General features: G+C 28.3%; 591 protein-coding genes, 4 tRNA genes, 2 other RNA genes, 1 pseudogene and 1 riboswitch (1 of these 599 running past the window's edge). Of the genes and pseudogenes, 276 read left to right on the top strand and 322 right to left on the bottom strand.

The features are described 5' to 3' along the window. Window positions 1–700 carry the 3' portion of a DNA polymerase III subunit delta gene (gene holA / locus ACFOWD_RS09365; protein ID WP_377410025.1) on the top strand. Its footprint begins 302 nt before the window's first position, so the window shows 700 of its 1,002 coding nt (coding positions 303–1,002); its start codon lies off the left edge, out of view; it ends in the stop codon at window positions 698–700. 4 nt (window positions 701–704) lie between these two features. On the opposite strand, the gene ACFOWD_RS09370 is transcribed toward holA, so the two are convergent. The 7 genes from ACFOWD_RS09370 to purL all read right to left on the bottom strand — a co-directional run bounded on the left by ACFOWD_RS09370 (window position 705) and on the right by purL (window position 10,429). Beyond that, window positions 705–1,130 (bottom strand): BLUF domain-containing protein, encoded by a 426-nt coding sequence (locus tag ACFOWD_RS09370; protein WP_377410027.1) that lies wholly within the window; start codon window positions 1,128–1,130, stop codon window positions 705–707. Window positions 1,131–1,174: 44 nt separating this feature from the next. Further along, window positions 1,175–2,947, bottom strand: a complete 1,773-nt coding sequence (locus tag ACFOWD_RS09375) for an AMP-dependent synthetase/ligase (protein ID WP_377410029.1) — start codon at window positions 2,945–2,947, stop codon at window positions 1,175–1,177. A gap of 74 nt (window positions 2,948–3,021) precedes the next feature. Further along, on the bottom strand, window positions 3,022–4,413 hold the full coding sequence (locus ACFOWD_RS09380; RefSeq protein ID WP_377410985.1) for an AMP-dependent synthetase/ligase: 1,392 nt from the start codon (window positions 4,411–4,413) through the stop codon (window positions 3,022–3,024). Further along, complete coding sequence (locus tag ACFOWD_RS09385) at window positions 4,371–4,784, bottom strand: AMP-binding protein (RefSeq protein WP_377410031.1); 414 nt, start codon at window positions 4,782–4,784, stop codon at window positions 4,371–4,373. Before ACFOWD_RS09385 ends, ACFOWD_RS09380 begins: the two co-directional genes overlap by 43 nt. A 90-nt stretch (window positions 4,785–4,874) precedes the next feature. Continuing rightward, a complete protein-coding gene (locus ACFOWD_RS09390; RefSeq protein WP_298993532.1) occupies window positions 4,875–5,657 on the bottom strand; it encodes a pentapeptide repeat-containing protein in 783 nt (260 codons plus the stop codon). 191 nt (window positions 5,658–5,848) lie between these two features. Then, the gene (locus tag ACFOWD_RS09395) at window positions 5,849–6,655 is read right to left on the bottom strand and encodes a helix-turn-helix domain-containing protein (RefSeq protein WP_377410033.1); all 807 of its coding nucleotides are present in this window, start codon (window positions 6,653–6,655) and stop codon (window positions 5,849–5,851) included. Window positions 6,656–6,757: 102 nt separating this feature from the next. After that, the gene (purL, locus tag ACFOWD_RS09400; protein ID WP_377410035.1) at window positions 6,758–10,429 is read right to left on the bottom strand and encodes a phosphoribosylformylglycinamidine synthase; all 3,672 of its coding nucleotides are present in this window, start codon (window positions 10,427–10,429) and stop codon (window positions 6,758–6,760) included. 232 nt (window positions 10,430–10,661) lie between these two features. Here purL and ACFOWD_RS09405 point away from each other — a divergent pair, with 232 nt between their 5' ends. After that, window positions 10,662–12,059, top strand: a complete 1,398-nt coding sequence (locus ACFOWD_RS09405) for a cytochrome c peroxidase (protein WP_377410037.1) — start codon at window positions 10,662–10,664, stop codon at window positions 12,057–12,059. A gap of 54 nt (window positions 12,060–12,113) precedes the next feature. Here ACFOWD_RS09405 and ACFOWD_RS09410 read toward each other — a convergent pair whose 3' ends face one another. From ACFOWD_RS09410 to ACFOWD_RS09420, 3 genes are read right to left on the bottom strand one after another with little or no spacing between them, the layout of a single operon-like run. After that, complete coding sequence (locus ACFOWD_RS09410; RefSeq protein ID WP_377410039.1) at window positions 12,114–13,214, bottom strand: HNH endonuclease signature motif containing protein; 1,101 nt, start codon at window positions 13,212–13,214, stop codon at window positions 12,114–12,116. Further along, window positions 13,214–15,406: an endonuclease gene (locus ACFOWD_RS09415; RefSeq protein ID WP_377410041.1), complete on the bottom strand. Its 2,193-nt coding sequence runs from the start codon at window positions 15,404–15,406 to the stop codon at window positions 13,214–13,216. Before ACFOWD_RS09415 ends, ACFOWD_RS09410 begins: the two co-directional genes overlap by 1 nt. A gap of 47 nt (window positions 15,407–15,453) precedes the next feature. Next, window positions 15,454–16,665, bottom strand: coding sequence for an RsmB/NOP family class I SAM-dependent RNA methyltransferase (locus ACFOWD_RS09420; RefSeq protein WP_377410043.1), 1,212 nt, complete (start codon window positions 16,663–16,665; stop codon window positions 15,454–15,456). 78 nt (window positions 16,666–16,743) lie between these two features. Here ACFOWD_RS09420 and ACFOWD_RS09425 point away from each other — a divergent pair, with 78 nt between their 5' ends. Beyond that, window positions 16,744–19,275: a DUF559 domain-containing protein gene (locus ACFOWD_RS09425; protein ID WP_377410045.1), complete on the top strand. Its 2,532-nt coding sequence runs from the start codon at window positions 16,744–16,746 to the stop codon at window positions 19,273–19,275. Between the two features lie 33 nt (window positions 19,276–19,308). Here the strand turns inward: ACFOWD_RS09425 and ACFOWD_RS09430 are convergent, their stop codons facing one another. From ACFOWD_RS09430 to ACFOWD_RS09450, 5 genes are all read right to left on the bottom strand, one after another. After that, window positions 19,309–19,602 (bottom strand): hypothetical protein, encoded by a 294-nt coding sequence (locus ACFOWD_RS09430; RefSeq protein WP_298993516.1) that lies wholly within the window; start codon window positions 19,600–19,602, stop codon window positions 19,309–19,311. A 159-nt stretch (window positions 19,603–19,761) separates the two neighbouring features. After that, the gene (locus ACFOWD_RS09435; protein WP_377410047.1) at window positions 19,762–20,805 is read right to left on the bottom strand and encodes a M28 family metallopeptidase; all 1,044 of its coding nucleotides are present in this window, start codon (window positions 20,803–20,805) and stop codon (window positions 19,762–19,764) included. 68 nt (window positions 20,806–20,873) lie between these two features. Further along, window positions 20,874–21,671, bottom strand: a complete 798-nt coding sequence (locus ACFOWD_RS09440; RefSeq protein WP_377410049.1) for an ABC transporter ATP-binding protein — start codon at window positions 21,669–21,671, stop codon at window positions 20,874–20,876. 5 nt (window positions 21,672–21,676) lie between these two features. After that, window positions 21,677–22,705 (bottom strand): FecCD family ABC transporter permease, encoded by a 1,029-nt coding sequence (locus ACFOWD_RS09445; protein ID WP_377410050.1) that lies wholly within the window; start codon window positions 22,703–22,705, stop codon window positions 21,677–21,679. Between the two features lie 21 nt (window positions 22,706–22,726). Further along, window positions 22,727–23,305 (bottom strand): non-canonical purine NTP diphosphatase, encoded by a 579-nt coding sequence (locus ACFOWD_RS09450; protein WP_377410052.1) that lies wholly within the window; start codon window positions 23,303–23,305, stop codon window positions 22,727–22,729. 225 nt (window positions 23,306–23,530) lie between these two features. Between ACFOWD_RS09450 and ACFOWD_RS09455 the strand changes: the two genes are divergently transcribed. Next, window positions 23,531–24,325: a helix-turn-helix domain-containing protein gene (locus ACFOWD_RS09455; protein WP_377410054.1), complete on the top strand. Its 795-nt coding sequence runs from the start codon at window positions 23,531–23,533 to the stop codon at window positions 24,323–24,325. A 3-nt stretch (window positions 24,326–24,328) separates the two neighbouring features. Here the strand turns inward: ACFOWD_RS09455 and rlmH are convergent, their stop codons facing one another. Beyond that, window positions 24,329–24,802 (bottom strand): 23S rRNA (pseudouridine(1915)-N(3))-methyltransferase RlmH, encoded by a 474-nt coding sequence (gene rlmH / locus ACFOWD_RS09460; protein ID WP_377410056.1) that lies wholly within the window; start codon window positions 24,800–24,802, stop codon window positions 24,329–24,331. Between the two features lie 63 nt (window positions 24,803–24,865). Here rlmH and nadC point away from each other — a divergent pair, with 63 nt between their 5' ends. The 9 genes from nadC to ACFOWD_RS09505 all read left to right on the top strand — a co-directional run bounded on the left by nadC (window position 24,866) and on the right by ACFOWD_RS09505 (window position 32,443). Continuing rightward, entirely contained in the window at window positions 24,866–25,723 is an 858-nt protein-coding gene (gene nadC / locus ACFOWD_RS09465) for a carboxylating nicotinate-nucleotide diphosphorylase (protein ID WP_377410058.1), read from the top strand. A 3-nt stretch (window positions 25,724–25,726) separates the two neighbouring features. Continuing rightward, window positions 25,727–26,299 carry a pentapeptide repeat-containing protein gene (locus ACFOWD_RS09470; protein ID WP_377410060.1) on the top strand — a complete coding sequence of 191 codons (573 nt, stop codon included), beginning with the start codon at window positions 25,727–25,729 and terminating at the stop codon, window positions 26,297–26,299. Further along, complete coding sequence (locus ACFOWD_RS09475) at window positions 26,296–26,766, top strand: hypothetical protein (protein ID WP_377410062.1); 471 nt, start codon at window positions 26,296–26,298, stop codon at window positions 26,764–26,766. Before ACFOWD_RS09470 ends, ACFOWD_RS09475 begins: the two co-directional genes overlap by 4 nt. 24 nt (window positions 26,767–26,790) lie before the next feature. Further along, a complete protein-coding gene (locus tag ACFOWD_RS09480; RefSeq protein ID WP_298993496.1) occupies window positions 26,791–27,735 on the top strand; it encodes a YihY/virulence factor BrkB family protein in 945 nt (314 codons plus the stop codon). 72 nt (window positions 27,736–27,807) lie between these two features. Continuing rightward, the gene (hisS, locus tag ACFOWD_RS09485) at window positions 27,808–29,472 is read left to right on the top strand and encodes a histidine--tRNA ligase (protein ID WP_377410064.1); all 1,665 of its coding nucleotides are present in this window, start codon (window positions 27,808–27,810) and stop codon (window positions 29,470–29,472) included. Between the two features lie 40 nt (window positions 29,473–29,512). Then, window positions 29,513–30,202 carry a GTP cyclohydrolase I FolE gene (folE, locus tag ACFOWD_RS09490; RefSeq protein ID WP_298993494.1) on the top strand — a complete coding sequence of 230 codons (690 nt, stop codon included), beginning with the start codon at window positions 29,513–29,515 and terminating at the stop codon, window positions 30,200–30,202. A 123-nt stretch (window positions 30,203–30,325) separates the two neighbouring features. Further along, entirely contained in the window at window positions 30,326–30,859 is a 534-nt protein-coding gene (locus tag ACFOWD_RS09495) for an RNA polymerase sigma factor (RefSeq protein ID WP_377410065.1), read from the top strand. Continuing rightward, window positions 30,856–31,467, top strand: coding sequence for a HEAT repeat domain-containing protein (locus tag ACFOWD_RS09500; RefSeq protein WP_377410067.1), 612 nt, complete (start codon window positions 30,856–30,858; stop codon window positions 31,465–31,467). Before ACFOWD_RS09495 ends, ACFOWD_RS09500 begins: the two co-directional genes overlap by 4 nt. Window positions 31,468–31,471: 4 nt before the next feature. Then, window positions 31,472–32,443, top strand: coding sequence for a hypothetical protein (locus ACFOWD_RS09505; protein ID WP_377410070.1), 972 nt, complete (start codon window positions 31,472–31,474; stop codon window positions 32,441–32,443). Between the two features lie 63 nt (window positions 32,444–32,506). On the opposite strand, the gene secA is transcribed toward ACFOWD_RS09505, so the two are convergent. From secA to hutI, 5 genes are all read right to left on the bottom strand, one after another. Continuing rightward, complete coding sequence (gene secA, locus ACFOWD_RS09510; protein WP_377410073.1) at window positions 32,507–35,845, bottom strand: preprotein translocase subunit SecA; 3,339 nt, start codon at window positions 35,843–35,845, stop codon at window positions 32,507–32,509. A 144-nt stretch (window positions 35,846–35,989) separates the two neighbouring features. Then, on the bottom strand, window positions 35,990–36,211 hold the full coding sequence (locus ACFOWD_RS09515; RefSeq protein ID WP_015479930.1) for a DUF2795 domain-containing protein: 222 nt from the start codon (window positions 36,209–36,211) through the stop codon (window positions 35,990–35,992). Between the two features lie 167 nt (window positions 36,212–36,378). Beyond that, entirely contained in the window at window positions 36,379–36,951 is a 573-nt protein-coding gene (locus ACFOWD_RS09520; RefSeq protein ID WP_298993489.1) for a cob(I)yrinic acid a,c-diamide adenosyltransferase, read from the bottom strand. A 37-nt stretch (window positions 36,952–36,988) separates the two neighbouring features. Then, window positions 36,989–37,483, bottom strand: coding sequence for a hypothetical protein (locus ACFOWD_RS09525; RefSeq protein WP_377410076.1), 495 nt, complete (start codon window positions 37,481–37,483; stop codon window positions 36,989–36,991). Then, the gene (hutI, locus tag ACFOWD_RS09530) at window positions 37,483–38,715 is read right to left on the bottom strand and encodes an imidazolonepropionase (protein WP_377410078.1); all 1,233 of its coding nucleotides are present in this window, start codon (window positions 38,713–38,715) and stop codon (window positions 37,483–37,485) included. Before hutI ends, ACFOWD_RS09525 begins: the two co-directional genes overlap by 1 nt. A 46-nt stretch (window positions 38,716–38,761) precedes the next feature. Between hutI and ACFOWD_RS09535 the strand changes: the two genes are divergently transcribed. Then, the gene (locus tag ACFOWD_RS09535; protein ID WP_377410081.1) at window positions 38,762–39,271 is read left to right on the top strand and encodes a DinB family protein; all 510 of its coding nucleotides are present in this window, start codon (window positions 38,762–38,764) and stop codon (window positions 39,269–39,271) included. Window positions 39,272–39,279: 8 nt separating this feature from the next. Here the strand turns inward: ACFOWD_RS09535 and ACFOWD_RS09540 are convergent, their stop codons facing one another. Both ACFOWD_RS09540 and fumC read right to left on the bottom strand, forming a co-directional pair. Next, window positions 39,280–40,020, bottom strand: coding sequence for a hypothetical protein (locus ACFOWD_RS09540; protein WP_377410084.1), 741 nt, complete (start codon window positions 40,018–40,020; stop codon window positions 39,280–39,282). Window positions 40,021–40,153: 133 nt separating this feature from the next. Beyond that, entirely contained in the window at window positions 40,154–41,554 is a 1,401-nt protein-coding gene (fumC, locus tag ACFOWD_RS09545) for a class II fumarate hydratase (protein ID WP_377410086.1), read from the bottom strand. Window positions 41,555–41,704: 150 nt separating this feature from the next. Between fumC and ACFOWD_RS09550 the strand changes: the two genes are divergently transcribed. After that, a complete protein-coding gene (locus tag ACFOWD_RS09550; RefSeq protein WP_298993477.1) occupies window positions 41,705–41,878 on the top strand; it encodes a hypothetical protein in 174 nt (57 codons plus the stop codon). Between the two features lie 75 nt (window positions 41,879–41,953). On the opposite strand, the gene ACFOWD_RS09555 is transcribed toward ACFOWD_RS09550, so the two are convergent. From ACFOWD_RS09555 to prfB, 3 genes are all read right to left on the bottom strand, one after another. Further along, window positions 41,954–44,401, bottom strand: coding sequence for a TonB-dependent receptor domain-containing protein (locus tag ACFOWD_RS09555; RefSeq protein WP_377410088.1), 2,448 nt, complete (start codon window positions 44,399–44,401; stop codon window positions 41,954–41,956). Between the two features lie 94 nt (window positions 44,402–44,495). Continuing rightward, window positions 44,496–44,837 (bottom strand): arsenate reductase (glutaredoxin), encoded by a 342-nt coding sequence (arsC, locus tag ACFOWD_RS09560; protein WP_377410091.1) that lies wholly within the window; start codon window positions 44,835–44,837, stop codon window positions 44,496–44,498. Between the two features lie 13 nt (window positions 44,838–44,850). Beyond that, window positions 44,851–45,948 (bottom strand): peptide chain release factor 2, encoded by a 1,098-nt coding sequence (gene prfB / locus ACFOWD_RS09565; RefSeq protein ID WP_298993470.1) that lies wholly within the window; start codon window positions 45,946–45,948, stop codon window positions 44,851–44,853. A gap of 86 nt (window positions 45,949–46,034) precedes the next feature. Here prfB and ACFOWD_RS09570 point away from each other — a divergent pair, with 86 nt between their 5' ends. Then, complete coding sequence (locus ACFOWD_RS09570) at window positions 46,035–48,461, top strand: zinc-dependent metalloprotease (RefSeq protein ID WP_377410093.1); 2,427 nt, start codon at window positions 46,035–46,037, stop codon at window positions 48,459–48,461. A 13-nt stretch (window positions 48,462–48,474) separates the two neighbouring features. After that, window positions 48,475–49,494 carry a threonine aldolase family protein gene (locus tag ACFOWD_RS09575; RefSeq protein ID WP_377410095.1) on the top strand — a complete coding sequence of 340 codons (1,020 nt, stop codon included), beginning with the start codon at window positions 48,475–48,477 and terminating at the stop codon, window positions 49,492–49,494. Here the strand turns inward: ACFOWD_RS09575 and ACFOWD_RS09580 are convergent. From ACFOWD_RS09580 to ACFOWD_RS09590, 3 genes are read right to left on the bottom strand one after another with little or no spacing between them, the layout of a single operon-like run. After that, window positions 49,491–49,976, bottom strand: coding sequence for a hypothetical protein (locus tag ACFOWD_RS09580; RefSeq protein ID WP_377410097.1), 486 nt, complete (start codon window positions 49,974–49,976; stop codon window positions 49,491–49,493). The genes ACFOWD_RS09575 and ACFOWD_RS09580 overlap by 4 nt on opposite strands. 10 nt (window positions 49,977–49,986) lie before the next feature. Continuing rightward, a complete protein-coding gene (locus tag ACFOWD_RS09585; RefSeq protein ID WP_377410099.1) occupies window positions 49,987–50,631 on the bottom strand; it encodes a hypothetical protein in 645 nt (214 codons plus the stop codon). 3 nt (window positions 50,632–50,634) lie between these two features. Further along, on the bottom strand, window positions 50,635–51,129 hold the full coding sequence (locus tag ACFOWD_RS09590; protein WP_298993462.1) for an RNA polymerase sigma factor: 495 nt from the start codon (window positions 51,127–51,129) through the stop codon (window positions 50,635–50,637). Window positions 51,130–51,246: 117 nt separating this feature from the next. Here ACFOWD_RS09590 and ACFOWD_RS09595 point away from each other — a divergent pair, with 117 nt between their 5' ends. From ACFOWD_RS09595 to ACFOWD_RS09615, 5 genes are all read left to right on the top strand, one after another. After that, a complete protein-coding gene (locus tag ACFOWD_RS09595; protein ID WP_377410101.1) occupies window positions 51,247–52,140 on the top strand; it encodes a MerR family transcriptional regulator in 894 nt (297 codons plus the stop codon). Window positions 52,141–52,201: 61 nt separating this feature from the next. Then, complete coding sequence (locus ACFOWD_RS09600; RefSeq protein ID WP_377410103.1) at window positions 52,202–53,668, top strand: phytoene desaturase family protein; 1,467 nt, start codon at window positions 52,202–52,204, stop codon at window positions 53,666–53,668. 1 nt (window position 53,669) lies between these two features. Next, complete coding sequence (locus ACFOWD_RS09605) at window positions 53,670–54,512, top strand: phytoene/squalene synthase family protein (protein ID WP_377410105.1); 843 nt, start codon at window positions 53,670–53,672, stop codon at window positions 54,510–54,512. Between the two features lie 2 nt (window positions 54,513–54,514). After that, window positions 54,515–54,961: a beta-carotene hydroxylase gene (locus ACFOWD_RS09610; RefSeq protein WP_377410107.1), complete on the top strand. Its 447-nt coding sequence runs from the start codon at window positions 54,515–54,517 to the stop codon at window positions 54,959–54,961. Window positions 54,962–55,001: 40 nt separating this feature from the next. Next, window positions 55,002–56,141 (top strand): lycopene cyclase family protein, encoded by a 1,140-nt coding sequence (locus ACFOWD_RS09615; protein WP_377410109.1) that lies wholly within the window; start codon window positions 55,002–55,004, stop codon window positions 56,139–56,141. Window positions 56,142–56,236: 95 nt separating this feature from the next. On the opposite strand, the gene argH is transcribed toward ACFOWD_RS09615, so the two are convergent. The 9 genes from argH to ACFOWD_RS09660 form a co-directional block, all read right to left on the bottom strand. Continuing rightward, on the bottom strand, window positions 56,237–57,514 hold the full coding sequence (gene argH, locus ACFOWD_RS09620) for an argininosuccinate lyase (RefSeq protein ID WP_377410111.1): 1,278 nt from the start codon (window positions 57,512–57,514) through the stop codon (window positions 56,237–56,239). A 120-nt stretch (window positions 57,515–57,634) separates the two neighbouring features. Then, window positions 57,635–58,702, bottom strand: a complete 1,068-nt coding sequence (locus ACFOWD_RS09625; RefSeq protein WP_377410113.1) for a M20 family metallo-hydrolase — start codon at window positions 58,700–58,702, stop codon at window positions 57,635–57,637. 1 nt (window position 58,703) lies between these two features. After that, window positions 58,704–59,486, bottom strand: a complete 783-nt coding sequence (gene argB / locus ACFOWD_RS09630; protein WP_377410115.1) for an acetylglutamate kinase — start codon at window positions 59,484–59,486, stop codon at window positions 58,704–58,706. Then, window positions 59,479–60,423 carry an N-acetylornithine carbamoyltransferase gene (locus tag ACFOWD_RS09635; protein ID WP_377410117.1) on the bottom strand — a complete coding sequence of 315 codons (945 nt, stop codon included), beginning with the start codon at window positions 60,421–60,423 and terminating at the stop codon, window positions 59,479–59,481. The genes argB and ACFOWD_RS09635 overlap by 8 nt, the downstream gene beginning before the upstream one ends. Window positions 60,424–60,427: 4 nt before the next feature. Beyond that, window positions 60,428–61,567, bottom strand: coding sequence for an aspartate aminotransferase family protein (locus tag ACFOWD_RS09640; RefSeq protein WP_377410119.1), 1,140 nt, complete (start codon window positions 61,565–61,567; stop codon window positions 60,428–60,430). Then, window positions 61,564–62,364, bottom strand: coding sequence for a pyrroline-5-carboxylate reductase (proC, locus tag ACFOWD_RS09645; RefSeq protein WP_377410121.1), 801 nt, complete (start codon window positions 62,362–62,364; stop codon window positions 61,564–61,566). The genes ACFOWD_RS09640 and proC overlap by 4 nt, the downstream gene beginning before the upstream one ends. 1 nt (window position 62,365) lies before the next feature. After that, window positions 62,366–63,343: an N-acetyl-gamma-glutamyl-phosphate reductase gene (gene argC, locus ACFOWD_RS09650; RefSeq protein ID WP_377410123.1), complete on the bottom strand. Its 978-nt coding sequence runs from the start codon at window positions 63,341–63,343 to the stop codon at window positions 62,366–62,368. After that, window positions 63,340–64,521, bottom strand: coding sequence for an argininosuccinate synthase (locus ACFOWD_RS09655; protein WP_377410125.1), 1,182 nt, complete (start codon window positions 64,519–64,521; stop codon window positions 63,340–63,342). Before ACFOWD_RS09655 ends, argC begins: the two co-directional genes overlap by 4 nt. Then, window positions 64,521–65,135, bottom strand: coding sequence for a GNAT family N-acetyltransferase (locus tag ACFOWD_RS09660; RefSeq protein WP_298993433.1), 615 nt, complete (start codon window positions 65,133–65,135; stop codon window positions 64,521–64,523). Before ACFOWD_RS09660 ends, ACFOWD_RS09655 begins: the two co-directional genes overlap by 1 nt. Before the next feature lie 512 nt (window positions 65,136–65,647). On the opposite strand from ACFOWD_RS09660, the gene ACFOWD_RS09665 reads away from it, so the two are divergent. The 14 genes from ACFOWD_RS09665 to ACFOWD_RS09730 all read left to right on the top strand — a co-directional run bounded on the left by ACFOWD_RS09665 (window position 65,648) and on the right by ACFOWD_RS09730 (window position 76,238). After that, complete coding sequence (locus ACFOWD_RS09665; RefSeq protein WP_377410128.1) at window positions 65,648–66,064, top strand: DUF2141 domain-containing protein; 417 nt, start codon at window positions 65,648–65,650, stop codon at window positions 66,062–66,064. An 18-nt stretch (window positions 66,065–66,082) separates the two neighbouring features. After that, a complete protein-coding gene (locus ACFOWD_RS09670; protein ID WP_377410130.1) occupies window positions 66,083–67,444 on the top strand; it encodes a 2TM domain-containing protein in 1,362 nt (453 codons plus the stop codon). Continuing rightward, complete coding sequence (locus ACFOWD_RS09675; RefSeq protein ID WP_298993428.1) at window positions 67,444–67,767, top strand: 2TM domain-containing protein; 324 nt, start codon at window positions 67,444–67,446, stop codon at window positions 67,765–67,767. Before ACFOWD_RS09670 ends, ACFOWD_RS09675 begins: the two co-directional genes overlap by 1 nt. A 1-nt stretch (window position 67,768) precedes the next feature. Next, entirely contained in the window at window positions 67,769–68,056 is a 288-nt protein-coding gene (locus tag ACFOWD_RS09680) for a 2TM domain-containing protein (RefSeq protein WP_377410132.1), read from the top strand. Window positions 68,057–68,060: 4 nt separating this feature from the next. Continuing rightward, window positions 68,061–68,648 carry a 2TM domain-containing protein gene (locus ACFOWD_RS09685; RefSeq protein ID WP_377410134.1) on the top strand — a complete coding sequence of 196 codons (588 nt, stop codon included), beginning with the start codon at window positions 68,061–68,063 and terminating at the stop codon, window positions 68,646–68,648. A 1-nt stretch (window position 68,649) separates the two neighbouring features. Beyond that, complete coding sequence (locus tag ACFOWD_RS09690) at window positions 68,650–68,997, top strand: 2TM domain-containing protein (RefSeq protein ID WP_298993425.1); 348 nt, start codon at window positions 68,650–68,652, stop codon at window positions 68,995–68,997. Between the two features lie 3 nt (window positions 68,998–69,000). Further along, window positions 69,001–69,456: a DUF2306 domain-containing protein gene (locus ACFOWD_RS09695; RefSeq protein WP_377410136.1), complete on the top strand. Its 456-nt coding sequence runs from the start codon at window positions 69,001–69,003 to the stop codon at window positions 69,454–69,456. Window position 69,457: 1 nt separating this feature from the next. Then, window positions 69,458–70,213 carry a LytR/AlgR family response regulator transcription factor gene (locus ACFOWD_RS09700; protein WP_377410137.1) on the top strand — a complete coding sequence of 252 codons (756 nt, stop codon included), beginning with the start codon at window positions 69,458–69,460 and terminating at the stop codon, window positions 70,211–70,213. Window positions 70,214–70,345: 132 nt separating this feature from the next. Further along, on the top strand, window positions 70,346–71,767 hold the full coding sequence (locus ACFOWD_RS09705) for a sensor histidine kinase (protein WP_377410139.1): 1,422 nt from the start codon (window positions 70,346–70,348) through the stop codon (window positions 71,765–71,767). Between the two features lies 1 nt (window position 71,768). After that, window positions 71,769–72,509 carry a LytR/AlgR family response regulator transcription factor gene (locus tag ACFOWD_RS09710; RefSeq protein ID WP_377410141.1) on the top strand — a complete coding sequence of 247 codons (741 nt, stop codon included), beginning with the start codon at window positions 71,769–71,771 and terminating at the stop codon, window positions 72,507–72,509. Window positions 72,510–72,575: 66 nt separating this feature from the next. Continuing rightward, complete coding sequence (locus ACFOWD_RS09715; RefSeq protein WP_377410143.1) at window positions 72,576–74,132, top strand: helicase HerA-like domain-containing protein; 1,557 nt, start codon at window positions 72,576–72,578, stop codon at window positions 74,130–74,132. A 49-nt stretch (window positions 74,133–74,181) separates the two neighbouring features. Further along, complete coding sequence (locus ACFOWD_RS09720) at window positions 74,182–74,745, top strand: hypothetical protein (RefSeq protein ID WP_298993420.1); 564 nt, start codon at window positions 74,182–74,184, stop codon at window positions 74,743–74,745. Between the two features lies 1 nt (window position 74,746). Beyond that, on the top strand, window positions 74,747–75,109 hold the full coding sequence (locus ACFOWD_RS09725) for a cupin domain-containing protein (protein ID WP_377410145.1): 363 nt from the start codon (window positions 74,747–74,749) through the stop codon (window positions 75,107–75,109). Between the two features lie 97 nt (window positions 75,110–75,206). Continuing rightward, on the top strand, window positions 75,207–76,238 hold the full coding sequence (locus tag ACFOWD_RS09730) for an AI-2E family transporter (RefSeq protein WP_298993414.1): 1,032 nt from the start codon (window positions 75,207–75,209) through the stop codon (window positions 76,236–76,238). Here ACFOWD_RS09730 and ACFOWD_RS09735 read toward each other — a convergent pair. The 8 genes from ACFOWD_RS09735 to ACFOWD_RS09770 all read right to left on the bottom strand — a co-directional run bounded on the left by ACFOWD_RS09735 (window position 76,235) and on the right by ACFOWD_RS09770 (window position 83,437). After that, the gene (locus ACFOWD_RS09735) at window positions 76,235–77,152 is read right to left on the bottom strand and encodes a YitT family protein (protein WP_298993412.1); all 918 of its coding nucleotides are present in this window, start codon (window positions 77,150–77,152) and stop codon (window positions 76,235–76,237) included. The two genes, ACFOWD_RS09730 and ACFOWD_RS09735, sit on opposite strands and share 4 nt — an antisense overlap. Further along, window positions 77,142–78,029, bottom strand: coding sequence for a bifunctional methylenetetrahydrofolate dehydrogenase/methenyltetrahydrofolate cyclohydrolase FolD (gene folD / locus ACFOWD_RS09740; RefSeq protein WP_377410148.1), 888 nt, complete (start codon window positions 78,027–78,029; stop codon window positions 77,142–77,144). The genes ACFOWD_RS09735 and folD overlap by 11 nt, the downstream gene beginning before the upstream one ends. Before the next feature lie 55 nt (window positions 78,030–78,084). Then, entirely contained in the window at window positions 78,085–79,413 is a 1,329-nt protein-coding gene (ffh, locus tag ACFOWD_RS09745) for a signal recognition particle protein (RefSeq protein WP_377410150.1), read from the bottom strand. Between the two features lie 67 nt (window positions 79,414–79,480). Further along, complete coding sequence (locus tag ACFOWD_RS09750) at window positions 79,481–79,921, bottom strand: hypothetical protein (protein ID WP_377410152.1); 441 nt, start codon at window positions 79,919–79,921, stop codon at window positions 79,481–79,483. After that, on the bottom strand, window positions 79,922–80,446 hold the full coding sequence (locus ACFOWD_RS09755) for a DinB family protein (RefSeq protein WP_377410154.1): 525 nt from the start codon (window positions 80,444–80,446) through the stop codon (window positions 79,922–79,924). A gap of 109 nt (window positions 80,447–80,555) precedes the next feature. Beyond that, a complete protein-coding gene (locus ACFOWD_RS09760) occupies window positions 80,556–82,052 on the bottom strand; it encodes a YfcC family protein (protein WP_377410156.1) in 1,497 nt (498 codons plus the stop codon). Window positions 82,053–82,088: 36 nt separating this feature from the next. Continuing rightward, window positions 82,089–82,568 (bottom strand): peptide-methionine (R)-S-oxide reductase MsrB, encoded by a 480-nt coding sequence (msrB, locus tag ACFOWD_RS09765; protein WP_377410158.1) that lies wholly within the window; start codon window positions 82,566–82,568, stop codon window positions 82,089–82,091. Then, window positions 82,565–83,437: an alpha/beta hydrolase family protein gene (locus ACFOWD_RS09770; RefSeq protein ID WP_377410160.1), complete on the bottom strand. Its 873-nt coding sequence runs from the start codon at window positions 83,435–83,437 to the stop codon at window positions 82,565–82,567. Before ACFOWD_RS09770 ends, msrB begins: the two co-directional genes overlap by 4 nt. Before the next feature lie 97 nt (window positions 83,438–83,534). On the opposite strand from ACFOWD_RS09770, the gene ACFOWD_RS09775 reads away from it, so the two are divergent. Together ACFOWD_RS09775 and ACFOWD_RS09780 are read left to right on the top strand one after the other, a co-directional pair. Beyond that, entirely contained in the window at window positions 83,535–84,347 is an 813-nt protein-coding gene (locus ACFOWD_RS09775) for a M48 family metallopeptidase (protein WP_377410162.1), read from the top strand. Window positions 84,348–84,424: 77 nt separating this feature from the next. After that, window positions 84,425–85,720, top strand: coding sequence for an MFS transporter (locus ACFOWD_RS09780; protein WP_377410164.1), 1,296 nt, complete (start codon window positions 84,425–84,427; stop codon window positions 85,718–85,720). 1 nt (window position 85,721) lies between these two features. Here the strand turns inward: ACFOWD_RS09780 and ACFOWD_RS09785 are convergent, their stop codons facing one another. The 9 genes from ACFOWD_RS09785 to ACFOWD_RS09825 form a co-directional block, all read right to left on the bottom strand. Next, on the bottom strand, window positions 85,722–86,456 hold the full coding sequence (locus ACFOWD_RS09785; protein ID WP_377410166.1) for a hypothetical protein: 735 nt from the start codon (window positions 86,454–86,456) through the stop codon (window positions 85,722–85,724). 82 nt (window positions 86,457–86,538) lie between these two features. Continuing rightward, on the bottom strand, window positions 86,539–86,934 hold the full coding sequence (locus ACFOWD_RS09790) for a hypothetical protein (protein ID WP_298993382.1): 396 nt from the start codon (window positions 86,932–86,934) through the stop codon (window positions 86,539–86,541). A gap of 19 nt (window positions 86,935–86,953) precedes the next feature. Next, a complete protein-coding gene (locus ACFOWD_RS09795; protein WP_377410168.1) occupies window positions 86,954–87,517 on the bottom strand; it encodes a type 1 periplasmic binding fold superfamily protein in 564 nt (187 codons plus the stop codon). A 13-nt stretch (window positions 87,518–87,530) separates the two neighbouring features. Continuing rightward, window positions 87,531–89,930: a TonB-dependent receptor gene (locus ACFOWD_RS09800; protein ID WP_377410170.1), complete on the bottom strand. Its 2,400-nt coding sequence runs from the start codon at window positions 89,928–89,930 to the stop codon at window positions 87,531–87,533. A 29-nt stretch (window positions 89,931–89,959) separates the two neighbouring features. Further along, a complete protein-coding gene (locus ACFOWD_RS09805) occupies window positions 89,960–90,289 on the bottom strand; it encodes a hypothetical protein (protein ID WP_377410172.1) in 330 nt (109 codons plus the stop codon). Further along, a complete protein-coding gene (locus tag ACFOWD_RS09810) occupies window positions 90,289–91,056 on the bottom strand; it encodes a TerC family protein (protein ID WP_377410174.1) in 768 nt (255 codons plus the stop codon). Before ACFOWD_RS09810 ends, ACFOWD_RS09805 begins: the two co-directional genes overlap by 1 nt. A gap of 1 nt (window position 91,057) precedes the next feature. Then, a complete protein-coding gene (locus tag ACFOWD_RS09815; RefSeq protein WP_298993369.1) occupies window positions 91,058–91,429 on the bottom strand; it encodes a hypothetical protein in 372 nt (123 codons plus the stop codon). Further along, entirely contained in the window at window positions 91,429–92,772 is a 1,344-nt protein-coding gene (purB, locus tag ACFOWD_RS09820; RefSeq protein ID WP_377410176.1) for an adenylosuccinate lyase, read from the bottom strand. The genes ACFOWD_RS09815 and purB overlap by 1 nt, the downstream gene beginning before the upstream one ends. Window positions 92,773–92,812: 40 nt before the next feature. Continuing rightward, on the bottom strand, window positions 92,813–93,400 hold the full coding sequence (locus ACFOWD_RS09825; protein WP_377410178.1) for an adenylosuccinate lyase: 588 nt from the start codon (window positions 93,398–93,400) through the stop codon (window positions 92,813–92,815). A gap of 108 nt (window positions 93,401–93,508) precedes the next feature. On the opposite strand from ACFOWD_RS09825, the gene ACFOWD_RS09830 reads away from it, so the two are divergent. From ACFOWD_RS09830 to ACFOWD_RS09855, 6 genes are all read left to right on the top strand, one after another. Further along, entirely contained in the window at window positions 93,509–94,150 is a 642-nt protein-coding gene (locus tag ACFOWD_RS09830) for a toxin-antitoxin system YwqK family antitoxin (RefSeq protein ID WP_377410180.1), read from the top strand. Continuing rightward, window positions 94,143–94,868, top strand: a complete 726-nt coding sequence (locus ACFOWD_RS09835; RefSeq protein WP_377410182.1) for a hypothetical protein — start codon at window positions 94,143–94,145, stop codon at window positions 94,866–94,868. The genes ACFOWD_RS09830 and ACFOWD_RS09835 overlap by 8 nt, the downstream gene beginning before the upstream one ends. 67 nt (window positions 94,869–94,935) lie before the next feature. Then, a complete protein-coding gene (gene mnmA / locus ACFOWD_RS09840; protein WP_377410184.1) occupies window positions 94,936–96,123 on the top strand; it encodes a tRNA 2-thiouridine(34) synthase MnmA in 1,188 nt (395 codons plus the stop codon). A 15-nt stretch (window positions 96,124–96,138) separates the two neighbouring features. Continuing rightward, window positions 96,139–96,936 (top strand): toxin-antitoxin system YwqK family antitoxin, encoded by a 798-nt coding sequence (locus ACFOWD_RS09845; RefSeq protein ID WP_377410186.1) that lies wholly within the window; start codon window positions 96,139–96,141, stop codon window positions 96,934–96,936. A 4-nt stretch (window positions 96,937–96,940) separates the two neighbouring features. After that, on the top strand, window positions 96,941–97,882 hold the full coding sequence (locus tag ACFOWD_RS09850) for an NAD(P)H-dependent flavin oxidoreductase (protein ID WP_377410188.1): 942 nt from the start codon (window positions 96,941–96,943) through the stop codon (window positions 97,880–97,882). Between the two features lie 111 nt (window positions 97,883–97,993). After that, on the top strand, window positions 97,994–98,185 hold the full coding sequence (locus tag ACFOWD_RS09855) for a cold-shock protein (RefSeq protein WP_298993348.1): 192 nt from the start codon (window positions 97,994–97,996) through the stop codon (window positions 98,183–98,185). 62 nt (window positions 98,186–98,247) lie between these two features. Here ACFOWD_RS09855 and ACFOWD_RS09860 read toward each other — a convergent pair whose 3' ends face one another. The 11 genes from ACFOWD_RS09860 to ACFOWD_RS09910 form a co-directional block, all read right to left on the bottom strand. After that, window positions 98,248–99,429 carry an aspartate aminotransferase family protein gene (locus ACFOWD_RS09860; RefSeq protein WP_377410190.1) on the bottom strand — a complete coding sequence of 394 codons (1,182 nt, stop codon included), beginning with the start codon at window positions 99,427–99,429 and terminating at the stop codon, window positions 98,248–98,250. Between the two features lie 2 nt (window positions 99,430–99,431). Continuing rightward, entirely contained in the window at window positions 99,432–101,054 is a 1,623-nt protein-coding gene (locus tag ACFOWD_RS09865; RefSeq protein ID WP_377410192.1) for an OstA-like protein, read from the bottom strand. Window positions 101,055–101,120: 66 nt separating this feature from the next. Next, on the bottom strand, window positions 101,121–102,392 hold the full coding sequence (locus ACFOWD_RS09870) for an adenylosuccinate synthase (protein ID WP_377410194.1): 1,272 nt from the start codon (window positions 102,390–102,392) through the stop codon (window positions 101,121–101,123). A 46-nt stretch (window positions 102,393–102,438) separates the two neighbouring features. Further along, window positions 102,439–102,885 carry a Fur family transcriptional regulator gene (locus ACFOWD_RS09875; RefSeq protein ID WP_298993338.1) on the bottom strand — a complete coding sequence of 149 codons (447 nt, stop codon included), beginning with the start codon at window positions 102,883–102,885 and terminating at the stop codon, window positions 102,439–102,441. 72 nt (window positions 102,886–102,957) lie between these two features. Continuing rightward, window positions 102,958–105,183, bottom strand: coding sequence for a RelA/SpoT family protein (locus tag ACFOWD_RS09880; protein WP_377410196.1), 2,226 nt, complete (start codon window positions 105,181–105,183; stop codon window positions 102,958–102,960). Between the two features lie 66 nt (window positions 105,184–105,249). Next, window positions 105,250–106,482, bottom strand: a complete 1,233-nt coding sequence (locus tag ACFOWD_RS09885) for a M48 family metallopeptidase (protein ID WP_377410198.1) — start codon at window positions 106,480–106,482, stop codon at window positions 105,250–105,252. Next, on the bottom strand, window positions 106,482–107,228 hold the full coding sequence (gene ppgK, locus ACFOWD_RS09890; RefSeq protein ID WP_298993329.1) for a polyphosphate--glucose phosphotransferase: 747 nt from the start codon (window positions 107,226–107,228) through the stop codon (window positions 106,482–106,484). The genes ACFOWD_RS09885 and ppgK overlap by 1 nt, the downstream gene beginning before the upstream one ends. Window positions 107,229–107,231: 3 nt before the next feature. Beyond that, on the bottom strand, window positions 107,232–108,029 hold the full coding sequence (locus ACFOWD_RS09895) for a TrmH family RNA methyltransferase (protein ID WP_377410200.1): 798 nt from the start codon (window positions 108,027–108,029) through the stop codon (window positions 107,232–107,234). Window positions 108,030–108,115: 86 nt separating this feature from the next. Beyond that, a complete protein-coding gene (locus ACFOWD_RS09900; RefSeq protein WP_377410202.1) occupies window positions 108,116–109,411 on the bottom strand; it encodes an amidohydrolase family protein in 1,296 nt (431 codons plus the stop codon). Window positions 109,412–109,416: 5 nt separating this feature from the next. Continuing rightward, the gene (locus tag ACFOWD_RS09905) at window positions 109,417–112,380 is read right to left on the bottom strand and encodes an amidohydrolase family protein (RefSeq protein ID WP_377410204.1); all 2,964 of its coding nucleotides are present in this window, start codon (window positions 112,378–112,380) and stop codon (window positions 109,417–109,419) included. Window positions 112,381–112,470: 90 nt separating this feature from the next. Further along, window positions 112,471–113,547, bottom strand: a complete 1,077-nt coding sequence (locus ACFOWD_RS09910; RefSeq protein ID WP_377410206.1) for a DUF3810 domain-containing protein — start codon at window positions 113,545–113,547, stop codon at window positions 112,471–112,473. Window positions 113,548–113,688: 141 nt separating this feature from the next. Between ACFOWD_RS09910 and dnaB the strand changes: the two genes are divergently transcribed. The 5 genes from dnaB (at window position 113,689) to bshA (ending at window position 120,331) form a co-directional block, all read left to right on the top strand. Further along, window positions 113,689–115,212: a replicative DNA helicase gene (dnaB, locus tag ACFOWD_RS09915; protein ID WP_377410208.1), complete on the top strand. Its 1,524-nt coding sequence runs from the start codon at window positions 113,689–113,691 to the stop codon at window positions 115,210–115,212. Between the two features lie 238 nt (window positions 115,213–115,450). Beyond that, window positions 115,451–116,635: an asparagine synthetase B gene (locus ACFOWD_RS09920; RefSeq protein ID WP_377410987.1), complete on the top strand. Its 1,185-nt coding sequence runs from the start codon at window positions 115,451–115,453 to the stop codon at window positions 116,633–116,635. A 173-nt stretch (window positions 116,636–116,808) separates the two neighbouring features. After that, window positions 116,809–117,654, top strand: a complete 846-nt coding sequence (locus ACFOWD_RS09925; protein WP_377410210.1) for a transketolase — start codon at window positions 116,809–116,811, stop codon at window positions 117,652–117,654. A 100-nt stretch (window positions 117,655–117,754) separates the two neighbouring features. Next, window positions 117,755–119,068 carry a T9SS type A sorting domain-containing protein gene (locus tag ACFOWD_RS09930; protein WP_377410212.1) on the top strand — a complete coding sequence of 438 codons (1,314 nt, stop codon included), beginning with the start codon at window positions 117,755–117,757 and terminating at the stop codon, window positions 119,066–119,068. A gap of 129 nt (window positions 119,069–119,197) precedes the next feature. Next, the gene (gene bshA, locus ACFOWD_RS09935) at window positions 119,198–120,331 is read left to right on the top strand and encodes an N-acetyl-alpha-D-glucosaminyl L-malate synthase BshA (protein ID WP_377410213.1); all 1,134 of its coding nucleotides are present in this window, start codon (window positions 119,198–119,200) and stop codon (window positions 120,329–120,331) included. Between the two features lie 58 nt (window positions 120,332–120,389). Here the strand turns inward: bshA and ACFOWD_RS09940 are convergent, their stop codons facing one another. After that, window positions 120,390–121,028: a DUF937 domain-containing protein gene (locus ACFOWD_RS09940; protein WP_377410215.1), complete on the bottom strand. Its 639-nt coding sequence runs from the start codon at window positions 121,026–121,028 to the stop codon at window positions 120,390–120,392. A 121-nt stretch (window positions 121,029–121,149) separates the two neighbouring features. Between ACFOWD_RS09940 and ACFOWD_RS09945 the strand changes: the two genes are divergently transcribed. The 6 genes from ACFOWD_RS09945 to ACFOWD_RS09970 are packed head-to-tail and all read left to right on the top strand — an operon-like array spanning window position 121,150 to window position 126,784. Next, window positions 121,150–122,478 (top strand): dicarboxylate/amino acid:cation symporter, encoded by a 1,329-nt coding sequence (locus ACFOWD_RS09945; RefSeq protein WP_377410217.1) that lies wholly within the window; start codon window positions 121,150–121,152, stop codon window positions 122,476–122,478. 48 nt (window positions 122,479–122,526) lie between these two features. Continuing rightward, window positions 122,527–123,561 (top strand): glutathione synthase, encoded by a 1,035-nt coding sequence (gene gshB, locus ACFOWD_RS09950; protein ID WP_298993297.1) that lies wholly within the window; start codon window positions 122,527–122,529, stop codon window positions 123,559–123,561. 24 nt (window positions 123,562–123,585) lie between these two features. Next, a complete protein-coding gene (locus tag ACFOWD_RS09955; protein WP_377410219.1) occupies window positions 123,586–124,431 on the top strand; it encodes a sulfurtransferase in 846 nt (281 codons plus the stop codon). Next, window positions 124,431–124,760, top strand: coding sequence for a hypothetical protein (locus ACFOWD_RS09960; protein WP_377410221.1), 330 nt, complete (start codon window positions 124,431–124,433; stop codon window positions 124,758–124,760). The genes ACFOWD_RS09955 and ACFOWD_RS09960 overlap by 1 nt, the downstream gene beginning before the upstream one ends. Window position 124,761: 1 nt before the next feature. Continuing rightward, a complete protein-coding gene (locus ACFOWD_RS09965; RefSeq protein WP_377410222.1) occupies window positions 124,762–125,592 on the top strand; it encodes an N-formylglutamate amidohydrolase in 831 nt (276 codons plus the stop codon). Window positions 125,593–125,623: 31 nt separating this feature from the next. Continuing rightward, window positions 125,624–126,784: a flavohemoglobin expression-modulating QEGLA motif protein gene (locus tag ACFOWD_RS09970; protein WP_298993286.1), complete on the top strand. Its 1,161-nt coding sequence runs from the start codon at window positions 125,624–125,626 to the stop codon at window positions 126,782–126,784. Between the two features lie 64 nt (window positions 126,785–126,848). On the opposite strand, the gene fahA is transcribed toward ACFOWD_RS09970, so the two are convergent. Next, window positions 126,849–128,126, bottom strand: coding sequence for a fumarylacetoacetase (gene fahA / locus ACFOWD_RS09975; RefSeq protein WP_377410225.1), 1,278 nt, complete (start codon window positions 128,124–128,126; stop codon window positions 126,849–126,851). A gap of 197 nt (window positions 128,127–128,323) precedes the next feature. Here fahA and glyA point away from each other — a divergent pair, with 197 nt between their 5' ends. From glyA to ACFOWD_RS09995, 4 genes are all read left to right on the top strand, one after another. Beyond that, window positions 128,324–129,598 carry a serine hydroxymethyltransferase gene (glyA, locus tag ACFOWD_RS09980; RefSeq protein WP_377410227.1) on the top strand — a complete coding sequence of 425 codons (1,275 nt, stop codon included), beginning with the start codon at window positions 128,324–128,326 and terminating at the stop codon, window positions 129,596–129,598. 87 nt (window positions 129,599–129,685) lie between these two features. Further along, window positions 129,686–130,933, top strand: coding sequence for a cation:proton antiporter (locus ACFOWD_RS09985; RefSeq protein WP_377410229.1), 1,248 nt, complete (start codon window positions 129,686–129,688; stop codon window positions 130,931–130,933). Between the two features lie 111 nt (window positions 130,934–131,044). Further along, on the top strand, window positions 131,045–132,934 hold the full coding sequence (locus ACFOWD_RS09990) for a CBS domain-containing protein (RefSeq protein ID WP_377410231.1): 1,890 nt from the start codon (window positions 131,045–131,047) through the stop codon (window positions 132,932–132,934). Further along, entirely contained in the window at window positions 132,931–134,106 is a 1,176-nt protein-coding gene (locus ACFOWD_RS09995) for a succinylglutamate desuccinylase/aspartoacylase domain-containing protein (protein ID WP_377410233.1), read from the top strand. Before ACFOWD_RS09990 ends, ACFOWD_RS09995 begins: the two co-directional genes overlap by 4 nt. Window positions 134,107–134,168: 62 nt before the next feature. Here the strand turns inward: ACFOWD_RS09995 and ACFOWD_RS10000 are convergent, their stop codons facing one another. From ACFOWD_RS10000 to rmuC, 4 genes are all read right to left on the bottom strand, one after another. Continuing rightward, the gene (locus ACFOWD_RS10000; protein WP_298993269.1) at window positions 134,169–134,354 is read right to left on the bottom strand and encodes a CsbD family protein; all 186 of its coding nucleotides are present in this window, start codon (window positions 134,352–134,354) and stop codon (window positions 134,169–134,171) included. A 22-nt stretch (window positions 134,355–134,376) separates the two neighbouring features. After that, window positions 134,377–134,628 carry a hypothetical protein gene (locus ACFOWD_RS10005; protein WP_377410235.1) on the bottom strand — a complete coding sequence of 84 codons (252 nt, stop codon included), beginning with the start codon at window positions 134,626–134,628 and terminating at the stop codon, window positions 134,377–134,379. A gap of 4 nt (window positions 134,629–134,632) precedes the next feature. Beyond that, the gene (locus ACFOWD_RS10010; RefSeq protein ID WP_377410237.1) at window positions 134,633–134,857 is read right to left on the bottom strand and encodes a hypothetical protein; all 225 of its coding nucleotides are present in this window, start codon (window positions 134,855–134,857) and stop codon (window positions 134,633–134,635) included. A gap of 169 nt (window positions 134,858–135,026) precedes the next feature. After that, complete coding sequence (gene rmuC, locus ACFOWD_RS10015) at window positions 135,027–136,370, bottom strand: DNA recombination protein RmuC (RefSeq protein WP_377410988.1); 1,344 nt, start codon at window positions 136,368–136,370, stop codon at window positions 135,027–135,029. Between the two features lie 85 nt (window positions 136,371–136,455). Between rmuC and ACFOWD_RS10020 the strand changes: the two genes are divergently transcribed. Then, window positions 136,456–136,992: a lysophospholipid acyltransferase family protein gene (locus ACFOWD_RS10020; protein WP_298993263.1), complete on the top strand. Its 537-nt coding sequence runs from the start codon at window positions 136,456–136,458 to the stop codon at window positions 136,990–136,992. 142 nt (window positions 136,993–137,134) lie between these two features. Here the strand turns inward: ACFOWD_RS10020 and pepT are convergent, their stop codons facing one another. After that, window positions 137,135–138,376: a peptidase T gene (pepT, locus tag ACFOWD_RS10025; protein WP_377410240.1), complete on the bottom strand. Its 1,242-nt coding sequence runs from the start codon at window positions 138,374–138,376 to the stop codon at window positions 137,135–137,137. Window positions 138,377–138,381: 5 nt separating this feature from the next. Further along, entirely contained in the window at window positions 138,382–139,422 is a 1,041-nt protein-coding gene (locus tag ACFOWD_RS10030; RefSeq protein WP_377410242.1) for a WD40/YVTN/BNR-like repeat-containing protein, read from the bottom strand. 45 nt (window positions 139,423–139,467) lie between these two features. On the opposite strand from ACFOWD_RS10030, the gene ACFOWD_RS10035 reads away from it, so the two are divergent. Then, window positions 139,468–140,442, top strand: coding sequence for a patatin-like phospholipase family protein (locus tag ACFOWD_RS10035; protein ID WP_377410244.1), 975 nt, complete (start codon window positions 139,468–139,470; stop codon window positions 140,440–140,442). 1 nt (window position 140,443) lies between these two features. On the opposite strand, the gene ACFOWD_RS10040 is transcribed toward ACFOWD_RS10035, so the two are convergent. Beyond that, window positions 140,444–141,928, bottom strand: coding sequence for a S41 family peptidase (locus tag ACFOWD_RS10040; RefSeq protein ID WP_377410246.1), 1,485 nt, complete (start codon window positions 141,926–141,928; stop codon window positions 140,444–140,446). Between the two features lies 1 nt (window position 141,929). Then, window positions 141,930–143,381: a S41 family peptidase gene (locus tag ACFOWD_RS10045; protein WP_377410248.1), complete on the bottom strand. Its 1,452-nt coding sequence runs from the start codon at window positions 143,379–143,381 to the stop codon at window positions 141,930–141,932. Window positions 143,382–143,533: 152 nt separating this feature from the next. Here ACFOWD_RS10045 and ACFOWD_RS10050 point away from each other — a divergent pair, with 152 nt between their 5' ends. The 5 genes from ACFOWD_RS10050 (at window position 143,534) to ACFOWD_RS10070 (ending at window position 148,218) form a co-directional block, all read left to right on the top strand. Beyond that, complete coding sequence (locus ACFOWD_RS10050) at window positions 143,534–144,043, top strand: RNA polymerase sigma factor (protein WP_298993248.1); 510 nt, start codon at window positions 143,534–143,536, stop codon at window positions 144,041–144,043. Next, window positions 144,030–144,464, top strand: coding sequence for a hypothetical protein (locus ACFOWD_RS10055; RefSeq protein ID WP_298993246.1), 435 nt, complete (start codon window positions 144,030–144,032; stop codon window positions 144,462–144,464). Before ACFOWD_RS10050 ends, ACFOWD_RS10055 begins: the two co-directional genes overlap by 14 nt. 44 nt (window positions 144,465–144,508) lie before the next feature. Beyond that, window positions 144,509–145,030 (top strand): DUF4252 domain-containing protein, encoded by a 522-nt coding sequence (locus ACFOWD_RS10060; RefSeq protein ID WP_298993243.1) that lies wholly within the window; start codon window positions 144,509–144,511, stop codon window positions 145,028–145,030. Window positions 145,031–145,081: 51 nt separating this feature from the next. Next, the gene (locus ACFOWD_RS10065; protein WP_377410250.1) at window positions 145,082–145,624 is read left to right on the top strand and encodes a DUF4252 domain-containing protein; all 543 of its coding nucleotides are present in this window, start codon (window positions 145,082–145,084) and stop codon (window positions 145,622–145,624) included. Between the two features lie 149 nt (window positions 145,625–145,773). After that, window positions 145,774–148,218 (top strand): M1 family aminopeptidase, encoded by a 2,445-nt coding sequence (locus ACFOWD_RS10070; RefSeq protein ID WP_377410252.1) that lies wholly within the window; start codon window positions 145,774–145,776, stop codon window positions 148,216–148,218. 485 nt (window positions 148,219–148,703) lie between these two features. On the opposite strand, the gene ACFOWD_RS10075 is transcribed toward ACFOWD_RS10070, so the two are convergent. The 3 genes from ACFOWD_RS10075 to ACFOWD_RS10085 are packed head-to-tail and all read right to left on the bottom strand — an operon-like array spanning window position 148,704 to window position 150,111. Next, on the bottom strand, window positions 148,704–149,360 hold the full coding sequence (locus ACFOWD_RS10075) for an HAD family hydrolase (protein WP_377410254.1): 657 nt from the start codon (window positions 149,358–149,360) through the stop codon (window positions 148,704–148,706). Between the two features lie 3 nt (window positions 149,361–149,363). After that, window positions 149,364–149,678: a hypothetical protein gene (locus tag ACFOWD_RS10080; RefSeq protein WP_377410255.1), complete on the bottom strand. Its 315-nt coding sequence runs from the start codon at window positions 149,676–149,678 to the stop codon at window positions 149,364–149,366. A gap of 16 nt (window positions 149,679–149,694) precedes the next feature. Continuing rightward, window positions 149,695–150,111: a thiol-disulfide oxidoreductase DCC family protein gene (locus tag ACFOWD_RS10085; protein ID WP_298993232.1), complete on the bottom strand. Its 417-nt coding sequence runs from the start codon at window positions 150,109–150,111 to the stop codon at window positions 149,695–149,697. Between the two features lie 67 nt (window positions 150,112–150,178). Between ACFOWD_RS10085 and ACFOWD_RS10090 the strand changes: the two genes are divergently transcribed. The 6 genes from ACFOWD_RS10090 (at window position 150,179) to ACFOWD_RS10115 (ending at window position 157,667) form a co-directional block, all read left to right on the top strand. Next, window positions 150,179–152,767: a T9SS type A sorting domain-containing protein gene (locus ACFOWD_RS10090; RefSeq protein WP_377410256.1), complete on the top strand. Its 2,589-nt coding sequence runs from the start codon at window positions 150,179–150,181 to the stop codon at window positions 152,765–152,767. Beyond that, window positions 152,767–153,174 (top strand): hypothetical protein, encoded by a 408-nt coding sequence (locus ACFOWD_RS10095; RefSeq protein ID WP_377410258.1) that lies wholly within the window; start codon window positions 152,767–152,769, stop codon window positions 153,172–153,174. The genes ACFOWD_RS10090 and ACFOWD_RS10095 overlap by 1 nt, the downstream gene beginning before the upstream one ends. A 184-nt stretch (window positions 153,175–153,358) precedes the next feature. Further along, window positions 153,359–154,051, top strand: coding sequence for an ABC transporter ATP-binding protein (locus ACFOWD_RS10100; RefSeq protein ID WP_377410260.1), 693 nt, complete (start codon window positions 153,359–153,361; stop codon window positions 154,049–154,051). 2 nt (window positions 154,052–154,053) lie between these two features. Then, window positions 154,054–155,289, top strand: a complete 1,236-nt coding sequence (locus tag ACFOWD_RS10105) for an ABC transporter permease (RefSeq protein ID WP_298993220.1) — start codon at window positions 154,054–154,056, stop codon at window positions 155,287–155,289. A gap of 2 nt (window positions 155,290–155,291) precedes the next feature. Then, window positions 155,292–156,536: an ABC transporter permease gene (locus ACFOWD_RS10110; RefSeq protein ID WP_298993215.1), complete on the top strand. Its 1,245-nt coding sequence runs from the start codon at window positions 155,292–155,294 to the stop codon at window positions 156,534–156,536. A gap of 18 nt (window positions 156,537–156,554) precedes the next feature. Continuing rightward, the gene (locus ACFOWD_RS10115) at window positions 156,555–157,667 is read left to right on the top strand and encodes an efflux RND transporter periplasmic adaptor subunit (RefSeq protein ID WP_298993212.1); all 1,113 of its coding nucleotides are present in this window, start codon (window positions 156,555–156,557) and stop codon (window positions 157,665–157,667) included. Window positions 157,668–157,721: 54 nt separating this feature from the next. Here ACFOWD_RS10115 and ACFOWD_RS10120 read toward each other — a convergent pair whose 3' ends face one another. After that, the gene (locus tag ACFOWD_RS10120; RefSeq protein WP_377410262.1) at window positions 157,722–158,534 is read right to left on the bottom strand and encodes a DUF1853 family protein; all 813 of its coding nucleotides are present in this window, start codon (window positions 158,532–158,534) and stop codon (window positions 157,722–157,724) included. Window positions 158,535–158,590: 56 nt separating this feature from the next. Here ACFOWD_RS10120 and ACFOWD_RS10125 point away from each other — a divergent pair, with 56 nt between their 5' ends. Genes ACFOWD_RS10125 through ACFOWD_RS10140 form a run of 4 tightly spaced genes read left to right on the top strand, consistent with a single transcriptional unit; the run spans window position 158,591 to window position 161,430 of the window. Next, a complete protein-coding gene (locus ACFOWD_RS10125) occupies window positions 158,591–159,265 on the top strand; it encodes a DUF2461 domain-containing protein (protein WP_377410264.1) in 675 nt (224 codons plus the stop codon). Next, entirely contained in the window at window positions 159,265–159,660 is a 396-nt protein-coding gene (locus tag ACFOWD_RS10130; RefSeq protein ID WP_377410266.1) for an acyl-CoA thioesterase, read from the top strand. The genes ACFOWD_RS10125 and ACFOWD_RS10130 overlap by 1 nt, the downstream gene beginning before the upstream one ends. A gap of 28 nt (window positions 159,661–159,688) precedes the next feature. Next, window positions 159,689–160,810, top strand: coding sequence for a DEAD/DEAH box helicase (locus ACFOWD_RS10135; protein ID WP_377410268.1), 1,122 nt, complete (start codon window positions 159,689–159,691; stop codon window positions 160,808–160,810). Continuing rightward, on the top strand, window positions 160,810–161,430 hold the full coding sequence (locus tag ACFOWD_RS10140; protein WP_377410270.1) for a trimeric intracellular cation channel family protein: 621 nt from the start codon (window positions 160,810–160,812) through the stop codon (window positions 161,428–161,430). The genes ACFOWD_RS10135 and ACFOWD_RS10140 overlap by 1 nt, the downstream gene beginning before the upstream one ends. A 50-nt stretch (window positions 161,431–161,480) precedes the next feature. Here the strand turns inward: ACFOWD_RS10140 and ACFOWD_RS10145 are convergent, their stop codons facing one another. After that, window positions 161,481–164,729, bottom strand: coding sequence for a S41 family peptidase (locus ACFOWD_RS10145; protein WP_377410272.1), 3,249 nt, complete (start codon window positions 164,727–164,729; stop codon window positions 161,481–161,483). An 86-nt stretch (window positions 164,730–164,815) separates the two neighbouring features. Between ACFOWD_RS10145 and ACFOWD_RS10150 the strand changes: the two genes are divergently transcribed. Next, entirely contained in the window at window positions 164,816–165,274 is a 459-nt protein-coding gene (locus ACFOWD_RS10150; RefSeq protein WP_377410274.1) for a MaoC family dehydratase, read from the top strand. Between the two features lie 49 nt (window positions 165,275–165,323). Here ACFOWD_RS10150 and ACFOWD_RS10155 read toward each other — a convergent pair whose 3' ends face one another. Continuing rightward, window positions 165,324–168,731 carry an amidohydrolase family protein gene (locus tag ACFOWD_RS10155; RefSeq protein ID WP_377410276.1) on the bottom strand — a complete coding sequence of 1,136 codons (3,408 nt, stop codon included), beginning with the start codon at window positions 168,729–168,731 and terminating at the stop codon, window positions 165,324–165,326. An 85-nt stretch (window positions 168,732–168,816) separates the two neighbouring features. Further along, window positions 168,817–169,233: a hypothetical protein gene (locus tag ACFOWD_RS10160; protein ID WP_377410278.1), complete on the bottom strand. Its 417-nt coding sequence runs from the start codon at window positions 169,231–169,233 to the stop codon at window positions 168,817–168,819. 117 nt (window positions 169,234–169,350) lie between these two features. Here ACFOWD_RS10160 and ACFOWD_RS10165 point away from each other — a divergent pair, with 117 nt between their 5' ends. Then, window positions 169,351–169,797: a hypothetical protein gene (locus ACFOWD_RS10165; RefSeq protein WP_298993182.1), complete on the top strand. Its 447-nt coding sequence runs from the start codon at window positions 169,351–169,353 to the stop codon at window positions 169,795–169,797. 6 nt (window positions 169,798–169,803) lie between these two features. Further along, window positions 169,804–170,004 carry a helix-turn-helix transcriptional regulator gene (locus ACFOWD_RS10170; RefSeq protein ID WP_298993179.1) on the top strand — a complete coding sequence of 67 codons (201 nt, stop codon included), beginning with the start codon at window positions 169,804–169,806 and terminating at the stop codon, window positions 170,002–170,004. A gap of 50 nt (window positions 170,005–170,054) precedes the next feature. On the opposite strand, the gene ACFOWD_RS10175 is transcribed toward ACFOWD_RS10170, so the two are convergent. The 4 genes from ACFOWD_RS10175 to ACFOWD_RS10190 are packed head-to-tail and all read right to left on the bottom strand — an operon-like array spanning window position 170,055 to window position 175,198. Continuing rightward, window positions 170,055–171,455, bottom strand: a complete 1,401-nt coding sequence (locus ACFOWD_RS10175; RefSeq protein ID WP_377410280.1) for a TolC family protein — start codon at window positions 171,453–171,455, stop codon at window positions 170,055–170,057. A 32-nt stretch (window positions 171,456–171,487) separates the two neighbouring features. Further along, on the bottom strand, window positions 171,488–172,852 hold the full coding sequence (locus tag ACFOWD_RS10180) for an HlyD family secretion protein (RefSeq protein ID WP_377410282.1): 1,365 nt from the start codon (window positions 172,850–172,852) through the stop codon (window positions 171,488–171,490). A gap of 2 nt (window positions 172,853–172,854) precedes the next feature. After that, the gene (locus ACFOWD_RS10185) at window positions 172,855–174,522 is read right to left on the bottom strand and encodes a peptidase domain-containing ABC transporter (RefSeq protein ID WP_377410284.1); all 1,668 of its coding nucleotides are present in this window, start codon (window positions 174,520–174,522) and stop codon (window positions 172,855–172,857) included. Window positions 174,523–174,526: 4 nt separating this feature from the next. Then, on the bottom strand, window positions 174,527–175,198 hold the full coding sequence (locus ACFOWD_RS10190; protein ID WP_298993168.1) for a TetR/AcrR family transcriptional regulator: 672 nt from the start codon (window positions 175,196–175,198) through the stop codon (window positions 174,527–174,529). Window positions 175,199–175,429: 231 nt separating this feature from the next. On the opposite strand from ACFOWD_RS10190, the gene ACFOWD_RS10195 reads away from it, so the two are divergent. Beyond that, a complete protein-coding gene (locus ACFOWD_RS10195) occupies window positions 175,430–175,882 on the top strand; it encodes a cold-shock protein (RefSeq protein WP_298993166.1) in 453 nt (150 codons plus the stop codon). Between the two features lie 53 nt (window positions 175,883–175,935). Here ACFOWD_RS10195 and aroB read toward each other — a convergent pair whose 3' ends face one another. Next, on the bottom strand, window positions 175,936–176,994 hold the full coding sequence (gene aroB / locus ACFOWD_RS10200; RefSeq protein WP_377410286.1) for a 3-dehydroquinate synthase: 1,059 nt from the start codon (window positions 176,992–176,994) through the stop codon (window positions 175,936–175,938). Window positions 176,995–177,082: 88 nt separating this feature from the next. On the opposite strand from aroB, the gene ACFOWD_RS10205 reads away from it, so the two are divergent. From ACFOWD_RS10205 to typA, 3 genes are all read left to right on the top strand, one after another. Beyond that, window positions 177,083–178,246 carry a proline dehydrogenase family protein gene (locus tag ACFOWD_RS10205; RefSeq protein ID WP_377410288.1) on the top strand — a complete coding sequence of 388 codons (1,164 nt, stop codon included), beginning with the start codon at window positions 177,083–177,085 and terminating at the stop codon, window positions 178,244–178,246. Beyond that, window positions 178,246–178,542, top strand: coding sequence for an LETM1 domain-containing protein (locus ACFOWD_RS10210; protein WP_298993158.1), 297 nt, complete (start codon window positions 178,246–178,248; stop codon window positions 178,540–178,542). The genes ACFOWD_RS10205 and ACFOWD_RS10210 overlap by 1 nt, the downstream gene beginning before the upstream one ends. A gap of 79 nt (window positions 178,543–178,621) precedes the next feature. Continuing rightward, a complete protein-coding gene (gene typA, locus ACFOWD_RS10215) occupies window positions 178,622–180,391 on the top strand; it encodes a translational GTPase TypA (protein WP_377410290.1) in 1,770 nt (589 codons plus the stop codon). 31 nt (window positions 180,392–180,422) lie between these two features. Here typA and ACFOWD_RS10220 read toward each other — a convergent pair whose 3' ends face one another. Next, complete coding sequence (locus tag ACFOWD_RS10220) at window positions 180,423–180,776, bottom strand: helix-turn-helix domain-containing protein (RefSeq protein ID WP_298993152.1); 354 nt, start codon at window positions 180,774–180,776, stop codon at window positions 180,423–180,425. A gap of 347 nt (window positions 180,777–181,123) precedes the next feature. Between ACFOWD_RS10220 and ACFOWD_RS10225 the strand changes: the two genes are divergently transcribed. From ACFOWD_RS10225 to ACFOWD_RS10250, 6 genes are all read left to right on the top strand, one after another. Then, on the top strand, window positions 181,124–182,182 hold the full coding sequence (locus ACFOWD_RS10225) for a M14 family metallopeptidase (RefSeq protein WP_377410293.1): 1,059 nt from the start codon (window positions 181,124–181,126) through the stop codon (window positions 182,180–182,182). A gap of 74 nt (window positions 182,183–182,256) precedes the next feature. Then, window positions 182,257–182,736, top strand: a complete 480-nt coding sequence (locus ACFOWD_RS10230) for an Lrp/AsnC family transcriptional regulator (protein WP_298993145.1) — start codon at window positions 182,257–182,259, stop codon at window positions 182,734–182,736. Between the two features lie 108 nt (window positions 182,737–182,844). Then, the gene (locus ACFOWD_RS10235) at window positions 182,845–184,836 is read left to right on the top strand and encodes an alpha-ketoacid dehydrogenase subunit alpha/beta (RefSeq protein ID WP_377410295.1); all 1,992 of its coding nucleotides are present in this window, start codon (window positions 182,845–182,847) and stop codon (window positions 184,834–184,836) included. 51 nt (window positions 184,837–184,887) lie between these two features. Continuing rightward, entirely contained in the window at window positions 184,888–185,430 is a 543-nt protein-coding gene (locus tag ACFOWD_RS10240; protein WP_377410297.1) for a PepSY-associated TM helix domain-containing protein, read from the top strand. A gap of 32 nt (window positions 185,431–185,462) precedes the next feature. After that, the gene (locus ACFOWD_RS10245; RefSeq protein ID WP_377410299.1) at window positions 185,463–186,470 is read left to right on the top strand and encodes an NADP-dependent oxidoreductase; all 1,008 of its coding nucleotides are present in this window, start codon (window positions 185,463–185,465) and stop codon (window positions 186,468–186,470) included. Continuing rightward, window positions 186,470–186,649 carry a CPXCG motif-containing cysteine-rich protein gene (locus ACFOWD_RS10250; RefSeq protein WP_377410301.1) on the top strand — a complete coding sequence of 60 codons (180 nt, stop codon included), beginning with the start codon at window positions 186,470–186,472 and terminating at the stop codon, window positions 186,647–186,649. Before ACFOWD_RS10245 ends, ACFOWD_RS10250 begins: the two co-directional genes overlap by 1 nt. 30 nt (window positions 186,650–186,679) lie before the next feature. On the opposite strand, the gene ACFOWD_RS10255 is transcribed toward ACFOWD_RS10250, so the two are convergent. Then, window positions 186,680–187,384, bottom strand: a complete 705-nt coding sequence (locus ACFOWD_RS10255; protein WP_377410303.1) for a pseudouridine synthase — start codon at window positions 187,382–187,384, stop codon at window positions 186,680–186,682. An 87-nt stretch (window positions 187,385–187,471) separates the two neighbouring features. On the opposite strand from ACFOWD_RS10255, the gene ACFOWD_RS10260 reads away from it, so the two are divergent. Beyond that, entirely contained in the window at window positions 187,472–188,002 is a 531-nt protein-coding gene (locus tag ACFOWD_RS10260; RefSeq protein ID WP_377410305.1) for a DUF4251 domain-containing protein, read from the top strand. Window position 188,003: 1 nt separating this feature from the next. On the opposite strand, the gene ACFOWD_RS10265 is transcribed toward ACFOWD_RS10260, so the two are convergent. From ACFOWD_RS10265 to ACFOWD_RS10290, 6 genes are read right to left on the bottom strand one after another with little or no spacing between them, the layout of a single operon-like run. Next, the gene (locus ACFOWD_RS10265) at window positions 188,004–188,438 is read right to left on the bottom strand and encodes a DUF805 domain-containing protein (RefSeq protein ID WP_377410307.1); all 435 of its coding nucleotides are present in this window, start codon (window positions 188,436–188,438) and stop codon (window positions 188,004–188,006) included. A gap of 33 nt (window positions 188,439–188,471) precedes the next feature. Further along, a complete protein-coding gene (locus ACFOWD_RS10270; RefSeq protein WP_377410309.1) occupies window positions 188,472–189,806 on the bottom strand; it encodes a DUF58 domain-containing protein in 1,335 nt (444 codons plus the stop codon). Window positions 189,807–189,842: 36 nt separating this feature from the next. After that, the gene (locus ACFOWD_RS10275) at window positions 189,843–190,847 is read right to left on the bottom strand and encodes an AAA family ATPase (protein WP_377410311.1); all 1,005 of its coding nucleotides are present in this window, start codon (window positions 190,845–190,847) and stop codon (window positions 189,843–189,845) included. Next, window positions 190,831–192,066, bottom strand: a complete 1,236-nt coding sequence (locus ACFOWD_RS10280) for a hypothetical protein (protein WP_377410313.1) — start codon at window positions 192,064–192,066, stop codon at window positions 190,831–190,833. Before ACFOWD_RS10280 ends, ACFOWD_RS10275 begins: the two co-directional genes overlap by 17 nt. Beyond that, window positions 192,066–192,752, bottom strand: a complete 687-nt coding sequence (locus ACFOWD_RS10285; protein ID WP_377410315.1) for a DUF4129 domain-containing protein — start codon at window positions 192,750–192,752, stop codon at window positions 192,066–192,068. Before ACFOWD_RS10285 ends, ACFOWD_RS10280 begins: the two co-directional genes overlap by 1 nt. After that, window positions 192,753–193,718, bottom strand: coding sequence for a stage II sporulation protein M (locus ACFOWD_RS10290; RefSeq protein WP_298993113.1), 966 nt, complete (start codon window positions 193,716–193,718; stop codon window positions 192,753–192,755). A gap of 22 nt (window positions 193,719–193,740) precedes the next feature. On the opposite strand from ACFOWD_RS10290, the gene ACFOWD_RS10295 reads away from it, so the two are divergent. Beyond that, entirely contained in the window at window positions 193,741–194,553 is an 813-nt protein-coding gene (locus ACFOWD_RS10295; protein WP_377410317.1) for an RDD family protein, read from the top strand. An 89-nt stretch (window positions 194,554–194,642) separates the two neighbouring features. Here the strand turns inward: ACFOWD_RS10295 and ACFOWD_RS10300 are convergent, their stop codons facing one another. From ACFOWD_RS10300 to ACFOWD_RS10345, 10 genes are all read right to left on the bottom strand, one after another. Next, window positions 194,643–194,849 (bottom strand): hypothetical protein, encoded by a 207-nt coding sequence (locus ACFOWD_RS10300; protein WP_377410319.1) that lies wholly within the window; start codon window positions 194,847–194,849, stop codon window positions 194,643–194,645. 53 nt (window positions 194,850–194,902) lie between these two features. Then, window positions 194,903–197,779, bottom strand: a complete 2,877-nt coding sequence (locus ACFOWD_RS10305) for a type I restriction endonuclease subunit R (protein WP_377410321.1) — start codon at window positions 197,777–197,779, stop codon at window positions 194,903–194,905. A gap of 9 nt (window positions 197,780–197,788) precedes the next feature. After that, a complete protein-coding gene (locus ACFOWD_RS10310; protein ID WP_377410323.1) occupies window positions 197,789–199,174 on the bottom strand; it encodes a hypothetical protein in 1,386 nt (461 codons plus the stop codon). 54 nt (window positions 199,175–199,228) lie between these two features. After that, window positions 199,229–200,032, bottom strand: a complete 804-nt coding sequence (locus ACFOWD_RS10315; protein WP_377410325.1) for a DUF2971 domain-containing protein — start codon at window positions 200,030–200,032, stop codon at window positions 199,229–199,231. 2 nt (window positions 200,033–200,034) lie between these two features. Next, window positions 200,035–201,531 (bottom strand): pentapeptide repeat-containing protein, encoded by a 1,497-nt coding sequence (locus tag ACFOWD_RS10320; protein WP_377410327.1) that lies wholly within the window; start codon window positions 201,529–201,531, stop codon window positions 200,035–200,037. A 10-nt stretch (window positions 201,532–201,541) separates the two neighbouring features. Further along, the gene (locus ACFOWD_RS10325) at window positions 201,542–202,738 is read right to left on the bottom strand and encodes a restriction endonuclease subunit S (RefSeq protein WP_377410329.1); all 1,197 of its coding nucleotides are present in this window, start codon (window positions 202,736–202,738) and stop codon (window positions 201,542–201,544) included. A gap of 51 nt (window positions 202,739–202,789) precedes the next feature. Next, a complete protein-coding gene (locus tag ACFOWD_RS10330) occupies window positions 202,790–204,349 on the bottom strand; it encodes a type I restriction-modification system subunit M (RefSeq protein ID WP_377410331.1) in 1,560 nt (519 codons plus the stop codon). A gap of 612 nt (window positions 204,350–204,961) precedes the next feature. Continuing rightward, entirely contained in the window at window positions 204,962–205,543 is a 582-nt protein-coding gene (locus tag ACFOWD_RS10335; RefSeq protein ID WP_377410332.1) for a hypothetical protein, read from the bottom strand. 468 nt (window positions 205,544–206,011) lie between these two features. Then, window positions 206,012–208,504 carry an ABC transporter permease gene (locus ACFOWD_RS10340; protein ID WP_377410990.1) on the bottom strand — a complete coding sequence of 831 codons (2,493 nt, stop codon included), beginning with the start codon at window positions 208,502–208,504 and terminating at the stop codon, window positions 206,012–206,014. A 41-nt stretch (window positions 208,505–208,545) separates the two neighbouring features. Then, on the bottom strand, window positions 208,546–209,235 hold the full coding sequence (locus ACFOWD_RS10345) for an ABC transporter ATP-binding protein (protein ID WP_298993107.1): 690 nt from the start codon (window positions 209,233–209,235) through the stop codon (window positions 208,546–208,548). Between the two features lie 114 nt (window positions 209,236–209,349). On the opposite strand from ACFOWD_RS10345, the gene ACFOWD_RS10350 reads away from it, so the two are divergent. Next, window positions 209,350–210,066, top strand: a complete 717-nt coding sequence (locus ACFOWD_RS10350) for an arylesterase (protein ID WP_377410335.1) — start codon at window positions 209,350–209,352, stop codon at window positions 210,064–210,066. On the opposite strand, the gene ACFOWD_RS10355 is transcribed toward ACFOWD_RS10350, so the two are convergent. The 4 genes from ACFOWD_RS10355 to ACFOWD_RS10370 form a co-directional block, all read right to left on the bottom strand. Continuing rightward, window positions 210,053–211,549, bottom strand: coding sequence for an MltF family protein (locus ACFOWD_RS10355; protein ID WP_377410337.1), 1,497 nt, complete (start codon window positions 211,547–211,549; stop codon window positions 210,053–210,055). The genes ACFOWD_RS10350 and ACFOWD_RS10355 overlap by 14 nt on opposite strands. Before the next feature lie 209 nt (window positions 211,550–211,758). Then, window positions 211,759–211,962: a hypothetical protein gene (locus ACFOWD_RS10360; RefSeq protein ID WP_298993099.1), complete on the bottom strand. Its 204-nt coding sequence runs from the start codon at window positions 211,960–211,962 to the stop codon at window positions 211,759–211,761. Between the two features lie 181 nt (window positions 211,963–212,143). Further along, window positions 212,144–212,347, bottom strand: a complete 204-nt coding sequence (locus tag ACFOWD_RS10365) for a hypothetical protein (RefSeq protein WP_298993096.1) — start codon at window positions 212,345–212,347, stop codon at window positions 212,144–212,146. A gap of 249 nt (window positions 212,348–212,596) precedes the next feature. Then, window positions 212,597–213,490, bottom strand: coding sequence for an EamA family transporter (locus ACFOWD_RS10370; protein WP_377410339.1), 894 nt, complete (start codon window positions 213,488–213,490; stop codon window positions 212,597–212,599). 95 nt (window positions 213,491–213,585) lie between these two features. Between ACFOWD_RS10370 and ACFOWD_RS10375 the strand changes: the two genes are divergently transcribed. The 3 genes from ACFOWD_RS10375 to ACFOWD_RS10385 all read left to right on the top strand — a co-directional run bounded on the left by ACFOWD_RS10375 (window position 213,586) and on the right by ACFOWD_RS10385 (window position 216,722). After that, window positions 213,586–214,872, top strand: a complete 1,287-nt coding sequence (locus tag ACFOWD_RS10375; protein ID WP_377410341.1) for an MFS transporter — start codon at window positions 213,586–213,588, stop codon at window positions 214,870–214,872. 8 nt (window positions 214,873–214,880) lie between these two features. Further along, entirely contained in the window at window positions 214,881–215,681 is an 801-nt protein-coding gene (locus ACFOWD_RS10380) for a LytTR family transcriptional regulator DNA-binding domain-containing protein (protein WP_377410343.1), read from the top strand. A 93-nt stretch (window positions 215,682–215,774) separates the two neighbouring features. Then, the gene (locus ACFOWD_RS10385) at window positions 215,775–216,722 is read left to right on the top strand and encodes a hypothetical protein (protein WP_377410345.1); all 948 of its coding nucleotides are present in this window, start codon (window positions 215,775–215,777) and stop codon (window positions 216,720–216,722) included. 54 nt (window positions 216,723–216,776) lie between these two features. Here ACFOWD_RS10385 and hisIE read toward each other — a convergent pair whose 3' ends face one another. The 8 genes from hisIE to hisG all read right to left on the bottom strand — a co-directional run bounded on the left by hisIE (window position 216,777) and on the right by hisG (window position 224,023). Further along, window positions 216,777–217,376, bottom strand: a complete 600-nt coding sequence (gene hisIE / locus ACFOWD_RS10390) for a bifunctional phosphoribosyl-AMP cyclohydrolase/phosphoribosyl-ATP diphosphatase HisIE (protein WP_377410346.1) — start codon at window positions 217,374–217,376, stop codon at window positions 216,777–216,779. Between the two features lie 3 nt (window positions 217,377–217,379). Continuing rightward, entirely contained in the window at window positions 217,380–218,135 is a 756-nt protein-coding gene (gene hisF / locus ACFOWD_RS10395; protein WP_377410348.1) for an imidazole glycerol phosphate synthase subunit HisF, read from the bottom strand. A 1-nt stretch (window position 218,136) separates the two neighbouring features. Continuing rightward, window positions 218,137–218,874 (bottom strand): 1-(5-phosphoribosyl)-5-[(5-phosphoribosylamino)methylideneamino]imidazole-4-carboxamide isomerase, encoded by a 738-nt coding sequence (gene hisA, locus ACFOWD_RS10400; protein WP_377410350.1) that lies wholly within the window; start codon window positions 218,872–218,874, stop codon window positions 218,137–218,139. A gap of 15 nt (window positions 218,875–218,889) precedes the next feature. After that, a complete protein-coding gene (hisH, locus tag ACFOWD_RS10405) occupies window positions 218,890–219,483 on the bottom strand; it encodes an imidazole glycerol phosphate synthase subunit HisH (RefSeq protein ID WP_377410352.1) in 594 nt (197 codons plus the stop codon). A gap of 68 nt (window positions 219,484–219,551) precedes the next feature. After that, the gene (hisB, locus tag ACFOWD_RS10410) at window positions 219,552–220,688 is read right to left on the bottom strand and encodes a bifunctional histidinol-phosphatase/imidazoleglycerol-phosphate dehydratase HisB (RefSeq protein WP_377410354.1); all 1,137 of its coding nucleotides are present in this window, start codon (window positions 220,686–220,688) and stop codon (window positions 219,552–219,554) included. Then, complete coding sequence (gene hisC, locus ACFOWD_RS10415) at window positions 220,688–221,743, bottom strand: histidinol-phosphate transaminase (protein WP_377410356.1); 1,056 nt, start codon at window positions 221,741–221,743, stop codon at window positions 220,688–220,690. Before hisC ends, hisB begins: the two co-directional genes overlap by 1 nt. Window positions 221,744–221,781: 38 nt before the next feature. Then, a complete protein-coding gene (gene hisD, locus ACFOWD_RS10420) occupies window positions 221,782–223,065 on the bottom strand; it encodes a histidinol dehydrogenase (RefSeq protein ID WP_377410358.1) in 1,284 nt (427 codons plus the stop codon). A gap of 100 nt (window positions 223,066–223,165) precedes the next feature. Beyond that, on the bottom strand, window positions 223,166–224,023 hold the full coding sequence (gene hisG / locus ACFOWD_RS10425; RefSeq protein WP_377410360.1) for an ATP phosphoribosyltransferase: 858 nt from the start codon (window positions 224,021–224,023) through the stop codon (window positions 223,166–223,168). Between the two features lie 434 nt (window positions 224,024–224,457). Here hisG and ACFOWD_RS10430 point away from each other — a divergent pair, with 434 nt between their 5' ends. Continuing rightward, window positions 224,458–226,176, top strand: a complete 1,719-nt coding sequence (locus ACFOWD_RS10430) for an AIPR family protein (RefSeq protein WP_377410362.1) — start codon at window positions 224,458–224,460, stop codon at window positions 226,174–226,176. A gap of 155 nt (window positions 226,177–226,331) precedes the next feature. Here ACFOWD_RS10430 and ACFOWD_RS10435 read toward each other — a convergent pair whose 3' ends face one another. From ACFOWD_RS10435 to ACFOWD_RS10470, 8 genes are all read right to left on the bottom strand, one after another. Next, window positions 226,332–226,616, bottom strand: coding sequence for a hypothetical protein (locus ACFOWD_RS10435; protein WP_298993041.1), 285 nt, complete (start codon window positions 226,614–226,616; stop codon window positions 226,332–226,334). A 5-nt stretch (window positions 226,617–226,621) separates the two neighbouring features. Then, window positions 226,622–227,590 carry a deoxyhypusine synthase family protein gene (locus ACFOWD_RS10440; RefSeq protein ID WP_298993038.1) on the bottom strand — a complete coding sequence of 323 codons (969 nt, stop codon included), beginning with the start codon at window positions 227,588–227,590 and terminating at the stop codon, window positions 226,622–226,624. After that, window positions 227,590–229,119: a bifunctional GNAT family N-acetyltransferase/carbon-nitrogen hydrolase family protein gene (locus tag ACFOWD_RS10445; protein WP_377410365.1), complete on the bottom strand. Its 1,530-nt coding sequence runs from the start codon at window positions 229,117–229,119 to the stop codon at window positions 227,590–227,592. The genes ACFOWD_RS10440 and ACFOWD_RS10445 overlap by 1 nt, the downstream gene beginning before the upstream one ends. A 9-nt stretch (window positions 229,120–229,128) precedes the next feature. Then, the gene (gene speB / locus ACFOWD_RS10450) at window positions 229,129–230,073 is read right to left on the bottom strand and encodes an agmatinase (RefSeq protein ID WP_377410367.1); all 945 of its coding nucleotides are present in this window, start codon (window positions 230,071–230,073) and stop codon (window positions 229,129–229,131) included. Window positions 230,074–230,088: 15 nt separating this feature from the next. Beyond that, on the bottom strand, window positions 230,089–231,480 hold the full coding sequence (locus ACFOWD_RS10455; RefSeq protein WP_377410369.1) for an arginine decarboxylase: 1,392 nt from the start codon (window positions 231,478–231,480) through the stop codon (window positions 230,089–230,091). 363 nt (window positions 231,481–231,843) lie between these two features. After that, a complete protein-coding gene (locus ACFOWD_RS10460; protein ID WP_298993026.1) occupies window positions 231,844–233,391 on the bottom strand; it encodes a DEAD/DEAH box helicase in 1,548 nt (515 codons plus the stop codon). A gap of 59 nt (window positions 233,392–233,450) precedes the next feature. Beyond that, window positions 233,451–233,828, bottom strand: coding sequence for a bacillithiol system redox-active protein YtxJ (gene ytxJ, locus ACFOWD_RS10465; RefSeq protein ID WP_377410371.1), 378 nt, complete (start codon window positions 233,826–233,828; stop codon window positions 233,451–233,453). A gap of 113 nt (window positions 233,829–233,941) precedes the next feature. Then, the gene (locus tag ACFOWD_RS10470; RefSeq protein WP_377410373.1) at window positions 233,942–236,500 is read right to left on the bottom strand and encodes a T9SS type A sorting domain-containing protein; all 2,559 of its coding nucleotides are present in this window, start codon (window positions 236,498–236,500) and stop codon (window positions 233,942–233,944) included. Between the two features lie 116 nt (window positions 236,501–236,616). Here ACFOWD_RS10470 and ACFOWD_RS10475 point away from each other — a divergent pair, with 116 nt between their 5' ends. From ACFOWD_RS10475 to ACFOWD_RS10485, 3 genes are all read left to right on the top strand, one after another. Continuing rightward, complete coding sequence (locus ACFOWD_RS10475) at window positions 236,617–238,692, top strand: response regulator (protein ID WP_377410375.1); 2,076 nt, start codon at window positions 236,617–236,619, stop codon at window positions 238,690–238,692. Window positions 238,693–238,819: 127 nt separating this feature from the next. Continuing rightward, window positions 238,820–241,426, top strand: a complete 2,607-nt coding sequence (gene clpB, locus ACFOWD_RS10480) for an ATP-dependent chaperone ClpB (protein WP_377410377.1) — start codon at window positions 238,820–238,822, stop codon at window positions 241,424–241,426. Window positions 241,427–241,515: 89 nt separating this feature from the next. Beyond that, window positions 241,516–242,016: a phosphoglycerate mutase family protein gene (locus ACFOWD_RS10485; protein ID WP_377410379.1), complete on the top strand. Its 501-nt coding sequence runs from the start codon at window positions 241,516–241,518 to the stop codon at window positions 242,014–242,016. Here the strand turns inward: ACFOWD_RS10485 and ACFOWD_RS10490 are convergent. After that, window positions 242,006–242,731, bottom strand: a complete 726-nt coding sequence (locus tag ACFOWD_RS10490; RefSeq protein WP_377410381.1) for a DUF6503 family protein — start codon at window positions 242,729–242,731, stop codon at window positions 242,006–242,008. The two genes, ACFOWD_RS10485 and ACFOWD_RS10490, sit on opposite strands and share 11 nt — an antisense overlap. 94 nt (window positions 242,732–242,825) lie before the next feature. Here ACFOWD_RS10490 and smpB point away from each other — a divergent pair, with 94 nt between their 5' ends. The 4 genes from smpB to ACFOWD_RS10510 are packed head-to-tail and all read left to right on the top strand — an operon-like array spanning window position 242,826 to window position 245,518. Beyond that, window positions 242,826–243,287, top strand: coding sequence for an SsrA-binding protein SmpB (gene smpB, locus ACFOWD_RS10495; protein WP_298993010.1), 462 nt, complete (start codon window positions 242,826–242,828; stop codon window positions 243,285–243,287). Beyond that, complete coding sequence (locus ACFOWD_RS10500) at window positions 243,280–243,861, top strand: Maf-like protein (protein WP_377410383.1); 582 nt, start codon at window positions 243,280–243,282, stop codon at window positions 243,859–243,861. Before smpB ends, ACFOWD_RS10500 begins: the two co-directional genes overlap by 8 nt. A gap of 52 nt (window positions 243,862–243,913) precedes the next feature. Beyond that, on the top strand, window positions 243,914–244,870 hold the full coding sequence (locus ACFOWD_RS10505) for a transketolase family protein (protein WP_377410385.1): 957 nt from the start codon (window positions 243,914–243,916) through the stop codon (window positions 244,868–244,870). Between the two features lie 48 nt (window positions 244,871–244,918). Next, a complete protein-coding gene (locus ACFOWD_RS10510) occupies window positions 244,919–245,518 on the top strand; it encodes a porin family protein (RefSeq protein WP_377410387.1) in 600 nt (199 codons plus the stop codon). Window positions 245,519–245,571: 53 nt separating this feature from the next. Here the strand turns inward: ACFOWD_RS10510 and ACFOWD_RS10515 are convergent, their stop codons facing one another. Next, window positions 245,572–246,486: an FKBP-type peptidyl-prolyl cis-trans isomerase gene (locus ACFOWD_RS10515; RefSeq protein WP_377410389.1), complete on the bottom strand. Its 915-nt coding sequence runs from the start codon at window positions 246,484–246,486 to the stop codon at window positions 245,572–245,574. Window positions 246,487–246,567: 81 nt separating this feature from the next. Between ACFOWD_RS10515 and ACFOWD_RS10520 the strand changes: the two genes are divergently transcribed. Then, window positions 246,568–246,948, top strand: coding sequence for an RNA-binding S4 domain-containing protein (locus tag ACFOWD_RS10520; RefSeq protein WP_377410391.1), 381 nt, complete (start codon window positions 246,568–246,570; stop codon window positions 246,946–246,948). Beyond that, window positions 246,945–247,448 carry a phosphoribosyltransferase domain-containing protein gene (locus ACFOWD_RS10525; protein WP_377410392.1) on the top strand — a complete coding sequence of 168 codons (504 nt, stop codon included), beginning with the start codon at window positions 246,945–246,947 and terminating at the stop codon, window positions 247,446–247,448. Before ACFOWD_RS10520 ends, ACFOWD_RS10525 begins: the two co-directional genes overlap by 4 nt. On the opposite strand, the gene ACFOWD_RS10530 is transcribed toward ACFOWD_RS10525, so the two are convergent. Next, window positions 247,440–247,955 carry a shikimate kinase gene (locus ACFOWD_RS10530; protein WP_377410395.1) on the bottom strand — a complete coding sequence of 172 codons (516 nt, stop codon included), beginning with the start codon at window positions 247,953–247,955 and terminating at the stop codon, window positions 247,440–247,442. The two genes, ACFOWD_RS10525 and ACFOWD_RS10530, sit on opposite strands and share 9 nt — an antisense overlap. A gap of 90 nt (window positions 247,956–248,045) precedes the next feature. Here ACFOWD_RS10530 and ACFOWD_RS10535 point away from each other — a divergent pair. Both ACFOWD_RS10535 and ACFOWD_RS10540 read left to right on the top strand, forming a co-directional pair. Next, window positions 248,046–248,129 (top strand) — tRNA-Leu (locus tag ACFOWD_RS10535). A 66-nt stretch (window positions 248,130–248,195) separates the two neighbouring features. Further along, on the top strand, window positions 248,196–249,005 hold the full coding sequence (locus ACFOWD_RS10540; protein ID WP_298992990.1) for a carboxypeptidase-like regulatory domain-containing protein: 810 nt from the start codon (window positions 248,196–248,198) through the stop codon (window positions 249,003–249,005). A 200-nt stretch (window positions 249,006–249,205) separates the two neighbouring features. Here ACFOWD_RS10540 and ACFOWD_RS10545 read toward each other — a convergent pair whose 3' ends face one another. The 12 genes from ACFOWD_RS10545 to ACFOWD_RS10600 form a co-directional block, all read right to left on the bottom strand. After that, complete coding sequence (locus ACFOWD_RS10545) at window positions 249,206–250,036, bottom strand: prohibitin family protein (RefSeq protein ID WP_377410397.1); 831 nt, start codon at window positions 250,034–250,036, stop codon at window positions 249,206–249,208. A gap of 65 nt (window positions 250,037–250,101) precedes the next feature. Beyond that, the gene (locus tag ACFOWD_RS10550) at window positions 250,102–252,003 is read right to left on the bottom strand and encodes a VWA domain-containing protein (protein ID WP_377410399.1); all 1,902 of its coding nucleotides are present in this window, start codon (window positions 252,001–252,003) and stop codon (window positions 250,102–250,104) included. Between the two features lie 244 nt (window positions 252,004–252,247). Further along, window positions 252,248–252,457 carry a hypothetical protein gene (locus ACFOWD_RS10555; RefSeq protein WP_377410401.1) on the bottom strand — a complete coding sequence of 70 codons (210 nt, stop codon included), beginning with the start codon at window positions 252,455–252,457 and terminating at the stop codon, window positions 252,248–252,250. A gap of 151 nt (window positions 252,458–252,608) precedes the next feature. Beyond that, window positions 252,609–253,355, bottom strand: a complete 747-nt coding sequence (gene fabG, locus ACFOWD_RS10560; RefSeq protein WP_377410403.1) for a 3-oxoacyl-[acyl-carrier-protein] reductase — start codon at window positions 253,353–253,355, stop codon at window positions 252,609–252,611. A 91-nt stretch (window positions 253,356–253,446) separates the two neighbouring features. Beyond that, window positions 253,447–254,319 carry a succinate--CoA ligase subunit alpha gene (gene sucD, locus ACFOWD_RS10565; protein WP_298992976.1) on the bottom strand — a complete coding sequence of 291 codons (873 nt, stop codon included), beginning with the start codon at window positions 254,317–254,319 and terminating at the stop codon, window positions 253,447–253,449. A 69-nt stretch (window positions 254,320–254,388) separates the two neighbouring features. Beyond that, window positions 254,389–255,306, bottom strand: a complete 918-nt coding sequence (locus ACFOWD_RS10570; protein WP_377410405.1) for a UDP-3-O-(3-hydroxymyristoyl)glucosamine N-acyltransferase — start codon at window positions 255,304–255,306, stop codon at window positions 254,389–254,391. A 1-nt stretch (window position 255,307) separates the two neighbouring features. Then, window positions 255,308–255,901 carry a hypothetical protein gene (locus ACFOWD_RS10575; protein ID WP_377410407.1) on the bottom strand — a complete coding sequence of 198 codons (594 nt, stop codon included), beginning with the start codon at window positions 255,899–255,901 and terminating at the stop codon, window positions 255,308–255,310. Next, on the bottom strand, window positions 255,901–256,467 hold the full coding sequence (efp, locus tag ACFOWD_RS10580) for an elongation factor P (protein ID WP_298992969.1): 567 nt from the start codon (window positions 256,465–256,467) through the stop codon (window positions 255,901–255,903). Before efp ends, ACFOWD_RS10575 begins: the two co-directional genes overlap by 1 nt. A 22-nt stretch (window positions 256,468–256,489) precedes the next feature. After that, complete coding sequence (gene lpxA / locus ACFOWD_RS10585) at window positions 256,490–257,275, bottom strand: acyl-ACP--UDP-N-acetylglucosamine O-acyltransferase (protein ID WP_298992966.1); 786 nt, start codon at window positions 257,273–257,275, stop codon at window positions 256,490–256,492. 1 nt (window position 257,276) lies between these two features. Continuing rightward, window positions 257,277–258,668, bottom strand: a complete 1,392-nt coding sequence (locus ACFOWD_RS10590; protein WP_377410410.1) for a bifunctional UDP-3-O-[3-hydroxymyristoyl] N-acetylglucosamine deacetylase/3-hydroxyacyl-ACP dehydratase — start codon at window positions 258,666–258,668, stop codon at window positions 257,277–257,279. Then, window positions 258,665–259,702 carry a UDP-3-O-(3-hydroxymyristoyl)glucosamine N-acyltransferase gene (lpxD, locus tag ACFOWD_RS10595; protein ID WP_377410412.1) on the bottom strand — a complete coding sequence of 346 codons (1,038 nt, stop codon included), beginning with the start codon at window positions 259,700–259,702 and terminating at the stop codon, window positions 258,665–258,667. The genes ACFOWD_RS10590 and lpxD overlap by 4 nt, the downstream gene beginning before the upstream one ends. 45 nt (window positions 259,703–259,747) lie before the next feature. Beyond that, window positions 259,748–260,971: an HD domain-containing protein gene (locus ACFOWD_RS10600; protein WP_377410414.1), complete on the bottom strand. Its 1,224-nt coding sequence runs from the start codon at window positions 260,969–260,971 to the stop codon at window positions 259,748–259,750. 126 nt (window positions 260,972–261,097) lie between these two features. On the opposite strand from ACFOWD_RS10600, the gene porX reads away from it, so the two are divergent. The 5 genes from porX to ACFOWD_RS10625 are packed head-to-tail and all read left to right on the top strand — an operon-like array spanning window position 261,098 to window position 265,308. After that, complete coding sequence (gene porX / locus ACFOWD_RS10605; protein ID WP_377410416.1) at window positions 261,098–262,645, top strand: T9SS response regulator signal transducer PorX; 1,548 nt, start codon at window positions 261,098–261,100, stop codon at window positions 262,643–262,645. A gap of 41 nt (window positions 262,646–262,686) precedes the next feature. Continuing rightward, a complete protein-coding gene (locus ACFOWD_RS10610) occupies window positions 262,687–263,256 on the top strand; it encodes a DUF1287 domain-containing protein (protein ID WP_377410417.1) in 570 nt (189 codons plus the stop codon). Window positions 263,257–263,277: 21 nt separating this feature from the next. Next, window positions 263,278–263,688, top strand: coding sequence for a tRNA (adenosine(37)-N6)-threonylcarbamoyltransferase complex ATPase subunit type 1 TsaE (gene tsaE, locus ACFOWD_RS10615; protein ID WP_377410419.1), 411 nt, complete (start codon window positions 263,278–263,280; stop codon window positions 263,686–263,688). Between the two features lie 2 nt (window positions 263,689–263,690). Next, complete coding sequence (locus ACFOWD_RS10620; protein ID WP_377410421.1) at window positions 263,691–264,887, top strand: alanine dehydrogenase; 1,197 nt, start codon at window positions 263,691–263,693, stop codon at window positions 264,885–264,887. Window positions 264,888–264,936: 49 nt separating this feature from the next. Further along, window positions 264,937–265,308 (top strand): DUF4258 domain-containing protein, encoded by a 372-nt coding sequence (locus tag ACFOWD_RS10625; protein ID WP_298992947.1) that lies wholly within the window; start codon window positions 264,937–264,939, stop codon window positions 265,306–265,308. Here the strand turns inward: ACFOWD_RS10625 and ACFOWD_RS10630 are convergent. After that, a complete protein-coding gene (locus ACFOWD_RS10630; RefSeq protein WP_377410423.1) occupies window positions 265,305–265,898 on the bottom strand; it encodes a YdeI/OmpD-associated family protein in 594 nt (197 codons plus the stop codon). The two genes, ACFOWD_RS10625 and ACFOWD_RS10630, sit on opposite strands and share 4 nt — an antisense overlap. Before the next feature lie 26 nt (window positions 265,899–265,924). Continuing rightward, the gene (locus ACFOWD_RS10635; protein ID WP_377410425.1) at window positions 265,925–266,596 is read right to left on the bottom strand and encodes a TrmH family RNA methyltransferase; all 672 of its coding nucleotides are present in this window, start codon (window positions 266,594–266,596) and stop codon (window positions 265,925–265,927) included. Window positions 266,597–266,634: 38 nt separating this feature from the next. On the opposite strand from ACFOWD_RS10635, the gene ACFOWD_RS10640 reads away from it, so the two are divergent. Continuing rightward, window positions 266,635–267,318, top strand: coding sequence for an SIR2 family NAD-dependent protein deacylase (locus ACFOWD_RS10640; RefSeq protein WP_377410427.1), 684 nt, complete (start codon window positions 266,635–266,637; stop codon window positions 267,316–267,318). A gap of 1 nt (window position 267,319) precedes the next feature. On the opposite strand, the gene ACFOWD_RS10645 is transcribed toward ACFOWD_RS10640, so the two are convergent. The 12 genes from ACFOWD_RS10645 to rpsF all read right to left on the bottom strand — a co-directional run bounded on the left by ACFOWD_RS10645 (window position 267,320) and on the right by rpsF (window position 274,835). Further along, the gene (locus tag ACFOWD_RS10645) at window positions 267,320–267,559 is read right to left on the bottom strand and encodes a hypothetical protein (protein WP_298992936.1); all 240 of its coding nucleotides are present in this window, start codon (window positions 267,557–267,559) and stop codon (window positions 267,320–267,322) included. Window positions 267,560–267,669: 110 nt separating this feature from the next. After that, the gene (locus ACFOWD_RS10650; RefSeq protein WP_377410429.1) at window positions 267,670–268,374 is read right to left on the bottom strand and encodes a LytR/AlgR family response regulator transcription factor; all 705 of its coding nucleotides are present in this window, start codon (window positions 268,372–268,374) and stop codon (window positions 267,670–267,672) included. Window positions 268,375–268,381: 7 nt separating this feature from the next. Continuing rightward, on the bottom strand, window positions 268,382–268,705 hold the full coding sequence (locus tag ACFOWD_RS10655) for an Hpt domain-containing protein (RefSeq protein WP_377410431.1): 324 nt from the start codon (window positions 268,703–268,705) through the stop codon (window positions 268,382–268,384). Between the two features lie 2 nt (window positions 268,706–268,707). After that, window positions 268,708–269,754 carry a sensor histidine kinase gene (locus ACFOWD_RS10660; protein WP_377410433.1) on the bottom strand — a complete coding sequence of 349 codons (1,047 nt, stop codon included), beginning with the start codon at window positions 269,752–269,754 and terminating at the stop codon, window positions 268,708–268,710. Beyond that, on the bottom strand, window positions 269,754–270,893 hold the full coding sequence (locus ACFOWD_RS10665; protein ID WP_377410435.1) for an FIST signal transduction protein: 1,140 nt from the start codon (window positions 270,891–270,893) through the stop codon (window positions 269,754–269,756). The genes ACFOWD_RS10660 and ACFOWD_RS10665 overlap by 1 nt, the downstream gene beginning before the upstream one ends. Window positions 270,894–270,896: 3 nt before the next feature. Continuing rightward, window positions 270,897–272,108: a sensor histidine kinase gene (locus ACFOWD_RS10670; protein WP_377410437.1), complete on the bottom strand. Its 1,212-nt coding sequence runs from the start codon at window positions 272,106–272,108 to the stop codon at window positions 270,897–270,899. Next, complete coding sequence (locus ACFOWD_RS10675) at window positions 272,108–272,647, bottom strand: heme NO-binding domain-containing protein (protein ID WP_377410439.1); 540 nt, start codon at window positions 272,645–272,647, stop codon at window positions 272,108–272,110. Before ACFOWD_RS10675 ends, ACFOWD_RS10670 begins: the two co-directional genes overlap by 1 nt. Window positions 272,648–272,649: 2 nt before the next feature. Further along, window positions 272,650–273,063: a response regulator gene (locus tag ACFOWD_RS10680; RefSeq protein ID WP_298992917.1), complete on the bottom strand. Its 414-nt coding sequence runs from the start codon at window positions 273,061–273,063 to the stop codon at window positions 272,650–272,652. Window positions 273,064–273,203: 140 nt separating this feature from the next. Continuing rightward, the gene (locus ACFOWD_RS10685; protein ID WP_377410441.1) at window positions 273,204–273,671 is read right to left on the bottom strand and encodes a DUF6495 family protein; all 468 of its coding nucleotides are present in this window, start codon (window positions 273,669–273,671) and stop codon (window positions 273,204–273,206) included. 64 nt (window positions 273,672–273,735) lie between these two features. After that, on the bottom strand, window positions 273,736–274,182 hold the full coding sequence (gene rplI / locus ACFOWD_RS10690) for a 50S ribosomal protein L9 (protein ID WP_298992915.1): 447 nt from the start codon (window positions 274,180–274,182) through the stop codon (window positions 273,736–273,738). Between the two features lie 14 nt (window positions 274,183–274,196). Then, window positions 274,197–274,493 (bottom strand): 30S ribosomal protein S18, encoded by a 297-nt coding sequence (gene rpsR / locus ACFOWD_RS10695; protein WP_298992913.1) that lies wholly within the window; start codon window positions 274,491–274,493, stop codon window positions 274,197–274,199. A gap of 3 nt (window positions 274,494–274,496) precedes the next feature. Continuing rightward, complete coding sequence (gene rpsF / locus ACFOWD_RS10700) at window positions 274,497–274,835, bottom strand: 30S ribosomal protein S6 (RefSeq protein ID WP_298992911.1); 339 nt, start codon at window positions 274,833–274,835, stop codon at window positions 274,497–274,499. Between the two features lie 87 nt (window positions 274,836–274,922). Here rpsF and ACFOWD_RS10705 point away from each other — a divergent pair, with 87 nt between their 5' ends. Further along, complete coding sequence (locus ACFOWD_RS10705; protein ID WP_377410444.1) at window positions 274,923–275,816, top strand: sterol desaturase family protein; 894 nt, start codon at window positions 274,923–274,925, stop codon at window positions 275,814–275,816. 40 nt (window positions 275,817–275,856) lie between these two features. Here ACFOWD_RS10705 and ald read toward each other — a convergent pair whose 3' ends face one another. From ald to priA, 5 genes are all read right to left on the bottom strand, one after another. Next, window positions 275,857–276,939: an alanine dehydrogenase gene (ald, locus tag ACFOWD_RS10710; RefSeq protein ID WP_377410446.1), complete on the bottom strand. Its 1,083-nt coding sequence runs from the start codon at window positions 276,937–276,939 to the stop codon at window positions 275,857–275,859. Between the two features lie 148 nt (window positions 276,940–277,087). Continuing rightward, the gene (locus tag ACFOWD_RS10715) at window positions 277,088–278,200 is read right to left on the bottom strand and encodes a hypothetical protein (protein ID WP_377410448.1); all 1,113 of its coding nucleotides are present in this window, start codon (window positions 278,198–278,200) and stop codon (window positions 277,088–277,090) included. A gap of 25 nt (window positions 278,201–278,225) precedes the next feature. Then, a complete protein-coding gene (locus ACFOWD_RS10720; protein ID WP_377410450.1) occupies window positions 278,226–279,044 on the bottom strand; it encodes a hypothetical protein in 819 nt (272 codons plus the stop codon). Continuing rightward, the gene (locus ACFOWD_RS10725; protein WP_298992899.1) at window positions 279,031–279,591 is read right to left on the bottom strand and encodes an RNA polymerase sigma factor; all 561 of its coding nucleotides are present in this window, start codon (window positions 279,589–279,591) and stop codon (window positions 279,031–279,033) included. The genes ACFOWD_RS10720 and ACFOWD_RS10725 overlap by 14 nt, the downstream gene beginning before the upstream one ends. 143 nt (window positions 279,592–279,734) lie before the next feature. Beyond that, window positions 279,735–282,176: a replication restart helicase PriA gene (priA, locus tag ACFOWD_RS10730; RefSeq protein WP_449301192.1), complete on the bottom strand. Its 2,442-nt coding sequence runs from the start codon at window positions 282,174–282,176 to the stop codon at window positions 279,735–279,737. Window positions 282,177–282,264: 88 nt separating this feature from the next. Between priA and ACFOWD_RS10735 the strand changes: the two genes are divergently transcribed. The 4 genes from ACFOWD_RS10735 to ACFOWD_RS10750 are packed head-to-tail and all read left to right on the top strand — an operon-like array spanning window position 282,265 to window position 285,569. After that, on the top strand, window positions 282,265–283,146 hold the full coding sequence (locus ACFOWD_RS10735; protein ID WP_377410453.1) for an alpha/beta fold hydrolase: 882 nt from the start codon (window positions 282,265–282,267) through the stop codon (window positions 283,144–283,146). A gap of 2 nt (window positions 283,147–283,148) precedes the next feature. Further along, window positions 283,149–284,030, top strand: a complete 882-nt coding sequence (locus ACFOWD_RS10740; protein ID WP_377410454.1) for an alpha/beta fold hydrolase — start codon at window positions 283,149–283,151, stop codon at window positions 284,028–284,030. Between the two features lie 41 nt (window positions 284,031–284,071). After that, window positions 284,072–284,938 (top strand): alpha/beta fold hydrolase, encoded by an 867-nt coding sequence (locus tag ACFOWD_RS10745; RefSeq protein WP_377410456.1) that lies wholly within the window; start codon window positions 284,072–284,074, stop codon window positions 284,936–284,938. Window positions 284,939–284,942: 4 nt separating this feature from the next. Continuing rightward, on the top strand, window positions 284,943–285,569 hold the full coding sequence (locus ACFOWD_RS10750; RefSeq protein ID WP_377410458.1) for a hypothetical protein: 627 nt from the start codon (window positions 284,943–284,945) through the stop codon (window positions 285,567–285,569). Here ACFOWD_RS10750 and ACFOWD_RS10755 read toward each other — a convergent pair. Continuing rightward, window positions 285,566–286,726 (bottom strand): THUMP domain-containing class I SAM-dependent RNA methyltransferase, encoded by a 1,161-nt coding sequence (locus tag ACFOWD_RS10755; RefSeq protein WP_377410460.1) that lies wholly within the window; start codon window positions 286,724–286,726, stop codon window positions 285,566–285,568. The two genes, ACFOWD_RS10750 and ACFOWD_RS10755, sit on opposite strands and share 4 nt — an antisense overlap. 78 nt (window positions 286,727–286,804) lie before the next feature. On the opposite strand from ACFOWD_RS10755, the gene ACFOWD_RS10760 reads away from it, so the two are divergent. After that, window positions 286,805–287,530, top strand: coding sequence for a class I SAM-dependent methyltransferase (locus tag ACFOWD_RS10760; protein WP_377410462.1), 726 nt, complete (start codon window positions 286,805–286,807; stop codon window positions 287,528–287,530). After that, window positions 287,527–288,204, top strand: a complete 678-nt coding sequence (locus tag ACFOWD_RS10765) for a ZIP family metal transporter (RefSeq protein WP_377410464.1) — start codon at window positions 287,527–287,529, stop codon at window positions 288,202–288,204. Before ACFOWD_RS10760 ends, ACFOWD_RS10765 begins: the two co-directional genes overlap by 4 nt. A 7-nt stretch (window positions 288,205–288,211) precedes the next feature. On the opposite strand, the gene ACFOWD_RS10770 is transcribed toward ACFOWD_RS10765, so the two are convergent. Beyond that, window positions 288,212–290,395 (bottom strand): RecQ family ATP-dependent DNA helicase, encoded by a 2,184-nt coding sequence (locus ACFOWD_RS10770; RefSeq protein ID WP_377410994.1) that lies wholly within the window; start codon window positions 290,393–290,395, stop codon window positions 288,212–288,214. Between the two features lie 134 nt (window positions 290,396–290,529). On the opposite strand from ACFOWD_RS10770, the gene ACFOWD_RS10775 reads away from it, so the two are divergent. Genes ACFOWD_RS10775 through lptB form a run of 4 tightly spaced genes read left to right on the top strand, consistent with a single transcriptional unit; the run spans window position 290,530 to window position 293,435 of the window. Further along, window positions 290,530–291,495 carry a KpsF/GutQ family sugar-phosphate isomerase gene (locus ACFOWD_RS10775; protein ID WP_377410466.1) on the top strand — a complete coding sequence of 322 codons (966 nt, stop codon included), beginning with the start codon at window positions 290,530–290,532 and terminating at the stop codon, window positions 291,493–291,495. Next, window positions 291,496–292,317, top strand: a complete 822-nt coding sequence (gene tatC / locus ACFOWD_RS10780) for a twin-arginine translocase subunit TatC (protein WP_377410468.1) — start codon at window positions 291,496–291,498, stop codon at window positions 292,315–292,317. It begins immediately after the preceding gene. Next, window positions 292,301–292,651, top strand: coding sequence for a carboxymuconolactone decarboxylase family protein (locus ACFOWD_RS10785; protein WP_298992860.1), 351 nt, complete (start codon window positions 292,301–292,303; stop codon window positions 292,649–292,651). The genes tatC and ACFOWD_RS10785 overlap by 17 nt, the downstream gene beginning before the upstream one ends. Before the next feature lie 43 nt (window positions 292,652–292,694). Then, window positions 292,695–293,435 (top strand): LPS export ABC transporter ATP-binding protein, encoded by a 741-nt coding sequence (gene lptB, locus ACFOWD_RS10790; RefSeq protein WP_377410470.1) that lies wholly within the window; start codon window positions 292,695–292,697, stop codon window positions 293,433–293,435. On the opposite strand, the gene ACFOWD_RS10795 is transcribed toward lptB, so the two are convergent. Genes ACFOWD_RS10795 through ACFOWD_RS10805 form a run of 3 tightly spaced genes read right to left on the bottom strand, consistent with a single transcriptional unit; the run spans window position 293,429 to window position 295,715 of the window. Further along, entirely contained in the window at window positions 293,429–293,788 is a 360-nt protein-coding gene (locus tag ACFOWD_RS10795; protein WP_377410472.1) for a VOC family protein, read from the bottom strand. The two genes, lptB and ACFOWD_RS10795, sit on opposite strands and share 7 nt — an antisense overlap. Before the next feature lie 2 nt (window positions 293,789–293,790). Beyond that, window positions 293,791–294,999, bottom strand: coding sequence for a GAF domain-containing sensor histidine kinase (locus tag ACFOWD_RS10800; RefSeq protein ID WP_377410474.1), 1,209 nt, complete (start codon window positions 294,997–294,999; stop codon window positions 293,791–293,793). Between the two features lie 5 nt (window positions 295,000–295,004). Continuing rightward, window positions 295,005–295,715 (bottom strand): CDP-alcohol phosphatidyltransferase family protein, encoded by a 711-nt coding sequence (locus tag ACFOWD_RS10805; RefSeq protein ID WP_377410996.1) that lies wholly within the window; start codon window positions 295,713–295,715, stop codon window positions 295,005–295,007. A gap of 98 nt (window positions 295,716–295,813) precedes the next feature. Between ACFOWD_RS10805 and ACFOWD_RS10810 the strand changes: the two genes are divergently transcribed. The 5 genes from ACFOWD_RS10810 to ACFOWD_RS10830 all read left to right on the top strand — a co-directional run bounded on the left by ACFOWD_RS10810 (window position 295,814) and on the right by ACFOWD_RS10830 (window position 301,352). Then, window positions 295,814–296,788, top strand: a complete 975-nt coding sequence (locus ACFOWD_RS10810; RefSeq protein ID WP_377410476.1) for a YheT family hydrolase — start codon at window positions 295,814–295,816, stop codon at window positions 296,786–296,788. Between the two features lie 81 nt (window positions 296,789–296,869). Continuing rightward, complete coding sequence (locus tag ACFOWD_RS10815; RefSeq protein ID WP_377410478.1) at window positions 296,870–297,940, top strand: putative type IX sorting system protein PorV2; 1,071 nt, start codon at window positions 296,870–296,872, stop codon at window positions 297,938–297,940. 2 nt (window positions 297,941–297,942) lie between these two features. Then, window positions 297,943–299,103 carry a lipoprotein N-acyltransferase Lnb domain-containing protein gene (locus ACFOWD_RS10820; protein ID WP_377410480.1) on the top strand — a complete coding sequence of 387 codons (1,161 nt, stop codon included), beginning with the start codon at window positions 297,943–297,945 and terminating at the stop codon, window positions 299,101–299,103. Between the two features lie 81 nt (window positions 299,104–299,184). Next, on the top strand, window positions 299,185–300,879 hold the full coding sequence (gene ftcD / locus ACFOWD_RS10825; RefSeq protein WP_377410483.1) for a glutamate formimidoyltransferase: 1,695 nt from the start codon (window positions 299,185–299,187) through the stop codon (window positions 300,877–300,879). An 11-nt stretch (window positions 300,880–300,890) separates the two neighbouring features. Then, complete coding sequence (locus ACFOWD_RS10830; protein WP_377410998.1) at window positions 300,891–301,352, top strand: GNAT family N-acetyltransferase; 462 nt, start codon at window positions 300,891–300,893, stop codon at window positions 301,350–301,352. On the opposite strand, the gene aroQ is transcribed toward ACFOWD_RS10830, so the two are convergent. Next, window positions 301,347–301,760, bottom strand: coding sequence for a type II 3-dehydroquinate dehydratase (gene aroQ, locus ACFOWD_RS10835; RefSeq protein WP_298992834.1), 414 nt, complete (start codon window positions 301,758–301,760; stop codon window positions 301,347–301,349). The two genes, ACFOWD_RS10830 and aroQ, sit on opposite strands and share 6 nt — an antisense overlap. Window positions 301,761–301,802: 42 nt before the next feature. On the opposite strand from aroQ, the gene xerD reads away from it, so the two are divergent. After that, on the top strand, window positions 301,803–302,699 hold the full coding sequence (gene xerD / locus ACFOWD_RS10840) for a site-specific tyrosine recombinase XerD (RefSeq protein ID WP_377410485.1): 897 nt from the start codon (window positions 301,803–301,805) through the stop codon (window positions 302,697–302,699). A 46-nt stretch (window positions 302,700–302,745) separates the two neighbouring features. Here the strand turns inward: xerD and rny are convergent, their stop codons facing one another. From rny to ACFOWD_RS10860, 4 genes are all read right to left on the bottom strand, one after another. Beyond that, window positions 302,746–304,314: a ribonuclease Y gene (gene rny / locus ACFOWD_RS10845; RefSeq protein WP_298992830.1), complete on the bottom strand. Its 1,569-nt coding sequence runs from the start codon at window positions 304,312–304,314 to the stop codon at window positions 302,746–302,748. A gap of 46 nt (window positions 304,315–304,360) precedes the next feature. After that, a non-coding RNA gene (ssrS, locus tag ACFOWD_RS10850) (6S RNA) lies at window positions 304,361–304,467 on the bottom strand. Window positions 304,468–304,520: 53 nt separating this feature from the next. Continuing rightward, complete coding sequence (locus ACFOWD_RS10855) at window positions 304,521–304,811, bottom strand: cell division protein ZapA (RefSeq protein WP_298992828.1); 291 nt, start codon at window positions 304,809–304,811, stop codon at window positions 304,521–304,523. 13 nt (window positions 304,812–304,824) lie between these two features. Continuing rightward, window positions 304,825–305,115, bottom strand: a complete 291-nt coding sequence (locus ACFOWD_RS10860) for a hypothetical protein (protein WP_298992826.1) — start codon at window positions 305,113–305,115, stop codon at window positions 304,825–304,827. Between the two features lie 145 nt (window positions 305,116–305,260). On the opposite strand from ACFOWD_RS10860, the gene ACFOWD_RS10865 reads away from it, so the two are divergent. Further along, window positions 305,261–306,964 carry a M23 family metallopeptidase gene (locus ACFOWD_RS10865; RefSeq protein ID WP_377410488.1) on the top strand — a complete coding sequence of 568 codons (1,704 nt, stop codon included), beginning with the start codon at window positions 305,261–305,263 and terminating at the stop codon, window positions 306,962–306,964. Window positions 306,965–306,969: 5 nt separating this feature from the next. Continuing rightward, entirely contained in the window at window positions 306,970–309,417 is a 2,448-nt protein-coding gene (locus ACFOWD_RS10870) for a TonB-dependent receptor (protein ID WP_377410490.1), read from the top strand. On the opposite strand, the gene bcp is transcribed toward ACFOWD_RS10870, so the two are convergent. Then, window positions 309,414–309,866, bottom strand: coding sequence for a thioredoxin-dependent thiol peroxidase (gene bcp / locus ACFOWD_RS10875; RefSeq protein ID WP_298992819.1), 453 nt, complete (start codon window positions 309,864–309,866; stop codon window positions 309,414–309,416). The two genes, ACFOWD_RS10870 and bcp, sit on opposite strands and share 4 nt — an antisense overlap. A gap of 99 nt (window positions 309,867–309,965) precedes the next feature. Here bcp and ACFOWD_RS10880 point away from each other — a divergent pair, with 99 nt between their 5' ends. Further along, window positions 309,966–310,625: an endonuclease III domain-containing protein gene (locus ACFOWD_RS10880; protein ID WP_377410492.1), complete on the top strand. Its 660-nt coding sequence runs from the start codon at window positions 309,966–309,968 to the stop codon at window positions 310,623–310,625. A gap of 237 nt (window positions 310,626–310,862) precedes the next feature. Here the strand turns inward: ACFOWD_RS10880 and ACFOWD_RS10885 are convergent, their stop codons facing one another. Next, window positions 310,863–311,450, bottom strand: coding sequence for an RNA polymerase sigma factor (locus tag ACFOWD_RS10885; protein WP_298992816.1), 588 nt, complete (start codon window positions 311,448–311,450; stop codon window positions 310,863–310,865). 215 nt (window positions 311,451–311,665) lie between these two features. Between ACFOWD_RS10885 and uvrA the strand changes: the two genes are divergently transcribed. The 5 genes from uvrA (at window position 311,666) to ACFOWD_RS10910 (ending at window position 318,908) form a co-directional block, all read left to right on the top strand. Beyond that, a complete protein-coding gene (gene uvrA / locus ACFOWD_RS10890) occupies window positions 311,666–314,458 on the top strand; it encodes an excinuclease ABC subunit UvrA (protein ID WP_377410495.1) in 2,793 nt (930 codons plus the stop codon). Window positions 314,459–314,557: 99 nt separating this feature from the next. After that, window positions 314,558–315,646, top strand: coding sequence for a hypothetical protein (locus ACFOWD_RS10895; protein ID WP_377410497.1), 1,089 nt, complete (start codon window positions 314,558–314,560; stop codon window positions 315,644–315,646). 81 nt (window positions 315,647–315,727) lie between these two features. Beyond that, the gene (locus ACFOWD_RS10900; RefSeq protein ID WP_377410498.1) at window positions 315,728–317,698 is read left to right on the top strand and encodes a sensor histidine kinase; all 1,971 of its coding nucleotides are present in this window, start codon (window positions 315,728–315,730) and stop codon (window positions 317,696–317,698) included. 25 nt (window positions 317,699–317,723) lie between these two features. Next, window positions 317,724–318,473: a LytR/AlgR family response regulator transcription factor gene (locus ACFOWD_RS10905; protein ID WP_298992805.1), complete on the top strand. Its 750-nt coding sequence runs from the start codon at window positions 317,724–317,726 to the stop codon at window positions 318,471–318,473. 60 nt (window positions 318,474–318,533) lie between these two features. Next, on the top strand, window positions 318,534–318,908 hold the full coding sequence (locus ACFOWD_RS10910; RefSeq protein WP_377410500.1) for a helix-turn-helix domain-containing protein: 375 nt from the start codon (window positions 318,534–318,536) through the stop codon (window positions 318,906–318,908). 696 nt (window positions 318,909–319,604) lie between these two features. On the opposite strand, the gene ACFOWD_RS10915 is transcribed toward ACFOWD_RS10910, so the two are convergent. Beyond that, window positions 319,605–319,680: transfer RNA gene (locus ACFOWD_RS10915), tRNA-His, on the bottom strand. A gap of 54 nt (window positions 319,681–319,734) precedes the next feature. After that, entirely contained in the window at window positions 319,735–320,451 is a 717-nt protein-coding gene (gene bshB1, locus ACFOWD_RS10920) for a bacillithiol biosynthesis deacetylase BshB1 (RefSeq protein ID WP_377410502.1), read from the bottom strand. A 291-nt stretch (window positions 320,452–320,742) separates the two neighbouring features. Between bshB1 and ACFOWD_RS10925 the strand changes: the two genes are divergently transcribed. The 3 genes from ACFOWD_RS10925 to ACFOWD_RS10935 are packed head-to-tail and all read left to right on the top strand — an operon-like array spanning window position 320,743 to window position 324,934. Further along, window positions 320,743–322,572: an SLC13 family permease gene (locus tag ACFOWD_RS10925; RefSeq protein WP_377410504.1), complete on the top strand. Its 1,830-nt coding sequence runs from the start codon at window positions 320,743–320,745 to the stop codon at window positions 322,570–322,572. A gap of 23 nt (window positions 322,573–322,595) precedes the next feature. Then, entirely contained in the window at window positions 322,596–324,224 is a 1,629-nt protein-coding gene (pckA, locus tag ACFOWD_RS10930; protein WP_377410506.1) for a phosphoenolpyruvate carboxykinase (ATP), read from the top strand. Window positions 324,225–324,271: 47 nt separating this feature from the next. Continuing rightward, window positions 324,272–324,934: a DUF2490 domain-containing protein gene (locus tag ACFOWD_RS10935; RefSeq protein ID WP_377410508.1), complete on the top strand. Its 663-nt coding sequence runs from the start codon at window positions 324,272–324,274 to the stop codon at window positions 324,932–324,934. A gap of 2 nt (window positions 324,935–324,936) precedes the next feature. Here ACFOWD_RS10935 and ACFOWD_RS10940 read toward each other — a convergent pair whose 3' ends face one another. Further along, window positions 324,937–326,091: a trans-sulfuration enzyme family protein gene (locus ACFOWD_RS10940; protein ID WP_377410510.1), complete on the bottom strand. Its 1,155-nt coding sequence runs from the start codon at window positions 326,089–326,091 to the stop codon at window positions 324,937–324,939. Between the two features lie 75 nt (window positions 326,092–326,166). Between ACFOWD_RS10940 and ACFOWD_RS10945 the strand changes: the two genes are divergently transcribed. The 3 genes from ACFOWD_RS10945 to ACFOWD_RS10955 are packed head-to-tail and all read left to right on the top strand — an operon-like array spanning window position 326,167 to window position 327,814. Then, a complete protein-coding gene (locus ACFOWD_RS10945) occupies window positions 326,167–326,862 on the top strand; it encodes a Rossmann-like and DUF2520 domain-containing protein (RefSeq protein ID WP_377410512.1) in 696 nt (231 codons plus the stop codon). Then, a complete protein-coding gene (locus ACFOWD_RS10950; RefSeq protein ID WP_377410514.1) occupies window positions 326,852–327,376 on the top strand; it encodes a KdsC family phosphatase in 525 nt (174 codons plus the stop codon). Before ACFOWD_RS10945 ends, ACFOWD_RS10950 begins: the two co-directional genes overlap by 11 nt. Window positions 327,377–327,391: 15 nt before the next feature. After that, window positions 327,392–327,814 carry a DUF2147 domain-containing protein gene (locus tag ACFOWD_RS10955; RefSeq protein ID WP_298992780.1) on the top strand — a complete coding sequence of 141 codons (423 nt, stop codon included), beginning with the start codon at window positions 327,392–327,394 and terminating at the stop codon, window positions 327,812–327,814. A gap of 2 nt (window positions 327,815–327,816) precedes the next feature. Here ACFOWD_RS10955 and ACFOWD_RS10960 read toward each other — a convergent pair whose 3' ends face one another. Continuing rightward, entirely contained in the window at window positions 327,817–328,458 is a 642-nt protein-coding gene (locus tag ACFOWD_RS10960) for a protein-L-isoaspartate(D-aspartate) O-methyltransferase (protein WP_377410517.1), read from the bottom strand. Between the two features lie 115 nt (window positions 328,459–328,573). On the opposite strand from ACFOWD_RS10960, the gene ACFOWD_RS10965 reads away from it, so the two are divergent. The 3 genes from ACFOWD_RS10965 to ACFOWD_RS10975 are packed head-to-tail and all read left to right on the top strand — an operon-like array spanning window position 328,574 to window position 331,083. Then, complete coding sequence (locus ACFOWD_RS10965; protein WP_377410519.1) at window positions 328,574–329,533, top strand: Gfo/Idh/MocA family protein; 960 nt, start codon at window positions 328,574–328,576, stop codon at window positions 329,531–329,533. A gap of 19 nt (window positions 329,534–329,552) precedes the next feature. Then, a complete protein-coding gene (locus ACFOWD_RS10970) occupies window positions 329,553–330,440 on the top strand; it encodes a 3-hydroxybutyryl-CoA dehydrogenase (protein ID WP_377410521.1) in 888 nt (295 codons plus the stop codon). 4 nt (window positions 330,441–330,444) lie between these two features. Further along, the gene (locus ACFOWD_RS10975; protein ID WP_377410523.1) at window positions 330,445–331,083 is read left to right on the top strand and encodes an acyloxyacyl hydrolase; all 639 of its coding nucleotides are present in this window, start codon (window positions 330,445–330,447) and stop codon (window positions 331,081–331,083) included. 61 nt (window positions 331,084–331,144) lie between these two features. Here the strand turns inward: ACFOWD_RS10975 and ACFOWD_RS10980 are convergent, their stop codons facing one another. Beyond that, window positions 331,145–331,618 (bottom strand): Dps family protein, encoded by a 474-nt coding sequence (locus ACFOWD_RS10980; RefSeq protein WP_377410525.1) that lies wholly within the window; start codon window positions 331,616–331,618, stop codon window positions 331,145–331,147. A gap of 103 nt (window positions 331,619–331,721) precedes the next feature. Here ACFOWD_RS10980 and ACFOWD_RS10985 point away from each other — a divergent pair, with 103 nt between their 5' ends. After that, the gene (locus tag ACFOWD_RS10985) at window positions 331,722–332,663 is read left to right on the top strand and encodes a hydrogen peroxide-inducible genes activator (RefSeq protein WP_377410527.1); all 942 of its coding nucleotides are present in this window, start codon (window positions 331,722–331,724) and stop codon (window positions 332,661–332,663) included. A 30-nt stretch (window positions 332,664–332,693) separates the two neighbouring features. Here the strand turns inward: ACFOWD_RS10985 and ACFOWD_RS10990 are convergent, their stop codons facing one another. After that, window positions 332,694–334,313, bottom strand: coding sequence for an ABC-F family ATP-binding cassette domain-containing protein (locus tag ACFOWD_RS10990; protein ID WP_377410529.1), 1,620 nt, complete (start codon window positions 334,311–334,313; stop codon window positions 332,694–332,696). A gap of 216 nt (window positions 334,314–334,529) precedes the next feature. Between ACFOWD_RS10990 and ACFOWD_RS10995 the strand changes: the two genes are divergently transcribed. Together ACFOWD_RS10995 and ACFOWD_RS11000 are read left to right on the top strand one after the other, a co-directional pair. Then, window positions 334,530–335,894: a hypothetical protein gene (locus ACFOWD_RS10995; protein WP_377410531.1), complete on the top strand. Its 1,365-nt coding sequence runs from the start codon at window positions 334,530–334,532 to the stop codon at window positions 335,892–335,894. A 135-nt stretch (window positions 335,895–336,029) separates the two neighbouring features. Next, window positions 336,030–337,844, top strand: a complete 1,815-nt coding sequence (locus tag ACFOWD_RS11000) for a DEAD/DEAH box helicase (RefSeq protein ID WP_298992754.1) — start codon at window positions 336,030–336,032, stop codon at window positions 337,842–337,844. A 38-nt stretch (window positions 337,845–337,882) separates the two neighbouring features. Here the strand turns inward: ACFOWD_RS11000 and ACFOWD_RS11005 are convergent, their stop codons facing one another. The 6 genes from ACFOWD_RS11005 to pheT form a co-directional block, all read right to left on the bottom strand. Then, the gene (locus ACFOWD_RS11005) at window positions 337,883–339,391 is read right to left on the bottom strand and encodes a bifunctional metallophosphatase/5'-nucleotidase (protein ID WP_377410533.1); all 1,509 of its coding nucleotides are present in this window, start codon (window positions 339,389–339,391) and stop codon (window positions 337,883–337,885) included. Between the two features lie 49 nt (window positions 339,392–339,440). Next, complete coding sequence (locus ACFOWD_RS11010) at window positions 339,441–340,301, bottom strand: hydroxymethylglutaryl-CoA lyase (protein ID WP_377410535.1); 861 nt, start codon at window positions 340,299–340,301, stop codon at window positions 339,441–339,443. 107 nt (window positions 340,302–340,408) lie between these two features. Further along, window positions 340,409–341,977 (bottom strand): CHRD domain-containing protein, encoded by a 1,569-nt coding sequence (locus tag ACFOWD_RS11015; protein ID WP_377410537.1) that lies wholly within the window; start codon window positions 341,975–341,977, stop codon window positions 340,409–340,411. A 91-nt stretch (window positions 341,978–342,068) separates the two neighbouring features. Further along, window positions 342,069–342,686: a LysE family translocator gene (locus ACFOWD_RS11020; protein ID WP_377410539.1), complete on the bottom strand. Its 618-nt coding sequence runs from the start codon at window positions 342,684–342,686 to the stop codon at window positions 342,069–342,071. A gap of 11 nt (window positions 342,687–342,697) precedes the next feature. Continuing rightward, the gene (locus tag ACFOWD_RS11025; RefSeq protein ID WP_298992700.1) at window positions 342,698–343,732 is read right to left on the bottom strand and encodes a quinone-dependent dihydroorotate dehydrogenase; all 1,035 of its coding nucleotides are present in this window, start codon (window positions 343,730–343,732) and stop codon (window positions 342,698–342,700) included. A 47-nt stretch (window positions 343,733–343,779) separates the two neighbouring features. After that, entirely contained in the window at window positions 343,780–346,206 is a 2,427-nt protein-coding gene (pheT, locus tag ACFOWD_RS11030; RefSeq protein WP_377410542.1) for a phenylalanine--tRNA ligase subunit beta, read from the bottom strand. A 130-nt stretch (window positions 346,207–346,336) separates the two neighbouring features. Between pheT and ACFOWD_RS11035 the strand changes: the two genes are divergently transcribed. Both ACFOWD_RS11035 and ACFOWD_RS11040 read left to right on the top strand, forming a co-directional pair. Beyond that, window positions 346,337–347,557 carry a TlpA family protein disulfide reductase gene (locus tag ACFOWD_RS11035; protein WP_377410544.1) on the top strand — a complete coding sequence of 407 codons (1,221 nt, stop codon included), beginning with the start codon at window positions 346,337–346,339 and terminating at the stop codon, window positions 347,555–347,557. A gap of 37 nt (window positions 347,558–347,594) precedes the next feature. Continuing rightward, window positions 347,595–349,595: an LTA synthase family protein gene (locus ACFOWD_RS11040; protein WP_377410546.1), complete on the top strand. Its 2,001-nt coding sequence runs from the start codon at window positions 347,595–347,597 to the stop codon at window positions 349,593–349,595. On the opposite strand, the gene ACFOWD_RS11045 is transcribed toward ACFOWD_RS11040, so the two are convergent. The 5 genes from ACFOWD_RS11045 to ACFOWD_RS11065 are packed head-to-tail and all read right to left on the bottom strand — an operon-like array spanning window position 349,596 to window position 353,585. Beyond that, entirely contained in the window at window positions 349,596–350,159 is a 564-nt protein-coding gene (locus ACFOWD_RS11045; RefSeq protein WP_377410548.1) for a phosphatase PAP2 family protein, read from the bottom strand. It lies immediately after the preceding gene. Window position 350,160: 1 nt separating this feature from the next. After that, on the bottom strand, window positions 350,161–351,318 hold the full coding sequence (locus tag ACFOWD_RS11050; RefSeq protein ID WP_377410549.1) for a peptidylprolyl isomerase: 1,158 nt from the start codon (window positions 351,316–351,318) through the stop codon (window positions 350,161–350,163). After that, the gene (locus ACFOWD_RS11055; protein WP_377410551.1) at window positions 351,319–352,026 is read right to left on the bottom strand and encodes an FKBP-type peptidyl-prolyl cis-trans isomerase N-terminal domain-containing protein; all 708 of its coding nucleotides are present in this window, start codon (window positions 352,024–352,026) and stop codon (window positions 351,319–351,321) included. A 7-nt stretch (window positions 352,027–352,033) separates the two neighbouring features. Beyond that, the gene (gene gldI / locus ACFOWD_RS11060) at window positions 352,034–352,567 is read right to left on the bottom strand and encodes a gliding motility-associated peptidyl-prolyl isomerase GldI (RefSeq protein ID WP_377410553.1); all 534 of its coding nucleotides are present in this window, start codon (window positions 352,565–352,567) and stop codon (window positions 352,034–352,036) included. After that, window positions 352,557–353,585 (bottom strand): DHH family phosphoesterase, encoded by a 1,029-nt coding sequence (locus ACFOWD_RS11065; RefSeq protein ID WP_377410555.1) that lies wholly within the window; start codon window positions 353,583–353,585, stop codon window positions 352,557–352,559. The genes gldI and ACFOWD_RS11065 overlap by 11 nt, the downstream gene beginning before the upstream one ends. Before the next feature lie 164 nt (window positions 353,586–353,749). Between ACFOWD_RS11065 and ACFOWD_RS11070 the strand changes: the two genes are divergently transcribed. Then, the gene (locus tag ACFOWD_RS11070) at window positions 353,750–354,169 is read left to right on the top strand and encodes a nucleoside-diphosphate kinase (protein WP_377410557.1); all 420 of its coding nucleotides are present in this window, start codon (window positions 353,750–353,752) and stop codon (window positions 354,167–354,169) included. A 137-nt stretch (window positions 354,170–354,306) separates the two neighbouring features. Here ACFOWD_RS11070 and ACFOWD_RS11075 read toward each other — a convergent pair whose 3' ends face one another. Both ACFOWD_RS11075 and recF read right to left on the bottom strand, forming a co-directional pair. Continuing rightward, a complete protein-coding gene (locus ACFOWD_RS11075) occupies window positions 354,307–354,603 on the bottom strand; it encodes a DUF721 domain-containing protein (protein WP_377410558.1) in 297 nt (98 codons plus the stop codon). Further along, a complete protein-coding gene (gene recF / locus ACFOWD_RS11080; RefSeq protein ID WP_377410560.1) occupies window positions 354,603–355,682 on the bottom strand; it encodes a DNA replication/repair protein RecF in 1,080 nt (359 codons plus the stop codon). Before recF ends, ACFOWD_RS11075 begins: the two co-directional genes overlap by 1 nt. A gap of 114 nt (window positions 355,683–355,796) precedes the next feature. Between recF and ACFOWD_RS11085 the strand changes: the two genes are divergently transcribed. From ACFOWD_RS11085 to ACFOWD_RS11115, 7 genes are all read left to right on the top strand, one after another. Then, window positions 355,797–356,567 (top strand): tetratricopeptide repeat protein, encoded by a 771-nt coding sequence (locus tag ACFOWD_RS11085; RefSeq protein ID WP_298992672.1) that lies wholly within the window; start codon window positions 355,797–355,799, stop codon window positions 356,565–356,567. Between the two features lie 16 nt (window positions 356,568–356,583). After that, the gene (ribH, locus tag ACFOWD_RS11090; RefSeq protein WP_377410562.1) at window positions 356,584–357,090 is read left to right on the top strand and encodes a 6,7-dimethyl-8-ribityllumazine synthase; all 507 of its coding nucleotides are present in this window, start codon (window positions 356,584–356,586) and stop codon (window positions 357,088–357,090) included. Between the two features lie 145 nt (window positions 357,091–357,235). Further along, window positions 357,236–357,511 carry a riboflavin synthase subunit beta gene (locus ACFOWD_RS11095; RefSeq protein ID WP_298992668.1) on the top strand — a complete coding sequence of 92 codons (276 nt, stop codon included), beginning with the start codon at window positions 357,236–357,238 and terminating at the stop codon, window positions 357,509–357,511. Next, the gene (mutL, locus tag ACFOWD_RS11100) at window positions 357,511–359,319 is read left to right on the top strand and encodes a DNA mismatch repair endonuclease MutL (RefSeq protein ID WP_377410564.1); all 1,809 of its coding nucleotides are present in this window, start codon (window positions 357,511–357,513) and stop codon (window positions 359,317–359,319) included. Before ACFOWD_RS11095 ends, mutL begins: the two co-directional genes overlap by 1 nt. A gap of 6 nt (window positions 359,320–359,325) precedes the next feature. Next, window positions 359,326–360,099, top strand: a complete 774-nt coding sequence (locus ACFOWD_RS11105) for a rhomboid family intramembrane serine protease (protein WP_377410566.1) — start codon at window positions 359,326–359,328, stop codon at window positions 360,097–360,099. After that, a complete protein-coding gene (locus ACFOWD_RS11110; protein WP_377410567.1) occupies window positions 360,099–360,953 on the top strand; it encodes a rhomboid family intramembrane serine protease in 855 nt (284 codons plus the stop codon). The genes ACFOWD_RS11105 and ACFOWD_RS11110 overlap by 1 nt, the downstream gene beginning before the upstream one ends. Window positions 360,954–360,971: 18 nt before the next feature. Beyond that, entirely contained in the window at window positions 360,972–361,985 is a 1,014-nt protein-coding gene (locus tag ACFOWD_RS11115; RefSeq protein ID WP_377410569.1) for an endonuclease/exonuclease/phosphatase family protein, read from the top strand. A gap of 4 nt (window positions 361,986–361,989) precedes the next feature. Here ACFOWD_RS11115 and ACFOWD_RS11120 read toward each other — a convergent pair whose 3' ends face one another. The 4 genes from ACFOWD_RS11120 to ACFOWD_RS11135 are packed head-to-tail and all read right to left on the bottom strand — an operon-like array spanning window position 361,990 to window position 364,512. Further along, window positions 361,990–363,159 (bottom strand): FAD-dependent monooxygenase, encoded by a 1,170-nt coding sequence (locus ACFOWD_RS11120; RefSeq protein WP_377410571.1) that lies wholly within the window; start codon window positions 363,157–363,159, stop codon window positions 361,990–361,992. Between the two features lie 4 nt (window positions 363,160–363,163). Continuing rightward, a complete protein-coding gene (locus tag ACFOWD_RS11125; protein WP_377410573.1) occupies window positions 363,164–363,700 on the bottom strand; it encodes a DUF4442 domain-containing protein in 537 nt (178 codons plus the stop codon). 3 nt (window positions 363,701–363,703) lie between these two features. Beyond that, window positions 363,704–364,021 carry an antibiotic biosynthesis monooxygenase family protein gene (locus ACFOWD_RS11130; RefSeq protein WP_377410575.1) on the bottom strand — a complete coding sequence of 106 codons (318 nt, stop codon included), beginning with the start codon at window positions 364,019–364,021 and terminating at the stop codon, window positions 363,704–363,706. Further along, entirely contained in the window at window positions 364,018–364,512 is a 495-nt protein-coding gene (locus tag ACFOWD_RS11135) for a GNAT family N-acetyltransferase (RefSeq protein ID WP_377410577.1), read from the bottom strand. The genes ACFOWD_RS11130 and ACFOWD_RS11135 overlap by 4 nt, the downstream gene beginning before the upstream one ends. Window positions 364,513–364,551: 39 nt before the next feature. On the opposite strand from ACFOWD_RS11135, the gene mtaB reads away from it, so the two are divergent. Genes mtaB through ACFOWD_RS11150 form a run of 3 tightly spaced genes read left to right on the top strand, consistent with a single transcriptional unit; the run spans window position 364,552 to window position 367,553 of the window. Then, window positions 364,552–365,886, top strand: coding sequence for a tRNA (N(6)-L-threonylcarbamoyladenosine(37)-C(2))-methylthiotransferase MtaB (mtaB, locus tag ACFOWD_RS11140; RefSeq protein WP_377410579.1), 1,335 nt, complete (start codon window positions 364,552–364,554; stop codon window positions 365,884–365,886). 47 nt (window positions 365,887–365,933) lie between these two features. Further along, on the top strand, window positions 365,934–366,593 hold the full coding sequence (locus ACFOWD_RS11145) for an alpha/beta hydrolase (protein WP_377410581.1): 660 nt from the start codon (window positions 365,934–365,936) through the stop codon (window positions 366,591–366,593). A gap of 42 nt (window positions 366,594–366,635) precedes the next feature. Next, window positions 366,636–367,553 carry a lytic transglycosylase domain-containing protein gene (locus tag ACFOWD_RS11150; RefSeq protein WP_377410583.1) on the top strand — a complete coding sequence of 306 codons (918 nt, stop codon included), beginning with the start codon at window positions 366,636–366,638 and terminating at the stop codon, window positions 367,551–367,553. 38 nt (window positions 367,554–367,591) lie between these two features. Here the strand turns inward: ACFOWD_RS11150 and guaB are convergent, their stop codons facing one another. Continuing rightward, entirely contained in the window at window positions 367,592–369,067 is a 1,476-nt protein-coding gene (gene guaB, locus ACFOWD_RS11155) for an IMP dehydrogenase (protein WP_298992633.1), read from the bottom strand. A gap of 75 nt (window positions 369,068–369,142) precedes the next feature. Continuing rightward, window positions 369,143–369,862 carry a hypothetical protein gene (locus ACFOWD_RS11160; protein ID WP_377410585.1) on the bottom strand — a complete coding sequence of 240 codons (720 nt, stop codon included), beginning with the start codon at window positions 369,860–369,862 and terminating at the stop codon, window positions 369,143–369,145. A 245-nt stretch (window positions 369,863–370,107) separates the two neighbouring features. Here ACFOWD_RS11160 and ACFOWD_RS11165 point away from each other — a divergent pair, with 245 nt between their 5' ends. Continuing rightward, window positions 370,108–372,339, top strand: coding sequence for a TonB-dependent receptor family protein (locus ACFOWD_RS11165; protein WP_377410587.1), 2,232 nt, complete (start codon window positions 370,108–370,110; stop codon window positions 372,337–372,339). A gap of 155 nt (window positions 372,340–372,494) precedes the next feature. On the opposite strand, the gene ACFOWD_RS11170 is transcribed toward ACFOWD_RS11165, so the two are convergent. The 4 genes from ACFOWD_RS11170 to ACFOWD_RS11185 form a co-directional block, all read right to left on the bottom strand. Further along, a complete protein-coding gene (locus tag ACFOWD_RS11170; RefSeq protein WP_377410589.1) occupies window positions 372,495–378,239 on the bottom strand; it encodes a collagen-binding domain-containing protein in 5,745 nt (1,914 codons plus the stop codon). Window positions 378,240–378,547: 308 nt separating this feature from the next. Beyond that, a complete protein-coding gene (locus ACFOWD_RS11175; RefSeq protein ID WP_298994987.1) occupies window positions 378,548–379,795 on the bottom strand; it encodes an aminotransferase class I/II-fold pyridoxal phosphate-dependent enzyme in 1,248 nt (415 codons plus the stop codon). 83 nt (window positions 379,796–379,878) lie between these two features. Then, the gene (locus ACFOWD_RS11180; RefSeq protein ID WP_298994985.1) at window positions 379,879–380,874 is read right to left on the bottom strand and encodes a PLP-dependent cysteine synthase family protein; all 996 of its coding nucleotides are present in this window, start codon (window positions 380,872–380,874) and stop codon (window positions 379,879–379,881) included. Between the two features lie 72 nt (window positions 380,875–380,946). Beyond that, window positions 380,947–383,046, bottom strand: a complete 2,100-nt coding sequence (locus ACFOWD_RS11185; RefSeq protein WP_377410592.1) for a S9 family peptidase — start codon at window positions 383,044–383,046, stop codon at window positions 380,947–380,949. 137 nt (window positions 383,047–383,183) lie between these two features. On the opposite strand from ACFOWD_RS11185, the gene ACFOWD_RS11190 reads away from it, so the two are divergent. Beyond that, a complete protein-coding gene (locus tag ACFOWD_RS11190) occupies window positions 383,184–383,507 on the top strand; it encodes a YbaB/EbfC family nucleoid-associated protein (RefSeq protein ID WP_377410594.1) in 324 nt (107 codons plus the stop codon). A 174-nt stretch (window positions 383,508–383,681) separates the two neighbouring features. After that, a complete protein-coding gene (locus tag ACFOWD_RS11195; RefSeq protein WP_377410596.1) occupies window positions 383,682–386,291 on the top strand; it encodes an AsmA-like C-terminal region-containing protein in 2,610 nt (869 codons plus the stop codon). 2 nt (window positions 386,292–386,293) lie between these two features. Here the strand turns inward: ACFOWD_RS11195 and ACFOWD_RS11200 are convergent, their stop codons facing one another. Together ACFOWD_RS11200 and rocD are read right to left on the bottom strand one after the other, a co-directional pair. Next, entirely contained in the window at window positions 386,294–386,743 is a 450-nt protein-coding gene (locus tag ACFOWD_RS11200; protein WP_298994965.1) for a DUF5362 family protein, read from the bottom strand. 97 nt (window positions 386,744–386,840) lie between these two features. Further along, on the bottom strand, window positions 386,841–388,115 hold the full coding sequence (gene rocD, locus ACFOWD_RS11205) for an ornithine--oxo-acid transaminase (RefSeq protein WP_298994963.1): 1,275 nt from the start codon (window positions 388,113–388,115) through the stop codon (window positions 386,841–386,843). A gap of 172 nt (window positions 388,116–388,287) precedes the next feature. Between rocD and rlmD the strand changes: the two genes are divergently transcribed. The 11 genes from rlmD to ACFOWD_RS11260 all read left to right on the top strand — a co-directional run bounded on the left by rlmD (window position 388,288) and on the right by ACFOWD_RS11260 (window position 395,995). After that, the gene (rlmD, locus tag ACFOWD_RS11210; RefSeq protein ID WP_377410599.1) at window positions 388,288–389,742 is read left to right on the top strand and encodes a 23S rRNA (uracil(1939)-C(5))-methyltransferase RlmD; all 1,455 of its coding nucleotides are present in this window, start codon (window positions 388,288–388,290) and stop codon (window positions 389,740–389,742) included. 5 nt (window positions 389,743–389,747) lie between these two features. Next, window positions 389,748–390,236, top strand: a complete 489-nt coding sequence (locus ACFOWD_RS11215; protein WP_377410601.1) for a hypothetical protein — start codon at window positions 389,748–389,750, stop codon at window positions 390,234–390,236. Window positions 390,237–390,298: 62 nt separating this feature from the next. Next, the gene (locus ACFOWD_RS11220) at window positions 390,299–390,589 is read left to right on the top strand and encodes a 4a-hydroxytetrahydrobiopterin dehydratase (RefSeq protein WP_298994956.1); all 291 of its coding nucleotides are present in this window, start codon (window positions 390,299–390,301) and stop codon (window positions 390,587–390,589) included. A 1-nt stretch (window position 390,590) separates the two neighbouring features. Next, window positions 390,591–391,043 carry a DUF6452 family protein gene (locus ACFOWD_RS11225; RefSeq protein WP_377410603.1) on the top strand — a complete coding sequence of 151 codons (453 nt, stop codon included), beginning with the start codon at window positions 390,591–390,593 and terminating at the stop codon, window positions 391,041–391,043. Beyond that, window positions 391,024–391,725 carry a DUF6048 family protein gene (locus ACFOWD_RS11230; RefSeq protein WP_377410605.1) on the top strand — a complete coding sequence of 234 codons (702 nt, stop codon included), beginning with the start codon at window positions 391,024–391,026 and terminating at the stop codon, window positions 391,723–391,725. The genes ACFOWD_RS11225 and ACFOWD_RS11230 overlap by 20 nt, the downstream gene beginning before the upstream one ends. A 113-nt stretch (window positions 391,726–391,838) precedes the next feature. Further along, window positions 391,839–392,786 (top strand): isopenicillin N synthase family dioxygenase, encoded by a 948-nt coding sequence (locus ACFOWD_RS11235; protein WP_377410607.1) that lies wholly within the window; start codon window positions 391,839–391,841, stop codon window positions 392,784–392,786. Continuing rightward, window positions 392,786–393,109, top strand: a complete 324-nt coding sequence (locus ACFOWD_RS11240; RefSeq protein ID WP_298994947.1) for a translation initiation factor — start codon at window positions 392,786–392,788, stop codon at window positions 393,107–393,109. The genes ACFOWD_RS11235 and ACFOWD_RS11240 overlap by 1 nt, the downstream gene beginning before the upstream one ends. Window positions 393,110–393,158: 49 nt before the next feature. Continuing rightward, entirely contained in the window at window positions 393,159–394,103 is a 945-nt protein-coding gene (locus ACFOWD_RS11245; protein ID WP_377410609.1) for a DUF1835 domain-containing protein, read from the top strand. Beyond that, entirely contained in the window at window positions 394,104–394,973 is an 870-nt protein-coding gene (locus ACFOWD_RS11250; RefSeq protein WP_377410611.1) for a nucleoside phosphorylase, read from the top strand. It abuts the gene before it with no gap. Between the two features lie 2 nt (window positions 394,974–394,975). Then, a complete protein-coding gene (locus ACFOWD_RS11255; protein WP_377410613.1) occupies window positions 394,976–395,836 on the top strand; it encodes a substrate-binding domain-containing protein in 861 nt (286 codons plus the stop codon). 3 nt (window positions 395,837–395,839) lie between these two features. Continuing rightward, the gene (locus tag ACFOWD_RS11260) at window positions 395,840–395,995 is read left to right on the top strand and encodes a hypothetical protein (protein ID WP_377410615.1); all 156 of its coding nucleotides are present in this window, start codon (window positions 395,840–395,842) and stop codon (window positions 395,993–395,995) included. Between the two features lie 55 nt (window positions 395,996–396,050). Here the strand turns inward: ACFOWD_RS11260 and ACFOWD_RS11265 are convergent, their stop codons facing one another. Beyond that, a complete protein-coding gene (locus ACFOWD_RS11265; RefSeq protein WP_377410617.1) occupies window positions 396,051–396,716 on the bottom strand; it encodes a uracil-DNA glycosylase in 666 nt (221 codons plus the stop codon). Window positions 396,717–396,753: 37 nt separating this feature from the next. Between ACFOWD_RS11265 and ACFOWD_RS11270 the strand changes: the two genes are divergently transcribed. Together ACFOWD_RS11270 and ACFOWD_RS11275 are read left to right on the top strand one after the other, a co-directional pair. Then, window positions 396,754–398,958: an endonuclease MutS2 gene (locus ACFOWD_RS11270; RefSeq protein WP_377410619.1), complete on the top strand. Its 2,205-nt coding sequence runs from the start codon at window positions 396,754–396,756 to the stop codon at window positions 398,956–398,958. Between the two features lie 137 nt (window positions 398,959–399,095). Continuing rightward, window positions 399,096–399,440, top strand: a complete 345-nt coding sequence (locus tag ACFOWD_RS11275; protein ID WP_298994925.1) for a hypothetical protein — start codon at window positions 399,096–399,098, stop codon at window positions 399,438–399,440. Between the two features lie 113 nt (window positions 399,441–399,553). On the opposite strand, the gene ACFOWD_RS11280 is transcribed toward ACFOWD_RS11275, so the two are convergent. From ACFOWD_RS11280 to ACFOWD_RS11310, 7 genes are all read right to left on the bottom strand, one after another. Then, complete coding sequence (locus ACFOWD_RS11280; RefSeq protein ID WP_298994923.1) at window positions 399,554–401,821, bottom strand: aconitate hydratase; 2,268 nt, start codon at window positions 401,819–401,821, stop codon at window positions 399,554–399,556. A gap of 169 nt (window positions 401,822–401,990) precedes the next feature. Further along, window positions 401,991–402,305, bottom strand: an RNA gene (gene rnpB / locus ACFOWD_RS11285) — RNase P RNA component class A. Between the two features lie 187 nt (window positions 402,306–402,492). Continuing rightward, window positions 402,493–403,623: a molecular chaperone DnaJ gene (dnaJ, locus tag ACFOWD_RS11290; RefSeq protein WP_377410621.1), complete on the bottom strand. Its 1,131-nt coding sequence runs from the start codon at window positions 403,621–403,623 to the stop codon at window positions 402,493–402,495. Window positions 403,624–403,700: 77 nt separating this feature from the next. Then, entirely contained in the window at window positions 403,701–404,246 is a 546-nt protein-coding gene (locus ACFOWD_RS11295) for a nucleotide exchange factor GrpE (protein WP_377410623.1), read from the bottom strand. Between the two features lie 103 nt (window positions 404,247–404,349). Next, window positions 404,350–405,657: a UDP-N-acetylglucosamine 1-carboxyvinyltransferase gene (murA, locus tag ACFOWD_RS11300; RefSeq protein ID WP_298994915.1), complete on the bottom strand. Its 1,308-nt coding sequence runs from the start codon at window positions 405,655–405,657 to the stop codon at window positions 404,350–404,352. Between the two features lie 3 nt (window positions 405,658–405,660). Continuing rightward, window positions 405,661–406,305: a DUF4290 domain-containing protein gene (locus tag ACFOWD_RS11305; RefSeq protein ID WP_377410625.1), complete on the bottom strand. Its 645-nt coding sequence runs from the start codon at window positions 406,303–406,305 to the stop codon at window positions 405,661–405,663. A 123-nt stretch (window positions 406,306–406,428) separates the two neighbouring features. Beyond that, the gene (locus tag ACFOWD_RS11310; protein WP_377410627.1) at window positions 406,429–408,753 is read right to left on the bottom strand and encodes an ATP-dependent helicase; all 2,325 of its coding nucleotides are present in this window, start codon (window positions 408,751–408,753) and stop codon (window positions 406,429–406,431) included. Window positions 408,754–408,858: 105 nt separating this feature from the next. Here ACFOWD_RS11310 and ACFOWD_RS11315 point away from each other — a divergent pair, with 105 nt between their 5' ends. Then, entirely contained in the window at window positions 408,859–409,389 is a 531-nt protein-coding gene (locus tag ACFOWD_RS11315) for a DUF7935 family protein (protein WP_377410629.1), read from the top strand. Window positions 409,390–409,461: 72 nt separating this feature from the next. Here ACFOWD_RS11315 and ACFOWD_RS11320 read toward each other — a convergent pair whose 3' ends face one another. After that, window positions 409,462–411,399, bottom strand: coding sequence for a TonB-dependent receptor plug domain-containing protein (locus ACFOWD_RS11320; RefSeq protein ID WP_377410631.1), 1,938 nt, complete (start codon window positions 411,397–411,399; stop codon window positions 409,462–409,464). 84 nt (window positions 411,400–411,483) lie between these two features. Then, window positions 411,484–411,706, bottom strand: a riboswitch (cobalamin riboswitch). Window positions 411,707–411,779: 73 nt separating this feature from the next. Between ACFOWD_RS11320 and guaC the strand changes: the two genes are divergently transcribed. Together guaC and ACFOWD_RS11330 are read left to right on the top strand one after the other, a co-directional pair. Next, the gene (gene guaC, locus ACFOWD_RS11325; protein ID WP_377410633.1) at window positions 411,780–412,820 is read left to right on the top strand and encodes a GMP reductase; all 1,041 of its coding nucleotides are present in this window, start codon (window positions 411,780–411,782) and stop codon (window positions 412,818–412,820) included. Then, entirely contained in the window at window positions 412,817–413,953 is a 1,137-nt protein-coding gene (locus ACFOWD_RS11330; RefSeq protein WP_377410635.1) for an ABC transporter substrate-binding protein, read from the top strand. Before guaC ends, ACFOWD_RS11330 begins: the two co-directional genes overlap by 4 nt. A 144-nt stretch (window positions 413,954–414,097) precedes the next feature. On the opposite strand, the gene ACFOWD_RS11335 is transcribed toward ACFOWD_RS11330, so the two are convergent. Genes ACFOWD_RS11335 through ACFOWD_RS11350 form a run of 4 tightly spaced genes read right to left on the bottom strand, consistent with a single transcriptional unit; the run spans window position 414,098 to window position 420,335 of the window. Continuing rightward, window positions 414,098–415,420, bottom strand: a complete 1,323-nt coding sequence (locus tag ACFOWD_RS11335) for a LuxR C-terminal-related transcriptional regulator (RefSeq protein ID WP_377410637.1) — start codon at window positions 415,418–415,420, stop codon at window positions 414,098–414,100. Then, window positions 415,410–415,742, bottom strand: a complete 333-nt coding sequence (locus ACFOWD_RS11340; protein WP_298994895.1) for a DUF2834 domain-containing protein — start codon at window positions 415,740–415,742, stop codon at window positions 415,410–415,412. The genes ACFOWD_RS11335 and ACFOWD_RS11340 overlap by 11 nt, the downstream gene beginning before the upstream one ends. A 3-nt stretch (window positions 415,743–415,745) precedes the next feature. Beyond that, complete coding sequence (locus ACFOWD_RS11345; protein ID WP_377410639.1) at window positions 415,746–418,475, bottom strand: DNA gyrase/topoisomerase IV subunit A; 2,730 nt, start codon at window positions 418,473–418,475, stop codon at window positions 415,746–415,748. Between the two features lie 3 nt (window positions 418,476–418,478). Beyond that, the gene (locus ACFOWD_RS11350) at window positions 418,479–420,335 is read right to left on the bottom strand and encodes a DNA topoisomerase IV subunit B (protein ID WP_377410641.1); all 1,857 of its coding nucleotides are present in this window, start codon (window positions 420,333–420,335) and stop codon (window positions 418,479–418,481) included. A 256-nt stretch (window positions 420,336–420,591) separates the two neighbouring features. Between ACFOWD_RS11350 and lysA the strand changes: the two genes are divergently transcribed. The 5 genes from lysA to ACFOWD_RS11375 all read left to right on the top strand — a co-directional run bounded on the left by lysA (window position 420,592) and on the right by ACFOWD_RS11375 (window position 427,316). After that, a complete protein-coding gene (gene lysA, locus ACFOWD_RS11355) occupies window positions 420,592–421,827 on the top strand; it encodes a diaminopimelate decarboxylase (RefSeq protein ID WP_377410643.1) in 1,236 nt (411 codons plus the stop codon). Between the two features lie 74 nt (window positions 421,828–421,901). Next, window positions 421,902–422,417, top strand: coding sequence for a GNAT family N-acetyltransferase (locus ACFOWD_RS11360; protein ID WP_377410645.1), 516 nt, complete (start codon window positions 421,902–421,904; stop codon window positions 422,415–422,417). 83 nt (window positions 422,418–422,500) lie between these two features. Then, window positions 422,501–424,624 carry a Tex family protein gene (locus tag ACFOWD_RS11365; RefSeq protein ID WP_377410647.1) on the top strand — a complete coding sequence of 708 codons (2,124 nt, stop codon included), beginning with the start codon at window positions 422,501–422,503 and terminating at the stop codon, window positions 424,622–424,624. 2 nt (window positions 424,625–424,626) lie between these two features. Further along, window positions 424,627–424,881, top strand: a complete 255-nt coding sequence (locus ACFOWD_RS11370; protein WP_377410650.1) for a hypothetical protein — start codon at window positions 424,627–424,629, stop codon at window positions 424,879–424,881. Between the two features lie 14 nt (window positions 424,882–424,895). Next, on the top strand, window positions 424,896–427,316 hold the full coding sequence (locus ACFOWD_RS11375; RefSeq protein WP_377410652.1) for a type IA DNA topoisomerase: 2,421 nt from the start codon (window positions 424,896–424,898) through the stop codon (window positions 427,314–427,316). Between the two features lies 1 nt (window position 427,317). Here ACFOWD_RS11375 and ACFOWD_RS11380 read toward each other — a convergent pair whose 3' ends face one another. Further along, on the bottom strand, window positions 427,318–427,542 hold the full coding sequence (locus ACFOWD_RS11380) for a VF530 family protein (protein ID WP_377410654.1): 225 nt from the start codon (window positions 427,540–427,542) through the stop codon (window positions 427,318–427,320). Further along, window positions 427,535–429,160, bottom strand: a complete 1,626-nt coding sequence (locus tag ACFOWD_RS11385; protein ID WP_377410656.1) for an aminopeptidase P N-terminal domain-containing protein — start codon at window positions 429,158–429,160, stop codon at window positions 427,535–427,537. Before ACFOWD_RS11385 ends, ACFOWD_RS11380 begins: the two co-directional genes overlap by 8 nt. A 132-nt stretch (window positions 429,161–429,292) precedes the next feature. On the opposite strand from ACFOWD_RS11385, the gene gcvT reads away from it, so the two are divergent. Beyond that, on the top strand, window positions 429,293–430,378 hold the full coding sequence (gcvT, locus tag ACFOWD_RS11390; RefSeq protein WP_377410658.1) for a glycine cleavage system aminomethyltransferase GcvT: 1,086 nt from the start codon (window positions 429,293–429,295) through the stop codon (window positions 430,376–430,378). Window positions 430,379–430,460: 82 nt separating this feature from the next. Beyond that, window positions 430,461–431,225: a glycoside hydrolase family 16 protein gene (locus ACFOWD_RS11395; RefSeq protein ID WP_377410660.1), complete on the top strand. Its 765-nt coding sequence runs from the start codon at window positions 430,461–430,463 to the stop codon at window positions 431,223–431,225. A 219-nt stretch (window positions 431,226–431,444) separates the two neighbouring features. Here ACFOWD_RS11395 and ychF read toward each other — a convergent pair whose 3' ends face one another. Together ychF and ACFOWD_RS11405 are read right to left on the bottom strand one after the other, a co-directional pair. Then, entirely contained in the window at window positions 431,445–432,536 is a 1,092-nt protein-coding gene (ychF, locus tag ACFOWD_RS11400) for a redox-regulated ATPase YchF (protein WP_377410662.1), read from the bottom strand. 107 nt (window positions 432,537–432,643) lie between these two features. After that, window positions 432,644–432,994: a 4Fe-4S dicluster domain-containing protein gene (locus ACFOWD_RS11405; protein ID WP_298994862.1), complete on the bottom strand. Its 351-nt coding sequence runs from the start codon at window positions 432,992–432,994 to the stop codon at window positions 432,644–432,646. Between the two features lie 70 nt (window positions 432,995–433,064). Between ACFOWD_RS11405 and ACFOWD_RS11410 the strand changes: the two genes are divergently transcribed. From ACFOWD_RS11410 to ACFOWD_RS11460, 11 genes are all read left to right on the top strand, one after another. Next, window positions 433,065–434,126: an acyl-CoA reductase gene (locus ACFOWD_RS11410; RefSeq protein ID WP_377410665.1), complete on the top strand. Its 1,062-nt coding sequence runs from the start codon at window positions 433,065–433,067 to the stop codon at window positions 434,124–434,126. Window positions 434,127–434,129: 3 nt separating this feature from the next. Further along, entirely contained in the window at window positions 434,130–435,194 is a 1,065-nt protein-coding gene (gene serC / locus ACFOWD_RS11415) for a 3-phosphoserine/phosphohydroxythreonine transaminase (protein WP_377410667.1), read from the top strand. A gap of 63 nt (window positions 435,195–435,257) precedes the next feature. Beyond that, on the top strand, window positions 435,258–436,208 hold the full coding sequence (locus ACFOWD_RS11420; protein WP_377410669.1) for a D-2-hydroxyacid dehydrogenase: 951 nt from the start codon (window positions 435,258–435,260) through the stop codon (window positions 436,206–436,208). A gap of 19 nt (window positions 436,209–436,227) precedes the next feature. Then, a complete protein-coding gene (locus ACFOWD_RS11425) occupies window positions 436,228–437,463 on the top strand; it encodes a DUF1015 domain-containing protein (RefSeq protein ID WP_377410671.1) in 1,236 nt (411 codons plus the stop codon). A 1-nt stretch (window position 437,464) separates the two neighbouring features. Next, window positions 437,465–438,121, top strand: coding sequence for a YggS family pyridoxal phosphate-dependent enzyme (locus ACFOWD_RS11430; RefSeq protein WP_377410673.1), 657 nt, complete (start codon window positions 437,465–437,467; stop codon window positions 438,119–438,121). A 27-nt stretch (window positions 438,122–438,148) separates the two neighbouring features. Further along, complete coding sequence (locus tag ACFOWD_RS11435; RefSeq protein WP_377410675.1) at window positions 438,149–439,228, top strand: exonuclease domain-containing protein; 1,080 nt, start codon at window positions 438,149–438,151, stop codon at window positions 439,226–439,228. A 102-nt stretch (window positions 439,229–439,330) separates the two neighbouring features. Continuing rightward, window positions 439,331–440,812, top strand: a complete 1,482-nt coding sequence (locus ACFOWD_RS11440; RefSeq protein ID WP_377410677.1) for a C1 family peptidase — start codon at window positions 439,331–439,333, stop codon at window positions 440,810–440,812. 8 nt (window positions 440,813–440,820) lie between these two features. After that, window positions 440,821–444,852 carry a hypothetical protein gene (locus tag ACFOWD_RS11445; RefSeq protein ID WP_377410679.1) on the top strand — a complete coding sequence of 1,344 codons (4,032 nt, stop codon included), beginning with the start codon at window positions 440,821–440,823 and terminating at the stop codon, window positions 444,850–444,852. A 42-nt stretch (window positions 444,853–444,894) separates the two neighbouring features. Then, a complete protein-coding gene (locus ACFOWD_RS11450) occupies window positions 444,895–445,425 on the top strand; it encodes an RNA polymerase sigma factor (protein ID WP_377410681.1) in 531 nt (176 codons plus the stop codon). Between the two features lie 3 nt (window positions 445,426–445,428). Continuing rightward, on the top strand, window positions 445,429–446,211 hold the full coding sequence (locus ACFOWD_RS11455; RefSeq protein ID WP_377410683.1) for an anti-sigma factor: 783 nt from the start codon (window positions 445,429–445,431) through the stop codon (window positions 446,209–446,211). A 141-nt stretch (window positions 446,212–446,352) separates the two neighbouring features. After that, window positions 446,353–446,580, top strand: coding sequence for a hypothetical protein (locus ACFOWD_RS11460; protein WP_377410685.1), 228 nt, complete (start codon window positions 446,353–446,355; stop codon window positions 446,578–446,580). Between the two features lie 223 nt (window positions 446,581–446,803). Here ACFOWD_RS11460 and ACFOWD_RS11465 read toward each other — a convergent pair whose 3' ends face one another. From ACFOWD_RS11465 to ACFOWD_RS11475, 3 genes and pseudogenes are all read right to left on the bottom strand, one after another. Next, window positions 446,804–449,032: a TonB-dependent receptor gene (locus ACFOWD_RS11465; protein WP_377410687.1), complete on the bottom strand. Its 2,229-nt coding sequence runs from the start codon at window positions 449,030–449,032 to the stop codon at window positions 446,804–446,806. An 18-nt stretch (window positions 449,033–449,050) separates the two neighbouring features. Next, window positions 449,051–450,349, bottom strand: coding sequence for a cell surface protein (locus tag ACFOWD_RS11470; RefSeq protein ID WP_377410689.1), 1,299 nt, complete (start codon window positions 450,347–450,349; stop codon window positions 449,051–449,053). Between the two features lie 249 nt (window positions 450,350–450,598). Continuing rightward, a pseudogene (locus ACFOWD_RS11475) lies at window positions 450,599–451,831 on the bottom strand (DUF4331 family protein). 192 nt (window positions 451,832–452,023) lie between these two features. Here ACFOWD_RS11475 and ACFOWD_RS11480 point away from each other — a divergent pair. The 4 genes from ACFOWD_RS11480 to ACFOWD_RS11495 are packed head-to-tail and all read left to right on the top strand — an operon-like array spanning window position 452,024 to window position 454,953. Continuing rightward, a complete protein-coding gene (locus ACFOWD_RS11480) occupies window positions 452,024–452,851 on the top strand; it encodes an ion transporter (protein ID WP_377410691.1) in 828 nt (275 codons plus the stop codon). After that, window positions 452,848–453,771 carry a tRNA (adenosine(37)-N6)-dimethylallyltransferase MiaA gene (gene miaA / locus ACFOWD_RS11485; RefSeq protein ID WP_377410692.1) on the top strand — a complete coding sequence of 308 codons (924 nt, stop codon included), beginning with the start codon at window positions 452,848–452,850 and terminating at the stop codon, window positions 453,769–453,771. The genes ACFOWD_RS11480 and miaA overlap by 4 nt, the downstream gene beginning before the upstream one ends. A 59-nt stretch (window positions 453,772–453,830) precedes the next feature. After that, a complete protein-coding gene (locus ACFOWD_RS11490; protein ID WP_288956080.1) occupies window positions 453,831–454,349 on the top strand; it encodes an OmpH family outer membrane protein in 519 nt (172 codons plus the stop codon). A 52-nt stretch (window positions 454,350–454,401) separates the two neighbouring features. Continuing rightward, window positions 454,402–454,953 carry a hypothetical protein gene (locus tag ACFOWD_RS11495; protein ID WP_377410694.1) on the top strand — a complete coding sequence of 184 codons (552 nt, stop codon included), beginning with the start codon at window positions 454,402–454,404 and terminating at the stop codon, window positions 454,951–454,953. On the opposite strand, the gene msrA is transcribed toward ACFOWD_RS11495, so the two are convergent. Next, complete coding sequence (gene msrA / locus ACFOWD_RS11500) at window positions 454,954–455,616, bottom strand: peptide-methionine (S)-S-oxide reductase MsrA (protein ID WP_377410696.1); 663 nt, start codon at window positions 455,614–455,616, stop codon at window positions 454,954–454,956. 216 nt (window positions 455,617–455,832) lie between these two features. Between msrA and dnaX the strand changes: the two genes are divergently transcribed. Beyond that, window positions 455,833–457,530 carry a DNA polymerase III subunit gamma/tau gene (dnaX, locus tag ACFOWD_RS11505; protein ID WP_377410698.1) on the top strand — a complete coding sequence of 566 codons (1,698 nt, stop codon included), beginning with the start codon at window positions 455,833–455,835 and terminating at the stop codon, window positions 457,528–457,530. Here dnaX and ACFOWD_RS11510 read toward each other — a convergent pair. Next, window positions 457,506–459,350 (bottom strand): cation:proton antiporter, encoded by a 1,845-nt coding sequence (locus ACFOWD_RS11510; protein ID WP_377410699.1) that lies wholly within the window; start codon window positions 459,348–459,350, stop codon window positions 457,506–457,508. The genes dnaX and ACFOWD_RS11510 overlap by 25 nt on opposite strands. A gap of 86 nt (window positions 459,351–459,436) precedes the next feature. On the opposite strand from ACFOWD_RS11510, the gene miaE reads away from it, so the two are divergent. Beyond that, the gene (gene miaE / locus ACFOWD_RS11515) at window positions 459,437–460,018 is read left to right on the top strand and encodes a tRNA-(ms[2]io[6]A)-hydroxylase (RefSeq protein WP_377410701.1); all 582 of its coding nucleotides are present in this window, start codon (window positions 459,437–459,439) and stop codon (window positions 460,016–460,018) included. Beyond that, entirely contained in the window at window positions 460,018–460,449 is a 432-nt protein-coding gene (locus tag ACFOWD_RS11520; protein ID WP_377410703.1) for a DUF4268 domain-containing protein, read from the top strand. The genes miaE and ACFOWD_RS11520 overlap by 1 nt, the downstream gene beginning before the upstream one ends. Here the strand turns inward: ACFOWD_RS11520 and ACFOWD_RS11525 are convergent. Then, window positions 460,442–460,780: a DUF4870 domain-containing protein gene (locus tag ACFOWD_RS11525; protein ID WP_288956093.1), complete on the bottom strand. Its 339-nt coding sequence runs from the start codon at window positions 460,778–460,780 to the stop codon at window positions 460,442–460,444. The genes ACFOWD_RS11520 and ACFOWD_RS11525 overlap by 8 nt on opposite strands. A 163-nt stretch (window positions 460,781–460,943) precedes the next feature. Between ACFOWD_RS11525 and ACFOWD_RS11530 the strand changes: the two genes are divergently transcribed. The 4 genes from ACFOWD_RS11530 to mnmE all read left to right on the top strand — a co-directional run bounded on the left by ACFOWD_RS11530 (window position 460,944) and on the right by mnmE (window position 464,412). Continuing rightward, window positions 460,944–461,444 (top strand): Dps family protein, encoded by a 501-nt coding sequence (locus ACFOWD_RS11530; RefSeq protein ID WP_377410705.1) that lies wholly within the window; start codon window positions 460,944–460,946, stop codon window positions 461,442–461,444. A 7-nt stretch (window positions 461,445–461,451) separates the two neighbouring features. Beyond that, entirely contained in the window at window positions 461,452–462,333 is an 882-nt protein-coding gene (locus ACFOWD_RS11535) for a mechanosensitive ion channel family protein (RefSeq protein ID WP_298994797.1), read from the top strand. Window positions 462,334–462,384: 51 nt separating this feature from the next. Continuing rightward, a complete protein-coding gene (locus ACFOWD_RS11540) occupies window positions 462,385–462,933 on the top strand; it encodes a hypothetical protein (protein ID WP_377410707.1) in 549 nt (182 codons plus the stop codon). 90 nt (window positions 462,934–463,023) lie between these two features. Beyond that, the gene (gene mnmE, locus ACFOWD_RS11545) at window positions 463,024–464,412 is read left to right on the top strand and encodes a tRNA uridine-5-carboxymethylaminomethyl(34) synthesis GTPase MnmE (protein WP_377410709.1); all 1,389 of its coding nucleotides are present in this window, start codon (window positions 463,024–463,026) and stop codon (window positions 464,410–464,412) included. On the opposite strand, the gene ACFOWD_RS11550 is transcribed toward mnmE, so the two are convergent. Beyond that, the gene (locus tag ACFOWD_RS11550; protein ID WP_298994794.1) at window positions 464,413–464,835 is read right to left on the bottom strand and encodes a hypothetical protein; all 423 of its coding nucleotides are present in this window, start codon (window positions 464,833–464,835) and stop codon (window positions 464,413–464,415) included. 15 nt (window positions 464,836–464,850) lie between these two features. Continuing rightward, window positions 464,851–466,053 (bottom strand): response regulator, encoded by a 1,203-nt coding sequence (locus ACFOWD_RS11555; protein WP_377410711.1) that lies wholly within the window; start codon window positions 466,051–466,053, stop codon window positions 464,851–464,853. 174 nt (window positions 466,054–466,227) lie between these two features. On the opposite strand from ACFOWD_RS11555, the gene ACFOWD_RS11560 reads away from it, so the two are divergent. Genes ACFOWD_RS11560 through ACFOWD_RS11570 form a run of 3 tightly spaced genes read left to right on the top strand, consistent with a single transcriptional unit; the run spans window position 466,228 to window position 472,036 of the window. Then, complete coding sequence (locus tag ACFOWD_RS11560; RefSeq protein ID WP_377410712.1) at window positions 466,228–469,317, top strand: hypothetical protein; 3,090 nt, start codon at window positions 466,228–466,230, stop codon at window positions 469,315–469,317. Beyond that, the gene (locus ACFOWD_RS11565; protein WP_377410714.1) at window positions 469,317–470,525 is read left to right on the top strand and encodes a hypothetical protein; all 1,209 of its coding nucleotides are present in this window, start codon (window positions 469,317–469,319) and stop codon (window positions 470,523–470,525) included. The genes ACFOWD_RS11560 and ACFOWD_RS11565 overlap by 1 nt, the downstream gene beginning before the upstream one ends. Then, window positions 470,519–472,036 carry a glycoside hydrolase family 2 TIM barrel-domain containing protein gene (locus ACFOWD_RS11570; protein WP_377410716.1) on the top strand — a complete coding sequence of 506 codons (1,518 nt, stop codon included), beginning with the start codon at window positions 470,519–470,521 and terminating at the stop codon, window positions 472,034–472,036. Before ACFOWD_RS11565 ends, ACFOWD_RS11570 begins: the two co-directional genes overlap by 7 nt. On the opposite strand, the gene ACFOWD_RS11575 is transcribed toward ACFOWD_RS11570, so the two are convergent. The 3 genes from ACFOWD_RS11575 to ACFOWD_RS11585 all read right to left on the bottom strand — a co-directional run bounded on the left by ACFOWD_RS11575 (window position 472,026) and on the right by ACFOWD_RS11585 (window position 474,891). Further along, on the bottom strand, window positions 472,026–473,243 hold the full coding sequence (locus ACFOWD_RS11575; protein WP_377410718.1) for a glycosyltransferase: 1,218 nt from the start codon (window positions 473,241–473,243) through the stop codon (window positions 472,026–472,028). The two genes, ACFOWD_RS11570 and ACFOWD_RS11575, sit on opposite strands and share 11 nt — an antisense overlap. A gap of 108 nt (window positions 473,244–473,351) precedes the next feature. After that, window positions 473,352–474,605 carry a sugar isomerase gene (locus ACFOWD_RS11580; RefSeq protein ID WP_377410719.1) on the bottom strand — a complete coding sequence of 418 codons (1,254 nt, stop codon included), beginning with the start codon at window positions 474,603–474,605 and terminating at the stop codon, window positions 473,352–473,354. Window positions 474,606–474,615: 10 nt separating this feature from the next. Beyond that, a complete protein-coding gene (locus ACFOWD_RS11585) occupies window positions 474,616–474,891 on the bottom strand; it encodes a hypothetical protein (RefSeq protein WP_377410721.1) in 276 nt (91 codons plus the stop codon). Window positions 474,892–475,031: 140 nt separating this feature from the next. On the opposite strand from ACFOWD_RS11585, the gene ACFOWD_RS11590 reads away from it, so the two are divergent. Continuing rightward, window positions 475,032–477,098, top strand: a complete 2,067-nt coding sequence (locus ACFOWD_RS11590) for a tetratricopeptide repeat protein (RefSeq protein ID WP_377410723.1) — start codon at window positions 475,032–475,034, stop codon at window positions 477,096–477,098. On the opposite strand, the gene ACFOWD_RS11595 is transcribed toward ACFOWD_RS11590, so the two are convergent. From ACFOWD_RS11595 to ACFOWD_RS11660, 14 genes are all read right to left on the bottom strand, one after another. After that, window positions 477,095–477,421, bottom strand: coding sequence for an Hpt domain-containing protein (locus tag ACFOWD_RS11595; protein ID WP_377410725.1), 327 nt, complete (start codon window positions 477,419–477,421; stop codon window positions 477,095–477,097). The two genes, ACFOWD_RS11590 and ACFOWD_RS11595, sit on opposite strands and share 4 nt — an antisense overlap. Then, window positions 477,418–479,130, bottom strand: a complete 1,713-nt coding sequence (locus tag ACFOWD_RS11600; protein ID WP_377410727.1) for a PAS domain-containing sensor histidine kinase — start codon at window positions 479,128–479,130, stop codon at window positions 477,418–477,420. Before ACFOWD_RS11600 ends, ACFOWD_RS11595 begins: the two co-directional genes overlap by 4 nt. A gap of 3 nt (window positions 479,131–479,133) precedes the next feature. Further along, on the bottom strand, window positions 479,134–479,544 hold the full coding sequence (locus ACFOWD_RS11605) for a response regulator (RefSeq protein ID WP_298994779.1): 411 nt from the start codon (window positions 479,542–479,544) through the stop codon (window positions 479,134–479,136). Between the two features lie 127 nt (window positions 479,545–479,671). Beyond that, window positions 479,672–480,373 (bottom strand): sulfite exporter TauE/SafE family protein, encoded by a 702-nt coding sequence (locus tag ACFOWD_RS11610; protein WP_377410729.1) that lies wholly within the window; start codon window positions 480,371–480,373, stop codon window positions 479,672–479,674. Then, window positions 480,373–480,819 carry a FixH family protein gene (locus tag ACFOWD_RS11615; RefSeq protein ID WP_377410731.1) on the bottom strand — a complete coding sequence of 149 codons (447 nt, stop codon included), beginning with the start codon at window positions 480,817–480,819 and terminating at the stop codon, window positions 480,373–480,375. The genes ACFOWD_RS11610 and ACFOWD_RS11615 overlap by 1 nt, the downstream gene beginning before the upstream one ends. Before the next feature lie 9 nt (window positions 480,820–480,828). Next, entirely contained in the window at window positions 480,829–482,250 is a 1,422-nt protein-coding gene (gene ccoG, locus ACFOWD_RS11620) for a cytochrome c oxidase accessory protein CcoG (protein ID WP_377410733.1), read from the bottom strand. A 28-nt stretch (window positions 482,251–482,278) separates the two neighbouring features. Continuing rightward, window positions 482,279–483,136: a cbb3-type cytochrome c oxidase N-terminal domain-containing protein gene (locus ACFOWD_RS11625; RefSeq protein ID WP_377410735.1), complete on the bottom strand. Its 858-nt coding sequence runs from the start codon at window positions 483,134–483,136 to the stop codon at window positions 482,279–482,281. Window positions 483,137–483,155: 19 nt separating this feature from the next. After that, window positions 483,156–483,320 carry a CcoQ/FixQ family Cbb3-type cytochrome c oxidase assembly chaperone gene (locus tag ACFOWD_RS11630; protein ID WP_298994763.1) on the bottom strand — a complete coding sequence of 55 codons (165 nt, stop codon included), beginning with the start codon at window positions 483,318–483,320 and terminating at the stop codon, window positions 483,156–483,158. A gap of 4 nt (window positions 483,321–483,324) precedes the next feature. Further along, entirely contained in the window at window positions 483,325–485,517 is a 2,193-nt protein-coding gene (ccoN, locus tag ACFOWD_RS11635) for a cytochrome-c oxidase, cbb3-type subunit I (RefSeq protein WP_298994760.1), read from the bottom strand. Window positions 485,518–485,547: 30 nt separating this feature from the next. Then, window positions 485,548–485,703, bottom strand: a complete 156-nt coding sequence (ccoS, locus tag ACFOWD_RS11640) for a cbb3-type cytochrome oxidase assembly protein CcoS (RefSeq protein ID WP_298994757.1) — start codon at window positions 485,701–485,703, stop codon at window positions 485,548–485,550. A 349-nt stretch (window positions 485,704–486,052) separates the two neighbouring features. Next, on the bottom strand, window positions 486,053–487,417 hold the full coding sequence (gene hemN, locus ACFOWD_RS11645; protein WP_377410738.1) for an oxygen-independent coproporphyrinogen III oxidase: 1,365 nt from the start codon (window positions 487,415–487,417) through the stop codon (window positions 486,053–486,055). Window positions 487,418–487,448: 31 nt separating this feature from the next. Beyond that, a complete protein-coding gene (gene deoD / locus ACFOWD_RS11650; RefSeq protein ID WP_377410740.1) occupies window positions 487,449–488,147 on the bottom strand; it encodes a purine-nucleoside phosphorylase in 699 nt (232 codons plus the stop codon). 1 nt (window position 488,148) lies between these two features. Beyond that, a complete protein-coding gene (gene deoC / locus ACFOWD_RS11655; RefSeq protein ID WP_377410742.1) occupies window positions 488,149–488,814 on the bottom strand; it encodes a deoxyribose-phosphate aldolase in 666 nt (221 codons plus the stop codon). 1 nt (window position 488,815) lies between these two features. Beyond that, window positions 488,816–491,194, bottom strand: coding sequence for a heavy metal translocating P-type ATPase (locus ACFOWD_RS11660; protein WP_377410744.1), 2,379 nt, complete (start codon window positions 491,192–491,194; stop codon window positions 488,816–488,818). Between the two features lie 104 nt (window positions 491,195–491,298). On the opposite strand from ACFOWD_RS11660, the gene ACFOWD_RS11665 reads away from it, so the two are divergent. Next, window positions 491,299–491,985 (top strand): Crp/Fnr family transcriptional regulator, encoded by a 687-nt coding sequence (locus tag ACFOWD_RS11665; protein ID WP_377410746.1) that lies wholly within the window; start codon window positions 491,299–491,301, stop codon window positions 491,983–491,985. Between the two features lie 73 nt (window positions 491,986–492,058). On the opposite strand, the gene ACFOWD_RS11670 is transcribed toward ACFOWD_RS11665, so the two are convergent. After that, on the bottom strand, window positions 492,059–494,503 hold the full coding sequence (locus ACFOWD_RS11670; protein WP_377410748.1) for a DUF4114 domain-containing protein: 2,445 nt from the start codon (window positions 494,501–494,503) through the stop codon (window positions 492,059–492,061). 215 nt (window positions 494,504–494,718) lie between these two features. Here ACFOWD_RS11670 and ACFOWD_RS11675 point away from each other — a divergent pair, with 215 nt between their 5' ends. Both ACFOWD_RS11675 and ACFOWD_RS11680 read left to right on the top strand, forming a co-directional pair. Continuing rightward, a complete protein-coding gene (locus tag ACFOWD_RS11675; RefSeq protein ID WP_377410750.1) occupies window positions 494,719–495,369 on the top strand; it encodes a peptidoglycan-binding domain-containing protein in 651 nt (216 codons plus the stop codon). A gap of 106 nt (window positions 495,370–495,475) precedes the next feature. Beyond that, on the top strand, window positions 495,476–496,081 hold the full coding sequence (locus ACFOWD_RS11680; RefSeq protein WP_377410752.1) for a hypothetical protein: 606 nt from the start codon (window positions 495,476–495,478) through the stop codon (window positions 496,079–496,081). 1 nt (window position 496,082) lies between these two features. Here the strand turns inward: ACFOWD_RS11680 and ACFOWD_RS11685 are convergent, their stop codons facing one another. The 12 genes from ACFOWD_RS11685 to ACFOWD_RS11740 form a co-directional block, all read right to left on the bottom strand. Beyond that, window positions 496,083–497,120 carry an AMP-binding protein gene (locus ACFOWD_RS11685; RefSeq protein WP_377410754.1) on the bottom strand — a complete coding sequence of 346 codons (1,038 nt, stop codon included), beginning with the start codon at window positions 497,118–497,120 and terminating at the stop codon, window positions 496,083–496,085. Continuing rightward, window positions 497,107–498,069 carry a CPBP family intramembrane glutamic endopeptidase gene (locus tag ACFOWD_RS11690; RefSeq protein WP_377410756.1) on the bottom strand — a complete coding sequence of 321 codons (963 nt, stop codon included), beginning with the start codon at window positions 498,067–498,069 and terminating at the stop codon, window positions 497,107–497,109. Before ACFOWD_RS11690 ends, ACFOWD_RS11685 begins: the two co-directional genes overlap by 14 nt. Window positions 498,070–498,071: 2 nt before the next feature. After that, a complete protein-coding gene (locus tag ACFOWD_RS11695) occupies window positions 498,072–499,109 on the bottom strand; it encodes an o-succinylbenzoate synthase (protein ID WP_377410758.1) in 1,038 nt (345 codons plus the stop codon). After that, the gene (locus ACFOWD_RS11700) at window positions 499,106–499,630 is read right to left on the bottom strand and encodes an SRPBCC family protein (protein ID WP_377410760.1); all 525 of its coding nucleotides are present in this window, start codon (window positions 499,628–499,630) and stop codon (window positions 499,106–499,108) included. Before ACFOWD_RS11700 ends, ACFOWD_RS11695 begins: the two co-directional genes overlap by 4 nt. Before the next feature lie 4 nt (window positions 499,631–499,634). Beyond that, window positions 499,635–500,465 (bottom strand): DUF4349 domain-containing protein, encoded by an 831-nt coding sequence (locus tag ACFOWD_RS11705; protein WP_377410762.1) that lies wholly within the window; start codon window positions 500,463–500,465, stop codon window positions 499,635–499,637. Window positions 500,466–500,475: 10 nt separating this feature from the next. Beyond that, window positions 500,476–501,408: a 1,4-dihydroxy-2-naphthoate octaprenyltransferase gene (gene menA / locus ACFOWD_RS11710; RefSeq protein WP_377410764.1), complete on the bottom strand. Its 933-nt coding sequence runs from the start codon at window positions 501,406–501,408 to the stop codon at window positions 500,476–500,478. After that, on the bottom strand, window positions 501,399–502,886 hold the full coding sequence (locus tag ACFOWD_RS11715) for a PH domain-containing protein (protein WP_377410766.1): 1,488 nt from the start codon (window positions 502,884–502,886) through the stop codon (window positions 501,399–501,401). Before ACFOWD_RS11715 ends, menA begins: the two co-directional genes overlap by 10 nt. Beyond that, the gene (locus ACFOWD_RS11720) at window positions 502,879–503,388 is read right to left on the bottom strand and encodes a PH domain-containing protein (protein WP_377410768.1); all 510 of its coding nucleotides are present in this window, start codon (window positions 503,386–503,388) and stop codon (window positions 502,879–502,881) included. The genes ACFOWD_RS11715 and ACFOWD_RS11720 overlap by 8 nt, the downstream gene beginning before the upstream one ends. Before the next feature lie 5 nt (window positions 503,389–503,393). Further along, the gene (locus tag ACFOWD_RS11725) at window positions 503,394–504,173 is read right to left on the bottom strand and encodes a (Fe-S)-binding protein (protein ID WP_377410770.1); all 780 of its coding nucleotides are present in this window, start codon (window positions 504,171–504,173) and stop codon (window positions 503,394–503,396) included. Window positions 504,174–504,184: 11 nt separating this feature from the next. Next, window positions 504,185–505,501: a 4Fe-4S dicluster domain-containing protein gene (locus ACFOWD_RS11730; RefSeq protein ID WP_377410772.1), complete on the bottom strand. Its 1,317-nt coding sequence runs from the start codon at window positions 505,499–505,501 to the stop codon at window positions 504,185–504,187. Between the two features lie 22 nt (window positions 505,502–505,523). Further along, window positions 505,524–506,483: an MlaD family protein gene (locus tag ACFOWD_RS11735; RefSeq protein ID WP_377410774.1), complete on the bottom strand. Its 960-nt coding sequence runs from the start codon at window positions 506,481–506,483 to the stop codon at window positions 505,524–505,526. A gap of 136 nt (window positions 506,484–506,619) precedes the next feature. Beyond that, window positions 506,620–507,552 carry an N-acetylmuramoyl-L-alanine amidase family protein gene (locus ACFOWD_RS11740; protein WP_377410776.1) on the bottom strand — a complete coding sequence of 311 codons (933 nt, stop codon included), beginning with the start codon at window positions 507,550–507,552 and terminating at the stop codon, window positions 506,620–506,622. 164 nt (window positions 507,553–507,716) lie between these two features. On the opposite strand from ACFOWD_RS11740, the gene ACFOWD_RS11745 reads away from it, so the two are divergent. From ACFOWD_RS11745 to ACFOWD_RS11755, 3 genes are read left to right on the top strand one after another with little or no spacing between them, the layout of a single operon-like run. Next, window positions 507,717–510,410, top strand: coding sequence for a putative LPS assembly protein LptD (locus tag ACFOWD_RS11745; RefSeq protein WP_377410778.1), 2,694 nt, complete (start codon window positions 507,717–507,719; stop codon window positions 510,408–510,410). Between the two features lies 1 nt (window position 510,411). Continuing rightward, window positions 510,412–510,876, top strand: coding sequence for a hypothetical protein (locus tag ACFOWD_RS11750; protein WP_377410780.1), 465 nt, complete (start codon window positions 510,412–510,414; stop codon window positions 510,874–510,876). Next, window positions 510,873–511,253 carry a RidA family protein gene (locus ACFOWD_RS11755; RefSeq protein WP_377410782.1) on the top strand — a complete coding sequence of 127 codons (381 nt, stop codon included), beginning with the start codon at window positions 510,873–510,875 and terminating at the stop codon, window positions 511,251–511,253. The genes ACFOWD_RS11750 and ACFOWD_RS11755 overlap by 4 nt, the downstream gene beginning before the upstream one ends. A 75-nt stretch (window positions 511,254–511,328) precedes the next feature. On the opposite strand, the gene gap is transcribed toward ACFOWD_RS11755, so the two are convergent. From gap to ACFOWD_RS11770, 3 genes are all read right to left on the bottom strand, one after another. After that, the gene (gene gap, locus ACFOWD_RS11760; RefSeq protein ID WP_298994692.1) at window positions 511,329–512,327 is read right to left on the bottom strand and encodes a type I glyceraldehyde-3-phosphate dehydrogenase; all 999 of its coding nucleotides are present in this window, start codon (window positions 512,325–512,327) and stop codon (window positions 511,329–511,331) included. A 17-nt stretch (window positions 512,328–512,344) separates the two neighbouring features. Further along, a complete protein-coding gene (pfkA, locus tag ACFOWD_RS11765) occupies window positions 512,345–513,331 on the bottom strand; it encodes a 6-phosphofructokinase (RefSeq protein ID WP_377411000.1) in 987 nt (328 codons plus the stop codon). A gap of 156 nt (window positions 513,332–513,487) precedes the next feature. Next, a complete protein-coding gene (locus ACFOWD_RS11770; protein WP_377410785.1) occupies window positions 513,488–517,852 on the bottom strand; it encodes a translocation/assembly module TamB domain-containing protein in 4,365 nt (1,454 codons plus the stop codon). Window positions 517,853–518,098: 246 nt separating this feature from the next. Between ACFOWD_RS11770 and tsaD the strand changes: the two genes are divergently transcribed. Further along, on the top strand, window positions 518,099–519,124 hold the full coding sequence (tsaD, locus tag ACFOWD_RS11775; protein ID WP_377410787.1) for a tRNA (adenosine(37)-N6)-threonylcarbamoyltransferase complex transferase subunit TsaD: 1,026 nt from the start codon (window positions 518,099–518,101) through the stop codon (window positions 519,122–519,124). 301 nt (window positions 519,125–519,425) lie between these two features. After that, window positions 519,426–520,982, top strand: a complete 1,557-nt coding sequence (locus tag ACFOWD_RS11780; RefSeq protein ID WP_377410789.1) for an LTA synthase family protein — start codon at window positions 519,426–519,428, stop codon at window positions 520,980–520,982. Here ACFOWD_RS11780 and ACFOWD_RS11785 read toward each other — a convergent pair whose 3' ends face one another. After that, window positions 520,983–521,207 carry a hypothetical protein gene (locus tag ACFOWD_RS11785; protein WP_298994674.1) on the bottom strand — a complete coding sequence of 75 codons (225 nt, stop codon included), beginning with the start codon at window positions 521,205–521,207 and terminating at the stop codon, window positions 520,983–520,985. Beyond that, window positions 521,194–522,579, bottom strand: a complete 1,386-nt coding sequence (locus ACFOWD_RS11790; RefSeq protein ID WP_377410792.1) for an MATE family efflux transporter — start codon at window positions 522,577–522,579, stop codon at window positions 521,194–521,196. The genes ACFOWD_RS11785 and ACFOWD_RS11790 overlap by 14 nt, the downstream gene beginning before the upstream one ends. Before the next feature lie 123 nt (window positions 522,580–522,702). On the opposite strand from ACFOWD_RS11790, the gene tpx reads away from it, so the two are divergent. From tpx to ribB, 6 genes are all read left to right on the top strand, one after another. Further along, complete coding sequence (tpx, locus tag ACFOWD_RS11795; RefSeq protein ID WP_377410794.1) at window positions 522,703–523,200, top strand: thiol peroxidase; 498 nt, start codon at window positions 522,703–522,705, stop codon at window positions 523,198–523,200. Between the two features lie 2 nt (window positions 523,201–523,202). Beyond that, window positions 523,203–523,583, top strand: coding sequence for a diacylglycerol kinase family protein (locus ACFOWD_RS11800; protein WP_377410796.1), 381 nt, complete (start codon window positions 523,203–523,205; stop codon window positions 523,581–523,583). Window positions 523,584–523,625: 42 nt separating this feature from the next. Beyond that, the gene (locus ACFOWD_RS11805) at window positions 523,626–526,073 is read left to right on the top strand and encodes an FtsK/SpoIIIE family DNA translocase (RefSeq protein ID WP_377410798.1); all 2,448 of its coding nucleotides are present in this window, start codon (window positions 523,626–523,628) and stop codon (window positions 526,071–526,073) included. A 1-nt stretch (window position 526,074) separates the two neighbouring features. After that, window positions 526,075–526,731: a LolA family protein gene (locus tag ACFOWD_RS11810; protein WP_377410800.1), complete on the top strand. Its 657-nt coding sequence runs from the start codon at window positions 526,075–526,077 to the stop codon at window positions 526,729–526,731. Window positions 526,732–526,793: 62 nt separating this feature from the next. Beyond that, entirely contained in the window at window positions 526,794–528,242 is a 1,449-nt protein-coding gene (locus ACFOWD_RS11815; RefSeq protein WP_298994657.1) for an LptF/LptG family permease, read from the top strand. After that, entirely contained in the window at window positions 528,239–529,384 is a 1,146-nt protein-coding gene (ribB, locus tag ACFOWD_RS11820) for a 3,4-dihydroxy-2-butanone-4-phosphate synthase (protein ID WP_298994654.1), read from the top strand. The genes ACFOWD_RS11815 and ribB overlap by 4 nt, the downstream gene beginning before the upstream one ends. Window positions 529,385–529,387: 3 nt before the next feature. Here the strand turns inward: ribB and pepE are convergent, their stop codons facing one another. Continuing rightward, the gene (pepE, locus tag ACFOWD_RS11825) at window positions 529,388–530,089 is read right to left on the bottom strand and encodes a dipeptidase PepE (RefSeq protein ID WP_377410802.1); all 702 of its coding nucleotides are present in this window, start codon (window positions 530,087–530,089) and stop codon (window positions 529,388–529,390) included. A gap of 103 nt (window positions 530,090–530,192) precedes the next feature. Between pepE and ACFOWD_RS11830 the strand changes: the two genes are divergently transcribed. From ACFOWD_RS11830 to ACFOWD_RS11850, 5 genes are all read left to right on the top strand, one after another. Beyond that, window positions 530,193–530,996: a hypothetical protein gene (locus tag ACFOWD_RS11830; protein ID WP_377410804.1), complete on the top strand. Its 804-nt coding sequence runs from the start codon at window positions 530,193–530,195 to the stop codon at window positions 530,994–530,996. A 29-nt stretch (window positions 530,997–531,025) separates the two neighbouring features. Continuing rightward, window positions 531,026–531,523, top strand: coding sequence for a DUF6702 family protein (locus tag ACFOWD_RS11835; RefSeq protein WP_298994646.1), 498 nt, complete (start codon window positions 531,026–531,028; stop codon window positions 531,521–531,523). Between the two features lie 21 nt (window positions 531,524–531,544). After that, a complete protein-coding gene (locus ACFOWD_RS11840) occupies window positions 531,545–533,656 on the top strand; it encodes a M1 family metallopeptidase (protein WP_377410806.1) in 2,112 nt (703 codons plus the stop codon). 142 nt (window positions 533,657–533,798) lie between these two features. Then, entirely contained in the window at window positions 533,799–536,003 is a 2,205-nt protein-coding gene (locus tag ACFOWD_RS11845) for a M1 family metallopeptidase (RefSeq protein WP_377410808.1), read from the top strand. 169 nt (window positions 536,004–536,172) lie between these two features. After that, window positions 536,173–536,817 carry a hypothetical protein gene (locus ACFOWD_RS11850; protein ID WP_377410810.1) on the top strand — a complete coding sequence of 215 codons (645 nt, stop codon included), beginning with the start codon at window positions 536,173–536,175 and terminating at the stop codon, window positions 536,815–536,817. Window positions 536,818–536,960: 143 nt separating this feature from the next. Here the strand turns inward: ACFOWD_RS11850 and ACFOWD_RS11855 are convergent, their stop codons facing one another. After that, window positions 536,961–537,779 (bottom strand): lysophospholipid acyltransferase family protein, encoded by an 819-nt coding sequence (locus ACFOWD_RS11855; RefSeq protein ID WP_377410812.1) that lies wholly within the window; start codon window positions 537,777–537,779, stop codon window positions 536,961–536,963. 52 nt (window positions 537,780–537,831) lie between these two features. After that, the gene (locus ACFOWD_RS11860) at window positions 537,832–538,461 is read right to left on the bottom strand and encodes an NUDIX hydrolase (RefSeq protein WP_377410814.1); all 630 of its coding nucleotides are present in this window, start codon (window positions 538,459–538,461) and stop codon (window positions 537,832–537,834) included. Between the two features lie 86 nt (window positions 538,462–538,547). On the opposite strand from ACFOWD_RS11860, the gene ACFOWD_RS11865 reads away from it, so the two are divergent. Next, on the top strand, window positions 538,548–538,823 hold the full coding sequence (locus ACFOWD_RS11865) for a hypothetical protein (protein WP_377410816.1): 276 nt from the start codon (window positions 538,548–538,550) through the stop codon (window positions 538,821–538,823). Here the strand turns inward: ACFOWD_RS11865 and ACFOWD_RS11870 are convergent. From ACFOWD_RS11870 to ACFOWD_RS11900, 7 genes are all read right to left on the bottom strand, one after another. Next, complete coding sequence (locus tag ACFOWD_RS11870; protein ID WP_377410818.1) at window positions 538,820–539,131, bottom strand: DUF6787 family protein; 312 nt, start codon at window positions 539,129–539,131, stop codon at window positions 538,820–538,822. The two genes, ACFOWD_RS11865 and ACFOWD_RS11870, sit on opposite strands and share 4 nt — an antisense overlap. Continuing rightward, on the bottom strand, window positions 539,131–539,967 hold the full coding sequence (lgt, locus tag ACFOWD_RS11875; protein ID WP_377410820.1) for a prolipoprotein diacylglyceryl transferase: 837 nt from the start codon (window positions 539,965–539,967) through the stop codon (window positions 539,131–539,133). The genes ACFOWD_RS11870 and lgt overlap by 1 nt, the downstream gene beginning before the upstream one ends. Next, window positions 539,964–540,212 (bottom strand): membrane protein insertion efficiency factor YidD, encoded by a 249-nt coding sequence (gene yidD / locus ACFOWD_RS11880; RefSeq protein WP_377410822.1) that lies wholly within the window; start codon window positions 540,210–540,212, stop codon window positions 539,964–539,966. The genes lgt and yidD overlap by 4 nt, the downstream gene beginning before the upstream one ends. Before the next feature lies 1 nt (window position 540,213). Then, window positions 540,214–541,692 (bottom strand): cysteine--tRNA ligase, encoded by a 1,479-nt coding sequence (gene cysS / locus ACFOWD_RS11885; RefSeq protein WP_377410824.1) that lies wholly within the window; start codon window positions 541,690–541,692, stop codon window positions 540,214–540,216. A gap of 94 nt (window positions 541,693–541,786) precedes the next feature. Continuing rightward, window positions 541,787–543,136, bottom strand: a complete 1,350-nt coding sequence (locus tag ACFOWD_RS11890) for a hypothetical protein (RefSeq protein ID WP_377410826.1) — start codon at window positions 543,134–543,136, stop codon at window positions 541,787–541,789. Continuing rightward, a complete protein-coding gene (locus ACFOWD_RS11895) occupies window positions 543,117–543,677 on the bottom strand; it encodes a hypothetical protein (RefSeq protein WP_377410828.1) in 561 nt (186 codons plus the stop codon). Before ACFOWD_RS11895 ends, ACFOWD_RS11890 begins: the two co-directional genes overlap by 20 nt. Then, on the bottom strand, window positions 543,661–544,218 hold the full coding sequence (locus ACFOWD_RS11900) for an RNA polymerase sigma factor (protein ID WP_377410830.1): 558 nt from the start codon (window positions 544,216–544,218) through the stop codon (window positions 543,661–543,663). Before ACFOWD_RS11900 ends, ACFOWD_RS11895 begins: the two co-directional genes overlap by 17 nt. A 92-nt stretch (window positions 544,219–544,310) precedes the next feature. Between ACFOWD_RS11900 and meaB the strand changes: the two genes are divergently transcribed. Further along, window positions 544,311–545,378, top strand: coding sequence for a methylmalonyl Co-A mutase-associated GTPase MeaB (meaB, locus tag ACFOWD_RS11905; RefSeq protein WP_377410832.1), 1,068 nt, complete (start codon window positions 544,311–544,313; stop codon window positions 545,376–545,378). Between the two features lie 141 nt (window positions 545,379–545,519). Here meaB and ACFOWD_RS11910 read toward each other — a convergent pair whose 3' ends face one another. The 3 genes from ACFOWD_RS11910 to ACFOWD_RS11920 all read right to left on the bottom strand — a co-directional run bounded on the left by ACFOWD_RS11910 (window position 545,520) and on the right by ACFOWD_RS11920 (window position 547,554). Beyond that, window positions 545,520–546,131, bottom strand: coding sequence for a thioredoxin family protein (locus tag ACFOWD_RS11910; RefSeq protein ID WP_377410834.1), 612 nt, complete (start codon window positions 546,129–546,131; stop codon window positions 545,520–545,522). Window positions 546,132–546,134: 3 nt separating this feature from the next. Next, on the bottom strand, window positions 546,135–546,659 hold the full coding sequence (locus ACFOWD_RS11915; RefSeq protein ID WP_377410836.1) for a TlpA disulfide reductase family protein: 525 nt from the start codon (window positions 546,657–546,659) through the stop codon (window positions 546,135–546,137). 112 nt (window positions 546,660–546,771) lie between these two features. Next, complete coding sequence (locus tag ACFOWD_RS11920; RefSeq protein WP_377410838.1) at window positions 546,772–547,554, bottom strand: S1/P1 nuclease; 783 nt, start codon at window positions 547,552–547,554, stop codon at window positions 546,772–546,774. A gap of 123 nt (window positions 547,555–547,677) precedes the next feature. Between ACFOWD_RS11920 and ACFOWD_RS11925 the strand changes: the two genes are divergently transcribed. The 10 genes from ACFOWD_RS11925 (at window position 547,678) to ACFOWD_RS11970 (ending at window position 556,545) form a co-directional block, all read left to right on the top strand. Further along, window positions 547,678–548,538 (top strand): SPFH domain-containing protein, encoded by an 861-nt coding sequence (locus ACFOWD_RS11925; RefSeq protein ID WP_298994594.1) that lies wholly within the window; start codon window positions 547,678–547,680, stop codon window positions 548,536–548,538. A 2-nt stretch (window positions 548,539–548,540) separates the two neighbouring features. After that, window positions 548,541–548,714, top strand: coding sequence for a hypothetical protein (locus ACFOWD_RS11930; protein ID WP_298994592.1), 174 nt, complete (start codon window positions 548,541–548,543; stop codon window positions 548,712–548,714). Further along, entirely contained in the window at window positions 548,711–548,869 is a 159-nt protein-coding gene (locus ACFOWD_RS11935) for a DUF4177 domain-containing protein (protein WP_298994590.1), read from the top strand. The genes ACFOWD_RS11930 and ACFOWD_RS11935 overlap by 4 nt, the downstream gene beginning before the upstream one ends. A gap of 5 nt (window positions 548,870–548,874) precedes the next feature. Further along, entirely contained in the window at window positions 548,875–549,384 is a 510-nt protein-coding gene (locus ACFOWD_RS11940; protein WP_298994586.1) for a hypothetical protein, read from the top strand. Next, entirely contained in the window at window positions 549,377–550,288 is a 912-nt protein-coding gene (locus ACFOWD_RS11945; RefSeq protein ID WP_377410841.1) for an alpha/beta hydrolase family protein, read from the top strand. The genes ACFOWD_RS11940 and ACFOWD_RS11945 overlap by 8 nt, the downstream gene beginning before the upstream one ends. A 1-nt stretch (window position 550,289) precedes the next feature. After that, window positions 550,290–550,454 (top strand): Arc family DNA binding domain-containing protein, encoded by a 165-nt coding sequence (locus ACFOWD_RS11950; protein WP_159951562.1) that lies wholly within the window; start codon window positions 550,290–550,292, stop codon window positions 550,452–550,454. A 99-nt stretch (window positions 550,455–550,553) separates the two neighbouring features. Next, entirely contained in the window at window positions 550,554–553,730 is a 3,177-nt protein-coding gene (locus tag ACFOWD_RS11955) for a WD40/YVTN/BNR-like repeat-containing protein (RefSeq protein WP_377410843.1), read from the top strand. A 78-nt stretch (window positions 553,731–553,808) separates the two neighbouring features. Further along, window positions 553,809–554,480 carry a DUF2490 domain-containing protein gene (locus tag ACFOWD_RS11960; protein WP_377410845.1) on the top strand — a complete coding sequence of 224 codons (672 nt, stop codon included), beginning with the start codon at window positions 553,809–553,811 and terminating at the stop codon, window positions 554,478–554,480. Between the two features lie 6 nt (window positions 554,481–554,486). Further along, window positions 554,487–555,794 (top strand): DUF819 family protein, encoded by a 1,308-nt coding sequence (locus ACFOWD_RS11965; protein WP_377410847.1) that lies wholly within the window; start codon window positions 554,487–554,489, stop codon window positions 555,792–555,794. 40 nt (window positions 555,795–555,834) lie between these two features. Then, a complete protein-coding gene (locus ACFOWD_RS11970) occupies window positions 555,835–556,545 on the top strand; it encodes a DUF4369 domain-containing protein (RefSeq protein WP_298994565.1) in 711 nt (236 codons plus the stop codon). A 69-nt stretch (window positions 556,546–556,614) separates the two neighbouring features. Here ACFOWD_RS11970 and ACFOWD_RS11975 read toward each other — a convergent pair whose 3' ends face one another. The 25 genes from ACFOWD_RS11975 to ACFOWD_RS12095 all read right to left on the bottom strand — a co-directional run bounded on the left by ACFOWD_RS11975 (window position 556,615) and on the right by ACFOWD_RS12095 (window position 603,003). After that, window positions 556,615–558,174, bottom strand: coding sequence for a T9SS type A sorting domain-containing protein (locus ACFOWD_RS11975; RefSeq protein ID WP_377410849.1), 1,560 nt, complete (start codon window positions 558,172–558,174; stop codon window positions 556,615–556,617). A gap of 240 nt (window positions 558,175–558,414) precedes the next feature. After that, window positions 558,415–559,332: a glycoside hydrolase family 17 protein gene (locus ACFOWD_RS11980; RefSeq protein ID WP_377410851.1), complete on the bottom strand. Its 918-nt coding sequence runs from the start codon at window positions 559,330–559,332 to the stop codon at window positions 558,415–558,417. Window positions 559,333–559,348: 16 nt separating this feature from the next. Beyond that, window positions 559,349–560,914: an MFS transporter gene (locus ACFOWD_RS11985; protein WP_377410853.1), complete on the bottom strand. Its 1,566-nt coding sequence runs from the start codon at window positions 560,912–560,914 to the stop codon at window positions 559,349–559,351. Between the two features lie 16 nt (window positions 560,915–560,930). Further along, on the bottom strand, window positions 560,931–562,430 hold the full coding sequence (locus ACFOWD_RS11990; RefSeq protein WP_377410855.1) for a glycoside hydrolase family 30 protein: 1,500 nt from the start codon (window positions 562,428–562,430) through the stop codon (window positions 560,931–560,933). Window positions 562,431–562,432: 2 nt separating this feature from the next. After that, window positions 562,433–563,719, bottom strand: coding sequence for a glycosyl hydrolase family 17 protein (locus tag ACFOWD_RS11995; RefSeq protein WP_377410857.1), 1,287 nt, complete (start codon window positions 563,717–563,719; stop codon window positions 562,433–562,435). A gap of 65 nt (window positions 563,720–563,784) precedes the next feature. Then, complete coding sequence (locus ACFOWD_RS12000; protein ID WP_377410859.1) at window positions 563,785–565,587, bottom strand: glycoside hydrolase family 3 protein; 1,803 nt, start codon at window positions 565,585–565,587, stop codon at window positions 563,785–563,787. A gap of 2 nt (window positions 565,588–565,589) precedes the next feature. Next, on the bottom strand, window positions 565,590–569,036 hold the full coding sequence (locus tag ACFOWD_RS12005; protein ID WP_377410861.1) for a hypothetical protein: 3,447 nt from the start codon (window positions 569,034–569,036) through the stop codon (window positions 565,590–565,592). Between the two features lie 126 nt (window positions 569,037–569,162). Beyond that, window positions 569,163–569,996, bottom strand: coding sequence for a glycoside hydrolase family 16 protein (locus tag ACFOWD_RS12010; RefSeq protein ID WP_377410863.1), 834 nt, complete (start codon window positions 569,994–569,996; stop codon window positions 569,163–569,165). A 10-nt stretch (window positions 569,997–570,006) separates the two neighbouring features. After that, window positions 570,007–571,887: a glycosyl hydrolase family 16 gene (locus tag ACFOWD_RS12015; protein WP_377410865.1), complete on the bottom strand. Its 1,881-nt coding sequence runs from the start codon at window positions 571,885–571,887 to the stop codon at window positions 570,007–570,009. Between the two features lie 12 nt (window positions 571,888–571,899). Continuing rightward, window positions 571,900–575,073, bottom strand: a complete 3,174-nt coding sequence (locus ACFOWD_RS12020; RefSeq protein ID WP_377410867.1) for a glycosidase — start codon at window positions 575,071–575,073, stop codon at window positions 571,900–571,902. Window positions 575,074–575,385: 312 nt separating this feature from the next. Continuing rightward, window positions 575,386–576,303 (bottom strand): glucan endo-1,3-beta-D-glucosidase, encoded by a 918-nt coding sequence (locus tag ACFOWD_RS12025; protein WP_377410869.1) that lies wholly within the window; start codon window positions 576,301–576,303, stop codon window positions 575,386–575,388. 11 nt (window positions 576,304–576,314) lie between these two features. Next, window positions 576,315–578,387, bottom strand: a complete 2,073-nt coding sequence (locus ACFOWD_RS12030) for a hypothetical protein (protein WP_298994531.1) — start codon at window positions 578,385–578,387, stop codon at window positions 576,315–576,317. An 11-nt stretch (window positions 578,388–578,398) separates the two neighbouring features. Beyond that, window positions 578,399–579,877 carry a RagB/SusD family nutrient uptake outer membrane protein gene (locus ACFOWD_RS12035; protein ID WP_298994528.1) on the bottom strand — a complete coding sequence of 493 codons (1,479 nt, stop codon included), beginning with the start codon at window positions 579,875–579,877 and terminating at the stop codon, window positions 578,399–578,401. 11 nt (window positions 579,878–579,888) lie between these two features. Next, the gene (locus ACFOWD_RS12040; protein ID WP_377410871.1) at window positions 579,889–582,933 is read right to left on the bottom strand and encodes a SusC/RagA family TonB-linked outer membrane protein; all 3,045 of its coding nucleotides are present in this window, start codon (window positions 582,931–582,933) and stop codon (window positions 579,889–579,891) included. Window positions 582,934–583,143: 210 nt separating this feature from the next. Next, on the bottom strand, window positions 583,144–585,942 hold the full coding sequence (locus tag ACFOWD_RS12045) for a helix-turn-helix and ligand-binding sensor domain-containing protein (protein WP_377410873.1): 2,799 nt from the start codon (window positions 585,940–585,942) through the stop codon (window positions 583,144–583,146). Between the two features lie 473 nt (window positions 585,943–586,415). Beyond that, window positions 586,416–588,527 (bottom strand): glycoside hydrolase family 97 protein, encoded by a 2,112-nt coding sequence (locus ACFOWD_RS12050; RefSeq protein ID WP_377410875.1) that lies wholly within the window; start codon window positions 588,525–588,527, stop codon window positions 586,416–586,418. Between the two features lie 2 nt (window positions 588,528–588,529). Then, window positions 588,530–590,176, bottom strand: a complete 1,647-nt coding sequence (locus tag ACFOWD_RS12055; protein ID WP_377410877.1) for an alpha-amylase family glycosyl hydrolase — start codon at window positions 590,174–590,176, stop codon at window positions 588,530–588,532. An 11-nt stretch (window positions 590,177–590,187) separates the two neighbouring features. Then, entirely contained in the window at window positions 590,188–592,062 is a 1,875-nt protein-coding gene (locus ACFOWD_RS12060; RefSeq protein ID WP_377410879.1) for an alpha-amylase family protein, read from the bottom strand. Window positions 592,063–592,071: 9 nt separating this feature from the next. After that, window positions 592,072–594,498, bottom strand: a complete 2,427-nt coding sequence (locus ACFOWD_RS12065; protein ID WP_377410881.1) for a glycoside hydrolase family 31 protein — start codon at window positions 594,496–594,498, stop codon at window positions 592,072–592,074. Between the two features lie 20 nt (window positions 594,499–594,518). Next, the gene (locus tag ACFOWD_RS12070) at window positions 594,519–595,484 is read right to left on the bottom strand and encodes an alpha/beta hydrolase (protein ID WP_377410883.1); all 966 of its coding nucleotides are present in this window, start codon (window positions 595,482–595,484) and stop codon (window positions 594,519–594,521) included. A gap of 55 nt (window positions 595,485–595,539) precedes the next feature. Further along, complete coding sequence (locus ACFOWD_RS12075; RefSeq protein WP_377410885.1) at window positions 595,540–597,477, bottom strand: glycoside hydrolase family 13 protein; 1,938 nt, start codon at window positions 597,475–597,477, stop codon at window positions 595,540–595,542. A gap of 10 nt (window positions 597,478–597,487) precedes the next feature. Further along, a complete protein-coding gene (locus tag ACFOWD_RS12080; RefSeq protein WP_377410887.1) occupies window positions 597,488–599,794 on the bottom strand; it encodes a glycoside hydrolase family 65 protein in 2,307 nt (768 codons plus the stop codon). 1 nt (window position 599,795) lies between these two features. Then, window positions 599,796–600,455 carry a beta-phosphoglucomutase gene (pgmB, locus tag ACFOWD_RS12085; protein WP_377410889.1) on the bottom strand — a complete coding sequence of 220 codons (660 nt, stop codon included), beginning with the start codon at window positions 600,453–600,455 and terminating at the stop codon, window positions 599,796–599,798. Beyond that, window positions 600,456–601,802, bottom strand: a complete 1,347-nt coding sequence (locus ACFOWD_RS12090; protein ID WP_377410891.1) for an MFS transporter — start codon at window positions 601,800–601,802, stop codon at window positions 600,456–600,458. 178 nt (window positions 601,803–601,980) lie between these two features. Next, complete coding sequence (locus ACFOWD_RS12095; RefSeq protein WP_377410893.1) at window positions 601,981–603,003, bottom strand: LacI family DNA-binding transcriptional regulator; 1,023 nt, start codon at window positions 603,001–603,003, stop codon at window positions 601,981–601,983. A 199-nt stretch (window positions 603,004–603,202) separates the two neighbouring features. Between ACFOWD_RS12095 and ACFOWD_RS12100 the strand changes: the two genes are divergently transcribed. Genes ACFOWD_RS12100 through ACFOWD_RS12130 form a run of 7 tightly spaced genes read left to right on the top strand, consistent with a single transcriptional unit; the run spans window position 603,203 to window position 615,981 of the window. Beyond that, window positions 603,203–606,103, top strand: a complete 2,901-nt coding sequence (locus ACFOWD_RS12100; protein WP_298994491.1) for a SusC/RagA family TonB-linked outer membrane protein — start codon at window positions 603,203–603,205, stop codon at window positions 606,101–606,103. A 14-nt stretch (window positions 606,104–606,117) separates the two neighbouring features. After that, entirely contained in the window at window positions 606,118–607,731 is a 1,614-nt protein-coding gene (locus ACFOWD_RS12105; RefSeq protein ID WP_367181395.1) for a RagB/SusD family nutrient uptake outer membrane protein, read from the top strand. A gap of 18 nt (window positions 607,732–607,749) precedes the next feature. Then, entirely contained in the window at window positions 607,750–608,850 is a 1,101-nt protein-coding gene (locus ACFOWD_RS12110; protein WP_377410895.1) for a SusE domain-containing protein, read from the top strand. A 23-nt stretch (window positions 608,851–608,873) separates the two neighbouring features. Next, window positions 608,874–610,679 carry a SusE domain-containing protein gene (locus tag ACFOWD_RS12115; protein ID WP_377410897.1) on the top strand — a complete coding sequence of 602 codons (1,806 nt, stop codon included), beginning with the start codon at window positions 608,874–608,876 and terminating at the stop codon, window positions 610,677–610,679. 52 nt (window positions 610,680–610,731) lie between these two features. After that, on the top strand, window positions 610,732–613,626 hold the full coding sequence (locus ACFOWD_RS12120; protein WP_377410899.1) for an alpha-amylase family glycosyl hydrolase: 2,895 nt from the start codon (window positions 610,732–610,734) through the stop codon (window positions 613,624–613,626). A 20-nt stretch (window positions 613,627–613,646) separates the two neighbouring features. Then, window positions 613,647–615,770, top strand: coding sequence for a T9SS type A sorting domain-containing protein (locus ACFOWD_RS12125; protein ID WP_377410901.1), 2,124 nt, complete (start codon window positions 613,647–613,649; stop codon window positions 615,768–615,770). Window positions 615,771–615,792: 22 nt separating this feature from the next. Beyond that, the gene (locus tag ACFOWD_RS12130; RefSeq protein WP_377410903.1) at window positions 615,793–615,981 is read left to right on the top strand and encodes a hypothetical protein; all 189 of its coding nucleotides are present in this window, start codon (window positions 615,793–615,795) and stop codon (window positions 615,979–615,981) included. Between the two features lie 32 nt (window positions 615,982–616,013). Here ACFOWD_RS12130 and ACFOWD_RS12135 read toward each other — a convergent pair whose 3' ends face one another. Both ACFOWD_RS12135 and ACFOWD_RS12140 read right to left on the bottom strand, forming a co-directional pair. Beyond that, the gene (locus ACFOWD_RS12135; RefSeq protein WP_377410905.1) at window positions 616,014–617,147 is read right to left on the bottom strand and encodes a cysteine desulfurase family protein; all 1,134 of its coding nucleotides are present in this window, start codon (window positions 617,145–617,147) and stop codon (window positions 616,014–616,016) included. 15 nt (window positions 617,148–617,162) lie between these two features. Beyond that, on the bottom strand, window positions 617,163–617,708 hold the full coding sequence (locus tag ACFOWD_RS12140; RefSeq protein WP_377410907.1) for a Smr/MutS family protein: 546 nt from the start codon (window positions 617,706–617,708) through the stop codon (window positions 617,163–617,165). A gap of 63 nt (window positions 617,709–617,771) precedes the next feature. On the opposite strand from ACFOWD_RS12140, the gene ACFOWD_RS12145 reads away from it, so the two are divergent. Next, window positions 617,772–618,404, top strand: a complete 633-nt coding sequence (locus ACFOWD_RS12145; protein WP_377410909.1) for a hypothetical protein — start codon at window positions 617,772–617,774, stop codon at window positions 618,402–618,404. A gap of 19 nt (window positions 618,405–618,423) precedes the next feature. On the opposite strand, the gene ACFOWD_RS12150 is transcribed toward ACFOWD_RS12145, so the two are convergent. The 4 genes from ACFOWD_RS12150 to ppk2 (ACFOWD_RS12165) are packed head-to-tail and all read right to left on the bottom strand — an operon-like array spanning window position 618,424 to window position 625,795. Continuing rightward, window positions 618,424–619,374 (bottom strand): PorP/SprF family type IX secretion system membrane protein, encoded by a 951-nt coding sequence (locus ACFOWD_RS12150; protein WP_377410911.1) that lies wholly within the window; start codon window positions 619,372–619,374, stop codon window positions 618,424–618,426. Further along, window positions 619,371–624,107 (bottom strand): Ig-like domain-containing protein, encoded by a 4,737-nt coding sequence (locus tag ACFOWD_RS12155; RefSeq protein WP_377410913.1) that lies wholly within the window; start codon window positions 624,105–624,107, stop codon window positions 619,371–619,373. The genes ACFOWD_RS12150 and ACFOWD_RS12155 overlap by 4 nt, the downstream gene beginning before the upstream one ends. A gap of 36 nt (window positions 624,108–624,143) precedes the next feature. After that, window positions 624,144–624,929 carry a polyphosphate kinase 2 gene (gene ppk2 / locus ACFOWD_RS12160; protein WP_377410915.1) on the bottom strand — a complete coding sequence of 262 codons (786 nt, stop codon included), beginning with the start codon at window positions 624,927–624,929 and terminating at the stop codon, window positions 624,144–624,146. Between the two features lie 5 nt (window positions 624,930–624,934). Next, on the bottom strand, window positions 624,935–625,795 hold the full coding sequence (gene ppk2 / locus ACFOWD_RS12165; RefSeq protein WP_298994470.1) for a polyphosphate kinase 2: 861 nt from the start codon (window positions 625,793–625,795) through the stop codon (window positions 624,935–624,937). An 87-nt stretch (window positions 625,796–625,882) separates the two neighbouring features. Between ppk2 (ACFOWD_RS12165) and ACFOWD_RS12170 the strand changes: the two genes are divergently transcribed. Beyond that, a complete protein-coding gene (locus tag ACFOWD_RS12170) occupies window positions 625,883–626,833 on the top strand; it encodes a lipid A deacylase LpxR family protein (protein ID WP_377410917.1) in 951 nt (316 codons plus the stop codon). Here the strand turns inward: ACFOWD_RS12170 and ACFOWD_RS12175 are convergent. Then, window positions 626,830–628,254: an ATP-dependent DNA helicase gene (locus ACFOWD_RS12175; RefSeq protein WP_377410919.1), complete on the bottom strand. Its 1,425-nt coding sequence runs from the start codon at window positions 628,252–628,254 to the stop codon at window positions 626,830–626,832. The two genes, ACFOWD_RS12170 and ACFOWD_RS12175, sit on opposite strands and share 4 nt — an antisense overlap. 105 nt (window positions 628,255–628,359) lie before the next feature. Here ACFOWD_RS12175 and ACFOWD_RS12180 point away from each other — a divergent pair, with 105 nt between their 5' ends. From ACFOWD_RS12180 to rsmD, 3 genes are read left to right on the top strand one after another with little or no spacing between them, the layout of a single operon-like run. Next, window positions 628,360–629,097 (top strand): hypothetical protein, encoded by a 738-nt coding sequence (locus ACFOWD_RS12180; protein ID WP_298994464.1) that lies wholly within the window; start codon window positions 628,360–628,362, stop codon window positions 629,095–629,097. A 49-nt stretch (window positions 629,098–629,146) separates the two neighbouring features. Beyond that, window positions 629,147–629,902 carry a DUF3822 family protein gene (locus tag ACFOWD_RS12185; RefSeq protein WP_377410921.1) on the top strand — a complete coding sequence of 252 codons (756 nt, stop codon included), beginning with the start codon at window positions 629,147–629,149 and terminating at the stop codon, window positions 629,900–629,902. Window positions 629,903–629,906: 4 nt separating this feature from the next. Further along, complete coding sequence (gene rsmD / locus ACFOWD_RS12190; RefSeq protein WP_377410923.1) at window positions 629,907–630,461, top strand: 16S rRNA (guanine(966)-N(2))-methyltransferase RsmD; 555 nt, start codon at window positions 629,907–629,909, stop codon at window positions 630,459–630,461. Here rsmD and ACFOWD_RS12195 read toward each other — a convergent pair. The 5 genes from ACFOWD_RS12195 to ACFOWD_RS12215 are packed head-to-tail and all read right to left on the bottom strand — an operon-like array spanning window position 630,445 to window position 635,508. Beyond that, window positions 630,445–631,398, bottom strand: a complete 954-nt coding sequence (locus ACFOWD_RS12195) for an AAA family ATPase (protein ID WP_298994455.1) — start codon at window positions 631,396–631,398, stop codon at window positions 630,445–630,447. The two genes, rsmD and ACFOWD_RS12195, sit on opposite strands and share 17 nt — an antisense overlap. Further along, window positions 631,398–632,780, bottom strand: coding sequence for a peptidylprolyl isomerase (locus ACFOWD_RS12200; protein WP_377410925.1), 1,383 nt, complete (start codon window positions 632,778–632,780; stop codon window positions 631,398–631,400). The genes ACFOWD_RS12195 and ACFOWD_RS12200 overlap by 1 nt, the downstream gene beginning before the upstream one ends. After that, window positions 632,746–633,594: a hypothetical protein gene (locus ACFOWD_RS12205; protein ID WP_377410927.1), complete on the bottom strand. Its 849-nt coding sequence runs from the start codon at window positions 633,592–633,594 to the stop codon at window positions 632,746–632,748. Before ACFOWD_RS12205 ends, ACFOWD_RS12200 begins: the two co-directional genes overlap by 35 nt. Continuing rightward, window positions 633,594–635,222, bottom strand: a complete 1,629-nt coding sequence (locus tag ACFOWD_RS12210; protein WP_377410929.1) for a peptidylprolyl isomerase — start codon at window positions 635,220–635,222, stop codon at window positions 633,594–633,596. The genes ACFOWD_RS12205 and ACFOWD_RS12210 overlap by 1 nt, the downstream gene beginning before the upstream one ends. A 4-nt stretch (window positions 635,223–635,226) precedes the next feature. After that, on the bottom strand, window positions 635,227–635,508 hold the full coding sequence (locus tag ACFOWD_RS12215) for a DUF493 family protein (protein ID WP_298994444.1): 282 nt from the start codon (window positions 635,506–635,508) through the stop codon (window positions 635,227–635,229). Window positions 635,509–635,641: 133 nt separating this feature from the next. Between ACFOWD_RS12215 and ACFOWD_RS12220 the strand changes: the two genes are divergently transcribed. The 5 genes from ACFOWD_RS12220 (at window position 635,642) to ACFOWD_RS12240 (ending at window position 640,127) form a co-directional block, all read left to right on the top strand. Further along, window positions 635,642–636,193: an AAA family ATPase gene (locus ACFOWD_RS12220; protein WP_377410931.1), complete on the top strand. Its 552-nt coding sequence runs from the start codon at window positions 635,642–635,644 to the stop codon at window positions 636,191–636,193. Further along, window positions 636,190–638,082, top strand: coding sequence for a RecQ family ATP-dependent DNA helicase (locus tag ACFOWD_RS12225; RefSeq protein WP_377410933.1), 1,893 nt, complete (start codon window positions 636,190–636,192; stop codon window positions 638,080–638,082). The genes ACFOWD_RS12220 and ACFOWD_RS12225 overlap by 4 nt, the downstream gene beginning before the upstream one ends. Before the next feature lie 2 nt (window positions 638,083–638,084). Continuing rightward, complete coding sequence (fmt, locus tag ACFOWD_RS12230; protein WP_377410935.1) at window positions 638,085–639,029, top strand: methionyl-tRNA formyltransferase; 945 nt, start codon at window positions 638,085–638,087, stop codon at window positions 639,027–639,029. A gap of 188 nt (window positions 639,030–639,217) precedes the next feature. Next, the gene (locus tag ACFOWD_RS12235) at window positions 639,218–639,490 is read left to right on the top strand and encodes an HU family DNA-binding protein (protein WP_298994431.1); all 273 of its coding nucleotides are present in this window, start codon (window positions 639,218–639,220) and stop codon (window positions 639,488–639,490) included. Window positions 639,491–639,569: 79 nt separating this feature from the next. Then, complete coding sequence (locus ACFOWD_RS12240; RefSeq protein WP_298994428.1) at window positions 639,570–640,127, top strand: YqgE/AlgH family protein; 558 nt, start codon at window positions 639,570–639,572, stop codon at window positions 640,125–640,127. On the opposite strand, the gene ACFOWD_RS12245 is transcribed toward ACFOWD_RS12240, so the two are convergent. Further along, window positions 640,124–640,954 carry an aminotransferase class IV gene (locus ACFOWD_RS12245; protein WP_377410937.1) on the bottom strand — a complete coding sequence of 277 codons (831 nt, stop codon included), beginning with the start codon at window positions 640,952–640,954 and terminating at the stop codon, window positions 640,124–640,126. The genes ACFOWD_RS12240 and ACFOWD_RS12245 overlap by 4 nt on opposite strands. A 102-nt stretch (window positions 640,955–641,056) precedes the next feature. After that, window positions 641,057–641,440, bottom strand: a complete 384-nt coding sequence (locus ACFOWD_RS12250; RefSeq protein WP_298994423.1) for an START-like domain-containing protein — start codon at window positions 641,438–641,440, stop codon at window positions 641,057–641,059. Between the two features lie 112 nt (window positions 641,441–641,552). Between ACFOWD_RS12250 and ACFOWD_RS12255 the strand changes: the two genes are divergently transcribed. Both ACFOWD_RS12255 and ACFOWD_RS12260 read left to right on the top strand, forming a co-directional pair. After that, window positions 641,553–641,626: transfer RNA gene (locus ACFOWD_RS12255), tRNA-Met, on the top strand. Window positions 641,627–641,653: 27 nt separating this feature from the next. After that, window positions 641,654–641,726 (top strand) — tRNA-Gly (locus tag ACFOWD_RS12260). Window positions 641,727–641,765: 39 nt separating this feature from the next. Here ACFOWD_RS12260 and ACFOWD_RS12265 read toward each other — a convergent pair. Beyond that, window positions 641,766–642,419, bottom strand: coding sequence for a rhomboid family intramembrane serine protease (locus ACFOWD_RS12265; RefSeq protein WP_377410939.1), 654 nt, complete (start codon window positions 642,417–642,419; stop codon window positions 641,766–641,768). An 81-nt stretch (window positions 642,420–642,500) separates the two neighbouring features. On the opposite strand from ACFOWD_RS12265, the gene ACFOWD_RS12270 reads away from it, so the two are divergent. Both ACFOWD_RS12270 and ACFOWD_RS12275 read left to right on the top strand, forming a co-directional pair. After that, window positions 642,501–643,421, top strand: a complete 921-nt coding sequence (locus ACFOWD_RS12270; protein WP_377410941.1) for a lysophospholipid acyltransferase family protein — start codon at window positions 642,501–642,503, stop codon at window positions 643,419–643,421. Window positions 643,422–643,485: 64 nt separating this feature from the next. Next, a complete protein-coding gene (locus tag ACFOWD_RS12275; protein ID WP_377410943.1) occupies window positions 643,486–644,406 on the top strand; it encodes a lysophospholipid acyltransferase family protein in 921 nt (306 codons plus the stop codon). On the opposite strand, the gene ACFOWD_RS12280 is transcribed toward ACFOWD_RS12275, so the two are convergent. Next, on the bottom strand, window positions 644,384–645,850 hold the full coding sequence (locus tag ACFOWD_RS12280) for an aminotransferase class V-fold PLP-dependent enzyme (protein ID WP_377410945.1): 1,467 nt from the start codon (window positions 645,848–645,850) through the stop codon (window positions 644,384–644,386). The two genes, ACFOWD_RS12275 and ACFOWD_RS12280, sit on opposite strands and share 23 nt — an antisense overlap. A gap of 38 nt (window positions 645,851–645,888) precedes the next feature. Beyond that, window positions 645,889–647,277, bottom strand: a complete 1,389-nt coding sequence (gene glmM, locus ACFOWD_RS12285; protein ID WP_377410947.1) for a phosphoglucosamine mutase — start codon at window positions 647,275–647,277, stop codon at window positions 645,889–645,891. A 149-nt stretch (window positions 647,278–647,426) separates the two neighbouring features. Here glmM and ACFOWD_RS12290 point away from each other — a divergent pair, with 149 nt between their 5' ends. The 6 genes from ACFOWD_RS12290 to ACFOWD_RS12315 all read left to right on the top strand — a co-directional run bounded on the left by ACFOWD_RS12290 (window position 647,427) and on the right by ACFOWD_RS12315 (window position 652,937). Beyond that, window positions 647,427–648,233 (top strand): DUF6090 family protein, encoded by an 807-nt coding sequence (locus ACFOWD_RS12290; RefSeq protein ID WP_377410949.1) that lies wholly within the window; start codon window positions 647,427–647,429, stop codon window positions 648,231–648,233. A 176-nt stretch (window positions 648,234–648,409) separates the two neighbouring features. After that, a complete protein-coding gene (locus ACFOWD_RS12295; RefSeq protein ID WP_377410951.1) occupies window positions 648,410–650,218 on the top strand; it encodes an ion channel in 1,809 nt (602 codons plus the stop codon). Between the two features lies 1 nt (window position 650,219). Continuing rightward, a complete protein-coding gene (locus tag ACFOWD_RS12300) occupies window positions 650,220–650,600 on the top strand; it encodes a cupin domain-containing protein (RefSeq protein ID WP_377410953.1) in 381 nt (126 codons plus the stop codon). A gap of 11 nt (window positions 650,601–650,611) precedes the next feature. Continuing rightward, window positions 650,612–651,385, top strand: coding sequence for a DUF6090 family protein (locus ACFOWD_RS12305; RefSeq protein WP_377410955.1), 774 nt, complete (start codon window positions 650,612–650,614; stop codon window positions 651,383–651,385). Further along, the gene (locus tag ACFOWD_RS12310) at window positions 651,386–652,144 is read left to right on the top strand and encodes a DUF6090 family protein (RefSeq protein WP_377410957.1); all 759 of its coding nucleotides are present in this window, start codon (window positions 651,386–651,388) and stop codon (window positions 652,142–652,144) included. A 31-nt stretch (window positions 652,145–652,175) separates the two neighbouring features. Then, window positions 652,176–652,937 carry a DUF6090 family protein gene (locus ACFOWD_RS12315; protein ID WP_377410959.1) on the top strand — a complete coding sequence of 254 codons (762 nt, stop codon included), beginning with the start codon at window positions 652,176–652,178 and terminating at the stop codon, window positions 652,935–652,937. A 1-nt stretch (window position 652,938) separates the two neighbouring features. Here the strand turns inward: ACFOWD_RS12315 and ACFOWD_RS12320 are convergent, their stop codons facing one another. Together ACFOWD_RS12320 and rpsA are read right to left on the bottom strand one after the other, a co-directional pair. Next, on the bottom strand, window positions 652,939–654,264 hold the full coding sequence (locus ACFOWD_RS12320) for a M24 family metallopeptidase (protein ID WP_377410961.1): 1,326 nt from the start codon (window positions 654,262–654,264) through the stop codon (window positions 652,939–652,941). Between the two features lie 99 nt (window positions 654,265–654,363). Then, the gene (gene rpsA, locus ACFOWD_RS12325; protein ID WP_377410963.1) at window positions 654,364–656,190 is read right to left on the bottom strand and encodes a 30S ribosomal protein S1; all 1,827 of its coding nucleotides are present in this window, start codon (window positions 656,188–656,190) and stop codon (window positions 654,364–654,366) included. A gap of 214 nt (window positions 656,191–656,404) precedes the next feature. On the opposite strand from rpsA, the gene ACFOWD_RS12330 reads away from it, so the two are divergent. Genes ACFOWD_RS12330 through ACFOWD_RS12340 form a run of 3 tightly spaced genes read left to right on the top strand, consistent with a single transcriptional unit; the run spans window position 656,405 to window position 658,524 of the window. Beyond that, on the top strand, window positions 656,405–656,857 hold the full coding sequence (locus ACFOWD_RS12330; protein ID WP_377410965.1) for a RidA family protein: 453 nt from the start codon (window positions 656,405–656,407) through the stop codon (window positions 656,855–656,857). Beyond that, entirely contained in the window at window positions 656,858–657,487 is a 630-nt protein-coding gene (locus tag ACFOWD_RS12335) for a 7-carboxy-7-deazaguanine synthase QueE (protein WP_377410967.1), read from the top strand. 44 nt (window positions 657,488–657,531) lie between these two features. Beyond that, window positions 657,532–658,524, top strand: coding sequence for a DUF3179 domain-containing (seleno)protein (locus ACFOWD_RS12340; RefSeq protein WP_377410969.1), 993 nt, complete (start codon window positions 657,532–657,534; stop codon window positions 658,522–658,524). On the opposite strand, the gene cmk is transcribed toward ACFOWD_RS12340, so the two are convergent. Together cmk and porQ are read right to left on the bottom strand one after the other, a co-directional pair. Continuing rightward, window positions 658,510–659,205, bottom strand: coding sequence for a (d)CMP kinase (cmk, locus tag ACFOWD_RS12345; protein WP_377410971.1), 696 nt, complete (start codon window positions 659,203–659,205; stop codon window positions 658,510–658,512). The two genes, ACFOWD_RS12340 and cmk, sit on opposite strands and share 15 nt — an antisense overlap. Further along, entirely contained in the window at window positions 659,205–660,230 is a 1,026-nt protein-coding gene (porQ, locus tag ACFOWD_RS12350) for a type IX secretion system protein PorQ (RefSeq protein WP_377410973.1), read from the bottom strand. The genes cmk and porQ overlap by 1 nt, the downstream gene beginning before the upstream one ends. Between the last annotated feature and the right edge of the window lie 159 nt (window positions 660,231–660,389).

The raw sequence follows: 660,389 nt of genomic DNA on the forward strand, positions 1-660,389 counted from the left end.
TGTACAGCCTACAACAGTTTTAGTAATTAACTACAAATACAAAAAGTTAGATAAACGTAAAAAACTTTATAAAGCAATTGATAAAGTAGGAGTGTTGTTTGAAAGTAAAAAGTTATATGATAACCAAGTTGCAGATTGGATAAGAAGGGTTTTAAGTGGTAAAAATTATAAAATAGAACCTAAAGCAGCTCAAATGCTTGTAGAGTTTTTAGGTACAGATTTAAGTAAAATAGCAAATGAGCTTAAGAAACTTATGCTAATATTACCAAAAGAAACTATAATTACAGACCATCATATAGAAGAAAATATAGGAATTTCTAAAGACTTTAATAATTTTGAACTTTTAAAAGCAATTGGTAGTGTTAATGTTGTAAAAGCAAATCGAATTATTAATTATTTTGTAGAAAACCCAAAGAACAATCCAACAGTAATGACAATTTCTTTATTAAATAATTTTTTTACAAAATTATTACTTTTTCATGGTCTTCAAGATAAATCTAAAAGTTCTGTTTCTAAATCTTTAGGTGTAGGCTTTTATTTTGTAGATGATTATTTTTTAGCAGCTAAAAACTATTCCATGAGAAAAGTAGCCAAAGTAATTGGCTATTTAAGAGATGCAGATGTTAAAAGTAAAGGAGTAGGTGCAAGCCAAACTCAAGAAGATATTTTAAAAGAATTAATTTTTAAAATACTTCATTAACTTATTAATTAACAATATGTTTTGCCATATTCCAAAACATTTCTACAGCCTCTGATGGTTTTTCGTTATTTTCTGAGAAAAACTGAACACTTTTAATGAACTTTTCTACTTCCTCGTTATTATCATCAAATTCATGAAAAGCCATACTCCAACTTGGAAATATCCTTTCGTTTATATTCTCTTCAAAAATTAACGTTACTTCTCTATGCCTGCTATCTTTACTAATTATATTAAATAGATTTTCTACTTTATTTTTATCACCTTCAAGTAATTGCAAAAAAACATTATTATGATAGATTAAACATCCTGTAATGTCTTGTTTCTGATTTGCTATTCTTGCTGGTTCTAAAATATTTTTAATAAACTCAGGGGAAGCTACGAAATTTGAGATTGAGTAATATACTTTCTGTATTAAATTATTTTTAATCAAATTCTAGTTTTATATTAACATCAATATTTTTTTCTTCTTAGCTATTATTGTCTATAAATTTTATCATATAAATTTTGATATATTTTTTTAATTACGGCTCTTTTCATTTTCATAGTTGGTGTTAAATGTCCACCATCAATAGTCCATTCGTCTGGTGTGAGTTCAAAACGTTTTATTTGTTCCCATTTTCCAAAATGGCAGTTACATTCATCAACTTCTTTTTGAATAGCATCTATAACCTTTTGGTTTGATACTAGATCTTCATTAGAAGAAAAGTTAATTTCATTGTCTTTTGCCCAATCTCTTAAATATTCAAAGTTTGTTTGAATAATTGCAGCAGGCATTTTTTCTCCTTCACCAACAACCATAACTTGTTCTATAAAAAGAGATTGTTTTAATTGACCTTCTAATAATGGTGGTACAACATATTTACCACCAGAAGTTTTAAACATCTCTTTAGTTCTACCAGTAATTTTTAAGAAGCCATCTTTATCAAATTCACCTTTATCACCTGTACAGAAAAATCCATCTTTCATTACAGAGGCAGTTTTTTCAGGATCTTTATAATAGCCTTGCATTACATTTGGTCCTTTAACCATTAGCTCACCATCTTCACCAAACTTAACTTCTACATTTTCAATTACTTTACCAACAGTGCCAACTCTAAAATTACCATCATTTTGATCATTAACAGATATTACTGGTGATGTTTCTGTAAGACCATAACCTTCCATAATTGGCATTCCAGCTGCTGCAAAAATTCTTGTAAGTCTAGGTTGTAAAGCTGCACTACCAGATACCATTAATTTTAACTCACCACCTAAAGCAGCTTGCCATTTAGAAAATATAAGCTTACGAGCTATGCCAAGTTGTTTTTCGTACCACCAACCATTAGCTCCATAAGGTTCGTATTTTAAGCCTAAGTTTACAGCCCAAAAGAATAATTTCTTTTTTATACCAGATAAATCTTCTCCTTTTAAAATGATTTTATCATATATTTTTTCATACAAACGAGGTACAGCTGTCATCACCTCAGGTTTTATCTCTTGTGCATTTTCTGTAAGCTTTTCAATAGATTCTGCAAAATAAATATCTACACCACAATATTGATATAGATATAAAATCATTCTTTCAAAAATATGACAAACTGGTAAAAAACTTAACGCTTTAGAATTACCATAATCTAATGGAACTCTTTTTTTAGAAGAAATAACATTACTAACAATATTATTATGAGAAAGCATAACTCCTTTTGGTCTCCCAGTAGTTCCAGAAGTATAAATAATCGTGGCTAAATCAGATGATTTAATAGCATCTTTTCTAGCTTCTACCTCTTTTTGATTTTCATCACTTTTACCAAGTTCTAAAATTTCTGTATAGTTTTTCTCTCCCTTTATTTCATCGAATGTAAAAACACCCTTTAATTTGGTATTACCTTTAATTTGATTTAATTTTTCGATAATGGTTATATCAGAAACAATACAGTAAGAAGATTCTGAATGATTTAAAATATATTCATAATCTTCTTTAGAAATTGTTGGGTAAATAGGTACAGTTTGTGCACCAGTTTGTAAAACACCAATATCACAAATATTCCATTCAGTTCTATTTGTTGTTGAAATTATGGCTATTTTTTCATTTGGTTGTACCCCTAATTTTAGTAAGCCTCTACTTAATTGATTGGTTTTATCTATATATTCTTGAGTAGAAATGGTTTCCCATTTTCCATTGTATTTAGTAGAGAAAGCTCTCTTTAAATTATATGTTTCTAATTGGTAATAAGGAAAATCAAATAACCTTGTAATTTCGATTGGCATACATTCTATTTTATATAATGCAAAATAGTAAAAAACCCTTGATTTCACAAATACTCATTTAAAGTACTTTTATATTACGAATTGTATATTTTATCGTATAAATTATTGTATTTTTCTTTTATTGCTTTTCTTTTCATTTTCATTGTTGGCGTTAGTAAGCCATCTTCTATAGTCCATTCTTCAGGAGTAATTTCAAACTTTTTGATTTGTTCCCATTTTCCGAAATTTTGGTTATAAAAACTCACTTCTTTTTCAATTCTTTTGATGACTCTTTCATCTGTACTAAAATCTTTTACTACATATCCTTTAATTTTAGCCCAGTCTTTTAAAAATTCAAAGTTTGGTTGAATTAAAGCTGCAGGCATTTTTTGTCCTTCACCAATAACCATTACTTGTTCAATAAAACGTGATTGTTTTAAATCGCTTTCTAATGCTGCTGGTGCAATGTATTTTCCTCCAGATGTTTTAAAAATTTCTTTTTTTCTATCTGTAATAAATAAAAAACCATCTTTATCTAACTCACCAATATCACCTGTATGTAAATAGTTATTAATTATTGTTTTTTTGGTAAGCTCTTCATTTTTATAATATCCCATCATTACATTATCACCTTTCATTAAGATTTCACCATCTTCTGCAATTTTTACTTCTATACCCTCTAAAGGTTTACCTACAGAACCAATTTTTAAACCATTATTTCTGATATCATTAAGTGTTCCACCAGGAGAAGACTCTGTCATTCCATAACCTTCAAATATATCTATACCTGCTGCTGTAAAAACTCTAATTAATTTTGGTTGAAGAGGAGCACTACCAGAAACCATAAATTTTAAATGACCACCTAAAGCTTCTTGCCATTTAGAAAAAATGAGTTTACGTGCTATATTAAGTTTTATATCATAAAGTTTACCATTTTTGTGATAAGCTTCATATTTCTCTCCTAATTCTAAAGCCCAGAAAAATAATCCTTTTTTTACACCAGATAATTGATTTGCTTTATCTACAATTTTGTCAAATATCTTTTCTAATAGCCTAGGAACAACAGCTAAATAATTTGGTTTTACTTCTCTAATATTATCTCCAATTTTTTCTATACTTTCTGCAAAATATATTTCGAATCCTTTATATAAATTATAATAAGAAGCTGTTCTTTCAAAAATGTGAGATATTGGTAAATAGCTAATTATTCTGTTTTTATTACCCTCTAAGTTTAATCTTTTTGCTGTTTTAAAAACTGTAAATACTATATTTTTATGAGAAAGCATAACACCTTTTGGAGTACCAGTTGTTCCAGATGTATATATTATTGTTGCTAAATCTTCTGGCTTTACTTCATTTTTTCTTTTATCAATTTCTTTACTATTGTCTTTATTGTCTCCAATTTTTAAGAATGAGCTCCATTTAAAATCTGTATCGTTTTCTTCTAAAAAAATACACCTAATAGTTTCGTTTGACTTTGAACAGATTTTACTTTTTGAAACAAATCTATATCAGAAACAAAACAATATTTAGCATCTGAATGATGTAAAATATATGCATAATCTTTTGCAGATAATGTAGCATATAGAGGAACATTTTGAGCACCTATTTGCAATACACCTATATCTAAAATATGCCAGTTTGGATTATTGTTTGTAGAAATAACAGCAATTTTATCATTTGGGTTTAACCCTAATTCTATTAATGAGCTACTAACTCTATTAGAATCTTTAATAAATTGTTGAGTAGAGATAGATTTCCAAACGTTACCTTCTTTATAATTAAGACATTTTTCTTGAGCGTAATTTTCTAATTGATAATTAGCAAAATCAAATATTCTTGAGATAGTATTAGACATAAGTAATTTATTTGTCTACAATTTACAAATTTTGATCATAAAAAAAAGGATGACTTAAAGTCACCCTTTTTTATTTAAATAATTCTTTATTTAATTTTTACTTGAAAGTAAATATTTATTAAAACTCTTACCATTTATTTTAGTGTACTTTGAGTCAACATCATAACCTACTTTCATTTTTGTGATATCAAATTCACCAGAAACGTTCATATATTTAATATTTAAATCTTCTTGAAAATCTGTGTTTCTAAAAGAAACTCCATCATTAAATTGAGTGTATTTAAATATTGCTGAATCTTCAAAAACTGAATTTGCAAAACTTACATTATTTCTAAATTTAGAATATTTAAATGTTGCTACTTCTACAAATTTAGTGTTAGCAAAACTAATATCTCTATCAAATTTTGCATATTTAAATGTACTATCATCATTAAAAGTAGATCCAGAAAAGTCTGAATCTCTTTCAAAACGAGAGTACTTAAACATAGCTTTTCTTTCGAAATTACAGTTCTTAAAAATTACAATATCTTCAAAACTTGCAGTAAAAGTATATCCTGAATCTTCATCTGGGATGTAGGCTAAAACGTCATCTTCAAATGTACAGTTTTCAAAAGACACACCTACCTCTATTAGTTTTTTAATTTCATTAGTATTGTTGTTACCCCACCAACTATTTTTTCTCTTCTTTGGTAGTTTTTGCATTGCTTCATCCATATAAGTAAAATCTAATATACCCACAATTTTTGCATTTTTATAAGTAATAGATTTTCCTGCTTTAATATCATTTAAAATATCTGAAGCATTTACTGTTTTTTGAGCTAAAAAAACTGTGGTAGTTAAAAAGCAAATTATTAAAGTAATTTTTAGTTTCATGTTATATTATTTTTAATTCTTTTATTTAAAGACAAAAAGAAACTTCTAATGTGACACTTTTGCAAAAAAAAGAGTTGGTTTTAAAAACCAACTCTTCATATATCAATTATAGTTTCCCCCAAAACTATTTGATAACTTACTCGTAAATTTAAAATTATTTGAAATTATATTTTTGTAAATTTTCGTATTTTTTATTTTTTGAAAGCTTCTTTCATTATAGAAAAGTCTTCTGTAAAATAATCTTTAGGTAATTTAGAAGTGAAAGACTTAAAGTCTCTAGAAAAGTGAGACTCATCGTAATAATTATACATATAAATTAAATCTTTAAAGTCTATTGTATTGTTTTCGTATTTTTTCATAAGATTTAAGAATCTTTGAATTCGGATATATTTAGAAGGTGTTAATCCAACCATTTTTTTAAAATTATTTTCTAATGTTTTTTGGCTAAAAGGAACTTTTTTTAGTAGATCGTTTACACTTAATAATCCTTCTTCTTCTTTTATCATTTCTAGTGTTTCGTCTACAATTTCTATTTTTTTATTGTTTGTCAATTTTAACGTTAAGAATAATTCTTCTAATTTAGAAAAGAGTAGATTTTTATCTTCTTTATAGGTTAAAAATATCTTTTCAAGATTGGTTGATAATTGTTCATTTAAAATTTTAAAAGAGCTATTTTTATTAGTAAATGTCGACAAATCTGCATTTGTTATTTTGTGTAGAGTTGTTGGTTTAAAGTTTACACCTATAGAGAAGCCTGGTTCGTCTACAATAAAATCATAAGATTTAGTGAACTGACCATTAATAACTAAATTTTCTAATTTGGTTTCAACATTATTATTTAATGTTTTTTGCCCTTTTCCAAAAATATATGTTAAACCAGAAACCCCATAAGGTATCATAGTTGTTTTTAAAGGTGTTTTTTCTTTAGTGTAAGAAATGTGATAAAATTCTTCTACTAAATGAGAAGTTTCTTTTACATCAAAATATGTAAGATTCATTCAATCAATTTTGTCGAAATTAAATAAATTTCGTTTTAATCGATTAATCTAAAAGTAAAAGACCAAAAAGCTTAGATGAATAACACTTTTCTTTAGATGAGCTTAATTCTCAATCCATTTTCTAGCATTTACAAAAGCCTCTAACCATGGTGTTACTTCGTCTTTCCTACCTTTTGGATAGTTAGCCCAGTTCCATTGAAAAGTAGAACGTTCTATATGTGGCATTGTTACTAAATGACGACCTGTTTTATCACACATCATAGCAGTATTATAATCAGAGCCATTAGGATTATTTGGATAACCTTCATAGCCATATTTAGCAACAATATGATAGTTGTCTTCTGCCTCTGGTAAATTAAATTTACCTTCTCCATGAGAAATCCAAACCCCCAATTCTGTGCCTGCTAAAGTAGATAACATAACAGAATTATTTTCCTGAATTTTTACAGATGTAAAAGAACTTTCGTGTTTATTAGAATTGTTATGATGCATTTTTCCATGAACTTTATGTTCTGGATTTATCAACTCTAATTCCATAAAAAGTTGACAACCATTACAAATACCTACAGATAAAGTATCTTCTCTTTCAAAAAACTTTTTTAAAGCAGCATTAGCCTTTTCATTGTATTTAAATGCGCCTGCCCATCCTTTTGCAGAACCTAAAACATCTGAGTTAGAAAATCCACCAACAGCACCTATAAATTGTATATCTTCTAAAGTTTCACGACCAGATATTAAATCTGTCATATGTACATCTTTCACATCAAAACCAGCCAAATACATTGCGTTTGCCATTTCACGCTCTGAGTTAGAACCTTTTTCTCTAATAATTGCTGCCTTAGGTCTTACAGTATTTTTTGAAGGTAATTTACCAGTAAAATGTGCTGGGAATTTATAAGTTAAAGGCTGATTTTTATAATTATCAAATCTTTCTTTAGCTAAATTATTAGCAGTTTGTTTATTGTCTAATAAATAAGAAGTTTTATACCATACATCCCTAACTTCAGTAACATTAAAATTAAAATCTTCTTTATTATTTTTAATAGTTACTTTTCCAGAATTATTGGCAGTTCCGATTTTATGGAACGTAATATTATTTTCTGTAAGTGTATTTTCTACAGAACTATCTGCTTGAAAAACAATACCTGAATTTTCAGCAAAAAGTACTTTTATAGAATCACTTTCATTTAAAGAAGAGATATCAAAATCTGCTCCTAAATTAACATCAGCAAAACACATTTCTAATAAAGTAGTAATTAATCCTCCAGAAGCAACATCATGACCTGCAGTAATTTTGTCATCTTTAATTAATTGCTGAATGGTATTAAAAACAGTTTTTACATAGGATGAATTTTTTACATCTGGAGCTTCATTACCAATTGTATTTAGTATTTGATTAAAAGAACTACCTCCTAATTTAAATTCGTCTTGAGAAATATTAATATAGTAGATGTTACCTCCATCAATTTGTAAAACAGGTTCTACAACTTTATTGATATCATTACAATTAGCAGCAGCAGAAATAATAACTGTACCAGGAGAAATTACATCACCATCAGGATATTTTTGCTTCATAGATAAAGAATCTTTTCCTGTAGGAACGTTAATGCCTAAATCAACAGCAAATTCTGAAACAGCTTTTACTGCTTTGTATAAACGAGCATCTTCACCTTCATTTTTACAAGGCCACATCCAGTTGGCAGAAAGTGATACAGAAGCTAAATTGTCTTTTAAAGGAGCCCAAATAATATTCGTTAAGGCTTCAGTAATCGAGTTTCTACTACCAGCTTCTGGATGAATTAATCCTGAAATAGGAGAGTGCCCAATTGAAGTAGCAATACCTTCTTTTCCATTATAATCTAAAGCCATTACACCTACATTATTTAATGGTAATTGTAAAGAACCAACACATTGTTGTTTAGCCACTTTACCACCTACACATCTATCAACTTTATTTGTAAGCCAATCTTTACAAGCTACAGCTTCTAATTGTAAAACTTGTTCTAAGTAGATTTGTAAATTTTTACTTTTATAACGTGGGTTTTTGTATTTTCTTTCAACAGTTTTATCTGTCATAATGGTTTTTGGTGAAGAACCAAACATATCTTCCATAGCTAAATCCATTGGTTTTGCACCATTGGTTTTAGATTCAAAAGTAAAACGATCATCACCAGTAACATCACCAACAGTATACATTGGAGAACGCTCACGTTCTGCAATTTTTTGTAAAGTTTCTGTATGCTTTTCAGCGATAACTAATCCCATTCTTTCTTGAGATTCGTTACCAATAATCTCTTTAGCTGATAGAGTAGGATCACCAACAGGTAATTTGTCTAAATCTATCTTACCACCTGTATCTTCAACTAATTCTGACAAACAATTTAAATGGCCACCTGCACCATGATCGTGAATAGAAACAATAAAATTCTCATCACTTTCTACCATTCCACGAACTGCATTTGCAGCACGTTTTTGCATTTCTGGGTTAGAACGTTGTACAGCATTTAATTCTATTCCTGAAGAAAATTCTCCAGTATCTGCAGACGATACAGCAGCACCACCCATTCCAATTCTGTAGTTTTCACCACCAAGAATTACAATTTTATCACCTTCTTTAGGTGTGTCTTTTATGGCTTGTTCTGCTTTTCCATAACCAATTCCTCCAGCTTGCATAATAACTTTGTCAAAACCAAGTTTTCTTGCTTTTGCATTGCTTGAAGCTGGATTTTCTTCGTGCTCAAAAGTTAACACAGAACCACTAATTAAAGGTTGCCCAAATTTATTTCCAAAATCTGATGCACCATTTGAAGCTTTGATTAAAATATCCATTGGAGTTTGATACAACCATTTTCTTGCTTCGAATTTTTGCTCCCAAGGTCTATTTTCTTCTAATCTTGAATAAGAAGTCATATACACTGCAGTTCCAGCTAATGGTAAAGATCCTTTACCACCTGCAAGTCTATCTCTAATCTCTCCTCCAGAACCTGTTGCAGCTCCATTAAATGGTTCTACAGTTGTTGGGAAGTTATGTGTTTCTGCTTTTAATGAAATTACTGATTCGAAATCTTTAGTTTCATAAAAGTCTGGCTTGTCAGCTGTTTTTGGAGCAAATTGTTCCACTTTTGGACCTTTTATAAAAGCTACATTGTCTTTATAGGCAGAAACAATATCATTAGGATTTTGTTTAGAGGTTTCTTTTATCATTTTAAATAAAGAAGTAGGTTGCTCTTCTCCATCAATAATAAAAGTTCCATTAAAAATTTTATGACGACAGTGTTCTGAGTTCACTTGACTAAATCCAAATACTTCTGAGTCTGTTAATTTTCGTCCTATTTTTTTGGTTACACCTTCAAGATATGTAACTTCTTCATCACTTAAAGAAAGCCCTTCATTAATATTGTATGCAGCAATATCATCAATTTCTAAAATAGATTCTGGTGTAATATCAATAGTAAATGAATCTTGATTTAATCCATTGAATTTTTCAGAAATCATTGGATCAAAATCTGTAAAATTTTCTGATACAGCAATAAATTCCTCAATTCTAATAATGTCAGAAATTCCCATATTTTGAGTTATTTCAACCGCATTTGTACTCCAAGGAGTTATCATTGCTGCTCTTGGTCCAATAAAAAAAGCGTCTAAAGACGCTGCATTTATTTTTGGCTGATTACCAAATAACCAAGTTAATTTTGAAATAGTATCTTTTGAAAATTCTTTTGTTGCTTGAACTGCAAATACTTTGCTGTTTTGGTTTCCGAAGAAATGAATCATTTTAGAATTGATTAAATTTAAAATGCAAATTTAGTTCTTTTCTTTAAAAATAGTTGGGTTTATACCAATGAAAAAAGATAGTTATACACTATCTTTTTAACATTGATTAATTCTAATTATAGATTTATAATACTTTAATGAGTTAATGTTGTTTTAAAAATTAATATTTAAATCAAACTATTACAAATCTTTAAGGTCTAAAAACAGAATTCAATAATAATCAACCAATATTATGAAAAGTAAACTACCAAACTTTGTAGCCATTTTAGGGCTAGTATTTGTTCTTATTAGTGGTACAATAGATTTAGATAACTTGTTTGATTACGCAAATCAAAGTATCCCTAACTACATTAATAAAGACAATACACCTTCTAATAATGCCATAGATAATAAAATAGCAACTTTAGGAAGAGTTTTATTTTATGATAAAAAATTATCTGCAAATAATACCATTGCATGTGCAAGTTGTCATAAACAAGAAAAAGCTTTTGGAGATGATGCCACTCAGAGTATTGGTCTTTCAGGAGGTTTAACAGGTAGACATTCTATGCGATTAATTAATTCTAGATTTTCTGATGAAGAGAAATTCTTTTGGGATGAAAGAGCCACATCTTTAGAAAATCAAACTACTCAACCAATTCAAGATCATGTAGAAATGGGTTTTAGTGGAACAAATGGAGATGGAGATATTTATGATTTAATTACAAAAATATCAGCAATTGACTATTATCAACAATTGTTCGACTTTGCGTTTGGAGAAACTACCATTACTGAAGAAAAAATACAATTAGCTTTATCTCAGTTCATAAGAAGTATTCAATCTTTTGATTCTAAATATGATATGGGAAGAGCACAAGTTAATAATCCTAATGTTGATTTTCCGAATTTTACAGCTCAAGAAAATTTAGGAAAACGTTTGTTTATAAATCCACCAAATTTAAATGGTGCTGGTTGTACAGGATGTCATAGAGGAGATGAATTTGATATTGATCCAAACTCTAGAAATAATGGAATTATAGGTGTTGCAGGAAGTATAACTGATACAGATTTAACTAATTTTAGAGCACCTACTTTAAGAGATTTAGTAAATCCTAATGGAAATTTGAATGGGCCTATGATGCATGATGGAAGTTTAACAACTCTATTAGATGTCATAAATCATTACAATGCCATACCAAATTCATCTTTAAATGTACAATTAGATAATAGACTAAGACCAGGAGGAAATCCACAACAATTAAATTTAACTAATGATGAAAAATTAGCTTTAGAAGCATTTTTAAAAACCTTAACAGGGGTAGATGTTTATACTAATGAAAAATGGTCTAATCCTTTTGATAGTAATGGTAATATTACTTTAACAGGTAGCTCTTTATCTACCCAAGAGATTAGTTTTGGTAAGCATATTTCTATTTACCCAAACCCAGTTAGAGATAATTTATTTGTTAATATTGAAGATGGTAATTACGAAGTTTATATTTACAATTACTTGGGTAAACAAATTGTAAATGAGAAATTAACTACTTTAAAATCTTTATATCTAAATGACCTACAAAAAGGGGTGTATTTAATAAATATTATTGATTTGGAGACGAAAAAAACGTATCGTAAAAAATTTATAAAAGAGTAATTTTGCATAGCATAAAAAAGACTGCTAATTGGCCGTCTTTTTTATGATTAAATTTTATCTAATTATAATTTTCTTGGTAATACTACTAGTTGTATTTTCTATTTTTAGCAAATAGACACCACTTTTTAAATCTTTAATTCGTATTCTATTTTTTATAAAATTAATGTTTTTTTCTTCATAAATTTTAGAACCAATTACAGAGTATAATGTAATTTTTGAAATACTTAATTCATTAGGAATGGTAATTGTAATACTATTTGTTGATGAAGGATTTGGATAGACTTTTATATTTTTTAAACTAACAATATTATCTGTAGATAAAACAGTACCCCAAACTTGATTTACGTATTCTGGATGATCTATAAAAGGATTTCTATTTCCTTGAAATTTATAAGCTTCATTATTTCTAACAATTTCTCTTTGACTTACTGGATCTTGAGTATGCCATTTGTATAAAAGTTTAATATACCAATCATCGTAAACTTGATTGTTAGTACCATTTAAAGGATTACTCGTTGATGAGTTAGGTGAATCCCAAGTAGCATCTGTAACTTCATTTTCATAACGTGTTGCAAAATAAAAAAGCATTCTTGCTATATCACCTTTAAATTCATCTATTGGTTCAAAAACTATTCCTGTAAATGAATCAAAAGTGTTTGAACCAACTTTAGAACCATTTTGAGAAGTATGACTTGGATTTGAGACTTCACCAAAAGGGTAATTACTTCTTCTGCCATTTACAGAACCATCTGTAGGAACAACATGATGAATATCAGTTCTCATAGGAGTCTGGCTATTAAAAAATCCTTGAGGAAAAATATGTTCTCTATTATAACAATCATTTTCAGAATTGTAATTTCCACATTGTCTAGAGCCATGTGTATAATTATAAGGATCTAATCCATTTGGGTTTTCTGAGTACATATCTAAAACAGTATTATCATTTTCATAAAAAATATCTGTATCAGATGTTTGATAGGCTGTATAAAGAGCACCATATCCTTGATCTATATGACCATTTGATATAATGTTTTTTAGTTGAGTTTTAAGAGTATATCCTGAACCAGTAGCACTAGAATAATAACCAGAAGGAATTTGTGAAAAACCAATAGAAAAAATAAAAAAACTAAGAAGAAAAGCTAATTTTTTAACCATTATTTTTTGATGAATTTTGTAGAATATAATTTATTATTAATTTCAAATTTAAGAATGTAAATGCCTTTAGATAATTGTTTAGTGTTTATTTCTTTAATATTTTCTTTTTGATGAATTAAACACTTACCTAAAATAGTAAATACTTGAACATTATAAACCTTTTGATTAGTGGTGTTTTTAATTTTTAAATAATCGTCTGCAGGATTTGGATAAAAACTTACACCACTAATATTAAAATTATTTGTAGAGAGCACAATAGCACTGTGTTTTCCAAAATCATCAGCATTGTCTTTGTCTATGACACCATTAACTCTAACAATTTCCCATTCGTTATCTAAATCAAAATTTACATTTGGTGAAGAAACTCCACTTTTTCTTCTTAATGTTCTGTCTTTACCAAAGTTTGCAGAACCACCATTATAAGTACCTATAATGTCAATAAGTATTCCGTTTTTGAATAGTCCAACTGGGTCATTTCCATTAAAATTAATGGGAGCTCCAAAGTTTGTGTCTCCATCATGAACTCTAATTGTATCTGCAATAGAAATTAAAAAATCTCCTGCATCTCTTGCTTTCTGGGATTTAGAATCAGTATGCTCACCAGCTGCTTCGTTTACTATCACAAATGTATGTTGAGATTTTATGGTTTTTCCTGCCAAAGACATTTCCCATTCCCAGTCTGCACCATTTAAACCTCCATTACTTTGCCTTTTTAAACTATATGAGCTTAAATCGATATCTGAGTTTGTTAAGTTTACAATTTCTACAGCTTTATTATTTGATGAACCTTCTAAATATTCTGAGAAAAATAATTCTGTTGCTGTAGCAGAACCATTAGTGGTTGTTCCATTAACAGGACTTGAAAGCGCAGATTTGTTACCAACTTCGTCAACAGCTAATACTTGTACTTTATAAGTTGTAGAGGGTGCTAAACCGTTTGCTGTAAACATTTCGTTATTACTAGATCCATATAAAACATCATCTACATAAATTTCATAAATACCAACTTTAGTGTTGTCTGTAGAAGCATCCCAAGAAATAATAAAAGTAGATTCAGTTTCATTACTAATTACCAAGTTTTGAGGTATAGTTGGTGGTTCTTCGTCTTTTAAAGTTTTTGTGTCTAAAGGTGTACTTAGTTGAGAAGCATTATTTGCAATATCTTTGGCTAAAACAGCAAATGAGTAATTAGAATCTGGTAATAAATTTGAAATAGTTATAAAAGTAGTAGAGGTTGCAACTTCTAAATTACCATTTACATAAATATCATAACTAGTAACACCCACATTATCTGTTGATGCAGTCCAAGATAAATCTATAGAGAAAGTAGTTATGTTAGATGCTTGTAAATTTGTTGGTACAGTTGGTGCTTCAGTATCTGAATTAGTGTAAATTCCCCAAATATCTTCAGCTTCTGGGCCTCCCCAAATTCTGGTAGCTAATCTTGGGTTATCTATAAAGGGATTTCTATTTCCTTGTGCATTTTGGTTTGATAAATTTTCGTGATAATCATTTCGTTGTTTTTCGATTTCAGAAACAGGGTCTTCAGCATTCCATTGTAAAAACAAGTCTATCATATCATCAGGTGTATTAGAATTATCTCCAATACCTATGTTAGAAATTAAACATCTATCATCATATCTAACATACATGTACATCATCATTCTAGCAACATCACCTTTCCATTCGTCTCCTGGATACCAACCTCCATTACTCTGAGCACCAGAGAAACCTGAGCCAGCAGTAAATTTTCTATTATTTCTAGATGAGTTTCTTTGTGTATCTGCAGGTCTTAAATGATGAGCATCTGAACCTGGGCCTTCGTCTGATAGAGGAGGAGTACCTAAAGATTGGGAGTAAACATGCTCTCTATTCCAATCACCAACATTACCACTATTGTTATTAATACCTCTAGTTCTATCATTAGTTACATCTGCATCTGTACCATTTTCCCAACCATAAATTAAAACTACCTCTTGATTGTTATTAGGATTTACATCTGTTGCTTTAGAAGCATCCCAAATTTGATCGTAAAATAAAAATCTTGTGTGAGTACTTATAATTTTAGTTGCTAATTCTTCCTTTAAGGTTGTTCCAGTAAGGTTTAAATTGACATCGTTATAATAAGTCTGTTGACTAAAGATTGTTACTGATGATATCAGTAAAATAAAAAGTGTAATTTTTTTAATCATAAATTGTTTATGTTTTAAACAATTTCTTTTTCAGCAATTAAAGAGAGTTATTTTTTTTCCAGTAATGCCATATAAAAACCGTCAAAACCAGAAATATGAGCAAAAACATTTTTCTCTTTTACAAAAGTAAACTCTTTTCCTGATTCTGATGTTAAGAATTTATCAACTTGTTTTCTATTTTCAGAAGGAAGAATAGAACATGTAGCATAAACCATTTTACCTCCAGATTTTACCATTTTAGAATAACTTTGTAAAACTTCTTGCTGTACTTTTTTAATGTTCTCTATAAATTCTGGTTGTAATTTCCATTTAGAATCTGGATTTCTACGAATAACACCTAAACCAGAACATGGAGCATCAATTAAAACTCTATCTGCTTTATTGTACAATTTTTTAATAGGTTTTGTAGAATCTATTACTCGCATATCAATATTATGCGCTTTATTTCTTCTAGCTCTAACTTTTAATTTTTTTAATTTACTTTCATAAATATCCATAGCAATTATTTGCCCCTTATTTTCCATTAAAGAAGCTAAATGTAAGGTTTTACCACCTGCACCAGCACAAGTATCTACTACTTTCATACCTGGTTCTACTTCTAAAAATGCTGCCACTAATTGAGAAGAAGCATCTTGCACTTCAAAAAAACCATTATGAAAAGCTTCTGTTTTAAAAACGTTAGCTCTTTCTGTTAATCTTAAAGCATCTGGGTGATTAGGAATAAACTCAGTAATTACATTTTCTGTGCGTAATTTTTTTTGTAACATTTCTCTAGAAATGTTTAATGTATTTGTTCTTAAAATTACATCTGCTTGTTGATTTTGTGCAGCTATTTCTTTACTCCAAAGTGCTTCACCTAATTCAGAAACACCAAGCTCATCCATCCAATCAGGAACAGACTCTCTATATTTTCTAATTTTAGATAATTCATCAAAACGACCTTTAATTCTACGAACAGGTACATCACCAATTTGATTCCAATCTGGTAAAGCAATACCTCTTAAAATACACCAAACTGAAAATATTCTCCAAATATCATCTCTTTTATAAGGTGTTTTTACTTCTGCTATTTCAGCATATAATCTGTTCCAACGTACAATTTCATAAATTGTTTCAGCCACAAATTTTCGGTCTCTTGCTCCCCAACGTTTATCTCTTTTTAAAGCTTTTTCTACTGCTTTATCTGCATAAACACCTTCATTAAAGATATCTCTAATACTATCTATAACTGCAAAAGTTAAATTTCTATGTAATCTCATTTTTTAATTGATAATAGTCTGCAAAGGTACATTAAATTAAAGGGTTTTTGTATTTTCGTTATTCATATATTTTACAATTTGAATTTAGATTACCCAATAACATATATTAAAGGTATAAGTGTACAAAGGGCTACTTTATTGTACACAGAATTGGATATAAAAAATTGTAATGATTTATTAAATTTTTTTCCTTTTAGATATATAGATAAAACTCAATTTTATCAAATAAAAGAATTACAACCTAATTCTTCTGAGGTGCAAATAGTAGGCAAAATAACTCATATTAAGTCTGTTGCACAGAAAAAAGGAAGTCGTTTAGTAGCTACTTTTCAAGATGCTTCTGGAAGTATGGAATTGGTTTGGTTTAAAGGGCAAAAATGGATAAAAGATGCTCTAAAAATTAATACACCTTATGTAGTTTATGGTAAATTAAATCATTACAATGGTTCTTTTAGTATTCCTCATCCAGAAATGGAACTAGTTTCTGAATACAAGAAAAAATTACAAAGTAAAATGCAGCCTGTTTATCCATCAACAGAAAAGTTATCAAATTCTGGAGTTTCTAATAAGTTGATGAGAGGTTACATTCAGAATTTATTACAACAAGTTTATGATTCTATTGAAGAGAGTTTATCTCAAGAAATTATAGATGATTTTAAACTAATACGTAAAAGAGAGGCATTATTAAATGTGCATTTTCCAAAAAGTCAAGAAGCTTTAGCAAAAGCTCAATTTCGTTTAAAGTTTGAAGAACTCTTTTTTATTCAATTACAATTAGTAAGAAAAAAACTAATCAATAAAACAAAAATTAAAGGATTTGTTTTTGATAATGTTGGAGAGCATTTTAATCATTTTTATAAAAATCAATTACCTTTTGAGCTTACAAATGCTCAAAAAAGGGTTTTAAAAGAAATTCGAAAAGACGTTGGTTCTGGTGCTCAAATGAATAGACTTTTACAAGGAGATGTTGGTTCAGGAAAAACTATAGTTGCTTTATTGTCTATGCTTTTAGCAATAGACAATGGATATCAAGCCGCAATTATGGCACCCACAGAAATATTGGCAAATCAGCATTATGTAGCTGTTTCAGAATTGTTAAAAGGGATGAATATTTCTGTTGATATTTTAACAGGTTCTGTAAAAACAAAAAAACGTAGAGAAATTCATACTAATTTAGAGGATGGAAGTTTACATATTTTAGTAGGCACACATGCATTGTTAGAAGATAAAGTACAATTTAAAAATTTAGGCATTGCAATTATTGATGAACAGCATAGATTTGGTGTAAAGCAAAGAGCAAAGCTTTGGCAAAAAGGAGGCCCACCTCAGTCCTCCCAAAGGGAGGAAGCTCAAATTATTCGTAAAAAATATATGACTGCTCGTCCTTCAGTTTATAAATTGATGAAAGAATTACAAAAAAGCAAAAAACAACAATCTACTGAAGCTGAACAAATTTTATGGGAGCAATTAAGAGCTAAAAAATTAGAACATAAATTTAGAAGACAACATGTAATCGATGAATTTATTGTAGATTTTGTTTGTTTATCCAAAAAACTCATCATAGAAGTTGATGGGAAATATCATTTTTCAAATGATCAAAAAGAAGCTGATGAATTAAGAACTAAAATATTAAATGAATTAGGTTTTAAAGTAACTCGATTTACTAACGAAGAAGTAATTGGAAATATAGAAAAAGTAGTAAACAAAATTTTTCAAGAGTTAAAAAGCCTTCCCTTAGGGGAGGTTGGAGGGGCTTCTCCACCACACATCTTAGTAATGACAGCCACTCCAATTCCGAGAACATTGGCAATGTCTGTTTATGGTGATTTAGATATTTCTGTAATAGACGAATTACCACCAGGAAGAAAAGAAGTGAAAACTGTACATCGTTTTGATAGTAATAGATTGTCTGTATTTAAGTTTCTGAAAGATGAGATTGCAAAAGGCAGACAAGTATATATTGTGTATCCATTAATTCAAGAATCTGAAGCTATGGATTATAAAGACTTGATGGATGGTTATGAAAGTATTTCTCGTGAATTTCCATCACCAAAATATCAAATAAGTATTGTGCATGGTAAAATGAAACCTGCAGATAAAGATTTTGAAATGCAGCGCTTTGTAAAAGGTGAAACTCAAATTATGGTAGCAACCACTGTAATTGAAGTTGGTGTAAATGTACCTAATGCAAGTGTTATGATTATTGAAAGTGCTGAACGTTTTGGATTAAGTCAATTGCATCAATTGCGAGGTAGAGTAGGTAGAGGATCAGATCAAAGTTATTGTATTTTATTAACGAGTTTTAAATTATCTGATGATGCAAAAACAAGATTAAAAACTATGGTAGATACTGCAGATGGTTTTAAAATTGCTGAAGTAGATTTAAAATTACGTGGTCCAGGAAATATTATGGGTACACAACAAAGTGGCGTATTAAATCTTAAAATAGCTGATGTTGTAAAAGATTCAAAAGTTTTAGTTTCTGCAAGAAATACAGCAATTTCATTATTACAAGAAGATCCTAATTTGTCTAAAAAAGAAAATTTACCTATAAGAAATACTTTTTCTAAAATGAGTAAATCTTCTAAAATTTGGGGAAATATAAGCTAATAAAAAACCCCACATTAAGTGAGGTTTTTTTTATTAATTATTCCAGGCTTTTTTGTTTTTTGCCTTTCCACCATATTCTTGTTTTTCTTTTTTTCTAGTTAAAGAAACTTTTTCACTATAATTTTTTCTTTGCCAAGGTTTGTAGTTTTTAAAATCTTTACTTCTTAATTTTAATTTTTCAGGATTTCCAATAACAAGTAAAGTATTCGATTTATTTAATTTCCAAACTTTTTGATTTTTTACTTCCTTACTTTTTGGCTGTTCTTTTGATTGAGCTATTAAAGATGTTGTTAAAAAAATAAAAAATACTAAAACTAAATTTTTCATTGGTTTTATTTTAAAAATTATCATTAATGCAAAAATAATTAATTTAAATATATTATTGTTATAATTAGTTAAATTAATTATGAATATGATAATATTTAGAATATCTAAAAAATAAAAAAACCTCACTTTTGTGAGGTTTTTTTTGTATTAAATACTTAATTATCTTGTAGTTTCTTTTTTAACTTCAGCTTTATCAGCAATAATTCTAGTTTCTTTATTTGCAATTTCCCAAGCTGTATGAAAAACTAATTTTGCTCTGTTTTCTAGTAATTCATAATTAATTTTATCTGGAGTATCAGTTGGTTGATGATAGTCTACATGAGTCCCATTAAAATAAAAAATGATTGGCACATTATTTTTTGCGAAGTTGTAATGATCAGATCTGTAGTAAAAACGGTTTGGATCATTTTCATCATTATATTTATAATCTAAATTAATATTCATATATTTTTTATTGATATTTTCTGATAAAGTATGTAGCTCTGTACTTAACTTATCTGAACCAATTAAATACACATAATTTGGATCTTCTTTGTGTCTAGCATCAATTCTTCCAATCATGTCAATATTTAAATTACAAACTGTATTAGCTAGTGGAAAAGTTGGGTTTTGTGTGTAATATTTAGAACCTAATAAACCTTTTTCTTCTCCAGTTACATGTAAAAATAAAATTGACCTTTTTGGACCTTTACCTGCATCTGCTGCCATTTTAAAAGCTTCAGCAATTTCTAAAAGTGCTACTGTTCCAGATCCATCATCATCTGCACCATTATAAATTTCACCATTATTAACACCTACATGATCTAAGTGAGCTGAAATAACAATAATTTCTTCTGGTTTTTCTGAACCTTCTATAAAAGCTAGCACATTTTCTGATGCTTTTAATTTTCCACGACGCGAATTATTAGCTAACCATTCTTCTGGTACTTCTTGGAAATAATCATTATTACCCATAGGCGATTTTATACCTTGAGCTATATAAAAGTCTTTTAAGTATTCAACTGCTTTCTTTTGACCAGGTTCACCTGTATTTCTTCCTTCGAAATCATCTGAAGCATAAGTAAATAAATGTGCTCCAAGGTCTTTTGCAGTTATTGTTGAAGCATATTTTACTGCTTGGTCTATATTTTCGTCTATTGCATTTTTGCTAGAACCACAAGCTATAAAGCTTAAAACACTTGCGAATAATACTATTTTTTTCATGTATTAAATTTGTATTAATTTTATTGTTAAAGTATCAAAAGTAACAAAAAGAAAGAGTCTAATCAAAATTACTTTGTGTTAACAATAAACTGTTGTACTTCTTTATTAAAATAAATAATTTTAGAGGAGAATAAATCATCAAAAGCTCCTTCTTCTATAAGTTTCGAAGGTTTTCCTTTTACAATATTTTTGTCTTTAAAAAGTATAATTTCATCTGCTAATTGAATAGAAAGATTAACTTGATGAGAAGACATTATTATAGTTTTACCAGTTTTATGAACTAAATCTTTTAAAAGCTGAATAATTTTTATGGTATTATGTAAGTCTAAATGAGCAGTAGGTTCATCTAATATAATAATAGGAGTATCTTGAGCCAAAGCTCTAGCTATAAGTACATGTTGTAACTGCCCATCACTTAATTCGTAAAATCTTTTATGTTTTAAATGTTGAATCCCTGTTTGATCTATAGCCCAATTTATTTTTTCAATATCTTCTTTAGTAAGTGAATCTATCCAATTTGTATAAGGTTGTCTGCCTGTAGCAATTAATTCAAAAACAGTGAGTTGACTTTCTGGTAGTCTTTCTGTTAATACCATACTAACTAATTTAGCAAACTCAATATTTTCATAATTTTGTATTTGTTGTTTTTTAATAAAAACAGCTCCAGAAAGTGGTTTTTGTACATTAGCAATTGTTCGTAAAAATGTTGATTTTCCAATTCCATTTTTACCTAAAACAGTTATAAGTTTTCCTTTTTCTAAAGATAAATTAATAGCAGATGCAACAACAATATTTTGTTTTTTTTGTTGATAACCAATACTTAATTTTTCGGTTTTTAAAATGATATTATCTGCTTTATTACTCAAAATATTTAAATAAAAATTTTCTTTTTTCTAATCAATAACCAAATTACAATTGGAGCTCCAAATAAAGAAGTAACTGCATTTAAAGGTAACGTAAATTCGCTAAAAGGAAGTTGTGCAATACTATCACAAATTAATAATATAACACCTCCAATAATTGCTGTAGCAGGAATTAAAATTTTATGATTAGAGGTATTAAATATCATTCTTGCAACATGAGGTACAGCTAAGCCAATAAAAGCAATGGGTCCAGAAAAAGCTGTAATTACTCCTGTTAAAACACTAGTAATTAATAAAATTACATTTCTACTTTTTTTAATATTTACACCTAAACTTTTAGCATAATTTTCACCTAAAAGAAAACTATTTAATGGTTTAATAATAGCAATGCAAGCTATAATTCCGATAATATAAAATAAACCGAAAACACTTAATTCTTGCCAGCTTAAATTTCCTAAACTCCCAAAATTCCAGAAAATATATTGTTGAATTTTAGATGCTTCTGCAAAATAAGACAGTACACTTATAATAGCAGAGGTTAAACTGCCAAACATTAAACCAATAATTAATATAGACATTGTGTTTCTAACTTTATTTGCTGCAATTATAACTGCAGATAACACTAAAAATGCTCCTAAACTTGCTGCAATAGGTAAAGACCAATTAGAAATTGTATTAGATATAAAATACCCTCCAAAAATAGATGAACCTAAAATAAGTATAGCAACTCCTAAACTTGCACCAGAAGAAATACCTAAAACAAAAGGGCCTGCAAGCGGATTTCTAAATAAGGTTTGCATTAATAAACCACAAATAGATAATCCAGACCCAACCATTATCGCAGTTAATGCTTTTGGTAATCTAAAGTTTAAAATAATAGTTTGCCAACTTTCTTTAACATCTACATTTCCAAAAAAAACACTAAAAATATTTTTTAATGGGATATTTACAGAGCCTAAACTAATATTCACAAAAAATAATACAAACAGTAATACTGATAAAAGTAAAAAATGTTTTGTGTAGTTTTTTTGCGTCATTATTTATTTTAAAATAATCTACTAGTAGTTACTTTTTAAAAAAGTTACTAATTTTTGAATGGCTAAACCTCTATGAGAAATTTTGTTTTTTTCTTCTGCACTCATTTCTGCAAACGAAGTAGAAAAACCTTCTGGTTTAAAAATAGGATCATAACCAAAACCTTTTTCACCTTTTTTTTCTGTTATAATTTCTCCCTTACAAATACCTTCAAAAAGAAATTGTTCATCATTAATATTTAAACAGATGGCTGTTCTAAATTGCGCTTTTCTATTTGATTTGTCTTTAAGCTCGGTTAGTAATTTTTGCATATTTCTTTCAGCATCTCTAGGCTCGCCTGCAAAACGTGCAGAATATACTCCTGGTTTACCATCTAAAGCATCAACTTCTAATCCAGTATCATCTGCAAAACAACTATAACCGAAATTAGTAGTAATATAATTTGCTTTTAATTTTGCATTGCCTTCTAAAGTAGTTTCAGTTTCTTCAACTTCTTCAAAACAATTGATGTCTTTTAAACTCAAAATTTCAAATGATGAGGAAAGCATTTGTTGTACTTCTTTTAATTTATTTAAATTGTTTGTGGCAAAAACGAGTTTCATTTAAAAGAAAAATTTTTAACAAATGTAATCAATTTCTTTATGAAGTTTTTGCGTTCTATTTTAATCAATTCTAAAAAATATACTGTAAATTGCTAAAGTATAAAAATCCTGAAACCATTGTTATCATTGGTTTGTCGTGAAAATGTCGGGTTAAAAAGGGCTGTAAAAATTTGTCAATTTAATTTACTAAACTAACATTGTATGGAATTTAAAAATCGTTATCTTATGAAACAGCCAGAGTTAGGAAAGAAAATTTTAGAGTTAAGAAAATTAAAAGGATTAACTCAAGAAGAATTAGTAGAGCAATGCAATATTAATGTTAGAACCATACAAAGAATTGAAGCTGGAGATGTGTCTCCAAGAAGCTATACAATTAAAGCAATTTTAGAAGTACTTGGTGTAGACTTTGAAGAAGTTTTTGACAAAAAATACGAGCCTAGTAAGTTTGATAATATTTTAGGAGTAAAATCAGAAAAAGTTTCTAAACAATTAAAAACTGCTTTTGTTTTTGGTATTATTTACTTTATTGCTGGTTTTTTAGAAATCTTTGTTGATTTTTTAGCATTTAAAGATGATTGGCTATTTAATGTAATATATGTTTTTACAAAATCTATTTCTTTTATCTCTTTGGTATTTTTCTTTAGAGGTTTTATCATAATTTCTGGTTTACACAAAAATTATCTTTTACAAATTAGTACTTTTTTAATTATAGTATTTAGCTTAGTTTTTACAATATTAGATATTAGCGCTTTATATTTTTCTGACGATTTTACTGGTGTTATTAGTTTCTCTAAACTAATTACGTTTGGAGCTCTCAGTGTTATTTTAGGAATTGCTTTTTTAAGACTTAAAGAATTTGGAAATATTGCAAAATGGACAGGAATTTTTGAAATTGTAACAGGAGTTTGTTGGTTATTAATTATTCTTGCACCCATAGGTTTATTTACACAGGCTGTTGTAGAAATTTTTGAAATTATTTTAATTTATAAGGTTTTATCGTCTTTAAAAGAAAAATCGTAAAACTTATTCATGATGATAAGGTTCGTTTCGTAAAATTGTAAAACCTCTATAGATTTGTTCTACGATAAACAAACGAATCATTTGGTGTGAAAATGTCATTTTAGATAAAGAGATTTTACCTTGTGCTTTTTGATAAACAGTGTCAGAAAAACCATAAGGTCCACCAATAACTAAAACTAATTGTTTTATACCTGAATTCATCTTTTTTTGTAAGTATTTAGAGAACTCAATGGATGTAAAATGTTTGCCTTTATCATCTAATAATACTAATTGATCTGTATTTTGTAATCTATTTAAAATTAATTCTCCTTCTTTTTCTTTCTGCTGATCTTCACTAAGATTTTTCACATTTTTAATATCATTAATAATCTCTAACTCAAACTTAACATAGTGTTTTAGTCGATTTTGATATTCATCAATTAATTGAATTAACTGCTTATTGTCAGTTTTTCCAATAGCAAGAAGTTTAATTTTCATAGCTCAAAATTACAAATTATGTAGTATGAATTCCTATTTTTACGTCAGAATAAAATCTAAAGTATGATTTCAGAAGAACAATTTCAAAAAGAATTAGATATCATCATTAAAAATGCAATAAGAGAAGATATTGGTGATGGAGACCATACTTCTTTATCTTGTATTCCTAAAAATGCAGTTGGTAAAGCAAAATTATTGGTAAAAGATGATGGAGTTATTGCAGGTGTTGAGTTTGCTAAACAAGTTTTTGGATATGTAGATAAAGATTTAAAAATAGAAACTTTTATAAATGATGGTGAAAAAGTAAAATACGGAGACGTTGTTTTTCATGTTTCAGGAAAGTCGCAATCTATTTTAATGGCAGAACGTTTGGTTTTAAATGCTATGCAAAGAATGTCTGCTATTGCAACCAAAACTAAATTTTTTGCAGATTTATTAGAAGGCACAAAAACTAAAGTTTTAGATACTAGAAAAACAACACCAGGTATAAGAGCTTTAGAAAAATGGGCAGTAAAAATTGGAGGTGGAGAAAATCATAGATTTGCTTTATATGATATGGTTATGATTAAAGATAATCATATCGATTTTGCAGGAGGTATCACAGCTGCAATTACTAAAACTCAAAAATATTTGGCAGAAAAAAATCTTGATATTAAAATTATTGTTGAAGCTAGAAGTCTAGAAGAAATTAAAGAAATACTTTCAAATAAAGGAGTTTACAGAATTTTAATCGATAATTTTAATTACGAAGACACCAAAAAAGCTGTGGCTTTAATTGGTGATACTTGCTTTACAGAATCTTCTGGAGGTATTAATGAAAAAACCATTAGAGAATATGCAGAATGTGGTGTAGATTTTATTTCATCTGGTGCTTTAACTCATTCAGTTTATAATATGGATTTAAGCCTTAAAGCTATTTAGTAAATGATTGACAATTATTTTGATAGTGAAGCATTTGTTAAACTAGACTTTACAAAAACTAAAATTAAAAAAGGGGAATATGATAATTGCACTTTTACCAACTGTAACTTTGAAAATATACATGCGTCAAATATTCAATTTATAGAATGTGATTTTATCAATTGTAATTTTAGTAATACCACTATTAAAAACACAGCTTTTAAAAATGTCAACTTTAAAAACTGTAAATTAATTGGGGTTAATTTTCATGAAGTAGATACTTTTTTATTACAATTCTTTTTTAAAGACTGTCAATTAAATTATGCTTTATTTTATCAATTAAATATACCTAACACTATTTTTGAAAATTGTAATTTGCAAGAAGCAGATTTTACAGAAACTGTATTATTAAACTCGAAATTTGATAATTGTGATTTAAGTAAAACTGTTTTTGATAGAACTAATTTAGAAAATGTTAATTTTTCATCAGCTTATAATTTTTCTATAAATCCTGAAGAGAATAAATTAAAAGGAGCAACTTTTAATAAGAATAATGTGGTTGGTTTATTAAGTAAATATGAAATTATTATAGAATGAAATTTTTAAAAATATATCTTCTTTTATCTCTATTCTTTTTTTCATGTAAAAATGAAAGTTCATCAATTGTTTATATTCATTCTTTTCAAAGAACTCAAACAGATAAATTTATTGTAAACATAAAAAAAGAAAAAGGAAATATTTATTACAAGTATTCTAATAAAAAAGATACCATTAAAGATCTACATGTGGTTTTTAATATAAAAAATGATATTCTAATTTCTGATAAAGATACTTTTTATACTATTCATAAAGAATACAATACAAGTGACTTTAGTTATAAAATGTATCAACAAAAAGTTGTAAAAAGTCATAATAGAACTTTGGTTTTCAATAAAAATTATGGACTTTTATCAAGTACAGCTTTAGGAGCTGATTTTTTAATATTAAAAGATTCTTTATCAGCCATTAAAAACGAAGCTATTTTTAAAGAAATAATTTTAGAATTAAATAGAATTTCAAAATAAGTAACTGTCTGAAAGACAATTTATATGACTAAAGAAATAGAAGATAAATTAGATAAAATTCCAATTGTTTGCGTTTTAGTAAGAATAGGAAAAAAAATTAAAATTCCTGGTTTAGAAGGGATGTCTCTCTATGATGTTTTAGAAATGTATTTTATTGGAATTATTGAGGGAGCTTTAACCACAAGAGCAAGTGGTATTGCTTATAGCTTCTTTATGGCTATTTTTCCTTTCTTATTATTTATTTTTACATTAATCCCTTATATCCCAATAGATGGTTTTCAAGAAGGATTACTATCTATTATTACAGATGTTTTACCTCCAAAAACTTATGATTTAATTGGGCCAGTTATAGAAGATATTATAAAAAATCAATATTCAGGCTTACTTTCTTTTGGTTTTATTGTATCACTTTTTCTAATGGCAAATGGTGTAAATGCAATCTTTGGTGGTTTTGAATATTCTTACCATATAAAAGAAGTTAGAAATGTGTTTAGAGCGTATTTTATAGCAGTTTTAGTTTCTTTAATTATTGTTGTGTTTTTAATTATTACAGTTGTTATCATAACATTTTTAGAGCTATATATTAAAGAAAGAGGAGGTTTACAATGGTTAGAAGATAATTTAATTTGGTTACAAATTGGTAGAGCTTTAATATTCTTAACTATGATTTTTATTACAGTATCTATGTTATATCATTATGGAGTTAAAGAGGGTAAAGAATCTCGATTTTTTTCTCCAGGAGCAGTATTAACAACTATTCTTTCTATTCTCACTTTTTATTTATTTGGTATTTATGTTAATGAATTTGCCAAATACAATGAGTTGTATGGTTCTATAGGAACATTGTTAATATTAATGTTATTCATTTGGTTAAATGCAATAATTTTACTCTTAGGCTTTGAGTTAAATGCTTCTATTGCTACTTTACGCAAAAGAAATAAAACTATTTCTACATCAGATAATTTGTAAGATTTTCACGATATTTGCAGCTTTAAATTTAAAGGTGTTTTTACACCTAAAGAGAAAATCTAAAGATTATACATGAAACCAAGCATCCCAAAAGGAACAAGAGATTTTTCACCAACAGAAGTTGCAAATCGTACATATATTATAAATACGATTAAAACTGCTTTTGAAACTTTCGGATTTCAACCTATTGAAACTCCAAGTTTTGAAAATTCAGAAACCTTAATGGGTAAATATGGTGATGAAGGTGATAGACTCATTTTTAAGATTTTAAATTCTGGGGATTATCTAAATAAGTTGGAAAAAAAGGATTATTTTTTTACTAGTTTACTTAGGATAAATTCAATAATTAGAGCTTCCTACGAAAACTTTATTAATTATAGTAAATCTTACTTAAAAGATAACTTAGAATTATTTAATGACGAAGATAAATTTTTAAGTGATAAAAATATCAATTCTATATTTAATACTTTATATTTTGATGAATATTTTATTGATAAACAAACTTGTCTTAGAAGATTTTATACAATTTATATTCAGTCTCTTTATAATAAAAATAAAGATTTATCAAATAGTTTAATTGGACTATTAGTAAGAGAAAGTATAGAAGATTATTTTAAAAATAATTTAAATAAAGCTTCTTCTGAAATCTCAGAAAAAGCCTTAAGATACGATCTTACAGTTCCTTTTGCAAGATATGTAGTACAACATCAAAATGAAATTACATTTCCTTTTAAACGTTATCAAGTACAACCAGTTTGGAGAGCAGACAGACCACAAAAAGGTCGCTTTAGAGAATTTTATCAATGTGATGCAGATGTGGTTGGTAGTCAATCTTTATGGCAAGAAGTTGAGTTTATTCAATTGTATGATACTGTTTTTACAAAATTAGGTTTATCAGAAACAACCATTAAAATCAATAACAGAAAAATATTATCAGGAATTGCTGAAGTTATTGGTGCTCAAGATAAATTAATCGATTTTACTGTTGCTTTAGACAAATTAGACAAAATTGGTCAGCAAAAAGTACAAGAAGAAATGCTCTCTAAAGGAATCACTGAAGAAGCTATTGAAAAAGTACAACCTTTATTTTCTTTTAATGGTACTAACTCAGAAAATTTAGATGCTTTAGCACTAATGCTAGCTAAATCAGAAGAAGGTACAAAAGGAGTAGAGGAGTTGCGTTTTGTTATTAATACTGTTACAATTTTAGGTTTACAATCTGCTAATTTAGAAGTAGATGTAACTTTAGCAAGAGGATTAAATTATTATACAGGAGCTATTTTTGAAGTAGCTGCCCCTAAAGGAGTAAAAATGGGTTCTATTGGTGGTGGAGGAAGATATGATGATTTAACAGGAATCTTTGGAATGAAAGATGTGTCTGGTGTAGGGATTTCATTTGGGTTAGATAGAATATATTTGGTTTTAGAAGAGCTAGGTTTGTTTAAATCTGTTGATTTACCTAAGCCTAAAGTATTGTTTGTTAATTTTGGAGAAAATGAAGCTTTGTATTCTATGAAAGCAATTTCTAAATTACGAGCAAAAGGCATAAAATCAGAATTGTTTCCTGATGCTGCAAAAATGAAAAAACAAATGAATTATGCTAACAAGCGTGAAATTGAATTTGTAGTTATTGTAGGGTCTCAAGAAATTGAAAACGAAGTATATACTTTAAAAAACATGATTTCTGGTGAGCAAACAAAATGTTCGCTTTCAGAATTAATTAACGAATTACATTAGAAATAAAACGTAAATTTGCATTCTCAAAATTACGATTGAAATGTTTGAAATAAGCAGCAAAATGAATGACGAAAGGTTAGAAGAAATAGGAGAAAACCATGTAGGTACTTCTGCAAAAACTCCATTAAGAGCAGATGCTTTTGATATTTCTGACGAAGAAAAAATTAGTAAAATTCAAGAAAGTGTTAAAGATATTTTACACACTTTAGGTATGGATTTAACAGATGATAGTTTACAAGGTACTCCAAAAAGAGTGGCAAAAGCCTTTGTAAATGAGATTTTTATGGGATTAAACCCTAAAAATAAACCATCTGCATCTACTTTCGAGAATAACTATAATTATGGTGAAATGTTAGTAGAAAAGAACATAGTTGTCTATTCTACTTGCGAGCACCATTTATTACCCATTGTTGGTAGAGCACATGTAGCTTACATTTCTGATGGTAAAGTAATTGGTCTTTCTAAAATGAATAGAATTGTTGAGTATTTTTCTAAAAGACCACAGGTTCAAGAACGTTTAACGATGCAAGTTGTACAAGCAATGCAAGAAGCATTAGGCACACAAGATGTTGCATGTGTAATAGATGCAAAGCACTTATGTGTAAATTCTAGAGGAATTAAAGACATTGAAAGTTCTACAGTAACTGCTGAATTTGGTGGTAAGTTTAAAGAAAAAGATACCAAAAGAGAATTTTTAGATTACCTTAAATTAGAAACTGATTTCGATTGATAATCAATTAATTACAATAAATTTTAAAACCGTTAAGAATTTTCTTAACGGTTTTTTTTATTTTTTTTGCGACACAATTAAAATTTTTCCGTTCTTATAGTGTAAACAAACTTTAACCAACTTTTGAATACAAATCAACTTATAAAACAATGCAAACAGAATAATTATAAAGCTCAAATAGAAGTTTATAATGCTTATAAAAATATGATGTTAGGAGCAGCTTTAAGAATTCTAAAGAATAGAGAAGAGGCAGAAGATATTGTGCAAGATTGTTTTATAAAAGCTTTTGAAAAAATACATCATTTAAAAGAAGATGCAAATTTAGGTGGTTGGTTAAAAAGAATAGTAATTAACAAATCTTTAGATTTAGCTAGATCTAAATATAATTTTATAATTACTGATGAATTAGAAATCTTAGAAAATGAACCAGAAGATGTTGAAGATGAAATTTCTAGTACAACAACAGTAATTGATATTAAAAATTGCATTTATAAACTAAAAGATAAATATAGTACAGTCTTGTCTTTGTATTTAATAGAAGACTATAATCATAGAGAAATAGGTGAGCTATTAAACATTAAAGAAAGTACAGTTAGAAATCAATTTAGAAGAGGAAAGCAGCAGCTTTTAAAATTGATAAAAAATAAAGAATTATGAAATTAAAAGAATTTATCCATCAAAATAAAACAGCAATCCAAGAGGAAAAAATGTCTTCTAAAGCAGATGCTAATTTTGAGCAATTATTAAAAGATAAGTTGCATCAACCTAAAAAGCAAAAGGTAGTATTCTTAAAATTCATAGCAGTTGCTGCTTCTTTAGGATTATTAATAGCCACTTTTGTTTGGTTTAATAATCAGCCAGAAATTAACAAAAAGCAACAACAATTACTCTCTAATTTAGAAAACGAATCTGTAGGAAAACGATTAGAAGGGGTTTATACTTTTAATGATGAATATGCTAAAGAAGATGATAAAATTATAGAAACACTTTTAAGTATTTTACATAAAGACGAAAATACTAATGTAAAAATAGCAACAATAGATGCTTTACTTAAATTTCCTAAAAATGAGTCAATTAGAAAAAGTTTTATAAAAGCATTAGAAAAGGAAGACGTTCCTTTAGTTCAAATAAAATTAATAAAAGCAGTAAGTTTTTTAAGAGAAAACCGTGCACAAAAATCTCTTGAAAAAATTATAAATAGTGAACAAACCTTTCCAATAGTTAAAAACAATGCAACTTTAGCTATGGCAGAAATTAAAAAATAATACAATGAAATATTTACAAAAAATAACAGTAATCTTAATTGCATTTGCCTTTTTAGGACTAAATGCCCAAGAAAAGAAAATAAAATTTAACAAAGGAACTTTAAAAATATGCTCTTCTAAAAACTTTCAAATAGAAGGTTATGATGGAGATGAAGTAATCATAAAAAGTTTACATGAAAAAAAAGGAGAAAACTCAGTTTATGTTGTAAATGGTTTTAGAAATAATGGTACATACTCTTATAGTAATTCTTCTAAAAATAAATTGGCAAGAGTAGGTAAAGCGCAATCAATTAGTTCTGACTCTATTGTAAAAGGAAGATTAGTTTTTAGAAGTAATAATTCTGAACGTAAAAAAGGACTAAAAAAACTGGGTACTAAAAGTAATAATTCTGATTTAGGGATTTATTTTACTATAGAACAAAATGGAGATGAATTATTATTTAAAGACCAAAATCAAGTTGGGTTTATAATGACTAGTAATGAAAGTTATTTGGTAAAAATACCTAACACTTTAAAATTAAATTGGAAAACAAATAATTGTACAGATAGAGATAGGTCAGGAGAATATCGTTTTTTCTCGAGTAAAAATCCATCTTCGTTAAGTAATTTTGATGGTGAAACAGAAATATCATCAAGTGTAAATAATATAAAACTAAAAGATGTTACAGGGCCAGTTGTAGTAAACACAATTGGAGGTAATGTAACTGTAGAATTCGAAAAGAAATATCCAAAAAATTTATATTCAATTTATAGTAATAACGGGTTTATAGATATGCAAATTCCAAATAAATCAAGTTTAATGGTAGATGTAATTGGTAAGTCTGTTTATAGTGATGTTGATTTTAAAGTTTTAGAGGAAGAAGAAGTAAATGATGTTTGGCAAAAAACTACCAAAATGAAACTAAAATTTGGAGCAGGAAAAACCAAAATGAAATTGAATGCTGGTTTTGGTGAAGTGTTTCTTAGAAAAAAATAATTATTAAGAATGAATCATTCAACCAAAAAAAACCGTTTAGAATTTTCTAAACGGTTTTTATTTTTAGTTTTTTAAGACCCATTCTCCTTTTTCAATTAAAGGAATGGCTTGTTTATATTTTACTTCTTTTTCAGCACCACTCATTACATTTTTTATAGTAACTCTTTCGTTTCTACCAATTTTTGGTCTTTCACGTACAATAGTTTCTACAGGCTCATGTTGTTGTTGGCGAGAATTAGAAATAGCTTGTTCAGTAGAATTCTGAACATCATCTTTTCTTAAATTTAATTTTTCTCTTTTTTGTTGACGAGCTTCAGATATTTGAGAAGTATCTTGTGTTGGTAATTCTCCTTTAAACAAGAATGATAATACTTCTTTATTTATTTCATCTACAGTAGTTTTAAACAATTCAAATGCCTCGAACTTATAGATTAATAAAGGATCTTTTTGCTCATAAGAAGCATTTTGTACAGACTGTTTTAAATCATCCATTTTACGTAAATGATCTTTCCAGTTTTCGTCTATTATTGCTAGAGTAATGTTCTTTTCAAAATCATTTATTAATGATTTACCATTACTTTCGTAAGCTTCTTTTAAGTTAGTAACTACTTGTAATGTTTTTATACCATCTGTAAATGGCACAACAATACGTTCGTATCTATCACCCTCATTTTCAAAAACATTTTTAATTACTGGAAATGCAATTTCTGCATTTCTAGCAATTTTGTTTTTGTAATGTTCTGTAATAATTTCGTATAATTTATCTGTAATTTCTTTTTCTGATAACTTTTCAAATTCTTCTTCAGAGAAAGGAGAGGTCATAGAAGAAAAACGAATTAATTCAAACTCAAAGTTTTGAAAATCTTTTACGCCTTTATTACTATTTACGATAGATTCACAGGTATCATAAATCATATTAGCAATATCAACTTGTAAGCGTTTACCATCTAAAGCGTGTCTTCTTCTTTTGTAAACAAACTCACGTTGAGCGTTCATGATATCATCATACTCTAATAATCTTTTTCTGATTCCGAAGTTGTTTTCTTCAACTTTCTTTTGAGCTCTTTCAATAGACTTGGTAATCATAGAATGCTGAATTACTTCTCCTTCTTTTAATCCCATTCTATCCATCATTTTGGCAATTCTATCAGAACCAAATAGACGCATTAAATTATCATCTAGAGCTACATAAAACTGAGAAGAACCAACATCACCTTGTCTTCCTGCACGTCCTCTTAACTGTCTATCTACTCGTCTAGAATCGTGTCTTTCTGTACCAATAATAGCTAAACCACCAGCAGCTTTTACTTCTTCTGTTAATTTAATATCTGTTCCACGACCAGCCATGTTTGTTGCAATAGTTACTTGCCCAGGTTTACCAGCTTCTGCAACTACATCTGCTTCACGTTTGTGTAATTTTGCATTTAAGATGTTATGAGGAATTTTACGCATTTGTAACATTCTTCCTAATAATTCTGATATTTCTACAGAAGTTGTACCTACTAAAACAGGTCTTTTTTGTTCTACAAGTTTTACAATATCATCTATAACAGCATTGTATTTTTCACGAGCAGTTTTGTAAACTAAATCTTCTTTATCATCTCTTGCTATTGGCTTGTTTGTAGGAATCTCTACAACATCTAATTTGTAAATTTCCCAAAATTCACCAGCTTCTGTTATGGCAGTACCTGTCATCCCAGAAAGTTTGCGATACATTCTAAAGTAATTTTGTAAAGTAACAGTTGCAAAAGTTTGTGTAGCATCTTCAATCTTTACATTTTCTTTTGCTTCAATGGCTTGATGTAGTCCATCTGAATAACGACGACCATCCATGATACGTCCTGTTTGCTCATCAACAATCATTACTTTATTATCCATGACTACATACTCAACATCTTTTTCAAAAACAGTATATGCTTTTAATAGTTGATTCATAGTATGAATTCGCTCACTCTTAATACTAAAGTCTTTGTATAACTCTTCTTTTAGTGCTGCTTTTTTCTCAGGAGCATCTTCAGATTCATCAATTTCTCCAATTTTTACTCCAATATCAGGTAAAACAAAGAAAGTATCGTTATTTGTTTTTTCTGATAAATGTGCAATTCCTTTATCTGTTAAATCAATTTGATTGTTCTTCTCTTCAACAACAAACCATAAATCTTCATCAACTTCAGGCATCAACTTATTGTTGTCTTGCATGTAGAAGTTTTCTGTTTTTTGTAAGATTTGTTTAATTCCTTCTTGAGATAAGAATTTAATTAACGCTTTATTTTTTGGTAAACCTCTGTATACTCTTAATAATAGTTTACCACCTTCTTTATCATCACCAGCTGCAATTAACTTTTTAGCTTCAGCTAATACACTAACTAAATGTTGTTTTTGAAGTGTTACTAAATCAGCAACCAAAGGTTTTAATTCATTAAATTCATGCACATCTCCTTTTGGCACAGGTCCTGAGATAATTAAAGGTGTTCTTGCATCATCAATTAATACAGAATCTACCTCATCAATAATTGCATAATTTGGAGCTCTTTGAACTAAATCATCTTTAGAGCTAGCCATGTTATCACGTAAATAATCGAAACCAAATTCGTTATTTGTACCATAGGTAATATCTGCATTATAGGCTTTTCTTCTTGCATCTGAGTTTGGCTGATGATAATCTATACAGTCTGTAGATAAGCCATGGAATTCAAAAATTGGACCCATCCAAGCTTTATCACGTTTTGCTAAATAATCATTTACGGTAACTACATGAACTCCATTACCTGTTAAAGCATTTAAGTAAACAGGGAGTGTAGATACTAAAGTTTTACCTTCACCTGTCATCATTTCTGCAATCTTACCTTGATGTAAAACAGAACCACCAATTAATTGTACATCATAATGAACCATATCCCAAGTAACAGGTTTACCTGCTGCATCCCAAGAATTAGCCCAATAAGCTTTATCGTCTTCTAATGTTATGTTATCTCTTTCTGCAGATAATTCTCTGTCAAAAGGAGTTGCAGTAACTTCTATTTCTTCATTTTCTACAAAACGTTTTGCTGTTTCTTTCATTACAGCAAATGCTTCTGGCATTATTTCTAATAGTACTTCTTCAGAAATTTTATAAGCTTCATCTTTTAAGTTATCTATTTCAGCATAAATATCTTCTTGACGATCTATTTCTGCAGATTTAGCTTCTTCTTCTAAAGTTTCTATTTTTGAGTTAAATTCTGCAGTAGCTGCTGCAATTTTATTTTTGAACTCAATGGTTTTTCCTCTTAATTCGTCATGAGAAAGTTTTGCAAATTCTGCTTCAAATTTTTTAGTACTTTCTACTACTGGTTGTAAAATCTTTAAATCTTTTTGTTGCTTATCACCTACAAAAAGTTTAATTACAGAGTTTAAAATGCTCATTTTATATGTTTTATCAGTTATTAAATAACTGTATGTTTGATTATTATTTTAAGAGCCATAAAACTAAAAATTTTAATAGTTTTATGTCTTATAAAACCAAAAAAAAAGCCTCTTTTGAGACTTTTATATTTTTGATGTTTTCATTTAGTATTCATCCTCATTCCAGAGATAATCATCTTCTGTAGGATAATCTGGCCAAATTTCGATAATTGAGTCATATGCATCACCTTCATCTTCGATATCTTGTAGGTTTTCTACTACTTCTAGTGGAGCACCTGTTCTAATAGCGTAATCTATTAACTCATCTTTGGTTGCTGGCCAAGGTGCATCTGCTAAATAAGATGCTAATTCTAATGTCCAATACATTTCTTACTGTTTAATTTGGTGCAAAAATAATTTTTTTACTTAATTATGCAAGTCTTTTTTAAGAAATATACATTAAAGATATTTTAGTGTTGTTTAAGTCACTTGTAATCAGAGGTATGTGAATTAAAAAAATCTAATATCTTTAAATATCAATAAAAAAAAGAACGTTAATTTTTTTGAGGAATCCATTTAATTTCCTCTACTGATAAGTCTTTAGACAACTTTCGTGCCAACGTAAAAAGAAAGTCAGAAAGTCGGTTTAAATACTTTAATATGTCACTATTAATATTTTCTTCATCATTTAACTCTACGCATAAACGTTCTGCACGTCTGCAAACACACCTTGCAACGTGACAGAATGACACAGCTTGATGACCACCAGGAAGTATAAAATGTGTCATTTGAGGCAATTCCTCATCCATTTTATCGATTTCATTTTCTAAGAATGTTATGCTGTTTTCATTTACTTTAGGAATGTTTAAACGTTCTTTACCAGACTTTAGAGTTTCTTTTTCTGGTGGAGTTGCTAACATAGCACCTAAAGTAAAAAGCTCGTTCTGAATTCTTAACAATACTTCTTTAACTGTATCACTAATTTCTTGATCTTTTATAAGGCCAATATATGAGTTTAACTCATCCACAGTTCCATAACTATCTATTCTAAGATTGTACTTTTTTACTCTAGTACCACCATATAAAGCAGTTGTACCTTTATCTCCTGTTTTTGTGTAAATTTTCATAAGAGCAAAAATACAAACTTAAATATTTAAGAAAGTGTTAAACTCTTATTTTAAAATGCTCTTTTGCTTGTTGTGGTCTGTAGAATAGTAAACTAAAATAATATACATCTATACTTACTATATTAGATTGTTTTTTAAGGAAATTATTCCACAATTTTAAAGATTTATTACTCTTATAAATTTGATGAAAAATAAGAATTGTATTTTCATTTAATAAATTAGAATTAATAATTTCTTCTTCAGTTAAGTTTCTGAAATAAAGTAATTTAAATTCGTTATTTAAAGTACTTATTTGTGATTTAGTATTAAAATAAAATTCTTTTACATTAAAGTAAGTAATGATATTAGAAAGAATTTTTTTCTCTTTTTTAGAAAGAGAATTAAGTTCAAGATATTTATCTATTTCATTTGTAATTATTGACTTTTTGTATAAGCCTTTTATGACAAAGTTAAAGACAAAAGGGGAGTGAACTCCATGTTGGTTTGTAGAGCTAAGTAAAAATTTTATTCTTGAAAAAAGTTGAAATAGCATTAAACCTTATGTCCGTTAATAAATACTGAATCAATTAAATTAGAACCAAAACTGTAAGGAATAAATCCATAAGATGGAATTTCCTTGGTAATAATAAAATTGGCTAATTTTCCTCTAGTTATACTTCCTACTTTGTTAGAAATATTTAAGGCATAAGCACCATTAATTGTAGCTGCATTTATAGCTTCTTCTGGTGTTAATTTCATTTTTATACAAGCTGCAGCTACAACAAAATTCATGTTTCCTGATGGTGTAGAACCTGGGTTAAAATCTGAAGCCAAGGCTAATGGTAACCCATTATCAATTATTTTTCTAGCTGGTGTATAAGGAATTCCTAAGAAAAAAGAACAGGAGGGAAGTGCAACAGGCATTGTTTCAGAATTCTTTAAATAATGTAAATCATCATCATTTAAAATTTCTAAATGATCAACAGAAAGCGCATTGTGTTTTGTTGCAATCTTAATACCACCAATACTATTAAACTGATTCACATGAATTTTTGATCTTAATCCATATTTCTTTGCAGCTTCTAAAATTTGCTCAGTGTCTTCAACTGAAAAATACCCTTTTTCACAGAAAATATCTATAAAATCTACTAGATTTTCTTTGGTGATTTTAGGTAACATTTCATTGATTATCAAATCAATATATTCTTGTTTATTATTTTTGAATTCAGTTGGTAATGCATGAGCTCCTAAAAAAGTAGATTTTATAGGAATACTATAATTTTCTTTTAGTTTTTTAATAACGCTAAGCATTTTTATTTCTGCATCAACAGTTAAGCCATAACCAGATTTTATTTCAATAGCACCTGTACCTAGGGTCATGACTTCTTCTAATCGATTTGCAGATTGCTGATATAAATCTTCAAAAGAGGTTTCTTGTAGTTTTTTAGCAGAATTTAAAATTCCACCTCCTTTATTAGCAATCTCTTCATAGGTTAAACCTTTGATTCTGTCAACAAATTCTTGTTCTCTATTACCTGCAAATACTATATGTGTATGTGAATCTACCCATGTAGGAAAAATCATTTTTCCATTACAATCAATAACATTATCAATAGAATTAGGAGCATTTTGCATTAAACCATAATCGATAATTGTATTATCTTCAACTAGTAAAAAGGCATTTTTTAGAGTTGGTAAAATCTTCATTGCAGTACCAGAAACCTTCAAAACTTCTAAGTCTCTAACTTGAATTAACTCTTTTATATTGATAAATAATTGCGTCATTAAAAATGATTATTTTAGCAAAACAAACTTACGTAAATTCTAGAAAATGATTCCTAAAAACGAATATGCACCTTATTATGCAATGTACATAAAACCAATAGAGAAAAATGGTAAATCTATAATAGAAAACCTTAAAGATAGCCAAACTCAATTTGATGAATTATTTAGAATTTTACCCATTGATAAACAAAATTATGCATATGCAGAGGGTAAATGGACCACCAAAGAATTAATACAGCATATTATAGATACAGAACGTGTTTTTTGTTATAGAGCATTATGTTTTGCAAGAAATGATAAAACCCCTTTACCAGGTTTTGATCAGGATTTATTTGTAAGTTATGATAATGCTAATGATCGTAATTTTATAGATTTACTAGATGAAATGCAGACTTTAAGAAACTCTACAATTCAATTATATAAAAGTTTTACTGAAGAAGCCTTGCAAAGAATTGGAAATGCATCTGGAAATGATATGTCTGTTAGAGCATTAGGATTTCTTTTCTCTGGACATCAATTGCATCATTTAAAAGTTTATAAAGAAAGATATCTATAAAACTAGCATTACTTAGGAAGAACTGTCATGAAAATCTTTATAGATCTTTCATTTTTATATTCAGATTTTGGTGTATTTGCTTTAACAACTAACATTGTATTTAGGCCAATTAAATCTTCAGTAATTTTAAAATTAAATCGATTGCTTTCTTGTTTGATTCTTAAAGAACCTGCAAAGTGATAAACTTCATATTCTATTTCTCTGTCTTTTGGATCATTAGCTTCTATAAGTAATTCATAATCATCACCAACACTTAAAGTTGGTTTATTAGGGTTATCTGAATTATTACTAAACCAAGTAGTACCTAGGTTATCAGAAACTTTATTAATAGCTATAAAATAATCATTTGTATTATTGTTTTTATTTGAGAAAATAGTAAAGCTATTTTTTAAATCTGCTGTAATACCTGATAATAATTCTTCTTGACTTTTTGTGAGACTGTTTCCTAAATTTAAAGTGTTTTTGAATTGATAGACTTCATCAAAAAACACAAAAAAACGATCTTTATTTTTAAATACTTTTTCAAAAGCATTCCAGTTTTTTTCAACAATAGTTCTTAGATCTATAAAATCGGCATAAAACAAAATTCTTTTTTCAAATAAAAAGCCATCATTCTTTTCTTTTTCATGATTTCTTTTTTCTAGCCACCTACGTTTTAATTCATTAGAAATATTATAATCTATATCATCAGAAGCACCAAGAATAGAAATTATGACTTGTTTTAGTGTGTTTTCGTAGGTTTTTGTCATCTTATTTATTTTCTAAGGGTAAAAGGATTTAAAATTACAAAATATATTTAAAATGGACTTGTTTAAATTAAATTGATTAAAACAAAAAACCGAAGTTAAAAACTTCGGTTATATTGTGTGGTTTCAATAATTTTTATTTTAAACTACCAGTCATATCTTCTGGTTTTACCCACTCATCATATTCTTCTGGAGTTACATAACCTAAATTTACTGCTTCTTCTTTTAAAGTGGTTCCATTTTTATGAGCTGTATTAGCTATTTCTGCGGCTTTATAATACCCAATTTTTGTATTTAAAGCAGTTACTAACATCAAAGAATTATTTACTAATTCTTTAATTCTAGAATGATTTGGCTCAATACCAGCAGCACAATTTAAATCAAAAGAAACACATGCATCACCAATTAATTGTGCAGATTGTAAAACATTTGCAGCCATCATTGGTTTAAACACATTTAATTCATAATGACCTTGTGTACCACCAATCGTAACTGCAACATCATTACCCATAACTTGAGCACAAACCATTGTAATTGCTTCAGCCTGTGTAGGATTCACTTTACCAGGCATAATTGAAGAACCTGGTTCATTAGCAGGGATTATAATTTCTCCAATTCCAGATCTTGGGCCAGAAGCCATTAATCGAATATCGTTAGCAATTTTATTTAAAGAAACTGCAATTTGCTTTAAAGCTCCATGCGTTTCTACTAATGCATCGTGTGCTGCTAGAGCTTCAAATTTATTTTCTGCAGTTACAAAAGGCATTCCTGTAAATTCAGCAATATATTTAGCAACTAAAACATCATAACCAGCAGGTGTATTTAAACCTGTACCTACTGCTGTGCCTCCTAAAGCTAATTGACTTAAATGGTCTAAAGTATTTTTTAATGCTTTTAAACCAAAGTTTAATTGAGCTACATAACCTGAGAATTCTTGTCCTAAAGTAAGTGGAGTAGCATCCATTAAGTGAGTTCTTCCTATTTTAACAACATCTTTAAAAGCTTCTGATTTTGCTTTTAAAGTATCTCTAAGTTGTTCTATTCCAGGAATTGTAGTTTCTACAATTTTCTTGTAAGCTGCAATATGCATTCCAGTAGGAAAAGTGTCATTAGAAGATTGTGATTTATTTACATCATCATTTGGTTGAATGGTTTTCTCTCCTTCACCAATTACTTTTCCTGCAATTTCATGAGCTCTGTTAGCAATAACCTCATTTACATTCATGTTAGATTGTGTACCTGAGCCAGTTTGCCAAATAACAAGGGGAAATTGATCATCATGTTTACCCTCTAAAATTTCATCACAAACTTGTGTAATTAAATCTCTTTTTTCTACTGATAGTACACCCAATTCACAATTGGTATAAGCTGCAGCTTTTTTTAAGTAAGCAAAACCGTAAACTACCTCTAAAGGCATAGAAGCAGGTGCCCCAATCTTAAAATTATTACGAGAACGTTCTGTTTGGGCTCCCCAGTATTTATCTGCAGGAACATTAACTTTACCCATTGTGTCTTTTTCTACTCGAAATTGTGTCATTTTAGATGAAATTTAATTTTTGCAAATTTACAAAATATGAGATGATTTTTTAGAATATTACTCTTTTAAAAGAGTATCATAAATATTTACAAAGACATTGTGATTTTAAAAAAATATATTTTATTTTTGCATCATTAAATATTAATGACAATGTTAGAATTTTCAGAGTTTTCAGGTTTAGTTTTATTCATGTTTATTTTTACAGCCGGTTTTTGGTTGTTAATATTCTTATTAACATTTGTTGTTCCATATTGGATTGGAGGAACAATTTGGGAAAATATGAAATTAAAAAGAGAAGCTAAAAAAGCTGCTGAAGGTAAGTAAAGATTTACTTTAAAAATATATCATAAAAAAAGCGCTAATTTTTAAATTAGCGCTTTTTTTATTTGATGGAAGATTCTATCCTTCAAAATCTTCACCACCATTATCTTCTCTTTGTGGTTTAAATCTTTCTTTTTTCTGATTAAACCTGTAAACAAAACTTACTCTAAATTGTGGTTCTCTCCATTGAAATTCTGAATATTGGTCTAAGAAACCTGGGATGTTTGTAGTTCTTCTACTTATTCTACTATTAAATACATCACTAAAGTTTAAACTTATAGAAGCTTTTTCATTAAATAAGTCTTTACTAGCTGCAATATTCATACTAAAAACACCTTGACTTTTAGTTTGAGCATTTTGTGACGGACCTCTATAGTTTGTATTAATTTGTAAATCTGTTTTTCCTGGTAAAGTTATCTTTTGGTTTAATCTGATAAAAAATGCTGTGTTTTCAAAATCGAAACTTTGAGTAACGTTTGTTGTTGGATTAGTATAATCACCATCAGTAGTAACTCTAAAAAGGTTAAAATCACTATTAATATTCCAAATCTTAAAAGGTCTATAATTTAAAGTAAATTCTAATCCTAAACGTTCTTGGGTTGATAAGTTTATTGGGAATCTTCTTGTTATTGGATCTCCATTATCTGTTACATCTCCTGTGTCTTCTTGGATTCTTTCCCAATTATCATTACTTATGTTATAATATAAAGAGGTACTTAATGTAAATTTATCCCATCTTTTTAAATAACCAATGTCAAAAGCATCTGTAATTACAGGGTTTAAATTAACATTACCTGTATAAATATTAGCTTCACTAGATCTACTTGGAAAAGGGTTTAAATTTCTTCCTCTAGGTCTTCTAATTCTTCTATTATAACCAATAGTCATGTTTTCACCATCTCTAAACTCATAACCAAGATTTACAGTAGGAAATAAGTTTCCATAATTTCTTTTACTGCTAGTGGTAGATGTTTGCTGAACAATTTCAGTTGTGGTATATTCATAACGTAAACCTCCTAAGAAAGATATTTTATTAAATTTTTGACCATATTGAAAGTATGCAGCATTTACAAATTCTTCATAATTAAAAGAATTATTTAAGCCTGCATCTGGTACTAGAGGTCCATCAGGAAAAACTTGTCTTTCTGCTAAGTAAAAGCTGTTAAAGATGTCTCTATAATTTCCTCTATAACCAGCTTCATATTGAATGTTTTCACCTACAGGATGTACATAATCTATTTGTAAAAGAGCTCTATCTTCATTCTGTTCTTCAATAACTTGTTCTAAATCATTTAAAATATTTGATTGAGTGTCTATTTCTGTAATATTATTTAAAATATCTTCCATTTCTGTAGAATATTGTAAATTAATAGAAAGCTTTTTTCCTTTGCCATCAAAAGTATTTACATAATCTAAAGTGTATTGAAGTCTGTTTTCATCTTCTCCTTCAGCTTCTGTTCTAAAAGTAGCTTCATTGATATTTCCATTAGCATCAAATCTATCAATATCATTAGTGTTTACATCATCATCATTACCTCCATTAAAGACGATATTACCAATTATACTTGAATTTTGTGATAAATAATATTCTGCACCAAAACTTGTAAAAATAGATCTACCTAATCTACCAAAATTTCTTTGCTCAACTACTAACGCATTCTGAGCATTTGATGATAAAAAATTAGATTCGCTTAAAGCATTACCTGGAGTTTCATTATATCTAAAACCTGTATTTGTAAAAAGATTCCATTTTTTTGTTCTCCAGTTTGCATTAAAAGCTGTACCCAATCTTTCAGGATATCCTAAATCTAATTGTAAAGATCCATTAAAACCAGTTAATTTATTTTTTCTTAAAATAATATTTAAAATTCCAGCAGTACCTTCTGCATCATATCTTGCTGATGGAGAGGTTATTACTTCAACTTTTTCGATTGCTTCTGCAGGGATTTGTCTTAAAGCTTCAGCACCATTTAAACCTACTAAAGCACTTGGTCTACCATCTATTAAAATAGTTACATTTTCATTACCACGTAAACTAACTGTTCCTTCTACATCTACTTGCACAGAAGGTACATTTCCTAAAACATCACTTGCATTTCCTCCTCTAATAGAAAGGTCTTTACCTATATTAAATACCTTTTTATCTAATCTTATATCTACAGTTGTTTTTTCTGCTATAATTACAACTTCATCTAAAGACTTAGAATCTTCAGATAAAGTAATTGTACCCAAATCTAAATCTTTAGTAATATTTTGTTTTGGGTATTTTTTTGATTTAAATGAGATAAATTCTACACTTATTTCATAAAATCCAGCAGGTGTTTTTACACTAAAAATACCTTTAGCATCTGTAATACCTCCAGAAATTTTTTGGGTTTCTGTATTTTTAATTACAATAGTAGCATACTCTAAAGGTTGTTTAGATAAAGCATCAATAATTTTACCACTTATAGTAATTGTTTTTTGAGAAAAAGCTGTTAATACGAAGAAAAAAGCTAAACTAAAGAATGTGTATTTTTTTGTCAAAACTAGTTGGGTTTTTTTATTATGACTGCAAATTTCCTTTTTAGTTTAGTTTAAAATGGTTAAAAAAAAGTTAAACAATTTTAAGTTACATTATTTAGATATATTCTAAGATAGTTTCTGGTGGTCTTCCTATAACTGCTTTATTGTTATTAATTACAATTGGACGCTCTATTAGCTTAGGATTTTCTATCATTGCTTTTACAATTTCATGATAAGATAAATCTTTTCCTTTAAAGTTTTCTTTCCAAACTTTTTCGTTTTTGCGTACTAATTGTATAGGATTAATATTTAGTTTTTTTATAATTTTTGCTAATTCTTCTTCTGAAGGAATATCTTCTAAATATTTAATTATTTCAAATTCTTTACCTGAGTTTTCTAAGATTTGTAGTCCTTCTCTAGATTTTCTACAACGTGGATTGTGATATATTTTAATCATTTTATTTTAGCTTTTAATCTTCTGTTTTTTGTCCATTTAACATTAAGTATGCTTTTAAAAATGGTTGAATATTACCATCCATTACAGCATCTACATTTCCTGTTTCATGAGCAGTTCTAACATCTTTCACCAATTTATAAGGATGCATTACATAGTTTCTTATTTGGCTTCCCCATTCATTTTTCATTTTGTTAGCTTCAATATCATCTCTTGCAGCTTGTTGTTTTTGTAATTCTATCTCATACAATTGAGATTTTAACATTTGTAAAGCTGTAGCTCTATTATCATGCTGAGATCTTGAGTTTGAGCACTGTATTTGTATACCTGTTGGTTTATGTAATAATTGAACTTTAGTTTCTACTTTGTTTACATTTTGGCCTCCTGCACCAGAAGAACGAGCTGTAGTTATTTCTATATCTGCAGGATTTATATCAATCTCTATACTTTCATCTGCAACAGGATAAACATAAACAGAAGCAAAACTTGTATGACGTTTTGCATTAGAATCGAAAGGAGAAATACGTACCAATCTGTGCACACCATTTTCGCCTTTTAACCAACCAAAAGCATAATCGCCTTCTATTTCTACAGTAACTGTTTTAATGCCAGCAGTATCACCTGCTTGATAGTTAAGTGTTTTTAATTTAAAGCCTTGTTTTTCTGACCACATTGTGTACATTCTAAATAACATTTCTGCCCAGTCACAACTTTCTGTTCCTCCAGCTCCAGCTGTTATTTGTAATGTTGCTGATAAAGAATCACCTTCATCTGAAAGCATATTTTTAAATTCTATATCTTCTAAAAAAGAAATAGTTTTATCAAATTGTTCTTCTAATTCTTTTTCATCAACTTCGTCTTCTTTGTAAAAATCATACAAAACATTTAAGTCTTCATTAAATGTAATAACCTTATTATAATCTTCTACCCATTTTTTCTTAAAACGTAAATCTTTCATCAACTTTTCTGCTTCTTTTGGATTATTCCAAAAATCTGGGTTAGCAGTTTTTTCTTCTTCGTTAGTTATTTCAATTAATTTTTTATCAATTTCTAAATAACCTTTAAGCTTGCTAATTCTTGTAGATATATCTTTAAGTTGGTCTTGTGTAATCATAAGTTGAGCAAAAATAAATGAATTTTTAAGATTTCGTGTTTTAAAACTAAACCTTATTTCATAGTTTTATAGAAAATAATTTATTCATGAAAAAATTACTATTTCTTATTGCTTTTTTAAATTTAACAACTTCTAGTTATTCTCAATTTTTAACAGAAAAATCATCTAATAAATTAAAGAAAGGTATTACCAAATATGAAGGTTACTTTAATTTTTATTATGATGAAAACTCTGATAAAGTTTATTTAGAAATAGATAAATTAAATGACGAATTTTTATACGTAAATGCATTGTCTGAAGGTATTGGCTCAAATGATATTGGTTTGGATAGAGGTAAACTTGGAGGTGGAGTAGTAGTACATTTTAAAAAAGTAGGTAATAAGTTATTGTTAATACAACCTAACCAAGATTATAGAGCAATAACAGATAATAGAGAAGAAAAGCAATCTATAAAAGAAGCTTTTGCGAAATCTGTTTTACACGGATTTATAATTAAAGAAGAAAAGAATAATACTTTTTTAATTGATGCCACCTCTTTTTTTATGAGAGATGCTTTTGGTGTAGCTAGAACTTTAGCTAGAAATAATCAAGGTAATTATAGTTTAGATAAAAGTAGAAGCGCTTTTCATTTAGAAAGAACAAAAGCATTTCCTAAAAATGTTGAGTTTGATGTAATGTTAACATTTAAAGGAACTCCAAGAGGATATAACATTAGAAGTGTTACTCCAGATGCAAGTGCAGTAACTGTTCATCAACATCATTCTTTTGTAGAATTACCAGATAATAATTATAAACCTAGAAAGTTTGATCCACGTTCAGGATCCTTTCCAATGTCTTATATGGATTATTCAACACCTGTAAATGAATCAATTACAAAGCGTTTTATTTATAGACATCGTTTAGAAAAGAAAGACCCAAATGCAGCTGTATCTGAAGCTAAAGAACCTATTATTTACTATTTAGACAGAGGAACTCCAGAACCAGTAAGGAGTGCTTTGTTAGATGGTGGACGTTGGTGGAATCAAGCTTTTGAAGCAGCTGGTTATAAAAATGCTTTTCAATTTAAAATGCTTCCTGAAGGTGCAGATATGTTAGATTTAAGGTATAATGTAGTTCAGTGGGTTCATAGAAGTACTAGAGGTTGGAGTTATGGTGCAAGTATATCAGATCCTAGAACTGGAGAAATAATTAAAGGGCATGTAAGTTTAGGGAGTTTAAGAATTCGTCAAGATTTTTTAATAGCACAAGCTTTGCAAGCACCTTACAAGAATAATTCAGTAGACGATAAATTTGCTTTAGAAATGGCAATTGCAAGAATAAGGCAATTATCTGCTCACGAAATTGGTCATACATTAGGTTTTGCCCATAATTTTTCTGCGAGTACAAATGGTAGAACTTCTGTAATGGATTATCCACATCCTAAAATTAGTTTAAAAGATGGTAAAATTGATTTTTCTGATGCTTATGACACCAAAATTGGAGCTTGGGACAAAGTAGCAGTAGCCTATTCTTATCAAGATTTTCCTGAGGGTAAAAATGAAAAAGAAGAGTTAAATAAAATATTAGAAAATGCTTTTTCTAACGGATTAAAATATTTATCTGATTCTGATGCAAGACCACAAGGAAGTGCAAGTGGAGCTGCTCATTTATGGGATAATGGAGATAACATCTATGATGAATTATACAACGTTTTAAATGTTAGAAAAAAGGCTATAGAAAACTTTTCAATAGATAATATTAAAGCTGGTCAGCCATATTCTGTTTTAGAAGACGTTTTTGTGCCTTTGTATTTTTTTCATAGATATCAAACAGAAGCTACTACAAAATTAATAGGTGGTTTAGAATATAGTTATGCTGTTAAAGGAGGTAACCAAAACCCAGTAAAAATGATTTCTGGAACTACAGAAAGAAATGCTTTACAAGCTGTTTTAAAAACTATTGATGTTAACGAAATTGCAATACCTAAACAAAAACTAGACTTATTTCCACCAAGAGCCATTGGTTATGGTAGAAGTCGTGAGTCTTTTAAGAGTAAAACAGGTATTGCTTTTGATGCATTTTCTGCTGTAGAAACAGCTTCTGAAATGAGCTTAGAATTGCTGTTAAATCCACAAAGAATGTCAAGACTTATAGCTCATAAAAGTTTAAATGAAACACAGTTAGGTTTAGAAGAGTTGATAGATAAGTTAATAGAAAGTACTATTAAAAAGAATCATAAAAACTCTTATCATCAAGAATTGCAAAATATAATTAATACTGAAGTTTTAGAGCAAATATTTTATTTAGGTGTGTATAAAAATCAGTATAAACAAGTAAATGCGATTGTTTTATCAAAATTAGAGGATATTAAATCTTTATTAGATACTAAAAAATCTAAGGGTACTCAAAAAATTTACGATAATGCTATGAGTAAAATGATCAGTAATTATTTAAAGAATCCAACTTCGTTCAAAAAAATATCTGCTCCTCAAATTCCAGATGGATCTCCTATAGGAACAGATTATAAGAATTAAATTAAATAGAAACATGATAATAGATTTAATTTCAGATACTGTAACTAAGCCTTCTAAAGGTATGTTAGATGCTATGTTGAGTGCCAAAGTAGGTGATGATGTTTTTAGTATGGATCCTACAGTTAATGCTTTACAAGATAAAGTAGCTACACTTTTTGGTATGGAAAGTGCACTTTTTTTTCCATCAGGAACAATGGCAAATCAAGCAGCTATTAAATTACACACACAACCTGGAGACTTAGTAATCTGTGATAAATATGCACATATTTATAATTATGAAAGTGGAGGAGTAGCTTTTAATTCTGGAGTTACTTGTAAATTAGTTGATGGTAATAGAGGTATGTTTACTGCAGAGCAAATAAAAGATGTTGCAGCTGTAAAGCCAGAAATATATTTACCTTTTACAAAACTTATTTGCCTAGAAAACACTACAAATAAAGGAGGAGGAGCTTGCTGGGATTTTGAAGAAATTAAAAAAATACATGCAGAAGCTAAAAAAAATAATTTAGGTTTTCACTTAGATGGAGCTCGTTTATTTAATGCATTAGTTGCAAAAAACGAAACGCCTCAACAATATGGAAAATTGTTTGATACAATTTCAATTTGCTTTTCAAAAGGTTTAGGAGCTCCTATTGGTTCTATGTTATTAGGTCCTAAAAACATGATGCAAAAGGCTGTAAGAATAAGAAAGTTGTTAGGTGGAGGTATGAGACAAGTTGGTTTTTTAGCAGCAGCAGCAAATTATGCTTTAGATAATAATATAGAACGATTAGCTAGCGATCATCAAAAAGCAAAAGAAATAGCTGAGGTGTTAGAGAGTTGTAGTTACATTTCTAAAATAGAACCAGTAGAAACTAATATTCTTATTTTTTATGTTGATGACAAGATTGGTGCTGATAATTTTATTGATAAAATGAAATCAAAAAATATACTTTTAACACCTATGGGTGAAGGTAAAATAAGAATTACTACACATTTAGATTATACTGACCAAATGCATGAAATCTTATTAAAGGAGTTGAAGAATTTTTAGAAATAGAAACGAACAACAGGAGAAATTGGAGAAGCAAAAATACTTTTGTTTTCGTCATATAAAACGTCATAACGAACTCCTACAGCAAATCTGCCTTGGTTAAAAGCTACTCCTAAATGTAATGCTGGAAAATTTGTACTTACACTACCACCATTAAAAGTAGATTGGTTAGCAAAATAATAATCGAACTCTGATGAAAATTGAAGGTTAAAATTTGTTTGATATAAACTTATAATACTAGTACTGTATACATTAGAGGTAAAATCATTGATTTCACTATATAAATAACCAACACCTGCTCCAATTGCTAGCCCATTGTTAAAATCATAAATAGCACTTGGTGAAATACCAACAGTAGTTTGACTACCAAAGCCTAAAGTAAAGCCTCCACCAAACCTTACATTATCCCAAAAATCTGATTTTTGTTGACTAAAAGAAATAAAAGAAATCCCTAAAAAAACAAATAATAATATCTTTTTCATAAATAAAACTTTAATTTGATTCGTCTAATTTAGATAATTCTTTGTAATTTTTATTTAGTTTTCTCAAGAAAATACCATAAATCAATTTATAAAATAACCAGAATAAAACCAGTATTACAATAACTGCAATTATTTGACTTATTATAGAGATTGTTACAATTTGACTTAAATCCATTGCTAAATTATCTGGATTTATAATATCTAAATGTTTTTCTGGATTAGAGAATATTTTTGCATTAATAACAAAGCTTACTAAAACAATAATAGCCAAATTATAATACACATAATAATTTACTGTTTTTCTAACTTTTAATATCTTTTTTATGAGTTTTTTGGTATTATCCACTAATGAAATATTAGTGTAATTTTGATAAAATAGGTACAAAAAAGCAATTAAAATAATGTAATGAAATACTGTAAAAACTTGTAAGAAAGTTTCTAAATTTAAATCTTCATAAATTTTATAAAAACTATCAGGAACAAGAAAGTTAATAACACCCCAGAATATAAATTCTAAAATTCCAATAATAAAAATCCACTTAACTAAAGAAGATGAACTAGAATGTGCTAATTTATAAATTTCTTTAGAAGACAATTGTTTATTATCTTCTGGCTGATTTACCCAAGCTTTTTTATATTTATCTAATACATCCATAATTTATGGGTTTAGTATGTTTTTTAATTTTTCTTTGGCTCTGTTCATCTTTACTCTTGCATTTACAGAAGTTATACCTAATGCCTCAGATATTTCTTTATAAGGTTTATCTTCTAAATAAAGAAAAATAAGCGCCTTGTCAATATCATTTAATTTGTGAATGGCTTTATACAATGCTTTTAATTGTGCTTCTTCTGTATCATCATAAGGTGTAGATGATATTTTGTAAGCCACATCACTTATATCTTGTGTTTTAACCCTTCTAGTTGATTTTCTATATAGTGATATTGCTGTATTTAAAGCTACTCTATACATCCAAGTACTAAATTTAGAATCACCTCTAAACTTTGGGTAGTTTTTCCAAAGTTGAATTGTTATTTCCTGAAATAAATCATTATGCGCATTTTGATTTGTAGTATATACCCTACAAATTTTATGAGCAATATTTTGATTTTTTTCAAAATCTGATAAAAATTTTTCCTCTAAATCTTTCTGCACCTGTAAATAGTTAGTTACTCTATTAGTTAAGTTTTACACAAAAATGTTACATTTTTCATAAAAAATGTTGATTAAATAAAAAAATAATTAAATTTGTTCAACTCAAAAAAGAATAAGTTGAACAATATTAAGCAAGATTTTACAATAAAAGACCTTGAAAATATTTCTGGTATTAAAGCACATACTATTAGAATATGGGAAAAGCGCTACAATTTACTAGAGCCTCAGAGAACAGAAACCAATATTAGATATTACAGTCAAGAAAATTTAACGAAGTTGTTAAACATTGTTTTGTTAAATAAAAATAATTTTAAAATATCTAAGATTGCAGCAATGTCTGAAGAAGACATTATTTTAAAATCTAGAGAATTAGCGTTTAATATTGCTATTAATGATGAAGCTATAAACTCTTTTAAAGTTTCAATGTTTCAGTTTGATAAGATTTTATTTAATAATACTTACAATAAATTACTTCATAAAAAAACGTTTAGAGAAATTTTTAAAGATGTTTTCATTCCATTTTTAGACCATATTGGTTTATTATGGCAAACTGATACATTATTACCTGCTCACGAACATTTTATATCTAATTTAATAGCTCAAAAAATTCAAATTAATACCGAAAAACTTCAATACAGTATTAATGATAGTAACAAAACCTATGTTTTATTTTTACCTGAAAATGAAATACATGAATTAGGTTTACTTTATTTGAATTATGAATTAGTATTAAGAGGTCATCATACAATATATTTAGGTCAAAGTTTACCTTTAAATAATTTAAATTACTTTTTAGAAAGTGGTAGAGAAATATGTTTTGTAACTTCATTAACTATTCAACCTTATGATGATAAGGTTGAAGAATATTTTGCAGAAATAGATGAAGTAATGGATAACACTAAAAACAGTTTTATTGCTACTGGAAGAAAAATTAAAAAAATTAAACATTTAGAATTAGGATCTAACATAAAACTCTACGACTCTATTTCAGATTTGTTAAAAGTCTTATAAAAAATCAAATTACTTTTAATTTTGTTTCATTAAAAGTTATTTTTGTTAAACAAAATATTTTATGAATAGAAGCGTACACATTATAGGCTCTGGTTTTTCATCATTATCAGCAGCAAGTTACCTAGCAAAAGCTGGTTACAAAGTAACAGTTTTAGAGAAAAATGATACTTTAGGAGGTAGAGCTAGACAATATAAAAACATGGGCTTTACTTTCGATATTGGCCCTACTTGGTACTGGATGCCAGATGTTTTTGAGAAATTTTTCGCAGATTTTGGAAAAAAACCCAATGATTTTTATCAACTAGATAGATTAAAACCTGGTTATCAAGTTTATTTTGATGTAAATGACTCCATAACTGTTCCTGGTAATTTAGATGCTATCTATAAGATTTTTGAAGATGAGGAAAAAGGAAGTTCTAAGCATTTAAAGTCCTTTTTAGCTTCAGCTAGAGAAAATTATGATATAGCAGTAAAAAAGATGGTTTATAAACCTGGTATTTCGCCTCTAGAGTTAGTGTCAAAAGAAACTATTGCAAGAGTTTCTCAGTTTTTTTCTACTATTAGAAAAGATGTTAGAAAAAATATTAAAAGCAATAAATTAATTCAAATTTTAGAATTTCCAGTTCTATTTTTAGGTGCAAAACCTAGTAATACTCCAGCATTTTATAATTTTATGAATTATGCAGATTTTGGATTAGGTACTTGGCATCCAAAAGGTGGTATGTATAAAGTAGTTGAAGGAATGGTTTCTTTAGCCAAGAGTTTGGGTGTAGAATTTGTTACTAATGCAGCTGTAGATAAAATCGTAACAGATAGCAATAATGCTGTGAAAGCATTACAAGTTAATGGAGAAGAAATAGCTACAGATTTAGTGTTGAGTGGAGCAGATTATCATCATACAGAACAATTATTAGATAATAACTTAAGACAATATTCAGAAAAATATTGGTCTAAAAAGACATTTGCACCTTCTTCGTTATTGTTTTATGTTGGATTTGATAAAAAAATAAAAAATGTATGTCATCATACTTTATTTTTTGATACTGATTTTGATATTCATGCAAAGGATATTTATGATACTCCAAAATGGCCTAAAAATCCTTTATTTTATGCAAGCTTCTCAAGTATAACTGATGATTCATTAGCTCCTGAAGGAAAAGAAGCAGGTACTTTTTTAATACCACTAGCACCTGGTTTAGAAGATACAGAAGAGTTGAGAGAAAAATATTTTAATAAAATTTTAGAAAGATTAGAGAAGTTAACTGGCCAAGATGTTAGAAAAAGTATTATTTTTAAGAAGTCATTTTGCGTGAATGATTTTATAAAAGAATACAATTCTTATAAAGGTAATGCTTATGGTTTGGCAAATATCTTAATGCAAACAGCATTTTTAAGACCAAAAATAAAGAGTAAAAAAGTGAAAAACCTATATTTTACAGGACAATTAACTGTACCTGGTCCTGGAGTTCCTCCAGCATTAATATCTGGTAAAATAGCTTCTGATTTAATCATTAAAAATAAATCTTAAAATGAAAGAATTATTCGATACTGTTTCAGAAAACTGTAGCAAGCTAGTAACTAAAAGCTACAGTACCTCCTTTTCTTTAGCTGTAAATATGCTTTCTCCAGCTATCAGAAATGATATTTATAATATTTATGGTTTTGTTCGCTTTGCAGATGAAATTGTAGACACATTTCATGAATATGAAAAAGAAAAATTAATGTCTCAGTTCGAAAACGATTATTATGCTGCACACAAAGCAGGTATAAGTTTAAATCCTATTTTAAATTCTTTTCAACAGACAGTAAGAAAGTATAATATAGAAGATCATATGGTTCAAGCTTTTTTAAAAAGCATGAAAGCAGATTTGCATAAAACTGAATATCAAACAAAAGCAGAATATGAAGAATACATTTATGGTTCTGCAGATGTTGTAGGTTTAATGTGTTTAAAGGTCTTTGTAAATGGTGATGATAATAAGTATAATGAATTAAAAGATGCAGCAATGCGTTTAGGTTCAGCTTTTCAAAAAGTAAATTTTTTAAGAGATTTAAAAGACGATTTCGAAGTTTTAAATCGTTCTTATTTCCCAAATATAGATTTAGGGCAATTAAATGCTAAGTCTAAACAATTAATTGTTGATGAAATTGAGGCAGATTTTGATTATGCATACAAACATGGAATTTTAAAATTACCTGTTGAAGCTAAATTTGGAGTTTATATGGCTTACAGATATTATAGAAGATTATTAAAAAAATTAAAATCTGTACCATCAGAAAAAATAATGGATACTAGAATTCGTATTTCTGACCCAATGAAAATTAATTTATTAGCAAGAAGTTACGTAAAATATAAATTGAATATTATTTAGAAATGATATACGCTTTAATCACTTTAGGTGTTTTTGTTTTAATGGAAGGTATCACTTGGTGTACTCATAAATATATAATGCATGGTTTTGGATGGTTTTTACACGAAGATCATCATGAACCAGGATATCCTCATGTATTTGAAAAAAACGATGCTTTTTTTGTTGTTTTTGCAGTACCTAGTATGTTATTATTTTTATTTGGTACTTACACAGAATACAGGTTTTTATTTTTTATTGGCTTAGGTATTTTATTATATGGTATAGCTTATTTTTTAATTCATGACGTATTAATACATCAACGTTTTAAATGGTTTAAGCGAACTAACAATTGGTACTTAAAAGCTTTACGTAAAGCACACAAAGTACATCATAAAAACATGGGAAAAGAAGACAGCCAATGTTTTGGGATGTTATTTGTACCTATAAAATATTTTAAAGAGCAGTTATAATTGCTCTTTTTTTCTTTAATTCGTTTTCCAATTTTATTCATTGAAAAATTTTGACTACATAATAATTGGTGCTGGTGCATCTGGTTTAATGATGGCATATAGAATGTCTAAAGATGTATTTTTTGATGATAAAAACATTTTAATTTTAGATAAAGAGAAGAAAAATAAAAATGACAGAACTTGGTGTTATTGGGAAGATAAAAATGATGAATGGCAAGATATTGTAAGTAAAAATTGGAATACTATAATTTTTAAAAGCGACATTTATTCCACTCAAGAAAATATAGCTCCTTATCAATATAAAATGATAAGAAGTTCAAATTTCTACACTAAAATATGGAATCAATTAGTACTAAAATCAAATATTACTTTTAAAAAGGCAGATGTTACCCATGTTAACCAATTAGACAATATAGCTGAAGTTGTAACAAGTGAACAAGTATATACATCTAGTACAGTTTTAAATAGTGTTTTATTTTCAAATGACTACAAGCAACAATCAGAATATCCTTTAATTCAGCAACATTTTGTTGGTTTTTTTATTAAAACTGAAGAGAATGTTTTTGATGATTCTGCTGCAACTTTTATGGATTTTACAGTCTCTCAAAAAGGTAATACTCGTTTTATGTATATACTTCCCTATACAAAAAATGAAGCTCTATTTGAATATACATTGTTTTCTAAAGATCTTTTATCTTATGATGATTATGTAATAGAAATAGAAAATTACTTATCAGAAAAGAATATAACAGATTATGAGATTATAGAAAAAGAACAGGGTTCCATACCTATGACCTCTTATAAGTTTTGGAAGCACAATTCTAAAAACATTATTCATATTGGTACTGCTGGTGGTTGGAGCAAAGCAAGTACTGGTTTTACCTTTAAAAACACGACAAAAAAAACTGCAGAATTGTTAAATTATATCAAAGCAAATAAACCATTAACTCAGTTTCATAAAGTGAATAAATTTTGGTTGTATGATTTATTATTGCTAGATATTTTAAGCAAGAGAAATGAGTTAGGTGCTTCTATTTTTGGACAAATGTTTCAAAAAAATCATCCTACCAAAATCTTAAAGTTTTTAGACGAAGAAACAACTTTTTTAGAAGATTTAAGTATACAGTTAAAAATGCCTGTAGGCTTATTTACAAAAGCTTTATTAAAAAGGATGTTTTAAGTTGATTATTTCTAAAGTTTTTTACGGATAACTTCGTTTACTTTGAATATATATTATTAAAACGACTTATATTCAGACTCACATATCTAAACATCTTAATTTTTAGGAAATTTGTCACGAATCTTATCCAATGCTAAATTATGAATACTTCCAATATGAGAATGTTGTTTCCCTAAATCTGGTTTGTAAGTTCCTGCTTGCACTTGACCACCAATTTGTTGATAGGCTTCTCTAAAAGACATTCCTTCTATTACTAAATTATTGATAGAATCTACCGTAAATAAATATTGGTATTTCTCATCATTTAAATCGATATCTTTTACAATAACTTGTTGTATGGAGTAATTGAATATGTCTAAAATGTCTTTTACATCTTCAAAAGCAGCAATAATGTTTTCTTTTAATAACTGAAAATCTCTGTGGTAACCTGTTGGCAAATTATTGGTTATTAGTAACATTTCAGAATGCAAAGCTTGAATTTTATTACATTTTCCACGAATCAATTCAAACACATCAGGATTTTTCTTGTGAGGCATAATGCTACTACCTGTGGTTAATTCATCTGGAAAAGTGATAAACCCAAAATTCTGGCTCATGTACAAACACACATCCATTGCAAAACGAGCCATTGTATTACATAATCCACCTAAAGCAGAAGCTATTGAACGTTCACTTTTTCCTCTGCTTAATTGGGCAGCAACTACATTGTATTTTAAGGTAGCAAAATCTAATTCCTTGGTAGTTAATTCTCTATCAATAGGGAAGGAGCTTCCATAACCAGCAGCAGAACCCAAAGGATTTTGGTCCACTACTTTTGAAACTGCATTTAATACATACACATCATCAATTAATAATTCTGCATAGGCAGAAAACCATAATCCAAATGATGAAGGCATTGCCACTTGCAAATGCGTATAACCAGGTAATAAGCTGTCTTTGTGAGTATAAGCAAGGTTTAATAAAGTATCAAACAAAGTTTTTACTTTAGCATTTACAATAGCTAAATTCTCTTTGTAATACAACTGTAAAGCCACTAAAACCTGATCATTTCTAGAACGAGCAGTATGAATTTTTTTACCAACTTCACCTAATTTGTTGGTTAGTTCCCACTCAATTTTAGAATGTACATCTTCAAAAGAATCTTCGATAATAAACGTTCCGTTTTCAATATCAACAGCCAATTCATTTAAGCCTTTTTTTAAGTCAGCCAATTCATCAGCAGTAATAATTCCAATAGATTCCAACATTATAGCGTGTGCTAAAGAGGCTTGTACATCATATTTTGCGATATGTATGTCAATTTCTCTGTCATTACCCACTGTAAAGTTTTCTATTTGTTTGTCTATTGAAAATCCTTTATCCCAAAGTTTCATAATTTTTAGTCTTTAGCTGTTAGACATTAGTCTTTAGTTTGTCATTTTGAGCGAAACAAAGTGAAGTCGAAAAATCTCTTTTAGATTTCTCCACAAGGTCGAAATGACATTTTAATTTGTTTAAACAATTACACGATTTAACAATTCCACATAAATCTGAATACCTTCTTCTATCTCTGAAATGTAAATAAATTCATTTGCAGAGTGTGAACGTGTACTATCTCCAGGTCCTAATTTTAAAGATTGGCAACTCAACACAGATTGATCTGATAAGGTTGGAGAACCATAAGTTGTTCTTCCCATTTCAATTCCTGCTTTTACCAAATCATGATTTATGTCAATAGAAGAGGAGTTCAATCGTAAACTTCTTGGAGTAATTTTAGTGCAAGGCGCTTCTTTTTGTAAAATATCTGCAATTTCTTGATTTGAATAGGCATCATTCACACGAACATCAATTACTAAATCTACATGAGCAGGAACCACATTATGTTGTTTGCCAGCATTGATTTGAGTAACTGTCATTTTTACATCACCTAAAGCCTCTGATGATTTTTCGAATTTGAAATCTTTAAACCATTGTAAGACTTCTATGGTGTTGTAAATTGAATTATTATTATTTGGATGAGCAGCATGACTTGGAGTCCCTGCTACAACTGCATCAAAAACAACCAAACCTTTTTCAGCAACTGCTAAATTCATTAATGTGGGTTCACCAACAATTGCTACATCAACATGAGGAATAATAGGCAGCATTGAGTTTAAACCATTTTGACCACTACTTTCTTCTTCAGCAGAAGCAACTATAACTAAGTTGTATTTTAAATTTTCTAGCGCGTAAAAATGTGTAAAAGTAGCAATTAAAGAAACCAAGCAACCACCTGCATCATTACTACCTAAACCATACAATTTATCACCATCAACAATCGCTTTAAAAGGATCGTTTGTATAGGCTGAATTTGGTTTTACAGTATCATGATGAGAATTGAGCAATAATGTTGGTTTGCTTTCATCAAAATATTTGTTGGTTGCCCAAACATTATTTTTTGTCCTTTGAAAAGGGATTTGATTTTTTGTAAACCAATCTTCAATTAAAAGTGCTGTATTTTCTTCTTCTGATGAAAATGAAGGAGTTTCAATTAAATTTTTCAATAATTGAATAACATTTTTCGTAAGTTTTTTTAATTCCATTTTATAAAGTAATGGTTGTATAATTATCGTTTTCTTTAGTTAACATTGATGTATTGCCAATGTAAACTTTATGAACACCATTTTCTAGAGCATCAAAACAGTTGTCTAGTTTAGGAATCATTCCATCTGCAATAACACCATTTGCTAATAATTCTTTATAAACACTTGGATTGATGATTTTTACAACAGAATTTTTATCATTGAAATCTTCTAGAACACCATTTAATTCAAAACAATAGTAGATGGATGTTTCGTAAATTTCACTCATTCCAATAGCCACTTGGCTGGTAATAGTATCTGCATTTGTGTTTAGTAATTGGCCTTTTCCATCATGTGTTATTGCACAAAAAACAGGTGTAAAGTCAGCTTGTAGTAATTTTTCTATTGATTTATTTGCTACTTTTTTTACATCACCAACAAAACCAAAATCAATTTCCTTAACAGGTCTTTTGTCAGATTTTATACTGTTGATATCTGCACCTGTTAAACCAATGGCATCAGCACCCAAAGCTTGAAGTTTTGCAACCACATTTTTGTTGACTAAACCACCATAAACCATGGTAATGACCTCTAGAGTATCAGCATCAGTAATACGTCTACCATTTACCATTTTAGATTCAATACCTAATTTTGTGGCAATATGCGTTGCTCTTTTTCCTCCTCCATGCACTAAGATTTTCTTACCTTCTAAGTTTGAAAAAAGTTTTAGAAAAGTATGTAAAGAAGTTACATCTTCTATAATGTTTCCACCTATTTTTATGACAGATAGTCTTTCTTTAGACATTTTCTAAAATCTTTTTTAGTACCAATTGAGCTGCAAAAGTTCTGTTATTTGCTTGTTCAGTAACTAATGCGTTTTCTGAGTCTAAAACAGCATCTTCAACAACTACATTTCTTCTTACTGGTAAACAATGCATAAATTTAGCAGCTCCAATTTTGTCTTTTGTAATCATCCAATCTAAATCTGTTTTTACAACTTTACCATAATCTTCGTAAGAACTCCAGTTTTTTGCATATACAAAATCAGCATTTTTAAATGCTTCTTTTTGATCATGATAAACAAGTGTGTCTTTTACAATTTCTGGATTTAAATTATATCCCTTAGGATTTGCAATTACAAATTCAACATCCATTTTCTGCATAGCATTCGTAAAACTATTGGCAACTGCATGTGGTAATGCTTTAACATGTGGAGCCCAACTTAACACCACTTTTGGTCTTTTTTTAGTTGTATTTTCTTTAATTGTGATGGCATCAGTAAGTCCTTGCAATGGATGACTAGTAGAGCTTTCCATATTAACTAAAGGCACAGAAGCATATTTAATAAATGATTTTAAAATATGTTCAGACTCATCTTTTATTTTATCAGTTAAAGAAGGGAAAGCTCTAACTGCAATAACATCACAATATTGAGAAACCACAGCTGCAGCTTCTTTAATGTGTTCTGCAGTACTGCCATTCATTACTGTTCCATCTTCAAATTCAATTCCCCATGCATCACCAGAAACATTCATCACAATTGGATTCATGCCTAAATTCAAAGCCGCCTTTTGAGTACTTAAACGTGTACGTAAGCTTGAATTAAAAAATAATAATCCTAAGGTTTTATTTTTACCTAATTCGTTGTTTTTTAAAGGATTAGACTTTATCATTAAAGCTTCTTGAATCCAAGTTTCTATATGGTCTATATCATTTATTGATGTATAGTTTTTTAAAGACATAATTTTAGTGATTTAAGTCTTCTAAAGCATTTACAAGAGCTTCAAAAAATTGATTAACGTGTTCTTTTCTAATGGTTAAAGGAGGTAAAATTCTCAACAGATCAGGATTTTTAGCACTTCCAGTAAAAATCTGATAATCATAAATCAGTTTTTTTCTTAATTCTGAAATAGGAAAATCAAACTCTAATCCCAGCATTAATCCTCTTCCTTTAATATTTTTAATTTGAGGTATTGTATTCGCTATTCTATTGAAATATTCAGAAATGAATCTCACATTTTCCATTAGATTTTTTTGCTCGATAACATTTAATACTGATAATCCTGCAACACAAGCTAGATGATTTCCTCCAAAAGTAGTTCCTAACAATCCATAACTTGCTTTAATATTAGGGTGAATTAAAATACCACCAATTGGGAAACCATTGCCCATTCCTTTAGCAATAGAAATAATATCTGGAGTTACATTGTATTTCTGAAACGCAAAGAAATCACCAGTTCTACCATAACCAGATTGCACTTCATCAGCAATAAAACAAGTATTGTATTTTTTACATAACCTATCTATACCTTCATAAAATGCTGTTGTACTTTCATCTAAGCCTCCAACTCCTTGAATACATTCAATAATAACAGCACAAACATCATTTTTACCTAATGATTTTTCTAAACTTTCTAGATCTCCAAGTGCTAAGATTTCAACTTCTTGTTGCGCATTTATAGGAGCAATTATTTTTTCATTATCTGTTGCAGCAACTGCTGCAGAAGTTCTACCATGAAAGCTATTTTTAAAAGCAATCACTTTCTTTTTATTAGTATGAAATGAAGCTAATTTTAATGCGTTTTCATTTGCTTCTGCTCCAGAATTACATAAAAAAAGTTCATAATCTCTACAACCAGATAATTGTATTAGTTTACTTGCTAATTCAACCTGAATTGGATTCTGAATAGAATTACTATAAAAACCAAGTTTAGCAACTTGATCAGTAATACTTTTTACATATTCAGGATGAGAGTGTCCAATAGAAATTACAGCATGACCACCATATAAATCTAGATATTCTTTATCATTTTCATCATAAACAAAAACGTCTTTAGCTTTTACAGGTGTAATATCGAAAAGTGGGTAAACATTAAATAAACTCATATTTGTTCTTTTTTAATGTTGTTTATTTTATTAAATGAAGCCACCATTCCTTGAATTAACGAAGAGCTTAAGCCTTTGTGTTCCATTTCATTAAGACCTTCTATTGTACAACCTTGAGGAGTTGTAACTCTATCTATTTCTTCTTCTGGGTGATTACCATTTTCTATAAGCAGGTTTGCAGCACCTTCACTTGTATACATAGCTAATTCTTGAGCTTCTTTTGCATCAAAACCCAGTTGAATTGCAGCTTGAGTGGTTGCTCTAATTAGACGCATCCAAAATGCAATACCACTTGCACAAACCACAGTTGCAGCTTGCATTTGACTTTCAGGAATTGATAGAGAATGACCAAGTCTATTAAATATAGCCTCTGCAATTTTTATTCTTTTTTCACCTTGTAAATTACTACACAAACATGTCATAGATTTACCTACAGCAATTGCAGTATTTGGCATTGCTCTAATGATAAACTTATCTGTTCCAATTTGTTCTTCAATTTTAGATATTATAAATCCTGTTATCGTTGATATTACAACATGTTTTTCTGTTAAACTTGATTTTATTTCTTGTAATATATCTTCAAAATGAGCTGGTTGAACAGCAAAAATTAGTATATCTGAATTTTCTACTGCTTTTTTATTATCTGTAGTTAAGAAAACATTTTTATAACCCTCAAACTCAGCTATACTCTCTAAATTTCTTTTTGTTAAATACAATGATGTTATTGCATTATTGGTAATTAAACCTTTTGCAATAGATTTTCCTAAGTTTCCTGTTCCTATAATTGCAATTTTCATCTTAAAAATATGTTGCTTTTAATTGTAAACCTTCTGCTTCATTAAACCCAAACATTAAGTTCATATTATGAATGGCCTGACCAGAAGCACCTTTAATTAAATTATCTATAGTGCTTGTTATCAGTAATTTATTATTGTGCTTTAATAAGTGAATCAAACACTTATTAGTATTTACTACTTGTTTTAAATGAATTGGTTCATCAGAAATAAAGGTAAACTTGGCATTTTTGTAAAAGTTTTTATAAAGTGTTTTTGCTTCTTCTATAGAACCATCAAATTTAGTGTACGTTGTTGAGAAAATACCTCTTGAAAAATTTCCTCTATTAGGTATAAAATTAATTTCTCCATCAAAACTATTTTGTAACTGGTTTACTGTTTGATGAATTTCACCTAAATGTTGATGAGTAAATGTTTTGTAGTGAGAAAAGTTGTTATCTCTCCAAGTAAAATGTGTTGTTGTAGATAAAGATGTGCCTGCACCAGTAGCACCAGTAACTGCATTTATATGAATATCGTCTTTAATTAAATTATTGGCAGCTAAAGGTAAAATTGCTAATTGTAAAGCTGTAGCAAAACAACCAGGGTTTGCTATATGATTAGCAGATTTTATTGCACCTAAATGTAACTCTGGTAAGCCATAAACAAACTCTTTATCATTGAAAAAAGCATCTTTCTGTAACCTAAAATCATTGCTTAAATCAATTATTTTAGTGCTATCTGAAAACTTGTTTTTCTCTAAAAAAGATTTTGAATTTCCATGGCCTAAGCATAAAAATAAAACATCAATTTTTGTATTAATATCAATTGTGAATTTTAATGATGTATTGCCTAATAAATCTTGATGAACATCATACAAGTAATTTCCTGCATTAGAAGTGCTATACACAAAATCAATTTTAGTTTTTGAATGGTGTAATAACAACCTTATTAATTCACCAGCAGTATAACCTGCACCACCAATAATACCAACTTTTATCATTGCTTTTTGTTTATTTGTTGATATATTTTATTTTGATTACCTAAAATTTTAATAAATCCTTTTGCTTCTTCTGCTGTCCAGCCTTTATTTTCTTCTCCATAACTACCAAAAATTTTGTTCATTAAATCATGAGGAGACGAAATACCATCTAAAGAGAAACAATAAGGTCTTAAAGTAACAAATACACTACCAGTAACTTTTGATTGGCTACTTTCTAAAAAAGCTTCAATATTTCTCATCACTGGATCTAGATATTGACCTTCATGTAAATGCATACCATAAAAACTAGATAAGTATTCTTTATGTTGTAATTGCCATTTTGTTAATGTATGCTTTTCAAGTAAATGATGGGCTTTTATAATTATTAAAGCAGCAGCAGCCTCAAAACCAACTCTACCTTTAATACCTACAATTGTATCTCCTACATGAATATCTCTACCTATTCCATATTTAGAAGCCATAAAATTCAATAATTCAATACACTCAACTGACTTACCAATTTTACCATTTATAGCACATAACTCTCCTTTATTAAAAGTTAAAACTACTTTTTGTAAACCTTCTTTTTCTATTTGAGACGGATATGCACTTTCTGGCAAAGGCATAGTAGAAGTTAAAGTTTCTGCACCACCTACACTAGTTCCCCATAAACCTTTGTTTATAGAATATTGAGCTTTTTCCCAAGATAAATTAATTCCGTTTTTCTTTAAGTAATCTATTTCTTCTTGTCTAGTTAGTTTTTGATCTCTTATAGGTGTAATAATTTTAATGTTTGGCGCTAATGTTTGAAATATCATATCAAACCTTACTTGGTCATTTCCTGCGCCTGTAGAACCATGAGCTATATAATCTGCACCAATTTTCTTTGCATATTCAACAATTTCTATGGCTTGTATTATTCTTTCTGCACTCACAGATAAAGGATATGTATTGTTTTTTAGAATATTACCAAAAACTAAATATTTAATCACTTTTGTATAAAAAGACTCTACAGCATCAATATTTTTATAAGAACTTACACCCATTTTATAAGCATTCTTTTCTATAGTCTTTATTTCCTCAATAGAAAACCCACCTGTATTTACACTTACTGCATGAACATCATACTGTTTTGATAAACTTACTGCACAATAAGAAGTGTCTAAACCACCACTATAAGCTATAACTAATTTTTTCATTATTTTTTATCTTTTAAAAACAAGGTATGTTTAATATTTTTAAGTCTTTTAAAAACACCTTCTTTTATTTTTTTATCCTCTTTTTCTATTTTTGAGCTTGGATCATAAAGCATACCAGTGCACAAACACATTTTTTGTTCTGTTCTTTGAAGTACATCGTAATTTTTGCAGGTTTGACAGCCATTCCAAAAGCTTTGATCATTTGTTAATTCTGAGAAAGTTACTGGTTTGTATCCTAAATTACTGTTTAATTTCATTACAGCTAAACCTGTAGTAATGCTAAAAATTTTAGCATTAGGAAATTTATTTCTAGAATGATTAAAGACTGCTTGTTTTATTTGTTTAGATAAACCTAAACCACGATAGTTTGGATGAACAATTAAACCAGAGTTTGCAACAAACTTTCCATGACCCCATTGTTCAATATAACAAAAGCCTGCAAAAGTTTCTCCATCTAAAGCAATAACTGCATTACCATTTTCCATTTTAGTGGCAATATATTCAGGTTTTCTTTTTGCAATACCAGTTCCACGTACTTTTGCTGCTTCAGCAATAGTTTCACAGATTATTTCTGCGTAAATAATATGAGATTTATCAGCAATTACAATTTCCATTGTATTGTTTGTATTAATTTTATAAAGTTTGAGATATTTTGATTTCGAAAGTGGAATTGGACTCACCTAAATTCCATAAAATAGATACACACCCTAAGGGCGAGTAGAGAAATAACGACGTAGTAATGTTCTGTTTGAAGTAACAGTAACTTTACAAAAATTCATAATATTTAAATTTAACTCGTACATTTTTCTAAATATGCTGTAAATGTATATTATTTTTTTAATTGACTCTAAAAATTTAAATAAATTTTACAATTTTTACATATCTGCTAAAAATTGTACTCTTAAACTAATAATTTAATAGTGAAATTAAGAATTTTACTATCCTTTAATAGAATTAACTTTAGTTTTTAATTCGAACTTATTGTTTATTAATTATATCTTTTGGTTACTATTACTGCTAATCTTACAATTCGTCCTAGAATTTTTACAGTTGGGTAATTATTAGTTTTTAAATCTCTAATACTAGCGGATATTTGTGGTGTTATTAATCAATAAAACAACTTATTATGAAATTTTTAGTATCAATTTTAGTAGCAACAGCATTCTTTGTTTCAAGCACAATTTGTGGTCAAGAAAAAGTAACTATAACTGCAAAGGTTATAAATGTAACTTCAGAAAATGGTAAAGTTGGCTTTGCTTTATATAGTAAAGATAATTTTATGAAAAAACCAATTGCCTCTTTAGAAGCAAAAATAAAAGATGGTATAAGTATTGTCGAATTTAAAGATATTACACCTGGAGAGTATGCAGTTATTTGTTATCATGATAAAAATAATAATGATAAAATGGATTTTGCAACTAATGGAATGCCTTTAGAAGATTATGGAGCTTCTAATAATGTAATGAATTTTGGTCCTCCAACCTTTGATAATGCTAAGTTTACAGTTTCTAATAAAAATGTATCTTTAGATATCAAATTTTAAAAAGATAATTTTATATAAATGAGTTCTAGCAAAAACATATCTAAAAAAGACATCAAAGAAGGTGTTGTTGTAAGTTTTAAAATAACTTTAATATTCACCATCTTATTTGTCATCATAAATCAAAATTTTACAATAAGATCTATAGGATATACTTTTTTAATATCTGCAATGTATTCTTTTGGTTTAGGTTTTGCTCAAGGAGTCATTAACGATTTGCTAAGTAAAAAATGGGATTGGATTAATCATACCAACTTAAGAGTTTGGGCAGGCATAATTGCAACTGTATTTTATACAGTACCTATAGTGTTAGCCATAAATTATTTCACTTACATTGTAATTTCTGATAATGATCCAGCAACTTTTTTTAAGGGTAATTTTATTTGGTATCACTTATTCTACATAATACTTTCTTTTGGAGTTTCTGCTTTCTTACATGCTAGAAGTTTTATGATAGAATGGAAAAAATCAGTAAAAAAAGAAAGTACAAAACAAGAATTTGTTGCTAAAACAGAAACAGCAAAGTTTGAATCTTTAAAAAATCAAATAGATCCTCATTTTTTGTTTAACAGTTTAAATGTATTAACTAGTTTAATAGGAGAAAATCCTAATCAAGCAGAAAAATTTACAACAAAATTATCTAAAGTTTATAGATATGTTTTAGAACAACGTAATAAAGATTTAGTACCCATAATAGAAGAACTGAATTTTGCAAGAACCTACATGCAACTTTTAAGAATGCGTTTTGAAGATGCTGTAGAATTTAATATCCCTGAAACTGTTAGTAATTCAGAACTAAAAATTGTACCACTTTCTTTACAATTATTATTAGAAAATGCAGTAAAGCATAATGTAGTATCAACCTCTAAACCATTAGTAATTAATATTTACGAAGCAGATAATTATTTAATTATTGAAAATAATATAAATCCTAAAGAAGCTATAGGTAAAAGCACCAAGGTTGGTTTACAAAACATAGCAGATAGATATGGATTAATTACAAATAGAGGCGTAAAAATAGAAAATAACAACAAAACATTTAAAGTGAGTTTACCTCTCTTATATAAAATAACAGACATCATGTATCAAGATAATTTAGAAAATAGCAAGTATGTAAAAGCTGTTGAAAGAGTAGAAAAATTAAAGGAGTTTTATCAAAATTTAGCATCATATTGTATTATAATTCCATTTTTAATTTTTATTAATTTAAGATTTTCACCACAATTTTATTGGTTTTGGTTTCCAGCTTTTGGTTGGGGAATTGGTTTATTTTTCCACTTCTTAGAAGTAAATAATTACAACATATTCTTAGGAAGAAATTGGGAAGAACGTAAAATTAAAGAGTTGATGGATAAAGAAAACAGACAAAAAAGACTAAGATAATGAGAACTGATCATCAAGAACAAAAGTACATTAGAGTTCGTAAAAAAATAGAAAAGATAAGTAAGTTCTATAAACACTTATCTGTGTATTTAGCTGTAAACACTTTCTTATCAGCAATTTTTATTATTGGAGATATAGAAGCTGGAGATACTTTTAATGAAGCATTTTTTAATTTAGGTAATTATAAAATTTGGTTTTGGTGGGGTATAGGTATAGTTTTTCAAGCAATTGGAACATTTGGCTTACCAATGATTTTTAGCAAAGATTGGGAAGATAGAAAGCTGCAAGAGTATCTTAAAGAAGAAGAAAAAACAAGATTTTAAAATGGAAGCAAATTATAAAGAAGAACAAAAATATTTTAAAGCAAAAAAACGTGTAAACGATATAAAAGGCTTTTATGTTCACTTATTTATTTATCTAATTACAATACCAATAATTATTACTGTAAACTTAATGTTTGTGCCAAGTTTTCATTGGTTTTGGTTTTCTGTTTTAGGTTGGGGTATGGGACTATTTTTTCACTGGCTTGGTGTTTTTGGATTTCAAAAATTAGGCCTAGGTAAAGATTGGGAAGAAAAGAAAATTAAAGAATTTATGAACAAGAAGTATTAAGACTATGGAAACAAAATATTTAAAACATCATATAAATTTAATAGCTGAACAGAGAATAAAAGACATTAAAGGTTTTTACACACATGTATTTTCAACTTTTTTAATATTACCTTTTTTAATTTTTATCAACTTAAAAACTGTTCCTCAATTTGAATGGTATTGGTATGCAATTGTGGCTTGGTGTTTAGGTTTAGTTATTCATTGGATTAACGTTTTTCCTTTTTCTAATTTAGAATTAAAAAAAACTTGGAAAGAGCGAAAAATCAAAGAGATTATTGGAGATGAAAGTTCAAATAATACTATAGAAGAAGATCAATACTTACAAGAAAAATATTACCTAAAAGCTAAAAAGCAAGCACAAGAAATTAAAGGATTTTACATTCATTTATTTGTATACATATTTTCTTTTCCTTTAATAGTGTATGTAAACTATACGTTTGTACCAAGTTTTCAATTTTTCTGGTTTGCTTTAGGAGGTATGTTAATTGCACTTTTTTTCCATTGGTTAGGTGTGTTTGGATTTGATTTACTTGGCTTAGGTGAAAAATGGGAACAGAAAAAAACACAAGAAATTATAAAAAAATATCAATAAAATGGAATCAGATTTTTTACAAGAACAAAACTATATTCGTGCTAAAAAGCGAGTAAAAGAAATAAAAGGATTTTACATTCACTTAATGGTTTATATCGTAATTAATATTATGATTAGTGGAGTAATAGTTTATGGTTTAATGCATAGTGGAGATACATTTGTTGAAGCTATTCAAAATTTCGGAACAATATCTACTTGGTTATTTTGGGGAATTGGTATGTTTTTCCATTGGTTAGGTGTCTTTGGATTTAAATCTTTAGGACTAGGCAAAGATTGGGAAGAGAGAAAAATAAGAGAGATGATGGAAAAAGATGATGAACAAGTTAAAAAAATATCAAGAAAATACTAGGTAATGTTTTCTACAATTGGTTATCTGCATTTACTGTTTTCTGTTATTTCTATGATTACAGGTCTTATAGTAATTCTTAATACAAAAGGCACAAAATTTCATAAAAGAGTAGGTTATGTTTATGTTGTAAATATGTTATTATTAAATATATCTTCTTTTTTTATTTCAAATTTTAATGGATTTAGTATCTTTCATTTCTTTGCTATTGTAAGTTTAATAACCATTTTAGCAGGAATGTACCCAGTATTAAAAAGATCAAAGAATTGGTTACAAAAGCATTATTATTTTATGGCTTGGTCTGTAGTTGGTTTATATTGTGCTTTTTGGTCAGAAGTAGGTACAAGATTTGTAAAAAACATGCAAGATTTTTGGTGGGCAGTAGCTATTGCTACTTTTTTAACTGCTTTTTTAGGGAATTATTTCATCAAAAAAAATGCAAAAAAATTAACAGAACAATAATATGAACGTTTTAATAATCGAAGACGAAAAACCTGCAGCTAGAAGATTAAATAGAATGTTAGCATCATTAAATATTGATGTTAGTGAAATGCTGCATTCTGTTGAAGAGAGTTTAAATTGGTTGCAAAATAATGAACATCCAGATTTAATTTTTTTAGATATTCAATTATCAGATGGTTTATCTTTTGAAATATTTGAAGAAATAGAGGTGAAATCAGCTATTATTTTTACAACTGCTTACGATGAATACGCTTTAAAAGCATTTAAATTAAATTCTATAGATTACTTATTAAAACCTATTGATGAAGATGAATTAGAGGCTGCTGTAAATCAATTTAAAAAACAACAACCAAAACAAGCTGAAGTTCAGGTTAATTTAGATGACATTAGAAAACTATTAATAAACCCTATAGATAGAAAGTTTAAAAAACGTTTGTCTATAAAAGTAGGTCAACATATAAAAATAATTCCTGTAGATGATATAGAATGTTTTTACAGCGAAAATAAAGCAACTTATATACATACTTTAGAAAAACGTAACTATTTGTTAGATAACTCTTTAGAGAAATGGGAAGAGCAATTAAACCCTGAACAATTTTTTAGAGTAAATAGAACTTTTATAGTACATATAAATGCAATAAAAGATATTATTTCTTATACCAATTCAAGATTAAAATTAGTTTTAGAAACGTATAATGATCAAGAAATTATTGTAAGTAGAGAGCGTGTAAAAGATTTTAAAAACTGGATTGACTAAAATCATTTTTTTAAATAAGTATAATGATTTTCAATACTTTTTAATACAATTCACTAATAAAATACTACAATTCACTATATTTCTTTTTTTCTTAATTATGATTTAATTCATTTTTGGTGAAAAATAGAAATTATGAATAGATTTTTTAATTCTTTAGTTAAAGCATTTGGGTTTACCTTAATCATACATTCAGTTGTATTTGCTATTCAATTTTTTTTAAATGCTTTTGATCTAGACGAAATTTTAGAAATAATTGGTTTAACTATTCCATTTTTATTAATTCCAGCATTTTTATCATTTTACATATTTGAAAAAAATCTTGTTTTCAAAAAAATTATTACTAAAGTTTTTTCTTTAAACTTTATCTTAATATTTATTATAGTTTATATAAATTTTAGGTTCATTAATGAAAATTTAGAACACTCAATTTTTAGTTTTATAAACTTTATTATTGCTATTATTTCTTCTTTTATAAGTTTCTTTATTACATTTTACCAAAAAATTAATTCAACAGAAATTACACAATTAAAAAATAATTCAAAAAAAATAGAATTTTCTTACTTTAAAACTTTTTCAATTTCTTTAACAGGTACATTTTTATATGTATTTCTAGCAGCAATAGATACTTTTTATTTTGAAGAATCAATAAAAATTATTTATACTTTTTTACCACTAGGATTTATTTTCTCTGTATTGAGTATTCATTTCTTTAATTATGTATACAGTCAATTTTCATTAATTAAACAAAAACTTTATATTTTAAGCTATTACATTTTATCTATTTCATTTTTAGTGTTTTGGATAATATTATCCTTTAATAATTTTAGAATTGTAAAAAATGGTCTTGGTCCTTCTTTAGATAGAGCTTTTTTAATTCCTACTATTTTATTATACACTCCTTTTTTTCTTTTTGTTTTAATTATAACTCATTTTTATTTTTTACAATTAATTAATAAACAAAAAGCACAAATACTAAAACAAGAAACATTAGAAACTCAATTGAATTATCAACAACTAAAAAACCAATTATCACCACATTTTTTGTTTAATAACATCAATGTATTGTCAAGTTTTATTGAAGAAAATCCGCAAAAAGCCGTTTCTTATGCAAATAATTTAGCAGATATTTATCATTATTTCTTGGAACAAGAAAAACAAGATGTTGTTAAAGTAGTTGATGAAATTAACTTTGCAGAAAAATATCTACAATTATTAAAAGATCGATTTGAAGAAGGTTTGGATTATACAATTAGTATTGATTCTGAAACCAAACAAAAATTTATAGTAGCTACCATTTTACAACAGGTTTTGGAAAATGTCATCAAACATAATATTATCGATAAAACATCGCTTATACATATCAATATATCATCAAAAGAAAATTACTTAATAGTATCTAATAACAAGAATTTGAAAAGAAATAAGCAACTAACAAGCAATAAAGGAATTGAAAATATAAAACAACGTAATGCTTTTTTTACAGAAGAAAAAGTGATAATCGAAGATACAAATGAGACATATTGTATAAAGTTGCCAATTTTAGAAACTATATAAAATGACTGCATTAATCATAGAAGACGAATTACCTTCAGCCAGAAGATTAGAGCGATTATTGAATGGTTTTGATATTCAGGTTTTGGGAAATTTAACTTCAATCAAAGCATCAATTTCTTGGTTTCAAAACAATCAACAAACAGATATTTTATTTTTAGACATTCAACTTGCAGACGGTTTGTGTTTCGAAATTTTGGAAATAATTAATATCTCATCAAAAATTATATTCACAACTGCTTTTCCAAAATACAGCATTAAAGCTTTTGATTTTGATGGGATTTCCTATTTGCTGAAGCCAATTAATGAAGAAAAACTAAAATTAGCCATAGAGAAAGCAAAGCAATTGCATCAAAAAGATAAAAGCTATGAACAATTAAAGAAAGCTTTACAAGACTTTGAAACTGAAGTTTATAAAACTTCTTTTACTGTAAAAGTTGGAAACAAAATAAAAATTATAGCTGCTGATGATGTTGAATTATTTTATAGTTTTGAGAATGCAACATTTTTAAAATCTAAAGAGGGTAATTATATCATAAATCAATCATTAACAAGTTTAGAAAGCGATTTAAATCCTAAGTTTTTTTTCAGAGTAAATAGAACTTTTATAGTACATATAAATGCAATAAAAGATATTATTTCTTATACCAATTCAAGATTAAAATTAGTTTTAGAAACTTATAATGATCAAGAAATTATTGTAAGTAGAGAGCGTGTAAAAAAATTTAAAAACTGGATTGACTAAACAAATTGATTAAATAATTTTCAAAATCTTAAACTTTACTTATTTTTATCAAAAATAAATTTTTTGATGAATCAAAAACAACAAGAATTCTTTGATTACATAACCGAAGGCTATAAAACTAAAGGCGAATTTTTAACTTTAGGAGCTGCTATGTTAGGTGAAGAAACAATTACAGATGCTTTAGTAAAAGTACCTTTAAAAACTTTAAATAGACATGGTTTAATAGCTGGTGCAACTGGTACAGGAAAAACAAAAACTTTACAAGTACTTGCAGAAAATTTATCAGAGAATGGAATTCCTGTTTTATTGATGGATATTAAAGGAGATTTATCTGGCTTAGCAGAACCAAGTCCTGGTCATCCAAAAATAGACGAACGTCATACAAAAATTGGGTTTCCTTTCGAAGCTAAAAAATTTCCAATCGAAGTTTTAACCATTTCAGAACAAGATGGAACTAGAATGCGTGCAACCATTTCTGAATTTGGTCCTGTTTTATTATCAAGAATTTTAGATTTAACAGAAACACAAAGTGGTATTGTAGCTATTATTTTTAAGTATTGTGATGATAACAAGCTACCTTTGTTAGATATAAAAGATTTTAAAAAAGTTTTACAATTTGTAACTAACGAAGGTAAAGATGAAATTACTGCTGAATATGGTCGAATTTCATCTTCTTCTACAGGTGCAATTTTGCGTAAAATTGTAGAAATCGAACAACAAGGTGGAGATTTGTTTTTTGGTGAAAAATCTTTTGAAGTAGAAGATTTAACAAGAATAGATGAAAATGGTAGAGGAATAATTTCTGTTTTACGTTTAACAGATATTCAAGATAAACCTAAACTGTTTTCAACCTTTATGCTACAATTATTAGCAGAGGTTTACGAAGCTTTTCCTGAACAAGGAGATTCTGGAAGACCAGAACTTATCATTTTTATAGATGAAGCTCATTTGGTTTTTGAACAAGCCTCAAAAGCATTATTAAGTCAAATAGAAAGCATTGTTAAGCTAATTAGATCTAAAGGAATAGGCTTGTATTTTGTAACTCAAAACCCTAAAGACGTTCCAGAAGATATTTTGGCTCAATTAGGATTAAAAGTGCAACACGCATTAAGAGCATTTACAGCAAAAGATAGAAAAGCTATTAAATTGGCTGCTGAAAACTATCCAACATCAGATTACTATGATACAAAAGAAGTTTTAACTCAATTAGGTATTGGTGAAGCCTTTATTTCTGTTTTAAACGAAAAAGGAATTCCAACTCCACTAGCAAGAACTATGTTAAGAGCGCCAATGAGTAGAATGGATGTTTTAACAGATAAAGAATTGAGTAATGTAATAAGCAACTCTAGATTGTACTATAAGTATAATAAAGACTTAGATAGAGATAGTGCATATGAGTTATTAAATGAAAAAATAAATGCCATTAATGAGGCTGAACAAAAAGCAATTGCTGATGAAGAAGCTCAAAAAGAAAAAGAAAGATTAGCCAAAGAAGAAGCAAAAAGAAGAAATTCTAGAACCTATACTAGAAGAAGTACAAGACAAGATCCATTAGTTAAAGTACTTACAAGTGCTACTTTTATTAGAGCTGTTTTTGGAATATTAAAAAAAGTGATTAAATAATAAATCGTATAAAAAACACGTTTGGTTTAAAGCTAAACAACTAAAAAAAATGAAAAAAATTAACAATCAATTATTATATATATCTTTAGTTATCCTTTTTTTAACTAGCTGTACAAATCATAGTAAATATGTTATAGAAAAAGGAAAAGTAGGTGATATAACAACAGAAACTACAATTAAAGATTTAAACCAAATTTTTGCAAAAGACTCTATAGTTTCAACTTTAAGTGAAGGTGCTTTAGGTGACGATTATTTTCAAGATGATGATAAGTATAAAATTTATGAAAAAGGAGGGAAGCACTTATTAACAATTGTACCAAAAGAACAATTAGATTCTACATCTACGATAAAAAGTGTTGAAATTCATGATAGTCGTTTTCACACAAAAAATAATATTAATTTAAATTCTAATTTTTCAGATATTAACGCATACAGTAAATTAAGAGTTGAGTCTACTTTACAGTCTGTTACTTTATTTTTAGATGATATAAATGCAACTATAGCAATTGATAAAGAAGAATTAGGGTTAAGAGATTTTTCTACTCAAAATGTATCTTTAGAACAAATACCTGATTTAGCTAGAATAAAATCTTTTGTAGTTTGGTTCGATTAATATGAAAAATTATAAAATTCAAAAAACTCCTTTTGTTGTGCCTACAACAGATGGTAAACTAATTGAAGAACATTTTGGTAAAGCTACAGATGGTAATGATGCTATAAGTATTGCTCATATGATTGCTCCACCAAAATGGAAAGAGCCCTTTCAAACTCCAGAATTTGATGAATTCACCTACATAATAAAAGGTAAGAAACAATTTATTATAGATGGAGAAGAAGTTATTTTAAAAGCGGGTGAATCTATAAAAATTAATAAGAATGTTAGAGTGCAATATTCAAATCCTTTTGATGAAGAATGCGAATATATAGCTATATGTACTCCTGCTTTTTCTTTAGATCTTGTTAATAGAGAAGAATAATTTTTTCTTTTTTACCATTTCTTTTGAGCAAATAATTGTATTGATAGTTCACCTTTAAATTGATTTAGATTTCTAAATTGCATAAAAAAAATAATTAATGAAAAACGCAATTGCTCCAAAAACAATTAGACAAATATTTGTTCTATCTCTCATTATATTTTTTGCAATTTTAATATTTAAAGAGTTAATACCTTATTTATCAGGCATTCTAGGTGCAATTACTATTTATGTATTGCTTAGAAAACCTATGGTTTTTTTATTAAAAAAAGGCTGGAAAGTAGATCTTGCTGCAGGCTTTTTAATGCTTTTTTCATTTTTATGTATTCTTGTTCCTGTTGCTGGAGTTTTAATAATGTTAGGAAATAAAGTAAGTGATGCTGTAAAAAACTCTGAAGAAATTGCCAATTTAATCAAAAGTAAAATAGATAGTATAGATCACGATTATGGATTTAATTTAAGTTCTAGAATAAATACTTCTGAAATGTCTGGCTGGATTTCTGATAACTTAGAAAATTTTGCTGGTAGTACTTTTGATATATTCTTATCTATTGGGTTAATGTACTTTGCACTTTATTACATGCTTACTAATAGAAAAATGTTAAGAGAATCTTTATATGAATACATACCTATTAGTCAAAAAAACCTTAAAATTATTGGTGCAGAAACCCAAGATATGGTTAGGTCTAATGCTATAGGAATTCCTTTAGTTGCAATTGCACAAGGTATTATTGCATTAATTGGTTTTTTAATTTTTAATATAGATGATCCTTTCTTTTGGTTTATTGTGGTAACTGTAGGCTCTATGATTCCTTTTGTAGGAACTTTAGTAGGTATTTTACCTGTATTTATTTTAACATATTCAACAGGTAACTCTTTTGCTGCTTGGGGTATTTTAATTTATGGTTTGGTAGTAGTTGGCTCTACAGATAACATTATTAGACTTTATGTTTTAAAGAAACTAGATAATGTACATCCATTAGTAACTTTAATTGGTGTTATTGTTGGTGTGCCTCTTTTTGGATTTATAGGATTAATATTTGGCCCTCTATTAATAAGTTTATTTTTAATAGTAGTAAAAATTTATAAGAAAGAATTTGGAGCAATTATGGAAGATAAAAAAGTACTTTAAGCGTATTTTTTATTTACAGATTCTTTAAGTTTTAAAAACTTAGAGTTTTTCTTTTTATTTAGATAATGTCTTAAAACCCCACCCTTAACACTATTTACATCAAATTCTACAATAAATGCATTTGGGTCTATTTCTTGCACAATTTTATACATTTTTTTAATATCAATTCTGTTGATGATAGAATGAATGATATCAAAATCTTTTGCTATTCCTTGACTACCAAATCCAGATGTACCTTTATAAATAGTTAAACCCACACCTAATTCTTCTATAATAGCAATTTTAATTAAATCATTTTTTTTAGAAACAATAGTAACTCCAATAAAATCCTCAAAACCCTCTACAACTGTATCTGTTACTTTAGCAGCTATAATATACGTTAATATAGAGTACATGGCTATTTCTATTGATACTACAAAAGCTGTAATACTAAATAAAATAACATTAAAAAACATTACAACTTTCCCTATAGAAACTCCGAATTTATCATTTAAGTAAACTCCTAATATTTCTGAGCCATCTAAGACTGAACCATTTCTAATGGCTATACCAATTCCAGAACCTACTAGTAAACCACCAAAAATTGAAATGAGAAGTTTGTCATTAGTTATAGTTTGAAAATTTTCGAAATGAATAAATAAAGCAACTCCTAAAATACTGATAATAGATTTTATTACTATTCTTTTAGAAACAGTATAATATCCTAAAATTAAGAAAGGAATACTAAATAATATAAGTAGATATGACATGTTAATATCTACTTGAGTTCTTACTAAAAGAGCTATGCCAGTTACACCACCATCTAAAAAACCATTAGGTAATAAAAAGGCTTTTAAACCCAAACTAGTTAATATAATTCCGATTACTATTTGTAAGTATTCAGAAATATAGTTTGTGGTTTTTTTAGCATCCATCTAAGTTTTTTCTTTTACAAGCTAATAAAGTATTTTTAAGCAACATTGCTATAGTCATTGGTCCAACTCCTCCAGGAACTGGCGTAATAAAATTTGATTTTTTTGATACTTCTTCAAAAGCGACATCACCAATTAATCTAAAGCCTCTTTTTTTACTTGAGTCAGCAACCCTAGTTATGCCAACATCAATTACAGTTACATTATCTTTAACCATATCTGCTTTTAGAAACTCTGGTATACCAATTGCTGCAACTATAATATCTGCTTGTAAAGTAATTTCTTTTAAGTTTTTAGTTCTACTATGACACATAGTTACAGTAGCATTACCTACTTTTCTTTTTTGAGATAATAGAATACTCATTGGGCTACCTACAATATGACTTCTTCCTAAGACAACTACATGTTTTCCAGAAGTTTCAACCTCATATCTATCAAGTAATTCTAAAATACCAAAAGGTGTAGCAGAAATAAATGTTGGTAAATTTAAAGCCATTTTACCCACATTTGTAGGATGAAATCCATCTACATCTTTGTCTGGGTCTACAGCCATGATTACTTTTTGCTCATCTATATGATCTGGCAATGGTAACTGCACAATGAAGCCATCAATATCATTGTCAACATTTAGAATTTCGATTTCGTTTAATAGTTCTTTTTCAGAAATGTCTTCTGGTAATCTAATTAAAGTAGATTCAAAACCTACTCGTTCACAAGCTTTAACTTTTGCATTAACATAGGTTATACTTGCGCCATCATTACCAACTATGATAGCTGCTAAATGAGGAGTTTTTTTATCATTTCTTTTAAGTTCTGCAACCTCTAAAGCAATTTCTTCTTTAATGTCTGCAGAAGTTTTTTTTCCGTCTAAAAGTATCATAGATTTTTATTTACGAATTACGAACCAATAATTCGTAATTTCTTATTCATATTATTTATTTCATTCCTTTCATCATCTGCATCATCTTTCTGCCTCCACCACCTTGCATCATCTTCATCATTTTACTCATTTGAGTAAATTGTTTCATTAATTGATTCACTTCTTGTACAGATGTTCCAGAACCTTTTGCTATTCTCTTTTTTCTACTAGCATTTATAGTGGTTGGTGTACTTCTTTCTAATGGTGTCATAGAATGAATTATGGCTTCTATACCTTTAAAAGCATCATCATCTATATCTACGTCTTTCATAGCTTTTCCAGCACCAGGTATCATACCAACTAAATCTTTCATGCTACCCATTTTTTTGATTTGTTGTATCTGATTTAAGAAATCATCAAAACCAAACTGGTTCTTAGCAATCTTTTTCTGTAATTTTCTAGCTTCTTCTTCATCATATTGATCTTGAGCACGTTCTACAAGTGATATAACATCACCCATACCCAAAATACGATCTGCCATTCTATCTGGATGAAAGACATCTATAGCCTCCATCTTTTCTCCTGTACCAATAAATTTAATTGGTTTATCTACAACAGATTTTATGGTTAATGCAGCACCACCTCTTGTATCACCATCTAATTTAGTTAATACAACACCATCAAAATTTAAAATATCATTAAAAGCTTTTGCAGTGTTTACTGCATCTTGCCCAGTCATAGAATCTACAACAAATAAAGTCTCTTGAGGATTTATAGCTTTATGAATATTAGAAATCTCTGTCATCATTTCTTGATCTACAGCTAAACGTCCAGCAGTATCAATAATTACAACATTTTTTCCATTTGCTTTTGCATGAGCAATTGCATTTTTAGAAATTTCTACAGGATTTTTATTGCCTTCTTCAGCATAAACTTCTACACCAATTTGTTCTCCAACAACTTGTAGTTGGTTTATGGCTGCAGGTCTGTAAACATCACAACCTACTAAAAGAACTTGTTTTGTTTTTTTTGTCTTTAAATAATTTGCAAGTTTTCCAGAAAAAGTAGTTTTACCTGAACCTTGTAAACCAGACATTAAAATTACAGTTGGTGAGCCACCTAAATTAATACCAACAGTGTCTCCGCCCATTAATTCAGTTAGTTCATCTTTTACCAGTTTTACCATTAACTGACCTGGATTTAAGGTAGTTAATACGTTTTGACCAAGTGCTTTAGTTTGTACTTTTTTAGTAAAATCTTTTGCTATTTTAAAATTAACATCGGCATCTAATAATGCTCTTCTAACTTCTTTTAAAGTTTCTGCAACATTAATTTCTGTAATTTGCCCATGACCTTTTAGGGTGTGTAGAGCTTTATCTAATTTATCGCTTAAATTATTAAACATAATTTGTATTCTTTTTAAGAACTACAAATATAATTATAAGAGTTTGCTTATAAAAGATTATAAAGTGTTAATCTCTTTTTAAAAGTAAACTTGAAAAAAAGTTGATAAGATGCACAAAAATAGAAGTAATAAAAAGTAAAAAGCCTCCTATAAAAATATAATTAAATTCTACACTATTAAAAAAACTTGAGTTAGGTAAATTACCATTCTCATCAAGATTTAAGACAGCATATAAATAAGGTAATAAACATAAGACTTGAAGTACTAAATGTGTTATTGTTAATCCCTTTTTTGGTTCTTTTTTTATGATATTTAAAGACAGGTAATTAATGCCAATTAAACCAAAATAAACAGCAGAAACATAACACCAAAAATCTACATTAATTAAATAATAAATGAATGAAATATTAATATCTATAGGAATATTTCTATTGATAAAACCAATAATTAAAAAAACAGGAATTAAACCAAAGAAAAATAAATGGGGTTTTCGAATTATTTTTTTCAATTAATAAAATTTTTGAAGTGTTTCTAGGTGATGCTCTGTATGATGAGCTGTCCACATAATTATTTCTCTAACAGTCATTTTGCCCATTAATGGATGTGGAATTACTAAAGTATCTAAATTTTTATCGCTAATTTTTCTGGTTTTGTATTGCAGTTTTTTCTGCTGAATTTGAAATCGAGTTAATAATCTTTCTTTTTCTTTTAAAGTTGGTTTATATAAATCTTTATTAAACTTTTTTGCTCTTTCTTGATTTGCTAATAGTTTTTCTTGATATTTTTTTGCAACAGTTTTATAGTCTCTTGGTTCTCTATTACAAGTACCAAATTTATATTTTAAAATAAACCTAGGATAACTTAAAGCATTATTTAATAGTTGTAAACTATTGACTAAGTGTTGGATATGTTGACTAGTTGACCATTTGTCTTTTGGACCATTTTCCCAATTTTCATCTGGTTGATTTTCTAACCAAGTAAAAAGATCTTGATGTTTTTCTTCTAGTAAATCTGCAATATCGTTTTTATCCATATTCTAATAATATCTGTCTAAAAATACTAAAATAAAATAGATTTTCAGTCTATACTTTTTAAAGTAAATTTTTATTTTTTGTAATCATGATTATATTACATCAAACCCACTATAAATAAACTGTTATAGTTAAAAAAAGCATAGAAATAATGGTTAAAATAATAAGTAAAGGAATCATAAATTTTAACCATTTATTATAACCTACTTTTACTACTGCTAAAGAAGCTAATATTAATGCAGTAGGATTTATAAAATTAAATAAACCATTACCTAATAAATATGCGTTTACCACATGTTCTCTACCTAAAGATACTGTATCTGCTAAAGGAGACATAATTGGCATTGTTAGAACAGCCATTCCTGAAGAAGAAGGAATAAAAAAAGTTAGTCCTGTATACACAAAAAGCATTGCATTAATAAAAAGCCCTTTTGGCATGCCATCTGTAAATGAACTAGCATAAAACAAAAGTGTATCACTAATTAAACCATTTTCCATTAAAACAGTTACACCTCTTGCTAAACCAATTATAAAAGCAACTCCCAATAAATCTCCTGCGCCTTTCATAAAGGTGTCTACAAAAGTAGCTTCATTAATTTTACATATGAAACCTATTAAAATAGCACCTACAAAGAAAACACCAGTCATCTCTAAAAACCACCAATCTAAATTAGAAACACCATAAACCATTACAACAAAACATAAAATAAAAATGGTTAACACTAATTTTAATTTAGAATTAAATTCAATTTTAGTTGATATATTTTTAAAAGAAAACAGTTTTTCTATTTCTATTTTTTGATCATAAATAATAGATTTTTTAGGATTATTTTTTACTCTAGTAGCATATCTAATAATGTAAAAAATACAGGTAGATAAACCAACAACAAATAAAATAATTCGTTCATATAATCCTGTTGTCCAATTAATACCTGCAGAATTTGATGCAATTATAGTACTAAAAGGATTTATAGTGGACATCATACAGCCAATTTGACTACCAACAAAAATACAGGCTAAAGCAACCATAGCATCGTATTTTGCAGCTAAAAAAATAGGAATTAAAATAGGGTAGAAGGCAATAGTTTCTTCAGCAAATCCAAATGATGTTCCTCCTAAAGCAATTAATGAAGTAACAGCTATAATAAGAATATATTCTTTTCCTAAAAGTAATTCTGATAGTTTAGAAATACCAGCTTCAAATGCACCTGTAAAATTAACAATGGCAACCAAACCACCAATAAATAATACTAAAATTATAATATCAGCAACTTGAATAATACCTTTTAATGGTGCTAAAACCAATTCTTTAAAACCTTGTGGTTTAGCATCAATGTTTTTATAAGTGCCAGGTATACTAATTGGTTTATAAATAGCCCCAGAGGTAAATTTATCAATAGGAATTTTTACTTGTAAATCATCTAAAGTTTTTTGATTTGCTTCTAAGTTTATAGCTCCAAGATGATTACTTCTAATAAAAGTATTATCGTCTTTATTGTAAGCTAGTCTATCATATTCACCTGAAGGAACTACCCAGGTCAATAATGCAACAAAAACTGCAATTAATAATAAAACAGTTTGTGCTGTTGGAAATTTTATCTTTTTCATCTTTAGAAATTGTAAGATTCTAAAGATATAATAAAATTATTTTTTAGCGATAAATTCTAAAGCAACTCCATTAATACAATGACGTTTTCCTGTAGTTTTTTGAGGTCCATCATTAAAAGAATGTCCTAAATGACCTCCACAAGTATTACATTTTAACTCTGTTCTTGCATAGCCTAATTTATAATCTACATCTAATTCTACACTACCTTCAATAGCCCTGTCAAAAGAAGGCCAGCCAGTACCTGAATCAAACTTATGTTCTGATGCATAAAGTGGAGTTTTGCAAGCTGCACAAACGTATGTTCCTTTTTTGTAGTTTTTATTTAATGGACTTGTAAAAGCTCTTTCAGTTCCAGCTTCACGAAGTACATAATATTCCATAGGAGATAAAAGTTTTTTCCATTCAGTATTTGATTTTTCAACTTTATATTCTTTTTTTTCTTTTGATTTTTCTTGAGCAATACTATTACAGCTTAACATAATACTAAAAAAAAGAAGTCCGATTATATTTTTCATGAGTTTTCTATTATAAATTTTACAATTCTATTTGTTATTTTTTTATTTCTTAAAATTTTGGTGTGACCTAAACCTTTTGTTATTAATAGTTTTCCATTACTCAAGTTTTGACGAATGTTTATACCACAACTTACATCTACATCACCATCATTTACATCATGAACTATTAAAACTGGTATAGTAACATTTTTAGCTACATTACTAGTAGCAAAATCATCAACATTTTGTTTCCATTTTTGTTCAAAATATGTTCTTAATTTTTTTCCAAATTTATTTTGTAAACCTAAGTTATTTGAAAAATTATTTAATATAGTAGATGTTTTATCTCCAGAACCAACCGTAATTAAACAATTAAAAATATTTTCTTCTTTTTGAGTGTTCATAAGAGCCATACCTCCAAAAGAATGACCAACAGCAGCACAAAAGGGACCATAATTATTATGTAAAGCCTTTATAGTTTCAATATACTCTAAAAGATTTGTTTTTTTTCCAGATGATTCTCCATGGGCAGGCATATCAAAAGAAATAACCATAAAACCTTTCTCTAGTAAAGTATTAGCAATCATAAAAAGTTGTGTGCTTCTACCTGCCCAACCATGGGCTAATAAAACTTTCTTATTTGAAAAACCATAAGATAAAACTTCTATTTCTTTATCTATTCTAGATACAAAAAGTTTACTTTTTTGTGAAGTATTTAGCATGCCTAACTCCCTTTTAGGAGTTTTAAACTTTATAGGAGTTACAAAGATTTTTGAAGCTAATATAATAGTTAGTTTTGAAGATATATGTTGTATTATTTTAAAAAACAAGCTTACAAATTTTGGTACTTGTAAACTAGAATTAAATTTATCTGCCTCAAAAAAAATCATTTTCAAAATTATAAAAGTTCTTTTAAATATGAATAAAGCACAAATATGATTGATTAAATTAATAAATTGCGTTATAGAAATTAAAAAAAATCTAAAAATGAAAAAATTTATAGCTTTATGTATGACTATATTTCTATTTGTAGAGTGTAGTACTGTACCAATTACAGGTAGAAAAAGAGTTAATTTTGTGAGTGATGCACAAGTATTACCTGCAAGTTTTGCACAATACAGTAACTTTTTAAAAGAAAATAAAGTATCTAATAATAGAGCAATGACTAACCAAGTAAAAGAAGTTGGAAAAAACATTGCAGCAGCTGTAGATCGTTTTATGAGAGCTAATGGAATGACAGAAGAAGCGAATGCTTACAAGTGGGAATTTAATTTAATTGAAGACAAAACTGTAAATGCTTGGTGTATGCCAGGAGGTAAAGTTGTTTTTTATACTGGTATCATGCCAATTTGTGCAAATGAAGATGGAGTTGCTGCTGTTATGGGACATGAGGTTGCTCACGCTTTTGCAAAACATGGACAAGAAAGAATGTCTCAAGGACAATTACAACAAATAGGAGGTATAGCTGTAGCATTAGGTACATCTGGCTCTAGTGAAAGTTCACAACAAATTTGGAACACTGCTTTTGGTATAGGTTCTGGTTTAGGGATGCTAAAATTTAGTAGAACTCATGAAAGAGAAGCTGATAGATTAGGTTTAGTTTTTATGATTATGGCAGGTTATGAAGGAACAGAAGCTGCTGAAGTTTGGGTTAGAATGAGTCAAAAAACAAAAGGTAGTAAAGGACCAGAAATTTTAAGTACACACCCAACAAACGAATCAAGAATTCAAGATTTAAGAAGTTATTTACCAACTGCAAAACAATTAGCAGTTAAATTTAATAGTCAACTTAAAAGTTAAAACAAAGAATAAATAGAATTACTATCTTGTAACCGTTCAAAAATTAATTTTGGACGGTTTTTTTTATAAATAAGCATATGTTAAAAATTGGTGATAGTAAATTAATTAATAGTTGGGCTTTTTATGATTGGGCAAACTCTGTATATTCTTTAGTAATTAGTACAGCTGTTTTTCCATTATACTATAGTGCAGTAACAGAAGGTAAAACAGTTTCTTTTCTTTTTATGGATTGGGATCATCCAGATAGTTTATATAGTTATGCATTATCTTTTTCTTTTTTAATAGTTGCATTTATATCTCCAATTCTTTCTGGTATTGCAGATTACACAGGTAATAAGAAAAAATTTATGAAATTTTTCTGTTGGATGGGAGGTTTGTCTGTTTGTAGTTTATATTTTTTTGATGGAATAGATACAGTTTGGATTGGTATTGTTTTTACCATTTTAGCAAGTGTTGGATTTTGGGCAAGCTTAGTATTTTATAATGCATATTTACCTGAAGTGGCACATCCAGAACAACAAGATAGAGCTAGTGCAAAAGGATTTATTTATGGTTATATAGGATCTGTTATATTATTGGTAATTAATTTAATATTAATACAAAAACCAGATTTATTTGGTTTAACATCTGGTATGGCTTCAAGAATATCATTTGTTTTAGTTGGTATTTGGTGGATTGGTTTTGCACAAATAACTTTTAAAAGATTACCTAATAACGTTTATAATAAAAAACCAAAAGCAGATTATATCTGGAGAGGTTTTAGAGAACTTAAAATTGTAGCAAAACAAGTAATAGAATACCCTACTTTAAAAAAGTTTTTAATTGCTTTTTTTCTATTAAGCGTTGGTGTACAAACCATAATTTTATTAGCAACTATTTTTGGGTCAACAGAATTAGGTTTAGAAACTATTGACCTAATTATTACAGTTTTATTGATTCAGATAGTTGCAATTTTAGGAGCCTTTTTATTTTCTAGAATATCTGAAAAAAAAGGAAATTTCTTTGCATTAAAAGTAACCATTATTATATGGATGATTGTTTGTTTTTGTGCATTTTTATTACATAAAGATTTGCCAAATGTTTCTATTTATTTTTATAGTTTAGGAGGTGTTTTAGGTTTGGTTTTAGGAGCAATACAATCTCTTACAAGATCTACTTATTCTAAATTATTGCCAGAGACAGAAGATCATGCAACATTTTTTAGCTTTTATGACGTAACAGAAAAAATAGCAATTGTGTTAGGTACTTTTGTTTATGGTTTATTGTATGCAATTACAGATTCTATGCAATGGAGTGTTTTATGTTTAGCACTTTTCTTTTTAGCATCTTTAATAATTCTTTCTACTTTAAAAAGAACAAAATATGTGCAATAGATTAATTATTAAAAATATTTTTTAAGTTGTCATTTTCAATTTGAACCACAAATTCTATTAATATTTTTTGATCTTTTTCTGTAAGCTTATTAAGCATTTTTTCTCCTTCAGAAATTGTAGTTAATGCTAATTGTAAACCATTTATTTCTTTTTTAGAAAATACATTTGGTTTGTTTTTCATTTTCTTTATCAGAAATGCTATTATTTCTTTTATTTTTTCAACAAGAATTTTATCATGCACAATATTAAAAAAAGCTTCTGTACTTAATACAAATTCCTCAATTTCTGAGTAGGGAAGTAGTTTAATTAATTCGTTTATTTTATCTGTTTTATAAGGTGGTTCTATTTTTTTATGTAAAGCAATGTCTACAAGTGCATTTTCAAATTTTGTAGCACCTCTAAAAGATTTCATAGCTTTTAATCCTGAAGTAAAAATTTTTGGAAGATGTTTACCATGAGTAAATAATAATTTAAATGATTCTAAAACAATATTAAAAAGCTTTTCTGGTTGCTTTATAAAAACATCTAACGTGTTAAATGCTTCATTTAATTCTTCTCTTCTTTTTAAATCAGGGTAAACATAGGTTAAAAAATAATTTCTTAATCCGTTAACTATATCTTTATTTATTGTTGTTGGTAGAGGGTATTCTTCAATTAAACTTTTATATTGATATCTTTCTAGTATTACATTTCTGTAACCTTTTATAATCTCTTCTAAAACTTTACTTCTATTCATATTACATTTAGAAATCAACAAATTTAAAAACAAAATAGCAACTAAATTTAGTTGCTATTTTAGATTCTATATTTAATAAAAGCTATTTAATATCATTATTAGTAACTTCATAATCATACACAAAAAATCTTTTAGAAGGCTCTTTTGCTATCCAATTTTTTATGTTATAAATATTTTTACCACTCTCATTAGGTTTGTATATTTTTAATATACTTTGATTATTATCCCTTATTACTACAGAGTCATAATCTATAAGAGATGGCTCTAAATAAGTGCTACCAATATCAAAACCTTCTTGAAATAGCACAACTTCATTTGGTGCTATTGTTAGTATTTTTCTCAAGTTTACATCAGAAGAAACAAAATCAATATTTAGAGATGTATCTGTTAAATTTTTGATGTTTGCTTCCATATCTGCTACTGGATCACAGCTTATGATAACCAGAGAAAAAAGAATAACTTTAATTATGTTTTTCATAAAAACTTAACTAATAATTCTATTGTACAGTAACATTAAAAGTTACTTCTACATCTGTACTTCCTCCAGCCCCAGCAACTGTTCCATTATTTGGTTTTGTTGGCTCATGCTTTAAAATAACTGTTATACTTCCAGATCCAGCTGTTCCTGTTGATAAAGAAGTCGCAATTCCTAAAGGATTTCCATTACCATCTGTATCTGTTTTAGTAATTGTTAAGCCACTCACTGTAGAAACATAAAAGAACTCATGTTCATCTCCTTCTTGTTGTACTTCATTAGTTATATTTTCAGCAGGAGATGTAGTTTCATTTAATAATTGCACTAAACCTGTATAAGTTGTATTTGCAGTTAATGGACCAGAAATAGTTGTAGTAGGTAGATTTGGTCCATCTCCATCTGTATCTTGAAAAGTTAATGTAACTACATCATTACCATTTGTTAAAGTATAACTTACTGTAGTTATTAGTTCTCCTTCATGGTCATGATCGTGGTCATGATCGTCTGAACAACTTGTCATCACTAGAGTTGATACAAATAATATTGCTAATAATTTAATTGATTTTAAAGTGTTTAATTTTTTCATTTTTAAATATTTTTTAATAATTAATTTTAATTTTAAGGTTAACATTTCTTCCTAATTCATCAGCGAAATAACGAAGTCTGTTTAAATTTTCTCTATAAGCTACATTAAAAAGATTATCTACATTAAATTCTAATTGTAAACTACCTTTTTTAAATGGATAAAAAACAGCAGATGAATTAAAACCAAACAGTATATAGCTTGGTGGAGTAGAACTTATATCTACTAAAACATCTTGTTGTGTTGTTGGGTTAAATGTGGTAAAATTGTAATCTGGAAATCTATTTTGTTGAAAAACAGTTCTTTGATGAATACTTAATTTTAGCTCATGAAACTGATTATATTTATATACTATTCTATTACTAAAATTAGCAGATGGCATATGAATTAAAGCAATGTCATCTGTTAAATTATCTCCTTGTAATAAACTTAAACTACCAATGTAATCGAATTGATTTGCTATTTTTTTATTGATATCAATATCAACTCCAAAAATTTGTGCATTTACTTGGTTGTATTCCCAAACTGGAAAAGCTCCTCTTATTGTTGTTCTAATTCCTGTTGGTATTAGTTGAATAAAGTTGTTTATGTTTTTGTAGTAGGGACTAATAGAAAAACCAAAATTTTCATTTGTTCTTTCAAAAGACGCTACAAATTTATTGGCAGTTTCTTTACCAATTGTTAATAAACCTGTTTCTATTCTTGCTGCACTATGATGCAAACCATCACTAAACAATTCAGAAGGATTTGGAACTCTTTGTGCTAATCCATAATTAAACAAAAAAGCATAATCTGTATTAAAACGTTTAGAGATACCTAAGCTAGCAGATATGTTATTAAATGTAAAAGTTGGTCTAGTTACAATTCTAGAGCCATCAATTTCTCCTGTTTCGAATTCAGGAAATAATACATCATAATTTTTATCATTCCAATCTGACAAACTATATCTTTTTCTAGCATCTATTCTTGAATAATCATAACGTAAACCTGCATTAAACTCTGTACTTTCATTTAAATCATAATTTACAATTGCATAAATGCCAGCTTCATATTTATCATAATCTGGAATTAATGGGCTTGCACCTGTACCAGATACAGCATCGTTTTGCTGATAACGCACTAAAAGACCTGTGTTTATTCTAAAATCTTCTAAATAATCTATTTGTAAATCTGGTTGAATACTAGTTGTAAATAGTCTTAAATCTATTACAGGTATATTACTTAAATCTCCTCTTCTAGAATCAAACTCTTTTCTTCTGTTTAATTGAAAATCATATTGTACAGATAACTTACCAAAGTTTTTAAAACGTTTGTAAGCTTCAACTTTTCCTAAATGATGAACTATACTTTGTCTAGGATAATTTATATCATAAGAAAAATCATCTGTTATTCTTGGTGTTTGGCTATTAATAGCTGCTACTAAATCATTTACATTACCAATATGTGAAGATTGTAAAATAGCTAGCTTATTATTTACATAGCTATAATATGCATCAAAACCTTTTTCATAAGAATTAAAACCTATTCTAAATGAGGTGTTTATATTTTCTAAACCACTATTAGTTAAATAGTAATCTGGAGCTCTAAAATCACCAAATTTTCTATAATTAGCTTGTAATTTACTATACCAACCAGAATTGTATGTTTTAACAATTTCAGAATTAATACTACCTCCAAACCCATTTGAGTTTAAAGATGTTATTGTACTACCAAAAAGGCTATCTTTAATTGCGTATTTTTTAGGCTTTATAAGAATTAAACCACCAATAGCATCACTTCCATACTTTAAAGAATTAGCACCTTTTACAACATCTATTCTATCACTAGCATTAATATCTATATTAGGTGCATGTTCATCTCCCCATTCTTGATCAAACATTCGTACATTATTATTTATTATTAATAATCTACTACTGTGTAAACCATGAATCATTGGTTTTACTATAGTATTACCAGTATTTAAAGATGAGACTCCACTTATTGTATTTAAAGCATCTCCTAAAGATTTATCTGTAAAATTTGTGATCACCTCTTTCTTTAAAGATTGCTCAATGCTTGTAACTTCTGTTTTTGTATTTGTTTTTACAACAACTTCTTTTAATTCTTCTAGATGATGTTCTAGAGATATTTCTTTAAAAGTATCTTTGGTTAATGTAAATACAATTCTTTTAGTTTCACAAGCAATATGCTTAATTTCTATAGTTAGTTTTCCTTCACATAAATTGTTAAATACAAATTCTCCATCAAAATTTGAAGTGGCAAACTTGTTTAAGTTAACAATATGAATGGATGCACCAACAATAGAAGTATTGTCGTGAAAATCAGTTACTTTACCTTTAAGTGAATATGTGCAATTTTGAGCTTTTGTATTATAAAAACACAATAAAAAAGCACAAAAAATTAATAGTTTTTGCATATTATTTTTCTATGTTCTGTTTAAGTTTTTTAAGCTAGAACATAAAGAGGTGGTCCTCTTAAAGAAAACGATAATTGCTGATGATTTTTTAAGAAATTTTGTTGTAATGTTTCAGATGATTGAATTTCAGAATTATTAAAAAACTGATAATCTGAATCAACTAAAAACGAATTACTTTGTTTATATAAATGAAGAGTACAGTCTAAATCTTTATCATGTATATGTTGTTCTGTTTTAGAAAAACATATTTCATGTTTATGATTTGTTAACGAATGAAAAGCAAGAACCGCTATTGGTAAAAAAAATATTACCAGTAGTGTAACACTAATAAAATTAGCAAAACTCTTGTTTTTAAACATTACTCTTTTTTTCTTGACTTTAAATTTAATAATTCAACTGCTAAAGAAAAAGCGATTGCAAAATACAAATATCCTTTAGGAATTACTCCAACAGAATTGTTAAAAAATTCAGTATGTGATAAATGAGCTCCTTCTGCTATTAGCATAAAACCTATTAAAATTAAAAAGGACAATGCCAACATTTGTATGGTTGGATTATTGTTTACAAAAGTATTTATAGGCTGAGAAAAAATCATCATTATAATAATAGAAACAATAACAGCAATAACCATTATTGTTAAAGCGCCTTCAACACCATTAGTCATACCAACAGCTGTTAAAATACTATCAAAAGAAAAAACAATATCTATTAAAATAATCTGAATAATAACATTTGTAAATGAAACTACTCTTGGTGTTTTTACGACTGCTTCTTGATTTGTATCTTCCATTTTTTGACGAATTTCTTTAGTACTCTTATACAAAAGAAAAATTCCACCTAAAAAAAGTATTATACTTTGTCCTGTTAATCCTGTTTTAAACCAACCTATGTCTAAACTATAAAACGGATCTTTTAAAGCAATTAAATAAGACACACTAAATAATAACAAAATACGAGTTATCATTGCTAAGCTAAGCCCAACTAAAGTTGCTTTTTTTACATGTTTTTTTGGAAGTTTATTTGCTGATATTGAGATAAATATAATGTTATCTATCCCTAAAACTATTTCTAAAAAAGTTAAGGTTAATAAAGATATCCAGGTTTCAGCATAAAGAAAAATTTCCATTTTATTTTATCTTGTAAATTGTACCCTTTTTCGTGAATTTAGAGAAGCCAATTTTTACAGTAAAATCATAAGAATCTTTTTTTATCTTATTAATTTGTACAAACATAGGGTCTTTTTGTAAACTGTTTTTTGGATTGATATATCTTAAAGTATAGAAAAAATTATTTTTCCATTTTATAGATAAAGTATCAATATTATCTCCATACTTACTAATCTGGATACTATCTTTTCTAATGATTGTTTCTTTTACAAAATCATCTCCAGCTGGTATTTCAAAAACACCAGTTTTAAATTTATCTGAATTATCTTCAAATTCAGATTTACATGATGTTAAAGTTAATATTCCAAAAAGAAAAATAAATAGTTTTCTCATTATATACCTGTGTAATTACTTGGTGTTATTGCTTTTAATTCTGTTTTAATATCATCAGAAACTTCTAAAGTATCTATGAAGTTAGCAATAGATTTTTGATTAATCTTTTCGTTTGTTCTTGTTAAACCTTTTAGAGCTTCATATGGATTAGGATAAGCTTCTCTTCTTAATATTGTTTGTATAGCTTCTGCAACAACAGCCCAATTATTTTCTAAATCTTGTTCAAACTTTTCTTTATTTAATAAAAGCTTGTTTAATCCTTTTAAAGTTGATGTAAAACCTATAATTGTATGTCCAAAAGGTACTCCAACATTACGTAAAACAGTACTATCTGTTAAATCACGCTGCAATCTAGATATTGGTAATTTTGCAGATAAATGTTCAAAAATTGCATTGGCAATTCCTAAATTTCCTTCTGAGTTTTCAAAATCTATAGGATTTACTTTATGTGGCATTGCAGAAGAACCTACTTCACCTTTTTTAATTTTTTGTTTAAAATAATCCATAGAAACATAAGTCCAGAAATCTCTATCTAAATCTATAATTATGGTATTTATTCTTTTTAAAGTGTCAAATAGAGCAGCCATGTGATCATAATGTTCTATTTGTGTTGTAGGAAATGAGTGTTGTAAACCTAATTTTTCTTGAACAAACTCAGTTCCAAAAGCTTTCCAATCAATTTTAGGATATGCTACTTTGTGTGCATTGTAATTACCTGTTGCTCCACCAAATTTAGCAGCACTTGGTATATCATTTAGTAAATTAAATTGTTCTTTTAAACGAGTTACAAAGACATCTACTTCTTTACCTAATCTTGTTGGTGATGCTGGCTGACCATGAGTTCTTGCTAACATAGAAATGTCTTTCCACTCAATAACTAATTCTTGCAATTTTTTTAGAACTTGAAAGTAAGCTGGTACAAAAACATCATTCATTGCTTCCTTTATAGATAAAGGAATAGCAGTGTTGTTTATGTCTTGAGAGGTTAACCCAAAGTGAATAAATTCTTTATCTTTTTGTAAACCTAAAGCATCAAATTTTTCTTTAATAAAATACTCAACTGCCTTAACATCATGATTGGTTACTTTCTCAATATCTTTAATTTTTTGAGCATCTTCTGCAGTAAAATCAATATAAATTTTACGTAAATCGTCAAATAAATCTGTATTAAAGTCTGTTAATTGAGGCAATGGTATTTCACAAAGTGCAATAAAATATTCGATTTCTACTCGAACACGATATTTTATTAAAGCTTCTTCTGAAAAGTAATCTGCTAATTTTGATATTTTGTTTCTATAACGTCCATCAATAGGAGAAATAGCGTTTAATTTAGTTAATTTCATTTGTTAAATCTAAAATGCAAAAATAGGCATTTGTATAGATTTATATATGAGATTTTTGATGTTTTTCTATTAAAGCTAGAATATGTTTGCCTCTAGCTTTTGTGCCTTTGCTTTCGTGTATAATTTTAGTCTCAATTAAATGTTTTAACTCAACATGAATCCATTTTTTTTGTAAACCAAATAAATATAAAGTATGCATAGTGTAAGCTCTAACTGCAATTTTTTGTGGTGTAATTAACCAATCAAATCCTGTTTCTATAATAGCATCTATATGTTTAGAGTTTAGCTTTTCTAAAACTTTAAAATTTTGTTTTTTATGATATGTTGTAGCAAGTTGCTCACAAATTTTTGCACAAGGTCTAATAGCGCTATCAAATTGTAAATTTTTGATATTAAAAGTAAATTTATCTAAATAAGGTAATATCCAATTTTTGGTATGATGAGTGCATATCCATTCTAAAATCCAAGCAGCTTTTATAGAAACTTTCTTATTTACATCAAAAGTAATATCGACTAAATCTTGCATTAAATCTTTATTATCTAACACAATATTTGCGACTCTTTGTCTGTTTTCTCTTTTAGCATTTTCGATGTTATTGAGTTCTTGAGTTAGATAATTGATGCTCATTTTTAGTTCGATTAATGTATATTTACTCTAAATACTAGATTGATGTTAAATATAAAAAGACTTGTTTTTGTTTTACTTTTTTTTGGGTGCTTTTTTTTAAGTGCTACTATGAAAGCCCAAAAAATAAATCAGTTTGATGCTAATAAAAAACGAACAGGTGTCTGGAAAAAGTTTTATAAAAATGGAACAGTTCGTTATGAAGGAGCCTTTAAAAATGGTAAAGAAATAGGTGTTTTTAAATTTTATAAAGAAGGTTTTCCAAAAAATCCTTCAATCATCAAAAGATACAAAACAGCAAATGATTCTGTGGCTGTTGAATTTTATTCGATCAAAGGAAAAATAGAAAGTAAAGGATTTTTTATTGATAAAACTAGAGTAGGAGCTTGGAAATATTTCTTTAAAAACGGAAAATTAATGTCAGAAGAATTCTACAATAATGGTAAGTTAGAAGGTACATTAATTAATTACTATCCTAATGGAAAAATTACTGAAGAAACGTATTATAAAAATGGTCTTAAAGATGGTATTTCTAAAAAATACTCAAGTGATGGAATTTTAATTGAAGAGATTATTTATAAAAATGATAAGCCAAATGGACTTGCCAAATACTTTGAATTAAATGGGAATTTAAAAGAAAAAGGAGTTTATAAAAATGGAAAAAGAGTGGGGAAGTGGGAGTTTTATTTAGATGGAGAAGTAGCTGATAAAAAAGAAGTTGAAAAAAATAAAAAATTTAATAAAAATGAATAAATTAAGAATTGGACTATTAATTTTAGCTACTTTTCTAATAACCTCATGTAAAAATGAGCAGACACAAAAAGAAAATGCTATAAATGGACTTTGGGTTGTGAAAAAAGTAAAAATGGGTAATCAAGAAATGACACCTATAGCAAGATGGATGCGTTTTAATAAAGACTCCACACAAACCTCAGGTAATGGTTGGTTGCAACATTCTGTTGGTTCATGGTCTTACAAATTAGATAGTCAATTATTAAAAGTTGAAAATTTTAATGGCGTTGTTGATGAATTTAATGATCCTTTTAAAGTAAACTTTTCAAATAAAAATATGATTTGGAAAAGAAAAGAAGGAGATTTTGATGTAACAATTACTCTAGAAAAAATTAATGAAATACCAACATCAGAAGCTAATAAATTGTATGGTTTATGGAAATTTGAAACTATTTTTGAAAACGGAAAAGAAATTTCAGATTCTCTTAATCCATCAAAAAAAGCAATGCTATTTTTAAGATGGGATAACACCTATGAGTTACGAAATTATCCTGTAGGAGAGTTATATGGCATTTTTAAAACTCATGCTCATAGACTTCAAATAGATATGGTAAGTTACAGTAAAATTCCAAAATATCAATTTTACGAATTTAAGTTAGAAGGAAACAATTTGTTGCTAAATTCTACAAACAGCGATAAACAAATAAAACTAACTAGAATTAATCAATTTTTAAAATAGCTATATCAAAACTATCAATTTCTAAATCGTATTCAAAAGTGTAACTTTGCAAACTCAAAAGTTAAGAATGAAAAGAGTAGTTGTTGGTCTTTCTGGTGGAGTAGACTCTAGTGTTACAGCATATTTACTAAAAGAACAAGGATATGAAGTTATAGGCCTTTTTATGAAAAATTGGCATGATGATTCTGTGACGATTTCTAATGAATGCCCTTGGTTAGAAGATAGTAACGATGCTATGATTGTAGCTCAAAAATTAGGGATTCCTTTTCAGGTAGTAGATTTAAGTGAGCAATACAAAGAACGTATTGTAGATTATATGTTTGATGAGTATGAAAAAGGAAGAACACCAAACCCTGATGTACTATGTAACCGTGAAATAAAGTTTGATGTCTTTATGGATATTGCTTTAAAATTAGGTGCAGATTATGTAGCTACTGGACATTATTGTAGAAAAGCAGAAGAAGAGATAAATGGAGAAATGGTGTATAAATTATTGGCAGGTAAAGACAATAATAAAGATCAATCTTATTTTTTATGTCAATTATCTCAAGAGCAATTAGCAAAAGCTTTATTTCCAATTGGTGAGTTAACTAAGCCAGAAGTAAGAGAAATTGCTAAAGAAGCAGACTTAATTACTGCAGAAAAGAAAGACTCACAAGGTTTATGTTTTATTGGTAAAGTACGTTTACCTGAATTTTTACAACAAAAGTTACAACCTAAAGAAGGTGAAATTGTTCAAATACCAAGTGATTTTAGTCAATATACCAAATCTATTCCCAGATTTGAGAATAAAGAAGCAGAGCTAAAATATTTGGCAACAAAATTCTCTTACACCAAAACAGATGGTAAAGTAGTGGGTAAACATCAAGGAGCACATTATTTTACAAAAGGTCAAAGAAAAGGCTTAGCAGTTGGTGGCACAAAAGAGCCTTTATTTGTTATTGAAACTGATGTTGATGAAAATATCATTTATACAGGTGAAGGAAAAAACCATGCAGGATTGTATAGAAACGTTTTATTTGTTGCAAATGAAGAAATACATTGGATTCGTGAAGATTTAACTTTACAAGTAGGAGAAACTATGGAAGTTGAGGCCAGAATACGTTATAGACAGCAATTAGAAAAAGCAACCTTATATCAATTTAAAGAAGGTTTATATGTTTGTTTTGATAATAAGCAATCTGCAATACAAGAAGGTCAGTTTGTGGCTTGGTATAAGAATGAAGAGTTGTTAGGTTCTGGAGTCATATCTTAATTTTAAATTCATTATTTGAAAAGAACATTTTTTATAATATTGGTTTTTTTTTCTTTGTGTACTTTTTCACAAAAAGATACTATTATAAATTTCTATAATTTCAATAATCAGAAATCCTTATCAAAACCAAATGATTTAAAATTCATTGAAGTATTAATAAAAAAGAATGATACTTTATGGAGATTTGAAAGGTACAAGGCAAATGGTCATCTTTTTTGTTTTTGGCACTCAAAAACAAAAGATAGTCAGCAAAAAATTGGCCAATTTATAACTTTTGATAAAAATGATAGTATTTCTTCTATAACCTATTATAATCAAAAAGGTTTAAGAAATGGAAGAACTAAAGCTTGGTTTCCAAACAGAAATGTTAATTATGAAGGATCATATAAAAATGGTAAAAGAAATGGGGTTTGGAAATTTTTTCATTTTAATGGTAAAATTGCAGCAAGAGGTTTTTTTAAAAATGATACACTTATAAAACAATTTTATTTTGATGAATTTGGAAAATCAATAAAGGTAAATGAAGATTGTTGTACTAGGGAACAAAGATTTAAAGGAGGTATAAATAAGTTTAGAAATAAGCTTAAAAAATTTACTAAAACCATTAATTACCAGTTAATAGGAGATTTATATGTAGATTTTTCTATAGATATAAATGGTAACATAGATGATGTTGAAATTTATGGTTATGCTCCAAATAATGTAAAACATGAATTAATTACTTTTTTTAAAAACATTAAAGGTTGGGAGCCAGCTATTCATTTAAAGAGAAAAGTACCTTCTAATTATTTTATAAAACTAAATTTTAAATAAACGTATGTCAAAAGCAATCAAAAATCTTTTCAATATTGAGTATCCAGTAATTCAAGGAGGAATGATTTGGGTTTCTGGGTGGAAACTTGCTTCAGCAGTTTCTAATGCAGGTGGTTTAGGTTTAATAGGCTCTGGATCTATGTATCCTGATGTTTTAAGAGAACATATACAAAAATGTAAAAAAGCTACAGATAAACCTTTTGGTGTAAATGTACCTATGTTATATCCTCAAATTGAGGAAATCATGAATATTATTGTAGAAGAAGGTGTTAAAATTGTATTTACTTCTGCTGGAAATCCAAAAACTTGGACATCTTTTCTTAAAGAAAAAGGAATTACAGTTGTTCATGTAGTCAGTTCTGTAAAGTTTGCTTTAAAAGCAGAAGCAGCTGGAGTGGATGCTGTTGTTTGTGAAGGTTTTGAAGCAGGTGGACATAATGGACGTGAAGAAACCACAACCTTTACTTTAATTCCAATGGTTAAAGAGGTTGTAAATATTCCTGTTATTGCTGCTGGAGGTATTGCTACAGGAAGAGGAATGCTTGCTGCAATGGTTTTGGGTGCAGATGCTGTACAAATTGGAAGTAGGTTTGCAGCTACTTTAGAATCTTCTGCACACACCAATTTTAAGCAAACTATAGTTAATGTTAAAGATGGTGATACTCATTTAACCTTAAAAGAACTAGCTCCTGTTCGTTTGGTAAAAAATAAGTTTTTTAATGATGTTCAGCGTTTATATGAAAACAATCCAACTAAAGAAGAATTAAAGGATTTATTAGGAAGAGCAAGAGCAAAAAAAGGAATGTTTGAAGGTGATTTAGATGAAGGAGAACTAGAAATAGGACAAATTGCAGGTTTAATTGATGAAATAAAACCAGCAAAAATGGTTTTGCAAGAAATTATTGATGAATTTAATGAAGTTAAAGGCTTAATAAACAAGCTTTAAGGTTCTAATTTAAAGAAAATCAATAATTTACATTAACTTAACATATTTAGAAGTATCTTTGTGCTTTAACAATTCGCTGCTATAAATAAATTGCAGCACAATATTTTTTATATGAGTAAAGGTACCGTAAAATTCTTCAATGAGTCTAAAGGATTTGGATTTATCACAGAAGAAGGAACAAACAAAGAACACTTTGTACACATTTCTGGATTAGTAGATGAAATTCGTCAAAATGACGAAGTTGAGTTTGACTTAAAAGAAGGTAGAAAAGGATTAAACGCAGTAAACGTTAAAGTATTATAATATATTTAGATTACTAGTTAAATTTTATGAAAGACCTATCAAAAGATTTGATAGGTCTTTTTTTATTTTGTTATTTCGTTAATACTTTCTAAAATAATAGAGCATCCTTTTTTTATTTCTTCATCAGTAATATTTAGTGGAGGAGTAATTCTTAAAGCTCTTCCTTCAAAAAGTAAAAAGAATAATATTAATCCTTTATCAAGACATTTATAGATAATTTTTGCAGCTAATTCTGGTGTTTCAACAATAGCTGCAAGCATTAGTCCTTTTCCTCTTATTTCTTTAATTAAATTATGTTGTAAGTACTTACGTATTAATTTTTCTTTCTTTAATGTTTCTGAAATAAGTTTTGTTTGTAAAATTTCATTTACAGTTGCTTTTCCTGCTGCTGCTATTACAGGGTGACCTGCAAAAGTAGAAATATGACCTAGTTTTGGATTTTCTTTTAACAAATTCATGTGTTTATTAGAAGCGATAAATGCTCCAATTGGCATTCCACCACCCAAACCTTTTCCAGTAATAATAATATCTGGAGTAACATTATAATTTTCAAATCCCCAGAATTTTCCAGTTCTTCCAATTCCTGTTTGTATTTCATCTAAAATTAAAAGCGCACCAACTTCATCACATTTTGCTTTTACTTTAGCTAAAAAATTACCTTGTGGTTCTATAAATCCTGCTCCACCTTGTATAGTTTCAAAAATAACTGCGGCTGTTTTTTCTGTAATTTGATGTAAGCAAAAATCACAATTAAAGCTGATAAATTTTGTACCAGGAATTAAAGGTCTAAAAGCTCTATTTTGCTGTTCTGCACCAGAAACACTCATAGCACCTTGAGTATTTCCATGATAAGCATTTTTTGCGGCTATAATTTCAAATCTATTTGTTGCTCTTTTCGCAAGTTTTATTGCTCCTTCTGTAGCTTCTGTTCCAGAGTTGGTTAAATAGACAGCGTTTAAAGTTTTAGGTGAGTTTTGAACCAATAATTTACACAAATCTACTTGAGGCTCTTGTATAAATTCTCCATACACCATAACATGAGTATATTTATCTATCTGATTTTTAATAGCTTCTGATACTTTTGGATGATTATGACCCAAACTATTTGCAGAAACTCCTGCTACAAAATCTAAATATTTTTTTCCTGAAATATCATAAATATAATTGCCTTTAGCATGAGAAATTTCTAAAGCTAAAGGGTGAGGAGAAGTTTGTGCTTGATATGTAAAAAAATCTGATTTCAAAATTATTGATCTATTTCTACCTCTATTTTCTTCTTAGCCTTTTTATCTTTTTTTGGAATTATAGCTGGTTCTATTTTAGGTTCTATTTTCTTAACAGGAGTATTGTCTTTTTCTCCATCTTTTAAAAAGATATCCTCTTTCTTTTTGGGTTGTTCATCTTCTCTCCAAATAAAACCTTTTAACTTTTTACTTTCTTCTGGAAACATAGATGGAGGATAAGTTTTTCCATCTGATTGAGTAAGATATTTTATAGATTGTACTTCTCCTTTTTCTAAGGTAAACTCAATGTTACTTGAAATTTCTTTGGTAATGGTTTCTAATACTTTAGTTTGCTCATTTCTATTAAAATAAACAGATTCTGCATTACCTTTAACTAATAGATACTTTAATTTATTTTCATAAAATTTACCAAACATATTTCTACCTTTAATTTGATTAAAGTTATCTTTAGATAGTGAATCTTTAGAGTTTATAAAGGCATTATTAAACACTTTTAATGAGTCTAATTTTTCTGTTTCTAAATTAGATTGTAAAAAAATTGAATCACCAGTTATTTGATTTTTATCTGACCAGATTACTGGGTTTCTATACATTTTGGTATAACCAGTTTCTTGGTTTGTATGAATAGAATCGCATTTACCTTGCAAGTCAGATTTAAAGATTTTTACATTATGATAAGTTCTAATTATTCTTTTTTTAGGTTTACCAGTAACTAACAAAGTATCACCATGAATAAACATAGAATCTTTATCTATAATTGATATTGCAACAGCTCTTTTGATTATAAATAAAGAATCTTTTTTCTCAAAAAGTTCTGCATAATTTCCTTTAGAAATAAAATTTTGAACAGTATCTATGACTTTAATATTATTAGTTGCAGAAGCAAATCCTTTTTTCTTGTCATAATACAAACTATCTCCTTCAACTGTTCTTTCTTTTAAATAGAGTTTTGCATTTTTAGTAAAATGTGAAATATCAGTTTTAGTATTATAAAAACCTTTTTCTGCATACAGTTTATTTTTGTTTTGAGTATTTGTAATTGTAGAAGGTCCATACAAATAGGCTAAACCAGAATTGGTGTAATAATCTAAATGATTAGATTTTAAATTATGTTCAGGATTGACCACTGTAACTCTTGTTGTTGCAGTAAATTTTTTGTTTTCTAAATAGTAATTACCGTTTTTACTTTTTAAAGTATTTGTGTTATCTCTTATAGTAGCATAACTTCTATAATATAGTTTTTGATTAATCCTATCAAACTGAAGTGTATCTGTAGTAAGTGTCATTGTAGGATCTTTCAATACTACATCTCCCCAAGAAAGTGCTTGTTTAGAGTTAGCATCATAATCTGCATATTTTGAAGTTTGGGTAATTGTATCACCTTGTTTTATTAATACATTACCAATAGCTTTAAAGAAATTTTGCTTTTGATAATATAATGCTTGCTGACAGGTAAGATCTATACCTTCATGCTTCATTTTTACATTACCCAATAGAATTGTTGCTCCTGGATATTTTATCTCATCAACTTCTTGAATTTCAGCAGTATATTCGATTTTCTTTTTTTCTTGAGCTAAAAGAAAAAATGAATTTAAAATGAATAACAAAAAAAATATTCTTTTCAAAAGATTTGTTTTGTGACAAAAATAATGAAAAGAATATCTCAACTTCTTAATATTAAGATAAATCTATTATCTAATAATAGTTTGTTTTCTATCTGGCCCTACAGAAACAATTTTTACAGGTACTCCTGTTTCTTTTTCTATGAAGGCAATGTAATCCATTAAGTTTTTTGGAAGTTCGTCAACAGAAGTCATTTTAGTTAAATCTTCTCTCCAACCTTTAAACTCAGTATAGTTTACAGACACATTCTCTGGCTCAATATTGTAAGGTAAATGTGTAATTTCTTCTCCTTTATAATTATAAGAAGTACATACTTTTAAAGTATCAAAACCAGAAAGTACATCACCTTTCATCATCATTAATTGAGTAACACCATTAACATCTACAGCATATTTAAGTGCAACTAAATCTAACCAACCACATCTTCTAGGTCTACCAGTTGTAGCACCAAATTCATGACCAACTCTTCCCATTGTTTCTCCATCTTCATCAAATAATTCAGTTGGGAAAGGTCCAGAACCAACTCTAGTAGTATAAGCTTTAAAAATTCCAAATACATCACCAATTTTATTAGGTGCAACACCTAAACCTGTACAAGCACCAGCTGCTGTTGTGTTTGAAGACGTTACAAAAGGGTAAGTTCCAAAATCTATATCCAATAATGAACCTTGAGCACCTTCTGCTAATATAGTTTTTTTATCTTTTATTGCTTGATTTAAAAACTCTTCACTATCAATAAATTTTAGTGTTCTTAATTTGTCTATTCCTTTACAAAATTCAGTTTCTAATTCTTTTAAATCATATTCTATTTGAACATCAAAAAACTCTAACATTTTAATATGTTTTGCAGTTAATGCATCATATTTATCTTTCCAGTTTTCTAATTCTAAATCTCCAACACGCATTCCATTTCTACCAGTTTTATCCATGTAAGTAGGACCAATACCTTTTAATGTAGAACCAATTTTAGCTTTACCTTTAGAGGTTTCTGATGCAGCATCTAATAATCTGTGTGTAGGTAAAATTAAATGTGCTTTTCTAGAAATTAATAATTTAGAGGTATAATTTATTTTATGTTTATCTAAATTTTCTAATTCTTTTTTAAATATTACAGGATCTATTACAACTCCATTACCAACTACATTTAAGGCTTTATCATGAAAAATACCTGAAGGGATAGTGTGTAATACATGCTTTTCGCCATCAAAAATTAAAGTATGACCTGCATTTGGTCCTCCTTGAAAACGAGCTATGATGTCATAATTTTTGGTAAGTACGTCTACAATTTTACCTTTTCCTTCATCTCCCCATTGTAAGCCTAGTAATAAATCTACTGCCATTATATAATTTTGTAATTGTTTATTTTATAAACTGTTAATTAAAAATTTATTTATTTTTTTTTGTTCCGTAAAAATAAAGTGAATGATTGTGAATGTTAATGTCAAAAATATCTTCGATTGTTTTTTTGATGATTTGAATTCTAGGGTCGCAAAATTCTTTTACTTCACCAGAATCAGTAAAAATAACATGATCATGATTTTTATCGAAATAACTTTTTTCATAACGAGCCATAGTTTGTCCATCAAATTGATGTTTTCTCACCAAATTACAATCTAAAAGTAAATCTATAGTGTTATATAGAGTAGCTCTACTAACTCTATAATTTTTATTTTTCATTTTAATATATAAAGATTCTATATCAAAATGTTCATCAGCATCATAAATTTCTTGAAGAATAGCATAGCGTTCTGGAGTTTTTCTATGTTTATTTTCTTCTAAATATGAAGTGAATACTTTTTTAACTATTTCTTGATTTTCAGTAGAATTACTCATCAGTTTTACTTTTACGAAGCAACAAATTTACGTTTATTTCTTTATAAAAAAACACTTTTGTTAGAATGATATTTACATTCTATTAACACGCTCTACATTTTTAACTCCTTCAACTTTTTGAATATTATTGATGAGTTTGTTTAGCTGCCCTATGTTTTTTACACTTAAAGATATTTTACCATCAAAAACACCTTCGTCTCCAGATATATTTATACTATGAATAAAAACACCCATATTATTAGAAATTATTCTGGTTACATTATTTACAATACCTGTATTATCAACTCCACTAATATGCAAAACAGCTTTAAAGTCTTGTTTGGTAGAATCTATCCATTTTGCAGGCATAATTCTATATGCATAATTAGATTGTAAAGAAATTGCATTAGGACAATTCTTTTTATGCACTTTAATACCATCATTAATGGTTAAAAACCCAAAAACTTTATCTCCAGGTATAGGATTACAACATTTAGATAATTTATAATCTAACTTTTCTTCTTCTTTACCAAAAACAAGGGCATCATATTTATATGTTACTTCTTCTTCATCAGTCTCTTGTTGAGTTTTTACAGAAGGTCCTCTTCTTAATTTTGTTTTAAAGAAGTTTAGAATAGTACTATTTCTTTGAGATACAAAAGCTTTTAATTGTGTATTGTCTATTGCACCATTTCCTATTCTATAAAACAAATCGAAACTTGTTCTAAGTTTAAAAAAGTTAACTAAATCATTAATTGTTTTTTCGTTAAAAGGTATTTTTAAATGACGAAGCTTACGTGTTAAAATAGCTTTGCCTTCTTCAGCAATCTTCTTTTCTTCATCTTTTAAAGCAGCTCTAATTTTTGTTCTTGCTCTAGCAGTAATCACAAAATCTAGCCAACGTGAATTTGGTTTATTCGTAGAACTAGTAATTACTTCTATTTGATCTCCACTTTTTAGTGTATGACTTAAAGGAACTAATTTACCATTTACTTTAGCTCCTCTACATTTTAATCCTACATCTGTATGAATAGAAAATGCAAAATCTAAGGCTGACGCATCTTTTGGTAAGGATTTTAAATCTCCTTTTGGAGTAAAAACATAAATTTCTTTTGCATAAAGGTTTAATTTAAAGTCTTCTACAAAATCTACTGCGTTTATATTTTGATTTTCTAATGTTTCTTTGAGTTTATTTAACCAAGCTTCTAAACCACTTTCATTATCATCACCTTGTTTGTATTTAAAATGAGCAGCATAACCTTTTTCTGCTATTTCATTCATTCTATTAGAACGAATTTGTACTTCTACCCATTGAGCATCTGGTCCAACAACTGTAATATGTAATGCTTCATATCCTGTAGATTTTGGTTGAGAAATCCAATCTCTTAAACGAGCTGGGTTAGGCCTAAAATTATCAGTTACAATTGAGTAAATTTTCCAAGCATCATGTTTTTCATCCTTAGAAATTGGCTTAAATATGATTCTAATAGCATATTTATCAAAAACTTCTTCGAAAGTTACATTCTGTTTCAACATTTTTCTACGAATAGAAAAAATAGATTTAAAACGACCTTTTATTTCATATTTAAATTTCTCTTTACTTAAACCTTCTTCAATAGTTTTAGAGAATCTATTTAAATAATCTTGTTGTTCTTCTTTACTTTCTTTTATTTTAGCAACAATACTGTTATAAACTTCTGGCTCTGTGTATTTTAACCCTAAATCTTCAAGTTCTGTTTTAATATTATAAAGACCAAGTCTATGAGCTAGAGGTGCATAAATATATAAGGTTTCAGATGCAATTTTTACTTGTTTATGAGCTGGCATAGCATCCATAGTTTGCATGTTATGCAATCTATCTGCAATTTTTATTAAAATTACACGAACATCATCATGTAATGTAAGTAGCATTTTTCTAAAATTTTCTGCTTGTATAGAAGAGTCTTGTTCTTTGTTTAAGCGAGAAATTTTAGTTAATCCATTAACAATTTTTGCAATAGTTTCACCAAAAAGATGTTCCATATCATCTATGGTATATTCTGTATCTTCTACAACATCATGAAGTAAGGCAGCAGCTATAGAAGTTGCACCTAAACCGATTTCATTAGCTACTATTTTTGCAACAGCTATAGGATGAAAAATATAAGGTTCACCTGTTTTTCTTCTTTGTGATGAATGTGCATCAACAGCAATTTCAAAGGCTTTTCTAATGAGTTCTTTATCTTCTTTTGATAAGACTTCATAAGTACCTTTTAACAAATCTTTGTAACGATTTGCAATTTCTTTGTTTTCTTCTTCTATGGTTGCTGTATATTCCATAAACAATTCATCAGACTTTTTAAATCTTAAGTGAATTTATGAATAACTATTTTAATTGGCAAGTATTTATTTTTCTAAGTTTTTAACTCTTTCTAATAAAGTAGGATGTGAATAATGCATAAAAACATATGCTGGATGAGGAGTTAAATTACTTAAACTATTTTTTGATAGTTTTTTTAGTGATGTAATTAAAGGATTTGCAGCAAAGGTTTCTTTGGCATAATTATCTGCTTGATATTCAAATTTACGAGACATATAGTTCATAAATAAACCTGTAATTTCAGATATTGGAGAATATAAAATACCAAAAGCAATTAAGCCAATATGAAAACTAGGAATGGAAACTCCTAAAGCTTCAGATAATACAGGTGTATTTATAAATATTGATAGTATGTATAGTGTTAAGCCTGTTAATAGAATAGAGGTAGTTATATTAAAAATAATGTGTTTTCTTTTATAATGACCTACTTCATGAGCTAAAACTGCCACAATTTCTTCTGTTTCTAAATCGTTTATTAAAGTGTCAAAAAGTGTAATTCTTTTTTGAGAACCAAATCCAGAAAAATAGGCATTTGCTTTTGTAGAACGTTTAGAACCATCAATTACAAAAATATTGTTAATGGTAAAGCCTACTTTTTTTGCATATTTTTCTATTGCCCATTTTAATTCTCCATCTTCTAATGGTGTTTGTTTATTAAATAATGGCACAAATAATTTTGCATAAAACATATTTATAAACAAAGAGAAAAAAGCAACTAAAATCCAAGCATAAATCCAAAAATCTTTACCTGCAAATTCATAAAACAAAATAATTAAAGATAGTATTGTACCACCTAAAACAATTGTCATAAACCAACCTTTTAGTTTATCTAACCAAAAAGTAGTTTTTGTAGATTTATTAAAACCAAATTTTTCTTCTATTACAAAAGTTTTATAATATGAAAAAGGCGTGGTTAATATATCTGAACCAATTAAAATAACTCCAAAGAAAATTAGAGCTACTAAAATTGGGTGATTTGTAAAACTTTTTGCAAAATTGTCTACATATTTAAAACCATCAAAAAAGAAAAAGCTTACTGTTAAAACTATTGAAAATGTTGATGTTATATTAGAAAACTTTGCATTTGTTTTTTTGTATTCTTGTGATTTTTTGTATTCTTCTTCATCATAAACATCAGCTAATTTTTCGGGTATTTTATCATCAAAATGCTTCGTGTTTAAAACATCTAATATTTTATCAATTAGAAAACTGATAATAATTATAGCAATTAGAATATAAAATACTGTTGTAGGTTGCATTAATCTTTTAATCTTTTATGTGCATACATTGCAGCTCCAATTATACCTGCATTATTTCTAAACTCAGCGACTTTTACTTTAACATCTGTAGTTAAATATTCTTTAAATTGATCGTATTTTTTACTAATACCACCACCTAAAATTATTAAACTTGGCGAAAAAACAATTCTTGTATATTCTAATAATTCATCAAAACGTAAAGCCCACTGTTTTAAACTTAAATCTTCTTTTTTTCTAATAGAATCTGCTGTATAATACTCAATGATTTTTCCATTAGAATGTAGCATTTTACCTAATTCTAAATTTGGAATTAATTTTTTATTATAAAAAAGGCCAGAACCTATTCCTGTACCAATTGTTATTACAATGGTTACTCCTTTTTCTTTTTTTCCAGCTCCTAAATTTACTTCTGCAACACCTGCTAAATCAGCATCATTACTTACATAAAAAGGAATATGGCATTCTTTTCTAAAAAGTTTGTCTACCTTAATATTTAGCCATTTTTTACTTAAGTTTCCTGAATGAATACATTTACCATCTACAATAGTTGTAGGAAAACTACAACCAACAGCATCTTTCCAATCGAAATGCTCAACCATTTCTTTTACTACTTTTGCAACAGCATTAGGTGTAGCTGGTTTTGGAGTTGCTATTCTGTGTCTTTCTGTTAATAACTCTCCTGTTTTTGTGTTAACAATGGCAGCTTTAATGCCTGAACCTCCAATATCGATTCCTAATATTTTCATTTTCTATATTTTAAATCCTCTTTGTCTCTTAGCTTCAAAGATAACAATTGCAGCTGCAACAGAAACATTCATAGAATCAATTTTGCCCTGCATTGGTATGTTTATATTTTGCGTAGCTTCTGTTCTCCAAATTTCTGATAAGCCAGTAGCTTCTGTCCCTACAACAATAGCAGTAGCTTTTTTATAATCTTCTTTATAATATTCGTTTGAGTTTTGTAATGTAGCTGAATAAATATCTATTGATTTTTCTCTTAAAAAATCGATAATTTCTTTTGATGAACCAGTAGCAACTTGGTTAGTAAATAAACAACCCACACTAGAACGAATTATATTTGTATTGTATAAGTCTCCTTTAGGATTAGCAATAAAAACAGCATCTAGTTTTGCAGCATCTGCAGTTCTAAGTAAAGCACCAATATTACCAGGTTTTTCAATACTTTCTGCTATAAGTATTAAAGGATAATTATTAGAAAACTGAATGTTTTTTAAAGAGAAATCTTTTGATTTAGCTACAGCAATAAGTCCTTCAGTAGAATCTCTGTAAGCTAGTTTTTGATAAACTTCTCTTGATATTTTTATATAATTAATAGTTGAATCAAATAAAGTTAAAACCTTTTGTTCTGAGATTAAATCACTATCAAATAAAATAGTATCAAATTCATAATTAGCTTCAATAGCTAAAGATATTTCACGTTTACCTTCAATTAAAAATAGCCCTTGTTTTTTACGTTCTCTAGATTTTTCTTGAAGTTTCAGTAAATTCTTTATGTAAGCATTTTGTATGCTTGTTATTTCTTTCATTACAGACAAAGATAATTTAAATTAAGATTTTTGTCATAAAAAAAGCTCTGATAAAATCAGAGCTTTAATTTTGTAAGTCTTAAAAATTATTTAGACCTGTATTTATTAGAATAACGTTTCCACAATTTAGTTTGATGAGTTTCTAAACTGATATCTCTTCCTTGAATAAAGGCTTTTGATAAAACATTACCTCTCATATCTAAAGCATCTCCATCAGAAATAAAAAGAGTAGCATCTTTACCAACTTCTAAAGTACCTACTTTATCATCAATCCCTAAAATTTTTGCAGAATTAGAAGTAAGTAATTGTAAAGCAACTTCTTTGTCTAAGCCATGAGCAGCAAATGTACCTGCATAAAATGGTAAGTTTCTTGTATTCATTCTTTCCATTTGACCTTCCATGCCTAAACATACTAAAACTCCTTTATCTACTAAAGTTTTAGCAATAGTATATGTGTAGTCGTAAGCATCATCTTCACTATTTGGGTTTCTATGTGGTCTGTCTAAAACAACTCCAACATTATTTTTTACAAGTAAGTCTGCAACACTATCTGCACCTTCACCATGAACTAATGCTAAATTGTTTATTCCTAATTCTTTACAAATTGTTATGGCATCTGTAATTTCTTTTGCACCACTTGCATGTATAAATAGTTTAGTAGAACCATCAAATAAGCCTTTTGTAGATTCGTAAGGAATATGTTTTGTATCACTATTACTTGCCAAATAATTTTTAGCATTTAAAAAGTATTGTTTTATTTCATCAATATTTTTTCCATAATTTGGATCTGCTTTTAATGCAGGATCTTCTCCTAACCACCATCTACCAGAAGTAAAGCTACCTGGCCAATTCATATGAATGGCATCATCTGTTTTTATAGAAGCATCTTCCCAATTCCAAGCATCTAATTGAACTATTGATGATGTACCAGAAATTAAACCACCTCTTGGTGTTATTTGAGCCATTAAGACTCCATTTGGTCTCATAGATTCTACTACTTTACTCTCAGCATTATAAGCGATTAAACTTCTAATATGAGGATTCATAGTACCTACTTCATCAAAATCTCTTGTTGCTTTAACAGCGTCAATTTCTGCTAATCCTAAAGAGGCATTTGTAGCAATTAACCCTGGGTAAATGTGTTTACCTTTTGCATTAATAACTGTTCCTATTCTTGCAATTCTCATCATTGCAGAGCCTACAAAGGTAATTTTACCATCACTAAACATTATTAATGAATTCTCTATAACCTGTCCATTTCCAAGATGTGCTGTTGCACCTTCTATAGATATAGGATTAGATTGTTTAGCTGCTGGTGTTTGTTGAGCGTTTATGTTAATCATTAAAAAGAAAAACATCAAACTGTATATTATTTTTTTCATCTTTCTTAGTTTTTAAGTTCTTCTAAAGTGTCACACTCAAAGTTTCTATCTTTTCTTTTCATAGGAACTCTTGTTTTTCCACCTCCTAATTTTTCGTTTAACATCATAGTTATAAGTTGACTTTTTTCTTCTGCAATTGCTTTACGTTTTTTCTTATCTTTTTCTCTGTCAAAATATACTTTACCTTCTATAATTGTTTTTTCTACTTTAGCATAAATAGACATTGGATGATTAGACCAAAGCACTACATCTGCGTCTTTACCCTCTTTAATACTACCAACTCTATCATCTATATGTAATAATTTAGCAGGGTTTATAGTTACTGTTTTCCAAGCTTCTAACTCAGATAAACCACCATATTTAATAGTTTTAGCAGCTTCTTGATTTAAACGTCTAGACATTTCTCTGTCATCAGAATTTATTGCTACAGTTACACCAGCATTATGCATTATTGCTGCGTTAAAAGGAATTGCATCATTTACTTCGTATTTGTATGCCCACCAATCAGAAAAAGTAGACCCACCAACTCCATGTTCAGCCATTTTATCTGCTACTTTATAACCTTCTAAAATATGTGTGAATGTATTTACATTAAAATTAAATCTCTCTGTAACTTTCATCAACATATTTATTTCTGACTGTACATAAGAGTGACAAGAAATAAAACGCTCTTTGTTTAAAATCTCAGCAATTACTTCCATTTCAATATCTTTTCTATAAGGCTTACCACTTTTCTTTAAAGCATCATATTCTTTAGCTCTAGTAAAATAATCTACAAATAATTGTTCTACACCCATTCTTGTTTGTGGAAATCTCACACCATTTGCACTTCTAGATTGTTTTACGTTTTCACCTAATGCAAATTTTATAAATTTAGGAGTGTTTTTATAAATCATGCCTTCAGCATTTTCTCCCCATTTTAATTTAATAATTGCAGATCGACCTCCAATAGGATTTGCAGAACCATGTAATATTTGAGCAGATGTAGTACCTCCAGAAATATTTCTGTAAATATTAATATCTGTTGGGTCTACAACGTCTTCAATGGTAACTTCTGCAGAAGAGTTTTGTGCACCTTCATTTATAGAAGAAGCAGCAATATGTGAATGTTCATCAACAATACCAGCAGTTAAATGTTTACCTGTACCATCTATTACAGTGGCTCTTCTAGATTTTAAATCTTTACCAATTTTTGAGATTTTACCATCTTCTAATAAAACATCAGTATTTTCTAAAATGCCAGCATCTTCACTTGTCCAAACTGTTACATTTTTTATTAAAATAGTTTCAGTTTTTGGTTGTGTGTAGTTACCAAAACCTAAGTTTGGATAACTTACAGGGACAACAATAATATCATCTGATTTCTTTTTGTTTTTAGAAGCTTCTTTCTTATTAGCTCCTTTTTGCATTTTTTGACTTGCAGACCAAGAAGATTCGTTCCCTTCTGTATCGTAAGCAGTTCCTTGCATTACATTAGCAGCATTAATAACTTTTCCTGTTAATCTAGTATAACCATCTTCTTCATTTAATATGATAGAAATCCAATCATCTTTAAAAGAAAATTTAGACTTAACTTTTTTATCATTTAGTTTTATAGAACCAGTTTGTTTTGCTCCTTTACCAGTTATAGATAAGTCATAATTTTTATTATTGACAGATAACATATAATCACCAGTGATATCTTTAATATTCATATCATTGATAACATTTTTATCACCTAAAACCCAATTTTCATACATTGTAGTTTTAGCATCAAAAATATCTCCAGAAGTAATTAAAAAGTTAGCATAACTTCCTTTTTTAAGATTTCCAATATCTGTTTTTCCTAAAATAGATGCAGGAATAGTTGTTAAAGAAGCTAATGCTTTTTCTTTATCAAAACCATATTTAATAGCTTTTTGTAAATTTTTGTGAAAATATTTTACAGATTTTAAACTACGTGTAGTTAACGCAAAATTTACTCCATTTTTAGAAAGCACACTTAAATTAGAAGGTTCTTGATTCCATTTACGCATATCTCTTAAAGAAATTTGTTGCGCTAAAAGCGGATTAGAAACATCGTAAGCATTACTAAAATTAATAGGAATAATAAAGTTAGCATTTAAAGCTTTAATATCTGCAATTCTTTCATATTCATCTCCAGAACCAACTATGGTATATTGAATGTTAAATTCATCTCCAACTTTATCAGCTCTAGTTGCATCTAACCAGTTATCAGTTTCAAAAATTTGAACTAGATCTTTATTTCTATTTAAAGCTTCTAGTGCTAAATCTTTGTTTTCCATATTTCCTTTAGCATACCAATCTGCATCTAAATATGTTTGGCGTAATAAAGCCATAGCACCCATTCTAGAAGAAGGGTAAGCTTGATTAGATTTTCTACTTTTATTAAATGATAAGAACTGTGCAGATTTTTGATCTAAAATTCTATATGCATTTGAAGAGTTTGGACTTAGGGCAACAATTAATCCATTACCTCTAATGATACCATCATGTAAATGAGTATTTACAACTCCAAAACCAGCATTTATCATATCTTTTGCTTTTCTATTATCGAATTTAAAATTCTCAATAGGGTTTGTATCTGGTCTAATATGGTCATTCCAATAGTATCCTTCACGTGAAGGTTCATATTGTGTAACACGTCCTCTTGGAGTTCTCTTTGGTTTTGGTAAACCAAATTCTGTGTAAATATCTATAAAAGATGGGTATATGCTTTTACCATCTAAATCTGTTGTAATCGTTCCTTTAGGAATTTTAACAGATTTACCAACTTCTACAACTTTACCATCTTTAATTAATAATGTCCCCTTTTTTATAACTTCTGTTGGGGTTACATAAATGGTTGCATTAGTAAGTGCAAACATTTTTTTCTCTGAAGTTTTTACCCCCTTGTCTGTAGGAAAATAATCTTGTGCTTTCACGATTGAAAACGACAGAAAAAAGAGTAAGAAAAATAGTTTTCTCATGTAGTTTGAATTTATTGAATAGTTTATAAATTTAGATAGAAGCACTCATTTAATACTTCTATTTAAGGCTTTTAACAAAATTTTAAGAATTTAAAACTGATTATACTTATTAAAATGAGAAATAAATAAGTCAACAACATAATTATAAGAATCAGTGCCTTTTGTTTGTTTATTACTTTTTAAATAAGCATTATATCCTTTTTTCATAAGTGGTTCAAAAGGATTTTCATATTCTTTCCAAAATTGATAACTTTTATTAAAATCTTTAATAACTCCTTTATGTACTTTTTTCCAAAGCTTTTGAGATAAGTTAGGGTCACGTTTTCTAACTTCTGATATGCAGTAACTAAAAGCCATTCTATAACTAGAATATTTAAAATAAACATCAGTATTATAATTTGCAGCTAAAAACCCTACAAAATTGGCTTCATTTTCTGCTGCAAATCCTATTTGATGTGCCATTTCATGACAAGTAGTAGTTGGATAGCTCGTTTTTGGAACTAAACTATTTACCTGAGCTTCTCCTGTTAATGGGTTTAAATATCCAGAAGTACCATTATAAGTTTGTAAAGTACTCATTAAAGAGCTTTTTACTGATGCATATTTATAAGAAAGTTGAGGAAAATCTTTAGCTAGATTTTCATATCCATTTATTGCTAAATCATAAATTTTAACATCTGAATAAGGGTTTATAACAGTTACTGTATCATTCTTAGTAATTTCTAATTGATAATGGTTTAGGTTATTAATTATATAATTAGTAACTTTTTCAAGTTCTTCTGTTGTGTATTTTGATTGTGTATGTCCTAGATTTTCTGATAAAGGTTCTCTGTAATAATTAAGACCCCAGAAAAGGTAAAAACAGAAATATAAAATTGAAAAAGAAGCAATAAGTTTAATCATTTTTGGAATGAAGTTTTTAAACTTATTTTTAACCACTAAAACAACAAAACGTAATAAATAAAACAGTAATAAACTTATTAGCATATCACCGATTGAAAAAGGTATCCACCCAAAAAGTAATCTTAAAAATTTTGATATGTAAGGATAAATTCCATTAGAGTAATATGCTTCAATAAAACTAGGGTTATTTTCTGCCAATCGCATCAATAACATTTGTATTGGTAAAAAAAGCGCTAGTAAAATTTGTGTTTTATGCCATTTCATTATCGTAAAAATATGAAAATCAAGGTTGAAAAAGTGAACAGGTTATTAACAACATAATAACAATTTTATTTACAATAATTGTGTACAAATAAATGTTAATTTAATGTTAGCAAATTAAAGCTAAAAATATACATTTGTGTCATGGAGAAAACGAATGCCATAGCTGGGACTAAAATAGATAAATCAAGAATTATTTCTCTTGAGAAAGGGAAAATTCCACCACAAGCAGTTGATTTAGAGGAAGCTGTGTTAGGTGCAATGATGATTGACAAGAAAGGTATTGATGATGTAATTGATATTTTGCATTCAGATGCTTTTTATGATGTTAAGCATCAAGAAGTATATGCTGCCATTTATGAATTATTCCAAAATTCTGAACCTATAGACTTATTAACAGTATCTAACTTGTTGAGAAAGAAGGGAAAATTAGATTTGGTTGGTGGTGATTTTTATTTAATTCGTTTAACACAAAAAGTAGCTTCTTCAGCTCATATTGAATTTCATGCAAGAATTATTTTACAAAAATATATTCAAAGAAGATTAATTTCAATTTCATCAGAAATCATAGAAAGTTCTTATGATGAATCTACAGACGTTTTCGATTTGTTAGATGAAGCAGAAGGTAAGTTGTTCGAAGTTACTCAAGGTAACTTAAAAAAGAGTTCAGAAGATGCAGGTTCACTTGTAAAACAAGCCTTAAAAAAGATACAAGAAATTGGTAATCAAGAAGGTATGTCTGGTTTGGCAACAGGTTTCACCAAATTAGATCAACTAACTTCTGGTTGGCAACCTTCAGATTTAATTATTATAGCAGCAAGACCAGGTATGGGTAAAACTGCCTTTGTGATTTCTATGGCTAAAAATATGGCTATCGATTTTAATCATGCAGTTGCTGTATTTTCTTTAGAGATGTCATCTGTACAATTAATAACTAGGATGATTTCTTCTGAAACAGGATTAACATCAGAAAAATTAAGAAAAGGTAATTTAGAACCACATGAATGGGAACAACTAAATGTTAAGGTTAAAAAATTATCTGATGCACCTATTTTTATAGATGATACTCCATCACTTTCTATATTTGATTTACGTGCAAAAGCAAGACGTTTGGTTTCTCAGCATAATGTAAGAATTATTGTTATTGATTATTTACAATTAATGACAGCTGGAGGAAATGGAAAAGGAGGAGGAAACAGAGAACAAGAAATTTCTACCATTTCAAGAAACTTAAAGGCATTAGCCAAAGAATTAAATGTACCTGTAATTGCATTATCTCAATTATCGAGAGCTGTAGAAACACGTGGAGGATCTAAAAGACCTTTATTATCAGATTTACGTGAATCTGGTGCTATTGAGCAAGATGCAGATATTGTAAGCTTTATTTTTAGACCAGAATATTATGGTATGACAGAATGGGATGATGATGATCATACACCTTGTGAAGGTCAAGGAGAATTTATAGTAGCTAAGCACAGAAATGGTGGTTTAGATAACATACGTTTAAAGTTTACAGGGCATTTAGCTAAATTCTCTGATTTAGAAGAAGGTTTTAGTTCAGAATTCCAATCGTCTATGAATAATCCTTTTGATGATGATGATTTTTCACCAAACCAAAGAATAGAACCTAAAGATGCTTTTGGAGATGATGATGATGTACCATTCTAAAAATTAACCAAAAATTAAATTTAAAATGATAAAAGAACAACAAATAGATATCAATAATATTATTGTAGAATTCACAGAGGTTATTGTAAATTCTTAAATAAAAACTAAAATATTATCAAATACACAATTGCTCAAAAGTAATTGTGTATTTTAGTTTTTGATTATGAAGAAACCGTTTTTATTTTTACTATTTTTATTGTCATCATTCTGTTCATGGGCATCTTTTATTTATATCCCAATGGATCATGATAATCAAAAAAATCATTTAAAAGCATATGGTATTGTCTACTATTCTCTTGAAGTAGGTTTAAAATCTAAATGGTTATTAAATTATGATGGAGGTGCTTTTTTAATAGAAAATAATAAAGCTGTAGAAAACGAATGTAGAATTAGAGGCGTGTCTTATCAAGTAATTTCGGATGCTAAATCGCAAATTATTTTACAAGAAATTTCATCACCCTCATCTAATCAAGAAGCTGTAACCTTAGAAAAAGCTCCAAAAATAGCAGTCTATTCTCCAAAAGATAAAATGCCTTGGGATGATGCAGTAACTATGGTGTTAACCTATGCAGAAATCCCTTTTGATGTTATTTATGACAAAGAAGTGTTAGCAGATAAATTATTATTATATGAATGGTTGCACTTACATCATGAAGATTTTACTGGCCAATATGGAAAATTTTATGGCTCTTTTAGAACTGCTCCTTGGTACATTCAAGGGAAAAAAGATGCTGAAAAACTGGCAAAAGAATTAGGTTTTAATAAAGTGTCTGAAGAAAAATTAGCGGTTTCAAAAAAAATTAGAGATTACGTTATTGGAGGCGGATTTATGTTTGCAATGTGTTCAGCTACAGACAGTTTTGATATAGCCTTAGCTGCAGAAGGTGTAGATATTGCAGAAGCTATGTTTGATGGTGATGCATCTGAGCCTAATTATCAATCAAAAATAGATTATAATAAAACGTTTGCTTTTACAAATTTTGACTTGGTAAGAAGTCCAACAACTTATGAGTTTTCTTCTATTGATATGACAAGAAAACGTAGAATTCCAAAAACCTCAGATTATTTTTCTTTGGTAGAATTCTCTGCAAAATGGGATCCAGTCCCAACTATGCTTACTCAAAATCATACCATTTTAGTTAAAGGATTTATGGGGCAAACCACTTCATTTGATAGAAACACTGTAAAATCTAATGTTTTGGTTTTGGGTGAAAATAAAACAAATAGAGAAGCCAGATATATTCATGGAACCAAAGGTAAAGGTATGTTTACTTTTTATGGTGGTCATGATCCAGAAGATTATACACATAGAGTAGGAGATCCAAAAACAGAATTAGATTTGCATCCTACTTCACCTGGTTACAGATTAATTTTAAACAATGTGTTGTTTCCAGCTGCTAAAAAGAAGAAACAGAAAACTTAGTAGTGCTGTCATTGCGAGTTTACGAAGCAATCTTTCAGTAGATTACTTCAGTCTTTCATCCTTTGTAATGACGTTTAGTTATGTTGTTAATAAATCTGAAATAAATAATTTTTAAATCGATTTGTTATTCAAACACTTTTGTATTTTTGTTGTCTAAATAATTACAATTTACAATGCCTACTACACAACAATTACAAGACTTTACACAACAAGTTCGTAGAGATATTTTAAGAATGGTGCATGCTGTAAATTCAGGACATCCAGGAGGTTCTTTAGGATGTGCCGAATTTTTTACTTGTTTATATCAAGAAGTAATGGATTATTCTACAGATTTTACCATGGATGGTAAAAACGAAGATTTATTTTTCCTTTCTAATGGACATATTTCTCCTGTTTATTATAGTGTATTAGCTCATAGTGGATTTTTTCCAGTATCAGAATTAGCAACATTTAGACATATAGATTCTCGTTTACAAGGGCACCCAACTACTCACGAAGGTTTACCAGGTGTAAGAATTGCATCAGGATCTTTAGGTCAAGGTATGTCTGTAGCTCTTGGAGCAGCTGAAGCTAAAAAATTAAATGGTGATGATAAACTAGTATATTCTTTACATGGAGATGGAGAATTGCAAGAGGGTCAAAACTGGGAAGCAATCATGTATGCATCAGCAAAAAAGGTAGACAATATTATTTGTACTATTGATTTAAATGGAAAGCAAATTGATGGAGCTACAGATGATGTTTTACCAATGGGAAGCATTAAAGCAAAATTTGAAGCTTTTGGTTGGTATGTTTTAGAAGTAAAAGAAGGTAATGATATTGAAGCAATATTAGCTGGTTTATCAGAAGCAAAATCGTTAACAGGTAAAGGAAAACCAGTATGTATTTTGTTATATACAGAAATGGGTAATGGAGTAGATTTTATGATGCACACTCACGCTTGGCATGGTAAAGCTCCAAATGATGAACAATTAGAAAATGCTTTAGCTCAAAATCCAGAAACTTTAGGAGATTATTAAATTTTTCAATAATATTAAACAAAAAAAATACGACATATGTCGTATTTTTTTTTGTTTGCAATAATTTTTCTTTTGATTTATCAAAATTTAATTATTAAAAATGAAACTAAAACTATTTATTATATCATTCTTGGTTGCCATGCTTACCTATTCACAAAACTGGAAGAATTATCAAGTAAACGAAAAAGGAAAAATTGTAGGATCTATGGTAATTGGCAACTTAAACGACACTATTTATGCTTCTGGAAATAATGGAAGCTCACTATTTAACAGCTTTATTTATTCAAAAGATAAAGGTAGTACTTGGAGCGAACCCAAAGGTATTTTAACAAATGATTATGGCTCTATAGCTCAATATGTTGGTGTTAAAGATAGGGTATATGCATCTCTTAAATTGCCAACATCAGATTACCTATATTATTATTCTAAAGACAATGGAAATTCATGGGTGTTAGACACGATTGGTTTACCGCACTTTTATGGCATTAAAAGTAGACAGAAAGATGCTTTTATCTTAAAAAAACTTGGTAATGACTACATAGTGGCTTATAATAGTTTAACAGTTAATGCTGCTTATTATAAGAAAATAGATGATAATTCGTGGAAGCCATTAGTAACATCGTCAAGTAAAGTTAATTATGGTATTGTATCTGTAAATAATACGTGGGTTTCTCTTAATCCAAGTTATTTAGCATCAAGTAATGAATATATTACAAAAAGTACGGATAATGGTACTACATGGCAACCAATTGAAACAACTGGCTTACCTAACACAATGTACGGTAGTATATTGGCTAGTAATGGAACTGGTAGATTATTTTTAGGAGCATCCATATCTAGTATAACTAATAAAACTGCCGTATTTTATTCAGATGATAATGGTAAAACTTGGCAGAATACCAATGCAGAAACACTTGTTCCTTTTGAAAATAACAGATATATCGTTGATATTTTTGCAGTTGATAATAAGGTAATTATAACTTATAATACAGGATTTAATTCACCAGTTTTATATCTATTTTCAGATACAGAAAACCCTAACTTTGTACTTGGAGATACTTCTGGTTTAGTGAATAATACTTTTGCTTTTGCTAACGTTTCTTTTAGTATTGATGATTCAATTTACATAAATCATTATAATGATTTATATTCTATGGATAATCAATCCCTCAATACAGAATCGTTTAGAAATAACATTTCAGTAGTTTTATCTCCAAATCCAGTTCAACATCAATTGAAAGTAAAAAGTACAGAAGATTTTTACTGGAATTTATTTTCAATTTTAGGTGAAACTGTCAAATCTGGGAAATACAAAAATAATTCAGATTTATTAATTGACTTTTCTAATTTATCAAAAGGGATTTATATTTTTTCTACCAATAGTGGCTACTCTAAAAAAATAATAAAAAAATAAACGCTTATAATCTGTTTCAAAAAAGGTCTGTATTTTTATTTGCAGACCTTTTTTATGATTTCATTTAGATGGATTTGTAAGAATCCTTTTATCTTTACAACTAAGAAAATGTAAATTCTTTCACAATATATGAAAATCGGAATTGTTTGTTATCCTACTTTTGGAGGAAGTGGAGTAGTAGCTACAGAGTTAGGAATGGCACTTGCAGATAATGGTCATGAAGTACATTTTATTACTTACAATCAGCCTGTTCGTTTAGATTTTTTATCACATAAATTGCATTTTCATCAAGTATTGATAGAAGAATATCCGCTTTTTCAATATCAACCCTATGAGTTAGCACTCTCTACAAGAATGGTTGATGTTGTAGAAAGATATCAATTAGAAGTTTTACATGTTCATTATGCAATTCCACACGCATATGCTGCATATATGGCTAAACAAATGCTGTTAGAAAAAGGTATCAAAATAAAAGTGGTTACTACTTTACATGGTACAGATATTACACTTGTGGGTAGTCATCCAACTTACAAAGCAGCAGTTGAATTTAGTATTAATAATTCTGATGTAGTTACAGCTGTATCAAATAATTTAAAAGAAACTACAAATCAATTATTTAAAATTGATAAAGCCATACAAGTTGTTTATAATTTTATAGACATAAAAAAATATGATAGAGCTCAAGATGAGGAATGTAAAAGAGGAGCTCTTGCAAAAAGTAACGAACGTATTTTAACCCATATCAGTAATTTTAGACCTGTAAAAAGAGTAGAAGATGTAGTTCGAGTTTTTTATGAAGTTCAAAAAGAAATTCCATCAAAACTGTTATTAATTGGTGAAGGACCTGATAGAGTTTTAGCAGAAAAATTGACAAAAAAGCTAGGTATAAAAAACAAAGTATTCTTTTTAGGAAATAGTACAGAAATAGATAAAATACTCTGTTATACAGATGTGTTTTTATTACCTTCTAAAACAGAAAGTTTTGGTTTGGCAGCATTAGAGGCAATGGCAGCTAAAACTCCTGTTATATCTACTAATACTGGGGGTTTACCAGAAGTTAATATACATGGTGAAACAGGTTTTTTAAGTAATTTAGGAGATGTTAAAGATATGGCTATGAATGCAATATCTATTCTAAAAGATGATGTTGTTTTAGAACAATTTAAACAAAGAGCTAAAGAGCATACAAAAAAGTTTTCTCTACAAAATATTTTACCTGTTTACGAAGATATTTACAAATCTTGTTACAAAAGTAAAGTGTAATCATAGAAAAGCTCAAACTTTAAAGTTTGAGCTTTTCTATGATTAATTTATTTTAATTTTATTTTCCAAACAAACCACCTAACATACCACCAAGTCCACCTCCAGACTTTTTGTTACCACCTAAAAGCATTCCTGCAACGTCATCTACAACACTTCCATCACCATCTGCATCTAAGATTTGTTCTAAAAAGTTTTGTTCACTTTTAGCACTATTACCACCAAGTAAACCACCTAATAACCCAGTTAAATCTCCTGAATTTGCTATGTTTTGATTATTTTTTTGTTTACCCAAATATCCCATTACTAATGGTGCAGCTATTTTTAATATATTACCAACAGTATCTGCGTCTAAACCAGATTTTTGTCCAATAACTTGCTGAACACCATTTTGTTTTCCTCCTAAAATATGCCCTAAAATTCCTGCTCCATCTTGTTTTACTCTATCATCTACACCACCATTAAATAATCCGCTTAAATTATCTAAAATACTTCCATCATGTTTATTGTTTAAAGCATTTAATAAACCAGCTGCACCTTCAGGAGAAGAAGCATTTCTTTCCATTCCTTTCATTAAAACAGGTAAAGCCATAGTTAAAACACTACTTGTTTTATTTGTATCTGTGCCTGTAGATCCTGCTACACCAGATACAATTTGTTTTCCCAAATCACTATTTAATAAATCTAAAATACCTTCCATATTATGTTTTTAATAATTAATATACTTTTTTTGTAAAAATATCACACAATATACAAATAAAGTCACTTCAGTTTTTAATAATTTTTTTATCTTTCAAATTCTTAAATTTTTAAACTTTTTGATGAAAAATCTCGCTTTACACTGGAAAATTTTGATTGGTATGGTATTAGGAATCCTTTTTGGATTAGGAATGACTACCATAAATGGAGGAGCACAATTTATTGCGAATTGGATTAACCCTTTTGGAACAATTTTCGTTAAACTGCTTAAGTTAATCGCAGTTCCATTAATTATTGCTTCGTTAGTAAAAGGAATATCTGATTTAAAAGATATTTCTAAATTTAAAAATATAGGATTAAGAACAATTGGTATTTATATTGTAACAACAGTTATAGCTATTTCTATAGGTTTATTACTAGTAAACATTGTACAACCAGGAAATGGTATTTCTGAAGAAACAATAACTAAACTAACAGATACTTATGCAAATAGTGGAGGTGTACAGTCTAAAATAGCAGAAGCTTCTAAACAAAAAAGCAGTGGGCCATTGCAATTTTTAGTTGATATGGTCCCTGATAACGCTCTAAAAGCAATGAGTGAAAATAAATCTATGCTTCAAGTAATTTTCTTTACCATATTTTTAGGAATTTCAATGTTATTGATAGGAGAAAAAAGAGCAAAACCTTTAAAAGACTTCTTCGATTCTTTAAACGAAGTTGTTTTAAAAATGGTTGATTTAATTATGCTTTTTGCTCCATATGCAGTTTTTGCTTTATTAGCAAATGTTGTAGTCTCATCTAATGATCCAGATTTATTAGTTGCACTCTTAAAATATGCTATGACAGTTGTTGGTGGGTTGTTATTAATGATTACAATCTACATGATATTTGTAAGTATTTTTACAAAGAAGAATCCATTATGGTTTTTAAAACAATTAAGTCCAGCTCAATTATTAGCTTTTTCAACGAGTTCTAGTGCTGCTACTTTACCTGTAACTATGGAAAGGGTTGAAGAACATATAGGTGTAGATAAAGAAGTATCTAGTTTTGTTTTACCTGTTGGAGCTACAATAAATATGGATGGAACATCTTTATACCAAGCAGTTGCTGCTGTTTTTATAGCTCAAGCATTAGGTTTTGAATTATCATTTATAGATCAACTGATGATAGTTTTAACAGCTTTATTAGCATCTATTGGTTCTGCAGCTGTGCCTGGTGCAGGTATGGTTATGTTAGTAATAGTTTTAGAAGCAGTTAATTTTCCAGCAGATAAGTTAGCTATAGGTTTAGCTTTAATTTTTGCAGTTGATAGACCTTTGGATATGTGTAGAACTGTTGTAAATGTAACAGGAGATGCAACTGTATCTGCTTTAGTTGCAAAGTCTGTAGGTAAATTACATGATAACCCTGTTGCTAAAAATTGGGACGATAATTACGATGAAGTAAAATAGTCTCAATTATAATTATAAAATAGAATTAAAAAACATAATACTAAAAATATGAATGTTTGCTTTTTAATGTATCCTTGGGAAACTATAAAATCTCCAGAAAATGATACATCTTTAACTTTAATACATGAATGTGCTAAAAGAGGTCATGGAGTGGCTATTTGCACACCTTCTAATCTTACTATTAGAAATAGTGTAACAAATGCCTTTTGCACAATTTTAAATAGACTTGAAAAAATACCACCAAATATTAAAACTTTCTATAATAAAACTACAACAAGAGAAGAAATGTTACCTCTTGCAGGGTTTGATGTTATTTTTATGCGTGCAGAGCCACCTTTAGATCCTTTAATGCTAAATTTTTTAGACTCAGTAAAAGATGATGTTTTTATCATTAATTCTGTACAAGGAATGCGTGAAGCAAATAATAAATTATATACAGCTGTTTTCGAAGATCCGAATAATGAGATAATTCCTGTTACACATGTATCAAAAAATAAAGATTATTTAATTAAAATGATAGAAGAATCTTCTTCTGATAAAATGATATTAAAACCTTTAAATGGTTTTGGAGGATCTGGAGTAATTTTAATTGAAAAATCTGCAATGGGCAATATCAACTCATTATTAGATTTTTACATTAGCAAAGGTGATGGAGGTTCAGATTATGTAATATTACAAGAATATATTGAAGGAGCAGATCAGGGAGATGTTAGAGTTTTATTATTAAATGGTTTACCTATTGGTGCAATGCGTAGAATTCCTGGTGAAAAAGATCATAGGTCTAATGTTTCAGCAGGAGGTAGAGTTGCTAAACACAAACTAACAAAACAAGAAAAGATTTTATGTGATAAAATTGGTCCAAAATTAGTAAAAGATGGTCTTTATTTTGTTGGTATTGATGTGATTGGAGGAAAACTTGTTGAGGTTAATGTGATGTCTCCAGGAGGAATAACCTACATGAATAAGGTTTACAAAACACGCATACAAGAAAAAGTTGTTAACTTTATGGAAAGTAAAGTTTTAGAAAGAGATGCAGCATTTTTAAGAAAGTCTAAACTTAAAAAAGTAGTAGACGATGCTTAATTATTTTATTAATTAAAATTAATAATGTCTTTAAAAATTCCATCACCTAAAGTAAAAGCTAAATGGCTGTATCGTCATTTAGAAGATGAGAATTTAATTATTTTTAATGCTACAATACCTAAAGTTACAGATAAAGAAAATCTTTCATTAAAAGAAAATTACAAAATAAAAGGTGCTGTTTTTTTTGATATAAAAAATACTTTTTCAGATAAAGAGGCTGCTTTTCCAAACACAATTTTATCCACTGAAAAATTTCAAGATAAAGCTCAAGAAATTGGAGTAAATATTAATAGTTGTATTGTAGTTTATGATGAAATAGGTATTTATTCTTCTGCTAGAGTTTGGTGGATGTTTCAGCTAATGGGTTTTACTAATATTGCAGTTTTAGATGGTGGTTTTCCAGCTTGGAAATCAAAAGATTATCCTGTTGAACAAAAACATTTAATAAATTTAAGTAAAGGTGATTTTAAGTCTTTTTATCAACCTGATAAAATAAAATTCACAAAAGATGTTTTAGAAAATATTAAAAATAAAGGAAGTATAGTTGTAGATGCAAGATCAAAAGGTCGTTTTTATGCAATAGAACCAGAACCAAGAAATGATATAAGAGGTGGTCATATTCCAGGTTCAGTAAGTTTACCCTATTCAGAAATTTTAGACCATCAGTATTTAAAATCAGATGAAGAATTAAAAACAATATATCAAGATTTAAACAAGCTTAACAAGCCAATTATTTTTAGTTGTGGCTCAGGAATAACAGCTTCTGTTTTAGCTTTAGGAGCAGAAATAGCAGGTGTTAAAAAATATGCTGTTTATGATGGTTCTTGGACAGAATGGGGTAGTACAAATCATTTACCAATAGAAAAATAATGAATAAAATAGATTGGACAAAAAGAGAGTTTGAGGCATACGTATTATTATATGCTGCACATTGTAATCATTTTGAAAGTAAAGAAGAAGAGGCTTACATTTTAGCTAGGGTTGATGATGCTACATTTCATAAAATTCATACAGAAGTTGTTATAGATTCTGAAGAAGAAGGATTAAATAAAATTCAAAAATATATTTCTGAAAATAAGTTTTCTCAATCTGAAAAAGAAAATTTAATTAGAGACATTAAAAATGTATTCTTTGCAGATGGATCTGTTGACGTTATAGAAAAAAAAGTATTTAATTTACTAAAGAAAATTATAGATTAAAATGGTAAAGCTTTCAGTTGAAGATATTATAGCTAAAATTAAAAATGAAGAAACTTTTGAAGCTGTTTCAGAAGATTATTCTTTTACCATAAAAATAGAGGAATACGTATATTATGCTTGTGGTGCTGTTCATAATGGACATCAATTTAGACAAGAGTTATGGGACAATTGCTTGCATACAGAATATGAACGTTGGTTTGAAGAAGATCCAGAGACAAAAGAAATGGTTAAAAGTCATCCAATAGTAATAGCTGGTTGTGATTCTCGTTTCGAATATGATTTAAATAGAGCTCCTGAAACTGCAATTTATGAAGATGCTTGGGGTAAAAAATTGTGGAAGCAACCTTTACCTATAGAAATGCATGAAAAGAGTTTACAAAAACATGCAAATTTTTATAAAGTTGTACATGCTTTAATTTCTAAATTAGAAGAAAAGTTTGGAGTTTGTATTGTTTATGACATGCATTCTTATAACTGGAAACGTTGGACAAGAGAAGTACCCACTTGGAACTTAGGTACGTCTAATGTAGACAATCAAAGATTTGGAGAAGAAATAGAATCTTGGAGAGCAATTTTAGAGAAAACACCTTTACCTAATGGAATAAAATCAACTTCGAAAATAAATGATACTTTTCAAGGAAATGGATATTTTTTAAAATACATAACTCAAAACTTCAATAATACATTGGTTTTAGCTACAGAAATTGCAAAAGTTTATTGTGATGAATTAAAACAAATTATGTATCCAGAAGTTGTTACAGCAGTAGAAAAATATTTAAAATTAGAGTTAAAAAAACACGCTAATACTTTTTATGCGAAGCATAAATCGTAAATTTACAGCCTGAAATTTAGAGAATTGAGTTATGAGTGATGCTGTATCTATAAAAAATCAAAAACTATTTGAGATAGACCATAAAATTGATGAGTTAGTCAAGAAGATTGAGATGCTCAATTATGTAAATCCAAATAATATAGAAACTGAAAAAGCAAAGTTTTTTAATTCTAAATATTTAACGGATCCAAAGTTTACTTACCCAAAAAGAGATTTTGATAAATTTTCCTTGCATAAAGAATTTTTTGCATTAAAAATAGATGACATAGAAGATGAGCGTTTAAGAGATTTCTATGAAGATATCATCTATTTTTATTCAGGTTTAATTCAATGTATAGAAACTATTGGTAAAGGTAAGAGGTTCTACTACAATAGTTTACGTTCTTTTGGTACACCAACTGAAAATGATGTAGAAAACGCAAAATTTATTTTGCATTTTGATAGTGAAGATGAAAACGATTCACTTTTTCAGCCAAAATATTCTGCTTCAGAATCTCATCAATTTTTTAGAGAATATTCTAAAAACTATGACTTTAGTTACGAGATTAAAAACTCATCTACAATGGGAGCAATTGCTATGGTTTCTAATACTGCACAAGCTTTAGTGCTTAATGAAAATCATACGTTTTCTCAAAATGAAATTAATATTTTAACAAATCATGAAATAGGTGTTCATATGGTAACTACTATGAATGGTATGTTACATCCTCTTAAAATATTTTCTCATGGATTTCCTAATAATGAAGAAACTCAAGAAGGCTTAGCTGTTTTTAGTGAATATATGTCTGGTAATCTAACAATTAAACGATTAAAAGAATTGGCTTATAGAGTGTTAGCTGTAGATAGTTTAGCTAAAGGATATGATTTCTCTAGAACATTTAGATTATTACATAATGGTTACGATTTAGATAGAGAACAAGCTTTTTACATTACTGTTAGGGCACATAGAGGAGGAGGATTTACAAAAGATTACTTGTATTTAACTGGCCTAAAAAAAATCTATAATTATCATTCAGAAGGTAAAGATTTAAGTTTGTTGCTAACAGGAAAAGTATCTTTAGAATTTGTTGATGATATCAGCTATATGATAGATAATAAATATGCTTCAGCTTCTAAACACATAACAGATTCTTATGCAACTAATAAGAATACGAATAAAACTGTTGATTTTATTTTAAGAAACTTAAAATAAATACTTATTGTTTATAAAAAAACTCCACAGAATGTGGAGTTTTTTATTTTATAAATTTCGAATCTTACTTTGCTGGTAGTACTTTACCTATACATTCGCCAAATCCAATTCTTACTTTATCATTTTTACAATGCGCACGCATTATAACTGTATCATTATCATTTATAAATTTTCGTTTAGTACCATCTTTTAATTGAATTGGTTTTTGTCCTTTCCAAGTTAATTCTAGCATAGAACCATAACTATCTTTTGTAGGGCCAGAAATGGTTCCAGAACCCATCATATCTCCACTTTCTACAGGACATCCATTTACAGTATGATGTGCCAATTGCTGAGCCATAGTCCAATACATATATTTAAAATTAGAATTTGCTACAATAGTTTCTTCACCACCTTCTGGTTGTATACCCACTTGTAAATGAATATCATAACTACCTTTACCTTCTTGTTTTAAGTATGGTAATGGTTCATGTACTTGTTTAGGGTTATCTGTTCTAAAAGGTTCTAAAGCATCTAAAGTAACAATCCAAGGAGATATAGTTGAAGCAAAGTTTTTTCCTAAAAATGGTCCAAGTGGAACATATTCCCAAGCTTGAATATCTCTAGCAGACCAATCATTAAATTGTACTAAGCCAAAAATATATTCTTCTGCTTCTTCAATAGGTATTCTTTCTCCTAAAACATTTGCATCTGTTGTAATAAAAGCCATTTCTAGCTCAAAATCTAATAATTTACTTGGGCCAAAACCAGGTGTATTACTACCTTCTGCAGGTTTAGTTTGTCCATAAGGTCTTCTAATTGGTGTTCCTGATGGAACAATAGAAGAACTACGACCATGATAACCAATAGGTATATGTAACCAATTTGGTAATAAAGCATTTTCTGGATCTCTAAATAAAGAACCTACATTTGTAGCATGCTCTTTACTCGCATAAAAATCTGTATAATCGCCAACTGCAACTGGTAAAAGCATTTCTACTTCATCCATTCTAAAGATAATTTTATCTTTATGATCTGCATTATCTCTTAATTTACCATTTTTAACATCAAAAACTTCTGCAATTCTATTACGCACTAATCTCCATGTTTTACGACCATCAGCAATAAAATCATTTAAATTATCTTGTAAAAACATATCATCAGTTAATGGTATGCCTTCAAAATACCCTAATTGATGAAAAGCCCCTAAATCTATAGCATAATCACCAATTCTACTACCAATTGTAATGATATCATCTCTAGTGATAAATACTCCAAAAGGTATGTTTTGAATTGGAAAGTCTGAATCTTCTTCTACTTTAAGCCAAGATTTACGCTTAGGATTGTTGGCAGTTATAATCATTTTTAAAAATATTTATTTTTCTCAAATCTACATTCTTTTTTTATCATTTTAAAATAAAAATATAGTAAAAATTGAATTTTTAATAAAGTTTTAGCAATGTATAATTAATCTTAATAAAATGTTGAAAACATCATTAAAACTAGTCTTTAAGCCATTGTATTTTAGTTATTTTTGGTGTTTCTATAAAATAAAATAACATGCAAATAGATCATCAAATTTTTGACTTAATTGAAGAAGAAAGAGAAAGACAAATTAATGGTTTAGAACTTATAGCTTCAGAAAACTATGCTAGTGAGCAAGTAATGAAAGCACAAGGCTCTATATTAACCAATAAATATGCAGAAGGTTACCCAGGTAAAAGATATTATGGAGGTTGTGAAGTAGTAGATGTAGTAGAGCAAATTGCTATAGATAGATGTAAAGAATTATTTGGTGCAGCATATGTAAATGTTCAGCCACATTCTGGTTCTCAGGCAAATACAGCTGTATTTTCAGCTTGTTTAAAACCAGGTGATAAAATTTTAGGATTTGATTTATCTCATGGAGGTCATTTAACTCATGGTTCTCCTGTTAATTTTTCTGGAAAATTATATAAAACGTCTTTTTATGGTGTAGAGGAAGAAACAGGTGTTTTAAATTACGATAAAATACAAGAAACTGCTACCAAAGAAAAGCCTAATTTAATAATTGCAGGTGCATCTGCCTATTCTAGAGATATCGATTTTAAAAGATTTAGAGAAATTGCAGATAGTGTTGGTGCATTATTAATGGCAGACATTTCACATCCAGCAGGTTTAATAGCAAAAGGTATTTTAAATGATCCATTACCACATTGTCATATTGTAACTTCTACAACTCATAAAACATTACGTGGTCCAAGAGGAGGAATTATTATGATGGGACAAGATTTTGACAATCCTTTTGGAGAAACTTTAAAATCAGGTAGTCCAAAGAAAATGTCTATGTTACTTAACTCAGCTGTTTTTCCTGGAAACCAAGGAGGTCCTTTAGAACATGTAATTGCTGCTAAAGCTGTTGCTTTTGGAGAAGCTTTAACAGATGAGTTTTTAGAATATCAAATTCAGGTGAAGTTAAATGCTGCTAAAATGGCTGAAGAATTTGTTAAGAAAGGTTATCATTTAATTTCTGGTGGTACAGACAATCACTGTATGTTAATTGATTTACGAAATAAAAATATTTCTGGAAAAGATGCAGAAATCGCTTTAGGAAAAGCAGATATTACAGTTAATAAAAACATGGTACCTTTTGATGATAAAAGCCCTTTTGTAACTTCTGGTATACGTGTAGGAACACCTGCTATTACTACTAGAGGTTTAAAAGAAGATGATATGGTATCTGTTGTTAATTTTATAGATGAAGCTATACAAAATACAGATAATGATGAGGCTTTACATGATATTGCTGATAGAGTTGCAGAAATGATGAGCTCTAGAAGATTATTTGTAATGTAAATTTATTTACAAACTAATATATCACGAAAAAGCATCAAGTTATTCTTGATGCTTTTTTATATCTTTCAATCTCAAAAAATAATACATATGGATGCTTATTTTATTGCAACAGTTTTAATTTTTTTATCAGCTGTTTTTGGTTTTATAAATACTCGTTTTTTAAAATTACCAAACACCATTGGTTTAATGATTATTACTATAGTTTTTACTTTAGGTGTTTTGTTATTAAGTTATTTTGATCCTACTTTATTAAATGCAGAAAAATCAATTATATCTAGTATAGATTTTAAAACTGTTCTATTAGATGAAATGCTAAGTTTTTTACTGTTTGCAGGAGCATTACATACTAATTTTGATCAACTTAAAGTACAAAGGTGGCCTATATTAATGTTTTCTACATTAGGAGTATTAACATCAACTTTTTTGGTAGGTGGTGCTATTTATTTCTTATTACAGTTTTTAAATTTACCTGTTAATTTTATTTACTGTCTACTTTTTGGAGCATTAATTTCTCCTACAGATCCTATAGCTGTTTTAGGGATTTTAAAACAAGCAGGAGTTCCAAAAAAATTGGAAACAAAAATTGTAGGTGAATCATTATTTAATGATGGAGTAGGAGTTGTTGTTTTTTTAACCATTTATCAAATAGCTAAATCTGGTATAGATGAAGATACTACTTTTGATGTATTTAAGCTTTTTGGACAAGAAGTCATAGGAGGTGTTTTATTGGGTGCTATTTTAGGTTATGCTTGTTATAAATTAATGAAAGCTATTGACGATTATCATATAGAAGTTATGATAACTTTAGCAGCAGTTATGGGTGGTACAGTAATTGCGCATAAACTCCACTTATCTGCACCATTAGCAATGGTAACTGCAGGATTAATTGTTGGTAATGATACTGTTAGAGCTACTTCTATGTCAGAAATTACAGAAAAATATGTAGATAAGTTTTGGGAACTAATAGATATTCTTTTAAATGCTATTCTTTTTGTTTTAATAGGAATGGAAATGCTAGTTTTAGTGTTTGATGGTAAGTATGTCATTGCAGGATTATTAGCAATTCCAATTGTGTTACTTTGTAGATATGTTTCTTTATTATTTCCAATAATAGTATTTAAAGATAAGTTAGAATTTGTTAGAAGAACAGACTTTATAATGACTTGGGGTGGATTACGTGGAGGAATTTCAATAGCTCTTGCTTTAGGTTTAGCAAATGATATGAATCGTGAATTATTTCTTGTTATCACATATATTGTTGTAGTTTTTTCTATTATTGTGCAAGGTTTAACTGTTGGTAAACTGGTTAAAAAACTAGCCCATAAAAAAGAGTAGTACTTTTTTAGATAAAAAATTAGAAAGAATTACCTTACACTTTCTAATGATATTTATCATATTTATTCTTATTAAAAATTGCGAAATTCGTAATTGATATATTTAATAATTATGGGTTCACAATCTGTTACTGCAATAAAATCTCAAAAAGATAGAAAAGAATTTTTAAGTCATTTATTAAATGATATAGAGGCATTTAACTACATGCTTGTTAATAATTTATTTGAATCTGGAATTCAAAGAATTGGTGCTGAGCAAGAGTTATGTATAGTTGATGAAGATTTTAGACCCTCAACAAATGCTTTAAAAATTCTTGAAAAGATAAATGACGAACATTATACTACAGAGTTAGCATTATTTAATTTAGAAATAAATTTAGATCCTCAAAAATTAGAAAATAATTGTTTTTCAGAATTAGAAAAAGAACTTCTTTTATTATTAGAAAAAGGACAAAAGATTGCAGAAGAAACAGAGAATAATAAAATTATTTTAACAGGTATTTTACCAACTCTAAGAAAAAAAGATTTAGTATTTAAAAATGTAACTCCTTATAAACGTTATAAGACAATAAATAATGTCATTAAAAAAATTAGAGGAGGAGATTTTAAATTGCATATACAAGGTGTAGATGAACTTATTTTAAAACACAATTCAATACTTTTTGAAGCTTGTAATACTAGTTTTCAAGTTCATCTTCAAATAAACCCATCAGAAGCAATAGACAAATACAATTGGTCTCAAGCAATAGCTGGTCCATTATTGTCTGTAATGACAAATTCGCCATTATTACTAGGTAGAGAATTATGGAGCGAAACCAGAATAGCTCTTTTTCAGCAAAGTATAGACTTAAGAAATGTTTCTCATTTTTCTAGAGAACAAAAACCAAGAGTTTCTTTTGGTTCTGATTGGGTTAAAGACTCTATTTTAGAACTATTTACAGACGATATTTCTAGATATCCACCCATTGTAACTTCTACATTTAAAGAAAACTCCCTACATGCTGTAAAAAAAGGAATCATGCCTAAATTAATGGCCTTAAACCTACACAATGGTACTCTTTATAAATGGAATAGATTATGTTATGGTGTTGCTAAAAATGTGGCTCATTTAAGAATTGAGAATAGATATATACCTTCTGGACCCAGTGTTAAAGATGAAATTGCTAATGCGCTTTTATGGGTTGGTGTAATACAAGGAATGCCAAAAAAATATGAAGATATTTGGGATAAAATACCATTTGAAGAAGCTAAAGGAAATTTTATTAATGCTTCTAGAACTGGTATAAACACATATTTTAATTGGTTTGGTAAAGGTATTTCAGCAAAAAAATTAATTAAAAAAACTTTATTACCTATAGCTAAAAAAGGGCTTTTAAAATCTAATATAGACCCAAAAGAGATAGATTATTATTTAGATATAATTATTAAAAGATTAGAAACTAGTAATACTGGCAGTCAATGGTTAATAGATAACAAAAGAACTCTAAGAAAAGAATTTTCCAAATATGAAACTAATGCTATTTTAACTCAACAAATTTATAAAAACCAGCAACAAAATATTTCTGTTGATGAATGGAAACCTATAAAAGCAAAAGGCACAACTATAAAAAAGAAGTACGATAAAGTTTATAAAGTAATGACATCTAGTCTTTTTGTAGTTCATGAAAATGATTTATTACATCTCGCTTTAAAAATTATGGATTGGAAAGATATTCATCATTTACCAGTAGTAAATAAAAATAATATGATAGTTGGTATAATAGACAAACAAACAGTTTTATCTATTAGTGATAAAGACAAAACCTCTTTAAATAAAACTGTAAAAAAAGTGATGAATACTAATTATATAAAAGTTACTCCAGAAACACCATATCATAAAGCAAAGAATATTTTAAATGATACTGATAATAGTTGTTTAGCTGTGATTGAAAATGAAAAATTAGTAGGATTATTTACAAAAACAGACTTAGCCAAAATTGAAATATTGAAACAATCAATATGAAAGATGATATCAAAATAACTTCTTTTGGTGAAACAATTTCTTTTCAAAGAATTATAGGGAAAAAAATAGGAGAAATAAATTCACCAACAGTTATCGCTTTTGCAGGTATTCATGGTAATGAAAGAGCAGGAATACATGCATTACAAAATGTTTTTGAAAAAATAAATAAAGAAAACCTCTCTTTTAATGGTAATTTTTATGGAATTTCAGGCAATTTAAATGCAATAGAAAAAAATATAAGGTTTGAGTCTGTTGATTTAAATAGAATTTGGACAGAAGAAAATCTAAACTTAATTAAGCTTCTTGATTATAAAACTAATGAGCATAAAGAACAATTTGAAATTTATAAAACACTAAAAGTAATTTTTAAAAAGCATAAATGGCCTTTTTACTTTTTAGATTTACACACAACTTCTTCAAATACTCAACCTTTCATAACAATTAGTGATTCATTAAATAATAGAGAATTTTGCTCTGAATTTACTATTCCAACAATACTTGGAATTGAAGAATTTTTAGATGGACCTTTACTAACTTTTATTAATGAATATGGACATGTGGCTTTAGGTTTTGAAGCGGGTCAACATTATGATAAATTATCAGTAAGTAATTGTGAGGCTTTTATTTGGCAAGCTCTTAAAGTTTCTAATTGTGTTTCTCAGCATGAAATAGATAGTTATTATAAAAAAAGTAAAGCACTTTTTTCTACATTTAAAATACAACATCAATTTTTTCAAATAGATTACAAATACAATATTAAGTCTAATGAAAATTTTAAAATGAATCCTGGTTTTGAAAATTTTCAATTCATAAATAAGAATCAAGAGATAGCATTGTCAAATGACACAAAAATTTATTCAGATAGATCAGGTAAAATATTTATGCCTCTTTATCAATCAAGAGGAAATGACGGTTTTTTTATAATCTCTAAACTTTCAGTTTTTTGGTTAGAATTATCTAAACTTTTAAGAAAATTCAAATTTTATAGCGTATTAACATTACTTCCTGGAGTTAGAAAACACAAAGAGAATGAATATACTTTAATGGTAAACCCAAAGATTGCAAAATTTTTAGCAACAGAAATATTTCACTTATTGGGTTACAGAAAAAAAATAAAAAAAGAGAATTTGCTTTATTTTTTTAGGAGAGATAGAAAAGAAAGGATTTTGTAATAATATAATAAGAAAAAGCATCCACTTTTGTAGATGCTTTTTAATTAGGGGTACTATTTCTTTTACCAATTTTTAATTTTTTCAGCAATTTCATCTTTGGTTTTTCCATATTTTTCTTGCATTTCTCCAACAAATTTATCTACTTTCCCTCTATTAGAAATTGATTCATCATTGGTTGCTTCTCCAAATTTTTCTTTGAATTCGCCTTTAATTTGTTTCCATTTACCTTCGTGTGTATCCTTATTCATAATTTTTATTTTTAGTTATTATTTATTGTTCTTTATGTTCTGAATTCTGAATGTTATCAGCAATTCTTTTATTAGATTTATTAGTAGCAGTTTGTAATTGGTTTTCTAATTTTTCTTTATGTAAACCTTCTAATCTATTATTACTGCTATCATTATCTTTATAATTATTTTCTTTTACTGTGCCTTTTAAAGGATGCAAACCTTTTTCTTGTTTGTCTCCTGAATTACCTTTTGTAATATTTTCGGCACTAGCTCTTTTTCTATTTTCTGCCATATTTTTATCTCATTAATTTATTTAATAATTTTCTTTTACTAGAATTAAAATCTTCTTTTAATTTATCTATTTCATCTAAATTTTTTCCAATCAAAACCTCTTTATTGTTTTTCTTAAGTATTTCAGATTCTTCTGAAGAAATAGTTGGTTTCATTATTCTGTTATCTGTAGTACCATCTGTTTCTACATTCTTGTATAGTTTTTCTTGATTTGTTTTTGTTTCCCCCATTTTTATGCACTTTTAAAAGATTAATAATATTAATTAACTATCAGTCGCAAGTTAACATACAAGTTCAGTATATATTGACGTAAATGAAGTAATTACTAACTCAAAAGATATTATCTTGAGAATTAAAGGTAGTGTAGCGTTAAAATTGAAAGTGATTTTTTTTGATTATCTAATCATCATCATTGGCTCTATCAATAATATTTTGTGGTAAAGATTTTTTTGCTTTTGCTCCCATCTTTTTAAGCTTTTCAACACTTGTAATAAGATTTCCTCTACCTTCAAAAAGCTTATTCATAGCATTAGAATATTCTTTTTTACTATCATCTATTCGTTTGCCAATTCCAATTAAATCTGAAAGTAATCCTTGAAATTTATCGTATAAAGCACCTGCTTGTCTAGCAATTTCAAGTGCATTTCTTTGTTGTTTTTCATTATTCCACATAGAATCAATGGTTCTTAAAGTGGCTAATAAAGTGGTTGGAGTAACGATTACAATATTTTTTTCAAAAGCTTTATTGTATAATTGATCATCTGCATTTAAAGCAATTGCAAATGCAGGCTCAATAGGTATAAAAAGTAAAACAAAATCTGGTGATTCTATTTTATAAATATCTTCATATTTTTTTTCTGATAATTGCTCTATATGACGTTTTAAAGAAACCACATGGTTTTTTAAATATTGTTCTTTTAAACTTTCGTCATCTGCATTTACATATTGCTCATAAGCAGTTAAAGACACTTTAGAGTCTACAATCATTTTTTTATTATCAGGTAAATGAATTACAACATCAGGCAAAATTCTTTTGCCTTCATCATTTGTAAAACTTTGCTGAATAAAATATTCTCTATCTTTTTCTAAGCCAGATTTTTCTAAAACTCTTTCTAAAACTAATTCACCCCAATTTCCTTGTAGTTTACTATCACCTTTTAGTGCTTTAGTTAAATTTAATGTATCCTTGCTCATTTGCTGATTTAGTTCTTTTAAACCTAATATTTGTTGTCTTAAAGCTGCATGATAATCGATACTTTCTTTATGTGTTTTTTCTACTTTATCTTCAAATGTTTTAATTTTTTCTTGAAGTGGACTAAGAATTGTTTTTAAATTTTCTTTATTCTGCTCAGTAAACTTATTTGATTTATCTTCTAAGATTTTATTGGCTAAAACTTCAAAATCATTTTTAAATTTTTCTTGAAGTTTATTGACTTCAGTTTTATTATCTGCTAGTTTTTCTTGAAGATTTATAATATCTGAATTTAGGTTCGCATTTTTAACGATAAGATTTTCTTTCTCTTGTAATAAACCTTTAAACTCTTTTTGATGTTCTATAAAATTATTTTCTACAATGTCTTTAGATTGTTGTAATAAAACAACTCTTTCTTCTAAAGTTGAATTTTCTTTTTCTAAAGAAGTTTTCTCTTTTTCAAGTTTTACTCTCAGTATAAGTTTAGCAATAAAAAAACCTATTAAACTAAAAACCAATGCAATAAAAAAGTATGCCACAAATTCTGTCATCATATCAAATTAAGTCCTTAAATTTATCACTTTTAAGTATAATTTTTTAATCAATATTAATGAATTTGTAAACAATACAAGATTTATGAAAGTATTTGCAAGATTTATTTTGTTTACGGTATTAAGATGGAAGTTAGTTGGTGAATTTCCAACTCAAAAAAAATATGTTGTTATTGCAGCACCACATACAAGCTGGATAGATTTTCCTATTGCTATTTTAGCAAGGATGGCATCTGGTATTATGATTAATTATATAGGTAAAGATTCTTTGTTTAAAGGTCCCTTTGGTTTTTTCTTTAGAGCTTTAGGAGGTACCCCTGTAGATAGAAGCAAGAATAACAGACTTGTAGATGCTATTGTAGATATTTTTAATTCAAGAGAAGAGTTTAGATTAGGTCTTTCACCTGAAGGAACTCGTAAAAAAGTAGAGCACTGGAAAACTGGCTTTTATTATATAGCTAAAGGAGCAGAAGTACCTATTGTTATGGCTACTTTAGATTTTGAAAACAAACAAATAAAAATTTCTGAACCTTATTACACTACAGATAATAAAGATAAAGATTTTGAACATTTTAGGGGGTTTTTCCAGAATGTTAAGGGGAAAAACCCTGAATTATCTTAATGTAATTTTAAATAGACCTTATTATTTGTAATTTTGATTTAACTTATTCAGAATTTAATGTAGGGGTTAAAATTCTTGAATAACAGAATTAAGTTTTTATATAATAACTTTTTCTCCTGAGATTTATTTCAGGAGATTTTTTTTAGCTATATTTTTCTGCTACTTTTTCTGAAATGCCAATAATTACTTCTGTGGCTTTAATCATAGATTCTACAGGAACATACTCAAAACGACCATGAAAATTATGTCCTCCTGCAAAAATATTTGGACATGGTAAACCTTTAAAAGACAATTGAGAACCATCTGTACCACCTCTAATGGGTTTAATTAAAGGTTTTATATCTAAATCTTTCATAACTTCTTCTGCAATATCTACTATATGTTTTACTGGTAACACTTTTTCTTTCATATTAAAATATTGATTTTTTATTTCAACATGAATTAATTCTTTACCTAATTGCTTATTCATATCAAAAGCAATTTTTTGCATCAAGTATTTACGTTTTTCGAATACATCAAAATCATGATCTCTAATAATATATTCTAAAACTGTTTGCTCTACATCACCTTTTAAATCATGCAAATGAAAGAAACCTTCATAGCCTTCTGTTTTTTCTGGAACTTCATCTGATGGAACTGCACTAATATATTCATTAGCAATAAGCATTGAATTTATCATCTTACCTTTTGCATATCCTGGATGAACTATTTTACCATTTATGGTAATCTTTGCACTTGCAGCATTAAAATTTTCATATTCTAATTCACCTATTTGACTACCATCCATTGTATAAGCCCATTCAGCATCAAATTTTTCTACATTAAATAAATGAGCTCCTTTACCAACTTCTTCATCTGGTGTAAAACATATTCTTATTTTACCATGTTTTATTTCTGGGTGTTGAATTAGATACTCCATAGCAGAAACAATTTCTGTAACACCAGCTTTGTCATCTGCGCCTAATAATGTAGTACCATCTGTGGTAATTAGAGTTTGTCTTTTGTAGAGTAATAAATCATCAAAATCATTAGGAGAGAGGATAATTTGTTGTTCTTCGTTTAAAACAATATCATTCCCTTGATAATTTTCGACAATTTTAGGTTTTACATTTGCACCTGAAAAATCTGGGCTAGTGTCTATATGTGCAACAAAACCAATAGTTGGCACTTTATAATCTAAATTGCTTGGTAAAGTAGCCATGATGTAACAATTATCATCAAGTTCTACATCTTGCATACCAATTTCTATAAGTTCTTTTTCAAGAATTTTTGCTAAATTCCATTGATTCTCTGTACTTGGAAATGCTGGGTTATTGGGGTCTGATTCTGTATTTATAGTTACGTAATTAATAAATCTCTCAGTAATCTTTTTTTTATCAATCATTGTATTTATTTCAAAATCAATTTTCCAATTTTTTTATCTCCTGCTAACCAAGCTGTATACTTATCTACAAATTGTATAGCATAATAAGCTTCTTTAGATACTTCTTTCCAATTTTGGCCTCCATCGTTTGAAAATGAAACACCTGTTTTACCAACAGCAAAAACTTCTTTTCCTGTAGTTTCAGGAACATATTGTACACAACTTTTATAAGACGGATTTTGTTTATCTGCTACAATAGACCATGTTTTACCACCATTTGTTGTTATAGCTTTATTGGCTTTGTTTTTATTTGGTTTTGAGAAATCACCACCCATTATAATTCCTCTTTTAAAATTAGCTACATCTATAGAGTAAATTCCTTGTGGTCCATTACCTTGTATCATTGGTGTTTCAAAAACTTTCCATGTTTTTCCATAGTTGTCAGACCTAAAAACTCTGGCTCTTTTACCACCAGAAGCTATCCAAACTGAACTACCTAATGTTTTTATATTGGTATTACTTGCTGCAAAAAAAGCCTCACCTTCAGTAATTTTTGGTAGTTTATCACAAGAAACTTTTTTCCAAGTTTCTCCAAAATCATTGGTTAATAATAAAGACATGCAATCTTCTGTTGGGTCACCAACAGCAATTCCATGTTCACCATCATCAAAGAATTGCATGGCATCATAAAAAACTTTTGGATGCTCTTCTTTATAAACTATAGTAGTGTCTTTGTCTGTAATTTTATATAAAAGTGCAGGGTTTGCTATAGAAAGTGCAAAAATGGTATTGTTTTGCATAGCAATACTTCTAAAATGGGGTTTGATAGAATCTTTATATGTAATTTGTTTTGTATTCCATGAATTGCCTCCATCTTTTGTGTAACCAATTATACCATTAGCACCTGCAAAGTAAACAGTCTGTTCATCTACTACCTTAATAGCCCTTATACTTGTTGAGTCTATTTTAAATTCTTGGATTTCAATGTTATCAATAATTCTTGGTTCATATTTTTTTGTACAACCTAGAATCAACATCAAACAAAATAAAATCAATAATCCCCTCATTTTAACTATTTTTATACTACGAAAATAAAAAATGATTTCCAGTTAATGAAAAAAGCTTTAGTTATTTCTGGTGGAGGAAGCAAAGGTGCTTTTGCAGGTGGTGTTGCACAATATTTAATGAAGAAAGAAAATAGAACTTATGATCTATTTTTAGGCACTTCTACTGGTAGTTTAATGGTTTCTCATTTAGCATTAGGTATGTTAGATGAATTAAAAGATTTATATACTAATGTAAATCAAGAAACAATTTTTAGTAATAACCCTTTTAATATTAAAAAAGTAGCTGGAGAAAAAATAGTAAGCATAAACCATTTTAATACACTTTGGAATTTTTTAAACGGAAGAAAGACTTTTGGTGAAAGTAAAAACTTAAGAAGTTTAATTAAGGAAAAAATTACCAAAGAAATGTATGAACAAATTTTAAAAGTTGATAAAGAAATTGTTGTTACAGTTTCTAATTTAACTGCGAATCAAATTGAGTATAAATCCAATAAAGAATGTACTTACGAAGATTTTTGTGATTGGATTTGGGGCTCTTGTAATTATGTGCCTTTTATGAGTTTGTTAGAGAAAAATAAACAACAATATGCAGATGGTGGTTTTGGTTCTCTAGTGCCAATTAGAGAAGCTATTTTAAGAGGAGCAACAGAAATTGATGCAATTATTCTTGAAACTGAAGTAAATGCAATGAATAGGTTACCTGCTAAAAATCCGTTTTCTCTATTATTTGATGTTTTTAATTTTATGCTAACTCATGTAGAAAGACATAACATTACTATTGGAAAATTAGCTGCAAACAATAAAGATGTAAAACTTAATTTATATTATACACCAACTGTTTTAACAACAAACTCATTAGTTTTTGATGAAAAGAAAATGAGTAAATGGTGGAAATCTGGTTATAAATATGCTAAATCTAAACAAGAAGAATTAATGAGTGAATTTAGACCAGATGTATTAACAGATAAAGAAATAGATGAAGGTTTAGATGATGTAGAAAACTTAGAAATAAAAAAATGATTTACTTAATTTTTAGTTTTCTAGAATTAAAATCTATATATAATTTATCTGAAGCAGGACTTGCTAATTTAGAATTATAAATTTCTTCAAAATTAGAATAATTTTTTCTAGGTAATGTTTTACTACCTGTTAAAATATATTCAATTGTTCTGCTTAATAATGGTTCATTTCTGTCACCTAAAACTCCTAAATTTCCAAAATCTTCACCAATTTGTATACCTGGTAAAGTTGTACCTGGTATTATTCCATTTGGATAATTTTGATTGTCTTTATTAAAAATTTCAAAAACAATTGGCTGTAAAGCATAAGTATGATTGTTATTAAAGTTTGTTCCGTTTTTTGCCCAATTATCTGCATCGTAAAGTGTCACAGAACCTACTTGTTTACCTACTGTTTTAGTACCCACTAATTTAACGTCTATATAGGCACTTAAACTATTAATTACTAATTCTGAAGCAGAAGCAGAACTGCCTGTAACAATAAAGTAGACTTTACTTAAGCCTAAACTCTCAATAGACTCTTGGGCAATAAGATTTCCTGAATTATCAAAGCTTCTAATTTCTGATGTAAAATTATTAATAAACCTATCATTAGGTAAAGCATTGGTTACTTTAGCATTCCATTGTTCTTTAGAATATAATTGATTATTAAACTGCCCAGTAATCATGCTTCCTAAATACGTTGCAGTATTTGTAGAACCTCCAGAATTATAGCGTAAATCAACAATTAATTCATCAATATTTTCTGATTTAAAGTTATCAAAAGCAGCATTTAGTTGACTATTATAATTTCTTGCAAATTGGTTATACATTAAATATCCTATGTTCTTATTACCTTCTTTAAATACCTTTTGAATTTTTATAGGGTTTTCTTCAATTTCAGATTTTGTTAGATTTATTGTAGTTGTATTACTAACTGGATTACCTGAATTATAGTCTGCAAGTTCGATGGTATAATTTGTTACAGAACCAAAAAGCAATCCTTGGTAGTTGCTTTCTGTAAGTTGTAAACCATCTACTTTATTAAAAATCATACCTCTAAGTACACCTTTATCTTCTGCATCAGAATTAGGAACCACATATCTTACATAACCAAATAATTTAGACCTATCATCTAAATACCTAACTAAGCCAAACTCCATTCCATTTGTAACATTAACTCCTAAGAAAGAGTTTTCAAGAGCTACATAGTCGTCTACAATCCAAGAAAAACGATCTATTGTTGGGTATTGATAAAGTAGGTCATAAAAAACATCATTAGGTGTATTGTAATTTCTGAAATAACTATACAAATCATTTAGGTTAGAAAAACGATCATCTGCTAAATCTGGAACCTCTTTTTGCCAAAGATAATAGGTGTTTAATCCTCTCCAAACAAAGAAATTAACTTGATCATTAGTTGAAGAGTCATTTAAATTTAAATCTGTTTTTTCACAAGAGAAGAATAAGAAAATTAGACTTATTATAAAAAAGGGTTTTTTATGCATTTTAATATGTATTTGGTAAATCTTGTTTAATAAATACTCCTCTGTCTATAGTTCTTTGTTGATTAATACTGTTAAAAATAAATTCAAAATTATTTTGATTACAAGCAGGAAAAGTTGTGTTTCCGTTTGTAATATAATTTAAAACACTGTTTAATATTGGGTCTGAATTTTCGCCTAAAACACCTAAATTTAAAGGAGCTTCATTATTACATAATTGAATTCTTGGTGAAAATCCGTTATCATAAGTTTGGTCGTTATTATTTAGAAAACTTAACACTAAAGGTTGTAACGCAACTGTATGACTTTCATCTTTAAGACCAAAATCGTAATCTTCTGAGTCGTAAAGAGTAATGCTTCCAGTATTATTACCAGCAGTTTGATTACCAATTACATGTACATTCATATATGCGTCTAAACTATTTATCAGTAATTCAATTGCTGAAGAGCCAGTAAATGAATTACCATTTAAAATGATGTAAATGTCTGTAAGTTCAAGATGATTTATAGCTGTATTTTGATTAAGTAAAGTAGAAAAACGATTTAATAAAGAGTCTGGTTGGTTGGCTAAAAACCAAGTTTGAGCCTTTGTATTCCATTGTTCTTTAATAAATACTTCATCAGAAAACTGACCTAATAAAATACTGCCTAACTTTTCAATATTACTGGCAAATGCACCTGAAGCAATATTATAACGTAAATCTAAAACTAATTTTTTAACTCCTTGATTTTTAAAGTTTAAAGCAGTATTATTTAAGTTTTCTAGATAATTTTTTGAGAAATCATTATTGTAAATTAAATATCCAATATCTTCTCCATTTAAAGGAATTGTTTTTTCTAAAAATGTTGCAGGATAAGTATAAGCTTCTTTTTGTAAAGAAACAGTTTTTCCATTTGGGGTAGCAATATTACCATCAAAATTTACCATAGAAAGTGTAAAATCATTACTTCCTGTTATTAAAATTGATTCGTAATTTGTTCTAGTAAGTAGAACACCATCAACAGCATTAAAAAATTCACCTCTTTCTATATTTTGGCTAGATGCATTAGAATTTGATAAAATATGAGTAACATACCCAATTACGTTTTCTGTACTGTTGGGGTCTGCAATTATGCCAAACTCCATACCATTTGTAAATGAAGTTCTAATTTCTGATGTTGTAATCGTGTTATAATCCTCTAAAAGTAAAGATCTATTATCAGTGCTTAATAGTAAACTACTAAATAATGTATTATAATCTGGGAAGGATCTTAAAAAAGTATTTAGTTCTTCATCAGAATTAAATCTTCTATCAGATAAATCTTCTATTTGATCTTGATATAAGTAATATGCGTTTAAACCTTTCCAAACAAAATCGTGAACAATTATATCTTGTGGAACTTCATAATCTTTAGAGCAACTAACAATTGAACTAAAAACTAGAATTAATAAATAAAACTTTAGATTTATCCTCATAAATTATAAATAAACGATTTATTATTTTTAACGCAATTTAAGCATAATTAGTATTTTTTTAATTTTCTTGTAACAAATAAAATACTTGTTCGTCGTAATTATGTAAACCTGATATAAGAGATGAAAAAATATCAGTATAACAAAGAGATAAAATGAATCAATCAGACTTTTTAAAAGTTGTTTTACCCTTTAAAGACAAGGTCTTTAGATTAGCAAAAAGATTATTAGTTTCTACTGAAGAAGCTGAGGATGCTACTCAAGAACTATACTTTAAATTATGGAGGAGCAAAGAAAAAATTGCTGATTATAAAAATGTTGAAGCATTTGCAATGACCATGACAAAGAATTATTGTTATGATCGTTTAAAAAGCAAGCAAGCAAGTAATTTAACATTAGTACACAGTAATTATAAAGAAAAAGAAACGTCTCTAGATAAGAAAGTAGAATATCAAGACAGTGTAAACCAAGTACACCAATTGATAGAAGCTTTACCAGAAAATCAAAAAATAATTATTCAATTAAGAGATATTGAACAATATGATTTTGATGAAATCTGTAAAATGGTTGATATGAAACCAACAGCAGTTAGAGTAGCATTATCTAGAGCAAGAAAAACAATAAGAGAAGAACTCATTAAAAAACACAACTATGGAGTTAGCTAACATAGAAAAATTAGTAGAAAAATATTTAAACGCAGAAACTTCTTTGCAAGAAGAAACTACCTTAAAAAACTATTTTACAGGAGGTAATGTTGCACCACATTTGCAAGAATATGAATATATGTTTAATTATTTTGCTACCATAAAAGATGAAAAGTTTACAAAAACCATTCAGTTAGAACCTAAGAAATCTAAAAAGAGAAACTTTAAATGGTTATCAGTAGCAGCATCAATAGCACTTTTATTCACAGTATTTATTGGTAAGCCACAATATGATGAATATAAAGAGCGCAAAAAAGCAGAGAAAATTTATGCACAAGTAAGTAAAGGATTACAACTTTTATCAAACAATCTAAAAAAAGGAGAACAAGCTGTAGCTCAATTACATACTTATGAAAGTAAAGTAAACCAAGTATTAAAATAAAAACCAAGTAAAAATTAGTAAAACCAAGTTTAAGAATAGAAATCATGAAAAAAATAATAGTAATTATAGCGTTAATGATGACACCATTGTTATCAAATGCACAGTCAATCTTTGATAGTTTAGAAGATTTAGATGGAGTAGATATGGTAGTTGTTACCAAAGATGCTTTTCAATTATTAAAAAAGTTTCAACCCAAAAATGTTAAGTCAGATGATAATGAGGTAATGCAAGCTTTTGAAATGATAAATGATTTAAATGAATTTAAAATGTTCTCTACAGATAATTTAGAAATTGCTTCTAAAATGGAGAAAATGGTAAATAATGCAATTAAATCATCAAAATTAACAGAGTTAATTAGAATTAAAGAAGATGACTCTCGTGTAAAAATTTATGTTAAAGCTACAGGCAATAAAGATTATGTTAGTGAAGTTTTAATGTTTGTAAAAGGTATAGATAAAAAGACAAAAGGAATGTCTGAAGCTATGGTTATGTCTTTAACTGGTAATATAGACATCAATAAGATGTCTGAGTTTACAGATAAGATGGTAAAAGAAAGCAATAAGTAAAAAAATAAAAGTCTAGGTGTAATAACCTAGACTTTACTAAAACAAAATCAAATGAAAAAAATAATCACAAGTTGTACTTTATTACTTTTTGTAGCATTACTTAGCTCTTGTAAAAATGAGAAATCATTACAAAGTTATTTAGTAGACACAAGTGGTAAAGACGGTTTTTATACTGGAGATCTACCTGTAAGTTCTGTGTTAACTGCAAATGCTGACGTTTCTGAAGACGTGAAAAAGACAATGGAAAGCATTAAAAAAATTAACATTGTATTTTTACCTAAAACAGAAGATAACACAGCAACTTACGAAACTGAAAAGTCTAAGCTAAAAAACATTTTTAAAGACAATAACGATTATAAAAGTTTGATGTCTATGAAAATGAAAGGAATGAATGTTAGTATTTATTACTCAGGTAAAACAGATGCTATAGATGAAGTAATTGCTTTTGGCTATGGTGATCAACAAGGTGTTGGTGTTGCTCGTTTATTAGGAGATAATATGAATCCTGCACAAATTATTGAAATGATGAATAGTGTAAAAATGGATGCTAATAACGATTCATTTAAAAATTTCGCAAATCTATTTAACCAATAATTACTATTACAAGTAATTTATAAGCTGTAATTCTTTCTTAGAATTACAGCTTTTTTTATTTCTTTTTGGTACGTTTTTTGAATTTAACCATGCATTAACAACATCTATAAGCTTATTTATTATTTTTGAGCCTCAAGAAAGAGACATTTATGAAGTTACAACATTTAGTAATTATATTTTTCACACTGCTTTACAGCAGTATTTTTTCACAAACTCCTGATAATTATAAACCAGAAAGAGAAAAAATTTTTGATTTAGTACACACAAAATTAAAAGTAGATTTTAATTTTTCTGATAAAACTATGAATGGTGAAGCTTGGGTTACACTAAAACCACATTATTACGATGCTAATAAAGTAGTTTTAGATGCTAATACAATGATAATTAGTGAAGTTAAGCTAAATGAGAAAAACCTAAACTTTACATACAACGATTTTGATTTAGAAATAGTTTTACCAAAAACATACACCAAAAACCAAGAATTTACCCTTTATATAAAATACCTATCTCAACCAGAAAAAGTAAAAGATAGAGGTAGTAAAGCAATAACAGATGCTAAAGGACTTTATTTTATTAATACAGATGGCTTTGATAAAAATAAGACTGCACAAATTTGGACACAAGGAGAAACACAAGCTAATAGTGCATGGTTTCCTACAATAGATGCTCCTAATCAAAAAATGACGCAAGAAATAGAAATTACAGTACCTAATAAATATGTTACACTTTCTAATGGAGCATTAATCAATCAAATAAAAAAAGGAAAAAATAGAACAGATTATTGGAAATTAGAAAAAAAACACGCCCCATATCTAGCATTTATTGGAGTAGGTGAGTTTGAAATCATAAAAGACAACTACAAAAACATTCCTGTTGATTATTATGTAGAGAAAGAATACGCACCTTATGCCAAAGAAATATTTGGTTTAACTCCAGAAATGATTGGTTTTTTTGAAACTAAATTAGGTGTAGATTTCCCTTGGAATAAGTACAGTCAAATTGTAGTAAGAGATTATGTTTCTGGAGCAATGGAAAATACTACAGCTGTAGTTCATGGTGAACAAGCTTATCAAAAACCAGGTCAATTAATAGATAATAATATTCAAGAAAATACTATTGCTCATGAAATTTTTCATCATTGGTTTGGAAATTTAGTAACTTCAGAAAGCTGGTCTAATTTGGCATTAAATGAATCTTTTGCAAATTATAGTGAGTACTTATGGAGAGAATATAAATATGGTAAAGTAAATGCTGAGATGCATTTATTTGATCAAGTTGAAGCTTATAAAAACGCACAAGATGCTAAAAACAAATCTTTAGTAAGATTTACTTACGATGATAGAGAAGATTTATTTGATTTGGTTAGTTACAATAAAGGAGGAGCCATTTTGCATATGCTTAGAAAAGTTGTTGGCGACAAAGCTTTTTTTGAAGGGTTAAAACAATATTTAACTAAGTATCAATACCAGTCTGCAGAAGTTCATCAATTAAGATTAGTTTTTGAAGAATTAACTGGTAAAGATTTAAATTGGTTTTTTAACCAATGGTTTTATGGTGCAGGACACCCAGATATACAAGTATCTTACGATTACAATACATTAAGAAAAACAGTAACTGTTAATTTATTTCAATTACAAGCAGGATACTTTCAATTTCCAATATCTATTGATGTTTTTGAAGGTTCTAAAAAAACAAGACATACCGTTTTTGTAGATGCTAAAGATGCTTCTTTTACATTTCCTTACAATAGTCAACCAAACTTAATTCAAATTAATTCTGATAATAATTTAATTTGTGATTTAAATGAAAACAAAATATTAAGCGACTATATTTTTCAATTAAAACATGCAGATAATTTTGTGCATAGGAGAGAAGCTTTGTTAGAAGTAGTAAAAAAACAAGAAGAAAAAGACGCATTTAATGCAGTTGTAGAAGCTTTAAATGATGAATCATACAAAATTAGAATCTTAGCCTTAGAAAATATAGACTTAATTAACAAATTTTCTAAAAGAGATGCCATAAATAAGATTATAAATATGGCTAATAATGATAAGAAAACATTAGTACAAGCATCTGCAATTGGTACATTAGGCAAATTAATAGATGTTGAGTTGATTCCTATTTTTGAAAAAGCTTTAGAAACAAAATCATATTCAGTGTTAGGAAGAGCTTTAGTGTCTATGTATTATGTAGATAAAGAAAAAGCCTTAAAAAAGTCTAAAACTTTACCAGATGAAGTTCGTAAAATATTAGCTACTCCATTAACTCGAATTTTTATAGAAGAAAAAGATGATTCTGAACTACCTTTTATAGCAAAAAGTGTTGTTTCTGGAATGTTTTTATCTAATGATGAGCCAACTAAAATTTTATTTAAAAGTGCATTTAAACAGATTTCTGAAAGTAATAATACAGAAGCCATACAAAATGTAGTTGATGATATGGTTGTTAAAGGAAAACAATACAAAGGATTTAATTTTGATAAGGTAGCCATTAATTTAATGCGTAATATGGTAAATGATCAAAAGAAAGCAGATAAACCAAATAGAGAAAAAAATATTGCTATAATAAAAGCTGCTATGGCTAAACTACTGTAATTAGAAATTTCAAATTATCTAATACCAAATCAGTAAAAATTTATTAAATATTAAACCTAATATATATAAAATTACAAGGTTATATACAAAAGCTAGTTTAACAGTGTCAGAAATTAGATACAATCTATATTTATTGTAAAACTTTTTATCAATTACAGGATATAAAAATGATAATAAAGAAGAAAGCAATAAAGTTATTATAAGTACAAATGTTGGTGGAGTTTCAGTGATTTCTTCCCAAGCATAAAAAATCAATAGAACTAACACTATGTGTCCTATCCAATAAATTTTTTTGCTCCCTGATTTGTGATTTTTTCCTCCAAAAAAAACTCTAAAGGGGCTGTTTATTAATGTAGATGTCAAAGAAAAAAAACCAAATAGGTTAACAAAAAATAATACAAAAAGTAAAATTACTTTAGTCGTCATTTTTTATTTTAAACTAAAAATATAAAAAAATAATCACATAAAAAATCTAAAAGTACTTATTAAATAAATTCTTTAAGTTCTTTAAAGCTTTTTATTCTCTTATTGGCATTTTTTAAAGTTTGATCTGCTGCTAAAGGGTTTTGATAACCAAAGACATAAATACCTGCATCATTTGCTGCTTTAACACCATTGTCTGAATCTTCTATAACAAAACAATTTTCTTTGGGTGTGCTTGCAAGTTTGGCAGCTTTTAAAAATATTTCTGGGTTGGGTTTAGATTCTTTTAAATCTGCACCACTTATTTTCGCTGTAAAGTATTGGTGTAAGTTAAATCTATCAAATACACGATTTATGTTAACCATAGCAGAAGAAGATGCCAAAATTAATATTAATCCTTTTTGATAAAAATATTTTATAATTTCTTCTACACCATCTACTAAATGTAAATTTGGGTCATTTTCAAAATAATTTACATAACGCTTTCTTTTAGCTAAAACTAAATCTTCAGGATTTAATTCTAAATTAAAATATTCAACTAATTTTTGAAAAGCATTTAAAGTAGAAGAACCAGTTAATGTTTTGTATAATTCATCAGAAACTTTGACTTTGATAGATTCAAAAGTCTCATAATAAGCTTTTTTATGAATTTCTTCAGAGTCTATTATAACTCCATCCATATCAAAAATTGCACACTTAATATTCTTTGGTAAATTCATTAATTAAGTTAAGTATTTTATTGCATTAACTATATTGTCTATAATTAAGTACAATAATACACAAATTAAAAAACCTCCTGTAAAAAGGCTAAACATTCTTCTTTTAGTTTTGGGGCCTTTTAATTTTTTTATTGAACGTAAAAGGCCAATTATAGACAATATAATTGCAAATAAAATAAGAACACCAATTATAGTAGATATTAAATAAAAGTTTTTATCTGTAAATTGATAACTTAGAATACCAATAAAAACAAGAATTGCTATAGTAACAATTGGTAACTTGACTTTGAAATCTGTTTTAAAGTTAATTTTTTTCATGGGGGAAGGGTTTTAATTAATCTAAAAATTTTTCTTTAAGTTCGGGTGTAGGGATCATACAGCTGTCTTTTTTACCAAACCATTTATATCGGTTTTTGGCGACAATATCATAAATACCATCCCTTATAGGTTCAGGTAAAATGTAGCCTAATTGAAAAAACCACCAAAAGCCTTTAAACTCTCTCATTATTTTTAATGCAGCTGTAGATTTAAAATCATAAGATACTCCTGGTTCATATAAAATAATCGACTCAATTTTAGATGTATCTATTTTTAAATGATTTGTGATTTTTTGTCCGTGATTAGATTCTAAAGCTGTAAAAACAAAACAGTTGTTTTTATCTTTTTTAATAATCATATTCACGAAATTGTTACATAGGTTACAAACTCCGTCAAATAAAATTATTTTTTTTCCTTTAGGTAAATCAACCACAATTACTTTTTCTCAAATTTAATTAAAATATAATTATCTTTAAACCTACAAATTAATAAATTAAACTATGAAATTTAAGACTACATTATTATTTCTTTTTTCTTTTTCTGTTCTTTTTTCACAAAACAATGTAAAACTTGACTATATAGATGAAGCAGCAAAGGGAGATTTAAATTATTTTGAAATTGTAAAAAAGAAAAAAGAAGAAATTAAAAGCTATGATTTGTCTAAAATTTCTAATAGAAAAGCAATAAAACAATTTAATAGATGGGCTTATTATTGGAAAGATAGAGTAGATGAATTAGGTAATTTTCCATCTGCTAACTTAGGCTATTTTAATGCTGATATTTTAGATGTAAATGGTAAAATAAAAGCAAGAGATTTACAATATCAAAAATCTAAATTTAATACAGAATCTTGGCTAAATGTAGGGCCTCAAAAATTACCAGAGGCAAATGGATATTCGAGTCGTCCACAAATGGGTAGACTAAATACTTTATTAAGAATTAAACATCCTACAGATAGAAATCAAGATATTTTGTTTGTTGGTGCACCAAATGGAGGTGTTTGGAAGTCTACTGATGGTGGTACTTCTTGGTCTCCAAAATTAGATTTTTTAGCAGGAATTGGAGTTTCAGATATAAAAACAACTCCAGATGCAACGTTTGCTAATTATACAACTAAGCCTATTTATGTTTCTACTGGAGATTATGATGGTAGACAAGCAAATTCAATTGGAGTTTTAAAATCGACTGATGGAGGAGAAACTTTTGTTTCAACAGGCTTAAGTTATGGCTTAAATCAACAACAATTATTGGGAGACTTACATGTAATTGATGAAAACAATGTTTTTGTTGCTGGTAAATTTGCTGTTATGAGAACTACTGATGGTGGAGCAACTTGGATAGATAGTTACGTGCCAAATTATAATTCACCTATTGGAAGAGGTTTTGGAAGAATGGCTGTAAAAGGAACAGAAATTATGGTATCTGGTTATTTTGAACTTGCTTATACAAATGATTATAATTTAGGTATTTGGACAACAATTGAGCTAGAAAATTCTTCAAATAATAGACAAGCTGTAACTGTTGGAGAAGATGGTAGTTTCTATGTGCAAAATAAAGATGGTCAAGTTAAAAAGTTCAATTCTACAACACAGCAAATTTCTAATTTAGGCTCTCCAGTACCTGGTTATAACCCTCAAGGTGGTTTTAATCAAGCACTATTAGTTAAAAATGATATGATAATTTCAGGAGCTGTAAATGGTAGCTCATCTGTAAATAATGGAGCAAATTGGTATAAATCGTTAAATGGATATTGGGAAAATAATTCTTCAGATGGATCTAACATTCATCCAGATATTCATGGAATTGGACCATTAGATAATGATTATGAATTTTGGAGTGTTAATGATGGAGGACTAATTTATATAGATTATGGTAATAGCCCATCTACACAAAGACCAACAATTACTTATAAATCAGAAGATGTTATTGTAACACAATCTTATTCTGTAGCAATTAACCCATCTGCAAATGATGATGCTTATGTTATTGCAAATCAAGATAATGATACTTACAGTAAGGTTAATGGTACTTGGTACTCTGTTGCAATGGGAGATGGTATTCAGTCTGCAATAAATTACAATAATTCTAATATTAGATACACAGGTAATCAAAACGGATTTTTTGTGCAAACAGATACTGGTTTCGAAGGCCAATTACAAGGCAATGGAAAAAGAGTAACTATACCAGGAGTAAGTTTTTATTATCCATTAGAAATTAATACAGTAAACCCAAATATTCTTTATGCTGGTGGTGATGAAGTATATAAAATTGAAGACGATTTTGTTTTATTCATGACCAGTCTAAATTCAGGTGCTGGAAATGTTGGTGAGGATAGTGCAATAACTGATATTGCCACTCATGGTAATTCAATTTTTGTAGCAGGTGTTAATGGATTAAGATTTTCTTCAGATGGAGGTACTAATTGGGTAACAAAAAATTTTAACTCAGGTACAATAAATTCAGTAGATTTTGATGGAACGAATAACGATATTTTATACGTAAGTGTTTCAGGTTATAATGCTGGTAGTAAAATTTATAAATCTTCTGATGGAGGTACCAGTTTTTCTAACATTTCTGGAGATTTACCAAATGTTGTTATTAAAGAAATTCTTTTAAAACAAAATGAAGCATCAGAAATATTATTTGCTGCAACAGAAATAGGAGTTTATTATTCTATAAATGGTGGTGTGAATTGGACTAGATTAGGTTCTGGTTTACCAAATGTTGATGTAAGAGATATAGATATACACTATACAAATGATAAATTAGTAGCAGCTACTTTTGGAAGAGGTTTATGGGAAATAAGTATTAAAAATTCTACATTGTCTTCAGATAGTTTTAATGAGGATAAAGATTTACTTTCTATTTTTCCAAACCCTACAACTAATGGAATCTTAAACATAAATATTAAAAACGCCAATGATTATAATTATTCAATTTATAATGTTGTTGGAGGTGTGGTTAAAAGTGGAAAATTAGACTCTTCATCAACTATAGATGTTTCTAATTTAGCTAAAAACATATACATATTAAGAGTTTTTAACTCAAAAGAAAACTATTCTACTAAATTTATAAAAGCAAATAATTAATGAAATATACAATTGTATTAATCTTATTTGTTTTAGTAGGTTGTAAATCTATACACATATCAGAAGTAAATAAAACACTTATAAAAAAAGGAAACCCTATGGGTTCAGATTATATAGAATATAATATTTCTGTTTCTTCTGAAAAAGATTTTTATATAGAAGATTTATTTATTGAAGATGATGATAGAAAACTGAATTATTATTACAAAGATTTAAAAACAGGTCTATCATCATATCAAATGTTAAGTCCATTTATAAAAGGGAATTATTCTTTTCACTTTAAATTAGAAGATATAACTAGAATATCTAAAAAAGAATCTTTGGTGATTAAAATGAAAGTTGATAATAAAATAATAACTAAGAAAGAATTTATAACAAAAAGAAATAAATCGATTCTTACTAAATAATTTTTTTTAAAAAAAGATAAAGAAAACTCAAAATTAAATTTTTGAGTTTTTTTTATGAATTCTTGTAACATAATTATAAATCAAACGTCTATTTAGTGTATCGAATATTATTAAAAGCTTTTAACATAATATTAATATCAGCAATAATAAGCATTCAATACTTTCGTAAAAAATTAACCAACAAATGATTAAAATAGAAAAACTACACAAATCTTATCCAATTGGTAAAGATTCACTTCATGTATTAAAAGGTATAGATTTACACATAAAAGAAGGAGAATTTGTTTCTATTATGGGTTCTTCTGGTTCAGGAAAATCTACTTTGTTAAATATCGTTGGTTTGTTAGACGTTCATGATGAAGGTAACTACTATTTAAATGGTCAGGTTATCAAAGATATGAACGAAAAAAAAGCAGCAATCTTAAGAAATAAATTTTTAGGATTTGTTTTTCAATCTTTCAACTTAATTTCTTACAAAACTGCTGTAGAAAACGTTGCTTTACCTCTTTATTATAAAGGAATTAATAGAAAAGAGCGTTTAGAAATAGCCTTAGAATATTTAGAAAAGGTAGGCTTAAAAGATTGGGCTAACCATTTACCAAATGAACTTTCTGGTGGTCAAAAACAACGTGTTGCAATAGCAAGAGCATTAGTTACAAAACCTAAAGTTGTTTTAGCAGATGAGCCTACAGGTGCATTAGACTCTACAACAACAGATTCTGTAATGGATTTGCTTAAAGCCATTAATGATGAAGGTATGACTGTTTTTGTAATTACTCACGAAGAAGAAGTTGCAGAACAAACCAAAAGAATTGTACGTCTTAAAGATGGTGTTATAATTAGTGATGAATTAACTAAAGCTTCTAAAGCAGTTTAATTATGTTCGATTTAGATCGTTGGAGAGAAATTTTTCAAAGTATTAATAAGAACAAATTACGTTCTATATTATCAGCTTTAACAGTTGCTTTTGCAATTTTACTCTTTACGCTACTTTTTGGGATTGTTAACGGATTAACTAATTTTTTTAAAGAAGCCTTTGCAGATGATGCTCAGAACTCCATGTTTATTAGAGTTTGGAAAACTACAAAACCTTATAAAGGTCTTCAATTAGGAAGAAGAATTCAGTTAAGAAATACGGATTATGATTATGTAACAGGAGAATATTCTAATAAAATACAATATCAATCTGCAAGAATATATAAAAACTTTACTATTAAGTATAAGAATAATGCAGATGCTTACAATGTAAGAGCTGTGCATCCAGATCATCAATTTTTAGAAAAAACTATAATTGATGAGGGTAGATATTTAAATGCAAGAGATTTAAAAGAAAAGTCTAAAGTTATTGTAATTGGTAGATTAATTAAAAGAGATTTATTTGGTGAAAAACCAGCATTAATGAAAAGAGTTAATGTAAATGGAATTTCTTACATGATTATCGGTATTTTTTCTGATGATGGAGGAGATAATGAAGAAAGAATGGCCTATATACCTGTAACTACAGCTCAAATGTTATATGGTAATAATGATTATATCAGTCAAATTAATTTAGGATATGACCCAAGTTTAAGTTTAGACGCAGCTGTAGCTTTTGGTAATAAGTTAGAAAGAGATATGCGTAAACAACTTAACATTCATCCAGATGATCAAAGTGCATTATCTGTTCGAAATATGGCAGAAGCTAATAAGAATGTAGGTCAGTTTATGTTTATCTTATACTTTATTGCAATTATTGTTGGTTCAGGTACTTTAGTTGCAGGAATTATTGGGATTTCTAACATAATGATTTTTGTTATAAAAGAACGTACAAAAGAATTTGGTATACGAAAAGCATTAGGTGCTAAACCTGCTTCTATTATAAGTATGGTAGTACAAGAAACCGTTTTAATTACTACACTTGCTGGTTATGTAGGTTTAACATTAGCTACATTTATTTTAAGTTCAGAGAGTTTAAGAGAAGTTTTAGAAGAATACTTTATCAAAGACCCAAGTGTTAGTCAAGGAGTAGTGATTGGAGCAACAATAGTTTTAGTCTTATCAGGATTAATAGCAAGTTATGTTCCAGCAAAAAGAGCTGCAAATATTAAACCAATTGAAGCCTTAAATGCAGATTAATTATGAAATTTCTATTTGATTCAGATACATGGCAAGAGATTTACGGAAGTATTCGTAAAAACAAAGTAAGAACTATAATTACAATTATAGGGGTACTTTGGGGTATCTTCTTGTTAGTGGTTTTATTGGGGGCAGCTAGAGGAATGGAAAATGGCTTTAAAAAAGTGTTTGGTGATTTTGCTACAAACAGTGTATTTGTTTGGACACAAAGAACAGATACTCCTTTTAAAGGATTTCAAAAAGGTAGAAGATTTAGATTGGATATGAATGATATTAATGCTTTACAATCTGAATACAAAGATGAAATAAAGTTACTAGCTCCAAGAAATCAAACCAATAATTTAATAATACACGATTTTAAATCTGGAAATTTTCAAGTAAGTGGAGATTATCCTGTTTTAGATCAAATTCAAAAGAAAAAATTAATCAGTGGTCGATTTATAAATCAGAATGATATTTTATCCTATGCAAAGGTAACTGTTATATCAGAAGATATGTATAAACAGTTGTTTGATAAAGATGAAGAAGCCATTGGGGTTTATATAAAAATTAACGGAATCAATTACAAGATAGTAGGTGTCTATGGCCCAAGTAATGGTATTGATTTAGATGGAGATACAGCATATATTCCTTTTTCAACCTTTAAAAAAGTATATAATAGAGCCAACAAAATAGATTGGATGGTTATTACAGCAGCAGAAGGGGTTGATATTGAACAATTAGAAAGTGATGTGTTACTCACGCTTAAAAGTTTACATAAAGTACATCCAGAAGATGAAAGAGCATTTGGCTCCTTTAACTTAGGTACGCAAATAGCAAAATTTATGGGCTTTTTAACGGGTATGCAATTTCTAGTTTGGTTTGTAGGTATAGGTACTTTAATTGCAGGTGTATTTGCCATTGGTAATATCTTATTAATTACAGTCAAAGAAAGAACAAAAGAAATTGGAATACGAAGAGCTTTAGGCGCAACTCCAAAAAGTATAAGACAACAGATTATTTTAGAATCGGTCTTTTTAACCACAGTTGCAGGTATGTTAGGGATTGTTTTTGGTAGTTTTATATTATTTATTATAGACTCAACAGTAGGTTCTGGAGAAGATGCAGCTTTAGTAAACCCAACAGTTAACATTCCAATAATTTTTATAGCATTTGCCACATTAATATTTTTAGGAACATTAATAGGATTAATTCCTGCACACATGGCAACAGTAGTAAAACCAATAGAAGCATTAAGAGAAGAATAAAAAATCAATTAACAAATCATGAGTAAAAGAGCAAAAATTATTTTAATTGTTATAGCAGTATTATTTATAGCTGCATTAATTTGGTTCGGAAAAAAGAATAAATCCGCAGTTATAGAATATGAAACTGAGAAGCCTTTTAAAACAACAATTGTTAAGAAAACTGTTGCTACAGGTATTGTAACACCATTAGAAGAAATTGAGATTAAACCTCAAATTACAGGTATTATAGATAAAATAATGTTATTAGAAGGCTCTAAAGTTAAAAAAGGAGATCTTATAGCAACTGTAAGAGTTGTACCTAATGAGCAAGCTTTAATTAGCGCTCAAGGTAGAGTTAATAACATTAAAATTAATTTAAATAACGCTAAAGTAGCTTACGAAAGAAATAAAAAACTTTTTGATAAAGGGGTAATTTCTAGAGCAGATTTTGAGCGTTTTGAATTAACTTATAATTCTTCAAAACAAGATTTACAAAATGCACAGAACGATCTTTTAATCATTAAAAAAGGTTCTGCAGGTTCTGGAGGTGCTGCTAATACAAATATTATAGCACAGATTTCTGGAACAATTTTAGAAATTCCTGTAAAAGAAGGTGATCAAGTTATACAATCTAATAACTTTAATGCAGGTACTACTATTGCATCTATTGCAGATATGAGTAAAATGATTTTTGAAGGAAAAGTAGACGAGTCTGAAGTTGGTAAACTAATTAAAGGTACAGATATAGATGTATCAATTGGAGCTATAGAAGGTGTAAAATTTCCTGCAAAATTAAACTTTATTGCACCTAAAGGAACAGAAGAATCAGGAGCAGTTCAGTTTAAGATTAAAGCAGATATGTCATTAGATGAAAAATATTTTATTAGAGCTGGTTATAGTGCTAATGCAGATATTGTATTAGAAAAGAAAGATAGTGTTTTAGCTATTAAAGAAGCTCTTTTAAAATTTGACAAAAAAACTGAAGAGCCTTATGTAGAGGTAAAATTAGCTGATGGTACTTTTGAAAAAAGAGAACTTAAGCTAGGTACTTCAGATGGTGTAAACGTAGAAGTTTTAGAGGGTGTTACTAAAGATGATGAAATTAAAGTTTGGAACAAAACATCTAAAGATGATAAGAAAAACAATAACTAGTAGTTATTAATTATACAAAACAAAAGGAGCTCTATTTTAGAGCTCTTTTTTTGTTTACCACCAAACTAAAAAACATTTTAAAATTTCTCCATTTTGCTGTTTAACCCAGAAAAGTGGAGAAAATTTTCTTTCTAGGTAGTTTTTTGATGATGATTTAAAATCATTATAATTTAACCATTCTACATTTTCATGAGGTTTTATTAACCAATCTTTTTTATTTGGGATGTAGAATTTACAATTTATAAAATCTTGTAGCTCTTTTGTATTTAAATAAAATCCGACAATACAATCATTATTTAGAGTAGTTAATTTGATATTTTTATTGTTAAAAGGTAAAAACAATTGTGCTTTAAAATAAACTTGTTGTTTTATATTATTTGTGTCTATTTTTTGATTTTTTAAATAAGTTAAACAAGTATTAGAGTAGAGAAGTGGAAGCTGTTTCTCTTTCAATTTTGTTAATTTTTCAATAAGGCTGTCTTTTCTGTTGGGTCCAATAAAATGTTCAATTTCATTGTTTCCAATAGTTTTATCATACAAATAAAACTTATATACTATTTCTAAATGTATGGTAGAATCATTTCTTTTTAAAATACAATCTAGTTCGCCTAAAGTTCTTTTATCTTTTTGAATTTGAATGTTTTCTAATAAAATAGTACAATCTTTTTCTTTTGATATTTGAAATGAAACAAAACGTTCTATATATTTCCCTAAACGTAACTTTTCATCAATAATAGTATCAATTTTTTTTGATTTTGCTGTTATATAAAATTGCTTTAAATCATATGCGATATCATTTTTCCACAAACTTTGTGTTTGCAAAAAACCATCATATCTTTTTTGTAAATCTTTATTTTTTTGATGCATCTAAAAATCTAATTTACAAATCAATTTTGTAAATTGAACATTTAAAGAAATTATTCATGCAAATAGAAAATTCTACTTTTCAGTTTTTAAAAGATTTAAAGAAAAATAACAATAGAGATTGGTTTGCAGATCATAAACCAATATATACAAAAGCTCAAAAGAACGCAAAACAAGTATTTGCAGAAATACATAAAAAATTGCAAATGCATGATCAAATAGAGAAATCTAAAATGATGCGTATTTACAGAGACGTTCGTTTTTCTAATGATAAAACTCCTTATAAACCTCATTTTGCAAATTCGTATTCTAGATTGGGTAAAGAATTAAGAGGAGGTTATTTTTTAAGAATTAGACCTGGAGAATCTTTTTTAGCTGGTGGTTTTTGGGAGCCTAATAAAGAAGACTTATTTAGAATACGAAAAGAAATAGAACAAGATGCTTCAGAAATTCGAGAAATTTTAAAAGATAAAAACTACATAAAACATTTTGGAGGTAAATTCGAGAGTTTTTCTGAATTAAAAACTGCTCCAAGAGGTTTTGATGCAGCTCATCCAGATGTAGATTTGTTACGCAAAAAAGGGTTTATAGCAACTAAAAGCTTTACAGATAAAGAAGTATTATCTGAAGATTTTATTGATAAAGTAGATGAGAGTTTTAAAGCTTTAAGACCATTTTTTAATTTATTTAGTGATATTTTAACTACCAATTTAAATGGTGAAAGTATATTGTAATGATGCAAAAATTTTCATTAGAACTTACAATACAAAAAGAAGATATAGATGATTTAAATCATGTAAACAATGCTGTTTACGTTAAATGGATGAATGATGTTGCCAAAACTCATTGGACATTGTTATCAAAAAATCATGATTTAGATGATTATATTTGGGTAGTTAGTAGACATGAAATTGACTATAAAAGTGAAGCCTTTTTTGGAGATAAAATCACTGCTAAAACTTGGGTTGGAGAAACTAGAGGAGTAACATCAGAGCGTTTTATAGAGTTTTATAAAAACGAAGTTTTATTAGCAAAAGCAAAAACCATTTGGGTTTTATTAGATGCTAAATCATTTAGACCTGTAAGAATTAGAGAAAACATTCTAAAAGTATTAGAACCATTCAAATAAAAGTATCTTTGCAAAAAATTAAGATACTATGTCAACATTTGCAGCCTTAGGTGTTCGTAAAGATTATATAAAATCAATTAAAGAGATTGGAATTTCTAAACCTTCAGAAATTCAAGAAAAAGCAATACCTATTTTATTAAAATCTAAAACAGACTTTATTGGTTTAGCACAAACTGGTACAGGAAAAACTGCTGCATTTGGCTTGCCTGTTTTACATCAAATAGACGCAAAATCAGAAAATATTCAAGCGCTAATTTTATCACCTACAAGAGAGTTGGTGCAACAAATTAAAAAACAACTATTTAAGTTTACAAAATACGTAGACGAACGTATCTTTTTAGAAGCTGTTTTTGGTGGAGAAAAGATTGATAGACAAATGAATAACTTAAAAAGAACGACTCATATTGTTATTGCAACTCCTGGTAGATTAATAGATTTAATTGAAAGAGGAGCAGTAGATATAAGTCATGTTAAAACAGTTATTCTTGATGAAGCTGATGAAATGCTGAGTATGGGTTTTAAGCAAGATTTAAATCGAATTTTAAAATTCACAACAAAATCTGATCGAAAAACTTGGTTGTTTTCTGCGACAATGCCAGAAGAAATTAAACGTATTGTAAAAACCTATATGGATGCAAATGCACCAAGGATTGAAATTAATAAAAACACATTAGTAAACGCAAATATTAGACATCAATTTACAAGAACAACTTTAAAAACTAAGGTAGATGATATTGTTACTTTTTTAGAAAAAAGACAATCTCAAAGAGGTATTATTTTTTGCAGAACAAAAGCAGGTGCTCAAAATTTGGCTAAACAATTAATTGAAGAAGGTTTTTCTGCAGCTGCCTTAGAAGGAGATATGCAACAAAAAGAAAGAGATAAAGTAATGCGTGCTTTTAAAAACGAAAGTTTACAATATTTAATTTCTACAGATGTTTCTGCAAGAGGAATAGATGTAAAAGAGTTAGAGTTTGTAATTCATCATCAATTACCAGAGCAATTAGAATATTATACCCATAGAAGTGGTAGAACTGCAAGAGCAGGAAAATCTGGTACTTCTTTAGCCTTTATTTTGCCTAGTGAAATTGAGAAAATTCATCAAATACAAAAAGAGTTACAAATTAAATTTACAGAAGTTACAGTCTAGTGGAATTAGTTTATATTTTAGATATTTTAGGAACTTTAGCATTTGCTATAAGTGGTGCTTTAGTAGCTTCTGACCAAAAATTAGATTTATTTGGGGTTATTATTATTGCTTTTGTAACAGCTGTTGGTGGTGGTATGTTACGTGATGTTTTAATTAATGCTCACCCAATTAATTGGATTGGTGATTTAAACTATTTATACGTAATTTTTATAGCAGTTTTGCTAACCTTTCTTTTTAAAAGTAAAATTTTGCCCTTAAGTAAAACGTTGTTTTTATTTGATACTGTTGGTATTTCTGTATTTACTTTGTTAGGTTTACAAAAAGGTTTAAATTTTGATTTACATCCATTAATTGCTTTAATTATGGGAATGATTTCAGCTGTATTTGGTGGAGTTTTAAGAGATGTTTTAACGAATAAAATTCCTTTAATTTTTGAAAAAGAAATTTATGCTTCTGCATGTTTAGCAGGGGGTATTACTTATTTATTACTGAAGAAAACACCAATAACAGATAATTTAAATTTTATTGTTTCTGCTTCTGTAATTATTACAATTCGATTAATAGCTGTAAAGTTTAATTTAGAATTACCTAAAGTTAAAGACGATATATTTGGAAAATAAAAAAAGGAGAAGTGATAAACTTCTCCTTTTAGCTTGCTATTCTAAAGCTATTAATTTACGTCTTTGAGTAATTCTCTGATAGAACGTAATAATTGCTGATCTATTCCATTATCTATTTTACCAGGCATATTTTTTACTTTAATAGTTGGTTCTGTTTGGTTGTTTTCCATCCATTCACCTGCTTTGTTTTTAGCACTTACAGGAACAACACCCCAATAACCTCCATTAGGTAGACCTTCCCAACCTGCAAAACTACAAGTTCCAGGTACTGGCATTCCAACTGTTTTACCAATTTTTAAATCTGTATATCCTTGTGCATAACAATGACCATCAGAATAATTACTTTCATTAAACATTGTTAACGTTGGTTTTGTCCATCTAGAAGTTGGTTCTCCACCAACAACTTTTGTAGCAGTTGCATAGGTTATAAAAGGTTCACCTGTAAAAAACATAGCTAAATCTGCAACTAAATCTCCACCACTGTTAAAGCGTGTATCAACAATAACACCTTTTTTGTCAAAATATTTACCCATCATATCTTGATAGATGCTTCTATAAGGACCATCACTCATACCAGGGATATGTACATACCCTAATTGACTATTACTTTCTTTTGCCACTTCTTTCTCATTTATTTTAACCCACCTATCATACAATAATCTATTTTCTGCTCCAAGAGAAATTGGCTTAACAGTAATAGTATTAGTGTTTTTTGTTTTTGGATCATAAATTTCTAACAAAGTAAAATCACCCACTTTTCTATTTAAATATTTTGCGATATCCTGATTTTTATCAACTGTAACACCATCAATTTTTTTGATAATCATTCCTGCAGAAATTGTAAACTTGGCTTTATCTAAAGGACCTCCTTTTATAATTTCATCTATCAAAATACCATCATCTTTATGATTATAATTCATAAAAATTCCTAAAGAAGCTGTTGCATCTGGATTAGACACAGAACCGCCTCTAAATCCTGCACCTGAATGAGAAACATTAAGTTCGCCTAACATTTCTGAAAGCATTTCTGAAAATTCATATGCATTACCAATATGAGGTAAGTATTTGCTATACTCTTTTTTCATTTTATTCCAATCAATTCCATGAAAAGTTGGTTCGTAAAAAATTGCATTTGTACGAATCCAAACATGATTAAACATGGCTTCTCTTTCAGCTACTTCATCAAAAAGAATTTCACCTTTAATATTAACAGATTCTCTTTTTTTAGCTTCAGGATTTAATTTAGAAATTCTACCACCACTTAAAAGGTATAAGTTTTTCATTTCTTTATCCCATTCTAAACTTCCACCACCAACATTTAATTTCATTAGCATTTTAGTTTCGCGAGTTCTTAAGTTAGTACTCCATAGATTAGAACGACCTTCGAAACTTGATAGGTAATAAAGATAATCTCCTTTTTTAGAAAGCACAGCATCACCCAAACTAGAAGAATGAATAGTCAATCTTTTGGTTCTATCTTTCATATTATCCCAATCGAAAATGAGTAATTTTTCTGTTTTTACAGAATCCTTCTTTTTAGCATCACTTTTTTTATCAGACTTTTTCTTGTCGTCTTTCTTTTCTTTCGCTTTTTTCTTTTTTTCTTCTTCTTTTATGGCTTGCATTAATTTGTAGTCTTCATCACTTAAATTAAATTCATCCCAAGCATCTTGAGTAAAAAACATACTATAAACGTCACTTTGAGAACGACCACTTGTTGCATACGATTTTAAACCATTTCTGTTACTAAACCATAACATTTGCTTACCTCCATTAACCCATTTTGGAGAATAGTCATAATATCCACTCTCATTTAAATTAATTCTTTTTGAACCATCTGCAGCCATAAGTAATACTTCACTGTTACTTAAGGTTTTGCTCCAATCTACCAATAACCATTTGCTATCAGGACTCCAAGTAAAGTATTTATCTCCATCTCTCATATGAAATAAATCTTTTGGTGTAAGTAAAGTAACTTCTTTTTTAGAGTCGATATCTTTAATTTTTAGTGTTCTTCTTCCTTCAATAAAAGCTATTTTTTTTCCATCAGGTGAATATTGTGCTAAATAATTATCTAATTTATTTTCTATTAAAGGTTCTTCTTTTATTAATGTTGATGCGTAGAAAAAAGGTTCTTCTTTTCTAACTTTTTCAGTTTTATAAACAGACCATTTTCCATTTCTTTCACTGCTATATATTACAGATTCTCCTTTTGGACCCCAAGAAACAAAACGTTCGTTTTCTGGAGTATTAGTCAATCTTTTTGTAAATGATTTATCTACAGAAGTTACAAAAACTTCACCTCTAGCAATAAATGCAATTTCTTTTCCATTTGGTGAAATAGACATTTCATTTATACCACCATTAACAGAGATAAATTTATCTGTATTGTCTTTATCTTGCGTAACTATTGTTACCTTAACTTTTTTTGGTTTTTCTCCTTCTTTCATTGTGTATAATTCACCATCAAAGCCAAAAGAGAGTATACCATTGCCAATGCTTAAAAAACGAACAGGATGTAATTTAAAAGAAGTAACTTGTTCAACATTTTTAGGATTATTTATATCCATTTTATGAACATTAAATGTGCCACTTCTTTCACTTAAAAAGTAAGCACTTTTCTCATCTGATGAAAAAACAGGTTGTCTGTCTTCAGCAGTATGAGTAGTAATCATTTTATGTTCATTAGTTTTTGAATTGTACATCCAAATATCTCTTGTAATTGCAGAAGTATGGTGTTTTCTCCACTCATTTTCTCCTCCTTTTACATCATGATATAACATGATTTTGCCATCTTTAGAAAATTGTACAGATTCTGCTGGGATTGTAAAAATTTGCTGCACTCTTCCAGCATTTACAGGAACACTATATAATTCTGATTGTGATCTATGTGGGTATTGCCTGTGGTTTACATCATCTTGTCTTAAAGCTCCAAAAACAACTTCTTTGTCATTATTTGTAAATGTGTATGGGTTTTCGTCATTTGAATGAAAAGTTAGTCTTGTAGCTTTACCACCTTCAGCATTCATCACATAAATATCAAAATTTCCATATCTATTAGAAGCAAAAGCAATTTTACTTCCATCATTACTCCATACAGCCTTGTAATCATGAGCACTATGAAAAGTTAATTGCTGAGCTTTTCCTCCATTTGCATTAACTTTATAAATATCGCCTTTATAGGTAAAAGCAATTTGAGATCCATCAGGTGAAATTGATGAATGTCTCATCCAATTAGGATTTTCTTGGCCATACATTGACAAACAAATCAATGTTAAGAGTAAGGTAAATTTTTTCATTGTTTAAATTTTTTTCTAATTTACACATTTGCTAAATTAACTTTAGCAATTATCTATAAAAAATATAAACACAGTAAAATATAAATATGTTAATTTTTAAAAATTTAGAAGAGTTTAGATCTATAAAAGGTAAGGATTTACCAACTGGAGAATGGTATACAGTAACACAACAAATGATAAATGATTTTGCAAATGCTACTTTAGACAAACAATGGATTCATGTTGATGAAGAAAGAGCTGCAAAAGAGAGTCCTTTTAAAAGTACTGTTGCTCATGGTTTTATGTCTGTTGCAATGATTTCTAGAATGTTAGAAGAAATGTTTGTTGTTAAAAGTGTAAAAATGGGTTTAAATTATGGATTAAATAAAGTTAGATTTCCAAGTCCTGTTCCTGTAAACAGTGAGTTAAGAATGCATACTTCTGTAAAAGATATAGAAGATATTAATAATAACGGAATTAAGATTACATTTTCTTGTACTATAGAGATAAAAGGACAAGAAAAACCTGCATGTGTCGCAGAATTTTTAGCAGCATTATTTGAATAAATTTTTTAAGCATAAAAAAACTCTCATAATTTATGAGAGTTTTTTGCTTTTACTTTTTAATACCTGGCAAACCATCTGGCTTTTCTTGATGCCACCAAAACTTACTAGCTTTCTTTTTTCTTGGATATACTTCATCTAAATTATTAGCATCATACAAACGTCCGTTTTTCATAACATGTAAAATGGTATTCGTGTTTCTAATATTATCTAAAGGATTTTTATCAAGAATTATAAAATCTGCAAGTTTACCAACTTCTAAAGAACCAATATCTCCATCTAAACCAAGTGATTTTGCTCCTAAAATTGTTGCAGCTTTTAAGGCGTTCATTTCACTTGTTCCAGATGCAGTTGCCCACAATTCCCAATGATATCCTAAGCCTTGTAATTGTCCATGACTTCCTACACCAGTTAAACCACCAGCATTAATTAAATCTTCTACAAATTCTGCATGTTTGGTAAAAACATGTTCTTCATCCATAAACCAACCTGGTCTTCTTCTAGATTTACTTGCTAAATCTGTATATGGAGTAAAGTATTGTAGCTTTTTGTCATGATAAGGATTTTCTCTAGAATAGAAATAATTCTCTGCCCAAGGACCACCATAAGAAACTAATAGAGTAGGAGTATAAGCTATTTGAGATTCTGCAACAGATTTAATAATATCTTTATACAAAGGAGTTATTGGATAAGAATGTTCATGTCCAGGATAACCGTCTAAAATTTCTGTGATGTTTAATTTAAAATCTAATGCACCTTCTGTTGTTGGCATTAATTTTTGCTCTTTAGAAGCTTGTATTACCCACTGTCTATGTTGTCTATTACCAACAATGTACATTTTTATAGTATTCGTATTGTAGTATTTACTGTACTTTTTAATAGCTTCTTTAGTGTCTTCTAAACTTTTTAAATTATAAGCCCAATAACCTAATCCAGGACCTGTTGAGTAAGCTCTAGGTCCTAACATTTCACCTGTTTTTACTAAATCAAAATATGTTAAAACATCTGTTGTACCTGTTTGTGGATCTCTAGAAGCAGTAACACCATAAGCTAAATTTGCAGCATAAGAAAAAACTTGTTTTTTATGTATGCCAGCAAATGTTCTTAAATGTGAATGTGTATCTATAAAACCAGGAATAATTGTTTTTCCATTTACATCTATTACTTCAGCTTTTTTAGGAACTTCTAAACTACCTGATTTACCAATGGCTTTTATTCTATTATTTATAACTAAGATGTCACCATTTTCTATAACTTCATCACCATTCATTGTAATAATTCTAGCTCCTTTTAACAAAGCTGTACCTTCTGGAATATCTCTTTTAATAGCAACGTTTATATCTAACTCTATTGGTAAATACGTTTCTGCATCTTTATTTTTTTTAGCTGCTTCTTTATCTTTCTTTTCTTCTTCTTTTCTTTTATCATCAGGCATTTTAGCAAGTTCTTCTTTTCTTGCTTTCTTTTTGTCTTCTACTTCTTTTTCTAATTTTTTAGCATCTTCTAAATTATAACTAAAAAAAGCTTTTCCTAAAGACCAATGTACTGTTTTACCATCATTAGACCAAGTAGGGAACTCACCACCAAAAGTGGTTAGTTTCCAAGATGGAAAAGAAGCTGAATTTGGATTAGATACAGAAATTGTAGGAGTTTGGCCGTATTTAGGCACAGTAACTACATATACATCATTTGTAATTAAAGCCATAGCTTTATCTCCTTCAGGAGCCATGTAAACTTCTACAGGTCTTGATGCATTATTTCTTTCTTCTACAATATCATCATCTACATGTCCAAAGTCTACATTATCTTTATGAGAGTTTCCAAAAGTAACAATACCTGTAACACTTACAATTTTCTTTTCATCTGTTCCATCCCAACGAATTGAGCTTAATCCAGAGCCATTACTTAAATAAATTCTATTGTCATTTTTTACAAAATGTGGATTTCTTCTTCTATTGGTTTTCGTAATAAAGTTTATAGCTCCACCATCACTAGAAATCCAAGCTAAATCTTCCTCACCTGAAAAAGCACCTCTTAAATAGGCGTTTTTAAAACTTTGGGCACTTCCTTTAGTAAAAACAATTCTATTGGTTTTTGCATCCCAAACAGGCGTATTATAAATAGCAGAAGCATTAGTTAATTTAGTAGGTTTTCCTCCTTTTGAACTTACTTTATATAAATGGCCTCCATCTTCATCTGACCAAGTAGTATACACAATTTCTTTTCCATCTGGTGACCAATTAGGTTGTGTTTCTACAATATCCATTTTAGTTAACCTTTTTGGTTTACCATCTGGAAGTTTCATTACATAAAGTTTATTTAATGCATTAAATACAATTTGTTTTCCATCTGGAGAAGGTTTAGCATTTCTAATCTGGTTTGCAAACATATTTGGGTCATCAGATATAGGATATTTAAAATCTAATTTTGGTCCGATAGCTAATTCTACATTAACTTCAAAAGGAATTTCTATGGCAGATTCACCAGAAATAGGAATTCTATATATTTTACCTCCATAAGAAGCTAATATTTCTTGATTATCTGGAGTAAATGCCATTGCTGGTAATACTCCTAAAGACGCAACAGATTCTTGTTCATCTCTCTGAACAGGATATGCTAACCATTTTTCGTCACCAGATTGTAAATCTCTTAAAACTAAACCTGTTTTTTCTTCATATCTAGAACCATAAACCATGTATTTTCCATCGCTTGAAAGAGTAGGAGTAAATGCAGAACCATATCTTGAAGTAACTCTTGTTGATTCTCCTGTTTCTAAATCGTATCTTGAAATTTGATATTGAGGTAATTGTGCATTGTAATTCCAACCTCCATTTCTAGTTGAATAATAAATGTATTTATTATCAGGACTAAATACTGGCTCTATAGTTTTTAAGCTTGCAGGAGATTTTATTAATTGTGTTCCACTTCCTGCATCTTTATGATATAAATGTAATTTTAGATTTCTTTTCCCTTTTGCAGCCACTAGATATTCTCCATCTGGAGACCAAGCTATAGATTCTACAGCACCTCTTCTGTCTTTAGTAACCTGCCTTGTTTCTTTGGTTTCTAGATTCATAATCCAAATATTGTCATTACCACTTCTATCTGAAGCAAATGCAATGCTTTTTCCATCTGGACTATATGCAGGTTTTGTATCTAAAGCCAAACCATCTGTAATTCTTGTTGCTTTGCCACCAGAAAATGGAATGGTATACAAATCACCTAGCATACTAAAGATTATTGTTTTGTCATTTGGATTTATATCTAAAGAAAGCCAAGTACCTTCAGTAGTATTAAACTTTATCATTCTGCCACTTTCTAATGGCAAGTCTTTAAATTTTTCTTGTCCTGATAAAGAATCCTTTTTTTGTGAAAAAGTATTTATAGAAAATAAGACTAAACACAGTATTGGAATAAAACCAAGATTTACTAAAGAATATTTTTTTAATTTTAGTTGCATAGTTTATTGAGTTAGAGAGATTATTAATTTTTGAATTGTAAAAAAAAGCTGCTAAGTAAGCAGCTTTTTTAAGATTTAAGATTTTTTAATTTAAAATTCCATCTTCTGTACATTTTTTTGAATACCATATTAAAAAGATACAGAAAATAATAACCATAATTGGCATTATTACACTAGACAATTCTATTGTTGCTAATAAATATCCTTGTTGAATTATAGCACAAACTCCAGAAATCAAAAAGAAATAATAAGCAGTTTTTTTCCTAAATAACATTAATATACAAGCTAAAGCACCACCAAAAACAGCTAAAGCAAATAGTGCTGTATACCAAGCTGGATGTTCTATTAAAAATTCTGCTTGTTGTTCTTCTGGTAAAGCAGCAATTTGGTCTTCAGTTATAAATGCCATAAATAAATAGGCAGCTACACCCATTAAATTCCAAATAAGAGCAAGAATGCTAATAATCCAAAAAGGAGCCTTTGGTTTTGATTGATTTGTCATAATAGTTAGTTTTTTAATTGATTATATAAATATAGTTAAAATATTTGTTCAATTTAAAAATGTAAAGTATATTTGTCATTATATAAAATATATTTGTCTAATTGTAAAATAAATAAGATGTCAAAACAATCGATTTGTGATAAAGAAAGAAGTAGAATTGAAAAAATGAATAAATTTCAACTCGCTTATAAATACAAGAAAGTAGGAGTAGTAATTGCTGTTGTAGCTTTTGCACTTATGATTGCAAAGAAATTTGTGGACGAACCAGAATGGGTAAAACCTATTTTATCTAATTTTTTATTGATTGGTTTTTTAATTATCTCAATATCTAAAGATAAAATAGAAGATGAATATATAGATAGTCTTAGAGCACAATCTTATAGGTTAGCATTTATTTTGTCTGTTGTTTATTCATTAATTCAGCCTTTAATTAATTATTTCGTAGATGTTTTATTAAATGAAGAGCCTAAAGAGTTTTATGATTTTAGTTATTTTCAAGTACTCTTTTTTATGTTAGTAGTTCAAATTATGTTTTTTACTCAGATGAAACGTTTTAATAGCTAAAGAATCATGAAAAATACACTAAAAGTTCAACGTGCAATTTTAGATTTGACTCAAGATGATTTGGCAAAAAAGATAGGAGTGTCTAGACAAACAATAAATTCTATAGAGAAAAATAGATATGTACCATCAACAGTGTTAGCTTTAAAGTTATCAGCAATATTTAATATACCAGTAAATGATTTTTTTACACTAGATGAAGATGATTAAATTATTTATAGTAATTATAATTTATTTTTCTAAGTTATTAATGTTACTTTTTAATTGGCTATCGTAAATACTGCAGCTTTAAATAAATCTGCTTTAGAAGTAAAGAATTTATTTTCTAATTCAATTGCTTTAATTTTGGTTTCAATAAGTTTAGCTTCTCTATAATTTACAAGAAATAAAGAACTTTCTCCAAGAAAAAACTTACGCTCTTCTGCTTTTAAAAGCACACCATAATCATCAACAATACTTGTAATGTAATTGTTTTGTATTTGAAAAGAAGCAATTTCTTGCTGAGTTGCATTTACCTTATTTTTAATTGTAACTTTAGTTGCTTCATTCTCAAACTTAGCATCTTGTAATTTAATTTTAGCAAGTTTTAAATCACCTCGTTCTTTTCTTAAAAATAGTGGTAATTTAAAATTGATACCTGCTTTAAAGTTATCTACATTAAAAGAATTACCTTGTCTTGGTGTCTGTGTTAAAAAATTATATTGTACATCTAGTTTAGGTAGTAAGTTATTCATTTTTAACTTTCTATCTATATTAAGACTTTTAATTTTAAATTCTAAAGATTTTATTTTAGGATGATTTTCGATATCAAAATCTGCATTATTAAATAAAGCAATATTTAAAGTAGTGTCTACATTATTTAATGTTGCTACATCTGGTATAATGTTATCTTGTAACTCTACAGGAGTATTATCATTCAACCATAAAAAATTAGATAATTCTAGTGATGCTTTTACTAGTTTTATACGTGCTTTTTCTAAATTTAACTTTCTGTTATTTAGATTAATACCAGCTTCTAAAGTATCTATGGCTGGTTTGTCACCTTCCATAAAAGCTCTTTTAGTACTTTTAAATCGAAACTCAGCATTTTGTAAAAAGTTCTGATAAACTTCTTTTTCTTTATAGTACATCAACCATTTAAAGTAAGATAATGATGCATCATATAAAATATTATTGACTAATATTTGCTGATCTTCTTTTGCTTGATTAACAAAGAATTTAGCTCTTTTTAATGAAGCCATTCTTTTGTTAGTTAATAAACCATTTAATAAAGAAGCAGATACACCAGCTGCATATAATCCATCTGTTGGTACATTTGCTTCTGGATTTAAAAATAAACCGTCATTATTTTCAAAGTTAGCTTTAAACTCTAATCCATAATAGGTAGGTATTTTAAATGTACCATTTAGTTTATTGTAGTATTCTTTTTCCTTAAATTGTTTTTTGTCAAAGTCAACTTCAATTTTTGGATCAAAGGCACCCCTTGCTTTTAATAATTTAGCTTCACTTTCGTTAATTACTAAATTAGCTTGTTTTACAATAGGATGATAAGCTTTTACATACCCTAAATATTCAGACAAGGTCATTACAGATTCAACTTTTTCTTGAGCAGAAAGTTGATTAAGTATCAGTAAGAACAATATTAATAAGTATTTTTTCATCGATTTAAAAATCTTAAAAATGAACTACTATTTTATTTTTTCTTTTTTGCAGAAGATTTACCTTTTGCATCTCCATCTGGTTGATAATAATTAGGAGGAAAGCTATTTAACTGTCTCCATAATTCAAACCAAATTGGCACATCTTCTAGTAATGCAATTGTTTTAGCACCAGAACCAGCTCTAATATCTTTAGGCCATTCATGGTCTGTTTCATCTGGAGCTAATAAAATTCTATATTTTCCGTTTTCACTAATAAATCTTTCTATGGCAACAACTTTAGCACCATAAGTACCATAAGAAACATTAGGCCAACCACTAAATACAATTGCTGGCCAACCATCAAATTGTACACGTACTTTTTCACCTACGTGAATTAATGGTAAATCTATAGGTCTTACATAAGTTTCTACAGCTAAATCTATATTAGAAGGCATAATGCCCACTAATTCTTCTCCTTCTTTAAAAGTTTCTCCAATACCACCTTTAATAGCTCTGTTTATAAATCCATTTTGTGGAGCTTTTATGTATAATAAATTACTTCTAACTCTATAATTACTATTACTGTTTTCTAATTTTGATACTTGTACTTCTGTATCAAATAGTTTAGATTGAGCAGTAAATTGATCGCTTTGTGCTTTAGAAATCTTATCTACATATTGAGCCTTAATTCTTCCAATTTCTACTTTTGCGTTAAGAACTTCATTTCTTGCTGCTAGTAATTTATTTTCTTTTTGAATTAATTTAGCTTGTGTTTCTTGTAATTTAAGCCTTTTCTCTTCAACATCTTTAACTGCTTTTAAACCTTCTTTTTCTAAAGTTTGAGTACGTTCAAACTGTCTTTGAGCAATATTAATGTTAGTTTTAGCTGCTTCAAATTCAATACTATCACTTTGTACTTTTAGTTTAGATTGTAAAAGCTTGTTTCTAGCCATTTCTAGTTTTAAATCTAGCTCTTCATTTAGAGCTTTGATTTGTCTTTCTAAAGCATCGACTTTACCTTTATAAGAATTAACAGCAGCTACTTTAGAATTTATTTGCTGATTTGTTCTTTCTATTAATCGATCATCAAAATAGTCACTTTTAACTTCAGAAATTCTAAGTATAGTATCTCCTTTTTCTACATAATCTCCTTCTCTTACAAACCACTGTTCAATTCTACCAGGAATTTGAGATTGTATTGTTTGTGGTCTTTGATCTGGTGTTAAGGTAGTTACCAAACCTCTACCTGTTATATTTTGAGTCCAAGGTAAAAACAAGATAATTAATAGAATAATAGCAAAACCTAATAAAAATTTATTTAAGGCTTTATAATACTCTTTAGTAAATATTTTTTCTCCAGAAGTAAACTTTGTAATATCTACTTTTTTATGAATTTGATTCTGAGATATATTTAACATAGCTATTGGTTAACGTTTTTAATTTCTCCTTTATCTAAGGTTATTGTTGTAGAACATTTTGTTCTCCAACTTTTTTTACTACTCACCACAATTAATGCCCATGGTCTTTTTGTATCAGTTAAATAAGATATAATTTGTTTGGTCTCTTCTAGATTAAACTGATCTAATGGGTCTTCTAAAATCATAATCTTAGGTTGCTTAATGATAGCTCTTGCTAAAATTATTTTTTTAGCTAATGTATAAGACATTTGTTTTCCTTCTGGATTTATCTCTGTGTCTAATCCATTTGGTTGTTCTTTTAAGAATTGAGTTAAACCTACTACTTCCATAATTTCAAAAATGGTAGCATCTTTTATTCTTTCGTTTCCAAAAATTAAATTTTCTCTTATTGTACCTTCAAAAGGAGTTTCATCTGATAATGATAATCCTAATTGAGATCTAAAATGATTTAAATTTAAGCTACTTAAAGATAAATTATTTACATAAATATTACCTGATGTTGGCTCAATAACACCTGCTAATAAACGTAATAATGTAGATTTACCTGCACCACTTTCACCCATTACTAAAATTCTACTTTTAGGACTAATATTTAATGAGACGTTTTTAAGAATTGGTTTTTTTCTGTTTCCTACTTCATAAGAAACATCATCTAGTTCTAAGTTTAAACCGTCTTTAAATAATGGTTTTTCTCCTTCTTGAGATTCTAATTCTTTATCTACAACTTGACCAATTTTTTCAATAGACGTTAGCACATCATAAAAAGATTCTAAACCAACAATTAATTTTTCTACAGATTGTATTACCAATAAAATAATGATTTCTGCAGCAACAAATTGCCCAATATTCATTTCTTGGCTTAATACTAAAGCACCACCAATAAGTAATAAACTGGCAGTTACAACCACTTTAAAACCAATCATTTGAGAAAATTGTAATATTAAAATTTTAAAGTGATTTTCTCTTGCTTCTAGGTATTTTGTTACTAAAGCATCATTTTTAGATAAAGCCAAATTAGTGTTTCCAGATAGTTTAAAACTTACTACTGCTCTTGCTACTTCTTGTATCCAATGAGCTACTTTATATTTTATTTTAGATTCTTGTAAACTTGTTTCTAAACCTCTTTGAGCAGTAAATTTAAATACGATAATAATTAATACTAGTAACAAAAGACCAAATATGATAAAGAATGGATGGTAAAATGATAAGAGAATTAATGCAAATAAAATTTGTAGAACTGCAGTAGGTACATCAATTAATATTTTAGACAATCCTTTTTGAATAGTTAATGTATCAAAAAAACGATTAGCTAATTCTGGTGGATAATAATTACGTAATTCATTCATTTTAATTTTTGGAAAACGATAACTTAATTCAAAAGAAGATCTCGTAAAAATTCTTTGCTGAATGGTTTCTATTATTCTTAATTGCATTAATTGTAGAGCACCAGAAAATACAACTCCTATAGTTACTAAAACAACCAGTACAATCCATGAGGTAGAAACTTGTGCTCCTTGTATTAAGTTTATAATAGCTTGAATACCAAGAGGTAAGGTTAGTGATACAAAACCTCCAAATATGGCGTAATAAAATATTTGAAATATATCTTTTTTCTCCAATTTTAACAACCTAACAAAACGTTGCCAAGGAGTTAGTTTAATATTTTCCATAGTATTAACTTAATGTAGTTTTAACTAGTTGTTGATAAAAGTTTGTGGGTGTTTGTCCGTTTTTACAATTTGTTATTGTTGGAAAGTGTTCATTTAAAAAATGTTGATGAAGACCTCCTTCTACAATTGTACTTGCTAAACTTAATGGGAATTCATAAGAAGGATTCACATCAATAATCATGGCTTCAAGCCTAGTGATTAATCTTTTGTAAATTTCAAAATAACCTTCTTTATTATCTTTATCTACTTCTTTTGTTAAAAAAGATTTAGAGCTTTCATTCACAATAATTCTGTATAATAATGTTTCATTTATATGAGAAAAATTAGAATCTTCTTCTACGGTTCTTGTAGTTATGGTTATTGCTTTTTCTAATTTCTCTTTCTTATCAGAAATACTAAAAGTTTCAAGTACTAATTGGTATTCTAGCCATGCCCAATACCAAGAAGATAAATACAATAAAAGTTTATGTTTACTTTCGAAATATCTGTAAATAGAGCTTTCGTTAGAACCAATTTTTTTTCCTAATTTTTTAAAAGTAAAACTTTCAAAACCTATTTCATTGATAAGAATAATACTATTCTCTATAATTCTCTTTCCTAAATCTGAAGTTTCAGGATCTTTAATATAAATTTTATCAGGAACAGTAATCTTTAAAACAGATAATAAATTCTTCATATAAAATTGTTTGTTTGCAAATATAATAGTAATACTATTATTTTAAATAACAAACACTATTAATTTATATTTTTTTTAACATATAGCATTCTACTAAACAATTTATATATTTATTATTATCTTTGTAGCATTGAGTTAAAGCACTTCCATTTAAGTAAGCATATCCTTGTTATCCTTTTTGTTTGCTGTTTACAGCTTAATTTATTAATTTAAAATCCTATATAATATTTAATGGCAAAATCGCAACAGACATTTAGTAAAAGTGAAAAAGAAAAAAAACGTTTAAAAAAGAGAGAAGATAAACGTAAAAAAATGGAGGCAAGAAAAGCAGACAAAGAAGCTAATGGTGCTTCTGGAATACAGTTTGCTTATGTAGATCATAATGGAAATTTGGTAGATACTCCACCAGATCCAACTTTAAAAGTAGAATATGAAATAGAAGACATTCAAATTTCTACAACTAAAAAAGAAGATTTACCAGAAGAAGATCCTGTAAGAAAAGGAAAAGTAAACTTTTTTGATTCATCTAAAGGATTTGGGTTTATTATAGATTCAGAAAATGGAGAAAAATATTTTACGCATGTAAGTGGTTTAATAGATACTATTGTAGAAAACGATAAAGTTTCTTTTGAGTTAGAACAAGGTATGAGAGGAATGAATGCTGTAAAAGTTACTAAAATTTAAAACTTAATAAACTATCATAAAAAAAATCCTATCAAAATTTTGATAGGATTTTTTTATGAATTATAGTACTCCAAACTCTGTATGATTAATTCTTCTGGCACTATACAATCTATTTTGTAGTCTTCAAAATCATTTAGTAGAACAAAGTTAATTTGACCATTAACGTTTTTCTTATCATGTTTAAGGTAATCTAAAATAGCACTAAAATCTTCTTTTTGTATTTCAATTTTATTATATATAGATAAAATGGTTTCTTTTATTTCAGCTACTTTTTCTATAGATAGATTTAAAAGAATTGAAGACATATAACTTTCGCAAATCATGCCTATTGCAATAGCTTCACCATGAGTTAAGCTTTTTTTGTCTTCAGATTCTAAGTAAAAAGATTCAATAGCATGCCCTAAAGTATGTCCGAAATTTAGAATTTTTCGTAAATATTTTTCTCTTGGATCTTCTAAAACAACTTCATTTTTAATTTCAACAGATCTAAATATTAATTTGTTGATATTGTTGTATTTATCCTTCTTTATTTGTTCAAAAAGGCTGTAATCGTAAGTTAAACCATATTTAATAATTTCTGCAGTTCCAGATTGTATTTCACGTTCATCCAGTGTATTTAAATAAACATCATCAACAATAACCATTTGTGGATTAGCAAATAATCCAATTTGATTTTTTAATACTCCTAAATCAATCCCAGTTTTTCCTCCTACAGATGCATCAACCATAGAAAGAAGTGTAGTTGGTATGTTTACAAAATCTATACCTCTTTTAAAACAAGAAGCAACAAAACCACCTAAATCTGTAATTACTCCTCCTCCTAAAGTGATAAGTAAACTTTTTCTATCTCCTCCTAAATCTGTAATTGCATTCCAGACTTTAATACAAGTATTTAGGTTTTTATTTATTTCACCAGATGCAATTTCTATTAATTTTAAATCTCTACTTGTATTTAATTTCTCTAAAAATCTCGGATAACAAGCTTCAAATGTATTTTCATCGACCAAAACAAAAATGGTAGAGTAATCATTTTTAGCTATTAAATTGGTAAGAGCAGCATAACTTTCTTCTTGAAAATGAACTGGATAAGAAACTGCTTGTATGGTTTTCATCAAAAAAAATATTTAGACTACAAATTAAACAGAAATAATTGAATTATTTACGCTCAAAAACTATCTTTGTTGTAGTAATTTTCTATACATGAAACTATTTGATAATACAGAAGTAGCATTTGCTTTAAAATCTGACTCACAATTAGAACGCGCTTATTTTTTGTTTCGAATGATTCAAAACGAACCAATGGTTAGAATTGGTAGTGCTGTTACCAACTTTGCTTTAAAAGCTCATTTACCTATAGAAGGTTTAATTCGTTCTACTGTATTCGATCACTTTTGTGGTGGTGTAACAGAAGAAGATTGTTTGCCAATCATAGATAATATGTACAATAATGGTAATGTACATAGTGTTTTAGATTATTCTGTAGAAGGTAAAGATGAAGAAGCAAGTTTTGATGGTGCATTAGAAAAGATTTTAAAAATTTTAAACTTTTGTGAAGAGAAAAAATCAATTCCTTATGCTGTATTTAAACCAACAGGATTTGGACGTTTTGCCTTATATCAGAAAATTTCTGAAGGAAAAGAGTTATCTGAATCAGAAAAACAAGAATGGAGTAGAGTAGAAGCTCGTTTTCATAAAGTATGTAAATCTGCTTTAGAAAAAGATGTACCTCTTTTAATTGATGCAGAAGAAAGTTGGATGCAAAAGGCTGCTGATGATTTAATAGAAGAATTAATGGCAACTTACAACAAAGAAAAAGCTATAGTTTTTAATACGCTTCAAATGTACAGACATGATAGAATGGAGTATTTAAAACAGTTGCATCAAAAAGCACATCAAGAAGGTTTTCATATTGGTATGAAAGTAGTTAGAGGTGCTTACATGGAAAAAGAGCGAGAGAGAGCAAAAGAAAAAGGTTACCCTTCTCCAATTTGTGAGAATAAATTAGCTACAGACGAAAATTATGATAATGCCATCAGGTATATGATGGAGCATAAAAACATGGCTTTATTTGCAGGTACTCATAATGAAGAAAGCTCTTATTTGTTAATGGAATTAGCAAAACAATATGGTATTAAAAATGATGACAAACGCCTTTGGTTTGGTCAATTATTTGGTATGAGCGATCACATTAGTTACAATTTAGCAAACGAAGGATATAATGTTGCTAAATATCTGCCTTTTGGACCTGTAAGAGATGTAATGCCTTATTTAATTAGAAGAGCAGAAGAAAACACCTCTGTTGCAGGACAAACAAGTAGAGAATTAAATCTACTAAAAACAGAGCGTAAGCGCAGAAAGCTATAATGCAAACCGTAGAAGAAATAAAAGAATTATTGCATAGAAATAAGTTGAGATTATATCAAGAATTATCTCAAAGTAAAGAGGCAATGCATTTAATTCGAAAGTCTACTCATGCAAAATTAACACCAGAAGAAAAAGAAAAGATAAAAATACAATTAATAGATATCTGCAAATCTATACCTGCACTTGCTGTTTTCTTATTACCTGGTGGTGCCTTATTGTTACCATTACTAATAAAATTAATTCCAGATATATTACCATCTGCATTCAGAGATGATGAAAATCCTTCAGCAAAATAGAGCTACTTAAAAAACTTTAATTTAATCTCTTTATTTCGTGTATAATAAACTACTTTTGCACGAAATTTAAGAAGGCATTATGCAATCCATTAGAAACATAGCTATTATAGCACACGTAGATCATGGTAAAACTACTTTGGTTGATAAAATTATAGATCAAGCAAAAATTTTAGATGATAGAAAAGAACGTACAGATTTATTATTAGATAATAATGATTTAGAGCGTGAAAGAGGAATTACTATTCTTTCTAAAAACGTATCTGTAAATTATAAAGATGTAAAAATCAATGTAATTGATACACCTGGTCACGCAGATTTTGGAGGAGAAGTAGAGCGTGTATTAAAAATGGCTGATGGAGTATTATTATTGGTAGATGCTTTCGAAGGTCCAATGCCACAAACTCGTTTTGTATTAGGTAAAGCAATTGAGTTAGGTTTAACTCCAATAGTTGTAGTTAATAAAGTAGATAAAGAAAACTGTACACCAGATTTAGTTCATGAAAAGGTTTTTGATTTAATGTTTGCTTTAGATGCTACAGAAGATCAATTAGATTTTACTACTATTTATGGTTCTGCTAAAAATGGATGGATGAGTACAGATTGGCAAGAACCAACAGATAACATTATCTCTTTATTAGATGCAGTAATAGAATCTATTCCTGAAGCGCCTTATAGAGAAGGAACTCCACAAATGCAAATTACTTCTTTAGACTTTTCTGCATTTACAGGTAGAATAGCTATTGGTAGAGTATATAGAGGAGACTTAGAAGAAAACAAAGATTACATGTTGTGTAAAGCAGATGGTTCTACCAAAAAAGTTAGAATCAAAGAACTACATGTTTTTGAAGGAATGGGTAAAGCAAAAGTATCTAAAGTTCGTTCTGGAGATATTTGTGCAATTACAGGTATAGAAGATTTTGAAATTGGTGATACTATTGCAGATCTAGAAAACCCAGATGCCTTACCTAGAATTGAGGTAGATCAACCAACAATGAGTATGTTATTTACAATTAACAACTCACCTTTCTTTGGTAAAGAAGGTAAATTTGTTACATCTCGTCATTTACGTGATAGACTTTTCAAAGAAATGGAAAAGAACTTAGCTTTACGTGTAGATGAAACAGATACAGAAGATAAATTCAACGTTTTTGGACGTGGAGTGTTACACTTGTCAGTATTAATCGAAACCATGCGTAGAGAAGGTTATGAGTTACAAGTGGGAAGACCACAAGTAATTGTTAAAGAAATAGATGGTGTAAAATCTGAACCTTATGAAACATTATCTATAGATGTACCAGAAGATGTGGCATCTAAAGCAATTAATTTAGTTTCTTTACGTAAAGGTGATTTATTAGTAATGGAACCAAAAGGAGATTTACAGCACTTAGAATTTACAATTCCTTCTAGAGGATTAATAGGTTTACGTAATAAAATATTAACAGCAACTGCTGGTCAAGCAATCATAAATCATCGTTTTTCTGAATATGGACCTTACAAAGGAGATTTTTCAGAAGATACTAAAGGAGCTATTGTTTCTTCAGAAACTGGTAAAGCTACTGCTTATGCTATAGATAGATTACAAGATAGAGGGCGTTTCTTTATAGATCCTAATCAAGAAATCTACAAGGGACAAGTTGTTGGTGAAAATAGTAAGGATACAGATATGGCTGTAAACTTAATAAAAGGTAAAAAATTAACAAACGTTCGTGCTTCTGGTTCTGATGATGGTGTTAAGATTGCTCCAAAAATTGATTTTTCTTTAGAAGAATGTATGGAGTATATTAGAGATGATGAGTACTTAGAAGTGACTCCTGCAAGTTTAAGAATGCGAAAAATAGATTTTAGATAAAAATAAGAAAACCAGCTTTAAGCTGGTTTTTTTATTTCTTAAACTCATCAAATGTTCCGTCATTATAAAAGACAACAATTCTTTGAATTTGTTTTGTAATATTTGAATCAGATTCGATTAACTCAGTTGGAGTAGAAGTAGTAGATTGATTAACTATGTTTTTAGGAAAAGTACCTTTTCCATTTAATAACCAATGTATATCTACATCTTTAAAAACGCTAGTTACTTTTAAAATAAAATCTAAACTCGGCTTATTTCTACCAGATAATATGTGAGAAATACTTGAACGCTGAACACCGATTTTATCTGCAAATGAAGATGCAGAAAAACCATGAAAATCCATTACTTTTTTTATTCTTGAAGTAAATTCTAAGCTGTTTATCATTGTAAATTATAACTATATCACAAAAGTAAATCATCTTTTTTAAACTACCTTAATTTTTTTGAAAAGAGTTTAAGTAATAGTTTTTTTAGTTAATTAAAAGGTTTAATTAAAATGTATAATAATATGAATATTAGTTATTTAATTTGGTTTTATTATTTTATTTTAATTTTTCGTAATTTATAATGTGACTTTTGTAAATAGCAAAAATTCACTGTTTACATAAATAAACTTTAGAATCATTTCATCTATTTACAAATGTAAAATTCTCTAGTTTTACATTTGTAACAATTTCATTGCAAGTAGAAAATCAATACTGTAAATTTGTTTTATTAAAATCAAACTGAATTTTGGGAATTTTAAAATCAGAGATAATAAAAAGTATTTACAATAGTCAAAAAGAAAATAATCTTTTTGGCAAATGGATTGTGTTTTCAGATATTCAGAAATTATTTGAAAAACATCAAGAAAAATTTGAGATTTCAAAAATTGGTGAATCAGAAAATAACAATCCAATTTATCAGTTTAAAATAGGTTCAGGTAAAAAGAAAATTTTGCTTTGGTCTCAAATGCATGGAAATGAAAGTACAGGTACAAAAGCACTTTTTGACTTATTTAATTGTTTTTCTAATAATGTTAATGATAAAGTAAATTCGATTTTAGACGAATGTACTTTAATTTTTATCCCAATGTTAAATCCAGATGGAGCAAAAGCTTACACAAGAGTTAATGCAAATAGTATAGATTTAAATAGAGATGCAGTTGATATAAAAGCAAAAGAAAGTAAAATTTTAAGAACTGTTTTAGATGATTTTAAACCTCAATTCTGTTTTAATTTACACGATCAAAGAACCATATTTGGAGTAGAGGGTACTAAAAACCCAGCAACAATCTCTTTCTTAGCTCCTTCAGAAGAATTGTCAAGAGCTATCACAAAAGGTAGAAAAGAAACTATGAATGTAATTGTAGCTATGAATTCTTCATTACAAACCATGATTCCTAATCATATAGGTAGGTATTCAGATGAATTTTATCCAACAGCAACAGGAGATAATTTTCAGAAATTGGGTTACAATACCATTTTAATAGAATCTGGTCATTATCCCAATGATTATAATAGAGAGGTTTCTAGAGAGTATACATTTTATAGTATTTTACAAGGTCTATATCACATTACTACAGAAAATAATTTTTCTAATGAAGAGGGTTATTTTAACATCCCAAATAATGATAAAATTTTCTACGATATAATTCATAGATATCCAAACTCAGATAATGATGAAGCTTTTCAATATAAAGACCTAATTATCGAAGATAAACTTGTTTCAAAATTAGAAAAAGTAGAAGAAGAAATCTTAAATGGTAAAATTGGACATCACGAAATCGTTTTCGATAGGCCAAAAAATTAGATTTTTCTCATTTTAACTTGGTTTGTATTAAATTTAATTCATAAATTTGCAATATAAATTGAATAATATACAAAATGAAGAAATTTATATTAGACGAAATAGATCACCAAATTTTAGATATCTTAATTGAAAATGCTAGAACGCCTTTTACAGATATTGCAAAACAATTATTGGTTTCTGCAGGAACAATTCATGTTCGTGTTAAGAAAATGGAAGATGAAGGTATTATTCAAGGTTCAACATTAACGTTGAATTACGAAAAAATGGGATATTCTTTTATTGCTCATGTAGGTGTATTTTTAGAAAAGACATCTATGACACAAAGTGTTATTGAGAATTTAAGAAAAATTCCTAATGTTACTGTAGCTTATGTAACTGCAGGTAAATACAATATTTTCTGTAAAGTAAGAGCTAAAGGTACTAACGATGCTAAAGATATTATCTATAAAATAGATGATATACCAGGAGTTAACAGAACAGAAACAATGATTGCTTTAGAAGAAAGCATCAATGATAAAAAGAGAATGATGCATGCTATATTTGCTGAATTATAGTATTTATTAAAATATTTTAATAAAAAAAATCCTTATCAATAAAAGATAAGGATTTTTTTATGCAATAAATTTCTTTATGTTTGTTTTAAATTGAGAAATTTATAATTTATGTCTACAAATATTGAATATACCTCAAAGTATTCTATAGATAAAGCAACATTATTACATTTATATAAAAACATGTTAATGCCTCGTTTAATTGAGGAGAAGATGTTGGTCTTATTAAGACAAGGTAAAATATCTAAGTGGTTTTCAGGTATTGGGCAAGAGGCAATAGCAGTGGGAGTTACAATGGCTCTAGAAAATGATGAATACATTTTACCCATGCATAGAAATTTAGGCGTATTTACCACAAGAGAAATTCCTTTGTATCGTTTATTTTCTCAATGGCAAGGAAAAATGAATGGTTTTACAAAAGGTAGAGATCGTAGTTTTCATTTTGGAACGCAAGAATATCATTTAGTGGGTATGATTTCTCATTTAGGACCACAATTAGGCATAGCAGATGGTATTTCTTTAGCAAATAAATTAAAGCAAAATAATAAGGTTTGTGCTGTTTTTACAGGTGAAGGAGGTACTAGTGAAGGAGATTTTCATGAGGCTTTAAATGTAGCTTCTGTTTGGAGTTTACCTGTACTATTTTGTATTGAAAATAATGGATATGGATTATCTACTCCCACATCAGAGCAATTTAATTGTAAAGATTTAGCTGATAGAGGTATTGGTTATGGAATGGAAAGTTATGTAATTGATGGTAATAACATATTAGAAGTTTACTCTAAAGTAGATGAATTAGCAAAAAGTATACGCAAAAATCCTAGGCCAGTTTTATTAGAGTTTAAAACCTTTAGAATGCGTGGTCATGAAGAAGCTAGTGGAACAAAATATGTGCCTGAAGATTTAATGAATGATTGGGCTTTAAAAGATCCAATTGACAATTTTGTGGCTTATCTAAAGTCCGAAAACATACTAAATTCATCAATTGAAACTGAATATAAAGAAGAAATCACTGAAGAAATCAATAAGCATCTTCAAATAGCTTTTGACGAAGAAAAAATAATACCAGATTTAGAAACTGAATTAAACGATGTTTACAAAGCTTATGATTATCAAGAAATTGATGCGTCATCAACAAAAAAGAACATACGTTTTGTAGATGCTATTTCTGAGGCATTAGAATTGTCTATGCATAAGCATAATGATTTAGTTATTATGGGGCAAGATGTTGCTGAATATGGGGGTGTATTTAAGATAACAGATGGTTTTATAGAAAAATTTGGTAAAGATCGTGTTAGAAATACACCTATTTGTGAATCAGCCATAGTATCTGCTGCTTATGGTTTATCTGTAAATGGTATGAAAGCAGTTGTAGAAATGCAATTTGCAGATTTTGTTTCCTCTGGTTTTAACCCAATTGTTAATTTGTTGGCAAAATCTCATTATAGATGGTCACAAAATGCAGATGTTGTTGTTAGAATGCCTTGTGGTGCAGGAGTTGGAGCAGGCCCTTTTCATAGTCAGACAAATGAAGCATGGTTTACAAAAACGCCTGGGCTAAAAGTGGTTTATCCTGCTTTTCCTCAAGATGCAAAAGGCTTATTAATTGAATCGATTAATGATCCTAACCCTGTTTTATTTTTTGAACATAAAGCACTATATAGGTCTGTTTATCAAGATGTTTCAGAAGGTGAATTTACTTGTGAAATAGGTAAAGCTAATCTTCTTAAAAAAGGAAATGAAATAACTATTATTGGTTATGGAGCTACAGTTCATTGGATTTTAAAAGCTTTGGAACATCTAACTCATATAGCTGCTGATGTTATTGATTTAAGAACACTACAACCATTAGATACAGAAACCATTTACAACTCTGTAAAAAAAACAAGTAAAGTATTAATTGTTCAAGAAGATTCTTTATTTGGAGGATTAGCAAGTGATTTATCTGCTTTAATAACAGAAAATTGCTTTCAATTTTTAGATGCTCCTGTTAAAAGATTAGCTAGTTTAGAAACACCAATTCCTTTTCAATCAGATTTAGAAAAGCAATATTTAGGTAAACAATATTTAGAAAAAAATATTCTTGATTTAGTGAATTTTTAATTTTTATTTAGATTAATTCTAAATATATTTGTGATTTAATTATGAATAATAATGAAGATTACAAATAGAAATTTACACAGAGATTTTGCCTACTTTTATGTAGGTTTAATTATTGCTTTTTCCTTTTCAGGAATTATTTTAAACCATAGGCAAGATTGGTATCCAATGAATTATACTTTTGAAAGTAAGAAAGTGAACTTAGAACTGCCTAAAAATGAAAAAGAAATTACGAAGAATTTTTTAATTGAAGCTACAAAGCATTTTGATGCAACTTATGATAGTCATCGTATTAGAAATGGCTCATTAAGAGTATATTTTAAAGATAATGGTATATTAGATATGAAATTGTCTGATACTTCTGGAGAGCTTGAATTTAAAAGAAAAGTACCAATTATTGGGCATACTATGTATTTACACAAAACAACAAATAAATTCTGGATTTGGTATTCTGATATTTTTGGAGCAGCAATGTTATTAATTGCAATTACTGGAATTTTAATTCCTGCTGGTAAAAACGGTTTTAGCAAAAGAGGATGGAAATTAGCATTACTAGGGTTAATTTTCCCACTGTTGTTTTTAATTATTTTCCCATAAAATCTATATCTTTAGTTTTTTAAAGAATAACTATGCACAATAAACAAATTATATTTAAAAAGAGGCCTGTTGGAGTGCCAGATGCAGATACTTGGCAATTAGAAACGAATCCTGTTCCAGAATTAGAGGAAGGTGAAATTTTGGTAGAACATCATTATATTTCATTAGATCCTGCAATGCGTGGTTGGATGAATGATACCAAATCATATATTCCACCTGTTGCTATAGATGATGTTATGAGAGCTGGTTCTATAGGTAAAGTGATTAAAAATAATGGAAACCCAAAATTCGAAATTGGAGATGTAGTGACAAGTTGGGGAGGTGTTCAGCAATATGCCATTACAAATGGAGATGGCTGGTATAAAGTAGACACTCGTTTAGCGCCAATGCCAAAATATATTGGTATTTTGGGTATGCCAGGTATGACTGCTTATTTCGGAATTACTGAAGTAGGAAAAATTAAAGAAGGTGATATTGTCTTGGTTTCAGGAGCAGCAGGTGCTGTCGGAAGTGTTGTTGGGCAAATAGCTAAAATAAAAGGATGTACTGTTATTGGTATTGCTGGTGGTCAAGAAAAATGTGATTATATCATTAACGAATTAGGTTTTGATGATGCTATAGATTATAAATCTGAGAATATTTACACAGCTTTAAAAAAGAAATGTCCTAAGGGTGTTGATGTGTACTTTGATAATGTTGGAGGTAAAATTTTAGATGCAGCTTTAAGTAAGTTAAGAATGCATGCTAGAGTGGTTATTTGTGGTGCAATTTCTCAATACAATCAAAAATCAAAAATTGATGGTCCAAGTAATTATTTATCGTTATTAGTTACACGTTCTACAATGCAAGGAATGGTGGTTATGGATTACACTAAAAAATTCGGAGAAGCAGCAAAACAAATGGGAGTTTGGATGCAAGAAGGTAAATTAAAATCTAAAGAAGATATTTACGAAGGTATAGAAAACTTTCATGAAACGTATAATCGTTTATTTACTGGTAAGAAAAAAGGTAAGCTAGTTTTAAAAGTAATAGAAGAGTAGTGGAGCATTTTTTTCAATGTCCTTATTGTTGGGAAGAAATTTCGATGTTGTTAGATACTAGTGTATATCATCAAACTTATATAGAAGATTGTGAAGTTTGTTGTAATCCTATAGAAGTTTCTCCTAGTTTTGAGAATAATGAATTGGTCAGTTTTACTGCACAATCTATAGAACAATAAATAAAAATCCTGCAAATTGCAGGATTTTTTTTATGATAAAGGATTACTCCAATCAAATTTTTCAAATAAAGATAGCCAGTCTTTTGGAAAAGTAGCTTTTAAAACCAATTTTTCATTAGTAAAAGGATGTGTAAATTCTAATTGACCTGCATGTAAGAATAAATTGTTAAACCCAAATTGATTCTCATACATCAAATCGTGGTTTTTGTCACCATATTTTGCATCTCCAATTAATGGATGACTAATTTTATTCATATGTACTCTTAATTGGTGCATTCTCCCTGTTTTTGGTAATAATTCAACTAAACTATATCTAGAGGAGTCATAGGGTTTTACTGGTATGTTTAAAGTTACTTTTGCTAATGTCTTTAATTCTGTAAGTGCATCTTTATGTACTTTTGCATCTCTACCTTTTACAGGAGAATCAATTATTTTTGATTCAGGAGAAAAACCACGAACAACTCCATAATAAGTTTTCTGAATGGTGTTATTGGTAAATAATGACTGAAAATCTGCAATATATTCTTTATGTTTTGCCAATAAAATAATTCCAGATGTTTTTCTGTCTAATCTATGTATTGGATAAACTTTAAGTGCTTTTTGGGCTTCTATCAATTGTAATAAAGAATCTTCATCAGCCACGTTTCTAGATAAATGTGCATGATGTACTAATACATTATTAGGTTTATTTACACAAAGAATGTATTCATCCTCAAAAATAATTTCTAAACTCATTAATTTTACTTAAATTATAAACAAATATAATTTCAATATTTAGGTTTGGTACTAAATTTGATGAGTTTTTAAGTAAAACTAAGACATATGAAGCAGATTTTATACATTTTCGTTATTGTAATTTTATATAGCTGTTCTTCAACTAAATTGGCTACAGAGAAAGAACTGTCAGATTTAAATAGTACATTAGATAAAGGATATTTTATGTTTGAAGCTAATTCTGCTAATCCTGTTGCTTTTGCTAATGTTAGGGGAATTGAAAATTTATTACCTCCAGGTAGCAATACAGCAAGCATAAATTTAGTAAATAACCCTAACTATCTAAGAGTTAGAAATGATTCTTTATATATAAGTTTGCCTTATTTTGGTGAGCAACAACTTTCTATAGGATATAATTCAAGTAATTCAGGTATTCAGTTTGAAGGAATTCCTAAAAAATCTACATCAAAATTTAATAAGAAAAAACAAAAGCAAGAGCTTGTATTTGATGTTAGAACTGAGGGTGAAAGTTTAAAAATGGTGCTAACACTATTTCCTAATAGAAGTGCAAAATTAGATGTAAATAGTAGTCATAGAACATCTATTTTTTATTATGGAAAATGGAAACCTATAGAGTAGATTACTCTCTACCTATTTGATCTATTAATCGATCATTACCAATTCCTTTAGGATTTTCTCCCCATTGATTTGGTCTAGGCTGACTATCCATACATGTTAGAATTAATAAAACAAAAGAACCAATATAGGGTACTAAAGAAATAAAGTACCAAAAACCACTTTTTCCTATATCATGTAATCTTCTAACTGTAACTGCTACAGAGGGTAAAAAAGTACCTAAAACATAAAAAATTAATAATAAGGCTATAATTAAATTAGGCTCTTCAGACTCACTGTAATAATCGTCATTAAAGAAATTATCTGTAGAATAGATTAGTAAAAAGATTAATAGAAAAAGGAATAAAAAATGAAAAAGCGTAAACATCCAGAACTCTTTTCTTCTTGCTCTACCTGTGAACGTTACATAATTTCTTAAAACTTTTAAATACCAATCCATAAAATAAATTTTTTAAAGTGCGAATGTAAAAAATTAAAATAATCCTCTTGCTTTAAGATTTAAATATTTTTCAATTGTGTTGCCTGTTAAGTTTTTAGGTTCTGTTAATACAGAAGCAATACCATATTTAGCAAGTTCATTTACAATTCTTTTCTTCTCATACATAAACTTTTCAGCAATAATGGTATCATAAACTTCTTGTATATTATTTGCCTTTTTATGCATTAAAATATCTAATTCTGTATTTTTAAAAAAGACAACCAATACCAAGTGATTTTTTGCTAACGCTCTTAAATAGGGGAGTTGTCTTTGTAAACCATCCATAGTTTCGAAATTAGAAAATAAAATAAGTAAACTTCTATGGGTTATTTTTCTTTTAATGTTACTGTACAAGGCACTAAAATCAGATTCGCTAAAATCTGTTTTTACATAATGTAAAGCCTCAGAAATTAAAGTCATTTGAGAATTTCTACGTTCTGCAACAACCCAATCTTCGATATTTTTAGAAAAAGTAAGCATACCTGCTTTGTCTTGCTTCTTAAGTACTATTTTGCTAATTGCTAAAGATGCATTAATGGCATAATCTAATAAGGTTACCCCTTCAAAAGTCATTTGCATGGCTCTCCCTTTATCTATAATAGCGTATACAGATTGCGATTTTTCTTCTACATATTGATTTACCATTAACTGACCTCTTTTAGCTGTAGCTTTCCAGTTTAAGGTTCTTATATCATCTCCAGAAATGTATTCTTTTATCTGTTCAAATTCGAGTGAATTTCCAATTCGTCTTACTTTTTTAGTGCCATAAGACAAAGAAGATTTGTTAGCTATGTTTACATCAAATTCATTTAACTGTAAAAAAGAAGGATAGCATTTTAATTCTTTTTCTTCTGCTAATTGATATTTTCTTGAGGTTAATTTAAGTTTAGAACTTGTATATACATTTACTTTTCCAAATGTATATACTCCTCTTTCTTTGGGAGTTAAGAAATAATGGAGTGTTTTATCTTCTTGCTTAGTAAGTGTTTGTGTGAAATAGAAATCCCTTTTTTGAAATTGGTAGGGGAGTTCTTCTATCATATTTAAAAAAACATCAAAACTGTATTTGTTTTTTAATTGTAGTGAAATTTTATTTTCATCTCCATTAGATAATCTTTCAGGTAATATACGAAGTAATTCAACACCATTTTTTTGACCATTTAAAACCACAATTTCTATTAAGGTTAAAATAGCTAACATTAATAGTAGTACTTGAGCAACTGTAAATACAAAAGGAGCAAAAAAGCCTACTACAAATAAAGTAGCAATGCTTCCTAAAGCATAAAAAAACCTATTGGTTAAAAATAATGTACGAAATAGTTTTATCAATTTCTCTTGTATATTGGTGTTTAAATTGTTCTTAGTTTACCTTGGTATTTCAACAGATTCTATAATCTGTTCAATAATTTGTTTACTTGTTACGCCTTCCATTTCTCTTTCTGGAGTAACAATAACTCTATGTTGTAAAACAGGAATAGCAGCTTTTTTAATATCTTCTGGAGTGACAAAATCACGTCCTTCTATAGCTGCAAATGTTTTAGATGCATTTAAAATGGCAATAGTTGCTCTAGGTGAAGCCCCTAAATACAATTGTGCATTAGATCTAGTATTTACCACAACATTGGTAATGTATTTTAATAAATTTTCTTCAATATTAACTTCATGAATTAGCTTTCTAAAGTTGATGATTTCTTCACCTTTAATAATAGTCTCTATTTTTTCATCTTTTGTAGTGTTTTTTAAAGCTTGTTCTCTAATTACAATTTCTAGTTCGTCTTCTGCTGTTGGATAATCTACAACTATCTTAAATAAAAAACGGTCTAATTGAGCTTCAGGTAAACGATATGTACCTTCTTGCTCTATAGGGTTTTGTGTGGCTAATACCATAAAAGGAGCATTCATTTCGTAACGCACACCATCCATAGTAATTTGTTTTTCTTCCATAACTTCAAATAGTGCAGCTTGTGTTTTTGCAGGAGCTCTATTTATTTCATCAATTAATACCATGTTAGAGAAAATAGGTCCTTTTTTAAATTCAAAATCACTAATCTTAGCATTAAAAACAGAAGTTCCTAAAATATCTGAAGGCATTAAATCTGGTGTAAATTGTATTCTACTAAAATCTACAGCAATAGTTTTAGACAATAATTTAGCTGTGATGGTTTTTGCAACACCAGGTACACCTTCTATTAATACATGCCCATCAGAAAGTAGAGCTACTAACAATAGATCTATCATTTCTTTTTGACCAACAATTACTTTTTGTAGTTGTTTTTTAATGTTAAAAACACTCTCTTGTAATTGGCTTAAATCTATACGATTTGTAAATGCTAATGCCTCTTCGTTTGTTTCGTTATTTGGTGTCTCCATTTCGTTTATTTTTAAAGAAATTATCTATCATTTTGTGTAATACAAGTAGTTCTTCTTTAGAACATTCTTGTTTCTTATTTAAAGTAATAATTGTATTTACTAAATATTTGGTTTTAGAAAAATCATTATCAGATTTTAGTGCTAATTTTTCTATAAATTCTTGATTTAAATTATGTGTTTGTAAAAGGTATTTTGTTCTTACTTTTTCTAAAAAATAAGTAATTTTTTTATCGACTAAATTCTTATGATTTTGTTCTTTTAAATACAAACTAGAAATGGTTTGTGTAAAAGCAACTGTAGTATTTTCTGGTTTAGGAATTACAGGTATAGCTCTTTGTTTTCTTTTTGCATTAAAGAATAAAAATAAAAATAAACCAATTAGGGTAGTAAATAAAAACCATGTTAACGATTGGTGTCTTAAAAAAAAGCTAAACACAGACCCCTTATCTTCCTCTATATTTCTTAAATACTTGCTATTAGCAGTATGAGGATCCCAAAGTATAGTAGAAGAGGGGAGATATGAAAAAACCTGTTCTGTATAAGAATAAGTATCTTTTAATAAAAAGTAATTGGTAAACACAACAGGATTAGTATGCACAAAAACAGCTCCTTTACCATATTGTATTTTTAAAAAGTTTGGTAATTCTTCTTCACCTATTTTATGTGTACCCAAGACTGTAGTAGTTGTATCATTATATGTTATAAAATAGTGGCGTTTAATGTTTCTATCAAAATAAAAAGAAACCTTATTTTTAGTAGCATCTTTTATTTTAAAAGTGCCTTTACGCTCTTTTAAAGTAGCTATACTTAATAAATTTTTATCTAAATTGTTACTTGTAAATTCTAAAGATTTTTGTAATTCATCAGAAAAATAATTTAAAGATAAAAAGGCATTATTACCATCTGCAACAAAAGACAAAACATCTCTAATACTTTCTTCATTTAATTTTATTGCATTTCTTTTAATGAGTATGTAGTTGCCAAAATCTGCTGATGTAGTTTCATAATTTTCAAAAAGATAATCGTAGATATGTGTATTTAAGAATACAAAATCTTCACCTTCAAATAGTGTATTCGCTTCATTTTTTATGATAAATGTACCAAAAGGACTTTTTTCTTTTTCTCTATAATTTTCTGTCCAATTCGTTTTTTTACATCCTATAATTTGTAAAAACAAAAAGGAGCAAACAATGTATTTTATGAAGTGTTTAGTCTGCATTAATTCCATTGATTTAAAAACGATTGATATTTGTTTTGAGCTTTTTTAAAGCTATTTTCATCTAGTAAAAATTCACCATACCAAACATATGCATAAATATAAGACAGATGCGAAAACTGATCTCTAAGTGCTTTATTATCAATTTCAAACAAGTATTCAGAGTTGGTTTTGTCTTTATGATAATCTATGATTTTTTTATTTGATAAGTCTTTTAACACCTGTAAATAATAATAACGTACAGCCAATCTAAAATCTTTATTTTGCAAGGCTTGTTGTAATAATTTAGCAATATTTATTTCGTTAACATCTTCATCTTCATAAATTAAAGGAGTTGTTTTTTGGTTTGCATTGCTTTTTTGCCAAAAATTAAACTCTAAACCAAAAATCACTTTTAGTAGTAAAAACAAAACAAATCCGCCTAACAAAAAGGGAAAGATTTTACTCATAAAAAAAACGAAAAATTCAAGTAAACCACTACTAGACGAAGTGTTTTTATTAACCTTTACTTTTTCTTCTTTGTATTGAAAATCTTTACCTGAATATTTTTCTTTTAAATTTTCTTTAAAAACCCTCTCTTTACTAACTTCTGCTGACTTAATAGTTTGAGTACTATCTTTTGTAACTTCTTGTGAATAAGAAGTGTATAGAGTTAATATGAAAAGGAGGGAAGCTAAATACTTTCTCATTTATCGTAGTTGGTATTTATTGGCTACTTGAAAAGGAAGTACCAAGTAATAATAACTAATACTCACTAACGAAAATAATATAATTGAAAAAGACAATAATACAGGCATAGTATTCGCATATCTAGTAATATATCCTTCTAAAAAAGCTGCAATTAAAGTAAATGGAATAGTGCTTATAAAAATATAAAACGCATTTCTTATGCCTTTTGTAAAAGATTCTAATCGTTTTAAAGTCCCTGGAAACAAGATGCTTGCTCCAATAATATATCCAGCTCCAGCTTCTATAATAAGTGCAAAAATTTCATAAGTACCATGAATCCAAATGCCTTTTAAACTATCAAATAAAGTGTTTTGTTGGTAAAAAAAAGCTTGAAAAACAGCAACCATTATTGCATTATACACTACATAAACACCTGTACCTATACCAATAAAGAGGCCAGATAAAAACATATTTAAACCCACTCTTTGGTTATTGTCATAAATACCTATAAAAGTACCCCAATTACTACCTCCTTTATAAATAGCCATAGCATCACCACTTTCTATATTTTGCAAGGTTTGATCTACATATTCGTTTCCTAGAATTTGTCTAGCAAAAGTTTCATCATTAAAGGTAGAAATTAAGCCGATAAAAAAACAAATAAAGAATACAATAAACGATAAGTAAAAATATTTTCTGTATTTGTAGGAGAGGAGTGGTACTTTATCAAAAAAGAAATATAAAATTACATTTTTATCTCTTCTTTTTGCATCGTAAACATAATCGAAGCTTTTTTTGGCTAACTTGTTTAAATACTTGGTAACCTTGCTTTTAGGATAATAAGTTTGCGCATAAACTAAATCGTTCATTATTTTTATGTGCAAATTGGCAATATCATCTGGACTTTTTTTTTCTTTATTTAGAAAACTTTGTTCAAATTCAAGCCATTTTTCTTTATTTTGCTTAATAAAAGCGACCTCTCTCATATAGAGCGAATTTAACGATTGCATGAAAACACTCCAAATAAAAACAGCACAAAATGTAAATATCTCATTTACCTTAGCAAGTGTATTTCAAAGATTATTGGCCTTTATTTTAGATAACGTTGTAAAGTTTGCCTATCTCTATTTTGGCACCTTAGTTTTCGATTTTAATTTGTTTCAAGAAGGTGTAGGTACAGATGCTTGGACAGTTAAAGCCATTGACGTTTTGTTTTTTTTACCTGTAACTTTTTATTCTTTATACACAGAGATTTTATTAGACGGACAAACTTTAGGTAAAAAAATAATGCATTTAAAAGTAATGAATGTAGATGGTTTTAAACCTTCTATTACAGATTATGTAATTCGTTGGTTTTTACGAATTGTAGATTTTAACTTTTTTATGTTGTTGTTTATTTATGTTGCATCTATGGGATTATCAGATCAATATGCATTAATAATGGTTTTATTTTTAATTGGTAAAGGAATAGGATTTTTTTTAATTCTGTTCACTAATAAAAACCAACGTTTTGGGGATCTTATTGCCAATACCATAGTTGTGTATTTAAAAGATGAAGTTAGTTTTTCTCATACCATATTAGAAAACATTACTAACGATTATGTGCCCACGTATCCAAGTGTGATTAAATTATCTGACAACGATATTCGTATTATTAAAGAAACATTTAAAACAGCATCTAAATTTAATGATTATAAAACGCTCATTAAATTACGTTCTAAGATTTTAGAAGTTACACAAATAAAATCTGTACATAAGAGCGATAAAGACTTTATTTCTATAGTTTTAAAAGATTATAATTATTATACCCAACACATGTAGAGTAAGGGTTTTTAAATATTCTATTTAACATAATATAAATTATAGCACAGTTGTGCAATAATACAAATAATTATAAAATAATGAAAATTTTAAAATTTAGCTTTATTTATTATTCTCTTAGCAACAGATTCATAATCATCATTATTAAATACATCAACATTTATTTTTTGATTATTAAATGTAACTAATAGCTCTCCAATATGATCTTTACTTTTTGATTTAAAATCTAATGATTCAATACCACTAAACATAGTTGTTTTTGATAAATCAATAATTATTTTTGAAATTCCATTCATAAGAATAATATGTAATATTTAAGTTATTTTTTAATTTATTATTGTTTTAGTTTTTACCCAGTCATTCCTGTAATAAAGATATCTACAAATTTTTTCATTTTAGAAATGATTCTGTCACCAATTTCACGTGCTTTTAAAATACTGGGTCTATTGTCTAAGCATTTAAAAATGTCTTGTCTAATGGGTTCTTGACCATTATAGGTGTAACTTTGAATTAAAGCATTAAACTGTTCTTGGTCTAAGTTTTCTTCATCACAAATCTTAGATAATGCTTTTACTTTTTCTTGTTGCCAATAATTTTCAAATTCATCTGTAATTGTATCAGTATCAGAAATTTTAGGTAAGTTTTCTTCTATAAATTTTTCTATGAGTTCTCTTTTACTTCTTAATTTGACATCACCTCCTAATAAATCTATAATCGCTTTTTTCTGTTTTGCTGTTTCATTTTTATCAGCAGTTTTTAATTTTGATAATAATTGTAAAATATAAACTACATTGATTTTATCTCTATGAATTAATTCTAGTTCAAAATCTATATCATCTAAAATAGATGCTTTGTTAGTTTGATTTTCGTTTTTTACTTTATCATACAAATCCCAATATTCGCTTTGATAATTTTCAAAAGTTTGCTCATCAATTCCTAAATTTTCCCAATTAAAATCTACATAAGATTCAAGAACATTTTTTACTCTTAATATTTTTCTAAATGCTTTTACAAAAGCTAATTCTTGCTCTTCTCCAATTAAATCATCTACACTTTGATGTGTAGGCGTTATTTTTAAAAGATTTTCTAGAGCTTCATCAAATTTTTCTGCAATTTTTTCATATGGTGGAGTAAAAATTGTTTCACTAGCATTTTTGTTAGAAAATAAAGTAATGGCTTCATCTGTAGCCTTTTTTAAGTTTCTAAAACATAAGATGTTTCCTTGTGATTTTTTTTCTCCCAATATTCTGTTAGTCCTTGAATACGCTTGAATTAATCCATGATGTTTTAAGTTTTTATCTACATACAAAGTGTTTACTTTCTTTGCATCAAAACCAGTTAACATCATGTTAACCACTATTACAATGTCCAATCTATCTTTTGCATCATTAAAAGTTTTCTTTTCCCTGTCTTTTAATCGTTTACTAATATCTTTAAAGTAATTTTCAAATTGTACACTATCTTTTGTAGAAAAACTAGTATTGTACATTTTGTTATAGTCTTCAATAAAAACATCTAGTTTTTCTCTAGAATGGCTTGAAGTTGAATAACCAAAATCAGATTCTGCAGCTTTTGATATTTCATTGTCTGGAATGTAATCTTGTGCATCTTCATTGGCTTCATTGGCTCCATAAGAATAGATAGTTGCAATTCTTAAATTGTGTTCACCTACCCTTTTCTTTTCTTGAAAAATATCATAATATTTTATCAAGGTTTTAATATCACTGACTGCAAATAATGCAGAATATTCTTTGTCAAAAGTTTTAGTGTTATGATAAGAAATAATATAATCTACAATTTTACGTAACCTTCTTTCATCTTTAAAAACAGCGGCTTTGTCAATATCTTCAACTTCTATGTCTAATAATGTTCTTCCTTTTTGTTTATATCTTCCTATATATTCAACACCAAATTTTAGTACATTTTCATCTGCTATTGCATCTGTAATGACATACTTATGTAAACATTCACCAAATAAATCCTTAGTAGTTCTTTTGCCTAAATCATTTTTAGAGGCATTGTCAGCAAAAATGGGAGTTCCTGTAAATCCAAATAATTGAGAATTTGTAAAATAATCTGTTATTTTTTGATGAGTATCTCCAAATTGACTTCTATGACATTCATCAAAAATAAGTACCACTCTCCTATTCTTTAAGCTAGATAATTGCTTTTCATAATGATTTTTAGAAATCGCATTATTCAATTTTTGAATGGTAGTTAACACTAATTTAGATTCATCTGCCAATTGTTTAACCAAACTGCTTGTATTGTTGGTAACATCTACACTATCTTTTTTAAAAGAATTGAATTCTTTCATGGTCTGATAGTCTAAATCTTTTCTGTCAACCACAAATAAAACTTTATCCACTTCTGGTAAGTCCATAATAATCTGACTTGCTTTAAAGGATGTCAAGGTTTTACCTGAACCTGTGGTGTGCCATATGTAAGCGTTTTCTGTAGTGTTTTCTACTTGAGCTACTAATTTTTCTACAGCATAATATTGATAAGGTCTTAATACCATTAAAATTTTATGCGTTTCATTTCTTACTATATACTTAGCAATCATTTTACCCAAATGATCTGGATTTAAAAAAGTATTAGTAAAATCAGGTAATTCTTTGATGTTTTTATTATTAATATCAGACCAATAGAAGGTTTGTTTTACAGATTGTAAAGCATTGTTTGCTAAATATTTAGTATTTACTCCATTACTAATAATAAACAGTTGTACATACTGAAATAATCCATGATTAGACCAAAAAGAATGTCTTTGATAGCGATTTATTTGATTAAACGCTTCTTTTATTTCTAAACCACGTCTTTTAAGTTCTATTTGAACTAAAGGCAAACCATTGACTAACAATGTAACATCATATCTATTTTTGTAAGTACCTTCTTGTATGATTTGATTAGTAACTTGAAATAAGTTGTCATTCCAATTTTCGCTATTAAAAAAACGTATATAAGTAGCTTCTCCTCTATCATTTTCAAACTGAAAACGACCTCTTAACGTTTTAGATTTCTCAAAAACATTTCCTTTTTCTAAATGATTTAGTATTTTTTTAAATTCTTTATCTGAAAAATTAAGTTGGTTAAACTCTTCTAACTGACTTTTTAAATTAGCAACCAAAGAAACTCCATCTAAAATAGTTATGTTTTGATAGCCCAAACCCATTAATTGTTTTATGAGTTTGTTTTCTAGTTGAAGTTCTGATTGTTTGGTCATAGCTATAGCTTACTTAACGAATTTACCAAAATTATAACCTACACTAATTCCAACAAAACGAAATTTATTTATTTCACGTAATTGAAGTTCAAAATTAACTGTATTTTCTCCATCTTTATCTTTTAAGCTAAAAGGAATACCTAGTTTCCAATTTTGATTTTCGATATCACCATAAGTTAGTTCACCTGCAGCACTTAAACCTATTGAATTATTTAAAAATAGAAAAGCTATTTCTCCTTTAAGAGATTTACCCCAAAAAGGATTATAATCTCCACTAAATACATTAGTAGAAGTTCCCTCTACTAATGTGCCAGAATTATCTTTTATAATTTCTTGAAATTTAACAGGACTATCATTATTTGCTATAAAATTATTTGTTTTAAAATATGAAGTTTCAAATGTTATTTTAGAAGATGTGTTTTTAAGAAAACCAAAATTATTTTTATTAAAAAGAATGTTATATGTTAAAGTGAAATTATAATCTTTATATTCTTGTTCTAATATATCTTCATTATTTAAAGTGTAAGAAATTATTCTATTTGTAATTGGAATGTAAGCAGAAAAGGAAAGCCAACTAACAGTTGAAGAAGATATAAAACCCTGTGATGCTGCGTATTTTAATTCTTCTTCTAAGACCTGTCTATAAAAATCAAAATATTTACTTTGCACCAATTTTTGTTTGTTCTTTTTCTTTATATTTTCGTCTGTAACATTATAATTTAATATAGCTAGTTCACTATTCAATTCATTTTTTTCATAACTAGAAATTTTTGAACTAATAGCAGATTTAACAAAAGTTTCTCGAAAATCTTTTATCTTTTTCTTATTTAAAGTTGTTGTACTACCATTAAAAATGTGTGTATACTTAAAACCTATACCTAAATCACTTTTTAGTTTAAATGTTTTTACATCATCGATCTCTTTTTCAGAATAGATGTCAGCAAAACCATTACTGTAATTAGCTTTAGTATAAATAGTTAATAAATTTCCTATTTTTTTTATTGGTTTCAAAAGTTTGTTTGCTTTTCTTTTTTCTGAAGATATATAAAAGTTGTCTAGTCTAAAGGATTTTCCAAGGGTAAGAGTACCATCAGAAGAATTTATATTTGCGAAGTAATTATTAAAAGATAAATCGCCTGTACTGGTAGCATATGAAGATATAATATTTTTAAAATATATATTTAAAAGTGCATTATTGTAAATTTTATTTTCACCTAATGAATCTATATCATTTTGATAATAATAAAATAATCCGTCTTTTAGGTCTTGGAAAGAATTAGAAATGTGATTAATCTGATTTCTTTTTGCTAATTTTTCTAACTCAGTCTTATCTTGTGAACATAAGTGTACTGAAATAAGAAGAGATATAACTAAAAAATTAATTTTCTTTTTCATTTTTATAATTTTTAAATTTATTGTTTTATAGATTGGATTTAGGAGTTTATTATTTTACTTTTTTAAATCGTTACGTTTTATTATTTCAATTTCTCCAATATGTTTTTTTACTAATCTAATTATTTCTTTTTCATTTTCTTTTGAAATTTTATTTCCTAATATTATTTGTTTAAAAGCTTCTTTTGGAAGTTTTATTTGTCTGTCTTGTATTGTTGCGATATGAGGCCAAAACTTTTTTGTTCTATATTCCTCTTCAAAACTCCATTCTTTTAATTTAAAAAAAGTTCTATTTCTCATTGCTACTTCATGTTGCATAAAAGGAAAAGGATAAATTTCTGGAAGTTTGTCAACGTATTCTACCTCTCCTCCACCTCCCAAATATTTAAACATTTCTAATGTATTATATCCTATACAAAAACCTGTTTCTTTATTTGCATATTTTTCCCACATTTCATCTTTATCACAATTTTCAGTCAAACTTAAGATTCCTTCATGGTCATAATATGATTGAACATTTTTTTTCATTTGCTCTTCAACATATTTTTTATCTCTTACAGGAGATTTTTTTGCCCAATATCTTGCAAAAGTTTTATGCTGTTGTCTTGTATAGTTTGGGTGTCTTTCTTTTGAGTCAAACAAAAAATAATCATAGATTTGTTTTTCTGATAGTAAATCAAACCTAGTTGGATTATTACAATCTAATTCATCTAGAAAGGAACTTGCAGAAGCCATAAACACTTCACGTTCTGTTATAAATCTTTTATGATAATCATCTTCCCAATCTCTATATTTATATACAGTTTTTGGTAGTGGAAAATCACCCAAAACACCACGCTTTATGTTTAATTCTTCATTCATATTTATTTAAACTTTCTAAATGCTTGAATAGTTTGATAAATTCCATAACCTACAAAAATTCTACCAACTATATCCCAAATAAAAAATCCAGCAGTTAGTTGAGATTTATCTATTAAATCATCAATATATATAAATCTATGTGTAGGAATTAAAAACTGTACATAAGTTGCAATATTTTCACTAAATATATTCCAATCTATGCTTGTTGAAAATTCATATTTACTAGTGTTTAAAACTGAAAGGTAATAAAATAAAGCACCAACTAATAAAGTGAAAATTATACCAAAAAAATAAGAAGTTCCATGTCTGTTTGATATCCTATTTAGAGTTAATAAAACATAATTAAAGAATAAATTGAACCAATTATAAAAAGATTTTAAAAACTGTAAAACATTGTTTTTGAGCTTTCTCAAAAATTGAGATATTTTATTTTCTCTTGAAAAGTGATTTTTAATTTTTTCTTTTAGATTATTTATAGAAAATGGAAACATTTTATAAAAAACCTCTTTTCTATAAGTTCTATTTTCTAAATAAGAATACTTTAATGCTTCAAAACCGTTCTTTTGATCAATCAATTGATTTTTTATAATTCTGTATGTTTCTCTTTTATTAATTACTGGTATATCTCCAATTTCAGCTACTATTCCATCATAAGACTCTAACCATTTATCTTCTTTAAAAGGACCATTTATTGATTTAAAAGTATTTAAACTTATATCAAACAAGGATAAATCTCCTTCAATTATTGCTAGTGATAAATCTAAACCTCTTTTAAAATTTGTACCTCTTAAAATTAATAGTGTTTTAATTTTACTATATGTAAATAATACATTTTTTATAAAAGTAACCGATGAAAGAACAGTAGTTTCATTAAAATTGACTTTGTAAAAAATAACTCTTTCATGGAATGTAGAACCCCAAAAATCAGCAAGATCTTTAAAAGAGGTGTTATTTAAAATAAGTGTTTTTTCAAAATTACATTTATGAAAACGAATTTTATTTTCGAAAACAACGTTATCCATATTTAATTTTTTTTTAAAAAAACAATCTGAAAATCTAATTAAAGAATCTGTTGTATTAAAGGTAACATTTCCTTTAAAAGTACAATTATGAGAAAAATTAATACTTTGACTATATTTTGGGATGATCAACGCACTATTGAAGATACAGTTTACAAAATTTAAATTTAAAGATTGATTAAAAAGCAGGATACTATCATTAAATGTACAGTTCGTAAAATATATTGTTTTAATAATTTTGTCCTTATCTTCTTCATTTTTATACGCTATACTTGATATTGTTTTTAATACAAAATCTGAAATAAGTTCACTTTTGCCTTCTTTAATGATTGGATTTAGAATGTAAGCAAAATCTAAATTTTTTATCTTAAAACCCGTTCCACTTATCGCACTAAATATATGCGCTGGTATATATTCGTTAGGATAACTTTCTAAAATATTTAAAAAATCTTTTTCGTTTTGTATTAATTTCTTTCCCATTTCTAATTTTCTAAACAAACATCTGCTGTAACAAGCCTTTTTTAAACGTTTGTGTATTCGTAATTTGTAATTCTACATTCGTAATTTTTTCATCGAGTGCACTTAAATAATTGGCTATTTTTTGTTGTTCTTTTAGGGATGGAAGAAGAAATTTAAAATTCCCCATTTGTTCTAAATTTAAATTTGGTTGAGCACCAACACTAATACTTTGATAAATATACTTTTTCATCATTCTAGAATTTAACACTTGTATTATAAATTCTAAATATCGTAAGTCTTTTAACCTAATAATAGCAAAAGCTTGGTTGGTATTTGCAGGCAATAAATCTTTTGTTACTATTCCAAGTTTACCTACAGAACCAGCAATTGCAAATAATATATCGTTAACTTTTAGAATTGACCTTTTTAATTCCTTAAAATGAGTTTCCTCTTTAATAAATAAACATTTTTCTTTATTAAATCTTAACCCTCTGATGCCTTCAATTTTTATAAAAGTTACACCTTTTTTAATAAACTTTTTAGGTGTAGTTCCTTTAGTTATTGGTTCACTTAACTCCTTCAGTTTTGTTTTTTCCCAATCTGGAAAATCTAAACCATCATCATTTTTAAAACGCAATTGCTGAGAAAACAATTGTTGCTTTACTCCTTTTTTATAGTTTTCTAACAACTCTTTTTTCTTTTTGAGTTGTTGTATTTTGGTATCTACTGCTGTTAAAAAAGATGCTATTTTTTGTTGTTCTTGGAGGGTTGGAATTGGAATTATAATATTTTTACAAACTTCAGCATTTAATTTTGGTTGAGCAGTACCTGTATTATATTTATCGTATTTAATTCTTTCTAAACTTTCTGATAAAAACTTATTTGAATCATTTGCTTTAATTACATGTGCATGATTATTAACCCAAAATTTACCTGAAACTATAAAAGCTAAAGGCGAATTTCTCATTAATATATTTGCACCGTCTTCACCTAATAAAACATATTCTCCATCAAAAATAAAATCTTGTACATAATCTATTATACCAGATGCACCATAATAAGGATACTTACCCTTTTTAGTTTTTCTTTCTGTTTGACTCAAGGGAATTCTTTTTGAATCTAAAAAACTAGAGATATTCCTTAATTTTTTTTTATGCCATTCACCCTCAAACTCTTTAAAACGAAGTTTAGGTATCAATTTAGGCTTTGTGGGTGTGCTGTTGGTCATTTTGTAATTAGTATAAAATCCTGAAACAAGTTCAGGATGACAACAAGTTGTCTAAAATGGTGTTTCAATATTTAATTGTTGGCAGAAATCTGCAATGGTTTTGTCTGTAGTTGCCATTTCTTGTTCTAAGGCTTTTAAATCTTTAGCAACTACAGTTATATCTATAGGTTCTTCTTCTTCAAACGTATCTACATAACGTGGTATGTTTAAATTGTAGTCGTTTTCTTGTACTTCTTCTAAACTGGCCACATAACTGTATTTGTCTTTGGTTTCTCTTGCTCTGTAGGTTGCTACAATGTTTGCCAAATGTTGGTCTGTCAGCACATTTTGCGTTTTTACTTTATCAAAATCGTTACTGGCATCAATAAATAAAATGTCAGTTGTAGGTTTGTTTTTTTGTAATACCAAAATACAAGTAGGTATACTTGTACCATAAAAAATATTAGATGGCAAACCAATTACAGCATCTAATTGGTTTTTATCTTCAATTAAATATTTACGAATATGGCCTTCTGCTGAACCTCTAAACAATACTCCATGAGGTAATACACAAGCCATGGTTCCAGTATCATCTAATTGATGAATCATATGTTGTACAAAGGCAAAATCGGCTTTACTTTTGGGTGCCATTTTTCCATAAGGCGAAAAACGTTCGTCGCTAATAATACTATCTGGATTCCATTTCGCAGAAAAAGGAGGATTCGCAACAATGGCTTCAAAACGTTTGTCTATATGTTTTGGAGATGGATTTACCAATGTATCTTCATTATAAATATCGAACTTTTTATAATGTACATCGTGCATAATCATATTCATTCTACACAAGTTGTAGGTGGTTGGGTTGCTTTCTTGTCCGTAAAAACTACCTACTTCTTTTACTTCTTTAGCAACTCTTAATAGTAAAGAACCAGAACCACAAGTTGGGTCGTACACAGATTTTAATCGCTCTTTATTGGTAGTTACCAATTGTGCTAAAATTTTTGAAACTTGTTGTGGCGTATAAAACTCACCTGCCTTCTTCCCTGCTCCAGAGGCAAACTGACCAATTAAATACTCGTAAGCATCACCCAACAAATCATTTTCATCATTTTCTAAGTCAAAATCAATACCTTGTAAATGCGTTAACACTTTAACAATCAATTCGTTTTTGGCTTCTTCTGTTTTACCTAGTTTACTACTTGTTAAGTCTAAATCTTCAAAAAGGTTTCCAAAATCTTCTTCAGATTCACTACCCATTGTACTTTGCTCAATGTTAGTCAACACTTTTTGTAAATCTTCTAAAATGAACTTATTCACACCACCAGAGTTTCCTCTTTTGGCGATTTCATCAAACAATTCTGTAGGATGTAAGAAATATCCTAAAGCATCTAAAGAAGAAAATTTTATTTCTTGTAATAACAATTCTTCTTGTTCATGACCTAATACATCATCATAAGTTAAACCATCTGGTTTTAAAATTGCATTTGCATGCAAACTCATTTTTTTACTTAGATATTTATAGAAAATAAAGCCTAAAATGTAATCTCTAAAATCATCAGCATCCATATTTCCACGTAAATCGTTAGCAATATTCCATAAAGTTTGATGCAATTGTAATTGGTTTTCTGACATTTAAATGTTGGTAATTAGATATGAAAAGGGGTTTATAATAAATAGCAATTTGTGTTTCTAAAATTAATAAAATTATAAAGAAATACAAATGCATATTTTTATTAATATAAATCTATTAATCTGCTGATTATCAACATATTACATAATGTATTGATTTTCAATAAGTTGTAAATTTCTTTAACTTTTTTTTAACATTTGAGCTAAAATACTGTTATTCAGAGAGAAAGCTTGTTTTTTTTTCCGATTTCGTAACTTGGCAAGGGGTGTTACTATAGACCCCCTAACAACTACTTTGATATTTAAAAATTTATTATTTTAAAATATGATACTTTAAATGGATTATATTTTATTTAGTTTAGTGCAAATAAATAATTTTTACTCGATAAGCTAATTTTAAGCCCCTTAAAGAGATTTTCTATCATTTCTGAACTAGGAGTTCATAAATGATGAAAAACTAGATTTAAACGCTTAAAATTTTGCAGATATCTCGCAAAAATTAAATAAGGCAATAAACAAATTAAATTGATAATAAAAAGAAGTCTTTTTTGGGATAAAAATTATATTGGGAGAGTTAGAGAATTGTTATACTTCTCTATACTTTTTGAGAAAAAATTAGGCGATACGTAAATATTTTTCTGATGAATCTGAAGTGTATATTTTTTTACTTTGTTTATCAGCCAATGAAATTAAATTTTTGTCAACATCAAACAAAGCATCGAAATCGTTTTTTAGATATTTTAAGTGTTTTATTTCAACCTTAACTTCATTAAGCATATTTTGATTTCTGCTATTTTTTGATAATAGCTTGTCGTAGAATTTTAATTGAAATTCAATCTCTGAAATTATATTATAAATTTCTCTAGAAATAGAACTTATATAATCTGAATTATACAATAACCAATATCTCTCTATTGAATAATCTAAATTGTTTCTAAATCTTTTCTGTTCTGGAAAAGTCATATATAAAGACAATTTTACATTGTATTCGTAAAGTTTAGGAACTGAATGTATTAATTCTTTAGTGAGTGAGTTTAATTTATTTTCAAAAGTAACTAACCATTTTTTTGCTTTCACCTTGTTTGAAAAAACAAACTGCTTCTCTCCCATTTCTAAAAATAGATAGTAAGGCTTCTTAATGTTTCCATTAAAGGAATCACGTTTATCACCTAATTGAAGTTTAATTTTTTTTCGCACAGTCTTAAACAATTACTGTGCTTAATATATATGCTAAAAAAAGTTATGCTTGTTTTATTAGTATTTTTCTGCCAGCTTTTAACTTTTTTTTCTAAAACCCTATAAATATTGAGTTTTTATTTTACTATATTATAAATTATAGTACAAATGTATTTGATTTATTATATGATGATTACAGCATATTTAATATAATTGTAGATAATGAACACTTAGTGATTTATATCGTCAACAATTATATTATAATTATTTTACGATCAAAAGTTCTTTAGCATTCATAAGCTATATTTCTTTTTAATATTCAATATTTTGTTCAATAGTTACTGCTTTAAAAAAAATAGTAATTGTTTTGGTAAATTATTAGATGTGTTGTAAATTTAAAATCTCAAACAAAAACTATACACTGTTTACAGTGTTACCGTTTTAAAAAGTCTTAAAGCTCTAGTTTTAAGACTTTTTTCTTTTTTTAAACTAAACTTCTTTACGTAATACTTCTAATGGTGGGCTTTGTAGTACCGTTTTTATATTGCTTAAGCCAATAACAACAACTAATATAGTTATACTTGGCAAAAACACTAAAAATGGAATGCCAGAAGGTATAAATGGTTCTTTAAATAATAAAGTGGCTAACAATTGGCTGCCAACCAAAGACAATAAAATACCTGTTAAGCTTCCTAAAACGCCTAGATAAATATATTCTAATGCTGTTATATGAAGTATTTGTTTGCTTTTTGCACCTAATGTTCTTAATAATACACTTTCTTTAATTCGTTGATATTTGCTGTTTCTTACAGAACCAATTAAAACAATAAAGCCTGTAATAATGCTAAAGAAGGCCATAAAATTAATAATCCAAGAAACTTTGTTAAGTATATCTTCTACAATGGTAAATACTTGGCGTAAATCTAATATTGTTATATTAGGAAAGTTTTTAACCAAATAGCGTTGCAATGCTGCAGAACTTTCTTCTGTAGGCACATAACTTGTAATTACATTAAACTGTGGTGCATTTTCTAAAACGCCTTTTGGAAACAAAATTAAAAAGTTAACCTGCATACTCCCCCAGTCTACTTTTCGAATACTACTAACTTTAGTATCCATGAGTACACCTTGTATGTTAAAGGTTACTTTATCACCAATACTTAAATTAGCATCTCTAGCAATACTTTCTGAGATTGATATGGGTATTGGTTGCTCACCATTTGCATTCCCTATAAATTCACCTGCAACCAGCTCTTCTGTTTCTGATAGTTTGTCTCTATAGGTTACTCTAAATTCTCTGTTAAGCATCCATCTACGCATTCTAACAGTGGTGTCTTTTCTAATGTCATTAGCCAACTTACCTTTTAGACTATGCATACGCATGGTAATAATGGGTATATTATCTATAATTTCTATACCCTGAGTTTTAAAATTATCAATTAAGGCTTGTTCTTGGCTGCTTTGAACATCCATTAAAATAATATTGGCATCTGTTTTTTTATTGTCTAACGTAGTTTTAGATAGTAAAATATCTTTGGTAAAATACAGCGTACTTATTAAAAATGTACCCAAGCCAATAGCTAATACTAATACCATGGTTTGATTATTGGGTCTAAATAGATTGAGTAAGCTTTGACGGCTGGTAAAACCCCAAGAAGTTGGAAAAAACTTTTTTATTAGTTTTATAAACAAGCTAGAAATACCTGCTACTATTGCAAATGTGATAAAAATACCAATTGTAAATACTAAACCATTTATTACGCTTTTTAGCATCCAAAATGAAAATAAAAAAATAAAAAACAATATGGTTAGCCCTACAATTAGCTTTGCTGCTTTTGGTTTTTGTTGATTTTCTTCTTGTCCTCTTAAAACTTCTAAAGGCGATACATACCAAGTACCTAATAAAGGTAATAAGGCAAATAAAACCGACATAAAAATACCTAAGGTTATCCCCATAACAATAGGTGGCCACGTAATAGATATTTCTACACTAAAAGGTAAAAACTCTTTTAATATATAAGGAAAAGCATATTGTAAGCTTGTACCTATAGCAGCTCCTACAATACCCCCTATAGCACCAATACTTACAATTTGTATAAGGTAGATGTAAAAAGATTGTTTTCTTGAGGCACCTAAGCACTTTAAAACAGCTACATTTTTTAATTTTTCTTTAATATAAATATGTACAGAACTAGCTATACCAATACAACCTAATAATAAAGCTATAAAAGCCACTAGGTTTAAGAAGCGTCCTACATTATCATACCTTCTACCTAAGTTTCTACTGGTATTGGTATGGGTATCTAAGTCTGCATTTTCATTATCTAAAATAGGATCTATTTTTTTGTCTAAAAGCTCTAAATCCATTTCTGGAGCTTTAAAAAAATATTGATATTCTGTTCTACTCCCTAATTGTAATAACGCTGTTTTTTCTAAATATCGAAACGGAATTATCACTGTTGGTGCAACAGAAGAAGATATGGCTGTACTACCAGGTATAGATTTTAATGCTCCAATAATTGGAAAAGTAACCTTGCCAAGTTTTATAGAATCGCCTTGTTTAATATTGTATTGTAATAATAATGTGGCATCTACTAATGCACCTCCTAATTCTTGATAGCTAGCACTTGCATTTTCGGGCAAAGTGCTTAGTTTACCATAAAAAGGGAAAGCCCCTTTCATAGCTCTAACTTTTACTAATTTGGTACCTTCGTTCTTTGGGAAAGCAGCCATAGATACAAAGTTTACTTCAGAAGCATCTGCGCCTAAAGAATCTATGATTTTTTGAACTTTTTCTGATGGTTTTTTTCGACTATCTATAATAAAGTCTGCCCCCATTAAAGATTTCGATTGCTTTTGAATATTGTCTTTTAAATTAGTACTAAATAGTTGTATTGCTACAACTGCAGCGATTCCTAAAATAATAGACGCCATAAATAAAAAGAGTCTAGAAAGACTAGCTTTACCATCTCTCCAAGCCATTTTTAGCAACCAATTAAAACCCGCTTTAGTTTGTTTGTTCATTACACCAATGCTGTTTTATCATTAGCTATAATTTTACCACCTTTTAAACGTAATATTTGTTGTGTTCTATTGGCTAAATCTAAATCATGCGTAATAATCACTAAGGTTGTTCCTGCTTCTTTATTTAATTCAAAAAGAAGCTGAATTACTTTTTCTCCAGTTTCTTCATCTAAATTCCCAGTTGGTTCATCTGCAAATAAAATAGAAGGTTTATTTACAAAAGCTCTTGCCAAAGCAACACGTTGTTGTTCTCCTCCAGATAATTGTGTTGGGTAATGATGCATACGATCTGCTAGGCCTACCTTTGTTAAAAGAGCTTTACCAGCAGAAGCAGCATTTTTATCGCCTTGTAATTCTAAGGGTACTATAACATTTTCTAAAGCTGTTAATGTGGGTAGTAACTGAAAATTCTGAAAAATAAAACCCACTTCTTTGTTACGTAATGCTGCTCTTTCATCTTCGTTTAAATTTTGTAAAGCAGTACCACATAATTCTATTGTACCTGAAGTAGGATAATCTAGACCAGCACATAAACCTAACAATGTGGTTTTACCACTACCTGAAGGTCCAACAATAGAAAAGATACTCCCCTTCTCTACTTCAAATGAAATATTACTAATTACTGTTAATTGTTTAGAACCACTTGTATAAGTTTTCTCTAAATCATTAATCTTTAATATCTTTGACATGAAACTATTTTTAGTTAGTAAGTACCTTAATTATATTAAACTTACAGATACTTTTAGCTTGAAAAAAGCACACAAAAAGTGGCATTTTAAATAATATTGAAAAATAATCATTTGATGAAGAATACACACATAATATCGCATTCAATTTTCTTAAAATTCTGTTATTTTTCTTTAATTATACTACTATTTTCTTGTAAATCAGATGCCCAAAAAACAACTACTAAAAAAGAGGTTACTACAAATGTAGTATCTACTAAAACAGAAAAAACTACCAACAAGAAACGTATTGTTGTTTTTGGTGATAGTTTAACTGCTGGCTATGGATTAGAAGATGTAGAAGATGCCTACCCTGGATTATTACAACAAAAAATAGATAGCTTACAATTAGGGTATACTGTAATAAACTCTGGTATAAGTGGAGAAACTACTGCAGGAGGTAAAAATAGAATTGATTGGGTTTTAAATCAAAAACCAAGTGTTTTTATTTTAGAATTAGGCGCAAATGATGGTTTAAGAGGTGTCCCTTTAACTGAAACAAAAATGAATTTACAATATATTATAGATGCTGTAAAAACCAAATACCCTTCCACTAAGATTGTATTGGCAGGCATGCAAATTCCTCCTAATTTTGGTCAAGACTATACTAATGAGTTTAAAAATATTTTTCCTGCTTTAGCACAAAAAAATCAAGTTGCTTTAATTCCGTTTTTGTTAGAAAATGTTGGTGGAATACCAAGTTTAAATCAGTCAGATGGTATACATCCAACTGTAAAAGGACATAAAATATTAGCAAAAAACGTTTGGGAAGTATTAGCGCCTATTTTGAAGTAAATTCTAGTTTATCTTCTTCTTCATCAGTAATAAATTGCTTGTATTGATGGTAACGTTCAAAGATTTGTCTTACGTAGTTTACAGGTTCTGTTCCTCTAACATACCCATATTTTATAAAATCTTTATTATAGTTTTTAGGAAAACGCAATTCAAGAAGCATCTCTGCTACATTATTTTCCCAAACTATAGGATCTAAATTATTAAAATCTGCAAGACGTTGAGCATCTCTAACATGTTCATAGCCACAGTTAAAAGAAGCTAATGTAAATTTAATTCGCGTTTCATCATCTTCTATATCTTCAAATCTATTGTACAAAATATTTAAATAATTAGTGCCTCCTCGTAAACTTTCTATAGGATCAGAAACGTCTTTAATACCTAATTCTTTTGCGGTTGCTGGCATAACTTGCATTAAGCCTCTTGCACCTGCCCAAGATTCTGCTGATGGATCAAATTTAGACTCTTGATATACTTGTGCAGCTAATAAACGCCAATCCCAGCCTAGTTTTTTAGTAAAACGCTTAATTAAATCATCATATTGACTAATTTGATTGTTATTTAAGCTGTAATAATCACTTTTAACTCTTCTTCTATAAAAACGTTTATTTTTAAAATACTTATTGTAAATAACAAAGTAACTTGTTTTTTTGCGCTGTTTACGAATCCATTTATTTACTTCTTCTTTAAATTTTACTGATTTTTTACGAGTAACCCACGCAATTCTTTGAGAAAAAGAAATAGGTACATCTACTTTTAAAATAGGATTACTAGCAGCATTAATTCTAGCTAAATTTTCGTCTGCAATAGTGTATTTTATTTTACCCTCTGCAACCATATCTATTATTTCGCCAGTAGAAAGCTTACTATCTAAATAATTAATATGTATTTCACCTCCCATTTCATTAGATAAACTAACAATTCGTTCATAATATGATGAGTTTTTTCTGATAGAAACAGTATCGCCAATTAAGTCTAATGGATCGTCTATTAAATGCTTTTGTAGGGTACTCCAAGATAATTTTCTAAAATTATCTGGTTTTTTTTGAACTAAAACCTGCTTTGTTAAATACAAATAATCCGTAAAGTCTACCTCCCACTTTCTTTGATTGGTAATGGTCATACCATGTGCAATAATATCTACCTCTCCACTATTTAATACTTCAAATTGTGAATCTAAATCGTCTGAAACTATTATTTCTAACTTTAAGTTTAAGTCTTTAGCCAGTCTTTGTAACATTTCATACTCAAAACCCATGGGTTGCCCTTTATATAAAAAATAACTGGTACTACTATAAACTACCAAAGCTCTTAAAACTCCTTCTTCTTTAATTTCTGGTAAGTCTCTTGGAGAAGAATTAGCAACAATAGCATTATAGGCCTCTTTTGTTTTTAAAGCTGTTTTATCAGAATTTTTACAACTATATAAACAAAGAAAAGCAATAGAAAATAATATAATAATTAGTCTATTTTGCTTTACTAGCATATTTAAAAATACGATTTTAATTTTTAAAAATCAAAATATATATAATTGGCTACTTAATAACCATAAAAAAAACTCTAAGAAAGTTCATTTAGGGCTGAGCTTTTTTAGAGTTTTAATAATCAAACCAAATTTACAATGTAAACTTTTTCTAGGGACTTAGGGGTGTTTGATAGTATTATAGGGGTCAGTATTTATTTTTAGGGTATTTTTTAACAAGCAATATGATATTTAACATCATTATTCATGTAGCTTTTAACTACACCTTTATCATTTAATTCATCCATTATATTATACAAGGATAAAATCATAGATACATTTTCAACACGCCTTAGAATTTCAAAACTTGTTAACGGTTGATTTTTAATTTCGTTTAAAACTGACAACTGTTCTGGTGTAAAATTTTGATGATTCATGACAATGATTTTTTAATTACACTGTAAAATTACTACTAAACTACGCTTGTTTGTAAAATATTAGATAAATGGAAAGTCTTTTAATATGAATGGTACTAATTTGAAGATAAACGAAAAAAACGCTGTTTTATCATGTTTTTTATGATATAAACAGCGTTTTTAAAATGTTTTGTTGCCTTTATTAAGCTACATAATGATACTTAGTATCTTGTTTTACATAAGATTTTAAAATACCTTTATTACTTAGTTTGTCTAAAATATTATACAAAGATAAAAGCATAGAAACATCTTCAACTCTTTGTAAAATTTCGTAACTAGTTAGGTGTTCTTTTTGTACAGCGTTTAAAACGGACTGTTCCAAATCATTAAGATTTGTTGTTTTCATAGGGGTAGAAAGTTTAATTATACTAATTTGTTTAAAACAAATATATATTATTTTTTTAAATAATTACTTTATCTTCATATAAATTAACTACAAATGATGTTACAATTATCCTCTTGCAGGATATTTTTCTTTTAAAATATAATCGATTCCGTTTAAAATATCTTTAAAATTAGGTCTCCCAAAAGGCATAGATTGTATAGATTGCCAGTATAATTTATTGTTGGTATCTACTATAAAAAATACAAGGATTCATTTCCTTTTTCTAGACGTTATAAAATACACACCTGTTAATAGTACTAATGAGGCAATAATTGATTGAGTAGATAATTTTTCATTTAGAAACATCCAACCTAAAAACAATGCAATCACTGGGTTTACATATGCAGAAGTTGATACTTTTTCTGGTGATACATTCTTTAGTAAAAAGTTAAATGCTGTAAAGGCTACAATACCTCCAAAAACAATTAGAAACAGAATTGAAAATATTACTTCTCTACTCCAATCTGTTATAGGCAACCATGTTTCATGAAAACTTAAACTCATGCCTAGTAAAACAAAACCAGATACCAACATTTGGTATCCTGTAGTTACCATAAAGCTTTTTGGTAAGTCAGCTTTAGCAACAAATACACTTCCATAACTCCAACTCAGCACACAAGAAAGCATCATAAAAATACCTAATAACATATCTTCTGATGTTATAAGTTCTTTCTGAGAAATTAGCAAATACATTCCAGAAATCCCTAAAATCACCCCTATTATAGACTTTTTTTGAAATGGTTTTCTATCTATTAATCTTAATAAAAGCAAAACAAATAGGGGTTGTGTAGAAGCTATTAACGCACCAAAACCACTATCTACATATTTTAAAGCCCAAACAAACACGCCATTACCATATATTAAAAAGAAGAAACTAGCTATTATAGAATTTATGAGTTGTTTTCTTGAAATTTTTAAAGGTTGTTTTAAGATAAAAGCCAATACAAACATTAAAACACCTGCTACAAAAAAACGAATAGAAGCTAAATAAAAAGGAGACAACTGAGTTACAGCTATTTTATTAAATAAATAAGTAGAACCCCAAACTACATAAATGGCTAAAAATGCGACACCTATAAGAATTTCTTTCTTGGTTAGTTTCATATATTAAAATAAGTATCAAAAATACTGATATAAAATAAGATTTAAACTATGGTTAGCTTAATTAAAATATAGATTAAAATTGTATTTTTATAAATATGAATAGTACTTTCTTTATTAAATTATACAAGTGGTTACATGACAATGAAGATGAAATTAAAGACGATTTACCTAAGAATTATTTTTTACTCTTATTAAGTAGCACTTTTACAAAATTAGGAGATACTTTAAGTAACCCTAAAACTGTTTTAACTTGGGTAATGACAATTATGAATGCTCCAGTTTATTTAATTAGTTTAATAGTTCCAATTAGAGAATCTGGTTCTATGTTACCTCAAATTGTTTTGGGGAACTATGTAAAAACAAAAGAAAAAAGAAAAAGAATTTACATTTTTGGAGCACTACTACAATGTGTTGCAATCTTTGCTATGGGTTTAACTGCTTATAATTTTGAAGGTGTTTTAGGTGGTTTTATTATTGTATTTTTCTTAATAATATTTAGTTTATCTAGAAGCTTGTGCTCTTTAAGTTCTAAAGATGTTTTGGGTAAAGTGATTCCTAAACAAAGTAGAGGAAAATTAAAAGGGTATACTTCATCTGTCTCTGGAGTTTTAGTATTAATTGCAGGGCTATTTTTAATTTATAAATCTAAAGAAGACACCACCATTCTTTTTTATAGTTTACTTTTAATTTTTGCAAGTTCTATGTGGTTATTGGCAGCTCTTTTTTATTCAAGCATCAAAGAACCAAAAAGTGAAGTAGAGAAAACTAGAATTTCATTAAAAAATTCATTTTGTAAATTAACCCTTTTAAAAAGTAATAAACATTTTAGAAAATTTATTATAGCTAGATCTTTATTGTTATGCTCTTCTTTATCAGCACCTTTTTATGTGTTATTAGCACAAAGAAATATTGGTAAAGATGCATATTTATTAGGTTTATTTATTCTGGTAAATGGTATTGCCTCTGTTATTAGTGCTCCAATTTGGGGTAAAATGGCAGATAAATCAAGTAAAAATGTAATGTCTATAGCCTCATTAGTGGCTTCTTTTTTAGGGATACTAATGGTGGTTATTTTGGTAATTTTTAAAGAGATTTCTAGTTTGTATTGGATTTATCCTGTAGCATTTTTTATTTTAGGTATTGCACATAGTGGAGTTAGATTAGGTAGAAAAACCTACATTGTTGATATGGCAGAAGGTAATAAACGAACAGATTTTGTAGCAATAAGCAATACAATTATTGGGCTTATCCTTTTAATTACAGGAGGATTAAGTGCTTTGGCTTCAATTTTTTCTGTAGAAGCTGTACTTTTACTACTTTCTTTATTTGGCGTTTTTGGTGCGTATAGAAGTTATCAATTACCAAATGTAGAAGAAAATTAATCGTAAATATGTTACAGCATAAATATCCTTTTGATTCGTCAATTAAGCATCATATTATTATTGCTTTAGGTTTAGCATTATGGATTTTTATTTTTCTATATTTTACAGAACCTTTAGATGTAAATGAATTTGGAGATACAGAAAAATTAATTTACATGCCTTTATATGGCTTATTAGGTGCATTTTGTTATTTACTTTTTTTACCCATTCAAAATTATTTATATCAAAAAAATGATCAACACTGGTTTGTTAAAACAGAACTATTGTTTTTCCTCATATTTATTATCGTAAGTATTGTTGCAGCTAGACTTTTCTATCTTTATGTTATTGTACCTGGTGAACCATATCCTTATACACTTTGGTATCATTTAACATCTGTTATTTTTCCAGCATTACTTACTATTTTGCCTATTGTTATTTTTGGACGTTTTGCTTTTGGAAAATACAAGAATAAAAAAATACAAGATCAAAAAATAGAGATTAAAGGAGAAGGTAATTATGAAGGATTACGAATTTTATTAAATGATTTAATTTGTATTCAATCTTCAGATAATTATATAGAAGTATTTTGCATTTCTGGGAATGATGTAAAGAAAACTTTAATACGAAATAAACTTTCTAAAATAGCTGATGATTTTCCAGAATTGTTAAGAACACATCGTTCTTTTATTATTAATCCTTATCACTTTAAACAGTGGAAAACCGAAAAAGGTAAACTGTTTGCAGAATTATCTAGTTCTATTTTCATCCCAATATCTAACACTTACAAAACTGAAGTAAAATCAGTTTTAAATTCTACCACAGAATAATTGCATTTCGCCCCAAACCCTTATTATAATTAAGTTTATTAGCTTTTCATTTCTAGTTTTGTCTCAGAAAGTTTAATCACAATATTTAGAATTATGAAAACTAAAATCACTTTATTAATAATTTTATTAGCAACATTTTTTACGTTATCTGCACAAAAAACACAACAAGAAATAGTAATTATAGGCACAATGCATACAGTACCCAAAATTGTAAAACATAGTTATAAACCGATGTTACGATTTGCAAAAAAATACAATCCAGAAAATATATTTGTTGAATCGCCTATGCCAAATGATACAATTTCTTGGGAGTATTTAAAAAAAGGTTGGTCTAAAGGATATCAAAAATTTTATGCGAAATCTGATTCCATTAAAAAAGTATTCGATTTTAATGAAACAACTTTTAAATTTTTTGCAGCAAAAAAGTATGCTAATTTATCACCAATAGAAATAGATTATTTGATAAAATCATATTTATATTTAAGAGATAATGGAAACTACGAACTATTAACGTATTTAAAGAAATACGGAATTAAAGGCGCAAATAAACCTACAAGACATGAAGATGGAGATTTAACCTACAAATTAGCATTGTATAAGAACATGAAGGTTTTAAATGTAGATGACCAACAAACAAATGGTGAATATCATGAAGCTTGGAGAAAGTGTGTAAAAGAAGGCATTAATAATGGAAACAATGCTGCTAATCAAAAATTAAATAAAAAGAATTATAATAGTGCCATTTTACCAGCAATTTTTAGAAAATTAGGGAAACATACTAATAAGAGAAAATCTTTACAGCAATTACATGATATGGCTTCATTTTCTTATGTTGTAAAAGATACAAAAGGTTGTGCAGAAGGTAGAGACTATTTTAATCAACGAAATATGCGAATTGCTAAAAATATAGCAGAACAAATTTTAGCTACTAAAAAAACAAAAAATATTGTGATGATAGGTGCTGCACATGTAATAGGTTTAGAAAAAGAACTTAAAGAAAACTATCCAAATTTAAAAGTAATTCTAATGAATGAGTATTAAACTTTCTAAGAATACTATATATTAGAAAACCCTCGCAATTTGTGAGGGTTTGTTTTATTTATGTCTACTTTTTAATTCTGCTTCTATATCTTTTAAGGTAAATCCTTTCGCTTGTAGCAACATTAAATAATGGAAAAGTAAATCAGCTGATTCATATAAGAATAACTCATCATTAGTATCCATAGCCTCTATTACAGTTTCTACTGCCTCCTCTCCTACTTTTTGAGCTACTTTATTTATCCCTTTATCAAATAAACTTGCTACGTAAGATTTTTTAGTGTCTTTATTAGCAACTCTTTCTTTAATAACATTTTCTAATGTAGTAAAGAAACTATAATTAGGAGAATTTTCTTCATTCCAACACGTATCTGAACCTTTATGACAAGTAGGTCCTTTTGGGTTTACTTGTATCAATAAAGTATCGTTGTCACAATCTAATTTCATATCAACTAAATGTAACACATTACCACTTTCTTCACCTTTGGTCCAAAGTCTGTTTTTAGTTCTGCTATAAAAAGTAACTAGCTTTGTTTCTTGTGTTTTCGCAAAAGCTTCTTCATTCATATAACCCAACATCAATACATTTTTTGTAGTAGCATCTTGAATTATTGCTGGCACTAAACCATCGTTATTTTTATTGAAATCGATATTCATAACTTATATTCTTACAGGAATATTATTTTCCTTTAATTTTTGTTTTAATTCTAAAATCGGAATTTCTCCAAAATGAAAAACACTGGCTGCTAAAGCAGCATCAGATTTTCCTAATGTAAATGTATCTATAAAATGTTGAACATTACCTGCACCACCTGAAGCGATTATTGGAATGTTTACTAAATCTGATAAGTAAGCTAAAGCTTCATTGGCAAAACCTGCTTTTGTGCCATCATGATTCATTGAAGTAAACAAAATTTCTCCTGCTCCTCGTTCTTCAACTTCTTTAGCCCATTCAAATAGTTTTATGTCTGTAGGAATAGTTCCTCCTGCCAAATGCACAAACCATTCACCATCTATTTCTTTTGCATCAATAGCGACTACCACACACTGACTTCCAAACTTCTGTGATAATTCGTTTATTAAATCAGGTCTTTTTACTGCTGATGAATTGATAGAAACTTTATCTGCACCACATTTTAACAAGGCATCTACGTGTTCTACAGAAGAAATTCCACCACCTACTGTAAAAGGAATGTTTACTTGTTCTGCAACCTTTAAAACCATATCTAAAGTAGTGCCTCTATTTTCTAAAGTAGCAGCTATATCTAAAAAAACTAATTCATCTGCACCTAATTCTGCATATTGTTTAGCTAAAACTACTGGATCTCCAGCATCAATTAAATTTACAAAATTGACACCTTTTACAGTTCTTCCGTTTTTAATATCTAAACAAGGTACTATTCTTTTTGTTAGCATCTTATTGACTAATTATAAAATTTTCTAATTGTTTTAAACTGATTTTATTTTCGTAAATAGCTTTGCCAATAATAACGCCTTCACAACCTAATTCTGCTAATTTTGGAATTTCATCAAAAGTTGATATTCCTCCTGAAGCTATTAATTTTAAAGGTTTTACTTCTGCTAAAATATTTTTATAAACTTCAAAACTTGGTCCTTGCAACATACCATCTTTAGAAATATCTGTACAAATTACGTATTGTATTCCTTTTTGCTGATAACCAGCAATAAACGGAATTAATTCTAAAGTACTTTCTTCTTGCCAACCATTAGTTGCAATTTTGCCTCCAGAATTATCTGGATAAAAGTCGGCTCCTAAAATAATTTTCTCAGCACCAAATTTAGTAATCCAACTTTCAAATACAGGTTTGTTTTTTACAGCAATACTTCCTCCTGTGATTTGATTTGCACCTGAATTAAAAGCAATTTCTAAATCTTTGTCTGATTTTAAACCACCTCCAAAATCAATTTTTAAACTGGTTTTAGTAGCAATTTGCTCTAACACTTTATAGTTGATAATCTGACTTGCTTTAGCACCATCTAAATCTACAACATGCAAATATTCGATTCCTGCAGCTTCAAATTCCTTAGCAATTTCAAGAGGGTTCTCATTATATATTTTTTTAGTGTTGTAGTCTCCTTTTGTTAAACGAACGCACTTACCTTCTATAATATCTATGGCTGGTATAATTCTCAAAATAGTGTTTGGTTTTTAGTTGTTAGTTTTTAGTTTCAAAAAATTTTCTAATATTTTTGAACCTTTGATGCCACTTTTCTCAGGATGAAATTGAACTCCATAAAAATTGTCTTTTTGTAATGCAGATGCATAGGCAACTTCATAATCTGTTTTGGCAATCATTTCATTACAAGTTGGAGCATAATAACTATGTACCAAGTACATAAACTCTTTTTCTTTAATATCTTTAAATAAATCTGATTTTAAATCAGCTATTACATTCCAACCCATTTGAGGTACTTTAACAGTATTTGAAAAACGTTTTACATCAACATTAAAAATGCCTAGGCCTTTAGTATTACCTTCTTCTGATGAATTGCACATTAATTGCATTCCTAAACAAATACCTAAAACTGGCTGAGTTAATGTTGGTATTACTTTATCTAAACCACTCTCTTGTAACATTCTCATAGCAGAACTTGCTTCACCAACTCCAGGAAATATTACCTTGTCTGCAGCTTTAATTTCATCAACATTATCTGATAAAGTAGCTTCTACACCAAGTCTTTTAAAAGCAAATTGAATACTTTTAATGTTTCCTGCTCCGTAATTAATAATTACTAATTTCATTTTATAGCTTTTTGCTTTTTGCCTTTAGCAATTAGCTAAAAGCCAATTACCAAAAGCTAATTGCTAAATTATAACATTCCTTTTGTAGATGGTAAAAACATCTTATTTGCATCTCTTTTAACTGCCATTTTCATAGCTTTTGCAAATGCTTTAAAAATACCTTCGATTTTATGATGCTCGTTTACGCCTTCTGCTTTAATATTTAAATTACATTTTGCACCATCTGTAAACGATTTAAATAAATGAAAAAACATTTCAGTTGGCATATCACCAATTTTTTCACGTTTAAATTCTGCATCCCATTCTAACCAATTTCTACCTCCAAAATCCACAGCAACTTGAGCTAGGCAATCGTCCATAGGTAAACAGAATCCATATCTTTCAATCCCTAATTTGTTACCTAAAGCTTTGTTGAACAGTTCTCCAAAAGCAATCATGGTGTCTTCTATAGTATGGTGTTCATCAACTTCTAAATCACCATCAACTTTAATCGTTAAATCCATTGCTCCATGTCTACCAATTTGATCTAACATATGATCGAAGAATTTTAAACCAGTATCTATATCATTTTTACCTGAACCATCTAAATTTAACTTGATATAAATCTTTGTTTCATTAGTGTTTCTAGTAATTTCAGCTACTCTATCTTTTAGTTTTAAAAATTCGTAGATACTCTGCCAATCTGTAGATGTTAATGCAATACAATCTAAAATTTCTTGTTTGTCAGCTTCAATTTCATCTGCACCTAATTCTGGGTTTTCAGCTAAGTAGATTCCTTTAGCTCCAAGGTTTTTAGCCAATTCCATGTCAGTAATTCTATCACCCAAAACAAAAGAATTTGCTAAATCATAATCTTCTGAAAAGTATTTAGTTAATAAACCCGTTCTTGGTTTTCGTGTTTCAGCATTTTCATGAGGAAAAGTTTTGTCTATGCAAATTTCAGAAAAAACAACACCTTCTTTTTCAAAAGCAGAAATAACTTTGTTTTGTGCAGGCCAAAAAGTATCTTCAGGAAAAGAATCTGTGCCTAAACCATCTTGATTGGTTACCATAACCAATTCATAATCTAGTTCACTAGCAATTTTAGCCATGTATTGAAATACCTTTGGATAAAATTCTAATTTTTCTAAACTATCTAATTGATAATCAACAGGTGGTTCTAAAACCAAAGTGCCATCTCTATCTATAAATAATACTTTTTTCATTATTGTATTGCTTTTAAAGCTCTAATTAATACTTGATTTTCTTCACAAATCCCTACACTTATTCTTAAGCAGTTTTCGCATAAAGGTTGTGTAGTTCTGTTTCTAATTACTACTCCATATTCTATTAATTCTTGATAACGTTTATTAGCATCATCTACTTTAATTAATAGAAAATTAGCATCAGATTCGTATACTTTTTCAATATAATTTACACAACATTCTAACTCTTTTTTTAGACGTTTACGTTCACTTATGATTTGAGAAATTTCGTTACTAATCTCACTATAGTTTTGTAAACGATTTAACGCTTTTTGTTGTGTTAAACTATTAATATTGTAAGGAGGTTTAATATTGTTTAATATTTGAATAATTTCTTTAGAGGCATAGCATATTCCTAGGCGAATACCAGCCATACCATAAGCTTTAGATAAAGTTTGAGTAATAATTAGATTTGGATATTTTTCTAATTTAGCTAGCCAACTTTTCTGAGTTGAAAAATCTATGTAAGCCTCGTCTAAAACTACTAACCCATTAAAACGATCTAATAGGTATTCTACTTTTTCTTTAGAAAATGAGTTTCCAGAGGGATTATTAGGAGAGCACAAAAACAATATTTTACTGTTACTATCTACTTTGGCTAAAATTTCATCTGTCTTAGGCTGAAATTGATTAGAAAGTAAAACTTGTCTATTTTCTATAGCATTTAAATCTGCTAATACACCATACATACCATAAGTGGGTGGTAAAGTGATAATATTATCTTTATATGGCTCACAGAAAGCTCTAAAAATTAAATCGAGAACTTCATCACTTCCATTACCTAATAAAATATTTTCTTTAGGAATTTCTTTAATTTTAGAAAGCTCATCTTTTACCAAATTTTGTTGTGGATCTGGATAACGATTTACTCCGTTTTCAAAAGGATTTTCGTTAGCATCTAAAAAGATCATATTAAATGCTGAAGCATCTTTATACTCATCTCTGGCAGATGAATATGGCTTCAGTTTTTTAATATTATCTCTAATGATGCTGTTAATGTTAAAGTCTGTTTTCATAGTTTAAAGACTGTAAGTCTATGATTTTCGTTACAATTTTACTTTAGATCTTTTAAACGAATAGAAACAGCATTTTTATGTGCTTGTAATCCTTCTGCTTCTGCCATAATTTCTATAGCATTACCTATATTTTGTATTCCTTCTTTAGATATTTTTTGAAATGTAATACTCTTTGTAAAACTATCTAAATTTACTCCTGAATAGGCTTTACTAAACCCATTAGTTGGTAAAGTATGGTTTGTGCCTGATGCATAATCTCCTGCACTTTCAGGTGTGTAATTACCAATAAAAACAGAACCAGCATTTGCTATATTATCTATATAATAGTCATTGTTATTTGTACAAACAATAAAGTGTTCAGGACCATATTCATTAATCAATGCTAAAGCAATTTCATCATTAGCTACTAATATTGATTTAGAATTTTCAATGGCTTTTTTAGCAATTTCAATTCTAGGTAAAGCTAAAAGTTGTTTATCTATTTCAACAGCAACTTCATCAATTAACTTTTGAGAAGTTGATACCAAAATTACCTGACTATCTGCACCATGTTCTGCTTGACTTAATAAGTCTGAAGCTACATAATTAGCTTTTGCACTATCATCTGCAACCACTAACAATTCACTTGGTCCTGCAGGCATATCAATAGCTACTCCATATTTAGTAGCTAACTGCTTTGCAACAGTAACAAATTGATTTCCAGGGCCAAATATTTTATATACTTGAGGTATTGCTTTTGTGCCAAATGTTAAACCAGCAACAGCTTGTATACCACCTACTTTTATAATTTTAGTAACACCACAAAGATTTGCAGCAAATAAAATTGCTGGATGAATTTTACCTTCTTTGTTAGGTGGCGAACATAGTACGATTTCTTTACAACCTGCAATTTGAGCTGGTATAGCCAACATTAAAACTGTTGAAAATAAAGGAGCTGTGCCACCAGGAATGTATAAACCTACTTTTTGAATGGGTCTCTTTTCTTGCCAACATTCTACTCCATTTGTAGTTTCTACAAAAACTTTTGTTGTTTTTTGCGCTAAATGAAAAGCAGTAATGTTTTTTTGTGCTGTAATAATTGCCTCTTTTAATTCAGAGGAAATTAGTTTTTTTGCTTCTTCAATTTCTGATGAAGAAACTAAATTATTTGCTAAAGTAACACCATCAAAAAGTTGTGTATATTTATTGACAGCTGTATCTCCATTTTTTTGAACATCACCAAAAACTTGGTTTACAGTAGCTTCTATATCGTCTACTGTTTTTGTAGGTCTTTGTAAAATTGATGACCAGTTTTCTTTTATTGGATATTTAATTACTCTCATAATTAGTTTGTTCTGTCATTGCGAGTTAGCGAAGCAATCTTATTTAAAAAAGATTACTTCATTCGTGCCTCATTCGTAATGACAAGATTTAATTTAATTATTAAACTACCATTTTTTCAATTGGACATACTAATATACCTTCTGCCCCATTCTTTTTTAATTCATCTATAATCTCCCAAAATTGATTTTTAGGAATTACAGAATGTACAGAGCTCCATCCTTCTTGTGCTAATGGCAATACAGTTGGACTTCTCATACCTGGCAAAATATTAATAATAGCTTCTAACTTATCATTTGGTGCATTTAATAGCACATATTTAGATTGACGTCCTTTTAAAACTGACTGGATTCTAAATTGAATTTTCTCTAAAATAGCTTGTCTTTCTGCATCGATTTTTGGTGAGACAGCTAAAACAGCTTCCGATTTTAATAAAACTTCTATTTCTTTTAATCCGTTTTTGAATAAAGTACTTCCACTTGAAACAATATCACAAATAGCATCTGCTAACCCAATGTTTGGGGCAATTTCTACAGAACCATTAATGATATGCAATTGCGCTTCAATATTTTGTGCTGCTAAAAACTTTTCTACAGTTTTTGGATATGAAGTAGCAATTCTTTTACCTGCTAAGTCTTTTAAAGAGTTTTCTTTGGCATCTTTTGGTACAGCTATAGACACTTTACATTTAGAAAAACCTAAACGCTCTACAAAATTAATACCTTCTCCTTTTTCTATTAAAACATTCTCTCCAATAATAGCTGCATCTACAACACCATCTTTTAAATACTGAGGTATATCTCCATTTCTTAGGTAAAATACTTCTACAGGAAAGTCTCTAGCTGCTGCTTTTAATTGATCTTTTCCATTATCTATAGAAATACCTACATCTTTTAAGATTCTCATAGAATCTTCGTTTAATCTACCTGATTTCTGTACTGCAATTCTTAATTTATTCACTTTTTTCTTTGTTTGGTTTTGAGAATTCAATAGGTTTTGTAAGCTCAATAAAAAACCCGTTTGAATTTCTCAAACGGGTTTATAAATATTTTGATAATCATCAATACATTTTTAAATCGCTTGAGTGCAATTAAAAAAATGATGGTGATGATTGTTAGTAAATTTCATGTTTATTATTTCTTATTGCAAATATCTTACTTTTTAGAAATATGTTCCAAATAAAAATTAAAAAATTATGTTAAAGCTGGGTTATTTATCAAAATTTTAATTTTTGTTAATATTTTGTGTTTAAAAAAGGGGTTTTTCCTCTTTCTTAAATGTTTTTAAAAACCGAACTTCGCTTCACATGCTGAACTTGTTTGACTAAAATGATTATTAGCCATTAAAACGACTTTAAAAAAAAATTAAAAGTTAGCTTTTATACCCAAAAAAATATGAGTAATAATAAAATAATATTAGAAGGCTGCATAAAAACCTTCAAAGAAAAAAATGAAATTGATTTAACAGAAAGCGAAATTTTTGAAATCTTTTCTTTAAGTCAAATACATAAAGATCGTAATATAACTTACGAAAATATAATTTCATCAATTGTAGATGGTGGTAATGATGGGGGAATTGATTCTATAATGGTTTTTATCGATGAAGAATTTGTAGAAAGTATAGATGATTTAGAAAACTTCAACTTTACTAATAAAACAAATTCAAAATTTATTATTAGTCAGTGCAAGAAAGAAAATTCTTTTAAAGAAGGTCCATTAGATAAACTAATAACAACTATACCTGTTTTATTTGATCTTGAAAAAAATGAATTAGCACTTTTAAGTAGATTTAATTCTGATTTAGTAGATCTAGCACTTTTATTAATACAAGTATGGAAGAATACAGCTATTAGTGGCGGAAAAATAGCGTTAGAATATATTTATACTTGTAAAGCTTCTGAAATTTTAGTTAATAATGTTTTCGAACAGAAAACCAATCAACTTTTAGAAATTTCAAAAAATTGTTTATCAACAAGTGATGTTTCCTTTTCAGCTTATAGCTGTAATGAACTCTTGGAGTTTTATCAAAAACAGAAATCCAATAGACTTTCTATAGAATTTAAAGATAGACCATTATCAACAGACTTTGAAGATTATGGAATCGGATATATTGGAACAGTTAAGTTGGCTAATTATAAGGCGTTTCTTAAATCTGAAAATGGAGATATAAGAGATGACCTTTTTGAAAGTAATATTAGACATTTTCAAGGTTTAGTTGATGTAAATAAGAAAATAAAAAACACTATTGAAAATCCAAATAATGAAGATTTTTGGTGGTTAAATAATGGTATTACAATTATTGCTGAAGAACCTAAAGAAGTTGGAAAAAAACTATCTATTGAAAATATTCAAATTGTAAATGGACTACAGACATCATATTCTATTTTCAATAGTCACAATGAAGATCAGGAAGATCAAAGATCTGTTCTTGTGAAAGTAATAATAAACAAAAATAAAGATACAACAGATAATATTATTGCTTCAACAAATAGTCAAAATCCAGTATCTGCAACATTATTAAGAGCAACAGAACCAGTACAAAGAAATCTTGAATTATTTTTTCTTAATGAGGGTTATTACTATGACAGACGTAAAAATTATTACAAAAACCAAGGTAAGCCTGCTACAAAAATTTTCAGTATACAATTAACAGCACAAGCAATTCAAGCAATAGCCTATGATGATCCCCATACAGCAAGGTCTAGGCCAACATCTTTATTAAAATCAGAAAACACCTACAATAAAATATTTAATCCTAATAAAGATTTTAAAGGATTTTTAAATTGTTGTCTTATTTACAAAAAAGGTCATAATTTTTGGTTAAAACATCAAGACACGAATGTTAAGAATAAAACTTCAAATTTTAAATTGCATATTGGATGCTTACTTACAAAAGATCATTTCAATAAAGTAAATGTTACATTTAACGAAATTTCTGAAATAAATTTAAATAGTATAACTCAAGAGCATTTTAACGAATCAATCAATTTTTTAAGTTTAAGCATTGATCAATACTTACAGGAACACGAAGGAACTAATTTAATAAACATAGCTAAATCAAAAGATTTTACAGAATATTTATTTCAACAATTAAATATTAAGTACAGTAGCTAAAAACTATTAAAAGTCATAGTTTTTTAGCTTATTTATGAAAATTCTATAAGACTTTCTATTCGATTTGTTTTGGACAAATTTAGGACTTAAACACTTAACTAATCTATACAAATTATAAAAAAAAACCCAGAAAATTCTGGGCTTTTTTAGTTTATTTAGTTTTCGTCTTCGTCATCAGGTACATTTACATCAAAGTCGTCATTATCATCAAAATAATCTTCGTCTTCTGCATATTCTTCCATAGCATTTTCTAACTTAGAACTTACTTTTACCAAATATACAGTGTCTTCTGTTCTTAGCTCTACCGCTTTTACAGTTTCTCCTTTAGCGTTTTTAAAAGAGATAATATCTTCATAGTCATATCCATCAGGATATTTGTCAATTAACATATCTAATATGTCTCTTGTTAACTTTGCGTATTCAACAATTACTCTTCTCATAAGATTTACATTTCTAATAAATAAGCAAATATAAGAGGTGCAACAATAGTAGCATCACTTTCTATGATAAATTTTGGTGTATTTATATCTAATTTACCCCAAGTAATTTTTTCATTGGGTACTGCACCAGAATACGAACCATAACTTGTTGTAGAGTCTGAGATTTGACAGAAATAGCTCCAAAAAGGTGTATCTGTTCTTTCCATATCTTGGTATAACATGGGTACTACACAGATTGGGAAATCGCCTGCAATACCTCCTCCTATTTGAAAGAAACCAATACCATTGTCTGAATTGTCTGTATACCAATCTGCTAAAAAGGTCATGTACTCAATACCAGATTTCATAGTACTTGCTTTTAACTCACCTTTTAACACATAAGAAGCAAAAATATTACCCATTGTAGAGTCTTCCCAACCAGGAACTACCATTGGTAAGTTTTTTTCTGCAGCAGCATACATCCAAGAGTCTTTAATATCTATTTCATAATACTCTTCTAAAACTCCAGATAATAACAATTTGTACATAAACTCATGTGGAAAAAAACGTTCTCCTTTAGCTTCTGCATCTTTCCAAATTTTTACAATATGCTCTTGTATTCTTCTAAAAGCTTCTTCTTCTGGGATACAAGTATCTGTAACTCTATTTAAGCCTTTTTCTAATAAATCCCACTCTTGTTGTGGAGTTAAGTCTCTATAATTAGGTACTCTTTTGTAATGAGAATGTGCTACTAAATTCATCACATCTTCTTCTAAATTTGCACCTGTACAAGACACAATATGTACTTTATCTTTACGAATTATTTCTGCAAATATTTTACCTAATTCTGCTGTACTCATAGCTCCTGCTAAAGAAACTAGCATTTTAGAGCCATCTTTTAGTTGATCTTCATACCCTTTTGCAGCATCTACTAAAGCAGCAGCGTTAAAATGCAAAAAGTATTTTTCTATAAAGTTTGTAATAGGTTTGTTCACTATTTCTTAATTTTTTCTAGTTTAAATAAATCTGTTCTTCTATCTTTTAAATTACGTACACTACCAAATTGATTTAAATCTTTAAGTAGGTCTAAATCTACGTCTGCAATAACAATCATTTCTGTATTGGTTGTAGCTTCTGCTTTAATTCCGTTTGCAGGAAACGAAAAATCACAAGGCGTAAATACCATAGATTGTGCAAATTGAATATCCATATTATTTACTTTTGGTAAATTACCTACACTACCAGCAATGGCTACATAACATTCGTTTTCTATAGCTCTAGCTTGTGCACAATGTCTTACTCTAGAATAGCCATTTTGTGTATCAGTTAAAAAAGGAACAAATAAAATATCCATACCTTCTTCTGCTAAAATTCTACTTAATTCTGGAAACTCAGAATCGTAACAAATTAGCACGCCTACTTTACCACAATCTGTATCAAAAGTTTTAAGCTCATTACCTCCTTGCATTCCCCAAACTTTAGCCTCATCAGGAGTTACATGTAGTTTTTCATATCTGTCTTTAGAACCATCTCTTTTACAGATATAACCTACATTGTAAAGTAATTCATCTTTAATCTCTGGCATACTACCAGTAATGATATTGATGTTATACGTTATTGCTAACTCAGAAAACTTTTGAACGATAATAGGTGTAAATTTTGCCAATTCACGAATCGCCTCAGATTCTGGTAAATGGTTATGATCTGCCATTAAAGGCGCATTAAAAAATTCAGGGAATAACGCAAAATCTGCTCTATATGCAGAAACAGCATCAATAAAATACTCTGCTTGTTGCATTAATTCTTCTAAATCTTTATACAAACGCATTTGCCATTGAATAAGCCCTAAACGCACCACTCTTTTTTTGGTTGCAGCTTTTTTAGTTTGCTTTTGATAATAGATATTATCCCATTCTAATAAAACTGCATAATCACCAGAACTACTATCTCCTTCTAAATATCCTTTTAAAATTTTTGATGGATGAAAATCGTTCGAAATTTGAAAGTTTAAAACAGGATCATGTATTTCTTTACGTTTAACCTTTTCTAAATATTCTTTAGGTGATATGTCTTTGGCATATTTATGATAATTAGGCATTCTGCCTCCAAAAACAATTCCTCTTAAGTTTAATTTTTCTGCAAGTTCTTTTCTGTAATCATACAAACGTCTGCCTAAGCGTAAACCACGATATTCTTTTTTAATAAAAACATCAATTCCGTATAAAACATCACCATCTTCATCATGTGTGCTAAAGGTGTAATTACCAGTAATGTCTTCATAGGTATGAGTGTCATCAAACTTATCATAATCTACCATAATAGATAATGCACAACCTGCAAGTTTGCCATTAATTTTAATAATGACTTGACCTTCTGGAAATTTTTGAATTAATGATTTTATTTGAGGTTCTTGCCAATAAGAATTTGTCATATTAGCGTAAACTTCAATCATTGCTTGTTTTAACGCCTGATAATCATCAAGCGTTAAATATTGCAATTCTATATTTTCTATGTTTTTTATCATGATTTATGACTAATAATCGTCGTCATCATTTTTAAATTTAGACAATTTGCTAAAAGGATTATTATCTTCTAAATCATCTCCATTATCATAAGTATCATCATTAGAAGCAAACTTATAACTCAACATTTTATAGAATAATTTAGCTGCTAAAAAGTCTGATGATTTTTCATTTTCATTAGGGCATAATTCTACCATATCAAAACCTACCACATTTTTTTCATCAAAAACTCTTTGTAAAAATTCTAGCGTTTCATAATAAAATAATCCTCCTGGTTCTGGAGTTCCAGTTGATGGTAAAATTGATGGATCTAAAGCATCTAAATCGAATGTAATAAACACATTACTAGTTAATTGGTCTATTACATCATCCATCCAATCTTCATTAACAGCCATGTCATGAGCAAAGAAAACTTTGTCTAAGTTCATTTCTCTTTTCTCAGAAATATCCATACTTCTAATACCAACTTGTACCAAATTTGTAGTTTGATTTGCTTCATAAACAGCACAAGCATGATTGCAACTAGAACCTTCGTATTCTTTTCTTAAGTCTGCATGCGCATCTATATGTAATACAGTTAAGTTAGGAAAACACTCATTAAAAGCTCTAATTGTACCTATAGAAATAGAATGTTCTCCACCAAAAACAGTTACAAATTTATTTCTATTGATGTATTTTTTTGTGGTTTGATGAACAGCTTCTACAACAGCTTCTGGAGACTCATTTTCTGTGATAGGATCAGCTAAGAAAACACCTTCTTTGTATACTTCAGAATCTGTTTCTATGTCATATAGTTCCATGTTTTCTGAAGCATCTAAAAAGGCTTGAGGCCCTTTGTCTGCTCCTTTTTGCCAAGTACTAGTTCCATCATAAGGAACAGGTATAATTACAATTTTTGACGTTGCTAGGTTTCCATATTCTTGTGGAATTCCTGCATATGTTTGATTTGTTTTCATTTTAATTTTAATATTTTAATATCCTAGAATAGATAATAACTCTTTGCTTTGTTGTTGTTCTTTAAATACGGTAATGGATAATTTACCATCTTCATTTCTGTCTATGATTAAATGTTTTGGATGTGGAATTAAACAGTGTTGTAAACCACCAAAACCACCTATAGACTCTTGGTATGCCCCTGTATTAAAGAAACCAATGTATAAGGGTTTATCTTTTTCGTAAACAGGTAAATAAATACCATTTATATGTTGTTCAGAATTGTAATAATCATCACTATCACATGTTAAACCACCTAATAAAACACGTTCGTATTTATGGTTCCATTTATTAATTGGCAACATTATAAAACGTTTATTAATTGCCCAAGAATCTGGTAAAGTAGTAATGAATGATGAGTTAATCATATTCCAACGTTCTCTATCATTTTGTTTTTTCTGATATAAAACTTCATAAATAGCTGCACCAGATTCACCCACTGTAAAGCTACCAAATTCTGTAAAAATATGAGGCACATCTACTTCTGCTTCATCACAAGCTTGTTTTATTTGACCAATGATTTCATCTATCATATAGGCATAATCATATTCAAAAGCCAATGAATTTTTTATTGGGAAACCACCACCAATATTTAAGCTATCTAAAGTAGGACAGGTTTTTTTAAGATTAATATAAACGTTAAGACATTTCATTAATTCGTTCCAATAGTAAGCATTGTCTTTAATACCAGTATTGATAAAGAAATGTAACATCTTTAAATCTACTTGCTCGTTTTTTGCAATTTCACGTTCATAAAAAGACACAATATTTTTATAGCCAATACCTAATCTAGAAGTATAAAACTCAAATTTTGGTTCTTCTTCTGAAGCGATTCTAATACCCACTTTAAACTTTTTGTCGGTCTCTTTTTGTAAAAGCGCTAATTCTTCGTAATTATCTATAATTGGTATACAATTTTGATGACCAGAATTAATTAGACCTCCAATGTTTTTAACGTATTGATCACGTTTAAAACCATTACAAATCACATAAGTAGATGGTTTAATTTTACCTGCTTTTTTTAGATTATTAACAATATCTATGTCAAAAGCAGACGATGTTTCTATGTGGATTTCGTTTTTTAAAGCCTCATTAAGTACATGTTTAAAATGAGAGCTTTTAGTACAATAACTATAAAAGTATTTGCCTTTATAATTATGCTTTTCAATACTCTGTTTAAACCAACCTTTGGCTCTATTTATGTTTTCTGAGATTTTTGGCAAATAGGTAAACTTTAATGGAGCTCCATATTCTTGAGCTAATTCCATTAAATTAATTCCATGCCAAAACAGTTTGTTATTTTCTGTTTTAAATTCCTCTTGAGGAAAATCGAACGTTTGTTCGACTAAATCGATATATTTTGTGTTCACTTTGTTTAATTAATAATATAATGATAATTGACTTCTAAGCTTTAAAACAACTTGTTTTAGCTAGAAAATAAAACTCTTAAACAAGAGATTATTATCACTGTATTATTTGTAAGTAAACTACGTGCAATTTAAAGTAAAGTTGCAAATCTTCTAGAAAAGAAGATGGAGATACCTTAATTTTTTCGTTACATTTCCAAAATGCGTTGTAAGTCTTTTTCTCCAAAAATAACTTACTATCGAAATAAGAAAAACTTAACATTTAACTTATAATAAGCGAATCAAAAGTAAATTATTTTTTAATACAAAAAACAAAAACAAAAAAAAAGTGAAAAAAAATTTCACTTTTACTATTTCTTTTAAATACTAGTCTTCAGGTGGATAACCATGAATTTTTTCGAAGTCTTCATCAAAGTTAGCACGTAAATAAGCATTTAATTTCTTCCTGTAATCGTCTTTTAACCAAGTTACAAAGTTGTGGGTACTTTTAGAAATACATTTTGCATATCTATTAATTCTATCATCTATCTCCTCTCCTAGCTTTTTAGCCAAAATTAAAGCATCAAAAACGTCTTCACTATTTTCGATACACATTTTTGCATGGTGTACAATAGACTTTTCTAAAACTCTTTTAGAAGACTCCCCTGCTCTAATTGTATCTATATACACTTGCTTCATGTCAAAATACATGTCTTTAGAATTCGCAAATTCTTTTTTAATGTCTGCAGGTAATTCATATTTAAAATTACTTTCTATTTCTTCATCAGAAAGTATAGCATTTAAATAATAATCTGGAGCTCTAAACATTTTTTGCCAATCTAAATCTGCTCCCCAAGGTCCAAATCTGTAGAAATTATTACCTAAATCTAAGACGTCAAACTCTTTTTTATCTCCATAAATACGAGAACCACGACCAATCATTTGATAATATAAGGTTAGTGATTTTGTAGCTCTGTTTAGTACTATAGCCTCTATACTAGGTTCATCAAATCCTGTTGTTAAAATACTAACAGATGTTATAATTGCTCCAGGTGTTTTATGAAACCATTTTAAGATTAATTCACGCTCTTTTTTAGTGTTTGTGTTATCTAGGTGTGCAATTGGGTATCCAGCTTTCTTAAAAGCATAAAACACTTGAATAGAAGTATTTATACCATTATTAAATATTAATGTTTTTTTGCCTTTAATGGTTTCTTCGTAAGCAGAAACTAATTTAGAAAGCATGTCTACATTCATGTATAAATCTTCTGAAGATTTTACTGTATAATCTCCATTTGCACCCACTTCTAATGAGGTTAAACCAACATTATAAGAGTACATATTTGCACTTGCTAAATAATCATTACTAATTAAATCTTTAATAGATTCACCAACCACCAATTCTTGATAGTTCTCATACATAGGTAATTTTATGTTAGAACTTAATGGAGTTGCAGTAACACCAAGAATAAATGATTTATTAAAAAATTTAAATATTTTAGTAAATGAGTTGTAGTGAGCCTCATCAACAATTACTAAACCTATATCAGAAATGTCAAATTTATCATCATTTAAACGATTGTTTAGAGTTTCTACCATTGCTACAAAACAATCAAACTCATGCTGATCATCTAATTTTGCAGTTGAATTTACGGTTTTATTAGTAACACCAAACTCCTTTAACATTTTAGAAGTTTGTTTGCTTAACTCAATTCTATGGGTTAAAACAAGTACTTTCTTTTTGAAAGTTTTTAAGTAACGTCTTGTAATTTCAGAAAAGATAACTGTTTTTCCTCCTCCAGTTGGTAATTGATAAAGTAAGTGATAATCTTCTGGAGCAGTTTCGAATCTTTTAAAAATTTCTTCTAGTGCATCTTTCTGATATCCATATAACTCTTTTCCTGTATTTGCTTCTGAAATTTTTGTTTCTGTCAAAATTTTAAAAATTTAAGTAACAAAAATAAGACTTAAACCAGGTTTAATGCAAGTTTATCTTATAGAAATCTTGTTAAATCTGTTTGAGTGATATCATAATGTGAGGCATGATAGACACAAACGCCGTTTTTAATGATGAGTAATTGTGGTGATTGGTGTTGAACTTGAAAAGTATATCCCACTTCATCAGAGACATTTCTGTAAGATAAAAGGTCTAGATAATATACTTTTAATCGTTGATGCTCTTCTGTAAATAATTTTTCGAATTGTTTTATAACCATACTACTAATACCACATCTTGTAGAATGTTTAAAAATAAAAATAGATTCAGTTTTAGATTGCTCTTTAATAGTTTCTAACTGTTCTAAAGAAGTTAAAGGTGTCCAATTAATAAAAATATTGTCATTTCTTTTTTTGCCAAAGTCAAATAATCCCATGTTTTAATTTTACTATAAAATTATGAAACTTTGGCCTTTAAAGAAAAGAAGCTGCCCAAATAAAATCTTAAAATTTTACAGAAACAACTTCTTAATGTAAAAAACCTACTTTTCTATTTCTTAATCAATTTTTTAACAAAAGAGGAATTATCTACATAAATTTTAGCGTAATAAACGCCTGTAGTTAGTTGATATCCATCAATAGTTGTTTCCTTTGTGAATAGCAATCTTTTCCCAAGACTGTTGTAAATTTCTATCTTTTCAATTTTTTGTGATGATGAATTTGAGATTGTAATAAGATTGCTAAATGGGTTAGGATACAAACTTATTTTGTTTTTGAGTAAATTATCATCAACAGATGCTGTGGAACAATTATCACTATAACTGGTGTTTCCATCTTTAATCCAACTTGTTGGAGGCGTAAAACCACTATCGACTTGAATACAGCCTAAAGTAGTATTTCCACTTGCATCGAAATTAGATATTGCTGCATTATTGGCATTTGCCATATTAAAATATTCTAGGACATTGTCTGAAGCTATTACCTCTATTAAATTGGAATTCGCACCTAATTCTAAAAAAGACATTGCTGTATTTTTAACGTTTAGCTGTTTCAATTTGGTGTTGCTTGCTAAATCAATCATTATTGGTTGATTAGCCAAACCTACCAAACTATTGTTCGCAAAATATAATATTTCCAAGTTTGGATTGGAGAGAACATTTAATGAATTGATATTATTAGAAGTGGCGTCAAACAGTACTAATTTATTTAGTGATTGTAAATTTATACCTGTCAAACTGTTTTCGCTTACATCTACTTTTGTCAGATTAAAGTTATTACTAAAACTGATGCTCGATAAATTATTCTTAGATACATTTAAATCGTCTAACATACCTAAATCTGTAATACTAACATTTACCATTTTACAGTTGCTTGCATATAAATAAATTAATTTGGTATTATTAGTTACGTTCAATGTGGGAAAATCATTGTCGTTTAAATTTAATCCAGTAATATTTTTAAATGCTTCTAAACCTGCAGGATTTTGTATTCCTTTATTATTTAAAACTAGTGTATTTATATAGTTTTCGGCTTCACAAGTTCCAATTTTTCCATTAGCATCTAAATCTATAGTTTCTGTATAATTTAGTAATTCGTTTTTAAGATTTGTATCTGTGTAGCCAATTTCATCATCTAAAGCATAAGAGGCTGTAGCATCTTTTTGCCATTGAACAGGAATGTTATTTTGTACGTTAGCATCAACCAAAATACAAGTCAACAACGGATTTTGATCTAAATAAGCTGCTTTCATATCCCAAACATTCATATTAGCATTATTCCCATTAGCAATATTGGCAATTCTTAAGTTGTTATTTCTTTGGCATCTAATCCATTCTAATTTGGCATTTGCTGTTACGTTTAACGCAACTAGATTATTATCATCTAATTCTAATCGTTCTAAATTCGTCATATTTTTTGTGTCAATTTTGGTCAATTGATTACTACTCAAATACAATTCTTTTAATGCAGAGATGTTACCAAAATTCACACTTACAAAATCACTTCCAAAACCATCAAACTTTTCTAAAGCAGCATTACTTGATAGATCTAAGTTTGGTATGGCATTAGCACTTAAAGTCAAATTTTTTAATTGTGTAAGATTAGAAATATCTAATAATGAAATGTTGTTGTTAATGCCTATCAGCAATAAATCTGTTAAGGCAGTGTTTTGTATCAAACTTGCACTAGCAAGAGATTTTAAATTTTCTAGTTCTAAAACTTTGAGCTTTGTCTTCGTTTGAAAATCTAAAGTAGCAACTCCATTATTAGGAAAACCTGACCCAGTTCTCATTACAAGTCTTTCTAGATTGCTGTAGTTTGCAATATCTAAACTGTTCAGTTTTGGCATTCCATTTATAGTGAGATTTTTTAAAATAGAACTTGTATTTGGTAAAGTAACTGTTTGCAACTCACCTACTCCTTCTACAAACAAGGTTTCTAATGTAGAGCATCCAGAAATGTTTAAGCCTTCTATGTAAGTGTTTCTAAAAAAGAATGACTTTAAACCAATTCTGCTGCCTAAATTTAAAGTAGCAAACAAACTTGTATTATTTATTTCTATTACTTCTAAGGTTGTAGAATCTGGCATATTAGGAAGTTGTTCTAAATTAGAACCAGCACCACAATTAATAAAATGCAGATTTTTAATAGGTCTAGCGTTTTGTAAATTTAAGGATAGAAATTCTAAGCCATTTAAGTAAAATTCATCAAGAATTCTGTTTACGTTTCCAGATAAAACTCCTCCTAGTTTTGATAAATCTAAATTTACAGCTCGAATATAATTTCCTTGATGCGTGTTTCCAATAAATCTAAAACTTCTGATTTCAAAATGCTCAATACCAGAAAAATCAATTCCACTTGGTCCAAAAGTGGCATAATCGAAATTTAAGGTTATTGTTGATGGAACATTACCTGATACTAAAGTGCCATTCATTTCTCCAGTTTCTATAGTGCCATCATTATTAGCATCAATAGTTGGATATGTGCTTATAATGAGTTGCTCTAAATTATAATCTGTAAATGCACTTGTAATTTTGTTAGGTAACTTATCATTTGCCAAAAAGTTGGCAATAAAGAGCCAAGAAAAAATTAGTGATAATTTCGTTTTCATAAGATTAGGTTTTAATTACGTTCCAAAACTAGAAAAGTGAAGTATCAATTTTGTGTCAACTCATATCACAAACAATTCAAAAAAAATAGTATTTTAGTTTTCGATTTGTTAATTACATGAAAATCAACACTTTCTTTAAAAATTATATGCGACTTGGTTCTAAAGGAATAACCAACAAAACAGAATTGAAAAAGATTATTCTATTCAATGTTTTTTGTTTTGGTTGGCAAATTTTATCAATTATTATGATGATTGATGAGTACAAAGAACACACTTCTTTCTCAGTAATTCTGTTAGGAATCGTCATGAGTTCAGTTCTGGCGTTTATACAATTTATACATTACAGGCAATACTTTTTATTGGGAAGAATTTTGTATTTACTCCTACTCTCTGCCCTTACTTTCTGGTTTTCTAATTACTTATTTGCAGAAAACTTGTTGGAGTTTTATTTCTTTTTAGTGTTTAGTAAAAGTTTAATTTTTATCGATTCTAAGAAGATAAATCTCATCATCTTATTTTTTGCTTTTGGATTGTTCTTTATTCCTAATTTCTTTTACAATCACTATCCAAGAGCACAATTTAACGATGTTTCTATCGCTTTTTTATTCTTTACCATATTTGTAATTATCAGTTATTTTAAAAATTTGAATGCATCAAATGAAGCTGAATTAGAATCTAAAAAGAATGATTTAGAGAAAATAAATGAATTCCAGTCGCAATTTTTCATCAATATTTCTCATGAAATTAGAACACCATTAACTTTAATTCGTGGTCAAATTGATAAATTAAAAGACAAAAATCTATCATCCAAAGAGCTTCATAACATTGAAAATGGTGTAAATACGCAAGTAAACAACATAAAAAAGATGGTAGATGATGTTTTAGATTTAGCTAAAATGGAATCTTCAGACTTTTCATTGAACTTAAAAACCATTAATTTAAATGAGCTGATAAAAAGAATTTGTCTAAACTTTGAGCCTTTATTTAAGGAAAAGAATATCGATTTTAAAGTAGTCACTGCATCAGAATTATATGTGAAATCTGATGTTATTTATCTGGAAAGAGCAATTAACAACATTATTTTAAATGCCTTAAAGTATACAGAAAAAGAAGGTATTGTGAGTGTGATTGTAGAAAGCGAATCAGACAATGCAGTTATCAAAGTTAAGGACACTGGAATTGGTTTATCCAAGAAAGATAGCAGTAAAATTTTTGAACGTTTTTTTCAAGCAGATAATTCTATAAACAAATCTGGTGGAAGTGGTGTTGGTCTAGCTTTTAGTAAAGAAATTATAGAACTTCATCATGGAAATGTAACTGTAGAAAGCACATTGAATGAAGGTAGTGTGTTTAGTATTTTTCTTCCAAAATCCGAAGAAATAGTAACTGAAACAGAAGATTTTGAAGAACTAAAAATAATTGATTATCAACATATAAACCTAAATTTATCTACAATTGCTTATCAGTTTTTAATTGTTGACGATAACAGAGAAATGCGCTCCTATCTGAAAGAAATATTTGCGAATCACCAATGTTATGAAGCTGAAAATGGTTTGGAGGCTCTAGAAATTTTAGAGAACACCAAAATAGATTACATTATTACAGACTACATGATGCCTAAGATGAATGGTCTGGAATTCGTAAAAGCTGTAAAATCTAAATTTCCAACCCTCCCTATTGTTATGCTCACTGCAAGAGCAGATTCTAAAAGTAAATTAGATGTATTACAATTGGGTATAGATGATTATTTAGAAAAACCTTTTATCAAAGAAGAATTGCTAGTAAGGGTAAATAATTCTCTTGCAAATTATAAAACCAGAGCACATTATAGAAAAACCGAAAATGTTATTGAAAGCGAACAATCTACTGATAATTGGAGCTTGAAAGTAAAGGATTATATTTATAAAAATGCGGATAACACTCACCTAACCCAAGAAGATATTGCAGCACAATTTAACTTGTCAAAGAGTTCTTTATATCGAAAAATAAAGCTGGAAACAGGTTTAACACCTAAAGAATTTATTACAGAAATTAAATTGCAAAAAGCAAGAAATTTGTTGGAAAGAGATTATACTATTTCATTGAAACAATTATCTCTAGAAGTGGGTTTTTTACACAACTCTTATTTTTCCAAACTGTTTAAAAATAGGTTTGGTATTTCTCCAAGTGATTTTTCAAAGGCTCGTGCTTAATAGTCTTTAAATCAGTCAAAAAGTCATTATAATTCATGTTTTTAAGACAAAATGACTTGTTTTAAAACTGATATTTTGATGGTATTATAATTGCTAATTTGTTTATGAAAAAAGAAAAAAAATAAAAATGAATTTTAATAACTATACAACAAAATCACAAGAGACCATACAAATGGCGCAACAAATTGCGCAAGGTTTTGGTCATAATCAAATAGAAAACGAACATATTTTTAAAGCTTTAACAGAAGTAGACCAAAATGTGTTGCCTTTTTTATTAAAGAAACTTAACATCAATATTGATGTTGTAAACCAGATATTAGAAAAACAATTACAAAGTTTTGCTAAAGTTTCTGGTGCAGAACTAATGCTTTCTAGAGAAGCTGGTAAAACGTTAAATGAAGCATCTATTATTGCTAAAGACATGAAAGATGATTTCGTTTCTATAGAACATTTAATACTGGCCATTTTTAAATCGAAATCTAATATTGCACAGGTTTTAAAAGACCAAGGTGTAACAGAAAAAGATTTAAAAGCAGCTATAGATGATTTAAGAAAAGGAGAACGAGTAACTTCACAATCTCAAGAAGAAACGTATAATGCTTTAAGTAAATATGCTAAAAACTTAAATCAATTAGCACAAGACAATAAGTTAGATCCTGTTATTGGTAGAGATGAAGAAATAAGAAGATTGCTTCAAATTTTATCTAGAAGAACTAAAAATAACCCAATTTTAGTGGGTGAACCAGGTACAGGTAAAACTGCAATTGCAGAGGGTTTAGCCCATAGAATTGTAGATGGTGATGTACCAGAAAATCTAAAAGACAAGCTTATTTTCTCTTTAGACATGGGTGCCTTAATTGCTGGTGCAAAATATAAGGGTGAATTTGAAGAGCGTTTAAAAGCAGTTATAAAAGAAGTAACTACTTCAGATGGTGATATTGTTTTGTTTATTGATGAAATACACACTTTAGTTGGTGCTGGTGGTGGACAAGGTGCAATGGATGCAGCTAATATTTTAAAACCAGCATTAGCAAGAGGTGAATTGCGTGCAATTGGTGCTACTACCCTAGATGAATATCAAAAATATTTTGAAAAGGATAAAGCTTTAGAGCGTCGTTTTCAGAAAGTGTTAGTTGATGAACCAGATACTGAAAGTGCAATTTCTATTTTAAGAGGTATTAAAGAAAAGTACGAAACACATCATAAAGTACGTATTAAAGACGATGCTATTATTGGAGCTGTAGAATTATCTCAAAGATATATTACCAATCGTTTTTTACCAGATAAAGCCATTGATTTAATGGACGAAGCTGCATCAAAATTACGCATGGAAATTAACTCTAAGCCAGAAGAATTAGATGTCTTAGATCGTAAAATAATGCAATTAGAAATTGAAATTGAAGCGATTAAACGTGAAAAAGATGAAGTAAAATTAAAGACTTTACGTGCTGAGTTAGCTAATTTTAAAGAGCAAAGAAATACCATAAATGCAAAATGGAAATCAGAAAAAGAAGTTGTAGATAATATTCAGAATAGAAAATCTGAAATCGAAAACTATAAAATTGAAGCAGAAAAAGCAGAACGTGAAGGCGATTATGGTAAGGTTGCAGAAATTAGATATGGTAAAATTAAAGAAGCGCAAGAAGCATTAGAAAAATTACAGCAAACATTGCAAGAAAATCAAAATGAAAAGTCTTTAATAAAAGAAGAAGTTACATTAGATGATATTGCAGAAGTTGTAGCAAAATGGACAGGTATTCCTGTTACAAAAATGATTCAGTCTGAGCGTGATAAATTGTTACAATTAGAAAAACAATTACACAAAAGAGTGGTTGGTCAAGAAGAAGCTATTGTAGCTATTTCTGATGCAGTAAGACGTTCTAAAGCAGGCTTACAAAATCCAAACAAACCTATAGGAAGTTTCTTGTTTTTAGGAACAACTGGAGTTGGTAAAACAGAATTAGCAAAAGCATTAGCTGAATATTTATTTGATGATGAAAATGCAATGACTAGAATTGATATGAGTGAATATCAAGAGCGTCATTCTGTTAGTAGATTAGTAGGTGCACCTCCTGGATATGTAGGTTATGATGAAGGAGGGCAATTAACTGAAGCTGTAAGAAGAAGACCTTATTCTGTAGTGCTTTTAGATGAAATTGAAAAAGCACATCCAGACACCTTTAATGTTCTTTTACAAGTTTTAGATGAAGGAAGATTAACAGATAATAAAGGACGAGTTGCAGATTTTAAAAATGCAATTATCATCATGACATCAAATATGGGTAGTCATATTATTCAAGAAAAATTTAGTGATCCAAAAGCTGATTTAGATGCAGTAACTGAATTAGCTAAAATTGAAGTTTTAGGATTGTTAAAGAAATCTGTGAGGCCAGAATTTTTAAACAGAATTGATGATGTAATCATGTTTACACCATTAAATAAAAATGATATTTTTGAAATTGTAAGATTACAAATAGATCATTTAAAGAAAATGATTGGTAAACAAGATATTACTTTAGATGCTACAGATGAAGCTATTGCTTACTTAGCTAAAAAAGGATATCAACCAGAATTTGGAGCAAGACCTGTAAAAAGAGTCATTCAGAAAGAAGTTTTAAACCAATTATCTAAAGAAATTCTATCAGGTAAAGTAACTACAGATAGTATCATATTATTAGATGCTTTTGATGATAAATTGGTGTTTAGAAATCAATCTGATTTAGTAGAAAATTAAGTTTTATAAATTACATAGTTTAGAAAGGGTGATACAAAAAGTATCACCCTTTTCTTTTTTGGTTATATTCGTATTTTAAAATATCTATCATGAAAAAATATTTCTTTCTTTTATTATTTGCTTTTACATTAATTTCTTCATGTACTACAGAAGAAACAACTACATATTATTTAATTAGACATGCAGAAAAAGATAGAACAGATGCTACAAATCCAAATCCTAGTTTAACTATAAAAGGAGAACAGAGAGCTCAAAATTGGGCAGAATATTTTAAAGATAAAAAAATAGATGCTGTATATTCTACTAAGTATTATAGAACTATAGAGACAGCAACACCAACAGCAAAAACTAAAAATTTAGAAGTACAGTTTTATAATCCAAGAAATATGTATGATTCTATTTTTATGGCAGAAACCAAAGGTAAATCTGTGTTAGTTGTTGGTCATAGCAACACCACTCCTGTTTTTGCAAATAAAATATTAGGCGAAAACAAATATGAAAATATGGATGATAGTGATAATGCTAGTTTATATATAGTTACTATATCAGAAAATAAAAAAGAAAGTAAAATAGAAAAGGTTAACGAATAATTGATACCTCTATATTTCTTAAAATAATTTCTGAAACTAGTTTTAAATTATTCTTTTCGTATGCTTTATCAATGTCAATAAGCTTAATATTTTCAGTATTAGGTTTGTAGTTTTGATAATCTACAAAACGAATTCCATTTTTAAAGCACTGCTCTTTTAGTACTCTAAAACGCTTTCCTCCACCATTTGTATGGTAAGAATAGGCTAAATAATCTATTAAATAATCTTCTTTACCAATCCAATAAATAAATACATCTTCAAAGTCTTCTCCTCCTCCATTTTCTGAAAAAGTGATTTCTATTTTATAATATTCTTTTCCATTAATCGTAGAAGATGGTAATCGTTTTTTACGAACAGCTTTATCATTTAATCCATAAGGTAATACAGAAAAATAATGAACTGAATTTACAGAATTACTGTATTTTAAAGCCATAGAATCTACAACTTTTATTGATTTTTCATTTATAAATCGTTCAAATCCGCTATTACTCAACACATCTTTTATAGAATCAAAAGTTCTAATTAGTTTAAACTTTCCATTATTTCTTACAGCAGAATATTGTTTATCTCTAAATTCAAATGTAATTTCTGAATTAGAAACTTTATCAGTACCAGAGGCTAATATAGATTTGTCAACAATTTGTTGCGCTGTCAATTCCTTTTTTTGTGGCTGACAAGAAATGAATAAAATAAATGATAATAAAAGGATTCTCATTAATGTAGGTTTTCTTATAATTGATGCCAAAATTACGTTTCTTTAGCGAATGTAAAAATGTATCTTTGTAAAAACTTAAAATCAGTCAAAGACTGTGCAGAAAAAAATAAACATACAGAATAAAAAAGCACGTTTCGAATACGAAATACTAGACAAATATATTGCAGGAATTCAGTTAACAGGAACAGAAATAAAATCCATTAGACAAAGCAAAGCCAGAATTACTGAGAGCTTTTGTGAGTTTAATGAACGTGGAGAATTGTTTATTGTTAATATGTACATTCAAGAATACATGTTTGGACATCATTTTAATCACAATCCAAAAAGTGAACGTAGACTTCTATTAAATAAAAGAGAATTACGTAGTTTAAAAAAAGATGTAGAAGCCAAAGGAAATACAATAGTGCCTTTAAAATTGTTTATTAATGATAGAGGCTTTGCAAAACTAGAAATAGCTTTAGCTAAAGGTAAACAAACACATGATAAACGAAATGTTATTAAAGATAGAGATAGCAAACGTAACTTAGATAGAATTAAAAAAAGCTTTAATGCTTAAAGAAAAACTTAAAGATTACAATATTATTTTAGCTTCAGGTTCTCCTAGAAGACAACAATTTTTTAAAGATTTAGATATAGATTTTACAATAATTTTAAAATCTGTTGATGAAGTTTATCCTAAAGAACTAAAAGAGACAGAGATTACAGATTATTTAGCAGATTTAAAATCTAAAGCATTTACAAATTTATCAGATAAAGATATTTTAATAACCTCAGACACTATTGTTTGGTTAAATAATAAAGCTTTAGGAAAGCCTAAAGATGATAAAGAGGCTTTTAACATGTTATCTGCTTTGTCTGGCAAAACACATAAAGTAATTACATCTATAAGTATTAAAACAAATCGTTTTCAAAAGATGATTAATGATGTTACTAAGGTTTCTTTTAAACAATTAAGTGATGAAGAAATACAGTATTACATCAAAAATTATAAACCTTTTGATAAGGCTGGTGCTTACGGAATTCAAGAATGGATAGGGTTTATAGGAATAGATAAAATTGAAGGCAGCTATTTTAATGTTGTTGGTTTACCTGTTCATAAACTTTATAAAACATTGATGAATTTATCATAATTAACCTCAAATAAAAGTTTATTTTTACGCAAATTTTACACGATATATTAAAATGAAGAAATATACATTCACAGAAAAGAAAGATACACGTTCAGGTTTTGGTGATGGTTTAACAGAATTAGGTAGAACGAACCCAAATGTTGTAGCACTTTGTGCAGATTTAATTGGTTCTTTAAAGATGGATCAATTTATTAAAGAAAATCCAGAACGCTTTTTTCAAGTTGGTATTGCAGAAGCAAATATGATGGGGATTGCTGCAGGTTTAACCATTGGTGGTAAAATACCTTTTACTGGTACTTTTGCAAATTTTTCTACTGGTAGAGTGTATGATCAAATTAGACAATCTATTGCTTATTCTGGAAAAAATGTAAAAGTTTGTGCTTCTCATGCTGGAGTTACTTTAGGAGAAGATGGAGCTACACACCAAATTTTAGAAGATATAGGATTAATGAAAATGTTACCAGGGATGACAGTAATTAATCCTTGTGACTATAATCAAACTAAAGCTGCAACTATTGCTATTGCAGAACATAAAGGACCTGTTTATTTGCGTTTTGGTAGACCAAAAGTACCTGTGTTTATGCCAGAAGATTTAAAGTTTGAAATTGGAAAAGGTATTCAGCTTACAGAAGGAAAAGATGTTACTATTGTTGCTACTGGACATTTAGTTTGGGAGTCTTTACAAGCTGCAGAGCAATTAGAAGAACAAGGTATTTCTGCAGAAGTAATAAATATACATACTATTAAACCATTAGATGAAGAAATTATTTTATCATCTGTTGCTAAAACTGGTTGTATAGTAACTGCTGAAGAACATAATAAATTAGGTGGTTTAGGAGAAAGTGTAGCTAGAACTTTAGCTTTAAACTTACCTACTCCACAAGAATTTGTGGCAACAAATGATACTTTTGGTGAGTCTGGAACTCCAGATCAACTTATGGCTAAATATGGATTGGATGCTGCTGCAGTTGTAAAAGCTGTTAAAAAAGTAATTTCTAGAAAAAAATAACGTTTTTGTTATTAAAGGCGTCTATATAAAAACTATAAATTAATAAGTATGAAAAAAGTAATTTTAGTAATGTTTTTGGCTTTAGGTTTAAGTCAAGTTTCAAATGGTCAAATTCAATTTGGTCTTAAAGGTGGTATTAACTATAACTCTAACTCTATTAAAGAATCTGGACAAGATGTTTTTGACGGAGCTAAAAGTAAAACTGGCTATCATGCAGGTGTTTGGTTACGTTTTAAAATACCAGTAATTGGGTTGTATTTAAGACCAGAATTAGTGTATACCAATTTAGAAAATGAAGTTTACTATAAAACAGCAGCAAAAACAACTACTCATAATTTTCAAAAATTAGATATTCCTGTTCTTTTAGGTAAAAAGATTTTTGGTATTGGTAATGTTTATATTGGTCCTTCTTTTCAATATATTTTAGATTCAGATTTTAGTGTAAGCGATATTTCTAGCGTAGATGGAGATGGATTTACAGTGGGTCTTCAATTTGGAGGTGGTTTAGAATTTGGAAGATTAGGTATTGATGTAAGATGGGAAAGAGCTTTTTCTGATGTAGAATCCTCTTTTGTAGGTAACTTAGGAAGTGTAAGTTATGATACTAGAATAAATCAAATAATCTTTGGATTATCTTATAGGTTATAAGATTTAATAACAATAAACAAAAAAGCTCTTGAAACATTCAAGAGCTTTTTTGTTTATTTAATATTTGGATTTAAATAATCTGGTAATGTTGGATTATCAGGATCATTAAAATCATTACTTGGATCTCCATCACCATTTCTATCTTCATTTCTTGTTAAAACGCCATCTCCATCATCATCACTATCAAAATAGTTTGGTATACCATCAGAATCTGTATCGTCATTATTAACATTACCATCATTATCTACATCTTCTGAAATAGTTTTTACACCATCATTGTCATGATCTGTATTAGGTACTAATGTTAATAAATCTATATAGAATAAAATATTTGTATCTACTAAATTGTTAGACCAGTTTTGAGGATTTGAAGACGGATAAGCTAACCCAGAAGGAATAAATAAAACACCTTTACCTCCGTTTAAATATGTAATAGGGCCATTAAAAGGACCTCCATTAGCATCTTTTTTTAACTCACCTCCTTTAAAATTAGTAAATCCATAAGAGAAACCTCTAACTACAGAAGTCAAACTAAACCATAAACCACTTTGGTTTTGATCAAAATTAGTATCGCTAAAAGTTGTTCCAGAAAAAGTTTTTCCTGCATATTTAGTAAATACTGAATCTACTTTTGTAGGAAAACCTCTGTCAGGATCATTACCATAATCTCCTTCTCTTTCTACGTAAACATATAACTTATAGTTAATGTCATTTTCTGTAACATTCATTGTTTTTAGTTTGGTGTCATCAAACATAGCAGTTTCACCAGCAACTAAAACTTTAATAGAATCTACAGAACTATCATAATAATGATTTTTTAAAAATTTAACTATAGAATCGTTATCTGAAATTGCTAAAGCTTCATGATCTACATCAGCAAATGGATTTGTTCCAAAAGTATCATCACCACAAGAATAAACTAATACAGAAAGTATTATTAATAGAAAAAAGTATCTAGTTTTAAACATATAATATCTTAAAAATTGTGGGCGCAATTTACCATTTTTATACCTTTGTAAAAAGATAAATAAAACATTTTAACTTTTTTTATGAGGATTGATAAATATTTATGGTGTATTCGATTATACAAAACAAGAAGTATGGCAACAACAGCCTGTAAAAAGGGACAAGTTAAAATAGAAAACTCGAATGTTAAACCCTCAAAAGAATTGTTTGGAAACGAACAAATAACGGTTCGAAAAAACCAGATTAATTATAAAATTAAAGTTTTAGATATTCCTCCTAGCAGAGTTGGTGCAAAATTAGTAGATTTATATCGTAAAGATTTAACTCCAAAAGAAGAATTTGAAAAAACAGAGCTATTAAAATTTGCAAAAGATTATTATAGAAAAAAAGGAAGTGGAAGACCTACTAAAAAAGATAGAAGAGATATAGAGGGTTATCAAGAAGACACAACAGAAGATATATGATACTAGAAGAAAATATTATATTAAATAATACTCAAATTGATCAAAAAATTAGAAGAATTGCTTATCAAATTTATGAAAGTAATTCTAATGAAAAAGAATTAATTATTGCTGGTATTAAAGGAAATGGATTTATACTAGCCAATAAAATAGTAGCAGTTTTAGAGAAAATTTCTACTTTAAAAGTGACTATTTGTGAGGTAAATATTAATAAAAAGAAACCCTTAGAAAAAATAACAACGTCTTTAACTAAAGAAGTATATAAAAATAAATCTCTAGTTTTAGTAGATGATGTTTTAAATTCTGGTACCACTCTAATCTATGGAGTAAAACATTTTTTAAATGTACCTTTAAAAAGATTTAAAACAGCTGTTTTAGTAAATAGAAACCATAAAAAATATCCTGTTAAAGCAGATTTTAAAGGTGTATCATTATCAACTTCTATAAAAGAACATATAGTTGTAGATTTTGATGCTACTAAAACTATGGCTTATTTAGAATAATAAATTATAAATTTCTTCTACAACTTCATTTTTCTTTTTCCCATCAGTTTTTATCGAGATTTTTGCTTGTTCGTAAAAACGAGTTCTTTCAAATAAATGTTTTCCAACAAATTCAAAAATCTGATCATCGTTTAATGAGGCTACTAAAGGTCTTTTCTGTTTTTTAGCAATAAGTCTTTCAGCTAATTTTTTAACACTAGCTTGCAAATATATTGAAGTTGCATTTGCTTCGTTAATTATTTGAATATTATTACCATAACAAGGTGTTCCACCTCCTAAAGAAAGAATAAAACCTTCTTCTTTATTTAAAATTTCTGCTAAATAAATACCTTCTATTTTTCTAAAATAAATTTCTCCTTTTTCAGAAAAAATATTAGAAATAGTCATTTTTTCTCTTTCTACAATGTAGTCATCTAAGTCAATTAAAGTTAATCCTGTCTTACTTGATAACTTTCTACCTATACTAGATTTACCAGAAGCCATATAGCCTAATAAAACAATTTTCATCTTTAAATTTTTTTCAAATATCGATAAAATAAAATCATTTTAACTAAATCATCAACAGTATTGATACTATATTTGCAATCAAATAAACTTGCGCACGTGGTGGAATTGGTAGACACGCTACCTTGAGGGGGTAGTGAACGTAAGTTCGTGGAAGTTCGAATCTTCTCGTGCGCACTTATACACACATTTCTTCACAAAAAATTAACCTTTAGCAACAGTTTTATAACTATTTTTGAATTTATGTATAAACACCTCTCTTTAATAGTACTTTTATTTATAAGTACCCAGCTATTCTCGCAGAAAGACAGTATAATACCTACTAAAATATTAAAAGGTCAAATTGTTCATGCAGAAAAAAATGAAACGTTAAGTGCAGCTCATGTTTTAAACTTAAATACTGTACAAGGTACCATAACAAATGAAGATGGTTTTTTTGAATTACCTACCAGAGTTAATGATACTATTTTAGTTTCTTATTTAGGTTTTTCGTCTATTAAACTTAAAATTACTAATGATTTACTTAAAGGTAATGAGTTAGAAATAGCACTTTATGAAAAACCAGAAGAAATAAAAGAAGTAATTATAAAATCTACAAAACTAATAGGTGTTTTAGAGGTTGATGTGAAAATGGTTCCAAAAGATAGGTTCACTAGAATTCATATAAACGGATTGCCTCAAACTTATGAAGTTGGTAAACCTAAAAAGAAAAACTTCTCCTCTCCTATTGCTGCTTTATTTAATCCTGTAGATTTCTTATATAGTCATTTTGGTAAAAAGCCAAAACAACTAAAAAAACTACAAAAACTTAAGAAAGAAGATGACTTAAGAAAAATTATGGCTGGTAAGTTTGACAGAGAAGTTATGATGGAGTATCTAGACATGGATAGACAAGAGCTTACAGATTTATTAACCGACTGTAATTATTCTGATTACTTTATAAAGAAGGCATCAGATTTACAGATGATAGAAGCTGTTTTAGATTGTTATGAAAACTACAAAGCCTTGAAAAAAGGAAAAATAGAAAGAGATAAATTACCAAAAAAGAATTAATAAAAAGAGCCAAATACCTCATATATTTGGCTCTAATCAACTATTAAAAACTAACTAATTACTAACTATAAGATTATAGTTACTATACACATATGACGCTTGAGTTGTAAATAAGTTACAAACTAATAATTGTTTAACATTCATTTAAGAAAAAAGCCAGCTAATAGCTGGCTTTTCTTTTATTAGACTTGTAATTAATCTTATTGATTACCTAATATAATAGGCATACCATCTTTTCCAGAACCAATTACTACTACTTTACTATTATTAGATTTAGCTAACTCTAAAGTAGCTTCTATCCCTTTTTCTTGTAGTATTTTTTCTGTTAAAGATGCACTTAAAATTTTATTAGCAGTTGCTTTACCTTCTGCGTCAATTTTTTGTCTTTCTGCTTCTTTTTTAGCTTTTGCTAATCTAAACTCATATTCTAAAGACTCTTGTTCTTGTTTTAATTTAGTTTCAATAGCAGTTCTAATTGTTGGAGGTAATTTTACATCCTCAACTAAAACTCTTTTAACTACTAAATACTGATCTTCTAATAATTTTTGAACTTCATCTAAAATTTCTTGTTCAATAACATCTCTTTTACTAGAATATAATTGTTCTGGTGTATAACGTCCTACTACACTTCTTGCAGCAGCATTAACAGCAGGATCTAATAGTTCGTTTTCGTAATCTTCACCTTTAGTTTTTATTAATAAACCTAGTTTACTAAATTCTGGTTCATACCAAACAGTACCACTTACTTTTACTTCTAAACCATTAACAGATAATACATTCATTTCATCTGATACAGATTGTTGACGTACTTTTCTAACAATCATTTCGTTCCAAGGAGCTACAATTTGAAAACCTTCACCATATGTTTTTTCAGTATTAATACCATCACCAAAACGTTCAAAAACAACACCTCCTTCTCCAGGACCAATTGTTACAGTAGATTTTGAGAATAAAATGATGACAGCTATTATTATAAAAACTGTAAACACACCACCTTTTGGAAAATTTAATTCCATTTGATTATTTGCCATTTTATTTATTTTTAAATTTATTCAAATTTACGATTTATAAAGACGAATATCAATCTTAAGTGTTTTTAAATTTTTCCTAAATATTTTCTAATAAACCATTCTGTAGATAGTAAAAGTATTATGATGAATAAAATCCATTTCCAATCTATTAATTGTTGTAATTTTTTCACTTGCTTTTGTATGGTAAAATAAGTGTCATCATTTACTAATTGGTTAATTAAATCGTCTAATTGACTTACATAATAAAACTTTCCTTCAGTTTGTTTTGCTAATTGTTTCATTTTAGAGCTATTTGCATTTGTAAACTGTTCTTCTATTTGGTAATCAGTAATTTTAAAAGTACCATTTCTAGTTATATTCTGTTCTAATACCCTTACTTGATAGGTATAATCTCCAGATAATAAGTTTTCTATATTTACTTGATAGTTATTGTTTTTTAAAGAAAACGGAAATTTAGATATTACGTTTGTATCTTTATTTGTAATTGTAATTTCAAGATTTGCTCTAGAATCAAACTTGTAATTTTTATCTGTAAAAAAAGCGTTAACATTTATTGTAGAGTTAGCTGCATAAATAAGCTCTATATCTACTTCTAATCTATTTCTTTTTTTTGTTGATGCTAAATATTGAATAATATTACCTATAAATTCATCAAAATCTGAAAAAGAATTCGTGTTTAAAAATGTAGTAGCTCTCCATTTCCAAATATTTTCTCCAAACAATACACCTGTTTTTTGATTATTTTCAGAAAATGAAGCCAAAAGAGGACTTTCAGTTCTAATACCATTTATACTTTGATAAAGTAATACTTGATGCTCTTTTTGAAAATCTATTTTACCAAACTTATCTTCTAAAGGAGGAAAACTATTAAAACCAATATCATTTTGTAAAAAAGTTATATAGCTACTATTAAAAATAGGAGTATAATTTTCAACTTGATTTATAGCACTTTTTGTAAAACCTAAAGACTTAGAATTTAAAAAATTCCAATTAGTTTTTGTGCCAGCAATTAAAAAATAGTTTAATCTTTCTTCTTTTATTTTATTTAGAATATTAGTGAATTGGTTATTGGGCTGATATAATATAACTAGTTGATAATCATTTAGATTAAAATTGTTTTCAGAAATTAATTTAATGTTTACATTATTCTGTTTTTTTTTAGAAATAGCTTTCTTTAAAGCGCCTAAGTCTGGATGCAAAATTGAACTAAGAATTAAGATATTAGTTCTTTCATTAATAGTTTCTATAGAAAAAGTTTTTTTATTATTTATTGTGTTTTTTTCAGAATTTAAAGGAGTTAATATTGCTGTATAATATTGAATACCTTCTTTTGTTGATGTTAAGTTAGTTTGAATTGTTTTTGAGTTATTGTCTTTAGAAAAACTTAAGTTTTTTCTATAAACAGTTTTATTATTTTTTTGAATTGAAAGCTGAGTATTTACAGTATTTAATCCTTCATAATTTAGAATTATTTCAACAGGAAATTCATTTCCTAAAAAATTATATTTGTTAACATTTAACTGGCTAATTCTTAAATCTGAATATTTAGTTGTATCACCAACTAATACAGGATATATTTTTTGATTACTTTTTAAAAATTGATAATCTGTACCTACAGTTTGGTTTCCGTCTGAAATAAGTATAATTGGAGATAACTTATTTTTATTTAGTGAGTTAACCCTATTTATGGATTTATAAATATTGGTGTTTTCATTAGAAAAGTCTAAAGTATCTTTATTATTAACATCTTCTCCAAAAGCATAAATTTCAATATTAAACTTCTCTTTTAAATCCTTATTTAAAGTAAGTTTATTAATGTTATTTTTTACAGTTTCTGCTGCTTTAAAATAAGAAATTGATTTAGAATTATCTACAAGTACACTTAAAGTGGGTTTTAGATCAATATTTTTTGATGTATTAATTTTAGGGTTTATAAATAATAATAATAACAAAAAAAGAGATAACACTTTTAGAGAAAATAAAACCAAGATACCTTTATATCTCTTTTTTTTATAGAAATATTGATAATAACCTATAAAAAAGGAGAAGCAGATAGCTAGTATAATATAAAAAAAAGTGATTGTCAAGAATTTGATAATTATATTCTGAAAGATATAAATATCAGGTATAATAGAAAAACCTATAACGTAAAATATTATAGTTTTAATAGTTAAAGTTTACAATGCTAAAGTTATTCTAAAAATGATTCTATTATTTCTTTTTAAAAGAATAGATCTTCATTTTATCTCTAGTAGATGTTTTTATTATTCCTTGCTTATTTAAATCGTCTAAAATTTTATAAACATTAAGAATTAAACTTGTGTTTTGAATTCTTTCTAAAATTTGATAACCTGTAAGCGGTTCTTTCTTTAGAACTCTTACAATTTTTTTGTGCAGATTTGATATTTTATTAATCTTCATTTTGGGGGAAAAATTTGATTAATTCAAATGTAAAAAAATCATTGAATATTGAAATATATTTTAGATAAAAAATATCAATAAATAGTTGAAATGTAAAAAGGAGCAGTTAAACTGCTCCTTTTTATTTTTTAAATGTATGTATTTTAGATGCTTATGTAAGCATTCCTCCATCAACAGAAAGAGTTTGACCTGTAATGTAGGCAGACATATCAGATGCTAAAAATACACATGCATGTGCTATATCTTCTGGCTTTCCTCCTCTTTTTAATGGAATTGAATCTCTCCAACCTTGTACTGTCTTTTCATCTAGTTTATCTGTCATTTCAGTTTCTATAAAACCTGGAGCAATTACATTACTTCTGACGTTTCTAGATCCTAATTCTAAGGCTACAGATTTAGAAAAACCAACAATACCTGCTTTTGAAGCTGCATAGTTAGTTTGCCCAGCATTACCTTTTAAACCAACTACAGAACTCATGTTAATAATAGAGCCTCCTCTTTGTTTCATCATTGGTCTAATAACAGCTTTGGTTAAATTAAAAACTGATTTTAAATTTACTTCAATTACTTTATCAAAATCTTCTTCAGAAATACGCATTAACAAGTTGTCTTTTGTAATACCTGCGTTATTTACCAAAATGTCTATGCTTCCAAATTCTTTTTGAACTTCTGCAGCTAATTCTTGTGCAGCATTAAAATCTGCAGCATTAGATTGATAACCTTTAGCTTTTACTCCATAAGTTTTTAATTCTTCTTCTAAAGCATTTGCAGCTTCTACAGAAGAACTGTAAGTAAACGCAACATTAGCACCTTGTTTTGCAAATTCAACAGCAATACCTTTTCCAATACCTCTTGTTGCACCAGTAATTATTGCAGATTTATTTTCAAGTAATTTCATAATTTTATGTTTAGTTGATATTCAAATATAAAAAAGAAATTCCCGTTTTTCACGGGAATTTATATTATTCTATTTTAAAATAGCGTATTTATTAATTTAAAACACTAGCCACCATTTCTCCAATTTTAGCAGGTGAACTCACTACATGAACTCCATTTTCTGCTAAGATTTTCATTTTTGCTTGAGCAGTATCATCAGCACCACCTACAATTGCTCCTGCATGTCCCATAGTTCTTCCAGCAGGTGCAGTTTGACCAGCAATAAAACCAACAACTGGTTTTCTGTTGCCATCAGCTTTTATCCATTGAGCAGCTTCTGCTTCTAAATTACCACCAATTTCACCAATCATTACAATAGCTTCTGTTTCATCATCATTCATTAACATTTCTACAGCTTCTTTTGTTGTTGTTCCAATAATTGGATCTCCTCCAATACCAATTGCTGTAGTAATACCAAACCCTTGTTTTACAACTTGGTCTGCTGCTTCATACGTTAATGTACCAGATTTAGAAACGATACCTACTCTACCTTTTTTGAAGATAAAACCTGGCATAATACCAACTTTAGCTTCTTCTGGTGTAATAACACCTGGACAGTTAGGACCAACTAATCTACAGTCTTTATTTTCTATATATGCTTTAACTTTAACCATATCTGCAACAGGAATACCTTCTGTAATACAAATGATTACTTTTATACCTGCATCTGCAGATTCCATAATTGCATCAGCAGCAAAAGCTGGTGGTACAAAAATAATAGATGTGTCTGCTCCTGCTTTTTCTACAGCTTCTACAACTGTATTAAATACAGGTTTACCTAGATGCTCTTGGCCACCTTTTCCTGGAGTAACACCTCCAACAACATTGGTTCCATAATCAATCATTTGACCAGCATGAAAAGTACCTTCACTACCTGTAAATCCTTGTACAATAATTTTTGAATCTTTATTTACTAAAACGCTCATGGTTTGTTAATTTTATTTGTTTTGCAAAAATAGTTGTTCTCTTACTTTTATAAAAAAGTTATTTGTTTTTTATTTTTCTTTTAACAGTCTTTTTAGACCTGCCAATTGTTTTAATTTCTCTCTTGATTCTTCTACTGGTGTCCCAAAATAAGATTTACCACCTTCTACAGATTTAGTAACTCCTGTTTGTCCTAAGATAATTGCTCCTTTACCTATGGTAATTCCGCTATTTGTACCCACTTGCCCCCAAATTGTAACTTCATCTTCTATAATTACACAACCTGCAATTCCTGTTTGTGAAGCAATTAAGCATTTTTTACCTATAATAGTATCATGACCAACATGAACTTGATTGTCAATTTTTGTTCCTTCTCCAATTGTAGTATCCCCTGTAACTCCTTTATCTATTGTACAAGAAGCACCTAAATCTACATTATCTTTTAAAACAACTCTGCCACCAGAAAGTAATTTATCAAATCCTGTAGGTCTATTTTTGTAATAAAAAGCATCTGCTCCTAAAACTGTATTTGCATGAATAGTAACATTATTTCCAATAACTGAATTATCATAAATAGTTACATTAGGATGAATCACACAGTTTTTACCAATTTTTACATGATTACCAATAAAAACATTTGGTTGTATTATAGTACCTTCTCCAATAATAGCAGTATCAGAAATATTGTTTTTTGAAGCTACAAAAGGATTAAAATGATTTGTAATTTTATTAAAATCACGAAATGGATCATCAGAAATTAATAAAGATTTTCCTTGTGGGCAATCTACTTTTTTATTGATTAAAATTGTAGTTGCAGCAGAATTTAAGGCTTTATCATAATACTTTGGATGATCTACAAAAACAATATCACCTTTTGTAACGACATGAATTTCATTGATGCCTAAAATTTCAAATTCTTCATCACCTATAAAATCACAATTTATTAATTGTGCGATTTCTTTAAGAGTTTGTGGTTTAGAAAACTTCAATTTATTGCTTTAGTTTTAAAGAATTATGAATTAAATTAAAGGTGTTTTTATACTTTTTAAATCTGTTTTTAGTTGTCCAAGACATCATCATAAACATATTTTCTTTCCCTTCTACAAAACCTATTAAATAAGAAATATCTATACCATCAATTTTACCAGTTATTTCATATTGACTAGCATTCTTGATTCTTAATGGAGCATCAGATTTATTTGATTTACCATCTTCAACATTTTCTGTAATACTATTAACCTGATAATCAACATAATTCTTCAAAGGTGAAATTGAGTCATTGTAAATCTCTGCATTTTTAAACGCATTAATGAAATCTTGTTTGTTTTCGTCTATGACTATAGTATATGTTTCTTTAAAAATATTAGCATATTGTAAAGATGCATCTTCGTTTAAAGATTTCATTTCAGACATGTAATCTGGAATGGAAATTGAATAAATATTATTTACATCAATCTTTTTTAAATCTTCAACAGAAACTTTGTCAATACCAGATGAACCAACAGAATCTATAATTTTCTTACATGATTGAAAGATCAATAAAAAAAATAAAAGATAGGAAGTAGTTTTTAAAACTTGTTTCATTAATCTCTAATTCTTTCTTGATAAGAACCTGATGCAGTATCAATTTTTATTTTATCTCCTTCATTGATAAACAAAGGAACATTAACTGTTGCACCTGTTTCTACTGTAGCTGGCTTTGTTGCATTTGTTGCAGTGTTACCTTTAACTCCAGGTTCTGTATGGGTAATTTCTAAAATAACACTTGCAGGCATTTCTACAGAAAGAGGCATATTGTCTTCAGAATTTATAATAATTGTAACAATTTCACCTTCTTTCATTAATTCTGGTGTATCTAAAGCAGCTTCTAATAAACGAATTTGAGTATAATCTGCTTCATTCATAAAATGAAAAAATTCACCATCATTATATAAATACTGAAACTTATGAGTTTCTACTCTAACATCATCTATTTTTCTTCCTGAAGGAAAAGTATTATCTATAACTTTACCATTTGTAACACTTTTTAATTTAGTTCTTACAAATGCAGGTCCTTTACCTGGTTTTACGTGTAAGAATTCAATAATTTTATAGATATCGTTATTGTATCTTATGCATAATCCGTTTCTAATATCTGATGTTGTTGCCATTAAATTTATTTGTTTTTATAGTTTAGTTAGCCTTGTAATATCCTTTCATGATTCCTCTATGAGAATCTTTTATAAACTGTATGATTTCATCACGTTCAGGAGTGGCTTCCATTTCTGCTTCAATTATTTCTATTGCTTGTGAGTTGTTGTAGTTTCTTTGAAAAAGTATTCTATAAATATCTTGAATTTCTCTAATTTTTTCAGAACTAAACCCTCTTCTTCTTAAACCTACTGAGTTAATTCCTACATAAGATAAAGGTTCTCTTGCAGATTTTACATAAGGAGGCACATCTTTACGAACTAAAGACCCACCAGTTACAAATGCATGATTACCTACTGATGCAAATTGATGCACAGCAACCATACCTGCTAATACTACATTATCACCAATAGTTACATGACCTGCTAATGTAGAATTATTAGAAAAAATACAACCATTACCCACAAAACAATCATGTGCAATATGACAATAAGCCATAATTAAACAATCGTTTCCAATAACTGTTTTCATTCTATCTGAAGTACCTCTATTGATGGTAACACATTCTCTAATAGTAACGTTGTCGCCAATTTCTACTGTGGTTTCTTCATCATCAAATTTTAAATCTTGTGGAATAGCAGAAATTACAGCACCAGGAAAAATTCTACAATTTTTACCTATTCTAGCACCTTCCATAATTGTTACATTAGATCCTATCCAAGTTCCAGAACCAATGGTTACATTATTATGTATTGTTGTAAATGGTTCTATTACAACATTTCTTGCAACTTTTGCTTGTGGATGTACATATGCTAGTGGTTGATTCATGTTACTTTATCTTTGAAATTTGAGCCATTAATTCTGCTTCTGCAACTAATTTACCATTAGCATAAGCATAAGCTTGCATATGACATATACCCCTTCTAATAGGAGTTATTAATTCTGCTTTAAAAATTAAAGTATCTCCAGGTAATACTTTTTGTTTGAATTTAACTTTATCCATTTTCATGAAATAGGTTAAATAGTTTTCTGGATCTGGAACAGTACTTAATACTAAAATACCACCACATTGAGCCATAGCTTCTACTTGTAAAACACCTGGCATTACTGGAGCTCCAGGAAAATGTCCAACAAAGAAACTTTCGTTCATAGTAACATTTTTCATTCCAATAACATGTTTGTCTGAAAGCTCTAAAATTCGATCTACTAATAAGAACGGTGGTCTATGAGGAAGAATATCCATTATTTGATGAATATCCATTAAAGGTGTTTGATTTAAATCGTATTGAGGAACATTGTTTCTCTTTTCAATTTTAATCAATTTTGCTAGTTTCTTAGCAAACATAGTATTAACTAAATGACCTGGTTTATTAGCAATTACTTTACCCCTAATTCTTGTACCTACTAATGCTAAATCACCAATAACATCTAATAATTTGTGACGAGCAGCTTCGTTAGCCCAATGTAAATTTAGATTATCTAAAATTCCATTTGGTTTTACAGAGATATCATCTTTCTTAAAAGCTTTTTTAAGTTTTTGCATTGTTGCATCAGACAATTCTTTGTCTACATAAACAATTGCATTATTTAAGTCTCCTCCTTTAATTAGGTCATTTTCTAGTAACATTTCGATTTCATGTAAAAAACTAAATGTTCTAGCGTCTGCAATTTCATTTTTAAAATCAGACATTTTATCTAAAGTTGCATTTTGTGTACCTAAGATTTTAGTACCAAAATCTACCATAGTTGTTACCTGATATTCGTCTGAAGGCATTAAAATAATTTCACTACCAGAAACTTCATCTTTATAGGAAATGATTTCTTTTACAATATATTCTTCAATTTCTGCATCTTGTTCTTCTATACCTGCTTTTTCTAAAGCTTCTACAAAAAACTTAGAAGAACCATCCATAATTGGTGGTTCTGAAGCATCAATTTCTATAATCAGGTTATCTATATCTAAACCAACAGCAGCTGCAAGTACATGCTCTGATGTTTGTATTTGTACTCCTTTTTTCTCAAGGTTTGTTCCTCTTTGAGTGTTCACCACATAATCTGCATTTGCTTCTATGGTTGGGTTTCCTTCTAAATCTACTCTAACAAAAGCAAATCCATGATTTACAGGGGCAGGTTTAAAAGTCATGGAAACTGTATTACCTGTGTGTAAACCTACACCAGATAATGAAATTTCTGATTTTATTGTCTTTTGTTTCTTACTCATATTTTTTGATTTTCTTGACTGAAATCTTTTTCTAACTTATTTACTGTTGCTGCTATTTTAGGTAAGTTTCTAAAATAAACATAGCTTTTATTAAAATCTGAATAACCAAATGCAGGCGTTCCTTGGACAGTATCACCATCTTTTAGGTTTTTTGTAATGCCAGATTGTGCTTGAATTTTTACTCCATTACCAATAACCAAATGTCCTACAATACCAACTTGACCACCAATCATACAATTTTCACCAATTTTAGTTGAACCTGCAATTCCTGTTTGTGCTGCAATTACAGTGTTTTTACCAACTTCTACATTATGTGCAATCTGTATTTGGTTGTCTAGTTTAACTCCTTTTCTAATAATTGTAGAACCTAAAGTAGCTCTATCAATAGTAGAACCAGAACCAATATCTACATTATCCTCTATGATAACATTTCCAATCTGTGGAATAGCTTTATACTCTCCATTTTCATCAGGTGCAAAACCAAAACCATCTGAACCAATTGTAGAACTAGAATGAATTTTACAATTATTACCAATTTGAGTTTCTGAATAAACTTTTACACCAGCAAATAATACGCAATTATCTCCTATAGTAGTATTATCTCCTATATAACAATTTGGATATATTTTTACATTATCTCCAATAACAACATTTTCACCTATGTAAGTAAAAGCTCCTACATATGCATTTTTTCCAATTTTTGAAGATTCGGATATGAAACTCGGTTGTTCTATACCAGATTTATTATTTTTTACTTCGTTGTAAAATTCTAATAATTTGGAAAAAGATTTATAGGCGTTATCAACTTTTATTAAAGTTGTAGTCACTTCTTTTTCTGGAACAAAGCTTTTATTTACAATAGCTATAGAAGCATTTGTAGTATATAAATAAGGATTATACTTAGGATTGGATAAAAAAGTTAAAGAACCTTTTTCTCCTTCCTCTATTTTAGATAATTTAGAAACTTCTTCTTCTGGGTTGCCTACTACATCACCTTCTAATATATCTGCTATTTGTTGTGCCGTAAATTTCATCAAACGCAAAAATATAAAAATTATAGGTATTTGGCTAATTACAATTTACTTTGGATAACAAAATATGTGTTTTATGACAGGTTTTGTTAACGCTTGTAAATTTAATTGATCTGAAGCTTTAGAAATATCGATTAATTTACCTTTTTTATTTAGAATAAAAATTGGTTTTTCTAAGCTATATGCTTGATTACTAATTTTTTGAGTAAATACAAAATAATTAACTTCTTTTTCTGAAATATTTATCTTTTCTAAAAATTTAGTTTTCTTTTTTTCCTGCTTTTCTTTACTTATTTCTTCTTTTTGAATTTCTATTCTAAATAACTTTCTATTAATAATCATTTCTGACAATAAAGAAAGCACTTTATCTGGATGATGAATCCATTCTTTTATAGCAGATAAAATATCGTAATCATCTAATTTAGAAAACATTTTTAAGGTCTCATCACTAAAATTTTCCTCATTTATTTGATTGTATAAAAAATATTTTAAAGGTTTTGTGGCAAATAATTCTTCTCCTTTATTTGCAAGTTCTTTGGCTCTTTTTAAAACATTGACTAACATGTTTTCTGCAACTAAACCTGTTTTATGAAGATAAACTTGCCAATACATTAACCTTCTAGCTATCAGGAACTTTTCTACAGAGTAAATTCCTTTTTGCTCAATAACTAATTCATCATTCTTAACATTCATCATAGCAATTAATCTGTCTGATGAAATATTACCCTCAGTTACTCCTGTATAAAAACTATCTCTTCTTAAATAATCTAATCTATCAATATCTAATTGACTAGAAATTAATTGACATAAAAATTTACGATGATACTTCCCTTCAAAAATTTCGATGGCTAAAGAAAGTTTATTATCAAACTCTTTATTTAGTTTTTTCATAAACTTTAAAGAAATTTCTTCATGAGAGATATTATCGACAATGCTATGTTCTAAAGCATGTGAAAATGCTCCATGACCAATATCATGCAATAAAATTGCAATTAATAAACCATTTTCTTCATCTTTAGAAATTTCTACTTGTTTAAATCGTAAAACTCTTATTGCTTTTTGCATTAAATGTATACAACCTAAAGCATGATGAAACCTAGTATGATTTGCTCCTGGATACACTAAATTGGATAATCCCATTTGCGAAATCCTTCTTAATCGTTGAAAATAAGGATGTTCTATAATGTCAAAAATTAATGAATTAGGAATTTGTATAAATCCGTAAATAGGATCATTTAATATTTTTAGTTTGTTGGGTGCTTTTTTCTTCAAAAGTTGATATTTATCAATCTATTGCAAAATACAAACATTATTTTTTTTAGCAATATTTTATCATTTTAAAAGAATATAAAAAATAACATATCTTTACTTTTAACGTTAAAGAATAAAACAAATTTAATGAGTAGTATACAGATTTTATGGGTTGATGATGAAATTGAATTATTAAAACCTCACATACTTTTTCTAGAAAAGAAAGATTATAAAGTTACCACATGTACAAATGGTGCAGATGCAATTGATTTAGTTGCAGAACAAAATTTTGATATCGTTTTTTTAGATGAAAATATGCCTGGTTTAACTGGTTTAGAAACCTTATCTGAAATAAAGCAAAAGCAAGCTAATCTTCCTGTTGTAATGATTACAAAGAGCGAGGAAGAATATATTATGGAAGAAGCTATAGGATCTAAAATTGCAGATTATTTAATAAAACCTGTGAATCCTAGTCAAATATTATTGAGTTTAAAAAAGAATTTAGACAATTCACGTTTGGTTTCTGAGAAAACAACTTCTAGCTATCAACAAGAATTTCGTAAAATTTCTATGGATTTAGCTATGGTGAATTCTTATGAAGATTGGATAGATTTATATAAGAAACTAGTTCATTGGGAGTTAGAACTAGAAAATATTAGTGATACTGGTATGTTAGGTATTTTAGAAAGCCAAAAACAAGAAGCTAATAATCAGTTTTTTAAGTTTATTAAAAAGAATTATGAGGATTTTTTAACAGCCAATGATAAACCTACTTTCTCACATACTCTTTTTAAAGATTATGTAGTTCCAGAATTAAACAAAGATCAAGGTGTTTTATGGATTGTGATTGATAATTTGAGGTATGATCAATTTAGAGTGTTAGAACCATTTATAAATCAACATTATAAAAAAGAAGAAGAATATAGTTATTTTTCAATTCTACCAACAGCTACTCAATATGCTAGAAATGCTATTTTTTCTGGATTAATGCCTTCTGAAATGGAGAAACGTCATCCAAATTATTGGAAAAATGATACTGATGAAGGTGGAATGAATTTGTATGAAAATGAATTTTTATCAGCACAAATAAAACGTTTAGGCTTAGATATTAGTCACGAATATTACAAAATTTCTTCTCTAAAAAGCGGAAAAGAATTAGCCAATAATTTTAATGGTACTAAACAGAATGACCTAACTACAGTTGTCTATAATTTTGTTGATATCCTTTCTCATTCAAAAACAGAAATGGAAGTTATAAAAGAATTGGCTGGCGATGATAAAGCTTATAGAAGTTTAACCTTAAGTTGGTTTAAAAATTCACCTTTATTTGAAATTATTCAAAAAGCACAAGCTTTAGGTCAAAAACTAATTGTAACCACAGATCATGGTACAATTAATTGTAAAAACCCAACAAAAGTAATTGGAGATAAAAATATAAGCTCTAATTTAAGGTATAAAACTGGTAGAAGTTTAACCTATGAAGAAAAAGATGTGTATGCTGTTCGTAATCCAAAAGACATTTTCTTACCAACTGTTGCAATGAATGCGCCTTTTATTTTTGCAAAAGAAGATTTGTTTTTTGCTTATCCAAACAACTTTAATCATTTTGTAAAATATTATAAAAACACCTATCAACATGGAGGTATATCTTTAGAAGAAGTTATTATACCTTGTGCTGTTTATAGTCCTAAATAGGGTTTATGCTATACTTTCTAAAAGGATACAATTTAATTACTATGAAAAAATATATTTTACTATTTGCTTTACTATTTTTTCAATTTTCATTTTCTCAAGAAAATAAACTATCATTAGCTGCATTAGAATTAACTAAAGAAAAGGTAGTTTATGACCCAAGTTACTTTTCAATTAGTTATCCTAATGGAGATATTCCTAAAGGCAAAGGTGTGTGTACAGATGTTATTATTAGGGCTTATAGAAAAATAGGTATCGATTTACAAAAAAAAGTTCATGAAGACATGAAAACAAATTTTTCTAAATACCCAAAATTATGGGGACTAAAAAGCACTGACAAAAATATAGATCATAGAAGAGTACCTAATTTAATGACTTATTTTAAAAGAAAACGAGCAGAAAAAATAATTAGTAGAAATCCAAAAGATTATTTACCTGGAGATATTGTTGCTTGGAATTTAGGAGGTGCAATAACTCACATAGGAATAGTTGTTCATAAAAAATCTTTAGATAAAAAAAGAAATCTAATTGTTCATAATATTGGTTCTGGGCAAGTATTAGAAGACTGTTTATTCTCTTATAAAATTATTGGGCATTATAGATTTAGAATTTAAATTCTTGAGTATTTTTGCGATATGAATAAAAATTATTCTCTACAGGACTTGCCAAAAATTGCATCTGAAATTATTTCATCAGCAAAAAATAAAACGTTATTGTTTTATGGACAAATGGGTGTTGGTAAAACAACACTTATAAAAGAGCTTTGTAAGAGCTTAGGAGTATTAGACAACATCTCCTCTCCTACTTTTTCATTGGTAAATGAATATCAAACAGCTAATAATGATAAAGTTTATCATTTTGATTTTTATAGAATTGAAGATGAAGAAGAGGCTTATGATATTGGAATTGAAGATTATTTTGATTCAAAAAACTGGTGTTTTGTAGAATGGCCAGAAAATATTGAAAATTTATTACCTTTAGATGCTGTTGAAATTCATTTAAGTTTATTAGATGATGAGCAACGAAACATTCAACTAAAACAATAAATATGGGTTCATTTTCTCCTTTTAGTAAAGAAGAATTACTTCCACAAGCAGAAACTTTAGAAATAAAAAAGACAAAAGGAGAACTCTTTATTGGCTTACCCAAAGAAACCTATTTAGGTGAAAAAAGAGTTTGTTTAACTCCAGATGCTGTATCTGCGCTTTGTGCTCATGGACATAGAATTGTAGTAGAAACTGGTGCAGGAGATAATGCAAATTATCCTGATAGCGAATATTCTGAAGCTGGTGCAAAAATATCTTATGATACAGAAGAAGCGTTTAAATGTAATATAGTTTTAAAGGTTGCACCACCAACAGAAAAAGAAATAGCATATATAAATCCACAAACTGTATTAATATCATCTTTACAATTAAAAACTCAAGATAAAAAATACTTTGAGTTGTTAGCAAAAAAAAGAATAACAGCTGTTGCTTTTGATTATATAAAAGATGAACACAGTACCTACCCTATTGTTAAGTCTTTAAGTGAAATAGCTGGTACTGCATCTGTTTTAATTGCTGCAGAATTAATGAGTGGTAGTAACAAAGGAAATGGTCTGTTATTAGGTAATATTGGAGGTGTACCACCTTCTAGTGTAGTTATTTTTGGAGCTGGAACAGTTGGTGAATTTGCTGCTAGAACAGCATTAGGTCTAGGAGCAAGAGTTAAGGTTTTTGATAATTCAATTACCAAATTAAGAAAGTTGCAACACTGCTTACCTGCTCCAATTTATACATCTACAGTACAACCAAAATCCGTATTTAAAGCATTAATGAGAGCAGATGTTGCTATTGGTGCTATTAGAGGTAAAAACAGATCTCCTATTATTGCCACAGAAACTATGGTAGAGCAAATGAAAGAAGGCGCAATTGTAGTAGATGTAAGTATAGATAGAGGTGGTTGTTTTGAAACATCTAATGTAACTTCTCATAGCAAACCTACTTTTGTAAAACATGGTGTAATTCATTATTGTGTACCAAATATTCCTGCAAGATATGCTAGAACAGCATCACTTTCTATAAGTAATATATTTACGCCTTATCTTTTAAATATTGCAGAAGAAGGCGGATTTGAAAATGCAGCACGTTTTGATAAGAGTCTTAGAAATGGCATGTATTTTTATCATGGAATTTTAACAAATAAAACTGTAGCAGATTGGTTTGACTTACCTTACAGAGATATTAATTTATTGATTTTATAATTACTTTTTACCTAAAAGAATTACTATTTTTGCAACTCAAAACAATACCATGTTAATTAAAAGAATTGGTTATTATTTAGTTGGTTTATCTATTGGTTCAGTAGCTACTTATTTTTTCTGGCAAAAGAAAGACGCTTCATTTGATTATGGAATGGATGCTAGAACTCTAAAAACTATTAGAATTAAAGAACGTTTTTATTCTGATGAGGCAAAACTTACTATGAAAAACAACACAATTGATACTTTAGATATCTCTACAATTTTAAAGTTTGGTGATGTAGATTTTAGTAAAAGTAAAGCAAGACAAAAACCTTGTGCAGAATATTATGTAACTGGTAAAAAAGAGTTGAAACATGTTCATTTATATGTAGTTAGATGCGATTCTACTTCAACTATAGAAAAAGTAATTATAAATAATTAGCAATTTTTATATTTATCATATAAACCCTTTTTATTCAAAATTAAAGAGATTACTTTCTCTAATCTTCTATGTTTTGTAGCATCTTTTTTAGCAGAAGAAATATATTCACAGAACTCTCTTTGTTTAGATAATGTAAAGTCATTAAAACAATTTTTTAGTTCGTTATTTGTAGATAATTCTTTTTGTAATTCTTCAGGAATTATAATTGGCTTAGTATTTCTCTTTGGTTTTATTTCTCTACCTGCTTCAGCATTCTCTATAGCTTCTATGACGTATTGTTTAATAATTTTTAAATCCATTTCTTCAATAGAATTAAATCGCATTTGCCTTAAACCTTTAGTTTTATCTTTTTGAGCATTTATTAAAAGTTGGTGTTCATCTTTTAAAAAAACTCCATGATGAAACCATAAACCACAGTAGTTTTTAAAAGCAGACATCCCTAAAATATTTTTATTTTTATAGATGTAAGCTGGTATTCCCCATTTAATTTCTTCTTGCAAAGGCAGTTCTGAAAGAATTTTTCTTAATGCCAATAATTCTTTTTTCCATTCTTTTTGAGAAGCTATATATTCATTTACTTTATGATTCATGAAAAAAATTGATTGATGATTTAAAGTTATGCATTATTGTTAAAATAATATTCTTCTATTTTATCTACATTTTTAATTGTTTTTTTTACCCAATCAAAATACAGAACTTTTTTTTCTTGATCTGTTAACTGCCAATTAATAGTAGATTCTCTTAGTTTGGTGGTTACATCTTGTAAAATAATTGCAGCAGCTACAGAAATATTTAAGCTCTCTGTAAAACCAACCATGGGTATTTTTAAAAAACCATCTGCATTATCTTTTACAATATCAGAAATACCCTCTGCTTCTACACCAAATACAAAAGCAGATTTCTTGGTAATATCAAATTCTTGAAGCATACAAGAATTATTATGTGGTGTTGTACCAATAATTTGGTAGCCTTCTTTTTTTAAATGATTAAGGCAAGCAGTTGTGTTGTCTCCATCTTCTCTATATCTCTTAATATTTAACCATTTTTGAGAACCTTTTGCAACATGTCTAGAAACTTTATTAGTGTATTTGTTTTCTATGGCATGTATATCTTGTACACCAAAAATATCGCAAGTTCTTACTACAGCACTTGCATTATGAGCTTGATAAATATCTTCTAAAACAACAGTAAAATGTCTTGTTCTTTGTGAGAGTACATCCTTAAAAGTTTGTTTTCTTTTATCAGTTAAATAACCTTCGAAATATTCTAAGAGTTTTTGATCTATCATAGCTGCAAACATATTAATTTATTCTTATTTTTAGCTTGATGAAAAAAATAGTGGTTTTAACTGGTGCAGGGATGTCTGCAGAAAGTGGTATAAAAACGTTTAGAGACGAAGATGGTTTATGGGAAGGTCATTATGTAATGCAAGTAGCATCACCAGAAGGATTTAGAAGAAATCCTGAATTGGTTTTCGAGTTTTATAACCAAAGAAGAAGACAATTGTTATCTGTAAAACCAAATAAAGCACATTATAATTTAGTTGATTTAGAAAAATATTTTGATGTAGAAATTATTACTCAGAATATAGATAATTTACATGAAAAAGCAGGTAGTACTAAAGTTACTCACTTGCATGGAGAACTCTTAAAAGTACGAAGTACTTATAATGATAACATTGTTTTAAATTGGAATAAAGATTTACATTTAGGTGATCTTGGACCAGATAACAAACAATTAAGACCACATATTGTTTGGTTTGGTGAATTGGTGCCTATGTTAGATAAGGCTATAGAAACAACTTCAAAAGCAGATATTCTAATAATAATAGGTACTTCTATGCAGGTTTATCCAGCTGCTAGTTTGGTGAATTTTATTAAACCAAACACTCCTATATATTTTATAGATCCTAAACCAACTATAACAAATAATGATTTTAATAACTTAAAGATTATAAGTGATTTTGCGAGTGAAGGTACAAATAAATTAATATCAATATTAAAGCAATAATTTAGCTTAAAAACTGTCTTCTGCTTACTTCAGATAAAAACATAAGTTCTGCAAAATGAATAAATTTAAAAAGATTTAATCCTAAAGTCCAATTAATCGATTTTTCTAAAGTTATTTCTGTATTACTTTGTGCAATAATTTTAGCTTTTTCTAACTGAGCTTCAGTTAACTCTGAACCATAAGTATTTATATTTAAAGCTGTTAAAACTACTGCTATGATTATAATTAAGTATTTTCTCATGACGTAAATATTACATCACAAAAATACTCTTGAAGTAAGCTTAATTTTGTTAGAAATCGATTTAAAGAAAATAAGTTTCGCTAAAAATAGAGTTTACTATCGATAAAATGTTAAAGTAAGTCTAAACGCTTCATTAGTTCTGGTCTTTTAGAACGACTAACAGGAATAACATCTTTCTTTATCAGTACACTATTATCTTCTATATCAATAATTTTCTTAACATTTATAATATAAGATCTATGCACTTTTAAAAATAAAGAATCTGGTAATTTTTCTTCTATTTTCTTTAAAGTTGAATGAACAATATAGTTTTTGTTTTCTGTTTTTATATTAATATAATCTCCTTTAGCTTGAATTAGATAAATACTAGGTAGATCTATCTTAATAAGTCTTCTATCAATATTAACATAAAAATCATTTTTAACTTCTTCAACTTTATTTTTAGAAGCTTCTTTTTTTATTATTTGCTCTTTTTGTGCTTTTTTTACTGCTTTTTCAAAACGAGGAAACTCAATAGGTTTTAGTAAATAATCTACAATAAAATCATATTCAAATGCTTCTATAGCAAATTTTGGGTCTGATGTTGTAAAAATTATTTTTGGTGGGTTTTTTAGTGTTTTAATAAAGTCTAGACCACTAAAATTTGGCATATGTATATCTAAAAAAATCAAGTCAACTTGATTTTCATTTAAATACTTAATGGCTTGAATAGCATCAGAAAATTCCTCTACTAACTCTAAAGAGTTTATTTCTGAACAAAGGGTTTTAATAATTACCCTAGCCATTTTTTCATCATCTATAACAATACAGTTCATGGAGGAGCTAAATAGTTTTCAAAAATTTGGTTATTGATTTTAATGTAGTTTCAAAATCGTCTTTTTGAACTTTGTTTAATTCTCCTTCTCTAAGACTTAATTCGAAATCTACAGCTTTGTTGTAACTAATTTCGAGACCTAAAATACTAAATTTATGTTTAATTCTATGAACTTGGTCTTCAATATCTTTAAAATTACCATTTTCTAGACTTTTAAAGTAATTTTCTAAGTCAATAGGAAATTCTTCTTTAACAACAGCAATTAATGTGTTTTTTACATCTTCTTCACCTCTGGCAAGCTGATTAATATATTCTAAGTTAGGTTTTTCCATAATTATTTTTTTATTGTAAAGTAAAATGTAGTTTCTTCATTTGGTATAGATTGAACCCAAATTTCACCTTTATAGGCTTCTACTATTTTTTTGGCTATTGATAAACCTATACCTGTAGATTTATAGTCGTCTTCTAATTTTTGAAAAGCTATAAAAATCTTATTAAAATACTTGTTATCAATTCCCTTACCATTGTCCTTAATACTAAACTCCCAATAATCTGGTTTTTCTTTGTAATCAATTTTAACAAATCCGTTTTCTGATTTATCATTAAATTTTAGAGAGTTTTCTATTAAATGATGAAAAAGCAATTCTAATCTGTGCTGATCTCCTACAATTACAGGTAATTTATTAGGTATTAATATTGCAATATCATTAGGATTATCTAAAGTTTGAATTATATCTTCTAATAATATGTTTAAATTAACTTTATAAAGCTTCTTTTCTGATTTCCCAATCGTAGAATATTCTAATATACCATGAATAAGAGTATCCATTTTTTCTACATTCTCTCTTATTAAATCTATAATTTCTTTACCTCCTTCACCTAAATCTGTAGCATAATCTTGTTTTATCCATGTAGTTAAGGCATCTAAGCTTTGTAAAGGTGATTTTAAATCATGAGAAACCATATGCGCGTAATCATTTAATTCTTGATTTTGGCGCTCTAAATTTGTTACTAAAGTGTCTTTTTGTTTGTTAATTCTAATAATTTCTTTGGTTTGATTGTCGATAAAATCTACTAAATCTAAAGTATCAGATTTATCTAAATTTTCGATTTCTTTATGTTCTAAACCTTTTAATGAATTAATAACGTTATTTAATTTATTAATAATTTCTTTTTGTGAAGTAGTTTCTTTTCTAAGACTTTTATTAGACTCATATAATTCTTTAGAACTTAATCCAACAGCTCTTTGTAACATTGTAAAATGTTGTTCAGAATTATTATAAGATTTATTTACAGCCTCTATAAAAGTGGCTAAATCTTCATTAGATTGAAGTTCAGCTGGTAAATATTTTCTTATTTGTCTTTTTAAAAGTGGATTCATTATTCACTTATTAATGTAATAGCAATTGATTGGTTGTGTAATTGACAACTCATTTCTAAATCAAAAGGAGCTATTTCTCCATAAGAATAAAAACCACAAACAGTTGCTTTATCTCCAATGACCTCTATAACTTCTTCTATCTCTTCTTCTACTCTTTGGTCTAAGACTAATTTACGTCCAATACAGCTTACTATAATAGCTAAATCTGGCTTATTTTCTCTTAATCTTAAAGCTTGCACTGCTCCATTTTCAGCTGCATCAACAAGATTATCCATACCAGTCATCATCAATTGCGCTTTTGAGCCTTCTTTTATATCACCTGCTAATATCATTGAATTTTTTTCTTCATCAATATTTAATATGGTTCTAACAACAGATTTAGATTCGTTCTCTGAAGTTACATTTAGTGGAAACAATAAAGCTGCACCAGGCAATTCTTTAGATTTACTACCTAAATATGTTTTGTATAAGTCTAAGGCAGGTTTATCATCTAATTCATATAAAACATTGTCTTTAGATTTTGTTACAATACGTTCTGGACCAAAAGGAATCCAACCACCATTTGTAGCAAAGGTAACTTCTATTGTATCTCCATAAAATCCTACAGCAACAATTTCTCCTTGTTTTGGATTTTCATTATAAGAAGCTAATGTTGTTTCAAATTTGTCATCATCACCACATAATCCTCCTGTTATTAGTATATTACTATCAGTAGCAGAATTCATACCAATTGTAAGTTTACTTCCATTGATGAAACTACCTTCAGAAATTACTAATACGTATTTTAAATTCTCTTTTGGAAATTGATCTATAAGTTGTTTACCAGTTTCGTAACTATCAATTACATTATCTTCTTTAATAATATTAGCTTTTTTTACTAGAAATGAACTTTTTTCAAATTCGATAGCAGTAATGGTTAAGCTATTTTCTGAAACTGTATTAGAAATTATATCTCCAGAAGTTGATCCAAAAACTATATGACCATCATTAAAAATAGATTTTATTTTATCATAAATGGTAGGATCTTGTAATAAAACTCTGTTACCAAATACTAAAACTAGAGGTTCTTTAAGCTCTTGTTTTTCTGAAGTATATTCAAATTCATTTTGTTTGTTTAGCTTTAGTTGTACAGTTTTCATCTTTTATTTTTTAATTGTGAAATAAAATGTTGTTCCCTTACCTAATTTACTATCTAACCATATTTCACCTTCATAAAGGTTTACTATTTTTTTTACGATTGATAAACCTACACCTGTAGAATCATCATTTCTATTTAATGACTGAAAGATATTAAATATTTTATTATGGTATTGTTTATCCACTCCTATTCCATTATCTGAAACTGAAAATTCATAATGATGTTTCTTTTCATTACAACTAATTTCTATTAGACCATTTTCTTTGTCTATAAATTTAATAGAATTGCTTATTAAATTTTGAAAAATTTGTTGAATTTTTGTTTTTTCAGCTTTAATTGTGGGTAGATTTTCTTGAATGTTTACTTTTATATGTTCTGGTATAAAGAGAGTTCGTTTTAAATTTAGTAATAATTTATTTAAGTCTACTTGTTCATATTCATCAATTTTATAACCTGCACTAGAGTACTCTAAAACATTAGAAATCAAATTTTCCATATTTTCTAAAGTGTTTTCTATAAGATTAAAATTTTGTAGAGTAGTTTCATTAAAACTATCAATATTATCCTCTTTAATCCAAGAACAAAGTGCATGAAGGCTTCTTAAGGGAGATTTTAAATCATGTGAAACAATATGGGCATATTCTTGTAATTGATTATTACTGTTTTCTAATTCTTTAAGGATGTTTTCTTTTTGTAATTCTAATTTTTTAATTTTTGATATATCTCTAACAATACCTTGAGCTCCAATTATTTTTTTACTGTGACTATAAATTAATGATGCATTAATTTGCACCCATTTAGTTGATTTTGTAGAAGTTACAATTCTTGAAGTAAAATTTGTAAATGAACCAATTTCTTCTAGCTGTTTGAAAAATTGATTTGAATATTCTAAATCTTTTTTATGTACTAATTTTTTGATGTTTAAAGTGCTGTCTGAATAATGGTTAAATAATTCTTTAGCATTATTATTCATTTCTAAGATATCACCAGATAAATTAAAAACAACATAAGCATCATTTATATTCTTAAAAACCCCACTTAATTGAGTAGATTTTTCATTTAGTAATTTAGTTAATTCTTGATTTGCTAATTTTAATTCTCTAGAAATTAGAAGAAGGTTTCTAGATTTTTGCTCTAAAATTAATTCAGCTTGTTTTCTAGCCGATTTTTCTCGTTCTAATGCTTTTTTTAATACCTCTAATTCGTTGTTTTCCATTAGATCTTAGTAATGATGAACTTAACCTCAGTTCCATCATCCTTAATTTTTTCTAATAGAATAGTAGCTTCTGAGTTAAAGTGTTCAAAAGTCTTATTCATTAAACCAAGACCAAAATAATACATGGCTCTACTTGATTTATAAATCATTATGAGGGAATTTTTTGTTTTTTCTACTACTGTAAATGTAGGTAATTCTGCATCAGGATATATTTTTCTTACTTCTACATGTATATGACCTTCTATTGAAGCTAACATTTCTATAGGGTCATCATATGCAGATATTAGACTTGAATAATTAGCGGTTAACACAGAAAAAAAGTGTTCTGCATAAACTAATAACAATTGGTCTATAGAAATACCTGTGTTTTTATTTAAATTTTGTAGCAATTGAAGCATTTCTGAGAAATTATATGTGCCAATTGCTGTATAAGCTCCATTTGATTCTAGAGTAGACTGACTTAAAATTTTGTCTACCATTTCTAAGCCAAATTTGGTTTCAACTAATTCTAAAAACTCAGTAAATATTATACCTTTCATTCTTATACTTTATTAAGCTCATTAATGCTCCAGTAAGACAAAACTGTTTCTATTTTTTTAACGTAATCTTCGTACTTTAATGGTTTTAATACATAACCAGACATCCCTGTTTTATAACATTCTAAAATATCTTTTTGATTACTAGAAGTTGTAAGAATTATTGTTGGTATATGTTTTAAATCGTCATTTGCTTTTATAATTTTTAAAAATTCTATACCATTAATTTTTGGCATATTTAAATCTAGAAGAATAATGTCTGGAATTTTACTTCTATCTTTTAAAAACTCTAAAGCATCTTCTCCATTCTTTGCTTCATTTATTGTATGATTTAATTTTAATAATGAAATTGTTCTTTTCATTTTCATTATTTCAATCAAATTATCTTCTACTAGTAATATCCTTAGAGTTTTCTCCATTAAAGAATAATATTTACATTTATAAAGTACAAAATAAATTTAATGTAATGTATTTTTAAGATTTTAGTGTTAAATAGTAATTCTGTATAGTTAAAATGCAATTAACTGTCGACGAATGGTATGCAATATAGTTAAAAAATCTAACTAATTAAATTATTAAAATAATCAAAAATTTCACCTTTAGAAATAACACTTCCTTTCTCAATTAAATCAAAAATTTCAGAATTTCTTTCTTTATTATATTTTTTTGACCCTTTAAAAATTTCTACAGAGTTATCCATAGGATTTTTCATTAACCATTCAAACCCATTTTGTTCTAAAAGATTTATATCCCAATTTACTTTTATAGCAATTCTATGAATTTCATCTTTATCACATTTAAAGAGATTAGCTGTTGTTTTAGAAAAATGTTCTATGTAATTAGTTTTTGTAAGTACGTCATCCCAAACAACATCAGAAAAAATATTCATTTCTTCTTCTGCAACGTTAGGTTTTTCTTTTTTTATCTGATTCCATTCTTTAACATCAATACTTTGTGTTGCCAAAAATTGTGCAAATTCTTGATGTAAACTTTCAAATTGTTCTTTTGTTAATTGCCTATATTTCATATTTGTAAAAATAAAAAAGCTCGTTATTTCTAACGAGCTTTTTTTTAATAAATTAAGGTATTATTTATTCTGCAACAACATCAAATGTAATGTCTGCAATTACTTCTCTATGTAATCTTACAGAAGCTTCATATTTACCCAATCTTTTTACAGAACCACCAACAACTTTTATAAATTTCTTGTCAATTTCTGTACCTGCTTTAGCTAATGCATCAGCTAAATCTATATTATTTACAGATCCAAATAATTTATCTCCAGATCCTGTTTTTGCTGAAATTTTAATTTCATACCCTTTAATTGTTTCTGCTTGTTTGTTAGCATCTTCAATTAATTTAGCTTCTTTGTAAGCACGTTGTTTTAAATTTTCTGCTAATACTTTCTTAGCAGAAGAAGTAGCTAAAACTGCTTGTCCTGTAGGGATTAAAAAGTTTCTACCATAACCATTTTTAACAGTTACAACATCATCTTTAAAACCTAAATTTTCTACGTCTTGTCTTAATATCAATTCCATGTTCTACTTCTTTATTATTTTAACATATCACCAATGTAAGGCATTAACGCTAAATGACGCGCTCTTTTGATTGCTTGTGCAACCTTACGTTGATACTTTAATGAAGTTCCTGTTAAACGTCTTGGTAAAATTTTACCTTGTTCGTTTACTAAATACATTAAGAAATCTGCATCTTTATAATCAATATACTTAATGCCTTTTTTCTTAAATCTACAGTATTTTTCTTCTTTCTTAGTTTCTATATCTAATGGCGTTAAATATCTAACGTCAGCAGATTTACCACCTTTTGCTTGTTGTTCTATTGATGCCATTTGTTATTTTTTTGCAGTTTTACGTTCTCTTCTTTTTTCTGCCCAAGCTGCAGCATGTTTGTCTAACCTTACAGTTAAATAACGCATAATGCTATCATCTCTTCTAAATTCTAATTCAAAAGCTGCAATTTCTTCACCAGCAATTTTAAATTCAAATAAGTGATAAAAACCACTTTTTTTGTTTTGGATTGGATAAGCTAATTTTTTTAAGCCCCAATCTTCTTTTGAAATCATTTCTGCACCTTTGGAAGTCAAATAGTCGCTAAACTTTTGTACTGTTTCCTTTATCTGAGTATCAGATAAAACGGGATTCAAAATGAAAACAGTTTCGTAATGATTCATAATTAATAATTTATTGTTTATTTTGAGGCTGCAAATATAGTAACTTTTTTATATTTACAGTAGCTTTTTTTATTTTAATATATTGATATGCAAATACCTGAAATTCCTAACCTTATACATTATGCTATACCTTTTTTTATTGTAACAGTTATCTTAGAGATTATACTTACAATAAAAATAAAATTAGATGAGTATGAGTTTAAAGATGCTGGCACTTCTATTTTAATGGGTTTAGGAAATGTTTTTATAGGATTATTTACAAAAGGGATTGTTTTAGGGGTATTTTTATTTTTATATCAATATCGATTTTTTACAATACCTTTTGCTTGGTGGTCTTGGTTAATTCTTTTGTTTGCTGAGGATTTATGTTATTATTGGTTTCATAGAATTAGTCATGAAAGTAGATTGTTTTGGGCTAGTCATGTAGTGCACCATTCTTCACAAAAATATAATTTAAGTACTGCTTTAAGGCAAACTTGGTCTGGAAGTTTTTACAGCTTTGTCTTTTGGATACCTTTACTACTTATTGGCTTTCATCCAATTATGGTGATGACTCAAATGGCTATTAGTTTAATTTATCAATATTGGATTCACACAGAACTCATAAAAAAAATGCCTAATTGGTTTGAAGCAATATTTAATACTCCTAGTCATCATAGAGTGCATCATGCAACAAATCCTCAGTATTTAGATAGAAATCATGCTGGTATATTTATTATATGGGATAAACTTTTTGGGACATTTGAACCAGAAATTGAAAAACCAGTATATGGTTTGGTGAAAAATATTGAAACTTATAATCCTGTAAAAATTGCTTTTTTAGAATGGGTAAATATGTTTAGAGATTTTTCTTTTTCTAAAACATCATTTTTAAATAAAGTTAAATATTTAATTAAACCTCCTGGATGGAAACATGATGGAACAGGTGTTTTATCTTCTGACTTAAGAGAAGAATGGGAGAAAAAAAATAGACAAGCATAATTTACTTGTCTATCTTTAATATTGGTTTTTAATTTTATTTTTAATCAAAAATACCTTCTAATTCTTCATAAACAATTTTACCTTTTACGATATTTAATCCTTTAGCTAGAGATTTATCTTTCTCACATGCTTTTTCCCATCCTAAATCTGCTAACTTTAAAATATAAGATAATGTAACGTTTGTTAATGCAATTGTAGATGTATAAGGAACTGCTCCAGGCATATTAGCTACACAATAATGCACTACATCATCTATAATGTAAGTAGGATCTTCATGTGTAGTTGCTCTAGTGGTTTCAAAACAACCACCTTGATCAACAGCCACATCAACAATTACAGTTCCTGGGCGCATTTCTTTTAACATATCTCTTGTAATTAATTTTGGAGCTTTACCTCCTTTCAATAAAACACCACCAATAATTAAGTCATGATCTTTTATATGTTTTCTGATACTATACTCACTTGAAAAGTCTGTTACAACATGGTTTGGTAAAACATCATTTACATAACGTAAACGTTTCATATTAATATCCATAATGGTTACATGTGCTCCTAGACCTGCAGCCATTTTTGCTGCTTGTACACCAACAACACCAGCACCTAAAACTAAAACTTTACCTGGTTTTACACCTGGTACACCACCTAATAAAATTCCTCTTCCTTTAATTGGTTTTTCTAAATATTTTGCTCCTTGTTGTACAGACATTCTTCCAGCAACTTCAGACATAGGTGTTAATAAAGGTAAAGTGCCTTCTTCATCTTCAACTGTTTCATAAGCAATACAAATAGCTTTACTTGCTATCATAGCTTTTGTTAAAGGCTCACTTGATGCAAAATGAAAATATGTAAAAACAACTTGATTTTCTTTAATTAAAGGATATTCTTCAGCAATTGGTTCTTTAACTTTTACAATCATTTCGCTTTGATCATAAACATCGTTAATTGTAGGAAGAATAGTTGCCCCGACTTCTTTATAATCTTTATCGAAAAAACCACTACCCTCACCTGCTGTAGCTTGCACATAAACAGTATGATTTCTTTTGGTAAGTTCAAATACACCAGCAGGTGTCATACCTACTCTATTTTCGTTGTTTTTAATTTCTTTAGGAATTCCTATTTTCATGGGTTAGTTTTTAATTTTTGTAAAAATAAAAATCCTTTTGCTATTAAATTAACAAAAGGACTTATTAGTACTATTTTTATGATTTTACAATTTTTTAATAATGTAAAATATATAATATGTTTTTTTTAAGATTTATTTTATTGATTTACTAATTTAAATCTAAACGAACACCTAAAGAAATGTTTCTAATTTCAGTATTTTTAAACAATGGGTTTAAATCATATTTAGCATACAAGCTTACATCTTTATAACCAATATAAGTACTTATTCCATAATTAAATACATTCATGTTGTAATTATCATACTGAACTTCTTCAACAGAAACATTATTGTTGTCTCTATATTCTAAGTATTGTCTTGTACCTAATTTAAATCCAACAAAACCTCCTAATCCAAACCTCACAGATTTATTTGTTCTATCTCTTATTCTTCCATCATTATAAACTCTGTTTTTAGATAAATCCCACTCTAAATGCATTGGAAAATTCATTTGTACATGACGTAACCTACTTTCTGACAAAGGGTTAGCAAAAGTTTGAATTTCTGTCATATCACCATTTTTAACATGAACTTGATTGCCTTCTAATCTTAAATTATTCCATAAAAAGGATACACCATATTTTAAGTAAAATTGAGAAGGTTTATTGTTTAATCGTGTTTTCCATGTCCATCCTAGTTCATAAAAACGAGAACGTCCTACTTGATAATTTGAATTGTTTAAAGAAGATAAATCATTATCCACTAAAACATTATTTATACCCATTGCAAAAACAAATTGAGTTGTTGTACTTCTTTGGTATTTATTTTTTCTTTCCCATCTATTTTTTCTTCTTTTTTCATTTTCGCCTTTATCTCCTTCAGAAATATTAAATCGAAATATTTTATTTCCAATAGAAAACACATTGTCTTCATCTTCAAATTTGTCTTTTTTATTTTCTTCTACACTGGCTATTTTACCATTGGTTTTGTCTTGCACCAATAATTGTAATAATCTTTCTTGTTCACCAACTAATTTTTCAATTCTTCTTGCATGATAAGCAGCAACCTCTTTTTTAAGAGTATCTGCTGTTGTTTTTGTGATTTCACCTTTCCCTAATTTTTTATCAATTTCTATAACTTTTTGTTTTAAAGAATCTTTTTGTTGTTTGGTAATCATTTCAATTCTTTTAGAAATTTTACTCACTTCTTTTTCAAAAGTTTTTTCTTGAGTATATGCTATAGTTGTACACAACAACACTAGAATTAGTAGTATTCTTTTCATTTTTTTATGTTTTTAAGATTTTTGTTTAATTATTTCTACTTGCGATTGCAGTTGCAATATCAGAGACTTTTCGTTTTAAGTTTTTTAAGAAGTTATTCTGAAAATCATCGTCATCTATAGAGCGCTCTACTTCAGCTAAAATGGTTTCAGGCTTAACTTTTAAATTCGATTTTTTGAGCTCACTTTTAATCGTTTTTAAAACATCATCTCTGTTTATTTGATATTTTGCATAGTATGCTTTTACCTCTTTCTGTGAATGTGTTACTGCAAAAAGCAAATCGTCTGCATTTATTTTTATAGTGCTATTTGGGTCTTTTTCGATTTCTTTAAATTGTAAAGACTGTTTAAATTCTGAGATATCTTTATTGTTGTTTTTTAGAATTTCTTTCTTATCAACTTTTGCAATGATTTTATCATTATTACTAATAGGATCAATCACTATTTTTTTTGTTGTAGAACTCTCCCTTTTGGATACATTTGCTGAAACTTTTGAGGTTTCCTTAGGTTTGATTTCATTTTTTTTAACAATAGCTTCTTCAACAGGAACTTCTTCAAAAACTTTATCAATTTTTTCTTTAATAACCTCTTTTTCTAAAGGACTAATTACAATTTCTTCTTTAATAGGGATAGCCTTATTATCATCTGTAGTAAAAATTTGAAAACCAATAGAAACCAATAGTAAAATACTTGCAGCTATACTGATATAAAAAAACAACCCTCTTTTTTTTTCTTTTGGTTGTTCGTCTAATTGAACAGATAAACGTTCCCAAGCAGAAGTAGATGGAGTAAAAGTTCTGTTTTCAAACTTTTCTTTAATAATTTTATCTAGTTTATTTGTCTTCATGAACTGCTTTATTCATTTTTATATAATTTTCTTGCAACATTTTTCTAGCTTTAAATAGTTGCGATTTTGATGTACTTTCAGAAATGTTTAGTTGTTGTGCTATTTCTGAATGTTTATAACCTTCTATGGCAAATAAATTAAATACCATTTTGTAACCTTCTGGTAATTGATCTATTAGTTTTTGAATATCTTCTACAGTTGTACTTTCTAAACTTTCTGTAGCTGAATCATTAAACACATAATCTTCATCAGATAAATCAATTCTATTTTTTTTACGTAGGTAAGAAATACAAGTGTTTACCATAATTCTACGAATCCAACCTTCAAAACTACCTTCGTGTTTAAACTTATGTAAGTTGGTAAAAACTTTTAAAAATCCTTGTAATAATAAATCTTCTGCATGATGTAAATCTTTTACATATTGCCTGCAAACCCCCAACATTTTTGGAGAATATTGCTCAAACAATTGTTTTTGCGCTTCTCTATTGTTGGAAATCGCTTTTTTAATTAACGATTTTTCTTGGTTATGCAATTTTATAATTTTCAAGCCTCTTATTATGTGTTTTTATTGCCTTACAAATATATAGACTACCAAAGTTTTAAAATGGTTGCTTTAAGTTTAAAACTTTTTGTATTTATTTTGTTTAATTAAGAAAACTGATAGTTTAGACTATTAGAAATATAGACTAATTAATAAGCATCTACATCTATAATAAAACGAATTGGTCTAAATTCTTTAACAGCTTCAAAAGTATTTTTAATTTTTTGAATTTGATTTTTAGTATTCGCTAAACTTTGTTTAGGAGGGATTTTGATTACTACATTTTTTATATACTGATTTCTAATTCTTGCAACTGCAGGTGCTGTTGGGCCTAAAACATGCTCTCCAAAAGAATTGTATAAGGCTTTAAATAGCCAATTAATACCTGAATCAACTTTTGTATAATCTCTATGTTTTAAAGTAATTTTAATCAATCTGTAATAAGGAGGATATTTGAATTGCCAACGTTCTTGCAATTGCTCTTTAAACATAGCTTGGTAATCTGTTGTAGAAACTTGTTGTAATATTTGATGGTAAGGATTATAGGTTTGTATTGCTACATTACCTTGTTTTTTGCTCCTTCCTGCTCTTCCTGAAACTTGTACCATTAATTGATAAGCTCTTTCATGAGCTCTAAAATCTGGGAAATTAAGCATAGTATCAGCATTTAAAATTCCCACTAAAGAAACGTTATCAAAATCTAGCCCTTTAGATAACATCTGTGTTCCAACTAAAATATCTATTTCTCTAGCTTCAAAAGCACCAATTATTTTTTGATATCCGAATTTTCCTCTTGTTGTATCTAAATCCATTCGTCCAATACTATAATCAGGAAATAGTTCTTTAAGCTCTAATTCTATTTGTTCTGTACCAAATCCTTTAGTGTCTAATGTATTACTGCCACATGCAGAACAGTTATTTGGCATTGCTCTTTGATAATTACAGTAATGACAGCGTAATTCGTTTTTATATTTATGATACGTTAAAGAAACATCGCAGTTAGGACATTGTGGAGAAACGCCACAAGTTTTACATTCTACAATTGGTGAAAACCCACGTCTGTTTTGAAAGAGAATTATTTGTTCTTTTTCATCTAAAGCTTCTTGAATTAATACAAGCAATCTATCAGAAAAATGACCTTTCATTTCCTTTTTTCTATGCTTTTCTTTAATGTCAATTAATTCAATTTTTGGTAATTGAACGTTACCAAAACGTCTATTTAATTCAACAAAACCATATTTATTTTGCTGGGCATTAAAAAAACTTTCTAAAGAAGGTGTAGCAGAACCTAATAGTATTTTTGCTTGGTGCATTTTAGCTAAAACTATAGCTGCGTCTCTTGCATTGTACCTTGGATTTGGCTCAAATTGTTTGTAAGAAGTTTCGTGTTCTTCATCAACAACAATTAAACCTAAATTTGAAAATGGTAAAAATAAAGAAGAACGTGCTCCTAAAATTATTTGAGCTTTACTTTTATTTTCCAAAACATTATTCCAAACTTCTACTCTTTCATTCATAGAGTATTTTGAATGAAAAACTGAAATTTGTTTACCAAAATAAGCTTGTAAACGAGTTATTATTTGCGTAGTTAATGCAATTTCAGGTAATAAAAATAACACCTGTTGTCCTTTATCTAATATCTCTTGAATAAGTTTTGTATACACTTCTGTTTTACCAGAACTTGTAATTCCGTGTAAAAGAGTTACATCTTTTTGTAAAAAAGCATCTTTTATTTCAATTAATGCTTTTTCTTGAAACTCATTTAATTTTTTTAATGAATTTGTATCACCTTTAAAATGTATTCGATCTGTTTTTAAATGATAAAATTCTAATATATTTTTATCTACTAAAGAATTTAAAATAGCTGAAGAGACATTAGATTTTGTTTCTAATTCTTTAGCTTTAATTGGTTTTTTTGAAGTAGATAATTGAAAATAAGTTAATATAGCCTCTCTTTGTTTTTTTGCTCTAGAAAGTTCTTCTAGTAAAGTATTTAATGAATCATCAGCATTGTAATCTGAATGTAATTTTACATATTTAACTAACTTTGGCTTATAGGTTTCATAAATTTCTTCTTTAATGTATATAGCTGATTTTTTTAATAAACTATTTACAATTGGCATTACTTTTTTTCTATCAAGTATATCAACAATTTGATGAATGGTTAATTGTGATTGATGTTGTAAAGCTTCAAAAATTAAAAACTCATCATCAATTAAAACAGACTCATCTGTAAAAGATTCATTTTTATAAATTATAGTTTCACTTTCTAATAAAAAAGCTGATGGTAAAGATGCTCTATATACATCTCCTAAAGCACACATGTAATACTCAGCTATCCATTGCCAATGTTTTAATTGTATTTTGTTTACTATTGGAAATTCATCTAAAATTTGATGTATTTCTTTGGCTTCATACAATGTGGGTTCATTATTATGAATTTTATAAACTAAAGCTGTATAGATTTTACTTTTACCAAAAGAAACAGCAACACGCATTCCTTCTTTTAAAAAATTATACTCCTCTTCATTTATACTATACGTAAATGTTTTTTGAATTGGGATAGGTAATATGACGTCTATAAAGTAAATCTTATAATTTTTTTAACAATACTAAAATCAAAACTAAATAAAATTTAGTATCTTTAAACTAAATAATTATCTTTTAATTCCCCCAGCTATGATTACTTCCGATAATTGGAAAGAAAGAGGAAAATTTTATACAATTTCTAACAAGCAAATTTTCGTAATTGATGAAGGCGAATATGCTGAAACTATTGTAATTCTTCATGGATATCCAACATCATCTTACGATTATTCTAGAGTATTACCAGAACTAACTAAACATTTTAGAGTAGTTATTCATGATCACTTAGGTTTTGGATTTTCTGATAAGCCTGATTCTTTAACCTATTCTTTAATAGACCAAGCTGATATAGCTTTACAATTATGGAATAAAATGGGACTTAAAGAAGTTTCAATTTTGGCTCATGATTATGGAACTTCTGTAGCTAAAGAAATATTATCTCGCAAAAACCATAACTTAATTCCTTTAAAAATTAGAAGAATCTGTTTGTGTAACAGTAGTATGCGACTCGAACATCTGCATTTAAGAAATATGGGTAACCTACTTAAAAACAAAAAGTTAGGAAAATTTATTGCTAGATTAACAAGTAATAGCTACCAAAAATTTAAAAAGAAAATTAAAAGTAATTCATTAGACCCACATTTAAATAATAAATATGATATTAATAATGTATGGGATCAAATGAATACTTCTCAAGGACAAAAAGAAATTCATTTATTAAGTAATTTTATTAACGAACGTTATACTTTTTGGCATAGATGGACAGAAGCTTTAAAAGAATCTGAAATTCCGATTAAAATAGTTTGGGAGAAAAACGACCCTATTGCAGTTAAAGAAATTGCCATTGTTATGGCAACAGAAAACCAAAATGAAAAAATAGTTTGGATAGAAAATGACAAACATTACTCAATTATTGAAAATCCTAAAAATTGGATGAATTTGGTTTTTAATTTCGATGTTAAAAGAAGGTTTTAATTATGGATTTAGCTCTAGATAAAAATATAAGAACTGCTGAAAGTTGGAAAAATAAAGGGATATTTATTCCTGTTTTTAATAAAGAAATTTTTACAATTGATGTTGGCGAAAGTGAAGATTGCTTAGTAATTCTTCATGGATACCTTACATCTTCTTATGATTATAATAAAGTAATTGATGAACTTTCAAAAAAATATAGGGTTATTATACCAGATTTAATTGGTTTTGGTTTTTCTGATAAAGTTTTTGATTATTATTTTACAAGCGTAGATCAAGCAGATTACATTTTAGAATTTTGTAAACAATTAGGTTTAAGAAATATTACTTTTTTAGGTCATGATTATGGAACTGCAATAGTTCAAGAAATATTAGCTAGAAAAAATGCTAATGTTTTAGGATTGCAAATAAAAGAGTTTATTTATTGCAATGGTAATTTACCAATAAATCATTCTAATTTTTTAGATACTCAAGATTCTTTAAAATCAGAAGTTTCAAAAAAAATTATAACCATGTTAGCTTCTTTTGGAGTTTACAAAAAAACAATGAAAGAAATATTTTTTGATAATGCTAATATAACTGATGAAGAATTAAAGCAAATGTGGCTTCAATTAGAATACAATCATGGTAGAAAAGTAATTAATTTTATATATAACTATCTAAGAGAAAGAAAAATATTTTGGAATAGATGGTCTTTAGCAATACAAGAAACTACAGTGCCAATTAGAATTATTTGGGGTAAAAAAGATCCACTTATAGATGAAATTATTCCCTTAAATCTTGAAAACAAAGTACAAGCTAATCACATTCATTGGATTAATGATGCAGGACATTTTCCAATGCTAGAAAAACCTAAAGAATTTATATCTGCTGTTTTAAATGGCTAGTGTTTCAAAAATATATCCTTATTTTTATTAAAAAAAATATTTTGACAAGTAAAAATTGGGAAAAATTAGGTAAATACACAAAAGTTTTTAATAGAACAATTTTTATGATTGATTCTGAAAATCAATCAGATTCTAAAAAAGAGACTTTAGTAATTTTACATGGCTATCCTACTTCTTCATTCGATTATCATAAGGTTTTACCTCAATTAGCTAAAAAATATAGAGTTATACTTCATGATCATTTAGGGTTTGGTTTCTCTGAAAAACCATTGGACTTTTCCTATTCTTTAATAGAACAAGCAGATATTGCTTTACAACTTTGGAAACAATTAGGTTTAAAAAAAGTAGTTTTATTAGCACACGATTATGGCACTAGTGTTTGTACAGAAATAATTGCAAGACATAATAAACAACAAATTCATTTACAAATAGATAAATTAATTTTATCTAATGGAAGCATTCATATAGAATTCTCAAAACTTAGAACTATTCAAAAACTACTTAAAAATAAATATACAGGTAAATGGGTTGCAAGACTAACAAACTATCCTATTTTTAAAAGAAACATGAGAAATGTATATTTTGATAAAACTAAAGTTACAGATGAAGAATTAAAAGAAATGTGGCTTCAATTAGAATATAATAATGGTAGAAATGTAATACACTTACTTACAAATTATATTAATGAGCGTTATTATTTTTGGTATAGATGGGTTGGTGCTTTAAAAGAGACTAGTATTAATACAACCATAATTTGGGCAGAAAATGACCCAATTGCAATTCCTAAAATTGCAGAATTATTACATAAAGAAATATCTGATAATAAAATATTTTGGATGAAAAACTGTGGGCATTTTTTAATGCTAGAACAGCCAAAAGAATGGTCAAGTTTAGTTTTAAAAGCATAAATTAATGACTCGTTACAAAAAGATTAGAGGGCATCATAAAATTTGGAAAAACATAGATAGTTGGGTTTCTTACAATAAAAAATTAGATTTAGAATACCTACAAAGTAGAAAAAGAGAATATGTAAAAGTTTGGGTACAACCTTACTCTAATATTAGTGTCTTAAATAGTGAGTTTAAACCCCCAAAAAATAAGACTAGAAAAAAAATTATTGAGGGTATTTTTGAAATCTACAATAGCTGGAAAAATCAATTAGATTCTTTAAATAAACCTTATTATTTAAAGATTTGGTTTTTTCCTGAAGATGTTTCTAAATGTCAAGTTGTTTGTGCTATAGATGAATTTATAGATTTTTATGATGTTACTTTTTATAAACCAAAAATTAATAAACCATTTCCTTTTGATAAAAGAGGATTAAAATGGCAGTATTGTCATCAAGAACATCATTTAACAATTAAAGATATTGATGAACCAGAAAGTTTTTATAGTTACCAAGATTATTTAGAAAATAAAAAATGGATTGAGGCTGTAATGAAAAATCCTAAAACTAGAATTTCTGAATACAATGAAAATGGAAATTTAACAACCTATTACTCAATTAAAGAATTTGATGTTTGGATTGGAGGAAATTAAGTGGCTTTTTTAACCTTTCTAGAACCCTCATATAATTCATATTTTACAAACTTACAGTCTAAATCTCCATTCTTTAAAGCAATTCTTTTAGATGTTCTTAAACCTACATGCTTTAAAGCATCAACATCAGAAGTAATTAACCATCCAGTTGAACCAGGGTAATTGTGTTTTAAAGTATCTCCTATTTTTCTGTAAAATTCAGGAATATCTATATTTAAACGTTCTCCATAAGGTGGATTAAACAAAATAGTAGTATTTCCAAAAACTTCTTTAGTAGAATTAAAAAAGTTTACATGATGCACACCAATAAACTCCTCTAAATTTGCAGATATTATATTTTGTCTTGCTTTTTGCACTGCAGAAGGTGCTTTATCAAAGCCCATAATTTTAAAATGAGAAGATCTAATTTTCTTTAATAAAGAATCTTGAATTATAAAATATAAATCTTCATCATAATCTTTCCAATTCTCAAAAGCAAAATGTTTTCTATTAATATTAGCAGGAATATTATTAGCAATCATTGCAGCTTCAATTAAAATAGTTCCAGAGCCACACATAGGGTCTATAAAGTTTTCATCACCTGTATAACCAGATAATAAAACCATTCCTGCAGCTAAGATTTCATTAATTGGTGCAATGTTTGTTGCTGTTCTGTAGCCTCTTTTATGTAAAGAATCTCCTGAGGAATCTAAAGAAACAGTTAGCCAATCTTTTTGAATATGTATATGAATTTTTACATCAGGATATTTTAAGTCTACATTAGGTCTTTTATGATATTTATGCCTAAAATAATCTGCAATTGCATCTTTAGACTTTAAAGAAATATAATGTGAATTAGAGGTAAAATTTTTAGAATTAACAACAGCTCCTATTGCAAAAGTACCTTCAGCATCTAAATATTTTTCCCATTTTATTTTTTGAATTGCCTCATACAAATCTTCTTCGTCATAAACTTTACAAGTTTTAATGGGTTTTAGAATTCTTACAGCAGTTCTTAAAGCAATATTTGCTTTGTATAAAAAACCTTTATCACCTCTAAAAGAAACACTTCTAACAGCTTCTTTAACATCTTGTGCACCTAAATCTTTAAGTTCTTTAGCTAAAACACTTTCTAAACCAAAAAGTGTAGTTGCTACCATTTTAAAATCCTTATCCATGTTGCAAAGTTATATATAACAAGTCAGATATTTTTTCTAAAGTAAGAATTAATTACTTTTACGACTTCTAAAAAAGAGATGAAGAAAAAAGACTGGTTTACAGATTGGTTTAACACACCATATTACCATACATTATACAAACATAGAAATGATATTGATGCTCAGTTGTTTATGAAAAACATTACTGCATTTTTGTCTTTACCAAAAACAACTCATATTCTTGATTTACCTTGTGGTAAAGGGCGTCATTCAGTTTTTTTAAATTCTCTTGGTTATAAAGTGACTGGAGGAGATTTAGCAGAGAATAGTATAAAATTTGCTCAACAATTTGAAAATGAATCTTTACAATTTAGAGTTCATGATATGCGTAAACCCTTTAATAATAAGTATGATGCAGTATTTAATTTGTTTACTAGTTTTGGGTATTTTGAAGATGACAATGAAGATTTACTAATTTTAGAAAACATTAAAAAAGGGTTAAAAGAAAATGGTCTTTTTGTTTTTGATTTTTTAAACGCCATAAAAGTTAAAAACACTCTAGTAAAAGAAGAAGTTAAAAAAGTAGAAGACATAACATTTTATATAAAAAGAGAAATTAAAGACGGGTTTATTTTAAAAAATATATCTTTTTTTGCAGATGGAAAAAATCATTCTTACACAGAAAGAGTTAAATTTTTAGATATCTCAAAAATGAAAGATTATTTTAATAAAGTAGGATTTACAATTACCGAAATTTTTGGTGATTATAAATTAAATAAATTTGATTCTGAAAATTCAGATAGACTAATTTTTGTAGCAAAATGAGTTATTTTTTATTAATATTTTCAGTTCTTTTAGGAGTTATTTTAGTGCTTCTTATAAAGCCTAACAAAAACTTAACTCGTTTATTATTAGCTTTTAGTGGAGCTTATTTATTATCTGTTACAGTTTTACATTTATTACCAGAAGTATATACTGTAGATGCTAATTTTACTATTTCAGGAATTTTTATTTTGGCTGGTATTATATTACAATCTATACTTGAATCTTTTTCTAAAGGAGCTGAACATGGGCATATTCATATTCATACAGATGGAAAAAAGTTTCCTTTATTATTATTTGTAAGTCTTTGTATACATGCTTTTTCAGAAGGGTTACCTATTCATTCTGCTGATCAAAATTTATTATGGGCAATTTTAGTACACAAAATACCAATAGCTATCGTATTAACAAGCTTTTTATTACAAGCTAAATATTCTAAAAAAATAATAGTTTCTTTTTTACTCTTATTTAGTTTAATGAGTCCTCTAGGTGTATTATTAGGTGAGAAAGTAATCTTTTTTAGTAATTACAAAACAGAAATCACAGCTTTAATCATTGGTGTATTTTTACATATTTCAACCATAATACTTTTTGAAAGTACTGAAAATCACAAATTTAATCTAAAGAAATTTGCTGCAATAGTTTTGGGTCTAGCACTAACTCTTTTGACTCTGTAAGATGAGTTTAGTTAGCTACTTCGTTTGTGAATTTAATTCTCATTAAACGTAATTCTTCCTCATCATAATCACCATCAAATTCTTCTAAAGCTTCTTCAATATGATCATTTTCTGCTTCCATAAAATAATCATGAATTTCTTCTTGTTGATCTTCATCTAACAAGTCATCAATAGCATAATCAATATTTAATTTCGTTCCAGAAAAGATGATTCTTTCCATTTCTCTTATAAGTTCACTCATTTCTAAACCCTTAGATTTTGCTATATCATCTAAAGGAAGTTTCTTATCTGTATTCTGGATAATAAAAAGTTTTAAACCAGAATTGACTCCTGTACTTTTTACAATTAAATCATCTGGTCTTAGAATATCATTTTCTTCTACATAATCAGCTATTAATTTTACAAAATCCTTTCCAAATTTTCTAGCTTTACCCTCTCCTACACCATGTACTTTAGAAAGTTCATCCATGGTAATAGGATATTTAAGAGCCATATCATCTATAGAAGGATCTTGAAAAACAGCAAAAGGTGGTACTCCTTGTTTATTAGCTACTTTTTTGCGTAAATCTTTTAATAGTTTAACTAACTTTTCATCAGCTGCACCTCCAGAAGATTTAGAATTTGTGATTATAGTATTATCATTTTCTTCATTATATTCATGATCTAATGTCATCATAAATGAAGTAGGATTTTTTAGAAAAGCTTCACCTTCTTCAGTAATTTTTACAACACCATATTGTTCAATTTCTTTCTTTATAAAGTTTACAACAAGTACTTGTCTAATAAGAGCCATCCAATAAGAACTAGTTTTACTTTTTCCTATCCCAAAAAATGGTTGTAAATGAGTTTTATGTGAGGTTAATAAAGCGTTTTCTTTACCAATTATAGTGTTAACTATTTCTTTTGCTTTATATTTTTGTAAAGTGTCTCTTATAACATTTAATAATATGACAACATCATCTTTTGCTTCTTGTTTCTTCTTTGGATTTCTAGAATTGTCATCCATGTCAGCTCCTTCTCCATTCTTCTCATCAAACTCTTCTCCAAAATAGTGTAATAAATATTTACGCCTATTCATAGATGTTTCTGCATAACCAACGACTTCTTGTAATAATGCATGACCAATTTCTTGTTCAGCAACTGGTTTGCTGGCCATAAACTTCTCTAACTTTTCAATGTCTTTATAGGCATAGAATGCTAAACAATATCCTTCTCCATCATCTCTACCTGCTCTACCTGTTTCTTGATAATAACTTTCTAGACTTTTGGGTATGTCATGATGAATCACAAATCTTACATCTGGCTTGTCTATACCCATACCAAAAGCAATTGTTGCTACTACCACATCACAATCTTCCATCAAAAACATGTCTTGATGTTTTACTCTAGTTTTAGCATCTAAACCAGCATGATAAGGCACAGCATTAATTCCATTAACTTGTAAAATTTGAGCAATTTCTTCTACTTTCTTACGACTTAAACAATAAATAATTCCAGATTTCCCTGGTCTTTGTTTAATAAATCGAATAATATCTTTCTCTACTTCTTTCGTTTTTGGTCTTACTTCATAAAATAAATTAGGCCTATTAAAAGAAGCTTTAAAACGATTAGCATCAGTAATTCCTAAAGTTTTTAAAATATCTTCTTGTACTTTTTCTGTTGCAGTAGCTGTTAAACAAACCACAGGTACATTATCGATTGCTTTAATAATATGTTTTAGGTTTCTATATTCGGGTCTAAAATCATGACCCCATTCAGAAATACAGTGAGCTTCATCTATTGCTACAAAAGAAATTTTTTGTGTACGTAAAAAAGTAACGTATTCTTCTTTTATTAAAGATTCTGGAGCAACATAAAGTAATTTTGTAATGCCATTTGAAATATCTTCTTTAACCTTAGCTACTTCAGTTTTATTTAACGAAGAATTTAATACATGTGCTACACCATCGTTTTCTGATATACCTCTAATAGCATCAACTTGGTTTTTCATTAAAGCAATTAAAGGAGAAACTACAATTGCTGTTCCTTCTTTCATTAATGCTGGTAGTTGATAACATAAAGATTTACCACCACCTGTTGGCATTATCACAAAAGTGTTTTCTCCATTTACAACACTTTCAACAACCTTTTCTTGTAAACCTTTAAAGGTGTTAAATCCAAAATACTTTTTTAAAGAACCATGTAAATCCATTCCCATAAAAATCAATATCTATTTAAAAAGAAACCAAACAAATATTATTTGATGAAACTTATTTTTAACGTAAATTTGCTCGTTTCTATATCTAAAGATATAACTTTTTTTTATTTTGATAAAACAAGTATAGTTTGAAAAATATTTCGATAATCGATATTGCCAAAGACACCATACGTCTAGAAAGTGAAGCCATTCAAAATTTAGCTCAATTAATTGATGATAATTTTGAAAAAGCTGTAAAATTCATTTTAAACTCTAAAGGAAGAGTTATTGTTACTGGTATTGGTAAAAGCGCAAATATAGGAACCAAAATTGTTGCTACATTAAACTCTACAGGAACACCTGCAGTTTTTATGCATGCTGCAGATGCTATTCATGGTGATTTAGGTAATGTTTTAGAAGATGATGTTGTTATTTGTATATCTAAAAGTGGTAATACACCAGAAATAAAAGTTTTAGTTCCACTGATTAAGAATTATGGAAATAAAATTATTGCTATAACAGGTAATATTGATTCTTTTTTAGGAAAAAATTCAGATTTTCCTTTAAATACTTTTGTTGAAAAAGAAGCTTGCCCAAATAATTTAGCGCCAACAACTAGTACTACAGCGCAATTAGTTATGGGAGATGCTCTAGCTGTTTGCTTATTAGAATTAAGAGGATTTACTAGCAGTGACTTTGCAAAATATCATCCAGGAGGAGCTTTAGGAAAAAGACTATACTTAAGAGTTTCTGATTTAGTTGAAAAAAACGAAGCTCCTAAAGTTGCTAAAACTGATTCTATTGCTAAAGTAATTATTGAAATATCTGAGAAAAGATTAGGTGTAACTGCTGTTGTAGAAAATGATAAAATAATTGGTATTATTACAGATGGTGATATAAGGAGAATGCTAAGTAAGACAACTAAAATTGATGCTTTTGTAGCCAGTGATATTATGGGTAATAAAGCAAAAACAATTCATAGTGATGCTATGGCTGTTGAAGCATTAGATATTTTAGAAAATAATAGCATTTCTCAGCTTTTAGTAGTCGATGACAATAATAATTATGCTGGTGTTGTTCATTTACATGATTTAATCAAAGAAGGTATTTTTTAAATGGCAGAACAACAAAAAGAAATGTCTTTTTTAGGTCATCTAGAAGAACTAAGATGGCATATGGTTAGAAGTGCAGCAGCTATATTTATTTTAGCTATTGTATTTTTTGCTTTTGCAGAACAAGTATATGATCATTTCTTATTAGCTCATATTCAACCAGACTTTATAACTTACAGAATATTTTGTGACTTTTTTAATTTCTTTGGAGTAGATAGCGATTTCTGTACTATAAATTTTGCAGATAAAAAATTACAAAGTATTAAGGTTACCTCTCAATTAATGAATTCTATTTGGTCTTCATTAATTTTAGGTGTAATAGTAGCATTTCCTTATATTTTATGGGAGATTTGGAGGTTTATATCTCCTGGATTAACTGAGAATGAAATTAAAAGATCTAGAGGTTTTATTTTAATAGCTTCAATTTTATTTTTTATAGGAGTTTTATTTAGCTTTTATGTTATTGCTCCTGTATCTATTCATTTTTTATATAACTATCAAATTACAGATAGTATACAAAATAGCTTTACACTAGAATCTCATATTGGTCTAGTTACTAATATGTTATTAGGTGTTTCTATTTTATTTGAGTTACCAGTTTTAATTTATTTTCTAACAAAAATCGGACTAATAACACCTGAGTTTTTAAAACGTTATAGAAAGCATGCATTAGTTGTTGTATTAATTCTAGCTGCCATAATAACACCTCCAGATGTAGCTAGTCAAGTTATAGTAGCAATTCCTATTTTATTTTTATATGAAATAGGTATTAAAGTGTCTAAAAGAGTTATTAAAAATCAAGAAAAGAATGCCAACAAAAGTTAAAGAATTTAATGATTATCGTCAAGAAATGAACGATAAAATTTTAGCAACAGACAACAAAGTTATTAAGAGAATTTTCAACTTAGATACTAATGCTTTTGCAGCAGGTCATTTATCTGTTAAAACAAAAGAGTTATTAGGTTTGGTTGCATCTACTGTTTTAAGATGTGATGATTGTGTAAAGTATCATCTTGAATCTTCAATGGAAAATGGTGTAACTAAAGAAGAGATGTTAGAAACAATGGCTATTGCTAATCTAATTGGTGGTACAATTGTTATTCCTCATTTAAGAAGGGCTTATGAATATTGGGAAGCCTTAGAAGAAGAAAAATTATAATATATTTAAGATAAGTAAAAACCACATTCTTTATTTTTGAAATATGATTTTACGTGCAGAAAACATTCAGAAAATATATGGTTCTAGAAAGGTCGTAAAAGGTATTTCTTTAGAAGTTAAGCAAGGAGAAATCATTGGTTTACTTGGACCTAATGGAGCAGGTAAAACTACTTCTTTTTACATGATTGTTGGTATGATAAAACCTAACCATGGTAAAATTTTCTTGAATGATGAAGAAATTACAGAAGATGCTATGTACAAAAGAGCCCAAAAAGGTATTGGGTATTTAGCTCAAGAAGCTTCTGTATTTAGAAAACTTTCTGTAGAAGATAATATTATGTCTGTTTTACAGTTTACTAATCTTTCTAAAAAAGAGCAAAAAATAAAATTAGAAGCGCTTATTGATGAATTTAATATTGGTCATGTGCGTAAAAATAGAGGCGATTTACTTTCTGGTGGTGAAAGACGTAGAACAGAAATTGCACGTTGTTTAGCATCTGACCCAAATTTTATTTTATTAGATGAACCTTTTGCAGGTGTAGATCCTATTGCTGTTGAAGATATACAAAGTATTGTAGCGCAATTAAAAAATAAAAACATAGGTATATTAATTACAGATCATGATGTACAAGCAACTCTTGCTATTACAGATAAAACTTATTTAATGTATAATGGAAGTATTTTAAAAGAAGGTACACCAGAAGAATTAGCTGCTGATGAAATGGTAAGAAAAGTGTATTTAGGTAAAGATTTTGAATTGAAAAAGAAAAAAGTTTTTCAATAATTAAAACATCCTATATGCCAGAGAATTCCTGAAGGATCATGTAAAAAGAATTCTCTACCCCAATCATTATTTACAATTTTAGACAATCTACACTTTTTATATTTTGAAAGTAAGTCTAATGCTTCTATTTTTTTTAAATACGCTTCTATATCATCAACTTCTAAAAATAACATAGAATTATCTACCCAATCTTTTACAAATGCTTTTTGTAAATAAAAACCAAGTTTTTCATCAATTTTAAAATAACTCATATTATCAGATATGGTTACTTCTTTAAAACCTAAATCTTTATAGAAATTACATGATTCACTAAAATCTTTTGCTCCAATAAAACTTCTAACAGATTTAAACATATTTAAATATCCTTTTTCTGAATATTAAATTTAAAACAAACCCCTTTTTTATTATCAATTCTATTAGATAAAGTTATAGACCCTCCTAACCTTTCTATATTTGATTTTACAGTTGATAAACCTACACCAGTATTATTGTTTGAATTTTTATGAAGTGTTTCAAACATTTCAAAAACCTTTTTCCAATATTTTTTTGGTATGCCTGGCCCATTATCTTCATAAACAAAATTATAATTTTCTGTATCTTCTGAGAAAGCAATCTTTATGATAACTTTTTCTTCATCAGTAAATTTTTTAGAATTAGAAATAAGGTTTTGAAAAACTTGTAATAGTCCTATTTTAGAACTAAAAATATCAGTATCTAAATTTTCTGCAATAAAATCAATCTTATTTTCAATATCAATATTTTTAATAATACCTTCTATTAAGTTTTTGATATTGAATGCATTAAATACAATGTTTTTATTTGTTACTTTACTGTATACTAAAATGTCATTTATCAAATTATCCATATAAGAAATTCTATCAGCAATTAAATTAAAATAATTTTCTGCTTGTGTTTCTTTAAATAATTCAAAATGATCTTCTTTTAATACATCTATTAAAAAATTGATATTATTTATTGGAGACTTTAAATCATGAGTAAGTCTAAATGCAAAATTGTTTAATCTATCATTTAATTTTACAATATCTTTATTTGCACTTTTTAATTTTGCATTACTCTTTCTTAACTCAAATAAACGAACTACTTGATTAGCTAAAAGATTTAAAGCTTCTTTTTGAGTATCATTTAATTTTTTTGGTTTATTGTCAATTACACAGAGTGTTCCTAAAGGATATCCTTCTGATGTATTTAATGGAGCACCTGCATAAAAAATTACGTTTGGAGCACCTGTAGTTAAAGGGTTATCAAAAAAACGTTCATCTTTAGTTGCATCTTCTACTTCAAATATTTCATTAGGATTCAGTATACTGTGAGCACAAAAGGCTAAATCTCTATGAGTTTCTTTAGTTTCCAATCCATGATTAGACTTAAACCATTGTCTTTTTTCATCTATAATAGAAACTAAGGCAATTGGTGTATCACATATAGAAGAAGCAATTTTAGTAATTGCATCATATTCTTCTTCTGGTAAAGAATCTAGAATACTATATTTTTTTAGCACTTTTAATCTCTCTTCTTCGTTATTTGGTATTCTAGCAGCTTTCATAATTATTATTTTTTAATAAGAGAAAATATAATATACAATATAATAATTATAGGTATAGATAAAAAAGGAATTATTAATATTAATAGTAGCGAAATAATCAAAAACAAATACTTTATGAAATTATTTTTTATAGAATAATCTTTAAACTTTAAAGAAAATAAAGCGATTTCTGCATTCATTAAATAAGATAATATCCATGTTATTGCAATTAAAAAATAATTATTTGAAATTAATTCTTTAGCAAAAGCAACATCTGAATATTGTTGAATTAAAGGAAGTGAAACCACAAACAAACTCATTGCAGGTGTTGGTAATCCTATAAATGAAGTTGTTTGTCTATCATCTATGTTAAATTTAGCTAAACGTAAACAAGCTGCTAATGTTAAAAACAAACCAATAAGTGCTACATCTAAAATAGGATCTTCAAAAATGAATATATTACCATTTGCTTCTAAATTAATCTGAATTAATTTAAACATAATAATACCTGGCACAACTCCACTTGTAACCATATCTGCTAAAGAATCTAACTGTTTACCAAGCTCGCCTGTTACTTTTAATAATCTTGCAGCTAAACCATCAAAAAAATCAAAAAAAATACCTAAAACAACAAATAAACCTGCATATTCAAAATTTTCTTCTACTGCATAAATTACAGCAATCGACCCACAAAATAAATTAGCAAGAGTTATTAAATTAGGTAAGTGTTTCATTATAAAAAGTTTTTGGTTGGTGTTTAAGCAAAAATAATAAAACATTATGTAAGAGTTTTGTTTATTTATATTTTTTGAGATATTTGTAAAAATAAGTTTCTATGCCAGTTTTAAAATCAAATTTTAAGGTTACAATACCATTTAGAAATGGTCATTTTAATACGATGTATAGACCACTGTTTATGAAAGATATAACTCATTATCAAAGAGAAAGAATTACAACTTGGGATAATGATTTTATAGACTTAGATTTTACAACTGTTGATTCAAAAACTTTAGTTTTATTAATACATGGTTTAGAAGGAAGCTCTGAATCTAAATATATAACTTCTCATGCAAACCATTTTAACAAAATGGGGTTAGATGCTGTTTGTTTTAATTTAAGAGGTTGTAGTGGAGAAGATAACTTATTACTTTCTACATATCATAGTGGAAAAACAGAGGATGTAGAATTTGTAGTAAATCATCTTATAAAAAATTACAATTACGAAAATATTGTTATTGTTGGTTTTAGTCTTGGAGGTAATTTAACTTTAAAATATTTAGGCGAAAAAGGCAATTCTATTTCATCTATTGTAAAAGGAGGTGTTGCTGTTTCTGTTCCTATTCATATTGCTTCTGCAGAAAAAGAAATGGATAAACTTAAAAATAAGTTATACATGGAAGTTTTTTTTAAAACTATGAAAAACAAAGTTTTAGAAAAGTCTCATAAATTTCCAGAATATCAATTAGATAAAGACAAATTATTTAAAGCTACTAAGTTTAAACATTTAGAACTTTTATACACTTGTCCTGTTTTTGGTTTTGATAGTCCAGAAGATTATTGGAATAAAGCAAGCTCTAAACCCTATATATTAAAAACTAAAGTACCTACTTTATTAGTTAACGCTAAAGATGATTCTTTTTTATCAAGAGAATGTTATCCTTATGAAGAAGCAAAAAAATCTGATTATTTCTTTTTTGAAGAACCAAAGTTTGGAGGTCATTGTGGGTTTATGTCTTCTTTTAAACCAAATGAAAATAGATGGTTAGAGCAAAGAATTGAGAGATTTATTAAAGAAACTATTCAAATTTAGATTTCTAAAACAATATCCAATAAAAACCATAGTTATTTTAATAGGTTTTTAGATATTTGTTAGAACAATTTTCTTGTATTTGTGAAATATAGAATTTTACTTTTTTTGTTGATTTCCCCATTTTTTTTAAATGCTCAAGCATTTAGAAATTATTCAAACGAATTTTTAAATATTGGTGTAGATGCAGCAGCTTTAGGAATGAGCAAAGCTGTAGTTGCAACAACTAATAATGTTAATGCAATATATTGGAACCCTGCTGGTTTAGTAGGTATAGAAGATTACCAAGGTTCTTTAATGTATGCTTCATATTTTGCAGGTATTGCAAATTATAATTATGCTGCCTTTGCTATGCCTATTGATAAAAATAGTGCTTTAGGAGTATCTGTAATTCGTTTTGGAGTTGATGATATTTTAAATACTACTGAATTAATAGACAGTAATGGAAATATAGATTTTAATAGAATTAGCCTTTTCTCTGCTGCAGATTATGCATTTAATGTTGCTTATGCAAGAAATTTAATTTTTAAGGATTTAAAAATAGGTGTTAATGCAAAAGTTGTAAGAAGAATTATTGGTGATTTTGCAACTTCTTGGGGCTTTGGCTTTGATGCTGGATTGCAATTTGAAAGGAATGATTGGTATTTTGGATTAATGATTAGAGATATTACTACAACTTACAATACCTGGGCTATTGATGAAGATGAGTTTAATAAAATACAAAACGCAATACCTGGTCAAAACCAAGAATTACCTGAAACTACAGAAATTACAAAACCAAAAATACAGTTAGGAGTTGCTAAGAATTGGAGAATTGGTCGTTTTTTTAATTTACAATCTGAGGTAGATTTAAATATTAGATTCGAACAAACTAATGATATTTTTTCTTCTAGTATTGCAAGTATTGATCCAGCTGTTGGTTTTCAATTAGATTATGATAAGTTAGTCTATTTAAGATTAGGTGTTGGTAATTTTCAATATATCACTGAGTTTGATAATTCTAAAACACTCTCTACTCAACCAAATTTTGGATTAGGATTTAATTATAAAGGAATTCAAATAGATTATGCTTTAACCAATATTGGAAGCATAGGAAATGCACAATACTCTAATATTTTTTCTGTAACTGTAGATTACAGCTTTTTTAGAAGATAATTATGAAGAAGTTACTTTTCACCTTTTTATTTTTAGCAATATCTATAACCTCAAAATCTCAGGTACAACTTTCTGTTTATTCAGAAATAAGTATTGTTACTGCAGATGCTGGAAATGAACTATTTGAAGCTTTTGGTCATTCTGCAATTAGAATTAAAGATCCAGTGTTGCAATTAGACTTAGTATATAATTATGGGATATTTGACTTTAATGCTCCTAATTTTTATACCAATTTTACAAAAGGAAGACTACTTTATAAGCTTGGCAGATATCAATTTAAATATTTTTTAGAAAGCTACAAGCAAGATAAACGTTGGGTTAAACAGCAAGTGCTAAATTTAACACAGCAACAAAGACAGGCTTTTTTTATGTATTTAGAAAGAAATGCATCTCCACAAAATGCTACCTACTTATATGATCCTTTTTTTAATAATTGTGCTTCTAAATTAAAAGATATTACTACCACAATTTTAGGTGATAAAGTTGAATTTAATGATAAAGAGATTGAAAAAGAATTAAGCTTTAGAACCTTAATGAACAGACAGATTCATTGGAACACTTGGGGAGGTTTTGGTATAAACCTAGCATTAGGTAGTAAATTAGATAAAACTGCCAATTTACAACAGTACATGTATTTACCTGATTATGTTTATACTATTTTTAAAAACAGTACAGTCTACTTTAAAAACCAAAAACAACCTTTGGTAAAAAAAGAGGAGTTACTATTAGATTTCCCAAATAGAAAACAAAGTATTCCTTTTATAAGCCCTTTATTAGTCTTTTCAATAATTGCACTTTTAGGAATTTTTATAACTTATAGAGATAATAAAAATCAAAAAAGAACGAAATGGTTAGATACTATTTTGCTAATCACTACAGGGCTTGTAGGTTTTTTAATTGTGTTCTTATGGTTTTTTACAGACCACTCCATTACTCCAAATAATTTCAATGTTTTATGGGCATTTGCTCCTAATTTAATTATTGTATTCTTATTAAATAAAGGTAAAAAATGGCTTTCTAACTACTTTATCTTTTTGTTATTTTTGCTAGTAATTATACCAATTATTTGGATTACTAGTATTCAGCATTTTCCAATAGCTGTTATTCCTTTATTAATTTTACTTTTTGTTCGATATTTATTTTTATCAAAATCTTTTAAATAATAATCTTTAATTATTTTTCTGATAATTTCTATAGCTTTTGTTTGATGAAAATTTTACATTTGATAATCAAATTCATCAACCATGAACACACAAATTATAGAATGTGTACCTAATATTAGTGAAGGTAGAGACACTAAAAAAATACAAGAAATTGCAAATATTGTAACCACTGTAGAAGGTGTTAAACTTTTAGATGTAGATCCAGGAAAAGCAACTAATAGAACCGTTATTACTTTTGTAGGTGAGCCCAATAATGTTATTGAGGCTGCTTTTAGATTAATTAAAAAAGCTTCTGAATTAATAGATATGAGCAAGCAAAAAGGAGAACATCCAAGATTTGGTGCAACTGATGTTTGTCCTTTAGTACCAATTGCTAATATTTCTATGGAAGAAACTGCAAAATATGCCCATTTATTAGGTGAAAGAGTTGGTAAAGAATTAGGTATTTCTGGTTACTATTATGAAAATGCTGCAACATCAGAAAATAGAAGAAATTTAGCTAATGTTAGAGCTGGTGAATATGAAGGGTTAAAAGAGAAACTATCAAATCCTAATTGGAAACCAGATTTTGGACCCAAAGAATATAATCCTAAAATAATTTCTGCAGGTGTAACTGCAATTTCTGCTAGAGATTTTTTAATAGCATACAATGTAAATATCAACTCAACTTCTGTTAGAAGAGCAAATGCTATAGCTTTTGATATTCGTGAAGCAGGTAGAATAAAACGTGAAGGAAACCCAATAACTGGTAAAAAAGTTTTAGATGATAAGGGTGAGCCAGTTAGAATACCAGGTAAATTAAAAGCAGTGAAAGGAATTGGTTGGTTTATAGAAGAATATGGTATTGCACAAATCTCTTATAACTTAACCAATATTTCTATAACTTCTATGCATGAAGCCTTTTATGAAACATCAAAATCAGCAACAGAAAGAGGTCTAAGAGTTACAGGATCTGAATTAGTAGGTTTAGTTCCTTTACAAGCTATGCTAGATGCAGCAGATTTTTTCTTAAAAAAACAAGAACGTTCATTAGGAATATCTGAAAAAGAAAAAGTAAAAATTGCTATTAAATCTTTAGGTCTAGATGATTTAAAACCTTTTCATCCTGAAGAAAGAATTATAGAATATGTAATGAATGCAGATGCTGATAAGAAATTAATAGACTTAACAATTAAAGATTTTGCAGAAGAAACTGCATCAGAATCTATGGCTCCAGGAGGTGGAAGTATTTCTGCATATGTTGGAGCATTAGGGGTTTCCTTAGGAACTATGGTTGCCAATTTATCTGCTCATAAACCTGGTTGGGATGATCAATGGGAATATTTTTCTGAATGGGCAGAAAAAGGTCAGATTTATAAAAATCAACTTCTTTTTTTGGTTGATGAGGATACCAATGCATTTAATAAAATCATTGATGCTTTTCGTTTACCAAAAGGCAATGAAGAAGAAATAAATACAAGAAAAGAAGCTATAGAAAATGCTACAAAATATGCTACTGAAATTCCTTTTAAAGTAATGGAAACTGCATTTAATTCTATAGAAGTGATGTTAGAAATGATGAAAAAAGGGTTACAAAACTCACTTTCTGATGGAGGTGTTGGAGTACTTTGTGCAAAAACAGCTGTTACTGGTGCCTATTTTAACGTAAGAATAAACGCAAAAGATATAAAAGACAAAAAGTTTGCAGAAAATATTTTAGAAAAAGCAGCACATATTTATCAAAAAACAATTGTTTTAGAAAATGAAATGATGCAGATCATTAACTCAAAAATTTAGTTATTTTGAATATTAATACTATTGAAATTATACCTTTTGAGGAGAAATACGCAAAGTATTTCTATGATTTAAACGTAGACTGGTTAAAAAAATATTTCTATATAGAACCTTATGATGAAAAGGTATTAAGTAATCCTCAACAATATGTTATAGATCCTGGAGGTTTTATCTTTTTTGCGAAATATAATACAGAGATTGTAGGTGTGGTTTCCTTAATCAACCAAAAAACATTTTTTGAATTGAGTAAAATGGCTGTTTCTCCTAAATACCAAGGATTTAAAATTGGTCAACAATTAATGGACTTTACCATTAATTTTGCTAAAGAAAAAGGTTGGGATAGTATTACTTTATACTCACATAGAAGTTTGAAAGCTGCTATACAACTTTATACGAAAGTGGGTTTTAAAGAAATACCTGTTGAAAAAGATTCTCATTATGAGAGAGCAGATATTAAAATGCTGTTAGAGTTATAAAAAACTCTGAATGGCTAAATCATAGCCTTTTAAACCAAATCCAAAAATAACCCCTTTTGCGTTTGGTGAAATATAGCTTTTATGTCTAAAATCTTCACGTGCATGAACATTAGAAATGTGCACTTCTACAACAGGAGTTTCAATTCCTTTTATAGCATCTCCTATACCTACAGAAGTATGTGTGTAAGCTGCAGCATTTAAAATAATACCATCAAAATCAAAACCAACTTCATGTAATTTATCAATTAATTCACCTTCTATGTTAGATTGATAATAAGCTAATTCTACATTTTTAAATCGTAATTGTAGTTCTCTAAAATATTGGTCAAAAGTTTGTGAACCATAAATTTCTGGTTCACGTTTACCTAATAAATTTAAATTGGGTCCGTTTATAATAATTAGCTTCATATATTTCTTTAAAGTTGTAAATATATACTTTATTTTTAGCAAATGAAATGGCTACAAGCGATTAAAGATTATCAGTTTTATCTAAAAATAGAAAGAGGGCTCTCTAAAAACACGATAGATAGTTATACACGTGATTTAGAGAAATTAATTTTATTCTTAGAGAAAAATCAAATCAAATCCTCCCCTATTTCTATAGATAAAGATATTATTCAGAGATTTATTTATCAAATAGCTAAAGAAGTAAACCCAAGAAGTCAAGCAAGAATTATTTCTGGTTTACGTAGTTTTTTTGATTACTTGGTTTTTGAAGAGTATAGAAAAACAAATCCTACAGATTTAATAGAAACTCCTAAAATCGGTATAAAGTTACCTGATACTTTGTCTGAACAGGAAATTAATGAATTAATATCAGCTATAGATTTAAGTCATCCTCAAGGAGAAAGGAATAGAACTATTTTAGAAGTAATGTATAGTTGTGGTTTAAGAGTAAGTGAATTAATTACTCTAAAAATATCAGATCTTTTTTTTGAAGAAGGCTTTATCAGGGTTTTAGGAAAAGGCGATAAAGAACGTTTTGTACCCATTCATAATCAAGCACAAAAGTACATTTTGACTTATATCAATCAAATAAGATGTTTTGTGAAACCCAAAAAAGAATTTGAAGATACTTTGTTTTTAAACAGAAGAGGAAAAGGTTTAACAAGACAAATGATATTTACGATTCTCAAAAATTTAGCTATGGATATTGATTTGAAAAAGAAAATTAGTCCTCATACTTTAAGACATTCTTTTGCAACACACTTGTTAAAAAATGGTGCAGATTTAAGAGCTATACAACAAATGTTAGGTCATGAAAGTATAACTACAACAGAAGTATATGTACATCTGGATAAGAGTTACTTAAGAGAAGTGGTTGAAACCTATCATCCAAGAAAATAAAAAAACCCCACTAAAAGTGAGGTTTTAAATATATTTCTATTAAATATTACTTAGCAACGTTTACTGCTCTAGTTTCTCTAATTACGGTTACTTTTACTTGACCTGGATAAGTCATATCATTTTGAATTTTCTGAGAAATATTAAATGATAATTCAGCAGCTTTTGTATCATTTACTTTTGTACTTTCAACCATAACACGTAATTCACGTCCTGCTTGAATAGCATAGGCTTTTTGAACTCCTGTAAAACCAAAAGCAATATTCTCTAAATCTTTTAATCTTTGAATGTAAGAATCTAAAACTTGTCTTCTTGCACCTGGTCTTGCTCCTGATATTGCATCACAAACTTGAACTATAGGCGATAATAAACTCTTCATTTCAATTTCATCATGGTGAGCACCAATAGCGTTACAAACTTCATCCTTTTCTCCAAACTTTTCAGCCCATTGCATTCCTAAAAGTGCGTGAGGTAATTCACTTTCTGTTTCTGGTACTTTACCAATATCGTGTAATAAACCAGCTCTTTTTGCTAGCTTAGCATTTAAGCCCATTTCAGAAGCCATAATACCACAAAGATTAGATACTTCTCTAGAGTGTTGTAGTAAGTTTTGACCATAAGAAGATCTATACTTCATTCTACCTACAATCTTAATTAATTCTGGATGTAAACCATGAATGCCTAAATCAATCACAGTTCTTTTACCAACTTCTATAATTTCTGAATTAATCTGCTTTTCTGTTTTCTTAACAACTTCTTCAATTCTTGCAGGATGAATTCTACCATCTGTAACTAATTTATGCATAGATAAACGTGCAATTTCTCTACGAACAGGATCAAAACAAGAAAGAATAATTGCTTCTGGAGTATCATCTACAATAATTTCTACACCAGTTGCAGCTTCTAAAGCTCTAATGTTTCGTCCTTCTCTACCTATAATTCTACCTTTAACATCATCAGATTCTAGATTAAATACAGATACACAATTTTCTACAGCTTGTTCTACACCAACTCTTTGTATTGTGCCTAAAACTACTTTTCTAGCTTCTTGTTCTGCTGTTAATTTAGCCTCTTCTATAGAGGTTTGTACAAAAGCCATTGCTTCTGTTTTAGCTTCATCTTTTAAAGAAGCTACTAGTTCTTTCTTAGCTTCTTCTGCAGATAAACCAGAAATTTGCTCTAACATGTCTACATGCCTTTTGTGCATTTTTTCTAGTTCACTTTCTCTCTTTTCTAAGAATTCTAATTTATAATCGTAGTCTTTTTCTTTTTGTTCTAAAGATTTATTTAATCTTTTGTTTTTGTCTACCTCAGAGGCTACTTGAGATTCTCTGTCTCTAATTCTCTTTTCGACATCAGAAATTTTCTTTTCTCTTGATAAAATTACTTTTTCGTGTTCAGATTTTAACTCAATAAACTTTTCTTTTGCTTGAAGTATTTTATCTTTTTTAATGGATTCTGCATCTTTCTTAGCCTCTTTTATAATTGAATCTGCAGCTCTTTTGCCTTCATTTATATGCTTTTTGCCTTTTGATTTTTCAACCGCTTTTAAAACAATAAAACCAATTGCAAAACCTATTATAATTCCTATTAGAATAGGAAGAATCATTTCATTCATAGTGTAAATTTAATATATAAAAAAAGCCTACGTTAGGTGTGTCTTTAAACTCCAATATGACATTTATAGGACTAACTAACTGTTCAAGGATCCATTTAAAATGGCATGCTTTAGTAGTTAAGACTCATCCTTCATAATAGAATAGTGTTGAGTTTAATAAACAATTACTAACGTAGGCAGTGTTTTGTTAATGTATTTTAATGAACTTATTCTAAATGTGTCTCTAATAAATTAGATAACTCATTTATTTTTTGAATTACTTCTTTTTCTGTAGACTGCTTTTCTAAAGATGCGATCTCTATTTTTGAAGCAAACTGTAATGCAGACATGGCTAAAACATCTTGTTTGTCACTAACTGCATAGTTTTTTTCGTATAAAGCTATAAGATTATTAATTGCATTTGCGGCTTTACGCATACCCTCTTCTTCTTTAGTGTTTTTAACACTTAAAGGATATGTTCTTCCAGCTATTACAACATTAATCTTTAATTTATCCACTTGTAAAAGAACTTTATTCTTGTAACTGAATGATACATTTATCGATTTCTCTAATTAATGCATTTATCTTCAGTTTTGTATCTTTTGTATTTGTACTACTGCCTTCAATAGTTTTTGCCACTTTTAATAAATCAAATTCTTTTTGTTGATTTTCTATAAATTGGCTCTTTTCTAAAAGCTGCTGCTGCAATTTTGTGTTATTCTGCAACAGTATGTTATTTTCATTTTTTAAAAACTCGTAATTAGAAAGCAGTTTGTTCAACTTATCTTCCAGTGAATGAATGGTTTCTAAAATATTACTCATTAACTTTTAAAAATAAACTATATCAACAAAGTTAACATTCTCATTTTAATAATCCAACAATAAATCATCTTTTTGATAATCATTTGATATTAAACACCTTATTAAAATGATGATTTTTATTATTTTTACAGCAAATAATTGCATTTTGAAAAAACATATAGTAACCCTATTTATACTATTTTCTTTAATAACTATATCTCAAGAAAAGTATCCTAAAGACTATTTTAGACCTCCATTAGATATCCCAATTTTACTGTCTGGTTCTTTTGGTGAACTAAGAAGTAATCATTTTCATTCTGGTTTAGATATTAAAACCCAAGGTAAAGAAGGATTAAAAGTTTATGCTGCTGCAGAAGGCTATGTGTCAAGAATAAAAGTTCAGCAGTTTGGCTATGGTAAAGCCATATATATAACTCACCCAAATGGATACACTACTGTTTATGGACATCTTAAAAAATTTTCTGATGCTATTGAAGCTTATGTAAAATCTGTTCAATATAAGAAAGAGAGCTATGCAACTGGGAATTTGTTTTTTAAAGAAGATCAATTTCCTTTAAAAAAGGGAGAAATTATTGGTTTTTCTGGAGATACAGGTGGTTCTGGAGGACCTCATTTACATTTTGAAATACGAAACACTATGTCTGAAAATGTCATTAATCCACTACTATTTGGTATTAAGGTTGCAGATACTATATCACCAAGAATTCGTGCTCTTAAAGTGTATGCTTTGTCTAATGAGTCTAGAATTAATCAAAAACGAAAAACATTTCAAGTACCTATTAAAAAAATATCAAATGGTAATTACAAAACAGACAGAATCTCTGCAAATGCAGACATAGGGTTTGCTATAGATGTTTATGATAATTTTAATGGTGCATATAATAAAAATGGTATTTACAGCTTAGAAATGTTAGTTAATGGAAAAAGATGGTATTATCATGATGTAGAAACATTTTCTTTTTCAGAAAGTAAATTTTTAAATCTTCATATAGACTACAAACACTATAAAAAATATAAAAGGCGTTATCAAAAATCTTACAAAGAAACAGCTAACAAATTGTCTATTTATGAAGATTTAATTAATAATGGAAAACTAAATGTTAAACCAGGTAATAATTATATGGTTACTATAATTGCCAAAGATTATGCTGGTAATAAAAGTACTTTAAATATACCTATAGTTGGTAAAGAGTCTAGTGCTATATTTTCTAAATCAATAGATAGTACAAATTACAAGTTAATTAAAAACAAATTTAATAAATTTAAAGTTGGGGATTTTTCAGTAGCTTTTCCTAAAAACACATTTTACGAAGATGTGTATTTAGATTTAGCTTATACTAACGGAATTGCAAAGGTGCACACACCTACCATTCCTTTAGATAAAAGTTATACCTTAACCTTTGATGTTTCAAAATATTCAGAAACAGAAAAACAATTTTTATTTATTGCAAATCTAGAATACCCAAAATATCCTAGATATCAATATACCAGAAAAAGAGATTCTACATTTTTTACAACCACTAAATCTTTGGGTAATTTTAAATTAGTTTCAGATAGTATTAAGCCAAAAATTAGACTTTTATATTTTAAAAATAATCAATGGATATCTAGCTTTAAGACACTAAAAGCAAAAATAAGCGATAATGGTTCTGGTATTAAAAATTGGAGAGCTACAATAGATGGTGAATGGATTTTAATGGAGTATAACCATAAAAAAGGTATATTAACCTACAATTTTAATGATAAAAAATTGGTAGGTAGCAAACATATTTTTAAACTTGTAGTCTCAGATAATGTTGGAAATACGAACGAGCTATCTGCAACGTTTTATAAAAAACAAGTAAATTAACCTTTGTGAAGCACATCTTCTTTTTTTTTCTTTTAATACCAGGTTTTTTGTTAGCTCAGAAAACAACAATTTTAAAAGGAACAATAAAAAATAAATACAATCAGCCAATTTCTGAAGTTTCTATTAAGTTTAACAAAACTGGTACTGTTTCTGATGAAAATGGAAGATATTCTATAAGAATTCCTTTAGATACAGAAGTCACAGTAATTTTTAGTCATGTTTCTTATAAATCAATCACTAAAAAATTTACAGCTAAGAATAGAAATCAAATACGCTTCTCTCCTACCTTAATCTTAAAAACTGAGCAATTAGAAGAAGTTGTTATTAAAGACAATAAAAAAAATGCACAAGGCATTACTTCTATTGATGTTAAAAAAGCACAAAATGTTATAGGCCCAAATGCAGGTGTAGAAAATGTTTTAATGACTTTACCAGGGGTTAATAATAATAACGAGCTTAGTACACAGTATAATGTTAGAGGTGGTAATTTTGATGAAAACTTAGTTTATGTTAATGGTATACAGGTATATAGACCTTTTTTAATTAGGTCTGGGCAACAAGAAGGTTTAAGTTTTATCAACTCAAATATGGTGCAAAATATAAACTTTTCTGCAGGTGGTTTTCAAGCAAAATATGGAGATAGACTTTCTTCTGTTTTAGATATTACTTACAGAAAACCTAAGGAAACATTTACTACAATAGAAGCCAGCTTATTGGGAGCAAGTGCAACTTTTGAAGGTGCTTTTTTAAACAATAAATTAACAACAATAACTGGGGTTAGATATAGAGACAATAGTTTGTTTGTAAACAGTAAGCAAACAGATGTAAATTTTAGACCAAGATTTACAGATGTACAAACCTATTTAACGTATGAATTTTCTGAAAAGTTTACCCTTAGTTTTTTAGGAAACTTTTCTTTAAACGATTATAATTACCAACCATTATCTAGAAGAACAAGATTTGGTACTGTTGCAAATCCACTAGAATTAATTGTCTTTTATTCTGGTCAAGAACAAGACAAATACCTAACTTTATTTGGTGCATTATCATCTGAATATAAGGTAAATAAAGATTTTACCTTAACTACTACTTTATCTAGATATAATACCCAAGAAGAAGAATATTTTGACATAGCTGCAGCTTATAATTTAGGTGAAGTTGATGCAAATATTGGTTCTCAAAATTTTGGAGAAGTACAATTTTCTCAAGGTATTGGATCGCAATTAAACCATGCAAGAAATGATTTAGATGCACTTATTACTAATGCAGAAATTAAGGCTAGTATTAAAAAAGAAAATAAGCAGTGGAATTTTGGTGTAAAATATCAAAAAGAAAATATTAAAGATAGAATACGCGAATGGGAAGTTATAGACTCTTTAGGTTTTTCTATAAGACCACCACATCATTCAGGTAATAACCAACCTTATGTACCTTTTGAAGGACCAATTGTACCTTTTCAAAATATTAGAGAAGATAATGAGGTTGATATCAATCGTTTTTCTGGTTTTGTGCAATTTAACCAAAGAAATTTTTTGAATAATCATGAAGTATGGTATAACTTAGGAGTAAGATTACATAATTGGTCTGTGAATGGAAATGGTGTTTCTTCTAAAAACCAAACTGTAGTTAGTCCTAGAGCACAATTTGCAATTAAACCAGATTGGGATAAAGATATGCTCTTTAGAGTTTCTGGTGGATGGTATTATCAACCTCCTTCTTATAGAGAGCTACGTGATTTTAATGGATTACTAAATGTAGATGTAAAAGCTCAGCAATCTATTCATATAGTTGGTGGTATGGATTATAGTTTTGAAATGTGGAATAGACCTTTTAAACTAACTTCGGAAATATATTACAAAGATTTAAATGATATAAATGCGTACACCATAGATAATGTTAGAATTCGTTATAGAGCAGATAATGTAACACAAGCTTATGCTTATGGATTAGATTTACGTTTAAATGGCGAATTTGTACCTGGTAGTGAAAGCTGGGTAAGTTTGGGTTATTTAAAAACAGAAGAAAATATTAACAATCGTGGTTATATTGCAAGGCCAACAGATCAAAGAATAAAATTTGGTGTTTTATTTCAAGATTACGTACCTAATTTACCAAACTTAAAAGCTTATTTAAATTTAGTTTTTAATACAGGTTTACCTGGAGGCTCTCCTGCTTATGCAGATCCTTATCAGTTTCAAGAACGTTTAAGAGATTATAGAAGAGCAGATTTAGGAATCTCTTATGTGTTTGTAGATGCTAATAAACAATATACTAATGGTTGGTTAGCAAATTTTAAAGAACTCACAGCTGGTATAGAGCTATTTAATATGTTCGATATTCAAAACGCAATTACAAACACTTGGGTAAGAGATGTCTATTCTAAAACACAGTTTGGTATACCTAATTTTATGACAGGTAGAGTGTTAAATATTAAAATGAAAATGAGGTTTTAACCTAATATTTGCTCTGCATGAGCTTTGGTTTTTACTTTAGAAATCACTTCTTCTATAACTCCATTTTCATCAATTATAAAAGTAGTTCTATGAATTCCATCATATTCTTTTCCCATAAATTTCTTTGGTCCCCAAACTCCAAAAGCTTCAATTACAGCTTTATCTTCATCAGCTAATAAAGGATAAGGAAATTCATATTTATTTTTAAAATTAGACTGTCTTTTAGCAGAATCTGCACTTACTCCTAATACATCATAACCTTTAGCTAAAAAAGATTGGTAGTTATCACTTAAATTACAAGCTTCTGCTGTACAACCAGGTGTACTAGCTTTAGGATAAAAAAACAATACTAATTTTTTACCTGAATAATCAGCTAATTTAATTGTATTTCCATCTTGATCTTTCGCTTCAAATTGTGGTGCTTTATCTCCTTTTTGTAAAGTTGTCATTTTGTTGTAAGTTTTTATATATATTTTAAACAAAAATACAAATATTATAATCGATTAAAAAAGATAGAGTTCTTACATTTGTGTTAAATTCATATTAAGATGACAAAACAGGAAAAAGTATCGTTTGTTATAAATACCCTACAAAACTTATATCCAGAAATACCAATACCTTTAGATCATAAAGACCCATATACATTATTAATCGCGGTATTACTGTCTGCACAATGTACAGATGTTAGAGTAAATCAAATTACGCCACTATTATTTGCAAAAGCAGACAATCCTTTTGATATGGTTAAAATGACAGTTGAAGAAATTAAAGAAATCATTCGTCCTTGTGGTTTATCACCAATGAAAAGCAAAGGAATATATGGTTTGTCTAAAATTTTAATTGAAAACTATAATGGAGAAGTTCCTCAGTCTTTTGAAGCTTTAGAAGCATTACCAGCAGTTGGACACAAAACTGCAAGTGTAGTTATGAGTCAAGCTTTTAATGTACCTGCTTTTCCTGTTGATACTCATATACATAGATTATTATTTAGATGGAATTTGTCTAATGGTAAAAGTGTAGTGCAAACAGAAAAAGATGCAAAAAGATTATTTCCAAAAGAATTATGGAATGATTTACATCTTCAAATTATTTGGTATGGTCGTGAATATTCCCCTGCTCGAGGTTGGGATTTAGATAAAGATATCATTACTAAAACTATAGGTAGAAAAACAGTTTTAAACGAATACTATAAAAATCTTAAATCATAAAAAAAGCCTCAACAACGTTGAAGCTTTTTCCACTCTTAATTCAAATTCAATTCAATGAAATTTTTTGATTTGGTTTTTACAATAGTTAGCGATTTGGAAAAATTAATCAAAAATTGAACTGTTTCTTGTTTGGGTTGCATCTTATAATCAGATGACTTTTTTGAGTAAAGTTGCATCATATACTTGGTTTAATTACTTGGTTATAAATACAGTAACGATGCTTTTTTTACTTTATTGTTAATTCACTAAAATAATTTTATGTTTCTCTATTAATTTACGCATATTTATAAGTGCATAACGCATTCTACCTAGTGCAGTATTAATGCTAACCCCAGTGTTTTCGCTTATTTCTTTAAAACTCATGTCTTTATACATACGCATTACTAAAACTTCTTTTTGTTCTTCTGGTAATTCGTTTACCAACTCTCTTACGTCAGCAAAAATCTGTTCTTGTATAATTTGTTTTTCAGCATTTAAGCTACCATCTTTTAAAACAGAAAATATATCAAACTCTTCAGTATTTTGAAAAGTTGGCATTCTATTGTTTTTTCTGAAATAATCAATTACTAAATTGTGAGCAATTCTCATTACCCAAGGTAAAAATTTACCTTCTTCATTATAATTACCTCTTTTTAAAGTTCTAATTACCTTTATAAAAGTATCTTGAAAAATATCTTCTGTGATATCTTTATTCTGTACTTTACTGTATATAAAACTAAATAATCTTTGCTTGTGTCTATTGATTAGAATAGCTAAAGAAGACTCATCTCCTTTGATATAACTATTAACAAGACTACTATCTGGAATAATTTGTTTTTGAATCATAACTACTTTTTGGAAGAACAAAGTGCTCTTCTCTAATTAAATTTTTAATAATTTTAAAAGTAGTTTTTAACTATAGTATGCTAATTTTCTGATTCTTATGAAATCAAATATAGAATATTATTTTAATTCAACAAATTTTTTTAACATTTTCAATTGATAACTTTTTTAGTAAAGCATAAAATAGTAGTATTTTTATACTTTCTATTTTTTGATATATGAAGACTGATATTTCTACTGTAAATCCTAAAAAAAACATCATCATTAAAGGTGCTAAACTGCACAATTTAAAAAATATTGATGTTGTAATACCAAGAAATAAATTAGTAGTAATTACAGGACTTTCTGGTTCTGGTAAGTCTTCTTTAGCATTCGATACTTTATATGCAGAGGGTCAAAGACGTTATGTAGAAAGTTTAAGTTCTTATGCTCGTCAATTTTTAGGAAAACTAGACAAACCAAAAGTAGATTATATAAAAGGAATTGCGCCTGCTATTGCTATTGAGCAAAAAGTAAATTCTACAAATCCTCGTTCAACTGTTGGTACTTCTACAGAAATATACGATTATATAAAATTATTATACGCAAGAATTGGTAAAACTTACTCTCCTATTTCTGGTGATGAAGTAAAAAAAGATACTGTTTCTGACGTCGTTAATTTTATTAAAAACTTTGAAGAACGCACAAAACTTTTATTACTTGCTCCTATTTCAATTGATGAAAACAGAGATCTAAAAACTGTTTTACAAGTTTTAGAACAACAAGGTTATGCTCGTTTAAAATGGAATGATAAAGTTTACAGAATTGCAGATTTTCCGAAAGAAGCTTATAAAAATGAAAACCTCTATTTAGTTGTTGATAGAGTTATCACTAAAGACGATGAAGATTTTTACAACAGACTAGCAGATGCTACACAAACAGCTTTTTTTGAAGGAAAAGGAGTTTGTTTTATAGAAAACTTAGAAACCAAAAAGACAACTGAGTTTAGCAATAAGTTTGAATTAGATGGTATCTCTTTTTTAGAACCAAACACACATTTATTTAGCTTTAACAATCCTTATGGTGCTTGTACAACTTGTGAAGGTTATGGAAATGTAATTGGTATTGATGAAGATTTAGTGATCCCTAATAGTGGATTATCTATTTACGAAGACGCTATATTTCCTTTTAAAACGCCTTCTTATATGCATTATAAAGAAGATTTAATTGCAGTAGCTTATCAATTTGATATTCCTATACATAAACCTTGGTTCGAATTAACAGAAAAGCAAAAAGAACTAGTTTGGAATGGAAATAGATCTTTTAACGGAATTCATCACTTTTTTAAAGTATTAGAAGAAAAGAGTTATAAAATTCAAAATAGAGTGATGTTATCACGTTATCGTGGTAAAACTAAATGTAATACTTGTCAAGGTAAAAGATTACGTGAAGAAACAAATTATGTAAAAATAAATAACAAAACTATCTCTGATTTAGTAACACTCCCTCTAGACGAATTAGCACTATTTTTTAAAGAAATTAAACTCACTACATACGAAGAAAAAATTGGTAAAAGATTACTAACTGAAATTAATAATCGTTTGCAGTTTTTAACTGATGTAGGTCTCTCCTATTTAACTTTAAATAGAACTTCTAATACACTTTCTGGAGGAGAAAGTCAACGTATAAATCTAGCAACTTCTTTAGGTAGCTCTTTAGTAGGCTCAATGTATATTTTAGATGAACCAAGTATAGGTTTGCATCCAAAAGATACAGAACGTTTAATTGGAGTGCTTAAAAATTTACGTGATTTAGGAAATACAGTGGTTGTTGTAGAGCATGATGAAGATATTATGGCTGCTGCAGATTATATTATTGATATTGGCCCTGAAGCAGGTACTTATGGTGGAAAAGTGGTTGCTGAGGGTACTTATGAAAACATTTTAGCTTCTGAATCCTTAACTGCTAAATATTTAAATGGAGATTTAAAAATAGAAGTTCCTACAAAACGTAGAACATCAAAAAACAAAATACAGATTACTGGTGCAAGAGAACACAATTTAAAAAATATTGATGTTACTTTTCCTTTAAATTGTTTAACAATGATTACTGGAGTTTCTGGTTCTGGTAAAAGTACTTTAGTGAAGAAAATTTTATATCCTACAATGCAGAAAAAACTGGTTGGATATGGAGACAAAATTGGGCAACACACTAAAGTTGAAGGTGATTTTGATGCTCTTAAAACAGTTGAGTTTATAGATCAAAATCCCATTGGTCGTTCTTCGCGTTCAAATCCTGTTACCTATATAAAAGCTTATGATGATATTCGTGCATTATTTTCGAATCAGAAATTAGCAAAAATTAGAAACTATAAACCTAAACATTTTTCTTTTAATGTAGAAGGTGGACGTTGTGAAACCTGTAAAGGTGAAGGCGAAGTTACTATTGAAATGCAATTCATGGCAGATGTGCATTTAGAATGTGATGTTTGTAATGGAAAACGTTTTAAAAAGGAAGTTTTAGAAGTAACTTTCGATGGTAAATCTATAGATGATATTTTAAACTTAACCATAGATGATGCTGTTACTTTCTTTTCTGAAAACTTAGTGCCAAAAATCGCCAATAAATTAAAACCATTACAAGATGTTGGTTTAGGTTATGTTACTTTAGGGCAATCTTCTTCTACTCTTTCTGGTGGTGAAGCACAAAGAATAAAATTAGCTTCTTTTTTAGTTAAAGGTAATACCAAAGACAAAGCCTTATTTATTTTTGATGAACCAACCACTGGATTGCATTTTCATGATATTAAAAAACTATTAGCTTCTTTTAATGCATTGATAGAAAAAGGACATTCTATAATCGTTATTGAACATAATATTGATTTGATTAAGTGTGCAGACTATATTATAGATTTAGGTTTAGAAGGTGGTAAAAATGGAGGTAATCTTATTTATCAAGGAACTCCAGAAGCATTAGCTAAAAATAAATATTCTTATACTGCTGAATATTTAAAAGAAAAATTGATTTTTTAACGAATTCTAATTCAAGTAAAACGAATTCTAATATAGCGTAAATTTTACCTGACTCCTCTACTACTTTTATAGTGTTAATCATTTAAAAAAGTAGAAATCATGAAAAATTTAATTAGAAAATCGATTGTTGTTACTAGTCTTTTTATTGCAGGAAATATTTTTATTGCTTGTAACTCGTCAATTAAAAAAGAAAATAAAAAAGTTGCAGTAATTATCGAAGAAAGCAATGTAGATAGTTTAGAAAAAGAAGTTGTAACTAGAAATCCTATTGTATTTATTGCAGGATACGATTCTGGAAATGAAACATTTTATCAAAATGCGAGAAACTATTTTTCTCAACAAAATTTTGAGGTTGTAGAAGGTCAATATTCTTTAGAAGAAATTATGAATTGGCTAAACAATCATAAAAACGATTTATCTTATGGAGAAATTCATATTGTAAATAAAAGTAATCCTTACAAAGGATTAAGTTTAGAGACAATTGTTAAGGGCGATAAAGTATCTACAGAATCATTAAGAAGATGTATTACAAAAGGAGAATTACCAATTTTAAGTGAAACCATAAATGGGAATACTACTATAGTTTTACATGCAAATGGTTTAGGCGAAAACACTGAATTAATGGCAACATTTAAAGATGCTTTTTATGCAGATGAATTACCTAATGTAGTAGCTTCTCCTTACTACTCTATTTTTAATGGAGAGTTTTCTAATCATTATTTAGCAAAGGCATTTTATGTGTTTTATCCTACAGCAAACTCACCAGGAAAAGTAGATTTATCAAAAGAAATAGCAAGAAAATATCCGAATGAAAAAGATATCAATTGGTATGAAGCTTTAAATAATGAAGAAGAAAGATATATTGGAGAAGCCTATACAACCAAGTTTACGATACCTGTAAAATTTCAATTAGACTATCATAATTCAGATGATGAAATTCCAAATTTTGAACTAGTAGAAGAAGTTATGGACTTTATAGAACAAAACGAATCTTTAAATACAGAAATGAAACAAATTAATATTCCTTTAGAAAAATTTAGATGGACTTGGTCTATAAAAAACAGTACATTAACTATTAAAGGAAGTACAACAGGATTAACTGTATTAAAACCATTAATTAAACCTTATGGAGAATTAGAGCATATTGAACCAGATACAAAAAACAAAAGGTTATATGCTATGAAATAATTTGGAATGGAAATTGTAGTTTTAAGTAATGTCACTGTGCAAATAAAATGCATAGTGACATTTTAATTAGTAAGTTTGTATATGACCCTTTGTAAAAAAATAATTGTCCTTGTTACTATATTCTATGTATCTCAAATTGTTTCGCAACAAGAGACCTATAAAATATTCAATACAGAAAATGGCCTTTCAAATACTAATATTTTAAAAATCACTCAAGATAATATTGGGTATTTATGGTTAGGTACAGATAGTGGACTTATTCGTTTTGATGGTGATGACTTTACAAGAGTAAATTCTAAAAAAATCACTTCTCTCCTATTTAAAAATCAAAAACTTTTTGTTGGTACAACAAAAGGATTGATCGTTAAAGAAGGTAATCAAGAAGTTTTTTATGAAAGTAAAAAAGTCTTTAACGTAATAATAAAAGGTACTGATGTTTTTGTTGCTACAAATCAAGGTATTTGTCATTTAAAAAATAAAAAACTAATACCAATACAAATAAATACAAAATTAGATTTTTCAATTATTTACGATATTGTTTATCTAAATAACTCATTTTTTATTGCTTCTAATAATGGACTTCATCAAATTGATGATTTAATTCAACCAAAAAAAATTACTTTACTAACAAATGATGTGTTTATTGATTTAGAGATAGATGGTGAAAAACTATTAGCTGCTTCAAATAATAAGGTAATCTGTTTAAATGATAATAAAATTCAACCTATAAAAACTATTCAAAACATTTATAACATTTCAATTATCGAAAATGAATTGTGGGTTAGTTCTATTAATAATGGAATAGAGATATTTTCTTTACCCAATTTTAAATTTCTACAAAAAATAAATAAATACAATACTTTAAAAACGGATCATATAAATTACGTTTTTAATGACAACCAAAACACAAAATGGATTGGAACCAATCAAGGCCTATATCAACAAAAAAAATATAACATAAATAATAGAAACAGTAAACCTAATCTACACTTAGAGAGTGTTAAAGTAAATTTTAAAGAAGTAAATTATATATCAAAAGAGAATATTAATCTTAATTTGAATTCTAATGAAAACTCTATATCTATTGTATACAAAACAGTAAACTTGCTAAAACCAAAAAATATTTTGTACAGGTATAAAATCAATAATACTTTCTCTAATTGGAGTAAAAACAACTCATTACAATTAGCAAATTTAGATTATGGAAGTTATACTCTAGAACTGCAATCTAAAATTGATGGTGTAAAAAGTGATATCAAAAAGATTAATTTTACAATTAATACTCCTTTTTACTATAATGTGTACTTTATAATTAGTGCATTTATTCTTTTTGTCTTTATTAGTTATGTTTTGGTAGATCTTAATATTAAAAGCATCAAGAAAAAGAATAGTAAGAAACTTAATGAATTAGAGTTGAAAAATTCATTATTAACCCTAAAGCAAAAAGCACTTCAGCTTCAAATGAATCCTCATTTTATATTTAATGTTTTAAACGGAATTAAAGCTTTGGGTAATTCTGGAAAAACAAAAGAACTAAATAATTCTATAAATCATTTTTCAAGTTTATTAAGAAGCATACTTAATAGCTCTATGAAGGACAAAATAACTTTAAAAGAAGAAATTGAAGCATTAAAAAATTATTTAGAGTTAGAACAAAAAATGAGCTCAAAAAAAATTAGTTATTCAATTAAAACAAGTTTAAATAATATAGATGAAGAAGAAATACTTGTACCAACTATGTTAATTCAACCTTTTGCAGAAAATGCAATTCATCATGCCTTTATAAATAAGGAGCTTGGAAATATTGAGATATCTTTTACTATTAAGAAGAACATTTTATATTGTTCTATAAAAGACGATGGAATAGGTTTCAATACATCTATTAATAACAAAAAAGAAACAAACCATAAATCTGCAGCATTAAAAATAACTAAAGAAAGAATTAATAATATATATAAATACAGTGACTTTAATATATCTGAAGTTAAAGAAGGTGATATAATAACTGGCACTAATGTAAGTTTTAAAATACCTTTAGAGACTGATTTCTAATTAAAAAGAATAGAAAACATACAATATGGACAAAATAACATCATTTGTAGTAGAAGATAATATAAACGCATTACAAATGTTAATTCAAGATATAAAAAATGAATTAACGGAGTTAGAAATTATAGGTAGTGCTAGTCATATAATAGAAGCTGTAAAGAAATTACAAAAAAAACAACCAGACATCTTATTCTTAGATATTATGTTAGGAGATGGTACTGCTTTTGATATATTAGAAATGATACCAAATTTAAAGTCTAGAGTAATATTTATTACTGCAAGTGATGAATATGCTATTAAAGCTTTTAAGTTTGCTGCTATAGATTATATACTTAAACCCTACTCTATAGAAGATTTAAAAGAATCTGTTAAAAAGGCAAAGAATAGTTTAGCTATAAGAGAAGAACAAATAAACATTTTAAATGATTTAGTTACAACTCCAAATAACATACCTACTAAAATTTCTTTACATACCTCAGAAAAAATAGTAATTGTAGATATAAATAATATTATAAAATGCAAGTCAGATAGTAACTACACAACTTTCTATTTTAAAGATAAAAGCAAAATAATGGTTTCTAAAACGCTTAAGTATTATTCAGATTTATTAAAAGACAATAATTTTATTAGAGTCCATCAAAGTTATTTGATAAATAAAGAATATATTAAAGAGTTTATCAAATCTGATGGGGGTTATCTAGTTTTACAGGACAATACTACTGTACCAGTATCTAGTAGAAAAAAGCCTGAAATAATAAGCATACTCAAGGATATTTAATAAAAAATTAAAAAAAATAATTGTTTGTGGTTTTTTTTTACTACATTTGAAGACCCCAAAATGAAAAAAGTAGATAAAGATAGAGCAGATAGAGTCATAAAAGTGTTTAATGACTCAGGACTTAACCAAAGAAAGTTCGCAGAACTTATTGGTGTTTCTCAACAATTGGTCAGTGCTGTTGTAAATTACACAAAGAAGCCTAACGAAACTATATTACTAGCAATATTAGATAATATTGAAGGAATAGATCCCTTATGGTTATTTACAGGCGTTGGTAAATATAAAGACTCTTATGTTGCTGTTCAAAAAGAAGTACACTCTCCTATAGAAGAACATATAAAAGAATTGGTAAGAGATCAATTTAAAGGATTATCAAAGAAAATACTTCAAAGACTAAATAATATTGAAGAGTTTATAAAAGATTCTGAATACTAAAATATTACAATACATCCCCTTAATACCCCTGAATCAAGGCTACCTTTTATAGGTGGCCTTTTTATTTAAAATATATCAATATATTTTTATTAAAAAATCTATAATACTTATTATAAATTATAGTTAAACATCAATATATTATAATTTGTGGTAATAAATCATAATTTGTAGTATTTATAAAGTAATGTTTATCAGTATATTACAACAAATACAATAAAAATTTGATAATTTTTTATATATATTACTTGTTTTGTGGTAAATAATTACTACATTTGAAGTGTTGTTAAAGACTACATATTGTTAAAACCAACTAAGTTCATTAAAAATATTAGTTATTTAAAAAGGTAAAACTTAATCCCTATAATAGATTTACCTTTTTTAAAACATACTATGCACCCCTAAAATTATGTTGTTTAATCCCTATAAAACAACATAATAGCATAGCTAAGAAGTTCATTGAAAATTAATTTTTTCAGAGTTTATCAAGTATTGGAGAGTGTGTTAATAAAGCTTACCCCTAATTTCTATTAGAAGAAGCATAACAACTTAAATGATTTAAGGATCCCTAACCAGATGTCATAAAAGTAAAGCTCTTCAATATTTGACAACTTCTTATTAAAAAGCCCCTAAAATACCCCTAAAATATCCCTTAACTAAAAAAAGCCTTTTCATATTGAAAAGGCTTTTTTAAATTTTGGGTGGAAGATGGGGCTCGAACCCACGACTTTCGGTACCACAAACCGACGCTCTAACCAACTGAGCTACAACCACCATTTAATTTGTGGGTACAAATATAATTTATTTTTAATTCTACTAAAAGAATTAATTAAAATAATTTATCTAAATTTTTTACAGCAACAAATCTTTCTGAAGTAAAACCTTCTGCATACTCCACTCCTATTATTCTTCCTAAATCTTTTGCTCTATATGTTATACTGTCTAAAAAGTTTTTACTTGTTATAGGTGTTTCTGGCTCATTACTCTTAGGATCAAAGAATTGAGAACTATAAGCTAAAATTGAATCTACTTTCTTTTCAATAAATCCTGTGACATCAACAACAAAATCTGGATTTATATTTTTCCATTGAATGTAATGATACACATTATTGGGCCTCCATTTTTCTTGAAGTTTATCATTAACTTTAGTTTCAATTTTTAACAAACCACTTAAAAAACAAGCATCAGACACTAATTTGCTTCCTTTTCCATGATCTATATGTCTATCATCAATTGCATTGCATAAAACAATTTCTGGCCTATACTTTCGAATCATTTTTATAATAACTAACTGATGTTCTTTATCGTTTTTAAAAAAACCATCAGAAAAACCCAAATTTTCTCTTACAGATACTCCTAAAATTTCAGCAGACTTTTTGGCTTCTTCATCTCTTAAATCAGCAGAGCCTCTTGTGCCTAACTCTCCTCTAGTCAAATCAACTATACCAACTTTTTTACCTAAAGAAATTTCTTTTGCAATTGTTGCTCCACAACCTAATTCTACATCATCTGGATGTGCACCAAAAGCTAAAATATCGAGTTTCATATTTGTAAATTTTTATTATAAATTAAAAAAAATGAGTTTTTATTTATCAAACTAATCAAATAAAGCCAAAAAAATATTTTTTTTAATCATCAAAAATAATCTTTTTTAAAGTAATATTTAGTTATTAGAAATTTCTATTTCGATTTCGTTTTTCAAATTTCTTAAATAATACATACATTTTTAACATATTAATAAAAATCAATCAGTTCTTAATTTTATGATTTCTATCATGAAAATCATTTTATATAGATGGTACATTTACTATATAAATTTTAAGTCATTATGACATTAATGCTAATTATACTTTTTATAACTATTGTTTTATTTGTTTGGGGAAAATACTCTCCTGATGTTGTGGCTTTAGTTTCAATGTTAAGTTTGTTTTTAGTTGGAATATTAACACTAGAAGAAACTCTAAGTGGTTTTAGTAATCCAACAGTAATTATGATAGCTTCTTTATTTATAATTGGAGAAGGTCTTTCACAAACAGGATGGACTGCTTTAGCAGGAAAAAAATTAATAAGTCTTGCAAAAAATAGTGTTCCAAAATTATTAATAATTATTACACTAGGTTCTGGAGTTTTATCTGGTTTTGTAAGCAATACAGGAACTGTTGCTACATTATTACCAGCCACAATTTCATCTGCATGGAGTATTGGAACAATGCCTTCTAAAATATTAATTCCAGTTGCTTTTGGTTCTAATACTGGTGGTCTATTAACTTTAACAGGTACACCCCCAAATATTATTGTAAATAACTCATTAATAGAAGCTGGTTATGATGGTTTTTCTTTTTTTGAATTTGCTTTAATAGGTTTACCCCTTTTAATCATAGCCATTTTATATTTTAGATTTATTGGCTTTAAATTATTACCAAAAAACAAAACAAATAACAAACCCATTAATATAGATTCTACCCTGCATGAATGGATTGAGGCTTATAAAATAGAAAATGATTATTACAGATTAAGAATTAGATCAATTTCTCCTTTAATTAATACAAAAATTAGTGAGTGGGATTTAGAAAATGAATATCAAATAAACATTGTTCGTTTAAAAAGAAGACACCCTAATAGATTAAAAGGTACACAACCTTTTATAGAGCTTCCAGAAAAAGACACAGAACTAAGATATCATGATATTATTACTGTAAAAGGAACTACAGAAAGTATTAATAAACTGATGATTACTTTTAGATTAGGACTTTTACCAAAGGAATCTGCAAAAAGCGAATTAAGACACAATTTAATAAATCAAGAAGTTGGTATGTCTGAAGTTCTGGTAACTCCAAAATCATTTTTAATTGGAAGAAAGATTAAAATCCAAGAATATTTTAAAAGATATGGTGTACAAGTTTTAGCTACTTCTAGAAATAGAAAACCTTTTATAGATGAAGAAATTAGAGTTAATTCTGGAGATAGTTTCATTATTAGAGGTCCTTGGGAAAATATAGAGAAATTAAAAAATAATCATAAAAACGTTGTTGTTGTTGGTAGACCTGAAGAATTACTTAAAGATGTAGATGAATTAACAGGCAAATCTTTTATTGCATTGGCGGCTTTATTAATTATGATTGTTTTACTAGTTGTAAAAGCAGTACCTGGTGCTATAGCAGCTTTAATTTCTGCTGGTATTGTTTTATTTTCTGGTTGTGTTCCTTTTTCAAAAGCGTATAAAAGCATAAGTTTTACTAGTGTTGTTATGATTGCTGCAATGATTCCTATGGGCTTAGCAATTCAAAAAACTGGAGCTGCAGAAATGATTTCTAATTCATTAATTAGTGTTCTAGGTAAAGAAAACCCTATCCTATTAATTGGAGGCATTTTTATTTTAACAACTACTTTTAGTCAGTTTATAAATAATTCTGCAACAGCTGTTTTAATGGCACCTATAGTATTATTAGCTGCAAATAAATTAAATATTTCACCAGAACCAGTATTAATTACTATTGCCATTAGTGCCTCAACTGCTTTTTTAACCCCAATTGGTACAACTACCAATGCAATGGTTATGAGTTCAGGAGGATATAAGTTTATGGATTACTTTAAGGTTGGTTTTCCATTACTAATAATATTTTTAATTACAACCTTACTATTAGTGCCAATAATATGGCCATTTTAATTTAATCATCTAAAACTTTTATTATGGAAATTTTAATCAAAACAAATAAACCAGATTTATCACAATATGGTATTAATAATGCTCAAGTTCATTGGGATTTATCTTCTGAAGAATTACAGAAAATAACTGTTGATAAAAAAATGGGTAAAGAAACTGCAAATGGTACTTTAGCTATTAATACAGGAAAATTTACAGGAAGATCTCCTCAAGATAGATTTTTAGTAAAAGATGAATACACTAAAGATATTGTATGGTGGGGAAAAACAAACAAACCTATTTCTCCAGAAAACTTTGATAAATTACAAAATAATATTGTCGATTTTCTTTCAAATAAAGAGTTATTTGCTAGAGATGGATATGTTTGTGCAGATCCAAAATATAGAACAAATATTAGAACAATAACTCAATATCCTTGGTCTAATATGTTTGTTAATAATATGTTTTTAAGATTAACAGAAGAAGAACATAAAGATTTTAAAGAAGATTGGTTAATTCTTTGTGCTCCTGCATATGTTTGCGATAACCCTAAAGAATATGGAATAAGGCAAGGTAATTTTTCAATCTTAAATTTTACAAAGAAAGTTGCTTTGGTTGGTGGTTCTGCTTATACAGGTGAAATGAAAAAAGGTATTTTCTCTGCTTTAAATTTAATTTTACCTACAGAAAAGAATGTTTTACCTATGCATTGTTCTGCAAATGTAGGTGAAGATGGAGATACTGCGATTTTCTTTGGTTTATCTGGTACTGGTAAAACCACTTTATCTGCAGATCCAAATAGAAAATTAATTGGTGATGATGAACATGGTTGGACTGCAGAAAATAGAATATTTAATTTTGAGGGAGGTTGTTATGCAAAAGTTATCGATTTAACTGAAGAAAAAGAACCAGAAATTTATAGAGCTATTAAACCAGGTGCTATTCTTGAGAATGTAATTTTTAAAGAAAATGGAGAAGTAGATTATTTTGATAGTAGTATAACTCAAAATACTCGTGTAAGTTATCCTATAACTCATATAGACAATATTCAAACAACTTCGTATGCAGACAATCCAAAGAATATTTTCTTTTTAACTTGTGATGCTTTTGGTGTATTGCCTCCAATATCAAAATTAACTTCAGGACAAGCTGCCTATCATTTTATTTCTGGATATACTGCAAAAGTAGCAGGTACAGAAGCTGGAATAACAGAGCCAGTACCTTCATTTTCAGCTTGTTTTGGTGAGCCTTTTATGCCTCTTCATCCTACAAAATATGCTGAAATGCTAAGTACAAAAATGGAAGAAGCAGGTGTAAATGTTTGGCTAATTAACACAGGTTGGTCTGGAGGTCCTTATGGTGTAGGTTCTCGTATTAAATTAAAATACACAAGAGCAATGATTAGTGCTGCATTAGAAGGAAAATTAGAAGATGTAGAATTTGAACAACACCCAATATTTGGTTTATTTATGCCTAAATACTGTCCTGGTGTGCCAACAGAAATGTTAGACCCAATGAATACTTGGTTACAAAAAGGTGCTTATGTTTCTAAAGCGATTCATTTAGCTCACTTTTTTCATCTAAATTTTGAAAAATTTTCAAGTGAAGCTTCTAAGCATATAGTAGAAGGAGGCCCATTAATTGATGAACACCATCATTTAGAAGATCATATTTAATAATAATTAAAGGCTAGATGCAAAAAGTCTAGCCTTTATTTTTGAGAATGAAAAAGATACTTATTCTATACTTTTCTATTTTAGCAACCCCTATTCTTTATAGTCAAACAAAAGCTGAAAAGAATTTTGGAAGCTGGTATACATATCATGGAATCCATAAGGTTTCTAAAAAATGGAGTATTAATTCTGGTTTCCAAGAAAGAAATTATCAAACATTTCAAAATTATAATTTGATTTTGTTTTACACAGGAGTTAATTATAAAATAAATAAAAAATGGACAGCTAATATTGGTTATGGTTACTTAGATATAGATAGAACTTTCGATCCAGATGTAACTCCTAATACAAAAGAACATCGAATTTTTGAACAAATTTTTTACAAAACAAAATATTTTAAAATTCCTTTTTATCATCGATTAAGATTAGAGAATAGAAATCTTTATTCAATGGGGAATTATACTTTAATCAATAGAATTAGATATCGATTAAAAGCTAAAATTCAAATTTATAGATCAATTTATGGAAATGTAAGTAACGAATCTTTTTTTAATTTTAAAGGAGATTTATATCCAGAAAATAGATTTTATTCTGCACTAGGTTATACTTTTTCTAAAAATATTTCTTTAGAAATTGGTTATTTAAATCAATATATTAATAAACAAAGTTTAGATAGATTACAAGTTGGTTTAATCTTAAGAACAGGTATTTAATATTATTTTGCTTTTTTTATGGCTTGTTCAATATCATAAATTAAATCTCCTGACTCTTCAATACCTACAGAAAATCTAATTAATCCGTCTTTTATCCCTCTTTCTAAACGCTCTTCTTCACTAAGAAGTGCATGCGTTGTTTGAGTTGGACTTACAGTTGTACTTTCTAAACCAGCTAAGCTCATAGAAGGTTTTATTAAGTTTAAATGATTTTGAAATTTCATAGCATCAATACCTTCTTTTAATTCAAAAGATAACATAGCTCCATATCCTTTCATTTGTTTTTTAGCCAATTCATATTGTGGGTGACTTTGCAAACCAGGATAATAGACATTATCAATATCATTATTTTTCTCTAGATATTCTGCCATAATTTGTGCATTTTCTGTTTGTGCTTTTACTCTTAGATTCAAAGTTTTTAAACTTCTTTCTAATAACCATACAGTTTGATCACTTAAATTACCTCCAAGGTTAATGGCTGTTTTCCAAATTTGCTCTATATTCTCTTTAGTTGAAGCTACAGCACCTGCAGAAATATCAGAATGACCTCCCATATATTTTGTTGCAGAATGAATAACAATATCAATTCCAAAATCTATAGGGTTTTGATTGATAGGAGATGCAAAAGTATTATCGATCATGGTTAAAATATGGTGCTCTTTTGCTAGTTCAGAGATGGCCTTCATATTGGTAATTCCTAATAAAGGATTAGAAGGTGTTTCTATATAAATAACTTTCGTGTTTTCTTTAATTAACGGTTTAAAATCTTCAATTTTATCACTTTCTGTAAACGAATATTCTATACCATATTTATCAAATTCAGATACAATAAAATTATATGTGCCACCATAAATAACTTGCTGAATAACAACATGATCACCCCTTTTAAGAAAAGCAAACATTGAAGATGATATTGCAGCCATGCCAGAACTAAAAATTAAAGCATCTTCTGTGTTTTCTAGGGCAGCAATTTTTTTGCATAACATTTCTTGATTTGGAGTATTGTAATATCTTGGATAGCGCTTAATATCTACTCCATCAAATGCATAAGAAGTAGACATATACATAGGTGAAACTGCTCCTTTAAACTGTTCGTCTTTAACCTCGCCAACATGAACACAAGTTGTGTTTAATCCAAGTTTATTTTTAGTATTCATTTTATAGAATTTTTGAATTGCTAATTTAACAAAACTTAAAAACATAGTGTCTTTAAAAAATAATATCTTCGTTTTATGATATCAGTTTTACTTATTGGTAAAGGCAATATAGCAACTCACCTTTTTGAGGCCTTTTCTAACCTAAAAGAAATTAAGGTTACCCAAATAAATTCTAGAGAATTAGATAATATACCTAATGCAGATATTACAATAATTGCTGTCTCTGATGATGCTATAGCAGAAGTTTCTAATAAAATTAACAATAATTTTGTGGTACATACTTCAGGAAGTTTTGCAATGACTCATCTTAAAAACAAAACAAGAAAAGGTGTTTTTTATATGCTACAGACTTTTACTAAAAATAAAAAAGTAGACTTTTCTAAAGTTCCTTTTTGTCTGGAGGCTGAAGATAAAAATGATTATCAATTATTAGAAAAATTAGCAAAATTGTTGAGTGAACATAATTATAATATTGATTCAGAACAACGTAAAAGACTACATGTAGCTGCTGTTTTTGTAAACAACTTCACCAATCACATGTATAAGATTGGTAATGATATTTGTAAAGAAAATAATATTCCTTTTAAAATATTAGGTCCATTAATAGACGAAACAGCTTCTAAAATTAAGACGCTTTCCCCAGAAAAAGCACAAACAGGACCAGCAATTAGAAATGATGAAGAAACAATAAAAAATCATTTAAATTTGCTTTCAGAAAATAATAAAGAAATTTATAAACTTTTAACAAAATCTATCCAGAATGGAAATTAGCTATAAGCAAATCTTACATAAAATTAATACATTTATTTTTGATGTTGATGGTGTTTTAACAAACGGAATGTTAACTATTATGCCTGATGGAGAACTAGTTAGACATATGAATGTGAAAGATGGCTATGCTATGAAACTAGCTTTAAACAAAGGATTTAGAGTTTGTATTATTTCAGGTGGTACAAACCAAGCTGTAAAAAGTAGATTAGCTGCTTTGGGTATTGAAGACATTTATTTGGGTGCTCATGACAAGATAAAACAATATCAAGAAATCATTGAAAAGTATAATTTGCAAGCAGATCATATACTATATATGGGTGATGACATTCCTGATTTGCCTGTAATGACAAAAGTTGGTTTGTCTTGCTGTCCAAATGATGCTGTTCCAGAAATACAACAAATTTCTAAATACATATCTAATAAAAAAGGTGGTGAAGGTTGTGTTAGAGATGTTATTGAACAAGTGCTAAAAGTTAATGGAAAATGGAACGATTATTTTGATGCTGAAGCTTAATTTAAAATTTTAAAAATGAAAAAACTGTTTACATTATTATTACTAGTAGTTGCAATGAATGCAAACTCTCAAACTATTTTTGGAAAATGGAACTCTACAAACGATGATACAGGTAAAATTGATTCAGTAGTTGAGATTTATGAGAAAAATGGTAAAGCATTTGCTAAAATTGTAGAAATTAAAGATGAAAACAGACAAAATGCTGTTTGTGAAGAATGCACTGGAAAAAATAAAAATAAACCAATTTTAGGATTAGAAATTTTATCAGGTTTAGAAAAAGATGATGATGAATGGTCAGGAGGAAAAATCTTAGATCCAAGAAATGGAAAGATATACAAGTGTTTTATAAAATTAGAAGAGCCTAATAAATTAAAATTAAGAGGTTATATAGGTTTTTCTCTTTTGGGTAAAACTAAATATTGGACTAGAGCTGAATAATCTTAATTCTTTTCTTCAAGCATTGGTACAAAAGCAAAATCTCCTAATTCGTGTTTTTCGAATTCAGTAACAGATTTACGAATAAACTGTGTCATGATTTGCGTTTTATCTCCAACAGGTATTAATAACATACCTCCTACTTTTAGTTGTGCTAATAAAGGTTTTGGTACATAAGGTGCACCTGCAGTTACAATAATTTTATCAAAAGGAGCTTGTTCTGGTAATCCTTTATAGCCATCACCAAAAATAAATTTCTTAGGATTATAGTTCAGCTTAGGTAAAAAACGAGATGTCTTTTTAAACAATTCACGTTGTCTTTCTATGGTAAAAACTTCTGCTTTTAATAATAATAAAACAGCTGTTTGGTAACCAGAACCTGTACCAATTTCTAAAACCTTATCCCCTTTTTTAACTGCTAATGTCTGAGACTGAAAAGCAACTGTATAAGGCTGAGAAATGGTTTGTTCTGCTGCAATTGGGAATGCTTTATCTTGATAAGCATGAGACTCAAAACTAGAATCAATAAATAAATGTCTAGGAATTTCACGAATAGCATGTAAAACATTTTCATCTGTAATCCCTTTTGCTTTTAATACATTAGCGAGCTGATTTCTAAGACCTTGATGTTTTGCTGTATCCTTCAATTTTATCTAATTTCTAAAATCTAAAAGTAATAATAAATTGAATTAAATTCTTATAAAATTGTATCTTTGTTAGCATTAAATTTCAAAATTTAAATTCTTTTAAAAACAATCATTTATGCTTAAAGTTGGGGTTTTAGGAGCTGGTCATCTAGGAAAAATACATTTAAAATTATTACAACAATCTTCTAAATACCAATTGGTTGGGTTTTATGACCCTTCAGAAGAAAACGCAAAAAAAGTTTCAAAAGAATTTGGGTATACTTCTTATAACTCAATAGACGAATTAATTGATGCTGTAGATGTTGTAGATATTGTAACTCCTACTCTTTCTCATTTTGAGTGTGCAAAAAATGCAATTGTAAAAGGTCGTCATATTTTTATTGAAAAACCAATTGCTAAAACAATTTTAGAAGCTGAAGCTATTAAAACCTTAGCAAGTCAATACCATGTAAAAGGTCAAGTGGGTCATGTAGAGCGTTTTAATCCAGCTTTTACTGCTGTAAAAGATATGATAGACAACCCAATGTTTATAGAAACACATAGGTTAGCAGAATTTAATCCAAGAGGTACAGATGTGCCTGTAGTATTAGATTTAATGATACATGATATAGACATTATTCTTTCAGTAGTAAAATCTAAGGTTAAAAATATACACGCAAGTGGTATTTCTGTAATTTCTGAAACTCCAGATATTGCCAACGCAAGAATAGAATTCGAAAATGGTTGTGTAGCTAATCTAACTTCTAGTAGAATATCTATGAAAAATATGCGTAAAACTCGCTTTTTTCAAAAAGATGCTTACATATCTGTAGATTTATTAGAGAAAAAAGCAGAAGTGGTTAAAATGAAAGATGCACCTGAAAATCCTGGTGATTTTGATATGATTTTACAAAATGATGAAGGCGTAAAAAAACAGATTTATTTTGATAATCCACAAATAACAAATAACAATGCAATTCTAGATGAACTAGAAACTTTTGCAGATGCCATAAATAATGATACAACACCTATTGTAACTTTAAATAATGGTGCAGAAGCACTTAGAATTGCACAGTGGGTAATAGATAGTTTTTAAAAAAAATAAAGATATAAATATGAAGAATATAGCAGTTATTGGAGCTGGAACAATGGGAAATGGAATTGCGCATACTTTTGCTCAATTTAATTATAATGTACAATTAATTGATGTTTCTGAAGAAGCTTTAAAAAGAGGTGTTGCAACGATTACTAAAAATTTAGATAGAATGGTTGCTAAAGAAAAAATTACTGAAGTGACTAAAGAAAAAACACTTAATAACATAACTACTTATACTTCTATAAAAGAAGGCGTAAAATATGCAAGTTTAGTTGTTGAAGCTGCTACAGAAAACAGTGTTTTAAAAGCTAAAATATTTAAAGAGTTAGATGAAGTTTGTCCTGAAGACACCATTTTAGCAACAAATACTTCTTCTATTTCCATTACTCAAATTGCTGCTGAAACTAAAAGAGCAGATAAGGTAATAGGTATGCATTTTATGAACCCTGTACCTATTATGAAATTAGTAGAAATTATTAGGGGTTATAACACTTCTGATGAAGTTACAGACTTTATTGTTGACTTATCTAAGAAAATAAATAAAATACCTGTAGAAGTAAATGATTATCCAGGCTTTGTTGCTAATAGAATTTTAATGCCAATGATTAATGAATCTATAGAAACATTATATAATGGTGTAGCAGGAGTAGCTGAAATAGATACTGTAATGAAATTAGGAATGGCTCATCCAATGGGTCCTTTACAATTAGCAGATTTTATAGGTTTAGATGTTTGTTTATCTATACTAAATGTAATGTATGATGGATTTAAAAACCCTAAATACGCTCCTTGCCCACTTTTAGTTAATATGGTTATGGCTGGTAAATTGGGTGTGAAATCTGGAGAAGGTTTTTATGATTATTCAGAAAGCAGAAAAGCAGAAAACGTAGCTAAAATGTTTGCTTAATTGAATGATAAAAAAAGCTATTCTTTTTTTTACATTTTTCTTTGTTACATATTGTTATAATCAAAACAAAAAAGATTGGAGTTTAAACCCAAAGAAAATTGGGGTTCTTTATAATTATGGGTCTGAAGATAATTTTTTGTTTGATGATAAGGATTACACCTATTCTACAAATACCCTTAAGCTTCAGGCTTTTTACAACTTAGGTACTTGGAGAAATTTTGACTTTGAATTGATTGTGCAACCACAAGTCCAGTTTTTACAACATCAATTATTAAATGAGTTTTATGTTACTCCAGATCAAGAAAATTACAGAGAAAAAATAGCTGAATTTATTCAACCCAAAAACATGAACTTATATGGTATTGAGTTTGGTTTTGCTGGTAAAAAAGAATTATTCAAAAAATTAGATTTACAGGCTTCAATAAGTTTAGGTTTCTCTTATATAGATACAAGAACAGAACGTTTAGCCAAAGGATTTACTTTTATAGAAAACTTCTCTTTAGGTTTTTCTTATCAAATATTTAAAGAATCATTTTTATATATAGGTTCAAATTTTGGACATGTTTCTAATCTAAACTTTCAAAAACCAAATGATGGTTACAATATTTTAGGAATAGAAATTGGGTATTCTTTTAATATATAAAAACAAACCTCACTAACTTAATTAGAGAGGTCTGCTTTTTAATTTAAAATTTGTATCTCTTTTAGTTCCCTAACCAAGAATTCAACATCCAAATTGTTTTTTCTTGTTCAGCTATAAAATCACTCATCATGGAGTTTGTACCTTCATCATCTGCCTTGTCAGATAAATCTAAAATTACTCTTTCAATTTTTAACAATTCAGATAGAGAATTTACAACTAACTCAACACCTTCTACATCATTAGAAATATTTTTACCAACAGGCACTGAAGCTTGAGCAATATAATCAGAAAAAGTGTGTAAGGGCTTACCTTGCAAGGTAAGAATACGTTCTGCAATGTCATCTATTTTAACTTGTGAATCAGTATAAAATTCTTCAAATTTAACATGCAATTCAAAAAAATTATTACCTTTAATATTCCAGTGTAATCCTCTCAAATTTTGATAAAAAATTTGAAAATTAGCTAACAAACCATTTAAATTATCAACTAAATTTGCAGTTTCATTTATGTCTAAGCCTAATATTGTTTTGTTCATTGTATCTTGGTTATTTATATAAGGCAAATATATTAACAAAAAAAAAGCTATAAACTATAATTATTATTGATAGTTTTAATATCTTTATAAAAAATTATTATCAATGACAATCACTCAACTTAAATATGTTTTATCAGTAGCAGAATATCAAAATTTTACTGTTGCAGCAGAACATAGTTTTGTAACTCAGCCAACCTTAAGCATGCAAATTCAAAAATTAGAAGATGAATTAGATGTGCAAATATTTAATCGTTCTAAAAAACCTATAGAGCTTACAGAAGTTGGTAAAAAAATTGTTGAACAAGCTAAAGTTATTGTAGATGAAAGCAATAGAATTATAGATATCGTTCATCAACAAAAAGGATTTATTGGAGGCGAATTTAAACTAGGCATTATCCCAACTATTATGCCTACATTATTGCCTATGTTCTTAAATAATTTTACTAAAAAGTACCCTAAAGTTAAGCTAATCATAGAAGAATTAACTACAGAAGAAATTATTAAAAAATTAACTGATGGTCATATAGATGCTGCAATTGCTGCTACTCCTTTAGAAAATGAAACTATAAAAGAAAGACCTTTATATTATGAACCATTTGTTGGTTTAATACCTCAAAATCATAGATTATACAACAATAAAAAAATAGATGTTGATGAGTTAGAAGTAGATGATATTTTACTTTTAGAAGATGGACATTGTTTTAAAGACAGTGTCATTAACTTATGTAGAGCACATAAAATTGATAACAAAAAAGGGTTTCAATTAGAAAGTGGAAGTTTTGATACTTTAATTAAATTATCTAAAGAAGGCTTAGGAATGACGCTTCTACCCTATTTACATACTTTAGATTTAAATAGTGAAGACAAAAGCTTTTTAAGAGAGTTTAAAACTCCTCCTCCTGCAAGAGAAGTGAGTATAATTTATCATAAATCTCAATTAAAAATGCAATTGATAGAAGCTTTAAAGAAAACTATAGATGGGGTTATAAAAGGGGCTATTGCTTTTTCTGATGTAAAAATCATTAGTCCTATTCAGAAAAAATAAAAAAAAGGAAGCTGAAAAGCTTCCTTTTTTTTATGAATACATTTTAGTTCTTAATTCTTTAATTTTTGGGTCTGATAGATAATCATCGAAAGTAGTATATCTATCTATTACACCTTTTGGAGTTAATTCTATTACTCTGTTTGCAACTGTTTGTGCAAACTCATGATCATGAGTTGTAAACATTACAGTTCCTTTAAAATTAATTAAAGAATTGTTTAATGCTTGTATAGATTCTAAGTCTAAGTGGTTAGTTGGTTCATCTAACAAAAGAATATTTGCTCTTTTCATCATCATTTTAGAGAGCATACAACGTACTTTTTCTCCTCCAGATAATACGTTACTTTTCTTAAGTGCTTCTTCACCTGAAAAAATCATTTTTCCTAAAAATCCTCTTAAAAACACTTCTTCTCGCTCTTCTTCTGTTTGTGCATATTGTCTTAACCAGTCTACCAAATTTAAGCTACCATCTTTAAAATATTCAGAATTATCTAATGGTAAATAAGACTGAGTTGTAGTTACACCCCAACTAAATTTACCTGAATCTGCTTTTTCATTATCTGTAATAATTTGATAGAATGCAGTTACAGCTCTAGAGTTTTTAGAAATAACTGCAACTTTATCTCCTTTTTGTAAGTTAATATCTACATTAGAAAATAATTTTTCTCCTTCAAAAGTTTTGGTTAAACCTTCTACATTTAAAATTTGGTCTCCTGCTTCTCTATCTCTATCAAAAATAATTGCTGGGTAACGTCTACTAGAAGGTTTAATGTCTTCTACATTAAGTTTCTCTATCATTTTTTTACGAGAAGTAGCTTGTTTAGATTTTGCTACGTTTGCAGAAAAACGACGAATAAATTCTTCTAATTCTTTCTTCTTATCTTCTGCCTTTTTGTTTTGTTGAGCTCTTTGTTTTGCTGCTAACTGACTAGATTCGTACCAAAAAGTATAGTTACCAGAAAAGTGGTTTATTTTACCAAAATCTATATCAGAAATATGTGTACACACTGCATCTAAAAAGTGTCTATCATGCGAAACTACAATTACACAATTATCATAATTAGCTAAGAAATTCTCTAACCAACCAATAGTTTCAAAATCTAGGTCGTTAGTAGGCTCATCCATAATTAAAACATCAGGACTACCAAATAAAGCTTGTGCTAATAATACTCTTACTTTTTGTTTACCATCTAAATCTTGCATCATGCTATAATGCAATTCTTCTGTAATACCTAAGTTAGATAGCATTGCTGCTGCATCAGAATCTGCATTCCAACCATTCATCTCTTCAAACTTTACTTGAAGTTCTCCAATCTTTTCTGCGTTTTCATCAGTATAATCTGCATAAAGCGCATCTATTTCTTTCTTAATAGCAAATAACTCTTTGTTACCCATGACTACAGTTTCTAATACAGGAAACTCATCATAAGCATTATGGTTTTGCTCTAAAACAGACATTCTTTTCCCTGGTTCTATAGAAACATGACCAGATGTAGGATCCATTTTTCCAGATAATATTTTTAGAAAAGTAGATTTTCCTGCACCATTTGCACCAATAATCCCATAGCAATTACCAGATTGAAATTTGGTATTTACTTCATCAAACAATACTCTTTTACCAAATTGAACTGATAAATTAGAAACAGATAACATATTACTATTTTTTAATTTTTTGCAAAAGTACTAAATAGAATTGCTTTACAATAATTTATCCCCTTTTTTATAAGTTTTTGCTTTAAAAAGTTGGGTTTTTATTGAGTAATTTTTAACAGCGTATTAACAAGCTTAAGTAGTTGGAATATATATTTTTGTTTGATTAATATCCTATAGTTATATATGTATAAACAATTACGTTTTCTTGTATATATTTTGTTTACAATCTTACTAGTTAGCTGTGGTAAGGGTGACAAAAAAACGACTACTTATTTTGGTGGTAAAATTATTAATCCGAAATCGGATAAAATAATTTTATATGCAAATGAAATAGCAATTGATACTTTTTTACTAGACGAAAACAACAAGTTTTTTGCAGAATTAAAGAATATTAAAGAAGGTCTTTATTACTTTATACATGGTAATGAAAATCAATATATGTATTTAGAGCCAAAAGATAGCTTGCTAATTCGTTTAAATACATGGGATTTTGATGAATCTTTAGTTTTTGCTGGTAAAGGTGCAGATAGAAATAATATTTTAATAGATTGTTTTTTAGAAACCGAAAAAGATGATAAGCTTTTTTATCAATACAATAAATTAAATCCTAAAGCTTTTCAAAGTAAAATAGATTCTATTAAAAAAATTAAATACACTACCCTAGAACAATATTTAGAAAATCACCCTAATGAAACTGAAGGTTTTGAAAAGATATTAAATGTTGCATTAACATATCCTCTTTATGCAAGAATAGAGAAATATCCATTAGTATATTCTAAAAAAACAGATATAAATATTTTTCCAGAATTAGAAAAATCTTTTTATGACCATAGAAAAAACATTGAATTTAATGATAGTTCATTATTTTATTATCCTCCTTACTCTTATTTTATAAGAAATTATTTATACAATAAAACGTATTCATTAGGTCATCCTCCATTAATTAAAGAATATACATCTAAGTTTACAGTAGATTTATTAAATACGATAAACTCAGAGATTTCTTCAGAAACTTCTAGAAATGCATTTTTAAAACAAACAGTAATAAGTCATTTCTATAATAAATCTTCATCTAATATAAATGGAGACACATTTGATCGTTATTTTGAATTGACAACAAATGAAACTGATAAAAAAGAAATTCAAAACTTAATAAACGATACTAAAGCAATAGGTATAAATGACAAGTTTCCTAATTTTAAAATAACTGATTACACCAATAAAGAACACGATATTAAAGATGTAATTAAAAATAAAAATGTTTTATTACTTTTTTGGAATCCTAATAATGTTTCTGAATGGTATATTAAATCAAGAATTGAGTATTTAGCTAATAAATTCCAAAATATTGATTTTATACAAATTAAAATACATGGTGAGTTAGAAAAGAGCATAAAAAATCTTGACATAAAAAATCAATATTACTTAAACTCAAATAGTGAAGCTTTTAAATATTTATCAAGTAAAATGCCAAGATCTATCCTCGTTAATAAAGATGGTATTGTTGCTAATGGTTATGCTTCTATATCTTCTTACAACTTAAATTCTTACTTAAAAAACTTAAATTCTTATAAAAATTAAGATTTTTTAAGTTATCTATTTTATTTACAGTACATTTGCACGATTTTTAATTCGAGATTAACTCATTAAGAATCAAGTCCAATTTTATAATCGGGTTTACAGGTGGGCGTTCTGTGAATCCACAAAAACACAGTAATGTCAACATTTAAAGAACTAGGTTTAAAAGAAACCATAGTTAAAGCATTGACGGATTTAGGTTACGAAAAACCAACCGTTATTCAAGAAAAAGCAGTTCCACAAATTATTTCATCTACAGACGATTTAAAAGCTTTTGCACAAACAGGAACAGGAAAAACAGCAGCTTTTAGTTTACCAATTTTACAATTAGTTGATGCTAATAGTAAAAATACACAAGCTATTATTTTATCTCCAACAAGAGAATTGGCTGTTCAAATAGGAAAAAATATTGAAGAATTTTCTAAATATTTAAAAGGTATTAAAGTTGCTACAGTTTATGGTGGAGCAAATATTGAAGAACAAATGCGAGCTTTAAAAAAAGGAGCCCAAATTGTTGTAGGTACACCAGGAAGAACAGTAGATTTAATTAAAAGAAGAGCCTTAAAGTTAGGTAATGTAGAATGGTTGGTTTTAGATGAAGCAGATGAAATGCTAAATATGGGCTTTAAAGACGAGTTAGATGCTGTCTTAGAAGCAACACCAGAAACAAAGCAAACTTTATTATTTTCTGCAACTTTTCCTCATGAAGTAGAAGCAATTGCCAAAAATTATATGACAAAACCTGTTGAAGTTACTTCAGGTGAAAAGAACCAAGGTTCAGATAATGTAAGTCATGAATATTATTTAGTGACAGAAAGAACTAGATACCCAGCATTAAAAAGAATAGCTGATTTAAATCCAGATATTTATGCGATTATTTTCTGTAGAACTAGAAGAGAAACGCAACAAGTTGCAGACCAATTAATAAAAGATGGTTATAATGCAGATGCTTTACATGGAGATTTATCTCAAGCACAGAGAGATTCTGTTATGGGTAAATTTAGAACCAAAAACATTCAATTATTAGTAGCAACAGATGTTGCTGCTCGTGGATTAGATGTTAACGAATTAACACATGTTATTAATCATAAGTTACCAGACCAAATAGAAAACTACAATCATAGAAGTGGTAGAACTGGTAGAGCAGGTAATACAGGTATTTCTATAGTATTAGTAAATAATAAAGAAAAAGGTAAATTAAGACCAATAGAAAGAATCATAAAGAAAAAGTTTGTTGAAACTAAAGTTCCTTCTGGAAAAGAAATTTGTCAAAATCAATTAATGCATTTAATTGATAAAGTTCAAAATATAGAAGTGAACGAATCTGAGATTAAAGACTTTTTACCTAGTATTTATGAAAAGTTAGAAGGTTTTTCTAGAGAAGAATTAATCCAAAAGTTTGTTTCATTAGAGTTCAATCAATTTTTATCTTATTATGAAAATGCAAAAGATTTAAACGATTTATCTTCAAGAGAAAACTCTAGAGCAAGAGCTACAAGTGATGATATGACTCGTTTCTTTATCAACATTGGTAGAAAGGATAGATTAAACCCTGCTAAATTAATAGGTTTAATTAACGACCAAGAAATTGGTGATAAAATAGAAATTGGCGCAATTGATATTTTAGATACTTTTTCTTTCTTTGAAGTTGATAAAAATTATGAAGAAAAAACATTAGAAGCTTTTGCTGCTAATCAACCAGATTTTGATGGTAGAAGTGTTAATGTAGAAGTTACTAAAAAAGAACGTTCAGGAGGAGGAAGTAGTAGACGTGGAAAAAAACCTTTTGGTAAAAAAGATGGAGGTTTTGGTAGACGTAGAAATAACGAAAACTCATCTAAAGGTTCTGATGATAGAGGAAGAAGAAGATCTGATAATCGTTCTTCTGATAGAAAAAGAAGTTCTAGTGATAGAAAACCTAGTGGTTTTGGTAGAAAACGAAGAGAAAGATAATATACAATAAAAAAGCCTCACTAATTGTGAGGCTTTTTTTATTCTTGAGTTTTTAAATAAGCAACTACTGCCCTTCTTATGTCAAAAGACAACTCTTTTTCTTTAGGCTTAGAAACATTAGTTACAGATTTATCTTTAGAAGATAAAAAAGGTATATCAAATCCTTTTAAAAGATAATCTGAAAATGCAACTGTATAAGTTTTAGTGGTAAGTAAAGGTTTCCCTTTTATATACCAAATATTATTTTTCTTAGTTATATTATGATGATGCAAATAAGCTCCTGTACCTTTTGCTAATTCTCCATAATCTAAAACACGTTTAAACAATCTACCTTTAATATCTGCTTTTAATACTGCACCTCCATAAGGTAAAACCCTAAATATATCTACAGCAGTAATACTACCTTCAAGCTCATCATCAATTCTAATTGAACCACCATTTACAATTGCTGCATCAACTTTATCATTAAAAGAGTAAGACATTGCTGCTGTTATTACTTTACCTAGGTTTGTAGGTTCACTTCTTATAGGTGTATCTCTTCCATCTAGTGGTATTTTTGCATTATAAATAACTTCATTTGGTTGTGGAATAATATCTTTAATCTTAGTTGTTAAAATAGTTTGCCATTTGTCTACAATTTCTCCAACTTTTTGGTCAGCAACAATACTATCAGTTATTTCTTGTAATTTGGAATCTATAGTAGCCTTCTTAGTTTTTTTATCGTATGTAATTCTATGTATATAGGCTGTTTTAGCATTAGCATCTGCTTTAGTGATAATAGAATTACCAACCTTTTCATATTTATTAGTATGCTCATGACCTCCCATAATTAAAGGGATATTTGGTAATAATTTTGCAATTCTTTTATCATTATTTATTTTAACATGAGTTAAGCCAAAAACAACATCTACAGAATCTTTTATGGCAGCATAAGCTGCTCTTGCTTTAACAAACATATTCCCATATTCTACATATTCTTTTGGATTTGATGGTATACAAACACTAATAAAACCAATTTTAATAGTTGTTCCATCTTCATCAATAATTTCTTTTATTAAAGTTCCTTTTAAAGGAATTCTCTTTCCCTCTCTTTCTTTATAAAATGGAATTGATTTACCATTTGTTTTTAACTTAACATTTGATGAAATCCAAGGGAAATTACTCTCATTTAGTCGTTTTTGTAAATCTTGTTGAGATAAATCAAATTCATGATTACCAAAAGCAACTGCATCAAAATTCATGGCATTCATAACTTCTACCATTTGTTTTCCACGAACTCTTTCATCATCAACCTTTAATGTACCAATTAAAGAAGGGTTTAAAAAATCTCCTGCCAAAAACAACATTGTATTTTTGTTTTCTTTTAGCAAGTTTTGATGTAATGTTTCTACTCTAGCCATTCCACCATACTTTCCACCTTGAATGGGTGCTATTTCATAAACATCATTTATTTGTAGAAAAGTAAAGTCAATCTTATCATCATCTTTATTACAAGAAAAAAATATTGCAAATGATAAAATATATAGGATTTTTATTAAAATTTTCATTTAAAATTTAATATTTAATTGTAATTAAATCTTTACAATTTGTAGTTATTTAATCATTAAAAACCTCTAAAGCTTTGTTATATGCACTTTCAAAGCTCATTGGTTTAATATTGGTATCTGCCTTTTGCGCAGTAAAATAGCTTACTAATTTCTCAGTTGGCATATTACCTGTTAGCTCATCTTTAGCCATTGGGCAACCTCCATAGCCTTTTATTGCTCCATCAAATCTATTGCAGCCAGCTTTATAAGCTGCATCTACTTTTTCATGCCATTTATCTGGAGTTGTATGCAAATGTGCACCAAATTCTATTTTTGGATATTTAGGAATTAAATTAGAAAATAAATAAGAAATTACATCTGGAGTAGAACTACCAATTGTATCTGAAAGAGATAAAATCTTTACCCCCATATTAGAAAGCTTCTCTGTCCACTCACCTACTATTTCTACATTCCAAGGGTCTCCATAAGGGTTTCCAAATCCCATAGATAAATATGCTACAACTTCTTTATTATGTTTGTCTGCAAGATTTAAAATATCATCTAGAGTTTTTATAGATTCTGCAATTGTTTTATGCGTATTACGCATTTGAAAATTTTCTGATATAGAAAAAGGATAACCTAAATAATCTATTTCTTTAAACTGTACAGCATCATTAGCTCCTCTAGTATTTGCTATTATAGCTAGTAATTTACTAGTAGTTTTAGTTAAATCTAACTTTGCTAAAACTTCAGCAGTATCTCTCATTTGAGGGATTGCTTTTGGCGAAACAAAGCTTCCAAAATCTATAGTATCAAAACCTACTTTAAGTAAAGAATTGATATATAATGCCTTTTTATCTGTAGAAATAAAATGCGATTTTATCCCTTGCATGGCATCTCTTGGACATTCTATGATTTTAACTTTTTTCATTAATTTCAAAGATAATTATTATAAATGGAATACATAAAAAAATAAATATTAGGCATAAAAAAAATCCCATCAAATTATGATGGGATTTTAAATTGATTTAAATTAAATTATATGTTAGAACCAATATTACCTTGAGCTACAATAGTACTTAATTGACTTGCACTTAAATGAACATTTATATACCCATTAAAGGTTAAAATTTCATCAAAAGTAATTGGTGTATTGTTGTCAAAAACTTCTACTTGAGTCATACTCATTCCTGTATTTCCATCAACTGGATTAAAAGAAAATGCGATTGGACCACCTGTTGCAGCATCATTTTCATGAATATGTGCAGGATGTGAACCATTTGCAGGTGTATTCATAATATTTAATACTGCTAAAGCAGAACCATCTACTCTTTTATAGAAAGTTGCTGTACCTGAAATACCTGCTACATCCTTTTCATTTAATGTATAAACTTTTTGATCTCCTGTTAAATCATTTCTCCCTATATCACCTTGAGCAACAATAGTACTTAATTGAGTTGCACTTAAATGTACATTAACATATGCGTCTAAACCAGCTATATCAGAATAAGTTAATGCTCCTCCATTATCATAAGTAGCAACATTTGTCATACTCATTCCTGTATTACCATCTACTGGATTAAAAGAAAATAAGATTCCTCCTCCTTCTGCTGCTGTATTTGCATGTATGTGTGCAGGATGTGAACCATTTGCTGGTGTATTAGACAACATGATTGTTGCTAATGACTCTCCATTTACTCTTTCTGAAAAAACAACATTACCTGAAATTCCTGGCACTGCTTTTTCTCCTAAATCATATGTTGTTGTATTTCCTGTTAAATCATTCTGACCAATATCTCCTTGTGCTACAATAGTTCCTAAATCATTAGCACTTAAATGCACATTAATGTAAGCATCTAAGTCTGTAATACTTGAAAAATTAAAAGGTGACCCATCATCAAAAGTTGAGATATTTGTGACACTTAATCCTGTGTTTCCGTCAACAGGAGTGAAAGATAATAGTATTCCTCCTCCTTCTGCAGCTGTATTTGCATGTATATGTGCTGGGTGTGATCCATTTGCTGGTGTATTTGCTAACATAATGGTTGCTAAAGTTTCTCCACTATTTCTTTCAGAAAAAGTAACACTACCTGAAATACCAGCAACAGCTTTTTCTCCTAAATCGTAAGTAATTGTGTTTCCTGTTAATACATTCTGTCCAATATCACCTTGTGCAACAATAGTTCCTAAATCATCTTCACTTAAATATACATTGATGTATCCATCAAAATTAATCATATTACTGTAACTTACAGGAGTTCCATCATCAAGAGTTGTAAAGGTTGTGACACTTTTTCCATTATTACCATCTACAGGATTAAAACTTAATGCTATAGCACCACCTTCTAAAGCAGAGTTAAAATGGATATGTGCAGGATGCACTCCATTTGCAGGTGTTCCAGATATGTCTAATACTACAGTAATTGATGCATCTTCGTTTTCTACAAATGTGGCTTTACCAGAAATACCAGCAACAGCTTTTTCATTTAAATCGAATACAGTTGTATTTCCATTTGGTACAGGTAAATTAAAATCTTCATCTTCATTACAACTTGTAACCAAGAATAAAGAGACGAATAATAAAATAAAGGGTTTAAAATTTTTCATGCTTTTTTGTTTAAGTTATATTAATCAAAATTAAACAAAATAAACGATGTCTTTTTTTATTTAAGAAACATTAACATATGTTTAGAACAAATTAAGAAATCATAATAAAACAAGAAATTCCAATAAATACTATTATTTGCATCCATTTTAGATAAATACCAATGTTTTTATTCTTTTCTATATATGAAGAGATCGTTCCTGCAAGTATTGCTATTGAAGAAAATATAAGTAGAGAGACAAACATGAATAAAAAACCTAAAATATAAAACTGTGCAACTTTAGATAAATTATCGCTAAACAAAAATCCAGGAAAGAAAGCTAAAAAAAAGATAGTTACCTTAGGATTTAGCACATTCATAATAAATCCTTGTTTAAATAATTCTTTTGTAGTTTTATGATCAGTTTTATCTTTCGAAAGAACAATTGAAGCATCTGCTTTAAAAACTTTATAAGCTAAATACAACAAGTAAAACGCACCAAATAATTTTATAATAAAAAATATAGTTTCTGATGCTGCTATTATTGAAGAAACCCCAAATGCTAATAATGTTGTGTGAACTAAACACCCAGATATTAATCCAAAAACAGTGGCTAATCCGTATTTTTTGCCATTTGCAATGCTCTGTGTTAAAACAAATATATTATCTGGACCAGGAGAAATAGCCAATACAGATGTAGCTAAAGCAAATGATATTAAGGTCTCTATCATTTAAAATTGTATTAACTATTTTTTAAAATAGCTTTATTAATTCTTTTTACTAAACTAGGACCTTCATAAATAAAACCAGTATAAATCTGCACTAAATCTGCACCTGCATTTAATTTTTCTAAAGCATCATTTTCTGAGTGTATACCTCCTACTCCTATAATAGGAAAAGATTTATTAGATTTATTTGCTAGGTATTGAATAACTTTTGTGCTTTTCTCCTTAATAGGTTGCCCACTTAAACCACCATTACCAATTTCAGCTAATCTTTCTTTAGAGGTCTTTAAATCTTCTCTAGAAACTGAAGTATTTGAAGCGATTACACCATCAATTTTTGTTTCAGCTACCAAATCTATAATTTCATCTAGTTGAGTATTATTTAAATCTGGTGCTATCTTTAGTAAAATTGGTTTTTGTATAGATTCCTTTTTGTTTAAATTTTGACATTCAGTTATTAACTCAACCAAATAATCTTTGTCATTTAATTTAGCATGGCTACTAACATTAGGACAACTTACATTTAACACGAAGTAATCTACATAAGGATGTAAAGCTTTAAAGCAAGTTAAATAATCTTCTGTATAATTTTCAGGTAAAGTCTGTGTGTTTTTACCAATATTACCTCCAATAATAACTTTTCCTTTATTCTTTTTTAATTGATGAATTGCTGCTTCTAAACCTTCATTATTAAAGCCCATTCTATTAATAATCCCTTTATCCTCTTGTAAACGAAACAAACGTTTCTTAGGGTTACCTTCTTGACCTTTAGGAGTTACAGTACCTATTTCTATAAAACCAAATCCGAAATTTGCTAATTCGTTATATAAAACTGCGTTTTTATCAAAACCTGCAGCTAATCCAACAGGATTTTTAAAAGTAATTCCAAATAGTGTACGCTCTAATCTTGGGTCATTTGTTTGATATAAACTTCTAAAAATATTAGGTATTAATGGAATTTTAGAGAAAAACTTAATTAATGAAAATGTAAAATGATGAATTTTTTCTGGATCGAAAAAGAAAAAGATGGGTCTTATTAAAGCTTTATACATATTAAGTGCAAATATAAAAAAAGCTCCTTAAAAAAGGAGCTTATAAATTATCTTAAAACAGCATCTAAATTCTTTTCAAAAGTTTGTTGTAACTTCTGCATAATTTTATCTATCTGTTTGTCTTCTAATGTTTTGTTTTCGTCTTGCAATAGAAAACTTACTGCATAAGACTTTTTACCTTCTGGTAAATTATCACCTTCATAAACGTCAAACAAATCAACCTCTTTTAATAAGTTTCTTTCAGATTGAAAAGCTAGGTTGTAAACTTCTTTAAAAGCTATATTATGATCAAGTAATAAAGCTAAATCTCTTTTTACAGAAGGAAATTTGGGTAATTCTGATACTTTTATCTTTTTGTTGCCTGAAAGATTATAAAGATTTTCTAAATTAAAATCTGCAAATAAAACTTCTTGTTTAATTCCAAATTCTTTTAGAATAGAACGTTTAACAACACCAAAATCTACTAGCTTAATTTTACCTAAACTTAATGTAATTCCTTCTGAAAAAATATCACTTTTTGAAGGTGAAGTTTTAATTTTACTGACGCCTACTCTTTGTAAAACTGTAGTAATAATTCCTTTTAAATAGAAGAAATCAGAAATTGAATTATTACTATTCCAACTTTCTTTTGCTCTATTACCAGTAACAAATAATGTTAGGTGTTTATCTTCTTGATATTTGTCATTAAACTTATGATATGTTTTACCAAATTCAAAAAATTTTAATGAATTATTTTTTCTGTTTATATTGTATGAAATAGATTCTAAACCACTGAATAATAATGATTGACGCATTACACCTAAATCATTACTTAAAGGGTTTAACATTACTACATTTGCATCTTCTTTTATGTTTTCTGATAAGTTTATATAATCAGATTTTGTTAAAGAATTTGCCATAGTTTCATTAAAACCTAAAGCACTTAAATGATTTGCAATAATGTTTTCTACTTTAGTATTTGTATCTGAATTAAATGTTATAGAAGTATTTAATTTATTTGAAAACTCGATATTATTATACCCAAAGACTCTTAAAATTTCTTCTATAATATCAGCCTCTCTTTGAACGTCTGTTCTGTAAGATGGAATTGTTAAGCCTAAACCACCTTCAGTTTCGCTGTTAATTTTAATTTCTAGAGAAGCTAAAATATTTTTTATAGTGTCTTTTGGTATTTCTTGACCAATTAATCTGTAAGCATTTTCATAAGATAAGAAAACTTGAAAATCTTCTATTTTAACTGGGTAAAAATCAGAAACATCAGAAGCTAATTTACCATCTGCATATTCTTCAATTAATAAAGCTGCTCTTTTTAATGCATATTCAGTCATATTAATATCTATGCCTCTTTCAAAACGAAATGATGCATCTGTATTTAATCCATGACGTTTTGCAGTTTTTCTAACAGAAACAGGATTAAAATAAGCACTTTCTAAAAAAATTGAAGTAGTATTTTCTGTAACTCCAGAATTTAATCCTCCAAAAACTCCTGCAATACAAAGAGGATTAGAATCTGCGTCACAAATCATAATATCTTCTGAAGATAACGTTCTTTCAACTTCATCTAATGTTGTAAACTTAGTCCCTTCTTTTAAAGTCTTTACTTTAATTTTATTACCCTTAACTTTCTGAGCATCAAAAGCATGTAATGGCTGACCTAATTCATGCAAAACATAATTTGTAATATCTACAACATTATTTTTTGGAGTTATACCAATAGCTTTTAATCGATTTTGTATCCATTCAGGAGAATCCTTAATAGTAACATCTGTAATTGTGATTCCACAATAACGTGGAGCCAAATCTTTATCTTCTACTTCTACATCAAAACGTAAGGTTCTTTCATCAACATGAAAATCACTTACAGAAGGAGATATTAATTCCTTTTTTACATCTTGTTGAATTAATCCTGCTCTTAAATCTCTTGCAACTCCATAATGGCTCATTGCATCAGATCTATTAGGAGTTAACCCAATTTCAAAAACATAATCTGTTTCTATATTAAAAACCTCTGAAGCAGGTGTGCCAGGTTTTAACTTATTATCAAGAATCATAATTCCATCATGACTTTTACCTAAACCTAACTCGTCTTCAGCGCAAATCATTCCATGGCTTTCTTCTCCTCTAATTTTTCCTTTTTTAATTTTAAAACCTTCTCCTTTTTCATCATAAAGCATAGTACCAACAGTTGCTACAGGTACTTTTTGACCAGCTGCTACATTTGGAGCTCCACAAACAATTTGCACAGGTTTTTCATCTCCTAGATTTACAGTGGTTAATTTTAATCTATCTGCATTTGGGTGTTGTATACAATTAAGTACTTCACCAACAACAACACCTTTTAAACTCCCTTTTATAGATTCCTTAGTTTCTATACCTTCAACTTCTAAACCTAAATCTGTTAATAGCTCACCAGTTTTGGTAGCTTCCCAATCTATTTTTAAAAATTGTTGTAACCAGTTGTAAGAAATTTTCATATTCTTTTTTAAAATTTTCAGCGGCTAAATTAACCATTTTAAAGGATTTTATAAACTAATTTAATAACTAATTCATAAAAAAAGATTCCACTATTTATTGTAAATTTGAGCTCAATTTAAAGATTTTTATATGAGATATTTTTTATTACTTTTTTCTTTATTTTTTATTTTCTCTTGTAATAAAGAAGTAGCATCAAAAATAGAAACTGGTACATTTAGAGGAGTTTTAAAAGCAAAAGACAATCAGAATATCCCTTTTGTGTTTGAAGTTATAAATGATACTTTAATTCATATTAAAAATGGCGAAGAAACTATTGAAGTAACTAATATTAGTTACAAGGAAGACTCTATTCGAATGCAAACACCTGTTTTTGAGGGATATATTAAAGCAAAAATAATTGATAAAAAATTTGAAAATGGTAACTTTATAAATCCTAGTTTTAACAGAATTGTATCATATACAACAATAAACTCAGCTGAAAGATTTGATACTAAAAATAAACCAACTGTAAATATTACTGGAAAATGGGAAACAGTTTTTAGTAAACAAAATGATAAAAATAAATATTTAGCCAGTGGAATATTTAAACAAGAAGGAAAAATAGCAACTGGGACTTTTATTACAAAAACAGGAGATTACCGTTATTTAGAAGGTGTAGTTGATGGAGATTCTTTAAAATTATCTGTTTATGATGGTATTCATGTGTTTTTATTTAAAGCTAAAGCTACTGATTCGACTTTAAACGGAATGTTTTATTCTGGAAATCACTGGAAAGAACCTTTTGAAGCTAAACTAAATAATGATTATGAACTAGAAATAGATGAAAATATCACTTTCATTAAAGAGGATTATAATGAGTTTTATTTTTCATTTCCAGATCACAAAGGAAGATTAGTAGAAAGTACTGATACAGAATTTAATAATAAAGTTGTTATAGCTCAAATAATGGGTTCTTGGTGCCCAAATTCTTTAGATGAAACTAAATTTTTAGTAAATTATTTAAAAGAAAATCCGAATGACAAAATTAAAGTGGTTTCATTAGATATCGAAATTGCTAAATCTAGAGAAACATCTATAAATAATATTAGTAGATTGATAGAAGAGGTTGAAATTCCTTATCCTGTTTTATTAGCGCAATTTGGAAGAGGAGGAAGTAAAAAGGCTGTTTTAGAGAAATTCCCAATGTTAAATAAGTTTAATGCATATCCTACTTTACTAATAATTGACAAAAACAAAAAGGTAAGAAAGATATACCCAAGTTTTAATGGACCTGCAACAGGAAAAAAATTCACTAATTTTAAAGAAGATTTCAATAAGGTTGTCAATCAATTAGTCTCTGAAATTGAATAAAGTATTTAAACTTTAAAACAGTATATAAGAATTAAATATGTTTTCAAAAATACCAAATTACATAAAATTTCTATTCACAAATTTTATAGTATTAATCTTATTCAATTATATTTTTAGAGTACTGTTTTTTTATTTATTTGCTGAGTTAGAGACAGCTACATCAAAAGAAATACAAAACTCTTTTTTACTAGGCTTACGTTTTGATATTAAACTAGCTTCATTAATAATGTTTCCTTTAGTACTATTGGTTTTAATTACAAATTATAAATTCTTTAAAAAACCTGTTTATCATAAAATTACGCTTTTATATTTACCCTTAGTTTATCTTGTTTTAACCTTATTTTATTTATTTGATTTTGGTTATTACAGCTACTTATCTGTAAGGTTAGATGCTGCTTCTTTACGTTTTTTAGAAGATTTAAAAATTTCTACGCAAGTTTTATGGGAAAGTTACCCTATTGTAAAAGGGTTAATTGGTTTACTTTTCTTAACATTTTTGATTAGAAAACTAGCTAATTTTATTTATAAATCTCATTCTAACCAAATAAATCATATTTCAAATAAAATAAAAGCGCTTTATTTTATAGCTACTTTTTTACTATTTGCTTTTAGTATTTACAATAGTTTTACTCACTATCCATTAAGGTGGAGTGAGGCTTTCTTTTCTAAAAACAACAAGGTAAATCAGTTTGCTTTAAACCCAATACTTTATTTTTTTGATTCTTTTGCTTTTAGAACAGAGTCAGTAAATATGGAAGAATTTAAAAAATACTATCCTGTTATTGCTAAAGATTTAAACTTACCAAAAGATAGCATTTCATTTGAAAGAAAAGTAGTTTTTAATGATAGTGTAAAGCTTAAACAAAAACCAAATGTTGTTTTTGTAATGTTAGAATCTGTTGGTGTAAAGCCTATGAGTTTTTATGGAAACCCTATAAAATCTACTCCAAAAATGGATTCAATAATTCCAAATAGTTTACATTTTTCTAACTTTTTTGTTCATAAATCTGGAACAGCAGCAAGTGTGTTTGCAAGTGTTACAGGATTACCAGATATAGATGACGTTAATACAGCTTCTAGAAATCCAATGATTATAGATCAACGTATTTTATTTGATCAGTTTAATGGCTATGAAAAACTTTATTTTTTAGGAGGAAGTGCAAACTGGGCTAATATTAGAGGTATTTTTCAAGCCAATATAAAAGGATTAAAAATATTTGAAGAAGGAAGTTATGATACAGAAAACAGAGCTGATGTTTGGGGAATAGATGATTACGAATTATTTAAAGAATCTGATAAAGAGCTTAAAAGACTTCATCAAAAAAACAAACCTTTTGTGGCTTACATTCAAACAGCTTCTAATCATATGCCATTTACAGTGCCTGATAAAAAAGAAAGCTTCACTCCTATTCAAGAGACAGAAATTTCTAAAGATTTGTTAGAAAAATCTGGTTTTAAATCTGTTGCACAATTAAATGCATTACGTTACTTAGATTTTAATGTTGGTAAATTTTTAGATAGAGCTAAAGCATCTGGTTATTATGAAAATACAGTTTTTGTCTTTTTTGGAGATCATAATACTATGATGAATAGAAGTAGTAATTATACAAATGAACATGATTTAAACATTAATTTACAACATGTTCCTTTTTTTATACATGCTCCTAAATACACTGAAAATAAAGAAGTTATCTATAATGGAAAGTTAATAGACATGTTTCCAACAGTTATGAGTTTATTAAAAATGAATTACACCAATTACACTTTAGGAAGAGATTTATTAGACTCTATTAATTATAAAAACCCAACCTCTTTTGTTTACTTACGTATGCAAGGCGAACCTACAGTTGGTCTACTTAAAGATAGTTTATACTACTCTAAAACAAACGTAACCAACACCACAGGTTTATATAATTTAAAAAGCGATAAACTAGAGGATATTAGCAAATTATTACCTAAAGAAAAAATGAAAATGGATAGTTTGTTAAATGCTTATTATCATTCAACTAAATACTTATATTTTAACAATAAAAAGTAATTAAGCAAGCGACTTTTTATCAAGCTTTTTATATAGCATAAAATATAGGTTTCCAAATAGAGTTCCTATGGAAATTCCTACAAAAATATCAATTGGAAAATGTACTCCTAAGTACAATCTAGAATAAGAAAAAAGTATTGGAAAAATTAACATCAAATAAATATATTTCTTAAACTTTTCTCTTAAAAGTAAAATTACATAAACTGTAAAAAAGGTTGATGTTGTAGCATGACCAGACATAAAACTATAACTCTGAGGATTTATAAGAGTTCTTAATGAATCCATGATTTCTGGATCATTATTTGGTCTTAAACGTTCTACAGAGTTTTTGATGAGATTTGTAAATTGGTCTGAAAAGGCAACTAAAACAATCATTGATAATATCATAAATCCTCCTCTTTTCCATCCAAAGGATTTAATTACCAAATAAAAAATTAAAATGAACAATGGAGCCCAGTACAATTGGTTTGTTATAAATAACCAAAATGGATCCCATTGTTCAGTTCCTAAATTATTTAGAAAAATTAGTAACTCTTTGTCTTTTTGTATTATGGTTTCAAACAAATTATTTACCTATTTCTAAAATTTCAATATCAAAAACTAAATCAGATTTTGCAGGAAAAGGTCCGTATTTAGCTTCTCCAAATCCAATGTAATAAGGTATAAACAATCTGGCTTTTTCACCTTCTCTCATCATAGCTGCACCTTCTTTAAAACCTGTAATCATAGGTCTTTTTTCATCATCTATCTGAAAAACAAATGGCTGACCACTATCTTCTGTAGATTGTATTTTTTTACCATCTGCTGTATATAAAGTAAAGTGTGCTTTTATTGGCTTATTACTTGGCACTTTTTTACCTTTTGCATTTTCTTTTAGAATTAAGAAACGTAAACCAGAATCAGACTTTGTAGCTTTAGGCTCATCCATTTTCTTTAAAAATGCAGCCTTATCTTCTAAGTATTTAGAATATCTAGCCTCTTCAGCTTTAATTTCATTTTTCTTTCTTTCTTCAGTAGATGCATTAAATTTTATTATTTCTGCATTAAAAACTTCTTCTGCATCATAATCATTTGCATCACTACCAATTCTAATAATTTTAATAGCTTCAATAGTATCTTTCTGTTTTATGGCATTTACATTAACCATTCTTAATGAATCTATTGCTTTTATTAGTTTAGTTGAATCTTTAAAAGATTTTTTTAATTCTTTTAATTGATTAGAATTAATAATTGTTTTACCAAAAACAGAATGTTTACCATCTAAATGAGGGATATCTCTGTGAGTAATAAAAAACTGACTTCCATTTGCATCTGGTCCAGGATTGGCCATTGATAATACTCCAGCATCATCATGTGCATAAAGTAAATTGCCATTTTCATCTTTTGGAAATTCGTCTCCAAAAAGATAACCTGGTCCTCCTCTACCATTAGCTAAAGGATCTCCTCCTTGAATTATAAAATTATCTACAACTCTATGAAAAGTTAAGCCATCGAAATAATTTTTTCCTTTTAGAGAATCTGTTACTCTAGAACTTGTTCCCTCAGCTAAAGAAACAAAACTAGATACTGTCATTGGCACATCTTTATAATACAATTCTAAAAGAATATCTCCCTTTTTTGTTTGTATTTCAGCATATAAACCTTCAGGTAAATTTTTATATTTCTCTGGAGTACAACTAATTAAAGTAAATGCAAAAACTAAAAAATAAACTAATTTCTTCATCTAGTCGTTTGTAATTTCTAATAACTCAATTTCAAAAACTAAAGGAGAATAAGGCTTAATTAATTGACCCCTTTGTTGAAAACCATAAGCTAATTCTTGAGGAATAAAAACTTTGTGTTTTCCACCAACTTTAATATTTAATAAAGCTTCATTAAAACCTGGTACAAATACATTTGCTTTAGAAACATAAGGCTTATTTCTTCTAATAGTACTATCAAAAACGTCTCCATTAATAGTAGTACCATGATAATTTATTTTAATAGTATCTGTAGGTTGTGGTTTTCTGCCTGTCCCTTCTTTTAAAACAATATATTGTAATCCACTCTCAGTAGTTATTACACCTTCTTTAGTTTTATTTTCTGCTAAAAACTTCTCTCCAGCTTTTTTATTTTCGCTAAAATTTTTAGCTGCCATTTCTTTTTGCTTTTCCATTTGTTGTTTTTGGAAAAAAGTTCTTAAAAACATTCCTAAATCTTTTTGGTCAATTAACATGTTAGTAGAATCCATTGTGTTTCTATACCCTTGTAGAAACATATCTGTATTAGCTTCTTTAAAGTTTTGTTTTACTTTAATAGCCATATCCATTCCTAAAGCATAACTAGCAGAATCTATTTCTGTTTCTAAAACCTTTACATCTGCTTTTTGATTTGCACATGAAAACGCAGTACTAATTAAAATTGCTACTACTAAACTTTTTAATATTCTCATTTTAAATTTATTTTATATTTATTAATGTTACTGTACTTTTTATTGATTGATTTATTCCTATTTTATTTCCATCTCCAGTAATACCAAAAGCACTGTATGATGGAATTACAAAGGTAATAGTTTCTCCTACTTTCATCAACTTTATTCCTTTTTGTAAACCAGTTATAAAGTCTTCTTTATCTACAATGTAGTTTTTTACACCTAATTCGTCTTTGGAATAAATATTAATGTCCTCTAAATCTTTAATATCATAAGAAAACTCAACTTCATCTCCACTATTTGGGGTTGGTAAATTTTCTGCAATCTTATTTTCATATGTATACCAAAATCCATTTGAAGATTGAATATAGGTTTTGGTAGAATCATTTTTTATTAAATCTAAAATCTTTTGTTCTTCAATTTGATTTAACTTTTTAAGCTCTTGTGCTGTATTGCTCTCAAAAATAGTTGTAGAAGGTTTTGGATTTATAGGTCTTCTTGGCTGAACCTTAGCACAACTTATAAAAAAAACTAAACTTAAAAGCAAACAACTATTCTTCATAAGATGATTCTAATTCTGATTTATATTGAGGTAATAGACTAGTAAATTTAGTTACTGTTTTTGCCATATCTAAGTCAGATTTACCTCCTGCAGCATTATCATGTCCTCCCCCACTAAAATGATTTCTTGCAAACTGATTTACAGAAAATTCACCTTTAGAACGAAAAGAAATTTTAATAATTTCTTGATCTGAATCTTCTATAAAAATAGCAGCAAAAATAATTCCTTTTAAAGATAGTGCATAATTTACAACACCTTCTGTGTCTCCTTTTTGAAAATCAAATCTTTTCTTTTCTTCTGAAGTTAAAGTAATATAAGCTGTTTTATAAGATGGCAATATTTGTAAATTACTTAAAGCTTGTCCTAAAAGAAGTAATCTATTGTATGAATTTGCATCATAAACATTGTTATGAATTCTATCATTTTCTGCTCCTTTATCTATTAAATCAGCAATAATTCTATGAGTAGCACTTGTGGTTGACCTAAATCGAAAAGAGCCTGTATCTGTCATTATTCCTGTATATAAACAAGTGGCAATATCAGCATCTATTAACTCTAAATCATTATTCATTTCTATAAACTGATATACCATTTGACATGTAGAACAAATAGAAGTATCAGAATACATATAGGTTACATCATCTGGTTGTTGATGATGATCTATCATAGCAAAATCATTCTTGTAATTTTCTAAAGTTTTTTGCATATCAGAACCTACTCTATGTAAAGCATTAAAGTCTAATAAGAAAATAATATCAGAATTTTGAATAGCTTTTTGCGATTGATTATTTTGCCAATCGAACCTGTAAGTAGAATCCGATCCTGGTAACCAATGCAAAAAGTCTGGATACTCATTAGGCACAACTACTGTACAATTGTGGCCTTTTTTTTCTAAATAAAACTTAAGCGCAAGTGTAGAGCCCATAGCATCTCCATCAGGATTTCTATGGCCAACAATTACAATATTTTTAGGCGTTGTTAAAAAAGCTTTTAGCTCTGTAAATCCCTTTAAAATCATAAGTTGCGAATATACAATTTAATACCATTTTGTAAAATATATTTACTTATACATTTGTTAAAATCAACAAAAAATCTGTTTTATAAACTCAAAATAATGTAGTGTATCCTTAACTTGTTATTAACATTAAAAAATGTACTTTTGCACAAATTTTAAAAATAAAAATGGCAACAAATAGAACATTTACCATGATTAAGCCTGATGCTGTAGAAAACGGACATACAGGAGCTATATTAGAAAAGATTAATGCTGCAGGTTTTAGAATTGTAGCAATGAAAAAGACACAGATGACTAAAAATGATGCAGAGACTTTTTATGCAGTTCATAGTGAGCGTCCTTTCTTTGGAGAATTAGTTGAATTTATGACAAGAGGTCCAATTGTAGCTGCAATCTTAGAAAAAGATAATGCTGTAGAAGATTTTAGAACTTTAATTGGCGCTACTAACCCAGCTGATGCTGCAGAAGGAACTATTAGAAAACTTTATGCAACTTCTATGGGAGAAAATGCTGTACATGGTTCTGATTCTGATGAAAATGCTGCTATTGAAGGTAATTTTCACTTTTCTGGTAGAGAACAGTTTTAGTCTAAAGACTTTATAGATATATTAAACTCGTAGAGTAATCTGCGAGTTTTTTTATTGATATTTACCCTAAAAAAAACATCTAACAACTATATAAATACTTTTCTACTAATAGTTATTATAATAGAGAAATAACAAAATCAAACCAACATTAATTTAGAAATTACTTGTTCTCCTAATTCTTCATTAAGCATTTTAATAATTTTTTCTTTACCATAACTTAATTCTTCTCTTAAAACAGAAGAAGATAATTGAACAACTAAAGTTTTATTTTGCAACCTTACAGATGTGGTATAATTTACTACACCCTTACCCATTAAAGCATTCCAGGCTTCTTCTACTTTAAGTTTTTGCATGCCTTTACTTAAGTTATTCTCTTTTATAAAAGATTTCATTAAGTCTTGTATAGAGTAAGATTCGTTTTCTCTTTTTGCCATTACAATTTAAATATTTGATATTCAGTACCAGTTTCTCTAACTATAGATTCTGTTCTATCAGAATGTGTATCTGTTATAAATATCTGTCCAAATTCATCGTTATTTACTAAACTTACAATTTGAGAAACTCTGTTTTCATCTAACTTATCAAAAATATCATCTAATAATAATATTGGTGTTAATCCAGATTGTTTTTTTATAAACTCAAACTGAGCCAATTTTAAAGCAATTAAATAAGATTTTTGCTGACCTTGTGAACCAAACTTTTTTATAGGATACTCTCCTATTTCAAAGCTTAAATCATCTTTATGAATTCCTGTTGTAGAATATTGTAAAATTTTATCTTTTTCAACAGAAGAATCTAACAAATCTCTCATACTTTTAGAGAGTAGCTGGCTTTTGTAAATTAAATTAACACTTTCAAAATCACTTGATATTAATTTATATTTTTCATTAAAAATAGGAATAAACTCTTTTAAAAACTGCTTTCTAACATCAAATATTTTATTCCCAAGTTCTATCATCTGAGCATTATAAACCTCCAAATTTAAAGCATCAAAAGTTCTGTTTGCTGCAAAATATTTTAACAATGCATTTCTTTGACTTACCACTTTATTATAAGCCATTACATCTTTTAAGTACTGTTTATTTTGTTGAGAAATAACAGTATCCATAAATTTTCTACGAGTGTCACTTCCTTCAATAACTAAGTCTCTATCTGCTGGAGAAATTATAACCAAAGGTATCTGACCTATATGTTCAGAAAACTTTTCGTAGTTTTTTCCATTTCTTTTTAAAACTTTTTTCTGGCCTTTTTTTAAACTACAGATAATAACTTCATTTCTGTCTTTTATTTCATAAGCACCTTCTATCATAAAAAAAGATTCTCCATGCCTAATATTCTGTATAGCTACAGAATTAAAGTAACTTTTAGTAAAAGACAAATAATAAATTGCATCTAATATATTTGTTTTACCTACACCATTATTACCTACAAAACAATTAATTTTTTGCTGAAAATCAAATGATTGTGATTCAATATTTTTAAAATTTACTATAGATAATCTTTTTAAATACATCAATAAATGTGGAGTTTAATACTAGTGTGCAAATTATCGAAATTTTTACAAAATAAGCCCTTTTAAAATCCAATTAAAAAAACTATTTTTGTCGCCACTAATTTTTAAGGAAATATGGCAACATACAAGAAGAGAGGATACAAACCAAAGAATAAAAAAGAAGAACTAGCTCAAGATATGGACAGTACAACAGCTGAAGTATTTAATACTTTAGATGAAACTGCTTCTAAATCTGAACAATGGATAGAAAAAAATAGCAAACCATTATTTTATGGTTTAGTTGGTCTTGTTGTTATTTTCTTAGTTTTCTTAGGATATAACAAATACATTGTAGAACCTAATGAATTAGAAGCTTCTAATGAGTTAGCTTTTCCAAGAAAATATTTTGATGAAGCTTCAACTGCAGGTTCGTCTAATATAGATTCTCTTTTAACTTTAGGTTTAGAAGGTGCAGATGGTAATTATGGTTTTGTTGATATTGCTGAATCTTACAGTGGTACTGATGCAGGAAATTTAGCAAATTACTATGCAGGAGTTTCTTACTTACAATTAAAAAAATACGATAAAGCTATAGAGTATTTAAGCAAATTTAATTCGGATGATGAAATGTTAGGTCCTGTAGCTTTAGGCGCTATTGGTGATGCTTTTTCTGATATCGATCAACAAGAAGATGCTTTAGATTACTACGAAAAAGCTGCTAATAAAAAAGATAATGAGTTTACAACTCCTCTATTTTTATACAAAGCTGGTCAAACAGCAATGTTATTAAAAGATTACAGTAAAGCTGAATCTTTATTTACAAGAATTAAAGATAATTATCCTAATTCTGATCAAGGTAACAACATAGATAAATTTATAAATGCTGCTAAGTATGCAGCTAACTAAAAGCTAATTAGTAAAGATGGCTACAACAAATTTATCTTATTATGATAAAGCTACAATCCCAAATGCGAAACCTTTTCGATTTGGGATTGTTGTTTCTGAATGGAATCCAGAGATTACACAAAACTTACACAAAGGCGCAATTGATACTTTAATTGATTGTGGTACAGAAAAAAATAACATTATTTCTTGGGATGTTCCTGGAAGTTTTGAGTTAGTGTATGGTTGTAAAAAAATGATTCTATCTGAAAAAGTAGATGCCATTATAGCTATTGGTAATGTAATACAAGGTGAAACAAAGCATTTCGATTTTGTTTGCGAAGGTGTTACTCAAGGTATTATCGACTTAAATGTAAAGTATGATGTACCCATTATCTTCTGTGTATTAACAGATAATACCAAACAACAATCTCTAGATAGATCTGGAGGTAAATTAGGTAACAAAGGTATTGAGTGTGCTGTTGCTGCTGTAAAAATGGCTGCTTTAAAACACATAGACAGCCCTAAAGAAAGTATAGGTTTCTAAATTACTTTTTAAACACTTTATTTTAAGAATTCTTTTAGCATCAATCTTTGATGTATTCCTTTTAATTCTTTAAATTTGACTTACTTTATATTGGTATAATATTTGATTTCTCATGATCATTATTTATCAATTATTTTACAGTATTATGGGATTTTTAAAAAGAACAAACAAAAAATTTGATTATCAACCTCGCTATTATAAAGGCGATGGAAATCCTTATAAAATAGAACACAAACTAGATAAGTTTAGAAAAACTACAGGAACCAACAAAGGGTTAAAAACCAAGTTTACAGATGCTATAGATGAACTTAAATCTGGTGAAGGAGGCTTAAACAAAACAATCATATACATCATTTTAATCTTAGTATTTATATTCTTATACATTATAGATTTTGATTTATCAATATTTTTCAAAAGCTAATGTCAGATATCATTCAACTTTTACCAGATCATGTAGCTAATCAAATTGCTGCAGGAGAAGTCGTACAAAGGCCTGCTTCTGTTGTTAAAGAATTACTAGAGAATGCCATTGATGCTGGTGCAACAAACATAAAACTATTATTAAAAGATGCTGGCAAAACACTTATACAGGTTATTGATGATGGTAAAGGAATGAGCGTTACAGATGCTAGAATGTGTTTTGAAAGACATGCTACATCTAAAATTAAAAAGGCTGAAGATTTATTTAATTTAGGAACAAAAGGTTTTAGAGGTGAAGCTTTAGCTTCTATTGCTGCTATTGCTCATGTTGAGTTAAAAACAAAAGAAGAGCATCAAGAATTAGGTACTTGTATAAAAATTGAAGGTAGTAAAGTTATTTCTCAAGATGTTATAAATACAGCTAAAGGAACCAGTATTGCTGTTAAAAACTTGTTTTACAATATACCTGCAAGAAGAAATTTTTTAAAATCAGACACTGTTGAAACTAGGCATATTGTTGATGAATTTTTGAGAGTAGTTTTAGCACATCCAAATATTGCTTTTTTGTTGCATCATAACAATAACGAAGTTTATCACTTAAAAAGCACAAATCTTAGAAAACGAATTGTTGCTGTTTTTGGAACTAAAATGAATGAAAAATTAGTTCCTATAGATGAGCAAACAGATATTTTAAATATTACCGGTTTTGTTGCTAAACCAGAATTCTCTAAAAGAAAAAGAGGTGAACAATTCTTTTTTGTAAATGATAGATTTATAAAAAGTTCTTACCTAAATCATGCAGTTGTAAATGCTTTCGATGGTTTATTAGAGCAAGGTACTCATCCCTCCTATTTTTTATATCTAAAGGTTCCAAATCATACTATAGATATTAACATTCATCCTACAAAAACAGAAATAAAGTTCGATAATGAAAAGGCTTTATATGCTATGCTAAGAGCTACTGTTAAGCATAGTTTAGGGCAATACAGTATTGCACCTGTTTTAGATTTTGAAAGAGATGCTACTTTAGATACATCATACCATCAAACAAAAAATACCAGTTCTGCTTCAGTGCCAAAAGTTTTGGTAGATCCTGATTTTAATCCTTTTAAAGAAGCTAAACAAAGCGAAATTCGTTTTCCATTTAAAAGAGAACAAAAAAATGAACAATGGGAATCTTTGTATACTTCTGTTTTAACCTCTGATGATAAACAAGAAGAGCTTTTTACAGAAAATGAAGATAAAGTTCAAAAAACATTTCAAATTCAGCGAAAGTATGTGATGAGTTTAATTAAATCTGGAGTAGTTTTAATACATCAGTCATTAGCTCATCAAAGAATTTTATATGAAGAGTTTTTAGAAAGTATAACTGTAAAAGAGGCTAATAGCCAACAATTATTGTTTCCTGTTAAAATTTCTTTTTCTTCTCAAGAAATAGAAATGATTTACACCATAAAAACTGAATTAGAAAATGCAGGTTTTTCTTTTGATGAATTTACTAAAGATAGTGTAACTATAAAAGGAATACCAGTATCTGTAACAGAAAGTAAAATAACCATAATTCTAGAAGAATTATTAAGTGACATTAATTTAGAAGTGCCAGACACAAGTTTTTCTCATTTTGATGTTATGGCTAAATCTTTTGCAAAAACATTAGCAATTAAAACAGGTACAAAGTTGTCTGAAAAAGAACAAGAAGCATTAGTTAACGATTTGTTTTCTTGTAAAGAGCCTAATATTTCTCCTTTTGGAAAAAGCACTTTTAAAACCCTAACATTAAACGAAATAGATAATTTATTTAATAGTTAAAAAGATATGAGTAGAATTTCTGATGCCATAAAACATCTAATTATAATAAATGTAATTGTATTTATTGCACCACAATTATTACAACTTGATTTTACAAATATTCTTGCATTACATTTTCCTAAAAACGAACATTTTGGATTTTGGCAATATGTAACTCATATGTTTGTACATGGAAGTTTTCCTCATATTTTATTTAATATGTATGGTTTATGGGCTTTTGGTACTCCATTAGAAAGAATGTGGGGAAGAAATAAATTTATTTTTTTCTATTTCTCTGCTGGTATTGGTGCTGCTTTTATATACACTTTGGTAAACTACTATCAATTTAATAGTATTTACAATGATTTTATTTCTATTGGAATTTCAGAAGATAAAATTATTCAGCTTTTGAAAATTTCTACAAATAATTATGATTATTTTTTACAATCAGCTGAGAAAATATTGAGTGAATCAATGACTCAAACTAAGGCTGCTGATATTGGAGATATTATTGAAATTAATAGTCTTTATAATACTCCAGCAGTGGGTGCATCTGGAGCAGTATATGGAGTTCTGGTAGCTTTTGGTTTATATTTTAAAGAAGCAAAGCTGGCTTTAATATTCTTTCCAGTGCCAATTGCAGCAAAATACTTTATTCCTATATTAATTGCTTTTGATTTATTTTTTGGAATGACTCGTTATTCTGTTGGAAACATTGCTCACTTTGCACATATAGGTGGTGCTTTAATAGGATTTATAATTGCTTGGTATTGGAAAAAAAATCAATTTAAAGTATATTAATGAGTATAATTAAAGATTTAAAATACAGGTACAATACTGGTAATATAGTAGAAAAACTTATTTACCTTAATGTTGCATTATTTATTTGCACACTCTTAATCTCTGTATTACAAGGGCTTTATAAAGGAGAAATGAATTTTATCATGGAGTGGTTTTCATTAGATAATGATATTAATACATTATTTAAAAAGCCTTGGTCAATTTTATCTTATGGATTTTTACATGCTGGGTTTTTACATATTTTAATGAATATGATTGTACTTTACTTTATTGGTAACCTGTTTTTAGAATATTTTACAGAAAAACAACTTTTAAACTTTTACATATTAGGTACTCTTTTTGGTGGAATTTTCTTTTTATTTAGTCAAAATTATTTTCCTTTATTCGAAGGGAAATCTACTGTTTTAGTTGGTGCTTCAGCAGGTATTTCTGCAATTTTTATAGGTATTACTACCTATATGCCTAACTATCAAATAAAATTGCGTTTTATTGGCTTTGTTAAATTATGGTATTTAGCTGGTTTTTGGATTGGTTTAGATATTCTTGGATTAATAGGTAGTAATGCAGGTGGGCATTTTGCACATTTAGGAGGAGCTTTATTTGGTTTTATATATGTTTCTAGAGCTAGTAATAAAGAAATTTCTTTTTTAAATAATTTATGGGGCATGTTTTCATCAAAAAATAAAAAAATGAAAACCGTTTATAAATCTTCAACTAAAAGAAAAAATAATGTTAATAATACAAATTCTAATCAAGTAAAAATTGATGCTATCTTAGATAAAATTAGCAAATCTGGTTATGATACATTAACAAAAGAAGAAAAAGATTTTTTATTTAAACAAGGAAAAAAGTAATTGTAACTTTCAAATTGCATGAAAAAGTTATCTATTATAGATAAATTTATATATTTTATTAATACACTATTAGCATTGGCCTTATTAGTGTCTTATCTTCTGCCTTACATTTCTCCAGAAAAATTTCCGTTTTTAGCTATATTAAGTCTATTTGTACCAGCTTTAATAATAATAAATAGCTTGTTTGTATTGTATTGGCTTATTAAACTTAAAAAACAATTACTATTATCTACACTTATCTTAGCAGTAGGTTGGTCTTTTAATTCTAGCTTAATTCAATTTTCTGGTAAAGAATTATCTAATAAAAAAGGATTAAGCATAATGAGTTATAATGTGCGTATGTTTAATCGTTGGAAGTGGATTGACAATGATAGTATTGGAAAAAACATCATTAATTTTGTAAAAAGTAAAGATGCAGATATTGTTCTTTTTCAGGAATATTATATTCTAGAGAAAGAAAAGCTAGATTATGAATATAAATACATTAAAACCCAAAAGAAAGATAATAAAACAGGATTAGCAATTTACTCTAAGTACCCAATTATTAATAAAGGTTCTTTAAATTTAGAAAACACTTCTAACAATATTATTTTTATTGATATAGTAAAAGAAAAAGATACAGTTAGGATTTATAATTTTCATTTACAATCTTTACAACTAAACACCAATGAAGAGAATTTTGGTCAAGAAAATTCAGAAAAACTAATTGCCAGATTAAAAGAAAGTTTTAAAATACAAGCTGAACAGACTAAAGTATTTTTAGAACATGAAAAAGCTTGGAAAGGTAAAAAAATAGTTGCTGGTGATTTTAATAACACAAGCTATTCTTGGATATATAATCAAATAGCTAATGATAAAAAAGATACATTTTTAGAGGCTGGTAAAGGGTTTGGTAAAACTTTTAATTATTGGTTTCCTTTAAGAATTGATTTTATACTAACAGATAGAAACACATCTGTAAACTCATACCAATCTTTTCAAAAACAGCAAAACTCAGACCATTTTCCTATTTTGACTAATATCAGTTTTTAAAAAACTAATAGCTTCTTTTAATTATCATTTTTTTAAACTTCTTCTCTACTTTGTTTTTAAATAAAGAAACTAGTGTATAGAATATTTGTTTAAACCTCATTAATCTTAAAGTAAAATAACTGAATTTCAATAATTTGCTAAATTCACTTTTTAAATTCTTTTGATGTTTATTTAAAGTTTTACTTGAAAAATCATTTATTCTAATAGCTTCTTTAATTGTTTTTACTGCTAAAATACCAGACATCATTCCTGTACCAACGCCTTCTTTATAAAATGCATTAGCTAATCCTGCAGCATCGCCTACTAATAAAAAATTATCTCCAAAAACTTGTTGTTTACCAAAATGAAAAGGAATCACCCAACCACGCCATTTACTAGTAATAGTAGCTTTTTTAAATTTATGTTTTACTTTTTCGTGTGAATTTAAAATATGATCAACTTCTTCTAGTAAATTAATGTTGTATTTATTTAGTTTATCTGTTCTAGCTCCTAAACTCACATTTACTGTTCCATCAGAAAGTGGAAAAATATAAAAAAACAAAGGTGTTTTTTTATAAACAATACGTATTTCTGCCTCATTATCTTTTGGCAGATGTTCAACATTTTTAAAATAAGCACTTATAAAGGTCGATTTATATTTTGTATCTGGTTTTTGTTTAGTTAATTTTCTAGAAACTAAAGAATTAACTCCATCTGCACCAACAATAATTTTTGCTAAAATTTGCTTATTATCTTTAAGTTTTACTAATATTCCTTTTTCTGTTTTTTCTAAACTTTTAACACCATTACCAAACTCTTTAAAAGCAAAATCGTTTGAAATTTGTTCTACCAAAAAGTTATCAAAATCAATTCTTTTTACATAAGAGATAAGCATATCTCTATCTTTAGATTCTTTAAAATTTATAACTAACTCATTATTTATATGAAGTCTTACGATTTTAGAATGTAATATTTTTGGATGATTTAAAAAACTATTGAATATATTGTCTCCAAATATTTTTAAAGATTTATAAGCATATAAAATTAGACCATCACCACAAGTTTTATCTCTAGGAAAAACAGCTTTATCTATGATATAATGATGAATTTTCTCCTTTGACAACATAATAGATGTTGCTGAACCTGAAGGACCAGCACCAATAATGCAAACATCTGTTTTAATAAGATTATTCATAAAGCTAATAGCTAGATATTAATGTAGAGCTTTTATTCTTTCTTTTTAATTTATAATACTCTTTATCAGCAATATAAATTGTTTTATCTATTTCAGCAAAAACAACAGATTTATCTTTATTTGTAATTTGTATATTTTTTACAATGTCTATTTTGTTATTTTCTTTTACTTGTTTTTTAATATCCTCTATTTCTTCACAAGTAAAAGTAAAATCTATAAAACAATGTTCTTTTGCAGGTTTTTTAAATCTTATATAAGTAGCTTTATCCCAAACTACATAAGAATTACCTAAAATATTAAGTAATTGAATCATAAAAATGGGATCTGAAGCTGACAGTAAACTACCACCAAATATAGAGCCAACATAATTACTATTCTTGTAACTTAGTTTAATACGAACTATTACCTTATGTAAATCTTCAGAAACAAAAATTACTCTTCCTGTAGATCTTCTATACATTGGAGAATAATTAAACCCGTATTTATAAATGTTCTTTTTACTGATGAATTTCTCAGCTATAGCCTGAAGTTTAGCGTACATATATTATTTTTCAAATCCATATTCTCTTTCTACTTTGCATATTCTTAGTTGGTATTTTTTATACCACTTCTCTCTTCCTAAATTTCTAGCTTCTGTATGCTCAATGTTGTTTTTCCATGCTGAAATATCATCTAAATTTTGCCAATAGGAAACTGTAATTCCAATTTCTTTTCTTGCAGATTCTATTCCTAAAAATCCATTTTGTTCTCTTGCTAATTCTTCCATTCTTTCTGAAGTTTCAAAATACCCATCTAGATTTTCATTTGCAATTGTAGAAAAAATAACAGCATAATAAGGAGGCTCTAAATGGTCTACTATCATAATATTATTTGATATTTTATTTCTTTCTGTTTTTGTTTATTAGTAAAAGTATTCACTTTTTTAAAACCAACTTTTTCTAAGATTTTTAAAGAGGCTACATTATCTTCAACTACATAGCCAATTAATTTATTTTTACCTATCAGCTTTGCGTATTGTAAAATACCATTACAAATTTCTAAACCATATCCTTTTCCCCAAAAATCTTCAATAAAACGATATCCTATTTCATCATCTTTATCATCTTTTACAAAAGCAACTGTTCCAATAAATATAGAATCAGTTTTTCTTTCTATTGCGTAAATCCAAAAATCATTATCAAGAATATTATATTTATTTATTAATAAACTTAATTCTTTTTTATTTTCTCTTAAAGATTTTACTTCACCATCTGCAAAACGCAACACATTAGGGTTGCTTTCTAAATTGTGAAAAGAAGCTAAATCATTTACTGTTAACTTTCTAACTATTAGCCTTTCTGTTTCAAAAATCATGAATAATATACTACTTTTGCAAGTGCTAAAGATACATTAATGATGGATGAGAAAAAAGTAGCTTTTTATACTTTAGGATGTAAATTAAACTTTTCTGAAACTTCTACTATTGCTCGAAACTTTATAAATGAAGGTTTTAAAAGAGTTGAGTTTGAAGATTCTGCAGATATTTATGTAATAAATACTTGTTCTGTTACAGATAATGCAGACAAACGCTTTAAAACGATTGTAAAACAAGCATTAAAAAAGAATGAAGATGCTTTTTTAATTGCTGTAGGTTGTTATGCGCAATTAAAACCTGAAGAATTAGCAGCTGTTGATGGAGTAGATTTAGTGTTAGGTGCAACAGAAAAATTTAATGTAACCAGTTATATTAATGATTTATCTAAAAATGATGTTGGAGAAGTCCATTCTTGTGAAATTTCTGATGCAGATTTTTATGTAGGTTCTTACTCTATAGGAGATAGAACTCGTGCTTTTTTAAAGGTACAAGATGGTTGTGATTACAAATGTACTTACTGTACAATTCCTTTAGCTAGAGGTATTTCTAGAAGCGATACTTTAGAAAATGTGATTCATAATGCTAAAGAAATATCTTCTAAAGGTATTAAAGAAATTGTGTTAACTGGTGTTAATATTGGTGATTATGGAAAAGGTGAATTTGGGAATAAAAAACACGAACATACATTTTTAGAATTAGTTAAAGAATTAGATAAAGTTGATGGGATTCATAGGTTAAGAATTTCTTCTATTGAGCCTAATTTACTTAAAGATGAAACTATAGATTTTGTTGCTACATCTAACTCTTTTGTACCACATTTTCATATTCCATTACAATCTGGAAGTGATGAGCTTTTAAAGAAAATGAAAAGAAGGTACTTAAGAAAAGTATATACAGATAGAGTTTCTAAAATTAAAGAAGTAATGCCAAATGCTTGCATTGGAGTTGATGTTATTGTTGGTTTTCCTGGAGAAACAGACGAATTATTTTTAGAAACTTATAACTATTTAAATGATTTAGATATTTCGTATTTACACGTTTTTACATATTCTGAAAGACCAAATACAGAAGCTGTAGAAATGGAAGGTGTTGTACCCAAAAAAGTACGTGCAAAACGAAGTAAGATGTTACGTGGTTTGTCTGTAAAAAAAAGAAGGGCTTTTTATGAAAGTCAATTAGGTAATACCTTAACTGTTCTTTTTGAAAGTGAAAATAAAGAAGGATATATTCATGGTTTTACAGAAAATTATGTAAAAGTAAAAACTCCATGGAATCCTGATTTAGTGAATACTTTACATACCATTAAACTTTCAGAAATTGATGCTGATGGTTTAGTTAGATTTGATTTTGTAAAACAATCAGTCATTGTATAAATTGGTATAAAATTTGCAATATTGTATTTGCAAAACATTTAAAATAAATGACAAAAACACATATCTACTTTATGCCTGGTTTGGCTGCTGGACCAGAAATTTTTGAAAATATTGATCTTGATAAAAGTCTATATGAGCTTCATCTTTTACAATGGATTAAGCCACTAGCCTTAGAAGAAACTATTTCTAATTACGCAATGAGAATGTGTGATAAAATTAAACATAAAAAATGTGTCTTAGTTGGTGTTTCTTTTGGTGGTATTATGGTTCAAGAAATGAGTAAATTTTTAGATGTAAAAAAAATTATACTTATTTCTAGTGTTAAAACTCATCATGAGTTTCCAAAAAGATTTAAAGTTGCTAGTATGAGTAAGTTGTATAAGCTATTCCCTACTAAACTAGTAAGCAATTTTGAGGATTATGCTAAATTTTTTCTTGGTAAATCACTTAAAAAGAGAGCTAAAATTTATAAAAAATATTTATCTGAAAGAAATGAAACCTATTTGAAATGGTCTATTCATAATGTTTTGCATTGGCAACAAGAAGAACCCTTGCCAAATACAATTCATATACATGGTACTAAAGATCATGTTTTTCCTGTTCAAAATATTAGTAATTTTATAGAAATAGAAAATGGAACTCATGTTATGATTATCACAAAAGCTAAAAAGATATCTGAAATAATTCACACGACTTTAACTACATAATTTCGATATTATACTTACTTTTAAATAATAATATAAACAACTATGAAAAAACCTTTACACTACATAAATATAATTGCTGTAGTAATTGTTTCCATTTTATTTTATAATGCTGTAAGCCCAGATAAAGTTGATGTTATAAATGATAATGATCAAACAAATACACATGAAAATTATAAAATAAAAGCTCTTGAGTTACCTAAAAATATAAATTTAGCCGGAGAAAGAGTTCCTTTAGAAATTCCTGATGTAAAAGAACGTATGGATAGAGAATTATTAGTAAATACTTACTGGCAATCTAATGGTTTGCTATTAATGAAAAGAGCTAACAAATATTTTCCAATTATAGAGCCATTACTAAAAAAATATGGTTTACCAGATGATTTTAAATTTCTTGCTTTAGCAGAAAGTGGATTTACAGATGAAACTTCTACAGCAGGAGCTGCAGGAATGTGGCATTTTATGAAAAAAACAGGTAGAGAATTTGGTCTTGAAATTAATAATAATGTAGATGAACGTTATCATATTGAAAAATCCACAAAAGTTGCTGCAGAGTATTTAATAAAATCTAAAGAACGTTTTGGAAGTTGGACTTTAGCTGCTGCTGCTTATAATGCAGGTAATTATGGAGTAGCTAAAAGATTAGAAACACAACAAGTTTCTAATTATTATGATGCGCTTTTACCAGATGAAACAGAAAGGTATGTATTTAGAATTTTAGCTTTAAAAGAAATTATTAATAACCCTAAAAAATATGGTTTTTTGTTAGAGGAAAAAGATTTATATACATTACCAAAAACATATACAGTAAAAGTAGACACTGCAATTTCTAATATTACTTCTTTTGCTAAAGGATATGGATTAACATATAAAGAATTTAAAATTTATAATCCTTGGTTAAGAGAAAATAAATTAAATAATAAGAGTAGAAAGTTATACGAAATAAAAATTCCAATTAAATAAAAAAAAGCCAGCAAATTTGCTGGCTTTTTTTACTTAATTTATCTTCTACTATAATTAGGAGCTTCTTTGGTAATAGCTACATCATGTGGATGACTTTCTGTAATACCACTTGAAGTAATTCTTATAAACGTTCCATTTTCTTTAAGCGTTTCTACATCCTTAGCTCCACAATAACCCATACCAGCTCTTAATCCTCCAATAAATTGGTGCATAGTTTCAAATAACTCACCTTTGTAAGGAACTCTTCCTACAATTCCTTCTGGAACAAGTTTTTTAATATCATCTTCTACATCTTGAAAATAACGATCTTTTGAACCTTGTTTCATGGCTTCAACAGATCCCATTCCTCTATAAGACTTAAATTTTCTTCCTTCGTAAATAATGGTTTCTCCAGGAGATTCTTTTGTTCCTGCTAATAGAGAACCTAACATTACAGTATCTGCACCTGCTGCAATTGCTTTTGGAATATCACCTGTATAACGAATACCACCATCAGCAATAACAGGTACTCCTGTTCCTTTTATGGCATTTGCAACTTCTAATACAGCTGAAAATTGAGGAAAACCAACACCAGCAACTACTCTTGTAGTACAAATAGAACCAGGACCAATTCCAACTTTAACAGCATCAGCACCAGCATCAACTAAAAATTTAGCAGCTTCAGGAGTTGCAATGTTACCTACAACAACATCTAACTGTTTAAATTTTGATTTAATTTCTCTTAGTACATTTACAACACCTTCTGTATGTCCATGTGCTGTATCTATAATCACTGCATCTACACCTGCATTTACAAGAGCCTCTGCCCTTTCAACAGCATCTCCAGTAACTCCAATTGCTGCTGCAACTCTTAACCTACCATAAGAATCTTTATTGGCAATTGGTTTTTGAGTAACTTTAGTTATATCTCTAAACGTAATTAATCCTTTTAATTTGTAATTATCATCTACAATTAAAAGTTTTTCAATTTTATTTTTCTGAAGAATTTTTTCAGCATCTTTTAAAGAAGTTCCTACAGAAGCTGTAATTAAGTTTTCACTTGTCATTACTTCTACTATTGGTCTTGCTTGATTATGCTCAAATCGTAAATCTCTATTAGTTACAATCCCTTTTAATGTACCTTCTTGATCTACAACAGGTATACCACCAATACTATGCTCACGCATGTTATTATTTGCATCACCTACAACCGCTGTTAGTGGTAAAGTAACAGGATCTAAAATCATTCCACTTTCTGCTCTCTTAACTTTTCTAACTTCTAAAGCCTGTTGCTCAATAGTCATATTTTTATGTAACACACCTATACCTCCTTCTCTAGCCATAGCAATGGCTAAAGCAGATTCTGTTACAGTATCCATAGCTGCTGAAACTATTGGTACATTAATAGTAATATTTCTTGTGAATTTGGTTTGAATACTTACTTCTCTAGGTAGAACTCTAGAGAAAGCTGGTACTAAAAGTACATCATCATAGGTTAAACCCTCTCCTAATATTTTGTTTTCGTGTGAAAGCATCGCAATTAAAATTTAATTGCGAACAAATTTACAACATATAATTGATTTAATATGTTGATAGACTTTAAATTATTGTTATCTAATTTTATCATATTGGCTTTGCCAAGAATATTCACTAAAATTCTTTCCTGAACCACCAAAAAATATGAAAAAACAACCTACTACTCCTTTAAAGAAAAACATAAATAACATTAACAAATAACCAAAATCTGGTTCTCTTTTAATAAAAAATGGATATGTTAAAGCAGTACAAATAATACTAAAAAGTGTCATCGAGATTAATAAGTTTTCTATATTTTTAACAGACCAGTATCTTATTTTTCTAAAAGGGTTTACATCATTACCCCATTTATGTATTAAATAATAATAACCATTTCCCATTGGTGCAAATAATAAAGGATCATCTGCTTTTCTTAATTTAAAAACATCAATTGGAGCAACAATTTTAAAACCACTTAAAGTAGTATTGTGCAAGTTTTCTAATTCATGAATTTTAGTTATAGCTTCTTCTGGATATTCATCTTTAAAAAAAACTGTGTCTAAAAATCTAAGCCTATAATCTGCACATAACTTTTTTATATCAGAAATATGAAATATAGCATTTGTTTCAACCTTATTGATATCAAAATTATTATGAGTATTTTTAGATGTACTTTTTAATTCATTTAAAGTAGATTCTCTTTGTTTGTCTACTTCTAAAAAAATTTTTTGATAGAAATCTAATACATTTTCTTCTGTGAACTTTCTATCTCTTTGCTTCTCTAAAACTTCTTGTAAATTAATAGAATTGAACATACTGTGTTTTTTTATAAAATTACAAACTAACTAAGAGTTTTAAAAATATCTAAAAAAAAATCGATTATTTAGATTAATTTTAAATTCGAAATTTGATTAACAATAAAAATCGATATTCCATCTTATTCAGAATGAATCTGTTAAGAGTTTTTATTTTTATTTATTCTAAATAAACTTTGTCAAATCTATTTTAGGCTTTATATTTGCACCCGAAAAACAAACTATTTAAAATTAATCTAAATAAAATGAAGAGATCAATATTATTGTTAACTACCTTATTTACAATAAGTTTATCATCACAAGAAAACAAGAAAAAGAAAAATTCGTTAGATTCTATTCAAAAATTAGACGAAATAATAATTTCTACAAACAAAATATTAGGTAACAAATATGTTGCTAAAAACAGAACTGGTTCTGCTTTCTATTTGTCAACGAAAGAATTACAAAAATTTAATTTTACAGATGTAAATAGAGTTTTAAAATCTATACCAGGAGTTACTCTTTATGAAGAAGATGGTTTTGGATTAAGACCTAATATTAGTTTAAGAGGTACTTCTCCACAAAGAAGTGCTAAGATTACTATTATGGAAGATGGAATTTTAGCTGCTCCTGCTCCATATAGTTCTTCTTCAGCATACTATTTTCCAACAATAGCTAGAATGGAAGCTGTAGAAGTTTTAAAAGGAAGTAGTCAAGTACAATATGGACCTTTTACAACTGGTGGTGCTATTAATATGATTTCTGCACAAATTCCTACTGAATTTAGTGGAAGTGTTAGAGCTAGTTATGGAAGTTTTAACACCAATCAATTGCATGCAAAAATTGGAGGTACTTCTGGAAATATTGGTTATGTACTAGAATATTTAAATTACGGTTCTGATGGATTTAAACATTTACCTAGTGGAAAAAACACAGGCTTCAATAAAAATGATATCGTAGCTAAAATTAGTGCTAAATTATTTCCTAATGCAAGTATTAAACAACGTTTAGAATTTAAATTTCAGTATAGTGATGAAGTTGGTAATGAGACATATTTGGGTTTAAGTCAAAATGATTTTGATACAAACCCTTTCTACAGATATCCTTCTTCGAATAATGATAAAATGACAACAGATCATTCTCAATATGTAATAACATATACTATTGATTTTAAAGAGAATATAAGATTAACTACACAGGCCTATAGAAACAATTTTGCAAGAAACTGGTACAAATTAAATGATGTTACGATAAATGGAAATACAGAAAGTTTATCAGATATTTTAGAAGATCCTACAACTTTTTCAGATTACTATAATGTGGTAAATGGTACTGTAAATTCTGCACCAGATGCAATTGCTTTAAAAGCTAATAATAGAAAATACTATTCACAAGGATTACAAACTAAATTAGACTATCATTGGTATACAGAGAATGCATTTCATGATATCGAAGTTGGATTACGTTATCATTATGATGAAGAAGATAGATTTCAATGGGTAGATAGATATGGTATTTCTAATGCTGGAATTTTAAATTTAACTACGGCTGGAACTCCTGGAACAGATGCAAACAGAATAAGTAGTGCAAACGCATTTGCATCCTACATTACTTATAAATTAAAATACAAAAACTGGACCTTTACTCCTGGAGTACGTTATGAAAACATAACATTAGAAAGAGTTGATTATGGAAAAAACGATACTACAAGAAGTGGAGTTAATTTAGCCACAAGAGAAAATTCTGTAGATGTATTTATTCCTGGAATGGGTGCTAATTATCAATTTAACAATGATTTTTCATTATTTGGAGGTATACATAAAGGATTTTCCCCTCCAGGAAATCAAGTTGGAGAACAACCAGAAGAAAGTATAAACTATGAATTAGGAACACGTTTTAGAGCAGGTAAATTATATGGAGAAATTGTTGGTTTCTATAACGACTATTCAAACCTTTTAGGAAGCGATTTAGCTGCAACTGGAGGTACTGGTTCACTTGATCAGTTTAATGCTGGTGAAGTGATTGTAAATGGTTTAGAGTTATTATTAAATTATAATTTTTCTAATGCAAACAGTAAGGTGTCTTTGCCTATAACTTTTGGCTATACTTATACAAATACAGAATTTGAAAATAGTTTTGGGAGCTCTAATAGTATTTGGGGAACTGTTGCTGTTGGGGATGAATTACCATACATCCCAAAACATCAATTTAATACAAGCTTTTCTATTGAGCACAAAAAATATGAAGTAAACTTAAATGCACGTTATAATGGAGCGTTTAGAACAATGGCTGGTTCTGGAACAATACCTACAAATGAGTTGGTAGCATCTAACTTTATTATAGATGCATCTGCTAAGTATTTTATTAATGAAAAATTTGGTTTAACTGCTAACGTAATTAATTTATTCGATGTTACTTATGCAGCTTCAAGAGTACCTGCAGGATTAAGACCTGGTCATCCATTTGGCATCTATGGTGGTTTCCAATATAGATTCTAATATACCTATAAAAGTTAATTAAAAAAACCCAAAGAGAATATCTTTGGGTTTTTTTATTAAACAAAAAAAGAGCTGATTTCTCAGCTCTTCATGTACAGTAGTTTTAAATTAATACCCCTAAAAATTATTTAAACTACTGATATTTTTTTATAAAATTACTTTCTTATAATTAACTTTGAAGTACCATAATTACTTTCTTGACTTGATACTTTAAGTAAATATATACCAGTTTTTAATGAGTTAAAGCTAAATGATAATTCATTTTTACCAGTGGTTAATTCTTCTTTTCTCTTATAAATTACTTTACCTGTAATATCTGTTAAAGTAACTTCTGCTTGTGTATCTGTTTTACTAAATAATAACAAGTTTACATTTCCTTTTGATGGGTTTGGATAAGCAACGAACTCATTCTCAAACTTCTCTACTTTGTTCACAATTAAATCATCAACTGCAACTTTAGTAAATTTTACATCTGAAATAAATAAATCTAATTCTGTAGTGTTTGCTTCAACTGGTAAAAATGTAAAAGTTAAAGTAGTTAAATCGTCTGCTGTAATTGTTTCTTGATTACCTACAGAGGTAAATGCATCAAAAGGTACATAATAAGTTCTTTCTTCTTCTGATAAATCAACCATGATTCTATACTGTTGTTTCCATTCTTGAATTGATGATTTTATTAAACCTAATTCCATTACTCCACTTCCTTTAGCTGTAAATGCTAAATACTTGTATTCACTATAGTCTGCAGAGATTGTTCCTGGTAATAAAGATTTATATAACGTTAAGTAGTCATAATCACTTGTAGCTTTTAATTCAACGTTTCTGTTAATAGCATGCTCATTATGTTTGTATTCTCTATTAAAATCATTCCATACAAAGTAATTCTGAATAGAAGTATATTTGCTATCAAAGTCTAAGCCCCAGTTACCATCTGCATGATAAAAGGCATCTTCTACCTCACCTGCTACTTTTACTAAACCATCATACTCATAACCATCTGCAACATCTATTCGTAATTCTTGCTCTAATTTTGTGCTCACAGGATTATATCTGTGTTTAACATTATTAGCAGTTTCAGAATAAATCTCTTCCATAGTAACCTCTGTCTGTAAACCTTGTTCTGTACTTCTTAATAGTACAACCAATTCATTTTTATCTCTAGAAATTTTAGCAGCATAAGTTCTTGGTACTTTTTGAACCTCTACTTGATTCACAGGAATAAATGATTGTAAGTTATCTAATATATCTAACACTAACTTTTTAGTATCTTCTGGGTTTGTTGTCCAAACCTGGAAGTTATACATGTCATTATATTTAATGTAGTTGTTTACATACCAGTTTGTTTGAACTGTATAGCTATCATCATTATTGTTCTTAGCAGCAGCAAAAGAGATTGCATATTCTACAACACCATTTCTTTGCTTAATACCTTGTATTAAGAAATTATAACCTGCTAATTGTACTGGTATAACATTTAGTATTTCAGCTCCTCTTAATCGATCACAAGAGGCTTTTGTATGGTTGTATACTTTATCTGAAGTCTTAACACCTAATACTACTCCTTTAGTTTTACCATCTATAGAGAAATCTACAGATAATACTTCGTCTGCTATAGTATAATCTAAAATATCTGTTGGAGAAGTTACATTAGCCACATTTCCTGCAATTAATTCTGTTGGAAACATATCTAACATGGTTTGTCCTTTTCCTTGATAAGGCTGCTTAGCTTGTAATAAAGACTTATTAAATAAATTAGATTTATCTTTTACAAAAACAGTAGGTACTGAGTTCTTCTTTCTACCCACATAAATCTTAGAAATTGCATCTCCTAAACTCTCACTTTCTACTCCTCCTGAATTTCCACCTGTTACTTCTGAAGAAGAAATTGTTATTGGCACATCAACTGTAATTGTACAATCATTACTTGTAGCAGTAACTGATACTGTAAATACACCTGCATTTCTAAACTCAACCATTAAAGGATTTACATTTTGGTATAACCCAGGTCCACTAATTGGATCTGGTCCAGGTAGAGTCCAAGACCAATCTGTAAAAGAAGAAGCATTATCTATGGTAAACTCTTTTCTTACTTGTCCAGGACCAGAAGGTAAGTCTATGACAGAAACTATTGGTTCTAAAACAGGTAAAACTGTAACTTGTTCTGTGTATGTATTTGAACCATATTTATTAGTTGCTGTTAAGATAACTGTATAAGTTCCTGGATTTGCATAAGTTTTACTAGCAATATCCATATCAGTGCTGGTTGTTCCATCTCCAAAATCCCATAAATAAGTTATAGGTGCTTCTGGCTGTGGAACTCCAATAATTTGAGTAGTATTTGAAAAAGCAAAATCATTTGCAACAAAACACTGAGGGTTAACATTAATATCAAATCCTGGAGTTGGTGCTACCCCTGCAAAAGTTGGACATGTACTTGAAGCAGCAAACTTATTACAATGTATTACGCCTCCATCATGATTAAGCGATTTAGCGATTACTTGACCATAAATATCTTCTTTATTATTAACTTTTCTAACTGTTGATGAAGGAGCGAAAACAGTTCCATAAATGGTTTCACTACCTTTAATGTTTACTTTATCACTATTATAGAAATTGTATAAGATATATGAGCTTTCTGTTGCAGTTATCCCTTTTTGTTCCCAAACGTCCCAATTAAAATTACCTGGAGCATCTACATTTACTATTAAAACTCTAGTTGCTGATGGTAAATTCTGAAAAGTAAAACCATCTACACTATTTAAATCAGCACCAGTAACATTTAAATAATTTACTCCATTTTGTAAATTGATTTCTGTTTGAGGTGTTAATGTTGTATTTGTAATTGAATTTGAATTATCATCTTCTAAAACAGCATTGTTTGTGTTAGATGACATATTCGTTGCATTTGCTCTTAAACTTTGAAAAGCACTAGCAAAATCTAATAAATTATTCTCAAAAACTGGGTTTGTTGATGAACTTACTCCATAACTTGGAGAAGTATTATTCATTTGTATTCTTGATGATGAATTGTACACTCCATTTGGAGTAACTCTCATGTTAGCTGGTGCATTTAACTCGTCAAAATACCAAGCTACAGAACCATTACTCTTTCCAATTTTTGTATAGTAATTTGGATTTACTACAGTTAATAATCCGTTATTAGAACCTGGAACTGCTGGACATGTTCCTGTAGTGGTTTTAGTTACTTCGAAATTATCTACTAAATTACCATAAGTTAAGTTGTTATAAGGCTGACTTGATACAGATTCAAAAACAAAATATACAGTATGTTCACCAGCAGGAACTGTATAAGAACCAGTATAATTTACCCAAGCATCTTGGTCTGTACTCATCACTTGTTCTGTAGAAGCAGAATTTAATGTTACTCCAATTTTTACATTGGCCACATCTACTCCACGTCTTCCTCTATGCCAAATAGACCAGTTTAATACAGAACCTGGTTCTGCACATATAACTTGATATAAAGAAGCTCTTTGATTTGCATTTATTTCAGCGATATAACCACCATCTTGTGCTGTTTTTCCTAAAAATCCAGATTTCCAAATCTCTATTCTATTGTCTGTAGCTGTTGTATACCAACCAGGAATACTACCTGCATCTACTGAAGCCCAAGTATTTGGTGTTGCTCCAATTTCGAAGCTACCATTATTTACAATGGTTGGATCTCCACAATTACATTGATCATCTGTTGTATTAATTACGGTATTTAAAGGATAATTAACTTTATTACCAACTAATAATCCAGTTTTTAAACCATTTGTATCAAAATCACCACAATCGTCAGTAGCTACATTGTAATCTCCTTTAATATTTAGATTTCTTCCAACTGCAACAGCACCTCTGGTTTCTGTTGATTTTACAGTCATATTTTTTTCTACAAATACATTGAAACCTTGTGCAGGTAAAGTAGGACTATCATTACAATCTACTGTTGCTGTAATTGTAATATCTACTGTTGCTGTTGAAGTTTCACCATCTGCATCAGTAATCGTATATGTAAAACTATCTACACCTGTATAACTTGCAGCTGGTGTATATACTATTTTATCGTCTGTTGGATCATTTGGAGTTCCTCCATCATCTATAGAAACAGTTCCTCCATTTGTTGTTGTTAAACTAGGCAAAGAAATGGTTCCTGTATTTGGACCATCATTTCCAAAAGAATCATTATTTAAAACATCAAAACTATTATTTATACTGTTTTCATTTGCATTAAATGTATCATTAACAGCTGTTGGAGTATCATTAACAGAAAATGTAAAGGTTACTTCTTCTGGACACTTGTTATCAACTCCAATTATTTGCACTGTATAATCACCAATATCTGCAATAGCTGCTGAAGTAATATCTAGTGTTGTAGCTGTTGATAAGATTGTTGCTGGTGCTGTATTCTTAAACCATCTGTAAGTTAATGTTCCAGTTGTGTTTGTTCCTGGTGGAATTGTATAATCTGGTGTTCCTGTATTAAACGTTGTTGTAGAAACTGAAGATGCACCAACTGTAAATGTAGTATTATCGTTCTTATTAATGGTTATGCTTGCTGGAGGAATATTTACAGTGATTTGTTCTGCTGTAATTACTCTAGAACTTGTTGATTGACCAAAAGTTTCATTGCCTCCAACTGTTGTTCCAACTGCTGTTGGTATTCCATTATTGTTTACTGGTGTTGGAAAGTTTAATAAACTTCCTCCAATACTACCTCCTACTAAAGTGTTGTTAACTTCAGTTGAAGAATACAGACCAGATGCTTCTATTGCATCAGGGCAACCATCATTATCTGAATCTGTGTCTTTTGAATCTGGTAATCCATCACCATCTGTATCTCTATAAACACAATCTGATGAAAAATAATTAAAAAGTACTAAATCTAAACCTCCTAAAGTTGAATTTGTATTTGTTGGGTAAGTTGTCCAATCTAAAATATTACCTGTGTTATAATCTGGAGGTAAAATTGAGTATCCATAAATTGTAGTTCCATTTGCTATGCCAAAATCAGACATTTTTACTGCTCTAATAGCTACTGCTTGATTTAATGCTACACTTGGTCTAAAATCTGTATCTGATATTTCTTTTCTTAAAATAGTTGATGGTAATGTTTCTATGGTAGTCATAGAAGCTGTAGTAACTCTATAAACAGTACTATATGCAGTTGGAGTTCCACTTCCATCTATACCAGTTATAATTGCAATATCTATAAAATTATTCTTACCTCTTTCACCAACAGTAACATATTGATTGTCAGCTGAGTTTACTAAATATCCATTATCAAAAACAACATCCACTCTTTCTATATTGTTTTTATTTTGTGATGATGTACTGTTGTCAAAAACGTTATCACTACCTACATTGTAAAATCCATGTGAAAATGTATCTGCCATATTAGACACATGATTAGTATGTAATTTAGTAGCGTTTGAAGTATTAGTATGCCCATCATTTTCTATCCATATAATTTCGTTCGTTGGTGCAGAACCACTTGTAGCTCTTCTAAATGTAATATTACCAACTGAAGCATCTTCATCTACCATTATTGTATTACCAGAACTCATAACAAAACCTTCTAATCTTTTACCAAAGGCAGTACCATAAGATAGATTATAAGAAGTATTAGTTGAAAATGGTGAAGATGAATTAGAAAATGAATTTACAGTTTTTGATGATGGAGTTTGTGTTTTATTTACAATAACAAAAGAAGTAATTGTACCACTTGCTAAAGTTGGACAAGAAAACTCGTCTGTATCTAGTATACCATCATTATCATCATCTAAGTCTATGCTGTTTACTATTCCATCACCATCACAATCTGTTGCATTTACACATTGAGCGTTTATATATATTGATGAAAATACAAGTAGTATTAAAAATAATTTTGTTTTCATTCCACTTTAATTTTAATTACAAACAAAACACATCATAATATTTTGATTATAATTTTTGTTTCGATGAATCTTATTTAATTATCGATAAAGATTAACAAAAAACTCAGTGGAAAGGGGTTGGGATTTAGGGTTTTAAGTAAATCTATTAATATTATTCAAACTTTTTAGGGGGAATAATTATAATAAATGGGAGATTGTAAATATATAAAAAATTATTAACTACAAGCTATTTTTTTAAAAATTAGCGTATTAAGGATAAAAAAACCATTTTAAAAACATGGCTTTTTTATTTTTTTATTTTTAGAAAATTACACCATTTGTGCTGCAATTCTTTTATAAGTTCCATTTTCTAATTTTTCTCTGATTGCAGAAAAAGCTGTTATTGTTTCGTCTATATCTTCTTGTGTATGAGAAGCAGTTGGTATTAATCTTAAAATAATTAAACCTTTTGGTATAACTGGATAAACAACAATTGAACAAAAGATTCCATGATTTTCTCTTAAATCATTAACCATAGCCATTGCTTCTGGAATATCTCCTTTTAAAAATACTGGAGTAATACAAGTTTGCGTTGTTCCTAAATCAAAACCAGCATTTCTTAAACCAGACTGTAAAGCATTAGTATTTTCCCAAAGCTTTTCTTTTAATTCTGGCATTGTACGAATCATATCTAAACGTTTTAATGCACCTTTAACCATTGCCATTGGTAATGATTTTGCAAACATTTGTGATCGTAAATTGTATTGTAAAAACTGAATTACATCTTTATCTCCTGCTAAAAAAGCACCTATACCTGCCATAGATTTTGCAAAAGTTGCAAAATAAACATCAATTTCGTCTTGTACTCCTTGTTCAAAACCAGTACCTCTACCTCCTTCTCCAAGTGTTCCAAAACCATGTGCATCATCAACTAAAAGTCTAAAACCATATTCTTCTTTAAAAGATACAATTTCTTTTAAACGACCTTGTTCACCACGCATTCCAAAAACTCCTTCAGAAATTACTAAAATTCCTCCACCAGTTTTATCTGCCATTTTTTTAGCACGCTTAATATTCTTTTCAAAGCTTTCCATATCATTATGACGATATACAAATCGTTTACCAGCATGTAAACGAACACCATCTATAATACATGCGTGTGTGTCTATATCATAAACAATAACGTCATTTTTAGTAACCAAAGCATCTATTGCAGACATTATTCCTTGGTAACCAAAATTTAATAAGTATGCTTTTTCTTTATTTACAAATTCTGCACATTCACGCTCTAATTGCTCATGCAAAGGTGTATGACCAGACATCATTCTAGCACCCATAGGATAAGCCATTCCATGCTCCATTGCAGCTTCTCCATCAACTTTTAAAATTTCTGGATGATTTGCTAAACCTAAATAATCATTGATACTCCAAGTAACGACTTTCTTACCATTAAAAGACATTCTGTTAGAAATTGGTCCTTCCAATTTTGGAAAAACATAATATCCTTCTGCCTTATCAGCCCATTTTCCTAAAGGTCCTTTATCTACTTTTATTCTCTCAAATAAATCTGATGCCATGCTTAAATTTTTGTTTTTTACAATTTGCAAAGTAACTGCTTTTTTTACAGTTTATCAAATTGTGTAATAATTAGAATAATTGATTAAACAAACCCTTGTTCTTTCATCCAAGAATCACTGTAAATTTTGTTCATATATCTAGAACCATGATCAGGAAACACTAATACAACAAAGCTGTTGTCATTAAAATAACCTAAGTCATTATACTGTTTTGTAGCTTGTAAAACTGCACCACAAGTGTATCCGCAAAAAATACCTTCTTTATTTAAAATTTCTTTTGAAGCAAATGCAGCATCTTTATCTGTTACTTTTTGATATTCATCTATCACACTAAAATCGGTAGCTGTAGGAATTAAATTTTTACCTAAACCTTCAATCTTATAAGGTGAGACTTCATTCATATCTAGCTTACCTGTTTCATGATATTTTTTTAAAACAGATCCTACAGCATCTACTCCTAATATTTTTATATCAGGGTTTTGTTCTTTTAAATATCTTCCTGTACCAGAAATGGTGCCTCCTGTTCCACTTGCAACCACTAAATGGGTAATTTTACCTTGAGTTTGTTGCCAAATTTCTGGACCAGTAGTTTTGTAATGTGCATCAATATTTAATTCATTAAAATATTGATTAATGTAAACTGAATTTTTTGTTTCTTTATGTATTCTTTTAGCAACTTCGTAATAAGACCTTGAATCATCTGCAGGAACATTAGCAGGACAAACATGTACCTCTGCTCCCATTGTTTTTAATAAATCTATCTTATCTTGAGATGATTTATCTGATACAGCTAAAATACATTTATAGCCTTTTACTAAACTAATCATGGCTAAACTGTAGCCAGTGTTACCAGATGTAGTTTCAACTATTGTAGAATTCTTTTTAATAATTCCTTTTTTTTCTGCGTTTTCTATAATGTGAAGGGCAATTCTATCTTTTTGTGATAAACCAGGATTAAATGCTTCTAGCTTTGCAAAATAAGAACCTTTAAAATGTTTAGCTACTCTATTTAATTTTACTAAAGGAGTTTCACCTACTAAATTTAAAATAGAATCAACTATATTTTGATTTCTTGTCATGTTTGTTTCTTAAACCTATTGCAAAAATACATTTGAAATTGGATTTACAAAATTCAGTTTGGTCTTTATTACCTAATCTTCTAACTTATTTTCTAAAGCTAGTATAAAAGTATAATCTTTGGCAGTCTCTTTTAAAGCTTCAAAACGTCCTGAAGCTCCTCCATGTCCTGCATCCATATTAGTTCTTAAAAGTAATAAATTATCATCAGTTTTTAGTTCACGTAATTTAGCTACCCATTTTGCAGGTTCCCAATATTGTACTTGAGAATCATGAAAACCAGTTGTAACTAGCATGTTTGGGTATGCTTTTGAATCTACTTGATCATAAGGTGAATAAGATTTTATGTAATCGTAAAATTCTTTATCATTTGGATTACCCCACTCATCATACTCACCAGTAGTTAAAGGTATGCTATCATCTAACATGGTTGAAATAACGTCTACAAAAGGCACTGCAGCAATAATACCATTATATAACTCAGGATTCATATTAATAATGGCTCCCATTAATAAACCTCCAGCAGAACCACCCATTGCATATAAATGCTTTGAAGATGTGTATTTATTAGCAATTAAATATTTAGAACAATCTATAAAATCTGTAAATGTATTTTTTTTGTTTAGCATCTTGCCATCTTCATACCAATTACGTCCTAGATATTCGCTTCCTCTTATATGTGCTAAAGCATAAACAAATCCTCTATCTAATAAACTTAATCTGGTTGTAGAAAAACTATCAGGAATTGTATACCCATAAGAACCATAGGCATATTGTAATAAAGGTGTTTGTTCATTTAGTTGAGTGTCTTTATGATATACTAAAGAAATTGCTACTTTTTTTCCATCTCTTGCAGGTGCCCAAACTCTTTTACTTATATAATTTTCTTTTTTAAACTTACCTCCTAATACTTCTTGTTCTTTTTTAATGTCTTTAGTTTTATCATTCATATTAAAATCGATGATAGAACTTGGAGTTGTAAAAGAATTGTAAGAATATCTTATAATATCTGTGTCAAATTCTGGGTTACCATAAACACCTACAGAATAGGTTTCTTCATTAAAAGGTAAATAATAATCTTCTTTGTTATCCCAACGTTTTATTCTAACTTTATATAATCCATTACTACGTTCTTCTAAAACTAAATACTCTTTAAAAATGGAAAAATCTTCTAATAAAGTATCCTCTCTATGAGGTATAACATCTATCCAATTTTCTAAAGTTGTTTTAGTAACAGGAGTTTTCATCAACTTAAAATTGGTAGCTTTATCTTTATTTGTAAGTAAATAAAAATGCTCTTTATAATGCGCTACATTATACTCTAAGTCTTTTACTCTTGGTTGTAAAATTTTAAATTCACCTGTAGGGTTATCTGCTTCTAAAAATTGAGCTTCAGTAGAAGTTGTGCTATAAGAGCCAATAATAATGTATTTCTTAGATTTTGAAATGGTTACATATGTACCAAATGTTTCATCTTTTTCATGATACACTTCTACATCTTCTGAAGTTGGAGTACCTAATACATGTCTGTAAATCTTTTCGCTTCTTAAAGTAACAGGATTTTTTTTAGTGTAAAAGATAGTTTTATTATCATTTGCCCAAACAGAACCTCCAGTAGTATTGTCAATAATATCCTTGTATATTTCTCCAGTTTCTAAGTTTTTAATTCTTAAAAAATATTGTCTTCTACTAACTGTATCTGTTGCAAAAACTGCTAATTTATTATTGGGTGATATATTTAAACCACCTAATTTATAAAACTCATAACCTTTAGACATTTGGTTAACATCAAACATAATTTGTTCTTCAGCTTCTAAATGTTCTTTTTTTCTACTGTAAATAGGGTATTGTTTTCCTTTTTCATAACGAGTTATATAGAAATAGCCATTATCTTTATAAGGTACAGTTGCATCATCTTCTTTAATTCTACCTTTCATTTCTAAGAATAATTCTTCTTCAAAATTCTTGGTATAAGCTGTTATTTTATCATGATAATCGTTCTCTGCCTCTAAATAATTTATTACTTTTTGAGTATGAGCATCTTTAACAGGAGCTAATTTTTGTTCATCAGATAAACGCATCCAAAAATAATTATCAACTCTTACATCTCCATGTTTTACAAGCTTTTTTGGCTGTTTTTCTGCTATTGGATATTTTGCATCCGTACTTTTCATATACTATAGGTCTTTTTTTAAAGCAGTTGCAAAAATAAGACTTATTAATATTGATGTCACAAAAAATATCAAATCATTCAGCTTCCAAATTATATTGAATTTAGTAATTTTGTTATATAACTTTTAAAATTGAAAATATGTTTGGAGATATCTCAGGAATGATGGGTAAATTAAAAGAAGCTCAACAGAAAGTTGAGGAAACTAAAAAAAGATTAGACACTGTTTTAGTGGATGAATCATCATCGGATAACAAAATAAAAGTAACGCTAACTGCTAATAGAAAAATTAAAGCAATTTCTATTGACGATTCATTGTTAAATGATGCAGAAGAATTAGAAGATTACTTAATTATAACTCTTAATAAGGCAATTGAAAAAGCTTCTCAAATAAATGAAAACGAAATGGCAATTGCTGCAAAAAGTGGTATGCCAAATATTCCAGGAATGGATATGTTTAAATAAAAATGTTACTTAACTTAGAAAATAATACCAGAAATAAAATTATTTAAAATATTTATTTAAAAATCCAATCATAAAAATGATTGGATTTTTTTTGAGTTATAATTAACATCAAATGAATTAAGAACTTAGTGAGTTTCATGTAATTTTGTTATGTAAAATTTGAGCAATAGTAATATGGAAAAAGAGAAAAAAAAATCGACAAAGAAAAATATTTTAAAATGGGTTGCAGGTGTTTTTATTGTGCTACTTATTGGGCTATTGTCTATACCAGTTTTATTTAAAGATAAAATTGTGGCTTTGGTCACAAAAACAGCAAATAATAATCTAAATGCAACTGTTTCTTATAAAGATTCAGACTTGAGTATTTTCTCAAATTTTCCTTCTTTAAGTTTATCCTTAAATCATGTTGCAGTTACTAATAAAGCACCTTTTTTAGGAGATACTTTATATAGTGCAGAACACTTATATTTAAATATGGGTCTTTTTGAACTATTTAAAACAAATGAACCTATTAAAATTAATAGTATTAAATCTGAAAATGGCTTTGTAAATATTCTAATAAATGAAGATAATATAGGTAATTATGACATCGCAATAAAAAAAGAAACAAACACAAATTCAACTACTAATAATTCTTTTTCATTTGATATTAATGCTTATGAATTGTCTAATATGCAATTTCGTTATGTAGATAAAACAACAAATAACGAAGTAACTTTAGATAGTATTTATCATATAGGAAAAGGTAATTTTGGAAATGATATTTTTAATCTAGATACCAAAACTGAAGCTATATTATCTTTAGTTGTAAATAATACCTCTTTTTTAAAAAATATAGCTGTAAAATTAAATGCCATTTTAGCGTTAGATATTAATAATTTAAAATACACATTTAAAGAAAACAAAGGGTTTATTAATCAACTGCCTCTAGAATTTCAAGGATTTATTCAGCTTGTAGATAACAATCAGCTTTACGATTTAACTTTTAAAACTCCAACTTCTTCATTTACTAATGCATTAGGCCTTTTTCCTGAAGAAATTACAGGAAATTTAAAATCAATTCAGACTGAAGGGAATTTTGATTTGAATGGGTTCTTTAAAGGAACTTTATCTGATAATACTATACCCAGTTTTAACATAGCAATGTCTTCTAAAAATGCCATGTTTAAATACAAAGACTTGCCTAAGGCAGTTAAAAATATTTTTTTAGAAGCTGAATTAATTAACAAAACTGGTTTAGCAAAAGATACTTATTTAGCAGCAAATAAATTGTCTTTTAAAATTGATGAAGATATTTTTAATGCAAGTGGAAGTGTGTCTAATATAAGTAATAATCCATTTGTAAATTTAAAAGCAAACGGAAGTATAAATCTTGCCAATATTAGTAAAGTGTATCCTATTTCTATTGAAAAACAATTGGAAGGTGTTTTAAAAACTAATATTACTACTGCATTTGACATGAATGCAATTGAGAAAAAAAATTATGCAAGAATTAAAAACTCAGGTGAAATAAGTATTAATAATTTTAAATATGAAGGAGATGATGTAGCAAATCCTTTTTACATAAACACTTCAAAAGTAAATTTTAATAGTAATAATATTCAGCTTACAGAATTTAATGCAAAAACGGGTATTTCTGATTTGGCATTAAAAGGAAGTTTAAATAATTTTTATGGCTTTCTATTTCATAACGAACAATTAAAAGGTAATTTTTCTCTAAATTCAAATACCATAAAAGTTGATGATTTTTTATCTAAAAGCTCTTCTACAAGTACAGAAAAAAAATCGACTTTAAAAATTCCTTCTTTTCTAGATATTAGTGTAACTGCAAAAGCAGATAATGTTATTTACGATAATATTAATTTGAAAAATATGACTGGAAATTTATCAATAAAAGAAGAGTCTGTAATTTTAAAACAATTAAATACTTCTGTTTTTGGTGGAAATATTGATTTTAGTGGAAATATTTCTACTAAAGAAAACAATCCTAAATTTTCAATGGATATTGCTTTGAATCAATTAAATATTAAAGAAACTTTTAGTAAAATTGATATGCTAGCTTCTATTGCTCCAATAGCAAATACTATTCAAGGTAATTTAAATTCGTCATTAAATGTTTCAGGTCTTTTGACTGATGATATGACCCCTAATTTAAACACTATTACAGGTAAATTATTTGGTGAATTATTAAATACAAAGTTAAATGCAGATAATTCTAAAACATTAAGTTTATTAAGTTCAAAATTAAACTTTTTTGATGCTAGCAAACTGAATTTAAATAACTTAAAAGGATATTTTTCTTTTGAGAATGGTATTGTTACCATAAAACCAATACCTATTACATATAAAGATATTAATATGACTATTGGTGGTAAGCATGGGTTTGATAAGAGTATAGATTATAATATTAATTTTGAAGTTCCTGTTTCTTATTTAGGAACGGATATTACTAAAGCAATTGCTAAACTTACTCCAAAAGATGCTAATGAAATTAAAACAATACCTGTTAAGGCTATTGTAAATGGTAGTTTTACAAGTCCAAAAATTACAACAAACATTAATGAAGCTACAAAAAACTTAATGAATACTATTATTGAAAAGCAAAAACAAAGCTTAAAAGATAAGGGTAAAGATAAAATAAAGGATTTGTTAGGTCTCAAAAAACAAGATTCTTTAAAAAAAGACTCTATAAAAAAAGATGATGAAATTCTAAAAGACAAAGCAAAAAAAGCGCTTTTAGGCTTATTTGGCAAAAAGAAAAAAGATACAACTAAACAAAATTAAAATTAGGCAAGAGCAATACCTAACATACCAACAATAAATAGTAAGGCATATAATGATAACATAATAATCATAAAAACACCTATAAATTTATAGTGAGATTTAAGCATTTTTAGAGCGTCTGCAAGAGTATCATTATTTTTTACAGAAAGTGCTCTTTTAAGTCTCCTAGAAAAATTATATAAATATAAAACTGGCGCTAAATAGATAACTGCAAAAACCAAATATAATATGGTCATAATCAAACTCATATTAAAAGGTAGCTGATTTTTATAGATAGCATTAAAAGCATCTCCGTAAATAACATTAGAGAAAATACCTAGAATAACCATAAATGCTATTCCTATAAAACCAACAATAGATAAAAAGAAGGTCCATTTAGAAATTTCTCTTAAATATATTCTAGACCTGTTATTTACGTTTAACTCTTCTAGTTGAGTAATTGGGGAATGCATCTGATAATCAAGTTTTAAAAAAATAAAGAAACAAAAAAAGTCATAAAATTCCTAAAAATTTATATGACTTTTTTTTATTTAAAATTTTAAATGAGTTTTAAAACTCAGCAATTGTCTTCTTAATGATAGAAATACAATCTCTTAATTGCTCTTCATTCATAACTAAAGGTGGAGCAAAACGTATAATATTTCCATGTGTTGGTTTCGCTAAAAGTCCATTATCTCTTAGCTTTAAGCAAATATTCCAAGCAGTATTACTTTCTTCGTCATCATTAATAACAATTGCATTTAGCAATCCTTTACCTCTCACTAATTTTACTAAATCATTTTCTTTAGCAAAAGCAGATAATTCCTCTCTAAATATGTTACCTAACCTATCTGCATTTATCGCTAATTTTTCATCAGCAACAACTTCTAAGGCAGCTATGGCTACTGCTGCTGCAATTGGGTTACCTCCAAATGTAGAACCATGATTACCAGGTTTTATTACATTCATAACAGCATCATTTGCTAAAACAGCAGAAACAGGATATGCTCCTCCACTTAATGCCTTACCTAAAATTAAAACATCTGGTTTTACATCTGGTATACCTTCACAATTTTTATTTTCACAAGCACAATTACCACAAGTAGCCAATAAACGACCTGTTCTTGCAATTCCTGTTTGTACTTCATCTGCAATAAATAATACATTATGGTCCTCACAAAGTTGCTTTGCAGCTTTTAAATATCCTTCAGAAGGCACATAAACTCCAGCTTCTCCTTGAATTGGTTCTACTAAAAAGGCAGCAACATTTGGATTATTCTCTAATGCTTCTTGTAATTCTTGTAGATTATCGTATTCAATTTTTATAAAACCTTTAGTATAAGGTCCAAAATTTTTGCGTGCTACAGGATCATTAGAAAATGAAATTATGGTTGTAGTTCTTCCGTGAAAATTATTTTCACAAACAACTATTTCTGCTTTATTTTCATCTATCCCTTTAACTTCATAAGCCCATTTTCTAGCAATTTTTAAAGCAGTTTCTACAGCTTCTGCTCCAGTATTCATAGGTAATAACTTATCAAACCCAAAATATTCAGACGCAAATTGCTCATACTTTCCAAGCATGTCATTATAGAAAGCTCTAGAAGTTAAGGTTAATGTTTTTGCTTGATTTGTCATAGCATCCACAATTTTTGGATGACAATGTCCTTGGTTTACAGCAGAGTAAGCAGATAAAAAATCGTAATATTTTTTACCTTCTACATCCCAAACATGTACACCTTCTCCTCTACTCAAAACCACTGGTAATGGATGATAATTGTGTGCACCATATTTGTTTTCTAATTCAATCGCTTGTTGCGAAGTCAGTTGTTCTAAAACAGCCATTTTTAATACTTTTTAATTAATAATAACCATTCCTGTTCTACCTTTATCCTTCTGAAAACCCAAGATGTTTGGTCAGAAATTCAGCGTGGGAAAGAAATCATCCCTGAAGAAAGACAAAAATAATAAATTAATCGAGAAAGTATTCTATTTTTGCAGTCAATAAATTATAGAAATGCCAAGAAGAGAACGAAATCCTTTTGTAAAAAGAAATCAAATTTTAGATTTAAAAATAGAAGATTATGCTTTTGGAGGAAAAGGAATAGCTAGAATTCATAATGAAAAAGGAAGTTTTGTCATTTTTGTACCCAACACTTTACCTGGTCAATTAGTAAAAGCTCAGATTAAAAAATCGAGTAAAAAATATGCAGAAGCAAAATTGATAGATGTTATAGAAAAATCTACTGATGAAGTTGATGTACCATATCAAGATATACCTGGTGCTCCTTATATTAATTTACCAATAGCATTACAACATCAATATAAAAAAGAAAGTACATTATCTCTTTTTAAAAGGATAGGAAAAGTAGATAATATTGAAGATTTATTTGATGAATTTATTACCTCTCCAAACGTGTTTCATTACAGAAATAAAATGGAATATGGTTTTTCTGCTATTGGTTATGATAGAGTAAATAAAACAGATGTTGATGAATTTACGCTTGGTTTTAAAAGACGTGGTGTTTGGTGGATGGGAGATAATCTTGAAAAAGATTCTGGTTTGTTTGACAAACAGTTTGAAGACAACTTAAAAAACATAAGAAAATATTGTTTAGAAACAGGTTTACAACCTTGGCATGGTCCAAAAAAAGAAGGTTTTTTTAGATATTTTGTAGTTCGTAAATCATATAAAACCAATGAGTTATTATTTAATTTAGTAACAACATCTTATGACTTATCTAAGTTTGATTTAAACAAATTTGCAAATTATTTAGTAGAATTATTTGGTACTAGAGTTGCTGGTTTATTACATACTATAAATGATGAAGTTGGAGATAGAACCATAGCAACTTCAGGCAGTATTAGTTTGGTTTATGGTAAAGACAAAATAGTGGAAGAGCTTTTAGGGTTAAACTTTGAAATAAGTATGAAAAGCTTTTTTCAAACCAATCCAAAATCTGCAGAAAAACTATATTCTAAAGTAGTTGATTATGTTTTAGAAGATAAATCTAAAGTAGATAATACTGTAGTTATGGATCTATTTTGTGGAACTGGTACTATTGGCCAAATTGTAGCTTCTAAAAGTGACAATGCAAAAATAATTGGTGTAGACATTGTGGCTTCTGCTATAGAAGATGCAAAAGAAAATGCAAAAAGAAATCATATAGAAGGTTTAGAATTCTATGCTGCAGATGTTGGTAAATTTTTAAATCAACATCCAGAATTTCAAAATAAAATTAAATCGATTATACTAGATCCTGCAAGAGCTGGTATTGCACCAAAAACGCTGCAAAAAATCATTAAATTAAATGCAGATAGAATGGTGTATGTTTCTTGTAATCCTGCAACACAGGCAAGAGATACAGAAGCGTTAAGAGAAGCTGGTTATCAAATTAAAAAGATTAGCTTAGTAGACCAATTTCCTCATACAAGTCATATAGAAACAGTGGTTTTATTTGAGAAAAATTAGAGATTATGATTGTAACACCATTAATGATTATCTTTTTAATCATAGTATTTATTTTAGTATGGTTTTTTATAAAATCTATTGATGATCAAAGAAAATGGTTAAATATTATCATTACTATAGTTTTAACACCAGTAGTTTATTTCTACATATTTTATCCACTTTTAAACATTTTTAGTAGCTATCATCATCAAAAATATTTTAACGCTACTCAATGGTTAGAAAAACCAAATCTTAGATATGAAATGAGTAATTATATCATAGACGAAAAATTATTCATTGGAAAAACTAAAGAAGAAATAGAAAGTAAATTAGGCAAAAGCGAATGGTTTGGTTGGGATGATACTTTAAAAGCTAACTCAGAACAAATTTGGAACTATAACTTAGGCTTTAAACCTGGAGCTTTTAATAATAATCAAGAATGTTTAGAGTTAATATTTAAAGAAAATAGAGTTATTGGTTGTAAGCAATATCAGTTAGAAAAAACTTACGATTAAAAACTTATAAACAAAAATATCTGTACCTTAATTTTCACTTAGTAAATTATTACTTTTGAATTATGAAAAAACTATCAAACCAAGAAATTGAAAAACGAATAGAAAACCTAATTGACTGGGATTTTTATGAAGATGCATTACACACAGATTTTGAGTTTGACAACTTTAAAGACTGTATGTCTGCAATGAATAGAATCGCTTTTGAATGTGAAGCCTTAAATCATCATCCAGAATGGACAAATGTTTATAATACTTTAGAAATTAGACTTACAACTCATGATGCTGATGGTGTTACAGAATTAGATTTTAAATTAGCAGAAGCTATTAATAAAATAGTTGAAGTAGAAGAATAACATGAAGAAAACAATAGTAACTTTATTATTATTGATGATCATTTGGGGATGCACTAAAGATGATTTTTGTATACAATCTCCTGTTACTCCAAATTTAATTTTGCGTTTTTATGATGATATAAATAGAGATGAATTAAAATCTACATCTGGCTTGTATGTTTGGGCAGAAAATAAAGATACTATTTTCATCAACCAAGCAACAGATTCTTTAGTAATTCCTTTAAATACAGCTTCAAACCAAACTATTTATAACCTTTCTGAAGGAAATGTAGTCAATCAATTTACCATCAATTACACAATAAGAAATGAATTTGTATCACGCTCATGTGGTTTTAAATCTATTTATGAAAATGTAACATTTTCTTCTAGTAGTACTTGGATTACTGACTTTACACCTACAACACTAACATCTATAGAAAATCAAAACTCAGCTCATGTACAGATATTTCATTAGTATTATTTTCTGTTTTGTTGTAGTTACTACTTTTTCACAAGAACCAACTAAAAAAGTAGAAGAAAAGAATGATTCTATTGTGTATACTTCGCCTTATGGAATTCGATTAGGCATAGACATTAGTAAACCCATTAAAGCAGCTATTGATGGTGATTATAATAGTGGTTTAGAAATTGTTGCAGATTATAGAATTTCTAAACGCTTTTTCATTGCTGCAGAATTAGGTTTCGAAGATGAAACAACACAAGAAGATTATTCTAATTCAACAGCTAAAGGAAGTTATATTAGATTAGGGTTTAACTATAATGCTTATGAGAATTGGTTAGATATGAACAATGAAATTTTTGTAGGCTTAAGATATGGGTTTAGTGTTTTTGATCAAACATTAAATAGTTATTCTCCAAATGTACATAATCCTTATTTCCCAACTACTCCAATAAATACTCCAGTAACAACAAGTTTAAATTCACATTGGACAGAGTTTATGTTTGGTCTAAAAGTAGAAACTTTTAAAAACTTTTTTATTGGTGCAAGCTTTTCTTACAAAGTATTATTAAATGTAAAAGAACCAGATAATTTTAAAACATTATACTCCCCTGGTTTTAATAGGATTTTTGAAAGTGGAACAGGTTTTGGATTTAACTATACATTATCTTATTTAATACCTTTTAAAAAGAAATAATAAATATTTACTAAATTTAAATCCCTAAAAAATAATAATTCAGAAAAAACTGGGCTTATTTTTAAAAATTTCTGAGCTCTTTTTTTACTAACTTTAACTCGAATTTATAGAACATGAATAAAATTCCAAGTGTAAATTTAGCTGACTTTTTGTCTAATGATGAAAGCAGAAAACAAAAATTTATCAAAGAAATAGGACACGCATATGAAAATATAGGATTTGTTGCCTTAAAAGGCCATTTCCTAGATGATAAATTAGTAGATGAATTGTATGCAGAAATCAAAAACTTTTTTGATTTACCTACAGCAATAAAAGAAAAATATGAAATACCAGGAATTGGGGGTCAAAGAGGGTATGTTTCATTTGGTAAAGAATCTGCAAAAGGTAAAAAAGAAGGCGATTTAAAAGAATTTTGGCATTTTGGTCAATATGTAGATGCAGACTCTAAATATGCAAAAGAGTATCCAGAAAATGTAATTGTAGAAGAACTTCCTAAATTTAATGAAGTAGGTAAAGAAGCTTACCAAATGTTAGAAAAAACAGCAAAATTTGTGTTGCGATCTCTAGCTTTACATTTAGGTTTAGAAGAAACTTATTTTGACAATTATATTAAAAACGGAAATAGTATTTTAAGACCCATACACTACCCTCCTATTAAAACTGAACCAAAAGGTGCAGAAAGAGCTGCTGCTCATGGAGACATTAATTTAATTACATTATTAATGGGTGCACAAGGTAAAGGGTTACAAGTACAAAATCATAAAGGAGAATGGATAGATGCTATTGCAGAACCAGATGAATTAATGATTAATGTAGGTGATATGTTATCTAGACATAGTAACAATAAATTAAAGTCTACAATTCATAGAGTTACAAATCCTCCAAAAGAAATGTGGGGTACTTCTCGTTATTCTATTCCATTTTTTATGCATCCTATTTCTGATATGAAATTAGATGTTTTAGAAAATTGTATAGATGATGAAAACCCAAAACAATTTGAAGATATTACAGCTGGCGAGTTTTTAGATGAACGTTTAAAAGAATTAGGATTAAAAAAATAATGGATTTAAAAGATCAACTTAAAAACTTATTTCCAGATCATCAAGAAACTCCTGAACCTGTTAAGGAAAAATCGAATATATGGTTACAAGACGAACCTATTATTTGTAAATACGAAAAAAGAAAAGGTAAACCTATTACAATAATTGAAGGTTATAATGGGGCAACTAAAGACTTTAAAATACTAGCTAAAGAAATAAAAACAAAACTTTCTGTTGGTGGTAGTTTTAAAGACGAAAAAATAATAATTCAAGGAGATTATAGAGATAAAATAATGGCTATGTTAAAAGAAAAAGGATTTAAAGTAAAACGTGTTGGTGGATAATTATTAATCAACACAATAAATAAAACCAAAAAACGTTAGTAAATTATTTATGGGGACTTCAATTTTACACATTACAAATGGTGATAGTACTACAAATTATCTTAAAAAATTAAATTTTTCTGGTGACTTTATTACTTGGAGAGAAATGCTTTGTGAAGGTAAAACTACTACAGATGTAGGTAGTGAATCTTTTTGGAAAAGTAGATATGACTTTTTTAAGACTTCATACAAAGTAAGCAAACAAAAATTTATAGATTATACTTTAAAAGAATATAGAGCACTTTGTAACAAAAAAATCACCAATGAAATAGTGCTTTGGTTTGAGCATGATTTATTCTGTCAAATTAATATGATTGCTGTTATAAGCTGGTTAAAAAGATATAGAAAAGGTTATCATATATCTTTAGTTTGTAGTGGAAAAGTAAAAGGCTCTAAAAAATTAAAATCTTTAGTAGAACTAACAGAAAACCAAATAAATAATCATTATAAGAAAAGAATTACGCTTACACAAGATGATATTGAATACGCAGATTACATTTGGCAATTATATTGTTCAGACTCTCCTCTTCGTTTAGAAACTGTTTACAAATTCGATCCAATGTCTCCTTTCCAATATTTGGCAAGTGCAATAGAAGCCCATATTTTAAGATTTCCTTCTTTAGAAAATGGTTTAAATAAAATTGAAACTTCAATCTTACAAACAGCTAATGAAAATACTTTTACTTCAAAAGATAAGTTAGTTGGCAAATTATTAAAAGATGGAGAAGTTTACGGTTTTGGAGATTTACAATATTTTAATAAAATTAATCATTTAAGTAAATTATTTTATTCCTTTAATCCAGTTAAATTAAATAAGAAAGGTAAACAAGTTTTAGAGAATCAACTTAACTTTTATGCTCAATTAAGAAATGATGATGCATATTTAGGTGGTTCAAAAAAATATAGTTTCTTGTTTAATCATCAATCAGAAAAATTATTGCAAATTACTTCTTAGATGTCTATAAAAAAATCTGAATTAATTTTAAATCCAGATGGTAGTGTCTATCATTTAAATTTAAAACCAGAAAATATTGCAAAAAACATAATTTTTGTTGGTGATTTAAATAGAGTTGACAAGGTTACAAAACACTTTGAATCTATTGACTTTACTACTCAAAAAAGAGAGTTTAAAACAGTTTCTGGATATTATAAAAATAAGCGTTTAACCGTTATTTCTACTGGTATTGGGCCAGATAATATTGATATTGTTTTAAATGAATTAGATGCATTAGTTAATATAGATTTAGATACTAGAGCAATAAAAAAAGAGTTAACTCAGTTAAATATTATTAGAATTGGCACTTCTGGTTCTTTACAAAAAGATATACCTATAGATTCCTTTTTACTAAGCTCACATGCAATAGATTTAAGTGGCATGTTGCTATCTTACCAAGTAGATGAAATTTCTCATCCAAAAATTGAAGAAGCTTTTATAAAACACACAAAATGGAATGAAAAAAAATCATATCCAATTGTAGTTGCAAACTCTATTGATTTAGGAAAAAAATTATCTTCTAAAAATATTTATCAAGGTATAACAGCCACTGCTGGTGGATTTTATGGACCTCAAGGAAGAGTTTTACGATTAGCCATACAAGACCCAGAATTAAATAAAAAAATAGATAGTTTTAATTTTGAAGGAAACAGAATTACAAATTTAGAAATGGAAACTTCTGCGATTTACGGTTTATCAAAGCTTTTAGGACATCAAGCAGTTTCTATGAATGCTATCATAGCTAATAGAGCAAATGGTACTTTTAGTGAAAATCCATATAAAGTAGTAGATGATTTAATTCTATACACTTTAGATAAAATTGTAAGTTAAAGATGATAAATCTAAAAGTTGGTGGTGTACCAGAACATTTTAATTATCCTTGGTATATTACCCTAAAAAATAAAGAATACACAAAACATAATATTAATTTACGCTGGCAAGATTTTCATGGTGGTACAGGTCAAATGTGCAAAGCTTTAAGAGAAGGCACAGTTGATATTGCTATAGTATTAACAGAAGGTATAATTAAAGATATTGCAGCTGGTAATCCTTCTAAAATTGTACAGACTTATGTTAAATCTCCACTCATTTGGGGTATACATGTTGCTGCAAAGTCAAGTTTTAAATCTATTTCAGATTTAGAAAATGCTACAATTGCAATTAGTAGATATGGATCTGGATCGCATTTAATGGCTATTGTAAATGCTTACAATCAAGGTTGGGATATTTCTAATCTTAAATTTAACGTTGTTAAAGATCTACAAGGAGGAATTGATGCTCTTAGCAATGGAAGTGCAGACTATTTTATGTGGGAACATTTTACAACTAAACCCTATGTAGATAATGGAATCTTTAGAAGAATAGATGACTGCCCTACTCCTTGGCCCTGTTTTGTAATTGCAGTTCGTAATGAAATTTTAAATCAAAATCCTGAAGCAGTAAAAAATGTATTAAACGAAATTAATGAAACCACAAAAGATTTTAAAAAAATTAAAGGAATAGATGTAATACTTGCAGAACGTTATGAACAACAGTTAGAAGACATTAAAGAATGGTTAAGTATTACTGAATGGAATGATGGAAAACCTATCACTTCAAATTTAATTACACGCATTCAAAATAAAATGATAACCTTTAACGTTATTGATGAGATGAAAAATTCTAAAGGTTTCATAAAAAATATGTACATTTAAGCCATGAAAAAAGTAGCCCTTAAAAAATTCGTATTTATTGCAATTTGTATTTTAGGTATTGTTTGTTTTTCTTCATGCAGAAGTACATCTAGTTCATGTGGCCTAGCAGATTACCAACCAACTACTCAAACAACATTACAGCAAGTTGATTTAACTTAAATTAATTTGTTTCTTATTTTCAAATTCAATGAATCCGCTTAAAAGCGGATTTTTTTTACCAATTAATTGCTTTAAATCCTTTTGAAAGTAGTATTTCATTAGTTTTTGAAAAATGCTGATTACCAAACCAATAGCCTCTATTTGCACTTAATGGTGAAGGATGACCAGATTCTAAAATAAAGTGCTTTTTTTTATCAATCAATTTTGCTTTTTTCTTTGCAAAACCACCCCACAATAAAAAAATTACAAGTTCTTTATTATTAGAAATTTGCTTAATTACTTCATCTGTAAAAGTCTCCCAACCTTTTTTCTGGTGACTTCCAGCTTCATGAGCTCTTACTGTTAAGGTTGCATTTAATAATAAAACACCTTGTTTTGCCCACTTTTCTAAGTTTCCACTTTTAGGGTAAGCTTTATTTAAATCTGAAGAGATTTCTTTAAAAATATTAATTAATGAAGGTGGATGTGCATTACCATCTTTTACAGAAAAGCATAAACCATTAGCTTGATTTGGTCCATGATATGGATCTTGACCCAAAATAACCACCTTTACATCATTAAAAGAACAAAAGTCAAAAGCTGCAAAAATATCAACCCCTTTAGGATAACATGTATTTATAGAATATTCATTTTTTACAAATTCAACTAAATCTTTAAAATAAGATTTCTCAAACTCTTTTTCTAAAATATTTTTCCAGCTATTCGCAATATTTACTTGCATTGTTTCTTATTTTTGTAAGGCTATCAAATATACTATTTTGAGTAAAAATATATCAGAAAAAACATTACAAGATTTAGAGTTTACAACTGTATTAACTCAAATTTCTGAATTTTGTATATCTAGTTTGGGTAAAGAAAAAGTTTCTGAAATTAAACCTATTGTAGGTAAACAAAAACTTCTTCGAGAATTATACTTAGTAGATGAATATTTATCATCTTTTGAGAGTGATAATCGCATACCAAATCATGGTTTTGATAATATTTTAGAAAGTATTAAAAGGTTAGCAATCGAGAATAGTTTTTTAGAAACAGATGCTTTTTTAAAAATTGCAACAACTTCTAATACAGTAAATGAACACATAAAGTTTTTTAAAAAATTTGAGGTACAGTTTCCTACTTTTTATCAACTTACTCAAAATATAGAATTTACAACTTATATTAATGATGAAATAAAAAAAATCATTGAAATATCAGGAGAAGTAAAAAACAATGCGTCATCAGAGTTAAAACAAATAAGAAGAAGCATAAATAATGTTAGAGGTAAAATTGGAGCTAGTTTTTCTTCTGCCCTTTCAAAAGCTATTGCAGCTGGTTATTTAGATGATATTAAAGAAACCATTGTAGATAATCAACGTGTTTTAGCTGTTTTAGCCATGCATAGAAGAAAAGTTTCTGGTAGCTTGTTAGGTTCATCTAAATCTGGAAATATCGTTTATATTGCTCCTCAAGCAACATTAGCATATAGTAGAGAATATCAAAATTTAGTTTATGAAGAAAAACAGGAGGTTGTTCGAATTTTAAAAGAACTATCTAGTTTATTAAGACCTCAAGTTTCTTTATTAAAAACTTATGTGAATTTTTTAGCTCATTTAGATTCAATAGGAGCTAAAGCAAAATATGCTAAAGAAATAAATGCGATTCTTCCTAAAATTTTAGACAAGAAAAAAATCTATTTCAAAAATGCTTATCATCCTATTTTAAGAAGAAAAAATAATGTACAGAAAATAGAAACTGTTCCACAAACTTTAAGCTTACATGATAATCAACAAATAATTGTTATTTCTGGGCCTAATGCAGGTGGAAAAAGTATCACTTTAAAAACGATTGGTTTACTGCAAGTAATGATTCAAAGTGGTATATTAATTCCTGTTGATGAACGAAGTGAAACTTATATTTTTGATACCATATTAACAGATATAGGTGACAACCAGTCTATTGAAAATCAATTAAGTACATATAGTTATCGATTAAAAAATATGCGCTATTTTTTAAGAAAATGTAATGATAACACATTATTTTTAATTGATGAATTTGGTACTGGCTCAGATCCTGAACTTGGAGGTGCTTTAGCTGAAATATTTTTAGAAGAATTTTATGGTAAAAATGCTTTTGGAATAATAACAACACATTATGCCAATCTAAAAGTATTAGCCAATGAGTTAGATAATGTTACAAATGCTAACATGCAATTTAACGAAAAGACCCTAGAGCCTTTGTATAAATTGTTTATTGGTCAAGCAGGTAGTTCTTTTACTTTTGAGGTTGCACAAAAAAATGGGATTCCTTTTAGCTTGATCAATAAAGCTAAAAAAAGAGTAGAAACTGGTAAAATAAGATTAGATAAAACCATTTCTAAACTACAAAAAGAGAGAAATAAACTACAAGCTAAAACAGAAACTTTAGAAAAACAAAAAACTAAAGAACAAGAATATTTAGAGACTTTAAAGGAAAAGGAAGAAAGAATACAAGATAAATTAGCTGGGTTTCAGAATTTATATGATAATAATCAACGAATGCTTTCTTTAGGTAGAAAGATAAATGAATTATTAAATAAATATTTTCAAACAAATAATAAAAAAGAGCTCACAACTAATTTTAATAAATGGGTTGCAGACGAAAAAGTAAAACACACAAAGAAAAATCCTTCTAAACCAAAAACTAAATCACAAAAACAAAAAGCAAAAATTGTTGCTAAACAAATGGAAGACACCATTAAAAAAGTAGAAAAAGAGGTTTTAGACAAAGTGGTTACTGTTAGAAAAGAAAAAAAGAAAGAAGAAGCTAAAATTGCAAAAGAAAAAGCTAGCTATAATTATAAAATTGGTGACAAAGTAAAAATTATAGATTCGAACTCTGTAGGTACTATTGATGTAATTGATAAGAAAAAAGTAACTATTAATTATGGCATTTTTACTACAAAAACTACAATTGATAAATTAGAATTAGTACAAAAAGCTAAATAGTATTATCTTAAATCATCATAAAAATTCTTAATATCAGTTAAATACTGTTAAGAATATATTAAAGTGAATTTTTAGTTGAAACGTTTTTAAAGGACAGACGTCTTTTAGATGTAATCGTTTAACTTAATACACTTATTATGAGAAATTTAAAATCAATCATCGCAATTTTTGCTATTAGTATAGCAACAACTTTTTCTACATCTGCAATAGATAAAGGACCAAAAAAGGTAACTCAAAAATTAAGAACTGAAATTGCTTCTATGTTAGGAAACACAGTAAAATTAGATATCAATTCTTCAAGTACTGCAGAAATATCATTTATGGTAAATAATAAAAATGAGTTAGTAGTAGTTTCTGTAGATTCTAAGGTTTCTGAATTTCAATCTATTGTAAAAACCAAATTAAATTATAAAAAGCTAAATTTTAAAGGAGCTAAAAAAGGAGAAATCTATAGAGTGCCTGTAAAATTAAAAGCTAGTTAGAAACAACTGGTTGGTTAGTTGGTGCCCAATATTAGATACGTCTAAGTTGGGCATTTTTTAAATAAAAAACTCCTGAATTTTCAGGAGTTTTTTTTATTTAGTAAATACTTAAATTAAGCGTTTTGCTTTTTTATTAAGTTTAAAGCAGAACCTTCTTTATACCAAGCAATTTGTGCTTCGTTATAAGTATGATTTACTTTAATCATATCTTTGCTTCCATCTGCGTGAACAACCTCTATTGTTAAAGGCTTTTCAGGAGCAAACTCATTTAAATCAACAAAGTTAAAAGTATCATCTTCTTGAATTAAATCATAATCAGCTTCGTTAGCAAAAGTAAGACCTAACATACCTTGCTTTTTCAAGTTTGTTTCATGAATTCTAGCAAAAGATTTTACGATAACAGCAGCAACACCTAAGTGTCTTGGTTGCATTGCAGCATGCTCTCTAGAAGAACCTTCACCATAATTATGATCACCAATTACAACTGTTTTTATTCCTGCTTTTTTGTAAGCTCTTTGAGTTGCTGGTACAGCATCATACTCACCTGTTAATTGGTTCTTTACAAAGTTTGTTTTTTTGTTAAAAGCATTTACTGCACCAATTAATGTATTATTTGCAATGTTATCTAAATGACCTCTAAAACGTAACCAAGGGCCAGCCATAGAAATATGGTCAGTAGTACATTTTCCAAAAGCTTTAATTAATAATTTTGCTCCAGTTATTGAATCTCCTAAAGGTTCAAATGGAGTTAATAATTGTAATCTTTCAGAATCATCATTAACGGTAACAACAACATCACTACCATCTTCTTTAGGAGCTAAGTAACCATTTTCTTTTACTTCAAAACCTTTAGGTGGTAATTCCCATCCAGTTGGTTCATCTAACATTACTTCTTCTCCATTTTCGTTAATTAACTTATCTGTCATTGGATTAAAATCTAATCGACCTGCAATTGCAATAGCAGCAGTTAATTCTGGTGAAGCAACAAAGGCATGTGTATTTGGATTACCATCTGCTCTTTTTGCAAAGTTTCTATTGAATGAATGTACAATACTGTTTTTTGGAGCATTTTTAGGATCTGAATATCTAGCCCATTGACCAATACATGGTCCACAAGCGTTGGTAAATATTTTAGCATCTAATTTTTCGAAAATACCTAAAATTCCATCTCTGTCTGCAGTATATCTTACTTGTTCAGAACCTGGGTTAATTCCAAATTCTGCTTTCGTTTTTAATCCTTTATCTAAGGCTTGTTGTGCAATTGAAGATGCTCTTGATAAATCTTCATAAGAAGAGTTTGTACAAGAACCAATTAATCCCCATTCTACTTGCATTGGCCAATCATTAGCTTTTGCTTTTTCTGTCATTTCTTTACCAACAGCTGTAGATAAATCAGGTGTAAAAGGTCCGTTTAATAATGGGCCTAATTCTGATAAGTTGATTTCAATTACTTGATCAAAATATTGTTCTGGATTTGCATATACTTCTGCATCTGCAGTTAAATATTCTTTTACTTCGTTAGCTGCATCTGCAACATCAGATCTATCTGTAGCTCGTAAATAACGTTCCATAGATTCGTCATATCCAAAAGTAGAAGTTGTTGCACCAATTTCTGCACCCATGTTACAAATTGTTCCTTTACCTGTACAAGACATAGATGTAGCACCAGGACCAAAATATTCTACAATAGCACCTGTACCACCTTTAACTGTTAAAATCTCAGCAACTTTTAATATAACATCTTTTGGAGCTGTCCAACCAGAAAGTTTACCTGTTAATTTTACTCCAATTAATTTTGGAAATTTTAATTCCCAAGCCATACCAGCCATAACATCAACAGCATCTGCACCACCAACACCAATAGCAACCATACCTAAACCACCAGCATTTACTGTGTGAGAATCTGTACCAATCATCATTCCTCCTGGAAAAGCATAATTTTCTAATACTACTTGATGAATAATTCCTGCTCCTGGTTTCCAAAAACCAATTCCATATTTGTTAGAAACAGACTCTAAAAAGTTAAAAACTTCACTACTTGTATTATTAGCGTGTTTTAAATCTTTAGCAGCTCCTTCTTTTGCTTGTATTAAGTGATCACAATGCACAGTAGTAGGTACAGCTACTTTAGCTTTACCTGCTTGCATAAATTGTAATAAAGCCATTTGAGCTGTTGCATCTTGACAAGCAATTCTGTCTGGTGCAAAATCAACATAATCTTTTCCTCTTGTAAATGCTTTATTAGGTTTACCATCCCAAAGATGTGAGTATAAAATCTTCTCAGCCAACGTTAATGGTTTTCCAGTAATTTCACGAGCAGCATCTACGCGATCAGCCATATTTGCATACACATTTTTGATCATATCAATATCAAAAGCCATATCTATTTATAAGTTTTAATTTTAGTAGCACAAATTTACATTTTTAAAACCAAATATTGAAAAATAAATAATAGAAAGCTCTAATTACTGAATAAAAAAAAGCGATTTTAAAATATCTTATTAATAATTCAAAGAAAAAGTGATTTTCAGCAATTTATCTGAAAGTTTTATAAAAAGCAGACTTATAAGCCGAATTCTGTATCCTTAATAAAATTTAAGGTTCTTATCATTTATCTAGTCAAGACATTACTGTCATGATCTATCTGCCTACCCTTTAGAATCGAGCGAGTAACTCTCAAGCTCTAATATACATGGCATTGCACCTCATAGAGTTTACCTGGTTTCACTACAGCCTAACTGTACTTGCTTTCTGTTGCACTTGTCCTCAACTTACGTTGGACGGATGTTATCCGCTATGAATACTCTCTGGTGTCCGGACTTTCCTCTTTATTCTTAAAATAAAGCGATAAGATAAGTCTGCTATTGCAAAATTAGCTTTTTTAAAATTCATAAAAAAACCCACTTAAACAAAAGTATAAGTGGGAAAAATTGCTATGAAAAAGAAAAAGTGTTATCGATTTCTCAATAACACTACAAATATACTTTAAACAATCTGATTTTAAGATGATTAAACAAATATTTTCTCTTTAAACTAAAGTTTTAATATTTTTTTAAGAAAACATATCTTTTACCTTTTCAAAAAAGGATTTGTCAGATTTATTTGGGTTAGGAGAAAAATTATCGTTCTCTAACATATTCTCAAAAAATGTCTTTTGTTCTTTGTCTAGTTCTTGTGGTGTCCAAACATTTATATGGATTAAAAAGTCTCCTGTACCATAACGTTCAATACTTGGTAAACCTTTACCTTTTAATCTTAAAATCTTACCAGACTGTGTACCTGCATCAATTTTAATTTTTACCTTACCTGTAACTGTTTCTACTTCTTTACTAGTACCTAAAACTGCTTCAGAAAAATTTATATATAAATCGTAGTGAATATTTGTTCCTTCTCTTTTTAATTTTTCGTGAGGTACTTCTTCAATTAAAACTAATAAATCACCTGAAATAGAGTTTTTTCCTGGTGCATCATTTCCTTTTCCTCCAACTTTTAATTGAACACCTTCTGTTACACCAGCTGGTATATTAATTGAAACAGTTTCTTCTTTTACAATCAATCCATGTGCATCTGCTCCATTTGGTTTAGAACTTATTATTTCTCCAGCTCCAGAACATGTAGAACAAGTTGTTGCTGTTTGCATTCTACCTAAAATTGTGTTGGTAACTCGCATTTGTTGTCCAGATCCATTACAAGTAGAACATGTTTTATATTTTACACCCTCTGCTTGAACTTTTCTTCTAACTTTTACTTTCTTTTCTATTCCTTTGGCAATTTCTTCTAAAGTAAGTTTTACACGAATTCTCATGTTGGTTCCTTTAACTCTAGCTTGTCTTTGGCCTCCTCCACCAAAACCACCAAAGCCGCCACCAAAACCACCTCCAAAGATGTCTCCAAATTGACTGAATATGTCTTCCATATTCATGCCTCCTCCACCAAAGCCTCCTCCTCCTTGAGGACCATCAAAAGCAGCATGACCATACTGATCATATCTAGCCTTCTTATTTTCATCACTTAAAACTTCATAAGCTTCAGCAGCTTTTTTAAAGTTTTCTTCAGCGGTTTTATCTCCAGGGTTTTTATCTGGATGATATTTTATAGCCATTTTTCTATAAGCTTTCTTTATTTCTGCTTGTGATGCTGACTTTGATATACCTAATATTTCGTAAAAATCTTGTTTTGCCATTATTTTTAGTTTGCAGTTTGCAGTTTTCAGTTAGCAGTCAGAATTAATGACTACTGCTACTGTATACTGAAAACTAATTACTGTCCTATTACTACTTTTGGATAACGAATAATTTTATCGCCCAACTTGTATCCTTTTTCTACACAATCTATTACCTTACCTTTTAATTCTTCTGATGGTGCAGGTATTTGAGTAATTGCTTCATGAATTTCTGCATCAAATGTATCACCAGCATTTACATCGATTGCTGTTAATCCTTTTTGAGTTAATGTATTTTTTAACTTATCACTTATTAACTGCATTCCTTTTAACAACTCTTTGTCTTTGGCTTTTTTAATTTCTGCCAATCCTCTATCAAAATCGTCCATAATTGGCAGTAAAGCCGTCATTAATTCTTGACCTGCAGTTTTAAATAACTCAATTCTTTCTTTTGTAGTTCTTTTCTTATAATTCTCGAACTCTGCAAAAAGACGTAAAAACTTATCTTTTTCTACTTGAATTAATTCTTCAGCAGAAGGTTCTTCTTTTTTATTTTCTTCTACAACGTCTTGATTTTCTTCAACTTGTGATGTAGTTTCTTCTTTATTTAATTCTTCTTCTTTGATTTCTTCTTTGTTACTCATTTTTCAGTAATCATTAAATTGTTTACAATTTATTGTCAAAAATTTTGCCAATAAAAAAATAGTGTCAATTTGACACTATTTTTAATTAATATAAATTTATTTTTTAGTCTATTCTTTCAATTTTAGCACCTATAGATTTTAAACGAGCTTCTATATTTTCGTAACCTCTGTCTATTTGTTCAATATTATTTATAATTGATGTACCTTTTGCAGATAAAGCAGCTATTAATAAAGAAATACCAGCTCTAATATCTGGAGAAGTCATTTTTGTTGCTTTTAATTGGCTTTGAAAATTATGTCCTATAACAGTTGCTCTATGTGGGTCACATAAAATAACTTTTGCTCCCATATCTATTAATTTATCTACAAAGAACAAACGACTTTCAAACATTTTTTGATGTATTAAAACTGTACCTTTTGCTTGAGTTGCTATTACTAATACAATACTTAATAAATCTGGAGTAAATCCTGGCCATGGAGCATCTGCAACTGTTAATACAGAACCATCTATGTAATTTTGTATTTCATAAGAATCTTGTTCTGGAATATAAATATCATCTCCTCTTTTTTCAAATTGAATTCCTAATTTTCTAAACACATCAGGAATTTGACCTAGATTTTCCCAACTTACATTTTTAATAGTTAATTCTGATCTAGTCATTACAGCAACACCAATCCAAGAACCAATTTCTATCATATCTGGTAAAACAGTATGCTCACATCCTTTTAACTCTTTAACACCATTAATAGTTAATAAATTAGAACCAACACCAGTAATATTTGCCCCCATAGAATTCAGCATTTTACATAACTGTTGAATATAGGGTTCGCAAGCAGCATTATAAATAGTTGTAGTACCAGTTGCTAATACTGCAGACATTAAAATATTTGCAGTACCAGTTACAGAAGCTTCATCTAACAACATGTCTGTACCAAACAATTCTTCTGCTTCTACTCCGTAAAAATTATCTTCTTTATTATATCTGAATTTAGCTCCAAGATTGATAAATCCTTCAAAATGAGTATCTAATCTTCTTCTACCTATTTTATCTCCTCCTGGTTTTGGAATATATCCTTTTCCAAATCTTGCCAACAAAGGACCAACAATCATAATTGAACCTCTTAATGAACTTCCATCTCTTTTAAAATCTGAAGACTCTAAATAACCAAGATTAATTTCATCTGCTTGAAAAGAATATGAATTTGAACTTAATTTGTTGACTTTTACACCTAGTTCACCAAGAATAAAAATCAATTTATTTACATCAATAATATCAGGAACATTATTAATAATTACTTTTTCTGGAGTTAATAAAACTGCACATAGTATTTGTAAAACTTCATTTTTAGCTCCTTGTGGAGTGATGGTTCCTTGTAATTTATGACCACCTTCAATTTTAAATGATGCCATTGATTAATATCTTTTTCTTCCTTTATTGTTGTGATGTGATTTTTTGTGATTGCTTTTGTTCTGACCTTGAGAACTTCTTTTTCTTAACAAGTTTTTACTTTCACTCAATTCTTCATCAGATTTTCTTAAATCTATTTTACCATCAGATAAATCATATAGATGGTTAAAAATAACAAGATCATCTACAGTGTCTTTATTCCAATTTAAATAACATTTTTTCATGTGATTTGCAATCGTAAAAACTAATGCCTCTTTCATATCTCCTTCTTCCCAGCTTAAAGCAACATTAATCATGGTTTGAATATTTTTACCATAATAACGATATTTTGAAGCTGCTCTAGGATATGCTAATGGTTCTGGTTTTTCTTGTAATTCTTCTCTTGAAGGCTGTGGATAAGGAGAATCTGCATCTAATTTAAAATCAGACATGATAAAGAGTTGATCCCATAATTTATGTTTAAAATCTGGTACATCTCTTAAATGTGGTTGTAAGTTACCCATTACATCTACAATAGCTTTAGCCATTGTATTACGTTCTTCTTTACTTTCTAAAGCTACACAATGATTTACCAATTTTTGAATATGTCTACCATACTCTGGAATAATCATTAATGTTCTTTCTGAATTATATTCTAAATCGAATGTCATTTATATGTTTTTGTGAAGTAATTTTTGGTTTGCTCCAAAAATAAAAATCTTATTGCTGTAGTTATTTAACGCTGCAAAATAACGATTTATTTTCAGTTTATAGAATTGATTTTTAAAAATATATTAGCCAAGTACTTTTAGCTTTGCAAATTGTAATAATAACTTTTTCTTACCAACTGTACCAAATTGAATTTCAGCTTTTTTATTTGGCCCTTTACCCTCTAGTGCTAATACTTTCCCTCTTCCAAATCTATTATGTTCTACAATATTACCAACAGTAACATTATCATCAAATAAATTAGTTTTTGTTGACGAAGATGGAGTCACTTTTTTTAAATTCTTAGGAATTTCTATTTCTTTCTTTTTTAAAAGTTCTCTTTCTTTTTTCTTTCTTTGAATTGGCTTTTGAAAACGAATACCTTTTGGTGCATCATCGAACAAACTTTTATCTACAAAACGATTTATAGAAGGTTCTGGAACCTTTGGTGTTAAGTAATTTAAAAACTGTTCATCTATCTCTTCTAAAAATCTACTAGGTTCAGAATCTATTAATTTACCCCACCTATAACGAGTTTGCGCATACGTTAAATAGGCTACTTTTTCTGCTCTAGTTAAAGCCACATAAAACAACCTTCTCTCCTCTTCTAACTCACTTCTAGTATTCATACTCATAGCAGAAGGAAATAAGTTTTCTTCTAAACCAACTATATAAATGTATTTATACTCTAAACCTTTAGATTGATGAATGGTCATTAAAGAAACACTTGGTTTATCATTATCTTTTTTAGAATCAAAATCTGTAGCTAAAGCAACATCTTCTAAAAAAGCAGTTAAACTAGCATCTTCTCCTTGTTCTATTTTATCTGTAATAAAATCTTTTATTCCGTTTAATAATTCTTGAACATTTTCTACCTTACTAACAGCTTCAGGTGTGCCATCTTTTTCTAAGTCTTTAATAAGACGAACTTGTTTAACAACAATTTCTGCAATTTCAAAAGCATTTTTTGTTTGAGCTTCTATTTGAAAACGCAAAATCATATTCATAAAATTCTGCAACTTATTTTTTGTGCTAGAATTTATTTTAATATCGATTTTGTCAATATATTTTATAATATCAAAAATTGATTTTTTATAATAGTTTGCTGCAATAGTAAGCCTATCTATAGTTGTTGCTCCAATTCCTCTTGCTGGGTAATTAATAATTCTTTTTAAAGCTTCCTCATCATTTGGATTAATTAGAATGCGTAAATAAGATAAAATATCTTTAATTTCTTTTCTTTGATAAAAAGAAATGCCACCATAAATTTTATAATCGATATTCTTTTTACGTAAAGCATCTTCTATTGCTCTAGACTGAGAGTTTGTTCTATATAGCACACAAAAATCATCTGGCTTTAATTGATGATTCATCATATTCTCCCAAACAGATTGTGCCACAAAACGTCCTTCTTCGCCATCAGAAATTGTACGCATTACATTTATAGAATCACCTGCATCATTACTCGTCCAAACTTCTTTGTCTAATTTAGTTTTGTTTCTTGCTATAACAGAATTCGCAGCATTTACAATATTTTTAGTTGATCTATAATTTTGCTCTAACTTAAAAGTTTTAACATCTGGATAATCTTTTTGAAAGTTTAGTATATTTTGAATGTTAGCTCCTCTAAAACTATAAATACTTTGAGAATCATCACCTACCACACAAATATTTTGAAAACGATCTGCTAACGCTTTTACAATAAGATATTGAGAATGATTTGTATCTTGATACTCATCTACCATTATATATCTAAATCGATCTTGATATTTTGCTAAAACCTCTGGAAACCTTGCTAATAACTCATTAGTTCTTAACAGTAAATCATCAAAATCCATAGCTCCTGCTTTAAAGCATCTATCTACATACTCTTTGTAAATATCACCTACTCTTGGTCTACTTGCATGCATATCTGCTTCTTGTAAATCAGGATTATTAAAATAAGCCCTTACAGTTACTAAACTATTTTTAAAAGATGATATTCTATTTTGAATTTGTTTAGCCTTATAACGTTCTTTATCTAAGTTCATTTCTTTGATAATAGAAGTTAAAAGTCTAACAGAATCTTGAGTATCGTAAATTGTGAAATTACTTGGAAAACCTAATTTATCTGCCTCTGATCTTAAAATTCTAGCAAAAACAGAGTGGAAAGTTCCCATCCAAAGATTTTTTGCCTCACTAACACCAACTACACCAGCAATTCTCTCTTTCATTTCTCTAGCTGCTTTGTTTGTAAAAGTGAGAGAAAGTATATTAAACGCATCTACACCTTGTTGCATTAAATGAGCAATTCTGTAAGTTAAAACTCTTGTTTTACCAGAACCAGCACCAGCAATTATAATCATTGGTCCGTCTTTTTGTAAAACAGCTTGTTTTTGAGCTTCGTTTAAAGAATCTAAGTAATTATTCAAAGTAAATTTATGAGATTTTTAAAACGTGAAATTAGGAATTCTAACGTTCTTAAAAAATGTCTTCTTTAATTTTTATTCACAATTTATTAAGTAAAAAAATTACTTTTGTGTAAAATAATTATGATGGATGATCAATTACTAGATAGTGTTTCTTACATACTACCTGCTTTAGTTACAGGATTTGTTGCTTATTATATGTTTCATGGATTTTTAAATCAGCAAAATGCAGATAAGAAATTAAATATAATGGCAGATAAGAAAAAAGAAAGTTTGCCAATAAAATTGCAGGCTTATGAAAGGATGTTGCTATTTTGTGAGAGAATTAATCCCGTAAAAATGTTAGTTAGAATTAAACCAACTTCTGATGATGTTAATGGTTATTTACAACTATTAATTGCAACTATTGATCAAGAATTTGAACATAATTTAGTTCAACAATTGTACATAAGTAAAGAAACTTGGTTGTCTATAACTGCTGCTAAAAGAGCCATTATAAACAAACTAAAACAAGTTGCTGAAGTTTCTAATTCTGCGAACGATTTAAGAGAAAATGTTTTAATTGATTATTCTAAAACAATATCTCCTACAGAAACTGCTGTTGATTTTATAAAAAGTGAAGTGCGAAAACTATTATAAATTTAAAAAGAGCCTCCTAAATTTTTAGAAAGCTCTTTTTTTGTATAAGAAAGTTGGGGATATTTTTTAAATCTATAATTTAATATTTAATCCTAAACTATAATTTCTACCTCTTGTTGAAAATCCTAAGATGTCATCATAATCTTCATTTAATAAGTTGGTAACATTACCAAAGAAAGTTACTGTGCCATCTAAAATTTTATAATTTGCAGTAAAATCTAATACTTGGTAACTGTCTAAAATAACATCTACTCCTGCAGTTCCAAATGAACCAAATCTATCAAAAATGGTCCTTTCACCAACGTTTCTATATGCAAAATTGAAAATTGCATTATTAATCACATTTAAATCTACACTTGCCACAAACTTGTGATCTGGAATATAATCGTTAAAATCTTCAAAAGTGTCTCTGTCTATGTATGTATAAGAAGCATTAACAGTTAAAAAGTCTAAAGGCATAACTCTAGTATTAAATTCTATACCATTAGCATCAGAACTACCATTTGCATATTTAAAGTTTACATTATCAAAAATAATTGCGTCTGTTTCTTTTCTGTTGAAATAAACTGCATCAAACTGTAACCAATCTTTATAGTTAACATCAAAACCAATTTCAAATGTTTCGTTAGTTTCTGGATTTAAGTCTACATTTCCTGCAAAACCATCATATAATTGATACAAACTTGGTGCTATAAATGCTGTACTATATGAGGTTAAAAATTTCACTTTAGTATTTTCAGTTTTAAGTAAGCTGTATGCTAGGTTTCCATCATATACAAACTGGTTGCCATAAACATTATGTATATTTAATCTACCTCCTAAGTTTAAACTCAACCCAAAATCAGAGATATATAATGCACTTAAATATGGGTCTATAGTATTAAAATTGGCTACTTCTCTATCTATAGTTCCAAAAGGAGTTAAGGTTTGATTACTATGTTCTTGGTAATTTACTCCTGCTATAACTTGAAATTGAGGTGTAAATTCATATTTATTAACTAAATCTAAATTGATACTTCTACCATAAAAAGAATAAAAATCTAAAGTATTTGAAAAAGAGTTAAATTGGTCTAATGTTCTTTTAACTTCGTTTAAAGATGCTAATAAATATAAACTTCCTTTAGTATAATTAAAAGTTGGTTTTAGACCTACTCTTAACTGTTGATTACTACCTTGGTTAACATCACTATCACTAAAAGCACCTGCATCAAAATCATAATCGAACTCATCATAGTTAAAGAACGTTTCTACATTAAAATTATTAGTAGCTTTAAAGTTTAACTTTACTAAACCATTTCTTTTGTAAAAACTATCTTCTTCAAAAACTGCATTTGTGTTACTTTTTGCTGCAGACATTTCTGAAGCTCCTGATAAACTGAAAGAAGTTAAAAAAGAGAATTTTTCAAAATTTCCATTTACTGTAATATTTTGATTCTTTTCTGAAGCTATATTTGTAATTGTATTAGTAGTATTATTCGTACAAATACTAGTTTCAAAACTTGCAGAAATTTTATTTTCATCAGCTTTTTTAAGAATGATATTAATGACAGCTGTAGCTGCTCCTGAACCATATAATGTAGATGAAGCACCTTTTAAAATCTCAATTTTTTCTATTTGATTTAAGCTTAACATACGTAAATCAAACTCTTGGTTAATTGCTGATTGGTCTGTTACAGGAACTCCATCTATTAAGACAAGAACTTGTCTACTTCTTCCCCCTCTTATATTTATACTTCTTGGTTCTGTTGGGTTAGCGTTTACACCTCTTACATCTATACCTGCAACTGTGTTTAATAACTCAATTACATTTCTACCTGCATTTTTTTGAATTTGCTCTTGAGTAATGGTGTTAATTACTTTTCCAGTGTTTTCTTTTTTTAGTTTAAATTTTGTTGCAGTTATTACAACTTCGTCTAAAGATTCTATTTTCTCTTTTTTTTCTTGAGAAAATAAATTAGTGTTAACAAAACTGCATGTTAACATACTAACAATTAATAATTGCTTTTTCATTTTTAATGATTTAATTAATACAATAAATCAGGTAAATATTCTGTACAGAAAAATATTAGTACATAAACTTTTATCCCGAAAGTTTTTAACTCGTGACTTTAGGCAGGTCTCCTGACTTGTTTTATGTTATTCGCCTTCCCAACATTAAATGTCAGTGGCATAAGAAAAATAACATCCTTAAAAAGGTGCTGAAACTAAAATCAGCTTAAACTTACAGTTGCGGGAACAGTTTTGGATTTTCACCAAATTCCCTTTTAATTCTGTATAAACCGATATTTATACAAAAACCAAAAATCTTGACAAATGTAATATAAATTTTATTGCAAATTCTTTTTAAGATACCTAAAATTGATATCTTTAAAATCTAATAAATTTTAAATATGAGAATCGAAAATGATTTAAAATTAGGCTTTAAAGACGTTATGTTTCGACCTAAAAGATCTACTCTAAAATCTAGGTCTGAAGTAACACTAGAAAGAGAGTTCAATTTTTTACATAGTGATATAACTTGGAAAGGAGTACCTATTATAGCTGCAAATATGGATACTGTTGGTACTTTTAATATGGCAAAAGCATTAAGTAACCATAATATTTTTACAGCAATTCATAAGCATTATACTATTGATGACTGGAGAAAATTTATTCATGAATCGTCAGTAAATACTTTAAATAATATTGCAATAAGCACAGGTACAAGTAAAGAAGATGCTAAAAAAGTAAAAACAATTTTAAATGAATTTCCACAAATAAATTTTATTTGTATTGATGTTGCAAACGGCTATTCAGAACATTTTGTAGAATTCGTTAGAAAAATGCGCAAACAACATCCTAATAAAGTAATAATAGCTGGTAATGTAGTAACTGGTGAAATGGTAGAAGAATTGTTATTATCTGGAGCAGATATTATTAAAGTGGGTATTGGACCAGGTTCTGTATGTACAACAAGAGTAAAAACAGGAGTTGGTTATCCTCAATTATCTGCCATTATTGAGTGTGCTGATGCTGCTCATGGTTTAGGTGGTCAAATAATTTCTGATGGTGGCTGTAAAGTTCCTGGAGATGTTGCTAAAGCCTTTGGAGCAAATGCAGATTTTGTAATGTTAGGTGGCATGCTAGCTGGACATACAGAAAGTGGTGGTGAGATTATAGAGGAAAATGGTGAAAAATTTAAAGCTTTTTATGGCATGAGCTCTGAAACAGCTATGAATAAACATTCAGGTGGTGTTGCAGACTACAGAGCTTCTGAAGGTAAAACTGTAAAAATTCCTTTTAAAGGAAATGTTGAGAATACTGTAATAGATATTTTAGGAGGTTTACGTTCTACTTGTACATACGTAGGAGCTAGAAGATTAAAAGAGCTAACCAAAAGAACAACTTTTATTAGAGTTCAAGAACAAGAAAATCAAGTATTTACACGATGAAAAACAGTTCTTATGCTTTCTTGTTGTTTTTACTAATTTTAGTTTCTTGTAATAAAGAAACTGTAAATAAAAAAGTTGAATCAACTAAAAAAACTACCATTAAATATGCAAAAGGATTTGATATAGTTGAAGAAAATGGATTTAAAAAACTAATTATTAAATCAGCTTATAAAGGATCTAATGAAATTTATGAGTATAAAGTTTATAATAAATCTTCAAGTAAAAATTTAAATGATTTGGATAAGAAAATTATTCAAGTCCCTGTTAAAGAAATTATTGTAACATCAACTACTCATATACCAATGGTTGAATTGCTAAAAGAAGAAAAATCAATAATTGGATTTCCTTTTTCTAGATATGTTTCATCAGAAAAAACTAGGCAGTTAATTGATCTAGGTAAAATAAAAGAAATAGGAAAAGAAAATGCTTTAAATACAGAGATATTATTGGATTTACAACCAGAATTAATTGTTGGTTATAGTGTTTCGTCTGCTGACAAATCTTTATCTACAATTCAAAAATCTGGAATAAATGTAATTTATAATGGAGATTGGCTTGAAGAAACACCTTTGGGTAGAGCTGAATGGATTAAATTTTTTGGAATTTTATTTGACAAAGAACAACTTGCTGACAGTATTTTTAATGTAATTGAAAACAATTATTTAGAAGCTAAAAAAATAGCCCTAAAATCAACAAAACAACAAACTGTATTATCTGGAGCTATTATGAGTAAAGATATTTGGAATTTACCTGCAGGAGATAGTTTTGTAGCTCAATTTTTAGAAGATGCAAATGTTAATTATTTATGGAAAAACACTAAAGGTAAAGGCAGTTTATCTTTAAGCTTTGAAAGTGTTTTTGAAAAAGGAATTAATGCTGATTATTGGATTGCTCCAGGTTATTTTTCATCTAAAGAACAAATGTTAAGTTCTAATAAGTTGTATGAAAAGTTTACTACTTTTAAAGAGGATAAAATTTATTCACCATCAATTAAAAAGGGTAAAACAGGTGGAATTATTTATTATGAATTGGCACCAACTAGACCAGATTTAGTCTTAAAGGATATTATAAAAATTACAAATCCAGAATTGTTGCCAAACTATAAATTTACTTTTTTTGAAAAGATGAAATAAAAAAAACTCTTGACAGATTGTCAAGAGTAGTTTGGATAGTATAATAAAGATGGGGAATATAATTTATACTTACAAATTTAATGTTTTCTTTTAGGTTTACTTGTTTAAAGTTGGGTAGTTTTAGGGTAGTAATGTGCTAAAAAACTAAAATTTAGCTATATTTAAATCAATATTTAAAGCTTCCTTTCTGCTTTTAATGTTTAATTTCTCGTAAATATTTTTAATATGAAATTTTACAGTATTCACAGAAATATTTAATTCTGCAGATATCAATTTATTAGATTTACCTTGAATAATTAAATTAAATATCTCTCTTTCTCTATGACTTAAATCTTCTAAAGTATTCTCATTTTTTAGCTTTTCATCATTTAAATTTATAGAATCTGAAAAAGAAATAATTTCCTTTTTCATAAATGCATTTTCTTTTCTAAGTATTTTCTCTCTATAAATTACAGCAAACCATAATACTATAATTTGAACAATACCTCCAATCTTCATTAATAATGGATTAGATTTAAAAATCCTGAATCCAAAATTGGTAAGAACAAAAGAATCTATTGCTGAAAAAAGTAAGAGCGCAAATGCTAATACTAAAATTTTAGTATAAATATTTCTCTTAAAAAGTAAAACTGATGTTAACCAATAAATTAGTAATAAAGAAAATACCAAAACATTTAATATCAATAAATATAAATGACTATCAGTAATAAAGTAGATTAAGCCAGATAAAATAATTAATACCCCAACAGTATAAGTATACTTTTTTAGTTTAGGATATATGCTCTCTAAAAATAAAAAACTGTTTATAAATTTTGATGCAAAAAAAGCTAAAGCTATATAATTAGTAATAATTAGAAAATTTGTAATTTTTTTTGATACTCCAAATAAATTAAGTGTACCATCAATAATTAAAAAACCTAAAGTAATAGAAGCTAAAAAGACTGAATAGTATAAGAAAGCGTAATCTTTAAAATAAAAATAATAAACAAAACAGTAAAGAATTACCAAAAAAGAAAAACCGTAATAAAAACTATTATAAGTAATTATTTTTTTCTCGTTGAAATTAAATATATCAGATTTATTTAAAGTTATTGGGTAATAAGCTTTTGAATTTGAAGCAGTTTTTATGAAAGTATCTTCATCTCTAGTAAATTGAAAGACATTATATCTTTGGTAGGGTAACTTTTCTAAAACCTTATTTCCTTGAAACCCTTTAGATCCTTTAGTATCTATACTTTTTATTTGAAAAACATAATCATCATCATCTAAAGATTTAGGAATTTTAAACCAAAAAACTGCATCAGTTTTACTTTCTAAAACAATGTCATCTACAACTTCTTTAAAATTTGCAGAACCAATTGTTTTTGATGAATATTCTTTATTAGCATCTTTAAAATAAAATACTTTTTCTTGCCCAAAAAAAGAGAGGTACAAAAAGCATAATAATAAAGAAAGTCTAAATTTCATTCTTTTTTTCGAGAGATAATTCTCTCAAATATAAGAATAAAGGAAATGTAAATGCTATAGCAATTAAAAATGTTAATGGTATTAAGGTCCACCAATACTTAATTTTTAATCTTAAAGATTCTGGAATTAAGAAAGCGAAAAAAGTTAAACAGACAACAGTTAAATCTGCACCAAAAGATTTACCAGCAAAATTTTGTTGTGCATCTTTAAAAAAACCAATCAGATTTGCATCTTCTACAGTATTAAAATATTGAATATTGTAATACCAAGTGTAACAAATACCTAATACTGATAAAAAAAGGTAAAGATGTTTAAGTTTCATATTTTAAAATAATGATTGTTGAGAATCGTCTGAATTATCTTTTTTCTTTTTTATTGCTTTTTTTAATAAGGCAGCTTTCTTATCTTCTTTATTAGGCAATTCTAAAGTTGAAGATTTTTCTATGGTTGGTATATCTAAAGGTAATTTATCTTCTACAACTTCTTCATCTACCACCTCTACTTCTTCAATTTTTTCATCTTCTGGTTCATCATAAGGTAAAGACTCTAAAAGGTTTACCTGCTTTATTTTCTCTGTTGTTAATTGATTACCAAGCGCTTTAATTCCTTTTACAGCAATAAACTCCTCTAAATTAACCTGCTCATTTTCTAAGCTACGCTTTGAATACACCACTTCTGCAACTGGTCTATAATCTGTAGCAACAATCTCTAACTGGCTTTTTGGATGTTCAGAAATAAAAACTTCTTCTTTTTCTGTTGTTTCTATAACAAAACGTTTTACATAGTAACGTTCTTTTTCACCATCATAATAAATAGCAGATATAGGTTTTTTAGGAATCCATTTTTCTAAAACAATCATATCATCTTCAAAATGCATAGCTAAATCTGGTTTAACAGCTTTTGCTTTTCCACTTTGAGTAATGATTAATAACTTATCTTCTGCTTTAAATTCACCTAACAACTCCCCTCTTTCATCAACATTCAAACGTTGTACAGCATCATCAAACCAAATTTTTCGAGGTTTTAATGTAGAAACACCAGCTTCTTTAAATTCAACTTTTTTAATGGCAAACTTAGTAATAGTGTTACCACGAACAGCTCTACCTTTTACAGCTAAATCTGCAAAATCTATATCCCATTTTAATTTTTTGATACTACCAACTGCTCTTAAATTAATAGTAACTACTTCTGCTTCTCCATTTGGATTTGCTGAAAAATAATGTACTATAGAACCTTTTTTACCATTGGCTAAATCGTATTCTTTATCTCTAGTTACAGAGGTAACATTAAAACGTTTCATGTAACTTGGTCCAGATTTACCATCTCTATACATCATATTATACACTGTACGTTTGTCTTTCTTTTTAAAGACTGCTACATGAATAATATCTTTACCTACAAAGGTTTTTGCATCGATTTTAGTAACCATCATTGTTCCATCTTTTCTAAAAGTGATGATATCATCTATATCAGAACAATCGCAAACAAATTCGTCTTTTCTTAATGAAGTACCAATAAAACCTTCTGCTCTATTCACATAAAGCTTTGCATTATTCATAGCTACTTTTGATGCAACAATGTCATCAAAAATTCTAATTTCGGTTTTACGTTCTTTTCCTTTTCCGTATTTATCTTTTAGGTTTTTAAAATAATCAATAGCATAATCTATTAAATTAGCTAAATGATGTTTTACTCCTTCAATCTTTTCTTCTAAACTTTCAATATGTTGTTTAGCCTTATCAATATCGAACTTAGAAATCTTTTTAATTCTAATTTCTGTTAAACGAACAATATCTTCTTCTGTAACTGCTCTTTTTAAGTGTTTAATGTGGGGTTTTAAGCCTTCATCAATCGCTTTAATAACACCTTCCCAAGTTTCTTCTTCTTCAATATCTCTATAGATTCTATTTTCTATAAAAATTCTTTCTAAGGATGCAAAATGCCATTGTTCTTCAAGTTCATTTAATTGAATTTCTAACTCCAATTTTAACAACTCAACAGTATGATCTGTTGAATGTTTAAGCATTTGAGTTACCCCAACAAAAATGGGTTTATTATCTTCAATGATACAGCATAAAGGAGAGATTGAGTTTTCACAATTTGTAAAAGCATATAAAGCATCAATTGTTTTATCAGGAGATACATTTGGTGGTAAATGCACTAAAATTTCTACATTAGCTGCAGTGTTATCTTCTATCCTCTTTATTTTTATTTTTCCTTTATCATTGGCCTTTAAGATACTATCTATTAAAGATTGTGTAGTTGTACCAAAAGGAATTTCTGTAATGACTAAAGTCTTTTTATCTATTTGAGAAATTTTAGCTCTTACTCTTACTTTACCTCCTCGTTTACCATCATTATAATTCGAAAAATCTGCAATACCTCCAGTTAAAAAATCTGGCACGATTTTAAAACTTCTTCCTTTTAAATATTTGATTGAAGCATCAATCAGTTCATTAAAATTATGTGGTAAAATTTTGGTTGACAAACCCACTGCAATTCCTTCTGCTCCTTGAGCTAATAATAATGGAAATTTTACAGGTAAATTTACAGGTTCTCTTTTACGACCATCATAAGAAGCTTGCCACTTTGTAGTTTTCGGGTTAAAAACTACTTCTAAAGCAAATTTAGATAAACGTGCTTCTATATATCTTGAAGCTGCAGCTCTATCTCCTGTTAAGATATTACCCCAGTTTCCTTGCATATCAATCAGTAATTCTTTTTGACCAATTTGAACCATTGCATCTGCAATACTTGCATCTCCATGAGGATGATATTGCATAGTATGCCCAACAATGTTAGCTACTTTATTGTAACGTCCATCATCTAAGTCTTTCATAGAATGCATTATTCTACGTTGTACAGGTTTTAATCCATCTAATAACGCAGGTACTGCTCTTTCTAAAATTACATATGAAGCATAATCTAAAAACCATTCTTTGTACATTCCTGTAACTTTTGTTATGGTTTCTACATTATCATTCTGATTTTCTAAATTCTCAGATTGATTATTGTGATTATTTACTTCTTCGTTTTCGTTTATTTCTTCACTCATCTCTTAAACTTCCTCAACAATATCTAATTCTACTTTTAAATTTTGAATGATAAACTTTTGTCTATCAGGTGTGTTTTTACCCATGTAAAATTGCAACATTTGCTCTATAGATATTTCTTTGTCTAACATTACAGGATCTAAACGAATATCATCACCTATAAAATGAACAAATTCATTTGGAGAAATTTCACCCAAACCTTTAAATCGAGTAATTTCTGGTTTACCTCTTAATTTTGCTATGGCATTTTGCTTTTCTTCTTCTGAATAACAATAAATAGTTTCCTTTTTATCACGCACTCTAAATAAAGGAGTTTCTAAAATGTATAAGTGTCCTTCTTTTATTAACTCAGGAAAAAACTGTAAAAAGAACGTTATTAATAACAAACGAATGTGCATACCATCTACATCTGCATCTGTAGCAATTACTATGTTATTATATCTTAAATCTTCTAAACCATCTTCTATATTTAAAGCTGCTTGCAATAAATTAAACTCTTCATTTTCATAAACAATTTTCTTACTTAAACCATAGGAGTTTAAAGGTTTTCCTTTTAAACTAAAAACAGCTTGAGTATTTACATTTCTAGATTTTGTAATAGATCCAGAAGCAGAGTCACCCTCAGTAATAAAAAGAGTAGTATCTAAATAATTTTCTTTTTTTGTATCTCCTAGGTGGATTCTACAATCGCGCAATTTTTTATTGTGTAAACTCGCTTTTTTTGCTCTATCTCTTGCTAACTTTCGAATACCTGAAAGCTCTTTACGTTCTTTTTCTGCTTGTAGAATTTTCTTTTGTAGCTTGTCTGCTACATCTGTATTTCTATGAAGATAGTTATCTAATTTTGTTTTTACAAAATCGTTGATATACGTTCTTACAGTTGGTAAATCACCACCCATTTCTGTTGAACCTAGTTTTGTTTTAGTCTGACTTTCAAAAACAGGTTCCATAACTTTTATAGCTATAGCAGCAATTACAGATTTACGCACATCAGAAGCTTCAAAATTTTTACCAAAAAAATCACGAATCGTTTTTACAATTGCTTCTCTAAATGCAGCTTGATGTGTACCTCCTTGAGTGGTATGTTGCCCATTTACAAATGAATAATACTCTTCTGAATATTGCGTTTTACTATGGGTAATAGCAACCTCTATATCATCTCCTTTTAAGTGAATAATAGGATACAGCATATCGTCTGTATTGTTATTATCCTCTAATAAATCTTTTAATCCATTTTCAGAAAAGTACTTTTCTCCATTAAAAATTATGGTTAAACCAGGATTTAAATACACATAGTTTTTGAGCATCTTAGCTACATACTCATTTCGAAACTTGTATTTTTTAAAAATGGTTTCATCTGGTATAAAAGATACTTTAGTTCCTTTTCTTCTTGAGGTTTCTTCTAAGAACTCTTGATTTTCTAAATTTCCTTGTGCAAATTCTGCTGAAGCTGATTTACCTTCTCTAGTAGATTCTACTCGAAAAAATGTTGATAATGCATTCACTGCTTTTGTACCTACACCATTTAAACCAACTGATTTTTTAAAAGCTTTAGAATCATATTTACCTCCAGTATTCATTTTAGAAACTACATCTACTACTTTACCCAAAGGTATTCCTCTACCATAATCTCTAACTGTAACTTTATTACCTTGAATAGAAATTTCGATGGTTTTTCCTGCACCCATCACAAATTCATCAATAGAATTGTCAAGCACCTCTTTTACAAGTATATAAATACCATCATCTGCTGATGAACCATCACCCAGTTTACCAATATACATTCCTGGTCGCATTCTAATATGCTCTTTCCAGTCTAATGATCTAATATTATCTTCAGTATATTTTGTTTGCTCACTCATCTAAAACGCTTACTATTATTAGGTTTGAAGTACATGCAATATAACATTAACCCTAAAGAAATAAAATGACTATTCTAATTAGTTATTAACAGATTTTCAACTATTAAAAATAGTAAAATAGACTATTAAAAAACTTAAAGTCAATTGATAAAAAACATTTAAAAATCACAAAAAAAAACAATATGTTATATTTTTAAACAAATGAAATAAAACTACACATTTTAGCTATTTTTGACATTGATTAAATGAATTTATTTTGGAAAGAACTCAACTTTTAGAATTAGCAAACAAATACGGAAGTCCTTTATATGTATATGATACAGATAAAATTGCTTCTCAATACAATCGATTAACTAACGCTTTTAGCGATGTTAAAAACTTAAAATTAAATTATGCTGTTAAAGCATTGTCTAACATAAATATTTTAAAATTTTTTAAGAATTTAGGTGCAGGTTTAGATACTGTTTCTATTCAAGAAGTACAATTAGGTTTAACAACTGGTATAGATCCAAAAAACATCATATTTACACCTAATGGAGTGTCTTTAAAAGAAATTGAAGATGTTGCCAAACTAGGTGTTCAAATAAATATTGACAACCTTTCTATCTTAGAACAGTTTGGACAACAACATCCAGAAGTACCTGTGTGTGTTCGTATAAACCCACATATCATGGCTGGTGGAAATTCTAAAATTTCTGTAGGTCACATAGATTCTAAATTCGGTATATCTATTCATCAAGTTCCTCATATTAAACGTGTTGTAGAGAATACAGGAATGAATATAAACGGAATTCATATGCACACTGGTTCTGATATATTAGATATTGACACTTTTTTACGTGCAACAGAAATTTTATTTGATGTTGCTAAACAATTTGATGATATTGACTTTATCGATTTTGGAAGCGGATTTAAAGTGCCTTACAAAGAAGGTGATATTTCAACTGATATAGAACAATTAGGCTTACAACTTACAGAACGTTTTAATGAGTTTTGTATAGAATATGGAAAAGACATTACATTAATGTTTGAACCAGGTAAATTTTTAGTATCTGAAGCTGGTGTGTTTTTAGCAAAAGTAAATGTTGTAAAGCAAACTACTTCTACTGTTTTTGCTCATGTAGATTCTGGTTTTAATCATTTAGTTAGGCCAATGATGTACAATTCATATCATCATATTAGAAACATATCAAATCCTGAAGGAAGAGATCGTTATTACTCTGTAGTAGGTTACATTTGTGAAACAGATACTTTTGGCTCTAACAGACGAGTTTCAGAAATCTCTGAAGAAGATATTTTATGTTTCCACAATGCAGGTGCCTACTGTTTTTCTATGGCTTCTAACTACAATTCTCGTTATTTACCTGCAGAAGTTATGATTGTTGATGGACAAGATTACTTAATCAGAAAAAGACAAACCATTCAAGACATTTTGCACAATCAAGAAATGGTTGAATTACCTGCAAAAGTTACAGAAGAAGCAACTGTTTAAAAATTAACTATAAATTTTAGCCACGAATTTTCGAATATTTATATTTGTAATTCGTGGTTTTTAATTTATAGAAAATGAAAATTAGACTTTCTGTTTTAAATGATGTTCCTAGAATTTTAGAAATTATTGATGATGCTAAAGCATTGTTAAAATCTTTGAACATAGATCAATGGCAAAATGGATATCCAAATGCAGCACAAATTGAGAACGATATTTCTAATAATGAAAGCTACGTAATTGTAAATGAGGATGACACAATAGTCGCAACTACTATGTTTACATTAAGTAAAGAGCCTACTTACAAAAAAATATTTGATGGTAATTGGATTATTGATGAAACAAAACCTTATGGAGTTATTCATAGATTAGCTATGAGTAAAGATTTTAGAGGAAAAGGGATTGCAAAATTTGTTTTCGAAAACTTACATCAAAAGCTACAAGAAAAAGGAGTACAAAGTTTAAAAATTGATACGCATGAAGATAATAAAACCATGCAATCTTTAATTAAAAAAATGGGATACCAATATTGTGGTATTATTTATACCAACTACAATGCAAAACGTTTGGCTTTTGAAAAAGTTATTTCTTAAAATGTCAATTTAAAAAGTATATTCGTAGCCTCAAAAAATTAACTTTTTTGAGGTTTTTTTTCAGAATATTTTAAAGACATAAAATGCGATTACTCACTTATATAAAACAACAAACTCAACTTTCTTCAAAATCTATAGAAAACACCATTTCTTTATTAAATGAAGATGCTACAATTCCTTTTATAAGCAGGTATAGAAAGGAAATGACTGGAAATTTAGATGAGTTACAAATTGGAGAAATTGTAAAGTATAAAGAAACTTTTGAAGCATTAGAAAAACGTAAAAAAGCTATTCTAAAAGCTTTAGAAGAACAAAATGTCTTAACATCAGCATTAGAAGAAAAAATAGATAATTCTAAAGATTTGATTGCTTTAGAAGATTTGTATTTACCTTTTAAAAAGAAACGCAAAACCAAAGCTGAAACTGCACGTTTACAAGGTTTAGAACCTTTGGCTAAAATGATCATGAGTCAACGTGTAAATGATTTAGAATATACTGCTTCAAAATATATTACTAAAGATGTTGAATCGATTGAAGAAGCACTAGAAGGTGCACGTTTTATTATTGCAGAATGGATTAACGAAAGAACAGACATCAGAACTCATATTCGTTATCAATTTGAAAGATTTGCTCAAATTTCTTCAAAAGTAATTAAGTCTAAAATAAGTGATGAAAAGGCTCAAAAATTTAAAGATTATTTTGATTGGAGCGAATCTTTAAACAGAATTCCATCACACAGATTACTAGCCATTTTAAGAGCAGAAAGTGAAGGTTTTATTCGAATAAAACTAGAAATAGACAATGAAAGAGCATTACAGAAAATGGAGGATAGAATTATTCGTTCTAATAACGAATGTGTTCAACACTTGCAATTGGCAATTAATGATGCATTTAAGCGTTTATTACTACCATCATTGTCAAATGAAGCTTTATCAATTGCCAAAGAAAAAGCAGACGATGCAGCCATTACTGTTTTTGCTAAAAACTTAAAACAATTGTTATTAGGTGCTCCATTAGGAGAAAAAAGAATCTTAGCAGTTGACCCTGGTTTCAGATCAGGTTGTAAAGTCGTTTGCTTAAATGAGCAAGGAGATTTACTACATAATGAAACAATTTTTCCTCACGCTCCTCAAAATCAATCTTTTGATGCCATTAAAAAAATCAGTTCTTTGGCTGAAGCTTATCAAATTGAAGCCATTGCTATTGGAAATGGAACAGCCTCCAGAGAAACTGAACAACTCATTAAAAAGGTACATTTTAAAAATAATATTGATGTATTTGTTGTGAGTGAAGCTGGTGCTTCTATTTATTCTGCTTCCAAAATTGCCAGAGATGAGTTTCCTAATTACGATGTTACAGTTCGTGGAGCAGTTTCTATTGGAAGACGTTTGCAAGATCCTTTAGCAGAATTGGTTAAGATTGATGCTAAATCTATTGGTGTTGGACAATATCAACATGATGTAGATCAAACCAAATTAAAAAAAGCTTTAGATACTACAGTTGAAAGTTGTGTGAATACAGTTGGCGTAAATATCAATACAGCAAGTGAATCTTTGTTGAGTTATGTTTCTGGAATTGGACCAAAATTAGCAGAAAATATTGTGCAATACAGAAATGAAAATGGTGCTTTCAACTCAAGAAATGATATTAAAAAAGTGCCAAGATTAGGTGGAAAAGCGTATGAACAAGCAGCTGGATTTTTACGAATTAAAAATGCGAAAAATCCTTTAGACGATTCAGGAGTGCATCCTGAAAGTTATGCTGTTGTAGATAAAATAGCAAAAGATTTAAATAGTAAAGTTGATGATTTAATTGGCAATAAAGAAATTCTTGAAAAAATTAATTTACAAAATTATATTTCAGAAACTATTGGTTTACCTACTCTAAAAGATATTATTAAAGAATTAGAAAAACCTGGAGTTGACCCCAGAGCAAAAGCAAAAGCATTTTCTTTTGATAAAAACCTAAAAAGTATTGCTGATTTAAGAATAGGTCAATTATTACCTGGTATTGTAAATAATATTACCAATTTTGGTTGTTTTGTTGATGTTGGCATTAAAGAAAGTGGTTTAATACACGTGTCTAATTTATCAAATACATTTGTAAAAGATGTCAATAACATTGTGTCTTTACAACAGCAAATTGTGGTAAAAGTTTTGGAAGTTGATGTGGTTAGAAAACGAATTCAATTGGCTTTGGTGAAGTAATTATGGATTTAGAAGAAAAAAATAAACGAGAAAGAAAAGATAAGTCATTAACTTTATCTGAAAAGATAAGTTTCTTTTTAATGCCATTTAATTTAGGCTCAAGATTATTTATAACAAAAGAATATAATGATACAGAAATTGAGCGTTTTGAAAAATTTGGTTTTGAAAAAAAATTAATTGAAGCTAAAAAATATAAATATTATGGGTTTGCTTTTTATATCTTTTTATTTATAATTTTATTACTTTGGACTTCTTAAAAAGTTAATCAACATTGAAAGTCTGTATAGCTGAAAAACCAAGTGTTGCCAGAGAAATTGCCAACATTCTAGGAGCCAAAACAAAACGTGATGGTTTTTACGAAGGCAATGGTTATGCTGTAACCTACACTTTTGGGCATTTATGCACACTTTTAGAACCCAAAGATTACAAACCGCATTGGAAAAGTTGGGACTTGAACAATTTACCCATGTTACCAGAACGTTTTGACACCAAAGTCAATGGAGATGCAGGAATTAAAAAACAATTTAATATTGTAAAAAGTTTGTTTGAAAAAGCAGAAGTCATTATAAATTGTGGTGATGCTGGTCAAGAAGGAGAACTCATACAAAGATGGGTTATTAATCAATGTAATTATAAAGGCGAAGTAAAACGTTTATGGATTTCCTCTTTAACAGAAGAAGCTATAAAAGAAGGCTTTCAAAATTTAGAATCTTCTAAAAAATATGATAATCTCTATTATGCAGGATATTCTAGAGCTATTGGAGATTGGTTGTTAGGTTTAAATGCAACTCGTTTATATACTGTTAAATTTGGTGGCTACAAACAAGTGCTGTCTATTGGTAGAGTACAAACGCCTACACTAGCCATGTTGGTAAATCGTTATAAAGAAATTCGTGATTTTAAGCCTCAACCTTATTGGGAATTACAAACTACTTATAGAAATACACTTTTTAATTATGAAGATGGACGGTTTTTAAAAAAAGAAGATGGTCAAATTTTAGCAGATAAAGTAGCTCAATCTGAATTTGAAATTGTCTCTGTAACCAAAAAGAAAGGTAAAGAGTATGCTCCAAAATTATTTGATTTAACAGGACTACAAGTTTATTGTAACAATAAGTTTGGGTTTTCTGCAGATGATACTTTAAAAATTGTACAGAAGTTGTATGAAATGAAAGTAGTAACCTATCCAAGAGTAGATACTACTTTTTTACCAAATGATTTGTATCCAAAAGTGCACGGAATTTTATCGAAACTCACCAATTATTCAGAATTAACGCAACCACTTTTAGGCAAGAAAATAAAGAAAACCAAACGTGTTTTTAATGATAAGAAAGTTACAGATCATCATGCTATAATTCCAACAGGAATTCAAGGCAACTTGCAATACAATCAGCAACAAGTTTACGATATCATTACCAAAAGATTCATTGCAGTTTTTTACCCAGATTCAGATGTTTCTAATACTTCAGTGATGGGTAAAGCTGCTGAAGTACCTTTTAAAACAACAGGAAAAGAAATTATTAATAAAGGATGGAGAGTTGTATTTGAAACTGAAGAAAGCAAGGTTAAAAAAGAATTAAATCAACAACTAACATTACCATCATTTATTAAAGGTGAAAAAGGCTTTCATGAACCCTCTTTTTTAGAAAAGGAGACCAAACCTCCAAGAAATTTTACAGAGGCTAGTTTATTACGTGCTATGGAAACTGCTGGTAAACAAGTAGATGATGATGAAATGCGTGAGTTGATGAAAGAAAACGGAATTGGAAGACCTTCAACTAGAGCAAGTATTATTGAAACATTATTTCGAAGAAAATATATAGAACGTAAAAAGAAATTAGTTGTACCCACTCAAACAGGAATTGATTTAATCAACATCATTGATAATGAACTTTTAAAATCCGCTGAATTAACAGGTAGATGGGAAAAGCGTTTGAAAGAAATCGAAAGAGGAGAATTCAATGCTGGAACTTTTATCAATAACATGAAAAAAATGGTTGATGAATTGGTGTATGAAGTACGTTCTAATTCTTCTAAAAAAAGGATTTCTTCAAATACTTCTGTCATTTCGAGCGCTGTTGAAAACTCAACAAAATCAAAAACAAAAAAGTCTATAAAATCTAAAACAGTTGCAGGAAAAACTTGTCCTAAATGCAAAACTGGAAAACTTTTAAAAGGCTCATCTGCTTATGGCTGTTCTGAATATAAAAACAATTGTAGTTTTAAAATTCCTTTTAAAATTTATGACAAAAAAGTATCTGAAAACCAAATTATTAGATTAATTGGCAAAGGCTGCACAACCAATTTAAAAGGATTTAAAATTGATGGAAAATCAACTGAAGGATTACTACGATTTGATGATAATTTTGTAATTAAATTTGAACCAAAAAAGCATACTAATAAGAATCTTCAACAAACTCAGAATGTCATTGCAAATGTCATTGCGAATGAAATGAAGCAATCTGTAAATAACAAAGAGATTACTTCGTTGCAAACTCCTCGTAAAGACAGCTCAGAAAAAATTCCTTGCCCAAAATGTAACTCAGGAAACATTTTAAAAGGAAAAACTGCTTATGGTTGCTCTAATTATAAAAAAGGCTGTGATTTTGTGTTTTCTTTTGTAGACATAAAAAAAATCGCCAATGGAAAGCCATTGACGAAAGAATTGGTTTTAGAAATTATAAGTAATTAAGCTACTTTCTAATCATATTTTTTATATAAAATTGTTCCACTTTTTCTCTTGCCCAAGGTGTAGTTCTTAAAAATTTTAAAGACGATTTATATGTGGGATTATTTAGAAATGCCTTAATATTTAAAGCATACCCTAATTCTTCCCAACCAAAATCTACATATAACTCCTCTAAAATTGTGGCTAATTTTATACCATGTAAAGGATTATTAGGCTGTTCTTTACTCATCTAAATTTGGTAAAACAAAGTCATCTAAAATAGATTTCTTAGCCATCATTTTTTCAATTTCGTCAGATTTTCTTGGAGATTCTCCAGATAAATTAACAGGCCCTTTTTTAGTTACTAAAATATCATCTTCTATTCTTACTGCTATACCCCACCATTTTTTATCACAATTACTACCTTCTGGAATATAAATTCCTGGTTCCATAGTAACCACCATATTTTCTTCAAAATTTCCATAGTTTCCTGGATCGTGCACATCTAAACCAATATGATGTGAAGTTCCATGAGGAAAATAATTGTGTCTTTCATCTACAGACTTAATAATACCCAATTTAAATAAACCTTCGTTAATTACTTTTCTAGCTGCTTGATTTGGTGCTTGCATACTTGTACCAATAGTATATAATGCAATACCTGCTTCTTGAGCTTCATAAACCAAATCGTAAATTGCTTTTTGTTCTGGTGTAAATTTTCCACTTGCAGGAATAGTTCTAGTAACATCTGCAGTAAATCCTCTATACTCTGCACCTAAATCCATTAAAACTAAATCATTACCCACTTTAGTTTTATTATTTTCTATGTAGTGTAAAATACATCCATTATTTCCAGCTCCAACAATTGATGGATATCCTTCGTATTCTGCTCCATATTTTTTGTAAACAAACTCATGAATTCCTTGTAATTCTGTTTCAGACATATGAGGCTTCATTGCTTTCATAACCTCATTTTGTCCTATTGCTGAAATACGAACTGCTTTCGTTAATAATTTTAATTCCTCAGCAGTTTTAATCTCACGCATTGTAGCCAAATTAGATTGTAAAAATGTCAAATCTATATTCGTTTTTGGTTTTAGTGCTAAAGATATCTTTTGCTGATATTCTTTTTTTAATTCATCTGTTTTTGCAGACTTATACTTATTTAATAATTCATCATTCTTAATTTCTGAAGAACGAGAAGCCATTCTATCTATTATATTTATAACATTAGCATGACTTTCTATTGGCGTTTGTGCTACATTATTGTAAATATATTCTTTCATTCTTGATAAAAACATATTAGGATTGTAACCTGCTTTCATTTTAAATGATTTAACCAAATCAAAAACATCAGCACCACCTAAATCTCTATAATCATCCTTGAATTTACCATCAATAAAAACCTTATCAAAACTTTTAAAATCAATAGAAGAGTTTACGAACTCAGATGCATTCATTGCCATTTTAAAGCCTAATTCTTTTTTTGCACCTTCTACTCCTAAACGTTTTCCATTCCATTGTTCAGCTCTTGGATCTCTTTTTTGCACATATAAAATTTCATTATAAGTAGTACCATCTTCACTTGTTTGATCTTCAGAAAACAAAACTAAAACTCCATTTGGCTCTCTGTAGCCTGTTAAATAATAAAAGTTTGGATCTTGATGAAAAACATAATCAACATCATTAGCTCTGTTTCTTAAAGGATTTGCAAATACAACAGCCACTGAATTTTTTGGCATTTTTGCTCTTAAAACATCTCGTCTTTCTTTGTGAAATTCCGATGATAAATAATCTGTAGGTGTTTGTGCTGATCCACTTATTGAAACAACAAAAAATAAAATAAAAAGTACTTTAGAAATTTTCATAATTATAATTAATCTGGTTGTATTTTCAAATGTAATATTAATTCTTATCGAAATAAAAATATTAACACATTTTTAGTGAGGTTAATTTGCCATTTTTTGAATATTTTAGCCAAAATTTAAAGAAATCTACAAATGAAAAATATTGCATTACATGAAATACATGTAAACTTAGGAGCAAAAATGGTGCCTTTTGCAGGTTTTAATATGCCTGTACAATATGAAGGTGTAACAGCAGAGCACTTAACTGTTAGAAATGGCGTGGGTGTTTTTGATGTTAGTCATATGGGTGAATTTTTAGTTACTGGTGAAAATGCTTTAGCTTTAATACAAAAAGTAACTTCAAATGATGCTTCAAAATTAGCCATTGGTGATGCTCAATACTCATGTTTCCCAAATGAAAATGGAGGAATTGTAGATGATTTAATTTGCTACAGAATTAAAGAAAACCAATATTTATTAGTAGTTAATGCATCAAATATTGAAAAAGATTGGAATTGGATTTCTAAGTATAATGAAGAGTTTGGTGCTGAATTAAGAGATTTATCAGATGATTATTCTTTATTAGCAATTCAAGGTCCAAAAGCAGTTGAAGCTATGCAATCTTTATCTTCATTAGATTTAGCTGATATTCCTTTTTATAAATTTAAAGTAGGTGATTTTGCTGGTATAGAACATGTTATTATTTCTGCAACTGGTTATACAGGTTCAGGTGGATTTGAAATTTATTGCAAAAATAACGAAGTAGAACAAGTTTGGAATAAGGTATTTGAAGCTGGTAAAGAGTTTGGAATTAAGCCTATTGGTTTAGCTGCAAGAGATACTTTAAGAACAGAAATGGGATATTGTTTGTATGGTAATGATATAGATGATACTACTTCACCTATTGAAGCTGGTTTAGGTTGGATTACAAAATTTACTAAAGAATTTGTAAATCACGAAGCTTTAGCTAAGCAGAAAGCTGAAAAACCATCAAGAAAACTAGTTGCTTTTGAATTAAATGAAAGAGGAATTCCTAGACAAGGTTATGATATTGTTAATGCAGAAGGTAACAAAATAGGTAATGTAACTTCTGGTACTATGAGTCCATCTTTAAGTAAAGGAATTGGTTTGGGTTATGTACCATTAGATAGTTCTAAATTAGGAACAGAAATTTTTATTCAGGTTCGTAAAAAAGCAATACCTGCAACTATTGTTAAGTTACCATTTTATAAAAATTAAAATGACAAATTTCTATTATAAATTTACTTTTCTAATTGTAGTTTTAATAGGATTACTGTATTCTTGCACCCAAAAAAAATCAATGATTAATTCAAGTAATAATACTCAAGAAAAATATATTTTAATTTGGGAAGATACTTTTGAAAATGAAGAATTAGATCTTAAAAAGTGGAATAGACAAGTTGAACCTGCAGGAAGATTTAATGCTGAATGGCAAAGGTATACAAATGATAAAAAAAACGCTTTTATTAGAGATAATCAATTAGTTATAAAAGCTATTCATGAGAGTAAAACACATGGTTTAAATCAATATACTTCTGCTCGTTTAAATACTGCTGGAAAATTTGATTTTACTTATGGTAAAATAGTAGCTAAAATAAAATTACCAAGTGGTAAAGCTATTTGGCCAGCTTTTTGGATGTTAGGGTCTAATATTGATGAAAATGGTGGTGATACTTCTTGGCCAACAACTGGTGAAATAGATATTCTTGAACTTTGGGGTTCTGTTGATGCTAGTTTAGTTGAAGCTAATGTACACTATGCAGATGCTAAAGGAAAACATACTCAAATGGGTGCTAAAGGTTATCACCTACCTAAAGGATCTTTTTCTGACAGCTTTCATGAGTTTGAATTAGAATGGACAAAAGAAGCTCTTATTTGGAGAGTTGATGGTAATACTTATCATACTTTAGATATTACTGATAAAAAGTATTATGCTTTTCATAAAGATTTTTTCTTATTATTAAATATTGCTGTAGGTGGAGAATTTGCAGGTTATCCAGATAAAACAACTCCTTTACCTCAAGAAATGGTAGTAGATTGGATTAAAATATATCAGGATCAATAATTAAAATTTATTGTAATTTTTTATTTATATATAAGTTTTTCTCTAAAAATTTCAATCTACTAAACCTATTATAAGAAAACAAAAAAGTTAAAACAGCAACTAACAAAATAAATGGTAACAAGAAAAAGTTTATTAAGGGGGAATTCATAAGTATTTTTATTTTTTATAAAAATAATCAAATAAATTTAAAAAAATATTTATTAAAATAAAAATTTTTTTTTACACATTAAATCTAAAATGCATAACATCACCATCTTTTACAATATATTCTTTACCTTCTACTCTCATCTTACCAGCCTCTTTTACTTTAACTTCGCTTCCAAAAGAAACATAATCGTTATAAGAAATGGTTTCAGCTCTAATAAATCCTTTTTCAAAATCAGTGTGAATAACACCTGCAGCTTGTGGTGCTGAAGAACCAACAGGAATTGTCCATGCTCTAACTTCTTTTACACCTGCTGTAAAGTAAGTTTGTAAGTTTAATAATTTATAAGCAGATCTAATTAATCTAGAAACACCTGCTTCTTCTAAACCTATATCTTCTAAAAACATTTGACGCTCTTCATAGTCTTCTAATTCTGTAATATCAGCTTCTGTACCTACAGCTAAAACTATAACTTCTGCATTTTCATGAGCTACTGCTTCTTTTACTTTTTCAACATAATCATTACCAGAAACAGCTGATTTTTCATCAACATTACAAACATATAATACTGGTTTTGCTGTAATAAATTGAAGTGGTTTTACAAATTCTAAATCTTTATCAGAAAATTCTATTCCTCTTACAGATTTACCTTCTAATAAAGTAGCTTCTACTTTTAATAAGATATCTAGTTCAACTTGTGCTTCTTTTTGCCCTGTTTTAGCTGTTCTTTTAACACGTTCTAAACGTTTTTGAACAGTTTCTAAATCTTTTAATTGTAATTCTATATCAATCGTTTCTTTATCACGAATAGGATCTACAGAACCATCTACATGCACAATATTATCATTATCAAAACAACGCAATACATGCAAAATGGCATCAGTTTCACGAATATTTGCTAAAAATTGATTTCCTAAGCCTTCACCTTTACTAGCTCCTTTTACTAAACCAGCAATATCTACAATTTCTACTGTTGCAGGAACTACTTTTTCAGGATTTACCAATTCTTCTAGTTTCTCTAATCTTTCATCAGGTACATTAACTACGCCTAAATTAGGTTCAATAGTACAAAAAGGAAAGTTTGCACTTTGCGCTTTAGCATTTGATAAACAGTTAAATAAAGTTGATTTTCCTACGTTTGGTAATCCTACAATTCCAGCTTTCATTTCTTAAAATTTTGCGAGTGCAAATATATCTATTTTAAAAATAAAAAATTCCGAATTATCTTCGGAATTTTTAGTCTTATTGATTAATTAAAAAAGTATCCTTTTATCTAATCATTATGCATAAATCGTTGTTTTTCTAACAACTCTTCTTCTGTTTCTACATTATCTTCATCTGGTACACAACAATCTACAGGACAAACAGCTGCACATTGAGGCTCTTCATGAAATCCTTTACACTCAGTACATTTGTCTGCAACTATATAATAAATTTCATCAGAAATTGGTTCTTGGTCTTCATCTGCATTAGCAGACTTTCCATTAGGTAAAACAACATTTCCACTTAAATCTGTACCATCACTATATTTCCAATCGTCTGCACCTTCGTAAATTGCAGTATTTGGACATTCTGGTTCACAAGCCCCACAATTTATACATTCATCTGTTATTATAATTGCCATATTTTTCTTTTCTGTTTTTGTACCTTTGCAGTTGCAAAAATAACCCCTAAATCATTTACATCCAAAATAAATGAACAGTATTCAGAATAGAATTGAAGCTTTTTCAAAATTAGGTGATTTTTTAAGTCAGTTTTCTACAAAGGGAATTGAAAAAAAAGAAGATATTCCTTTTAATGAATTATTTTTTGATGGTTTTAAACATCAAATTAAACTAGCGCAAGAAAATAATTCTTGGTTTACAAAAGACAATATTTTAAACTCATTAGAAAGTTGGTCTAATTCATTAAATTACAATAATTTAAATAACTTTACCAATAGTGTTAATTTAAATATAATTAATCCTAAAACTGTTGCCATTGTTATGGCAGGAAATATACCTTTAGTAGGTTTTCATGATTTTTTATCTGTATTAATTTCTGGACATTCTGTTTTAGTAAAACAATCTTCGAGCGATAAACATTTATTGCCTTTTTTAGCAAAATATTTAGAGTACACTGAAGAAAGTTTTAAAGGAAAAATAACCTTTATAGAAGATAAACTTACCAACTTTGATGCAGTTATTGCTACAGGTAGTAATAATACTGCTCGCTATTTCGAATACTATTTTAAAGAAAAACCAAACATCATAAGAAAAAACAGAAACTCTGTTGCTGTAATTACTGGTAAAGAAACAATTGAAGACTTTGAAAAATTATCAGATGATATATTTCAATATTTTGGTTTAGGTTGTAGAAGTGTTTCTAAATTATATGTACCTAAAGATTACGATTTTGAGTTGTTTTTTAATGGAATGTACAACAAAAAAGAAATTATCAATAACGCAAAATATGCTAATAATTACGATTATAACAAAGCAGTGTATTTAATGAGTGAATTCGATTTACTAGAAAACGGATTTTTGATGATTAAAGAAGATGAAAGTTACTCCTCTCCTATTGCAACAATTTTTTATGAATATTTTGATAATGAAATTGATTTAAAAATCAAACTACATGAAGATAGAGAAAAGATTCAGTGTGTTGTTGCCAAAGGTTTTCTAGAAAATGAAATCGCTTTTGGCCAAACTCAACATCCAAAATTAACAGATTATGCAGATGGAGTAAACACTCTAGAATTCTTGTCTAAACTATAAACTATGAAAAAACACAATTTTAGTGCTGGACCTTGTATTTTACCAGAAGAAGTTTTGCAAAAAGCATCTGAAGCTATTATAAACTTTAATGAAGATAATTTATCATTAATAGAAATATCTCATAGAAGTAAACCTTTTGTTGATGTTATAGAAAAAGCAAGAAGTTTAGCTTTAGAACTTTTAGGTTTAGAAAACAAAGGATATAAAGCTTTATTTTTACATGGAGGTGCTAGTATGGAGTTTTTAATGGTTGCATATAATTTATTAAATAAAAAAGCAGCGTATTTAAACACTGGTACTTGGTCAGATAAGGCAATAAAAGAAGCAAAAGCTTTTGGTGAAGTTATAGAAGTTGCAAGCTCTAAAGATAAAGGCTTTAATTATATACCAAAGGGATATTCAATTCCAAAAGATGCAGATTATTTTCATTGTACTAGTAATAATACTGTTGCAGGAACTCAAATGAAAGTATTTCCTGAAACAAATATTCCTTTAGTATGTGATATGAGTTCAGATATTTTTTCACGTCAATTAGATTTTGAAAAATTTGATTTAATTTATGCTGGTGCACAAAAAAATATGGGACCAGCAGGAACTACCTTGGTTATACTTAAAGAAGAAATTTTAGGTAAAGTAGAAAGACATATACCTACTATGCTTAACTACAAAACCCATTTAGATAAAGAGAGCATGTTTAACACACCAGCTGTTTTTCCTATTTATGTTTCTATGCTTACTTTACAATGGTTGAAGGATTTAGGAGGAATTTCTTTCATAGAAAAAGTAAACGAAAAAAAAGCAGCTCTTTTGTATGGCGAAATTGACAGAAATCCTTTATTTGAAGGTATTGTTGCCAAAGAAGATAGAAGTATTATGAATGCAACATTTGTTTTAAAAGACAATACTCTAACCGAAAAATTTGATAAAATGTGGCAAGAAGCTAATATTAATGGTTTACATGGCCATAGATCTGTTGGTGGTTATAGAGCTAGTATGTATAACGCTTTACCTTTATATAGTGTACAAGCCTTAGTAGATGTTATGCAAGAATTAGAAAGAAAAAATTAAAATAATTATTTGAAAATATAAACTTATAAAGATTTTCAAAAAAAAAGAATTTGTAGATATATAATGATAGTATTAGCAAACGACGGAATTACATTAAAAGCAATTCAGGCTTTAGAAAAAGCAGGTTTTGAGGTAAATATTACTAAAGTTGCACAAAATCAATTAGAAAATTTCATCAATGAACATAATATTGATGCAGTATTAGTGGGGACAAATACACAAATAAGACAAGAGCTTATAGAGGCCTGCCCTTCTTTAAAATTGATTGGAAATTCGAGCTCAAATATGGATAATATTGATGTTGAATTTGCTATAGATAATGGATTACATGTCATTAATCCTAAAAACGCTTCAGCAAGCTCTATAGCAGAATTAGTATTTGCACACCTTTTTGGTATGGCTCGTTTTTTACATTCTTCTAACAGAGAAATGCCATTAGAAGGAGATATGAGATTTAAAGATTTAAATAAAGCTTATTCTTTAGGTTCTGAATTAAGAGGCAAAACTATTGGAATTCTAGGTTTTGATAAAGTTGGTCAAGAAGTTGCAAAAATTGCTATTGGATTAGGAATGCATGTTTTAGCTTATGACGATTTTATAGAAGAAGCAACCATAACTTTAGATTTTTACAATCAACAAAAAATAGATTTTACAATCAAAACCAGTGCTATAGATGATGTTTTAAAAGAATCAGATTTTATTTCATTGCATTTAGTAAATCATGAAGATTATATAATTACATCAAAAGAATTTGAAAAAATGAAAGATGGTGTTGGTTTTATAAATACTGCAAAAGGTGGTATTTTAAATGAAGTTGATTTAGTAAATGCCATAGAAAGTGGTAAAGTGCAATATGCAGGTTTAGATGTTTTTGAAACAGAACCAACACCAGCAGTTCAACTTTTAATGAATCCTGAAATTTCGCTTTCTCCAAATATTGGTTCGTCTACTAAAGAAGCACAAGAAAGAATTGGTTTAGAATTGGCAAATCAAATTATTTCTTTACTAAACTAATTTAAATTTAAACAAATTAATGGCAATTGTAAAACCGTTTAAAGCTGTAAGACCAAGTAGAGATAAAGCTGCATTAGTATCATCTAAATCTTATGAAGCCTATACTCCTGCTGAGTTAGGTGCAAAATTAAATTTTAATCCTTTTAGTTTTCTACACATTTTAAATCCAGATTACAAATACCATCAAGAAGTTTCCAGTGAGCAACGTTTTCAATTAGTTCATAAAAAATATACAGAATTTAAAAGCAGTAATTATTTCTCTAAAGATAATAAACCTGCTTTTTATATATATCAAAATAATACGCCCACAAAATCGTATTGTGGTATTATTTCTGCAACAGCTGCAGAAGATTATCATAATAATGTAATTAAAAAACATGAAGATACACTTGAAAAAAGAGAATTGCTTTTTGAAAAATATTTAAAAAAAACAGGCTTTAATGCAGAACCTGTTTTACTTACCTACCCAGATAATGAGGTTATAGAAAAAATAATAAAGAAGCATCAAAAAAAAAGACCAGAATATGAATTTACAACTACAGATAGAAATTCACATTTACTTTGGGTTATAAATAATGAAAAAGAAATTTCACAAATAACAGAAGCTTTTAAAAGTGTCACTACTTTATATATTGCAGATGGACATCATAGAACAACATCTTCTTGCTTATTGGCTAAGAAATTAGCTAAGGAAAACAAAAATCACACTGGTCAAGAACCTTACAATTTCTTTATGAGTTACTTATTACCTGAAAGTCAATTAGATATCTATGAGTTTAACAGATTCATCAGAGATTTAAATGGATTAAATTCAGCTGAACTTTTAATTGAAATTGGTAAAATATTTAAAATACAAAAGAAACATCAAGAGTTTTTTAGACCGACTGAAAAAAATCAATTTAGCATGTATTTAGATGGTGAATTTTATGCACTTAGTCTAAAAAAATCAGCTTATAAGTTTACAGATGCTTTAAGTAAATTAGATGCTCAAATTTTATTTACTACTGTCTTAAACCCAATTTTAGGCATCAATGATATTAGAAATGATTCTAAAATTGTGTATTCTCAAAATAAATCTGGCAGTTTAGAATTAAAAACAAAAGTAGATTCAGGTGAATTTAAAGTTTCTTTTGGTATGTTACCTGCAACAATAGAAGAATTAAAAACCATTGTAGATGCTAATTTATTAATGCCACCTAAAACTACTTTTATAGAACCTAAACTAAGAAGTGCTTTAACCATTTATGAACTCTAATATGATTCAAGAAAACTTACAAAATATAAAAGCAACTTTACCTAAAAATGTAACACTTGTTGCTGTTTCTAAAACAAAACCAGTAGAAGATTTACAAGAAGCTTACAATGCTGGTCAACGTATTTTTGGAGAAAACAGAATACAAGAAATGGCAGAGAAGTATGAACTTTTACCTAAAGATATTAAATGGCATATGATAGGTCATTTACAGAGTAATAAGGTAAAATATATGGCGCATTTTGTAGATTTAATTCATGGTGTAGATAAATTTTCTACATTAAAAGAAATTAATAAGCAAGCAAAAAAACACGATAGAGTTATACACTGTTTACTACAAGCAAAAATTGCTGAAGAAGACTCTAAATTTGGATTATCTTTTGATGAAATTGAAAATATTTTAGCGTCAGAAAAATTAAAAGATCTAGTAAATATTAAAATTGTTGGATTAATGGGAATGGCTACTTTTACTGATGATAAGCAACAATTACATAAAGAGTTTTCATCTCTAAAAAACCTATTTGACAAACTCAAAACAGATAACCAAAATCTAAAAACCTTATCTATGGGAATGAGTGGAGATTATCAAATAGCTATAGAAAATGGAAGTACAATGATACGTGTTGGAAGCTCCATATTTGGTAAAAGAAATTATAATTAGTAGTTTTATCGAAATTAGAAAAAGAAATTGTACGCTGTTTTAGATATAGAAACTACTGGAGGTAAGTTTAACGAAGAAGGAGTTACAGAAATTGCTATTTATAAGTTTGATGGTCATGAAATTGTTGACCAATTTATATCTCTTGTAAATCCTGAAAGACCCATTCAAGAATTTGTTGTAAAATTGACAGGCATCAATAATAAAATGTTACGAAATGCACCTAAATTTTATGAAGTTGCTAAAAGAATTGTAGAAATTACCAAAGACTGTATTTTGGTAGCTCATAATTCAGCTTTTGATTATAGAATTCTTAGAACCGAATTTCAAAGATTAGGTTTCGATTTCGAAAGAAATACTTTATGTACAGTAGAGTTAAGTCAACAGTTAATTCCAGAACAACCTTCTTATAGTTTAGGCAAATTAACTCGTTCTTTAGGAATACCTATTGCAGACAGACATAGAGCTACAGGAGATGCTATTGCTACAGTAAAACTATTTAAGCTTCTTTTAGAAAAAGATGTTAGTAAAGACATCATTCAAAATTCTATAAAATACTTTGATAGAAGATTAGAAAAAGAAAAACTATTAAATCTTGTAGATTCTATTCCTACAGTTTCTGGAGTTTTTTATGTTCAAGATATTAATGGTAAAGTCATTTATATTGGTAGAGGAAAAAATATTAAACACGAAATCAATACCTTATTTTTAAAAATTACAAAAAGAGCTTCTAAAATTCAAGAAAGAGCAAATTCAATTTCTTACGATAAAACTGGTAATGAGCTATTTACAAGATTAAGATATTATTTAGAATTAGATAAATTATCTCCTAAATTTAATTTTAAGAAGAAATTTAAATATAATTTAGAACCTTTTAATAGCGATGATTTTTTAATTGTTGACAAAGGAAGAGAAGTTGAAGAACACTCTATTATATTAATAGAAAATAATGATGTTTTTGGATATGGTTATACCAATTTAGCTTATCAAGAAAACAATTTACCAATACTAAAAAAAATAATTACTCCTTTTTCTGATAAAGATATTGCAAAAACAATTATCAAAAATTATTTAAGAAAAAATAAAGTAGAAAAAATAATTAGGTTTTAAATAATTAAACTATTTACCCTCTAAATTTAAATACGTCAAATGACGTATTTTTTTTTATTATATTAGTAGTGAATTTTGCTAATCAACCTTAAAACTATAAAAATGAAAAAGTTAACTCTACTTTTAGTTGGTTTTCTACTTACTTTAAATTTATTTTCTCAAGATTTTGACGAGGATTTTGGAACAGGTCTAAAGTTTGATGAAAACATGTATGAAACTGTACCTCAATCTGTACCTTTAGTTACAAGAAGTTATACTGCTTTACCAAGTTCTTACAGTTTAAAACCTTATGCCCCAACACCAAAAAGTCAAGGAAGACAAGGTTCTTGTGTTGGTTGGGCAAGTGCTTATGGGGCTAGAACTATAGCTTACGCCATAAAAAATAATTGGAAAAACCAAACATCAAGAATTACTGCAAATGCATTTTCACCTGCTTTTGTTTATAATCAAATAAGAGTAAACAATCAATGCCAAGGTGCTTATATAGAAAGTGCTATGAAATTATTAAATAATACTGGTGCAGCTAAATTGTCAGAATTTCCATACACAGATCAATCTTGTGTAACTACTCCAAACAGTTATGTTAAGTCAAAAGCTCAAAGTAATAGAATATTAACTTATGAAAGATTAGCAAAATGGAGTAATCCATATAATCTTGTAGGCAAAGTAAAAAAAGCAATATCAAGTAAAAAACCAGTGGTAATTGGTTTATTTAAATACAATAGACTAATTGTTAATAGCGAAAACGTTTGGATACCAAACTCAGGGAGTAAAGGACATGCAATGGTTGTTGTAGGTTATGATGATAATAAAGCTGGTGGTGCTTTTGAAATTATGAATTCTTGGGGAACACGTTTTGGTAGAGGTGGTTTTTTATGGATTAAATACAGTGATTTTGAAAGACAAGTAAAAACGGCTTATGTTTTAGTTGATAAAAACAATAATGATTATATCAACATAAATAATAATAATAATAATAATAATAATAATAATAATAACAACATCACAACTGTTACAAATAAAGTTGGTGGTGAGTTAACTTTAAAACTAAGTAATGGCAACAACATGCCAGTAAGTTTAGCTGATGGTGCAAAGAGAAATTTTAATATTGTTAAAGCAACTAAAACAACCTATAAAGTAAGTCAGACCTACTCTTCTGGAACTCAATTTAGAATTTACTTAAAAAGTAAACAAAGGGGTTATGTTTATTTAATTGGTTATGGTTCTTCAGATAAATCAGTTAATAAGTTGTATCCATTTGCAAATTACAGTGACTATTTTAGTTATACAAATAGTGAAATTGCATTACCAAATGAAGATTATTTTATAGAGTTTGATAATAATCCTGGAAGAGATATTCTTTGCGTTTTATATAGTAAAGAAAAGCTAAATATTAACGATATTGTAAGTAAAGTTAGATATGGAAATGGAGATTTTGTTTCTAAAGTTAAAAAAGCACTATCTAGTAAAATGTTTAAAGGCGCTGATGTTAAATTTTCTAACGATAAAATTGCTTTTAATGCTTCTTCTACAAATAGCACAGCTAAGGTTGTTCCTATTTTTATAGAAATGAATCACCAATAAAAATTATTATGAAAATAACAAAAAACATATTATTAACTCTTCTTTTTATTAGCACTTCCCTCTTTTCTCAAAGTGGAGGAAATTATGTTTATCAAGAAGAGTTTAACAGTCAAGGAACTTGGACTAAAGACAATAATGAAATTAGAGAACTTTATGTATCAAGTGGTAAATATTATTTTGAACACAAGAAAAAGGAAGGGTTTAGAGAATTTACAACAAGAACTTTTAATATAGATATGACAAAAGATTTTGAAATCGAAACTTCTATATTAAAAATTTCTGGAGAACAAGATTTTGGAATGTCTTTTTTATTTGACTACAAAGACAGTAACAATTATACAGAGTTTGGCATTACCTCTACTGGTTATTATAGAGTAGCTGAATCTATTTCTGGAAAATATAGCAATATTAAAAGTTGGACAAGTTCTTCTTTTGTAAAAAAAGGAAACTATGGTACAAATAAGTTAAACATTAAAAAGAAAGGGAATAGAATCACTTACTATATAAATAATTCTTATGTATATGGTATGGATTTTAAAAAGTTTAAAGGCTCAAAAATGGGCTTTAGACTTTATAGAAACCAAAAGGTTGCTATTGATTATTTTAGAGTAAAACAAGCCTCTTCTACAATTAATACAACAAATACAGCTAATAAGACTATTTTATTTGAAGGTTTTAATAATAATAACAATGGATGGTCAGAATCAAACAGCAATAATGTACGTTTAGCTATAGAAAATGGAGATTACATTTTAGATCATAAAAGAGAAAGTGGTGGCTGGTCTAGTACCATTTCAAAATACATAAATTCTTCAAGAAAATTTAGAATTACTGCACAGATAAAGAAAGTTTCTGGAATTCAGAATAATGGTTATGGAGTTACATTTGGTAAAAAAGATAATAATAACCAAAATCATTTTTTAGTTTCTGGTGATGGTTCTTACAAAATTGTTCAATATAAAAATGGAACAAGAACCTATATAAAAGAATGGACAAAATCAAGCGTTATAAAAACAGGAAATGGCGTATACAATTACTTGAAAATTCAGAAAGATGGTAGTGCTTATAAGTTTTACATTAACAGTACTTTAGTGCATACTAGCTATAAAGTTACACTATATGGAAGTAGCGTTGGTTTTACTTTGTATGATAAACAAAAAATACATGTAGGGTACTTAAGTATGATGTATGAAGATAGTACTTCTACAACAAATACAACAGTTACCAATAATAAACATTTAACAAAAGAAACTATATTATTTGATGGGTATACAGATAATAAAAATGATTGGTCTACCACCAAAAACGAAAATATAAATTTAGATGTTAGAAATGGTAATTACTATATAAATCATAAAAGAGCTAAAGGTGGTTGGTCTGTAACTAAAGATAAATATATTGACACATCTAGAGATTTTAAAATTCTAGCAGATATAAAAAAAGAAAGTGGTATTTTAAATAATGGTTATGGTATTGTTTTCGGACGTTTAGACAGCAACAATCAGAATTTATTTTTTGTTAATGGTAATGGATCTTATTCTATTAATAATATTAAAAATGGTAAAGATAATTTCTTAAAAAACTGGGCCTCTTCTAGCGCTATTAGAAAAGGAAATGGAGCTTACAATGTATTAAAAGTAGTTAAAATTGGTAGTAAATTAGAATATTATATAAACAATACTAAAGTATATACAGATTACAGTCCAGAGTTTTATGGAAATCGTTTTGGTTATATCATTTATGATAGACAAGAAATTTCTGTAGCCTATATAAGTGTTGGCTATTTAGATAAGAAAAAAGTTGACACAAACAATTATAATAATCTAGTAGATAATATAAGTAATTATAATTACGATAACTCAAGTTTCTATTTTAGTGATCAATTTACAAGTAATTCTAAAAATTGGCCTTTAAAGAACGATGAAAATGCAGAATTTAAAGTTACTAATGGTAAATATTATTTAAATCATAAAAGAAAAGAAAAAGGCTGGTCTACTTATAGAGACACTTATATAGATACTTCAAGAGATTTCGAAATTGAAACAAAAATTGATAAAATCAGTGGTGTAACTAATTATGCATATGGTTTAATGTTTGGTAAAAAAGGAACTAGTGATTTTAGATTTTATATTTCTTCAGGTGGTTATTACAAAATAGCTAGAGAAGTTGATGATAAAGAACAAATCATTCAGAAATGGACAAAAACTAGTACTGTAAATACTGGAAATTCAAAATCCAATACACTTAAAGTTAAAAAAGAAAATAATTATTATAAATTTTATGTGAATGGTAGTTTTGTACATCAAACAGAATTTGAAGAATTTTTTGGAAATGATTTAGGTTTTGTTTTATTTAATGATCAAGAAATTGCTATTGATTATATAAGAGTAAAATACAATGGTTCAAAAATTAATACCATTACAAAAAACACAGATTTAAAATTACCACTATTAGATAATTTTAGCTCTAATACAAGCAAATGGTTTTTAGAAGATGCAGATAATTATTCAGTTAAAATGGATAATGGAAAACTAAAAATCAAAAGAAAAAAGAAAGGTGGAATTTTTATTAGTAGAGATGTAGATATAGACACGTCTAAAGATTTTATATTAGAAACATCTATTTCTCATACAGATATGGCTTCTGGTTATTATGGTTTAACCTTTGGGCGTAAAAACTCTTCTAATGAGTATTCTTTTTTACTATCAGGTAATGGAAGTTATAAGTATAGAAAATTTGAAAATGATAAGTATAAAGAAATTATAGAATCCACATTTTCTAGCGCAATTAAAACAGGTTCTAATAGTTACAATGTAATTAAATTAGTAAAATCTGGTGATGTTTTACGTTTTTACATAAACAACCAATACATAAATGAAACTCCTTTTGAACCTTTCTTTGGCAAAAAATTAGGGTATACTGTTTATTATGAAAGAACAATTTCAGTAGATTATTTAAATATAAAATATCAAACTGAAACCTTTAATAATCCACCAGTTGTTGTAATTACAGAACCAAAAGTTCAAAGAGGATTTAAAATTGTAAAAACAAAAAGAATTTTAGTTCGTGGTAAAGCAACAGATGCAGATGGTATTTTTGAAGTGTTAGTAAATGGTGTAGAAGCTAATGTTAATGCAGATGGTACTTTTACAGCAAATGTACCTTTAAAATATGGTGAAAACACTTTAATAGTTAGTGCATCAGATTTAAAAGAAGCAAAATCTACAAAAGAATTTCAGATAATTAGAGAATCTCCAAAAGTAGATGAGACTATTGTCGAAAATATAACTACAAACAATAATAAATTAGATGTTGGATTTGGTAAATATTACGCATTAATAATTGGTGTAAGTGAATATGATGATCCAAAAGTTGCAGATTTAGAAGGTGAACCAACAAGAGATGCACAAGCTTTGGCAGATGTCTTAAGTAATTTTTATAGTTTTCCAGAAAATAATATTACTGTTTTAAAAAATCCTACAGCTGCAGAAATAAAGAAGAATTTTGTGCTACTTAGAAAAAAAGTAACTAAAAATGATAACGTTTTAATCTTCTATGCTGGTCATGGAAATTATGATAAACAACTAGAATATGGGTATTGGATGCCTTCTGATGTAGAAATGGAATATGAATTAAATATTATTTCCAATACAGAAATTGTTACCTATTTAAGAACCATAAAATCTAAAAATACCTTATTAATTTCTGATGCTTGTTTTAGTGGTAGTATCTTAGTTAAAAGTAGAGCCTATGAAGACGCTTCAAAAGCGATACAAATAAAACATGATACAGAAAGTAGAAAAGCAATTACTAGTGGTACTTTAACAACTGTACCTAATAAAAGTATATTTATGAAATTCTTATTAAAATTGCTAAAAGAAAATAAACAACCTTATTTATCTGCAATGGAGTTGTATCATAAAATAGAGGTACCTATCATTAATAATTCACCAGGAGAAAATCCTCCAAAACCAGTTTATGCTCCAATAAGTCAAACTGGAGACATGGGTGGTGATTTTTATTTTATCAAAAAAAATTAAAATAACCTGATTTAATTATATAAATTAGCTCTTGAATCAATTATGGATCAAGAGCTTTTAATTTTACAATTTCAACAAAAGGATGTTAAAGCCTATGAGCAACTATATAATATGTATTGTGATAGTGTTGCTGGTATTATTAATACTATTGTAAAAAACAATGACGTAGTTGAAGAAATTACTCAAGATGTTTTTATAAAAGCTTGGAACAATGCAGAAAGTTATTCTGCAAAAAAAGGCCGTTTTTTTACTTGGTTACTAAATATAGCAAGAAATGCAGCTATAGATTATACTAGATCAAAAAAATTTAAACAGTCTAAACAAAACCTTAACTCAGATTTTTTCGTAGATATAATAGCAAGCAATGATAACTTAGATTCTAAAACTAACGGAATTGGGTTAAAAGAGTTTGTTAATAAACTTGGGGATACCTGTAAGTCTGTAATAGAATTATTATATTTTAAAGGATTTACACAAAAAGAAGCCTCAGAAGAATTAAAAATGCCTTTAGGTACAATTAAAACAAGAAGTAGAACTTGCATAGGCGATTTACGTCTAATGTTAGGTGTATAAAAAATGGATATTAAAAAATACATAGCATCTGGAATTTTGGAACTTTATGTTGCAGGAGCTCTTTCTGAAAAAGAAAATCAGGAAGTATTTGAGGCTATACAAAAATATCCAGAAGTAAAAAAAGAAGTAGAAGCTATAGAAAATGCAATAATGCAATTAACTGCTGCTGCAAAAACTGATGCCCCCTACTCTTTTCAAGACATAAAAAGTCAATTAAAAACTAAAACGCCAAAAGTTATACCAATTAATAAACCTAGAAATAATTGGACACAATATATGGGCTGGGTTGCTTCTTTAGTCTTGGCAACATCTTTAATTTTTACTATAAACCAAAAAAATACTTTAGAAGATAAAATTGTAAAAGAAAGAATTCAACTTGAAGGAATGATCAATGATTCTTATGACAATCTTGCTAAAGCAGAAAAATTAATAGAAGTATTTAGAGATAAAGATATCATCTCAGTACCTTTAGCTGGTCAGCAAGTATCTCCTACATCTTATGCGAAAGTTTATTGGGATAAGAAAACTAACTCTATATACTTAGATGCAAAAGGATTACCTGAACCTCCAAAAGGAAAAGTTTATCAAGTTTGGTCTTTAAAATTAGATCCTTTAACTCCTACAAGTTTAGGAACATTAGATACTTTTACAGCAGATACTAATAAAATCTTTACAATTAGTAATGCCAACGAATCTGAAGCTTTTGGTATTACTTTAGAACCTGCAGGAGGTAGCAAATCTCCAACTTTAGAACAATTATATACTTTAGGAGCAGTCTCTTCATAAAAAAATTTAAAGTCTTAAGAATCATTAAAACGATTTTATTAATAGTTTTAGTAATCTCTTTCATTTATTATTTTAAACGTTTTTTAAATTTTCATATCTATAAAGAATATGCACTAAAAATGGCTAACTTCTCCTAATTTAATGGTAAAACTAAGTGAAGTACTTTTAATTTTTGGTGGTTTAACTTTGGCTACTGGGTTTTTAAGACTTTTTAATATTATTTGCTTATCAATATTTCTAGTAATTGCATCTTTTACAATTCATCAATTCTGGAAAGAAAATACTAATGAAAAAAAACTTTTAGAAGCTATGCATTTTTCTAAAAACATTGCAATACTTACTGAATTGATATGTGTTGCTTTTTCTTAAAAGGTTACTATAAAAACCATAAATAAACAAAGTAAATAGTCTATTTAAAATTTTAAAAACAAGGTTTGTTTGATATTGTTATTTTACTTTATAAATAAAATTATACAAACTAATAGTAATTTATAGAGTAAAACTAAATATAAAAAGAAACCTGTTACTATAAATAGTAACAGGCTTCACATCCAACTAAAACCAACCAAACTATGGTTTTCTTTTATTTATTTTAAAACTTATATGTTATTGTTGCCTTTGCAAAAAACGGAGTACCTGGAGTAAAATGTATTTCTTCTACAGAATTTGCCTCATTTCTTAATCTACTTTCTGTTGCAAACTGTGTTTCATTCCAATCTACATCAAATAAGTTTTCTACAGCAATACCAAATGTGATGTCTTTTAAATTATAATTAATATTAAAATCACTTACAAAATAACCTTCTGCTACTATACTATTATCTTCATTTGCAGCTCTATCTGCTAAATATCTATATCTAATTCCTCCAGAAAACTTCCCTAAATTATTAAAAGACAATCCACCAGACATTGTAAAATTAGGTGCTAATGGAATGTAATCTTGAACTGAAACTTCTTCTAAACTTCTAGCTCTAGTTATTGTTGCATCAGTATCAAAATATATTTTATCTGATAATTGGTAACGCAATCCTAAATCTAATCCAAATCGTTCTGATTTACCTGAAGGTTCTACAATACCAGCATCACCTACATACACAAATTCTTCTTCTGAAAACAAATACCAAGCTGCAGTATTTATTACTATGTTTTTTGTGGGTTTCCAAATAATTCCAAAGTCTACACCATAAGCTCTTGGTAAAATTTTGTCTGCATTTTGTTGTAAAACCACTCTAGCATCATTTGAGTGAAAACCAATACCAGATTTTAAAAACCATTGTAAGTTGTTATTCTGAGTATATAAAAAATTTAACTTAGGGTTTACTATAGCTCTTGTTTTAGAAAGCTTTTGGTAAGTTGTGCTTAAAGCATCTGTATATAAATATTTAAAGTAATCTAAACGTATTGCTGGTGCTATTTTAAATTTACCTATTTCGAATTCTGAATTAAAAAATGCATACATATTAGTTTGTTGTACATCACCTAATTGAACATTGGTTAAAGTCTCTCTCCTATTTTTTGTTTTAGACAATTCATTGTCATTCACTAAATCAAAACGTAATCCAATTCCTTTTGTGAATTTAGCATCTACATCTCCATATTTTTTTTCTTTGATAATCTTAGCATTAAATCCATATATATTTCTATTTTCAAATTGTCTTATTTGATCTCCATCAACAGGGTTATCTAAGAAAAAAGTAAAGTTAGAATATAACTCAAAGTTATAATTAGAGTAAAATGCGTTAGCTTGAAAAATACTTTCGTTTGCTAATGTTTTTTGTAATTGAACATTAAAGTTTGTTCTAGAGGTAAAACCTCCTTCTGTATCATCTATAGCACCAAATCTTGTTATGGTTCCATTATCTACTGCTCTTTGTGGTATTTGCCCAGAAGCATCCCAACTACTTGTAAAATGAGAAGCTGTAAAGGTTAATTTATCTTTTCCTTTTAAAAAGGTATTATACTTTGTAAAAATATTTAGTCTATTAAAATTTTGTGGTGATTCAAAAGGTCCATCAAATTCAATATATTCTACTGCTACATATGCATCATCATTTTTAGCGTTTTCTAATAAATTAAATAAACCTACTGTTCTTATTGAATTAAAATCACCATAACCAATTGAAACCATATTTTCTTGAATAGCTGTTTTTGTAGAAAAATTAACATAACCAGCTGTGTTAAAATCACCTTGATTTGCATAATAAGGTCCTTTACCAAAATCTATTTTTTGAATAGTTTCAGGAATCATAAAGTGTAAATCTGAGTACCCTTGACCATGTGCATGAGATACCATGTTTATAGGCATACCATCTACAGAAAGTGTTATATCTGTACCATGATCTATGTCAAAGCCACGTAAAAATATTTGTTCTGCTTTTCCTCCTCCTGCATGTTGTCCAATAAATAAACCAGGAACTTTTCTGAGGATTTCTTGTGAATTATTTACAGGATTTAATTGTAAATCTATTCTAGAAATTGTTTGTAAAGCATTAATTTCTTTACGTAAAACTAATTCTTCTAATTGAAAAGTTTTTGTTTCTAAACTTACTAATAATCCATTTTTAAATTGATTTTCTGTAACTACTATTGTCTTTTTAGCATAACCAAGAATACTAAATTGAATACTATTATTAGTGGTTGTTTTCTCTATAGTAAACTGTCCATTTTCATTAGTATGCGTATGTGTATTAGTTGTTGTATTAATAACATAAACATTTTCTAATGGCATATTAAACTGATCTACTACTTGACCTTTTAATTGTTGTCCAAACGATTGTAAACTGCATAAAGTAGCTACAATAAAAAATATAGTATTTCTCATTTTTGTATATCTTTTCGTTTATATATTTTTAATTTCTTGTTCAGCATTAGGGCCTAATTCATAAATGGCACCCAATAATTCTGACTTTAAATTTGTAGCTTTATTTTTCTTTCCATTAGCTTTTAAAATTTGTGCTGTATGTAGTAAAGCTTCAGGTTCAAAAGTATTATTTATTACATATTTTTCAACTATTTCTAATGCTTTTGTTTTGTTATTATTTTTAAAATAAGCCCAAGCAAGTAAATCATAAGATTGTGCAGTTGGCCTCTCTTCTACTTCTTGCTTTGCAATTTCTATAGCCTTTAATCTATTTTCTTCATTCTCTGCAAATAGAATCACATTGTATTTTGCATACATTACACCATAATCTTCTTTATTTACAGCATTATAATACAGCGTAAGTTGCTTCTCTTTTTCAACACTATTTCCCATAAAATCAGCTATTTCCGATTTTAGCAAGAAGTAATCTGGAGAGGTATTTTCTTTTGTAATTGCATCTAATATTCTTAGAGCTTCTTTTGGATTTCTTTCATATGAAAAAACTATCCAAGCAATCCCTTTTTTTGCATAACTATTATTAGGATTTAATTCTAATGCTCTTAAATAGGCATTGTATGAATCTTCTATTCTTCCTGCATGTCCATAATAATCAGCTAGGTTTGTATAATTCCATTGAATTAACGTATTGTTTTTAGAAGACTTTGCAATTGCTAAAGATTGTTCTAAATACTTAATTGCATTATCTAATTTTCCTAAATGATCATTATATTTTGATAAACGAATTAAATAATCGAAATTTTTTACATTTTTAATTTTTGATAAGTAAGTTTCTACTTTCTTCAAATTACCAAGCTCTAAATAAACATCTACTAACATTAAATTAGTTTGTTGTAATTTTTCTCCATTAATTTCTGCTTTCTTTAAAAGGGTTAAAGCTTCTTTAAATCGGTGTTGTGAAATATAATTTCTTGCTAAAGCTCTTAAATAACCTGCATTGTTAAAGTTTGTTTTTTCGTTTACTTTTAGTAAATTTTCTTCAGCTTCTTTTAAATTTTCAATATTTCCTGTTAATTGAAATAATTGTGAATTTGTAGATGCTAATTTTGAATAGTAAGGGTATTGGTTTGGAGTATTTTCTAATTTAGTTGACCAGAAATTATATTCTGTATTTATAAATTGTAAAGTTTTGTTACTATCAGCTTCTAAAAAAGCTTGATAATCTTTTGGGTTTGTAATTTGGTTTGATTTTGACTCTTTTTTGCAACTAACTGTAAATAATAAAGTTACAAATACTAAAATAAGTTGGATGTATTTCATGATTTGTTGTTTTTAATGGGTTAAAAAACTGGCGTACTTATAGGGATTTATACGCCAGTAAGTTTTAATAAGGGATTTGGTTTGTAAACTTTATGCTTAAAATAAACTGTAAAGTTTTATTATATAATTAGTTTAATTGTAGGGATTTAAAACTATTATTTTAAGGGGTTAAAATTTTAAATAAACTGATGTGTTCCCCCAAACACATCAGCTTTAAACGATAAAGCTTGTGTACTTTATCTTGTTTTTTTACCAAGGTGAAGCTAAGTAAGGAAATGATGTTAAAAATGGTTTATCATTTGCACTTACATTATCATCAGATAATGATGGGTTTTCTGTAAAATCTTCACCTCCAAAGATTAATAATAACTCTACTGTTATTACATCATCAGCTAAGGCTCTTCCTGTTAATACGTTTGTACCATCAAAGAAAGTTGTTGTACCATCTAAAGAAACATTTAAAACATCTGTTGCTAATAATCCTGTAAAAGCAGCAGCATCTTGTCCTAAAGCATTTTTATCTCCAGAATTTGCAAAAGCAGGGCTTAATGCTGTTAAATTAGTTTGAAACATAGATTGAAACATAGCAGATTGCTGAGAAGGAATTGTTGTGTTAAATTCATCTTTACTAGAAGATGAAACAAAAACTGTGTTTACTGCTGGTCTACCCATTTGATCTTTTTGAACAAATGTTCCAGAAAAATCTGTTTCAATTTGAATTGTTGTATCTGAATCATCACTACAACTCATGATTAGAAGTGATAATGTTAAAAATGCGATATATTTTATTTTATTAAATTTCATAATATTGTTTTTATTGTTGATTATTAATTATTGCTTTGTTTTTGCTTCTACCCAAGTATTAATTGTACCACTTGTACCTATTTGACTTTTTGGTACTTCTACTACAATAGACATTACATTAGAACCTGCAAAAGTATCAGACCCTGGATTGTTAAATCCTGATGCATTTCCGCCAATAATTTCACCATATTGAGCAAAGTCCATAAAGAAAGGATCATCTCTTGGTCCTGCAAAAAACTTCATTCCATTTTGATTTGCAACAATAGCAGATGAACCATAAGGAGTAATTGAAACCTCTGACTTAATAGCATTTTCGTTAATAGTACTATTTAATCCTGTCGAAGATGGAGCATAAGGTCCAAAAAAGTACATATTTCCATCTCTAGGGATAGCTTGTATTACTAAATCTTCTACATTGTCATTGTTAGTATCAATGTTAAATTCTACCATAACATTTTCATCAAAAGATGCAGTTGAAGTAGCTGAAGGAGCTAAAAGACCTTGAACATTTGCTACAAAAGCAATATTGTTTGTATCTTCTCCTTGAAAAGCATAAAAGTCAGTAATATCTGCTTTTGTACCTGAAACAGCAGGAGCATCAATATGATCTGCTGCAACTGTAATTAAACCAATAATTGCTACTAATAAAGTAGCTGTTAAAATTTTTGTTTTTTTCATTGTGTGAGTTTTATGTTAATATTTAATTGAATCTCACATATACTTACGAGAAGAATTGAAGTACGGTTTTAAAAAAGTTGATTTTTTTTATATTTATTTCTGAAATCCTTATGAATAAAGAGAAAAACGAAAGAAAAAAATTTAAAAACTCATTAAATAATTGTAGTATTGTAAGTGAAAAATGAAATTAAATTGAATAATCCAACCAAAAAATTTTCTTGGAAACATAAACTTCATGAAATAATTTATGAAGCAGATACACCTGAAGGTAAATTATTTGATGTAATACTTCTAATAGCCATAATTGCTAGTATTATACTAGTTATGTTAGAGAGTGTAGAAAGTATAGATAATAAATATCATGATGCACTTTATGTTGGTGAGTGGATTATAACCATCTTATTTAGTATTGAATATATTTTAAGGGTTATTTCTATAAAAAAGCCCACTAGATATATTTTTAGCTTTTATGGTATAATCGATTTTTTATCAACTATTCCTATTTACATATCATTCTTTTTTGCTGGCTCACAAGGTTTAGTAGCTTTAAGAGCACTTAGATTATTAAGAATATTTAGAATATTAAAATTAGCTAGATACATAGGTGCTTCAAATAAATTAATGCTTGCTTTAAGAGCTAGTAAGGCAAAAATTGCAGTTTTTTTATTCTTTGTATTAATTGTTTGTATCATATTAGGTACAGTAATGTATATGATAGAAGGTGCAGAAAATGGTTTTACAAATATTCCTAAAAGTATATATTGGGCTATTGTAACGCTAACCACTGTTGGTTTTGGTGATATTGCTCCACAAACTCCTTTAGGTCAACTTATTGCTAGTGTTATTATGATTTTAGGTTACTCAATAATTGCAATACCAACAGGAATTGTAAGTGCTGAAATGAATAAAACAACACCTGATCATGATCATAACACACAATCTTGTCCTAACTGTTTAAAAAGTAATCATAAAGAAAAAGCAACCTTTTGCTACAATTGTGGTAGTATCTTAAATCCATGATAAATCAAACAAAAAATACTTTAATTACCATTGTAGGACCAACTGCAATTGGTAAAACTGCATTGAGTATTGAATTAGCGAAACACTTTAATGCTGACATTATTTCTTGTGATTCTAGACAATTTTATAAAGAAATGACTATTGGCACTGCTGTACCAGAAAAACATGAGTTAGCTGCAGCAAAACATCATTTTATACAAAACAGAAGTGTTTTCGAAGATTATAATGTAGGTGATTTTGAAAAAGATGCTCTTAAAAAACTTGATGAGCTATTTAAAAAAAATGCTATCCAAATCATGGTTGGTGGCAGTGGTTTATATGTAGATGCTGTTTTAAAAGGATTAGATTACTTTCCAAAAGTAGATAAGACTATAAGAGAAAAGTTAAATAAAACATTAGAAGAAAAAGGATTAACTCATTTACAAGATCAACTTAAAGCATTAGATATTGAAACGTATAACAATATTGCTAAAGATAATCCTCAAAGAGTTATAAGAGCTCTAGAAATTTGTATTGGAACAGAAACTCCTTATTCTACTTATAAAAATAAACCTAAAACAAAAAGAAATTTTAACTCAATTAAAATTGGTTTAACTGCAGATAGAGACATTATATATAATAGAATAAACCAAAGAGTAGATTTAATGATGGCTAATGGTTTATTAGACGAAGCTAAATCTTTATACGAATTCAAACATTTAAATGCATTACAAACTGTAGGCTACAGAGAGCTTTTTTCTTTTTTTAATGGTGAGTTTGATAAAGATTTTGCGATTTCAGAAATTAAGAAAAATACAAGAAGATTTGCCAAAAGACAACTCACTTGGTTTCGTAAAGATGATGCTATTATTTGGTTTGATTTTAAAACCAGTAAAAATGAAATATTAAAAGAACTAAATAATAAAATTAACCTTTTTTAACTTGGCTATATTTTTGTAATTCAATCACTTTTATATCTTTGCTCACTAAATTAAAAATCATGACATCAAAAATAAGTATTATACTATTTCTATTAATTAGTACATTTTCATTTTCTCAAAGTAAAGTGGGCACTATAGATAATGATTACATTATTAATTTAATGCCAGAATCTAAAGTAGTTATAAAAAGAGCTCAAGACTATGGAGCTAAGTTAGACTCTTCTTTTTCTATTAAAATGAAAGAATTTCAAGATAAAGTAGCTAAGTTTAGAAGTGAAGAAAAAGAAATGGGTGAATTAATGAAAAAGACAACTATGAAAGAGCTTTCAGCAATGGAGCAAGACATCAAAAAGTATCAAGATAATGGTAGTAAATTAATGCAGTTAAAACAAAACGAATTAATGAGGCCATTATATAAAAAACTAAATGATGCTATTAGCGAGGTTGTAAAAGAGCATGGTTATACTCAGATTCTTACAACTACAGGTAATCAATTTGCTTACATTGACGAAAAATATGATATTACAGAGTTGGTTATGGCTAAATTAGGTATTAAAGCACCTGAAATTAAAGAATAATTTTTTAATAAAAAACCTCACAAAATTGTGAGGTTTTTTATTAAATTTAAATATGAAAAAAATCCCTTACTTCATATTACTATTTCTATTTATAAGTTGTGGTATTCAAAAAGAAAAAAACCAATTTAAAGAATCTCCTATACATTATGCTACAGTAAATACAGACTATAATTTAGAATTACCTAACAACTGGAAATCTTATAAAGATTTACATAACCAAACAAGTTATAAGCCTAAAGATCAAAAAGGACTTTATCCTGATAATCAAATTACTTTTCGAAAAATAGAAGTAGATAAAAGCAAAATAAAATCAATAGAAGATATTGTAAATTATAAGTCAAATAATAAAATATATGTTAAAAACTATAGAAAAAATGTAACCACTGTAACATCTAGATTTGGTAAAACAATAATAACTGATGTAAGTTTTATTCTTAATAACAAAACTAGTATTGTTAGAAGTACTTATTTTAAAACTAATGATAATTATTATAGCATAAGTTTCTATTCTAACCCATATTCATTCAATAAATATATTAAAGATTTTAAATATGTTTTTAATAATTTAACTTTTGGTAAAAAAACAACTACTTCTAGTAAATAATTATTTTTCTTTTTTAAGTAACTCAGGAAATTTTGCTTTAAACCTATTTAACCTAGGTATAGAAACTGCTTTTACATAGGGTTGATTTGGATTTCTTTTTTCAAAATCTTGATGGTACTCTTCTGCTTTATAAAATGTATCTATTTTTTTTACTTCAGTAGCAACTTTACCATTATAAACTTCTTTGTTTAATTTAGCAATCATATCTTCAATAATTTGCTTTTCAGTATTGTTAGAATAAAAAGCAATAGATCTATATTGAGAACCATAATCTGGATGTTGCCCATTTACAGTGGTTGGATTGTGTGATCCAAAATAAACAGTAACTAAAGTTTTAAAACTAACTACTTCTGGGTTATAATAAACAGCCACAGTTTCAGCATGTCCAGTTTTACCAGTATTGCTACTTTCGTATGTTGGGTTTTTAGTATGGCCTCCTGCATAACCAGAAACAGCTTCCTCTACTCCTCTTACACTCTCAAAAATAGCTTCTACACACCAGAAACAACCACTAGCAAAGTAAGCTACTTTGGTATTACTATTTATTGAGTTTTCTAAAATTTCTGAATTCGAATTTAATATATCCTTTTCATTAGAAAATCCAAAGCAAGAAATAAAAAAAAGAAAAATTGTAATTACTGATAATGTTTTTATAGCTTTCATATATTTATTTTTATTATTAAAATTTGTACCAAGAAAAGTTTTTTCTTGGTACAAATTTCTGAACTATTAACTCGATTTAAAAACTCGATCTATACTTTTTGTCGATAGTATTATCAACACCATACAATTTGTTTACAACTTTAGCATTTTGTTAAGAAACCAAGTTGTAAAACCGTAAGTAGATAGTTACTTTTGTAGTAAGAACCTAATTGAATTATGGAGCATTTTATAGTTTCTGCGCGTAAATATAGACCTCAAAATTTTGAGGATGTTGTTGGGCAACAAGCCATAACAAATACGTTAGAAAATGCTATAAAAAATAATCACTTAGCACAAGCACTTTTATTTACTGGACCTAGAGGAGTTGGTAAGACTTCATGTGCTAGAATATTAGCAAAAAAAATAAACTTACAAGACAGTAATCATCCTGAAGAAGAAGATTTTGCTTTTAATGTTTTTGAGTTAGATGCTGCATCTAATAATTCTGTAGACGATATTAGAAGTCTTACAGATCAAGTTCGTATACCTCCACAAACAGGTAAATACAAAGTTTACATTATAGATGAGGTACATATGCTTTCTCAAGCTGCTTTTAATGCATTTTTAAAAACATTAGAAGAGCCGCCTGCACATGCTATTTTTATTTTAGCAACCACAGAAAAACATAAAATAATTCCTACAATTTTATCTCGTTGTCAAATCTTTGATTTTAAAAGAATTGGGGTTTTAGATGCAAAAAATTATTTAAAAGTAATTTGTGAGAAAGAAAATATAACAGCAGACGATGATGCTTTGCATATTATTGCTCAAAAAGCAGATGGTGCAATGCGTGATGCACTTTCTATTTTTGATAGAGTTGTTAGTTTTTCTGGTTCTAATTTAACAAGAGAGGCAGTTACAGAAAATTTGAATGTATTAGATTACGATTCTTATTTTAAAATGACAGACTTACTTTTAGAAAACAAGATTCCAGATGTATTAAATGCTTTTAATTCAATATTAGCAAAGGGGTTTGAAGGTCATCATTTTATAAACGGTTTAGCTAGCCATTTTAGAGATTTATTGGTTGCTAAAGACAAACAGACTATTACTTTATTAGAAGTTGGTGATACCGCAAAAAAGAAGTATTTAAATCAAGCTACCAAAGCAAGTGTTCCTTTTTTAATGCAAGCTATAGAAAAAGCAAATGACTGTGATTTAAATTATAGAGCAAGTAAAAATCAAAGATTATTAGTTGAACTTACACTTATGCAAATTGCCTCTATCACTTTTGATGGAGAAAAAAAAAAGTCAGCTAACTACATAATTCCTGCTACATTTTTTCAAGCACTTTCGCCTGCAAAAAAAGTTGTAAACACTTTAGTTGAAAAAGAAAAAGTATCTGTTTCTAAACCGATTGAAAAACAAGAAGAAGTTGCTAAATCAAAATTAGAAAAACCAGTTTTAAAGTCTGTTGAAAGAAGAAGATCTATTTATTCTTTAAAAAGTGTACATCAAAAAAATGATGTAAAAAAGAATGCTGTTCAAGAAAATTTTGATAATTATCCAAAAGAGGTTTTTACTGAAAAAATATTACAAAACGTTTGGAAAGAATATGTAACATCTTTGCAAAAAAGAGGTGAAAATAGTATGGCAGCAATTATAGCTACTGATGAGCCAGTTCTAGAAAATAAGTTTAAAATTGTTTTTTCTGTGCCTAACAAGTTAATGAAAGATCAATTTTTAAAAGGAAAACCAAAACTATTAAAATTTCTTAGAGAAAAATTAAATAATTATGGAATTGAAATTCATTTAATTTTAAACGAGAAAAAAGAAAAAAAGTTTGCTTATACTCCTCAAGAGAAATTTAACAAACTAAAAGAAAAAAACCCTCTTTTAGAAAAATTACGTCAGACTTTCGAATTAGATTTATAAGTGTCTCCAATATTTTTACCTAAATAAGAAAGTACTACATCTTTCTTTTCAAAACCTTCTTTTTCAAATTCAGATATTAAATAAATGCCTTTTGTATTCTCTATAAAAAGTGGAATAGATTTTTCTTCTTTAGCTAACAGATTTAAAATATTAGAGTACTCAGTTTCATTCTTTATTTTAACCTCAATAATATTTGGGTTTTCTCTAAAAGCTTCACTTAAATTAATATAGTCATCTTTAGGAGTAAAGAACTTTTGTCTTTCTTCGTCTGTTGCATTTAAAATTTCTATGGATGAGGCTAATCTAAAAGAACCATGTTCTCCAAATATCTTAGAAAAATTAGCAAGTGCATATTTATTTACTGCATCATTACCAGTTATAGCAATTAAATAACCAACATCACTCAACTCAATATTATCTGACAATTCATCGTCATAAATATTTACATTAAGCGCTTCTAAATCATCATCTTGTGCTTGTTTAATAAAGTTTTTATTAGAATCTATTAAAACTACACGTTTGCCTTTATCTCGTAAATAACTTGCTATTAATCTAGAGGGATTTGATGCCCCAACCAACAATATAGCATTAGATTTCGTTAAGAAAACACCTACTAATTTTGCAAATAATCTAGCAGTAGTTGCATTTAATAAAACAGTACCTAATACAATCATAAATACTAGAGGAGTAATATATTCTGCACCTTCAACACCTTGTTTAATCAATTTACTTCCAAAAAGAGAAGCAATACCAGCTGCAACTATACCTCTAGGACCAACCCAACTAATAAATAATTTTTCTTGTAATTTTAATTTAGAGTTTAACGTACTAGAAAATACAGCTAAAGGTCTTATAAGAAAAACTACAATAGCAAATAACCCAGCTGTTTTCCATGTATATAAAAGCATTAAAGCTTCCATATTAATATTAGCTGCAAGTAAAATAAATAGAATTGAAATAAGCAACACACTTAAAGATTCTTTAAAATAAAGTAACTCTTTAATATTATTTAGTTTTCCATTTCCTAGAACCATACCCATTACTACTACAGCTAATAATCCAGATTCATGTGCAAAAATTTCAGATTCTACAAAAACTAATAATACTGCTGATAAGGATACTACATTTAATAAATAATGGGGTATCATTTTCTTATTTACAGCATAAGCTAATGCATGAGCAAATGTGAAACCAAATGTTGTTCCAAAAAGTAAAATTTTACCAAACTCAATTAAAGCAGTTTTGGTAAAACCTCCACCTCCACCAACACTTATAAATTCGAAAACTAATACAGCAACAAGTGCTCCTATTGGGTCAATTAAAATTCCTTCCCATTTTAAAACAGTAGAAATATCTCTTTTTAAAGGGATGTTTCTTAAAATTGGAGTAATAACTGTTGGTCCTGTTACAATAATTAAGCCTGAAAAAAGGAATGATAATTCCCAACTTAAATCAAAAATTAAATGAGCAACAATACCTGCTCCAAAAAAAGTAATAGCAGAACCTAAAGTAATGAGCTTTGTAATTACAGGTCCTAAATTTTTTATTTCACTTCTTTTTAAAGTTAATCCTCCTTCAAAAAGAATAATACTAATAGCTAAAGACACAAAATAATAAAGATAATCACCAGGAAATAAACCTTTTTCTCCATTCCATATTGGTTCTATCCATTTAGATCCATCTTCAGTTAAATACGTTGCTGCTATTGGGCCTACTAATAATCCTATTAATATTAATGGTAATATTGCAGGTATTTTAAACTTCCATGCAACCCATTGAGCTAATATACCTAAGATAATAATTCCTGCTAATTCAATCATATTGTAAAAAAAACTAAGTTATAAAAAATATACGATTTGCAAGTTTCTAAATTGAAATTATCTCTAATTTTGCAAAAAATAAATTTATGTTAGGTTTACAATTTGATACAGAAACTTCTTGGGCAGAAATAGCAAAAGACAATTTGCAGCAAATACTTACAGATCATGCTTTTTTAGAGCAAAAAGCAGCTTCTAATGCAGTATCCTTAATTATAAATTATTCAGAAGAAACTGAGTTAGTTAAAGAAATGAGCAACATTGCTATTGAAGAAATGCAGCATTTTAAAATGGTACATTTGTTAATGGTAAAAAGAGGAATGGTTTTAGGACGTGAACAAAAAAACGATTATGCTGTTAGATTACAAAAATTCTTTCCTAAAACAAAAGATAGGACAGATGCATTAATTCAAAGACTATTAGTTGCTGCTCTCATAGAGGCCAGAAGCTGTGAGCGATTTAAAGTTTTTTCTGAAAATATGGAAGACGTAGAACTAAAAAAGTTTTATAAAAACTTAATGATTTCTGAAGCTAACCATTACACTACTTTTTTAAAGTTTGCAAGACAATATCAAGATAGAGAAATCGTAGATAAAAAATGGAATGATCTTTTAAATTTTGAGTCTGAATTAATGCGTGAAAGAGGAAAACTTGCAAAAATTCATGGATAGTGTTTTCTAAAGAAGAATCAGCTAGGTTAAGAAAAGAGTTTTGGACAAGTTTTGGAAAATCATTTCCTAGAAAATGGTTACTCTACAATACCAAAATAAAAGGAGTTGCTTTTAAGTTTCTAGCAGATAGAAAAAAAGCAATGGTTTGTTTTGATATAGAAAATCCAGATGAATTAACCAATTTGATGTATTATGATCAAATGCTTTCTCTAAAATCATTATTAGAAAATGAAATTCCTGAAGTTATTTTCGATAATAACTATGAATTAGAAAATGGAAAAGTAATTCATAGAATATACATTCCTCATCAACAAAAATTTAGCATTTATAATAAAAATTCGTGGAGAGATTGCTTCGAATTTTTCTACGAAACTATGTCTAAATTTGAGCTATTCTTCTTAGAATATGAAGATTTTATAAAATCTATTTAATAATTTTTAAAGTTAAAGGATAATTAGGTTCTTGACCATTACTTACTCTTACAGCATTTACAATAGGAAAAATTAAATAAAAGAAACCTATAACTATTAATCCTAAAATACCTAATCCTAATAGTAAAATTAAAGGAATACATATTAAGATGTAAATAAACATAGATATTCTAAAGTTTAAAATTTCTTTTCCTTGTCTATCCATATCTACAATTTCATCTTTTTTTATTAACCAAATAACTAAAGGCACAATAAAACCTCCAACACCAGAAACAAAATCTAGTAATTGGCTTAAATGTGTTAATACAAGGAGTTGTTTATCTTCTCTCATCATTTTATAAGTTTTATTTATTTGACGCAAAAATTATTCTGTTGTTACAAAAATAGCAAATGAGAATAGATTTTATGAAATGAGTTAAGATAAAAATTATAAGAGCAAATAGAAGGTTTATATCTATTATACTTTTGTAGAGAAGAAATTAAAACAATACAAAATGAATTATTTAAACATAGACAATCAAAAAGTACTGCCAGTAGTATCTGAACTAAATGTGCTACTAGCAGATTATCATGTTCACTATCAAAAATTAAGAAATTTTCATTGGAACATTTTGGGTAAAAACTTTTTCGATCTTCATAATAGATTTGAAGAAATGTATAATGATACAAGAGTAAAGATTGATGAAGTTGCAGAAAGAATAGTTACTTTAAAATATCATCCAATCAGTAAATTATCAGATTATATTGAAGTTTCTAGAATTAAAGAATCTAGCCCTTTATTAACTGATGAAGAAATGGTAGCAGATATTATTAATGATAATAAAATAATATTAGAACAATTAGGCAAAATTATAGAAAGAGCAACCAAAGCTAAAGACGAAGGTACTGTAGATATGATTGGTGCTTATATAAGAGAATTAGAAAAATCTACTTGGATGTTAAATGCTTGGTCTAAGCATACAAAAGAAGAATTTAACACAAGTTTTGTAAAGTAAAAGAAAAATGGAAAAAGTATTAGAAAAATTAAATACCTGGAAAGATTTATTTATAAAAAACATACCCAATATTGCTATAGCATTAGTAGTATTAATAATATCTTATTTTGCTTCGAGAGCTATTAATAGGTTTGTATATAAAACAATAGGAGGTAAAATAAAACAAGAATCTGTAAGAAATTTGGTTTCAAGAATAGCTTCAGCATTTATTTTCTTGATAGGATTGTATTTTGCAATGACTATTTTAAAATTTGATGACACTCTTAAAACTATAGTTTCTGCAGCAGGGGTTTCTGGTATTGTTGTAGGTTTAGCTTTACAGGGTACACTTTCTAATACAATATCTGGTATAGTTTTATCTTTTAGAAAAAATTTAAATATTGGTAATTGGGTAGAAACAAATGGTTATGCAGGTGAAGTTATCGATATAAACTTAAATTATTTTGTAATAAAAGAAGCAGATAATAATATGGTTGTAATACCTAATAAAACAATATTAGAAAACCCATTTAAAAACTATTCTTTAACTACTAAAATGAGAATTACAATTGAATGTGGTGTAGAATATGGTGCTGATTTAGAAAAAGTTGAAGCGTTAACAAAAACAACAATTACAGATAATTTTAATCAAGAAAAAATAAATAAACAGGTAGAATTCTATTTTACCGAGTTTGGAGATAGTTCTATAAATTTTATCTGCAGATTTTGGGTAGATTCTGAAAATGCTTTAGAAAGATTAAAAGCAAAAAGTAAAGCTATTATACAAATTAAAAAGGCGTTTGATAAAGAAGGTATTAACATACCATTCCCAATGAGAACTCTAGAATTTGTAGAAAATAATAAATTAAATATTAAAGAAATTGCTAAGCAAAAGATATCCGCTAACTAGGAGAAACAATGAGTTAAACAAAAAAATTATAAATCTAAAAACAAAAAAATTATGAAAATTTTAAAATTTACAACATTCGCATTATTTATGTCAATATCAACAATATTTGCACAATCTGATGATGGAAATCCAAAAATATCTGACAACTGGACAGTAAAAGAAGTAATTATTGCTGATGCAGAAACAGATGAATATGAAACAGATGAGATTAAACAAATCGTATTAACAGAAGTCTACACTCCAGTAATGTTAGACCCAAAAGATAGATATGAGTTAAATCAAGATATTATCTTTATGCCAACACAAGTAACTAAAACTATTAAATTAGATATGGATGCTGATGATATGTTTGATCAAGAAGTAAAATTTGATTACGAAAAGTCGGAAGATTATGATTTAGACTTTACTTTAACAAAAGACGGAATTATCATTTTAACAGATAAAGATAATTTATATGTAAAAAACATTTGGGATAATAGTACAATGTACAGATATACTAATGTTAGAAAAAATAGAGTAAAAGCAGAAGGTAATTATACAATTGAATTGACTGATGGTGAAAAGATAGAAGTAAAGATTTCTAATTACAATAGAATGTAATTTATAAATACATAACACTTTTAAAAAAGCTTAATACGTAAAGTATTAAGCTTTTTTATTTTCTGATAAATCTTTATGTATTTTTGCAATATGATAAAAAACGATACTATAATAGCATTAGCAACACCTTCTGGTATAGGTGCAATTGCTGTTATTCGTCTTTCAGGTGAAAATGCAATTACAATTGTAGATACTTTCTTTAAATCAATTAAAAAAGGAAAAACATTACAAAATCAAAAATCTCATACAATTCATTTAGGCCATATTATTAATGATAAAGATGTTTTAGATGAAGTTTTGGTTTCTGTTTTTAAAAATCCTAATTCTTATACAGGAGAAAATGTAGTAGAAATTTCATGTCATGGTTCTGCCTACATTCAACAAGAAATTATTCAATTATTTCTTAAAAATGGATGTAGAATGGCTGATAATGGTGAATTTACTATGCGTGCATTTTTAAATGGTAAAATGGATTTATCTCAAGCTGAAGCTGTTGCAGATGTTATTGCTTCTAATTCTGCTGCTAGTCATCAAATGGCTATTCAGCAAATGCGAGGTGGAATTACAAACGAATTAAAAGAACTAAGAAGTAAGTTATTAGATTTTGCTGCATTAATTGAGTTAGAACTAGATTTTTCTGGAGAAGATGTTGAGTTTGCAGATAGAACTCAATTTAAAGAACTAGTTGCTAAAATAACATATGTGCTAAAAAGGTTAATAGATTCTTTTGCTTTTGGAAATGCCATGAAAAATGGAATACCTGTTGCTATTATTGGTGAACCAAATGTTGGTAAATCAACTTTATTAAACGCCTTGCTAAATGAAGAAAAAGCAATTGTATCTGATATAGCTGGTACCACAAGAGATGCCATAGAAGATGAAATAAGTATAAACGGAGTTATATTTAGATTTATAGATACAGCAGGTATAAGAGAAACTGAAGATGTTGTAGAAAATATTGGTATTAAAAAAGCTTATGAAAAAGCAGAAAATGCTCAATTAATAATTTTCTTAATAGATGCTAGAACTGAGAAAAAATCTCAAAGAAAGCAAGAAATAGATCTAATAAAAAAACGATTTCCAAATAAAAGGTTATTAGTGATTGCTAATAAAATAGATTTAATTTCTAATAATGATAGAAATGCTCTAGAATCTGAAATAGACAATTTAATTCTTCTTTCTGCAAAAAATAAAACAGGAATAGAAGATTTAAAAAACGAATTAATTTCTCTAGTAAATATTGGTGCATTAAGTAATAATGAAACAATTGTTACCAATTCTCGTCATTTTGAAGCTTTAAATAATGCTCTTCTAGCCATACAATCTGTTAAAGAAGGTATAGATTTAGAAATTTCTACAGACTTATTCTCTATTGATATAAGAGAGTGTTTGCGTCATTTAGGCACAATAACAGGAGACTATGATGTAGATAAAGATATACTAGGGCATATCTTTAGCAACTTTTGTATTGGTAAATAACTAAATTATTTTACTATATAATTCTTTAATCGAAAATACTTGACTAAATATTTCTCTTTTACTTCTAGTAGAAATAGGGGTATATTTTTCTTTATCAGTTTTTATGTTTGTCAATTTTTCGAATAACTGATCTAGCTTATTTGCATCAGTAGAATCTAAAAAAACAATAAGACTAAAGTCGAAAATACTGTTTAATAATCTAGTACCCAGTTTAACTACTGTGTTTATATTCTTACTTTTTTTAATATTTAAAGTTAGAACATTGTTGTATAAATGTTCTAACTCATTAATTTCTAATTGAACTTCTTTATTAGTCCCATTATTAACAAGACAAACTTTACAATTAGTTTTTTTAATAAAATTTTTAATTTTTAGTAAATCTAAATCTGTTGTAACTTCTGAAAAAACTATAATAACCCCCAAATACATATATAATTTTTAACTTAATATAACTTTGTTCTCTAAAGAACCCTCTATCTCAATTTTCTTAGATATTTTTTTTTTGCTTCTATATGTCCAAGCAATTTGACCTAATTGAAATATAATTTTAAAAGAATCTTTCATAGATAATTTAGAACCATCAGCATGAATCCATCTTTTTAATGGCTTTTCACAAAGCATTTGTTTCGCTTTTTCCAATCCAAAATGATTTGTAATTCTTTTAAATATCTCAACATCAAAAATCCATTGTGTTACAAACTTATCTCTAAATGATACTTCAATTACATCTTTATGGAAAATTTTAGCACCACATTGTGTGTCTTTAAAATCCATAGAAAGTATTTTTCTGATGATATAATTTATAGACATACTAATTATTTTTCTTGCAGATTCTTTAGTGATATCTGCCCCCATTCTACTAATTCTTGAACCACTAACAATCTTATAATCAGAGTTTTCAATTGTAGAAACTAAATCATCAAAATCAGCTAAATCAGTAGATAAATCTGCATCTAAGAAACCTATATAATCTAGATCTTCTTTTTTTGCCATATGCAACATACCTTGTCTTACAGCTTCTGCTTTACCTCCGTTTTTTTCACAATCATATACTGTAATAAAATCTTCTCTACCTTTTTGTATGTCTTTTAAAACTTGTAATGTATTGTCTTTACTTCCATCATTTACAAAACATAAATGGTAACCAGAATGTTTGTCTATAAATTTTAAAAACTCACTACTTAATAATCTTGTTTCTTCGTTATAACAAGGTATTACAACTCCAACACATCTTTGTTGTATTACTACATCTTTAAATTTAGTATTAGCGTTTTCTTGATTAGGAACACCAATTAATCTTTTTGTTCTTGAACATACTTCACTTAAGCTTAAAGGTTTTTTCATGTAATCATCTACCCCTAACTCAAAAGCCTCATTAATAATTTCATCATCTGTATTACCAGATAATATCATAATAGGTGTTTCAGATAATCTTATATTTCTAATATATTTTACTACTTCTATACCAGAAGTTCCTGGCATATTAATATCAACAATAACTAAATCTGGTTTACTTAATTCAAACTCTCTAATACCTGCAACTGCAGTTGTAGCTGTTAAAACTTCGTAACCTAAAGCTTTTAATCTATTCTCTAATGGAATTAAAACTAATTTTTGGTCGTCAATTGCTAAGATTTTCATGATGTAAGATTTTAAATTGTTCTTAATTACACCACAAATTTATTCTAATATGCTTTTCAAAATTTTAAAGAAAGACCAAAATAAATGTTTAATTAGACGAAATGCAGTTTACTGTTGTTAAATAAAATTATAATGACGCTTTAAAAATTTTATATTTACATATTGATAATATAAATGAAAGAAAGCACTAATAAATATTTAATATCTGCTGTAATATTAGCTTTAGTATTTCATGGGACAACTATTTTTTTTACCCTAGAAAGTACTTATGATGCTTTAATTCATCTATTTTTTGCAGAACATTATTCTACAAGTTGGTTTGAACCTTGGAATTATAAATGGTATACAGGTTTTACAGTAACTAGTTATCCTCCTTTAGTGCACCAAGCAATTGCTGCGCTTTCTTTAATAGGTGGTCTAAAATTTGGGCTTTTTACAGTTGCCTTAATTAGCATAACTCTATTTATAACTGGTGTTTTTAGATTTTCGTTTTTAATGACTTCTAATAGAAAAGTAGCAGGTTATGCAGCTCTACTAGCTGTTTTTTCATCTTCATTTCTAGAAACACTTCATATTTTTGGGCAATTACCTAGTATCATAGGAGTTTCTGTATTAATGCATGCGTTACCAGAAATTTATCAATGGCTAAAAACTGGTAAAATAAGATACTTCCTCACTTCTCTATCATTAATATCTGTTACAGTTACTTCACACCATGTGACACCAATATTTGGAATGTTATTTTTTATATTTCCATTAATTGGAATGGTCATTTTAGATATTTGTTATGATGAAGTACAATCTTACAAGAAAATTAAGTTTGGTTTATTTTTAAAAGTATTTTTTAGACAATTAAAAAGAAATCTCATTTTTGGTTTTTCATCTTTATTTTTAATTGTCTTTTGCATATTACCTTATTGGGTTAATTCTAAAAACAACCCAATAACACAAGTACCTATTCCACATGGTTCTAGAGATAATTTTTTAGAAATTACATCTTCTGGTTTAGTGTTTTTTTTAATTCCTTGGGGAGTTTTATTAATACTACTTCCTTATTTCTTTTATAGATACTATTCTAAACGCTATTTATTTTTTGGTCTATCATTTACAATGTTAGTTATTTTAGGAACAGGTGGTACAACACCAATCCCTAGAATGATTTTAGGTGATAACGCATTTAATATTTTAACATTAGACAGGTTTACATTATGGGCTTCAATAATGGCTTTACCTTTATTTGGTGAATTTGCATATCGTTTTGTAGAAGGTGATATAAAAAGTTTAATTCAGCGTAAATTTGGTGCTGTATACCATAGACTAGCAGGAGGTTTTTTAGTTGCTATCTTTTTATTTATGGCGATTTTTACGATGAGTCTAGGTCATTTTAGGCCTTCACAACCACAGAAAATAAAAATGTTGCCTATTGTTAATTTCTTAAACCAAGATCAACATTTTAAATGGAGATTTTTAACGCTTGGTTTTGGAGATCAAATGGCTTGGTTGTCTGCGCAAACAAAAGCACTAACTGTAGATGGTAATTATCATTCTGCAAGAAGACTACCAGAACTAACTACTAGACCTATAGAAAGGTTAGAAAACTCAAAATTTAAAGGCGTTGCTGGTATAGGATCTCTACAACAGTTTTTAACTGTACCAGAAAAATACAATTTAAAATACATTTTTTCTAATGATAAATTTTACGATCCTATTTTATATTTCTGTGGATGGCAAAGATTAAAACCATTAGAAAATGGAGTAATGGTTTGGGAAAAACTAAATGTACCTCCACTCTCCTCTATTTTACCTAAAGATAATATTGCTACTTGGCAAAAAATTATGTGGGGTATAATTCCTTTTTTAACGGTAATTATCGCATTTCTTTTAAATGTACAATCTATTTTTATTAATGGATTAAAATCTAAAATAGTAAAAAAGCCAGATTACTTTAATTACAAAGTAACCTATAACAACTTTCCAAAATTAATGTTAACCATTTCTCATTGGTGGATTTTTTTACTACTGATCGTTTTTTCTTACGGAGGTTATATTTTTTATATCAAAAATGATGACCAAATATCTTCTAATAATGTAATCAAAGCTTATTATGACGCTATAGATTTTAAAGAATTTGAAAAAGGGTTTAGCTTAATAGACCCAGAGCAGAATATTAAACTTTCTCAATATATGTTAGAAGTTTCTGTAACAGATGGTTTACTAAGTTCTTATGCAAAACTAGATGCTATTAAATTAAAACCAATTGAAAAATCTAATGCAAAAGTGATTTATGAGGTAAAAACCAAATGGATTACTCCTCTAGAAAAAATTGAAAATACAGCACTTATATCTGTTGTGAAACGCAAAAGTAAGTGGTACATACAAAAGAATACATTAGATACAGACTTACCACCAGATCAATTATATTCTATTAACAAAACAGCTTATTTTAATCAAGGTAGAAGAAGAATTACTACAGAACAAACCTATCATGAAGATGTATTAAAACAACCTGTTTTAGAAATTATAAGTGCTAAATTAGTAAAGGTTAATAATAGTTACGCAATTATTGGAGAAATTCAAAATATAGACAATGTGCCTTCTGATGTTGTTTTAAAAGGAACTTTGTATAATGATAATAATAAAGAATTAGCTAGTTATAATGCGAAATACCACATGAAACATAAGCTTTTACCAAAAGAAGTTAGTTCTTTTAAAATTAATTTTGAAGGTATAGCTTGGTCTAAAACAAAAGACTCTATTCCTAAAACTTTCAATCCAGATGAATTTACTCCTGTAGAATTTAGTGAGCAACCTACAAAATTTAACCTACAAGCTGCAGGAAATGTATCTAATTCTGACTTATTTAAAAATATTGTTTTAAGTGATTTAGAAATACAAAATGAAAATGTAACTGGTACTTTATTTAATTCTGGTATTCAAGAAATTACAGTTCCTCAAGTTTTAGTTTCTTATTACAATGATGATAAAGAAATTGTTTGGGTAGATCATATTTTTGTTAAGGATGGAATAAGACAACAGAGAAAAAGAAACTTTAATTTTAATATTAATAAGCATCAAAATATAAAAATTATAAGCTCTGATATGAAGAATTGTTTTGTAAACGGATTACCAAATAGTAGCATTTCAGATAAAATGTTACCTGAAAGAAATTTAAATCATAACTATTACAACTTTCAAAAAGTTGATATGGATGATTTTAAATTCTTAAAAATTGAAATGAACTCTTATATTGGAAATCCTAATTAATGGTTTTGAAAAGATTAAATAGCATACTAGTATTTTGTTTTGTGGTTAATATCTTAACTGCTCAAAAAACTAATGAAATAAAATTATTAACTCAAAAAAAGGAGTTTATTTCTGGTTCTGCTATTCAATTAAGTTTTAAAAACACAAGTAAAGAACAAATTAAATTGATTGTAAAAAATAGTTACGGAACTAGAATATTAAATGCTTCACAAAAAGAAAATACAATAAATTTCATCATACCAGAATATATATCAAAAGTTAGAGGAAACTTATTTTGGAAAATCATTTCAAAAAGTAATCAACTTTCTGGCTCTATAAAAGTACTTCCAAAAGAAAAACCCAAAACAATTGAAACTTATTTAGGCCCTCCTAGTATTATTGCTGGTGGTAAAGATTTTACAATGCTAGTTACAATACCAACAGATAAATTTGACAATCCTTTAAAAGAAAAAACTCCTGTAAATATTAAAACACAATTTTTAGAGAATGAGTCTATTTCTGAAGAAAAAACAAATAACATTATCGCATATAAGAACATTTTTTCTCCATTAAAAAGTGGAAGAATGATTATTTCTTCTGAGTCTCATCAACTTAATTCAACAGAATTTGATGCAGCTATAATGCCTGACAATGCTGTTAATTATGATATTTTTTATTCGCAAAATCATAATTATGCAGATGGCAATCAAATCACATCATTTTATACTTCAACAATTAGAGATAATCACCAAAATATTATAAGTGATGGAACTTATGTTTATTTTATCGTACAAAATAAGAATAATAAAATTTTAAAAACTTCTGGCACAACAATAAATGGAGTTGCAACAGCTAAAATAATTCATCCAGATAAAGAAGAGAATTGGCAAATAAGTTCATATATTCAAGGAATTGCTGAAAGTAACAACACTCTAAATCTAACTTTTAATAAAGCTGTTTTAGATTATAATTATGAGCTTTTAGATCATAACAGAACCATAACAGTTGGTCCAATTAAAAGCTTCCAAAATCAAATGATTCCTGATGGTTTAGAAGTTTCATTAACTCTATTAAAAGAAGGAAAAGAAATTTATAAAACTCTAAAAACTTCTAGAAAAGGTTTTGTGTCTTTTAAAATAGATAAAAATATATATCCTGATGGTATCTATGATATTAGAATTAAAAGCGCAGGAATTACAAAAGAATTACAAAAAATAAAACTATGGTAAAAAATAACAAGTATTTTATTAGAGTTATAGCTATGTTTTTTTACATCATTGTTATTTCTATATTATTATTTCTTGTAAGTTCTTTATACACTTACCTAAACACTGGCGCAGATAGAAGTAAAATGCTACATCTTGAAGTAAAAAAAATAGACCAATATTTACCAAAAATTGCTTGGGCAGAAAATGGTAATGAAGGAAGATTTGTAGATGATGAAACTCTAAAAAATATAGAGAATGATTATTTAGATGCATGGTATGTAAATCATGTATCTAATAAAACAAATACAACAGCTGGTATAGAAGATTATTACACTAAAAATGCAAGAAAAAAAATTTACGATTTTATAGACGAGAATAAGAAAAATAATATTTCTATTGCTTCTACTACTATAAATCATAACCCAGATATATTATTTTTTAGCGAAGATGGCCAGTTAATCGTCTTAGAAGATAAAGAGGTTATAGAGTACTCAAGCATTTATGAAAATGATAAGTTTTTGTATGATTATACATCGAAAGCCAGTTACAAAATGATGCTTCTTTTGGAAGATGGTTTTTGGAGAATAAGACATAAAATAAAAGAAAATGAAGAAGACTTAATTAAGAATTATACTAATGTAAGTATTGATACTTTTGAAATAAGAGGCATTAATTACTATCCACAAAAAACTCCTTGGGATACTTTTGGTGATAATTTTGATAAAGATGTATTAGATAAAGATTTTAAATTATTAAATAATGCTAATATTAATACAATAAGAATTTTTATACCCTATGTAGATTTTGGAAAAGCCAATGTAGACCAAGAGAAAATTAATAAATTAAAAACTCTTTTAGATATTGCTGAAGAAAATAATTTAAAAGCTGTTGTTACTCTCTTTGATTTTTATGGAAACTATAATGTATTAGATTGGACCTTAAATCATAGACATGCAGAAGCTATTGTTACCAATTTAAAAGACCATAATGCCATTTTAGCTTGGGACATTAAAAACGAACCAGATTTAGATTTTAACTCTAGAGGTAAGCAAAATGTTATAGCTTGGTTAGAACATATGAGCTTAATTATTAAATCTATAGATAAAAAACATCCAATTACAATTGGTTGGTCTAATATAGAAAGTGCTTCAATATTAAAAGATGCAATCGATTTTATATCATTTCATTACTATGAAGATGTTGATTTATTTGAAGAAAAATTTAATCAATTAAAAAAAGAAATTCCTAATAAAAAGTTAGTATTAGGTGAATATGGTCTTTCTTCATATTCAGGGTTTTGGAGACCATTTGCAAGTTCTGAAGAAAAGCAAGAAGCCTATCATAAGAAAATGCAAAAAGTCCTGACAGAAAAAAATATTTCTTTTATGTCATGGACTTTATATGATTTTGACAAAGTTCCTAAAGAGGTTGTAGGTAGTTTACCTTGGAGAACAAATCCTCAAAAGAGATTTGGTTTTATTGATACCAAGGGTAATTTAAAACCATCTTTTAAATACATTTCTAAACAATAGAAGGTTTTGAAACTGATTTAGAATTTAATTTTTTTGTATTAATAATATTTTTAAATTCTTCTAAATAAATTTGAGTAATTCTTTCCATAGGAAAAGCTGTAGCTGCTTTGTAATTTGCATTACCTAATTCAATTCTATACTTTTCATTGGTTACCACATTTTCAATAGCAGTAGCTAAGCTTTCTACACTTTCTGGTTCAAAAAATTCACCTCTATAACCTTCATCTTCTATTAATGTTGCAAGATCTCCTAAGTTTGGCATAATTACAGCTTTACCATAACTTCCTGCTTGATGTAAAACACCTGAACTACCTGTTGTAGAAGTATAAGGGAAAACTACTACTCCACTTTCATTAAAAATTCTTTCTACATCACACTCTTCTACATATCCAGTAAATGTTAAGTTTTCTATATGCTTGTATTTTTTTTGAACAGCTTCTAAGTATCCAGGTACATTTGGGTTATCTGTACCAGCTACAACAACTTCTAAAGGTAAACTCGTTTTTTTTCTAACGATTTCTACTGCTTCTATCATTCCTTCTACTTTTTTGTACGTACCAAACTTACCAAAAGTCATAACTTTAAGAGGGCCTTCAGGTAATTGATGTGAAGGTTTTTTAGGGATTTCAAAAGTACCATGAGGAATCATTTTTACATTTGTACACTTATATTTTTCCTCTAAAGTAGTTACATACTTATCCATTGTAACTGCTACTAAATCTGCTTTTAAAATTAATTTGGTTAATGTAGTACCAATAAAATTATAAATTGTTTGTAGTACTTTACTAGAGGTAAATCCTGCACTTTTTAAGTCTACTTGTTCTAAAATATTATGCAATAAAACTGTAGTAGGAATATTTTTTATTTTACAAATTAGGGGTAAACATAAACCAAGAGCAGCAGGTATTTTTTTATCACCAAACTTCATAAACTGTAAGTTAAATAAAACAGCATCTGGTTTTACATTATTAATGGCTTTTGTAACAGTGTAGATGTTTTTATAACTATTAAAATCCCAGCATTCTTTAACGGTTATTTTACAACCATCTTCTTCAAAGTTTAAATCTTTATCTCCAGATGTTTTATCTGTTAATAAGATAAGTTCTTTAACATCATGCTGCTTTCTAAAACTTTTAACTAAGTGATAAGCATACTCATTTAATGTTACTTTACTTGGTGGATAAGCTGTTACAATTGCTAATTTCATAATTTAAAAAATTTAAACATTTAATTCTTGTACAAATATCTTTTAAAGGATTCTAAAAAATTAAAATCTACGATAAACAGCATTTAAGTTTAGTTAAATGGATTTTTTCTATAGATATTTAATTTCTTTTTTATTAGAAATAAAGAAAAAAGTTAATTGTACAACAAGCAGCAATACCATTGCTAATATTTGTAGTTGAACAACTTCTAATAATGAGTTATGAAAAAATATGATTAGCACTACTTGTAATAATCCAAAGATACCAGAAAGTACTACTGGCACGTATTTATCTAAAGATAAGTAGTAATATGCAAATATGTTTGAGATGGCAAATATGCCAGTTGCCAATGCATATTTCCATAATAAAGGCGCCATAGAAACATAGCTACCACCAAATAATAAAGTTATTATTTGTTCAGGAAAAAAATAACAAGACAAAATTATTAATCCAGATATAGTTGCTATATAAATTACATATTTTAATAAAATAGGTAAAGTTGGTTTTCCATCTTTTTTTAACTGTACTACTTCTGGTAATAATAGCATAACAAACATCCAAGCAATAAAATATACAATTCTACCTATTAAAGCTAAAGAAGCATATAAGCCAGCATCATATGAATCAAAGAAGTGCTTAACTAGCAGTATATCACTATTATTAATAATTATTTGAGTTAACTCATAAAAGGCAGTAATAATAAAAAAGTTTCTTATTAATTTTTTATGATCTATATCTAATTTGTTTTTTCTAGAAAATGAAAACAACTTAAATTTAAAAGGAAAAAGACCAAATATAAAAGAACAAAAAATACCAATTGCAATAATAACAGAAGAGTCTAAATCTAAAAGATATAATATTGCAAATGTTATGATTAATCTACTTATCATTTCTGTTTGATAAGTAAAGGATAATGATGACAACTCTTTCTTACCTTGAAAAACACCTCTGTTTACACTCATAAAAAAATAGAAAGGTATGCCCAAACCAAATATGACAAACATGGTTGATGAAGAAGTATTAAAAAAAGATTGTAGCTCTTTAGAAAAAAAAACTATAAGAAATGACATTAATACACTAAACCATAATGCATTCTTATACACTAAAGAGATAAAATTTTTAAAAACTTTACCCTCAAACAAAACTGAGAACTTTGCTGTTACTAATTGAAAAGTCATCGCAATAAAAGATAGAACTAAAAGAAAAGTAACAAGAATAGCTGCATCTGCAAACTTCTCTGGTCCTAAAATTCTACCTAATAATAAATTGTATAAATAGTTACCACCATTTACAACTAGAACACTAAGCATAAAAATTTGTTCTGGCTTAATGTATTTTTTTATTAAAGTAGTTATTGCATTCATAGTTATTTTTTTAAGCTATTTGATTAGAAAGATAATGTTGGTAAATCTCTTTACAACCATAACCAGATAAAATAAAATTATCTTTCCTTATCCCATTTTCAATTAAATTATGCAAAAAACTAACACCATTTTCATCAATAATACTAATTTTTTCAATATTTATCTCAATTGTTTTATGTTGATTTAAATCTTCTTTTACAATCTCTTTAATAAATGGTAAAGTAGTAGAATTTATTTTTCCTTCTAAAAAGTAAACCCCATTTTTTTGTTCTATTTTTAATGGCATAATCAAAAGTTTTATAATTTACACGAACAAATATCTCTAGATATACTATTGATAATCCATAAATATCGATTAAAAACGTTTTTCTAAGGATTAATGATTAAAACCTAATGCTTAACTTGCATTAACTTAAAATTAATAAAATGTCTTTAAAAAAATTTTTTCTTATTTCATGCTTTTTAATGTCTTTAAATGGTTTGTCTCAAGATATGAAAGAAGGATTTACTTACCTAGAAACTGGAAAATATAAGGAAGCAGAAGTGTTTTTTAAAGATGTTTTAAAAAACTATCCAAAAAATAAAACAGCAAGATTATGTTATGGTAGAGCTGTTGGATTAAATGGTAACTCAACAAAAGCTTTAAACTTATTTATTAATCTATTAAATGATTTTCCAAATGATTTTGAGGTTAAACTTAATTATGCAGAATCATTATTATGGGATAAGAAGTTTGATGTTGCAGAAAATTATTATGAAAAACTAATAAAAGAAAATGATAAAAGTTTTTCAGCACTTCTTGGTTATGCAAATACATTATCAAACTTAAAAAAATATAATAAAGCTTTAGTTTATGTAGATAAAGCATTAGAAGTATCACCTAATAACCCAAATGCTTTAGTCTCAAAAAAATATATGAGATTAGGTTTAGCCAATGAATATTTAAATAAGCAAGAATACAGTAAAGCTGAAGCTATTTTAAGAGAAAACTTTACAAATTTTAAAGATGACAAAGAAACACTTTTAAATCTAGCAAATCTATACTTAATCTCAAATCAATACAGTAAGGCTGAAGAAACTTACATTAAGCTAGGTAGCAATAACGAAAACAAAAATATTTCTTTAAATGGTTTAGCTTTGGTACAGCATTTAAAGAGTAAAAATAAATTAGCTTTAAATACTAGTAAAACCTCTGTTAATAGTTTACCTAGTAACGCTTCAAAGGATATAAAAAATCAAACAATAGAAAGATATATTCAAGCTTTAATTTGGAATAAAAAATTTAAAGAAGCAGATAAAGAAATAAATAATCTCTTTAAAAGTAATAACGAACCAGAAAACTGGATGTTAAGTTTAAGAGCTACTTTAAATATTTATAAAAGTAACTTTGATAAAAGTATAGAAGATTATAATTTAATCTTGAAAAAAGACAGTGCTTCTTTTGATGGAAACTTAGGTAAAGCAAATGCTCTAAAAGCATTAGGTTATTATAATAAAGCGTATTTAGGTGCAGAGAATACTCTATCTTTTTACGATAATCAAAAAGATGCAACACAATTCATAAATAAGTTAGATGAATCGTTTACACCTTTTGTAGAAGCAAAAACATCATATTCTTTCGATAATGGAAATAATGATGCTTATATGTACCAATTAAATGGTGAATATTCTTTTAGTACAAAATTTAAAGTTTTAGCTTCATATAATCATAGGTTTACTAAGAACCCTGTTACCAATTTAGAAGCTACATCAAATAATGTATTGGTTGGTTTTTCTTATCAATTGTTTAATAATGTTGTTTTTAAAAGTAATTTAGGTGTTACTTCCTCTAATGCAAATTCAAATGATTTTACTCAATTATTGGCAGATGTGGCTTTTGAAATAAAGCCTTTTAAACTTCAGAATTTAGAAATTGGTTATAAGAGAGAAATTCAGAATTTTAATGCAGAGTTAATAGATAGAGAAATTGTACAAAATAACTTTATCTTAAATTATAATTTAAGTACAAACTTTAATTTAGGATGGTTTACTCAATATTATTATACATCTCAGAACGATTCTAATACAAGAAATCTTTTATTTACATCTTTATATTATAACATTTTAGAAAAACCTAGTTTAAAAGCTGGTGTAAATTATCAATACATTACATTTAAAAACCAAGTACCAACCATATATTTTAGTCCAAGTAAATTTAATGCTTATGAAATATTTATAAATCTAATTAAGGATGAAAATATTGCAAAAAATAAAACTTGGTTTTACGATCTTACAGCTGCAACTGGTTTACAATTTATAGAAGATGATGCTAAACAAAGTACCTATAGAATTCAAGGTAAGTTAGGTTACAAATTTTCTGAAAGAAGCCTTCTAAATATTTATGCTTTACAAAGTAATATTGCATCTGCTACAGCAGCTGGGTTTACGTTTACAGAAATTGGGTTACGATTTAAATGGTTGTTTTTAAAGAAACCAGTGTTTAGAAAAAACTAAGATATTTTTTTTACAAAGTTTTCTATAATTGTTAGAATATCTTTAAAGTCAGTTGCCAATTCTAAACTTTCTTTTCTTAAGTTTTTTTCGTAATTGTTTGCTATAACATAACTTTTTTCTAAGCCAAGTGTACTTATTTTATGCTTAATTTTATGAACAATTTCTTGTAGTTTTTTGTAGTTTTTTTGTTCTAATTGATAAAAATACTCGTTTTGCTCTTCAGGAAACTCTTCTTTAATTACTTCTAAAATTAAAACTCTAACATCAGAGCTACCTCCAGACATTTTGTCGATTACTGTAAAATTTGGTTGTTCTGTTATCATTTTTTTAGTGTAAAATAAAAAGTAGTTCCTTTATTAATTTCTGAGTCTAACCAAATTTCACCTTGATATAAATTCACAATTTTCTTTACTATAGATAAGCCTATTCCACTAGAATCTTTTGCTTCTTTTAAAGATTGAAATATTTTAAATATTTTATCAAAGTGTTTTTTATCAATACCAATTCCATTATCTGTAATCGTAAACTTGTAAAAAGAGTTTTGATCTTCTACCCCTATAGTTATAATTCCATTTTCTTTATTATTAAACTTTACTGCATTACTAATTAAGTTTTGGAATATTTGCTGGAGTTTTGTCTTATCTCCTATAACACTAGGTAATTTACTTAAAATTTTTACTGTTATATTATCTGGCACATATAACATTTTTATAAGATCTCTCACTAAAAAATCTAAGTCTACTTCTTCTTCTTGGTCTTTAGATTCTACTTTAGAAAACTTAAGTACATCAGATATTAATCCTTCCATTTTTTCTAATGTCATTTCTAGATCATCAAAATATTCAAGACTATTTTTATCAAAACAATCTAAATTGTCCATCTTAATCCAAGTACTTAATGCTGCTATACTTCTTAAAGGTGATTTTAAATCATGAGAAACTATATGAGCGTATTCTTTTAATTCTTCGTTACTTATAGTTAACTTTTCTAAAAGCTCTTTGTTTTTATCTTCAACCTTTTTACGTTCTCTAATGTTTAATGCACTTTTTAATTGTAAAGCAACCAAATTTGCAATGTTTTCAACTGTTTCTAGTTGATCTTCATTAAAATAGTTTTTTTGTTCGTGCTCTGCGTCTATAATTCCTATAACTTCTCCATTATTAATTATGGGTACAGTTATTTCTGAATATCTAATTTTATCATCTAAAATATATCTATCATCTTTACTTGTATCATGTATAATCTCAGATTTTCCTATTTTTGCGACTGTACCAACTATACCTTTACCTATAGGCAATATTATTCGATTAAAAATAGAGTTATCTTTTTGCTGTTTTTGTCCATAAGCAGCAATTTGTTCTAATGTTTTAGAATCATTATCTAATAAATAAATAATACAATCATTAGTATTTAAATACTTTGCAATTTTACTTGATATTTCTGATGCTATTTCATTAATCTCTTCTTTACCTAAAATAGACTGTGCTATATTATTGATTAAATCTAAAACTATTTGTTTTTCTCTTTCTTCTGTTATATCTCTTATTACTCCCTGTGCTGCAATGGGTTGATTATTTTTATCTAATATGGTTATTGCATTAATATTAACCCACTTAATCTTTTTTTCTTTGGTTATAATTCTTGCTGTAAAACCAGAAAATTTTCCTTTTTCAATTAATTCTTGGAAAGAAGACATAGCATATAGATAATCTTCTTTATAAATTAAATCTACTACATTGGGTGATTCATCCATAGAGTAGCCAAAAAATCTTTCTGCAATATCATTCATTTTTAACACTTCCCCATTTAAATTCATTACTAGGTAAGCATCGTTTATATTCTCAAAAACACCCTTTAATTGGGTGTTTTTCTCATCTAAAACTTCTTCTAATTGTTTGTTAACTCTTTTTAATTCTTCTGAAGTATTAAAAAGTTCTAAACTTCTTTGTTCCAGAATTTGTTCTGCAGTTTTTCTAGCTTCTTTTTGTCTTTTTAAAGCTCTATCTAATATGTCTACTTTGTTATTATCCAATATTTATAAAGGTATAAACTCATTTAAACTCCAGTATTTCATTATGGTTTTTATTTTTAACTCATAATCTTCATATTTAAGAGGTTTTAATAAATAACCTGCAATACCTAATTTATAGCACTCATATATATCTTTTTCATTATCTGATGTTGTTAGAACTATAACTGGAATATGTTTTAAATCTTCATTATTCTTTAAAATAGTTAAAAACTCTAAACCATTAGTATCAGGCATATTTAAATCTAAAAGAATGATGTTATATTGCTCAGATTGTAAAATATTTAAGGCTTCACTACCATTTTTAGCTAAAGAAAATTTAAAGTCTTTAAACTCTAAAGCAATTGCTCTTTGTAGTTTAATAACTTCAATTCTATCATCTTCAATAAGTAAAATATTTAATTTTTTTCTTTCCATAATTTAGACCTATTACAAGGTATAAAATTAAATTTAATTATAGAAATTTTAAATTGATTGGGTTAAATGGATGATAAGTGTAGATGAAAAAGAAAAATCTATAGACAAATAAGTTATTTTATTGAGTTTAGTGACAGCTTTTAACTGTTTCTGCAGCAATTTCTAAAACTGGTGAGGGTGATAAAAAAGGAATACCTAAACCTAAACCTCTAACAATAAATAATGTACCAATAAATACAACCATTACTGGTATTGCTTTTTGAATGTTTTTTCTAAAATTACCTTTTGTGAAATTTCCTAAATAAACAAAAGCTGTCATTAAAGGTATTGTGCCTATACCAAACAAAAACATATACAAACTACCTGTAAAAGCATTTGATGTTGTTAAAGCTCCAAAAATAGCCATATATACTAAACCACAAGGTAAAAATCCGTTTAGAAAACCAATGGTAAAGAAAGTATCATTCCCTTTTTTTCTTAACTCTTTACCCAAAGAATTTTTTATTTTTAAAATAACAGTACTTATTTTTTTTGATAAAGATAAACGTTGTAAAATTTTTGGAAAAAGTATAACTAATATCATTAATAAACCTACAATTATTGAAAGCTGTTGCTGGAAACCAAAGAAATAAAATCCTTTACCTAAAAAACCAAAAAGCAAACCAATTAAACTATAAGTAAATAATCTGCCTAAATGATAACTAGCAATTTGTAAAAATCTTTTAATTGGTTTTTCTCTATCTACAGGTAACATAAACGCTATTGGACCACACATACCAATACAGTGAAAACTACCTAATAAACCAAATATAAGTGCAGATAATAACATTAATAAACCAATTCTTTTTTGATTAAATAATTAGTATTTTTATGTTTCCAAAATATTTTCATGTTCCAGCGACCATCTACTAAACGTTGTTCAGGCACGAGCAAATATGATTTAGAAATTGAAATAGGAATTTCAAAATCTAATTGTTTATTAGATGGTCTGTATAGGAACACTTTTCCTTCAATATTTCTAGGGGTAAAACTTTTAGGAAACTCTATTTTTAAGCCCTTGCTGTTTTTTTCTATTGTTACTTTTTCTTTTAATCTGTTTGCATTTTTTTCTGCATCGATCTCTTGTTGATAATTTAATTCTTCTTGATAATATTTATCTGTAACTAAATCATGACTATAAGTATTATCTGTACTCATTGTAATTACAAAGTACATTATAAAAGCTATAAATGCTATTATAGTAACTACTATTCCTGTTCCCCAATTAAATTTCATATACTTAATTTATCTATAACTTCTTGGTCCCAAGAAATTTGTTGTTGTTGTTTCTATTAATTTATCTCCACTAAATACACCTATTTCTATATCAATATTATCATCTTTTAAAACTGAAGCATTTATTTCAATAAATAAAGTGCCCTCTGCTAAACCTTGTTTTGGAACTTTAAAATTATGATTAGAGACTAGCTTTATTTCACCTTTATGAGATAAGATTTTATAGCTTACGTTATCTATATCTTTTGTTGTTTTATTTATAACTTTAAAAGTATAAACGTTACTAATAATATTATTTTCTTTGTGTTGATATAATTGACCTGGCAATCTTAAAATTGTAGCTTCTACATTATTTCTTAAAAACAACATACCTACTAAAATTCCGATTAAAATCAACAGAACTGCTGAATAACCTTTCATTCTAGCACTAAAATGGAATGGTTTTTTTTCAGCTATATTTTCTTCACTTGCATATCTGATTAATCCTTTTGGGAGATTAATACTCTCCATTATATGATCACATTCGTCTATACAAGCAGTACAGTTTACACACTCTAATTGAGTACCATTTCTAATATCTATACTTGTTGGACAAACAACAACACATTGTTTGCAATCTATACAGTCACCTTTACCAAGTGCTGCTCTATCTTCATTCTTCTTAAATTTAGATCTACCTAAATCTCTTTCTCCTCTTTTATAATCATAAGCTACATTAATAGTTTTGTTGTCTAATAAAACACCTTGTAAACGACCATAAGGACAAGCAATTATACATACTTGCTCTCTAAACCAAGCAAATACAAAATAGAAAACACTGGTAAAAATTATTAATGAGATTAATGTTCTTACATTATCTAAAGGATTACCAGTAATGTAACTTATAACAGTATCTCCACCAATTAAATACGCTAAAAATACATTAGCAATTATAAAAGAAATTACAAAAAAGATAAACCATTTTAATACTCTCTTTTTAATCTTTTCAGCATTCCATGGTTGTTTGTTTAAACGTATTTGTTTTCCTCTATCTCCATCTATCCAATACTCTATTTTTCTAAAAACCATTTCCATAAAAATAGTTTGAGGACAAATCCAACCACAAAATAAACGACCAAAAACAACCGTAAATAAAATTACAAAAACAACACCTGTAATCATTGAGATAACTAGCAAATGAAAATCTTGTGGCCAAAAAGGAAAACTAAAAATATTAAAGCGTCTTTCTAAAACATTAAATAATAAAAATTGATTTCCATTAATTTTTATAAAAGGAGCTAAAAGTAGAAAAGCTAATAGAAAATAACTTACATAACTTCTGTATTTGTAAAATTTTCCACTAGGTTTTTTAGGAAAAACCCAAGAACGTTTTCCTTCTTTATTAATAGTACTAATACTATCTCTAAACTGTTCATTCTTGGGTGCTTCCATTCTCTAATTAATAAAAATAACTAACTATTTATTCTTCTTCCCACTTTTCTCCTTGTGGAGCTTTAGCTTTTGCTGGTGTAGTACCTTGTAATGATATTACATAGCTAGAAACTTTAGCAATATCTTCTGCTTTTAATGTTTTATTCCATGCAATCATACCTTTACCATTTCTTCCTCCATTATAAACGGTATTAAATACATTTTTAATTCCACCACCTAAAATCCAATATTCATCTGTAAGATTTGGTCCAATAGATCCTCCTCCATCAGCTAAATGACAAGATGCGCAGTTTAAATTAAATACAGCTTTACCTCTTTTTAAATCGCTAGCATCTGTAAGTAGTTTTAGGTCATCTATATTAAATACATCTGGTGAATTTGCTTTATACTTGTTTACTTCCATTCTTGCTTGAGCAACTGCTTTTTCGTATTCCATTTCAGGAGTATCTCCTCCCATAATTTCAAAACGAATTAAATAAACTACAGCAAAAACAATAGTAATGTAGAACATATATACCCACCAAGGTGGAAGTGAATTATCTAACTCTTTAATACCATCATAATTATGGTCTAAAATAATTTCTTGTTCTTCTTCTATATCTTTTGCTTTGGTCCAAGATTTTAGTAATTTTTTTAACCAAGCATTTGGTGCTTCTGGTACAACTCCGTCTTTTTCATTTTGTAATTCTCTTGCTCTAGAAATTGCCATTTGATTAACAACTTCTTTTAGAACAACTACTAGAATAAAACCAATTAAAGCTAACCAAACCAATGGGTTTTCATAGATATCAAAAGGATTTTGATAACTCATAAACGATTTTGCAAGTGCAAAAAATGTAATTAATACAAATAGCACATAACCTGTTGATTGAATATATTTTTTCATTTTTTAATTGATTTTATTTTTAATCTAAAGGAATATTACTCACTTTATTGATATACTCTTTTTTTGCAGTAAACACCCACCAAAATAAGATGACGAAAAAAGTGAAGAAAATGATTAAGGATATTAATGGATAAATTTCGATTCCAGTAATACTTTCCATATGGTTTTTTACAAATTTTAGCATAATCTTATTTTTTAGAAATTTGTTCTTCTTTAACTTTTATATCTGTTCCTAACCTTTGTATGTAAGCTATTATTGCAACAATTTCTCTGTCTTTCATTTCTATAAATTCTTCTCCATTTTCTTGAGCATATTTTTTATCTGCTTCATAACTTTTAGCAAAATCTGGATCTTGATATAAATTCTCTTGAATTTGTGCACCTTGAGCATCCATTAAAGCTTGTGCATTAGCAATCTCTTCTTCAGAGTAAGGTACACCAAGGGTAACCATTGCTTTCATTTTATCTTCTGTTGCAGACTTATCTAATTTGTTTCTAATTAACCATTTATAAGAAGGCATTATAGAACCTGGAGATGTACTTTGAGGATCATACATATGGTTTAAGTGCCAACTATCATTATACTTTTGACCAACCCTATGTAAGTCAGGGCCTGTACGTTTACTTCCCCATAAAAATGGATGGTCATATACAAATTCTCCTGCTTTAGAATATTCTCCATAACGTTCTACTTCACTTCTAAAAGGTCTTATCATTTGTGAGTGACAACCAACACAACCTTCTCTAATGTATAAATCTCTACCCTCTAATTCTAAAGGTGTATATGGTTTTACACTACTAATAGTTGGTATGTTAGATTCTACTAATAACGTTGGTATAATTTGTACAATACCTCCAATTAATATTGCTACTGTAGCATATAGTGTTAATCTTACTGGTTTTCTTTCTAACCATGTATGATATCCTTCTCCTTTAGTTCTATATTTAGAAACTTTTGTTAATGGTGCTGCTTCTGCTAACTCATCTTCTACTCCACTACCTTGTTTAACCGTTTTTACAACATTATATAACATTACTATTGCACCAATAATGAACATTGTTCCACCAATTGCACGCATCCAATACATTGGAATAATTTCGTTTACAGTTTCTAAAAAGTTACCATAAGTTAAAGATCCATCAGGATTAAATTGTTTCCACATAGAAGCTTGAACAAATCCAGCAACATACATAGGTAAAGCATATAAAATAATACCTAAAGTACCTATCCAAAAGTGGAAATTTGCTAAAGCTTTAGAATATAATGTAGTCTTAAACATTCTTGGTATTAACCAATATAACATACCAAATGTGAAGAAACCATTCCATGCTAATGCACCAACATGAACGTGTGCTATAATCCAATCACTAAAATGTGCAATTGCATTCACATTTTTTAAAGATAACATTGGCCCTTCAAAAGTAGCCATACCATAACCTGTAATAGCTACTACCATAAATTTTAAAGTAGGATCTGTTCTTACTTTATCCCATGCTCCTCTTAAAGTTAATAAACCGTTAATCATACCACCCCAAGAAGGAGCAATTAACATTACAGAAAAAGCAACTCCTAAATTTTGAGCCCAATTTGGTAATGCTGTATATAATAAGTGATGAGGACCAGCCCAGATGTAAATAAAAATCAAAGACCAAAAGTGTACAATTGATAATCGATATGAATATACAGGTCTGTTAGCTGCTTTTGGAACAAAATAATACATTAAACCTAAAAAAGGAGTCGTTAAGAAAAATGCAACTGCATTATGACCATACCACCATTGTACAAGTGCATCTTGAACACCTGCATAAACAGAGTAACTTTTTAAGAAGCTTACTGGTAATTCTAAACTATTAAAAATATGAAGTACAGCAACTGTTACAAATGTTCCTAAATAAAACCAAATAGCAACATATAAATGACGCTGTCTTCTCTTTAAAATTGTCCAAATCATATTTACACCAAAAGCAACCCAAACTAATGCTATAGCAATATCAATTGGCCATTCTAATTCAGCATATTCTTTTGATGTTGTAATACCTAAAGGAAGCGTAATTGCAGCAGCAACAATAATTAATTGCCACCCCCAAAAATTAAAATTACTTAAAAAATCGCTAGCCATTCTAGCTTTTAATAACCTTTGCAAAGAGTAATAAACTCCTGCAAATATTGCATTCCCAACAAAAGCAAAAATTACAGCATTTGTGTGTAATGGTCTTAAACGACCAAAACTTAACCACGAAATACCATCTGTAATATTTGGGAATAAAAACATAAACGCCAGTAGAAGACCTACTGTAAAGCCTACTATACCCCAAAGTAAAGTAGCATAGATAAACTTTTTAACGATTTTATTATCGTAATAAAACTGTTGCATCTCCATAATTTAATAATTAATTTTTTAGTTGATTTTTTATTTTTTCTTAACTAGTTCATCATCAAACAACATACGCACAGAGGGTGTGTAAGCATCATCATACTGACCTTTTTTTACTGAATAAATAAATGCAATAAAGAAAACTATTGCCACTAAAATACTTAGTGTTAGAAGTAGGTATATTACGCTCATATCTTGCCTGATAATTGATAAACCAAAAATAGTATTGAAGGAAATCTTAAAATATGACAATTGTCATGTTTTTAAGATTTTTTTAAGAAAAATAAAGTTCCATTTTTTAAAATGGAGCTTTATAATTAGCTTACAAATTTTTGTAAATAATTAGCCAAGTAAATACTCTAAAGTAAATACTAAACTTAAGGTAAGTATTAGCATTTTAAAGAAAACATCGAAAAATTTTACATTTACTTTTGTAAGTCTAAGTCTTTTTATTTGTTGTAGATTCATCTTTTGGGGGAATTAAATGAAAAACTAATGTAGATAAAAAAAATTGATTTCCAAAAAAATAGCTCATTTTTTTTTAAATAGTCATTGAGAAAAGTTGTTTTTCAATTTTCTTTTGATGTAATTTTTTATCAAAAGCCATACAAATATTTCTTACAAATGGTCTAGAACTATTTGGAATTTTAATTCCATTTTTCTTAATAATTACTAAACCATCTTTTTCTAATTCTTTTAATTGATTTAAATGAAAATCTAAATTTTCAATTTTTAAATCATTTTCTTTCCAAGATGTAGAAAAATTACACATCATATTTAATATATGGGTTCTTATAATTTGATCTTCATTTGTTAAAATATGACCTCTAAAAACAGGAATTTCTCCAGAATTAACTATACTTTGATACTCTTTTACCGTTTTTACGTTTTGTGCAAAACCATACCAAGAATCAGAAATTGCAGACATACCCAAGCCAATCATTAATTGTGTTTTATTAGATGTATATCCCATAAAATTTCTATGCAAGGTTTTATCTATTGTTGCTTTATATAATGTATCTGACTGTAAAGCAAAATGATCCATACCAATTTCTTCATACCCTAATTCTGCAAACAATTGTTTACCAATTTCGTATAATTCTCTTTTCTCTTCATCTTTTGGTAGATCCTTTTCATTAAACCCTCTTTGTCCTACTCCTTTTATCCAAGGAACATGAGCGTAACTATAAAAAGAAATTCGATCTGGTTGTAATTCTTTGGTCTTATTAATTGTATATATTACATTTTCTTTGGTTTGATGAGGCAAACCAAAAATTAAATCATGACTTACAGAAGTGTAACCTATTTCTCTCGACCATTTTGTTACTTTTTCAACAGCTTCGAAAGGTTGAATTCTATGAATAGCTTCTTGTACTTTTAAATTATAATCCTGTACTCCAAAACTTACTCTTCGAAAACCACAATCAAATAAAGTTTGTAATTGTTCTTTTGTTGTGTTGTTTGGATGCCCTTCAAAACTAAATTCTGCTTCTAAATGTTTTTGTGCATTTTTAAGTAAACCACTAATTAAAATTCTCAAATTTTCTTTAGAAAAAAAAGTAGGTGTTCCTCCTCCTAAATGCAATTCTTTAATAATTGGTTGTTCATCTAACAAATCAACATACAATTGCCATTCTTTTAAAACAGATTTTATATAGTCTTCTTCTATTTCATGTCTTTTTGTAATATGCTTATGACAAGCACAAAATGTACACAGACTTTCACAAAATGGTAAATGTATATATAAGCTTATCCCTTCTTTTTCATTACTTTCTTTAAATGATTTTTTAAAACTCTCTATCCATTTTTGTTTAGAGAAAGTTGTATCATCCCAAAAAGGAACTGTTGGATAACTGGTATATCTAGGCCCAGGAATATTATATTTTTGGATTAATGAATTATTCATTTTACATTAATATTTTAAAATTACTTTATAGTTAGGCTAACTCTAAAGCAATTTCTATCATTTCTTTAAAGGTTTGTTCTCTTTCTTCTGATGTTGTTCTTTCTTTTGTAACCAAACTATCTGAAATAGTTAAAATAGATAATGCATTAACATTATGTTTTGCAGCAACTGTATAGAGTCCATTTGTTTCCATTTCTACGCATAAAACTCCATAATCTGCCCATTTTTTAAAATCATTAAAATCATCAGCATAAAACTCATCTGAGCTTAAAATATTACCTGCTTTTATAGCAATACCTTTTTGTTCTGCAACCTTAATTGCTTTTTGAAACAAATCAAAACTTGCAGTAGGTGCATAATCTGCACCATTGAAACGAATAGTATTTAATCCAGAGTTAGTAGAAGCTGCCATTGCAATAACAATATCTCTAATTTTTACTTCTTTTTGATAAGATCCTGCAGAACCTACCCTAATTAAATTTTTAACTCCAAATTCGTTTATTAATTCGTGAGCATAAATAAGTGTTGAAGGTATACCCATGCCTGTACCTTGTACAGAAACTCTTTTGCCTTTATAAGTACCTGTATATCCTAACATCCCTCTTACATCATTATATTGCATTACATTTTCTAAGAAATAATCTGCAATCCATTTTGCTCTCATAGGGTCTCCAGGAAGTAAAACTGACTCTGCAACCTCACCTTTTTTAGCATTGATATGTACACTCATCTTAATAATTATTTTTATCTGAAACTCCTTTTGTTACTAAAGAAACTCCAGAAGAAGTTCCTAACCTAGTAACACCTAACTCTATGTATTCTAATGCTGTTGTTATATCTCTAATACCACCAGCAGCTTTTATTTGAGCTTTATTTTCCACTACTGATTTCATTAGTTTTACATCTTTTATAGTTGCTCCTCCAGAACCAAAACCTGTAGATGTTTTTACATAATCTGCACCTGCATTTATAGATAATTCACAAGCCTTTTTAATTTGTTCTGCTGTTAAAAAACAATTTTCAAAAATTACTTTTAAAACTTTATTTCCAATAGCTTGTTTTATTTCTTTGATTTCGTTTTCTATATAATCAAATTCTTCATCAATTAATTTACCAATATTAATAACCATATCAATTTCTGATGCTCCATTATTTACACAATCTTTAGCTTCGTAAACTTTAGCTTCAGTTGTCATAGCTCCTAAAGGAAAACCAATTACAGCAGCAACTTTTACAGCAGTATTTTTTAATTGATTTTTTGCTAATGCTACATAACATCCATTGACACAAACAGCATAAAAATTATATAATTCTGCTTCTTTACAAAGCTCAATTATTTGTGCTTTTGATGCAGTGGGTTTTAACAAAGTATGATCTATATATTTATTTATTTCCATATTATTTATTTAATTTCTTACCTAAAATATTTGTTGATATTGTTGTAAAAACCACAATACTAATTGAACTTAAAGGCATTAAAATAGCGGCTATTACAGGCATTAACTGACCTGTAACTGCAAAATATAATCCTATAATATTATAACACAGTGATAGTACAAACGCATACTTAATTACCTGAATAGATTTTTTAGAAGTTTTTAAAATTTGATTGATTTTATAAAACTGGGTAGCATCTAAAATAGCATCACAAGCAGGTGAAAATACATTTATGTTTTCTGACAATGCAATACCAACATCACTTTGAGCTAAAGCTCCTGCATCATTTAACCCATCACCAATCATAGCTACATTTTTATTTTTCTGCTGATATTTTTTAATCACTTGTAATTTATCTTCTGGTTTCTGATTGAAAAGAAAATTCGTTTTTTTCGGTAATATTTTTTGCAAATATTTTTTTTCGCCCTCATTATCTCCAGAAACAACTGCCAATTCATAATTACTTTCTAAAGCATTAAATAATGGTTTAACTCCAATTCTGTAGGAGTTTTTAAACGTAAATTTTCCAAAATAATTTTCATTAAAACTTATATGTACAGATGTATCAAAAGAAGATTTCTGCTCTTGATTCTTTACAAATGATGATGACCCAAGTTTTAGAATGTTATTATCATAATTTACTTCTATACCTTTTCCAATTACTTCATTATACTTATCAATTTGTAAAACTTCTACATCCAAAAAAGTTTGATATAATGTTCTACTTAAAGGATGATTAGAAACACGTAAAGCACTTTTTAAAACTCGTTTTTCATAATGTTTTAAAGGTAGACCTTCATAAGAAATTTTACTTTCATTATTTGTGGTAAGCGTTCCTGTTTTATCAAAAATAATGGTATCTATACTTGCTAATTGTTCTATAGCTTTTGCATTTTTTAAGTAAAACTTCTGTTTGCCAAAAATGCGTAATAGATTACCTAAAGTAAATGGTGCTGCTAATGCAATAGCACAAGGACAAGCAATAATTAATACTGAAGTAAAAACATTTAAGGCTTTTGAAACATCTAAATACAACCAAAAAGTTGTTGAAATAAAAGCTATTAATAAAACTAGAATGGTAAAATTTTTACTGATTTTATCAGTTAATGTTTTAAAAGAAGATGATTTGTCTTTAGCAAAAACATCATTACTCCAAAGCTGTGTTAAATAACTTTGAGAAACTGAAGCTAACACTTCGATTTCTAAGACACCAGACAATTGTTTACCTCCTGCAAATATTTTGTCACCCGATTTTTTTGTTACAGGTGCAGCTTCTCCAGTAACAAAACTGTAATCTATTTGTGCATTTCCATTTATTAAAATTCCATCTACAGGAATTAATTCTTGATTTCTTATTAATAATCTATCCCCTTTTTTTACATCATAAATTTGTATATTTTCTTCTTTTTGATTTGATGATATTCGTGTAACAGCTATAGGGAAATAAGATTTGTAATCGCGCTCAAAAGACAAGAAGTTATAGGTTTTTTGTTGAAAAAATTTACCTAATAAGAGAAAGAAAACCAAGCCTGTTAAACTATCAAAAAAACCTGTTCCTAAATCAAAAATAATTTCGATTGTACTTCTAATAAACAATACAGAAACTCCTAATGCAATTGGTACATCAATATTTAACATTTTAGAGCGTAAACCTTTATAAGCAGAAATAAAATAATCGTTAGCCGCATAAAAAACTACTGGTAATGAGAAAATAAACATTAACCAACGAAAAATAGTTTTATATTGTTCTAACCAAAATTCTGAAACTTCAAAATACTCTGGAAACGATAAAAACATTACGTTACCAAAAGCAAACCCTGCAATACCTAATTTATAAATTAGAGATCTATCTACTTTATTTTTACCAGTTTCATAATCTTCTAAACTTATGTAAGGTTCGTAACCAATTGCACTCAACAATAAAACAATTTCTTTGAGTGAAGTAATATTTGATTTATAAGATATTCGAACCGTTTTCTTAGGAAAATTTACTTGAGAAGAAATTATTTTATTATTTAATTTTTGTAAATTTTCTAGTACCCAAATACAAGAACTACAATGAATATGAGGAATATAAAGTGTTACAATTTGATTATCATTGTCATTAAAATCTAATAATTTTTCTATAATTTTTGTATTATCTAAAAAATCATACTTCCCTTTTATTTCAGTAGGAATTGCACCTGGATTGTCTTGAAAATCGTAATAACAAGTTAAATCGTTTTCAGAAAAAATCTCATAAACAGTCTTACAACCATTACAACAGAAACTTTTATCATCAATTTTAATGATATCTTCTTTACAAGAATCTCCACAATGATAACAATGTGTAGTATTCATATTTACTCTTTTGCCTTCTACAAATGTCTAACAAGAAAAATATTAAAAATATGATATTTGTCATGTTTTTACTATCTTGCATAAAGGCAAAAGTATTAAGCTTTATGAGTAAATGTGAACAATGTATAGTTAGGCAATTTAATTCTTTAAAGCATCTTTCTAAAGATGAGTTAATTAGAATGTCAAATTGTAAAACTTCAAAAACTATAAAAAAAGGTGAATTTCTTTTTAATGAAGGTGAACACATTAATGGTATTTTCTGTATTAAAGATGGTGTTTGTAAGGTCTCTAAAATGAGTGAAAATGGAAGAAACCAAGTGGTTAATTTAGTTAAAAAAGGAGATTTAATAGGTGAAAGAAGTTTAATTTCTGATGAAGTATCTAATTTAAATGCTGTAGCTTTAAATGATATGGAAGTTTGTTTTATACCAAAAGATGAAATTATAAAAGATCTTGAGAAAAATCCTAATTTTTCAATGGGTGTTTTAAAAAACATGGCAAATTCTTTAAAAAATGCAGATGATATAATTGTAAATATGGCTCAGAAAAATGTGAAACAACGTTTGGCTGAAACCTTATTACACTTAGAAACTAAATTTGGAGTAAATGAAGATGGTTGTATAGATATACATCTATCTAGAGAAGATATTGCAAATATTATTGGCACTGCAACTGAATCTGCAATTCGTCTTTTATCTGAGTTTAAAAAGAAAAAATATTTAGCATTTAAAGGAAAAGATATTCAATTATTAGATATAGATTCTTTAAAAAATATATCTCAAGGATTTTAAAAAGAAAAAGCTAAGGAAAATACCTTAGCTTTTTTTAGTTTCTACTTATATAACCTAACCAAAAGTAAAAAACTTAATTTATTAAAAACGTACCCTTATGAATATTCTTTTTATCATCTAATAAAATATACTTATACATTCCTTTATTTAAATTAGGATGATTGTATTGTAATTTTTTATTGTTAGTTCTTCCCAAATCTTTATAATCTACTACTCTTCCCAATAAATCTATTACCTTTATTACTGATAGATCTGAATCTTCAGGTAAAACAATAGTTGTTCTTTCTGAAAATGGATTTGGATAATTCATTAATTTATTATTCTCTTCAATATTAAAAACATCTGTAGATAAAACACTACTTGTTTTACTAAAAGCTACGTTTTTTACATCTAAACTAAACGTTTTAAAGCTTGTATAATCTCCTATTACAGAAAAGACAATAGTCTTAATATTGGTAATGTTTACTGTAATACCATTTGCATCTTTAAAATCTGATAATTCTACACTTACATTTTCTCCATTAGAAGGAGGAATTTGCATTCTTAATCTGTTTTCCCAAGTTCTATTATCATTCTGAACCACAACTAGTTCTATAGCATTGTTTGAGTTTAAATCAAAATTCATGAACTTAAATGTTGTTACATCTAACGTTTGATCTCCAGGTAAAATATGTCTAAATAAATTTACATTTCCATTAACTTCACCCTGAGTAAATACATTTCTATCGACTTCGAAAACATTATCTACATAATCTCTATTTTCATAATCTATAGAAAATTCATTTATAGTTGCTTTATCATCTAAATAATCTAAACCCCAAGGACCATCTGCTAAATAAAGTGCATCTATTTGTTCTGATACTTCTGTTTTTAGAGAAAAACCTAAATCAAATAAAACACCAGTTTCTATTTTAATAGTTTCATTATAAGCACCTGATAAAGATATATTTGAATAAAAATCTTCGTGATCAGATAATTCTGTTTTTGCAATACTTGCGTTAAAATCTATAGCTTTTTGATTTGCTTTATTTACAATGTTTAATTCTATAACTCCATTTCTATATACACCACTTTTTACAAAAACTGGTGGTAACACATCTTGTACTTTATTACTTATTAATCCATTTTGGTTTGTATGTGTGTCTATGATGTGATTAGCAATAGAAAATACTTGTCCATATGAACTCCCCCATATTTGAAAATTATGATAATTACCTTCTGGATATTGGTCTATATTCCAAAAACTAAATAATTCATTAGTATTATTATCGGTTTTAATAGAAAAACTTAGAGTAAATTCTATTTCACCTGATGCTCTTTTAATTTTTGATGCTATAATTTGATGCCCTCTTGAAACTACAGTTCTAACATCTTCTAAACTAGAATTATTTAGTCTATCACAAATCATTTTAGAATGATCATAAACTTTACCTTCTGTTTTCGTTGCTAATACTGCAGAAACTCTAGTATTACCTTCATAATAATCTACAGAAAAGACCTCTGTAGCATTTGTTATACCAATCAAATCATTTGGACTAGAAACTGTTGCAGTTTCTGTTGCGTACATACCTGTTTCTGGTAAATAATTAATAAGTGAAGTTGTTCCTTTTGATTGCAAATCTGATTTTGCAAATTTTAATTGATTTTCTTTTTTATTGTTAGCATCTCCACTTTTAAATCTTTTAAAATTTCTTTTTGCTATTAAACTTGCTAAATCACCATTACTTTCTAAACCACCATCATAAGCAGAAGTTACGTTAGTAGCATCACTTACATCTGCAAAATTATTAGTATCTATGGCTTCATAAGAACTTGCAGTTACATAAAAAATTGCATCATTAAAGTCATGATCACAACCACCTCTATCTCTTCTAATATCTTCAAATCCAATGATAATTCTTTCTGATGTTGGGTCATTTAAAGTAACAATATGTTGTCTTTCTGAAGGATTAGATTCTGGATTATAATCATCATTTGAATACAAATCCCATAAACCCCAACCAACTTTTTGTTGAGAACTACTCCAAGCATTTGCTAATAACACCCAACCAATTCCAGTACCAGCTTCGAAATTTCCTATATTTACTTTATCTCCTACTCTTAATCCTCCTCCACTTCCAAGTAAAGATGCATTTGGAAAAATTATAGTTAAATCTTCTCTATTTGGTTTTTGAGGGTTAGGGTCATTTAAATCATAAGTATAAAATCCAAGTACATTTCTGTAACCTGCTCCTTCATCTACAAATGTTACATAAACATCTGTATTTGATGTTATTTTTAAATCTGTATCATATCCTGCAGTAATATATTGTGGATTGTAATCTGGCACAGGATATTGTTCTGGTATAGAATTACTAATCATTTCTAAAGTTTGAGTAGAAACCACATCTCTTTCTGATTCTAAGTAAAGTGGTGTGCCATTAGAAGTATATTCTCCTAAATATTTGTAGTTCTGACTATTTACTGAATTGCTTATAAAAAATAGCATTAAAAATAAAAACGTAGTAATTTTTTTCATGTCTTATAATTTTATATCTCAAATTTAAAAATGAAACGAAATAAAATTTTAAGCATTCGATTTTTATAGCCTAAGTGTAGATGAATTACAAAAATCTTCAGATAAATTATTACGATATAAATAGTAAAAACCTGAATTATTTTAACTTATAAATAAAGATTTAAAAAACATTACTATAATTTGTTACTTTTGTTTACATACCAAAAAAGTTCTACATGAAACAAATTATCATTTTTTTACTAATTATTATTTTGGCATTAATTGGTTATGGAAAATACAGTCAATACAAAAGATATAATACACCAGAAGTAAATTATAAAACTGATAAGAAAATTGATGTAAACTATCATAATCAAGAATTCTTATATAATTATTACAAAGCTTTAGAAGAGTTAGATAGTTATGTTATGTTACAATGGACTGCTAATGGTATAGATGTTAGAACTCCTGAAGACGATGACAACCAAACTAAAATTGCTGTAGAAACTTATGCAAAAAAACTTGCTAAGGTAAATTATTACGAAGCTATTTTAGAAAACTCTTTTAACTTAAAACAAAACGGACTTTCAAATATAGAAGTTAAAACTATTGAAGAAGAAGGCATAGATTTAGAGACTTTTAAAGAGCAAGAAGAATTTGCTAAAATAAAAAACCTATACAACCCAAATGTTAATCTTTATAATGGAGAAAAAAATGCCATTATTTATGAGGTTCAAAAAAGATTAGTTTCATTAGGAGATAGCATAAAAATTGATGGTGTTTACAGAATTGAGACTTTAAACGCTATTAAAAATTTTGAAACTAAAAATAATCTTTTAGCAGATGGTTATTTAGATGTTTTAACTATAGATCTTTTGTTTAAATAGGATTTAAATTATTAAATAAGTTATAATTCAATATAAAATTTAGGTTTAAAAAAGGTAAAATTGAAAAAAGAAAAAAACTTATATTTAAAAACTTAAAATTAACCAAATGATTTTTTACGGAACTAAAGGTTCTTTAATTGACGTAAAAAGAACTACTGCAATTGAATGTGATACTTGTAAACAAATAACACCACACACAGTATCTGTGTATGGTAAATACGGTTATTTATATTGGATTCCTGTTTTTCCAATGAGTAAAAAAGTATTTTCTGAATGTAATAATTGTAAAGCTACTAATGAGTTTAGTGGTATGAATGAAAAACTAAGAAGAGCTTCTATAGATATTAAAAAAGAAACTAAAACGCCTATTTGGTACTGGTCTGGTTTAGGTATAATAGCGATTTTAATAGCTATTGGTTATTATTATAGTGCTCAACATGATAAAGATGTTGTAAAGTATATAAAAGAACCTTTGGCTGGTGATGTTATAAGATTTAAAAATAAAAATACCAACTACTACTCTACTTTAAAGATATCTTCTGTAACAAAAGATTCTATTTTTGTTATTCAAAATAATTATGAAACAGATAAAAAAAGTGGTATATCTGATATAGATAAATCTAAAAATTATACAACAGAACCATTTGGTTTAGGAAGAAATGAAATTCAAGAAATGTTTGATAAAAATATTTTTTATGATATAAATAGATAGGTTACTTTTCTAGAAGTAATTTTGTTTGTTTTCTATTTACTTTTCCTGTTTCAGTTTCAATAAATTTATCTAGAAAATAAATGGTTTTTGGTACTTCGTACTTTGTAAGGTTACTTTTAGTAAAGTTTATTTTTGTTTCTTTACCTTCAATAATTAACACTAATTTTTCTCCTAAATACTCATCAGGAAATCCAGTCACAAAAAATCGATTAGTAAGTACATTCGATAATTTATTTTCTATAACTTCTGGTTGTAATTTTATACCTCCAGAATTAATTACATTATCAAAACGTCCAAGCCAATTGAATTGTTTATCAGAAATAAGTTGAACAACATCATTCGTAAAAATAATATCATCTGTTATTTTTGGAGCTTTTATCAATAAACAATCTCTTTGATCTTTATAAATTTCTACACCTGGCAATAATTGATAATAATTGGGTGTATATATTTTATGATTTAATTTTTTTACAGCAATATGTGTAATAGTCTCTGTCATACCATAAGTAGCAAAAACTTTAGTTTTTAATGTCTGTAATTTTTCTTCTAATGATTTTGAGACTACCCCTCCACCTACAATAAGTTGTTTAATAGTATTTAAATTATAAAAGGAATTTTCTACTTGCATAGGTGTCATAGCAGAAAAATCATATTGATTAGTAGCATTATTTAAAGGATGTAAACTTGGAAAAATAACATCTAAATGCCAACCTAAAATTAAAGCTCTAACCACCATCAATTTTCCTGCAATATATTTGGTTGGCAAACATAACAAAGCATTTGTATTTTTAGAAAGACCAAAAAAACTACCAGTTGCTTTTGCAGAATTAATTATGTATTCTTTTTTAAGAAAAATTGTTTTTGGCTTTCCAGTAGAACCAGAAGTATTCACTTTTATAAAATCTTCATCAGAAAACCATTCTTTTAAAAAAAATGAGATTTCTTTAAAATTGATTTCTGAATATTTAATTAACTCATTTACAGAGCTAAATGAAATATCATTTAACCTAAAACTTCTATGAATATTATTCCATTCCAATTTCTTCTAAAACTCTATAGTTCTCTTTAAGGTTTACTGGTTTTGTAATCTTACCTGTTAACTTTTCTTTCCAATTATTCCATTTATATTTTTTTGCAAAAATGAAAGTTAAAATTGGAAAAACAACAAAAACTGGTATATAAACATCTGCACCTAAAGAAGGTTCAGATAAATCAATTAAGAAAGAATCTGTTTGAAAAACTGTCCAATTTGCAGTTACTAATAAGGCTGTAATTAAGTTATTTGCAGCATGAAATCCTAAAGCTAATTCTAATCCTTCATCCATTAAAGTAATAATTCCTAAAAAGAATCCTGTACCTACATAATACCATAGAATACCATAACCTAATTTAGAAACTTCTGGATTTGCAATGTGTAACATCCCAAACACAACAGAAGTAAAAATAAGTGGAAACCATCTATTTTTTGTTACAATTCCTAATCCTTGCATTAAATATCCTCTAAAAAAATATTCTTCAAAACTAGTTTGTAACGGAATTAATAAAATGCCAATTAAAGCTAACATTAAAAACTTCTCTAGTTCAAAGTTTAATTGATAATTTTCTGGTGATACTTTATAATCTATAAATATAAAAATAGCTGTTACACTACCCCATAAAGCAAAAGCAAATATGATTCTTTTCCAATCTATCTTTTTTCTTGATGTTGTAAAAGATGTTAGAGTTTGTTTATGAACATATTTTACCCAAAAAAACAAAGCAAACAAACCAATAGCAAAAGGAAATAAATTTTCAGCTAAAAATTGATTAGCTCCTTTTTCTAAGATTTGCTCTTTCATAAGCGTCTCTATATTAAAATTAGGATCTAATTTTTCTAATAACATTAAACCTAAAAAATTAAGGGCCATAAACCCAAAAAATAAACCAGCAAAAACAACATATTTCCACATGCCTAATTTTCCTGTAAACCCTTGTTGTATGTAATTCATTTTTAAATATTAAAATTCCAGTTTTGTTGATTATTGTAGTGCAATGCTCCTTTTTTAACCTCTAAAGGACTATCTATATTGTTCGTAAATAAACTACCTGTTCCTAAACCTTGTGGTAAATTTGATTGCAATGTATATGTAAATTGCGCAATTGCATTTAAACCAATATTACTTTCTAAGGCAGATGTTATCCACCATCCAATATTATTTTCTTCAGCTAAATTAATCCATTCTTTACTTCCTGCAAAACCACCAACTAAACTAGGTTTTAAGATAATGTATTGTGGATTTATTTGAGTGATAATCCTATTTTTATCTTCATAAGAAAATACCCCAATTAATTCTTCATCTAAAGCAATTGGTAAAGGTGTTTTAGCACATAAATTAGCCATTTCTTCAATTTGACCTTGTTTTATAGGTTGCTCTATAGAATGTAGGTCTAATTCAGATAATCTATGTAATTTCTCTAAAGCATTATTTGGATTAAAAGCACCATTTGCGTCAACTCTTAACTCTATTTCTTTTGATGAAAACTCTTTTCTTATAGATGTAAGTAACTCTATCTCTGAATCAAAATCTATTGCCCCAATTTTCATTTTTATACAAGAAAACCCAGCTGCTAATTTTTCTATGATTTGCTTTTTCATAAAATCTTTTTCTCCCATCCAAATAAGTCCATTTATGGATATTGAATCTTTACTTTCTGTAAATTTTGATGAAAATAAAGTATAAGGATTAGAGGATTCTAATGATAAAAAAGCTTGTTCTAATCCAAATTGAATAGATGGATAGTTTACAAAATGAGAAAGTAATTGGGTTAATCCTAAATTGATGTTTTTACAAGCCCATTTTAGTTTGTCTTCATAATCATCAACATCATCAATACTTAAACCTCTAAATAATCCTGTTTCTCCAATTCCGATTTTATCATCTTCTTTTAAAATGATAAACCATGTTTCTTTGGTTCTTAAAATGCCACGTGAAGTGCCACTAGGATTTTTAAAGTTAAGCGTATATTTTTTATAGGAAGCCTTTATCACTTTACAGAACCATTTTCTAAAAACTCTTTAAAGTTTGTTAAATACTGTTGATCTTGGTTTCTAAAAGTACCTTTGAAATAAGGAAATAAGCAAGAAAGAATATAAGAATCACTTGAACAAGTTGCGTTTAAAACAATGTTTGTTACACCATTTTCTTCAGAAAAAATATAATCGTTTGTTTTTAACATATTCTCTGCATCGTAAAACAAAGTAACTTTTTCATTAGGTATATAAGCCAAAACTTTTTCTGTCATGTTTATAGTTTCACCTTGATTATCAATTGCAATTTTAAAAACACTACCAGTAATTGCGTAATTAGATGAAATGGTATCTATAGATTTAATTTCTGGAATCCATTTTTTAGTGTTTTCCATATCATTAAATTCTTTAAAAACACTCTCTAAAGGCTTATTTATTTTAATAGAAGCAGTATAACTGGTTTCTTTAATAAAAGAACCTGTTGCAAAAAAAATGACTACAAGTACTGATATAATACCTAAAATTATTTTTATTCTTTTCATGAATTTATGTATTCTTTTTTAATCTTTTTCTGATAAATATTAATAAAACAATAAAGATAATTACAAAAGGCCAAACATTAATTAAACCTATAAAAAATGATTTTAAATTTTCGAATCCATTAGCAAAACCATCCTTTATTTTACTACCAAAACCAACTGTATTTGAATCACTTTTGTAAAAGTTGATGTTTAAAGTTGAAAACGCAACCTGATTTTGTAAATACTTTAATCTACCTTCTGCAGATTCTATATCTTCTCTTAGTTTACCCAACTCTCTTTCTACATCTAAAATATCTTTAACAGATTTTGCTTTTTTTAGAATATCTAAATACTTTTTTTCTAACTCTTTTTTATTTTTTAATCTTGTTTCAAGATCTAAAAATTGCTCAGTTACATCATAAATTCTAATATCTTTATTATCAAAATTTGTTACATTTTTAGAAATACCAGATAAAATACTATCAAAATGTTGAGCAGGTATTCTAACATTTAGATTAATAGATTTTGTATTTCCGTAAAAATTTTGACTATCAGAAGAAATATAGCCTCCATATTTATTTATTAAAGCAGTAATATTTGCTTTCGTTTTTTCTAGATCATCAGTTTCAAAAGAAATATTTCCATTTTTTATTAATTTCTTTTCCGTTTTAAAAGATGCTGATTTTGATTTTATTGCAGAACCTGTTACAACAACTTCATCTACATTTTCTGAGCTAGAAACTAGTCCATTTATTACAGTATTAGAATCATCAAAAGCCTTTAAACCTATATTTTTAGAATCATTACAAGCATAGATAAATAAAGAAATAATAAATATTTTAAGTACTGTTTTCATATTGATTGATTTATAAAATTTGGCCTACCGAAAATAAAATAGCAAACAAAAAAGTACTTAAAGCTACTTTTTTAAGTTCTTTATCTAAATCAGCAGGAACTCTATTTTTAGCCACTGTTATTACATTTATGATCAAAGGAATAAATGCGACAATAAATATAAATTGAATTGGCGATTTATAATTGATAAAACTGTAAACTAAAGAAACAATAAGTGCGCCAAAGATTAAAAAGTAGTGATAATTTTTTGCTTTTGAAGCTCCTAGTTTTACAACTAAGGTATTTTTTTTATTCTTTTTATCTTCATCTCTATCTCTTAAATTGTTTAAATTTAAAACAGCTGTACTTAAAAAACCAATAGCTATTGCAGGTAAAAATATTGGTAAATTAATCTCTTTTGTAAATAAAAAATAACTACCAACTACACTTAGCAATCCAAAAAAAAGAAAAACAAAAACATCACCAAAACCAGAATATCCATAGGCAGAGTTACCTACTGTGTATTTTATTGCTGCAGCTATAGAAGCTATACCTAAGAGAAAAAACACTAAGGAATACCCAAAATTTTCACGACCAAAAGCAACGTAAATTAAAAGTATAGCAATAATTAATGTAATGATTGTTGTTATAATTATTGCATTTTTCATTTGCTTTGGAGTAATTGCACCAGAAGAAACCATTCTAGCCTCTCCAGTTCTATTTTTATCAGAACCTTTTATTCCATCTCCATAATCATTAGCAAAATTAGATAAAACTTGAAAACCTATAGTAGTTAATATGGCTAGCCAAAAAGTTGGAGCCATCCATACCACAACTTTTATACTATTAGTAGTTAGCATTGAATTTAAATACTCTACACCCAAATAACTTCCAACAATAATACCAGAAATAGACAAAGGCAATGTTCGTAAACGTGCTGCTTTAATAAAACTTTTTACATCCATGATTTACGACTAGTTTCTACTTTATATAAAATATGATTGTACATTTCTATAGCTTTACTATAAGATAGACAAGGAACCGTAATTTTACCAGAAGCTGTTTGTAAAACAAGATCTGTAACATTACTTCTTTGCTGAAAAATAGTTTGCTTTAATTTAATATTTTGCACTTTAAATAGCTCTAAATAAGTATGATGTGTTTCTATCATTCCATTTCCAACTACTATCATTTCATCACTTAACTTGTAAAATCTTTTCTTAATCTTTTTTTGAATCAAAAAACCATAAATAGGTAAAATTAATACTAAGGAATATAAAAAAAATGGTTCTGTAAAAATATATATAGATACATAGATAATTACTAAAAAAAGCAAATTAAATAAGTAAACTCGTTTTTTATAATAAGCATCTGGATACATTTTAACTTGTGCTTCTATATCTTTAAAATCATATAGATTTGTTTTCACATCATCAACTTGATTTGTTTTACAACCAACAATCTTAATAACCTTTTCGTTTTTTTGATTTATTTTTCCGCTTACAGCTTGTTTAAAAGTAATATAAGAAATACCTATTAGTCTTTTTAAAAGATTTGTGGAAACAGTAATGTTCTGTATTTTTTGTTTTTTTAAGATTATAGATTTTTTAGTAAACAAGCCTTGATTTATTTCAAAAGCATCCTTTTTTAGATAAGCAGATAAATTAAAGTGAACCAAAAATATTCTAACAAATGAAGTTATAAATGCGGTTATTGTTAAGAACACTAACAATGAAAATACTAAAATAAAACTTGTAGAAACAGCATTTGTGCTATCTTTTATAAAACCATCTAAGGTTTCAGTTTCACCAAAACTATCTGCAATTTGCTGTATTTGCTGAAAAAAACCTAAAAGAATTGCAAAAAATAAAAAGAGATTTCTAAGGTGATTTTCTGTTAAACTTACTTTAAATAGTTCAAGTATAGAAATTTTAAGAAATGGTTTTTCTGTACTTTGTTTTACTACTGATTCATTTATTTCTTTACTATCTAAAATTACTGATTTTAAATTGTTTGCATCTTCAAAATTAAGAGCTTTTATGGCTATTTCAGTGTCTGTTGAGCCTGCAGTTTCTATACTTACTTCGTAAACGTTAATTATTTGCTGGACTAAATTTTGCTTAAAATTTATATTTTGAATTCTATGAAATGGTATAGATGTGTTTGTTTTAGAAATAATACCTTGCTGTAATATAAAGTGATTATTATCTATCTTAAAAAGAAAGTTTTTGTAAATTAAAAAAGCTCTAATAAAGAAAAATAGCAACACAACTAAAATCCCTAAATAGATATAATTTTCTCCAATTTTAGAAAATTTTGAAAAATCTTTTATGGCAAAAAAAAGTAAAATCCAAAAAAGCTTTAATGTAGTATATATCTGTTTAAAGTAAAGAACTATAATTCCTTTTGGTGATTGTTTAGAAAATTCAGAAAAATTAGTCATTTACTTTAGTACTAATAAATTCTTTTATTTGTAAAGCTTTTTCTTTTGACAATCCTTTGATTACTAGATCGTCACTTGAATCACCAGCTGTAAAAACACTAATACTAGCTAACTTGAATAACCTAGAAAATACACTTTCATCAATTTCTACATGTTGAATTCTTGAAAAAGGTACAGTAGTCATCTTTCTTATAAACAATCCAGATTTATAAGTAATATCTTTCTCTCTAACAGCATATCTTCTTAATGGAAAACTGAAATTGATGTATAAAAAGATAAAAACAAAAAAAGTAAAAAAAGAACTGTAAATAATGATTCTGTATTTTAAAACAGACTCATTAAAAGCAAATAAATCTAATAGAATAAGTGTAACTAATAAAGGAACAAAAAATAAAAAAAAATTAATAAGAAGTACTTTAAAATACTTCTTATTAATTTTTATAAAGTTAATTTTTGAAATATTTGGATAATCTAAAACCTCATCATTTTTAAATCTATCCATTTCTATTATAAGTTGTTTGCTTCAGCAATTAGTTCTGCTATGTCTTTAACCAATACTTGATCTTCTTTTTCATTAAATTTAATACCATCTGTCATCATTGTATTACAATAAGGACAACCTGTTGCTATTATATTTGGATTAGTTTCTAAAGCATCTTTGGTTCTTAAAATGTTTATATCCATATCACCTTTTTCTGGCTCTTTAAACATTTGGGCACCTCCTGCTCCACAACATAATGCTGAAGATTTATTACGTTTCATTTCTTTTAAATCTACACCAAGTCTTCTTATTAAATCTCTTGGAGATTCATAAACTTCGTTTGCTCTACCTAAATAACAAGGGTCATGAAACGTAATTCTTTTTCCTTTTAAAGTAGTGTCGTTTATTTCTAAACGTCCTTCATTAATTAGATTTTGAATAAATTGAGTATGATGAAAAACTTCATAATTACCTCCTAAATTGGGGTATTCATTTTTTAACGTATTAAATGAATGAGGATCACAAGTCACTATTTTTTTTACTTCATAACCATTTAAAACCTCTATATTCATCATGGCTTGCATTTGAAATAAAAATTCATTTCCTGCTCTTTTTGCTGCATCTCCTGTAGAAGATTCCTCTGTACCTAAAACAGCAAATTCTACATTTGCTTTATTTAAGATTTTTACAAAAGCTTTTGTTATTTTTTTAGCTCTATCATCATAACTTCCTGCAGAACCCACCCAAAATAAAACTTCTGGTTGTTTACCTTCCGCAAAATAATCTGCCATTGTTTTTACTGTCATACCTCTATTTTTTAATCTTCTTTAGCCCAATTTAAACGATCTTGTTGGCTATATTGCCACATTGCACCATTATTTTCTACATTGGTCATCATCATATTTAATTCTTGTGGTGCAGCACTTTCTTCCATTACTAAATATCTACGCATATCCATTATAATAGATAAAGGATCTATATTAACAGGGCATTCTTCTACACAAGCATTACAACTTGTACAAGCCCAAAGTTCTTCTGGAGTTATATAATCATTTAATAATTGCTTTCCATCATCTTTAAATTCACCTTTATTAGCGTCGATATTTCTACCTACCTCTTCTAAACGATCTCTAGTATCCATCATTATTTTACGAGGAGACAATTTTTTACCTGTTAAGTTTGCAGGACAAGATGATGTACATCTACCACATTCTGTACATGTGTAAGCATTTAATAATTGTACCCAGTTTAAATCTGTTACATCACTTGCTCCAAATTTTTCTGGTGTAGTTTCTTCTGCACCTTCTTCTGGCATAGCATAAGGATCTGCATCTGGATCCATCATTAATTTAACTTCATTAGTTACTGATGCTAAATTATTGAATTGACCTTTTGGTTTTAAGTTTGCAAAATAAGTGTTAGGAAAAGCTAATAAAATATGTAGATGCTTAGAATAGTATAGATAATTTAAGAATACTAAAATTCCTAAAATATGAATCCACCAAGCAGTTCTTTCTATAGTATGAATAGTTTCAGCTGAGAACCCATCAAATAAAGGTACTAAATATTGACTTATTACATTACCTACTCCTGCTTCTTGAAAAGAAGTATCTGTTGCATTCATGGTTAAAAATAATGTCATTAAAACAACTTCAAAATATAAAATGTAGTTACCATCATTTTTTGGCCAACCTTTCATTTCTGCACTTAAAAATCTTTTTATATTAGATACATTTCTTCTTAACCAAAAAACAATTACAGCTAATAAAACTAAAACTGCTAAAATTTCGAAAGTACCTATTAAGAAACCATAAAAAGCTTCACCTAGAATAGGTTGAAAAAGTCTATGTGTGCCTAATAATCCATCTAAAACGATTTCGAGAACCTCTATATTAATGATTATAAAACCAACGTAAACAATAATATGTAAAAAACCAGATAATGGCCTTTTTACCATTTTAGATTGTCCTAAAGCAATCTTAGCCATGTTTTTGAAACGTTCTGATTTATTGTCGTTTCTATCTACATCTTTACCTAACTTAATATTTCTAGAAAGCTTTTTAATATTGTTCACAAAAAATCCAATTCCAGCAAAAAGTGCTATAGCAAAAATGATATTTGGTAAATATTCCATACTAGTTTATAAATTCTATTTTTTATTTATTGTTGTTTTTTTCTTCTTCAGGTGTATAAGGCTTTGGTTTTTTTCCAAATAAAGAAAAATGAACAAAACGTTTTGGGTTTAGTTTCATATCTTTTAACAACTCTTCTAATTCCTTAGACATATTCGTTAAATTCGTATAAAGTTGTTCGTCCTTTAAAAGTTTACCTGCTGTACCTTCTCCTTTATTTAAACCGTTTAAAATTGTATTTACTGAGTTTAAAGTGATTTCTGTTTTTCGAACAACTTCACCAAAATTAGCATTAGCTAATGTATCTGAAACTCTAATTAAATTCTGAGTAATGATCTTAGAGTTGTCTAATGTTTCTTTTAATCCTACACTATTAGAATCTAAAATACCATTAAGAGAGCTAAGTGTTTTTCTAACATCAGCAATTGTGTATTCTAAATTTTTAATGGATTTTTTTATACTTAAGGCAGTATCCTCATTTAAAATATGATTTATATTTTGAAATAGAGTATCTGCGCTAACTAAAACATGTTCTAATTTAGTTTGTATTGGGTCTAAACGTTCACCAATAGATGAAAGTAAACCAGGTTCTATTTCACCCTTTAAAAAATCTCCAGATTCTGCAATTTCTCCATTATAATCAGGTATTATTGCTAAACTTGAACCTGCAAGTGGATTTGGAGAATAGATTTTTACCACACTATTTTTTGAAAACTCAAAATCTTTGTCTACAAAAAAATCTACGATTAAAGTCCCTCTTTTTTCAGGGTTTTTATTAAAGTCTATATTACTTACTTGACCAACCTTTAAACCATTAATAGTTACAAAACTAGCTTCAGTTAATCCTCCAACATTTTTATATTCAACTTTAAATTTTCTATTATTGGGTTGAAGAATATCTTGACCTTTAAGAAAATTAAAACCCCAAATAAATAGGATAATAATTATAACAGAAATTAACCCCGTTTTTAACTCTTTAGACATAAATAGAAATTTATAACAATATTACTAATAATTTTTGGGAGTATATAATCAGTTTTGTAATTTCTTAGCCTCATTTATACTTACCTTTTCTCCATTATAAAAAGCTACTAAAAAAGCAGATTTATAACCTTTAGACTTAGCTATAGTTAATTTTTTTTAAAGATTCTTTATATGAGTTAGTTATACCAAAATAGTACTTATAATAATTACCCACTTTTACCCTTTGTATATTTTTTAAACCTTTAAAATTATATGATTTTGTTGCTATTTTATTTTTGCCAGAAGCTATTTGCACTTTATATTCTAAAGAATTTTTTGGTGTCTCTATCTTAACTTCGCTTATTGTATTTAATTTTAAATGATTAATATAATCTACAATAGCATCTGCAATAGCTTTACCCATTTGTTGCTGACCTCTTTTAGAACTTAAGTATTTTCCTTCTTTTTTATTAGTTAAAAAACCTAGTTCAACTAAAACGCTTGGCATAATAGTTTCTCTTAAAACTTGAAAATTATCTTGTTTTACTTTTCTATTATTTCTCTTAAGTTTAAAAGCAAAATTGTTTTGTATAATACTCGCAATTTCTAAGCTCTTATCTAAATTTTCTTCTTGCAGTAATGATAATCCAATAACAGATTCTGCAGAATTTGGGTCAAAACCCTCATATCTTTTTTCGTAATTATCTTCTAAAAGAATAACAGCATTCTCTCTTTTGGCGATTTCTAAGTTCTTTTTATTTCCTCTTAAACCTAAAACAAAGGTACCTGCTCCATAAGCATTTGAAGTATGAGAATCACAATGTATAGAAACAAACAAAGTTGCTTTTGCTTTATTAGCAATTTCACCTCTTCTCCATAAATCTATAAAAACATCTTTTTTTCTAGTAAAAAGCACCTTAATATCTTTATTTTTTTTAAGCTGTTCACCAACTTCTAAAGCTACTTTTAGAGCAATATTTTTTTCTTTGTAGCCATTTCCTAAATTTCCAGGATCTTTACCTCCATGACCAGCATCTAAAACAATTGTATAATTATCTTGACCAAAAAATGAAATCGAAAAGAAGCACATAAACACAACAATTGCTAGTTTATACACGTTTTTTAATTGAAAATAAAATTTATATTTTTTTAAAAAATTCATCAATAAAAATTAACTAATTTTGGCAACTTTAATTTGGTGCTTCAATTATTGAGCCATACTTTTACTTTTACACAAAAATAGTATTTATAGCATTGCAATCAAATCTATCCTACATACTTTTATTTTGCTGTTTCTTTTTCATAGAAATTGGATTTTCTCAAGATATAAAATCAAAAGAGAAAACCATAGTGCCTCTACCTAAGAAAGATACTATTTTAAAAAAGAAATTAGATACTTTACCAAACATTAAAAGAGATAGTTTATTAGCAAAAAAAATTGATACTACTACTAAAGATTCTTTAAAACCTAAAGAAATATTAGATGACATTATTGTGCATGTTGCTAAAGACTATACAATTCAAAATGCAAAAGAAAAAACAGTTACACTTTATAACGAAGCAAATATTACCTATACAGATATAGATTTAAAAGCAGGAATTATAATTATTGATTATAAAAAAAATACACTTTTTGCAAAAGGTATAATTGATAGTACTGGATATACACAAAGACCTGTTTTTAAACAAGGCTCTCAAGAATCTGAACAAGATTCTTTGATTTATAATTTTAAATCTAAAAGAGCTTTAATTTATGGTTTAAAAACTCAACAAGGTGAAATGTATACCTATGGTAATAAAACCAAACGTGTTAACGATTCTACAATTTATATCAGAAAAATTAGGTTTACAACTTCTGATAAAGAAAATCCTGATTATTATATTACCACTAATAAAGCAAAATTAGTACCAGGTAAAAAGATTATTGTTGGTACTAGTAATTTAGTATTAGCAGATGTACCTACTCCTTTATTTTTACCTTTTGCTTATTTCCCTATGAGTGATAGAGCTGTTTCTGGGTTTTTAATGCCCACTTTTGATACTGGGAGCAGTAATAGAGGTATAGGACTACAAAATGGTGGATATTATTTTGCCATTAACGATTATGTTGATTTAGCTTTAACAGGTGACGCTTATTCAAATGGAAGTTGGGGTTTAAGAATAAACTCAAATTACAACAAAAGATATCGTTTTAATGGTAATTTTAGCTTAAACTTTGAGAGTATAATAAATGGGATTAGAGGTTTTGATGATTTCTCTAAAGCAAGTAATTTTAACTTAAGATGGTCTCATAATCAGGATCAAAAAGCAAGTCCAAATTCTAGATTTACAGCATCTGTAAACTTGGGAAGTAGCCAGTTTTTTAGACAATCTTTAAATCAATTTAATGTTTCCCAATCACAAAACAACACATTTAATTCTTCTATAAATTATAGTAAAACTTTTGTTGGCACGCCTTTTAATATGGCTGTTACTGCTACTCATCAACAAAATACAAATACAGAAAGTATTACAATGACTTTACCCTCTTTAACCTTAAACATGAATAGGATTTATCCTTTTGCTGGAAAAGGTGGGGTTAAGAAAAATCCAATTCAAAAATTAGGATTTAACTACAACATGCAAGGTCAGTATTTAATAAACACAACAGATGATGAGTTTTTTACGAGTAAAATGTTTGAAACTGCAAGATCTGGTGTACAGCATAGAACTAGTACAAATACCAATATAAAAGCTTTTAAATATTTTACGTTATCACCAACTGCAAACTATGAAGAAGTTTGGCAGTTTGATTATATTCAAAAAGAATATGATGCAACACAAAATGTAGTAGTAACAGATACTTTAAGAGGATTTAAAAGTTATAGAGAATACAATGTTGGTGTTAGTTTATCAACTAATATTTATGGTACTTTTAATTTTAAGAAAGGTAGATTAAAAGCCTTAAGACATACATTTAGGCCCTCTATTTCATATTCTTATAGACCAGATTTTCAAGCCAATCATATAAGACAAGTTCAGCAAAGTGCTAATCCTTTAGATTTACAAGAGTATACAATATTTGATCAAGGTATTTATGGAGCTCCTTCATCTGGTGTTAGTAATTCAATAGGTATTGCTTTAAATAACGTTCTTGAAGCTAAAGTCGCCCCAAAAGATCCAGATTCTGATGAAGAAGATGAAAAGATAATGATACTTAACAACCTTAATTTTAATACATCATACAATATAGCTGCAGATAGTTTACGTTGGTCTAATGTAAGTTTTAATGCTGGTACACGTTTATTTAAAGATAAACTTGCGCTTAATATAAATGGTACTTTAGATCCTTATCAAGTTGTTGAAGTAAATGGAAATGCTGTAAGAATTAATAAATTTAATCCTGGTATTTTTAGACTTACAAACGCAAATATTACTGCAAATTACTCTATTTCCAGTTCAGATTTTAATAAAAAAGATGATGGTAAAAAGGATGAGAATAAGAACGGAAATGGAGCAAATAATCCACCAGATACTATGGGTGCTGAAATTGACCCAACTACTAGAAATGGACGTAGACAAAATGCAAATATTGGAGGTGGAACAGTTGAAACCGATTTATATAGAGCAAAAATACCATGGTCTGTAAATTTAGTTTACGCAGCAAATTATACAAATAATGGTTTGCAACCTGGCTCTGTAGGAGTTCATACTTTAGGATTTAGTGGAAATATTGAATTAAGTCCTAAATGGAAAATTGGTTACTCTTCTGGTTATGATATCAAAAATGGGGCTTTTTCTTTCTCAAGATTTAATTTTACAAGAGATTTAGATAGCTGGCAGTTTAACTTTAACTGGGTTCCTTTTGGTGCAAACTCTTCATATACATTTTTTATTGGTGTAAAATCTTCTACACTCGCAGATTTAAAATGGGATAAAAACAAACCACCAGACAGAAGGTTATTTTAAAATGGAAAGCATAATAATTTATGTAGTTACATTCTTAGGGTTCTATTATATTTTTAAAGCAATAAAAGAACTTGACAAAATCTATAGCATTAAAAAAGATGGTATTAAAGCTAATGCGACTGTAAATCAAATTTTAGAAACAAAACATACAGATAGTGATGGAGATATTTCTTATTCCTATAATTACATTGTTAAGTTTAAGAATAAAAGAGGAAAAGAAATTGAAAAAGAGGTAGATTATCCTATAACTAAAAAACATAAACAAAATCCTCCTTTTACTGTTGGCATAATCTACAAAGAAAACGAAAGAGAAAATTATAACATTTTATTAGAAAATAACAAAGGAAGAAATTACAGTTTTTATATCTATCTATTTTTAGGATTTGGTATGTTAACTTATGTTATATTTAATAATAATGGTGAATTTAATAAAGTTATAGAATATTTAGAAAATACATTAAAATGAAAAAAATAATTACAACATCAAAAGCGCCAGCACCTATTGGTCCTTATAACCAAGCTATTTTAAGTGGTAATACTTTATATACATCAGGTCAAATTGCATTACATCCAAAAACTGGAGAATTAGTTTTAGACTCTATTGAAAAAGAAACAAAACAAGTTATGGAAAACATGAAAGCCGTTTTAGAAGCAGCTGAAATGACTTTTGAAAATGTGATTAAAACCTCTATTTTTATTTCTGATATGAATAATTTTGGAGAAATAAATAAGGTTTATGGTAGCTATTTTAATGAAGAAACAGCACCTGCAAGAGAAACTGTAGAAGTTGCAAATCTACCCAAATTTGTGAATGTCGAAATTAGCATGATAGCTGTAAAATAGACACTTAATAAAATAAAAAAACCTGACAGTTATAAAACTATCAGGTTTTTTTATTAATAATATTCTATGCTAATCTTATAAAGAAGCAGCGTATTCTACTAAATCTACTAATTTAGTTGAGTATCCCATTTCATTATCATACCAAGAAACAACTTTTACAAAGTTATCATTTAAAGCAATACCTGCATTTGCATCAAAGATTGATGTTCTAGTATCACCAACAAAATCCTGAGAAACTAATAATTCTTCTGTATAACCAAGTACACCATTCATTTCTTCACTCTCAGAAGCAGCTTTCATAGTTGCTTTAATATCTTCATAAGAAGCCGCTTTTTCTAATCTAACAGTTAAATCAACAACAGAAACATCCATAGTTGGTACTCTAAATGCCATTCCTGTTAATTTTCCATTTAATTCAGGAATTACTTTACCAACAGCTTTTGCTGCTCCTGTAGAAGAAGGAATAATATTATGAATAGCAGCTCTACCACCTCTCCAATCTTTTGAAGAAGGACCATCAACCGTTTTTTGAGTTGCTGTTGTAGCATGAACAGTAGTCATTAAACCTTCTACAATTCCGTAATTATCATTTAAAACTTTAGCTATTGGAGCTAAACAGTTTGTTGTACATGATGCATTAGAGAAAATAGTTTGGTCTGCAGTTAATTCTTTATTGTTAACACCCATTACAAACATAGGTGCATCTGGTGAAGGAGCAGAAATAGCTACTTTTTTAGCACCACCAATGATATGCTTGTTAGCCATATCTAATGATTTAAAGATACCTGTACATTCTAAAACAAATTCAGCACCAACTTCATCCCATTTTAAATCTTCTGGATTTCTTTCTGCTGTAATTCTAATTTCGTTTCCGTTTACAACTAATTTACCATCTTTAACATCAACAGTTCCATTAAAAGCTCCATGAACAGAATCGTATTTTAACATGTAAGCTAAATAATCTACATCTAATAAATCATTTATTGCTACTACTTGTACATTTTTTCTTGATACAGCTTGTCTAAATGCTAATCTACCAATTCTACCAAATCCGTTAATTCCTATTTTTATCATTATCTATTATTTTTATTTTATGTGCTCATTATGTCTGACACACGTATTAATTCTTTATTTATTTCTGATTTTCCTTTTACAGCTTGTTCTAATGGAGTTACATTTATTTTATCATTTAATAAACCAACCATATAATTAGATTTTCCATTTATTAAATCTTCTACTGCTCTAACTCCCATTCTACTTGCCAAAACTCTATCAAAACAAGATGGAGAACCACCTCTTTGTAAATGCCCTAATACAGATACTCTAACATCGTATTCTGGCATATTTTCATTTACATAATCTTTTAATTCAAAAACATTTTTACCTGTTTTATCACCTTCTGCTACAACTACAATACTAGAAGATTTACCTGATTTTTTACTTCTAAGTAAAGAATCTACTAATCTTTCTAAACCTAAATCTTCTTCTGGAATTAAAATTTCTTCTGCACCTGCACCTACTCCTGCATTTAAAGCAATATGTCCTGCATCTCTACCCATTACTTCAATAAAAAATAATCTGTTGTGAGAAGAAGCTGTATCTCTAATTTTATCAATTACATCTACAACTGTGTTTAAAGCTGTATCATAACCTAATGTATGAGAAGTACCAAAAATATCATTATCGATAGTTCCAGGAATTCCCATAATTGGAAAGTTAAATTCTTTATTAAAAACTAATGCTCCAGTAAAAGTACCATCACCACCAATGGTAACCATAGCATCTATATTTGCAGCTTTTAGTGCATTATATGCTTTTTGTCTACCTTCTTTAGTCATGAACTCTTTTGATCTTGCAGACTTTAAAAAAGTTCCTCCTTTATTAATGATTCCTTTTACACTTCTTGCATCAAGACTTATAAAATCTCCTTCTATCATACCTTCATAACCTCTGTAAATACCAACACATTCTATTTTATGAAATGCACAAGTACGTACTACAGATCTTATTGCAGCGTTCATTCCTGGTGAATCTCCACCAGAAGTCATTACTCCTATTTTCTTAATATTTGCCATAATTTATTACAATGTAAAAATAACTCTTTTTAATCAGTTAAAATAAAAAATTTACGAAAACGTTATAGCCTTTTACCCTTGATAACACCAATAAAATCAACTGATTTACAGTAGTTTAAATATTAATACAATCATTAAAAACTAGTGTTTTGTATACTTTTAGTTTCCTTCAAAATTATCAATTTTTTCTTTAGATTTTAAGGAATCTTTTTTATTAAGAAGAACAGCTTTTTTATCTTTCTCTTTTTTTAAACCTAACTTTGTTAATAATTCTGAAAGCGTATTAAAGTTTACTTGATAAGATAAACCAACACCTTGTGTGTAACCTTCTTCTTGCTGTGAATATTGAATTTCGTTTTGTCTATTAAAAATAACTCCTCTAAAGTTACCTTCTTTATTTAATAGTATTTCTACTTTAAGTTCTCCTACAACACTAGATTGAGTTTGTGCACCAACAGGTACCCCTACTTTTCCGTTGATAATAACTCTATCACTAACTTGAGTACTTACAGAAACATCTACCTGATCATCGATATTTAATCGATCTATATCATTACCACTTACACCTTGCTGATAATCTAAACCTAACTGAAATTTTCCATCTGGGTTACTTAATAGACTAGAAAATGCACTAGCTATTGCACTTGATGCTGTACCTGTAAGTGTATTGTTTACATCAAAATTAGCTCTATCTGGATTTCTAAAAGAACCAAATGCTAATAATGATATAAACTGTGTTGTTTTTTCATTTACATTATTATCATTTAACACAAACTCTAACTCACTTGCAATTGTAGGGTCTACGTTTGTAAGTTGAATATCTAATTCTTGTTTAGAGTTAAAAAGACCTCCAGTAATTCTAGTTACTAAGTCTATTTCTTCTTTTCTATTTGAATTGAAATTATCTAATAAAACTCCAGGATTTGCTTTCGCTTTATAGATTGCAGTTACATCTAAATTAGCTTCATAAGGATTTCCATTCCAAGATACTGTACCTCCTTTTTGAATAATAAAAGGTTTATTAATAATTCCACCATATTTGAAATCATAAACTCCAGTATTTATAGTGTAATCACCAAACATATTAAACTTACCTCTAGTATCTATTTCTATTCTTAGATTACCATTTCCTCTACCTGTTAATTGACTTCCATTTTCTTCATCTATAACTACTTGCGCAAGTGCATCTCTAGTTACTTCCAAATCTATATTTAAAGATAATCCTTTTAAAGCCTCTTGTGCTATTAGCCTTTGACGCTCTTCTACTTCTAATTTTTCTGATTTAAAATGGATTAAACTGTAACTATCTACTGTTTCTACATCTTTTAAAGGAACCACAAATTTTGTATTTTCTTTAGTTTTTGCATTTACATCTATAGATAACCTATCTGTTAAACCATAAATAAAAGCAGAACCATCTATAAAAGCAGTTCCATAATATAAGGCTTCTTCAGTATTTTCTGTGTTTAAAATCAATAAATTATCTGTATTAATTTGAAGATTTAAAAACCATTGTTCAAAATTTTGATGTGTAATATCACCTGATAAAACACCTTTAGTTTTATAACTTGTATCTAATAAATTTATATTTTCTAAAATAAATGATTGTTCTGAAAGTGTAATTGTAGATTCGCCTTCAAAATCATAATCTACATTTAAATATGGAAATTTTAATCCTGCATCTTTTAAGGTTAATACTCCATCCATATCTGGGTTTCTTAAAAACCCTTTTAAATCGAACTGACCAGAAACACTACCTCTTAAAGAGGATATAACATCTTGTCCTAAAGGACTGAAAGCTTCTAGTTGATAATCTTCTAAAAATACTTCTAAATCAATTAAAGGCCTATCATTACTAAAGTCTAAATTACCAATGGCAGCTATACTCTTTACTTTATCGTTTTTAATAGATAAATCTACATTGTATTTTTCGTAAGATTTATCACCTTCAATATTTATTGCTAAATCACCTTGCTTAAAATTATTAACTTGAAAGTCTTTAATTAAAAGTGTTGCTTCAGGACTGTAAACATTATCTTTTTGTACAAAATCTAAATTTCCAGAAACTCTACCTTTTAAAGCTAAACTATCTATTTCTGGCATAAAACTTTGTAGTTTTACTTTAGTAAAATCTGCTAATAAAGTTTTCTCAGTATCACCAATTATATTTCCTGTAAATTCTATTTTTTGTTGACCAGATGTTAGTTTAAACTGACTAAAACTAAATTCGTTTTTATTTACATCAAAAATAATTTTATCTGTGTTTTTGTCTTCTGGATTAAGACTCCAAGCAGTATTATTAATTACAAATGTTGATTTTTCGAATCCTAAAACAGATTTACCTTGATCATTAAACGTGTAATAAAAATCTAAATTAAAATCTTCTTTAGATGCTGTACCACCAGTAAATTGAGATTTAAAAAACAAAGTGTCATTCTGATTTTTATTTAACAAACTTAATTTAGATACATTATAAAATTCTGTATTTACTTCTGATGCTGATAAAAAAGTATTGTAAAGTTTATTTTGATTGTCTGTTCTTAAAACAATTTCTTTTAGCTCATTACCATAAAGATTTAACCTAGGTGAAGTAAATGTAAGTTTAAACAAATCTTTATTAGAAGCCATTTTACCTTTAAACTTAGTATTATCATCTATATCTATTTTAGGAAAAAATACATTTACTATTTGGTTATAAACTGTAAAATTAAAATCTATATATTGATTTGGCTCAACTTTATAGGGTCTATAATTGGTATACATACTCCCTAATGCATTCTGAGCTACTCTTGGTAATTCTGAAAAAGTAAATTTACCCTCTAAATAACCATTTGCAATATCTTTAGAGTCTACTTCTATTCTTTTAATACTATCTTTTAAAGAAGAAGTTACTATAAACTCTTCAAAACGATATTCTTTTTTTTCGTTTGTATAATACACTTCTTTAAATGTTGCAGTACCTAAAATATTATCTAAAGAGTTACCTTCTATATCTAAAACTATATTTCCTTTTAATTCTGATATACTGTCTCTAGAAAATAAATTAGTTTCTTTTAAATTTAAGTAGGTGATATTTGATTCGAAATCAAATTCACTAATTTCTGATGATAAATCTGCCAAACCATTAAATTTCATTTTAAAATTATCATCATCTATAGTTAGGTCTCCATCAAATTTATTATTTTGATATTGTCCATTTGCACTTATATTTTTGTAAGAATATCCTTGAAAATCAATTCTAGAAATTTTTCCAATAAATGATGTTTTGATATTTTCTAACTTAAAACCTTCTCCCTTTACATCTCCTCTTAAACTAAGTAAACCAAATAAGGGATCATTAAAGAATTCACCAATATCAAACTTATCAAAACCAATAGATCCTTCATAGTCTGCATAATCTATATCATCTATATTTATTAAAGAAAGATCTGAAACAACAGTACCAATTTCTGAGTCAAGTTCTACATCTGCAATAATTTGATTAGGTGTTACTTTAACCATACCTATTAAAGTAAACTTTCCTAATTTATTAAATTCAGAGGGCAGTGTTTTTCCTAAAATATTGGGCAATATTTTTTTTAACTCTTTGTGTGTAGCTGTTAAGTTCTTTATATCTCCCTCAAAAACAAAACCTCTTTCTGTATTGATTAAATTTTCAAAAAATAAATTTCCAACTAATTTTATTCCATTTTTTGTACTAAGATTTAATCTACTTAAATCAAATTTATTTAAGACTCCATCTACATTGCCTTTAAAATAAATAATATCATTTCCATTTAACTCATCATAGAATTTCTTTAAATCTTTAATAGCTATTTTAGAACTATCAAATTTTGCTTTAATATTTACTTTATTATTAAAGTCTGCTAAATCTTCTCTTTTGTAAGTAAAGTCAATATCTGCTTTTAAAGTAGAGTACTTTGTTTCCAAAGTGGTTTCTTTAAAATGCATTGCTGTTTTTGTATATTCAAAGTCAGTAGTTAAATTACTAACTTCTAAACCATTTATGTCTGTAAAATATAAACCTCTAATGTTAGTTTTAAAATCAGGACCTACAATAGAAAGGTCTTGTAAGTTACCTCCTAACTTAGAAACTTCATAATCTAAAGAATCTTTTTTATTGGCATCTATTAATTTAAAATGTAAATCTTGAATATAAACATTATCCGTTTTTAAAATAAATGGGTTAGAAAGTGAATCTTTGGGTGTATCATCATCAAAAGAATTTATAAAAACAGCTAAATTATCTTCATCCTCGTCTTTATAAGTCTTCATAAAAAAATCAACTCCTTCTAAAGAAATGCTTTTAAGATTAACTTCATTATCTAAAATTCGTTTAGCATTTAATAATGATGTACTTAATTTTTTTGCAAATATTAAAGTGTCTTGATGGTGGTCTCTAATTTCGACTCCTTTTAAAGAAACTCTTCCTAAAAAAGATAAATCAACTTTTTCTACAGATATATTAGTATTAAAGTCTTCATTTACAGAGTTAGTTAAGTAATTACCTAATTTAGTTTGCACATAAGAAGTAGAAAGTAAAATGCTAATAAATAACAACAAGAGTATAAAATACCCTAACCACTTTACTATTTTTTTACTAATCTTTTTAATTTTATGCTAGTTTTAGAGAGACTTTCTTGTAATTATATCAAAAATATTGCCACTATATACAAAGAACGTGCAAATTTAATAAACAATTAAATTTCTATAGTCAAAATATAAAATGATACTCTAAAATTATACTTAAGTTTGCAAAAATTTATTTTTTTGGATAACCCAATTTATATATTAGGAATCGAGTCTTCTTGTGATGACACAAGTGCTTCAGTTTTAAAAAACAACGAAATTCTTAGCAATGTTACTGCAAATCAAGAAGTGCACTCTAAATATGGAGGAGTTGTTCCTGAATTAGCTTCTAGAGCACATCAACAAAACATTGTACCTGTTGTACAACAAGCTTTAGTTCAAGCTAATATTAAAAAAGAGGAACTTTCTGCAATTGCATTTACAAAAGGCCCTGGTTTAATGGGATCTCTATTGGTAGGCACTTCTTTTGCTAAATCATTAGCAATGGGATTAGAAATTCCCTTATTAGATGTTAATCATATGCAGGCTCACATCTTAGCTCATTTTATAAAAAATGATACTAGCAAAATACCTCCATTTCCTTTTATTTGTTTAACCATTAGTGGTGGTCATACTCAAATTGTAAAAGTTTCAAATTATTTTGATTTTGAAATTCTTGGAGAAACCATAGATGATGCTGTTGGTGAGGCTTTTGATAAATCTGCAAAAATTTTGGGTTTACCTTATCCTGGAGGACCTTTAATTGATAAATACGCTCAAAAAGGCAATCCGAAAGCATATAAATTTAGCAAACCAAAAGTAGGAGATTTAGATTTTAGCTTCAGTGGACTAAAAACTGGCATTTTGTATTTTATTCAAAGAGAACAAAAAAACAACCCTAATTTTATTAAAGAAAATCTATTTGATATTTGTGCTTCTATACAGCATACAATTTCAGAGATTTTAATGGATAAATTAAAAAACACAGTAAAGCAAACTCAAATTAAACATATTGCAATTGCTGGTGGTGTTTCTGCAAATTCCGAAATTAGAAAAAGACTTCAATTAACAGAAAAACATTTTGGTTGGACAACTTATATTCCAAAATTTGAATACACTACAGATAATGCTGCAATGATTGCAATTACAGGTTATTATAAATATATTAACAAACACTATTCTAATGTTTCTGTAACTGCAAAAGCACGTTTAAAAGTGACTGAATAAAAACATGAAAATTATATTAAATAAACTAAGTGTATTATTAAAGTACTTTCTTTTTTGGATAGTTTTCTTTGTTTTTGCCCGTTTATTTTTTCTTCTTTTTTATTTTGACAAATCAATAGAAATAGGATTAAAAAATGTTTTACTCTCTTTTGTTTATGGTATTCAACTAGATCTTTCTTTTACGGCTTATCTTTGTTTATTCCCTTTTTTACTAATTTCTTTTAGTTTTTTTATCGAAAATAATATCATTAAGAAAATCTTAAATTTTTACTCTTTTACTGTAATTATATTTTGCAGTTTAATGATGGTAATTGATGTTGGCTTGTATAAAGCATGGGGAGTTAGAATTGATAGCACATTTTTAAATTACATAAACACTCCTGAATTAATGTTAGCTTCTGTTTCTAAAACACAATTGGTTTTTGGCACTTTGGCTTGGGTTTTAATTTCATTTATTTTTATAAAGTTTTATAATAAATTATTTAAAAATTTCAATAAAAAGGTAGACAAAGGCCATTTTATAGAGATTGTAGTGTTTTTGTTCTTTACAGCTTCATTGATAATACCTGTTAGAGGAGGATTCCAAACAATACCTGTAAATCAAAGTAATGTTTATTTTTCCAATAAAATGTTTGCTAACCATGCAGCAATAAATTACACATGGAACTTCTTTAACACCATCAAAAGAAAAACAGATAATACAAATCCATACAAAATATATTCGCAAGAAGAAGCCAATCAAATAGTTTCTAAAACAAGAAGTACATTATTAAAAAATCAGCAAGACACAATTTTAAACACTCAAAAACCAAATGTAATTCTTATTATTTGGGAAAGTTTATCTGCAAAAATAGTTGGTTCTTTAAATGGTGAACCTACAGTTACTCCATATCTTAATAGATTATCTAAAGAAGGTATTTTATTTACTAATTTTTATTCTAATGGAGATAGAACAGATAAAGGAATTCCTGCTATTTTAAGTGGCTACTACCCACAACCAGCAATTAGAATTATGCGAATGCCAAATAAAACAAGAAGCTTACCTATGTTGCCTAAAGAAATGGAAAAACTGGGGTATAAAACTAGCTTTTATTATGGAGGTGATTTAAACTTTGGAAATATGAACACATATTTAAGAAGTGCTGGCATTCAAAAAATAATTGATGGTTCTGAGTTTGATAAAAAAGATTGGAACTCTAAATGGGGAGCTTATGATGATGTGTTTCTAAAACGATTTGCTTCAGATTTAACAAAAGACAATAAACAACCTTTTTTTAAAATTGCACTAACCCTATCTAGTCACGAGCCTTATGAAATAAAAGGTGAATATAAATTTGGTGAAAATGGTGAGTCTAATAAATACAGAAGTGCCCATTTTTATACTGATAAAGTAATTGGAGAGTTCATTGATTTTGCTAAAAAACAAGACTGGTATAAAAATACATTGATTGTAATTATGTCAGATCATGGACATAGTTCGCCTACTCCAGACAATCCTTATTTTGGAACAAAAAAGTTTCATATTCCAATGCTTTGGTTGGGTGGTGCTATATCAAAAAAAGGAATTAAAATCGATAATATTTCTAGTCAAGTTGATTTTTCTTACACTCTTTTAAACCTTTTAAAAGCTGATACTTCTAAATTTAATTTTGGTAAGCATATTTTTAATAATTCAGAAGAACAATATGCATATTACTCTTTTAATAAAGGCTTTGGAATGTATTCTAGAAAAGGGACTTTTATTTACGATTATGTTAGTAAAAAACCAATTCAAAAAATTGGTTTAACAAAAGAGTTAGACTCACTTGGTAAAGCAATAACCCAACTTTCATATCAAGATTTTTTAGAAAGAAAATAGCTATGCTAACCCTTCCATTTCTTTATCATAAAAGTCTTCTGCTTGTTTAATTAAAGCATTTAATTCGTTAGCTATATCTTCTTCATTTTCACCAGATAAATCTTCAAACCATTCAACTTCGTCATCCTTTAGATTAATTAAAAATCTTGGAAATTCTGTATGCAATACAAAAATATCTTCTGGATAATTACTATTATCTGCTAATAAAAATTTAGGTAAGTTCATGTTTTGTTTTTATCAATTTCAAAGTTAACCAATTAAATCTAATAAATAATAAAATGGCTGCTGTAGATAAACCAGCTAAAAGTCCTAACCAAATTCCAAAACTTCCATACATATCTTCTTTTCCAAGAAAATAAGAAACAGGAAATCCTACAACCCAATAAGAAATAAAAGTTAATACAGTTGGTATTTTTACATCTTGTAAGCCTCTTAAAGCTCCTAAAACTATTACTTGTAAACTATCTGTAATTTGAAAAAATGCAGCAGCTAATAACAATTTCGCAGCTATAGATAATACTTCCATATTATCTGCATAATTAGCTGCATCATTTAAATCTACATATATGTTTGGCAGACTTTTATGGAAAATAAAAAAGATACCAGCAAAAAATATTGCAAATAAAAACCCTAATAAGAAAATAGAAAAAGCAATTCTTCGTAATTCTTTAAAGTTTTGTAAACCTTTTTGATTACCAACTCTTATCATAGAAGCAACACTTAAACCCATAGCAACCATAAAAGTCATTGAAGATAAATTTAACGCAATTTGATTTGCTGCTTGAGGATTTTTACCCAACAAACCACTCAACCAAATTGCAGACGTAAATATGGCAACTTCAAAAAACATTTGCATTGCACTTAAAGAACCCAAATTGATAATTCTTTTAATCATTAGCCCTTCTAAAACAAATATCTTTATATTATTTACAATTCTTGCAGAGCGCTTTTTATAACGTAATAAAATTCCTAAATATAAAACCATAATAAAACGTGAAGCTAAAGTACCATAAGCAGCACCTACTATGCCTAATTCAGGAAAACCAAACTTTCCGAAAATCAAAACATAATTTAAAGCTACGTTTACAATGTTTGCTAAAATAGTAGCATACATTGGGTATTTAGTCATTGACATACCATCACTAAATTGTTTAATTGCCTGAAAAATAACTAAAGGTATTAATGAAAAAGCGACTAAGTCTAAATACGGTATTGCCAAAGCAACAACCTCTTCTGGTTGATTCATTAAATACATTAATGGTTTAGAAAAGTAAACCATCAAAAATAAAAGAATACCTAAAGTAGTACATAAAAACAAGCCATGCTTATAAGCAGATCTTGCTTGTTGTAAGTTATCAGAAGAATCTGCTTCTGCTATTAATGGTGTTATTGCTGTAGAAAAACCAATACCAATAGACATAGCAATAAACATAAAACTATTACCTAAAGAAACTGCAGCTAATTCTGCTGTTCCTAATTGTCCAACCATAATATTATCTATAAAAGAAACAAAAGTATGCCCTAACATACCTAGCATTACTGGTGCTGCTAATTGCCAATTATATTTAAATTCTGATGTATATTGAGCTAAGTTCAAAGTAAATGTATTCGGTTTGCGAAGATAGTTATTAACCTAGAAAAGTTATGAGAAAATTCTTTTGTTTTCTTTAAGAGTTATTCAATCATTTTTAATTATTTTTGATAGTCTAAAACAACTTATATGGCTAAGATTACATTAGGAGGAACTCCTGTAAATACAGTAGGAAATTTACCAGAAACAGGTAGCAAATCTCCGGACTTTACTTTAACTGCAGTAGATTTATCTACTAAAAGCTTATCTGATTTTTCAGGTAAAAATATTGTTTTAAATATTTTTCCTAGTGTGGATACTGGAACCTGTGCAACTTCTGTAAGAGAATTTAATAAAAAGGCAGCAAATTTAGACAATACAACTGTTTTATGTATTTCTAGAGATTTACCTTTTGCTCAAGCTCGTTTTTGTGGTGCAGAAGGGATTGAAAATGTAGTAATGTTATCAGATTTTGAAATGGGTAAATTTGGTAAAGATTATCAATTAGAATTTGCAGATGGTCCATTTAAAGGGTTACATTCTAGAGCAATTGTTGTTATTGGTACAGATGGTAATATAAAACACACAGAACAAGTTCAAGAAGTAGCTGACGAGCCTAATTACGAAGCTGCTTTAAAAGCAATATAGTTTTGAAAAATCCAAAAGACGGTTTTTTTATAGGAAGAATTAAAAGCCTAAAATATGCTTTTAAAGGTATGTGGATTTTAATTACCACAGAAGACAGTATAAAAGTTCAACTTTCTGTTGCCTTTATTGCCATTATTTTAGGTTTTCTTCTAGATATTAGTGCAATAGAATGGATGCTACAATTTTTAGCTATTGGTTTAGTATTAGTAGCTGAAGCAGCTAACTCTGCGATAGAAGAAGTTGCTGATTTTATTCACCCAGAATTCCATAAGAAAATTGGAAAAATAAAGGATATAGCTGCTGGTATTCCCACTTTTGCAGCATTAACTTCGCTTATTATTGCTGGTATAATATACATTCCTAAAATTTTAGTATTTTTTTAAATAAAATGTATATTTACTCTCTAAATAAAGCTCAACGTTTTAATGGCAAAAAAAACAAAATCAACCAAAGAAGATAAACCTTCTTTTTTTTCTTTTTTAAAAAACAGACAAACTTCAACTTTAGTAGCAACATTTTTAATGTTGTTTTCTGTTTTTTTGTGTGTTGCATTTATTTCGTTTTTTTTTAATTGGCAAGAAGATCAAAGCACATTACAGCAGTTTACCAATAAAGCTGTAAAAAGTAATAACTTATTAGGTAAAATTGGGGCAAACCTTAGTCACTTTTTTATATATAAAGGTTTTGGTATTGCTGCATTTATCATTTCGTTTCAAATATTTTTGGTAGGTTTTTATGTCTTAATTAAAAAGAAACTATCGTTAATTATTACAACCACAAATTGGAATCTTTTCCTAATGGTTTTAGTAGCTTTAAGTTTTGGGTTTTTAGATAAAAAATATGCTTTAGCTGCTGGTATAATTGGCTTTGAGATAAACGAATATTTACAGACTTTTATAGGAAAAACTGGTTTAGTTATTACACTTATATTTCTTTTTATGGCTTATGCTATCATTAGATATAAAGTTACTTTTGATGCTTTTATAGATAGATTAAAAGAAAAAAGAGCTCAACGTAAACTAGAAGCATTACAAGAAGAAAGTGTTGCTACTACTAATAAAGAGGATATAATTGAAGAAGAAAAATCTAAAAGTATTTCTTTAGAAAAAGAAAAGAAATCTGAATTTGAACTTTCTTTAGAAAATCTTAAACCTACAATATCAAAGTATTCTGATGTCTCTTCAAAAAAAGAAGAAATAGATAAAGACACTAAGAATGAATCTGAAATAAAACTTAAAGTAGAAGATAAGTCAGACACTAAAGTTAACTCTTCAGAAGAAAAAGTAGTTGCAATTGATGTTGAAGTTAGTAAAGAAGAAGAACATGAAACTGAGAACTTATCAGATAAAATTGTAAAAGATTTTGGTGAGTTTGATCCTACTCTTGAGTTATCAAACTTTAAATTCCCAACTTTTAATTTACTAAAACAATACAATGAAAGTATTTCAATTGACCCTGAAGAATTAGAAGCTAATAAAAACAGAATTGTAGATACTTTAAAAAATTATAAGATTGGTATTGATGAAATCAAAGCTACTGTTGGACCAACAATTACACTTTATGAAATTGTACCAGAAGCAGGAATTAGAATTTCTAAAATTAAAAATTTAGAAGATGATATTGCGCTTTCACTTTCTGCTTTAGGGATTAGAATTATTGCTCCAATACCTGGTAAAGGAACAATTGGTATAGAAGTACCAAACAAAAAATCTACCATAGTTTCTATGCATTCTGCTATTTCTTCTAAGAAGTTTCAAGAATCTCAAATGGAACTACCTATTGCTTTAGGAAAAACAATTTCTAACGAAACTTTTGTAGTAGATTTAGCTAAAATGCCTCACTTACTTATGGCAGGTGCAACAGGACAAGGAAAGTCTGTGGGTTTAAATGCAGTACTAACATCACTCTTATACAAAAAACACCCTGCTGAAGTAAAATTTATTTTAGTAGATCCGAAAAAAGTAGAATTGACTTTATTTAATAAAATAGAACGTCATTACTTAGCAAAATTGCCAGATACAGAAGAAGCTATTATAACAGATACAAGTAAAGTAGTAACTACATTAAACTCTCTTTGTATAGAGATGGATAATCGTTACGATTTACTAAAAGCTGCAATGGTTAGAAACATTAAAGAGTATAATGCAAAGTTTAAAAAGCGTAAGCTTAATCCAAATGATGGTCATCAATTTTTACCCTACATTGTATTAGTAATTGATGAATTTGCAGACTTAATTATGACAGCTGGTAAAGAAGTAGAAACACCTATAGCACGTTTAGCTCAATTGGCTAGAGCAATTGGTATTCACTTAATAGTTGCCACACAAAGACCTTCTGTAAATGTTATTACAGGTATTATAAAAGCTAACTTTCCATCAAGAATTGCATTTAGAGTAACATCAAAAATCGATTCTAGAACTATATTAGATGCTCCAGGAGCAGACCAATTAATTGGACGTGGAGACATGTTGTATTCTGGTGGAAATGATATTTTAAGAATTCAATGTGCTTTTGTAGATACACCAGAAGTTGAAAAAATTACTGATTTTATTGGTTCTCAAAAAGCGTATGCTGAAGCCTATCAACTACCAGAGTTTATTGGTGAAGAGAGTGGCACAAATGTTGATATTGATATTGCTGATAGAGATAAATTATTTAGAGAAGCTGCAGAAATAATTGTTACTGCTCAACAAGGTTCTGCTTCTCTTTTACAACGTAAATTAAAATTAGGATATAACAGAGCAGGAAGATTAATAGATCAATTAGAAGCAGCAGGAATTGTAGGTCCTTTTGAAGGAAGTAAAGCAAGACAAGTATTAGTTCCAGATTTTGTTGCTTTAGATCAATTATTAGAAAATGAAAAGAATTTATAAAATGAAGAAAGTATTTTTTGTAGTAGCATTTTTATTGATGAACACATTAACTTTTTCACAAAGCTCAGAAGAAGCAAAAAAGATATTAGATGAAGTATCTACTAAAATGGGGTCTTATAATAACATGTACATTGGCTTTAGCCAAACCCTAAGTAATGAAGAAGCTGGTATAAAAGAAGGTGATGAACCACCTATTAATGGAGAAATTAATTTAGCTGGTGATAAGTATAATCTAAATTATTTAGGTAACACCTTTATTTATGATGGTAAAAAATTATACGTAATTAATACTGGTGAAAAAGAAATATCTATAACTGATGGAGATTTAGATGGTGATGATGGTTTTATTTATCCTTCTAAATTATTAACTTTTTATAAAGAAGGTTATAATTTTGAGATGGGAAAATTAGTAAATATGAATGGTAGAAAAATTCAATTTGTTACTTTAAACCCTATTGATAGTAATTCTGATATCGTAAAAGTTGAACTTGGTGTAGATGCTAAAACTAAACACATATACAAGTTAATTCAAACAGGTTCAAATGGAGCAAAAACTATATTTACCATTACTAAATTTAAGAGTAATCAACCTTTAAGTGATAGTTTTTTTAAGTTTGATAGACAAAAATATCTAAGTCAGAATTATACAATTGACTAGCAAAATCCAATTAACAGAAAATTAATAGCATCTTATCTTATAAGATGCTATTTTTGTACCCAATGAAAATTTTAGATAAGTACATTCTTAAAAGTTTCTTAAGACCTTTTATAGCAACATTCTTAATTGTTTTGTTTGTTTTAGTAATGCAAACACTTTGGCAAACATTCGAGAATATTGCAGGTAAAGGTATAAGCATCATATTTATCTTAAAATTTTTATACTACTCTACTTTAATGATAATACCACAAGCATTACCTATTGGTGTGCTTTTATCATCTATTATGGCTTTAGGTAACTTAGGTGAAAATTATGAGTTTGCTGCTGCAAAATCTGCAGGTGTTTCTTTGCAAAGATTGGTAAGGCCAATAGCTATTTTAGCTATTTTTTTAAGTGTTGTTAATTTCTTTTTTTTAAATAACGTATATCCTTATGCGATTTTAAATCAGTCTAATTTATATTTAAACATCAAAAAGAAAAAGCCAGCTTTAGCTTTAGTAGAAGGAAGTTTTAATGCAGATTTACCTGGTTATCAAATAAAATTTGAAGAAAAGTATGGAGAAGATAAAAACCTGTTAAAAAATGTTTTAATCTACGATTTAACGAGTAATAGAGGAAATCAAAAAGTAATAACTGCAGAAAAAGGAAAAATAATTACTGAAGAAGGTAGTAGATATATGACCTTTATTTTAAATAATGGAAATTATTATGAAGAGCATGTAAAATCTGCAAGAACAGTTGAAAAAAGAAAAAAAATGGCAGCTTCTAGTGCCACTTTTGATGAGTATGAATTTAACATAGATATTTCATCAATTGTTGGTGATGATTTAGATTCTAATAAAGTAACTAACCATTTTAGAATGCTAACCATTAAACAATTAAAAGACACAGTACCAGATTTAAAAAGCAGGTATGATGAAAATTTAGAAAACAGATCTAAAAACATTTACATTAGTACAAGTGCCAAAGAATTGTATAAATATCCAGATTCTTTAGTTAAAAAAGATCTTGAAGCAGATATATTAGATAACTTCGAAATAAATGAGAAAATATCTATTTTAAATGCTGCAACAACAAAAACAAGTAGAGCCTTAAGTTCTTTAAAAAATAATAGTTCAAGCTTAAAATGGACAAGAAAAACATTAAACCTATTTGATACAGAATATTACAATAGAATAGCTTTTTCTCTATCTTGTTTAGTACTATTTTTTATAGGTGCTCCTTTAGGATCTATTATTAGAAAAGGTGGTTTTGGTTTGCCTATGGTTTTTGCAATTGGAATTTATGTTATTTACTTTTTTACAAACACCTTTGGTAAAAACTTAGCAGAAGAAAGTACAATTACGGCTTTCTTAGGTTCTTGGATTTCCTTTTTTATAATGGCTCCTTTAGCTATCTTACTAACTATAAGGGCTACAAAAGACAAAGGCATTTTTAATATAGACTCATTTCTTCAACCTGTTTTACAATTGGTTAAGAAGATCAATCCTTTTAAAAAGAAACAATTATGATTACTCAACATACAGCAAAAAAAACACAATTAAATACAATTGACGAGGCAATAAATGATATCAGAAATGGTAAAGTAATTATTGTTGTAGATGATGAAAATAGAGAAAATGAAGGTGATTTTTTAGCAGCAGCAGAAAAAGTTACACCAGAAATGGTAAACTTTATGGCTACTCATGGTAGAGGATTAATATGTACACCATTAACTGAGAAAAGATGTAAAGAACTTGAGTTAGGCATGATGGTTACTAACAATACAGATCCAATGGAAACTGCATTTACAGTATCTGTAGATTTAAGAGGAAAAGGAGTTACTACAGGAATTTCTGCTTCAGATAGAGCACTAACAATAAAATCTTTAATCGATAAAGAAACTAAACCTTTTGATTTAGCTAGACCTGGACATATTTTTCCATTAAGAGCCAAAGAAGGTGGTGTTTTAAGAAGAACTGGTCATACAGAAGCTGCTATAGATTTTGCTCGTTTAGCAGGTTTACAACCTGCAGGTGTAATTGTAGAAATCATGAATGAAGATGGAACAATGGCACGTTTACCTCAATTGTTAGAAGTTGCTAAAAAATTCGATATAAAAATAGTTTCTATAGAAGATTTAGTAGCTTACAGAATGGAGCATGATTCTTTAATTGAAAAGAAAGAAGATTTTGAATTAGAAACTCGTTTTGGTAATTTTAGGTTAAGAGCTTATGAGCAAACAACCAATCATCAAATTCATATTGCACTAACTAAAGGAAATTGGACCTCTGAAGATGGTGTGCTAACAAGAATCAATTCAACTTTAGTAAATAATGATATTTTAGGTACTTTAACTAATAATGCAGACAAGAAGCTAGACCAAATGTTTCAGGTGATTAATGATGCAGGAAAAGGAGCTATTTTGTTTATTAATCAACAAAATCAATCTAAAAATTTATTAAGTAGATTAGGTGTTTTAAAAGAAAACCAAGCAAAAGGTGAATTAAAAGCACCTGCAATTGCAATGGATCAAAGAGATTTTGGAATTGGAGCTCAAATTTTACATGATTTAAACATTAGTAAAATTAAACTAATGACAAACTCGCAACAAACCAAAAGAGTGGGTATGATTGGATATGGTTTAGAAATTGTAGATTATGTTAGTTATTAATTTTTAAATAGCCACTTCTACTCCACTTTCAATTTCATAAGGTGCTTTACCTTGTTGAAAAACTCTTGCAGTTAATTCACCTTGCAAAATAATATTATTGTTGTTTACTTCTAGCCAAGATCCTTCTCGTAAACCTAATACTGAGGTTTCATTAAATACATGATACTCTTTTATACGTGTTTCACGAGTTTCACCCATATGTGTAGAATTTTCTATTGGGTCTAAATAATGTGCATTAATATTAAAAGGAATTAAACCCATTGTTGTAAAACTAGGTGGATATACGATTGGCATATCATTTGTATTCATCATAGTTATACCACAAATATTACTTCCTGCACTTGTTCCTAAATAAGGTGTACCACTTTTAATCGTATTTTTTAAAGTAAGTAAAACGTCGTTTTTATATAATTGATTTACTAATTCAAATGTATTTCCTCCTCCTGTAAAAATAGCTTCAGCATTTTGTATAGCCTCTTTTGAGTTTTCAAATTCATGAATCCCTTTTACTTTAATATTTATTTTAGCAAAAGGTACACTTACTTTTTCTGTGTATTCATCGTAAGAAATTCCACCTGGTCTAGCATAAGGAATAAACAAAACTGTATTTACCTCTTTAAAGAAAGTAGATAATGTAGGTAATAAATATTCTAAAGGTCCACTTCCATGAATAGTTGAAGTACTAGCTATAATCATTTTTTTCATGAGTCAAAAATAAGCATTAATAAAAACGTTTTTAACAAAAGTTTAAAAATCAATACTTAAAATTAAATAGTTTAAACCTTTTATTTGTATCTTAATTTCGAAAATGAAAAAAACATTACTTCTTTTATTGTTAACTGTTTGTACTATTTCTTACGCTCAAGAAAGAAAAAAGCTAATTACAGGTTCAGTTACAGACTCTTTAGGCATTGTTAAAAACGCGAATATTATTAATTTAAAAACAAAACAAGGTACTTTTTCTAATGATGATGGTCGCTTTCGAATTTTTGTATCTAAAGGGGACACTTTAAGAGTTTCTTCTGTACAGCATCAACCTAAAAAAATAGTTGTTTCTAAAGATGTTTTTGATAAAGAAGAAATTACAATTCAAATAAAACTAACTGTATATACTCTTGAAGAAATTGAGCTTAAAAGAAACAACTTACAAGGCAGGTTAGGAATAGACATTAAAGATGTGCCTAAAAATGAGAAAGACTCTTTATTAAGAAAAGTAATGGATTTTTCTGATGTAAATTTTAATGCTCCAGACAACACAATTGACGCTGTTAAAAGAGCTAAACCTCCAATAGTAAATACAATGGAAGGTGCAATGCCAATGGTTGGTGCAGGAGCTAAAGCAATAATTCCTTTTAAATACTCAGAAAAATTATGGGCTCTAAGAAAAAAGTTAGAGCAAAAAAAACAGTTTCCTTATAAGATTTTATCAGAACTTGGAGATAAATTCTTCTTTGATGAACTTAAAATTCCTATAGACAATTACTTTCATTTCTTAGAGTATTGTAATCCTTTAGGTATAGAAGAATTACACAAAAAAGGACGAAATTTAGAAATTATTAAAATTTTAAAAACCGAAAGTAAAACTTACTTAAAACTTATAAAAAAGGAGTAATTTGGCTTACTAATTGTTTTCACTTTTTTATGAATATAAAAAGAACATTTTTATTACTATTTATAATACCTCTACTTTCGTTTTCTGCTCATAAATATTATTTAAGCTTAACACAAATCAATTACAAAAAAGAGGCAAAAGCATTACAAATTATTATTAATGTTTTTATGGATGATATTGAGTTAGCCCTAAATAAAGACAACAATATTGACTTACAATTAACTACTAAGAGAGAACTTAAAAATAATGATGTTTATTTTAAGAACTATCTTAAAGAAAAGCTTCAAATTAAAGTAGATGGCACATTAAAAAACTTTAATTATCTTGGCAAAGAATATGATGGTGATTTAGTATTTTTTTATTTAGAAATAGAAAATATAGAGTCTGTTAAAGATTTAGAAATTACCAATAAAATATTATTAAAACATTTTCCAGAACAGCAAAATTTGGTAAAAACCAAAGTTGGAAAAAACAACAAAAGTGTTATTTTAACCAAAGATAAAGTAGTAGGATTACTACAACATTAATTAAAACCTAATCAAATCATTATGAGAAAACTAGCATTGTTATTATTTGCAATTTGTTTTGTTGGTAGTTCTTATGCTCAAAAAGCAAAAGAAGGTCATACCAACCAAAATAAATTTAGACAACTAAAGCAAGAATTACCAACACCTAACTTACAAAGAACTGCATCTGGAGCTCCAGGTAAAGAATATACTCAACAACAAGTTGATTATAAAATGGACATTGTGTTAGATGATGCAAATACCAAAATTACAGGTTCAGAAACGATAACTTACCATAACAATTCAGCAGATGAATTAGCTTATTTATGGGTTCAGTTAGATCAAAATATGAGAGCTGCAGATTCTAAAACTCCAGATATTCAGCCTACATCTTTACCTAAGAAAATGAGTAAAAATAGGTTTGAAAGAAGTTTTCCAGAAAAACCTTTTGATGGAGGCTTCAATATTATGAGTGTAACTAATACAGATGGTAGTAAATTATCGCACACAATTAACCAAACCATGATGCGTATTAATTTACCAAAACCGTTAGCTTCTGGTGAAACTTTTGAATTTAACATTTCTTGGTGGTACAATATCAATAACCATAGAACTCAAGGAGGTAGATCTGGTTATGAACATTTTGATGAAAATGATAATAACAACTATGTAATCGCACAATTTTACCCAAGAATGTGTGTGTATGATAATGTAGAAGGTTGGCAAAATGATCAATTTTGGGGACGTTCTGAATTTGCTTTAGAATTTGGTGATTTTGCTGTAAATATTACAGTTCCAGAAGATCATATGCTTGGAGCTACTGGAGTTTTACAAAACGAAAATGAAGTATACTCTAAAAAAGAATTAAAAAGATTAGAAGAAGCAAAAAACACTTTTGACAATCCTGTTATTATAAGAACTCAAAAAGAAGCAGAAAAGATTGAAAAATCTAAAGCTAAAGGTACTAAGACATGGAAGTTTGTTGCTAAAAATGTAAGAGATTATGCATTTGCTACATCAAGAAAATTTATTCTAGATGGTATGGCTGTAGATATTAATGGTAAAAAAGTAATGGCTTATTCTTTATATTCTAAAGAAGCAAATCCATTATATGGAGATCATTCTACAAGAGCAGTTGCACAAACTTTAAAAACATATTCTAAATACACTTTCGATTATCCTTATCACAAAGCCATTTCTGTTGATGGACAAATGGGTATGGAATATCCTCAAATTTGTTTTAATCCTGGTAGACCAGATTTACCTGATGGAGGTTATTCAGATAGAATGAAATACAGAATGATAAAAGTTACCATTCATGAAGTTGGTCACAACTACTTTCCAATGATTGTAAATTCTGATGAAAGACAGTGGACTTGGATGGATGAAGGATTAAACTCTTATTTAGAAATGTTAGCAGAATGGGATTATGATCCAAACTTTCCTATCACTAGAGGTTTACCAAAAAATATTGTAAGATATATGAGTGGAGATCAATCTAGAATTGCTCCAATTATGTCTAAGGGAGATAATGTTTACAGTTTTGGTAACAATGCTTATGGTAAACCAGCAACAGCTTTACACATTTTAAGAAATACAATCATGGGTAAAGAATTGTTTGACCATGCTTTTAAAACTTATGCGCAAAGATGGATGTTTAAACACCCTACTCCTGCTGACTTTTTTAGAACTATGGAAGACGCTTCTGGTGTAGATTTAGATTGGTTCTGGAGAGGATGGTTTTACACTACAGATGTTACAGATATTGGTATTAAAGGAGTAAAGAAATTTAGTACAAAAACTGTAGATAACACAGTTGAGTTTGTAGAAGACACAACAGATGGTTTAGGTTTTGCAAATAAGCAAGACAAATACCATTATGAAATTACTTACAACAAACCAGGTGGATTAGTAATGCCTATAATTGTTGAATTTACTTATAAAGATGGTACTAAAGAACGTAAAACCTATCCTGCTCAAATATGGAGGTATACAGATAGCGAAGTAACTAAAGTGTTTTCTTCATCTAAACAAATAGAAAGCATCGTTATTGACCCAGATTTAGAAACTGCAGATGTAGATTTATCTAACAATAGTTTTCCTAAACAAAAAGAAGATAAATTCGATAAATTTAAGAAACAAGTAAAAGGGTAAAAACTTTATAAATTCTACAAAAAAGCAATATGTAACCATATTGCTTTTTTTTTATGATAAAGTTTTCTTAAAGTTTCTTAAAAATTTAAGGATTTCACAACTTATCGTTAATTTTATAGGCTATAAATTCAAATCATATCAAATGAAAAAAATCTCTTTATTTTTATTTTCATTGTTCTTTATTACAGCAGCTACCATAGCTCAAGAAAAGAAAGAAGAAAAAAAGATAGTACAACAAGGTCATACAGATCAAAATAAGTTTAGACAACTTAAAGATGTATTAGCTACACCTAATGACCAACACACAGCTTCTGGAGCTCCAGGACATCAATATACCCAACAAAAAGTTGATTATGTGATGGATATTCGCTTAGATGAAGCAAACAACAAAATTTATGGTGATGAAAAAATCACTTACCACAACAATTCTAAAGATGTGTTATCTTATTTGTGGGTTCAGTTAGACCAAAACATGAGAGCAGACGATTCTAAAACTCCATTAGCGCAATCTGGAGGTGCAGCAGCTTGGGTTTCTCCTGATGGTTTTAAATCTTCTTACATGAAAGAAGGTAAAGGTTTTGGATTTAACATCGAAAAAGTTGAGTCAGATGGTAAGCCTTTATCGCACTTTATCAACAGAACTATGATGCGTATTAACTTACCAAAGCCATTAGCTTCTGGTGAAATATTTAAGTTTAGAATTAAGTGGAACTATAAAATAAACAACTCTGTTAGAGATGGTGGACGTTCTGGTTTCGAAGATTTCCCTGATGGAAACAACAACTATACAATTGCACAGTTTTTTCCAAGATTAGCAGTTTATAATAATGTTGAAGGATGGCAAAATATGCAATTCTGGGGACGTTCTGAGTGGGCTTTAGAATTTGGAGATTATGATGTAAAGATTACAGTACCTGCAGACCACATTATGGAAGCTTCTGGACAGTTACAAAACGAAAAAGACGTTCTTACAAAAGAACAACGTAAGCGTTATGCAAAAGCAATGAAGTCTTTTAAAGACCCAGTAATGATTGTTACTCAAGAAGAAGCTGAGAAAAACGAAAAAGGTAGAAGTACACAAACAAAAACTTGGCACTTTAAAGCAGATAAAGTTCGTGATTTTGCTTTTGCAACTTCAAGAAAATACATTTGGGATGCAATGGCTGTAAACATTAATGGTAAAACAGTTATGGCTACATCTTTATATCCAAAAGAAGGTAATCCTTTATGGGAAGAGCATTCTACAAGAGTAGTTGCAAATACTTTAGAAGAATATTCTAAATTAACATTCGATTATCCTTATCCAAAAGCAGTATCTGTACATGCTAAAAACCAAGGGATGGAGTATCCAATGATTTGTTTCAACTATGGTCGTCCAAATCCAGATGGTACTTATTCTGAAAGAGTTAAAAACGGAATGATTGGTGTAATTACACACGAAGTTGGTCATAATTTCTTCCCAATGATTGTAAATTCTGATGAAAGACAATGGACTTGGATGGATGAAGGTTTAAACTCATTTGTTGAAATATTAGCTGAGTTAGACTACGACCCTAACTTTAACACTGGTAACTTACCAAAAGATATTGTACGTTACATGAGTGGAGATCAATCTAACTTATCGCCTATTATGTCTCAAGGAGATTATGTAAAACAATTTGGACCAAATGCATACACAAAACCTGCAGCTGGTCTTTATATGTTAAGAACAACAATTATGGGACCTGAGTTATTTGACCATGCATTTAGAACGTATTCTCAAAGATGGATGTTTAAACACCCAACTCCTGCAGATTTCTTTAGATCTATGGAAGATGCTTCAGGTATGGATTTAGATTGGTTCTGGAGAGGATGGTTTTATACAACAGATGTTACAGATATAGGTATTAAAAGTGTTAAACCTTTATACTTAACAGATAAACCAAGTGAAAGAGTTAAAAAATTACAAGAACAATACAAGCAATATTTTGATGGTTTAGGAGACTTAGTTTATATCACAGATAAAAAAGAAGATGCTAACCCAAATGCTATGGATAAGTATGTAGATGGTAAACCAGTACCTTCTTACATCTATTCTGTTGAGTTCGAAAAACCAGGTGGTTTAGTAATGCCAATTATTGTGGAATTAACTTACGCTGATGGTACTAAAGAAAGACAAACTTTCCCAGCACAAATTTGGATGAAAGATGACAATACAGCAAGAAGAGTTTTTGCAGCAACACAAGAAATAACGTCTATTAAAGTAGACCCAGATTTAGAAACTGCAGATGTAGATACTTCTAATAACTCTTGGCCTAAGAAAGAAGCTGACAAATTTGATCAGTTTAAAGAAAAGGTAAAAAATTAAGATTAGAAAAAATATTCGTTTTTTTGATCTTATTATTTGAACACGAAAACCTCGCCATTGGCGAGGTTTTTAATTATATACTAGTAAATAAGGGTGTTTTTCCCCTTGATTATGTTATTTTAAAGTACGAAATTCGCTGATAAAGTTTATAAAAAATAAATCAAAAAATATGGCTACTTTAGAAAAAGAGGTATCAGTTAAAAATCAATTAAGAATAAGATTAAACCAAAAATGGTCAAACGTAGATTTTATAAACTTGTTAACTGCTGTTCAAAATATTTATGAGTTATATATAATTAACGAAGAAATAAATTCAATGAAAAGTTCAGAAAGCTTTTTTAATTCTAACCTCAATAAATCTTCTTTAATTATTACCTATCTAGAACAAAACTTTATGAATTCAGAATCAACTATGATAATTAGAGATATGAATGATACAAAAGTTTTTACTGACAATGATTTTTTTCGATTAAAATTTTTTTTAAAAAAAGAATTACAAATTATAAAAATTAAATACGCTTCTCCAGGTTTTGCAGATTTTGGTGGTTTTGGTGCAGCTATAGGACATTTAAAAGATTTATTATTAAAATTAATTGAAGTATTTGAAAATAGAAAATCAAATAAAATTAATAATGAAAGAAAAGAAATTGAAAATGATATTTTAAGAATTGAAAGATCTAAAAAGTTTATTGAATTATTAAAAGATATCAATTATCCTGAAAGTAAAATTCAAAAAATATTGGAAACTGAAGATAAATCTATTATGGTTTTAAAAAATTTTGTAGAAAATAGACAGATTGAAAATGCAGAATAACTACAAATAGCAATTTATAAATTTTAATGATTGCTTAAAGCTTAATTATGAATGCCAAATTAGTCTTTCTAGGTCAATATTTAGTTAAATAATTAATAGAATATCCTTGCAGTAAATAAAAAAAATGAATTTATTTTTAAAAATTACTTACTCCAAAACTCACGTTTCTTATTAAGTTCTTCTTCTTCTTTTAGATATTCATCTGCTTGTTCTGGAGACAATACTTTTAAAAATGACGGATGTTGTTCTATAGCGTATTCTATTTTAGTAACAATTTCATCTATAGCTTCGTTATCATAATCTATATCTAAAGGTTCTTTAATCACCATAGATTGTAAAACATTTTTACGTTTTATACTTAGTCCTTTTTTATCAAAAGAACGTCTAAAGCCATCAATTACAATAGGTACTACAACAGGTTTGTAGGTTTTAATAATATGAGCTGTACCTCTTCTAATAGGTTTAAAAGGTGTGGTTGTACCTTGAGGAAACGTAATTACCCAACCATCTTCTATAGCTTTACCTATATTAGAAATATCAGAATTTTTTACTTGTCTATTAACATCTTTACCTGCAGCTCTCCAAGTTCTATCTATAGAAACAGAGCCAGTATATGCAAATATTTTTGGTAATATTCCAGAACGCATAGTTTCACCAGCTGCAACATAATACACATTTAATTTAGGATTCCAGATATACCCAATATTTTTAATATTATCATCTCTACCTTTTAAAGCAGCATTAAATACATGTAACATGGCTGCTACATCTGCAAAATATGTTTGATGATTAGAAATGAATAATACTTTTCTATCAGGTAAATTACGAAGTATCTCTGAGCCTTCTATTTGTAGACTATTAAACTTTCGATAACGTCCATGAGAGATGATTCCTAAAATACGAATCAACCATTTTTTTATAAATAAATAATGTCCAAAAGGATTCCTTTTAAATAAAGGCATTTATACTATTTTTTACTTGGTTTCTAAACAAAATTACAAAAGAAATAAAGAATTAACTATTTAAGAGTTCTTTAATTTCGGATAACATCATACCTGTTGCTCCCCAAATAATATGATTGTTAATTTTAAAACAAGGTACATCTATATTTTTCATGTAAGAAGTAGTTAAATTCACAGATGTAATATTACTATCATCTAGTAATTCATCTGTAGTAACTTCTATAATATTAGCCACTTCATGGTTAATTTGAAAAATAGGTTTTTGTTCTGAAAAGCCTAAAAAAGGAGTAGCTAAAAAATTGCTTGGTGGTATATATACATCTGTAAGCTCTCTAAAAATTTCTATTTTTTGTTGAGCCACACCTACTTCTTCATATGCTTCTCTTAAAGCAGTTTCTTGAAGACTTTTATCTGACTTTTCTATTTTACCACCTGGAAAACTAATTTGTGCTGAGTGTGTACCTTTATAACTTGCTCTTTGCGTTAATAAAAACGTAGTTTGTTCTTTTTGATTCGGATAAAATAATGCCAATACAGCAGCTTTTTTAGGATGTTGTGCATCAATCTTATTTTTATTATAACGTAATCTAAGTTCAGGCGCCATTTTAAATTGAGCATCTAAACCACCTAACTCTTTCGTTCTAAAATGATTAATTTTTTCTCTAAAGGTGTTAAAATTCATTTTTGTTTGGTTATTTTTAAACAAACTAACAGCTGCCAAAAATATAAAAATCTTTTTTGGCAAGAATTTTGAATTGTTTAAATAATATGAGTAAAAAATACAAAAAATTAGTTTTAAGTATTGTCTTAGATTTAATTGGTTTAATTCCTCTAATAGATATTATTTGGGCACCACTTTCTGGTTATATTATGACCAAATTATACAAAGGCACAAAAGGTAAAGTAGCTGGAATTATTAGTTTTGTAGAAGAAATTATTCCTTTTTCTGATGTGATACCAACTTTTACAATTATGTGGCTATATAGCTATGTATTTACAAAAGGTGAAACAGAAGATGATGGTAAAATTACAATAGAGGTTTAACTTTCTTCTTTAAACAAAAAACCAAAACCTAATCTGCTTAAAAACTTTTTTTCAAAAGCCCAGAAAAATTTAAATTGACCAAATACCCAACCTACAATTGGCAAAGTTAATTGGTAAATAGGAAAAATAATTAAAATTCTAAGAGGCCAGTATAACCAAGGATTAATAGTCTCTAGTGTTAAGCCAAAAAAATTACATACAGGTTTAGCCACCCATGCAGCAAAAGAACCATTAATGGCAAAAACAATTAAAATAGCTACAATTGCCCAATTACTTTCTATGCCCCAACGTTTTTTTAATTTCTCCACTACTCTACTTCTTTCTTTTTAGCTGTTCTAAACATTAACCAAACACCAATCATTACTAAAGGTATACTTAATACTTGCCCAGTATTTAACGAGTTAAAAACCCAATCTTCTCTACCATCTACTTGTGCTTCTTTTAAAAACTCTATAAAGAATCGTAAAGACCATAACACAACCATAAATAAACCAAATAAAAAGCCTGTTTGATTTTTCTTATCTGTTTTCCAATACAAATACCACATTACAAAAAACAAGATTAAATAACTTATGGCTTCATATAATTGAGTTGGATGCCTAGCAACTGTTTCTCCATTTGCTTTAAAAATTACACCAAAATTAGAACCTGTTTCTTTACCGTAAATTTCTGAATTAAAAAAGTTACCAAGTCTTATAAAAAACCCTGCTAAAGCAACCATAATTGCTAATCTATCTAAAATAAATAACCAAGGTTTTTGTAAGTGTTTCTTGGCATAAAAATACATAGCAATTGGTATAGCAATAGCTGCACCATGACTCGCAAAACCAGTAAAGCCAGTAAATTGCCAACTACCATTTACTTGTTTAAATGGAATAAAAATCTCTAATAAATGGTTTTGATAATAATCCCAACTATAAAAAAATACATCTCCTAAACGCATTCCAATTAGCATAGAAATAAAGACATACATAAAAATGACATCTAATTTTTCTACAGGAATATTATCTTCTATATAGATTTTTTTCATTAATCGTAAACCCAATAAAAAAGCGGCAACAAACATTAAGCTGTACCAACGAATTACAAAAAAACCTAAATCTATCCCTAAAGAAGGATTCCACTCTATTGCTAAAAAACTCATTTATTTTTTTTATTTAATAATTTATCTGGTACAGGATCATAACCTGAACCTCCCCAAGGATGACAACTAAAAATTCGTTTCAAAGATAACCAACCTCCAGAAAATAGCCCATGCTTTTGTAAAGCTTCTATGGTATAATGTGAGCAAGTTGGTGTATATCTACAAGTAGCTGGTGTAAATGGTGATATTGCTGTTTGATAAAAACGAACTAATAAGATAAATGGATATGAAAGTATTTTTTTCAATTTAGTTTATTGAAAAAGTTGTACCCTCTCTACCATCTTTTAGCTGAATACCAAGAGCAAGCAATTCATCTCTAATTTGATCTGATAATGCCCAATCTTTATTTTCTCTTGCCTCTTTTCTTAGTTTAATTAACAGCTCTACAACGCCTTCAATTTTCTCAGAATTGTTACTATTTAAATCGTGCATTAAACCTAAAACATCAAAAACAAAAGCATTAAGTGTAGTTTTAAATTCTACAAAATCTTCGTTTGTTAAAGATGCTTTATTTTCTTTTATCTGATTAATGACTTTAACAGCTTCAAATAAATGTGATATTAAAATAGGCGTATTAAAATCATCATTCATAGCTGCATAACAATCATTTTTCCATTGTTGTACATCAAAAGTTGATGTGTTACCTGCTGAAATCTTATCTAAAAAAGCTACAGCATCCATTAATTTAGCATGCCCTTTTTCTGAAGCTTCTAATGCTTCACCAGAAAAATCTAAGATACTTCTATAATTGGCTTGCATATTAAAAAAACGAACCACAGAAGCAGAAAATGCTTTTGGTAAAATGTCATTTTCGCCACTTAATATTTGATTAGGTAAGATAAAATTACCTGTAGATTTAGCCATTTTTTGACTATTTAAAAGTAGCATATTTGTATGCATCCAATAGTTTACAGGCTTAATACCAGAACAAGTTTGAGATTGTGCAATTTCACACTCATGATGTGGAAATTTTAAATCCATACCTCCTCCATGAATATCAAATTGTTCTCCTAAATACTTAGTACTCATTACAGAACATTCTAAATGCCAACCAGGAAAACCATCTGACCAAGGTGAAGGCCAACGCATAATATGGCGTTCGTCTGCTTTTTTCCAAAGTGCAAAATCCTGTGGGTTTTTCTTATCTGTTTGTCCATCTAATGCACGTGTGTTATGAATTAGATCTTCTACTTTTCTACCAGAAAGAATTCCGTAATTCTCTTTTTCATTATAAGCCAAAACATCAAAATATACAGACCCATTTACTTCGTAAGCAAAACCTTTGTCTATGATTTCTTTAATCATTTCTATTTGCTCAACTATATGACCTGTTGCAGTTGGTTCTATACTTGGAGGTAAAAAGTTGTAGTTTTTTAAAACATTATGAAAGTCGACAGTGTATTTTTGAACCACTTCCATAGGTTCAATTTCTTCTAAACGTGCTTTTTTAGAAATTCTATCTTCCCCTTCATCTGCATCATTTTCTAAATGACCAGCATCTGTAATATTACGAACATAACGTACTTTATACCCTAAATGTAAAAGGTATCTATATACAACATCAAAAAACATAAATGTTCTTACGTTTCCTAAATGTGCATTACTATATACTGTAGGTCCACAGACATACATACCAACATAACCCTCTGTTAAAGGTTTAAAAACCTCTTTTTCTTTGGTTAATGAATTGTAAATTTTAAGTTGATTTTCTTTGTAGAGTTCCATTAAAAAAGTGACTATTTACAGACGCTAAAGATAGGCACTTTATAGAGAATAGAGAAATGGAAATTGTGAGAAGTTTACTAAAATAATAAAGACGTTATTTTATAACAATACTGCTATAATCACCTTTAACATTTATGATATTGTTTGATGCTTTGTTTTCTTTACCAAAAGCAGCTCTTTTATTATCTAACTTAACTCTATTAACACTGTATTTAAACTTAGAAGCTACGTTTCCTAAATTTAAAATGGCATTAGAATTACTTAAATTTAATATAAACTCACCAAAATTTGGATTAAAACTCTCTATAACCAATTCTCCAAACTTGTCTGTTACATTAACATTTTCATTAATTCTTATAATTTTTACACCAGAAGAATTATTAGACAAATTGGTATTTGTAACTGATGCTATTTTAGCATCAGTTACATTGTTTAAGAATAGTGTACAAGCATTTAAATCGTTAATAGAAACTGGAGAATAATCTACTGTTAGCTTACCTCCTAACAAATTGTTTGCATCAAAAGTACCATACTTTACATTGCCAAATGCAACTGTATTAGGTAGTTTTACTTTACAATGACGTGTATTTAAATCGAAAGTAGCTGCTTTAGGAACTTTAATTTCTATTCGCTTTTTAATCTTTACTTTTTTACCATTAATAATAATATCATTATCCTCTGTATTAAAACCTAGTTTCATAGTTTTTAATACTTCTTTCGCTTTTGCTAATTCTTTTTTAATTTTTTCTTTATCAATTTTTACTTTCTTAGATTTTTCAAAAGCCTGTTTCATTTTTTCTTTAGACTTTGCAAACTCTATTCTAACTTTTTCTTTGTCAATTTTCATTCGCTCTTTAAGCTCTTTATATTTTTTAGTTTTCTTAAAAGCTTCCCATTCTTCTTTAGAATTTATTTCGATGTCATTTTCATCGTCTTTCCATCTAAATTCATATTTACCATTTTTACCCATGGTTTTGTCTATATCCTCTATGTCTTCAAATATATTATCGAAGTTAAAATCGAAGTTCATTTCTGGGATAACTATAGTTTCAATATCAGCAAAATCTATTTCTGGAATATTGATATCAAAATCCATATTATCAAAGAAAACAAAGTCATTTTTAAAGCTAAAACTATTATTTCCTTTAGAAGTAACTTGTACTTTTTTACTGTTTCCTAATGCTTCAAAATTCCAATTTTTAAAATATTTTTCAGCTTCCTTTTTAGAAATACCTTCAACTTCTATATAAGCATTAACTTGTACTTCATTTTTATCCCAAGTAGTAACATTAATATCTGTGTAAGAAGCATTTATAGCTATTTCTACATCTTTATTTGATTTAAAAGTTTCTGTAAACTTTTTATCGAACTTTTGTGCAAATGTTGTTGATATACAACAAATTGCTAGTAAAGTGATGATGTGTTTATATGATTTGTGTTTCATTTTGTTTTGTGTTTAAATTTTTAAGTTGTTTTAATTGTTTTTTCAAACGTTGTAACAGCTGTAAGCGTAATTGCAAATTACGGATCAATGCATCTATAGTAGCATCGTTAACTCCTTTTGTATTGAGCTCTTTAGTTAACGATTTATATTCTTTTGTTAATTCTGCTATTTTTAATAAATAACCATCTACCAAATCTTTATTTTCATCAGATAAATCTAACTGACTAATTTCTAGATTAATACTGTTTGTATAATAGGTTTCTATGGTGTTAAATTCAGGAGAAATAGTACCTAGAGTAATTTCTTTAGTTTCAATTTTTGGATCTTCTTCTATGTTACTGTTAGTATAAAACTGCAAACTAATACTTACCAATAAAACAATAGAAGCTGCAATAGACAACCAATTAAATGTATTTTTCTTTGGTTTTTCTTGATGTAATTCAGCAAATAACTTTTCTTGAAATTTACTTTCATGATGTGCAGATAAAACTACTTTTTCTTCTTGATAACTTTCTAGTTCTTTTTTAATATCCCTCTGCATAACTCGTGTTTTTAAGTTGTTCTTTTAATATTTTTTTTCCTCTTAACAAATGGGTTCTTGAGGTGTTTTCTGTAATGTTTAGCACTTGAGCAATTTCTTGATGATCATAGCCCTCTAATAAATATAAAGACAATACCAATCTATATTTTTCTTTAAGCGATTTTATCACATTTACAATACCTTCTACTGAGATTGTGCATTCTACCTGCCAATCTTGTTCGTCTTCTTTTTTATAAACTTCTTCATTAATAGAAACCAATTCTAATTTATTTTTCTTTAAATGATCTATACTTTGGTTAATAACTATTCTTTTTAACCAAGCACCAAAAGGCACTTCGTTTTTATAACTTTCTATTTTTCTAAACGCCTTAATAAATGCATCTTGCATGATGTCTTCTGCTATAAACCGATCTTTAACATATCTATGAGCCACAATCAACATTGCATTATTATACAATTTATACAATTGCATTTGAGCCTTTGCATTATTCTTTTTGCATAAATCAATGAGTTGTTGATGTATTTGTTTAGTTGGTTTCATTAATGATTTCTTATCTTAAAGACGATACATTTTTTGCTGTGTTGCAAAATGAGTGAAATTTTATTTCTAAATTTACATAATTACCAGTAACAATGATAAAAAAATCTTCTGCTTTACAAGAAAAACAAGGAGTTTCACAACCAGAAACTACCAATAAATTAAGTGCAGAAAAAATTAAAAAAAACAGAGCTAAACATAATTCTGTAGAAGAATTTGTAACTCATATTTTAGAAGGTAACATTCCTTTTTTAAGCAAAGCCATAACTTTGGTAGAGAGTACAAATGCTAAACATCAAAAAAAAGCAAATCTAATTTTAGAACGTTGCTTACCTTATGCAAATAACTCAGTTAGAATTGGTATTACTGGTGTACCAGGTGTTGGTAAAAGTACTTTTATAGAAGCTTTTGGTAAACACTTAACAAGTTTAGGTAAAAAAGTAGCTGTGCTAGCTGTAGACCCAAGTAGCTCTGTAAATAAAGGCGCTATTTTAGGTGATAAAACTAGAATGGAACAATTAGTTACAGATCCAAATGCGTTTATTAGACCTTCTGCTTCTGGAAATTCTTTAGGTGGAGTTGCACAAAAAACACGAGAGAGTATTATTTTATGTGAAGCTGCTGGTTTTGATACTATTTTAATAGAAACTGTTGGAGTTGGGCAATCTGAAACCTTAGTACATTCTATGGTAGATTTCTTTTTGTTGTTGAAGCTTTCTGGTGCAGGTGATGAATTACAAGGTATAAAGCGTGGTATTATAGAAATGGCAGATGCTATTGTTATTAATAAAGCTGATGGTGGTAATGAAAAAAATGCACAACTAGCTAAAGTAGAGTTTAATAGAGCTTTACATTTATACCCATTAAAAGAAAGCAATTGGCAACCTAAAGTACTTACAGCAAGTGCTTTAAACAATCTTGGTATAGATAAGGTGTATGCTATGATACAAGATTATTTACAGCTAACAAAAGAAAATAATTTCTTTACCAATAAAAGAAATGAGCAAAATAAATTTTGGTTACTCTCTACAATAGAACAAGAATTAAAAGCTAATTTTTACAATAATCCTAAAATTAAAAAAGCTTTAGAAAAAGAAATTTCTGAACTCGAAAAACAAAATACTACACCTTTCAACGCTGCAAAACGATTGTTGAATATTTAATTTAGAATGATTTAGTTTAAATTAGAATTCCTAGTTACAATTTAGTAAACTAAATCATAAATTAAATTAATACAAAACACAATAGAAAAACCTCAAGAATTTCTTCTTGAGGTTTTTTTATTTTTAAAAATTTATAACAGATTATTTTACTGTTTTAATAGAGCAACCTATAGCTCTAGTTTCTGTAATAGAAGGTGTTTTACCTGCTAATAATTCATCAACAACAGTTTCTACATATTTTACTTTTACAGCACTTGCATCTCTAGAACTATCATCTATAGCACCAATATACTCTACTTTCATTTCTGGTTTACTTACAATATAAACATGTGGCGTTTTAGAAGCGCCGAATTTTGGATATACTTTTTGTCCTTCATCAAATAAATAAGGAAAATTAAACCCTTTTTCTTCTGCTCTAACCTTCATTTTTTCAAAACTATCTCCAGGTTGTGCTTTTGGATCATTTGGGTTTATTGCAATTACAGGATATCCTAATTCTTCATATTTATCTTGTAATGCAATAATTCTGTCTTCATTTGTAACAGAATAAGGACAAGTATTGCAAGTGAAAATAATGATAAAACCTTTTGCATCATCATAATCTTTTAAAGAAATTTTATCCCCATCTACATTTTTAAGTGAAAAATCTTCTATAGTATCTCCTACTTTATAACCTTTATCTGTCTTTACTGTAAATGCTAATGTAATTATTGCAATAACTGCCAAAAGCAAAGTTGATTTAATTGTTTTCATAATTTACGGATTTAAAAAAGTTTTTAGTTCATTTTCTAAAGCTTCATAAGTAAACGATTGCTCATAAAACTTTCTATTATTTTTATTATAGATTAAAGTTGCTGGTAAAGCACCACTCCAATTTTCATTTATTGCAGGTATCCAAACATTTTCTTTAGTATCATCTAATAAAACCACTTCAGACTGTAAGTTTCTTTTTTTAATAAACGGAATCAATTTTTTATCTACTTGTTTTGGAAAATCTAAACTTACTAACAAAACTTCAACATTTTGATTTGCATATGCTTTATTTATTTTCTCAAAATAAGGCAATTCTTTTACACATGGCGCACACCAAGTTGCCCAAAAATTAATTACGTAGGTTTTATCATCTTTCCTTTCTAAATAAGGTTTTAGTTGATTATAATCTAAAGAAGTGACTTCAATTTTAGAATGTTTTTTTTCTGAAATTTCTGTTTTAACTTTTTCTTTTTTACAAGAAAAAATAATTGCCAAGAATGCTAATAAAAATATCGACTTTTTAATCATAATGTTAAAAGTAATTATTTTAAAGATGCGTTATAAATATTTAACGCATTCTTAACTAAAAAAAGCCTCATGCAAGTACATAAGGCTTTTTATTAATTTGTTTTACAAGTAATTAACCAAAAATATCATTCAGTACTTTTGCTAAACGTATACCTCCTATTTGTATTTGTTTTCTTGCAGTATTAAAATACAAATAGGAGTATCTGTAACGTAAATTTTCTCCTACTTTTACAGATTTATACACTTCTTTTGTCAATTCATGTACTTCATTTACCCAATCTACAACAGTACCTTTTTCTATAGCTTCAATTTGTTTTTTAGATAAATCTTCTGCATTATCAGCTAAATCTGAATAGCTCATTTTATAAGAGTCTATCATATTTTCATCCCAAACTCTGTGTAAGTTTGTACCTTTTCCAAACCATTGCACTTGTATAGTATTACCACCTTTGTCTTCTTTTCTACCTATATGCATTGGCTGATGTAAATCTCCAATAAAATGTACTAAAAGTTTTAAATGAAATGCTTTATCTTCTTCAGAACTAGTTTCATCTTTTAATACTTTAACACAAGTAGCTATACCTGTAACTAAATCACCTTGTGGATTTTTCTCAGCTTCTTGATAAGTTTCTTCTAAGCCCATGTTAACATAATGCCATGGATAATACTTACTATACGTTCTGTCTGATTTTATTTCGTCTGCGAACGTAGATACAAATGCCAAACTTTGTCCTTTTAACAACTTATCTATTTTCTTTTTTGCTTTTTTAGTTAAGTGCATCTCAGCAATTTTACCTGTTGCTCTATGACCATTTTTACCCCAAAAAACAGCATCATCTTCAGAAGAATTTAATAAACAAAAAAAAGGTATTAATAAGAATAATTTAAAATTCATAAGTTTTGAATTGAATATAAGTTTCAACAAAAATAGAAAATAATTTAGCGATTATTTTGGAAAATCAAAAAAAAATATTATATCTTTGTGATATCATTTTAATATCATACTAAATTTATACACATGGACGCAGAAAAAATTATCAAACCCGCTAACGGTTATTTAATGTTAGTTATCGTTTTAGGCTTATTTTTTGGGAGTATTTATATCGCCTTTCAACAAGAGAATCCTGTATACCTTATTATTACAGCATTAAGTTTTATTGGTTTGTTTGGTTTTATTTTAGTAAACCCAAACACATCTAAAGTAGTATTACTGTTTGGTAAGTATGTTGGTACCATAAAGCAAAATGGCTTGTATTGGGCTAACCCTTTTTACACAAAAAAGAAAATATCTTTAAGAGCTAGCAACTTTGATAGTGAGCGTTTAAAAGTAAATGATAAGTTAGGAAACCCAGTTATGATTTCTACAATTTTAGTTTGGAGGGTAACAAATACTTATAAAGCTGCATTTGATGTAGATAATTATGAAAACTTTGTACGTGTTCAAACAGATGCTGCTGTTAGAAAGTTAGCTAGTATGTATCCTTATGATAATTTTGCAGACGAAGGACATGATGAAGACATCACTTTACGATCTAGTGTTAACGAAGTTTCTGAAGCTTTAGAAAAAGAGTTAGAAGAACGCTTAGCTATTGCAGGTATAGAGGTTTTAGAAGCTAGAATTGGATATTTAGCTTACGCTCAAGAAATAGCTTCTGCTATGTTAAAAAGACAGCAAGCCACTGCTATTGTAGCTGCAAGACATAAAATTGTACAAGGAGCAGTAGAAATGGTGGAAATGGCTTTAGAAGAGTTAAACAAAAAAGAAATTGTTGAGCTAGATGAAGAACGTAAAGCTGCAATGGTTAGCAATTTACTAGTAATTTTATGTGGTGATAAAGAAGCTTCACCTGTAGTAAATACTGGTACATTAAGTCATTAATAATGAATAATAAACAAATAACTGCAATTAGTATTGGTGTTGCTTTAGGTATTTCTATAGGTACAACTATAGGGGCTATTACAAATAACGTAGCAATGAGTACTGTTTATGGCAGTCTTATTGGAGGAATAATTGGTGTTGTTATTAGTTTAACCGTTTTAAACGAAGAAGAATGAAAGAATATAAAGTTATACAACCTAAGTTAGGTTTTAGAAATAGATATGCAAATTTTGAAGATTTATTAAATCAATATGCAAGAGAAGGATGGAGAGTTGTAGAACTTTCTCAATCTTGGACTTATGTTGTGTTTGAAAGAGATAAAAACAGATAAAACTCATGAAGGTTTTTAAAGAACAACAGCGTTTTACACAGACTTGGCTAGTATTTTTATTAATTGTTAGCACTTTAATTCCTTTTGGAATTGTAATTAACGAGTTTGTAAAAGACGAAAGTACTATGAAAATTGAAACCCTCTTTTGGGTAATGGGATTAATGCTTGTATTTACTGTACCTATCTTCTTCTTTAGATTAATAACAAGGATTGATGAAAAAGGCATTCATTACCAGTTTTTACCATTTCATTTTTCTTTAAAAACCATAAGATGGAATGAAATAACTAAAGCTTATGTAAGAATTTATGATCCTATTGGAGATTATGGAGGCTGGGGTTTAAAAGGTGGTGCTTTATGGAATAGCAAAAACGGAAAAGCCATAAATGTTTCTGGTGATGTTGGTATTCAATTAGAATTAACAAACGGAAAAAAATTATTGATAGGTACTCAAAAAAAGGATGAAGCAACTCGAGTTTTAGAGACCTATAAACACAAAATTTTACAAGATGGTTAGATTTATTACATACATTACATGTATCGTTTTTGGTGTATTAGCCTCTAAAGCACAAGTAAAATCTGAAGAAATTATGATTAATAATCAGGTAATACAATTACCTGGTACTTTAACCTATACTTTAGAAAAACAACCCTTACTAATTTGGGTACATGGTTCAGGAGGAGTAAATAGAGATGGTAATCAACCTCAATACATTAAACAATTTAGAGAAGCTGTTAACAAAGAAAATTTGGCTTTTTTTAGCTATGATAAAAGAACTGCAAACCCTAAGAATGTAAGATTTATTCAAGAAGATGGCATTTACTTTTCTGATTTTGTGAGTGACATAAAAGAAGTTATTCATCATTTTAAAAATGATAAACGCTTTTCTGAAATCATTTTAATTGGTCATAGCCAAGGTTCTTTAATTGCAATGTTAGCTTTAGATAATGTAGCTAAATACATTTCTTTAGCTGGTGCAGGTGAAACCATTGATAAAACCTTAATAAGACAAATTAGCAAACAAAGTGCTGATTTTGGTAAACTTACAGAACAATACATAAAAGAATTAATGACTACAGGAGAGATTAAAGAGGTAAATCCTAATTTAATGTCTCTATTTGCGAAACAAAATCAGCCTTTTATAAAATCTTGGATAAATGTAAATCCTATAGAAGAAATAAAAAAAGTTACAATACCTACTTTAATTATAAACGGAGATAAAGATTTTCAGGTATTAATTAATGATGCAGAGAACTTGCACAAAGCAAAACCAGACGCAGAATTAGTAATTATTAAAAATATGAATCATGTGTTAAAACATATAGAAAAAGATGAAGATAATATGAAATCTTATATGTCTCCTGATTTTAAAATTTCTGAAGAATTAATTACAACCATAGTTGAATTTGTAAAAAAATAACATGGCAAAAAAGAAAGCTTTCGCTTTGCGAGTAAATGAAGATATGATAAAAGCTATTGAAAAATGGGCTGCAGATGAATTTCGCTCTACCAATGGTCAAATAGAATGGATGCTAATGCAAGCTTTAAAAGATGCAAATAGAGCACCAAAAAAGAAAGAAGAATAAAATATTTTTTACGATGTTAAAAATTAACGCTCCATTTTATGGAGCGTTTTCTATTTTGTATCTTGTCCACATTATTATAAATTCAACAAACTACTTATAATGAAAAAACTAATAACGCTATTTTTTTTAAGTGCTTCTACCCTGCTCTTTTCTCAAGAGTTTTCTATGGATTTGGTTAAAAATATGAAACCAAGAAATATTGGTCCAGGAGGAATGTCTGGACGTGTAACTGCTATAGATGTTGTAGAAAATAATCCAGATATTATGTATGTAGGTACTGCTTCTGGTGGTATCTGGAAATCTACTTCTGGAGGTATAAAATGGGAACCTATTTTCGAAAAAGAATTAACAGCTTCTATTGGTGCTGTTGCCATTCAACAAAGCAACCCAAGTGTTATTTGGGCAGGTACAGGAGAAGGTAATCCAAGAAATAGCTTAAATGGAGGTTTTGGCATTTATAAATCTTTAGATGCTGGAAAGACTTGGAAAGCTATGGGTTTAGAAAAAACAAGACATATTCATAGAGTCATTATACATCCTACAAATCCAGATATAGTTTATGTAGGTGCTATTGGTTCTCCTTGGGGAGAGCACCAAGAAAGAGGTGTTTATAAAACTACTGATGGAGGTAAAACTTGGAAACAAATTTTATTCAATAATATTAAAACAGGGGCTGCAGATTTAATTATGGATCCAACAAATCCTAATAAAATTATTGCTGCAATGTGGGAACACAAAAGAGACCCATGGTTTTTTAATTCTGGTGGTGAAGGAAGTGGTTTATACATTACTTATGATGGAGGTGAAAACTGGAAAAAAATCACAGATAAAGAAGGTTTCCCTAAAGGAAATTTAGGAAGAATTGGTGTTGCTATTGCTCCTAGCAATCCTGATGTAATTTATGCTTTAGTGGAAGCTAAAAAGAATGCTTTATACAAAAGTGAAGATGGAGGTTTTACTTGGAAAATGGTTAACAATAAACCAGGTATTGGTAACAGACCATTTTATTATTCAGAAATCTATGTAGATCCTCAAAATGAAAACAGATTATATACTGTTTTTACCTATGTAAATGTTTCTCAAGATGGAGGAAAATCTTTTAACCAATTAATGCCAGCTTATGGAGTAAGTAATGGTGTACATCCAGATCATCATGCTTGGTGGATTCATCCAAAAGATGGTTCTTTTATGATTGATGGGAATGATGGAGGATTAAACATCACTAAAGATGGAGGAAAATCTTGGCGTTTTATAGGCAACATTCCTGTTGCTCAGTTTTACCATATAAATGTAGATAACGAATATCCTTATAATGTGTATGGAGGAATGCAAGATAATGGATCTTGGAGAGGACCTGCTTATGTTTGGAAAGCGCAAGGAATTAGAAACAGTTACTGGCAAGAAATAAGTTTTGGTGATGGTTTTGATGTAGTGCCAGACAAAGACGATTCTAGATATGGTTGGTCTATGAGCCAACAAGGTTCTGTTTTAAGATACGATTATTTAACAGGAAATAATTATTCTGTAAAACCAACACATCCAGATGCTGATGTAAAATTGCGTTTTAACTGGAATGCTGCAATAAACATAGATCCTTTTGACAATAATACATTATACTTTGGAAGTCAGTTTGTACATAAATCAACTGATAAAGGGTTAACATGGACAGTAATTTCTCCAGATTTAACTACAAACGATCCAGAAAAACAAAAACAATCTGAAAGTGGTGGTTTAACCATGGATGCAACTGGTGCTGAAAATCATACTACTATTTTAGTTATAGAGCCTTCTCCTTTAGAGAAAGATATGCTTTGGGTAGCAAGTGATGATGGTCAAGTACATACAACTAAAGATGGTGGAAAAAACTGGACAAACATTTCTAAAAATATCAAAGGATTACCAGAAAATAGTTGGATAACTCAAATTAAAGCATCCAATAAAAATAAAGGTGAAGCTCTTTTAATAGCAAACGATTATAGACGTTTTAACTACACTCCTTACGCTTATAGAACTAAAAACTATGGTAAAACTTGGGAAAGAATTGTAGATGAAAATGATGTACAAAGTTACACGCTTTGTATTATTGAAGATCCAGAAAATGCAAACTTATTATTCTTAGGAACAGATGATGGTTTATACGTTTCTTTAGATGCTGGTAATAAATGGACAAAATGGACTTCTGGCTTTCCAACAGTACCTGTAAAAGATTTAGTAATACACCCAAGAGAGCATGATTTAGTAATTGGTACTTTTGGTAGAGCAGCTTGGGTTTTAGATGATATTCGTCCATTAAGAGCCATTGCAAACGGAAATGTATTAGACAAAAAAGCAGCATTATTTTCTCCTCCAACTGCATACCAAGCAGCTTATCAACAACCAACAGGAAGTAGATTTGGTGCTGATGCTATGTATCATGGAGAAAACAGAAATGGTGGTGGTATTTTAACTTACTATATCAATAAACCAGAAGTAAAGAAAAGTGATGCAAAAACAAAAGCTGAAGACAAAAAAACTGTAAAATTTGATTCTGTTAAATTTGAAATTTTTGATGGAGATAGACAAATAAGAACTTTAAAATTTAAGGCTCCAAAAGAAAACGGAATTCATAAAACCACATGGTATTTAAGAGAAAAAGGTGTTGATAGACCTTCTAGAAGAATTAGAAAATCTACAAGAGAACCTGCTGGAGTTACAGTTAAACCAGGCACATATAAAGTTAAAATGACTTTTGGTGATGTTACTTCTGAACAGAATATAAAAGTAGAATTCGATCCAAGATTAACTATTTCTGAGGAAGCTATTAATCAAAAATATAACGCTAGTAAAGAACTAGAAAGTTATCAAGCAAAAATAGCTGCTATTGTAAAACAGTTAGTAGAAAGTAAAAATACAGCAACTTCTATAAAATCTGATTTAGCAAAAGAAGACAAGAAAAAGTATAAAGACGAAATAAAAAAGTCTACAGAGGTTATTAAAAAGATAGACGATTTAATTGCAGCTTATTTAGGTAAAATTGATAAAAGACAAGGAATTACAAGAAATCCTGAAGTAACAGTTACACAAAGATTAAGTTCTGCAAGTAGATATGTTGGCTCAAGATTTGGCTTACAAACTGCAACAGAAAAACAATTAATGAATCAATTTAAAGAAGCCTATAAGAAGGCTGTGTCTGACACAAATTCATTCTTTAATAATGATTGGATAAACTATAAATCTTCTGTAGAAAATATTAATATTTCTCCTTTTAAAGAAGTTAAGATTTATTCTCAAAATTAAAAGTCTAAAATTTACCATAACTTTCTTGCACTTAATTTTATTAAAGTTAAGTTCAAGAAAGTTTTTTAATAATCTAAAATGAAGATTAATCACTTACTAATCATTCCATTATTTTTTATTTACTCATCACTATTATCACAAAATACTAGTAATGAAATAGGAAATTGGTATATGTACAATGGTTCTCATAAAATATCAGAAAAATGGAAAATTCAAACCATGGCACATTTTAGATATTATGAACTTTCTACTAATTTTCAACAAGAAATTTACAGATTAGCTGCTAATTATAGCTTACATAAAAAACTAAATTTTTCGTTAGGATATAGTTACGTAACTACAGATTTTTTGTTTGGAGATGGTACTACCAATGTTTTTGAAAATAGAATTTATGAAGACATTAATTATAGTAACTTTTTTAATAAACTAAAATTAAGACATCGCTTTCGATTTGAACATAGATTTATTAAAGCTAATACTATAAATAGTGAAAGTCATTGGTTTAGGTATGATTTAAATGCAAATTATCCTATTTCAAAAAATTGGTCTATTTATGCTTTTAATGAAATATTTTTAAATATGGATAAAAGCAAACGTTTTGTTCAGAATTGGACAGGCTTTGGCTTTCTTCATCAATTAAATAAGAATTTAAAATTAAATCTTGGTTATTTAAGCATAAAATTACCTGATGAAAATCAAAAAAGAATTTTATTAGGTATAATTTTAAACACTAATCACTCAAAAAAATAATTAATTATGTCTGAACCTATTTTTACTAATGATGCTATTGTTTTTGGTATTTTACTAATTTCATTAGGCTTTGTTTTTTACACAGAGAATATAAAAACTGGCTTTTGGGCAAAATTTTACAAAATTGTACCTGGTTTATTTATGGCATATTTTGTACCTGCTTTATTTACAACATTTAGAATTATAGCTCCTGAATGGGAAACTGAAAATGCTGTTGGAGAAGTTGTTAAAAATGAATCTCAATTATATTATGTAGCAAGTAGATTTTTATTACCAGCAGCTTTAGTTTTAATGACATTAAGTATCGATTTGAAGGCTATTTTTAATTTAGGTTCTAAAGCATTAGTTATGTTTTTTACAGGTACTATTGGTATTATAATTGGAGGTCCCATAGCCATTTTATTAATTTCTATTTTTTCTCCAGAAACTGTTGGAGGTGCAGACTTTGATGCTGTTTGGAGAGGTTTATCAACTCTTGCAGGAAGTTGGATTGGTGGTGGTGCAAATCAAACAGCAATGTTAGAAATTTATCAATACAATCCTTCTAAATATGGAGGAATGGTAATTGTAGATATTGTTGTTGCTAACATTTGGATGGCAGTGTTATTAATTGGTATTGGTAAAAAAGATAAAATAAATAAATGGTTAAAAGCAGATACTTCTGCTATTGAAGAACTAAAATTAAAAGTGATAAATTTCACAAAGAAAGTTCAGAAAAATCCTAATCTTACAGATTTTATGATTATGCTAGCTATAGCATTTGGTACAGTTGGTTTTGGGCATTTTGCTTCTAAATATTTAAGTCAATTTTTTAGTGAATTTGTAGCTTCTATGTCTTCACAAACTTGGCAAAATATATTTTCATTTTTAGGTTCTGGTTTCTTTTGGATAATTAGCATATCTACTATTGTTGCAATTGGTTTATCGTTTACAAAAGCTAAAAACTATGAAGGTGCAGGCGCTAGTAAAATCGGTTCTATTTTTATTTACATATTAGTAGCCACAATTGGTATGAAAATGGATTTAAATCAAGCTCTTCAAAATCCAGGATTAATGGTTGTAGGTTTGGTATGGATGACCATTCATGCAGGTCTTTTAATTATTGTAGCAAAAATTATAAAAGCACCTTATTTCTTTTTAGCAGTAGGTAGCCAAGCTAATGTTGGTGGTGCAGCTTCTGCACCTATTGTAGCACAAGCTTTTCATCCATCATTAGCAACTGTTGGTGTTTTATTAGCTGTTTTTGGTTATGCTATAGGAACAATTGCTGCAATTGCTTGTACTATTTTAATGGAATTAGCTGCTACTTTCTAAAAAAAACTTGATATTTGCAATCCTAAATTTTAAATAAATTATGAGAAAAATATTTCTTCTTTTATCTCTGAGTATTATCCTATTTTCTTGTTCTAAAGAACGTGAAACCAATATGATTGTAACAGGACAAATTAAAGGTCTTAAAAAAGGTAAATTATATTTACAAAAAATGAAAGACACACTTTTAGTAACTGTAGATTCTATAGCTTTAATTGGTACTGAGTCTTTTGAATTAAAAGACTTTGTAGATTCTCCTGTATTATATTATTTAACTTTTGATGCAAATAATGCAGAAAAAAGTATTCTGTTTTTTGGTGAAGAAGGTACAATCACCATTAATGATAATGTTGAAAATTTTGGAGTTTTTCCAGAAATAAATGGTTCTAAAAATCAAGTATTACTAGATAAGTACAAATTAATGAGCCAAAAGTTTCAAGAACAGAATCTAGAATTAATAAAGCTAGATTTTGAAGCTAAAAAAGCAAATGATAAAAATTTAATAGAAAAAGTAGAAAACGACTACAAACGTTTGGTAAGAAGAAGAGTGTTATACACAGCTAATTTTGCTATTACAAATGCAGACTCAGAGGTGGCTCCATATTTAGCATTAACTGAATTATATGATGCTACTTTGCCTTTATTAGATACTGTTAACGCTGCTTTGAGTGATAAGATTAAAGCATCTACTTATGGTAAAAGATATCAAGAGTATTTAGAGCAGATTAAGAAGCAAGAAAAAAATAAAAAGTAATCTTTTGTTTACTTAAATAAAAAAAACCGAGCAAATTGCTCGGTTTTTCTATTTATAAAAATATTATAATTACTGCTTAATAAATTTAGCAGTACCTACTTTATCATTTACATTATATTTAATTAAATAGATTCCAGAAGATAAGTTAGAAACGTCAATAGAGCCATTAGCTTTATTAATATTTACACTCATTACTTTTTTACCTAATACATTAAAAATATCAGCGTTTTTAATAGTTTCTTTAGCAGAAATATTTAAAACATTATTTGCTGGGTTTGGATACATTGAGAATCCTAAAAGAGTATTGTTATCTACACTTGCAGTACCTGCAACATACATGTAAACATTATCTAAATAATATTTACTTGTTTTACCAGCTACAGTAATTAAAAATTCTTTTATAGATTGTCTATCGCCATTTAATACAAAGTCTTTAGACTGCCAATTTTGAACTTCTGTTTGATTATTTATAGGATTAGAAATATCAATTCCATTAGTTTCTCCTGCTTGTGCAGCATGGTTTGATAATTTAGGATTCAATACTTGTCCAACTGTATAATCATCAACAATCCAATAATCCATATGTAAATGTGTCATATTTGTTGCATCTACATAAGAATCTAGACTCATTCCTAAAAAGTTTACACCAGTAACTTTTAAAACCTTATTTCCTGCAATTGTAACTTCTTCAAAAGCAGAATCATCCCAACCAACATTAGAAATAACTGCTGAAGGAGTATAAGCTTCACTATATAAAGAAACAACATTATTTGCATCATAAGATGGTGGTGTTGGAGCAGCTGTAGTTGGTGCAGCCTCTTGCTCAAAGTTTACAGTATATGTTTTTTGAGTAGTAGTATCACCAGCTGTTACTACAACTGTTGCTGAACCAGGAACTGCTGTTGCTTGTGTAATACTAACTTGTGCTGTACCATCTTGTGAAGCTGTAGCTGTTACTTGTGGCACACTTGTACCAGTTACTTTATAGGTATACGTTTCATTACTTGGTAAAAATCCAGCAATAGTATTACCATCTATTTTCAAATCACTAAGTGTTGCATCTGTATTTGGATCAACAGCTTCTTTATAAAAATAAATATTATCTAAATAAATAGTTTGAGTTTCATCACCCATATCTATTTTTAATTGTCTTACTGTTGTTAAATCAGCACCTGTAAAATCTGCTAAATTAACATCTACAGAAGTCCATTGTCCAGGAGCAGATGTAATTGTAGATCCTGTTGCTGCTGCTTCTCCACCAGCCCAAATAATAACCATTCTTGGACTTGCTCCATTTGTCCATACATCAAAATGCATTTTAGTCATTGTTGAAATATTTTGTCTATTGGTATCAAAATCTATACCTTGATAGTTAAATGCTGGAATTTGCATAACACGATCACTTCCGAAAGCAGGAAAAGTAACTTGACCTGATGTTGCACCCCAGTTAGGATTCAGGTTTGCTGCAATATCAGCATAAACTTTAGTACTTTCATCTGAAGTTTGTGAAAAGATTGACACCACATCTCCTGCATTTCGAGCTGGTGGTGTTGGAGCAGCACCAGTAGGAGTTTGTGAAAACCCTATTGACGAAATCAACAAGGCAAATAATAAAGTAATTTTTTTCATAATTTAATGTATTTAAGAATTTAACAATGTAATATTACGACATTAATAAAAAAAAGTGCAAAATTTTACCACTACAATACATATACAAGTTAATATTTAACAGTTTCATATAATATATTAAATTAGAAGATATAATTATTAATCACTTAACAATCAACACTTTAATTTAAAAACTAAAATTTATCACTTATACAGTATAAAATTTTACCCTATACAATTATTAATATTGTAAGTCTTTTTTTAAAATTTCAAATTTTCGTTTTTATCCCATAAACCCCAATAAGCTCCTACATCACCTTCTGCTCCTACCTTCCAAGATTCATCAAATGAAGAGAAATAAAACACTTCTATATCATCTTTTGCAGACCATGCTTGAGTATTTATAAAATACTTCATGGTATTTTCTGCATTAGAATGTGCGCCACCTAAACTACTACCTTGACTTGGCCAACCAGTTTCTGTAATAATCACTTTTTTACCATTTGCAGCATGTGAAGCTTGGCTAAACATTTGCTGCATATGAGCCAATGAATGCTCTATACTACAACCTTCCCAATAAGGATAACAATTCGCTAAAATAACATCACAAGAATTTGTGATTGCAGGTCTATGAGAAAACTCATAATAAGCATCTACGTAACCAACAGGTATATCTAAATCTTTTAGAGCATCTTTAACTCTCCAGATATAATCTATTAATTGTTGTTCTGTTAAATCTTTACGATACATCACCTCATTACCAACTGCTGCTATATCTACACAACCTTCTTTTGCAAGTTGAATTAATCCTGCAATCTCTTCTTCATTTTTTTCCATATCATCACCAAGCCATGCTCCTACAAGGTTTTTCATACCATGTTTTTTAGCGATTCGTGGTATATTTTCATTACCTTCTATACAAGAAAAAGAACGAATCCATTTTGCATAAGGTTTTAATATTTTTACCCTTCTTTCTACCTGTTCTTCTGTAATTGTATCTCCTGGTTCTTGACCATCTTCGTACATACTAAAACAAATACCATGCATACCTGCATCTAATGTTTCTCTCCAAAGTTTTTTTAAGTCTTTTTCTGATGTATAATCACTAAAGTCAACACCTGTATGCTCACTTATTTGTAAGTTTTCTATTAAAAATTTACGTCCTTCTCTATATGACATTTCTTTTCTTTTTAAATTATAATTCTCCTCTACGTTCTACTAATTTTTCTTTTATTTCTTTAGCTCTAATTTCTGACAAGCTATATTTCCACATTACCCAAACTGCTAATGCTGCAGTAAATGATGGTACTAAAATATCTGCTATTCTTAGATTTGTCATTGTTTCTATAGATTGTTCTGTAGCATTTGGATCAAAACCAACAATACTTAAAATAACACCTCCTAAAACTAAAGCTATAGATTGACCAATTTTAACCATTAACCAATAAATGGCTCCAAAAGTACCTTCTTTTCTAGGCATTCCGTTTTCTAATTCATCTAAGTCACAAACATCAGCTGTCATAGACATCATTAATGTAAATAAACCTCCCATACCAAATGCAAATAAAGGAATAGGTAAAAATATAAGCCAAGGAACTTCGCTACCTGGGTCTATACTAAACCAAGACATACCCATATTATCTAAAGCAGGATTTATAAATTCGAAAAGAGAACTAACTCCAGAATTTAAACTTTTTCCTAAGCCTGTTTGATTAAATTGACTATTTAATTCTTTATCAAATCCCCACCATTTAAGAAGGTATCCAATTATAGATAATATTGTTGAAATTATAAAAGCTTTTCTTTTACCCCATTTATTTGCCATTCTAGAAATAATTGGTATTACTATAAAGGCTGTAATAATTGCGTTTATGGTATTAAACCAAGCAGGCCATGTACCAGCTAATTCGTAACTACCATTATACATGTAAAACACTATTATAAATACTCCAAATGCTGCTACTAATTGAAAACCATTAAATACTAAAAAAGTAGCTCCACAAAGTTTCATAAATGGCTTGTTTTTAGAGACTTGTTTAATACCATCTAATAAATCTTTCATGTTTGTTGCTAATGATTTTAAAGAAATTTCTTTTCTGTTTTCCATATTAGCAGAATCAATTCCTTTACAAAATAAAGCAGGTAAAATTCCGAAAACAACACATAAAGCACCAACTATAAGTGCCATAGTTCTTACACCTTCTGTTTGAGTATTAAATGTATTTGTATCTGGTATAATTACATAAAGCCATGGAACTATCATCCATGCTATTTGCCCCATTGTATTAGAAAAAGCCATAATACGAGTACGTTCGTTATAATCAGATGTCATTTCGTAACCTAAACCTACTAAAGGTGTAGCAAACATGGTATTACCAATTAAAAACAACAACTGAATAATCATAACATGCCAAATGATATATGATTGAGATGCATTATCATCTATTTGCCACATTAAAAAGAATAAAATACCACTAATAATAGCACCTATAAATATATACGGTCTTCTTCTACCCCATTTAGATGTTGTATTATCTGAAATGAAACCCATAATAGGATCTGTAATAGAATCAAAAATTCTTGGTAAACCACCTAAAAGACCAGCCCATAAAGGATCTACACCCCAAGCAGTAAGTAAAAAGAATTGAATAAATACACCTAGTGTACCAGGAAGAATATTCAATATAAAATGACCTGCTCCAAAAGCAGCTTTTTGACCCATAGGTACTTTATCTTTCGCTGGTGTTATATGTTTATTCATATTTGTATTAATTTAATTAGTTGTTTAGTAATTTAATTGTTTGAATTGACTGTGGTTTTATATGTATTTCAACATTTTGTTCTTCTAAAGTTAATGCTATGTTTTTACTCATTGTTGTTTCATTAAATAAAACAACAGCAATAGAACCATCAGTATTTTTAGCAGCAGTAATCATCAAATCTTTATCTGAATTTTCTACAGCAATAACTTTTGCTTCTGGTCTAATAAACTTACTGAAATGAGATAATGTATAATACAAAGGTGTAAAGTAAACTTCATCATTTTCTTCATCTACAATAACAGGTGCTATGCACCAATTCTTAAACCAATTTGGACCACCTTGCTTATTTAACACCATATTCCAATCTATCCAACCATCTACATAATTGTTTAAACAACCAATAATATCTCTTGCATATCTATTAACTGGTGCATATTTTGGATGCATGTGTTTGTCTTGTTCAGGTGCCCAATCCCAACCCCAATCTGTGGCTTCTTTTTTCCAATACCACTCATCATCTTTCCATTTTGGAACTTCTGCATCTATACACGCTTCTGATTGAATTAAATATTTATTAGGTGCTTTATGATGCGCATATTGTAATTCTTCTGGGAAATAATGGAATGTACTAGCATACCAATGTATGGCAGTTCCATCAAAATATTTTGAAGTTTCTTCATTTCTAAATTGCGAGTCTACCCATTCTTTTAAATGTTCTCTGTTTTGATCGTATCCTAAGATTTTTACATTTGGATAATCTGTTTTTAATTTAGGGCCTAAATGGTTTTGTACAAAATTGGTCATTTCATCAGGTGTATAATGCATACTCTCCCAATTGTTACCATTTCCTAAAGGTTCATTTTCTACTGTAAATCCCCAAATATCTATACCTTCATTTTTATAAGCAGAAACATATTTAGAAAAGAACAACGCCCAAGTATCATAATATTCTGGTAATAATTTACCTCCAACCCAATTGTTATTGTCTTTCATCCAAGGTGAAGCTGTCCAAGGAGATGATAAAATTTTAAACCCAGCTTTAGACACTTTCATTGCATCTTTAATCATAGGAATAATATCATCTTTATCTTCTTCAATAGAAAAATGTTCTAAAGTTTTATCGCCTTCTACAGGTGCATAAGAATATTGACTAAGTGAAAAATCACAAGAATTCATATGCGTTCTAGTTAAAGAATATTTTGCACCTGATTCACCAAAATAAGCTTCGATAATTTTAGCTCTATTTGGTGCACTTAGTTTGTTTAATAAATAAGCTGCAGATTCTGTAAATGACCCTCCAAACCCTGTGATAGTTTGTCTTTCTTCAGTTGGTTTTAAAACTACTTTAGATAATTGGTCACTATTAACTTCTACAGAATAATCTTCTAATTTGGTTAATTTATTTCCGCTTTTAGAGGTTTCATAAACTTCTACAACTAACTTTTCTTCTTGAATGTCGCAGCTTAAAATCATAAATGAAATAAATGAATAAAATATGTATTTAAAAATTTTCATACTTATTTTGGATAATTCGTATTTGGCACTAATACTGTTTTTAATAGAGCTTCTTTATCTCCATTAAACGTCTTTTTAATTGGATTACCATCTCTGGTTAATCCTTTAAAAGTTCCATTATCAACCAAATCCCAAATAGGGTATTTAGCTTCTCCTTTTAAAGTAAATAATCCAAAATGATTTTCTGATCCATTAGGATTTCCTGCATCTTTCCATTGTTCATCAAATGCTTCAAAATAAAAACAAGAAATACCAGCTTCATTAGTCCATTCTCTCATGTGTTTATAATACAAGCCTTGTTTATATTCATCAGTAGCTCTAGAACCATCTTTTCCATAAAAACCATCTGAACTTGATGCCCAGCCAGTTTCTCCAATATGAATAGTTTTTGTAGAATCTATACTATGTACATAATCCACAACTTTTTGATACAACTGCTTGGCTTTATTTTTAGCACGTAACATTGCTTTATCAACCTTTTCTATATCAGATAAATTTTGTTCACTTTCTGGAACAGCCCAAAAAGCAGACATGTAATGTGTATAATGATAAGGATAAGTATGCATAGAAACATAATCTACAGCCTTAATTAATTCGACTAGATCAGGAACTCTATATACTTCATCTCCTCCACCCCAAGAAGAGAAATCGTCTGAACTTGTAATCCATAAATCTTTAGATAGTTTTCCTTCTTTTTTAAGATTTTGTAAATGATTAACCCACTTTAATATAACATTTGGTTGTACATAATAACTGGTAGCCCATTTTACCATAGCTTCATTACCTACTGCAATTACTTTAACAATATCTGGATATTTATTAGCTAAAGCTACAGCTCTTTTTATTTCGCCTTCGTTAGCAGGGCTTTCTATATCATGATTTGGAGCTTTATCTGTCCAAGCATTTAAGCAATCTATCCAAGCACCTAACATTACATACATTTCAAAATTTGAATCTTCTTGTTTTAATTGATGAATGGCTTCTAATAGATTAGCTGCATGAGGTAATTTTGGTTGTACATTATATGTTCTTAAAATTCTTATGCCCATTGTATGCATAATCTTTAAGTCTTCTTTAAGCTGAGCTATAGATGGTTGACCATCTTCTCTACTTTTTTCTCTATAACCACCATAAGATATTGCTAAATACTTAGGATTTCCTAAAATATCTGCTGCTGTAAGTTCTTTTTTACTCTTCAAAACGTCGTCTTCTTTTTGTTCTTTTTTAACACAGGATATCATAAAAAATAAGAAAGCTAAAATTAGAAATGTGTTTAATCTGTTTTTCATTTTATATCTTTATTTTTATGATAAAATCTGTAAACTTTAATTTACTTTAAAGCTGATTTTATTTGTTAATATTGTAATCCATATCCTAATTTAAATAGGGGTTCTATACTATTATCCCAAAAATTCGGGCCATATTTTCCATTATAATCCTCAACAAATTTTGGCCAAGAATGTGGTAATTTTCCTTTAAAATTATAATCACCAAATAATACTTCTGCAACTCCATCTCCTTCAGAACCAGGTAACCAAGCAGCTACAAAAGCATCAGATTTATCAATATCATCTGTTACTACTAATGGTCTACCAGAAATTAAAACAACCACAGTTTTAACTCCTTTATCTGCATAGGTATTGATGTACTTTTTATGTTTTTCTGTTAATGTTAATTGAAGTTGATTTGATTCATGTCCTATATCTCCAAAAAATTCTGCATATGGTATTTCTCCAACAACAATTATAGCAACATCTGCATCAAAATGATTTTTGGTGGCATCTGCATCATAAACAACATTTCCTTTTGCAATTTTGTTTATCCCCTCTAAAATATTTGTAGATCCTTTATAGTTTCCTTTGGTTCCTTGCCAGTTTATAGACCATCCTCCAGATTGTAAGCCACTACTATTTGCATGTTCACCTACAACAACAATTTTTTTAGTTTCTTTAGCTATAGGTAATATTTTATTTTCATTTTTTAATAAAACCATAGATTCTCTTACAGCTTGTTTTGCAATGGTTCTATGTTGTTCTTTACCAATTTCTTTTGTTAAAGAGGTTTTAGAGAAAGGATTGTCAAATAGATTTAGTCTAATTTTTTGTCTTAAAATTCGTTTTACAGCATCATCAATTCTAGCTAGAGAAACTTCACCATTTTCTACACCTTTATGCAAGCCTTCTTGAAATTTACTTAAATCACCATCTACAGCCATAACCATGTCAATACCTGCATTTATGATATCATTACCTCCAAAACGAGAGTAAGCTTTCCAATCTGAAACAACAATCCCATCAAACTTTAATTGACCTTTTAAAGTATCTGTTAAAAGGGCTTTATGAGCGTGCATAGAAATACCATTCATTGTATTAAATGAAGCCATTACTGCACCTACTTTTTCTTCTACAGCAACTCTATAAGGTTTTAAGAGAAAGTCATAAACTTGGTCTTTAGTTAAAGTAGTTTCACCTCCTTCTACTCCATAATCTGTTGCTCCATCACCAATAAAATGTTTGGCTGTAGCCATAACTGTTGTATTATCTGTCAAGTCTCCTTGATGACCTTTTACTGATGCTCTAGTTAAATTAGCTGTGATTTCTGTACTTTCTGAAAAAGCTTCATAAACTCTACCCCACTTTTCATTTAAAGGAATTGCTATACAAGGAGAAAACACCCAATTAAAACCAGTTGCTTGACTTTCTAATGCTGTAATTTTTGCAATTTCTTCTACTAAGTCAGGATTATTAGCAGCTCCTAACCCAATATTATGAGGGAATATTGTTGCACCTTCAAAAGTATTTTGTCCATGAACTGCATCAACTCCAAATAAAAGAGGAATTCCTAATCTTGTTTTTAAAGCTTGCTTTTGTAAATCTGTAAATTTCTTTTGCCAGTCTTTAGCAGTTTTACCTGGTAAAGGACCTTGTGTATGAATTATTGAACCAATAAATTTTGAAGATATTTGTTTTTTAGCAGATTTTTCGAAATGTCTTATTTGAGACATTTGTCCGATTTTTTCTTCTAAAGTCATTAACTTTAAAAGAGAATCTACTTTTTGTTCTATTATTTCTTCTTTATTAATTTTCATTTTTTCTTTACAAGAAAGCATTATGAGTAACAAAAAACCAACTACGTATTTAGAATAGTTGTTTTCCATTCTTATTTTATTATAGAAACTATTAAATGACTTACCTTATTTGTTCTATTAAAAATTTCTGTACTTACAGTATCACTTAAAACCAAACCTGATACTTGCTCTGTTTTAGAGTTATTGTAAACCACTTCAATCTTATTTGTATCAGCTATTTTATAAATTACTGGTACTTGACAATAGGTAAAACACAAGTGATTTTTATCTACTTTTAAAGTCTTTTTCTCATTATTTACTGTGATGTATTCAAAAATTTCTGAACTATCTAAAAACTCAGAAGTCTTTAATAGTTTAGGTTTAAAAGTGATTTTACCATTTTCTACAAAAACACCTAACTCACCTATTCTACTTAAGATATCTTCTTTAACTTGACCAGTCATTCCTGGCTGTTGAGCACCTTTTGTAGCTGGTGTATGAGAATACGCATCTGTTGGAAAAGCTCCATACAATTCTGGAGATTTATGTACACCTATACCTGCATTAATTTCGTAATAATGATCTAATAATTTACCAATTACCACATCACTTTCACCTGAATTTATTGCTAATAAACAGTTTTCTTGAACTGCTAATAACAACTTAGAAACCATATGCCAGTAAATAGATCCTAGACCTTCATAACCAAAGAAAGTTCCAGAACGACCTGTAAAAGATTTATGATCAAAAATTTCTTCAAAAATTTCTAAAATATAATCAGATTCTTCTTTAACTAAATTAGTATACGCTTCAGGTAAAGCATCTAAAGCATTTTTTACACTGTTGGCATTATTAAAATTACCATTAAAATGATAATTACCATTTACATCTTTTTCTACTATTCTTTGACTTCCATTTTCTAGAAGAGTCATTAATAATTTTGATTTTTCTACCTTAGAACTATCAATATTATTCTTATCTGTAAATCTTGGTAAATTTTTATTTGGATATAAAATGTAACTATATTGATCTGGTCTAAACAAAGCACTTGCTTTTAAACCATCTAATAAATCTAAGGCTTGTTGTGGTGACAAATAACCCGAACTTAATGCTGCTACTTGCCCTTCTAACATTTCTGATAAATAAGAAATAGAAACCTCTTCTTTATTTTCTATAGTCATTAAGTTATAAGCATGATACATATTATCTTTTCGCTTATTTGCTCTTATACTATGGTCTAAATAATTCTTTGTAATTGCAAAGAAATGCATTAAAGAACTTTTAGTTAATTTTTCTTTTTTAGAAGAAAAACCATTTTTATATATTTTTTCTCTGTATTCACTTGCAGGAATACCAACACCATCTAAAATTGCTTTTCTTTCTTTATCATTAACTTTTCTTGATAATACTGAAGTATTAGCATCTAAAACTTCTAATATTTTAGTAAACATTATATTTACCTCTAAAGAAATTTCAACTTCATTATTTGATGAATTTTCTACTACCTCTTCAAAGAAGTTGATAAATCTTCTTAAATAATATAAGGTAACCATAGATACTCCATTACCAACTAATGCGTTATTAGCATCATTCCATTCAGGACGTTGTGTATTTAACCAAATACCACCTTCTGGAATAAAGTTTGAAACTTTTGCTAAAACAGTTACTAAGAGTTTTTCAATTAAATTTACTTTATAAATCTCATTTTTTTGATCTCTTAATAAAGCCCCATCTACACCTATTTCTTCTCTTCTTTTTTCTATAGTTTCTTGTAATCTATGATCAAAGTCAATGGTATCTTTAGAATTTTTTAAAATATCTGAATATGATTTAATTACATAAGGTACGTTTGCATAAACAAAAATATCTTCTGTAAATAATTCTGATAATTTAGATGGGTAATAATTTTCTATAAATTCTAAGAATTTTAATAAGTAAATTATCTGATGATCACCCCAGTAACCAATATAAGACCAAGGATCATTTTCTTCTATAACTTCCCAATCAAAACCACCTTTTGTTACTCTGTATGGATTATAACCCTCAAAAGTTGTCGCATTTAAAAACTTATGAATCATACTCTCAATAAACTGAGGATATGAATGTGCTAATGCTTCCCAATTTTGAAAAATATCTCTCCAGTTACCTTCGTAATCTAAGATTTTAGAGCCATCTACTTCGCTTTTTGTATTAATAGAAAACTTGTTCCAAGGTCTACTTGGATCTCCATGTCTTCTACTAAATTTTAATGGTAAATATTCTAAACAAAGACGTTTAAAATCTTTGTCTGAATCATTATCTGCTAATTCTTTAATATAACTTAATGTAAATTCTTCTGGCAGATTTGCTAAAGATTCTTTTTTATGCTGATACAATTCTTTATTAGCATTTGCTAAATAAGTTGTAAAATCGTCTTTTTCTATCTTGTAATTGTCATCAAAAATACCACCTCTCATAATATTGAAAAGTGTATTCGAGAAATGACGCATATTAATTAATGGATCATCTGAAAGCTGAAGACCATCTGATGCAGCTGCTAAATTGATAAGGTTTTTTGTTCCTTCATCTATACTAGCTTGAAGTTCATCTTCTAAATTATTGTTATTTTTTATTTTTTCTGATAAAGCAATAACATCAGAAACAGTTTGATTTACATTAGCTACTTGTAACCAAGATTTTTCATTATTTGCAGATAAACTAATTTCTGCATTCATAAAATAAGCTCCTTTTTCTGCTTTAACATCAACTTCTTGATTTAAAGGATAACCATTTCTAAAACAATCTAATTGAGAAGATGACAATAAATATGTAGGGTTTTCTAATCCTAAAGACCAAACTAAATTAGCTTTTAAAGCTTCACTTGGCTCTGCTTTATCTACTATTATTGCACTTAATGCATAAATACCTAAACCAACTTCTGGCTCTAATTCGCATTTTTTGTATGCATCTACTAAATTACTTCTTATACCTTGCAAGTCAGAACCTACTCCATAAGGTAAAATATTTTGTATTCCGTCTAAAATAGCTACTTTAATATCTTTTGATGAATTATTTTGAAGGGTAGCTTTTCTAACAAAACCATATTCATCACTAGAATTCCATTCGTATTTAAAAGTAACTTCTAAATCTTTATTAATTTCTTCAAAAATAATTTTATTACCATAACTGTTTTTGTAAACGTTTCTTGTTATCTCATAAATACCAGCTTGTCTATCAGAAAAAGGTTCCCAAAGTTGATTTTTATCATCTTTAAAAATTCTAAAAATCGACTTACAACCTGTAGTTTCTGCTAACTGGTTAATCTTATCATCTGTATAGTAAGGAAATAGAGAAAACTCTGCATTCTTTCTTCCAGCAGTAAGACCACCATTACTTGAGATAAACATCCAATGATTGGAATCTGATACAATAGTCATAAAAAATGGACGCATTGCATGACTATTTGAAATCTTATAAAACGTTTCGTTATTAAGTTGAACTAGTTCTCCTTTAACTTTTCTGTTTGATAAATTGTCTACGTGAGAAATAAAATTGCTCATTATATTATTTTAGATAAATGCGATAATCGCAAAAATTTAATTCAGTTTTTTTTGAATTAATAGGGTTAACAATAGTTGTATTTAAAAAGTGAATAATGATGAAAGACATCATTATTCACTAATTTTTTAATTATAAACTTTTACGTAATCTACCTCCATAGTTTGAGGGAAAACTGTGTTTGCATTTGGTGCTCCTGCAAAAGAACCTCCAACAGCTACATTTAAAATGATGTAAAATTCTCTGTCATTAAAAACCCACTCAGTACCATTAGGTAAATCTTCTGGAGTTATTTGATTGTATAATACATCATCTACATAATAATTTATATAATTTGGACCCCACTCTATTCCATATACATGGAATTGGGTATCCAATCTTGCATTTAAATCGTAACTTTTTGTAACTGCATTTCCAGCAGAATAACCAGGTCCATGAATAGAACCATGAGTTATAGTAGGTTCATTACCTCTATTTTCCATAATATCTATTTCACCTATTTGAGGCCAAGATAATGCACCATTATTATCATCTCCTAACATCCAAAAAGCTGGCCATAAACCTTGTCCCCAAGGTAATTTTATGCGAGCTTCAAAACGACCATATTTTTGTTGAAATAACCCTTTAGTTAATAGTCTTGCAGAAGTATAACCAGAACCACTAAAAGTTTCTTTACGAGCAGTAATTACTAAATTACCATTCTCAACTTTTACATTCTCTGGCCTAGAAGTGTAGTATTGAAATTCATTATTACCCCAACCTGGAATACCTTGTGCTGTTCCATCACCAATTTCGTAAGTCCAGTTATTAGCATCTGGAGCTCCATCTATACTAAATTCATCTGCCCAAACTAAATTAGTTAAAGTTGTTACTGTCTGTGTTTCTGAATTTTCACATGCAGTAAATATGAATGAAAATATCATTACATATAAACTGAGTTTAAGTTTTTTATTTATTTTCATTGCTTATGTTTTAATTAGTTTGTAGTACATCATCTATATAAAAAGTACCAGAAGTATTACCAGGTCCATCTACAAATAATGTAAATCTTTCATATTGATTTGTAGAGTTAAAAGTAAATTCTAATTCTTCCCATCCACTTCCTGTATGATTTACTGCAATTTCTACTGGTGCAGCACTATTTAAACCACCTTCTAACTTAAGCAACACTGGTACTGCACTTGTTGAGTACAATTTGAATTTTACTTTGTTTCCATTTGCTAAATTAAGTGGAGAATCTAGGTCTGTATAACAACCTTCCCATTGATTTCCAGAATTTGTTAAAGCACCAACTTTAGAAGCTGTTGCATTAATACCTGATAACTGAGGGTTATCTACCACTGTAAATGAAGCTCCATTAAATGTTGTAAATGAGTAATCTACATTAGCATCATCAAAATTAAAAGGAATTGTTGGTCCTGTAGTTTTATATAAATAAATGTTATCTACTAAAATATCTGTAATACTACCTGTAACATTAGGGTTTGTACCTTCTGTTATAAAAAGCATTTGACCTAAGTTTAGTTTACTAGTTAAATTAAAGTTTCCTAAAGGAATATCTAAACTAACCCAATTACCTGTAGTAAAAGAATTAAATACAATTCTTCCACTAGAATCATCTCCACCTCCAAAAGCGCCATCTGCACCAAAGTCTGCTAATTCTACAGCTACAAAGTCACCAGGATTAATAGTATTTTCAACTTGAATGTCTATATGTAGAAAATCCATTTGACTTGCATCAATTGTTGGGTTTTTAAACTCAATCCCTACAAAATTCAATAAAGAATATTTAATAATATTATCTCCATTTATGGTAATGTCATTTTGACCTTGTGTTGTTTGAAAAGGAGCATAATAACCATTATAAAAATCTACTGGTTCATTTGTATAAGCATCACTAAATATTGATAAAACATTAGCTGCTGGTTCAGTAGGTGTTGGTGCAGGTGTAAATTGACCTAAAGAGTTAACTGTTAAGGAACCTTCTGCAGTGTCTCCATTTAAGGTTGCTGATATTATAGCATTTCCTGTACCAGAAACTGAAACAACTCCTAAATCACTTACAGTAGCAACTGCATTATCTGAACTTGAAAAGTCAAAGTATTTAGGTGATGCAATTACAGTAACATCAGCTCCTGTTGGTAAATTAAATGTTTGAAATAAACCAGAAATAGAAATTGTTGCACCTATAAACGTTTGTTCAGATTCATCTACTCCATTAAAAATTTTAGGTCTTGGATGTGCAATAGTTCCTAATTTTTCAAACTTAAGTTCATCAACCCAAAAAGTAAAACCACCTCCATTTGTACCTTGTGTACCAGCAGAATACCTAAACATTCCTCTTTCTTGTTTTAACTTAGAAGCATCTGGAATTGGAATAATTACTTTTGTCCAAGCAGTACCCACACTAACATTTGTAAGTGTTGTTACATATTCGTTTAAAATAAAATCTTCTCCAAAACCAAGTTCACCAATAGTAACTCCTTGTGAAGCTTTTATCCAAAAAGTTAAAGCATCGTATTTTGTTAAATCTCTACCTGCTCCATCAATTCTAAAAATTGCTCCTGCAAAATTTCCATTAGGATCATCTGCATTTGGTACATCAAAACGCATAGATGCAGAACCTTCATAAGCTTCTGTTTCGTCTACAGTCCAAGCAGTGGCTTTAGAACCACCATATGGAAAATAAAAATCGCTTCCCAAACCAACTGGACTATCTGTAAAAATTTCTCCAGTTGATGAGAAAGATGCTAGAACAGCTTCGTCGCTAATTTCTCTCTCACATCCTAAAAACACTACAGAGAGTAGTAAAATTAAGATTGATTTTTGTTTTATATTTTGTATTGTCTTCATAACTATTTTCTATTATTTTCCAATATTTATATGAATGTAAGTTCTAATTTCCCATTCAGAACCATTAGGGAAACCTACTGGACTGATTGTTGGTTGTGTTGCAAACGGAGTTGCTGTAGCATTTGGAGAATACCTAGGAGAGAACTCATTTAAAGATCTCCATGTACCTCTTAAACCAACTTTTGTATCAGGTAAGATAAACCAGTTTGGTTTACCTACAGATGTTGAAATATCTAACATCAATTGTAATGGAAAAGTTAAGTTAAAGTCTCTATGATAATCAAAAGGTCCCCAATCGTTTACTTTTACCATCCCTGTTATTTTCATCTTATTGTAAATCATTCTTAAATCTGCACCAAATCTATTGATAGTTCTATCACTATCTCCATTTGCTTGAGCAGTTCCATAATAAAGATTTGCAATTAAGCCTAAATTAGGATTTACTTTTGAAACCATTCTTGAGTTTACTTCCCATAAGTCTTCTGCAGGAGCAGATCTATTAAAAGCGAAGAAAGAACGGTCTGCGTTAAATCCGATTGCAGCATCTTGTGTAGTTGGTAAATGACGATATACAATACCTAGGTTAAATGCAAATGGTGCATCTTCTGCAAGGTCATTGTTAAATTCGTACATATACGTAGCTGGAGTTGGATCGAAAGTGAATAAAATTTCACCTGCAGTCATTTCTCTGTTACCTGCTCTTACAGAGAATGGATCATCTACCCAGTTTCTTAATCTTCCTGGAGCTCCAACATCATTTGGCATTGGATCTACTAATGGCTGTTGCCACATAAAGTTTGGTGCTATTTGAAATTTACCTCCAAAATTATAAGCAATACCAGATAAGAAGTTACTTACGTTTCCACTACCACTGTCTTTTAATGTCCAACCTGTAAATGTTAATGTTTGGTCTGCTCCTCCATTTGCTACTAATCCTCTTATAGAGCTTTGTGCATACATGTTAAAACCTCCATTTGTAAAAGTAACTTTAGCTTTACCTCCCCAATTGTCTTTAGATTGTATTCTATCATTTACAACTTGACCTGCATCATTAATATCTTGGTAAACTCTTCCATTTAAAGGTCTACCTCCCCAAATTGCACCTACTGCAAAACCAAATTTACCAACTTCTTTTTCTAAAGCAATTGTAGCTCTTTCTGTTGGTAATGCAGGAATAACTCCTGATCTTGCTTGAGCAGGATCTAAAATACGATTACCATTTTCATCTATACCATTACCTGCAACAATATCTTTATGATATACTGCAGCTACATCTAAACCTGCAAGTTTAGTTTGGTATTTTAATAATACTGCTGGGTTGGCACCCCACCATAATTGAGGTCCAAAAGCAGCTTTTAAACCAGAAAGTTCTCCTTTACCATCAACTTCTACTCCTAAAATTTCACCATTATAAATATCTAAATTAGGACCATAGTAGGCTTCTGGGTATAAACCAAAGAAATCTCCTTCATATTGCCAATGATAATGACCAGTTCTATAGAAACCTCTCATATCAAAATCTTTAGCATTCCACTCAAATTCTGCATTATAAACTCTTAATCTATTATTGTCAACTAGAGTTACAGGACCATTTGGTGAGTTTACTTGAATTGGTCTACCAACATTTTCATAAAAAATATCATCTATTGGATTACCTGCAACATTTCCTAAAATATTAAAATTAATTTCAGCTCTTATGTTTTCTGAAGGCTTACCTTCTACTCCAACAAAATAAGATTGCATATGATCAAACCCTTGTCTGTCTGGAAAACCTTGACCTGTTCCATCTGATACTTCTGGAGTTGTAATTAAAGAACCACCTGTATTAAATGTAGTAAACTGAGCTTGTAAATTACTTATTCTCAATTTTTGATTTCCACCAACTGCAGCTTTATCTCCTCTAGCTCTTAAAACAGCATCCATCAAATTAATATTTTTAAAATGATTTTGAAAATCTGTATAACTACTTTTAAAAGGATTAAATTTATGTGCTTCTTTTAGTGCATAGTAAGATGCTCTTGGATACAAAGTATATAAACCTCTAACATCTGTTGGCCCTTTAGCTGCAATACCAAACCATTCTTCATTCATGTTTTTATCATCAGGTTTTGCCTGATCTAAGCTATAACCATTACTAGGCCAGTTTGCTTTAGTATCATGAACATCTGCATTTTTTCTTTCATCAAAACCTGACTTAAACCATCCATCACTAGATTGAAAAGTAAAACCTCCTAAAGAGTTTTGTGCTTTACCAAGACTATATGCATTTTCGTAAATTTCTTTCCAATTGCTAACCATATAATGCGCTTGCATTAATTGGTCTTCTTTATTATCTCTAGCATTAAATGCATCTGAGCCAAATTCTGTAAATAAAATTGGCTTACCAAATTCATTTTTTACTCTATAAAAAGCATCAACAAAAGATTCTCCACGATACATATTTGTACCATAAATGTCTATGTCTTTACATTCTTCTGCAACAATATCTAAATACAATAAATCTCCATTACAAAGACCAACAGGCTGAGAAAGTCCTAACTTTTTCATTGCTAAAGTAGCATCATTAAAAAGCTTATACATTGCTCTTGCTTCTGCTCTTTTTGCTTCGTCTTGATCATTGATAATTATACCCTCATCTGTTTCAGCTCCTTCCCAAGTTAAGTGATAATTGTTTTCGTTACCTAACATAAATAAAAGTAGACCTGGAGTATCTTTATAAAGGTTAGCCATTTTAACAGTTTCATCTATTAAATGTTTTCTAACCTTTGGGTCTGCATATTTTGTTTTTGGATTCCAAACACCATCTATTGTTAAACCATATGCACCAAATTGATGGTTGATCATAGTATAAATACCAAACTTTTCATAGATATAAGTTATCCATTTTGGAGGCATACCTATATAAGTTCTAATTGCATTTACTCCCATGTTCTGCCATAAAGCCATTTCTTCATCTAAACCAGCTTTAATGATATCGTCAGATTTTTCCCAAAATTTAGCATCTAACACGTTGTAACCAATAGGTACATAATCCCAGTTGATACCATTTACCATAAAGTCTTTTCCATCAACAGTTAATTTCATTCCATTTGCGTCTGAAACAACAACTACATTGTTAGGTTTTGACTGTGCAAAGAAATTAAGCGTTAACAAGAAAAATAATAATCTTATTAAATTGTTTTTCATAATTTGATTTTAAATTTTCGATTGATCCTTGTAGAGATTGGATATAATCAATTAAACTATTTGAATTTTTAAAACATCTATAAATTTAACAGTGTTTTATTGCGAATTTGATAATAGACACCTCTACAAAAAGTATACAAGAAAAATTTAACTTATTAGTTTTAGTTTTTCTTTGTAAATAAAGAGTTATGAAGAATTATTTATAATAAAATCTACAAATATTGTATAGGTATTGTTGTGTTATGTGTAGGGTTACATTTTATAAATATAGGGTTAGTAGATTACTAACCCTATATTTATAAATTTAAATTTTTATTCTATCTCAATGATAAACCACCAATCAAAGGTAGCATCTGCATCTGTAGTCTTTAATAGTAGTTCATTAGGAACTGATCTATCAAATATTTCATATTGATGATTACCTCCTGTATAATATCCAATAAATCCTATACCAGACAAGTTGATTGTCTCTACTCCACCTGGAGCTGTTAATTGAAAAGTTTCAGAATAGTCTCCATATGCATAATTTTCAATGTCTGCTCCATTTACAGAACCTGCAGTATTTGGACCAAGGTCATTTACAATAAATGGATCTCTACCAAAAATGTCTCCATTAGTGGTATGTGTAAAAGTACCATCAGAACTAAAAATAAAACGATCATCATACATACCTACCCCAGCTTTTTCATCTACACCTGCACCATACCACTCAACAGGAGTAGTACCACCAACAGGACCTAAACCAAAATGACCAGGTTTTGAAGATTTAATTCTCCAAGTTCTAGAAGTGGTTGCTGTTGGATTAGCAGGATCAAAACCATATAATTTAGCTGTTAAATCGTTTGGTGGTGAATATGTTGCTAAAACATCTACCTGAATTGTTTTACTAGAAGTAACACCAGCAGTACCAGAAGCTACAGCAGTAATTGTATAAGTGTTTAAACCTAGTTTACTGAAAATAATACTTTGTTCTCCAGAAAGCGTTACATACTCTGCTCCTTCATGAACAAATTTATAAGAAACAGCATTATCTGCGGTTACAGTAAATTTAACTTCTCCACTTCCATCTCCATTTGGGTTATTTGCATCTGCGCCTACTAATTCAGCATTTATCTGAATATTAGAAGGAGTGATAATGTCTCCAAAAGAATAATCATCTTCTTGACAACCATAGAACATAATTGCCATAGAAAATAATAATGTGTATATTTTATTGATATGATTTTTCATTTTTTAAAATATTAAAATTGTGTTATATCGTCTATATAAATAGTATAATTACTAGAACCATCACCTTGAGTACCATTATCCATAATTAATACAAGATTATTAAAATCTACTGATGTGCTTATTCCTGAAAAACTAAACGTTAATTCTTCCCATCCATTAGCAACAGTAGTTGTTGCAGTTACTTCTGCAGATGCTACTGTATTTGGCCAAGGAGTTGCATCTTCAAATTTTAAAAGTAAATTTAAGCCTGCTCTTGGAGACCAAACTTTTACTTTTACACCTGTACCTCCAATAAAACTAAAAGGAGAATTTACTGTAATTTTTGAACCTGCCCAAGGCTGACCAGCATTTTTAACCATTTTTGCAACTCTTGCAGAAGTATTAGTTCCTGAAGCATCTGGGTTATCTATAATTGTTATATCACCTCCATCAAAACTTGATAAACTTACATTAGGCTCTAAATTAAGTTCTGGAGAAGTTGTGATATCATCTACGTAAATTGTATAATCTGAAGTTCCATCACCTTGTGTTCCATTATCCATAATTAAAACTAGGTTGTTAAAATCTATAGCTCCACTTATTCCTGTAAAATCGAATGTTAATTCTTCCCATTGATTTGCAACTGTTGTTGTTGCTGTAATCTCTGCAGAAGCTGCTGTATTTGGCCAAGGAGTTGCGTCTTCAAATTTTAAAAGAAGATTTAATCCTGTCCTTGGAGCCCAAACTTTTGCTTTTACTATTGGGTTGGAAACATCGAAATTTTCATTTAATGTAATTTTAGAACCAGCCCAAGGTTGACCTGCATTTTTAACCATTTCAAATACTCTAGAAGAAGTATTTATACCTGAAGCATCTGGATTAGCTATTGCTTGTATAGCTCCACCATCAAAAGAACTTAATGTAAAATTATCTTCGAAAGTTAAAGGTGTTACCCCATTAAAAGGTACTGAAGGAGATTTATAAAAATAAATATTATCTATAAAAACAGTACCTGCAGCCCATGGTGTACCTACAAATTTTAATTGAAAAATTTCTGACACTGTTAAACCTTGATCTGTGTAATCTTTAATAGGAATATCAATACTTGTCCAATCACCAGCTGTTATACTTTTTGTTACTGGTGCTTCTGTTGCACCACCAGCTGTATTATTAATTAACGAAGTTTCTAAATCTGTGATATCTCCATTTACAGACGTCCATACATCTAAGTGAAGATATTCCATATTAGAAACATCTACAGAAGTCCCATCTTTTAATGCAATACCTTGATAACTTAAGTTTATATATTGCAACATTTTATCTCCATTTAAATCAAACTCTGCCCAAGAACTACCTTGACCACCTTGTCCCCAATCTGGAAAATAATTAGTTTCTGCAACATCTGTATAAACACTTGAGTAAATTGATATTACATCAGCTGCACCTCTAGCTGGAGGAGCAGGAGCTGAAGCAATTGGTGCTAAAATTTCTGTTACTTCAAAATCCATAGTATATTCTGTTGTTGCAATTGCAGCACCTTTAGCAACAATTTTTACAGAGTATGTACCTGGTGTTGAATATTGATAAGATAATTGATCTCCAATATTTGCAGTTGCTACAGGTTGTGTAACACCAGTTTCCCCTGAATGAAACTCATACGTTGCAGCAAAATCTGCTGTTGCTGTTACATTTACTTGTTTAGAAATTACAGCGTCATTTTCAATAGTTACCATTAGATTTTCTGGAGCTCTGAAAGAAACTACTAAAGGTTGAGTTGCTTCTACTTTTTCTCCTTTTAAATTAATGGCTACAATTTTAACATTATAACTCCCCTCAGCATAAGTATGTGTTACATTTTCTCCTAAACCTAGTTTAGCAGGCTCAGTAGTAGAGTCTCCAAAATATACTTCGAAACTAACAGCACCATCAGCTGATGGGGTAATTGTAACATTACCAGTATTGTCTTGAGTTAAATCATAAGCAGCAGAGACATTGCTTGGTGGAGCAATACTATCTGTAAATGATAAATCTCTTAATTCTTCATCACATGCCATTAAAATGAACAGTGCAAAGAAATATTTATAAAATTTATTTATGTTTTTCATATTTACTTATTTTAATAATTTGGATTTTGAGCCCAACGATTTCCTGCTAAAGAAATTTCGATTTCTGGAATAGGAAATAATTCATGTTTACCAGCTTGAAAGCCGTTTATTTCTTGAGCAGCTCTTCCAGTTCTAACTAAATCGAAAAAACGATGACCTTCACCTACTAGCTCTACTCTTCTTTCATCAAGAATATTATTATAAAGAGTTGTACCAGTAGCTGTAATGTTATTACTAGAGTTACCAAATGCTCTTTCTCTTACTCTGTTTAAATAAGCTTGAGCTTTAGTATCATTTGGTGAAGAACTTCTATTAAAAGCTTCTGCTGCCATTAATAACACATCTGCAAAACGAATTGCTCTATAGTTATTAGGATTTGTTAAATTTCTATCTCCTTGTGCATTAGAACTTCTTGTTCTTGGAATATATTTTCTATTGAAATAACCTGTGTGTTCATAACCAGTTCCATAAGTAGCACCAGTTGCTGTAGCCCAAGCATCAATATCTAATATTGCAACATCTTTTCTTAAATCTCCAGCCTGAAAAGCATCTACAACTTCTTGAACAGGAACATTAAAACTAAATCCAGAAGAATAATCTGGCCCAGTGTAAGCTCTAACTCCGTTAAAACCAACTGCTACATTACCCTCACTACATTGTAAGCATCCAAAACCAGCACCTTGACCTTCAAAATATTGAACTTCAAATACAGATTCTATATTATTTTCTCCTGCTTCTTCAAAAATTGATTTGTAATCAGAAACTAAATCATAAGGACCATTTTGAATTAAATTTTCTAAAACAGTTGCAGCTTCATCAAATTTATCTTGATATAAATAAGCTTTACCTAATAATGCTTGTGCAGCTCCTTTAGTTATTCTACCAGGAGTTGTTCTAGTGTAAGGTAAAATACTTGCAGCATAAGTTAAATCTGCTTCAATCTGAGCATAAACGTCTGCTTTAGGAGTTCTATCTATATTAAACTGTTCTCCAAACTGTATTCTTTTGTCAACAGCTAATGGAACATCACCAAACCATTTTACTAATTCAAAGTAGTAATAAGCTCTTAAAAAAGTAGCTTCTGCTAAAATTACATCTTTACCTGTAAAGTCTGTTTTATCTTTAAATTCTAAAATGTAATTAGCTCTATTTACACCTGCATACATCCAGCTCCAAATATCTCTTAATTGAGCATTTAAAGGAGTATGAGTCATATCATCTATTTCTTGAATACCTAATACGTCTGTTGCACTCTCACCACCTGCTAATGTATTGTCTGATGCTATTTCACCAAGCATTACATTTAAGTATGTAGATTGTAATAAATCGTAAGCACCTATTAAAGCATCTTCATAGTCTTTTTGAGTATTGAAGAAATCTTCTGAGTTATCTGATGTAGGGCTAACCTCTACAAAATCATCACTACATGAGTAAATTAATCCGACAAAAAGGACTAAACTCATTATTGTTTTTATGTTTATTTTTTTCATCATCATTAATTTTAAAAGTTAACATTCATTCCAAAGAAAAATGTTCTTGGATTTGGATAAAAACCTTGATCAATTCCTCCACCAATTGGTGAACCATTAGAAGTTGTTGGATCAAAACCTCTATATTTTGTTAGTGTAAATAAATTTGACGCTCTAACATAGAATCTTAATTTATCGAACTGTAATTTTTCTAAAACAGAATCGCTAAAGCTATATCCTAATTGTAAACTTTGTAATCTTAAGAAAGAACCATCTTCTACATAAAAATCTGAAAATAATGTATTACCAGTTGCACCAGTAGTTACTCTTGGGAAAGAGTTACTTGTTCCTGGACCAGTCCATCTATCTAAATAATAAGTTGGTCTGTTAGTTAATGGTAAGTTTCTTTCATAATTTCTTACAATTTCATTTCCTAATGAAGCAAAAGCATAAGCATTAAAATCAAAGTTTTTATAATTAAATGATAAGTTTAAACCCATTGTTAAATCTGCAATTGGATCTCCAATATAAGTTCTATCATCTGGTGTAATAACACCATCTCCATTTACATCCACAAATCTTAAATCTCCAGGTGCAGCATTTGTTTGTGTTGCGTGAGCATTAACATCTGCTTGAGTTTGGAAAAGTCCGTTTGTTTTGTAACCATAAAAATAACCTATTGGGAAACCAGCTTCCATTCTAGATGGTGGCTCTTGACCAACACCAAAAGATCCTCCTTCTATAATACCTGTTTGGTTACCAACAAAAGTTACTTCGTTATCTAATGTTGTAAAATTATAATTTATGTTAAAGTTAAAATCTTCATTTACTACTTCTTTATATCCTATTGAGAATTCAAAACCTTTATTTACAACAGAACCTGCATTAATAAAAGGAACAGAAGAACCAGGTGCTGCAACACCTATAATACCTGATGTTTGTGCAGCTACTAATAAATCATCTGTTGTCTTTCTAAAATAATCTGCAGTAATGTTTACTTTATTAAAAAGCTCAACATCAACACCAATATCTAATGGTTTTTGCTGCTCCCATCTAACCTCTGGGTTAGCAATTGGGCCAATAGCTAAACCTTGTGCTAATTGATTATTAAATACATATTCAGCTTCTCCATTAAGTACAGATACAAATCTGAAACCACCAATTCTATCATTACCAATGATACCATAACTAGCTCTTAATTTTAAAAAGCTTATTAATTTTGAATCTTTTAAGAAGTCTTCTTCTGAAGCTACCCAACCCACAGATGCTGTTGGGAAATAACCAAATTTATTTTTTGGTCCAAAATTAGAAGAACCATCACGTCTAATTACTGCAGAGAATAAATATTTACCATCATAAGCATATTGAAGTCTTGCAAAATATGAAAGTAATCTACTATCGAAGCTTAAATTAGAACCATTATTATTATTTCTAAATATCTCTAAACCATTTCCGTTTAAAACAGGAGCACCTAAAACAACATCATTTAAATTAGTTCCTGTTGCATTACTAGTTAAAATAGTTTCAAATCTTCCTGTAGTTTTAAATACAGATGTACCAATCATTGCTTTAACATCATGTACATCTTTATATACTCTCTCATATTTTAAGAAAGCATCAAATGTATAATCAAAAAAGCTTTGCTTAAAGTCTACGAAAGTAGATTGATCTACATTGAAGACATTTCCATTACCATAACTAAAAATTTGATTAAATGTGTTTGCATTAGAAACTGAGTAATTAGCTTGAAATCTAGTTTCTGCTGAGAAATAATCTAAAAATTTATAATTTAAACCATAACTACCAGAAATCTTGTTAACCCAAGTTCTGTTTTGTGCTTGATCTACTTGTGCTAAAGGATTCGCAACTTCTATACCTGTTCCAGTTACAGGAGGTTGAGAAAAATCTCCATTTGCATCAAATACTGGAGTTGTAGGAGGCATGTTAACTGCATTAAATAAAACAGAACCTAATGTATTTTCGATTAAGTTCTTTTTATTTGTGTTTGTATAAATTGTTGAAGATGTAAATTTTAGATTTTCTAAAATATCTGTATTAAAGTTGAATCTTGCATTTCTTCTGTTGAAATTAGATTTTGCTCCTCCAACAATACCATCTTGACTAAGAACAGATAAACCTAAAGAGTATGTAGATTTTTCAGTTCCTTTATTTAATGAGTAATCTATACTGTAAGTTGGCGCTGTTTCAAAAGCTTGATCTTGCCAATTAGTACCTCTACCTAAACCAGTTATGTTAGGAAATGGTAAAGATTCTCCATTTGCAGCAAAAGCTTCATTTGCTAATAAAGCATATTCTGTAGCATTCAATAATGGAATTTTTCTTGTAGTTTGTTGCAAACCACCTTCTATATTAAGCATTGATTTAAAATCAGTATTTCTTCTACCATTTTTAGTAGTTACTAAAATTACACCATTTGCAGCACGAACACCATAAATACCAGCTGCAGCATCTTTTAAAATGTTAATAGACTCAATATCTGATGGGTTAACAACACTTAAATCTTCAATAACCCTACCATCTAATAAAATTAATGGTCTACTATCTCCATTTGTAGAAACCCCTCTAATTCTAATATTAGAGGCAGCACCTGGAGAACCAGAGTTTTGAGTAATGTTAACACCAGCAACCTGACCTTGAAGCGCCTGCTCAATTCGAGTTGGTTTTAAATCTTCAATAGTTGCACTACCAACAACAGTAACTGCACCAGTTACTTCTTTCTTAGTTTGTGTTCCATAACCAATAACTACAATCTCATCTAGAGTTTCTGCAGATTCAGATAATGACACATTAATAGTTGATTCATTTACAACTACTTCTTTCTTTTGGTATCCTAAATAATTAAAAACTAAAGTAGCTCCTTTGTCAACCTTTATAGAATAAAGACCATCAAAATCAGTTTCAGTTCCTAAAGTGGTACCCTTGATACTAATACTTACCCCTGGTAAAACTTCGCCAGTTGTAGCATCTTTTACAACTCCAGTAACATTTAATGTTTGACCTATAGATGCTATAGTAAACAAAAAAGTTAAGAGTAATAGATTTACATTTTTTCTCATGAAAAGAATTTTAATTATAGTTATGGTAAATTTAGAAGTAATAATTTATCATAATCACAAAAAAACCTCAACAAAAAACATACATCCATAAATTATTAGCAAAACCCTTGCTAAGTCAAAGGTTAAGTAAATGTTAAATTAAAATAAAATTGACTTAAACAGACTTGTGTTGTGGTATTGTATAGTTAAAAATAAGCTTTGTTTAGTTAATTAGATATTTATGATGTAGTCTGTAAGATTTTCATCATGATCTAATTTCATCTTTTTACGTAGTCTATATCTCTTAACTTCCACACTTCTTGGAGATATATTTAAAAGTGGGGCAATTTCTTTAGAAGATAGATTTAAACGCAAATAAGCACATAATCTTAAATCGTTAGGAGTTAATTCTGAGTGAATTGCCTTAATTTTCTTAATAAAGTTCTTATCTGCATTATTAAATGCTTCTTGAAACATTTTCCAGTCGTCTGTATTATTAAGATTCTTATCTATAATTTTAATTACTTTTTCAATACTGTTTTTACCTCCAGAATTTAATTCGTTCTTTATTGAATTTAAAAATTCGTTCTTCTTAATCATACTCATTGTAGAGGTGGCTAATTCTCTATTTTTACTTTCTATATCGTTTTTAAGCTTCTCATTATTTATTTTTATTATCTTTTGAGAGTTTTCTAACTCTTTTAATTCTAATTCTTTTTGCTTAGAGTCTAGTAGTTTTTCTCGTTGATTCTTATAGTATTTTCTTGAAATAAAATGTAAAGTAATCAGTAAAAACAAGAATAGAATAATATATAATATTCTAAAATATATAGAAAAATACCAAGGTTGTTTAACAGTAAAAGTATATTTAGCTATGTTATCACTTGTTTTATTATCAATAAAAGCTTTTACTTTAAATACATAATCTCCTGGAGGTAAATTTTCAAACAAAATAGAGTTTGATTCTTTTTTTGTTGTCCATTTTTCATTAAAACCTTCTAAAATATATTGGTATTCAATAGAAGCTGTTTTTGTATAATTTGGTACACCATATAAAAAGCTTATATTATTTTGATTATACTCGAATGTAGGTGACTCTAATAAAGTAACAAAAGTCTTATTATCATCTAATTTATTATTTAAGACTCTGTTTATTGTAATATTAAAATCTAAAGGAGTAGATATTTTATCTAAATCAACAATTAAATACCCATTTGAAGTGCCAATTAAATATTTTTTATCACTAATACTAATAATATTTTCGTAACCAGAAGCTCCTTTATGCATAGAGCCTTTTATTGGAATTATATGAATACTAGGTTTGTTACTTAAATTACCAGGTGCTAAATATCTAATATCATTTTTTGTAAAAGACCAAAGTTTATTGGTTACATGATCACTAATTAATTTAGCTGATAAAAATTTTCTTTCTGGCATTAAATCACTGTAAATAGAATCTTTTTTAAATGTATCTGATTTAGAATCGTATTTAAAAACACCTTTTTTACATGCATAAAGAATTTTATTTTGATATCTAACCAAACTTGAATGTATACCTTTTTCTACAGAAGCATCTTTTGCTAAATCAGTTATTGCTGTATAATTTGAATTTACTTTTAATTTAAAAATGCCTTTGTATTCATGATTTACAAATATTTTATTGTTATCTAAAATTAGAAAATACCTGCTAGAATTAGAAAAACCTTTTATCTTATTCTTTACAGACCAGGTATTATTTTTCTTCTTAAGAATATACAGTCCATCATAAGCACCTTGTAATAAAGTAGAATCATCAATTTTTTTTACACCCCAAGCTCCAACATTATTTTGAATTTGTATTGCAGTATTATTTTTGATTAAAAAAGTACCAGAATCGTGACTACAAATAAGTGAATTATCAATTTCTTGAATATTCCAAACTTGACCTTCTGTACCTTTTATAAGTTCAAAATCTTTATTAGCTTCTAATTTTCTAACATACAATCCTTGATTTGTGCCTAAATATAAATTACCATCAAAAACAATCGAAGAATATATTGTACCCCAAAAATTATTTTGTTTCGTATATAATCTAAAAGGTGATGTAAGGTTTAAAGTATTGATTCCATTATCTAAGCCTAACCACAAGTTATGATCAATATCTTCAAAAGTACTTAAAACTGTATTATTACTTAAGCCTAAACTTTGTGTTATTTGATAACTTAGTGTACCATTATTATTTAAATATAATAGACCACTAGAAATTGTACCAATAACAAAATCTCCATTTTTTAGTTGTTTTGCGCTATATATAGTCTTTAATTCTAAATTTTTATAAGGTAAATTCCATTTTTTGAGAGTATTATTTTCTAAATAATAAAAACCTGATTTTTGAGTTAAAAAAAATAATTTATTGTCTTTATTAAATATTTCTACAATTTTATTGTTTTTAAAAATATCGTTATCAGAAATTAATTTAGGAACTCCATTTTCAATTCTAAAAATTCCTTTTTCTATTTCTTGAAAATATACTGAATTTTCTACTTTAGATAGTTTAATTAAATTTTTATCAGATTCAATTATTTTAACATCGTTGTTTTTAATATTATATAGATATATTCTTTGTAAGGACTTAAACAACATCCAACCATCAAGCTCAACAATTTCCCAAATTTGCTCATCTTCTAACATCTTTATGTTATTAGATTTTACCAAAGAAGTGTAATCTAACAAACCAAATTCATTGCGTTTCCAAAAACCAAAATCCATATATGAACCTGAATAAATTTTTTTATTATAACAATAAACAGATCTCATAATGGTTTCATTTGGCGTAGAAAAAAGATGCCAGTTTACTCCATTATATTCTAATAAACCTTCGTTATTAGCTACATATATAAATTTATTTTCATCTTGTGTAATAGACCAATTTTGGTTTTCAGCTCCATAATCTTCAGTAGAAAAAACTTGAATTGGAGGAATCTCTTGAGAAAAAAGAAAAGGAGTTACTAATAAAAAGTTTAATAAGAAAATTAATATTTTTTTAGTCATAGAAATTCCAGTTAAAATACGAATTTAGGAAATTTAAAAACAATAATTGTAATGATTTAGGTGCAGTAAGATTAAAATAAAAATATTAAAAAGAAAATATTGTTTCATATTTAAAGGTTAACTCTAATAATTTTAACATTTAAATAAGATTACTGAAAAAATTTAAGTAATTTTAACACGTATAAACTGATTGACGATAATTGATGAGAAATTTAGGTGTTGCAAACATCTTAATGCTGTTATTATGCATTTTAATAATACTTGTTGCAGAGTATCTTTTTTTAACTGGTGATAAATTACACGGAATATTTTTGGGGCTTTGGGCACCAACTTTATTAGGTGTTATGATATACCTTAAACTTATAAAAAATGAGCGCAGATGAAATAATTTTCTATTTCTCTATTTTTGTAGGAGTCTGCGTAATTTTTTGGGCTTACTATATGATTAGTGAGTATAATAAAGTTGGTAAAGATTAGTTTTTCTTTTTTAAACTAATTGCTAAGCCACCACCCTCTGCTAGCTTAATAACTTTTCTATCACCTTTTTTAATTTCTAAAGTTTCTATTATAATGTCTAATGGATTGTTATTCCAATGAGCATTATTTCCATCTCTATAAATCTTGGCTTCATAGATTTTATTAGCTTCTAAAAAATTAAAATTAATTTCAATTTCTCTTGAGTTTTCATCAGTAATACTTCCTAAAAACCAATTACCTGTAGTTTTCTCTTTTCTTGCAATGGTTACAAAATCACCAACTTCTCCATTTAACACTTTAGTTTCTAACCAATCTACTCCTACATCTTTTATAAATTGTAAAGGTGCTGGATTTGCCTCATAATGCTCTACCAAATCTGCAGCCATTTGTACAGGACTATAAATTACCACATACAATGCTAATTGTTGAGCAAGTGTTGTATTTACCTGATTATCTTTTCGATATTCATCAAATTTTATATTAAAAATTCCTGGTGTAAAGTCAATTGGACCTGCTAACATTCTAGTAAATGCGACAATTGGTAAATGTTCAGGAGGATTACCCCCATCACCAGCCCAAGCATTAAATTCTTGTCCTCTTAAGCCTTCTCTAGAAATTATATTTGGATATGTTCTACGTAAACCTGTTGCTTTAATTGGTTCATGAGCATTTACAGCTACTTGATATTTAGCAGCTTTTATTGCTGCATTATTGTATTGATTCACCATATACTGTCCATGATGATATTCGCCTTTTGGTAAGATTTTACCTACATAACCAGATTTTACAGCATGCATACCGTATTTCTGCATTAATGCATAAGCTGTGTCTTGTTGTTTTTCATAGGTTTCTGTAGCAGCAGATGTTTCATGATGCATGATAATTTGCACTCCTTTTTCTTTTGCATAGGCTGTTACTTCCTCAAAATTATAATCTGGATATGGAGTTACAAAATCAAATACGCCTTCTCTATCTTCAAATCCTATCCATCTTTCCCAACCAGTATTCCAACCTTCTACTAAAACACCTGCAATATTATTTTTTGCTGAAAAATCGATAAAACGTTTTACATTCTCTGTTGTTGCTCCATGTTTACCATTTGCTTTTCCTGTATCTATCCATTTACCATCAACCATTTCCATTCCATAATCCCAAGAAGATTTACCTAAGTGCATTTCCCACCAAACACCTGTATATTTCATTGGAGTAAACCAAGAAACATCTCCTAATTTATTAGGTTCATTTAGGTTAACAATTAAGTTTGATGTAATTAAATCAGGTGCATTATTTGTAATTTGAATGGTTCTCCAAGGTGTATGAAAAGGTAATTCTCTTTTCACTTTATAGTCTGTATTTTCTGAACCCACCAATTGACTTTTAAAAGAAAGGTTTTGAGTATCAACTTTTAAAGTCATACCAGAATAATCTACCAAAGCTGCTTCATGAAAACTTAAATGTAATCCATCATCACCAACCAAAGTTACAGGTGTATTCACTGCATTATCTGGAATATAAGATTGTGCTAAATTGGTTCTTGGGATGTAAGATTTTGCATCGATTTCTGATAGTTTTGTTGTACTATACAAATGCTCGTAAATATCCCAATCACCAGGAATCCAAAACGTTTTATAATCTTTAGTTAAGTTAAATTCTGTATGCTCTTCCTTAATGAATGCTGTTTTTAAATTAGGTTGCTCTGGAAATTCGTACCTAAAACCAACTCCATCATTAAAAACTCTAAAAACTAGATTTATTTTTCTTTGTAAACTGTCTCTTTCTTGAAGCTCTACTAATACCTCATTGTAATGATTTACAACGTTTAATTGCTCTCCCCAAGGCATTTGCCAAGTTTCGTTTACTTCTTCAGGTTTTCTAACTTTTGCAATAAATCCTTTGGTTAAATTTGGTGCATCTATAAGCTCAAACCCAACAAATGAAGTGTCAATAATAGCTTTGTCTTTATAAGTAATTGTATAAAAGAATTTTCCAATTTCATTTAAATGAAAATTGACTTTTATATTTTCATCTGGAGATGATACTCCTGATGAAGCAACACTACAAGATAGTAATGTTGATAAACTAAAAACTAAAACTAGTAACTTCTTCATAATTATAATTTTTCTAATAAAACAATATCAAAATCAGAATTTATAGAAACTTTTCCGTCTTTAACCTCAACAACTTGGTTTGAATAACAATCTTTCAGTTGTTCTCCATTTTTAAATATTGATGAAACTTCTAAACTTTTTTCTCCTTTTGGTAAATTAATGCCTGCTATAATTTTATCATCTTTTCTAACTCTAGAAAATACAATTCCATTTTCTTTTGAAATTAATTGATGTTTACCAGCACCAACAGCCATATGATTGGCTCTAAATTGACCTAATTTTTGCCAATGACTTAATATTTTTTGAGTTGACGAATTTTGAGTGGCATCCCAATTCATAAAAGATCGTAAAGTTGCATCACCAACTGCACCTTCAATAGTTAAATCTCTTGCTGTTTCATCTCCATAATACACTTGTGAAGCTCCAGGAGTTAACATTAACATGGTTGCTGTTTTAAATGGTATTTCTCTTTCTTTATCAAAAGGTTGACCATCATCATGTGAAGTCATATAATTTAAGACACTATACCCTTTTAAATTTGAATGTAATATTGAATCATATTTATTAAAAACAGCTTCTTCAGCCATTTGTTTTGCATTCCATTTTATCTCAAAATTGATTAATGCATCAAAAGCCTTATCAAAATAGTTTATTTTCTTGTCTCCCATATCAAAAGCTTTTCCATGAGAAATTGCATAGTTATACACTTCACCAACTAAATAAAAATCATTTTCATCTAAAACTTTTTCTGGATTATTTTTCTTGTATTGCTCAAAAGCATAGTCGCATTCTGTTCTAAATTCTTGCCAAACAGTTTCTTCTGTATGTTTCACTGTATCAACTCTGTAACCATCAATACCAAATTCTGTAATATAATCTGTTAACCACTTCATGATGTAAAAACGAGGCGCTCTTGGATGACCCGTTCTTTTAAAGAATTCATCTAATTCTTTAACTTCTTGTTCATAACGTCCTTCTGCTTTCCATTTTGCAACTAATTGTGGAGGCAATTCTACATTTTCGTTACTTTCTGTTTTAATATCTGGTAAATTTTTAACCAAAGTACATGTTATTGTATTCTCGTAATTTGAATATTGACATTGTGGTTCTGTTCTAACCCAACTTTCTGGCCAAACAGGATCTTTTTCTGTAACAGGACCTGTATGATTAATTACAGCATCTAATAAAATTCTGATTCCTTTTTTATGAGCTTCATCTACCAATTCTTTGATATCTGCTTTGGTGCCAAAATTAGGATCTACACTAGTCCAATCTTTGGTCCAATATCCATGAAAACCATAGGTAACTCCTGTTCCTTCATCTGTTCCTCCATGAATTTGTTCTACAATAGGAGTCATCCAAATGGCATTAATACCTAAATCTGTAAAATACCCTTCTTTAACTTTTTGAGTAATTCCTTTGATATCTCCACCTTCAAAACCACGTAAAACACCAGTTTCTCTGGTTCTATCAAAATTTAAATCATTTGTAGAGTCTCCATTATTAAAACGATCTGTTAATAAGAAATACACATTTGCAGCTTCCCAAACAAACTCTTTTTTAGCTTCTACCTCAGTTTTATTATTTGGTGATTTTTTATTACAACTTATAATTGTTGCTAAAACAAGTAATAAAAATATATTTTTCATGGTTTGATATTTTATTGAAGTTTTAAAATATAAGATTCTAATGGTGCTAATTGTACTGTTAATAATCCTATGTTATCTCTAACTGTTAATTTAAAAGATTTTTGCTGATATAACTGATCTAACATCATATAATTACCGTCTTTTATTTTCATTTTTTTAATAACCTCAGCAGGAATTTCTAATACAAATCTATGATTACCAATTGCATCAAAATTAGAAATAACAATGAGTTTTTCATTTTCTGACCAACGTGCAAAAGAAAGTACTTTTTGATTATAGTTTAATGTTTTTTGCCTGTTGTATTGATGTATATCTGCATATTCACCCATTAAAGCATCAGAAGAAATTGTAAAATTTAATAAACGTTTATAGAAATCTCTTAACTTAAGTTCTTCTTTAGTTGATTGTCCTCCATCAAATTTTTTATCATTTACCCATCTTTGAAATGCTGGTACTCCTACATAATCAAAAATTGAGGTTCTAGAAGGACTACCAAATCCTGCATTCTCAGAACCATCTTCTCCCAACTCTTGTCCAAAATAAACCATAGTTGGTGCAGTAGAAATAGTTGTAGAAACTACCATTGCTGGTTTTGCTTTATTTGAATCTCCTGCAAATTCTGGACTTGCAATTCTCTGTTCATCATGGTTTTCTAAGAAGTGCAACATATGATGCTCAATATCTTTTAAACCTTCTTGAATAGGAGGAATATGATCTGTTAAGCCTCTACCTTGCATAATGTTTTTTATAGTATCGTATAATTCTACTTTATCATACAAATAATCCATTTTTCCTTTTTTGATATAATCTCTATATAAGCTAGGATTATAAACTTCTGCTAATAAAAAAGCATTTGGGTTTTTCATTTTGATGTTTGAGTTTAAATAACTCCAAAACTCAACTGGCACCATTTCTGCCATATCAAACCTAAAACCATCTACTCCTTTTTCTAACCAATACAAAGCAATGTCTCTAAACTTTATCCAAGAATTAGGTACAGTTTTGTCTTTCCAAAATTCAAAATGTTTTTTATAATCTTCGTTTTCAAATTCTTTTGGAAGTTCATCAAAGTCTTTTTTTCCTTCAGGTGAAACTCCATAATTTACTTTTACAGTTTCATACCAGTCGTAAAAACTTGGTTTTGGTGAACGTGCACCATTACCTGTCCATTTTGCAGGGTTTTCATCAAACTTACCATCAGAAAGTGGATGTTTTTCACCTCCTAAAGGTTTGTATCCGTTTAAAAAATCAGGTACTTCAAAAGGTGTATTAGGCACATAATAAAAGTTATTGTTTACATGATAAACCACAGAAGTATCATCATCTGCACCAAAATCTTTGGTTCCTTTAGGATTTGTTAAGCTTTGGTAATTACGAGCCACATGGTTTGGAACAATATCTATAATCACTTTTAAATTGGCTTTATGTGATCGATTAATTAAAGCTTCAAATTCTTCTAATCTATTATTTACATTTACAGCCAAATCAGGATTTACATTGTAATAATCTTTTACAGCATAAGGTGATCCTGCTCTACCTTTAACCACATCTGGATCATCATTTGAAATTCCATATTTTGTATAATCACGAATTACATCATGATGAGGAACACCTGTGTACCAAATGTGTGTAACTCCTAAATCTTTTATTTCTTTAAGAGCTTTGTCTGTAAAATCGTTAAACTTACCTACTCCATTTTCTTCTATAGTTCCCCAAGGTTTATTGGTTGTATTTGTGTTACCAAATAAACGTGTGAATACTTGATATACAACTTTTTTCTTATGATTATCCTCTTGCATTATACTCTTTTCTATCTTTTTCTCAGACGAACAACCAATACTTATTGATAAAACTAAAGCTGAAACTAGACCATAAATTTTTCTCATAATTGATTGTTATTTTAATGATATTTTTATTTTTAATTCTTTTTCGGTATTCCATTTTACAGGAATTTTTAATGTATTATTAACTACATCAGTTTTTATTCTTTTACCAGCAACATTTACTCTTTTTGGTTTCCAATTGATATTATGAAGTATCAAAACAACCTCTTTTTGTGTTGGTTTCCAATTCTTACCAAATTCAGCTTCTAAATCTATTTCTAAATATTTCTTTTCAATATCAGCTTCAAATTCTAGTAATTCATATGCTCCATTTTCGAAAGCATTTGCTGTTAAACCATCATCATTATAAATTGTTCTTTCAGATTCTTTTACACTATTATCAAACCAATAATGTAGTTCTAAATAATTTCCATTATAATTATCTGTAGTCTGAACAACTTTAGTTAATGGAATTATTACACCTCCTCTAACATAAGTTGGTATTGCTTTTTGCTTAACTTTTACGGTTTTTGTTTGCCCTCCTTCTACTTTATCTTCATCAAAATAAAAATTAAACCAGTTTGCATTTTTTGGAAAAACTACTTTAGTATTTCTTATAGAATCTTTTAGAATTGGAGTTACTAAAAAATCTTTTCCCCACAAATACGTAGAGTAAGTTGTCATTAATTTTTGATCATTTTCTTCAAAGAAAATAGGACGCATTAATGGTGTTCCTTTTTGATTGTTTTCAAAAGCCAAATTGTAATTGTAAGGCAACATTTTGTAACGTAATTCAATGGCTTTTTTAGCATGTTTTTTTGCAAAATCGCTTCTAAAAACAGGTTCGCTTGCAACATCTTCTTGTGCATGTGGCCTAAATATGGGTTGAAAAACACCATACTGCAACCATCTAACATATAAATTATCATCTAAATTTGCTCCAGCAAAACCACCTAAATCTGAATGCATATAACCTAGACCTTGCATACCCATTTGTAAAGAAATTTCTGGTTGAGATTGTAAACCACCCCAACTTCTACTGACATCTCCAGACCAAGGAATCATCCCAAAACGTTGAGAACCAGAATAACCTGCTCTCATTAAAATAAAAGGACGTTCAGTAGGAAAATCTTTTTGATATCCTTCAAAAATTAGTTTAGCCCAATCATGACCATAAATATTATGAATTTCATCTGCTTTTTTCTTTTCACCAAAATTTACCCAAGAAGGTAATACTTCTGGTTCTCCTAAATCGCCCCACAAACCTTTTACTCCATAACCTAAAATTTCTTTGTAGATGTTCCAAAACCACTCTCTACCTTCTTTTTTGTAGATATCTACAATACCTGTGTTTCCGAAGTAAAAATCATATTTAGCTGAGTTACCAATAGTATCTTTAGCTAGTACTTGTTTTTTATCAGCTTCATCCCATTTGCTAGAAGTACTTAAAATAAATGGTTCTGTAATTAAGACCGTTTTTACACCTTTTTCTTTTAAGTGAGAAACCATACCTTTCATATCTGGAAAAGAGTCTTTATCAACTTCAAGATTTCCCATGGTTCCTTGCACTGTTTTCCCAAACCAATACAAATCAAGGATTATTGCATCAACAGGAATGTTATCTTCTTTGTACTTAGCAATTGTAGCTTCAGTTTCTTGTTGAGAATGGTAACCAAATCTACTAGAAAAATTCCCTAAAGTCCATCTTGGAGGTATAGGTTGTTTACCTGTTAAGTCTGTATAATTTTCTATTAAATCTTCCCAAGAATCACCAACAATTACTTGATAAGTTTTACGACCAGAAATGGTTTCGTATGTTAAAGAATTGTCTTTTTTACTGTCTAAATCTAAATATCCAATAGGTGGATTATCAAAATGAAGCATATATTTTTTTGAGGATATAACCACAGGAATTGTAAAATTCATTAACTCAGCATAATTTTGATATCCATACTGTGCTCTGTTATATAGAGGTAAACGTTTACCTCTTCTATTCATGCCTAAAGCCCTTGCTCCTGCTCCATATAAAATTTCATCTGCTGTTAAATTAAACTCAATTTTTTCTGTTTTTTCATAAGGGAAATTCCCTTTTACTGATTCTAATGGGCTGTGTTTTGATTTAAAATAGCCTCTTTTTTCTGAAGTAATTAAATTATTTTGTTTGTCTGTATATACAATTTGAAATGGTTTATTAATAATATCTAAGCAAATTCCGTCTGAAATTACAACTGTTTTATTTTCTGATGAATGTAAAACCAACTCAACTTTTTTAGGTTCTAAAACAACTGCATGAGAATTTTTATTGATTTTTTCTCCTTTTGGTATAAAAGAAGTTTCTAGTATTTGGGTTGAATAGTATTTAATGAAATAAGTACCATCATTTACATCAACTTTTATTGTGTTTCCATCTTGTTTTAATCCTGTTAAAAAACGAGAATTATTTTGAGCATAAAAACTTGATATGAAAAAAAGTAGAAATAGATATTGTATTGTTCTCATATTTATTGAAGTAATTATGCTTATTTCTTAAGTAAAAAAGTTAATGGAACATCAACTCTTTTCTGCCAAGAACGTTCAGAATGGTTTGTGTTTGGATAAAATATATTTCTATAATTCTTTTTTGTATAACCATTATTGGTATAAATACTATCTACAGTTGAGGCATATTGAGGATAAAATTGATCTAATGTTTTATTACCATAATCAAAATAAATTTTATGACTCTCTGCATTTGGTATATGTTTAGCTACATAGTTAAAAATAGCTTTTGGAAAAGGATTGTTTTTTTGTGGCATTGCACCTACCCAATGTGTAGAGACACATGCTGCTCCTTGAAAAACATTTGGATATTCAGAAATAGCATACATAGACATTAAGCCTCCCATTGAAGAACCAGCTACAAAAGTATTTTCTTTATTTGTGTGGACAGAATAGGTTTTATCAATATAAGGCTTTAATTCTTTGACTATAAATTGTAGATAAGCATCTCCTTTAAAATCAGTACTAAAATTATTTTTAGCGGCATTTTTATATACTTCATCTTTTATGGTTTTATCCATATAATTCATAGCTTTTTGAGGGAATAAATCTTGCCAACGAATTTGAGGGATATTATGAATACCAACTACAATAAAATCCCTTGTAATACCTTCATTCATTAATCTAGTTGCATGCTCATCTATCATCCATTCTTGTTTGTTCCAAGTTGATAAAGAGTCAAATAAGTTTTGTCCATCATGCATGTACAATACAGCATATTTATTTTTTGGAGAATAATTTACTGGTAACCAAACATCTACAGGTCTTGGAGTGATATTCTTTGATGGAAAAGAATTTACCCTCATTAACTTACCTGCTGCTAAGGTTGCAGATGTTAATTCGTATGCCTTTATTTTTGTTTGTAAAGTGTTTGTGCTTTTATCTTTTTCAATATTAAAAGAAATAGAAATAAATAAGATAGATAGTATTAGAATTATATTATTCATAGTTATAAAGTTATTCAATAATTAACTTTCTTAAATAAAAGAGAATTAAAGTATTTTAGAATTTTGTAGTTAAAATGATACTTCCTTTTTCTTTTAATTCGATAGCATCATTCCAAATCATTTCTTCTCCAGAAATTATATTTTTTAATTTTTTACCATCTAAACCAACCTCAGTGTATCTTTTTAAATCAATAGTAATAGGTTCATCATTTTTATTAATAATGTGCACTATAGTTTCATCTTCTAAAGATCTAAACAAAAAATATGTACCCATAAAAGGAGCAAAATGAATAGTTTTTCCTTCATGAATTGCCTTACTATCTTTTCTGTAGTTTAAAAGTTTAGTGATAAAAGATTGCATTTCTTTTTGCTGAGCAGTTAATCCCTGCCCTGTGAATGCATTAACTTTATCACCCTTCCAACCACCAGGAAAATCGGTTCTAATTAAACCATGATCTCCAGGATTAGCAGTATCATCCATTAAAATTTCTGTACCATAATACATTTGAGGAATTCTTGGTAACACAAATAAATAACTTAATGCCATTTTTGCTTTTGTAGCATCTTCTTTTACTTCTGTGTAAATTCTACTTTTATCATGATTGTCTAAGAAAGCCATAATGTCTTTAGGAGTTGCATAATGAAAATCATTAGCCAAACCTTCATATAATTTTACTAAGCCTTTGTCCCAAGATTCTATTTCATTAATTCCATCTATAATGGCTTTTTGCATTGGAAAATCCATAGATGATTTTAAGTTAGACTCATAACCATCTTTGTTTTTAGCTCCTGTTTGCCAGTAACCAACTAATAATGGATTATAACTCCACTCCTCACCAACAATAGAAAAATTTGGATATTCATTCATAATTGCTCCTGCCCAATTGCTCATAAATTCTTTATCTGGATATGGATATGTATCTTGACGAATTCCACCCAAACCTAAAGTTTCTATCCACCAAATTGAATTCTGAATGATGTATTTAGCCATAAAAGGATTTCGTTGATTTAAATCTGGCATGCTTGCTACAAACCAACCTTCGTTATTCCCTTTTCTATCTGATTCTGAAGCATAAGTATCTTGATTTGTTGTTCTTCTATGATTTGAACCTATATTTTTCTTATAATTCCAATTATCGATGTTGTCTTCGTAATTTTTTTGATGATTTACCCAATCACTAAAAGGTAAATCTTTCATCCACCAATGTTCTAAACCACAGTGATTCGCAACTTGATCCATGATTAATTTCATGTCTTTATCTTGTAGTTTTTTAGAAAGATTTTTATAATCTTCTAAGGTTCCAAAACGTGGATCTACTTGATAATAATCTGTAATTGCATAACCATGATAAGAACCTTGAGGCATATCATTAATTAAAACTGGAGTTGGCCAAACAGCAGTAAATCCTAAATTAGAAATATAGTCTAGTCCATTTAAAATTCCTTGTAAATCTCCTCCATGTCTTTTGTATCCATCAGTTCTGTCTAAAGATTGATCTTTTAGATTTGGCAGTTTATCATTAGTTTCATCAGCATTTGTAAATCTGTCTGGTGTAATTAAATAAATAGCATCAGAGCTATCAAAACCTTTATAATCTTCTGCTGTTTTTACTCTAGATTTTAATTCATATGTATGAACTAAATTCTCTGAATTTTCTTTTTTAAAAGTAATGTCAAATTTACCAGCAGATGTATTTTCTGCAATAATTACATCAACAAATAAATAGTTGTTACTTTTTTCTGAAGGAGTAACTTTTTTAATTGAAATTCCTGGATAATTAATTTCTGGAGTATATTCAGAAATATTTGGATGATGAACCAAAAGCTGTAACTCATCATTCTTCATATTTACCCACCAATTTGTGGGTTCTACCCTATTTAAATATGTGTTGGAAACAGAAACTTCAGAAACACTTTTAGAATTTTCTTGATTGATGCAAGAATGTAAAACTATAATTACTATGAGAAAAAAAATGTTTCTGATTGGTTTCATTGTTTAAAATTTATGCAGTTTGTAAGTTATTAGGTGAAACTTTAGTAATCTCTCCATTTACTAAAATATTTATATCTGAATTACTTTCAACTTCAAAGTAAGTTCCTTTATGTGAAACACTTACTTTAATAATTTGATTTCTAAAGTTTACCTTAAAAGAATAAGATTTCCATTGTTTTGGAATTTTTGGCGCAAATGATAGCATATTATTTTTAATACGCATTCCTCCAAAACCTTCAACAATACTCATCCAAGTTCCAGCCATAGATGTAATATGTAATCCTTCTTCTACTTCATGGTTGTAATCGTCTAAATCTAATCTTGATGTTCTTAAATAGAATGTGTAAGCTTGCTCCATTCTATCTAATTTTGCAGCTTGTATGCTATGTACACAAGGAGATAAAGAACTTTCATGAACTGTAAATGGCTCATAAAAATCGAAATGTTTAGCTAATTGCTCATCAGAAAAATGATCTTCGAACATATAAAAGCCTTGTAAAGTATCTGCTTGTTTTATATATGGTGAACGTAAGATTCTATCCCAACTCCAGTTTTGGTTAATTGGTCTTTGACTTTGATCTAAATCTGCAACCGTAATTAATTCTTTATCTAAAAAACCATCTTGTTGTAAAAAAACATCATGCTTTTCTGAATAAGGAAAATACATATTATCTGCTACATTTTTCCAAGAATTAAGTTCTTCATCAGTAAACTTAACTTTACCTTTAATTCGCATATAATCTGATATATGCTCAATTTTTACAGTTTCAATATTTTCTAAAGCATACTCTATACACCATTTAGCAATATAATTTGTATACCAATTGTTGTTAACGTTATTTTCATACTCATTAGGCCCTGTAACACCTAACATTACAAATTTATTTTTATCAGTAGAGAAATTAACTCTTTGATGCCAAAAACGTGCAATTGCAATTAATACTTCTAAGCCTTTTTCTGGGATGTAAGAATAATCGTTTGTGAATCTATGATAGTTATATATGGCAAATGCAATAGCTCCATTTCTATGAATTTCTTCGAAAGTTATTTCCCACTCATTATGGCATTCTTCACCATTCATAGTAACCATTGGATATAAAGCTGCTCCATTAGTAAAACCTAATTTTTCTGCATTCTCTATAGCTTTTTCTAAGTGTTCATACCTATATTCTAATAAGGTTCTAGCTACAGATTGATCTTTGGTTGCCATATAAAAAGGTATACAATAAGCTTCTGTATCCCAATAGGTACTTCCTCCATATTTTTCTCCTGTAAATCCTTTAGGCCCAATATTTAACTTTGCATCAGTTCCTAAATAGGTTTGATTTAATTGAAAAATATTAAAACGAATACCTTGTTGTGCTTTTACATCACCTTCTATAGTAATGTCTGACATATGCCAAATTTGAGCCCAAGATTGTTTTTGCATTTCCAATAATGCATCAAAACCAAAACTAACAGCTTTGTCTAAAACATCTTTTGCTGTAGCTATCAACTCATTTTTATCATGGTTTCTATCCACAACATATCCACCGAATTTATGGATGGTAAACGTTTGTTTTTGTTTTACTGTTTGTTGATATGAACAAGAAGCAAACTTATCTAAATTTTGATTATTACAATCTGTTAAAATCTCTTTATCTTCTATAAATAAACGAGATTGCATAAAAGTACACGTATGAAAATTAGTTTTCATAGTTCGTGCTTCTATAAAAGATTGCTGGTTGTTTTGAACTACATTTAAAACATCCCAAAACTGGTCATCCCAATTGGTATCTTCATTAGTAATACCAGCATCCAAATATGGAGTAAACGTAATTTTTGCGCTACTATTTAATGGAGTTACATTATAACTAATGGCTCCAACTTCGTCTAATTCTAAACTTAAGAAACGTTTTGTATCGACTTTAATTTTGATTCCGTTTTGTAATTCGGCTTCAAAACTTCTAGATAACCAACCTTCTTTCATGTTAAGTTCTCTTGTAAATTTTGAAACAGATTTACATTGATTTAAATCTAAGTCTTCTTCGTTTATTTTAACATTTATCCCTATCCAATTGGGTGCATTTAACACTTTTGCAAAGTATTCTGGATACCCATTTTTCCACCAACCAACTCTAGTTTTATCTGGATAATAAACTCCAGCTATATAACTTCCTTGAAAGGTATCTCCTGAATATTTTTCTTCAAAATTAGCACGTTGTCCCATTGATCCATTTCCAATACTGAAAAGGCTTTCTGAAGATTTAACATGAGCTGCATCAAAACCTTCTTCTAAGATTGACCATGCATTTGGTTTTATATAATCTTGATTCATTTTAATTTTTTATTAATTCTTCAATAAATTTGATATTGATCTCTGTAAAATCATTAAAGTTAAATTGAGCTTCTGATAATACATTTTTATCTCCAATACCAATACTTATCATTTTTGCACTGTTAGCAGCTTGTATACCTGCAACAGCATCTTCAAAAACTATACAGTCTTTAGCATCTACTTTTAACTGCTTTGCAGCTAAAAGAAAGACTTCTGGATCTGGCTTGGCTTTTGTTACATTATTACCATCAACAATAGCATCGAAATATGGCAATAAACCAACTTTTTCTAAAATAGGTTTTGCATTTTTACTTGCAGAACCTAATGCTATAGGCATTTTGTTTTCTTTTAGATAATTTAAAACTTTAGGTACATCAGGTAGAATTTCTGAATCATTCATGTTAGAAATAAATGCTAAATAATCTTCATTTTTTTCTATCATCCACCTATCAAAATCATCTTGTGTATAATTAACTTTACCAATATCATGTAATAAAATTTCTAAACAGCGTTTTCTACTAACGCCCTTAAATAATTCATTTTGTTCTTTGGTAAATTCAAATCCTAATTCATTGGCTAACTTTTTCCAAGCTAGATAATGATATTTTGCAGTGTCTACAATAACACCATCTAAATCGAATATAAATCCTTTTTTATTCATTTAATTTGTTTGTACTACATCATCTACATCTTTAACTTTATAGACTAGAGCTGCAGCAATTAAAAAACTAAATCCACTTATAAGAAGAGCAAAAATTGCTTCATTATTATAGGCGTATTTTACTAGTGGACCACCAATTAATGCATTGATAATTTGAGGAATAACAATGAAGAAATTAAAAATCCCCATATAAACTCCCATTTTTTTAGCTGATATTGATCCTGCTAAAATTGCATATGGCATAGCTAAAATACTAGCCCAGGCAATTCCAACTCCAATCATAGAAACTATCAACCAATTTTTATCTGGCATTATGTAAATTGATAAAAGCCCTAAACCTCCAATAATTAACGAAATAGAATGTGTTTTTTTTCTTCCTATTTTTTTAGCTATATATGGTAAAGCAAATGCATAAAAAGCAGAAACTAGGTTGTAAATTCCAAAGAGAATTCCTACCCAATCACCTGCATCTTGATAAACAGAACTACTACTATCTGTATGAGGCAAACCATATATATGTTGTGCTATTGCAGGGGTTGCAAAAACCCACATTCCAAAAAGTCCAAACCAAGAAAAGAATTGTACCCAGCTTAATTGACGCATTGTAGCTGGCATTTTTTTGAAATCATCAAAAATATCAAGCAAACTAGAGTTTTCTTCTTCAGATTCTTCAATAGTTTCATTATCAAAACTAGCCATTTCTTCTGGAGAATATTCTTTTGTTGTTGTTACTGTAACTAAAATAGATATAATTAAAACGGCTGCACCAATTATAAAAGACCATATTAAATTGGCAGGAACTACTCCTGCAGAAGTTTCATTAGAAACTCCAAACCAATTCGTTAAAGCATAAGGCAACCAAGATCCTACAACTGCACCAAAACCAATTAGTGCTGTTTGAACGCTAAAACCTAATGTTCTTTGGTCAGTTCTTAAATTATCGCCCACTAAAGCTCTAAATGGCTCCATAGCAATATTAAAAGAAGCATCCATAATCATCAAAAAACCAGCACCTACCCAAAGAGCAGGTAAGAATGCAATAAATAGATCTGCTTGTGGCATTAAAATTAGGCCAATAGAAGCCAAAATTGCACCTATTAAAAAATATGGTTTTCTTCTTCCAAAACGCCCCCAGGTTTTGTCACTGTAGTGTCCAATTATTGGTTGAACTATTAAACCCATTAAGGGTGCAATAATCCAAAACCAAGAAAGTTCGTGAACATCTGCTCCAAAAATTTGTAAAATTCTACTTGCGTTTGCGTTTTGAAGTGCAAAACCCATTTGTATTCCAAGAAATCCAAAACTCATGTTCCAGATTTGCAAGAAACTCAACTTGCGTTTTTCCATTATCGTAAATCTTTTAGTTACGATAAGTTTTTAGACTTATCAATTATTTTTGTGTGGAATGAAATTTATTGATAAATCTTAATATGATAACAAATATATATTTTTTTTACGAAGTTGATAAAAAAAGGTGCTAAATTTTACGAACACGTGTTCGTAAAAAACTAAAATTCAAAAAAGTTTACGACGACGTTTTCGTAGATTCTCTGACTTTTAAATCACTAGAAATTACAATTCTTTTAGCTTTAAAATCTGCAGATTCATTTTCGATTCTTTCAATTAAAAGGTCTACAGCTTGCCTTCCCATAGTTAAGCCATGTTGTGCTATTGTTGTTATAGCTGGAGAAGAATATTCTGATATTAAACCATCAGTAAATCCAGCTATAGCAATATCTTTAGGTATGTTTAATCCTTTTGATTTTGCAATTTTCATAGCCTTAGCAGCATAAATTTCGTTAACAGCAAAAATTGCATCTATATTATGTTCAAAAACAGATGATATTTGAGAAGAAATATCTTTTGTTTCATCAATTTTAACCACTAAATTTTCATCACTTTTTATGTAAGATTCTATTAAAGCTTTTTCATAGCCTTGTTTTCTTAATGCACCAACATTAACGTGGTCTGGAGTTGTAATTAAGGCAATTCTTTTTCTACTATTTTCTATTAAATGCATGGTAGCTTTATAACCAGCACCTACATCATCTACGACAACTTTATCACAAAGAATTTCATTAATAACTCTATCAAATAACACTAATGGAATTTCTTCATTTACCAAATCAGAAAAATGTGTAAAATCTTTATTTTCAAGTGTTTCACTAGCAACTGATACAATAATACCATCTACACTACCATTAGACAAAACCTTTAAAGTTTCTACTTCTTTTTTGTGAGATTCGTTGCTAAAACAAACCATGATATTATAGCCTTTTTTATTAGCTCCTTCTTCTATACCCATAATTACTGTAGAGAAAAAATGATGTACAATTTTTGGAAGAATAACTCCAATTACCTTGGTTTTTTGGTTTCTAAGCTGTAGTGCTAAGTGGTTAGGTTTATAATTGTAAAGGTTAGCATAAGCTTGAATTCTTTCTTTGGTTTCTGCACCAATTTCGTGACTATCTTTCAATGCCTTAGAAACTGTAGAAGTAGAAACTCCTAACTCTTTAGCAATTGTTTTTATCGTAATTTTTTGTTTCATTTTTTATCTTAACGATATTTTTCTTTTATGGATATTGCTAATTTAACATTTTTTACACAAAAAAAGTTGTTAACACGAAACCGTTTTCGTAAGTTTAAACTTATTGTTTTTAACACTTTCGTAACTATATTTAATGTGTGGAATGTGAATTTATTGTTAAAACAAATCAAATTTACAGTTATTATTTAACAAATTATACATGAAAAAATTTAAATTATTGTTAATTGGAATTCTTTTCTCTTCTTTTACCATGTTTGCTCAACAAACAGTAAAAGGAGTTGTAAAAGATAAAACTTCTGGTGAACCATTGCCAGGAGTAAGTGTTGTAGTTAAAGGAACTACAAGAGGTACAGAAACAGATTTTGATGGTAACTTTACTTTAGAAAAAGTAAAAACTGGAGACACATTAGTCTTTAGATACTTAGGTTACGCTGATAATGAAGTTGTTATAGCATCAAATTTTAATATTACAGTACAATTAGATGAATCTTCTGAACAATTAGACGAAATAATTGTAGTAGGTTATGGTACAACTACTGTTAAAGATGCTACAGGTTCTGTTGAAGCAATTACTGCTAAGGAAATGACTAAAGGTAACATAGTTACTGCAGAAAATTTAATTAGTGGACGTGTTGCTGGGGTTAACATTACAACAAGTGGAGCACCTGGTTCTGGTTCTCAAATTAGAATTCGTGGTGGTTCATCATTAAATGCTTCTAATGATCCTTTAATTGTAATCGACGGTTTACCATTACAAGGTGTAGACTTAAACAGTATTAACCCTAATGATATTGAGTCTTTCTCAGTATTAAAAGATGCTTCTGCAACTGCAATTTATGGTGCAAGGGGTGCAAATGGGGTTATCATAATTACAACTAAAAAAGGTAGAACAGAATATTCTTTAGATTATGATGTACAAGTTGCATTTGGTGAAATTAAAGATAGAATTAATGTTTTTGATGGTGATTCTTTTCGTCAGTTAGTTAATCAACGTATGCCAAGTATGGCTGGTTTATTAGGTACTGCTAATACAAACTGGCAAGACGAAGTATTACAAAAATCTGTTTCTACACAGCATAACTTAAGTGTTAGAGGTCAAATTTTAGGATTTATCCCAACAAGACTTTCTATTAACTTTTCAGAAATTGAAGGTAACTTATTAACTTCTCAGTTTGATAGAAAAAACATTTCGTTAGCTATGAGTCCATCATTCTTTGATGATCATTTAAAAGTTAATTTAACTTATAATAGAGCTTTTGTAAACGAAAGATTTGCTGATGCTGGTCAGCTTAATGCAGCATTAAGATACGATCCAACACAACCTGTGTACGATCCAACTTCTCCATTTGGAGGTTTTTATCAACATTATGTAAATACGCCACAAGGTATTGTTGTACAAAATGGTACAAGAAATCCTGTTGCTGCTTTACTTCAAAATGATAATAGAAGTAATAGATTTAGACAATTTGGTAGTTTAAAATTAGATTACAAATTTCATTTCTTACCAGAAATGACTGCATCTGTATCTGCTGGTTTTGATAAGTCAGAGTCTGTTGGTACAGGATTTAGTTCTTTAGATGTACCTGCAAGTTTTAATGACTTATTTATAGGTAATGATTCTGAAGGAACAGGTGAATCTTTAAACGAAAACTTTAATGCAACTCTTAATTATGCTAATACATTTGGCAAGTTTAAAACAGATTTTTTAGTTGGTTATGACTATCAGTCATTTGAAGGTTCAGGCACTTCTACTGGAAACAGAAGAAACCCAAACAATGTACCTACAACATCTGCTGCTACTCCAATTGTTTTAGTTGGTTTTTTAGCAAGAGCTAATTTAACTTTTAATGAAAAGTATCTTTTAACTTTAAACTACAGAAGAGATGGTACTTCTAGATTTGGTCCAGATAATAGATGGGGAGATTTTGGTGGAGCAGCTTTAGCTTGGAGAATGAGTGATGAAGACTTTTTAAAAGATAGCAAAGTTATTTCTGATTTAAAATTAAGAGCATCATATGGTGTAAATGGTCAACAAGATGGTATTGCAGGAGATTTATATTTAGATAGATATCGTTTTGGAAATCAATTCTCACAATACATATTTGGAGGAAACCCAATTTTAGCTACTATTCCTTCTGAAAGAAGTAATTTAAGATGGGAAAAAACAGCAACTGTAGAACTAGGTGTAGACTATGGATTATTTAATAATAGAATTACTGGTTCTTTAAATGCTTTCCAAAAAAACTCTACAGATTTATTATCTGATGCTCCTGTTGCAGATGGTACTAACTTTACAAACAGAGTTTTACAAAACATTGGAGATTTACAAGTAAATGGTATAGAATTTACATTAAATGCTGATGTAATTAAAACTGAAGACATAAACTGGAGCTTTAACTTTAATGCTACTTATTTAGATAGAGAAATTAAAGAATTAGCACTTGGACAAGATATTACTGTTGGTGGTATTGCTGGTGGTACAGGTAACTTTATACAATTATATAGAGAAGGTTTTGCACCTAACTCTTTCTTTGTATTTAAGCAGTTATATGATACAGCTGGTAACCCAATAGAAGGTGCATATGCAGATTTAAATGGTGATGGTATTATTAATACAAATGATAGATATTTAAAAGAAGACCCACAAGCTGATTTACAATTTGGTTTCCAATCTAATTTTAATTATAAGAACTTTGATTTAGCATTTAACTTAAGAGCTAGCATTGGAAATTACGTTTACAACAACGTAAATTCTGCAAACGCTCAATATGCTTTAATCCAAGATAATGCTGTACTAGGTAACTTACCAACATCAGTATTAAACACAAACTTTCAAAATACTTCAGATGTAATAATATCAGATATATTTTTAGAGAACGGTTCATTCTTAAGAATGGATAACATTACATTAGGATATACTTTTGATAGACCTATCAAGAAATTTGCTTCTAACAGTATCCGTATTTGGGCTGGTATGCAAAATGTATTTTTACTGACTAACTATTCAGGTTTAGACCCAGAATTAGCAGGTAATGGTATTGACAATACAAATTATCCAAGACCAAGAACTTTCTTGGTTGGAGCAAATATTAAATTTTAATTGATAAAGAATTAATGATGAAAAAAATATTTAAAATAGAAAAAATAGCTGTCCTAATTTTGGTTATGGTTGTTGCTCTATCATCTTGTACAAAAGATTTAGACATCACACCAAAAGATGATCAAGATTTATTAGGTGAAGATTTCTTTGCAAACGAAACTGCATATAAAAGGTTATTAGCAGGTGTTTATGCAAACTTATCTTTAACTGGTGTAGATGGTGCAGGATCATCAAATATCGATGGTTTAGATGCAGGTACAAGTCAGTTTGGTAGAGTTTTATTATACCTACAAACACTTTCTGCAGATCAAATGATTTGGTCTTATGAAAACGACCCAGGAACTCGTGAAATTCAACGTAATATTTGGAATGCAGACGACCCAATTATTTTAGGGATGTTTGGTAGAACTCATGTTACTATAGCTTTTGCTAATAACTTTTTAAGAGAAACTACAGATGCAAAGTTAACAGAGAGAAATGTATCTCAAGCTACTAAAAATGAAATCGTAAGATATAGAGCTGAAGCTCGTTTATTAAGAGCAATGTCTTATTATTATATGATGGATTTATTTGGGCAAGCAAACTTTACAACAGAAGATGATGCTATAAATGCTCAACCTCAAGCTTATAATAGACAACAATTATTTGATTTTGTTGAGTCTGAATTAAAGGCAATTGAAGGTGATTTAGCAGATCCATTAACAAATGAACATGGTAGAGCTGATAAAGGAGTAGCTTGGATGATTTTAGCAAAAATATATCTTAATGCAGAAGTTTATATTGGCCAAGGTAAGTATACAGAATGTATAGATTATTGTAAAAAAATCATCAATGGTGGTTACACTTTAGCTACTGAATATAAGCATAATTTTATGGCAGACAACAATACAAACTCTGCTAAAAACGAAATTATTTTCCCATTAATATCAGATGGTGTATTTACACAAAACTTCGGACCAACAACTGTTATGATTAATGGTTCTGTTGGAAGTATTGAAGCTAATGGTGCTGCTTTAGGAGTTGGTGCTGGTGGCTGGGGAGGCGCTTTAAGATTAAGAAAGCAATTTGTTCAGTTATTTGATGCTTCTATATTTAACAATGATAGTAGAAACACAATAATCTCTGCTGGTAGAGATATAGAAATTACAGATATTTCTGATAGAGACCAAGGATATATTTTAGAAAAATATTCTAATGCGACTTCTACAGGAGGTTTTGGAGTAGACCAAACATTTGTAGATACAGATTTTCCTTTATTTAGATTAGCAGATGTGTACTTAATGTATGTAGAAGCTCATTTAAGAGGTGGTGCTGGTGCAGATCCTGTATTAGCAGTTAATTATGTGAATGCGTTAAGAGATAGAGCTAATAATCCTCAAAATAATTTAACTATCACAGATTTAACTCTAGATTTTATTATCGACGAAAGAGCTAGAGAATTACATTGGGAAGCTCATAGAAGACAAGACTTAATACGTTTTGGAAGATTTACAGGTGGTTCATACAACTGGGCTTGGAAAGGTAATGGTACAAACGGAATTGCAATACCTGCAAGTCGTAAACTTTACCCTATACCTGCTGCAAGTTTAGCATCTAATCCTAACCTTAGCCAAAACACAGGGTACTAATAAAAAAACAATTTTAAAATGATGAAAAATATAAAAAGATTTTCAGCTTTACTATTAATTGGACTTTTCGTATTTACGTTCAATTCTTGTGATGATGATTCTGAATTATTTACGATATCAAATTCTCCTAATGCAGCGCAATTAGCAGATTTAAATTTTACAGATTTAACTTTAGATCCTGTAAATACGAACAACCCAGCAGTTACATTAAATTGGGCTGCTGCTGATTATGGAATTCAATCTTCTATAAATTATGCTGTTGAATTTTCAAGTGATGATGTATTTACTGCACCAGCAGTAGCTGCTAATGTTACTGGAATAACAACAGTAACTCTTTCAATGGCAGAAGTTAATACTGCTGCAGGTAATGCAGGTTTAAATCCTTTTGAACTAAAACCAGTTTATATTAGAGTGGTTTCTTCTTTAGGTTCTCAAACTTCAGAAAAAGTAATGTCAAATGTTATTCAAGTAAATGTTTATCCATACTTTAATTATACTTTTAATGATTTTTACTTAGTTGGTGATGCTACTGCTCCAGGTTGGGATAACAACAATAACAACCCTGCTTTATTTAGAGATGCTTCAGATTCAAATGTATATTATTATACAGGAAGATTTGCAGGTGGAGGACACTTTAAAGTGCTTTCTACTTTAGGATTATGGCAACCACAATATGGTACTGATGATGGTGCTACAGTTGGTGCAAATTTAGGTAGTGGTTCAGACCCAGAACGTTTCCCATATGGAGGAGGAAATGGAGTTCCTGAAGGCTATTATACTTTTAAGTTAGATTTAGCTACTAATACTTTTACATTCGATCCCTATACAATATCTAGTACAAGCCCTGCATCATTAACTTTACAAGGTTCTAGTACTGCAAATGTAGCTATGACACCATTAGCTTTTGATGGTCATATTTGGTATGCAAAAAGTGTAAGATTAACTCCTGGTGATGTACAATTTGCAACTGGAGCTGGTGCAATGTGGGGAAGTACAACTTCTTTCTCTGGTGTAGCTACAGATGGTGGTGGATCTATACCTGTAGTTGTTGAAGATGATTATGATGTATGGTTTAACGACTTAACTGGTCGCTATATATTAATTCCATTAAACTTATAATAGCAACCTAAAATATTAAACAAATGAAAAATTTTATAAAAAAAATAGGCTTTTTATTTTTATCATTAACACTACTTTTAGGTGCTTGTGAAACAGAAGAAAGCTTAACAATTACAACTCCAGATGCTGAGTTTGTGCTTGAAACACCTGGTATAAGTAACATTTTCCTAAATTTTGCTACTCCAGATAATCCAGCATTTACTATTACTTGGAAAGATGAAGTTTCTAATAGTACTAACTTTACAGTAGAAATGTCTACAGATGTAGATTTTACTAACCCTGTAGTTTTAGGAAGTACAGATAAGAACAACTTTTCTATGACTGTAATGCAATTTAATGATGTTCTAAAATCATTAGGAATAACTTCTTATGAACAAGTAGCTGTTTACTTTAGAGTAGATAATGGTTCTCAAAAAAGTAATCCTATTTTATTTCAAATAACAACTTATGCAGTTGCAGTTCCTGAAATAACTAGTCCAGACAATACTTTTAGTGCTACACTATCTGATGTAGATCCAGAAGCTGTTGCTATGACTATTGAATTTAATGATCCTGAAGTTGGAGCTAATAATACAGCTACAATAAACTACGAGGTTCAAATGGCTTTAGCAGGTACAAGTTTTGCTCAAGTATATTCACTTGGTACAACTACTAGTAACTCAATAGATGTAACACATGGTGCCGCTAATGATTTTGTATTAACTGCAGGAATAAACCCTGGTGATTCAGGTAGCTTTGACTTAAGAGTAATTGCTACTGTTAATAATGGTTCTGGTGATTTAGTAAGAACTTCTGATGCTACTACAATTTCAATAACACCTTATGACGTTGCTTTAGCTCCAATACTATACGTAGTTGGTGCAGGTGCAGTAGATGCTGGATGGGATTGGGCTACACCAGTAGAATTAGTGTTACAAGGAAAAAAATATTCTGGAAATATTAAATTACAAAATGATGCATTCAGATTTTTTACAGTAAAAGATGATTGGGGTTCTGGTCAAAATTATCCATGGTATCAAGATAGAGGATTTACAATTGATTCAAATCTAGAAAATGCTCTTGATGGAGATTCTAACTTTAGATTTACAGGTACTCCTGGAGAGTATTTTATTGAAATTGATATGGATGCTGAAACAATTACATTAGGGCCACCAGTAGTAGGACCAAACTGTAATTTTGATCAACTATGGTTAGTTGGAGCTGGTGTTGTAGGAACTGGTTGGGATTGGGCAAATCCTGCAAAAGTTACTTGTACAGGAACAGGAGTTTATGAAGGTAATATTAACTTAACAAATGGTGCTTTCAGATTCTTTACAATTAGAGATGATTGGGGTTCAGGTAGAAACTTTCCATTTTATGCAAATGATGGTTATACAATCGATTCAGATTTAATTGATGCTATGGATGGTGATAATAACTTTGAATTCACTGGAACTCCAGGAGAATATGGATTAACTGTAGACACAGTAAATAAAACTATTACATTAGGAGCTAAAATTTCTTTATGTGATAATGAACAACTTTGGGCTGTAGGTGCTGCAACTCCAGGTGGCTGGGATTGGGCTAATCCAACTCAAATTCCTTGTAATGGTGCAGGTGAATATTCTGGGCAAATTACATTAACTAATAATGAAGCATTTAGATTCTTCACAATAAGAGATGATTGGGGTTCTGGACAAAACTTCCCTTTCTATGTTAACGAAGGATATACAATAGATGCTAATTTTGAGGATGCTTTAGATGGTGATAATAATTTTAGATTTTTAGGTACAACTGGTACATATACTATCACTATAAACACTAATGCTAAAACAATAACTTTAAATTAATTAATAATAAAAAGGCTATGCTTAATGCATAGCCTTTTTTTTACAAATGCTTATGAAAAAAATTTACTTTTTATTTTTTTTATTTTTTACTATTTCTACTTACAGCCAAGTTACTATAGATGTAAGTGCAATTGAAATGAACCAGCCTGTAACATTTACAGTCGACATTACTAGTACTGCAACAAATTGTAATGGATTTAACAATCCAACAAAAGTATATATGCATGCTGGTATAGGTGATAAAAACAATGCTTTTGCTTATGATGTAGTTGGTAATTGGGGTCAAGATGATGGAATAGGTGAAATGACAAATAATAATGATGGTACTTTTAGTATCACTATAACTCCACAATCTTATTTTTCTTTAACCCAAACTGAAATTGATAATGCTGCACAAATTGGTATGGTATTTAGAAACGAAGATGGATCTCAAGAATTTAAAGACAATGGTTGTGCTGACTTTATTTTTCCTATTGGTGCTGTTCAACTAAATTTATTGGCACCAACAGAAGACTTAGTTGTTATAAATTCTGGAGATAATTTAGTTACTAGTACAACTATTAGTTTTCAAGGAACAACGACTGTTCAAGGTCAAATAGAAGTATTTTATAATAACGTATCTCAAGGTACAGCCAATTGTGGTTTTCCAAATTGTAACTTTACAATAAACAATATCACAGAAAGTGGCGAGGTTAAGATTGTAGGTAACCCTCCTTCTCCAAACCAAGCACAAAGTGGTGAAATAAAATTTAATGTTGTTGTAGCTCCAACAGTTTCGCAAGAAGCAATTCCTACTGGACTTAAAGATGGAATTAATTATACAAATGATGCTACAAAAGCTATTTTAGTTTTAACTGCACCTAACAAAGAATTTATACAAGTAGCTGGTAGTTTTAACAACTACTCTCCTACTTCTAATCATGTAATGAAACAAGATCCAACTTCTGGAAAATTTTGGATTGAATTAACTGGTTTAACTAGTGGTCAAATCGAAACTTATCAATATTGGGTATTTGATACAACACCAACTTCTGGTTCACCAAGTTTAGTAAAAACTGCAGATCCTTTTTCTGCTTTGGTTTTATCTCCTTTTGATGATTCTGGAATCCCTTCAACAAGTTATCCAAATATACCATCTTATCCTGATGGACAAGAACGTGAAGTAACAGTTTTACAAACAGGAAAAACACCTTACAATTGGACAGTAACTAACTTTCAAAAACCTAAAAAAGAAGATTTAGTTGTTTATGAAGTTTTAGTTAGAGACTTTGATGCTGATAGAAATTATCAAGATATAATTGATAGAATTGATTATTTTAAGAATCTAAACATCAATGCCATTCAATTAATGCCTATCATGGAGTTTGATGGTAATGAAACTTGGGGTTATAATACTTCTTTTCATTATGCATTAGATAAATTTTATGGTACACAAGACAAGTTTAAAGAACTTGTAGATTTATGTCATCAAAATGGTATTGCAGTAATCTTAGATATTGCATTAAACCATGCAACAGGAAGAAACCCACTTGTAAGAATGTGGATGGATGATCCTGATGGAGATGGTTGGGGTGGTCCTGCAGCAGATAATCCATATTTTAATACAACTGCACAACATGATTATAGTGTTTTTAATGATTTTAACCATCAAAGTTCTTACACCAAAGATTATACAAAACAAGTAGTTAGACATTGGATTGAAGAGTATAAAATTGATGGATTTAGATGGGATTTAACAAAAGGATTCACTCAAAATTGTGGTTCTGGTTCAATTGCTGGTTGTACAGATAGCTATCAACAAGATAGAGTTGATGTACTGAAAGAATATGCAGATTACTCTTGGAGTATTGATAATGATCATTATGTAATATTTGAGCATTTGGGTCAAGATAATGAAGAACAACAATGGGCAAACTACAGGTTAGGTGAAGGAAAAGGAATTATGATGTGGGGTAAAATGACAGCTGAATATTCAGACTTAGTTCAAGGCTTCTCTACAAACATTGCTAGAGCTAGCCATAAAGCTAGAGGTTTTTCTGCTCCAAGATTAATGATGTATCCAGAAAGTCATGATGAAGATAGAGTGATGTATGAGGCTGTTACTTATGGTAATAACAGTGTCTCTTCTCATAATGTTCGTAATTTAGAAGTTGCATTAAAAAGAATGGCATCAATGGCTTCTATAAGTTTAACAATACCTGGACCTAAAATGGTTTGGCATTTTGCTTCATTAGGTATGGATGATTCTATTTGGACTTGTGGAGATGGCTCTGTTAATACAAACACAGATAATATAGATGGTGATTGTAAATTAGCAACAAAACCTCAACCTCAATGGTCAGAAAATTGGTTGCAAAATGCAGATAGAAAAAATGTTTATGACACTTGGTCTAAACTTATAGCATTAAAAACACAAGAAGATGTTTTTGAAGGAGATTTTGCCTTAGAAGGGAATTCTCAAAATGTTAGACTCTATATTTTTGATAACAATTTACCTAATACACAGTTAAAGAATGTTGTTATTTTAGCAAACTTTAATGTTACAGGTCAAAATATTACTCCAGACTTTCCATATACAGGTCAATGGTATAATTTAATGGATGATACGTCTATTAACGTAACAAGCACAACAGAACAAATATTTATACCTGCAGGTGAGTTTAGAATTTTTGGTAACCAAGCAGCTACATTGTCTAATGACGATTTTAATATAAAACAAGATATTTCAACCCTATACCCAAACCCAGCAAGCACATCATTTTCTTTAGCTAAAGAGGTAGTTTCTGTAAGGGTATTTGATGTAACAGGGAAACAAGTTAAAGCGTATGCCCAAGAGAGTATCTCCTCCAATACCTTTATGGTTAACGATTTAAAAAAGGGAATTTATTTTATTAGAACCAAAGACAGCTCTAATACCATAAAAACCCAAAAATTAATTATTAACTAATCTTTTAAAAAATTGAAAACATGAAGAAAAATTATTTTTTATTGTTGTGTAGTTTGCTCTTAGGAGTTGCTATTCAAGCGCAAACTTATCAGACTTGGAGATCTGATTCAGGAACTGGAGATAATTCTTGGCAAAATTCTGTAAACTGGTGGAATTTTCCTGACCCATCTCCAATTGTTTTTGGTCAACAAGAATGGGATAATAATCATTTACCTGCTCAAGTTAATAGTGCAGATATTAGTACTTGGAGATTTTTATTCAAATCTGGAGCATCTGATGCACATACATTTACTGGTAATCAAATAAGTTTTTTTGATTTTGGTGGTAGTGATCCTCAAATTATAAATCAATCAACAGCTACACATATTATTAACAACAACATAAATGGAGACCCAGATGCAGCAGATCCTTTAACTTTTGTAATTGATAATACAGGTGGATTAACTTTTGGAGGAGCGATTAACAATCAAGGGTGGATTGATATAAATGGCTCAACAGCATCTGCTACTACTATTACCATAAATGGTATAATTAGTGGAACTGGAGGAGTTACTAAAGAAAATACAAACATTACTTTAAACTATAAATCAAGTAATACATATTCAGGCGCAACTAATATTAATAATGGAACATTAATTCTTGAAGGCAGTTTAGCAAGTAGTGCTGTTACTGTTGGTGCTAATGGTACTTTACAAATATCAGAAAACACAACGTTATCTTCTTTAACTGTTGATGCTGGTGGTATTGTAATTATAGATGCTGGTAAGTCTTTAACCATCACTAATAATCTTGTAAATAATGGAACTTCTTTTACAGTAAACTCTGGCTCTTCTTTAATTGTAAATGGTACCTCTTCTGGTAATATAACATATACCAGAAATTTAGCAACTGCTAATTGGTACTTAATATCATCTCCAGTTGTTGGGGAAGATGCTACAGATTTCCTAACAAATTCTTCTGGAATTTCTAATAATGGTTCTGCAAATGCTATAGGTACATACTCTGATGGTTGGACTTATAATTATAGTAGCACCTTAGAATCAGGTGCAGGTTATGCTGTGAAGAAAGATGCACCTGGTAACTTAGTTTTTACTGGGACTTTTCAGAGTTCTTCTGTAGCAAAACTAATTCTTGATACTACTTCAGATTTTAATTTATTTGGCAACCCTTATACTTCTTATATAGCAGCAAATAGTAACGCTGATGGGACTAATAATTTATTGACTGTAAACACTGCTTCTGGACAAGATGAACTAGCTGAAGCTACTATTTGGCTTTGGAATCAGGGAACTGATTCTTATGATCAAGTAAATCAAGTTTCAGGAGCATTTCATATAGCTCCTGGACAAGGATTTTTTATTAAAGGTAAAAGTGGTTCTGGTGATACATTTTTTGATTTTACAGAAGCAATGCAATCGCATCAATCATCTGATAGTTTCCAAAAATCAGCTTCAACAAGACCAGAAGTTAAATTAATGTTGACTGATGGTACAATGAATAGAGATGCCGATATTTACTACATAGATGGAAAAACAAAAGGTTTTGACAATGGTTATGATAGTTCAATTTTTGGTGGAGTTAATCACGTTTTTACAATTTACACTGAAGCAGTTGCAAATAGTGATGGAAAACGTTTAGGTATACAATCTTTACCAAACCAAGATTTTGAATCTATGGTAATCCCTGTAGGTGTTATTGCTGCAAGTGGCAAAGAAATTACTTTTACTGCTGAAGCATTAAATTTACCTTCTGGAATAAAAGTGTATTTAGAAGATAGAGAAGCTAATAATGTTACAAGATTAGATGAAGCTAACAGCAACTATAAAGTTACTTTAAATACTGCTTTAAATGGTACTGGTCGTTTTTTCTTACACACTAGAAGTTCTGCATTAAGTACTGAAGAAGTTGCTCTGACAGGTGTTGGCATGTATACAATAAATAATAATACATTAAGAGTTAATGGTATTAATAGTGATAAAGCATCTATTAAAATTTATAATATTTTAGGTAAAAAAGTGTTAGACAGTTCATTTACTTCTAAAGGGGTTTCTGATGTTTCATTACCAAATTTAAATACTGGTGTTTACATAGTTCAGTTAGTAACTGAAAAAGGTAAGATTAGTAAAAAAATAATTTTAGAATAATTAATAGCTTAAATCTTATATCATGAAAACAAATAAAAAAACTCAAGATACAACTCAAGATACAACTCAAGATATGACTCGTAAAGAAGCTATTAAGAAAATAGGTAATTACGGAAAGTATGCAGCTTTAACTGCACTAGGTACTTATATGATTTTAAATCCTAAAAAAGCCCAGGCACAAAGTCCTGAAGATCCTGGAACAGGATTTTAATTTCGATTTTTTTTTAATTTAAAAGAGCTACTTTACAGTAGCTCTTTTATTTTTTTTAAAGTATATTCTAATTCTTTTTTAGTTGTAAATTTTGAAAATGAAAATCGAACAGAGGTATTATTTACCTCTGTTTCATTTAAAATTTCTTCTAATACATGTGAACCTTTATTACTTCCACTTTGACAAGCAGAACCTCCAGAAACTGCAATACCAGCCATATCTAAATTAAATAAGAAGAAATCATTTGTAAAAGGGAATTGAACATTTAAAATAGTATAGGTACTTTCATTTATTTCTTCAGAAGTACCATTAAATGAAATATGTTCTTCTATACTTTTTAAACCCCTTATAAAATAATTTTTAAATTTTTGTATTTGTTCTTTATCTTTTTCTAAGTTAGAATAAGCAATTTGTAAAGCTTTATCCATACCTAAAACACTTTGTACATTTTCTGTACTAGACCTTGCGCCTTTTTCTTGATCTCCACCATGCAACATCGGTTTTATGCCAAATCCTTTTTTAAAATAAGCAAAACCCACTCCTTTTGGACCATGAAATTTATGTGCACTTGCTGTGATAAAATCAACAGGAGTTTCTTTTAAATCTAATTTATAATGACCTATTGTCTGTACAGTATCTGAATGAAATAAGGCATCATATTTTTTACATAAAGAACTGACATCATTTAAAGGTAAAATAGTACCTATTTCATTATTAATATGCATTAAACTTACCAAAGTTTTAGCTTCAGAATTAGATAATAATTCCTCTAAATGAGATAAATCAACTTGACCTTTATGATTAACAGCAACATAATCAACATTAATACTGTACTCATTTTTTAGAAATTCTACAGTATGTAAAACTGCATGATGCTCTATTTTAGAAGTAATTATTCTTTGAACACCTAAATTGGTAACTGCATTTTGTAAAATTAAATTATCTGCTTCTGTACCACCTGCAGTAAAAATGATTTCGCTAGCAGAAACTTTAAAATGTTTAGCAATATTTTTTCTTGCAGTTTCTACTTCAGCTTTAGCTAATCTACCAAATTGATGAGTAGAAGAAGGATTACCGAAATTTTCTTTCATAGAATTATACATAAATTCTATAACCTCATCATCGATTTTGGTAGTTGCTGCGTTATCTAAATAGACCAATTTCATCTTACAAAAGTACAACTAATTGCTATTCTGAAAAACATATACTTCTGTAGCACCTAAACCATATTTTTTATAAGAAGCATCATAATATTTTACAGGATACTTGTTTAATAATCTTAATAACTCAGATTTTAAAACGCCTTCTCCTACTCCATGTATAAAGACAATTTTAGATATTCTTTTGTTGATCGCAAATTCAACTTTACGTTTAGCAGTATCTAATTGTAGATTTAACATATCATAATTATCTAAACCTCTTGTTGAATTTGTTAGTTGATTTATATGTAAATCTACCTCTAAAACAACTTCATTTTTATCTTTTTTAAATAGACTTTTTTTAGAGCTATTTAATTTTGTTTTTTCCTTTAATAAAGGATTATTAATATCAGAAAACTTAGAAAGTTCATGTTGATCTTTATCAATTCTTACAAGTTCTGTAGCAAGAAATGAAAATTTCATACCATCTTCTGTTTCTATGATTACTTGATTATCAGAAACATCTGTAACAACCCCTTTTAAAACATCATCTAACACTGCTACTTTGTTACCAATTTCTAAACGCATTCTTAACTTTATTTTAATTTATAAGATAATAGTTATCACTTAATTTGCAACAAATTTATAAAGATGATTAAAACTCAAACAATTTCTACTAAAGATTTTTTTGAAAACTCTTTAAAAAAAGTAAACTTAAGTAGCAGTAGAAAAGAACTTTTATTGAGAATTGCAGAAACTATTGCTAAAGAGTATTCTTTAAATGAGGTTGTTCATCTTAATTTTATTTGTACACATAATTCTAGAAGAAGTCAATTAGGTCAAGTTTGGGGATTTTATGCTGCTCATTATTTTGGTTTAAATATTAAATCTTTTTCTGGTGGTACAGAAGTTACTGCTTTCTTTAGAAATACAGTTAAAACATTACAAAAAGTTGGTTTCACTTTTCAATTAGAAGATTTTTCTCATCAAAACCCAAAATATAGAATCTCTTTTTCTGGAACAAATGATAGCATTTTAGGATTTTCTAAATTGTATAATGACACTGTAAATTTAGAACCTTATATGGTTATAACAACTTGTGATAGTGCAGATCAAAATTGTCCATTTATCCCAACAGCAACTTTTAGATTTCATTTACCATTTGTAGACCCAAAGCATTCTGATGGTAGTGCTAATCAAGAAGATGTTTATTTACAAACTAATAGACAAATTGCAGGAGAAGTACATTTTATTTTTGCAAACGTAAAGAAGATGTTATCTTAAAACTTTTCTAAATAAATAGTTAGAAATAACATTTATTGTGTCTTAACCATCTTGTATTTCTTAAAATACTAAAGTCTACGTGAAGTATAAATTCATGAGAATTAAAATTACCAATAGCATTATTTATTTTGTAGTCATAAGCATACCCAATTCTGTATTTTTTATTTAAAATTAAAGTAAATAAAGCACTTACTGAGTTGTTAAAACGATAAGACAAACCAGCCTCTATACTTTCTTTATATAAAACATTTGCATTAATATCTACAGATATTGGAGCATTTGTAGTATATCTAATCATAGTTGTTGGTTTAAACATAAAATTCTCTGATATTTCATATAAATAACCCGCAGATAAAAATACATTTTGATGCGTAGCTAAACTTCCTCTATTATAATTATCTTGAATATAAAATTGTGGAGTTTCTAATAGATATGGTAATGATACCCCAACATAAAATTTTTGATTATAAAACAATGCTCCAAAACCAATATTTAGAAATTTACCAGTAGTTGACGCATAAACATCATTATCAGGAGTTAATCCATCAGCTAAATTATTAGAAAAAAAAGTGTACCCACCTTTTAATCCGAATGCTAATCTACTATATCTAGATGTTATTAATGTATATGATGCATCAAAATTAATATTTGTAGTTTCAGACAATCCAAGCTTATCACTTACAAATGTAGCCCCTAAACCTAGTCCTCTGCTGGTTCTTGCGTTTACAGAAAATGTTCTTGTAGTAGGAGCTCCTGGCACACCAACCCATTGATCTCTAGATAAGGCAGAAATACTTAAATCTGCTCTGTAACCAGCAAAAGCAGGGTTAATAACCTGCATATTATATAAATACTGGGTGTAGTTTGGTAATTGTTGGGTATATACATTAGAGATTACCAAAAACAATAGTAAAAACCAACCTTGTTTAAGATTTAATAAAATACATTTATTTTTAGGGATTTTTATCATCTTATTAACTGAACAAATCCATTTTTAGGTTTTCTAGTACCATCATTATAATCTAAAATATAGTAGTATACTCCAACAGGTGCACTTTTTCCATTGTAGGTTCCATCCCACCAAACAGGGTTTTGGTTTCCATTATTACTGTATTGATAAACCTCATCTCCTAAACGATTAAATATCTGCAACTTAAAGTTAGGATACTCTTCAACAACTCCAGAGATTTCAAATACATCACTTCTACCATCATTATTAGGTGAAAATAAATTTGGATAATCATTATCAACTAAAGTTCCAACTCCAAAAGGCATAACAGAATTAGCAACATTAGCTAAGTTTACTGTAATCTGTAAATTAAAAGACTCTGTTTTTTCATTTAATTTATCATCAACAGTTGTAACTAATCTTGTTATAGTTGATGTTAGTTCTGGTATTTCAGTTAAAATTGAAAAAGCTTGGTAATCTTGATTTGCTGTAGTTGTATTATCTATAGTTTCTAAAACAATGTTGATTGGTGCATAATTCTGCATCAACTCATTATTAGCATTTAAAAGGCTTATTGTGAATGTAATATCTTGCCCCTCTTCTACTTTATGACTAGAAATTTCGATTAAAGGATTTGGATCTACATCTACAATAGTACCTGTTTTAGTTAAATCTTGTGTATCTACAATTGATGTTGGCACAACACTACCAATAATATTCAAAAGCTCTTCATCTGGTTCATTTAAATTATCTAAAAGTGTTGTTATAGCAAAAGAAGCTTCTGTATTTGCATTGGTTGGATCTACTGTTTCTGTAATGGTAATAATTTCTGATACCCCAATATAATCTAGAATATCTCTAGCTTCAACATCAGAAGTTGTAATTTGTATTTCAATTGGTCTAGATGAAGGATGAGAAATAGAAATAGTATATGTTAAATCAACCCCTTCATCTGCTCTTGCATTATTCATTGTGATAGATGGAGCTACATCATTATCTAAAATAGTTCCAACACCAATAATTTCAGTATTTATAGTATTATTTGAAGTAATATTACCTGTTAAAGTAAATAACTCATCTATTTCAAAAATAGTATCTTCTAAAGAAGTAACTGTAAAAGTACTAGTGTCAGTAAAAGCAGGAATGGTAAAGTTTACACTTGAAAAACCAGTAAAATCAAAAGGTGAAGTTGCTATTTGATAAGTGGCAGCAGTTGTTGTACCATTTGTTGTAGTAAAATCAATATTTATTGGAGATGCACTTTGAGCAGGAATTGAATTGTCTCTTTTTGTAACTAGAGATAAATTAAATATGAAATCATTTCCTTCTGTTTCTGATACATTATCAACTAAAATAACAATTGCTATTATTTCTCTCCAATCTCTTTCTGGGTTATCAGGATTATCTTCATTTGGGAAACTTAATGGAGTTTGATTATTTGTTGGATTAACTAAGTTTATGTTGTTGTCAAAAGCATCATCTAAGCCATCATTATCTGCATCTATATTAGAAAAAACAGTTTCTGAAGTTCCATCTGCATTTATATCCCAAGCTTCAATAACGTCGTTTCTAATATCATTATCTGAATTAATATCTAAATAATCAAAAATTAAATCATTATCTGTATCAACTAAGGTTATTCCATTTGGATAAGCTGTGTCTATACCAGCTTCTGTATAAATTAAATTTGGAGCAATATAACTTGCTGTTAATTGAGCTTCTATATTATCTACAATACCATCATCATCTGAATCTATATCTACATAATCTAGATTACCATTTGCATCTGTATTAGGTAATGTAAAAGTAATATTTGTTGTTGCAGTATCATTAGTTTCTAAAGAATTATCTAGACCATTAGCTCCTACTTCTGTATTAGTTCTACCATTATTATTAGTATCAACAGATGCATTACCAGCTTCTACAATATCTAAAATACCATCATTGTCACTATCTAAATCTAAATGATTTGGTACACCATCATTATCAAAATCAAAAATATCTACAATACCATCTCCATTAGCATCTATACCAAAATCTGTATCTCTATAATTTGGTAATAAATCTGTATCATCATCTGCTAAAGGATCTAATCCATTTGTTTCTGTAATATCTAAAATAGTATCATTATCATCATCTAAATCTATACTATTTATAATACCATCTCCATCTGAATCTGTAAAAGCACTTACTGTTACAGAAGCTGAAGAACTTATTATATTAAAGGGTTCTCTTGAAGTAAATGTTGTAGTATTATCACCAAGGCAATCTTCACTTAAAATTACAGAAAACTCTATTGTTATTATTTCATCAGCGCCTAAAATACCACTTGTACCATCAAAAATATTAATATCTGTTATACCATTAAAATTTGAATTTAAATTAGGATTGGTTTTAGCTGTAGAACTAACTATAGTTGGAGAACTAACAGAAACCACATTACCACTACAAATAGAATTTAAATTATCTTCTAATTGTAAATTACGTAAGTCAACAGATTCACTAGTATTTCTTATCGTAATTTGAAAAGTGAGCTCATCATATTCTATTATTCCATTTGGAATTTTATCTACATTAGCTATAATTTTTTCAACTGATGAGGATGAATTATATAAAAAACGCATACCTGTTGTAGTACAAGCACATTGTAAACTAGAAGAAACAGATTGTGTAGCACTTGCAGACCTATAATATCTATCTAAATGATTCCCTAAATTATCTGACCAAGTCACAAAAGAATGTCTTCTGGTATTTCTTGGTATTGTTTCATCGAAATTATCAAGTATACCTTGGGTTTGAGATCTACTAATTTGAAAAAAGAAACTATAGTTTTGAGAATTAAAAGGTTGAATTAAATAGTACAATTCTAAAATAATTTTTTCACCTGCTGCTAACGAATTGTTTGGTGCTAATAAATTAGTTTCTGTATCACCATTATAAGCTTGGTTAATTGTTACAGGAGGTCCAGAAACTTGAGTTATTCTAATTTCGTCAAAAACAACTCCATTATCTAAAAAACTTCCTAAACCCATATTAAAATTTACATTATTAGCAGAAGCTGAGCCTTCGTTAGTTATAATAACTCTATTGTTGTAATCGTAAGTACCATCTGGATTTACAACTCCTGGTGGATCTTGAGAATCATTATTAAATTCTGGAACAAATAAACCTGCTGTTACTACTGCTTCTGTAGTATGAAAATCTGTGAGCAATAAACTTTCTGTTGCACTACCTCTATTTGTGGTTACATTTATGGTATTATTAAAATCTATTCCTGAACCAGAAGGCGTTGGATTTGGTCTACCATCACAAAAAGGACGTACTGTAACACAATAAGTAACATTAAGTATTTGTCTTGGATATAATGTTAAATTATTTATTGCATTATCATTTAATATTGAGTTTGATGTTACATTTCTAAAACTATCGTTTATTTCGTTATTTCCAAATTCCCTTGGTAATCCACCACCATTAATAAAGTCTCTTGTAAAACCATTATTAAAGACACTAATTTCATCAACTTCAACTACACAACCATTACCAAAAGTTGCTTGTAAATTATTAGTAATATCAATATTTCTAATCATGCTTGGCTCATGATAATCTTTGGCATTACTTCTATTTCTAAATATTGCTGTATATCTTATTTTATATTCTCCATCAGAAGTAAATCCTTGATTACAACTGCTAAAAGAAGTAATTTCTAATAAATCTTGTGTAGGTTCTACTGATATAAATAAATTTGCAGAAGCTGTAAATACTCCATCAGATATGGTATACAAAATAGTAGGTAATTCTCCTGTAAAATTTGCTGATGGCACTAAAACATAACTACCATCTTGATTTAATGTAAAACTACCTGCTGTTAAATTTACTGTTTGGCCTGCATTATAAGTTACGCCACCTATTGTAAATTCTGTAACATTTAATGTATCGCCATTAATATCTGAATCATTTATAAAAATTCCTGGAGCAGCAACATTTAAAGTAGTATTAATATCTGCTGTATCATAATCATCATTGGCTTCTGGAGCAGTTGGAGGATGAATCACATTTATAGTTAAATTTGCTGAACTTGTTAAAGCGCCATCAGAAATTGTATAATTGATTACATCTACATTACCTACAAAATTTGAGTTTGGTGAAAATGTAAAACTACCATTTGCTAAAATAGAAATTGTTCCTTGTGGAGTAGTTGCAGTTTCTCCTGCAATAAAAACAACACCATTAATCGTAAATTGCGTAACAACTAATGTATCTCCATTTAAATCTGAGTCGTTACCTAAAACTCCTGGTACTGCTTCAGCTAAAGTGTTATTTACAAATATTGTTCTATTATCATCATTGGCTTCTGGAGCAGTTGGAGGATAAATTACATTTATAGTTAAATTCGCTGAACTTGTTAAAGCGCCATCAGATATTGTATAATTGATTACATCTACATTACCTACAAAGTTTGTGTTAGGAGTAAAAATGTAACTTCCATCTGAAAAAATAGAAATTGTTCCTTGTGCTATTGTTGCTGTATCTCCTGCATTAAATGTGATACCATTTACCATAAACTGAGTAACAATTAATGGATCACCATCAACATCTGTATCATTACTTAAAACTCCAGGTGCATTTTCATTTAAAGTAGTATTAACAAAAGTAGAATTATTGTCATTATTTGCAACAGGTGCGTTTTGTTGTGCAAAAGTAGATTGAAAAACTAATAATAATAAAAAAAGTATTTTAATTTGCTTTGTTATCATTTAGGGGTAGATAATATTAGCCTTGACCAAAAAAAATTATATTTCCAAAGTTTTATCATAAGGAATACTTTTTAAAATATGATTAATAACATTAATCCTAGCCTCAGTTTTTCTATTTGCTCTAATAATTTTCCAAGGAGAAATTTCTGTATTGGTTTTCTCGAACATAGCGTTTTTATACTCTGTATATTGATCCCATAAAGCTTGAGCTCTTTCATCTAATTTTGTCATCTTCCATTGTTTTAAAGGATCTCCTTTAATTTCTGCAAAACGTTTAGCTTGTTCTTTTTTAGAAATTGACATATAAATTTTTACCAAATGAATACCAGATTCTAAAATCATTCTTTCAAAATCATTTACCTGGTTCATAAAAATCTCATATTCTTCCTGAGTACAAAAACCATTTACAGGCTCAACTACTGCTCTATTATACCAACTCCTATCAAATAAAACCATTTCCCCAGCTTTTGGAAACTGTTCTACATAGCGTTGAAAATACCATTGAGATTGTTCATCTTTTGTTGGTTTAGGTAAAGCAACAATTCTCATATGTCTTGGATTTATCCTTTCAGTAATCCTTCTTATTGCACCTCCTTTACCTGCAGCATCTCTACCTTGAAATACTATAATAATTCGTTCTTCATTTTTGATAGCCCATGTTTGTAAACGAATTAGCTCAACTTGTAATTTTTTTAAGTTCTTTTCATACTTTATGTAACGTAAGGCTTTTTCTACACTTAAAGGTTCTTTATCTATTAAAGCTACAAGCCCTTTTTTGGTGTTTAACTGTTTTATATCTGATGGTGTTAACTTTCTTGCCATTTTTTTTAATCTATTTGATGAACATTAGACCTATAATAACGCATTACTACATTTGGATCTGGGTTTAGTATTGTACCTGCCTCAGATTTACCATCATAATAAAATTGAGATAAAACATAACGCATTGCTTCTAACCTTGCTACTTTTTTATCATTAGTTTTTATAATCATCCAAGGACTATAAGTAGTATGTGTTTTCGAGAACATTTCAGATTTATAATGTGTGTATTTATCCCAAAGAATTTGACCTTGTTTATCTACTGGACTAAATTTCCATCTTTTTAACGGATTATCTCTTCTGCTTTCAAATCGCTTTAGTTGCTCATCCTTAGTAATAGACAACCAAAACTTTATAATAATTACTCCATCTTCATACATCATATGTTCAAACTCAGGAACTTGAACTAAGAATTCTTTATATTGTTTCTCTGAACAAAAACCCATAACAGGTTCCACAACAGCTCTATTATACCAACTTCTATCAAAAAAAACAATTTCTCCAGGATTTGGTAGCTCTTTAATATATCTTTGAAAATACCACTGACCTTTTTCTACTTCTGTAGGTTTATTTAAAGCTACTAACCTACTAGATCTAGGGTTTAAATGTTCCATGAACCTTCTAATATTCCCACCTTTACCAGCAGCATCTCTACCTTCAAAAATTATAGCTACTCGCTTTTGTTCTTTTGCTATATGATGTTGAAGTTTTACTAACTCTATTTGCAATAAACGTAATTCATTAATGTAAGAAAGTGTTTCGTTTACTTTTTGATAATGACCGTGTTTATTCTTTAATAAATTTAATAATTGATTATTGTTTTTTAATTTATAGAACTCCTCTTCTGTAATGTTATTTTTTGGATCCATCCACTTTGTTTAAAAGCTTAAATTTAAAGATTTTTTTAAGAGTATCTAAAATTATCGTTTGAAATTTCTTGATTATATTTGTTTGTAATGAAACATTTTTTTTTCTTACTAATATTCTTCATTTCATCATTTATTTTTTCACAAGAAAAATTCTCTAAAGAAATTAAACTTATTACTGAAAATGACCTTTATGTTTCTACAAATAGAGACAGATATTATACAAATGGTTTTTTCTTAAATTATAGATACCTGACAGATAAGAAATCTGAAAAATTAGAAAAAAGGATTTTTGAATGGGAACTGGGGCATGAAATGTATAACCCAAATAAATCTACAGTTGAAAAAATTTCTGAACATGATAGACCTTTTGCAGCATATTTATATGCCAGCTTTGGTGTAAACAGAATTTATAAGAACAAAAGAATATTTAATACAACTTTTCAAGTTGGTATGATAGGACCTAATGCTTTTGGTGAAGAGGTACAAGATTTTGTGCATAATTTTTATGGTTTTAATAATGTTACTGGATGGAAATATCAAATAGCAAATGCTATTGGTTTAAATTTTAATGCAGAATATCTTCATTTTATTACAAAAAATAAAACAGACGGTTTTGACTTAACTTGGATTAATAAAGGAAAAATTGGAACTGTATACACAAATATTTCTTCAGGTTTTTTGGCTAGATTTGGTTTTATACCTTTAACCAACATGTTGAATTCAATGAGTTTTGGCACAAATTTAAATAATGATACTACAGATACTGTAAGACAGGTAGAATCTTACTTTTTTATACAACCCATGTTTAGATATGCTTTTTATGATGCCACTTTACAAGGTAGTTTTTTAAACGATAATAGTGTGGTTACAAAAGAATTAGTGCCTTTTGTTTTTGATATAGCCATTGGTATTAAATTTACAGCAAGAAGATTAAATTTTGGCTATACTTTTAATTATAATACTAATAAATCTAGAGGATTAAGATTTAAATACGGTAATAAATATGGTTCTATACAAATTAGCTATCTTCTTAATTAATTTTCGAAAAAATCATCTTTAAAACCTATTAGATAAAGCATCTCTTTTGCTCTTGTTATAGCTGTATATAACCATCTATAATAAGCAATAGAAACTCCTTCTGGTAAATATGGCTGCTCTATAAATACAGTATTCCATTGTCCTCCTTGAGATTTATGGCAAGTTATAGCATAAGAAAACTTTACTTGTAAGGCATTAAAATACTTATTCTTTTTTATAGCTAAATACTGTTTGTATTTAGACTTTTCATGAGCATAATCTTCTTTAATAGCCTCATAAAGTTTATTAGATTCTTCGTAAGTTAAAGAAGGACTCTCACTAGTTAATGTATCTAAAAGTAAAACCGTATCAAAAGGCTGCATATCTGGATAATCTATCATTCTTAATGAAACTTCTGCAAAATGAAAACCATATAATTCTTTGATAGAAATTATTCTTAAAACCTCACAAATATCTCCATTTGCAATAAAACCTGCAGATGATGAATCTGACAACCAATAATAATTATTCTTAACAACCATTACATAATCTCCAGTGGAAATTTCATTCTCTTGACCTCTAATTCTAAATCGTATTTGTTGATTGTATTGATTGGCTCTTTTATTAGAGCGAACAATAAAAGCAGTATCTTCTACTCCATCTGAATCGTAAGCAGAGACTAATGCCTCTTCTATATCATAACCATCTTCTAATCTTTTAATATCAGGATATTTTATAGAAAATTTAAAATCTTCAATTTCATTCTCTATTGCTAATCTTAAATAGGTTGCATTTATTAAAATTCCTGAATTTAAATGTTGACGCATTACTTCATCTAACTCAATAGAAATAACCTTTTTATTAAATTGATAATTTAAAGTTTCTTCATCTAATGCAGGACTTACTTTAAGTTTTACAGGAGGTAATTGAGCTGTGTCTCCAACAAAAATTAATTTACAATTATGACCAGAACTCACATAATTTATTAAATCATCTAACAACGATTTAGAATCAAATAATTGTTGATTTTGTTTACCATCTGGTATCATAGATGCTTCGTCTACTATAAAAATTGTATTTCTATGTTTGTTAGCTTGCAAAACAAAATCTACTGAACCGTTTGTGTTTTTTTTTGGAAAATAAATTTTTTTATGAATAGTAAAAGCAGGTTTTTTAGAATACACAGAAATTACTTTAGCAGCTCTTCCTGTGGGTGCAAGTAAAACAGATTTTTTATTTGCTTTCCATAAAGTATTTACAAAAGAACCAATTACAGTGGTTTTACCAGTTCCTGCATATCCTTTAAGTAAAAACAGTGCATCTTTATTATCATTAAAAATAAAACTACTTAAAAGATTAAAAAGTTCTCCTTGTTTTAATGTTGGTGTAAATGCAAATTTTTTAAGTAATTCTTTAGTAAAATTAACAGGTTCTTTTATCATAATTTTATAAAACATTCAAAGATACATTTCTTTATAAAGAAAAATTTTTATGATAGAAAAAAAATTGTAGATTTGCGATAATACTATTAAAAAACTAAATATAAAATGAGTTTAATACTAATGATTATAGGAGCTGTACTAGCATCAGTACTAGTAGCTTTTGTTATAGTTAAATATTTACCTTTAAATTTAAGATGGATTCCATCTGTTCTATTGCTTTTATTAGCAGTTTATTTAGGGTATCTAATTTATGATGGAATTATGAAACCGATCAATTTTAACAAACAAAAAGTGGTTAAATTTGAAAAGGTTATTAAGAATTTAAAAATCATTAGAGATGCTCAAGTAAAGTATTATGAAGTTAATGGTGTATATACAAAAGACAAAGAAGGATTAATTAAATTTATTGATACAGCTCAATTAGCATTAACAGAAACTAAAACCATTGTTGAGAAAGAAAATAAAGGTGGTGGTGTAATTATCGATGTTGAAAAAAGAGTTACAGATACAATAGGTTACGAACCTGTATTAAAATACTTTAAAGACAGAGATTATAAAAATATGTTTAAAGTACCTGGTGTTCCAAATACTGAGTTCGAAATAGAAATTGGTGAAGTTGAAAAAGTACAAGGTTTAGTTGTTCCTACATTTAGAGCTAGAACTCCAAAAGAAGGAATTTTAAAGGGTATGGATGAATCTCTTATCAAACAAGAAAAAGAAGCAATAGAAACAGATCAAATTAAAGGAGAATATGTTTCTGTAGGTTCTTTAGAAGAAGTAACAACTGGTGGTAACTGGCCTCCAAAATACGATAGAAAAGACGGTGCTAAAAAAGAAGAGTAATACTTCTATAGAAAATACCAACAATTTAAAGTTATCCATCCAATTTAGTTTGGATGGATTTTCTTTTTGTATTTCTAATTTAGAAAATGAAAAAGACGAATTGTTTACTGAGTATCTTTTTGATACTCAATTAAAAACTCCTGAAGCGCTTTTAGAAGAAATAAAACCTGTTTTTAAAAATGATAAAAATTTACATTTAGACTTTAAAAATGTAAATGTTATTTACAGAAACAACCTTAACTCTTTAGTCCCTATAGCATATTTTGATGAAAATAATTTATCTCAATATCTTAATTTTTCTATAAAGACATTAAAAACAGACTATATAGCTTACGACACATTAAAAAACACTAAGGCAAACAATGTTTATATACCATATGTAAACATAAATAATTATTTATTTCAGCATTTTGGTGAGTTTGAATATAGACATCATTTATCTGTTTATATTGATAAATTGATTGATTTAAACAATGAAAACGACTCTAAAACCATGTATATAAATGTGGATCATAAATCTTTTGATATTGTTGTTTTAAAGGGTAAAGAACTGCTATTTTCAAATATTTTTAGTTATAAAACAAAAGAAGATTTCTTATACTTCGTACTATTTGTTGCAGAACAATTAAAGCTAGATACAAATAGCTTTAATTTATTTATTTCTGGAAAAATCAATGAAGATTCAGAAGTATTTAAATTATGTTATAAGTATATAAGAAATATTAAGTTTTTAGAAAGTAATAATTCTATTTTTAATTTTTTAGAAGCTAAAAGACATAGTAACTTCATTCTTTTACATAAATAAGCTAATGAGAATAATATCTGGTAAATATAAAGGAAGACGTTTAAAAGCTCCTAAAAACCTACCTGTTCGTCCAACAACAGATATGGCTAAAGAGTCTTTATTTAATATTTTAAACAACTTCTATTATTTTGATGGTATTTCTGTTTTAGATTTATTCTCTGGCACAGGAAATATTAGCTACGAATTTGCTTCAAGAGGAACAAAAAAAGTGGTAGCTGTAGATGGTAATTATAATTGTGTAAAATATATAAATGCTACAGCTAAAGAATTTAACTTTGATATAATCACTTATAAAAGTGATGTTTATAAATTTTTAGAAAAGACAACTTTAAAATCTGACGTAATTTTTGCAGACCCTCCTTATAATTTTGAAAAAGAACAATTTATAAAAATTGCTGATTTAGTTTTTGATAATAATTTATTATTAGAAGAAGGCTTATTAATTATAGAACATTCTAAACACACAGATCTATCTGATCATAGCTATTATAGTTATCAAAAAAGATATGGTGGAAATGTGTTTAGTTTTTTCGAAAAAGATACTACAGAAGAGAATTAATAATCTGTTCTATACTTATACCTTCTGCTTCAGCTTTATAGTTTTTTACTATTCTATGAGATAAAATTGGTACAGCAACTGCTTTAACATCTTCTATATCTGGAGAATATTTTCCGTTTACAACTGCATGAGCTTTAGCAGCCAAAATTAAATTTTGTGAAGCTCTAGGACCTGCACCCCAGTCTAAGTAATTTTTAACCATTTCTGTTGCTTCGTTAGATTTTGGCCTTGTTTTACCTACCAAAGAAACAGCATACTCAATAACATTATCTGTAACAGGTATTTTTCTAATTAACTGTTGAGTTTGAATAATTTCTTCTCCAGAAAAAATAGAATTTACTGTATTTTGAATGTTTGAAGTTGTGTTTTTAACTACTTGAACCTCTTCTTTAAAACTAGGATATTCTAGATTTATAGAAAACATAAATCTATCTAATTGTGCTTCTGGTAATGGATATGTACCTTCTTGCTCAATTGGATTCTGTGTTGCAAGTACAAAAAATGGTAAATCTAATTTATAATAATTACCTGAAACAGTTACAGAACGCTCTTGCATGGCTTCTAATAAAGCAGCTTGAGTTTTTGGTGGTGTTCTATTTATCTCATCTGCTAAAATGATGTTAGAAAAAATAGGTCCTTTTATAAATTTAAATTGCCTTTTCTCATCAAGAATTTCACTTCCTAAAATATCAGAAGGCATTAAATCTGGTGTAAACTGTATTCTTTTAAAATGTAATCCTAAAGCATTTGAAAGTGTATTTACTAACAATGTTTTTGCTAAACCTGGCACACCTATTAGAAGTGAATGTCCTCCACAAAAAATAGATAAAAGTGTAAAGTTTACAGCTTGTTCTTGCCCAATAATTACTTTACCAATTTCAGATTTTAATGAATTGTATTTTACAACTAATTCATCTACAGCTTTTACATCAGACATTACTTATTTGTTTCTTTTTTCCAATTTTTCTCGAACTTACATTTTTGGTGTTCACTTGATATTTTTATGTAAGTATCTTTAATTTTTTCTTTAGCCCATTTTGTAATGGTTTCTTCTTTCTTTTTTGTAAGAGCTAATTCTTGAATTTTCACATAGTCATCAACCATATCTGCTTCATGAGTATCTACTCTATCTCTCATTAAGATAAATTTGTACATCTTATCTCCACTTCTATCTTCATCATAAAAAACATCTGTAATTTCACCTTTCTTTAATTCAGTAACTCTTGCATATAATGCAGGATCCATTCTTGTTAAATCAAAACGAGATTCACCTGTATATGGATTTACTATTAGACCAGCATTGTTTTTTGTTTCTTTATCATCAGAATATTTTTTTACAGCTTCTTCAAAAGTAATCTTACCTTCTCTTATGTCTTTTGCTAGTTGTTCTGCTCTTGCTTTGGTATCTAATAAACGAGTTTCTGGGATATCTGGTTTCATTAAAATATGTGAAGCTACCCTCATATTTCCTTTAATTTCATGCAATTGCATAATATGGTAACCAAAGTCTGATTTAAATGGTTTTGATACTTGGCCAATATCTAAACTAAAAGCCATTTCTTTAAATTCTTTGATAAATTGAGATTCTTTAGTCACCTCATATCTACCTCCATTAGTTGTTACACCTGGATCATCAGAATTTATAATAGCTTTCATTTTAAAACTTGCTCCTTCTTCAATTTCTTTCTTTAAATCATTTAACTTAGCAACAATTCTATCTTCTTCTTCTTTAGTTGCAGATGCATTTAATACAATTTGAGCTAACTCTATTTCTGCAGGAAATTCTGGCAAATCTCCTTTTTCTTTTAACCCATTAAAATATAAACGGACTTCTTCTGGAGTAACATCTATTTTTTCTGTAATTTTTTGTTGCTCTCTCTCTATTAAAAGATTGTCTTTTTGAACAGAATACAATTCTTTTCTTAAATCATCTATATCATTAAAACCATAAGCTTTTATAACTTTATCTAAAGACCCAAATTGCTGTGTAAAATATTGTACACTATTGTCTACTCTAGATGATATTTCTGCATCAGAAACTGTAATACTATCAACTACAGCATGGTGTGAAAGTAGTTTTTGTTGCATTAACTCTTCTAGCATTTCACAATCTTTAATAGTGATTTTACCTTCTGATCTAATTTCTACTTCTTGCTTAAATTTATCTATATCAGATTCTAAAACAATATTTTTACCTATAACTACTGCTACTCCATCAATTTTTACTTTTTGAGCTTGTAATGGAATAACCATCATACTCAAAAAAATAGTAAATAAACAAAGCTTAATAGACTTTAAAGTTGTTGTTTTTTGTTGCATCTTGTACTAATATTTTTTCTATATCTCTAATTAATTGAATTTTACGTTTGTGTAAAATCATTTGTTTTATGGTTGGTTCTACATAGCTTAAAGGAGCAATATCGTTTCTTAGTAGAACATCTTTAACACTCGTCAAATATAAACCTAATGAGTCTTGTTTTTGTGTGAATTGTATTTTTTTTAACAATTCTTCTTTAGAAAATGGCACTTTTAACAAAACGTTATCTACTCTACTCCAAACAGAGTCATTAAATTGAAAGTTTTTAAAACTAAGTTGCTGTTTTTCTAAAGCTTCTAAATCTTCTATATCATCAGATTTAAATAATTTAATTAATTCTTTTTTGTTGATGACGTTAGTATCAAAATGTAAGAACTTTATTTTAATAAGCTCTTCATTTAACTTAAAATTTTCTTTGTTTTTACTGTAAAAAGTATCTATTTCTTGTTGATTAATTAAAGTATCTAACTGTTGCTTAATCAACATTTCTTTATAATTATTAATTAATAAACTTTCTCTGTAATTTTTTACAAGTTTATCTATTTCATTTAATTCTTCTAAAGAACTATTGTTTTCTGCTTTTCTTAATAATAGTTGTTTAATAGCCCAGTCGTTAATGAAACTTCTAACCAAAACAGTACTATCTTCTTTACTAATTTCTTTTGGTAAAATTTGTTTTATATCGTCTTTAAAAAGCTTTTCTGTATTAACTATAGCTACAATTTCAGATGTTTTTTCTTCCTTATCTTTTACACTAAAATAGTCGCAAGAGATCAGTAAAAAAATACTCAAAAAAAGTAGAATTGTTTTTTTCATTATTTTCTATTGTAATGCTTTTTTATTTTTTTTAACTGCTTTTTATCAACTGTTATAATAGCATTTTTTCTTAAATCAGCTATCCAATTTTTCTCTAAGAAATTTTGATAGTCGTTCATGACTTCTCCTTTAATCTCTTTTAAATTCTTGGTTTTATAATTACCTATATTTTTATCAAAATAATTTTTTAAACCTAAAGAATCTTGTGCAGATTTATTCCAAATTTTTTGTTGCATTAACTCAAAAAGTAACAAACCATCTTTATATTCTTGTAATGTACTTGCAAATTGAGGCTCAGACTTTTCTAAATTATCTTTATAATAAGTTAAGATTGTTTTGTCTTTAAACTCATTAAACAATTCATAATTAGGTTTATCTTTTCTATTTTTAGCAAAGTCTACAAAATCATTCTGAGTAATTTTTAATTCGTTAATGGTAAACATTGTTTGTTGTAAAGAATCTGTATCACCTTTACTTAAATCTTTACTATTAAGAATTTCTTTAGCTAGTGAATTTTCTTGAATAGTGTACTTTTCTTTTAATCTCTCAATAACTGCATTTTGTGATAATTGTGCACGAGAGCTAGACTTAATTCTATTTTCTAACTCTATTTTAATTTCATCAAAAGGTTGTACAGGGTGTTTTTTTATTAACTGTACAATATGCCAACCAAATCTTGTTTTAAAAGGTTTAGAGTATTCTCCTTCTTTTTCTAAACTAAATGCTACATCTTCGAAAGATTTAACCATAACTCCTGTTCCAAACTTTCTTAACTTACCATCTCTAGATTTAGTTCCTGGATCATCAGAATATCTTTCTGCTAAACTACCAAACTGTTCATCTTTATTAAGTTTAGCATATACTTCATTTATTTTATCTTCTCCTTTTTTAGACAAATCTTTCACTAAAATATGTGCAACTTCTACCTCTCCTTTAGATGGTCTAAATTCATCCACTTTTAAAATGTGGTATCCAAAACGAGTTCTAAAAGGTTTTGAAACTTGACCTGCTTTTGTATTATAAGCTGCATCTTCAAAAGGAAAAACCATTTTAAAAGCAGAGAAATATCCTAAATTACCTTTGTTACCTTTTCTACCATTAAAATCTCTAGCTGATGGATCTTCTGAAACCTCTTCTGCTACTTTTTCAAAATCTTCTCCATTAACTATTCTATTTCTAATTTTTATTATTTTTTGATAAGCCTCTAGCGTGTCTTTTGAAGTTGGAACTTTAGGCGTTCTAATTAATATATGTTTCGCTTTTACTTCATTTTTAGTTCTAAAATAAGCATCTCTTACTAATTGATTTATAAAAGCACTATCTTGTAAATAAGGAGCAGATAATTGATTTCTATAGGTTTCTATTTCTTTTTTATAGCTTGTTAATGTATCTAGTTTTATTGCATAAGCTTCTCTAACTTTAAGCCTATAATTAATAAATAATTCAAGGTTGTTATCTATATCTTTTGCTTCTTCATTATCTATGGCATCTAGATTTTTTTCATAAACTCTTTTAAAATCTTGAACCGATATTTTTTCATTATCTATAGTAACTAAAACCTTCTCTTTCTTTTGTGCTAAAGCAACAAAAGAAAACAACAAACATATAAGTAATACTGACTTTTTCATAAATTTATAAAGATATAATTCCTTCAATCTTTTCTGCTTTTTTATAATAATTAATTACGCTGTTAGCACTATCTAAATTAACAACTATAGAAACACTAACATATTTTCCTGTTTTAGATTTTTTTGTATTAATTACTGCTCCTGTATTATCAAATATATTTTCAACTTCATTTACTTGATTTCCAGAAGAAGGCACAATAAATTTATACATATAATCTGATGGAAAATCAGTAGTATCTTCTAATTGAGCTTTTAATTTTATATAAAATTCGTTTTTATCTTTCATAAGCTTACCTAACTAATATTAGAAAAATGTAGCGCACAAAATTACATTAAAAATTAGTTTTATAAAGAGATTGATTTATTTTTGTCAAAATCGACTCAAAATAGTATTTTTCAAATACTTTAAAAACAGAATTTTGTTAAAAAAGCAATTAAAAGTTGTATTAATAGGTGGCCCAGGAACTGGCAAAACCACCATCATAAATAGTTTAGATGAAAAAGGATTCTCTTGTTTTCATGAAATCTCTAGACAAGTAACTCTAGAAGCTCAAAAGAAAGGTATAGATCAACTTTTTTTAACTGAGCCTATACTTTTTAGTAAGTTATTATTAGAGGGCAGAGAAACCCAGTTTTTAGAAGCTCAAAAACTAAATGCTACCCCTATCTTTTTTGATAGAGGTTTACCAGATGTTTTTGCTTATTTAAATTATGCTAAAACAGATTACCCAGATTATTTTATAGAGAAAAGTAAAAAATACAAATACGATGTCATTTTTCATTTTTCTCCTTGGGAAAAAATACACGAAACTGACAACGAACGTTACGAATCTTTTGAAGACACTATTAAAATAGATAAATACTTACAAGAAGCTTACCTAAAATTGGACTATAAAATTGTTAAAGTTCCTTTTGGGAGTATTGAAGATAGAGTAAACTACATCTTACATTCAATCGAACAACTTAAATGATTTCTTCTGAAGAAATATTAGAAAAATATTGGGGTTACTCTAGTTTTAAATCACCTCAAAAAGAAGTGATAGAAGCTGTTTTAAGTAAAAAAGATGTTATCACTTTACTACCTACAGGAAGTGGAAAATCAATCTGCTATCAAATACCTGCATTATTGTTAGAAGGAGTATGTTTGGTAATTTCTCCATTAATAGCACTAATGCAAGATCAAGTAAATAGCTTAGTAAAAAGAGGAATTAAAGCAACTTATATAAAACCAAACTCAAGTGTAGACGAAATTGTTTCTCTTTTTGATGCTATAAAATTCAATAATTACAAACTACTATATATATCACCAGAAAGACTTCAATCTTCTTTAATTCAAGAAAAATTAAAAGAATTAACTCTTTCTTTAATTGCTGTTGATGAGGCACATTGTATTTCTGAATGGGGGCATGATTTTAGACCTTCATATAGAAACATAACACAAATAAAAGAATACTTCCAAAATGTTAATTACATTGCTCTTACAGCAACTGCCACAAAAAAAGTAATTAATGACATAGAGATAAATTTAGATTTAAAAGAACCTAAACTATTTACAAAAAGTTATTTTAAAGATAATTTGGCTTATCAAATTTTTTCTGTAGAAGATAAGTTAACTAGGCTAAAACAAATATTTTTAAAAACAAGAAGACCAGCAATAGTTTATGTGAATTCAAGAAAAAAAACAATTGAACTTTCTAACTTTTTAAATGCAAACGGATTTAAGAGTAGTTTTTATCATGGAAAATTAACAACCGATCAAAAAAAGAATGCTTTTGATAATTGGCTAAAAGAAGAAACACCAATTATGATAGCAACAAATGCTTTTGGCATGGGTATAGACAAATCTAATGTTGGAGTTGTTATACATTTTGATATACCAAGTAGCATAGAAAATTATGTTCAAGAAGCAGGAAGAGCAGGAAGAGATTCTAAAAAATCTTTTGCTGTTTTATTAAAAAACAATCATGATCTTGAAATTTACAAAAAACGTTTTTTTAAAAATATTCCAACCCTATCAGAAATTAAAAAAGTACATCGAAAATTATATCAAAATTTCGAAATTAGTAATGGCGAACTTTTAGAAAAAACGTTTCCATTAAACACATATGACTTTGCTAAAAAGTATCAATTTACACAAAATAAAGTTGAGTTTATTTTACGTATTTTAATGAACAATGGTATTGTTTCGTTATCTAATACGTTTCAAAAAAAATCAACTATAATGTTTAAAACTTCTAATGAATTTGTTATAAAATACGCTATAAATAATATCTATATTAAAAATTTTATAAACTCATTACTAAGAAGTTACACTGGTTTACATAAACAAAAAGTTAATATTAATGAATTTGTACTTGCAAAAAAAAATAATATAACTTCTTCGCAAGTAATTCAGTATTTGAAGCAACTAGATAAAGAAAATATATTAGAATACAACCCTGTAATAACAGATACAGAAATTCAATTTCTTTTGCCTAGAGAAGATGATAGAACTATAAATTTATTTAGTAAAGAAATAACACAGTTTTTAAAATTAAAAGAAGAAAAATTTAATGCTTTTTTACTCTATTTAAACAATAATAACATCTGTAGAAGTATTCAAATTTTAAATTATTTTGATGAAAATTCAGATAAAAAATGTGGTATTTGTGACGTCTGTTTAACTCAAAAAAAGACTTCAATTAAAGATATTGAAATAGAAATTTTAAAATTATTAAACCTTAAAAAATCATTAACCTCTTCTGAAATCATTACCTATTTAAATAGTAATGAGCATGAAGTTTTAATACATTTGCGCAGTCTATTAACTCTAGATAAAATTAAAATTAATTCTAGAAACAAATACGAAATCAAATCTTAAAGATGAAAAATTTACGAATAGTTTTTATGGGCACTCCAGATTTTGCAGTGACTATTTTAGATCATTTAGTAAAAAACAACTATAATATTGTTGGGGTTATTACTGCCCCAGATAAACCTGCAGGTAGAGGAAGAAAGTTAAATGAATCTGCAGTAAAAAAATACGCTTTAAAAGAAAACTTAGCTATTTTACAACCAACCAACTTAAAAAATGAAAATTTTGTTGATGAACTAAAAAAACTATCTGCAGATTTACAAATAGTAGTAGCCTTTAGAATGTTGCCTAAAATAGTTTGGAACATGCCAAAATTCGGTACATTTAATTTACATGCTTCTTTATTGCCAGAATATAGAGGTGCTGCACCTATTCATTGGGCAATTATAAATGGTGAAACAAAAACTGGTGTTACTACTTTTTTTATAGATGATAAAATTGATACTGGAGAAATTATCTTACAAAAAGAAATTGAGATTTTACCTGATGAAACTGTAGGTACTTTACATGATAAACTTATGTTTTTAGGTGCTGAGTTAGTTTTGCAAACAGTAGATCAAATTGAAAATGGAAATATTAGCACTACTAAACAACCAGAATTAGAAGAAAAATCTGCACCAAAACTTAATTCAGAAAACACTAAAATTGATTGGTCAGAATCTATTGAAAACATTTACAATAAAATAAAAGGTTTAAATCCTTTTCCTTCTGCCTGGACCTTAATAGAAAACAATAAAGAAATCATTAAAGCTCAATTATACAAAGTAGAAAAGGTTTATGAAAAACATTCTTATAATGTAGGACTAATAAAGACAACTAAAAAAGAATTAAAAATAGCTGTTGAAAATGGTTATATAAATGTATTAGAAATAAAATTATCTGGTAAACGAAAAATGGACATTAAAAGCCTACTTAATGGATTTCATTTTTCTGACGATGCAAAAGTGCTATAACCCTTTACCAACAAGGAATTTTGCGTTTTTTACACAAAAACACTAGTCGTTATTAACATTTAATAGGTATTTATTAACAAAACCCCTTATTTGTATACCTCAAATTTGCGTAAGCCCTTAATCCGTCTATATTTGTTAAGCTTTTTAGCAAAAAATATAAATATTCAATAATTTAAAATCTATTTATTATGAACAAGTCAGATTTAATCGATGCAATGGCTGCAGACGCAGGAATTTCTAAAGTAGCAGCAAAAGCAGCATTAGAATCTTTTACAGGAAATGTAACTTCTGCTTTAAAAAAAGGAGATAAAGTTGCTTTAGTTGGTTTTGGAACTTTTTCAGTTTCTAAAAGAGCTGCAAGAAGTGGTAGAAACCCTCAAACTGGTAAAACTATCCAAATTGCTGCTAAAAATGTAGCTAAATTTAAAGCTGGTGCAGGATTAAGCGACGCTGTAAACTAATCTTAGTTTATCGTTTTATTATAGAAAACTCTCTTTTTAAGAGAGTTTTTTTTATACCTATAATTTTATATATTTACTTATGCCCAATTTAAAACCTACAAAAGGAAAACTTTTAATTGCTGAGCCATCTATATTAAATGACTCATCATTTAATAGATCTATTATTTTAATTACAGAACATTCTGAGAATAATTCTGTAGGTTTTATATTTAATAAACCTTTAAATTTTACCATTAACGATTTGTTACCAGAAATAAATGCAGACTTTACAATATACCAAGGAGGACCTGTAGAGCAAGATAATTTGTATTTTGTTCACCAAGTACCAGAATTAATACCAGATAGCATAGAGGTAAACAATGGCATTTATTGGGGTGGTAATTTTGAAACATTAAAGAATCTCCTAAATAACAATTTACTTCAAAAAAATGACATTCGTTTTTTCTTAGGATATTCTGGTTGGGAAAAAAATCAACTAATAGATGAAATAAACACAAAGTCATGGTTTATCTCGGAAAACGATTCTGAAGATATTTTTGCCGAAAACGACATGTTTTTATGGAGAAACAAATTAATACAAAAAGGTGGTGATTATAAGCTTTGGGCAAACGCACCCAGTGATGTTACTTTAAATTAAGTTGTAAACTCCAAAACTTGTAAATTTTTAGCAATTTTTTTACTAAAATCTACTTTAAATGTTTTCTTTTTATATTGAGTAACAGGCTGAATACCAATAATAGCATTTGTTATAAATACCTCATCAGCTTTTTGAATTTCGAATGGAGAAATTGAAGTTTCTTCAACTTGAAACTCTTCATTTTTTGATAGAATTTCAAGTACTTTTTTCCTAACAATACCTTTAATACAACCTTCTGTAGTTGCAGGAGTTTTTACAACATTATCTTTTACAATAAAAATATTACCATTTGTAACTTCTACTACCCCCTTTTTCTCATTAATTAAAATACAATTATCTAAGTCGTTTTCTTTAGCAAAAACACTAGCTAAAGTATTTAGCATTTTATTGTTTGTTTTAATGGTAGATAATAATCCAGAGTAATTATAAAAGTCTTTAAATATATCTATCTTATAATCATTTTTTATGTTATGATTTAATTCAGAAGCTTCAACCAAAAAATCTATTTCATTAGTTTTTGGCGTATATAAACCACCATCTTTTCTAAAAATAGTTAATCTAACTCTAGATTTTTGTGAAGTGTTATTTGCTTTTACTAAGCTTAAGATTTCTTTTTCTAAAAATTCTAATGTAAAACTCATAGGAATTTTCATTCTAAGCATTCTCATAGAAGCCATCAATCTAAAATAGTGATCTTCCCAAAAAATTACTTTATTATTTACAACTTTAATAGTTTCAAAAACAGCATCGCCATATTTGAACCCTCTATTTTCAGCAGTTAGAGAAAATTTTTCTTGATCTAATATGTCTCCATTAAAATTTATCATACTTCTAAATATAAAAGAACAAAATTAAGGCTTTTGATAATAATAAGACATAAAAAAACTCAGTTAAAAAACTGAGTCATTTATATAAATAATAGCATTTGTCTATGCTCCAATAGTATGCTTTAATTCGTCTATTTGATTTTCCCAAAGTTGCTTTGCCTCTTCTACTTCATCTTCATCGTCTGCAAAATCAGTTATTATTAAAGACACATCCTTTGTTAATGCATCAACTTGAATCTTAATTTCAAAATAACTATCATCATCCTCACTTTCTAACCATTTAAATCGTATTCTATCATCAGATTTTTTAGTTATTAGCTTTGCTTTTTCTTCTGTATCATCCCAAATAAAACTAAAAATTTTCCCTCTAGAGTTTACTTTGTCAGCAAACCATTCTTGCAAACTAGAAGGAGAAGAAATATATTGATACAACATGCTAGGAGATGCGTGTATAGGGATTTCTAATTCGTATTTGACTTTATCCATTTTTTCGTTTAGTTAGGCACACAATATAGGTATTAATTCTATTTAAAAAAAATTAAAACCTCTGCTTGCGAATCTCTAAAATTCATTTATATTTGCAGCCTCAAATATGAATGGCGAGGTAGCTCAGTTGGTTAGAGCGCAGGATTCATAACCCTGAGGTCGGCAGTTCAAATCTGCTCCTCGCTACAATTTTTTTTAAAAAAGCTTTACCAAGCGAGAGTAGCTCAGTTGGTAGAGCGTCAGCCTTCCAAGCTGAATGTCGCCAGTTCGAACCTGGTCTCTCGCTCAAAAAAAAAAGACTTTACAATATTGTAAAGTCTTTTTTTTAGAACTTTTTTAGCTTATCACCAAAAAACAATAATAACAAAATTGGTATTGCTAAAAGTATTACAAATGTAGTATTGATAGAAAATAAAATAGGCTTTAATAATAAAGTCAAAGCAAATCCTCCAATTGCACCACCTAAATGGGCTGCATGCCCTACATTTCCAAGTTGTTTTTTCATTCCATAAATAGAATATAATAAATATCCTACTCCAAAAACATAACCAGGAATAGGTATAGCAAAAAAGAGCAATAACTGCATATCTGGAAAAAGTAGAATTGATGAGTAAACAATACCAGAAACTGCTCCAGATGCACCAACAGCAGAGTAATAAGGCTCATCTTTATGATAAGACAAAGAATAAAAACTTCCTGCTAAAAGACTTCCAAAATAAATAATTAAAAAACTATTATTTCCTAAAATATTAGCCACAAAATCTGCAAAAACATATAGAACATACATGTTTAAAATAAGATGCATCCAATCTACATGCAAAAAACCTGATGTAAACAACCTTACCTTCTCTCCTCCTTTTATCCTACTAACTTGAAATTTATACTTATCTAAAAAGGCATAATCATCAAAACCTTTCATAGATACTAAAACATTAGCTATTATAATACCTAATACAATTAAATTTGATTGTTGTAACATAAAACAAACATAACAATTCTGTTTGATTTCCTTTTACCTTTTCAAATTAAAATATAGATATTTGTACTCGAAAAAATTAGTATGCAGTTTATTACTTTTATCTTAGTATATCCCATAGTAAAATTATTATCTAAATTACCTTTAAGGATATTATATATATTTTCTGATGTACTTTACCTATTAATTTTTTATGTATTTAAATACCGAAAAAAAGTTGTTTTAAATAATTTAAATCTAGCTTTTCCTAACAATTCATTGAAAGAAAACAAACACTATTCTAAATACTTTTTTAAACACTTTACTGATTTATTTATAGAAACCATAAAAGCCATTTCAATTAGTAAGAGTGAAATAGTAAAAAGATATCAATACACAAATCCAGAGTTAGTAAACAATCTATTAAAAGAAGGGAAAAGCATTATATTTATTGGAGCACATCAAGCTAACTGGGAATGGTCTGTGAATTCTCCATTGGTAGTTAATAGTAAAGTTTATGGAGCTTATACTAGTTTAGGCAATACTTATTTTGATAAGGTAGTTAAGAAATCTAGAGAGCGTTTTGGATTTAAATGTTATGAGTCTTCAAAAACTACTAAGGTAATTTTAAAGAACTTTAAAGAAAAAAAACAAAGTATATATTTATTGCTAAGTGATCAATCACCTCAAGTAGAACGATCTTTATATTGGACTGATTTTTTTGGCATTAAAGTACCTATACATGTAGGAGCTGAAACTATTGCAAAAAAATTTGATTTAGCAGTTGTTTTTTGTGCTACAAAAAAAATAAAACGAGGATTTTATGAAACCGATTTTAAATTGATAACTAAAAATCCTAAAGAAATTGAGAATTATAAAATTACGGATGAATATATAAAGCTTACTGAAGAACTTGTAAAAAAACAACCAGAATGTTATTTATGGTCTCATAAAAGATTTAAACATAAAGATCGTTTTAATGAATGGAAAAGCATGAAAAACGTTCAGAAAAAGCTAAAAAAATAGAGAAAATTATAAAATATAAAGCAAATAGATTTTTAGCACGATATTTGTATTTAATACCACACAAATGAATCTTATATTATTCTACATTACTTATCCTATAATTTGGTTAATATCGATATTACCAATGCGAATTTTATATATCATTTCAGATTTTCTTTTTGTGCTAGTTTATCATATCATTGGTTACAGAAAAGATGTAATTTTAGGTAACATTAGTACAGCATTACCAGAAAAATCTAACAAAGAAAAAGAATTAATTGCTAAAAAATTCTACAAACATTTTACAGATATGGTTGTAGAAAGCCTTAAATCATTTACCATTTCTGAAAAAGAAATTTTAAAAAGATATCAATATAAAAATCCTGAACTAGTAAATAAATATGTAGAGCAAGGTAAAAGCATAGCATTAGTAAGTGCACATTTAGCAAATTGGGAATGGTCTACTAGCTTGCCTTTAGTGATAAAAGGAAATGTGTTTGGCGCTTACAATAAATTAAGAAACGAAACTTTTGAAGATAAATTAAAAAGTACTAGAGAGAAATTTGGTGTTGTAGGTTCTAGAACTTCTGACTTTGTAAATTTTATTAAAGATAAGTTTAAAAATAATATTCAAGGTTCTTATATTTTGTTAAGTGATCAATCTCCTATGATCCCTAAAACTTTTCATTGGGCAGAATTCTTTGGTGTAAAAGTTCCTGTCCATACAGGTGCAGAAATGTTAGCCAAAAAATATAATTTGGTTGTAATTAATTACAGGGCAAAAAAAATAAAAAGAGGTTACTATGAGACTGATTTCGAATTAATTACAGAAGACCCGAAAAAATTTAAGAATTATGATATTACTGAGAAATTCTTAAAAATTACTGAGAAAAATGTAAAAGAACAGCCTGAGTTTTATTTGTGGTCTCACAAACGTTTTAAACATAAAGACAAATTTGAAGAATGGCAAGAAATTATGAAATCTAAACAGCAAACCAAGAGTTAACTAACTCTTTTTCTATTGGTTTTACTGTTTTATGCACGTAATCATTTTTAATGGCATCGTACCTATAATCTTTAGACCAATCTTCAATATTTTTTGATAATTCAGTTAATGATTTACAAATAAAATCTAATTCATTATTAGTAACTGTTGGATGTAAAGACAAACGAACCCAACCTGGTTTTTCTGTATTGCAACCTTCTAAAATTTGACCTTTAATTCTGTTAGAAGTTTCTTGATCTACATTTAATAAAAAATGCCCATAAGTTCCTGCACAAGAACACCCTCCTCTAGTCTGAATTCCAAAACGATCATTCAATAATTTAACGACCAAATTAAAATGGTATTTTTCAAAATAGAAAGAAAAAATACTTAATCTCTTTTTATGATTAGGAGCTAATATTTTTACACCCTCTAAACTCTCTAAGGTTTTAAAAATTACCTTATTAATTTCTTCTTCTCTTTCTTCTATGTTTTTTGTACCCATTTTTTCCTTTAACTGAACTGCTAAAGCAATTTTTATGGTTTGCAAAAAACCAGGAGTACCACCATCTTCTCTAGTTTCTACATCATCAAAATAATCATGTTCTCCCCAAGGATTTGTATAACTTACAGTGCCTCCTCCAGGATTATCTGGCACTGTATTTTTATACAAGGCTTTATTAAATATTAAAACACCAGAACTTCCTGGTCCTCCTAAAAATTTATGAGGAGAAAAGAAAATAGCATCTAACATTTCATCTTCATTTTCTGGATGCATATTAATATCTACATAGGGTGCACAACAAGCAAAATCTACAAAACATAACCCATTGTATTTATGAATTAATTTTGCAACATCATGATAAGGTGTTTTTATACCAGTTACATTAGAACAAGAGGTTATTGAAGCGATTTTTACTTTTCTATGTTGATGTTTTTTTATGCAATTTTCAAACTCTTTTAAACAAACCAAGCCAGCATCATTACAAGGTACAACTTCTACATCTGCAATGGTTTCTAACCAAGAAGTTTGATTTGAATGATGTTCCATATGAGATACAAAAACAATTGGTTTTAGTTCTTCTGGAATAGTGGTATAATCTTTTAAACTCTCAGAAACTTTAAGTCCTAAAATACGCTGGAATTTATTGACAACGCCTGTCATACCTGAACCTGTAGTAATTAAAACATCATTACTATTTGCATTTACATGACGTTTAATAATATTTCTAGCTTCATGATAAGCTAAGGTCATAGCTGCACCAGAAGTTGAAGTCTCTGTATGTGTATTTGCTACAAAAGGCCCAAATTGATTACAAATTTTCTCTTCTATAGGTCTATATAAACGACCACTTGCAGTCCAATCACAATAAACCAAATCTTGCTCACCATAAGGTGTATCAAATTTCTGGTCTATACCTATGATATGCTCTCTAAATTGTGAAAAATAGTGTTCTAAATTCATTAGTCTAAAGATTTCTCGACTGCATTTAATATGACAGTTTATATAATTTCTTTTATTTCTCCAATAAAACGTTCTGCTAAAGCATCTGCTGCTGCTTGACTTTTAGCTTCTGTATAAATTCTAATAATAGGTTCTGTATTCGATTTTCTTAAATGAATCCACTCTTCTGCAAAATCAATTTTAACACCATCTATAGTATTTACATCTTCATTAGCATATTTAGAAGCCATAGTCTCTAAAATATTATCAACATCTATTTCTGGAGTTAATTGTATTTTATTTTTACTCATAAAGTAACTTGGATAACTCTCTCTAAGTACTTTACAAGACATTTTTTTATGAGCTAAATGCGATAAAAATAAAGCAACACCTACTAAAGAATCACGTCCATAGTGTGAAGCAGGATATATAATACCTCCATTACCTTCACCACCAATAACAGTATTGGTTTCTTTCATTTTAATGACCACATTTACTTCACCCACTGCAGAAGCTGTGTAAGTGCCACCATGTTTTTCAGTAACATCTCTTAAAGCTCTAGAAGAAGATAAATTAGAAACTGTATTTCCTCCACCAAGTCTTCCTAAAACATAATCTGCACAAGCTACTAGTGTATATTCTTCTCCAAACATAGAACCATCTTCGCAAACTAAAGCTAGCCTATCTACATCTGGGTCTACTACAATTCCAAAATCTGCTTTTTCTTTAACTACCAATTCAGAAATATCAGTTAAATGTTCTTTTAAGGGTTCTGGATTATGAGGAAAATGACCATTTGGAGTACAATACAATTCAACACATTCTACATTTAATTCTTTTAACAAAGCAGGTATAAAAACACCGCCTGTAGAATTTACACCATCTACAACAACTTTAAAATTAGCTGCTTTAATTGCATCAACATCAACTAGTTCTAAGTTTAAAACCTCTTGAATGTGTTTTTGTAAATATGTATTATCTTTTGTGTAAGTTCCTAAATCATCAACTTCTGCAAATGTAAAATCTTCACTTTCTGCTAAAGCTAAAATTTGCTCTCCATCTTCACCATTTAAAAACTCCCCTTTTTCGTTTAAAAGTTTTAAGGCATTCCACTGTTTTGGGTTATGAGAAGCTGTTAAAATAATACCTCCATCTGCTTTTTCTAGAGGCACAGCAACTTCTACAGTTGGTGTTGTAGATAAGCCTAAATCTATAACATCTATACCTAAACCAACTAAAGTATTTGCTACTAAACTAGATATCATCTTACCAGAAATTCTGGCATCTCTACCAATAACAACTTTTATATCTGTTTTACCTGAATTTCTTTTTTTTATGAAAGCTCCATAAGCAGAAGCAAATTTTACAGCATCTATAGGGGTTAAATTATCACTTGTGTTTCCTCCTATTGTTCCTCTAATTCCTGATATTGATTTTATTAATGTCATAGTTTCTTTTTAACTCAACAAATATAATTTTTTAGAACGATTTTTTTTGTTTTTAGAGATACAAATACACACCTTATTTTATTTAAGAATAACAATTTCATAAACAATAGGTTACATTTTTTACTATCTTTAAAATCTAACCAAAAACTATGATTCAATTATTTAAAAAAATCAGAAAAAAATTAATAGCAGAAAAAAGGCTAGTTAATTATTTAGCTTATGCTATTGGAGAAATTTTATTAGTTGTAATAGGAATTTTATTAGCGCTTCAGTTTAATAATAAAAATCAAGAACAAGAAAATACAAAAAAAGAAAGAGGCTATTTAATAAGTATAGTTGAAGATATTGAATACCAAAAAGTTATATTAAAAGATATGAAAAGACATAGCCTAGAATCTATAGAGGTGGCTAAGTCTATTATTCAAGATTTTGATGAAAATAAAAGTTTTATTGGAATTGATAGTTTAAATGACAAGTTAAATTATTTAATAGAAACTTATAATTTCCCAAATACAAATAATACGTATTCTGAACTTGTTGCTTCTGGACAATTAAACCTAATTAAGGATAAAGCCTTAAGTATAGATATCATAAATTATTACTTAAATTCTCAAGAAAGCGCAGATGATGTAAAAAATAATATTGAAAATATATTTTATCCTGAAGTTTACCCAACAATAAAAAAACTTTGTCAAATAACCATGTATGATGAAGATGTTGGTGAAGATGAAGACTTTTTGTTAGGAGAATACAAAGAGTTAGAAACACTAATAAACCAAAGATTACAAGAGCCTGAGATAAAATTAGATTTATTAAACGCCATTAAAATAAGAATACAAATTTTAAGTGTACATACTTTTATGATTAATGACATTCTAGAAATTGCTGAAGAATTGATAAAATCTATAGATGATTATTTAGGTTTAACACCAGAAATGGTAAATCATTATGATTAATATTTTAAAAATCAACAATTTGTAACATTTTAAACCAAACCTCAACTAACTATTAACTAACCAAAATTGCTATGCTCCAAAAAATACTGTTTCTAGGATTTTTATTTCTTTCTACTACCCTACTTTTTTCTCAAAAACTCAACTACAAAGAATACAGCTATTCCCAATTCTTTAAAATGATTGAAGAAGAAAAAGATTCTGTATTTAAATTAGAGAATGCTATTGTTAAATATAAAGAAGCTTCTGATTCTATTTATCAATTTAAGCCATTATCTGTAAATGAAAATAAATACAATAGAATTGACACTATTTATATTCATAAAGAATTAAGTCTCCAAAACGTACAATTTATACCATTTCCAACTGAAAATTTTAATAGTATGTTAACTAATTATGATTTTAAAGGTTTTGGCTTTAATCATATCAATTTTAAGAAAAAAGTTACGTTAAGAAATACGCTAGCAGTACTTTTTAATGAATGTGTTTTCGAAAATACTTTGACAGTAAATAATAATGATCCTATTGTATACAATATATATGATTATATAAAAAAAAATGAGAATAGATACAACTCTGAATCTGCTCTTATGCAAACAGATTTTATTTTAAACTCATCTGAACTAAGAAAAGGAATTTCTTTTTTATTTGACCTTAAAAATACAGATAACTTATATGAAGGTGAAGTGGAAATCACAAACTCAAAAATCTGGAAAAAGCCAAATAGCGTAAACCTAAATGCTTGGTCTAGTGATATCAAATGCAACAATCTTCTTTCTTTAAATATCAACAATTTAACATTCTATAATCAAGCACGTATTTATAATATTAATGGACGTTATTTCAATTTTACAGAAAATAAATTTGAAGATATAACGTATTTTTATTTTTCTGCAAAAAATGATAAAAGCAATATAAAAATCAAAAATAACATATTCAAAAAATATGTAGTAACAAGTTTAAATACACTCACAAAAAGTTCAGAAGTCGATTGGGATAACTTTAGTAATAAACTAATTAATAGCTCATCTTTTAATGAGTATTTCTATACACTAAGAGAAAATGAAAAAATTGGAGTTATAGAAAGTTATAAGAAACTAGAAAAATTAGATAACAAGAAAGATTCTTTAATTAATATTTATAAAAACTCTTATTTATTATCTCATAAAAGTGCCCTAAAAAAAGAAGTACAATTACGAGTTAATTATTATGATTTTTATAAAAGTCAACAGGATTTAGAAAGTTCTAATGCGCTTTATATTGAATATAAAGACTTGTTATTAATGCAATCTAAATTACAATATAAACAAAACCCTTCTTTCGAAACTTTTTTTAAATGGCGTATCAATCAATTTTTAAAAGTGTTTTCTGCTTATGGAACTAAACCAGAAAAAGCAGTTATTTTTTCTTTGTATGTAATTTTATTGTTTGCATTTATTTATTTACTCTTCCCTAATTCTTGGGATACTTTAGGGAAAAAAAGATTAATACACAGATTTGAGTTCTTTCAAAAATATTTACGTAGAAATGAAGGTATGCATACTATTTATTTGGAAGACAAACAACAAGAAATAAGTTCTTATGAAGCGTTTAAAACCAACTTAGAAAAAGCACATTTAGAATTGCCTTCGTTTTTTATTACTTGGAGTAAACCTTTGTATAACGCTTCTATGTTTAGTTCTAGAATTACAAGTCGTTTTTTAAAAACAACAGATGTTTTACATGGTAAATGGAAAGATCTATCACCTAAACAAAAACGATGGAAAAACATTCAAATTGGGTTATTACTTACTGTAGGTCTGTTGTATGATTTGTTTATTAAAGCATTAAATGCATTAATGCTCTCCATAAACACCTTTACCACTTTAGGTTTTGGAGAAATACCCATAAAAGGATTACCTCGTTATTTGGCAATAATCCAAGGATTTATTGGTTGGTTTATGCTGACAATATTTAGTGTGTCTTTAATTTCACAATTATTGAATTGATATGAAAAAAAGCAAACTTACTTTTATTATAGCTTTTGTAATTTATTCTCTTATACACTCTTGCAAGCCAGATAAAAATTTAAAAGACCCTCTAAAAGCTGGATGGAAAGGAGAAAAAGTATGTACTATTCTAGAAGAAAATGATAAAGTAAGAGCTTTAAAATGTGTTTTTTCTCCAGGTGTTGGTCATGAAAAACACTTTCATGCAGCTCATTTTGGATATACATTAAAAGGAAGCAAATTTAAAATTACAGACCAATCAGGAACCAGAGAGGTTAATGTACCTGACAATTATAGTTTCTATAATGAAAAAATTGAATGGCATAAGGTTTTAAATATTGGAGATTCTACAGCAATATTTTTAATCATTGAACCAAAATAAAACCTATAGATATGATAAAGTTTTTTAGACATATTCGTAAATCACTTTTAGAAGAAAACAAAATGGGTAAATACTTAACATACGCTTTTGGCGAAATTATTTTAGTAGTAATTGGAATTTTAATAGCATTACAGATTAATAATTGGAATGAGCATAGAAAATTAGAAGAGTTTGAGAAAAATATTTTAATAGAAATTGATAGAACAATAGCTAAGGATTTAGCCGATTTTAAATATTTTGAAAAGAGAATTATAAGAAAAGACACAGCAATAGATAATATGCTTTTTGCTAGAAAAGGAGAAAAACGTTTTTCAGATAAACAATTAATTGAAAATATAGTTTGGGTTCATAACACAATTATTTATAGTTACAATAAAGGTCCATATGAAACCTTAAAATCATCTGGTTTAGATAGAATTAAATCAGATTCCCTAAGGTATAATCTTACTTATTATTATGAGGTGATATTACCAAGATTCACTGCCTTTTTTGATATTGTACATAAAGAGCATCAACCAAAAATAAATAAACATTTAGAAGAGCTAGAAAAAGAAGGTTTTTATAAAAAAAACTTCGAATTGTCTTTAAAACGTGAAGGGTTCTACCCCAAAACTCACTACAATATAAAAAAATACTTGACAGAAGAACATTATTATGATGTTCTAATATTAGAGGCTAATTATAAATATGACCTATGGTCTACCATAATTCCATTAATTAAACATACAAAAAAAATAAAAAAAGATATAGGAATTGAAATAGAAAAACGCTTTAAAAAAGATTAAATGATTAAATTCTTTAGAAAAATTCGTCAAAAACTATTAGTTGATAATCGGTTTAATAAATATTTACTCTATGCTATTGGCGAAATTATCCTTGTGGTAATTGGTATTTTAATTGCGTTACAAATTAACAATTGGAATACAAATAGAATAGAAAAAAATAAAAACAAAGAGCTTCTTATAAAATTGACTAAGGAATTGGATTACAACATTCAACGTGCTCATTTTATTGACACAGTTCAAGGAGGTTTTCAAACCAGAAAAATCTACACAGATAGCATTCTTAGCCTGATAGTAAAAGGGATACAACCTGAAGACTTAAATTACCTTACTAAAGAAGCAATTTTTTATGTGAATACCTTCAATTTAAATTCTACGGTTTTTCAAGAGCTCAAAAACACGGGTAGTTTGTACTCTTTAGGAACAGATAGCTTGGTTACTCAAATTCAAACCTATTATCAATTGTGTGAAAGAGAGTCCTTCTACAATTTACAATACAGTGAAGAATGTATTTATTTAAGAAGACAATGTTATGATGGATTTATCAATTTTAGACAGCTCTATCATTTAGATGCTAAGACAGCTATAAAAGACAATCCATGGATTTTTAATTCGAAATCTAAGAAGACAATACATCTTAGGCAATATGCATCTAGAGTTAGTAATCAAAGCAATTTAATGTCATACAAATTGAAAAATATCATGGTTGAATCAAAAAAGTTAAAAGAATTAATTGCTAAAGAATTGAATTCTTATGATTAAATTCTTTCGAAAAATCCGTCAATCACTTATTATGGAAAATAAACCCTCTCGTTATTTCAAATACGCAATTGGAGAAATAGTTTTAGTGGTTATTGGAATTTTGATTGCTTTACAGATTAATAATTGGAATGAAGGTGCTAAAGAGCAAAACAAAGAAACAATATATTTAAAAAACTTAGAAAGAGACTTAACAAATCAATTAGACTTCATTGATGATCAAATTTCTTATGAAACTGACTATACAAATGCTGCAAGTTATCTTTTAAACTCATTTAAAGGAAAAAACTTTATAAAGATTGATACAAGCTTTTTTAGAAACTTAACATTATTACAATCACGAAAAACCTTTTTAATAAATGATCCAACGTATACAGATATGTTGTCATCTGGCAGTATAGACATTATAAAAAACAAACAATTTAAAGATAAACTCATTCAATATTATCAAGAGTTAGAACGTATTGAAAAAATTATTCAGAATAATAATTCTCTATTAGTTGATCAACAATATGCATCTGTTTTTTTTAAAATAGGATATTATTTTGATGAAGAATCTATTGGTATTTTTAATTACAAGCAAAATAAATCTTCAAAATTGAACTTAAAATATGAAGATGAACTTGCTAAAATATCGAGAGAAATTTTAAACAAGAATGAAAATAAATTACAATTAATGAATGTAATAAATCTACGTCACGTGTTAAGTTTAGGTTCTTTAAGTTTAATGGAAACGTCCAAAAAAAATACTCAATTACTATTAGAAGAATTAAAAGATTTAAACAAAAAGAATTAGACTAATGACTCTTAATCAAAATTAACTCTTCTTGTGGTTTCGTTAAATATCTTGCTCCATCTTTAGTAACAACTGCCATTTCTTCTACAGAAATTGTTTTTTCAGTTCCATCTTCACGTTTCCAAGCATGAAAACCATCAAATGCAAAGGTCATTCCTTCTTTTAATTTTTTCTCAGAAGCTGGTCTAACATGCGAACTTTGAGAACCTCCTAAATTAGGGCCTACATCATGAGCAACATAACCTACAGGATGTCCTGTAGACCACATTACATATTCGCTATTAGCTTTGTTCATCAAAACACGTTGTGCCCTATCTACATCAACTCCTTTTACTCCAGGCTTCATAGCTGCTAATGCTGCTCTACTCCCTGCTTTTCCACTATCCCAATAAAACTGAATATCCTTAGGAGCTTTAGTTTCTCCTTCTTTTAAAACATATGCAAAACGTTGTATATCAGAAACCCATCTGTCATATAATTTAATTCCAAAGTCTATCTGAATGACATCTCCAGGCATAATTACTTTATCAGTAGCATGAGAATGCCCTCTATCTGGCCCTGAATTAACATTTGGATTTTGATCTGGTGCCCAACCATCTTTAACTCCATATTCAGCCATTTTTTGCTTTAAAAACTTAGCAATATCAGCATCTGTAGAAGTACCAGGTATAATTTGTTGATAAGCTTCAATTTGAAACTGAGCAGTTAATTCTGCAGCTTTGGTTAAAATTGCTACTTCTTCTGGTAATTTAATTGATAACCAATTGTAAACAACTTCTGTTGATGAAACTAATTTATTAGCATCGCTTCCTAAAAAAGATTCTAATGTTTGTCTTTGTGTATAAGATAAACCATCTGCAGTTGAGTTAGACTGAGATGAATTAATTGCAATTTTAGAAAAGTTCTGCGCTTTTATAAATGTAACAGCTTGCTCTATTGCAGATTTTCCTCTTTCAACTGGTACAACTTCATCATGTATGTTTAATTCATCTAAAGCAGTTGATTCTCCTGATGGAGAAAATACCTTTGAATGAAAACCATTATCATCATTATAAAATAAAAAAGCTGCTGTACCACCAGCATTTTCTCCTCCAACATGATCTGCTAAAGGATCGTTATTGTTTTCTCTACAAATAACCAACCAACAATCTACATTTGCTTCTTTTAAAGCATTTGGTAAAAGTGTATTTATTCTTTTCTTTCTTATTTCTGGCCAAGGATTTTCTCCCCAATATTCAACAGAATTTATTTTAGAAACTTCTTCTTTTTGTTGATTACAACTAATTAGAACAAGTATAAAAAGAGAAAAAATAAATTTAATTTTCATGATTAGTATTTTTTAATATTATCAAATATAAGGAATAAAAAAAGCCACTACAAAGTGTAGTGGCTTTTCTATATTTAAACTAAAATGAACTAAAAATTACTATTTTTTCTTTTTAGCTTTTGCATCCATTTGTTTCTTTAAGTCTGCAAGACCACCTATGTCTCCTAAAGTAACTTTTTCTACTTCAGCAGCTTTTTTAACAGCAGCTTTAACGTTACGTTTTTCTTGCTCTTTAAAGATTGATGTATGAGAAACTACTACTCTTCTGTATTCTTTAGAAAATTCTAAAACTACGAAGTCTGCAGTATCTCCTTTACCTAACTTAGAACCATCTTCTTTTTCTAAGAATCTAGTTGGAGCAAATCCTTCTACTCCTCCTTCTAAAGTTACAGTAGCACCTTTATCATTTTTATCTTTAATAGTACCTTGATGTGTAGAACCTATTGCAAACGTATCTTCATGACCATCCCAAGGGTTATCTTGAGTTTGTTTATGACCTAGGTTTAACTTTCTGTTCTCTACATCTAATTCTAATACTTGTACTTCTAATTGCTGACCTACAGTTACAAAGTCTGATGGGTGCTTAATTTTCTTAGTCCAAGATAAATCAGAAATGTATACTAAACCATCAATACCTTCTTCTAATTCTACAAACACACCAAAGTTAGTGTAGTTTCTTACAGTACCAGTATGTGTGGAACCAACAGGATATTTAGTAGTAATATCTGTCCATGGATCTTGGTGTAATTGTTTCATACCAAGAGACATTTTTCTGTCTTCTCTATCTAAAGTTAAGATTTCAGCTTCAACTTTATCTCCAACTTTTACGAAATCTTGTGCAGAACGTAAGTGTGTAGAATAAGACATTTCAGAAACGTGAATTAATCCTTCTACTCCTTGCTCTACTTCTACAAAAGCACCATAATCTGCAATTACAACAACTTCTCCAGTAACTTTATCTCCAACTTTTAAGTTAGCATCTAAAGCTTCCCAAGGATGAGCAGATAATTGCTTTAATCCTAATTGAATTCTAGATTTGTTATCATCAAAGTCTAAAATTACAACGTTTAATTTTTGATCTAACTCAACAACCTCATTTGGATGATTAATTCTAGACCAAGATAAATCTGTAATATGTACTAAACCATCTACGCCACCTAAATCTACGAACACACCATAAGAAGTAATGTTTTTAACAACACCTTCTAATACTTGTCCTTTTTCTAATTGACCAATGATTTCTTTCTTTTGTTCTTCGATATCAGCTTCAATAAGTGCTTTATGAGAAACAACAACGTTTTTAAATTCGTGGTTGATTTTAACAACTTTAAATTCCATTGTTTTCTCTACATATTGATCGTAATCTCTAATTGGCTTAACATCAATTTGAGAACCAGGTAAGAATGCTTCGATTCCGAAAACATCTACAATCATACCACCTCTAGTTCTACACTTTACAAAACCATTAACAACTTCTCCTGTTTCATGAGCATTGTTAACACGTTCCCAAGCTTTGATTACTCTAGCTTTTTTATGAGATAATACTAATTGACCAGAAGAATCTTCTCTTTTATCAACTAATACTTCTACTTTATCACCTACAGCTAAGTTTTGGTTGTAACGAAATTCGTTTAAAGAAATAACTCCTTCAGATTTAGAGTTAATATCAATAATTGCATCTCTATCAGTAATTCTTATAACAGTACCTTCGATTACATCACTTTCGTTTACGAAACCAATAGTACCTTTTAATGCTTCTTCGAATTCTTTTAATTTAGCTTCATCTACAGCTTCAATACCTTGTTCGTATTTGTGCCAGTTAAAGTTTTCTAAGAATTCTTGTGGATTTTGTTGTTCTACAGCAGTAGTTTCTGTAGATTGTGTTGTAGTTTCTTCTGCTACAACTTCTTTGTTTTCTTCAGACATATTCTGAAAATAATTTGTATCTTTTTGTTAATCAGATTTTTAACGATAAAAACGCAAAGAGCTAGTTATATAAATTGTTTTAAAAAATTCCTTTTTCAAATCTGTTCTCGTAAAAAGGAGTGCAAATTTACAAAAAATCCTTAATTATTAACTAATTAGAATAAAATATTTTCTTTTTTATTGTGATTATATTTGTACTGAAAATCAAAATCTTATGAAAAATTATTTAAAAATACTATTCTTGGTTTCTTTACTGATTCAATTAGGATGTCAAAAAGAGCAAACTCCTCTTGTAAAACATCATAAATCTCATGAAGAAAGTAGACAAAATGTTCCTTTTTCTGATGCTGTACAAGTAGATAACTTATACTTTTTAACAGGTCAAATAGGCAAAAACCATACAACAGGTAAAATAGCTGAAGGTGGTATAGAAGCTGAGACTGAACAGGCTATTCTAAATATAAAAGATGTTTTAGAATATCATAAACTTACTTTAAATGACGTTGTAAAATGTACTGTAATCTTAGCTGATATTAATGATTTTTCTAAAATGAATGGAATTTATCGTTCTTTTTTCAAGGAAAATTTACCTGCAAGGACTACATTTGCAGCCAATTTAGTTGCAGGAGCTAAAATTGAAATTGAAGTTGTAGCCGCAAGAAAATAAATGGATAAAAAAACAAAAGATTTAGTAGATAAAGGAATTATGCTTCCGCTTATGGAAGAATTCTATACTATACAAGGTGAAGGGTATCATACAGGTAAAGCTGCCTATTTTATTAGGGTGGGTGGTTGTGATGTAGGTTGCCATTGGTGTGATGTTAAAGAAAGTTGGAATGCTGATTTACACCCACCAACCATAGCAGATAAAATTGTTGAAAATGCAAAAAAGTATACTGACACTGTTGTGGTTACTGGAGGTGAGCCTTTAATGTGGTCTATGGATTATTTAACAAATCTTCTTCAAAAAAATAATTTAAAATCTCATATTGAAACTTCTGGTGCTTATTCTTTTTCTGGAAAATGGGATTGGTTTTGCCTTTCTCCTAAAAAAACAAAATTACCTTTAGAAGAAGTATACAAAGAAGCAGATGAGTTAAAAATGATAATTCACAATAAAAGTGATTTTGATTTTGCTGAACAACAAGCTGCAAAAGTTAACGAGAATTGTGAATTGTTTTTACAGCCAGAATGGAGTAAAAAAGAAAAAATGACTTCTTTAATTGTAGATTATGTAATGAAAAATCCTAAATGGAAAATATCACTACAAACACATAAGTATCTTAATATTCCTTAAATTGTAAGCAAAATCTGTTTTTTTCGTCAAATTAAAAAACTAAAATGCGCTTATTTTACTTATTTCTAATATTCATATTCATTTCTTGTACTTCAAATAATGATGAAATAATATCTAACATTGAACAAGAAGAATTTTCTATTTGGATAGTAGATAAAAACGATATTAAAGGAGGAGGAAAAACTTATGATTTAAGTGTAAATCCTAAATTTGGTAATGTTTCAGACTTTGAAAAACTTTCTGATCATGAAAAAGTTGCTTTAATTAGTTTTAATAATGAAGTAAGAGTTTATCCTTATTTTTTTACTAATCATTTTGAGGTTATAAATGATGTTTTTAATAATAATAACATTGCTGTTTCATATTGTCCTTTAACAAAAAGCGGAATTTGTTTTAATAGAGAAATTGATGGTAATATATATCAAATACTAGCTTCTGGTTTTTTATATAAAGATAATATGGTTCCTGCTGATAAAGATCTAAAATTTTATTGGTCACAAATGTTAATGACTTATATTGGTAAAGAAAATGCAGGAAAGAGTATTTCAAATTACAACCTAATTGAGACAAATTGGAAAACTGTAAAAGAATATTTCTACGATGCTAAAGTATATTATCATGATAAAAGAACTGCTGGAGAAACAGATCCTCAATTAAGTACTACTCAAGATTCGCAATATATTTATGGAGTTATTGAAGAAAAAATTAATACAAGAGTAGAGTTATTTTCTTATAATTTATTTAAAAATAAAACTAAATTAATCTCAAAGATTATAAATAATAAAGAAGTTATTATTATAGGAAGTGAAGAGAAATATTTTGTAACTAGCTATTATAAGAAAGATAATTTAGAATTTTATTTATTAGATGACAGTAATTTTCCTAATATTTTAAGCGATAATGAAGGTAATATTTGGAATATCTTTGGGTATGCAATTTCTGGAAATAGAAAAGGAGAACAATTAGAATCTCCTAAAACTTATGTTGCTCAATTTTGGGCTTGGAAAGATTTTTATTCTAATTTAAAGTTCAACTAATTTTTTATCTATCAGATTACAAATAAGCTCAAATTGCTCATTAATTCCCATATCAGAATTATCAATTTCAATTGCATCATCTGCCTTAACTAAAGGTGAATCTTTTCTTGTAGAGTCTACTCTATCTCTTTCTTGTACATTGAAAAGAATATCATTATAATCTACATTATCTCCTCTTTCAATTAATTCTTTATATCTTCTTAATGCTCTTTTATCAGCAGAAGCTGTCATAAATAATTTTAGATCAGCATCAGGAAAAACAACAGTACCAATATCTCTTCCATCCATTACTACTCCGCCATCTTTACCCATCAATTGTTGTTCTGCCACTAATTTTTTTCTAACTTCAGAAATTGCTGCTATTTTACTAACTAATTGAGATACTTCTAATGTTCTTATTTCTTTTTCTACATTATCACCATTCAAATACATTTCTGCAAAACCTAAATCTTTATTAAATTTAAACTGCAAAGAAATATTAGGTAACTGAGAAACTAAATTTTCTTTTCTTAAAAAGTCTACACCAACATAATTATTTTTATTTGCAAACAGAGTTACAGCTCTATACATAGCCCCAGTATCTACATAAATATAATTGTATTTTTTGGCTAGTAATTTGGCTATTGTACTTTTTCCTGTTGATGAAAAACCATCTATGGCAATTGTAATTTTTTTACTCATTATCTTCTATTATTCAAATCAATTTCTAAACTAAAAGTACTAGCATTTGTTGCTGAATGATATTTTGAAAAAGCATAATTAAATTTAAATCTATTCATTCTTATTCCAAAACCAAAAGAAATACCCCCAAAAGTTCTAACATTCTGTAATTTTAATTCAGCTGCTCTTCTAAAATGATATCCTAATCTTAAATTGATTAAGCTTTCAGGAAAAAATTCAGCTCCTACAATTAAATGCCTGAAGGTATTATCTAAAAAACTAATTTCTTGTTCTGTTACATTACCTTCTAAATCTGTTGTTTGTTCAGATGGATTTGGAGTGGATACATCCCATTGTTGAAGATTATCTAGAGTTAGATACCATTTTAATGGTATATATTCTAATTGATAAGATGCTCCAACAGCCAATTTAAACGGTATTTTTTCATTAGTTCCATTAAAAGATTGTAATTGAGTCCCAAAATTTCTAGCAACAATTGTAAAAGTATATGGTTTGTAAGGGCTATAATATAAAACTGCTAAATCAACAGCTACACCAGTTGAAGAAAAAGTAGATATTGCAGAATTGATGAATTTTAGATTAGCTCCAAAAAATAAATTTGTCCATGGTAAATTAATAGAGTAACCAATAGATAAAGCTAAATCATTAGCTCTAAAATTTCCAGTTTCGTTTCCTTGTTCATCAGCTCCAATTAAAGACCCATAATCTAAATAAGTTATGTTACCATGAATGGTTCCAAATCTTCTAGAAATTAGTCTAGCATATGAAACAGATCCTAAATTTATACCAGCTAAAAAACTTGAATAATTAACAGATAATTTCCCATCAATTTCAGGGTTTATCGTAGAAGGATTCCAAGTGGGTTGATTAATATCATCCATTAAGGTTAAAACTTCACCACCTAGAGCGATTTGTCTAGCAGAACTAGATAAGTTTAAAAACTGATATATATTTTCACCTCCAATTTGACTTAACATTGAATTTGAAAATATTGAAAAATAAAAAATAAATAACAGTTTTTTCATTTATGCAAATAAACATAGTATAATATCAATAACGAAACTAAATAATTATATTATTTCATACTATAAATTTTAAACAAAAAAAAACCTCATACTAAAAAGTATGAGGTTTATAATTTCTGATATTATGATCAGAATAAAGAAAGGCAGCGACCTACTCTC

The sequence above is a fragment of the Polaribacter marinivivus genome, assembly GCF_042651285.1.
GTDB lineage: Bacteria > Bacteroidota > Bacteroidia > Flavobacteriales > Flavobacteriaceae > Polaribacter > Polaribacter marinivivus.

Bases quoted from the DNA above. Each gene is read 5' to 3' on its own strand.
- ACFOWD_RS10590 (WP_377410410.1), bottom strand. From the start codon at position 258,668: ATGAGTAAGAAACAAAAGACAATAAAATCAGAAATTTCATTATCTGGT.
- ACFOWD_RS11730 (WP_377410772.1), bottom strand. From the start codon at position 505,501: ATGGAATATTTACCAAATATCATTTTTGCTATAGCACTTTTTGCTGGA.
- ACFOWD_RS09570 (WP_377410093.1), top strand. From the start codon at position 46,035: ATGAAAAAATTACTATTTCTTATTGCTTTTTTAAATTTAACAACTTCT.
- ACFOWD_RS10065 (WP_377410250.1), top strand. From the start codon at position 145,082: ATGAAAAAAATAATCACAAGTTGTACTTTATTACTTTTTGTAGCATTA.
- ACFOWD_RS10325 (WP_377410329.1), bottom strand. From the start codon at position 202,738: ATGACCAACAGCACACCCACAAAGCCTAAATTGATACCTAAACTTCGT.
- ACFOWD_RS12130 (WP_377410903.1), top strand. From the start codon at position 615,793: ATGAAAACAAATAAAAAAACTCAAGATACAACTCAAGATACAACTCAA.
- ACFOWD_RS11570 (WP_377410716.1), top strand. From the start codon at position 470,519: ATGGTAAAAAATAACAAGTATTTTATTAGAGTTATAGCTATGTTTTTT.
- ACFOWD_RS11275 (WP_298994925.1), top strand. From the start codon at position 399,096: ATGAGAAATTTAAAATCAATCATCGCAATTTTTGCTATTAGTATAGCA.
- ACFOWD_RS09725 (WP_377410145.1), top strand. From the start codon at position 74,747: ATGAAAAATTATAAAATTCAAAAAACTCCTTTTGTTGTGCCTACAACA.
- ACFOWD_RS11035 (WP_377410544.1), top strand. From the start codon at position 346,337: ATGAGATATTTTTTATTACTTTTTTCTTTATTTTTTATTTTCTCTTGT.
- ACFOWD_RS11990 (WP_377410855.1), bottom strand. From the start codon at position 562,430: ATGAAAATTTTTAAATACATATTTTATTCATTTATTTCATTTATGATT.
- ACFOWD_RS12200 (WP_377410925.1), bottom strand. From the start codon at position 632,780: ATGCAACAAAAAACAACAACTTTAAAGTCTATTAAGCTTTGTTTATTT.
- gcvT (WP_377410658.1), top strand. From the start codon at position 429,293: ATGAAAAATATTGCATTACATGAAATACATGTAAACTTAGGAGCAAAA.
- ACFOWD_RS10985 (WP_377410527.1), top strand. From the start codon at position 331,722: ATGACAATCACTCAACTTAAATATGTTTTATCAGTAGCAGAATATCAA.
- miaE (WP_377410701.1), top strand. From the start codon at position 459,437: ATGTTAGGTTTACAATTTGATACAGAAACTTCTTGGGCAGAAATAGCA.
- ACFOWD_RS11070 (WP_377410557.1), top strand. From the start codon at position 353,750: ATGGCAACAAATAGAACATTTACCATGATTAAGCCTGATGCTGTAGAA.
- ACFOWD_RS12065 (WP_377410881.1), bottom strand. From the start codon at position 594,498: ATGAGAACAATACAATATCTATTTCTACTTTTTTTCATATCAAGTTTT.
- ACFOWD_RS10345 (WP_298993107.1), bottom strand. From the start codon at position 209,235: ATGTCAAAGATATTAAAGATTAATGATTTAGAGAAAACTTATACAAGT.
- ACFOWD_RS09910 (WP_377410206.1), bottom strand. From the start codon at position 113,547: ATGAAATGGCATAAAACACAAATTTTACTAGCGCTTTTTTTACCAATA.
- ACFOWD_RS10020 (WP_298993263.1), top strand. From the start codon at position 136,456: ATGAAAGTATTTGCAAGATTTATTTTGTTTACGGTATTAAGATGGAAG.
- porX (WP_377410416.1), top strand. From the start codon at position 261,098: ATGAGTAGTATACAGATTTTATGGGTTGATGATGAAATTGAATTATTA.
- rplI (WP_298992915.1), bottom strand. From the start codon at position 274,182: ATGGAATTGATATTAAGACAAGACGTAGAAAATTTAGGTTTTAAAGAT.
- ACFOWD_RS11625 (WP_377410735.1), bottom strand. From the start codon at position 483,136: ATGAAAAAATATATTCAATCAACAGGTTATGTGCTATTTGTATTAATT.
- ACFOWD_RS12090 (WP_377410891.1), bottom strand. From the start codon at position 601,802: ATGGAAAAACGCAAGTTGAGTTTCTTGCAAATCTGGAACATGAGTTTT.
- ACFOWD_RS11540 (WP_377410707.1), top strand. From the start codon at position 462,385: ATGAAAATTTTAAAATTTACAACATTCGCATTATTTATGTCAATATCA.
- ACFOWD_RS11255 (WP_377410613.1), top strand. From the start codon at position 394,976: ATGATAAATCTAAAAGTTGGTGGTGTACCAGAACATTTTAATTATCCT.
- ACFOWD_RS10355 (WP_377410337.1), bottom strand. From the start codon at position 211,549: ATGCTAGTAAAGCAAAATAGACTAATTATTATATTATTTTCTATTGCT.
- hisIE (WP_377410346.1), bottom strand. From the start codon at position 217,376: ATGAATATCGATTTCAATAAAAATAACGATGGTTTAGTGCCAGCAATA.
- purB (WP_377410176.1), bottom strand. From the start codon at position 92,772: ATGAAATTAACTAAATTAAACGCTATTTCTCCTATTGATGGACGTTAT.
- ACFOWD_RS10185 (WP_377410284.1), bottom strand. From the start codon at position 174,522: ATGGAAAATATTAAACTAACTCCTTGGCAACGTTTTGTTAGGTTGTTA.
- ACFOWD_RS09410 (WP_377410039.1), bottom strand. From the start codon at position 13,214: ATGGTTAAAAAATTAGCTTTTCTTCTTAGTTTTTTTATTTTTTCTATT.
- lpxA (WP_298992966.1), bottom strand. From the start codon at position 257,275: ATGAATCAACCACTAGCATATGTACATCCACAAGCAAAAGTTGCAAGA.
- ACFOWD_RS10800 (WP_377410474.1), bottom strand. From the start codon at position 294,999: ATGAAAGCTGCTAGAATACCAAATAACGAAGAAGAGAGATTAAAAGTG.
- ACFOWD_RS09815 (WP_298993369.1), bottom strand. From the start codon at position 91,429: ATGAGAAAACTATTTATTTTTCTTTTTGGAATATTAACTTTAACATCA.
- ACFOWD_RS09700 (WP_377410137.1), top strand. From the start codon at position 69,458: ATGAACGTTTTAATAATCGAAGACGAAAAACCTGCAGCTAGAAGATTA.
- ACFOWD_RS09995 (WP_377410233.1), top strand. From the start codon at position 132,931: ATGAAAGATGATATCAAAATAACTTCTTTTGGTGAAACAATTTCTTTT.
- ACFOWD_RS09970 (WP_298993286.1), top strand. From the start codon at position 125,624: ATGAGTGATGCTGTATCTATAAAAAATCAAAAACTATTTGAGATAGAC.
- ACFOWD_RS11680 (WP_377410752.1), top strand. From the start codon at position 495,476: ATGATTTTTTACGGAACTAAAGGTTCTTTAATTGACGTAAAAAGAACT.
- ACFOWD_RS10980 (WP_377410525.1), bottom strand. From the start codon at position 331,618: ATGAACAAAACAATATTAGGCTTAGACATAAATGAAACTGCAAATTTA.
- ACFOWD_RS11535 (WP_298994797.1), top strand. From the start codon at position 461,452: ATGGAAAAAGTATTAGAAAAATTAAATACCTGGAAAGATTTATTTATA.
- ACFOWD_RS11410 (WP_377410665.1), top strand. From the start codon at position 433,065: ATGAACAGTATTCAGAATAGAATTGAAGCTTTTTCAAAATTAGGTGAT.
- ACFOWD_RS10380 (WP_377410343.1), top strand. From the start codon at position 214,881: ATGTTACAGCATAAATATCCTTTTGATTCGTCAATTAAGCATCATATT.
- ACFOWD_RS12150 (WP_377410911.1), bottom strand. From the start codon at position 619,374: ATGATAAAAATCCCTAAAAATAAATGTATTTTATTAAATCTTAAACAA.
- ACFOWD_RS11085 (WP_298992672.1), top strand. From the start codon at position 355,797: ATGGCAACATACAAGAAGAGAGGATACAAACCAAAGAATAAAAAAGAA.
- ACFOWD_RS11330 (WP_377410635.1), top strand. From the start codon at position 412,817: ATGAAAAACAGTTCTTATGCTTTCTTGTTGTTTTTACTAATTTTAGTT.
- ACFOWD_RS10530 (WP_377410395.1), bottom strand. From the start codon at position 247,955: ATGAAAATTGTTTTATTAGGCTATATGGCTTCTGGTAAATCTAGTATA.
- ACFOWD_RS11195 (WP_377410596.1), top strand. From the start codon at position 383,682: ATGGAAAAAGAGAAAAAAAAATCGACAAAGAAAAATATTTTAAAATGG.
- ACFOWD_RS12055 (WP_377410877.1), bottom strand. From the start codon at position 590,176: ATGAAAAATATATTTTTATTACTTGTTTTAGCAACAATTATAAGTTGT.
- ACFOWD_RS10245 (WP_377410299.1), top strand. From the start codon at position 185,463: ATGCACAATAAACAAATTATATTTAAAAAGAGGCCTGTTGGAGTGCCA.
- ACFOWD_RS11860 (WP_377410814.1), bottom strand. From the start codon at position 538,461: ATGAATTTTAACACCTTTAGAGAAAAAATTAATCATTTTAGAACGAAA.
- ACFOWD_RS10145 (WP_377410272.1), bottom strand. From the start codon at position 164,729: ATGAAAAAATTTACCTTACTCTTAACATTGATTTGTTTGTCAATGTAT.
- ychF (WP_377410662.1), bottom strand. From the start codon at position 432,536: ATGAAAGCTGGAATTGTAGGATTACCAAACGTAGGAAAATCAACTTTA.
- ACFOWD_RS11845 (WP_377410808.1), top strand. From the start codon at position 533,799: ATGAAAAAAATCTCTTTATTTTTATTTTCATTGTTCTTTATTACAGCA.
- ACFOWD_RS11850 (WP_377410810.1), top strand. From the start codon at position 536,173: ATGGCTACTTTAGAAAAAGAGGTATCAGTTAAAAATCAATTAAGAATA.
- ACFOWD_RS11370 (WP_377410650.1), top strand. From the start codon at position 424,627: ATGGATTTAGAAGAAAAAAATAAACGAGAAAGAAAAGATAAGTCATTA.
- ACFOWD_RS09985 (WP_377410229.1), top strand. From the start codon at position 129,686: ATGGATGCTTATTTTATTGCAACAGTTTTAATTTTTTTATCAGCTGTT.
- ACFOWD_RS09455 (WP_377410054.1), top strand. From the start codon at position 23,531: ATGAAACAGCCAGAGTTAGGAAAGAAAATTTTAGAGTTAAGAAAATTA.
- ACFOWD_RS09880 (WP_377410196.1), bottom strand. From the start codon at position 105,183: ATGGAATATACAGCAACCATAGAAGAAGAAAACAAAGAAATTGCAAAT.
- ACFOWD_RS12045 (WP_377410873.1), bottom strand. From the start codon at position 585,942: ATGACTAAAAAAATATTAATTTTCTTATTAAACTTTTTATTAGTAACT.
- ACFOWD_RS10235 (WP_377410295.1), top strand. From the start codon at position 182,845: ATGTCTACAAATATTGAATATACCTCAAAGTATTCTATAGATAAAGCA.
- ACFOWD_RS09625 (WP_377410113.1), bottom strand. From the start codon at position 58,702: ATGGAATTAAAAAAACTTACGAAAAATGTTATTCAATTATTGAAAAAT.
- aroQ (WP_298992834.1), bottom strand. From the start codon at position 301,760: ATGAAGCTAATTATTATAAACGGACCCAATTTAAATTTATTAGGTAAA.
- mnmE (WP_377410709.1), top strand. From the start codon at position 463,024: ATGATAAAAAACGATACTATAATAGCATTAGCAACACCTTCTGGTATA.
- ffh (WP_377410150.1), bottom strand. From the start codon at position 79,413: ATGTTTAATAATTTAAGCGATAAATTAGATAAAGCTCTACACACCCTA.
- ACFOWD_RS11965 (WP_377410847.1), top strand. From the start codon at position 554,487: ATGTCTGAACCTATTTTTACTAATGATGCTATTGTTTTTGGTATTTTA.
- ACFOWD_RS10490 (WP_377410381.1), bottom strand. From the start codon at position 242,731: ATGAGAATCCTTTTATTATCATTTATTTTATTCATTTCTTGTCAGCCA.
- rpsF (WP_298992911.1), bottom strand. From the start codon at position 274,835: ATGAATCATTACGAAACTGTTTTCATTTTGAATCCCGTTTTATCTGAT.
- ACFOWD_RS12300 (WP_377410953.1), top strand. From the start codon at position 650,220: ATGAAAAAAAGCAAACTTACTTTTATTATAGCTTTTGTAATTTATTCT.
- ACFOWD_RS10795 (WP_377410472.1), bottom strand. From the start codon at position 293,788: ATGTTTAAATCTGTTAGAAGTTTTATTGGAGCAAAAGATTTTAGTGAA.
- ACFOWD_RS11425 (WP_377410671.1), top strand. From the start codon at position 436,228: ATGGCAATTGTAAAACCGTTTAAAGCTGTAAGACCAAGTAGAGATAAA.
- ACFOWD_RS11185 (WP_377410592.1), bottom strand. From the start codon at position 383,046: ATGAAAAGTACGGATGCAAAATATCCAATAGCAGAAAAACAGCCAAAA.
- fabG (WP_377410403.1), bottom strand. From the start codon at position 253,355: ATGAAATTACTTGAAAATAAATCTGCAATAATTACTGGTGCAACAAGA.
- ACFOWD_RS11675 (WP_377410750.1), top strand. From the start codon at position 494,719: ATGAAACAAATTATCATTTTTTTACTAATTATTATTTTGGCATTAATT.
- speB (WP_377410367.1), bottom strand. From the start codon at position 230,073: ATGAAAACAAATCAAACATATGCAGGAATTCCACAAGAATATGGAAAC.
- ACFOWD_RS10010 (WP_377410237.1), bottom strand. From the start codon at position 134,857: ATGGGGGAAACAAAAACAAATCAAGAAAAACTATACAAGAATGTAGAA.
- ACFOWD_RS11240 (WP_298994947.1), top strand. From the start codon at position 392,786: ATGGATTTAAAAGATCAACTTAAAAACTTATTTCCAGATCATCAAGAA.
- ACFOWD_RS09585 (WP_377410099.1), bottom strand. From the start codon at position 50,631: ATGGATGTATTAGATAAATATAAAAAAGCTTGGGTAAATCAGCCAGAA.
- ppk2 (WP_377410915.1), bottom strand. From the start codon at position 624,929: ATGGCAAGAAAGTTAACACCATCAGATATAAAACAGTTAAACACCAAA.
- ACFOWD_RS09670 (WP_377410130.1), top strand. From the start codon at position 66,083: ATGAGTTCTAGCAAAAACATATCTAAAAAAGACATCAAAGAAGGTGTT.
- ACFOWD_RS09780 (WP_377410164.1), top strand. From the start codon at position 84,425: ATGTTAAAAATTGGTGATAGTAAATTAATTAATAGTTGGGCTTTTTAT.
- ACFOWD_RS09550 (WP_298993477.1), top strand. From the start codon at position 41,705: ATGTTAGAATTTTCAGAGTTTTCAGGTTTAGTTTTATTCATGTTTATT.
- ACFOWD_RS09470 (WP_377410060.1), top strand. From the start codon at position 25,727: ATGATTGACAATTATTTTGATAGTGAAGCATTTGTTAAACTAGACTTT.
- ACFOWD_RS11980 (WP_377410851.1), bottom strand. From the start codon at position 559,332: ATGTCATATAGAGAAGGACGTAAATTTTTAATAGAAAACTTACAAATA.
- ACFOWD_RS10105 (WP_298993220.1), top strand. From the start codon at position 154,054: ATGTTCGATTTAGATCGTTGGAGAGAAATTTTTCAAAGTATTAATAAG.
- ACFOWD_RS11940 (WP_298994586.1), top strand. From the start codon at position 548,875: ATGAAGGTTTTTAAAGAACAACAGCGTTTTACACAGACTTGGCTAGTA.
- ACFOWD_RS11925 (WP_298994594.1), top strand. From the start codon at position 547,678: ATGGACGCAGAAAAAATTATCAAACCCGCTAACGGTTATTTAATGTTA.
- ACFOWD_RS11700 (WP_377410760.1), bottom strand. From the start codon at position 499,630: ATGAAAAGAATAAAAATAATTTTAGGTATTATATCAGTACTTGTAGTC.
- prfB (WP_298993470.1), bottom strand. From the start codon at position 45,948: ATGATTACACAAGACCAACTTAAAGATATATCTACAAGAATTAGCAAG.
- ACFOWD_RS09600 (WP_377410103.1), top strand. From the start codon at position 52,202: ATGAATAGAAGCGTACACATTATAGGCTCTGGTTTTTCATCATTATCA.
- ACFOWD_RS11855 (WP_377410812.1), bottom strand. From the start codon at position 537,779: ATGCCTTTATTTAAAAGGAATCCTTTTGGACATTATTTATTTATAAAA.
- ACFOWD_RS12100 (WP_298994491.1), top strand. From the start codon at position 603,203: ATGAAAAAATTTAAATTATTGTTAATTGGAATTCTTTTCTCTTCTTTT.
- ACFOWD_RS10100 (WP_377410260.1), top strand. From the start codon at position 153,359: ATGATTAAAATAGAAAAACTACACAAATCTTATCCAATTGGTAAAGAT.
- ACFOWD_RS11660 (WP_377410744.1), bottom strand. From the start codon at position 491,194: ATGAATACTACACATTGTTATCATTGTGGAGATTCTTGTAAAGAAGAT.
- ACFOWD_RS12050 (WP_377410875.1), bottom strand. From the start codon at position 588,527: ATGAAGAAGTTACTAGTTTTAGTTTTTAGTTTATCAACATTACTATCT.
- ACFOWD_RS11985 (WP_377410853.1), bottom strand. From the start codon at position 560,914: ATGAATAAACATATAACACCAGCGAAAGATAAAGTACCTATGGGTCAA.
- ACFOWD_RS12320 (WP_377410961.1), bottom strand. From the start codon at position 654,264: ATGAAAATTAAATTTATTTTTTCTCTTTTTATACTTGTTCTAATTAGT.
- ACFOWD_RS10525 (WP_377410392.1), top strand. From the start codon at position 246,945: ATGATACTAGAAGAAAATATTATATTAAATAATACTCAAATTGATCAA.
- ACFOWD_RS11180 (WP_298994985.1), bottom strand. From the start codon at position 380,874: ATGACAAGAAATCAAAATATAGTTGATTCTATTTTAAATTTAGTAGGT.
- ACFOWD_RS10910 (WP_377410500.1), top strand. From the start codon at position 318,534: ATGAAAAAAGTAGATAAAGATAGAGCAGATAGAGTCATAAAAGTGTTT.
- lgt (WP_377410820.1), bottom strand. From the start codon at position 539,967: ATGAGTTTTTTAGCAATAGAGTGGAATCCTTCTTTAGGGATAGATTTA.
- ACFOWD_RS11050 (WP_377410549.1), bottom strand. From the start codon at position 351,318: ATGAAGAAATTAGTTTATTTTTTAGTTTTTGCATTTACTTTAATTAGT.
- ACFOWD_RS11975 (WP_377410849.1), bottom strand. From the start codon at position 558,174: ATGAAAAAAATTACTTTATTATTTGCCTTGTTGATTTCGTCAATAGGG.
- ppk2 (WP_298994470.1), bottom strand. From the start codon at position 625,795: ATGGATCCAAAAAATAACATTACAGAAGAGGAGTTCTATAAATTAAAA.
- ACFOWD_RS11735 (WP_377410774.1), bottom strand. From the start codon at position 506,483: ATGTCTAAAGAGTTAAAAACGGGGTTAATTTCTGTTATAATTATTATC.
- ACFOWD_RS10660 (WP_377410433.1), bottom strand. From the start codon at position 269,754: ATGAATCCACTTTTAAAAAGACAAATAAGAAAATATTTACCAGCTGAA.
- ACFOWD_RS09480 (WP_298993496.1), top strand. From the start codon at position 26,791: ATGACTAAAGAAATAGAAGATAAATTAGATAAAATTCCAATTGTTTGC.
- ACFOWD_RS12265 (WP_377410939.1), bottom strand. From the start codon at position 642,419: ATGTTACAACAATCAAATTTAATTGTATTAGGTATTATAATAGCTAAT.
- ACFOWD_RS09675 (WP_298993428.1), top strand. From the start codon at position 67,444: ATGAGAACTGATCATCAAGAACAAAAGTACATTAGAGTTCGTAAAAAA.
- ACFOWD_RS11960 (WP_377410845.1), top strand. From the start codon at position 553,809: ATGAAGATTAATCACTTACTAATCATTCCATTATTTTTTATTTACTCA.
- ACFOWD_RS10290 (WP_298993113.1), bottom strand. From the start codon at position 193,718: ATGAGAGAGGTCGCTTTTATTAAGCAAAATAAAGAAAAATGGCTTGAA.
- ACFOWD_RS09575 (WP_377410095.1), top strand. From the start codon at position 48,475: ATGATAATAGATTTAATTTCAGATACTGTAACTAAGCCTTCTAAAGGT.
- ACFOWD_RS11510 (WP_377410699.1), bottom strand. From the start codon at position 459,350: ATGATTGAATTAGCAGGAATTATTATCTTAGGTATATTAGCTCAATGG.
- ACFOWD_RS09855 (WP_298993348.1), top strand. From the start codon at position 97,994: ATGAGTAAAGGTACCGTAAAATTCTTCAATGAGTCTAAAGGATTTGGA.
- ACFOWD_RS10965 (WP_377410519.1), top strand. From the start codon at position 328,574: ATGCTTAAAGTTGGGGTTTTAGGAGCTGGTCATCTAGGAAAAATACAT.
- ACFOWD_RS10485 (WP_377410379.1), top strand. From the start codon at position 241,516: ATGAAAAAATATTTCTTTCTTTTATTATTTGCTTTTACATTAATTTCT.
- ACFOWD_RS10640 (WP_377410427.1), top strand. From the start codon at position 266,635: ATGAAAAAAATAGTGGTTTTAACTGGTGCAGGGATGTCTGCAGAAAGT.
- ACFOWD_RS10650 (WP_377410429.1), bottom strand. From the start codon at position 268,374: ATGAACTGTATTGTTATAGATGATGAAAAAATGGCTAGGGTAATTATT.
- ACFOWD_RS11460 (WP_377410685.1), top strand. From the start codon at position 446,353: ATGGTAAAACTAAGTGAAGTACTTTTAATTTTTGGTGGTTTAACTTTG.
- ACFOWD_RS11235 (WP_377410607.1), top strand. From the start codon at position 391,839: ATGAATAAAATTCCAAGTGTAAATTTAGCTGACTTTTTGTCTAATGAT.
- ACFOWD_RS12010 (WP_377410863.1), bottom strand. From the start codon at position 569,996: ATGAAAATAAATAAAAAACTTAAACTCAGTTTATATGTAATGATATTT.
- ACFOWD_RS12115 (WP_377410897.1), top strand. From the start codon at position 608,874: ATGAAAAATTTTATAAAAAAAATAGGCTTTTTATTTTTATCATTAACA.
- ACFOWD_RS09580 (WP_377410097.1), bottom strand. From the start codon at position 49,976: ATGAAAAAGATATTATTATTTGTTTTTTTAGGGATTTCTTTTATTTCT.
- ACFOWD_RS10755 (WP_377410460.1), bottom strand. From the start codon at position 286,726: ATGGATAAGGATTTTAAAATGGTAGCAACTACACTTTTTGGTTTAGAA.
- ACFOWD_RS11920 (WP_377410838.1), bottom strand. From the start codon at position 547,554: ATGAATTTTAAATTATTCTTATTAATACCTTTTTTTTGTTTATTAAAT.
- ACFOWD_RS11900 (WP_377410830.1), bottom strand. From the start codon at position 544,218: ATGAAACCAACTAAACAAATACATCAACAACTCATTGATTTATGCAAA.
- ACFOWD_RS10095 (WP_377410258.1), top strand. From the start codon at position 152,767: ATGAAATATACAATTGTATTAATCTTATTTGTTTTAGTAGGTTGTAAA.
- pgmB (WP_377410889.1), bottom strand. From the start codon at position 600,455: ATGAATAAAAAAGGATTTATATTCGATTTAGATGGTGTTATTGTAGAC.
- tsaE (WP_377410419.1), top strand. From the start codon at position 263,278: ATGAATAAAAATTATTCTCTACAGGACTTGCCAAAAATTGCATCTGAA.
- ACFOWD_RS10880 (WP_377410492.1), top strand. From the start codon at position 309,966: ATGACAAAACAGGAAAAAGTATCGTTTGTTATAAATACCCTACAAAAC.
- ACFOWD_RS11780 (WP_377410789.1), top strand. From the start codon at position 519,426: ATGATGGTAATTGATGTTGGCTTGTATAAAGCATGGGGAGTTAGAATT.
- ribB (WP_298994654.1), top strand. From the start codon at position 528,239: ATGATTACTCAACATACAGCAAAAAAAACACAATTAAATACAATTGAC.
- ACFOWD_RS10900 (WP_377410498.1), top strand. From the start codon at position 315,728: ATGACCCTTTGTAAAAAAATAATTGTCCTTGTTACTATATTCTATGTA.
- ACFOWD_RS10705 (WP_377410444.1), top strand. From the start codon at position 274,923: ATGCAAATACCTGAAATTCCTAACCTTATACATTATGCTATACCTTTT.
- ACFOWD_RS10630 (WP_377410423.1), bottom strand. From the start codon at position 265,898: ATGAATCATAAAGTAAATGAATATATAGCTTCTCAAAAAGAATGGAAA.
- ACFOWD_RS11440 (WP_377410677.1), top strand. From the start codon at position 439,331: ATGAAAAAGTTAACTCTACTTTTAGTTGGTTTTCTACTTACTTTAAAT.
- ACFOWD_RS10275 (WP_377410311.1), bottom strand. From the start codon at position 190,847: ATGGAGACACCAAATAACGAAACAAACGAAGAGGCATTAGCATTTACA.
- ACFOWD_RS10435 (WP_298993041.1), bottom strand. From the start codon at position 226,616: ATGAGAAGAGTAATTGTTGAATACGCAAAGTTAACAAGAGACATATTA.
- ACFOWD_RS09535 (WP_377410081.1), top strand. From the start codon at position 38,762: ATGATTCCTAAAAACGAATATGCACCTTATTATGCAATGTACATAAAA.
- ACFOWD_RS09875 (WP_298993338.1), bottom strand. From the start codon at position 102,885: ATGAGTAATTCTACTGAAAATCAAGAAATAGTTAAAAAAGTATTCACT.
- murA (WP_298994915.1), bottom strand. From the start codon at position 405,657: ATGGCATCATTTAAAATTGAAGGTGGTCATAAATTACAAGGAACCATC.
- folD (WP_377410148.1), bottom strand. From the start codon at position 78,029: ATGATACTTTTAGACGGAAAAAAAACTTCTGCAGACATTAAAGAAGAA.
- ACFOWD_RS09870 (WP_377410194.1), bottom strand. From the start codon at position 102,392: ATGGCAGTAGATTTATTACTAGGCTTACAATGGGGAGATGAAGGAAAA.
- ACFOWD_RS09430 (WP_298993516.1), bottom strand. From the start codon at position 19,602: ATGAAAAATTTAGTTTTAGTATTTTTTATTTTTTTAACAACATCTTTA.
- ACFOWD_RS10080 (WP_377410255.1), bottom strand. From the start codon at position 149,678: ATGAAAAAAATTAACTTTAAAACAGATTTCAAAGTCAAGTTACCAATT.
- pheT (WP_377410542.1), bottom strand. From the start codon at position 346,206: ATGAAAATTTCTTACAACTGGTTACAACAATTTTTAAAAATAGATTGG.
- dnaX (WP_377410698.1), top strand. From the start codon at position 455,833: ATGGAGCATTTTATAGTTTCTGCGCGTAAATATAGACCTCAAAATTTT.
- xerD (WP_377410485.1), top strand. From the start codon at position 301,803: ATGAAATGGCTACAAGCGATTAAAGATTATCAGTTTTATCTAAAAATA.
- ccoG (WP_377410733.1), bottom strand. From the start codon at position 482,250: ATGGAAGCACCCAAGAATGAACAGTTTAGAGATAGTATTAGTACTATT.
- glyA (WP_377410227.1), top strand. From the start codon at position 128,324: ATGCAAATAGATCATCAAATTTTTGACTTAATTGAAGAAGAAAGAGAA.
- ACFOWD_RS10820 (WP_377410480.1), top strand. From the start codon at position 297,943: ATGAAGAAGTTACTTTTCACCTTTTTATTTTTAGCAATATCTATAACC.
- ACFOWD_RS10320 (WP_377410327.1), bottom strand. From the start codon at position 201,531: ATGGGAAAGAAATTAATACAAAACGAAAAAGATTTTTTAAATATTTTA.
- ACFOWD_RS10050 (WP_298993248.1), top strand. From the start codon at position 143,534: ATGAATCAATCAGACTTTTTAAAAGTTGTTTTACCCTTTAAAGACAAG.
- ACFOWD_RS11835 (WP_298994646.1), top strand. From the start codon at position 531,026: ATGAATATAAAAAGAACATTTTTATTACTATTTATAATACCTCTACTT.
- ACFOWD_RS12180 (WP_298994464.1), top strand. From the start codon at position 628,360: ATGAGTTTAATACTAATGATTATAGGAGCTGTACTAGCATCAGTACTA.
- ACFOWD_RS10470 (WP_377410373.1), bottom strand. From the start codon at position 236,500: ATGAAAACGAAATTATCACTAATTTTTTCTTGGCTCTTTATTGCCAAC.
- ACFOWD_RS10260 (WP_377410305.1), top strand. From the start codon at position 187,472: ATGAAGCAGATTTTATACATTTTCGTTATTGTAATTTTATATAGCTGT.
- ald (WP_377410446.1), bottom strand. From the start codon at position 276,939: ATGAAAATAGGAATTCCTAAAGAAATTAAAAACAACGAAAATAGAGTA.
- ACFOWD_RS11670 (WP_377410748.1), bottom strand. From the start codon at position 494,503: ATGAAAAAAATTACTACGTTTTTATTTTTAATGCTATTTTTTATAAGC.
- ACFOWD_RS11450 (WP_377410681.1), top strand. From the start codon at position 444,895: ATGGATCAAGAGCTTTTAATTTTACAATTTCAACAAAAGGATGTTAAA.
- deoC (WP_377410742.1), bottom strand. From the start codon at position 488,814: ATGGAAATAAATAAATATATAGATCATACTTTGTTAAAACCCACTGCA.
- ACFOWD_RS11350 (WP_377410641.1), bottom strand. From the start codon at position 420,335: ATGAGTGAGCAAACAAAATATACTGAAGATAATATTAGATCATTAGAC.
- ACFOWD_RS11095 (WP_298992668.1), top strand. From the start codon at position 357,236: ATGGGATTTTTAAAAAGAACAAACAAAAAATTTGATTATCAACCTCGC.
- ACFOWD_RS10720 (WP_377410450.1), bottom strand. From the start codon at position 279,044: ATGAAGACAAATAAACTAGATAAAATTATTAAAGAAAAGTTTGAAAAC.
- guaC (WP_377410633.1), top strand. From the start codon at position 411,780: ATGAGAATCGAAAATGATTTAAAATTAGGCTTTAAAGACGTTATGTTT.
- dnaB (WP_377410208.1), top strand. From the start codon at position 113,689: ATGGAGAAAACGAATGCCATAGCTGGGACTAAAATAGATAAATCAAGA.
- gap (WP_298994692.1), bottom strand. From the start codon at position 512,327: ATGATAAAAATAGGAATTAACGGATTTGGTAGAATTGGTAGATTAGCA.
- typA (WP_377410290.1), top strand. From the start codon at position 178,622: ATGCAATCCATTAGAAACATAGCTATTATAGCACACGTAGATCATGGT.
- ACFOWD_RS10005 (WP_377410235.1), bottom strand. From the start codon at position 134,628: ATGGCAGAAAATAGAAAAAGAGCTAGTGCCGAAAATATTACAAAAGGT.
- ACFOWD_RS10645 (WP_298992936.1), bottom strand. From the start codon at position 267,559: ATGAGAAAATACTTAATTATAATCATAGCAGTAGTTTTAACAGCTTTA.
- ACFOWD_RS12120 (WP_377410899.1), top strand. From the start codon at position 610,732: ATGAAAAAAATTTACTTTTTATTTTTTTTATTTTTTACTATTTCTACT.
- ACFOWD_RS10160 (WP_377410278.1), bottom strand. From the start codon at position 169,233: ATGACAAATCAATCAAAACCAAAGGCTCCTTTTTGGATTATTAGCATT.
- ACFOWD_RS09680 (WP_377410132.1), top strand. From the start codon at position 67,769: ATGGAAGCAAATTATAAAGAAGAACAAAAATATTTTAAAGCAAAAAAA.
- ACFOWD_RS10310 (WP_377410323.1), bottom strand. From the start codon at position 199,174: ATGAAAAAGAAAATTAATTTTTTAGTTATATCTCTTCTTATTTCAGTA.
- ACFOWD_RS11150 (WP_377410583.1), top strand. From the start codon at position 366,636: ATGAAAAAACCTTTACACTACATAAATATAATTGCTGTAGTAATTGTT.
- ACFOWD_RS11615 (WP_377410731.1), bottom strand. From the start codon at position 480,819: ATGAAATTTAATTGGGGAACAGGAATAGTAGTTACTATAATAGCATTT.
- ACFOWD_RS11260 (WP_377410615.1), top strand. From the start codon at position 395,840: ATGAAAAAAGTAGCCCTTAAAAAATTCGTATTTATTGCAATTTGTATT.
- ACFOWD_RS10350 (WP_377410335.1), top strand. From the start codon at position 209,350: ATGAAGAATACACACATAATATCGCATTCAATTTTCTTAAAATTCTGT.
- ACFOWD_RS12140 (WP_377410907.1), bottom strand. From the start codon at position 617,708: ATGCGTTTAGAAATTGGTAACAAAGTAGCAGTGTTAGATGATGTTTTA.
- recF (WP_377410560.1), bottom strand. From the start codon at position 355,682: ATGTATTTAAAAAGATTATCTATAGTAAATTTTAAAAATATTGAATCA.
- ACFOWD_RS11915 (WP_377410836.1), bottom strand. From the start codon at position 546,659: ATGATTAAAAAGTCGATATTTTTATTAGCATTCTTGGCAATTATTTTT.
- ACFOWD_RS12315 (WP_377410959.1), top strand. From the start codon at position 652,176: ATGGAAAATAAACCCTCTCGTTATTTCAAATACGCAATTGGAGAAATA.
- ACFOWD_RS09770 (WP_377410160.1), bottom strand. From the start codon at position 83,437: ATGATTTTTTTTGAGGCAGATAAATTTAATTCTAGTTTACAAGTACCA.
- ACFOWD_RS09730 (WP_298993414.1), top strand. From the start codon at position 75,207: ATGAAAAACGCAATTGCTCCAAAAACAATTAGACAAATATTTGTTCTA.
- ACFOWD_RS10045 (WP_377410248.1), bottom strand. From the start codon at position 143,381: ATGAGGATAAATCTAAAGTTTTATTTATTAATTCTAGTTTTTAGTTCA.
- ACFOWD_RS11405 (WP_298994862.1), bottom strand. From the start codon at position 432,994: ATGGCAATTATAATAACAGATGAATGTATAAATTGTGGGGCTTGTGAA.
- ACFOWD_RS12135 (WP_377410905.1), bottom strand. From the start codon at position 617,147: ATGAAATTGGTCTATTTAGATAACGCAGCAACTACCAAAATCGATGAT.
- ACFOWD_RS09710 (WP_377410141.1), top strand. From the start codon at position 71,769: ATGACTGCATTAATCATAGAAGACGAATTACCTTCAGCCAGAAGATTA.
- ACFOWD_RS10655 (WP_377410431.1), bottom strand. From the start codon at position 268,705: ATGGAAAAACCTAACTTAGAATATATTAATCAGCTTGCCAGAGGTGAA.
- ACFOWD_RS10765 (WP_377410464.1), top strand. From the start codon at position 287,527: ATGAGTTATTTTTTATTAATATTTTCAGTTCTTTTAGGAGTTATTTTA.
- hisS (WP_377410064.1), top strand. From the start codon at position 27,808: ATGAAACCAAGCATCCCAAAAGGAACAAGAGATTTTTCACCAACAGAA.
- ACFOWD_RS10130 (WP_377410266.1), top strand. From the start codon at position 159,265: ATGATGCAAAAATTTTCATTAGAACTTACAATACAAAAAGAAGATATA.
- ACFOWD_RS12295 (WP_377410951.1), top strand. From the start codon at position 648,410: ATGATTGAAGAAGAAAAAGATTCTGTATTTAAATTAGAGAATGCTATT.
- ACFOWD_RS11580 (WP_377410719.1), bottom strand. From the start codon at position 474,605: ATGAATGCAATAACTACTTTAATAAAAAAATACATTAAGCCAGAACAA.
- ACFOWD_RS12000 (WP_377410859.1), bottom strand. From the start codon at position 565,587: ATGGAAAACAACTATTCTAAATACGTAGTTGGTTTTTTGTTACTCATA.
- ACFOWD_RS10110 (WP_298993215.1), top strand. From the start codon at position 155,292: ATGAAATTTCTATTTGATTCAGATACATGGCAAGAGATTTACGGAAGT.
- ACFOWD_RS09830 (WP_377410180.1), top strand. From the start codon at position 93,509: ATGAAAGCCCAAAAAATAAATCAGTTTGATGCTAATAAAAAACGAACA.
- ACFOWD_RS09405 (WP_377410037.1), top strand. From the start codon at position 10,662: ATGAAAAGTAAACTACCAAACTTTGTAGCCATTTTAGGGCTAGTATTT.
- mnmA (WP_377410184.1), top strand. From the start codon at position 94,936: ATGAAAAGAGTAGTTGTTGGTCTTTCTGGTGGAGTAGACTCTAGTGTT.
- bshA (WP_377410213.1), top strand. From the start codon at position 119,198: ATGAAAATCGGAATTGTTTGTTATCCTACTTTTGGAGGAAGTGGAGTA.
- ACFOWD_RS10925 (WP_377410504.1), top strand. From the start codon at position 320,743: ATGCTAATTATACTTTTTATAACTATTGTTTTATTTGTTTGGGGAAAA.
- ACFOWD_RS11015 (WP_377410537.1), bottom strand. From the start codon at position 341,977: ATGAAAAATTTTAAACCCTTTATTTTATTATTCGTCTCTTTATTCTTG.
- ACFOWD_RS11555 (WP_377410711.1), bottom strand. From the start codon at position 466,053: ATGAAAATCTTAGCAATTGACGACCAAAAATTAGTTTTAATTCCATTA.
- ACFOWD_RS10625 (WP_298992947.1), top strand. From the start codon at position 264,937: ATGTTAATTAAAAGAATTGGTTATTATTTAGTTGGTTTATCTATTGGT.
- ACFOWD_RS11470 (WP_377410689.1), bottom strand. From the start codon at position 450,349: ATGAAATACATCCAACTTATTTTAGTATTTGTAACTTTATTATTTACA.
- ACFOWD_RS10545 (WP_377410397.1), bottom strand. From the start codon at position 250,036: ATGGCAAATAATCAAATGGAATTAAATTTTCCAAAAGGTGGTGTGTTT.
- ACFOWD_RS10295 (WP_377410317.1), top strand. From the start codon at position 193,741: ATGAAAACACTCCAAATAAAAACAGCACAAAATGTAAATATCTCATTT.
- ACFOWD_RS11345 (WP_377410639.1), bottom strand. From the start codon at position 418,475: ATGAGTGAAGAAATAAACGAAAACGAAGAAGTAAATAATCACAATAAT.
- ACFOWD_RS09685 (WP_377410134.1), top strand. From the start codon at position 68,061: ATGGAAACAAAATATTTAAAACATCATATAAATTTAATAGCTGAACAG.
- ACFOWD_RS10135 (WP_377410268.1), top strand. From the start codon at position 159,689: ATGTCAACATTTGCAGCCTTAGGTGTTCGTAAAGATTATATAAAATCA.
- ACFOWD_RS09885 (WP_377410198.1), bottom strand. From the start codon at position 106,482: ATGCAACCTACAACAGTATTTTATATTCTAATTGCTATAATTATTATC.
- ACFOWD_RS11895 (WP_377410828.1), bottom strand. From the start codon at position 543,677: ATGCAGAGGGATATTAAAAAAGAACTAGAAAGTTATCAAGAAGAAAAA.
- ACFOWD_RS11190 (WP_377410594.1), top strand. From the start codon at position 383,184: ATGTTTGGAGATATCTCAGGAATGATGGGTAAATTAAAAGAAGCTCAA.
- ACFOWD_RS11715 (WP_377410766.1), bottom strand. From the start codon at position 502,886: ATGACTAATTTTTCTGAATTTTCTAAACAATCACCAAAAGGAATTATA.
- ACFOWD_RS09990 (WP_377410231.1), top strand. From the start codon at position 131,045: ATGGGTTCACAATCTGTTACTGCAATAAAATCTCAAAAAGATAGAAAA.
- rny (WP_298992830.1), bottom strand. From the start codon at position 304,314: ATGAATGAAATGATTCTTCCTATTCTAATAGGAATTATAATAGGTTTT.
- ACFOWD_RS11935 (WP_298994590.1), top strand. From the start codon at position 548,711: ATGAAAGAATATAAAGTTATACAACCTAAGTTAGGTTTTAGAAATAGA.
- ACFOWD_RS11705 (WP_377410762.1), bottom strand. From the start codon at position 500,465: ATGAAAACAGTACTTAAAATATTTATTATTTCTTTATTTATCTATGCT.
- ACFOWD_RS11365 (WP_377410647.1), top strand. From the start codon at position 422,501: ATGCGATTACTCACTTATATAAAACAACAAACTCAACTTTCTTCAAAA.
- ACFOWD_RS11165 (WP_377410587.1), top strand. From the start codon at position 370,108: ATGAAGAGATCAATATTATTGTTAACTACCTTATTTACAATAAGTTTA.
- ACFOWD_RS11830 (WP_377410804.1), top strand. From the start codon at position 530,193: ATGAAAAAAACATTACTTCTTTTATTGTTAACTGTTTGTACTATTTCT.
- ACFOWD_RS09665 (WP_377410128.1), top strand. From the start codon at position 65,648: ATGAAATTTTTAGTATCAATTTTAGTAGCAACAGCATTCTTTGTTTCA.
- hemN (WP_377410738.1), bottom strand. From the start codon at position 487,417: ATGAATAATTCATTAATCCAAAAATATAATATTCCTGGGCCTAGATAT.
- ACFOWD_RS11105 (WP_377410566.1), top strand. From the start codon at position 359,326: ATGAGTAGAATTTCTGATGCCATAAAACATCTAATTATAATAAATGTA.
- ACFOWD_RS12250 (WP_298994423.1), bottom strand. From the start codon at position 641,440: ATGGATAAAGTCAAATACGAATTAGAAATCCCTATACACGCATCTCCT.
- ACFOWD_RS11135 (WP_377410577.1), bottom strand. From the start codon at position 364,512: ATGATTTTTGAAACAGAAAGGCTAATAGTTAGAAAGTTAACAGTAAAT.
- ACFOWD_RS10255 (WP_377410303.1), bottom strand. From the start codon at position 187,384: ATGAGTTTAGAAATTATTTTTGAGGATGAATACATTCTTTGTGTAAAT.
- ACFOWD_RS11690 (WP_377410756.1), bottom strand. From the start codon at position 498,069: ATGAATTACATACAACAAGGGTTTACAGGAAAATTAGGCATGTGGAAA.
- ACFOWD_RS11665 (WP_377410746.1), top strand. From the start codon at position 491,299: ATGAGTAAATGTGAACAATGTATAGTTAGGCAATTTAATTCTTTAAAG.
- lptB (WP_377410470.1), top strand. From the start codon at position 292,695: ATGATTTTACGTGCAGAAAACATTCAGAAAATATATGGTTCTAGAAAG.
- ACFOWD_RS09795 (WP_377410168.1), bottom strand. From the start codon at position 87,517: ATGAAAAAATTAAACACTTTAAAATCAATTAAATTATTAGCAATATTA.
- sucD (WP_298992976.1), bottom strand. From the start codon at position 254,319: ATGAGCGTTTTAGTAAATAAAGATTCAAAAATTATTGTACAAGGATTT.
- ACFOWD_RS12005 (WP_377410861.1), bottom strand. From the start codon at position 569,036: ATGAGCAATTTTATTTCTCACGTAGACAATTTATCAAACAGAAAAGTT.
- ACFOWD_RS09655 (WP_377410125.1), bottom strand. From the start codon at position 64,521: ATGAAAAAATTAGTTATAGCTTATAGTGGTGGTTTAGACACTTCTTAT.
- ACFOWD_RS11010 (WP_377410535.1), bottom strand. From the start codon at position 340,301: ATGAAAAAAGTTAAAATCATAGAATGTCCAAGAGATGCCATGCAAGGG.
- argB (WP_377410115.1), bottom strand. From the start codon at position 59,486: ATGTCTAAAGAAAGACTATCTGTCATAAAAATAGGTGGAAACATTATA.
- ACFOWD_RS09635 (WP_377410117.1), bottom strand. From the start codon at position 60,423: ATGTCTTTAAAAAACTATACATCAATAAATGATATAGACCATATAGAA.
- ACFOWD_RS11160 (WP_377410585.1), bottom strand. From the start codon at position 369,862: ATGTTCAATTCTATTAATTTACAAGAAGTTTTAGAGAAGCAAAGAGAT.
- ACFOWD_RS10155 (WP_377410276.1), bottom strand. From the start codon at position 168,731: ATGCAACTAAAATTAAAAAAATATTCTTTAGTAAATCTTGGTTTTATT.
- ACFOWD_RS11055 (WP_377410551.1), bottom strand. From the start codon at position 352,026: ATGAGAATATTAAAAAGTTTAGTAGTAGCAATTTTAATTAGTACTGCG.
- rlmH (WP_377410056.1), bottom strand. From the start codon at position 24,802: ATGAAAATTAAACTTCTTGCTATTGGAAAAACTGACAATAAGCAGTTA.
- ACFOWD_RS11000 (WP_298992754.1), top strand. From the start codon at position 336,030: ATGTCAACATTTAAAGAACTAGGTTTAAAAGAAACCATAGTTAAAGCA.
- ACFOWD_RS11955 (WP_377410843.1), top strand. From the start codon at position 550,554: ATGAAAAAACTAATAACGCTATTTTTTTTAAGTGCTTCTACCCTGCTC.
- ACFOWD_RS09695 (WP_377410136.1), top strand. From the start codon at position 69,001: ATGTTTTCTACAATTGGTTATCTGCATTTACTGTTTTCTGTTATTTCT.
- ACFOWD_RS09660 (WP_298993433.1), bottom strand. From the start codon at position 65,135: ATGGAAATTGTAATTGCTGATAAATCTCATATTATTTACGCAGAAATA.
- hutI (WP_377410078.1), bottom strand. From the start codon at position 38,715: ATGACGCAATTATTTATCAATATAAAAGAGTTAATTCAAGTTAGAGAC.
- ACFOWD_RS10555 (WP_377410401.1), bottom strand. From the start codon at position 252,457: ATGAAGATTAATAAAATATCAAATCTGCACAAAAAAATTGTAAGAGTT.
- ACFOWD_RS09505 (WP_377410070.1), top strand. From the start codon at position 31,472: ATGAAATATTTACAAAAAATAACAGTAATCTTAATTGCATTTGCCTTT.
- ACFOWD_RS11430 (WP_377410673.1), top strand. From the start codon at position 437,465: ATGATTCAAGAAAACTTACAAAATATAAAAGCAACTTTACCTAAAAAT.
- ACFOWD_RS11590 (WP_377410723.1), top strand. From the start codon at position 475,032: ATGTCTTTAAAAAAATTTTTTCTTATTTCATGCTTTTTAATGTCTTTA.
- ACFOWD_RS09835 (WP_377410182.1), top strand. From the start codon at position 94,143: ATGAATAAATTAAGAATTGGACTATTAATTTTAGCTACTTTTCTAATA.
- ACFOWD_RS09960 (WP_377410221.1), top strand. From the start codon at position 124,431: ATGAATAAAATAGATTGGACAAAAAGAGAGTTTGAGGCATACGTATTA.
- ACFOWD_RS11245 (WP_377410609.1), top strand. From the start codon at position 393,159: ATGGGGACTTCAATTTTACACATTACAAATGGTGATAGTACTACAAAT.
- ppgK (WP_298993329.1), bottom strand. From the start codon at position 107,228: ATGAAAATATTAGGAATCGATATTGGAGGTTCAGGCATTAAAGCTGCC.
- ACFOWD_RS10370 (WP_377410339.1), bottom strand. From the start codon at position 213,490: ATGAAACTAACCAAGAAAGAAATTCTTATAGGTGTCGCATTTTTAGCC.
- ACFOWD_RS11865 (WP_377410816.1), top strand. From the start codon at position 538,548: ATGAGTAAAAAATACAAAAAATTAGTTTTAAGTATTGTCTTAGATTTA.
- ACFOWD_RS09610 (WP_377410107.1), top strand. From the start codon at position 54,515: ATGATATACGCTTTAATCACTTTAGGTGTTTTTGTTTTAATGGAAGGT.
- ACFOWD_RS12245 (WP_377410937.1), bottom strand. From the start codon at position 640,954: ATGATAAATTTTAATGGAGACATATTAGATCAAGAAAAATTTTCTCTA.
- ACFOWD_RS11360 (WP_377410645.1), top strand. From the start codon at position 421,902: ATGAAAATTAGACTTTCTGTTTTAAATGATGTTCCTAGAATTTTAGAA.
- fahA (WP_377410225.1), bottom strand. From the start codon at position 128,126: ATGATTATAACTGCCAACAATCCTAAGCGTAAATCTTGGCTTAAAGTA.
- ACFOWD_RS10000 (WP_298993269.1), bottom strand. From the start codon at position 134,354: ATGAATAAGGATACACACGAAGGTAAATGGAAACAAATTAAAGGCGAA.
- ACFOWD_RS09790 (WP_298993382.1), bottom strand. From the start codon at position 86,934: ATGAAAAACATAATTAAAGTTATTCTTTTTTCTCTGGTTATCATAAGC.
- rsmD (WP_377410923.1), top strand. From the start codon at position 629,907: ATGAGAATAATATCTGGTAAATATAAAGGAAGACGTTTAAAAGCTCCT.
- ACFOWD_RS10945 (WP_377410512.1), top strand. From the start codon at position 326,167: ATGATATCAGTTTTACTTATTGGTAAAGGCAATATAGCAACTCACCTT.
- ACFOWD_RS10635 (WP_377410425.1), bottom strand. From the start codon at position 266,596: ATGATAGATCAAAAACTCTTAGAATATTTCGAAGGTTATTTAACTGAT.
- gshB (WP_298993297.1), top strand. From the start codon at position 122,527: ATGAATGTTTGCTTTTTAATGTATCCTTGGGAAACTATAAAATCTCCA.
- ACFOWD_RS09520 (WP_298993489.1), bottom strand. From the start codon at position 36,951: ATGAAAATTTACACAAAAACAGGAGATAAAGGTACAACTGCTTTATAT.
- ACFOWD_RS11495 (WP_377410694.1), top strand. From the start codon at position 454,402: ATGAAAAAAATCCCTTACTTCATATTACTATTTCTATTTATAAGTTGT.
- ACFOWD_RS11120 (WP_377410571.1), bottom strand. From the start codon at position 363,159: ATGAATAATCTTATTAAAACAGATGTTTGCATTATTGGTGCTGGTCCT.
- ACFOWD_RS11945 (WP_377410841.1), top strand. From the start codon at position 549,377: ATGGTTAGATTTATTACATACATTACATGTATCGTTTTTGGTGTATTA.
- ACFOWD_RS12070 (WP_377410883.1), bottom strand. From the start codon at position 595,484: ATGAATAATATAATTCTAATACTATCTATCTTATTTATTTCTATTTCT.
- ACFOWD_RS09515 (WP_015479930.1), bottom strand. From the start codon at position 36,211: ATGTATTGGACATTAGAATTAGCATCTTATTTAGCAGATGCACCTTGG.
- ACFOWD_RS09755 (WP_377410154.1), bottom strand. From the start codon at position 80,446: ATGGATAAAAACGATATTGCAGATTTACTAGAAGAAAAACATCAAGAT.
- ACFOWD_RS09605 (WP_377410105.1), top strand. From the start codon at position 53,670: ATGAAAGAATTATTCGATACTGTTTCAGAAAACTGTAGCAAGCTAGTA.
- ACFOWD_RS10285 (WP_377410315.1), bottom strand. From the start codon at position 192,752: ATGAGAAAGTATTTAGCTTCCCTCCTTTTCATATTAACTCTATACACT.
- ACFOWD_RS11385 (WP_377410656.1), bottom strand. From the start codon at position 429,160: ATGAAAATTTCTAAAGTACTTTTTATTTTATTTTTTGTTGTTTCAATA.
- hisH (WP_377410352.1), bottom strand. From the start codon at position 219,483: ATGAAATTAGTAATTATTAATTACGGAGCAGGAAACATTAAAAGTATT.
- ACFOWD_RS10175 (WP_377410280.1), bottom strand. From the start codon at position 171,455: ATGAAAAAATACTTATTAATATTGTTCTTACTGATACTTAATCAACTT.
- ACFOWD_RS11335 (WP_377410637.1), bottom strand. From the start codon at position 415,420: ATGAAATTTAGACTTTCTTTATTATTATGCTTTTTGTACCTCTCTTTT.
- ACFOWD_RS10540 (WP_298992990.1), top strand. From the start codon at position 248,196: ATGTATAAACACCTCTCTTTAATAGTACTTTTATTTATAAGTACCCAG.
- ACFOWD_RS11785 (WP_298994674.1), bottom strand. From the start codon at position 521,207: ATGAACTTACCTAAATTTTTATTAGCAGATAATAGTAATTATCCAGAA.
- ACFOWD_RS11115 (WP_377410569.1), top strand. From the start codon at position 360,972: ATGAAAAAGTTATCTATTATAGATAAATTTATATATTTTATTAATACA.
- ACFOWD_RS10040 (WP_377410246.1), bottom strand. From the start codon at position 141,928: ATGCATAAAAAACCCTTTTTTATAATAAGTCTAATTTTCTTATTCTTC.
- ACFOWD_RS10190 (WP_298993168.1), bottom strand. From the start codon at position 175,198: ATGAAGAATTTATTATCTGTTTTAAAGATTACTGTTCCTGATAAAATT.
- ACFOWD_RS09540 (WP_377410084.1), bottom strand. From the start codon at position 40,020: ATGACAAAAACCTACGAAAACACACTAAAACAAGTCATAATTTCTATT.
- ccoS (WP_298994757.1), bottom strand. From the start codon at position 485,703: ATGAGCGTAATATACCTACTTCTAACACTAAGTATTTTAGTGGCAATA.
- ACFOWD_RS11750 (WP_377410780.1), top strand. From the start codon at position 510,412: ATGGAAAGCATAATAATTTATGTAGTTACATTCTTAGGGTTCTATTAT.
- ACFOWD_RS09395 (WP_377410033.1), bottom strand. From the start codon at position 6,655: ATGAATCTTACATATTTTGATGTAAAAGAAACTTCTCATTTAGTAGAA.
- ACFOWD_RS10670 (WP_377410437.1), bottom strand. From the start codon at position 272,108: ATGGAAAACAACGAATTAGAGGTATTAAAAAAAGCATTAGAACGAGAA.
- ACFOWD_RS09800 (WP_377410170.1), bottom strand. From the start codon at position 89,930: ATGCAAAAACTATTAATTTTTTGTGCTTTTTTATTGTGTTTTTATAAT.
- ACFOWD_RS10120 (WP_377410262.1), bottom strand. From the start codon at position 158,534: ATGCATCAAAAAAATAAAGATTTACAAAAAAGATATGATGGTTTTTTG.
- ACFOWD_RS10860 (WP_298992826.1), bottom strand. From the start codon at position 305,115: ATGAGTAATATTTTAGAAACCATTCATTCACTGGAAGATAAGTTGAAC.
- ACFOWD_RS10610 (WP_377410417.1), top strand. From the start codon at position 262,687: ATGAAAAAATATATTTTACTATTTGCTTTACTATTTTTTCAATTTTCA.
- ACFOWD_RS11995 (WP_377410857.1), bottom strand. From the start codon at position 563,719: ATGAAAAACAGATTAAACACATTTCTAATTTTAGCTTTCTTATTTTTT.
- ACFOWD_RS11840 (WP_377410806.1), top strand. From the start codon at position 531,545: ATGAGAAAACTAGCATTGTTATTATTTGCAATTTGTTTTGTTGGTAGT.
- ACFOWD_RS12270 (WP_377410941.1), top strand. From the start codon at position 642,501: ATGCAGTTTATTACTTTTATCTTAGTATATCCCATAGTAAAATTATTA.
- ACFOWD_RS10810 (WP_377410476.1), top strand. From the start codon at position 295,814: ATGCCAGTTTTAAAATCAAATTTTAAGGTTACAATACCATTTAGAAAT.
- purL (WP_377410035.1), bottom strand. From the start codon at position 10,429: ATGATTCATTTCTTCGGAAACCAAAACAGCAAAGTATTTGCAGTTCAA.
- ACFOWD_RS10210 (WP_298993158.1), top strand. From the start codon at position 178,246: ATGCAAACCGTAGAAGAAATAAAAGAATTATTGCATAGAAATAAGTTG.
- ACFOWD_RS10230 (WP_298993145.1), top strand. From the start codon at position 182,257: ATGAAGAAATTTATATTAGACGAAATAGATCACCAAATTTTAGATATC.
- ACFOWD_RS11605 (WP_298994779.1), bottom strand. From the start codon at position 479,544: ATGGAAAGAAAAAAATTAAATATTTTACTTATTGAAGATGATAGAATT.
- bcp (WP_298992819.1), bottom strand. From the start codon at position 309,866: ATGACAACTTTACAAAAAGGAGATAAAGCACCACAATTTGAAGCGAAA.
- ACFOWD_RS11595 (WP_377410725.1), bottom strand. From the start codon at position 477,421: ATGATAACAGAACAACCAAATTTTACAGTAATCGACAAAATGTCTGGA.
- ACFOWD_RS11340 (WP_298994895.1), bottom strand. From the start codon at position 415,742: ATGAAACTTAAACATCTTTACCTTTTTTTATCAGTATTAGGTATTTGT.
- cysS (WP_377410824.1), bottom strand. From the start codon at position 541,692: ATGGAACTCTACAAAGAAAATCAACTTAAAATTTACAATTCATTAACC.
- ACFOWD_RS10940 (WP_377410510.1), bottom strand. From the start codon at position 326,091: ATGAATACTAAAAATAAACTTGGATTAAACACAACTTGTGTTCATGTT.
- ACFOWD_RS11610 (WP_377410729.1), bottom strand. From the start codon at position 480,373: ATGTTATTATCTGCACTTATATTTGGTTTATTAGGTAGTTTTCACTGT.
- ACFOWD_RS11220 (WP_298994956.1), top strand. From the start codon at position 390,299: ATGAAAAAACTATCAAACCAAGAAATTGAAAAACGAATAGAAAACCTA.
- ACFOWD_RS11130 (WP_377410575.1), bottom strand. From the start codon at position 364,021: ATGATAGTAGACCATTTAGAGCCTCCTTATTATGCTGTTATTTTTTCT.
- pepE (WP_377410802.1), bottom strand. From the start codon at position 530,089: ATGAAAAAAATGATTATAGCTAGTACTTCAACTATTCATGGAAGTGGA.
- ACFOWD_RS10180 (WP_377410282.1), bottom strand. From the start codon at position 172,852: ATGTTAAATATATCTCAGAATCAAATTCATAAAAAAGTAGATATTACA.
- ACFOWD_RS11455 (WP_377410683.1), top strand. From the start codon at position 445,429: ATGGATATTAAAAAATACATAGCATCTGGAATTTTGGAACTTTATGTT.
- ACFOWD_RS10575 (WP_377410407.1), bottom strand. From the start codon at position 255,901: ATGAAACAAGTTTTAAAAACTACTTCCTATCTTTTATTTTTTTTATTG.
- ACFOWD_RS11890 (WP_377410826.1), bottom strand. From the start codon at position 543,136: ATGAAACACAAATCATATAAACACATCATCACTTTACTAGCAATTTGT.
- ACFOWD_RS11170 (WP_377410589.1), bottom strand. From the start codon at position 378,239: ATGAAAACAAAATTATTTTTAATACTACTTGTATTTTCATCAATATAT.
- ACFOWD_RS10675 (WP_377410439.1), bottom strand. From the start codon at position 272,647: ATGAAAGGTATAATATTTACTGAGTTTTTAGAATTAGTTGAAACCAAA.
- ACFOWD_RS11810 (WP_377410800.1), top strand. From the start codon at position 526,075: ATGAAGAAAGTATTTTTTGTAGTAGCATTTTTATTGATGAACACATTA.
- ACFOWD_RS12225 (WP_377410933.1), top strand. From the start codon at position 636,190: ATGATTTCTTCTGAAGAAATATTAGAAAAATATTGGGGTTACTCTAGT.
- proC (WP_377410121.1), bottom strand. From the start codon at position 62,364: ATGAAAATTGCAATTATAGGAACAGGAAACTTAGGAAAATCTATTGCA.
- ACFOWD_RS09435 (WP_377410047.1), bottom strand. From the start codon at position 20,805: ATGAAAAAAATAGTATTATTCGCAAGTGTTTTAAGCTTTATAGCTTGT.
- ACFOWD_RS12305 (WP_377410955.1), top strand. From the start codon at position 650,612: ATGATAAAGTTTTTTAGACATATTCGTAAATCACTTTTAGAAGAAAAC.
- ACFOWD_RS12025 (WP_377410869.1), bottom strand. From the start codon at position 576,303: ATGAAAAATCATATCAATAAAATATACACATTATTATTTTCTATGGCA.
- ACFOWD_RS10500 (WP_377410383.1), top strand. From the start codon at position 243,280: ATGCTTAAAGAAAAACTTAAAGATTACAATATTATTTTAGCTTCAGGT.
- ACFOWD_RS09690 (WP_298993425.1), top strand. From the start codon at position 68,650: ATGGAATCAGATTTTTTACAAGAACAAAACTATATTCGTGCTAAAAAG.
- cmk (WP_377410971.1), bottom strand. From the start codon at position 659,205: ATGAGTAAAAAAATTACAATTGCCATAGATGGTTTTTCATCAACAGGA.
- ACFOWD_RS12175 (WP_377410919.1), bottom strand. From the start codon at position 628,254: ATGATAAAAGAACCTGTTAATTTTACTAAAGAATTACTTAAAAAATTT.
- ACFOWD_RS11530 (WP_377410705.1), top strand. From the start codon at position 460,944: ATGAATTATTTAAACATAGACAATCAAAAAGTACTGCCAGTAGTATCT.
- ACFOWD_RS11075 (WP_377410558.1), bottom strand. From the start codon at position 354,603: ATGGCAAAAAGAGAAAACGAATCTTACTCTATACAAGACTTAATGAAA.
- ACFOWD_RS11225 (WP_377410603.1), top strand. From the start codon at position 390,591: ATGAAGAAAACAATAGTAACTTTATTATTATTGATGATCATTTGGGGA.
- rpsA (WP_377410963.1), bottom strand. From the start codon at position 656,190: ATGTCTGAAGAAAACAAAGAAGTTGTAGCAGAAGAAACTACAACACAA.
- ACFOWD_RS11910 (WP_377410834.1), bottom strand. From the start codon at position 546,131: ATGAAAACAATTAAATCAACTTTGCTTTTGGCAGTTATTGCAATAATT.
- ACFOWD_RS09775 (WP_377410162.1), top strand. From the start codon at position 83,535: ATGAAAAAATTTATAGCTTTATGTATGACTATATTTCTATTTGTAGAG.
- ACFOWD_RS10115 (WP_298993212.1), top strand. From the start codon at position 156,555: ATGAGTAAAAGAGCAAAAATTATTTTAATTGTTATAGCAGTATTATTT.
- ACFOWD_RS09715 (WP_377410143.1), top strand. From the start codon at position 72,576: ATGAATCAAAAACAACAAGAATTCTTTGATTACATAACCGAAGGCTAT.
- ACFOWD_RS12040 (WP_377410871.1), bottom strand. From the start codon at position 582,933: ATGAGAAAAAATGTAAATCTATTACTCTTAACTTTTTTGTTTACTATA.
- ACFOWD_RS09850 (WP_377410188.1), top strand. From the start codon at position 96,941: ATGTCAAAAGCAATCAAAAATCTTTTCAATATTGAGTATCCAGTAATT.
- serC (WP_377410667.1), top strand. From the start codon at position 434,130: ATGAAAAAACACAATTTTAGTGCTGGACCTTGTATTTTACCAGAAGAA.
- ACFOWD_RS09925 (WP_377410210.1), top strand. From the start codon at position 116,809: ATGCCTACTACACAACAATTACAAGACTTTACACAACAAGTTCGTAGA.
- ACFOWD_RS11395 (WP_377410660.1), top strand. From the start codon at position 430,461: ATGATTAATTCAAGTAATAATACTCAAGAAAAATATATTTTAATTTGG.
- pepT (WP_377410240.1), bottom strand. From the start codon at position 138,376: ATGATTGATAAAAAAAAGATTACTGAGAGATTTATTAATTACGTAACT.
- ACFOWD_RS12330 (WP_377410965.1), top strand. From the start codon at position 656,405: ATGAAAAATTATTTAAAAATACTATTCTTGGTTTCTTTACTGATTCAA.
- ACFOWD_RS11200 (WP_298994965.1), bottom strand. From the start codon at position 386,743: ATGCATTCCCCAATTACTCAACTAGAAGAGTTAAACGTAAATAACAGG.
- guaB (WP_298992633.1), bottom strand. From the start codon at position 369,067: ATGCTTTCACACGAAAACAAAATATTAGGAGAGGGTTTAACCTATGAT.
- ACFOWD_RS09705 (WP_377410139.1), top strand. From the start codon at position 70,346: ATGAATAGATTTTTTAATTCTTTAGTTAAAGCATTTGGGTTTACCTTA.
- ACFOWD_RS10240 (WP_377410297.1), top strand. From the start codon at position 184,888: ATGAAGATTACAAATAGAAATTTACACAGAGATTTTGCCTACTTTTAT.
- ACFOWD_RS10715 (WP_377410448.1), bottom strand. From the start codon at position 278,200: ATGAAAAGAATACTACTAATTCTAGTGTTGTTGTGTACAACTATAGCA.
- mtaB (WP_377410579.1), top strand. From the start codon at position 364,552: ATGATGGATGAGAAAAAAGTAGCTTTTTATACTTTAGGATGTAAATTA.
- ACFOWD_RS12125 (WP_377410901.1), top strand. From the start codon at position 613,647: ATGAAGAAAAATTATTTTTTATTGTTGTGTAGTTTGCTCTTAGGAGTT.
- ACFOWD_RS11065 (WP_377410555.1), bottom strand. From the start codon at position 353,585: ATGATTTTAAAGGGATTTACAGAGCTAAAAGCTTTTTTAACAACGCCT.
- ACFOWD_RS10620 (WP_377410421.1), top strand. From the start codon at position 263,691: ATGGGTTCATTTTCTCCTTTTAGTAAAGAAGAATTACTTCCACAAGCA.
- ACFOWD_RS12105 (WP_367181395.1), top strand. From the start codon at position 606,118: ATGATGAAAAAAATATTTAAAATAGAAAAAATAGCTGTCCTAATTTTG.
- ACFOWD_RS12110 (WP_377410895.1), top strand. From the start codon at position 607,750: ATGATGAAAAATATAAAAAGATTTTCAGCTTTACTATTAATTGGACTT.
- ACFOWD_RS10990 (WP_377410529.1), bottom strand. From the start codon at position 334,313: ATGTTATCTGTTTCTAATTTATCAGTTCAATTTGGTAAAAGAGTATTG.
- ACFOWD_RS09375 (WP_377410029.1), bottom strand. From the start codon at position 2,947: ATGCCAATCGAAATTACAAGGTTATTTGATTTTCCTTATTACCAATTA.
- ACFOWD_RS10740 (WP_377410454.1), top strand. From the start codon at position 283,149: ATGGATTTAGCTCTAGATAAAAATATAAGAACTGCTGAAAGTTGGAAA.
- ACFOWD_RS10280 (WP_377410313.1), bottom strand. From the start codon at position 192,066: ATGCAGACTAAACACTTCATAAAATACATTGTTTGCTCCTTTTTGTTT.
- pckA (WP_377410506.1), top strand. From the start codon at position 322,596: ATGGAAATTTTAATCAAAACAAATAAACCAGATTTATCACAATATGGT.
- ACFOWD_RS09930 (WP_377410212.1), top strand. From the start codon at position 117,755: ATGAAACTAAAACTATTTATTATATCATTCTTGGTTGCCATGCTTACC.
- ftcD (WP_377410483.1), top strand. From the start codon at position 299,185: ATGAACACACAAATTATAGAATGTGTACCTAATATTAGTGAAGGTAGA.
- aroB (WP_377410286.1), bottom strand. From the start codon at position 176,994: ATGAAAACCATACAAGCAGTTTCTTATCCAGTTCATTTTCAAGAAGAA.
- ACFOWD_RS09390 (WP_298993532.1), bottom strand. From the start codon at position 5,657: ATGAAACTAAAAATTACTTTAATAATTTGCTTTTTAACTACCACAGTT.
- ACFOWD_RS11930 (WP_298994592.1), top strand. From the start codon at position 548,541: ATGAATAATAAACAAATAACTGCAATTAGTATTGGTGTTGCTTTAGGT.
- ACFOWD_RS11040 (WP_377410546.1), top strand. From the start codon at position 347,595: ATGTTTTCAAAAATACCAAATTACATAAAATTTCTATTCACAAATTTT.
- ACFOWD_RS11145 (WP_377410581.1), top strand. From the start codon at position 365,934: ATGACAAAAACACATATCTACTTTATGCCTGGTTTGGCTGCTGGACCA.
- ACFOWD_RS09920 (WP_377410987.1), top strand. From the start codon at position 115,451: ATGGATCATGATAATCAAAAAAATCATTTAAAAGCATATGGTATTGTC.
- clpB (WP_377410377.1), top strand. From the start codon at position 238,820: ATGAATTTTAATAACTATACAACAAAATCACAAGAGACCATACAAATG.
- ACFOWD_RS10070 (WP_377410252.1), top strand. From the start codon at position 145,774: ATGAAGTTACAACATTTAGTAATTATATTTTTCACACTGCTTTACAGC.
- ACFOWD_RS11525 (WP_288956093.1), bottom strand. From the start codon at position 460,780: ATGAGAGAAGATAAACAACTCCTTGTATTAACACATTTAAGCCAATTA.
- ACFOWD_RS10760 (WP_377410462.1), top strand. From the start codon at position 286,805: ATGAAGAAAAAAGACTGGTTTACAGATTGGTTTAACACACCATATTAC.
- ACFOWD_RS10885 (WP_298992816.1), bottom strand. From the start codon at position 311,450: ATGATTCAAAAACAAATTATTCCAGATAGTAGTCTTGTTAATAGTTAT.
- ACFOWD_RS10735 (WP_377410453.1), top strand. From the start codon at position 282,265: ATGATTACTTCCGATAATTGGAAAGAAAGAGGAAAATTTTATACAATT.
- ACFOWD_RS09965 (WP_377410222.1), top strand. From the start codon at position 124,762: ATGGTAAAGCTTTCAGTTGAAGATATTATAGCTAAAATTAAAAATGAA.
- deoD (WP_377410740.1), bottom strand. From the start codon at position 488,147: ATGAGTGTACATATCAATGCTAAAAAAGGTGAGGTTGCAGAGTCAGTT.
- ACFOWD_RS11560 (WP_377410712.1), top strand. From the start codon at position 466,228: ATGAAAGAAAGCACTAATAAATATTTAATATCTGCTGTAATATTAGCT.
- ACFOWD_RS10055 (WP_298993246.1), top strand. From the start codon at position 144,030: ATGGAGTTAGCTAACATAGAAAAATTAGTAGAAAAATATTTAAACGCA.
- ACFOWD_RS10680 (WP_298992917.1), bottom strand. From the start codon at position 273,063: ATGGAGAAAACTCTAAGGATATTACTAGTAGAAGATAATTTGATTGAA.
- ACFOWD_RS10330 (WP_377410331.1), bottom strand. From the start codon at position 204,349: ATGTCAGAAAACCAATTACAATTGCATCAAACTTTATGGAATATTGCT.
- ACFOWD_RS11565 (WP_377410714.1), top strand. From the start codon at position 469,317: ATGGTTTTGAAAAGATTAAATAGCATACTAGTATTTTGTTTTGTGGTT.
- ACFOWD_RS09420 (WP_377410043.1), bottom strand. From the start codon at position 16,665: ATGAGATTACATAGAAATTTAACTTTTGCAGTTATAGATAGTATTAGA.
- hisB (WP_377410354.1), bottom strand. From the start codon at position 220,688: ATGAAAAAAGTATTATTTATAGATAGAGATGGCACTTTGGTTTTAGAA.
- fumC (WP_377410086.1), bottom strand. From the start codon at position 41,554: ATGACACAATTTCGAGTAGAAAAAGACACAATGGGTAAAGTTAATGTT.
- ACFOWD_RS12155 (WP_377410913.1), bottom strand. From the start codon at position 624,107: ATGATAACAAAGCAAATTAAAATACTTTTTTTATTATTATTAGTTTTT.
- miaA (WP_377410692.1), top strand. From the start codon at position 452,848: ATGATAAATCAAACAAAAAATACTTTAATTACCATTGTAGGACCAACT.
- ACFOWD_RS10165 (WP_298993182.1), top strand. From the start codon at position 169,351: ATGTCAAAACAATCGATTTGTGATAAAGAAAGAAGTAGAATTGAAAAA.
- ACFOWD_RS11445 (WP_377410679.1), top strand. From the start codon at position 440,821: ATGAAAATAACAAAAAACATATTATTAACTCTTCTTTTTATTAGCACT.
- meaB (WP_377410832.1), top strand. From the start codon at position 544,311: ATGATAAAAAAATCTTCTGCTTTACAAGAAAAACAAGGAGTTTCACAA.
- ACFOWD_RS09945 (WP_377410217.1), top strand. From the start codon at position 121,150: ATGAAAAATCTCGCTTTACACTGGAAAATTTTGATTGGTATGGTATTA.
- ACFOWD_RS11725 (WP_377410770.1), bottom strand. From the start codon at position 504,173: ATGACAGTAAAAACAATGGCAGATTATTTTGCGGAAGGTAAACAACCA.
- ccoN (WP_298994760.1), bottom strand. From the start codon at position 485,517: ATGGAGATGCAACAGTTTTATTACGATAATAAAATCGTTAAAAAGTTT.
- ACFOWD_RS12215 (WP_298994444.1), bottom strand. From the start codon at position 635,508: ATGAAAGATAAAAACGAATTTTATATAAAATTAAAAGCTCAATTAGAA.
- ACFOWD_RS10385 (WP_377410345.1), top strand. From the start codon at position 215,775: ATGAAAACTAAAATCACTTTATTAATAATTTTATTAGCAACATTTTTT.
- ACFOWD_RS10305 (WP_377410321.1), bottom strand. From the start codon at position 197,779: ATGACCAAACAATCAGAACTTCAACTAGAAAACAAACTCATAAAACAA.
- tpx (WP_377410794.1), top strand. From the start codon at position 522,703: ATGGCTAAGATTACATTAGGAGGAACTCCTGTAAATACAGTAGGAAAT.
- ACFOWD_RS10445 (WP_377410365.1), bottom strand. From the start codon at position 229,119: ATGATAAAAAACATAGAAAATATAGAATTGCAATATTTAACGCTTGAT.
- ACFOWD_RS11420 (WP_377410669.1), top strand. From the start codon at position 435,258: ATGATAGTATTAGCAAACGACGGAATTACATTAAAAGCAATTCAGGCT.
- ACFOWD_RS11970 (WP_298994565.1), top strand. From the start codon at position 555,835: ATGAGAAAAATATTTCTTCTTTTATCTCTGAGTATTATCCTATTTTCT.
- argH (WP_377410111.1), bottom strand. From the start codon at position 57,514: ATGAAACTTTGGGATAAAGGATTTTCAATAGACAAACAAATAGAAAAC.
- ACFOWD_RS12015 (WP_377410865.1), bottom strand. From the start codon at position 571,887: ATGAAGACAATACAAAATATAAAACAAAAATCAATCTTAATTTTACTA.
- ACFOWD_RS11025 (WP_298992700.1), bottom strand. From the start codon at position 343,732: ATGTATAAAGCTTTAATAAGACCCATCTTTTTCTTTTTCGATCCAGAA.
- ACFOWD_RS10375 (WP_377410341.1), top strand. From the start codon at position 213,586: ATGAATAGTACTTTCTTTATTAAATTATACAAGTGGTTACATGACAAT.
- ACFOWD_RS12170 (WP_377410917.1), top strand. From the start codon at position 625,883: ATGAAACATTTTTTTTTCTTACTAATATTCTTCATTTCATCATTTATT.
- ACFOWD_RS09475 (WP_377410062.1), top strand. From the start codon at position 26,296: ATGAAATTTTTAAAAATATATCTTCTTTTATCTCTATTCTTTTTTTCA.
- ACFOWD_RS11720 (WP_377410768.1), bottom strand. From the start codon at position 503,388: ATGGATAGATTTAAAAATGATGAGGTTTTAGATTATCCAAATATTTCA.
- ACFOWD_RS11175 (WP_298994987.1), bottom strand. From the start codon at position 379,795: ATGGCATCAGATTTATTTGAGAGAATAAAAGTAGATAAAGGACCTTTA.
- ACFOWD_RS11575 (WP_377410718.1), bottom strand. From the start codon at position 473,243: ATGAAATTAGCAATTGTAACAGCTTATCCACCAAGTAAAGTAACATTA.
- ACFOWD_RS10935 (WP_377410508.1), top strand. From the start codon at position 324,272: ATGAAAAAGATACTTATTCTATACTTTTCTATTTTAGCAACCCCTATT.
- ACFOWD_RS10505 (WP_377410385.1), top strand. From the start codon at position 243,914: ATGAAGAAATATACATTCACAGAAAAGAAAGATACACGTTCAGGTTTT.
- efp (WP_298992969.1), bottom strand. From the start codon at position 256,467: ATGGCAACAACATCAGATATTAGAAACGGATTATGCATAAGATACAAT.
- ACFOWD_RS12035 (WP_298994528.1), bottom strand. From the start codon at position 579,877: ATGAAAAAAATAAACATAAAAACAATAATGAGTTTAGTCCTTTTTGTC.
- ACFOWD_RS09785 (WP_377410166.1), bottom strand. From the start codon at position 86,456: ATGAATAGAAGTAAAGTTTTAGAAGAGATTATAAAAGGTTACAGAAAT.
- porQ (WP_377410973.1), bottom strand. From the start codon at position 660,230: ATGAAAAAACTGTTATTTATTTTTTATTTTTCAATATTTTCAAATTCA.
- ACFOWD_RS11465 (WP_377410687.1), bottom strand. From the start codon at position 449,032: ATGAGAAATACTATATTTTTTATTGTAGCTACTTTATGCAGTTTACAA.
- ACFOWD_RS10360 (WP_298993099.1), bottom strand. From the start codon at position 211,962: ATGAATCATCAAAATTTTACACCAGAACAGTTGTCAGTTTTAAACGAA.
- ACFOWD_RS09940 (WP_377410215.1), bottom strand. From the start codon at position 121,028: ATGGAAGGTATTTTAGATTTATTAAATAGTGATTTGGGAAAACAAATT.
- ACFOWD_RS09735 (WP_298993412.1), bottom strand. From the start codon at position 77,152: ATGGATGCTAAAAAAACCACAAACTATATTTCTGAATACTTACAAATA.
- ACFOWD_RS12205 (WP_377410927.1), bottom strand. From the start codon at position 633,594: ATGAAAAAAACAATTCTACTTTTTTTGAGTATTTTTTTACTGATCTCT.
- ACFOWD_RS09525 (WP_377410076.1), bottom strand. From the start codon at position 37,483: ATGCTATTTCAACTTTTTTCAAGAATAAAATTTTTACTTAGCTCTACA.
- ACFOWD_RS11380 (WP_377410654.1), bottom strand. From the start codon at position 427,542: ATGAGTAAAGAACAGCCTAATAATCCTTTACATGGTATAAAATTAGCC.
- ACFOWD_RS12060 (WP_377410879.1), bottom strand. From the start codon at position 592,062: ATGAGAAAAATTTATGGTCTAGTTTCAGCTTTAGTTTTATCAATAAGT.
- ACFOWD_RS10520 (WP_377410391.1), top strand. From the start codon at position 246,568: ATGAGGATTGATAAATATTTATGGTGTATTCGATTATACAAAACAAGA.
- ACFOWD_RS11320 (WP_377410631.1), bottom strand. From the start codon at position 411,399: ATGAAAAAGCAATTATTAATTGTTAGTATGTTAACATGCAGTTTTGTT.
- folE (WP_298993494.1), top strand. From the start codon at position 29,513: ATGTTTGAAATAAGCAGCAAAATGAATGACGAAAGGTTAGAAGAAATA.
- ACFOWD_RS10340 (WP_377410990.1), bottom strand. From the start codon at position 208,504: ATGGCTTGGAGAGATGGTAAAGCTAGTCTTTCTAGACTCTTTTTATTT.
- ACFOWD_RS11280 (WP_298994923.1), bottom strand. From the start codon at position 401,821: ATGGCTTTTGATATTGATATGATCAAAAATGTGTATGCAAATATGGCT.
- ACFOWD_RS10430 (WP_377410362.1), top strand. From the start codon at position 224,458: ATGAGTAATAATAAAATAATATTAGAAGGCTGCATAAAAACCTTCAAA.
- ribH (WP_377410562.1), top strand. From the start codon at position 356,584: ATGGCTACAACAAATTTATCTTATTATGATAAAGCTACAATCCCAAAT.
- hisC (WP_377410356.1), bottom strand. From the start codon at position 221,743: ATGAAAACAGACTTTAACATTAACAGCATCATTAGAGATAATATTAAA.
- ACFOWD_RS09445 (WP_377410050.1), bottom strand. From the start codon at position 22,705: ATGACGCAAAAAAACTACACAAAACATTTTTTACTTTTATCAGTATTA.
- ACFOWD_RS12080 (WP_377410887.1), bottom strand. From the start codon at position 599,794: ATGAATCAAGATTATATAAAACCAAATGCATGGTCAATCTTAGAAGAA.
- ACFOWD_RS10090 (WP_377410256.1), top strand. From the start codon at position 150,179: ATGAAATTTAAGACTACATTATTATTTCTTTTTTCTTTTTCTGTTCTT.
- ACFOWD_RS10075 (WP_377410254.1), bottom strand. From the start codon at position 149,360: ATGAATTTACCAAAGAATATTAAGTGTGCAATTTTTGATATGGATGGA.
- secA (WP_377410073.1), bottom strand. From the start codon at position 35,845: ATGAGCATTTTAAACTCTGTAATTAAACTTTTTGTAGGTGATAAGCAA.
- ACFOWD_RS10785 (WP_298992860.1), top strand. From the start codon at position 292,301: ATGCCAACAAAAGTTAAAGAATTTAATGATTATCGTCAAGAAATGAAC.
- ACFOWD_RS10315 (WP_377410325.1), bottom strand. From the start codon at position 200,032: ATGAATGAAGAATTAAACATAAAGCGTGGTGTTTTGGGTGATTTTCCA.
- ACFOWD_RS10750 (WP_377410458.1), top strand. From the start codon at position 284,943: ATGACTCGTTACAAAAAGATTAGAGGGCATCATAAAATTTGGAAAAAC.
- ytxJ (WP_377410371.1), bottom strand. From the start codon at position 233,828: ATGGGATTATTTGACTTTGGCAAAAAAAGAAATGACAATATTTTTATT.
- rmuC (WP_377410988.1), bottom strand. From the start codon at position 136,370: ATGACAGAATTTGTGGCATACTTTTTTATTGCATTGGTTTTTAGTTTA.
- ACFOWD_RS12020 (WP_377410867.1), bottom strand. From the start codon at position 575,073: ATGAAAAACAATTTAATAAGATTATTATTTTTCTTGTTAACGCTTAAT.
- ACFOWD_RS10150 (WP_377410274.1), top strand. From the start codon at position 164,816: ATGTTAATTTTTAAAAATTTAGAAGAGTTTAGATCTATAAAAGGTAAG.
- ACFOWD_RS11490 (WP_288956080.1), top strand. From the start codon at position 453,831: ATGACATCAAAAATAAGTATTATACTATTTCTATTAATTAGTACATTT.
- ACFOWD_RS10125 (WP_377410264.1), top strand. From the start codon at position 158,591: ATGCAAATAGAAAATTCTACTTTTCAGTTTTTAAAAGATTTAAAGAAA.
- ACFOWD_RS10510 (WP_377410387.1), top strand. From the start codon at position 244,919: ATGAAAAAAGTAATTTTAGTAATGTTTTTGGCTTTAGGTTTAAGTCAA.
- ACFOWD_RS10195 (WP_298993166.1), top strand. From the start codon at position 175,430: ATGGCAAAATCGCAACAGACATTTAGTAAAAGTGAAAAAGAAAAAAAA.
- uvrA (WP_377410495.1), top strand. From the start codon at position 311,666: ATGAAGACTGATATTTCTACTGTAAATCCTAAAAAAAACATCATCATT.
- ACFOWD_RS10205 (WP_377410288.1), top strand. From the start codon at position 177,083: ATGAAACTATTTGATAATACAGAAGTAGCATTTGCTTTAAAATCTGAC.
- ACFOWD_RS09385 (WP_377410031.1), bottom strand. From the start codon at position 4,784: ATGTCTAATACTATCTCAAGAATATTTGATTTTGCTAATTATCAATTA.
- ACFOWD_RS11805 (WP_377410798.1), top strand. From the start codon at position 523,626: ATGGCAAAAAAAACAAAATCAACCAAAGAAGATAAACCTTCTTTTTTT.
- ACFOWD_RS09720 (WP_298993420.1), top strand. From the start codon at position 74,182: ATGAAAAAAATTAACAATCAATTATTATATATATCTTTAGTTATCCTT.
- bshB1 (WP_377410502.1), bottom strand. From the start codon at position 320,451: ATGAAACTCGATATTTTAGCTTTTGGTGCACATCCAGATGATGTAGAA.
- ACFOWD_RS12195 (WP_298994455.1), bottom strand. From the start codon at position 631,398: ATGTCTGATGTAAAAGCTGTAGATGAATTAGTTGTAAAATACAATTCA.
- ACFOWD_RS09810 (WP_377410174.1), bottom strand. From the start codon at position 91,056: ATGGAAATTTTTCTTTATGCTGAAACCTGGATATCTTTATTAACCTTA.
- ACFOWD_RS10895 (WP_377410497.1), top strand. From the start codon at position 314,558: ATGAAAAATTTAATTAGAAAATCGATTGTTGTTACTAGTCTTTTTATT.
- ACFOWD_RS11110 (WP_377410567.1), top strand. From the start codon at position 360,099: ATGAGTATAATTAAAGATTTAAAATACAGGTACAATACTGGTAATATA.
- ACFOWD_RS12210 (WP_377410929.1), bottom strand. From the start codon at position 635,222: ATGAAAAAGTCAGTATTACTTATATGTTTGTTGTTTTCTTTTGTTGCT.
- ACFOWD_RS10365 (WP_298993096.1), bottom strand. From the start codon at position 212,347: ATGAAAACAACAAATCTTAATGATTTGGAACAGTCCGTTTTAAACGCT.
- ACFOWD_RS09900 (WP_377410202.1), bottom strand. From the start codon at position 109,411: ATGAAAAAAATAATATACAGTTTGATGTTTTTCTTTTTAATGATTAAC.
- ACFOWD_RS11585 (WP_377410721.1), bottom strand. From the start codon at position 474,891: ATGCCATTAAAAATAGAACAAAAAAATGGGGTTTACTTTTTAGAAGGA.
- rpsR (WP_298992913.1), bottom strand. From the start codon at position 274,493: ATGGCATCAATAGAACAACAAGCAAAAGGTGGTAAATCTGCTGACGTT.
- ACFOWD_RS10030 (WP_377410242.1), bottom strand. From the start codon at position 139,422: ATGAGGGGATTATTGATTTTATTTTGTTTGATGTTGATTCTAGGTTGT.
- rlmD (WP_377410599.1), top strand. From the start codon at position 388,288: ATGCCAAGAAGAGAACGAAATCCTTTTGTAAAAAGAAATCAAATTTTA.
- ACFOWD_RS11250 (WP_377410611.1), top strand. From the start codon at position 394,104: ATGTCTATAAAAAAATCTGAATTAATTTTAAATCCAGATGGTAGTGTC.
- argC (WP_377410123.1), bottom strand. From the start codon at position 63,343: ATGATAAAAGTTGGTATTATTGGTGGTGCAGGTTATACTGCTGGTGAA.
- ACFOWD_RS09895 (WP_377410200.1), bottom strand. From the start codon at position 108,029: ATGAAAGAAATAACAAGCATACAAAATGCTTACATAAAGAATTTACTG.
- ACFOWD_RS10905 (WP_298992805.1), top strand. From the start codon at position 317,724: ATGGACAAAATAACATCATTTGTAGTAGAAGATAATATAAACGCATTA.
- ACFOWD_RS10955 (WP_298992780.1), top strand. From the start codon at position 327,392: ATGAAAAAACTGTTTACATTATTATTACTAGTAGTTGCAATGAATGCA.
- ACFOWD_RS09640 (WP_377410119.1), bottom strand. From the start codon at position 61,567: ATGAGTTTATTTAATGTTTACCCACTTTTCGATATTACACCTGTAAAA.
- glmM (WP_377410947.1), bottom strand. From the start codon at position 647,277: ATGACATTAATAAAATCAATATCAGGAATTAGAGGAACAATAGGAGGA.
- ACFOWD_RS10170 (WP_298993179.1), top strand. From the start codon at position 169,804: ATGAAAAATACACTAAAAGTTCAACGTGCAATTTTAGATTTGACTCAA.
- ACFOWD_RS10950 (WP_377410514.1), top strand. From the start codon at position 326,852: ATGGAAATTAGCTATAAGCAAATCTTACATAAAATTAATACATTTATT.
- ACFOWD_RS10265 (WP_377410307.1), bottom strand. From the start codon at position 188,438: ATGGATTGGTATTTAAAAGTTTTAAGAAATTATGTAACGTTCACAGGT.
- ACFOWD_RS12340 (WP_377410969.1), top strand. From the start codon at position 657,532: ATGCGCTTATTTTACTTATTTCTAATATTCATATTCATTTCTTGTACT.
- menA (WP_377410764.1), bottom strand. From the start codon at position 501,408: ATGGATGTAAAAAGTTTTATTAAAGCAGCACGTTTACGAACATTGCCT.
- tatC (WP_377410468.1), top strand. From the start codon at position 291,496: ATGGCAGAACAACAAAAAGAAATGTCTTTTTTAGGTCATCTAGAAGAA.
- ACFOWD_RS10685 (WP_377410441.1), bottom strand. From the start codon at position 273,671: ATGAAATATAGGCAATTAACAAAAGAACAATTTGAAAGTTTACATCAA.
- dnaJ (WP_377410621.1), bottom strand. From the start codon at position 403,623: ATGGCAAAACAAGATTTTTACGAAATATTAGGTATATCAAAGTCAGCA.
- arsC (WP_377410091.1), bottom strand. From the start codon at position 44,837: ATGATTAAAATATATCACAATCCACGTTGTAGAAAATCTAGAGAAGGA.
- lpxD (WP_377410412.1), bottom strand. From the start codon at position 259,702: ATGAAATTTACGGCACAACAAATAGCAGATATATTAGAAGGTGATGTA.
- fmt (WP_377410935.1), top strand. From the start codon at position 638,085: ATGAAAAATTTACGAATAGTTTTTATGGGCACTCCAGATTTTGCAGTG.
- ACFOWD_RS10770 (WP_377410994.1), bottom strand. From the start codon at position 290,395: ATGGATTTACATGGTTCTTTAAAAAAGTATTTTGGATTTAACACCTTT.
- ACFOWD_RS12275 (WP_377410943.1), top strand. From the start codon at position 643,486: ATGAATCTTATATTATTCTACATTACTTATCCTATAATTTGGTTAATA.
- ACFOWD_RS11295 (WP_377410623.1), bottom strand. From the start codon at position 404,246: ATGAGTAACAAAGAAGAAATCAAAGAAGAAGAATTAAATAAAGAAGAA.
- ACFOWD_RS10975 (WP_377410523.1), top strand. From the start codon at position 330,445: ATGATAAAAAAAGCTATTCTTTTTTTTACATTTTTCTTTGTTACATAT.
- ACFOWD_RS10300 (WP_377410319.1), bottom strand. From the start codon at position 194,849: ATGAATGGAATTTCAAAAATAATTATTGATTTATCAAAAACAACTATG.
- ACFOWD_RS09955 (WP_377410219.1), top strand. From the start codon at position 123,586: ATGTCTTTAAAAATTCCATCACCTAAAGTAAAAGCTAAATGGCTGTAT.
- ACFOWD_RS09450 (WP_377410052.1), bottom strand. From the start codon at position 23,305: ATGAAACTCGTTTTTGCCACAAACAATTTAAATAAATTAAAAGAAGTA.
- ACFOWD_RS11740 (WP_377410776.1), bottom strand. From the start codon at position 507,552: ATGTGCTTCTTTTCGATTTCATTTTTTGGTCAAGATAATTATACAATT.
- ACFOWD_RS10515 (WP_377410389.1), bottom strand. From the start codon at position 246,486: ATGTTTAAAACTAGATACTTTTTTCTATTAATAATACTTTCTGTATTA.
- msrA (WP_377410696.1), bottom strand. From the start codon at position 455,616: ATGAAAGCTATAAAAACATTATCAGTAATTACAATTTTTCTTTTTTTT.
- ACFOWD_RS12145 (WP_377410909.1), top strand. From the start codon at position 617,772: ATGATTAAAACTCAAACAATTTCTACTAAAGATTTTTTTGAAAACTCT.
- ACFOWD_RS11755 (WP_377410782.1), top strand. From the start codon at position 510,873: ATGAAAAAAATAATTACAACATCAAAAGCGCCAGCACCTATTGGTCCT.
- ACFOWD_RS12235 (WP_298994431.1), top strand. From the start codon at position 639,218: ATGAACAAGTCAGATTTAATCGATGCAATGGCTGCAGACGCAGGAATT.
- ACFOWD_RS11020 (WP_377410539.1), bottom strand. From the start codon at position 342,686: ATGATAGAGACCTTAATATCATTTGCTTTAGCTACATCTGTATTGGCT.
- hisD (WP_377410358.1), bottom strand. From the start codon at position 223,065: ATGAGAGTAATTAAATATCCAATAAAAGAAAACTGGTCATCAATTTTA.
- ACFOWD_RS10220 (WP_298993152.1), bottom strand. From the start codon at position 180,776: ATGATAAACAGCTTAGAATTTACTTCAAGAATAAAAAAAGTAATGGAT.
- ACFOWD_RS11305 (WP_377410625.1), bottom strand. From the start codon at position 406,305: ATGACATTCGATTTAGAATATAATTCAGAAAGAACATTAATGATTATT.
- ACFOWD_RS12310 (WP_377410957.1), top strand. From the start codon at position 651,386: ATGATTAAATTCTTTAGAAAAATTCGTCAAAAACTATTAGTTGATAAT.
- ACFOWD_RS09805 (WP_377410172.1), bottom strand. From the start codon at position 90,289: ATGTTTAAAAACAAGAGTTTTGCTAATTTTATTAGTGTTACACTACTG.
- ACFOWD_RS09825 (WP_377410178.1), bottom strand. From the start codon at position 93,400: ATGAGCATCAATTATCTAACTCAAGAACTCAATAACATCGAAAATGCT.
- ACFOWD_RS11215 (WP_377410601.1), top strand. From the start codon at position 389,748: ATGATTGTAACACCATTAATGATTATCTTTTTAATCATAGTATTTATT.
- ACFOWD_RS09905 (WP_377410204.1), bottom strand. From the start codon at position 112,380: ATGAGAAAACTATTTTTCTTACTCTTTTTTCTGTCGTTTTCAATCGTG.
- ACFOWD_RS09760 (WP_377410156.1), bottom strand. From the start codon at position 82,052: ATGAAAAAGATAAAATTTCCAACAGCACAAACTGTTTTATTATTAATT.
- rocD (WP_298994963.1), bottom strand. From the start codon at position 388,115: ATGGCTGTTTTAGAACAACTGACTTCGCAACAAGCGATTGAATTAGAA.
- msrB (WP_377410158.1), bottom strand. From the start codon at position 82,568: ATGAAAAATATAATCGGACTTCTTTTTTTTAGTATTATGTTAAGCTGT.
- ACFOWD_RS10035 (WP_377410244.1), top strand. From the start codon at position 139,468: ATGAAAAAAGCTTTAGTTATTTCTGGTGGAGGAAGCAAAGGTGCTTTT.
- gldI (WP_377410553.1), bottom strand. From the start codon at position 352,567: ATGAAGAATAGTTGTTTGCTTTTAAGTTTAGTTTTTTTTATAAGTTGT.
- ACFOWD_RS11950 (WP_159951562.1), top strand. From the start codon at position 550,290: ATGGCAAAAAAGAAAGCTTTCGCTTTGCGAGTAAATGAAGATATGATA.
- ACFOWD_RS11230 (WP_377410605.1), top strand. From the start codon at position 391,024: ATGTACAGATATTTCATTAGTATTATTTTCTGTTTTGTTGTAGTTACT.
- ACFOWD_RS10665 (WP_377410435.1), bottom strand. From the start codon at position 270,893: ATGAAAACTGTACAACTAAAGCTAAACAAACAAAATGAATTTGAATAT.
- nadC (WP_377410058.1), top strand. From the start codon at position 24,866: ATGATTTCAGAAGAACAATTTCAAAAAGAATTAGATATCATCATTAAA.
- ACFOWD_RS09500 (WP_377410067.1), top strand. From the start codon at position 30,856: ATGAAATTAAAAGAATTTATCCATCAAAATAAAACAGCAATCCAAGAG.
- ACFOWD_RS11630 (WP_298994763.1), bottom strand. From the start codon at position 483,320: ATGCTAAAATTTGTAAAAAACCATATGGAAAGTATTACTGGAATCGAA.
- ACFOWD_RS09415 (WP_377410041.1), bottom strand. From the start codon at position 15,406: ATGATTAAAAAAATTACACTTTTTATTTTACTGATATCATCAGTAACA.
- hisF (WP_377410348.1), bottom strand. From the start codon at position 218,135: ATGCTAACAAAAAGAATAGTACCTTGTTTAGATATTAAAAACGGAAGA.
- ACFOWD_RS11005 (WP_377410533.1), bottom strand. From the start codon at position 339,391: ATGAAAATTTTAATAAAAATCCTATATATTTTATCATTTGCAATATTT.
- ACFOWD_RS11265 (WP_377410617.1), bottom strand. From the start codon at position 396,716: ATGCAAGTAAATATTGCGAATAGCTGGAAAAATATTTTAGAAAAAGAG.
- ACFOWD_RS12280 (WP_377410945.1), bottom strand. From the start codon at position 645,850: ATGAATTTAGAACACTATTTTTCACAATTTAGAGAGCATATCATAGGT.
- mutL (WP_377410564.1), top strand. From the start codon at position 357,511: ATGTCAGATATCATTCAACTTTTACCAGATCATGTAGCTAATCAAATT.
- ACFOWD_RS12290 (WP_377410949.1), top strand. From the start codon at position 647,427: ATGATTCAATTATTTAAAAAAATCAGAAAAAAATTAATAGCAGAAAAA.
- ACFOWD_RS12030 (WP_298994531.1), bottom strand. From the start codon at position 578,387: ATGAAAAACATAAATAAATTTTATAAATATTTCTTTGCACTGTTCATT.
- ACFOWD_RS11125 (WP_377410573.1), bottom strand. From the start codon at position 363,700: ATGTACGCTAAACTTCAGGCTATAGCTGAGAAATTCATCAGTAAAAAG.
- ACFOWD_RS12075 (WP_377410885.1), bottom strand. From the start codon at position 597,477: ATGAAACCAATCAGAAACATTTTTTTTCTCATAGTAATTATAGTTTTA.
- ACFOWD_RS12335 (WP_377410967.1), top strand. From the start codon at position 656,858: ATGGATAAAAAAACAAAAGATTTAGTAGATAAAGGAATTATGCTTCCG.
- ACFOWD_RS12095 (WP_377410893.1), bottom strand. From the start codon at position 603,003: ATGAAACAAAAAATTACGATAAAAACAATTGCTAAAGAGTTAGGAGTT.
- ACFOWD_RS10060 (WP_298993243.1), top strand. From the start codon at position 144,509: ATGAAAAAAATAATAGTAATTATAGCGTTAATGATGACACCATTGTTA.
- ACFOWD_RS10475 (WP_377410375.1), top strand. From the start codon at position 236,617: ATGAAAATCAACACTTTCTTTAAAAATTATATGCGACTTGGTTCTAAA.
- ACFOWD_RS11815 (WP_298994657.1), top strand. From the start codon at position 526,794: ATGAAAATTTTAGATAAGTACATTCTTAAAAGTTTCTTAAGACCTTTT.
- ACFOWD_RS12240 (WP_298994428.1), top strand. From the start codon at position 639,570: ATGCCCAATTTAAAACCTACAAAAGGAAAACTTTTAATTGCTGAGCCA.
- ACFOWD_RS10970 (WP_377410521.1), top strand. From the start codon at position 329,553: ATGAAGAATATAGCAGTTATTGGAGCTGGAACAATGGGAAATGGAATT.